The sequence below is a fragment of the Pseudomonas sp. SL4(2022) genome (genome assembly GCF_026625725.1).
Classification (GTDB): Bacteria; Pseudomonadota; Gammaproteobacteria; order Pseudomonadales; family Pseudomonadaceae; genus Aquipseudomonas.
Genome location: NZ_CP113060.1, coordinates 1,963,931 through 2,886,676, shown reverse-complemented (window position 1 = coordinate 2,886,676; position 922,746 = coordinate 1,963,931). Strand labels below are relative to the sequence as shown.

Genomic DNA, 922,746 nt, shown 5'->3' with positions numbered 1-922,746 from the left:
AATTTCGCCGTCATTGGGCCGGTATTCGACAAAATCTGGCACCAGCCCTACGTAGGGGGTGACCTTGATGCCGTGGCGCGACACCAGGGTACTGAGCGGCCCGATCACCTCGACCAGACCCGGCGGCAGCCCGATCTCTTCCTCGGCCTCGCGCAGGGCGGTCTGTACCAGATCAACATCCTCAGGGTCGCGCCGACCACCGGGAAAAGCCACCTCACCACTGTGGGTGGACAAACCACTGGCACGCAGGGTTAGCACCACTTCCGGTTCGTCACTGCGGGTGATGGGCACCAGCACTGCGGCTTCAGGGTAGTGTTTGTCAATCTGCAAACTGAGCGGGCTATAGCCGCGCATGCGATGGAGCAACTCGTCCAGCATGGGGATTCTCGGTCTTTTATTCTGCCGTCGATCATGGCACGAAAGCGGCGCACGGCCCAAGCCCCGGACCGCTACCAGGCATCATTCAGATGCTCGATAAGCCAAGCGTTCAGGTCGCTTGCCGAGTACCCGGCGCGCACGCCAAGATAGCCGACACGCAGCGAGGACCTGGCATGAAGTTCTGTAGCAACTGTGGCGGCCCGATCAACCACATCATCCCGCAGGGCGACAACCGCCTGCGCCACGTCTGTGCGCAGTGCCAGACCGTGCACTACCAGAACCCGCGCATCATTGCCGGTTGCCTGCCAGTGTGGGGCGAGCAGGTGCTGCTGTGTCGCCGCGCCATCGAGCCACGACGTGGCTACTGGACCCTGCCTGCCGGTTTTATGGAAAACGGCGAAACCCTGGAGCAGGCCGCCGCCCGCGAAACCCATGAAGAAGCCTGCGCACGGGTACGCAGCCTGAGCCTGTATACCCTGTTCGATCTGCCGCATATCAATCAGGTGTACATGCTGTTTCGCGCCGAGTTGGTCGACCTGGACTTTGCCCCTGGCGAGGAAAGCCTTGACGTACAGCTATTCCATGAACAGGACATCCCCTGGTCAGAGCTCGCTTTCCCGACCATTGGACGTACCTTAGAATGCTACTTCGCAGACCGCCTGCAGCAGCACTACCCGGTCCGCAACGAGCCGCTCGAAGCCTTGCGCGCACACTACAAGAAAACCTTCTGATCCATGGAAATCACAATGCGCTGGTTGTTCGCCCTACTCTGCATGACCGTTGCCCTCACTGGCCACGCCAGCACCACCCCAACCCTGAGCGGCAAGACCATCGACAAAGTGCTGGTGGTCAAATCCGAACGCAAACTGCACCTCATCAGCCGTGGTAACACCCTCAAGTCCTACCGCGTATCGCTGGGCAAACAACCTGAAGGGGCCAAGCAACGTGAAGGCGATCTGCGCACCCCAGAAGGTTTCTACTGGATCGACTGGCGCAAGACCAGTGACAAGTACAACCTGTCCATGCACATCTCCTACCCCAACGCCCGCGACCAGGCGCAAGCCCGCGCCAAGGGCGTACCGGCAGGCGGCATGATCATGATCCACGGCACGCCGCTGGATGAGGAATACCCCGAATGGTTCTTCCATACCCTGGACTGGACCGAAGGCTGTATCGCCATGAAGAACATCGACATGCGTGAAGTCTGGTCACTGGTCAAAGACGGCACACTGATCGAAATCAGGCCCTGATCGACCGACACAAAAAAGGCGCCTTAGAGGCGCCTTTTTTGAATTAGAACTGAATATCCGACAGTCGCCACACGTCAAAAGCCGGCGTCTCATAGGGGTGCTGCTTCTTCATGGCCTTGACCGCATCGTGGATCAATTCGTCGGCCACCACCATCTCGACCTTCCACTCCGCTACGTGCTCAAGTTGCCCCAGTTGTCCGAGAAAAGGCTGACTGCCCTCCTGCGCCCTGAACTGCCCCTGCCCCAAGACCTGCCAACAGCACTGATCATAACGACCGACACGCCCACCACCGGCACTGAATACGGCGGTTTTCACCGCCTCAAGATGGGTTTCAGGCACGTAAAAACACAGTTTGTACATCAAAGTCTCCGCCGGCAAGACTGACAAAAGGCCGCACAATAATAATGACAGCAATAATGGCATTTGGCCTTACCAGCCGTTCGCGGGGTTCATCACACTTGCGCACTCAGGTCATGTTTTTTGCCTGAGGTAGCAGAGCAAGCCCGTCTAGATACCACACCAGAAGCGCCGCCAACGAGCCATGAAGCCGCTTACCGGCTGGTTATGGCTACCATCACAATAGGGTAGACGCTGCGACTGCCCGCAACGACAAAGCAGCAGAAATTGCTCACGTTCAGGCTGCAGTTCAAACGCATCAGAGCAGGCGGAAACACAATCAGGAAACTGGGACGAACGCCCGCAGCGGCACAGCAGCAAGGTATCGCCAGGTTTGACCTGGCGCACCTCAGGCAGAATCGGCGCCGGCTTACTCGACATAAGCCGGCGCCATCCGGATCAATCCACCCACACGCGGGCATTGCGGAACATGCGCATCCAGCCAGCATCTTCCTGCCAGTCATCCGGCTTCCAGGAGTTCTGCACGGCACGGAACACCCGCTCCGGATGCGGCATCATGATGGTCACGCGACCGTCACGGCTGGTCAAACCGGTGATCCCGCGCGGCGAACCATTCGGGTTGGCCGGATAGGTTTCGGTGACCTTGCCGTGGTTGTCGATAAAGCGCATGGCCACACAGCCGGACAGGTCCGCTTCGAGCAGGGCTTCCTCGTTTTCGAACTCGGCATGACCTTCGCCGTGCGCAATGGCGATCGGCATGCGCGAACCGGCCATGCCTTGCAGGAAGATCGATGCCGACTCCTGCACCTGGACCATCGCTACACGCGCCTCGAACTGCTCGGAACGGTTACGCACAAAATGCGGCCAGAACTCAGTACCGGGGATCAGCTCGTGCAGGTTGCTCATCATCTGGCAACCATTGCAAACACCGAGAGCAAAGCTGTCTTTACGCTCAAAGAAGGCCTGGAAGCCATCACGGGCGCGGCTGTTAAACAGAATCGACTTGGCCCAGCCCTCACCGGCACCCAGCACATCACCATAGGAGAAGCCGCCGCAGGCAACCAGGCCCTTGAACTCGTCCAGGCTGACGCGACCGCTAAGGATGTCGCTCATATGCACGTCGATGGCGTTAAAACCAGCGCGGTCGAAGGCCGCTGCCATTTCCACCTGGCCGTTGACGCCCTGCTCACGCAGCACGGCGATCTGCGGACGCACACCCTTGCGGATGTACGGCGCGCTGATGTCCTGATTGACGTCGAAGCTGAGCTTGGCCGACAAACCCGGGTTTTCCTCATCGAGGATGGTGTCGAACTCCTGCTCGGCGCACTGCACGTTGTCGCGCAGACGCTGGATCTGGTAACTGGTTTGCGCCCACTGGCGCTGCAGCAGACGGCGCTGGCCGCCAAACACCGGCTGACCATTGAAGCTGATGGCCACGTCGTCGCTGTTGACCGGCTGACCGATCACCGCCACGCAGTCGCCCAGGCCGGCGGCGCTGAACTGTGCCAGCACTTCCGGGGTGGCGTCCTGATGCACCTGAATCACCGCGCCCAACTCTTCGTTGAACAGCACGGCGGCCAGCTCAGCGCGGTCGTCGGCCAAAGCATCGAGGAACAGGTTCAAGCCGCAATGGCCGGCAAAGGCCATTTCCAGCGCGGTCACCAGCAAACCACCGTCGGAACGGTCGTGGTAGGAGAGGATATGACCGTCAGCATTCAGGCCCTGGATCACTGCGAAGAAGGCCTTGAGGTCTTCAGCGTCATCCACATCCGGTGCCTGGGTGCCGAGCTTGCCGTAGACCTGGGTGAGGATCGAGGCGCCCATGCGGTTCTGCCCACGGCCCAGGTCGATCAGGATCAGGTCGGTTTCGCCCTTGTCCATGCGCAGTTGCGGGGTCAGGGTCTTGCGAATATCGCTGACCGGCGCAAAGCCGGTCACCACCAGCGACAGCGGCGAGGTCACGCTCTTGTCCGTGCCCTCATCGCGCCATTGGGTTTTCATCGACATCGAGTCCTTGCCCACCGGTATGGTGATGCCCAGCTCCGGACACAGCTGCATGCCAACCGCTTTCACGGTGTCATACAGGCGCGCGTCTTCGCCCGGGTGGCCGGCAGCGGCCATCCAGTTGGCGGACAGTTTGATGTCGGAGAGTTTTTCGATGCGCGAGGCCGCCAGGTTGGTCAGCGTCTCGCCAATCGCCATACGTCCGGAGGCCGCGGCATCCAGCAGCGCCAGCGGGGTGCGCTCGCCCATAGCCATGGCTTCACCGGTGTAAACGTCAAAGCTGGTGGCGGTTACCGCGCAATCGGCCACCGGCACCTGCCACGGGCCAACCATCTGATCACGCGCCACCAGACCGGTAATGGTGCGGTCACCGATGGTGATCAGGAAGCTCTTGCTGGCCACAGCCGGGTGATGCAGTACGCGGGTTACGGCATCGTCAATGTCCACACTGGCGGCAGTGAAATCGTCGCCCAGTTCGGCTTCGCGGGTCACCGAACGGTGCATGCGCGGTGGCTTGCCGAGCAGCACTTCCAGCGGCATATCCACCGGGGTGTTGGCAAAATGACTGTCGGTCACGGTCAAATGGGCTTCTTCGGTGGCTTCGCCGACGACCGCGAACGGGCAACGCTCACGCTCGCAGATGGCCTTGAAGCGTTCGAAATCAACAGCACTGACGGCCAGTACGTAACGCTCCTGAGACTCGTTGCTCCAGATCTCGTGCGGCGCCATGCCGGGTTCGTCATTCGGCACGTTGCGCAATTCGAAGCGGCCGCCGCGGCCGCCGTCATTGACCAGTTCCGGGAAGGCGTTGGAAATACCACCAGCACCGACGTCGTGAATAAACGCGATCGGGTTGGCGTCGCCCAGCTGCCAGCAGCGGTCGATCACTTCCTGGCAACGGCGTTCCATTTCCGGGTTTTCGCGTTGTACCGAAGCGAAATCCAGGTCAGCCGAGCTGGCACCGGTGGCAACCGACGACGCCGCACCACCACCCAGGCCGATGAGCATGGCCGGGCCGCCAAGCACGATGAGCTTGGCGCCCACGGTGATCTCGCCCTTCTGTACGTGATCTGCGCGAATGTTGCCCATGCCGCCGGCGAGCATGATCGGCTTGTGGTAGCCGCGCACTTCGTCGCCATGGGGCGTGCTGATCGCTTGCTCGAAGGTACGGAAGTAACCGGTCAGGGCCGGACGGCCGAATTCGTTGTTGAACGCCGCGCCACCCAGCGGACCGTCAATCATGATGTCCAGCGCGGTGACGATGCGCTCGGGTTTGCCGTACGGCACTTCCCACGGCTGCTCAAAGCCCGGGATGTTCAGGTTGGAGACGGTGAAACCGGTCAACCCGGCCTTCGGCTTGGCGCCTCGTCCGGTGGCACCCTCGTCGCGAATCTCGCCACCAGAACCGGTGGACGCGCCAGAGAATGGAGAAATGGCGGTCGGGTGGTTGTGCGTCTCCACCTTCATCAGGATATGCACCGGCTCCTGCACCGCACCGTACTGGCGGGTTTGCGGATTCGGGAAGAAACGCCCGGCGCTGTGGCCGACGATCACCGAGGCGTTGTCCTTATAGGCGGACAACACGTTCTCGCTGTGCATTTGGTAGGTGTTCTTGATCATGCCGAACAGCGACTTGTCCTGGCTTTCGCCGTCGATGTCCCAGCTGGCATTGAAGATCTTGTGGCGGCAATGCTCGGAGTTGGCTTGAGCAAACATCATCAGTTCGATGTCGTGCGGGTTACGCCCCAAACCCTGGAAGGCATTGACCAGGTAATCGATTTCATCTTCTGCCAACGCCAGGCCCAACTCGACGTTGGCCGTCTCCAGCGCGGCGCGACCGCCACCCAGAATGTCGATCGCCATCAGCGGTTTGGGCTGGGCATGGCTGAACAGCGCTGCGGCACCTTCGAGGTTATCCAGTACCAGCTGCGTCATGCGGTCATGCAGCAGATCAGCCACCTGTTGCGCCTCGGCTGCATCCAGCTCGCCGCTGACATAGTAGGCCAGGCCGCGCTCGATACGCTGAATCTTCGCCAGGCCGCAGTTGCGGGCAATGTCGCTGGCCTTGCTCGACCAGGGCGAGATGGTGCCGAAACGCGGAATGGTCAGAAACAGGCGGCCATTAGGCTCCTGCACCGGCACACTCGGGCCGTATTTCAGCAAACGAGCCAATACCTGCTCTTCGTCAGCGCTAAGCACGCCGGACACTTCGGCAAAGTGCGCGAACTCGGCATACAGGCCAGTGACAGCAGGAACCTTGCTGGTCAGTTGTTCAAGCAGTTTGCCGTGACGGAAAGCAGAAAGGGCGGGAGCGCCGCGCAGGATCAACATCGGGGACAGCCTCTGGGAAGGGGTGTACTTTGAGGCCGTGCATTCTAGCCTAAAGCGCTGCCAACGGCACCCGTGGCGGCCAGGCTCTATTAGCTATACCTGACAAACCACACGTACGCTGCAAATGAGCGTTTTCGGCAGATTCGATGCGGCGCCGCGCTAACAGAGACGGCTGATGCTGTCGATATATGGCGCACTGCAGGCTTTGCGTATACTGCGTCAATGTTTGCCCAATCTGCGTTCCGTGCGCGCTGCGCCTGCTGGCTGTCGGTGATCGGAATCCTCCTGCTGCTCGGCGGCTGTGCTGAAGAACCCAGCACGCTCGAGCGCGTTCAGGCGGAGGGTGTACTGCGGGTGATCACCCGTAACAGCCCGGCGACCTACTTCCAGGATCGTAACGGCGAAACCGGCTTCGAATACGAGCTGGTGAAGCGTTTTGCCGATGACCTTGGCCTCGAGCTGAAAATCGAAACTGCCGACAACCTCGACGAGATGTTCGCCAGCCTGAACAAACCCAACGGCCCAGTACTGGCCGCCGCCGGCCTGGTAGAAAGCGACGGACGGCAGCAATACGCACGCTTCTCCCTGCCCTATCTCGAAGTCACCCCCCAGGTGATCTACCGCAACGGCCAGCAACGGCCAACCCGCCCGGACGATCTGCTCGGCAAACGCATTCTGGTACTTAAAGGCAGCAGCCATGCTGAACAGCTCGCCACGCTCAAGCTGCAACTACCAGAGCTGGCCTACGAAGAATCCGCCGCCGTCGAGGTGGTCGACCTGCTGCGCATGGTCGATGAAGGGCAGATCGACCTGACCCTGGTCGACTCCAACGAGCTGGCGATGAATCAGGTGTATTTTTCCAACGTGCGCGTGGCCTTTGATCTCGGTGATGCACAGAGCCTGGCCTGGGCCACCGCCCCCGGCGAAGACCGCAGCCTGCTCGACGAGATGAACGCGTTTATCGAACGCGCGCAGAAAAACGGCAGCCTGCAGCGCCTCAAAGACCGCTACTACGGCCATGTCGACGTACTCGGATATGTCGGCGCCTACACCTTCGCCCAGCACCTGCAGCAGCGCCTGCCGCGCTACGAAAAATACTTCCGCGAGGCCGCACAGACCAATCAGGTGGACTGGCGCCTGCTGGCGGCCATGGGCTATCAGGAGTCTCTCTGGCAACCCAGCGCCACGTCGAAGACCGGCGTACGCGGGCTGATGATGCTGACCTTACGCACCGCGCAGGCCATGGGCGTGTCAGATCGCCTGAACCCCAAGCAGAGCATCGAAGGCGGCGCCAGATACATTGTGCACGTGAAGAACCAACTGCCGGAGAGCATTCAGGAACCTGACCGCACCTGGTTCGCCCTGGCCTCCTACAACATTGGCGGTGGTCATCTGGAAGATGCACGCAAGCTCACCGAGGCCGAAGGGTTGGACCCAAACAAGTGGCTGGACGTGCAGAAAATCCTGCCGCGCCTGTCACAAAAGCAGTGGTACAGCAAAACCCGTTACGGCTATGCCCGTGGCGGCGAACCGGTGCATTTTGTGCGCAACATACGCCGCTACTACGACATCCTCACCTGGGTAACCCAGCCGCAACTGGAAGGCTCACAGCTGGCCGAGAGCAACCAGCACCTGCCAGGTATCGACAAACGCCAACCCAATGAGCAGACCCCGCCGCTGTAAAACCCGCTAACGCTGCTCACGCCGCGCCTTGAAGAAAGCACTCAGCACCGCACCGCATTCCTGCGCCAGCACACCGCCCTCCACCAAAACGCGGTGGTTGAGAAATGCCTGATTGAAGAACTCACCGCGACTGATCGCCATGCCCGCCTTCGGCTCAGTAGCGCCATACACCACGCGCTGCACACGAGCATGCACGATCAGCCCGGCGCACATGCTGCACGGTTCCAGGGTCACATACAGGGTACTGCCCGGCAGGCGGTAGTTATCCACGGCCAGGGCCGCAGCGCGAATTGCCACCATCTCGGCATGGGCGCTGGGGTCATGGGTGGAGATCGGGCAATTGAAGCCGCGCCCAACAATCTGCTCATCCTGCACCAGCACGGCGCCGACCGGCACCTCACCCAAAGCGGCGCCCTCGGCAGCCAGGATCAGGGCCTCGCGCATAAAATGCTGATCACGCGAACGGTCAAATATCTGTACTTTCTTCATAGCCTGAATCCGTAGGGTGGAAGGCCACCCCGCGTAAAACCGCGAAGTGTTTTCCACCAAAAATCCGGTGGATGTAAAAAGCGACAGCCACCCTACACCACCTCGATTGATGCCATCAGCCCGGTTTCCATATGGTCGATCACATGGCAATGAAACATCCATACCCCGGGATTATCCGCAACCAGCGCCACGCGTGCGCGCTCATTCTTGCCCAGCAGGTAGGTGTCGGTGAAATACGGGATGATCGATTTGCGATCCGAGGCCAGCACCTTGAAGGTCATGCCGTGCAGATGGATCGGGTGCTGATACTGGCTGAGGTTGCGCAACTCGAAGATATAACTCTTGCCCAGCTGCAAGCGGGCAATCGGCCGGTCAGCACAGGTTTTGTCATTGATATCCCAGGCCTGTCCATTGATCTGCCAGAAACTGTGCGCGGCGCCCTGCGCCAACCCGGTCGACACCGCGCCCGCCCACTCGAAGTTGAAATTGATGGTTTGCGCATTGGCCAAATCCGGCTCGGCCACCGGGTTGGCCGGCAAGGCCGGCGGCCAATCACCTGCAGGCTCGGCACTGCTGATGGCGCGCAGAGTCGCCAAACGCAGCGGCCCATTGCGCAGCGACAACATCTGACCTGCAGCGGGCACCCTCAGCCCCAGTTCGATGCGCATGCCAGGCCCCAGCCAATATTCCTTACCCAGTGGTCGCGGCTCGACCGGATTACCGTCCAGCGCGTAAATCCGCGCGTCGCCGCCGGGCAGGTTGAGCCGATAAGTCAGGGTGTTGTCCAGGTTGATCAAACGCAAACGCACCACCTGTTCGGCAGGCAATCCCAGGATCGGCGCATGCACGCCGTTGACCGTACTCAACCTCCCTGGCGTACCGCCGCGCGCCGCTTCACGCGGCACACTGAAGTCGGTGAATGCCCCCCGCTCATCGACATGCCAGCTTTTCAGGCTCAGCGTATGGTCGTGACGAAAACCGCTCGGCTCGCGCTCCTCAACAATTAATGCGCCGACCAACCCGCGCCCCAGTTGCTCGCCACTGGCCGTATGCGGGTGGTACCAGAAGCTGCCTGCGTCTGGGGTGATGAAGTTGTAGTCGAAGTACTCCCCCGGCAGCACCGGCGCCTGCGACACATAAGGCACACCGTCCATCTCCAACGGCAGACGAATGCCGTGCCAGTGAATGGTGGTAGACACATCCAGCTTATTAATGAAGCGTACCCGCAAGCGCTCACCCTGGCGGCAACGCAGCTCTACTCCGGGCGCCTGCGCGCCATAGGCCCAGGCCGAGGTGATATGCCCCGGCACCAGCTCGATATCCAGCGGCGCAGCGATCAGCTCATAGTCGTGCGTTGCAACATTCTCCGGGCGCCCCAGCCAATAGCGCACACCGCCAGCACCAAGCCCGGCGACGCCCAGACCGGCGAGGCCGACAAGCACTTGTCTGCGGGTAAACGACATCCTCATCCTCAGCAACCTGTAGGCATATTCAGTTGCGGGATCTTCTCATTATCACCAACAAGAAAACGAGCCCACCAGCAGAGGCGGGTTGCCGCAGTTCCAACCTGCACGCGTGGAAAACGGCCTAACACATCGTGTGAAAATACAAAATGCCACTGAAACCTGACGCTTATTTGCGTCTACACAATACGCAAAACAGATGATAATTTCCGTGAATGGAGTAGCCCCCCATAAACCCAAGGCGTGACAATAAAAGTTTTAAAAAGCTTATCAACCTCAAAGATCTTAAAAGGGCAACCAATCCAACCTTAAACCTTGAACCCCAAGCCCCCTCAACCACATTAGTTATAAAATTACTACTCGATGGAAAACCAAGCTGCTGATAATGCCAAACTGAAAGCTTATTTTCGCGACACAATTCTGATACAGCCCCACTCGTCAAGTACTGCATATGTTCCAAATCAACACGAAGCGTGATTTTTTGGCGATCTAAATCAATGGCATCCCCATTGGGGGTCCATATTAAAATCTTACCGGTTTCACTAAGCAAGTCACACAATTCAGTGACAAGTCGAGCTGGATTTAGCGGATGCTCAATTACATCATTTAAAACAATAAGATCATACGTTTCACCTAGAGACGTCAAAACATCAACGCCACCTAGAAAAACAGAATCAAGACCAAGCTTGTGACAAGTCGACACGGCAGAACGATCAAGTTCGACACCCGCTACCCAAGCTCCCAATCTTTTAGCTTGATATAAAAAAGAACCCGTCCCACACCCAAAATCTAAGACCTTATATGCAGCAACGCTGACAGACGCCATATCCTTTTTAAGAAAAATCAACCTCGGATCAGAGTTAAGATTCAGATTATTCAACTCGAACTTCAAAGCCTCAATATCTCTCGCCACATCCCCACCAAAGTACGCCTCATGATAAGAGCTATAAAACTCATTGAGCGCCTCCTCTGAAGGCGATGGAGATACGTAGTAGCCAGTACACCTGAAACACTTTAAAACAGAACAATTGTCAGGACGAATGTACGATGGCTCAATGTTTTCTGCACCACAAAAAGGACATTCTCTATTTTCGAAGCACGATGAATCCCAACTTATCATTCGCTTATCGAGAGGCTCAAGAATCATAGTATTCCCCTGCATGGCTTTAGCTCAAGTTATTCAAGAAACAAGCCTCTTCGTACGACGACCACCAACCGGATAAAAGCATATAAACGGGGCGCTGATATTAGCCGCACCAGTGGAGCTCTTGCCAAGCAGAAGATGCGTGCCGAGGGGCTTGAGCTTGCCAAGCAACAAAAGCATGACACTGCAGGGCAGCAAAGCAAGATCAAGCACTTCAGCCTCAAATCTACAGACTTTAAGATCGCACTGGATTGTTAAAGTCGTTAACAATCCAAACGCATCAAGAATACGAAAACCACTGCATTCCGCCAGCCTATCGTAGGCTTGCCATTTGCGATACCCGACATAATAGAGCTCAACCTTCCAAAAGACTTAACCAAAAACTCGACCCAACCCACACCCTCAAGCCGCCACTCATTACCTCAACAAGTTACTTAAAAATGGATTAGAGCTTAACAAAACTGCTATCAAGGTATTGGGGCACACCAAGGCCGACAGAAAAGTTAAATGAGGCTATCTGACGTGCAGCGAATAAACCGGGTTGAATCACCTCTGGCATCACGGACACTCCAACTTTTTAGAACTGGAGCCACTATGGGAAAATCACCGAAGTTTCCTGAGGCAAGGGACACGGTATTGAGCGTATGCATGACATCGGATGCAGTCACTACCACGCCACATTAAACACCGCGCCTGGCGATGCAGAACGCCATCTGCCCCCAAAAAAGCCAAAAACCCGCAATTACGCGGGTTTCAGGGTACTTTTTGCGAGATCATGCCGGCCTATGCCGGACGCGAGATCACTCCCACTCGATGGTGGCTGGCGGCTTGCTCGATACGTCATAGGTGACGCGGGAGATGCCTTCGATCTCATTGATGATGCGACCGCTGACGGTTTCCAGCAGCTCGTAAGGCAGGTGCGCCCAACGTGCGGTCATAAAGTCCACGGTTTCCACCGCACGCAGGGCCACAACCCAGGCGTAACGACGGCCATCACCAACCACGCCGACCGATTTCACCGGTTGGAACACCACAAAGGCTTGGCTGGTTTTGTGGTACCAGTCGGCCTTGCGCAGCTCTTCGATGAAAATGTGATCCGCACGACGCAGCAGGTCGGCGTATTCCTTTTTCACTTCACCGAGGATGCGCACGCCCAGGCCCGGGCCGGGGAAGGGATGGCGATACACCATGTCGAATGGCAAGCCCAGCTCCAGGCCGATCTTGCGCACTTCGTCTTTGAACAGCTCACGCAATGGCTCGACCAGCTTGAGGTTCATTTCCTCAGGCAGGCCACCGACGTTGTGGTGGCTCTTGATCACGTGGGCCTTGCCGCTTTTCGCGCCAGCCGACTCGATCACGTCCGGGTAAATGGTGCCTTGGGCGAGGAACTGAATGTTATCCAGCTTGCTGGCCTCGGCATCGAACACATCAATAAAGGTGCGGCCGATGATTTTGCGCTTTTTCTCCGGATCGGACTCACCGGCCAGGTTGCCAAGGAACTGTTCCTCAGCGTTGGCGCGAATCACTTTGACGCCCATGTTCTCAGCGAACATGGCCATCACTTGCTCACCTTCGTGAAGGCGCAAAAGGCCGTTGTCGACGAACACGCAAGTCAGCTGATCGCCAATGGCCTTGTGCAGCAATGCGGCGACCACCGAGGAATCCACGCCACCGGACAAACCGAGCAGCACGTTGGCACTGCCCACCTGAGCGCGAACCTGAGCAATGGCGTCGTCAACGATGTTCGACGGCGTCCACAGGGCTTCGCAACCGGCGATTTCCAGCACGAAGCGCGAGAGGATACGACCACCCTGCTTGGTGTGTGTCACTTCCGGGTGGAACTGCACGCCGTAGTAGCCGCGCGCATCGTCGCTCATGGCAGCGATCGGGCAACTGGGCGTGCTGGCAAGCACACTAAAGCCCTGCGGCATGGCCGTGACTTTATCACCGTGGCTCATCCACACATCCAGACCCAATACACCGTCCACATCAACGTGGTCTTCAATGCCGGCCAGCAGGCGGCCTTTGCCAACCACATCAACACGGGCGTAGCCAAACTCACGCACGTCCGACCCTTGCACCTTGCCGCCCAACTGTTCGGCCATGGTTTGCATGCCGTAGCAGATACCGAAAACCGGTACACCGAGGTCAAACACCGCTTGCGGCGCACGTGGGCTACCCGCCTCATGCACCGACTCCGGCCCACCGGCAAGAATGATGCCGCGCGGAGCGAAGGCGCGAATGTCATCGTCGCTCATGTCAAACGGGTGCAGTTCGCAGTACACACCGATTTCGCGCACACGCCGGGCGATCAGCTGGGTGTACTGGGAGCCGAAGTCCAGAATCAGAATGCGGTGAGCGTGGATGTCTTGATGAGCCATGGCCGTCTCTCGTAGCGGAATTCACAAATGACGCGGGGCTGCCCCATCGTTCTCAACAGCAGCAGCCCCGTGTATTCAACAGTATTAAAAATCGTTGGATTCGCGTCGCGAGCGCAGCTCAGGCAAGGCGGAAAGTAGCGAGCAAGCGCAGTTGGCTGGAGCCAATGAGCATTGCGAGCTGCTTTCCAACACCGCATGAGCAAGCGCAGCAGCGATCCGGCGATTTTTCAGCCCACGCGGTAGTTCGGGGCCTCTTTGGTGATCTGTACATCGTGCACATGCGACTCGGCCATGCCAGCACCAGTGATGCGCACGAACTCCGGCTTGCTGCGCATTTCTTCAATGGTCGCGCAACCGGTGTAGCCCATGGAGGCACGCAGGCCGCCCATCAACTGGTGAACGATGGCCCCCATCGCCCCCTTGTAAGGCACACGGCCCTCGATACCTTCCGGCACCAGCTTCTCGGCACCGGCCGAAGAATCTTGGAAGTAACGGTCGGAAGAGCCTTGCGCTTGCGCCATGGCACCCAGCGAGCCCATGCCGCGGTAGGCTTTGTAGGAGCGTCCCTGGAACAACTCGACCTCGCCCGGTGCCTCTTCGGTACCGGCCAGCATGGAACCGATCATCACGGCGGATGCGCCGGCCACAATGGCTTTGGACAGGTCACCGGAAAAGCGGATGCCGCCATCGGCGATCAGCGGTACGCCAGTACCCGCCAGTGCAGCAGCCACGTTGGCCACGGCAGAGATTTGCGGCACACCGACACCAGCCACGATACGGGTGGTGCAGATCGAGCCTGGGCCAATACCGACCTTGACCGCATCAGCACCGGCTTCAGCCAGAGCCTTGGCGGCTTCGCCGGTGGCGATGTTGCCACCGATCACCTGCACGTCCGGGAAGTTCTGCTTGACCCAACGCACGCGGTCGATCACGCCTTTGGAGTGGCCGTGCGCGGTGTCGACGATGATCACGTCAACGCCGGCATGCACCAGCGCAGCCACGCGATCTTCGGTATCGGCACCGGTACCGACCGCCGCGCCGACGCGCAAACGACCCTGGTCGTCCTTGCTCGCCAGCGGGTAGGCCTTGGCCTTCTCGATGTCATTGACGGTCATCATGCCCTTGAGACGGAATTGATCGTCGACGATCAGCACACGTTCAATACGGTGTTTGTGCAGCAGTTTGCGCACCACCTGGGTGTCTTCGCCTTCTTTGACCGTGACCAGACGCTCTTTCGGCGTCATCACATCGCGCACCTTGGCACCCATGTTGGTTTCGAAACGCACGTCACGGCTGGTGACGATACCGACCAGATCACCGTGGTGCAGCACCGGCACACCGGAGATGTTGTTTTGACGAGTCAGGTCGAACAGGTCGCCCACAGTCGCGTCAGCCTCGATGGTGATCGGATCTTTCACCACACCAGACTCGTAACGCTTGACCTTGCGTACTTCGGCAGCCTGCTGCTCGGGTGTCATGTTCTTGTGGATGATGCCGATGCCGCCTTCCTGAGCCATGGCAATCGCCAGACGGGCTTCAGTCACGGTGTCCATAGCAGCAGAGAGCAATGGAATATGCAGTTCGATGCCGCGGGTCAGGCGCGTTTTGAGGCTGACATCCTTCGGCAGAACTTCGGAATAACCTGGAATAAGTAGAACGTCGTCGAAGGTAAGAGCTTCTTGACTGATACGCAGCATGGCGGGGGCTCCCAGACGGGAAAATAGGAAGCGCGCCATTATACTCAGACGCCCCCCTGCACTCAACGCAAAGTATCGACTGGTCAGCTGGACGCTTTGCCAGCCGGCCACCTTGTTCTACAAATCGACCCGCACCAGCGAGATCGGATGCCCCAGGCGCGCCGCAAACTCGTCCAGAAAGCCCTGTTTGAAGCCTGCATCCGCCCAGTTGTTAAAGATAAAACCCAGGTTGGAAAAGCCGCAGGACTGGAGAAACAGAAAACCGTTGATGTCGTCTTCATGGCCACACAGCGGGCAGATGAAATTATCGGTATACCCCGGCATCCACTCTTCCAGGCTGTCGAACAACCTTTCGCCCACTTCGCGCCGGCACTCAGGACAACCCGCCTCCTCAAGAAAACCTAACGTCGGGGTATAGATGCAGCGCTTGTAGATGATCTCCAGGCCATGCACCGCCTGCCCAAACGGCAGCAGCTCGGGCCGCTCGACCACCCACCGCGCGCCTTCGGCAATCCCATAGCCCATGCACTTGAAGGTCCGACCGCAAGTGCTCAGTTGCTCCTCGATGATGTTCTGCTTGACCAGCCAGCGCACAATCAACCGCGCCCGCGCCTCATGACCGGGAAAGCTGGAAATCTGCGGCACGATGATGGCCTGCTGCTCACTCATATAAAAACTCGGTTTGCGTTGAAGGCGCGCAGCTTAATGGCCACACGCAAAGGGTCAAGGCCAATCCACTATGGCCGATCGGGTAAAGCCTTTACTATGCCACCCCATGATTAAAGACCCGTTCCAACGCCTGAACCTCGACCGCGAGGTGCTCAGCGTCAGTCAACTGAACAATCGCGCACGCCTGCTGCTGGAAGATGTTTTCGGCGGCATCTGGGTCGAGGGGGAAATTTCCAACCTGGCCAAGCCAGCGTCCGGGCACATTTATTTCACCCTTAAAGATAGCCAGGCCCAGGTGCGCTGTGCGCTGTTCCGGCAGAATGCGGCCAAGGTGCGCCAGGCACTGCGCGATGGCTTGGCAGTCAAGGTGCGCGGTAAGGTTTCACTATTCGAGGGGCGCGGTGACTACCAGCTGATTCTCGATGCCGTCGAACCCGCCGGCGATGGCGCGCTGCGCCTTGCCTTCGAGGCCTTGAAGGCAAAACTCAACGCCGAAGGATTGTTTGCTGCCGAGGGCAAAGTCGCCCTACCGGCTCATCCGAAACGCATCGGCATCATCAGCTCACCGACTGGCGCGGTGATCCGCGACATCATCAGCGTATTCCGCCGCCGTGCGCCGCTGGTCGAACTGACTCTGATTCCCACCGCAGTACAGGGCCGCGAGGCCACCGCACAGATTGTTCGCGCCCTCGGTATCGCCGATGCAAAAGGCTTTGATGCGCTGATCCTGGCCCGTGGCGGCGGCTCGCTGGAAGACCTCTGGTGCTTTAACGAAGAACCGGTGGCCCGCGCGATTGCTGCCTGTAACACCCCAATCGTCAGCGCCGTGGGCCATGAGACCGACGTATCCATCGCCGATTTCGTTGCCGACGTGCGCGCCCCCACGCCTTCGGCTGCCGCTGAACTGCTGGCCCCCGACAGCAGTGAACTGGTGCAGCGCCTGCACAATCTCAAACGTCGCCTGAACCTGCACATGCAACATCGGCTGGAGCGCGAACGCATGCGCCTAGACGGTTTGCAGCGGCGCTTGCGCCATCCCGGCGAGCGCCTGCGCCAGCATGCCCAGTGTATCGATGACTTGGAGATGCGCCTCGGCCGCGCCTTCGAACGACAACTCAACAGTCGCCGCGAACGGTTGAATCACCTGCAAACCCGCCTGCTCAGCCTGCACCCGGAGCGCAATCTCAAGCTACTGGATCAACGCCTGCAGGCCCTGGCCGAGCGTCTGCAACGCAGCATGCGTGAAGGCCTCAAGGCACGCCGCCTGCATTTGCATAGCCAGGTGCAGACGCTGCACGCGGTCAGCCCACTGGCCACCCTCGGCCGCGGTTACAGCATCCTGCTGGATGAGCGCGGCCGTGCCATCCGCAACGCTGCCGACACCTGCCCCGGGCAACGCCTGAAGGCGCGCCTGGGCAACGGCGAGCTGGATGTGCGGGTCGAAGACAACCATGTGCAGCCGGTTACCTTATCGCTGCTCGATTGACCTTTATTGCAGGTGGATACGCTTCGCGTTACCCACCCTACGGATATTCAATGCGCCTGTTCACACTTATCACCCTGCTCTGCCTCGCCCTGCCCTTGCACGCCGAAGGCTTTATCAGCCGGCTGCTGAATAAGCCGGTGCCGGGCGGGGTGGCAGTAGTCGATCTAGGGCCAGCAGCCAGCGCCCCCAGCGTGCGCTATCAGAACAAGCCCGTGCTGGTCATTCATGAGGATCAGCAGCGCTGGATCGCCATCGTCGGCATACCGCTGAGCATCAAACCGGGTAGCCAGCAGATCAGCGTCAACGGCAGCCAGACGCTGAGCTTCCGGGTCGGCAGCAAGCACTACGTCGAGCAACGCATCACTATCAAGAACCAGCAGCAGGTCAACCCGAACGCCAAGAACCTTGCGCGCATCGAGCGCGAACTGGCCGAGCAGACCCGCGCCTATCAGCAGTTCAGCGCGCGCCAGCCGAGCAACCTGCTGTTCGACAGACCGGTCAACGGGCCGCTGTCGAGCCCCTTCGGCCTGCGCCGTTTTTTCAACGGCGAGGAGCGTAATCCTCACTCCGGGCTGGACTTCGCCGCCAATAGCGGCACACCGATCAAGGCTCCGGCCGCTGGCACGGTGATCCTGACTGGTGACTATTTCTTTAATGGCAAGACGGTGTTTGTCGACCACGGCCAGGGCCTGATCAGCATGTTCTGCCACCTCTCGACCATCGGCGTGAAGGTCGGCGATGAGCTGCCACGCGGCGGCGTGCTCGGCAAAGTCGGCGCCACCGGCCGCGCCACCGGACCGCATTTGCACTGGAATGTCAGCCTCAATGATGCACGCGTCGATCCAGCGATCTTTATCGGCGCCTTCAAGCCATGACCACTGGTCGGCTAACCCCTGAAAAACATTTCAAGTAAATACACAGAGTGCCGATTCGCTATGTGACGCCGGGCCTTCCGCTCGGCCGAGTGGATACGCACGCCGATGCTGACGGTCAATACCAACATCTCGTCGTCGTTCACGCGTCGCCAACTGGAGAGCAACAGCACGGCCCTCGGTACTTCGCTGCAGCGCCTGTCCACCGGACAGCGCATTAACAGCGCCAAGGATGATGCCGCCGGGCTGCAAATCTCCAACCGTCTGACCTCGCAAGTGCGGGGGCTGAACGTGGCCACGCGCAACGCCAACGACGGCATATCGCTGCTGCAGGTAGCGGAAGGCGCTTTGCAAAGCGTCACCGACGCCCTGCAGCGTATTCGCTCGCTTGGCTTGCAAGCCATGAATGGCTCCAATGGCGCCAGCGACCGCACCGCACTCGACCAGGAAGCCCAGCAACTGCTGCAGGAAATCAGCCGCGTCAACGAAACCACCACCTTTGCCGGTCGGAAAATCTTTGACCAGGGGACGTTTTCGGTACTCGGCGACCTCGATCAACGCGCCGTACTCAACTCTCTGAGGGGCTTCTGGATCGGTGAAGGTGAACAGCGCGTACTTGATGCATTTGGCCTGACTGCCGATGGCGCCGAATTGGAGATCACGTTCACTGATGATCCGTCCAGCCAAGCCCTGGCCTCAGTGTCGGGCACCTCTGGCGCGGGCGGGAAAATCTTTAACCAGGTGCTCAATGTCAACCTGGCCTATTTTGATGCCGCCACCTTGCCCAACGGTGGCAGCACACCGCAGTACACCGACCGGGTGATTGCCCACGAAATGGCCCACGCCGTCATGGGTCGCACAATGAACTTTGCCGGATTGCCCAGCTGGTTCATCGAGGGCACCGCCGAAGCGGTACAAGGTGCCGATGAGCGCTTGTCAGCTGATACCACCGGCGGCACCAATACAGCAGCGATACTGACCGCCTTCAACGCCGATGATGTCAGCGGCTCAGCCGGCTACTCCGGCGGTTATGCCGCCGTACGCTACATGCATGACGAGATCAAGGCCGCTGGCGGCAAAGGCATCAAAGACATCATGGGCTACCTGCAAAAGAACAGCGGCTCCACGCTGGACCAAGCCCTGACCAATGCCAGCAAGGGCGCATTCGCCAGCCTGGCGGACTTCAGCACGCAGTTCAATGCGGATGCAGCCGCCTATGTGGCTGGACTTAATCTGACCAATGCCGATACCGGTGCAATTGGTGGCCTTGATGCCGACGGTGGCAAAGAACTGACTGCTGAAAACGTGCTGCCCAACCAGGGCGCCGGACGGCCCGGCTCACTCGGGTTCAGCCTGGTGGAACCCACCCTGTTCAACGCCAACGGTGTAGGGGGTAACGCCCTGACCCAGCTCCAGATTGGCGCCCAGGCTTACGAAACGATCCAATTCGGCTTCAGCTCCTTCAGCGCCGACGCACTGGCCCTCAGCCGCGTAGACCTGAACAAGACCCCTGGGCTGGCGGTCATGGACATCGATGATGCACTGGCCTATATCGACCGCCAGCGCGGCTATATGGGTGCCCTGCAAAATCGCCTGGAGAGCACCATCAGCAACCTGCAAAGTATCTCTGAAAACTCGGCAGCTAGCCGTTCGCGCATTCTCGATACCGATTTTGCTGTAGAAACCTCCAATCTGGTTTCCCGCCAGATCATTCAACAGGCAGCCCAGAGTGTGCTGGCCCAAGCCAACCAGCGCCCCCAGGCCGTTCTCAGCCTACTGGGATAGCCCCGCAATAAAACACCGCTGCAACGTAAAAAACCGCAAAAAAAATCATAAATCCTTGCATGCGCGCACCAAAATAGCGTTTTCTAGCTATTGCTTGCCAGCTTTCACCTCAAAGTTTAGGGTTGGCGCTATGAGTCCCCATCACACCCTTATCTTGCTGCGCCAACATGCCAACCTCTGCCTGGTGAGCCAGCGACTGCGTGGCTGAATGTTCAAGCATACGCCCAGCCCTATTTTCTCAGTTTTAGCCCGGCTCGCCGCTTGCAGCCGCGCACAAGGATCAACACCATGAGCATGCTCAAAGACCCGTCCAGCAAATACCGGCCGTTCACCCCAATCCGCATCCCGGACCGCACCTGGCCGGACCAGATCATCGACAAGGCGCCGATCTGGCTGTCGACCGACCTGCGCGACGGTAACCAGTCGCTGATCGAGCCCATGGACGCTGAAAAGAAGATGCGCTTCTTCAAGTGCCTGCTGGCGGTGGGTCTGAAGGAAATCGAGGTGGGTTTCCCGTCCGCCTCGCAGACGGACTTTGACTTTGTGCGCGAGCTGATCGAAGGCGGGCATATCCCTGATGACGTGACCATTCAGGTGCTGACCCAGGCCCGTGACGACCTTATCGAGCGCACCTTCGAGTCGCTGAAAGGCGCAAAGAAGGCCATCGTTCACTACTACAACGCCTGCGCGCCGAGCTTCCGCAAGATCGTCTTCAACCAGGACAAGGCCGGCGTCAAAGCCATCGCCATAGCGGCCGGCAAAACCATCAAGCGCTTGGCCGACTCAGCACCGGAAACCCAGTGGGGCTTCGAGTACTCGCCGGAAGTGTTCAGCAGCACTGAAATCGACTTCGCCGTCGAGGTGTGCAACGCGGTGATTGGCGTGTTCCAGCCGACCCCGGCAAACAAGCTGATCCTCAACCTGCCAGCGACCATCGAGTGCGCCACACCGAACAACTACGCCGACCAGATCGAGTGGTTCGGTCGTCATGTCGAGCGCCGTGACAGCGTGCTGATCAGCGTGCACACCCACAATGACCGTGGCACCGGCGTCGCCGCCTCTGAGCTGGCCGTCATGGCCGGGGCTGACCGCGTGGAAGGCTGCCTGTTCGGCAACGGCGAGCGTACCGGCAACGTTTGCCTGGTGACCCTGGCGCTGAACCTCTACACCCAGGGCGTTGACCCTGAACTGGACTTCTCCGACATCGACGCGGTGCGCAAGGTGGTCGAGGACTGCAACCAAATCCCGGTGCATCCACGCCATCCGTATGTCGGCGACCTGGTGCACACCGCCTTTTCCGGCTCGCACCAGGATGCGATCCGCAAAGGCTTCGCTCAGCAGCAGGCCGACGCGGTATGGGAAGTGCCGTACCTGCCGATCGACCCGGCCGATATCGGCCGCGATTACGAGGCGGTGATCCGCGTCAACAGCCAGTCCGGCAAGGGCGGTATCACCTTCCTGCTCGAACAGGAATACGGCATCAACCTGCCGCGCCGCATGCAGATCGAGTTCAGTCAGGTGGTGCAGAAGGAAACCGACCGCCTCGGCCTGGAAATGACTGCCGCACAGATCTACCAACTGCTGGAAACCGAGTACCTACAGGCCACAGCGCCGTATGCGCTGAAAGGCCATCGCCTGCAAGAAGAAAACGGCACCAGCGCGGTTGATGTCGAAGTCGTCAATGCTGGGGAAACCCAGCACTGGCGCGGAATCGGCAAGGGCCCGCTGGAAGCCTTGGTCGCCGGCCTGCCGGTGGACGTGGAAATCATGGACTACAGCGAGCACGCCATCGGTGCCGGCACCAATGCCAAAGCGGCGGCCTATATCGAACTGCGCGTCAACGGCGGCCGCGCGCTGCATGGCGTGGGCATCGATGAAAACCTCACCACCGCGAGCTTCCGCGCGCTGTTCAGCGCGCTGAACCGGGCGATCGGCCAAGCCGCCGAACAGGCCGCCTAATAGCAGTGCATGCCGTCAGGCTACTGAAGGCGTGCGTACCAGGTAACGCGCCGTCGCCTGCAACGCCTGGCCGATATCCGGCCAGTGCAGCTGATGGCGCCGTGCCAGGGCCTGAGTCGCAGCGGTATCGAAGCGAGTGGTCTGGATAAAATCCAGCGACTCAACATCGGTATGCAGCAGGCCCGGCACACCCGGAAGCTTCAACACCCCCCGCAGCAACGGTATAGGCAGATGCCGGCTCGGCGCCCGCACACTCAGCGCGTGAGCCAATTGCTGCAGCATGCCCTGCAGATTTGGCGTCGCGGCATCCAAGGCGAGGATCTCCTGCCCGATCTGCTGCTCATCAAAGGCCGCAGCCACCAGCAACTCGGCGAGAAAATCCACGCTAACCAAGGGCAGCCAGTGCGCTGCCGAACCGGGAATCGCCCCAAGCCGGCCAGCGGCCAGATTGTCGATCAAGCCTGCCAACGGCTGCGCCGGCAAGATATGCCCGCTACGACTATGGCCACAGACGGTGGCCGGGTGCACCAACGTCAGCGGCACCTGCAGCTCAGCCATACGGGCGCGCACACGAAAGTGCGCCTCCAGCTTGCTGCCTTCATAAGCCCCAGAGCGACGATAGAGGCGATCCCAGTTTGTGCGCTCGGGATGCTGCAGATCCACGCCTATACGCTGCAAATGCGCATGATTGGCCAACATAAAGCCGCCCACCATCAGCAGACGACTGCCCTGTTGCGCCGCCAACTCAGCCACCTGGATCGCGCCCTCGACATTGACCTGACGCGCCTGCGCCAATGACAGCCCCCAGGCGAACTGTACGCCCAGGTGAAACACCACAGCGGCCTGACGCACCTGCTCACGGGCAGCGGCATCCAGCCCCAGACCTGGCAAGCCCAGATCACCGGCAACCGCCGTTAGCAGGTCGCCCCGTCCGCCCAATTGTTCGATCTGCTCGCGCAAGGCTGGCAGGCTGTGCGGTCGACGCATCAACACACTGACCGGATGGCCCCTGTGGGTGAGTAACGCCAGCAGATGCTGGCCGATAAAACCACTGCCGCCGGTGACAAAACATGACTGATTCATCGGCAATCCTCCTGAGTCGTTGATGACTCAAGCAGGCTAAACTGTCGAGCACACTCTACAGTCAAGCGGGATTTGCATGCGCATTGGTGAACTGGAAAAACGCAGCGGGGCCAGCCGCCACACCCTGCGTTATTACGAAAGCCTGGGGCTGATCAGCGCCCTGCGCCGCGACAACAACTACCGCGAATACAGCCTGCAGACGCTGCATGACCTGGGTTTTATCCAGCAGGCGCAGAGCATGGGTTTCTCCCTCGGTGAGATTGGCGACATCCTTCGCGCACGGCGCGAGCAACAACTCGACTGCGCCCAGGGTGCAGCCCTGGTCAGCCGTAAACTGGCCGAGGTGGAGCAGAAAATTGCTGATCTGCAGCAGTTGGGGGCTTTTCTCCGCAGCGAGCAACTGCGCCTCGAAGCCAGCGCCGCCGAACAGAAACCCACTGCCGCGGGCTAAATCAACCTGGCTATTCAGACCAAGTGCACGGCAAGCGAACAAGCGATAACTACACTGACGTAATGGATTACAGGAGCCCCTGAACATGCGCTCAGTGACACACTGGATGTGCACCCTCACCGTGCCACTGTTGCTCGCCTGCAGCGCAAATAGCCTGGCGGACACGGTGGTCATGGCCTTCGGTGAAAAAATCCCACCGTTCTGTTTTCCGGAAAGCGACAGTGGTATCGAACTGGAGGTGATTGGCGAAGCCCTGGCGTTTCGCGGCCATACACTGCAACCCCGCTACTTTCCCCTGGCTCGCGTGCCACTGGCGTTTCGCAAAGGTGAAGTGGATGCGGCCATGACCGACCTGGGACAGGGTCTGGCTGCAATCGGTGGTCACTATGGCAACCCGGCCGTCATATATGCCAACGTGTTTGTCAGCCTGCAAAGCCGACGCTTGAACATCCAGAAGCCCGAGGACATCAAGGGGCTCAGCGTAGTGGCCTTCCAGGGAGCAGCCCAGCGCTACCCCGAATGGCTGGCCGAGAGCCAGAAGGATGGGTTGTACTTCGAACAAAACAACCAGGAACTGCAGGTCTTGGGGCTGAACAAGGGCCGCTACGATCTGGTACTGAGTGACCGCAGCATCTATCGCTACTTCGAATTGCTGCTCGAACGTACCTCTCTATTTAAGGCAAAATCCATCGCCATGCACCAATTTGTCGAGGAAGACCCGCAGAACTACCGGCCGATATTTCGCGACCCGCAGATCCGCGACGACTTCAATGCCGGCCTCGCCCAACTCAAGGCCAGCGGGCGCTACCAGGCGATCTACGACCACTACCTAAAACAGTGATTGCTGCCCATCAGTCAGCCAAATCAAACGCATCCGCATCGCGATATGCAGGGAAACGCTCCCGGTAAGCGGACAATTCCGAGGCATTGAGGGCCACCCTAAACACGCCATCTGCCGCCCCTGGCTCCAGCAACGGCTCACCCTGAAAATCCAGCACCTGACTATCGCCACTGTAGGTGTGGCCATTGCCGTCCTCGCCGATGCGGTTTACTGCCGCCACGTAACAGAGGTTTTCGATGGCCCGCGCCGGCAACAGGCGGTTCCAATGATTGCGCCGCGCGGCTGGCCAGTTGGCGGTGTAGAGCAGCAGATCGGTGGTCTGTGGATCGCGACTCCACACCGGGAAGCGCAGGTCGTAGCAGATCAGCGGGCGTACCTGCCACCCCTTGACCTCCAGCAACACCTGCTGCTCACCCGCGCGGTAATGCTTATGCTCGCCGGCCATGCGGAACAGATGGCGCTTGTCATAGTGCGCCACAGAGCCATCCGGACAGGCCCAGAGCAGGCGGTTGCGGTAAGAGCCATCAACAGACTGGATAATCAGGCTGCCGGTGACGACAGCCTGCAGCGCCTGAGCCTGCTCACGCAGCCACTGGCTGGTGGGGCCATCCTCCGGCTCGGCCAGGGCAGCCGAATCCATGGAAAAGCCGGTGCTGAACATCTCCGGCAACACGACCAGGTCCGCACCACATGCCTGCACCAGCAGTGATTCAAAGTGCGCGCGATTGGCCGCAGGGTCCTGCCAGACGAGGGTGGTCTGAATCAGCGCCAGTTCGAGGTCGGGCAACAGGCTTAGATCGCGCATAGTTTATCCGCCGCCTGGCGCAGGGTTTCTTCACGCTTGGCAAAGCAGAAACGCACCAGGGTCAGATCCTCAGGTGGTGTCTGGTAGAACACCGATACCGGAATCGCCGCCACGCCATGCTCGCGGGTCAGCCATTCGGCCATAGCCACATCATCCAGATCGTTGCGAATGGCCGAGTAATCGACCAACTGGAAATAGGTACCAGCGGCGCGGGTGAAGGTAAAGCGCGAGCAGGCCAGCAGGTCGCAGAACAGATCGCGTTTGGCCTGGTAGAACGCAGGTAGCTCCTCGACATGCTCGGGGTGCACGGCCATATAGTCGGCCAACGCCCACTGCAGCGGCGTCACGCCACAGAAGCTGACGTACTGATGCACCTTGCGCAGTTCGGCGCTCAAGGCCGGCGGCGCCACGACATAGCCGGTCTTCCAGCCAGTGACGTGGTAGGTTTTGCCAAAGGAGCTGACCACAAAGGCACGCTGATACAGCTCTTCGTGGGCCAGCACGCTAGCGTGCTGAACGCCGTCGAATACCAGATGCTCGTAGACCTCGTCGCTGATCAGGTAGATATCGCGCCCACGAATCAAGGCAGCCAGCTGGTCCAGCTCGGCGCGGGAGATCAGCGCACCGCTAGGGTTGTGCGGGCTATTGAGGATGATCAGACGCGTCTTGTCGCTGAGCGCGTCCTGCAGGCGTTGCCAATCGATAGCGAAATCCGGCAAGGCCAGCGGCACATGCACACAGCGTCCGCCGGCCAGCTCCACCGAGGGCTCATAACTGTCGTAGCTGGGGTCGAAGACGATGACTTCGTCACCCGGCTGAATCAACGCCTGGATAGCGCAGAAGATGCCTTGGGTAGCGCCAGGAACTATGGTGACTTCACCATCGGCGCTGACCATACGCCCATAACTGCGGGCAATCTTCACCGCCACCTGCTCGCGCAGCGCTGGTAAGCCAGTCATCGGCGCGTACTGGTTATGCCCAGCAGCAATATGCCGACCGACCGCATCACGCAAGGCCTGCGGCCCATCGAAATCGGGGAAGCCCTGGGACAGGTTGAGCGCGCCGGTTTCCACGGCGAGCTGCGACATGCGGGTAAAGATGGTGGTGCCGACGTTCGGCAGTTTGCTGATAATCATCGAGGCAATATTCCTGGGCCAAGCGCCGAGCTTGAGCGCTAGTGATGCGGCAGAATAGCCGATCCCCCAGAGACGCAAAAGGCACCCGCAGGTGCCTTTATAGAGCGTTTCAGCCCAAGCTTAGCGCTTGTCTTTGCGCTTCTTCTCGGCCTTCTTATGGTGGCTCATCAGGCGTCGCTTCTTATTCACCTGACGATCCGTGAGGGTGTTCTTGTTGCCCTCATAGGGGTTCTCCCCCCCTTTGAACTCGATGCGGATCGGCGTACCAACCAGCTTGAGCACGCGGCGATAGGTGTTTTCCAGATAGCGGATATAGGACTTGGGCACCGCATCGACCTGATTGCCGTGGATCACGATCAGCGGCGGGTTGGCCCCCCCCAAGTGGGCGTAGCGCAGCTTGATGCGGCGGTTATTGACCATGGGTGGCGCGTGATCGCTGACGGCGTCTTCCAGAATCTGGGTCAGGCGGTTGGTTGGCCAGCGGGTGATCGCCGACTTGAACGAGGCTTGCACCGACTTGTACAGGTTACCCACACCGGTGCCATGCAGCGCCGAGATAAAGTGGATATCGGCAAAGTCGACGAAGAACAGCCGCCGTTGCAACTCGGTCTTCACGTAATCGCGCTCGCTGGGCTCCATACCGTCCCATTTGTTCAGGGCAATCACCAGGGCACGGCCGCTTTCCAGCACAAAGCCCAGCAGGTTGAGGTCATGGTCGACCACACCTTCGCGGGCGTCCATGACGAATACCACGACGTTGGAGTCCTGGATCGCCTGCAGGGTTTTCACCACCGAGAACTTTTCCACCGCCTCGAAGATCTTGCCGCGGCGACGCACGCCCGCGGTGTCGATCAGGGTGTACTTCTCGTCATCGCGCTCGAACGGGATGTAGATGCTGTCGCGGGTGGTGCCGGCTTGGTCATACACGATGACCCGCTCTTCGCCGAGCATCCGGTTGACCAGCGTCGATTTACCGACATTGGGGCGGCCGATGATCGCCAGCTTGATGCCGTCCTTTTCACTCGGACCGGGAATGCGCTTGGCTTCCTGACCTTCGAGCACAACTTCTTCTTCCTCGCCCTCTTCCGGCTCTGCGGCATCCTTGGGGAAGGAACCCAGCACGGCTTCGAGCATCTGGGTGATGCCACGTCCATGCGCACCGGCAATCGGCAGGGACTCGCCCATGGCCATGCTGGCAAATTCGGCGCGCGCCAGATCAGTATCGAGGTTATCGACCTTGTTGATCACCAGAAAGCTGCGTTTGTTACGGCGGCGCAGGTGCTCGCCGATCATCTGATCGGAGGCCGAAAGACCGGCGCGAGCATCCACCAGAAACAGCACAGCATCGGCTTCTTCAATCGCCTGCAGCGACTGCTCGGCCATCTTCGCATCAATGCCTTCTTCGTCACCGGAAATACCCCCGGTGTCGATGACGATATAGGTTCGCCCCTGCCACTTGGCCTCGCCGTACTGGCGATCACGGGTCAGACCAGACAGGTCGCCGACAATCGCGTCACGGGACTTGGTCAAGCGGTTAAACAGTGTGGACTTGCCGACGTTCGGGCGGCCCACCAGGGCAATTACGGGAACCATTAGGCTCTCCACTTCGTTATTTCAGAAAATACAAAAGCCGCTGCAGGGGCAGCGGCCGGAATTCATTGCGCAGGCGATGCTGCGCACCTTAGGTGTTGTGCAGCATCGCCAACGCTCAGCGCAGCATTACTTGATGGTCAGTGCCACCAGGTCACCGCCGTTACCAAAGGCATACAGCCAGTCGCCCACCACCAGCGGACGGGCACGCAGGCCGTCACTGTCGATGCGGATACGACCGACGAATCGACCATCAACCTGGCTGACCAGATGCAGATAGCCTTCCAGATCGCCGAAGGCGATATAGCTGGAGAACACTTCCGGCGCCGACAGCTGGCGACGCGCCAGCGCATCATTGCTCCACAGTGCCGAAGCCGAACGTTCGTCAATACCTTCAACGGTACCGCTGGCCAGGCTTACATAAACACTGCCATAACCCTGGGCCACACCGACTGAGCTGGACGCTTCACGCTGCCAGAGGATACGGCCACTTTCCAGATCCAGCGCGGCAACGCGGCCCTGGTAGCTGACGGCGTAAAGTGTGCCAGCCGAGAGCAGCAAGCCACCGTCGATGTCCACCACACGATCCAGTTCGGAGCGACCTTGTGGAACTGCCACGCGCTGCTCCCAAACCGGGATACCGCGCTGCGCATCAAGGGCAATCACCTTGCCGGTAGACAGGCCGGCTACCGCCAGACGGTTGGTCAGTACCGGGCTGCCAGTGCCGCGCAAGGTCAGCACGGCTGGAGTGTTCTCAAAGATCCAGCGCTGAGCGCCCGTGCTGATGTCAAGGGCGATCAGGCGGTCATCCTGGGTCTGCACCAGTACCACGTCGCCATTCAGTGCAGGCGCCGCCAGCACTTCGCTGGTCACACGGGCACGCCACTTCTCTTCACCGGAGCCGCTGTCGAGGGCGATAATTTCGCCTTTCAGCGTTCCCACCACCACCAAGCCATAGCCGGCAGCAACAGCGCCGGAAACCGGCAATTCCAGATCAGCTTTCCAGATGACCTTGCCGGTCATGCGATCCATAGCGACCACCAGACCTTCGACGTCGGCGGCGTAGATCTTCTCACCATCAATCGCTGGCACCAGCATGTTGAAGGTCTCGCCCTGGCCTTCGCCAATGGAACGGCTCCATTCCTTCTGCAGGCGCACCTCTTCCTCGAACTTGGGAAGATCGGCCGGCGGCAGTTCCTTCTTGCTATTGCTGCTGCAACCTACGGCCAGAACGGCCAGGGCCAGCAGTGCGGCATTCTTCCAGCGCATCACGTCACGCATCCCCTTTTGCCAGATCATCCAGCTTCATTTGCAGACCACCGACAGCCGCATCCTCAGAGAGTGCAGCCTTGGCTTTTTCGTAGGCGGCGTACGCATCGTCGGCACGGCCGAGTTGCACCAGCAGATCACCTTTGAGTTCTTCACGGCTGGCCGCAAAAGCCGGAGCGACTTTGGCATCCAGCAGTTTCAGGGCGTCTTCAGCCTTGTCCTGGGCCGCCAGTACACGCGCCAGGCGCTGACGCGCCAACTCGCCCAAACTGTCATCCGCCGGGTTGTCGACAATCGCCTGCAACTCGCTGGCAGCGTCGTCCAGTTTGCCAGCCTCGACCGCCACCTTGGCCACAAACAAGCGGCCGTATTGGGCGTAATGGCTGCCGGAGTAATCATTCTTCAGGGTGTTGGCCAGCTCAGCCACTTTACCGGCATCCGGCTTGCCGCTCGGGTCCAGAGCCGCTTCCAGCAGTTGCTGATACACCAGCGAGGCACCGTAGGACTGGTTGCTCTGGTACTTCTGCCAGCCCTGCCAGCCGAATACCACCACCAGGGCCAGCACGACACCGGTCAGCAATGGCATGCCATTGCGCTGCCACCAGTCCTTGATTACTGCCAGTTCTTCATCATCAGTACGCGAAACCACCCCAACACTCCTATTCGCTAAATCACTTAACAGGCGCTCAGGCCTGATTGGCGCAGGTCGCCAGATGATCGGCCAACGCCGACCAGGCAATACTTTGCTGCTCGCCCTGACCGCGCAGCGGCTTGCAACCTACCACTTGCTGGGCCAATTCGTCTTCACCCAAGATCAATGCATACAGTGCACCACTCTTGTCGGCCTTTTTGAACTGACTCTTGAAGCTACCCGCACCGGCATTCACCTGCAGTCGCAGACTAGGTAGCTGATCACGCAGACGCTCACTCAAAGCCAACGCAGCCAATTCAGCCGGCTCGCCGAAGGCACACAGGTAAACATCGACAGTACGGCCGATTTCAGCCGGTACTTTACCTAGAGTTTCCAGCAACAGCACCAAACGTTCGATGCCCATAGCAAACCCAACACCAGGCGTCGGCTTGCCACCCATCTGCTCAACCAGGCCATCGTAGCGCCCACCTGCACACACCGTGCCCTGGGAACCCAACTGATCGGTCACCCACTCGAATACGGTCTTGCTGTAGTAATCCAGGCCGCGCACCAGCTTGGGGTTAATCACATAAGGCACGCCCGCTGCATCCAGGCGGGTTTTCAGCCCCTCGAAATGCCCGCGCGACTCTTCGTCCAGGTAATCCGCCAGCTTCGGCGCATTGACCAACAGCGCTTGCGTTTCTGGGACCTTACTGTCGAGCACGCGCAGCGGATTGGTGTTCATGCGGCGACGACTGTCTTCATCCAGCTGATCGGCATGGGCCGTCAGAAACTCGACCAGCGCATCGCGATAAACGGCACGCGCGGCACTGGTGCCCAGACTGTTGAGTTCAAGCTTGACCGCATCACGGATCCCCAACAGGCCCCACAGGCGCCAGGTCAGGGCGATCAGCTCGGCGTCGATATCCGGACCTTCAATATTGAAGACCTCCACACCGATCTGATGAAACTGGCGGTAACGACCTTTCTGCGGACGCTCATGACGGAACATCGGTCCGATGTACCAAAGCTTCTGCGACTGGCCGCCACCGGACAAGCCGTGTTCGAGCACGGCACGCACGCAGGCTGCAGTGCCTTCCGGGCGCAGCGTCAGGGAGTCGCCATTGCGATCGTCGAAGGTGTACATCTCTTTTTCGACGATGTCGGTGACTTCACCAATGGAGCGCTTGAACAGCTCGGTGAACTCGACGATCGGCATACGAATTTGCCGATAGCCGTAACCGTCCAACAGACTGGCGACGGTACCTTCAAAATAACGCCAAAGCGGGGTCTGCTCGGGCAGGATATCGTTCATGCCACGAATGGCTTGCAGGGGCTTGCTCACTTCAATTCCTTAGCTGTCTTGGCTGCGCACGATAACCGCGGCGTCAGCAGCAACCTTGTCGGCTGCCTTCTGGCGGATCAGCTTTTCCAGCTCATCGACCAGGTTGTCATTACCCAGCTTGTGCGCCGGCTTGCCATCGATATAGATCAAGTTAGGCGAACCACCAGTCAGGCCGATATGGGCTTCCTTGGCTTCGCCTGGGCCGTTGACGACACAGCCGATGACCGCCACATCCAGCGGAACGAGCAGGTCTTCGACACGCTGCTCCAGCTCGTTCATGGTTTTCACCACGTCGAAGTTCTGCCGTGAGCAGCTTGGGCAGGCGATGAAGTTGATGCCACGGGAACGCAGACGCAAGGACTTGAGGATGTCGTAGCCGACCTTGATCTCTTCCACCGGATCAGCGGCCAGGGAGATGCGAATGGTGTCGCCGATGCCCTCAGCCAGCAGCATGCCCAGCCCAACCGCCGATTTCACAGTGCCCGAACGCAGGCCTCCGGCCTCGGTGATGCCCAAGTGCAGCGGCTGCTCAATCTGCTTGGCCAGCAAGCGATAGGCCTCAACAGCCATGAAGACGTCAGATGCCTTCACGCTGACTTTGAAGTCCGGAAAATTCAGCCGATCGAGGTGCTCGACATGGCGCAAGGCAGATTCAACCAGCGCCGCTGGCGTCGGCTCGCCATACTTCTTCTGCAAATCCTTTTCCAGCGAGCCGGCGTTAACGCCGATACGGATTGGAATGCCCTTGTCGCGCGCGGCTTCAACCACAGCACGGACGCGGTCTTCACGACCGATATTGCCCGGATTGATGCGCAGACAGTCGACACCCAGCTCAGCCACACGCAGGGCGATCTGATAGTCGAAGTGGATATCCGCCACCAGCGGCACACGCACCTGCTGCTTGATCCGGCCAAACGCCTCAGCAGCGTCCATGTCCGGCACGGAAACCCGAACGATATCGGCGCCGGCATCTTCCAGGCGACGAATCTGCGCCACGGTGGCGGCCACATCATTGGTATCGCTATTGGTCATGCTCTGCACGGCGATGGGTGCATCCCCACCGACCGGCACCGCGCCAACCCAGATCTTGCGCGACAGACGCCGTTTGATTGGTGATTCGCAATGCATGTTACTGCCCACCCAACTTCAGACGCGCGGTTTCACCCGAGATAAACGGAGCCACATCCACCGGATTGCCATTCAGGCTGACTTGGGCACCACGGGCAAACCCAAGACGCAGCTCCAACGGCGCCTTACCAACCAGTTCAAGGCTATCGCCTTTGCGTTTAAGTGCGCTGAACAGCACCTTGCCGTTGGCATCAGTTAATTGTGTCCAGCAGTCGGCAATAAAGGTCACACTGACACGTGCCTCACCGGCTGCCAGCACAACCGATGGTGAAGTAACCACTGCAGGAGCGGAGGCGGCTGCGGCTGCGGCTGCGGAAACATCAGGCGCAGCAACCGCTTGCGCGGGTGTTGCCCCCTGCGTGAGTACCGGAGAACTAGCGACGTCAAGTGGATCAACCGTTGCCGGCGCAACATCAGCACTAATAGCAACAGAAGCAGGAGCTACTATCGCCGCACTACCGTCCACGGCGGGCGGCATAATTTCCGCCTCGGCTTGAGCCGCATCCACAGCCTGATCCTCAGGCTCATCAAGCACATGGATCTGGGTTGTGCCATCAGCACCGTCAACTTCCACATGTTCCAAACTGGTAGCTGCCAGGTCTTCCGCCCGCCGCTGCGCTTGCTCCTGCCACCAGAAGAAGCTCAATCCAGCCAAAGCCAACAGCAACACAAAACTGACCATTCGCAACACGCGCTGCGAATAGCTCACCGGCTCTTCGATACGCCCCAGACTATGTACGTTACTTCCTGCCGCATCGCTGCCGGTAAACTGATCAAACTCCAGCACCAGTCGATTCTGATCGACATCCAATAGTTTGGCATACGCGCGCACATAGCCACGGGCAAAGGTATGCCCTGGCAACTTGTCAAACGCGCCCTGCTCGATCTGACTCAAGCGCTGGGCTGTCAGATTGAGCTGGCTGGCAACCTCGGCAATGGTCCAACCACGACTCTCACGAGCCTTGCGCAAAGTCTCACCCGGATTGGTACGGGGAACTGCTAGCACTTCTGGATGCGCAGCTTTCATCATTGCTCCGACAGGTATTGCTGATATTCCGGAGTACCCGGATAAAGTCGTTTCAACTGCAGACCGAGGCTTGCCGCGTCGTCACGCTCCTCGAAAATCTTGGCTAGCCGAACGCCAAGCAACAGACTACGCGCATCATGCTGCGACAGCGCCAGGTAGCTTTCGTAGTAACCACGCGCCGGGACGTACTGCTTATCGTCATAAGACAGCTGCGCCATTTCCATCAAGGCACGCGGCTGACGGCTATTAAGACGCAATGACCTCTGGAAATACTCCTTGGCCTGCTCACGCTGGTTCAACTGCAGCGCTGTCAGGCCGAGGTTTTCAAATACCCGCGAGCGCTCTGGGTAAAGATTATCCTGAGCAGCCTCGCTGTAGAGTTCCATGGCTTCGGTGTAACGCTTTTGCTCGTAGAGAAAGCTGCCATAGTTATTCAACAGGCGCGCATCACCTCGGCGCTCAGCGATTGCCTTACGAAAATGCTCATCAGCCAGCTTCGGCTCCATTTCGATTTGAAACACCAAGGCTAACGCCGCATGCGCGTCCGCATTTGAAGCATCGAGGTCCAAGGCTTTTTTCAACGGCACCTTGGCCCGCTCGGTTTCACCTTGCTGGAGATAACCGATACCTAACTGTACGTATGCATCACGGGCCTCATCACGGCCTTTATCGGTTTTCATCGGATCAACGTTACCAGTCGTGACGCAACCGGCTAACAGACTGGCGGCCAACAGCAATAACGCGGGACGCAAGGTCATGGGTATCCTCCCCTCAGGTTCGATTGGCGGCGGAACTCGGCGTTTCGGCCTCGCTACTCAACTCACGCACAGCAATATAGCGCTCACTACGCCGGGTACGATCCATAACCTGGCCAACCAATTGACCACACGCGGCATCAATGTCTTCGCCTCGGGTGGTGCGCACAGTGACATTGTGGCCGGCTTTGTGCAGCAGGTCCTGGAAGCGGCGAATAGCATTGTTGCTCGGCCGCTCGTACCCGGAGTGGGGGAAGGGATTAAACGGAATCAGGTTGATCTTGCAAGGCACATCTTTGAGAAGTGCGATCATTTCCTCAGCGTGCTCGATCTTGTCGTTTACATCCTTGAGCAGGGTGTATTCGATTGTAAGCACGCGCTTCTCGCCGAGACGCGAGACATAACGCTTGCACGCCGCCAGCAGCATTTCCAGCGGGTACTTCTTGTTGATCGGCACCAGCTGATTGCGCAGTGCATCGTTCGGTGCATGCAGTGAGAGCGCCAGGGACACATCAATCACTTCGCCGAGCTTGTCGATCATCGGCACCACGCCCGAGGTGGACAGCGTCACCTTGCGTTTGGAGATGCCATAACCGAGGTCGTCCATCATGATTTTCATGGCAGCGACGACGTTGTCAAAGTTCAGCAGCGGTTCGCCCATGCCCATCATCACCACGTTAGTGATGGCGCGGTCGATCTTCGCCGGCACACTGCCGAACGACTTGTTGGCGATCCACACCTGGCCGATCACTTCGGCGGCACTCAGATCGCTGTTGAAGCCTTGCTTGCCAGTCGAACAGAAACTGCAATCCAACGCACAGCCAGCCTGCGACGACACACACAAGGTGCCACGCGAGCCCTGGGGGATATACACGGTTTCGACACAACTGCCTGACGCCACCCGCACAACCCACTTGCGCGTGCCATCAGTAGAAATATCTTCGCTAACCACTTCCGGCCCGCGAATTTCAGCAGAGGCCTCGAGCTTCTCGCGCAAGACCTTGCCGACATTACTCATAGCGGCGAAATCATCGACGCCAAAGTGGTGAATCCACTTCATCACCTGACCGGCACGGAAACGCTTTTCCCCGATACTTTCGAAGAATTGCTCCATCTCCGCCAGGGTTAGCCCCAGCAGGTTGATTTTACCGGTCGATACAGTCATGGCCTCACCCTCACCCGATTCGCTTAGCGAATGCGCGCGCAAACTTCGGTGGCAGCGAAGAAGTAAGCGATTTCGCGGGCAGCGGAAGCTTCCGAGTCGGAACCGTGAACAGCATTTTCGTCGATGGAAACAGCGAAATCAGCGCGAATGGTGCCGGCAGCTGCTTCTTTCGGGTTGGTAGCGCCCATCAGTTCACGGTTAGCCAGAACAGCGTTTTCGCCTTCCAGAACCTGAACGATAACTGGACCGGAAGTCATGAATGCAACCAGATCCTTGAAGAAGCCACGCTCGCTGTGCTCAGCGTAGAAGCCAGCGGCTTCGCGCTCGGACAGCTGAACCATTTTCGAAGCCACGACGCGCAGGCCGGCTTTTTCGAAACGAGTGGTGATCTCGCCAACAACGTTTTTAGCAACGGCATCAGGCTTGATGATGGAGAAAGTGCGTTGAACAGCCATGTGAAACTCCAGAAACAATGATTAAAGCGAAAAATTAAACCCGCGAATTATACGCGGGTTCCGGTTAAATGCGTAGGGCGCGACACAAGCCGTATCAGTCGGCTTCTTCGATCCAGGCCGCCTGGACGGCTTCCAAGACCTTCTCACCACCGCGCTGCGGATCGTCACTGAACTCCGGCAACGCCAGAATCCACTTATGCAGATCAACAAAGTTGACGTAACGAGGATCCACCTCAGGCTTAGCCTCCGCCAGTTGAATGGCGATTTCCAGGACATCAACCCACTTCAGACTCATAACAACTCCTGAACTCAGTGCGGCGCTTCGGCGGCGTGGTTGAGCGAGTATTTGGGAATCTCGACCGTCAAATCCTCAGTACCGACAATGGCCTGACAAGACAACCGTGATTGCGCTTCAAGCCCCCAGGCCTTGTCCAGCATGTCCTCTTCCAACTCATCAGCCTCGGCCAACGAATCAAAACCCTCACGAATAATGCAGTGACAGGTGGTGCAGGCACAGACACCGCCGCAAGCGCTTTCGATGTCAATGTGGTGCTCATGCGCCACTTCAAGCACCGAAGTACCCGGGGCAACCTCGACCACCAGCCCTTCCGGGCACAACACCGCGTGAGGCAGAAAAATGATCTGCGGCATGTTTATTCCTCAATCTCGTCAAGACTACGGCCAGCCAATGCGGCCTTGACCGTGGCATCCAGACGACGGGCCGCGAAAGCATCCGTCACCTGGGTCAAACGTTTGGTTTGCTGCTCAATCGCCAAGCCATCCGTGCCGGCCATCAAATCGCGCAATTGCGCGATCTGCGCATCGATGGCCATACGCTCATCGGCATCCAGCAGGCGCTCGCCATCGGCCAGCAACGCCGCCTCGACTGCTTCCAGCAAACGCTGGGCGTCGACCTGCTGCTCGCGCAGCACGCGGGCAACCTTGTCGTCGCCGGCATTTTTGAAGGAATCCTGCAGCATGCGGGCGATTTCGCCATCGGTAAGCCCATAGGACGGCTTGACCTGGATACCCGTCTCGACGCCCGAGGCCAGTTCGCGGGCAGCAACGCTGAGCAAACCGTCGGCATCCACCTGGAAGGTCACGCGAATCTTTGCCGCACCGGCCACCATCGGCGGAATGCCACGCAGCTCAAAACGCGCCAGTGAACGGCAATCACTGATCAGCTCACGCTCACCTTGCAGCACATGAATCATCATGGCCGTCTGGCCGTCTTTATAGGTGGTGAAGTCTTGCGCGCGAGCAACCGGGATAGTGGTGTTGCGCGGAATGACTTTCTCCATCAAACCGCCCATGGTTTCCAAACCCAGCGACAGCGGAATCACATCGAGCAACAACAGCTCTTCACCGTCATCGCGCTTGTTACCCGCCAGCGCATCAGCCTGAATGGCAGCACCAATTGCGACCACCTGATCCGGATCGATGTCCGTCAGCGGTTCGCGGGCAAAGAGTTCGGCAACCGCCTGACGCACACGCGGAACACGCGTAGAGCCACCGACCATCACCACCGCTTCAACAGCCTCAACTTCAATACCCGCGTCACGCACCGCACGACGGCATGCCTTCAGACTTCGGGCGAGCATCGGCTCGATGAGTTGATCAAACTGCTCACGGCTCAACTGCCCCTGCCAACCGGCATACGCCACCGGCACCGACTCATGACTGGTCAGCGCCTCTTTGGCGGCACAAGCCACTTCCAGCAATAAACGTTGCTCGCCGGGATCAAGATCAGCCGACAACTCCGCCTGCTGAACAATCCAACCGGCAATCGCATGATCGAAGTCATCGCCGCCCAAGGCGCTGTCGCCACCGGTGGCCAATACCTCAAACACACCGCCGGTCAGGCGCAATACAGAAATATCAAAGGTGCCACCACCCAAATCGTAAATGGCCACCACACCTTCAGCATGCTGATCCAGGCCATACGCCACAGCAGCAGCCGTTGGTTCATTCAGCAGGCGCAGAACATTCAAGCCCGCCAGACGGGCTGCATCCTTGGTGGCTTGGCGCTGCGAATCATCAAAGTAGGCCGGCACGGTGATGACAGCGCCAACCAGTTCGCCGCCCAAGGTCGCCTCAGCGCGCAGGCGCAGGACTTTGAGAATTTCAGCCGAAACCTCGACAGGGCTTTTGGCACCTTGCACCGTTTCAATAAACGGCATGTGCGATTCGCCTTCGCTAAAGCGATAAGGCAGCTGCTCACCGAGCTGTTTGACATCGGCCAGACCACGCCCCATCAGGCGCTTAACGGACAAAATGGTGTTGAGTGGGTCTGCCGAGCCGGCTGCTTTGGCCGATTCACCAACCTCAACCGAACCCGCGTGGTAGCGCACCGCTGACGGCAGAATGACCTGCCCAGCCGCATCAGGTAGCGGCTCAGAAAGACCGCTGCGCACGGCCGCAACAAGCGAATTGGTGGTGCCCAAGTCGATCCCAACGGCCAGCCTACGCTGGTGTGGCTGGGGGCTTTGTCCGGGCTCAGCGATCTGCAGTAAGGCCATGGGTAATCAATGCTTAGGTGTCAGGCGCGCCATACGACGCACCAGCGTTAATCGTCGAGGCGCTCTTCCAGCTGGCGAACCTCGTGAGAAAGCTTGTCGAGAAACTGCATGCGGCGCATCAGGCGCTCAGCCTGTTCACGCTGCTGCGGATCATCCCAACAAACCGCAAAACTTTCGTTGAGCTCATCCTGAGCCACTTTCAAGCGCTGCTTAAAGGATGCAACGCCGGCCAAATCAGCACTTTCATGCAAGTCTTCAAGCTCTTCGCGCAGCTGCATTTGCTGCATCAAAAAACCCGGATCCTGCACCGTGACTTCCAACGGCAACTCCGGCCCGCGAAGCGCCAGCAGGTAACGCGCACGCTGCGAAGGACTCTTCAGGGTGCTGTAGGCCTCGTTCAAACTCGCCGACTGCTCAAGCGCAAGGCGCTGCTCACGCTCGGATGCATCAGCATAGCGATCCGGATGGACTTGTCGGGCCAGCTCGCGGTAGCGACTGGCCAACACGTTAGCATCCAAACGAAAGCTCGGCTGCAAGTCAAACAAAGCAAAGTGACAAGGACTGCCCACGTACGCCTCAGATATTGAAGCTTTCGCCGCAGCCACATTCGCCGCGCACGTTAGGGTTGTTGAACTTGAAACCTTCGTTCAACCCCTCTTTGACGAAATCAAGCTCAGTACCGTCGAGGTAAACCAGGCTCTTGGGATCGATGATCACCTTGACGCCATGGTTCTCGAACACCTGATCTTCGCTGGCGGCCTCATCGACAAACTCCAGCACATAGGCCAAGCCGGAGCAGCCCGTGGTGCGCACACCCAGGCGAATACCTTCGCCCTTGCCGCGCCCCTCAAGCGAGCGACGCACGTGCTGAGCGGCTGCTTCGGTCATGCTGATAGCCATCGACAAACCTCCTTAGAGCAAGCCTTTCTTCTGCTTGTAATCGCGCACAGCAGCCTTGATGGCGTCTTCGGCGAGTACCGAGCAGTGGATTTTCACCGGTGGCAGAGCCAATTCCTCGGCCAACTGGGTGTTCTTGATAGTCTCAGCTTCGTCCAGGGTTTTGCCCTTCATCCACTCGGTGGCGAGGGAGCTGGAGGCGATTGCCGAACCGCAGCCATAGGTCTTGAACTTGGCGTCTTCGATCACGCCCTGCTCGTTAACCTTGATCTGCAGGCGCATTACGTCACCGCAAGCCGGCGCGCCGACCATGCCAGTACCGACATCCGGGTCTTCCGCGTCCATCTTGCCGACGTTACGCGGGTTCTCGTAGTGATCAATGACCTTTTCACTGTAAGCCATGCTGGTATTCCTTCCTCATCAGAGAGTCGCTCTTGCTCGGCGACTACTTAGTGCGCCGCCCACTCGATCTTGGAGATGTCGACACCGTCTTTGTACATATCCCACAGCGGCGACAATTCGCGCAGCTTGGTGACCGCCTCGCAAACCTTCTGCGCGGCATAATCGACCTCCTCATCAGTGGTGAAGCGGCCGAAGGTAAAACGGATGGAGCTGTGTGCCAGCTCGTCATTGCGGCCCAGGGCGCGCAACACGTAGGACGGCTCCAGAGAAGCTGATGTGCAAGCCGAACCGGACGAAACCGCCAGATCTTTAAGCGCCATGATCAACGATTCGCCTTCAACGTAGTTGAAGCTGAGGTTGAGGTTGTGCGGTACACGGGCGGTCATGCTGCCATTGATATACAGCTCTTCCAGACCATCGACCTGCTTGAAGAAGCGATCACGCAGGGCCAGAATGCGCTGGTTTTCCTGGGTCATTTCCTCTTTGGCAATACGGAACGCTTCACCCATACCGACGCACTGATGAGTCGCCAGGGTGCCGGAGCGCATACCACGCTCATGACCGCCGCCATGGGTCTGGGCCTCCAGACGCACACGCGGCTTGCGACGCACGAACAGCGCACCGACGCCTTTTGGGCCATACGTTTTGTGCGCGGAGAAAGACATCAGATCGACCTTAAGCGACTCCAGATCTATCGCCACCTTGCCAGTCGACTGTGCCGCATCAACATGCAAGAACACGCCACGCGAACGGGTCAGCTCGCCAATCGCCGCGATGTCGTTGATGGTGCCAATTTCGTTATTCACATGCATGACCGACACTAGAATGGTGTCATCACGCAAAACCGCCTCGATCATGGCCGGTGTAATCAGGCCATCTTCACCGGGCTCGATATAGGTCACTTCAAAGCCTTCGCGCTCAAGTTGGCGCATGGTATCCAGCACGGCTTTGTGCTCGATCTTCGAAGTGATCAGGTGCTTACCTTTGCTCTTGTAGAAGTCAGCAATGCCCTTGATCGCCAGGTTGTTGGACTCGGTGGCACCAGAGGTCCAGACAATCTCACGCGGATCGGCATTGACCAGCTCAGCCACTTGGCGACGAGCATTTTCCACGGCCTCTTCAGCCTTCCAGCCAAACACGTGGGAGCGCGACGCCGGGTTACCGAAGTTGCCATCAACCAGCAGGCATTCGCTCATTTTTTGCGCAACACGCGGATCAACCGGCGTGGTGGCGGAATAATCGAGGTAAATCGGCAACTTCATTACTTTCTCCTAATCAGGTATCAGGCCAGCTAGCCAGCGCTTTGCGCTCAATCGACGGCGGACGTTTCGATCTTATCCAGGTACGGCGTCCTGCCATTGCAGCGGCGCTGATCCTGGCGCTGAGCAACCTCCTGCACTTCACGACGGGTCACCAAATCAGCGAGACTGATGCCGCTAAGAAATTCGTGTATCTGCTGGCTGAGGTCACACCATAAATGGTGGGTCAGACAGGTATCACCGGCATGGCAATCGCCCTGCCCCTGACAGCGAGTGGCATCGACCGATTCATTGACCGCATCAATCACTTCGGCCACCTGAATCCCGCGCATGTCGCGGGACAACTGATAGCCGCCACCCGGCCCACGCACACTGGACACCAGATTGCCGCGCCGCAGCTTGGCAAACAGTTGCTCCAGATAGGACAGGGAGATGCCCTGCCGCTCGGAAATATCGGCCAGAGACACCGGACCACGCTGTGCATGCAGCGCCAGATCAAGCATGGCGGTGACGGCGTATCGGCCTTTGGTGGTTAATCGCATGAGGGGCTTACCGCATGGTCGCAATGTGCGGCGATTATGCAATTCCCGAGCATTTAAGTCAACTATAAGACCTAGTGCTTTAGTCGGGATTGGCGGAGTCGAGGGCGCATACCATAGCAAAATGCGCAAGACCGCACCATCAAGCTGCAGGCTTGTCTGCGTCCTTGACCACGCCGGCGAAGTCCTCGTCACGCAGTTGCGGCAAATCCTTGGCGCAGTAGTCACTACCTAAGGACTTGAGCGCGCCGCACATACCCTCAAGACGCCCATCCACCGCATGCAGGTGATCGAGCAACTGACCAATGGCACGAGCAACGGGGTCCGGCATGTCCTGACTCACGCCATAAGCATCGAAACCCAATTTCTCGGCAATCGCCTGGCGCTTGGCCTCCTGCTCATCATCGGTTTTGACGATGATCCGCCCAGGGATGCCGACAGCCGTAGCACCTGCCGGCACCTCCTTGGTCACCACCGCATTGGAGCCGATTTTTGCACCTGCGCCCACCGTAAACGGCCCCAACACCTTGGCCCCTGCGCCCACTACCACACCATCTTCCAGCGTCGGATGGCGCTTGCCTTTATTCCAGCTGGTGCCGCCCAAGGTAACCCCCTGATAGAGCGTTACATCGTTTCCAATCTCTGCCGTTTCACCAATGACGATACCCATACCATGATCGATAAAGAAACGCCGACCAATCTTCGCACCGGGATGAATTTCGATACCCGTCATCCAACGACTAAAGTTGGACACCACGCGCGCCAGCCACTTCCAGCCCGACACCCACAAAGCATGCGCCACTCGATGCAGCCAGACGGCATGCAACCCCGGATAGCACGTGACCACCTCAAAGGCATTACGCGCCGCCGGGTCGCGATGAAATACGCTCCGGATATCCTCTTGCATGCGCTCAAACATCTGAACCCTCCCGCCTAAGGTGCTCGCCACGCGCCGCCTTGATGGTTTCCGTCAAGATACCGCGCAAGATATTCATTTCCAGTTTGTTCACTGCGCAACGCCCGTACAAGCGACGCAGGCGACTCATGAGATGTCGCGGCCTAGAGGGATCAAGAAACCTGATTTCAATCAGCGCTTGCTCCAGATGACGATAAAACGACTCCAGCTCATCCGCCGCTACCAGCTCTTCATCAGGATCAACAACCGCAACTTGCTTGACCGGCTGCCCCTCTGTGGCCAGCCAGGCAATACGCACCTCGTAAGCCAGCACTTGCACAGCCGCAGCCAGATTCAACGAGCTGAATGCCGGGTCGGAGGGAATGTGCACATGATAGTGACAGCGCTGCAGCTCCTCATTGGTCAGACCGGCATACTCGCGCCCAAACACCAAGGCAACCTGAACACCTTGCTGCGCCTGCTCGCACGCAGCAACACCACATTCACGCGGCTCCAGCATCGGCCAGGGAATATGCCGATCCCGCGCACTGGTGCCCAGCACCAGACGACAACCGACCAGCGCCTCTTCAAGCGTGCCGACTACCTGCGCCGATTCGAGAATATCAGCAGCCCCAGAAGCCCTGGCCACCGCTTCTTCACTCGGGAAATCCCGTGGCTCAACCAGCACCAACTGCGACAACCCCATGTTTTTCATGGCCCGCGCCGCGCCACCGATATTGCCCGGATGACTGGTACCGACCAACACAACGCGAATATTTTCCAGCAACGCAAACGCTCACAGATAAGGGCTAGAGGCGCAAATCTTACATAAGCCATCCGCCTTGCGCCACGCAAGACGCAGGTTGCGCTTCAACCGCCACACTTTTCTGCTAGAATGGCCGGCTTTCTTTAACGACCCAGGTGAACATCCATGCAGCCCATGCTGAATATCGCGCTGCGCGCAGCCCGTAGCGCCGGCGAAATGATCTTCCGCTCGACCGAACGCTTGGACGTCATCTCGGTCGACGAGAAAGAAGCCAAGGACTACGTAACTGAAATTGACCGCTCCGCCGAGCAGCTGATCATTCAGGCATTGCGCAAAGCGTTCCCGAACCACGGCATCCTCGGCGAGGAAAGCGGCCTCAGCGAAGGCAGCGGCGACGGCGCAGACTACCTGTGGATCATCGACCCACTGGACGGCACCACCAACTTTATCCGCGGCATCCCCCACTACGCTGTCAGCGTCGCCTGCAAATACCGTGGCCGCCTTGAGCACGCCGTGATCATCGACCCGGTACGCCAGGAAGAATTCACCGCCAGCCGTGGCCGTGGCGCTGCCCTCAACGGCCGCCGCCTGCGCGTCGGCAACCGCAAGAGCCTGGAAGGCGCCCTCCTCGGCACCGGCTTCCCGTTCCGCGACAGCCAGATGGAAAATCTGGAGAACTACATCAGCATGTTCCGCAGCCTTGTCGGCCAGACCGCCGGTGTACGCCGCGCAGGCGCAGCGAGCCTGGACCTGGCCTACGTGGCCGCCGGCCGCTTCGATGCCTTCTGGGAATTTGGCCTGTCCGAGTGGGACATGGCCGCTGGTGCACTGCTGATTCAGGAAGCAGGCGGCCTGGTCAGTGACTTCAGCGGCGGCCACGACTTCCTGGAAAAGGGCCAGATCGTTGCCGGTAACACCAAGTGCTTCAAAGCCGTACTGACAGCCATTCAGCCGCACTTGTCAGCCTCCTTGAAACGCTGATCAAACCCCAACAAAAAAGCGCCTCACGGGGCGCTTTTTTATATCCACTGAAAGCTTTCGATCAGTTGGACTGATCGACCAACACCAGCTGACCATCCTTGACCGGAATCTGCCGCCCCGGATCACTGACCATGCGCACCTGACTCACCTTGCCATCCAGCTCATATTTAACGTCGTAACCCACCAATTTCTCACTGCTGTCGGTCACCGTACTGCAACGGGTTTCAGTCGTGGTGTAGGTATCACGACTCTGCAGATGCTCCTGGGCCTTGTTACCGGCATAACCGCCGCCCACCGCACCCGCGACTGTCGCCAGCTTCTTGCCATTGCCACCACCAACCTGATTACCCAGCAAGCCGCCCACCACTGCACCAATCGCCGTTCCGGCTATCTGGTACTGATCCTTGACCGGCGCCTGACGCGTCACGGCAATCTCTTTGCACACCTCACGCGGCGTCTTGATGGTTTCCTTGACCGGCTTAACCGCAAGCACTTCAGCATACTCTGAGGCACTGACAATACTGTAAGTAGCGACCGCCCCGCCTGCCGTCACCCCCACCGCACCCAGCACCACCCCGACCAACATCGACTTATTCACACAGACCTCCAAGAACCGCTGCTTGGCGCTTAACGCACCTTACTCCCGGCCTTGGAGCATAAAAAAACCGGGCAAGTTCAACACCGGCCCGGCTCATACAGCTATTTGCGATAAGACGCACAGAATCAGGGGCGCTCATCCACCTCTTCAGCCACCACAGGCGGAATCAGGTCATCCACACTCAGGTTGAGCCAGATCAGCACCACGTTGGCGATATAGATCGATGAGTACGTACCAGCCAAGACCCCGATCAGCAGCGCCACCGAGAAACCGAACAGGTTGTCACCAGCGAACAACAACAGCGCGACAATCGCCAACAGCGTGGACACCGAGGTCGCGACAGTGCGCAACAGGGTCTGCGTGGTGGAGATGTTGATGTTGTCGATCAGACTGGTCTTACGCAGCACGCGGAAGTTCTCGCGCACCCGGTCGAACACCACGATGGTGTCGTTCAACGAGTAGCCGATGATCGCCAGCACCGCCGCGAGCACCGTCAGGTCGAAGGTCACTTGGAAGAACGACAGAATACCCATGGTCACAACCACGTCATGCACCAGAGAGAGCACCGCACCCAGGGCAAACTTCCACTGGAAGCGGAAAGCCAGGTAGAGCATCACGCCCCCCAGAGCCAGCAACATGCCGATGCCACCCTGATCGCGCAGCTCTTCACCCACCTGCGGGCCAACGAACTCGACCTTCTTCACCTGCAGCGCATCACCCGACTGCTGCAGCGCATCCGCCACCTTGCGCCCCAAATCCGGATCATCACCTTGCATACGCACCACCACATCAGTGGTCGCACCAAAGCTCTGCACCACGGCATCAGCAAAACCTGCCGCTGCCAACTGATCACGCACCTTGCCCAGATCAGCCGGCTGCGCGTAACTCAACTCGATCTGCGTGCCGCCGGTGAAATCCAGACCGAAGTTCAAACCTTTGTAAAACCAGCTACCCAACGCAAGCAAAGTCAGCAGCACGGTGATGGCGAACGCAATATTGCGCACACCCATAAAATTAATCGTACGCATCATCTAAGCCCCTTAGACCCACAGCTTCTTGAAGTCACGCCCGCCGCAGGTCAGGTTGACCATGGCGCGAGTCACCAGAATCGCGGTAAACATCGACGTCACGATACCCAGCGACATGGTCACAGCGAAGCCCTTGACCGGCCCGGTGCCCATGGCAAACAGAATCCCGCCGACCAGCAAGGTGGTCAGGTTGGAGTCGAGAATCGCGCTATAGGCACGATCGAAGCCTTCATGAATCGCCCGCTGGATCGACATGCCATTGGCAATCTCTTCGCGAATCCGCGAGAAGATCAGCACGTTGGCGTCCACCGCCATCCCCATGGTCAACACGATACCGGCAATACCCGGCAGGGTCAGGGTGGCGCTGAGCAGCGACATCAAGGCCAGCAGCAAGACCATGTTGAACGCCAGTGCGATGGTCGCCAGCACCCCGAAGAAGCGGTAAATGGCGATGATAAACAGCGAGACGAACAGCATGCCCCACAGCGACGCATCAACACCCTTGGTGATGTTGTCGGCCCCCAGGCTCGGGCCAATGGTGCGCTCTTCGGCAAAGTACATCGGCGCCGCCAGACCACCTGCACGCAGCAGCAAGGCCAGCTCGGACGATTCGCCCTGACCGTCCAGCCCAGTGATACGGAACTGGCTGCCCAGCGGCGACTGGATAGTCGCCAGGCTGATGATCTTCTTCTCTTCAACGAAGGTCTGCAGCTCGACTTCCTTCTCGACACCATCGACTACCTGGCGCACATAACGGGAAACCGGCTTCTGCTCGATAAAGATTACCGCCATGCTGCGCCCGACATTACTGCGGGTCGCACGGTTCATCAGGTCACCACCGCGGCCATCCAGACGGATATTCACCTGCGGGCTGCCATTCTCGTCAAAGCTGGCCTGAGCGTCAGTCACCTGGTCACCGGTGATGATCAGCTCACGCTCCAGCTGCGCCGGCGGACGGCCTTCCTGACGGAATTCAAAACTTTCGGTCGCGGCCTTGGCAGCATCCGGCTCGGCAGCCAGACGGAACTCCAAGTTGGCGGTCTTACCGAGAATCCGCTTGGCTTCAGCGGTGTCCTGCACGCCCGGCAGCTCGACCACGATGCGATTGGCACCCTGGCGCTGGACCAGCGGCTCGGCAACACCCAGCTCGTTGACCCGGTTACGCACGGTGGTCAGGTTCTGCTTGATCGAATACTCACGGATTTCCGCCAGCTTAGCCTGCGTCAGCGTCAGGCGCAGCACCTGCAGCTCATTACGCCGCACGGTGATCATATCGAAATCGTTGAAGTCCTTACGGATCAGCTGCTGAGCTTTCTCCAGCGCCGCTTCATCGGCAAAACCCAACTGAATGGCGCCATCAAGCTCAGGCAGGCTGCGATAGCGCACGCGCTCCTTGCGCAGCAGGCTTTTGACCTCGCCTTCATAAACCTTGCGGCGGGCATCCAGCGCCTTGTCCATGTCCACTTCCATCAGGAAGTGCACACCACCGGACAAGTCCAGACCCAGCTTCATCGGGCTACCGCCCAGGTTACGCAGCCACTGCGGCGTAGTTTGCGCCAGGTTCAGGGCAACCACGAACTCATCACTCAGCGCCTTGCGTACCAGCTCTTTGGCTGGCAGCTGGTCTTCGGCCTTGTTCAGGCGCAGCAGACCGGCACGGCCTTCGCTAGCCAGGGTGATCGCTTTTACCTGGATACCAGCGTCTTCCAGAGTGCGCTTGACGCGCTCAAGATCGGCCTGCTCGACGCGCATGGCCGTACTGTTGCCACTGATCTGGATCGCCGGATCATCCGGGTACAGATTGGGCAGGGAATAGAGAGTGCCGATTGCCAGCACAGCCAGAATCAGCAGGTATTTCCAGACAGGGAATTTGTTGAGCATGACGCCGCCCGTTATGACGCGGGGCGCATGAAGCGCCCCGTCGAATGGTAAAGGTGTGTTGCTTAGATCGCTTTCAGCGTGCCCTTGGGCAGCGAAGCGGCGATGGCCACTTTCTGAATTTTCAGTTCGACAGTATCGGACACTTCGATGACAACGAAGTCATCGGAGACTTTCGACACCTTGCCAGCAATACCGCCGCTGGTGACCACTTCGTCGCCTTTCTGCAGACCACCGATCAGGTTCTTGTGCTCTTTGGCCCGTTTGGCCTGCGGGCGCCAGATCATCAGATAGAAGATGACCAGAAAGCCGACCAGAAACACCCATTCAAAACCACTACCAGCAGGACCGGCAGCCGGTGCGGCGCCTTCAGCGAAAGCAGCGGGGATAAAAAAGCTCATGTAACACTCCTGTTGCAAGGGTCTTTAAAGGTTGGGAATCAATCCAGAGGCGGCGTTGGCAGCCCACGCTTGGCATAGAAGGCATCGACAAAGGCGGCCAATGTACCCTGTTGAATAGCCTCGCGCAAACCAGCCATAAGCACCTGATAATGCCGTAAGTTATGGATTGTATTGAGCATACTACCCAGCATTTCGCCGCATTTATCCAGATGATGTAGATAGGCGCGGGAGAAATGTTTACAGGTGTAACAGTCGCAGGTCGGATCTAGCGGCGACTCGTCATGCTTGTGGAAGGCATTGCGAATCTTCAGCACACCGGTATCAACAAACAGGTGGCCGTTGCGCGCGTTGCGAGTCGGCATTACGCAGTCGAACATATCCACACCACGGCGTACGCCTTCAACCAGATCCTCTGGCTTGCCCACGCCCATCAGATAGCGCGGCTTATCAGCCGGCAACTGCGGCGGCAGGTAATCCAGCACCTTGAGCATTTCCTCTTTCGGCTCACCCACTGAAAGGCCGCCGATGGCATAACCGTCAAAGCCGATCTGCTCCAGCCCGTCCAAAGAGACTTTGCGCAATTCTTCATACATACCGCCCTGGACGATGCCGAACAGCGCCGCCGTGCTGTCGCCATGCGCCTCTTTCGAGCGCTTGGCCCAGCGCAGCGACAACTCCATCGAGCGCTTGGCCACATCGAACTCGGCCGGATAGGGCGTGCACTCGTCGAAAATCATCACGATGTCCGACCCCAGGTCGCGCTGTACCTGCATCGATTCTTCCGGCCCCATGAACACCTTGGCGCCATCCACCGGTGAGGCGAAGTACACGCCCTCTTCCTTGATCTTGCGCATGGCCCCCAGGCTGAACACCTGGAAACCACCGGAGTCAGTGAGGATCGGCCCCTGCCATTGCATAAAGTCATGCAGATCGCCGTGCTTCTTGATCACTTCAGTGCCAGGACGCAGCCACAAGTGGAAGGTGTTGCCGAGAATGATCTGCGCACCAATCGCCTCGATGTCGCGCGGCAGCATGCCCTTGACCGTGCCATAGGTGCCCACCGGCATAAACGCCGGGGTCTCCACCACACCACGGGGGAACGTCAGCCGACCACGGCGCGCTTTGCCCTCGGTCGCCAACAATTCGAAAGACATGCGGCACGTGCGCGTCATAAGTGTTCCTCTGGCCCGCGCGGCGCGGGGTTGCGGGTGATGAACATGGCATCACCGTAACTGAAAAAACGATATTCACCGGCAATCGCCGCCTGATAGGCCGCCATGGTTTCCGGGTAACCGGCAAACGCTGACACCAGCATCAGCAGGGTTGATTCCGGCAAATGGAAGTTAGTCACCAGTGCATCGACCACATGCAGCGGCCGCCCTGGGTAGATAAAGATGTCCGTGTCTCCGCTAAAGGCTTTAAGCACGCCATCGCGCGCCGCACTCTCCAGCGAACGCACACTGGTGGTGCCGACGGCAATCACTCGACCACCACGCGCACGACAGGCGGCTACGGCATCGACCACATCCTGGCCGACCTCCAGCCATTCGCTGTGCATATGGTGATCTTCGATGCGCTCAACCCGCACCGGCTGGAAGGTGCCAGCACCGACGTGCAGGGTCACGAACGCTTGTTCAACACCTTTCTCGGTAATTGCCGTGAGCAGCTGCTGATCAAAATGCAGCCCGGCGGTCGGCGCCGCAACAGCACCGGCACGGTTGGCATAAACAGTCTGGTAGCGCTCGCGGTCGGCCTGCTCATCCGGCCGATCAATATAGGGCGGCAACGGCATATGGCCGACCCGTTCCAGCAGTGGCAGCACGTCTTCAACAAAGCGCAGCTCGAACAGCGCATCGTGGCGCGCGACCATTTCGGCCTCACCACCACCGTCGATCAGGATCATCGAACCCGGCTTGGGCGACTTGCTCGAACGCACGTGAGCCAGCACGCGGTGAGCGTCCAGTACGCGCTCGACCAGAATCTCCAGCTTGCCGCCCGAAGCCTTCTGGCCGAACAGTCGCGCCGGAATCACCCGGGTATTGTTGAACACCATCAGATCGTCGGGACGCAGGTAATCCAGCAGATCACTGAACTGTTTATGCGCCAGCTCACCCGTCGGCCCATCGAGCACCAGCAAACGGCTGGCACGGCGTTCGGCAAGGGGATGGCGGGCAATCAGAGCGCCAGGCAGTTCAAAATTGAAGTCGGCAACACGCATGGTCGGAAGGGGATCGTCTAGCAGGGCGGCAAAGCTTACCGGAAATCGTGCATGCTGACCACGCAAGTGGATTGACCAACCCCAACACCATCCCTATACTGCGCCGCCATTGTGCCCCGGTGGCGGAACCGGTAGACGCGGCGGATTCAAAATCCGTTTTCGAAAGAAGTGGGAGTTCGAGTCTCCCCCGGGGCACCATAAACTCGAAGAAAGGCCTTGAGACTCAAGGCCTTTTTTATTGCCTGCGCAAAAAACGAAACCCATGTGATTTAGCGCGCCGCATCAGCAGCTCTGACCCCATCAGACAAATCGACGAAAACCGGCTAAGACCCAGCATTTGCATGCCTTGGCAGGGATTGGCATTTGCGTGAAAGTTAGCGTAGAGTTTCTGCACTGTGTTTGCATGGGTCGCCGAAAATCGTGACCTGGTGCAGTAGATCATCGCGATCCGCTACATCCCGCTCGACGCCGCATTACTCCTTGCAACCAGTATCAGCCCCTCATATCGAGTAGCGGCTGTCATCAACTCAAGTTTCAAGGAATACAACATGTCGAATCGTCAGAACGGTACCGTCAAGTGGTTTAACGACGAGAAAGGTTTTGGTTTTATCACTCCTGAAAGCGGTCCGGATCTGTTCGTGCACTTCCGCGCGATCCAAGGCAACGGCTTCAAGAGCCTGAAAGAAGGCCAGAAGGTCAGCTTTATCGCCGTGCAGGGCCAAAAAGGCATGCAGGCTGACGAAGTGCAAATCCAGGAGTAATCCTGCCGCTTCGAAGAACCCCTGATGGCAGCATCAGGGGTTTTTTTATGGCTGCTGAATGTCACGCCAATTCCAGCCGGCACAATGCACATGATCACCTTACCTACCCCGAATACAGTATTGTTGCCGCCATCCCGCTAGCCGATTGAGTAAAGAGCCGACTATGCCGAACCACCTGCTGCGCCCGCAGGGTGATTTCCCCAGCGCCGGACTGATCCGCCGCCTTGCCGCCATGTTCTATGACTTCCTGCTGTGCGTAGCACTGCTGATTGTGGTGACGTTCATCTACAAGTTGATCCTGATGGGTTTCTACGGCGAGGCGCAACTCAAGCAGATGTCAGATTCAGGAGCACTGGACGGCGACCCCCTGCTATCGACTCTGCTGTTTCTCAGTCTGTTCGGCTTCTTTGCCAAGTTCTGGACGCACAACGGCCAGACCCTAGGCATGCAGGTCTGGGGCCTGCGGATCCAAAACCGCGATGGCAGCGCCATCAGCCTGTGGCAAGCGCTGTTGCGATTTCTGGTGGCCATAGGCTCCTGGCTGCTGTTCGGCCTGGGGTTCTTCTGGATGCTCTGGGACAAGGAAAGCCGCAGCTGGCATGACATTTATTCAGAAAGCCAAGTCGTTCAACTGCCAAAGAACATCCATAAAAAATAGCGACTGCTACCACTCGCCATTGACCAGCAGAACAACTCAAGCTAATTCAACTGCGCACAAAAAAAGCCGGCACACGCATCACTGCATGTGCCGGCTTTTTCTCATAACGTCAGCCCGCTCGCCGCAACAACCAGATACCCGCCAACGCACAGACGCCCGCAGGAACCAACACCGCCAGTAGCGGCGAAAAGCCGAATACCAGGCTCGACGGCCCCATCAGATCCTGACTGATCTTGAATACGAAACCGACCAGCACACCAGTGAATACACGCTGCCCCAGCGTCACCGAACGCAATGGCCCGAAAATAAAGGAAATGGCCATCAGCACCAATGCAGCTGTCACCAACGGCTGCAAAACCTTAGTCCAAAACGATAGCCAGTACTGACTGTTGCTCAGACCCTGCTCAGCCAGGTAGTGGATATAACCCCACAACCCGGTAATCGACAGCGCATCAGGGGCCAGCACTACGGTGCCAAGCAACTGCGGTGTCAACTCAACATCCCAGCGCTCGCTGTCCTGCTTGATGACCTCACTGCTGCGCTCACGAAAGTGCGTGGTTGCAACATCGTCCAGCTGCCAGTGATCGCCCTGGTACTGCGCACGCCGCGCGAAGCTCGATGACTGCATGCGCTTGTGTTCATCGAAACGATAGCGGGTCACCCCGAGCAATACACCATTAGGCTGCACGGCGTTAATGTGAACATACTCCTGCCCCTGGCGATGCCACAGACCGCGCTTGGCGCTCTGCGCTTCACCACCGCCCTGCGCCATGGCACGACTGGCCTGAGCCTGATTTTCGCTATAAGGCGCGAGGTACTCACCGATCAGCAAACCGACGAGCATCAGCACCAGCATCGGCTTCATAACCGCCCAGACGATCCGACCAATCGACACACCGGCAGCCCGCATGATGGTCAGCTCGCTGTTGCTGGCCAACGAACCCAGCCCAATCAGGCAACCGATCAGCGCCGCCATCGGCAGCATTTCATAGAGACGCCGCGGCGCTGTCAGCAGCACGTACCAGAGCGCATCGAGCAGGCCATAGTTCTCCTCGACATCACCCAACTCGTCAATAAAGGCAAACAGAAGTGCCAAGCCAACAATGATGCCCAGCACAGCAAGAATGGCGACAAATACCTGTGCACCGATGTAGCGATCCAACTTAACCACGGGCCACCTCCAGCGCCACACGACGGGCCGCCCAGCGCAAGCGCAGCGGCTCCCAATACAGCAACAGCAGCCCGATCAATGCGAACAGCCCATGCACCCACCACAAGCCCAGGGCTGCGGGGATTTTCTCTTTATCCAGCGCACCACGCGCGCCAATCAGCAGCGCCAGATAGGCCATGTACAAGAGGATGGCCGGCAACAACTTAAGGAAACGCCCCTGACGTGGATTGACCCGCGACAGCGGCACGGCCAGCAGGGTGACCACAAAAACCAGCACCGGAATCGACAAGCGCCACTGCAGCTCGGATTGCATACGCGGTTTGTCACTGCCAATCAGTTCACGGGTTGGCATCGCTTCGCGATCTGTCACATCCGCCTCAACCTGGGGCTTAGGCAACAATACGCCATAGGTTTCATATTTGATGGCGCGGTAATCGGCCTGGCCGGGGTTACCGTCGTAGCGGTAGCCGTTTTCCAGAATCAGGTAGCGGCTGCCATCCGCCTGAATTTCCTGGCGACCGGACTCGGCGACCAGCACGGAGATACCACGTTCCTTGTCGCCCTGGCTGGACAGCTGTTTCTCGGAGATGAAAACCCCGGTCAGCGAACCGCGATCCTCCGAGAGCTCTTCGGTGTAGGTCACACGCGAGCCATTTTTCATCGACTGAAAACGCCCCGGCACCAAGGTATCGAGTTCAGTCATGGCACTTTGCTGATTGAGAATCCGCGCCACATGCTCAACACCTTGCGGAGCAAGGCCCAGGCTCAACCAGCCCGCCAGCAACGCCACCAGAGCCGCCGGAGCCAGGCTGTAGGCAAACAAGCGCTGCTGGCTCATGCCGGTGGCTGACAACACGGTCATTTCACTGTCGAGGTACATGCGGCCATAAGCCAGCAAAATGCCGAGAAAAAGCCCCAATGGCAGAATCAGCTGCAAAAAACCAGGGATGCGGTACGCCATGATCATCAGCAGCACCCCGGGGTCGAGCAGACCCTGCGCCGCCTGGGCCAGGTAACGGATAAAGCGGCCACTCATAATGATGACCAGTAGCACCGCGCTCACGGCACTCAGGGTCAGCAACACTTCACGGAACAGATAACGGAAGACGATCAAACCAGACACTCCAGGGTTGTCAGGCTCAGGCGGCTAAGATCAAACTAGCCGCACTGCTTGCCGGCTCGCCCAACTGGCGAACCATCGAAAAATAGCCAGCATTATCCTGCAATACCGACGCCTTGTCTTGGGGACACCACGTAATGGAATTTATTGTTAAAAGCGCCCGCCCAGAAACACTAAAAACCGCCACCCTGGTTATCCCTGTTGGTGAGGGAAAAAAACTCGGCGAAACCGCCAAGGCTATCGACACCGCCAGCGCGGGCGCAATCAGTGCTCTGCTCAAGCGCGGCGACCTGGCCGGCAAGGTCGGCCAGACCCTGCTGGTACACAACCTGCCAAACCTGAAAGCCGAACGCGTGCTGCTGGTCGGCGCCGGTAAAGACAGCGAACTGTCTGACCGCCAACTGCGCAAATTGATCACCAGCATTTACAGCAGCCTGAAAAGCCTCGGTGGCAGTGACGCGGTACTCGCGCTCGACGAGCTGCAGGTCAAAGGCCGCGACACCTACGGCAAAACCCGCCTGATGGTGGAAAGCCTGGCCGATGCCGGCTACTGCTTCGACCGTTTCAAGAGCCAGAAGGCCGAAGCCGGCGCACTGAAGAAGCTCACCCTGCTTACGGAAAAAGCCAACCTGGCCGACGCCGAGCGCGCCAGCACGCACGCCCAGGCGATTGCCGCCGGCATGGCTTTCACCAAAGACCTGGGCAATCTGCCGCCGAACCTCTGCCACCCGAGCTACCTGGCCGAAGAAGCTAAAGCCCTGGGCAAAGCCTACAAAAACCTCAAGGTCGATGTTCTCGACGAGAAGAAACTCAAGGAACTCGGCGCTGGCGCCTTCCTCGCCGTGGCCCAAGGCAGCGACCAGCCGCCACGGATGATCGTCATGCAATACCAGGGCGGCAAAAAATCCGAGAACCCTTACGCCCTCGTCGGCAAGGGCATCACCTTCGACACCGGCGGCATCAGCATCAAGCCAGCCGCTGGCATGGATGAAATGAAGTACGACATGTGCGGTGCGGCCAGCGTATTCGGCACCCTCAAGGCCGTACTGGAACTGCAACTGCAGATCAACCTGGTGTGCTTGCTGGCCTGTGCCGAGAACATGCCGAGCGGCGGCGCCACGCGCCCCGGCGACATCGTCACCACCATGAGCGGCCAGACCGTGGAAATCCTCAACACCGACGCTGAAGGCCGTCTGGTGCTGTGCGATACCCTGACCTATGCCGAGCGTTTCAAGCCGCAAGCGGTGATCGACATCGCCACCCTTACCGGCGCCTGCATCGTGGCCTTGGGCAGCAATGTCTCCGGCCTGATGGGCAATAACGACGCACTGGTGCAGCAGATTCTCGGTGCCGGCCTGACCGCCGACGACCGCGCCTGGCAGCTGCCGCTGTATGACGAGTACCAGGAGCAGCTGGACAGCCCGTTCGCCGACATTGCCAATATCGGCGGGCCGAAAGCCGGCACCATCACGGCGGGCTGCTTCCTCTCGCGCTTTGCCAAAAACTTCCACTGGGCGCACCTGGATATCGCCGGTACGGCCTGGATCAGCGGTGGCAAGGACAAAGGCGCGACCGGTCGTCCGGTGCCGATGCTGACGCAGTATTTGCTGGATCGCAGCAACGCCTGAGTTACGGGCACCTTAGTAGGAGCGGTGTTAACTGCGATTGACTGGTAAGCTGCGCGCCTGTCAGCAAGCCGCTCCTGCAACCAACGCCTAAGCGTGCCGCCATGCCCCGAATCGAATTCTACGTACTGTCCACTGCCGTGCCGGCCGAGCGCCTGCGCGCAGCCTGCCAACTGGCGATGAAAGCCTGGCGCGCCGGCCTGCCGGTGTTTCTGCGCGGCAGCGATACCCAGCAATGCAGCGAGGTGGATGAACTGTTGTGGCACTTCAAGGCGGACAGTTTTGTGCCGCACAGTCTCTACCAGGATGACGCGCACGCACCGGTGGTGATTGGCCAGGACGAAGAGCCCAGCAGCACTCAGGGCGTGCTGATCAACCTCGGCAGCACCCTTTCACCCCAGGTCGAGCGCTTTAGCCGGGTGATTGAAATCGTCAACCAGGAACCCGACCTACTGACCGCCTGCCGGGAGAATTTCCGCAGCTACCGGCAGCGCGGGTATGATCCCAAACGAGTCGAACTCTAGTTGCACAGTATGGACACCCCAAAGCCTCCGCAAAAACCCGCTCAACTGCTGAACGACCTGGAGTCGATCCGCCAACTGCTGGGCGATGAAAACCTCGAACCACCGCTGCTGATCGACACCCTCGACCCGGACAGCATCCCCGTCCTCTCGGATATCGTGACCCCACCACCCAAGGTGGCAGCGGTAACGCCAGCACCTGCGCCCAAGCCACCGGTTGCGCAAACCCTGCGTGAAACCGTAAGCCAGAGTGTCAGCCGCGATAGCGAGATGAACCGCCTGGATAGCGAACTTCGAGCTGCAGCTCAGTTGATCCTGCAGGATGTGATCGACGATTTCGTGCCGCAGATCGAAGCCGAGCTGAAACGCCGCCTAGATGCCCGCCTGACCCGACTGCTTCCGCCGCGTCGTCCGTAACCACACGCACGCCCACCAGTCAGCCACACCACGCGCGCCCTTACGTCATATAGGCCATCCCCGCTATACTTGCCGGCTTTTCCGTCTAGCCGTCATAAGGGTCCCGCCGCGCATGGACAAGACCTACCAGCCGCACGCCATTGAAACCGCCCTGTACCAGAACTGGGAGGCGAACAACTATTTCGCCCCGCAGGGTTCGGGCGAGCCCTACACCATCATGATCCCGCCGCCGAACGTCACCGGCAGCCTGCACATGGGCCATGGTTTCAACAACTCGATCATGGATGCGCTGATTCGTTTCCGCCGCATGCAGGGCCGCAACACCCTGTGGCAGCCGGGCACCGACCACGCGGGCATCGCCACGCAAATGGTGGTTGAGCGTCAGCTGGCTGCTGATGGCATCGGCCGTCACGACCTGGGCCGCGAGAAATTCCTGGAGAAGGTCTGGGAATGGAAGGAACAGTCTGGCGGCACCATCACCCGGCAGATCCGTCGTTTGGGCAGCTCGGTGGACTGGTCACGCGAGCGCTTCACCATGGACGACGGCCTGTCCGAGTCGGTGAAAGAAGCCTTCGTGCGCCTGCACAAAGACGGCCTGATCTACCGCGGCAAGCGCCTGGTTAACTGGGACACCAAGTTTCACACCGCCATCTCCGACCTTGAAGTGGAAAACCACGACGAGAAAGGCAGCCTGTGGAACCTGCGCTACCCGCTGGCCGACGGCAACACCACCGCCGACGGCAAGGATTACCTGATCGTCGCCACCACCCGCCCGGAAACCATGCTCGGCGACAGTGCCGTTGCGGTTAACCCGAACGACGAGCGCTATCAGGCGCTGATCGGCACCTTCGTTGAGCTGCCGCTGGTGGGCCGCCGCATCCCGATCATTGCCGACGATTACTGCGACCCCGAGTTCGGCACCGGCTGCGTGAAAATAACCCCGGCCCACGATTTCAACGACTATGAAGTCGGCAAGCGCCACAACCTGCCGCTGCTCAACATCTTCGACAAAAACGCTGCCGTATTGGCCAAGGCCCAGGTGTTCAACATCGACGGCAGCGTCAACAGCGACATCGACGGCAACCTGCCGGCCGAATACGCCGGACTGGATCGTTTCGAAGCACGTAAACAGATCGTCGCCGCGTTTGAAGCCGCGGGCCTGCTGGAAGGTATTGAACCGCACGCCCTGAAAGTGCCGAAAGGCGACCGCTCCGGCACCATCATCGAGCCGTGGCTGACGGACCAGTGGTACGTCAGCACCAAGCCACTGGCCGAAAAAGCCATCGCCGTGGTCGAAAGTGGCGAGATCCAGTTCGTGCCCAAGCAGTACGAAAACATGTACTTCAGCTGGATGCGTGACATTCAGGACTGGTGCATCAGCCGCCAGCTCTGGTGGGGCCACCGCATTCCGGCCTGGTACGACGAGGCCGGCAACGTCTATGTCGGCCGCGACGAAGCGGAAGTGCGTGCCCAACACAACCTGGGCGACATCGCCCTGCGTCAGGACGAAGACGTCCTCGACACCTGGTTCAGTTCAGGCCTGTGGACCTTCTCCACCCTCGGCTGGCCGCAGCAAACCGACGAATTGAAGACCTTCCACCCGACCGACGTGCTGGTCACTGGCTTCGACATCATCTTCTTCTGGGTCGCGCGGATGATCATGCTGTCCACCCACCTGACCGGGCAGATCCCGTTCAAGACCGTCTACGTGCACGGCCTGGTGCGCGATGGCCAGGGCCAGAAGATGTCCAAGTCCAAGGGCAACGTGCTCGACCCGCTGGATATCGTCGACGGCATTACCCTGGAAGCGCTGCTGGAGAAACGCACCAGCGGCATGATGCAGCCCAAGCTCGCCGAGAAGATCGCCAAGCAGACCCGCGCCGAATTCCCCGAGGGCATCGCCGCCTACGGCACCGACGCCCTGCGCTTCACCAACCTGGCGCTGGCCTCCACCGGCCGTGACATCAAGTTCGACATGGGCCGCGTCGAGGGTTACCGCAACTTCTGCAACAAGATCTGGAACGCCGCCAACTTCGTGCTGGAAAACACCGACGGCCAGGACACCGGCGTTAACGGTGAGCCGGTCGAGCTGTCCTCGGTGGACCGCTGGATCATCTCCGCGCTGCAGCGCACCGAGGCCGACGTTACCCGTCACCTCGACGCCTTCCGCTTCGACCTGGCCGCGCAAACGCTGTACGAGTTTATTTGGGACGAGTACTGCGCCTGGTACCTGGAGCTGGTCAAGCCGGTGCTGTGGGACGAGAACGCGCCGATCGAGCGTCAGCGCGGCACCCGCCGTACCCTGATTCGCGTGCTGGAAGTGGCGCTGCGTCTGGCCCACCCGTTTATGCCGTTTATCACCGAAGAAATCTGGCAGCGCATCAAGCCCCAGGCAGGCGTCAGTGGTGAAACCATCATGCTGCAGGCCTGGCCGGTGGCCAATGAAAGCCGCATCGATGCCGCCGCCGAAGGCGATATCGAGTGGGTCAAGCAGCTGATGCTCGGCCTGCGGCAGATCCGTGGCGAGATGAAAATCTCCATGGCCAAGCGCATCGACATCATCCTGGCCAACGCCAGCGACGAAGACCGCCGCCGCCTGACCGACAACGCGCCGCTGCTGAACAAGCTGGCCAAGCTGGAGTCAGTACGCGTGCTGGCAGCCGGCGAAGAAGCGCCGATGTCAGCCACTGCGCTGGTCGGCGATATGCAGGTGCTGGTGCCGATGGCCGGGCTGATCGACAAGGACGCCGAACTGGCGCGCCTGGATAAAGAGATCGCCCGCCTTTCCGGTGAAGTGCAGCGCGTCGGTGGCAAGCTCGCTAACGAAGGTTTCGTCGCCAAGGCCCCAGCCGACGTGCTCGATAAAGAGCGCGCCAAGCTGGCTGAGGCCGAACAAGCCCTGAGCAAGATGGTTGAGCAGCGCGGCAAGATCGCCGCACTCTGATCAGCCCGCAACACCCACAGCCCGCGCCCTCACAGGCGCGGGTTTCTTTTTTTGTAGGAGGGGCTTTTGCCGCGAGTTTTAACAGCAAAGTCTCGGCTACGACTGCATGGATGCAGGAGGTAGAGCGAAGCAGGATGCCAGAGCCGAAAGCCCCTCCCACGGTTCACCTGATCGACCGGTACACCCATGACTGATACACGCTCCCCTTCCCTGCTCGACGCCCTGCTGCCGATTGGCGTGCTGGTGCTGCTGTTGGGCCTTTCCGTTTACCTGTACGGCGACAGTTCCTCCAGCGGGCCGAACCAGATCGCGCTGATGAGCGCCGCCTTTGTCGCCGGATTGGTAGGCCTGAAGAACGGCCTGCAATGGGCACAGATTGAGGAAGGCATCCTCGCCGGCATCCATATGGCGATGAAGGCCAACCTGATTCTGCTGGCAGTCGGTGCGCTGATCGGCACCTGGATTCTCGCCGGCACCGTGCCGACCATGATCTGGCTAGGCCTCAAGCTGATCTCGGCGGAATACTTTTACGTCACCAGCTGCCTGATCTGCGCCCTCACCGCGCTGTCCATCGGCAGTTCCTGGACCGTCGCCGGCACCCTGGGCATCGGCCTGATGGGCGTAGCCGCCGGTTTGGGCCTGGACCCGGCGATTACCGCCGGGGCGATCATTTCTGGCGCCTACTTTGGCGACAAACTCTCGCCGCTCTCCGACACCACCAACCTGGCCCCGGCGGCGGCCGGAGCCGAGCTGTTTGCGCATATCCGCCTGATGCTGCGCACCACGGTGCCGGCCCTGCTGATCGCCCTGGTGCTGTTCTTTATCCTCGGTCAGCAGGCTGACGGTAGCCATGACACCGCGCGCATCGCCGAAGTGCTGCGGGCGCTGGAAAGCCAGTTCAGCCTGGGCTGGCATCTGCTGCTGCCGGTAGCCCTGCTGCTGTTTCTCGCGGTGCGCCAGTGGGCGGCCTTTCCGGCGGTGTTTGTCGCCGCGCTGCTGGGCGGGGTGTTTGCGGTGGTGTTCCAGCCGGAAGTGATGACGCGCCTGGCCGATCCAGCCGCCGGCAGCCTGGCGCCGCTGAAAACCGTGTGGACGGCGCTGTTCGCCGGTTATGAATCCAGCAGCGGTAACCCGGCGCTGGACGGCCTGTTGTCCAAGGGCGGTATGGCCAGCATGCTCACCACGGTGTGGCTGATCATCTGCGCCATGTGTTTTGGCGGCGTACTGGAAAAACTCGGCCTACTCCAGCGCCTGCTGCAAAGCACCCTGCACCTGGCGAAAAGCACCAGCAGCCTGATCGCCAGCACCATTGCCACCACCATTGGCACCAATATCATCACCGCCGACCAGTACATCGCCCTGGTACTGCCGGGCCGTATGTACCGCGCCGAGTACGAAAAACGCGGGCTGGCGCCGGTCAATCTGTCGCGCGCCCTGGAAGACGGCGGCACCCTGACCTCGGTGCTGGTGCCGTGGAACACCTGCGGCGCCTATATGGCCGCGACCCTCGGCGTGGCGACCCTGAGTTACCTGCCGTACTGCTTCTTCAACCTGCTGATGCCACTGCTGGCAATCACACTGGCCTTTGTCTTCCCGCCGCAGACCATCATGCCCGTTCAAGCCGAACGCGACGACCTGTCGCAAGCCTGAAGCAAGGCTAGCCCGAACCGCGCATCGCCGCGCGGTTCGGGCAGCGCAGGGCCAACCCATCAGTCAGAAAACACCCGCTTAGGCCTCAGTGGGGCTCGCAGCACGATATTTACCCTCCCAATTTCTGAGCATTTCAGGCATCTTCGTCCACGCATCAAAAGCGCGCGGCACCTCTAATCCAATAAAAAAGCCCTGCAAATGGAATTCTGAGCATGTATGCGTTGATGGCTTTGATCTTCGTCCTCGGTTACCTGTACATCGCCCCCGAATACCCGCTGAAAATCGATAAAGCCGCCTCAGCGATTCTGACAGCCGTCATCTGCTGGACCCTGTTGGTATTGAGTGCAGACAGCATTCTGCCGCTGATCGGTGCCGCCACCGCCGGGGCCAGTGGCAATGACCATCACGTCACCGAAGAGCTGCGCCATCACCTGGGCGAAATTTCCGAGATCCTGTTCTTCCTGATGGGCGCCATGACCATCATCGAGCTGATCGATGCCCATGAAGGTTTCAAGGTCATCACTGACCGCATACACACCAACAAACGCATCACGCTGCTCTGGGTGGTTGGCGTTCTGCGGCGCATCGACACCACCAGCGTGCGGTTCGTCCTTGGCATCCTGCTGGCGGTCTCCAGCCTGGCCACCGCTGGTCACCTGACCCTGGTGGCGACCCTGCTGCGCGAAAGCCTGAGCAATGTCTATGCGATCAACATTGCGCTCTCCGCCGTGGTCGACAACGTACCGCTGGTGGCCGGTGCGATGAAGATGTATCCCCTGGTCACCCCGAACGTGCTGGCCCTGGCCGGTGCCGACACTGCCTGGCTGAGCAATTTCCAGATCAACGGTACCTTCTGGGAAATGCTCGCCTACTGCGCCGACACCGGCGGCAGCGGCCTGATCATCGGTTCGGTGGCCGGTGTGGCGGCCATGGGCATGGAGAAGATCAACGGTATCTGGTACCTGAAGAAGATCAGCCTGCTGGCCTTCCTTGGTTTATCTCCGGTGCGGCAACCTATATCGCGATTGCCACACTGAACTGACCCTCAATCAGGCCGTGCGCCAGTGGCGCACGGCATCAAGCCAGGAACAGAGCCAATGGACATCAGTAAAACCCGCACCAGCTTCTACCGCCGCCTGTATGTGGCCTGGCTGATCGACAGCGGCGCTGCCACCAGCGTCCCGGCACTGATGGCCGCCACCGGCATGCCACGACGCACTGCCCAGGACACCCTGGCCGCCCTGGCCGAGCTGGATATCGACTGTGCCTTCCAGCAGGAAAGCGGCGAACGCAATAACGCCGGGCACTATGAGATTCGTGACTGGGGGGCGATCAATCCACAGTGGATTGCCACCCACCTGGCGCAGATCAAAGCCGTACTCGGCTACCCCTGAAACCACGAGGCCACCATGCGCAGTTCCTCCCGCCTGCTGCTGGTCATCCTGTTTCTGCTGGGCCTGTTCGCGCTGTTCGAAACCCTGGGCATCCGCGCGCAGCTCAACCTCAACGCCTTGCAGGCGCTGCTCCTGATGCATCCGGTCGTCGGCCTGCTGCTGTTTACCCTGCTATTTGCCCTGGGCAATCTGATCCAGCTTCCCGGTTGGGTATTTCTCGCCGCTGCGGTGCTCACCCTGGGACGGGTGTATGGCGGTGTCGTCACCTATATCGCGGCCTGCGTGTCCTGCACCGTGACCTACATCACCATTCGCTATCTGGGTGGAAACGCCCTGCGTGAGCTGAGCAACCCGCTGGCGCAACGCCTGCTAAGCGGCCTTGATCGTCGCCCGCTGGCCAGCATCATCAGTCTACGCCTGCTGTTTCAGACCGTGCCGGCGTTGAACTACGCGCTCGCCTTGTCTGGCGTGCGCTTTCGCATCTACCTGCTCGGCACCCTGCTCGGCCTGCCGCTGCCCATTGCCCTGTACTGCGTGTTCTTCGACTACCTGGCCATGCTGCTCGATATTGCCCACTAGCGCCGGCATCCAGCGTTACCTACAGTCGGCAAGCAACCTGCGCCCAGCTGTGGGAAAATCCCGCGCCCATGCCTTAGATCCGCCTGCCATGTCCTTACCGCCGAAACGCCCCAGCCGAAAACCTGCCGTACCGCGCACCCCGCCCAGCAAACCTGCGGCCAACCAGACCGATGCGAGCAAAGGCCAGTTGCACCCACGCAATCGCCATCAGGGCCGTTATGACTTTCCCGCGCTGATCAAGGCCAGCCCCGAACTGGCGGCCTTTGTAATCATCAACCCCTATGGCAAGGAGAGCATCGACTTCGCCAACCCGGCGGCGGTCAAGGTGTTCAACCGGGCGCTGCTCAAGCAGTTCTATGGCATCTCGCATTGGGATATTCCGGCGGATTACCTGTGCCCGCCGATCCCCGGCCGCGCCGATTATCTGCATTACCTGGCCGACCTGCTGGCCGCCAGCAATGGCGGCGAGATCCCACGCGGAACCAAAGTGCGTGCGCTGGATATTGGCGTAGGGGCCAACTGCATCTACCCACTGCTGGGCCACCGTGAATATGCCTGGCAGTTTCTCGGCTCGGACATCGCCGCCAGCGCCATTGCCTCGGCCAAGACCATCGTACAGGCCAATCCGGGCTTGAGTGAGGCGATTGAGCTGCGCCAGCAGCCCGACAGCACGCATATTTTCCAGGGGTTGCTACAGAGCGATGAGTGCTTCGACCTGACCCTGTGTAACCCGCCCTTCCACGCCAGCGCGGAAGAAGCCAGCAGCGGCAGCAAGCGCAAATGGCGCAACCTCGGCAAGCTCGACCCCAAACGCAAACTGCCGGTGCTGAACTTTGGCGGCCAGGCGGCGGAGTTGTGGTGCAAGGGGGGGAAGCAGCGTTTGTCAGCCAGTTGATCAAGGAAAGCGCCGAGATCGGCCAACAGGTGCTGTGGTTCAGCAGCCTGATTTCCAAGGCTGGCAACCTGCCGGGCGTGTACAGCGCGCTGAAGAAGGCCGGCGCGCTTCAAGTGCAGACTGTGGAGATGGCTCAAGGGCAGAAGCAGAGCCGCTTTGTCGCCTGGACCTTCCACACGGCGGAACAGCAACAGCGCTGGCGGCAGAACCGCTGGCAATAACGGCGGAGCTTACCAGGGCAGCCAGCCGCCCAGGACCAGCCACACGCCAGCCAGGCCCATGCTGAGCAGGGTCACCGGCACGCCGCTGCGGGCAAAGTCGACAAAACTCAGCGGTACGCCCTGACGCCGCGCACTTTCGGCGACAATCAGATTCACCACGCTGCCGATCAGCAGCAAGTTGCCGGCCAGCGTCGACAAGATCCCCAGGCCCACCAGCAAGGCCTCGCTGGCCTCCGGCAACACGCCCAGCAGCAACATCACATAGGGCACATTGCCAATCAGGTTACTGCCCAACAGCGACAGGCTCGCCAGGGTGATCACCCCGTGCGGTAACAGGCCCAACTCGGCCAGAGTGCCCGCCAGACCCGCGACCTGCGGCAGGCTCATCGCCGCGCCCGTTACCACGAACAACCCGGCAAACAGCAACAACAGGTTCCAGTCGACCTTCTGCACATAGTCGCGGCTGTCCACCCGCCGCGAGATCATCACCAGCACCGCGATCAACAGGGCGGAAATCTCCCGCGGCATGCTGGTGGAAAACAGCCCGAGCAGCACCAGGCTGGCCAGCAGCGGTTTCAGGTAACTGCGCGCGCCATAGATGTGCTGCACCGGCGTTTCAATCTGCGCCGCTGGCTTGGCAGTCCCCCAGTGCTTGCACCACTGCAGCCAGATCACCGCGTAGGTAATGGCCAAGGCCGCCAGTGCCGGCGGGCCGGCAATCCAGGTGTAGGACCAGAAATCCAAGCCGCCGGCCTGGCCGATCAGGATGTTCTGCGGATTACCGATCAGGCTGGCGCTGGACCCGGCATTGCACGACAGCGCCAACGCCAGAAGAAACGGCCGAGGATCGAGGCCACGGGCCAGCAGGCTATGGCACAGCAGTGGGGTCAGGGCAAAGGCAACGATGTCATTGACCAGCAGCGCCGACAGCACGCCGCCCAGCAGCAGCAGCGCCGGCTGCTCGGCATAGTGGCTGAGTTGCTGGTTAAGCCAGGCGTAAACGCCGGAGAAATCGAACTGCGCACTGATCAGCATCAGCGCCAGCAGCAGCAACAGCGCACCGGCATCCAGATGGCTGGCCGCCTCGGCTGGAGATTGCGCACCGCTGACCAGCAGCAACACCGCCGCACAGCCAGCAATCCAGCTGCGATCAACGCGCAAGCCACGGATACCCCCTGCGGCCATGCCCAGGTAGGTCAGTACAAACAGAATTGAAACGACCCAAACGGTCATGCGTCAGCTATCCCCTCATACCCCTGCGATTGCGCTGCGGCACTCTAAAGGGGTGGACGCTGGCGGGGAACTGTCTGCCAAGAAAAAAGCACGCCAAGCGCAGGGATACGCAGCACAGCAACTATCCTTATGCAGAAACATGGCGATTGGAAAAATCCTCAGCAGTATTCGCACACAATGTGACGTTTTAGTTAAATATGCAGCCATTTTCTTACGGCGCACGGTGAAAATCGGTCACGGCAACGGCTGCCAGTCAGTCCAGCACAGTGGTATTACTGTCCTCTACACGCGCAGGCAGCAGAGAGGTTTGAATGAAGTGCAAGGCCCTGTTCGTTGCAGTGTGTCTGTTACTGAGCCTGTCCGTGCAGGCCAATCAACAGCCAGAACTGAAGATCAGCGTCGGCGACTGGCCGCCCTACCTGTCCAGTACTCTCAAACACAATGGCGTCGTGGCGCACCTGATCAGCGACCTCATGGCGGACGAGGGTTATCGCGTCACCTTTGAGTTCCTGCCTTGGCCGCGGGCCTATGCGGCGGCGGCCGCAGGACGTTTCGATGGAACCGCCGTATGGATGCATAAAGCCGAGCGCGAGGCAGACTTTCTGTTCAGCGCGCCACTGCTTGATGAACAATTCGTGTTCTTTCACCTGAAAAGCCTGCCCTTCGACTGGCAGACCTTTGACGACCTCACCGGCATGACCCTCGGTGGTGGTCTGGAATACAGCTATGGCCCGCAATTCGATGCCTTTCTCGCCGAGAACAAGGTGAAGATCGAGCGCGTTTCCAGCGACCAGCAAAACTTCGAGAAGCTGCTCAAAGAGCGAGTCGTGCTCTACCCACAGGAAATGAACGTCGGCTACGCCGCCCTGCGCAGCCACTTCAGCGCGGAAGACCAGGCCAAGATCACCCATCACCCCAAACCACTGCTGGTCAATCTCAGCCACCTGATGCTGCCGAAAAGCCTGGAAGGCAGCCCCGCGCTGCTCGAACGCTTCAATAAACGCCTGCAGCTCTACCGTGACAGCGGTCGTTATCAGCGTTATTTCGATGATCTACAGCAAGGCAAGTACCAACTGGTGCCGTCAGCATCACCGGCAAGCGAGTAAAGCCCGGTCTTTTATGCACAACTGGCTAGAGTGTTTTAGAGGATCACATGCATACCCCGAATAAGAAGAAATGGACGAGTAGGCCCTGCAGTAGCCTGCGATCATGCCAAGGAGCCGATCAATGACCTTTCGACAGCGGCTGTACGGCCTGATCACCAGTTGCCTGCTGCTGCCGGGTTTTGCCAGCGCAGCGGAGCCTGGCCTGGGCACGGATGAAGTGCGTATCGGCATGGTCAACGCCCAAAGCGGCCCGGCGGCGGCCCTGGGTTTGGGCATGCTTAACGGTGCCCAGGCCTACTTCAAGCGCGTCAACGCCGAAGGTGGGGTGCATGGCCGGCGTATCAACCTGCTCAGCCGGGACGATGGCTACGAGCCCAGCCAGACCGCCGCACACACCCGCAACCTGCTGCAAACCCAACAGGTGTTCGCCCTGCTCGGTTACGTCGGCACGCCCACCTCGCGTGCCGCTGTGCCATTGGCGGTGCGCGCGCAGGTGCCTTACCTGTTCCCCTTTACCGGCGCCGAGTTTCTGCGCACACCGGTAAGACCTGAGGTATTCAATATTCGCGCGTCCTATATCGAGGAAACCGAGCAACTGGTCGAGCGCATGACCAAGGACCTCAAGCTGAGCAAGATCGCCCTCCTGATGCAGGACGACTCCTTTGGCGAATCGGTCAAGGGCGGCCTCAATGGCGCTCTGCTCAAGCGCAAGCTGACGATTTATGCGCAGGCGCGCATTCAGCGCAATTCGCTGGACGTAAAAGCGGCCATCAAGGCACTGCAGAGCATCCAACCGGAAGCGGTGTTCTTTGTCGGCACCTACAGGCAACTGGCGGCAGCGATCAAGCAGGCGAAAGCGCTGGGCTTCAATACGCGCTTTATCAGCGTGTCATTTCTCGGCACCGAAGGTTTTATCCGTGAGGCCGGCGGCGACGGTGACGGGGTGTATATCTCCCAGGTGGTGCCTTCTCCAGACGACAGCTCATTGGCACTGGTGCGGGCTTATCAGGCCGATATGCAACACGGCGACTTTGACCATACCTCGCTGGAGGGCTATATCGGCGCGGCGGTGTTTACTCAGGCGCTGCGCAAGGCCGGCGCTGAACCGACACGGGAGGCGTTTATTGACGCGCTGGAGCACCTCGAAACGGACCTGGGCGGTTTCAAGGTGGCGTTCTCACGCAGCCAGCATCAGGGCTCCAGCGCGGTATTCCTGACCCGTATCGAAAATGGCCAAGCCGTACCCGTTAAGACCATGCGCTAACGCCCGGCCAGCTGCACCTGCAACAGATCGGCCACCGGCAGCGCCACACCGAGGCGGCTGAGGTTCCAGTAATGCCCTTCCAGCGTGCGGTTGACCAGCAAGGTGGCCGGTGCCGGTTGCAGGCTACCCAAGGCCCCCATCACATCGGGCAACAGCCGTTGCACCTGCTCATGCAGCGGCGTGGCGGCAAAATCCCAATTCACCCCAGGCTGCAGCAGTGGCCCGAGCAAACCATGCAGCTGACGGTACAAACCATAGGGCGTGGTGGACTTCGGCTGGCGTGTGCCGAGCGCCTGGAAGGCCTTTTCCAGGTGCTCGCCGTCGCGGGCCTGCAGCGCCTTGTAGGTTTGTACATAGGCCGCCAGCAACGGCGCGGACAGCACCTGCACGCAACCGAAGTCATACACCACCAGCTCACCGGCTGCGGTGTAGGCGAAATTGCCCGGATGCGGATCGGCATGCAGCAACCCCAGCTCGAAGGCCTGGGCACTCAGCCAGCGCACCAGGGTAAGGGCCAGGCGCTCACGCACGTCGACACTGGCCTGGCTGACCTCGGCAAACGGCAAGCCGGCTTCCTCGCTGAGTGCCAGCACGCCGGGGCGGCAAAGGTCTTCCTGCGGCTGCGGCAGGCGCAAGCCCGGCCAATCGGCGAAATGCGCACGAAAGTCCTGCAGGCGGCGCATCTCGGCCGGGTAATCCAGCTCGGCCTCGATCACCGCCGCCAGCTCCCGATACAGGCCCTCCAGCTGCTCAGCCGGCGCGCGGAACAAGCGCCCCAGCGGCAGTAAACGGCGTAGCTGACGCAGATCAGCCTGACAGATGTCGGCGATGCCCGGGTATTGCACCTTGAGCACCAGCGCCCGGCCATCCGCCGCTATAGCGCGATGCACCTGACCAAGTGACGCAGCGGCAAAGGGTTGTTCATCGATCTGCTGAAAGAACTGCCCGAGGTCCGCGCCATACACCTGCTGCAGATGCCCACGCAACGCGCTGAAGGGCAAGGCTGGTACGCGGCTCTGCAGCGAGGCCAATGCCAGTGCCACCGGTTCAGGCAACACGCCCTGCCACTGCGAAGCCATTTGCCCCAGTTTGAGCACCGGACCTTTCATCTCGCCCAGCACATCGGTGAGCAGATCGCCCACCGGCTGCCAATCAATCGCGCTGCGGCCAGGCCGCAAACGCTGCCCCAGCACGCTGCCGCCGATGCGCGTGGCTGTACCCGCCAACGTGAGAAAGCGCCCAAGCGCAGAGGCAGACGGTGGAGCGGCGGGAGGCTTGACCATGCGGCAATACTCATCGAGGCGAAGCACGATCATGCGCCTGCGCCGACGCGGGGTCGACACCGAGCATTAACCGGCTCAGGGTTGCGAACGAGCCAGAGAGTCCCACACCTGCTGCTGATAGATCACCGACTCGCGCTGACGCTCGATTTCATCCCAGATGCGCGCAGCCTGCTCCGGGTTGGCTGCCACATAGGCGTTGGACAGCATCAGGTAGTAGGCCTTGTCCTGCAGCGGTAACTCGATTTTCTCCAGCTGTGCGGCCAGATCCGGATTGGTCTGCAGCACGAAATCACCGCGCTGGCTCTGCAGCGCCGCGGCTTCGATGCGTTTGTGGCTGAGCATGCGCAGCAGTGCCAACGGATCGCGGTTGGTCTCATCCACCTCGACACCCTGGGCGCGGATGAAATCGACAATTGAAAACCCGCTCAGCGAACCGATGCGCCCATGCAGTTGACGGAATTCCTGACCATTCCAGCTGACCGTACTGCCCTTGCGCCGGTAAAGGGAATAGATCGAGGTGTGCAGGCGCTTGCGTTCATCCAGGCGGCCGTCAGTATCAAGCGGGTAACGCCCCAAGCCCAGGCGTTCGGCCTTGAAACTGGCCGCGAAGGCGCCGTCATAGCTGCCTTGGGCCAGGCCGGCCAGGCAGCGCTTCCAGGGGACGGCGACGAAGGTGAACTGTCCGTGCAGAGCCTGCTCAACCAGGCGCAGCAACTGCAGATTGAGCCCGCTGCCGTCCTCCATGACCCAGGGGTAGGAATCCTGATCTTCGTAACACAGGGTCAACACCGGACCTTCGCGGGGGGCCGCCAAGGCATTGAGCGCCAGACAACAGCAGCACAGCAGGCCGCACAACGCCTTGATCAAATGTAATGTTCCACGACTCACCCAGCGACAGCTCCATAACTGGCAACGGCGCCAACAGCGCACACTGCCATCCAGTATAGGTAAGCATTGCGCCGCTGGCCCTGGCGCAGATCAATCACCCTCGCGGTTGACGGCAAAACGCCGGTCCAGCGTGCTGTAACCCATGCCCACTGACTTGTGCACTTTCAGCTGCACCGGGATGCGCTCTTTGAGTGCGGCCACATGGCTGATCACGCCAATCATCTTGCCGCTGGCGTTGAGGTTATCCAGCGCATCGAGGGCAATCTCCAGGGTTTCGCTGTCGAGGGTGCCGAAGCCTTCGTCGAGGAACAACGAGTCGATGCTGGTTTTGTGGCTGACCAGATCGGACAGCGCCAAGGCCAGCGCCAGGCTGACCAGAAAACTCTCGCCGCCGGACAAGGTTTTGGTGTCGCGCGCCGCATCGGCCTGCCAGGTGTCGAGCACTTCCAGTTCCAGCTCACCACGGCTACGCCGCGCCAATTGGTAACGACCGTGCAGGCGTTCGAGCTGCTGGTTGGCCAGGTAGACCAGATGATCCAGGGTCAGACCCTGAGCGAACTTGCGGTATTTGGCACCGTCGGACGAGCCAATCAGGCTGTTGAGCTGCTGCCACAGGTCGTATTCACCCTGCTGGGTGCTGATCGCAGCAAACAGGCTTTGCTGACCCTGCCGGCGATCATCATCGCCCTGCAACTGCGCGCGGATTTCGCCCTGGCGTTCACTTAGGGATTTGCGCTGGGCGCTCAGGGCAAGCAGCTGTTCGTCCAGTTGCACAAGATCGAGTGAGGTTGCCGGGTTGGCCTGCAGGGCGGCCAGCTGCTGTGCGGCTGCACGGGCCAGGGCCTGGGCATCGCTTAGAGCTTTATCCAGGCGCTGACGCAATTGCTGTAACGCGGCGCGCTGTGTCTCATCCAGCAGGGCGGCCAGATAATCGGCTTCAACATTAAAGGGGCTGACGGTCAGAGCGGCCGTCCACTGCTGTTCGGCCTGTTGCAGGCGCGCTTGTTCATCCTGCAGACGGCTGGCCAGGGCCTGACAGCTACCGGCCAGTTGCTGCTGACGGCGCTGCGCCTCGTCCAGTTGAGCCTGCGCCTGCTGCAAGGCCGCCTGCGCATCGGCAGGCTTGGCCAAGGTCGGCTGATCGGCCAGGCCCAGCGCAGTCCAGCGTTGTTGCCAAAGCTGAGACTGCTGCACTGCAGCCTGCAGGCCATGATCCAGCTCACTGAGCTGGCGGTGTAAATCCAGGCTTTGCTGCTGATTGCGCTGCCAACACTGCCATTCTGTTTGGCGCTCGATGAGCCAGGCGCTGGCGTTGTCCGGCAGCTGATAGCCAAACTCGGCAAGGGCCTGACTCAGATCGGCAGTACGTTCAGCAGCAACCTGCAGCAGTTGTTGCAGGCGCTGTTGACCTTGCTCGCGCTGCTCCTGACGCTGCTGCAGGTGCAGTCGATTAAGTGCCTGCTGCTGTTCCAGCTCGCTGCACCGCTGTTGCTGATTTAGCCGCGCTTGCTGGCACTGCTCAAGGGCGGTATTGAGCTGTTGGAGCTGCTCAAGTTGCTGCTGCAGCATGAGCAGCTCATCGCTTTGTTGCACCTGCTGCTTAGCCAGGGCCTCGACATCGGCCAGCGGATGTTCCAGCTGCGCAGTCAGGCTTTGCCAGCGCTCACCCTGCTCGGCCTGGGTCTGCTCACCCCGCGCAAATTGCTGCTGTTGCTGCTCCAGGCGGGCAGCGAGTTTTTCCAGTTCGCCAGCCAGTTGCCGGCCCTGTTCGGTCAGGGCTTCCAGTTCGTTGCGCTTACTGTTCAACAGCGCCTTGGTCGCCGACACATCCAGAGCTTGGTAGGCGCTAATCGCCGGATGCGCCTCGGAGCCGCACAGCGGGCAGGCTTCGCCGGGTTGCAGTTGGGCGCGATGGGTTTCCAGGGCCTGGATGCGTTGTTCCTGCTCCAGCAGTTTTTCCTGGGCCTGTACCTGTTGTTGCAGGTCCTTGTAGCGCAGGCGCAACTGCGCCACTTCGGCGTTCTTGGCCTGATGCTGCTCGCGCAATAGCGTCAGGGCGTTGGTCAACTGCGTTTGTTCGATTGCCAGACGCTGTTGCGCGTCGGCTAATTCGCCCAGCTGACTCAGCACACCGCCCTGGATATGCAGCTGCTGCCAACGCTCGCGCCAGGCTGCCTCACTGCGTCCGGCCAGCAGCGTCTGCTGTTGTTGCTGCGCGGCGCGTTCCTGCTCGCGGGCCTGCTGCAGGCGATGCTGTTCGGCGCCAAGTTGTTCAGTTTGCTGGTTCAGTTGCGTCTGCGACGCGGTGATCGTTTCTTGCAGCTGCTGTTGACTGAGTTGCAGCTGGGCGATTTCCCCGGTCAGTTGCTGGCGCGCCTTAAGCTGCTCGCCCCAGCTACCCAGCTGCTCACCCAGACGACCATGCTGCGGCTGCGCGGCCAGTTGTTGCTCCAACAGTTGCAGGCGCTCGGCCAGCTGCTGGCGTTGTGCCTGGCAATCGGCAAGCAGCAAGGCGCTCAGTTCGCGCGCCTGCCAGCTGTGCTCGGCAACAGTCTGCTCAATCTGGCGCTGTTCGGCGGCATTCTGCTGCAAGCCCTGCTCGGTCTGCGCCAGGCTCTGGCGGGCCTGCTGCCAATCATGGTGCAGCGGTTGCAAGCGCAGCGCAGGCTCGCTGGCGGCCAGTTTCGCCAGCTGCGGCTGGGCCTGTTGTAATGCCTGCTGCGCCGCCTGCTCGGCCTGCTGGCTGGCGTGCAACTGAGCCTGAGTTTTGTTCAACTCCTCACACCAACGGCGTTGGCGCTGCAACTCGGCGTGCTGGGCGCCGAGTGCGGCTTCATCAATAGTCAGTTGCTTGGACTGCGCTTGCAACTCGGCGCGCTGCTCTTCACTTAGCAGTTCGACACCCTCGGCGCCTGCACGCAGCTGGTCGAGGGCGACTTTCACCTCGCGACACTGCTCGAACACCCGCTGGGAGATCTGCCCATAGATATCGGTGCCGGTCAGTTCCTCCAGCAGCTCGGCGCGCTGGTTGGCATTGGCTTCGAGAAAGGCGGCGAAACCACCCTGGGCCAACAGCATGGATTTGGTAAAGCGCTCGAAATCCAGCCCCGTCAGGCGCTCGGTTTCGCGCAGTTTCTCGTTGATTTTATCGGTGATGATTGGCCCATCGGCAGCCGCCAGTTCCACCTTGGGCGCTTGCAGCGCGCCATCGGCCTTGTCGCGGGCGCGGCGCTGGCTCCAGAAGGCACGGTAAGCGACGCCCTTAACCTCAAACTCGACCTCAGCCAAGCAATCGGCGGTATGCCGGCTCATCAGTTCGTTGGCGCTAGCCGACACCGTGCTCATGCGCGGCGTGCGGTGGTAAAGCGCCAGGCAGATGGCATCCAGCAGCGTGGTTTTACCCGCGCCGGTCGGCCCGGTGATGGCGAACAGGCCGTTGTCTTTGAACGGCTCGGCGGTGAAGTCGATCTTCCATTCGCCTTTGAGCGAATTGAGGTTTTTCAGGCGCAGGCTGAGAATCTTCATGCGTCACCCTCGCGCAGTTCGCTGACCACCTGCTGATAGAGCCCCAGCAAGCGCGCCTGCTCGGCCTCGTCCAGCGCTTCGCTGCTTAAACGTTGGGCGAACACCTCTTCGACACTCAGCTCATCCAGGGTTTCCTTGGCCTGGCCCTGCAGGCTGCTGCTGGCATTGCCACGCTCGCGACGAATGCGCAGCACCTCCACCGGCAGACCCTCGCACAGCGCGGCGATGCGCAGTTGCAAGTCACTCAGGTAATCGTCGGTGCCGACCAGCACTTCCAGCCACACTGGCTGTTCGGCACTGCCTTGCTCCGCCGCCTGTTTGATCTGCACGTCCAGCTCTTTTAGCGAGCCGCGCAGTGACAGCAACGGCTGAAAACGCGGCACCGGCAGCGCGCTGACCTGGCGCAAACCGCTGCTGTCCAGCTCGACCAACAGCACTTCCTTCTGCTGCTTGGCTTCATCGAAGCTCAGCGCAATCGGCGAGCCGCAGTAGCGGATATGCTCCAGCCCGCCGACCTTTTGCGGCCGATGGATATGCCCCAGGGCGATGTAAGCCGCTGGCGGAAAGGCGCTGGTGGGGAAGGCCTCCAGGCTGCCGACATAAATCTCACGCACCGAATCACTGGCGCTGGCACCGACCGTGGTCAGATGCCCAGTGGCGATAATCGGCAGCTCGCCGCCCAGCTCAACGCGCTTGGCTTCGGCCAGGACATAGAGGTCCTGATAGTGCTGCTGGATCGCCTGCTGCAGCGACAGTTGCTTGTCCTGCGCGCTTTGCCCAGCCTGGCTGAGCAGCACATCGCGCGGGCGGATAAACGGGATGCCGCAAAGAATCGCACCCGGCGAGCCGTCACGCTGTTGCAGCACCAGCAGCTGCTCATCCAGCTGCTCACAAACACCCGGAATCACCCGCGTACCGAGCTGCGCCAACAGGGTTTTGCTCTCAGCGAGCATGGCCACCGAATCATGGTTGCCGCCCAGCACCACCAACGCACAGCCGGTGGCGCGTAGCTCGACGATAAAGCGGTTGTACTGCTCACGGGCATAGCTGGGCGGTGCGCCGGTGTCGAAGATATCGCCGGCAATCAGCAGCGCATCCACAGCCTGCGCGCGCACCTGCTCGATCAGCCAGGCACAGAACGCCTGATGCTCAGCCTGACGCGTCTTGCCCATAAAGTGCTGGCCGAGGTGCCAGTCGGAGGTGTGCAGGATGCGCATGCTCAAAACAGCCAATCCTTGACCACCATGTGGGTCTTCACTTTCTGTATGCCGGGGAAGTTTTCGATCTCGCCGCGCACCTCGCTCAGACGCTGCATGGAGGGCGCTTCGATGACCACCAGCATGTCCGTTTCGCCACTGATACCGCTGCAGCGGCGCACCTCCGGGTACACGCGCATGCGCTCGACATAGTGCTCGCAGCGTCCGCCTTGGTAGAACAACTCCAGATAAGCCGTGATCGCGCCTGCACCGGGCAGTGCCACCTGCGCCTGATAACCACGGATCACGCCCGTCTGCTCCAGTTGGCGAATGCGCTCACTGACGGCCGAGCGCGACAGGTTGACCTCACGGGCGATCTGGCTGACGGGTAAGCGCGCATCGGCGCGCAACAGGGCGAGTATCTGCTGATCGAACTTGTCCACGCGGGGCTCTCGAAAAAGGCAATTTGACGGCCAAATGCGCCAGATCGTCGGTCAAAGCCGACGCTTCGCCAGCAGCCTGTAACAGGCGGGCGATTTAACATGGCGAACGAAACCGCAGAGCATACAACATGAGTCGTCTGAACCCGGAATTGAGCCTGCTGCAAGGGATTGGCCTGCTAAGTACCTCGCTGCTGGGCACGGGCATTTTTGTGATCCCGGCGCTGGCCGCCACTGCTGCCGGCGAGGCGTCGTTATGGGCCTGGATGCTGCTGATCGCTCTGGTGCTGCCAGTGGCGTTTACCTTCGCTCAGCTGGGTCGGCACTTCCCCCATGCCGGCGGCGCGCCGCATTTGATTGGCCGCGCCTTTGGGCCGCGGATGGAGCGTATCAGCGCCCTACTGTTTATTGCGGTGTTGCCGGTGGGTTTGCCGGCAGCGCTGAATATTTCCACCGGCTTTTTCCAGGCCTTGTTTGCCATCGGCCGCAGAGAAGCGCTGCTGATTCAACTCGCTACGCTGGGGGCGATGTTGCTCCTCGGCCAACGCCCGGCAAAGGCCTCGGGCATGGTGCAGGGGGCGATTGCCTTGGCGATTATTGCCACGGTGGGGTTGATCTGGTGGGCCGGTGATTTGCCCCACGCCAATCAACCTTTGCTGCCGGAACTGAGTGGTTCCTGGCATCTGCTGCCCGTCGCGCTGGGGGTGATGTTCTGGTGTTTTGTCGGCATCGAAGCCTTTACCCATATGGGCGAGGAATTCAAGAACCCTGAACGCGACTTCCCACTGGCGCTGCTGTTGGGTGTGCTGCTGGCAGGCCTGGTGTACTGGGCCTTTTCGGTGGCGGTGTTGAGTTTTCATGCCTACGGCGATGTGCAGACCGATGCTGCGTCACTGCCGCGTATGCTCGACCAACTGTTCGGCGCCAAGGCCCGCTGGCTTAGCGCGCTGATCGGCTACCTGGCCTGCTTTGCTTCGATGAATGTCTATGTGCAGGGCTTTGCGCGGTTGATCTGGAGCCTGGCTGATGAAGGCAAATTGCCGCGCCCGCTGGCCCAGCGTAACCATCACGGTGTGCCGGCTCGCGCCTTGTTGCTGGTGGTGATTATCTGCGCCCTGTGCGCCAGCTTGGCAGCGGTGATGCAACTGTCGGTGGACCAACTCATCCGCTACGCCAATGGCAACTTTGTGCTGATTTATCTGTTCAGCATGGCCGCTGGCTGGGTGCTGTTAAAAGGACTGTGGCGGTGGGTGGCGGCGTTTAGCGCGCTGCTCTGTGCCCTGGTGATGATCGCCCTGGGCAACGACGCCTGGTACGCCGTGGGCCTGCTGCTGATCTTGGCGACGCTGGACTCTATTCGCAGCCGTCGTACGCCGACTTCACCCTCTTCGGCGCATTAACCGCAGGCAAAAAAGCTGGCGCCCCAACCACGGGCGCCAGCTTTTTCCGGCTAGAGCCGGTTAAGGCTGATGTTGTCCAGGTACAACGATTGATCTGACCGAGTGCCCAGCACCAGCAGTTCCATGCGTCGATAAGTACCGGTCGGCACCTGGAAGCTCTGCTGCAACTTGCTCCAAACACCGCCCTTGGTATTCACCACACCGAGTGACAGCAGACGAGCATTGCCGGACGTGTCTTCAAGGTAGAGGTAGGCATAGGACAGCGCAGCGACGCTGGCGGTGCGGCTCACCATCACGTCAGCGCTAAAGCGATAGGACAAGCCTGGCTGTACCTTGCCGGCTAGCAACAGGCTCGCGCCAGTGCCATCGGCCTTACGCGCGTAAACCTCCAGCGACTTGCCGGTCGCCGCCAGCGCAGTGAGCCGATTGCTGCCGTAGAAGCCAGTCCATTCGCCGATCGCACTGTCGAACGTCCAACTGAATGCCGCTGGCGTAAGCGGCTTGATTGCGGTGGTGGGCGTCACTTCGCTGAGCTGAACTTCATCCAGCAGCACACCCAAACGGTTGATGCTTAATAGGCCCAGGTAGGTGTTACGGACGACGGTGGGTGGCGGCTGGTAGATAAAGGTCATGTCGATGGGCGTGAACTCGCTGCTGGTCACCGACTTGATCGCACCGTTGGCGCTGCTGTAGCTGATACCGGCGTTTTCCTCATGGACCATGCCCAGGTACACGTTACCGCGCATGTTGGTGCCCTTGAGCATGACCTTGGCTTTCAACCGGTAGGTGGCGCCCACCTTGAGCGCGCCGACAGAGGTGGCAAGCATATCGTCGCGGCCGGCCGGCAGGTCGAATTGCAACGCGTCGTCACGGCAGGTTTTACCGACGTTAAGTTGGCTCAGCTTGGCCACGTTAAGTAAGGTTTTCCAACCATCCAGGGTGCGGAACTCGCCGTTGGTTACCAAGCCTGTGAGCGCGGGTTTGGCGCACCAGGCCGTTACCGGCGGTGCTACGGGCGGGGCCGGTGTGGTGGGTGGAGTGGGCGTGGTCGGCGTAGTGGGTTTGGTCGGCGTGCTGGTGGGGTTGACCGTTTCGGGCACTTTTGTCGGACGCAGTGCGGCGATGTGTGCAGCCATGTCATTTAGCGCGCGAGCGGCGTCTGCATAGCTGGCACGGCCACACGCCTGGTTGGCACAGGTACTGTCGACCAGGGTTGGGGTGGAAAACAACGGCGCCTGCACCGACGCGTTAAACACTTGCGGATAGGCCATGATGGTCGCGAAACGACCCTGCACGCCGTAGCCGCGGCCCCATTCATAGGTACCTTGGTGAATGCCACGGGCCAGGTAGGTGTAGTAACCCTCGGTCTGGTCTTGCTCATAGGAGTGACGCAACCCCAGGTTGTGGCCAATCTCGTGAGCCATGGTGCTCAGGCTGCAATCCACGCCGGTGATGCCGTAGGCACTGGCCCAGGCACCATTCTGGAACGTGCCGCTGTTCTTCGGCCCGGAGAGTACGTAGCCAATGCCGCACACGCCATAGCCCTGGCCCACTGGGGTACGGCTGATCAGTTGCACCACATCGGCGCCGTAGGTTTCACGCAGTTGTTGTACCCGTGGATCGGCAGCGAACGCAGACAGATCTTTCTCGGATATGGTCGGGTAGCTGGCCCAGGTCAGCAGTTGCCGGTTGACCAACCGCAGGCGCAGGTTGACGTTGCTCTTCTTGAACGCGTTGTTGGCAAATTCGATGTAGCTGGCGATGCGTGCGTCAATGTCACGCCCATTGGGCAGGGCTTGCGCCTCTTTGGTGTAGAGCACCAGCAGATCGACGGTGCGCGGTTCGGTGGCAGCTTGAGTGAACGGGGCCAGCAAGAGCATGGCCAGGCAGACGAATAGTTTTTTCATGGTTTCTAATCCTGTAGCGCTCAGCCGCGGGTTGGCGGTGGGAGCGGCTGCAACGGCGTGGATTCAGGGGTCACGAGGGCGTCCGGGGTGGCACGCAGCAGCAGCTCGTTCTGGTCGGTCATCAGCATGCTGCCGGTGGCGTTGTCCACCACAAACGACAGGGTCTTATCGCGGGTCGCCAGGGTGATATGGGTCTCCACTTGCCCGCGCACGACAGTCAGCGAGTCTTCCGGTTGCCCCCCTTGCACCGACCCGCTCCAAACGGCGACACCGGTGTTGTGGGTCTCGTCCAGCGTGGCGCGTAGCGGTTCTTTGCGCCCCGGCACGGCCAGCTGCAGGGTCTGGCCGACGGCCAGCGTGCCAAGGACGGAAACCGGCATGTTGGTGCGGTAGAGGGTCATTTCGTCTTGCTGCTCAGGCACCAGCGAACGGCTGTCCCAAAGCTCAACCACATCGTCATCCGGTGCAGCCGCTTGTACCGTTACGTCTTTAACTGGCGTGCTCGCGACCACACCCACGGCGGCAACCGACGGCGCACTGAATGGCTTGTGCGGCAGCAAACCGGTGGACGGCGCCGCAGCAGCCAGAGCAGAAGGCAACGGGGCAGAAGGCCTAACAGCGACGTTGCCCGCTGAAGGCTCGTGCAGTAAGAATGCAAGCGTGGCACCTGAGGCAAGCAGGGCTACCGCCATATAGAGCAGGGTTCGAGGCATAGGCCACCTTCCTACGTTCAACCCGCAACAGCCGGGTTAGAGCGAAACCACGGAAGAGCATCCCTGACAGACCGCGGAACAGGTTAAACCGTCATGGGGCAACGGTCGGGTGCTGTTCGTTTTATTGACGCCAAAATATTGATATCACAGCGCCATCATTGCCCATAAAGACGAATTCGCTATAGGGAAACCCTGAAAAACGCGTTCCAGAAGCTTATAAAGCTGTCTGACTCTAAATCGAGTGCCAGGCACAGCCCCGCACGACGCACGTGCACAGGGGCAACAGGCGGAAAATACGCCGGACGGTTAACCTTTACGCACTCAGAGCACGGCCAAGGAACTGCAATGCGAAGAATCCTGCGCGACCTAAAGATTATGTTGTTGACCAACCTGTGGATCGTGCCCGTAGTGGCCGCCTTGGTCGGTGCCCTCTTCTACTTTGTCGCCCCACCACCGCCCATGCATGCCCGCATGGCGACCGGCGCAGTGGGCGGTGGCTACCACACCTTTGCCGAGCGGCTGCGAGACGAACTGGCGCTGCAGGGTTTCAGTCTTGACCTGGTGGAGAGCGCGGGCTCTGCGGACAACCTGGACAAACTGGGTCGCGGCGACGTGGAACTGGCCCTGGTCCAGAGCGGCCAGGAACTGACGCTGAGCGACGAGGCGCGCAGCACCCTCAATGGCCTGGGCGTGATGTACCGCGAACCGCTGTGGCTGTTTCTCGGTGACACGGCCAAATTCGAACGCCTGAGCGATCTGATCAAGCTGCGCCTGGCCATCGGCTCCGCCAACAGTGGCACCCAGGCAGTAACCGCCGCGCTATTTGCCGCCAACCGCATCGAGCCGCCACAGTACCCACAGCACTGGCAACAAATGGGCGGCAGCAAGGCCGCTGAGGCGCTGATCGCGGGCGAACTGGACGCGGCCTTTTTCGTCGGCCCCGCCGAAAATGCCTTGATCCAGCGCCTGGCGGCGGAGCCCAAAGTACGCCTGGCCAGCCTGCGCCGCACCGAAGCCTACCTGGCCCGCCTGCCCTACCTGAGCCGCCTGGAAGTCGGTGAAGGCATGCTCGACATGCAACACAACAGCCCGGACCGTGACATCGTCACCCTCGGTCCGGTCGCCACCCTGGTGGCCGGCGAAGCGTTTCACCCCTCGCTCACGCCACTGATTCTTGAAGCGGCGAAAACCGTGCTCAAACACGGCAGCCTGCTCGACCCAGCCGGCAGCTACCCAGCCAAACCGCCGCTGTCACTCAACACCCTGAGCGAAGCCGAGTACTACTACGACAAAGGTTTGCCGATCCTGCAGCGCTACTTGCCGTTTCGCATCGCCTCGCTGGCCGACCGCTACATCATCCTCGCCATTCCGTTGCTGGTGCTGCTCTTCCCGCTGTTCAAGGCCATCGGCCCGATCTACCAATGGCGCATCCGCGCGCGCATCTACCGCTGGTACAAACACCTGCGCGAAATCGATCAGCAGCTGTACAAGGGCAGCCTACCCAGCGACCTGGACGCCGAAATCGCTCGCCTGGAACGCCTTGAGGACGAACTGGCGCGGGTCGAGGTGCCGCTGTCCTACTCCAGCGAGCTGTATGAGCTGCATATCCACCTGCGCTATGTGGTTGAGCGGCTTCACAGCCTCAAGGCGAAGAACCAAGCCGCGCCCGAGTAAACAACACGTTATTCAAAACGAAGTTGTAAGTAGCGCCATGGCGCCAGCAATACATGGGTGCACGGCCCAAAGGCCAAGCGGTAAGCCAGCTCGCGCCGCAAGCGGCGATAAGCGCTATGGCTACCGCCACGGGCAACCGCTTTGGCCGTCGAAAAGTAGCGCACAGCTCTCGCGCTATCGGCGTGCTCAACGGCCTCGGCATAACCATCCAGCATGTGCTGCATGCAGGCGAAATAAGGGCGTAGCTGCGCCCCCTGATAACGCGATTGCCACATGCCAAGCGCTTGCATGTCTGTTTGTTTTGCAGCATCAGCCGCAAGCCAGATCATGGCTTCATGATTCTCAGGCATCTGTTCAAGCGACTTGCGGGATACGGCCGCAGCCAGCTCATCACGACCCGTTGCGCGTAACCCCAAGGCCAGATTATTCAGCCCCCAGGCCGGGATGTCAGTGCGCTGTGCCCAATCTGATAGCCAGTGGGGCATTGACCAGTACAGTCCCTGATTCGCCAATGCATAACTGGCCATCCCCCAGATCATGCCATCGCTGCGCATCGCCTCACAGCTGGCTTGCAACGTGCGATCCAGCAGGTTGTTGGCATTCTCGCGCTCAGCCAACAAATCCAACATGGCATGCTTGGCCGCATGCCGGGTGTCATTGAGCAATAGCCTGCTAAAACCTTTCCAAAGCGAGCCGGGTAGCCAACGGGCATCCTCGTGCTTTAACCAGAAAAGCGCAGCTGCATGGTGTAATGCGCCCTCAGAAGCAGCCTTTTCTACAATGGGCCACAACTCTGGATCACGTGCTGGCGCGACAAACCGTTTGAGCACATCAGCCCAGGCGCCTGCGTTATCGTCATCTCGGCATAAAGGCTCAAGCACCCGCTGTTTAAGTTGCACATCACTGTGCGCCTGAGCGAAGTCCAATGCCCTGAGAAGAATCGAAGGCTGAGAGGCGGTAGGCGTCTCCAATAGACGCGCCAACACAGCCCGGCAATCATCCTTGCGGCCATACTTCAGCTGCAGATCGAACTCGTTGAGACCGGCAAAGGTGTAACCGGGATCGAGACGGAAGGCTTGTGAAAACGACAGTAGCGCCTGTTCGCTCTGCTCATTGAGCAATAACGCATGCCCGAGAAACCCATGGGAGATCGCCAGTTTGGGCTCCAGGCGCACCATTTCTCTGGCTGATTCCACGTATGCCGAGTAGTGCCCCGCGCTATCTTGCCAGTCCGCAAGCTCACGCCATGCTTCAAAACTGTTCCTGTGGCGCACCAGCAACTGGCGCAACTCGTCCAGCGCAGCGTCGTGCTTACCACTGTTATAGGTCGCTCTAGGCCCGAAGACCGCCAATTCAACCGGCGTTGCACCTCCCCAGCATGGTGCGGCCAACAGCTCATGCAACTCGTCAAAACGCTCGGACTTCAACAGCAGGTCCAAGAGTTTTTCGTGCGCACCACGGTGGCGTGGGTTGAATCTCAAGGCCTCACGCAAGGCGCCCTCACGCCCAGCAGCGTCCTGTTCGTGCTCAGCCAGCGCCAGCCAGGCATCCGCATCACCGGCACGCAACTTGACCAATTCATGAGCCAGACGCAGCGGTCGCCCGGCATCATCCAAAGCAACGCTGTAACGCCCTAACTGGTTCCATACCCAGGCGTTACCTGGTTCATCGCGCAGAATCCGTTCGGCCTCCAGAACAGCCTCACCATATGCTTCACGCTCGCCTTGTACATAGCTCAGATAAGCACGCAACTCATGGTTGTCTGGCGTTCGGCTGAGCACACGGTTTAACAAGGCTTCCGCATCAGCCAGGTTATCGCCCTCATCCAGCAGGCTTTCCACATAGAGACGAACAGTCGGCGTCCACAAGGGGTTGATGCGGAAGCTTTCTTGCAGCGTCGCGCGACACTCACTGTATTGCCCATGATTCTTCTGCAACTGGGCGCGCTCCAGCGCCAAACGAGGCATCAGCGGAAAGCGCTCAACCGCTGATTGCAAAAGCGCCTCGGCCTGCTCGACATGCCCTTCTAAAGCCTGTTGCCGGGCAACTATCACCCACAATTGCCAAAGATCAGGACGCTGCCGCAGGGCCTCACCAAGCTGCTCAAGCAGTACCTGCGGGTCGAGGAGTTTCTGTGCCTGTTGCTGATAGGCCATCCAGCCTTCACCAAAAGTCACTTGGCGAACCAGCTCAGCATGTACGTAATCCAAAGACTGCAGAACGTCATCCTGGCCAGCGCAGGTTTCGAGCAACATGTTGCTGGCGTATTCATTGTCCGCACTACGCTGCAACGCCTTGCGGAATGCGTCCTGAGCGCCCTCTCGCTGCCCGGATTGCAGCAGCACAAAGCCATGCGTGGAATGGCAATAGGTGTCTTGTGGATCAATCGCCAAGACGTGCATGCACAGGCTTAGCGCCTCTTGACTGCGCCCCAGTCGAGCGAGCACCACAGCCAACTCACGCAATGCCCAGGCATTTTGTGGATGGCTGTGCAGAAGGCGGCGCAACGTCGCTTCGGCGGCTTCAAGCGAGCGCCGCTGTGCCCGTTCTACAGCGAACTCAGCAATGCCTGCATGGTGCTCAAAGCGATGAGCAAGGGCTTCCACATAAGCATCAACGGCCTCCTCGCCCGCTGACTGCCGCAGTAACTGTGCATACAGGCGATGCAGTGACAGATTCAGTGGATCAAGCTCAGCAGCCTCCTGACACCAGAGCAGAGCCTGTTGAATATCACCGCCACTACGCTGGCTGTAGATGACGGAAGCACGCAGCCAGGCTCCACGCCGGCATAAGGTCTCTGCGCGCAGTAGCAGTTGGTAATTCAGCTCAAGCTCACCACTACGCCCATAGAAATCGGCCAATCCAAGCAACAGATCAGGATCATTCGGACGGACCTGAAGCGCCTGTTCCAACACATCACGAGCGCCATGCGCATCGCCCACCTCTTCAAGGCATTCGCTGAGCGTGATGCTGGGCCCAGCTGCCAAAGCACCTAACTGCTGATGACGTTGACGTAAAAAGTGCATCCCCTCTTCAGTCCGCCCTAAGCAACGCAGGGCACGAAAGTACTGGTTGCTGTATCCCTCGTTGGCGGCATGCAGGCAGGCGGCAAACCGATACAGCTCGCAGGATTGCTCGCGCATGCCCTCGCCCCAACGCAAGCTGGCCAGCGCATTCCATGCGGGGGCCTGCCCCGGAGCCTGACGCAAGGCCTGGTTGAGCAAGTACTGCACGGTAGCGCCTTGGCCACCTCCATCCGCTAATAAGTTGGCATAGCGCACCACGATCAGCGGGTCACTCCAGCGCGCCTGACAGTGCTGTTCCAGCCATGCCAGTTGCACACCACGCGACTGCAGCACACTCAACGAGCTGGCCTTGGAAAGAATCAGGTTGGAATCATCCGGGAAGTGCTGCAGTAGCACTTCAGTGGCATCGAGTACTTGCGTCTCTCGGCCGTCATACCAAGCCAATGCACGCTGCGCCTGAAAATACAGACGATGCTCTGACGCAGTGGCTTGCAGCTCTGCCAATGCACTCAGCGCGTCCTCTCGACGGTGTACCTCCAGCGCACAGAGCAGTCGGTAGTAGTTATCCCACAGGTGGCGTTCCGGGAACTCCAGCCCCTCCAATCGATAGGCCTGATCGGCGGGCAATAACACCATGCCACGTGGACCCGAGGCACGCTGCGTCGCAAACAGACTCTCCGCCAGGCACTCGCCAAACTGCGCCTGGCCAGGATCACGAATCAGCAACGTACCACGCGGCTGGTCGTAACCAACCACCGCCTGCAAGTGGCCGCTGCCGGTGTATTGCACGGAAAGGGTAAAAGGCAATCCGCGATCTATCAGCGCACAACTGGTCGCCCAGTCAGCGGTAAACTCACGCACCAGCCAGCCATTGCGCTCAGCCCATGCACGCTCGGCCTGGTATGACGTACCGTCGTAACAGATCTCTTCGGCAACCTCCAAATGCGCCACCGGGCGCCCCCAGAATGCGGAAAGGGCTGTCAGCGTCGCCGGAGCGCAGGTCATGTGGTGCTGCCGCACAAAACTCACCGGTAACAGGCAGCGCTGACCTTGCGGTGCTTGCAGCTGCTCAGCAACCTTGCTGTAAAAAGGCCCTCCGGCCTGCACAGCCAGTTCCCTGGCCTCAGCATACGCGCCACGCAGGCTCGCAATATCGCAGCGCCTGCCGGCATACCAGCGCGCCAGTCCTTTTTCCAGCAAGGGCGAGAATGCCTCGGCACGCGCCAGCCAGTGCTCGGCCTCGTCCAGTTCACCAACTTCGATCAGTAAATCTACCAATTGAGCGCATAGGCCACTGCTTTCCGATGCATCAGCAGCGCTGCGCAGACGGTCCAGCGCCTGGTTCTCACGGTTGAGTTGCACTTCCAGCATTGCCGCCTGAATGAGCGCAGGCCGCGAGCTTGGCGTCAGGCGCAGGGCCTGTTCGCAGCATTCAAGCGCCTCAGTAAAACGGTCCTCCTGCTCCAGGCAATAGGCACGCTCAACTAACAGCCAGGGGTCTTGCGGCCTCAGAACGAGGGCTCGCTCGCTGTATGCCGCACTGCGGGTAAAGTCACGTAGTAACGCAAACAGGTAGGCCGAAAAGGAAAGCCACTCTGCATGCAGCGCCGGACTCTCCGGTACCCAACTCCCAAACTGCTGAAGAAAACTCCATGCGCGAAACTGCCCCCGACGAGCAAGAAGAAAGCGGGCATAGCGCAGACGCGTTTCAGCCGCCTCTGGGTAGCGCCTATACCCCAGATAAGCCAGCGCATCCGCCAAACGCGGTGCGCCAAGATGAGCCGATAGGCGTGAGGCCATGACCATGGCAGCAGCTCCGCGCCATTGCCGGTAGTCCCCATGGCGAGTTGCAAGCCTGTGAGCCTGCTGAAAATGCCCCTGATCCATCAGCGCCTCAAGCTGCGCCAGCGGCTCGGGAGCAAGAAAGGTGGTACTGGTAAGCGTGGAGGACATCGGACCCATCCTTGGCCTGAAACAACATGCACGCCACTCTAAGTAGCAATCTGCTGCGTTTCAAGCCGTGGTAAAGCCCAAGCCGCGTTCCACTTTCGCCGGTCAGCTCAGGTAAACTCTGAGGTCTTTTCCTTTCTCTGCTTTCCAGGTACACCATGCCGATCCGCCACTGCATCGTTCATTTGATCGACAAAAAGCCTGATGGCACACCCGCCGTGCTGCACGCCCGCGACAGTGAACTGGCTGCCTCGCAGGCCATCGAGAACATGCTCGCTGACCTCAACGAGAGCTACAACGCCAAGCAGGGCAAGGCCTGGGGCTTCTTTCATGAGGAATCCGGGGCCTACCCGTTCAGCGGCTGGCTCAAGCGCTACCTAGACGAGGAGCAGGATTTCACCGCCTTTAGCCGCCAGGCCGTCGAGCACCTGCAAAAGCTGATGGAGGAATCCAACCTGTCCACCGGCGGCCATGTGCTGTTCGCCCACTACCAGCAAGGCATGACCGATTACCTGGCCATCGCCCTGCTGCACCACAGCGAAGGCGTGGCGGTCAATGATGCGCTGGACGTGACCGCCGCCAAGCACCTGGACCTCAGCCAGTTGCACCTGGCCGCGCGGATCAACATTTCCGAGTGGCGCAACAACGCCCACTCCAAGCAGTACATTTCCTTTATCAAGGGCAAGAACGGCAAAAAGGTCTCGGAGTACTTCCGCGACTTTATCGGCTGCCAGGAAGGCGTCGACGGCCCTGGCGAAACCCGCACCCTACTGAAAGCCTTCAGCGACTTCGTCGAAAGCGAAGACCTGCCTGAAGAGCAAGCCCGCGAGAAGACCAAGACCCTGGTCAGCTACGCCGCAAACCAGGCCAAACAAGGCGAGCCCATCACCCTCGACGAGCTCTCCGGACTGATCGACGAAGAACGGCCCAAGGCCTTCTTTAACCATATCCGCAACAAGGATTACGGCATGGCCCCGGAGTTTCCGGCGGACAAACGCACCCTTAGCCAGTTCCAGCGCTTTACCGGCCGCGCCGAAGGCCTGTCGATCAGCTTCGAAGCGCACCTGCTGGGTTCGAAGATCGAGTACGACGAAGGCACCGACACGCTGGTGATTCGCAACTTGCCGACGCAGTTAACCGATCAGCTCAAGCGCCGCAAAAACTGACAGGCCACTTTAAAACTACCTACGTTGCCGATGCGGCGTTAAAAACAGGCTCAAAATGCTCATTTACACCCGTAAACTCCGCTTTTTCGCCTCTTTTTGCCTTGCCTCGGCTGCCTCGCCTACGTTTTTAAACGGCCTGTCACATCCATGAGCCGCCTGCCGGATAACCTGCTGGACAGGTGCCGCTGCGACCCTGCAGCGCCCTTCGCCGAAGACCCGGCACGCGACTTCGGCTTGGACAAACAGCGGGCGCAGCAGGCCTTGGCTGAACTGCGGCCCTGGCTCAATCGTCAGCAGCGCATGCTCTGGGCCAACCGGCGCAACGCCCTGCTGCTGATCCTGCAAGGCACCGACTGTTCCGGTAAAGACGGCGTGATTCGCCGGGTGATCAGCAGTTTTGATCCGCAGGGGCTACGCATCCACAGTTTTCAAAAGCCCGATGCGTGCGAGCAGCGCCACGATTTTCTCTGGCGCTACCAGCGGCGGTTGCCGACGGAGGGCCTGCTGGGCGTGTTCAACCGCAGCTATTACGAAGGGCTGATCAGCGATCCGCTGGACGGGCTGTGCAGCGCGGCCGACCTGCTCGCCCGGCAACACGCCATCCTCGCCTTCGAGCAGCAGTTGTGCAGCCAAGCGACGCAGCCGTTGAAGTGTTTTTTGCACCTGAGCAAGGCCGAGCAAAAACGTCGCCTGCATGAGCGCCTGGAGCACCCACACAAGCGTTGGAAGTTGCACGCCAGCGACTTGCAGGCCCACCGCGAATTCGACCTGCGCGAGCAACGCTGGGCCGAACAACTGGCGCTCACCGACCACGCGGCGGCGCCCTGGTACATCATCCCGGCGGATCATCGCTGGTTGCGCGACTGGCTGGTGGCCAGCCTGTTGGCGCGCGAGCTGGAACGCTTGCAACTGGACTGGCCAACCGCACCCGCCCCGTTCAGCGCAGACGATCTGGAGCAGGCATGAAGCGTCTTTTACTGCTGTTACTGGGTCTCAGCAGCGTTGCTCAGGCCGTGCCGGTACAGGCGCTGTACCCGGATGAAGTGCGCTTTGTCACCGCCAACGCCGAGTTCACCCTGCTGCATGAGATGGGTCACCTGCTGATCAGCGAACTGCAATTGCCGGTGCTCGGCCGTGAAGAAGATGCCGCCGACCAACTCGGTTTTATGGGCCTGTTTCTGCTGCACGAACGGCAACGCGACGCCGATTTTTACGCCAAGTTGCTGGATGTGGCCGACTACTGGCGGCTGGAGTGGCAACGCCAGCGCCCGGAAGCACCCGAGGTGCGTGAATGGGACAGCCATGCTCTGGACGCGCAGCGCTTTTTTAACCTGGCCTGCCTGGCCTACGGCAGCGACCCGCGCCAACTGGAATGGGTGATCCAGATGACCGGGCTGCCGGATGAACGGGCGTTTTACTGCCCCGAGGAATACCAACAGGTTGAATACGCGGTGAACTGGATTCGCCAACACTTCGCCCGCCGTGCCGACCAGCCGATCCGCCACCACCTGCGGGTGGAGTACCAAACCCCGCCCCTGCATTTACCCGAAGCCCGCGAGTTGCTGGAAAAAGTCCGCGCCTCCGGCGAGTTGGAAGGCATCGCCGCGCGCACCAGCAGCACCTTCGCCCTGCCCCGCGACCTGAAACTGATCGTCGCCGCATGCGGTGAAGCCAACGCCTGGTACAACCGCATCAGTGGCGAACTGACACTGTGCTATGAGCGCATCCTGTATTTTCGCGAACTGGCGCGCGAGTTGCCGCGCCTGAGGCAGACCGCATTGCAGGAAACCCCACCCACGCTGTAAACAGCCCCCTGCTCGAGTGAGGCAAAGGAAGGCCACATGAAGAAAGTTATTCTGTTGCTCTGCGCCCTGGCGCTTTACCAACACTGGGACACCGTGCAGCGCTGGTTGCAGCCGCCTCAGGCCAATCAACCGGGCGAGGTGGTGCTGTATGCCACCCAATGGTGCGGCTATTGCGCCAAAGCCCGCGAGCAGTTAGCCAGCGATGGCGTGCGGTATCGGGAAGTGGATATCGAAAAAGACGCCGCCGGTAATGCCACGTTCAAAGCCCTCGGCGGACGCGGCGTGCCCCTGCTGGATATCAAGGGCACGCTGGTGCACGGCTTCGACCCGCAAGCCATGCGGGCCGCTTACTGACCGCTCAGTACGTCAGGTACTAAGGCCTTACAGCGCCTTGATGGCAAAGCCCATGCGCGGGAAGTGCACATGCACGGTGCCGGCGCGTGGGTCTTCGCGGCGCAGGATCAGTTCTTCGCTGCCGCTGAAGACCAACTCACCTTCCACCGCATCCACGCCGTAGTCGATGGCGGAGATGGCCACCTGCTGGCCAAGGGTAAAGCCATTCGGGTCGGCCAACGCCGCGTCTGGCAAAGCCGCCGGGGTGGCGTCACGGGCAATGGCAACAGCGTCTTCGCCGCTCATTTCGCTGAATGAGCCGTGGCCGAAATCCAGCACGCGCGCCAGCCAGGTGGCCACCGCCGGGTACTCATCGACCAGCGGAGCCGTGACCGGTGTGCCACGCAGGAACCACAACGGGTGAGCCATGGCGATGTCAGCCAGTGAGGCCTCGCCAAACAGGAAATCGCCAGATTCACGCTCCAGTTGCTGCTGCAAACGCGCCATCAGCGTGGGCCATTGGTGCTTGGCCACTTCCAGCGGAATGCGCGTGGCCAGGCCACCGGTGAACAGGTTGCTGCGATCGGCAATAAAGGCTTTGAGAAACTCCGGCGGCAACTTGCCAAAGCGCGCGGCGATGGATTCCGGCTGGAACACCAGGCTGACCGCATGCAAAAACACCTGAGCATCGGCCCACTGGGCAAAGCAGGCGACGTTGAATGCTTGACCTTCGGGGAACAGCGCCGGGGTCGCTTTCTCCGCTTCAAGACGGCGGGCAATCAGGGCGGTGTCGCAGTAGATATCAGCACCGACTTGCAGCACCGGGGTCTTGCGGTAGCCGCCGGTCAGGGCGGTGAGATCGGGTTTGGGCATCACCGCCGGAATCATCACCGAACGCCAGGACAACTGCTTGAAACCGAGCATCAACCGCGCTTTTTCAGCAAAGGGCGAGGTTGGGTAGTGGTGCAGGATCAACTCGTGCATGGCAGGCTCCGCAAGGGTTCAGGTAAGCCCGCAGCTTAACCGCACAGCCGGCGACGGCCTACCCGCTTAGCCTGATGGCACGCTATCAACCGCAGCGATAACAGCGGCGGTCGCCACCAAATGCTCCTTGGCGGCTTTGCTCAACGCCTTGATCGCCCGCTCACGCCGCAGCGCATCCCCCTTGCCCGCGCAGGCCTCGGTGTACACCAGCGCCTGCGCCGGACTGGAGTAAAAGAAGCGCGCGCCCTTACCACTCTGGTGCTTGGCAAACCGCTTGTGTGGGTCGTCGCTGATGCCGCAGTACAACGCCCCGTTAACCGCGCGCACCAGGTACACAAACCAGGGCTTGGCGGCAGGTGTTTCAGGCACAGAAGAGGCGTCAGGCATCAGTTAAATCGGCAGGCAATGAGCACGGTCGCCGAGCTTAACGACTCTTCTGGAAGGCAGCCAACCCTTTACCCGCCTGCTGGCGGATGGCGTTCTGCACAAAGGGCGTCCAACCCAGCAAGCGGCCTTTGAAACCCAGCGCCTGAGCGGCCCAGCGCCACAGGTCGAAGTGATCGCGGTGCTCGCAGATTTTGCCGTCGCGAAAGCGGAAGTTGGCCTCGATGTGATTGACCACCTGGTTGCCGGTCTGGCTGAAGGTGTAGGTGGCGATCCAGCGCGCCTTGCCGGAAAAGTCATCGGCGGCCACGCCATCAAACGTCAGGCTAAAGCCCTGCGCCTTGGCACACAACATGCGCCACATGTCGCCGGCATCCGTCCCGCGCAGGTCAGTAAACACCGGGTCGCTGAACTGCACATCGTCGCTGTAGCAGCGGGCCATGGCCTCAGCGTCCAGTTGCTGGAAGGCCTGATAAAAACGGGTGATCAGCGCGGCATTGGGGTGGCTCATGGGACGGACTCCAGTCAGTAACGTGTCAGCAGTATTGCCGTTAAAGCGCTGCGCCGCGATTGGCGTTTAAGACAGCTTTGTGTCAATAATCGCCAAAACTTGCCCCATTGATGACGCCGCCATGCCCACCATCGCCCTGTACGTGTGCCCGCAAACGGTCTGTTCAAGCCTGAGCATGGCCATGGATGCGTTCAACCTGGCCAACCATGTGGCTGGGCGATCGCTGTTCACCCTGCAGCGCTTCAGCCTCACGGGCCAGCCAGTCGATCTGGGTTTTGCACAGATTCAGGTCGATGGCGATCTGAGCCTGGCCGAAGACGCCGATCTGATTCTGCTGGCGGCCAGCGGCAGTGCCATCGACCGCACCCTGACCGACAACGCCGCGTTGCTGCCCTGGCTGGCGCAACGCCCGCCGCAGCAGCAAGTGGCCAGCCTGTGCAGCAGCGCCTTCTTGCTGGCCGCTGCCGGCATGTTGACCGGCCGGCGCGCGACCACGCATTGGGCGCTGGCCACGACCTTTCGCCAGCGATACCCCGAGGTCAGCTTGCACATCGAGCAACTGGTGTGTGAAGACGGCCACGTGCTCAGCTCCGGCGGTGCGCACGCCGGGCTGGACTTGTGCCTGCACCTGATCGGCCAGCACGGCGGTGCAGAGCTTGCCCAGCAGGTGGCCAACGCATTGGTCTTCGACAGCCAGCGCGGCAGCCAGTCGCGCTTTGCCCCGCTGCTGCCGCCCATCCAAACGCACTGCCCACTGGCCCCGCTGCTGCATTGGTTAAACCTGCACTACGCGCAAAGCATCGACCTCAACCGCCTGGCCGCACACGCCAACTGCTCGGCGCGCACCTTGCTGCGGCGCTTTAAATCCAGCACCGGCCTGACGCCCAACGATTACCTGCAACGCGTGCGCATCAGCGCGGCGCAACAGCTGCTGCGCGGCCCGCTGGCACTGGAACAAATTGCCGAACAGGTGGGCTACGGCGACCGCGCCACCTTCGCCAAACTGTTCAAGCAGCTGTGCGGGGAAAGCCCCGGTGCCTTTCGCAAACGTGTACGCCAAGCGGATGCCTGACCCTGCGACGCTGTAGCCTGCGCCGCGCAATTGCTGCCCACGGATTGCCCACGCACAATACGCGGCTGTTTTCTGATCGATACCGAGCCTCAGATGTTGCCCCCTGCCCACACGCCCATTCCCGACACTCAACCGGCTGATTTTCTGATCATTGGCGCGGGCATTGCCGGCGCGTCCACCGGCTACTTTCTCGCCCCGCACGGCAAGACGCTGGTGCTGGAGCGTGAAGCGCAGGCTGGTTATCACGCCACCGGGCGTTCGGCGGCGTTGTTCACCGTGGCCTACGGCACGCCGCAAGTGCGCGCGCTGACGGCAGCCAGCCGGGCATTTTTTGACGCGCCGCCGCCCGGTTTTGCCGCGCACCCACTGCTCACCCCGCGCGGTGAATTGGTGGTGGACGTGCACGGCGACCCGGACGAGCTGCAACGGCAGTTGCACAGCGGCATCGGTCATGTACCGGAGATGCGTCTGCTCAGCGCTGATGAAGCCTGCGCCCGCGTGCCGGTGCTGCGCCGCGCGTGCGTGCAGGGGGCGCTGTTCGACCCCAGCGCCGCCGACATCGACACCGACGCTCTGCATCAGGGCTACCTGCGCGGCATTCGTCAGCACGGCGGGACGATACACACCCACTGCGAGGTGTTGAGCATTCAGCACGACGGCGAATGGTGGCAGGTGACGTGCAACGCCGGGCAGTACCGCGCCAAGGTGCTGATCAACGCCGCCGGGGCCTGGTGCGACCAGATCGCCTCACTGGCGGGCGTGGCCCCCATCGGGCTGGTGCCCAAGCGCCGCGCGGCCTTTACCTTCGCCGCCGAAGCGGGTGTGGACTGCCAGCACTGGCCTTTTGTGGTCAGCCTGGATGAGTCGTTTTACTTCAAGCCCGATGCAGGCCAACTGCTCGGCTCACCCGCCAACGCCGACCCGGTCGTGCCGCATGATGTTCAGCCGGAAGAGCTGGACATTGCCCTGGGCATTCACCAGATCGAAACGTACACCCACCTGAAGATTCGCCGCCCCAGTCACACCTGGGCTGGCCTGCGCAGTTTTGTCGCCGACGGCGATCTGGTCGGCGGCTTTGATCCGCAGGTGGCGAACTTCTTCTGGGTCGCCGCCCAAGGCGGTTATGGCATTCAAACCTCCGCCGCCATGGGCATGGCCTGCGCCGCCCTGGTGCGCGGCGAACCCTTGCCCGACTCACTGCGCCAGCATGGCTTGACTGCAGCCATGCTGGCGCCCGCACGCTTGCGCCAGTAATCCCACGCGGCGCTATCTGATCTTATGACTTAAGCCCCCCGAGGGGACTCCGCGACGCTCTGCCCCGCTGCAACGTAAGCGCGACATTTAATGCGCAGTTAAGCCAAGGCTGTTTTCCTTGGCCGACGCCTGACTGCGCCATTCCTCCTGTCGCCCTTTGCAAGGATTGTCCATGCCACTCGCCGCACCGCGTCGCCCCTATGCCGCCTATTGGCTTCTGACCTGGCTGGCAGCTGCCCTGAACCTGGGACATTTCTTTGATCTGGCCGCGCCGTCATGGCTGTTGCTCTATCAACTGCTGCTGATTGGCAGCTATGCCTTGCTGTTTATCGCCCCCGCTTGGGCCATCACGCGCCTGCTGCTGCGTGTTTCAGGCAAAGCAGCCGCAGTGCTGGCAATCGTACTGGCAGGCGCGGTGCAACTGGCGCTGTATGGCGACCACCTGCTCTGGCAGCTCTATGGCTTCCACCTCAACGGTTTCGTCTGGAACATCATCACCACGCCCGGCGGGATTGCGGCGCTGGGCTCCTCGGCCTCCACCGAGCGCGAAGTGGCGCTGCTCGCGGCCGGCATCTTTGCCCTGCAGGCGCTGCTGCTGGCCGCCGCCCACGGCCTGGCACGCCTGGGCCTGCCGTTGCCACGGCTGGCCTGGGTGTTGCCACTGTTTATTGTGGTCACCCTGGGTGAACGGGTCAGCTACGGCATCAGTCATTTCTATGGGTACAGCCCGCTGCTGGAGAGCGCCCAACGGGTGCCCTTTTACCAGCCACTGACCATGCGCCGCGTGTTGGAGCAGCAGTTTGGTCTGCAACGCCCACAACGCATGGAAGTCGCCAGCACCGAACTGAAAGGCCAGTTGCGCTATCCCCAGGCACCGCTGCGCATCGAACCACCGGCCAAGCCGCTGAATATCGTCTGGCTGGTGGCCGAGTCCTGGCGCGCCGACAGCCTCAATCCTGAAGTGATGCCGCAGACGCACGCCTTCGCCAAGCGCGCTCAGCATTTCGTTAGCCACTACTCCGGCGGCAACGGTACACGCATCGGCATGTTCAGCCAGTTCTACAGCCTGCCAGCGAACCTCTGGTTTCCGGTGCTTGATGCCCGCGTCGGCAGCCCGCTGATCGATGTGCTGCAGCAGCAGAATTACCAGATCAAGCTGTTCACCAGCGCCCGCTTCAGCTACCCGGAATTCGACAAGACCCTGTTCGTCAATGTGCCGCGCGAGCAGATGATCGAAGATGACCAGGGCGAGACGTGGCAGCGTGATCGGCGCAATGTGGACCGACTGCTGAAGTTCGTCGATCAGCGCGACCCCAACACGCCGTTTATGACCTTCCTGTTCTTCGAGTCACCGCACGCCAACTACAACTTCCCGCAGGAGTCGGTGATCAAACCGGACTACCTACCGGATTTCAGCTACGCCAGCATGAACCTGCAACGAGACATTGGCGGCATCTACAACCGCTACCTGAACGCGGTGCACCACCTGGACAGCCAGTTGGCGCGCATCACCGAGCACCTGGAGAAGAACGGTCTGATCGACAATACCCTGGTGGTGATCACCGGTGATCATGGCGAAGAATTCATGGAACAAGGCCGCTGGGGGCATAACTCGACCTTTGTCGACGAACAGGTACGGGTGCCGCTGGTACTCTGGGTGCCTGGCCACGCGGCTCAGCAGGAAAGCCTGCGCACCAGCCACAGCGACCTGCTGCCCACTCTGCTGCCGCTGCTAGGCGTGAAAAACCCAAAACAGGATTACTCAATCGGCCGCAGCCTGTTCGATGCCAAACCCGACCGACTTCTACTGGCCGGCGACTGGGACCGCCTGGCCTTCCTCGGTGACCAGCACAAAGTGGTGCTGCCGTTTACCAGTGGCAGCTTTACCGCCCTGCAAACCAGCAAGGCCGACGACAGCCTGCTGCCAGACAGCAGCCAGGTACTGCAGAACACGCTGCCGCTGATCCAGGGCGAAATTCGCAGCCTGCGCCGCTTTCTTGCCCACTGATCATCCAGGCCGAGGCGGCCCTGATCCCGTGCACCGTTATACTGCGGGCTTTAATCAGGAGCACGAGTGATGCAGCAGGCAGCGGTGTACGGTGTGGGCGATGCGTCCTATCAGGCAGCGGGCGGCATCGAAGGCTTACGGCGCCTGGTGACAGACTTCTACCGTTTGATGGATGAACGTCCCGAAGCCCACGCACTGCGTCAGTTGCACGGCGAAAGCCTGACGCTGGCAAGCGACAAGCTGGCCTGTTTTCTCAGTGGCTGGCTTGGCGGGCCGAGGTTGTTCAGTGAGCGCTATGGCTCCATCGCCATCCCGGCCTTCCACGCCCAGTGGCCGATCAGCGAGCAACTGAGCCAGAGCTGGCTCGACTGCATGGCCCAGGCCATCGCGCTACAACCCTACGCCCCGGAATTTGCCGAGTACCTGCTGGCCCAATTGCGTGTGCCGGCCCAGCGGATTGTGCAGGCCAGCCGCAATCGACACGCCAGTTAGCACCTGTTCAGCCAGACTGATTCCAGCGCTCGGCAGCCGCCTGATCGGAACAGCGCCCCTCGACCCAACGCGGGCCTTCGGCGGTGTCTTCCTTCTTCCAGAACGGTGCGCGGGTTTTCAGGTAGTCCATGACGAAGTTGCAGGCATCGAACGCCGCCTGACGGTGAGCGCTGCTGGTGCCAACAAACACAATCGGCTCGCCCGGCTCCAGACGGCCAATGCGGTGGATCACCTCAATGCCCAGCAGTGGCCAGCGCTGCGCAGCTTCCTCGGCAATCTTGCCCAGGGCTTTTTCGGTCATGCCAGGGAAGTGCTCGAGAAACATACCGCCGACTTCGCGCCCCTCATTGAAGTCGCGCACATAACCAACAAAACTCACCACCGCGCCAATACCCAGATTGGCCGCATGCAACGCGTTGAGCTCATTGCCCGGATCGAAGGGGTGCGACTGGACGCGAATGCTCATGCAGAGGTTCTCTGTGGGAGGGGCTTTAGCCGCGACGAAAAACGGCTCAACCGCCGGTTACGGTAGGAAAGAATGCCACTTCATCGCCGGCTGTCAGCGGCTCATCCAGGCTGCACAGTTCCTGATTGCGCGCGCACATCAGGTTCTGCTCGGCCAGTACGTCCCAGACGCCGCCGCGCGCCAGCAGGTGTTGGCGCAGTTGATCAAGGCTGGCGAACTCAGCGTTCAGCTGTTCGCCATCCAAACCCAGAGCCTCACGATAACGAGCGAAATACTGCACGCGGATCATGCGTCTTCTCCCGCCACAGGCTCTGCCTTGAAGGTGCCACTCTTGCCACCGACCTTTTCCAGCAGGCGCACGCGTTCGATCACCATGCCGCGATCCACGGCTTTGCACATGTCATAGAGGGTCAGCGCGGCAACGCTGGCGGCGGTCAGGGCTTCCATTTCCACGCCGGTTTGCCCGGCTAGCTTGCAACGCGCGGTGATGTGTACGGCATCCGCCCCCTCAGGCATCAGCTCAACCTTGACGCTGGTGAGCATCAGCGGGTGGCACAGCGGAATCAGGTCACTGGTTTTCTTCGCTGCCTGGATGCCGGCAATCCGTGCCACGGCGAACACATCACCCTTGGGGTGATCGCCCTGGGCAATCATCTGCAGGGTTTCCGGGCGCATGCGCACCCAGGCTTCAGCGACCGCTTCACGGACGGTTTGAGCTTTATCGCTGACGTCGACCATGTTGGCGCGGCCTTGGGAATCGAGATGGGTTAACACGGACAGGCTCCAGGCAAGTGTCCGGCGATTGTAAACCCAGGGGTCAGGTTTCGGCACCTGTGAATGCCAGGGGATTCAGACGTGAGGCTACGGCGGCACCCGGCCCAGCAGGCATAACGGCCTGCTGGGCGAGCGCGAGTGAGGGTTACATGTGGGTTTCGGCGTACTCGGCAAGGATCGAGCGCGGCACACCCTGCAGGGTGATGTGCACGCCATGCTCAAAGTCTTTGAAGCGCTCCGTCAGGTAGGTCAGGCCCGAGCTGGGCGCCGACAGGTAAGGGGTATCGATCTGCGCCAGGTTGCCCAGGCACACCACTTTGGAACCGCTGCCCGCACGGGTGATGATGGTTTTCATCTGGTGCGGGGTAAGGTTCTGGCATTCGTCGATCAGGATCAGGCTCTGCTGGAAGCTGCGACCACGGATGTAGTTGAGCGATTTGAACTGCAGCGGGACCTTTTGCAGGATGTAGTCGACGCTGCCGTGGGTGTTCTCGTCGTCCATGTGCAGGGCTTCGAGGTTGTCGGTGATCGCGCCAAGCCAGGGCTCCATCTTCTCGGCTTCGGTGCCGGGCAGAAAACCGATTTCCTGATCCAGCCCCTGCACGCTGCGGGTGGCGATAATCCGGCGGTAACGCTTGCTGACCATGGTCTGTTCGATGGCCGCTGCCAAGGCCAGGATGGTTTTTCCGGAACCGGCTGCGCCGGACAGGTTGACCAGGTGAATGTCCGGATCCAGCAGGGCAAACAGCGCGAGTGACTGATAGATGTCCCGCGGGCGCAGACCCCAGGCTTCCTGGTGCATCAAAGGCTCCTGATGCAGATCGAGAATCATCAGCTCGCCGTGCTTGATGCCCTTGATCCAGCCGACAAAGCCCTGCTCGTCGATGATGAACTCGTTGACGTGCACTGCCGGCAGGTTGTCGGTGAGCTGTACACGGTGCCAGGTACGGCCGTGGTCCTGACGGGTTTCCACCTTGCTCACGCGGTCCCAGAAGGAGCCTTCCATATTGTGGTAACCCTGCGACAGCAGCGACACGTCATCGACCAACTGGTCGGTGTGGTAGTCCTCGGAGTCGATGCCACAGGCGCGCGCCTTAAGGCGCATGTTGATGTCTTTGGTCACCAGCACCACGTTGAGACCGGGGCGACGGGACTTCAGCTCGACCAGCTGGTTGATGATCTTGTTGTCGTTAAGGTCTTCCGGCAGCCAGGTGACCGGGGTAGCGCTCTTGCTCATGAGAATCGACAGAAAACCGCACGGGCCGCTCTTCTCACGCTGGATGGCAACACCGTGCTCCACTTCCTCCGGGTTGGCGCTGCCGAGAATCTTGTCGATCAGGCGGATGGCCTGGCGGCACTCGGCGGCCACGCCCTGTTTGCCGGTTTTAAGCTTGTCCAGTTCCTCCAGTACAGTCATCGGAATAGCAACATGGTGCTCCTGAAAATTCAGCAGCGCGTTGGGGTCGTGGATCAGCACATTGGTGTCGAGGGCGTACAGGGTTGGGGCGGTGGGCTTGGAGCGTCCGTGGTCATCCATACTCGGTCACCTTCTTGTAGTAGCCAAGCGGCGCAGGGGCGAATGCGCCGCGGAGGGGCCACCGACTCCTCAGTGCCGGAGCTGAGAAGGCTGCAAAAAGGTGAGGGCCAATGGCCGCCACCTGTCTGCAGGGTTCGGCGGTCTTGCCTTTTAGATACTCCAAAAAAGATGACAGAAAAATGTTTTTTTCGGCATTTAGCGGTTTATTTATCGGTGCGACAAATAGCGCTTGGCGGCCTGCCCGGCCACCGTTAAAGTCGGAAGTCCTACCGGCTTTCGGGCCGTCCTGTTTTTTCCTTCCGAAACACCTACACCCTCGTGCCCGGCCCTACACGCGCCATCCAGTACTGGATGGCGCGTCCCTGCAACGGTGTTCCACATGCTTATAGCCCCCGTTCACCGTAGCGGCAGCACAGTGACCGCAGCGTTGCGCCAACGCGGTGCAGGCATGCGCAATAACAAGGCCCGAATCGACCGGGCTAATTGCCCTAATAGGTAGTCTCAGCCGCCGCCAGCTTCTAGAATCGCCGCAGACTTTCAGGAGCACAGCTTATGTTGATGGTGATTTCCCCGGCCAAAACCCTTGATTACGAGACGCCGCCCGCCACCCCGCGCTTTACCCAACCGGAACACTTGGAACACGCTCAAGTGCTGATCGATCAGTTGCGTGATTTCAGCCCGGCGCAAATTGCCGAACTGATGCACCTGTCGGACAAACTCGCCGGCCTCAACGCCGCGCGCTTTGGCAGCTGGCAGTCCGCCTTCACCCCGGACAATGCCAAGCAGGCCTTGCTGGCATTCAAAGGCGATGTGTACACCGGCCTGAACGCCGAGGACTTCAGCGAAGCCGATTTCGACTTTGCCCAGCAGCACCTGCGCATGCTCTCCGGCCTGTATGGCCTGCTGCGCCCGCTCGACTTGATGCAGCCCTACCGCCTGGAAATGGGCACCAAGCTGGCCAACGTGCGCGGCAACAACCTCTATGACTTCTGGGGCGAGCGCATCAGTGGCTGGCTGAATGAGGCGCTGGCGGCTCAAGGCGACGAGGTGCTGCTCAACCTGGCGTCCAACGAATACTTCAGCGCAGTAAAACGCAAGCCGCTGAATGCACGGATCATCGACACCGAATTCAAGGATCTGAAAAACGGCCAGTACAAGATCATCAGTTTCTACGCGAAGAAAGCGCGCGGTCTGATGGCCCGTTACGTGATCAAAGAGCGCCTGACTGACCCAGCCGGCCTCAAGGATTTCAACTACCAGGGCTATCGCTATTCGGCGGAACACTCCAAGGCTGATAGTCTGGTGTTCCTGCGTGACAACCCTGACCACCTTTAGCCCGAGGCCTGAGTGATGCTGTTTGGCGCAATCCTGGTACTGAGCTGGCTGATCCTGTTGATCCGCTACCCGAGCAAGGCACTGCCAATCTCACTCGGCGCGCTGATCGGCCTGGGCCTGGTCGCCAGCTGGGTGCTCTGGCAGGAAAGCCGCGAGAATCGCCACCTGGCTCACCTCGAATTACGCCTCGACTACGCTCCCGCGCGCTGCCCGGCAGATCGTCCGCTGGCCCTCAACCTGAAGAACGGCAGCGAAGCCGCGCTGCTTGAGCTGCACTGGCAGATCGCCGCCTACCGCCCTGGCGACAGCGTCAACCTGGCTGAGCGCCTGTATGAAACCCCGCGCTACAGCGGCCCCGGCGAATTACTGCCCGGCGCCGACTGGCAAACCTGCCTGCCCTTGCCAGCCCTGCGCAGCGGGTATCGTGCCACCACCCTGGAGTTTCGCGCCGAGCGCCTGCAGGGCAGCTTTAGCCGTTGAGCGGCGCCCCACTCAAACAATAAGGAAACCTGCATGACCCAGCCCAGCGTACTGATCACCGGATGTTCCAGCGGCATCGGCCGCGCCTTGGCCGAGGTGTTCCAGCAAGCCGGTTATCAGGTCTGGGCCACGGCGCGCAAACCCGAGGATGTCGCCGCATTAAGCGATGCCGGTTTTCACGCTGTGCAGCTGGACGTCAACGATGGCCTGGCGCTGGGCCAATTGGCTGAGCGCCTGAAAGCCGAAATCGGCGGCCTTGATGTGCTGATCAACAATGCTGGCTACGGCGCCATGGGCCCGCTGCTCGATGGCGGTGTTGAGGCCATGCGCAAGCAGTTTGAAACCAACGTGTTCTCGCTGGTCGGCGTGACGCGCGCACTGTTCCCGCTGTTGCGGCAGAACAAGGGGCTGGTGGTGAATATCGGCAGCGTCTCCGGCGTACTGGTCACCCCGTTTGCAGGGGCTTACTGCGCCTCCAAAGCCGCCGTGCACGCGCTGACCGACGCCCTGCGCATGGAGTTGGCACCCTTCGCCATCGAGGTGATGGAAGTGCAGCCCGGCGCGATCGCCTCCAGCTTCGGTGCCCAGGCCAGCCAGCAAGCCGAGCAACTGATCGACGAAGCCTCGCCCTGGTGGCCAATCCGCGACGGCATCCGCGCCCGCGCCAACGCCTCGCAAGACAACCCCACCCCCGCCAGCCACTTCGCCCGCAACCTGCTCGCCGCCGTGCAAAACCAGCCGCGCCCCTTGTTGCTGCGCCTCGGCAACGGCAGCCGCGCCCTGCCCTTGCTGGCCGCTGTGCTGCCCAAGGGCCTGTTGCAACGGGTGTTGAAAAAGCGCTTCGGCCTCAATCGCAGCCTGTAGGAGCCTGCTGATGAATGCACCGCACGTATCGCCTGCACCCATGACCCGCCTGGCCCTTGGCGGTGTGGTCGCGGTGATCGTGCTGAACCTGCTGCTGCGCACTTTGGTCAAACTCGGCGGCCCGCTGACCACCCTGCTGATCGCCAGCGCCGTGGCCGGCGGCATGGCCCTGTGGTTTTACCTGCGCCAGCAACGCCGCCCCACCCCGCGTGAACGCCGCCACCTGCTCTTTTACTACGGCGGCATCCTGGCCCTGCTCTATCTGGGTTTACTGGCCATGATGTGGCTAAAAGATGAACCCGGCCCGATGGGCTTGCTGCTCTTTGGCCTGCATTACTTCTGCTATCCGCTGATGGCGTGGCTGGTGTTGGCCAAGGGCAAAGAATAAAAGAATAAGCGCACGGCACAGCCCATCAGCTGAACACCCTGATGGAAAACGCTGCGCAATTTTCCGCCCTGCGCTGGACATGGTTAGGGTGGACAACGCGAAGCCTGTCCACCAGCAATAGCGCCGGATTACATCCGAGCTACCTGAAGAGCATCGACGGAGTGCCGAACCACAGCAAGCTGGCTCCTACCGGTTGGCATCAACCCTAGCGCTTAATGGTCTTGAGCAAATCATCCGGGGTGATATAGCCCACCGCGCCGCCCTTGCTCGCGGCACTGCCCGGCTGTGGCTGATGCAGAATATGACCCTTCATCTTGCCGATGATGTGCATCTCGCAAGGCTTGCAGTCGAACTTCAGGGTCAGCACTTCGTCCTGATGGATCAGCTGCATGTCCGAGACTTTGGTGCGCACGCCGGTCACGCCTTTGGCCTGTTTCGGACAGAGGTTGAAGGAGAAGCGCAGGCAATGCTTGGTGATCATCACCGGCACGTCGCCCGCCTCCTCATGGGCCTCATACGCCGCATCGATCAGCTGCACGCCGTAACGCTTGTAGAAGGTGCGCGCCTTGTCGTTGTAGACGTTGGCGAGAAAGGTCAGGTGCGATTCCGGGTAGACCGGCGCTGGCACGCTCACCGGCTTGCGCCCGCCACGTGGGTGAGCAGCGACGCGGGCTTGCGTCAGGGCTTCGATGGCTTCGCGGCGCAGGGCCTTGAGTTGCGAACCGGGGATAAACGGCACCGCTTCACAGTCGATCCGCGCGCCGCTGCTGTAGTAAATCGTGGTGCCCAGTTTGCTCAAGCCATCGGCCAGTTGCTCGCGGGCTTGCTCGGCATCCTTGGCGGCGGCGAACGGCCCATTCAGGCTCACGCGGGCGCTGATGCCTTCCTCACTGGTGGCGCTCACATTCAACTGATCACCCTGAACCGCCAGCTGCCAGCTGACCGCAATGCGCCGCTCGGATGAGGTTTTGAGCAGAGCCTGCTGCCAGTTGTGGTCGAGGTTGCGGTTGAGCGGATGCTGCGGGCGGACGCGGTGCATGGCCTCGGGCATCTCATTAGGCTCGACGCGGTAGCGGTAGCGTTTCTCGCCGTCCTCGTCGAACTCGCCTTTCAGCTCGCAGATGTTGCTGCGAAAGCCCACCACTTCGCGCTTGATCAGCACGTTGAGGCCATCGCCGTTGGACAGCGGCGTGTCGGTGACGGCGATCAGGTCGCGCTTGTTCACCTTCTCGATGTACCCCACCGTCAAGCCGGTAAAGGTCGGCGAATCGAATGCGCCGATGTCCACCTTGCGGTCGGTGACGAAATAATCGGTGCTGCCGCGGTGGAAGGTCTTGTCGGTGTCCGGGGTGAAGAAGTGCTCAGTGCGGCCGCTGGACGCACGGGCCAGGTGCGGGCGCTGTTCGAGAATCGCATCCAGCTCGCGGCGGTAGTGCGCGGTGATGTTCTTCACGTAGCTCATGTCTTTGTAGCGCCCTTCGATCTTGAACGAGCGCACGCCGGCATCGACCAGATGGATCAGGTTGTCGGTCTGGTTGTTGTCCTTCATCGACAGCAGGTGCTTATCAAAGGCCACCACGCGGCCCTGGTCGTCTTTCAGGGTGTATGGCAGGCGGCAGGCTTGCGAGCAGTCACCCCGGTTGGCGCTACGACCGGTCTGCGCGTGGGAGATGTTGCACTGCCCGGAGAACGCCACACACAGCGCGCCGTGGATAAAGAACTCCACCGCCGAATCGACGTTGCGGCAGATATTGCCGATCTCTTCCAGGTTCAACTCGCGGGCCAGCACCAGCTGGGAGAAGCCGGCGTTGTCGAGAAAGCGGGCTTTTTCCAGGGTGCGAATGTCGCACTGGGTGCTGGCGTGGATCTCGATGGGCGGCAGGTCCATCTCCATCACGCCCATGTCCTGCACAATCAGCGCATCGATGCCCGCCTCGTAGAGCTGCCAGATCATCTGCCGCGCTGGTTCCAACTCATCCTCATGCAGAATGGTGTTGAGGGTGACGAACACCCGCGCATGGAACAGGTGGGCAAACTGCACCAGCTCGGCAATGTCCGCCACGCTGTTGCTGGCGTTGTGCCGCGCACCAAAGCCGGGGCCGCCGATGTACACGGCATCGGCGCCGTGCAGGATGGCTTCCTTGGCAATCGCGGTATCGCGCGCGGGGCTCAGCAGTTCGAGGTGGTGCTTGGGCAGGGACATGGTTTCGCTATCGGGCAGTCAATCAGGCCGAGCATTTTACTCGGAATAGCTGATTTGTCTGTGCCCGCTTGGCAGCCGCACAACAACTGTATAGGCATACAGATAAAAGCCTGCGTAGAATTGCCTCTCAACACAGACCCGAGAGCAACGCGGTGGACTTACAACAGGGCTTTCTGCTGACCCGACACTGGCGTGATACGCCGGCCGGCACGCAGGTGGAGTTCTGGTTGGCCACCGACAACGGTCCGCGCCTGCTGCGTCTGCCGCTGCAAACCTCGGTGGCCTTTATCCCGGATGCGCAACGCGAGCAGGCGCAAGCGCTGCTGGCCAACGAGCGCGGCGTCGAGCTACGCCCGCTGGGCCTCAAGGACTTTCACCTGCGCCCGGTGCTCGGCCTGTATTGCCAACAGCACCGTACCTTGATGGACCTCGACAAACAGCTGCGCCGCGCTGGCCTGGACGTGTACGAAGCCGATGTGCGACCGCCCGAGCGCTACCTGATGGAGCGTTTTATCACCGCCCCCGTGCAGTTCACCGGCACGCCCGATGCGACCAATCCCGCTCTGCTGCTCGAGGCGCAGATCAAGCCCTGCGAGGGTTACCGCCCGACGCTCAAGCTGGCCTCGCTGGACATCGAAACCAATGCCTTTGGTGAGCTGTACTCCATCGCCATTGAAGGCTGCGGCCAGCGCAACGTGTACATGCTCGGCCGCACGCCCGAGCAACCGCCGCGGGTGGATTTCCAGCTGCACTACTGCGCCAGCCGTGGCGAGCTGCTCGAATGCCTGAACCAGTGGATGGCCGCGCACGACCCGGACGCGATCATCGGCTGGAACCTGGTGCAATTCGACCTGCGTGTGCTGCATGAACATGCGCGCAATCTGGCCATCCCCCTGCGCTTGGGCCGCGATGGCAGCGAGATGCAATGGCGCGAGCATGGCAGCGGCAACGGCCACTTCTTTGCCGACGCTGCCGGTCGCTTGATCATCGACGGCATCGAGGCGCTGCGTTCGGCGACTTGGAGCTTTCCCTCGTTCAGCCTAGAAAACGTCGCGCAAACCCTGCTCGGCGAAGGCAAAGATATCTCCACGCCCTACCAGCGCATGGACGAAATCGACCGCATGTTCCGCGAGGACAAACCCGCTCTGGCACGCTACAACCTACGCGACTGCGAACTGGTCACACGCATCTTCGGCAAGACCGCGATCCTCGACTTCCTGCTGGAGCGCGCCACGGTCACCGGCCTTCCCGCCGACCGCAGCGGCGGCTCGGTGGCGGCCTTCGAACACCTGTACATGCCGCTGATGCACCGCCGTGGTTTTGTTGCACCGAACCTGGGGGACAACCCGCCGCAAGCCAGCCCCGGCGGCTTTGTCATGGAGTCGCAGCCCGGGCTGTATGAGTCGGTGTTGGTGCTCGATTACAAGAGCCTGTACCCGTCGATTATCCGCAGCTTTCTGATTGACCCGGTGGGGCTGATCGAAGGCCTGCGCCAGCCGGACAACGCCCATTCGGTGCCGGGTTTTCGCGGCGCGCGCTTCTCGCGCAGCGAGCATTGCCTGCCGGTGATTGTCGAGCGCATATGGCAGGGCCGTGAGGCGGCCAAACGCGAGCGCAACGCACCGCTGTCGCAGGCGCTGAAGATCATCATGAACGCCTTCTACGGCGTGCTCGGCTCCAGCGGCTGCCGCTTTTTCGATACGCGCCTGGCCTCCTCCATCACCCTGCGCGGCCACGAGATCATGGCCCGCACCCGCGCGCTGATCGAGGCCGAGGGTTATGCGGTGATCTATGGCGACACCGACTCCACCTTCGTCTGGCTCAAGCGCCCGCACGCTGAAGAAGACGCCGCACAGATCGGCCGTGCGCTGGTGGCTAAGGTCAACGCCTGGTGGCGCGATCACTTGCATGATGAGTACGGCCTGGAAAGCGCCTTGGAACTGCAGTTTGAAACCCATTACCGGCGCTTTCTGATGCCGACCATTCGCGGCACCGAGGAAGGCAGCAAGAAGCGCTACGCCGGGCTGATCGGCCAGCCTGACGGTGGCCACAAGATGGTCTACAAAGGCCTGGAAACCGTGCGCAGCGACTGGTCGCCGCTGGCCCAGCAGTTTCAGCGCGAGCTGTATGAGCGCATCTTTCTCGGCCAACCCTATCAGGATTATGTGCGTGACTACGTCGAGCGCACCCTAAGCGGCAAGCTGGATGAGCAACTGGTCTACCGCAAACGCCTGCGCCGCCTGCTCACCGATTACGAACGCAACGTACCGCCCCATGTGCGCGCCGCGCGCCTGGCCGACGAGTACAACGCCGCGCACGGCCGCCCGCTGCAATACCAACGCGGCGGCTGGATCAGCTACGTGATCACCACCGCCGGCCCGCAACCGCTGGAAGCGCGCAACGCCACCATCGACTACGACCATTACCTGACCCGCCAACTGCAACCGGTGGCCGACGCCATCCTGCCGTTTGTCGAGGATGATTTTGCAACCTTGATCGGCGGACAACTAGGCTTGTTCTAGGCAAGCCGCGCCGCTAAAAACCCTTCATTAGCTGTCAGGACGACACCCATGCTGCACACCCTTGCCGTCGCTAACTACCGCTCAATCAACGCCCTGGTGCTGCCATTAGGCCGGCTCAATCTGGTGACCGGGGCCAATGGCAGCGGCAAATCCAACCTCTATCGCGCCCTGCGCCTGCTGGCGGAAACCGCCCAGGGCGGCGTGGTCAATGCACTGGCCCGTGAAGGCGGGCTGGACTCCACCTTCTGGGCCGGGCCGGAAACCATTAGCCGACGCATGCTCAGCGGCGAGGTGCCGGTGCAGGGCGGCCCGCGCAAGGAGGTCCGACGGTTGCGCCTGGGCTTTGCCGGCGATGATTTCAGCTATGCCATTTCCCTCGGGCTGCCAGAGCCAAGCCTGTCCGCCTTCGCGTTGGATCCCGAGATCAAACGTGAATGCATCTGGGCGGGGGCAAGCTATCGCCCTGCCTCATTGCTGGTGGATCGCGCCGGGCCGATGGTGCGTATACGCGAAGGGCGCAACTGGCAGGTGATGGCCCAGCACCTGCCGAGCTTCGACAGCCTGTTCGATCAGATCGGCAATGATCCCGCCTGCCCGGAAGTGTTCAGGCTGCGCGAACATATCCGCCGCTGGCGCTTCTATGATCACTTTCGCAGCGATGCCGAAGCACCCGCGCGCCTGCCGCAACTGGGCACTCGCACACCAGTGCTGCATCACGACGGCCGTGACCTGGCGGCAGCATTGCAGACCATTCGTGAAATCGGCGATCCCGCTGCGCTGGATGCAGCCATCAGTGACGCCTTCCCTGGCACACGTCTGTGTATCGATATGCAGGCCAGCGGACGCTTCGCCGTAGCACTGCAACAGGAAGGCTTATTGCGACCGTTGTCGGCCAGCGAACTGTCGGATGGCACCCTGCGCTATCTGCTGCTGGTCGCCGCCCTGCTCACGCCACGGCCGCCATCGCTAATGGTACTGAACGAACCGGAAACCAGCCTGCACCCCGACTTGCTGCCCGCCCTCGGCCGGCTGATTATCGCCGCCTCGCAGCACACTCAAGTCTGGGTGGTGTCCCACGCCAGCCGCCTGATTGCCACCCTGGAGCAACACCCCGAGTGCAACGCCATCGTGCTGGAAAAGCAGCTGGGGCAAACCGTTATCCGGGGCCAGGGCATGCTCGATGAACCGGCCTGGAAGTGGCCGAGTTAACCCTTGGCTGCCAGGGCCGTTCGTAGGGTGGATGACGTTTCACCCATCCACCCACTGCGATCCCAAGGTGGATGATAAAAGCGTCATCCACCCTACATGCTTTACCCGGCGGGCGATGCCATCCTGCCGTTTTCTAAACATGATTTCGCCACCTTGATCGGCGGGCAGTGGGGGTTATTTTGAACGCTTTGTGGGAAGGGCTTTAGCCGCGACAGCTTTATCGCCTGAGTCGCGGCTAAAGCTCCTCCCACATCAATCCCCAGCCTCTCGAACGCACCCTATGCCTCGCGTGTCACCAACAGAGGCGCAGCCTTGGGTTTACGAAACACCAGCACGTTACCCAACATCACCAGCAGCAAACCGAACAGCGCCGGTGCCGTCCATTGGTAGCCCTCGGCAAACACCGAGATATTCAGCGCCACCACCGGGAACAGTACGGTGCAGTAGGCCGCGCGTTCCGGGCCCATACGCCCGACCAGGGTCAGGTAGGCGGTAAAGCCGATCACCGAACCGGGAATCGCCAGGTACAGCAGGGTGCCGACATAGCGAGTGTTCCACTCGAAGCCGAACGGCGTGCCCGTGACCAGGCAGATAGCCACCAACATCAGCGCGCCATACAGCATGCCCCAGGCATTGGTGGTCAGTGGCTTAAGACCAGCCTTCTGCTGCAGGCTGGAGAGCATATTACCGGCAGAGAAAAACAGCGTACCGAGCAGTGCCAGGCCGATGCCGAGTAGGGTTTCATGGCTGGCTTCCTGCCCGGCCAGTTCCGGCCAGAACAACAACGCCAACCCGCCGAGGCCCAGTGCGCCACCGGCCAGCACATTGGCGGCGATCTGCTGTTTGAAGAACAGCCGCGCGTTGATCGCATTCCACAGCGTGGCGGTGGAGAAAATCACCGCCACCAGGCCGCTGGGGATCCACTGACTGGCGGTGTAGAAGCACATAAAGTTCAGGCAGAACAGACACAAGCCCTGCACCAGGCAAATCAGTTGGCCGCGCCTGTCGAGCGTCTGCAAACGGCCGCTGAGCAGCAGGATGACGAACAGCACCAGCGAGGCCAGGGCAAAGCGATAGGCGATGGAGGCGGCAATTGCCACCTCGCCCAATTGCAGTTTGAGGGCGATCCAGGTGGTGCCCCAGATCAGTACGGTGAGCAGATAAAGCGACAGATTCATCAACAGACTCCCTTGGAATATTCAGGAGTCTGCGCCTGATCGACCCGACTGTTCTTGCACAAACTTGCGCTTATTGTTGCCCTCATGAAGCCGCTACGCGACGTGGAAAATATCGATACTCACTGAGTGCTATGGCCGGGGTAGGTTGGCGTTGAGCGCAGCGAAGCCCGACAGAGATTGCCACGCGCCGTTGGGCTTCTGCGCTGCGCGACTCAACCCAACCTACCTGCCGGCAATCCCTTGATTGCCTGGCAAACCGATGGAAATCAGCGCCGCCAGCAGCACAAACGCCGAAGAAATCCACAGACAGGCCTCAAGGCCATAAGCCTGATAGACCCAGCCCGAGAGCAGCGTGCCGAGCAGCCGGCCGGCGGCGTTGGACATGTAATAGAAGCCGACATCCAGCGACACGCCGTCTGCCTTGGCGTAGCTGACAATCAGGTAGCTGTGCAGCGAGGAGTTCACCGCAAACACGGCACCGAACACCAGCAAGCCGCCGATCAGCACCCATTGCACGGGCCAAGCACTGCCCATACCCAGGGCAATCAGTGCCGGCACACCAGCCAGCACGGCGGCCCAGGCAAACGCCGCGCGGCCATCCGGCAACTGGCCGCTGGCCTTGCCGGTAATGGATGGGGCAAACGCCTGCACCATGCCGTAGCCAATCACCCAGGTCGCCAGAAAACCGCCGACCATCCAGAAATCCCAGCCCAAGACACTGGACAGGTACACCGGCAGCGCCACGACAAACCACACATCGCGCGCACCGAACAGAAACAGTCGCGCCGCCGAAAGCAGGTTGATCGCCCGGCTTTTGGACAGCATGTCGCGGAACTTTGGTTTGGCCTTGGCCTTACCCAACTCTTTTTTCAGCAGCACCACGCTGGCCAGCCAGATCAGCGCCAGCACAGCGGCCATGGCCAATACCGCGCCAGTGAAACCGAGCAGCGCCAGCAGCGCACCGCCCATAAAGAAGCCCACGCCCTTGAGCGCATTCTTCGAGCCGGTCAGGATCGCCACCCACTTGTACAAGGTGCCCTGCTGGCTGTCCGGCACCAGCAGCTTGATCGAGCTTTTCGCGCTCATCTTGTTCAGGTCTTTGGCGATACCGGACAACGCCTGCGCGCCCATCACCCAGGGAATCGTCAGCCAGGCCGCCGGCACGGTGAGCATCAGCAAGGCCGCTACCTGCAGGCCCAGGCCGATATTCATGGTGCGATTCAAGCCCAACCGCGCGCCCAGGTAGCCGCCGACCAGATTGGTGACCACACCGAAAATCTCGTAGAACAAAAACAGCGCCGCAATCTGCAGCGGCGTGTAACCGAGGCTGTGGAAATGCAGCACCACCAACATGCGCAGCGCGCCGTCGGTAAGGGTAAAGGCCCAGTAGTTACCGGTTACCAATAGGTATTGGCGCACGTCGGGGGCCAGGCGGGATAGAGCGTGCATAACGAATCCTATGTAGACCTTGGGAATGGCTGGGCGGCATTCCGTTTTAGCCGCGACAGGCCTCAACTGCTGGCGCGACTAAAGCCCCTCCCAAAAGAGCCTGGCTAATCTGCCAAACCGACCATCCGCGCCAGCTCCACCGCGCGGTTGGCGTAGCCCCATTCGTTGTCGTACCAGGCGTAGAGCTTCACCTGGGTGCCGTTGATCACCAGGGTCGACAGCGCATCAATGATCGACGAGCGCGGGTCGGTGCGGTAGTCGATGGACACCAGTGGCCGTTCCTCATAACCCAGAATCCCGGCCAGCGGCCCAGCAGCGGCGGCTTTGAGTAGCGCGTTGACTTCCTCCACCGTGGTGGCGCGCTCCACTTCAAACACGCAGTCAGTCAGCGAAGCGTTGGCCAGTGGTACGCGCACGGCGTGGCCGTTCAGCTTGCCGCGCAGTTCGGGGAATATCTCGGCAATCGCCGTCGCCGAGCCGGTGCTGGTGGGGATCAGGCTCATACCCGAAGCCCGCGCGCGACGCAGGTCTTTATGCGGCTGGTCGAGGATGCTCTGGGTGTTGGTCAGGTCGTGAATGGTGGTGATCGAGCCATGGCGGATGCCGAGGCTTTCGTGGATCACCTTGACCACCGGGGCCAGGCAGTTGGTGGTGCAGGACGCCGCCGTAACGATGCGGTGCTGCGCCGGGTCGAACAGCTGCTGGTTGACGCCCATGACGATATTCAGCGCGCCCGGCTCTTTGACCGGCGCGCAGACCACCACGCGCTTCACGCCTTGATCCAGATAGCCCTGCAGCACGGCGACAGTCTTCATCTTGCCGCTGGCCTCGATCACCAGGTCGCAGCCGCTCCAGTCGGTATCGCTGATGGCTTTGTTGGCCGTGACCTGAACGCGCTTGCCGTCGATCACCACCGCGTCGCCGTCGCTACCGGCCTCGTGCTGCCAGCGGCCATGCACCGAGTCAAAGTTGATCAGGTGCGCGTGGGTCGCGGCATCGCCGGCCGGGTCGTTGATCTGCACAAACTCCAGTTCCGGCCAGCCCCAGGCAGCGCGCAGCGCCAGACGACCGATACGACCAAAACCGTTGATCCCTACCTTGATAGCCATACACAAACTCCCTCTAGAACCTGATTAGGCGCTACGCGGCGCAAACATAATGATCGCCATGCCGAGCATGGCCACAGCGGCGCCCAGCAGGTCCCAATGGGTCGGGCGAATACCGTCCACCAGCCATAGCCAGATAATCGCCATCGCCACATACACCCCGCCATAAGCGGCATACACCCGCCCGGCGGCAGTTGGATGCAGAGTCAGCAGCCAGGCAAACAGCGCCAGCGAGGCAGCAGCCGGCAACAGCAACCAGATGCTCTTACACTGCTTGAGCCACAGGTACGGCAGGTAGCAGCCGATGATCTCGGCCAGGGCCGTGAGGGCGAACAGCCCGATGGTGTTTAGCATGCTCATCTCAGTTGCCGAACTGGGCGATCCAGCCCGCATGGGCCGGATGCTGAATGGCTTTCGGCCGCAGTGCCTGCACCAGGCTGATGGCCTCGCTGCGCTCAATACCCAATTCGATCAGGATGCGCGCGGCAATCAATCCGGTACGCCCGGAGCCGCCTTTGCAGTGAATGGCGATGGCCTTGTCGGCGGCCAGCAGCTCAGCAATCTGCACCATGGCCGCCGGCCAGGCGGCGTCGAAATCCGCCTGCGGCACCTGCTCATCGGCAACCGGCAGATGCAGCCAGAGCAAACCTTGCGCGGCGCACAGCGCGGGCAAATCGCTGGCGGCGTTTTGCGCCAGTTCGGCGTAGGGCATCAGGGTCAGCACCGCATCGGCACCCGCCTGTTTCAGGGTGCTCAGGGCGCTGTCGATGCTGCTGTCCTTGGTGCCTGGGCAAGGCGTAAAGATCAACCGGCCGGGACGATTAGCAATGCTGAGAATATCGAAGGGATGGGACATGCTGATTGATCCTGAAAATTAAATGGAAGCCTGATTGACCCGTTTGGACAGCTGCTCGGCCGACTCCTTACGCTCTGAGTAGCGGTCCACCAGGTAGTCCGTTTGGCCGCGCAGCAGCAGGGTGAACTTGACCAGCTCCTCCATCACGTCGACCACGCGGTCGTAATAGGCCGAAGGCTTCATCCGCCCGGCGTCGTCAAATTCGAGGAAGGCTTTAGCCACCGAAGACTGGTTGGGAATGGTGAACATACGCATCCAACGCCCCAACACGCGCATCTGGTTCAGCGCATTGAAGGATTGCGAACCGCCGCTGACCTGCATCAGCGCCAGGGTCTTACCCTGGGTCGGGCGCACCGCGCCCATGCTCAGGGGAATCCAGTCGATCTGCGATTTGAACACCCCGGTCATCGCGCCATGGCGCTCCGGCGAGCACCAGACCATGCCCTCGCTCCACAGCACCAGCTCGCGCAGTTCCTGCACCTTGGGGTGATCCTCGGGAACGTCGTCCGGCAGCGGCAGACCGCTGGGATTGAATATCCGCGTTTCGGCACCGAACTGCTGCAGCAGGCGCGCGGCTTCCTCGGTCAGCAGACGGCTGTAGGAACGGGCCCGGTTGGAACCGTACAACAGCAGAATGCGCGGCTTGTGCAACGGGGCCGGCTTGGCCAGTTGCTCCTGGCTGGGCGGATTGAGCAGTTCAGGGTTGATATTCGGCAACTCAAAGCTCATGGCCTTTCTCCAGAAAACGGTGGCTCAGCCGCACAGTGAGGCGCGATCAGGACGGTCACGCATGCTGTGCAGACGCAAACGATCTTCGGCCAGTTGTGGGTCGTCAGCCTGGAGCACCTGCGCCAGAATCTTGCCAACCCAGGCAGGCAGTTGCGGGTGCAGGCGGTAATAGACCCACTGCCCGGCGCGGCGGTCCTGCAACAGGCCGCTGCTGCGCAGCTGGGCTAAATGGCGGGAGATCTTCGGCTGGCTTTCCTCAAGAGCGGCGGTCAGCTCACAGACGCACAGCTCGCCCTCCTGGGCGATCAGCTGAGTCATGCGTGCGCGGGTGTCATCGGCCAGGCACTTAAACAAGGTCACCGGGGCGAGCATCTGCGTAGGCTGGCTGACTTTGCTTTTGACCAGTACGAACATCTTGATGCGCTCGTGGATCTGCTGCAGGCAACGCATGTAGGCATTCTGCTGCTGGCTACTGGCCGGGTCCTCGAAGTCCCAGGCGATGTATTCGCCGGCCCCTGGCAAGGTGCTGCACTCGAAGGCGGACTTGTCACACAGGGTGATCACGTAATCAAACTGCTGGCCATCGAAGCTCTCCAGCGCCTTGCTGTGCAGGCCTTCCGTGCTGACGCCCAACTGCTCCAGGGCCTGACGCGCACGTGGGTCGACGTCACCAGGCAGGGTGCCTGCGCTGAAAACCTCATAGCCTTCTGGGTCGGTATGGCGTAGCAGCGCTTCGGCCATTTGCGAGCGGGCAGCGTTGGCTACGCAGAGGAACAACACACGAATCTTTGGGCTCATGGCGATGGGTGTCAGGCGAATACGGTTTGGCGAATATATTGATATCCATATATCTTGTAAACCGTATATTTAACCAACCCCAAGCAGACCCAGATCAACACTGGCCGCAGCGGGACTGGCTAGACTCGCCCCTCACCTAAGGAATCCAGCATGGCCAATGCCCTAGAATCCTCCGCTCCTCAAACCCGCTCGCCGCTCGGTCTGTTCGAGCGCTACCTGACGCTTTGGGTCTTCCTCTGCATCATCGGCGGCACCTTGCTCGGCTTGTATGCGCCCGTAGCGGCGCAGGCGGTGGGCGCACTTGACGTCGCGCAGGTGAATATCCCGGTGGGCCTGCTGATCTGGGTGATGATCATCCCGATGCTGATGAAGATCGACTTCAGCGCCATTGGTGAGGTCTACCAGCAGCGCGCCGGTTTGGGCGTAACCCTGAGCATCAACTGGTTAATCAAACCCTTCACCATGGCCTTTCTGGCCTGGCTGTTTCTGCGCCATGTATTCGCAGACTGGCTGCCGGCCGAGCAGATCGACAGCTACGTGGCCGGGCTGATTCTGCTCGGCGCCGCGCCCTGCACCGCCATGGTGTTCGTGTGGAGCAATCTGTGTAAAGGCAATGCCAACTTCACCCTGACTCAGGTGGCGATCAACGATCTGGTGATGGTGTTCGCTTTCGCCCCTATCGTTGCTTTGCTGCTCGGCGTGTCGTCGATCCCGGTGCCATGGGACACCCTGCTGCTGTCGGTGGTGATGTACATCGTCATCCCCCTGGCGATAGCCCAATTGATCCGTGCGCGCCTGCTGCGCCGGGGTGATGCAGCGCTGCAAGCGGTGCTGGCGCGTATCGGCCCGTTCTCCATCCTCGCCCTGCTCGCCACCTTGGTGCTGCTGTTCTCCTTCCAGGGCCAGACCATAGTCGCGCAGCCGTTGATCATCGCCATGCTGGCGGTGCCGATTCTGCTGCAAACCCTGTTTATCGCCGCGCTGGGTTACTGGATGTGCCGGCAACTCAAGGTGCGTCACGACATCGCCGGGCCGGCGGCAATGATCGGCGCGTCGAACTTTTTCGAACTGGCGGTGGCAGTGGCCATCGTGTTGTACGGCTTCAACTCCGGCGCGGCGCTGGCCACGGTGGTCGGTGTGCTGATCGAGGTGCCGGTCATGCTCTGGCTGGTGCGCATGGTCAATAACAGCAAGGGCTGGTACGAGCGCGCGCAGGGCTGACTGCTCGATCCCAACGGTTAATAGCCATTCACTCGCAACCAAAAGATAACCATACAACGCGATCAATGTGGCGAGTCGACAGCCTATGCCAGGCGGGCTAGCGTCAATAGACGGGTGTCGCTGACGCAGGCGCACCCGCCACACTGCCTAAGCCACCCGGCACTGCCGGCATCTGTAACCTGAGGTACGTTGCATGTCTTCTCGCCTGGGCAACGCGTTTGCGCTGATTTTCCTCTGTTTGCTCACGCCATCGGTGCTGCATGCAGACGCGAAGTGGGAGTCGCTGGACTTCATCACCGAAGAGTTCCCCCCCTACAACTACACCGAAAGCGGCATCGCCAAAGGTATTACCGTGGATATTCTGCTGGAGGCCGCTGCCATCGCCGGCCTACCCATTGGACGTCGGGACATTCGCTCGCTGCCCTGGGCGCGTGGCTACCAAATGGCGCGCAAGGGCCCTGGCGTGCTGCTGTTCTCCATGGCCCGCACCGATGAACGCGGCCCGCAGTTCAAATGGGTCGGGCCGATCATGCCCAGCCGCATCGTGTTATTGGCGCGCAAGGATCGCCAGTTACAGATCAAGCAACCGGCGGAACTCAGCGCCTACCGTATCGGCGTGATTCGCGATGATGCCAGCCACCAACTGCTTAATAAAATGGGCATCAGCGACAACCAATTGCAGATTTCTGCAAGCGCGATTCAGCTGGCCAACCTGCTGCATAACAGCCGCATCGACCTGTGGGCCTACAATGAAACCACCGCTTACTGGTTTATCCGCAATCTGGACATGCACAGCCACGACTTCGCCCCGGTGCATGTACTCAAGGAAAGCGCCATGTATTACGCCTTCAGCCTGGATACCGACGCAGTGCAACTGACCCGCCTGCAGAACGGCCTTAACGCACTGAAAAAACAGCCGCGTTACCAGGAAATCCTCAACAGCTACAAATAGCCGCGCCTTGCATAATCTTGCGCTTTTCTGCCGGCGGGGGCTGGCACGCATACATGCCGGGCGTAGCATAGGGTGACGGAGGATTTATGTCGCAACTTGAGCACCTACAGGTTTTCCAGAGCATGCACAGCTCGCCCAACACTCGCCTGCATCGCAGCGCCGAGCTGGGCGACGGGCTGGCGGCGGCCGTGTGGAGCAACCGCCATGATGCCCGCGACTACGAAGCCCCCAGCCATCACACGCTGTCCTGCTACCTGGCCGGCGGCACCGGCACCTTTCGCCGCGAAAGCCCGCACAGCAAAGGCGCGCCAGACAAACTGTGCATACTGCCGGCCGGGCATCAGTCGGAGTGGGTGATCAACGGGGAAATCCATCTGACCCATCTGTATATCAGCCAGGAGCAATTCGCCCTGTCGGCCGTCAACCTGCTGGACCGTGAGCCACGGGAACTGGAACTGCGCGAAGGCACCTTTCTCGATGACCCGCAGCAGGCCCAGCGTTTCCGTGAGCTCATCCAGCTGGATTGGCAGGAGCCCGCCGAGCGCCTGCTCAGCAGCAGCCTGGCCCACGGCCTGGTCAATCACGCGTTGCTGTCCCAGGTCGGCCGCCGCGATGGCCTGCGGTTGAACGGCGGCCTGGCCCCCAACCAGCGCCGCCGAGTACGCGAGTTTATCCAGGCCAACCTCAGTGAGCCACTTAGCCTGGGCCAGCTGGCCAGTGTCTGCGCGCTCTCCGAATACCACTTCGCGCGGATGTTCCAGCTCAGCTTCGGCCTGCCTCCGCATCGTTATGTGCTCGCGCAGCGCCTGCGCCATGGCCAGCAACTGCTGCAGCACAGCACCCTGGCACTGGCTGAAGTGGCCCTGGCCTGCGGCTTTGCCAGCGCCAGCCACTTTAACAACCGCTTCCGCCAGGCCTTCAGCGCCACGCCGGGGCAATACCGCGCCGCCCTGCAACGCCCCCACGCCAAGCAATATCTGCTTACCAACAGCTGAAAACTGCCTGCTAATCCCACGCTGGCTGTGTAAGAATCATCGGCTGCCTTCGAGAAAGCTGCCCATGCCACGATTCCTTCACTTGCCCGCCCGGTGCCCCTGATGGCCCTCGATATCCTGCATCTACGCCAGGAAGACTGGCGTGCAGAATTCGGCGTGGGCGATCTGCAGCGCGGTCAGGGTTATGCCGCCCAGGGGCGCAGCCGTTTGCTCAGCCTCAAGGACAGCACCCTGCTGGCCAGCTGCCGTGGCTCCGGTGCGCAAACCTACCAACAGCGCATCACCCTGCATCACTACGGCCAGGGCTGGGGCGTGACAGGCCATTGCAGCTGCCCAGTGGGCTTCAACTGTAAACACGTCGCCAGCGCCCTGCTCACCCTGCAACTGCAGCAGGAACAGGGCGTCGATCTGTCGCCGCTGATCGTCAGCAGCCCGCAGGCCCGCGAGGAGTACCTGGAGAATTTACAACCGGCGCCGGTGCTGAGCCTCGGCAGCCTGGTGCGCGTGCACTTTGACGCACGCAAGGGCCGTATGCAGGAGCAGACCCAGCATCGTGCTGCATTGGCCTTCGACTACCAGGGCCACCTGGCATCTGGCAAACAGGGTAAAGACCTGCTGATCAAACAGAGTGCCCAGCACAGCCTGCGCATCGTGCGCGATATCAGCACTGAAACCCAGCTGCGCAAACGCCTGGAACAAACTGGCCTGCAAGTGGCCCTGCGGCAGAGCGAAGCGCTACCGGAAAGCGCCGGAGAAGCCTACGAGCACCCCAATGAGGCGGCCTGGCTGCTGTTTGTCCGCGAGCAATTGCCGCGGCTGCGTGAGGAAGGCTGGCAGATCCGCATGCAGCCAGATTTCCAGTTCAACCTGGCGCAGGTCGATGACTGGTATGCCGAGGTCGAAGAAGACCCCGAACAAACCTGGTTCGACCTAGAACTGGGCATCGAGGTCGAAGGCCAGCGCATCAGCCTGCTGCCGATTTTGCTGCAGGCCATCCGCCAGAAGCCTTGGCTGCTCAATGGCGAAGCCCTGAACAAGCGCGATGATGACGAGGTGGTACTGGTCAGCCTGCCGCATCACCACAAACGCGCAGCATTACCGCTGGCACGACTGAAGCCGCTGCTGGCGACCCTCGGCGAGCTGTTTGTGCGCGAGCCGGGCGAGTCCAGCCAGCGGCTGCGCCTGTCACGGCTGGATGCTGCCCGCCTGAATCCCCTGCAAGAAGGCCCGGCCATCAGCTGGCAAGGCGGCGGCCAGCTGCGTGACTTCGCCGAACGCCTGCAGCGGCTGGACAGCGCCACCTTGCAGGCACCCGCCGGCTTAGAAGCAGAGCTACGACCCTATCAGCTGCAAGGTTTGGCCTGGATGCAGGGACTGGCCGAGCTGGAAGTCGGCGGCCTGCTGGCCGATGACATGGGCCTGGGCAAAACCCTGCAGACCCTCGGCCATATCCTCTGCGAGTACAACGCCGGACGGTTGCAGCAGCCGGCGCTGATCGTCATGCCCACCAGCCTGATCCCCAACTGGCAGGATGAAGCCGCGCGCTTCACCCCGCAGCTCAAGGTACTGGCCCTGCATGGGCCAAAACGCCGCACGCTGTTCAAGCAGATCGACGAACACCAGATCATCCTCACCACCTACGCCCTGCTACCACGCGACCTCAAAGCGCTGGCTGCCTACCGCTATCGCCTGCTGATTCTCGATGAAGCGCAGAACATCAAGAACCCACGCAGCAAGGCTGCCGTCGCTGCCGGGCAACTGCAGGCCGGGCAACGCCTGTGCCTGACCGGCACACCGCTGGAGAATCACCTGGGCGAACTATGGTCGCTGTTCAACTTCCTCATGCCCGGCTGGCTCGGCGACAGCAAGAGCTTTACCCGCGACTACCGCACACCCATCGAAAAAAATGCCAACGAGCAGCGCCTGGCGCACCTCACCGGGCGGATCAAACCCTTCGTGCTGCGGCGCACCAAGGAGCAGGTAGCCAGCGAGCTGCCGCCGAAAACCGAAATCACCCATTGGGTCGAACTCAGCGCGGCGCAGCGCGACCGCTACGAAACCTTGCGCCTGGCCATGGATCAGAAGGTTCGCGCGGAAATTGCCCGTCAGGGACTGGCGCGCAGCCAGATCGTGATTCTCGAAGCCCTTTTGCGCCTGCGCCAGGCTTGCTGCGACCTGCGTCTGCTCGATGAAAGCGGTGACAGCAGTCTGACCAGCCTGGATTCCGGCAAGCTCAGCGGTCTGCTGGAAATGCTTGAAGAGTTGTTCGCTGAAGGCCGGCGCGTGCTGCTGTTCTCGCAGTTCACCTCGATGCTGGCGCTGATCGAAGCCGAGCTGAAAACACGCAATATTCGCTACGCCAAGCTCACCGGCAGCACCCAGGACCGCCGCACCCCGGTGCAGCAGTTCCAGGCTGGTGAGCTGCCAATCTTTTTGATCAGCCTGAAAGCCGGCGGCGCAGGCCTGAACCTGACCGCCGCCGATACGGTGATCCACTTCGACCCCTGGTGGAACCCCGCCGCCGAAGCTCAGGCCAGCGACCGCGCCTACCGCATCGGCCAGGACAAGCCGGTGTTCGTCTACAAGCTGATCGCCCGTGGCAGCGTCGAAGAGAAAATCCAGCAGCTGCAACAAGCCAAGGCCAGCCTGGCCCGCGGCGTGCTGGAAGGCGGCAGCCAGACCCAGCTGCAGCTCAGCGAAGACGATCTGCAGGCGCTGTTTGCGCCGTTAAGCGACTGATCAGCAATCAATCATCGCTGTGCATGTCATCTTTCTCTGCCGCTTCATCAGCCGCATTACGTTTGCGCCTTGGCCCGTCGGCCTGCACCGCAGGAAAGCGCGAAGAGGCATAACGCACCACAAAGATTGCCACGGCGAGAAGCAGAATGGCCCCGGACACCATCACCACGCCCATGTCGGGTTTATGGTTGTGCGAAATGTCGGAAATCATCAGCCGGGTCAGCGCAGTAATCGCCACATAGATCATGAAGCGGATCGGCATGTGGTTGGTCTTGAAATAGATCCCCACCATTGCCGCCAATTCCAGGTAGATGAATAGCAACAGAATGTCATCGACCGTGATATGGCCCTTTTCCAGCATGCCAATAAAGGCCATCACTGCCGCCCAGGCGGTGATGGCACCGATGGCGAATAACGCCAGGTAGTGGAAGGCTTCCATCAACAGATTGCCCAACGACTCCGCCAGGCCATGCACCTCTTCACGCTTACGATTTGCCCAGTTGTTCTTGTTCACCACGCCGTCCCCATTAACCGTTGATCAGTTGTCTATCTCAACCTGCGCTGCAGATGCAAAGCTCAGGCCCGGAGTGATACAGATGCATGTCATTTCATCAAGGGCACACCTTGGTCAACTCTGGATGCGCAGGCAATATCGGCAGCATCACAGCCCGTGCCGCAAGCCAGGTTATAAGCCGATACAGCAATTGCTACTGGCAAAATGTCGGCGAGTTAATTATGCTCGCCACCACTGTACAAATAACCAGTTTTAGTAACCTACCAGCGTGAAGGCGTAGAGGTGATGAATGGCCGTCGAAGTGGTGTACCGCAGCAGCCGGGATTTGGAGCGTTTATTCATGGATAAAGCCGAAGCCGACCGTCATGACAAAATGCTCGAACTGGCCGAGCTACTCACCGAGGTGCTGCAGAAGGCCGTGCCATCGTTGAATGAAACCCAGGGTGAAGAGCTGGGAATTTATATGGCGAAGAACCGCGACATCTTCGCCAAGGCGTTCAAAAACCAACCCGACGCCTTGAGTGAACTGAGCGAGCCTGCAGCCGAGTAACGCCAGAAACACAGAGCCCCAGCCAATGACTGGGGCTTTGTGTTTCTGGCAACAGTCAAACTCAGCCATATAACAAGCGTTCGGCAATCGCATCAGCGACCCTTGCCGGCGGACGCTTGTCGGCTTGGGCATGACCATAGATCTCGGTCAGCCGCTGACTGATCTGTGTCAGGTGCGCGGTGATCACCGGCACAGGCTCACCCTGATGTTTCAGCGCCACGTAGATCAGACCGCCAGCGTTGATCACATAATCCGGTGCATAGAGAATCCCCCTCGCCTGCAAGCTGTCGGAGATGTCGGCACTGGCCAGTTGATTGTTGGCGGCCCCCACCACCGCCGAGCAGCGCAACTGAGCGACACTGCCCGCATGCAAAACTCCACCCAAACCGCAGGGCGCCAGGATGTCGCAGGGCGTGGCGAGCAAGGCTTCGCTGGCCACCGGTCGGGCGCCCAGTTGCTCGACCGCCCGCTGGACGCGACCTGGGTCCAGGTCACTGACCAATAGCTCAGCGCCGGCAGCATGCAGTTGCTCGGCCAGGGCGAAGCCGACATTGCCCAACCCCTGAATCGCCACCCGTAAGCCTTCCAGGTTGTCACTGCCGAGGCGCGCCAGGGCGGTGGCACGAATCCCGGCAAACACGCCCATGGCGGTGTACGGTGACGGATCACCCTCGGCCGTGGTGCTGGTGACATGCTGGGTGTGCTGGGCGATGCAGTCCATGTCGGCGCTGGACGTGCCGCTGTCCATCGCGGTGATGTAGTGGCCATTGAGGGTTTCGATAAACCGGCCAAAGGCTTCAAACACGGCGGCGCGGTTATCGACATGCGCGGGACGGATGATCACCGCCTTGCCGCCGCCCTGACGCAGGCCCGCCAATGCGGCCTTGTAGCTCATGCCCTTGGCCAGACGCAGGGCATCCTCGATGGCGCTCGTCTCGTTGGCATAGTTCAGGTAACGGCAACCGCCCAGCGCCGGGCCAAGGCGGGTGTTATGGATGGCGATAATCGCCTTGAGACCGGTCAGTGGATCCTCGGCGAAGTGCAGTGACTCCAGCCGGGCGGTTTCCATCATGGCGAACATGCTGTGGCTCCCGTACTGATTTGCCTGTCAGTATAGGCCGCTACCACTGAGGCGCTGGCACGCCTCAGTGAATCAGCAGGTTCACGATTTGCTCACTGTAGCGGCTCACCACAAACGGCAGAGAGCGCTCACGGTAATTCAGCAGTGGCTGCTCAATATAGTTCCAAATCACCCGCACCTGTCCCAACCGGGCCTGCAGTTCAGCATGCGTATCCGGTGCCTGCTGCAGCTGAACCAGTCGCTCACTGAAACGCTTGGTCAGGGCATCCACCGGCTCACTCAGCGCCTGAGTACTGTCATACACAGCCGCGCCGGCATCCCAACTGGCCGCCTCGCGTACATATTCGGCAGCAATCTGCTGCATCAACACCGCCTGACGCAGCGCCATGCTCGTCGGCGTCTCAGTCAAGTGTGTCTGAAGCTGGCGGTTGCGTTGCACCAGGTCATAAGCGCTCTGCGACAAGTCATCCAGGGCATGAAAGCCCATGTTCTCAACGCCTAGCTGAGCATTGCTGAGCACCAACGCCTGCAAACGCTGTGCGACCGGCTGCAACTCAAGCGCCAAGTGTGCCGCTGGCTCTGTCTCGATCAGGGCAGCCTGCTCGGCCTGCAACTGCTGAAAATGACGCACGTTTACCTGCAGCCGCTGCTGCACATCGGGGTCACCCTGTTCCAGGCGTAGCAGGTGAAACAGGGTCAGCACACGGTAGGTCGAAAGCTCCTGTGCCAGCAGGTTGTCCTGCAGGGACTGCGCAGCACTGAGCCAGGAGCTGCTGAACATTAGCAGCAGTGACAAAACAGCATGACGAAGCACGACGAGCATCCTCGATTTCCTTATTTCGGGGGATCGCCGCGGAACTTGGCACAGGGCCGGCACAACAATGTACTGGACGAAGGTTAGGTGCTTGACTACAAAGGCATAAACCTTGGGAGCAGCCCATGACCCCTCGCGCCGCCTGCCTTGCCTGCCTGCAGCAACAACCGCCCGCGCTGTTTGAAGCGGCGGTGTGGATCGCCGTGGAACACCAGCCACACCTGCAGCCGAACGAGGTGATGCAGCAACTGGGCAACCTGCAACAACAAGTGCTGCAGGGGCTGCCCGAACTGCCCAGCCAGGAATTGGCGCAAGCGCTGGTGCGCCGACTCACTGAGCTGGATTTTCAGGAGGATGATGAGTATCCGCTGCGCCCCCAGGCGGCACTGCTCAATTGCGTGCTGAGCCGTCGCCGTGGCCAGCCCCTGTCATTGGCGCTGCTCAGCCTGGAATTGGCCAGACGCTTGGCCATTCCCCTGCAAGGCATCAACTTTCCCGGACATTTTCTACTCCGGGTACCGGGAGCGGATCACCTGCTCGACCCCTGTAGCGGACGACGGTTGTACACCCGAGAATGCAGGGAACTGCTGCAACGCCAACAAGGCCCGAAAGCGCAATTGACGGCCAGCCACCTGCAACCCATTGATGCGCACAGCCTGCTGCAGCGCCTATCACGCAACTTGCGCCACCTGCATCAGATATCCCACGAGCCGCTTGCTGCACTTCGCGACGCCGAGCGCGTCCTGCAGCTCGGCTCACCCTGCTTGGCTGATCACCTGGCCCGGGCCGACATCTACCAGATACTCGACTGCCCGCAGGGTGAGCGCTTCGATCTGCAACGCGCCCTGCTGCTCTGCGATGATCTGGCACAACGTCTGCACCTTAGCCAGCGGCTGCGCCAACTCAGCGCCAGCCCGGCACTGCATTGAGTGTTGGCGCTAAAAAAGCCCAGCGCCTTGGCCTTGGCCACGGCCTGAGTACGTCGTGCGACGCCCAGTTTGCCGTTGATCCGGCGGGCGTGAGTCTTGACGGTATGCAATGAGATAAACAGCTGCTCAGCCACCTCCTGGTTGGAGAGTCCCTGGGCGATCAGGCGCAATACCACCAGTTCACGGCTGCTGAGTGCACTGGTGCGCGCCACCGGATGAACGGCCACATCGTCCGCGCACAGCACCTGCCACCATGGATGCTGATAGCCCAGACGCATCTTCAGGGCTTCACCGTTCTGCCGAGCCTGGTCGGCACTCACCTGATCGCCTGCGTCAGCGCATACCTCGGCATAGCGTATCCACAGCTCACTGGCTAACGCCTGGCGCCCCTGACTCAGTGCTTGCTCCAGCAAGCGCTGCAATGGCTGGCGAATGTCGGCACCATCCACACGATCCAGTTGTAGAAGAAACGCCTGAAAACGTGGAATCAACTCCGGGAAATTCGGCGTAGGCAGAATAGCCTTGACCCGCTGCGCATAGCCCAGCACCCGTGTCGCCGCCAACCGTGCACGCTCACGGTGGCCCTGCGCTAACCACAAGTGGCAACTGGCCAACAGCAGGGTCCCACGGTACAGCGTTTCATGCACACGCTGGCGTTGCATCAAGCGTTCAGCCTGCGCCAAACGAGCAAATGCAGAAGCAATGTCCCCCTGCCCCATGGCCAGCTCGGCCAGGCCAAGATACCCCTGGAAAGCAGCCGGATCACCGTAGTCGAGCGCCTGCTCCAGGCCACTCTGAAAGTAGTTTGCGGCCGCATCAGCACGCCCCTGGCGCAACAGCAAACGACCCAGTCGCAAGCCAATGCGCGCTTGCACCGGGGTCTGACGCAGCGTGTTGGGGGCCGTACCGGCCAGCACGCGCAGCAGCAACGCCTCGGCACGGGCAAACTCACCACGGGTCTCCAGCAGCAAGGCATGATCAAGTTCCAGCAAAGCCTCAAAAACAGCGTTGCCATGCTGTCGCGCCTGCTTCAGCGCCTCGAAGCTGAGCTTCTGGGCTGTCTCCAACTGGCCCTCACCGATGGCTACCAGGGTCAGCGCCGAGCGGCACAGCAATGCCTGCGCCCAGGCACTGTGCGGCAGGCCTTGCAAAGCCTCATGCAAATGCGTGCGGGCATCGACGGCGCACAATCGACCATAGGCGATGATGCCCTGAATCGCTTGCCAGTGCGCAAACAGCTCACGGGTACGCGGCCCATCACTGCGCGGCTGGAAACGGGCCAATTCGTTGATGCAGGCTTGCGCCTCATCCAGTCGCCCGACCAGCAGCAGAACCCAGGTATTGAGCAGGATCAGCCGCGGCGTGCTGTACAACAGACTTTCGGGCAGCTCGCTACGCCAGCGCAGAATCAGCGCCAGATCTTGCCCCTGCAGCACCTGCTCTTCGGTAAAGCGTTCCAGAAAACTGCTGGCCACCTCAGGCTGCCCTGCCAGCAGGGCATGCTCGACCGCCGCTGGAATATCACCGTGGGTGGAAAACCATTGGCTCGCATGTACATGCAACGCATTGCAGGGCAACTGCCCGGTCTGGCGTTGCAGCAGGCGAGCCAACGGCGCAAAGAGCATGAACCAGCCCTTGGCGGTATCAAGCTCCTGCATAAACACACCACGATCGAGTAAAGCGCGTAGCCACAATGCCCCGTCACCTGCACCAAACAGGTGGTCACAGAGCGCCAGATTGAATCGCGGCAAACGCGCCAATTGGATCAGCACTTGGCACAACTCATCCGGAAGGTGTTGCAACACTTCACGGTTCACATAGTCGCTGAGTAACGGCTCATGCTCAGCATCCAGCGGTGTTGTACCGGCAGCATCAGCCTGCACCGCCAACATGCGCAAACGCAGCGCGGCGGGCCAGCCCTCAGTCAAGGTATACAGGTCTTGCGCCCACGCACTGCAGGCCGGCTGCCAGTGCCCCAGCCAGGCCACGACCTCATCCGGAGTAAATGCCAGGTCGGCTGCGCCGATTTCCAGCAATTCCCCCTCCAGCAATAGACGGGAAAGGTTACAGGCCGGGCGGCGCCGGCTGCCCAACCACCAGCCGATCCCCTCAGGGGTCGCATCAAGTAGCTGATTGAGGAACAGGTCAAGCGCCGGATCAGGCTGCGCTGGATAATCATTGAGCATGATCCAACAACGCCTTGGGTCCTGCGCCAGGCAATTGAGCACATCATGCGATGACAGTGCAGGCGGGTAACCGAGCCATTTACCCAACTGCTGCGCCAGTTGTTCGACATTGCCGCCATAGGCCGCACCATTGAGCCAGAACACTGGGCAGTCCGCCGCAGACTCACGTGCGCAGTCTGCCAGCAGAACACTCTTGCCATAGCCGGCCGGCCCGACCAGCAGGCGCAAGCGGCAGGGTTGCTGCAACAGACGCTGCAACAGGCTGCGCCGTATCAGATGCCCGGGCGGAGGCCTAGGTATACCGCCACACGCAGGCGCAGCGGCACTCGGCAAGGAAGACGCTAAAGCGTTCATGTCGGCTCGTTTTATTGTTCTACAAGAACCGGATAATCGCAGGCTAACTCCCTGCTTCTGCGCATCACAGCTCTATCACCCGAGCTGATGGCAGGCGATAAAAAAGGCGGCCCGCAGGCCGCCTGATCACATGACAACAACTGCAACGTGGTTCAACGCACGCCTGAGCTGCGCAGGGCAGCCGGTGTGTAGTCCGCCGCCGAAGCCTTGAAACCAAAGTTGTAGGCCGTCTTTTCCTCGTTCTTCATGCCCAGAGCCAGGTAACGGCCTGCCACTAGGTCATACAGGGCTTCCAGGGTGTAACCGGGCACCTGATGGTTGAAGTACTGCTGGGCATGACCTTCGGCGACCCGCCAGAGTTGACCACGACCGTCGTAGTGATCGACCAGGGCGATTTGCCAACTGTCTTCGTCCACATACATATGCCGCTTGGCATAGATATGCCGCTCACCATCCTTCAGCGTGGCCACCACTTCCCAGACGCGGTGCAGCTCATAACGGGTCAGGTCCTGGTTGATATGGCCCGCTTTGAGCACATCGTCATAGGACAGTGCAGGCGAATCGAGCTTGAAGCTGTTGTAGGGAATGTACATCTCCTTCTTGCCCACCAACTGCCAGTCATAGCGGTCAGGCGCACCGGAGAACAGGTCGAAGTTGTCCGCCGTACGCATGCCGTCCGACGCGGTACCCGGACCGTCGTAGGCCACCTGTGGCGCACGCCGTACACGACGCTGGCCGGCATTGTAGATCCACGCCAGACGCGGCTCTTTCACCTGATCAATGGTCTCGTGCACCAGCAGCACGTTGCCTGCCAGACGCGAAGGCGCAGTCACCCGCTGTTTGAAGTACAGCAGGATGTTGCTGCCTTTGGCCGGATCGAGGTCAGGCATGTCCGCCGGGAAAGCCACTTCATCCTCGAACTTCACCAGGCTGTAGGAGCCATTGGTTTGCGGTGTGGCCTGAGTAACAACCCGGCGCGTGTTACCGCCGCGGTAACGGGTGATGTGGTTCCACACCACCTCCACCCCAGTTTTGGGGATTGGAAAGGCGTAGTAGCGGCTGGCATTGAAGTTCTGCAGGCCGTTGCCACCATCTACCGGCACGGTATTGACCGCACTGAGCTTGGCGGCCTCGGCGATTTTCGCGGGGACTGCGGCACTGCGGCGTGTTGGATAGACCGGAATCTTGTAACTCTCCGGGTAGCGCTTGAACATGGCCAACTGGCCTGCCGACAGTTTGTCCTTGTACTGCTCGGCATTGGCTGCAGTGATGGTAAACAGTGGCTGGTCACTGGCGTAGGGATCAGCCAGGAAGCCCTTTTCGTCTACGGCGGCAGCGGTGGTGGAAAGTCCGCCGCCCCAGGCCGGGATACTGCCATCGGCATTGCCCGCCATTTCACCGCCCAGCGGCGTCAGGGTGGTGCCCAGTTGTGCGGCTTCTTGCTCAGAGACGGCAGCCATCACACTGCTGGCGAGCAAGGTCAGCGCCAACGCTCCAGCTTGCAGGATTCTTGTGCTTTTCATGGGGTACGGATCCTTTTGCACTGTGTTGATCAGAAATTCACGCCGAAACTGAGCGCAACAAAGTCGCGGTCAGTGGTCGTGTTGTAGTCGCCACCGAAAAAGTCGGTGTAACTCAGGCTGGCCGTGTACGTGTTCTGGTAATCGGCATTGAGCGCCAGGCTGATAGCCTTGTTGCCTTCGCTGAAGTTCGGCCCGTAGCCATCCACGTCATGCGACCAGGCAACACTCGGCGACAAGTTGATACCTGCGAACACGTTGCTGTAGTCCAGGCTCGCCCGAGCCCGGTAACCCCAGGAGTTCGAGGTGTAAAAGCCATCACCCTGGCACTCATCAGGATTGGCGGCGTTGAAGGCCGCACAGATGCCGGCAGCACGGTATTCACCCGGCCCGTAAATCGGATCACGACCAAAACGCAGCTCACCGACATCGTCACTGATGCCGTTGACATGGTTGAAACCCACTTCCCCCACCAGGGTCAAGCGGCTGGCACCCAGCACACGGTCGATGAACTGCACGGCCGACAACTGAGCCTGGGTCACGGCACGGCGGTCATAGCCATGCAGATCAGCACCAGCAACGTTCTGCGCGTGACCGGTGGTAAATACCGGGCTGAACGGCAGCCCCAGCGCACCAAAGGACAGGTCAGTGGAGTTGATCTGCAGCGGCATATTCGGGCGGTAGCTGACTTCACCAGACAGGGCCGTGCCACTGAGATTGGTCTGGAAGCTCAAACCATACAGACGAATGTCTTCCGGATACTCGATGAAATAGCGCGCATTGGGCGCGCCGGGGATGAAGGTGGCAAAGTTCGGCGTTGTCGTGCGAATGGTGCTGAACACCGGACCACGGCTGTGATAGTTCATCGCATAGGCACCGAACTCGGTGTCATTCAGCGACTCGGCAAACCAGCGCAGGGCAATGCCATACTGGCCGTCATCGCGGGCATCGCGATCGCCGGCGCGCGGGATATAGGCGTTGTCCACAAAGGCGTTTCTCGACACCCCTGGCGCCAGGTCAGGCCCCAGTACGGTCAAGCGGTCGTCACAGCCATCAGCCAGTACATCGGAGCTGGAGAAGAACGTGCCGCAGTTATCCACGACCGTCTGGTCCCACTCCAATTGGTAGAAGGCTTCCATGCTCAGGGTGTCCGTCAGGCTCTGCGACACATAAAGCATGTTGACCGGAATCAGCCCTTCCTTGATTTCAGCGCCCGGACGACGGAATGCCGCCACATCGACAGGGTTGATGGCGTTGATGCTGTTACCGATAAAGGTACTCTCGCCCCAACTGACCACCTGCTTACCCACACGCACGCTGCCAGGCAGGCTACCCAGGTTGTAATTGTGGTAGAGGAACGCATCGAGAATCTCAGCGCCCGACGACTGTGCGGCAGTTTTACGGTTGCTGTCCTGAATGTCGTAGAACTCGCGGCCTTCATCCTTGGTTTCAAAGTCGTACCAGTACTTGCCGCGGATAAACACGCCGGTATCGCCATACTTGACTTCCAGGTCATGGATACCCTTGAAGATCTTCGAGAAGGTCTTGCCCTTCTCGAAGTTAAGCCGTCCATCGTCGGAAGTCCGTGAGGACGCCTGGCCACCGCTGGCGGTGGAAATAAAGTCCCGATCGGCATCACGCACCGACCAGCTGGCCCCCACCGACAGCGACGAGTCGAACTGCGCTTCGACCTCACCAAAGTTGAATGTGACGGCCTGGACAGGCGCAACACAGCCAATCGCGATGGCAACCGCCAACACGCTGGGCTGGAAGATGGCATGTCTTGTTGTTGTTCTCATGCGGCTCTCCTGGAAAGCGATTTCGTGTAGAGCCACCACGCTAACCAGCCACAAACCAAGGGATAAGCGCCCGAAAGAGGTATTTGCCCTGTCAGCCGAAAGAGTGAATCACCCTCTGGCCGGCCCCTCTGAGGCCATCTCATGGCGCATTTCAATGGCTCCGCATAACCTGGACGAATAGCCCATTACCGCGCGCAGGGCTCTGCACTCATCCACGCCTGCTCAGGCGCATTGCGCAACCGCACCATGCGCATATCACGCGGCCGGCCATCAGTACGTACTCAATTCGTTACAGCGTAATGAAAGCGACACAAAGCGTTCAGCCCGCGACAACCGGGCCTTGTCCCCCGCGATGCGCGACCAGCCCGCACGTCGCGTATCGATTTCGCTACAAAAGTCAAAATTCACCACCCCAGAAATAAACATAAGTCTTTGTTTTTATTGATAAAAATCATAATGGCACTAGCTTTGCTAAGGCCTTCCTACATTCAGCGCGCGCCCTACGCGCGCGCGCAGCACATCGCCCCCAGCAGAAAGGGCGAGTCAACACCCTTGAGGAGTACACATGAGCGAATTGCGTTTTACCGCCGAGCACGAATGGCTGCGTCAGGATGCCGATGGTCTGGTTACCGTGGGCATCACCGCCTATGCCCAGGACGCCCTGGGTGACGTGGTCTTCGTCCAGCTGCCAGAGGTACAGCGCTACGCCGAGGGTGACGAAGTGGCCGTGCTGGAATCGGTAAAAGCCGCCAGCAACATCGCCATGCCGCTGGACGGTGAGGTGGTTGAGGTCAATGGCGAGCTAGAATCCAGCCCTGAGCTGGTCAACGAAGACCCCCTGGGCAAAGGCTGGTTCTTCCGTTTCCGCCCGGCCAATGCCAGCGCCGTTGCCGACCTGCTCGACCTGGCCGCTTACGAGCGCCTGCTCAACGCCAATGCTGACGCCTGAGAGATTGTGATGACCAAGCTGACCACCCAGAACGAATTTATCGCCCGCCACATAGGCCCACGTGACGCAGACACGGCGGCCATGCTCGACCTGCTCGGCTACGCCAGCATCGACGCGCTGACCGATAACGTCATCCCCGACAGCATCAAAGGCACAAGCATCCTCGGCGCACAGCCGGGCATGTCGGAAGCCGACGCCCTGGCCAAGATCAAAACCATCGCGGCCAAGAACCAGCAGTTCAAAACCTTTATTGGTCAGGGTTACTACGGCACCCACACGCCGAGCCCGATCCTGCGCAACCTGCTGGAAAACCCGGCCTGGTACACCGCCTACACCCCGTATCAGCCAGAAATATCCCAAGGCCGTTTGGAATCGCTGCTGAACTTCCAGACCCTGATCAGCGACCTTACCGGCATGCAGATCGCCAACGCCTCGCTGCTGGACGAAGCCACCGCCGCTGCCGAAGCCATGACCTTCTGCAAACGCCTGTCGAAGAACAAGGCCAGCAACGCCTTCTTCGCCTCCCAGCATTGCCACCCGCAAACCCTCGACGTGCTGCGCACCCGTGCCGAGCCACTGGGCATTGAAGTCGTGGTGGGCGATGAAGCTGCGATCACCGACGCCAGCGCCTACTTCGGCGCGCTGCTGCAATACCCGGCAAGCAATGGCGACATTTTCGACTACCGCGAACTGGTTGAGCGCTTCCATGCCGCCCATGCGCTGGTGGCCGTGGCCGCTGACCTGCTGGCCCTGACCCTGCTCACTCCGCCGGGCGAATTCGGTGCCGACGTGGCCTTGGGCAGCGCGCAGCGTTTCGGTGTGCCGCTGGGCTTTGGTGGCCCACACGCCGCCTACTTCGCCACCCGCGATGCATTCAAGCGCGACATGCCAGGCCGTCTGGTCGGCATGTCCATCGACCGTTTCGGCAAGCCGGCCCTGCGCCTGGCCATGCAAACCCGCGAGCAACACATCCGCCGCGAGAAGGCCACCAGTAACATCTGCACCGCGCAGGTACTGCTGGCTAACATCGCCAGCATGTACGCCGTGTATCACGGCCCGAAAGGCCTGACCCAGATCGCCCAGCGCACCCACCAGTTCACCGCGATCCTGGCCAAAGGCTTGCGTGCATTGGGTTACAGCGTTGAACAGGCATTCTTCTTTGACACCCTGACCCTGGCCACTGGCGGCAAAACCGCAGCCCTGCACGCTGCTGCGCGCAATGCCGGGATCAACCTGCGTGAAATCGACGGCGAGCGTCTGGGCCTGTCCCTCGACGAAACCACCGATCAAGCGGCCGTTGAAGCCCTGCTGGCAGTCTTCGCCGACGGCAAGGCTGTACCCGCCTTCGCTGACCTGGCGGCTGACGTGACCGCCCAACTGCCGCAAGGCCTGCTGCGCGAATCGGAAATCCTCAGCCACCCGGTGTTCAATCGCTACCACAGCGAAACCGAGCTGATGCGCTACCTGCGCAAGCTGGCCGACAAGGACCTGGCGCTGGACCGCAGCATGATTCCGCTGGGTTCCTGCACCATGAAGCTCAACGCCGCCAGCGAAATGATCCCGGTGACCTGGGCCGAATTCGGCAACCTGCACCCCTTCGCCCCGGCCGAGCAAAGCCAAGGCTACAGCCAACTGACCACTGAACTGGAAGCCATGCTCTGCGCGGCCACCGGTTACGACGGCATTTCCCTGCAGCCGAACGCCGGCTCGCAAGGTGAGTACGCCGGTCTGATGGCCATTCGTGCCTATCACCTGAGCCGTGGCGATGATCAGCGCGACATCTGCCTGATCCCACAATCGGCTCACGGCACCAATCCGGCCACCGCCAGCATGGTCGGTATGCGCGTGGTGGTGACCGCCTGCGACAGCAGCGGCAACGTGGATATCGCTGACCTCAAGGCCAAGGCCGAAGAGCACAAAGAACGCCTCGCCGCGATCATGATCACCTACCCGTCGACCCACGGCGTGTTTGAGGAAGGCATCCGCGAAATCTGCGCGATCATTCACGACAACGGCGGCCAGGTGTACATCGACGGTGCCAACATGAACGCCATGGTCGGCCTGTGCGCCCCGGGCAAGTTCGGCGGCGACGTGTCGCACCTGAACCTGCACAAAACCTTCTGCATCCCGCACGGCGGTGGCGGCCCAGGTGTCGGTCCGATTGGCGTGAAAGAGCACCTGATCCCCTTCCTGCCCGGCCATGGCCATATGGCCCGTAAAGAGGGTGCCGTCAGCGCCGCGCCGTTCGGCAGCGCCAGCATTCTGCCAATCACCTGGATGTACATCAGCATGATGGGCGGCGAAGGCCTCAAGCGCGCCTCGCAAATGGCCATTCTCAACGCTAACTACATCGCCCGCCGCCTGGAAGAGCACTACCCCGTGCTGTACTCGGGCAGCAACGGCCTGGTGGCGCACGAGTGCATTCTGGATATCCGCCCGATCAAGGACAGCAGCGGCATCAGCGTTGACGATGTGGCCAAGCGCCTGATCGACTTCGGCTTCCACGCGCCGACCATGTCCTTCCCGGTGGCTGGCACGCTGATGATCGAGCCGACCGAGAGCGAATCCAAGGAAGAACTGGACCGCTTCTGCGACGCCATGATCGCCATCCGCAACGAGATTCGTGCGGTGGAAGCGGGCCAGTTGGATGCCAACGACAACCCGCTGAAAAACGCTCCGCACACTGCCCTGGAACTGGTCGGCGAGTGGACCCACGCCTACAGCCGCGAGCAGGCCGTGTACCCGGTAGCCAGCCTGATCGAGGCCAAGTACTGGCCGCCGGTCGGCCGCGTGGACAACGTGTTCGGCGACCGCAACCTGGTCTGTGCCTGCCCGTCCATCGAGGCGTATCAGGACGCCTGATGCAGCAAAGCCGTCCCCCCGACTGCGGGCGGGACGGCTCACTGCATGGATTACCCCGCACCTGTCGACTCCCCCTCACGGGGCGGGTTAGTTGCACCCACAAGAACAAGATGCTGCCCCAGTTACCCCGTCACTGTTGTGTTTGAGTGCCGGTCTAAGCTGAACAGTTGAAGAGCCACAACGTGGAGCGAATCATGTCACTCAGCGTTTTTGACCTGTTCAAGATCGGCATTGGCCCCTCCAGCTCACATACCGTGGGCCCGATGCGTGCCGCTGTGCGCTTTGCCGAAGGTTTGCTCCGCGATGAGCTGCTAAGCAACACCACAAGCATCAAGGTTGAGCTGTATGGCTCACTCGGCGCCACAGGCAAGGGCCATGGCAGTGACAAAGCCGTGCTGCTCGGCCTGGAAGGCGAACAGCCGGACACGGTCGACACCCGCAACGTTGACGCGCGCCTGGCGGCGATTCGCAGCAAGGGCGAACTCAAGCTGCTCGGCGAAAAGCCCATCCATTTTGTCGAGAAGCAGCATCTGGCGATGATCCGCAAGCCGCTGCCCTTCCATCCCAACGGCATGATCTTTCGCGCCTTCGACGCCGCCGGCTTGCAGATCCGCTCACGCGAGTACTACTCGGTGGGGGGCGGCTTCGTGGTCGATGAACAAGCCGCCGGAACCGACCGGATTGTCGAAGACAGCACCGTGCTGCAATACCCCTTTACCACCGGCAAGCAGCTGCTGGCCCACTGCGCCGAACACAGCCTGAGCATCAGTCAGGTGATGCTGGCCAATGAAGCCGCCTGGCGACCGGAAGCCGAGACCCGCGCGCGTCTGCTGCAGATCTGGCAGGTGATGCAGGACTGCGTCAGCGCCGGCTGCCGCACCGAAGGCATCATGCCCGGCGGGCTCAAGGTCAAACGCCGCGCCGCCGACCTGCACCGGCAACTGTGCCAGCACCCGGAAGCCAGCCTGCGCGACGCATTGAGCGTGCTCGACTGGGTCAACCTCTACGCCCTGGCGGTAAACGAGGAAAACGCCAGCGGTGGCCGCGTGGTGACCGCTCCCACCAACGGCGCGGCCGGGATCGTGCCGGCGGTGCTGCATTACTACAGCCGCTTTATCCCCGGCGCCAACGACGACGGCGTGGTGCGTTTTCTGCTCACCGCCGCCGCCATCGGCATCCTTTACAAAGAGAACGCCTCGATCTCCGGCGCCGAAGTCGGCTGTCAGGGCGAAGTCGGCGTGGCCTGCTCAATGGCTGCGGGGGCCTTGTGTGAAGTGCTCGGCGGCAGCGTCAATCAGGTGGAGAACGCCGCCGAAATCGGCATGGAACACAACCTCGGCCTGACCTGCGATCCCATTGGCGGTCTGGTGCAAGTGCCGTGCATCGAACGCAACGCCATGGGTTCGGTAAAGGCCATCAACGCCGCACGCATGGCCCTGCGCGGCGACGGCCAGCACTTTGTCTCGCTGGATAAAGTGATCCGCACCATGCGCCAGACGGGTGCCGACATGAACAACAAGTACAAGGAAACCGCTCGCGGCGGTCTGGCCGTCAATATTGTCGAGTGTTAACGCCTCGACCCTGAATCTCTATCCGTCATACAGACACTTAGCTTTGGAGAACCGCATGACCACCGAACCCCTGGCGAAAACCCCGCTCCACGCCCTGCATCTCGAACTGGGCGCACGCATGGTGCCGTTCGCCGGCTACGACATGCCGGTGCAATACCCGCTGGGTGTGATGAAGGAGCACCTGCACACCCGCGACGCCGCCGGCCTGTTCGATGTGTCGCACATGGGGCAGATCGTCCTACGCGGCGCAGAGGCTGCCAAAGCCCTGGAAACCCTGGTGCCGGTGGACATCATCGACCTGCCCGTGGGTCTGCAACGCTACGCCATGTTCACCGATGAAAACGGTGGCATCCTTGATGACCTGATGGTCGCCAACCTGGGTAACGATACGCTGTTCCTCGTGGTCAACGCCGCCTGCAAGGACCAGGACCTGGCTCACCTGCAACAGCACATTGGCAGCCAGTGCGAAATCGAAAGCCTGTTCGAAACTCGCGCTCTGTTAGCGTTGCAAGGCCCGAAAGCCGTCGATGTACTGGCGCGCCTGGCCCCAGAAGTGGCGAAAATGACCTTTATGCAATTCGCCCCGGTGCGCCTGCTGGGTGTCGACTGCTACGTCAGCCGCTCCGGTTATACCGGTGAAGACGGCTTCGAAATCTCTGTGCCGAGCGAGCACACCGAAACCCTGGCGCGCAGCCTGCTGGCCGAAGCAGAAGTCGAAGCCATCGGCCTCGGCGCGCGCGACTCGCTGCGCCTGGAAGCGGGCCTGTGCCTGTACGGCCATGACATGAGCACCAGCACCACGCCGATCGAGGCCAGTCTGCTGTGGGCCATGTCCAAGCCACGCCGCGCCGACGGCGCACGCGCGGGTGGTTTCCCCGGTGCCGAGCGGATCTTCGCCCAGCAACAGCAAGGCGTGGCCAGCAAGCGCGTCGGCCTGCTGCCGCAGGAACGTGTACCGGTACGTGAAGGCGCGGAAATCGTCGATGCCGACGGCAATGTGATCGGTTCAGTGTGCAGTGGCGGCTTCGGCCCGACCCTGGCTGCTCCAGTGGCCATGGGCTATGTGCAGAGCAGCCATATCGCCGTGGATACCGAGGTATGGGCCATGGTACGTGGCAAGCGCGTAGCGATGAAAGTGGCGAAAACGCCGTTTGTACCGCAGCGCTACTACCGCGGCTGAAACAGCCTAAAAGCAGCCCGGCTTTCCCCGGGCTGCTGGTCTGCTACTCGCGCAGCTGCCCGACCATCGCGGCAGCCACGCTGAGCACATCCTTGCCCAGCTGCTTGGAACGCGCGCCGTTCCATCCCGTGCTCGGGTTAGGTCGATCGTCGTGATCCTTGAACGGCATCTCGATGGTAAATGCCAGACAATCGAACTCCAGCCCTACGGCATTGCAGGCCAGCGTGGTATTGGCCTGGCCGGGCTCATCCCGCGGGTAGCCAAAGGCCGTCTGGAACTCAGCCCCGCGCTGCACAAGCAACTGCTTGAACTGCTCTTCGAGCCGCTCCAGACGCGGGCTGTAGCCGGGGTTGCCCTCACAGCCCGCAGCGAAAACGTGAGGAATCTCCTCATCACCGTGGATATCCAGAAACAGATCCACACCCACCGCACGCATCTGCTGCAGGACGAAGTACACCTCGGGGCTGTCCGCCTCAGTGGCTGACTGCCACGCGCGGTTAAGGTCGCGACCGGCATAGTTGGTGCGCAGGTGGCCACGGTAGGCACCATCCGGATTCATGTTCGGCACCAGGTACAACTCAGCCTGCTCCAACAGCGCGTTCAGCTCGGCGTCATCCGCCTGCTGCAGGCGCTCGATCAACCCTTCCATAAACCATTCAGCCATGTGCTCGCCGGGGTGCTGCTGGGCAATCAACCAAATCTTGCGCGGTGCCTGTGGATTACGGCGGATGCGCAGCACCTCGATGGCGCGCCCTTCAATACTACGTCCCGTGGCAAACAGTTCAGCCCCGGCCAAACGCTGCGCATCGGCAATCAGCTGGTCATGCCGCGCCCGGCTGTAAGGCTCGAAGTAGGCAAACCAGACCTGCGCCTGTTGCGGCTCAATGTCGAAGTTCAGCGCGCCCGCGTCAAAGCGGCTGGGCACTCGAAACCAGGTACGCTGATCATAGGACGCCACCGCGTGGTAGCCGCTCCAGGCATTCTTGTACGACGACTGCCCGGCATTGCTCAGGCTGAAGCCGTAACGCTGGCCCGGCTGCACGCCCTCGACCTTGAAATGGAACCACTGAAAATGCGCGCTGTTGAGATCAGGACGAATCGCCAGCTGTACTTGCTGTGGGTTGCTGGCGTCGATGACCTCAATGTTGCCGCTGTCGAAATTGGAGCTGATCTGCATGGGTGCCTCGCAGGCCGGTGGTGGCAATTGGCTGCAAGAATCGCAGCTCTCCCCACGCAAGGAAACGCAGCAGGCGACAAACTGATATGAATTGCACACGGGCGCAACTTGCCGGCGCACGGGCAGTCTGCTGTTAACGACCGACTCAGGTACAGGAGAACACCGCACATGGCCCTTCGTTATCTACTCACAACACTGCTGTGCAGCGGCCTGTTGCTCGGCGGTTGCGCCAGCGCACCCACCCCTCAGCCGCCGGAAACCCAGACCGATAGCGGGCAGAACGATACCGCCGCGGCCCAGGCCGACCTGCGCCGCCAGGCCAATCGTGGCGACCTCGACAGCCAGTTCCAACTTGGCAGCCTGTACTTTGTCAGTCAGCCCAAAGACCTCAAGCAGGCAGAGCACTGGTGGAAACAGGCCGCCGACAAGGGTCACGCCATGGCGGCCGTAAGTCTGGCCTACCTGTACACCGGTCGCGACAATCGGCAGTTTCACAACCCGCAGCAGATGCTCAAATACCTGAACCAGTCGGCGGCCGGCGATAACCCGATGGCTCAGCACATCCTCGGCAACCTTTACCTGACGGGCGAGCAAGGCGTACCGAGTGATCCACTACAGGCCAGGGCCTTATTCAAGAGTGCCTGCCAGCAGAACTACGCGCCCAGTTGCGAGGCGCTGCGCAAGACACCCTGAGCGGCACTCAGGTTTCAACCGCCGAGTTATCGACCGGCTCCGCTGAGTCGCCAGCTGACGGCTGCTCTTTCGACGCGTCGTCCGGCTGCGCATCCTCGGCGGGCTTGCCCAGCCATTCATTGGTCGACTGCTGGACGCCATCCACCTGTTTGTTGAGTTGCTGCAGGGTCTCATCAACCGCTTCGCGGGCTACATCCTGCACCGCTTGTTCCGCCTTCTCGGCCAGCTTCTGCGCCGACTGCTCGGCAGCATCACAACCGACCAGGCCTGCCAGTACCAGCCCCAGGGCCGTCATTTGCAGCGCTTTGTTCATCACGGTCTCCATTACTCTGTGTTGCCAATTTGATGGGTGGCAGCCGACGGGCGGCCGCCACCGGTTTGCATTCAGATCTGCGGTTCAGCCGGGGCTTGGCCACGGGTTTTCCACAGCGACAGCAGCACACCACCCAACAGCAGACCCAGGGTCACGCTCAAGGAAATGACAGCCGGAATCTTGCCGATAATGCCAACCAGGAAGATCTTGCCGCCGATAAACACCAGCACCAGCGCCAGAGCGTACTTGAGGTAGGCAAAGCGGTGAATCATCGCTGCCAGGGCGAAATACAACGCACGCAGGCCCAGGATGGCGAAGATGTTCGAGGTGTAGACGATGAAGGGGTCCTGGGTGATGGCGAAGATCGCCGGCACGCTGTCAACCGCGAACACCAGGTCGGCCAGCTCGATCAGGATCAGCGCCAGGAACAGCGGCGTCACCCACAGCTTGAGCTTGCCGCTGGCATCCGGCTGCCGTACGAAGAAGCGTTGATCGTGCAGACGGTCGGTCACCGGCAGGTGGTTGCGCAGCCAGTTGACGAAGCGATTATTCGAGAGATCGGGCTCGTCGTCGACCTTGGAGAACAGCATCTTCACGCCGGTCAGCAGCAGGAAGGCGCCGAACACGTAGAGAATCCAGTCGAACTCGCTGATCAAAGCGGCACCCAGGCCGATCATGATGGCGCGCAGGACGATCACGCCCAGAATACCCCAGAACAGCACGCGGTGCTGATAGCGGCGGGGGATGGCCAGGAAGCTGAAGATCAGGGCAATCACGAAAACGTTGTCCATGGACAACGATTTCTCGATCAGGAAGCCGGTGAGGTAATCCATGCTGGCATCGCCGCCTTTCTGGAAGAACACCCAGACGGAGAACAGCAGACCCATGGAGATATAGCCAGCGGAAAGCATCAAGCTTTCCTTGACGCCGATTTCGCGTTCATCGCGGTGCAGAACCCCCAGATCGAAGGCCAGCAGGGTGATTACTACAGCGAGGAACGAGAGCCACAGCCAGGTGGCGGTGCCGAGGAAGTCGGCGAAAAGAAACGTTTCTAGGGCAGTCATGAGCCCCTCCTCTAAGTGTCGAAGTTGTACAAACTGCAACTCCGACATGGCAGCGGTTAGCTGTCAGAGGGGCCCGGCGTTGCGGAGGGAAATATAGAGAGGCGCATGGATTTCCTCAATCGCACAGAGGTTGCAAGGTATTTCACAACAACGGCCGGCGTGTTACGCAACCACACTGGCAGGCATGACGCCGCATGTCGCATGCCATATTGGGGCGCCCACAACCGACTATCTGGATGTAATCTCCCCAAAGCCCCAACACCCGGAATTATTCCGTGCACCCGCTCGCCACTGAATACCTCACAGCCTAACCGGCATTTAGGGCCGTTGTGCACACAGCCCCTAATAATGGGCAATCTTTCGAATAACTGCAGCATCACGCTGTAAACCTGGCGTCAATTTTAATTTAGAAAAATACTTAAAAATCAAGCAGATATAGGATTAGTAGAAATGCAGCATTGAATAAATCCGCCACCCTACAGCAACAACCCTGCGGCGTTATGCCCCGCTGCCCTCATCCCAGCGGGCTGGACATTTAACTCGGCATCGCCATAATTACCCGGCGCGCTACAAGCAGCCCTTTAAATAACGCATTAAAGAGTTCACATACGGCGTTAATAGCCCCTGAGACTATTCACCCGCTTCAATAAGCGCGCAGGTTAAACCTTATTGGCCGCTTCAAATGCTCAGGCAAACACCTGACATTCAGCCAACACTTCTGCTTCAAGACCATGGGTAACTACGTGACGAAAGACGAACTGCGCGCTGAACTCGAGCGCCAGGCGCAGCGTTACAAGGATGTTTACGGCGGGGAAGTCATCACCTACGCCGCTCAACCGGACCCCGAGCGCAAGCCATGGCGCAAGAAGGCCAACCTTCTTGACCAAGCGTTTGAAAAAGAACTGGAAAAAATCGAAAAAGAACTGTGCAGCAAAGCCGACGAGGCCGCCAGCTGACGCAAGGTCCGCAGGCCATCCCCGTAAGGGGATGGCCTGGTATTCAACGCCCTTTGCCGCCCATCAACGAGCCCAACAGGCCACGTACCAACTGCCGACCAATCTGGTTGGCGGCTTGGCGCATGGCGGTTTTCATCACCTGACTGGCCAAGCCACCCAGCAGCTCGCCCGCTGCACTGCCCAGGCTGTTGCCCTCGGTTTTTTTGCTGGCGGCGCCGGGTTCGGCCTCTGCTGCATGCTGCTCGGCAGCCTGCTCGGCGCGTGCCATCAACAATTCATAGGCCGACTCACGGTCGATCGGTCGGTCATAGCGCCCAAGCAGCGGCGATTGACGAATCAACGCGGCACGCTCGCTTTCACTCAGCGGCCCAATCCGCGATTGCGGCGGCGCCACCGCAACTCGCTGCACCATGGCAGGGGTACCCTTGATTTCCAGCGTACCGACCAGCGCTTCACCAATGCCCAGTTCGGTCAGCACCGCCAGGGTGTCGATACTTGGATTGGGGCGGAAACCGTCCGCCACCGCACGCAACGATTTCTGCTCTTTCGCGGTAAAAGCGCGCAGACCATGCTGAATACGCAACCCCAACTGAGCCAACACGGCATCTGGCAGATCGCCCGGCGACTGAGTGACGAAGTAGACACCCACACCCTTCGAGCGGATCAAGCGCACCACTTGCTCCAGGCGCTCCTGCAAGGCCTTGGGTGTGTCGGCAAACAGCAGGTGCGCCTCATCGAAGAACAGCACCAGCAGTGGCTTATCGGCATCGCCACGCTCCGGCAGCTGCTCGAACAGTTCCGCCAGAAGCCAAAGCAGGAAGGTCGCATAGACCTTCGGTGCCTCATGCACCAAGCGGCTGGCATCCAGCAGGTGAATGCGCCCGCGACCGTCTCGGTCAGGGTGCAGAATGTCTTCCAACTGCAGCGCAGGCTCGCCAAACAACGCCTCGGCGCCTTGCTGCTCCAGCCCGGCCAGCTTGCGCAGCAGGGCCTGTGAGGAGGTCGCGGTAAACAGCGCACTGTCTTCACCAAGCACTTCAGGGTGATTTTTCAGGTGCGCGAGCAACGCCTTGAGGTCTTTCAGATCAAGCAGCAGCAAGCCCTCGCGGTCCGCCACTTTGAACGCCGCATAAAGGGCCGCCTGCTGGCTGTCGGTCAACTCCAGCAGCGCGCCCAGCAGCAGCGGGCCCATCTCGCTGAGCGTGGTGCGCAGCGGGTGGCCGCTCTTGCCTTGCACATCCCACAGGGTTACCGGATAAGCACTCGGCCGATGATTGAGCCAGGGCATGCTGGCGATCCGCTCGGCCACCTTACCTTGAGGTGTACCGGCCGCCCCCAGGCCACAGAGATCGCCTTTGACATCGGCGGCAAACACCGCCACGCCAGCATCGCTGAAGGTTTCGATCAAGCGCTGCAACGTCACGGTTTTACCGGTGCCCGTGGCACCGGCAATCAGCCCGTGACGATTCGCCAGACGCAGGGCCTGGCCGACCGACAGGCCCTGCGGATCTCCGCCAATAATGAACTCAGCGCCTTCTGCCATCTTGTTATCTCCGAAGTTAAAGCTTTACTTCAATCAAGCCGACAAAGTGAGCACGCGCGCTCAGCAGCCATGCATTGCCCGCATCAGCACAAGACTGATGCCAGACCTTAACGGACGCAAGAAGCCATGACCAACAACCTGAAATTCAGCCACAAGATCCTATTGGCAGCCTCACTGGTAGTCATCGCTGCATTCTCGTTATTCACCCTCTACAACGACTACCTGCAGCGCAATGCCATCCGAGAGGATCTGGAAAGTTACCTGAAAGAGATGGGCAATGTGACGGCAAGCAACATTGCCAACTGGTTGTCCGGTCGCATCCTGTTAGTGGAAAACGTTGCCCAATCGGTAGCCAATGACTCCTCGAAAGAGGGCCTGGTTAGCCTGCTGGAACAGAAAGTGCTGGCCTCCACATTTGCCTTTACCTACCTGGGCAGCGCCGATGGTAGTTTCACCATGCGCCCCAATGAAGAAATGCCGGCCGACTACGACCCTCGCCAACGCCCCTGGTACAAAGACGCTATGGCTGCCGGTGGCAGCACCTTGACCGAACCCTATATCGATGCAGCCACGGGCGAGCTGATCATCACCATCGCCACTCCGGCCAAGTCAGCGGGCGTGGTGGGTGGCGACCTGAGCCTCAACACCTTGGTCGAAATCATCAACTCGCTGGACTTTGCCGGCATGGGGTATGCCTTTCTGATCAGCGCTGACGGCAAGATTCTGGTGCACCCGGATAAAGCTTTGGTAATGAAGAACCTCAGCGATATCTATCCCCAAAACACGCCGACCATCAGCGGCGACGTCAATGAGGCTGAACTCGACGGCGAAGGCAGAATTCTGACGTTCGCCCCGGTAAAAGGACTGCCGTCCGTGAACTGGCATGTGGGGCTGTCGATCGATCAGGGCAAGGCTTATGCAATGCTCAGCGAATTTCGGGCCTCCGCCATCATTGCAACCCTTATTGCGGTAGTTCTCATCATGTTGCTGCTCAGCATGTTGATCAGCGTCCTGATGCAGCCACTGAATGTGATGGGTAAAGCCATGGAGGACATAGCACAGGGAGAGGGCGATCTGACCAAACGCCTAAGCATTCAATCGCAAGACGAATTCGGCCGCCTGGCCAGCGCATTCAACCAGTTTGTGGAACGTATCCACAGTTCGATTCGCGAGGTGTCCTCAGCAACCAGCCAGGTCAACGAAGTGGCCAAACTGGTGGTAGGAGCCTCCAACTCATCGATGATCAACTCAGATGAACAGGCCAGCCGGACCAACAGCGTTGCAGCCGCCATCAATGAGCTGGGCGCAGCGGCTCAGGAAATTGCGCGTAATGCCGCTGATGCCTCTAATCAGGCATCTGACGCCCGCCAGCTTGCCGAGGACGGCCGCCAGGTAGTGGAAAAAACCATTCAGGCAATGAACGAGCTGTCCGGCAAGATCAGCGCCTCCTGCGGCAATATCGAAACACTCAACAGCAAGACAGTAAACATCGGGCAGATTCTCGAAGTGATCAAGAGTATCTCCCAACAAACCAACCTGCTGGCCCTAAACGCGGCCATTGAGGCTGCCCGCGCCGGCGAGGCAGGCAGGGGCTTCGCGGTGGTCGCCGACGAGGTACGCAACCTCGCGCACCGCACCCAAGAATCAGCACAGGAAATCGAGAAGATGATCGAAGAGCTGCAAGTAGGCTCACGCGAGTCGGTCATCACCATGACCGAGAGCCAGCGCTACAGCGAAGAAAGCGTCGAAATCGCCAATCAGGCCGGTTCGCGCTTGAGTAGCGTCACGGAGCGGATTGGTGAGATCGATGGCATGAACCAATCTGTAGCGACCGCCACTGAAGAGCAGACTTCAGTCATCGAAGCGCTGAACATGGACATTACTGAAATTAACACCCTCAACCAGGAGGGCGTGGAAAACCTTAACGCCACCCTGCGCGCTTGCGGTGACTTGGAACAACAGGCCCAGCGGCTCAAGCATCTGGTCGACAGCTTCCGTATTTGACCCTTCGGGCAAAACTGACGGGGCGCCAATCCAGCGCCCCGTAGTTATTCTTGTTGATCGGTTTCCTCAGATGGTTGCTGCAGCTTGCGCCACAACTCGGCAGCATCGACAAACTCTGCACCATCTTCCGCGCTCAGCGCCCGCGGGTCGTAACGCTGAGTACACCCCTCCCCCAGAATCGGCGGTGCAACAGCAATAGCTCTTTCGAGTGGATCACTCATGGCTCTCGCGCCTCAGCTAATCAACACACGCCCCTCGTCATGCTGGGCAAATTCCTTCACGGCACGCAATACACCGCTCCGGCTAACCTGACCGATCAGCCGCCCGCCCTCAACTACAGGAAGACGCCGCCGGCCACGCAGGAAACGCTCGGAAATCTCGATGATATCGGCCTCGGGCGAAATCACCTCGACATCCGTGGTCATGTACGAACTGACATCACCACCAGCCGACTCGTAATAAGCGCCGGTTAAAATGCTGCGCAGACAGTCCCCTTCCGACAACAGCCCCACCAGATGACCCTGGCCGTCGACTATCGGAGCACCGGAAATACGGTGCTCCGATAAACGATTGATGGCGGACGAAAAGTCATCAGATTACGGGTCATGTAGTCACGCACTTTGATTGACTTGAGCATCAGCACATCCTCTTGGCGTGCCCTGAACCGCGGTGAGCACTCAGTCGAACACCACTGTCTTGTTGTCGTGCACCAGCACTCGATCCTCCAAGTGATAGCGTAGACCACGGGACAGCACCATCTTCTCCACATCCTTACCCAGGCGCACCATCTCTTCGATGCTGTCACGGTGGCTGACGCGTACCACGTCTTGCTCGATGATCGGTCCGGCGTCCAGTTCTTCAGTAACGTAGTGCGAGGTCGCACCAATCAGTTTGACCCCACGTAGCGAGGCTTGGTGATAGGGCTTGGCCCCGACGAAAGAGGGTAAAAAGCTGTGATGGATGTTGATCACACGCTGGGAGAACTCCGCGCACAACTGCGCCGGAAGTATCTGCATGTAACGAGCGAGAACGATCACATCGGCATTGTGCACGTTGATCAGACGCTCAACTTCATCAAACGCTGGCTGCTTGTCCTGCGGATTGACTGGTACATGGAAATACGGGATGTCGTGCCATTCGACCATGCTCCGTAAATCATCATGGTTGGAGATCACGCAGGGGATATCGCAATCGAGCTCATCGCTGTGCCAGCGGTGCAGCAGATCGGCCAGGCAGTGTGACTCGCGACTGGCCATCAGCACCACGCGTTTCTTCTGCGCGGAGTCGGTCACACGCCACTCCATGGAGAACTCGCGAGCAATCGGCGCAAAGGCCTGGCGAAACCCATCCAGATCAAAAGGCAAAGAATCGGCGCGAATCTCGTGGCGCATAAAGAACCAGCCACTCTGATTATCCGAATGGTGGCTCGCTTCAGTAATCCAGCCGTTATAAGTGGCCAGAAAATTACTGACCTTAGCCACAATCCCAACCCGATCCGGACAGGCAATGACCAATCGAAAAGTACGCATCAGCGGCTCCAGCACGCAAATAAAGTCGCACATTCTAGTCACTGCGCAGAAAAACTGCAGTACCCGCCAGGGCCGTGCTAGCGCCACTCACGGTTCAGCATATGTAAAGAACTGCAACTAAGCGCCAGCGCGGAACTAATCCGAATGACCGCAAATAATCAGCAATCTAGAATTAGTCCACGCGTGTACGCACAACTTAACAATACAATTCATGAAAAATACCGATAAAGCGGTTTACTTGTGAAAAGTGCCTGACTACTATTGCTATCACTTAATCGCCAACCCCGAATACAGGTACCCCAACATGTCGTTGATCAACGAATACCGCGCCACAGAAGAAGCCATCAAAGAACTGCAAGACCGCCTGAAAAATCTGTCGCAAGACGACAAGCTGAAAAAAGAATTGGAATTCGAAGGCAAACTGCGCGCACTGATGGGCGAATACCAGAAGTCGCTGCGTGACATCATTGCCATGCTTGACCCAGAAGCCAAAGGCAGCAAAATCACCCGCGCCGCCAAAACAACTGGCACCAAACGCGCCCGCAAAGTTAAACAGTACAAAAACCCGAACACCGGTGAAGTTATCGAAACCAAAGGCGGCAACCACAAAACGCTGAAAGAGTGGAAAGCCAAGTGGGGCGGTGATGTCGTTGAAGGCTGGGCAACCCTGCTGGGCTAAGCTGCACACGCTGACCCTGCTGCACCTAAAAACGCCAGCCCTGCTGGCGTTTTTAATGGGCGGTCATCCATGGCAGCCACTCCACGCGCGCCGCTAGATGGCCGCCGTCATTTTTCCAGGTGCACTTCACTGCAATAGCAGACTATTACCCGTACATATCAGAGGGCATATTGCTGACGCAGGCGCTCAGCATATTCACGCCACTCTTGCAAAACTGCATGCTGCGCAGCATCGACTCCGGCCAATACCTCAGCCAGCGCCTGCTCAAATTGTTCAAGCGTATTCGGTGCGCCATATTGCGGACGACTCAGGCGCTGTTGGCAAAATGTTCGCCAACGTTGCTGCTCATCCGCACTCAAGGTCGTGGAAAAGTTACGCGCACGGTAACGAAACAGCAACTCAGGCAAACGTCCATCATCAAATGGCCAAGCGGCATCAGCCAGACGCTGTGGATCCACACGCCGCACCTGTTCGCACAAACGCCGATCGCGGTCGCCAATAAACCCATCGTACAACTGCTGCTCCGGATCTTCGTTCGGCGTGAATTGTTCTTCGCCATATACCTGCACCAGTTTGTCCCGCCAAACAGCTGCATTAATCTGTAATTGCTTGGCCTGTGCCTGACATGCCGAAAGATCCAGTTGCAAGCGCTGGATATCCTGCGCACGCAGTACATTCATGGGAGCCACAACCGGGCAACGATTGATATGCAGCAACTTCAGCGGCACGGGTAACTCACCCTCAGCCAGCTGCTCGCGGCGCGTATAAAGACGCGTACGCAATGTTTCGGCGGACTCATTGAGCAGCGGCGCGCAGTCGGCCTGCAGATCGCAGACAATCAACGCATTGCGGTTACGCGGATGCCAAGCCAACGGCAAGACCACCGCCAGGAAATGCCGCGCTCCAGCATAGCGCCCGGAGATATGCACCAATGGCTGCAGCAGGCGTATTTGATCCTGCACGCGCTGCTTACTGCGCAGCTGATACAGGTAGTCATAGAGTTTACGCTGTTTGCTGCGCAGCAGGCGCGCCAGGGCAATGGTCGCACGTACGTCGGATAACGCGTCGTGGGCCTGACCGTGCTCGATGCCGTTGGCAGTGGTCAGGCGCTCCAGTTTGAGCGTCACCCGGCCCTCTTCTTCTGGCCAGGTGATGCCTTCAGGGCGCAATGCATAAGCTGTTCGCACCAGATCGATCAGGTCCCAACGGCTATTACCCCCCTGCCACTCACGGGCATAGGGGTCGAAGAAATTGCGGTACAGGCTGTAGCGGGTCACTTCATCATCAAAACGCAAGCTGTTGTAGCCCACCCCGCAGGTACCAGGCTGCGAAAGCTCGACATGCACACGCCCCATAAATTCGGCTTCATCCAGGCCATGCAGCGCCAGCTTGCTCGGGGTAATCCCGGTCACCAGGCAGGCTGCCGGATGCGGCAGGATGTCGTCGCTGGGCTGGCAGTAGATGTTCAGCGGCTCGGCAATTTCATTGAGGTCTTCATCGGTACGAATCCCCGCTACCTGCAGCGGCCGGTCGCGCCGCGGGTCAATACCGGTGGTTTCGTAGTCGTACCAAAAGAGGCTGGAAGTCACTGTCATGTCCTGATGCTGAGGCGCGAGCAGTCTAGCACCCCACCGCCATCACGCAGACAAGCACAGAACCTTGCACCAGCGCACGCCCCGCTTGGGGTCTGCGCCTTGTAGGGCGCCCTGGCGACGACTAAAGTGGGAAACTCAATTAACCACTCTGCACAAGGACGCCCCATGAGTGAGATCAACCCCAGCAATCCCTACGCTGCTCCTGCCAGCGCACTGCAGGAAGCGCCACGCGACAGCCAGGTGCCGAGCATCGAAGAAGCCCTGAGCCGTGGCTATGACTTCACCATCAGCGACTTGCTCAGCGAAGCCTGGCAACGGGTAAAAGGCACCAAAGGCATCATCATCGGTGGTTTCCTGGTTTTTTACGTTGTACTTCTAGCGGCGTCATTTCTGATTGGCGGCTTCTTCGGCATCCTGGGCCTGGTCAGTGACAGTCCGATGCTGGCCGTCGTGGTCGAAATGGTCGTCGGGATCTTCGCCTCAGCACTGGCCTACCCCTTCATGGCCGGGATAAACATGATTGGCATCCGTCGCGCTGCCGACCAACCGATCAGCTTCAACGATATTTTCAGTCACTTCGGCCGCACCATACCGCTGGTAATCACCGCCATTGTCAGCATGCTGCTGATCTACCTCGGCATGATTCTGCTGATCATTCCCGGTCTGTATCTGGCCATCGCCTATATGCTGGCCATTCCTCTGGTGGTCGAGCGCGGTCTGAGCCCCTGGCAAGCCCTGGAAGTCTCACGCAAGGCAATTACCCAGCACTGGTTCAAGGTCTTCGGCCTGTTCCTGTTGCTCGGTCTGATCACCGGTATCAGTGCCATCCCGCTGGGTATCGGCCTGGTCTGGACCATCCCGCTGTTCACCATCGCCATCGGTGTGCTCTACCGCACCATCTTCGGGGTACTGCCGGCACCGCAATAAATAACTCTCTTTGCACCGGCTCAAACGTTTGAGCCGGTTGCTTCCCCGCCTGCTGCTGGCTAGCATCGGGCTTTCCTCGACGCAGTCTGCCGATGTCGCCCACGCCAACCTCTGTTTCAGTCGCCGCCCGCCCGCTGCTGGATACCCGCTATAAGGTGGAAACGCCGGAAGGCATCGACCTGATCCTGCGTCCAGCCGGTGTAGTGCCGCGCGCGCTGGCTTTCAGCATCGACCTGCTGATTCGCGGTGCGCTGCTCGGCGCATTGTTTGCCGTGCTGGCGTTGCTCGGCCAATTCGGTATGGGCCTGGGCACCATCCTGCTGTTTTTGGTGACCTGGTGGTACATGGTGCTGTTTGAAGTGCTCAACCAGGGCCGCTCGCCCGGCAAACAGATGATGGGCTTGCGGGTGATTCATGATGACGGCACGCCGATTGGCTGGGCCGCCTCGCTCACGCGCAACCTGCTGCGTTTCGTCGACATCCTGCCGTTTGGCTACACCCTGGGCATTCTCAGCTGCCTGAATCACCCAGCGTTCAAACGCCTCGGCGATATCGCCGCCGGCACCTTGGTGGTGTACCGCGATAACGCCCCAGCAGCACCCGAGCTGCCGCAAGCCGAGCCTATTCGTGCACCGTTTAGCATGAGCCTGAGTGAGCAACGCGCCCTGCTCAGCTTTGCCGAGCGAGCGCAGAGTCTATCCAGTGCACGGCGTCAGGAGCTGGCAAGCATTCTTGCCGAGCCCTTGCAGGTACCTGCTGAGCAGGCCGAACAGCAGATCCACGGGATTGCCCGTGGCTTGTTGGGGCCGACATGAAACAGAGCCTGTTTGAACACCAGCACCAGGCCGAGTGGCACGCCTTCAATGCGCAGCTCGAAGCCCTTGAGCGCGGCAAGGCCGATAGCCAGCAATGCAAGGCCTTTGCCGCCAACTACCGCAGCCTGTGCCAGCACCTGGCCCTGGCCCAGAGCCGGGGCTATAGCAGCCACCTGATCGAGAAACTGCAGCTGCTGGCCATGCGTGGCCATCAGCAGTTCTATCGCCATCGCAGCCCACTGGGGGCGCAACTGCTCGGGTTTATCCTGGCTGGATTTCCACGCCTGGTGCGTGCCGAGTGGCGTTTTGTCGTGGCCGCCAGCCTGCTGTTCTTCGGCAGCCTGCTGTTGATGGGCACGCTGGTGTATCACTTCCCTGACCTGGTCTACGGGGTGATGGCGCCTGACCAGGTCGGCGAGATGGAAAAGATGTATGACCCCGACGCCAGGCGCATCGGCCGCTTCAGCGAACGCGACTCCGGTGATGACTGGATGATGTTCGGCTACTACATCATGAACAACATCGGCATCGCCTTTCAGACCTTTGCCAGCGGCTTGCTGTTTGGCCTGGGCAGCCTGTTCTTCCTGCTGTTCAACGGCCTGATGATTGGCGCTGTGGCCGGCCATCTAACGCAGATCGGCTACGGTGAAACCTTCTGGTCATTCGTCATCGGCCACGGTTCTTTCGAACTCACGGCCATTGCCCTGGCCGGCGCGGCCGGCCTGAAGCTCGGCTGGGCGCTGCTGGTTCCCGGCCGCCTGCCACGCGGCGAGGCGCTGCGGGTCGCGGCCGGCAGCAGCGTACGGCTGGTCGGTGGGGTGATCGTATTTCTGCTGCTGGCGGCGTTTATCGAGGCCTACTGGTCATCCATGGACCTGGCCAGCCCCGCGATCAAATATGCAGTCGGCGCTGGTCTTTGGCTGCTGGTGCTGGCTTATCTCCTCCTGGCTGGCCGAGGTGCACATGCGCCTGACTGATGCCAGCGTCGCCATCCGCCCCCGTAGCGCCTGGGAAGCCGTCGACCTCGGCGTGTTGCTGGCCAAACAGCATGCTGGCCTGTTGATGCTCAGTTGGGCCTTGGTCACCGTGCCGATTTTCGCCCTGCTGTGCCTGCTGCTGTGGGATTACCCCAGCATCGCCGTACTGATTTTCTGGTGGCTGAAACCGGCTTACGAACGCCTTCCACTGTATATCCTCTCGCATGCCCTGTTCGGCGCTACGCCGAGCCTCAAGCAGGCGCTAAAAGCCTTGCCCGGCCTGCTCAAACCGCAACTGCTGGCCAGCCTGACCTGGCGTCGGCTAAGCCCCACACGCAGCTTCGACCTGCCGGTGATGCAGCTGGAAGGCCTGTCCGGAAAGCCGCGCAGCCAGCGTCTGATCGTCCTCGGCCAGCGTGATGCCGGTGGTGCCAGCTGGCTCACCATCGTCGGCATGCACCTGGAAATGGCGCTGTGGTTTGGCATCATCAGCTTCGTCTACATGCTGCTGCCGGCGCAGATGGAGCTGGACTGGACCTGGGACAGCCTGATCAATGCGGCCTCAGGCGAGTGGCTGTGGCTCGAGCATCTGTCCAACCTGACCTACGTTCTGCTGCTGATCCTCTGGGAACCGATCTACGTCGCCTGCGGCTTCACCCTCTACCTGAATCGCCGTACCGCTCTGGAAGCCTGGGACATCGAACTGGTCTTCCGCCAGCTGCGCCAGCGCCTGACGGGCATGGCTTATGCCCTGCTGCTAGGCTGCGGCCTGCTGCTGATGCAGCTGCCAAACAGCGCCATGGCCTCCGATACCGCAACCGCAAGCAGCTGCCCGCTGCCGGTTGAAGACCCCATGGGGCCAGAAGCCGACCGCCTGCTCAAGCAACCGCTGACCAGCGCCGAAGCCCAAAAAAGCATCGGCCAGCTGCTCGATCAGCCGCCCTTCGAGCACCGTGAAACCGTCACCCGTTGGCGCCTCGGCGAAGAGCCCAAGGAGCCGAGCGAAGAAGACGCCAAGGCCCTGATCGAACTGCTGGAAAAGTTCTTCAAACTTACCGAATTCTGGAAAAGCGTCGATGCTGTGGCGCTGTTCTTCGAGGTGCTGCTGTGGGCGGCACTGTTCAGCCTGATCGCCTGGTTGCTGTGGCGCTACCGCGACTGGCTAAGCGCCTTTGCCGGTCGCCTGCGTTTGCCGCAAGCCCGCACCTATCAGCCACCTGAGCAGCTGTTTGGCCTGGAAGTGGCGCCACAAAGCCTGCCCGCGGATATCCCCGGTGAAGTGGAACGACTCTGGGATGAACAGCCACGCGCCGCACTCGGCCTGCTTTACCGCGCCCTGCTCAGCCGCATGTTGCACGAACAGCGCCTGCCGCTGAAAAGCTCGCACACCGAAGCCGAAGTGCTGCAACTGGTGCAGGCGCTGCAACAAAAAGACCTCAGCCACTTCAGCCAGGCCCTGACCCGCCACTGGCAGAACCTCGCCTACGGCCATCGACTACCGCCCGCGGCACTCAAACAGGGCCTGTGCAATGCCTGGCGACGCCTGTTCGAACAAGGGGCGCAGGCATGAACCGGCGCATTCAGTTTCTCCTCGGTGCCGGACTATTGCTGGTGATCGGTCTGCTCGGCATCTACCTGCTGGGTAAACTCACGCCCTATGAGGAAACCCTCGAACACGGCCCCTCACCCGAGGCCCAAGCCAACCCGTACCTCGCCGCCGAGCACTTTCTGCGTAAACAGGGCCTGCAGGTACAACGCGCCGATGGCCTGGAGGTCATGCAGAACCTGCCGAGCGCCGGCCAGACCCTATTGCTGCTCGGCGACCGCAACCGCATGACGCCCAAGCAGGCCGAACGCCTGCTGGCCTGGACGGCCAAAGGCGGCCACCTGCTGTTTGTCGCCGAGCGGCTGTGGGATGAAGAAGAAGGCAAAAGCGGCGACCTGCTGCTCGACAGCCTGGGCATCCAGCAATACGAAAGTGAAGAGCTTGACGAGGACGCCAGCGAAGCAGCGGAAGAAGACGCCTCAGCAGAGAACACGACTGACGCTGAGCCACAAGCCGAACCGGAGGCTGCGGCAGATGCAACCACTGAGTCAGACAATGCCTACCCGGAGCTGACCCAGCTGTATCTGGAAAACGAAGAGGCGCCGGCCTACTTCAACTTCGACACCGACTTTCACCTCTACGACTCCGAGAACCGCGCCCACGCCTGGGCCAACAGCGACGCAGCCACCCATCTGTTGCAGCTCTACCATGGTGACGGCCTGATCAGCGTGGTCAGCGACAGCTGGATCTGGCAGAACCAGAGCATCGGCGAATACGACAACGCCTGGTTGCTCTGGTACATGACCCAGGACAGCCAGGTTACCCTGCTCTACCGCGCCGACCGCGACGACCTGTTCAGCCTGCTGCTCGAACACTTCCCGCAGGCATTGGCTGCACTCACGCTGTTGCTGGCATTCGGCCTATGGCATCTGGGCATGCGCCAAGGCCCGCTGCTGTTGCCCGCCAGTCGCAATCGCCGCCAGCTGCAGGAACACCTGCGTGGTAGCGCTGACTTCCTCCTGCGCCACAACGGTCAGCACAGCCTGCTACAAGGCTTGCAACAAGACATCCAGCGCCGCGCGCGGCATCGTCACCCCGGTTTCGAACGCCTCGCGGTGGCCGAGCAGTGGCAGGTGCTGAGCCGCCTGACCCGCCAGCCTTCCAGCGTTATCAGCCAAGCCATGCGGCCGTTGCCCAAGCAGCGCCTGGCCGCCGCCGACTTCACCCGCCAGGTCGCCAACCTGCAAACCCTCAGGAATGCCCTATGACGAGCGAACACACCCCCGAACAGCCAGACAGCGACATCGAGTCAGCCCCTGTCGCCGCTGAAACCGTCGAAGCTGCGGCCACCGAAACGCCTGTACCGACCCCAGCACCAGCTGCCCCGGCAGCTGCAGCAGCCAACCCGAATGCGCAGCGCCAGCGCGCCAGCCAGTTGGCTCAGGCACTGCGTGGTGAACTGCAGAAAGCCCTGATCGGCCAGACGGCGGTGATCGACGATGTACTCAGCGCCCTGATCGCCGGCGGCCATGTGCTGGTCGAAGGCGTTCCTGGCCTCGGCAAGACCCTGTTGGTGCGCGCCCTGGCGCGCTGCTTTGGCGGCGAGTTTGCGCGCATCCAGTTCACCCCGGACCTGATGCCCAGCGACGTCACTGGCCACGCCGTGTACGACCTGCAAAGTGAGCAGTTCAAGCTGCGCAAGGGCCCGGTGTTCACCAACCTGCTGCTGGCGGATGAAATCAACCGCGCCCCGGCCAAGACCCAGGCGGCGCTGCTGGAAGTCATGCAGGAACGTCAGGTGACCCTGGAAGGCCGCGCGCTGAATGTGCCGCTGCCGTTTATGGTGCTGGCCACGCAGAACCCGATCGAGCAGGAAGGTACCTACCCGCTGCCGGAAGCCGAGCTCGACCGTTTTATGCTCAAGCTGCGCATGGATTATCCCGAGCAGAGTGAAGAGCTGAACATGGTTCGCCAGGTGGCGCGCTCGAGCAAAGCCGACATGCTCGAAGTCACCCCGCTGCGCACCCTGCTGCAGGCCCGCGATGTACTCGCACTGCAGAAAATTGCCAGTGACCTGCCGATTGATGAACAGGTGCTCGACTACGCCGTACGTATCGCCCGCGCCACCCGCACCTGGCCGGGCCTGGCCATCGGCGCTGGGCCGCGCGCCTCGATTGCCCTGGTGCGCTGCGGCCGCGCCCGTGCGCTGCTGCGCGGCGGTGATTTCGTGCTGCCGGATGACATCAAGGGTTGCGCCCTGGCTGTACTGCGTCACCGCGTGCGATTGTCGCCGGAGTTGGATATCGAAGGCCTGTCGGTGGATCAGGTGCTGCAACAGCTGCTCGACCAGGTTCCGGCACCGCGCCTATGACCCGTACTTGGCAAAAGCCCGCATTGAGAGGCGCCTCCGCATGAAGCCCGCGCGCACGCTGCTGGCGCTGCTCGCCGGTCTGTTCCTTCTCGGCATTGCCCTGGGTATCTGCAGCGCCCTGGGCGTTGCCGTGCCGCGCAGCTTCACCCCGATTTACTGGGGCCTGCTGCTGGTCCTGCTCGGCCTGACGCTGATCGACGCCCTGCTGCTGCGCCAAGTGCCCTCGCCGCGCATCGAGCGCCAGCTACCCGGCAACCTGCCGCTGGGGCGCTGGAGCGAAGTGCGGCTGGATCTGCACCACCGCTACCCCCGTGCGCTACAAGTGGAGGTGTTCGACCATCTGTCCGGCGAGATGGCCTTCGAGCACCTGCCACTCAAGGTCGATCTGCACCCCGGTGAGCAGACGCAGGTCAGCTACCGCGTGCGCCCGCTACTGCGCGGGCATTTCCATTTCCCGCAGTGCGAAGTCAGCCTGCCCAGCCCCATGGGCCTGTGGCACGCCCGCCGTTACCTGCCAGTGGCCGGTGAAACCCGCGTCTACCCGGATTTCGCCCGGCTGTACGGCGCGCAACTGATGGCGGTGGATGACTGGCTAAGCCAGCTTGGCGTACGCCAGCAACAACGCCGCGGCCTGGGTCAGGAATTTCATCAGCTGCGCGAATTCCGCGACGGCGACACCCTGCGGCAGATCGACTGGAAGGCCACCGCGCGCAAACGCACACCGATTGCCCGCGAGTATCAAGATGAGCGCGACCAGCAGATCGTCTTCCTGCTCGACTGCGGCCGCCGCATGCGCAGCCAGGATGGCGAGCTGTCGCATTTCGATCACGCCCTCAACGCGTCGCTGCTGCTGAGCTACGTGGCGCTGCGCCAGGGCGATGCGGTCGGCCTGTCGACCTTTGCCAGCGAGCAGAACCGCTTCCTCGCGCCGGTCAAAGGTCAGGCGCAGCTGAGTGTGCTGCTCAATGCGCTGTACGACCTGCGCAGCACCCAGCAACCGGCCGATTTCACGGCCGCCGTGGAAAACCTGCTCAGCCGTCAACGACGCCGCGCCCTGGTGGTGCTGGTCACCAACCTGCGCGATGAGGATGACCAGGCGCTGCTCGGCGCGGTCAAACGCCTGAGCCGCCAACACCGCGTGCTGGTCGCCAGCCTGCGTGAAGAAGTGTTGGATACCCTACGCCACACCCCGGTGCAGGACCTCTCCAGCGCCCTGGATTACTGCGGCACACTGGACTACCTGAACGCCCGCGCCGGCCTGCACGAACGCCTGATAGCCAACAGGGTGCCGGTACTGGATGCGCGGCCTAGTGAATTGGGACCGCAACTGGTGAGCAGTTATTTGGCCTGGAAAAAAGCCGGCGTGCTGTAAAGCTGATAGAAGCATGGGTAGGTTGGCGTTGAGCGCAGCGAAGCCCAACAGGCATTGGCGGCTTCATCGCTCTGCTCCTCAACCTACGGCTATAGCCATGTCACGTGCTGCTCCAACGGAAAACGCAGGCGCGGGTTATACACGCCCTTTTCATCCTGCTTGCCCACCGCCAGCAACATGATCGGTAACGCCTGGCGCGGGATGTTCAGGGTCTTGCGCAGGCGCACCTCATCAAAACCTTCCATCGGGCAGGTGGCATAGCCATGGCTCTGGAAGGCCAGCATCAGGTTCTGCGCCGCCAACGCCGTGGATTTCACCGCCCAGATGCGCATCTGCGCCTGGCTGTTGGGCGCGCGCATCAGCGGTTTGCGCCAGGCAGCCACCCGCAGCAGCTGACGTTTGAACAGCCCAAACAGACCGAATGGGCCCTGGTTGTACTGAAAGGGAGCGGTCTTGTTGTAGAAGCGGCGAATCCGCGCAGGCACTTCAGGCTCCGGCCAGTAGTCGATGATGTTCTGGCAAGCCTGTTTCCAGGTATCCGGGCGCGCCAGCACGGCAATGATCAGCGGCGCCTTGGCGGCGTTCTGACTCATGCACACCGGATGCAAACGGGCCAGCAACGCCGGATCGCGAATCACCTGGAAACTCCAGGGCTGCAGGTTGCAGGAGTTGGGGGCGAGCACCGCCAGCTCCAGACAATCACGCACCACCTCATCAGGCACCACTTCGGCCGTAAAGCGCCGTACCGCGCGACGACTCTCGATCAGCTCGCGCAGTGCGGCAGGGGTAGCGGGGGCAATAGCAGTGTCAGCGGGAAACAGGCTCATCGGGGGCATCCTCGGCAGATCAACCGATTAAGCCGCGATGCCTGGCTGCGAACAAGCTGTATACCGGCTTAGTCCGCAGCCTTGGCGCAAATGGCCTTATCCCAGGGCTTTTTCGATCGCCTGGATAATGCTCGGATCATCCGGCGTGGTGCGCGGCGAGAAGCGCGCCAGCACACGGCCGTCATGGCCGACGAGGAATTTCTCGAAATTCCAGGTGATATCCCCCGGGAATTCGGCCCCCTCACCTGCCAGCAGGCGATACAGCGGATGGCGGTCCGGCCCATTCACCTCAAGCTTGCTGCCTAACGGGAAGGTCACGCCGTAGTTGAGGCTGCAAAACGTAGCAATGGCTTCTTCGCTGTCAGGCTCCTGCCCGGCAAACTGATTGCACGGCAATCCCAACACGCTGAAGCCCTGACTCTTATAGTGCTGATAGAGCTTTTCCAGGCCAGCATACTGGGGTGTCAGGCCACACTTGGAAGCCACATTAACCACCAGCACCACCTGCCCCTTGAAGGGTGCCAGCGGCAGCTCTTGGCCATCCAGTGCACGCAGGTTGAGGTCGTGAAAGGCACTCATGGTCTAACTCCTTGAGAACACACAGGTTGCGTGTAGCAGACAAAAAATGGCCGGGAGCCATTCTTAACGTCGCACCGCGACGGCCCGCAGGGTGACCGCCGAGGATGGCGGGTCATAAAAAAGGCGCCTATATGAAGGCGCCTTTCTTCTTTTGCAGCTTAGCAGTGGAACCAGCGGCTGATACGACCATAAGTCGACTCGCGGCTCTCACATAAGGCTAAACCATCAATGATGGTGACCGCCTTCGCCATGGATATGGCCATGGGCAACTTCTTCTTCGCTGGCATCACGTACGTTAACAACCTTGACCTTGAAGTTCAGGCGCTGACCCGCCAGCGGATGATTGCCGTCAACGATCACGTCGTCGCCATCCAGTTCACGGATGGTCACGATCTGCATGCCGCCGTCCGGGCCGGAGGCGTGGAACTGCATACCCACTTCCAGCTCATCCACACCTTCGAACATCGAACGGTTGAGAGTGGCTACCAGCTCGGCGCTGTATTCGCCATAGGCATCTTCCGGCTCAACGGCAACGTCCAGTTCGTCGCCAACCTGCTTGCCCAGCAGGGCTTTTTCCAGGCCGCCGATGATGTTGCCGGCACCGTGCAGATAAACCAGCGGCGCGCCGCCTGCGGAACTGTCGATCACCTCACCGGCATCGTTAGTCAGGGTATAGTCGATGGAGACAGCCTTATTGGCGGCGATCAGCATGGGGCGAGACCTTTGCTTGGAAATAAAGAGCGGGCAAGTTTACCCAAGGGCACGCGCGAAAGCGAACCGGACACAGACGGACGGGCAAGCGTGGCCTCAGCGCGCCTGCTTGATTTTCGTCAGGATGAGCACGGCCACTGGGTGGCCGTATTGTCCTGCGGCCATACCCAGCACCTGCGCCACCAGCCGCCCTGGCAAAATCGCGCCTGGGTGCTGGATGCCCAACAGCGTCAGGCGCAACTGGACAAAGCCTTTGCCTGCGGATGGTGCGCAGCTGAAAATGGCGCAAGCGAGGCGACGATAGAACGCCCGACCCAAGATTTGAACAAGGAGTGGTAGATGCCCGCACGCAATATTCTGGTGATCAACTGCGGCAGCTCGTCGATCAAGTTTGCCCTGATCAACGAAGTGCAAGATGGCTTTATCCTCAGCGGTCTGGCTGAGCGGCTGGGCGGCCCGGATGCACAAATTCACTGGCAACAAGGCGACAAAAAAGACAGCCTGATCCTGCCCCATGCCGATCACCGTGCGGCTCTCGCCCAGGTATTGCCCCTGGTGCAGGCCGCCGCTGGCGGGCAGTTGCACGGTATTGGCCATCGTGTGGTGCATGGCGGTGAGCATTTCACTGCGGCCTGCCGCCTGGATACCCCCAGCCTTGCGGCAATTCGCGCCACCGCGCCACTGGCGCCCCTGCATAACCCGGCCAATCTGCTGGGCATCGAAGCGGCGATCAAGCTGTTCCCCGACCTGACTCAGGTGGCGGTGTTCGATACGGCCTTTCACCAGACCCTGCCCGAGCACGCCTACCGCTATGCCCTGCCCGAACACCTGTACCGCGAACACGGCGTACGCCGTTATGGTTTCCACGGCACCAGCCACCGGTTTGTCAGCCAGCGCGCTGCCGAGCTGGCCGGCCTACCGGTCAGTGCCAGTAGCTGGCTGGTGGCGCACCTGGGCAATGGCTGCTCGACCTGCGCCATCGTCGACGGGCAAAGCCGCGACACCAGCATGGGCCTGACCCCTCTGGAAGGCGTGGTGATGGGCACGCGCAGCGGCGATGTCGACCCCAACCTGCACAGCCACCTGGCCCGCACCCTGGGGTGGAGCCTGGAGCAGATCGAAACCATGCTCAATAAGGACAGTGGCCTTCTGGGCTTGTCCGGCCTGTCCAACGACATGCGCACCTTAGAGCAGGCCCGCGGACAGGGGCATGCCGGCGCCACCCTGGCCATCGAGGTGTTCTGCTACCGCCTGGCCAAATCCCTGGCGGCCATGAGTTGCGCGTTGCCACAACTCGACGGCCTGGTCTTTACCGGCGGTATCGGCGAGAACTCGGCACTGATTCGCAGCCAGACCGTTGCCCATCTGAAACTGCTCAACCTGGCCCTCGACGAGCCGGCCAATGCCCGCACCGTGCGCGGCGCAGCCGGCCCCATCCAGGCACCGGGTCATCCACGGATCATGGTGGTGCCGACCAACGAGGAACGGCAGATCGCCCTCGACACCCTGGCCCTACTTGACGCCTGAGCCGCAAGCGGCCAGCACCCTGTTTTCGCGGGCATACCCGCCCCAGCCACAAAGGAAGCCCCATGCACACCTTCTTTATCGCCCCGACCGGCTTCGGTGTCGGCCTGACCTCGATCAGCCTGGGTGTGGTCGGCGCTCTGGAGCGTTCCGGGCTCAAGGTCGGTTTTTTCAAACCCATCGCCCAGCCGCATCAGGGAGACCTGGGCCCAGAGCGCTCCAGCGAGCTGGTCGCCCGCACCCACGGCCTGCATTCGCCCAAGCCCCTGGCACTGGCGCATGTCGAGCGCATGCTGGGTGACGGTCAGCTGGATGAGCTGCTGGAAGAAATTATCAGCCTCTACCAACAGGCTGCTGCCGGCAAAGATGTGGTTATCGTTGAGGGCATGGTGCCAACCCGCCAGGCCAGCTATGCCGCACGGGTCAACTTCCATCTGGCCAAAAGTCTGGATGCCGAGGTAATTCTGGTCTCCGCCCCGGAACAGGAAAGCCTCAGCGAACTGAGCGATCGGGTGGAGATCCAGGCGCAGCTGTTTGGCGGCCCCAAAGACGAGAAAGTACTCGGCGTGATCCTCAACAAGGTACCCAGCGAAGACGGCACCGAGGCGTTCGCCAGTCGCCTGAAGGAACTCTCCCCACTGCTCAAGACCGATGACTTCCGCCTGCTCGGCTGCATTCCCTGGCAGGACGAACTGAACGCCCCGCGCACCCGCGACATCGCCGACCTGCTCGGCGCGCGGGTGCTGAATGCCGGCGATTACGAGCAGCGGCGCATGCTGAAAATCGTACTCTGCGCCCGTGCGGTGGCCAACACCGTACAACTGCTCAAGCCCGGTACATTGGTGGTCACACCTGGAGATCGTGACGACATCATCCTCGCGGCCAGTCTGGCCGCCATGAACGGCATGCCGCTGGCCGGCCTGCTGTTGTGCAGCGATTTTGCCCCGGACCCACGGATCATGGAGCTGTGCCGCGGAGCATTGCAGAGTGGCTTGCCGGTAATGACGGTCAGCACCGGTTCCTATGACACCGCCACCAACCTCAACCGCCTGAACAAGGAAATCCCGGTCGACGACAAGGAGCGCGCGGAGAAGGTCGCTGATTTCGTCGCCAGCCATATCGACCACGAATGGCTGTTCGCCCGCTGCGGCCAGCCACGCGAGCTGCGCATGTCGCCACCCGCCTTTCGCTATCAATTGGTGCAGCGCGCCAAAGCGGCCAACAAACGCATCGTTCTACCCGAAGGTAGCGAGCCGCGCACCGTGCAGGCTGCGGCCATCTGCCAGGCACGCGGCATCGCACGCTGCGTGCTGCTGGCCAAGCCGGATGACGTCCACGCGGTGGCCCGCGCCCATGGCATCGAGCTGCCAGAAGGGCTGGAAATCCTCGACCCGGACCTGATCCGCGAGCGTTATGTCGAGCCCATGGTCGAGTTACGCAAAGGCAAAGGACTGAACGCGCCAATGGCTGCCGCGCAGCTGGAAGACACGGTGGTGCTGGGCACCATGATGCTGGCGCTGGATGAAGTCGACGGCCTGGTATCCGGGGCCATCAACACCACGGCCAACACCATCCGCCCGGCCCTGCAGCTGATCAAGACCGCACCGGGGTACAAACTGGTGTCCTCGGTGTTCTTTATGCTGCTGCCTGACCAAGTGCTGGTGTATGGCGACTGCGCGGTAAACCCCGACCCAAGCGCCGTGGAGCTGGCAGAAATCGCCCTGCAAAGCGCAGCCTCAGCCAGCGCCTTCGGTATCACCCCACGGGTGGCCATGCTCAGCTACTCCACCGGTGATTCCGGCAGCGGCGAAGAAGTCGAGAAAGTCCGTGAGGCCACGCGCCTGGCGCGGGCCATCGACCCTCAACTATTGCTCGATGGCCCGCTGCAATACGACGCCGCAGCGATTGAAAGTGTTGGCCGGCAAAAGGCCCCCAACAGCCAGGTAGCCGGCCGCGCCACGGTGTTTATCTTCCCCGACCTGAATACCGGCAACACCACCTACAAGGCGGTGCAACGCAGCGCCGACTGCGTCAGCGTCGGGCCCATGCTGCAAGGCCTGCGCAAGCCGGTGAATGACCTGTCACGCGGTGCACTGGTCGACGACATCGTCTACACCATTGCCCTGACCGCCATTCAGGCCGCCAATCTGCCGCAATAAGCGGCAACGGAAGCCGCACCACCCCTGGATCAGCGGTAAATATCCACGAAACGCTGCGATCACCAGCGTTTCGAGGGGGTTGCAGTTCGGTGTACAGGCGTTAACCTGTGCGCCGACCGATCTGCGGTACAAAACCGCAGGCGTAGATAAGTCGGGGGCTAAGGCCGCTTGAGCGCCACAACTGTGGCCACAAACAGCCGGCCCCATTTTCTGGAGGCACCTGCCCCAATGCTGTATTTTCTGCCTGCCCCACTACGCGGCCTGCTGGCCAGCCTGCTTCTTGCCCTGAACACCCTGATCTGCTGCTGGCCGCTGTTCGCCGTGGCGCTGCTCAAGCTGTTGCTGCCGATTGCCCCGATCCAACGGGCGCTGCGTTTTGTCATGCATGGCATTGCCGAGTTCTGGATCAGCACCAACAAATTCTGGATGAAACAGGTCGGCAAGACCCACTGGGATGTCGCCGGCCTGAGCGGCTTCGACAAACAGCACTCCTACCTGGTGACCAGTAACCACCAGAGCTGGGTGGATATTCTGGTCCTGCAGTACCTGCTCAACCGGCGTATGCCGCTGCTGAAATTCTTCCTCAAGCAGGAGCTGATCTGGGTCCCGGTGATTGGCCTGTGCTGGTGGGCGCTGGAATTCCCGTTCATGAAGCGTTTCAGCAAGGAGTACCTGGCCAAGTACCCAGAGAAACGCGGCCAGGACCTGGCCACCACGCGCAAGGCCTGCGCACGCTACAAGACCAACCCGGTTTCGGTGTTCAACTTCCTCGAAGGCACGCGCCTGTCGCCCGCCAAGCACGCGCAGCAGCAGTCACCATTCAAGCACCTGCTCAAACCCAAGGCCGGCGGGATCGCCTTTGTACTCGACGCCATGGGCGAGCAACTGCACAGCATGGTCAATGTCACCATCCACTACCCACAGGGCAATCCTGGTTTCTGGGACCTGCTGTGTGGCAGGGTCAGCCAGGTGGTGGTGCGCTTCGAGGAGTTGCAGATTCCGGCTGAATTCATCGGTGGCAACTATGATCAGGACGAAGCCTATCGCCTGCAGTTCCAGCAGTGGGTGAACCAGTTGTGGCTGGACAAGGATGCGCAGCTCGATGAGCTGAAACAGCGCTTCCCCGCGCGCTGATACTCGCCCACACTGCGCTCAAGCCCGCCTATCCGGCGGGCTTTTCGTTGCGCGGCAGGTTGTGCCAGTCCAGCTGCGCAGGAAACGCCCTGGCCTGCTCCGCGCTCAGCCCCGGCGCCACCAGAAAGCCCTGCATGATCGCGCAGTGGTGCTGGGCCAGCCAGTCACGCTGGGCCATGGTTTCCACCCCTTCGGCGATCACTTCCAGGCCCAGGTGGCGGCCCAAATCAATAATGGTACTGACCACCGCCGCATCGCGCGGTGAGTCGAGCATATTGGCAATAAACAGGCGGTCGATCTTCAGCGTATCCAACTCGAAATGGCGCAGATAGGCCAGGGATGAGTAGCCGGTACCAAAATCGTCGATGGCAATTTTCACCCCCAGCTGGCGCAGCTGGCGCAGCTGTTCGCGACTGGTCTCCAGATCCTGCATCAGCGCACTCTCGGTGACTTCCACCTCCAACTGCTGTGCCGCCAACTGGTGCTCATCCAGCACCCGGCGCAAGTCATCGACCAGCTGCGGCATACTGAACTGCACCGGGCTGACGTTGAGACTGACAACCAGCTCAGAACCATGCAGCTGACTCATCTGCCGGCACTGTTCTACACCGGCCTTAAAAATCCAACTGCCCAAGCGGTTGATCAACCGGGTTTCTTCCAGCAACGGAATAAAAACCCCCGGCGCGACCGTCCCTGCCACCCGATGCTGCCAGCGCAGCAGCGCCTCGAAACCACGCAAGCGACCGCTATCGAGGTAAATCTGCGGCTGGTAGACCAGAACAAAGTCATCATTCTCGATGGCGTTGCGCAGGCTTTCTTCGAGCATCAGCCGCGAGCGCGCACGGCCGTTCATCTCCGCTGAAAAGAAGCGGTATTGCTGCCGCCCGGAACGCTTGGCCTCGTACATGGCCATGTCCGCCGCACGCAACAATCCCTCAACAGTCTGTCCACACTCAGGGAAGCAGGCAATGCCAACACTGGCCCCCAGGGTCACATCCACGCCTTCTATGGTATGCCGCACTGAAACCTGCTCAATCAGTTTCTCGGCAATGCGGGCAGCATCCTCAGGGTGCTCCAGGCTATCGAGCAGCGCGGTAAACTCATCGCCGCCGATCCGCGCCAGACTGTCGTAGGGACGCAGACTGGTCTTGAGCTGCTCCCCCACGCGCTTGAGCAACTGATCACCGGCGTCGTGCCCCAAAGAGTCATTGATGCGTTTGAACCCATCCAGATCGAGATAAAGCACCGCCATGCGCTGACCACTCCGATCGATGCGCGCCAGTGCCGCATCCACCGCTTGATAGAACCCACGGCGATTGAGCAGGCCCGTCAGCGCATCGGTGATGGCCTGCGACTCCAGCTGTTGGTGCAGGTTGCGCACCACCGACATATCCAGCGCCATGACCACCATGGCATGTTGCAGGCGCGGCAAGGGCGAACAGGACAATGCCACTGGCACCTGACCACCGCTCAGGGTACGCAAATTGGCATCATGTAGACGATAGGCTTCACCACGCCGCCATTGCTGATAGAACTCGGACATGCGCCACTCGCAGGTGACCTGGGGCGCCACCAGGTAAGAAAGCATTTCACTGCCCTCCAGGTCGCGCACAGAACTGTCGAGCATGCGCGCCATGGCCGGATTGGCGAACTGGATACGGCCATCGTCCCCCACCACCATGATGCCCTCAGCAGCGTTATCCAGTACCGAGGCATTGAACGCACGTGCATTGTCCAATTGCTGACTGAGTTGCAGCAGCTCACTGCGATTGCGCTCGTGCTCAAGCAGGGCGTGAATCTTGTACCGCAGCACACTGGGTTCGAACGGTTTGAGCATGAAGTCCACGGCCCCAGTGGCATAGCCCTTGAGCACCGAGTCCTGAGTCTGGGCAATGGCAGACACGAATATGATCGGGGTGTAGCGGGTGCGCGGATTGCCGCGCATCAGGCGCGCCACTTCAAAACCGTCCATCTGCGGCATCTGTACGTCGAGCAGTACCAGCCCGACATCGTTCTCAAGCAGGCACTGCAACGCCTCCTCGCCCGACCCCACACAGCGCAACTGCCAGTCGCCATCGTCGAGCAAGGCCTCCATGGCTTCAAGGTTCTCCGGGCGATCATCAACCACCAGCAGAATCTGAGTCGGTGCCGCAACCTTCATCTGTAGCTGTGCCATGTGTCCTCCCTTGCCCCTGGCCCTACCGTCCCTCGCTCTGGTTCAGGGTAGCAGTACCCAGTGAAACTACCGGAACGCTGCCGTTGAACCACCTGCCGTTGCACCCGACCCCGGCGCATAGGCCAACCAGCGCACCAGCATGTCGAGTAAGGCCTCACGACTGACCGGTTTGGCCAGGTAATCGTCGGCCCCCGCAGCGATGCACTTTTCCCGATCGCCGTTCATTGCGTGGGCCGTCAGGGCGATGATCGGGATGGCACAGGCATGCTCGCCTTTCAGTAGGCGGGTGGCGGTGTAGCCATCCATCACGGGCATGGCCATGTCCATCAGAATCAGATCAAAGGGCTCGCGCTCATAGCAGGCAATAGCCTCCACTCCGTCCTTGGCAGAGCCGATCACCAGCCCCAATTCGTCGAGCAAAGCACTCATGGCGTAGACATTGCGCACATCATCATCAACCAGCAGCACGCGCCGTCCTTCCAACGGGTTGTCCAGATGAACCACCTCCTGGCGGACCGGGTCATCACACACACCGCCCAGAAAGCCCTGCACAGCCTCGCTCAAACCCTGCATATCTTCGCCATGCTTATGCACTACCACAGCGCTGAAACGACGCAAACGCTGTAGCGCCTGACGCGTGACGTCCACCCCGGTGTTGATCACCACGCGTTTGCCGAGCAGAGGGCTCAGACGATCCAGACTTTCAAGCAACTCGAAGCCATCCTGGTCCGGTAGATCAAGATCGATCACCAGCGCACTGAACTGCTCTTTGCTGTAAACGCTACGCGCCTCATCCGCACGGGCACAGGCGCGCACCGTGAACCCCAGTTGCTGCAGGTGCTCGCGATAATGCTCGCGCTCCACCTCAACATCCTCAACCAGAAGCAGGCGCTGCACCGGCAGGGGGCTGTGCTGCAACTCAGCAAATACCTGCTCCAGATCGGCGCGTTGAATGGGCTTGACCAGATACCGAGTGCCGTCATCAGTCCAGTCAATCGGTTGCGGTACGCAGGAAATGATATGCACCGGCGTCAGACGATAGCTGGCCTGCCCACGCAGCCGCCGGAACAGCTGCCAGCCACTGATATCCGGCAGCAGAATATCCAGGATGACGGCGCTGAAATGCTCGCTCTGCAGCAGATTGAGTGCCTGCACACCACTGCGGCAGTGCACGCTGGTGAAGCCACGGGCCTGCGCTTCTTCGGCCAGCACGGCCGCAAAGTTCACATCGTCCTCGACAATCAGGACAGCCGGGCCGCTGCCACTGCGCTGCGGCGCATCCGGCAATGGTTCATCCGCCACCTGAGGCACGACGCGTACCGGCAGACGCACACTGAAGCAGGAACCTTCGCCCGGCGCACTCTGCAGGCTGATCTCGCCGTCCATTGCCAGCACCAGCTGACGGGTAATCGCCAGCCCAAGCCCCGTGCCGCCAAAACGTCTGCTGGTAGAACCATCGATTTGTTGAAAGGCCTGAAAGATCTGCTCGTGTTTATCCGCCGCGATACCAATACCCGTATCGCGCACGCTGAAATCGAGTAACTCATGACCGGCTGGCGGCTCACCACTGGCACAGCTGACAGTCAGGCTGACCGCCCCCTGCTCGGTAAACTTCAAGGCATTTGACAGCAGATTGCGCAAAATCTGATGCAACCGAATACGGTCGCAATGAACGATGCGAGGAACGCCGGCTTCCAACTGCGTGTGCAGATGCAAGCCCTTGAGCTCAGCCATCGGCCTCAGGCTGGCATCCAGCTCCACCAGAATATCCTGCATATTCAGCGCTTCGAGCTTGAGTTGCATACGCCCGGATTCGACCTTGGCCAGATCCAGTACATCATTGATCAGCTGCAACAGGTCACTGCCCGCACGGTGCACGATGTCCGCATGCCTGGCCTGCTTCTCCGTCAGGTTGCCGGCACTATTCAGGCGGAGTTGGTCACTGAGAATCAGGATGCTGTTGAGCGGCGTGCGCAGCTCATGGGACATGTTGGCAAGAAACTCCGACTTATAGCGATTGGCCAGAATCAACTGCTCGGCTTGCTCTCGCAGCCGCTGCTCGGCGGCTTTGCGCTCACTGATGTCGATGATCACCGCCTGTACCAGAGCATCCTCGCCGCCCAGAATGGGCGACAGACCAACCTCCAGAGGGATCAACCGACCATCACTGTGCTGGCCGAACAGCTCGCGGTTACGGCCCATCTGGCGTTGCACCGGGGCACTCTGAAATGCCATGCGCATAGGCGCGTGACTGGTACGCAAGGGTTCGGGCAACAGCAGTTCCACTGGCTGGGCAAGCAACTGGTCGCGTGAATAGCCGAACAACTTTTCTGCCTGGCGATTGACCATGGCAATGCAACCGTTGGCATCCACCAGCACAATCGCATTGGGCGAAGCCTCAACTACCCGGCGAAAGCGCTCTTCCGCACCTTTACGGGCGCGCAGGTCAATCAGGTTGATCAGATAGCTGACGCCGCTGGAGTCGTCCAACACGCTAAGGCTCAACGTCACCGGTATGTCATCACCCAGGTCGCGGCGAGCCTGATATTCGCTGGCCAACTCCGCAGCCCCCTCGCCACTGACCAGTTCACTGAGCTGATCAACCGTCGGCAGAAAGCGCTTCATCCGTTCGCCGATCAGGCTATCAGCAGGACAATCCAGCAGTTCCGCAGCACTGCGATTGGCCATCTCGATGCGCCCCTGTGCATTGCACAGCAGTGTTGCAACCGGCAGCCGTTCCAGCAGTAATCGAAAGCGCTCCTCTCGCTCACGCAAACGCTCGGTGGCCAGCAGGCTGCTATGCGCTTCGCGCTCGCGCCAGTAGAGATAGCCGCCCACCAACAATGCCAGCAGCACAGCGACCAGCAACCCCAGCCACAAACTGGCATGCCCGTCCGGATTGATCCGCGTAGCGTCATAGATGTCGGTGCTGCTCACCTCCAGTAACCAGTTACGCCCATACAGGGGCAGCTCGATCACATGGCGGAACGAAGCGGGTAAACCTGCCGTTTGTTCTTCCCCGCTGAGCAGCACGGTATCAGGGGCCTGCTGATCCCTCAGGCGAATGGAAAATCGACTGGATTGCGCTCCCAGAATCCCGGCCATCAGATCATGGCTGCGAAAAGCGGCGTGGAGCATGCCGAGTACTGCTGCACGGCGCTCCTCACGGGTGCTCAATGGTTTACCGGGCTGATACACCGGCAGGTACAACAGCACACCGGCCTGCACATTCTCTGCAGTTTCCTGACGCAGAATGACCGGCGCACTCAGGGTCGCTACACCGGTGTCCATCGCCTGTTCAACAGCCGCCCGGCGCACCGCCTCACTGAGCATGTCGAAGCCCAAAACCCGGCGATTGCGCCAATCCAGCGGGCTGATGTAGTCGATCAGCAGATAATGTTCACGCTGGCCAGGGGGATACAGGCGGAAATCCTCGCGGCCGCCAGCACGCTCGTCGGCAATAAAGGCCTCAAGCTGATCAGCTGCCAAATAGCGGGACCACGCCAGCCCTTGAATGCCGGGATAACGATCCTGCAGTTGCAGCTGATCAACGGCCCGCTCCCACTCTTCGCGCGCCACATGCTCACTGCCCGTCATCAAACCCGAAACACCGCGCAAAACCATCTCGTAGCCCTGCATACGGCTAATCACACGCTGACTGATGTCCTGCGCTTCGAGCTCAAAACGTTGTTGGCGCTGCTGATTGTCACGCTGCGTCAGTGCCTGCCATTGCCAGAGCGACAAACTGACCAGGCTGATCAACACAAACAGGGTGGCCCAAAGTGGCAGCCAGATTTTCCGGGCAGGAAACGCGAGGTGGTCGTCCATGGAATCTCCAGTCATCGTCCATGTCCGGCGCAGACTGGGGCACTGCGACGGCAAGGTAGAAGTGAACCATTGCCAGCAGTCTAGTCACGATTTGAACAGGTAGCCGGGCCCAAATCGCCGGCATAAAAAAGCCGCGCAGCCTGGAGACTGCACGGCCTTGTAAACGCCTGCGCTTATAGCGGACGCAGGTTGATCTCGACGCGGCGGTTCTGCGCGCGGCCAGCTTCATTGGCATTGCTGGCAATTGGCTGACTCGGACCCGCGCCGTAGGCCGACAAGCGCGAACCGGCAACACCATTGGCACTCAGATAAGAGGCAACACTCTGTGCACGCCGGTTGGACAGGTTCTGATTCAACTCGAACGAGCCGGTGCTGTCCGTATGGCCAACGATGTTCACGCCGTTCTTGTTGAACTCCTTGAATACCGTGACCAGCGAGTTAAGCGTCGGATAGAAGCTGCTGGAAATATCCGCCGAGTTACTGGCGAAGGTGATATTGCCCGGCATGATCAGCTTCAGGTCATCCCCATTGCGCTGCACCTGTACACCCGTGCCCTGCAGGGTCTGGCGCAACTTGGCTTCCTGAGTATCAACGTAATAGCCATAACCACCACCGGCTGCACCACCGACGGCCGCGCCGATCAGGGCACCTTTGCCACGATCCTTCTTGCTTGAGGTGGTCGCACCAATCACCGCGCCAGTCACCGCACCAATTCCGCCGTAGATGCCCGCCTTGCCCGCCTCACGCTCACCGGTATAGGGGTTGGTGGTACAGCCGGCCAATACACTCAGACCGAGTAATGCAACCGGCAGATTTCGCCACAGCTTCATGTGCGCTTCCTTCATCCAATTCGAGTACAAGGTTTTCACCCGCAGGTGAGAGCAGAAAGCCCTACGAAAGTTCCTTCCCGACCCACCGTCAACGCCCGGTACACACGGCCTGCTCATGCGCGAACAAACGGATTTTCACGCATTTCATCGCCCAGCCGAGTATCCGGACCGTGGCCGGTGACCACCGTGGCATCCTCATCCAGGCAATACAAGCGCTGCTTGATCGAACGTTCGATGGTCGAATAATCCCCGCCCCACAAATCCGTCCGACCAATGCCGCGCTTGAACAGGGTGTCGCCGGCAATCAGCAGCTTGGCATCGGCAAACCAGAAACTCATCGACCCCGGCGTATGCCCAGGCGTGTGCAATGCCACACCACAGCCGCAGGCCAACGCTTCGTCATCACTGAGCCACTGATCCGGGGCGGGCACCGGCGTGTAAGGCACACCGAACATGCGGCACTGCATCTCCAGGTTGTCCCAGAGGAACTGATCCTCTTTATGCAAATGCAGCGTCGCGCCGGTCTTCTCCTTCATCTGCCCCGAGGCGAGAAAGTGATCCAGATGCGCGTGGGTATGGATGATGCTCACCACCTTCAACCCGTGCGCCTCCAGACGCGCCATGATCAGATCAGGATTGCCACCTGGATCGACCACAATCGCCTTCTTGGTCACAGGGTCACCGATGATCGTGCAGTTGCACTGCAACGGCCCGACAGGAAAGGTTTCGCGGATCAGGGTCGGGGTTGCGGCAGAACTCATGGTTATTCCTCAGCGCGGTAATCACTGGGCAGTTTACCCGTCCATTTCTTGAACGCACGGCGGAAATTCGAGGGGTCGCTAAAGCCCAGCAGGTAGGCAATTTCGTAGAGCGGCAGGTGGGTGGTGGTGAGGTATTGCAGGGCCAGGCTCTTGCGCACTTCATCGAGCACTTGCTGGTAGCTGGTGCCCATGCTCGACAGGTGCCGGCGCAGGCTGCGGCCGCTGGTGTGCAGGGCTTCGGCGGCGCTGGCCAGGTCGGGGAAGTCGCCGGGGCGCGCCAACAACAGGCGGCGCACGCGGGTCAGCAGGCCGTCCTGTACATCCAGGCTGGCCAGCAGCGCTTCACATTGCTGTTCGCACATTTGCACCGTGGCCGGGTTGGCCAGGGCCATCGGTCGATCCAGGTAGCCAATTGGCATGCTCAGGCGGTGATACAGCTGATCAAACGCCACTGGCACGCCGAACAAACGTTCATAGCGCTCGGCATAGTGCGGTGCGGCGTGGGCAAAACCGACTTCAACGTCTTGCAGGCGCTCGCCCACGAGAAAACGCGCAATGGTGTAGAGGCTGGTCAGCAAGCTTTCGGCGGCAAAGCGACTCAAAGGCCCCAGCGGCATCGATTCGCTGGCGCGCAACTCGACGCGTGCGCCCAACTCGACCATTTCCAGTTCATAGGTCAGCCCCAGTACTCGGTAATACTTGAGGGCAAACTGGATGGCCTTGCCCAGGTTGGCGCTGGACAGCACGGCATAGCCGAGGATGCCATGGGTGGAGACATTCAGGCGCTGGCCAAGCAGCAGCCCCAGCGCCGGCTCATCACACAGGCGCAGGGCGCTGCTGGTGAGTTGGGTGAAGTCGATAAAGGACAATCGCCCCTGGGGATTGCCCAGCACCTCAGGCCGCACGCGGGCTGCATTGAATAACTGCGCACGCGGTACGCCAAGCTCTTCGACCAGATCGAGCAAGGCGGCGGCATAGGCGACAGGAACCAGTTCGGCAAAGAAATTCGGTGATGGCTTCATAGCGTTCTTATTATCTGGCCAGAAATGACCACTGGCAGCGACGATAACCCTGATCAACAAAACCCGACAAGGGTGTCACTAAGGCTGTCGGCTGAATTTAGTGAGCGGTAGACCGCGCCCCTCAAAGCCTTATGCATAGTCAGGGCTTGATCAGTGCATCGCCACAACCGAAGGTTGGGCATATGCATAGCAAGGCGGCTGGCGAGCGCCGATTTCCCCAACGCAAAGCTCTGGCACGGGCGCTTGAATGCACGACGAGGGCGCGAAGATGCCGCACGCGCTGGTACATCCGTACAACATTGGCCATATATGACCGAAATATTGGCTGTTGTGAACCTTTGCCGAGCGGCCCGGCGAACTCATAGTGAGTTCACGTGTCAGTCACAGACTCAGGGAGTCAGCATGGTCAGCACCACACCGGAAGGTTTGCAGATTCGTCCACGGCATATGGATTTCGATTTCCCCAACCCGCTGCCTCGACATTGGCACGGTGGTGATGCCTTCAAGACCCATTTGTTTGACGCCATGTCGGTGCTGTTCCCCGATGGCGAGCGCTTTTTTATCGATTCGGTGCGCCATTTCCGTGACCAGATCGATGACCCGGTGCTGAAAGAACAGATCCGTGGTTTTATCGGCCAGGAAGGCCACCACAGCCGCGAGCACCTTGAGTACAGCAATCGCCTGCGCGACCTCGGTTACGACATTACCCGTATTGAAAAGCGCGCCCGCGCACGCATCCGCTTTACCCAGAAGAAGTTTTCGCCGCAGCGTCAACTGGCAGCAACTGCCGCGCTGGAACACATCACCGCGATCATGGCTGACGGCCTGCTCAAGGACCCGCGCCACATGCAGGGGGCGCATCCGGTGATGGAACGCCTGTGGCGCTGGCACGCCCTGGAAGAAACCGAGCACAAGGCGGTGGCTTTCGACGTGTATAACCAGGTCTGCGGCAGCCGCAAACTGCTGCGGCGGGCGATGATCATGGGCACCTTCTTCTTTGTCCTCGATACCACTCGCGGCCTGGCGCATATGCTCAAACAGGACGGCCTGCTGTGGAACTGGCGCGTGTGGCGCGACGGCATTCAGTGGATGTGGGGCAAGGAAGGCGTGTTCCGCCCGCTGCTCAGCACCTACCGCGACTTCTTCAAGCCTAAGTTCCACCCCTGGGAGCACAACAACCTGGAGTTGCTCTACCAGACCCGTACGGAGTTTGATCTGCCCGTACAAAGCCAGGCGGCTTAACGCGGCTGTTCACGCAACGAACAAGGGAGCCCGCCGGCTCCCTTTTTTATGCACCTCTTGTAGCCCGGATTGCATCCGGGTTACGTCGCGGCTAAAGCCCCTCCCACACACTCATCGACAGAACATTGTGGGAGGCGCTTTAGCGGCGACGTTAAGCCTGTAGAAAACGCAGGGTGTCGGCGGCGCTTTGCTGCGGGATTTCTTCCATCGGAATATGCCCAACGCCCGGGTAGGTTTTCACCTGAATGCCCGGCAGGTCACGCTGCCACAGCGGCACGTGCTTGGGCGAAATCCAGCGGTCACGCTCGCCCCACAGCAGCAGCGTCGGCGCCTGAATCTGCGCCACCCGTGTCGGCGTGGTGTGCAGTTCGTCTTTATTGACCTTGAGCAGCACGCGGAAGATATCCATCATCGCCCGGCGGTTGCCGGGTCGCCGTGTCAGGTCGTTGTAGCGATCCACCACACCCGGCTTGATCCGTGCCGGCTCGCCGTACACTTCCTTGATGCCCTGGGCGATCAACGCGCGCGGCATCCACAGTGGCATGGCCACGGTGGCACCGGGTAAGGCAGCAGCAGCAATCATCCATGGCACTTTGTGCATGTGATAACCGGCCGGATCGATCAGCACCAGCTTCTCCACTCGCTGCGGCTGCGCCAGGGCGAAGTTCCAGGCGATATAACCGCCCAGGGAGTTGCCGACAATCGACGCCTTGCTCACGCCCAAGTAGTCGAGCAGCAGACCGAATACCTTGATCATCCGCTCGGCGGAATACACGCCATCGCGGGCCGGGCCGGTGAGGCCGAAGCCCGGCACATCGAAACGGATCACCCGGTATTCAGCGGTAAAGGCTGGCAGCCAGTCATCCCAGGTGTGCAGCGAGGCCACCACGCCGTGGATCAATACCAACACGGGCTTGTCGCGACTGCCCTCATCGCGGTAATGCAGGTTGAAGCCATCGAGTTCGATGTAGCGCGAGCCATTGGCGGCATTGCCATAGCGCGCCTTGAGGCGCTCCAGCGGCAGGGCGCCGAAGCCCAGACGGGCAAAACCGGCCGCCAGCGGTGGCGTCAGCGGGAGACTGGAAGCAGACATGCAGGCACCTCTAGATTGTTGTTATGGGAAAGATGCATCTGGTCTATCAGAGCATGTACACCCTGGGCTGACGCCTAACCTAGGTTAGGTACGACAAGTGCCTGCGCTCGGTGGTGCTTCGTTAAAAACCGCTTCGGAATGCTCATTTACAACTCGTAAACTCCGCTTCCTCACCGTTTTTTGCCTCGCCTGACCTTCGCTCGACGACTATTCGTACCAACCTAGGTTGAGCGGGGCGCGGGACACAGCGAAGCAATCAGCAGCTCACTGAGCACACGCTTGGCCTGTTCGATCTCCTCGCGTTTGGCGGCGCGGCCCAGTAGCTCCAGCGATGCCGCCTCCATGGCCCAGATCAGCGCGCGGTAGGTCAGCGGGTCAGCCGCCTGGGTGGCACCGTGCAGACGTTCGGCCAGCAACCGCGCCATCTCGGTATGCGCACGCTGGCGGTGTGCGGCCAGCGGGGAATCGGCGCGCAGGGCTTCTTCCTGCATCAGACGGATAATCGGCCCGACCGCCAGGTGATAGTCGAAGTAGCGCCCGACCATACCCTGCAGCCAGGCCTGCGGGCTGCCGGCAATGCTCTGCATTTCACTGAAACGCGACAGCAGCAGGGACACCGCCGTCTGATAGATGCCTTCGAGCACCTGCATCTTGTTCTCGAAGTACTTGTAGAAGGTGCGTCGCGACACGTTGGCCGCCGCCAGCAGGTCGTTCACCGTGGTGTCCGCCAGCCCCTTGCGGGCGAAAACCGGAATCGCCGCCAGCTGAATATTGGTGCGTTGCAGATGACCGATCAGCGGCCCATCGCCATCCTGCTCCTGCTGCTGGGCCACCGCGCCGTAACCGCCGAGGTCTTCAAATACCGCGCGAACGGCACCCAGTTCTGCCAACGCCTGCTGCATCGCACACTTCCCAACCAAGGCGCGGGTGACGCGAGCCGCCAAGCTGGTTACGCTGGGCCACGCCTACTCCGCAGGATTGTTCTTGTGTCGCACACGCTACCATCACGCCGTACCTTATCGCTGGCCATCCTTTTGCTGGTTCTGCTCGCGCCCGTGCAGGCCAGCGAGCTGTTCTACCTCGGGCAGAAGATTCCCGACATCCATAAACCCTGGAACAGCGCCGACTACCAGCAGCTGCTGGAGGCCCTGAACAAGGTCGACAGCACTCAGCTCAACGCCCTGCCCCGCCGCAGCGGCGAGTTCACCGGACCGATCTACCAGCGCATGGTCAGCGAAGAGAACTTCCGCCCGCAGCTGAACATCTACGCCCCGCTGGAGCTGCGGCAGAACGAAGCCCGCGAAGCGCTGTTCCGCCTCAAGGAGCTGATGCGCCTGTATTTTGATTTTCGCGCGGTGCAGCAGCCTTATGCCGCCGAAGCGCTGGGTGTGATGAGTTATTCACTGCGCCAGCAGGCGGTGCTGTTTACCCTGACCACCGAATTCTGGATGACCCTCTCGCAAACCGAGCAAAGCAACCCGGTGCGTCTGCAAGGCCTGCATGAAACCAAGGCGGCAGCAGCCATGCTCACCTCCAGCGCCCTGGATTACCTGGGCCTGACCAAACAGTTTGGCCGTGAAGAGCTGGTGCTCTACAGCGCCGAACTGAGCAAGCAACTGCCCGAACTGTTTATTCATTTGAGCGGGGAGGTGCGTGAAACCTTGCTGCAGCGTGTCGAACAACTGGCGCAGCAGCATGCTTATGCAGAAGTGCAGCAAAACATGCGCGAACTGCAGCCAGTGCTGCTGAGTATCCAGCAGGATGTGCAGGCCAAACTGGCCGCCGCCGCGGCGCAACCACGCAAAGCGCCAACGCGCAGCCTTGATCTATCAGTTCCGGCGGAATCAGCGCAGTAGGCCGAGGCTCTTGGCCCGCGCCACGGCCTGAGTGCGCCGCTCCACACCGAGTTTGCTGTTGATGTGGCGGGCGTGGGTCTTGACCGTGTGCAGGGAGATAAACAGGCTGTCGCTGATCTCCTGGTTGGAGCAGCCCTGGGCGATCAATTGCAGCACGGCCAACTCCCGCGAACTAAGGGCATCGACCACAGCGGCATAATCATCCTGACTGACCAGCGCCTGCGGCAGATGCTGTTGCAGGGCTTCGATCAGCGGGCTGGCGTGCTGGGTCAGCAACTGCTCACGTAGCCATTCGGGTTGTCGCGTCAGCAGCCCCTGGAAAGGCAGCAAGCCTCCACCGGCCGCCGTTTGCAGGGCACTGTGCAACTGCTGCTGCGCCTCGCGTTCGCGCCCGGCATCACGCAGCAGATCCGTCAGTTGCATCTGCGCAAGCGCCCCCAGCAGCTGACCACCGGCGTTCTGCGCCAGCTGGCTCAGCCCGCGCAAACGCCGCTCGGCCTGTTCATCCTCGCCCTGCAAACGCTCGTATGTGGCCAGATGCAGCTGAACATGCAATGGCAGTTGTGGATGGAACTCTGGCGCGGCAGCGGCCTGCTCACCGCCATAGGCATCCAGCAAGCGACTCAGCCAGACACCCGCCAGCTCAGTCTGACCCTGACACAGCCACAGCTCGCATTTGGTCAGGGTGATCATCGCCAGGTAGTAGATCGGCGGAATATCCCAGATATGCATCAGCCGCTCGGCCTCGGCCAACTGGGCAAACGCTTCTGGCAGGTTGCCGCAGCGCCCTTCCAGGCTGGCCAGCACGCAGTACCCGATCAACACACTGATATCACGACAACCACGCGCTTCGGCAATTCCGGCCAGCAAGCGCTGACGGGCCTGCTGCGGCTGCAGACGCAGGCTCAGCAGATAGCCTTCGTACAGGGTCAGCCGTCCACGTGCGGCGTACTGCCGCTGGGACGGCAGCTTGGCCAGACGCTGTTGGCCCTGGCGCACTTCGTCCAGTGCGCGGAGCACCTCGCCACGGGCTTGCAACACCCGCGCACGGTCGTAATAGGCCAGGGCTTCGAACAGCGGGTTACCGACCCGCTGCGCCAGCTCCAACGCTTCACGGTTCAGCCCACGGGCACGCCACAGATCACCGTGCACAATCGCCAGGTTGGCCAGACTGGACAGGCACATCAGGCGCTGCCCATAACGGTCCAGCGGCAGACAGCTCAGCGCTTCACTGCAATAGGCCTGAGCTTTGCCGCTGTCACCGCGGCCGCGGGCAATCACCCCACTCAGGGCCAGCCACTGGGCCAGCAAACCTTCCTGCTCGCGGCGCTCGCGGGCGGGCATAAAACGCCCCAGCTCAGCCAGCAGTTCTTCGGCGGCATCCAGCTGACAGGCCAACGCCAGCGCCCAGCCGTACAACAGAATCAGCCGTGGTGTGCTGGTCAGCAGGCTGTCCGGCAAGTCCATCTTCCAGCGCAATAAGGTGGCGACGTTCTGCTCGGCCAACAACTGTTCTTCGGAGAGGTTCTGCACCAGGTTCGCTGCCACGTCCGGCTGGCCTGCGCGCAACGCCTGTTCGATGGCTTCATCCAGCAAGCCCTCAGCGCTGAACCAGCGACACGCGCGCAAATGCAGACCTGAGGTGGGCTGCGGCCGGCTACGCAGCAAATCGGAAAACAGGTGGTGATAGCGAAACCATTTGCCCTGCTCATCCAGCGGCACCAGAAACACCTGATGCGCCTGTAGGTGGCGGAGAATCGCAGCGCTGTCATGGGCATCGCGCAGGGCATCACACAGCTCGGCGCAGAAGCGCTCCTGACTGGCCGTCTCATAGAGAAAGGCCTGCACGTCAGCCGGCTGGCGTTCGATCACCTCTTCCAGCAGGTAGTCGTGAATCAGCCCGTCACCGCCCTGCACCCGCGCCGGCAACGCCGCCGACTCCTGCGTCTCGCTGACGGCCAGCGACCAAAGGCGTAACCCCGCCACCCAGCCCTCACTGCGTTGCAACAAGGCGGCCAGCGCTTCGGCCGACAGCTCGGCGCCCTGCAGCCGGAGCAACGCAGTACTTTCAACGTCGGTCAGGCGCAGATCCTGTTCATGCAGTTCCAGTAACTGGCGCGACAGGCGCAGACGCGCCAGGTGCCAGTCCGGGCGTTGACGACTGGTCACCAGAATCAGCAGTCCGGTAGGCAGATGATTGAGAAAAAACTGCAGGCAACGATCCAAGACGGCGCCTTGCGCCAGATGATAGTCGTCCAGCACCAGTAGCAACGGTTGCTGCGGATCAAGGCACACCGCCAGCTCATCAAGCAAACCGTCCAGCCACTCTTCAAAGGCAAATGGCTGATGCCGTTGACGCAGGCGCAGCAAGCCCAGCGCCTCCTGCCCCACACCAGGGAAAAACTCTTGCAGCCCACTGAGCAAGCGCTCAAGAAAGCGCCCTGGATCGCTGTCGCGCACGCTCAGCCCCAACCACAGGCTTTGCCACTGCTCTGGCAAGTGTTCGCAAAACTCGATAGCCAGCGAGCTCTTGCCAAACCCAGCCGGAGCGCTGACCAGCAACAGGCGCCCCGCCAAACCACCTAGCAGGCGCTCGCACAAGCGCGGGCGTGGAACATAGTGGGCGGGTAACGGAGGCCGATAGAAGTGCCCGCCCAATACATTGGGGGTCGCTACCAAGCCAGGAATACGGGACAAATCAGTCATCAGCCGGTTTCTTGTAGTAGTCAGGCAGAGGCACTACCGATGCCCCGCAGACTAGCGCCTTGACTCGTGCATTTGAAGCCCTGGGTACAGTCGGGTAGCAAACTACACTGATTGTTCATCCATCAGCCACAGAGTGCTTGGCGTGTGCGGGGCAAACTGACGGCTTGTAACAGCATGTCGGCAAAGGGTCATCGCAACACCGGCCAGACAATCGAAATCAATGACTGCACATAAAAAAACCGGCCACTAGGGCCGGTTTTCAATACAGCATGACGCAGGTTTAGCGTACGCCCGCCTGGCGCAGGGCCGCTGGGGTGTAATCACTTTCCTTGGCTGGGTAGTCGAACTCGTAGGCACTCTTCTCTTCGTTCTTCATGCCCAGAGCCAAGTAGCGGCCAGACAGCAGGTCATACAAGGTTTCGATGCTGTACCACGGCACTTGCTTGTCGTAGTAGTACTGAGCATGGGCTTCAGCCACACGCCACAGGGTACCGCGACCGTCGTAATGATCGATCGCCGCTGCTTGCCAGGTGTCCTCATCGATGAAGAAGTCACGCTTGGCATAGATATGACGCTCGCCCGACTTCAGGGTTGCAGTCACATGCCATACGCGGTGCAACTCATAACGGGTCAGATCCTGATTGATATGGCCAGCCTTGATGATCTGGTCATACTTCAGCTTCGGTGAGTCCAAACGGTAGCTGTTGTAAGGAATGTAGATTTCCTTCTTACCGTTGAGCTTCCACTCGTAACGGTCAGGTGCACCGTTGTACATGTCGAAGTTGTCGGAAGTACGCAGACCGTCAGCGGCAGTACCTGGACCGTCATAGGACACCTGCGGCGCACGACGCACACGACGCTGACCGGCGTTGTACAACCACGCCAGACGCGGTTCCTTCACCTGGTTGAGGGTCTCGTGCACCAACAACACGTTACCCGCCAGACGCGACGGCGCGGTTACGCGCTGTTTGAAATAGAACAGCACGTTGCTCGGCTTGCTGTTGTCTGCATCTTTCAGGGCGCCACGGAAGGTGAACTCATCCTGGAAGTAAACCAGGCTGTAGGAACCATTCGGCTGCGGCGTTGCCTGGGTTACCAGACGCTTCACACTGCCACCACGGTAGCGGGTGATGTGGTTCCAGATGGCTTCCAGACCGTCCTTCGGAATCGGGAACGGGTTGGCCTGATCGAAGTTCTCCAAACCGTTACCGCCTTCGACCAGCTTGGTATTCACCGCGTTGTTTTTGGCTGCGGCCAGAATATTAGCGGGCAGGTTGGCAGTACGATGGGTTGCGAACACCGGCATTTTGTAGCTTTCCGGGTAACGCTTGAACATCGCCAGCTGGCCTGGGGTCAGCTTGTCTTTGTACTGATCCACGTTTTGCGCGGTAATAGTGAACAGCGGCTGCTCATTCGGGAACGGGTCCGAAAGGAAACCCGCACCGTCGGCAGTACCAGCACTGGCTGGCAGACCGCCCGTCCAGGCAGGGATCGAGCCATCCGCATTACCCGCCATTTCCGCACCAATCGGAGTCAGCGTAGTACCCAGTTTCGCGGCCTCATCTGGCGAGACGGCAGCCATCACACCGCTGGCCAGCAGCGAAAGTGTCAGCGCACCGGTTTGCAGCAGACTTTTTGTTGTTTTCATAGTCATAGTCGTCCTCAAAATCTCGTCCGCTTACTTAGAAGTTCACGCCAAAGCTGAGCGCAACGAAGTCGCGGTCAATTGAAGTGTTGTATTTGCCGCCGAAGAAATCGGTGTAAGACAGGCTGGCGGTGTAAGTGTTTTGGTAGTCCGCATCCAGACCCAAGCTGACAGCCTTAGCGTCTTCGGTGAACAAGCCGTTCGGGCCGTAGCCGTCAACGTCATGCGACCAGGAAACACTTGGCTTCAGGTTTACACCAGCGAATACGTCCGGGTAATCCCAGATGGCGCGAGCGCGGTAACCCCAGGCAGTAGAAGTAACGAACCCGTCGTCTTCACAGTACTTGGTCGCGTTCTCAGCGTTGGGATTGTTACCCAAAGTGCTAACATTCAGACCTTTACATGCGTTAAATACACCAACGCCAGATACTGCATAGTTACCCGAAAGAGGACCTGGACCATATACAGGATCTCGGCCATAACGAACGTCATCTGAGCTTTCCAAACCACCTACATGTACAACTCCGATTTCGCCAACCAGAGTCAGGCGGCTAGCGCCCATGACCTGATCAAAGAAATGGGTAAAAGTAGTCTGAAATTGGGTAATTTCCTTACGGCGATAACCATGTAAATCACTGCCAGGTGCGCCGTTAAGAAGAGAAATATTCCCAAGACCAGCACCAGCAAAAGTTGCAGCCGCCAATGGGTTGAAAGCTGGGTTGGCAAGCGGTTTCAGACCGGCATAGAGAACGTCAGTAGTATTCAACTGAACGGGGGCATTCGGCCGGTAACTTAGCTCACCAGCCCACGCGGTACCGGTTGGTAACGTAGTCGAAAAACTCACACCATAAAGGCGAATATCTTCTGGATACTCCATGAAATATTCGGAGTTACCAGCTACACGCAATGGTGCTAGAGCCGCAGAAGCTGGGAAGCCTGGGATAGTGGCTGCGTTGTAAAACGCTGGAGCGGCACCAGTGGCACTGAAAATTGGTGTGCGGCTGTGATAATTCATGAAATAGGCACCAAATTCGGTGTCCAACGGCTCAAAGAAGTAGCGGAATGCCGTACCCCACTGACCATCATCACGAGCATCGCGATCCCCTGCACGAGGAACAAGCACGCCTTCTTGGTTGATATCAACACCGAGACCTCCGAGCAGCGCCAACTGCTGTGCGCTAAAACTCGAGGCTTGCCTCAACACACGCAGATTGTCGTCACAGCCATCAGCAACAATGTCTGCCTGAGAGAAGAACGTGCCGCAGTTATCCGCTACGGTCTGATCCCACTCCAACTGGTAGAACGCTTCCATTGAGAGATTTTCAGTCAGACTCTGCGACACATAGAACATGTTGACTGGGATCAAGCCCTCTTTCACCTCAGCACCAGGGCGGCGGAATGCAGACACATCAACCGGGTTAATTTCGTTGATGCTGTTACGGATAAAGGTGCTTTCACCCCAACTTACAACTTGCTTACCCAAACGAACCGAGCCTGGCTGCTCACCAATGGCATAGTTGTGATAAACGAAGGCATCAAGAATTTGCGCACCAGAAGCTTGCGCCCCTTCTTTGCGATTGCTGTCGCTGATGTCCTTAAACTGACGGCTTTCATCTTTCAGTTCAAAGTCGTACCAGTATTTGCCACGAACAAATACACCTGTATCGCCGTACTTCAACTCCAGGTCGTGAATACCCTTGAAGATTTTCGAGAAGGTTTCGCCTTTCTTGAAATTGGCATGACCATCATCTGAGGTTTGCGAAAGACCGTCACCACCGTTGTTAAAACCGATCAAATCTGGATCAGCACCACGCACCGACCAGCTTGAGCCAATCGACATCGAAGAGTCGAACTGACCTTCGATCTCACCGATATTGAAAGTAACGCCGAATGCAGGGGCGGCGAGGGTGGATGCGAGGCTGACGGCCAGTGGCAGTTTTGCCAGGCGCCAGGTTTGTTTTGTTTTTGTCATCGACGCTACTCCATGTGCTTTTTGTTATGGATGGTGCGGACTATAGCCAGCGGGTACTTCTGCTTGATCCCTCGAAAGTGTGATTTGCAGCCCCAGGCACTCTGGCTCGCAGGTTTCGGCGTGTTGACCACTACCGGCAGAGCCAAGAATGGCTTGGAATGAGCAATTAGCAAGCCAAACGCTTGTTTGACCGGCCAGTCACCCCAAACGACCTGATTTGCCGTTAATTGAACAACCGGACTGACCGGCCAAGACCCACCTAGCAATCACTTCACAGATACCTACAGGCCTTGAGCCGCCTGGCCTGCGCGGTGCCAAGCGACTGCCGTATAACGGACGCTGCCTGCAGCTGCGCCCGTTACAGAAAACCTTATAACGTGGAAAGGAACGGACTGCCGGCAGCCTGCCACTGGACGATATCCAAGCGAATGCGTTTCTTATCCAGCTTGCCGACGCTGGTCTTGGGAACTTCGGTAACAAGGGCGATCTGCGACGGTATCGCCCACTTGTTGATGCTGCCCTGATCAACAAACGGCTTGAGGTGTTCCTTGAGCCCTTTGGCATCCAGGCTCTGGCCATCGCGCAGTACCAACAGGGCAAACGGCCGCTCGCCCCATTGCGGATCGACCACACCCACCACCGCGACTTCACGTACGGCGGGGTGGCGGCTGATCAGATCTTCCAGCTCCAAGGAGGAAATCCACTCGCCGCCGGTCTTGATCACATCCTTGATGCGGTCGCGGATATCGATAAAGCCGAAGTCGTCGATGGTCGCCACGTCACCGGTGTGCAGCCAGCCGTGTTGCCACAGTTCAGCGCCCTTCTCCGGCTCGCGGAAGTAACCCTGGGTCAGCCAGGGCGCGCGCAGCACCAATTCGCCCTGACTCTCGCCATCGGCCGGTAACAGGGTGCCATCGGCGGACATGATCGCCGCTTCCACCAGCGGCACCGGCACGCCAGCCTTGATCCGGTAGGTGGTGCGTTCATCTTCGCTGCCGGCCAACAGCTCATCGTTGATATGGGCACAGGAGATCAGCGGGCAGGTTTCCGACATGCCATAGGCAGCGGTCAGCTGGATGCCACGCGCCTTGGCGGCGTCATACAGCGAACGATTGAGCGCGCTGCCGCCGATGATCATTTTCAGGCCGCCGAAATCATGGCCCTGGGCGCTGGGAGCGGCCATGACCATCTGCAGAATGGTCGGTACACAGTGGGAGAAGGTGACCTTCTCCTCCTTGATCAACCGGCAGAGCAGGTCCGGCTCATAACGGCCAGGGTAGACCTGCTTGATCCCCAGCATGGTGGCCACATACGGGATGCCCCAGGCATGCACGTGGAACATCGGGGTGATCGGCATGTACACATCGTTGGTGCCCAACAGGCGAATGCTGTCCAGGCTGCCCAGCACGCTGGCTTCGGCCATGGTATGCAGCACCAGTTGGCGATGACTGAAGTACACGCCCTTGGGGTTGCCGGTGGTGCCGGTGGTGTAGAAGGTCGTGGCGACCGAGTTTTCGTCGAAATCCGGGAAGTCGTAACGCGGGCTGGCGGCCGCCAGCAGGTTTTCGTACTCACCAACCAGACCATTCAATTCGGCAGTTTTGTCCGTGCCATCGGTTAAGAGCATGGTCTTCTGCACCGTGGTCAGCTGACTTTCGATGCCTTTGTAGAGCGGCACGAACTCGCTGTTGACCAGCACGAACGCATCCTCGGCATGGTTCATGGTGTAGAGAATCTGCTCAGCCGATAGGCGGATGTTGATGGTGTGCAGCACCGCGCCGATCATCGGAATGGCAAACATACATTCCAGATAGCGGTGGCTGTCCCAGTCCATCACCGCCACGGTATCACCAGCCTTGACCCCGGCCTCAGTGAGTACATTGGCCAGGCGCGCTACACGTTCGTTGAGGGTCGCGTAGCTGTAACGCAACTGGTCGCGGTAAACGATTTCGCGGGTTTTCTCGTAACGAATGCCCGACAACAAGAGGCGCTTGATCAGCAGCGGCGCATTGTGAGCATTGTCAGCGGGAGCAATCAGGCGGGTCTGCAGCATGGCGGTACCTATTGTTGGTTTTTTCAGTGGGCCCAATCTAGAGCCGCCGCCGCCTGCTCAAATCAGCCCAAAGAATGATTTTTTGCGTGACTCTTTGGGCATTTTTAGTCACGCAGTAGAATCATTGCCTCGCATTCGATGTGTTTGACCTGCGATCTATTACAAAAACGAGGAGTTTTCCGATGTCCGATATCGTCATCGTCAGCGGCGCACGTACGCCGATGGGTGGTTTTCAAGGCAGCCTGTCGAGCATTGCCGCGGTTGATCTGGGTGCGGCCGCCATTCGCGCTGCAGTTGAACGTGCCGGTGTTGCGCCTGCCGACGTGCAGGAGGTGATCATGGGCTGTGTGCTGCCTGCTGGTCTGAAACAGGGCCCGGCGCGCCAGGCCTCGCTGAACGCCGGCCTGCCCGCTGCGACCGGTTGCACCACGATCAACAAGCTCTGCGGTTCGGGCATGAAAGCGGTGATGATGGCGTTTGACTCGCTCAAGGCCGGCAGCAACAGCGTGATGATCGCCGGTGGCATGGAAAGCATGTCCAACGCCCCTTACGTGATGACCAAAGCACGTGCGGGCCTGCGCATGGGCCACGGCGAGATCAAGGACCACATGTTCCTCGACGGTTTGGAAGATGCGCGCACCGGCCGCCTGATGGGTTCTTTTGCCCAGGAAACCGCCGATCAGTACGGCATCACCCGCGAAGACATGGACGCCTACGCCATTGAGTCGCTGAAACGCGCACAGAGCGCCATCGCCAGCGGCGCACTGGATGCGGAAATCGTTCCGCTCACCGTCAGCAGCCGCAAGGGCGACATCGTGGTTAAGGATGACGAGCAACCCCTGACCGCCAATCTGGATAAAATTCCGGGCCTCAAGCCGGCTTTCCGCAAGGACGGCACCATCACGGCGGCCAACGCCAGCTCGATTTCCGACGGTGCCTCGGCGCTGCTCCTGATGACCGCTGAAGAAGCTGCCAAACGTGGCCTCAAGCCGATGGCGAAGATCGTTGCGCACGCCACCCAAAGCCAGGACCCGAGCGAGTTCACCATTGCGCCGATTGGTTCGATCAGCAATCTGTTGAAGAAAACCGGCTGGGACAAGGCCGACGTTGACCTGTTCGAAATCAACGAAGCCTTCGCCATGGTGACCATGCTAGCCATCCGTGAACACGGCCTGGATCACGCCAAGGTCAACGTCTACGGCGGCGCCTGCGCCCAGGGTCATCCGGTCGGTTCCACCGGCTCGCGGATCATCCTGACCCTGATCAATGCACTGAAAAACACCGGCGGCAAGCGTGGCATCGCCTCGCTGTGCATTGGCGGGGGTGAAGCCACGGCGGTCGCTGTTGAATTGATTTAAGGGCGTCAGTACATGGCCGCAATGGCCATGCTCACGTTGTGGTAACGGGCCAGCCTTGCGCTGGCCCGTTGCGTTCTAGATGCCGATCTTGTCCAGCGACTTGCCGACCTGGCGCCAGAAGCTGCGCTGCATGCGCTCGGTTTCGCCACTGGCGGCAATCCGTTCGAAGGGTTGAATTTCGTGGGTGGCACCGATTTCCGTGTCCGCCACTGCCTTGGATACCAGCTGCAGCGGACCGTCGCCCTGGCTCGGCGACTGCTCGTTCACCGGTGGCGGGTTGAGTTCGTCGTAGCGCAGGTAATAAATACCACCGGCCTCGGCATCCAGGGCAAAGCTGCTGATCAGGGTGAAATCCAGCGGACCGTCAGCGAAGAGAGTCCAGTGCGAGCCAAACAAGGGGCGGCGCATCTCCAGTTGATAACTGGCGATATCAAACTCCAGCACCATATAGGCATTGCTCGGCAGACTGCCAATGCGCTCATTGTTGAGAAATAGCGCAGGGGCTTCCAGCTCCTGGTCCGCCCAGTCGCTCTGCGGCCGATAGAGGTAGACCAGGGCATGATCCTCATCACTGAGCACATGCTCACGAAACACATGGCCCTGCGTTGCTCCGAAAAAGGCTCCTGGGGTTGAACAGCCGCTCAAGACCAGCACACACAGCACGGTCAGACAGGACAGGGCTCGCATCGACAGCTTCCTTATTATGGGTGTTATGACCCGAGCATAACGGCGCCCTAGCCGCCCCACACCCGACAAAAGTGCGGGTCAGCGGCGGCGATCAAGCAGGTTGACCAACAATTGATCCAGCGCCCCCCAGATGGATTGCTGCACGCGCCGCCACCACGGCCGCGCGCGCCAGTCGGCCAGAGTGATTTCCTGGCTATCGGCAAAATCCGCTTGAAAGCTGGCCGCCACGCTGGCGGTAAACTGCGGGTCCAGCGCTTCCAGGTTGGCGTCCAGGTTGAAGCGCAGGTTCCAGTGGTCGAAGTTGCAGGAGCCGACGCTGACCCAGTCGTCCACCAGCACCATTTTCAGGTGCAGAAAACGCGGCTGGTACTCGAATATCTGTACGCCGGCTTTGAGCAGGCTGGCGTAGTAGCGCTGGCCGGCAAAGCGCACCGGTGGGTGATCGGTATGTTGCCCGGCCAACAGCAAGCGCACCTCAATGCCACGCTTGGCGGCCTGGCGTAGCGTGCGACGAACCCGCCAGGTCGGAAGAAAGTACGGCGTTGCCAGCCAGATACGCTGCTTGGCGCCGCGCAAAGCACGTACCAGCGACAACAGAATATCGCGGTGCTGTAAGGCATCGGCAAAGGCCACGCGGCCCAACCCCTGTCCTAAAGCGGGCAAGGCCGGCAGGCTTTTCAGGCGCAGTGGCAGCTTTGGTCGCCAGGCGACCCAGGTCTGACATGCCAGCCATTGGCGCTCAAACAGCTGCTGCCAATCGGCCACCAGCAGCCCGCTGATTTCCACCATTACCTCGTGCCAGACACTGCTGCTTTGGCCTGGCTGCCAGAATTCATCGGTCGAACCGGTGCCGCCGACAAAAGCAAACTGTTCGTCGACGAGTAATAACTTGCGGTGATCACGGTGAAAGTTGCGCACGCCGTGCTTCCAGCGCAGTGGGTTGTACCACTGTACCTGCACGCCAGCCGCCTGCAGCAGCTGTCGATCCGCAGCATGCAAACCCTGCGCGCCAAAGGCATCGAACAGGCAACGGACCACCACACCACGCTGCGCGGCTGCACACAGGCTATCAATCAGCATGCGGCTGCACGCCCCGCTTTCCACCAGATAGAGTTCCAGATCGACCTGTCGCAGCGCTGCGTCGATGCGCGCCAGCATCTGCTCGAAAAACTGCGGCCCGTCGATCAGCAACGTCAGTGCATTACCGCGTCGCCAGGGAAAGACGTTATGCGGCATGACCGTTCACGCGGCGGTTGACTCTGCGCATTGCGGCTCACGCATGGGAAATGGAGACGCCACCATAGCCGCCCGGCCGGGCCTTGCAAACCCTGCCGGGCGCTCGATTCGATCACGGCCCTGATTACGGTAGCGGCGCGGCTTGCGGTAACAGCTGGCAACCCTGCCGCGGACCCAGCCACTGCGCACTCTGGGTGCTGCCCAGGCCGCGCGCGGTCACGCGCTTGTTGGCTTGGTCATCGAAAAAGCCGGAGAGCGAAACATACTGCGCCACATACGCCTCGCAGTAGTCGACCGGGTTGTTCGCCACATAGCGGCACGAACAGTACTCCTTGGCCGAGTAAGCGCCGATGATGCCTGGAAAGGCTTGCAGGTGTGCGCGGTTCTGCCAGGCCAGGGCCGCGAGCAACAGCGCAATCAGCAACAACAGGCTGCTGAACGGACGACGACGAATCATGGCAGCACCTCATCGGCCAACGCGGAGAGAACCAGCTTGAGGAAATGGTTGCGATCAAAGCTGCCATCGCGGTCATCGGCATAGCGCACGATCACCAGATTTTTACTGGCGATCACATACAGCCCCTGCCCCCAGTGCCCGGACGCCACCAGGGTGTCTTCCGGCGCATCCGGCCAGGGCCTGCCCGCACCGGCTACGGCCGCATTCAGCCACCACTGACCGCCTGGCACCGCTTCACCCGGCTTTTCGGCCTGCGGCTGGTAGTTGGCAAAAGGCGTACGGTTGAAGTCGACCCACGCCTTGGGCAACAGCTGCTGCTCGCCCCAGCGACCATCGCGTTGCATCAGCAGACCGACACGGGCCAGGTCACGGGCGCTCATATAGGCGTATGAGGAACCGACAAAGGTGCCCGCGGCATCGCGCTCCCAGACAGCGGTCGTGATCCCCAGCGGATCAAACAGCGCAGTCCAGGGGTAATCGGCGTAAGCCGCTTCGCCCACCATGTTTTTCAGTGCAGCAGCCAGCACATTGCTATCGCCACTGGAATAACGGAAGCGTGCCCCCGGCTCGGCATCGGCGCGGTGCGCGGCGGTAAACGCCGCCATATCACTGCGGCCACGGGTGTAGAGCATCGCCACCACCGACGATTTCAGCGGCGCGTATTCATAGTCTTCCTGCCAGTCCAGCCCCGAGGCCCAGTTGAGCAGATGACCGACCTTGACCTGCGGATGTGCGGCAAACGGCGGGTAGTAATCCGCCACCGGTGCATCCAGACGGAAACGCCCCTGGCCGTAAGCCACCCCCATGGTGGTGGCCAGTAGGCTCTTGGCCATCGACCAGGTCAGGTGCGGCGTGGCGGCAGTGGTCGGTGCGGCATAGCGCTCGTAAACCACCTGGCCATCGCGGATTACCAGCAGGGCATCAGTGCGCACGCCTTTGCGGGTGGCGTCATCACGGGCGGGGAAGGCATAGCGCTCCAGCTCGCTGAGCGCGCTGCTGGGCGCGGCCAACTGGCTGTCCCAGTCGCTGCCAGGCCAGTTCTCGGCGTGCGCCGTGGCGCAGCCCAAGGCGAAGATGCACGCCAGCATCAGCCGCCGCGCGGGAAAGGGAGTGATGGACATGGAGCCGCCTCTGCTGGGATCGAAGGCCGCACCCTAGCATGCGTTTGACGCCGACAAAAAGCGCCGAACACGCCGCTTTATCCGGCTGTTCGGCGCGAAAAGTCACGGCTTATGCCCAGGCGACTAATCCGGCAAGCGGTAATCCTCTGCACCTAGCAGATCCATGCCGCATTCCAGGTTCTCGATCCAGTAGAGAAAGGCATTGATCATTTCTGCGCCGACAAAAGGCCGGCCGTGCTGCGGCACAATCATCGCAACATCCATGTCACGGACCATCGCCGCCCACAGCCGGCAGACCTTGTTGCTGGCCATATAGCGCCGGTGAAAGCCGAGCATGTTCGGCACATGGTTAACGAAGTCCGTGACCGGGTGCGCGTCGTCGACCATCGAGGCGCCCATATCGCCGGAAAACAGAATTTTGCTCACCGGGTCATACAGCTGGAAGTTGCCCACCGAGTGGAGAAAATGCGCGGGCACCGCCTTAAGCGTGCATTTGCCAAGGCTGAAGGACTGGCCGCGATCCGGCAGCGCGATGATCCGGTCAAAGGTGTTGATGCCACGGCTAAGCGCCAGGTAGTTGGCCGTCAGGTGCGGTAAAAACCGCGCCCAGAGCTTGGAGCAGATCACCCGTGCGCGGGTGTGCAACAGCCATTTGTCCAGCGAGGCGATGATGTCCGGGTCCTGGTGCGAGGCGAAGATATAGGTCAGGTCCTGCACCGGAATGTGCTTGGACAGCTCCAGCGACAACGGCGTGTACGTCAGGTCACCGCCCGGATCAAGCAGCAGGTACTGCTCGTTGTCGGTGATCAGAAACTGGTTGGACTGCACGCCCTCCCCGCTGACCAGATCATCGAACATCATGCATTGATGCTCACCGTTATCGAACAGCACTATGGGCTCGCGTCGCATGGCAGGCTCTCTCCCGAAAGCCCGTGAGCTTAATGGCGTAGCGGCCCAACCTTACTGACCTGGATCAAGCCAACAAGGCAGTGGTGGTCACAACTCATAAACCGCTGATATCGGTTTCGTGACGGCTGGGTAGCGCATGCCCGCCCCCACGCGGATAGGGCGTCATCCACCCGACGCCTACACGGTCGCTATCGATGCCCCTGCCGGGCCTTACAGTGTGAGCCCCAGCAGGGCCTGTGCCTTCTGCTGGCGTTTGCTGCGCGCGCTGCCGGCAATCGCCAGCAGGCCTTTGTCGCGCTGCCAGAGCTGCGCCCAGTGCGCATCGCCGCTGGCAAAGGCATTGTCCAGCTCTCCGCGCAGGCTGTCGAACTGAGCAAATAATCCGGCCAACAGCAGATGACTGCCTGCGGCGCTCGGGCATTGCCGCGCCACTTCCGCGCAGCCGGCCAGCAAACCAAGCAGGCGCAATTGCAGGGCCTGCGGCCAAGTAGACTCCTGCCCGATGCCAAACAACCAGGCCGTCAGCGCCGCCAACACATGAGTGTCCTCCAGGGTGCGGAAGGGTTTTACATAGTCATCCCAACCGTCACCGGGCAAGCGCTCGCACTGCGCGCTTTGCAGATGCAAGCGGCCATGGCTGACATCGGGCATCAGTGGCAACGCCGGCAGCGTCTCGATCTGCACCCCTGGCGCACCATTGCGCACCACGCCCAGGGCCAGTTGCACCCGCGCGCCGGCAACGTCCTCACGGGCCGCCACCAGCAACCAGTCGGCGGCCTCGGCGGCTGTGACGAAATCCTTGCGGCCGTCGAGGGTCAGGGCGTTGATCCGCGTACTCATATCCGCCGGTCGGGTACTGCGGTTTTCGGTGACGCACAGCGCCCCCAACGTCCAGGGCGCAGCTGGCCAGAGCGCACGCAACGCGCCCTGATACCCGGCGAGAAACGCCAGCCCTGGCGTCGCAGCCAGCCGTCCACCGAGCAGGGCCAGCTGCAACGGGGTTGGGTGGCCAATACGGTCCAGCAGGCTGGCGTACCACTCCTCCAGCCCCGTCACCGGTAAACGCGTTTTCGGACTCAACAGCTGTTGCCAGGGCATGCCTTGCTCCTTGTTCCAGGGATTGAACACCGTGTCATACAAGCATCACCAAATCTTCATGGAGGTGACACCGCCGCTACCTAGCCTGAGCTTGCCCAACAAGATCGACCGGCTGCAAGGCAAAAAGCCGGCTACAGGAGATGACGGCATGACCCAGATGGCAATCACCCGCGACCGCACCACCCCCGCTCGTCGCCTGCAAGCCGAGCGCTTGCTGGGCGCTGCCGCCCTGCGCGAAGCCCAGGCGCTGCGTTTTCGCGTATTCAGTGCCGAATTCGATGCCAAGCTCAAGGGTGCCGAACTGGGCCTGGACATGGATGATTACGATATTCACTGCCAACACATCGGCGTGCGCGACCTCAACAGCGGTGAGCTGGTAGCCACCACTCGCCTGCTCGACCACCGCGCTGCCGCCAGCCTGGGGCGCTTCTATAGCGAAGAAGAATTCAGCCTGCACGGCCTGCCACACCTCGAAGGCCCGGTGCTGGAAATCGGCCGTACCTGCGTCGATGCCGCCTACCGCAACGGTGCAACCATCGCCGTGCTCTGGGGCGAGTTGGCCGAAGTGCTCAACGAAGGCGGTTATCGCTACCTGATGGGCTGCGCCAGCATCTCCATGCAGGATGGCGGTGTTCAGGCCCAGGCGATCATGCAGCGCCTGCGCGAACGCTACCTGTGCACCGAACACCTGCGCGCCGAACCGAAAAACCCGCTACCGGCGCTGGATGTGCCAAGCAACGTGATCGCCGAAATGCCGCCGCTGCTCAAGGCCTATATGCGCCTGGGCGCGAAGATCTGCGGCGAGCCGTGCTGGGATCAGGACTTCCAGGTCGCTGACGTGTTTATCCTGCTCAAGCGTGACGAGCTGTGCCCACGCTATGCACGGCACTTCAAAGCCGCTGTTTAACAGCAAGTCGGAGTAATCTTGCACAACTCACCGGCACTCTGTAGACAGTGCCGGCGTTTGTGTTTTTGTCGCGAGAGTGTTTGATGAAGAAAGTGCGTTTGTACCTGCGCCTGGCACGCCTACTGCTGGTGATCAGCCTCGGCACCCTGCTGGCGGCGAGCATAACCCTGCTTGAACGCCTGGTCCGGCATGACCTGATGCCAACCCGCCAACGCCTGACCCGCTGGTTTCTCGCACGCCTGGCCGGGGCGCTGCCATTTCGCTTGCAGGTACAGGGCGAGCTGCCACGTCAGCCGATGCTATGGGTCAGCAACCATGTGTCCTGGACCGATATTCCACTGCTCGGCATGCTCACTCCGCTGTCCTTCCTGTCCAAGGCGGAGGTGCGCACCTGGCCGGTGGCCGGCTGGCTGGCGCACAAGGCCGGCACCCTGTTTATTCGCCGGGGTTCGGGTGATAGCGGCCTGCTCAGCCAGCAGCTGGGCAACCACTTGCAACGCGGGCGCAACCTGCTGATCTTCCCCGAAGGCACCACCACCGATGGGCTGGGGCTGCGCACCTTTCACGGTCGCCTACTGAGCAGTGCGATCGACAGTGGCGTATCTGTGCAGCCGGTGGCCATCCGTTACCTGCGCGGCGGCAAACCGTGCAGCGTGGCGCCGTTTATCGGCGATGACGACATGCTCTCGCACCTGCTGCGTTTGCTCGGCAGCGAACTGGGTGAAGTGCACATTCAGCTGCTGACGCCAATTGCCAGCAGCGAACTGAACCGCAACGCCCTGGCCCGCGCGGCGCAGCAGGCGATCAGTCAGGCGCTGTTTGGTGCGGTAGACGCAGCTGAAACTGAAAAGGCTGAAACTGAAAGCCAGGCAGCCTAACCGCCGAGTCCACGCTCGCGCGCCACGAAGGCCTGTAACTCCGGATAGAACTGGCGAAAATCCTCCAGCAGCGGCTGATACAGCCGCTCCAGCTCGGCGGCACCGCCGGCCAGCAAGCCTGGCCGCGACAGACGCCGATCAATCCCCGCGACCACCTGTTCCAGCACGGAAAAGTCGCGGTAACTGCCCAGCCAATCCTGCGCTGCCATGCGCGGCGCAATGTGCGCCAGACGCTCAGGCAAACGCGGCTCAGCGGCCAGTACCAGATACACCCTCCTAGTAAAGCGCGGTAATGGCTCGGCGGCATAGTCAGCCCAGTTCAGCGCCAGGCAGTGATCGAAAAACACATCCAGCAAGATGCCGCTATGACGCCGCCGCTCAATGGCAAAACGCGCCCGCGCCTGCATTTGCAATGGATGATTGTCGGTGAATACATCGATACGCCGGTGCAGGCGGATCGCCGCTTCGATATCCGCCGGCCACTGCCCACCCAGCGGCCCTTTGACGAAATCGCCATACAGGCTGCCCAGCAATTGGGCCGGCGCGTCGCCGCCGAGGTGTAAATGCGCGAGGTAATTCATGGCCTCAGCTTACACATCAGCAGGCGTGATGATGACTATCGCCATGAACGATCTGTATATCGTCAGCAACCGATATAAGGTTCGCCTCATCGCGATATGGCGTTACAGCGCACTGGGGATAACCCGCATGCAACTCGATATCGATGAAGTGATCAAGGCACTGGCCCATCCGGTGCGGCGCGACATCCTGCATTGGCTGAAAGACCCGCAGGCGTATTTCGCCGACCAGGACCATCCGCTGGAAATCGGCGTGTGCGCCGGCAAGATCGACCAGCGCACCGGGCTGTCGCAATCAACAGTCTCCGCACACCTGGCAACCCTGCAGCGCGCCGGTTTGATCAGCAGCAAGAAGGTTGGCCAATGGAACTTCTTCAAGCGCAATGAAGAGACGATCCAGGCGTTCCTCAACCACATCAGCCAAGCGCTCTAAAACTCATTGTTCATTCACCCCTTTTTCAGGAGCTGACGGCATGCCTGCAGCGCTTCTCGTTCTCGCTTTGTCCGCGTTTGCCATCGGCACCACGGAATTCGTCATCATGGGCCTGCTGCCAGAAGTGGCGGGCGACCTCGGCGTGTCGATCCCCGGCGCCGGTTGGCTGGTCAGCGGTTACGCCCTGGGCGTGGCCATCGGCGCACCTTTTATGGCCCTGGCCACCGCCAGTTGGCCGCGCAAAGCCTCACTGCTGATGCTGATGAGCATCTTTATCGCCGGCAACCTGTTCTGCGCCCTGGCCAGCGATTACCAGATGCTGATGCTCGCCCGGGTCATCACCGCCCTCTGCCATGGCGCGTTCTTCGGCATCGGCTCGGTGGTGGCCGCCAGCCTGGTGCCCGCCAATCGCCGCGCTTCAGCCGTCGCCTTGATGTTTACCGGCCTGACCCTGGCCAACGTGCTCGGCGTGCCACTCGGTACCGCACTCGGTCAGTACGCCGGCTGGCGCTCGACCTTCTGGGCCGTGACCCTGATTGGCGTGATTGCCCTGATCGGCCTGTGGCGCGTGCTGCCCAGCAAAACCGATGAAGCCAAGGCCGACTTCGCCAGCGAAGTGCGCGCCCTGCGCGGTGCCGGCCTGTGGTTGGCGCTGAGCACCACGGTGCTGTTCTCTGCGGCGATGTTTGCCCTGTTCACCTACATCGCGCCGCTGCTGGGCGAAGTCACTGGCGTGTCGCCCAACGGCGTGACCTGGACCCTGCTGCTGATCGGCCTCGGCCTGACCCTCGGCAACATGCTCGGCGGCCGCCTGGCCGACCGCAGCCTGAAAGCCACCCTGGTCGGCGTATTTGTCGCCATGGCGGTGATTTCCACCCTATTCAGCTGGACCAGCCAGGCGCTGATCCCGGCCGAAATCACCCTGTTCCTCTGGGCCACCGCCGCATTCGCTGCGGTGCCGGCCCTTCAGGTCAATGTGGTGGCCTTTGGCAGCGGTGCACCGAACCTGGTATCGACCCTGAATATTGGTGCCTTCAACCTCGGCAACGCCCTCGGTGCCTGGGTTGGCGGCCTGGTGATTGCCGAAGGCTTCGGCCTGACCCACGTGCCCCTGGCCGCAGCCGTACTGGCTGTACTGGCGCTGCTGGCCACCCTGCTGACTTTTAGTACCCGTAGCCCTGAACCCGAACTTGCACTCAACGAATAACCTGAGAGGACCGTCCCATGACCACACTTTTCGACCCGATCCAGATTGGCGACCTACAACTCAACAACCGCATCATCATGGCCCCGCTGACCCGCTGCCGCGCCGATGAAGGCCGCGTACCCAACGCGCTGATGGCCGAGTACTACGTGCAGCGCGCCAGTGCTGGCCTGATCATCAGTGAAGCCACGGCCGTGACCCCGATGGGCGTCGGCTACCCGGACACCCCCGGCATCTGGTCGGATGATCAGGTACGCGGCTGGAGCAATGTGACCAAGGCCGTGCACGCTGCAGGCGGCAAGATCGTCCTGCAACTGTGGCACGTTGGGCGCATTTCCGACCCGATCTACCTGAACGGTCAACTGCCCGTCGCACCGAGCGCCATCCAGCCGACGGGTCACGTCAGCCTGGTGCGCCCGATGAAGGACTTCGTCACCCCGCGCGCCCTGGAAACCGAAGAAATCGCCGATATCGTCGAGGCCTATCGCCTGGGCGCGGAAAACGCCAAGGCCGCCGGTTTTGACGGTGTGGAAATCCACGGCGCGAACGGCTACCTGCTCGACCAGTTCCTGCAAAGCAGCACCAACCAGCGCACCGACCGCTACGGCGGCAGCCTGGAAAACCGCGCACGCCTGCTGCTGGAAGTCACTGATGCAGCGATTGAAGTCTGGGGCGCTGGCCGCGTAGGTGTCCATCTGGCACCGCGTGCGGACAGCCATGACATGGGCGACGCCAACCGCGCCGAGACCTTTACCTACGTCGCTCGTGAACTGGGCAAACGCGGCATCGCCTTTATCTGCGCCCGTGAGAAGGAAGCCGACGACAGCCTGTCGCCAAGCCTGAAACAAGCCTTCGGCGGCGTGTTTATCGCCAACGAGCGCTTCACCAAGGATCAAGCCAATGCCTGGCTGGCTGAAGGCAAAGCCGATGCAGTGGCCTTCGGCATTCCGTTTATCGCCAACCCGGACCTGCCGGCGCGCCTGGCGCAGGATGCCGAGCTGAATACCCCGCACCCGGAAACCTTCTATGGCAAAGGCCCGGTCGGCTACCTCGACTACCCAACGCTGTAGCCGCTCTGTCGTAGGAGGGGTTTTAGCCGCGATAGCGTTATCGAACGTTCGCCGCTAAAACGCCTCCCACAGAGGCTTGCCAGTATCTACCTGAGGTTTAAACGCCTCAAAAAAGAAGCCCGCCAATTGGCGGGCTTCTTTGTTGCAGCTCACTCAGCGGGCGTCAATCTGCTGCTGCAGGTTCAACACTTGCGCCTGCAGGGTGCTGATGTTGCGGCTCATCTGCGCGCGGAAAGCATCAAACTCGACGGTATTGCTGGTGGCAGGACGGGTTTCCAGATCGCTCTTGAGTATCAGCAGGTCCTGCTCGACACGGGCAATGGCCTGGCTGGAGTTGCCCTGTTTTTTCAGCGCGTCGATCTCACTGCGCAGGCTGGCCATTTTCTCGTCGAGCTTGCTCTGCCCGGCCAGCGCACTTTTCAGGCTGGTCTGCTCATCTTTAAGCGCAGCCTGTTCTGCGCTGAGCTTGCTGAGAACCGCTTCCAGCTTCGACTCACCACCTTCCTGACCTTTCAATTGCGCGGCCAACTGTTCTAGCCGATTATTCTGCTCGGTGCTCTGGCCCGTCATACCCTGTTGCTGTTTGCTCAGCTCGGCCACTTTGCTTTCCAGCTGTTTGACCTGCAGCTTCAGCGCCTCACTGCCGCTGGTGACCGAGGATTCAGTGGCCACCACCTTGCCGGAAATATCCTGAATTCGCCCGGCCGCTTCCTCGCTGATGCGCGCAAAGCTTTCCTGGGTCGCCACCAGTTGCTGCTCCATCAGACTGATCTGCTGGAAGCTCCACCAGCCAAGCCCGCCCAAGGCAATCATCAAGGCGCCAACCAGGGCCCAGAGCGGGCCAGTGCTGGCAGATTTCACCGGCGCTGCGGCCGCTACGCGGCCATAGGCAGGACTGCGCGCAGGCTCCGGTGGTTCTGCGGCATAGTCGTCATGATCGCGCTGATCAGCCCGCAGGCTGGGCACGTGATCGAGTTCGTCGTGGGCATCGTTACGCATGGGTCAACCTTCAGTAGCAGAATGCCGCGCAGTATACCGGTTCGCGCGCAGGGCTTCAGTGTCGCGCCATGCCAGTGCAGGGCGCACCGACGAAGGGCACAACTCAGGCCATCGACCCGCTGCAAGCAGCGCAGTTCCGCAGAGTGTGAACTGGTACGCGCCTTGCAGTTGTCTATTTGCGACGTTTTCGTAGGGTCAGGGAAGCCGGCCGCTACAGGCGCGATCCGCACGCGGCAAACGCGGCGAGACCAGACGGGGCATTCCGGATGAAGGCACCCAGTCCACTTCTAATTACGGGGGAAGGTCCATGGAGCTGAATAGAGAAGTGTTGGATTGCATGAAAAGCCTGCGCCGCCGGTTGCGCGAAGAGCTGGCGGTGGATATTCGCATGAGCCAGCCGGATGCAATCAACAGCATGCTCAGCGCCTGCCTCACCTCCAGCAGCGATGAAACCCGCCAGTTGGGTCAACTGCTGGCTCAGTACAGCGACCGCCCCTTCGGCGAGGCTGCAACGACGCCACGCATGCAAGCCGGACATCCGCTGCTGGTGGAAGAGCATGCACACCGCCCGGCCAGTGGGTCAGTACGCATGTACCGCGGGCAGCGTGTTTACGCCTGAGATTGACTTACCGGGCATCAAATCGGGTGATGCGCCTGCCACCAGGTGCAGAATTCATCCAGCGCGGTCCACAGGCTAACCCTGGGCTCGAATTCCAGATGCTGTCGGGCGCGGCTGATGTCCAGGGAGAAATCCTTGGCCATCACCGCCACCCCCAGGCGAAACAGGGTCGGCTCCGGGCGACCGGGTAGCAGCTTGCACACGCCTTCATTCAACGCCGCCGCGCCATACGCCAGGCTATAAGGCAGATGGCGGGTCACCGGCGGCAGGTCGAGTTTGCGCAGCACATAATTGACCACATCCCACAGCGGCACTGGCGCACCATTGCTGATGTTATACACCTGCCCCAGCGCAGGCCCGGCGGCCAGTAGGCAGCTCATCAGCGCTTCGTTGAGGTTGTGCACGCTGGTGAAATCGACCTTGTTCAAGCCGTTACCGATGATCGACAACCGACCTTTGCGCTGCATATTGATCAGCCGAGGAAAGATACTGGTATCGCCCGCCCCAGTGACAAAGCGCGGACGCAGCGCCAGCACCTCCAGGCCGAACTCCTGGGCGGCAAACACCTGCTGCTCGGCAAGAAACTTAGTTTTGCCGTAGTGATCGGAAAACCGCTTGGGCAGCTGCTCTTCACGCAAGCCGACATGCGCCTGACCGTCGAAATACACCGACGGCGACGACAGGTGCACCAGGCGCCGCACCTTCTGTTTAATACAGGCGTCGACCACGTTTTCGGTGACCGTGACATTGGCCTGATAGAAGTGCTCGTAACGCCCCCAGACGCCGACCGCGCCGGCGCAGTGCACCACCGCTTCAACGTCCCGACACAGCTGCTGCACCAGCTCGGGGTCAGATAGATCGCCCTGAACAAACTCCGCACCACGCGAGCAGAGGTGCTCGACACCCTCGGCACGGCGGCCGTTAACCCGCACACGCAAGCCCTGTTCCAGGGCAAAGCGGGCAAACCGCCCGCCGATAAAACCGCTGGCTCCGGTTACCAGAATCTTCATTGCAACACCCCGCTTGGCCTGCTCGATGCGCCACTCTAGCAGCGTGCGCAGTGGCAGTGCAGGCCATAGCAGCGACCGCACACACCCTGCGATAGGCCAACAAAGGCGGCAGCACCCGCTAAGCTGTGCCCCTACCTCCGCTTATTAAAGGAAAACAGGATGGCCACGCACTGGATGATTTATGGCGCCAACGGTTACACCGGCCACCTGCTGGCCGCCGAAGCCAAGCGCCAGGGCCTCACGCCCATTCTGGCAGGGCGTAACCCGGCCGCTGTACACGCTCTGGGCAGCCTGCTGGGCCTGGAATGCCGGATATTCGATATCCACCAACTGGACCGAGCCAAGGAAGCCCTGGCGGATGTTGCCGTGGTCGCTCACTGCGCGGGGCCATTCTCCGCCACCAGCGCGCCGATGCTCGACGCCTGCCTGGCCAGCGCCACCCACTATGTCGATATTACTGGCGAGATCAGCGTGTTCGAAGCCGCTCACCAGCGGGATCAGCAGGCCCGCGAGCGGGGCGTAGTGGTCTGCCCCGGCGTGGGCTTTGATGTCATCCCCAGCGATTGCCTGGCCGCCTGTCTGCACCAGGCCCTGCCCGATGCCACGCACCTGGCGCTGGGCTTCGATTCTGGCAGCGGGCTGTCGCCCGGTACGGCAAAAACCTCGGTGGAAGGCCTGAAGTTTGGCGGTAAGGTGCGCCGCGCAGGCGTGATCACCGATGTACCGCTGGGCTATAAGCGCCGCACCATCAACTTTGGTCGCGGTGAAAAACCGGCGGTAACGATCCCCTGGGGCGATGTGTCCACCGCCTACCACTCCACCGGCATCGACAATATCGAGGTGTACCTGCCGACGCCAACAATGGCCGCCATCGTGATGCGACTGATCGACCCGCTGCGCGGCCTGCTCGGCCTGGATGCGGTGCAGAACTGGCTCAAGCGACTGATCGAAAAACGCGTCAGCGGCCCCGATGAAGCCAGCCGCGCCCGTCAACGCACCTGGCTGTGGGGCGAGGTGCGTAATGCCGCCGGTGAGGTAAAAACCGCGCGCCTGGAAACCGCCAATGGCTATGACGTCACCGTGCACGGTACCTTGTTGGCCGTGCGGCATTTGCTGAGTTACAGCGGCACTGGCGGCTACTTCACCCCGTCAAGACTGCTCGGCGCCCGTTGCGTGGAACAACTGCCAGGCTCGGGCAAGGTGCAGCGCTCCTGAGTTCACAGTAACGCCACCAGACTCTTGCCTGCAGCCTGCGCCAGGTGCTGCGTCAACTGGTTAAGCAACTCGCCACCATTGCGCCAATGATGCCAGTAGAGCGGCACATCAATCGGCTGCTCGGCGAGCAGCTCAACCAGTTCTCCGCGCGCCAGTTCGCCCTGCACCTGCAACTCGGGAATCAGGCCCCAACCAAAACCGGCCAACGCCAGGCGGATAAAGCCCTCGGACGAAGGGCACAAGTGGTGGGCAAAACCGCCCTCCACACCCAGCCCGGACAAATAGCGATGCTGCAGCAAATCATCCGGCCCAAAGACAATGGCCGGCGCATGGGCCAACGTCTGTGCATTTACCCCATCAGGGAAGTGCCGGGCGATAAAGGCCGGGCTGGCCAACGCCCGGTAACGCATCGCTCCCAGCAGCATGGCCCGCGCTCCGGCCACCGGACGCTCGCTGGCACACACACAGGCCGCCACCTCGCCAGCGCGCATGCGCTTGAGACCGACCTCCTGATCCTCCACTACCAAGTCCAGCAACAGGCGCTGTTCGCTACAGAACACCCCAACCGCAGCCGCCCACCAGGTGGCCAGGCTGTCCGCATTCAGGGCAATGCGCAGGCGCTCCGGCATGCCGCCTTCATCCAGTGCCGGCACCTGCGCCTGAATATCACGTTCCAACAGACGCACCTGCTGCACATGGTTAAGTAGACGCCGGCCGATTTCCGTGGGCGCTGGCGGCACCGCACGCACCAGCACCGGCTGACCGACACGCGCCTCCAGCAGCTTGATCCGCTGCGACACAGCCGACTGCGACAGCCCCAGTACCTGCGCCGCTCGTTCGAAACCAGCCTGCTCCACAACCGCAGCCAGGGCGGCGAGTAACTTGTAATCGAGCAAAATAAGATTTCCTAATGGGCAATCAGGATTATTGGTTTCTCTTATATACCCAGCCACAGCAAACTGACCAGCATCACCACTCTGAACAAGGCAATCCGCATGGCCGGCGAAACCTCACTGACAACCTTGCTGCGCAGCATGAGTCCACAGCTGAACGAAGGTGCTTACGTGTTCTGTAGCCTGAGCGATGCCACGCAGCTGCAAGGCATACAACCACTGGGCAGTTTTCAGGAAGCCGAGGGCCTCAGCGTGATTCTGCCGCGCCTGCAGGCAGAGCAACTGCGCCTGCCATACAGCTATGTGGCCGCCTGGCTGACACTGCATGTGCATTCGGCTCTCGAAGCCGTGGGTTTGACGGCGGCTGTCGCCAGCGCTCTGGCGCAAGCCGGGATCAGCTGCAACGTGATCGCCGGCTACTACCACGATCACCTGTTCGTCGCCCATGCCGACGGGCCGCGCGCGCAGGCTGTTCTGCAACAACTCAGTGCACAGGCGGAGTAACCGAGATGTGGCAAAGCTATAGCAACGGATTACTGATCGCCGCCGGACTGATCATCGCCCTCGGCGCACAAAACGCCTTTGTCCTGGCGCAAAGCCTGCGCCGCGAGCATCACCTGCCCGTGGCGCTGCTCTGCGTAATCTGCGACGCCCTACTGGTGGCCGCCGGGGTGTTCGGCCTGGCCGCTGTGCTGGCGCAAAGCCCGCTGCTGCTGGGCATCGCCCGCTGGGGCGGCGCGGCTTTCCTGCTCTGGTATGGCACTCAGGCGCTGATCCGTGCCAGCCGCCCACAAGCACTGAATCAGGCCAGTGAAAGCGGCCCGCGCTCACGCCAGGCAGTGCTGCTGGCGGCTCTGGCGGTGACCTTGCTCAACCCGCATGTTTACCTCGACACGGTACTGCTGATCGGCTCACTGGGCGCACAGCAACCGGTACCGGGTGCCTATGCGCTGGGTGCGGCCAGCGCATCATTAATCTGGTTCTTCTGCCTGGCCCTGGGCGCCGCCTGGCTCGCACCCTGGCTGGCGCGCCCCAGCACCTGGCGGGTTATCGACCTGGGCGTAGCCCTGATGATGTTCAGCATTGCCTGGCAGTTACTCAGCGGCGGCCAACTGGGCTGAGCAGCATTGCCGCACGCCGGCACAGAGCGCGCCGAGTTGGTTTTCCACACAGTTGCCGCGTGTTTAAGCCGTAGGGCCAGTGCTATGATTCAGGGCTTGCGGCGCAAAGAGATAACTCACGCCGCTGAGATGGCCGCCCGTGATCGGCTTCGCGCACACCGCACCTGACCTGATTAGGAGATAAACCATGGCTTTCGAATTGCCGCCGCTGCCTTACGCACATGACGCCCTGCAGCCGCATATTTCCAAGGAAACCTTGGAATTCCACCACGACAAGCACCACAACACCTATGTCGTGAACCTGAACAACCTGGTTCCAGGCACCGAGTTCGAAGGCAAAACCCTGGAAGAAATCGTCAAGACTTCGTCCGGCGGCATCTTCAACAACGCCGCTCAGGTCTGGAACCACACCTTCTACTGGAACTGCCTGGCGCCTAACGCCGGTGGCCAACCGACAGGTGCTCTGGCTGACGCCATCAACGCAGCCTTCGGTTCCTTCGACAAGTTCAAGGAAGAATTCAGCAAGGTTTCCATCGGCACCTTCGGTTCCGGCTGGGGCTGGCTGGTGAAGAAGGCTGACGGTTCTCTGGCCCTGGCCAGCACCATCGGCGCCGGCTGCCCGCTGACCAGCGGCGACACCCCGCTGCTGACCTGCGACGTCTGGGAGCACGCCTACTACATCGACTACCGCAACCTGCGTCCGAAGTATGTTGAGGCGTTCTGGAACCTGGTCAACTGGGACTTCGTAGCGAAAAACTACGCCGCCTAAGTCAGCGCTCCCGAATAACAAGAAACCCGGCCCTGTGCCGGGTTTCTTGTTTTCTGCACCAGCGGTTTACAACAGCTTGCGCGGCGCCAAGGCCAGGTGCAACGCCTCGACCTGCTGCACCGCATGAGTCAGACGCTGATCAGCCACCACCGGCCCCAGGTATTCACACAACCCGATGTACAGCAGGTTGAGCAACTGCCGTAGCTGCTCCAGCCCCAGGCCGGCCGGTTCCAGTTCAGCGCCCTGCTCCAGCCAGGCCCGCACGCGCAGGCGCTGCACATTGCTGCCACTTAAATTGCTCAGGTTACCCGCAACGAAATGTTGCAGGCGTGGCAGCAACCCGGCGTCGAGCGCATTGAACAGCACGCGGCTCAGCGCCTCGAAGGTATGCCGTGCTTGGCTATCCGTGCCGACCCGTAGCGGTGCCGCCACGCCCATCCGCTGCCGCCAGCTGAGCAACTGCGGTTCCGGGTCCGGCAGCAAGGCTGATAACGGGCCGGTTAGCGCCCCCACCAGCTCGCGGTAGAGCTTGGCACGCTCCAACTTGCGCTCGCAGGTCGCCGCCACTTCACCGAGAAACTCATTTAGAGCGAACGGCGGTTTGTCGGCGTATTTGTTTTCCCACAGGGCCAGCACAGCCAGCAGTTCGTCTTCAGCAAAGTGCCCGGCCAGGCCGGTGTAGATCGCCCGTCGGCGAGTTGCCAGGCTCATGTCACACCCTCCTCGGCAGGTCGTTACTGTCGAAGGTCACCGCCAGGTTGAACTCGGGATAGCCCACCTCAGCATGTTCGGCATAATCCAGGCCACGCTGCTCATGTTGCGAAGAGGTGCGCAGGCCGAGGGTTTTCGCCAATAACAGGTAAAGCATCAACGCCAGCGGGAACGCCCAGACAAACGCGACCCCGGCACCCAGCAACTGCACCCCAACCCGTGACCAATTGAACAGGTCGCCACTGAAGAACAGCCCAGCCGCCAGCGTGCCCCAGACCCCGGCAAAACCATGCACCGGTATCGCACCGACCACGTCATCCAGTTGCCAGCGCTCCAGCAGGCGCATCCCGAACACCACCACACCACCGGCCACCAGCCCGGTCAGCAGGGCAAACAGCGGCGACATCGTCGCGCAACCGGCGGTGATGCCGACCAAACCACCGAGCGAACCGTTCACCGTGGTAGTCAACAGCACCGGGCTGGAGGTGCTGCGCTGCGCCAGAAATGCACCCAGTGCTCCGGCCGACGCCGCCAGGTGGGTATTCAGGGCAATCAGCCCGAGGCTGACATTTATCCCCAGGCTGCTGCCGGCGTTAAAGCCAAACCAGCCAAACCAAAGGATGAAACCGCCCAGCGCGACCAGGCTTAGGTTGTGCCCAGGAATGCTGCGCGGCGCACCGTCCGCAGCAAAACGCCCCAGACGCGGCCCCAGCACCAGAATACCGGCCAGCGCACACCAGGCGCCGACGCTGTGCACCACAGTGGAGCCGGCAAAGTCGATAAAGCCCAGGGCCGCCAACCACCCCTGGCCACCGTATATGCCGCTCCACACCCAGCTGCCGAACACCGGGTAAATAAACCCGCTGATCACCACCGCGCCGATCAAATAGGCCGAGTAACGCGTGCGCTCGGCCATGGCGCCACTGGCGATGGTTGCAGCCGTGGCCGCGAACATCATCTGAAATAGCAGAAAGGTGAAATCCCAGGGCTCGCCATCGTGCGGCGCAAAATGACTCATGCCGAACCAGCCGGTGATGTTGCTGCCGAACATCAGACCGAAACCGAACAACCAGAATGTAATGCCGCCGACGCAACCGTCCATGTAGTTCTTCATCATCACGTTAACGGCATTCTTCGCCCGCGACATTCCGCTTTCCAGCAAGGCAAAGCCAGCCTGCATGAAAAACACCAACACGCTGGCCAGCACCAACCAGGCCGTATTGATCGCATCATCGCTGGCCGCCTGAGCCAGTGGCGATACCGCAAACGCAGCTATTCCTGACAGTCGAGTTTTCATTGCATATCCCCCGCACGGTGAGTGCCGGAGGTATGGCAACTCTCATGCCAAGAAAAAACGAGTAGCTGGCAAGCCGCAGCAGCACAGCGCATGCACCGAGACAGTGCAACTTACTCTTATGTCCGCTAGCATCCGCGCCATCACGACACAAAAGTTTGTTCGACAAACTTTGATAATGGCCCTTTGACTGCAAGCGCGACTTTGCCAATACTCACTAGCGTCTGACGCCAAAGGCCTCTAACAAGGAACCGTCACTTGAAGCTGGAACTCAAAAACAGCTTGTCACTTAAGTTGCTTCGTGTGGTGCTGCTCTCTGCACTCATCGTCGGCGTGGTCTTGAGTTGTGCGCAGATCGTTTTCGACGTGTACAAGACACGTCAGGCCGTCGCAAACGACGCGCACCGCATCCTCGGCATGTTCCGTGATCCTTCCACCCAGGCGGTCTACAGTCTCGACCGGGAAATGGGTATGCAAGTCATCGAAGGTCTGTTCCAGCACGAGTCAGTGCGCATGGCCGCCATCGGCCACCCCAATGAGCCAATGCTGGCGGAGAAGGCCCGCGAACAGGTTGATATCCCCACCCGCTGGTTGACCGATCCGATCCTCGGCAAGGAACAGAATTTCACCACCCAGCTGGTCGGCCGCGGCCCCTACAGCGAGTACTACGGCGACCTCAGCATCACTCTCGACACAGCCCCCTACGGCGAGAGCTTTGTCACCAACTCGATCATCATCTTTATTTCTGGCGTGCTGCGCGCCCTCGCCATGGGTTTGGTGCTGTATCTGGTCTACCACTGGCTGCTGACCAAGCCGCTGTCGAAGATCATTGAGCACCTGACCAATATCAACCCGGATCGCCCCAGCGAACACAAGCTGCCCATGCTCAAGGGCAACGAAAAGAACGAGCTGGGCTTGTGGATCAATACCGCCAACCAGCTGCTCTCCTCCATCGAACGCAACACCAACCTGCGCCGCGAAGCGGAAAACAGCCTGCTGCGCATGGCTCAGTATGATTTCCTCACCGGTCTGCCGAACCGTCAGCAGCTGCAGCAACAACTCGACCAGATTCTTGAAGATGCTGGCCGCCTGCAGCGCCGCGTCGCCGTGCTTTGCGTCGGCCTGGATGACTTTAAGGGCATCAACGAACAATTCAGCTACCAGACCGGCGACCAGCTGCTGCTGGCACTGTCCGACCGCCTGCGCAGCCACAGTGGCCGCCTTGGTGCGCTGGCACGTTTGGGGGGTGACCAATTCGCGCTGGTGCAGGCAGATATCGAACAGCCTTACGAAGCCGCCGAACTGGCGCAGAGCGTACTCGACGACCTCGATAACCCGTTTATGCTCGACCAGCAGCAAGTTCGCCTGCGCGCGACCATCGGCATTACGCTGTTCCCGGAAGACGGTGACAGCACCGAAAAACTGCTGCAGAAAGCCGAACAGACCATGACCCTGGCCAAGAGTCGTTCACGCAACCGCTACCAGTTCTACATCGCCAGCGTCGACAGCGAAATGCGCCGCCGTCGCGAACTGGAAAAAGACCTGCGTGACGCCCTGGCCTTGAATCAACTGCACCTGGTCTACCAACCGCAGGTCGACTACCGCGACCACAGCGTGGTCGGCGTCGAAGCGCTGCTGCGCTGGCAGCATCCGCAGCATGGTTTTGTGCCGCCGGATCTGTTTATCCCGCTTGCCGAACAAAATGGCACCATCATCCCGATTGGCGAATGGATTCTCGACCAGACCTGCCGCCAACTGCGCGAGTGGCATGACCAGGGCTTCACCGAGCTGCGTATGGCAGTCAACCTCTCCACTGTGCAACTGCACCACGCAGAGCTGCCACGGGTCGTGAACAACCTGATGCAGGTCTACCGATTGCCACTGCGCAGCCTTGAGCTGGAAGTTACCGAAACCGGCCTGATGGAAGACATCAACACCGCCGCCCAGCACCTGCTCAGCTTGCGCCGCTCCGGCGCGCTGATCGCGATTGATGACTTCGGCACTGGCTATTCTTCACTGAGTTACCTGAAGAGCCTGCCCCTGGACAAGATCAAGATCGACAAAAGTTTCGTACAAGACCTCCTGGATGATGAGGACGATGCCACCATCGTGCGCGCCATCATTCAATTGGGCAAAAGCCTGGGCATGCAAGTCATCGCCGAAGGTGTCGAAACTGTTGAGCAAGAGGCTTATATCATGGCTCAAGGTTGCAACGAGGGTCAGGGATATCTGTACAGCAAGCCATTGCCTGCACGGGAATTAACAGCCTATCTGAAGCAGGCACGACGCCTGAACAACACTGCCAATCCGGCGACGCTCTGACGCTCATTCACACGGACAAGCCCGCCCTTCTGGCGGGCTTTTTTCTAACCGTAAAAAGACCGAAGCTCACTGAGCGCACCCGCCTCGCGAAACTTGGGCAGCACGTTGTTTTGCCACAACTCACGTTTGAATCGTGACCACACCCCTCTCAGGTCGGGCGTACCAGCGACTGAATGGAACATGACGCCCTGCAGCATTCAGCTGGCACCCAGGACAAAAGATAAGGATCGCCAGCAATCCAAATGAAAAAAACGTAACGACCCTTTGCGCAAAATGAAAATCTTTCGCATTATGCTTCAGTTTTTGCACTCGCCCACATGGGTGCTCCACTCTCACTTGCAAAGGATTTCGCCATGCTTCGTATGCCCCTGGCCTCTGCCAGCCTGCTCGCCATCGCTATCTCTCTCGCCGGTTGTGGCGAAGACAAGGCGCCTGCTAATCAAGCGGCCGCTCCAGCAGCCAGCAGCAACAGTGCTCCGGCAGCCGCCAGCAGCAAGGTCGACGAAGCAGCCGCCAAGGCAGTTGTCAGCCATTACGCAGACTTGGCACTGGCCGTATTCAGCGATGCCGCCAGCACCGGTAAAACCCTGCAAGCAGCCGTAGACGCCTTGCTCGCCAATCCGAACGCCGACACGCTGAAAGCCGCCCGCGAAGCCTGGCTGGCCGCTCGTGTGCCTTATATGCAAACTGAAGTATTCCGCTTCGGCAACGCCGTAGTCGATGACTGGGAAGGCCAGTTGAACGCCTGGCCGTTGGACGAAGGCCTGATCGACTACGTCGCCAAGGATTACCAGCACGCCCTCGGCAACCCGGGCGCCAGCGCCAACATCATTGCCAACAAAGAGCTTCAGGTCGGCGAAGACAAGATTGATGTCAGCACCATCACCCCGGAGCTGCTGGCCAGCCTGAATGAGTTGGGCGGCTCCGAAGCCAACGTCGCCACCGGCTACCACGCCATCGAATTCCTGCTGTGGGGCCAGGATCTGAATGGCAGCGGCCCAGGTGCCGGTGAGCGCCCAGCCAGCGATTTCGTCGTGGGTGAAGGCGCCACTGGCGGCAACAACGAGCGCCGCCGCGCCTTTATCAAAGCCGCCGCCGACCTGCTGGTCAGCGACCTCGATGCCATGGTTGTGCAATGGCAGGCCGGCAAGACTGACAACTACCGCGCCACACTGGAAGCCGACACAGCTGAAAATGGCCTGCGCAAGATGCTGTTCGGCATGGGCAGCCTGTCCCTCGGCGAACTGGCCGGCGAGCGCATGAAGGTCGCACTGGAAGCCAACTCCACCGAAGACGAGCACGACTGCTTCAGCGACAACACCCACAACTCGCACTTCTACAACGGCAAAGGTATTCGCAACGTCTACCTGGGCGAATACAAGAAAGTCGACGGCACCACCCTGACCGGCCCAAGCCTTTCGTCGCTGGTGGCCAAGGTTGATGCCGCTGCTGACAGCACCCTGAAAGCCGACCTCGAAGCCACCGAAGGCAAGCTGCAGGCTCTGGTCGACAGCGCGAACAACGGCAAGCACTTCGATCAGCTGATCGCCGCCGACAATACCGAAGGCCAACAGATCGTTCGTGATGCCATCGCCGCACTGGTCAAGCAGACTGGCGCCATCGAGCAGGCCGCTGGCAAGCTGGGTATCAGTGATCTCAATCCGGATACCGCTGACCACAGCTTCTAACCGCGTAGGGCTTGCTGCGCGTCGGCGATACTGCGTTGAAAACAGCCTCGGCAAGCTGCTTGCGGCTAACGCGTTTTAGCGCGGCCCGAAGGGCGAGTGAAACAAGTAATGCTCGTAAACTCTGCTTGATTCACTACGCCCACCCTTCGGGCCAGCCTACGGCTGTTGCTAACGTAGCGCCTTGTCTCGCTCCAGCTCGCGAAGTCCGAAGATTGGTAGCGCATAAGAAGCCGCGACGCCTTAACCGGAGTTGCGGTTTTTTTATGGCATGCAGTTTTTTATACCCTGCGACCTTTGGCCACCAGCGATAATGCAAATCCGTCTTATTTAAAACGGGATGGACTGTTAAGATCAGCCGCCTGTTTTTTGCTGCGGATCTCTTCCATGCATGCGCCGCACCGCGTTGCGCTCTTACTGGCCCTGAGTCTTGGCCTGACTGGCTGCGACAATGGCCCTCAATTCACCGAAGCCGAACCCGGTGAAGCCCTGTCTGCGGGCAGCACCACCGTGCGCCAGTCCGACCAAAATGCCTTTTCCCTGCCCTCCGCCAATCTGACGCCTTCACGCCGTCTGGACTTCAGCGTCGGCAACAGCTTCTTCCGCAACCCATGGGTCACCGCACCGGCCACTACCACCGCGCGTGACGGTCTCGGCCCGCTGTTCAATACCAACGCCTGCCAGAACTGCCATATCAAGGACGGTCGCGGCCACCCACCGACGTCTGATGCGATCAGCTCGGTGTCGATGCTGGTACGCCTGTCAATTCCAGCCGGCAGCGAACATGCCGAGATTATCCAGCGCCTTGGCGTACTGGCCGAACCCACCTACGGTGGCCAGTTGCAGGACATGGCCAACCCCGGTGTTCCCCCCGAGGGCAAGGTGCGCGTCAGTTACAGCACGCAGCAGGTCAGTTTTGCCGACGGCACCCGAATTGAGCTGCGTAAGCCCAACCTGGAAATCAGCCAGCTCGGTTATGGCGCTCTGCATCCCGATACGCTGTTTTCGGCACGCATCGCTCCGCCGATGATTGGTCTGGGTCTGCTCGAAGCCATTCCCGAAGCGGCCATCCTGGCCAATGCCGACCCCGAAGACAGTGATAACGATGGCATCTCAGGGCGCGCCAACCAGGTCTGGGACCGCGAGAAACAACGCACGGTGCTGGGTCGTTTTGGCTGGAAAGCCGGACAACCAACCCTCAACCAACAGAACGCCGAGGCCTTTGCCAACGACATGGGCCTGACCAGCAGCCTGGTCAGCCAGGACAACTGCACTGCGGCACAACCCGACTGCCGCAGCGCACCTCATGGCGGCGAGCCGGAAGTCAGCGACAACATTCTTGCCAGCGTGCTGTTCTACACCCGCAACCTCGGTGTACCGGCACGTCGTGGCGCGGATACACCGCAGGTGCTGACTGGTAAGACCCTGTTCCACCAGGCAGGCTGCCAGGGCTGTCATACCCCGCAATTCACCACCGCCAGTGACGCCGCCGAGCCGGAGCTGGCCAATCAGCTGATTCGCCCCTACAGCGACTTGCTGCTGCATGACATGGGCGAAGGCTTGGCTGACAACCGCCCGGAGTTTCTCGCCAGCGGCCGCGAATGGCGCACCCCACCACTCTGGGGCATCGGCCTGACAGAAACAGTTAACGGCCACACCCTGTTCCTGCATGACGGCCGCGCGCGCAACCTGCTGGAAGCCATCCTCTGGCACGGTGGCGAGGCCGAGGCGGCCAAGCAGCAGGTCATCACTTTCAATGCCGACGAGCGCAACGCGCTGTTGGCTTTTCTGAATTCATTGTAAGGAGCCGCAGATGATCCGCTCACCCCTCACGCTCGCCCTGCTTAGCCTTACGCTTACCGCCTGCAGCCCAAGCGATCCGCAGCAGCAGGTCAGCCGTGCACTCACCGATGGCGTGTTGCTGCCGATTTACAGCGCCTGGAGCGAAGCCGACCGCCAGCTGGCAGCTAGCGGCCAGGCCTTCTGCGCCGGCCAACAGAACCTCGCCGAAGCCCGTCAGGCCTTTGCCAGCGCGCAAAGCGCCTGGGCCGCCGTGCAACCGGTTGCCTTCGGTCCGCTGGCGGAAGGCAACCGCGCCTGGCAGATCCAGTTCTGGCCGGACAAGAAGAACCTGGTGGCACGTCAGGTTGAGGCGCTGGTCAACAGCAAACCCGAGCTGACCCCAGCCGATCTGGATAAATCCAGCGTCGTGGTACAAGGCCTCACCGCCTATGAATACCTGCTGTTCGATCCGGCAATTGATCTGAACGTCGCCGAGCAGAAAACCCGCTACTGCCCGCTGATCGTTGCCATCGGCCAGCACCAGCAAGTCCTCGCCGCCGATGTGCTAAGCCAGTGGCAAGCCAAAGACGGTATGGCCGCGCTGCTCAGGGACTTCCCCAATGCGCGCTACGCCGAAGCCCCGGAAGCGGTGGCCGAGCTGCTGCGTACCCAGGTTAGCGCCATCGACGGGCTGAAGAAGAAACTCGGCACGCCACTCGGCCGCCAGAGCAAAGGTCAGCCGCAGCCCTATCAGGCCGAAGCCTGGCGCAGCAAGGCCAGTCTGGCCAACCTCGCTGCCAGTCTGGCCAGCGCCGAACGCATCTGGCTGGGTGCCGAGCAGGATGGCATCCAGGCGCTGCTCGGCAGTGATCAGGGCGCACTGAAACAACGCATCAACGACGCCTACAGCGACACCCGTCAACGCCTGGCCGCCGCCCAACGGCCGCTCGGCGAACTGCTTAGCGACGACGCCGGCCGCGCCGAGGTCAACGCCCTGTATGACAGCCTGAATGTGTTGCATCGCCTGCATGAATCCGAGCTGGCGAAGACTCTGGGCATCCAGCTGGGCTTTAACGCCCATGACGGTGACTGAACCATGCAGATCAATCGCCGCACCTTTCTCGGCTTGAGCATCGCGGCTGTTGCCGCCACGGCAGCGGCCGCCGGCACTTACGGCGGCTGGACGCTGATGCACAGTGGCGCGCAGCCGTTATTGCTGTCGGCACGCAACGACAGCGCCGGCAAACACTTCGCAGTGGGTTACCGGCTCGATGGCAGCCCGGTATTTGCCACCCAGGTCAACGAGCGCTGCCACGATGTTATCGGCCATCCGTTTCTGCCAATGGCGCTGTTTGTCGGTCGCCGCCCGAGCACCCAGAGCTACCTGATCGACACTCGCGATGGCCGCCTGCTGCAGACCATCCACTCACCCAAGCAGCGCCACGTCTACGGCCATGCGGTGTTCCACAAGGACGGCGAATGGCTGTACGCCACCGAGAACGACACCTCCGATCCCGGTCGCGGCCTACTTGGCGTCTATCGCCTGCAAGGTGAACAGTTGCTGCGCAGCAGCGAACTGTCGACCCACGGCATCGGCCCGCACCAGCTGCTCTGGCTGCCAGACGGTGAAACGCTGGTCGTGGCCAACGGCGGCATCCGCACCGAAGCCGACAGCCGGGTGGAAATGAACCTCGACGCCATGGAGTCCAGCCTGGTGCTGCTGCGCCGCGACGGCAGCCTGATCAGCAAGGAACAGCTGCCAGAACGGATGAACAGCGTGCGCCATATGGCCGTGGCCAGCGATGGCACGATTGTCAGCGGCCAGCAATATATGGGCGCAACCAGCGATGTGGTGCCGCTGCTGGCGATCAAACGCCCCGGCCAGCCCTTCCAGCACTTCCCGGTGGCCAATGCGCAGCGTCAGCTGATGAACCAGTACACCGCCAGCGTAGCGATCCACAGCGAACTGCGCCTGCTGGCGCTGACCGCGCCACGCGGTAATCGGGTGTTTATCTGGGACCTGGACAGCGCCGAGTTGCGCCTGGATGCGCCACTGGCCGACTGCGCCGGAGTAGGCGCAGTAGCCGACGGTTTTGTGGTCAGCAGCGGCGTCGGCCGTTGCCGCCTGTACGACTGCCGCGGCGCTCAGATCAGCAGCCAGCCGCTACAACTCCCTGCAGGACTATGGGACAACCACCTGCGCCTGGCCTGACACAACAGCATGAGGAGCACGCTCGCACGAGGTGGCGGGTCATGCGGCCTGTCCCGAATCTGTAACACACCTGCGGCAGGTTAAAGAATGCCTCTGCAGAGCCGATCTATACTCCTGTCAGGCCGTACGTGAAATACTGCGGCACAGCCGATACCAGTTGAGAAGGACTTCGCAGTAGGACGCGCTCGCGTCACTGGCATTTCGTATTCCACAGTCGGGGGTATCCACCCATGTTTCTGCAGAAATCCTTGCGCGCGCAAATCCTCGCCCTGCTCAGCGGCAGCCTGGCGCTGATTCTGGTCACGGCACTGGCCTGTTTCAGCTTCCTCTCCAGCGGCATGCAGGCCTATCGTGGCCTGCTTGATGGCCCATTGGAGGCGTCGACGCTGATTGATTCAACCAACCTGAACTTCAAGACCCAGGTACAGGAGTGGAAAAACGTCCTGCTGCGTGGCAGCGACAAAGCCCAACTGGACAAATACTGGGGCCAGTTCGAAGCACAGGAGCGCAAGGTTCAGGACTTACTGGGCAAATTGAGCGAGCTGGCCGGTGCCGACCGCGCGCTGAAAACCAAGGTCGACACCTTGCGCAGCGAACACCAGACGCTCGGCGCCAACTACCGCAAGGGTCGCGATGCCTTTGTCGCTGCTGGCGGTGACGCTGCAGTCGGTGACAAGGCGGTGTCCGGCATTGACCGCAACACAGCACAACAGTTGGAGGCCCTGTCCAACGAATTGCATAAACAAAGCCTGGAGCAAGCAAGCCAGATCAATGCCGCAGCAGACCGCACCATCACCTATGGCACCCTGCTGATGCTCGGCGCTACCGTGGTGACCGCCCTGTTCAGCTTATGGCTGGTCAACCGCAACTTAATCAACCCGATCCGCGAACTGATTGATCATATCGCCCAACTTAGCCGGGGCAACTTCGGCCAACATGTAGATGCCACACGCCAAGACGAACTGGGCAAACTCGCCGTCGCGGCCAACATCCTGCGTGACTTCCTCGCCGACACCTTTACCCGCCTGAAACGCAGCACGGCTGACCTGGATATCGCCAGTGGCGAACTCAACTCGATCGCCACCCTGATGGCCCAGGGAACACGCGAGCAATTCTCGCGTACCGACCAGGTCGCCACCGCCATGCATGAAATGTCCGCCACAGCCCAAGAAGTCGCCCGTCATGCGGTTGAAGCTGCCGGCGCCGCCGACGCGGCTGATAATGCGGCACGCCAGGGCGATATGGTGATGCAGGCCACCATCAGCACCATCACTGATATTCGCAGCGAAATCAGCAACACCTCAGACGTGATTCGCCGCCTGGAAAACGATACAGGACGAATTGGTAAGGTGCTGGAAGTCATTCGTGGCATCGCCGAGCAGACCAATCTACTGGCCCTCAATGCGGCCATCGAAGCCGCACGCGCCGGTGAACAGGGTCGAGGCTTTGCCGTGGTAGCCGACGAAGTGCGCACCCTGGCGCAGCGTACCGCCGAGTCCACCGCGGAAATCCACCAGATCATCGACACCGTACAAACCGGGGCGGTGAATGCAGTGCGCGCCATTCAAAGCGGCCAGCAGCGCAGCGAAGAAGGCGTGACCCAGGTGACCGAAGCCGGCGCCACGCTACAGCTGATCACCAACGCAGTGGAAGCGATCCGCGACATGAACCGGCAGATCGCCACCGCCGCCGAAGAACAGACCTCCGTGGCCGAAGATATTTCGCGCAACCTCACCGAGATCACCTCCATTGCCACAGCCAATCAGGAGAACGTCCAGCGCACCGAAAGCGCCGGGCGCAACCTGCATGACCTGTCAGGGCAGCTAAATGAGGTTACTCAACGCCTGAGTGCCTGACCCGCGGAGCGCACTGAAAAGCAAACAACAAAATGCCAGCACATGCTGGCATTTTGCTTAAAAAGCACTTGATCAATCAGGCAACTTTTGTACAGCAATATTTTGCAAATGCGAATCTTTGACAGGCCTCTGCGCGAGGTCTAATGTGCCCCTCTTGCCTATTCCCAGGCCCTCTTACCGCTTTGCCAAGGAACCGGAATATGTTGCTTCGCCGCATGCTGATCATGCTCGGCGCGGTACTCCTCGTGGTACTCGCCCTCGCCGCCTACAAAGGCTTTTCTATCTACCAACAAGTGCAGATGTTCTCGGCACCGCAGCCGGCCGTCAGCGTAGATGCGGCCAGCGCCGAAACGCGTCCGTGGCAGGGCCGCCTGCCGGCCATCGGTACACTCAAGGCCTTTCAGGGCGTTGACCTGACCGTGGAAGTCGGCGGCACTGTGCAACAGGTGCTGTTCCGCTCCGGTGAGCAGGTTACCCTGCAGCAGCCGCTGATCCAGATGGACAGCGATGTCGAACAGGCCAGCCTGGCCACTGCACAGGCAGAGCTGGGTCTGGCCCGCGTGGAATATGAACGCGGCCGCAGCCTGATCAGTCGGCAGAGCATCTCGAAGAGTGAGTTCGACCGACTTCAGGCCAGCCTGCAGAAAGCCAACGCCAGCGTTGCCCAGCTGCAGGCGCAACTGGCGAAGAAGCGCATCCTTGCACCCTTTGCCGGCACGATCGGCATCCGCCAGGTGGATGTTGGTGACTACCTCGCCTCCGGCACCACCATCGCCACCCTACAGGACCTGAGCAAGCTCTACGTCGACTTCTTCCTGCCGGAGCAGGCGGTGCCCCAGTTGGCCATCGGCGAGCGCGTGCGCTTCAGCGTAGCGGCTTACCCGAACGAGGTGTTCGAAGGCGAAATCGCTGCGATCAACCCCAAGGTCGAAGACACCACGCGCAACGTGCAGGTCCGCGCCATGCTGACCAACCCGGAGAGCAAACTGCTGCCGGGTATGTTCGCCAACCTGGAGGTTCTTCTGCCCGGTGAACAGGATCGGGTCGTTGTCCCGGAAACCGCCATCACCTACACCCTCTACGGCAATTCGGTGTACGTGATCGGCGAGAAGAAAGGAGAAGACGGCCAGGTGGTCAAAGATGACAAAGGCCAGGCCGAACTGACTGTCGACCGCCGCTTCGTTGAAACCGGCGAACGCCGTGAAGGCCAAGTGGTGATTCTCAAAGGCCTGCAAGCCGGTGAGCAGGTGGTATCCGCCGGCCAGCTGAAGCTGGATAACGGCGCCCATGTCAGCATCGCCAACTCGCAGGCCAAGCCAAGCGCCAATTAACCCGGCGCGGCGCAAAGGAACTTATTTATGGCTTTTACTGATCCCTTTATCCGTCGCCCGGTACTAGCGACCGTGGTCAGTCTGTTGATCATCCTGCTTGGCTTCCAGGCATTCAGCAAACTGACCATCCGCCAGTATCCGCAGATGGAAAGCGCCCTGATCACGGTGACCACGGCTTACCCCGGGGCCAATGCCGAGACCATCCAGGGTTATATCACCCAGCCGCTGCAGCAGAGTCTGGCCAGTGCCGACGGCATTGACTACATGACCTCGGAGAGCCGGCAGAACGTATCGATCATCTCGATTTATGCGCGCATCGGCGCCAACAGCGACCGCCTGTTCACCGAACTGCTGGCCAAGGCCAACGAGGTGAAGAACCAGCTGCCGCAGAACGCCGAAGACCCAGTGCTGAGCAAGGAAGCCGCTGACTCCACGGCGCTGATGTACATCAGCTTCTACAGCCAGGAGCTGAGCAACCCGCAGATCACCGATTACCTGTCGCGGGTCATCCAGCCCAAGCTGGCCACCCTGCCGGGCATGGCTGAGGCCGAAATTCTCGGCAATCAGGTGTTCGCCATGCGCCTGTGGCTCGATCCAGTAAAAATGGGTGCATACGGCGTGACCGCCGGTGACGTAAACGATGCGGTGCGCAAGTACAACTTCCTTGCCGCAGCCGGTGAAGTGAAAGGCGAGTACGTGGTCACCAGCATCAACGCCGAAACCGACCTGAAATCGGCCGAGGCGTTTGCCGCCATCCCGTTGAAGACCGTGGGCGACAGCCGCGTGCTGATCCGCGATGTGGCGCGGGTGGAAATGGGCGCGGAAAGCTACGACGCGATCAGCTCCTTCGACGGCACCCCCTCGGTGTACATCGCCATCAAGGGTACGCCGGGGGCCAACCCGCTGGATGTGATCAAGGAAGTGCGCAAGGTCATGCCAGACCTGGAAGCGCAGCTGCCGCCGAACCTGAAAGTTTCCATCGCCTATGACGCCACCCTGTTTATCCAGGCATCCATCGACGAAGTGGTGAAGACCCTCGGCGAAGCGGTGCTGATCGTCATCGTGGTGGTGTTCCTGTTCCTCGGCGCGTTCCGTTCAGTACTGATCCCGGTGATCACCATCCCGCTGTCGATGATCGGCGTGCTGTTCTTCATGCAACTGATGGGCTACTCGATCAATCTGCTGACCCTGCTGGCGATGGTGTTGGCCATCGGCCTGGTGGTGGACGACGCCATCGTTGTGGTGGAGAACATCCACCGGCATATCGAGGAAGGCAAAACGCCTTTTGATGCGGCCATTGAAGGCGCACGGGAAATCGCGGTACCGGTGATATCCATGACCATCACCCTGGCGGCCGTCTATGCGCCCATCGGCTTTCTGGAAGGCCTCACCGGCGCGCTGTTCAAGGAATTCGCCCTGACCCTGGCCGGCGCGGTGATCATCTCCGGCATCGTCGCCCTGACCCTGTCGCCGATGATGTGCGCCAAGCTGCTGCGCCATGAAGAGAATCCATCGGGCCTGGCACACAAACTCGATCAGATTTTCGACAGCCTCAAGCGCCGCTACCAGCGCGCCCTGCACAGCACGCTGGACACACGCCCAGTGGTGCTGGTGTTTGCGGTGATCGTCATGTGCCTGATCCCGGTGCTGCTCAAATTCACCAAAAGTGAACTGGCTCCCGAAGAGGATCAAGGCATCATTTTTATGATTGCCAATGCCCCACAAGCCACCAACCTCGACTACCTGAATAAGTACACCGATGAGTTCGTGACCATCTTTAAGGAGTTCCCCGAGTACTACTCCTCCTTCCAGATCAACGGCACCAGCGGTGTGCAATCGGGTATCGGCGGCTTCCTGATGACGCCGTGGGGTGAGCGCGAGCGCACGCAGATGGAAATCCTTCCCGAGGTGCAAGCGCGCCTGTCGCAAATCGCCGGCCTGCAGATTTTCGGCTTCAACCTGCCTGCACTGCCAGGCACCGGTGAAGGGTTGCCGTTCCAGTTCGTGATCAACACCCCTAACGACTACCAGTCCCTGCTGCAAGTGACCGAGCGGGTCAAGCAACGCGCCGTGGAGTCTGGCAAGTTCGCCTTCCTCGACGTCGATCTGGCCTTCGACAAGCCAGAAGTGGTCGTAGAAATCGACCGCGAGAAAGCCGCACAAATGGGCGTGTCCATGGAAGACCTCGGTCTGACCCTGGCCAGCCTGCTCGGCGAAGGTGAAATCAACCGCTTTACCATCGACGGGCGCAGCTACAAGGTGATCGCCCAGGTCGAGCGTGCTTACCGCGACAATCCGGGCTGGCTGAACAGCTACTACGTGAAGAGCGAAAGCGGTGCGATGCTGGCGCTGTCAACCCTGGTCAAGGTCAGCGACCGTGCTCGCCCGACCCAGCTCAACCAGTTCCAGCAGCTCAACTCGGCCATCATCCAGGGCGTGCCAATTGTCAGCATGGGTGAAGCGGTCGAGACGGTGACGCAGATCATGCAGGAAGAAGCGCCTGCTGGCTTTTCCTACGACTACGCCGGTGCATCGCGCCAACTGGTTCAGGAAGGCAATGCCCTATATGCCACCTTCGCCCTGGCCCTGGCCCTGATCTTCCTGGTGTTGGCGGCGCAGTTTGAGAGCTTCCGTGACCCGCTGGTGATCATGGTCACGGTACCGCTGTCGATCTGTGGAGCGCTGCTTCCACTGTTCCTCGGCCTGTCGAGCATGAACATCTACACCCAGGTGGGCCTGGTGACGCTGATTGGCCTGATCACCAAGCACGGCATCCTTATCGTCGAGTTCGCCAACCAGCTGCGGCGTGAGAAAGGCCTGTCGCGCCGTGACGCGGTCGAAGAAGCGGCGGCGATTCGTCTGCGTCCGGTGCTGATGACCACCGCGGCGATGGTCTTCGGCATGGTGCCGCTGATCCTCGCCAGTGGCGCTGGCGCGGTCAGCCGCTTCGACATCGGTCTGGTGATCGCCACCGGCATGTCGATCGGCACGCTGTTCACCCTGTTCGTGCTGCCCTGCGTGTACAGCCTGCTGGCGCAGCCTGATGCTCCCAACACAGCAGTCGCCAAGGCCCACGGATAGAACACACTGCGCACAGGGACTCACGCAACAAAAAGCCCGGCACTAAGCCGGGCTTTTTTATACCTGCCCCCCCCGCAAAGCGCCTAGCCTTGCGAACGCACACCCTGGGACAGGCTGAACATAAACAGCAGCAAATCCTGATCCGGGCGGACCACCTCGGCCGCTCGCGCCTGAGGTGGCAATGGGCAATAACCCAATTGCTCGTTCAGGGTGATGACCTGGGGGCTGGCTTCCTGCCAGGCCGCCGCCGCGAGCGAGGCCACGCTGAGCGCGGTGGCCAGAAACAAACCTCGTGCGATTTCTAGCTTCATCACTGCAACCTCTTGATAGCGCTGCCAAACGCTTTGTTCTCACCCTAGATCATGGACAACCGCTACGACGCTCTATGCGACCGACGGTCATATTCACGCCCCTTCAGGATCGTCCTGATCCACTCACATAGTGCTCGACAGCCAGACTTCGAACCTACCCAGACGCGTTGGTTCAATACTGAGCCTAACCAAGGATTGGCCAGGTACAGCGGTAACAACCCTGGGGTCACTTTATTGCCCAGTTGCATCAGCAACAGACAGGCTAGAAGCAATGGTTTTGAAGCGACCAACCACCGGTATCTCGACCACTACCAGCGCGCAAGCCGCACGGTAGAGCACATCCAGGTGAGGTCAAAATGAGCAGCAACAATGCTGAATAGCAGCACGGTGCCAATTGACAGGCTCCAGTCCGGGAGCACGCGCCATACAAAGCAATTGGCGTACCGCTTTGCCGAGGGGACTGTTTATAGCCGAGAAAAATGAAAACCCCGTGACAGGCACGGGGTTTTCTTTACAGCGTACAGCCCATCTAGCGATGGGCTGTGAGAGCTGGGCTGGCTTACATCATGCCGCCCATGCCACCCATGCCACCCATGTCTGGCATACCGCCAGCAGCTGGTTTGTCTTCAGCCACTTCAGCGATCATCGCTTCGGTGGTGATCATCAGGCTGGCGATGGAGGCAGCAGCCTGCAGCGCAGTACGGGTCACTTTGGCCGGGTCGAGAATACCCATCTCGATCATGTCGCCGTAGGTGTCGGTGGCGGCGTTGAAGCCGTAGTTGCCCGAACCCTGCTTGACCTTGTCGACTACAACGCTTGGCTCGCCGCCAGCGTTGGCCACGATCTGACGCAGCGGTGCTTCAACCGCACGACGCAGCAGCGCGATACCCACGTCCTGATCGGCGTTGTCGCCTTTCAGTTCGCTGATGGCTTGCAGCGAACGCACCAGCGCCACACCACCGCCAGGTACCACGCCTTCTTCAACGGCTGCACGGGTGGCGTGCAGGGCGTCTTCAACGCGGGCTTTCTTCTCTTTCATTTCCACTTCGGTGCCAGCACCGACCTTGATCACGGCAACACCGCCAGCCAGTTTGGCCAGACGCTCTTGCAGCTTCTCTTTGTCGTAGTCGGAGGTGGTGTCTTCAACCTGCTTGCGGATCTGCGCAACGCGAGCCTCAATATCAACCTGCGCGCCAGCGCCGTCGATAACGGTGGTGTTTTCCTTGCTCAGGATCACACGCTTGGCGTTACCCAGGTGCTCCAGGGTCGCGCTCTCCAGGCTCAGGCCTACTTCTTCGGAGATCACGGTACCGCCAGTCAGGATGGCGATGTCCTGCAGCATGGCCTTGCGACGGTCGCCGAAGCCCGGTGCCTTGACGGCAGCGACTTTAACGATGCCACGCATATTGTTCACAACCAGAGTCGCCAGGGCTTCGCCTTCAACGTCTTCCGCGACGATCAGCAGCGGACGGCCGGACTTGGCAACAGCTTCCAGAACCGGCAGCAGTTCACGGATGTTGGAGATCTTCTTGTCAACCAGCAGGATCAGCGGGCCGTCGAGTTCGGCGACCATGGTGTCCGGCTTATTGATGAAGTACGGCGACAGGTAGCCACGGTCGAACTGCATGCCTTCAACAACCGACAGTTCGTTTTCCAGGCCAGAGCCTTCTTCAACGGTGATCACGCCTTCTTTGCCGACTTTTTCCATGGCTTCAGCAATGATGTCGCCGATGGAGTTGTCAGAGTTGGCAGAAATGGTGCCAACCTGGGCAATCGCCTTGGTGTCCGCACAGGGCTTGGACAGGGCTTTGATTTCTTTGACGATGGCGATGGTCGCCTTGTCGATGCCGCGCTTGAGGTCCATCGGGTTCATGCCGGCAGCGACGGCTTTCAGGCCTTCGTTGACGATGGCTTGAGCCAGAACGGTGGCGGTGGTAGTGCCGTCACCGGCGTCGTCGTTAGCACGGGAGGCAACGTCCTTTACCAGCTGCGCGCCCATGTTCTCGAAGCGATCTTTCAGCTCGATCTCTTTTGCAACGGAAACACCGTCTTTGGTGATCAGCGGAGCACCGTAGCTCTTCTCGATCACCACGTTGCGGCCTTTCGGGCCGAGGGTCGCTTTTACCGCGTCAGCCAGAACGTTGACACCGGTGAGCATTTTCTTGCGGGCGGAATCGCCGAATTTAACTTCTTTAGCAGCCATGATGGTTATTCCTTGATTCGTTCAGATAGAGCGGAATTCGTAGCGACAGAGCGCTGAAATCAACCTTCAACGACAGCGAGGATTTCGCTCTCGCTCATTACCAGCAGGTCTTCACCGTCAACCTTGATGGTGTTGCTGCCGGAGTAAGGGCCAAACACCACTTTGTCACCGACTTTAACGGCCAGAGCACGCACTTCACCGCTGTCCAGTACGCGGCCGGTGCCTACCGCCACGATCTCGCCCTGATTCGGCTTCTCGGCAGCGGAACCTGGCAGCACGATGCCGCCTGCGGTTTTCTTTTCTTCTTCGCTGCGACGGATTACGACGCGGTCATGCAGAGGACGAAGCTTCATTGTCGATCTCTCCCTATAGGTGGTTTTTCGGCCGGTGCAGTCACCGGCGGGTTAGCAAAGTCCGGCGGGGCCGGTAGCGCTGCGCCAGGCGTAGCGCTGAAGTCTGATCTGTCTGAATGACAGAAAACCTTGCGGTGTCCGCTACATAAGGGCGTAAAAGGGGATTTCAAGGGTGGCGGATGATTATTTTTGCGATCAATGCCGCCCAAATGAGGCCTGCGGGGTCAGTCACGGCGTTCGTATTCGCCTTCCAGCACATTGGGGCGAACTTGCCCGGAGCGCGCGGCCTGGTCGTCGAAAAAGGCGCGCTGGCGCATGGCCTGCTCGGCGGCCCGCAGGCGCACCTTGTTGACCAGCAGGCGACGGGTGAAGGGAATCAGGCAGAGCACGCCGAAGATGTCGCTGATAAAGCCCGGCAGCAACAACAGACCACCGCCGACGGCGATCAGCAGGCCTTCAAGCATCTCCTGCTCAGGCAGCTCACCGCGCGCCAGCTTTTCCCGTGCCCGCCAGGCCGTGGCAACGCCAGCTACGCGCAGCAAAACGCTGCCGAGAATGGCCGTACCGATGACCAGCAACAGGGTTGGCAGCACGCCGATAGCGCTCCCGACCTGAATCAGCAGGGCCAGTTCGATGATCGGAAACAGCAAAAAAAGAAATAGAAAAGCACGCATCACAGGGGTCCTTAACGGAAGATCAGCTTCCAGTAAGAGGGAAGTATGGGGTGTCGGGCTGAATTCAAGCTGAAGCCTGACCGTCGGTCGGCCAGGTTTCAGCGCGGGCCAGCGCCACCAAGGCTTGGCGCACCGCCAGCGGACTGTTACAGGATGTTGGAAAGGCCAGCCAATACAGGCTCTGGCCGATGCGCAGGTGGAAACCTTCGCTGTCCAGCCCCACCAGCTCGGCCGGCACGTGGGCAGGCAAACCGGCCAGTTCGACATAGTGAGCGATGGCCTTGGCATGATCGCTGTTCATATGCTCGGCCATGCTGATTTCACTGTCGCCAGCAAAGGGATTGGCCAACGCCACCTGCTCCAGCCAGTGAATGGCACCAAAACCACCGATATAGCGCCAGCGCACCGGCTCCAGCCGCCAGAAATCAAAATCATGGGCCTGGTGATAGCCACGCGAATCCGGGAAATAGCGGTAATAGCGCTGCGCGGCCGCCGCAATCTGCCCCTCGTCATCCAATTGTCGCGCTTGCGCGAGCAAAGTAAGACGGCCGACCGCCTGTACATCTTCCGCACCGCGCTCGCCCACCAACAGCGAGCATTTACCGTCCTGCTTGAGGTTATGGGTGTGCTGAGCGATGCGACTGATCAAAATCAGCGGATAACCGTCAGCATCCAGGCAATAGGGCACCACTGATCCGAAAGGGAAACCCGGCATGGCCTTGGAATGGGTGCTGAGCACGCCCCGGTATTCCTTGAGCAGCAATTCTCGGGCATGCTTGCCGGCTTTCACGCTCACCTTATGACTCCTTGCATAGAATCCGTCACAAACGGACAGGCGCCTAGATTACCGCGCCGACAAGGCTCCACGACACCATTTGAGGGGAATCGCAATGCAACTTACAGACAAGGTCATCATTATCACCGGCGGCTGCCAAGGGCTTGGCCGCGCCATGGCCGAATACCTGGCAGGAAAAGGTGCCAAGCTGGCACTGGTCGACCTGAATCAGGAAAAACTCGACGAAGCTGTCGCGGCCTGTAAGGCGCTGGGCGTGGAAGCGCGCGCCTACCTGTGCAACGTCGCCAATGAAGAACAAGTGATCCAGACCGTGGCCCAGGTTGCCGAGGACTTCGGCGCCATCAATGGCCTGGTCAACAACGCCGGCATCCTGCGTGACGGCCTGACCATCAAAGTCAAGGACGGCGAAATCACCAAGCTGAGCCTGGCCCAGTGGCAGTCGGTGATCGACGTCAACCTCACCGGCGTGTTCCTCTGCACCCGTGAAGTGGCCGCGAAGATGATCGAACTGAAGAACGAAGGCGCGATCATCAACATCTCCTCCATCTCCCGCGCCGGCAATATCGGCCAAGCCAACTATTCCGCCGCCAAGGCCGGTGTGGCAGCCGACACCGTGGTCTGGGCCAAAGAACTGGCGCGTTACGGCATCCGCGTGGCGGGCGTAGCACCGGGCTTTATCGAAACCGAAATGGTTGCCAGCATGAAACCGGAAGCGCTGGAACGCATGACCTCGGTCATCCCGCTGCGCCGCATGGGCAAACCCGCCGAGATCGCTCACTCGGTGGCTTACATTCTGGAAAACGACTACTACACCGGTCGTGTTCTGGAACTGGACGGCGGCCTGCGCCTCTGATCGCAAGATCGGCAGCTACAAACAAAAAGCCCCGCAAACGCGGGGCTTTTTTATGCGACTAAGACCTTACCAACCCACGCCAAAACCCAGGCTGTAGCGGGTTTCGTCCAACTCACCTTCCGAGCCGCTGACCAGGTCTTTCTCGGCCTTCATATTCAGCGAGGCCCAGTCGGTCAGCTTGTAGCGCAGGCCCACAGCGGCATCCAGGGTGTAGTCAGCGGCGTTGGCCAGCGGCTTACCCACTTCGCCATCGCTGAACAGTTCGACACTCTTACCGACCAGATAACGGTTGTAATCCCACTTCATGCTGACGGCATAGAAGTTGTCGTTCTCGCCATTGGCATATTCGTAGTCAGTGCGGTTAAGCAGGCCGGCCACGGAGAAGGCGCCCAGCTCGTTATCCCAGAACTGGTAACCCGGACCGCTACCCACGGTACGCTGGCGACGCAGGTCCTCCAAGTGATCACGTTTGTACTCCAGCCTACCTTGCCAGAACCAGTGTTCGGTCAGGAAACGGTCCAGCGCGTACTCAGCACTCCAGTTATTGGTCGTTTCTACATCGTTCTGGAACTCGCGGTTGTACTCGGCCTTGCCATTGTGCCGCCACAGACCATGACGAGCCTGGGTTTTCAGGCTGACGTCATAGTCGTCGGTATCACGCTCGGCGCGCTTGTAATCCAGCGAGGCATCCACATTACCTTTCCAGATGAAATCCTCGACCAGCGGCTTGGGCTTAAGGATCTGTTGAATACTGGCCAGCTCAATGGTTTTCGGCGCCTCACCATTGGCCAGCGTGACCTTGCCAGGTTCGGCAGGCTGCAAGGACTTGGCGCGCTCGCCGTGTACCGCGCTCTCCTTGACCAACAGTTCCTGATCACTTTCCAGCGTGGCGATCTTGCGCCAGTCCAGCGCAATGGCACCGCCGTAATCCGTTTCCAGCAGCAATTTGCCACCGTCGTAGAACTTGATCTTGCCGCTCAGGCGGTCACCATTCTTCAGCCAAACGGTATCGGCCAACGCCGAGGTTGTCGCGGCACTCAGGGCCAGGCACAGCAGGGTTCTGGAAAACATACGAAAAGGAATCTGTCTCGGGTTTGCGAAAGGTCGCGCATTATCCGTATGCACACCGCAAGAGCAAGCACTGACCGACAGAAGCCCCACGTGTTCAGCTTAGAACCCCTGAGACGCTACCAACCGACCCCCACTCCGAGCAGATAACGTCGCTCGCTGGAGGTCTGACCCAAACCACGCGCCATATCCAACTCATACAACAGCGACAACCGCGCCCAGTCGTTGAGCCGATATCGCAGCCCCACCTCGCCATCGAGCACATAGTCCACCTGTTCAATCTCAGGCACCTGCAGCTCCGCATTGCTGTACAGCTCTAGCCGAGTACCCCAGAGCAAGCGCTTGTAATCCCACTCCAGCGAATAGGTATTGAAATCCAGCTCGCCCAGACTGCTGCGCATCTGCGTGCGGTTGAACTGGGTAATCATGTCAAAACGTCCCAGTTCGTTATCCCAAAAGCGATAACCGGGACCTGCACCGAAGGTGCGCTGACGCGAAAACAAGGCAAACTCATCCTCGTCATGCTCCACACCGACCCGCCAGAACCATTGGTCCGTCAGAAAACGGTCAAGGTCATACTCCAGCTGCCAGTTGTCCGCAGTCTTCACATCATTCTTGACCTTGCGCTCCAACTCGCTGCTGAGCACATGCCGCCAACGGCCATGCTCAACGCGAGTATTACCTTTGAGCTTCCATTCGTCGGTCTCGCTGTCATCACGCTTCATGTCCAGCTTGGCGTCCAGGTTGCCCTCCCAAACCCGGTCACGCAGCAACGGACGCGGCGGTATAAGACGATTGATGCTGGCCAGGGGAATGGTCTGGGTACTGGCATTAACCATACGCACCATGCCTTTGCCGGCGGCTTCCAATTGTTTGCTCTGCTCGCTGTCGAAACCCTCACGCCTGACCAGCAAGGGTTTCTCCGAGCGCAGGGTGTCGATATCCTTCCAGGCAATCAGCACCTGTCCGGCGTACTTGGTTTTCAACGCCAGCTTGCCGCCATCCAGAAGAATGATCTCCCCCGTCAGCCGATCACCATTATTCAGCCATACCGTATCCGCCCAGGCGGGCGTACACAGCAGAGTAATCAACAAGCACAACAGGGAACGTAGCAACATGATGGAAGCGCCAGACAGCCAGCCAGAACAGGGAGCGAAGCATGCCGCGTCAGCCCGTCCGACAGCAAGCCACGACGCACGGCGTGGCGCACTGTATAACGTGCTGGCCCAAGTGCCGGCCGGCAGTGTGGTGAGCTATGGCCAGTTGGCGACTTATGCCGGCCTGGGGCGTGCGGCGCGCTGGGTCGCACGCACGCTCAGTCAGTTGCCCGAGGGCAGTACACTGCCCTGGCACCGCGTGATTGCGGCGAACGGGCGCATCAGCCTGCCCGCAGGCAGCCCCGGCGGCACCGAGCAGCGCATCCGGCTGCGTGACGAAGGCGTGCAAATCCACAACGACAGGGTGGATATGCCGCGCTATGGCTGGCGACCAATGGAGCACAGCAAGTAGGGGCTGTTGCCGTTTTATCGCGACCGCGCAGGAGCCTGGCGAGATTTTTAGCGGCAACGCGGCTTGCGCTAAAACGGTAACAGCCCCTAGAGTGCGCCCTTTAATAGGTCAAACTCAGGCTGATACCCCTTCAATGCCCCGTAAAAGCTGGCGCGACGCCATTGCTGCCTACTCCAGCCCCTCCACATTGGTGCTGTTGCTTCTAGGGTTCGCCGCTGGCCTGCCATATATGCTGGTGTTCTCCACCCTATCTGTCTGGTTGCGCGAAGCCGGTGTCGCGCGAGAAACCATTGGTTTCGCCAGCCTGATCGGCTTGGCCTATGCCTTTAAATGGGTCTGGTCACCCCTTCTCGACCAGTGGCGCCTGCCACTGCTCGGCAAGCTGGGTCGCCGCCGCTCCTGGCTGGTGCTATCGCAACTGCTGATCGCTATTGGTCTTGCCGGCATGGCCCTGTGCGACCCGCAAACCCACCTGACCTGGCTGATTTCCCTGGCCGTATTGGTGGCGTTTGCCTCTGCGACTCAGGACATCGCTGTCGATGCCTACCGCCTGGAAATCGTTGACGACACCCGACAGGCCGCCCTTGCCGCCAGCTACATGGCGGGTTACCGCGTCGCCGCCCTGCTGGCAACCGCGGGTGCCCTGTATTTCGCCGAAGGATTTGGCTCAACCGCCTTGCTCTACCAGCATGCCGCATGGGCTGGCACCTACCTGCTGTTTGCCTTGCTGATGCTGCCAGGCCTGCTCACCAGCCTGTGGATGCGCGAACCCGATGTACCATTGCGCACCCAACTGGCTGCCGCGCGCTACGGCTTCAGCCACCAGATCGTGTCCGTACTGGTATTGATCGTCTTGCTGGTTTCCGTACCAGCCATGTTCACCCAGTTCTACAACACCGACTTTGCCAGCCTCATCAATGGTGAAGCGACTCTGCTCAACCTGCTGCTGGAGGATCGCGCCTTTTTGCGCGCCCTGCTGTACACCATCCTGACGGCGCTGTGCCTGTCGTCCATGGGTCGCCGCGGTTTGGCGCCGGTGCTCACGCCTGTCAACGATTTCATTGTGCGTTACCGCTGGCAGGCCTTTCTGCTGCTGGGGCTGATCGCCACCTACCGCATGTCAGATACGGTAATGGGCGTGATGGCCAACGTGTTCTACATCGATCAGGGCTTTACCAAGGACCAGATCGCCAGCGTCAGCAAACTCTTCGGCCTGGTCATGACCTTGGTTGGTGCAGGTATCGGCGGCTTGCTGATCGTGCGTTTTGGCATTTTGCCCATTCTGTTCATCGGCGGTGCGGCGTCTGCCGCCACCAACCTGCTGTTCCTCATGCTCGCTGGCATGGGGCCTGATGTGCAGATGCTGATTCTGACCATCTCTGCCGATAACTTCAGTGCCGGGCTGGCCACAGCCGCCTTCGTTGCCTACCTGTCGAGCCTGACCAACCTCAAGTTCTCCGCCACCCAATACGCCCTGCTCAGCTCAATCATGCTGCTGCTACCGCGACTGATCGGTGGATACTCTGGCGTGATGGTGGAGAAGCTCGGTTACGCTGAATTCTTCCTGGCCACAGCCCTGCTTGGCGTACCGACACTGATCCTGATCCTGTTGCAGTGGCGACGAGAACGCACCCAGCCTGTCCCGCCGGAGCCACTCAGCTCGGCCGAACAGGCATAAAAAAGCCCCGCCTGAGCGGGGCTTTTTACCAGGCGGTTCAACCCGCCTGCTGCACCAGATGCACCACCCGTTGCGGGAACGGAATACCAATACCCGCCTCGGTTAAGCGCTCCTTGGCCAACTCGGTAAACGTAAACGTCACCGGCCAGAAATCCGCAGTGGCGACCCAGACACGCAACGACAGGTTGATGGCACTCTCACCCAGCCCGGTCACCAGCACCACTGGCTCGGGATCACGCTGCACCCGCGGGTCGGCGGCAATCGTCAAGAGAACCTCACGGGCCTGCTTGATATCACTGGCGTAGTCGATGCCCAGGTTGATATCCACGCGACGGAACGCTTCGCGGGAGTAGTTGGTGATGTGGCCGTTTGACAGACTGCCGTTGGGTACGATCACGACCTTGTTGTCCGCCGTTTTCAGCGTGGTATGGAAAATCTGGATGCTGTCGACGCTTCCCGCCACGCCCTGTGCCTCAATCCAGTCCCCGGCACGGAACGGCCGGAACAGCATGATCAGCACGCCTCCGGCAAAGTTAGCCAGACTGCCCTGCAGCGCCAGACCAATCGCCAGGCCTGCCGCACCGATCATGGCGATAAACGAGGTGGTTTCAACCCCCACCATCGACGCCACACTGATCATCAGCAAGACTTTGAGGACGATACTGACCAAGCTGCCGATAAAGCTGCCGAGGGCGCGATCTACCTGACGCAGAGACAGCAAACGGCCAATGCTGGTGGTCAGCTTACCGACCAGCCACCAACCGATCAGAAAAGTAATCAGCGCCAGCGCAAGCTTACCGCTGTACTCCAGTACCACAGGCAGCCAGGCCTCCGACACCTTGGCCAATTGCTCGACATTCATTTCCATGGGTGCTCCTTTTTCCTCAGCTTTAAAGGCAACCGCCATGGCAAGCCATGACGGTCAGACGCATCGAGCCGTGTGCGACGCCATGTGGCGACAAGGGTTTAATCGCGGAAGTTGTTGAACTGCAGCGGCATGCCGAATTCCTTGGCGCGCAGCGAGGCGATTGCTTCTTGCAGATCATCGCGCTTCTTGCCAGTAATACGCACCTGCTCACCCTGGATAGCAGCCTGGACCTTGAGCTTGCTGTCTTTGATATGAGCGACGATCTTCTTCGCCAGCTCTTTCTCGATGCCCTCGCGCAGAATCACCTCCTGCTTGACGCTCTTGCCCGACGCATAGGCGTCCTTGAACTCCAGACACTGCACATCGATCTTGCGCTTGACCAGCGCCAGCTTGAGAATCTCAATCAGCTGTTCTAACTGAAAATCCGCATCGGCCGTCAGGTTGACAGTCAGCTCTTTCAGCTCAAAGCTACCTTTACCACGCAGGTCATAGCGACGTTCCAGCTCTTTGATGGCGTTATCGATGGCGTTGGTAACTTCATGTTTGTCCAGCTCGGACACCACGTCGAACGAAGGCATGGGTTTGCTCCAGATAGACGGCGCGCCCTGCATCACGAATGGGACACGCCTGGCTTGACGATAAAAAAACCCGGCCATTATATAGCGGGAGCAACAAACACTGCCCGGCGAAGTCGCGGGTCCTTGTGATTTACCCTAGCGAGCCTGCACATGCCGAACCCCCACCTGAGCATTTTGGTCGTCGATGACGCCAAGTTCTCCAGCGCCATGATCGGGCGCGTCCTGACCCAGGCGGGCTATCAGGATCTGCGTTTTGCCAGCAGCGCCGCCGAAGCCATCAGCCTGCTGGAGCAGCGCCCGGCCAGTGTGCTGCTCGCCGACTGGCTGATGCCGGAGATGAACGGCCTGGAGCTGACCGTGAAAGTACGCCAGTTCGACGAAATGGCTCATCACTACACCTACGTCATCCTGCTCACCGGCAAGGAAGGCGAAAACGTCTTGGGTGAAGCCTTCGACAGCGGTGTCGATGACTTCATCAGCAAGGCCGCGATGAACGAACAACTGGTGCCGCGCATCTTCGCCGCCGATCGCCTGTGCAACACCCTGCAACGCCTGTTGCAGGAAAACCGCCTGCTCACCGAAAACATCGCCAGCCTGGAAAAGCGCAACCTGATCGATCCGCTCACCGGCCTGGGCAACAACCGCTACCTGCACCAGAAGATGCTCGACAGCCTGCGCCAGGTTGAATCCCGTGGCGGCGCGCTCTGCTACCTGCTGATTGGCCTACAGGACATGCATGAGCTGCACCAGCGGCATGGCGATGCCTTCTACAACGAACTGCTGACCGGCGTGGCCCGGCGCCTGCAACAACTGGTGCGGCCGCTGGATGTTCTGGTACGCCTGGATGAGTGCCACTTCGGCCTGATTACCTTGCTGGCCGATCTGCATGAGTGCTCACCCAGCAGCTTCAAACGCCTGCATGAAGGCATCAACCTCAAGGCCTTCAAGACCAGCGAAGGCTTTATCAGCCTCAAGGCCGGTATCAGCCTGGTGGGGCTTGATGCAAAAGGCCTCCCCATCACCCCGGACCAGATTACCGACCACGCAACCCGGATACTGCCCGAATCACACAGCACCGGACTGGTGACCGCGTTGCGCCTGTCCTTGCCGCAATAAGCCTCGCTCAGCATGTGGCATATCCTCGGCGCCGGCAGCCTCGGCACCTTATGGGCGACGCGTCTGGCGCGAGCCGGCCTGCCGGTGCAGCTGATCCTGCGCGACTCGACGCGACTGCATGGCTATCAACAGGCCGGCGGGCTGACCCTGATAGAGCAGGGCCAGCCACAGCATTACCCCATCGCCGCGCAAACACCTGATCACCGCCAGCCGATCCAGCGCCTGCTGCTCGCCTGCAAGGCCTACGACGCCGCAACTGCGGTGGCCCAACTGGCCCATCGCCTGGTTCCTGGTGCCGATATCCTTCTGCTGCAGAATGGCTTGGGCAGCCAGGACGAAGTGGCCCGCGCAGCCCCCCAGGCACGCTGCATCTTTGCCTCAAGCACCGAAGGCGCCTTTCGCCAGGCCGACTTTCAAGTGGTGTTCGCCGGCCACGGCCACACCTGGATTGGCGACCCACTGAACATGCAACCGCCCGACTGGCTGGCAGACCTGCACCAGGCCGGAATAGCCCATGACTGGAGCCTGGACATCCTTAGCCGACTGTGGCGCAAGCTGGCCTTGAACTGCGCGATCAACCCGCTGACCGTCTTGCAAGACTGCCGCAATGGTCAACTGCGTGAGCACCCCGCTCAACTCGCCTGCCTCACCGACGAGCTGGTCGAACTGTTGCAACGCTGCGGCCAGAGCAACGCCGCCGAAGGCTTGTATGACGATGTGCTACGGGTGATCCAGGCCACGGCCATGAACTACTCCTCCATGCATCAGGATGCCAGCCAGGGTCGGCGCACGGAAATCGCCTACCTGCTGGGCTATGCCTGCCAGGCCGCACAACGCCATCAACTGCCCCTGCCGCACCTGCAAGCCCTGCACGCCCAGTTACTGAACCACCTCACTGCACGTGGACTACCCTGCCACTGAGGCGGCTGATGTTTCCTGGCTTGCGCACGCACCTCATCAGCCCCTAACCTGCCTCTACGTCCAACTTCACGACATGCATAACCATGCCCCTGCGCCAGCGTCTTGAGAATCTTCCGGTAGGCCGCAAACTGCTGGTCGCCCTGCTGGCCTTGCTGGCCGCCGTCATGCTGGTGGCCAACCTGGCCTTTATCAGCGCGGCCTACTGGATATCCCAGGAAAGCGTGGCCCCGCAGGCCTTGCACACCCTCGGGCGATTGATTGCCAGCCCGCCCCTCAGCACCCAAGCATTGAGCTCACACGACGCAGCCGAAGCACTGCTCAAACGCCTGGATGACTACGCCCCCCTGCGTGCGGCTGTGATCTATGACAGCCGAGGCCGCAGCCTGGCGCAGTTACAACGCGGTGAAAAACTAAACCTGCCGCCGCGCATCGAGGAAGTAGAAACCTGGCGCCACAGCGAGTTTCGAATCAACCAGCTGGTCGAACTGCCACAGCCATCCGGCCACTCCGGCCACTTGTTGCTGGTTGCGTCAAGCGAATTGCCTGGGGTCTTCTACACCGGCACCTTGACCGCCAGCGGGGTGATTCTGGCGTTCAGCGTGCTGCTCTGGCTGCTGGTTTCACGCCAGATAAGGCGCCTGATTACCCGTCCCATCCGCCGCCTGGAAGAACTGTCACGCCAAGTCACCCATGAAGAGAACTATGCCCTGCGCGCTCGCCGTGGCAACCGCGACGAGATCGGCAGCCTGGCTGATGCCTTTAACACCATGCTGATTCGTATTGAAGCCCGCGAACAGCAACTCAAGCGTGCCCGTGACGACGCCCAGGAAGCGTTCGACCAGGCGCAGCACCTGGCCGAGGAAACCCGCCACTCCAACCGCAAGCTGGAACTGGAGGTGCAGGTGCGCAGCAAGATCGAGAAAAAACTCACCGGCTTTCAGAAGTACCTCAACAGCATCATCGACTCCATGCCCTCGGCACTGATCGCTCTCGACGAGCAGCTCTATGTCACCCAGTGGAACCAGGAGGCCAGCAGCCTCTCGGGGACGCGCCTGGACGAAGCCCTTAACCAACCGATCTTTCTTGCCTTTCCACCGCTCAAGCCCTTCATCACACAGCTGCAGCGCGCCGTGGAAAAACACCATGTAGAAAAGATCGAACGCGTGACCTGGGGTAAACCCGAGCAACAACGCCACTTTGCCCTGACTTTTTACCCGCTGACGGGCAGCAGTGGGCGCGGCGTGGTCATCCGTATCGACGATATTACTCAGCGCCTGAATCTGGAAGATATGATGGTGCAATCGGAAAAAATGCTCTCGGTTGGCGGCCTTGCCGCGGGCATGGCACACGAAATCAACAACCCGCTGGGAGCGATCCTGCACAACGTACAGAACATTCGCCGGCGCCTGTCCCCCGAACTGGACAAGAACCGTGAGCAGGCCGAACAGGCTGGTATCAGCCTGCAAGCCATCGACCGCTACCTCAACGCTCGGGAAATTCCACGCTTGCTCGACGGCATTCAGCAGGCCGGCACCCGAGCAGCGAAAATCGTCAGCCACATGCTCAACTTCAGCCGCCGCAGCGATCGCCAGCTGGCCCCCTGCAACCTCCCAGCCTTGATTGATCAGGCAGTGGAAATTGCCAGCAACGACTTCGACCTGACCGAGAGTTTCGACTTCAAGAGCCTGACCATTGAGCGTGACTTTGCCGAGAACCTGCCCACGGTACCGGCAACCGCCAACGAGTTGGAGCAGGTGCTGCTCAACCTGCTGAAGAACGCCGCGCAGGCCATCCATCAGCGCACCGAAAACCGCCAGCCCGGGCAGATCACCCTACGCGTACGCCAGGTAACACCCTGGGTGGAAATCCAGGTGGAGGACAACGGTGTCGGGATGTCCGAGCTGGTGCGCAAACGCATCTTCGAACCATTCTTCACCACCAAGGAGGTCGGTCAGGGCACCGGACTCGGCCTGTCGGTGTCCTACTTCATCATCACCAACAACCATAAAGGGCAGATGGAGGTGCAATCCAAGCCCGGTCAAGGCACCTGCTTCACCCTGCGCCTGCCACTGACTACCAGCCACCCCGACACAGGTCTCTAAACATGGGTTACCGCCTTTCAAAAATTTACACCCGCACCGGCGATGCCGGAGAAACCGGTCTGGCCGACGGCCGCCGCGTGACCAAGGATCATCCTCGGGTCGATGCCATGGGCGAAGTGGATACACTGAACAGCCATATCGGCCTGCTGCTGGCCGATATGACCGAGCACGTTGGCGCATGGCCGGGGCTGAGCGAGATCATCGAGGTGCTCGCACCCTGTCAGCACCGCCTGTTCGACCTCGGCGGAGAACTGGCGATGCCCGACTACCAGGCCCTGCAAGCCCCGGAAATTGAACGCCTGGAAGCCGCCATCGACCGCTGGAACGAAGAAGTCGGCCCGCTGGAGAATTTCATTCTGCCCGGCGGCTCACGCCTGATCGCTCAGGCTCACGTGTGCCGCAGCCTGGCACGTAGCGCCGAACGTCGCTGCCAACACCTGAATGCGCTGGAGCCGATTCGCGGCGTAGGCCTGGCCTACGTCAACCGACTGTCCGACCTGCTATTTGTTGCCGCACGGCTGATCGCCAAACGCCAGGGCATCGATGAAGTGCTCTGGCGGGCGGCTGCCAAAGAACCGCACAGCTAAGCGCGTAGTCGCGTAGTCGCGTAGTCGCGTAGTCGCGTAGGGTGGATGACACTGTGTTCATCCACCCTACGATTTCAGAGCAAACTCAGTTGGCTTTCGAATTCGCGCCGCTCACCGCTTAGCGGGTCGATAAAGCTCAGCCCCCTGGCCAGCAACTTGAGCGGTTTGCTGTAGTCATCCGGTGCATCTGGCGCGTCCGTGACCTCGGGATAGAACGGATCATTGAGGATCGGCGCGCCCAGCGCGGCCAGGTGCACCCGCAGTTGATGCTTCTTGCCGGTAACCGGGTACAGCCGGTACAACCAGTGCTCGCCCAGGCGCTGGGCGACTTCGATACGGGTTTCCGTATTCGCCTCACCGACCACTTCCTGCATGCGAAAGAACGGCTCAGCACCCTCCAGTCGCGTCGCCCGCAACAACGGAAAGTCCAACTGCGGCAAGGCCGCCGCCAGCGCCTCGTAGCACTTGTCCATCTGCCGCAAGCGAAACAACGCCTGGTACTGACCACGGCTGGCAGGGCTGGTAGAGAACAACACCAGCCCCGCGGTGTGCCGATCAATCCGGTGCAGCGGCACCAGGTCGGCATTGCCCAGGCGCTTGGCCAGCCGCGCCTGCAATGTCTGCTCGACGTATTCACCGGCGGGCATCACCGGCAGAAAATGCGGTTTGTCAGCCACCAGCAGGTGTTCATCGATATGCAACACGGTTTCTTCGAAAGGAATCGGCGTCTCCGCCGGCACCTCACGAAAGTAGTGCACTTTAAGCCCTTCGCGATAAGCCGATGTTATGCCGAGCGGCTGCCCCTGCGCGTCAAGCACCCGCCCTCGGACGATCCGCTCCTGCCACACCGCCGGGGTAATAGCCGGGAAATGCGCGCACAGGCACTCGAACACCGTCGCCCAGTTGCCACGCGGCAAATGCAGGGTGCTGGGGCGCATGTTGGACGGGGAACGGGCCTCAACAGACATCAACGCACTCAATCAGGCAGACACATAAACGGACTCACTCCGGCCAGAACGCGCGAATACCCGCCACGCCCTGGGCGCCGACCGCCCAGGCCCGCTCCACGTCGGCCGGGGTCACGCCGCCGAGCAGATAAGCCGGCTGGTTGAAGCCCTGCAGCAGCTCGGCAACCTGTGCCCAGCCCAGCGGCTGTGCTTCGGGGTGGGTCTGCGTGGCTTGCACCGGCGACAGGGTGATGAAATCCACGCCCATCTGTGTAGCCAACGCCAGCTCCTGCGCAGTGTGGCAGGAGGCCGCCAGCCAGCGCTGCAAGGGAAACGGCCGACCGCCAGCGCTCAAATCACGCAACTGCTGCGCCGTCAGGTGCCAACCGGCAGCGGGAAAGTCGCCCAGCCACTCCAACGGCCCCTTGAGCATCAGCTGCGCCTTGCCCGCGCAGAGGCCGAGGGCATCCACGGCAATATCGCGATACTGCGCATCAAACATTGCCGGGGCACGCAGTTGCAGCAGGCGAATCCCGCTCTTCAGGGCAGTCTGGATGCCACGTAGCAACTCAGGTCCGCTCAGCCCTTCCGGGGTGATCAGATAATGCTCGGGCAAACGCGCGGCCGCGACAATCGGCCGGTTGGCGGCGGGAAACTCATAATCGCCCAACTGCCGCGGGCTGACCCAGGCCAGCGGCTGGCCTTCGGCGCCGTGGGGTTCACCGGTAAACGCCGAGACCTCCCAGACATCCAGCAGCACCTGCTTATCCGGGTAATCGTGGCGCACCTGAATCAACGGCCGCGCGGCAGTGGGGCGAATGCCCAGCTCCTCGTCCAGCTCACGGGCCAGGGCGGTCTGCACCGCCTCGCTGGCCTCGACCTTGCCACCGGGAAACTCCCACAGGCCGCCCTGATGCTTATCTTCGGGCCGTTTGGCGAGCAGGATCTGCCCATCCACGCCACGAATCACCGCAGCGGCTACATGAATACGTTTCACGCCAGATGTTCCTCCTGGGCAGCTTGGTACCAGCGCTGAAACGCCGGCCATTGATAGATGGTGTCGACATAGGCGGCAGCCTCTGCCGGCAGCGCCACCTGATAACTGCGTAGACGCGCCGCCACCGGGGCAAAAAAGGCATCCGCCAGAGTTGGCTGACCAAACAGGAACCCGCCTTCCTGAGCAAAGCGCTGCCGGCACTCGGCCCACAGCATGCAGATGCGCTGGATATCGGCCACGGCATCGGCCGGTATCTCAGTCAGCGCCTGATTGCGTTTGAGGTCCATCGGCAGATGGCTGCGCAGCGCGGCAAAGCCGCTGTGCATCTCGGCGCAGGCACTGCGCGCCAGCGCGCGGGCAGCTCGCGCCTGAGGCCACAGCTGAGCAGCAGGGAAACACTCGGCCAGGTACTCGGCAATCGCCAGCGAATCCCAGATGGGCCCATCCTCACAGATCAACAGCGGCACCTTGCCGGTCGGCGAGTGCTGCAGAATCCGCGCGCGGGTATCAGGTCGGTTCAGGGTGATCAGCTGTTCGGTGTAGGCAGCGCCGGTCAGTTCAAGTGCCAGCGCCGCCCGCAGCGACCAGGACGAATAGGTTTTGTCGCCAATAACCAGAGTAAATGACATGGGCTGCGCTCGATGCAAGAAGGTCAATGACCTTAAAAGGCGACTGGCGCAATAGCAAATTCCCGTTGTGCATGGGGGCATGAACAACGGGAATGCGGGCCGTCAAACAGCTAGGGGGTGAAAGATCAGGTGCGGTATTCGGCGTTGATCTTCACGTACTCGTGGGACAGGTCGGTGGTCCAGATAGTCTCACTGCACGCGCCGCGACCCAGTTCGATGCGGATGCTGATTTCTTCCCGAGCCATGACCGCAGCGCCCTGCTCTTCGGTGTAGGTCGCCGCGCGGCAGCCACGGCTGGCGATGCACACATCACCCAGGAACACGTCGATCTTGCTCACATCCAGTTGCGCTACACCGGCGTAACCAACAGCGGCGAGAATGCGCCCCCAGTTCGGGTCGGAAGCAAACAACGCCGTTTTGATCAGCGGCGAATGGGCCACGGCATAGGCCACATCCAGGCATTCCTGATGCGTGCCACCGCCGTTGACCTGTACGGTAACGAACTTGGTTGCGCCCTCGCCGTCACGCACGATGGCCTGCGCCACTTCCATGAACACGTCGAACACCGCCTGCTTGAGCTTGGCGAACAGCTCGCCGTTGGCTTCGCTGATTTCCGGCAGCTTGGCCTGACCGGTGGCAATCAACATGCAGCAATCGTTGGTCGAGGTATCGCCATCGATGGTGATGCGGTTGAAGGATTTGTTCGCCGCGTCGCGCACCAGATCCTGCAGCACGCTACGCACCACCTTGGCGTCAGTGGCGATGTAACCCAACATGGTCGCCATGTTCGGGCGAATCATCCCAGCACCCTTGCTGATGCCGGTCACAGTAACCGTCACACCATCGTGCTGGAACTGGCGGCTGGCGCCCTTGGGCAGCGTGTCGGTGGTCATGATGCCGGTGGCAGCTTCAGCCCAGTGGTTTTCGTCCAAATCATCAAGCGCAGCTTGCAGGGCACCTTCGATCTTCTCAACGGGCAGCGGCTCGCCGATCACCCCGGTGGAGAACGGCAGTACCGCGCTGTCATCCACGCCGGTCAGTTTGGCCAGGGCCGCACAGGTGCGCGTGGCATTCTGCAGGCCCGGTTCGCCAGTGCCTGCGTTGGCATTACCGGTGTTGGTCAACAGGTAACGCACACTGCCCTGGACGCGCTTCTTGGCCAGAATCACGGGTGCGGCGCAGAATGCATTGAGGGTGAACACCCCGGCTACGGTGGAGCCTTCGGCACAGCGCATCACCACCACATCCTTGCGCCCCGGACGCTTGATGCCCGCCGAAGCGATGCCCAATTCGAAACCTGGAACCGGGTGCAGGGTAGACAACGGGCCAAGACCAACAGCCATAGCGAACGCTCCTTAAGGTGGTGATACGTCTGATTGCGATGGTAAAACGCCGCGAGCGGTCAGACCGTTCGCGGCGTTAATCAAGCGGGGTCATGCATCGCCAACGTCACTGTCGGCCCAACCCTCGATACACGGCAGGCCTAGTTGACCTGACCGTGGCAGTGCTTGTACTTCTTGCCGGAACCACAAGGGCACGGCTCGTTACGGCCGATCTTCGGCTCGGTACGTACGGGGGCGGTAGCCACCGCCAGATCACCCTCTTCCTCGCTGGCTTCCGGCAGCAGGGCCGAAGCTTCGGCGTGCTGGAACTGCATACGCTCAGCCAGCGCTTCGGCTTCGCGACGCAGACGGGCTTCTTCTTCGGCCGGGTCTTCGCGACGCACCTGCACATGCGACAGCACGCGGATGGTGTCGCGTTTGATCGACTCCAGCAGCTCCTGGAACAGGGTGAAGGACTCGCGCTTGTACTCCTGCTTGGGGTTCTTCTGCGCATAGCCACGCAGGTGGATACCGTGACGCAGGTGATCCATGGTCGACAGGTGGTCTTTCCACAGGTCGTCCAGCACGCGCAGCAGAATCTGCTTCTCGAAGGTGCGCAGGGCTTCGGCGCTGGCCTCGTTTTCCTTCTCGTTGTAAGCCTTGACCAATTCGTCGAGGATGCGTGCGCGCAGGGTTTCCTCGTACAGTTTGTCGTCTTCGTCGAGCCACTGCTGAACCGGCAGACGCAGGTTGAAGCCGCTGTAGAGGGCATCTTCCAGGCCAGCGATATCCCACTGCTCAGGCAGCGATTGCGGCGCAATGTGCTGATTAATGGTGCTGTCCAGTACTTCCTGACGGAAATCGGCGATGGTTTCGCCAATGTTATCGGCCGCCAGCAGCGTGTTGCGCATGTGGTAAATCACCTTGCGCTGCTCGTTGGCCACGTCATCGAATTCCAACAACTGCTTACGCATGTCGAAGTTGCGGCCTTCAACCTTACGCTGGGCCTTTTCGATGGCGTTGCTGACCATGCGGTGTTCGATGGCTTCACCGGACTGCATGCCCAGGGCCTTCATGAAGTTCTTCACCCGATCCGAGGCGAAGATGCGCATCAGGTTGTCTTCCAGCGACAGGTAGAAGCGGCTGGAACCCGGGTCACCCTGACGGCCAGCACGACCACGCAACTGGTTGTCGATACGGCGCGACTCGTGGCGTTCGGAGGCAATCACGTGCAGACCACCGGCCTCAATCACCTGCTGATGACGCTTCTGCCAGTCGGCTTTGATCTGCGCGATCTGCTCAGACGTGGCGTTTTCCAGGTTGGCCACTTCGACCTCCCAGTTACCGCCCAGCAGGATGTCAGTACCACGACCGGCCATGTTGGTGGCGATGGTCAGCGCACCCGGGCGACCGGCCTGGGCAATGATCTCGGCTTCCTTCTCATGGAACTTGGCGTTGAGCACCTTGTGCTCGATACCTTCCTGATTGAGCAATTTGGACATGTGCTCGGAGGTTTCGATAGTAGCCGTACCGACCAGCACCGGACGGCCCTGGGCCATGCTTTCCTTGATATCGGTGACGATGGCGGCGTACTTCTCGTCCGCTGTCAGGTACACCAGGTCGTTAAAGTCCTTGCGCGCCAGAGCACGGTTGGTCGGGATGACGATCACCGCCAGACCGTAAATCTGATGGAACTCGAACGCTTCGGTATCCGCTGTACCGGTCATGCCGGACAGTTTGGTGTAGAGGCGGAAATAGTTCTGGAAGGTGGTCGAGGCCAGAGTCTGGCTCTCGGCCTGGATCGGCAGGCCTTCTTTGGCTTCGATGGCCTGGTGCAAACCCTCGGACAGACGACGACCCGGCATGGTACGGCCGGTATGCTCGTCAATCAGCAGCACTTGATTGTTCTGCACGATGTATTCGACGTTGCGGTGGAACAACTTGTGCGCACGCAAGCCCGAGTACACATGGGTCAGCAGGCCCAGGTTGTGCGCCGAGTAGAGGCTCTCGCCTTCGGCCAGCAAGCCGACTTCGGTGAGCATTTCTTCAACGTACTGGTGACCGGCTTCGTTCAACTCAACCTGACGGGATTTCTCGTCAACCTTGTAGTGACCTTCCTGAGTCACCACGCCCTCTTCTTCCTCAATGTGCAGCTTGAGGCGCGGGATCAGTTTGTTGATCTCGGTATAGAGGCGCGAGCTGTCTTCGGCCTGCCCGGAGATGATCAGCGGGGTACGCGCTTCGTCGATGAGAATGGAGTCAACTTCGTCGATTACGGCAAAATTCAGCTCGCGCTGGAATTTTTCTTCCAGGCTGAAGGCCATATTGTCGCGCAAGTAATCGAAACCGAATTCGTTGTTGGTGCCGTAGGTGATATCGGCCGCGTAGGCGGTGCGCTTCTCTTCCGGCGGCATGAACGGCGTGACAATGCCGACGCTCAGGCCCAGAAACTCATACAGTGGACGCATCCAGTTGGCGTCGCGGCGGGCCAGGTAGTCGTTGACCGTGACCACATGCACGCCTTTTCCGGACAGTGCATTGAGGTACACCGCCAGGGTCGCCACCAGGGTCTTACCCTCACCGGTACGCATCTCGGCGATCTTGCCTTCGTGCAAGGTCATGCCGCCGATCAGCTGCACGTCGAAGTGACGCATGCCCATCACCCGCTTGCCTGCTTCACGGGCTACGGCGAAGGCTTCGGCCAGCAGTTGATCAAGGGTTTCGCCTTTGGCCAGACGGGCTTTGAATTCCGCCGTCTTGGCACGCAATTGCTCATCGGACAAAGCAAGCATCTGCTCCTCGAAGGCATTGACGGCCTGCACCGCCTTGAGCATGCGTTTGACTTCACGCTCGTTCTTGCTTCCAAAGAGTTTTTTCAACAAAGGCGCAAACATATCGACAGGATCTTCCAGGCGTATGGATTGAGGGTGACTGAACAGCCACCCATGCAGCCGTTCATGGCTGCGTGCGAAGCGGGCATTCTACCCGGAAACGCGAATGAGGAAAGCTACGTTATTCGTCGTCGCTCACGCGAGCGATATAGCTGGCCGGATTGACCAGACGACCATCCTTGCTCACCTCAAAATGCACGTGATAACCACTGGCTCGGCCACTGCGCCCCACCCGGGCAATGGTTTGGCCGCGCTGCACCAGGTCACCAATCTGCACCAGATTGCTCTGATTGTGCGCATACAGCGTGGTGTAACCATCGGCATGACTGATTTCCACGGTATGCCCATAACCGGAGCGATTACCGGAAAAGCTCACCACCCCAGCGGCCACAGCCACCACATCACTGCCGGGCTTGGCGGCAAAATCGACGCCTTTGTGCTGGGTATTGCGCCCGGTCAGCGGATGTACACGACGGCCGAACGGTGAGGACATATACCCCTGACGCACCGGCATGCCGGACAGGTACTCGGCCTCATTCAACTGGCGCTCGCCAATCAGCTGCTCAAGCACTTCCAGCAGTTGCTCGCGGCTGTCCAGGCGCAGGCTGAGCTGATCCAGCTCGTCCATAAATGGCGGCGGCGCATAGGCCGCTTCGCCCAGCACATCCTCGGCACCGCCCTGCCCCACGCTGAGCGAGAAATCGAATTCGCTGGCGTCCAGATCCGCCAGTTCGGTGAGCCGCGCGCCCAAGGCATCCAGACGAGTCAGGCGAGCCTGCAACTCAGCCACGTGTACAGCGAAGGCGTCCAGTTGGCGCTGGGCATCGCGTCGCACCTCACCGACCTCGGCACGCTGCTGATCCAGCACCTGATTGAGCTGCGTATCGTCATGCACCGCTACAGTCGCCGGTGCCCACCAGGCCCCCACGGCAACCCCACCGCCCAAGGCCGCAGCGAGCGACACGACGAACGCCAGTAGCAGCCAGCGCAAGTCCAGGCTAAGCGATCGCGCGGCACCGTGGTGCCGACTGAGTAAGATAATGTGCACGGCCTTCCCCTAGTGGTGAAGCGTCAGTCAGCAACAGCGATTCTGCTACCATGGCGGCTTCACTTTTTCAGGCGTCCTGCCATGACTTTTCGTCCTTTGCCGGCCAAAGCTCCCGCCGCGTTACTGCGCGAAGCGAAACCCCTGAAGGCGCTGTTCAATCAAGCGCAACGCATTGATCGCTTGCAGCACCTAGTGGAAAGCCAGCTGCAGCCGGCTGCTCGCGAACACTGCCATGTAGCGTCATGGCGCGAGGGTTGCCTGCTGCTGATCATCACTGATGGCCACTGGGCCACCCGCCTGCGCTATCAACAAAAACGCTTATTGAAACAACTGCAGGCACTTGAAGAGTTCGCGACCTTAACGAAGATTCTGTTCAAGGTGCAACCTCCGACTGCCGAAAGGCGTGCAGCGGGTCGCACAATCAACCTCTCCGACAGCGCCGCAGAAAACATCCAAGCGACCGCCGACAGCATCAGCGACCCCAAGCTACGCGCCGCCCTTGAGCGCCTCGCCAACCACCGCAAAAGCGATCAGTAGACGCTCAGACAAGCCAATACTCAGGTATAAAAAAAGGCCACCCGAGGGTGGCCTTTGAAAGTAAAAAAGGAGGGTGTTGCGTTACACGGCCGCAACCGGGCGCATGTAAGAGATTGGCGCCGTATTGGGGTCGTCAAAGGTGACGACTTCCCAAGAATCGGTCTGCTCGATCAAGGTCCGCAGCAAGCGATTGTTCAGCGCATGCCCCGATTTGAAGCCCTTGAACTCGCCAATCAGGCTGTTACCGAGCAAGTAGAGATCACCGATCGCGTCGAGAATCTTGTGTTTGACGAACTCGTCCTCATACCGCAGGCCGTCTTCATTCAACACGCGGAATTCGTCTACCACGATGGCGTTATCTACGCTGCCGCCGAGCGCCAGGTTCTGTGAACGCAGGAACTCGATATCACGCATAAAACCGAAGGTACGGGCGCGACTGACTTCCTTCACAAACGAGGTGCTGGAGAAATCAACGCTGGCCGACTGGGTGCGATTGCGGAAAACCGGGTGATCGAAATCGATCTCGAAGGTCACCTTGAAACCTTCGAAAGGCACGAAAGTGGCGCGCTTGTCGCCCTCTTCCACGGTCACTTCGCGAAGGATGCGGATGAACTTCTTGTGGGCTTCCTGCTCCTGCAGACCCGCCGATTGAATCAGGAATACAAAGGGACCCGCACTGCCATCCATGATCGGCACTTCGGATGCGGAGAGCTCGACGTAGGCGTTATCGATGCCCAGGCCAGCCATGGCCGAAAGCAGGTGCTCTACCGTATCCACCTTGACATCACCATTGACCAACGTGGTCGACATGGTGGTTTCACCGACATTGCCTGCACGCGCGGGAATTTCCACGACAGGATCCAGGTCGGTACGACGGAACACGATACCGGTGTCCACGGGTGCCGGCTTCAGGGTCAGGTATACCTTTTCCCCGGAATGCAGGCCGACGCCAGTGGCGCGGATAATGTTCTTCAGGGTGCGTTGTCTGATCATGGCTTTGGCCGCTATAGCACTAGTTGCGAATAGTTTTCAACAATGGCCGGCGATGATAGCAGAACCGGCCTTTGCTGAACACCAATCACCCCAATACTCCTGATACATTTCATCAATCAGCCTGACGACGCAGAAACGCCGGGATGTCCAGATAATCCAGGTCATCCTGCGGGTTCAGCTTGGCCGCAGTAGCCGCACCGCCGTGGCTTTGACGCTGAACGGTCGGACGCTCGTAGTCCTTGTAATTGACGCTTTGCTCAGCACGCGCCGGGGCTGCAGCGTTACCGCCAGTGCTGGCAGAAACTTGCACAGTATTGTCGATAACCTTGACCGGTTTCTCGATACGCGCGCCCAGACCCGTGGCAACTACAGTCACGTGCAGCTCATCGCGCATATCCGGATCGATCACAGTGCCAACCTTGACGGTGGCGTGCTCGGAGGCGAACTGCTCGATGATGTTACCCACGTCGGAGTACTCACCCAGGGACAGGTCAGGACCGGCGGTGATGTTCACCAGGATGCCGCGTGCGCCTTGCAGGTTGACGTCTTCCAGCAACGGGTTGCGGATTGCCGCTTCGGTGGCTTCACGTGCACGGTTCGGACCGCTGGCGCAGCCAGTGCCCATCATCGCCATGCCCATTTCGCTCATCACGGTTTTCACGTCGGCGAAGTCGACGTTGATCATGCCCGGACGCTTGATGATGTCGGAGATACCGCGTACGGCACCGGCCAGCACATCGTCAGCCTTGGCGAAAGCCGACAGCAGGCTGGCGTCTTTGCCGAGGATGGTCAGCAATTTTTCGTTGGGGATGGTGATCAGCGAATCGACGCTTTCCGACAGCGCGCGAATACCTTCTTCAGCAATCAGCATGCGCTTCTTGCCTTCGAACGGGAACGGACGGGTCACCACCGCAACGGTGAGGATGCCCATTTCCTTGGCCACCTGAGCGATGACGGGCGCAGCACCGGTGCCAGTGCCGCCGCCCATACCGGTGGTGATAAAGACCATATCGGTGCCTTGCAGCACTTCAGCGATGCGCTCGCGGTCTTCCATGGCTGCTTGGCGGCCGACTTCCGGATTGGCGCCAGCGCCGAGACCTTTGGTCACCGCAGTGCCCAGTTGCAGCACGGTGCGCGCGCCGATGTTTTTCAGGGCTTGAGCATCGGTATTGGCGCAGATGAACTCCACACCTTCGATGTTGTTCTTCGCCATGTGGTTGACTGCGTTGCCGCCGCCACCGCCCACGCCGATCACCTTGATAACTGCACTTTGTGGAGCGCTGTCTACGAGTTCGAACATTTTCCCTCTCCTTTTTACTTTCTAGTTGTAACGCCTACTGCAAAATCAGAAGTTGCCCTGGACCCAGCGTTTCAGCCGTTCCAGCACAGGTTGTTTGGGTTCATCGCTGTAACTGCCAAGCGCAGACATGGAAATACCGTCGGCCTGCTTTTGCAGCCCGTACAGCAGCAGGCCTACGCCTGTGGAATAGATGGGGTTACGCACCACATCGGCCAATCCTTTGACACCCTGGGGCACGCCCAGACGCACCGGCATATGAAAAATCTCTTCGGCCAGCTCGACGGCGCCTTCCATCTTCGCGGTACCACCGGTGAGGACGATCCCGGCGGGGATCAGGTCCTCGTAGCCGCTGCGGCGCAGTTCCGCCTGAATCAGGGTGAACAGCTCGTCGTAGCGCGGCTCGACCACTTCGGCCAGGGACTGACGCGACAGGTCACGCGGCGGGCGATCACCGACGCTTGGCACCTTGATGGTTTCACCGGCTCCGGCCAGTTTGGCCAGCGCGCAGGCATAGCGAATCTTGATTTCTTCAGCGTACTGGGTCGGCGTACGCAGGGCCATGGCGATGTCGTTGGTCACCTGGTCACCGGCAATCGGGATCACCGCAGTGTGACGAATCGCACCTTCGGTGAAGATACAGATGTCAGTGGTTCCACCACCGATGTCCACCAGGCACACGCCCAGCTCTTTCTCGTCGTCGGTCAGCACTGCATAAGCGGAGGCCAGCTGCTCAAGAATGATGTCGTCGACTTCCAGACCGCAACGGCGCACGCACTTCTCGATGTTCTGCGCGGCATTTACGGCACAGGTAACTACGTGCACCTTGGCTTCCAGGCGCACACCAGACATGCCCAGCGGCTCACGCACGCCTTCCTGGTTATCGATCACGTAGTCCTGCGGCAAGGTGTGCAGCACGCGCTGATCGGCAGGAATGGCCACGGCCTGAGCGGCGTCGAGTACGCGTTCTAGATCCGCCGGGCTGACTTCACGATCACGGATGGCGACGATGCCATGGCTATTGAGACTGCGTATATGGTTGCCAGCCACGCCGACGAAGGCCGAGTGGATACGGCAACCGGCCATCAGCTGGGCTTCCTCCACGGCGCGCTGGATCGACTGCACGGTAGATTCGATATTCACCACCACGCCCTTTTTCAGGCCGCGCGACGGATGGGTGCCGATGCCGACGATTTCCAGTTGGCCGTCTGCATTCACCTCACCTACCAACGCCACTACCTTGGAGGTGCCAATGTCGAGGCCGACGATCATCTTGCCGCTCTGCACGTTTGCCATGGCTCTTGTCTTCTCCTGATTCACTGCACGACAGCGGTGGGTGCCGCTGCGGGCGCTACCGGCTCACGCCACGCCACGGCCAGGCCGTTGGCATAGCGCAGATCGATACGCGCGATATTCGTTTGTTGCTCTTTCAAGGCCTTGTTGTAGATGGCCGAGAAGCGGCGCATTTTTTCCACCAGATGGTCACGCCCCAGCAGCAGCTCGATGCCCTGCCCGGTGGAGAGAAACCAGCTGCCGCGCTCACGCAACTCCAGCCGCGCCACGGAAAATCCCATGGGCCGCAGCATCTGGCTGAGCACCTGGTATTGCTGCATCACCTGCTGCTGGGCACGGCGCGGACCGTACAGCTGCGGCAGGTGCTGATAATTGCTGACTTCCTGCGGGGCAAACGCTTCACCCTGATTGTTCAGCAGTGCCTCATCGCCCCAGCGGGCAATCGGCAGCTGCTCTTCCAAACGCACCACCAACTGATCCGGCCATACGCGACGCACCTGGGCGCTGGCAATCCACGGCATCAGTTCCAGTTCGCGACGCAGGCTGAGCAGGTCCACCTTGAAGAAGCTGGCACTGGCATAGGGCGCAATCCGCTGCTGCACGGCCTGCTGATTGACGTAGCTGAGGTCGCCCTCGACGCTGATTCGCGCAATCGGCTGATCGGCATAGGGCAGCGCGCGCAATGACAACTCGTAGGTGCCATAGCCCAGACCGAGCAGCAACAGCGGCCAAGTCAGACGCTTCAGCCAACCGCCCATGCCCGTGAAGCGTGCCTTCGGCAGGTTCATCCGCAGGCTGATCGGCTCCTTGGCCACCAAACGGCTGGCGCCGCGCTGCGCAGGCTTACCGCGCACGGGGGCGCGGTTCGAACCTGGCTGGTGACGCAAGGTGGCCGTCATGACTTAACCTCGCGCCTCAAGGCTGTCGGCCAGAATCGCCAACACCAGTTGTTGAAAATCCAGACCGGCAGCACGAGCCGCCATCGGCACCAGGCTGTGGTCAGTCATGCCTGGCACGGTGTTGACTTCAAGCAGCCAGAACTTGCCGTCAGCGTCCTGCATCACGTCGGCGCGGGCCCAACCCTGGGTGCCGACCGCTTCACAGGCGCGCGCGGTGAGGTCTTTCAGCTCAGCCTCCTTCTCCGCCGAGAGGCCGCACGGGATGCGGTACTGCGTGTCATTGGCCAGGTACTTGGCGTCGTAGTCGTAGAAGCTGTGCGGCGTGCCCAGGGCAATCGGCGGCAGCACCTGACCGCGCAGCATGGCGATGGTGAATTCCGGACCGGCGATCATCTGCTCGACCAGCACCTGCGAGTCGTAGCGGCCGGCTTCTTTCCAGGCAGTAATCAGGGCATCGATATCGTTGACCTTGGCCATGCCAATGCTCGAGCCCTCATGGGCCGGTTTGACGAACAGCGGGAAACCCAGCTCAGCCGCCGCCGCATGGCAGTCGGCTTCGCTGGCCAGCGCCGCGTGGGCCGGCGTCGGCAGACCGAGGCTCAGCCAAACGCGCTTGGTGCGCAGTTTGTCCATGGCCAGGGCCGAGGCCAGGATGCCACTGCCGGTGTACGGAATACCGGCACATTCGAGCAGCCCCTGCATCGAACCGTCCTCACCACCACGGCCGTGCAGCACGATAAAGGCGCGGTCGATTTTCTCGGCAGTCAGGCGCTGCAGCAGGTCATCGCCTGCGTCGATGCCGAATGCATCCACACCTGCAGCCAGCAGCGCTTGCAGCACGGCATTGCCGGACTTCAGCGAGACTTCACGCTCGGCACTTTTGCCACCGAACAGCACGGCCACACGCCCAAAGGCGCTGACCGGAAATTGTGATTGCAGACTGGCAGCACTCATTTCAACTTACCTTCGGTCGCTGCGAACAGCGGACTTTGCAACAGTTGCGGAGCCAGGCCGCCGATATCGCCGGCACCTTGGCAGAGAAGAATGTCGCCCGCGCGCAGCAGCGGCTTGACGATGGGCGCGAGGTCCACACCGCGCTCGATATAGATCGGGTCGAGCTGGCCACGCTGACGGATGCTGTGGCACAGATTGCGGCTGTCAGCGCCCGGAATCGGCGCTTCACCGGCCGGGTAGACTTCCATCAGCAACAGCACCTGGGCATCACCGAGGACCTGCACGAAATCGTCATACAGGTCGCGGGTACGGCTAAAGCGGTGCGGCTGGTAAACCATCACCAAGCGGCGCTCCGGCCACCCACCACGCACAGCCTTGATCACCGCCGCGACTTCGCGTGGGTGATGGCCGTAATCATCGACCAGCATCACGCTGCCGCCGTCCACCGGCAGCTCGCCGTAGACCTGGAAGCGCCGACCGACGCCCTGGAACTGCGATAAGCCCTGGACGATGGCGTCATCGCTGATGCCTTCGTCGCTGGCGATGGCGATGGTGGCCAGGGCATTCAGCACGTTGTGGTTGCCCGGCATGTTCACCGACACATCCAACGGCTCGCGACCATTGCGCAGCACGGTGAAAAACGTCTGCATGCCCTGCTGACGGACATTGATGGCACGCACATCAGCGTCTTCATCAAAGCCATAGGTCACGGTTGGACGCGCCACTTGCGGGAGAATCTCGCGCACGATCGGGTCATCCACACACATCACCGCCAGGCCGTAAAACGGCAGGTTGTGGAGGAACTCGATGAAGGTTTTCTTCAACTTGTTGAAGTCACCGCCATAGGTACTCATGTGGTCCATGTCGATATTGGTGACCACCGAGACCATCGGCTGCAGGTGCAGGAAGCTGGCGTCACTCTCATCGGCTTCGGCGATCAGGTAACGGCTGCTGCCCAGCTGGGCGTTGGTGCCGGCAGCATTCAGCCGGCCACCAATCACGAATGTCGGGTCCAGACCACCAGCAGCGAACACCGAGGCCAGCAGGCTGGTGGTGGTGGTCTTGCCATGGGTACCGGCCACGGCGATGCCATGACGGTAACGCATCAGCTCGGCGAGCATTTCGGCACGCGGCACCACCGGAATACGACGCTCAAGCGCCGTGGCGACTTCCGGGTTGCTGGTATTCACCGCGCTGGAGACCACCAGCACGTCGGCTTGCTCGGCGTTCTCGGCGCGGTGACCGATAAAGATCTGTGCGCCGAAGGTTTCCAGGCGCTCGGTCACAGCCGAGGCTTTCAGATCGGAGCCGGACACTTCATAACCGAGGTTGAGCAGCACTTCGGCGATACCGCACATGCCGGCACCACCGATCCCTACAAAGTGGATGCGGCGAATGCGGCGCATGCGGCGGATTTCCGAGCGTGCAGCGGCGGGAGACTTAGCCACGGGCCACCTCCAGGCAGATATCGACGACGGTGCAGGTTGCATCGGGCTTGGCCAGGCGACGAGCCGTCTGCGCCATGTGAGTGAGTTGTTCGGGGTGCATCAAAACCTCGGTCAGCTGCGCAGCCAGCTTGGCGGCGTCAGTGGAACGTTGTGGCAGCAGCACGGCAGCGCCGGCACTGGCCAGATAATCGGCATTGCGGGTCTGGTGATCGTCAATGGCATGCGGCAGCGGCAGCAGGAACGCTGGCAGGCCGGCGGCGGCCAGCTCGCTGACGGTCAGCGCGCCGGACCGGCACACCACCAGATCGGCCCAGGCATAGGCCCGCGCCATGTCCTTGATAAACGGTGCGACCTGCGCTTCGACGCCAACGGCGCGATAGCGTTCAGCGGTCACGCCATCATGTTGTTTACCGGCCTGATGGAACACCTCAGGGCGCAGCTCGGCGGCCACCAGCGCCAGGGCTTCGGGCAGCAATTTATTCAGCGGTTCGGCGCCCAGGCTGCCGCCCAGCACCAGCAAACGTGGCTGGCGGTTGCGCAGCGAATCACGCGGGGTTTCCAGGAACAGCTCTTCGCGCACCGGGTTGCCAGTGGTGCGGCGTTTGTCGCTATTGCCGAAGGTATTCGGGAAGGCTTCGCAGACGCGGCTGGCGAATGGCACCAGGCTGCGGTTGGCCGTACCGGCCACAGCGTTCTGCTCGTGGATGATCAGCGGCGCGCCGCTCAGGCGCGCGGCCAGGCCGCCAGGCCCCGTGACATAGCCGCCCATGCCCAACACGCACACCGGCTGCAGCTCGCGCATTACTTTGCGCGCCTGGAACAGCGCCTTGAGCAGCTGGAACGGCGCTTTCAGCAGCGACAGCTTGCCTTTGCCACGCAGACCCGTGACATCTATCAGGTGCAACGGCAGACCAGCCGCCGGCACCAGCTCATTCTCGATCCCGCGCGGCGTGCCCAACCAGTGCACGCTGTAACCGCGCGCCTTGAACTCACGGGCGCAGGCCAACGCCGGGAATACATGCCCGCCAGTGCCGCCAGCCATGATCAGTACATTACCGCGCATGGCGAACCTCCTCAGCAGGCTGGCCGTCGAAGAAATCGGCTTCGCTGAAATCGACATCCTCGCTGCCCAGTTGGGTGCGACGCTCCCATTCGATGCGCAGCAACAGCGCCAGGCTGACGCAGCAGATCACCAGCGAGCTGCCGCCGTAGCTGAGAAATGGCAGCGTCAGACCTTTGGTCGGCAGCAGGCCGATGTTCACCCCGATATTGATCAGTACCTGGCCAATCCACAGAAACGCCAGACCGTAGGCCACATAGGCCGAAAAAAACTGCTTAGCCTTCTCCGCCCATAGCCCTATATACAGGGCGCGCACGCTGACGAAGACAAACAGGGCAACGGTGATCAGTGCACCGACCATGCCCAGCTCTTCGGCCAGCACGGCAAACACGAAGTCGGTATGCGCTTCCGGCAGGTAGAACTGCTTCTGCACGCTGTTGCCCAGGCCGACGCCAAACCATTCACCCCGGCCGAAGGCAATCAGCGCCTGGCTCAACTGATAACCGGCGCCGTACTGGTCAGCCCAGGGGTCGACAAAGTTAGTCAGGCGCTCCAGGCGATAGGCCTGACTGGTCATCACTAACACGCCAAGGCCCAGTACGCAGGCCGCCAGCGGAATAAAGCGCAGCAGGTTGACCCCACCGAGGAACAGCATGGCGATGGCCGCGCCCACCAGTACCACGGTGGCGCCGAAGTCCGGCTCGGCCAACAGCAGCGCAGCAATCGGGCCCAGCACCAGCATCGGTTTGATAAAGCCAGTGAGCTTCTCGCGCACTTCTTCCTGACGACGCACCAGGTAGGCGGCGATAAACATCACGCTGAATAGCTTGGCCAGCTCGGACGGCTGCAGGTTGAAGATGCCAAAGCCGATCCAGCGCTTGGCCCCGTTAACCTCACGGCCAATACCCGGCAGCAACACCAGAATCAGCAGCAGCACAGCCACCAGCAGCAGCGTGCCACTGTAACGTTGCCACAGTGCCATCGGCACCAGCAGGGTTGTCAACGCAGCACCGGTGCCAATGGCGAGATAAACCAGGTGACGAATCATGTGGTACAGCGGGTTGCCCGACTGCGCCGCCGCCACTTCCGAGGACGCCGAAGCAATCATCACCAGGCCTAACCCCAGCAGTGCCAGGCAGCCAGCCAGCAGCGGGAAATCAATGTCGATCCCACGACGGGTATGCAGCGGTGAAGGGGCGGCGAGCAGGCGGGCCAGCATCATTGCAAGCCCTCCACAGCCTGGGCGAACAGACGCCCGCGCTCTTCGAAATTTTTGAACATGTCCAGGCTGGCGCAGGCCGGTGACAGCAGCACGGCATCGCCCGCCTCAGCCAGCTCTGCAGCACGCTGCACAGCTTCTTCCAAGGTGTTGACCCGGATCAGCGGCGCGGCGGCGCCCAGCGCGTCAGCCAGCAGCTCGGCGTCGCGACCGAGCAGTACCACGGCGCGGCAGAACTTGCCGACTGGCGTTTTCAGCGCCGAAAAGTCCGCGCCCTTGCCATCACCACCGGCGATCAGCACCAGCTTGCCGCTGATATCCGCGCCCAGGCCTTCGATGGCTGCCAGGGCAGCGCCGACGTTGGTGGCTTTGGAGTCATCGTAGTAACTCACGGCTTTGCGCTCGCCAACCCACTGGCAGCGATGCGGCAGGCCAGCGAACTGCTTGAGGGTGGCCAACATCGGCTCGAACGGCAGGCCTACAGCATGGCCCAGTGCCAAAGCAGCCAGGGCGTTGGACTGGTTGTGCGCGCCGCGAATTTTCAGCTCACGCACCGGCAGCAACGCAGCGAACTGGTAGGCCAGAGATTTCTCGCCGTTTTCTTCCAGCAGGCCGAAACGCTTGAAGTCCGGCTTGCCCAAGCCGAAGTACCAGCACGGCAGTTGATCAGCCACCAACGGACGCGACAGCGCGTCATCGCGGTTCACCACCACCTGCCGTGCGCCACGGAAGATGCGGTGTTTGGCCAGGTGATAGGCCGGCAGATCGGCGTAGCGATCCATATGGTCTTCGCTGATATTCAGGCAGGTCGCCACTTCGGCGTTGAGCTGGTCAGTGGTTTCCAGCTGAAAGCTCGACAGCTCCATGACATACAGTTCGATGTCGTCACTGAGCAGATCCAGCGCTGGCGTACCGAGATTGCCCCCGACAGCGACCTTCTTGCCGGCCGCTGCGGCCATCTCACCGACCAGGGTGGTCACGGTGCTTTTGGCGTTGGAGCCGGTAATCGCCACGATCGGCGCCTGGGCATAGCGGGCGAACAGGTCGATATCACCCGACAGCTTGACTCCACGCGCCGCCGCTGCCTGCAGCGCCGGAGTGGCAATGGCCAGACCCGGGCTGACCAACAGCTCGTTGGCGCGGCAGAGGAATTCCACATCCAGTTCGCCACAACGCACTTCCACCTGCGGGAACTGCTCACGCAAGGTGGCGAGCTCCGGCGGATTGGCACGGGTATCAACCACGGCAAACGGCAACCCCTGGCGGGCGAGGAAACGCACCAGGGACATGCCGCTTTTGCCGAGGCCGACAACGATGCGGAAGTGGTCAGACGCAATCAGGCTCATGCTTTCCTCAACGCAGCTTCAGGGTGGCAAGGCCGATCAGCACCAGAATCACGGTGATGATCCAGAAACGCACGATCACGCGCGGCTCGGGCCAGCCTTTCAGTTCAAAATGGTGATGGATCGGCGCCATGCGGAACACGCGCTTGCCGGTCAGTTTGAAGCTGGCGACCTGGATGATCACCGACAGGGTTTCCACCACGAAGATGCCGCCCATGATGAACAGCACCACTTCCTGACGGACGATCACCGCGATGGTGCCCAGTGCCGCGCCCAGAGCGAGCGCGCCAACGTCGCCCATAAACACTTGCGCCGGGTAGGTGTTGAACCAGAGGAAGCCAAGACCAGCGCCGACCAGGGCGGCGCAGAACACGATCAGTTCACCTGCACCCGGCACGTAGGGAATAAACAGGTATTCGGCGAACTTCACGTTGCCCGACAGGTAGCAGAAAATCCCCAGCGCGCCGCCGACCATCACGGTAGGCAGAATGGCCAGGCCGTCGAGGCCGTCAGTGAGGTTGACAGCGTTGCTCGACCCGACGATCACGAAGTAGGTCAGGACCACGAAGCCCAGGCCCAGCTCCAGACCGAAATCCTTGATCATCGGCAGGATCAGGGTGGTTTCCACCGGGCTTTGCGCAGTCATATAAAGGAACAGGGCCGCCCCCAGACCGAACACCGACTGCCAGAAGTACTTCCAACGACTCGGCAGGCCCCGCGAGTTCTTTTCGATCACCTTGCGATAATCGTCGACCCAGCCAATGGCACCAAACAGCAGGGTGACGGCCAGCACGACCCACACATAGCGGTTGGACAGGTCAGCCCAGAGCAGGGTGCTGAAAGCAATGGCCGACAGAATCAGCGCCCCCCCCATGGTTGGCGTGCCCTTCTTCGACAGATGCGACTGTGGGCCGTCATTGCGCACCGCCTGGCCGATCTGGCGAATCTGCAGGGTGCGGATCATCCATGGACCGAGCCACAGCGACAAGGCCAGCGCCGTGAGCACGCCGAGAATGCCGCGCAGTGTCAGGTACTGGAACACTGCGAAACCCTTGTGGAACTGTTGCAGGTATTCCGCCAGCAGCAGCAGCATTAGTGAACCTCCCCAGACGTGCCACACAGTGCCGCCACGACGTTTTCCATCGCGGCGCTGCGTGAACCTTTAATAAGAACAGTGGTGTCGCCCTGCTCGCTCTGCAGCGCCGCAATCAGGCTGGCCTGGTCGGCAAAATGCCGGCCATCTGTGCCGAATTCTTCAATGGCAAACGCCATCAGCGGGCCAACGGCATACACCGCATCGACCTTACCCAGCGCATAGCTGCCGACCTGGCGATGGCCCTGCTCGGCCCACGCACCCAGCTCGCCAATGTCACCCAACACCAGCACGCGGCGGCCGGGGAAACCGGCGAGGATATCGATGGCGGCGCAGACCGAAGTCGGGTTGGCGTTGTAGCTGTCGTCGATCACGCGCAGGCCACTCGGTGCAATCTGCGCAACGGCGCGACCCTTGACCGGTTGCAGGTTTTCCAGGCCGGCCTTGATTGCCACAGGCGCAACCCCCAGCGCCAGAGCGGCAGCAGCCGCGGCCAGGGCGTTGGCCACATTGTGCTCACCAAGCAGATTGAGCTGGATGCGGGCCTGACCGCTGGCGCAATGCAGGGTAAACGCCGAGCAGCCACGAGCATCGCGGGCCAGCTCGCTGGCGTAAACGTCAGCCGCCGGATTAACCAGGGCGAAACTGCTGACGCGGCGACCTTTGGCGCGCTGCTGCCAGATGGTAAAGGCCCGGTCATCAAGGTTGAGCACGGCCACACCGCTGTCGCTCAAGCCTTCGAGTATCTCGCCCTTGGCTTCAACAATTTTCTCTGGGCCGCCAAACTCACCCACATGCGCAGTGCCGGCGTTATTCAGCACGGCCACCTGGGGCTTGGTCAGGCTGACGGTGTAAGCAATCTCGCCGACATGGTTGGCACCCAGTTCGATGACACCGGCGACATGCTCAGGCGCCAACTCCAGCAGGGTCAGCGGCGCACCAAGGTCGTTATTGAGGTTGCCACGGGTGGCCAGCACCAGACCTTGCAGGCCTTCGCGCAGGATGCTGGCGAGCATTTCCTTGACGGTGGTCTTGCCGCTGGAACCGGTGATGGCGACCACCGGCGCAGTGAACGCCTGACGATTCAGCGCGCCCAACTGCCCCAGGGCCACACGGGTATCGGCGACCAACAGTTGCGGCAGCGGCGCATCCGCCACTTCACGCTCAACCAGCGCCGCCACTGCACCTTTGCCGGCGACTTCAGCCAGGTAGTCGTGGCCATCAAAGCGCGGGCCGGCCAGGGCGACAAACAGCTGGCCTGGCTGAATGGCGCGGCTGTCGCTGCTGACGGCGCTGAACACCACATCGCCCCCGATCACTCGGGCGCTCAGTGGCCCCACCACTTCGCTCAACCGCAGCGCCTTAAGCATGCGCCACCTCCCATGCAGCCAACGCGTTGGCTGCTTCGACCAGATCGGAGAATGGCTGACGCACGCCGTTGATTTCCTGATAGTCCTCATGCCCCTTACCGGCCATCACCAGCACATCATCGGCAGACGCGCTGGCGATTAGCTGAGCAATCGCCTGACCACGGCCATGGACGAACTGCACGGCCTCAGGTGTGGCGAAACCGGCGCGAATGTCTTTGAAGATCTGTGCAGGGGCTTCGGTGCGTGGGTTGTCATCGGTGACCAGTACCGCATCAGCGAGGCGCTCGACCACCGCTGCCATCAGCGGGCGCTTACCGTTGTCACGGTCGCCACCACAGCCGAACAGGCACAGCAGGCGGCCTTTGACATGCGGGCGCAGGGCTTCGAGGACTTTTTCCAGCGCATCTGGCGTGTGCGCATAATCCACAACGACCAAAGGCAGCTTGCCACCGCCCAGGCGCTGCATACGGCCAATAGGGCCCTGCAGCTGCGGCAGCACTTTGAGGATTTCATCCAGCGGGTAATCCAGGCCGAGCAGCGCACCAACCACCGCCAGCAGGTTGCTCAGGTTGAAGCGCCCGAGCAGCGAGCTGCGCAGGCTGCCTTCACCGCGCGGGGTGACCAGCGTGGCGCGCACACCCTGCTCGTCAAACTGCGCATCGCGGCAATACAGATAGGCGTCGGCGTCGATCAGGCTGTAGCTGATCAGCCGGGAGTCGTGCTCCGCAGCGGCCAGTTCACGACCAAAGGCATCATCCAGGTTGAGCACCCGGCAACGCAGGTCCGACCAGGCGAAGAGCGTGGCTTTCGCATCGGCGTAGGCCTGCATAGAACCGTGATAGTCCAGGTGATCACGGGACAGGTTGGTCAGCACCGCCACATCAAACGCCAGGGCAGCCACTCGTCCCTGATGCAGGCCGTGTGACGAGACTTCCATGGCCACGGCGCGAGCACCGGCGTTCTTCATGTCAGCCAGGGTGGCCTGCACGCCAATCGGGTCAGGTGTGGTATGACGGCCCTGCTCGAGCGCGCCGTAGAAACCATTGCCGAGGGTGCCGACGATACCGCAGCGCTCGCCAAGCAGGTCCAGCGCCTGGGCCAGCAATTGGCTGACGCTGGTCTTGCCGTTGGTGCCGGTAATACCGATCAGGTGCAGGCCACGGCTTGGCTCGCCATAGAAGCGCCCGGCAATCGCCGACAACTGACTGGCCAGACCTTTGAGCGCAACCAGCTCCGCACTGTGCGCGGTCATCACGGCAGCGCCCTCCACCTCGTAGGCTACAGCGGCCGCGCCGCGGGCAACGGCATCGGCAATGTGCACGCGACCATCTTGCTGGGTGCCCGGCACAGCCAGAAACAGGTCACCCGGACGCACCTTGCGGCTGTCCAGGGTCAATTCGCGAATCAGGGTTGAGCTGGCGGCTTCCGGCAACAGCTGATTAAGCGGCATGGGCATCAGATACGCCCTCCTTTAACGGGTGCAGCAGCGACGGTTTCGACCTTCACCGCATCAGGTGGCGGCAGATTATCCGGTGCAACGTTCATCAGCCGCAGCGCACCGGCCATGACCTTGCCAAACACCGGTGCAGAAACCAGGCCACCGTAGTAACCGCCTTCGCTTGGTTCATCGATCATGATCACAGCGGCAATACGCGGGTTGTCGATGGGTGCGACACCCGCGAAGAACGAGCGATAAGCCTTGTCGACATAGCCCTTGCTGCCGGTAGCGGCTTTACGCGCGGTGCCGCTCTTGCCGCCGACGTGGTAACCCGGCACCTTGGCCCGCGCACCGCCGCCGCCCGGCTCTTCAACCACGGCCTGAAGCATGCCAAGCACGGTTTTGGCGATCTGCTCATCAATCACTTGAGTCGAGACCGGCTGACGGTCCAGCCGCACCATCGACAGTTGCACGTTCTTGCCGTCGTTGGCCAGCACCGAGTAGGCATGCGCCAGCTGCACGGCTGTCACCGAAAGGCCGTAGCCGTACGCCAGGGTGGCGGTCTCGGCCTGTTTCCAGACCCGGTAGTTGGGCAGATTGCCAACGCGCTCACCGGGGAAGCTCAGACCCGTGTCCTGGCCCAAACCGACTTGCTGCATCACGGCGTAGATAGGCTCGGCACCAATATCGAACGCCACCTTGCTGATGCCGACGTTGCTCGACTTCATCAGAATCTGGGTCAGGTTAAGCACACCGCCACGCGACACGTCACGGATGGTGTAACGGCCGATACGCAGACTGCCGGGAGCAGTATCCACGGTCATTTCCGGCGTCCAGCGACCAGAGCCAAGGGCGGCGGCGATGGAAAACGGCTTAACGGTCGAGCCGGGCTCAAACACATCAATCATTGCCCGATTGCGCATGGCCGCCGGCTGCAGGTTGCGGCGATTATTCGGGTTGTAGGTCGGCTGGTTGACCATGGCCAGCACTTCGCCGGTCTGCACGTCGAGCAACACCAGGCTGCCGGCCTTGGCGCCGAACTCGGTGACGGCATTGCGCAGCTCGCGGTGCGCCAGGTATTGCAGGCGCAGGTCAATCGACAATGCCAAGGCCTTACCGGCCTTGGCATTCTGTGCCACCTGGACATCCTTGATCAGCCGCCCGCGCCGATCCTTGAGCACCTGACGCTTGCCTGGCACGCCGGCCAGCCAGTCCTCGAAGGCCAGTTCCATGCCCTCGCGGCCGCGGTCATCAATGTCGGTAAAGCCCACCACATGGGCAGCTACCTCACCAGCCGGATAAAAGCGGCGGAACTCTTCAATGCCATACACCCCTGGCACTTTCAGATCGAGAATGCGCTGCCCCTGCTCCGGCGTCAGCCCGCGCACCAGGTACATAAACTCGCGCTCGGCATTGGCCTGCAGCCGCACACTGAAGGCCTTGGGCTCCTGCCCCAGGGCAGCCGCCAGTGCATTCCACTTGGCCTGGCCACTCTGCAGTTCCTTGCCGTTAGCCCACAAGGTGATAACTGGGGTACTTACGGCCAAAGGTTCGCCATTGCGATCGGTGATCAGGCCGCGGTGCGCCGGAATCGGGATATGCCGAACGCTGCGCGCATCGCCATGGGCCTGCAGGAAGCGCTGATCGAACACTTGCAGGTCGACAATACGCCAGGCGATCGCGCCCACCATCAGTGCCAGCAGTAGCAGCACCAGACGGAACCGCCAAGGGTAGAGTGCGCCTTCAAGCCCCATCATGGCGCCACCATACGCACTTCGGCGGCATCCGGAATCCGCATGCTCAGGCGCTCAGTGGCGAGGGTTTCGATACGGTTGTGCGCCGTCCAGGTGCTTTGCTCGAGGATCAGCCGACCCCACTCAGCCTGCGCTTTGTCGCGCACGCTGAGCTCGGCATACAGCTCATTGAGCAGCTGGCGATTCCAGTGCGCGCTGTAGGAAACCCCTACGGCCGACACCAGCACAGCCAAGAACAGCAGCAGCATCAGCAGACTACCGCCGGGCAATGGCTTAGCGAACAGCGCGCTCATCGCACTTTCTCGGCAATGCGCATTACAGCGCTGCGCGAACGCGGATTGGCCGCAAGCTCAGCCTCGGAAGCAAACACCGGCTTGCCGATCAGTTTCAGGCGCGGCTCAAACGCTTTCGGGATGATCGGCAGATCACGCGGCAGCTTGTCCACCTCACCCTTGGCATGCTTGCGCATAAAGAGTTTGACGATGCGATCTTCCAGCGAATGGAAGCTGATCACCACCAGGCGACCGCCCACCTCAAGGTTTTCCAGAGCGGCGTCGAGGCCGCCTTCCAGATCACCCAATTCGTTGTTGATATAGATGCGCAGACCCTGGAAGGCGCGAGTCGCCGGATTCTTGCCCTTTTCCCAGGCAGGATTGGCGACAGTCAACACCTGAGCAAGGTCGGCGGTGCGGGTAAACGGCTGCTCGGCGCGACGCAACACGACTGCACGGGCCATGCGTTTGGCGAAGCGTTCTTCGCCGTACTCCTTGAAAACCCGGGCGATTTCTTCTTCAGCGGCGCTGGCGATGAAGTCTGCAGCGCTGACACCGGCATCCGGGTTCATGCGCATATCCAGCGGACCGTCATTCATAAAACTGAAGCCGCGCTCGGCGTCATCCAGCTGCGGCGATGACACGCCCAGGTCCAACAGAATACCGCTGACTTTGCCTGCCAGAGCGCGCTGTACTAGTTCGTCACCCAGCTCGGCAAAGCTGCGCTGCACAACGACAAAGCGGCCGTCTTCGGCCGCCAGCGCATTCCCGGTCGCGATTGCCAGGGGATCTTTGTCAAACCCCAGCAAGCGACCGTCTGGCCCGAGCCCTTCCAGAATCAGCCGGCTATGCCCGCCACGTCCAAAGGTGCCATCCAGGTAGCAACCGTTCGCGCGCACAGCCAGCCCTTCGACAGCCTCGTCGAGTAGCACGGTGATATGGCGAAAGTTGCTGGTCATGGTCACAGGATCAAGTCACGTAGATCGTCGGACAGAGCACCCGGTTGCTTGATCGCGGCCAGATCGGCATCGGCCACGGCATTCCAGGAATCTTCGTCCCACAGTTGAAATTTATTGAGTTGGCCGACCAGCATCGCGCGCTTGTCCAGCTTGGCGTACTCACGCAGACGGGGCGGCACCAGGAAACGACCACTGGCATCCAGCTCAAGGTCAACAGCGTTGCCAATCAGCAAACGCTGCAGACGGCGGTTTTCTTCACGAAAAGAAGCGAGCTCGCGGAGCTTGGCTTCAATCAGCTCCCACTCGGACAACGGATAGACACACAGACAAGGATCAATGGCATCAATCGTGACAATGAGCTGACCGGCACAACGCGACACAAGCTCATCCCGATACCGACTTGGCATCGCGAGTCGCCCTTTGGCGTCGAGACTGATGGCGTTAGCTCCGCGAAACACGATCGCGTTTCCCCTTTTTATTAGCTATCCGTGCCTAAGAAACCCACTTTGTGCCACTTCTTACCACTCGCGCACACTATAGGAACGCACGCCCCCCACCGTCAAGGCACGCTTGGAGGGAAAAATCCTTATAGAACGGCGATTTAGCAAACTTTCAGAGAGGCGAAACGGAGGAAAAACTCGAAGTTTCGGACACAAAAACAAGCCGATACAGCAAGCTGAACTTCAAAGTTAAAGTGATTTATTAAGAGTAAGATTTTTTCGGTATTAGAAAGGAAGCGAAACAGTGAAGCGGATAAATGAGGAAGGGTGGAGAGTCGATCTGTAAGCCGGGTTCTGTCGAGGACAGTCATTCCTCTACGACGTACATCACTGCACGCCTTTAGCAACCTACCCGGTTCCAGCGCGGGCCACGCCAATGGAACCCTATTTGGTCTTGCTCCGAGTGGGGTTTGCCTAGCCACGAACTGTTACCAGTCGCGCGGTGCGCTCTTACCGCACCTTTTCACCCTTACCGGCACCGAAATGCTTAGGCGGTTATTTTCTGTGGCACTTTCCGTAGGCTCACGCCTCCCAGGCGTTACCTGGCACTCCGCCCTATGGAGCCCGGACTTTCCTCCCCCGCATTACGCAGAACGCAATACGGCAGCGACTGCCCGATCGACTCTCCGCGGGCAAGGTTAACGGCCCGCGCCCGATAGAACAAGGTTTAAACGTCTTTCTGCTGCTCCAGGGCAACCTGATAGAGCAAGTTCTTGCGCACTCCAGTGATCTCCGCCGCCAGCGCTGCCGCACGCTTCAGCGGCATTTCGGCCAACAGCAGATTCAACACACGCATCGCTTCAGCACTGACCGCCTCTTCACCTTCGGGCGCCTGCCAACCTGCCACCAACACCACACATTCACCGCGCTGTTGATTACTGTCGGCAGCCACCCAAGCGGCCAGTTCAGCCAACGGCATACCCTTGAGCGTCTCAAAGGTCTTGGTCAGCTCACGCGCCAACAAGGCCGGACGCTCATCGCCGAAAACTGCCTGCATATCCTGCAGACACTCGAGAATGCGGTGCGGCGCCTCATAGAAGATCAGCGTACGCGGTTCTTCCTTTACCTGCTCAAGACGTGCGCGACGCCCTGCCGCCTTGGCAGGCAGAAAACCCTCGAAGATAAAGCGATCCGAGGGCAAGCCCGCAGCAGACAGCGCAGCAATCAGCGCGCAGGCGCCCGGCACTGGAACCACCGCAACACCAGCAGCGCGCGCCTGGCGCACCAGGTGATAGCCCGGATCAGAAATCAGCGGAGTGCCGGCATCGGAGATCAACGCCACATCGTCACCCTCGAGCAACCGCGCAAGAAAGCGCCCACCCTGATCGCGCTCGTTGTGCTCATGACAGGCTGCCAGCGGGGTGCCGATGCCAAAGTGCTGCATCAGCCGTGCGGAATGACGAGTGTCTTCTGCGGCGATCAGAGCCACGCTGCGCAGGATAGTCAACGCCCGCGTGCTGATGTCATCCAGGTTGCCAATGGGCGTAGCCACCACATAAAGACGGCCCAAAGGCACATTTGCAGCAGCGGAAGTGGTCACAGCACAGGCCTCTCAAAATCAACAAAGCGCGCATTGTAGCCCGTTTCCAACCTTCGACATCGCGCCACCCGGCGGGCTTGGGTACAATTCAAGGCTCAATTTGATCAAGTATCAGGAACGCTTACATGATCGCCTGCCTGCGCCCCCTTTCCATCCTCTGCCTTGCTGGCTTGCTCGCCGCCTGCGCCAGCCAACCTTCATCGACCCTGGGCGAGCTGCCACGCACACCACAAGCCAGCATCGAACAACTGCTGCAGCAAGCGGCCGAGAGCCCCGTTGAGCAAGGCGCGGCACTGCGTTTGTCGGCGGCAGATCTGGCCTATAAACAGAAGGATTTAGCCCGCGCCAGCAGCATTCTGGAGCAGGTGCAACTGGAACACCTGAAGCCCGCTCAGCAGATCTACACCAGCACCCTGCGTGCCGAACTGGACATGAGCCGCAACAAACCCAAGGCCGCCCTGCGCGCCCTCAGCCACCCAAGCATGGAGCGCCTGGGCGAGCTACCGGTTGAGCAGCAGGTACGCAGCCAACTGGTGCGCGCCACTGCCCTGCAAGCCACCGGACAAATCCTGGCCGCAGCCCGCGAACGCGCCTATATCGGCCCGCTGCTCAGTGGCGCCAGCGCCGCAGATAACCAGGAAGCCATCTGGGCTCTGATTTCCAGCCTGCCGCAAAGCGAACTACGCGCCAGCGGCGATGCCGACCTCGACGGCTGGCTGGAACTGGCCCGTGCATCCAAGAGCGCAGGCACCCTGGAACAGCAGCAAAGCGCCATCGATACCTGGATTGCAGCCAACCCGCAGCACCCTGCCGCGCAACAACTGCCGCAGGCGCTGGTCGAGCTGAAAAAGCTCTCCAGCCAACCACTGACCGAGATCGCCCTGCTGCTGCCACAAGATGGCCAACTAGCCAGCGTGGCGCGTGCGTTGCGCGACGGCTTTCTGGCAGCCCACTACCAAGCACAGCAAGCCGGACAGAACCCTCCGAACGTTCAGATTTTTGACAGCTCGCGCATAGGTTCCATGGACGCCTTCTACGCCCAGGCTAAGGCCGCCGGCGTACAACTGGTAATCGGCCCCCTGGAGAAAAACCTGGTCAGCCAACTGAGCAGCCGCGAACAACTGCCCATCACCACCCTCGCCCTGAACTACAGCGAAGGCAGCCAGGAAGGTCCGGCGCAACTGTTCCAGTTCGGCCTCGCTGCCGAGGACGAAGCCCGCGAAGTCGCCCGGCGCGCTTGGGCCGACGGCATGCGCCGCGCCGTAGCGCTGGTGCCCAACGGCGAATGGGGCGACCGCGTACTCGCCGCCTTCCGCCAGAGCTGGCAAGCCCAGGGCGGCACTCTGATTGCGGCCGAACATGTTGATCAGCCTGTCGAGCTGGCCCGGCAGATCGCCGACCTGTTCCAGCTGCGCGAAAGCGAGGCGCGCAGCAAGCGCCTGCAGAACACCCTGGGCACCTCGGTAGCCGCCGCTCCGTCACGCCGCCGTGATGTCGACTTTATTTTCCTCGCCGCCACTCCACAGCAGGCCCAGCAGATCAAACCGACCCTGGCCTTCCAGTACGCCGGCGATGTACCGGTGTATGCCACATCACACCTGTTTACCGGCACCTATAACCAGGCGCAGTACATCGACCTCAACGGCATCATGTTCTGTGAAACACCCTGGCTGCTGAACGTCAACGACCCACTGCGCCAGCAAGCCAGTACGCAATGGCCGCAGGCCGGTGGCAGCCTCGGCCGCTTGTATGCCATGGGCGCAGACGCTTACCTCCTGGCACCGCGCCTGAACCAACTCAAAGCCTTGCCCGAGACTCGCCTGCAGGGCCTGTCCGGCAACCTGAGCCTGAACCCGAACCAGCGTATCGAGCGCCAGCTACCCTGGGCCGCGTTCCGCGATGGCCAGGTCCAGCCCCTGCCTGAAAGCATCAATTGAGCGAGCGCATTAGCACGCAACAACGCGGTGATGCTGCCGAAGCCCAGGCGCGGCAGCATCTCGAACAGCATGGCCTGCGTCTGCTGGCACAGAACTGGCGCTGCCGCCTTGGTGAGCTCGATCTGGTCATGCTCGACGCCGATACAGTAGTATTCGTAGAAGTTCGCTATCGGCGCTATAGCGCCTGGGGCGGCGCAGCAGAGAGCGTGGATGCACGCAAACGTGAGAAACTCAGCCGCGCCGCTCAGCACTTCCTGCAACAAGAATCACGCTGGGCCAAGTACCCATGCCGCTTTGATGTGATTGCCATAAACGCCGACAGCCAAGCCCCCGCGCAACTGGACTGGATTCAAAACGCCTTTGATACCTGAACAGAAGCCACACTGAAGGTTATATCTCCAATGGACATGCAAGCCCGTATTCGCCACCTGTTCCAAGCCAGCATTGAAACCAAGCAGCAGGCCATGGAAGTGCTCATCCCCTTTATCGAGCAAGGCAGCCAGGCCATGGTTCAGGCACTGCTCAGCGAGGGCAAGATTCTCTCCTGCGGTAATGGCGGCTCTGCCGGCGACGCCCAGCACTTCTCCTCCGAGCTGCTCAACCGCTTCGAGCGCGAGCGCCCCAGCTTGCCAGCCATCGCTCTAACCACCGATAGCTCGACCATCACCTCGATTGCCAACGATTACAGCTACAACGAGGTGTTCTCCAAGCAGATTCGCGCACTCGGCCAGCCGGGCGACGTGCTGCTGGCGATTTCCACCAGCGGTAACTCAGCCAACGTGATCCAGGCCATCCAGGCCGCCCACGACCGCGAGATGACCGTGGTGGCTCTCACCGGCCGCGATGGCGGCGGCATGGCTTCACTGCTACTGCCGGAAGACGTGGAGATCCGCGTCCCCTCGAAAGTCACCGCACGCATTCAGGAAGTCCACCTGCTGGCCATCCACTGCCTGTGCGACCTGATCGACAGCCAACTGTTTGGGAGTGAAGAATGACCCGTTCACCGCTGATCCTTGCCGCCCTTGCGCTGGCACTCGCCCTGGCCGGCTGCGGCAACCGCAGCGTCGGCAACAAGATCGACGACCAGTTCATCCCTTCGGAAGTCAGTTCCAGCGTTGCCCGCGCGCACATCGATCTGACCAGCCCGACGTCGCATATTGTCGTCACCAGCTACAACGGTGTAGTTCTGCTCGCGGGCCAGACACCGCGCAACGACCTCAAGGGCATGGCCGAACAGGCCGCCCGCCGCGTCAACAACGTGAAGAAGGTGCACAACGAACTGCAGGTTCTGCAGCCCACTTCGCTGCTGGTGCGCAGCAATGACTCGTTGCTGACTAGCCGCATCAAGACCCAGATGCTAGCCGACAGCGCCGTGCCAGGCTCGCGCATCAAGGTGATCACTGAAAACGGTATCGTCTATATGCTCGGCCTGGTCTCGCAAGCCGAAGCCACGCACGCCACCAACCTGGTGCAAAGCGTATCCGGCGTACAGAAAGTGGTGAAGCTGTTCCAGTACACCAACTGATAGCACCAGCAAAACCGCCCGTACGACAACCATAAAAAAGGCGATCCTCGGATCGCCTTTTTTATGGTTACTTGACCACTTTCAGACTGGGCCTACCACTGGGGCGCGGCGGCTCATCATCCGGCGGACTTTGCTCATCCGGATCTTCGATTTCATCGCCATCAAGCATCGGCGACTCCGCATCAAACACCATGCCCTGACCATTCTCCCGCGCATAGATCGCCAGCACTGCAGCCGCAGGGATATATAGACCCTGCGGCACACCGGAAAAGCGCCCTTCAAAGCTCACCGCTTCGTTATCCATATGCAGATGACGCACAGCCGTGGGCGAAACATTAAGGACAATCTGTCCATCGTTGGCAAAGCCGGCGGGCACCTGAACACCGGGAAACTCAGCATTCACCAGCAGGTGCGGGGTGCAATCGTTGTCCACGATCCACTCATAGAGGGCACGCACCAGATAAGGACGGCTCGACTTCATGACAACCTCCTTGGGTTAACGCATGTCACGTTCAGCAGGTGACAAGCTGATCTGAAATGCCTCACGGGCAAACTGACGCTCCATGTAATCGAGCAACGGTTTGGCCGGCTTTGGCAACTCTATTCCCAGAATCGGCAAACGCCAAAGAATGGGCAGCAGGCAGCAGTCGACCAGGCTCAACTCGTCACTGAGAAAATACGGCTTATCAGCGAACAGCGGCGACACGCCAGTCAAACTCTCGCGCAACTCCTTGCGCGCCAAAGCACGGGCCGCCTCCTTGCTACGCGGATCGAGAATCAGGTCAACCTGAGCACACCAGTCACGCTGGATACGATGAATCAGCAGCCGGCTATTCGCACGCGCCACCGGATACACCGGCAACAACGGCGGATGCGGGTAACGCTCATCCAGATATTCCATCACCACCGTTGACTCATACAGCGCCAGATCACGATCCACCAGCGTTGGCAGGCTGGCGTAGGGATTAACCTCCAGCAGCTTGGCCGGGTAGCGATCCTTCTCGACACTGATGATTTCGGCGCTGACACCCTTCTCGGCGAGCACAATGCGTACGCGGTGGGAATAGTGGTCGGCGGGGTCGGAGTAACAGGCCAACCGATTGGTCACGCCCATGGCGATCCTCCTCGCTTATAAAGTTATGTGAAGCAGAAAGACCTGCGCGCCCAAAGGGGCGCGCAGGTCAACAGCGGAGATGCAAAGGATTAATGCACGTCCTTCCAGTATTCGCGCTTGAGCAGATAGGCGAACACGAAGAAGAAGGCAAGATACAGCAGAACGTAGGTACCGATACGCTGACTTTGCAATTTGACCGGATTGGCCGAGTAGGCGAGGAAGGTCACCAGGTTCTGGATCTTTTCATCGAACTCTTCAGTGCTCAACTGGCCAGTCTTAGGCTCGATGGTCAGTTGATCACAGGCCTCGTGGGTGATCGGCGTGCCGGTCAGCGGATCGAACAGCTTCTTGCCATCCTCAACCACTTGAACCTGCTTGCAACCGATGTATTGACGGCCCTGCAGGGCCACCAACACGTTCGGCATGCCCACATTCGGGAACACCTTGTTGTTGGCACCCAGCGGACGCGCAGTGTCTTCATAGAAGGTGCGCAGGTAGGTGTACAACCAGTCGTTACCACGTACACGAGCGACCAGGGTCAGGTCAGGCGGCGCCGCGCCGAACCAGGCCTTGGCGTCTGCCGGCTTCATGCCGATTTTCATGTGCTCGCCAATCTTGGCGCCGTTGAAAACCAGGTTTTCCAGCATGACCTCATGCGGGATCCCCAAATCATTGGCGACGCGCTCATAGCGCTGGTATTGGGCCGAATGGCAACCCATGCAGTAGTTGGCGAAGGTACGAGCACCATCTTGCAGAGCCACCTTGTCTGCCAGATCGATATCAACCTTGTCCAGTGGATACTCAACACCACCAGCGGCAAAACCCAGGCCTGGCAGAAGCGCAATAATTAATGCTGCAAAATGCTTTTTCATCAGCCAGTCACCCTTTCCGGAACCGGTTTGGTCTTCTCGAGTTTGGTGTAGAACGGCATCAGGATGAAGTACGCGAAGTACAGGAAGGTACATACCTGCGACAACAGCGTACGGCCCGGCGTCGGAGCCAGCACACCCAACACGCCCAGAATCACGAAGGACACGCAGAAGATCAGCAGCCAGACCTTGCTCATCCAGCCCTTGTAACGCATCGACTTGACCGGACTACGATCCAGCCATGGCAGCACGAACAGCACTGCAATAGCCGCACCCATGGCAATAACACCCAGCAGCTTGTCTGGCACCGCACGCAGAATCGCGTAGAACGGGGTGAAGTACCAAACCGGCGCAATATGCGCGGGGGTCTTGAACGGGTTGGCCGCTTCGAAGTTCGGCTTCTCGAGGAAATAGCCACCCATTTCCGGGAAGAAGAAGATCACGAAGCAGAAGACAAACAGGAACACCACAACACCGACGATATCTTTAACGGTGTAGTACGGGTGGAAGGCGATGCCGTCGAGCGGAATGCCGTTTTCGCCCTTTTTCTTCTTGATGTCGACGCCGTCTGGGTTGTTTGAACCCACTTCGTGCAACGCCAGGATGTGTAACACCACCAAGCCGAGAATTACGATCGGCAGAGCCACAACGTGCAGGGCGAAGAAGCGGTTCAAGGTGATACCGGAAATCAGGTAGTCACCGCGAATCCACTGAGTCAGATCCGCACCGATCACCGGAATGGCACCGAACAGCGAGATGATTACCTGGGCACCCCAGTAGGACATCTGGCCCCACGGCAACAGGTAGCCCATGAAGGCCTCAGCCATGAGCATCAGGTAGATCAGCATGCCGAAGATCCACACCAACTCACGCGGCTTCTGATAAGAGCCGTAAAGCAGACCGCGGAACATATGCAGGTAGACCACCACGAAGAACGCCGAAGCACCGGTGGAATGCATGTAGCGCAGAATCCAGCCGTACTCCACATCACGCATGATGTACTCGACCGAAGCAAACGCCTCTTCAGCCGACGGGTTATAGCTCATGGTCAGCCAGACACCGGTAACGATCTGGTTAACCAGAACCAACAATGCCAGGGAGCCGAAGAAGTAGAAGAAGTTGAAGTTCTTTGGCGCGTAATACTTGGAGAGATGGTCTTCCCACATCTTGGTCGCGGGAAAGCGCGCATCGACCCATTCCATGAATTTATTCATCATGCTTTCTCCTGATCCACACCGATGATGATTACATCATCCGACTCATACGTGTGCGGCGGTACAGGCAGATTCAAGGGTGCCGGCTGAGCCTTGTAGACACGCCCTGCGAGGTCGTAGCGCGAACCGTGGCATGGGCAGAAATAGCCACCAACCCAGTCTGCACCGAGATCCGCCGGGGCCACTTCCGGACGGAAGGATGGCGCACAACCCAGGTGAGTACACAGGCCTACCAGCAGCAAAACCTCTGGTTTGATTGAGCGGGTTTTCGGGTCGACATAGCTCGGTTGTTCCGATGCCTTGGAATCGAAGTCAGCCAGCTGACCCTCGATTTTCACCAGATTACTGAGAATTTCCTCGGTACGGCGCACGATAAAAACCGGCTGCCCCCGCCACTCAGCAACCATCTGCTGGCCCGGCTCAATTTTGCTGACGTTCACCTTAACGGGTGCTCCGGCAGCTTTAGCCTTGGCGCTTGGGAACCAGGACCCCACGAACGGGACCGCGGCACCCACCGCTCCTGCAGCGCCCACCACAGAGGTGGCCGCTACCAGAAAGCGACGCCGGCCTGCATTCACGCCGTCATTGCTCATTCAGTCGTCTCCCATCAGCTTTATGGCCTGTTGGTCAGGCCTATACTAGGTAAAAATCGAGTCGCGCAAAAAATTTGCCAAATGGTAAAGAAAAGCCCCTTTACTGACAAGGTAATTACCCACGGACAACAGACTCAACCCCTTACAAATCAGGGCATCCGCGGATGCGGCATGATGCCGCACAAGCTTTCGACACCCATAAAAAAACGCCCAGCTCCGAATGGTGCTGGGCGTTTTTTTTGAACGCAGGTAGCGAATTAACGCTTGGAGTACTGCGGACGCTTACGCGCTTTACGCAGACCAACCTTCTTACGCTCAACTTCACGGGCATCGCGAGTCACGAAGCCTGCTTTACGCAGAGCCGGACGCAGAGCCTCGTCGTAGTCCATCAGAGCGCGAGTGATACCGTGGCGGATTGCGCCAGCTTGACCACTTACACCGCCACCAACAACAGTAACGTAAACGTCGAATTTCTCGACCATCTCAACCAGCTCCAGCGGTTGACGAACTACCATGCGGGCAGTTTCGCGACCGAAGAAGGTATCGAGAGCACGATTGTTGATGGAGATTTTGCCAGTACCAGCACGCAGGAAAACGCGAGCGGTTGCAGTCTTGCGACGGCCAGTGCCGTAATTTTGAGTCGCCGACATAATGAACTATTCCGTTAAATCTTCAGTTCTTGGGGCTGCTGAGCGGTATGAGGGTGAGCAGCACCCGCATAGACTTTCAGCTTACGGTACATGTCGCGACCCAGCGGGTTCTTCGGCAGCATGCCTTTTACCGCAGTCTCGATCACGCGCTCAGGGGCTTTAGCGATCAGCTTTTCAAAGTTGATCGACTTGATGCCGCCCGGAAAACCGGAGTGGGAGTAGTACATCTTGTCAGTGGTTTTGGCACCAGTAACACGAATCTGCTCGGCATTGATGATGACGATATAGTCGCCAGTATCAACGTGCGGAGTGTATTCAGGCTTGTGCTTGCCACGCAGACGGCTTGCAACTTCGGTAGCCAGACGACCCAGGGTCTGACCTGCAGCGTCGACGACAAACCAGTCGCGCTTAACTGTTTCCGGTTTAGCAGTAAAAGTTTTCATTCTTTATAGCCTCAGGGGCCGCCCTGATAAATAAGACGGCGGATCTTACTGAATAGTGCGTACTTTGACAAGGTCAAAGGCAGCCGAAAACAGGCGCTATCGGGGGCTCGGGTCAGCGCGTCCGTAATACGGCAAGATTCTTCGGCAGGCGGCGCATCACTTCCACTGCAGAAAGAGGTGCGCAATTATGCAGATTGCGCGGAGAATTTCAACACGATTATGCCAACCCACTTTATTCAAGGAGCTTGCAATGGATTACCGTCAACTCGGCCGTACCGATCTCAAGGTCAGCAGCCTGTGCCTGGGCACCATGACCTGGGGCGAGCAGAACAGTGCCAGCGAGGGTTTCGCCCAGATCGAACGCGCCAAGGCTTACGGGGTGAATTTCATCGATACGGCGGAAATGTATCCAGTGCCCCCGCGTGCCGAGACCTACAGCAAGACCGAACAGATCATCGGTGACTACTTCCAACAACGCGGTGATCGTAATGACTGGGTGCTGGCCAGCAAGATCGCCGGCCCAGGTAATGGCATCAGCTACATCCGCGACGGCCAACTCAAACATAACCGTGCGCACATCGTTGCAGCGCTGGATGCCAGCCTCAAACGCCTGCAGACCGACTGGATCGACCTCTATCAGCTGCACTGGCCGGAACGCCCAACCAACTTCTTCGGCCAACTCGGCTATCGCCACCAGCACAGCGAATACACGCCTTTGGAGGAAACCCTCGAAGCCCTGGACGAGCAGGTCAAAGCCGGAAAAATTCGCCATATTGGCCTGTCCAATGAAACGCCGTGGGGCACCATGAAGTTCCTGCAGCTGGCAGAGCAACGCGGCTGGCCGCGCAGCGTATCGATTCAAAACCCCTACAACCTGCTTAACCGCAGCTTCGAAGTGGGCCTGGCCGAAATCGCCATCCGTGAACAATGCGGCCTTCTCGCCTACTCCCCCCTGGCCTTCGGCATGCTCAGCGGCAAGTACGCAGACGGCGCACGCCCAGCCAATGCACGGATCAGCCTGTTCAACCGCTTTGCTCGCTACACCAATCCGGAATCGGAAAGCGCTTGCGCACGTTACGTCGATCTAGCGCGCAAACATGGCCTGGATCCAGCGCAGATGGCCCTGGCCTTTGTTACCACACAACCCTTCGTCACCAGCAACATCATCGGCGCAACCAGCCTGGAGCAACTGGACTGCAACCTGGCCAGCAGCGAGCTGACACTGTCCGCCGAGGTAATGGCCGGCATCGAGGCGATCCACAAAGCCCAGCCCAACCCGGCACCCTGACCGATACCAGAGACATAAAAAAGCCCGGCGATTACCGGGCTTTTTACTCAACGCATGATCACAGCGAGCGGGCGATGATCTCTTTCATGATCTCGTTTGTGCCGGCGTAGATACGCTGCACCCGCGCATCAGCCCAGGCACGCGCCACCGGGTATTCCCACATATAGCCGTAGCCACCGTGCAACTGCACACACTCATCCAACACCTTGCACTGCAGGTCAGTCCCCCAGTACTTGAGCATCGCGGCGGTCGGCACATCCAGTTTCTTATTCAGGTGCAACTCCAGGCAGCGATCGACAAACACACGACCAACTTGAATCTCAGTGGCCATCTCCGCCAACTTGAAGCGGGTGTTCTGAAAGTCACCAATTGCCTTGCCGAAGGCCTTGCGCTCACGGGTGTATTCAAGTGTCCACTTGAGCGCCGCCTCGGCTGACGCCAGAGCCCCTACCCCGACAGTCAAACGCTCCTGCGGTAACTCCTGCATCAGGTAGGCGAAACCCATACCCGCTTGACCCAACAGATTTTCTTTGGGCACGCGCACATCCTGGAAGAACAGCTCGGAGGTGTCCTGAGCCTTCATACCGACCTTTTCCAGACGCTTGCCCTTGGAAAAACCCGGGGTATTGGCCTCGACCAGAAACAGGCTGGTGCCCTTGGCACCGGCTTTTGGATCGGTCTTGGCCACCACGATCACCAGATCAGCGAGGAATCCATTGGTGATAAAGGTCTTCGAGCCATTGATCACATACTCATCACCCTCCAACACGGCAGTAGTTTTCACGCCCTGGAGGTCGGAACCGGCACCGGGCTCAGTCATGGCGATGGCGGTGACCATCTCACCGGACACCAGTTTGGGCAGGTAATGCTGCTTCTGCGCTTCACTGCCGTAATGCAGGATATAGGGGGCGACGATGTCCGAATGCAGCGAGAAACCAATGCCGGTCAGCCCCAGGCGACCGACCTCCTCGATTACCACCGTGCTGTAGAGAAAATCCGCCGCCATGCCGCCATATTCTTCCGGTATATGCGAGCAGAGCATCCCCGCCTCCCCCGCCTTGTTCCACAGCGCGCGATCGATATGGCCATCCTTCTCCCACTGGTGGTGAAAAGGCACGGCTTCCTGCTCAAGGAACTTGCGCACGCTGTCGCGAAACTGTTCGTGTTCGGAGCTGAAAATCGTTCTGGGGATCATGGCAACACCTGCTTGATAGAGCGGTTTTAAAGTGGCCTCGACTTTAGCCAAGCAAACGCTTGGTCACACTGGACACAAGCGCCAAAAAATAAGACGATCCAGCCAGCTCATGACCACTTAGCCTTAATAAGAACAATATATATGCCGAATCCGTCACCAGCGCCGCTGCACCGCGTCAGCATTCTTGCCACCGAGGGCGTGTTTGCCTCGACCCTGATGCAGGCCAAAGACTTCTTCCACATGGCCAGCCTACGTTACGGCAAACAGCAGGGCCGCGGCCTGACACCGACCTTTGAAATCCACCTGGTCAGCCCGGATGGCAAGCCCGTGCGCAGTTTCAGTGATGTGCTGATCCCGGTCGACAGCGCGCTGGACGATGCTGACGTGATCATCCTGCCAGCCTTCTGGGATGATTTCGATGCACTGTGCCAGCGCCATCCGCAGGTGCTCAGCTGGCTCAAGCAACGCCACGCGGCGGGCACAGCCATCTGCGGAGAGGCTACCGGCGTGTTCTGGATGGCCCAGGCTGGCCTGCTCGATGGCAAGGAAGCTACCACCTACTGGCGTTTCTTCAGCGAGTTTGCCGAGCGTTTCCCCAAGGTGCTGCTCAATCAGGAAAAGCACTTGTCGGATGCTGACAACCTTTACTGCGCCGGTGGCGTGACCTCAGCTTGCGACCTTTATATCTACCTGATCGAACGGTTCTGCGGCGCCAGCGTGGCCCAGGGCGTGGCCCGCGACATTCTTTATGAAGTGCAGCGTAACTACGCACCCGGTCGCATCGGCTTTGGCGGGCAGAAACTGCACCACGACATGACCATCCTGCAAATCCAGCAATGGCTGGAAGACCACTTCGCCGACAAGTTTCGCTTCGAAGATGTGGCCCGCGAACACGGCATGAGTATCCGCAACTTTATGCGCCGCTTCCAGACCGCCACCGGCGACAAGCCGCTGCACTACCTGCAGCGCCTGCGCATCGAAACCGCCAAGGGCCTGCTCAGCGCCACCCGCAAAAGCATCAAGACCATCAGCTACGAAGTCGGTTACGACGATGCCAGCTTCTTCGCGCGCCTGTTTCGTCAGCACACGGAACTGTCACCCAACCAGTACCGCCGCCAGTTCCAGCACAAGGACAGCCATGCTTAAGGCTGGCCATGAAAGGCATCGGACGCAGTGAAAACCCGCGCAACTCATCCTTGGATGGGTGGGACGCGGGAGGTAGCACTCTATGATCGGCGCATCCCTTGCGGGACTACCTACAACAACAATCAGGTCATCGCCATGCGCCGCACACTTATTGCCTTACTTGCCGCCTGCAGCTTCAGCGCAGTCGCCGCCGACAACTGGAAACCCTTTCCCTACGACCAAAGCGCCTACGACTATTCAGGCGACAAGCTGCGCCAAGCCTGGCCGCAACTGACCCGTGGTTTCGGTGCCAACTACCCCTTCCCCGACGCCGACTGGGTAGTGACCATGGCCACCACCCACCCGCAGGCCCTGGAGAAAACCGTACTGGCCAATACCGGGTTTACCGGCAAGCCGGAAGAAGCCGAGATCTACGCCGCCAAACTGCAGGACGTGTGGCGCCTGATGTTCCGTGGCGACTTCGCCGAGGCGAAGAAACAAGGCCTGGCCCTGGGGGTCGGCGGACAAATTCCAGCCATGTTCGCCCAGGTGGTCTACGCCATGTTCCTGGTCCCCGACCAAGCTGAGAAACATAAGCTACTGGAAGAAGTGATCAGCTACACCGACCAGGCCGGCGAGCTGGTACAGGCCGACACCGTGGCACAGTTCGGCCGCGTCTACGCCAAGGCACGCCTGGGCGAAGAGTTGTCGGTGCCTGTAGTGCTCAAGCGCGGCTACACCTCGCAGATCCCTGACGAACTCAAGGCTCTACTGGCCAAACAACCCAACCAGCCTTTCGCTCTCGCCCTTTATGGCGGTTATGAAGCAGGGGTGATCCGCAAGGTCGGCAAGATGGTCGGCCGCATGACCTACGGCGTCAGCGCGGACAATATGGAGAAGTACTTCAGTCGCAGCTTCAAGGCCCAGGACAACCTGCCCATCGGCCACTACGAGTACGCTAACGCCCTGACCTACGTGTATGGCGACGACGAACAGGCCAAGGCTCTGCAGCACCTCAAGCGCGCCGTAGCGATCAAGCCAATCAACGCCATGGAAGCGTTAGAAGTGGCCCACGCGCAGAAAATGCTCGCCCAGTACGAGCAGAAGCTGGCGCAGAACTAAGCACCACTGAAACGCAAAAAGGCTGCCTGATGGCAGCCTTTTTTGATTATCACATCGGCGAACCATTGCTTAGCCCGCTCCAGGGGCTCCAACTGCGTCCAAAACGCCTGCGCGTCTTCCGTCAGCATCGAATAGCTGCGGATATCACTGTTACGCTGCGCCTGCATCGCCTCTTCCAACTTGGCACTGTATTGCTTGCGTAGTTTCTTGGCGGGCTCGCGTTTAAACAAACCGAACATACTGTGTGCCTCTGTCGACAAAGAGCCCTGAATAAGCGCCTGCCCGGCTTAATTCAGCTACGCGCCACACTTGAGGCGCAGTTGTAACGAGACGCTAAAACACCGTCAGCCAAAGGCATGATCGCGGATTTTCTGCAGCGCCAGCGACATCTTCGCGGCCGGCACCCGCTGCAGGTTACACAGCAGCTCATGCGAGATATCGGCAATGCCGTGGCGCTCGCGCAGCAGCGCCACCATAAAGCAGGTCAGGTTGGCCGCCATCTCGGCATCGGCCAGCGCACGGTGTGCCTTGCCAGTATCAGGCAGGCCGATCCACTGATTGAGATTACCCAGCTTATGACTCGGCGCCATCGGTAACAGACGACGCGACAGCAACAAAGAACAGGCAAACGGCTGCACACGACGACGGCGAATCAGCGCCAGCTCAGCGTCCCAAAATTTCTGATCGAAACTGGCATTATGCGCCAGTAACGGACGGTCGCCGACAAACTCCACCACGTCCTGCATCACCTGCGCGGCAGGCGGTGCGGTGCGCAGCATGGCGTTGCTGATGCCGGTGAGTTGCTCGATAAACGGCGGTACCCAGGCGCCACTGTTCATCAGACTCTGGTAGCGCGCAACGATCTGCCCATCCTCGACGATTACCACACCGATTTCGGTGGCGCGCGCCTGCTGGGCCGGTGACATACCGGTGGTTTCAAAGTCGAGTACAGCGATGGAATCCGTGAGCATCAATCAGTTTCTCAGCAGCAGCGCGCCATCGATCGGCACGTAGCGGCTGGCCGCACGCACCAGCGATTGCGCAGTCAGCCCCGGCACGCCATAGGCCACGGCCTCGACGCCATAACTGCCACGGATCTTGTCCAGCAGCAGGTCGAAGTCACCGTCGCCGGAGGCCAGCACCACTTCATCGACCCGCGGCGCTGCGTCCATGATGTCGATGGTGATGCCAACATCCCAATCGCCTTTGGCCGAGCCGTCGCTACGCTGAATAAAAGGTTTGAGCTTCACGGTAAAACCAAGGTTGCGCAGGATCTGCTGAAACTGCTGCTGCTTCTGGTCACCGCGATCAATGGCGTAGGCATAGGCTTCGACAATCTGCCCGTGCTGACTGATATCGGCCCACAGCGCGGCGTAATTGAAATGACAACCATAAGCCTGGCGCACGGTGTAATAGAGGTTCTGTACATCGGCGAATACGGCGATCTTCTTCACCGGTAATCCTCATCATGCGGCTGACGGGCAGAAAGCCCTCAGGTTAAAGTCTGTGCGCAGTATGCCAGCCAACCGTCATGAGCATGGCCAATCAGCGCAACAAATATGCCGACGTCCTTAGAACCAACGTTCTATTCGATTCATTTTTGGAGTGCCAACGCAGATCCGTTAACGTGCATAACTGAGTTCAACCTCGATAAGCCATCATGAATATGTTCTCTGCCCTGCGTGACTCTTGGTACTTCTTCAGCCACAACCTGTGGGCAATCACCCGCCTGTGTTTGCCGCTGATCGTGCTGGAGGGGATTTTTCTACAGCACGTCAGAGACCTAGCGCCCGCAGAGTCGGAAACAGCCTGGCGACTGCTGGCGGGACTGCTGTTCTACCCGCTGTACAGCGCTGCACTGATCCTGTTTCTCGATGCCCGCAGCAATGGCCTGCAGCCATCAGCGCGCGACCTCATCGCCGGTGGTTTACGCCTGTGGCCACAATTTGCCCTGCTCGCCGCCATCATGACCCTGAGCATCCTGCTGGGCGCGTCGCTGTTCGTTCTACCTGGGGTGTGGCTGATGGTGAAACTGGCTTTTGCCGAGTACCTGCTGGTACTGCGCGGCATGCCTCCGCTTAAAGCCCTGCAGGAGAGTTTCAGCATGAGTACAGGCTACTTCTGGCCCATGCTCGCCTGTATTTTGATCATCATGTTGCCACTGTGGCTGCTCGATGGCTGGCTCCAGTCCAGTGCGGCATTCCACGAGGACGCCTTGGCCAATCTGGCGCTGGACTGCACAAGCCGTTATCTCCAACTATTCTCAAGCGTCGTACTGTTTCGTTTATTCATGCTGCGCAGTACCCAGCCAGACGTCGAGTGAGCGCCAGCAGCAATCAAGGAGGACGGTTTATGGCTGACGCCACCCCCAGTATCCTTTCGCACGTGTCCATCGGCACCAACCAGTTCGACAAGGCAACAGCCTTCTATGATCAGGTCCTCGCCACCCTCGGCTGCAAACGTGTGCTCGCCCATCCCGGCGCAGTCGCCTATGGCCGCGAATACCCGGAGTTCTGGGTGCAGACACCGATCAACGGCAAACCGGCAAGCATCGGCAATGGCAGTCATTTCGGATTTGTCGCCCCGGACAAGGCCGCAGTGCATGATTTTTACCAGGCAGCACTGGAGGCCGGCGCCACTGATGAAGGCGCCCCAGGCCCGCGCGCAGAGTATGGTGAGCCTTACTACGGCTGTTTTGTGCGCGATCTGGATGGGCACAAAATTGAAGCCACCTTCTGGGATCTTGAACTGGTTTACGAGCTGTACATTGAACCGAACGAACACTGAGCGGTTGTCAGCACTCAGGGCTGACTCACCTGATAACGCAGGGCTGCCTTGCTGATCCAGCCCTCGGCCTGCAACTGCACCAGAGTCTGATTGATCTGCTGGTACTGGGCCTGCAAATTGCGCTGCCGTGAAAAGCCGATGTACAAATCGGTGCGAGCATCTGGCCGGAACCCGGCCTTAACAATTCGCCCCTGCCAGCGAGGGTCACGCAGTTCGTAATCAACTTGGCAATCGGTACCGATCAGCGCCTGCAGGCGACCACGGGCAAGCATTGCCAGTAGCTGCTCCTCGTTATTGACGGCAACCTTACGCAGCTGAGTATCCGAGTCAAAGGGCTCAAAGTAGACCGACTCCAGCACATGACCAATGGTCAGCGCAGCCAGCTGGATATAACTCTGCAAGGCCCTGGCTTGTGCCGGTGCAGCGTAGAAGCGCGGCGCGCAGGCGTAATAAGGCTGCGGCAGGTAGTGGATGTAGACCTCACGTTCCGGGGTCTTCGCCAGGCCGGTCATCAGGTCGGCCTTACCGTTTTCCAGTGCCGCAAGGCCGCGCGCCCAGGGCGCACGCTGAACATTGAAATGCAAGCCTGTGCGAAGGCTGAGCTGATTGAGCACATCAATATCCAGCCCCTGCAATGAACCATCGGCCGCCGGCATGCGAAAGGGCGGCCAGACATCCGTCATCACCAACAATGACGCCTGCTCGGCACGCACCGGCAGGCAGAGCCACAGCAGCACAGTAATACAGAGAGCACGCATCAGAACAGGCCATTGCGCTGCGGTTTGAGGCCCGACAGACGCGGCAGAAGAACGCGTTCAAACACCCGCGGGAAAAAGCGCGCCAACACCCGCGCACGCCAGTCGACATTGGACAGCACCAGCAGCCGCCGACGTTTCAGCGCACCCTGATAGATCGCGTCTGCGACATCCTGCGGCGAGGCCACCTTGCCCATGGCCAGAGGCGGCTGAGCGGCCACCGAGCCGTCGCCTACCAGCGCGTTCTTGCGCAGGTCGGTGGCGGTAAAACCAGGACACACCAGCATCACATTGACGCCAGAACCCTTCAGCTCATACCGCAGCGTTTCAAACAACCCATGCAAAGCATGCTTGCTGGCGTTGTATGCGCTGCGGTAGAGCAGTGGCGCAAAACCGGAAAGGGAACTGAGCACAATCACCTGGCCACCGCGTGCAATCAAACTGGGCAATGCAGCCTTGGTGCAGTGCAATGCGCCAAAGTAGTTGACCGCCATGATGCGCTGATACACCGCCAGGTCGGTATCGGCAAAACTGCTGCGATGGGTAATCCCGGCATTATTGACCAGCACGTCAATGCCACCGAAACGCTCGACTGCCAGCGCCATCGCGCGAGCCACTGCATCCGCATCAGCCACATCGCAGAGCACGCCAAGTGCCTCAGCGTTGTGGTGATCGGCCAAGTGCTGCACCAAACTATCGAGCGCCTGCTGCTGCAGATCGAGAATCACCAGACGCGCGCCCGCCTGAGCCAGGCGCATGGCCAGAGCACGACCGATACCGGCACAGCCACCCGTGATTATCACCACTTTGCGATCGAAGACCTTACTGGCAAACACCTTGCGATACATAACCTGCCTCCGGCCCCATCACTGCCAACGTTGTTACTACAACCTGTTCCGGCTGACGTCGCAACAAGGCCGAGCCTGGATGTGCTGACAACCACAAATGCCGACGGGTATCCTTGCCTGGCGGGGGGCTGCGGGTGCATGGCGGCATAATGCGGTGCAAAAGACGGTGAGCCGACCAGCAGAGCAGACTTGCATACCCTCCACTGGCCTCGCCACATCGATCACAACTCTCATCGTCGGCATGCTCATTGAGCATAGTTCACGTGCTGCCGACTCCAGGCACATATCAACCTCGCCAGCAGCCAGATGAGCGCCCTTGCTGCGAAAGAGGGAAAGCCCGGCAGCCCCGGAATTATCGATCATCAGCCTGATGTCACCCACCGTCTGCCGGAATAAGCCTGAGCTTTGTGGCTAATACGCTGGACAAACCGGCCGGCGATTAGCATGCTCGCCAATGTGACATTTTTATAACGAAAAGACGGCTAACAGCCGCAGTACGAACCTATTTCATGCCACAACTCATCTACCTCGCGCTAACTGCCATCTTCTATTGCAGTTCCAGCTTCGCCGCACCCGCCGACACACCAAAACCACTGGTGCAAGTGGGTTATTACGAGTTTGCGCCCTACTCCTATACCGATCGTTCGGGCCAACCCCAGGGCGCCATGCTGCAACTGAGCAAACGCCTGCTAGAGCATGCCGGCTATCGTGCAGAGCTGCGTTCCTATCCCAGCGCCCGCCTGTACAACGCCTTGCAGGATGGCAGCGTCCAGGTCTGGCCCGGCGCACCCGGCAAACCGGAGTTGCGCGAACACACTCTGGAAACCCGCGCACTGCTGGGTGAAATCATCCTCAACCTATACTTCCGCCAGGACACGCAAATGCCGCGCCTGCCTGAGGACCTCAAAGGCCGCGGGGTGATCATGATCAGCGGCTACACCTATTGGCACTCGATCAACCGCATGCTCGCCGATCCGCAACTGGGTATACGGCAACACCGCACGGGCACCCACACCGCGGCTCTGGAGATGCTGCAGCGTCGCAGAGGAGACTTTCTCCTGGATTATCAGGCCACCGTGGAACAGGCACGCCAACGCCTGGGCATGTCCGAATTGCCGTTTATCGAGCTGCAACGCATTCCGCTGAAACTGATCGTTTCCCGCCATACGCCAGGAGCCGAAGCGCTGCGTGATGCGCTGGATCGTGCCTATGCCGAGCTGCAAGCGGCGGGCGAAGACCTGCGCCTGCCCTGAGACCTACTTGCGCGGTTTGGCTCGTGCAGTGGGTTCGGCGATCAGCGGATCATCCGGCCAGTAGTGTTTCGGGTAGCGCCCTTTTAAATCCTTCTTCACCTCGGCATAGGTGCTGCGCCAGAAGTTGGCCAGGTCTTGCGTGACCTGCACAGGCCGTCGCGCCGGTGACAGCAGGTGCAGTTTCACCACCTGCCGGCCGCCAGCAATACGCGGGGTATCCGCCAGGCCGAATAACTCCTGCAAACGCACCGCCAATACCGGTGGTTGCTCGCTGTAATCCAGACTGATGCGCGAACCGGATGGCACGCTCAGGCTGCGTGGTGCCAGCTCATCGAGGCGTTGCGGCAAAGGCCAGGGCAGTAGGTTGTACAAGATGCCGGACAGGTCCAGGTTGGCGAAGTGACTGAGCCGGGTGACGTTATCCATATAAGGTTGCAACCAGGTTTCCAGCGTCGCCAGCAAGGTGGCATCACTGACATCCGGCCATTCAGTGGCGTCCTTGCTGGCCAGATCCAGTGTGCGCAGCAACGCCACCCGCGCCTGCCATTGACGCAGTTCTGGTGTCCAGGGCAGCAGCGCCAAGCCCTTGCGCCGCACCAGGCCGAGCATGGCGCGGCTGCGCTGCTGCGCATCGAGCCCGGGAAGTGGCTCACGCGACAACACCAGCTCACCGACCTTGCGCTGCCGTTCGGCACGCAGAGCGCCTTCGCGTTCATCCCAGTCCAGCACCTCCAGTGTACTGACCTGTTCGGCCAGCACACCCTCGAACAGCTGCGGTTCCAGCTCGGCGGCCAGGTAAATGCGCTCCTCACGCTGGCCCTGGCGGCTGCCCAGGTCAGCCACTACCAACCAGCTGTGTTTCATCAGGCCATCGACTTCGGCAAACAGCGCCGCCCGGCCGTTGGCCAGACGGTATTCCGCCCCGCCGTCACGCCGCTGCTGGGCGATACGGTCCGGGTAGGCAAACGCCAGCAACGCGCCGAGCCAGCGCGGATGTTCGGGATCACTGACTGCCTGCGGGCTGGGCCGGCGCTTGAGGTACCCCTGAAACTGCCGGGCCAGCTGCCGAGCGCGCTGCACGCCACTTTGCCCACCACGGCCTACCCGCGCATCACCCGCCAGCAAAGCCAGGCGGCTGTGCAGATCGGCACCCGCACCACGCAGGATGTCACGCTCGCCGAGTAAGGCCGCCAGATCGCAGGCCAATGGGCCAAGGCCTAACGCCTGACCACGCAGCAGCAGATGGGCGATACGCGGATGAGTCGGCAGTTCAGCCATGGCCTGACCGTGAGCGGTCAGTTTGCCTTGAGCATCCACCGCGCCCAGCCGCCCCAATAGCTCCAAAGCCTGGGCATAGGCGGCTGCCGGCGGCGGATCAAGCCAGACCAGCTCGACCGGCTGCACACCCCAGCGCACCAGCTGCAAGGCCAGGCTGGCGAGGTCGGCCTGGAGTATTTCCGCCGCGCCGTAGGCTGCCAATTGCTCATGCTGCGCCTGCGACCACAGCCGATAACAGACGCCCGGCTGCAAGCGCCCGGCCCGTCCGCTGCGCTGAGTGGCGGAGGCGCGGGAAATACGCTGGGTGTCCAGGCGGGTCATGCCGCTGTTCGGGTCAAAGCGCGGCACCCGTGCCAAACCGGCATCGATCACCACCCGCACGCCATCAATGGTCAGGCTGGTTTCGGCAATATTGGTGGCCAGCACTACTTTGCGCAGGCCCGGCGGTGCGGCTTCGATGGCGGCGCGCTGGGCGCTGAGATCCAGCTCGCCATGCAGCGGACAGAGCAGAATGTCGCGACGCCCCGCCAGGGACTCGGCCAACTGTTCATTGAGCCGGCGAATCTCTGCCTGGCCCGGAAGGAACACCAACAGGCTGCCCGGCTCATCGGCCAGCGCCTGCAGCACACACTGCAACACCTTGGGTTCAAGCCAATCACCCGCCTGCCAGGGCGCACCCCAGCGAATATCCACCGGGAACATCCGCCCTTCGCTGCGCAGCACCGGCGCATCATCGAGCAGGCCCGCCAGCCGCTCGCCTTCCAGGGTCGCTGACATCAGCAGCACCTTCAGCGGCCGTTCACCGGAGTCCGCACCGCGAAACATCGCCCGGCCATTCAGGCACAGCGCCAGCGCCAGGTCAGCGTCCAAACTCCGTTCGTGGAATTCGTCAAAGATCACCAGACCGACGCCTTCCAGCGCCGGATCATCCTGCAGCCGCCGCGCCAGAATGCCTTCGGTGACCACTTCGATACGGGTGCGCGGGCCGACCTTGCTGTCCAGGCGGATGCGATAACCGACGGTTTCCCCCACCGCCTCGCCCAGCTCGCTGGCCAGGCGCTCGGCCGCAGCGCGCGCCGCCAGCCGCCGCGGCTCAAGCATGATGATGGTCTGCCCGGCCAGCCAGGGCTGATCCAGCAGCGCCAGCGGCACGCGGGTGGTCTTGCCGGCACCGGGCGGCGCTTCCAGTACCGCTTCATCACGCAGGACAAGGGCCTGACACAGCGCAGGCAGCAGCACATCGATAGGCAGGGAATTCATGCAGGCTCCATTCAAGGCGCAGGATTATAACGGCGAACCTGTAGAGCATTGGCGTTGTCTGACCTGTTAGGCATGGCTGCGCGAAATAGCGCTGGCAGCGCCTGACGCAGCGGCATTGCAATACAGGCATTGGTATAGTTGCGCCATTTTTTACATGGAGATGTTCAATGCGCACCCAAACCCGCGTTATCGGTGGCCTTCTCGTCGCCACCCTGCTTACCCAACTGAGCGCCTGTGGCACCCTGTTCTTCCCGGAACGTCGTGGTCAGATCGAAGGCCGCATCGACCCGGTTGTGGCCGGTCTCAACGCCATCGGCATTCTGTTCTATGTGATTCCTGGGCTGATCGCCTTCGGCATCGACTTCGCCACCGGGGCGATCTACCTGCCTGGTGGTATGACTTCCCAGGTGGATCCACAGGATCTGCAAGATGTGGTGGATGCCAACGGTAAGATCGACCCGCTCAAGCTCAAGGCGCTGATCGAAGTGCAAACCGGCCACAGCCTGCCCCTGGATGACCCACGCCTGATCCAGCACAGCGGCAGTGCGGAGCAGCTGGCAGCCTATGGTCTGCGCCCGGCAGCCTAGTAACCTGTGACAATCCGCTGCGCGTCGGCCCTGCTGCGTTAAAAACAGGCTCGGCAGGCCGCGTGCGGCTAATGCGCGTTAGCGCGACCCGAAGGGCGAGTGAAACGGGTAATACTCATGTACAACAGTACAGTCGCCCGCGACGCCGACCGTTCCTCGCCTGTTTTGACCAGCCGGAGGCTGTTACTACGTAGCGCCTTGCAGGGCTCTAGCTCGCAAGATCGGGAACAGGCTCCACCCTTTTACAGGCACCCTCTGGATAGCCCGTGAACATACAACCGCAACACGCCCGCCTGATGCGCCTGGCGACCTTCGCTGCGTTGGCGGCTGCGCTCACTCTGGCGCTGGCCAAAGCCATTGCCTGGTGGCTCAGCGGCTCGGTCAGCCTGCTCGCCGGGCTCACCGACTCGCTACTCGATGGCGCCGCCTCGCTGCTTAACCTGATCGCCGTGCACTACGCCCTGCGCCCGGCCGATGAGGATCATCGCTACGGTCACGGCAAGGCCGAAGCCCTGGCCGGCTTGGGTCAGGCGCTGTTTATCGGCGCCAGCGCGCTGCTGGTGGGTAGTCACGCCATCGACCGCTTGCTCAATCCCGAACCGATTGGCGCACCGGCCCTGGGTATTGCGGTGATGCTGCTGTCGCTGGCGGTGACCATCGCCCTGCTGCTGTTCCAGAGTCATGTGGTGAAGCTGACCGGTTCCACGGCGATTCGTGCCGACTCGCTGCACTACCGCTCTGACCTGCTGCTCAACAGCAGCATCCTCCTGGCATTGCTGCTGGCCAGTTACGGCTGGCCGCAACTGGACGCTATCTTCGGTATCGGCATTGCGCTGTACATCTTCTGGAGTGCCATCAGCATCGTCCGCGAGGCGGCGACCGTGCTGATGGATCAGGAACTCGATCCGCAGATCAGCACGCAGATGCACAGCCTGGCCTGCGCCGTACCCGGCGTGTTGGGCGTGCACGACTTGCGCACGCGCCTCTCCGGCACCCATTGGTTCGTGCAGTTGCATGTGGAGTTGCCGGGCGAACTGAGCCTGCAGGCTGCACACAGCCTCTGCGAGGCAGTAGAAGCGGCCATTCGCCGGGAGTTTCCTCGCGCCGAAGTACTGGTGCATGCCGACCCCATCAGCGTGGTGAAGCACAGGGCAACAGCACCAACGGACAGCTAGAGCAAATACTCTAAAAATCGTAGACTCCGTTCGCCCCACCCCACAACAACAAGATGAAGGAGCGACCCCATGACCCTGACCGCAACCGCGACCTCCCTGCTCGGCCTGGTGGCCTGGGCCCTGTTACTGATTGTGCTGCTGGTCAACCAGCGCGGCCTACTGGTGCTCAGCGGCAAGATGGCCGTCAATGCCTTCAACCCCGATGGCAGCAACACCCCCGGCAACTTTGGCCAACGCCTGGTCCGTGCCCACGCCAACTGCCTGGAAAACCTGCCACTACAAGCCGCACTGCTGCTTTACGCCATTGCCACTGCGCAAACCGCCATCACCGAACCGCTGGCCCTGCTGCTGCTTGGCGCGCGGCTGTTGCAAAGTTTGATGCACCTGATCAGTACCAGCCCGCTGTTTGTCTGGCTGCGCTTTGCTGCATTCTTCGTGCAACTGGCGATTATCACTTGGTGGTTGCTGCAATTCGCCGGCCTGGCGGGCTGATCAATCACCGGCAACAAAAAAGGGGAAGGCCTGCAGGCCTTCCCCTTTTTTGCGTGTCCGTCATTGTGGCGATGGTAACGCCTTTTCGTCGCCCGCCTGGTTGGGCAGTGCGAACCCGGGTGCCGTGACGATCCGGTGGGATCGGCGGCGACCGCTCACCTGATTGGGCGAGGCGGCTGGACGTGTCGTCCGGGCCTTGAAGTTGAGGTAAAGCTTACGCCTGGCAGCGCAGCGAAAGATTGCGAACATTGCTGATATAACCACCACTTGCGCAATTAATCACCACAAGCGCATGATTAACAGCAATCAGCAAACAAAAGCATGGCAAAGATGAACAGACTTGATCGCTACGACCTGAATATCCTCGCCGAATTGCAGCGCGATGCGACCCTGTCCAACCAGGACCTGGCCGAGCGCATCGGCCTGTCGCCCTCGCCCTGCTCGCGACGGGTTAAGCAGTTGCAGGATGATGGTTACATCCTCGGTCAGGTGGCCCTGCTTGATCGCAAGCAACTGGGCCTGACCCTCACCGCCTACGTACTGATCGGTATGGATCGACACACCCCGGAACGCTTCGAACATTTTCAGGAAGAAATTCGTAAATGCCCAGAAGTGCTCGAGTGCTGCCTGGTGACCGGGATGGATGCCGACTATCAGCTCAAAGTGGTGGTGCCAGATATGGATCATTACCAGAAGCTGCTGCTGGGCACCCTGACCCGCATCGAGGGGGTTTCCAGCGTGCGCTCCAGTTTCGTATTGCAGCAGATCCTTTCCACCACGCAGTTGCCCTTGCAGCACCTGCGCGGCTGATCGCCGCACCCTGAAGGTGGGCGACTGGCAGCATCGACCCTTGCGCGTATAATCGCGCCCCTCAAGCGAGTGTCACAGCACCCGCCCACGCACTGATCTTCGGCGCTCAGCCGAACACCCGCAGGTTTACGAGGCCCGAATGGAAACCGAACAGTTTGAATCCCTGATGATGTACGTCCTGGTGGGCGGGCTGATTCTGTTCATGTTCTTCATCATCTGGGACCTGGCCAAGAAGTCCAAAGCAGGCCGCCTTGGCACGGCAATTCTGTTCCTCACCCTGGGCCTGTGCCTGTTCGCTTTTCTGGCCAAGCCGATCATCACCTACATCATCGAAGCCGCTCGCGGCATTCACGGCTGACAAGACGTCGCGACTGGTCGCATAAACCGGTTTCGCCGCGCGTGCCTTGCCCGCTTGTCTAGCGGCCGCCCCCATTAGTCTGCGGCGTTCAGCCGCCCACCTCAGGAGTACTCATGTCCCCTGCCGATCTGGTGATGCAGAGCTATGGTCGCTGCTGCGCCAGCCCTGACTTCTTCGACAGCTTCTACCGTCACTTCCTCGCCAGTTCGCCGCAGGTACGGGAGAAGTTCACCCATACCGAGATGGGTGGACAGAAGCAGCTGCTGCGTCAGGGCATCCTCAATCTGGTGATGCATGCGCGCGGCATGCCCGATAGCAAACTGCGCGCCCTCGGCGAGTCCCATTCGCGTGCCAAGCTGGACATCCGCCCCGAGCTTTATGACCTGTGGCTCGAAGCCCTGCTGCTCACCATCGGTGAACATGACAAGCAGTGCACCGCTGAAATCCGCCAAGCCTGGCGCGAGGTACTGAACAAGGGTATTGCGATCATCAAGGCCGGTTATTGATCCACGTCATGCCGGCAAACGCCCTTGGGCGGTGCCGTCCTCGCCGGGCAACGTCATGGCGCTGCTGAGCCAGTGCGAATCAATCCAGGCATGCCGGCACCTCACGCCACTGCCCCGGCTGCAAGCCACCCAGCGTGAACGGGCCGATGGCCACCCGCACCAGACGCAAGGTCGGTAAGCCAACGGCCGCCGTCATGCGCCGCACCTGACGGTTGCGCCCCTCGCGAATCACCAACTCCAGCCAGGCGGTGGGAATGCTTTTGCGAAAGCGCACCGGCGGGTGGCGATCCCATAGCAGCGGCTCATCCAGCAGGCGAGCGTCGGCGGGCAGGGTGGGCCCATCGTTCAACTGCACACCGTCGCGCAGTTGCTGCAATTGCCCTTCGCTCGGCTCACCTTCCACCTGCACCCAATAGGTTTTCGCCAGTTTGTGTTTGGGGTCGGCGATGCGCGCCTGCAGGCCGCCGTCGTTGGTCAGCAGCAATAACCCTTCGCTGTCGCGGTCCAGTCGTCCGGCCGGGTAAACGCCTGGCACATCGACAAAATCCTTGAGCGTGGCGCGGCCCTGCTCGTCATTGAACTGGGTCAGCACATCAAAGGGTTTGTTCAGCACCAGCAAGCGCGGCTCGGCAGGCGGCGCCTTGGCCACGCGACGCACGGCAGGTTTGCCGCTGTATGGGCGAGTGGACGCAGGACGAGGTGGGCGTGACATAGACAATCCAGCAAGCGGTGATGAGGCGGCCAGTGTAACCGAGGCCACGGTTGGACTATCAGCCCGAGTGATCCGCACTGCCTTGGCCGGTGTAGCGGGCTATGCTGGCAAGGTTGTGTTTCCCGTCCCGAGGCCATTGTTATGAGTTCGTCCGAATCCATCGTCGACACCTTTACCGGCTGGGCCGCCAAAGCCCCCGGCGCGCCCCTCGAACAGTTCAGTTATGACCCCGGCCCGCTGGGCGCCGAAGACGTTGAAGTGGCCGTGGAGTACTGCGGCATCTGCCACTCTGACCAGTCGATGATCGACAACGAATGGGGCAATGCACGCTACCCCTTTATCCCCGGTCATGAAGTGGTCGGCACCGTGGTACGTCTCGGCCCGCAAGCACGCGGCCTGAAGCTCGGCCAGCGCGTGGGCATCGGCTGGTACAAGGGCAGCTGCATGCATTGCAGCTCGTGCATGGAAGGCTCGCACCAACTCTGCGGCACAGTAAAACCGACGATTGTCGGCAGCAACGGTGGTTTCGCCGACCGCCTGCGCAGCCACTGGGCCTGGGCCGTGCCGCTGCCGGACGGTCTTGATCCAGCGCTGGTCGGCCCGCTGTTCTGCGCCGGTTCCACAGTGTTCAGCCCGCTGCTGGACTTTGACGTAAAGCCCACCGACAAGGTTGGCGTGGTTGGCATCGGCGGCCTCGGCCATCTGGCGCTGGGTTTCCTCAATGCTTGGGGCTGCGAGGTAACGGCCTTCACTTCGTCACTGAGCAAACAAGAAGAAGCCAAACGCCTGGGCGCACACAAGGTGGTGGCCTCGACTGACAGCGCGGCGCTGAAAGCGATTGCCGGCAGCTTGGATTTCCTCTTGGTCACCGCCAGCGCCGACCTGGACTGGAACGCCATGATCGGCACGTTGCGCGGCAAAGGCCGCCTGCACTTTGTCGGCATTGTGCCCAGCGCCATCCCGGTGCATGTGTTCAACCTGATCCCAAAACAGAAGAGCCTGTCCGGCTCGCCGGTTGGTTCGCCGAGCAACATGGCGACCATGCTGGAATTCTGCGCGCGGCATCAGATTGTGCCGCAGGTCGAACACTTCCCCATGAGCAAGGTCAACGAAGCCATCGACCACTTGCGCAGTGGCAAGGCGCGTTACCGGGTGGTGCTGGACGCCAGCTGCTGATGATTGTTGTGCCCGCACCAATAGCAGTGCGGGCACAACGTTAGGCGATCAAAAATTCTTATGGCGATAGGTTTCCTCACCGCCCAGCAAGGTCCAAAGCACCTTGGCCTGACCAATCTGTTTAATCGGCAAGTCGAAGATGTTCTGATCAAGCACAACGAGATCGGCTTGCTTACCCACTTCCAGCGAGCCGGTGTCCTTTTCCTGGCGCAGGGTATAGGCCGCATCCAAGGTATAGGCCTTAACCGCCGCCTCCAGGCTAGGCAGGCTGCGCGAGCCTAAGCTAAGGGCGTTTTGCATGATGCCCAATGGCGAAACCGGGTTAACGTCCCAGTCAGAGCTAAGGGTTACCCGGGCACCGGCGTCATACAGCTCACGCATAGGCAGCATCGCGTAGGCGCGATCACCAATCATCGGCTCATTGCTCTTCAGGAACGAGGGCTGAAAATAGGGGCTGGGCTGGAAGTCTGCGATGACGCCTTGTTGCTTAAAGCGCGGCACGTCACGGCGATCCACCAGTTCAACGTGGGTCAAGCGATGACGCCCGCCAGCCACCGCCGCCGCGAACGCATCCAGTCCATCACGAACAGCCTGATCACCAATGGCATGCACATGCATGTCAAAGCCGGCTTCACTCAGCTCGCGGGTATAGCGCGTCAAGCGCTCGGGCGTGAAGTAGTAAACACCTCGCGAGTCGACTCCGGGCAGGCTTTGCAGATAAGGCTGTTTCATAACCGCGGTGGTGTTATGGATCAGGCCGTCGACATAAAACTTGATCTGTGTGACCCGCAGCAGGCTCTCATCTGAGCCTTCGTCATACAGGGCTTTAAGCGCGTCCAGTTGCTCGTCGTCATCCAGTGTCGGGTAGGCCCAGAGCCCCAAGGTCGTGCGTGCAGTCAATTCGTCCTGATCAGCCGCGCGACGCCAGGCCTCCATATGCCCACGCCGCCAGAATACCCGGGCATCGGCAACCGAAGTGATGCCGTTTTTAGCCAGCTCATCCTGCCCGGCGAGCACCGCCTGATAGTAGACATCCGCTAACGCCCGCGAGGGCGGCAAGGCTTTATCCAGCGCCAGGTCTCCGGCATTGTCCAGCAAGAGGCCAGTGGCCCGCCCAGCCTCGTCACGCAGAATCACACCACCGGCAGGATTCTCGGTTTGGTCATTGATACCTGCCAACTCCAGCGCCTTGGAGTTAAGCCAGTACGAATGCGACGTTTCTTCCATGATCGCCACCGGCCGCTCAGGAATGATGCTGTCCAGCAGCTCACGCGGGGTGTTCTCATCATCCAGCAGGCTGTGGATCGAAAAGCCCCAGCCCAATAACCACTCGCCTGCGTCTTGTTCATTGCATGCCTGGATGTCCACAAGCCACTGCGCAACGTCGTCCTGCGGTGAAACCTGGCAGTCGCCCTGGGCTTCGGAGGAAGCATCCAGAACATGGGCATGGGTATCTTGAAATCCGGGCAACAGCAAACGCCCCTGAATATCGACAACCTCGGTTTCGTCGTCGACATACTCGGCCACGTCATCGTCATCCCCGATAGCGAGGATACTGCCGTCATCATCGATCACCATCGCGCTGGCCCAGGGCTGCTGCGCATTGACGGTATAAATCTTGGCGTTGTGCAACAACAGGGTGGCGGATTCATCGGCCACGACCAGACTGCTGCCGAACAGCAGCACCAGCGCCAACGAGCGTGAACTGCGCATTAGAAATGCCCTCTTAGTACGTCCGCGCCAGCCTCATAGCGGACACGGGGTGGTTTCAGAAACCGTTGCCAGCAGCAACAGCCATAACGGTCGGTAAGGCTTTAAAAACATAGCGTGGCAACCATACGGCCGCGAAAAATTCAGAATGGCTGGCTGAAAAAACAATGCGCATGGCGCAGCGGCACCCGTTCAACACCGTGCCATAAGGGGCTACGCAAAACCCCTTATGGCGCTAAACGCACCTAGACCGCCGGCATGTTTTTGCTCACGCAATGGATGCCACCGCCACCCGCAGCAAGCGGGTCGATATTCACTTGCACCACCGCGCGCCCCGGATACAGCCTGGTCAGCAGGTCCCTGGCGAATGTGTCAGCGGCGGCGTCACCGAACTGCGGCACGATCACCGCGCCATTGATCGGCAGGTAATTGATGTAGCCGGCCGCAAAATCCGGGTTGTTCTGGGTGTAGACGTTGCTGCGTTTCTTCAGGGGTGGCGGCAGGGTGTGTATCGCCAGCTTGTTGCCGTCTGCATCGGTGGCGTTCTTGAGTATCTCAAGGTGGGTGCGGGTAACCGCGTAGTCATAGGACTTAGGGTCATTGTCGAGGTTCGCGATCACCACCCCCCTGGAGGCGAAGCGTGCATAGAAATCGACATGAGCATCCGTGATGTCCTTGCCCTTGATGCCCGGCAACCAGATGATCTTGCGCAGCCCCAGGTTGGCCTTCAACTCGGCCTCGATCTGCGCCCGCGTCCAGCCCGGGTTGCGGTTGCTGTTAACCCAGCAGCTCTCGGTCATGATTGCCGTGCCGTGACCATCCACTTCGATGCCGCCACCCTCACCTGTCAGCATGCTGGCGACATAGGTGGCCGACGTTTCGTAGCTCAATGCATCCGCCACCTGAGCATCGCTGGCGTGAGCTTGCTTGTTGCCCCAGCCATTGAAGTTGAAATCAACCAGGCCACGCCCGCCTTGACCATCCACCACGAAGGTGCCGCCGTAGTCGCGCACCCAGATATCGTTGAGCGGCATGGTGAGGAACTTGATATTGGTCGTGCCGCACTTGCGACGGGCGAGCGAAAGCTGATTTGCACGGCACAGCACCGTCACCGGCTGATAACGGGCAATGGTTCTGGCCAGCAACGCAATACAGTCATTGACCGGTGCCGCCCAATCCTCCCAGGTTGCCGCCGACGCGGCGAACGCAAGAAAGATGCGCTCTTGCAGCTCGTTTTCGTCGGGCATGTACCAGCTATTACCCAATGCCGCACGCACCTGCGGTGCACTCAGGCCTATACCCATGCTTGCTACGACACCCAAACCTGCAGCGGCTGTCAGTTGCTTGATGAAATCACGACGTGTAGACATTGTTCTGCACCCTCGTCTTATGGTGATTACCCGCCGGTCTGCACCGTTCTCGGCGTCTGGTCTCCCCTCCATGGGATGCTGCTCCACAGCCGCCACAGGCGGTTGTACGCGTTACTCTTGCTGGCGGCCGAAAGCCCCTAAATCGATGCGTCATGCCCCTGCTGTTGCGGCCGACGCGGCAGCACGCTGCCGCCTTAGCGCACCCGAGGCATTGCAGTTGGCCGACCGAGGGCCTCAGGGGGTACGAGCAGTCAGGCCAAACTAGAGGTCAGACTTGAACGTGCTCCAGGCACGCATCCGCGCGCGCATATCGCGCTGCGGGATGTCCTTGCCGGGAATCAGCCGTGCGTAGGTGGTTTCATCGGCATAGAGGTCGGGGTTGTTGCGCATATCCTCCGCCACCAGTGGTCGGGCCTTGGCGCTGGAGGTGGGATACCCGGTGGCATTACTGATGGCCGCCATGTTCTCGGGACGCATGATGAAATTGATCAGCGCATAGGCATGTTCCGGGTGCTGGGCATCTGCCGGGATGGCCATGGTGTCCATCCAGATGGTGCTGCCCTGAACAGGTATGCGGTAACCAAAGGTAATCTCCGCGCCTGCTTCGTCAGCGGTGCGCTGAGCCTGGGTCATATCACCGCTGTAGCCGAGCGACAGGCAGATCTCGCCATTCACCAACTGCGTGACCGGCTGTGACTGGAACTTGCGGATATAGGGCTTGATGCTTTTCAGCAACGTCAGCGCCTCGGCCAGCTCATGCTCTTTGCCGCTGCGCGGTTCATGCCCCAGGTAATTGAGCACCACGGCCAGCACTTCATCGGGCGAGTCAATCATTGAGATGCCACAGTCGGCGAACTTGGCCGCCAGTTCAGGCTTAAACAACATGTCCAGACTATTGACCGGCGCATTGGGCATGCGCTGCTCAATCATTTGCGTGTTGTAGGTCAATCCGATCGAGCCCCAGGTGTAGGGTACCGTGGCGTGTCGCGAATACGGGTACTGGGTCTGCAGAGTACGCAAGCCAGGCTCGATATCGTCCAGATGCTCCAGCTTGCTCTTGTCCAACTTTTTAAGAGCACCGGCACGCATCAGCCGTTCGGCCACGGTGTCACCGGGGAAAATCAGGTCATAACCGCTGCGTCCCGACATCATCTTGGCTTCCAGCGTCTCACTGCTGTCCATGACGTCGTAGATGACCTTGATACCGGTTTCCTGGGTGAACCGGGTCAGGGTGTCCTCGGCAAAATAATCGGCCCAGTTATACAGCTTCAGGGTTTTCTCTTCGGCTTTGGCCGAGAGCACAGCACAACCCAGCGCCAGGCTCAGCGAGCCAACCAACAGCTTGTTCAATGCGTTCATGCTCAGACTCCCGGCGCTTGCCAGTGGATATGCGTTTTCTGGCCGTCCAGACCTAGCAGCGGCCCGTACATTTCCGGCCGGCGGTCGCGGTAGACGCCCCAGGTCAGGCGCTCTTCGCGCATGGCTGCCAAGTCCAGTTCACGGACCAGCACACCGCTGGTGTCGCGGTCGGCTTCAGCCAGCAGCTTGCCCTTGTGGTCGGTGATAAAGGACGAGCCGTAGAAGCTCATCTGCAACGCCGGGTCGGTGGTCGCCACTTCACGGCCGACACGGTTGGCGGCAATCACCGGCATGATGTTGGCGGCCGCGTGGCCACGCTGGGTCAGCTGCCAGTGATCACGCGAGTCCAGCGCTGCAGCGCCCGGCTCGGAACCGATGGCGGTGGGGAACAGCAACACTTCGGCCCCCTGCAGGGCCAGACAGCGGGCTGTCTCGGGGAACCACTGATCCCAGCAGATACCCACACCGATGCGACCGAAGGCGGTGTCCCAAACACGGAAGCCGGTATCGCCTGGACTGAAGTATTCCTTCTCCTGATAGCCGATGGCATTGGGGATATGCGTCTTGCGATACACCCCGAGCAGGCGGCCATCGGCATCGGCCACGGTCAGCGAATTGAAGTAGGCATTGCCGGCCTTCTCGAACCAGGACAGCGGCAATACCACACCCAACTCACCAGCCAGCGCGGCGAAGCGCTTGAGCAGCGGACTGCTCTTGTACTCTTCGGCCAGCGCCAGGTGCTTGTGGTCCTGCTCGATGCAGAAATACGGGGTGGCGAACAGCTCCTGCAGCAGGATCAGTTGCGCGCCTTTAGCAGCGGCTTCACGCACCAGTTCCTCGGCACGGTCTAGGTTCTGTTTCAGGTCCCAGCTGCAGGCGAACTGGGTGGTGGCGACGGTCAGCTTACTCATGACCTCACCCCTTCAACGGCCAGGCCGGCTGCTGCTGGGTGATGCAATGCACCCCGCCGCCGCCATGAGCCAACTGGTTGATCTGCACCGGCACCACTTCGCGGCCCGGGAAGGCCATGCGCAGGGTAGCGGCTGCCTCATCATCGGCGGCAATACCATAGGCCGGCATGATGATCGCGCCATTGCAGATGTAGAAGTTGGTGTAGGAAGCGCAGAACACTTCCGCCTCGGTGTCCACGGCGTCGGTGGCCTCATAGAGGTCGATCAGCTCGAACTGACGGCCACGGGCATCGGTAGCCAGCTCCAGGGCGCGACGGTTCTCACGTACTACCTCGGCATAGACCGAACCCTTGTCATGGGTGGCGTCGACCAGCAGCGCACCCGGCTTGGCGAAGGCGCACACACCATCCACATGGCCGTCGGTCATGTCGCCCGTAACGTATTGCGGATCGCCCGGCAGCCAGATGGTCTTCTTCACGCCCAGCAGGCGGGTGAAGACCTCTTCCATCTCGGCCTTGCTCATGCCCGGATTGCGGTTGGGGTTGAGCAGCACCGATTCGGTGGTAATCAGGGTACCCTCACCGTCCACATGGATCGCCCCGCCCTCGTTGGACAGCGGTGTGCCGAAGCACTCCAGACCCAGGCCGTTGAGGATGCGCCGGGCCAGGCTCTCGTCCAGATCATGGGCGGATTTTCCACCCCAGGCATTGAAGCGCCAGCTCACACCGGCCAGCCCCAACTGCGGATGGCAGACAAAGCTGGGGCCGGAGTCACGGCACCAGCTGTCATTGATGGCCAGTTCGACCAGCTCGATATTGGCACCACACAGCTCGCGGGCACGGGCCACAGCGGACGGGTCGACCACCATTTTCACCGGTTCGAAGCGCGCAATGGCGTTGGCCACGCGGGCAAAATCAACCTGCACCTCGGCCAGCGTCACGCCCCAGCCCGACTCCCAGAGCGCTTTATTGTGCGGGAAGGCCATCCAAGTGGCGGCATGCGGAACCCATTCGGCGGGCATAAACCAGGAGTTTGCTGCGACTGCGTTATGCTGCATACAAGTGCCTTCAGTTAAGTCATTGTTATCACTTAAAACCGCGAATGCGGAGATGACTTCCATGCTAGGCCTGTAAAAATGCGGCAACAAACGATAGATTTTGCACACTTCTGATTAGCAGGACTTATCAATCATGCTCAAGCACTGGCCACCATTGAATGCCCTGCGCGGCTTCGAAGCCGCCGCACGTCTGGGCAGCTTCCACAAGGCTGCCGAGGAGCTGCACCTGACCCAGTCCGCTATCAGCCAGCAGATCCGCAGCTTGGAAAGCTTTCTCGAACAGCCGCTGTTCTTCCGCAGTGGCCGCAGCGTCAGCCTGACGGATGCCGGGCACGACTTGCTCAGCACCACGCAATCGCTGCTGCAGCAACTGGCCGTGGGCATCCGTCGCCTGGAGCAATACCGCAAGCCCAATCAACTGGTGGTCAACACCACACCTGCATTCGCTCGCCATTGGCTGGTGCCGCGCCTGGGCGAATTCCATCGCCTGCACCCGGAAATCGACCTGTGGCTGTTCACCAGCGATGACGTACCGGACATGGCCGCACAAACCATCGACATCGCGGTGCGCGACGACCTCAGCGCTCAAGCCGAATGCAGCTTTCGCGTACTGCTGGAAGATCGGCTCTACCCGGCCTGCCACCCGGCTTTATGGGCAACGGCGCACAGCGAACGCACCACCTTGCATGGCGAACGGGAAATGGACTGGAGCCATTGGGCGGTTCAAGGTGGCATGGACGTGGGCCAGCAGAGTCACGGGCTGAACTTCTCCGACCCCGGCCTGCTGCTGGATGCCGCCAGCCAGGGCCTGGGCATCGCCCTGGTCAGCCAGTTGCTGGCTGACCAGGTACGGCGTAACGGCCTGCTGCAACCGTTGGTGGAACAGACGGTGCGCGGCCCCAACTGGGCCTGGCTGGTGCACCGCGACAGCGAAAGCGACCCACTGACTCGCAGTTTCTGCATCTGGCTGCAGCAGGCTCTGAGCCACAGCGCAGATTAGCGGAACGGCGGCTCATCAAAGCTGCGCAGCTTGCGTGAGTGCAGCGAGTTGAGCTGGCTGCGCATCAGTTCCAGCGCGGTGATGCCGATGTGCAGGTGCTGGGTCACCGCGCGCTCGTAGAAGGCACCGGCCGCACCGGGCAGCTTGATCTCGCTGTGCAGCGGTTTGTCCGACACGCACAGCAGCGTGCCGTAGGGCACCCGCAGGCGATAACCTTGCGCGGCGATGGTGCCGCTTTCCATGTCCACCGCCACGGCACGGGAGAGGTTGATCAACGGCCGCTCCTGGGCCCAGCGCAGCTCCCAGTTGCGGTCGTCATAGGTCAGCACGGTGCCGGTACGCAGGCGCTTCTTCAGCTCATCGCCCTCTTCACCGGTCACCAGCTTGGCCGCTTCCTGCAACGCCTGCTGCACCTCGGCCAGCGCGGGTAGCGGGATATGCGGCGGCAATACGCGATCAAGGATGCCGTCGCGGCGCATGTAGGCGTGAGCCAGCACGTAGTCACCGATGGTCTGCGACTGACGCAGGCCACCACAGTGGCCAATCATCAGCCAGCAATGCGGGCGCAGCACGGCCAAATGGTCGGTGATGTTCTTCGCGTTGGACGGGCCGACGCCAATGTTGACCAGGGTGATACCGTGGCCATCGTCTGTTTGCAGGTGATAGGCCGGCATCTGATAACGGTGCCAGATGACGTTCTCGATGATGGCCTGCATCTCGCCTTCGGCCATGCCGCGCTCGATCACCACATTGCCCGGCAGCACCATGCGCGTGAAGCGCGATTCGCCCACCAGCATATCCAGACCATGGCGAATGAACTGGTCAACGTAACGGTGGTAGTTGGTCAGCAAAATCCACGGCTGCACATGCCGCCAGTCGCTGCCGGTGTAATGCACCAGACGGCGCAGGGAGAAATCCACCCGCGCCGCATCGAACAGCGCCAGCGGCAGCGGGTCGGTGTTTTCCCAGTCATACAGGCCGTCGGCGGTGCCATCGGTGGCGGCGGACAGGTCGGTGCTGGGGAATACGCGCGCCAGCTCGGCGGCGGTGACCCCGGAGCCGGCCAGCTCATCGCCCTGCTCGACCACGTACGGATACGGAATGTTCTGCTGGCTGATGCCGACTTCCACGCGCACGGTGAAGTCGCTCATCAAGGGGCGCAGCTGCTCCAGCAGGTATTTGCGGAACGCCGCGGGATGGGTCACGGTGACGCTGTAGGTGCCCGGCACTTGCACCTTGGCATAGGCGCGCACGGTCGTCGGCACTTCGCCCTGACACAGGTAGGTCAGACGTAATTCGGGGTAGCGGAACTGACACTGCTGCGCAGAGTCGGGTTTGCTGCGCTCTTTCAGGTAACGCTTGAGCGCCTGACTGAGCGCGCGGGTGGCCTGCTGGTGCAGCGCGGCGAGGCGGTCCACCGCCTCTTCGGCGGTGGTGGCGACAACGAAGTCATCGGAACAAAGGCTCACAAGGCATCTTCCTGGCTGATCGGACAGGCTCTATCTTGCCCTGATCCGCCGCGCTTGGGATAGCGCAAGATCACCCGTGGACACCCACCCGGCGGCAGCCGCCGGGTCTGGCGTCAGCCTCAGGCAGCCTGATGCAGACGCACGTTGAACAGCGGCCCACGGCTATAAGCGGACAGCGCCTTGGCGGCAGCCAGCACACCCAGATCGACCAGTGGCTCGATCAGAATGACGCTCATATAGGCCAGGCCGAAACTGCCCACGGCGGCCAGGTTCTCGCCGGAGAAACCATTCCCGTAGAACGCCCAGAAGCCGACCCAGGCGACAATGCCACCCTGATAGGCCGTCGACAGCGCCAGTGCCTGCTTGTAGGAAAGGTCCACATAGGCGGTACCCGGCGCGATGATGCGCTTGGCCAGCAGGCTGATCGCCCACAGCGGCACCAGCAGCGTCGTAACGTTCATGCCGTACTGCGGCAAGTCAAATTGAGCGAACAGCAGCCCTTGCAGCAACAGGCCGAACGCCAGCCCCATCGCCGCGGCACCTGCGCCGAACAGCAGCAGCAGGGTCGAACCGAGGATCAGATGCACCTCGGAAACCCCGACCGCGTGGTGCGGAAATACTTCGAAGAAACAGAACACCAGGGCAGTGGTCAGCACGCTGCGTAATGCCAGGGCGGCAGCGCCGCCATTGTTGCGCACGCTGTCGAGCGCAAGCTTGGCACAGAGGCCAAAGGCACCTGCAGCGGTGGCATAACTAAGAAAGATTTTGGCGCCAGTAACGACTTCTGGTTCGATGTGCATTGAGATTCCTGTACCGCGCCCACCGCGCGATGATCCGGATTGAGGGAATGGGCATAAACGCCCGGCTTCGATGGCAGGTCTCCTGGCTCACGGCTTGATACTCCACCCGCCTTCCCAACCTTGCGGTCAGTGGCATCCGGGCGTCGCTCGCCGTTTACAGTTGCGGGGGCAGCCAGGGCATTGGCGACGTGCGCTTCACCCTGTTCCCTTTTCATCCAGTCGCATCACACGAGCTGGAACCATCGGCGGCCACCTTACCCGGCGGCCGTGAGAAATGACAGAGCCCGGCGCAGAGGCCGGGCTCAAGGTGAAACGTTCAAGAAGTCAGTCCGCGCATACCGGCAAAGCAAACGCCTCAGAGCCGGCTTACGATCTAGTGGGCCAGAGTCCTGCAAGGCGTTACGTTAGCAACAGCCAACAGCGGCTCAAAACAGACAAGAAACGCAGCGCAGCAAAGTAACAGCCAACGGCTGGCCCTTAGGGTGAGCGCAGCGAATCAAGCGGACGGAGCTCGCACACGGGTGTACTTTTGTACACGAGCATTACGCGTTTCACTCGCCCTTCGGCGCGCGTTAGCCGCACGCGGCCGCCGAGTCTGTTTTTAACGCTGAGGACCTGCACGCAGCAGATCGCAAGTCGGTGCTCAGATCAGGTGCGGTGTACTGCGCGCCACCAGCGCCTCGACATTCACCCCACGCGGCAGAGTGCCGTAGACCCGCCCACCCTGACCGCCCAGGCGGCTGGCGATAAAGGCATCGCTCACCACGGCATTGCCGGCTTCCAGCAGCAGTTTGGCTTGCAGGGCCAGGGCCACGTCTTCGGTCAGTTGCCGGGCGCGGTATTGGATGTCGGCAGTGTCGCGGAAGTCCACCTGGAGTTTTTCGATATGGGCGTTGAGGCGGGCATCACCATGGCCATTGCCCAACTCGGCAAACAGCGCGTCGAGTACGCCCGGTTCCTTAGACAGCGCGCGCAGCACGTCCAGGCACTGCACGTTACCCGAACCTTCCCAGGTGGAGTTGACCGGTGCTTCGCGGTACAGGCGCGGCAGGATGGTGTCCTCGACATACCCGGCGCCGCCCATGCATTCGGCAGCCTCGTTGATCATGGCGGGCGCACGCTTGCAGATCCAGTACTTGCCCACGGCGGTGACCAGGCGGGCGAACTTGTCTTCCTGCTCGTCATGCGGGTTATCCAGCGCCTTGCCCATGCGCAGGGTCAGCGCCAGCGCGGCTTCGCTTTCCAGGGCCAGGTCGGCGAGGACGTTTTGCATCAGCGGCTGCTCGCTCAGCACGCGGCCACCGACTTGGCGGTGCGCACAATGGTGCGCGGCCTGGGTCAGGGCCTGACGCATCAGGGCGCTGGAGCCGATCATGCAGTCGAAACGGGTCAGCGCGACCATTTCGATAATGGTCGGCACACCCCGGCCTTCTTCGCCGACCATCCAGGCCAGGGCACCGCGGAATTCCACCTCACTGGAGGCGTTGGACCAGTTACCCAGCTTATTTTTCAAGCGCTGGATATAGAACTCGTTGCGCGAGCCATCCGGGCGATGGCGCGGCAGCAGAAAGCAGGTCAGACCCTTGGCGGTATACGCCAAAGTCAGGAAGGCATCGCACATCGGCGCCGAGCAGAACCACTTGTGGCCGACCAGTTCATAAGCTTGACCGGGACCACCCAAACCCACCGGGTAGGCACGGGTGGTGTTGGCGCGCACATCGGTGCCGCCCTGCTTCTCGGTCATGGCCATGCCGATGGTCGCACCGGTTTTCTGCTCGATCGGCAGGTTGCGCGGGTCGTATTGCGTGGCGAGGATTTTCGGCAACCACTTCTCGGCCACATCGGCCTGCAGCTTGAGCGCCGGCACGCTGGCGAAGGTCATGGTCAGCGGACAGCCGCTGCCAGCTTCGGCCTGGCTGTGCAGATAGCTCATGGCAGCGCGCGCCACCTGGGCACCAGCGCGCGGATCGGTCCAGGGCATGGACGGCAGGCCGTGTTCAATGGCGGCGCTCATCAGCTGGTGATAGGCCGGGTGAAACTCCACCAGGTCCGCACGGTGACCATAGCGGTCGTGACTCTTGAACACCGGCTTGTTCTCGTTGGCGAGAAAACCAGCGGCCATCAGCTCACCACCGGCCAGCGCGCCATACACATCCAGGCGCTGCTCGGCCCAACCGCCGCCGAAGCGCTTGCTCCACTCCTGCAGCGGCAGGTCAACGCGGTACAGGTTGGCACCATCCAACGGTGGCACCTGGTTGAACACTTCATGGGTTTCGGCGTGTTGACTGGCGTTCATGGCTGAGGCTCCTCTTCGGGCAATGGGGCGCCCACGGCGCGTAGACAAAAGGTGATCAGGGCCTGGCTGACTTCGGCCAGACTGGGGGCGGGATAACCGGCTTCGCGGGCCGCACGGGCGGGCGGCGATAACGGACCGACCAGGGCTTCGGCAATGGCGCCGACCAGGCAGGCAGCGGCCAGGTTGATTGGCTGCACACGGAACACGCCTTGACCGACGCCCTCCTGCAGCAATTCGACGAACAGATCGGCATAGGCTTCGCGGTAGAACAAGCGTTGTTCATCCACCTGCGGATCCACCGGCTCGGCAATCAAAGCGAAGGCCAACTGGCGACTGCCCCAAGCCCGCGCAGCAAACCGCTCCAGCCCATCGGCCAGGCGCTGCACCGGGCTGCCCGGCCCGCGCACGGTGGCCGCCAGGGCATCGACCTCACGTTGACTGGCCACGGCAAAAACTTCCGCCGCCAGCTCGCCCTTGTTCTGCACATGGCGGTACAGGCTACCGGTGGCAATGCCGACATCGTCAGCCAACGCCTGCATGGTCAGTGCGGCAAAGCCGCCGTCGGCGACCCGCGCCAGGGCGGCGTTGATGATGCGCTCGCGCAGCGCCTGATCGCGGTCGACACGCAGTGCAGTGGTACGGTAAGCCATGATCTGAATCCTGATTCACTATTGCGCAAGTGAATCAGGATTCAGAGTTTGGCTAAAGGGCGATTCCGGGCACAACAGCGGGCATATTGGCCAGCTGCTGGCGCATTCAACTCAATAATAAATTTACGACCTCGCGAGCTAGAGCCCTACAAGGCGCTACGTTAGTAACAGCCAATGGCTGGCCCATAGGGTAAGCGCAGCGAATCAAGCGGACTGGGCTCGCATCCGAGCCTGCTTTTAACGCAGTAGGGCCGACGCGCAGCAGAGCGCAAGATCAGGCCTCGCGGCAGAGCACCCAGTCATGCAGCAGGCTGCGCAACTGCTCGAACTTCACCGGCTTGGCCAGGTAATCGCTCATGCCAGCAGCCAGGCAGCGTTCGCGGTCGCCGCTGTGGCTGTGGGCGGTAATCGCCAACACCGGCAGCAACTGGCAGCCGGGCAGGTTGCGCAGCGCCCGACAGGTGGCAAAACCGTCCATCACCGGCATCTGGCAATCCAGCAGCACCGCGTCAATGGTTTCGTTACGCAGCACCTCAAGGGCCTCAGCACCATTATCGGCAGTGCGCACCTGATAACCGAGCTTGAGCAGCATGCCGCGAGTTACCAGTTGGTTGATCGCGTTGTCTTCGACGATCAGTACCGTACATTGCTCCGGCTGCCGCAGCGCCAGGCCCTTACTCCGTGGTGGCCGCGGTGCCGGAGCAGCCACCTGGACCGGCAAAGCCAGCGGCAGATCCAGGCGGAAGCAGCTGCCCTGCCCCGGATGCGACTCATGAGTGAGATCGCCACCAAGCAGATCAACCAGCTGCCGGCAGATCGCCAGGCCGATACCCAGACCGCCATATTCGCGGGTCATCGAGCCATCGAGCTGCTGGAAACGTTGATAGAGCTTACCCTCGGCCGGCACGCTGAAGCCGACACCGGTGTCGATCACCTCGATACGCAATGGCAGGCTCTCGTTGGCCACCCCGCGCCGCGAGACGCGCACCCGCACCTCACCGTGCGGCGTGAACTTGATGGCGTTATCCAGCAGACAATTAAGTGCCTGCAGCACTTTGCTGGCGTCGCCTTCAAGGGTGTCGGGCAAGCTGTCATCCAGCTCCAGGACAAAGCGCAGGCCCTTCTCTTCAGCGCGCGGCGCGTACTGCGCACGCAGGCTGTCAAACAGGCCGCGCAGGCTGAACGGCTCACGGCGTGGGTACAAACGCCCGGCCTGCAATTCGGTGAGGGCGAGGATGTCATTGACCATACGCATCATGTCGCGGGCCGAGCTCGCAGCGGTGCGTTGGTAATGCGCCAGCTCACCGTCGATCTCCAGCATCTGCATCAACTCCAGCGAACCAATCACCCCGTTCATCGGCGTGCGCAACTCGTGGGTGACGGTGGCGAGGAACTCATCCTTGAGGCGGTTGCTGTTGGCCAGTTCCTGGTTGAAGGCTTCAAGCTTGAGCCCGGCCTCCTGGAGGATGCGCGTGCGCTCCTCCTTCATCGCATTGATGCGGTCGGCCAGGGCCAGTGAGAGCAGACCGACCTCAAGCGCCGAGCCAATCTGGCTGGCGTACATGGTGAGAAACATGTTCGGCAGGTAGCCCAGTACCATCAGGGTGTTGATCACCCCTCCGGCCAGAAAGGCGGTCCAGGCAATGATGAAGTAACGCGCCACGCGCATGCCGCGCATCCAGGCAAGGATGCCGGCACTGAAGATCACCACGGTAAAGCCCAGCGCCAGGTAGGTGGCCAAACGCAATGACAAGGCATAACTGGCCGTCAGCGCCAGGGTCATCACCAACACACCAGACCCCATCATCAGCAACAAGGCGCGGTCGACCCAAGGGCTGTGCTCGGCGGTATGCAGAAAACTGCGGGCGAACTGGCAACCAAACAACGCGGCCGCACCAATCAGAAACGGCGTGGCGGCGTTCGCCCACCAGGGGCTGTTGGGCCAGAAATACTCGATCGCCGCACCGTTGACCGACAGCTGGTAGAAGCCAAACGAGGCGATATACAGGATGTAATACAGGTAGCTGGTGTCGCGTACGCTGAGAAAGATAAACAGGTTGTAGATCAGCATCACCAGCAGCACGCCATAGATGATGCCCAGCACATAGATACGCGCTGGCTGTTCTTCCAGGTAGGCGTTGGGCGCCCAGAGGGTCAGCGGCGCCTGGATCGAGCCCTGGCTTTCCAGACGCAGAAAGACACGCTGCGGCTGCCCTGCTGGCAGTTGCAGTTCGAACAGGTAGTTGTGCTGTTTGATCTCGCGGCTGGAAAACGGCAGGGCATCGCCGGTGTGCTGACGCAAGTGATAACGGCCTGCCGCATCAGGCAGGTACAGCTGCACATGGTCGAGCGGCGGGTAAGCCAACTCCAGCAGCCAGGGCTGAGTGACGCTGCCTTGCTGGGGGCGGTACTCAAGATCCAGCCTCAGCCAGAACACCGAGCGCGAATAACCGGCATTCAGTACACCTTTGTCATGCTGGCGAAAGCTGCCCTGCAGAGCGGGCGAGGTGATGTCGTCAATGCTCGCATCGCCTCGCACATCTTCGAACACCGCCATCGCCGTACCGAGCGGCAGGCTGCGGGTATGCTCATCAAAAACCAATGCACCGGCCAACCCTGGTACCAGCAAGAAGAAACACAAAAAGATGTAATGCATGCCGCTCAGCCAGGGTTGGCCAGCCGTGCCGTGACCGGCTGCTGGAACGATGTTTTAAGAAGGTAGGAACTCTAGCATAGGCATTTGCGCCTGAGACTCCGATCACCCGACAGACACTGAGACTTTTTCAACAGCACAAGCGCCCGCCGGCAATCACCGCCCTAGCGCTTTGATGTCGCGTCGGGGTCTGCAAAGCCTGGTTTGGTGGTAAGCTCGCGCACCATGAAAACGCCTACCTCTCGCCCCGTAGTGCTGTGCCTGTCCGGTCATGACCCCAGTGGGGGTGCCGGGCTGCAAGCCGATATCGAAGCCCTGCTCGCCCAAGGCTGTCACGCTGCCCCTACCGTGACCGCGCTGACCGTGCAGGACACCGTCAACGTTTCCGACTTCCGCGTGCTCGACCGCGACTGGGTCTTGGCCCAGGCCAATGCGGTGATCAATGACCTGCCGATCGAAGCGGTAAAGCTGGGCATGCTCGGCTCGGTTGAGATGGTCGAAACCGTACTGGAAATCATGCAGCGCCTGCCAGGTATTCCGCTGGTCTGTGACCCGGTGCTGCGTGCCGGTGGCGGCGGCGCATTGGGCAAGGACGAAGTTGGCTACGCCATGCGCGAGCGCCTGTTTGCCGTCTCGACCATCGCCACGCCCAACCTGCCGGAAGCGCGCATTCTCGCCGAGCTGCCGGACGGCAGTGCGGATGAGTGCGCCGAGAAGCTCCTGCCGTATATCCAGCACCTGCTGATCACCGGCGGCCATGGCGATGAGCACGAAGTGCACAACCGCCTGTATTCGCGTGACGGCAGCCGCCACACCTTTACCTGCCAGCGCCTACCCGGCAGCTACCACGGCTCCGGTTGCACCCTGGCCAGCACCCTCGCCGGTCGCCTGGCACTGGGTCAGGAATTGGTCAGCGCCGTGCAGTTTGCCCTTGATTACACCTGGCGCACCCTGCGTGACGCCGAACAACCGGGCCACGGTCAGTACATCCCGCGTCGCCTGCCCCTGGATCTCTATTAATAGTAAGCCGCTGATGGAGTACCCGATGAAACTGCGTGGCCTGTATGCCATCACCGACAGCGAATTGCTCAAGGGCAGGCTGCTGCCCTACGTCGAGGCGGCACTCAAGGGTGGTGCAACGCTGCTGCAGTACCGCGACAAATCCAGCGATGACGCGCGACGCCTGCGTGAAGCCGAAGCCCTGCGTGAGCTGTGCAACCGCTATGGCGCTGCCCTGATCATCAATGACGACGCCGAACTGGCCGCGCGCTTGGGTGTAGGCCTGCATCTGGGCCAAGGCGACGGTTCGCTGTCCGCCGCCCGCGCGCTGCTAGGGCGCAAAGCAATTATCGGCGGCACCTGCCACGCCCAGCTGGAGCTGGCCGAAGCCGCCGCCAAGGAAGGCGTCAGCTATGTCGCCTTCGGCCGTTTCTTCAATTCCACCACCAAGCCCGGTGCACCGGCGGCTGATGTCGAGTTGCTGACGGCGGCGAAAACCAAGGTCAACCTGCCGATTGTCGCCATTGGCGGCGTAACGCTGGACAACGCCCCGGCGCTGATTGCCCACGGCGCCAGTATGGTTGCCGTGGTGCACGGCCTGTTTGGTGCTGACTCCGCCACCGAAGTCGAACGCCGCGCCCGCGCCTTTAGCGCCCTGTTCATCCCGAAATAATCCTTGTCAGGGGCAGCCCGAAGCGCCCCAACACCCGCTTGAGAGGCCCTGCCATGTCCCGTTCCGAAACCCTCTTCGCCAACGCGCAAAAACACATCCCCGGTGGCGTCAACTCACCGGTGCGCGCGTTCAAAAGCGTCGGCGGCACGCCGCTGTTCTTCAAGCACGCCGAAGGCGCCTACGTCACCGATGAAGACGACAAGCGCTACGTGGATTATGTCGGCTCCTGGGGCCCGATGATCCTCGGCCACAGCCACCCAGAAGTCCTCGACGCAGTGCGCAACCAGTTGCAACACGGCCTGTCCTACGGCGCACCAACCGCCATGGAAACCGAGATGGCCGACCTGGTGTGCAGCCTGGTGCCGTCGATGGACATGGTGCGCATGGTCAGCTCCGGCACCGAGGCGACCATGAGCGCCATCCGCTTGGCCCGTGGCTACACCGGCCGCGACAACATCATCAAATTCGAAGGCTGCTACCACGGCCACTCCGACAGCCTGCTGGTGAAAGCCGGCTCCGGCCTGCTGACCCAGGGCGTGCCAAGCTCGGCCGGCGTGCCGGCTGACTTCGCCAAACACACCCTGACCCTACCCTTCAACGACCTGGCGGCCGTCGAGCAGATGCTCAGCGAAGTCGGTTCGAGCGTCGCCTGCATCATCGTCGAGCCGGTGGCCGGCAACATGAACTGCGTGCCGCCTGCGCCAGGCTACCTGCAGGGCCTGCGCGAGCAGTGCGACAAACACGGCGTGGTGCTGATTTTCGACGAAGTGATGACCGGTTTCCGCGTTGCCCTCGGCGGTGCCCAGGCGTATTACGGCGTCACTCCGGACCTGACCACCTTCGGCAAGATTATCGGTGGCGGCATGCCGGTCGGCTGCTTTGGCGGCAAACGCGAAATCATGCATTGCATCGCCCCGCTCGGCCCGGTGTACCAGGCCGGCACCCTGTCGGGTAACCCGCTGGCCATGGCCGCCGGCCTGACTACTTTGCGCCTGATCAAACGCCCGGGCTTCCACGCCGAGCTGACCGACTACACCCGCCGCATGCTCCAGGGCTTGCAAGACCGCGCCGATGCGGCCGGCATTCCGTTCGTCACCACCCAAGCGGGCGGCATGTTCGGCCTGTACTTCAGCGGCGCCGACGACATCGTCACCTTTGAGGACGTGATGGCCAGCGACGCCGAGCGCTTCAAGCGTTTCTTCCACCTGATGCTCGATGGTGGCGTGTACCTGGCGCCCAGCGCCTTCGAGGCCGGTTTCACCTCCATTGCCCATGGTGATGCCGAGCTGAACATCACCCTGGACGCCGCTGAGCGGGCCTTTGCCGAGTTGAAGAACGCCTGATGCAGTACAGCACGGCACTCTCCGATGGCGTGCTGGCGTTGGCCTGTCTGGCCTGCGCAATCGCCATCGGCAAAGCCCGCAAGCAGTATGGCGAGAGCGATCAGCCGGCGTTGTTCTGCGCACTGCTGGGGTTTCTCCTACCGACCGCTGCTGCGACCGTTGGCGTGATTCGCTTTGGCATCGACCCCAGCGCGCAAGCCGCGCACCTGTGGCTAAGCCAGGCCAGCAGCTTTCTCGGCTTGCCGCTACTCGGCGCCGCCGCACTGGCCTTGGGCCGGGGCTGGCAATGGAGTCGCGTCAATTGGGGGCGCATCCTGCTCGGGTTGTGCGCGTTCTTCGAGTTATTCCGGCAGCTGAACCAGCTGGAGGATTACCGCCTGCTGCTCAACCTGGCGACCCTGCTGCTGATCCTCTACGCCGGCGCCATGCAATGGCCTGCACGCGCGCCTCTGGCGGCGGCGCTTGCGGTAGTCGGGTTGTTTCTGCTGGCCGGCCTGGCGGTGGGCACGGATGGATTTATCGGCTCGTTACGCCGGGTAGACCTGTTCCACGCCCTGCTGACGCCGGCCTATCCGCTGCTGGCCTGGCTGCTACTGAGTCTGCCCGCCAGCGCGAAAGATGGCCGCACGGAAGAAAACCGGTAAAGACTTTGTAAGAACGTCGCTGCTTATTTCATAATGTGACGGCTGCCGCGTCCCGGTGGCCAGGCACACCGCCTGTTGTGCATCCCGAGGTAAACGGATTTTCATGAAACGCACCGGCCGCACCCTGTCCCTGGGCTGCCTGTTGCTCCTGCTGCCACTGCTCGCCTCGGCGAGCGGTAACTCCTTGCTGATCCCCGCGCTTGGCAGCTGCTCACTCAACACCGCCCCCGAAGAACTGCCCGCCGCCCTTGAGGCCTGCCAACAAGCAGCGAGCAATGGCGATCTTCAAGCAGAGTTCGAACTGGGCGAGTTCTACTACGACGGCAAGCGCATCGAACGTGATCTCAGCCAGGCGCTGAAATGGTTCGAGCAGGCCTCGTTGCAGGGCCATGCGCAATCGCAGTACCGCCTGGGCATGATGTTCTTCCGTGGCGAAGGCGTACCGGCAAACGCCGTGCAGGCTTATATCGTACTGAAGATGGCGGCGGTGAACGGCTCGGACGAAGCCATGGACAGCGCCGACCTGATCGCCGCGCAGATGCCCCGCGATGAGCTGGAAATCGCCAGCCAGGTGCTCGGGCAGATCTTCCGCAACTACCTGCTGGAGTTGCAGAACGCCGATACCCTTACCTCGCCGTTCGCACCGCTGCCGTAGTCAAACCGTTTGGGCGTGAAGCGTAACGAGCAAAGAGCAGGCAAGGCGCTGCGTTAGTAACAGCCTTCGGCTGATCAAAACTGGCGAGGCAGCGGAATTTACTGGTGTAAATGAGCATGCCGAGCCAGTTTTTAACGCCGCATGGTCGAGCGCTGTAGCTTCACTTGTCAGGCATCGGCATAGGGAAGGGCATCACATTGCCACCGCCCTTGGCATCACTGATCTTCGGCGTACCCAGGCGTTCGACCTCATCGATGCGGATGATCGCATGCATGGGGATAAAGCTGCGTACCACACCGTCGAACTGCGCCTTGAGCTTTTCCTCGCTGGGGTCGACAACCACCTGGGTACGCTCGCCAAAGACGAACTCTTCCACTTCCAGAAAGCCCCACAGATCGCTCTGGAAAATCTGCTTGGCATACATCTCGTACACCTGACCCTGGTTGAGGAAAATCACCTTGTAGATGGGCTCGCGTTTGCTCATGGCTATACAGTTCGTACCGAGGGGGTTAATCGAAAGGGCGCGGATCATAGCATAGCCGCCGAGCAGCCAATGCTAGGAAGGCGCGCCTTCGCCCCCTATAATGCGCGGTTCTTCAACCCCCTTGTTGAGCACGCATGACCAAGAAGCTTTATATAGAAACCCACGGTTGCCAGATGAACGAGTACGACAGCTCGCGCATGATCGACCTGCTGGGTGAACATCAAGCCCTGGAAGTCACCGAACAGGCGGCAGATGCTGACATCATCCTGCTCAACACCTGTTCGATCCGCGAAAAAGCCCAGGACAAGGTGTTCTCGCAACTCGGCCGCTGGCAAAAGCTGAAGATTGCCAACCCCGACCTGGTGATCGGCGTTGGCGGCTGTGTGGCCAGCCAGGAAGGCGCGGCGATTCGTGATCGCGCACCCTACGTCGACGTGGTCTTCGGCCCGCAGACCCTGCACCGCCTGCCGGAAATGATCGACGCCGCGCGCAGCACCAAGATCGCTCAGGTGGATATCAGCTTCCCTGAAATCGAGAAGTTCGACCGCCTGCCCGAGCCGCGCGTGGATGGCCCAAGCGCTTATGTGTCGGTAATGGAAGGCTGCAGCAAGTACTGCACCTTTTGCGTGGTGCCCTATACCCGCGGTGAAGAAGTCAGCCGGCCGATGGCCGATGTACTGGCCGAGATCATTCACCTGGCCGAACACGGTGTGCGCGAAGTCACCCTGCTCGGGCAGAACGTCAACGGCTACCGCGGCGCAACTGCGAATGGGCAGATCGCCGACTTCGCCGAGCTGCTCTACGCCGTGGCCGCCATCGATGGTATTGACCGCATCCGCTACACCACCAGCCACCCGCTGGAGTTCTCCGACGCGCTGATCCAAGCCCACGCAGAGATCCCGGAGCTGGTGAAGTACCTGCACCTGCCCGTGCAATCAGGCTCTGACCGCATTCTCGCGGCCATGAAGCGCAATCACACGGTGCTGGAATACAAGTCACGCATCCGCAAACTGAAAGCCGCCGTGCCGGACATCCTGATCAGCTCGGACTTTATCGTCGGCTTCCCCGGTGAAACCGAGAAAGACTTCGAGCAGACCCTGAAGCTGGTCGAGGATGTCGGTTTCGACTTCTGCTACTCCTTCGTCTACAGCGCGCGCCCCGGCACCCCGGCGGCCGACCTGCCCGACGACACCCCGCTGGAGCTGAAAAAACAGCGCCTGGCACTGCTGCAACACCGCATCACCCAGCAGGGTTTCGAGAACAGCCGACGCATGGCTGGCACTGTGCAGCGCATCTTGGTCAACGATTACTCGAAGAAGGACCCCGGCATGCTCCAGGGGCGCACCGAGAGCAATCGCGTGGTCAACTTCCGCAGCGACAACCCACGCCTGATCGGCCAGTTTGTCGACGTGCATATCGACGAAGCCATGCCCAACTCGCTACGCGGTACGCTGATCAGCGAAACCGTCTGCGACTAAAGGTGCAGCGGCCTGAGCTTCCCCCTCGCGGCCGCTGGCGCTATTCTTCAGTCCACTACCCCAGCCGACTGGCGGCCATCACACGACCTTGAACGCGCCCATAGAACCGCTTCGCTTTATCCTTGAACCCTTTGAGGCCCGCCGCTTCGCCAACCTGTGCGGCCAATTTGATGAGCACCTGCGCCTGATTGAACAGCGCCTGGGCATCGAATTGCGCAATCGCGGCAACCAGTTCGAACTGGTCGGTACCGCAGGGCAGACCCGCGCCGCCGAGCAACTGCTGCGCCGCCTCTACCGCGAAACCCAAAGCACCGAACTGTCGCCTGACCTGGTGCACCTGTTCCTGCAGGAATCCGGTATCGAGGAGCTGAGCAACCCGACCGTCGAAGCCAGCGTCGCCCTGCGCACCCGCAAGGGCATGATTCGCCCACGCGGCGCCAATCAGCAGCGCTATGTCAAAGCCATCCTCGACCACGACATCAACTTCGGCATAGGCCCAGCCGGTACTGGCAAGACCTACCTGGCGGTGGCCTGCGCAGTGGACGCCCTGGAGCGCGAGCAGATTCGCCGCATCCTGCTGGTGCGCCCGGCGGTAGAGGCTGGCGAGAAGCTGGGCTTTTTGCCCGGCGACCTGTCGCAGAAGATCGACCCCTACCTGCGCCCCCTGTACGACGCGCTCTACGAGATGCTCGGCTTTGAGCAGGTGGCCAAGCTGATCGAGAAACAGGTGATTGAAGTCGCGCCGCTGGCCTATATGCGCGGCCGCACGCTGAACAACAGCTTTATCATCCTCGACGAAAGCCAGAACACCACGCTTGAGCAGATGAAGATGTTCCTCACCCGCATCGGCTTCGGCTCCACTGCGGTGATTACCGGCGATATCACTCAGGTCGACCTGCCGCGCGGCACCAAAAGTGGCCTGACCCACGTGATCGACGTGTTACGTGACGTCCCAGGCATCAGCTTTACCCACTTCAAGCCCAAGGACGTGGTGCGCCACCCGTTGGTGCAACGCATCGTTGAAGCCTACGAGCGCTACGACAGCCGCGCCCAGGGCATGCCAGACAATGGCCAGAGTGATCGCAATGCTTGAACTTGATCTGCAGATCGCCAGCGATGCCGCCACCCTGCCGAGCGAAGCGCAGTTCCGCGCCTGGTGCGAGATCGCCCTGCGCCTGCGCAGCGCTGACTCCGAACTGACCATTCGCCTGGTCGATGAAGCCGAGGGCCGCGAACTCAATCACACCTGGCGTCATAAAGATTACGCCACCAACGTGCTCTCCTTCCCTGCGGATGTACCGGACGAGTTTTTGGATATCCCGCTGCTGGGCGACCTGGTGATCTGCGTACCGGTGGTCGAGCGCGAAGCCCAGGAGCAAGCGAAAACCAGCGAAGCGCATTGGGCGCACCTGGTGATACACGGCTGTTTGCACCTGCTCGGCTATGACCATATCGAGGATGAGGAAGCCGAAGAGATGGAAGCGCTGGAACGAGAATTGCTGGCTGAGTTAGGGCATCCCGACCCTTACGCCGACCACGAATAAATGCCCCTCTACGCAAACCCAACTGAAATTACAAAAGGTTCCTGAGTAACCACCATGAGCGAAGACCGATCGAGCAACGAGCAGAAGTCCTGGTTTAACAGACTGACCCAGGCTTTTGCTCATGAGCCGAAAAACCGCAAGGAATTGCTGGAAGTGCTGCGCGAAGCGCACCAGAACAAGCTGCTCGACAGCGAAGCACTGGCCATCGTTGAAGGTGCAATTCAGGTCGCCGACCTGCAGGTTCGCGACATTATGGTGCCGCGCTCACAAATGATGAGCATCAAGGCCAATCAGTCGCCCAAGGAATTCCTGCCGGCGATCATCGAAGCGGCGCACTCGCGCTACCCGGTGGTGGGCGAAAGCCTCGACGATGTGGTCGGCATTCTCCTGGCCAAGGACCTGCTGCCGCTGATCCTCTCGGGCGAGCAGTCCAATTTCAATATCAAGGACCTGCTGCGACCGGCCACCTTTGTGCCCGAGTCCAAGCGCCTCAACGTGCTGCTGCGCGAATTCCGCGCCAACCACAACCACATGGCCGTGGTGATTGATGAGTACGGCGGCGTCGCTGGCCTGGTGACCATCGAGGACGTGCTTGAGCAGATCGTCGGCGATATCGAAGACGAGCACGACGTGGAAGAAGACAGCTACGTCAAACCACTGCCCTCCGGCGACTTCCTGGTCAAAGCGCTGACACCAATCGACAGCTTCAACGAAGTCTTCGACACCGCATTCTCCGACGATGAATTCGATACCGTCGGTGGTCTGGTGATGAGCGCCTTCGGCCACCTGCCCAAACGCAATGAAGTCACCGAGATCGGCGAGTTTCGTTTCCGCGTGCTCAACGCCGACAGCCGGCGCATTCATCTGCTGCGCCTGACGCCGATCAATAACTGATCCGCAGCCGGCCATCGGCAATGGTGGTCGGCGGGCGACACTTCCCCCGCCTGCGCCTGCGCTTTACCCTTGCGCCACCGCAATCCAAGGATCTGCACCCATGCATTGGATAACTCGACCTGGCTGGCCCGGCACCCTGCTCGCACTTGTAGCAGGGGCGATCACACCACTGGCGCTGGCGCCCTATGACCTGTGGCCGCTGGCGCTATTGTCCATTGCCCTGTTCTACCTCGGCCTGCGTGACCTCACGCCGCGTCAGGCAGCTCTGCGCGGCTGGAGTTATGGCTTTGGCCTGTTCGCCGCAGGCACCAGCTGGGTGTATGTGAGCATTCACGATTACGGCGCCGCCTCGCCCGCACTGGCGCTGCTGCTAACCCTGCTGTTCGTGGCCGGGCTGGGATTGTTTTTTGCGCTCGGCGCATGGGTATGGGCACGCTGGCTGCGTCGAGTAGAAGCCCCGCTGGCCGACGCCCTGGCGTTTGCCGCGCTATGGCTGGCACAAGAGGCTTTTCGCGGCTGGTTTCTCACCGGTTTCCCCTGGCTTTATGCCGGTTACAGCCAACTCGACGGCCCGCTGTCCGGATTAGCGCCAGTGGGCGGTGTCTGGCTGCTGTCATTCAGCCTGGCCCTGAGCGCCGCCCTGCTGGTCAACCTGGCGCAGCTGCGGGCGCGCAAGGCGTTTCTCGCCATCGGTGTTGTGCTGTTAGTCGCGCCATGGATTGCCGGCCTGACGCTCAAGGGCCACGCCTGGACCCAGCCGCTGAGCGAGCCGCTGAACGTTGCCGCCATGCAAGGCAATATCGAACAGAACCTGAAGTGGGACCCCGAGCAGCTCAACGCCCAGCTCGCGCTATACCGCGACATGACCTTCAGTGCCAAGCCAACCGACCTGATCATCTGGCCGGAAACCGCCATCCCGGTGCTCAAGGACCGCGCTCAGGGTTACCTGGGCGTGATCAATCGCTTCGCCAACGAGCGCAATGCCGCGCTGATCACCGGCGTGCCGATTCGCCAGAGCAACGAGCGTGGCGAGCAGCGCTACTACAACGGCATCAGCGTGGTCGGCCAGGGCAGCGGCGATTACCTCAAGCAGAAGCTGGTGCCCTTCGGTGAGTACGTGCCACTGCAAGACCTGCTGCGCGGACTGATTGCGTTCTTTGACCTGCCCATGTCCGACTTCGCCCGCGGCTCCGCCGAGCAGGGCTTGTTGCAAGCCAAAGGTCACGCCTTGGCTTCGCTGATCTGCTACGAAGTGGTCTACCCCGAGTTCGCCGCCAGCCTGGCAGCGCAGAGTGACCTGCTGCTGACCATCAGCAACGACACCTGGTTCGGCCGCTCCATCGGCCCGCTGCAGCACCTGCAGATGGCGCAGATGCGCGCCCTGGAAGCCGGCCGCTGGATGATCCGCGCAACCAACAATGGCGTCACCGCACTGATCGACCCGCAAGGCCAGATCACCACGCAACTGCCGCAGTTCGAGCAGGCGGTGCTCTACGGCCAGGTGCAACCGATGCAGGGCCTCACGCCTTACCTCTACTGGCGCGGCTGGCCGATGCTGATCATCTGCCTGGGGCTATTTGCCTGGGCGCTGCTGGCCAGCCGTATGGCCAAAACCCTGTAGAGACACGCGCAACACACCCACTCGTAGGGTGGGTTAGGCGCATAACCGCAGACTACAAGCTGCCGCTAGCCCGTTGCGCCGCAACCCACCAGGCGGTTGAAAGATCGACTACCGCTTGGTGGGTTACGCAGCGCTCAAGTCCGCATAGGCCTGCACATCGTGGCCATGCGCGACTAACCCACGCTACAAAAGCGCCTATAAGCGACGAAAAAATCGGTAAAACTCACGCAATTCAGCCTGGGCGTCGCCGATGCTGACCGGGGTGAACCGCAGTGGATGGTGCGCCGGGCATTGCGCCAGACGACCTTGATCGAGCGGATGCAGCCAACCGAGCAACGGGTAACCGCCCATGCTCTGGTGATCGGCCTGCAGGATGATTGGCTGCCCATCCGGCGGCACCTGAATCGCCCCACGACCAACCCCCAATGACCACTGCCGCACGGGCGGCTGCACAGCCTCGCCAAGCAGCCGCGCGCCCATGCGATCGGAGTGCGGGCTGAGCTGCCAGGTCTGGGCGAAAAAGCCCTGTAACTGGTCTTCCTCGAAACTCGCCGCATCGCCGCCGGTAATCACCCGCAGCAAGGGTTTGCAGTGGTAATTCGGCAGATAGGGCCAGGGCACGCTGGCCGCGAGAGTAAAATGCGCGGGGCGACAAGCCAGCAGATCCCCCGCCTGCAAGGCCCGGCCCAGCCCCTCGCGCAGCTGCACGCTGACGCTACCCAGCAGCGCCGCCGCAATAAAGCCGCCAGCCACCGCCAGATAGGCACGCTGGCCGCTGCGGGCAAAGCCCAGACGCAGCCGTTGCCCTTTGCGCAGCGGCAAACGCGTCCACAGCGGCTGCGGCTGATCATCCAGACTTAGCGGCACCTGCGCGCCGCACACCGCCACCCAGGTGTCGACCTCAGCCTGCAACTCGACGCCGCCCAGGGCGATCTCCAGCAGCGGCGTGCCCCAGGGGTTGTTCAGCAGATGATTGGCCCAGGCCGCACCATGCCAATCCAGCGGTCCGGCGGGCGATACGCCCACGTGTTGCCAGCCGCGCCGCCCGGCATCCTGCAGCAGGCTCTGCGGCCCAGGTTTGAGCACCCGCAGGCCGCTCATAACTGACCACCTTCGCCAATAAAGTCACGCTCATCAATGCTGCGAAAGCGCACCTGATCACCCAGCGCCAGCGGGCATGGCGGCGTTCGCCCAGCATCGAACAGCGCCCAGGGGCAGCGACCGATCAGGTGCCAGCCGCCGGGCGAATTGTGTGGGTAGATCGCCGTCTGCCGCTCGGCAATTGCCAGGCTACCGGCCGGCACAGCGATGCGCGGGGTGGCGCGGCGCGGCAATGCAAGGCGCGCATCCAGCTTACCGAGGTAGGCAAAGCCTGGGGCAAAACCAATCGCGCCAACGCGGTACTCGGTCGCCGCATGCAACTCGATCACCTGAGAGACAGTGAGCTGACACAGGCGCGCGACCTCGACGAGGTCTTCACCGTTATACAAGATAGGGATTTGATGCAGCCGCCCGGCCTGCGCGACAAAAGGCTCGGCCAACCAGCGCTCCAGCAGCGGCTTGAGCCGCTCGGCCAGTTGCAGGTGATCGGTACGCAGCAGGTCATAGTGCAACAGCAGGCTGGTCCAGCCCGGCACCAGGTCGGTGAGGTCCTCGTCCAGCTCGCTACGGATGCGCTCGGCCAGCAGGGCGATACGCTGCGGCAGCCGCGCCTCCGGCTGTTCGGCCAGCACCAGCAGCAGCGCTTCGGCACCGGCCGGTTCGAGGCGAATCATAGAGCGTCCAGGCTGGCCCGCAAGCGCCGCAGCACAGCCAGGGAGTCGGCGTTATCGCCATGTACACAGAGGCTGTCGGCGCGCAGCTGCAGCGGCTTGCCATCGATATCGGCAAACGGCTCGCCTTGGGCAATCGCCAGGGCCTGCTGAAAAATCCGTTGAGGATCATGGTGCACCGCGCCGCTCAAGCGCCGTGGCGCCAACTGCCCGTCGGCCAGGTAGGCGCGGTCGGCAAAGGCCTCGAACATCAACGGCACCTCCGCAGCATCAGCCAGGCGCAGTTCGCGGCTGTTGTCGGCCAGCGCCAGCACCATCAGCGGCAAGCCTTTGCGGTAACTGGCGCAAGCCTCAAGCACCGCATTGAACAGCGCATCATCGCGCACCAGATCGTTGTACAGCGCACCATGCGGTTTGACGTAGGCCAGCTGAGTGCCGGCTGCGCGACAGAAGGCATCCAGTGCGCCGAGCTGATACAGCACCAGCGCAGTGACCTCCTCGGGCGAGCAGGCGATATGCCGCCGGCCAAACCCGAGCAGATCCGGATAGGCCGGGTGCGCGCCAACGCTCACCCCATGCTCTACCGCCAGGGCGACGGTGCGTTGCATGGTCAGCGGGTCGGACGCATGAAAGCCGCAGGCCAGGTTGGCCTGATCAATCAGCGGCATGGCATGCACGTCATCGCCCATGCGCCACACGCCGAAGCTTTCACCCATGTCGCAGTTCAGCAGGATTGTTTTCATGCCATCAGCTTAGTGGCGCATTGCCGTGACGGGAAGCCCGCAACGCAGTTCGCGCCGTCATAGGGCAGACCTGATGCCAGGCCGATACGCAACACCTCAATAGGAATGTATATTGTTTGTAAATAATCCTGCTTAGCATTAAAAATTCACTACAATCGCCCTCCCACACACCCACACCTACTGACACGTCGCGTCTATGCCTCATTCCTTCTGGCTCGGCACCCTGCGCCAATGGCACTGGATCAGCTCCGCCTTGTGCCTGGCCGGCATGCTGCTGTTTGCCGTCACGGGCATCACCCTCAACCATGCCACGCAGATCGAAGCAAAACCCCAGGTGATCAGCCATCAGGCGCAATTGCCCGAGGCGCTGCAGGCCGCGCTACAAGACAAACAGCCAAGCCAGGGCCTGCCGCTGAATCTGCGCCAGTGGCTGGAAGCCGAACTGGCAATTCGTCTGGATGGCCGTGACGCCGAATGGTCGGATGGTGAGCTGTATATCGGTTTACCGCGCCCCGGTGGCGATGCCTGGCTGAGCCTGGATATCGAATCCGGCGCACTGGAGTTCGAGTCCACCGATCGCGGCTGGATCGCCTACCTGAATGACCTGCACAAGGGCCGCAACACTGGCACCGCGTGGGCCTGGTTTATCGACGTATTTGCCGTGCTCTGTGTGGTGTTCAGCCTCAGCGGCCTGCTGTTGCTGCAACGCTACGCCGGTAACCGCCCCAGCACCTGGCCGATGCTCGGCCTGGGCCTGGTGCTCCCCGTTCTGCTGGCGCTGTTGTTTATTCACTAAGGACATTGTTATGCCAAAACGCTTGCTATTGCCCCTGTGCGCCCTGTTAAGCGCGCCCGTTCTGGCTGCCGAGTTGCAGCTTGACGTGGAAATCCCACGCCTGCAGGTGGCCGAGTACCACCGCCCCTATGTGGCCATCTGGCTGGAGCAACCGGACCAGACGCATGTCGCCAACCTGGCGGTGTGGTACGACCAGAAGCTCAAGGACAAGGAAGGCGAAAAGTGGCTCAAGGACCTGCGCCAGTGGTGGCGCCGCAGCGGCCGCAGCCTGGAGATGCCCGTTGATGGCGTCAGCGGCGCAACCCGTGCGGTGGGCAAACAGAGCCTGAGTTTCAGCAGCGCCGCGGCCCCCTTCAAGCAGTTACCCGCGGGTGAATACCGCGTGGTGGTGGAAGCCGCCCGTGAAGTGGGCGGCCGCGAACTGCTGCGCCTGCCGTTCACCTGGCCACCCAAGCAAGCCGCCAACCACAGCGCCCAGGGCAGCAGCGAGCTGGGTCAGATCACCCTGCAACTGACGCCTTGAACCTCAGTCCCTTGAATCACTGCCCTTAAGGAAGACCGCCATGCACCCACTCGTAAAATGGACCGCCCTGACCCTGGCCATCTGCCTGCCGCTGTCCGCCCAGGCCCACCGCGCCTGGATGCTGCCGTCGGCCACCGTACTGTCCGGTGAAGACCCGTGGGTCACCGTCGATGCCGCCGTGTCCAATGACCTGTTCTATTTCGAACACTTCCCGCTGCGCATTCAGGGCATCGGCAACCTCGACAACGCCCCCGCTGGCGGCCCACCCGGCATGCGTCCGCGTCCGGCCGCCGTGCTGCAACTGTTCGCCCCGGATGGCAGCGCCGCCAAAGCCGAGAACGGCAACATTGGCCGTTACCGCAGCACCTTCGACCTGCACCTGACTCAGAAAGGCACCTACAAACTGGCCATCGCCAACAGCGGCCTGTTCGCCAGCTGGAAAGAAGGCCAGGAAAACAAACGTTGGATGGGCAAGGCCGAGGACTTCGCCAAGCAGGTACCGGCCAATGCCGCCGAGTTGAAAGTGGCACAGAACAACAGTCGCATGGAAGTCTTCGTCACCTCCGGCAACCCGACCACTACGGTTCTGAAAACTACCGGCGTGGGCCTTGAGCTGGCACCGATTACCCACCCCAACGACCTGTTCGCCGGTGAAGCCGCCGAATTCACTCTGCTGCTCGATGGCAAGCCGGCCGCTGGTGTTGAAGTCAGCGTGATCCCCGGCGGTAACCGTTACCGCGACGAGTTGGGTGAAATCAAAACCACCAGCGACGCCAACGGCAAGATCAGCATCACCTGGCCGAACGCCGGCATGTACTGGCTGGAAGCCGAGCTGAGCAGCAAGGAAGGCGTCATTGCCCCCGCCACCGAGCGCCGCGCCGCCTACAGCGCAACTCTGGAAGTGCTGGCGCCCTAATGCCCGCCCGAACGCTGTCGCCACCCGGCGGCAGCGCTTTCCAACTCTTGGCTGACGACTCGACTTGATCACCGCCCCGCGACTTCACGCCCTGTGCCACTGGCCCCTGCCAACCTGCCTGCTCCTGGCCGGCCTGTTGTTCTGGCTGCAACCGGCGCGCGAACTCAGCGCGGGACTGATCAGCGCCACCTATCTCGCCCTGTGCCTGCACTATTGCTGGCCACAGCGGCGCATTCCATCCGGCCAAACCGGCGAACTGCTGATTGCCTACGCCAGCCAAGGCGGCCAGGCACAGGCACTGGCCGAACGCAGCTGCGCGCAATTGCGCGATAGCGGCATGCCAGCGCGCTGCATCGCCCTTAACCAACTCGGTGACGCTCAACTGGCGTCCCTCGAGCGCCTGCTATTGGTGGTCAGCACCTACGGCGACGGTGAAGCACCGGATAACGCCGCACGTTTTGAGCGCAGCCTGCTTGAGCAGGCTTCACTGCCACAATTGCACTTCGCCATCCTGGCCCTGGGCGACAGCAGCTACCCGCAGTTCTGCGCCTTCGGCCAACGCCTGCAGCTGCGCCTGCAAGCGCTCAAGGCGCAACCGCTGTTCGACCTGTTGTGTGTCGACAACCTTGATGCCGGCACCCTGCGCCACTGGCAGCAACAACTTGGTCACCTCAGCGGCAACAGCGATTTTGTCGACTGGCAGCCCGCACACTACCGCCCTTGGCAACTGGAGCAACGCCTCTGCCTCAACCCCGGCAACATCGGCGCACCAATCTTCCAACTGCGCCTGAGCAGCCAAGAGGACGTCACTTGGCGGGCCGGCGATATTGTCGAAGTCGGCCCTCGGCATGCACCGCAGCGCATCAATGCGTGCCTGCAGCAACTCGGCCTTGATCCACAACAGCACTTACCTGATGGCCAGTTGCTGCGCGATGCCCTGAGCCAACGCCACCTGCCCACAACCCGGCCGGATCAACAGAGCATGGCGCAGTGGCTTGCCGAACTGACACCCCTTCCACACCGTGAATACTCGATTGCCTCGTGCCGCAGCAGCGGCAACCTTGACCTGCTGGTACGCCTGCAGCACCAGGCTGACGGCAGCCCCGGACTCGGCTCCGGCTGGCTGTGTCAGCATGCCGAAATTGGCCGCCAGATCGACCTGCGCATCCGCCGCAACCCCGGCTTCCAGGGCCCTGACGCCACGACGCCGCTGATTCTGATTGGCAGCGGCAGCGGCCTTGCCGGCCTGCGCGCGCACCTGCAGGAACGCGCAGCCAATCCACACTCACGCAACTGGCTGCTGTTTGGCGAGCGCCAGGCCGCCCACGACGCCCTGCTGATCGACGAGCTACGCGCCTGGCAGCACAGCGGCCACCTCGAACGCCTCGACCTCACCTATTCGCGCGACGGCCATCCGCAGCGCTATGTACAGGACGCCCTGTGCGATGCCGCCAGCACCTTGCACGCCTGGCTGGCCGACGGCGCCGCCCTCTACCTCTGTGGCAGCCTCGACGGCATGGGCCGCGATGTCGACACCTGCCTGCGTCAACTGCTGGGGGATGAACAGGTGGACCAGCTAAGCCAGAGCGGTCGTTATCGGCGTGATCTGTACTGAAGACAATTGATCGTTCCTCAGTTACCACACACCTCTACAGGCGAAACAGACCGACCTGAACGCTATTGATCAAGCCGCGACGCCAGGGCTTAGCTGCCCCCATCGCCGCACACCGCTGACAAACGGCCACGAACCCTTCGCTCATGCCCAGTGCTGGCAGACTGCTGACCACAGGCCAAACAAACCAGGCAGCACAAGCAATCGGGCAACGTCCGGATGCGCCGCACACCCGCCAGACAAAACAAAACCCCGGTCACTGCTGGCAGTGACCGGGGTTTGCTTTAACTCATTACCACCGTCGCATCGCGTGCGGCGGTGGGTTAGCGTCGCCACTCAGAAGGAGTAGGTCGCCGACAGCACTGCAGAACGTGCAGCACCGTACTCAATGGCCGAAGAACGCGCCGTGGTGGTGCCAGCACCCGCCGTAGTGCCCACTTGCGTTCTCACGCTCTCAACATATTCCTTATCAAACAGGTTGTTGAGGTTGAGTTGCAGATCAAGCTCTTTGTTGACCTTGTAGCCAACCATGGCGTTATGCAGCCAATAGGCATCCAGTTTCACACCGTCATTGGAGGCAGTGAGGTTGCGCTCACTGACATAACGCGCGCCGTAACCCACACGCCAGCCGGCCGGCAGGTCATAGGTAGTCCACAGATTGAGCGAGCGAGGCGGGGTGTTGGCCAACGCCTGACCTTCACGGGCGATACCTGCAGCCGTGTCAGCCGCCTCCAGGGTCTCGCTGTCCAGGAAGGTGTAGTTGGCGTAGACATTCCACTGATCAGTGACACGTCCGGTTGCGCCCAGCTCAAAGCCCTGAACGCGCTGCTTGCCTGCCAGCTGGGTACTGCCATCAACCATGGTTTCGCGGGCATTGCTCTTTTCCACACGGAACAGCGCTGCATCCAGGCCCAGACGGCTATCGAGGAACTCCCACTTGGTGCCCAACTCCCAGGTTTTGTTCTTCTCAGGCTCAAGATCCTGAGTCGCTGCAGACAGGCCGGCACCGCTGGTCGCCAGGTTCTCGGCGGATGGGTTGAAGGAGTCGCCATAGGCCACGTAGATACGCCCATTCTCTGCCGGCTTATAGGTCAGCCCCGCACGCTTGCTCAGATGCTCATCGCTTGAGTTGAAGGACGTCCGGGCATTGGTCGCCAGGGTGTGATCATCGGCATCGCCATCCACCCAGTCGTAACGCAGGCCGAGACTCAGGTCCCAGTAGTCGTTCAGTGCGATGGTGTCGAACGCGTACAGCGCGCGGTCGAGCAGGCGCGTCTCGGTCTTCGCGCTATCAGCCTTATTGGTCGGACCATTCCAACGACCGGGTGGGTTACTCAGGTCATAACCGCTGTCCGGAAACACCAAGTTATAGGCGTAGGTAGTACGGTCATAGGTCTCACGCGACAATTCCACACCGCTGACCAGCGTGTGGGCCAGGCCAAGGGTCTCGAAGTTGGCGGTCAGGTTGGTCTGATTGATCAGCATTTTGCTGGTGACATCACGACCATAGGCCTGTGGACCTGCGGGCAGGTATTTGCCGGCCGCCAGCACTGGACCAACACCCGTTGTCGTTGAACGCCGACGCTCAAGGTTGACATGAGCCGCCGAGACGACCGTGTCACGGTGGATTTCCGAATAGCGGGTCAGATTCTGCAAGCGCAGACTGTCGTTAATGTCATGCTCAAGTTTGACCGTGAAGGCATCGCTCTCGATTTCTTCCTTGTCCAGATTGCGCCAGCCAAAGAAGCTTTCACGGTCCACACCCGCCAGGCGCTTGCCATTGATTGCCGGCACGCCGTAATCAGGCAGGTTGTCGTCCGTTTGGTGGAAGTAACTCAGGGTCAGACGTGTCGATTCGCTCAGACCCAAGAGCAGCGACGGTGCAATACCCCAGCGCTGGCGATCCACATCATCACGGCCAGGCACATCATTCTCATGGGCCATCAGGTTGAGGCGCACGGCGCTGCCGGTGCCCACGCCATCCAGGGTCTGGTTGGTATCCAGAGTCAGGCGGTGATAGTTGTCAGTACCCAGGCTGGCACCGATCTCGGTGAAGTCACGCTGAAGCGGCTGCTTGCTGGCCTGGTTGATGCTGCCACCCGTTGTGCCGGAACCACCGAATACCGAGTTGGGGCCCTTGATGACTTCAACAGCTTCGATATTGAAGGTGTCGGTGCGGTTGTTCTGCGAGCTGTCGCGCAGGCCGTCGATCTGCATGTTGGCGTTGGCGCTGAAGCCACGGATGTTGATGCTGTCGCCCGAGCCACCACCGCCCTCACCGGCGTTGAAGGTGATGCCAGAAACGTTGGCCAGCACTTCTTTCATGCTCAGGGCTTTCTGCTCTTTAAGCAGAGCCTGAGGCACCACGGTGATGGTCTGCGGGGTGTCGAGCAAGGGTACGGCGTACTTGGCCGAGGCTGAACTTTCGGTTTTGTAATCGTCGGCCTGCTGGCCCTTGACCGTTACGCTGCCCAGCTCGACTGGTGTTTTGGCCTTTTGCGGAGCCTGCTCAGCCGCCATGCCAGCCCCTGCCCACGAAGCCACGGCCAGGCCGATGGCTGTAGCCAGAAGACGACGCTGTGGCAGGCTGCCCGCTTTTGTACCCATACCCATGAGAACCATCCCCAAAATTGAACGAGGCGTGATTCTATTTGATAATTATTATCAGGCAATAGGTATTTACACTTTTATTCGTGTTTAGTTCCCGGGCCTGCAACGCTTTACCGGATGCATGCGCCTGTGATGCTGGCCAAATCAGGACAGCCCGTCAGCGCCATGGCCACCTCCAACTCGGCCCGCAGCAGTTGCACCACATGCGCCACCCCGCTGGCCCCAGCAGTAGCCAACCCGTAGACATAAGGCCGCCCGACCAGTACCGCATCAGCCCCCAGGGCTAGGGCCTTGAACACATCCGTTCCACGACGGATACCACCATCTAACAGCAGTGGCACCCGCCCTTGCACTGCGGCGGCAACTTCCGCCAGCACCTCGATGCTCGCCGGCTGGCCGTCGAGCGTACGCCCGCCATGGTTAGAGACAATTAGACCGTCGATACCCTCAGCCACCGCGCGCTGCGCATCCTCGGCAGTCATCACGCCTTTGAGCAGAATTGGCAAGCGCGTCAATGAGCGCAGCCATTGCACATCCGCCCAGCCAGGTGCAGCCGCAAGCAATGCACCACCGAGCAGAAGACCACCACTGGGCGGCGCTCCCTCATGCAACGGCTGCATGCCGCGCAGATTGACGGCTTCAATCCCCCCCGGCAAAGAAAAGCCCGCGCGCTGTTCACGGTTGCGCATGCCATTCACCGGCGCATCCACCGTCAGCACCAGCGCTTGATAACCCGCGGCTTCGGCGCGCCTGACCAACGCCTCGGTAAACGCTCGATCAGGCTGGATATACAGCTGAAACCACAGTGGGCTATGCGCTTGCTCGGCCACCGCCTCAAGGGCCACGCTGGCCTGGGTGCTCAGCACCATGCCCGCCTGCACGGCCGACGCGGCCAACACCGTCGCCAACTCACCGTCAGCATGCGCCAACTGCTGATACGCCACCGGGGCGAGGAAAATCGGATGAGCAAAGGCCTGGCCGAACAACTGCAGATGGGTGTTACCACCACTGAGGTCGGCCAGCACCCGCGTACGCAGACGAATACGCTGAAACGCTGCCTGATTCTCCGCCAGGGTCAGTTCATCAGCCGCCCCGCCCGCGATGTAGGCCCAGGCTTGTGCGCTCATGCGCTCACGGGCCAGGGGTTCGTAGTCCGCCACAGCCGCGAGACTCGGCGGGATCTGCGTCAGTTTTGGCAACGGCATGCCGGTCATGTGTTGGCCCACTGGCGCAGCAGGTTGTGATAAACCCCAGTCAAACGCGCCAGCTCGGCCGATTCGGGCACGTCAAGGGTGAGCGCCTGTATCGCACGATCCAGCTCCAGCAACAGACCGCGCTGAGTGTCATCACGAACCAGGCTCTGAATCCAGAAGAACGCCGCATAGCGCGTGCCACGGGTTACCGGGTTGACGCGGTGCAGGCTGCTGCCGGGATACAGCACCAGATGTCCGGCTGGCAACTTGACGCTGTGGCTGCCGTAACTGTCCTCGACCACCAGCTCACCGCCCTCGTACTCATCCGGCTCACTGAAAAACAGCGTGGCCGACAGGTCGCTGCGCACCCGATGCAGCGTACCCGGCACACTGAAAATCGCATTATCGATATGGTTGCCGTACGTACCGCCGTCGGTGTACCGATTGAAGCGCGGCGGCAACACCTTCAGCGGCAAGGCGGCCGAGACAAACGGCGGATGGTTGCCCAGACGCTGCACAATAAAGTCGCCAATCTGCACCGCTAAAGGATCATCCTGGGCCAGTTGCTGATTGGCCTTGGCCTTCACGGCCTGATGACCGGCGGTCAAGCGACCGTCCTGCCAACTGGCAAGCTCAAAGGCCTGACGGCACTCACGCACCTGCTCGGGCGTCAGCACATCGGCAATGCTCAACATCATGACTGGGTTCCCCTGAAACCTGACCGCACACTTAATTGCAAATGATTCTAAATAGCCAGACGCGACTATGACAGCGCCTTTTAGTCGCTTCATTGACCCAGGCCAATGGTTGCAACACAAATATCCACGCCAGAAACGAGCAAGGCGCTCATAAACATGAGCGCCTTGCTGGACAGCCGAACCGCTGCAGAGCTTACAGGTAGAACGACTTCAAGGGTGGGAAGCCATTGAACTCCACGGCGCTGTAGCTGGTGGTGTAGGCACCGGTGGACAGCCAGTACAGGCGGTCACCAATCGACAGGTTGAGCGGCAGGCCGTACTTGTAGTTCTCGTACATGATATCGGCGCTGTCGCAGGTCGGTCCGGCGATCACCACCTCCTCCACCTCCCCCTTCTTCTCGGTCCAGATCGGGAACTTGATCGACTCGTCCATGGTTTCGATCAGGCCACTGAACTTGCCCACATCCACGTACACCCAGCGCTCCACAGCCGTGCGCGACTTGCGCGCCACCAGCACCACCTCGCTGACCAGAATGCCGGCGTTGGCGATCAGCGAACGGCCCGGCTCGAGGATGATTTCCGGCAGGTCATCACCGAAGTCTTCCTTGAGGAAACGAATGATCTCTTCCGCGTAGGTTTCCAGGCTGTTGGTGCGGGTGATGTAGTTGGCCGGGAAGCCGCCGCCCATGTTGATCAGCTTGAGTTCGATGCCGTCTTCTTCTTTCAGGCGCTCGAAGATCACCTTGACCTTGGCAATCGCGGCGTCCCACACCGAGATATCGCGCTGCTGCGAACCGACGTGGAAAGAGATGCCGTAGGGCACCAGGCCCAGATCACGGGCGAGGATCAGCAGGTCCATGGCCATGTCGGTCTGGCAACCGAATTTGCGCGACAGCGGCCAATCGGCGGTGGTCGAGCCTTCGGTGAGGATGCGCACATAGACTTTCGCGCCCGGCGCGGCCTTGGCGATGTTGCGCAGGTCGGCTTCCGAATCGGTGGCATACAGACGCACGCCCTTCTCGAAGAAGTAGCGAATGTCCTTGGATTTCTTGATGGTGTTGCCGTAACTGATGCGATCAGGCGTTACGCCTCGGCTCAGCACTTTATCCAGCTCATAGATCGAGGCGATGTCGAAGCTGGAGCCTTTGTCCTTGAGCAGGTCGATGATCTCGACCGCCGGGTTGGCCTTGACCGCGTAGTACACCTTGGCGAACTCAAACCCGGCGCGCAGGTCGTCGTAGGCCTGGCTGATGATCGACGTGTCGATCAGCACGAACGGGGTTTCCTGGGTATCAGCGAAGGCTTTCATGCGCTGAAAAGTGGCGGGTGCGTAATAGTCTTCGACCTTGATCGACATGCGGGGACTCCAGTGGGCAGAACCAGTTAAAACACATTCAGCGGGTGAGCACTGCAACACAATTGCTCACCCACCATCAGGGAGACCTGGCGGCCAGTCCGCACAGGCAGAACGTCTGATCAGTTTCCCCACTTTGGTTCGCCTACTTCCCAAGGCATGTCGCCGAGGATTGTCTGTATAGAGAACAACCTCTCGTCGTCAGTACTTGAGCCGGATGGATCGTTGCCAGCATGGACGTTCGGGCGCGAACTTTAGGGCCACAGGAAGCCGAGATCAATCAAAAAATGCCGTAGTTTTGACCCCCTTTGTCGCCTTATTGATTGAACGTTTTATATTCAAAACAAACCGTTATGGAATGCTGCACAAGCCACGCAAAAACTCCGCTTTGCACCCCTGACTACAGGTCGCCGCGCGGGCCGACGTTTACCGTTATAATCGCCGCCTTTTTTGACAGACCGACTCTTCAGTCGACGGATTCCGCACAATGACCCTCCAGGCCACCGAAGTCGGCAAACGCCGCACATTCGCGATCATCTCCCACCCCGACGCCGGTAAAACCACCATTACCGAAAAGCTCTTGTTGATGGGCAAGGCGATTGCCGTGGCCGGCACGGTGAAGTCGCGTAAATCCGACCGCCATGCCACGTCCGACTGGATGGAAATGGAGAAACAGCGCGGGATCTCGATCACCACCTCGGTGATGCAGTTCCCGTATCGCGAGCACATGATCAACCTGCTCGACACCCCCGGCCACGAAGACTTCTCGGAAGACACCTACCGCACCCTGACCGCAGTGGACAGCGCCCTGATGGTGCTCGACGGCGGTAAAGGCGTTGAGCCACGCACCATCGCCCTGATGGACGTGTGCCGGCTGCGCGACACGCCGATTGTCAGCTTCGTCAACAAACTCGACCGTGATATCCGCGACCCGATTGAACTGCTCGACGAAATCGAAGCGGTCCTCAAGATCAAAGCCGCGCCGATCACCTGGCCGATTGGCTGCTACAAGGACTTCAAAGGCGTCTACCACCTGGCAGGCGACTACATCATCGTCTACACCCCCGGCCACGGTCACGAGCGCACCGAAACAAAAATCATCGAAAAACTCGACTCGGATGAAGCGCGCGCTCACCTGGGGGATGAATACGATCGGTTCCTTGAGCAGTTGGAACTGGTTCAGGGTGCCTGCCATGAATTCGACCAAGACGAATTCATGAACGGCCAACTGACCCCGGTGTTCTTCGGCACCGCGCTGGGCAATTTCGGCGTCGACCATGTGCTCGACGCAGTGGTCGACTGGGCACCCAAGCCGTTGCCACGGGCGGCTCATGAGCGCACGGTGGAGCCGGTGGAAGAGAAGTTCTCCGGCTTCGTGTTCAAGATCCAGGCGAACATGGACCCCAAGCACCGCGACCGTATCGCCTTTATGCGCATCTGCTCGGGCAAGTACAGCCAGGGCATGAAAATGCGCCATGTGCGCACCGGCAAAGATGTGCGCATCGGTGACGCCCTGACTTTCTTCTCCAGCGAGCGGGAAATGCTGGTGGAGGCCTTTGCCGGCGACATCATCGGCCTGCACAACCACGGCACCATCCAGATCGGCGACACCTTCACAGAGGGTGAAGCGCTGGGCTTCACCGGTATTCCGCACTTCGCCCCGGAACTGTTCCGCCGTGTACGCCTGAAAGACCCGCTGAAATCCAAGCAACTGCGCCAGGGTCTGCAACAGCTGGCGGAGGAAGGCGCAACTCAGGTGTTCTTCCCCGAGCGCAGCAACGACATCATCCTTGGTGCGGTCGGTGTGCTGCAGTTCGACGTGGTCGCCAGCCGCCTGAAAGAAGAATACAAGGTCGAATGCGCCTACGAGCCCATCACCGTATGGTCAGCGCGCTGGATCGACTGCAGCGACAAGAAAAAACTTGAGGAATTTTCCAACAAGGCCGTGGAAAACCTCGCCCTGGATGGCGGCGGCCACCTCACCTACCTGGCCCCGACACGGGTCAACCTGAGCCTGATGGAAGAGCGCTGGCCGGACATCAAATTCCGCGCCACCCGCGAGCATCACTAAGATATCGCCGCCTCTGTAGAAGCTTGCTTGCTGGCGCCAGCAAGCTGGCCCACACACGCAACCCGGCGGCGTATGATGTGACCATGCGCCTGATCGACACCCACACCCACCTGGACTTCCCCGACTTCGATGCTGATCGCGGTGAGCTGCTGGCCCGTTGCCGCCAGCTTGGCGTCGAGCGACTGGTGGTGCTGGGTGTGCATCAGGCCAACTGGCAGCGGGTGTGGGATCTGGTGCACGCCGAAGACAGCCTCTACGCGGCGTTTGGCCTGCACCCGGCTTACCTGGATGAACACCGCACCGCACACCTGAATGAGCTGAGTGAGTGGCTGACCCGCTGCGCCGATCAGCCCAAGTTCTGTGCAGTGGGCGAGATCGGCCTGGACTACTTTCTCGAACAGCTTGATCGCGAGCGGCAGCAACAGCTGTTCGAGGCGCAGCTCAAACTCGCCATCGAATTCGAGCGGCCCGCACTGCTGCATGTGCGCCGCGCTCATGCGGCGACCATCGCCACACTCAAACGCTTAAAGCCCGCCCGTGGCGGCATCATTCATGCCTTTGCCGGCAGCACTGAAGAAGCCCGCGAATACCTCAAGCTCGGTTTCAGACTCGGCCTGGGCGGCGCACCCACCTGGTCACAGGCACTGCGGCTGCGCAAGGTGGTGGCGCAACTGCCACTGGAGGCCATCGTGCTGGAAACCGACTCGCCCGACATGGCGCCCGCCATGTACCCCAACCAGCGCAATAGCCCGGAATATCTGCCGGACATTTGCACGGCCCTGGCCGAACTACGCGGCATTAGCGCGGATGAACTGGCCAGCGCCAGCAGCCGCAACGCAGCCGAGTTATTTGGTTGGAACATTGATGCTACACGCATGGAATGATGCAATTCGGTCACAACACGCAACCGCCCCAACATCACCAAGACGCAGCAAAAGGCGATTGCAAGCCCAAAAAAGCCCGCCAATGGCGGGCTTTGCCGGACAGCCGCTGATCAGACGCGGAACGCACCAATCAGCTGCTTCAGGCGCGCCACCAGCACGGAAAGCTCACGACTGGCCTGCTCAGTCTGGCTGGCACCTTCGGCGGTACGCTCACCGGCCTGGCTGATCTCGACGATGTTCTGGTCGATATCCTGCGCGACGGCTGTCTGCTCTTCGGCGGCGGTAGCGATCTGCTGGTTCTGATCGACGATCATGCCCACCGCACCGAGGATATTCTCCAGCGCCTGCTGCACCTTGCCTGATTCATTGACGGTGTTGTCCGCCATCTGATGACTGGTGCTCATCGCCTTGACAGCCGCGCCGACACCACTTTGCAGCTTGGCGATCATCGATTCGATTTCTTCAGTGGACTGCTGCGTACGCTTGGCCAGGTTACGCACTTCGTCGGCCACCACGGCAAAACCGCGCCCCTGTTCGCCGGCACGCGCGGCCTCAATGGCGGCGTTGAGCGCGAGCAGGTTGGTCTGTTCGGCGATGCCCTTGATCACGTCCAGCACCTGGCTGATCGACGCACTATCACTGGCCAGCTTGTTGATCACCACCACCGACTGATCGATCTCCCCTGCCAGACGCTGGATACTGCCCACCTGGGACTCAACCAGCGCACGACCGCTGACCGTTTCATCATTCACACTCTGCGCGCTACCCACTGCGGCCGCGGCACTGCTGGCAACTTCCTGGGCGGTAGCTGACATTTGATTCATCGCCGTGGCGATGAGGTCGATCTGCCCGCGCTGACCAGCCACTGCCTGGTTACTTTCACCAGAGACCTGCTGCACGCGCTCTGCCTGACGCTCAACCTCGGCCACAGTCAGCCCCACGCGCTCAATCAGCTGATGGATCTTACCCACCGTTTCATTGAACACCTGGCCAAGCTCACCCAGTTCGTCCTGACTCTGCGCCTTGAAGCTGACAGTCATATCGCCCGCAGCCACCTGAGTCATCACCTGGCCAAGCGCTTTCAGCGTGGTGCGAATCGACACATAGAAGCCGCTATAGAGATAAACGATCAGCAGGAATACCACCACGAGCGCCGACACCAGCAACACCATCTGCGCTCGGTTATCGATCAGTCGTACTTCCAGCTGTTTATCGAGGAACTGCAGCACCGCGGTGTTGAGCTGATAGGTATGCTCCATGGCCGCGCTGACATCGCTGTAATACTGTGCCCAAGGCGTATCCAGCGAGTCAGCCACCACGACCTTGTCTTCGAAGAACACTGCACTGGTTTTCAGGCTCTCCAGGCTGCTGGCGGCCTGATCAGCCAGCACAGCGCGCGCCTGAGCACTGCTGTTAAGCGAAGACTGCAGCGTCAGAGCGTATTCGCCGTGCAACTTTTCCAGTTCCAGCAGCAACTCATCAAAGGCAGTGCTGGCAGATGAGTTAAGGAACCCCTGAGCCAGCGAGTAAGCACCAATTGCCCGCCCCTCGCTCAGGGACGCCGTGACTTTCGGGGTTTCAACTGTAACCAGTTCGACCATCTGCCTTACGTCGCCATCGCGGTCCTGACTGAGGCCCGCCTGGCTGGCGACAAGCTTGATAAACACCTGGGAAGATCCCAGCAGTTTTTCCGCCAGAACAATCTTGCCGCTCAAGGACGTCTCATCCTGAACCGCGGCCAGTTCAGCAATCAGCGCATCACGCTTGCTATTGAACTCTTCGATCTGCTCTGCCTCGTGCACCACTGCAGCCAGGCCTTGCAATTCATCACCAATTTCAGCCTGCAGCTTGCTCAGGCGCACTTCTAGGTCGCCCGCCTGGCCGGATTGACCGATCATGGCGTTGATTTCAACAAGGTCCACAAAATCTTCAAGGTTACGCCGCAGCGCCAAGCTCTCACCGAGCAAATCAATGCTCTCGATGGCCGCTTGAGTACTGATGAACTGCCGGTAGGAGTCTCGTACCAGATAGAAGTTGGTGACCAGCATGGGCAGAAAGAACAGAACACTGATCAGACTGAACTTAGTGCCGAAGCTGAGGCGATTCATTAGCGCGATGGCCGGATACAACACGGTCTTCACAGGACGTCTCCAGTTCTAATTATTGTCGTGTCAGGCTACATAGTGGCCGCGCAGAATGGCAAATGGCGGCGTGCATGTCCCTGGCTGCTCGACCTACGGCACATGGATCAACACGCTTAATACAGGCAGATTAGCGTGATCAATGTCACAAATTTATGGCCGAACAGGGGCTCCATGTATACCTCTTATCGACCTCAACCTGTGTAACTTAAGGTTAATGATGCGCACATCAATGAAGCTGGGTATTGATCTGGGTGGCAGCAAAATCGAGATCATTGCCCTTCAAAAGGGTCAGCAAGTACTGCGACGCCGAGCACCGACCCCACAGGGGGACTATCTAAAAACGCTCAGTCTGATTGTCAGCCTAGTTGAAGATTGCGAGCGCGACCTGGGCCAGCAGGGCAGCCTGGGGGTCGGTATCCCCGGCACTCGATCGCCCGATCATGGACGCATCAAGAATGCCAATTCACAGTGCCTGATTGGCGAGGATCTGCAGGCCGATCTTGAGCAGCGCTTACAGCGCCCGGTCCGGCTGGCCAATGACGCCGACTGCTTTACCCTTTCCGAAGCCTGCGACGGCGCAGGCGAGGCTGCTGCAAGCGTTTTCGGGGTTATTCTGGGAACAGGCGTCGGGGGTGGATTAGCCCTGAACAAGCAACTGCTAGGCGGCCCGAATGCGATTACCGGTGAGTGGGGCCACAACCCCCTGCCCTGGCGCCGCGCCGAGGACGGCCCGGTACGGCGCTGCTATTGCGGCCAGGATGACTGCATCGAAACCTTTCTCAGCGGCCCAGGCTGGGCCACACGCAGCGACCTGGGTCTTGAAGCCAGCGCGATTGTGCTTGCCGCACGAAGTGGCAATGCGGCCGCGCAACAAGCGCTGAACCGCTACTGCGATCAGCTGGCGCGCGGCCTGGCGTCAGTGATCAACCTGATCGATCCATATGCCATTGTGCTGGGCGGCGGCCTGTCCAATACGGCCGAGCTGTATCAGCAAGTCCTGCCATTGCTGCCACGCTACGTGTTTTCCGACCAGGTCAACACACGCCTGTTGCAGGCCCGCCATGGCGACTCCAGCGGGGTACGCGGGGCCGCCTGGTTGTGGAATGACGACCTCAGATAAGCAACGTCCAGGCAGCAAAAACCGCATACCACAGCACTGCGGCCCTTACCAATAGCTGCCACAGACCGTCCAGCGTGCTGACGCCAGCCTCACCGATCACGGGCTCCGGCGTTTCGCCAGCCGCCCGCGCAGTGATGATCACCAACTGAGCCGCACCAATGTCCCAACTGAGCAGCTCGTGCAGCAGGGTGCGGCTGACACCGGCAAAGTTGCCCACCAGAGCAAAACTGGCCGCCAGCACCCGCACCGGCAACCAGTCAAAACCATGGCGGATCTGTACGGCGGCTTCACGCAAGGCGGGCTGAGTCGCCTGCTCACTGCTCAGGGCTACCAGGCGGTAAGCCAGCGCCGCCAAAGGGCCGAGCAGCACATACCAGAAGATCACCGCAAAGAAACTCTGGTAGGCCTGCCACACCAGATGCCCTTGCACACGCTGCAACAACTCGCCCTCGTCATCGGCCTCCAGCGCCAGGTCACGCCGAGCCACCAGATAAGCCGCTTCAGCATCACCCCGCCGCCAGCTGTCGCGAAACGGCCCCAGTGCTGCCAGCAAATCGCCGCGGCCCAGGCTGTAGATCACCACTAACAGATGCAGCGGGAAGGCCAGCCAACCGTAAGCCACTGCCTCTAACATCATAAGTAACACACCCAACACCACCATCGGCAGCACCACCACTGCCGCCAGCGCCAACCAAGGCTGCGAGACCGTTAATGCATGGCGTTCCATGGCAGCCAGCAGCCGTAACCAGGGGCCGTCTTGTTGGATACGACTACGCCAGGCCGAAAATTTCTCGACCCATAACACCAGCAGCAACACCAGAAAATTCATATCAGCTCCTTGTCTTGTTGCAGGCCCGAGCGCAGCGTAGCCCAATCGAATGCCGGCCCGGGATCAGTCTTGCGCCCTGGAGCAATGTCGCTATGACCGCAGATCCGCTCCAGGGTGATGGCCGGGTAGGCCGCCTGCAGCTGCTGAGTCAGCTTAATCAGTGCAGCATACTGAACGGACGTGAACGGCAGATCATCTGTACCCTCCAGCTCTATGCCCAAGGAAAAATCATTACAGTTTTCCCGCTCAGCAAACCGCGACACCCCGGCATGCCAGGCACGCTCATTACAAGAGACAAACTGCGTAACCACGCCATCACGCTCAATAAAGAAATGCGCCGACACCTGCATGCTGGCAATGCTGGCGAAATAGGGGTGCTCATGCGCATCCAGGCGATTCTGAAAGAACGCCTGCACCTTACCCGTGCCGAACTGTGCGGGGGGCAGGCTGATATTGTGAATCACCAATAACGACACTTCATTCAGCGGACGCTGATTGAAATTGGGGGACGGGCAGTGCCGGACGCCGTCACACCACCCACTGGAAGGGTCCAGCTGCATACAAAGCTCCTTGAACAGGCCATCACTCTAGTGCAGCACCGCACCAAGGCCAAGGCCACTCCACAGCCACACAAACAAAAACGCCGCCGGGCACTACCCGGCGGCGTTTGCTTTGTCGACTACTGGCGCGCGTCAAGCACCTTTGAGCTTGCGCAGGTTACCAATCACCGACTCCAGCGCACGATCAAACAGCAGCGCATCATCGAGCAGGCGGATGGCACTGCGACGGAACTCCACAGCCAGGCCCATACGGGTTTTTTCCAGCACTTTCATGCCCGTACGGTTAACGAAAATATACTTCCCGGTCGGTTTGATGATCGCCGCCAGCTTGCAGCGCAGCTTATGCTCTTCGTCTTCCTGAAACTCGACCCAACTCCCGACACGCAAATTGTCGACCTGCTGCAGCGACTCATCGTCATCCGGCAGACTGGCCTCTGGCTCAGCCGGACGAAGCTCACCCGGTGCCAGCAGAATAATCTCTTCGACCACCTCGACCATTGCCGGCTCTTCAACAGCCTCGGCTGCTGACAGCGCCAGCAACGGCAGTTCGATTCCGGCGTCCGCCAGTGCCGCACGCTGCTGCTCATCAATCTCGACCAGTGGCTCGGCATCCGCCACCGGGGTTTCCTCCGGCAGACTGCGCTTGAAGCGCTGGAAGGCTTGCACATGCAGCGCCTCCAGTTGACTGAAGAACTCGCCGGTGGAGAACGGATCAAACGCTGCGCTCGTCATGCCTTCGCGTAGCGCTTTGAGCAGCCCCGGCACCATCTCCAGCAGGCGCATGCGCGCTTCCGGCTCTTCGTGCAGCTCAACGCTCCAAACCAGATCATCCATGGTCGCCAGTGCCGCCTGCCACTCGGCTGACTCAACGCCGTGCTTCAGGCAGGTCAGCATCAGCACCTTGCTCCAGGCTTCCTGCAGCAAACGCACCACCACTTCCGGCAGCGTCTTGCCCAGCAACCGCTCGTTCAACGCCTGCTCAACCTCACGACGTGCCAGCGCAGCCTTGGCACTGCCTTCTTCGGCATCACGGGTACGCTGTTCCAGCAGTTCACTGCGTCGACGCTCATCCCCGGTAAACGCCAGGAAATCCGCCAACAGCTCAGAGAAAATCAGAGGATCGTCGACAAAGTCATTCAGCAGACGCTGTACCACCTGCTCAATTTTCTGATACAGGCTGTCACGCTGCGTATCGTCCTGCTCACCCCAGCCCAGTGCGGCAGAGGCAATTTCATTAAGCAGACGGCGTGCGGGATGGCTACCACGACTGAAGAAGGTCTTGTCGATCACGGCGACCTTGAGCATCGGAATCTGCAGACGGCCGATCAACGCTTTCAGCGAATCCGGCAGCGTACGGTCATCCAGAATGAACTCGAAGAGCATCGATACCAGATTGATGACATCTTCATCGACCTCACCGACAACCCGCGCCTTACCGGCTTTGGCACTGGCCCGCGTCAGTAAACTCTCCAATTGCTCACGCAGATCAAAGTCATCACTGGCCTGTGCAGGCGCCTTCTGCTGCATATGCGACAGAAGACGCATCAAGTCATTGGTCGAAATGGGCAGCGCATCCGCTGGCCGATTGCGCGACGGGATCAAAGTTCCGCGCGCCTGAGACAGCAACTCCTGCAGCGCGCCGAAAACCTCCTGCACGCCTTCATCCGCAAACTCACCGCTCAGTTCCGCCGCAGCATCCTGCCGGGCACTGCCCACAGGCGCACTGGTGCGCGACGGGTTGCGTCGCACGGGCGCAGACTTCAGCTCGGGAAGAACGCCGGCCGCAATCAGCGCCTGATTGGCCTCGCCGTAGAGCTGATCAAGATCGCAAAGAACGTATTTCTCGAAGAGTTTGAGAATGATCAGCTTGACCCTGATTTCCACGCCAAGGCTACTGCAGGCCTCGAGAAAGAACTCACACAGGCAAGTCGGGCCGACCGGGTTGCTCTTGTCATCCAGTTTCTTGCTGACCATCGCATTGAAGCGCGTGGTCAGGTGGCCGAGCGATGCAGCATCACGGCTCATGACTTTGGCAACCATCGAGTCCAGCGCCACAGCCTCTTCCAGCGCATCATTCTGCACCAGAGAAAGCGTCTCGAATGACACCGCATCCAAGGGGGCCGGCTTGCCGATTTCGTACTGATTAAGAGTGGCGAAGGCCTCAAATACCTTCTGCAGGAAGCCGCGCTCGATATTCTTGCGTTTCAGCCGCAAGTCGCGCATCGCCTCAAAGAAGGCATTCTGCTCGGCGTTGCTGGTGGCCCGATCCGCCATCTCGAACAGCGTATCGTCGGCATTGTCGAACAGCGCCTGCAACGCTACTTTGAGCTGTTGCGCCGCTTTGTCACGCACATTTGTCAGCGCCACAGGCAGTCTTCCTACCGGTGAAGTGGGCGATTGCTCAGGGCTCACCTTGCTCAGGTGAACCACATTCGCATCAGTCTTCATTGCGAGTCTCCTGCAGACTGCCCCTCTTGGGCGAACCGATCTGCACAGCGATCAACTGAGCGTCATCCGTAACGTCAAAGGCCTGGCGTCAACAATTTAAAAAAGTAAAGCCATTATAGGGATGCGCACGCGCAGACCAAGCCGACTTTTCTTCCAGACATGACCCAGATCACAGATGCAGCGCCAGAGGTTCCCAACGGTCAGCGAAAGGCGACCAAAACAACACTCGCCTTAAGCAGCAGACGAACTCGCAACATCGAAACCTCATCAGCATAGCGTTCCCGCGCCCAGTAAACAGCTGCAAACACTGCGCAAACGGTTACCAAACCCTATAATCGGCGCACCCCGCTGACTGGAGCCCACCATGCCGAACCTCACGCTTACCGACCTCGCCTACGAAATCGAGGCCAACGTGCGCCGAGCACTGGCAGAGGACATCGGCAGCGGCGACATCACGGCACAGTTGATCCCCGCCGAGCGGCAGGCCCATGCCAAGGTCATCACCCGCGAGCATGCCGTCATCTGCGGAACCGCCTGGGTGGATGCAGTGTTTCGCCAACTCGACGACCGCGTCAGCGTGCACTGGCATGTTCAGGACGGTCAGCGCGCCGAACCTAATCAAGTCCTGTTTGAACTCGCTGGCCCAGCCCGCGCCCTGCTCAGCGGCGAACGCAGCGCCCTGAACTTTCTGCAAACCCTCTCGGCCGTCGCCACCCGCTGCCAGCACTATGCTGACTTGGTACAAGGCACTCACGTAAAGCTGCTCGACACCCGCAAAACCCTGCCGGGCCTGCGCCTGGCGCAGAAATATGCCGTCACCCAGGGCGGCTGCCATAACCACCGCATCGGTCTGTACGACGCCTTCCTTATTAAGGAAAACCACATCGCCGCTTGCGGCGGCATCGCCCAAGCCGTAACCGCCGCCCACCAGATTGCCCCAGGCAAGCCGGTAGAGGTTGAAGTGGAAAGCTTGGAAGAACTGCGCCAAGCGTTGGATGCAGGCGCAGACATCATCATGCTGGATGAACTGAACTTGGATGAAATGCGTGAGGCCGTAACCCTCACCGCTGGCCGCGCCAAACTCGAAGCTTCAGGCGGGGTAAACGAAAGCACCTTGCGGGCGATTGCTGAGACGGGCGTGGACTATGTATCGATTGGCACACTGACCAAGGATGTGAAGGCTGTGGATCTTTCGATGCGACTGGCGCTTTAGCCAATCAGAGTGAAGACAGCGCACTTAGCGCGCTGTCTGCTCCAAAATCTTGAAGAACACAGTCTCCAACGACACGGCGGGCTTGATCGTCACCAGATGACCGCCCACGCTATTGAGCTGAGCAATAAAGGCCGGTAGATCCGCCTGCGACAACTCGCACTCAAACTCCATCTCACGCAACTGCTTGCAGCCCTCAAGCAGTGGCTGTTGCGCATTGAAGCGCACCAACATCTGATCGACGCGCTCAGCTGCCAACTCACGCGGCGAGCGCACCGTCAGCAACTCACCCTTATTGATAAAGCCAAAGCGATCGGCAATGCGCTCAACGTCATGCAACACATGGGATGTAAAGAAAATTGCCCCGCCTTGCTGCTTATACTCAGTAAGAATCTCAACGACATCCTTACGCCCTACCGGGTCGAGCCCCGACAAGGGCTCATCCAGCACCAACAATTTAGGCTGCACCACCATGGCATGAGCCAACGCTACACGCTGTACGTTGCCCTTGGACAGTTCACGGATGCGACGCTTGGCATTTTGCGCCACTGAAAAACGCTCCAGCCATTGCATGCACCAAGCGTCTGCATCTTTGCGTTTGATGCCGTACATGGACAAACCCATGCGCAGAATTTCCAGCGGGGTGAACTGCTCGTAAAGTGCGGGGGACTCAGGCACAAAGGCCAATGGCTGCCTTGCCTCTGCACGTTTTGCATCTACGCCGTAGATGCGCACTTCGCCTTGGTAGTCATTGATAATGTCCAGCATCACCTTGATGGTGGTGGACTTACCGGCACCATTGGGGCCTACAAAGCCGAAGACTTCACCTTCAGTCAGACTAAAGCTGACATCACGCAACGCCTGAACTTCTTTGCCTTTGCTGCGGAAGGTATGGCTGACGCCTTTAAACTCTAGAACTGCTGACACTACCGATCCTCCACACCGGCGACCTTTAGCTTTTTCAGCACAATGCGCCCATCAATAAGTTCATAACCCAGATTTAATGGGTCCTCGGGGAATGCAGCCAGCAAACCATGCTCAATTAACTGCCCAGGCTCGGTCAACGGCTTGCCTGTAAGCGCCTCATAGCGACGCTGGGCATCCCGCAACACCACCAAACCTTGCAAGCGCTTAACGCGCTTGGCGAGCATGGCTTTTAATTTTGGGTCGGTGGTTTGATCGTGCTCCGCCTGCAAAAAATCGACTGCCAGTTGCTCATCCTGAATCTGCTCAGCTTTAAGCATAATGGCGAACTTGCGAAACCCAGCGGCGTTAGCTGTGGCACGTAAAGCGGCTTCTTCGAGGTAAGAAGCGGCCGTTTCTACATCACGCTCGAAAAAGAATTTGTTAAAGCCGTAAAAGAAAGGCGGCAACTCATCCCAAAAACGGCAAGCACTGGCGCGGCGCAACACCTCGCTACCCTCGCGATCTGCGCCGCCCCAGGTGAGCAAACCATTGGCCAGGTAATAGTTGTCTTCGTGGCAGGGGTTGAGGCGGGCCACCTCCTGCTGGGCGCGAATCAGATAACCGGTATCGACCTGACCAAAATCCACCCCGGTAGCCGCCAGCCTCATGGTTTCCAGATTGGCCGCCAAAAAACGGTCGCCGCCAAACAGCACCAACAGCACAGGCGCGGCTATTACCACACGCCCTTCAACTACAGGCTCCAACAGGACAGGGATGCTGGCACGCCACTGAGAAGCGGCGGAGAAAAGGCCAAAGCCAAGCAAGGCCAGTAGCAGGGGCCAGTAACGGGAAGTTGGCATATCAGGCAAAACGCTTACGCTGCAGCGCCCAGACGGCGAGCGCCAGCAGGGCGAGGGCATAACCGAGGCTGCTCAGAACCAGCCAGGGCCAATCGGCCGGCAGAAATTCCGGCTTGCCGTACAGGGCCAGCATGCGCACATCTAGCCCCCCCAGGTCAGGCAACAAATAACCCAGTAAACCAAGGCTGGCGCGGTAGCCTTCGGTATCGGCCACCAGGCTGGGTGTTTCGCCCAACAACACAACAATGACGCCGTAGGAACGGGCGATCAGCATAAAGCCGAAGGTGCCGATCAGGACGAAGCTTGGGGTCGAGGCGACTACCGCCAGCAAAGTAGCCAGCGCGGCCAACACCAGAAGGTCAAGCAGCAAAAAGACGATAACAATCAGGTAAGGTTGCCCCAGCGCCACAGGCGTGGCCTGCGGGTAGATGTCACCGATAAAACGCACCAAACCAACCTGCAGCACGCCAAGCGCAAACAATACGCATAGTACTAGCGCGAAGACCGCCGCAAAACGACCAAGCAGCAAGGTAGTGCGCGCGCTGGGGTAAGTCAGTGAGTTGAGGTAATAACGCTTGTCGAACTCGCGTGAAAGCAACTCCTGAACCAGCAGAACAATCATTAGCGGCAGAAGCAGGCGCATGGTGGAAAAACCCACATCAAGCGCCACAGTGACCGACTGTCGACCACCAAAATAAGCCGACAAAAACGTAGCCAGCGTGACCACGAGCAGGATACCGCTCGCCATCCAGATTAATTTGGCCTTAAGCGCCAAACGCAATGCAATCAGAATATGACGGAGAATTGGCATTTAATTTATAAATCTGGATGAAATTTGAACAGAGCAAGCCGAGCAATTATCCGCTCGAATTGTCAATCAACAACAGCACGAAACTGCAACTCATTCTATTCCTTGCCTTGTACTCGCGCTTCTTATCAAAAAGCACATGCAAAGAGCGACAGAGCAGCTTCACGACTAAATCCCAATAAAAAAAGGGGGGGGGCTCCCCCCTTCAAGCAAGATATCCGACCTGGATTAGGGTATCAAAGTCGTATTAGCTGAAGTAGTATCAGCAAGGGCCGCTGTACATACCCCAGCGTTGGGGAAAACCGTGTTCGTAGTCCCCCGAACAGTGCTGGCCCCAGCAAAAGCTGCGCCCGTTACCGGAATTTCTCTACAGCCGTTTGAGCCTGCGGTGCACGGTTGTTCTGTGGTAACGTTCGGAGTAACAGTAGTATCGGTCACCGCAACGCGCAGCGCTTGCCTGGACTTCACCATACCATTTGTAGCACAGGCAGCAATACCAACCCTCGTTGCAGCACAGGTCACACCTGCAACCACACCCGTTGTCAGATTAATATTGACGTTCTCATTGAGATTCGCGCACTGGGTCTGGGTAAGCTGACCAGTCGCACCAAACTGCACGGCCGACGCCATACCGGACATCATCAAACCAGCAAGTACTAGAGTAATTTTTTTCATATCTATGATCTCCTTATAGCTGATCAGTTCAACGAAGCGATAATGGAAGTGATGTTGTTCTTAACATCAGCAACAGCAGAGGTATCATTCGCACGCTGACGATATTCATTAAACTGAGGAATAGCGATAGCAGCCAGAATGCCGATAATGGCGATTACAATCATCAGCTCGATCAGGGTAAAACCTTTTTGTTTCTTGAGAGACTTCATGGACAAGCTCCTGTTGTGGTTAAGGTCAACGACCTTAATAGGCAAATGCACGCTTCATGCCAACACTCAACAGGCCACTCCGTAACAGCTATGAATCTAATCAGCCACCGCCCAGCTCCACCTAGATGGCAGCATCTGCCGTTTTTTGTCACTCCAAACCACCTTGCTTGGGCTACTGCTTAATTTGAGCTATAAGACAACGACTCCATCCGGCAAGAAGCACCCTATAAATCATGAGCGAAGCCCCCAATCTGACAGGCCTGGCCCGACAACTGGTCAATGCACAACTGCTTAGCGAAAGCGCTGCTTCCCAGGCGCAAGCACAAGCGCTGCGCAATAAGATCCCTCTGGTTTCCTACCTCGTTCAAAACAAACTGGCCACCAGCAAAGCGGTTGCGGAAGTAGCTGCCGAGCAATTTGGCGTGCCCTTCTGCGATTTGAGCGCCATAGAGAAAGACAGCCAGCCACGTGACCTGATTAGTGAAAAGCTGGTTCGCCAGCATCGGGTTATTCCGCTCTTTCGCCGAGGTAACAAGCTCTTTGTTGGGGTTTCTGACCCTACCAATCACCAGGCTGTTACCGATGTACAGTTTTCTACCGGCCTGACCACAGAGCCGCTGCTGGTTGAAGACGACAAGCTTACCGACGCCATTGAGAAATTTTTCGACACTGCCGGTAGCGGCATGGAGGAGCTGGGGGATGTCGACCTTGACGGAGTCGATGTTGAGGCAGTCGATGATAACAAGCAGGACAACAACGACGGCAACTCTGCAGACGACGCACCCGTGGTTCGCTTTGTCCACAAAATGCTGCTCGACGCGATCAAAAAGGGCTCATCCGACCTGCATTTCGAGCCTTATGAAAAAGCCTATCGCGTACGTTTTCGTACGGACGGCATTTTGCAGGAAATTGCCCGCCCGCCCATTCAGTTAGCGCCGCGCATTTCCGCCCGACTTAAGGTGATGGCCGGCCTGGATATTTCCGAGCGGCGTAAGCCGCAAGACGGACGCATTAAAATGCGTATATCCAAAAGTAAATCCATCGACTTTCGCGTCAGCACCTGCCCAACCCTTTGGGGTGAGAAAATCGTGATGCGAATTCTCGATTCGGCCAGCGCGCAGATGGGCATCGACGCCCTAGGTTATGAAGAGTCGCAAAAAGAACTGTATCTGACGGCACTGAAGCAGCCGCAAGGCATGATTCTGGTGACCGGCCCAACCGGCTCCGGCAAAACGGTCTCGCTGTATACCGGCCTGAATATTCTCAACACCGTTGACGTGAATATTTCTACCGCTGAAGACCCGGTGGAAATCAACCTTGAGGGCATCAATCAGGTGAACGTCAACCCCAAGCAGGGCATGGATTTCACCGCGGCACTCAAATCCTTCTTGCGCCAGGACCCGGATATCATCATGGTGGGCGAGATCCGCGATCTGGACACGGCCTCCATTGCCATCAAAGCCGCGCAAACCGGCCATATGGTGATGTCAACCTTGCACACCAACAGCGCCGCCGAAACCCTGACTCGTCTGCGCAACATGGGCGTTCCGTCATTCAACATTGCAACATCGGTCAACCTGATTATTGCCCAGCGCCTAGCCCGCAAGCTCTGCAGCCATTGCAAGAAAGAGGTCAAGGTGCCGCGAGAAACCCTGATTGAGGAAGGCTTTCCTGCAGACAAACTCGATACAATCAAGCTTTACGGCCCGGTCGGCTGCGAACACTGCAACGGCGGCTACAAAGGCCGCGTCGGAATATATGAAGTAGTTAAAAACACGCCAGCCCTGCAGCGGATTATCATGGAGGAAGGCAACTCCATCGATATTTCTGTGCAAATGCGCAAGGACGGTTTCAACGACCTGCGCACATCCGCTCTACTGAAGGCAATGCAAGGCATTACCAGCCTTGAAGAAGTCAACCGAGTGACCAAGGATTAAGCCATGGCGGCCAAAGCTCCAAGCATCAGCACCTTTGCGTGGGAGGGTACCGACAAAAAAGGTGCCCGGATCACGGGTGAAATCAATGGCCAAAACCCGGCCTTGGTCAAAGCCCAACTGCGCAAGCAAGGCATCAACCCGCTCAAGGTGAAAAAGAAGCCTAAACCGCTGTTTGGTGCTGGCAAAAAAATTAAGCCCATGGACATTGCCCTGTTTACCCGGCAGATGGCCACCATGATGAAAGCCGGCGTTCCATTGCTGCAAGCCTTCGATATTATCGGTGAAGGCTTCGACAACCCGAACATGCGCACCCTGATTGACAATATCAAGCAGGAAGTTGCCGCCGGTAATAGCTTTGCTGCCTCGCTTCGCACGAAACCCCAATACTTTGACGATTTGTACTGCAACCTGGTGGACTCAGGTGAACAGTCGGGCGCACTGGAAACCTTGCTGGACCGAATCGCGACCTATAAGGAAAAGACCGAAGCGTTGAAAGCCAAGATCAAAAAGGCCATGACCTACCCTATTTCGGTACTGGTCGTAGCCGTCATCGTCACGGCAATCCTTTTGATCAAGGTGGTTCCGCAGTTTGAGAGTGTATTTGCTGGGTTTGGTGCCGAGCTACCAGCATTCACTCAGGTTGTAGTAAACATGTCCCGCGGACTGCAGGAGTGGTGGTTTATTTTCCTTTTTGCGTTTTTCATCATTGGTTTCTCCTTCAAAGAAGCCCATAAACGCTCCGAAAAATTTCGTGACTTTCTTGATCGCACCTTGCTTAAGGCACCAATTTTCGGCGATATCCTCTACAAAGCGGTCGTGGCACGCTTTGCCCGTACTCTTTCAACCACCTTTTCTGCAGGTGTGCCGCTGGTAGAGGGGTTGCAATCCGTGGAAGGCGCTGCCGGTAACGTGGTGTTCCGCCAAGCAATCGCAAAAATCCGCAATGATGTATCGTCTGGCACCCAGCTTAACTTTTCCATGCGCACTACTGGTGTATTCCCCAGCATGGCCATACAGATGACCGCCATCGGTGAAGAGTCCGGCTCACTGGATGAAATGCTGGACAAGACCGCGGAGTATTACGAGGCCGAAGTGGATAACGCTGTAGACAACCTCACAACACTAATGGAACCGCTGATTATGTCGGTACTCGGCGTACTCGTTGGCGGCTTAATCATAGCCATGTACCTGCCGATATTCCAACTCGGCGCAGTGGTTAGCTAATTTATGATGCTCAACTTTCTGGCCGGCAACTTGCCGGCCTTTGTTTGTGTAAGCCTGCTGCTCGGTCTTTTAATTGGCAGCTTTCTCAACGTGGTGGTATATCGCCTTCCAGTCATGATGACGCGCGATTGGCGCGAGCAGGCTCGCGAGATATTGGAACTGCCTGCGGAGCCCCAGACAACAACCTTCAACCTGATATTGCCTAACTCCAGCTGCCCACACTGCAGCCATGAAATAAAGCCCTGGGAAAATATTCCGCTGTTTAGCTACCTGTTTCTGCGGGGCAAGTGCTCCAGCTGTAAAGCGCCGATCAGTATGCGTTACCCGGCGGTGGAGTTAACCTGTGGCCTGTTGTCGGCGTATGTGGCTTGGCATTTTGGTTTTACCTGGCAGGCTGGCGGGATGTTGCTGCTGACCTGGGGCTTGCTGGCGATGAGCCTGATTGACGTCGACCATCAACTGCTGCCGGATTCGTTGGTGCTGCCACTGCTGTGGCTGGGGCTGATCGTCAATAGTTCTGGCCTGTTTACCAGCCTGGAAGATGCGCTCTGGGGGGCGATTGCGGGCTACTTGAGCCTGTGGTCGGTGTATTGGCTATTCAAGCTGGTCACCGGCAAGGAAGGCATGGGCTATGGCGACTTCAAGTTACTCGCCATGCTGGGCGCCTGGGGTGGCTGGCAGGTCTTACCGCTGATCATTCTATTGTCATCGCTGGTGGGGGCGGTACTCGGCATCATCATGCTGCGCATGCGCAATGCCGAAACCAGCACACCGATTCCATTCGGACCCTACCTGGCGATTGCCGGTTGGATTGCCTTGCTGTGGGGTGAGCAGATCACCTCAAGCTACCTGCAGGTTGCCGGGTTTTAATCAAACCACCGGCAGTGGGAGGCGCTTTAGCGGCGAGCGGTTCAACAGCTATCGCGGCTAAAGCCCTCCTACGGACGTAGCCGGGATGCAATCCGCCCCCCCCCCCAGGATCACATCCCGGCTACGATTTTCGATCGCAGTCCAGCGAGCCTGTAGATACGCCCATATCTTTCGCGGGCATGGCCCGTTCCTACTGTTCGCCACCAACCAAGCGCCTGCACTACAATCGCGCCCCTAGATGACCGACACGAGCGCGCACCTTGAGCACACAACCCTGGATTCTTGGCCTAACCGGCGGCATAGGCAGCGGCAAAAGCGCGGCCGCGCAGCACTTTATCGATCTGGGTGTACACCTGGTCGACGCTGATCATGCCGCGCGCTGGGTGGTCGAGCCTGGTAAACCAGCCTTGGCCAAGATTGTCGAGCACTTCGGCAGCGATGTGCTGCAAGCAGACGGCCAGCTCGACCGCAGCGCCCTGCGCCAGCGAATTTTTGCCGATAGCACCGAGCGACGCTGGCTGGAAACGCTGCTGCACCCACTGATCGGTCAGGAAATCATGCAGTACCTGGCACGCGCCGAATCACCTTATGCCATCCTGGTTTCACCGCTGCTGGTTGAGTCCGGCCAACACCGGCTGACCCAACGCATACTGGTGGTGGATGCGCCTGAACAATTGCAGGTAGCGCGCACCATGGCCCGCGATCAGAGTTCCAACGAGCAGGTGCAGGCCATTCTCAAAGCCCAAGCCAGCCGCGACGAACGCCTACACCATGCCCATGATGTGCTACTCAATGATCGTGACCTGCCCTGGCTGCAGGCTGAAGTTGAACGTCTGCATCGCTATTACCTGACCCTACGCGGAGGCCAAACATGAGCACCCTACCCCTGGTCGCCTGCCCGACCTGCAAGGCACCTGTTGAATGGGGCCCGCAAAGCCCAAGTCGCCCATTCTGCTCTGAACGCTGCAAGCTGATTGACCTCGGCGCCTGGGCAGCGGAAGAACATGCAATCGCTGGCGACCCGCTGGAAGATGACGTGTTTTCTGGCGAGCTGCCGCCACGCCAACACTGATCCTCAAGGCCGCATAAAGCTGTAGTCGCGTTCATCGTCCAGATTGTCCGCGAGAAACTGCAGCTCTGCGGCCAGATCCGCAGCACTGCGACCACTGCGACTGCGCTCGACTACAGCACTGAGCAACGCCCGCAGCGCCATGGGCTGATCAAACCCCTGGCCATCAACGCCCTGTAAACTGCGCTCGACCTCTTGCCTGGCCCACTGATGCACACCCATTCTTCGCCCTCCTGATTGATGGCATCAGCATCGCTCACGCCCACTATCAGAGCTTGATCTGCATCAAACGACGCGGGCGGATCACTGCAGTGAAGGCAACACCATCAGCGTGGCGCATCGTCATCCTTCCATGGTGCAGCCAAGTAACGCGTGCGGTTGAAGGTTTCCAGCCAGTCCGGGTAGAACACCACCAGCGCCGTAACCAGCATGCCGTTGATAAAAGCCTCGGGGAAAATCACCAGCCATAGGTAGCCGATAAAGTCCTCCAGCCAGGGCGGCATTGGGAACAAACCATCCAGCCAGAGCAGGGTAAAAGCCGCGGCAATACACAACAGTGTCGCCAGAGCGGCGGCGAAAAAGCCACTGCAGAAGATGTAGACGAACAGGTTACGCGGCTGTTTCTTCTCAACCCACAGGGCGCAGGCTTCGGTAACCCAGACCGGAATCACCACCAGCAGCACACCGTTGACGCCCAGCGCGACCCAATCCTGCCGCCCCAGCGCCAGCAACCCCAATTGAGCCACCAACCCCGCCAGCATGGCCAGCGGCCAATCCAGCAGCAACGTAACCGCAGTCATGCCAATAAAGTGGTAAGACAGGCCTGAGTCGAAATCCCGGCGTACCAGCCAAAGCAGAAACAACGCCAACGCCGTACCACCCAGCAGGTGCTGACGACGCAGATCCGTGCACAGCTCGACCCAAGGCGCACGCCAGACAGCCCAGCACAACAGTGGTAGATAAATTAGCCACCCCAGCAGCAGACTGGTCGAAGACAACACTTGCGCAGCAATCATCCTGAGTCACTCCACACCGTTGAGGTGAATCTGCGCAGTCTACCTTCACGCTCAGCGCAGCGCATGAAAAGCCAGGAACAAGCAGGCCAGAGGGCTACCACGACGCCAGGCAGGCACGCTAAGCTGAAGCCATGGATGACTCCGACTACCTGCGCCTGCTGACGCACCAGGCCGAACAGGCCAACGCCTTTCTCTCCAACGCCCGCAAATGGGAGCGCGAGCGTTGGGTCTGCCAACGTTTGTTGCAGGCCCTGAATGTCAGCCACCGCCTCGATGAGTTCAATGCGGCGGGCCATGAACCGCCAGACGTGCTGTTCCGCGATGCCAGCTTTGAAGTGTTCTTCGTTCTTGACGAGGGCCGGCGGCTGAATGACGAGTGGCGCGCCGAACTGGAACGCCGGCGCAGCGCCTTCTCCCTCAGTCAACTGGTACGCCGCGAGGCCAAACCCAGACGTATTGGTGCCAGCGAACTGCAGCAACGCCTGACGCCGACACTGCGCAAGAAAGCCCACAACTACCAAGAGCGTGGCCTCGACCTGGGCGAACTGGATCTGCTCGCCTACGTTAACCTCAAACGCGCAGTACCGGACTTCAACAGCCACTTTCCGCCACCGACCGAATTTCTCCGCCAGGGCTGGCGCTCGCTGTCACTCGTCGGCCCGACCTTTGCCCGCGTACTCTTCGCTCACCCGGATGCACCGGGCTTTCTACGCAACAACCTCGGCCGATCCGTACTCTTTGATGTAGGAATCAGCCTGTGAGCCCCTTACAGGAGCTGCTTGCCGCAGTGCCGCAGCAAGGTTGTGTGCGCTGGATTGGCGTGCGCCCCAGCTCGCGCGCAGCCATGATCGAACTGGATGCCGTCGAAGCGCGTCGCGAGGCGGGACTCACAGGCGATCACAGCCGCCCCGGCCCCCGGAACGCCCGCCAGGTGACATTAATTCAATGGGAACACCTGGCCGTCATCAGCGCACTGATGGGCCGCCCAACACAAACCCCCATCAGCCCCATTGAGTTACGCCGCAACATCGCCATCAGCGGTATCAACCTGTTCAGCCTCAAGGGGCGGCGCTTTCGCCTCGGTCAGGCAATACTGGAGACCACTGGCTGGTGCCAACCTTGTGCAAAACTGGAAGCACGCCTGGGGCTCGGCACCTTTCAAGCCATGCGTGGCCATGGCGGAATTACTGCACGCGTGTTGCAAGGCGGCATTATTCGCCTGAATGACGGCCTGCGCGTTGAGCCTTTATAAGCCACGCAGCTAGAATGCCCGACCTTTGCCCGCCATTAACCGGGCTGTCCTTCATATTAAGTTCGAGGCCACCATGTCCAGTCGCCTGAATCCCGATGATCAGAAACGCGTCGACCAGTACCTCAGCGCGCCACAGCATCAGGTTGAGCGCCAGCCGTTCAAAGTCTGGAGACTGCTGCTGATCATCGTGATCGTAGTGATTGGCCTCGGGGTACTGAGCCGTCTTCTGAGTCGATTGGTGCTATGAGCTGCTTGGCGCTCGCCCACACCGACTCACTGCCCTTCCTTAAAAGCCTTGTGAGCGTGTCTGATGACTCATCAAATCGTAATTGTCGGCGGCGGCGCCGGCGGATTGGAGCTTGCTACCCGCCTGGGTAGAACCCTGGGTAAGCGTGGCCAGGCCAGAATCACCCTAGTCGACGCCAACCTGACGCACATCTGGAAACCGCTGCTGCATGAAGTGGCCGCAGGCTCGCTGAATTCCTCCGGCGACGAGCTTAACTACGTGGCTCAAGCCAAGTGGAATCACTTCGAGTTCCAACTGGGACGCATGAGTGGCCTCAACCGTGCGGAAAAACGCATCAGCCTGGCCGCCACACGGGATGATCACGGCCAAGTGCTGATGCCGGCACGCGAGCTGACTTATGACAGCCTGGTGATGGCCGTGGGCAGCACCACCAATGACTTCGGCACCGCCGGGGCAGCGGAACACTGCCTGTTCCTCGATACCCGCGAGCAGGCCGAGCGCTTCCATAGCCAACTGCTAAGTCACTACCTGCGCGCCCATGCCAGCCAGAGCGAAACCACTGAACTGATCAATATTGCCATCGTCGGTGCTGGCGCCACTGGGGTCGAACTGGCCGCCGAGCTGCACCATGCCGCGCACGAACTGGCCGCCTATGGCCTGGACCGGATCAGCCCGGAAAACATGCGCATCACCCTGATCGAAGCCGGCCCACGGGTGCTGCCCGCCTTGCCTGAACGCATCAGCCAACCCGTGCATCAGACCCTGGAAAAACTGGGCGTCACAGTGCTCACCGGCGCCGCCGTCAGCCAGGTGACGGCTGAAGCGCTGCATACCACCCAGGGCCAGATCATCCCAGCCAGCTTGAAAGTCTGGGCGGCCGGTATTCGCGCACCAGAATTTCTGCAGAACCTGGATGGCCTGGAAAGTAACCGCATCAACCAGTTGCAGGTGCGCCTGACGCTGCAAACCACGCAGGATGACAATATCTTTGCTTTTGGCGACTGTGCCGCCTGCCCGCAACCGGGCAGCGAGGGCCGCAACGTACCGCCGCGCGCACAAGCCGCGCACCAACAGGCGTCTCTACTGGCCAAATCGTTGAAGCTGCGTATCGAGGGCAAGCCTTTGCCGGAATACCGCTACCGCGATTACGGCTCACTGATCTCGCTGTCGACCTTCTCGGCGGTCGGCAATCTGATGGGCAATCTGACCGGTAGCGTTATGCTCGAAGGCTGGCTGGCCCGCATGTTCTACGTATCACTCTATCGCATGCACCAGGTCGCCCTGTACGGCATGACGCGCACCTTGCTGATGATGCTAGGTGACCGTATCGGCCGCAGCACCGAGCCACGCCTCAAGCTGCATTGATTTGTGCGCTGCCCTGCAGGCGCGGCGATCGCCACGTCTGTAGGGCAGCGCTTTGATGCACACGGCCAAGGCACAGATAAATCGCAGGCAATAAAAAACCCGCTCTAGGCGGGTTTTTTACTTTCAAGCTCGCTTGAAATGGTGGGTCGTGTAGGATTCGAACCTACGACCAATTGGTTAAAAGCCAACTGCTCTACCAACTGAGCTAACGACCCTAAAATGGTCGGGGTAGGGGGATTCGAACTCCCGACATCCTGCTCCCAAAGCAGGCGCGCTACCGGACTGCGCTATACCCCGATGAAAGATTGGCTCCGCGACCTGGACTCGAACCAGGGACCCAATGATTAACAGTCATTTGCTCTACCGACTGAGCTATCGCGGAACTACTTGCTTCCGTTCTCAGAAACCGGATCCGGTTGTTACTTCGTTTCCCGTATCTGAGGCGCGCCATTTTACGGTTCCGCGCGCGCCTGTCAACCCCTTAAATTGCTTTTAGTACAATGATTTGCAGCTAAGTGAGTGGCTGCTATATCTTCATTACGTCTGTCTATTGCAGGACGCACCAGCCGTAAGGCTTCAGCCAGGAAAGTCCATGAGTAACCAGGGCACACCACCAACCCCACCCTCATCAGTGCAGATCCTAGCCAGCCGAGGCATCCAGCCACGTTTTGGTGAGCTGGTGCAAAGCTGCCGGAAAGTGGTGATGAATCGCCTGGCTGAACACCTGACCGGTGTCTTCGCCCAGGTCGATGACACGTTGTTCGAATGCGCGGAGAAGGCCGAGAACAATCAGGTGCAAACCCTGTTTTTCGACAACATGCGCGAAATCCGTCGACAGCGCCCACTGATAGAACGCAGTTACCACCAGCAGATCGCGCAGAATTTTTCTGACTTCCTTGAAGGCAAGCTCAGGCCGCCGCCCAGCACCAGCGAGCTGGATGCGGAGCAAATGGCATTGGTGCAAAACGAGGATTACGAAGAAAGCCTGCAAGTCACCAATATGGTCAGCCGGGTCAAGGCACGCTGCGCGCAAACCTTATTTGCCCTAGAACAACGCCTGGCCTTACTCAACAATGGCCAAAAACTGGTTGAAGACATCAATCCCTTCGGCCCACAGATGATTGCCCAAGCCTTTCGCGATGCCCTGGCGCCCTGCCCTTTTCCATTGCGTATAAAAGTCATCCTTTACACCCTGTTTGACACCCACGTCATGCAAGGGTTGGACAACATCTATGTCGCGCTTAATCAACGGCTAATAGATGCAGGCGTACTGCCCAACCTCAAGTACACCGCACAACGCAGCACCCCATCGCGGCCAAAGGCTGTAGCCAGCGCCGCAGCAACTGAACCGCTCAGCGAAGGCACAGCCACCAGCAGCCCCCATATCAACTCAGCCACTGCGCCGCACTCGACAGGCGGGCATGGCAACCCAGGCAGCCCTGGCGACCTCAACGGCCCCCCGCCTAGCGACCCCATGGAACTGCTCGGTAGCTTGGCTGCACTTCTCGGTGAGCATCGCCAGCGCGATCTGGATGCACCGCTGCTCGGCGGCACACGCAGCATTGCGAGCTTCTCTCCACGAGAAGCCACCAGCACCTACAGCGCATCAGCCCTGCTGGATGCGCTCAACCGCATGCAGCAGCAGTCGGCCAGCGATCTTTCGCAGCGCCTGCAACGACCACAACAGGTCGCCGGACTCAAAGCCGACCTGCAGCAACAACTGGAAGCCCATAGCGAGCAACCTGGCCAACAGAAACTGTCCGATCAAGAAGCGGATGTCATCGACCTGGTCGGCATGCTGTTCGACTTTATCCTCGATGACGACAACCTGCCGGACACCTGCAAAACCACCTTATCGCACTTGCACACGCCTTACTTGAAGGTGGCGCTACAAGACAAAGCACTGTTCACCCAGCATCATCACCCGGCACGCCGCCTGCTCAATGCCATGGCGCAAGCCGGCGTACTGTATGGCGGTGAAGGCGACGAGCGTGGGTTGCAGGCAAAAATGCAATGGGTCGTGGAGCGTGCAATTCATGACTTTTTTGGCGACCTGCAACTCTTTGAAAACCTGCTGGACGAATTCAATGAATTTGTTGCCACCCTACGGCACAAGGTTGAGTTACGTGAGCGCCGTGCAGTAGAAGCCGCCAAGGGCCGCGACAAATTGCTTGGCGCACGTCAGCATGCCGTTGAAGTCATCGCCAAATGCCTGACTGATCGCCAGCCCCCCACCATCATCCGCAACTTTCTGGAACTGACGTGGGCCGACGTACTGGTGTTTGTCCTGCTGCGCAATGGCGAACGCAGCCCTGAATGGCAGCGCGCCTGCGAAGCCGCCGAACAGCTGGCCTGGAGCGGCACACTGCTCGATGAAGCAGGTCGTGATCGCCTGCAAAAACTACGTGTGCCCCTTCTTGAAGACCTGCGCAAAGGCCTTGAGCTCCTGGGCGGCTATCACGAAGACGGTATTCGTCGCCTCCTGCAGGACCTGGTGGCCTGTCAGCATGCTGTTCAGGCCAAGCAGCCGCTGGTCGCAGCAAAACTCACCCCCAACCTTCCCGAAAGCCCACTGGGCGCGATGCTCGGCGAAGATGCTGCACTGGCGACCCTGGCACCACGAGAGTCGACGCTGTCACCACGCGCGCAGCTACTGGCCAAGGAGCTGGGCCACATTGAATTCGGCACCTGGTTCGAGTTCGCCAACGGCCCACAGGTGCGGACCCTCAAGCTGTCCTGGTTCAGCCCGACAACCCGCAACTACATGTTTGTCGATCAAAGCGGCCAACGCGTAGCCATCAAACCGCTCACCCAACTGGCCAGCGAAATGGAACAGGGATTGGCGCGCATTGTCACGCCAGAACGAGGCGCGCCCCTGGTTGACCGAGCCCTTACCGCTATTTATCGCGTGCTGCAGCGTTTTACCGGGCGCGCGACCGAGCCTCAAGAATAAGGAAGTCGTATGGATGACGAACGTCGCCTGCACAGCCGGCATAGCGCCGAAGTGCAGCTGGAGGTTTTCGATTTGCACTCGGGCCAGCGCCTGGGGCGTGTCGTAGACCTGTCTGCCGATGGCTTTATGCTGTTCAGCGATACCCCGCTGACGGCAGACGAACTGGTGGAATGCCGCCTAGTCAGCGAACAGGTTATTGAGGGCGTTTGCGAAATCACCCTCGGCGCTGACTGCCTATGGAGTCGCCCCGGCGCAGATGGCCAGCACTGCTGGGCAGGCTTTCACATCATCGACCTGGCCGATGATCAAGCCGCCGCGCTGGAAATTCTGCTCAGGCACGTGTGAGACAGCCAGTAAAAAACACCCCGGCCAGCTTACTGATCCGGGGTGTTTGCCGATGATGATCTGACTATGATTTAGCTGAACACAATCTCGTCAGCTTCAACACGCCCGATAATCCGACTACCCGGGACAAATGCGCCCGACAGAATCAACTGCGCCAGCGGGTTTTCGATCCAACGCTGCACTGCTCGCTTGAGAGGCCGCGCGCCGTAGACCGGGTCATAGCCAACAGCGATCAGTTTATCCAGCGCTGCGTCAGACAGCTCCAGGCTCAACTCACGCTCAGCCAAACGCTGACGCAAGCGCCCCAACTGAATCTGCGCAATACCGGCAATCTGATCACGGGCCAGTGGCTCGAAGATCACCACTTCATCAATCCGGTTAATGAACTCCGGACGGAAATGCGTACCTACCGCATCCATCACGGCAGCACGCTGGGCCTCGCGATCGCCAACCAGCTCCTGAATCTGCGCGGACCCCAGGTTGGAGGTCATCACTACGACGGTGTTTTTGAAGTCTACTGTGCGGCCATGGCTATCGGTCAGCCGACCGTCTTCGAGCACCTGCAGCAGCACGTTGAACACATCCGGATGAGCCTTCTCCACCTCATCCAGCAGGATCACCGAATAAGGCTTGCGACGCACCGCCTCGGTCAGATAACCGCCCTCTTCATAGCCGACATAGCCCGGTGGTGCACCGATCAGCCGGGCCACGGAGTGTTTCTCCATGAATTCGGACATGTCGATGCGCACCAGCGCCTCTTCAGTGTCGAAGAGGAACTCGGCCAGCGCTTTGCACAGCTCGGTCTTGCCGACCCCGGTAGGGCCAAGAAAGAGGAACGAACCACTCGGCCGATTCGGATCCGACAACCCGGCACGGGAACGCCGCACGGCGTTGGCCACAGCCACCACGGCCTCGTCTTGGCCAATCACCCGCTGATGCAGCAAACCTTCCATCTTCAACAGTTTGTCGCGCTCGCCTTCGAGCATCTTGCTCACCGGAATACCGGTCCACTTCGACACCACCTCGGCGATTTCTTCCTCGGTGACTTTGCTACGCAGCAGCTGGTTCTCGCTTTTGCCATGCTGATCGACCATCTGCAGGCTGCGCTCCAGGTCCGGGATAATGCCGTACTGCAATTCCGCCATACGACTGAGATCACCCTTACGCCGCGCCGACTCCAACTCCTGGCGTGCCTGCTCGATTTTTTGCTGGATCTGCGCCGAACCCTGCACCTCAGCCTTTTCCGACTTCCAGATATCCTCCAGATCGGCGTACTCACGCTCCAGACGGGCAATGTCTTCGTTGAGCTTGGCCAGCCGCTTGATTGCAGCCTCATCGTCTTCCTTCTTCAGCGCCTGAGCTTCCACCTTGAGCTGAATCAAACGACGCTCAAGGCGATCAAGCACCTCCGGCTTGGAGTCGATCTCCATGCGAATGCGGCTAGCCGCTTCATCAATCAGGTCGATGGCCTTGTCTGGCAGCTGACGATCGGTGATATAGCGGTGCGACAGCTTGGCCGCTGCAATGATTGCACCATCGGTAATCGCCACCTTGTGATGCACCTCGTAGCGTTCTTTCAGGCCACGCAGAATGGCGATGGTGTCCTCTTCGCTCGGTTCATCGACCAGCACTTTCTGGAAGCGTCGCTCCAAGGCCGCGTCTTTCTCGATGTACTGACGATACTCGTTGAGCGTAGTGGCGCCGACGCAGTGCAACTCACCACGCGCCAACGACGGCTTGAGCATATTGCCGGCGTCCATCGAACCTTCGCCTTTGCCGGCGCCGACCATGGTGTGCAGCTCGTCGATAAACAGGATGATCCGCCCTTCCTGCTTGCTCAGCTCATTGAGCACCGCCTTCAGCCGTTCCTCAAACTCACCACGGAACTTGGCCCCCGCGATCAGCGCCCCCATGTCCAGCGACAACAGGCGCTTGTCTTTCAGGCCATCCGGCACTTCGCCGTTGACGATACGCTGGGCCAGGCCTTCGGCAATCGCCGTCTTGCCCACGCCCGGCTCGCCAATCAGCACGGGGTTGTTCTTGGTTCGGCGCTGCAACACCTGAATGGTGCGGCGGATTTCGTCGTCGCGGCCAATCACCGGATCGAGCTTGCCCTCTTCAGCGCGCTTGGTCAGGTCGACGGTGTACTTATCCAGCGCCTGGCGATTTTCCTCGACGTTCGGGTCATTGACCGCATCGCCGCCACGCAGGTTGGCGATGGCATTTTCCAAAGCCTTACGGCTGACACCCTGGCCGAGCAGCAGCTTGCCCAGCTTGGTGTTTTCGTCCATGGCCGCCAGCAACACCAGCTCGCTGGAAATAAATTGGTCGCCCTTCTGTTGCGACAGGCGGTCGACCTGGTTAAGCAGGCGCGCCAAATCCTGCGACAGATTGACGTCGCCGGATGGATTCTGGATTTTGCCGAGCTGATCGAGCTCCTTGCTCAACGCCTGGCGCAGATTGTTGACATCAAAACCAACCTGCATCAGCAGCGGTTTGATCGAGCCGCCCTGCTGTTCCAGCAGGGCCTGCATCAGGTGTAGCGGCTCAATGGCCGAATGATCCAGGCCAACGGCCAGGGACTGCGCGTCGGAGAGCGCGAGCTGCAACTTGCTGGTTAAACGATCAATACGCATAAACAATCAACCCTCGTGGTGATGGCAGGCCGGCGCACTGAAACGCACCCAAACAGAAAACCTGCGGATGAAGAGTAGATGAGGTCGATTGTGCGGGTTTCAAGCAGCGTAATGTTGACCTGGGTCAGCTGCCGTCTTGTAACGGAGCTGACTCAGTTGACCAACCAGATCAGGCTGGCGAAACGCCCGGTCTGCGCAGCACGGCGGTAGGAGAAGAATCGCGGGTCATTGACCGTGCAGAAATCACCGCCATACACCGCCTCCACACCACGTGCGGACAAGCGTATACGTGCCAGCTGATAGATGTCTGCGAGAAATTTTCCCGGATTGACGCTGGGCATGAAGGCCTCGGCGGCACGTGCATGCTGAGCAAGAAACGCGTCACGCACCTCCCCGCCCACCTCAAAGGCTTGCGGACCAATTGCCGGCCCAAGCCAGACCAACACCTGGTCAGCCGGCACCGCCAAACTGTCGAGTGTGGCTTCCAGCACGCCATTGGCCAAACCTCGCCAGCCGGCATGGGCGGCGGCGACACGCGTACCAGCACGATTACAGAACAGCACAGGCAGGCAGTCGGCAGTCATCACCGCGCAGGCAATGCCAGGTTTGCTGGCCCAACTGGCATCAGCCTCAGGTACCACCTGAGGATTGGCTTCAACCACTGCAACACCATGAACCTGCTGCAACCAGGCGGGCTTGCAGCCAAGCAGGCTGACCAGACGCTGGCGATTCTTGAGCACAGCTGCCGGCTGATCGCCGACATGCTCGCCCAGATTGCAACTGTCATAGGGCGCCAGACTAACGCCACCTGAACGCGTGGTTACACAGGTTTTTACCCTTGCCGGAGCAGGCCATTGTGGTGTCAGCCAGTCGTGCATCCCGTCACCTAACTCCTGTTACCCAACCCTTGTTAGCCGATAAAGGCCTCGCGATCCTGACGCAGCAGCGTCAGCAACCAGACAAAATCATCCGGCAATGGCGACTGCCATTTCATGCGCTGCCCCGTGAGCGGATGATCTAACTCCAGAAAGCGTGCATGCAAGGCCTGACGTGGAAATTCCTTGAGGGTCTGCACCATGCTCGGGTTGGCTGCCGGCGGAATCCGAAAACGGCCGCCATACACCGGGTCGCCCACCAGGGGATAGCCGATATGACTCATGTGCACACGAATCTGGTGAGTGCGCCCCGTTTCCAGCTTGACCCGCGTGTGCGTGTGCGAACGAAAACGCTCCAGCACCCGGTAGTGACTGACCGCAGGCTTACCGCCATCGCTGACAGCCATGCGCTGACGCTGTGAAGAACTACGCCCAATCGGGGCATTGATCTTACCGCCTGAGGTAATCACGCCAATCACAATGCACTCGTAGATACGGCTGACGCTACGCTTCTGCAACTGATCGACGAGGCGGGTTTGCGCTTCGATGGTCTTGGCCACCACCATCAGACCGGTAGTGTCCTTGTCCAACCGATGCACGATACCTGCGCGCGGCACGTTGATAATGTCAGGCACATGATGCAGCAAGGCATTCAGCAAGGTGCCATCCGCATGGCCAGCAGCCGGGTGCACGACCAAGCCTGCGGGCTTGTCGATCACCAGAATCTGCTCGTCTTCGTAGACGATATTCAGCGCGATATCCTGGGCAACCCACTCACCCTGAGCCTCCTGCTCAGCCTTGAGTAGCAGTTGCGCGCCGCCATGGACAATGTCGCGCGGACGCAATACAGCTCCGTCAACCGTCAGCAGCCCCTCTTTAATCCAGGCAGACAGACGCGAACGCGAGTGCTCGGCAAACAGGAGTGCGGCGACTTGGTCGAGGCGTTGACCGCCCATTTCGTAGGGCACCTCGGCGTTCAGTTCAATGATCTGCTTATTAATAGAGGACATGCTCGGCAACAGAGGGGAGTTCAGAGAGGTCTAGCCTTTGGTTTCGGCTACACGCTTGTGGTTAAATACGGCGTCTTTGCCCCAGGGATACCGGGGGCGCTCATCATAACAGGACGGCTTTGCTCAAGACAGCCGCCGTCACAGGGACGCAAGCCGCCATGCAAGTGAAACACCTGCTGCTGATCGCAATCCTCGCCCTCACCGCCGCCTGCTCATCCAAAGAGGTGGTTGATGAAAACCTGAGCGAGACCGAACTCTACCAGCAGGCACAAGCCGACCTGGATAATAGTAGCTACACCAGCGCAGTCGCCAAGCTCAAGGCGCTGGAATCACGCTACCCGTTTGGTCGCTATGCCGAACAAGCGCAGCTGGAGCTGATCTACGCCTACTACAAGAACGTCGAGCCAGAAGCTGCCAAATCCGCAGCCGACCGATTTATCCGCCTACACCCACAGCACGCCAACGTTGACTACGCCTATTACCTCAAGGGGCTCGCATCGTTTGACCAAGATCGCGGCCTGATTGCCCGCTTCGTGCCGCTGGACATGACCAAGCGCGACCCGGGCGCTGCACGCGACTCTTACAACGAATTCGCCCAGCTCACCAGCCGCTACCCCACCAGTCGTTACGCGCCAGATGCCAAGCAGCGCATGATTTACCTGCGCAACCTGCTGGCAGCCTATGAGATTCACGTGGCGCACTATTACCTGACCCGCAATGCTTACGTGGCTGCCGCCAACCGCGGCCGTTACGTGGTAGAAAACTTCCAGGAGACGCCAGCCGTAGGCGACGGCCTCGCGGTCATGACAGAAGCCTACCAGCGCCTGACCCTGGATGATCTGGCGGCCACCAGCCTGGAAACACTCAAACTGAACTACCCAGACCATCCGAGCCTGGTTGACGGCCAGTTTGTCCCGCGCGAAGAAGAAGCCGACAGCCGCTCCTGGCTGGCCAAGGCAACGCTGGGCCTGATCGAAACCGATACACCACTGCCACCGGGCGAAACTCGCGCCAGCCAGGATGTGATTCGCCAGTATGAAGATGCTGAAGAACAGATTCCCGATGAACTCAAGGCCGGCACCCAAGAGGAAGAACCAAGTCGTTCCTGGTTCAGCTACCTGACCTTTGGCCTGTTCGACTGAGCACAGGCATCATTCAGTAAGGGAGGCCAACGGCCTCCCTTTTTGTTAGGCCATTCTCGCGCGAACAAACACCTCATACAGCGGCGGCTGCCGTCCCAATGCCAGGCTTGCCCTCACAGGGCTGGGCGCACGCAGACGGCTTAGCTAAACTGCCGCCAACCGATAAAAAGAGAGCACCATGGGCCTGTTTCGCTTGCTGATCTGGATTGCCATCATTGCCGCCGCTGTCTGGCTGTGGCGCCGCTTCAACCGACCGAAAAGCACGCGCCCCACGCCGTCGCCGTCGCCGTCGCAAGCCGCACCGATGGTGCGCTGCCAGCATTGCGACGTACACGTTCCGCGCGAGCATGCGCTAGCCTCAGGCGAACACTGGTTCTGCAGCCAAGCCCACCTCGAACAAGGCCCGCGTAACAATGGGCACTGACTTCGCCCTGAGCGGAGAGCAAAGCTGGCGCATACTGCGTCTTTATCACCTCTACCGACTGATCATCGGCGCAACACTGGTCTTGCTGGTTTCCAGTGACCTGCATACCGAACTGCTGGAAATGGCCCATCCGCAGCTTTTTCATAACGGCAGCTGGCTGTATCTCGGCCTTAATATCCTCATCACTGCCACCGTGCGCCGCCCGAAGCGTCTGGCGCAAGTTTTCAGCCTGGCACTGGTCGACGTCATTCTGCTCTCCGGGCTCTTCTACGCCGGGGGCGGCACGCCCAGCGGCATCGGCAACCTGCTGATCGTTGCGGTGGCTATTGCCAACATCCTGCTGCGCGGTCGTATCGGCCTGCTGATTGCCGCCATCGCCGCCATCGGCATGATTTATCTGACCTTCTACCTCAGCCTCAGCCGTCCGGCTGCCGCCACACAATATGTTCAGGTCGGAGCTTTTGGCGCCCTGTGCTTCGCCGCAGCCCTGTTTGTTCAGGGGCTGACCCGTCGCTTACACGTCAGCGAAAGCCTCGCCGAGCAACGCGCTGCCGACGTGGCCAACCTGGAGGCGCTGAACGCCCTTATCCTTCAGCGCATGCGCACCGGCATTCTGGTACTCGATGAATTGCACCGCGTACTACTGGCCAATCAGGGGGCCAATCACCTGCTGGGACATGCTGACCTGACCGGCAAGATCCTCGATCCGCACTGCCCCGAATTGATCAAACGCATGCAGCAATGGCTGCACAACCCCAGTCTGCGGCCAGCCAGCCTGCAGGCTGCACCCGACGGTCGCGTCCTGCAGCCGAGCTTTATTGCCCTGCAGCGCGGCCCGCACAAACACACCCTGATTTTTCTCGATGACATCTCGCAGATTGCGCAACAGGCACAACAGCTCAAGCTGGCCTCCCTGGGTCGCCTGACAGCCGGTATCGCCCACGAGATTCGCAACCCACTGGGCGCCATCAGCCACGCAGCGCAGCTGCTGCAGGAGTCGGAAGAACTGGAGGGGGCGGACCTGCGCCTGGCGCAGATCATTCAGGACCACTCGCGCCGCATGAACCTGGTGATCGAAAACGTTCTGCAACTGTCGCGACGGCGCCACGCAGAACCACAACTGCTGGACCTGAAATACTGGCTGCACCGCTTCGCCAGCGAGTTCCGCAACAGTGCTGCGCCCAATCAGATTCTGCACCTGGAAACCAGCGGCGGCAGCATCCAGACCCGCATGGACCCGCACCAACTGAACCAGGTGTTAAGCAACCTGGTGGAAAACGGCCTGCGCTACAGCGCACAGAAGCACAAACTCGGGCAGGTCTGGCTGAAACTCTTCCGCGACCCGGACAGCGAACTGCCGGTGCTCGAATTGCTCGACGACGGCCCGGGCGTATCCGAAGAGCAGCTGCACCATCTGTTTGAGCCCTTCTACACCACGGAAAACAAAGGCACAGGGCTGGGCTTGTATATTTCCCGTGAACTGTGCGAAAGCAACCAGGCACGCCTCGACTATAAACTGCGCGAAGGTGGCGGCAGCTGCCTGCGTATCACCTTCGCCCACCCGCGCAAACTGAGCTGACCATGACCCGCCAGAGAGCCCTGATCGTCGATGACGAACCCGATATTCGCGAATTGCTGGAAATCACCCTGGGGCGCATGAAACTCGACACCCGCAGCGCGCGCAACGTCAAGGAAGCCCGCGAATGGCTGGCCAAGGAACCCTTCGACCTGTGCCTGACCGACATGCGCCTGCCGGACGGCACAGGCTTGGAGCTGGTACAGCACATCCTTCAGCGCCACCCGCAAGTACCCGTGGCGATGATCACCGCTTACGGCAGCCTGGACACCGCGATCAACGCGTTGAAAGCTGGCGCATTCGACTTTCTGACCAAGCCCGTAGACCTCGGTCGCCTGCGCGAACTGGTGGCTGCAGCCTTGCGCCTGCGCACTGCCGATGGTGAAGAACTGCCAGTGGACAGCCGCCTGCTCGGCGACTCACCGCCGATGAAGGCCATGCGCAAGCAAATTCTCAAACTCGCCCGCAGCCAGGCGCCGGTGTATATCAGCGGCGAATCCGGCAGTGGCAAGGAACTGGTTGCTCGTCTGATCCATGAGCAAGGCTCACGCGGCGAACAACCCTTCATCCCGGTCAACTGCGGCGCCATCCCCACCGAGCTGATGGAAAGCGAGTTCTTCGGCCACAAGAAAGGCAGCTTCACCGGCGCCATTGAGGACAAACAGGGCCTGTTTCAGGCGGCCAACGGGGGCACGCTGTTCCTCGATGAAGTCGCCGACCTGCCGCTACCGATGCAGGTCAAGCTGCTACGCGCGATTCAGGAAAAAGCCGTGCGTGCAGTCGGCGGCCAACAGGAACTGATCGTCGATGTGCGCATCCTCTGCGCCACCCACAAGGACCTGGCCGGTGAAGTCGCGGCCGGGCGCTTCCGCCAGGATTTGTACTATCGCCTCAACGTGATCGAACTGCGCGTGCCTGCCTTGCGCGAACGTCGCGAAGACATCGCCCTGCTGGCCGACATCATGCTCAAGCGCCTGGCAGACAGCACCGGCCTTAGTCCGGCCAAACTCGACGACGACGCACTGGAGAAACTCAAAAGCTACCGCTTCCCCGGTAACGTGCGCGAACTGGAGAACATGCTCGAACGCGCCTACACCCTGTGTGAAGACGATCGCATCACCGCCAGCGACCTGCGCCTAGCCGACAGCGTGCCGATCAGCGAAAACGGCGGCGCCAACCTCGCGCAGATCGACAATCTGGAAGACTACCTAGAAGCCATCGAACGCAAACTGATCATGCAAGCCCTGGAAGAAACCCGCTGGAACCGCACAGCCGCCGCACAGCGCCTGGGCCTGAGCTTTCGCTCGATGCGCTACCGCTTAAAGAAACTCGGCATCGACTAGCCGCGCACCCATTGCGGGAGGGGCTTAAGCCGCGAGCCCCTCACAAAAACGCCAACCGCCCAGCCGGCGCATAAGGCGCGGGATCAACGATCGGCTCACGGCCCGCCATCAAGTCCGCCAACAACTGACAGGATGCCGGTGCCAACACCAGCCCATTGCGGTAATGCCCACAGTTCAGCCACAGCCCCTCATGCCCCGGCACAGGCCCGATAAACGGAATACCTTCTGGCGACCCTGGGCGCAAGCCAGCCCAATGCCCCACCACCTCGGCATCTGCCAGCGCCGGTAACAACTCGACTGCGGACGCCTTCAGGCTGGCCAACGCCTCGTCGGTGGGCGTCTTATCGAAGCCTGCATGTTCAAGCGTGCTGCCAATCAGGATATGGCCGTCACGCCGCGGAATCGCATAACGCCCTTTAGCCAAGACAATAGCCGGCAGAAAATTTTCGGCACACTTGTACAGAATCATCTGCCCCTTGACCGGCACCACTGGTAACTCAATGCCCAGGGTCTTCATCAACTCGCCACTCCAGGCACCCGCCGTGAGCACGACCCGATCAGCGAGCATTTCGCCTTGCTCCGTACGAACGCCAGTAATGCGCTCCCCCTCACGAATAAATCCACTGACTGCGCAATTCTCATGCAAGGTGACATTCGGCATCTGCTCAAGCGCCGCACGCAACGCCCGGACCAAACGCGGGTTGCGCACATTAGCCACATCCGCCATGCGGACCGCACGCTCGAACCCCTCAGCCAGCGCAGGTACGGCGTACTGAACGGCCGACATATCGACCGACTGCAACGGACGCCCCGCCCGCTCCGCCCAGGCCAGAGCGTCCCCTTCATCCTCAAGGTCCAGCCAATACAAACCCGTGACATGCACTTCAGGGTCTACCTGCGTTTGCACCAACAACTGCTCACCTAGCTTCGGATAAAAATCCTGCGACCAATGCGCTAACGCCGTTACCGCCTGGCTGTAACGCCAAGGGTAAAGCGGCGAAACAATTCCACCACCGGCCCAAGAGGATTCGCGGCCTGCAAGGCACCTCTCAACAACCTCAAGAGGCCTGCCCTCCCCCGCCAGAGACAGCGCTGAAAGCAACCCGATTACCCCACCACCAATAACGATATCGCGGCCTGAAGATTTCAAACTGACAACCCTTGAATAATGATCTTTAATCAAATTGCTCCCACGGATAGGGATACAGACACGATGAAAAGGAATAGTACAGGTACCAGCCTGATTGAGCTCTTGACCGGTATAGGCATTCTCGGAATCAGCGCTTCGCTGGCGATACCCGCCCTGCAAGACGCGTTTGCCAGACATCAGCTAACGAGCACCAGCAGCGCACTCTATAGCTTGACCCATCAGGCAAGACTAAGCGCAATAAACCGCCAATCGAGAGTCTCGCTGTGCCCACTAGCCATGACTGGCGAATGCTCAGCCAACTGGCAATTACCAATCAGCATTTTTACAGACTTCAATGGTAATCGCCGACTTGATCCAGAAGATGAAATCCTCAAAACCCATGAAAGCCCCAGCAACGTGGAAATTAGCTGGCGAGGAATGGGCAACAGTAAAAGCCTGCACTTCAACCGCCAGGGCATCACGTTTGTCAGCAATGGCACCCTTCACTTACGAAGCGGCAATCGAACAATACGATTGACCATCAATCGGCTTGGAAAAATCAAAGCCGAAGCAATCGCGGCACCGCCTACGCCCTGAGTAAAGCCGACCATCCCCCAGTAGTTGCCCTATGCCGCTCGCAACCTTATGGTCAACCTAAGGCATAAGGGGTCTGGCATGCGCAGAAAAAATGGTTTCACACTGGTTGAGCTCTTAATAACACTAGCGCTGCTAGCCGTTTTAATGGGAGTTGCAATACCAAATATGAGGCAGTTCCTTGTTAATCAGCGCGTCTCGGCTCAAGCCAACGAACTGATCAGCTCTCTGGCATTCGCACGCAGCGAAGCCAGTAAGCGCAATGCAAATATTGTTGTACTCCCTGTCACAAATGCCCCCAATGGGTGGAGTGGAGGCTGGTGCACAGGCCCTGCAACTATTGATAACTGCCGCCATGCAGACGTAATCACCCATTACCAACCCAAAGCCAGCGATGTGACCATTACGTCTACTTACCTGGAAAGTGGTAACCGCCTGACATTTCGGCGCGATGGCACCCTGCTGGCTCCAGGTGCTGCAGCACCGTTCAAGATCAGCTCCGCTAGCCTCTCTACAACCAGTAGCAATGCCCGCTGTGTCAGCCTGAACGGACTCGGAAAAGCCACAATCACCAAGGTGAAGCCTGATGTCGACTGTTAAGTTCAACCAGTTTTGCCAGGGATCATCACTGATCGAAGTGCTGATCACACTACTCATTTTTGCTGTAGGGCTTCTGGGTTTTGCGGGCTTGCAACTCAACGCCCTGCAAAGTACAGCAGATAGCAGTCAGCGCTCTCAGGCTGTATGGATCAGCCAGGAGCTTGCAGAACGTATACGAGCGAACTCTGAAGCCGGCAACGCGGTGTACGCAGCGGTGGTGAACAACTGCGCCGCACTTCCGGCACCAATCTGTGCGGATCACTATGACCCCGTCAATGCCGCCAAGGTCAACGCCGCAAATTGCACAGCGGCACAAATGGCAGCCTTTGATCTCTGGGAGGCAAGGTGTACATACAGTGGCACCGCCACTTACCAGGCGAATGGAGTCGCTGCTGAAGGCCGCTATAACAGCCGTGATTTTCTTGCCCGACCAGCCGGTGCAGCCGCCCCCTTGCACTACAGGTCAACGGCACTCGCCTGAGCATAACGACCAACTGGCTAAGCACCGCCTCCCGATCTGCGGCCGGGGTAGGCGCAGGTGAAAACCTTTCGAATGGCCTGGAGGTACAACGGTGATTACCACTCGGCAAAAAGGCCTGAGCATTATTGAGCTATTGGTAGCGATGGTAATTGGACTGATTCTGCTACTGGGCGTGAGTCAGGTCTTCCTTTCAAGCCGGCAAACCTTCGCAACCAACGATGCAATGACCAAGCTTCAGGAAAATGGGCGATTTGCCTTAGAGTTCATTGCGGCCACGGCTAGACAGGCAGGTTACCTCTCGCCTGGCTCCTCCGAGGGGATGCCATTTCCGGTAGAACCTATTAATTGCGGGAGAGGTTCAGCTGCCAGCAACCCATGTACATTCAATGGCGCTGGAAACGCGCCTGACCGAGTGAGTTTCAGCGCAGAGCCCGCTGTTGTAATTGACGGGAGCTTGCGTGACTGTACTGGCAGCGCAGTAGCAATCAATACGATTGTCATAAACTCATACTTCATCATTCCGCCAGATGCGAACAACCCACAGTCCTCACTGGGCTGCAGCTCCTATAACCGATCTGACAGTGAGTGGCTGGTGCAGAACCAAAGGCTGATCGATGGCATTGAGTCACTTCAAGTGCTCTATGGCATTGCGTCGAACGCAGACCCATTCAGTGTCGGAAGTTATATTTCTGCCGACAGAGTGGAAGCTCAAAACAAATGGAAAGATGTACTCGCCGTGCGAATTGCAGTTCTGGCCAATAGCCTTGACCCAGTAACCCCGCCCCCTGTGCAACGCAACTATTACTTGCTGGATGCCCCTCCAATTACCCCAGCGGCAGGCGACCAGCGTTCCCGGCAGATATTCACAACGACAGTTCAGCTCAAAAATATTTTCTGAGGCCGGTATGCTAAGCAGAATTCAAATACCAAAACACCAACAAGGTGCCACATTGATTGTAGCGCTGGTTTTTCTTTTGATATTGACTGTTGCGGGCGTAACCGCAGTAAGACTGTCAACCACCAGTGAACATATGGCAAGCAATAGCCAGTTCAGAGGCTCCGCTTTTCAACTAGCACAAAGCGAGTTGAAAGCACAGGTTCTTAACATGAGCGCTAACATTGCCAACAGGCAACCGCTACTCAACTCAAAAGCAGCACCACTGGAAGCGCGCCCCCGCTTCCCTGAGCGCCGTGCCGCCTTGGCCCTTAATACGCGAATAGCTGCGCCAAATCTTAACCAAACCACCAACGTAAACTCACTTGGCGGTGTTGACTGTCTAATCTTTGGCGATGGCACTTCATCGGGAAAATTCAACTGCGAGCAATTTGAACTAACCGCCAGATCCACCCTGACAAGCGGCGCATTCTCTGAGCAAGTGAGCGGGCTGGTTATGTCCACGCCCAAATAAATCGAGGACATCCCATGAACAAGCTATTTTATGCATTAACTTTAATCACTATGACGCTAGCCCAACAATTTGCCACCGCAAACGAAATAGGGGACAGCTACATAGAACACGCCGACTTAATTCTAAACCTAGAAAAATCCAAAGTAACAAATGGTGTTCACGGCTATTTACTCGCAACCCCCTGCAGCAATTGCCCACAGAAGCGAATTGAAGTGGCCGACACCACAGAAATTTTCCTAAAAGGCAAGCCCGCTGATCCAAATGAACTGACCATGAAGATTGATTGGCAAGGCATGGTTTTTTTCAATAGCGGAACGCCCGCCGTTGCCACTCGACTAATGCTGCAATGAGCTGAGGACAATCATCATGACCCCGAAGAATATCGCGACCGGCGCGTTCGCCTTTAGCTACCTGTTTCTCTCATTACAGTCTGGTATCGCCCTAGCCGATGACACAGAGATTTATCTGACACGCGACCTCCCGGCCGATCAACGCGTGCGCCCCAACATCATGTTTGTAATCGATACATCAGGCTCGATGCTGAACGGCGTGCCTGGCACCAACTGTCGAGCACTTGTAGTGCCTAACAACTATGGATCAACACCCCAGAATTGGTGCACAAGTACTAGGTTGCCTAACGACAATAGAAATAATGGCAGCCTTACACGCATGGAAGTTGTCAAACAAGTGGTCAGCCAATTGGTCGATGAACTGGCAGTCTCTAACGACGCCAATATCGGTCTTGCGCGCTTTGACTCAAACAGCAACGGTGGCTTTATCAACGTCCCCGTTGGCCGCGCGGCAACAGTGGCCAGCACGTTCAAGACACAACTGCGTAGCTATTATGCCAGTGGCGGAACACCGCTCCTTGAAAGTTACCACGAAGCAGCACTTTATCTGCGTGGAGAAAGACCACTCTATGGCAACGCCACACGTGGAGTAATAGAAAACGGTACGGGATCACAAAACGTAAACCCCTGGAGAAGTAACACTGCAGCGTTTACAGGGTCGAGTTATAAATCCCCCATCGAAAACTCATGCCAGAAGTCCAACATTATTGTATTGACCGACGGCTTACCCAACAGCGACCAGGGTAGTAACGCGGCTATTCAGACACTAGTCGCAGGCAAAAACACCCAATATACCTCTTGCAATCGCAACTATCCGACTGATGGAAGTCCAGCTGACGGTTGCTGGATGCCTGGTCTATCTGAATACCTTGCAAACCAGGACAACTCTCCGGCAGCAGGCAAGCAAACCATCAATACCTACACCGTAGGCTTTGGCAATATTGGCAACTCTCAGCTCCTTCAAGACACCGCGGACTACGGGGGCGGTAAATTCTTCACGACCAGTGACACTTCGGGCCTCGTCACTGCACTTAAAAGTATTGTTGTCGACATTCTTGCTGAGAACACCTCATTCACGACACCAACAGTGTCAGTAAGTGCCTACAGCAACTTCGGCTACCGTAACGACCTTTACTACGCCCTGTTCAGGCCAGCAGAAGGCGCTCGCTGGATTGGTAACGTTAAAAAATACAAAGCAGCCACCGACACCTCTACTGGTGACCTTATTATTACTGATGTAAATGGTCGTAATGCAGTCGATTCGTCCACCGGTTTCTTCAAAGATACTGCACAAAGTTTCTGGAGCCCTTCAGCTGACGGACGAAATGCTGAAAGCGGCGGCGCAGCAAGTCGCCTCTCTAACCCAAACACCAGGAAAATGTTCACCTACACAGGCACAACACCACTCGCGGGCCCCAGCGCCACAAGTGCGATAAACCTGACACTAAGCACCAACGCCCTCAACGCAGCTAATGTTAGCAAGGCGCAACTGGGTGACTCGTCCATGTCAGACGATTACAAAACAAAACTTATTAGCTGGGCACGAGGTAGTGATCCTGGCGTAGCCGGGTCACCGCCCCGTTTACAAGTAGCCGACGTACTACACAACGCGCCCAAAGTCGTGGCATACATCAGCGATGAAGACTTGGTTCGCGTAAACTCCGGCAGCACAGAAGACAAGCTTGTTTTGTTTTATGGCACCAACGAAGGCCATATTGCCGCCATCAACCCGGAAACGGGGGAAGAGCTTTTTGTTTATATACCTAAAGAGCTACTCCCCAATCTCAAAGCCTACTACGACAACCCGAAAGGCAGTAATCAAAAAAAATATGGCATAGACGGACAGTTCGGACTCAAAGTCAGCTATGGCCCAGCAGACACTACACGTAAAGTTCGCCCAGTATCCGAAGTCATCCTCTATGCAGGCATGGGCCGAGGCGGCCGTAACTACTATGCACTTGATGTCAGCCCTGCAAACAGCGGCGAGCCCTCAACTATACAGCCAAAGTTGAAATGGGCCATTGTCGGCGGCACAAGCGGCACGCCCTACCAACGCTTAGGCCAAACATGGTCGACACCTAAAGTAAGTAAGATAAAGTGGAACGGCAGCGCACGTGACGTACTCATTTTCACTGGCGGCTATGATCCAAATCAAGATGATGACACCCCTAACACCCCAAGCAACGACACTTATGGCAATGCGCTTTATATCGCCGACGCGAATACAGGTGAGCGTCTATGGATGGCAGGCCCCAGCCCAGTTTCAGGAGAGACATCGCCTGCCAATCTGCGTATATCAAGCATGACCAATAGCATGCCGGCAGATCCGACACTCATCGACATAACGGGTGATGGTTTGATCGACACCATTTTTGCAGCCGACACACGAGGACAAATTTTCCGCTTTGACCTCTCTCCAAACAGCACCGGAGCGAGCAATCTGGCAACAGGGGGCCGCGTGGCTAATTTTGGCGGAACAACTGCTCTTGATAACCGCAGATTTTATAACTCCCCTGACGTAGCTCTGATCAAAGAACGGGGCAAGTCACCGTTCTACACGATTGCAATAGGTTCAGGGTATCGCGGCCACCCGCTTAATGAAGACACAATTGATCGATTCTATGTAGTACGAGACACCAACGTATCCAAAACGCCTACAACATATGTAACAGTCACTGAAGCCAATATGGTTGACGTAAGCAGCATTGACCCGTCCGGCACTACTGCCACTGACATACAAAATCGAATCAACGGGAAACGTGCCGAAATCACCGCACTAACGGCAGCTGAAACAGCTGCACGCGATGCACTCTCGGCTTACCAGGCCAATATTGGCTATATAGCTAAACAGCAAGCGCTGCTGCAAACCAACAACGATATCAATGCCAAACAAAGCGCCATTGAAAGCATTATTAGCACAGACCCATTTATCGTTGAGCACGCAACAGAGATGAACGCGCGCACCGAACTTAACAACCTCATTGTCAACACACTGGAAGGACTCAAAGAGCTAAGCGCACTTACAGCACCGACTTCACCGTCTAATGCTGATAGCTTTCTCAATGACCCTACCAATGGGCAACTCAGCAATAACAATGGCGCTGATTGGGGGCAACTGCACCTAAATCTGCAGATTCTGAAAACAACACCTGGCACAGAGTATCAATCCGTTATAGCCGCTGAAGAAGCATTGAAAACAGCCCGAGCTAACAACCAAGCCGACACCACCGCGCTGGAAGCTTCGTTGGCATCGGCTGTAGCAGCACATGAAGCCTCACCTGCGTATACCCAGCGCCAGGAACTGATCAACAATCAAGCGGCATTGGTCAGCAAATTGAGTCAAATCCAGGCGTTGCAAAAAAGCATATTCCAAACACTGGTAGCCAATGACGGTGCAGATGTAACGGCAGATAAAAATGCTTTAGCGGCACTGAAAACCGAGGTTAATACACTCATTCCAAACCTCACTCAAAACGCGACGTCATCGACAACCAATAGCGACATCCTTTCTGCAGAAGTCGCTATCCGGAAAGGGCAAGCCGATAGTGCGGCTATCAGCACACCACTGAACAGTGAGGCGGCTCGCCTTGCTTCACTTCAATCCGAGCAGTTAGCCTTGAGCAGCCAAGCGGCTACACAACTGGCTGAGCTTTCAGTGATGAGTGAAAAAGCCTATGACGGCAGCCAACCCACGTTGACACCGGCAGAACTGGCTGCAGCTACCGCAGCCGATCTGATGCCACCACTCAGCACCTTTGATGCCTACAACTACTTGATAGAGACCAAACGCCTCGCAGCGGTTAACCGCATTCCCACGCTGCGCAGCGAGATCAACGACCTTTATGCACAGTTAAGCCCAGGTAATACCTATGTTCCTGATTTGACGGCGCTTGACAACAGTAAAGGCTGGTTTATGCGCTTCCCTGTCGGCGAAAAGGTCCTTTCTAGCTCAATCAGCTTCCGGGGGGCTGTGCTCTTTACAACATTCCGCCCCAGCGGGCAGCAGGTTACAACCTGCGGCCCTGACGTCGGACGCGGGCGTTTCTATGCTCTGAACCTTACGGATGCAACATCAATCTTCACAGAAGTTGTTAATGGTGTAAAAACCGACAAACGAGGCTTTGATCTCACACACGGCGGCATTCCACCTCAACCTGCAGTGATACAACGTGAAACCGGCCGACCTGGGTTGTTGTGCGGCGCCGAGAATTGTGAGGGCGACGATCGCGACCCCAAGCCAACCTGTAAAGCCACCAGCCTATTCTGCGGAGATGGCGGCTTGAAACCTACCTACTGGAGAGAGAATTGATGCCACGACAGCAAGGCTTTAGCTTGATCGAACTGATGATCGTCGTCTTGATACTTGCTGTATTGGCGGCCATCGCGGTGCCTAACTACCAAGCATACCTATTGAAGAGTGGTCGCAGTGAAGGTCAGGCCAAACTGTTAGAAGTGATGCAAATGCAAGAACGCTTCTACTCGCAGAACCAGGCCTATACCACGAACCTTGGAGCTGGGGGGCTGGGCTATGCAGGTGTAGCAGCAAATACGGCAGCCCCTTCAGAAGACAGGCGCTACCTGGTCACTGCAGCAGTTTGTGCGGCAGGCATCCCCATCGCGGCCTGCGTGCTGTTAAGGGCAGCACCTCAGGGCTCTCAAACCGGGGATACCCAATGCAGCACGCTGACCCTAAATAGTCGCGGCGTTAAAGGCATCGTGGGGGGAACAGGAACTGCAGCTACCTGCTGGTAGAACGAATAAAGGCCGGGATACCGGCCTTTTTTATTGCATGAGTAGAAGCGACTACTGTCGGGCAATAACCCTCAGCTCTTTCGGCATCGAAAACGTTACATTCTCCGGGCGCCCCAACAACTCTTGGGCGCCCGTTGCGCCCCACTCGCTCAGTTGCTGAATAACGCCCTGCACCAGGACTTCTGGTGCAGACGCGCCAGCTGTGATGCCAATACCGGTCACGCCATCAAACCACTCACGCTTTAAATCTTCGGCACCGTCGATCAGGAACGCGGGCGTGCCCATGCGTTCAGCCAGCTCGCGCAGGCGGTTGGAGTTGGAGCTGTTAGGGCTACCGACAACCAGCAGCACATCGCACTCGGCGGCGAGTTGTTTGACTGCGTCCTGACGGTTTTGGGTGGCGTAGCAGATGTCGTCTTTGCGCGGGCCACCGATAGCGGGGAATTTAGCGCGCAGGGCGTCGATCACTTTACTGGTGTCGTCCATCGACAGCGTGGTCTGGGTGACAAAGGCCAGTGCTTCAGGATTGCGCACCTGCAGTTCGGCAACATCGGTTTCGTCCTCGACCAAGTAGATCGTGCCGCCGTTGCTGGCGTCGTACTGCCCCATGGTACCTTCAACTTCCGGGTGACCTTCATGGCCAATCAGGATGCATTCGCGGCCCTCGCGGCTGTAACGGACGACTTCCATATGCACCTTGGTCACCAGTGGACAGGTGGCATCAAAGACTTTCAGGCCGCGTCGATCAGCTTCGCTGCGCACGGCCTGAGAGACGCCGTGGGCACTGAAAATGACGATCACGTCATCCGGCACCTGATCCAGCTCCTCGACAAAAACTGCACCGCGAGAGCGCAGGTCTTCGACCACAAACTTGTTGTGCACCACTTCATGCCGCACATAGATGGGCGGGCCGAAGACTTCGAGCGCGCGATTGACGATTTCAATGGCGCGGTCAACACCGGCACAGAAGCCACGGGGATTGGCGAGTTTGATATGCATGCTGGTTATCTCGGCGCGCGTAAACGAAAGTTGCCGTCGGTTGAGTTTGCGGCACATGCGGTCTAAGCCACGAATGCCGTGTAGCCCAGCACTGTGCCCGACATAGGAATCATGGTGGGTTGCGGCGCGCCAAACAACCTGTGCAGGCTAAAGCGGCGCCTGTATGCCTAACCCACCCTACGAAAATATTGCGCTGTTCAGAGCGCTTTGACCTCAATAATCTCCACCTCGAAGCTCAGCACTTTGCCGGCCAACGGGTGGTTGAAGTCGATGGTCACCTGGTTATCATCAAAGGCTTTGACTACACCCGGCAACTCGGCGTTGGCGGCATCATTGAAGATCACCAGCAAACCTTCCGACAACTCCATATCCTGAAACTGGCTGCGCGGCATAACCTGGATATTCTGCGGATTACCCTGACCGAAGCCCTGCTCCGGACTGATCGACAGGCTGCGCTTGTCGCCCGCTTTCAAGCCATAAATGGCCTGCTCAAAGCCTGGCAGCAGGTTGCCGTCACCGACCTTGAAGGTGGCGGGCTGTTTATCGAAGGTACTGTCCACCACATCGCCATTGTCCAATTTGAGGGCGAAATGCAGGGTCACTTCCCTGCCCGGACCGATACGCACGTCAGTCATTTGCCTGCCTCCCCGGACTTTTCACTTTTGAACATATCCAGCGCCAGCAGGATGGCACCACCGGTAATCGCCATATCGGCCACGTTGAAGGCTGGGAAGTACCACTGCTGATGCCAATGCAACAGGATGAAGTCGACCACATGACCAAATACCACGCGATCCACAAGGTTACCCAGTGCACCACCCAGAACTAATGCCAACGCCACCGCCAGCCAGGTTTCGTCCGACTTGAGGCGTTTGAGCCAGACCACCAGCACCCCGCTCACCACCACGGCAATTGCGGCAAAGAACCAGCGCTGCCAGCCGGCGGCATCGGCCAGGAAGCTGAATGCCGCGCCGGTGTTGTAAGCCAGGGTCCAGCTGAAGTAATCGGGAATTATCACGATCTGCTGGTACATGCTCAGGTTGTTGTCGAACCAGAACTTGCTCGCCTGATCGACCACAAACACCAGCAGACTCAGCCACAGCCAGGACAAACGGCCGAAACGACTGCCATTAAGCATAATGACGAACCTCACCCGCGCCTTCAATGTTGTCCACGCAGCGACCGCAGATCTCCGGGTGGGCCGGGTTGATGCCAACATCTTCACGGTGGTGCCAGCAACGTCCGCATTTGGCATGGGCGGATTTCAGCACTTTCAGCTTGAGCCCGCTCACTTCGGTGTCTACTGCGTCGCTCGGGGCACTGGCCAGCGGGGCCAGGGTGGCAGTCGAGGTGATCAGCACAAAGCGCAGCTCGTTACCCAGTTTGTTCAGATCGGCAATCAGGCTGTCTTCGGCATACAGGGTCACTTCCGCCTGCAGGTTGCCTCCAATGGCCTTGGCCGCACGGAGGTTCTCCATCTCCTTGTTCACCGCGACCTTGACCGCCATCACGCGCTCCCAGAAGGCACGATCCAGCTCGAAGCCTTCCGGCAATTCACCCAGGCCCTGATACCAACCATTGAGCATCACCGACTCGTTGCGCGCACCCGGCAGGTATTCCCACAGTTCATCAGCGGTGAACGAAAGTACCGGGGCGATCCAGCGCACCAGGGCTTCGGCGATATGGAACAGCGCGGTCTGGCAGGACCGTCGCGCCACGCTGTCGGCAGCAGTGGTGTACTGACGGTCCTTGATGATGTCGAGGTAGAAGCCGCCCAGCTCCTGCACGCAGAAGTTGTGCACCTTCTGGTACACGTTCCAGAAACGGTAACTGTCGTAGGCCTCTTCGATTTCGCGCTGCAGCAACAACGCACGATCTACGGCCCAACGGTCCAGCGCCAGCATGTCTTCAGCCGGCAGCAGGTGCTGCGCCGGGTCGAAGCCGCTGAGGTTGGAGAGCAGGAAGCGCGCGGTGTTGCGGATGCGCCGGTAGGAATCGGCGCTGCGCTGCAGGATGACCTTGGACACGGCCATCTCGCCGGAATAGTCGGTGGACGACACCCACAGGCGCAGGATATCAGCGCCCAGGCTGTCATTCACTTCCTGCGGGGCGACCACGTTGCCCAGCGACTTGGACATTTTGCGGCCGTTCTCATCGACCACAAAGCCGTGGGTCAGCAGCTCTTTGTATGGCGCGTGGCCGTCGATGGCCGCGCCAGTTAGCAAGGACGAGTGGAACCAGCCACGGTGCTGGTCGGAGCCTTCCAGGTACAGATCGGCACGCGGGCCTTCGGCATGACCGAGCGGGTGCGAACCGCGCAATACGTGCCAGTGGGTGGTGCCGGAGTCAAACCAGACGTCGAGGGTATCGCTGATCTTGTCGTAGTCGGCGGCTTCATCGCCCAGCAGCTCGGCGGCGTCCAGCTTGAACCAGGCTTCGATGCCCTCGTGCTCGACACGTTTGGCCACCTCTTCCATCAGCTCGACACTACGCGGGTGCAACTCGCCCGTGGCTTTGTGCAGGAAGAACGGGATTGGCACACCCCAGTTACGCTGACGCGAGATGCACCAGTCCGGACGACCGGCAATCATGCTGTGCAGACGCGCCTGGCCCCAGGCTGGGACGAACTGCGTTTGCTCGATGGCGGCCAGCGCGCGCTCACGCAGGGTGCCGCCTTCGTTCGGCTGCTTGTCCATGCCGACGAACCACTGCGCGGTGGCGCGGTAGATCAGCGGGGTCTTGTGGCGCCAGCAATGCATGTAGCTGTGCTGGATGGCTTCGTACTTGAGCAGCGCGCCAACTTCTTCCAGCTTGGCGACGATGGCCGGGTTGGCCTTCCAGATAAACTGGCCGCCAAAGAACGGCAGATCGCTGACATACACGCCGTTGCTCTGTACCGGGCTGAGGATGTCATCGTTGCTCATGCCGTAGCCTTTGCAAGAACGGAAGTCGTCCTCGCCGTAGGCCGGGGCCGAGTGCACCACACCAGTACCGGCACCCAGCTCGACGTAGTCGGCCAGATAAACCGGTGCGAAGCGCTCATAGAACGGATGACGGAAGCGGATCAGTTCCAGCGCCGCGCCTGGCGCGGTGGCGATCACGTCGCCCTGCAGGCCATAACGGGCCAGGCAGCCTTCCACCAGCTCTTCGGCCAACAGCAGCAGGCGCTCGCCGGCATCGACCAGCGCGTAGGTAAATTCAGGATGGACGTTAAGCGCCTGGTTAGCCGGGATGGTCCAAGGCGTAGTGGTCCAGATTACGATGGAGGCTGGCTTGGGCAAGCTCGCCAAGCCGAATGCGGCGGCCAATTTTCCGGCATCTTCAACCACAAAGGCGACGTCGATGGCATCGGACTTTTTGTCCTGATATTCGACTTCCGCCTCAGCCAGCGCCGAGCCGCAATCGAAGCACCAGTTGACCGGCTTCAAGCCCTTGAACACAAACCCTTGCTTGACCATTTCAGCCAGCGCGCGGATCTCGCCGGCTTCGTTGGCAAAATCCATGGTTTTGTACGGATTATCCCAATCCCCCAGCACACCCAGGCGCACAAAGTCAGCCTTTTGCCCTTCAATCTGCTCTCCGGCATAGGTGCGGCAGCGCTCGCGGGTCAGGTCAGACGGCTGGTTCTTGCCGAAGGTGGTTTCCACCTTGTGCTCAATCGGCAAACCGTGACAATCCCAGCCCGGCACATAGGGCGCGTCAAAGCCGGCCAGGGTTTTCGAGCGGGTGATGATGTCCTTGAGGATCTTGTTGACCGCATGACCTATGTGGATGCTGCCGTTGGCATAGGGCGGACCGTCGTGCAGAACAAACTTCGGCCGACCTTCGCCTTGCGCGCGCAGCTTCTGATACAGGCCAATCTCGTTCCAGCGCTGCAGAATCTGCGGCTCGCGCTGCGGTAGGCCGGCCTTCATCGGAAATTGGGTGTCAGGCAGATTAAGCGTGGCTTTGTAATCGGTCATGTCAGGCTCTTCGTAAGCGATTGGCACCCAGCCAATGAAGCTGGGGGCTTAAACGCGCCAATGGGCACGGGCGGCAGCAATATCGGCAGCAATGGCCGTCTTCAATGCCTCAAGGGAGGCGAAACGCTGCTCATCGCGCAGCTTGTGGTGGAAAGCCACCGTCAAACGCCGGCCATATAAATCACCGGCAAAGTCCAGCAAATGCACTTCCAGATGAGCGCTACCATCACCGGCCACGCTCGGGCGCACACCAATGTTGGCCACACCCGGCCAGGTTTGGCCGTCAACCTCGGTGCTGACCAGGTACACGCCCTTGAGCGGCACCCGCTTGCGCTTGAGCTGCACATTGGCAGTCGGCGCATTCAGCTGACGCCCCAGCTTCTGCCCGTGCAACACCCGCCCAGCGATCTGGAAGGGGCGCCCGAGCAGGTGCTGCGCCAAGGCGAAATCACCGGCATCAAGGGCTTCACGTACGCGCGTACTGCTGACGCGAATACCGTCCAGTTCAACCGTGCTAGCAGCCTCGACGCTGAAGCCTTCGCGCTCACCGGCCTCAGCCAGAAAAGCAAAGTCACCGGCGCGGTCACAGCCAAAGCGGAAGTCGTCACCCACCTCCAAGTGCTGCACCCCTAGCCCTTCAACCAGCACCCTATGCACGAACTCGGCAGCGCTGAGTTCCCGCAGGCGCCGGTTGAAACTCAGGCACAGAACCCGATCAACACCTTCAGCCGCCAGCAATGCAACCTTGTCACGTAACCGCGCCAGGCGCGCCGGCGCAACCTCAGGGGCAAAAAACTCGCGCGGCTGCGGCTCGAAAATCAACACGCAACTGGGTACGCCTAGCTCGGCAGAACGCTCACGCAGACGCGCCAAAATGGCCTGATGACCACGATGGACGCCGTCGAAATTCCCGATGGTGGCAACACAGCCCCGATGCAGGGGCCGCAAGTTGTGTAGGCCTCGAACCAGCTGCATAACGCGCTTCTTGCTCATAAAGTGGCCGATTATACGCACACCGGACAGCGGACAACAGGCAGCAAATCAGCTGCCTGTAGAATCGGCTTACAGCCTTGCGAGCTAGAGTCCTGTAAGGCAAAAACAGGCGAGATACGGAGCGCAGCGGAGTAACAGCCAACGGCTGGCCCGCAGGGTGAGCGCAGCGAATCAAGCGAAGTGTACGGGCTGTACAGGAGCATGAGTCGTTTCACTCGCCCTTCGGGCCGCACTAAAGCGCGCTAGCCGCAAGCGGCTTTACGAACCTGCTTTTAACGCAGCAGGGCCGACGCGCAGCAGATCGTAAACCGATGCTCAGAGTGCGCTGCGCCGCGCAAAGTCCTTCAAACGGAACCCCAGCAGCGCCAACACGACCAAATAAGCCAGCATGCCCACGCCAACCAACCCACCCAGGCGCAGCAAACGCCAGAGCATGGTGCCGTCCGCCCAGCCTGGCAGGTACTGCATGGCCAGCAGCAGCACGCCCACCATCGTCAACAACGCCAATAACAACTTGCCGAGGAACAGCACCCAACCCGGCTGCGGCTGGAACATGTCACGTTTGCGTAGCTGCCAGTACAACAGCCCAGCATTCAGACAGGCGGCCAAGCCAATGGCCAGCGCCAGTCCGGCATGCGCCAGGGGAATCACAAAGATAAACAGCACATTCATCACCTGGGTCGCCAACAGCGTCACCAGCCCGATACGCACCGGGGTTTTGATGTTCTGCTGGGCGTAGAAGGCCGGCGCGAGAATTTTCACCAGAATGATGCCAACCAAACCCAGCGAATAAGCGATCAAGGCGCGCTGGGTCATCAAGGTATCGGCTGCGGTGAACTTGCCGTACTGGAACAACGAGGCAATCAGCGGCTCGGAGATAATCGCCAACGCCACCGCACTGGGCAGCGCCAACACCAGACACAGGCGCAAACCCCAGTCGAGCAGTTTAGAGTAGTCCTCGCGACTGGCGCCGGCATGGGTTTTCGACAAAGCCGGCAGCAGAATGGTGCCCAACGCCACGCCGAGCACACCAGCCGGCAACTCCATCAAGCGGTCGGCGTAGTACATCCAGGAAACAGAGCCAGCAACCAGAAAGGAAGCGAAGATGGTGTTGATGATCAGCGAAATCTGGCTGACCGACACCCCGAATATCGCCGGCCCCATCTGCCTGAGTACGCGCCAAACGCCCGAGTCTTTGAGATTCAGGCGAGGCAGCACCAGCATGCCGATCTTGTGCAGATGCGGCAGCTGGAACAGCAGCTGTGCCAGACCGCCCACCAGTACCGCCCAGCCCAGCGCCATGATTGGCGGATCGAAATAAGGGCTCAGAAAAAGCGCAAAAACGATCATGCTGATATTCAGCAGTGTCGGCACAAAGGCCGGCACCGAGAAGCGGTTCCAGGTGTTGAGCACAGCCCCTGCCAAGGATGAGAGGGAAATCAGCAAAATATAAGGAAAGGTGATGCGCAGCAGATCGGTGGTTAGCGCAAAGCGCTCCGCCTCATCAGCAAAACCCGGCGCAGACGCCCAAACAATCCAGGGCGCCGCGAGAACCCCGATCAAGGTCACCAACGCCAACACCAGTGTCAGCAGGCCAGTGACATAAGCCAAAAATGTGCGCGCTGCTTCATCACCCTGCTGGGTTTTATATTCGGCCAAGATCGGCACAAAGGCTTGGGAAAATGCACCCTCAGCAAAAATTCGACGCAACAGATTCGGTAATTTGAACGCCACCACAAAGGCGTCAGAAGCCACGCCAGCCCCGAAAGTGCGGGCAATAATGGTATCGCGCACAAACCCCAGAACCCGCGAGAGCATGGTCATGGAGCTGACAGCAGCCAACGACTTGAGCAAATTCATGTAGTATCCCTGCTCCACAAACGAGCACTGGCGCGCAAAAGCGACGAGTGTAACGGCCCGCCACTGGTCAGGCCAGCACGGGGAAAAGCCAATAGGCTTGACAGTACTCCCTCACATCGGCATGATTCGCGGCCTTATTTGTTTGTAACCCCCCAGTTTTTTTCGAGGAGCTTGACGGTGGCCAATACACCTTCTGCCAAAAAACGCGCAAAACAGGCTGAGAAGCGTCGTAGCCATAACGCCAGCCAGCGCTCCATGGTTCGTACCTACATCAAGAACGTGGTCAAGGCTATCGAAGCCAAAGATCTCGATCTGGCTAAAAACGCTTACACCCTGGCTGTGCCAGTAATCGACCGCATGGCCGATAAAGGCATCATCCACAAGAATAAAGCCGCTCGTCACAAGAGCCGCCTGAATGGCCACATCAAGGCCTTGGGCGAAGCTGCAGCAGCTTAAGCTGCAAAGCTGAACACTGGGGATCACTCACTCGAGAAAATCCCAACAGAAGAACCGATACTTTGTATCGGTTTTTTTGTGCCCGCGTTTTACCCCCCCACCACACAACAAACCCTGACACCACGACGAAAGGCAGCGATAAGTACTTGCTATTAATTTAATAGGAATTATTCTCATCTAACTACTTAAAGGGAGATGAGCTATGACGTACTTGATTGATGCTTGGCTGGACCGCCCACACCCCTACCTGCGCATCCTCAATCGCAACACCGGCGAAGTCTGCGCCCTGCTTCAGGAAGATGCGCTGGATGAGCTGCGTGACCAGGGTGACCTGGATCTGCACGAACTGAACTCCAGTGAGCCGCTGGTGCTCAAGGAGCTGGTGCGCAACCTGTTTCTCTACTGCTATGCCCGGGCATTGCGCCCCTGAAATGCATCGCGGGCATGACCCACTCCTACACAAGTAAGAGCGCAGCATGCCCGCGAAGGAAACCGACTAGGCGTTAGAGAACGTCCAGCAGCTCCACATCAAACACCAGCACACTGTGCGGCGGGATGCTGCCCACGCCTTGCGCGCCGTAAGCCAGCTCGCTCGGCACGTACAGGCGCCACTTGCTACCGGCATTCATCAGTTGCAGGGCTTCGGTCCAACCGGCGATCACGCCGCCAACAGGAAACTCAGCCGGCTCGCCGCGCTCATAGGAGCTGTCGAACACCGTGCCGTCGATCAGGGTGCCGTGGTAGTGAGTACGCACGCTGTCCTCACGGGAAGGCTTGGCGCCTTCGCCAGCAGTCAGCACTTCGTACTGCAGACCGGAAGCCAGCACGGTGATGCCGTCACGTTTGCCGTTCTCAGCCAGGAAAGCCAGACCAGCACCCGCAGCGGCTTCAGCCTTGGCGGCTGCTTCGGCTTGCATGATGTCGCGGATGACCTTGAAGCTGGCCGACAGCTCGGCCTCGCTGACGCGACTTGGCTGGCCACTGAAGGCGTCAGTCAGACCCGCCAGGATGGCGTCCAGGCTCACGCCCGGCGGTGGATTGTCACGCAGCTGACCACCCAGTTGACGGCCGATGCCGTAGCTGACACGGGTTTCGTCAGTCGAGAGATTGATATCGGACATAGCACGGCTCCGCTAGGGGCTAAAAAAGGTCGGCCAGCCTAGCACAAAGCATCCGCCTGCTCTAACCGCCAGCACTCGCCGAACGGTGACGACGGCAGCGTTCCGAGCAGTACTTAACCTCATCCCAACACCGCGTCCACTTCTTGCGCCAGGCGAAGGGTAAGCCGCACACCTGACAGGTCTTGACCGGCAGTTCGGCCTTTTTCATATCACCTCACCGGCATCCAGCCGCGCCAGCAGTTGCTCGCCGCGCGCCCACAACCCCTGCTGCTTGACCTCCCCCATCTTGTCCAACCCCCGATAGATCATGCCCAACCGAGGGTTACCGGACAGCTGCTCGCGGTGACGCATAAGGAAATGCCAGTACAGCGCATTGAACGGGCAGGCCTGCTCACCCACGCTTTCCGTGACCTTGTAGGCGCAGTCACCGCAGTAGTTGGACATGCGTTTGATGTACTGACCACTGGCGCAATAGGGCTTGGAGCCCAGGTAGCCACCATCAGCGTGCATCACCATACCCAGGGTATTGGGCAGCTCGACCCAATCGAAGGCATCCATGTACACCGCCAGGTACCAGTCGCAAACCTGGCGGGGCTGGATACCTGCCAGCAGGGCGAAGTTGCCGGTGACCATCAGCCGCTGGATGTGGTGGGCATAGGCATGTTCCAACGTCTGGCCGATGGCCTGACTCATGCATTTCATGCGGCTCTTGCCGGTCCAGTAGAACGCCGGTAACGGCCGAGTGTTGCCGAAGGCATTGCGCTCGGCATACTCCGGCATGTGCATCCAGTAAATGCCACGCACGTATTCGCGCCAGCCAATCAACTGCCGGATAAAGCCTTCCGCGGCGTTCAACGGCACCTGACCGCGCCAGTAAGCCGCCTCAACATCGGCACACAGGCGGCGCACGTCCAGCAGACCAACGTTCAGCGCCGCGCTGATCCGCGCATGGAACAGAAACGGCTCACCCACCGCCATAGCGTCCTGATAATCGCCAAAAGCCGGCAAAGCGAAATCGAGAAAGTGCTGCCACAGCGCCTCGGCCTCGGCATGGGTCACCGGGTAATCGAAAGACGCCAGACTGCCGTAATGATGACTAAAGCGCTCGGCCACCTGCTTCAGCACGTCCTGGGTAATGGCGTCCGCCGGGAAGCGCGCCGCCATCGGCGCCTTAATCTGCTTGGGCAGCGCCTTGCGGTTTTCCGCATCGAAGTTCCACGCACCGCCCACTGGCGTGCCGTCGCCATTCATCAATAAACCGGTCTTACGCCGCATTTCGCGGTAGAAGAACTCCATGCGCAACTGCTTACGCCCTTCGGCCCAGCAAGCGAACTCGTCACGAGCGCAGATAAAACGGCTATCAGCATGCCAGGTGATCGGTAAGCCACAAACCTGCAGAGCCTGCTCCAGCCGCCACTCTCCGCATTCTGTGAGATGCACCTCGGCCGCCTGCAACTGCGTGGCCCAGCGCTGCAACTCACCTGGCAGCGAGCCGCTATTCTGTGCGTCATCCAGCTTGACGTAGTGCACGCGCCAACCGCGCTCGCGCAGGGCCTCAGCAAAGTGGCGCATGGCACTGAAAATCAGCCCGATCTTCTGCGGATGGTGCGGCACATAGTCGGTTTCTGCCGCCACTTCAGCCAGCAGCACAGCATCCTGCTGCGGATCGAGGGCCTGCAGACTGGGCAGATCGAAGGACAACTGATCACCCAGCACCAGGGCAAGCCGGCGAATAGCCATAGGCAGAGTCGTTACCAGGAGGAATTGAAGGAAATCGGCACGCGCAAGGTGTCTTGGCTGCCATCCTGCATGCCGCACATCTCGTCATGCACCACGGCATGCACCAGATGAAAAGGCAGGCGTGGGAGATCATGCAGCAGATCTCGAGCATGCTCGACTGAGCGCAGGTGCAAGGTCTTGCCATGGCCATCGCTAAGCGGATGAGCGCGTCCTTCCATATGCGCCTCCAACAGATAGATACCACCCTCAATAGAAATCAGGTTAAGGGCATCGATATGCCCGGCATGGGCGTGCAGCGAAAGATCTTGAAGGTTCATGGCATATCCTCATGCAAGCAAAGTTATACAGAATTCCATACAAATACAATTCTTGTACAACGCAGCAAAAGCACAAGGCACAAAGCAAACCGCCCGTCCGTTTTACAACGGCCGGGCGGTGAGTCGCACAGGTCATGGATCAGTGGTCGTGCTTGGTCAACTTGTCCAGATAGCCCATGGCGAAGGCTGAAAGCACAAAGGCCATGTGAATGATCACATACCACATCAGTTTGCTGTCTTCGATGTTCTGCGCATTCATGAAGACCTTGAGCAGATGAATCGAGGAAATCGCCACGATGGACGCCGCCACTTTCATCTTCAGCGAGCTGGAGTCCATCTTGCCCAGCCAGCTGAGTTTTTCAGTGCCTTCCTCAATATCCAGCTGGGACACAAAGTTTTCGTAACCAGAGATCATCACCATCACCAGCAGACCGCCGACCAACGCCATGTCAATCAACGACAGCAGCACCAGGATCAAGTCTGCTTCAGCCATGGCAAACACGTTCGGCAGGATATGGAAGACTTCCTGGAAGAACTTCAGCGCCAGGGCCAACAAGGCCAGCGACAGGCCGAAATAGATGGGAGCCAGCAGCCAGCGGGAGGCGTACATGGCGTTTTCGATAAAGCGTTCCATAAAGGGCTCACTCAGGGGTTCAAAACTGCCGGCGAGTATACCCAGCGTACTGGGCCAGACAAGACTGACATAGCACAGAGCATGCACTTGCCGGAGCTATCCCCGCCAACTGTGGATAACCTTGTTCATGGGGTCAGGATTAATGACTGCAGGCCCGCCCGAGCAAGGCTTTACAAGGGCTGTACACGTCAGCGCCAGACTGCCACTCAGGTTTCTGGGCGGAACTGACAATGGCTAAGCGGATGCCCGCGTTCACCATTCAGCTGCCGCAGCCGGGCCTGGATATGCAGGCGCCAGATGGGCACGTCAACACAGGGCTCATAGCCCATGCCGCGAAGGTTATCGGCAATGTCAGCGAGGATGCTTTCTGCCTCACAAGCCCCGTGGAAAGGGCCTTGCGCCTTGATGGCAGAGGGTTGCGAACCGGACATGCCGGCCGCGCAGATCAGCGTCCAGAGACCGTTGTTGCCGGCCAGTGGCAGTACCGCACACTCAATCCGGGTATCCAGGCCCAGGCAATGGCGGGTGAGATTGAGGTTGCGCGACATGGCGACGACCCTCTCGGAAGCAGGCATTCAGCCTACACCCGAGCACGCACCAGTGGGAAGCCAGCAGTTATCCCCACAAGCTGTGGATAACTGTGTGGATGAAGTGAGGAAAAGGCGAGCAGAGCCAGTCGCCCTGCCCGCCCGAACCATTCGTTCAATGACTGACCAGCCACCGGACGAATGGTGCATATACACCAGTCATTCCGCTGCTGGCTTTTTCGCCCGCGGCTTCTTCTCCTTGGCCGCAGCCGCCGGCTCCTCTTTCTTAGGCTCCTCCTTATCCTCGTCCTCCATCCCCATGGCGGCGATATCGCGCAGGCGCTCAACCACCCGGGCATTGACGCTGCCTGCGGGGAATTGCCCCTGCTCATTGGGCGACCCGGCCTCTTCACCGACCAGCAGGCCCAACGCCTCGTCGACATGACGCACAGCATAGATATGGAACTGCCCGGCACGCACCGCCTGCAGCACCCGCTCATCAAGCATCAAGGTGGTGACGTTGGAGTGCGGGATGATCGCCCCCTGCTCACCGGTCAAACCGCGTGCTTCGCAAAGGCGGAAGAAGCCTTCGATCTTCTCGTTGACCCCACCCACCGCCTGCACTTCACCAAACTGGTTGATCGAGCCGGTAATGGCGAAGCACTGCTTGAGCGGCGTGCGCGACAAGGCCGAGATCAATGTGCAGACCTCACCCAGCGAGGCGCTGTCACCGTCGACATAGCCGTAGGACTGCTCCAGGGCGATGCTCGCGGAAATCTCCAGGGGGAATTCCTGGGCATAGCGGCTGCCGAGGTAGCCGGTGAGGATCATCACGCCCTTGGAGTGGATCGGCTGCCCCAGATTGACCTCACGCTCGATGTCGACGATGCCGCTGCCACCCGGATAGACCGTGGCGGAAATCCGCGCTGGCACACCGAAAGCCGAGTCGCCGACTTCCAGCACAGTCAGGCCGTTGCACTTGCCCACGGCCGCGCCGGCGGTGTCGATCAAGATGATACCGGCCAGCATGTCGTCGATGATCCGCGCCGAAACGCGGCCCGTGCGGGTGGCCTTGGCCTTTAGCGCGCGCTCGATATGCCCGGCGTCGGTCACCTCATCCCCAGCCAGGCTGCGGATAAAATCGGCTTCGCTGACCAGTTGAAACAGATCACCAATACGCGCCGACAAACGCCCCTGATGCTCGGCCAGGCGCGCGCTGTAGGTCGCCACCCGCGCCACGGCAGCAGCGGTCAACGGCGCCATACCCTCTTCCGAGGTGCGGGTTTTCATCAGTTGGGCGAACTGCTCGAGGCTGTCGTCGGCCAGCGGAATGTCTTCATCGAAGTCGACCAGCACGCGAAACATCTCCTGGAAGTCCGGGTCGAGGTCCTGCAGCGTGTAATACAGCTGGCGCGAGCCGATGATCACCACCTTGAGGTGCAGCGGAATCATCTGCGGGGTCAGGGTCACGGTGGCAATGCGGCCGAGATCACCGAGCGGCGACTCCATTTTCAACTGGCGCGATTGCAGGGCGCGCTTGAGCGCATCCCAGACAAACGGCTCACCAAGCATCTTCTCCGCTTCAAGAATCAGAAAGCCGCCGTTGGCGCGGTGCAATGCGCCTGGGCGCAGCTGGCGGTAACTGGTGTAGAGCGCGCCCTGATCGGTGTTGTATTCGATACGACCAAACAGGTTGTCGTAGGTCGGGTGCGGCTCGAAGACCACCGGTGCGCCGCCCTGGGCGTGATGACCGACCACCAGGCTCGGGCAGTACTGCTCTTCGAGCAGCTTGCGGGTCTGGGCGTCGGCCTTTTCCACTTCGACCAGTTGATCGACCACGGTCTTCAGCAGATTGACCTGCACCGCCTGCAGGTAGGCGCAGACCCCGGCGTTTTCCGCGTACTTCTGCGACAGCGGCGCCAGCAGCGGTTGCAGGGCAATGGTGATGGTTTCTTCATTGAGCTGACGCAGCAGGTTGCTCGACTCGCGCTTCCACTGCGGCAGGCTGGACAGCTCCTCGTTGAGGCGTTCTTCCAGGGTGGCGATATCGGCATGGAAGCGCTCGCGCTCGGCTTCCGGCAGCTGGGCAAACTCGGCCTCATCCAGCGCCTTGCCATCGAGCATCGGGGTGAAGGCGATGTTGCTGCTGTCACGGTATAGCGCGACGCTCTTTTCCAGCGACAGGCGCTCGACCACATCCAGGGCCTGGTCGTAGCGCTTGTTGAAGTCGCGGTCGATGGCGTTTTTCTTCTGCTGGAACGAGGGGTGCTCGAACACCGCCGGGAAAGTCGCCAGCAGGTTATCGATCAGGCCGTTGATGTCAGCGAGAAATTCGCCGGCAGTGCCGGACGGCAGCTCCAACGCGCGCGGCTCGCGGGGCTCGTCAAAATGGTTGACGTACACCCGGTCAGCCGGGGTCTCCAGGCGCTTGGCTTCAGCCTTGAGGTAGCGTTTGACGAAGGAGAAACGCCCGGTACCGGGCTCGCCCATGACAAACACGTTATAACCGGGGCGCGGCATCGCCACGCCGAACTGCAGTGCCTCGACGGCGCGCTCCTGACCCAACACGCCACGGAAGGGCTCCAGGTCTGCGGTGCTGGTGAAATTGAACTGCTCGGGAGCAAAAGGGCGGGTCAGGGATTCAGGCGCAAGGCGCAAATGGGCTGCGACGGAGTCTGGCATTGGAAATCCTTGGACAGAGGGGCTGGCGAAATAATCACCCCATCAGCCCTCATCCACAAGCCGTATGCTTGACGCAACGCAAGCGCAGCCTCGATGGAGGCTCCTACAATCACGCCCAACTACCGAGGAGTGCTGCATGAATCTGTTTCAGGAGGTCGCCATCCTGCTGGCCCTGTCCGCGGTGGTTGGGGGCATCGCGGTCAAATTGCGCCAGCCACTGATCATCGCTTATATCCTGGTGGGCATTCTGGCTGGGCCTGCCGTGCTGGGCCTGAGCAGTGAGAACGAACCCCTGCAGCTATTGGCGGAAATCGGCATCACCGTACTGCTGTTCGTGGTCGGCCTCAAACTGGACATGCGCCTGGTCCGCACCCTCGGCCCGGTAGCCTTGGCCACCGGGCTGGGTCAGCTGAGTTTTACCATCGTCTTCGGTTTCATCCTCTGTTACCTGCTGGGTCTGGAATGGCTGACCGCCTTGTATGTGGCCGTTGCCCTGACGTTCTCCAGCACCATCATCATCGTCAAGCTGCTCTCTGACAAAGGCGAGATCGACTCGCTGCACGGGCGCATCGCCATGGGCTTTCTGATTGTTCAGGACATTGCCGTGGTGCTGGCCATGCTGGGCCTCAACCTGTACCAGCCGGGCACCGCCGAGCAACCGGCGATGTCGCCATGGCTACTCAGCCTCACGCTGCTGGGCAGCCTGGCGGTGTTGTTTCTACTAATGCGCTACGCCCTGCCCCGGCTGCTGAACATGATGGCGGACTCCCCGGAGCTGCTCATGCTGATGGCCATTGCCTGGGGCACCCTGCTGGCAGCCGGGGCGGACTCGCTGGGCCTGTCCAAGGAAATTGGCGCCTTTCTGGCCGGGTTTTCCCTGGCCTCCACGTCACTGCGCGAAGCCGTGGCCAGCCGCCTGACCAGCTTGCGCGACTTCCTTCTGCTGTTCTTCTTTCTGCACCTGGGTTTGCAGCTGGACTTTGCCTATATCCACGGTCAAGTCGGCAGCGCGCTGATCCTCTCGGCCTTTGTCCTGATCGGTAACCCGTTGATCGTCATGGCGATCATGGGCTGGATGGGCTACCGCAAACGCACAGGATTCATGGCCGGACTAACCGTGGCGCAGATCAGCGAGTTCTCCATCATTTTCGTGGCCATGGGCATCGGCCTTGGACATATCGGCCAGCCGGCGCTGGGCCTGACGACGCTGGTCGGGCTGATTACCATCACCCTGTCGACTTATATGATTCTCTACGCACAACCGCTGTTTGTGCGCTTCTCGCCCTGGCTGGGCGTATTTGAACGCGCCATCGCCCACCGCGAGAACGCTGACGACACGGCAGCCCCCGGCGACCAGCCGGATATCATCGTATATGGCATGGGCCGTTATGGCCGCAACCTGGCCAGCCAGTTACAGCAAGGCGGAAGGCGGGTACTGGGGGTGGACTTCGACCCACAGGCGCTGGCACAAGCCCGCGAGGAAGGCCTGACCGTGTGCTATGGCGACGCCGAAGATGCGGACTTTCTCAGCCATATGCCACTCAGCCACGCCCAGGCCCTGATCAGCACCATTCCTCAGCGCGAGGTCAACGCCATTCTCCTGCGCGCCTTGCGCAGCGCCGCATTCAAGGGCCAGATCACCCTCAGCGCCTTTCGTGCCGGCGACGCCGAGGCGTTGCATCACGCCGGAGCCGCCAGCGTCCTGCGGCCATACAGCGATGCCGCCGAAACGGCAGCGCGTCGTCTGCTGGCAGAAATCCGGCAGCGCTGAATTCAATACCGTTCAGCGCAAACCAGGCAGTACTCCGCAATCGGTAACGCTTCGAGTCGTTCCGGGCTGATGCGTGATCCACAGCCCAGGCACAGTCCGTAGCGCCCTTCAGCCAGACGCAGTTTGGCCAGGCCGACCTGGCGCAATGCATCCTCGGCTTCTAACAACAATGCCTGCAGAACGTCATCGTTCTGCCGCAGCTGAGCTTGGTCGCCGGCGGCCATCGCGTGGCGATTCGCCAGGTCGCGCCGAATCGCATGGGCACGTGCAGTGTATTCATTAAGCAGACGGTAAAGCGTTATCTGAGGATCGAAACGGGTCATGGCAGTATTCCTCGCAATACAGCCTGAACAGTCTGCGCCGGCCTATCACCGGAAAACTGCCGCAGATCAGTGAAAGAACACTCTCTGCCTGTGCGCCACAAACAAAAACGGAGCCTTGCGGCTCCGTTTAATAACGAACTGGCTTATTGGGCCAGCTTCTTGTACCGCACGCGGTGCGGCTGCGCGGCAGCATCACCCAGGCGTTTCTTGCGGTCCGCTTCGTACTCGGTGTAGTTGCCTTCGAAGAACTCGATGTGCGAGTCATCTTCGTACGCCAGAATGTGCGTCGCCACACGGTCCAGGAACCAGCGATCGTGAGAGATCACAATGGCCGCGCCGGGGAAGTCGAGCAGCGCTTCTTCCAGCGAACGCAGGGTTTCCACGTCGAGGTCGTTGGACGGTTCGTCCAGCAGCAGCACGTTGGCGCCCTCTTTCAGGGTCAGCGCCAGGTGCAGACGGCCACGCTCACCACCGGAAAGGTCTTTGACGAACTTCTGCTGGTCAGCGCCTTTGAAGTTGAAACGACCGACGTAACCGCGCGACGGCATCTCGTAGTTGCCGACCTTGATCATGTCGAAGCCATCGGACACGGCTTCCCACACGGTCTTGCCGCCGTCGAGGTCGTCGCGGCTCTGATCAACACAGGCCATCTGCACGGTGTCACCGATTTCGATGCTGCCCGCGTCCGGCTGCTCTTTGCCCATGAGCATGCGGAACAGGGTCGACTTACCGGCACCGTTACCGCCGATCACGCCGACGATGGCACCTTTGGGCATGCTGAACGACAGGTTGTCGATCAACATGCGGTCGCCGTAGCCCTTGCTGACGTTGACGAAATCGATGACCTTGTCGCCCAGTCGCGGGCCAACCGGGATATAGATTTCGTTGGTCTCGCTGCGCTTCTGGAATTCCTGCGACTGCATTTCCTCGAAGCGCTGCAAGCGGGCCTTGGATTTGGACTGGCGGGCTTTGGCGCCTTTGCGCACCCACTCCAGCTCTTCCTTCATGGCCTTTTCATGGGCTGACTGCTGCTTGGACTCCTGAGCCAGACGATCCGACTTGGCTTCAAGCCAGCCGGAGTAGTTGCCCTCGTATGGAATGCCCGCGCCGCGGTCAAGCTCGAGAATCCAGCCGGCGACGTTATCCAGGAAGTAACGGTCGTGGGTAATCGCCACGACGGTGCCCTGGAAGTCGTGCAGGAAGTGCTCCAGCCAGGCCACCGAGTCGGCGTCCAGGTGGTTGGTCGGTTCGTCCAGCAGCAGCATGTCGGGCGCCGACAGCAGCAAGCGGCACAGTGCCACACGGCGCTTCTCACCACCGGACAAGTGCTCAACCTTGGCATCCCAGGCCGGCAGACGCAGGGCATCCGCCGCCACTTCCAGCTGACGCTCCAGGTTGTGGCCGTCGCTGGTCTGCAGGATGGCTTCCAGTTTGGCCTGCTCGGCGGCCAGCTTGTCGAAGTCGGCGTCCGGTTCGGCATACGCGGCGTACACCTGATCCAGGCGTGCCTGCGCATCTTTAATATGGCTAACCGCCTCTTCCACCACGTCCCGCACCGTCTTGCTCGGGTCGAGTTGCGGCTCTTGCGGCAGGTAGCCCACGTTCAAACCGGGCATCGGCCGCGCTTCACCGTCGAACTCGGTGTCTACACCGGCCATGATTTTCAGCAGGGTGGATTTACCCGAGCCGTTGAGGCCGAGTACGCCGATCTTCGCGCCTGGGAAGAACGACAGGGAGATGTTCTTGAGGATTTCCCGCTTCGGCGGTACGACTTTGCCGAGCCGATGCATGGTGTAGACGTATTGAGCCATGATGACCTTGGTTCTGGGTTGAAACGAAAGAGAAGCCGCCAACTGATGCGTGCAGCCTGAGGCTACACGGCGGGGACGGTGCCGCCAGGCGCACAGCGTCGTTCGTACAGTCGCGCGCGCGTGCGGCAAAGCTACCGGAATGCGCGATACAGGGCAAACAACGCTCGTCGGCTGCGCTGGCACTTTGCCACGGTTATGGCATGCTACCCGCCCCCTGCAGTTAGCCCATGCGAGCATCCTCAGGGGTCAGTCCTATCGCGCAGTCCCAGGATGCCTTCGTTGTCAGCAGCCACGCCCCCTTCCCATCCTCGTTCGCCCGGCGTCTTATCGGCCGAAGCGATGCGTGGACCGACCCGCGGCGCGGTGGTGGTGCTGGTGTTAAGCATGCTGGTGCTGCTGCTCTGGCAGTTGCGCCAGGAGTCCCAGCAACTGCTCGACAACCAGCGTCAGCTGGGCCTGGCCTACAGCTCACAACTGGCCAACCATCTGAGCCTGAACATGGACCTCAAGGCCAGCGCCGGCCAGGCGCTGCTGCAAAACCATAAAGTCCCGACGGGTAACGCCGACGAACTGCTGCAGACCCTGCGCAGCGTATTTCCCACCCTGCGCAGCCTGGCCTGGCTCAATGCCCGAGGTGAGGTGCTCGCCGATAGCCATGCACCGAGTGATGACGCGCTGTACCTGAGCGAGCTGCTGCAGCGCAGCCAGGGCGAAAGCTTTTTCTACGCGTTCAGCGCCAATGATCGCGGGCGTATCTATCTGCTGCTGCGGCACAACCCAGACAGCCCGGCCAGCGGAGTATGGGTGCTGCGCCTGAGCAATCAGGCGTTGAGCGGCTGGCTGCAGAAACATCATCAGAGCCCGCATCAATGGCTGCTGGAAGACCGCAACGTACAGCGGGTGCTTGCCAGCAATACCACCCAACACGATGACATCACCACCATCGCCCCTCCCGTTACCGCCGAGAACCTTGACCAAAGCATGCTGGAAACCCCGCTCAAGGGCAGCGACTGGCAACTGCGCGCACTGTTCAATGAGCGCAAGGTACGTGCCCAGCAACTGCCGCAGCAGGCCAGCAAACTGCTGTTGTTTATTCTCTGCGCCACCCTGACATTGCTGGCACTGTATCGCCTGTTGCGTGAACAACGCGCCTTGCACGCGCTCAACAGCGCCTCGCGGCGCTCCTTGCAACAGGCCGCCAGCGTCCTTGGCGCCATTGAAGAGCGGGTGCTGGTCACTGACAGCAACGGTCAGCTGCAATACCTCAACCCGCAAGCTGAAGCGATGTTCGGGCTGAGTTCCAGCGACGCGCATGACTGGCACCTGCTCGACCTGCTGCCACGCCTCGACCCGCTCCTGCTGCACGACACAGCATTGCACAACGACCTGGGCCCGGACCTGGTAGAAATCCAGGAAAATGGCCACACCCATCTGTTCGATATCAGCCGCAGCGACCTCAGCGAAGACAACCGACGTACCGGCTTTGTCTGGGTGCTGCGCGACGTCACCGAAGAGCAGCGCGCCTCACAGGTGCTGCAGGAGACCCGACGGCGCTACCAGGACATCTTTGACGGCACCGGCACCGCGCTCTGTGTACTTGACCTCGCCGAGCTGAGCAGTTACCTGCGGCAAAACCAGGTGCGCAGTTCGAACGAGCTGCAAGGCTGGCTGGAGCGCGACCCACAACAGCACACCGAAATCTGCCAGCGCCTGCGCCTGACCGAAACCAACCAGGTAGCCCTGCAACTGCTGGGTGTAGAGTCCAACCAGCAGGCCTGGCAGCACCTGTTCAACAGTGGCCGCCTGCGCCCGGACGGCTTTCGCATGCAACTACTGGCGGCGCTGCTCAATGGCAGCAGGCAGCTGGAGATGGAGCGCCAGATCCGCACGCCACAAGGTCATGATCGTCACCTCTGGTTGCTCTTGCGCCTGCCGGAAAGCATCGACGATCTGCAAGCGGTGACACTGAGCATCAGCGACATCACCAACCGCAAGCGCATCGAAACCTCACTGATCGAACGCGAGCGCTTCTGGTCGGATGTGGTCAAGGCCGTTCCGGACACCATTTATGTGCACGACATGTGCAGCCAACGGGTGATGTACAGCAACAACCATCTCGGCCCGCAACTGGGTTACAGCAAGGCCGAGGTGCATCAGCTGGGTGAGCGCATGTGGGAGAAAATCCTGCACCCTGATGATGTCGAGCTGTATCAGCGCATGCGCAATATCCAGCAGGTGGTCGGCAACGGTCTGTTGATGCAGTTCGAACTGCGCTGGCGGCACCGTGACGGCAGCTGGCACTGGTTTGACATCCGTGAGCAGGCGCTGGCGCGCGACGAGCAGGGCCGGGTCAGCCGTCTGATCGGCGTGGCCAAGGACATCACCGAGCAGATCACCCACAGTGAATCATTGCGCACCAGCGAACAGCGCTATCGCCTGCTGGCGGAAAGCATCAGCGACGTGATTTTCTCCACCGACAGTCACCTGGAACTCAATTACGTCAGCCCGTCGGTCAAGCCTGTGCTGGGTTACGACAGCGAATGGGTGCTGGCCAACGGCTTTCAAAGCCTGGCGACCAATCCACGCCAGCTGATCGGCGTCTATGAGCTGCTCGATCGAGTGCGCAACGCCCTTGGCGACCCGCAGCGCCTGGCCGAACTGCGTGAGCAATTTCGCCCACAACTCTTCGTGTTCGATGCACTGCGCGCCGACGGCCAGAAAATTCCGGTGGAGCTGCGCCTGGTACCGATGTGGGATGACAGCGGACGCTTCGAAGGCCTGCTCGGCGTCGGTCGCGACATCAGCCTGCAGCGCCGCGCGGAAAAAGATCTGCGCATGGCCGCGACGGTCTTCGAACACTCCACAGCCGCGATCCTGGTCACCGACCCGGCCGGCTATATCGTCCAGGTCAACAACGCCTTCAGCCGCGTCAGTGGCTACAGCTCGCGGCAGATTCTCGACCAACTGCCCAATGTACTGACGGCCGATACCCAGCAGGCCAGCCACCTGGCGTATGTGGTTCGCCAACTCAATCAGCAAGGCAGCTGGGAAGGCGAAGTCTGGCTCAAGCGCAAGAACGGCGAAAAATTCCCGGCCTGGGTCGGCATTACAGCCGTGAAGGACGACGACGGCGACCTGGTCAGTTACGTGTGCTTCTTCAGCGACATCAGTGAACGCAAGGCCAGTGAGCAGCGTATCCACCGTCTGGCCTACTACGACGCCCTCACCCAGCTACCCAACCGCACGCTGTTTCAGGACCGCCTGCACAACGCTCTGCAACACGGCGAACGGCACCAAGAGTGGGTGGTGCTGATGTTCCTCGACCTCGACCGTTTCAAACCGATCAACGACTCTCTCGGCCACGCCGCCGGCGACCGCATGCTCAAGGATGTAGCGGTACGCCTGAGCGCCTGCGTGGACAGCGATGACACCGTGGCACGCATGGGCGGTGACGAATTCACCTTGCTGCTGCGCTCCCAGCCTCAGCGAGATACGGCCGTCACGCGCGCCATTCATGTCGGTGAGCAGATTCTCGCCAGCCTGGAGCAGCCATTCATTCTCGAAGGCCGCGAGTTCTTCGTCACCGCCAGCATCGGCATCGCCCTCAGCCCGCAGGATGGCAACGAGCTGAGCCAACTGATGAAGAACGCCGACACCGCCATGTACCATGCCAAGGAGCGTGGCAAAAACAACTTCCAGTTCTACCAGGCCGACATGAACGCCAGCGCCCTGCAACGCCTGGAGCTGGAGAGCGACTTGCGCCACGCCCTTGAACAGGGCGAATTCCGCCTGGACTATCAGCCGCAGTTTTCTGGCGATGGCAAGCGCCTGACGGGTGCCGAAGCGCTGTTGCGTTGGCAGCATCCACTGCGTGGCCTGGTGCCACCTGGGGAGTTCATCCCCGTGCTGGAAGAGCTTGGCCTGGTGGTGCAGGTGGGCGACTGGGTGCTGCGCGAATCCTGCCGCCAGCTGGCGGAATGGCACGCTGCCAAAGTCCGGGTCCCGAAAATCTCCGTCAACCTCTCTGCTCGCCAGTTCGCCGAGGGCAACCTGCACCAGCGCGTGGAGCAAATTATCCAGCACAGCGCAATTCCGGCAGCCTGCCTGGAGCTGGAGTTGACCGAAAGCATCCTCATGGAAGACGTCACCAATGCCATGCAAACCCTCACCAGCCTCAAACAGCTGGGGGTGTGTATCGCCATCGACGACTTCGGCACCGGTTACAGCTCCCTGAACTACCTCAAGCAGTTCCCCATCGACGTGCTGAAAATCGACCGCAGCTTTGTCGACGGCCTGCCCCACGGCGAGCAGGACGGTCAGATCGCCCGGGCGATCATCGCCATGGCCCACAGCCTCAACCTCACAGTGATCGCTGAGGGTGTGGAAACCCTGGCCCAGCTGGATTTCCTGCGCGGCCACGACTGCGACGAGGTGCAGGGCTTCCTGCTCGGCAGGCCCATGCCGGCACACCAGTTCACTGCACTGTTCACCGGCACCGCGCTGTTCATGCTGAGCTGACAGCACATCTGGATGAGCCCCACTTGTCCGCCAGATGATCAAGCTTCATATGCCTGATCGCGCCGTATGGGTTAGAATTCGCCCCCTCTTTCTACCGCCCAGCTGATTTTTCAGGGGAATGCCATGTTCAGCCGTGATTTGACTCTTGCCCGTTATGACGCCGAATTGTTTGCCGCGATGGAGCAGGAAGCCCAACGCCAGGAACATCACATCGAACTGATCGCCTCGGAAAACTACACCAGCCCAGCGGTGATGGAAGCCCAAGGTTCGGTGCTGACCAACAAGTACGCCGAAGGCTACCCAGGCAAGCGTTACTACGGCGGTTGCGAATACGTCGACATCGTTGAGCAACTGGCAATCGACCGCGCCAAGGAACTGTTCGGCGCCGATTACGCCAACGTCCAGCCGCACTCCGGCTCGCAAGCCAACAGCGCCGTGTATTTGGCCCTGCTGGAAACCGGTGACACCGTACTGGGCATGAGCCTGGCACACGGCGGCCACCTGACCCACGGCGCCAGCGTCAGCTTCTCCGGCAAGATGTACAACGCCGTGCAGTACGGCATCACCGATGCCGGCCTGATCGATTACGACGAAGTCGAGCGCCTGGCTGTTGAACACAAGCCGAAGATGATCATTGCCGGCTTCAGCGCCTACTCGCAGGTCCTGGACTTCCCACGCTTCCGCGCCATCGCGGACAAAGTCGGTGCTTACCTGTTCGTTGACATGGCGCACGTAGCCGGTCTGGTTGCCGCTGGCGTTTACCCGAACCCGGTGCCATTCGCTGACGTGGTCACCACCACCACCCACAAAACCCTGCGCGGCCCACGTGGTGGCCTGATCCTGGCACGCGCCAACGAAGCGCTGGAAAAGAAATTCAACTCGGCCGTGTTCCCAGGTGGCCAAGGCGGCCCGCTGGAGCACGTGATTGCCGCCAAGGCCGTGTGCTTCAAGGAAGCCCTGCAGCCTGAGTTCAAGGCCTACCAGCAGCAAGTGATCAAAAACGCCCAGGCCATGGCCAGCGTGTTTATCGAAAACGGCTATGACGTGGTTTCCGGCGGCACTGAAAACCACCTGTTCCTGCTCAGCCTGATCAAGCAGGACATCACCGGTAAAGATGCCGACGCCGCCCTGGGCCGTGCCTTTATCACCGTGAACAAGAACAGCGTGCCGAACGACCCACGCTCGCCGTTCGTCACCTCCGGCCTGCGCATCGGCACCCCAGCCGTGACCACACGCGGCTTCAAGGAAGACGAGTGCCGCGCACTGGCTGGCTGGATCTGTGAGATCCTCGCCAACCTGGGTGACGACGCCGTTGAAGCCCGCGTGCGTGAGCAGGTTAAAGCGGTCTGCGCCAAGTTCCCGGTTTACGGCCACTAAGTATCCGCCGCGCTAAAAAGCCCGCCTCCTGGCGGGCTTTTTTATTGCGAGCCGAACCACGCCCAACACAGATAAAACCAAGCCAGCAGCATCAGCCTTGGCTATAGTGGATAAAACCTCGCAGGAGTTTCTTTGCATGAGCGATACAGCCAATGAGCGTCGCCGCTTTCAACGCATCGCGTTCGACGCACCGACCGAGATTGTGCAAGGCGAGCGCCGCTGGGCGGCCGAACTGCACGATATTTCACTGAAAGGCCTGCTGATCAAGCGACCAAACGGCTGGAATGGCGACCCCAATCTATCGTTCGAGGCCAACCTGCACTTGGCCGATGACACCCGCGTAAAGATGGACGTGGTGCTGACTCGCACCCAGGATGACTTGCTCGGTTTCGTCTGCAGGCATATCGATCTCGACTCGATCAGCCACCTACGTCGCTTGGTGGAACTCAATCTTGGCAATGACAGCCTGCTAGAGCGCGAACTCGCCGCCCTCGGCGAAGACGAGTAAACAAACGAGTAACCAAAAAGGAGGCATCGGCCTCCTTTTTAGTGCCCATTGTTCAGCTACTCGAACAGCGCATCCAGCGCCTGCTCCAGGCGCGTTACGGCAATCACCTGCAACCCTGTTGGCGGATCTTTCGGCGCATTGCCCTTGGGCACAATGGCGCGTTTGAAACCGTGCTTGGCGGCCTCCTTGAGACGCTCCTGACCGCTGGGCACCGGGCGAATCTCGCCAGACAGGCCGACCTCGCCAAACACCAGCAGGTCATGCGGCAACGGCTTGTTGCGCAGACTCGAAATCACTGCCGCCATCAGCGCCAGATCCGATGCGGTTTCCAGCACCTTGACCCCGCCCACCACGTTGAGAAACACGTCCTGGTCATAGGTCGGAATACCGCCATGCCGATGCAATACGGCCAGCAACATGGCCAGGCGATTCTGATCCAGGCCCAGGGTGACGCGGCGCGGGTTGGCCATATGGCTGGTGTCGACCAGCGCCTGCACTTCTACCAACATCGGTCGGGTGCCTTCCCAGGTGGCCATCACCACGCTGCCGGGGACTTCTTCCTGGGCGCGGGTGAGGAAGATCGCCGAAGGATTGGTGACCTCTTTCAGGCCCTTGTCGGTCATGCCGAATACGCCCAGCTCGTTGATCGCGCCAAAGCGATTCTTCACCGCGCGCAGCAAGCGCAGACGGCCATCAGACTCCCCCTCGAAATACAGCACGGTGTCGACCATATGTTCGAGCACCCGCGGCCCGGCCAGCGCGCCCTCCTTGGTCACATGGCCCACCAGGAAGATCGCCGTGCCGCTCTGCTTGGCAAAGCGCACCAGCAACGCGGCACTTTCGCGCACTTGGGCGACGCCACCGGGAGCCGACTGTAGCTGTTCGGTAAAGATGGTCTGGATCGAGTCGATCACCATCACCTTGGGCTTTTCCAGGCGTGCGGTGGCAATGATGCTTTCGATGCAGGTTTCGGTCATCACCTTGAGTTTGTCTTCCGGCAAGCCCAGGCGACGGGCGCGCATGGCCACCTGCTGCTGGGATTCCTCACCGGTGACATACAGCGCGGGGAAGCGCGTGGCGATATTGCACAGGGTCTGCAGGAGGATGGTCGACTTGCCGATACCGGGGTCGCCACCGATCAACACCACCGAACCGTCCACCAGGCCGCCGCCGAGCACGCGATCCAGCTCGCCAGACGCGGTGGAGAAACGCGGCACCTCCTCGACACTGACCTCGGCCAGGGTCTTGATCTGCGCCTGCTCGCCCGCCCAACCAGCGCGGCCACTAGGAGTGGCCGCATTGGCTTCGAGCAGGGTTTCCACCAGGGTATTCCAGGCACCACATTCGCCGCACTGGCCGGCCCATTTGGGAAAGGTCGCACCACATTCGGTGCAGCCATACATGCGCTTGGCCTTGGCCATGCCGGACTCCTCTGAAAGCTGAGCCCGGATCATACGAAATAGCTGGATATATTTACAGCCTTACGCACTTAGAACCTGTTCACGATCTCGCGAGCTAAAGCCATACAAGGCGCTACGTAGTGCCAGCCTCAGGCTGGAAAAAACAGCGAGGACACAGCGTTTACGAGCTGTAAATGAGCAGTCCGAGCCTGTTTTTAACGCAGTAGGGCCGACGCACAGCAGGTCATGAACAAATTCTTATGACTTACAGCCGTTACCACAGCCACAGCACTGTCCGGCAGCGCGCTTTAGTCGGCGCGCGAGGTCGTCCTTGAGGCCTACTCGCTCCTGCTTGAGCGACAGCAAGGCTTCATCGGCCAGCACTTCGTTGCCGGTTTCGATACGGCAAATACGTTTGTCCAGACGTTCATAGGTGTCGGCCAGACGGGCGAAGTCAGAATCACTGACACGCAGTTCGTGCAGCGCGCCGCGCAGTTCGGGGAAGTCTTTGATCAGCGGATGATGTTCAACGTGCATGCTGGCACTCCTTGGGGGTAGTCACTGCCTGCAGACTATCCGCCGAACCGGGAGCAGCACTTGACCCTGATCAACCTGGCAACGTTATGAAGCGTTGTGCAGGTAGCCGGCCAATTCATCCTTGAGGGTTACTCGCTGCATTTTCAGGCCCAGCAAGATGAACTCATCCATCGCAATGCGCCCACTCTCCACTTCATAGATACGCTTATCGAGTTCGTCATACTCCTCAGCCAGCCGGGCAAAATGCCCATCGCTGGCCAATAGGCTACGCAGCTGCGCCTGGTATTCGGGAAACTCGCGGCTGAGCGGGTGATGTTCCAACGGCATAGTGACATCCTCATGGCGGTTCTCGCTTGAGACTAGCCCACCCGAGTCGGCTCTGCCGCAGCCCGCGGAAATCAGAGCACAGGGGCAACGTCTGCTATCTTGACCGCGAGTGCTTGCAGCAGAGACAGGGCCATGGATTACCAACCAGGTTGTACGGCTTGCCGTGAGGGGCAGGCATTAGGCTTTCCCATCAGCATGGCCTTTCAGCCCATTATCAACCTGGGCACCGGCACCATATTTGCCCACGAAGCACTGGTCCGCGGCAAAGCGGGTGAGTCAGCGGGCAGCCTGCTGAGCAAACTCAACAAGGACAATCTCTACGTCTTCGACCAGGCCTGCCGGATTACTGCGCTGGAATGGGCGGCCAGGCTACAGGTACCGGCCATGGTCTCGATCAACTTTATGCCCAACGCGGTGTACAAGGCCGAGACCTGCATCCGCGCTACGCTGGAGGCGGCCAAACGCTTCAATTTCCCACTGCAGCGGATCATCTTCGAGGTCACCGAACAGGAGCAGGTGCTGGATATCGACCACCTCACCGGCATCCTGCGCGCGTACCGTAAACAGGGCTTTATGACGGCGATTGATGACTTCGGCGCCGGTTATGCCGGCCTCAATCTGCTGGCCGACTTCCAGCCTGATCTGATCAAGCTGGACATGCAGCTGATCCGCAATATCGAGCAGGACAGCGTACGGCAGATTCTGGTCGAAGCCGCCCTGCAGATGTGCCGAAAACTGAATATCCGGGTGATTGCCGAGGGCATCGAAAGCCTGGGCGAATTGCACGCATTGCGCGACATGGGCGTGGAACTGTTCCAGGGCTACCTGCTGGCTAAACCGGCATTTGAAACACTGCCAGCCTTTCACCTGCCGAGCTGATAAGTAGCTGGCAAGTAATCAACCCTGGATTACACTCGAGCCAACCTTATCCAACTGGGAATGCAGCATGAGTATCATCAGTGAATTCAAAGCCTTTGCGGTCAAAGGCAATGTGGTCGACATGGCTGTGGGCATCATCATTGGCGCCGCGTTTGGCAAAATCGTCTCGTCCTTTGTCGGTGACGTGGTGATGCCACCGCTGGGCGTGCTGATTGGCGGCGTGGATTTCACTGACCTGGCCATCACCCTGAAGGCTGCCGAAGGCGATCTGCCTGCTGTGGTGTTGGCCTACGGCAAATTTATCCAGACTGTGCTCGACTTCCTGATCGTCGCCTTCGCCATCTTTATGGGCATCAAGGTGCTCAACAAACTCAAGCGCGAAGAAGAAGCGGCACCCGCAGCGCCGGCCCCACCGACCAAGGATCAGGAACTGCTGAGCGAGATCCGCGACCTGCTCAAGGCGCAGCACACCAAGGACTAACGCTGACGAATTGAAAAAGGCACCCGAAGGTGCCTTTTATTGCGCCGCGTTTAATCAGCCAGAGGCGTGAGCAGCAGCTTGGCCACCCGGCGCTCCTTGACCTCGGTAACCGTCAGACGCCAGTCAGCGTACTCGACCTGATCGCCAATGATCGGCAATCGGTCGAGCAGGCTCATCGCCAGCCCAGCGATGGTCTGATAGTCATCGGTCGGCCTGGCCTTGAAACCCAAACGCTCACGCAGCACCGCAAGGTTAAGCGCGCCGCTGACGCGGTAAGCGCCGTCGAGGTTCTCGATATCCGGCCCATCCACTTCACTGGCATCCGGCAGCTCACCGGCAATGGCCTCAAGGATGTCGGTCAGGGTCAGCAGGCCTTCGAAGCCGCCAAACTCGTTGACCACGAACGCCACGTGGGTCGAGGCCTGACGCATCTGCTCCAGAGCACTGAGTACCGAGGCACTGTCCGGCAGATTGACCGGGGCACGCACCAGGCTTTCGATGTCCGGCTGCTCGCCCTTGAGCAATTCCTTGAACAACTCCTTCTTGTGGATATAGCCCAGCGGCTCATCCACGGCATCGCCACGCGACACCAGCAGGCGCGAGTGCGGTGATTCCAGCAGAGCCTGGTGAATAACCGCCAGCGGGTCATCAAGGTTAATCCGGTCGACCTGCATGCGGTCGGTCATGACCTTCTTGATCGACTGCTCGGCCAGGCTCAGCACCCCACTGATCATGACCCGCTCGCGGCGGTCGAACAGTACGGTTTCACCATCGCCGCCTTCCAGCATGTCGGCAATGTCTTCACCCACTTCATCGGCTTGCACCTTGCCGCCGAGCATACGCATCACCGCATGCGCCGTGCGCTCACGCAGACCACGCTCACCCTGCAGGCTGCGCTTACGGCGCAAACGAGCAAGCTGGTTGAACACCTCGATCAGAATCGAGAAACCAATCGCGGCGTACAGATAGCCCTTGGGTATGTGGAAGCCCAGGCCTTCGGCCGTCAGGCTGAAACCGATCATCATCAGGAAACCCAGACACAGCATGATCACCGTCGGCCGGGCGTTGACGAAGGCCGTCAGCGGCTTGCTCGCCACCATCATCAAGCCCATGGAAATCACCACGGCGATCATCATCACCTGCAGTTCGTCCACCATGCCCACCGCGGTGATCACCGCATCCAGAGAGAACACGGCATCCAACACGATGATCTGCGCCACCACCGGCCAAAAACGCGCATAGGTGCGACTGCCGGGCGCTTTGTGTGTGTGCCCCTCAAGGCGCTCGTGCAGCTCCATGGTGGCCTTGAACAACAGGAACACACCACCGAACAGCATGATCAGGTCACGCCCGCTGAAACTCTTGCCAAACACCTCAATCAGCGGCTCAGTCAAGGTTACCAGCCAGGCAATGCTGGCCAGCAGGCCCAGGCGCATCAGCAGCGCCAGGCTCAAGCCGATCAGGCGCGCACGGTCACGCTGCTCGGGCGGCAGCTTGTCGGCGAGGATGGCGATAAACACCAGGTTGTCGATACCCAGGACGATTTCCAGGACGATGAGGGTGAATAGGCCCAACCAGGCCGTGGGATCAGCGATCCATTCCATTTAGTGTATGGCTCTTGGGTCAGTTGAACGGGCACAGGCGAAGGCAACACGCAGGCACGGGCCGCGCGACAGGTTCATCGTCTGAGAAAAAGGTCGTGCAGCGGGGTGCTGCCGAGGGAGCATGCGCAGGGCTGCGCCGCTTAATTGCAGGGCCGCACTCGACGCGATTGGCGAGGGCGGCTTACATCTCTCACTGTCCATATAGTCCGGAAAAAGCCACAAGAAGGGAGCGATATTAGAGGCTGAGGCAGAAAAGCCTAAGCGCTAAAGCGTTACCAAATTTTTACATACCCCGGCGTCAGCACTGATGTTGCTCACTCACCTACCAGTAGTTCTCCACCGCCACCTGCCCCGGCCGACGACTCAGACTGAGCTGCAAGTCGCGCTGCTTCAGCAGCGCGCGGGTATCATCAATCATCTGTGGGTTGCCGCAGATCATCAGGCGCGAATGCTCAGGTTCCAGGCTAAGCCCTGCCGCCCGCTCCAGCTCGCCACTCGCCAGTAGAGTGGTGATGCGCCCATGCAGGCAATCAGGCACCTGCTCACGGGTGACCAGCGGCAGATAGGTGAAACGATCAGCGTATTCCTGCAGATGTTCCTGCTGCATCAGCCCGTGAATCAGCGGCTGATAGGCCAGCTCGCTGGCCGTGCGCGCGCTGTACACCAGCACCACGCGCTGGAAGTGCTGCCACACCTCCAAGCCCTGCAGAATCGATAGAAACGGCGCGAGCCCCGTGCCGCTGGCCAGCAGCCAGAGGTCACGACCATCGGCAAAGCGGTCGAGGGTGAGAAAGCCCAGCGCCTGTTTTTCCAGCAGCAGGCTGTCGCCAACCTGCAGCCGACTCAGCTCGGAGGTGAACTCGCCGCCTGGCACGACGATGGAGAAGAACTCAAGAAACTCATCATGAGGCGCCGAGGCCATCGAATAGGCGCGCCAGACCACCGAGCCATCGGCCTTGGCGACGCCGAGCCGGGCAAACTGCCCCGCACGGAAGCGAAAGCCCGCATCACGTGTACAGCGCAGGCTGAACAGGCTGGGCGACCAGACCTGAATAGAGGTAAGGGTTTGCTGGGTGTACTTGTCATCACTGGTCATGCGAGTACCGGACCTATGCAGGGTGCACAGGCCCAGTGTGGCGCAACGCTCGCCGAACAAACACCGGTAAAACCTGCGGGCTCTTGGCGTTGCCCTGAGCCCGCGCTTAGCGGCGGTTGACGGCCTGAGCGGCACGCAGCACATCGGCGCCGATTTCCGTTTCGTAGGTCTTCCACAGCGGGCTCAATGCAGCGCGCCAGGCGGCACGTTCATCGTCCGTCAAGGTGACCACTTTGGCATGGCCGGCGGCGATGATGCGCTCGCGATCATTGTTGTTCAGCGCTTCGGCCTCCTTATTCACCGTAAAGGACACCTCATCGATGATCGCTTCCAGCTCGGTGCGGGTCTTGTAGGGAATGCTGGTCCAGAACGCCTTGCTACTGATCAGCATGTAGCTCAGGGCGCCATGGTTAAGCTCGCTGATAAACGGCTGCACAGTGTCGACCTTCTGGCTGGCGATGTTCGACCAAGGCCCTTCGGTGCCCTGGATGGTGCCAGCCTGCAGCGCCTTGAACGCCTCGGCAAACGGCATCTTCACGGTTTTGGCGCCGAGCTGGCCAAACTGTGCCTGCAGCACCGACGAGGGCTGGATACGAAAGGCCAGATCCTTGGCATCCTCGGGCTTGCGCAGCTCGCGACTGGAGGTCAGCTGCTTCATGCCGTTGTTCCAGTAAGCCAGACCATAGATGCCCTGGTTGGACATGGCGTGCAGCAGCTCGCGGCTCTTGTCGCGCTTCTGGAAGCGCTTGACCGCCTCCAGGTCATCGAACAGGAACGGCAGGTCAAACACCTGCAGCTGTTTGGTGTAGGCCTCGAACTTGGACAGCGACGGTGCCAGCATCTGCACCTTGCCATCGCGCAATGCGTTGATCTCCTCGCCATCACCGAACAGCGTCGAGTTCGGGTAGACCTCAACCGCTACCTGGCCGGCCAGACGCTCTTCCACCAGCTTTTTGAACAGCAGCGCACCCTTGCCCTTGGGGGTGTCCTCGGCCACGACATGGGAGAACTTGATCACGATGGGAGCCTTGCCTTCCGCCTGGGCCGGACTTACCGCGACCAGCAACGCAGTGAAGGTTAAAGACAACAGGGACTTGAACATGAACATACCTTTTTGCAAATAGAACGCCGTGAAGCCTGCATAAGCAGGCCTCATTGAGTGGGGGTGTGGGCTATGGATGATTCGGCGGACGCGGCAGAGCAGCGGCGCAGTCCTGATCATCAGGCGCTACCAGATCGCAGCCGGGCGTAATGCTCGGGGCCTGGTTATTATTTGAATGCCGACCTTGCTGACTCATGCTTGCTGACTGATGGGTATCAGACAAGACTGAGCAGATCCGCAAGGGGCCGGCATTTTTCGGCATAGCCGCGCGCAACACAACCTTGATTTACTGAACCAGCTCTCAGTTCCGAGACTTTTCTGCGACTTGCACCGACAATAGCGACCAACTGCACTTTTTATCGCGCCCTTGCGACCTGCTACCCGAGTAATCCATGCCCCTGCTCAGCACCCCCTTCGCCCAGCTCGACCTGCTTCGCCAACCCGACCAGCCCAACGAGCCGCTGCAGGCGTTCGATGCTGCGGATGAGTACCTGCTCAACCATTTGCATGAACAAGGGCTGACGAGCAGCGCCCGGGTATTGGTGCTGAATGACAGCTTCGGCGCACTGGCCATCAGCCTGGCGAGCCAGGCGCAGGTGACCAGCAGCGGCGACTCGCACCTCGGCCACCTGGGGTTGCAGGTCAACCTGCTGCGCAACCAGCAGCAGGCGGATGCCGTGAGGTTTGTCCCAGCCAGTACCGTCGCGCAGGGACCGTTTGATGGGGTGCTGATTCGCGTACCGAAAACCCTGGCGCTGCTGGAGGAGCAACTGATTCGGCTGCACGGCCAGTTGGCTCCAGGCGCACAGGTGATTGCGGCGGCCATGATCAAGCACCTGCCGCGCGCCGCCGGTGATCTGCTGGAGCAATATATCGGCCCGGTGCAGGCCTCGCTGGCAGTGAAAAAAGCCCGCCTGCTGTTTGCCACACCAAAGGCCAAACCTGCACCCGTATCGCCCTACCCGACGCGTTATCGCCTGGAAAAGCCGGCTATCGAGCTGCTTAACCACGCCAACGTGTTCTGCCGTGAAGACCTGGATATCGGCACCCGCGCCTTTCTCCCGCACTTGCCCAAGCACCTCAGCCGCATGCGCGTGGCCGACCTCGGTTGCGGCAACGGTGTGCTCGGCATTGCCTATGCACTGGGCAGTCCGCAGGCCGAGCTGACGCTGGTGGATGAGTCATATATGGCCGTGCAATCAGCCGAAGAAAACTGGCGTGCGACGCTGGGTGAGCGTCCGGTAGAGATTCGCGCGGGCGATGGTTTAGCCGAGCAGGCGGAGGATTCGTTGGATCTGGTGCTGTGCAACCCGCCGTTCCATCAGCAGCAAGTGGTCGGCGACTTTCTCGCCTGGCGCATGTTCCAACAGGCCCGCGCCGCGCTGGTGACCGGCGGCGAACTGTGGATCGTCGGCAACCGCCACCTGGGTTACCACGCCAAGCTGAAACGGCTGTTCCGCGGTGTCGAACAGGTGGCGGCCACGCCGAAGTTTGTGGTGCTCAAAGCGATCAAATAAACGCGCTGCAAAGCCCGGCGGAGGGGCTTCAGCCGCGACAAGCCGTCAGTAAACGCTCGCCGCTAAAGCGCCTCCTATAGCGATCACCAATATCGCGCTTACGGCGTGCCCATCCCCGCGGCCTGCATAAACAGCCGCAGCAGATAGGACACCGCGCCCAAGGCCAGCACGCTACCAGCCCAGATCAGCACCAGCCAGCCGAGGCGTTGCCACAGCGGCTTTTTCTCATCGACATCATTCATCTTGCGCCCTCATAACTGATCTGAGGTCTCGCGAGCTAGAGTCCTGCAAGGCGCTACGTTAGTAACAACCTCCGGCGGGTCAAAGCAGGCGAGGACAGCGAGCGTACTTTTGTACATGAGCATTACTGGTTTCAGTCGCCCTTCGGGCCGCGCTAAAGCGCGTTAGCCGCAAGCGGCTTGCCGAGCCCGCTTTTAACGCCGCAGGGCCGACACGCAGCAGACCGGAGCCAAACCTCAGTGGTAGCCATCTTCTTCAGTCACCTTGCCGCGGAACACGTAATAACTCCAGGCGGTGTACATCAGGATAAAGGGGATGATGAACAGCGCACCGACCAGGATAAAGCCCTGGCTTTGCGGCGGCGCGGCGGCGTCCCAAATGCTGATCGACGGCGGGATGATATTCGGCCACAGGCTGATACCGAGGCCGCTGTAGCCGAGGAAGATCAGCGTCAGCGTCAGCAGGAACGGTGAGTAGTTGGCGTTGCGCGCCACCGCGCGCAGCAGCGCCCAGGTGCACAGCAGCACCAGCAGCGGCACCGGCATAAACCAGAAGATATTCGGCAGGCTGAACCAGCGCTCGGCGATGTCAGCATGGGCCAGCGGCGTCCACAGGCTGACGATGCCGGTGACGCCGAGCAGGACGAACACCAGCGGCCGTGCCAGGTCGTGCATCTGCTGTTGCAGACGGCCTTCGGTCTTCATGATCAGCCAGGTGCAGCCGAGCAAGGCGTAAGCGGCAATCAGCGCCAGGCCGCAGAACAGCGAGAACGGCGTCAGCCAGTCCAGTGCGCCACCGACATACACCCGATCGACCACCTTGAAGCCATCGATATAGGCCCCAAGCGCCACGCCCTGAAAGAAGGTTGCAGTCAGCGAGCCACCGATAAACGCCTTGTCCCAAAGGTGCCGCTTGGCGGCCTTGGCCTTGAAGCGAAATTCGAAGGCCACACCGCGAAAGATCAGCCCCAGCAGCATAAAGATCAGCGGCAGGTAAAGCGCGCTGAGCACCACCGCGTAGGCCAGCGGAAAAGCGCCAAACAACGCCGCGCCACCGAGCACCAGCCAGGTTTCGTTGCCGTCCCAAACCGGTGCCACGGTGTTCATCATCACATCGCGCTCACCTTCGTTTTTGACGAAGGGAAAGAGGATGCCGATGCCCAGGTCGAAGCCGTCCATGACCACATACATCATCACCCCGAAGGCGATAATCACGGCCCAGATCAGCGAGAGATCAATGCCCATATTCAATTCCTCTCAACCAGTGAGCCGCCACGCTCTTCATTCGGCCCTTCTTCCAGCCCCTCTTCAGGCGCAGACAACGGACGCGACGGCGTGCGTTTCTGGCCTGGGCCACCCTCGGCAGACGCCTTGCCTTCGTCGGTGATCGGGCCTTTGCGCACCAGGCGCATCATGTAGCTGATACCCGCGCCGAACAGGGCGAAATACACCACCACGAACAGCACCAGGGTCAGGCTCATCTGCGCAAAACTGTGCCCGGACGAGGCATCGGCGGTGCGCATCAGCCCCTGGATAATCCAGGGCTGACGACCGATTTCCGTGGTGTACCAGCCGGCGAGGATGGCGATGATCCCCGACGGGCCCATCCACACCGCCAGATGGAGGAACGGCCGGCTCTGGAACAACATGCCGCGGCTGCGTAGCCACAGGCCCCAGAGGCCGGTGAGGATCATCAGCATGCCCAGGCCAACCATGATCCGGAAGGTCCAGAACACGATGGTTGAGTTAGGTCGATCTTCCTTGGCGAACTCCTTGAGCGCCGGCACCTGCTTGTCCAGGCTGTGGGTCAGGATCAGGCTGCCGAGCGCGGGAATCTCGATCTTGAAGCGGGTTTCTTCACGCTGCATATCCGGCCAGCCGAACAGGATCAGCGGTGTCGGCTCATCGCCATGGTTTTCCCAGTGGCCTTCGATGGCAGCGATCTTCGCCGGCTGGTACTTGAGGGTATTCAGGCCGTGGAAGTCGCCAATCACCGCCTGGATCGGCGCCACTATCAAGGCCATCCACATGGCCATCGACAGCATCTTGCGGATCGCCGGGTTGTCGCGCCCGCGCAGCAGGTGCCAGGCCGCCGACGCGCCAACAAAAAACGCCGTGGCAAGGAACGCCGCCGTGGCCATGTGCAGCAGGCGATAAGGGAACGAGGGGTTGAACACCACGGCGAACCAGTCCACCGGAATCACCCGCCCGTCGATGATCTCGAAGCCCTGCGGGGTGTGCATCCAGCTGTTGGAAGCGAGAATCCAGAAGGTCGAGATCAGCGTGCCGATCGCCACCATCACCGTGGAGAAGAAGTGCAGGCCCGGGCCGACCCGGTTCCAGCCGAACAGCATGACGCCAAGAAAGCCCGCCTCAAGGAAGAACGCGGTAAGCACTTCATAGGTCAGCAGCGGCCCGGTGACCGCCCCGGCAAAGTCGGAGAAGGCGCTCCAGTTGGTGCCGAACTGATAGGCCATGACCAGGCCAGACACCACGCCCATGCCGAAGTTGACCGCAAAGATTTTCGCCCAGAAGTGGTACAGATCGCGGTACACCTCCTCCCCGGTCTTCAGCCACAGACCTTCGAGCACCGCCAGGTAACTGGCCAGGCCGATGGTGATGGCCGGAAAGATGATGTGAAAGGAAATAGTAAAAGCGAACTGGATTCGGGCGAGATCGAGAGCCTCTAATCCAAACATGGCGTTTCCTCAGTCAGGTGATACGGGGCACGGCCACGGGCGCGCATGCCAGCCACAAGCAATCAGTCAGGGGATTATTGTTCTGGGTCGGTAGCCATCACGCGGGGCCAAGCGCCCGCACAACCACGCACGTTGAGCATTGATGCGGGTCAAGACATGCGCAGAGAGTAGCGCCTGGGGCGCCAAATTCGGCTGTGGTCGATTGTCACGCGACGGGCTGCCACACGGGCAAAAGAGCGCCTAGAGCGTAAACAGCGCCGGCGGCCGATCGACGTCGCGCAGCACACCCGGATCAGCCAGCGCGATGCCCTGGCACGCGGCAGCATGCGCCTGCAGCAACGCGCGCGCACCTTCATCACCCCGCAAGGTCTGCAGCGACGGCCAGAAGGCGCGGCCAAACAGCACCGGATGGCCACGCTGACCGTCATATAGCGGACACACGATGCGCTCGGCTGCGGCCTGCTGGCACAGTTGCCACAGGCTGTCGGCGGCCACCCAGGGCATGTCGCCGAGCAGCACGGCGATGGCGTCGGCCTCGCAACCGGCCAAGGCCTGCACACCGGCCGCCAGGCTGTGGCCCATGCCCTGATCAGCGTCGCGGCAACGGATCACCCGGCACGCCGCAGGCAGCCCCAGCGCCTGCGCATCGTCCTCGTCGCGCAGCAGTACATGCACCTCAGCGAACACCTGCAACGCCCGCTCGGCACTGGCCGCCAGTAGGCCGCGACCGTCCGGCAAACGCGCTAGGCGCTTGTCGCTGCCGAAGCGCCGGCCACGCCCGGCCGCCAGCAACAAGGCCACGACGCGCGGCATGCTAGAGCGCATCCCGTGCCAGACCGTTGCGCACCCGCAGAATATCGGCGAGTACCGCCAGGGCGATTTCCGCCGGGGTCTTGCTGCCCAGGTTCAGCCCGATTGGCGCAATGATCCGCGCCAACTGCGCATCATCCAGACCGCCAACCCGACGCAGGCGCTCGAAACGTTTGGCGCTGGTCACGCGTGAGCCCATCACGCCGATATAAAAGGCCTCGGTGCGCACGGCCTCGATCATCGCCAGGTCATCGATACGCGGATCATGGGTCAGCGCCACCACGGCAGTGTCGGCATGGCAGCCGCCCAGGCGAATCACCTCGGACGGCAGCTCACGGCGGATCTCCACCCCCGGCAAATTGATGCCCTGCAGCACCTCCTCGCGTGGTTCGCAGAGCACCACCTCGAAGCCCAGCCCCTGGGCAAACTGCGCACAGACCTGCGCTACCGAGGAGTAACCCGCCAGCAGCAAGCGCTGGGCTGCACCGACGCGCAGGCGCAGCCGATTTGGCTGACGCTCCACCCGCGGCCCCTGCGTGTTGTCGGCCAGCAAGTCGCGGGCACCGCTGGGTAGCGCCACGTCGCGGATCAGCCGGCGCTGGCCCGCCAAAGCGCTTTCCAGCTCACGCAGGTGCGCCTGTACCGCGCAGTCGGCGGGTAGGTTTTCCACCAGCACGTCCAGCACGCCACCGCAGGGCAGGCTGATCTGCGAGTGTGGGTCGCTGCCATCGCCGTAGCGCACCAGGTGCACAGGCTCAGGAAAGGCCCCAGCGGCCAGGCGTTCAAGAAACTCATCCTCGACGCAACCACCGGACAACGAGCCGATCCATTCGCCACCAGCCGTGGCGGCCAGCAGCGAACCCGGCGCGCGCGGTGCCGAGCCGTAGGTGCTCAGCACCGTGCACAGCCACACGCACTGCCCCGCAACGGACCATTGCAGCGCCTGGCGGACGACCAGTAGATCAAGGTGCTGCATCAGGATTCACCCAGCCTCAATGGCCTTTCTCGCTGCGCAACTGGCTGACCTGTTGCGGGCTCAGCTCAGCAGCCTGGCCACCCCAAGCCTGACGCAGGTAATGCAGCAGGTCGCGCATCTGCCCGTCATCCAGCTTGTCGCTGAAGCCCGGCATCGGCTGCATGCGCTCGAAACCGGTGAACTGCTGCTCCTTGATGCCGTCATCGATCACCCGCAACAGGTTGCGGGCATCGTTCAAGCGCAGGGTGGTGTTGCCATCCATCGCCACAGCCACATGCGGCACGCCATCACCCGCCACGCCATGGCAACCGGCGCACAGGTTGAGGTAGTGCTGACGGCCTTGCTGGGCGCTGGCGTCAAGCTGTTCGAAGACCACCGCGCTCACCTTGCGCGGTGCTGGCGGTTGATCGCCGAGCAGGTAGGTGGCCATGGCTTTGTGGTCGTCCAGAGGCAGGTACTGAGTGCTGTGGTGCAGCACCGGGTACATCTCGTTGAACATCGAACCCTGAGCGCTGATGCCGTGCTTGAGGAAGGTCGCCAGGTCGTCGGTGCTCCAGCCGCGCGCGGCCAGATCCTCGGCGAGCAGGCTGGGGGCCTCGTAACCGAGCAGCACGCCACCTTGCAGACGCTGATCCTGCTGCAACGCGCCGAGGGCATTACGCGGCGTATGGCACTCACCGCAATGACCCAACGCCTCGACCAGGTACTGGCCGCGCTGCCAAGTCTCGCTTTTGCCGTCGGCCGGCAGCATTTGCACGCGGCTCTTGTAGAGCATGTTCCAGAAGCTCAGGCCGAAACGCACATTGAACGGGAAGCTCAGGCTGGTTTGCGGACTGGGTTTGGCGATCGGTTCCAGGCTCATCAGGTAGGCGTAGATGGCATCGGAGTCTTCGCGCTTAAGCAGGTGATAGGAGGTGTACGGCATGGCCGGATAGAGCTTGCTGCCATCACGCCGCTCACCTTCAGCCACTGCGCGGTAGAAATCATCGGCGCTGTACTCGCCAATACCGTACTGCTTGTCCGGGGTGATGTTGGTGCCGTAGATGGTGCCGAACGGCGACTCCAGCGGCAGACCGCCGGCGTATTCGGCACCGCCCTCGACGCTGTGGCAGGCCACACAGTCGGCGGCGCGCGCCAGGTACTTGCCGCGTTCGATCAGTTGTTGATCGGCCGCCTGGGCAGCCAGCGGCAGGAGCATGGTCAGGGCAATCAGAATGGTTTTCATGCTTAGCCTTCCTTGACCAGGCCGAGGGACTCGACCACATCGCGCGCGGCGTTGTAGTAGCGCACGTAGCCGGTGCAGCGGCAGATGTGCTTGCCCAGAGCGCCTTCGATCTCGCCTTCCAGCTCGCTGCGCTTGACCGGCTGACGCTGGAGTCTTTCCACCAGCACGGTGGCGGCGTTGACGTAGCCCGGCGTGCAGTAGCTGCACTGAAAGGCAAACTGGTCGACGAACTTCTGCTGGATCGGGTTGAGCTGGCTGACTTCGCCCTGGGCATCACGCTTGGCGTGGCCTTCGATGGTGCGAATGCGCTTGCCGTCGAAGAAATGCGCGCCAGTGATGCAGGTGCGGATTTCCTCACTGGTGCCGTCGGGCTTGTCGAGGATCGCCACACAGGCGTGGCACACGCCCTGTCCGCAGCCTAGGCGCGAGCCGGTGAGGTTCAGGTATTCGTGCAGAAAGTCGATCATCATCAGGTCATCAGCCACTTCCATCGGGCCGACGGCCTGGCTGTTGATAATCATGCTGAGCAGGCGCTTAGCCATGGAGGGCCTCCTTGATGCGGGCCGGAGTCAGGGGAAGGTCGCGCAGGCGCTTGCCGGTAGCGTGGGCCACCGCGTTGACGATGGCGCCGACCACCGGAATCATCACCACTTCGGCGATGCCCTTGGCGGGGTCGCTGGGTGATAAGGGCGGCAAAATCTCCGCGCTTTGCGACCACACCGCGCAATCCTTGGCGCGCGGCAGCTGGTAACGGTTGAAGTTCCAGGTGCCGTCGCCGGGGCCGCCTTCATACAGCGGCATTTCTTCCAGCAGCGCGTGGCCGATGCCCATGGCGATACCGCCTTCGAGCTGACCGAGCACCAGTTGCTCGACGATCACCCGGCCGCATTCGAGCCAGGAGTGATGGTTGATCACCCGCGCCTCGCCGCTACCCTTGTTGACTTTGACCTCGACCAGGGTGGCCACTGGGCTGTAGTAGGTGACCATGGCGTTGTTCAGCTGGGTCACCGGGTAATTGATGCTGATGCGGTCAAGCAGGTGGAAACCCTTGCGGCTCATCTGCGCCTTCTTCGCAGCGGTTGCACCGTCGCCGTATTTCACCGCCAGCGCATCCAGCGGCACATGCTCGCGCTGGCCGTTGATCTCGAACTCGCCCTCGGCCCAGCTCCAGCGGTTGAACCCGTGCACGCTGATACCGGTGACCAATCCCAGCTCATGGGCTTTGTGCGCCAGCAATTTGAAGGGAATCGGCGGCATGCCATCAGCCGTCAGCTTGCCCTCGACCCAGTGCGCATTCTCGCGGCGCACCACATAAGGGTTGGCCAGCCCGCCGTGCTCGCCCCGCCCCCAAATGGCCAGGGCAGCCGGCCACAGGCCGTGGATAAACAGCAAACGTGCCGCCTCGCGGGTGGCGTGCCCGCTGTAATAGGACGAGTTGGTCGCCGACGACGGCGAGGCCAGCTTGCCGACCCAGCGCGGGTTGCGCAGCGCGGCGTCCTGCTCGGCCTGGCTGATGATGTAGGGATTGCCACTGGTGATCAGGGCCAGCTCGCTCCACTCGGTTTCGCCCGTCTTGATTTCATCAGCGGGCTGACCGAGGTAATCGGCGACCAGCAAGGCCTGCGAGGTGGCCATGCCGGTGCCCATGTCGATGGCAATCTGGCGCAGGCTGACGCGGCCATCGGCACTGAACTCCAGGCTGGCCATCGGTGCTTCGGAGCCGGTGCCGAAATCCTTCTGGCAGATGGCAAAGCCGACGCCGTACAGATTGTCCGGGTCGTCGGCATCGAAGCGCTGCTTGCGTGCGACGCGGTTCTTCCAGATTTCGTGCTGCGCGGCCTTGTCGAGGATTTCGTCGAGACGCAGAGCGCCGGCCGGGATCGCGCCCTGGGTGTTCTTCATGCCGGACTGGAACACGTTCTTCTTGCGCAGCTCGATGGCATCGAGGCTCAACCGCTCGGCCACTTCGTCCACCATCATCTCGGTGGCCGCCATGGTCTGCAGGGTGCCGTATCCGCGCATCGAGCCCGCTTCGACACCGCGCGAATAGTAGGCGGTGGCCGCCAGGTCGCTGCGCGGCAGGTAGTAGATCGATTGCGCCGCCGTGGCGCCGACCGCCGCCACCGAGGAGCTGTAGTTGGCGCGCCCACCGCCGTCGACATCCATGTGCGCGCGGAAGATCTGGAAGCTGTGATCCTGCTTGTTCACCGCCAGCTGGTAATGCATATCGAAGGAATGGCGCTTGATGCCGCTCTGGAACTGCTCATAGCGGTCATTGGCCAGGCGCACCGGCACACCGTCGCCGTAAATTGCGGCCAGGGCAGCGTAGAAGACGAAGATGTTGTTGTCCTTGGAACCGTAACCGACGGTATAACCGGGGTGCATGTTCAGCGTCTTCACGGCGAAACGTGACGGCGCGAGCATGTGCGCGGTCTGCTCGGCCACTTCGAACGGGCATTGGGTGGCGACCACAAAATGCAGGGTGCCGCTGGCCACGTCAAACCAGCCGTTGCCATTGTCGGCTTCCAGCGCGGCCGGTTCGATGGACTGGGTGGTGAAGCGCTCATCGAACACCAGCCAGTCGTCCGGAGGAGTCTGCAGCTGGTTGAGCATCTGTTCGGCGTGGTACAGGCCCTGCTGAGTCAGGTCGCCACTGACCTTACCCTCGCCCCAGGCCGGTTTGCGGTTGTGGATCAGCGGGAACAGCATGCTGTCCTTGAGGCTGGAAAACTTGTCGACTTCAAACGGCGTGGCGCCGCCGACCCGCACGAAGCGGAAGCTACCGTATGGGTCACTCTGGAACGCCGGCGCCTGCTCGCCGTAGCGGATCACCTTGTCGTTGAACTTGAGAATGCTCTTGGCCTGACGATAGCGCTCGAAGTCATGCCAGATCAGCAGTGCCACCGGGTGACCGATAAACATCGGCACCTGGCCTTCGGGCAGCAGCGGGTCGAGGTTGTGGCCATCCGGGAAGCTGATGCCGTCCTTGCGCAGGTCACTGGCGGTGACCACCCGCTGCGGCTGCAACTCGGCCGGCAGTACCGACAGATCGAAGCCCTGGTACAGCTGCTCGGTGCGCGTGGCCTTGAGCAGCAGCGCATGTCCTTGCTGCTGCGGCCAGCCGGGCATGTCCTTGGCGCGGATATCGCGGGCAAACACCTTGGCCCCACAGGCCTTGGACACCCCGTCGATGCGCGCCACGGCTTTGCCACTGGCGTCATACCAGGGCTGCGGCAAGCGCGTGACGCGCTCTTCGAACAATGCTGCAAAAGCCTTGCTGCCCAGCGGGGCGAAGCTGATGCCGATACCGGCGATGACGCTGCCTTGCAGAAAGGCACGGCGGGATAACTCAGGAGTGGACATGTCCGTTCCTCGGGGCCAGGGCAGCCTGGCCGCTTGCGTGAACAAAAGAGAGACAGGCGCGCCGCTTACAAGCACGGAGCATAATCAGCGTAGACGACAGATTTATTGACCTGGAAGTCAGATTCTACTCAAGTCATGGCCACAACAGAATAAAAACCTGCCCTTGAAGTCAGATAAGTTTGCAACAGCGTCTCTAAAACGGGCGTCATCATGCCGCCAAGCCGGCTCGATAGACGGAATAACGCGAACCGCCCAGCAAGGGCTGCGCAAAGGCCGTCGAAAGCGGAGGTTGCCGCGTCAACCCACCAGCATGGCGTCGGCGACCTGCTTGCGCACGGCCTTGCCACACAGCTGTTCAACCAGGGTCAGGGCAAACGCCAGGGCCGTGCCAGGGCCCTGGCTGGTGATGCAGTTGCCATCGACCACCACCGGCTGATCGACAAACACACAACCGCTCAAGCGATCACTGAACGCCGGATAGCAAGTCATGCGCCGCTGCCTGAGCACGCCGTACTGCTGCAGGGCGACGGCGGGCGCCGCGCAGATAGCCGCGAACAGCTTGCCGGCCTTGGCCTGCTCACGCAGCCGCTCAGCCAGCGGCTCATGCTCGGCCAGGCGCTGCGCGCCCGGCATGCCGCCAGGCAGCACGATCAGGTCGAAGGGCTGGGCCAGCACATCCACCAGCATGATATCGGCGGTCAGGCGCGTGCCACGGGCACAGGTGATCATCCGCCGGCTTTCGATGCTGGCCACCACCACCTCAACCTCGGCACGCCGCAGTACGTCAATCAGGGTTACGCATTCAAGGTCTTCGATACCATCGGCAACGCTGATCAGGGCCCGTGCAGTCATCCTTCCACTCCTTGTTTAGGGCGCGCATAAACTGTCCGAGCGGTCATAAATTCACCCACTCCAGACGAGCTGATATGATGCGCGCCTTTTTCCAGATCGCTAGCAAAAACATGCACTCACATGTGGATGTGCTTTGCTTTCGGTTTGCATAAACACGGCAAGAAGGCCGTTACGGGGAGCGCCACATGCTGGAAAGATTGTTCCAACTCAAAGCCCACAACACCACGGTGCGTACCGAGCTTCTGGCGGGTTTGACCACCTTCCTGACTATGGCCTATATCCTCTTCGTCAACCCGAGCATCCTCGGTGAAACCGGCATGGATAAAGGCGCGATCTTCGTCGCCACCTGCCTGGCCGCCGCCATCGGCTCGGCGATCATGGGCCTGATCGCCAACTACCCGATTGCCCTGGCACCGGGCATGGGCCTCAACGCCTTCTTTACCTACACCGTGGTGCTGGGCATGGGCCACACCTGGCAGGTGGCACTGGGTGCAGTATTTATCTCCGCCTGCCTGTTCCTGCTGCTGTCGATCTTCAAGATCCGCGAATGGATCATCAACAGCATTCCCCTGGAGCTGCGTTCGGCGATTGCCGCCGGTATCGGCCTGTTCCTCGCACTGATTGCCCTGCAAAGCGCCGGCATCGTGGTCGACCACCCGGCCACGCTGGTGAGCATGGGCGACCTCAGCAAGCCCCAGGCACTGCTGGCCATTCTCGGTTTCTTCGTGATCGTCGGCCTGGAGGCGCGCAAGGTCACCGGCGCGGTACTGATCGGCATTCTGCTGATTACCCTGATCAGCATGGCCCTGGGTATTTCGCAGTTTGGCGGCGTGGTCTCGATGCCGCCGTCGCTGGCACCGACCTTCCTGCAGCTGGACATCATGGGCGCGCTGGACATTGGCCTGATCAGCGTGATTTTCGCCTTCCTGTTCGTCGATCTGTTTGACAACTCCGGCACCCTGATCGCCGTCGCCAAGAAGGCTGGGCTGATGCGCAAGGACGGCCATATGCCGAAGATGGGCCGCGCACTGATCGCCGACAGCACTGCCGCCATGGGCGGCTCGCTGCTGGGCACCTCGACCACCACCAGCTACATCGAATCGGCGGCTGGGGTGTCCGCTGGCGGGCGTACCGGTCTGACGGCCTGCGTGGTCGCCGTGCTGTTTCTGCTGGCGCTGTTCTTTGCCCCGCTGGCCGGCAGTGTACCGGCCTTCGCCACCGCCCCGGCGCTGATGTTCGTCGCGGTGCTGATGACCGCCGGAATGGCCGAGATCGACTGGGAAGACATCACCGTTGCCGCACCCGTGCTGATCACCGCCCTGGCCATGCCGCTGACCTTCTCCATCGCGTCCGGCATCGCCTTCGGCTTTATCGCCTGGGTGGCCGCCAAGACCCTGGCGGGCCGCTGGCGCGAGCTGAACCTGATGCTGGTGATCCTCGCTGGCTTCTGCGTGGTCAAACTCGGCCTGTTCTCTTAAGCCCGTTCGCACCGCCCGCCAGCAGCCATGCCGGCGGGCGCCTCCAGCGCTGATTAGCGAGTAATCCATGAGCCGTTCCCAGTTCGATCCCGCCAACTACGCCGCCCAACTTGCGGAAAAGCAGCAGCGCCTGATCGAGCTGTTGGCAGCCTTCGATGCGCCCGCTCCCGAGGTATTCGAGTCGCCGCGCGAGCACTATCGCCTGCGCGCCGAGTTTCGCCTGTGGCGCGAAGGGGAAGACCGCCACTACGCCATGTTTGAAGCGGGCGACAAGTTCACACCGATTTTCTTCGAAGATTTCCCCATCGCCAGCGCGCAGATCAATGCGCTGATGCCGCGCCTGAAAGCGGCCTGGCAAGCCAGCCGTGAGCTGGGCCACAAGCTGTTCCAGGTTGAGTTCCTCACCACCCTGGCCGGCGACGGGCTGATCACCCTGTGCTATCACCGCCCATTGGATGCCGCCTGGCAGGCCGACGCTGAAAAGCTCGCCGCCGAGCTGCAGGTCAGCATCATTGGCCGCTCCAAGGGCAAGCGCATCGTCATGGGTAAAGACTATGTCGAGGAGAAACTGCAGGTTGCCGGCCGCACCTTCAGCTACCGCCAACCGGAGGGTGCGTTTACTCAACCCAACGGCGAAGTGAACCAGAAGATGCTCGCCTGGGCTTATGACGCGCTCGGCGAACGCAAGGACGACCTGCTGGAGCTGTATTGCGGCAATGGCAACTTCACCCTGCCGCTGGCCACCCGCGTACGCAAGGTGCTGGCTACCGAGATCAGCAAGTCCTCGGTGAATGCCGCGCTGGCCAACCTGGCCGACAATGGCGTGGACAACGTCACGCTGGTGCGCCTGTCCGCCGAAGAGCTGACCGAAGCGCTGAATGACGTACGACCGTTCCGCCGCCTGGCCGGCATCGACCTGAAAAGCTACGACTTCGGCTGCGTCTTCGTCGACCCACCGCGTGCCGGCATGGACCCGGACACCTGCGAGCTGACCCGACGCTTCGAGCGCATTCTGTACATCTCCTGCAACCCGGAGACCCTGGCCGCCAACATCGCCCAACTCAACGACACTCACAAGGTGACGCGCTGCGCGCTGTTCGACCAGTTCCCCTACACCCACCATATGGAGTCGGGCGTTCTGCTGGAGCGCCGTTAAGGTTAGAGGCGCTGCAGGCCACGCAGCGCCCAGAAGCACAGCCCCGCAGAGACCACTTCCAACAGCAGCGCGTAGAGATTGAACGTCTGCTGCGCGCCACCATCCAGCCACAACCCGCCAATGCGTGCCAAGGCCAGGGCGCTGTAGAGCAGCACCAGCAGGGTCAGCGCCGCACGGGTCAGATCGAGCCGACTCAGCGACAGGCCGATAAACGCCGCCAGGCCCAGTTGTAGGCCACCATAGTAGGCGCGCACGTCCGTGGCAGCGGCCGGCGTCATCAGCAACATGCCACTGAGGTTGGTCATTTCATGGGGCTGAACAAAGTAGGCCAGCCCCAGACCGGCCAGCGCCAACAGTTGAATCACCAGTACTACGCGTGCAAACAGCATGGACACTCCCCCCTGAAATCGAGCACGCAGCATAAGCTGCGCCCGTCCGATTCGGAAATCGCCGGTGGCTGGCCACGGCCGCCCGGCGCTATGCTCAGCCTTTTACCTGCCAGGAGTCACCCCATGCGCCAGTTGTTTGTTGTTGCCGGGCTACTGATCAGCAACCTGAGTTTTGCCGCCGATCCGCTGACCATCGACGTGCACCGCGATGCCAACTGCGGCTGCTGCAAGGCCTGGATCAGCCACCTGCAGGACAACGACTTTAACGTGGTCGACCATGTCGAAACCGACATGGTCGCTGTCAAGCAGCGCCTCGGCGTGCCGCCACGCCTGGCCTCGTGTCATACCGGAGTGATCAACGGCCAATTCGTTGAAGGCCACGTACCAGCCGCCGACATCCTCAAGCTGCGCCAGCAACCCGATCTGCTCGGTGCAGCCGTACCGGGTATGCCTGCCGGCTCACCTGGCATGGAGTATGGCAATGTGCGTGATGCCTACCAGGTCATCGGCCTGGATAAACAGGGCGCAGAACGAGTGATCAGCGAATACCCGGCACACTGATAGCAAGGAGCCCATATGTCACCTGTGGTTTATTGGCAACTCGATGTCTTCGCCGAACGGCCGCTGGCCGGTAACGGCGTAGCGGTATTCCCTGATGCGCGCCAGCTGGATCCGGCCGTCATGCAGGCGCTGACCCGCGAGCTGCGCCAGTTCGAATCGATCTTTCTGCTGCCTGGCAGAGACCCGCAGGCTCAGGGCGCGCGAATCTTCACCATGGAAGAGGAACTGCCCTTCGCCGGCCATCCGATCCTCGGCGCCGCTGCCCTGCTGCACCATCTGCAGAGCGAAGACACACACGCCGAATGGACTCTACAGCTGGCGGCCAAGAGCGTGCGCTTGCTTACCCGTCGCCAGGAACGCGGTTTCTATGCGCAGATGGACCAGGGCGCAGCCGAATTTGGAGCGCAGCTCAGCCCCGCGCAAGCGCAGGTGATCGCCGAAGCCTTTAACTTGAACAGCACCCACCTGGATCACCGCTACCCAGCCAGGGTAATCAGCACCGGCCTGCCCTACCTGATTCTGCCCGTCAGCGCCCAGGGCTTAGCCCTGGCCCGACAGCAGCGCATGCTAGATGCCGAGCTGGCGTCCCATGCAGCTGCCTTCGTTTTCCTGCTGGACATGGATAACCGCGAAGGGCGCACCTGGGATCCTTTGGGGGTTATCGAAGACATCGCAACCGGCAGCGCCGCGGGTCCGGTCGCGGCCTTCTTGGTGGAGCACGGCCTGCACCGGCGTGCCGAACACTTCAGCCTCAATCAGGGACGTTTCCTCGGCCGTCCCAGCAGGCTGGATGTTTGCGTTGGCAGCGACGACAGGATCAGCGTGGGGGGCAGCGTGCAATTGTTGGCACGCGCCGAGTTATGGGTAGATCCGCGCGAACTCGCCTGAGTGCCGGGTAAACGACGTTGCATGGCTGAAACAGACAAAAGGGGCAGGACGATGCACAGGAAACGCGAAACACGCAGTGACAACAGACTGAACGCTGCCCGCCTGGATAACTGACATAAAAAATGCCGCTCACCTGACCCGGTCAGCGGCAGGTTATGCCTATTGCGCCCAAGGCGGTGGCGGTTCTTCGCCCTTGGGCTCGTCTTCGGCATTCAGCAGCGCCTGGCGGCGTGCTTCATCGGCCAACGCGGCCTTGATCTCACGCATCACCGCGTCGATATCAGCCTCTTCTTCCGGATCATCGAACTCACCGGTCAGCGGGCTGTCCGGGGTCAGTTCACCGGCTTCATACAGCGCCCACATTTCCTTGGCGTACTTGGTGAACTTCAATTCCGGGGCAAACTGACCGAAGTAGGCGGACATGTTGCCGACATCACGCTCGAGCATCTTGAACGCATGGTTATTGCCAGCCGCATCCACCGCCTGCGGCAGGTCGATGATCACCGGGCCCTCGGGGCCGAGCAGCACGTTGAATTCCGACAGGTCGCCATGCACCAGGCCAGCGCAGAGCATCTTCACCACTTCCTGAATCATGAAGGCGTGGAACTCGCGGGCATCGTCGGGGTGCAAGTCGACATCATTGAGACGCGGGGCCACATCGCCCTCGCCGTCGTCGACCAGCTCCATCAACAACACGCCCTCAAGAAAATCATAGGGCTTGGGCACGCGCACACCGGCATTGGCCAGGCGGAACAACGCCGCCACTTCGGCGTTCTGCCACGCCTCTTCCTGCTCCTTGCGCCCGTACTTACTGCCCTTGGCCATGGCGCGAGCGTCACGACTGTTGCGCGTCTTGCGGCCCTCCTGATACTCGGCGGCCTGGCGGAAACCACGTTTGTTGGCTTCCTTATAGACCTTGGCGCAACGCAGCTCATCGCCACAGCGCACCACATAGACGGCGGCTTCCTTGCCGCTCATCAGTGGTCGTACCACTTCATCGACCAGCCCGGCCTCAACCAGCGGCTCAATACGTTTTGGCGTCTTCATCAGCTTTAATCAGGGGTCCTTTGTTGCCCAAGTCGACTCTGCCGCCCGTTATACGGCAATCTGCGCCAAGCGCCCACCCTGGACGGGCCATCAGCTCGCCAGCAGGTGCTGTCGCAGTGCGGCGATGGCGTAACGCACCTTGGCTGGCTGGGCATCGCGGCGCGGGGTCACCAGGTAAATGCCGAAGGGCGCAAGCCGCCACTGCGGCAGCAGTTCACGCAAACGGCCACTGGCTAGCTCCTCGCGTACTTCCTGTTCCGGCTGCAATGATACGCCCATCCCCGCGAGGGTGAAGTGACGCACGGCGAGGATGTTGTTGCAACTCACCCGACTTTCCACCCGCAATTTTTCCACCTGACCATGTGGTCCCTGCAGTTGCAGTGCGTTGAAGGCATTGTCGCCGTGCAGGACCAACCAGTCCTGGCCGATCAGGTCATGCGGCTGCTCGATCGGCGCCTTGCGTTGCAGATAGGCCGGCGCAGCGCACAGCAGCATGCGGGTGTCACCGATATGCCGCGCCACCAGGCTGGAGTCGTCGAGATGACCGACGCGAATCGCCAGGTCGATGCGTTGCTCGATCAGATCAATGTGTTCGTCATGAAAGAACAGTTTGAGACTCAGGCCGCTGTGCGCCTGCAGCAACGGCGCCAAAGCGGCACTCAGTGGGCGTCCGGAGAAACCCACCGGCGCGGCAATGCGCAACTCGCCCACTGGGGCATCACGCAACTCAGCCAGACGCTGCTCCGCCTGCTGAGCCAGCACCAGCACCTGGGCACAGCTCTGGTAGAAGGTCGCACCGGCCTCGGTCAGCGTCAGCTTGCGGGTGGTGCGGTGCAACAGACTGACCTGGGTACTCTGCTCCAGCTTGCGGATCTGCTGGCTGACCGCCGAGGCGGTCATCCCCAGCACCTCGGCGGCCGCCACCATAGAGCCGCAATCAACCACCGTGGCGAACACCGCCATGCGTTTCAGCTGCTCCATTCGTAAGCCCTGCTTAATAGTTAAAGCCTTTTTAACCTATTTTTCCGCGCTTTATCCATCTGCGATTATCTTTTTCAAATAATCGTATCTGGAGACACCCATGAAACTTGCTCTGATCGGTGCCAGCGGCTTTGTTGGCGCAGCGGTGCTGCAAGAGGCCCTCGAGCGCGGCCACCAGGTCACCGGCATCGTCCGCGACCCAGCCAAGCTGGCGCAACACCCAGCACTGCATGCCGTGGCCGGCGATGCCTACAACGCGGCCGCCCTGGCCGAACAGCTCAAAGGCCATGATGCGGTAATCCACGCCTTCAATCCGGGCTGGGGCACTGCGGATCTGCGCGAGCGTTTTATCGCCGGCAGCCAGGCGATCATCGCGGCCAGCCAGCTAGCCGGAGTGCGCCTGCTGGTGGTCGGTGGCGCAGGCAGCTTGTATGTCGCCCCGGGGGTACAACTGATCGACACCCCGGAATTTCCCGCCGAGTACAAGGACGGTGCGGAAGGCGCACGGCAGACGCTGCGTCTGCTTCAGGCCGAACAGCGGTTGGACTGGAGCTTTGTCTCGCCACCGGCCTTGCTGCAGCCCGGTGTGCGCACCGGGCAGTTCCGCATTGGCGGCGATCAATTGCTGATGGCGGGCGACGCCCCCGCACAGATCTCGGTGGCTGATCTGGCGGTGGCCATCATCGACGAACTGGAACACCCGCAGCACCTGCGCCAGCGCTTTACCGTGGGTTATTGAACGCCACGCTTGTCCATCCCATCAGGAGAACACCATGCAACTGCACACCAGTGCCTATGTCGCCACCAGCACTCCGGCCCGCTATATCAGCCGCCTGTGCAAGCACTTTGCGCACAAAATCCCGGTGAGTTTCGATGACCAGCAAGGCCGTATCGAATTCGACATCGGCACCAGCACCCTGCAGGCCAGTGCCGAGGGCCTGACCTTGCGGGTGGAAAGCAGCAATGCCGATCACCTGCTGAAACTGCAGCAGGTGATCGCCAGCCACTTCGAACGTTTCGCCTGGAAAGAAGCGCTGAATCTGGAGTGGCGCTGATCAGCGCGCGGCTGGCTCCGGTCAATCGCCTCGTCAAGCGAGGGGTGAGCAAGGCAGCACTGTTTGCCATGACGGAGCCGGCTTAACCCTCTACACCCAAGCCAACCCTGTGCATTCAGCAGCATACGAGCTGACCGTGACCACGCCGCCCCCGTCCCTCGCGATCGTTACCTGCTATTTGAAAGTCAGATATGCATTGGCAGTACCTCCAGCACAGCCGACAATCGGTTCAGGATCAAGGAGGCGCCCATGCTCGATTCAGACCTTTGCTGGCAGGCCGTCTGCACGCGTGATGCCGCGCAGGATGGACGCTTTGTCTTCGCCGTGCGCAGCACCGGCATCTATTGTCGGCCCAGCTGCCCGGCACGGCGACCCAAGCGGGAGAACGTGAGTTTTCATGTCGATGCTGACGCCGCCGCAGTCGCGGGCTTTCGTCCGTGCCAACGCTGCTCGCCGCAGGGACAGAGCCCGGCCGAGCAATTAGACGCGCTGGTGGTGGCCGCCTGTGAATTGCTCGACCACAGCGAACAGCCGCTGACCCTCGCCCAGCTAGCCGCCCGCATCGGCGTGTCCGCCTCGCACCTGACACGCGCCTTCAAAGCCCGCACCGGGCTGACCCCGAAGGCCTGGTGTGAGGCGCAACGCCGCGCGCGCCTGGAACAGCAGTTGCCGACGGCAGGCAGCGTGCTGGACGCCGCGCTGAACGCCGGCTACTCCAGTACCCGCGCGTTGTATCAGCAGGCGGCAGCTCTGAGTCCAGCGCAACGACGTAAGCAGGGTGCGGGCGAACAGCTGCGCTACTGCATAGCGCCCTGCCCGCTCGGCCACTTACTGCTGGCCAGCAGCGCCAAGGGCATCTGCGCGCTGCTGTTTGGCGACGATCCGGCTGCGCTGCAACATGAGCTGCTGCAACGCTTTGCCGCCGCCGAACTGCACCGGGATGACGCCCGCCTGGGCGATAGCTTGCGCCAGGTGCTGGCGCAGATCAGCGAGCCGCAACGCGCAGCTCAATTGCCGCTGGATATTCGCGGCACCGCGTTTCAGCAACAGGTGTGGCGCGCCCTGCAACAGATTCCGCTGGGGCAGACGCGCAACTACACCGAACTGGCCGTACAACTGGGCAGCCATCCCCGCGCCATAGCACGCGCCTGCGCCAGCAACCCGCTGGGCCTGCTGGTGCCGTGCCACCGGGTCATTGCCAGCAACGGCAGCCTCAGTGGCTACCGCTGGGGGCTGGCACGCAAAGCGGCGCTGCTTAAGCAGGAAACCAGCGGCGACACGCAATAGCGCTGTCTGCAAACGACATAAATGGCAGAGAACCATTTTTAGCGTCGCACAGCGACGGCCCGGAGGGTGGCCGCCAGGGACGACAGGCCATAAAAAAGAGCGGCGCCACCTACGTGGGCCGCTCCAAATCACGGAGTTGCATACATCAGCCCCTGCACAGCGTACGGGAGCTGCTGTTTGATTACTTTTCCAGGATCGCAGTCACACCTTGCCCACCCGCCGCGCAAATTGAGATCAAGCCACGCCCCTCCTGCGCCACCGACAGTAACTTGGCCAGGTTGGCGACAATGCGCCCGCCAGTGGCGGCAAACGGATGCCCCGCCGCCAGCGAGCTGCCCTTGACGTTCATTTTGCGGCGGTCGATGGAGCCCAGCGGCGCATCCAGACCCAGGCGGGTCTTGCAGTAGTCGGCGTCTTCCCAGGCCTTGAGGGTGCACAACACCTGGGCGGCGAAGGCCTCGTGGATTTCGTAGTAGTCAAAGTCCTGCAGGCTCAGCTTGTTGCGCGCCAGCAGGCGCGGCACGGCATAGGCAGGGGCCATCAACAGGCCTTCCTTACCCGCGCCGACAAAATCCACGGCGGCGGCTTCGCCGTCCTTCCAGTAGGCCAGAATCGGCAAACCACGGGCTTTGGCCCACTCCTCACTGGCCAACAGCACCAGGGATGCGCCATCGGTCAGCGGCGTCGAGTTGGCGGCGGTCAGGGTGCCGCGCGGGCTGCGCTCAAAGCAGGGCTTGAGGGTGGCGAGTTTTTCCAGGCTGATATCGGCGCGCAGGTTCTGGTCGCGGGTCAGGCCACGGAACGGCGTGAGCAGGTCGTCGTGCCAGCCTTCGGCATAGGCGGCAGCGAGTTTCTGGTGGCTGGCCACGGCCAGTTGGTCCTGCTCATCACGGGGGATCGCCCAGGTTTGCGCCATCAACTCGCAGTGTTCACCCATCGACAGCCCGGTGCGCGGCTCGCCATTACGCGGAATGGCCGGAGCCAGGTGGCGCGGGCGAATCTGCAGCAGGCTCTTGATCTTCTCGCCCGTGCTCTTGCCTCGGTTGGCCTGCAACAGAATCTTGCGCAGCCCTTCGTTCACGCCGATCGGCGCATCCGAGGTGGTGTCGACGCCGCCGGCAATGCCGCACTCGATCTGCCCGAGCGCAATCTTGTTGGCCACCAGCAGCGCGGCTTCCAGGCCGGTGCCGCAGGCCTGCTGCAGGTCATAGGCCGGAGTTTCCGGGGCCAAACGCGAGCCGAGCACGCATTCGCGGGTCAGGTTGAAGTCGCGCGAATGCTTAAGCACCGCACCGGCCACCACCTCCCCCAGACGTTCGCCATGCAGGTTGAAGCGCTCGACCAGGCCATCCAGTGCGCAGGTCAGCATCTCCTGGTTGCTCGCGGTGGCGTAGACGGTATTGGAGCGGGCGAACGGAATACGGTTGCCACCAACAATGGCGACGCGACGCGGCTGGGTCATGGACGACTCCTGAACAGAGAAGGGGGCTAAGAACCGGTTCTAATAAGTGACGCACAGGCTAACCTGTCGCGGCAGTGTGGCATTGGCCGCCTTGCCGGCACAGCAGGCGGATGCGGTCAATTGCGCATTTCTGTGGGCTGCGTAGAGTGGGCGCACTTTTGATCCATGCGCAGGAGCCGTTTCATGTCAGACCGTTATCTCGCCTTTGCCAACTCCACCTCAGGTCGCCGTTTGGTCAGTGCGCTCGGCCTGCCCGCGCCGCTGCTGCTGGAGCGTTGGATGGCTGGACGCAGCCGGCCGGTCGACGGTGCTCTGCTGCTGGGCGGCGACGGCAGCCTGGCCAGCGCGGTGCGGCCCTTTGCGCACAAGCTGACCGACGCCCTGTATGCAGCTCGCGAAGGCCAGCTCGAGCTGCCGCGCTGGACCGCCGAACACAGCCCCAAGCTCAAGGCGCTGGTGTTTGATGCCAGCGGGCTGACCCGCTTTGAGCAGCTGATTGAGCTGCGCGACTTCTTCCAGCCGGCCTTCAAAGGCTTGGATAAATGCCCCCGGGTGGTGGTGCTGGGGCGTGCCCCGGAGTCACTGAAAGACCCGATTGCCGCCAGCGTGCAGCGCTCGCTGGAAGGCTTCACCCGCTCGCTGGGCAAGGAAATCCGCCGTGGCGGCAACGTGCAGCTCATCTATGTCGGCAAAGGCGGCGAAGCGCAGCTTGAAGGCGCGTTGCGCTTCTTCCTCTCGCCGAAAAGTGCGTATGTGTCGGGTCAGGTGCTGCGTTTGAACGCCTGCAGCGAGCAGGTCAAGGACTGGACTCGCCCACTGGCCGGCAAGAAGGCGTTGGTCACCGGCGCTTCACGCGGTATTGGCGCAGCCATCGCCGAAACCCTGGCCCGCGACGGTGCCGAGGTGGTGCTGCTGGACGTGCCACCGGCCAAGGATGCCTTGGATGCCCTCGCCGCACGCTTGGGCGGGCGCGGCCTGGCCCTGGATATCTGCGCCGATGATGCCGCCGCGCAGCTGATCGAAGCGCTGCCAGACGGCGTGGACATCGTCGTGCACAACGCCGGCATCACCCGCGACAAGACCCTGGCGAAGATGACCGACGCGTTCTGGAACTCGGTGATCAACGTCAACCTGAATGCCCCGCAGGTGCTAACCCAAGCCCTGCTGGATGCCGGCAAGCTGCACGACAACGGCCGCGTGGTGCTGATCGCCTCGATCAGCGGCATCGCCGGCAATATGGGCCAGACCAACTACGCAGTGAGCAAGGCCGGGGTGATCGGCCTGGCCCAGGCCTGGGCGCCGACGCTGGCCAAACGCGGCATCAGCATCAACGCGGTGGCGCCGGGCTTTATCGAAACCCAGATGACCGCCGCCATCCCACTGACCATCCGCGAAGCCGGCCGGCGGATGAACTCCATGGGCCAGGGCGGCCTACCGCAGGACGTTGCCGAAGCCGTGGCCTGGTTCGCCCAGCCAGGCTCGGGTGCCGCCACGGCACAAGTTTTACGCGTATGCGGACAAAGTCTACTAGGGGCTTAATCGCCCCCGGATTGCATCCGGGCTACGGTTTTTAATCAATGTCAGCAGATAGCAAAAGGCCCCGCAGTGCGGGGCCTTTTGCATTCAGCGCGAGCTTGTACCTGCTCAAGCTCTCGCGAGCTAGAACACTACAAGGCGCTACGTTAGTAACAGCCTTCGGCTGGTCAAAACGGCGAGGAAGCGGAGTGTACTGTTGTACATGAGCATTCCGACTGGGCTCGCATCCGAGCCTGTTTTTAACGCAGTAGTGCCGACGCGCAGCAGATCGATTGTTCCCTAGGACGACAGGTAAGACGAACGGGTCAGCCCAAGACGCAATGCATCGAGGAACTGCGTGCGCTCGCGCGGGCTGATCTTGGCGCTGGCGACCTTATCGCGGTAGTGGTTCATCAACTCCTCCGGTGACAGGTGCACGTAGCGCAGCATGTCCTCGATGGTGTCGTGGGTCTCGATACCGGCGTGGTAAACGCTGCCATCCGCGTTCTGATAGATGTTCACCGAATCGGTGTCGCCGAACAGGTTGTGCATATCACCGAGAATTTCCTGGTAGGCACCGACCAGGAAGATCCCCAGTAGGTAGTCCTCGCCCTCGCGCACTTCGTGCACCGGCAGGCTGGTCTCGATGCTCTGCTCATCGACGTACTGGCGGATCTTGCCGTCGGAATCGCAGGTCAGGTCCTGCAGCACAGCGCGGCGCAGCGGCTCTTCGTCGAGGCGGTTGAGCGGCAGAATCGGCAGCACCTGGCCGATAGCCCAGGTGTCCGGCAAGCTCTGGAACACCGAGAAATTGCAGATGTACTTGTCGGCCAGCTTGTCGTTCAGCTCATCCAGCACCTGACGGTGCGAACGCTGACGGGCTTTGAGTGAGTTGTGCAGGCGGCGGCACACGGCAAAATAGCACTGCTCGGCCAGAGCCTTTTCGGTCAGGCTGAGTTTACCGTCGGCGTACTGAGTGGCCACGTCGCTCATGTAGTGGGTGGCGCGCCAGTAGGTCTCGGTGACCATCTCGATATCGGTCGGGCCGAGCAATTCAACCAGGTAGCGCACGGTTTCCGGCAGGCTGGTGACATCCTCGATACGCGGAATCTCGTCGTTGTGTTTTTCCACATCGGTGACCTGCACCACCAGCATGGCGTGATGCGCGGTCAGCGAGCGGCCGCTTTCCGAGAAGATATGCGGATGCGGCAATTCCTGAGCGTCGCAGAACTCCTTAAGCATGCCGACCACGACACCCGCGTAGTCATCCATGTCGTAGTTGATCGAGCTGGCATTGCGCGAGTGTGTACCGTCGTAATCCACGCCCAGGCCACCGCCGACGTCGATATGGTCGACCGGCAGGCCCAGACCACGCAGCTCGCCGTAATAGCGGATGGCTTCCTTGAAGCCGTGCTGGTAGTCGGACAGGTTGGCGATCTGCGAGCCCATATGAAAGTGCAGCAGGCGGATGCCCTGATCCAGCCCCGCCGCGCGGAAGCGCTCGACCACCGACAGCAGCTGCGCCGCCGACAGGCCGAACTTGGATTTTTCGCCGCCGGTGTCAGCCCACTTGCTCGAGGCCAACGAGGACAGGCGCACGCGCAGACCGACCTGCGGCGCCACTTTGAGTTCGGCGGCTTCGTCGATCACCAACTGCACTTCGGATTCTTTCTCGATGACAATAAACACGTTGTGACCGAGCTTCTGCCCCATCAGCGCCAGCTTGATGAACTCGCGATCTTTGTAGCCGTTGCAGACGATCGTGCCACCTTTTGGTGCCAGCGCCAGCACCGCCATCAACTCCGGCTTGGAGCCGGCTTCCAGGCCGATGGAAACGTTCTGCGTGGCGATGATGTTCTCCACCACCGCTTCCTGCTGGTTGACCTTGATCGGGTACAACGCGGTGTAGCGGCTCTGGTATTCCAAGCGTGCAATGTTGGCGTCGAAGGCACCGGTCAGCTGACGCACGCGGTCTTGCAGGATGTCCGGAAAGCGCACCAGCAACGGCAGCGACAAACCACTGGAACGCAGCTCATCGAGCTGCTCGTAGAGGTCAATCGGCGTGCTCTGCGGGCCATTCGGGCGCACCTCGACACAGCCCTTGTCATTGATCGCGAAGTAACCCGCGCCCCAATGGCGAATACCATAGACACTGCGGCTGTCCGCTACGGTCCACTGGCTGCCGTCATCTTTGCGTGTGCGTCGTGCAGACATCGAAGTCTCCCTTGCTGGCGATAGTGGCCTTGGCCGTGCCAAGACGCGTACAAAATAAAGTCGGAAAATGACGATTCCTCAGCTGTGACACGAAGTCCGCTGAGGAAGTTTAGAAAAGACGGGATCAGCCGCCGGACTTCTTGGCTTTGAAACCGTGCTTGATCAGTTCGGCGAGCAACAGTTCGACGTGGTCACCCTGAATCTCGATCACGCCATCCTTGAGCGAACCGCCGCATCCACAGCGTTTTTTCAGGGCACTGGCAAGATCCTTGAGCGGATCCTCGGCCAGCGGCACTCCGCTGATGGTGGTGACGGTCTTGCCGCCGCGGCCTTTGGTTTCGCGGCGCACACGGGCAATGCCGTCACCGGCAGGAATCTGGGTCTGTTTGCAGGTGCAGGCGTCCACCGGTTGACAGCAATCGGGGCAATGCCGACCGCTGTCAGTGGAATACACCAGGCCGCTGAGAGCGGCGAATGAAGAAGCTTTCTTGACCACCGGTTTGTCCTCGAAGGGGTCAGGATAGCGACTGGTCGACACCGCGTGGCGGCATCGACCGCGAAGCCCCACTCTGGCAGGGGCAGCGCACCCCAGCGCGATGGCCGGGGCTTGAAGGCGGCGCAGTGTAACGGCAAAAAGCGCAGCTGCTAAGTGTAAAAATGCGCCATTAATCGGCGGATTGGCGACGCTGTGCGGGATGCCGAACGAAACGTCCAAATATCCTGCACAAAGCCAGTAACGACGAGGGTTTTCCGGTTCAGCCAATGGCTGCCAGGTAGCGCTGCAAGGCGGCCAACGAGTCGGGGCAATAGGGCATGTGCCGGGTTTCGGCCAGCGCTTGCTCGATGGAGATAAAGCGCGCTTCCAGGACCTCTTCCGGCTGCAGCTGCAGCGGCGCATCGGACACCGCCGAATAGGCCATGCACCACAGCCGACTTTCCGGGGCGTCATAGAAGAAGTGCGCATGCTCGATCAGCGGTACATCACGAATGCCCAACTCTTCTGCCAGCTCGCGGGATGCCGAGTCGGCATAGCTTTCGTCTTCCAGCACCATGCCGCCGGCTGCCACATCCCAGTAACCGGGGTACAGCGCCTTGCTCAGGGTGCGCCGATGCACGCACAGCAGCCCGGCACTGTTGAACAGCAGGATATAGGTGCCGCGACCGATCAGGTGCCGTTCGCGTAGCTCACTGCGCAACACGCCACCCAGCGGCCGATCCTGCTCATCGACCCAGGCGATGCGCTCGGCATCAGAGGCTGCGCGGTGCGCCAGCTCAGCGTCAGACCAGACCACCGATCAGCCCTGGGACAACAGTTGGCGCAGGTCGATCAACCCGGCATTGGCGCGCGAGATGTAATTGGCCATGACCAGTGAATGGTTGGCCAGCAGACCATAACCGCTGCCGTTGAGAATCATCGGACTCCACAGGGTTGCCTGCGCAGCCTCCAGCTCACGGATGATCTGCCGCACGCTGACAGTGGCGTTCTTCTTCGCCAGCACATCGGCAAAATCCACCTCGATGGCACGCAGCAGATGCGCCAGTGCCCAGGCCTGACCTCGCGCTTCATAGAACACGTTATCAATCTGCAGCCATGGCGTTTCATAATTCACGCCCTCGACAAAATCCGGCGGTGCTGCCCCGTTATTCTGAGCAGGATCAACCACGGCCGTGTTCAGGCGCACTTGACCAACGCTCGCTGACAGGCGCTGCGACAGTGAACCCAGGCGCGTTGCCGCATCACCCAGCCAGTTGTTCAAGTTGTCGGCACGGGTGTAGAACTGAGCATTGCCCTGGGTCGGATCGCTCAGGCGTGCGAGGTAACGATCAAGCGACTTGATGCCTTCGGCGTACTCAGCTTCGGAGGCCGGCAGCGCCCAGCTCTTGTTGTCGAAGTGGAAGCGTGGCTCCGCCTTGACCAGATCCGGGTCTTCGGTGGACTGTGACTGCGAGCGGGTGAAGTCTTTGCGCAGCGCTCGGGACATGTCGCGCACCTGCACCAGAACACCGAATTCCCAGCTGGGCATGTTGTCGAGCCACAGCCCCGGTGGTGCCAAGTCGTTGGACAGGTAACCACCCGGTTTGTCGAGCAATGTGCCTGCGACCTGCTTGAGGGTTTCCACCGTGGTGTAGCCGTTGACCAGTTTGCGCCCGCTCAACTCGGCACTGGCTTCTGCCTGCTGCTGCACGGAGAACTGCACCGGCTCCTGGCTCCAGTACCAGCCCACCACCAATGCCACAACCAGATAAAGCCCCAGCAGGCCACCAACAGTACGGGTGGCCCAGCCCCCAGCGAAGTAGCTGCGAACATTGTCCACTGAGCCTGCGGCGCCATCTCGCGCATCAGCAGTACGGTTCTTCCAATCCAGCATGGCCTTGTCCTTTTACTCAAGTGGCGGGAGCGTATGAGCGCTGCCGCGCCTGGCGATGATTTCAAGCAACTGCTCGTTCGACCACAACTTGCAAGCAGGGTTGCGCAACGGTCAAGCACTATAAGGTATGCATGTCATGCTGCGCAGTGGCGGGCGACAAACTTAGCGCCGGTTGTGTGTATTGGTGTATCTGTGAACGCCTAGACAGAAGGCCGACGTCAATAGATCGACGGCTCTAGCATTAACTATTGCCGGTGTTAGCATTGCTAGCACTAAGCCATCACCGTCGGCAGATGCCGCGCAACCGAACCCAGGCCATGACAGAACAAGAAGACCCCAGTCGCGATCGCCTCAAGCAACACTTTGCCCAGCGCGTGATCAACCAGGCGCGCCAGGTCTTGGAGGTCTGGCAGCGCCTGCAGCGCAGCGAGTGGAGTGACGCTGGGATGAGTGAGCTGCGTGAAGCGACGCAGTTGCTGCAACGCTATGCCGAACGTTTCGATCAAGCCGAACACAGCCAGCTGGCCCAGGAAATCGACAGCTGCCTACAGTTAGTGACCGAAAACCGCGGCCGGCTCAACAGCGTACTGATCAGCCAGCTCAACCTGTTACTGCAGCGCCTGTCACGCACCGGTCTACGCCACGGGGATCGCTTCGAACAGACGCTCCTGCCACCGCTGCGCAAGCCGGTCTATCTGGCGCTGCAACACCTGGAGCGGGCCGAACAGCTGGTGCAGCGCCTGGAGTTCTTCGGTATGAACGCCATTGCCCTGGACAGCGCCAATGCGTTTCGCAATGCGATTCGTGAACGCCACCCGGCCGCCATCATCATGGATGTCGACTTTTCCGGGCCGGGCTGCGGACTGGAACTGGCGCAAAGCGTACAAGACGGCCTGGCTGACAAAATTCCGCTGCTGTTCTTCAGTGCTGAAGACACTGACACCATGACTCGCCTGTCCGCCGTGCGCGCAGGCGGCCGAGAGTTTTTCAGCGGCAGCCTGGATGCCTCGAACCTGTTCGAGCGCATCGAGGTGCTGACGCATATTTCCCAGTACGAACCCTATAAGGTGCTGATCATTGATGATTCGCGGGCCCAGGCCACACACACCGAGCGCGTACTCAACAGCGCCGGCATCGTTACCCGCACCTTGATCGAACCGATCCAGGCCATGTGTAACCTGGCCGATTTCCAGCCTGATCTGATCATCCTCGACATGTACATGCCCGAGTGCAATGGCACCGAACTGGCCCAGGTGATCCGCCACAACGACCGTTATGTCAGCGTACCGATCATCTACCTGTCCGCCGAAGATGATCTGGACAAGCAACTCGACGCGATGAGCGAAGGTGGCGACGATTTCCTTACTAAGCCGATCAAGCCGCGCCACCTGATCGCCACTGTACGCAATCGCGCCGCGCGTGCTCGCAGCCTCAAGGCGCGCATGGTGCGCGATAGCCTGACCGGCTTGTACAACCACACCCACACCCTGCAACTGCTTGAAGACGCCCGCTTTCGTGCCGAGCGCGACGGTCAGCCGCTGAGCTTTGCGATGATCGACATCGACTACTTCAAGAAGGTCAACGACACCTACGGTCATCCCATGGGCGACCGGGTGATCAAGAGCCTGGCGCTGTTCCTCAAACAGCGCCTGCGCAAGAGCGACCATATTGGTCGGTATGGCGGCGAAGAGTTCGCGGTGGTCATGCCCGATACGGATGCTGCCTCGGCGCGCCGCGTTCTCGATGACATCCGTCAGCGCTTCGCGGAAATCCAGTTCTCGGCACAGCCGCATGACCTGTCATGCACCTTTAGCTGCGGGATTGCTCAGCTGGCACCGCAACAGGACGGTAAACTGCTGTCACAACAGGCCGACCAGGCCTTGTATGTGGCCAAACACGGCGGACGCAATCAGGTTGCCATCTATCAGGGCACCTGAGGTAAGAACAGTCCGACGACAACCGTTGGGCGGAAAACCGTGACGCAGTTGGCGCAGTCATATAACGGTCACGAAAAAGCAATAAATTCCAAGGCCTAGCTGCCGCCTCGACGCTTGCGTGGTGGTCTGAACCGTTCGTTGTCGGTCGAGCCTTATGCGCCTCAAATCTCTCACCAATCTCAACACCCTGCTGCTGGTCACCGTCTGCGTGGCGCTGGCGGCAACGCTCTGGTGGTCGCAACGCGCCCTGGAACGCCCCTACCTGCTGATGGCTCGCTACCTGAGCCTGTCGCAACAGTTTCAAGCTGACGTGGCACAAAACATCAGCACCTATCTGGACAGTGGCGATGCGCTGCGTCACAGCGCCGCAATGCAGTCGTTAGGCAGCCTGGAACAAGCCCTGAGCGAGCTACCCGAGCAACTGGCCGCCGACCTGCGTCCCAGCCTGGTCGAACTCAGCACCTTCAGCGCCAATGACCTACTCGCCGCCGGCAAGCTGTCTGCCGATTCGCAGGGCCTGCTGCTGCAAGCCGAACGGGAAATGGACGCGACCCTTGAACAACTGGCGCAATACGCTGACAGCAGCACCGCCGAGGCCGCCGCCAAGTACCGCCGGCCGCTGTTCAACGCGGCACGTCACCTGACCCGCCTGGCCCATGCCCGCGATAAACTGGTACGCAGTGGTCGCAGTGAACTGGCCAGCGAGGTTGAGCGCGAACTGGCGGCGCTGGATAAACAGGCACAGCAACTCAATGATCTGCCGCTTCTGGGCGTCGCCGATGCCAGTGAGTCCTCCAGCAGCTCGTTTGCCGACCTGCTGGGCCTGGATGCCAGCACTGACAGCAGCCAGGCCGAAGACCGCGGCATTGCCCTCAAACGCGACCTGGGCAATCTGATTAAACGCTACCCAAGTGAGCTGCAACGAACCCGCAACCTGATCGAACAACGCAGCGCGCTGGCCAGTAGCACCCGCGTACAGGTCGACAAGGTGCACCAGGCCCTGGCTGCTCTGGAACCTCAAGTACGCGCCGAACACGGCCGCATTCAGGGCGAGGTTCAGTTGATTCTGGGCCTGATGATTGGCCTGATCCTGCTCATTGCGCTGATCATCGACACCCTCCAGCGTCTCCTGACCCGTGTCCTCACACGGCTGGTACCGGCACTTTCCGCCTGGGCTCAGGGTGACTTTGCCGACGATGTACGCCTTGATTCGCGCACGCGCGAACTGCGTGATATCGAGGAATCGCTCAACCGCCTGCGCACCTACCTGGTCAATCTGGTGGGAACCATTCGCCAGCATGCCGAACAGGTGGTCGGTTCCAGCCGCACCCTGGCCGACCTCAGCAGCGGCTTACACAACGGCGCCGAACGCCAGGTTGGCGATACCGCACAGATTCGCGACGCACTGGGCGATTTGCAGACGACCATCCAGCAAGTAGCCGGCGATGCCAGCCAGGCTGCAGATGCCAGCCGTGACGCCAGCCGCGCCGTCGAACAGGGCCAACAGGTGATTGGCAACAGCCTTACCGGCTTGCACGAACTGGTTGATGAAGTACAGGGCAATGCCCAGGCGATTGAGCGCCTGGCCGAAGAAACCGCGACCATCGGCAATGTCTTGACCGTTATTCGCGGTATCGCCGAGCAGACCAATCTGCTCGCCCTGAATGCTGCGATTGAAGCGGCACGGGCCGGCGAACTGGGCCGGGGTTTTGCTGTGGTGGCCGATGAAGTGCGCTCGCTGTCACAGCGTACCAGCGGTGCGACTGCGCAGATTCAGGAACTGATCGGCCGCCTGCAGCAGGCTGCACTGCAATCCGTGCAGGCCATGCGCACCCAAGTGGAGCACGCCGAAGCCACCGCCAGCCAGGCCGAAGCAGCCGATGGCGCGCTGGCCGAGATTGTTGCCGCGATCCGCACCATCGCCAGCATGGCCGAACGCATTGCCGACGCCACGGCCCAGCAGAGCGGCGCCGTCAGCGAAATTCGCGGGCACAGTGAGCGCATTCACCACCTCGGCGGTGACAACCTGCAGCGCATCGGCGAGGGGCGTAATCAGGGCGATCAGCTGCTGCAACTCGGCGGGCAGTTGCATACCGCCGTGCAGGCGTTCAGGGTCTAACTGACGGTTAACGGCCGCTGGCGCGGCAATCTGTCGCGCATCATACAGCCGGTAGACAAGACCGCTTACAGCCTGGACCGTGCCTTGAGCCTCCCGCCTCCGCTATGATGCGGCGATTCCCGCATCACGAGCCTGCCATGCACCGTTTTCTCAGCCTGCTTCTGCTTCTGATCGTATTACCGGCCAGCGCCGGCCTGTTCGACAAGCCGCCCGCCCCTGCACAATTCGGCGCGCCGCTGAACAACAGCGCGGACTTTCTGCCGGTACGCGAGGCGTTCAAGCTGAGCCTGATCAGCAGCTCCAGCGAGTCAGTAAAACTGCGCTTTGTCGCGGCCGAAGGTTATTACCTGTATCGGCACCGCTTCAGTTTCAGCAGCGAACCAGCCGATATAAGCCTGGGTCAGGCCGTTCTACCCGCCGGCAAAGCCAAGCATGACGAGTACTTCGGCGATGTCGAGGTGTATTACGAGGTGCTGGATGTCGAGGTGCCGGTCGATAACCCGGACAATCGCCCCTTCAACCTCAGCGTCAACTATCAGGGCTGCGCTGACAAAGGCCTGTGCTACCCGCCAGAAACCGAAGTGCTGGCTATTGGCGGCGGTGCAGCGACCAGCAGCGCCACGCCGAATGCCGCAACGCCTTGGAGCTGGACCGATCTGGCACTGTTCTTCCTCGGTGGCCTGGCGCTGACCTTGACCCCGTGTGTGCTGCCGATGCTGCCGATCCTCAGCGGTGTAGTGCTGCGCGGCCAGCCGGGCGGCCTGCGCAGCCTGGTGCTGTCGCTGGCCTACGTACTGCCGATGGCCCTGAGCTTTGCCATCCTTGGCGCATTGATGGGTCTGTTCGGTGCCGAACTCAACCTGCAGGCGCGCTTGCAATCACCCTGGGTGCTGGTGCCGTTTGCGATCTTCTTCGCCCTGTTCGGCGCGGCCAGCCTGGGCTTTCTCGAACTGCGCCTGCCGGCGGCCATCGACGGCCCGCTGCAGCGCCTGAGCCAACGCCTGCACGGTGGCACGATTATCAGCGCCGCAGCGCTGGGCGTGCTGTCCAGCGTGCTGGTTTCGCCCTGCGTATCCGCGCCACTGGCCGGTGCGTTGCTGTATATCAGTGCCAGCGGCGATGCCCTCGGCGGCGGTCTCAAGTTGCTGGCTCTGGGTCTGGGTATGGGCGCCCCCCTGGTGCTGTTCGCCGTCGGCGGCGGTGCTCTATTGCCGAAATCCGGGCCGTGGATGCTCACCGTGCGCAACCTGTTCGGCGCACTGCTGATGGCCGTGGCGATCTGGCTGCTCGAACGCGTGGTGCCCGGCCCCGTCAGCCTGGGGCTCTGGGGCCTGCTCGCAGCAGGCATCGCATTGTGGCTCGGGGTGCTGGAACTGACGCCGAAAACCCATCACCAGAAACTCGCGCAACTGCTCGGCCTGCCATTGCTGGTCTACGCCCTGGTGGCCTGGGTCGGCGCGCTGCAGGGCCAGGATGACCCGCTACGGCCACTCGGGCGGATGGTCAGCAGCGCCGAAGCCACTCAGGTGCAATCCGGCCAATGGCAAACCATCAGCACACCCGCCGAGCTGGATGCCGCTCTGCTTGCCGCAAAGAACAACGGCAAGCCACTGCTGCTCGACTGGTACGCCGACTGGTGCATTAGCTGCAAGGTGATCGAACGCGAAGTGCTCAACGCACCGGAGGTCGGCCGCCAGCTCGGCGACTATCAACTGGTGCGTTTCGACATCACCGAGAGCAACCCTGCACAACGCGCCCTGCTCGACCGCTACCAGCTGTTCGGCCCGCCGGCAATTCTGCTGTTCGACGCCAAGGGTGACGAATGGCTGGATTTACGTGTCGTAGGTGAGGTGGATGCGGCGACCTTTGCCGCCCGTCTGAGCACGGCGCGGGAACGCCTTTAACCTCCCGAGTCATATATCTGCCGCAATCTGCGGCCATCGTGACGACTATTGCTGAGAACTGGACAGCCCCGCGCTGTCGCGGCATAGTCCTGCGCAGTAGAAAAACAAGGATTAAGGACCATGGCGACCTTATTGGTACTGCACGGCCCCAACCTCAACTTGCTCGGCACTCGCGAGCCAGGGGTTTACGGCGCCGTCACTCTGGAGCAAATCAACCTCGACCTGGAACGCCGTGCGCGTGAGACAGGCCACCATCTGCTGTACCTGCAGAGCAATGCCGAATACGAACTAATTGATCGTATTCACGCCGCGAAAGGCGAAGGTGTCGACTTTATCCTGATCAATCCTGCCGCTTTTACTCACACCAGCGTCGCATTACGTGACGCATTGCTGGCAGTGAGCATCCCATTCATCGAAGTGCATTTGTCCAACGTGCACAAACGCGAAGCTTTCCGCCATCACTCCTACTTTTCCGATGTTGCGGTGGGAGTGATCTGCGGCCTTGGCGCCAGCGGTTACCGACTGGCATTGGAGGCTGCACTCGAACAACTTGAACTTAAGCGCCCCTGACCTCACCGGGAGTTGAACCACTATGGATATTCGTAAAGTCAAAAAACTGATCGAGCTGCTGGAAGAGTCCGGTATCGACGAGCTGGAGATTCGCGAAGGCGAAGAGTCCGTGCGCATCAGCCGTCACAGCAAGCAGCCGGCCTTTATGCAACAGCCGATGTACGCTCAGGCACCTGCGCCTGCAGCTGCTCCGGTTGCGGCAACACCGGTCGCCACTGAAGCAGCAGCTCCGGCTGCCGCCAAGCTGAATGGCACCGTAGTGCGCTCGCCAATGGTCGGCACGTTCTACCGCGCATCCGGCCCAACGTCGGCCAACTTCGTAGAAGTCGGTCAGAGCGTGAAGAAAGGCGACATTCTCTGCATCGTTGAAGCGATGAAGATGATGAACCACATCGAGGCCGAAACCAGCGGCGTGATCGAATCCATCTTGGGCGAGAACGGTCAGCCGGTGGAATACGACCAGCCTCTGTTCACCATCGTTTGATCCACGGAGAGCCAGCGATGTTGGAAAAAGTTCTGATCGCCAACCGCGGCGAGATCGCCCTGCGCATCTTGCGCGCCTGTAAAGAGCTGGGCATCAAGACCGTCGCGGTGCACTCCACTGCCGACCGTGAACTGATGCACCTGGGCCTAGCCGACGAGTCGGTGTGCATCGGCCCGGCTGCTGGCGCGCTGTCCTACCTGAATATTCCGGCAATCATCAGCGCCGCTGAAGTGACCGGCGCGACGGCCATTCACCCCGGCTACGGCTTCCTCGCGGAAAACGCCGATTTCGCCGAACAGGTGGAAAACTCTGGCTTCGCCTTTATCGGCCCGAAAGCCGAGACCATTCGCCTGATGGGCGACAAGGTATCGGCCAAGGACGCCATGAAGCGCGCCGGCGTACCTGTGGTGCCTGGCTCTGACGGCCCACTGCCGGAAGACGAGGAAACGGCCCTGCAGATTGCTCGCGAAGTTGGCTACCCGGTGATCATCAAAGCCGCTGGCGGCGGCGGTGGTCGCGGTATGCGCGTGGTATACAAGGAAGAAGACCTGATCAAATCGGCCAAACTGACCCGCAGCGAAGCCGGTTCGGTGTTCGGCAACCCGATGGTCTATCTGGAGAAGTTCCTCGGCAATCCACGTCACGTGGAAGTCCAGGTGATCTCCGACGGCCAGGGCAACGCCATCCACCTGGGTGACCGCGACTGCTCGCTGCAGCGCCGTCACCAGAAGGTACTGGAAGAAGCGCCGGCACCGGGCATCGATGAAAAAGCCCGCGCCGAAGTGCTGCAACGCTGCGTCGATGCCTGCATCGAGATCGGCTACCGCGGCGCCGGCACCTTCGAGTTCCTTTACGAAGACGGCCGCTTCTACTTTATCGAGATGAACACCCGCGTGCAGGTTGAGCATCCGGTTTCGGAAATGGTCACCGGTATCGACATCGTCAAGGAGATGCTCAGCATCGCCGCTGGCAACAAACTGTCGTTCAAGCAGAGTGACGTGGTGATTCGCGGCCATTCGCTGGAATGCCGGATCAACGCCGAAGACCCGGACAACTTCATGCCCTGCCCCGGCAAGGTCAAGCATTTCCACGCCCCAGGCGGTAACGGTGTACGGGTCGACTCGCACCTGTACAGCGGTTACACCGTGCCGCCGCACTACGACTCGCTGATCGGCAAGCTGATCACCTACGGTAAGGACCGCGACGAGGCCATGGCCCGTATGCGCAACGCGCTGGATGAGATTGTGGTCGACGGCATCAAGACCAACGTGCCGCTGCACCGCGACCTGGTCCGTGACAAAGGCTTCTGCAAAGGCGGCGTGAATATCCACTACCTGGAGAAAAAACTGGGGATGGATAAGCACTAAACCGCAATGACCTGCTGCGCGTCGGCGGTACTGCGTTAAAAACGGCCTCGGAAAGCCGCTTGCGGCTAACGCACTTTAGTGCGGCCCCGAAAGGGCGAGCGAAGCGAGTAATGCTCATTTACAGACGTAAACTCCGCTTCCTCACCCGTTTTGCCTTGTCCCGCTCTAGCCCGCGCGGTCATGACTGAAATGCTAAACAAAGGCTGCCATTCGGCGGCCTTTGTCGTTTCTGCCAACCGCAAGCGGTGGCAGCTGCACCACCGCTTCAAGTAAGCTGCGCGCCAATTTGCGCCATCCCGCCACAACGTTCACGAGGTTTTCCCATGCCCTGGTTACAAGTCCGTCTCGCCATCACCCCGGAGCAGGCGGAAACCTACGAAGATGCGTTGCTGGAAGTCGGCGCCGTCTCAGTGACCTTTATGGACGCCGAAGACCAGCCGATTTTCGAGCCGGACCTGGGCACCACACCGCTGTGGTCGCACACTCACCTGCTCGCCCTGTTTGAAGCCGATACCGACGCCAACGCGGTGTTCGCGCACCTGCAGCTGCTGACCGACGCCGACTTGCCGGAGCACCAGGCCGAAGTGATCGCCGACCAGGACTGGGAGCGCAGCTGGATGGACGGCTTCCAGCCGATGCGTTTCGGCCAGCGCCTGTGGATCGTGCCGAGCTGGCACGCCGCGCCGGAGCCCGACGCCGTCAACCTGCTGCTCGATCCGGGCCTGGCCTTCGGCACCGGCACCCACCCGACCACCGCGTTGTGCCTGGAATGGCTGGACGGCCAGAACCTGCAGGATTGCAGCGTGATCGACTTCGGTTGTGGCTCAGGCATTCTGGCGATTGCCGCCCTGCTGCTCGGCGCGCCGCAGGCAGTCGGCACCGACATCGACATTCAGGCCATCGAAGCCTCGCGCGACAATGCCCAGCGCAATGGCATCGACGCCGCACGCTTCCCGCTTTACCTGCCTGAAGACATGCCGCAACAACCTGCGGACGTCGTCGTCGCCAATATCCTCGCCGGCCCGCTGGTGGCGCTGGCCCCGCAGATCACCCGCCTGGTCAAGCAGGGCGGCCGCCTGGCACTGTCGGGCATCCTTGCCGAGCAGGCTGACGAGGTTCGCGCGGCCTACAACGACACCTTCACCCTCGACCCAACCACCGATAAAGACGGCTGGGTACGTATCAGTGGCGTGCGCCGCTAACCGCCACAGCGCGCAGCTGCTGCATTAGCAAGCACTTGCGTTAGACTAGCCGCCTTGCTTAGCCGGATCACCGCATGACCCAGAGCTTCATCACCCAGTGCCCCCATTGCCGTACCAGCTTTCGCGTGAACCTCACGCAGCTGGGCGCTGCCCATGGTGCTGTGCGCTGCGGAGCCTGTCTGCATGTGTTCAATGCCGCGCAACAGCTGCGTGAGCAGGGCCAGCAACTGCCGCCGCCCACAGCGCCAGCCGCCGCGCCAACACCGACTCCACAGCCGAGCAAACCACCCGTGCCGCCCGCGCCACGCCCGGCAATGCCCAGTGCCGCGCCCGCAATACCGGCGGCGCCTGCCAGCAGTAAAACCGGCGATACGCTGTGGATTCATGACGACTTGGACCTCGACAGCCTCGACCTGGATGAAGAGTTGGCCAAGCTCGAAGCCCAGGAACAGCAACTGTCGAAACAGTTTCTGGCGATTGATAGCGCGCCCAAATACAGCGAAAACTTTCTCACCCCGGATCCCATCGAGCATGATCCGCACGACGAGCGCTGGGCCGAAGCACTGTTGCAGGATGAACAACCCAGGCCCACTGCCAGCTTGACCTTGCAGGATGAGCGGCCTCTCGACATGCCACCGCCAGCACCACGCGCACCCAGCCCGGCTGAACCGATTGCCGCCGTGCCGGAAACCTTTTCGCTGCCGGCAACAGAACCGCCGCTCAACCTCAACACCGCTGACCGCCGCGTGGCGCCGCCGGAACCTGAGATCGAACTGCATGCTGAGCACAAACCGTTCAGCGCACGACGCGACGACGACGTGCAAGCCACAGCCGCCACTAAGAAAACTCCACGCAACGAACCCGAATTGCGGGACGAGCACCTGTTCGAGCTAGACGACGAGCCGCTGCAGCTGGATTGGCAACAGCCGAAGAAACCCTGGGGGCGCTGGATCGGCTGGGGTCTGCTGAATGTGCTCGGCGCGGCTGCCCTTGCCGGGCAGTACGTGGCATACCACTTCAATGAACTGGCGCGCCAGGATCATTACCGCCCCTGGTTTGAGCAACTGTGCCCGGCTGTCGGCTGCCAGCTGCCCTCCAAGGTCGACATCGCCCAGGTCAAGAGCAGCAACCTGGTGGTACGCAGCCATCCGGAATTCAGCGGCGCCCTGATAGTTGATGCCATCCTCTACAACCGTGCGGCGTTCTCGCAGCCCTTCCCGCTGCTGGAAATGCGCTTTGCCGACATCAACGGCCAACTGCTCGCCAGCCGCCGTTTCAAGCCCAGCGAATACCTCGCTGGCGAGCTGGCCGGCAACGCGGAAATGCCGCCGCAGACGCCTATTCACATATCCCTGGACATCCTCGACCCGGGCACCCAGGCGGTGAACTACAGCCTGAGCTTTCACTCACCGGAATAGCCTGCAGCAGGCGTATTGCCTGACAATCTGCCACAACCAAACACTTGGCGATAAGCCAATAGCTGTTCAGAATTTGTTCAAAACGGCCTTTCTCAGGTCATCCAGAGCGGGTATCATGCCCACCCTTTTTCGCACTCTCCTAATTGTTCAACAGCACGTCTCTTGAGCAGGGAAGCCCTATGTCGGCGCTACGCATCGGCCCTTACACATTGCCAAACTCGCTGATTCTCGCTCCCATGGCGGGCGTCACTGATCAGCCGTTTCGCCAGCTGTGCAAGCGCATGGGAGCGGGTCTGGTGGTGTCGGAAATGGTCACCAGCGATGTGCGCCTGTGGAACACCCGCAAGTCGAGCCTGCGCATGATCCACAGTGGTGATCCCGAGCCCCGCTCGGTGCAGATCGCCGGCGGTGATCCGGAGATGCTCGCCGAGGCGGCGCGGCGCAACGTGGACATGGGCGCGCAGATTATCGACATCAACATGGGCTGTCCGGCCAAGAAGGTCTGTAACAAGGCCGCCGGCTCCGCCCTGTTGAAAGACGAAGTTTTAGTTCGCGAGATTCTTCAGGCTGTGGTCGCCGCCGTGGATGTGCCGGTGACCCTGAAAATCCGCACCGGCTGGGACCGTGACAACAAGAACGGCATCAGCGTGGCGAAGATCGCTGAAGACAGCGGGATTGTCGCCCTGGCCGTACACGGCCGCACCCGCGCCGACCTGTACATGGGCGAAGCCGAGTACGACACCATCGCCGCGATCAAGCAGGCGGTGTCGATTCCCGTGCTGGCCAACGGCGATATCGACTCGCCGCAGAAGGCCAAGGCCGTACTGGCTGCCACTGGCGCCGATGGCCTGCTGATCGGTCGCGCAGCCCAGGGCCGGCCGTGGATATTCCGTGAGGTCGAGCATTATCTGCGTACCGGTGAACAGCTCCCGGCCCCCAGCCTGCTCGAAGTGGAACGCATTCTGCTTGAACATCTGACTGCACTGCACGCCTTCTACGGCGATGTAATGGGCGTGCGGATTGCCCGCAAGCATGTCAGTTGGTATCTCGCAACCTTGCCGGGCGCGAGGGAGTTCCGCGCCCAATTCAATCGTCTGGACAGTACGGACGCGCAGTGCGCCAACGTTCGCGAGTTCTTCAGCGAGCGTAATAACAATGGAGAAGGGGTGGCCGCATGACGATGTTGACTGAGACTTTAGGAAGTGAAATGGCTCCCGTGAGTGACAACAGCAGCTTGAAGCAGCATCTCAATACGCCAAGCGAAGAGGGGCAAACCCTGCGCGGCAGCGTTGAGAAGGCCCTGCACAATTATTTCGCCCATCTTGAGGGCGCAGACGTCAGTGACGTTTACAACCTGGTGCTCACCGAAGTCGAGGCACCGTTGCTGGAAACCGTGATGAACTACGTCAAGGGCAACCAGACCAAGGCCTCCGAGCTGCTCGGCCTGAATCGCGGCACCCTGCGCAAGAAGCTCAAGCAATACGACCTGCTGTAATCCCGAATTCCCGAAAAGGGCGGCCCACATGAGCCGCCTTTTTTGCTGATATCCCTGCTCTGATGGATTCTGAAATGACCGACCAGACCACCCGCCTCCCCGTTCGCCGCGCCTTGATCAGTGTTTCCGACAAGACCGGCATCCTCGAGTTTGCCCGCGAGCTCGTCGCCCTGAATGTGGAAATTCTCTCCACCGGCGGCACTTACAAGCTGCTCAAGGATAACGGCATCGCTGCCGTGGAAGTGGCCGACTACACCGGTTTCCCGGAAATGATGGACGGTCGCGTCAAGACCCTGCACCCGAAGATCCACGGCGGCATCCTCGGCCGCCGCGCCCTCGACGGCGCGGTGATGGAGCAGCATGGCATCAAGCCGATCGACCTGGTCGCGGTCAACCTCTACCCCTTCGCCGCCACCGTGGCCAAGCCGGGCTGTGACCTGGCCGACGCCATCGAGAACATCGACATCGGCGGCCCGACCATGGTCCGCTCCGCCGCGAAGAACCACAAAGACGTGGCCATCGTGGTCAATGCAGGCGACTACGCCGGCATCGTCGAAAGCCTCAAAGCTGGCGGCCTGAGCTACGCCCAGCGTTTCGACCTGGCCCTGAAAGCCTTCGAGCACACCGCTGCCTACGACGGCATGATCGCCAACTACCTGGGCACCATCGACCAGAGCCGCGACACCCTGTCCACCGAAGACCGCGGCGCCTTTCCGCGCACCTTCAACAGCCAGTTCATCAAGGCTCAGGAAATGCGCTACGGCGAGAACCCGCACCAGAGCGCGGCGTTCTACGTGGAAGCGCAGAAGGGTGAAGCCAGCGTGGCCAGCGCCATTCAGCTGCAAGGCAAGGAGCTGTCGTTCAACAACGTCGCCGACACCGACGCCGCGCTGGAATGCGTGAAGAGCTTCGTCAAGCCAGCCTGCGTGATCGTCAAGCACGCCAACCCATGCGGCGTGGCCGTGGCTTTGGACAGCGAAGGCGGCATCCGCCAGGCCTATGAACTGGCCTACGCCACTGACACCGAGTCGGCGTTCGGCGGCATCATCGCCTTTAACCGCGAGCTGGACGGCGAGACTGCGAAAGCCATCGTCGAGCGCCAGTTTGTCGAAGTAATCATCGCGCCGAAAATCAGTGCAGAAGCCCGTGCCGTAGTCGCCGCCAAAGCCAACGTACGCCTGCTCGAATGCGGCGAATGGCCGGCCGAGCGCAGCGCCGGTTGGGACTTCAAACGCGTCAACGGTGGCCTGCTGGTGCAGAGCCGCGACATCGGCATGATCAAGGCCGAAGACCTGAAGATCGTCACCCAGCGCGCACCAAGCGAGCAGGAAATTCATGACCTGATCTTCGCCTGGAAAGTGGCCAAGTTCGTCAAATCCAACGCCATTGTCTATGCCAAGGGCCGCCAGACCATTGGTGTCGGTGCCGGCCAGATGAGCCGCGTCAACTCTGCGCGCATTGCCGCGATCAAGGCCGAACACGCCGGCCTGCAGGTTGCCGGTTCGGTGATGGCGTCCGACGCCTTCTTCCCGTTCCGCGACGGCCTGGACAACGCGGCGGCCAATGGCATCACCGCGGTGATCCAGCCAGGCGGCTCGATGCGCGATGCGGAAGTGATTGCCGCGGCCGACGAAGCGGGCATTGCCATGGTGTTCACCGGCATGCGTCATTTCCGTCACTGATTGATGGAACGGTGGATGGCTGCGGCCATCCACCCTACGCAGCACCCATTTCGTAGGGTGGATAACGTTTTGCTTATCCACCAAACGGGCTCAACGCCCGCCTCCACTGGGAGAGCAACATGAACGTATTGATCATCGGCAGCGGCGGTCGTGAACACGCCCTGGCCTGGAAAGTGGCACAAGACAAGCGCGTCACGAAAGTCTTCGTCGCCCCCGGCAACGCCGGCACCGCCGTCGAACCCAAGTGCGAGAACGTGAATATCGACGTGCTGGCCATTGAGCAGCTGGCTGACTTCGCCGAAAAGAATGTGCAGCTGACCATCGTCGGCCCGGAAGCGCCGCTGGTGAAGGGCGTGGTTGATCTGTTCCGCTCGCGTAAGCTGGATATCTTCGGCCCTACCGCCGCCGCCGCCCAGCTGGAAGGTTCCAAGGCCTTTACCAAGGACTTCCTCGCCCGCCACGCGATCCCTACCGCCGACTACCAGAACTTCACCGAAGTCGAGCCGGCCCTGGCCTACTTGCGCGAGAAAGGCGCGCCGATCGTGATCAAGGCTGACGGCCTGGCTGCGGGCAAAGGCGTGATCGTCGCCATGACCCTGACCGAAGCCGAAGACGCCGTACGCGACATGCTCGCTGGCAACGCTTTCGGGGACGCCGGTTCGCGCGTGGTCATTGAAGAGTTTCTGGACGGAGAAGAAGCTTCGTTCATCGTCATGGTCGACGGCGAGAACGTGCTACCGATGGCCACCAGCCAGGACCACAAGCGCGTCGGTGACGCCGATACCGGCCCCAACACCGGCGGCATGGGCGCTTACTCGCCAGCCCCGGTGGTCACCGCCGACGTGCACCAGCGCGTAATGGACGAAGTGATCTACCCGACCGTGCGCGGCATGGCCAGCGAAGGCAACGTCTACACCGGCTTCCTCTACGCCGGGCTGATGATCGACAAGGCTGGCAAGCCCAAGGTCATTGAGTTCAACTGCCGCTTCGGCGACCCGGAAACCCAGCCGATCATGTGCCGCCTGGAAAGCTCTCTGGTGCTGCTGGTCGAAGCCGCACTGGCCAAGGCGCTGGACAAGGTCGAAGCCACCTGGGACCCGCGCCCGACCGTCGGCGTGGTAATCGCTGCGGGCGGCTACCCGGCCGATTACGCCAAGGGCGATGTGATCGAAGGCCTGGATGCTGCCGCGCAATTGGAAGGCAAAGTGTTCCATGCGGGAACCGCACTGAAGGATGGCCAGATCGTCACCGCAGGTGGCCGCGTATTGTGCGCCACCGCCATCGGTCGTACGGTTGAGGAAGCCCAACAACAGGCTTATCGCCTGACCGAGAAAATTCGCTGGAGCGGCAGTTTCTACCGCACTGATATCGGTTACCGCGCCATCGCCCGCGAACGCGGGGAGAAGTGAAGGTAAATAATAGGTAAAACACGACAAAGGTGGCCAATTGGCCACCTTTGTCATATTTCCCTCGCGAACAGCTTGGCTATAATCCGACCACTTATTTTTGAAGGGACTTCACTGTGCGCCGGCTGAGGATTGCCACCTACCTGCTGCTCAGCACACTGCTGATGACGCTTACCCTGGCGTCAGTTCAGGCAGAGCCACAGGCTTCCTGGTCGCGCCTCACTGATTCAAACGCCGAACTGCAATTCAATGATATTCGCAGCCCTGCGCGTAAATCCCAGTTCCTCCCCACTGACCTGACCCAGCTGTATACGCCAGGCGGTTCCAGTGCTCTATGGCTTCATCATCGGCTCTCGGCCAACACCGATGCGCAGATGCTACGGGTCTTTGCCCCCTACCTGGCCTACCTCGATCTGTATGTCGTACAGGGTGATGAACTGATTGAGCAGGCACACACGGGCAATAACCTGCCGTTTTCCAGCCGCCCTCTGGCTAGCCGTGACTTCCTTCTGCCGCTGCCCAGGACCGACCAGCCGCTGGACATCTACCTGCGCCTGGCTTCAGAACATGCTCTGCGACCCAGCATTACCCTACAAAGTGCGCAGTCCATGGCAGCCGATGATAATCGGCCCTTGTTGTTCGGCCTGCTGCTTGGCTGCCTGGGCATGCTGGTGGCCTATAACCTGGTACGGTTCCTCTATACCCGTGCCGTCAGCGGACTCTGGCTGGCCGCCACTCAGGTTTGCCAACTGGTGGCAGTCGTCAGTCTGTTGGGAGTCAGCACACCATGGCTGGATGAGTGGCAAAGCCTGCAGCCGCAGATCGCCAACCTGTCGATGCTGCTGGCCGCACTCTGCGCCCTGTGCTTTACCGCCAGCTTCTTCCACAAGGTTTGCCCGCGTACGCCGCTCAACCATGTGCTGACCGCTGAAGTGGTGGTGATCAGCCTGGTGTGCGTCATCCTGCTGATCGCCACCAGCTTGCAGTTCAACCAGCTGGTCTATCTGCTCAACGGGGTCGCGGGCCTGAGCATCCTAATTGTCGCCCTGACTCATTGGCGCCACGGTTATCAACCCGCACGACTGTTCAGCCTGGCGGTGCTGCTGTTTTGTGCAGCCTTTATCTGCGCTCTGCCAATCCTGTTCGGCTACTGGGCGGTACAGAGTGAGTGGATCGCCTACGGCCTGCTCGCCACCACCACCGTCAGCGGCTTTATCCTCAGCATGGCGCTGAGCGAGCGACAGCGCCGCATCATGCAGGATCATTTCAGCACCAGCCGCGCCCTGGCGGCCAGCTCCGCCGAGCTGAAGGCCAAAGCGGAATTTCTCGCCAAGATCAGCCATGAAATTCGCACCCCGATGAATGGCGTGCTAGGCATGACCGAGCTGCTGCTCGGCACCCCGCTGTCGGCCAAGCAGCGCGACTACGTACAGACCATCCACAGCTCGGGCAATGAACTGCTCACCCTGATTAACGAAATCCTCGATATCTCCAAGCTGGAGTCCGGGCAGATCGAGCTGGATGACGTGCAGTTTGACCTCAACGCACTGATCGAAGACTGCCTGGATATCTTCCGCGCCAAGGCCGAGCAGCAGAAGGTCGAGCTGATCAGCTTTATGCAGCCGCAAGTGCCGCGGGTGATCAGCGGCGATCCCACACGTCTGCGCCAGACCCTGCTGAGCTTGCTGGACAATGCCTTCAAGCAGACTGATGAAGGCGAAATTCTCCTGGTGGTAGCCCTCGACACCACCGGCGAGCAGCCACGCCTGCGCATCGCCGTGCAGGACAGCGGCAAACCGCTGGACGCCAGCGAGCGGGATGCGCTGCTGAATGCCGAGCTGCACAGCAAGGACTTCCTTGCCGCCAGCAAACTCGGCGGCCGCCTCGGCCTGATCATCGCCCGCCAATTGGTGCGCCTGATGGAAGGCGAATTCGGCATCCAAAGCGGCGGCAGCCAAGGCTCGACCCTGTGGCTCACCCTGCCGCTGGACGCCTCGCGCCTGGAGCAGCCCACCGCCGACCTCGATGCCTCGCTGCAAGGTGCGCGTCTGCTGGTGGTGGACGACAACGACACCTGTCGCAAGGTGCTGGTGCAGCAATGCAGCGCCTGGGGCATGCAAGTCAGTGCGGTGCCGTCAGGCAAGGAGGCCATGGCCCTGCTGCGCACCAAGGCGCACCTGCGTGAATACTTCGATGCCGTGCTACTTGATCAGGACATGCCCGGTATGACCGGCATGCAGCTGGCCGCGCGGATCAAGGAAGACGCCAACCTCAACCACGACATTCTGGTAATCATGCTCACTGGCATCAGCAATGCGCCGAGCAAGATCATCGCGCGTAACGCCGGGATCAAACGCATCCTGGCCAAGCCCGTGGCCGGCTACACCCTGAAAACCACCCTGGCCGATGAACTGGCACAGCGCGGCAAAGGCAACTCGCCGATGTTCAGCCCGGCGCCACAGAGCACGCCGCTGAATGTGCCCGGCGATTTCCGCATTCTGGTGGCAGAGGACAACACCATCTCCACCAAGGTGATCCGCGGCATGCTGGGCAAACTCAACCTGCAGCCCGAAACGGCCAGCAACGGCGAAGAAGCCCTCAGTGCGATGAAAGCCCAGCAATACGATCTGGTGCTGATGGACTGCGAAATGCCGGTACTTGACGGTTTCTCCGCCACCGAGCAGTTACGCGCCTGGGAAGCGGCCGAGCAACGCCCACGTACTCCGGTGGTGGCACTCACCGCGCATATCCTCAATGAGCATAAAGAACGCGCGCGCCAGGCTGGCATGGACGGGCACATGTCCAAGCCGGTGGAGATGTCGCAACTGCGTGAGCTGATCGAACACTGGGTCGCCGAACGGGAAATCCGTCGCCAGCGCGACGCCCTGCCTTCCTGAGCAGGGTTGATTGCCCGGCAACCGATACACGCTTACCCTGCCACCCTTCTTTATCGAGACGAGTCCTTTCCATGGCGTCCGCGCTGTTCAGCCTGTATTTGAAACTGCTGGTGCTCTATAGCCCGTTCTTCGTGCTGTCGTGTTTTATCGGCCTAAGCCGTGGCTACACGGTCAAGGAGCGCAAGCGCCTGGCCTGGAAAGTCGCCCTCGGTGTGCTGATCGCCAGCGTACTGCTGTACCTGTTCGGCAAGCATATCTTTACCCTGTTCGGCATCACCATCGACGCCTTCCGCATTGGTGCCGGTAGCGTGCTGTTTATCTCGGCCCTCGGCATGGCCCAGGGCAAATCGGCGGTGCAGAGCGACAACGTGCAGCAGGACGTGACCATCGTGCCGCTGACCATCCCGCTCACCGTCGGCCCCGGCACCATCGGCGCGCTACTGCTAATGGGCGCCAGCCAGCCGGACTGGGGCGACAAGGCCATCGCCGTGCTGGGCATCGCCCTGGCCAGCCTGACGGTGGGCGTGGTGCTGTATATGTCCAACCAGTTCGAACGCCTGCTCGGCGATCAGGGCTTGCAGATTGTCAGTCGTTTGATGGGGCTGTTCGTCTGTGCACTGGCCGCGCAGATCATCTTTACCGGGGTTAAGAACTACCTCGCGCTCTGATGCCCCCGGCTGGATTAGTGAAGCCTGATACGAGCCTGCAGCGAACCCCGGATTACGCCTCCGGCTAATCCAGGCTACGACTAAGCAAAACCCTGACTGCCGCCGTAGTGGACGACGCCCTTTTCGTCCACCGTGACGGCTACGACTGCCGAACGCTGCCGCCCATAAAGTCAGGCCGTAGCCCGGATAAAATCAGGGAGCGGTTAATGCCATCAGCACGCTAAGTCCTGGATTGCATCCGAATTACAGGCGCCCCCCTCGCACCATCGGCATGCAATGCAGCCCTACGGCGGTGCATAACGCCGATCAGAACCATCACCCCACGCCCTTAAAAACACTTAACCACTTGAAAATAAATAACTTCTATTAACTGGCACCGACATTGCTCTAGGCATTCCATCTCTTGGATACAAGATGGAATTTCAGCGCATGGCCAACGCCCCCCACGCCTTCACCCTGAACGATTGGCAACAGGCCTACCGCGACAGCCAATCGCCCGCCGAACTGCTGCATAGCCTGCGCCTCGCACTGAGCACAAAGGACAATGCCTGGATCACCCTGGCCAGCGAAGCTCAGCTCAACAGCCAACTCGATGCTTTGTCAGCGCTGCTCGACGCGGCCAACGGCGAGCTAAGCAAGCTGCCGCTGTACGGCGTGCCATTCGCCATCAAAGACAATATCGACGCCGCCGGCTGGCCCACCACCGCCGCCTGCCCGGAGTTCGCCTACAGCGCTGCCGCCGACGCCACGGTGGTGGCCAAGCTGCGCGCCGCCGGCGCCATCCTAATCGGCAAAACCAACCTCGACCAGTTCGCCACCGGACTGGTCGGCACCCGCTCGCCCTATGGCGCGGTGCCCAATAGTTGCAACCCGGATTACGTCAGCGGCGGGTCCAGCTCCGGTTCGGCCAGCGTGGTCGCGCGCGGCCTGGTGCCCTTCTCGCTGGGCACCGACACCGCCGGCTCGGGCCGCGTGCCGGCCGGTTTCAACAATATTGTCGGGCTCAAGCCGAGCAAAGGCTGGCTGTCCAATAGCGGTCTGGTACCGGCCTGCAAGACCCTCGATTGCATCTCGGTGTTTGCCCTGACCGTCAGCGATGCCCTGAGCGTGGCGCAGATCGCCGGCGGCTATGACGCAGCCGATCCCTACAGCCGCAAGAACCCCAATAGCGCCAAGGTCGGCATGCCGGCCAAGCCGCGCCTGGCGGTGCCGAGCAACCCCGAGTTCTTTGGCGATACGCAGAACCTAGCGGTGTTTGAGCAGGCCTTGGGCACGTTGCGCGAGCTGGATGTGCAGCTGGTAGAGATTGATTTTTCGCCCTTCCAGCAACTGGCCGAGCAGCTCTATTACGGCAGCTGGGTCGCCGAACGCAGCGTGGCGCTGGAAGGCGTCGACCCGGCACATATCAACCCGGTGGTGCGCGGCATCGTCGAGAACGGTCACACGTACAGCGCCGGTGATGCCTACAAGGCCGAATACACTCGCGCAGCACTGAGCCGGACGATCAATGACGTGCTGGCCGGTTTCGACGCGCTAGTCGTACCAACCTCGCCGACCCTGCGCACGCTGGCCGAGATGGACGCAGAGCCCGTGCTGTTCAACAGCCAGTTCGGCACCTACACCAACTTCACCAACCTCGCCGATTTGTCCGCCCTGGCCCTGCCCGCCGGTTTTCGCGCCGATGGCCTACCGGCCGGAATCACCCTGATCGCCCCAGCCTGGCACGATCAGGCCCTGGCGGCCTTCGGTCAACGCTGGCAGCAAGCGCTCAAGCTGCCGCTGGGTGCCACGGGTAAAGCATTGCCCGAGCAAGCGCCGAGCAGCACGCCAGCCCCCGGCAGCGTGCGCGTCGCCGTGGTCGGTGCACACCTGACCGGTATGCCGCTGAATTTCCAGCTGACCAGCCGCGACGCCGTGCTGGTCGAGCAAACCACCAGCGCCGCCACCTATCGCCTGTATGCCCTGCCCGGCACCGTGCCGCCGAAACCGGGCCTGGCGCGGGTGGCCGCCGATGGCGCGGCGATCATCGTCGAGCTGTGGGATATACCCCAGGCACGCTTTGGCGAATTGGTCGCGGAGATTCCGGCGCCGCTGGGCATCGGCAATCTGCAGCTGGCCGACGGTCGCTGGGTCAAAGGCTTTATCTGCGAACCCTATGCGCTGGATGGCGCGCGCGATATCACCAGCTTCGGTGGCTGGCGCGCCTTTATCGCCAGCCAGCAGCAGGGCTGACGCCATGCAACTGAGCGACGCCGCCAGCAGCGGCAATGAACGCCCGGACAACCTCGCCGAACGCATCTACCAGCAGCTCAAAGACGACATCTTCGAGTTCCGCCTGCTGCCCGGTGATCGCTTCTCCGAAGGCGAGATCGCCGAGCGCGTGGCCGCCAGCCGCACCCCGGTGCGCCAGGCGCTGTACCGCCTGCAGCGCGAAGGCTACCTAAAGGTGTATTTCCGCAGTGGCTGGCAGGTGATGCCGTTCGACTTCGCGCATTTCGAGGAGCTGTACGAGGTGCGCATCGTCCTCGAACTGGAGGCCGTACGGCGGTTGTGCGAACGCCCCCAAGACGAGCACAGCGACGCACTGGTGCAACTGCAACGCACCTGGCTGGTGCAACCCGAGCAGCGCTTACAGGACGGCCGCGAAGTCTCGCGCCTGGATGAGCGCTTTCACTGCCAGTTGCTGGTAGCCGCCGGCAACCGCGAGATGGCCCGCCTACACGCCGAGGTGAGCGAGAAGATCCGCATTATCAGGCGCTTGGACTTCACCCAGAGCCCGCGCGTGGCGGCCACTTATGACGAACATGGCGAAATTCTCGCGGCAATTTTGTCGCGGCGATGCGAAGAGGCACAGCTATTGCTCAAGACCCATATAGAGGTCAGCAAGGCCGAAGTGCGCAAGATCACCCTGCACATGCTGCACAGCGCGCGTCAGCGCACCATGCCGGCACCAGAGGTGAAGACCTGAAGTGAAGACCCAGGGCCCTGCCCTGTTTCAACTGCCAGACAAACAACTAAAAACCAGCAGCTCAAACACTTAAGTTCGTGAATGGAGATCGCACCATGCAACGTCGCAACCTGATCAAGGCCTTTACCCTCACCGCGTCCATCGCCGCCATGGGCATGACCTGGACCGTGCAAGCCGCCGAGACCATCAAAGTCGGCATCCTGCACTCGCTGTCCGGCACCATGGCCATTTCGGAAACGTCGCTGAAAGACATGGCGCTGATGACCATCGACGAGATCAACGCCAAGGGCGGCGTGAACGGCAAACAACTGGAAGCCGTAGTCGTTGACCCGGCCTCCAACTGGCCGCTGTTCGCCGAGAAAGGCCGCCAGCTGTTGACCCAGGACAAGGTCGACGTGGTGTTCGGCTGCTGGACCTCGGTGTCGCGTAAATCCGTGCTGCCGGTCTTTGAAGAGCTCAACGGCCTGCTGTTCTACCCCGTGCAATACGAAGGCGAAGAGCTTTCCCCGAATGTGTTCTACACCGGTGCCGCGCCAAACCAGCAGGCTATTCCAGCGGTCGAGTACCTGATGAGCGAAGACGGCGGTGCCGCCAAGCGCTACTTCCTGCTCGGCACCGACTACGTCTACCCGCGCACCACCAACAAGATCTTGCGCGCCTTCCTGATCAGCAAGGGCGTGGCTGAAAAAGACATCGAAGAGGTCTACACCCCGTTCGGTCATAGCGATTATCAAACCATCGTTGCCAACATCAAGAAGTTCTCCGCGGGTGGTAAAACTGCGGTGATCTCCACCGTCAACGGCGACTCCAACGTGCCGTTCTACAAGGAACTGGCCAACCAGGGCCTGGAAGCCACCGACGTTCCAGTCGTGGCCTTCTCCGTGGGTGAGGAAGAACTGCGCGGCATCGACACCAAGCCACTGATTGGCCACCTGGCCGCATGGAACTACTTCCAGTCGGTAGAGAACCCGGTCAACACCGAGTTTGTCGCCAAGTGGAAGGCCTACGCCAAAGCCAAGAACCTGCCAGGCGCTGACAAGGCCGTGACCAACGACCCAATGGAAGCCACCTACGTCGGCATCAATATGTGGGCGCAAGCGGTCGAGAAAGCTGGCACCACCGAGGTCGACAAGGTCCGTGAAGCGCTCTATGGCCAGACCTTCGCTGCACCCAGCGGCTACACCCTGACCATGGACAAGACCAACCACCACCTGCACAAGCCCGTGATGATCGGTGAAATCCAGGACGACGGGCAGTTCTCCGTGGTGTGGGAAACCAGCAGCCCGGTCCGCGCCCAGCCGTGGAGTCCGTATATCGAAGGCAATGACAAGAAGCCGGATTACGCGGTCAAGTCAAACTAAGCACCTGCCAGTAAGCCCGGATGACATCCGGGAACGCCCTGCCCGGATCGCCTCCGGGCCAAGGCTGACCAGCCGCCGCGCCCACGCGGCGGCTGGTACTCCCAAAGGACTGCCCTATGCCCACTGCCGTTACCCGAATTCTGCTGAGCCTGCTGTTGCTGCTGCCACTGGCCGCGCACGCCGGTGATGCCCAGGACTTTGTCGCCGCCAACCCCGCCAAGCAGGCCAGCCTGCTGGAGCGCTGGTCCGCCGCGCCCGATGCCGCGCGCCTGCCGCTGATCGAAGCCCTGCAACAGGGCCGCGTCGCTGCTGACAGCGCGAAAAACGCCTTTATTGAAAGAGATGGCGCGTATCAGTCTGCTGAAGGCGACGTGCAGCCTGTCGAAACACCCAAAAAGCTGCGCCTGAATAACCGCCTGCGCGGGCTGACCGCCACCGCACTGGCCAGCCACCAGCTGCTGGTTGATGACCCGGCGCTGCGCCTGGCCGCCGCCCAGCAACTGCAGAAGAGCGCCAAGCCGGCGCAGCTGCAACTGCTTAACGCCCAGGTCGCCAGCGAAACCGACGATGCCGTGCGCGATGCCCTGACCCTGGCCCTGGCCAACCTGCAACTGGTAGACAGCGACCTCGCCGTGCGTCTGGCCGCCGTGCGCCTGCTCGGTGAAACCGGCGACCCGCTGGCCCGTACCCGCCTGGAAGCCCTGCTCGACCCCGCCGTGGAAAGCGACCCGACGGTACGCACCGCCGCGGAAACCAGCCTGGCCCAGGTCAAACGCAAACTGCTGATTGGCGAGATGCTGGGTCAGGCCTTCAGCGGCCTGTCGCTGGGTTCGATCCTGCTGCTGGCCGCACTGGGTCTGGCCATCACCTTCGGCCTGCTCGGCGTGATCAACATGGCCCACGGCGAAATGCTGATGCTCGGGGCCTACTCCACCTACATGGTGCAGGTGCTGTTCCAGCGCTTCGCCCCGGAAGCCCTGGCGCTCTACCCGTTGGTGGCGCTGCCGGTGGCGTTCTTCGTCACCGCCGCCATCGGCATGGCGCTGGAACGCACGGTGATTCGCCACCTTTACGGCCGCCCGCTGGAAACCCTGCTCGCCACGTGGGGCATCAGCCTGATTCTGATCCAGCTGGTGCGGGTGATCTTCGGTGCGCAAAACGTTGAAGTGGCCAACCCCGCCTGGCTGTCCGGGGGCATCCAAGTGCTGCCGAATCTGGTGCTGCCGTACAACCGCATCGTGATCATCGGCTTCGCCCTGTTTGTGGTGGTGCTGACCTGGCTGCTGCTGAACAAGACCCGCCTCGGCCTTAACGTCCGCGCCGTAACCCAGAACCGCAATATGGCTGCCTGCTGCGGCGTGCCGACCGGCCGGGTAGACATGCTGGCGTTCGGCTTGGGCTCCGGTATCGCCGGCCTCGGCGGCGTGGCCCTGAGCCAGATCGGCAACGTCGGCCCGGACCTCGGCCAAAGCTACATCATCGACTCCTTCCTGGTGGTGGTGCTCGGCGGTGTCGGTCAGCTGGCCGGTAGCGTGATGGCCGCCTTCGGCTTGGGTATCGCCAACAAGATTCTCGAACCACAGATCGGTGCCGTGCTCGGCAAGATCCTTATCCTCGCGCTGATCATTCTGTTTATTCAGAAACGCCCGCAAGGTCTGTTTGCTTTGAAAGGACGGGTGATCGACTGATGACTATGCCCCTGAATCAAACGTTATTAGCCCGCGCCAGCGCCAAGCTTGGCCCGCAAGCGTCCATGGCCATCGGCCTGCTGGTACTGGCCGTATTGCTCGCCATGCCGCTGCTGCACCTGCTGCCCGCGGACAACGCCCTGCATGTGTCGGCCTACACCCTGACCCTGGTCGGCAAAATCCTCTGCTATTGCATCGTCGCCCTGGCGCTCGACTTGGTCTGGGGGTATGCCGGGCTGTTGTCGCTCGGCCACGGCCTGTTCTTTGCCCTCGGCGGTTACGCCATGGGCATGTACCTGATGCGCGAAGCAGCGGGTGACGGCCTGCCGGCGTTTATGAGCTTCCTCGCCTGGACCGAGCTGCCTTGGTATTGGTACGGCACCGACAGCTTCCTCTGGGCCCTGTGCCTGGTGGTGCTGGCCCCCGGTTTGCTCGCGCTGGTGTTCGGCTTCTTCGCCTTCCGCTCGCGGATCAAGGGCGTGTACTTCTCAATCATGACCCAGGCGCTGACCTTCGCTGGCATGTTGCTGTTCTTCCGCAACGAAACCGGCTTTGGCGGCAACAACGGTTTTACCAACTTCCGCACCATTCTCGGTTTCGACATCACCGCCGCGCACACCCGCGCGGCGCTGTTCTTCGCCACCGTGGTGCTGCTGGTGGCCAGCCTGTACCTGGGCTGGCGACTGGCGCGCAGCAAGTTCGGCCGCGTGCTCACCGCGCTACGCGATGCAGAAAACCGCCTGATGTTCTGCGGCTACGACCCGCGCGGCTACAAGCTGTTTATCTGGGTGCTCAGCGCCGTGCTCTGTGGTCTTGCGGGTGCGCTGTATGTGCCGCAAGTGGGCATCATCAACCCCAGCGAAATGTCGCCGACCAACTCCATCGAAGCGGCCGTGTGGGTCGCCCTCGGTGGGCGCGGCACGCTGATCGGTCCGCTGCTCGGTGCCGGCTTGGTCAACGGCATGAAGAGCTGGTTCACCGTAGCCTTCCCCGAGTACTGGCTGTTCGCCCTGGGCTTTCTGTTTATCGTCGTGACGCTGTTCCTGCCCAAAGGCGTGATCGGCTTGTTACGCAAGAAAGGAGAGCAATGATGCGTGCCACTCCAGTCCCCGAATTTATGCTCGAACCCGCCTATGACCCGTCCGGCAGCGGCCGTGACCCAATCGGTGCCAGCGCCCTGGCCACCAAGGGTCTGAATGTGCGCCACGGCACCATCCTGACGCTGGAAGACATCAACGTCAGTTTCGATGGTTTCAAGGCGCTGACCAACCTGACGCTGTACATCGGCGTCGGTGAACTGCGCTGCATCATCGGCCCCAACGGTGCCGGCAAGACCACCATGATGGACGTGATCACCGGCAAGACCCGCCCGGACAACGGCGTCGCCTACTTCGGCGAAACCCTCGACCTGACCCAGATGAGCGAGGTGCAAATCGCTCAGTCCGGCATCGGCCGCAAGTTCCAGAAGCCGACCGTCTTCGAAGCGCTGAGCGTGTTCGAAAACCTCGAACTGGCGCAGAAGACCAACAAATCGGTGTGGGCCAGCCTGCGCGCCAAACTGACCGGCGAGCAGCGTGATCGTATTGATGAAGCGCTGCAGACGATCAAACTCGACAGCTCACGCTCACGCCCCGCCGGGCTGTTGTCGCACGGCCAGAAGCAGTTCCTGGAGATCGGCATGCTGCTGGTGCAAGACCCGCAACTGCTGCTGCTCGATGAGCCGGTGGCGGGCATGACCGACGCCGAAACCGAGTTCACCGCCGAACTGTTCAAGTCACTGGCACGCAAGCATTCGCTGATGGTGGTCGAGCACGACATGGGCTTCGTCGGCTCCATCGCCGACCACGTCACCGTGCTGCACCAAGGCAGCGTATTGGCCGAAGGCTCGCTGGAACAGGTGCAGAACGATGAGCGGGTGATTGAGGTGTACCTCGGCCGCTAATGCCGCGATCACGACCGTCCAAACTCCACAGAATTGAGAGCCTGAACATGCTGCAAGTTGAGCAACTGCATCAGTACTACGGTGGCAGCCATATCCTCCGAGGCCTGTCGTTCGAGGTGAAGGTCGGCGAAGTCACCTGCCTGCTCGGCCGTAACGGCGTGGGCAAGACCACCCTGCTGAAATGCCTGATGGGCCTGATCCCGGCCAAAGAAGGCGCGGTGAAGTGGGAAGGCCAGCCCATCACCGCCTTCAAGCCGCACCAGCGCGTGCAAGCCGGCATTGCCTATGTGCCCCAGGGCCGGGAAATTTTCGGCCGCCTGACCGTGGAAGAAAACCTGCTCATGGGCCTGTCACGTTTTCCCGGCAGCGACGCCAAGGCAGTGCCGGAATTTATCTATGAGCTGTTCCCCGTGCTGCGTGAGATGAAACATCGCCGTGGCGGCGACCTTTCCGGCGGCCAGCAGCAACAGCTGGCCATCGGCCGCGCCCTGGCCAGCCAGCCGCGCCTGCTGATCCTCGATGAGCCCACCGAAGGCATCCAGCCCTCAGTGATCAAGGAGATCGGCGTGGTGATCAAAAAGCTCGCGGAACGCGGCGACATGGCCATCCTGCTGGTCGAGCAGTTCTATGACTTTGCCGCCGAGCTGGCCGATCAGTACCTGGTGATGAGCCGTGGCGAAATCGTCCAGCAGGGCCGTGGCGAAACCATGGAAGCCGATGGCGTGCGCGGACAGGTCGCAATCTGAATGGCGACGCTGGCCCTTTACTTTGCGCATAATCAGGCTTTCGCCCACGGATTCGAGGCTCCGATGTTTGCCCTGCGTCACGTCCTGCTCCCGCTCACCGCACTGACGGGCATCGCCCTGCTGATCTGGGCCGGCAGCCTGCCGGATTACTGGATGCTGCGCACCTTGCCAGTAGGCAGCGAAGTGCCCTACCCGCTGAAACCGGTGCTGATTTTCTGCGCCATCGTCCTGGCCGAATGCAGCCTGCTGCTGGCGCTGCTGCGCCCGCGCTCCTATTGCCGCTCCTGGGGCCGCGCGCTGTGCGCCTGCCTGCTGGCCATCGGCCTGGCGCTGTTCTGGCTGCAAGGTGCGTTGCATGCACCGCCCTACTACGGCATGCACCTGCAATGGTGGCTGGCGGTCAGCTTGGGCCTGGTTCTACTGTGTGTTTACTCCGCCGTGCAGGCCTGGCGGCAACGACGCAACCGGGTGAGCGCATGAACGCCCCCGCCGCCGTCTTCACCCCCAGCTGGCACGCCGAGCTGGAGCTGGGCTATGGCCGCGATGGCGACCGCACGCGGCCGACCTTGCGCCGGCATAAAGGCCCGCTGCGGGTGCAGAAGCACCTGTACGCCGAAGGGCCCGAGGTGTGCCAACACATCATCGTCCACCCGCCCGGCGGCATTGCCGGTGGCGATCGCCTGGATATCTCGGCCACGGTCGGCACCAACGCCTGGGCGCAACTGACCAGCCCCGGTGCAGCCAAGTGGTACCGCGCCGCTGGCCCGGCTTATCAGAGCCTGAAACTGCGCGTGGATGCCGGTGCCACCCTGGAATGGCTGCCGCAGGAAACCATCGTCTACGCCGCTGCTCAGGCGGAACTGATCACCGAGATCGACCTGTTCGGCGATGCCAAGCTGCTCTACTGGGACATCGTTGCCCTCGGTCGCCCTGCCAGTGGCGAACGCTTCGACGCCGGTCACTTCCAGGCCCAGCTGAATATCCGCCGCGACGGCCAGCTGCTCTGGCACGAACGCCAGCGCGTGGCCGGTGGCGATGGCCTGCTCGACTCGCCCATCGGCCTGGCGGGCAAACCGGTGTTCGCCACCCTGCTGATATCCGGTGAAATCGACAGCGACCTGCTGGAGCACTGCCGCAACCTGAGCACACCGGTGCGCGGCGACCTGACCCAATTACCCGGCCTGCTGGTGGCCCGCTGCCTGGCCGACGAAGCCCTGCACGCGCGCGCCTGGCTGATCGCCCTCTGGCAGCTGTTGCGCCCGGCCCTGCTCGGCCGCACGGCCGTGCCCCCACGTATCTGGAGTACCTGATGGACCTGACACCGAGAGAAAAAGACAAACTGCTGATCTTCACCGCCGGCCTGGTGGCTGAACGCCGCTTGGCCCGGGGCCTCAAACTCAACTACCCGGAAGCCATGGCCTATATCTCCGCCGCGCTGCTGGAAGGCGCGCGTGACGGCCAGACCGTGGCCGAGCTGATGCACTTCGGCACCACCCTGCTGAGCCGCGACCAAGTGATGGAAGGCATCCCGGAAATGATTCCGGAGATTCAGGTCGAGGCCACCTTTCCGGATGGCACCAAGCTGGTCACCGTCCACCAGCCGATTGTTTAAGCATGAAAATTCAAAACGCCACCGCTGCTGACCTGCCTGCCATCCAGGCCATCTACAACGACGCCGTGCAGCACACCACGGCGATCTGGAACGAAACCCTGGTTGACCTGAACAACCGTCAGGCCTGGTTGAGTGAGCGCAACGCCGCCGGCTTTCCGGTGCTGGTGGCCCACAACGACGCCGGCGATGTTGTCGGCTACGCCAGCTACGGCACCTGGCGCGCCATTGAAGGCTTTCGCCACACCGTCGAGCACTCGGTGTATGTGCGCAGCGACCAACGCGGTCAGGGGCTTGGCCCCTTGCTGATGCACGCCTTGATCGAACGCGCGCAAGCCGCCGGTCTGCACGTGATGGTGGCTGCCATCGAGAGCGGCAACAGCGCCTCGCTCCGCCTGCACGAGCGCCTCGGCTTCGTCACCACCGGCCAGATGCCCCAGGTCGGCCGTAAATTCGGCCGCTGGCTGGACCTCACCTTTATGCAGCTGATGCTGAGCCCCGAAAGGAGTGCGCCCTGATGCTGAGCATTGAGCGCCTCGACGCGGCTGACTTTGAGTCTTATCGCCAAGGCCTGTTGGCCCTGCTGCTCGACTCCGTGGCACATGGCGCCTCGGTGGGTTTTCTCGCCGGTCTCGATGCTGACGCGGCCAACCTCTATTTCGACCAGGTCCTGGCAGGCATACGCGACGGCACTCACTTGCTCTGGCTGGCCAGTGAGCAGGGCCAGGTGCTGGGCAGCGTACAACTGGTGCTCTGCCAGAAGCCAAACGGCCTCAACCGTGCAGAAGTGCAGAAGCTTCTGGTACACAGCAACGCCCGCCGCCGTGGCATCGCCAACAGCCTGATGCAGCGACTGGAAGGCGAAGCGGCGGAGCTGCAACGCGGCCTGCTGTACCTGGACACCGAAGCCGGCAGCGATGCCGAAACCTTTTACCAGGCGCTTGGCTACAGCTGCATCGGCGGGCTACCTGACTACGCCTGCGGCCCCGACGGGCAGTACCGAGCAAACGCCATCTACTACAAAACCTTGTCGAGGCCACAGCCATGATTCCCGGCGAATACCAGATCCAAGACGGCGATATCGAGCTGAATGCCGGACGCCGCACGCACCGCCTGACCGTGGCCAACAGCGGCGACCGGCCGATCCAGGTCGGCTCGCATTACCACTTCTTCGAAACCAACGACGCCCTGACCTTCGACCGGGCCAGCACACGCGGCATGCGCCTGAACATCCCGGCCGGCACTGCGGTGCGCTTCGAACCCGGGCAGAGCCGCGAAGTGGAACTGGTCGATCTGGCTGGCCATCGCCGCGTATTCGGCTTTGCCGGCCGGGTGATGGGCGATCTGTAACGTCTGGGTAGGATGGGTGGAGCGAAGCGATACCCATCGCCAAAACCGAACCAAGCCTTGATGGGTTACGCCGCTTCGCCGCTAACCCATCCTACGGATAGGACAAACATGAAAATATCCCGCCAAGCCTACGCCGACATGTTCGGCCCCACCGTCGGCGACAAGGTGCGCCTGGCCGATACCGAGCTGTGGATCGAAGTCGAGAAGGACTTCACCACCTACGGTGAAGAAGTGAAATTCGGCGGTGGCAAGGTGATCCGCGACGGCATGGGTCAGGGCCAACTGTGCGCCGCTGATGTGGTCGACACGCTGATCACCAACGCGCTGATCATCGACCACTGGGGCATCGTCAAAGCCGACGTGGGCCTCAAAGACGGGCGCATCGCCGCCATCGGCAAAGCCGGTAACGCCGACATTCAGCCGGACGTGACCATCGCCATCGGCGCGGGCACCGAAGTGATCGCCGGTGAAGGCATGATCCTCACCGCCGGCGGCATCGACAGCCATATCCACTTCATCTGCCCGCAGCAGATCGAAGAGGCCTTGATGAGCGGCGTCACCACCATGATCGGCGGCGGCACCGGGCCGGCCACCGGCACCAACGCCACCACCTGCACCTCCGGGCCGTGGCACATGGCGCGCATGCTGCAGGCCGCCGATGCCTTCCCGATGAACATGGGTTTTACCGGCAAGGGCAATGCCTCGCTACCGGAACCGCTGATCGAGCAGGTCAAGGCCGGCGCCATCGGCCTCAAACTGCATGAAGACTGGGGCACCACCCCGGCAGCCATCGACAATTGCCTGAGCGTGGCCGATCAGTACGACGTGCAGGTGGCGATTCACACCGACACGCTGAACGAGTCCGGCTTTGTTGAAACCACCCTCGGCGCGTTCAAGGGCCGCACCATTCACACCTACCACACAGAGGGGGCCGGTGGCGGTCACGCGCCCGACATCATCAAGGCCTGCGGCTTCCCCAACGTGCTGCCCAGCTCGACCAACCCGACCCGGCCGTTTACCAAGAACACCATCGACGAGCACCTGGACATGCTCATGGTCTGCCACCACCTCGACCCGAGCATTGCCGAGGACGTGGCCTTTGCCGAAAGCCGCATCCGCCGTGAAACCATTGCCGCCGAGGACATCCTGCATGACCTCGGCGCGTTCAGCATGATCAGCTCCGACAGCCAGGCCATGGGCCGTGTCGGCGAGGTGATCACCCGCACCTGGCAGACCGCCGACAAGATGCACAAGCAGCGCGGCCCGCTGGAGGGTGACGGCCCCGGCAACAGCAACTTCCGGGTTAAACGTTACATCGCCAAGTACACCATCAACCCGGCCATCACCCACGGCATCAGCCACGAAGTCGGCTCGGTCGAAGTGGGCAAATGGGCCGATCTGGTGCTCTGGCGGCCGGCGTTCTTTGGCGTGAAACCGACGCTGATTCTCAAGGGTGGGGCGATTGCCGCCAGCCTGATGGGCGACGCCAACGCCTCGATCCCCACGCCGCAGCCGGTGCATTACCGCCCGATGTTCGCCAGCTACGGCGGCAGTCGTCACGCCACCAGCTTCACCTTTATCAGCCAGGCGGCCTTTGAGGCGGGCGTGCCCGAGCAGTTGGGGCTGAAGAAGAAAATCGGCGTGGTCAAAGGCTGCCGCACCCTTAAAAAGAGCGACCTGATCCACAACGACTACCAACCCACCATCGAAGTGGACGCGCAGAACTATCAGGTCAAGGCCGACGGCCAACTGCTCTGGTGCGAACCGGCAGAGGTGTTGCCAATGGCGCAGCGGTATTTTCTATTCTGACCCGCACGCCGCTGTTGGGCTTCGCTGCGCTCAACCACAACCTAGCCAACCCCATCGCCCGCATCACCACACGTAGGCTGCGGTTGAGCCGCGCAGCGGTGAAGCCCAACAGCAATCACCTAGACCCTCAGCGCAATTGACTGTCCTTGCTGCCCCGGCGGTTATAGCCGGTGAACCGGGCCTGTTCCTTGTCGTGCTCGGTTTGGCAGGCCACGCACAGGTGCACGCCGGGGATGGCTGTGCGCCGGGCTTGGGGAATGACCGCGTCGCATTCTTCGCAATGGCTCAGGCTTTCGCCGCGCGGCAATTGGCTGCGAACGCGGGCAATGGCGTCCTCAAGGCTGCTGTCGATCTGCTCCTGAACCGCACCATCGGTTGCCCAACCACCGGCCATGCACGCGCCCTCCGTTGTTTAGGCGGTAGGTATGCGCCGAAATGCGATGAACCTCAAGCGCAGGTGGTCGGCCTACTCCTTGACCTCCATAAACTCGCGCGCCCAGACGATGTAGTCCTCGGGTTGCGTGTATTTATGGGTCAGTTCGGTGGCGTTGAGTTCGCAAGGTTCGGCATTGCGTTGCTCGCGCAGGCAATCGTAGGTGGCCTTGATTGCTGCGAAGTAAGCGGCGTGACCGTTGACCACGATGCGCACCCCCAGCGCCGCCAGGCGGGCGTTGTCGCGCAGCTTGGGGTTGCCGTAGGTGACCAGCATCAGCGGGATACTTAGCGCGGAAGCAATCTGCTCCAAATGGGCAAAATCCTCGACGCCGACCAGGCAGATGGCATCCGCCCCCGCCGCCTGATAGGCCTGCGTACGACGGATCACCTCATGCACATCCAGCACGCCGGCATGGGTGCGGGCGATGATCGCCAGGTCAGGGTCTACGCGCGCTTCCAGTGCTGCGCGGATTTTCCCGACGCCTTCGTCAACGCTGATCAGGTCGGTGGATTTGCGCCCGAACTGCGCGGGTAGCAGGGTATCTTCAAGGGTCAACGCGGCGATGCCGGCGCGCTCCAATTCAACCACGGTGCGCATGACGTTGAGCGCATTGCCGTAGCCATGATCCGCATCGGCGATGACCGGCAGGCGGCTGACACGGCCAATGCGCGTGGCCTGCTCGACAAACTCGCTGAGGCTAATCAGGGCGAAATCGGGGGCTGCCAGAACTTGTAGTGATGCTACAGAACCACCCAGGATACCCACCTCAAACCCCAGGTCGGCGGCAATGCGCGCGGCCATCGGGTCAAACACTGAAGCCGTGTGATAACAGCTATTTGAAGCCAGTAGCGCACGAAACTGTGCGCGAAGGTCATGGTGTGAGGCTCGTTGCATGGGGTGCACCATCGGTCATAGTCAATTCTGAACGAGGATTATGTAGTAAAACTACAAAAACCGTCATGTAGTAAAACTACATAGTCGACCAGTAACCTTGCACCCGCCTTTCAGGCGGCGAACAACCAGGCCCTAAAGCAGCTCTACCGGCAAACGCGGCCCAAAGCCTGCGCCTGTCAGCAGCCCATAGGCCATCCACAGCATCACCCCGGCATACAGCGCACGCGGCAACCAGGTCGCCAGCTGTTCGGTCAGGCTATCCAGTTTCTGTGTTTCCACCCCGGCGTAGTTGAGCAGGCTGGCTGGCAAGGTGCCGCTGGCCTCCCCCGTACGAATCAGGCCAAGGGCCAACCCCTGGCCGGGGAAGTCCAGATTGGCCAACGCCTGCGCCAGGCTCTGGCCACGCTGCACAGCCAACTGCACACCGCTGAAGCGTTTGCGCAGTGGCGCATGGCGGATCACCGCGCAGGCCTTGGCCAGGGCATCCAGCATGGGCATGCCGGCCTCCAGCATCAGCCCCAGGCTGTCGAAAAAATCGCGCAGGTTACGCCGCAGCAACGCGGGACCGAGAATCGGCATACTCGCCAACAGGCTATCGAACGGCGAAGCCGCCCCCTGCAGGCGCGTGCTCATGACGCACGTATAACCGACGGCCCAGGCCATAGAGCGCCCCCAGCACCAGCAACGGCCAGAGCACGCCCCACAGATAACCGGCGATGCTCAACTGCCCCCCCACCAGCGCTGGCAGCGGCTGGATAAACAGCGCCAGCACCAACACAGCCGCCGGCATCAGCAAGCGTGACTGCAGCGCAGCGACCTGCTGCGCCCGGTGGTTGTAACGCTCGGCCAGACGCTGATAGGTCGCAGCCAGACAACCACTGGCCTGCGCTGCGCCCAGCAGGCTGCTGTCCAATGGCGTCAACAGGCCGCTGCGTAAACCGGCGCAGGCCATATCGCGACCGCCGGCAACCTGCGCCTGCACACCCTGCAGTGCTGCCCTGGCATGCGCAGGCAACGCCACACCGAGCAGCGCCTGCTCCACGGGCACGCCGGCCTTTTCCATGGCGGCCAAGTGGCTGAACAGTTGGGCACGGGCAGCAAAATCCAACATTACGGGACGGGAGCGGGGCATCGGCAGGCTCTGCAGGTGATAACGGAGATGGCTCAGGCTATTCAGTGGCGGTGGGTAACTGTGCGTGCGGCATCCAGCGGCGAAAGATCTCAGCAAAGCTGCCGTCCTTATGCATGGCATCCAACGCACGGCGCCAGCGCTGCACCACGGCGGCGTCGGTCTGCGGGGAAAAGGCAATGTAATAGGCCGAGCGCATAAACGGCAGGTGCGCCTGCACCTGATCGGCACGCAATCCTCCTCGCGCCAGTTCGGCATCGAGGGTCAAGTCCTCGGTGGCAATCAGTTGAACGCGCCCGTGCTTGAGCATGGTCACCATACTCTTCGAACTGGTAACCCCGTAGAGGTTCTTGAACCCACGCGCCTCCAGCGTTTCATAGGTGTACCACTGCTTCGGCACGGCCAGCGGGCCGCTCTCGGCCGCCTGCTGCAGGCTGTCGAATCGCAAATTGCGCGATTTCAGCGAATAGAAACTGGTAGTGCCAATCAGCAGGGGCCCTACCCACTGGAAACGAGCCTCACGCTCCGGCGTACGTACGGTGGAAAAGATCGCCGTATCGGCCTGATGCTGTGCCAGCGCGTATGCCCGCGTCCAGGGCAACAGTTCCAGGCGCGCCGCATCGCCGGTTCGCGCGATCAGTTGGCGCACAATATCCACTGCCAGCCCGCGCAACTCACCATCCTGACTGTAGCTGGTTGGCGGTGCCTCTTCAGTCAGCAAACGCAGTTCAGCCTGCGCACTGCCTGCCATACAGCACACAAGCCAGATCACCAGCAGGCAACTACATTTACGCAAGATAAAATCTCCGCCGCTTTCCCTCAGACTAGCTCAGCACCCACGGATTGCATCAAAGAGCAGGGAGCACCGCCGGCACGCTGTCAGCCCCTGGAAACCCGCGATGATGGATGCGCTGCAAACGGTCATCGCGCGTCAACTCGTCCAGTGCGTATAGCCAGCACGGGACCCGCTCCGGATTGATCGTGTTGGAAAAACAATCTAGGCGTTGGTTTGCATCAGGGTGAACGGCAGCTCAACCTCTTCGCGCTTCGTGCCTGCTTCAGCCAGCATTTCATCCAGGGCCAGCGAGTTGGCCACTCGCAATTCAATCCGACCCTGCTTGAACATCGTGGTCATGTGCTGCGGGGTGGGCACGCCATAGAGGCTCTTCAAGCCCTGCTCGCCAAGGTACTCGTAGGAGTACCACTGCTTCGGTACGGCCAGGTCGCGAAACGCTCGACATCGGCCAGCGTACGAACATTCAGCCCGGCACCACGCAATGAGTAGATGCCCGTCTGACCCCGCGCAATCCCCCCCCACTGGAATAACTCTTCACGACCTGGGGTGCGAACAATCGAGAACCGTGCGGCATTCGCGGGGCGCGCCGTGAAAGTGCATCGCCTGGCCACTGTCAGTGCGGCTTGGCGACCCCTCTCAACCAGCGCCCAATAGGCCGTGTACTGGCCATCACCACGCCGATGCAATCATCTATTGCCGCCTGAGATAGAGCGCCTGAGCAGCAGAGGGCGACCACCATCAGAGCAGGTTTAAAGCGCCATCGGCAATGCGGTGCCCCCCCAACAAACGAAACCGGTCAGATGCCGATGAAAAAAGCACCGCAGCGCAACTGATATCCGATGAGTATCGGCGGCCTGGCCGTGTCACCGGTCGCAGACTCGAATCGGACCAGAACCACTCGCGCCCTCACACTTTTTCACACACAAGATGAGCGCCGGGCTGGTAGCAAGGCCCCAGGCAGGCGATGATCAGCACTCATCCACGCCATTTGAACGACATGACCGATATCACCCAGAACCATCACGCCAGCCATAAGCCACGCCCACTGATCGATTTGCTGGTCAGCATCCTGATCCCCTCACTGATTCTGATGAAACTCAGTGGCGAGAGCCGACTCGGCGCTGACGGTGCGCTGATGCTGGCACTGGCCTTCCCTTTTGGCTGGGGCAGCTTCGAGCTGATCAAGTACCGCAAATTCAACTTCATTGCCCTGCTCGGCCTGGTCAGCGTGCTGCTGACCGGCGGCATCGGCCTGCTCAAGCTGGACAACCAATGGCTGGCCATCAAGGAAGCGGCGATCCCCGGCATTATCGGTATTGCCGTGCTGATATCGACCCACACGCGCTTCCCGCTGATTCGCACCATGTTGTTCAACAAGAATGTGCTCAACGTCGACAAGATCCACGAGCGCCTGGAACAGGCCGGCAACACCGAACAATTCGAAAGCCGCCTGCTCAAGGCCACCTATTGGCTGAGTGGCACCTTCTTCTTTTCCTCGGCGATGAACTACGCGCTGGCCAAGTGGATAGTCATCAGTCCAGCCGGCAGCGAAGCCTTCAACGCGGAACTGGGGCGGATGAACCTGCTCAGCTATCCGATGATCGCGATCCCCTCGATGATCATGCTGATGGCCATCTTCTACTACCTGTGGCGAACCATTCACGGCCTGACCGGCCTTAAACTGGAAGACGTGATGGCCAATGCCGATCAGGAAAAGCAATCCTGAGCCAGGCTGAACGGTGCACCCGCGAGACAGGCCAGAACTGAACCATGCTGAGCCTCTCGGCTTACCTTGGCCTGTTCGCTTCGGCCCTAGGCGCCGCCACCCTATTGCCACTGCAATCGGAAAGCGTACTGGTGGCCCTGCTGCTCAGCACGGCCTACTCACCCTGGGCCCTGCTGGCGGTAGCCAGCGTCGGTAATATCATCGGTTCACTGCTCAACTGGCTGCTCGGCCGCTACCTGGAACACTTTCGCCAACGCCGCTGGTTTCCCGTCAGCGATACACGCCTGCAACAGGCCCAGCACTGGTATGCCCGCTATGGTCGCTGGTCACTGCTGCTCAGCTGGTTGCCGATCATTGGTGACCCACTGACCTTGATCGCCGGGGTAATGCGCGAACGATTGTGGATATTCCTGCTGATCGTCAGCCTGGCGAAAACCGGCCGCTACGCCGCGCTGACACTCCTGACACTTGGGCTGGCCTGAGCATGATGGTGCAATGCAAGACATACTCGGTAACGGCCCAGACTGGCTGAGTGGTTGAGCATCCGGCACGACTCCGTGATACTGCGCGCCTTGCGCCAACTCGGCGCATACTGATTAAGCGTCAACAACGGCTGTGTCGACGATCAACTGCAGTTCAGACCGCCAATAAAAGCATGCGCCCTGCAGGTTAATTAACCTTTTGCCCAAGTGGTCGTTGTAAGGTGAAGGAGCTACGTCCGTGATGAAAAGGAGCGATCTGATCTGGACCCTGGTGGGTCTCGGCGCCGTTCTGCTGTCGTGTTATCTGCTCTATCACGAAGTGCGCAACATTTCCCTGCATGAAATTGCCGACAGCCTGCACGCTATCCCGCGCATGAACTGGCTACTGGCCGCTGGCGCAACGTTCGGGGCCTATTGTGCCCTGGCCTGGTACGACCGCATCGCGCTGGCCCACCTGGGCAAACAGATCCCCTGGCGCTTTATCAGCCTGTGCTCCTTTACCACCTATGCCCTGGCCCACAACATCGGCGCCTCGGTGTTCTCTGGCGCACTGGTGCGCTATCGCGCCTATCGCACCAAAGGCATGACACCCCAGGAAATCGGCATCCTGATTGTCTTTTGCTCCTTTACCTTTGCCCTGGGTACTGTCCTGGCGGGCGGCTGTGTACTGGTGCTTGAACCCGACCTGATTCACCGCGTGGCCAAAGTGACCCCCCTGGTGTCCGAGATCATCGGCGTGCTGCTGCTGTCGCTGGTGGCCCTCTACGTGCTCGGTTCCTGGCGACACTTCAAGCCATGGCACTGGGGCAAACTGCATGTTGAATACCCGCGCTTGGGGATTGTCGGCCGCCAACTGCTGGCCGGTCCACTGGAACTGGCCTGCGCGGCCGCCATCATCTACTTCGCCTTACCAGCCGAAAACAACCCTGGCTACTTGGTGGTATTCGGCGTCTTCCTCGCGTCATTTTCCCTGGCCCTGCTGTCACACGCACCAGGAGGCCTGGGCGTTCTCGAAGTGACATTTCTTGCTGCAATGCCGGAACTGCCCGCCCCAGATGTATTGGCCGCGTTGATCGTATTCCGCGCGTTCTACCTGCTGCTGCCCTTCGCCTTATCACTCCTGGTGGTTGTGGGCTTTGAATGGTCGCAGTGGAAAACCCGCCGCACACAAGCCGACAATCCGGAACAGCCCTGATCCATCCATCGCTCAGATCATCAGGGGCAGCATTACGCGCGCCACTCGCATAGAATGCGCGGCCGTTTTTTGCAGACCACACGGGGATGGTTACCCAGCACTCCGTTCAAGCCAGCACAACACTCAGGGTCATCACGCGTGACCCGCCTCTGGCCATGCCGTTGTGCTCGGACGCATCAACACCCTCGCGAATTTTTCTGGATCAACACCGTACATGACCGTATCAGCCCCCGCCCGCGCCTGCGGCATCGATTTTGGCACCTCCAACTCCACCGTCGGCTGGCTGCGCCCCGACGCCGAGACGCTGATCCCACTGGAAGACGGCAAGATCACCCTGCCCTCCGTGGTGTTCTTCAACCTCGAAGAGCGCCGCCCGGTCTACGGCCGCCTGGCCCTGCATGAGTACCTGGAAGGCTATGAAGGGCGTCTTATGCGCTCGCTGAAAAGCCTGCTGGGCAGCAAATTGCTGAAAAGCGAAACCACGGTGTTGGGCAGCGCCCTGCCGTTTAAAGACCTGCTCGGCTTTTTTATCGGCGAACTGAAAAACCGCGCCGAAGCCACTGCCGGCCGGCCCTTCGAGGAAGTGGTACTGGGTCGCCCGGTGTTCTTCGTCGATGACGACCCGGTGGCTGACCTGGAGGCACAAAACACCCTGGTGGCCGTGGCGCACAAGCTTGGCTTCAAGGACGTGTCGTTCCAGTACGAGCCGATTGCGGCGGCCTTCGACTATGAGTCCGGTATCGCGCGCGAAGAACTGGTGCTGATCGTCGATATTGGCGGTGGTACCTCAGACTTCTCGCTGGTGCGCCTGGCCCCCGAACGACGCCAGATCGCCGACCGCCACAGCGACATTCTTGCCACCGGCGGCGTGCACATCGGGGGCACCGACTTCGACAAGCAGCTCTCGCTGGCCGGCGTCATGCCGCTATTCGGCTATGGCAGCCGGATGAAGAGTGACGCACCGATGCCGACCAGCACCCACCTCAACCTAGCCACCTGGCACACCATTAACGCGGTGTACTCGGCACAGTCGCAGCGCCAGCTGCAGAGCATGCGCTACGACATCGTCGACCCGACCGGCATTGATCGCCTGTTCAAACTGATCGAACGGCGTGACGGCCACTGGCTGGCCATGCAAGTGGAAGACAGCAAAATCGCCCTCACCGAACAGGATGCCCGGCCCATCGACCTCAGCCGCCTGGAAAACGGTCTGGTCGCCGAGCTGACCCGCACGCTGTTTGAAGGGGCCATCGAGCCGCTGCTGGAGCGCGTACGCGCCAGCGTCACCCAGCTGCTGAGCGATGCCGGCGTCCGTGTTGAGCAGGTCGATACGGTGTTCTTTACCGGCGGTTCCAGCGGCATCCCGGCGCTGCGCCAGAGCGTGGCGGCCATGTTGCCCAACGCCCAGCATGTAGAAGGCAACACCTTCGGCAGCATCGGCAGCGGCTTGGCCATCGAGGCATACAAGCGCTACGGCTAAACACTGCAACAGCTCGCGGCTAAAGCCCCCTCCCACCTGATTTGCCGTGATTGTGGAAGGGGCCGGGCGGCGTTCCGCGTTAGCCGCGACAAACCCGCAAACGCCGGAATAAAAAACGCCAGCACGAAGCTGGCGTTTTTTGTGGCTGCACAATCAGCGCGGCACAGGCGGTTTCTTCACCGGCTTTTTACCTTTGCCTTTGGCGGCATCGGCACGCTCTTTGGCCGCCTGCTGGTTACGCGCCTGCGCCGCCGCCTTGGCCTGTTCACGCTTGTCCCACGGGTTGCCACCCGCTGCGCCGGTATCACGCGGTGGCAAACCGGTGTGCTGGGTCAACATCGGTTTGGCCTTGCTCGCCCCGGCGACTTTCTTGCTGCCAGCGGGCGTGGAGTTCTTCCGGCGCGCGCTGTGGTACTCATCCACCTTGGGCTGCACGGCCGGAATCAGCTGATGCTTGCCATTGCCGATCAGGTCGCTACGTCCCATGCGCAGCAGCGCTTCGCGCAGCATCGGCCAGCCTTTCGGGTCGTGGTAACGCAGGAACGCCTTGTGCAGACGGCGCTGTGCTTCGCTCTTGACGATGGTCACGCCGTCGCTTTTGTAACTGACCTTGCGCAGCGGGTTCTTGCCCGAGTGGTACATGGCTGTGGCGGTGGCCATCGGCGACGGATAGAAAGCCTGCACCTGGTCGGCACGGAAGCCGTTGCCCTTGAGCCACAGCGCGAGGTTCATCATATCCTCGTCGGTGGTGCCGGGGTGCGCGGCGATAAAGTACGGGATCAGGTACTGCTCTTTGCCCGCCTCTTTCGAGTACTTCTCGAACATGCGCTTGAACTTGTCGTAGCTGCCAATGCCCGGCTTCATCATCTGGTTGAGCGGGCCTTCCTCGGTGTGCTCCGGGGCAATCTTCAGGTAGCCACCGACGTGGTGGGTGACCAGCTCCTTCACATACTCCGGCGACTCAACGGCGAGGTCGTAGCGCAGGCCTGAAGCAATCAGAATCTTCTTCACCCCCGGTAGCGCGCGGGCGCTGCGATAGAGCTGAATCAGGGCCGAATGGTCGGTGTTCAGGTTCGGGCAGATACCTGGGAACACGCACGACGGCTTGCGGCACGCGGACTCGATTTCCGGGCTTTTGCAGGCAATGCGGTACATGTTCGCAGTCGGCCCGCCGAGGTCGGAGATCACTCCGGTGAAGCCCGGCACCTTGTCGCGGATCTCTTCGATCTCGCGGATGATCGACTCTTCCGAACGGTTCTGGATGATCCGCCCTTCGTGCTCGGTGATCGAGCAGAAGGTACAGCCGCCAAAGCAGCCGCGCATGATGTTCACCGAGAAACGGATCATGTCGTAGGCCGGGATCTTCTCCTTGCCATAGGCCGGATGCGGCACGCGCGCATAGGGCATGCCGAACACATAGTCCATTTCTTCGGTGGTCATCGGGATGGGTGGCGGGTTGAACCACACGTCCACCTCGCCGTGCTTCTGCACCAGCGCGCGGGCGTTACCTGGGTTGGTTTCCAGGTGCAGCACGCGGTTGGCGTGGGCGTACAGCACCGGGTCGTTACGTACTTTCTCCATCGACGGCAGGCGGATCACCGTCTTGTCGCGGGTCATGCGCGGGCTGGCGAGAATCTGCACGACCTTCGGCTCGTTCGGGTCTTCCAGCGGCGCTTTGCTCTGCTCAATGGCGCAGGCTTCGGTGTCCTGGGTGTTCACGTACGGGTTGATGATCTTGTCGACCTTGCCCGGCCGGTCGATACGCGTGGAATCCACTTCGTACCACCCCTGCGGCGTGTCACGGCGAATAAAGGCGGTACCGCGCACGTCGGTGATGTCTTCGATCTTCTGCCCGTAGGACAGGCGCTGCGCCACCTCAACGATGGCGCGTTCGGCGTTGCCGTACAGCAGGATATCGGCGCTGGCGTCGATCAGGATCGAGTTACGTACTTTGTCTTGCCAATAATCGTAATGGGCGATACGGCGCAGCGAGGCTTCGATGCCGCCGAGCACGATCGGCACATGCTTGTAGGCTTCCTTGCAGCGCTGGCTGTACACCAGACTGGCGCGATCCGGGCGCTTACCGGCCAGGCCACCGGGTGTGTAGGCGTCGTCGGAGCGGATTTTCTTGTCGGCGGTGTAGCGGTTGATCATCGAGTCCATGTTGCCGGCCGCGACGCCAAAGAACAGGTTCGGCTCGCCGAGTTTCATGAAGTCGTCTTTCGACTGCCAGTTGGGCTGGGCAATGATGCCCACCCGGAACCCTTGCGCTTCAAGCAGACGGCCGATGATCGCCATGCCGAACGAAGGGTGATCCACGTAGGCATCACCGGTCACAATGATGATGTCGCAGCTGTCCCAGCCAAGCTGATCCATCTCTTCCCGGCTCATCGGCAGGAAGGGCGCAGGCCCGAAACACTCGGCCCAGTACTTTGGATAATCGAATAACGGCTTGGCGGTTTGCATGGACATGGAAGTGACCGGCGTTGGCGAACAGGGATGGAAAATCGCGGGCGCGGAATATAGCACAAAATTTAACCAAACCCGACTTCAACAGTCGGATAAATTGCACATCCAGCGCTAGCAATACAGTAGTGGCTTACGGCTATACTCGGGCCACAACATCGGCACCCAAGAGCCGAGAAAGGGAGTTCCTGTGGTTCCGCGCTTAGCCCTCTCATTGCTGTTGCTGCTAAGCCTGCTGCTGACCAGCAGTCTGGCGCTGTCTGCCGTGCAATTGACCGCCGACAGCAGCGGTCTGGCGCTGAATCCGGCGATCGAATTACTCGAAGACAGCAGCGCGCAATTGACCATTGCCGACATGGCCGACCCCGCGGTGCAGAGCCGCTTTCAGCCCGGCAACGGCCGGGCCAGTGTCGGCCAGAGTAAAAATCCCTGGTGGATTAAAGTCACCCTGCAACGCACGGCCGATGCCCCGCGCGACTGGTGGCTGGAGGTCAGCTCTGTCACCCAACTGGACCTGCGTGTGTACCTGCCGGATGAAAACGGTGGTTGGCACGCACGCCAGTCGGGCGAACAGGTCAGCCACCGCGAAGGTCGCGACCGCCCCTCGCGCTACATGGTCTTTAAACTGCCGCCACTGGAGCCGCAGCCACTGACCTTTTATCTGCGCACCTACGACCCGGCCGGCAACTCCTTCCCCATGAAAGTCTGGCAACTGGACGACATGATCCAGCAAGCCAGCGAAGAGAACCTCGCCCTCGGCGTGGTCTACGGCATCATCACCGCGCTGCTGTTGTACAACCTGTTCATCTTCCTGAGCCTGCGCGACTCGGCCTATTTCTGGTACGTACTGACCACGGCGGCGGCGTTGGTGATGATCCTCAGCATGAGCGGTCATGGCTTCCAGTACCTATGGCCGAATCATCCGGTGCCGTTCTGGCTGGATCGCGTGACGCTGCCCTCGCTGTGGGGGCTGTGCGCGTGTCGCTTTACCCAATGCCTGATGCAAACCCGCCTTCACGTGCGCTGGGCCCATCACCTGCTGAGTTTCGCCTGTGTCTGCTATGTCATCGCCGTGCTGCTCGAAGGCCTTGGCCAGCGTCACACAGCGGCCTGGATCATTGCCCTGCTGTCACTTACCAGCATTCCGGCAGCCCTCGGTTCGGCGTTGATCCGCTGGCGCCAGGGTTATTTCCCGGCCTTTCTTTACCTGTGCGGCTACGGCCTGATTCTGGGCAGCATCAGCCTGGCGCTGATGCGCGCCACCGGGCTGGTACAACCGGCCGCCTGGAATGCTTACGTATTCCCGCTGTCGGTGGCCGCCGAGTCCATTCTGTTTTCGTTTGCGCTGGCTTACCGCATTCAGACGCTCAAACAGGAAAAAGCCGAAGCCTTGCAACAGGCCGACCGCGAAAAAACCGCGCGCCTGGCTCAGGCGCAAGCCAACGCTGCCGAACTGAAGCACTCGGTAGAGCAGCGCACAGCTGAACTCGCGGCCACCAATGAGCGCTTGCTGCAGCGCGAACGCGAACTGCAACATGCGGCCTTCCATGACCCGCTGACCGAATTGCCAAATCGCCGGTTTCTGGTCGAGCGCTGCGAGACCGCACTGGCCAAAGCCCGCCGGCATAGCGAAGCCACCGCCTTACTGCTGATCGACCTCGACCACTTCAAACCGATCAACGACAGATATGGCCACGACGCCGGCGACCTGATGCTGCAAAGCATCGCTCAGCGCCTGCGCGAACATGTGCGCGCCGGTGACGCGGTGGCGCGCCTGGGGGGCGATGAGTTTGCGGTACTGATCGGCGGAGACGATGCCGAACAGCATGCCCGCGAAATTGCCCGCCGCCTGCTTGCCGAACTGGCTAAACCAGTGATCTACGGAGCCGAACGCCTGACTGTCACCATCAGCATTGGCGTGGCGCTGTACCCCCGACATGCCAGCAATTTCACCACCCTGTACAAAGCCGCCGACGAGATGCTCTACAAGGTCAAGAGCCGCGGCCGCTCTGGCTGGGCGGTCTGTGGCGAAGGTGGCGAACTGAGCAGCGAAACGCGCCTGCAACTGGATGTGCTGAATGTTCCCAGCGGCCTGATCTGAAACAGGTCGCCAGCCATCACCCAACCAACGACTAGTCGCCATCTTCTGTGATCGTCCGTGCACGAGCGCCTATACTCGCGGCAAACGTCACCCGACACAGGAAGTTCGCCGTGCAGCGCCTACTCCTTCTTCTTTTTCTCTTCAGCAGCGCGCTCAACGCCACCCCGATCACCTTGAGCGCCCCCAGCAGCGGCAGCGTGCTCAATGATCGGATCGAACTGCTGGAAGATGTTGGCGGCCAGCTGAGCATTGCCGACATGGCCGACCCTGCCGTGCAAAGCCGTTTTCAGCCGGCCGCAGGGCGTACCAGCGTTGGTCAGAGCAGCAACCCCTGGTGGATAAAACTCAGCCTGCAACGCGCCAGTGACGCACCCCAACAGTGGTGGCTGGAAGTCGGCGCGGTCACCCTGCTCGACCTGCAGATCTTCCTGCCCAACGCTGCGGGCCAATGGCAGCTGCGCCAGGCCGGTGAGCGCACCGGCTTTGCCGAAGGCCGCGACCACGATTACCGCCGCGCGGTATTCAGCCTGCCGCCGCTGAGTGAACAGCCGCAAACCATTTACCTGCGCACTTATGATCCGGCCGGCAACTCCTTCCCACTGCGCGTCTGGCAGCTGCATGACCTCGAACAGCTGGCCAAGCGCGAGCACCTGCTACTCGGCCTGATCTACGGGGTGATCCTCGCCCTGCTACTGTACAACCTGTTTATCCTGCTGGCCCTGCGCGACCCGGCGTACCTCTGGTACGTGCTGACCATGGCCGCTTCGCTGGTGTTTATCGCCAGTATGAGCGGCCATGGCTTCCAGTACCTCTGGCCCAATGGTCCGGTGCCCGCCTGGCTGGATCGCATCACCTTGCCCATTCTGGTCAGCCTCGGCATCCTTCGTTTTGCCCAGGCGCTGCTGTCCACACGCACCACCCTGCGCATTGCCCACACCATCCTCAACGGCTGTATCGCGATCTATCTGCTGGCCCTGGCGGTCAATCTGGCAGGTTATCGCAGTGAAACGGGCATGCTGATCGGGCTAATCCCGATTATTACCGTACCCACCCTGCTGCTCAGTGCCGTCATCCGTTGGAGACAGGGCTTTACCCCGGCACTGTTCTACCTGCTGGGCTATGGCAGCGTACTGCTGAGCTTTGTGATTCTGGTGCTGCGCGCCGCCGGCGTGGTTCAGCCAGGCGAGTCAACCGCTTACCTGTTCCCGCTTGCGGTTGCGGCCGAAGCGATCCTGTTCTCCTTCGCCCTGGCCTACCGCATCCAGATTCTCAAGCAGGAAAAAGCCGATGCCGTGCTCCAGGCCGACCGCGAAAAAACGGCACGTCTGGCCCAGGCCCAGGCCAATGCCGCTGAATTGCAGCACTCGGTCGACCTGCGTACTGCCGAGTTGGCGGCGACCAATGAACGACTGCGGCAACGCGAGCGTGAATTGCAGCATGCCGCGTTCCACGACCCACTGACCGATCTGCCGAACCGCCGCTACTTGGTCGAGCGCTGTGAAACTGCGCTGGCCAATGCGCGCCGACACAGTGAAGCAATTGCCCTCCTCCTGATCGACCTCGACCATTTCAAACCGATCAATGACAAACATGGTCACGATGCCGGCGACCTGATGCTACAGAGTATTGCCCAGCGCTTGCGCGAGCACGTGCGCGCCGGCGATACCGTGGCACGCCTGGGGGGCGATGAATTTGCCGTACTGGTATGCGGAGCGGACGCAGAAGAGCACACGCGGGACATTGCCAAGCGGCTCCTGGCGGAGCTGGCCAAACCCGTGCACTACGGCGCCGAACGCCTGACCGTGACCATCAGCATTGGCGTGGCGCTCTACCCGCAACACGCGAACACCTTTACCGCGCTTTACAAGGCAGCAGATGAAATGCTCTATCGGGTCAAGGCTCGCGGCCGTTCAGGCTCGGCGGTGTGCGGTGAGGATGGCGAACTGAGTGACAGCACGCGCCTGCATCTGGACGTACTCAGCGTACCCAGCGGCTTACTCTGACTCAGCCGTGCCGGTAACGACGCGGCACCCTTGCAGTGACCTTGCTGAGCAGTTCGTAACCGATAGTGCCCGCAGCCTGCGCCACCTCATCCACCGGTAATTGCGCCCCCCACAGTTCCACGGCGTCGCCTTCAGCCGCTTGCGGCAAGTCGGTGAGGTCGACTGTCAGCATGTCCATTGACACTCGCCCCACCACCGGCACCCGCTGCCCCAGAATTACCACAGGCGTCCCGGCCGGGGCGTGACGCGGATAGCCGTCGGCATAACCGCAGCTTACGGTACCGATACGTGATGCCCGCTCGGTGCGCCAGGTGTCGCCGTAGCCCACCGCTTCACCGGCGGCAATCTCACGACAGGCAATCAGCCGCGCAGTCAGGCTCATCGCCGGACGTAGACCTAGTTCCGCCGCACTCAGGTCAGCAAAAGGCGTCGCGCCATACAACATGATGCCGGGGCGCAGCCAATCCATATGCGCAGCCGGGAGGGTCAGGATCGCCGCCGAATTGGCCAATGAGCGCTGGGAGAAATCCAGATCCAGCAGATCGAGAAACTGCTCCAGCTGCAATTCGGTGGTCTCGCTGCCGCGCTCATCAGCACAGGCAAAGTGGCTGAGCAGATTCAACTCGGCCACCTGCGCAGCACCCTGCAAACGCCCATACCAGTCACGCACGGCAGCGGCGCTGAAGCCCAGGCGATGCATGCCGCTGTCCAGCTTCAGCCACAGGTTCAGCGGCCGCGCCAGATTGGCCGCGAGCAGTTGCTGCGCCTGCCGTTCACCGTGCAGCACCACATCCAGGCCCAACTGCGCAGCGAACGCGTACTCGTCCGCCTCAAAGCAGCCTTCGAGCAACAGAATCCGCGCTTCACCATGCAACGCACGCACCTCGGCGGCCTCCTCCAGGCTGGCCACGGCAAAACCGTCGGTAACCTCGTGCAAAGCCGTCACCACCTCGCGCACGCCATGCCCATAGGCATTCGCCTTGACCACCGCAAATGCCTGCCGTCCCGGCGCACAGCGTTTGGCCACCGCGTAGTTATAGGCTATCGCGGATAAATCAACAGTGGCGACAAGCGGGCGCATGGGGCAAGGTCCTTAAAGCCAAACGGGCGGCCAGTTTAACCACTGGCCGCCCGTTTTTATTGATCTGGCGCGGCAACAAAGCGTGTTGCCCGCAAGCCAGCTACTCGTCGTCGAATTGATAGCTGCCCGGCGCCAGGTTTTCAAAGCGTGAATACTTGCCGAGGAAGGCCAGCCGCGCCGTACCCAGCGGACCGTTCCGCTGCTTGCCGATGATGATTTCGGCGACGCCCTTGTACTCGGTCTCGGGGTGATACACCTCGTCACGGTAGACGAACAGGATGATGTCGGCGTCCTGCTCGATTGCCCCGGACTCACGCAGGTCGGAGTTGATCGGGCGCTTGTTCGGGCGCTGTTCCAGGCCCCGGTTGAGCTGCGACAGGGCAATCACCGGGCAGTTGAACTCCTTGGCCAGGGCCTTAAGCGAGCGCGAAATTTCGGAGATCTCGTTGACGCGACTGTCACCGCTGGAGCCGGGAATCTGCATCAGTTGCAGGTAGTCGACCATGATCAGGCCGATCTCGCCGTGTTCGCGAGCGAGGCGTCGAGAGCGCGCACGCATTTCCGACGGCGAGATGCCGGCAGTATCGTCGATAAACAGTTTGCGGTCGTTCAGCAGATTGACGGCTGAAGTGAGCCGCGGCCAGTCATCGTCATCCAGACGACCGGCGCGCACCTTGGTCTGATCGATGCGCCCCAGCGAGGCCAGCATACGAATCACGATGGATTCCGACGGCATCTCCAGGGAGTACACCAGGATCGATTTATCGCTGCGCATCAACGCGTTTTCCACCAGGTTCATCGCGAAGGTGGTCTTACCCATGGATGGACGACCCGCCACGATAATCAAGTCAGCCGGCTGCAGGCCGCTGGTTAAATCATCCAAGTCGGAAAAGCCGGTGGACAAGCCAGTGATCGCATCACCGTTATTGAACAGTTCATCAATGCGGTCGATAGCCTTGACCAGAATGTCGTTAATGCCGACCGGGCCGCCGGTCTTCGGCCGCGCTTCGGCGATCTGGAAAATCAGCCGCTCGGCTTCATCGAGGATTTCTTCACCAGTACGACCTTCCGGGGCGTAGGCGCTGTCGGCGATCTCATTGCTGATGCCGATCAGTTTGCGCAAGGTGGCGCGCTCACGAATGATCTGCGCGTAGGCCTTGATGTTGGCCACCGACGGGGTGTTCTTGGCCAATTCCCCCAAGTAGGCCAGACCGCCCACCTGGGACAGCTGCCCTTCCTTGTCCAGCTGCTCGGACAGGGTCACCACGTCAAAGGGGTGGTTGCGCTCGGCAAGCTTGTGCACCGCGCGAAAAATCAGGCGATGGTCGTGCCGATAGAAGTCACCATCGGAGACCTGATCCAGCACGCGCTCCCAGGCGTTGTTGTCGAGCATCAGGCCACCGAGTACGGCTTGCTCGGCCTCGATCGAGTGCGGTGGCACCTTCAGGGCAGAGGTTTGCAGGTCGTACTGTTCGGGCAGGCTGATGTCGTTCATAGGGCTCTGGGCAAAATTCTGTGTTCACAAAACAAAAGGCACGACATCACTTGCGTAATGTCGTGCCTGATTGTTAGCGGCCCGGCACCTGAGTGCAAGCCCACTTAGTCGCGAGCTGATTAGGCTGCTACGACGACAACCTTGACGGTTGCTTCAACGTCGCTGTGCAGGTGCACGGCTACGTCGTATTCGCCGAGTTGACGAATGGTGCCGTTCGGCAGACGCACTTCAGCTTTGGCCACTTCAACGCCAGAGGCGGTCAGGGCTTCAGCGATGTCGTGAGTGCCGATGGAGCCGAACAGTTTGCCTTCATCGCCCGCGGTAGCGGTGATGGTGACTTCCAGTTCAGCCAACTGAGCAGCGCGGGATTCAGCATACGCTTTCTTCTCGGCAGCCAGTTTTTCCAGCTCGGCGCGACGCGCTTCAAACGCAGCAACGTTTGCAGGAGTAGCGGCAGTGGCTTTGCCTTGCGGCAGCAGGAAGTTACGACCGTAACCGGCCTTAACATTCACTTTATCGCCCAGGTTGCCCAGGTTGGCGATTTTTTCCAGCAGGATCAGTTCCATTTGGTAATAACCTCTTAACTTTTAACCTTCACCGTTCGCGGGGCCCGAGCCATGCTTGCGCTCAAAGCGACCACGAAAATCAAACAGACTGTCGACAATGGCCAAAACCACCAGTAACGGATAAGTCAGCTGCATAAACAGCAACAGCGTGATGTACAACCCCACCAGCCAGAACTTCGCCAACCGCCCTTGCGCCACCAGCCCATGCAACAGGGCGATGCCTGCAAACGCCAGCGGTACACTGCACAGCGGTGTCAGCATGGCCATCTGCGGCCCCAGATTGGGCCCCAACAGCATACCGACCAGCAACAGCATCGCCAGCGGAGGCGGGAGGCGCAGCGCGCGAAACTCGCGGCCAAAACCACCCGGGTTATACAACTGCGCCTGCCAGAAGCGCCCAAGGATCAGGCTCAACAGGCTGACTGTCTGCAACAACGCCGCGATCAATCCGGTCAGTACCGGTGCAATCAGGCTATCCAGGCGCGCTCGCTCATCCACCGACATCTGTTGGTGAACCCCATCGAGCATTTGCGGCATCAGCTTTTGCAGCTCAAGCGCCATTGCATCAATGGGTTCGCGGAACACCGCATCCAGGACCAGCCCATACACCAGGCCCAATGCCACACTGCACAGCAGTACACGATTCCAGGACAGGTTGGCGCGTAACAACAACGCCAATCCCAGCGCACCGAGCAACACCAACAGGGTGCGCGGCTCACCGAAATACCACCAGCCAATGGCAGGCAGCAGGGCCCAGGCGAGGATGCCAGCGGCATCACTCCAACCGCGCCGCAGAAGCACCAGGCTTCCAGCGGCAGCACTCAACCAGAACAGCAGCGGCAACGCCGCAGAAACCACCACTACAAGAGTGGCCTGCATACGGCCGCGCATAATGAATTCAGCTAAGGCGCGCATGCAATTTATCCCTTACTTCTTGTCGAACATCCGGTCTCAGCGGCCGTGGCTGTCGGTGTAAGGCAGCAGGGCCAGGAAGCGGGCGCGCTTGATAGCGGTAGCCAGCTGACGCTGATAACGAGCCTTGGTACCGGTGATACGGCTTGGAACGATTTTGCCGGTTTCCGAGATGTAGGCTTTCAGGGTGTTGAGATCTTTGAAATCGATCTCTTTCACGTCTTCAGCAGTGAAACGGCAGAACTTACGACGACGGAAGAAACGTGCCATGAGAGTGGCTCCTCAATAGATCCGTGGATTACTCGTCAGCGTTATCGCTGTCGCTGTTGTCGCTGTCATCGCCATCGGCAGAGTCAGCGCTTTCAGAACGATCACGACGCTCGCGGCGCTCGCTACGATTTTCCTCAGCTTTCAGCATTTCGGACTGTTCGGTAACGGCTTCGTCGCGACGGATGACCAGATTACGGATCACGGCATCGTTGTAACGGAAGTTGTCTTCCAGCTCAGCCAGGGCTTTGCCGGTGCACTCAACGTTGAGCATCACGTAGTGAGCTTTGTGGACGTTGTTGATGGCGTAAGCCAGCTGACGACGGCCCCAATCTTCCAGGCGGTGAATTTTGCCGCCGTCTTCTTCGATCAGCTTGGTGTAACGCTCAACCATGCCGCCGACTTGCTCGCTCTGGTCCGGGTGAACCAGAAAGATGATTTCGTAATGACGCATAAATGCTCCTTACGGGTTGTAGCCTGCCGCCAAACGCGGTCAGGCAAGGAGTGAAGTTCACTTGTTTGTCTTGCCACAACAAAAAGGCGCAAAAGCACCTGCCGTTGCGGCAAGGGGCAACATTCTAGAGAAGCACCCTGCCACACGCAAGGCAAACTGGTGATTATTTGAACAACCTGAAACCGGCGCAGCCTGGAAGGGCTGCGCACTGCAATAGGCCCATGGACGCAGTGAGCGCCCGATAGTCACTAAGGCTTGCTGCCAGCCTTGCGCTGACGCAGCGCTTCAAACAGACAGACGCCGGTAGCCACCGAGACGTTGAGACTGCTGACACTGCCCGCCATGGGCAGCTTGACCAGGTAATCACAGTGCTCGCGAGTCAGCCGTCGCATGCCTTTACCTTCGGCCCCCATGACCAGCACTGTCGGCCCGGTCAGGTCATGTTCATAGAGTTCCTGTTCAGCCTCGCCGGCCGTGCCAACCACCCACAGACCGCGCTGCTGCAACTTCTCCAAACTGCGCGCCAGGTTGGTCACGGCCACCAACGGAATCACTTCCGCCGCACCGCAGGCCACCTTGCGCACGGTGGCATTCAAGGTGGCGGACTTATCCTTTGGCACAATCACCGCCAGCGCACCCGCGGCATCGGCAGTGCGCAGGCACGCCCCGAGATTATGCGGATCGGTCACACCGTCGAGCACCAGCAGCAGCGGCGCGCCCTCGGCGCGATCCAGCAACTCGTCCAGCATGGCTTCACCCCACACCTGACTGGGACTCACATCAGCCACAACGCCCTGGTGCACGCCCTCGACCCAGGCATCCATCTCGCGACGCTCACACTGACCAATGGTCACCCGCGCATCCGCTGCCAACCCAAGCAGGGCCTGCACCCGCGGGTCATTACGCCCTTCAGCCAGCCAGATCTGCTTGACCCGCTTCGGATGGTGACGCAACAACGCCTCTACCGCGTGCACGCCGTAGATCTTTTCCAACTGACTCATGACTTCGCCTTACGCTTGCGCGGCCCACCACTACTCGGCGCACCACCCGTGGCCCCCTTGCGATGGGCGCTCGGTTTACCCGCCTTGGCAGCCGGCCGGGCACTGTCACCCTTGCCAGCCGCACCACCTTTGGCCGGTTTGCCTTTCGACTCATTGAGCAAGGACTTCTTCAGCGCCCGGCTCTTTTCCACATCGGTGTTTCCCGGCGTTGCACGCTCGCTGCGGCGCCCGGTTTTGCCTGCCGCAGACTCGAAACCACCACGACGCTGCCCCGCCGGCATGGCTGTTTTGCCTTCGGCCAGTTCGAAATCGATCTTGCGCTCGTCAAGGTCAACACGCATGACCTTGACTTCAACGCTATCGCCTAGACGGAAACTACGGCCACTGCGCTCACCCGCCAGACGATGATGCACCGGATCGAAATGGTAGTAGTCGCCCGGCAAGGCAGTGACATGCACCAGGCCTTCGACATAGATGTCCTGCAACTCGACAAACAGGCCAAACCCCGTCACAGCCGTGATCACACCCGGGAACGTCTCGCCAACGCGATCCTTCATGAACTCGCACTTGAGCCAGTTCACCACATCACGGGTCGCCTCGTCAGCGCGTCGCTCGGACATCGAACACTGCTCGCCCAGCTGCTCAAGAATCGCATCATCATAAGGATAGATACGCGCCCGCGGCATTATCGCTGCGCCGGCACGCTTGACGTGCGGCGTATCGAGTTTGGAACGAATCACACTGCGAATCGCACGGTGAATCAGCAGATCAGGGTAGCGACGAATCGGCGAGGTGAAATGCGCATAGGCGTCGTAATTCAGGCCGAAGTGGCCCTGGTTGTCGGCGCTGTACACCGCCTGACTGAGCGAGCGCAGCATCACGGTCTGGATCAGGTGGTAATCCGGACGCTCGCGAATGCTTTCAAGCAGCAACTGGTAATCCTTGGGCGTCGGACCATCCTTGGACTTGCCACGATGCAGCGACAAGCCCAGTTCAGTGAGGAATGCCTTGAGTTTTTCCACGCGTTCCGGTGGCGGACCGTCATGCACCCGATAAAGCGCCGGAGTCTCATGCTTCTGCATAAAGGCCGCCGTGGCGACGTTGGCAGCCAGCATGCATTCCTCGATCAACTTATGCGCATCGTTGCGCTGGGTCGGGCGAATCTCGGCGATCTTGCGCCCAGAGCCGAAGATGATGCGGGTCTCCTGAGTCTCAAAGTCGATAGCACCACGCTCATGGCGCGCCGCCAGCAATACCTGATACAGCGAATACAGCTGTTTGAGGTGCGGCAGCACCTCCTTATATTCGCCACGCAGGGCCTTGCCTTCGTTGCTTTTCGGCTGCTCAAGCATGGCGCTGACCTTGTTATAAGTCAGCCGCGCATGGGAGTGGATCACCGCTTCATAAAACTGATAATCGGTCATCTTGCCGGTTTTCGAGATACTGATCTCGCAAACCATGGCCAAACGGTCGACATGCGGGTTCAACGAACACAGGCCATTGGAAAGCTCTTCCGGCAGCATCGGGATGACCCGCTCGGGGAAGTACACCGAGTTGCCACGCACTTGCGCCTCAGCATCCAGCGCCGAATCGATCTTCACGTAGTGAGAAACGTCGGCAATGGCGACGTAGAGCTTCCAGCCTCCGGAAAACAGTCGCCAGTTACTGCCGTTCTTTTCGCAGTACACCGCGTCATCAAAGTCGCGAGCATCTTCACCGTCGATGGTGACGAACGGCAGATGGCGCAGATCAATGCGTTTCTCCTTGTCCTTCTCTTCCACTTCCGGCTTGAGCTTGCGCGCTTCTTTCACCACAGCTTCAGGCCAGACATGCGGGATGTCATAACTGCGCAGGGCAACATCGATTTCCATGCCCGGCGCCATGTAGTTACCGACGACCTCCACCACATCACCCTGCGGCTGGAAACGCGGCGTCGGCCAATGTGTGATTTTCACCTCAACAAACTGACCCTGTTTGGCACCGGCATTACGACCTGGGGTAACCAGCACTTCCTGCTGGATCTTGGGATTGTCGGCAACCACAAAGCCCACGCCGCTTTCTTCGTAGTAGCGCCCCACGATGCTTTCATGGGCACGGGCGATCACTTCAACAATCGCACCTTCGCGCCGCCCACGCCGGTCCAGACCGGAAACCCGCGCCAGAGCACGGTCGCCATCGAACACCAGGCGCATTTGCGCTGGACTGAGAAACAGGTCATCGCTGCCGTCATCCGGCACCAGAAAGCCGAAGCCGTCACGGTGACCGCTGACGCGCCCGAGAATCAGGTCAAGCTTGTCGACTGGGGCATAAGTGCCGCGCCGGGTGTAGATCAACTGGCCGTCGCGCTCCATAGCACGCAAACGGCGACGCAGCGCTTCAAGCTGCTCATCACTGACCAGGCCGAATTCTTCGGCCAGCTCTTCACGGGCAGCAGCAGAGCCACGCTCGTCCAGGTGCTGGAGGATCAGTTCACGACTTGGAATGGGGTTTTCGTATTTTTCCGCTTCGCGAGCGGCCTCAGGATCGAGGGATTGCCAATCGGCCATTAGAGAGTGTTCGCCTTTTCTATATAGAGTCGGTTTGCCATGTGCCTATTGAAGCGCGAAAAAGCCCTCGGGGTCAGCTTTCCGCAACAATAATTTTTCGCGCTCAGGGCTTTACAAGGTAAAAGGGCGACCGTATAGTTCGCGCCCACAGCGTCGAGCAGACGTTGTAACACGGAAAAGATGAGCAATCATCGATTTCAGTGCCCAGGTGGCGGAATTGGTAGACGCGCTGGTTTCAGGTATCAGTGATCGCAAGATCGTGGAAGTTCGAGTCTTCTCCTGGGCACCAAATTCAAGAATTGAGTCCATAACTTGATTCCTGCAATAAACGGATGCAACGCTCCGTACCGGTAACGGTGAACATTGCTGCAGTGCCCAGGTGGCGGAATTGGTAGACGCGCTGGTTTCAGGTATCAGTGATCGCAAGGTCGTGGAAGTTCGAGTCTTCTCCTGGGCACCAAATTTCAAAAAGCCGAGTCAAGTACTCGGTTTTTTATTGCCTGCGATTTGCTCAGGTGTCCGCTGGCAGAGAACAGCACCCTGCGCCGCTAAACGCTGAACTGGCCCAGACTGGCCTTGAGCTTCTTCGCCAGGCCGTCCAGCACGCGCCCACTGCTGGCCGTTGCGGCCACCGCCTCGGCCGCACGCTGCGCCTCGACATGAATCACCTCAACCCGGCCACGCACCGCATCCGCGCCCTCGGCTTGATGGGCCGCCGCTTCGGTTGCAGCGTTGATCGCTCCATGCACCTCCTCAACCGCCGCCCGCACCGATTGCTGAACCCGCGCGCTTTCGCGCAGTGCGGCCAACCCCTGATCAGCCTGCTTACCAGCCTGACTGATCGCATCAACCGCCTCACGCGCCCCTTGCTGCAAGGCGCCGATATGGGTCTGGATATCACCAGTGGACTGCTGTGTCTTGCTCGCCAGTGCGCGCACTTCATCCGCCACCACAGCAAAGCCGCGCCCACTCTCGCCAGCCCGCGCCGCTTCGATGGCCGCATTCAGCGCCAGCAGGTTGGTCTGCTCGGCAATCGAGCGGATTACCGTCAACACCACCTCGATCTGCTCACTCTGCTTGGCCAGCCGCTCAATCACTGCCGCGCCGGTTTCCACTCGCTGCACCAACTCCTCAATCGAGCCACCCACGCGCAGAGCAATCGCCGCATTATCGTCCGCCGCCTGACGGATCGCCCCAACCCGCTGCAGGGCTTCGCGCATAGCCTGACTTTCGGCCTGAGCCTCACCAGCCATTTCTGCCAGCGCCTGCAGGCTACCGGCCACTTCATCGCGCTGACGCTCGGCCGCCGCCTCCGCCGCCGCACTGCGCGCGGCCAGATTGCCGATCTCCTGCCCAGTGAGTGATGCCACCTCACCCGCCTCACGCACAATCGGCTGCAACTTGGCGACGAAGCGATTGACCGCTGCCGCCATATCGCCAATCTCGTCACGACTCTTGAGTTCGACACGACGAGTCAGATCTCCTTCACCCGCCGCCCAGTCATTCAAAACAGCAATTAAGGTATGCAGCCTGCTGACCACTCGCCGCCCCAGCACCAGCGCCAACACCAACAGAATCAGCAGCGCCACGACCACCAGACCAATGCTGATGTTCCAGCGTAAACCAGACGCCGCTTGCTGAACCACCTGGCGACTGCTCTGTTCCATGTCACCAGCCGCCTCACGCGCCACATTCAGCCGCGCCGCCAGGGCGTCCGCACTGCTAGTGGCCGCACCACTCAAACTATCGGAAACCAGCTGCCCACTGCTGTCGATCAGGCTGACGAAACGCTGATCCAGCCTCGCCAGTTCCTCATCCACCGACGCAGTCGATACCCCCAGCAGAACCTTGCCGATATCCGACCCCATAGGACTGATAGTTGCCTCGGCGATATACACGCCCGAATCATTGGCGGCGGCTTGCAACACCTTATCCAGCGCGCCACCGCCCTCCCCCTTGGCCATCAGCACACGGACGCGGGAATCCTGTCGATTGAGGTGACGCGTCAGGCGCTCACCCTGCGCATCAAGGTACACCGCAAACAGCACCGCCGGATTGCGATGCGCGCCACGCACTAACTCGGTCAGCGCAGGCACATCGGCGTCCCAGATTGCCTTTGGTGCAACCGCCGAGAGCAGCAGTGCCAACTCATCAGCGGACCGCTTAAGGTTGCTGTCCAGTACACCGTGAATCTGCGCCTGCTCTTCAGCCAACCGCACGGAAAGGCCTTTGGCCAGCTGCGCCTGAGTACTGGCAGATAGACTGTCCAGCCCGCCGCGCACTTCATCACCAGCCTTGGCCAGCTCATCCACCAGACGCGCCGTATCGGCCTGCATGCCTTTGGCCAAATCCGCCTCAAGCGTCGCCACCGTGGCACGGGTCAACGCCACTGCCACGACAACCTGCATCAATAAAGCCACGCCAAGAGCCAAGAACACCGGCAACAACAAACGACTGCGCAGCACTGAAATAATGGCAAACACGGCAGACACTCCTGGCAACGGTAATGCCTATAACGGCGGGAACGCTCATTTATAAAGGCTAGCTCGATTTTTTTTACGTGAGCCTTAAACGACAAAGGGTCGCCAATTGGCGACCCTTTGAGCACTTGATGTAACGGCTAGGCAAATGGATGGCGCAGCACAATAGTCTCGTTTCGGTCCGGCCCCGTGGAGATGATATCGATCGGCGCACCGACCAACTCTTCCACACGACTAATATAAGCACGAGCAGCGGCTGGCAACTCATCAAGGGTTTTGGCACCCAGCGTGGATTCACTCCAACCCGACATTTCCTCGTAAACCGGCTGCAGGCCCAGATAGCTGTCAGCATCAGTCGGCGCATCAACCAGCACGTCGCCATTCTGGTCTTTATAGCCCACACAGATGCGGATGGTTTCCAGACCATCGAGGACGTCGAGCTTGGTCAGACACAGACCGGAGATGCTGTTGATCTCAATGGCGCGACGCAGGATCACGGCATCAAACCAACCGCAACGACGTGCGCGACCGGTGGTGGAGCCGAATTCGTGACCACGCTTGGCGAGGAACGCGCCGGTTTCGTCGAACAGCTCAGTCGGGAACGGACCGGAGCCTACACGAGTGGTGTAAGCCTTGGTGATACCGAGGATGTAATCCAGGTACATCGGACCAAAACCGGAACCCGTAGCGATACCGCCCGCCGTGGTGTTGGAGCTGGTGACGTAGGGGTAGGTACCGTGGTCAATGTCCAGCAGCGAGCCCTGGGCGCCTTCGAACATGATGTCCTTGCCCTCACGACGCATGTCGTGCAGCACAGCGGTCACGTCGGCCATCATCGGCTTGAGCAGCTCGGCGTATTCCATGCACTCGTCGAGCGTCTTCTGGAAGTCGATGGCAGGCTCTTTGTAGTAATTGACCAGTACGAAGTTGTGATAATCCAGCAGCTCGCCAAGCTTGGCAGCGAAACGCTCACGATGGAACAGATCACCAATGCGCAGACCGCGGCGCGCCACCTTGTCTTCGTATGCCGGGCCGATGCCACGGCCAGTGGTGCCGATCTTGGCATCGCCACGGGCTTTCTCACGCGCCTGATCGAGGGCCACGTGGTACGGCAGGATCAGCGGACAGGACGGACTGATACGCAAACGCTCGCGCACCGGCACACCCTTCTCTTCCAGCTTGATGATTTCACGCATCAGCGCATCGGGTGCAACCACCACGCCGTTGCCGATCAGACACTGCACGTTTTCGCGCAGGATGCCGGAGGGGATGAGGTGCAGAACGGTTTTCTCGCCGTCGATCACCAGGGTGTGGCCAGCATTGTGCCCCCCTGATAACGCACAACAGCTGCAGCCTGTTCGGTCAGCAGGTCGACGATCTTGCCCTTGCCTTCATCGCCCCACTGGGTACCCAGGACTACGACATTCTTACCCATAACACTAACCCTCTTCGCAAACTTGATGCCGGCCAGAGCCGACGGAAACTTTTCGCACGACCGCTCAGGCTGTCAGCGCAGCCAACTGCCAGCGACCATCACGCAACAGCAGCTGACGATCACAGCCCGCAGCCTCGGCGTCAGCCGCGATCTGACCAGGCAATGCCTGAACCACGCGCTGACCGTCCCGACGCAAGCGCACAATCGCCTGCCACAAAAACACATCGTGGCTATCCGGAGCCCAGATACCAGCAGGCTCTTCCCCCAACTGCATATGCCCCAGGCTTACCAGGGTTTTCAGGTCGGTGGAGAAGCCTGTCGCCGGACGCGCCCGGCCAAAATCGGCACCGATGTCGTCATAACGGCCACCTTGGGCGATGGCATACCCCACGCCCGGGACAAAGGCCGCGAACACCACACCAGTGTGGTAGTGATAGCCGCGCAGCTCGCCCAGATCGAAGTACAGCGGTAATTCCGGGTAGCGCAAGCTAAGCGCATCGGCAATCGCCATCAGGTCATCCAGCGCAGCATGCACGTCGTCCGGCGCATCGATCAGGCAAGCCTGAGCCAGGTCCAGCACCTCACGACCACCGCACAGCTCACTGAGCGCGCGCAACATCTTGCGCAGGTCATCCGGCAGGGTTTCGGTCAGTTCAACGACCTCATCCATCGCCTTACGCTGCAGCGCATCGAACAGCTGCTGCTCGACCTCGCCAGACAGCTCTGCGGCGCGAGCCAGGCCGCGATAGATACCGACATGGCCAAGATCCATGTGCACATCCGGTACCGCCGCCAGCTCAAGGGTGTTGACCAGCAGACTGATCACTTCCACATCGCTGGCCGGACTAGCATCGCCATACAGTTCGGCACCCAGCTGAATCGGACTGCGCGACGTAGTCAGCGCACGCGGCTGGGCATGCACCACACTACCGGCATAGCACAGGCGGCTCGGACCTTCGCGGCGCAGGGTATGCGCATCAATGCGCGCCACCTGCGGCGTGATATCGGCACGAAAGCCCATCTGCCGGCCGGACAGCGGATCGGTTACTTTGAAAGTGCGCAGATCCAAGTCCTGCCCCGCGCCAGTCAGCAGCGATTCCAGGTACTCGATATGCGGAGTGACCACAAATTCATAGCCCCAGCGCTGGAACAGATCCAGCACCTGGCGGCGCGCCACTTCAATACGCCCTGCGTACGGTGGCAGTACTTCTTCGATGCCATCTGGCAGCAGCCAGCGGTCTACCGTTGCCATTTCGCCATTCCCCTCTTGAACCGGGCGGCACAAGCCTTCAGTGAAGCCAATAAAGAACGGTTGTTCCCAGCAGCATGCTGGCCAACCCCAGCAGACGCAGCTGCCTGTCAGACAACTGCATCAGTTGTAAAAGCGTGTCACGCCAACGGCGCGGATACAGGAAGGGCAGGATGCCTTCCAGCACCAGCACAAGACACAACGCGATGCCTAATTCCTGCCACATGCTTCCCACAGACGCAAAAAAGCCGGGATTTTCCCGGCTGCCGCATCATACCACGTTTTGCACAAGGGTCACCCCGACGGCTGCCCGCCGGGGTAACGACTTAGGGTTTTGAGGTTTCCAGATAACGGAAGAAGTCACTCTTCGGATCCAGCACCAGCACATCGCGCTTATCCGCGAAGCTTTCGCGATAAGCCCTCAGGCTGCGATAGAACGAATAGAACTCCTGATCCATGCCATACGCCTTGGAATAAATCGCAGCAGCCTGGGCATCCCCCTCACCGCGCAACTCTTCCGCCTGGCGATAGGCATCGGCCAGCAACACGCGACGCTGACGATCGGCGTCGGCGCGAATACCCTCGGCCAACTCCTTACCCTTAGCGCGGTGTTCGCGTGCTTCACGCTCACGCTCGGAGCTCATACGATCGAATACGCTACGGTTCACTTCCTTCGGCAGGTCGATGGCCTTGACGCGCACATCCACCACCTCGATACCCAGCTCTTTCTGCGCCGCACGATTCAGAGAAGCTGTCACATCCGCCATCAGTGCATCACGCTCACCCGACACTGACTCGTGCAAAGTACGCTTACCGAACTGGTCGCGCAGCGATGCCTCCAGACGACGCGCCAGACGCTCGTCGGCAATCTGCTTCATACCGGAGGTCGCGGTGTAATAACGCTCAGCATCCAGTACGCGCCATTTCGCAAAGGCATCCACCATCAGCGCTTTCTTTTCCAGCGTCAGAAAACGCGAGCTGGTGGAATCCAGTGTCAGCAGGCGGGCATCAAACTTGCGCACCTGATTGACGTACGGAATCTTCACATGCAGCCCCGGCTGCACGTCCGGCTGCACGATACGGCCGAACTGCAACAGAACCGCACGCTCAGTCTGCGCCACGATATAAAAGCTGTTCCAGGCGACCAAGGCCAAGACCACACCAACAATAAGAGCGATCAGCGATTTATTGCTCATCAGCGGCTCTCCCTTGTACGCAGCTCAACCTGTCGCGGATCGATGGTCACGCGCGCGCTGCTGGCATCAGCAGCACTGGCTGAACCAGAAATCGAGCTTGGCGCAGACGAAGCACGGCCATCAATCATCTTATCCAGCGGCAGATAGAGCAGGTTGTTCTGCCCCTTATCACCAGTCACCAACACCTTACTGGTATTCGTCATAAGCTCCTGCATGGTGTCCAGATAGAGGCGCTCACGCGTCACTTCCGGCGCCTTGCGGTACTCCGCAACCAGCGCAGTAAAACGATCAGCTTCACCCTGGGCACGGGAAACCACTTCATCACGGTAACCGTTGGCGTCTTCAATCAGGCGCTGCGCCTGCCCGCGGGCTTCCGGCACCACGCCATTGGCGTAGGTTTCCGCCTGGTTCTTCTCACGCTGCTCGTCTTCACGAGCGCGGATCACGTCATCGAAGGCCTCCTGCACTTCACGCGGCGCCGCCGCACTCTGCAGGTTGACCTGAGTAACCGCGATGCCTGTGCGGTAGTTGTCGAGGAAACGCTGCAAGCGATCCTTGACCTCACTGGCCATCAGTTCACGACCCTCGGTCAGCACCTGATCCATCTCGGTGGAGCCGACAACATGGCGTACGGCACTGTCAGTGGCATGCTGCAAACTGACCTCTGGCTGATCGACGTTCAGCACGAAGTCCTGCAGGTTGCTGATCCGATATTGCACAGTCAGCGGAACCTCGATGATATTTTCGTCTTCAGTCAACATCTGCCCTTGCTTGCTGTAAGCACGCTCGCGGGTGACGTTTTCCTGATATTTACGATCAATGGGCGGGAAATAGATGTTCAGGCCTGGCCCTACCGTCTCGTAGTATTTGCCGAAGCGCAGCACCACGGCCTGCTCCTGCTCATCAACCACATAGATAGCGCTGTACAGCCAGACTGCGGCCAACAGCCCCAGCCCCACAAACAGCAGGCCGAAACCGCCACCGTTGCCCGAGGAGCTAGCTTCGCCGCCTCGTTTTTTGCCGCCACCGAACAGCCCATTCAGGCTCTCCTGCAGCTTGCGGAAGGCCTCATCGATATCCGGCGGGCCCTTGCGATCACCGTTTTTCCGGCCGCCCCACGGGTCCTGATTATTCGAGTTGCCACCCGGCTCATTCCAAGCCATAGCGCTCTCCATCTGATAAAGCAAAGACGTGCCCACGGCACGCCCGCCAATGCTACAGAATGCATGCAATCAGCGGCAAAGTCGCTGACGCAGGCTTTATTGCAAAGTGTGTTGCTCGATAAATTCCTGCGGTACAAGACCTTCGCGGCTCACCAACCGGTTCAGCTCGATACGCGGCAGACGCACTGCCAACAAACTACAGCCATCTTCAGTGAAAGACTCACTCTGCACCACACCCAGAGCAAAGAACTGCGCCCGCATGCGCCCCAGACGCTGCGGCAACTGCAATGTACCGACAAACAGGTCGTCACCCAACAGTTCTGCAATCGCCTGCCGCAACAGAGGCAAACCGCGCCCATCACGCGCCGAGAGCCAGACCCGCTGTGGTTTGCCATCGGCATCACGCTGAATCTGCGGTTCCACACCCTCGAGCAAGTCGAGCTTGTTATATACCTCAAGCATCGGCAATTCCTGGGCGCCGATCTCGCCCAGAACAGCCAGCACCTGCTCGATCTGCTGATCGCGCTCGGGCTCGTGAGAGTCGATCACGTGCAACAGCAGGTCAGAGTTGCTCGATTCTTCAAGGGTCGCGCGAAAGGCCTCGACCAGCTTGTGCGGCAGATGACGAATAAAGCCCACGGTATCAGCCAGCACAATCGGCCCCAGATCATCCAGTTCAAGACGACGCAGAGTGGGATCGAGGGTGGCAAACAACTGATCGGCCGCGTAAACGGCCGAAGTGGTCAGGGTATTGAACAGCGTCGACTTGCCGGCGTTGGTGTAGCCCACCAATGACACCGAAGGAATATCCGCACGCTGACGACCACGCCGCGCCTGCTCACGCTGGCTGCGCACCTTTTCCAGTTTCTGCTTGATCTGGCGAATCCGGACGCGCAACAGGCGACGGTCGGTTTCCAGCTGGGTTTCACCCGGACCGCGCAGACCGATACCACCTTTCTGCCGTTCAAGGTGTGTCCAGCCGCGCACAAGCCGCGTACTCATGTGATCGAGCTGAGCCAGTTCGACCTGCAACTTGCCTTCATGGGTACGCGCACGCTGAGCAAAAATATCGAGAATCAGACCCGTGCGATCCAGCACCCGACACTCAAAAGCGCGCTCAAGGTTGCGTTCCTGACTGGGAGTAAGCACATGGTTGAAGATAACCAGGTCAGCCTCAGCGGCCTTTACCTGATCACGCAGCTCTTCAACTTTGCCGCTGCCGATCAGGTACTTGGCGGTCAGCCGATTACTCGGAATGCTGAAAAACGCGACAGTCTCAGCGCCGGCCGAAAGTGCCAGCTCCTGAAACTCCTGCGGGTCTTCGCGCACCTCGGAATTTTGGCCGTCCAGATGAACCAGAATGGCCCGCTCTCCACCTTTATGGCGCTCGAAGAACAATGCAGCCTCCTAAATCAGGCGTTACCCGGTTCAGCGTCAGCTTGCTCGGTTTCGCTTGCGCTCGGCAGACGCACCGGACGGCTAGGCACCACAGTGGAAATAGCGTGTTTGTAGACCATCTGGCTGACAGTGTTTTTCAGCAAAATCACGAACTGGTCGAAGGATTCAATCTGGCCTTGCAGCTTGATGCCGTTGACCAGATAGATGGAAACCGGGACGCGTTCCTTACGCAAGGTATTCAGGTAAGGGTCTTGTAGCGAATGCCCTTTTGACATGTGCCGCACTCCTTTAAGGATCAATTTTCAATATTTTTTAGTAAACCAACGAACGGCTTAGGGCCGTCATACCCCCAAGAGTAGACGGCCAATGGCAAGGTCTCAGGTCAATATGGAGACCGCAGCCAGGCATTTCAAGGCGCGCGGCAGATTGTCGCAAGCTGCACTATCAAACCAATGTATGCCAGGCTGCCAACCCCGTAACCAGGTGAATTGCCGTTTGGCCAGCTGGCGCGTGGCGATAATGCCACGTTCCTGCATCTGTTCGGCACTGAGGTTGCCGTCTAGATAATCCCAAACCTGACGATATCCCACCGCTCGTATAGACGGCAGGCCGACGTGCAAGTCACTTCGTTGACGCAGGCGTTCGACCTCGGCCACCAGCCCCTGCTCCAGCATCGACTTAAATCGCAGAGCAATTCGCTCGTGCAACAACTGCCTCTGTGCCGGCGCAATGGCTAATTGCGCCACAGTATAGGGGAATTGGCGCGCCGCCGATGCGCCAGCCGCAGTATTTTCTGCCGCCTGACGCTGGCGATGAACGGTCATGCTTTGCCCGCTGACACGATAGACCTCAAGGGCGCGAATCAAGCGCTGCGGGTCATTGGGGTGGATACGCGCAGCCGACTCCGGATCGACCGCACGCAACTCGGCATGCAGCACCTCCCAACCTTCGGCCTGGGCGCGCACCTCCAGCTCGGCGCGCAACGCTGCATCGGCGCTGGGCATGTCGGCCAGACCGTCAAGCAATGCCTTGAAATACAACATGGTGCCGCCCACCAGCAGCGGAATACGTCCGCGCGCAGTGATTTCGGCCATGGCCGCCAGGGCATCAGCACGAAATTCGGCCGCCGAATAGCTCTCGGCCGGGTCACGAATATCGATTAGGCGATGGGGAAACTCGGCCAGCGTGGCCTTATTCGGCTTGGCAGTACCGATATCCATATCACGGTAGATCAGCGCCGAATCCACGCTAATCAACTCACATGGCAGCACGCGTGCCAACTCGATGGCCAGGTCGGTCTTGCCGGCTGCAGTCGGCCCCATGAGAAAAATCGCCGGAGGCAGGCGCTCGGACATGCTTATAACTCTCTAAATGGCGCGGCGCTTAGCAGGCCGTTAAACATGCAGGCGAGGCAGCCGAGATAAGGCAAAAAACAGGCAAAAAACTGAGCTTATTACTGTAAATGAGCATTTTGAGCCTGTTTTTAACGCCGTATCGGCAACGCTGCTAGCTTTCAACGGACGGCTAGCGGCCGCGCAGGAACAGTTTATCCAAGTCATCCATGCCCATCTGCGCCCAGGTCGGACGCCCATGGTTGCACTGGCCGCTGCGCTCGGTGTGTTCCATATCGCGCAGCAAGGCATTCATTTCCGGCAGGGTCAGGCGCCGGTTGGCGCGCACGGCGCCGTGGCAAGCCATGGTGCCGAGCAGCTCATTGAGGTGTGCCTGAATGCGGTCGGTGGTGCCGTATTCGAGCAGATCCCCCAGTACATCCTGAACCAGACGCGTCGCTTCGGCCTGTTTGAGCAGTGCAGGAGTCTGGCGGATTGCCAAGGTTTCAGGCCCCAGACGCTGCAGTTCAAAGCCGAGTTTCTGGAACAACTCGGCATGCTCTTCGGCGCAATCTGCCTCGCGCTGACTCACGGCAATCGACTCAGGCACCAGCAGCGGCTGACCACGCAGGCCTTCACTGGCCATGGCAACTTTTAAGCGCTCGTAGGTGATGCGCTCATGGGCGGCATGCATATCCACCACAACCAGGCCCTGAACGTTCTCGGCAAGTATATAGATGCCCTTGAGCTGGGCAATGGCATAGCCCAAGGGTGGAATATCACCTTGCGCATCCGGTAAGCCAGCAGGAGCCGGCGCAGTGGTCATCGGCGAGAAAAACTCGCGATAGGCGCCCTGTGCTTCGGCGGCCGGCAAGGCTGCTTCCGGACGGGCGCCTTGATAGCCGGCACCCGGCGAGCGCCATACTGAGGTGCTGGGCGCAGGCTGCAGCAGACTGGCGGCCAAGCCGATTTCACCTTGCGGGCCAAACTCGCCAGCTGCCTGCCCCGTGGGGCGCACCATCTCGCTCACAGCTGCTGGAGCAGCGAGCTGATCCTCCGGACGCACCTCACCCAGGGCTCGGTGCAGCGTACCGTAGAGGAAGTCATGCACCATACGCCCATCACGGAAGCGCACTTCGTGCTTGGTCGGGTGCACGTTGACGTCTACCACCGACGGGTCGATTTCCAGAAACAGCACAAAGGTCGGATGACGACCGTTGAACAGCACGTCGCGATAAGCCTGGCGCACAGCATGGGCGACCAACTTATCACGCACCATGCGGCCATTCACATAGAAATACTGCAGATCCGCCTGACTACGGGAAAACGTCGGCAAGCCCACCCAGCCCCACAGATGCAGACCATTGCGCTCAATATCGATGGGCAGCGCCTGCTCTAAAAAAGCCGGACCACAAACCGAAGCCACCCGCCGCGCGCGGCTCTGTTCATCCGGTGCCTCATGCAGGCCGAGCACCGTCTTGCCGTTGTGACGCAGATGGAAGGCCACATCGAAGCGCGCCAGGGCCAGGCGCTTGATCACTTCCTGCAGGTGATCGAATTCGGTCTTTTCAGTCTTGAGAAACTTGCGCCGCGCCGGGGTGTTGAAGAACAGGTCGCGCACTTCCACCGAGGTCCCGACCGGATGCGCCGCAGGCTGCACCCGCGGCTGCATATCGCGGCCTTCGGTTTCCACCTGCCAGGCCTGCTCGGCACCCTCGGTGCGTGAAGTCAGGGTCAGGCGTGCGACGGAGCTGATCGACGCCAGTGCCTCACCGCGAAAGCCTAGACTCATCACCTGCTCGAGATCTTCCAGCTCGCGGATCTTGCTGGTGGCGTGGCGGGCCAGCGCCAGGGGCAAGTCATCCGGGGAGATGCCGCTGCCGTTGTCGCGCACCTTGAGCAGCTTGACGCCGCCCTGCTCGACATCCACTTCGATGCGCCGGGCGCCGGAGTCCAGGCTATTTTCTAACAGTTCCTTGATTACCGAGGCCGGGCGCTCAACCACCTCACCGGCAGCAATCTGGTTCGCCAGCCGCGGGCTGAGCAGCTGGATACGTGCGGCCTCACTCATGGCTGCGCAGCCAGAGCAGTGGCGGGAATCTGCAGACGCTGACCAACCTTGATCACATCATTTTTCAGTGCATTGGCATTGCGTAATGCCCCCAGGCTGACCTGATAGCGCTGCGCAATCAGCGCCAGGCTTTCGCCAGAGCTGACCACATGCTCGCGCGGGCCGAGGGCAATCTTGCCGTTGTCACGCAGCCAAGCCACGTGAGTGCCTGGCGGTGGGTTTTCATGGAAGAACTGCCGCACGCCCGTGACGATTGAACGCGCCAGCGCTTGCTGATGGCTGGCGCTGGACAGTTTGCGGGCTTCATTGGGATTGGAGATAAACCCGGTCTCCACCAGGATCGATGGAATATCCGGCGACTTCAGCACCATAAAGCCGGCCTGCTCCACCCGCCGTTTATGCAGCGGCGTCACCCGGCCCATATTGCCCAGCACCTTGTTGCCGACGTTCAGGCTGGATGACAACGACGCCGTCATCGACAGGTCGAGCAGTACCCCGGCGAGCATCTTGTCCTTGTCGTCCAGGCTGACGTTGCCGGCACCGCCGATCAGGTCCGACTGGTTCTCCGCATCGGCCAGCCAGCGCGCGGTCTCCGACGTGGCGCCACGATCTGACAGGGCATACACCGACGCACCAAATGCAGCCGCTCGGGGTGCAGCGTCGGCATGGATGGAAACAAACAGGTCAGCGCCCTTCTTGCGGGCAATCTCGGTGCGTTTGCGCAGCGGGATAAAGTAATCACCCGTACGCACCAGTTCGGCACGGAAGCCCTTCTCGGCGTTGATCTGCCGCTGCAGTTCCTTGGAGATCGCCAGTGTCACATGTTTTTCATACTGACCTTTGACCGGCGACAACGCACCCGGGTCTTCACCGCCGTGGCCGGCGTCGATGGCAATCACGATATCGCGCTTGCCGTTGGGCACGGGCGTCAGCTTCGGCGGAGCCTGGGTCGGCGTTACCGGCACCTGAGGCGCGGTCGCCACGGTTGTGGCGGGCAGACTGGGTGCCGCGCCGCTGTCCTGATCGAACAAGTCAACCACCAGACGATGTCCGTACTGCTGATTGGGGGCCAGGGTAAAGCTTTTTGGCGTGACCGCTGCTGACAGGTCAATCACCACGCGCAGGTCATCTGGCGTGCGCTGCGCCGAGCGCACGCCGGTGATCGGAGTGTTGCTCAGGGTCAGCTGATCAAAACTGGTGGCCAGCTTGGCGCCGCTGACGTCAATGACAATGCGATTGGGCGCGGACAGTAGGAAAACGCTGTGCTGCACCGGACCGGACAGGTCAAACACCAGGCGGGTGTTGTCCGGCGCACGCCATAGCCGAACGCTGCGCACATCCGAAGCGGCCATTACATCGGCGGCCAAGGCGGCCAATGCCACTCCAATTGCGATGAAACGCGCGCCTATGCGCATAGCCAACCCCATATCAAATTCATGCCCCGACGGCCAAAGTGGCGCACCAGGCGTTGCCGCGTTCGCCTTGCGCCTGCAAATGCAGCGCCCGGCCGGCTCCATGCGGGCTAATGGTAATGTCCATGTCCGCCTTTGGCAAAACGCCTGCGCCGCGTTGCGGCCACTCGACCAGACACAGTGCATCGCCGTCGAAATAGTCACGAATGCCGAGAAACTCCAGTTCCTCGGGATCAACCAAACGGTACAGATCGAAGTGATAGGCCCGTACTGCACCTAACTCATAGGGTTCGACCAGGGTAAAGGTCGGGCTTTTTACCGCCCCCACATGCCCCAGCCCACGGATGATGCCGCGCGACAAGGTGGTTTTACCGGCACCGAGATCGCCATGCAGGTAGATCACCCCAACGCCGCCGGTCGCCTCGGCGATGCGCGCGCCCAGCGCCAGCATCGCGTCCTCATCGGCGACAAACAGTTCTAATTCAGACATGCAGACTGCTCCTGCAACAATTCACGAATAACCGCACACAAATCACTGGCAGCCAGACCTCGCCCCTGCTGCGCCAACTGCTCACCCGCGCAGGCATGCAGATAGACCGCCAACTGAGCCGCCTCCAGCGCAGGCAGACCCTGAGCCAGCAGCGCACCGACCAAACCGGCCAACACATCACCCAAGCCAGCACCGGCCATGGCGGGATGGCCGCGATCACACAACCACAAACCACCATCCGGCGCAGCAATCAGGCTGCCCGCGCCTTTCAGCACGCATACCGTTTGATAGCGCCGCGACAGTGCGCGCACGGCCGCCGGACGATCAGCCTGCACCTCGGCCGTGCTGATACCCAGCAAGCGTGCGGCCTCGCCAGGGTGTGGCGTCAGCACGACGCCCGCCGGTAATTGAACCAGCCCCTGAGCCAACAGATTCAGCGCATCGGCATCCCAGACCTGTGCCCCCGAACTGACCGCTGCAGCCGACAGCAGACTGCGCCCCCAAGCGCCCTGCCCTAGCCCCGGCCCGACTACCCAAACACTGACGTTCGCGCCCAGCGCCAGCAGCTGATTGGCTGAGACCACGCCAGCCGCCATCACTTCGGGCAAGCGCGCCTGCGCCGCAGACAAATGCTCACCACGCGTCGCCAGGCTGACCATCCCGGCCCCGGCGCGCAGCGCGCTTTGCGCCGCCAGCAAGCCCGCACCGGCAAAGCCATGATCGCCCCCCACTACTAGCACATGGCCCAGCTGCCCCTTGTGCACATTGCGCGAACGCGCCGGCAATTGCGGCAAACTGGCCGGTGTCAGGCGGTGTGCGGTAAAGGCCTGAACAGCGACCAGGGCCGCGTCGGCCTGCAGATCATCAAACCGCAACTCGCCTAGATAATCTGCCGACTGCCCGGCAAACAGGCCCAGCTTCAGACCGATCAGGGTAACCGTCAGCTGTGCGCACACGGCGACGCCCAACACCTGACCAGTATCGGCGCAGAGCCCGGACGGAATGTCCACCGCCAGCACCGGCAGGCCACAGGCATTCAACAACCGGATGGCCTGGGCATAGGGTTCACGCACTGCGCCTTGCAAGCCCGTGCCGAGCAGGGCATCGAGCACCACGCCCTGCAGCTCGGCGCATTCGCTCCAGGGCTGCACCACCACCCCGGCGGTCAGCGCCTGATCGCGGGCCAACGCGGCATCGCCCTGCAGCTGCGCGGCATCACCGACCGCCAGCACCCGCACTCGCCAACCCGCACGCAGGGCCAACGCGGCTACCAGGTAGCCGTCACCGGCGTTATTACCGCACCCAGCCAGCACCGTCAGCACGCCCGCATCCGGCCAGCGCCTACGCAGGGCACGCCAGATGGCATGCGCGGCGCGGCCCATCAGTTCGAAACCCGGCGTGCCGGCAGCGATCAATCGCGCATCCAGCTCGCGCACTTGGGCGGCGCTGTACAGCGGCAGAGGAAGATTGTCAGGCGAATGCAGCATGCGTCGGCTCCGATGTCTGGCAGAATTATACCCACCTGCGCCCCGGTTACCTGCCTTCATATGAATACTGACACCCTTGACCTCGCCGCCCTCGCCCAGTCGATCAAAGACTGGGGCCGCGAGCTGGGCTTTCAGCAGGTCGGTATTGCCGATGTGCAACTGGGCGAGCACGAAGCGCACCTGCAGCGCTGGCTGGATGCGGGCTACCAGGGTGAGATGGACTATATGGCCGCCCACGGCAGCAAACGCTCCCACCCGGATGAACTGGTGCCCGGCACCCTGCGCGTGGTGTCGCTGCGCATGGACTACCTGCCCGGCGACACGCAGATGGCTCAGCGCCTCGCCCAGCCGGAGAAGGCCTACGTGTCGCGCTACGCCCTGGGCCGCGATTATCACAAGCTGATCCGCAAACGCCTGCAACAACTGGCCGAACGCATCCAGCAGCAGATCGGCCCGTTCGGCTACCGCGCCTTTGTCGACAGCGCGCCAGTACTGGAAAAGGCCATCGCCGAACAGGCCGGGCTTGGCTGGATCGGCAAGAACACCCTGGTACTCAACCGCAAGGCCGGCAGCTACTTCTTCCTCGGCGAGCTGTTTGTCGACCTGCCACTGCCGGTGGATGAGCCCCATGCCACGGAACACTGCGGGCGCTGCACCGCCTGCATGGATATCTGCCCAACCGCCGCCTTTGTCGGCCCCTATGTGCTGGACGCGCGGCGCTGCATTTCCTACCTAACCATCGAACTCAAGGGGTCTATACCAGAGGAACTGCGCGCACCTATCGGCAACCGGGTATTCGGCTGTGACGACTGCCAGATGGTCTGCCCGTGGAACCGCTTTGCCAAACCCACCGAGCAGAACGACTTCCAGCCGCGCCACAGCCTGGACAATGCCGAGCTGGCCGAACTGTTCGGCTGGAGCGAAGAGGAGTTTCTCAGCCGCACTGAAGGCTCGCCGCTGCGCCGTGCCGGCTACGAGCGCTGGCTGCGCAACCTGGCCGTTGGCCTGGGCAATGCGCCGTCCAGCATCCCGGTGCTGGAAGCACTCAAAGCGCGCCGCGAGCACCCTTCCGAGTTAGTACGTGAGCATGTCGAATGGGCGCTGGCCCGCCACGGCCTGTAACCGGGCAGGTATAAAAAACCCGCAGCGGCGGGCTTTTTAATGCGTCACACTTTGAGGAAGTGCTGGCGGTAATGCTTCAGCTCGGCGATAGACTCGCGGATATCGTCCAGCGCCTGGTGCGTGCCCTGCTTCTGGAACGACTCCTTGACCTGCGGCGCCCACAGGCCAGCAAGAATCTTCAGGGTCGAGACATCCAGATAGCGGTAGTGAAAGTAGGCTTCCAGGTTCTGCATGTATTTGTAGAGGAAGCGCCGGTCCTGGCCAATGCTGTTGCCACAGATCGGTGACTTACCCTTCGGCACCCACTGCTCAAGGAAGGCGATAGTCATGGCCTCTGCTTCAGCCGGACCGATCATGCTTTCGCGCACACGCTGGGTCAGGCCGCTCTGCCCATGAGTGCGGGTGTTCCATTCGTCCATACCGGCAAGCAGCTCATCATGCTGGTGCACAGCAATCACCGGCCCCTCGGCCAGGATGTTCAGATCACTGTCGGTCACGATGGTGGCCATCTCGATGATGACGTCTGTTTCAGGCTCCAGACCGGTCATTTCCAGGTCGATCCAGATCAGGTTATTGGCGTTCTGCATGCACGGCTCCTCAACTAAGGCCGACAGTCTAACAGGCCGCCGAAAAACTACTGCGCCCGACTGACAGCATTGCGCTCAAACCGCGCCACGCATACGCCACAACAGCAGGCGGGACTGCCGCCAGTCATACAACTCAATCTGCTGGTTCGCCGGCTGCCCCGGCACCTCGAAGGTATTGCTGATCAGCAGGCTGCCGGGCGGCATCTGCGCGCAGGCCTTGGCCCACAGCTCGGGCATTGGCGCAGGTGAGAGGAAGCAATACACCACATCAAATAGCGCAAGATCAGTACGCCAGAGGTTTTCATAGCGAATCTGGCAATTGCGCAGCGGCAAGGCGCGCATCCAGGCAATGACAAAGGACAGCGGCGCGGTCTCGACCCCGACAAACTGTGCCTGCGGGAACTGCCGAGCCAGGCTCAACAGCATGCCCCCCGGCCCGCAACCCAGGTCGACAAAGCGAAACGACGGCAGCTGCTCACTTAGCAACGCCCCCAACTGGCGGCACGTGCCGGAACCAGTCAGGTACAACGGCACCCGCTCGCCAAAGCTGTTCCAGTTAAACAGCAGCACCAGCACGAACGCCCCGAGAAACACCCAAGATGGCAGTGGCGCACCATTGGCCAGCAGCAACGCTGGCACAAACAGCAGATTCAGCCCACACCACCAGCGCGACAACCCCAGGTAACGTGCCAGCACGGCGGCAATCAGCCCCTGGCTCAGGCCGACGGCCAGCCAGGTTGGCCGCCAGGGCACCAGCTGCACCGCCAGGTAAAGCGCCAGGCCCACCAACAGTGTGGCGCCCACCTGAGCAGATAACGCCAGCAGTGCCGGATAGTGGCGGACAACACGCAGCATGCAGACTCCTCAAGCGTCCGAGCGATGATGCGCCGCAGTTTAGCTGCGCCAGCAGCTCAATAGGCAGCCCGTGCTAGACTCGCGACCGTTTATTGCGCAATTCAACTCTCGGAAGCCCCATGGCCAAACGCCAACTCAACCGCCGGCAAAACTGGCGTATCGAAAAAATCCAGGGCGAGCGTGCCGCCCGCGCCGCCAAGCGCGAGTCGCAGGCTGTACAGATTCTTGAAGGCGGCGACCTCGGCCCGGAACAGACCGGCCTGGTCATCGCGCACTTCGGCGTACAGGTCGAAGTAGAAGCCCTGGATGGCGAACTGGCCGGCCAGGTATTCCGTTGCCACCTGCGCGCCAACTTGCCAACCATGGTCACCGGTGATCAGGTGGTGTGGCGCGCCGGCAACCAGGGCATTGGCGTGATTGTCGCGCAATTGCCGCGCAGCACCGAACTCTGTCGCCCGGACACCCGTGGCCAGCTCAAGCCGGTGGCCGCCAACGTCGACCTGATCGTGATCGTCTTCGCCCCGCTGCCCGAGCCCCACGCCAACCTGATCGACCGCTATCTAGTCGCGGCCGAGCACGCCGGCATTCGCCCGCTGCTGCTGCTGAACAAGACCGACCTGCTGGATGAGCAGAATGCCGTGGCACTCAACCGCATGCTTGGCGTGTACCGCGAGCTCGGTTATCCGCTGCTGGAAGTGTCCGCCCACGGCGGCGACGGCATGCAACAGCTGCAACAGCAACTCGATGGCCATGTCAGCGTCTTCGTCGGGCAGTCCGGGGTGGGCAAGTCGTCGCTGGTCAACAGCCTGTTGCCGGAAGTCGATACCCGCGTAGGCCCGCTCTCCGAACTGACCGGCAAAGGCACCCACACCACCACCACCGCGCGGTTGTTCCACTTCCCCGGCGGCGGCGAACTGATCGACTCCCCTGGGATTCGCGAATTTGGCCTGGTGCACGTCAGCCGTAATGACGTCGAAGCGGGCTTTATCGAGTTTCATGACCTGATCGGCCAATGCCGCTTCCGCGACTGCAAACACGACCGTGAACCGGGCTGCGCCCTGCTAAAAGCCCTCGAAGAGGGCCGCTTGCACCCGCAGCGCATGGCCAGCTACCGGCATATCCTGGCCAGCCTGCCGGAAGCCGAGTACTGAAAAGAATCGCCGGGAGCGATTTTAAATCGTCGCGCCGCAACGGCCCGCAGGCCATCAACAAAAAAGGCCGCGAACTGTCGCGGCCTTTGCGCGTACACACATCGGTTATTCAGCGGGCTGATCAAACTGCAATACGCCGTCTTCGAAGATATTCAGCCGTTCGCGTAGCGCCGCATCAGGCAAAGGAACCTCTGCTGCACCAGGCGTTGCCGACGTTGCCGCGGGTGCGGCAGCAGGCGCCTCGGCACCCGCAGGCTTATCAGCAGCCGTATCACCCTGCTCACCCTCGATAGCCCGCTGAGCTTTTTTGGTCAAAACCACAATGTCGATACGACGATTAACCGGATTCAACGAATTCTCCCGGTCAAACAACGCCGATGACGAATAACCCACCACCCTCGCCACCTGTTCATCATCATAGCCGCCAGCGACCAGCACGCGCCGTGCGGCATTGGCCCGATCAGCTGACAGCTCCCAATTGCCATAGCCACCGCGGCCGACAAAAGGCGCCGCATCGGTATGGCCACTGACACTGATCTTGTTCGGCACTGCCGCAATGGTGTCAGTCATGGCCAGCAGAATGTCTTCAAAATATGGCTGCAGGCGCGCACTGCCAGAGGCAAACATTGGCCTGTTCTCGGCATCCATGATCTGGATACGCAGACCGTCCTGAGTAATCTCGAAAAGAATTTGATCCTTGAAGTTCTGCAACTGGGGGTTTTCCTCAACCTTGTTCTGCAACTCCTGCAGCAACAATTCAAGACGCTCCCGCTCAACCTCTTCAGCGACAGATTCCGCCTGCTCCTTGCTGATATCGGCCTGATCACTTTCCTCGCTGGGTGTGGCCTCTTCCTTGGGTTCGGGGTTGAGGGTACGATCAGGCGCCGGCGTCGGAGAGCCACCCAGATCAATCACATATGGACTGGCACTCTCGGAAAACCCCACGGGGTCCTGAAAGTACCCGGAAATCAGCTTCTTCTGCTCGGGTGTAGCCACCGTCATCAACCACATCACCAAAAAGAACGCCATCATGGCCGTGGCAAAGTCGGCAAAGGCAATCTTCCAGGCACCGCCATGGTGACCACCGGCAGTCTTTTTGACCCTTTTGACGATAATCGGTTGATTGTTTTCCATGCTATGCCTTAGCCCCCACGCATAGCCTGCTCAAGCTCACTGAAGCTTGGACGATGTGCCGGGAATAGCACCTTACGGGAAAACTCGACAGCCAGCGATGGCGGCATACCGGACGCCGAAGCCACCAAACCGGCCTTGATCGCCTCATACACATTCAGCTCTTCCTTGGCGTCATGCTCCAAGGCCGCCGCTAAGGGGCCGAAAAAGCCATAGGACGCCAAGATTCCGAAAAAGGTACCCACCAGTGCAGTACCCACCTTCTGGCCAATTTCTGCGTTATCCGCCTCCGCAAGAATCGACATGGTAATTACGATACCCAGCACCGCCGCCACGATACCCATGGCTGGCATACCGTCAGCTACTTTTGCGACAGCATGCGCAGGGTGTTCAACTTCTTCCTTAAGGCTGGCAATTTCCATATCGAACAAGCCTTCTAGCTCGTGCGGGGCCATGTTGCCGGAGGACATGATGCGCAGGTAATCACAGATGAACGAGGTCATCTGCTGGTCTTTGAGGATGCCGGGGTACTTACTGAAAATCGGGCTTGCGGCAGGGTCTTCGACGTCAGCCTCGATGGCCATCATGCCTTCACGACGACTTTTATTGAGAATCTCATAAAGCAACTTGAGCACGTCAAGGTAATAGGCATGCGTGAAGCGCGAGCTGAACATGCTCAACGACTTCTTGAACACATGCATAAAGGCACTACCGGGGTTGGCCTGCAAAAACGCCCCCAACGCGGCACCACCAATAATCAGGATTTCATAGGGGTGAACCAACGCCATAAACTGGCCACCCGACAGGATGAAGCCGCCCAATACGCAGGCGAATACAACAATGATGCCGATGATTTTTGCCATAAAAAGAGACTAGCCACAGAGGTCAGAAAGGGACGGAGCAAAACAACCCTTCTATTTATCGGAAGTTTTGCGCGAGACTATAGCCAGTTAAGGTCAAAAGCCAGTTTGTCTCAACCCATGCCCAAACCAGCTCACTACCCGCGTACATTGAAAGACTGGCTCAAGCAGCTGGACGAGCAACTATTACCTGCGTCCAGCACAAGCTTGCAGTTGCTGCGCCAGGCACTGGCTGACAGCAATCGGTCACGACGCGAACTGGCCGAGCTGATGCAAAGCTGCCCGGCACTGGCGCTCAGCGTGCTGCGCGAGGCCAACAGCAAGAACGGTGGACTCAATGAGCAAACAGACAGCCTTGAAGCTGCCATCAGCCGACTCGGCCTGAGCCGTACGGAAGCATTGCTCAAGCGCATACCGAGCCTGCCGGAACAGGAGTTGAGCAAGCCGTACAGGCAGATATTGCTCATCAGCCAACATGCCAGCCAACAGGCCAACGGTTTGTTCGCCGGACGCCTGGCGCGTCTTTGGCAGGAGGTAAACTGGGGCAGCCAACTATTTCTTGCCCCGGTCTGGGCCCTGCTGTGCGCTCATCCGGAGTTATTCGATGCCTGGGAACAGCGCGTGTTACTCAAGGGAGAAGCGGCATGCAAAGTGGAACAGGAGTTGCTCGGCGTACCGTTGCTAACGCTGTGCCTAGCGCTCAGCGAACACTGGCGCCTGCCCGAGTGGGTAACCCTAGGCTATCGGCTGCTCGTCAATGATCGGCGCCTGCTGGTCAAGGCACTGCACATCGCACACCACAATGAGCACCCACTGCAACAACAGCAATGCCTGGATGAAGACAGCAATCTGCGCCGCTGGTTGACCCAACCGGCCAACAGTATTTTGCTGGCCAATTGCCTAGCCATCTCCGCGCACTTCGCCTGGAACAGCCTGCATACCCTGCGCTGGCAGCGGCTCACTGGCCTATTCCTGCAGCTGCCGCTGGACAGCGTGCAGCAGCAAATTCACCAGCATGCTGCCAGTAGCGCTCAGCAGCTTTATGACAATGACCTCTGGCACCCGGCCGAATCACTGCTGTGGCCATGGCAAGCGCGCCACCTGCAGCCCCCCGCCGAACCGCCCAAACCTGTCGAGCTCAGTGCGTGGCGCCAGCAATGTGGCCAGCTTCTCGCGCAGCCCAGCGCCTTCAGCAACGTCCTGCAACTAACGGCCTGCGCCAACCAAGCACTGCAAGCCTGTGGCATGCAGCGCGTATTGATTCTCCTCGCAGACCGTAATCACACCCGCCTGATGACCCAGCAGCACACCGGCCTGGACAAATCGGCCGACAGCCTCAGCCTTGACCCGCAGCAAAGCCAACTGCTGCGCCGCCTGCTCAGCACGCCGGCGCAACTGCGCCTAGGCCCGGGCAACATTGCCCAGTTCTCAGCCACGCTGCCTGGCACGCTCAAGAGCCTGTTCCCCAGTGAGCATCTGCTGATTCGCTCGCTGGCCAATAACAACCGGGTGGTCATGCTGATCTTCGCCGACCAGGGTGGCAACGCCTTCAGCGATACCAGCGTGCAGGGTTTCAGTAAAACCGTGCAATGCATTGAGCGGGCACTGAACACCTTTGCCAGCCGCGGGCGATAAGCTTCCGTTACAATCAGCCCCTTTGATACCTGCAAAGAGGCCCGGCATGAATGCCTTCGCTGAGTTGCCCCTGTTGATCGAGCCGGCCCAACTGGCCAGCCGCCTGAACACCCCCGGGATGATCTTGGTCGACCTGACCAGTCCTACGCGTTATGCCACCGGCCATATCCCCGGCGCGCGCTTTGTCGACCCCAAGCGCACCCAATTTGGACAGCCACCAGCGCCGGGCCTGCAACCTGATTGCGCACAACTGGAACACCTGTTCAGCGAACTGGGGCACACTGCGGACGCGGTCTATGTGGTCTACGACGATGAGGGTGGCGGCTGGGCAGGACGCTTTATCTGGCTACTGGATGTCATTGGCCACTCGCGTTACCACTACCTAGATGGCGGCCTCCACGCCTGGCTCGCCGAAGAACGCCCCCTCAGCGACGAGACCCCACCGGCCTGTAACACCCAGGTGGCGCTGACCCTAAACGATGTGCACACCGCGAGCCGCGAATACCTGCAAAGCCGTCTCGGTGCCACCGACCTGGCGATCTGGGATGCCCGCTCCCCTGAGGAATACAGCGGCGTGAAAGTCCTGGCACAAAAAGCCGGGCACATCCCCGGCGCCATCAATTTTGAGTGGACGGCCGGCATGGACAGAACGCGCGCCCTGCGCATACACCAGAACCTGCAGGCAATGCTCGACAACCTGGGCATCACCGCTGACAAAGAAATCATCACCCACTGCCAAACTCATCATCGCTCCGGGTTCACCTACCTGGCCGCCAAGGCCCTGGGCTACCCACGCGTAAAAGCTTATGCCGGCTCCTGGGGAGAATGGGGCAACCACCCCGACACCCCCGTCGAGCGCTAAATGCCCGCATCCACGTAAGGAATTCCCATGAAAGATCGTTTGTTTATCCTCAGCCAGTACCTGCTGCCGCACCATTTGTTGTCACGCCTGATCGGCTGTGCTGCCGAATGCAGGGCTGGCTGGTTCAAGAACCGCCTGATTAGCTGGTTTGCCAAGCAGTACCAAGTCAACATGAGCGAAGCTCAGGTCGAAGACCTGACCGCCTTCGCTCACTTCAACGACTTCTTCACCCGCGCCCTGAAAGACGGCGCGCGCACGCTCGACAACACCCCAGGCGCGGTACTCTGCCCAGCTGATGGTGCAGTCAGCCAGCTCGGCAAGATCGAACAGGGCCGGGTATTCCAGGCCAAGGGCCACAGCTTCAGCGTGATTGAGTTGCTAGGTGGTGACACTGAGCGTGCCGCGGCATTTATGGGTGGCGACTTCGCCACCATCTACCTGTCACCGAAGGACTACCACCGCGTGCACATGCCGCTGGCCGGCACCCTGAAAGAAATGGTCTACGTTCCTGGCCGCTTGTTCTCGGTCAACCAGACCACCGCAGAAAATGTCCCCGAGCTGTTCGCCCGCAACGAGCGCGTGGTTTGCCTGTTCGATACCGAGCGCGGGCCAATGGCAGTCGTACTGGTGGGCGCGATGATCGTAGCGTCAATTGAAACCGTCTGGGCCGGACTGGTCACGCCCCCCAAACGCACGCTGAAAACCGTTAAGTACGATGAAACTGCTCGCGCCCCGATCCACCTGGAAAAAGGCGCAGAACTCGGACGGTTCAAACTGGGCTCAACTGCCATTGTGTTGTTTGGCCCCGAGCAGGTGCAGTGGGTGGCGGAGTTAACCGCCAACAGCGCCGTAAGAATGGGCCAGGGACTTGGCCAACCGTTCGCCGAGTAACACCTCACGGCACGCTCAGCAACGCTGAAGCGTGCCGCACCAACGCATGCTGCGGAACCTTGGCACGCACTCACCAGTCACACCCAGATACCTTGTATGCCGAGTGCACCGGCACTTGGGCCATGGTCATGGCTGCGAGGCCTGCGAGATGCTGCTAGAGTCGAAGTACAACTCCTACGTATGACCCGCCTTGCCTGTGTGCTGGAGTCCCTGATTTAGATGGATAAACAGAATTCTCACTTGCTACTGCGCGTCACTACGCCAGATAAGCAAAGCCTGTCATTCTGCGACGCCAGCCCACGCGATCTAAACAAATGGGTGGATGGCCTACCCAAAGCCAACATTGGTGAAACCGCACGCCAGCTTTACCAGGCACTGGTCGAACTCAATCAGTTGCTGACACCCTCGGAAAATCGCCTGCAACTGCTGGAAATAGTCCGTCCGGAAATCTACTTCGTCTGCAAGCAACTGGAAAAACACTTCCTCAACCAGGCCATTGTGCTGGACGAGCGTCCGCGCAAAGTTGCCAACCTATGCCAAGCCTTGCAGAACCATCTGGCGATTGGCTACAAACTGATTGTCGCGCGCCTGGCGCCTCAACCAGGCAAAGAGCGCAACCAGCTCCTGGCGGTAGCTCTGCAGCGCGCCACGCATAGCCTGTGCGGGCCACTGATTCGCGCCAGCCAGCTTTACTGCCCGGTTCCCGAGGGACTTTGGCTGGAGCTTCACCAGCTTTACCGGATCGCCTGCTCAAGTGACGTACAAAAAATATTGGTACGCGATAATCAGGCACGCCACACCCAAGGACTCAGCACCGAACAAAGTTACCTGGTCGCCCTGCTGCTCGGCTGTGCACGGTGCAACCAGATGCGCCAGAACGCCATTGCCCGCCTGGCGGAAGTGCTTGAGCCTTGGAGCTTACTGGCGACATTACAGGCCGGTGATGATCCCTCCAGCTTGTTTGCCGTGGCCCCGCAACTGGATGGACCACCACGTTACATTTCCTTATTCCAGCGCAGCGAACTGCACAATGCAGTCGGTATCGACCCCAGCTTGCTGGTGAACGCAATAAAAGAGCACTTGCAGCTCACCGCCGACAGCCCGACTCAACCTCGCCTGCTGGTGCCAGAAGGTTTTAGCCAAGACATGCTGCAGCACCTGGCCGCGGCCTGGGGCGATATTGCCGAGCGCACCTTCCAGCGCAGCCAGGGCCAGGGCGCACTGACCCTATGCATAGGCATGAGTTCGCTGCACTACCACCTCGCCGGCAAACGCCCGTTCAACGAAGTGCTGAAACTACCGGTAACCACCAATGCCGCCGTCTTCCGACCTGATACCGGCACACCGGATATCTGGTCAAACGCCTTCGATGCCCAGAAAAGCAACCAGTGGGAAAACGGCCTGCCCTTTGAAGAAATTCAATACCAGTCACCGAAAAAAGGTGAATCTGTGGAAGCAGGTAGCAATGAAAGCTACCCGACCTACGCAGTAGCGATTGTCAACATCAGCCCTGGCGGCTACTGCCTGTCATGGCCGAAAGAGGTTCCCAGCCAACTGCAGGCAGGTGAACTACTCGGCGTGCAAAGCACGCCCAAACAGGGCTGGAGCATTGCGGTGGTGCGCTGGATTCGTCAGGTACGGGGCGGTGGCACACAGATGGGCATCGAACTGATTGCGCCGCATGCACAGGCCTGCGGGCTACAACTGGTACGCAAAGCCGAACAGAGCAGCCAATACCTGCGCGCCTTGCTACTGCCGGAAATCAGTGCCATTTCACGCCCGGCTAGCCTGATCACGGCGCGCCTACCCTTTCAGGAGGGTAATAAAGTCAGCATCAACCTCAATGGCAGCGAGCACCGCGCTGTACTCAGCCGCCGACAAACCAGCACCGGCAGTTTCAACCAGTTCGAGTACCGTAGTATCGGGCAGCCAACCAACGATGACGGGAAGCCTGTCACAGCGCCGAAAAGCCGCGCGCCAGGCGGGGAGGAAGACTTTGACTCACTCTGGAAGTCGCTGTAGATTGCCGTCGCACCTCCTTTTGTCGCCTTTTTGTGCCCGTTCGGCGCAGACCTGATACCACACCATGGCCATTGAAAAAAAAACCATACGGCTACTGATTCTCGAAGACTCGCAGAACGAGGCCGAGCGGCTGGTCAGCCTGTTTCGCAATGCGGGCCGGGCAACTCGCGTGCATCGTCTGACCTCCAGCGATGACCTTAGTGAAGCCCTGCAGCACAGCTGGGACTTGCTGATCTGCGCTCCCAGCAGCGAGCAACTCCCCCCGAGCGAAGCGATTGGCGCAATCCGCCGTCAGGCCAAAGACATCCCGGTCATACAACTGCTCAGCGATAACGACTCCGACAGCATCACCGAAGCCCTGATGCTCGGTGCCCAGGACGCCCTGCCGCAAGGTGAAGATGAGCGCCTGGTGCTGGTCGCCAAACGCGAGCTGGCCAACCTGGAAGAGCGCCGCGCCCGCCGGGCCTCTGAAGTCGCCCTGCGTGAAGCGGAGAAACGCTGCCAGTTGCTACTCGACAGCTCCGTCGATGCGATCACCTATGTGCACGACGGCATGCATATTTATGCCAACCGCGCCTACCTTGAACTGTTCGCCTACGAAGACGCCGACGAACTGGAAGGCATGCCGATGATCGACCTGATCGGTGGCAGCGACCAGTCCAGTTTCAAGGACTTCCTGAAGAACTATCAGAGTGCCGAGGGCAATGCCGAGCTCAACTGCACCGGCATCAAGGCCAACGGCCAGAGCTTCCAGGCGCAGATGAGCTTTTCCCCGGCCACTTACGACAGCGAGCCTTGCATCCAGGTGGTGATTCGTGCAGAAACCGGCAACGCTGAACTGGAAGAAAAACTGCGCGAAATCAGCAGTCAGGATCTGGTCACCGGCTTGTTCAACCGCACGTATTTCCTCGAACTGATGGACAACGCCGCCGAGCGTGCGGTCAACGCCGGCCAGCCGTCCAGCCTGGCCTACATACAGGTTGACCGGTATGCCAGCCTACTGGCCGAAATCGGCCTGGCCGGTATCGACATTCTGCTCACAGATCTGGCCAACCTGCTGCGTGCGCACTTTACGGGCGATGCGCAACTGGCACGTTTCGGCGATGACGTATTTACCGTCCTACAACCTGGCGTCAGCCCAGAGAGCACTCGCGAGCAATTGGCCAACTTGCTTAAGAAGGTCGAGGGTCACTTGTTCGATGTCAGCGGCCGCACCGTGCAGAGCACGCTGTCAATCGGCGTAGCGGGACTCAATGAAAAAACGCCCAAAGCCCAGGAAGTGGTTGATCGTGCGCACCGCTGCGCTGATGAGCTGAGTGACGGTAACGCACTGAAACTGTTCAACCCGGCTGACGAACTGGCTGCCGCCGCCAACCGCGGCAACATCGTCGCCATGATTCAACAAGCACTGGAGACCAACAGTTTCCGCCTGCTGTTCCAGCCGATTATCAGCCTACGCGGCGACAGCTTCGAACATTACGAAGCCCTGCTGCGCCTGATCAGTCCGCAAGGCGAGCAAATTCCGCCGGTAGAGTTGTTCAGCGCCGCCAAAGACGCGGGCCTCGCCGAGAAGATTGATCGCTGGGTCATCCTCAACTCAATCAAACTGCTCGCAGACCACCGCAGCAAAGGCCACAACACCCGCCTCTTCGTCCATCTCTCGAGCGCCAGCCTGCAGGACCAGACTCTGCTGCCGTGGCTCAGTGTGGCCCTGAAGGCTGCACGCCTACCGTCGGACTCTCTGGTTTTCCAGTTCAGTGAACCGGATGCGATTGCCTACCTCAAACAGGCAAAAGTCATCACCCAGGGACTCAATGAGTTGCACTGCAAAACAGCCATGACCCAATTTGGCTGCTCGCTCAATCCGTTCAACACGCTCAAGTACCTGCACGTCGACTTCATCAAAGTCGATAGCTCCTTCTCCCAGGACCTGAGCAAAGCAGAAAACCAGGAAGCGCTGAAAACCCTGCTGGCCAGCCTGCACTCCCAAGCCAAGCTGACCATCGTGCCGTTCGTCGAGAGCGCCAGCGTCCTGGCCACGCTCTGGCAAGCCGGGGTCAACTATATTCAGGGGCATTATCTGCAAGGGCCGAGCCAGTCGATGGATTATGACTTCGCAGCAGACGATGAATAATTCAAACCCATGCCATGAAAAAAGCCGCCCTCAGGCGGCTTTTTTCATGGCATGGGGATTACGCCTGACCATCGCGATCACGGAACCCCAGCAGGTAAAGAATGCCATCCAGCCCCAGGGTAGAGATCGCCTGTTTGGCTGATTGTTTAACCAATGGCTTGGCGCGGAACGCCACGCCCAGCCCGGCAATCGCCAGCATGGGCAGATCATTGGCGCCGTCGCCCACGGCAATTGTCTGCTCCAGGCGCAGCCCTTCCTTGGCGGCTAATTCGCGCAGCAAATCGGCTTTACGCTGAGCATCGACGATCGGCTCAACCGCCACCCCCGTAACCAGACCATCGACAATCTGCAACTCGTTGGCGAACACATAGTCGATGCCCAGTTTGGCCTGCAGTTGCTTGGCAAAGTAGGTAAAGCCACCGGACAGGATTGCAGTCTTGTAGCCCAGACGACGCAGCTCACTGAACAGCGTCTCGGCGCCCTCGGTCAGGCGCAGCGAGGCACCGATATCGGCCAGCACGGTTTCCGGCAACCCCTTGAGCAGCGCCAGACGTTCGCGGAAGCTCGCGGCGAAATCCAGTTCCCCGCGCATCGCACGCTCGGTAATCTCGGACACCTGTTCGCCCACACCGGCGGCCTTGGCCAGCTCGTCGATCACCTCGGCCTCAATCAGCGTCGAGTCCATGTCGAACACTGCCAGGCGGCGATTACGCCGGAACAGTGAATCGCGCTGGAAGGCGATGTCGACGTTGAGCTCCTGCGCCACACTGAGGAACTCGGCACGCAAAGCAGCCGGATCGACCGGCTCACCACGTACGGAAAACTCGATGCAACCCTTGCCCTGCTCGGCCGGCATATCCAGCGGCATGCGCCCGGACAGACGGTCGATGTGGTCGATGTTCAAGTCATACCGTGCGGTAATGGCACTGACCCGCTGCAGTTGCTCGGCGGTGACCTTGCGCGTTAGCAGGGTGACAATATGCCGAGCCTTGCCCTGACCGCTGACCCACTGCTGATAATCGGCTTCGGAGACCGGCGTGAAGCGCACCTGCTGATCGAGCTTGTAGGCGGTAAAGAGGATGTCCTTGAGCACCGACGAGGCCCGTTCGGTATCGGGAATCTCAACCAGAATGCCAAACGACAGCGTGTCATGGATCACCGCCTGGCCAATGTCGAGGATATTCACCCCGCCCTGGGCCAGCACGCCGGTGATGGCGGCAGTCAAACCGGGGCGATCTTCGCCGGTGATATTGATCAGGACGATTTCGCGCAAGGCTCGGTCTCCGGGACAGCGTCAAGGACTACGGCGTGTAGAACAGGTCACAAGCCGTGGAAAAGGCGCCCATTCTACCCATTTTCACCGGCAAACAGCCACGCACGGCGCTTTGCCCACTGCAGGGGCGCCGCTATACTGCGCGCCATCTACAGTCGACAAGAGCCGAGCTCTGTGAACCGGCCCGCCCCCGTAAAACCCGATAATTTCTTTCTGCTGTTGTTCCAGGCGCTGCGCCAACGACGCATTCCGCTGGCCCTGCGCATTGTCAGTCATAGCCTGTTGCTGGTGGCCCTGGCCTTGGTGATCTATGGCTGGGTGATTGGCATGCAGTTCAAGCATGCCATGCAGCAGCAGGCTGAAGCCCTGGGCACCAGCCTGATTACCCAGACGGCCGCCTCGGCCACAGAACTGCTGGTGTCCAACGACATCCTCAGCCTCAACGTGCTGCTCAACAACCTGGTGCAAAATCCGCTGGTGGCCCACGCCGCCATCTACAGCGTGGACAATCGCATCCTCGCCGAGGCTGGTTCGCGCCCCAGCCAGAGCATGCTGGGGGAAACCGAAGGCTTGTATTCAACGCCGATCACTTTTCAGGAAGTGATTGCCGGGCAACTGCGCATCAGCCTTGATATGCAACAGTTCGAACAACCGATGACCATCAGCCTGCAGAGCATGGGCATCCTCAGCCTGATTCTGCTGGCCCTGACCCTTTCCCTGAGCATGCGCCTGGGCCGGCATATCTCCACGCCACTGCTGCAACTGCGTGTCTGGCTGCGTGACCCGGATGATCCCGCGCCTGGCGCAGGCCGTCAGGATGAAATTGGCGATCTGGCGCGCCAGCTGCAAGCACGCCTGGTGCCTGAACAACCAGCTGTGATCGAAGAAGCCCCCTACGCCGCGGCGCCTGATGCCGGTGAAGAAGACGACTACCTTGACGAGTCGTTCGACAGCGAACCGGATTTCAGCGTCCCGGATCTGCATGACGATCATTTCGACAGCCCGGATCAGCCGTTAGCCCCCCACGCAAGCGCCAACGATGAATACGGCAGCGCGCTGGATGACCCCTTTGCTGACCTACGCGATCACAGCGAGCCTGCCTCGTTACCACCGCCGGCGGCCCAACAGGCCCTGCCCAGTGCCGTGCTGGCTATTCAGTTGGGCGCTCAGGAACAACTGCGGCGCCTGCCACGTACTCGCCTGATGGAACTGCTGCAACGCTATCGCGACTGCCTGGATCAAGCGGCCAGCCTGTATCAGGGCCAATTGCACACCTTGAGCGACGGCAGCAGCCTGATGTTGTTCCATCAACTGGACTGCGACGAGGACTACCTGACCCATGCCATCTGCTGCGGCGAGTTGATGCGTGCCCTGGGTCATGCCTTGCAGATCGAAGTGGCAGACAGCGGCATCACCCTGCAACTGCAGCTCGGCCTGACCCTCGGGGACAATCTTACCGGACTCAGCCAGGGCGACTTGCTCTTGAGTGAAACCGTGCAAAACGCCTTGGCCCTGTCGCAGCACAGCCGTAATCTGCTGCTGGTCGAGCGCAGCGTCGCCGATGATGCCCTTGTCAGCCAGCGCGCCCGCATCCGCGCCATCGCCAGCCCCCAGGGCGCCTGCTGCGTCGAGCGCCTGCTGGAGCCTTACCCCTCGCTGCTGGAGCGCCAGTTGGCGCGCATGCACGAAAGCCGCTGATCCCCCATAAAAAACCCGCCGATCGGCGGGCTTTTTTATGGGTAGGCTCTAGAAACGGAATACTTCGCCTTCACCACGAATCGGTTCAGCCACTGGAATCCGCGGCACATCCGAGGGCACCACCGGCTTGGCCGGTGCCGGCTTGCGCGCCGGAGCGGGTGTCGCCGGCACAACGGGCCTATTGTGAGTATTCACCGCCACAGCCAACTGCTCGACCAGTTGTTGCAGCACTCGACTCTGCGCTCGCACCTGATCCACGATGCTGCCACTGTGCGCCTCCTCCAGACGCACCAAGCGGCCATCAAGCAGCTTGCCGTCAGCGCCCGCCAGTCGCCACTGCGCCTCCAGCACAGCCGGGCGTTGCGGGCCAGAATCCAGACGGGTAATCGACAAGCCCAGACGCACCTGCGGGACAAACCCGGCGGTGGCCGGTGCCAGCACCAGACGCTGGCTGTCAAGGCGCGAGGCTAACTGACGCAGCACTTGTTGATCAATTTCAGCCGCCAGGCTACCCGCCCAACGCGCGTCTTCGGATGCAGTCAAACTGCCATCCATCTGACGCTGCAACAGCGCCTCACGCTGCAGATAGTCGGCAATCACCACCGGCCCGATCAGCACAGCAATGCCCTGCTCAGCCGCCGGCACGCGGATATTGCCACTGTCCAACTGGTACAGCGGCGTTTGCTGATGACGGGTACAACCGGCCAGGCCGAGCACCCCCGCCAGCAACAGAATTGCGGGGAAACGCAGTGCAGTCATCTCACTCATCCAGCCGGCAAGACCACCGGCGTGCATACCTATTAAGTGCCGGCGGGTCGCTTACCACGATCCGCCTTGCGGCTGCGTATCATCCTTGAAAGCCGCTCGCGACTCCAGCGCGGCACTGTAGCGGCATGCATCCGCTAGCCCTAAACCTCGACCAGCAGGCTGTCGACGCGCTGGAAACCACGCGGCAGCTTGTTGCCACGTCGACCGCGCTCACCCTTGTAATGCTCGAGGTCGTCAGCCTTGAGCGACAAGGTGCGCTTGCCGGCTTGCAACACCAACGTGGCACCGCTGGGCAGCACGGCCAGGTCGGTGAGGTACTCCTCGCGGCTGGCCACGCGCTCACCGGGAATGCCGATGATCTTGTTGCCTTTACCCTTGCCCAGTTGCGGCAGGTCGCGCACCGGGAACAACAGCAGACGACCTTCGGTGGTAACCGCCGCCAACCAGTCCTCTTCACGATTACCCAGCGGTTTCGGCGGTACCACTTGGGCGCCGGCCGGCAGGCTGAGCAAGGCCTTGCCGGCCTTGTTCTTAGCCTGCAGGTCTTCGCCCTTGACCACAAAACCGTAGCCGGCGTCAGAAGCGATCACGTAAAGCGCGCTGTCATCCGGCAACAGCACACATTCGAAGGTCGCCCCCGGCGGTGGCGTCAGGCGGCCCGTCAGCGGCTCACCCTGGCCACGAGCGGACGGCAAGGTATGCGCCGCCAGTGAGTAACTGCGCCCTGTGGAGTCGATAAACACGGCGTATTGGTTCGACCGGCCAGGAGCAGCGACTTTGAAGCCGTCACCCGCTTTATACGACAAGCCGGTGGCATCAATGTCATGGCCCTTGGCACAGCGCACCCAGCCTTTCTCGGACACCACCACGGTGACAGGCTCAGTCGGCAACAGTTCGGTTTCCGACAGGGCGCGGGCTTCGGCGCGGGCCACAATCGGCGAGCGGCGGTCATCGCCGTAGGTTTCAGCGTCCTTGATGATTTCGTCACGCACCAGCTTTTTCAGCTTGGTTTCACTGCCAAGCAGGGCCAGCAGCTTGGCGCGCTCCTTGGCCAGCTCGTCCTGCTCGCCACGGATTTTCATCTCTTCCAAACGCGCCAGCTGGCGCAGGCGGGTATCGAGAATGTAGTCGGCCTGCACATCGGTCAGGCCAAACCGCGCCATCAGCACAGGCTTGGGCTGATCTTCGGTGCGGATGATATGAATCACTTCATCCAGATTGAGGAAGGCCACCAACAAACCTTCCAACAGGTGCAAGCGTTTCTCCACCTTGTCCAGGCGGAACTGCAGGCGTCGGCGTACGGTGTTGACGCGATACTCCAGCCATTCGCGCAGCAGCTGGCGCAGGTTCTTCACCTGCGGCTTGCCATCCAGACCAATCACGTTGGTGTTGACCCGGTAGCTGGACTCCAGCTCGGTGGTGGCAAACAGGTGGGTCATCAGCTCATCGGCATCCACGCGGTTGGAGCGCGGGATGATGACGATACGGCACGGGTGCTCGTGGTCCGACTCATCGCGCAGGTCGGCGACCATCGGCAGTTTCTTGGCCTGCATCTGCGCGGCAATCTGCTCCAGCACCTTGGCCCCGGACACCTGATGCGGCAGCGCGGTGACCACGATGTCACCGTCCTCGATGCGGTACACGGCGCGCATGCGCACCGAGCCACGACCGGTTTCGTAAATTTTCAGCAGGTCGCTGCGCGGGGTGATGACTTCCGCCTCGGTGGGGAAATCCGGACCAAGCACGTGCTCGCAGAGCTGCTCGACCGTGGCATCGGGTTGATCCAGCAAGCGCACACACGCCGCCGCCACTTCGCGCAGGTTATGCGGCGGCACATCAGTGGCCATGCCCACGGCGATGCCAGTGGTGCCGTTGAGCAGCAGGTTGGGCAGGCGCGCCGGCAGCGTCGCCGGTTCATTCAGGGTGCCGTCGAAGTTCGGCACCCAGTCCACGGTGCCCTGGCCCAATTCGGTGAGCAGCACCTCCGAGTAACGCGACAACCGCGCCTCGGTGTAGCGCATCGCAGCAAAGGATTTCGGATCATCCGGCGCGCCCCAGTTGCCCTGGCCATCGACCAGGGTGTAGCGGTAGCTGAACGGCTGCGCCATCAGCACCATGGCCTCGTAGCAAGCGCTGTCGCCATGCGGGTGGAACTTGCCGAGCACATCACCGACAGTACGCGCCGATTTCTTGTGCTTGGAGTCGGCATCCAGACCCAGCTCGCTCATCGCGTAGATGATGCGTCGCTGCACGGGTTTGAGGCCATCACCAATATGTGGCAGGGCGCGGTCCATGATCACGTACATGGAGTAATTGAGGTAAGCCTGCTCGGTAAAGTCGGCAAGAGAACGGCGTTCAACGCCGTCCAGGCTCAAATCGAGGGGTTCGCTCATGCGTGCCTCATTGCAAAGTGGATTGGCGCAGCATCAAGGTGCCGCCGCGCTGGGTAAATTCGAGTTGTTTAAGGGCACTCATGCCCAGTAATACGTCATCGCCGCCCATGCCGGGGGCAATCAAAGCCTCTACGTCAGTCAGCACGATATCGCCCAGTTCCAGCCGGGCCAGACGGGTACGGTGCGCCGTAGCACGGCCATTGGCGGTGCTGATGGTGATCGCCGCTCCGGCTTGCAGACCTAGACGCTTCGCCACTGCAGTGGGCACCGCTACCTGAGAGGCACCGGTGTCGAGGAGAAAGGTCACGGCCTCACCGTTGATCTTGCCGCCAGCCATGTAATGCCCCTGCCGGCCGCTGGCCAGGTTCACTTCGACATAACCATTGCCATGCAGCGACTCAGGGGTACGGTTCGGGTTGCGGCGAGCCTCTTCCCAGTCGGCAAAGAACTGGGTGGCCAACAGCAAGGCAGCCCCCCAGGCCAGCACTAGCATCACTCGGCCGGCGCGCTTGCCCGCAGGCCGTTCACTCACGGTTTGCTGCCCCAGCCGCCTTTCGGCGCGGCAAACTGCCAGATGATCGGCCGCGACTCACCGTCGGCACGGCTGAAGCGGCCGTTGTCGACACCTATCCAGGCACTGTCCTGATCCACCCACAGCGCTTCGGCCAAACCATAGGACGGCGAGTAGCGCCGCTCTGGAGTCAGCGCCTCGGCGGCAAACGACCAGCACTTCTCAGCCTGGCCATTGCTCAGGCTACGCCGACAGATACGGTGCGCCTGACGCTCAAGGGTGAAGAGTTTTTCGTTATGGAAGGCCAGCCCGGAAAAATCCCGCGGCTGTTCCTTGCCACCCAGCTGCTCAGGCCCCGCCTCACTGCCGGTCTCGTTGAACAACACACAACCGCCGGTGCAGCGCCAGGTAGCCCGCTGCTTGTGCACCACCAAAAGGCCGCGGCGCATGCGCTCAGCAGCCAGGTACAGGCGCTCACCTGGCGGATCAACGGCAAGCCCTTCAAACAGCGAATTGTGATGCAGCAACATGCCGCTGGCCCGCGCCTGGCGCACCAGCCCCTGGGGCAGCTTGAGCCAGTTCGGCTCACCCACCACCGGTAATTGCAAAACGGCAGCATGGGTTTCACTGACCAGGTAGCGATTGCCCGCAGCGTCGCAACTCAGGCCTTCGAAATCCAGCTCGCCACCGCGCACCCGAGCGGCCAGCCAGCTACGCATGCGCAACCCCCAAGGCAACTGGGACTCCGGAGGTGGCGGTGCGACAAAGGGGTCAGCGGTGGCTTGCCACTGCGTAGCGTGCTCCGCGAGACGGTATATCTGCCGGTCATCACGGTCGGACACCGCCCACAGGACGCCGTCGCACCAGGCCAGCCCCGAGAGGTTTCCGCCACTGACGCCCTGCACCGGCCGCTCGTTGAGCAGCTGCAGCTCTTCCAACGCCGCAGCAGCACTCAGCAATGGCGCACACAGCAGCAGGCATGCAGCCAGCAGGCGCTGCATCAGAGCAGCACCTCGGCCAGGTTGCCCTTGGACTCCAGCCAGGACTTGCGGTCGCCGGCGCGCTTCTTGGCCAGCAGCATGTCCATCATTTCCTGAGTGCCGGGGTAATCTTCCAGGGTCAGTTGCACCAGACGCCGGGTGTTCGGGTCCATGGTGGTTTCGCGCAGCTGTGGCGGGTTCATTTCACCCAGGCCTTTAAAGCGCGTGACCTGCGGCTTGCCACGGCGTTTTTCGGCCACCAGACGATCGAGGATGCCATCGCGCTCACCGTCATCAAGGGCATAGAAAATTTCCTTGCCGAGATCGATGCGGTACAGCGGCGGCATGGCCACGTAGACGTGCCCAGCATCCACCAGCGGGCGGAAGTGGCGGACAAACAAGGCGCACAGCAAGGTGGCGATGTGCAGGCCGTCGGAGTCGGCGTCGGCAAGAATACAGATCTTGCCGTAGCGCAGCTGGGTCAGATCGTTGGAGCCGGGATCGATGCCGATGGCCACGGCGATGTCGTGCACCTCCTGACTGGCCAGCACTTCGCTGCCATCCACTTCCCAGGTATTCAGGATCTTCCCGCGCAGCGGCATGATCGCCTGGAATTCCTTATCCCGCGCCTGCTTGGCCGAGCCGCCGGCCGAGTCACCTTCGACCAGAAACAGCTCAGAGCGCATCGGGTCTTGCCCGGCGCAATCCGCCAATTTACCGGGCAGTGCCGGCCCTTGGGTGATGCGTTTGCGCTCAACCTTTTTGCCGGCTTTTAGGCGACGGTTGGCGTTGCTGATCGCCAGTTCGGCGAGCTGCTGACCCACCTCGGGATGCGCGTTGAGCCACAGGCTGAAGGCATCTTTGACCACGCCGGAGACGAACGCGGCCGCCTCACGCGACGACAGGCGCTCCTTGGTCTGCCCGGAGAACTGCGCGTCCTGCATCTTCATCGACAGGACGAAGGCAATGCGCTCCCAGATGTCCTCCGGGGCAAGCTTAACGCCACGCGGCAGCAGGCTGCGGAACTCGCAAAACTCGCGCATGGCATCCAGCAAGCCCTGACGCAGGCCATTCACGTGGGTGCCCCCTTGCGCGGTGGGAATCAGGTTGACGTAACTCTCCTGCACCGCGTCGCCGCCTTCCGGCAGCCACAGCAGCGCCCAGTCCACCGCTTCTTTATTACCGGCCAGCGCGCCGCAGAATGGCTCGTCGGGCAGGCGCTGAAATTCCGTGACTGCATCCACCAGGTAAGAGCGCAGACCGTCTTCGTACAGCCACTCGACTTTCTCGCCACTGGATTTGTCTTCAAAACTGACGGCCAGCCCCGGACACAATACGGCCTTGGCCTTGAGCACATGCTTGAGCCGGCTGACGGAGAACTTGAAAGAGTCGAAATACTTGGCGTCCGGCCAGAAATGCACGCTGGTGCCGGTGTTGCGCTTGCCCACCGTGCCGACCACGGCCAGGTCGCTGGCTTTGAAACCGTCGGCAAAACTCATCTGGTATTCGTTGCCATCCCGCTTGACCGTGACGATCACACGGGTCGACAGCGCGTTGACCACACTGATCCCCACGCCATGCAGGCCGCCGGAGAACTGATAGTTCTTGTTACTGAACTTGCCGCCGGCATGCAGTTTGGTGAGGATCAGCTCAACGCCCGGTACGCCCTCTTCCGGGTGGATATCCACCGGCATGCCGCGACCGTCGTCGAGCACTTCCAGCGAATTGTCCTCGTGCAGGATCACCTGAATCGATTTGGCATGCCCGGCCAGCGCCTCGTCAACGCTGTTGTCGATGACTTCCTGCGCCAGGTGGTTAGGCCGGCTGGTGTCGGTGTACATGCCCGGGCGCTTGCGCACCGGGTCGAGGCCGGAAAGGACTTCGATGGCATCGGCGTTGTAGGTGTTCTGCTGGGCCATGGGGTCTCTTGATCGTCAATTGAGAGCGGAAAAGTCGATATCCTGCCACAGATGGCGTGGAATACCGGCGAAAGCAAAGAGCATCGGCAAGCGTTCGGCAAAGCCCTGAAAACCATGGTTGCCGCCCGCCTGAATACGCAGAGCCGCCTGCCGGTAGTAACATTCGGCATCCCGGTAATCGAGGGTTTCGTCAGCGGTCTGCAGCCACACCTGGTAGCGCGCGGGGTCCTGCAGGACGGCAACCTCCAGCTCAGCCAGAGCGGCGACGTGATCGTGAGTCAGCTCCCAGGTTTCAGCGCTGTAATGGTTCGTCTGCGCACCCAGATAGCCATCGAAACGCAGATGCGGGCGCACGGCAGGATTGATAAGCAACGCCGGTAATCCATGGCGCTCGGCCAGATGGGTGGCATAGTAGCCGCCCAGCGAGCTGCCAACCAGCACAGGCCGTCCCAGTTCGGCAATCAGGGCTTCGAGCTGGCCAATGGCTTGTCGTGGGTGGTGATGCAGAGCCGGCACCCGCAGATGCGCGGCCAGCCCCAACTGGCTCATGGCACGCTGCAAAAGGCTGGCTTTGAGCGATGCAGGCGAGCTGTTGAGTCCGTGTATATAGAGAATGGATGTGGTCATGGGCGCGAGGCTAACCGGTTAGCCGAGCAGCTGCAAAGGGCTTAGTAGCCCTTGATGGTGTAATCGATTTCGAACTTGATCCCGGTAACCCGCGAGACCCCGGTTTCCAGGCGACCGTCATCGAACAGGCGTAACCAGCGATAGCCAGGTGCCGTGGTATCCACCTGAAACTCCTCGCTGCGCGGCGCGAACTGCACGCAGGTGGATGGCGAGGCCAGCAAGCGGATGGCACCACGCTGCAGGTCAAGCTCCTGATGAATATGCCCCCAGAGCACCGCGCGCGCCTGGCTGAAACGCTCCAGCACGGCAAACAGGGCATCCGGGTTGCGCAGGCCGATGGGCTCCATCCACTTGCAACCGATGGACACCGGGTGGTGATGCAGACAGATCAGGTGATGGCGCTCTGGCGCCTCGCTCAGTGCGCGCTCCAGCAAGGCCAGTTGCTGCTCACTGAGATAGCCGGGCACGGCACCGGGGATCGATGAATCGAGCATGATCACGCGCCAGTTGCCCAGATCAACCACCGGTTCCAGCAGGTCACGGCCAACGCAGGCAGCCTGCATGGCTGGCACTTCATCATGATTGCCAGGAAACCAGCGCGCGGGGGCCGGAATAACCGAGGTAAGCTCACGGAAGCGCTGGTAGGACGCCGTGCTGCCGTCCTGCGAGAGGTCGCCACTGGCCAGGACCAAGTCGATCTGCGGCTGCTCCTGCAGCACTCGCTCGATCACCCGCTGCAGACTGTCCTGGGTATCCATACCCAACAGCTTGCCTGCCGCATCGGCAAACAGATGGCTATCGGATAACTGCACCAGCAGTACCGAGCGATCAACAGCTGTGGTTCTAGTCGGCACGCCCGGCAAGACCTTCTCCTTGAACGGAATGCATGAATTATGGTGGTTAGCCCTACGGGCGGTAAACCCGTGAAAGGGGAATAGATCACAGAACGCCTGTTGTAAATCTGGCGCATGCTTTAACGCAGGTACGAGAGATCAGTGCACCGCAGGCTAGTCGCCGACAGCCGCCCGATACATCTAGCGAACCGGCTCCAGCTCATGCCCACACGCCAGGCAGTGACTCAACCACTCGCCAAGAAACAGATTGAGTTGAGTCTTCTCATCGGGCTGGTGCATGGCTTCGTTGGGGTAGGGATAGATCCCGCGAAAACGCCGAGCGCGCTGCGCACCAACCACTTCCGCCATCCGCGCATCGTGGTACACGCGCACTTCCAGCTGCGGCACGGGCAACCAGGGCAGGCTATGCTCCTGGCGCACAGAGAGGGTCGAGGTGTATGGGCAGCTTTCCAACACCTGCAAGGCCAGCACACCTAACTGTTGCTCCCCCTGACTCAGCGCCACGCGCCGCAGCTGCTGCGGTGCATCAGCCCCGTCGCGCATGGCTGGCAGGAGCTGCATCAGACGCGCGTAGTTAGCTTCGCAAGCCGCCTGCAGCTCGACCAGATCGACCCGATAGCGCTCGCGCAGCAGATTCATGACCACAGCCCGCGGACTTCGCTGCGGTTCAGCGCCAGCCATTGCAAGGCAATGATGCTCGCCGCATTGTCGATACGACCGGACTTCAGTGCATCCAGAGCGTCCTCCAGTGGCAAGACATGCACGCGAATATCCTCACCCTCCTCCGCCAGTCCATATACGCCACCGGCACCGTCACTGTCACAACGGCCAATAAACAGATGTACGCGCTCATCCGAACCACCGGGTGAGGGGTAGTACTGAGTGATCGGCCACAGCGAAGTCAGCTGCAAATTGGCCTCCTCGATGGCTTCGCGGCGGGCGACCTCTTCGGGCTTTTCGTCTTTGTCGATCAACCCAGCCACCAGCTCCAACAGCCAGGGATTGGCGCTCTTGTCCAACGCCCCAACACGGAACTGCTCAATCAGCACCACGCAATCGCGCTGCGGATCATAAGGCAGTACGCACACGGCATCGTGGCGCACGAACAGCTCGCGGGTAAGCGCAGGCCCCATACCGCCGGCAAACTGGCGATGGCGCAAACGCAGCCGATCGAGCTTATAGAACCCGCTAAAACAGGCCTCACGCGCGATCACTTCGACATCTTCTCGTTGCATAACGCCCCCCGTAATTAGCAGAAACGGGCCCGAAGGCCCGTCCTGGTTACGCTCATACTGCTACGCAAAACTGCCTAGCAAAAGCCCCTTCACACTTTCTGATACAGCTGGCTGCCCTGCGCCTTGAACTCCTGCGCCTTGGCCTGCATGCCCGCTTCGACTTCCAGGTCGACAGCGGCGATGCGCTGTTCTTCAGCATAGACGCGAACTTCCTGGGTGATCTTCATCGAACAGAATTTCGGCCCGCACATGGAGCAGAAGTGTGCCACCTTGGCCGAGTCTTTGGGCAGCGTTTCGTCGTGATAGCTGCGCGCGGTGTCCGGGTCGAGGCCGAGGTTGAACTGGTCTTCCCAGCGGAATTCAAAGCGCGCCTTGCTCAAGGCATTGTCGCGAATCTGCGCGCCCGGATGACCTTTGGCCAAGTCGGCCGCGTGGGCGGCAATCTTGTAGGTGATGATGCCGGTCTTCACGTCATCCTTGTTCGGCAGGCCCAGGTGCTCCTTGGGCGTGACGTAGCAGAGCATGGCGCAACCGAACCAGCCGATCATCGCCGCACCGATGCCGCTGGTGATGTGGTCGTAACCCGGGGCGATGTCGGTGGTCAGCGGGCCAAGGGTGTAGAACGGCGCCTCGTCACAGCACTCCAGCTGCTTGTCCATGTTCTCCTTGATCAGCTGCATCGGCACGTGACCGGGGCCTTCGATCATGGTCTGTACGTCATGCTTCCAGGCGATCTTGGTCAACTCGCCGAGGGTTTCCAGCTCACCGAACTGCGCTTCGTCGTTGGCGTCGGCAATCGAGCCCGGACGCAGGCCATCGCCCAGCGAGAAGCTGACGTCGTAGGCCTTCATGATTTCGCAGATTTCCTCGAAATGGGTGTAGAGGAAATTCTCTTTGTGGTGCGCCAGGCACCACTTGGCCATGATCGAGCCGCCACGGGAAACGATGCCGGTGACGCGCTTGGCGGTCATCGGCACATAACGCAGTAGCACGCCGGCATGGATGGTGAAGTAGTCCACGCCTTGCTCGGCCTGCTCGATCAGGGTGTCGCGGAACAGCTCCCAGGTCAGGTCTTCGGCAACGCCATTGACCTTTTCCAGCGCCTGGTAGATCGGCACGGTGCCAATCGGCACCGGCGAGTTGCGGATGATCCACTCGCGGGTTTCGTGAATGTGCTTGCCGGTGGACAGGTCCATCACCGTGTCCGACCCCCAGCGGATGCCCCAGGTCAGCTTGGCCACTTCTTCTTCAATCGAAGAACCCAGGGCGGAGTTGCCGATATTGCCGTTGATCTTCACCAGGAAGTTACGGCCGATGATCATCGGTTCCAACTCGGTGTGATTGATGTTGGCCGGGATGATAGCGCGGCCACGGGCGATTTCTTCGCGAACGAATTCGGCGGTGATTTCCTTGGGAATACTCGCGCCGAAGCTGTGCCCGGCATGCTGCTCTTTGAGCAGACCGGCGGCACGAGCTTCCTGCAGTTTGAGGTTCTCGCGGATGGCGACATATTCCATTTCCGGGGTGATGATGCCCTGGCGCGCGTAGTGCATCTGGCTGACGTTCTTACCCGCCTTGGCGCGGCGCGGGTTGCGCACGTGGGCAAAGCGCATGGCCGTCAGTTCAGGACTGGCCAGACGCTCCTGACCGAAGTGCGAGCTCAGGCCGGCGAGCAGCTCGGTGTCACCACGATCATCAATCCATGCCGAACGCACATCAGGCAGACCTTGGCGCACATCAATGGTGACATTCGGGTCGGTGTACGGGCCGGAGGTGTCATAGACCAGCACAGGCGCATTGATCTCACCGCCGAAGTCAGTGGGGGTGACATCCAGGCTGATTTCGCGCATCGGCACGCGAATGTCCGGGCGCGAACCCTGGACATAGATCTTCTGTGAACGCGGGAAGGGTTGGATGGATTGCTGATCGACCTGAGCACTTTCACTCAGGTTCTTTTGTTGTTGTGCACTCATCGGCGGGCTCTCTCCAGGGCTGAATGTCGGAGCGAACCTGTAAGAAACGAGCGGCGCATGGCGCACCTTGGGCGGTGCCAGAGGCTCGCCAGAGGACGGGCGAGCACATCTTGTTCCCTACGCAGGCCTTAACCTGATCAGGTTCAACGGGATCCGGCAGCTGCCAATCTCAGCCCCGCAATTGGGGCACCCCGACAAGAACGCGGCCAGTCTAATCAACCCCAGCCAATAAAACCAACTCGGGAGTCAATTTCTCATGACCCATGCGTCGGAAAGTGACGAATGCAGCCGCCACAAATAACCCGACACATAGAACACGCCATGGATTGTTGCAATCTACACTCATTCAGCTCCAGACAAATCTTGACCCCCTCGGCAGCGCCCCTTAGCCTTGCCGATTACCGCCAAAATCAGGATCACCCTCATGTTGCGCAGACTCTCTCTGGCTCTCGCTGTGGCCGCCGCGTCCAACGGAATGGCCTGGGCTGCTGAACAAGCCCCGCTGTCCACCAAAACTGACCTGGTCACGGTTTACCAGGAAGCCGCCGCCAATAATGCCGACCTGGCCGCCGCCCGCGCCGATTATGAAGCGCGCAGCGAAGTGGTCCCCCAGGCCCGCGCCGGCCTGCTGCCCAACCTGTCTGCTGGCGCCAACCTGAGCGACACTCGTACCCAGGTCGACTCGCCGGCCAATACCAGCTCGCGCAGTGGTACCGTGTACCAGGCCAACCTCAGCCAGCCGCTGTTCCGTGCGGATCGCTGGTTCCAGTTGCAGGCGGCCAAAGCCAGCAACGAACAAGCTGTACTGGAGCTGTCGGCCACCGAACAGAACCTGATACTGCAGAGCGCTGAAGCCTACTTCGCAGTACTGCGCGCCCAGGACAACCTGGCCTCGACCAAGGCCGAAGAAGCCGCCTTCAAGCGCCAACTGGACCAAGCCAATGAGCGTTTTGATGTCGGCCTGTCGGATAAGACCGATGTGCTGGAAGCCCAGGCCGGTTTCGACACCGCACGTGCCAACCGCATCATCGCCCTGCGTCAGGTGGACGATGCCTTCCAGGCCCTGACCACCCTGACCAACCGTGACTTCAGCGCCTTGGAAGGTCTTGTACACAGCCTGCCTATCCTGGCGCCTACACCCAATGATGCCAAAGCCTGGGTCGATACAGCTGCCGCACAGAACCTCAACCTGCAGGCCAGCAACTACGCCGTCGACGCCGCCGAAGAAACTCTGCGCCAGCGCAAGTCCGGCCATGCGCCGACCCTGGATGCCGTTGCCAGCTACCAGAAGGGTGACAACGACAGCCTCGGTTTCAGCAACAATGCCGCTACCATCAACCGCTTCAGCGGCGACGTTGAGCAACGTTCGATTGGCCTGCAACTGAATATCCCGCTTTACAGCGGCGGCCTGACCAGCTCACAGGTGCGCGAGTCCTACCAGCGCCTGAGCCAGACCGAACAACAGCGTGAAAGCCTGCGCCGTCAGGTGGTGCAGAACACCCGCAACCTGCACCGTGCGGTGAACACCGATGTGGAAACCGTGCAAGCGCGCAAACAGTCAATCATCTCCAACCAGAGCGCGCTGGAAGCCACCGAAATCGGCTACCAGGTCGGTACGCGTAACATCGTTGACGTGCTGGATGCCCAGCGCCAGCTGTACAGCTCGGTGCGCAACTACAACAACGCACGCTATGACTACATCCTCAACAACCTGCGCTTGAAGCAAGCCGCCGGCACCCTCAGCCCGGACGACCTGAGCGCGCTGGAGCAGTACCTGAAATCCGACTACAACCCGGACGAAGACTTCCTCCCGCCGGACCTGGCCAAAGCCGCCGAAGCGCAACTGCGCAGCAACTCGCAGTACTGAGTTGAGTGACACGAAAAGCCCTGCGGGTTCTGCCCGCAGGGCTTTTTATTGGCCGCATGTTCTTCAATGCACGTCGTGACGCAAGCCCGCAAACATTTGCACAATTCACGTGTCTCAATCGTTGCCAACGACAACCGAGGTAAACAGTCATGGCAGGACGCTTGCCTGCGCCTCTCTGGCGGCTCGTTCTAGACTGCACACACTGAACCCTCTTCCTGCAACAGGAGCAGCACATGAACGTTATATTGCTGGGTGCCAGCGGCACACTTGGAAAGGCCATCGCCCATGAACTGCAGGCGCGCCACACGATCATCCGCGTGGGCCACAGCAGCGGCGAGTTTCAGGTGGACATCACCCAACCCGACTCGATCCGTCGCTTGTTTGAGCAAACCGGCCCATTCGACGCGTTGGTCAGCGCCACCGGCAAGCTGCACTTCGGGGCATTCAGCGAGATGAGTGCCGAACACTATGCCATCGGCTTGCAGGACAAGCTGATGGGGCAGGTCAATCTGGTGTTGATAGGCCGCGAATACGCCAACGATGGCGCGTCCTTTACACTGACATCGGGCATTTTGAGTGACGACCCGATTCGTTTCGGCAGCTCGGCCAGCATGGTCAACGCCGCGATTGATGGCTTTGTGCGCGGCGCGGCGATCGAACTGCCACGCGGGTTACGGATCAACAGCGTCAGCCCGACGGTGGTCGAAGAGTCACTCTCAAGCTACGGCCCTTATTTCAGAGGCTTTAAGCCGGTACCGGCGGCCATTGCAGCGCTGGCGTATGCGAAAAGTGTTGAGGGCGCACAAACCGGGCAGGTCTACCGCGCGTACTGAGACGCTGCGAGCCGTGCACTCGCCGTTGCCCCACTCAACAGCAGCGCAACCTGTGGGAGTCGCTTAAGCGGCGACACATAAAGAATCCCCGTAGGTTGGTGTTGAGCGCAGCGAAGCCCAACGACAGTTGACTCCGTCGCGGCTGAAGCCCCTCCCAGGGCGCTGGCATCAGGGCTGAGGGTTGATCAACCGCCCCAAGCCCGCCAGCAGCCGCGCCAATGCGCCTTGGTTGGCCTGCATCACCGCCAGCCCTGCGCTACGCATGGCCTGCGCCGTCTCGGGCTCGCGCCAGAGGTGCGCGATGCGCTGCGCCAAACCGTCAGCATCGGCCGTCTCGCTCAGGGCGCCCGCCGCGCGCAACTGCGCGGCGATCTCCAGAAAGTTGAACAGGTGCGGGCCGCTGAGCACCGGTTTACCCAGCGCGGCCGGCTCCAGCAGGTTGTGCCCGCCATTGGCGACCAGGCTGCCGCCGACAAAAGCGATATCGGCCAGCGCGTAAAGAAACAGCAACTCGCCCATGGTGTCGCCGAGCAGCACCTGATCCGCCGCCTGTACGGCCTCGTCCGTTGAGCGACGCCGCGTAACAAAGCCTTGCCGCTGACACAGGTCAAACACCGCATTGAAACGCTCAGGATGGCGCGGCACCAGAATCAGTAATGCATCAGGGTGTTGCTCAAGCAGCTGACGATGGGCGGCGAGGATGATTTCATCTTCACCGGCATGGGTGCTGGCCGCGATCCAAACTGGGCGTCGTGTGGCCTGCCACTGCTCACGCAAGGCAGCTGCACGGGTCAGCAGGGCCGGATCAATGCTCAGATCAAATTTGATCGAACCCGTGACTTCAACACACTCAGGCCGCGCACCGAGACTGCGAAAGCGCTCAGCCTCCACTGCCGTTTGCACGGCAATCAAATCCAACTCGGCCAGCATCGGCGCCGTCAGTTTGGCGAAGCGCGCATAGCCGCGTGCCGAACGCTCGGACAGCCGCGCATTGGCCAACGCCACAGGGATGCCACGTGTGGCGCACTGGTGAATATGGTTGGGCCACAGTTCGGTTTCCATGATCACCGCCAACCTGGGTTGCACGCGATCGAGAAAACGCGCGGCGGCCCAAGGCAGGTCATACGGCAAGTAGCAATGCTGCACGCGACCGGCGTACTCCAGGCCGCCGAACATGGCTTGAATGCGCTCCGAACCGGTCGGCGTCATGCAGGTGATGGTGATCGGCAACTGCGGGTAGCGCGCCAGTAGCTCACGTACCAGTGGCGCAGCGGCAATGCTCTCGCCCACCGACACGGCGTGCAGCCAGATACCGCCGCGTTTGAACATCGGTAATCCGAACGCGAAGCGCTCGCCAATACGCTTGGCATAGGCCGGCGCTTGCCAGGCACGCCACGCCAAGCGGCCGGCCACCAGCGGTAGACCGAGATGAAACAGCAGGGTGTAGAGGTGTCTATTCATGGCGCGCAGCTTATGCACTTTGGCCACTATCGTCGAGCCAGGCGCAGGTTCGACTCACGCTGTGACCTGCAGATGCCGGGCAAAACAATCGGCCAGCCACAAGGCCGCCGGGCCTAACGCTTCATCGCGGCGACAGACCAATTCGACCACCAGCGGTGGCGGCGTCCAGTCGCTGCTCAGTTCCACCAGCTGGTTCTGATACGTCGGGTACTGCACCACATGGCGCGGCAGCCAGGCCCAACCCAGGTTACGCATCAACAATTCCGCCATGGTGTAGAAACTGTCGGTACGCCACACCGATGGGCTGATTTGCTCACCGCCCGGATAGTGACTGTCTTGCGGGGTCATCAGCAGTTGCCGGTGACGGGCCAGCTCACGCCGATCCACATGCCCCATACTCGCCAATGCATGCCCGGCCCCACACACGGTAACCATCTCGATGGTGCCCAAGCGCTGACGCTCCAGCGCATCGGGCATGTGTTCGTGGTGGAACAACAAGCCGAGGTCGGCGCGGTGTTCCAGCAGCTTGCGCGCCACATCGCCCTGAGCACCGCTGGCCAACTGCACCTCCAGCAGCGGAAAGTGCTGCGCCAGTGCTTCCAGGCTGTCGAGCACCGGCTGGTAAGGCATGGCTTCATCCTGCGCCAGACGCAGGCGCACCTCCTCCCCACGCACCAAACCCAATGCGCGCCCCTCGAGCCGTTGGCACTGGCGCAACACCTCGCGAGCCTCCTCCAGCATGGCCATACCGGCTTCAGTCAGGCGTGGCTGGCGGCCACTGCTGCGCTCAAACAGGCGCACGCCCAAGTCTGTCTCCAGCAAGGCAATCGCATTGCTCACGGCCGATTGCGCACGCTGCATCTGTCGCCCCACGGCGGAGAACGACTGGCCCTCGGCCACGCTGACAAACAGGCGAATCTGCTCCAGGCTCCACTGCATAACCCATCTCCATTCCAGATAGGTAATCACTTTATCCCATCCGCCAGAGCACTAGAATTACCGCCAGACCACCAAGGAGGCCATATCATGGGCGGCTATCTCTATCTCGCTATTGCCATCACTGCCGAAGTCATCGCCACTACCTCGATGAAGGCCCTGGATGGCTTCAACAAACCCCTGCCCCTGCTGCTGGTCGTGGTCGGCTACGCCATTTCGTTCTGGATGCTCAGTCTGGTGGTGAAGACCATCCCGGTCGGCGTCGCGTACGCGGTGTGGGCGGGCATGGGCATTGTGCTGGTAAGCATCGCCGCCGTATTCCTCTACCAGCAGCGCCTGGACCTGCCGGCCATGCTGGGCATGGGCCTGATCGTCAGCGGCGTGGTGGTGATTCAGGTGTTCTCGCAAAGCGCCGGCCACTGAAAAGCAGCCCAACACATCTGCTGCGCGTCGGCCCTGCTGCGTTAAAAACAGGCTCAGCAAGCCGCTTGCGGCTAACGCGCTTTAGCGCGGCCCCAAGGGCGAATGCAACGCGTCATGCTCATTTACACCCGTAAACTCCACCTCCTCACCTGTTTTAACCAGCCGGAGGCTGTTACCTAGCACAGTGCCTTGCATGGCTCTAGCTCGCGAGACGTTGAGCAGGTTCAGAGGTAAGGCGCTAGCGCGGACGGGTTATACTGCGCACCTGTTTTCCCGGTGAGACACCTGCATGTCCCAGGCATTAAGCACTGATGTTTTGATCGTCGGCGGCGGTATCGCCGGCCTTTGGCTGAACGCGCGCCTGCGCCGCCAGGGTTTCGCCACGCTGCTGGTGGAAAGCGCCCAGCTTGGCGGCGGGCAGAGTGTGAAATCCCAGGGCATCATCCACGGCGGCGCCAAATACGCCCTGCATGGCGCACTGACAGGCGCCTCCGAAGCCATCGCCGACATGCCGCGGCGCTGGCGTGAAGCCCTGGCCGGTAACGGCGAGCTGGACCTCTCGGGCGTGCGCCTGCTTTCCGACGCCCACTACCTGTGGTCGCCCGGCAGCCTGGCCGGCAATATCACCAGCTTCTTTGCCAGCAAGGCCGTGCGCGGCCGGGTCGATCAGGTCAAGGGCGAGCAGCTGCCACCCGCCCTGCAACACCCCACATTCAAGGGCAAGGTTTACCGCCTGGCTGAGCTGGTATTGGATGTGCCGAGCCTGATCAGCCGCCTGAGCGAGCTGGCTGGTGATGGTTTGCTGGCCGCCGAGCGCATTGAGCCGCTGCAGGAAAATGGCGAACTGATAGGCCTGCGCATCGATGGCCGCGAGATTCGCGCACAGCGCATCATCCTCAGCGCCGGGCGCGGCAATGCCGAGCTACTTAGCGCCCTCGGCCTGACTCAGCCGGCCCAGCAATTGCGCCCGCTGCATATGGCGCTGGTCAAAGGCCCGACACTCAAACCGCTGTACGCCCACTGCTTGGGCGGCGGGCCGAAGCCGCGCGTGACCATCACCACCCACCCCGCTGCCGATGGTCAGTGGGTGTGGTATTTGGGCGGCGACTTGGCTGAAGCCGATGGCGTAGCCCGTGACGAGGCCGCACAGATCAAGGCCGCGCAGAAAGAACTCGGCGAGCTGCTGCCCTGGGTCGACCTGTCCGCCGCGCAATGGGCCACGCTAAGGGTGGACCGCGCGGAGCCGGCGCAATCCGGCCTGGTGCGCCCGGACAACGCCTTCCTGCATGAGCAAGGCAACCTGATGGTGGGCTGGCCAACCAAACTGGCCCTGGCGCCGGACTTTGCCGACCGCGTACTGTCCGCCCTCAATCGTGACGGCATTCAGCCGCACACCCATGCAGCGCTGCCTGCCCTGCCGCGCCCGAGCGTCGCACCAGCCGTCTGGGAGGAGTTGTTCTGATGCATCCCCTGCAGAGCCTGCACACCCTGCACCGCCCACTGGGCAACACCGGCCTGCGGGTTTCACCACTGGGTCTGGGCACGGTCAAACTGGGCCGTGATCAAGGCGTGAAGTACCCAACCGGCTTCACCATCCCCGATGACACCGCCGCCCGAACCCTGCTGGCTCAGGCCCGTGATTTGGGCATCAACCTGATCGACACTGCGCCAGCCTACGGCACCAGCGAAACCCGCCTCGGCCCGCTGCTGCGCGGCCAGCGCCACGATTGGGTGATCGTCAGCAAGGTCGGTGAAGAGTTCGACAACGGCCAGTCGCATTTTGATTTCAGCCCGGCGCACACCCGCCGCTCGGTGGAACGCAGCCTCACGCGCCTGGAGACGGACTTTATCGACCTCGTGCTGGTGCATTCCGACGGCAACGATGTGGCCATCCTGCGTGACAGCGGCGTGTACGAAACCCTGGCCGAACTGAAACGCGAGGGCAAAATTCGCGGTTTCGGCCTCTCAGGCAAAACCGTCGAGGGCGGCCTACTGGCCCTGGCCACGGGTGATTGCGCCATGGTCACCTACAACCTCAATGAGCAAGGCGAACGCGCTGTGCTGGACTACGCCGCACGACAGGGCAAAGGTATTTTGATTAAAAAAGCCCTGGCCAGCGGTCATGCCTGCCTAGCCCCCGGTATTGACCCCGTGCGCGCCAGTTTCGAGCTGATCTTCAGCCACCCGGCCGCGTGCAGTGCAATCATCGGCACCATCAACCCGCAGCACCTGGCGCATAACGTCGCCACGGCCGCCGCTGTAATTCAGGATATTGCCTGACAGGTCTTACCCGCCGATCTGTGCCAAGCTCTCAGGCCATGCCCACGCCGAAACCCGCGAGGAGTTGCCATGCCGCGCACCCTGATTCGCAAAGACCCCAGCCGCTTCAAGACCCTGCAACTGTTTGTTGAAGCCAGCCCGGAAGGCCTGAGTTACCAGGGTCTGGGCATGCCGCTGAACTTTGCGCAGATGCTGGAAAAGCGCCGCCCAGTGGCGGTGGCCGACAGCCAGCGCTTTGCCGTGGAACTGGCCAATCTGGGCGTTTCGGTGCGTTTAACCCTTTGCTGGCAAGGCCGCGAATACTGGGTGCTGGTGCGCCAGCGCCGGGCAGATCGTGGCGATGTGGTGCTCAAGCTGATTTCCGGTTATGTACCGGCCCACGAACTCAACCTGCCACTGCTCACCGCGATCCAGGAAGTGGCCGAAGAATGCCTGCTGGAAACCCCGGAAGGCTGGCTTAGCGGACGCTTTGGCGACACTTGGCTGCCCACGCCCTACCAGAGCAGCTTGCGCTACCGGGAAAACGCGCACTTCAGCCTCAGCCCGCAGCAAGGCGCGACCCGCACCGTGCAATGCGGCAGCCTGAAACTGCTCGAGCGCCCGCACGCCTATGTGCACCAGCCCACCGCCTCCTTACAGCTGGTGTATGACCTGCGCCTGGAGCTGCCCAAAGCGGCACGCGAATTGAGTTTGCTGCATGTAGATGAATGCCTGGAGCAAGGCACCCTCGTCGCCCGGCTTAACCGTGAACGACCCGACCTGTTCCTGCTGGCACTCGACCAAGGCCGCCCGACAGCCGAACTGCTGACCCTCACCCAGGGTGAACTCTCAGCGGCCAGTACACGCGGCCTGTGGCTGGCCGAAAGCTTTGCCCCACAAGACGGCTGGCTGGTGCGCGATGAACGCATCCGCTGGAAAGAGTGGCTAAGCCTGCAAGGCATGTGAATGCAGCTGCGGATGCCATCCGCAACGGGCCAATCCGCAGAGTGGATGACGCTCTTTTCATCCACCACAGCCACGCAATCGGTGGATGGGTGAAGCGCCTTCCACCCTGCAACGGCAGCCCGTAGCCCGGATGCAATCCGGGGGTTACTTCAACTCGCTAGAGCTTTTGCCCAGCAAACGTCGGGCGACGATCAACAATTGGATCTGCTGGGTGCCTTCGAAGATGTCGAGAATCTTCGAGTCGCGCGCCCATTTCTCCAGCAACTCATCCTCGCCGTAACCCAGCGCACCGGCCAGTTCGACGCATTTCAACGTCACCTCGTTGGCCACCCGCCCGGCCTTGGCCTTGGCGATGGAGGCTTCCTTGGAGTTGGGCAGTTTGTTGTCGGCCATCCAGGCGGCTTTCATGGTCAACAGGCGCGCGGCTTCCCATTCGGCCTCCAGACGATACAGCGTCGCTTCGGCATGGCTGACGCTGAGCAGCGGCGTGCGGTAATCCAGCTTGCAGACTTTCTTCAGCAGTTCGCGGGTGCGGTCCAGCGAGGCCTTGGCTACGCCCACCGCCATACCAGCGACCAGCGGGCGGGTGTTGTCGAAGGTTTCCATCACCCCGGCAAAGCCCTTTTGCACGTCGATTTCCGGGTTGCCGAGCAGGTTGGCCGCTGGCACACGGCAATCGCTGAAGCTGATCGCGGCGGTGTCCGACGCCTTGATACCGAGCTTCTTTTCCAGCCGCGTCACGCTCATGCCCGGCGTGCCGTGCTCCACCACAAAGGACTTGATCGCTGCACGCCCGAGGCTTTTATCGAGGGTGGCCCACACCACCACCGAGTCGGCACGCTCGCCGGAGGTGACGTAGATCTTCTCGCCGTTAAGCACGTAATGATCGCCGTCCTTGATCGCCGTGGTGCGGATCGCCGCCGAGTCCGAGCCGCAGCCCGGCTCGGTAATCGCCATGGCCGCCCAGGTGCCGCTAAAGCGCGCCAGTTGTTCATCGTTGGCCACCGCCGCAATCGCGGCGTTGCCCAAGCCCTGACGCGGCATCGCCAGCAACAAGCCAACATCGCCCCAGCACAGTTCCATCACCCCGAGCAGGGCGGACAAATTGCCGCCATTCTTGATGCCTGCCTGCTGCTCACGGGCTGCGCCACGCTTGCTGGCGGAAGTGGCGCCAATGGCGTCCGGCGAGCCGGCGTTCATGCCATCGAGCAGCGCCGCGAGCAGGCCCAGCTCCTTGGGGTAGGCGTGTTCGGCCTTGTCGTATTTACGTGAAATCGGCCGGAAATAGTTTTCCGCCACCTGATGGGCCTGATTAACCAGGCCACGGAATTTCTTGGGGGTTTCTAAGTTCATGGTGATGTGCCCTTAGAGCTGTAAGCCGCCGGCCATAACTGCCAGCGCACGCAAATCGCGGTACCAGCGCTCGGCTGGATGTTCTTTGGTAAAGCCGTGGCCGCCGAGCAACTGCACAGCGTCGGTGCCGATTTTCATGGCCTTTTCGCTGCACAGCAGGCGTGCCAGATAGGCTTCGCGCTGGAACGGCAAACCCTGCTCAGCCCGCGAACACGCGCGCCAAACCATCAGGCGCATGGCGTCGAGTTCCACCGCCATGTCCGCGACCATAAAGGCCACGCCCTGACGATGGCTGATCGGCTCGCCGAAGGCCACGCGCTCGTTGCAATACGGCACCACATAGTCCAGCGCCGCCTGCGCGGTGCCCACGGCCAATGCACACCAGGCCAGCCCGGCATAATCGAGAAAGCTCTGATAATTAAACGACTCAGCAGCCAATCGCGCCTCAACCGGCACCTTCACGCCATTAAGCCGCACGCGCGCCGTGCTGCCGGCCTTGAGGCCCATGGCCGGTTGCGGGCTGCGTTGCAGGCCCTTGGCCCCGGCCTCAACCATAAACAGCGCCGGTCCATCGGCCGCGTGCGCCGCGACGATCAGCTGGCTGGCATCCATACCACGCAACACCAGGCACTTCTCACCGCTAAGGACGTAATGCTTGCCACGCTTACGCGCACGGGTCGCCAGCTTCTGCGGATCAAACAGCGGCGTCGGTTCATTCACCGCAATGGCCATCACCGGCGCAGGCTCCTCACCGACAAAGGCCGGCAACCAGCGCGCCTGCTGCGCCGCATTGCCCCAACGGCGAATGCAGTTGGCCGCTGACAAGGGCACCAACAAGGCCGCAGCCAAGGACAAATCGCCCTTGCCCAGCGCCTCGGCAATCAGCGCATTGCTCAGGGTGGTGCGCTCACCGGCCATGCCACCCTGCGCTTCAGTCACTGCGTAATGGGTCAGCCCTAACTCGTGCGCCTGGTTGAGCAACGCCGCCGGTAGCGCGGCCTGTTCATCGGCATCGTGGGCGAGCGGGCGCAGCACTTCACTGGCGAAGGCTTCGAGCATCTCCACCAGCATCTGCTGCTCATCAGACAGGGACAGATCGAACAAGGCATCCGGGTCAGCCGGGCGCGGCAACTTGGCCACGTTGCCCGCACGCTGCGCCGCCGCACGAAAGCTTGCACGGCTGCCGGTGTAGATCAGTTTTTCGAAGGGTTTGCGCAGCTTTAAACGGTCCGGCCAGTCAGCCTGGGCGACTCGATTCAGCACTGCCAGGGCACGGCCCTGTACGTCGGAACTCATGGCATCTCACTCCATGCGGGGGATGCCACGGATCATGCGCGCGGTCAGGGCAAGCGCCTATGACCGCGCCGACGCGCTTGACTGGCAAAGCAGCCAGTCAGTGTGGACGGTTACTTGCTGCGAATCTTCTCGACAATCGCGGTGGTGGAGCTGTTTTCCACCAATCCCAGCACGCGCACTTCACCGCCGTAAGCGCGGACAATATCGCCGCCGACTACACCTTCAATACCGTAATCGCCGCCTTTGACCAACACGTCCGGCTTGACCGCGCGAATGAGATTCTCCGGAGTGTCTTCGCCAAAGCTCACCACCCAATCCACCGCACCCAGCCCCGCCAGCACGGCCATGCGGCGGTCCACGGCGTTGATCGGCCGACCCGGCCCTTTCAGGCGGCTGACCGACGCGTCGTCATTCACCGCCAGCACCAGTCGATCGCCTTGCGCGCGCGCCTGTTCCAGATAGGTGACATGGCCGGCATGCAGAATGTCGAAGCAGCCATTGGTGAAGACAATCTTCTCGCCATGGGCGCGGGCGTCTTCGATGGCCAGTAGCAGTTGATCCAAGCTCAGCACACCACGCTCGGAGCCGGCATCACGCTGGATCGCGCGGCGCAGTTCCGGCGCGCTGATGGCAGCAGTGCCCAGCTTACCGACCACAATACCGGCAGCCAGATTGGCTAAAGCGACGGCATTTGGCAGCTCTTCGCCCGCCGCCAGGCTGGCCGCCAAGGTGGAAATCACCGTATCACCGGCACCGGTCACATCGAATACTTCACGGGCACGCGCCGGCAGGTGCAGCGCCGGGTGCGCGGGGCGTAGCAAGGTCATGCCATGCTCGCCACGGGTCACCAGCAGCGCGCCCAACTCCAGCTCCGCCATGAGTGCCGCGCCCTTGGCCACCAGTTCGGCTTCATCACGGCAATGGCCGACAATGGTTTCGAACTCGTGCAGGTTCGGCGTAATCAGACTGGCACCACGGTAGATGGAGAAGTCTTTACCTTTGGGATCGGCCAGCACAGCAATGCCTTTGCGGCGCGCCAGTTGTACCAGCGCCTGATGGTTCTGCAGCGCGCCCTTGCCGTAATCCGAGAGAATCAGCACCTTGATGCCGTCCAACTGCGCTTCGACGCTGGCGGCCAGGGCGGCGCTGTCGGTGCGGAACGGCTCTTCGAAATCCATGCGCAAAAGCTGCTGATGACGGCTCATCACCCGTAATTTGACGATGGTCGGCTGGTCTTTGATCGTCTGGAAGAAGGTCTTCACGCCAACCGCCTGCAGGCTGTTGCGCAGGCTTGCGGCGGCTTCATCCTCACCGGTCACACCGAGTAAGGTGGCCGGCGCGCCGAGGGCGGCAATGTTCAGCGCGACGTTGGCCGCGCCGCCCGGACGGTCTTCGATCTGCTCGACCTTGACCACGGGCACCGGTGCTTCCGGAGATATCCGCGAGGTGCCGCCATGCCAATAACGATCGAGCATGACATCGCCCACCACCAAAACGGCGGCCTGGTCGAAACGCGGCATGGACACTTTCATAAACACTCCAGAAACGGCAGAACAGATTGCCGGGGATCATAACATTGGCAGGCCACTGCGCTGGCTAACCGCCGAGCGTGCGCACCCAGAACAGTTCATGGCGGCGCACCGCCTTGCGGAAGAATTCATCTTCACCGGTGGCCGGCCAGCGCCGCCCAACCAACACATACTGAATCCAGCGGCGGATACGCCGTTTAAGCGGCAACGGGCCTTGTAAATCGTGCTGCATGGCCAGCGCCATGGCTTTATCCAGTTGTTGCGCAGCATCCAGGCACGGGCTCCACAGCCCATCAGCCGGTAGCGCCTCAATGGCCGGCGGCAACGCGATGCCAAAACCCGCCGGTCCCATGGGCCAGCGGTCGTTGTCGTGCAGGTGGTTGGCATACAGCAGCAGGGTTTTCGGCTTCCAGCCACTAAGCTCAATCGCGTCTAGCAGCGCTTGGGTGCTGGCAACGTGGTCGCTGTGCGGGTCCAATTGCGGATGCGGGGTGACAACAACCTCGGGCTGGTAATGCTCAAGCGCAGCCACCAGATCCGCCAGCAGATTGCGCCAGCTGGGCACACCATCGGCATCACCGGGCAAGGGCAGGGCATTGTTCCCCCGCACGCTACGAATATCCGTTTCACCGGACTCCCGCGAACCGAACGCCTGCTCAGGCTGCGCCTGCATCGCTGGTAGCTGCAGGCAGTAATAGCCCAGCTGCAGGCACTGGCTTTGCGGCACACCGCCCCACAGCGGCACCGCCAGGCTGTCCCAGGCGCGCAAACGGCCCTTGAGCTGAGCGGCAGCCGCTTGCTCCAGCCCGAGGGGCTGATAAGCCTCGGCTTCGATTTCGCCCTGCGTGAGGGTAAGGATGCTGACCTCGCGCGCCCGGCTGTACAGGCCAAAAGCGGCCAGTTCAGCGTCGTCGGCGTGCGGCGCGACAATCATCAAGCGCCGCTCGGCGTAGTCCGGGTTGCGCTGCGCATAAAGCGTGACAAGCGAATCGAGGCGACAAAAGCGACTACGCACAGACAACTTGCCCTGCACCAGTAGTTCGCCCTGTCCGGACAGATTCAGGTAGCGCCGCCCCTTCACGCCCCGCTCAAAGTCCTGACGGTCATTGCCAATCCGCACATAAGGATCGAACCAACGACCTAGCCAATTGGCGTTTATCTGCACCTGCAGAATCAGGGTATCAGCCGCCTCCACCTCACCGTCCAGCCTCACGCAACCGACATCAATACGACCGTTAATGGCGCGGCCCGACAGCGCAAAGGCGTAGCTGTAGTCATCGCTGGGCGCATAAAACAGGTGATCGGCAAACCAGGCCTCATGGGCGACCCAGCCAAACACTAAGAGGACCGGCACCCACCACCAGGCGACCAGCACGCCGACGAGCGCCAAGACAATAAGGGCCAACAGCAAGGCAATACGCTTTTGTCGGCGATGGCGTTTGAGCAGGATCTGTTTACGGGCTGACATACTCAAACCTGATAAACCGCGACGCGGTTGCACCAGCGGTCTTTATATTCGCGGTCAGCCCGGCCGAAGGAATAGCGCAATGGTTTGCCCAGCGCGCGAGCTTCGCTCCAGGCGGCCTGCGTATTGATAAAACTCAACACGCTGCCAGGGCTGAACTCGCGGTTTTGCGGGTCCACTCCGCCATTGATGTATTCCAAGCTGACCCACTGCGGCGCTTCGACGCGGTACAACACTTGAATCGCCACGGGTTGATCACTCAAGTAGATCAGCGAGCCGGTCATAAAGTCGCGCATCAGGCTGAACACCTCGGCCAAATGCGCCTTGCCGGTGGCCTCAAAACCCCAGCGACGCTGGAACAGATCGGCATAAATCAGCGCCTGCTCGGCAGCGCAAAGCTCGAGCATGGGCCGAATCACCCCGCCGGCCTCTTCCAATAACCGCTGCTCACGGCGCTGGTTGTAGCGAAATTTCTTGCTGTATTCCTCAGGTTCACGGGCCAGAGCCAACCCTTCGGGCTGCTCACGCAGGGTGCTGATCGCATCGGCATTGAGCCTGGAAATATACCGACCGCGATGGCGCAGCGGGACGCTGACCGAGGGCGCTGCCGGAAGAATCAACTCGGCATTGCCAAGGTCGAACAGGCCGCGCTTGCCCTGCTGCTTGAGCACATCCTTGGACAGCGCCAGATGCCGTCCCCAGGTCGGAATCGCCGCCTGCAACTCGCCACCCGCGAACCAGCCGAGATAACGCACCGGCAGGCCCGTCAAGCCAGCCAGCCGCTCGACCACCTGCGGATGCGTGGCCACACTGCCGCCAAAACGTTGCCAGGCGGCGGCGTACTCAGATGCCTCGATGACCGTCCAGCCTCGCTCGCGCCAAGCGCGCCAATGACTGAGCATCAGGCACTCGGCTCAGCATGCAGGTCAGCATCATCCGCAAAATCGCGGGCATGCAGACGCGCGTAGTAACCGTTGAGCGCTAATAACTGCACATGGGTGCCGCGCTCAACAATTTCGCCTTGCTCCATGACCAGAATCAGGTCAGCTTTCTCGATCGTACTCAAGCGATGGGCAATCACGATGGTGGTGCGCCCCTCAACCACCTTGTCCAGTGCGGCTTGAATATGCCGTTCGGACTCGGTGTCCAGCGCCGAAGTGGCTTCATCGAGAATCAACAACGGCGCATCTTTGAGCAGCGCACGAGCAATTGCCAAGCGTTGACGCTGGCCACCCGAGAGCAGCACACCGTTCTCGCCCACCAGCGTGTCGTAGCCCTGTGGCATCTTCTCGATAAACTCGGCAGCGTAAGCGTCCTCAGCGGCACGCTTGACAGCCTCCAAGGGCGCCTCGATCAAATCGCCATACGCAATATTGTTGCGCACGGTGTCATTGAACAACGTGACATGCTGGGTCACCAGAGCAATATGGCGACGCAGATTACGCAGCCTGTACTCCTCTACATCCAGGTCATCGAGCAGAATTTGGCCTTGCTCATGGTGGTAGAAACGCGGAATCAGACTCGCCAGCGTGGATTTGCCGCTGCCCGAACGCCCCACAAGCGCCACCATCTGACCGGGTTCGGCAACAAAAGAAATATTGTTGAGCACCGGCTTTTCACTCGTCGGATACTGGAAGCTGAGATTGCTGACCTGCAGACGCCCAGTGACTCGCTCACGCTCCTGAATGCCTACATCGACCTCCGAGGGCTCATCCAACTGCTCGAAAATACTCTCGGCACCGGCCACCCCTTTCTGGATAGTCGAACTGACCTCCGACAGCTGACGAATCGGCTTCGGCAAAAGACCAGCCAGCGTGATGTACGCAACTAAATCGCCCGCACTGGCATCACCGCGCAACAACAGAACCAGGAACATCAACACGGCCATGGCGCTGTAGATCACCAATTGCAGCGAAGGGGTGTAGACCGCACCTGTTTTAACCATTTTCAGCTGCTTGAGGCGATTATCCTCACTGGCGGCCTGGAACCGTTGCTGCTCATAACGTTCGCCGCCAAAACTACGGACGACTCGATAGCCCTGAATGGTTTCCGAAGCCACATGAGTGACATCCCCCATCGCCACTTGGATCTTCTTGCTTTGTTTACGAAATTTCTTGCTGGTGCTGGATACCATTAGTCCAATGATCGGCAATATCGCAACCATGACCAACGTCAGCTTCCAGTTCATCCATAGCAAGGTTGCAAAGAGAAAGACCACCGTCATTCCCTCACGCACCACCACTTTGATGGCATCCGTAGCAGCACCAGTGACCATGGTTACGTTGTAAGTAATTCTGGAAATCAGGTGACCTGAGTTATGGCTATCGAAATAGCGATTGGGCAACGTCAGAAGATTATTGAACAACGCGATACGCAGGTCTTGAACCAGCCCCATGGAAACTTTTGCGAGGTAAAAGTTGCCGAGAAACGAACCAATGCCCTGCCAGAGTGCGATAAGCACAATAAGCAGGGGAACAGCCTGCAGCAATTTAAGCTCTGCAAGCCAAGGGGCATGTGCCTGCACCCACGGAACCCCGGCAAAAAGCCCAACATTCGAATTATTGAGGCCATCCACGAAGAACTTCAGGATGTAACCAAGCATTGGCTGAGTGGAGGCGAAGATCAGAAATCCGAAGATACTGATCAAAAACATACCGATGTACGGCTTAACGTATCCCAGTAACCGAAGGTATATTTTCAGACTGCTTGGCTGGGCCACGTCATCTCTCACATCACTCATGAATCAGCTCACTTCAATACAGGCGGGCCGCAGTCTAGCATTCTGCGGTTGTGCGATGAGAGCAAGCGTGAGGGCCAGAGGAAGCCAGACGACAAACCACTCAGCCCTTGGAGTCCCCCATAGACTGGCCGCATCGAACTGAAGTGCCGCCAGCGACACAACCAAGGTCCCGAATACCAGCCGCCCTTCGGCGGAGAAGCGGCGCTGCCAAACAGTGTGAAAGGCACTCAACCACACGCTGATCCACAAAACCACGCCAGGAAAACCCAACTCAACAGCAACATGGGTGAAGCCATTGTGTGTGTGATCGAACCCCTCGGGATAGTTGAACGTGACAACCCGATAATCCGTACCGACGCCTAACCCGAGTAAGGGATTTTGCATAAACATATCGAGACTGGCCTGGAAAATTTCTGGCCGATACGAAAAACCACGCGCGAGAATCAACGGCGCGAACAATTCATAAGCCCCCCAGCAGACAAGTATGATTGCTGCGCTACCGCCCCACACTGCGCGCCCGCCACGAAGTAAGAGCAAGGCAAAAATACCCGCGACTAACGCCAGCGTAGCCCCGCGACTCTGGCCTAACAGAATAAACATTAAAGCAGACAGCATCAGCGCCCCCCATAGAAGGCTCTGCCAGATGCCAGAAGGTTTAAACCGTGCGCCCCAAATCACCACAAGCGCCATCACATAGGCACCAAGAATTGGATGCCCCACCTGCCCGATGCCATAAAGCCGAGCAGTGAGTGGCTGCATATCGCGGATATAAAAGAGGCAGATACTCGCTAAACACGCAAGAGCCAAGCCTACAAAGGCAACAGCCAACCCTTGCCAGATCCGCTCAGGGTGCTGAGAAGACAATAACGCCAGAGAAACAAGAAAAAGCCCTACATAAAAAACACGTTTCAATTCTCGCAGCGGCTCATCCGCACCAGTCCACAAGGTACTCAGCGCAGCCCAGCCCAAGAAAAGCAATAAAAACGAACAGAACACCCGACTGCTGCACCATATATCAAGCAAACGTCGATGAAAGATAAACATTGCCAGAATGCCCGGCAGCCAGAGCAAGGCTACTAACGCTTGCTGATAAATCTTATTGCTCGGTGCCCATGCAATCCCCATTAGAAACCACAAATAGCCACAGGTTATCAGCAACATTATTCCTGTCGCCTGCATTCTCAACATCAACATCTACTCCCAACGCCCGTGCACACAGCGGGCGGCTCAGCCTGAAAAAGGGGTATTCTATGCTTTATCTACCATTCGATGCCTGACGCAATGAAGAGCACGCCACAACTTGTCTATCTCGCCTTCGGCACAGACATCTATCAACGCGAGGCGGTTTTCAGCATCGTCAGTGCACTCGCCCACTCAACCGCTCACACAGACGCTCGCCAGTTCGATATCCAAGTGTTCACCGACGACCCTCAGTTTTACGCAAAACTGCCGGTCACCACGCACGTCATAGATCCGACCTGGGATGGCCCTCATCACTACCATTTCAGAATCAAGCATGCTGCATTGCTTAGCGTACTCAATGAGTATGAAAAAGCTGTGCTGATTGACACGGACACGTTCTTCCGAGCGTCACCGGATATATTGCTGGCACGCGTTACCGGTGGTCGCCTGCTCTGCAATGCTATCGGGGCACCGCTGGGAGAATCACCATCGCTTCCAAGCCAGTCAATCGCCCACATCAGACAGGTTGGGCTTTTGGAAGCAAGCTTACGCCAAACAAACTCTGGGGTGATCGGCCTGACCACGGCCGACAAGGGCATTCTTGAACACTCCATTAGATTGATGGATGACCTGCGCCCTCTAGCTCCGGAACTCTACACGCTGGAGGAGCTTTGCTTGGCTCTGGCAGCACATGGCACGCTGCAACTCGGCGCCTGCACCGACCTCATACACCACTACTGGAGCCGCAAGGCTCAGTTCAGAGCCAAGATCCAAGCATGGCACACTAAACACCACGGTGAACCGCTAAGCACAGCCGCACGCGCAGATGTACTACTTGTGAATGATCGCTTACCACGACCACCACAACCTTACCGGGGCTGGCAAAAAGCGGTGACGGCTCTAATCGCCAAAGAACGCAGACAATTTATACGAGAGCTGCTTTATGGGTGCCATGACTACTCAAACGAGTTTGATCGCGCCTGCGCCACCGCTTGGTGGGACAAAGCATTAGTCAATATTGAGGAGCGACTGGGAAAACCGCTTAGCGCCGAACAAATGACGCTATGGCTGGCTGATCCGTTGTTGAAGCTGTTGGCAGGCCGCCACCACCCCACCCTGCACGCCCATCTGCTTGGCCGCCTCACCTCCAAGCAAGTCGTATAAGGCAAAGGACACATGATGCTCAGCACGAAACACCTGAACGATAGCGCATTGGCAACACTGACCGCTGACGCGAAAGTGCTCGAAGAAGACAGCCTGGGACCCAAGGTTTATCGCCTCGCCAACGGCCACTTCCTCAAGCTTTTCCGGCGCAAACGCTTGATTTCCTCAGCCCTGCTCAGGCCGTATTCCGCACGCTTCTATCAAAACGCAGAACGCTTGGCTGAACTAGGCATTCCAACGCTAACGCCTATCACGCTGTACACCTTTGCGGAAAAGCAGCTCAGTGCCGTTCTCTATACACCGCTTCCAGGCCAGACGCTCAAGGAGCTGTACCTGCAGAATCCCGAAAGTTTTATCACGCGCCTGCCGGCTCTCTGTGACTTCATCCGCGAGCTTCACAGAAAAGGGATTTACTTCCGCTCACTCCACTTGGGCAACATCGTGCTGACCCCACAAAACACCTTGGGACTAATTGATGTTGCCGATCTGGCCTTTCACCGTCGATCGCTGTCAAAAGCCAAAGCGGCACGCAACCTCAAGCACTTTGCCCGCCTGTTGCGGCAAATGGAGATTGCCGGACGCTTTCCCATGGCCGAGCTATCGGCTGCGGTTTTAGCAGACTAACGCGCAAGCAAGCCCTGATAAAACGCCCCGAAGCGCGTCCAAACACCGTCGGCATCCAAGCCCGCACGCTGCACATCAGCCAGTGCAGCGAGGTCTTCTTTCAGCACAGTATTGAGCGCATCGCGCCACGCCTCAGCAGCGCATGGCAAAAGCCCTGCAGCACCATTGAGCTGTTCACGAAAGACCGCTAAATCGTTCGCCAAAACTGGTACGCCTGCAATCACCGCCTCAGGCAAGACCAACCCTAACCCTTCCTGCTCCGATGGAATGCATATCAAATCAAAGGCCGAGTACAGTCGGGGGGCTTCGGCATGATGACCGGTCAAATGAACCTGCCTGAGCACACCCAACTTTTCAGCAAGGGCTGTCAATTGCTGGCGCTCAACCCCTTCTCCGACAATCACAAGACGATCCTCGGGGTTGTTCAGGAGCCAACCCGCGGTAGCAGTCAGCAGATGGCTAAAGCCTTTTTCTGGCACCAAGCGACCCACCGCGCCAATGGTTCGCCCGGCGCCTGGCGGAATTCCAAGGGCTCGCTGCGCGATTTCTCTCGCCAAAAGCGAGGATCGAAATGCCACGGGCTCAATCGCTACACGCCCGCTCAACACCTTTAACCCGACCTGCGCTTCAAGCTCAGCGGCCAACGTGGCCGAAACCGCAACCAGATCCAGACGATCCGCAGGAAAGCCTCTCAAGAGAGCAATCTGTGCCGCTTTCAGCCGTTTCGAACCATGAAACATCACTACCGCTCGTGTAGCGGTCAGCTTTGCCAACAAGGGGAGAATGAACGCTGCCACACCAATGCCGTCAATAAGCACCACGCGGGGCGGTTGCTGCATCAGTCGCTTAGCCAGTCGCCGCCGATCCAATACACGCTGGAGCGCCCCAAATAGTCCAGCACCTTTGATTCGAGCAGAAGAAAGATCTAGCGAGGTAACGCGCCCAACGTCAGACAAAGGCGCGGCATCTCCCGACTGCAATAACAACGTCTCTATAACCTCATCGGGCTCACACAACTGAAGAATCTGACGATGAACCTTGTGAACGGATACGAAGGCTGCACCACCACTCCACATAACGTTTAGAACGCTCACGTTCACTCCTTGGCAGGGCAGGCACTCAGATCAAATTCATTCGAGCCAGCAGGCGAGGCAACCACGGCAACGTTTTTTGAGCACGTAATGAAGGGCGCATGGCGTCGGTGATTGCATGCCCTAGCGCTGCAAAACTGTAACGCTGCTCAACTAGAGCCCTACCAGCCTCAGCAATCGCCTGTGCTTTTTCCAGATCAGCGCGCAATATGCCAAGCTTTTCACGCAGTTCAGGAATATCGCGGTAAAGCACGAGGTTCTGCATATCGACAAACCCCAACGCCGCATTTTCTTCGGCACCCTGGTCATAGGCGAGCAATACACAACCCACGGCCATCGCCTCAAAGTTCTTGATCATGTATTCACCCATCCCGACATCAGCGCTTACGAAGAAGCGGATACGGTTGAGTGTGTCGTTATATTCCTGGCCTGATCGCGTCTTGGTAACCAACAGGTTCTCGACACTCGCCAACTCATCCAGCAGCGCCTTGCGCCCGCTATACGCCACACTCTTGGTGCTACCAATAAAGGCCAACTCGATATCACGCGCCAGACCTTGATAGGTCATCAGGCCCTGGTCGTAGCCTTTGGGCACGAAAATAGCATCGAACCCCTCCGCACTTAGACGCTGGCTGACCTGGGCACCGGAGCTGATGATGCGCACCCAGGGCATACGCCGGTAGTGGGCGCTGAACTTCCCCGTGTATTTGCACGGAATATAGTTCTGGTAGGCGTCGTGCTCGAGAATCACTAGGTTGGGCAAGGTGCGAATGAAGCGCCACTGGCGCATCTCTTTCTTGAAGCGCAGGAAGAAAAGAACCCTGTCGTAGCGGGACAGATCAACGTGTTCGCGGAAATAGCGCTTCAGATTGGCCTGCTCATCGCTACTCAGCCAACGAATGTCGCAGCTGTCGCATGACGCGGCGATGCCGTCATACAGCCTGTCTAAGATTGCACGCTGCTCGGCTTGGACCAGAAAAAGCACGTTCACTGACACACCTCAAAAACGGTACCCATAATCGCCTATGAGAACAGCGCAATAGCTGCCCCGAAGCATCTATACAGCGAGCAACCGCAACGAAGGCAGAAGCAGAGCCTGTCGTCGAATCCGCTAGAGCGTCCCATCTGGTAGCTGCAACAGCTCGGCCAAACGCTGCTTATGCCGCCGGCTGAGCACTTTACTCCAGGGTTGATGGCTCAGCGCGTCGCCTTTGGCTAAGACTTTTCGCCTTAGCTCCTCGGCGTATCCACAACCGCAGGCCTCAGCATAAGGATCGGCGCGCATTACTGCGGCGTAATACGCCAGCTTGGCAAGCGAACGGGCTGTGCCAGGAACCAATAAACTTCTCATACGATAGTCGAGACGCTGCCACCAGGCTGGCCTGGGTTTAGAGGTCGGCACCTCGCGCACCGCCTCTACGGCCTGCGCAGAAAATGCCTCTCCATAGCGCTGAAAAAACGCAGCGATCATGTGGCGCCAGTAATTCTTACCCGAGAAGTAATGCATGACTACACCTTGCGCCTGCGCAGGTCGGCCCAAGTGCCTGGCAGCTACACCCACGGCAAATTGCTCGATCACATGGATCTTGGGGACCATCGGATGCAGTACATCGATCAAGGCCAGAGTCGCATTCATCAGGTGTGACGCCTCGACCTGAAAGCCCAGAACACCCGAATTGATCAGCAACATCTGCTGATCAACACCATGATGTTCTGCCAGGTATGGCGCCAGGACGTCATGCATCACATCGCCCTTGTACTCTTTCCAGACACCTTCAATTTCGTCGACCAGCCAGGATGACCCCGCGAGACGCTCGAACAGCTTAAGCGGAGAAGCCAGAAAGAAAGTATCGGTATCAATGAATATGCTTTGATCTGCGTACGCCAGCGCATCACGAATAGCCGCCGCCTTGCGTCGGTGCAGATATGCTGCAGGCCCCGTCCAGCTCGCCAAGGTTGCTGCATCAAGCGTGATCAGATCGACGGGCCAACCGCTGAACTGTGCCGGCTCATCGGTGTAAAGCAAAATTCGCGGACACTCGCCACGTGCGTGATGCAAGGCGGAAAGGATGCTGAACTTGGCCTCACGGTGATACTCAGGCTTGCCCCCATACACGAGGTAAACAAGCTGCTTAGGCTCACGACTGACCATTACCGGCCTCCTGCACGATGCGACTCACACCAGGCCATGACCAGAAATGCGTGCGCGCAATCTCATCCGTAAAACCGGCCTTTACGCGTTCGGTACCAAGCGCGCCAAGCCTGCCCACGGCAGCAGACCGCAGTCGAGCGGCCAGCACAGTGTGACCACCCAGCGCGAACAATGCCGCAGACTCGCCGACCACCTCAGGCGCGCCACCACAATCCGTAGCCAGAACCTGCACATCGGCCGCCATAGCCTCCAGTAACACCATCCCAAATGGTTCGTGATCTGAAGTCAGGGCAAACACATCAAACGCTTTGAAATAGTTACGCCCATTGGCCACTTGACCGAGAAAGCGCACCGACGCGTCCACACCCAGCTCGCGGGCAAGCGCTTTTAACGGTGCCTCAAGTCGACCGCTGCCCATAATCGCCAGCAGACTGCCTTCCGGTAACTGCGGCAAGGCCTCGGCAAAGCCACGAATCAAGGTAGCTTGATCCTTGTCAGGGTGCAGGCGCCCGACATTGCCGACCACCCAAGCATCTTGCGGTAAACCAAGATGCTCACGTGCCACTTCGCGTGAAACCTGAGCCGCCTGAACGGCGTGAAGATCAATGCGGTTGTACAGCGTTTCGATACGCTCGAACGGCCAGCTCGGCAGGCAGGCCCGCATGTCATCGCGCACCGCATTGGAAACCCCGAGCAAGGCCAGGCGCTTGCGGAAGAAGTTGGCAAACAGCTGGCGCGTTCGCCGCTTGTAGTCGCCAAACGCATGGTGCACACCGATGACCGGGAGATCGCTACCCAGCAGGGCGACGTAGATCGGTTTAAAGCGATGGGCGATACAGAACTTAAAGTCGCGCGAAGCGGCAATACGCGTGAGGTCGCGGATCGCCTTGAGCTTGAGGCCGCGCACGTCGCGACTGGAGTAGTCGAGGAAAAGCACCTCGTCAGATGCCGAGCCTTGCTCGACCGCAGCACTCGGTTTACCCGTCAGGTACACCGTGCACACTTTATAAGGCGTACCAACAAAGAGCGCGGCGTACTGCCGCGCGCAATCGAGGAAGGGGCCGTCATAGCCGTGACAGAACTGCAGCACCCACGGCTGAGCAGCCTCCGCGACCTCAGACGTTGTCATACCAATCCTTGCCGTCCTTGACCACCAAGATGTCTTCCATGATCAGGTACTGCAGGTCCGAGCCGTAGAACATGTTCAGCGCGTCGGTCGGCGAGCAGATCATCGGCTCGCCACGGCGGTTCAGCGAAGTGTTCAGCGACACGCCGTTGCCGGTGAGTTTTTCCAATTCCAGCATCATGTCGTAATAGCGCGGGTTGTATTCGCGCTTGAGCACTTGGGCACGCGAGGTGCCGTCTTCGTGCACCACTTCGCCGACGCGGGTCTTCCACTCGTCGTTGACTTCAAAGGTGAAGGTCATAAACGGGCTTGGGTGATCGACCTTGAGCATCTGCGGGCCAACGGTGTCGAGCATCGACGGGCAGAACGGCCTCCAGCGCTCGCGGAACTTGATCTGTTCATTGATGCGATCGGCCACACCGGCCACGCTCGGGCAGCCGATGATCGAACGACCACCGAGGGCGCGCGGACCGAACTCCATGCGCCCCTGGAACCAGGCCACCGGGTTGGCGTCGACCATGATCTTGGCAATGCGCTGCGGCATGTTGTCGATCTGTTTGAACACCGGCTTGCTCGGGTGGCGAGCACAGGCGGCGATCACGTCTTCGTTGCTGTAGGACGGACCGAGGTAGACGTGTTCCATCTTTTCCACCGGCACGCCGCGCTGGTGCGAAATATAGGCAGCCGCGCCGACCGAAGTACCGGCATCGCCAGAAGCCGGCTGGACGAACAGTTCTTTCACATCGTCGCGCGCGATGATCTTCTGGTTCAGTTTGACGTTCAGCGCGCAACCACCGGCGAAGGCAATCTTGCCGGTCTCGCGGATAATGCCACCGAGGTAGTACTCCATCATTTCCAGCGCCAGCTTCTCGAACAGCGCCTGCATGCTGGCGGCGTAGTGGATGTAAGGATCGTCCGCAATGTCGCCCTGGCGCTTCGGCCCCAGCCACTCGATCAGCTTGGGCGAGAAGTAGTAGCCCTTGCCGTTTTCCTTGTAGCGGCGGAAGCCGATGACGTTGGCATAGTCGGTGTTGATGATCAGCTCACCGTTCTCGAACTTGGCCAGGCGCGAGAAGTCGTACTTGGCCGCGTCACCGTAGGGCGCCATGCCCATGACCTTGAACTCGCCGTCGAGCATCTCGAAGCCGAGGAATTCGGTGATCGCGCCGTACAGGCCGCCGAGCGAATCCGGGTCGTAGAATTCCTTGATCTTGTGGATCTTGCCGTTCTCGCCGTAACCGAAGAAGGTGGTGGCGTACTCGCCCTTGCCGTCGATGCCGAGGATCGCAGTCTTCTCGGTAAAACCCGAGCAGTGATAGGCGCTGGCGGCGTGAGCCAGGTGATGCTCGACCGGCTCAATCTTGATTTTCTTCAGGTCGAAACCCAGCTGCTCCAGGCACCACTGAATCTTCTTGTGGTAACGCTTGTAGCGGCGATTGCCCATGAGGATCGCATCGAGGGCGCGATCCGGTGCGTACCAGTAGCGCTTGGCATATTGCCAGCGGGCTTTCTCGAAGATGCTGATCGGCGCAAACGGAATAGCCACCACATCAACGTCGGACGGCTTGATCCCGGCCTGTTCCAGACAGAACTTGGCCGACTCGTAGGGCATACGGTTCTTCGCGTGCTTGTCGCGCACAAAGCGCTCTTCTTCGGCGGCCGCGATCAACTTGCCGTCGATATACAGGGCGGCGGATGGATCATGGCTGAGGGCGCCGGAAAGGCCGAGAATCGTCAATGCCACTGGTTGTGCCTCTTTTTAGTCTGCTGAGCCGACGACGGGCGTCAGCGGTAAACGTTGGTTGAGCAACTGGTGCAGCGCCGAGTCGGCGGGCCAGTTACGCAGAAAACGGGCGCGGTCGCGGGCATAGGCCCTGGCGAAACTGCGCGCACTGCGGTGCTGCTGCATGGCGTCGAGGTCAATCAGTGACCAGCACGCCAAGCGTTCATCCCAAAACAGGTTATGCCCCTTGAAATCACCGTGGCTGATGCGTTCGCGCAACAAGGCAGCGAACAGACGATCCAGAGCCAACAGGTCGCTTTCTGGGGGCGATCCATCGTGGAACGCCTGAAAACGCGCGATTATATCCTGCCCGCCGCAGTATTCGGTAATCAGGTAGGCACGCCCACGCAGCCAGCACCAGCGCCGCTCTAGCACGGCCAGTGGCTGTGGCGTAGCGATGCCCAGCAACTGCAGACGATTGCCTTCGACCCAACTGTGCCAGGCCCGGCTGGGACGCCAGAAGCGCTTGAGCCAATGCGCCAGGTTCTTCACGTTATAGCGCTTGACCACCAGCGGCCGACCTTGCAGTTGCACTTGCGCCACGGTGGCCGCACCGCCGGTTTTGTAGATATGGCCCTGCTCGGTGAGCTGATCCAGATTACTCAATAGCGGCTGCAGCTCAGCCTGTTTGTCGCGGCGAACCACCTGAAGGCCGAACGCACCGACTTTCGCGGCGAACAGGCTGCAATCGCGGGCGATTTTCTTCAAATAATCGCGCAAACGCCATTGGCGCACTTTTTCCACTTCTTTGAGCAACGCTTCCAGCGGCAGAGCATGCTCGCCGTTCGTCAGCAGGTAATGCACCAGCAGCTCTTCGATAAAAGGCGTCAACTCGGCAGGTAGCTGGGCGAAGAACACCCCAAGGTTTTCCAGCACCTTAGCGCGCGACAGCGGTTTACCTGCCGTCTCAACCTGCACACCACCGCCGTCGATAACGAACAACTGGCCGTTATGCCGCAACAGGTTGTCCAAATGCAGGTCCGCCTGCCACACCCCCTTGAGGTGCATTTGCGCGATGCTGACCAACGCCTCGGCCAGCACCGACTGCTGATCGGCACTCAGCAGCGGCTGATGTTCCACCGCACGCCAGGCCTCCCACAGGCTCTCGGCACCCTGCAGGTACTCGAACAGCAACCAGCCGCCCTCAACGTCACGCAGCCCATCCGCCAACAGCTGTGGCGTATGCAACCCCTGCTCGGCGAGCAGAAGAGCACCGTCACGCTCGCGCTGAAAATGTCGCGCAGCCTTGCTTCCCACCAGCAACTTGGCCAGCACTGGCTGGCCGCACCATTCGGCTACGCCGACATAGCGCTGGCCTGGAAGTACACGCAACCAACGCTGCACACTCAGACCAGTCAGGCCATCCGCCCCCGTCACGTCAACAGTCAGCGGCAAGGCCGGCGTACGACCGGCCTGCGCGAGACTCGCCAGACTCATCAGCGTGACTCCTTATTACGCCGACGCGCACCGACTCGTGCGCTCCAGCGCTCGAGATCCGCATCAGGACCAAGGTAGGCAGCCAGCACGATCTGAATATCCGCCGCCGCCCAGACATTCGCGCGGCGCAGCAATGGCTCCAAGTCTTTAATCCGATCGCGCTCGCCAAACAACAGCGGCCGGGTTTTCTCCAGGTCGATCAACTGCGCGTCGAAGCCAACCGGCGTTTCGCGCAGGAAAATATGCTTGGGGTAAAAACAACCATGCATCTGCCCAGCCTGGTGCAGACGCCGCGCCAGTTCACCACACGCCTTGAGAATGGCCACACGACGGGCCTCTGCCAGCGCTGGCCAACTGGGCAACCAAGTATCCAGATCCTGCCAACCATCCAGCGCGCGGGTCAGCAGCACTGCGCGCTGCTCGCCAGGCAATTTACGCTCGGCAAAAAATGCTGCCTGCAATGCGGGAATCCCCAACGCCGTGTAGCGCTGAATATTGCGGAACTCACGGGCAAAGGTTGGCTCACCAAACGGATGACGCAGGGTTCGGGTCAGGTGATTGCTCTGGCGCTTGAGGTAGAACGCCGCATCGCCCAGTTCGAGCCGGTAGACGCTGCTCCAGCCGCCACGCTCCGTATTGGGCTCATCAACGGCTTCGAGCTTCAGCGCCCACAGCGCCTCAAAACTGGCAAGACCGTGGTGCTCCAACAGGGCACGGTCCTGAGCAGCAATAAAAACACTCATTCCCGCCCCTCAAAAAACGCAATGACCTGACGGATGCGCTTCTTGTCGGAAGTATTCAAGCGCTGACGACCACGGTACTGAAGGTAAAAACGCAACCGCTGGGAACGTGAAAGCACCTTGTGGGCGACTTTATCCAGGCATGCCAGATCCTTGATGATGCGGTAACGCAGCAAAGGCCCCCACCAAAAGGTTCCAGTCGGGCAATCAATGAAGAACAGCTCGCCGCGCTCATTGACCAGCAGGTTGCGCCACTTCAAGTCATTGTGGGTGAAATGGTGATCGTGCAGCGCACGGGTGCCCTTGGCTAACTGCTGACTGACCTGCAAAACCCAACGGGGGTCGCTCAACCGCGCATCCTGCCGATTGGCAATTTCGGCCAAATCAAGCGTGCCCTCAAGTTCGCGGGTAATGAGCGCCCCACGGACAAAAGCCCCCACCTGGCGCTCAAGCCCATAGGCCACAATCGGCGCAGTGGGGATGCCCCACTTGGCGAACAACTTGAGGTTTTGCCACTCCGCTTTAACCCGAGGACGGCCAAGGTAACGCCGTAAACCTTTACCAGCGCCCCAGTAGCGCTTGACGTAATAACGCACCCCGCCGAACTCCACACGAATGACCTCAGACAAGGGGTCAGAGGTCAAACGCTCACCTTCAAGTGCAAATACGGCCTCAAGGGTTCCGAAAGCGCCGAGCAGAATCGGATCGTGCAGGTCATGTTTCCACGCTGTCATACCTGCGTCCTGTTTAAGTCAGACAGCGCCCTGACGATGCGGCGCAACGGAATGAACGGACGCCAGACTGTTTTGCCCAGCCATTTGAAGCTCAGAACCGGATTGATCACGCTATTGAGTTCATTGAAGCCGGGCCGCCAAGTGAAATCGGTACGCCGGCGCGTAATGGTGAATGTCCGCAAACCCAGCAGTGAACCAAGGTGCCCGCCACCCGAATCATTGCTAATGACGATGGCGCATGTCAGCAAGAAGTCGACCAGCCCTTTCAAGTCACTGAACGCATGCACATGATGGCCTGGGTACTGTGCCTTTAAGGCTTGCTGCTCGGCCGGGATACCGACGAACTCGACCCGCCAGCCCCGGGCAACCAGATGGCGAGCAAGGCGGCGAAATCCAGACGTTGAGAAATTCTTACTGGCATGTGGCGTGGTCGGAAAAATGGCCACACGTCGCACTTCCGCGCCGGTATCACGGGACGGGATCTGTAAGCCCGCAATAGGCATAGACAGATCAAGCCCGAGGATCTCTTCAGCGTACAGGTCGATCCACTGCACCATGGTCTTTCCGGCCTTCGGGTCACGACAGATCACGTTGTGCGCTCCCTCAATGCGGCAATCACCAAGCCACACAGACGGCGGCTCGGACCTGAGCTTGACGGGGAGTTTCTTACCGGCGAGGTACGCCACATTGCTCAGCGGAACATCGACGTACCAATCAATCGCACAGATAACCAAATCGTTACAGCCCGCCAGTGCAGGCACATCCGGCGTGCCCCCGAGAATGTCCAGCCCAGGCAGGTACTCGCTCACCGAAGACAAGGACACTGAAGCCAGGGTGACCTTCGCACCCGCAGCCTGGAGACGCCAGGCAAGGCGCAAGAACAGCGTGGTGTCGCCCAACGCAGGGCATGGAACCAGTGCAACCCTCACTCCCGGGCCGATCAACGCCTTCTTCTCCGACATCTAGAGTCGATCTCCATAACGCTGTTTACGGCCATACAATTTGGCCGCCTTGGATTCCAGCCAAGCGAGCAAACGACCTTCTTCCTGAAGGATCTGCCGCAAGGGTTGTTGAAAATAACCACGCAGAAAGCGCAGCTTGTCGCGCCGGGTCAGACCGATATCCAGCACGGAGAAATACAACGCGGCCAGGTCCTTGTTGCGCCAGCGCAAGGGCAGCTGATGGCGGACTTGGGCGCGGTGCAGGTCGATCACTGATAGGCGGAAAGCGTCCGCAGTGACTGGTTTATCGGTGTGCAGCAGGAAGTGGCAGATGTAGCAATCGCGGTGGTTGACCCCGGCGCGGTGCATGTTGCCGACCATGTTGGCCACTTCCTTGATCAGCGCCCACTTCAGTCGCGGTTCGGGAGCTTCCTTGGCCCAGTTCAGGCTGAGTTGTTCCAGATCGGTGGTCGGTGCCAGCTCTTCGGTAACGATAAAGGAATGCTGCGCCGCCGGATTGCTGCCGCGTTCGCCGTAGGCCACGGCGGTCATGGTCGCCACACCGACCTCGGTCAGGCGCTGAATGGCTTGCCACTCCTGGCGCGCACCGAGCACCGGCAACTTGGCGGTGAGCAGGTTTTTGACGATTTCCCCCCAACCAATACCGCGGTGGATCTTGACGAAATAGCCGCGTCCATCGACTTCAGTACGCAGCGTGCGGCGTCCTTCCAGCTCGCGGTAAACCTGCCCCTGCAGCGCCTCGACAGCAGCAAAGGCATCACGCCCGGCCCACAGGGTTTTAAAGGGTTCAGCCAGTACCAGTCTCATGGACGCGCCGCCAGGATGATGTCGGCCGCGTGTTGCGGCATGGAATACAGGTCAGCGCTGTCGGCGTAGGCCAAACCATTGCGCGCCCAAAAGGCGCGGCGCGCATCGTCGGCAAGCATGTCGGCGAGCAGATGATTGAGGCGCTCCTGCTCGAACGGACTGGCCAGCACCCGGCCGGCATCCGCTTCGGCAATGTAGTGGGCGTAGCCGCACACGTCCGTGACCAGCACCGGCAAACCGGAAACCAACGCTTCCAGCAGCACGGTGCCGGTGTTCTCGTTGTAGGCCGGGTGGATCAGCAGATCAGCCCCCAGCAGGAAACGCGGGATGTCGCTGCGCCCCTTGAGAATCTGCACCTGATCGGACACGCCCAGCGCCTTGGCCTGCAGCTGGAACGAGCGCGGATCGTCCTGACCGATGGCGATCAGCCGGGTGCGTTGCTTCAGCTCGCGCGGCAAGGCAGCCAGGGCTTTGAGGCTGCGATCCAGCCCCTTGGTCTTGAAGCCGGAGCCGATCTGCACCAGCAGCAGGTCGCTATCCGCCAGCTTGAACTCAGCACGAAACTCGGCACGAATTTCGGCAGCATTGGCCGGCGCGCGGCGGTCTGCGGCGATGCCCGGCGGCAACAGGTGAAAGCGCTGCAGCGGGGTGTGGTAATGCTTGATAAACAGCGGTTGCTGCACTTCGGAGATCATCAGAATCTCGGTCTTCGATTCGGGGGCGAATACCGCACGCTCGTAATCGGCAAAGTGCTTGTAACGCCCCCAGCGTTTATAGAGCGGATTGCGCAGGGTCTGCGCCTTGTCTTCATAGCAGCCGTCGGCGGCGTAGTAGACGTCCAGGCCGGGCATCTTGTTAAAGCCGATCACCCGATCCACGGGACGCTTGGCCAAGTCAGCCTCAACCCAGGCGGTGAGCTTTTCATTACGTTTGTGGTTGAACAGCGCCTTGACTGGCACCACCACCACCTCGAAGCCCGCCGGCACTTCACCTTCCCAGATCGGTGTGTAGACGCGAATGGCATGACCGCGCGCCTGGCACTCCAGGGCGATGCGCATAAAGTCGCGCTGCAGGCCGCCGAAGGGGAAGTATTTGTAGAGGATAAACGCGAGCTGCATCAGACAACGTCCTCGGCCAGCAACAGGGCCTGCAATTGTGTGGCCACACGCTCGGCATCCAGACCGTCGAAACAGGGCTTATGGCGATCGCCCGAGCCGGCATTCGGGCCCGTGGCACACAGGTGCACCTGGCTACGGCCATAGGCACCTACACGCCCCGGCAAGGTTGGGCCGTACAGGGAAATACTCGGCACATCCAGCGCAGCGGCCAGGTGGCCCAGTCCGGTGTCGACGGCGACACAGGCACTGGCGCCGGCAATGACCTTGGCCACACCTGCCAGGTTAAGTTTGGGCAACACCGCGACGTTTTCAATGCCTGCAGCAATTCGCTCGGCGCGCGCTTTCTCAGCCTCATTGCCCCACGGCAGGCGTATGGCCCAGCCTTGCGCGCTCATCTGTTCAGCCAACGCCCGCCAGTCGGCTTCCGGCCAGTGCTTACTCAGCCAGGTGGTGCCGTGCAGAAACAGTAGATAAGGCTGCAGCGCCTGATCGGCCAATTGCGCGCGATTGAGGCCGTAATCGCCGACACCGGCAGGTAGCGTGTAACCCAGTGCCTGGGCAAACAGCTGACGGGTACGTTCCAGGGCATGCTGCTCGCGCGGCACGGCATAGCGTCGATCATAGAAGCGACTGGCCAGCGGCTCACGCGCGGAATCACGATCCAGGCCGGCAATCGGTGCCTTGACGTAACGGGTTAGCCAGGCGCTTTTCAGCAGGCCCTGGGCGTCAATCACCAGGTCGTACTGGGTCTCACCAAGGCGCTGCTTGAAGCGCGTCCACTCACCGCTCTTGAGCGTTTGCCACAGGTGCTTGCGCCAGCGGCGAATCGCCACCGGGATCACCTGCGCCACGGCCGGGTGCCAAGCCGGAATCTCGGCGAAGCCCTCCTCCACCACCCAGTCGAACTGGATACCGGGAATCGCCCGCGCCGCATCGGTCAGCGCCGGCAGGGTGTGCACCACATCGCCCAACGAAGAGGTTTTGATCAACAGAACGCGCAAGCTATTCAACCTCGACCGGGTCGGCCACCAGGCGATCCAGCGCCTCAATCACCGGGCGCGGCTTGAGCTGGCCCAAGCAGTTGTAATGACCGAAACGGCAGGTGCGGTCGAAGCACGGGCTGCATTCCAGGCCCAGGCGGACGATTTCCACCTGCTCGGCCAGCGGCGGGGTAAAGCCCGGCGAGGTCGAGCCGTAGACCGCCACCAGCGGACGGTTCAGCGCCGCCGCCACATGCATCAAGCCGGAATCGTTGGAGACCACAGCGCCCGCGCAGGACAGCAGGTCGATGGCTTCAGCCAGGCTGGTTTCGCCGGCCAGGTTCACGGCTTCCTCGCGCAGACCGGGAATCAGTCGGCTGCGAATGTCCTCACCGACCGGGTGATCGTTCTTCGAGCCAAAAATCCACACCTGCCAACCGGCGCGGATCTTCAGCTCGGCAACCTTGGCGTAATGCTCGCTCGGCCAGCGCTTGGCCTCACCGAACTCAGCCCCCGGACACAGCGCCAGCACCGGGCGATCCAGGCTCAGACCGAACGTGGCCAGGGCGGCGTTGCGGCTCTGCGCGTTGATTTGCAAGGCGGGGCGCGGATAAGGCTGCGGCAGCGCGGCGCCTGGCTCGAAGGCCAGCGCCATAAAACGCTCGATCATCAACGGGTAGCGCTGCTTATCCAGGATGCGGATGTCGTTGAGCAGGCCGTAGCGCAGCTCGCCCTTCCAGCCCGTACGTTTGGGGATACTGGCGAAAAACGGCACCAGGGCCGACTTAAGCGAATTAGGCAACAAAATCGCCTGATCGTACTGGCCAGCCAGCGACTTGCCGATCTTGCGCCGCGTGGCCAGTTCCAACACGCCATGGCCGAGCGGAAAGCTCAGGGCCTGACGCACTTCGGGCATGCGCTCGAGAATCGGCCGGCTCCACTCGGGGGCCAGCACATCGATTGCACAACCGGGATGACGCTGTTGCAGGCACTGGAACAGCGTTTGCGCCATCACCATGTCACCCACCCAGCTGGGGCCAACGATCAGTATTTTCATGCCTATTCCAGAAACGACCGGGGAGGCTTATCAGACTGTTTGGAAGCTACTGCGCTTGGCGGTGCGGCGTCAAAAACTGACTCGCTTGCTCATTGACTAGAGTCAACTCCGCCACTCGCCAATTTTTGCCTTGCCTTGCCTCGCCGTCGCTCGCGACGCTTCCAAACAGCCTGATCGCCTCCCTCGCTTTACCTAATTCAGGCCTTATTTAACCAGCGTACGCCACTCGGCATGGGCATCGGTCTTGCCGGTGACCAGATCGAAATAAGCGGTTTGCAGCTTCTCGGTGATCGGCCCACGGCGGCCTGCGCCGATCTGCCGGCCATCGACTTCACGGATCGGCGTCACTTCAGCGGCAGTGCCGGTAAAGAACGCTTCATCAGCGATATACACCTCATCGCGGGTGATGCGCTTCTCAACCACGTCCAGGCCATGCTCGGCGGCCAGGGTCAGGATGGTGTTACGGGTGATACCGTTCAGGCAGGAGGTCACTTCCGGGGTATAGATCACGCCGTTCTTGATCAGGAAGATGTTCTCGCCCGAACCCTCGGCCACGTAGCCTTCCGGATCCAGCAGCATGGCCTCGTCGGCACCACCAGAGATGGCTTCCTGCAGCGCCAGCATCGAGTTGATGTAGTTGCCATTGGCCTTGGCGCGGGTCATCGAGATGTTCACGTGGTGGCGGGTAAAGGAGCTGGTACGCACCTTGATGCCCACCTGCAGGGCTTCGTCGCCCATGTAGGCACCCCAGCTCCAAGCCGCGACGATCACCTGAGTTTTCAGGCCGCTGGCGCGCAGGCCCATGGCTTCAGACCCGTAGAACACCATCGGACGGATGTAAGCGCTTTCCAGGTTGTTCTCACGCACGGCGGCGCGGGTGGCTTCGTTGATTTCGTCTTTGCTGAAGGGAATCTTCATGCCCATGATGTGGGCCGAGTCGAACAGGCGGTCGGTGTGCGCTTGCAGGCGGAAAATCGCCGTGCCTTGCGGGGTGTTGTAGGCGCGCACGCCTTCAAACACACCCATGCCGTAGTGCAGGGTATGGGTCAGCACGTGGGTGGTCGCGTTGCGCCACGGCACCAGCTCGCCGTCATACCAGATCACGCCATCACGATCGGCCATCGACATAGTTGCCTGCTCCTCACATTCGATTAGTACAGCATTGGCCGGCCACCCTATGTGCCCGACGCCCTCATATTCAGCTCAGCCTGTTCAGCTCAAGCCCAGCACCTGCCAAATGCGCATCACCGTGCGCCGCTCATCGGCAAACTGCTCGCCACTGACCACCCCAGGCTGCTTTTGCAGGGCCTGACGGTGCGCCGCTGAACGGTAGGCTTTGTAAATCGCCTGCAGCAATTGGGCATCCTCACCCGGCAGCAAACCCACCCGTTCCAGCCCTTCCAGAATGCGAATATTGTCAGTGAACTCAAGCAATTCCGGGTACTGGCGCGACCAAGCCAGGGCCGCGTATTGCACCATAAATTCAATATCGACGATACCTCCGGCGTCCTGCTTGAGGTCGAACGGCACCGTGGCCTCGAAGGCATTCGCCGCTGTCCCAGCCGCCGTGACCTTGCTGCCAAGGTTGTCGCGCATCTTCGCGCGCATCTCGCTGACCTCGGCGCGCAGGGTGGCCAGGTCGCGCTCGCGCCCCAGCACGGCGGCGCGAACCGCCTCGAACGCCTGACCAACACGCGGACAACCCACCAGCACCCGCGCCCGCACCAGTGCCTGATGCTCCCAGGTCCAGGCCTCACCCTGCTGGTAGCGCTCAAAGGCGCCCAGCGAGCTGACCAGCAGGCCCGCCGCACCGGAAGGTCGCAGGCGCATATCCACTTCATAGAGCTGGCCGGAGTTGGTTTGCGTGGTCAGCAGGTGAATGATGCGCTGGCCCAGGCGATTGAAGAACTGCGCGCCATCGATGGATTTTTCGCCATCGGTTTCCGCGTGCGGGTCGCCGTCGTGGATAAACACCAGATCGAGGTCCGAGCCATGGCCCAGCTCGATGCCGCCGACCTTGCCGTAGCCGACGATGACGAAATCCGGATCACAGACACTGCCGTCGCTGCGGCGCGGCGCGCCATAACGGCTCACCGTATGGCGCCAGGCCAGGGCCAGCACCTGATCAAGAATCGCCTCGGCCAGCCAGGTCAGGTAGTCGCTGACCTTCATCAACGGCAGGGTGCCGGCAATCTCCGAGGCCGCCACTCGCAGGCGATGGGCCAACTTGAAGTGGCGCAGGGCCTCCATTTGTTGCTCCAGATCCTCTTCGGGGATGCGCATCAAGCGCTCACGCAGCTCAGCGGCCAGTTCAGGTGCCAAGGGCGGCTTGAACAAGCGGCCTTCGTTAAGCAGCTCATCAAGCAGCAGCGGGAAGCGCGTGATTTGCTCGGCGATCCACGGGCTGGCGGCACACAGGGTCAGCAAGCGCTGCAAGGCGCTGGGGTTTTCCGTGAGCAGCACCAGATAGGCCGAACGCCGTGCCACGGCTTCGATCAGTGGCAGCACGCGTTCCAGCACCAGGTCCGGATTGTCATGCTCCACGGCTTGTGCCAGCAAACGCGGGATAAAGGCATCCAGACGCTCGCGACCGAGACGTTGCATGGCACGGACCTGATTACCGTTGCGCAGCCCTGCCAGACGCTGCCAGGCCGATTGCGGCTCGGCAAAACCGGCCTCGGCCAGCTGTCGGCACGCAGCCTCTTCGTCCTGCACATCCTCCCAGAGCGGCAACCATTCGCAGCCCACCGCCTCTTCGACCGGCTCGCCGCCTTCCTCTTCATCAGGGTCGGCGATCACCTGGCGGAAGTGCCAATCCACCCGGCCACGCCAGTGCATCAGCTGCTCGTGGAACGCCTGCCAACTGTCGAAACCCATGATAAAGGCCACCCGCGCACGGTCCTGATCGTTGTCCGGAAGCATCTGCGTTTGGCGGTCGTCGATGGCCTGCAGTGCGTGTTCGGCATAACGCAGGAAGGCATAACCGTCACGCAGTTCATTGGTCACCGCGGCCGGCAGGTAACCCTGATCACGCAGGGTATTGAGTACGGCAAACAGCGAGCGCTGCTGCAGACTGAGGTCGCGACCGCCATGAATCAGCTGGAAGGCCTGGGCGATAAACTCCACTTCGCGGATGCCGCCAGAACCCAGCTTGATGTTCTCGGCCATGCCCTTGCGCCGCACTTCCTGCTGGATCAGCTGTTTCATCGCGCGCAGCGCTTCAATCGCCGAGAAGTCCAGATAGCGCCGATAAACAAACGGTCGCAGCATTTCCAGCAGCTGCGCGCCTGCGACCTGATCGCCACCGACCACCCGCGCCTTGATCATGGCGTAGCGTTCCCAGTCGCGACCCTGGTCCTGGTAGTACTGCTCCAGCGCGTTAAAGCTGAACACCAGCGAGCCGGAGGAACCGTAAGGACGCAGACGCATATCGGTGCGGAAGACGAAGCCGTCGACGGTGATCACGTCCAGTGCCTTGATCAGCTTCTGACCAAGGCGGATAAAGAACTCCTGATTATCCAGCGCACGCTTCACACCCTCGGTTTCGCCACCTTCGGGGTAACCGAAGATCAAGTCGATGTCCGAAGACAGGTTCAGCTCATGGGCACCCAACTTGCCCATGCCGAGGATGACCATGTGCTGAGGCTGACCACTGCGGCGCCCCATCGGCGTACCAAACTGCGCGCAATGGCGTGCATACAGCCACTGATAAGCCAGATCGATACAGGCATCGGCCAGGTCGGACAGGTCGCGGCAGGTTTCGATCAAATCCGCCTGGCGGCTGATATCGCGCCAGATGATGCGCAATTGCTGACGATTGCGGTAACGCCGCAAGCGTCGCCCCAACTCGTCCTCGTCCGCGCATTCGACCAAGGCCTGAATCAGCTGACCACGCAACTCACCGGACGCCAGACTGCGCTCCAACTCGCCATTGGCGGCCAGATCGAGCAGCATCTGTGGATCACGCAGCCCTTGCTGGAGGACGAACTCACTGGCCGCCGCCACGCGCCGCAAGGCGTCGAAACGTGCTGCCGGCCACGCGGCAAATGCCGTCGCCTCCTCGCTGGACAACCCAGCGAAGGCCTGCTGCAACGACTGTTCAGCGCGTACCGCGAGGGGGGATAAGGCAGCCGGCAAAGAGGCCAGCATGGGCAGGCTCATGGTCTATCCTTTTTAGCGTTCTGCCCGCTGGCCATCGGTTGATGGCAAACACCCGCGCTAGAGGCGGTCGAATCGCGGGTAGAAAAATAATTGTAGTTTTACTACCAAAGACTGTATCCAAAAGGCTGATTCCGACATCAGAATGTAGTAAAACTACACATAGCCGGCCCTACCCCCGGTCAATCCAAGAATTCACGCGGCCACTCACGAAGTCGGCCGCGAAACCTGGCCTCCGATTCTGGAAGCCTTTCCGCCCTGGAGCAAGCCATGCAAGACCTCGATCCCGTCGAAACCCAGGAATGGCTGGACGCCCTTGAGTCCGTCCTCGATAACGAGGGTGAAGACCGCGCACATTATCTGATGACCCGTATGGGCGAGCTGGCCACCCGCAGTGGTTCACAGCTGCCGTATGCAATCACCACGCCCTACCGCAACACCATCCCGCTGACCCACGAAGCACGCATGCCGGGCGACCTGTTTATGGAACGCCGCATTCGCTCGCTGGTGCGCTGGAACGCGTTGGCCATGGTGATGCGCACCAACCTGAAAGACTCGGACCTGGGCGGCCATATCTCCAGTTTTGCCTCCTCGGCCACGCTGTATGACATTGGCTTCAACTATTTCTTCCAAGCCCCTACCGAGGAGCATGGCGGCGACCTGATCTTCTTCCAGGGCCACGCCTCCCCCGGCGTGTATGCCCGTGCCTACATGGAAGGCCGCATCACGGAAGAACAGATGAACAATTTCCGCCAGGAGGTGGATGGCCAAGGCCTGTCGTCCTATCCGCACCCCTGGCTGATGCCGGACTTCTGGCAGTTCCCGACCGTGTCCATGGGGCTGGGCCCGATTCAGGCGATCTACCAGGCACGCTTTATGAAGTACCTGGAAGCGCGCGGCTTTATCCCGGCCGGCAAACAGAAGGTCTGGTGTTTTATGGGCGACGGCGAATGCGACGAGCCGGAATCGCTCGGTGCCATCTCCCTGGCCGGCCGCGAGAAGCTGGACAACCTGATCTTCGTCATCAACTGCAACCTGCAGCGCCTCGACGGCCCCGTACGCGGTAACGGCAAGATCATTCAGGAACTCGAAGGCGTGTTCCGTGGCGGTGGCTGGAACGTCAACAAAGTGGTCTGGGGCCGGTTCTGGGACCCGCTGCTGGCCAAAGACGTCGACGGCATCCTGCAACGTCGCATGGACGAAGTGGTGGATGGCGAGTACCAAAACTACAAGGCCAAGGACGGCGCGTTCGTGCGTGAACACTTCTTCAACTCGCCGGAACTCAAGGCGATGGTGGCGGACCTGTCCGACGACGAGATCTGGAAGCTCAACCGTGGCGGCCACGACCCGTACAAGGTCTATGCGGCCTACCATCAGGCGGTCAACCACAAGGATCAACCCACCGTGATTCTGGCCAAGACCGTCAAGGGTTATGGCACCGGCGCGGGTGAAGCGAAAAACACCGCGCACAACACCAAGAAAGTCGATGTCGACAGCCTCAAGCAGTTCCGCGACCGCTTCGACATCCCGGTCAAGGACGATGAACTGGAACGCCTGCCCTTCCTCAAACCCGAAGAAGGCAGCGCCGAAGCCCGCTACCTGAGCGACCGTCGTGCTGCACTGGGCGGTTTTGTACCGCAGCGCCGCGCCAAGAGTTTCAGCATCCCAACGCCGCCGCTGGACACCCTCAAGGCGATTCTTGATGGCTCGGGCGACCGTGAAATTTCCACCACCATGGCCTTCGTGCGCATCCTCGCGCAGTTGGTTAAAGACAAAGACATCGGCTCGCGCATCGTCCCAATCATCCCGGACGAAGCCCGTACCTTCGGCATGGAAGGTATGTTCCGCCAGCTGGGCATCTACTCTTCGGTCGGCCAGCTGTATGAGCCGGTGGATAAAGACCAGGTGATGTTCTACCGCGAGGACAAGAAAGGTCAGATCCTTGAGGAAGGCATCAACGAAGCCGGTGCCATGAGTTCCTTCATCGCCGCCGGCACCTCCTACTCCTGCCATAACCAGCCGATGCTGCCGTTCTACATCTTCTATTCGATGTTCGGCTTCCAGCGCATTGGTGACCTGGCCTGGGCCGCAGGCGACAGCCGTACCCGCGGTTTCCTGATCGGCGGCACCGCCGGGCGTACCACGCTGAACGGTGAAGGCTTGCAGCACGAGGACGGTCACAGCCACCTGATGGCCGCGACCATCCCCAACTGCCGCACCTATGATCCGACCTACGGCTACGAGCTGGCGGTGATCATTCAGGACGGCATGAAGAAGATGACCGAAGAGCAACAGGACGTCTTCTACTACATCACCGTGATGAACGAGTCCTACCAGCAACCGGCCATTCCGGCTGGGGCCGAGGAAGGCATCATCAAGGGCATGTACCTGCTCGAAGAGGACAAGAAGGAAGCCGCCCATCACGTGCAGCTCCTCGGTTCCGGCACCATCCTGCGTGAAGTGCGCGAAGCGGCGAAGATTCTGCGTGACGAGTTCAACGTCGCGGCTGACGTGTGGAGCGTCACCAGCTTCAACGAACTGCGCCGCGACGGCCTGGCCGTGGAACGCAGCAACCGCCTGCACCCGGGCCAGAAGCCCAAGCAAACCTACGTGGAAGAGTGCCTGAGCGGCCGTAAAGGCCCGGTCATCGCCTCTACCGACTACATGAAGCTGTTCGCCGAACAGATTCGTCAGTGGGTGCCGAGCAAGGAATTCAAAGTACTGGGCACCGACGGTTTCGGCCGCAGCGACAGCCGCAAGAAACTGCGCCACTTCTTCGAAGTGGACCGCCACTGGGTCGTTTTGGCGGCCCTGGAAGCCCTCGCCGACCGTGGTGATATCGAACCGAAAGTGGTGGCCGAAGCCATCGCCAAGTTCGGCATAAACCCGGAAAAACTCAACCCACTGGACTGCTAAGGAGCGAAACGATGAGTGAATTGATTCGCGTACCCGACATCGGCAGCGGTGAGGGTGAAGTGATCGAGCTGTTCGTCAAAGTAGGCGACCGCATCGACGCTGATCAGAGCCTGCTGACCCTGGAGTCGGATAAGGCCAGCATGGAAATCCCCGCGCCCAAAGCCGGCGTGGTGAAAAGCCTGAAAGTGAAGCTGGGCGACCGCCTGAAGGAAGGCGACGAACTGCTGGAGCTGGAAGTTGAAGGCGCTGCCGAAACAGCACCCGCGACACCCGCTGCGGTCCCCACTGAAGCACCCAAAGCGGCTGCGGCTCCCGCGCCAGCAGCCGCGCCGGCACCCGCCACCCAGGCATCCAGCAGCGTGCAGGACGTGCATGTGCCGGATATCGGCTCGTCGGGCAAAGCCAAAGTCATCGAAATTCTGATCAAGGTCGGCGATAGCGTCGAAGCCGATCAGTCGCTGATTACCCTGGAGTCGGACAAGGCCAGCATGGAAATCCCCTCGCCGGCGGCCGGCGTGGTGGAAAGCATCAGCGTCAAACTGGAAGACGAAGTCGGCACCGGTGATTTCATCCTCAAGCTGAAAGTAGCCGGCGCCGCAGCTGCCGCCGCTGCGCCCACCAGCGATGTGCACAAGGTTCCGGCCGGCGCGCATCCGGCGGTCGCCGCCGAGGTCAGTGCAATTGCCTCGCTGGCAGCCGCTGCCGCCAGCGTGACCGCCGCGCCCAAGCGCGACGGTGCCAAGGTGCATGCAGGGCCGGCTGTTCGCCTGCTGGCGCGCGAGTTCGGCGTCGAGTTGGGCGCAGTACCTGGCACCGGGCCGAAAGGGCGCATCCTCAAAGAGGATGTGCAGGCGTACGTCAAAGCGATGATGCAGAAGGCCAAGGAAGCACCGGCCGCCGGTGCAACCGGTGGTGCGGGTATTCCGCCGATCCCGGTGGTGGACTTCAGCAAATTTGGTGAAATCGAAGAAGTGGCGATGACCCGCCTGATGCAGGTCGGCGCCAGCAACCTGCATCGCAGCTGGCTCAACGTGCCACACGTGACGCAGTTCGATTCGGCCGATATCACCGAGCTGGAAGCCTTCCGCGTAGCGCAGAAAACCGTGGCAGAAAAGGCTGGCGTCAAGCTTACTGTGCTACCGCTGCTGCTCAAGGCCTGCGCCTTCCTGCTCAAGGAACTGCCGGACTTCAACAGCTCACTCGCGCCGAGCGGCAAAGCGATCATCCGCAAGAAATACGTGCACATCGGCTTTGCCGTGGACACCCCAGATGGCCTGCTGGTGCCGGTCATCAAGAATGTCGATCAGAAGAGCCTGCTGCAACTGGCGGCTGAAGCGGCGGCCCTGGCAGAGAAAGCACGCACCAAGAAGTTGGCGGCGGATGACATGCAGGGCGCCTGCTTCACCATCTCCAGCCTCGGCCACATTGGCGGCACCGGCTTTACGCCGATCGTCAACGCACCAGAAGTGGCAATCCTCGGTGTCAGCAAGGCGACCATCCAGCCGGTCTGGGATGGCAAAGCCTTCCAGCCCAAGCTGATGCTGCCGCTGTCGCTGTCCTACGACCACCGGGTGATCAACGGTGCCGCTGCGGCGCGCTTCACCAAGCGCCTGGGTGACGTACTGGCAGACATCCGCACCCTGCTGCTGTAACGCATCAACTTTCGAGCAGCCACGCTCGCATCCTCGACCCCGCCCCTTTCGGCGGGGTTTTTTTTGAGTGGATTTAGGACGACCGATGATCTGTCATGCATCAGCCCTTCTGCAGATTGCGAATCAGAAAGCTCAGCGCCTTGGCCAACTCGGCAGCCCCCTTGTGATCACGCACGATGGTCAGCAGGGGGCTGCCATCGTTGGGGTTGTGCAGTACGCAACTGATACCGCCATTCGGGCATTCGTAACGCACAAAGGGGTCAGCACCAAACAGCTGCACACGCTGGTTACGCACAACGATGTCGGTGCCGCGTTGCCCACGGCTTTCCTCGCGCAGCAGCAGCTCGCCAGAGGCGCCCTGACGCAGTTGATAGACCCGGTCATGACGCTGAGCCTGGCCCACCTGATAGGCCGCACGCAGGGCGTAGGTATTCAGCAGATCATTGCAGTGGGCAAACAGCGCCTGGCGCTCATCCTGGGTCAGGTAAAGACGCTTGAGTTCATGCAGATAATGGCCTTGCTCAGCGCTGCTCAGTACCGAGTCGGCTTCGGCAGCAAACAATGGGGTCGTAACCGCGCAAGCGCTCAACAACACGCCTGCCATTAGTTTTCTTGTCAGTCGCAATTGCATGATGCACCCTTACCCGACGCGATAAATGAAGTCGATCGATTAACGCCGATCAGCATACTGGAAGCCAGCCACCGAATGAAAAGCCATCCCGATGCCGCCAGTCGTATTGCGGCCGAGGTTGTGACGCAGTTGCCAGTGCCTTCGCGCCTCGGCATGCTGCGTTTCGAGCGCTTGAATGAAGCCAGCTGGACACTGTTGTACCTCGACTCAGGCTGCGAACAACAGCTCGGCTTGCCGGCCAATCAGCTCTGCTCCCTGCTGGATGCCCCCTACGCCAGCCTGATGGAGCCCAGTGCGCGCCATCAGCTGCACGACACCATTCAGCAACAGCTCAACCAGCAGCCCCACTACTCTGTGCAGTACCGCATGCACACCCCGCGCGGCAGCCTGACGCTGATGGAGTTGGGAGAGCGCTTCAAGCAACATGGACGGCACCTACTGCGCGGCTACCTGATGGTGCTGCAACACCCTGACAGCGCGCCGGCCAACACCCTGTCCTACCCACGAACCCAAGCCGAAGCTCAGGCGCAGCAGCAACGCACCCAAGCGCAACAGCACCTGATCGTGAACCTTGCACGCCGCCACTACGGCGACAGCAATCCCTTACGCGAAGCCGCCGAACTGATCTGCAAGAGTGCCTGTGAGTTGTATGGCGTCAACCGCGCTGGCGTATGGATGATCGATAAGCATTGGTTGCGCCCAGTGGCACTTTATCAGCGCGACCTGGGCCGGCCGATTGAGCAAGCGGATATCGACGCCAGCGCCTATCCGGCCTACCTGCAAGCCCTGCACAGTGGCCGTGCGCTGGACGCTCACAATGCCCATCGCGACCCGCGCACATGTGAATTGAGCAACATCTACCTAGACCCGCTGGGTATCAGCTCCATGCTCGACGCCAGCATCCGCATCGAAGGTGATGTGGTCGGCGTGCTCTGCCTGGAACACTGTGGCGTGCCGCGTACCTGGCAGGCCGATGAAATTGCCTTCGCCGGCGAACTGGCCGACCACTACGCCCAAGTGCTGACCAACCAGCAACGCCGTACCGCGACCAATGCCCTGAACCTGTTCCAGCGCGCCGTTGAACAGAGTTCCAGTGCCATCATCCTGCTGGATCGCGATGGTCTGGTGGAATACGTCAACCCGAGCTTCACCGCCATCACCTTGTACAGCGCCACTGAAGTGCAGGGTCGCCGTCTTTCAGAAATCCCGGCGCTGGAGAACCTCAGCGACCTGCTGTTTGATGCACGCTCCAATCTGGCCGAGCAGAACAGCTGGCAAGGCGAATTCAAGAGCCGCCGCAAGAACCTGGACCCTTACTGGGGCCAACTCTCACTGTCCAAGGTATACGCCGACGATGGCGGCCTGACCCACTACATCGGCATCTACGAGGACATCACGGCCAGCAAGCAGGCGCAGCAACACATCGAGCGTCTGGCCTTCCGTGACAGCCTCACCGGCCTGGGCAATCGCTACGCCTTTATCCGCTCCCTGGAACAGCATTTTGCCGAACACACGGCAAAACCCATCAGCCTGTTGCTGGTGGACATCGACAACTTCAAACGAATCAACGACAGCCTCGGCCATCAGACCGGCGACAAACTGCTGGTCAGCCTGGCGCGCCGGCTGCGTAACACGCTGCCGGCCACCAGCGTGCTGGCGCGCTTCGCCAGCAACGAATTCGCCGTGCTGCTGGAAGCCGACGCGGCAGACAGCCAGATGATCGCGCAGAAGCTGCTACAGACGCTGGACAAACCCTTGTTTGTCGACAATCAGCTGATCAGCGTCACCGGCTCCATCGGGTTGGGCTGCGCCCCCGTGCATGGTGATGACCCGCAAACGCTGATGAAACACACCGGCCTGGCACTGCACAAGGCCAAAGCCAATGGCAAGAATCAGCTGCAGGTGTTTACCGATGCGCTCAATGCCGAAGCCCACGACAAGCTGTTCGTCGAGAGCAACCTGCGCCGTGCGCTGATGCAGAACGAGCTGGAAGTCTTCTACCAGCCCAAGCTGTGCCTCAAAAGCGGCCAGTTGCTGGGCATGGAAGCCTTGCTGCGCTGGAATCACCCGGAGAAGGGCATGATCAGCCCGGATACGTTCATCAGCGTGGCGGAAGAAACCGGCCTGATCATCCCCATCGGCAAGTGGGTCACCCGTCAGGCCTGTCGCATGAGCAAGCAGCTGATCGCCGTCGGCCATACTCCGTTGCAAATGGCCATCAATCTGTCGCCCAAGCAGTTTTCCGACCCTGATCTGGTGGGTGAAATCGCCATTATCCTGAAAGAGGAACAACTCGAGCCTTCACTGCTGGAGTTGGAGCTGACCGAGAGCCTGCTGCTGGAAGCCACTGACGACACCCGACAACAGCTCAGTCGTCTGAAAAGCCTGGGCCTGACCCTGGCCATGGACGATTTTGGCACCGGTTACTCCTCGCTCAGTTACCTGAAAAAATTCCCCATCGATGTGATCAAGATCGATCGCAGCTTTATCAAAGATATTCCCGAGAACCAGGACGATATGGAAATCACCTCGGCGGTGATTGCCATGGCTCACAATCTCAAGCTCAAGGTTGTCGCGGAAGGCGTCGAAACACTCGCCCAGTTAAACTTCCTGCGCCGCCATCGCTGCGATATCGGCCAGGGTTATCTGTTTGATAAGCCGATTGCCGGGCGTGACCTGCTGGAGCGCCTAAAACGCTATCAGCGGCGCGCCGCCAGGTCAGAGCAGCACGCCTAAGCGCAATCTGTAACAGACCGCCTTGCCGCAGGTCTATGCACTACCACCACCGAGGAAATCCGTCATGGTTCTGCGCTCGCAAATACTCGCCCACAAACTTGAACTGCCCACCTCCGAGCAGGCACTGCCGGGACGCACCACGCCCATGACTGTGCCCGACGCCCATTTCGTCAACGGCAACGCCCTGCAAGGCCCCTTCCCGGCCGGTCTGCAACAGGCCGTCTTTGCCCTCGGCTGTTTCTGGGGCGCCGAGCGGCGCTTCTGGCAACAACCCGGGGTATGGAGCACAGCCGTTGGCTATGCCGGCGGTCATACCCCCAACCCCACCTATGATGAAACCTGCTCGGGGCTGACCGGCCACACGGAAGTGGTGCTGGTGGTGTTTGACCCGCAGCTCACGTCCTACGCCGCACTGCTGAAAGTGTTCTGGGAGGCGCATAACCCGACGCAGGGCATGCGTCAGGGTAACGATGTTGGCAGCCAATACCGCTCGGCGATCTACTGCTACGGTGCGGCCCAACTGGCCGCCGCCCAGGCCAGCCTCGCACAGTTCCAGGCAGCGTTGGAAAACGCCGGCTTTGGCCCGATCACCACCGAAGTGCGCGAGGCGCCGCCCTTCTACTACGCTGAGACCTACCACCAACAGTACCTGGCGAAAAACCCCGGCGGTTATTGCGGCCTGGGCGGTACAGGGGTCTGCCTGCCCGACTGAGTCGGGCCATCCACCATAGAGGAGCGCCACCCTGCATATTGGTCCCTCCAGCCTCCCGGTTGCCGCTCAAGCCAGCAGCCAGTTTTCCGCAATTGCGTCACTGCAACTGCTGCGCAAGACACTGGAACTGCAGGCAGCAGGCGCTGCCGCAGTGCCAACGCCGCCAGCGAACTCGCCCGCTCATCTGGGCACGCGCATCGATCTGCAGGTTTAGCGGGGCGCGTCAGCGGAGGCAGGCTGACTGGCTTGCGCCGCGCCAGGCTTCCAGCCCTTGAGCAGCTGCGCCACCTTGTAGCCGCGCCAACCAAGCATGCAGGAGGCCGTGAGTACACCGGCCATCAGGGCGCCCCCCACACCGGCTGTCACGGTATCAGCGCCGGTCAGGTACAGGCCCTTGATCGGCGTCTGGCTGTGAATCCAGTGCTGCTCAAAACGTTGTACGGTATGGTCGATGCCGTAGATCTCGCCCTGTTCGTTCCATTGGAACCATTCGGTGGACAGTGGCGTTCCCAGCTCGCAAAAATCCAACGCACCACGCAGTTGCGGCTGATGCCGGTAAAGGGTTTCCAGCAATTGCTCGGTGAGCTGCGCCTTGAACGCCTCGTAATCGGCGCCACGCTTGCCCCAGGTGGTGCCCTTCCACTTTGCGAACCACTGCGGCTGGGTCGGTGCAACGATTTCCACCGTGGCCTTGTTCGGGTACTGCGCATCCCAGGCTGGATCCTTGGCCGAGGGGAAGCTGATATAGATCAGCGGCATCGCCGGGTTCTGCCCGGCCATGAAACTGCTGACGTTGTGGTCGTGATCATGGGTTGGATAGACCCAGTAGTTGGTCTTCGGCAGCTTCAACTCGGCGGCGCTGCCCTTGAAGCCGGCGTACAGGCACAGGGTGGCGGCCGAGAGGTTGACCTTGGGCAGTTGCTCCAGCAGGCCATAATCACTGGCCACCTGCTGGTCGAGCAGACGGCTGTAGGTCGGCACCAGACCCGCACAGCTGACAATCTGCGGAGCGCGGATTTCCACACCGTCCTTCTGCAGCCGCACGCCCACTGCCCGACCGTTTTCCAGCAAAATCTTGTCGACCCCGGCATAGGTGAAGACATTCCCACCAGCAGCTTCGATCACCGGGATAATGGTTTCGGAAATCTTCGTCGCACCGCCCACCGGGTAATTACCGCCGGTGATGTAGTGCTTGGCCACCATCGCGTGCATCACGAAGGCAGCTTCAGCCGGTGGCAGACCGTAATCGCCCCACTGCGCGGTGAGCACGCCGATCAGCTGCTGGTTGTCGGTCAGGCCTTCAAGCACTTCACGGGTCGTCTTGAAAAAGTAGTCCGGCAGCCACATCCGCCGCAGCCGGCTGTACAGCATACCGAGTGAGCGCGGCAGTGCTTGTCCGGCGAAGAAACGTGGCACCTTGGCACTGACCTCGCTGAGCAGGTCAACATAGCGCTCCAACACTGCAGCCTCAGCGGGAAAATGGTGCAGCATCTCGGCCTTGAATTCCTCACGCCCAGCCACGTAATCGTAGGTCTGCTCGCCAATCACGATGCGGTCGTAGTGGGCGTCCATTGGCGCCCACTGCAGTTGCCCATCACTGATCACATCAAACACCCGGCGGATGGTCGACCAGGGCTTGTGCACCTCGCCGATGTAATGCACACCCACGTCCCACTCATAGCCTTCGCGCTCATAGCTATGGGTGTAGCCGCCGGCGGTGTAATGCTGCTCCAGCACGCACACGCGCTTGCCAAGCCTGGCCAGCAGCGCGGCGGCGGTCAGGCCGCCGATACCGGAGCCGATGATGATGGCGTCGTAATCGTTACGCGCCAGACGCGGACGAAAGCGGGTTCCTGTGCGTTTCATGAGCAACTCCGTGATTACTGTTTGTTATGCAAGTTTTTGCATACTAGGCAGGCATTCCACGCACTGCAACTTTTTGCATAGACCGTATACTGACGTCCACGTCCGTACATCGCAGGTGAAAACACTTTATGTCGCTCAAGCACGCCATCCTGATCCTCCTGGAAAGCGAACCCGGCAGCGGCTACGACCTGCTCAAGCGCTTCAAGGATGGCCTCGGCTACTTCTGGAACGCCAAACATCAGCAGGTTTATCTGGAGTTGAAAAAGCTCAGTGAAGCCGGCTGGCTGGCATTCGAAGCACAAGCTCAGGACACCCGCCCGGACAAGAAGAACTACCACCTCACACCCGCGGGCCATACCGAGCTGCTGCGCTGGCTGGGCGAGCCGGTGCAGCCGAACAAGATCAACGATGCGTTGCTGGTCAAACTCTACGCGGGCGCACACACCTCGACCGCCAACCTGCGCGAGGAAATGCAGCGGCATATCGCCGTACACCGCAAGACCCTGGACAGCCTGCTGGCCATCGAGCGCGACTACCTGGCCCTGCCGGATGAGCAACGTAATACGCTGCGCCTGCCCTACCTGACCCTGCGCCGCGGCATTCTCGGCGAACAGTCATGGCTGGCCTGGGCCGATGAGGTCGAGCACGCCCTGCACGCGCCCTCAACCGGCAGCGAAGCACCCCGTAATTAGTGCAGAAGCGCCTGCTGCCTGCTGTCAGGCGGTAGGCAAACCGCTAGACTGCCAGCCATTAGCCATCATCCCCGATACCCGCATGCCTGCGCCCTCTGCCTACATCTCACCCGACCAGTTGTGTGTTGGTCTGTATATCCAGCTCGAACTGGCCTGGTGGGAGCACAACTTTGCCTTCAGCAACTTCAAGATCAAGGATGAGCAGCAGATCAAGGCCCTGCGAGCCTTGGGTGTTGAGCGCTTACGCTATGACCCGGCCCGCAGTGACTGTGAGCCACTGAGTCAAAGCAAACCCCAGCCCCCTGTTGCCAGCACGCCGGCACCTGCACCGCTCACGGCAGAGCAGCAAGCCAGCCAGGCCCGCGCCGAAAAACTCAAGGCCCTGCGCAAACGCCTGGCCGAAGTGGACCGCACATTCGTCCAGGCCAGCCAGCAGGTCAAGACGCTCAATCAGACCCTGCGCAGCCGTCCCGAAGAAGCCTGCAAACAGGCCGGCGAGGTGGTCGGCGCGATGGTCGACACGCTGCTGGGCGGCAGCGGTGCCGTGCTGCACACCATCAATAGCAAGGCCGCCGAAGACCATTACCTGCACTCCCTGAACGTCACGGTGCTGAGCCTGATGCTGGGCCGCCAGCTCGGCCTGGACAGCGAGGACTGCCATATCCTCGGCATGGGTGCGCTGCTGCACGATGTCGGCAAACTGGAAGTACCCAGCAAGGTGCTGCTCAAGCCCGAGCCGCTGACCCGCCCGGAACAACAGCTGCTGCAACTGCACTGCGAACTTGGCCTGCGCATGGGCCACAAGCTAATGCTGGATGATGAAGTACTGCGCATCATCAACGAGCACCATGAGTACTGCGACGGCAGCGGTTACCCGCGTCAGCTGCGTGAAGCGGCCATCGGCCGCCTCAGTCGTCTGGTGTGCATTACCAACCAGTTCGACAACCTGTGCAACCCGCTCAACCCACGCGACGGCCTCAGCCCGCACGAAGCCCTGGCGCTGATGTTCAAGCAATACAATGCGCGCTTCGATGCAGTGGCACTGAAAGCCTTTATCCGCTGCATGGGCGTTTATCCGCCAGGCTGCCTGGTGCAACTGGACGATCAGCGCTATGGCCTGGTGCTGGGCATGAACCCCGGCCTGCCGCTGAAACCAACACTGGTGGTTTACGATGCCGAGGTGCCCAAAAACGAGGCGTTGATCATCGACCTGGAACAGGAAACACGCCTCGGCATCGCCAGCAGCCTGCGCCCGGCGCAGCTGCCGCGCGCAGCACTGGAGTACCTGAATCCGCGCCAGCAGCTGAGCTACTTTGTCGAACCGGCCAAAGGCCGTTAGCTGCCGCTGCTTTCCTCGATCAACCAATCCAGTCGCCAGCCGCCCTGGCTTTGCCCAAGCAAGTCAGCCAGCCACGGCAGGATCAGCTTGAGTTCATCTTCCAGGCCCCATGGCGGGTTGCTGATCACCAGACCCGAGCCGTTGAGGCGCGCGGCTTCATCGGTGGCGTGTACGTAGAGCTCGACGCGCAGCAGCTTGGGCGCTTTGCTTTTTTGCACGTCGCTGTAGAAGCGCTTGAGCTGGCGCAGGTCCTTGATCGGGTACCAGATCGCCACCACCGCCTGACGCATGCGGCCGATGGCTTCGCTCAGGGATTGCGCGCAGCGTTCCATTTCATCGACCTGCTCGAACGGCGGATCGACCAGCAGCAGGGCGCGCTTTTCACGGGTTGGTAGCAGGGCGCGCGGCACATACCAGCCCTCGCCCAAGTGCACGGCGACGCGGCGGTCGCCGTGCATATTTTCCTTGAGCAGGCGGCCGTCTTCGGGGTGTTTTTCGTTCAGGTGCAGGCGGTCCTGTTCGCGCGTCAGCAAACGCGCCAACTCCGGCGAGCCGGGGTAGTGGCGCAGCTCACCATCGGGGTTCATCGCCCGAATCACTTCCAGATAATCCAGCAGCGGGTCCGGTATATCGGTGGCCTGCCACAGCCGGGCAATGCCTTCCAGCCACTCGCCGGTGCGGCTGGCTTGATCGCCGCGCAGGTCATACAGACCGATACCCGCATGGCTGTCGAGGTAGGCGAACGGCGCCTCCTTGCGTGACAGCAGGGCTATCAGGCGAGTGAGGACGTAGTGTTTCAGCACATCGGCATGGTTGCCGGCATGGAAGGCGTGACGGTAGTTCATGTGCAGGCTCCTGTGGCCGGGCAGTTTACCAGTTTGCCAGGCGCCGGATGGATCAGTACGGTGGCCGCTGATCCATCAGGCAAGGGAGAACCGTCATGTCACTGCAAAACCTATTGGGCATTGAGCTGCCCCTCATTCAGGCACCGATGGCCGGCGCACAGCTGCACGGCTTGGCCGCCGCCGTGTCGCATGCCGGCGCACTCGGTTCGCTGCCCTGCGCCATGCTCGACGCGGCCGGTTTGCGTAAGGAGCTGCAGGCACTGCGCGAAAAAACCCGCAAACCCTACAACCTGAACTTCTTCTGCCACACCCCACCATCTGCTGATGGCGCACGCGAAGCCGCCTGGCGTGAGGCGCTGAGTCCGTTCTATCGCGAGTTCGGCATTGATCCCGCGACGATTGCCAGCGGTCCCGGCCGCCTGCCGTTTAGTGCTGAAATGGCCGATTTGCTCGATGAATTCCGCCCAGCCGTGGTGAGCTTTCACTTCGGCCTGCCCTCAGCTGAGCTGTTGGCGCGCGTAAAAGCGTGCGGAGCCAAAGTGCTTAGCTCGGCGACCACCGTGGCGGAAGCGCTGTGGCTCGAAGCCAACGGCGCGGACGCGATCATCGCCCAGGGGCTGGAAGCGGGCGGTCATCGCGGTATGTTCCTCACTGAGGACCTGAGCAGCCAGCTCGGCACCTTCGCCCTGCTGCCGCAGATCGTCCAGGCCGTGCGCTTGCCGGTGATTGCCGCCGGCGGGATTGCCGATGCTGCCGGAGTGCGCGCGGCCATGGCGCTTGGCGCTGCAGGAGTGCAGATTGGCACCGCCTACCTGTGCTGCGATGAGGCCAGCACCAGCGCCATTCACCGCGCAGCCCTGCGCAGCCCGGCGGCGCAACACACGGCGCTGACCAACCTGTTCAGCGGCCGCCCGGCGCGGGGCATCGTCAACCGGGTGATGCGCGAGCTGGGGCCGATCAGCCCACTGGCACCCGCCTTCCCACTGGCGACTGCGGCCATTGCCCCGCTGCGCACCAAGGCAGAAAGCCAGGGCAGCGGCGACTTCTCGCCACTCTGGGCAGGGCAGAATGTCAGCGGCTGCAAAGCCATCAGCGCCGCCGCACTGACCCACGAGCTGGCGCAGGGGTTTATCCAGTAAGCACGAACGCTGCCTTGCAAAACGTAGGGTGGATGACTGGCCCGTGGCTTTGCTCGCTAAGCCTCCATCACGCTTATTAATAGTGCTGGGAGCCGCGCAAGCAGCTGCATAGAATCTGTTTCGGGTCTCGCGAGCTAGAGCGAGACAAGGCAAAAACAGGCGAGGAAGCGGAGTTTACGAGCTGTAAATGAGCATTCCGAGCCTGTTTTTAACGCAGTATCGCCGACGCGCAGCAGAGCCGAGACAGGTTCTAGACTCGGCGCATCGCCACCGGAGGTATACCCATGTCCGAGTCCCTGCTCAGTTCCCGCAACCTGGCCTTCGAGCTGTATGAAGTGCTGGACGCCGAAGGCCTGACCCAGCGTGAGCGTTTCGCTGAACACAGCCGCGAAACCTTTGACGCGGCCATCGACACCGCCCGCAGCATCGCGGAAAACCTGTTCGCCCCGCACAACCGCAAAAACGACGAGCACGAGCCAGAGTACGTCGACGGCGCGGCGGTGCTGATCCCCGAAGTGAAACCGGCGGTGGATGCCTTCCTTGAGGCGGGCTTCCTCAACGCCACCCGCGAATTCGACGTCGGCGGCATGCAGCTGCCCAACCTGCTGTCGCAGGCCTGCTTCGCTCACTTCCAGTCGGCCAACGCGGCGACCACCTCGTACCCGTTCCTGACCATGGGCGCGGCTAATCTGATAGAGAACTTCGGCACCGCCGAGCAAAAGCAGCGCTTTCTGCAGCCGATGATCAACGGCCGGTTCTTCGGCACCATGGCCCTGACCGAACCCCACGCGGGCTCCTCGCTGTCGGACATCCGCACCCGCGCCGAACCGGCCGAAGACGGCACCTACCGGCTCAAGGGCAACAAGATCTTTATATCCGGTGGCGACCATCCACTGTCGGAAAACATCGTGCACATGGTGCTGGCCAAGCTGCCGGATGCCCCGCCGGGCGTGAAAGGCATCAGCCTGTTTATCGTGCCGAAGTTTCTGGTTAACGATGACGGCAGCCTGGGCAAGCGCAACGACGTGGTGCTGGCCGGGCTGTTCCACAAAATGGGCTGGCGCGGCACCACCTCCACCGCGCTGAATTTTGGTGATAACGGCGACTGCGTCGGCTACCTGGTGGGCAAACCGCACCATGGCCTGAGCTACATGTTCCAGATGATGAACGAAGCGCGCATTGGCGTTGGCATGGGCGCGGTGATGCTCGGCTACGCCGGCTACCTGTACTCGCTGGACTACGCCCGCCAGCGTCCGCAAGGCCGCTTACCCGATGGCAAAGACCCGACCTCCAATCAAGTTTCGATCATCGAACACGCTGACGTGCGGCGCATGTTGCTGACCCAGAAAGCCTACGTGGAAGGTTCCTTCGACCTCGGCCTGTATGCCGCACGGCTGTTCGACGACACCCAGACGCTGGAGACCGAGGACGAGCGCCGCATCGCCCTGGAACTGCTCGACCTGCTCACCCCAATCGTCAAATCCTGGCCGTCGGAGTTCTGCCTCAAGGCCAACGAGCTGGCCATCCAGATTCTCGGCGGCCACGGCTACACCCGCGATTACCCGGTGGAGCAGTACTACCGCGACAACCGCCTCAACCCGATCCACGAAGGCACCCACGGCATCCAGTCCCTCGACCTGCTGGGCCGCAAGGTCTCGATGAACGGCGGTGCGGCGCTCAAGCAGCTGCTCAAGCTGATCCACGGCACCTGCCAGCGCGCCGAAGCCCACGCCTCGCTGACCGCCCTGCGCCAGCCGCTGGAGCACCTGTTGGCACGCCTGCAAGCGGTGACCCTGGCCCTGCTGGGCGACCTGATGAGCGGCAAGGTCAACGAAGGCCTGGCCAACTCGGCGCTGTACCTCAAGGTGTTCGGCCATACGGTGATCGGCTGGCGCTGGCTGGAACAGGCCATTCGCGCGGAAAAAGGCCTGGCCCGCGGCAATGCCGCCGATGTCGACTTCTACCAAGGCAAGCTGCAGGCCGCACGTTACTTCCTGACCTGGGAAGTGCCGAGTTGCCACCACGACCTGGCCATCCTTGAAGCCCGCGACGACACCTGCCTGGCGATGCAGGACGCCTGGTTCTGAGCCCTACGGGATACCTGCTACCCCTTGCAATGCCGCACAGCAGAAGCTGAGCGGCATTTTTTATGGCGCAAGGTATGGCCCACCGCCTCGTCAGCCATGCACATCGCCCAGCCTGCCTGACGCCAGGCTGAACAGAGGCCGTTTTTTTCCAGCGACAAAGACGAGCAGCGGTTAGAATCCCTGGCATGCGCCATGCCTACTGGCGCAGTCGACCACCTCGCACGGAGTACGCGCCTTGGATGCCAGCACCATCAATAATCTGTTTTTGATCGGTGGCGTGCTGGTGGCAATGAGCATTCTGGTCAGTGCATTCGGTTCACGCTTCGGCATCCCGATTCTGGTGATCTTTCTTGTGGTCGGCATGTTCGCCGGCACCGACGGCCCCGGCGGCATCGCGTTCAACGACTATTCAACGGCTTACTTGGTAGGCAACCTGGCGCTGGCCATCATCCTGCTCGATGGCGGCATGCGAACCCGCGTATCCAGCTTCCGCGTGGCCTTGTGGCCCTCACTTTCACTGGCCACCGTCGGTGTATTGATTACCGCCGGACTGACCGGCATCGCAGCGGCCTGGCTGTTCGAACTGAGCTGGATGGAAGGTCTGCTGATCGGCGCCATCGTCGGCTCCACCGACGCCGCTGCAGTGTTCAGTCTGCTCGGCGGACGCGGGCTCAACGAGCGAGTCAGCGCCACCCTGGAAATCGAGTCGGGCAGCAACGACCCGATGGCGGTGTTCCTCACCGTAACGCTGATCGAGCTGCTTGCCAGCGGCGAGTCCGGCTTCAGCTGGACCTTCGTCGTGCACCTGATCCAGCAGTTCGGCATCGGCGGCCTGCTCGGCCTTGGCGCTGGCTGGTTGCTGCTGCAGGTGGTCAACCGCATGACCCTGGCCAACGGCCTCTATCCGCTGCTGGTGGTCAGCGGCGGGATCATGATCTTCGCGGTGACCAACGCCGTGGGCGGCAGCGGCATCCTCGCCATCTACCTGTGCGGCCTGCTGCTGGGCAACCGGCCGATCCGCTCGCGTCACGGCATCCTGCATTTCCTCGACGGTCTAACCTGGCTGGCGCAGATCGGTATGTTCCTGGTCCTTGGCCTGCTGGTCACCCCGCACGAGTTGCTGCCCATTGCCCTGCCGGCTCTGGGCCTGGCGCTGTGGATGATCCTGTTCGCCCGGCCGCTGTCAGTATTCATCGGCCTGCTGCCGTTCCGCGCCTTCCACGACCGCGAGAAGGCCTTCATCGCCTGGGTCGGCCTGCGCGGCGCAGTGCCGATCATTCTCGCCGTGTTCCCGCTGATGGCCGGCCTAGCGAATGCCCAGCTGTTCTTCAACGTGGCCTTCTTCATCGTATTGGTGTCGCTGCTGCTGCAGGGCACCAGCCTGCCCTGGGCAGCCAAGCTGCTGAAGGTCACCGTACCGCCTGATCCGGCGCCGATTTCCCGCGCGGGCCTGGAAACCCACCCAACCAGCGAGTGGGAGCTGTTCATCTACCGCCTCGGCGCAGAAAAGTGGTGTATCGGAGCGGCGCTGCGCGAGCTGAACATGCCGGAAGGTACACGTATCGCTGCACTGTTCCGTGACCGCGAGCTGCTGCATCCCTCCGGCAGTACCACACTGGAAGCCGGTGATCTGCTCTGCGTGGTCGGCCACGAACATAACCTCACCGCCCTGGGCCGGCTGTTCAGTCAGGCGCCCAAACGCGGTCAGGACCTGCGCTTCTTTGGTGATTTTGTCCTGGAAGGTGATGCCGAACTGGCCGCAGTCGCAGCCCTTTATGGCCTGAAACTGGGTGAGACCGATGGCCAGATGCCGCTGGGCCGGTTTATCACCCATGAAATTGGGGGTGAGCCGGTCATTGGTGACCAGGTCGAATGGCAAGGCCTGACCTGGACAGTGGCGGCCATGGAAGGGAACAAGATCCGCAAAGTCGGCGTCAGATTCCCCGAAGGCAGCAGCCCCGCTCCGAGCTTGTTCCTGTAGCCCGGTGCACGCGCAGAACACCGTTCTGCACGGCCCGTTATGCGCAACACAGGCGCTGACCCACGCGCCTGTTAAACTCAGCTTCTTTTCGAGCCAACGATCGTCACTATGCCCTCTCTTCGCATTTGCCTTGCCATCACCCTGTTCGGGCTGTGCCTGAATACCCCACTGCTACAGGCGGCCGACGCCCCCAGCCGAGCTGCCGTGCAAAGCAGCCTGGACAGCCTGGCCGATCGCAAGTTGCCAGAAGCCGAGCAACTGGCAATCAAGCAGACACTGGAAAAGACCCTCGCCCTGCTCACCGAGCAGGGCGACAGCCAACAACGCCTGGCCGACCTTGAAAAACAGCTGCAACAGGCACCACGCCTGATTGCTGAGGCACAGCGCGATTACCAGCGACTGAAGAACAGCACGCCTACCCAGGTCAATCTGCGCTATGGCAAAAGTGCCCTGACTCAACTCGAACAACTGCTGGCAGAACGCAACGCACAACTCAACGAGTGGCAAAAACAGATCATCGAGGCCAACAGCCTGGTGACCACCGCGCAAACCCGGCCGGAACGCGCTCAGGCTGAGATCAGTGACAACCAGACCCGCAGCCAGAAGATCAACGCCATCCTCAAGAGCGGCCGCGATGCCGGCAAACCGCTGAGCAGCGAACGCCGTGATCAACTGAATGCCGAACTGGCCAAGCTCGATGCGCAAACCCAACTGCGCCGCCAGGAGCTGGCTGGCAACAGCCTGCTGCAGGATCTCGGTAACAGCCGCCGCAGCCTGCTGGAGGAGCGTATCAAGCGCCTGGAACAGGAACTGCTCGACCTGCAGACCCTGATCAACGAAAAGCGCCGCAACCTCTCTGAGCAGACCCTCGCCGAACAGTCCCGCGAGGCCGAAAAAGCCGGTAGCGACAGCCTGTTGGCGCAGGAAAGTGCACACAACCTGAAACTGTCCGATTACCTGCTGCGCGCCACCGACCGGCTCAGCGAGCTGACGCGCCTGAACCTGCAGACCAAGCAGCAGCTCGACAGCCTGAGCCAGAGCGACCAGGCCCTGGAAGAACAGATCAGCGTGCTGCAAGGCAGCCTGTTGCTTTCGCGCATTCTTTATAAGCAACAGCAGGCGTTGCCGACCCTGAAAATCGACAGCAACCTGCCCGACCAGATTGCCGATCTGCGCCTGTATCAGTTCGAACTCAATCAACAGCGCGAAGCCATCAACAACCCCGTGGCCTACGTCGACAGCTTGCTCAGCAGTCAGGCCAACGAGTCGAACATCACCGAACTGCGCAATGACCTGCTGGCCATCATCGATACCCGCCGCGAATTGATTGATCGGCTCAACCGCGAGCTGAACAGCCTGCTGAACGAGTCCATCACCCTGCAGCTCAACCAGAAACAGCTGAAGACCACCGCCGAAGCCCTGCGCGCGACCCTCGACGAACAGATGTTCTGGATTCCCAGCAACAAGCCACTGGACCTGGCCTGGTTCAAGTCGGTGCCACACCTGCTCGAGCGGCAGATTGCCGAACTGCCCTGGGGCGCCAACCTGCACCAGTTGGGCGCTGGCCTGACCGAACGTCCGCTGCTGTTTCTACCCTTACTGCTGCTGATCGTTGTACTGCTCTGGCGGCGTGGGTACCTGTACCGCAAGCTCACCGAACTGCATCAGGACATCGGCCACTTCAAGCGTGACAGCCAGTTACACACCCCCATGGCAATCATGCTCAACGTGTTGCTGGCACTGCCTGGCACGCTGTTCCTGGCGTTATGCGGCTTTGCCCTGCAAATGGACGCCCGTGGACAGAACGCCAACCTGGGTGAGGCGCTGTTTCAGATGGCCCAGGCCTGGCTGGTGTTCTACACCCTGTACCGCATCCTCGCTGATGGTGGCGTGGCGGAACTGCACTTCCGTTGGGGTCGCCCGCAAGTGGCCTTCCTGCACCGCCAGGTACGCCGTCTGGGGTTGGTGGTGATGGCCCTGGTGGCGGTGGTCACGGTGGCCAAACACCAGCCCGCCGGCCTGGGCGATGACGTGATCGGCCTGACCGTGGTGCTGACCTGTTATGCGCTGATGGTCTGGTTGCTGCACAAACTGTTGCTCACCGGCCCGGCACGCGAACACGCCTCGGCTTTCCGCATGCTGATCGGCATCGGCTTCAGCCTGTTGCCCCTGGCACTGATTGTCGCGGTCAGCTTCGGCTACTACTACACCGCTCTGAAACTGAGTGATCGCCTGATCAACACGCTTTATCTGCTGGTGATCTGGCTGGTCGTCGAAGCCACCTTCGTACGCGGCCTGGGCGTGGCGGCGCGGCGCCTGGCCTACCAGCGCGCCACGGCCAAACGCCAGGCACAGAGCAAGGACAGCGGCGAAGGCACGGAAACCCTGGTCGAGGAGCCAACACTGGATATCGAACAGGTCAACCAGCAGTCGCTGCGCCTGATTCGTCTGGCCCTGCTCGGCACCTTTATCGCTGGGCTGTACTGGGTCTGGGCAGACCTGATCTCGGTATTCGCCTACCTCGACAACATCACCCTTTACCAATACAGCAGCGGTACCGGCGACGCCGCCACTCTGGTGCCGATCAGCCTCAGTGATGTGCTCGGTGCCCTGATCATCGTCGGCATCACCATTGCCCTGGGGCGCAACCTGCCCGGTCTGCTTGAAGTGCTGGTGCTCTCCAGGCTGAACCTGGCCCAGGGCAGCGCCTACGCCACCACCACCCTGCTGTCCTATGCGATTGTCGGCATCGGTTTTGTCGCCACCCTGTCAACCCTCGGCGTCAGCTGGGACAAGTTGCAATGGCTGGTTGCCGCGCTATCGGTCGGCCTGGGCTTCGGCCTGCAGGAGATATTCGCCAACTTCATCTCCGGCCTGATCATCCTGTTCGAGCGCCCGGTGCGCATCGGCGACGTGGTGACCATCGGCAACCTGTCCGGCACCGTGAGCAAGATCCGCATCCGCGCCACCACCATCACCGATTTCGACCGTAAAGAAATCATCGTACCGAACAAGACCTTCGTCACCGGGCAACTGATCAACTGGTCACTCAACGATACCGTCACCCGGGTCATCGTGAAGATCGGCGTGGCCTACGAGACCGATCTGCCCCTGGCTCGCAAACTGATGATGCAGGCCGCCGAGGAAAACCCACGGGTACTGCGCGATCCGGCACCACTGCTGTTCTTCCTGACCATCAGTGCCAGCACCTTCGACTACGAACTGCGCTTCCACGTACGCGAGCTGGGCGATCGCAACGCCGCCACCGACGAGATCCTCACGCGCATTGCCCTGAGCTTCCGTGAGCACAACGTGGAGATGGCCTTCAACCAGGTCGAGGTGATGATCAAGAACCTGCATGGCCAGGAACTCAACCTGACCACCGGGCAAATGGTCGCCGCTACGGCCGTCGCTGATGCCCAGCAGAGCAAACTGCCGCCTCCCACTCCGGCCGTCGATCCACAGTAACGCGCCACCGGCCCGCCTCTGCGGGCCGTTACCTGACCACTGCTGGGCGGCTTCGCCCGGCTGGAGCCTGATCGTGAAGTCGCTGATCGAGTTGCAGTTCGATAACCGCTTCGCCCGCCTCGGCGACGCCTTTTCCACCCATGTGCTGCCCGAGCCGATTGCCGAGCCGCGCCTGGTCGTTGCCAGCCCGGCCGCCATGGCCCTGCTTGATCTGGACCCGAGCGAAGCCGACAGCGAGGTGGCCGCGCAGATCTTCGCCGGGCACAAGCTGTGGAGCACCGCCGAGCCGCGCGCCATGGTCTATTCCGGGCATCAGTTTGGCGGCTACAACCCGCGCCTGGGCGATGGCCGTGGCCTGCTGCTGGGCGAGGTCATCAACGACGCCGGCGAGCACTGGGACCTGCACCTCAAAGGAGCCGGACAAACGCCCTACTCGCGCATGGGCGACGGCCGTGCCGTATTGCGCTCATCAATTCGCGAGTTTCTCGCCAGCGAACACCTGCACGCCCTCGGCATCCCCAGCTCGCGGGCGCTGTGCGTGACCGGCTCCAGCACCCCGGTGTGGCGCGAAAAACGGGAAACCGCGGCGATGGTGCTGCGCCTGGCACCCAGTCATATCCGCTTCGGCCACTTCGAGTACTTCTATTACACCCAGCAGCATGAGCTGCTCAAACAGCTCGCCGAGCATGTGCTGCACTGCCACTACGCCGGCTGTTTACAGCAGGAACAGCCATACCTGGCAATGTTCCGCGAAATCATCGAGCGTAACGCCGCGATGATCGCCTACTGGCAGGCCTACGGTTTCTGCCATGGCGTGATGAACACCGACAACATGTCGATCCTCGGCATCACCTTCGATTACGGCCCCTACGCCTTTCTCGATGATTTCGATGCCCAGCACATCTGCAACCATTCCGATGACACCGGCCGCTACAGTTTCAGCAATCAGGTGCCCATTGCCCAGTGGAACCTCGCCGCCCTCGGCCAGGCTCTGGTACCGCTGGTCGATGTAGAAGCGCTGCGCGAGACGCTCGGCCTGTTCCTGCCGCTGTACCAGGCGCATTACCTCGATCTGATGCGCAAGCGCCTGGGCCTGCTCAGTGCCGATGAGGGCGATGAAGCCCTGGTGCAGCGCCTGCTGCAACTGATGCAAAGCAGCGCGGTGGATTACACCCTGTTCTTCCGCGAGCTCGGCGACAGCCCGGCAGCGCAAGCCGTAGCGCGGCTGCGCGACGATTTCACTGACCTGGCTGGTTTCGATGCCTGGGCTACCGACTACCTGGCGCGCAGTGCCCGCGATGGTGACGACCAACTGCAACGGCGTACACACATGCACGCGGCCAACCCCAAGTACATATTGCGCAACTACCTGGCCCAGCAAGTGATCGAAGCCGCCGAACAGGGCGATTACGCCCCGGTGCGTGAGCTGCATCAGGTGCTGTCGCGCCCCTTCGACGAGCAGCCCGGCTTCGAACACTACGCCCAGCGCCCGCCGGAATGGGGCAAGCATCTGGAAATCAGCTGCTCGTCGTAGGTTGGGTTGAGGAGCCTGCGACGAAGCCCAACGATAGCCGGGTGGAGCGCTACGCGCGCCCTGTTGGGCTTCGCACGCTCAACCCAACCTACGAACCACTCAGCATCCACTCCAGCCCCATCGCCACATGCAGTTCGGTACTGTCGAGCAAGGGCAGCGGAGCATCCAGCCCATCGAGCAGCAAACCGATCTCGGTGCAGCCAAGAATCGCCACCTCGGCGCCCTGCCCCTGCAGCGTATGCAAACAGTCCAGATAGAACGCCCGCGCCTGCGGCAAAAACTGCCCCTGACAGAGCTCGGCAAAGATCACCCGGTCAATTTCAGTCATCTGCACGGCGTTCGGGGTGATCACGTCGATGGCAAAACGCTCAGCCAGGCGCTCGCGGTAGAAGTCCTCCTGCATGGTGAACCGCGTCCCGAGCAGGGCCGCACGGCGCACACCTTGGCGTTGCAGGGCCTGGCCAACCGCATCGCCGATATGCAGCAGGGGAATGTCCACCGCCGCTTCGATGGCCGGCGCCACCTTGTGCATGGTGTTGGTGGCCAGCAGCAAAGCTGTCGCGCCGGCCTGCTGCAGGCTCTGCGCGGCACAGGCCAATAGCTCACCCGCCGCCTGCCAGTCCGCGCGCCGCTGCAGCTCGGCGATCTCGGCAAAATCCACTGAATGCAGCAACAAGGGCGCCGAGTGCAACCCACCGAGGCATTCGCGCACGCCCTGGTTGAGCAAGCGGTAATAGCTGGCCGTGGACTCCCAACTCATACCACCCAGAATGCCTAACTGACGCATATCACCTCCACTCGATAAAGCCTTGAGCCTAATCCGCCACGGGTCCGGCGCACAGGCACAGTGCGCAGTAGAGCAGCCGGTACAGCCTTATCTATTAAATCGAAAAGGCATATAAACCTTTCCAAACATTCTTAGACTCTCTAAGCAAAGCCGATTATCTTCGCGGCCTGTTTTACGCCCTGTTCTACCACCCGCTGTCAGGCGCGCCCCTAGTTATGAAAATTCGTAATCTCGATCTCAGCTCAAGCCCGCTCAATGACGAGCATCAGGCGTTGGGGCTCCCCCCTGTAGAAGACTTCGTCACCCACCCGGACAATCACCCCGTACTGCGAGCAGCCGTATGGTTCGCCGCGCTGACCCTGATCGGCCTGCTGCTGTTTCTCGCCTGGCGCCTGTTCTTCGGCGACAACAACGGCCATAGCGGCCTGCAGATCATCGAAACCACCCTGCGCAGCCCGACCTTCTGGAGCGCGGTGGCGGTCGGCTTTTTCGCCCAGGTCATCGACGGCGCGCTGGGCATGGCTTATGGCATAACAGCCACTACCTTCCTGCTCAGTGCTGGCGCCTCTCCCGCTGCCGCCAGTGCCAGCGTGCACATCGCCGAAGTGTTCACCACCGGCCTGTCGGGGATTTCCCACGCCAAGCTGGGCAACGTCAACAAATCGCTGTTTCTGCGCCTGCTGCTGCCCGGGATCATCGGTGCCGTGCTCGGCGCGGTGCTGATCACCAGTTTCGATGGCGAAGTGATGAAGCCATTCATCTCCGCTTACCTGCTGCTGATGGGCCTGTACATTCTGCGCAAGGCGTATCGCCACGTGCAGCAGCAACGCAGTGAGCCCAAGCATGTGGCCAAACTCGCGCTGTTTGGTGGCTTCGTCGATGCCGCCGGCGGCGGCGGCTGGGGGCCGGTGGTCACCAGCAGCCTGCTCGGATCGGGTAGCGACCCACGCACCACGATCGGCTCGGTGAACTTCGCCGAGTTCTTCCTGACCATCACCAGCGCCGCCTCATTCATCCTCCTCGCCGGCCAACCGGACACCTGGATGATGGTCGCCGGTCTGGTGTTTGGCGGCATGTTCGCCGCACCGTTCGCCGCGCTGCTGTGCAAAAAGCTGTCGGCGCGCACGCTACTGACCATCGTCGGTTGCCTGATCACCCTGATCAGCGCCTACAACATATATAAGGCCCTGAGCTAAGACGGGTAGCGTCATAAGCATCTTATAAAACGTTCTAACAAAGGCCCGTTTCATTGCCCCAGCGCATTGACCGGGCCTTCTTGCTTTGGCCATGCTGCGGGTCTTTCAAACTGCCCTGAAGGAACGCGCGCATGAAATTGGAAACCCTGGCCATCCACGCCGGCTACAGCCCCGACCCGACCACCAAGGCGGTGGCGGTGCCGATCTACCAGACCAGCTCCTTTGCCTTCGACGACACCCAGCATGGTGCCGATCTGTTCGACCTGAAGGTCGCCGGCAATATCTATTCACGGATCATGAACCCGACCAACGCCGTGCTCGAAGAGCGCGTGGCGGCGCTGGAAGGTGGCGTCGGCGCGCTGGCCGTGGCCTCGGGCATGGCCGCGATCACCTACGCGATCCAGACCGTCGCCGAAGCCGGTGACAATATCGTCTCGGTGGCCAAACTGTATGGCGGCACCTACAACCTGCTGGCCCACACCCTGCCGCGCTTCGGCATTCAGACCCGCTTCGCCGCCCATGACGACATCGCCGCCCTCGAAGCGCTGATCGACGAGCGCACCAAAGCGGTGTTCTGCGAATCCATCGGCAACCCGGCCGGAAATATCGTTGACCTCGCCGCGCTGGCCGCCGCCGCGCACCGCCATGGCGTGCCGTTGATCGTCGACAACACCGTGGCCACGCCGATCCTCTGCCGCCCGTTCGAGCATGGCGCGGACATCGTCGTGCACTCGCTGACCAAGTACATCGGCGGTCACGGCACCAGCATCGGCGGCATCGTGGTGGATTCCGGCAAATTCCCCTGGGCCGACAACAAGGCGCGCTTCCCGCTGCTGAACACCCCGGACCCGTCCTACCACGGCGTGACCTACACCGAAGCCTTCGGCCCGGCGGCCTTTATCGGTCGCTGCCGCGTGGTGCCGTTGCGCAACACCGGTGCGGCACTCTCGCCGTTCAACGCTTTCCTGATTCTGCAAGGCCTGGAAACCCTGGCGCTGCGCATGGAGCGCCACTGCGAGAACGCACTGAAGGTCGCCCATTACCTGCAAAATCACCCGCAAGTGGCTTGGGTGAAATACGCCGGCCTGCCGGATCACCCCGAGCATGCACTGGCGCAACGTTACTGCGGCGGCAAACCGGCCTCGATCCTCTCGTTCGGCATTGTCGGTGGTCAGGAAGCCGGCGCGCGCTTTATCGATGCGCTGCAGCTGGTGGTGCGCCTGGTCAACATCGGCGATGCCAAATCGCTGGCCTGCCACCCGGCCTCGACCACCCACCGCCAGCTGAATGACGAAGAACTGGAGCGTGCCGGCGTACCGCGCGACATGGTGCGCCTGTCGATTGGCATTGAGCACAGCGACGACATTCTCGCCGACCTGGCCCAGGCGCTGGACGCCGCGGCGCGCTAATCGCCCTTGATATCCGCGCAAGCGACTCCAGATAAGGGATAACCGCCTCTGGAGTCGCCCATGTCCAATCCCCTGCTGATCCCCTGCCCACACTGCAACGGTCTTAATCGTATTCCCGCCGAGCGTCTGGGCGATACGCCGCGCTGCGGCCGCTGCAAATCGGCAGTGCTGCCCAGCACACCCTTCGACCTGACCCAAGCCAACTTCGACGCGCAGAACAAGGGCGACCTGCCGCTGCTGATTGATGTCTGGGCCAGCTGGTGCGGCCCCTGCCGCAGCTTTGCCCCGATCTACGAACAGGCCGCCGCGCAACTGCAAGGCCACTGCCGCCTGGCCAAGCTGGACAGCGAAGCCAACCCGCAGCTGTCGGCGGAAATGGGCATTCGCTCGATCCCAACGCTGATCCTGCTCAAGGGCGGTGTGGAAGTTGCCCGCCAGAGTGGCGCACTGCCCTTGCCGCAACTGCTTGGCTGGCTGCGCCAGCAGGGCATTTGAGCGGATCGGTCAATCAGGCCACGGCAGCGCGGTCATTACTCCAATCACGACCAACCTTTAGGCTGGCTGCACAACAATAACTGTGGAGCCAACCATGCCAATGCCCTTTGAACTGGTGCGCCAGCTCACCGAAGAACAGATTGCCTTTGTCCAGCGCAGCGGCCTCAAAGCGGAAATGCTGGAAGTGGGTCATGTCCGTCTGCGCATGCCGCTGGCGGGCAACCAGAACCATATCGGCAGCATGTACGCCGGCGCACTGTTCACCCTGGCGGAAATTCCGGGCGGTGCGTTGTTTCTCACCAGCTTCGATACCCGGCGTTTCTACCCCATCGTCAAGGAAATGAACCTGCGCTTTCGGCGCCCGGCCAGCGGCGATATCTGGGTCGAGGCACACCTTGCAGAGGAAGAAATCCAGCGACTGCAAAAACAGGCAACAGAAGAGGGCAAAGCGGAATACGTTTTAGAGTTGCAGCTGACCGACGACAGTGGTGAAGTAGTGGCTCAGAGTCGCGGCTTGTACCAATTACGCACGCGCTGACGCCTGACCTTGCCCTGGGTCAAAAGTCCAGCTATGACTCGAGGTCACAATAAATGTGCCGACATGCATCGGCAGGAGAACGCCGACCATGCCCAGTCACATCCTTATTGCCCACGACCTGCGCGATACTGCCGATATGGCGCTGTGCCGCGCCACGCAGCTGGCCAAGCAGTTCAACGCCAAACTGACCATCCTGCATGTGCTCGACCCGAGCAAGAGTAGCCAGGAGCATGAACAGGCCAAACAGACCCTGGATCGCAGCCTGACGCAGTACGCCCCGCCCGGCAGCCAGCTGCTGATCCGCAGCGGCATCAAACCCTCGGAAGTGGTCCTGCAGCAGCTCAACGAGCTGGATTGCGACCTGCTGGTACTTGGCGGCCATCACCAGCGCCACGACTTCTTCTCCGGCACCAGCCTCGACCGCATTGCGCGCAACTGCCCGGTGCCGCTGCTGCTGGTGGCGCGCAACAATTTCAGTCCGTATGAGCGCGCCCTGGCCGCCATCGACTTCTCCCTGTGCGCCTGCAGCGCCCTCGGCCAAGCCTATCGCCTGCTACCGGAAAGTGCCGATCTGCATGCCCTGCATGTGTTTGAACCGGACAAGGGCACGCCCAAGCAGGTCGAAGCGCAATTGACCACACAGAAGGCACTGATCAACCAGTTGCTGGAAGACGAAGCACAGAACCTGCCGGAAAAAGGTCCGACCCTGAGCCACTCAGTGGAACAGGGCGGCATTCTGCGCTGCCTGCAAGCCCGCCTGAAAAGCCACGATATCGAACTGCTGGTACTGGGCAGCCACGGGCGCAGCGCACTCTCGCAAGCATTGCTGGGCAGCCTGGCGCAGCACTTCCTGCACAAAGCGCCCTGCGACATCTACGTCGTCCGATAGGTTTCTGCGCTCAACAAAAAAGCTGCCTAGGCAGCTTTTTTGTTATCCAGACTCGGCTCAATCGGCGCTGTTGAGCAAATCATGCAGTTCAACAAACTGCTGGGTCAGCTTGTGGCTGCGGTCCAGATAGATCAGCGGTATGCAGGCCTGATGCGACTCACGCATCTTCACCGAACTCATCAAGTTAACCGGCAATACCGGCAACCCTTCAGCGATCAGCTCTTCCAATAACTGCTGCGGCAAACTGGCGCGCGGCTGGAACTGGTTGACCACGATGCCCTCCACCTCCAGGCCCTCATTGTGGTCTTCCTTGAGCTCTTCGATTTCACGCAGCAAGCCATACAGCGCCTGACGCGAGAAGCTGTCGCAATCAAACGGAATCAACACGCGGTCAGCGGCGATCAACGCGGAGACGGTGTAGAAATTCAACGCCGGCGGCGTATCGAGGTAAATCCGCTCATAGTCTTCGCTGAGTTCTTCGAGCAGTTTGCGCAGCTTGTTGATCTTGTGCTTCTGCTCCAGCTTGGGCTGCAAGTCAGCCAGCTCAGCCGTCGCGGTCACGACATGCAGGTTTTCAAAGGGCGTTTCGTAGATGTCCACGCCGCCCTTCTTGCCGAACGGCGCAGACGACAGCGTGCCCTTGAAGAACTCGGCAATGCCCATGGGGATGTCATCGCCAGTCAGGCCGGTGAGGTAATGGGTCGAATTGGCCTGGGCATCCAGATCGATTAGCAGGGTGCGATAGCCCTGGGAAGCACTCACCGCGGCCAGGTTGCAGGCAATACTGGATTTACCCACACCGCCCTTCTGATTGAAGATCACGCGCCGCATGAAACACCTCCCTGATCCCGCATTAACCCCGAAATGGTCCCGAATTCTATGCAAACCGCGTGACAAGGGCGAGATTTTCGGCAATTGCTCTGCCGCCAGTGGTCTGAAGCCTGCGCCATGGATTTGCGCACGAGCCGCGCGGTCTGGATAATGCCAGCACTTCGCCACACCTGCCGCCAAGCTCTATGCGGGCTGTGATTGGTTGCAGCCGACATGGACGCCCACCGCGTGACACACTTCCGGATCGAACAATGGCGTGCCTGGGCCCCTGGCCTGGACAGCACGGCTGACTGGTGCGCCTGGCATCAGACACCCTCGCGCCTGGTCGATACCGGCCAACAACCGGATGTCAGCGCACTCCCCGCGATGCAACGCCGACGACTGAGCCGCCTGGCGCGCATGGCCTTTCACGTCGCCTGGCCGCTGGCAGAAGCACATCCACAGTTGCCTATGGTGTTTGTCAGCCGTCACGGTGAAACCCCACGCACCCTGACCATTCTCACCGATCTGGCACACGATGAGCCGCTATCGCCCACGCAGTTCAGCCTCTCGGTACATAACGCAATTATCGGCCTGTGGTCGATTCAGCGCGGTGATCACAGCGAAATGACAGCCCTTGCCGGTGCCGGCGACGGCCTGGAGAACGCCATGCTGGAAGCCTGCGGCATGCTCCGTGACGGCGCACCGGCCGTGCTCCTGGTGCTGGCCGAAGAAACCCCGCCTACGCTTTATGCACCGTTTATTGATGACGTGCCGTTCCCCTATGCCGTTGGCCTGCTGCTGACGCCGGGGGATGACTGGCAACTGGATCTTCGCCAAGACAGCGGTGCACGCAGCGAATGGCCGCATGCCCTCAATCTGGTTCGTGCCCTGTGCAGTGACCAAACCACCCTGCAACATCACTGGAAAGGCCGACAATGGACCTGGTCACGCAACAAGGCCTGAGCCGCTATAGCGCACCGTATTGGTGGCGGCTGATGGCCACGGCCCTGAGTTTCAGCCTGTTCGGTATCGGCGGCGTGCTGCTGCGCGTACTGATTTTCCCATTACTGGCCTTACTGCCCGGCGACAGCCTGGCACGACGCACCCGTGCTCGTGCGGTGGTGAGTAAAACCTTCTACCTGTTCGTACGCTTTATGTACCGCAGCGGTGTGTTGACCTACGAAGTCGAAGGCATCGAACGCCTCGGTCAGCCGGGACAAATGGTCATCGCCAACCACCCGTCGCTGATCGACGTGGTGGTGCTGATCGCCTTTATTCGCGATGCCAACTGCGTGGTCAAACAGAGCCTGTGGAACAACCCGAGCATGCGCGGCCCCCTGCGCGCGGCCCACTACATCAGTAACAGCGGTAGCATGGACATGCTCGATGAAGCGGCCAGCGCGCTGCAAAGCGGTCAGACTCTGGTGATATTCCCCGAAGGTACGCGCACCACACCGGGGCAACATCCCGAATTTCATCGTGGTGCAGCGGCCATTGCCCTGCGCGGTGCGCGCATCGTCACCCCAGTGGTGATCAGCGTGACGCCCACCACCCTGACCAAGGCCGAGCCTTGGTACAGCATTCCGTCGCGTCGTTTTCACATTCGCCTGCGCGTAGGCGAGGATATCCACCCACACCAGTTCAGCGTGCTGGGGCCTGCGCCGATTGCGTCCCGCAAACTCAACGATGTTCTGCACCAACACTTTATTAAGGAGCTCGCCCAAGATGAGCGATTTGCAGCTGGAAATTAAGAACCTGATCATCGACGCCCTGGGCCTCGAGGACATCGCCGCAGAAGACATCGCTGCTGACCTGACCCTGTTCGGCGAGGGCCTTGGCCTGGATTCGGTAGACGCCCTGGAACTCGGCCTGGCCATCCAGAAACGTTTCGGCATCAAGATCGACGCCGAAGCCAAAGACACCCGCAAGCACTTTGCCAACGTAGCCAGCCTGGCGGCATTCGTGTCATCGCAACAGACCGCCTGAGGACGCCACCGATGCAAACCCGTGAAGAGATTTTCGAGACCTTGCGCGATGCCCTGGTGGAGCTGTTCGAGCTGGAACCAGAGCGCATTACCGCAGACGCCAACCTCTACCAAGACCTGGAAATCGACAGCATCGATGCGGTTGACCTGATCGACCATATCAAACGCCAGACCGGCAAAAAGCTCGCCGCTGAGGAGTTCAAGGCAGTGCGCACCGTCGGTGACGTGGTCGAGGCGGTGCTGCGACTGGTCAACGCCCCAGCCAGCGAATAATGAGTCGCCTATTTGGCCTGCTCCTGCTGCTGGCCGGACTGCTCTATCCCTTTGCCGTGTATTACGGCATGGAGCATCTGTCGCCACGCCTGTTCGCCGCCGTGCTCGGCGGACTGTGGCTGGTGCGTGCGCTGAGCCAATGGGGCAAGCCAGGCAATCGCTGGATGACCGCCGTCGCCCTGGGGTTCTGCCTGCTACTGGGGCTCGCCGGTGAGCCCGAACTGCTGCGCTGGTATCCGGTACTGCTCAATGGCCTATTGCTGGCGCTGTTCGGCCTCAGTCTGAAATTCGGCCCGCCGCTGATCGAGCGCCTGGCGCGCCTGACCGAGCCGCAGTTGCCGGAGGTCGCCGTACGCTATACACGGACTGTCACCCAGGTCTGGGCCGGGTTCTTCCTGGCCAATGGTCTGGTGGTGGTGGCGCTGAATGTCTGGGCGCCGCTGAGCTGGTGGACACTGTATACCGGGCTGATTGCCTACGGCCTGATGGGCCTGCTGTTTGCCGGTGAATGGCTGGTGCGCCAGCGTGTAAGGAGACATGAATGAACTGGCTGCCCCTCGAGCACCTGCTGCTCGACGCCCACCCAGGCCGTGCAGTAACCGCCGATATGGATCACCCCCAGCTGCGCCAGCACGCTCTGCAACTGGCGGCTGAGCTGCAAGGTCGCGGCGTGAAACGCCTGGCGCTGTACCTCGACGATGCCGCTGAGCTGGCCATTGCCCTGCTGGCCGCCTGGCGCGCCGGGATTGCCGTGCTGCTACCCGCCGATGCCCAGCCACAGACCCGCCAGCGCATGAGTACGCAGTGTGAGCTATGGCTGGATAGCATTGACGGCCTGACTAACGCCAATAGCGCTGCATTGCCTCCAGCGCCACTTGATCTCGACCAATGCCAGCTGACCCTGTGCACCTCCGGCTCCAGCGGCGAAGCCAAGCTGATCGACAAATCCTTACGCCAGCTGGCCAATGAAGTCACCGCCCTGGAGCAACTCTGGGGCGCGCAATTGGGCAGCGCGACCATCCTTGGCAGCGTTGCCACCCAGCATATCTACGGCCTGCTGTTTCGCGTGCTCTGGCCGCTGTGCGCCGGCCGCGCCTTTTTGCGCCGCGCCCAGCCATTCCCCGAAGATTTACAGCGCGAAAGCCTGGCCAGCGGCAGCGACTTTGCCTGGGTCGCCAGCCCAGCACTGTTGAAACGCATGGGCGACAACCTCAACTGGCCGGCCCTGCGCGCAGTACGTCAGGTGTTCTCTTCCGGTGGCGCGCTGCCGGCGGAAACTGCAGCCGACTTGCAGCACCTGCTAGGTCAATGGCCCACGGAAATCTACGGCAGCTCGGAAACCGGCGGTATCGCCTGGCGTCAGGGCGGCGAGCTGTGGACCCCGTTTGCCGGCGTCGAACTGGGACAGAACGCCGAAGGCGCGCTGCACCTGAGCTCACCCTATCTACCGCCCGGCCATCGCGAGCAAACCGCCGATGCCGTGGAACTACAAGCCGATGGCCGCTTCGCCCTGCGCGGCCGCCTGGACCGGATTATCAAGCTGGAAGAAAAACGCATCTCCCTGCCCATGCTTGAACAGGCGCTGAGCAGCCACGAGTGGCTCAGTGACGCACGGCTCGGCGTGGTGCAGGAGGGCCGCGCCTACCTCGGCACGTTGGTGGCCTTGAGCCCGGCCGGCCTGCATGCGCTGCGCAACCAGGGGCGCAAGACCGTCACCGCAACCCTGCGCCGCCATCTTGCCAGCCACTGCGAAGCCATCGCCCTGCCCCGCCGCTGGCGGCTGCTCGCGCAACTTCCCTACAACAGCCAGGGCAAGTTGGCGCAAGCCACCGTGGACGCTCTGCTCGCGGCGCCACGCCCCACCCAAGTGGAGCCACTGTCGGCGGTCGAACAGGACGGCGAATGGCGGGTGGAACTGCTGGTGCCGCTGGATTTGGCGCATTTCACCGGCCACTTCCCGCAGACCCCGGTACTACCGGGTGTGGTGCAGATCGACTGGGCCCAGCAACTGGCACGTCGCCTGATCAAAGACCTGCCGCCACGGTTCTGCGGCATGGAAGTGCTGAAATTCCAACAACTGGTGCGCCCCGGTGATCAGTTGCAACTGACCCTGCGTTTCGACGCGGCGCGCGGCAAGTTGTACTTCGCCTTCCGCAACGGCGAATCCCCCTGCTCCTCAGGGCGCGTATTACTGGGGCCTGCGCAATGACGGCCCTGCACTGCAATCTTCGTAGGTTGGTGCTGAGCCTGCGAAGCCCTACGACCAACGCCGCAGATGTTGGGCTTCGTTCCTCAGCGCCAACCTACGTGACCAACTTCAGCGTCAAGTGCTGCCATGCATAAGCCCTGTGCGGTGATCCCGGTGTACAACCACGAACACGCGCTGCCCGTGGTCGTCGCCACGCTGCATGCGGCCGGCCTGCCCTGCGTGCTGGTGGACGATGCCTCCAGCCCGGCCTGCGCGGCGGTGATGGATCAGCTGGCCGAGCAACCCGATACCCACCTGGTGCGCCTGGCGGTCAATCAGGGCAAGGGCGGCGCGGTGATGGCCGGCCTGCGTGAAGCCGCGCGTCTGGGCTTTAGCCATGCACTGCAGGTAGACGCCGACGGTCAGCACGACCTCAGCGATTTGCCGCGCTTTATCCACGCCTCGCAAGCCGCCCCCGAGGCGCTGATCTGCGGTTATCCGCAGTACGACGAAAGCGTGCCGAAAGGCCGCCTCTACGCGCGCTACCTGACCCATGTGTGGGTGTGGATCAACACCCTGTCGCTGAGCATCCGCGATTCCATGTGCGGCTTTCGCGTCTATCCGCTGCCGGCTACCCTGGCGCTGATCAACACGGTCAAAATCGGCAAACGCATGGATTTCGACACCGAAATTCTGGTGCGCCTGGCCTGGCGCAATCAGCCGATGCACTGGTTGCCAACCAAAGTGCATTACCCGCTGGACGGCCTCTCACACTTTCGCCTGTGGCTCGACAACGCGCTGATTTCGAAGATGCACGCCACGCTGTTCTTCGGCATGTTGCTGCGCGCACCACTGATTCTCTGGCGCAGGTGGCGCGGATGAGCCAGCAACACTGGGCCGGGCAACGCGAGCGCGGCAGTTTTATCCTGATGAAATTCACTGCCTGGCTGGCGCGCAAGCTCGGCCGCCGCCTGATCAGCCCGCTGCTGTACCTGATCGTGCTGTATTTCTACCTGTTCGGCGCCAAGGCGCGGCGCAGCATCCGTCAGTACCAGTACAACCTGGCCAACTGGAGTGGTCACCCAGCACTGCAGCCCACCCGCCTGTCCGTGTTTCGCCAATTCATGAGTTTCGCCGACACCCTGCTCGACAAGCTCGACGTGTGGAACGGCAAACTCGGTCTGGATCAAGTAACCCTGATCGACACAGCCACTGCAACGTCCCGCCAGCAAGGCCGTGGGCAAATGCTGGTGGCCGCACACCTGGGCAACCTGGAAGTCTGCCGCGCCCTCGCCGAACTCGGCGAGCAGGTAACAATGAACGTGCTGGTGCACACCAAACACGCCGAACAGTTCAACCGCCTGCTCGGTGATGCCGGGGCCAGCAACCTGCGCCTGATTCAGGTCAGTGAACTGGACGCGGCGATCATGCTGCAACTGTCAGAGCGTCTGGAGCGCGGCGAATGGCTGGCAATTGCCGGCGACCGCGTACCACTGACAGGTAGCCGCACCGTAACCGTGGACTTCCTCGGCAAGCCCGCCGCCTTTCCACAAGGCCCGTGGTTGCTGGCCGGGCTGCTGCAATGCCCAGTCAACCTGATTCACTGCCTGAAAATCGACAAACGCTACCAGGTGATCATCGAGCCCTTCGCCGAGCGTCTGCACTGGAAACGCAGCGAGCGGGACGCAGTGATCCGCCACTGGACGCAGCGCTACGCCGACCAGCTCGCGCAACGCTGCCTGGATGCGCCCCTGCAATGGTTCAATTTCTACCCGTTCTGGAATGAAGATGACGACACATCAGCCTGACCCCATTGTGTTTGGCGAACGCCCCCTGAGCATCGAACAGGTTGTCGCCCTGGCCAGCCGCAGCGCCCCGGCGCAACTGCAAAGCGATGCCGCCTACCGCGAAAAAATCGCCAAGGGTGCGCGTTTCCTCGACAGCCTGCTGGACAAGGAAGGCGTGATTTACGGCGTCACCACCGGCTACGGCGACTCCTGTGTGGTGGCCGTGCCGCTGCACCAAGTCGAAGCGTTGCCGCGTCACCTCTACACCTTCCACGGCTGCGGCCTGGGCAAGCTGCTGGATGAGCCTGCCACCCGCGCCGTACTGGCCGCGCGCTTGCAGTCGCTGTGTCAGGGCGTGTCCGGCGTGCGCGTGGAGCTGCTCGAACGCCTGCAGGCGTTTCTCGAATTTGATGTGCTGCCGCTGATTCCGGAAGAAGGCTCGGTGGGCGCCAGCGGCGATCTGACGCCGCTGTCCTATGTCGCCGCCACCCTCAGCGGTGAGCGCGATGTGATATTCAAGGGCGAGCGCCGTCATTCAGCCGATGTGCACAAAGAGCTCGGCTGGACGCCGCTGACCCTGCGTCCGAAAGAGGCTCTGGCGCTGATGAACGGCACCGCCGTGATGACCGCCCTGGCCTGCCAGGCCTATTCGCGCGCCGATTACCTGCTCAAGCTGGCCACCCGTATCACCGCGCTTAACGTGGTGGCGCTGGAAGGCAACCCGGAGCATTTCGACGAACGCCTGTTCGCCGCCAAACCGCATCCAGGGCAGATGCAAGTCGCCGCCTGGTTGCGCCAGGACCTGGCTATCGACGCGCCGACCGCACCGCTGCACCGCCTACAGGATCGCTACTCGCTGCGCTGCGCACCGCATGTGCTCGGTGTACTGGCTGATAGCCTGGGCCTGCTGCGCCAATTTATCGAGATCGAGCTGAACAGCGCCAACGACAACCCGCTGATCGACGCCGAAGCCGAGCGCGTGCTGCACGGCGGGCACTTCTACGGCGGGCATATCGCCTTCGCCATGGACAGCCTGAAAAACCTGGTGGGCAACGTCGCCGACCTGCTCGACCGCCAGCTCGCCCTGTTGGTCGACACCCGCTACAACCACGGCCTGCCGAGCAACCTGTCCGGCGCGCCGAGTGTCAGCGCGATGATCAACCACGGCTTCAAGGCCGTGCAGATCGGCACCAGTGCCTGGACCGCCGAAGCGCTGAAAAACACCCTGCCGGCCAGCGTGTTCTCGCGCTCCACCGAATGCCACAACCAGGACAAGGTCAGCATGGGCACCATCGCCGCGCGCGACGCCCTGCGCAGCCTGGAGCTGACCGAGCAGGTCGCCGCCGCCACCCTGCTGGCCGCCAACCAGGGCGTGTGGCTGCGTCAGCGCGCCGGCAAACACGACCTCCCTGCGCCGATCGCCGCCATGCGCGAACAACTGGCCGTGGACTTCCCCCCGGTGATCGAAGACCGCGCTCTGGAAGCCGAACTGCGCCTGTGCCTGGTGCGCATCCGCGAACAGCACTGGAGGCTTTATGCGTAGCAAGGGCGTATTGCAGGCGGAAATCACACTGCTGGTGCCGTTCTTCGACGTCGACATGATGGAGGTGGTCTGGCACGGCCATTACGTCAAATACTTCGAAGAGGCGCGCTGCGCGCTGCTCGACAAGCTCGGCCACAACTACGTGCAGATGCGTGACGCTGGCTATGCCTGGCCGGTGATCGACCTGCAACTGCGCTATATCCGCGGCGCACAGTTCGGCCAAACGATCATCGTCCGCGCCGATCTGGTGGAGTGGGAGAACCGCCTGAAGATCAACTACCTGATCAGCGATGCCGCAACCGGTGAGCGCATGACCCGTGGCAGCAGCGTGCAAGTGGCGGTGGAAATCGCCACCCGCGAGATGCAGTTTGCCTCACCCCAGGTGCTGATCGACGCCGTTGAGAAGGTACTGGCGTGAACAGTCTTTGGCCCGAGCTGAGCCGCCCCCCCGGCTCCTGTCTACCGGCAATGTCGGAGCGGGGACAGCCCCCGTCAGAAGGCCGAGCGCAATCGCTGTGGAAGAGGTTGAGCGGCATGGATGCCGCGAGAGCCGCGATGGGCCAGGGATGGCCCTTCGTCGGGGTGCCGCCCAGGTCGGGCCTCTGGAACAGTGATGGAGTGAGGGAAGTCGAGCGCAGCGAGACCCGTATGCCGGGCGTGCTTTCTCTTTGGTTACGTTCTCTTTGCACGAGCAAAGAGAACGTAACTCGCCCGAGGGGGCGAAACACGTTCTTACAGGCACCCGCAGCAATGAGCCGAACACTAAGCGTACTGTTCCTGCTGCTCTTAACCACCCACGCCCACGCCTTTGACCTCGACCAACTCAGCGCCCAGCTGGCCAAGCCTGCGGTGGTACGCGGTCCGTTGATTCAGGAAAAGCACCTGCGCGCCCTGCCGCAACCGCTGACCAGTCGCGGTCAGTTCGTACTAAGCCGCGACCTCGGCCTGCTCTGGCAGCTGCAAAGCCCGCTCCAACAGGCTTACCGCATCGACGCCCAGGGCATCGCCAAACGCACCCCCGGCGGCTGGCAACAGCAATCAGGGCAGGATGTTGCGGCCCAGCAGAGCCGGCTGTTTCTCGCGGTGCTCAAGGGCAACCACAGCGGTCTGGCACGGGACTTTACACTGCAACTAAGCGGCACGTCTGAAGCCTGGCAACTGCGTCTGGTGCCGAATTCAGTGTTGCTCAAGCAGATTTTCAGCCACATCCAGATCGACGGCGGCGCGCTGGTGCAGCGCATTGAGCTGCATGAAACCCAGGGCGACCGCAGCGTCTTGCGCTTACCCGAAAGCCAGGCCAGCGATGCCTTGACTGAGCAGGAGCGACGCGACTTTGCTCAGTGAACGCTGGCTGCCGCGCGGCTTTCTGCTGCTGTTCGCCGCCCTGTTGATCCTCGCCGCCTGGCAATGGCGCAACGGCCCGCCCGTCGCGGCCGACATGCTCGCGCTACTGCCCGCGGGTAGCGGCGATGCGCTAGTGCAGCAGGCCGAACAGCGCATGCAAGAACCACTCACTCGCGACCTGTTGCTGTTGATCGGTCACCCGCAGCGCGAACAGGCGATTGCCTTGGTGCAACAGGTGGGCGAGCAGTGGCGCGGCAGCGGCCGTTTCGCTCAGGTGCAGTGGAGCGTCGACAGCGACCTCGCGGCGCTGCGCGACTACCTGCGCAGCAACCGTCTGGCCCTGTTGCCGAGTGCGGATCGCCAGCTGTTGCTGGAGCAACCGCAGCAGTTGATCGAACAACGGGCCGCGCAGCTGTTCGACACCTTCGCCGGCTTTAGCCTGCTGCCCATCGAGCAGGATTGGCTGGGCCTGGGCGCACGCGCGCAACAGGCGCTGAACCCCGGCAGCCGCATCCAGGCTGACCTGAGCAGCGGCGCACTGCTGTTGGAAGAACCGAGCATGACCTGGGCCCTGTTGCGCGCCAGCGCCCAGGGCAGCGCCTTCGATATGCAGGAGCCGCCGCTGATTGCCGCGCAGGTCGCCGCTACCCGCACACAGATCGAAACCGCCGGCGGCCAACTGCTGGCGGCCGGTGGCGTGTTGTACGCGGCCGCCGGGCAGGCCAAGGCCACCCGCGAAATCAGCCTGATTGGCGGCGGCGCCACGCTCGGTACCCTGCTGCTGCTGCTGCTGGCCTTCCGCCGTGTGCGCGTACTGGTCAGCCTGCTGCCCATCGGCATGGCGCTGCTGGCTGGCTGCACCGCCTGCGTGCTGGTGTTCGGCCAGATCAACGCCTTGACCTTGGTCCTGGGTGCCAGCCTGGTCGGGGTCGCCGCCGACTACCCGCAACACTATCTGAGTAAAAGCTGGAGCAACGCCGAAGGCAGCGAAGACTGGACCAGTTGGGGCGCCCTGCGCGCCACCCTGCCGGGCCTGAGCCTGAGCCTGGGCACCAACCTGATCGGCTATCTGGCGCTGGCCTTTACCCCGTTTCCGGCGCTGACCCAGGTTGCGCTGTTCTCTGCCGCCGGGCTGATTGCCGCTTATCTGTGCTCGGTCTGCCTGCTACCAGCCTGGTTGCGTGGCCTACGGCTAAGCCCATCACCGCAGCTGCTGAGCTTTAGCCAACGCCTGCTGGCCGCTCGGGCACGCTTGCTGGGCAACGTCGGCAGCACGCCGCTGCTGGCGTTGCTCTTGCTGTTCTGCGCCGCAGGTCTGTGGCAGCTGCATACACAAAATGACCTGCGCCAATGGCTGGGCCAGGAGCCGGAATTGCTGGCCGAAGCCCAACGCATCGCCGAGCTGACCGGCCAGCAGCCCACCAGCCAGTTCTTGCTGGTGCGCGCCGCGAACCCGCAGCAATTGCTGGAACGCCAAGCGGCGCTGAGCCAGCGCCTGGATCAGGCGGTGCAGAACGGCCTGCTACGTGACTACCGCGCCCTCAGCCAACTGGTCGCGCCGGACCGCCAGCTGCAGGAATTGCGCGCGGCAGTGGGCACACTGCCGCAGCACTGGCAGCCGCTGCTCGATCTCGGCATCCCGCCAGCTGCATTGCACAGCGAACGGCTGGAACTGCAACAGAACAACCAAGCGAGCCTGGAGCAGGCGCTGGCCAGCCCTCTGGGTGAGGCCTGGAAACCGCTATGGCTGGGCGCTCATGCAGATGGCGTCGCCGGGCTGGTCAGCCTGCAGGGACTCAGCAACAGCAACGCACTCAAGCCGCTGGTCGAGAGCCTGCCGGGGGTGCAGCTGGTGGATCGAATCAGCGAACTCAACGCACTGTTTAGCGCCACCCAACTCAGCGCCGCCGAATTAAAACTCATCTCCAGCATGGCGATCCTCTTGCTGCTGTGCCTGCCGTTCGGCCTTGGCGGCGCACTGCGGGTGGTCTGCCTGCCGCTGCTGGCCGCGCTGGCGGCGTTAGCCTGTCTGGGTTGGCTGGGCCAGCCGCTGACCCTGTTCAGCCTGTTCGGCCTGCTGCTGATCACCGCCATCGGCGTCGATTACGCCATTCTGATGCGCGAGAACATCGGCGGGCCGGCGGTCAGCCTGCTCGGCACCCTGCTCTCGGCGCTGACCAGTTGGCTGTCGTTCGGCCTGCTACTGATCAGCGACACCCCGGCGATTGCCAACTTCGGCCTGGCGATCAGCCTTGGCCTGCTGTTCTGCTTCCTGCTCGCACCCTGGGCCGGCACCCAGCGAGTAAGCGCACCAACTCGTAGTCAAGGAATAGCGTCATGAGTATTATCGGGTTCTGGCTGCTGGCCCTGGCGCTCTATGCGCTGGTGGCCTGGGTCGGCGGCCGCCGCTTGATTCCCATCGTCGGTCAGTTGCTGGTCGCCAGCCTGGCGATTCCGGCGTTGCTACTGTTGTGGGTCGAGCCGCACTGGCAGCTCAGCGCCAAGCAGCTGCTCGCGCCGGAATGGCTGAACCTGGCCTACGGCCTGTGTTTCGCGTTGCTGCTGGGCTACATCCTCAGTGATGTGATCGACCTGGAGGTGAATGCTGCCTGCCTGAAGATCGCCCTGCCGAGCTTCCTGGTGCCGATGCTGGCCGGTTTGGCCTGCGCGGTCTGGCTGCTGCCCGGCGAGCGCGACTGGTTGAGCGCGGTGGGCATCGGCCTGCTGTTTTCGATCACCGCAATCCCGGTGCTGTACCTGTTTCTGCAGAGCATCGGCTACCCGCTGGAAGCGACCAAACGCCTGCTGCACGCGGCCATCCTAATGGACTTTATGTGCTGGAGCCTGTTCGGCCTGGCCCAGGGCAGCAGCAACCCGGCCACGTTGCTCTGGCCGCTGCTGGCCGCCGGCCTGCCGCTGCTGCTGCGTGCGCTGAAACTGCGCCACGGCCTGCTTTACAGCCTGCCGTTCTTTGCCCTGATGCTGCTGTTCCAGCAACTGGGGCTCAACGCCCTGGTGTTCGGCATCGCTTATATGCTGTGCCTGGCCTGGCTCAAGCAGCCGTTTCGTCTGCCATTGCCGGCGCGGCACTGGAAGTTGCTGTTGAATGGCCTGGCAGTGCCGCTAATTCTCACCTACGGCGTGCTGCGCGTGGATTTCCACAACATCGGCGCGCACTATTCCTGGCTCTACCTCGGCGCGCTGCTGGTGCTGCCGGTGTTGAGCAAGGTACTGGGCAGCTGGCTGGGCCTGCACTGGGCCGACCCGGCGGCCTCAAGCCAGATCAAATGGCAGGAAAGCCTGCTGCTGAATATTCGCGGGCTGACCGAAATCGTCTTCCTCAACCTGCTGCTGCAATTGCAGTTGATCGATGCCCTGGTGTATTTCAGCTTGCTGCTGATGAGCCTGTTTTCCACACTGCTGCCAGCCCTGCTCGGCACGCGCCCAGCCACCCATGCCATTAACGAGGCAAGAAGCCGCCATGAAGTCTCTTGAAGTCGAACAACGCCAAGTCGTCGTTATCGGGGCCGGCCCTTCCGGGGCAATCGCCGCGGCGCTGCTCAAACGCAACGGCCATGACGTACTGGTGCTGGAGCGCCAACGCTTCCCACGGTTTTCGATTGGCGAGAGCCTGCTGTCGCATTGCCTGGACTTCGTTGAAGAAGCCGGCATGCTCGACGCCGTGCGTGCCGCCGGTTTCCAGACCAAACATGGCGCAGCCTTTGGTTGGGGTGAGCGTTATACCGAATTCGATTTCCGCGACACCTTCACCCAGGGGCAGGGTTCAACCTATCAGGTGCTGCGGGCCGACTTCGACAAGCTGCTGGCCGATCAGGCCGAGCTGCAGGGTGTGGAAATCCGCTACGAAGAGGAAATCTTCGCCGTCGATTTCAGTGGCGACTGCCCGCGCCTCTCGGTACGCCGCCTCGCCGATGGCCATGAGTATCAGGTGGAATGCGCCTTCGTCCTCGACGGCAGCGGTTACGGCCGCGTGCTGCCACGCCTGCTCGACCTCGACACACCGTCGAGCTTCCCCGTACGCCAGGCGGTGTTTACCCATGTTGAGGACCGCAGCGAGGGCAGCGGTTTCGACCGCGAAAAAATCCTCATCACCACTCACCCGACCTTGCGCGATGTGTGGTTCTGGACCATCCCGTTCAGCAACGGCCGCTGCTCGGTGGGCGTGGTCGCCGATGCCACCCGCTATCAGGGTCGTCCGGCCGACCTGGACGCCTGCCTCAAGCAATTTATCGAAGAGACACCCAGCCTGCACAAGGTGCTGAAAAACGCCGTATGGGATACCCCGGCGCGTACCATCGGCGGCTACTCGGCCAACGTCAAAGCCCTGCACGGCCCAGGTTTTGCTCTGCTCGGCAATGCGGCGGAGTTCCTCGACCCGGTGTTCAGCTCCGGGGTGACCATCGCCATGCGCTCGGCGAGCATGGCCGCCGGCCTGTTGCACCGCCAACTACGCGGCGAGACGGTGGACTGGGAACAGGACTTTGCCATCCCACTCAAGCGCGGCGTCGACACCTTCCGCGTGTATGTCGAGGGCTGGTACGACGGCAGCTTCCAGGACGTGATCTATTTCGAGAAAGCCCAGCCGGAGATTCGCCGCATGATCAGCTCGATTCTTGCCGGCTACGCCTGGGATCAGAACAATCCCTACGTCGCCGAACCCAAACGCCGTCTGCGGGTGCTGGCTGAAGTCTGCGCCGCCCACTGAATAAGGATATTTATGCACAACCCGGCTGCTACCTACGTCGAAGAAACTCGCTTCGGTTTCTGGTTCTTGCAGAGCCACGTCTGGCAGCACCATGTGCTGCGCGTGGCGATCAATGACCTGCGCGGCCTGTTCACCTCTGCGCTACCCGAGTCACCGCTGTTGCTGGATGCCGGCTGTGGCCAGGGCAAGTCGTTCGGCTTGCTCGCCGAGGCGTTCAAGCCCGCGCGGATAATCGGTCTGGATGCCGATCCGCACAGCCTCGACTGCTCACGTGCCGAGGCCGCGCGCCTGGGCCTGGAGGTGCAACTGATCGCCAGCGACTGCGCGGCCATCGACCTGGCCGATGCCAGCGTTGATTTGCTGTTCTGTCACCAGACCTTCCACCACCTGGTCGAGCAGGAACAGGCCCTGGCCGAGTTCTGGCGCGTGCTCAAGCCGGGAGGCTACCTGCTGTTTGCCGAGTCGACCCAGTACTACATCGACACCTGGGTGATCCGCTGGCTGTTCCGCCACCCCATGCAGGTGCAAAAAAGCGCCGAAGGCTATCTAGACATGCTGCGCGGCCAAGGCTTCGAATTCGCTGCCGACAATGTCTCCTACCCCTACCTGTGGTGGAGCCGCGCCAAGGACTTCGGCCTGCTGGAACGCTGGGGTTTGATGAAGCCCAAGCCGGTCGGCCAACGCCATGAAACCCTGGTCAACGTGGTGGCGCGCAAGCCGCTGGAGCCACGCAGCTGATGCGCCATGCTTGGCTTATCGGCCTGTGCCTGCTGCTCGCGGCCTGCGCCGCGCAGACGCCACTGCTGGCCCCGTCACCTGCGCTGGTGGTGGCGTTACCGCTGGCCCTGCAGGTGCAGCGCCAGCAGGTCGCCACCCAGCAAACCTGGTGGTTGGTGCTGCAGAACGAGCCGGAGGGGTTGCGCGCGTCGTTGTTCGACCCGCTCGGCGTTCCCCTCGCACGCCAGGTGTTGCGCGCCGGCCAGTGGCAGAACGACGGCTTGTTGCCGCCCAACGCCGAAGCCCGCGAGTTGTTCAGCGCGCTGCTGTTTGCCCTCACGCCCGACGCGCAACTGCCCAGACAGTATCCGGTTGACCACTGGCGACTTGATGCAGACGGCACCCGCTGGCTTAACCCACAGTGGCGAATCCGTTACCGTGCGCCGCTGGATTTCACCCTGAACCGTTCACCCGATCTGATCTATCAGGTCAGCCCTCTCCCTGACGACAAGGCACCCTGATGGCCGCATACCTCTCAGCCCTGGGCCTCAACTGCGCCCTTGGCCAAGGCAAACAGGCGGTAGCAACAGCGCTGTTCAATGGCGATGACCACGGGATGCGTCCGCAAAACGGCTGGGTCAATGAGCGTGTTCTCACGGTTGGCGCCGTGCCCGGCGCACTGCCATCGCTGCCCGGACGCCCGACAAGCCGCAACAACCAGTTGCTGCTGGCTGCCGCGCAGGAAATCGAACCCGAACTGCGCACGGCCATCAAACGCTTCGGTCCCGCGCGTATTGGCGTGGTGCTAGGCACCAGTACCTCTGGCATCGAAGAAGCCAGCCAAGGCATTACCCAATTTCTTACGCACGGGCAGTTACCGGAATCCTATGACTACGCTCAACAGGAACTGGCCGCACCCGCAAACTTCCTGAGCGACTGGCTGGGCCTCAGCGGACCGTGCTTCGGTATTTCCACCGCCTGCACCTCAGGCGCGCGGGCGTTGCTCAGCGCCCAGCGACTGCTCAATCTCGGCCTCTGTGATGCGGTCATCTGCGGAGGGGTGGACAGCCTGTGTCGCCTCACGCTGAACGGCTTCTATGCGCTTGAGGCGGTCTCGGCCGAACGCTGCAACCCATTTTCGCGAAACCGCAACGGCATCAATATCGGCGAGGGCGCGGCCGTATTCTTGATGAGCAGAACCCCCTGGACAATGCCGGACTCGCCATCACCTTGCTTGGCGGCGGGGCCAGCTCAGACGCCCACCATATTTCCGCGCCGCAGCCCGAAGGCCTCGGTGCCCAGGCAGCCATGCGCAAAGCTCTGGCGGCGGCCGGGATCAGCGCGGATCAGGTCGATTATCTGAACCTGCATGGCACCGCCACCCCCCACAATGACGCCATGGAAAGCCACGCGGTGCAGGCGATCTTTCCGCACGGCGTGCCCTGTTCATCAAGTAAATCCCTGGTGGGCCATACGCTGGGCGCGGCTGGGGCGCTGGAAGCGGCTTTCTGCTGGCTGACCTTGAGCGCCTACAACCCGCAGCAGTTGCTACCCCCGCACCTGTGGGACGGCCAAGCTGACCCGGCCTTGCCGGCGCTGAATCTGGTAGCGCCCGGCACATCGCTGAGCAACAACCGCCCGCGCCGGCTGATGAGTAACTCCTTCGCCTTTGGCGGCAACAATATCAGCCTGCTCCTGGGTGAAGAGCTGGCGAATGAAGCGGATAACACGCGCAATGAAGCGCCGGGAAGACACACATGAACCAATGGCCAATCGCCGAACTGATCCCCCACGCCGGTGACATGATCCTGATCGATCAGGTGCTGCGCTTTGGCGACGAGGACATCGAAACCCAGCTGACCATCCGCAACGGCGGCCTGTTCAACCTGGAGGACGGCAGCCTGCCGGCCTGGGTCGGCATCGAGCTGATGGCGCAGAGCGTGGCGGCCTACGCCGGCTGCCAGGCGCGCCTGCGCGGCGAGCCGGTGGAGTTGGGCTTTCTGCTCGGTACACGCAAGTACGAGTGCAATGTCGAACGTTTCCCGGCCGGAGCCGAGCTGCATATCCATGCGAGCCGCTCGCTGCAGGATGATAACGGCATGGGCGTGTTCGAATGCCAGCTGCGCGGTCCCGGCATCGAGGCCCTGGCCCGGCTTAACGTATTCCGCCCCCCCCAGGTGGACAGCTACCTTCAGGAAGAATTTCAGGAAACTCAGCCATGAGCGAAACAGCAGCCCTGCGCGAAACCATACTGGTCACCGGCTCCAGCCGTGGCATCGGCCGGGCGATTGCCCTGCGCCTGGCCAAAAGCGGCTATGACATCGTGCTGCATTGCCGCGCCCGCCGCGAGGAAGCCGAAGCGGTGCAGGCGCAGATCCTTGAGCTAGGCCAGCAGGCGCGCATTCTGCAGTTCGACGTGTCCGACCGCGCCGCCTGCCGCGCGGCGCTGGAGGCCGATGTCGAGCGGCACGGCGCCTATTATGGGGTCGTGTGTAATGCCGGCCTGACCCGCGACGGTGCTTTCCCGGCGCTGAGCGAGGACGACTGGGACATCGTCATGCGCACCAATCTGGACGGTTTCTATAACGTGCTGCATCCGTTGACCATGCCTATGGTGCGACGGCGCAAGGCCGGACGCATCGTCTGCATCACTTCGGTATCCGGGCTGATTGGCAACCGCGGCCAGGTCAACTACAGCGCCTCCAAGGCCGGCATCATCGGTGCCGCCAAGGCCTTGGCGATCGAGCTGGGCAAGCGCAAGATCACGGTCAACTGCGTCGCACCCGGACTGATCGATACCGAAATTCTCGATGCCGATGTACCCATCGAGGAAATCCTCAAGATGGTGCCGGCGCAACGTATGGGCACCCCGGAAGAAGTGGCCGGCGCGGTGAATTTTCTGATGTCCGAGGAGGCGGCCTACATTACCCGTCAGGTCCTCGCGGTGAACGGTGGGTTGTGCTGATGAACGGATGCAAACGGGTGGTAGTCACCGGCATGGCCGGGGTGACCTCGCTGGGCAGCGACTGGTCGACGATTCAAGCCAACTTTAGAGCCGGCAAAAGTGGCATCCGCTACATGCACGAATGGGACAGGTTCAGCGAACTGAACACCCGCCTCGGCGGCCCGGTGGACGATTTCGTCACCCCCAAGCATTGGAACCGCAAACAGACCCGCAGCATGGGCCGCGTCTCCAAGCTGGTGGTGTACGCCGCCGAGCGCGCGCTGGAACATGCCGGCCTGCTCGGTGACGAGTCGATCAAGGACGGTCGTATGGGCGTGGCCTGCGGCTCTTCCACCGGCAGCACCGACGAGATCAAGGCATTCGGCAATATGCTGCTCAACTCAGTGGCCGACGGCCTCAATGCCAACTCCTATATCCGCATGATGCCGCACACCACGGCCGCCAATATCAGCATCTTTTTCGGCCTCAAGGGTCGCCTGATCCCCACCTCCAGCGCCTGCACCAGTGGCAGCCAGGGTATCGGCTACGCCTATGAAGCGATCAAGTTCGGCCGCCTGCCGATGATGCTCGCCGGCGGTGCCGAGGAACTGTGCCCCACCGAAGCCATGGTCTTCGATGCGCTCTATGCCACCAGCCTGAAAAACGACGCGCCGCACACCTCACCGCGCCCTTATGACAGCGGCCGCGATGGTTTGGTGATCGGTGAAGGCGCCGGCATCCTGGTGCTGGAAGAGCTGGAACATGCACTGGCGCGGGGCGCGACCATCCACGCCGAAATCGTCGGCTTTGGCTGCAACGCCGACGGCCAACACGCCACCAAACCCGTGCAGGCGACCATGCGCGGGGCGATGGAGCTGGCGCTGCAGGATGCCGGTTTAGCGCCTTCCGCCATCGGTTACGTCAACGGCCACGGCACCGCCACCGACCAGGGCGACGTCGCGGAAACCCTGGCGACCCAGGAACTGTTCGGCAGCCAGATGCCGATCAGCTCGCAGAAGAGCTACTTCGGCCACACCCTGGGTGCCTGCGGCGCGCTGGAGTCCTGGTTCAGTATCGAAATGATGAACGCCGACAGCTATGTGCCGACCCTGAACCTGGACACGGTCGATCCGGCCTGTGGCGAACTCGACTACCTGCGCGGTGAATTCCGCCAGATGAACCACCAGTACGTGATGAACAACAACTTCGCCTTTGGCGGGGTGAATACCTCGCTGATCTTTAAACGCTGGAGCTGAGGACTGTGCAATGTCTGCTGCACGTCGCCCCTGCTAGGTTTAAAACAGCTGGATTACACCGGTTGTGGTGATATCCCCTTTTGCGCAACTCACAAGCAGTCCCCAGAAAGCCTCATAACAAGGAGCGCCCCATGAACGCCAAATCCTGGATTCTCGTAGCAGCCTGCACCAGCTTGTTCCCCGCCATCAGCCAGGCCCGTGACACCACCCACTTTCTGCCGTTTGACGCAGTCGTTCAGGAAGCACTGAGTGCGGGCAGACTCGACGGCAGTGTTAAGTTCTACCTGGCAGGAAACCAACCGGCAGGGTCGAGCAGTGTGCTTAAGGCCGGTGTAACCACCAGCAAAAAGACCAACGCTTTTAACAAAAGCGATCAAGCCGCCTGCAACTGGGCTTTGCAATCCGCCTTAGTTCATCTGCAAAAAGCAGCCAAGGCTGCTGGGGCCAATGCGGTCGTGGATATCGCCAGCAACTACAAACACGTTGAGTACAAAGACAGCCAAAAGTATGAATGCCACGCCGGTGCATTGATGGCAGGCGTAGCACTTAAAGGGAACCTCGCCAATGTCAAATAAGCGCTCCCTGATCGGCCTGTTTATGGCATTGACCCTGATCGGTAGCGTACCCGCACTGGCTGACGTAGACGGCCAAGCGTTGTATCGACAACATTGCGCCAAATGCCACGCCGAAGACGGCCGCGCCAACACCATGCGCGGCTGGTTGTACTTTGCGCAGAACCTGAGCAAGGCCAAATGGCAGGACAACAACAGTGACCGTGACATCCTCGACGCCATTCAGGAAGGTCCAGGTGCCATGCCCGGTTACGCCGACACACTCAGCGAAGCCGAACAGCTGGCGCTGGTAAAAGCTGTGCGGGAGTTGCGTAAGCCCTGAGCAACACGCAGATAAAACAAAGGCCGCATGAGCGGCCTTTGTTTTGTGCAAGGTTTACTGATGGTACTGCGCCGACAGCTCATGCACCGCTTCGAAGAACGCGCCAGCATTGGCGGGGTTAACTTCCGGGGTGATGCCGTGCCCCAGGTTGAACACCTGACCACTGCCATGACCATAAGCGGCAAGAATACGCCCGACTTCAGCACGAATCGCCGCCGGGTTGGCGTACAGCACGCTCGGGTCCATGTTGCCCTGCAGCGCCACCTTGTTGCCAACGCGGGCGCGGGCGCTGCCGATGTCGCAGGTCCAGTCCAAACCCAGTGCCTCAGCGCCGGTTTCAGCCATCGACTCTAACCACAGACCGCCACCCTTGGTGAACAGAATGACCGGCACACGGCGACCGTCGTGCTCGCGAATCAAGCCATCCACAATCTTCTTCATGTAGGCCAGGGAGAATTCCTGATAGGCCGCCGCTGACAGGCTGCCGCCCCAGGAGTCGAATATCTGCACGGCCTGAGCGCCGGCCTTGATCTGCCCATTGAGGTAGGCCGTGACCGACTGCGCGAGCTTGTCGAGCAGCGCATGCATGGCCTGCGGGTTGTCGTAGAGCATGGCCTTGGACTTGCGGAAGTCCTTCGACGAGCCGCCTTCGACCATATAGGTGGCCAGGGTCCAGGGGCTGCCGGTAAAGCCGATCAACGGCACACGGCCACTGAGTTCACGACGGATATTGCGCACGGCGTCCATTACATACCCCAAGTCCTGCTCAGGGTCGGGGATCGGCAGCGCCTCGATATCAGCCATTGAGCTGATGACTTTTTGAAAGCGCGGGCCTTCACCGGTCTCGAAATACAGGCCCTGGCCCATGGCATCGGGGATGGTCAGGATGTCGGAGAACAGAATCGCGGCATCCAACTGCGGGTAACGGTCCAGCGGTTGAATGGTGACCTCGCACGCCAGCTCCGGATTCTTCATCAAGTTGACGAAGTTACCGGCCTTGGCGCGAGTGGCGCGGTATTCGGGCAGATAACGACCTGCCTGACGCATCATCCATACAGGCGTAACGTCCACCGGCTGCTTGAGCAGGGCACGAAGAAAACGGTCGTTTTTCAGGGCGGTCATGGCAGTTCCCGGTCGAAGTAATCGGTAAAAAAGTGCGGGCATTTTCGCAGAGCACAAAACAAAAGGCACGGCGGGTGCCGTGCCTTTTGTCTATAGGGTCAATTTGTCACGGCCGCCGTTGGGCTTCGCTGCGCTCAACCCAACCTACACGCCGAGGTAGTCGAGGATACCTTCGGCGGCGTTCCTGCCTTCGAAGATTGCCGTCACCACCAGATCGGAACCACGGACCATGTCGCCGCCGGCGAAGATCTTCGGGTTGCTGGTCTGGTGCTTGAACTGCGACTGCTCGGGCGCAACGACACGGCCTTGACTGTCGGTGTCGATCTTGAAATCGCTGAACCAGGCCGCCGGGCTTGGACGGAAACCGAACGCGATCAGCACGGCTTCCGCCGGGATGATTTCCTCGGAGCCCGGAATCGGCTCGGGGCTGCGACGGCCACGGGCATCCGGCTCGCCGAGACGGGTCTCGACCACTTTCACGCCTTCAACCTTGTCCTCACCGACGATAGCGATCGGCTGACGGTTGAAGAGGAATTTCACCCCTTCTTCCTTGGCGTTCTTCACTTCCTTGCGCGAACCCGGCATGTTTTCTTCGTCGCGGCGATAGGCGCAAGTCACCGACTTGGCGCCCTGGCGAATCGAGGTACGGTTGCAGTCCATCGCGGTGTCACCACCACCCAGAACCACCACGCGCTTACCTTTCATGTCGATAAAGTCTTCCGCGTTCTTCTCGAAACCGAGGTTGCGGTTGACGTTGGCGATGAGGAAATCCAGCGCATCGGTAACGCCCGGCAGGTCTTCACCGGGGAAGCCGCCCTTCATGTAGGTGTAGGTGCCCATGCCCATAAACACGGCATCGTACTCATCCAGCAGCTGCTGCATGGTGATGTCTGTGCCGATCTCGGTGTTCAGGCGGAACTCGACGCCCATGCCGGTGAAGACTTCGCGGCGATTGCTCAGCACGCTCTTCTCCAGCTTGAACTCGGGGATGCCGAAGGTCAGCAGGCCGCCGATTTCCGGGTTCTTGTCGAACACCACCGGGGTCACACCGTTGCGCACCAGCACGTCAGCGCAACCGAGACCGGCAGGACCGGCACCGATCACCGCGACACGCTTGCCCGTCGGTTTGACCTTCGACATGTCCGGACGCCAGCCCATGGCAAAGGCCGTGTCGGTGATGTACTTCTCCACCGAGCCGATGGTCACCGCGCCGAAGCCGTCATTGAGGGTGCATGCACCCTCGCACAGACGGTCCTGCGGACACACGCGGCCGCAGACTTCCGGCAGGGTGTTGGTCTGGTGCGACAGTTCGGCGGCGGCGAGGATGTTGCCCTCGGACACCAGCTTGAGCCAGTTGGGAATGAAGTTGTGCACCGGGCACTTCCATTCGCAATAGGGGTTGCCGCAGCCCAGGCAACGGTGTGCCTGGTCAGCCGCTTGCGCAGGCTTGAAGTTGTCGTAGATCTCGACGAACTCTTTCTTACGCTGACGCAACAGTTTCTTCTTCGGGTCTTTGCGCCCGACTTCGATGAACTGGAAGTCGTTATTCAGACGTTCAGTCATTGCAATACCTCATCAAACCACTTCAGGCGCATTCTTATTGCGGGTTGGCACGGGTGCTGGAGAGCAACGACTTCAGGCTTGCCGCCTTCGGTTTGACCAGCCAGAACTTGCGCAGGTAGTCGTCCAGGTTTTCCAGCAGGGTCGCGCCCCACTCACTCGATGTTTCCTGGACGTACTCGACGAGTACACGCTCCAGGTGGCTACGGTAAGCCTCCATCGACTCATTGTTGATCCGCTGAATTTCCACCAGCTCGTGGTTAACGCGGTCATAGAAGCTGTTATCCAGATCGAGCACATAGGCGAAACCGCCGGTCATGCCAGAACCGAAGTTGTAGCCGGTTTTGCCCAGTACGCAGACAAAGCCGCCGGTCATGTATTCGCAGCAATGGTCGCCCGTGCCTTCCACCACCGTGTGCGCACCGGAGTTACGCACGGCGAAACGTTCGCCCGCAGTACCGGCTGCGAACAGCTTGCCGCCAGTGGCGCCGTACAGGCAGGTGTTACCGATGATGGCACTGTCCTGGGTCTTGAACGGGCTGCCTTTCGGCGGGGTGATCACCAGTTTGCCACCGGTCATGCCCTTGCCGACGTAGTCGTTGGCATCGCCTTCCAGGTACAGGTTCAGGCCACCGGCGTTCCACACGCCGAAGCTCTGGCCCGCAGTGCCTTTGAAGCGGAAGGTAATCGGTGCATGGGTCATACCCTGGTTACCGTGTTTGCGGGCAATTTCGCCGGAGACACGGGCACCGATGGAACGGTCGCAGTTGCAGATGTCCAGATCAATCTCAGCGCCACTGGCAGCCTCGATTGCCGGCTTGGCCAACTCAACCATTTTCTCAGCCAGCAGGCCTTCGTCGAACGGCGGGTTGCGATCAACCAGGCAGAACTGCGGCTTGTCGGCAGGAATGTGGTCGCTGCCGAGCAGCGGCGTCAGGTCAAGATGACCCTGCTTGGCAGTTTCGCCCGGCAGCATTTCCAGAAGATCGGTACGCCCGATCAGCTCTTCCAGGCTGCGAACACCCAGCTTGGCCAGCCACTCACGGGTTTCTTCGGCCACATAGGTGAAGAAGTTCATCACCATTTCGACGGTGCCGATGAAGTGATCCTTGCGCAGCTTGTCGTTCTGCGTCGCCACGCCGGTGGCGCAGTTGTTCAGGTGACAGATGCGCAGGTATTTACAGCCCAGAGCGATCATCGGCGCAGTACCGAAGCCGAAGCTTTCGGCGCCAAGGATGGCGGCCTTGATCACGTCGAGGCCGGTCTTCAAGCCACCGTCAGTCTGTACCCGCACCTTGCCGCGCAGGTCGTTGCCGCGCAGGGTTTGGTGGGTTTCGGCCAGGCCGAGTTCCCACGGCGCACCGGCGTACTTGATCGAGGTCAGCGGCGATGCACCGGTGCCACCGTCGTAACCGGAGATGGTGATCAGGTCGGCATAGGCCTTGGCAACACCGGCGGCGATGGTGCCGACACCGGCTTCCGCCACCAGCTTGACCGAAACCAGCGCGGCCGGGTTGACCTGCTTGAGGTCATAGATCAGCTGCGCCAGGTCTTCGATGGAATAGATGTCGTGGTGCGGCGGTGGCGAAATCAGGGTCACGCCCGGCACGGCATAACGCAGTTTGGCGATCAGACCGTTGACCTTGCCGCCCGGCAGCTGGCCACCCTCGCCGGGCTTGGCGCCCTGAGCCACCTTGATCTGCAGCACTTCGGCGTTGACCAGGTATTCCGGGGTCACGCCAAAACGGCCGGTGGCCACCTGCTTGATCTTCGAGCTGCGCACGGTGCCGTAACGGGCCGGGTCTTCACCGCCCTCACCGGAGTTGGAGCGTGCGCCCAGACGGTTCATCGCCTCAGCAATGGCTTCGTGCGCTTCCGGCGACAACGCGCCGAGGGAAATCCCAGCAGAGTCAAAGCGCTTAAGGATATCGCCCAGTGGCTCAACCTGATCCAGCGCGATTGGCTGGTCGGCCAGCTTCAGTTTAAGCAGGTCGCGCAGCATCGACACCGGACGGGTGTCGACCAGCGTGGTGTATTCCTTGAATTTTTCGTAGCTACCTTGCTGCACCGCCGCCTGCAGGGTGTTGACCACATCCGGGTTGTAGGCGTGGTACTCGCCGCCGTAAACGAACTTGAGCAAGCCGCCTTGCTGGATCGACTTGCGCGCGTTCCAGGCTTCGGCCGCGAGCAGCTTCTGCTCGTTTTCGATATCGACGAAGCGCGCGCCCTTGATGCGGCTGGCCACACCGCGGAAGCACAGTTCGGTGACGTCATCGGCCAGGCCGACCGCTTCGAACAGCTGCGCACCACGATAAGAAGCAACAGTGGAGATACCCATCTTCGACAGGATCTTCAGCAGGCCTTTGGAGATGCCTTTGCGGTAGTGCTTGAACACTTCATACAGATCGCCGAGCACTTCGCCAGTGCGGATCAGGTCGCCCAGCACTTCGTAAGCCAGGAACGGATAAACCGCCGACGCGCCGAAGCCGAGCAGCACGGCATAGTGATGCGGATCGCGAGCGGTCGCAGTTTCGACCAGGATGTTGCAGTCACAACGCAGGCCTTTCTCGGTCAGACGGTGGTGAATCGCACCGGTCACCAGCGAGGCGTGGGCCGGCAGCTTGCCTGGGGCGATATGACGGTCCGACAGCACCAGCAGCACCTTACCGGCGCGCACGGCTTCTTCAGCCTGATCGGCCATGTTGCGCACGGCGGCTTCCAGGCCGAGCGACTCGTCGTAGTTCATGTCGATCAGCTGACGCTCGAAGCCCGGGCGATCCAGGTTCATCAAGGCGCGCCACTTGGCCGGCGAAATCACCGGGCTGCTGAGAATCACCCGCGCAGCGTGCTCAGGTGACTCTTCGAAGATATTGCGCTCGGCACCGAGGCAGATCTCCAGCGACATGACGATGGCTTCACGCAGCGGGTCGATCGGCGGGTTGGTGACCTGCGCGAACTGCTGGCGGAAGTAGTCATACGGTGAACGTACGCGCTGGCTGAGCACGGCCATCGGCGTGTCGTCACCCATGGAACCGACGGCTTCCTGGCCCTGCTCGCCCAGCGGGCGCAGCACCTGATCACGCTCCTCGAAGGTGACCTGGTACATCTTCATGTACTGCTTGAGCTGATCGACATCGTAGAACGCCGAACCATGGTCACGGTCTTCCAGAGTCGCCTGAATGCGCTGGGCACTCTTGCGCATCCACTGCTTGTAGGGGTGGCGCGACTTCAGGCGGTTGTCGATGTCGTCGCTGCCGAGGATCTGCCCGGTTTCGGTGTCCACGGCGAGGATCTGACCCGGCCCGACGCGGCCCTTGGCCAAGACGTCTTCGGGCGCGTAGTTCCACACGCCGATTTCCGACGCCAGGGTGATGTAGCCGTTCTTGGTCGTAACCCAGCGCGCCGGACGCAGGCCGTTACGGTCAAGCAAGCACACGGCGTAACGGCCATCGGTGAGTACCACACCGGCCGGGCCATCCCAGGGCTCCATGTGCATGGAGTTGTATTCGTAGAACGCACGCAGATCGGCGTCCATGGTTTCGACGTTCTGCCAGGCTGGCGGAATGATCATGCGCACGCCACGGAACAGGTCGATGCCGCCGGTGACCATCAACTCGAGCATGTTGTCCATGCTCGAGGAGTCGGAACCCACGCGGTTGACCAGCGGGCCGAGCTCATCCAAATCAAAGATCTGGTCGTTGGCGAACTTCATGCGGCGCGCCTGCGCCCAGTTGCGGTTACCGGTGATGGTGTTGATTTCACCGTTGTGCGCCAGGAAGCGGAACGGCTGCGCCAGCGGCCATTTCGGCAGGGTGTTGGTGGAGAAGCGCTGGTGGAATACGCAAATGGCGGTCTGCAGGCGCTCGTCACCCAAGTCTGGGTAGAACTGCTGCAGGTCGGCCGGCATCATCAACCCTTTGTAGATGATGGTCTTGTGCGAAAAGCTGCAAATGTAGTGATCACTGTCCGCAGCGTTAGCCACCGAAGAACGACGACGCGCGCTGAACAGCTTGATCGCGAATTCCTGATCGGACAGGCCTTCGCCCCCGATAAACACCTGCTCAATCTGCGGTAGACGCTCAAGCGCCAGGCGGCCAAGCACGCTGGTATCGATTGGCACCTTGCGCCAGCCGACTAAACTCAGGCCGGCAGCGAGAATCTCGCGATTCATGTTGGCGCGGGCGGCTTCAGCCTTCACCGGATCTTGGTTGAAGAAGACCATGCCGACGGCGTACTGCTTGGGCAATTCGACGGCAAAGTGCTGCTGGGCCATAGCCCGCAGGAAAGCATCAGGCTTCTGGATCAGCAGACCACAACCGTCACCGGTCTTACCGTCGGCGTTAATCCCGCCACGGTGGGTCATGCATGTCAGGGCTTCAATCGCGGTCTGCAGCAGGTGATGGCTAGCCTCACCCTGCATGTGGGCGATCAGGCCGAAGCCGCAGTTATCCTTGAACTCATCAGGACGGTACAAACCTGCTTTCATAGGGACTCTCACCAGACGGCCTATCACAAGGCAATTACTTTCTAATTCAACCACTTACCATACGCGCAGGACGAAGCCCCAGCTTTGCGCAGGCGAAAGGGTGGTCATTGTACATACCCACCTAGGCCGTCACAAATCTTAGTGACGACGCCTTGAAAACATATGTCGCGAAAACGAAGGATTAGACCGGAAGGTCGTGGTAGCGACCAACCGGTCAGCGCAAGCGCTGAAGTGTATCAGCTAGCGCGCCTGAGCAATCTCTTGCTGGATCCCAGCAAAGTTGCGCGGCCATGGCTTACCAGCCTGCACCTTGGCGGGCAGGGTGCGCAAGGCCGCCTGAGCCGCCTCACGGGTTGCAAAGCTGCCATACGTCACCACGTACAGCGGCTTACCCTGATGCTGCTTCTTGAAATAGTGGTAATCCGCGCCATGGGCTTTTACAAAAGCCTGCGCACCACTTTCCAGTCGCGCACCGAGGATCTGCAGGGTAAAACGCGAACCAGCCTGGGCTGCATACCAGTCGCCCCCCACCGCCGAGGCCGCGGGCTTGGCCGGAGCAACTGAGACCGACGGCTTACTTAATGGCGCAGCAGCAACAACTGGCGCCACGGGCTTGACCACCGGAGCGACCGGCGGTGCAACTCTCACAGGTTCAGCCACAGGAGGTGCAACTGGCGTAACCGGGACGCCCGGGATCGTCGCAGATCGCACCGGAGCAGCCTCAGCTACCAGCTCAGGAGCTGTGGCCGCACCCGCCACATCTGACTCCTCCGCACCGCTCAATCCAGCCGCCTGAGCCAGAGGCTCACGTATCACCGGTTGCGCCTCACCCACCAAAGGCAGCGGCAACGGCTGGTTGGCCCCCTCAAACTGAATAGCAGGTGCAACCGCAGGCGCAGCAGGCGCTGCCGCATCCACTGCCACAGCCGGTGGCACAGCGCCGCCCAGGGGCAACTGCGCAATCACTGGCGCCTCGACATCCTCAACCACACGTCCCTGCATAAACCAGGCGGCGAGAATACCGATAGCGACGACACACAGCGCCAGCAAATGCTTGCGCGGCAGACTAAAGGCAAACCCACCACGGCTCGCCGCACCGCGCCGCGCCAGCATCGAATCCAGCAGTATTTCGCGGGCGACCTGGTTAATCGCACCCGGCCAACCGCCGGACTGCTCATGAATGTCGGCAACCTGATCATCACTGAAGAGTTCAATTCCCTGCCCAGCTCCCTCAAGGCGCTGCGCCATGTACTCCCGGGTCTCGTCTTCGCTATAGGGTTGCAGCTCAATGACGTGGAAGCATTCATCGCCCGCAGCAACCTGCTCAAGACGCAGCAACAACTGCGACTCGGCGAACAGAAAGACGTGAGGCCGCCCCTCGGCATTGCCAACAGCCAAACTCAACAGACTGGTCAGCGCGGCATCACTGAGGTCCTCAGCATCATCGACCAGCACATAAACTTCCTGCCCAGTCAGCGCCAACTGACCGACCTGCGCCAGAATCGCCGGCAACTCTGGACGCTGCACCTGCAAGCCCTGAGCAACCTGACGCAGAATGCTTGCAGGATCAGAAGAGCCCTTCGCAGAAACCACAATGCTCTGCACGGCCTGCTTGTTGGTACTCGCTACCAACGCCTGACGCAGCAGCGTCTTACCGCTGCCATCCGGGCCGCTGACCACCAACAACAACTGGCTGTAGCGCGCCAGGTGATGCAGCTGCCCCAATACCGGCTTGCGCTGCGCTGGAAAGAACTTGAACCCTGGCACTCGCGATGCGAAGGGGTCATGAGTGAACTGGTAGTGATCGAGAAACGCCTCGTCAGCATGCAAACTTGTCATGGGCCACTCGTTAGTTTTTAAGCTGAGCCAGCTGCGCCGCATAATCTGCGCTCAGCGTGGCATTCAAAATTTCCCGGGGAAAGTCACCGGTTACCACCGCCTCGCCCAAGCCGCGCAACAACACCAAGCGCAATTTGCCATCGAGGACCTTTTTGTCGACCGCCATATGCTCCATAAAATCCTCGGCTGTCATATCTTGCGGCGGCACCACAGGCAAACCGGCCGTGACAAATAAGCGCACCACCCGCTCACGCTCAGCAGCCGTAATCCAGCCCAGGCGCTCGGACATATCCAACGCCATGACCGTACCGGCGGCAACAGCCTCACCATGCAACCAGACACCGTAACCCTGATGCGTCTCTATGGCATGGCCAAAAGTGTGCCCGAGGTTCAAGGTGGCACGCACACCAGACTCACGCTCATCCGCAGCCACCACCCGCGCCTTGGCAGCACAGGAGTGAGCAATAGCGGCCGTCAACGCCTGCTGATCCAGACAACGCAATGCAAGCATGTGCTCCTCAAGCCAGGACAGGAAAGGCTCGTCACATATCAGGCCATACTTGATTACTTCCGCAAGACCAGCAGATAGCTCACGAGCCGGCAAAGTAACCAGCGTGGCCGTATCAATCAACACGGCTTGCGGCTGGTAAAACGCGCCCACCATATTTTTACCCAGCGGATGATTAATACCCGTCTTGCCGCCAACGGATGAATCGACCTGGGACAATAGCGTTGTCGGTACCTGGATAAAATTCACGCCACGCTGATAACAGGCAGCCGCAAAACCCGCCATATCACCAATCACCCCCCCCCAGGGCAATCACCGTTGTGCGTCGATCATGTCGCGCCCCCAGCAGTCCATCAAAAACCAGCTGCAGTGTTTCCCAGGTTTTGTAACTCTCACCATCAGGCAAAACAACAGAGGCAACGGCATAGCCTGCGAGCGAACGCTCAAGCGCAGCAAGGTAAAGGGGAGCAACTGTCTCATTGGTCACTATCGCGACTTGTCGACCGACAATATGGGCCGCCAACAAATCAGCACGAGCCAACAGCTCGGCACCGATATAGATCGGATAGCTGCGTTCACCAAGATCGACATGAAGAGTCTGCATAAAACCCCCAGATAACAAAGGGGGCTAGGATAGCGCAGTTACGCCTGCGCTTTAACGGGGAGAAAGCACCGCAAGGCGCTCAAGAATCTCTTGCACGACCAAACGCGGAGGACGCTCGTCGGTTTCCACGACAATATCGGCAACCTCGCGGTACAGCGGATCACGAACCGCGAACAGCTCTGCCAAAACCTTGCCTGGATCTGCCGCACGCAACAACGGTCGATTGCGGTCTCGCGAAGTGCGATCCACCTGCTGCTCAACAGAAGCATGCAAATAAACCACATGGCCACCACGCTTCAGAGCCGCGCGGTTTTCAGCACGCATAACCGCACCGCCCCCCGTCGCTAATACCATGCCATCAACATCACAGAGTTCGACTATTACCGCCTGCTCACGCTCACGAAAGCCCTGCTCTCCCTCGACATCGAATATCCAAGGAATATCCGCCCCTGTGCGCTGCTCAATTTCCTTATCAGAATCCTTGAACGGCAACCGCAACTCTTTAGCCAATAGACGCCCGATGGTGCTCTTTCCCGCCCCCATCGGGCCAACAAGAATCAAATTTTGCACTGAATCAACGACTCACCGCGACAGCTTGGTTGTTCATGATTCGCGGAGTCAGGAAAATCAGCAGCTCTGACTTCTTGTCCTGAACTAGATCACGCTTGAAGAAGCGACCGATATATGGAACGTCCCCAAGAAATGGAACTTTATCAACAGACTTCGATTGAGTATTTGTAAAAACACCACCAATAACGATCGTCTCACCATCTGACACTAACACCTTCGCATTCACCTCATTCTTAGAAATCGAGGGAACACCACCAGTTGAGGCAGCCTGGGAGAAATCAGGTGCATCTTTAGTCACCTTAACTTCAATAATAATACGGTTATCCGGCGTAATCTGCGGCGTAACCTCTAAAGACAGTGCAGCCTCTTTAAAAGATGTGCTCGTTGCACCACTGGAGCTTGCTTCTTGATATGGAACCTCAGAACCCTTAAGAATTTTGGCCGTTTCCTTGTCTGCTGTCACAACCTTTGGCTGAGAAACAACCTCTCCGTTACCGGTTTTCTCCATCGCAGAAAGCTCTAAGTCAAGAATAGTGTTGTCGGTAATAAAGCCTATACCAAACCCAGATGTTGCACCTGCAGCCCCCATATCAACGAAGTTACCGAGTGAAGGCGTTGGATTCTGAACATTAGGAATATTTTGCCCATAGCCAGGCGCGCCTACTCGATTGCCACCACGACCACTTATTACATAGCTTGTATCACCGACGCTTGCACCCCGCCAATTCACCCCAAGCGCCTTGTCATAATCAACGTTAGCCTCAACAATACGCGCCTCAATCATCACTTGACGAACAGCAACATCTAGCTGAGCAACTATCCTGCGAAGCTCATCAAGACGATCTTGCGTCTGATAGGCAATAATACTGTTAGTTCTATCATCTACCGTTATAGAACCGCGATCATCGCTTGCACCATCGGCGCTAGTAACAGACTGAAATAGCTTTGCCATATCAGAAGCCTTGGCATAGTTCACCTGAATGAGCTCACGACGTAACGGAGCAAGCTCCGCGATCTGTTTTTGGGCCTCTAACTCTTGGCGCTCACGTGCCGCAATCTCGTCGGCAGGCGCAACAAGAAGAACATTACCAACCTTACGTTTATCCAGCCCCTTTGTTTTGAGCACCAAGTCTAAAGCCTGATCCCATGGCACGTTCTGGAGACGCAGAGTAATGTTCCCCTTAACAGTATCACTCGCAACCAAATTCAGATCAGTAAAGTCAGCAATGAGCTGCAATACGGAACGCACATCAATATCTTGAAAGTTTAGAGAAAGCTTTTCACCACTGTAAGCGAAACTTTCACTCTTGCGACGATCAACCTCATCAGGAGTCAACGGCTTAATACTTACAGTAAGTTTGTCGTCCGCCTGATACGCCAAGTAATCATAGCTGCCGCTAGGCTCAATTATAATACTTGACTGCCCCCCCGACTCAGAGGCGCTCACAAACTGCACTGGAGTGGCAAAGTCTTTAACATCTAAACGAACACGCAGCGACTCAGGCAATTGGGTCTTAGCGAAAACCAACCGAATTTTCCCACCCTGATCCTGAATATCGGGGCTCAAAGCAGGATCAGAAAGCGTTACAACTACATTACCTTCACCCTGCTCACCTCGCTGAAAATCTATTGCCTTTACAGATCGACTAGGGGAAGCATAAGCCTTATTAGACTTAACCACTGGTGCAATTACAGGCGCCGCATTTACTATTTCACTCGAAGCCTGATCACCAACAACAATAAAAACACTGTTACCTTCCGCTCGAGTTGTGTAAGGCGCAAGATTAGTCAAATTCAATATCAACCTAGTTCGATCTTTAGCCTCTACAACTGTCACACTCCTAGCATTACCTACACCCAACTCCTTGTTTTTAACCCCCAACTTATTCGAAACACCGGGCAAATCAAGAGCAATTCGCGCAGGCTGTTCAATAGTGTAACCACGTGGAGCCAAAATAGGTTCATCAAATGCAAGCTTCAGCTCTACCCGATCCCCAGGCAACGCAGCGACATCCAAAGACTGTAATTCCGCCGCACAAACACCCTTAGACATAAGAACAGCGAACAGAGAAATACTAATGCATGAAAAATAGTTATTCATTGAGAAATCTCGCAGGCAGAATCGATTATTTTTTCCAACTCGGACTAACTCTATCAAGAGCGCTCCTTCAAAGAGAGGCTGCGCGGCCGCTCCAACCAGCCCCCCTCACCGTCGGGCACAATCTCAATGACATCAACCTTCGCTTCATCTACCGCCACAACGCGCCCATGGTTGCGCCCCAGATAATCACCTACGCGAATACGATGGACACCACTTGCGCCACTTACAAGAGCAAAGACGCCAGCCTCATTGGACAAGGTTCCAACCATTTGAAATGTTTCAATATTGAACTCTTCCAGAAACTGCTTAACCCTTGACTCATCGGGTCTTATGTCAGGAGACCCCTTCGAGCGAGCCTCAAGATCTAGCTTAACCGGCGGCTGAAATGGATTTCTTAAAGATGCAGCACTGTATGTAAAGCTTTCATACGGCTGAAATTTTGGCAAAGGTTCTATGGCACCTTTGGGACGAGCTCGCACCTCATCCATAAAGGCCTGCAAATCCGAAAAATCACCCGCAGAATCACACCCAGTGATCAGCGAACAAAAAAGAACAAGAGCTGAAACCCTTCTCATTTCACAAGCCCTTTGTCGTTATATCGATAGGTCTTAGCCAAGATACTCATTCGAAGAGTACTAACACCATCCACTTCCGCAGGTACAATATCGAAATCATGAAGGGTAACAATCCTAGGCAAACTTGCAACGCCACTAACAAATGTCGCGAGATCGTGATACGAGCCCACCACCTTTATTTGTATTGGCAACTCAATATAAAACTGCTGAACCACTTCAGGCATCAGCTTTATTTCTTCGAATTCAAGACCACTACCCAGACCGGTCCTCGTAATATCTTCAAGAAGCCCAGGAACCTCAGTATCACTTGGCAACTGTTTTAGCAGCGCACCGAAGGAAACTTCCATCTCCTTCATTTGTTCCTTATACGCTTCTAAATTTGCAGCCTGAAAAGCCTTGGTCGAGAATTGCTCTTTCAATGACAACTCTTGCGCCTGTTGCAATTCAAGCTGCGACTGCAGGTCTTTCAAGTGGAAATTATAACCAAGGGCTAAAACAGCAACTAATAAAACCACCCCAGCTATAAATTTAATTGCAGAAGGCCACGAACCTATATTGTTAAAATCAAGATCATTAAAATCAATATTTCTTAGACTTTCGAGCGAATCACTGAGACTCATTACTTAGCCTCCTCGTTATCAGCACCAGGCTGCGTCTGCTGAACACTAAGCGTAAAGACATTGGCTTGATCAACAGCGCCCACCGTCACAGATTTGACCTCAGTCAGATTAGGGGATGCCAACCAGTCAGAAGCATCAAGATTTCGCATCAAGTTTGAAACGCGATTATTTGACTCAGCAGCGCCAACTATAGCAATGTTCTTTGCCGTCATTTTGACACCGGTAAAATGAACCCCATCTGGCAAGGTTCGCACCAACTGATCGAACACACGGCCGATTATCGGTCGATTACCCTGAAGATCCTGAATAATTTTCATTCTCTCCAGCAGCTGTTCTCTTCGAGTTTTCAGCTCACTAATTTCTTTAATACGCGCATCAAGAACAGAAATTTCTTGGCTGACAAATTCATTGCGAGAAGTCTGTCGCTCAATAGCCGAACTTAGGTACTGATCCCCTAAAAAAACAAAGCCTGCTGCAACTATAAAAACCCCAGCAAGTGTGACAAGGAAACGCTGTTTACGCTCCTCACGTAATTGCTCCCGCCATGGGAGTAAGTTAATACGTGCCATTAATCAAAACTCCTCATCGCCAGACCGCAGGCAATCATTAGTGCGGGCGCATCGCTTGCAAGGGCACCAGCATTAACTTTGCTGCTTAATGCCATTTCAGCGAATGGATTGGCGACCAGTGTCTGGGTGCCTATTTTCTGTTGAATAAGGCGATCTAGATCTGGAATTGATGCGGTACCGCCAGCCAGTAAGATGTAATCCACATCATTGAACTGGCCAGCCGCAAAGAAGAACTGCAGAGAGCGGGCAACTTGCTGAACGACCGCCTCTTTGAACGGCTGCAACACTTCACTTTCATAGTCGTCTGGTAGGCCGCCTTGCTTTTTGGCAAGACCTGCTTCTTCTACGGAAAGACCATAGCGGCGCTGGATCTCTTCAGTGAGCTGCTTGCCGCCAAACAGTTGCTCGCGGGTGTAGATGGTGCGGCCATTGTGCAGCACGCTTAACGTAGTCATGGTGGCGCCAATATCGACAACAGCAACCGTCAGTTCGTCGCGATCACCGCCAAGCTGCTGAACCAGCAGACCATATGCGCGTTCAAGCGCATAAGCTTCAACATCAACAACCTTGGCTGTAAGCCCTGCCAGAGCGAGGGCAGCCTCTCGCACTTCAACGTTTTCTTTACGACATGCCGCGAGCAAGACTTCAACGCGATCAGCATTGCGTGCAGATGGCCCTTGCTCTTCAAAGTCGATTGCGACTTCTTCTAGCGGATAGGGGATGTACTGATCGGCCTCAATCTTCAGCTGATTTTCCAGCTCATCATCTGAAAGACCTGCTTCCATCTCGATGGTCTTGGTGATGACGGCTGAGCCGGCAACCGCTACAGCGGCGACTTTCACACCGCTCTTGGCTTTTGCCAAAACACGCGAAAGAGCCTGCCCGACACCCTCCAGCTCAGCAATGTTCTTTTCAACCACTGCGTTTGGCGGGAGCGGCTCGACCGCGTATGCCTCTACCTTGAAGCGGCTTCCAGAGCGGCTCAATTCGAGGAGCTTGACGGAGGTCGAACTGATATCGATCCCGAGTAGCGTATTCGCTTTCTTATTGAAGAGCCCTAGCACGACCGATTTCCTATTGGCATCCGCGACTTACGGACTATTTATGTTTTTTCACATTAAATAACAGTCCTGACAGAAGCGCAAATGGCTACCCGGCAAAAAAACCGCTTATAATGTGATCAGTTTTTCTCTTTTAACCTTGTGTTCGGCTTAACTCGTTCTTTTATCTGGAAATCCAAAAATCTTGATGCGTCTTTTGCGTTTTTTCTGCTGGTCCTGCCTCGCCGTTTTTTGTGGCTTGGTGCTCAGTTTCAGCGGAGCCTTCCTCTATCTTAGCCCCAGCCTTCCATCCGTCGAATCTTTGCGCAGCATCCAGTTGCAGATCCCGCTGCGGGTCTACAGCAGCGATGCCAAACTGATCGCCGAGTTTGGCGAAATGCGCCGTTCGCCTATCGCCTTTGCCGACATCCCCCAGGACTTCATCAGCGCGCTGCTCGCCGCCGAAGACGACAATTTTGCCAACCATTATGGCGTTGACCTTACCAGCCTGATGCGCGCTGCAACGCAAATCGTGAAAAGCGGGCAGATCCAAACGGGTGGCAGCACCATCACCATGCAGGTGGCGAAGAATTTCTTTCTTACCAGTGAACGAAGTTTCTCTCGCAAGATCAACGAGATACTTCTTGCACTGCAAATTGAACGAGAACTTAGTAAGAATGAAATTCTTGAACTTTATGTGAACAAGATTTACCTGGGGAACCGTGCTTACGGTATAGAAGCGGCCGCCCAAGTCTATTACGGCAAGTCGATCCGTGACACCAGCCTGGCGCAAATGGCCATGATTGCCGGCCTGCCCAAGGCACCCTCGCGCTTCAACCCGTTGGTGAACCCAACGCGCGCACTTGAACGCCGCAACTGGATTTTGGGCCGCATGCACAACCTTGGCAGGATCGACAAGCAGCGCTACGACGAAGCCCTGGCAGAACCGATCAACGTGAGTTACCACGTTCCTGCCCCGGAACTGGTTGCGCCTTATATTGCCGAAATGGCCCGCGCTGAAATGGTCGGTCGGTATGGCAGCGAGGCTTATACCGAGGGTTTCAACGTCACCACCACTGTGCCCAGTGACCTGCAAATCGCCGCCAACAGCGCTGTGCGCGAAGGTTTGATTGCCTACGACCAGCGCCATGGCTACCGTGGACCGGAAAGCCGCCTGCCGGGCATGACCAAGGAGAACTGGCTAAGCGCACTGAGCAAGCAGACATCCCTTGGCGGCCTGGAGCCCGCCATTGTTACCAGCGTGGAAAAAAGCGGGATTCTGGTGTTGTTACGCAACGGCGAAGAGCAGGCTGTGGCCTGGGACAGCATGAAATGGGCACGCCCCTTCCTTAACACCAACAGCCTCGGCCCACGCCCACAGCAGCCAGCGGATGTCAGCCAGATTGGTGACCTGATTCGCGTACAGCGCCAGGACGACGCCAGCCTACGCTTTGTGCAGCTGCCTGCAGCACAAAGTGCGCTGGTATCACTTGACCCTAACAACGGCGCCGTTCGCGCGCTGGTCGGCGGTTTCTCCTTTGAACAGAGCAACTACAACCGTGCGGCTCAGGCTAAGCGCCAGCCAGGCTCAAGCTTCAAGCCCTTCGTCTACAGCGCCGCTCTGGATAAGGGCTACACAGCCGCGACGCTAGTGAACGATGCGCCGATCGTATTTGCCGATGATGCGCTTTCGCAGGTCTGGCGACCGAAGAACGATAACAACACCTTCCTCGGCCCGATTCGCCTGCGCGAAGCGCTGTACCGCTCACGTAACCTGGTTTCGATTCGTCTGCTACAGGACCTCGGCATCGACAGCACGCTGAGCTATATCGAGCGCTTCGGTTTTGAGCGCAAGGATCTGCCGCCCAACCTATCCCTGGCCCTGGGCACAGCAAGCCTGACGCCGATGGAGATCGCCGAAGGCTGGAGCACCTTTGCCAACGGCGGCTACAAGATCGAACCGTACCTGATCGAGCGCATTGAAGACCGCAACGGCAAGCAACTGTTCAACGCCAACCCGGCACAAACCCCCGCAGGTATTGAACAGCGTGCCCAGCAGCGTAGCGCAACGCTGATCGTGGGCGATCAACCCGTGCCAGCCGAACCGATCCTGGCCGAACAGATCATTGATGGCCGTACCGCCTACATCATGACCAGCATGCTGCAGGACGTGATCAAGCGCGGCACCGGTCGCCGCGCCATGGCGATGGGCCGTGATGACCTGGCAGGGAAGACGGGCACCACCAACGAGTCGAAGGACAGCTGGTTCTCCGGTTACAACGCCGACTACATCACGACCGTCTGGACGGGTTTCGATCAGCCGGAAAGCCTTGGCCGCAATGAATACGGCGGCACCGTGGCACTGCCCATCTGGATGGACTACATGGGCGCCGCCCTGAAGGACAAACCCAGCCACATGCTGCCCGAACCCGAAGGCCTCCTGACGCTGCGCGTTGACCCACACAGCGGCCGAGCCGCCACACCAGATACACCGGACGCCTACTTCGAGCTGTTCAAGAGCGAAGATTCGCCACCGCCCATGGGAGAATTCGACCCAGGCATGAGCATCCCCGGTAGCCCACTGCCGGCAGATGAGGCCGCACCACTCGACCTGTTCTAAATCGCCACGGCTAGGGGCGCGCCACGCGCACTCCCGAATGCTCAAGCGGATATGCACGCAATAAAAAACCCGCCGTAGCGGGTTTTTTATTATTCGCAGGTTTAGCCGTTGAACACATCGTTCACCGACTGCAGCGGGTAGTGTTTCGGATACGGAAGGGTCGCCACACCGCTCTCGATAGCCGCCTTGGCCACTGCATCACAGACTACGGTAATTAGGCGCGGGTCCATCGGTTTCGGAATGATGTACTCAGGGCCGAACGACAGGGCGATACCACCGTACGCATCGCAGACTTCCTGCGGCACTGGCAACTTGGCCAGGTCACGCAGGGCCAGGGCCGCTGCAATTTTCATTTCTTCGTTGATACGGGTCGCACGAACGTCCAGCGCACCCCGGAAAATGAACGGGAAGCCAAGAACGTTGTTGACCTGGTTCGGGTAGTCGGAACGACCAGTGGCCATGATCACATCGCTACGCACCTCACGCGCCAGCTCCGGCTTGATTTCCGGGTCCGGGTTGGAGCAGGCGAACACAATCGGGTTAGCCGCCATGCGCTTGAGGTCTTCAGGGGCCAGCAGGTTGGCACCGGACAGGCCGACAAACACGTCCGCACCATCCAGCGCATCGGACAGGGTGCGCTTGCTGGTTTCGCTGGCAAACACCGCCTTGTACTGGTTCAGATCATCACGACCTGCGTGAATCACACCCTTGCGGTCAATCATGTAAATGTTCTCGACCTTGGCCCCCATGCTCACCAGCAACTTCATGCAGGAGATGGCGGCAGCACCAGCGCCCAGGCAGACAATTTTAGCGTCCGGCAGGGACTTGCCGGCGATTTCCAGGGCGTTGAGCATACCGGCCGCAGTAACGATAGCGGTACCGTGTTGGTCGTCGTGGAACACCGGAATATCGCACTGTTCGATCAGCGTGCGTTCAATCTCAAAGCACTCGGGTGCCTTGATGTCTTCCAGGTTGATACCACCAAAGGTGATCGAGATGCGACGAACGGTGTCGATAAAGGCCTGTGGGCTTTCGGACTCGACTTCAATGTCAAAAACATCAATGCCGGCAAAGCGCTTGAACAGCACCCCCTTACCTTCCATAACCGGCTTGGAGGCCAGCGGGCCAAGGTCACCCAGGCCGAGAATCGCAGTACCGTCGGAAATAACTGCCACCAGGTTGCCTTTGCCGGTATAGCGGTACGCCAGCTCCGGGTCACGCGCAATCTCGCGCACTGGCTCGGCAACACCTGGGCTGTAAGCCAGGGACAGGTCGCGTGCGGTTGCGGTGGGCTTGGTTAGCTCGACACTCAACTTACCCGGACGGGGATTGGCGTGATAATCGAGAGCGGCTGTTTTCAAATCAGACATGGTGGCATTTCCGCTTGGGGCTGTTGAACAGGCAGGCGGCGAGGATACGCAAGTTGTATACAGCTGCACAAGACTGGCGAGTCCGGTTACGTACGGCGCACCAGAAACGGGCCGTTACCCCCGAAGAAACGGGCTTTGCGGGATAGCCCACGCTCTTCGAGAAAACGTTTAACAGCACCTTGTGACGATGTCACTCAGTCCAGCACACCCAACATGGCCTTATCGGTCAATGGCAGCATCCAGCGCGCCTGCCCAGCACGCGAGCCGCCACGCCTGGAGCGGTCGATCACCCAGCCGCGAGCTTCGACCTTACGGCCTTCAAGGCGTTGCACAGCACGCAGATCAAAATTGCCCAACGCCCGGGGCGCGATATGCAGCACCAGCGAATCGCCCATTTCCAGCCACAGGCCGCCGCCATTGCGCTCGACACGTTCAACCTGGCCCTGCACCAGAGCAAAGCCGCCGCTGTTCAACTGTTCGACGGCTTGCACCGGCGAACGCTGCCAGAGCCCGGTACGGGCCTGCCGGGCGCTGCGCTCGGCGTCTTGCTGGCACTGCACCAACGCCAGATTGGGCGCCACTGCCACCTGAAAACCCAAACCCTCGGCGAGCAACTGCGCCTCCAGATTGCGCCCGCTGCTGTCATAGGCGTGCGCCAGGGTGCGCCCGTAGTGATCCTTGGCCTGCTGGCCGTACTGCAACGAGACCCGGCCATCACTGGCCGCCACCAGTGCCTGCAGGCGTTTGCGCGCCGCCTCGGCGAAAGGCTCGGCAGAGCGGCCCTGGCGGCCCATTTCCGGGCTGTTCAGACCGATCAAGCGCACATTGCGGCCATCGACCAAACGCAGGGTGTCGCCATCCACCACGCGCTGCACCTTGGCACTCGGCAAGTTGCCCGGCGCCGGGCAGAACGCCAACACTCCGCCGGCATAAACGCCGAAAACGAAAAAGGCGCCCACGAGGGACGCCTTTTTCAGTAGCGAGGTGCAAACCATGTGGGCCTGCGTCGCTGCGCGCACGCTTACTGCTTGGCGCCGAACATACCGAAACGCTGTTTGAAGCGATCAACACGGCCGCCGGTATCCAGCATTTTCTGCTTGCCGGTGTAGAACGGGTGGCACTCGTTGCACACGTCCAGGCTCAGTGGTTTGGCCAGGGTGGAGCGAGTTTCGATCACGTTGCCACAGCTGCAAGTGGCGGTGACGGCTACATAGTTCGGGTGGATATCGGCTTTCATGATGATTCCTCAGGGCTGTCGTGCCGCCACCAGACACTATTGTCAGGTACCGCACGGAAATAGGCCGGCGATAATACCAGAGCACCGCTGCGACGCAAGGCCGGCCGTCGACCGGCTGCATGCTAAGATCGCGCCCTGCAACCAGGAGCCCATCGCTTGCCCGACGTCATTTTGCGCCTCGCCTTGCCTTCGCCGCTGCGCCGCCTGTTCGACTACCGTGCCCCGCTCGGTGTGCCGCGCAGCGCCTTGCAGCCCGGTGCGCGGCTGCGCGTGCCGTTTGGTCGGCGCGAGATGATCGGCATCCTGATAGAAGTGACCGATCACAGCGAAGTGCCGGCCGACAAGCTCAAGCCCGCCCTACACCTGCTTGACGCCCAGTCACCATTGCCATCGGCGCTGTTCAAGCTGTGCCTGTGGACCGCGCAGTACTACCAGCACAGCCTCGGTGACACCCTGAACTGGGCGCTGCCGGTGCTGCTGCGTCAGGGCGAACCGGCCGAGGCGCGTCAGGAGCGTTTCTGGTCGGTGAGCGACGGCGCGCAACTCGACGACCCACGGCTGATCCGCGCGCCACGCCAGCGCGACGCCCTGCGCACCCTCGCGCAGCACCCCCACGGGGTCGCCCACCAGTTGCTGAGCAAACTGCAGCTGAATAAGGACAGCCTCGACCTGCTGCTGGAGAAAGGCCTGGTTCAGGTTGACGTACGCCGCCATGCGCCGAGCAAGCGCCACGCCAACTGGCTGGCCCAGCCAGAACTGCCGCTGAATGCCGAACAGCGCGCGGCCAGCGAGGCGATCCGCTCAGGTTTCGGCAGCTTCAACGCCTTTCTTCTCGCCGGGGTGACCGGCAGCGGCAAGACCGAGGTCTACCTGCAGCTGATCCGCGAAACCCTGGAGGCCGGCAAACAGGCTCTGGTGCTGATCCCGGAGATCAACCTCGGTCCGCAAACCCTGGCGCGTTTCGAGCAGCGCTTCAACGCGCGCATCGCCCTGCTGCACTCGGCAGTCAATGACCGTGAACGCCTGGACGCCTGGCTGGCGGCGCGCGATGGCGAAGCCGATATCATCATCGGCACCCGCTCGGCGCTGTTCACCCCCATGCAGCGGCCGGGGCTGATCATCATCGACGAGGAACACGACGCCTCCTATAAACAGCAGGAAGGTCTGCGCTACCACGCCCGCGACCTGGCGGTGGTACGCGCGCATCAGGAAAACATCCCGATCGTGCTGGGCTCGGCCACGCCCTCGCTGGAAAGCCTGCACAACGCCCACAGTGGCCGCTACGCCCTGCTGCACCTGCGTGAACGCGCCGGCGGCGCCAAGCAGCCGCGTTTTCTGCGCCTGGATGTGAAAAGCCGACCGCTGGATTCCGGCATCTCCGGTCCAATGCAGCAGGCCATCGCACAAACCTTGCAAGCCGGCCAACAGGTGTTGGTATTCCTCAACCGCCGCGGCTTCGCCCCAACATTGCTCTGTCACGACTGCGGCTGGCTGTCGGAATGCCCGCGTTGTGACGCGCGCATGACCGTGCACCAGCGTTCGCGCGAGCTGCGTTGCCACCACTGCGGCCACGTCGAGCGCCAGCCGAGCAACTGCCCGAAGTGCAACAACGTCGACCTGCGCCCTGTCGGTGCCGGCACCGAGCGCGCTGAAGAGCGCCTGGAAATTCTCTTCCCCGAAGTACCGGTCTTGCGCGTCGACCGCGACAGCACCTCGCGCAAGGAAGCCATGGCCACCCTGTTCAACACCGTACAACGCGGCGAGCCGTGCATCCTGGTCGGCACGCAGATGCTCGCCAAGGGTCACCACTTCCCCCGCGTGACCCTGGTGGCGATTCTCGATGCCGATGGCGGGCTGTTTTCTGCGGATTTTCGCGCCAGCGAACGCATGGCCCAGCTGATCGTGCAGGTCGCCGGTCGCGCCGGACGTGCCGAAGAGCCGGGCAAGGTGATTATCCAGAGCCACCTGGCCGACCATCCGTTATTGGTGCAGCTGACCGAACAGGGCTACTTCGCCTTCGCCGAACAGGCCCTGAGTGAACGCCGCAGTGCCGGCCTGCCACCCTTCTGCCACCTCGCCCTGCTGCGCGCCGAAGCGCATAAACCCGGTCAGGCCGAAGGCTTTCTCGACGACGCCTGCACCGAAGCCGAGTTGTTGTTGAATGAACTGAAACTCAGCGGCATCGAACTGCTCGGGCCGGTACCCGCGCCGATGGAACGCCGCGCCGGTCGTTACCGCTCCCAGTTGCTGGTGCAAGCCAACGCCCGCGCGCCGCTGCATCGCTTACTCAACACTTGGATGCATGCACTGGAACAAATGCCCAGCGGCCGTGCGGTGCGCTGGTCATTGGACGTAGACCCCATCGATCTGTTCTAGGACAGGCCGCCGCGCGCAGCCTGTTACACTGCACGTCATTTCGTTTAGCAGGCCTGTACCGTGACCCACACCGCTTTCTCTTCTCTGCCGCTTTCCGCCGCCATGCTGGCGAACCTCGAGTCCCTCGGTTACACCGAGATGACCCCGATCCAGGCGCAGAGCCTGCCGGTAATGCTCAAGGGCATGGACCTGATTGCCCAGGCCAAGACCGGCAGCGGCAAGACCGCCGCGTTTGGCATCGGCCTGCTCAACCCGCTCAACCCTCGCTATTTCGGCTGCCAGGCACTGGTGTTGTGCCCAACCCGCGAACTGGCCGATCAGGTGGCCAAAGAGCTGCGTCGCCTGGCCCGCGCGGCAGACAACATCAAGATCCTCACCCTGTGCGGCGGCGTACCCTTCGGCCCGCAGATCGGCTCGCTGGAACACGGCGCGCAGATCATCGTCGGCACCCCGGGGCGCATCCAGCAACACCTGAGCAAAGGCACCCTGAAGCTCGACGGCCTGAACACCCTGGTGCTCGATGAAGCCGACCGCATGCTCGACATGGGTTTCTACGACAGCATCGCCGACATCATCAGCCAAACTCCGACGCGCCGGCAGACCCTGCTGTTCTCCGCCACCTACCCGGCCGGGATCAAGCAGCTGTCCGCGACCTTTATGCGCGACCCGCAGCAGGTCAAAGCCGAAACACTGCACGACGACACACAGATCGAACAGCGTTTTTACGAAATCGCCCCGGAAGAACGGATGGGGGCCGTGGTCAAGCTACTGGCCAGCTTTCGCCCGCAGTCCTGTGTGGCCTTCTGCTTTACCAAACAGCAGTGCCAGGAAGTGGTCGATCATCTGGCGGCCAGCGGCATTTCTGCCGCCGCCCTGCATGGCGATCTGGAGCAGCGCGACCGCGATCAGGTACTGGCGATGTTCGCCAACCGCAGCCTGTCCGTACTGGTGGCCACCGATGTGGCCGCACGCGGCCTGGATATCGATGCGCTGGACATGGTGATCAACGTCGAACTGGCGCGCGACTCGGAAATTCACATTCACCGCGTCGGCCGTACCGGTCGCGCCGGGGAAAAGGGCCTGGCCATGAGTCTGGTCGCGCCGGCCGAAGGCCATCGCGCCCAGGCCATCGAAACCCTGCAGAAGGCACCGCTCAACTGGCATCCGCTGAGCAGCCTGAAAAGCCTCGGTGGTGAACCGCTGCAACCCCCCATGATCACCCTGTGCATCGCGGCCGGGCGCAAAGACAAGCTGCGCCCAGGCGATATCCTCGGCGCACTGACCGGAGAAGCAGGCATCCCTGGCGCGCACGTCGGCAAAATTGCCATCTTCGACTATCAGGCTTACGTGGCGGTCGAACGCAGCCTGGCCAAACAGGCGCTCAAGCGCCTGAGCGAAGGCAAAATCAAGGGTCGCTCACTGCGTGTGCGCACCCTCTAACCTTCAGATTCTGGTAGAAAGGGCGAGACCGGCTGCCGCACTCGAGCGGCTTGCAGTACAGGAGCATAGCTTTGCGCAATATTCTGGTGATCGAAGACAGCCCACTGGTGCTGAAAATTCTCGAGCATCTGTTTCGCAAGGAAAGCGGTTTTCAGCCAATCTTCTGCGCCTCGCTCGGAGAAGCCCAGGTGATGCTGGAAACCTCGGCGGAGCTGTTCTTCGCCGCCATCGTCGACCTCAACCTGCCGGACGCCCCGGATGGTGAAATAGTCGACGTGGTGATGAGCTACCACCTGCCCTGCATCGTCCTCAGCGGCACCTATAACGAACAACGCCGCGACCAGATGTTACTCAAAGGCGTGGTCGACTATGTGCTCAAGGAAAGCCAGCATTCCTACGAATATGCCTTCCGCCTGCTGCATCGCCTGGAAAGCAACAGCACGGTCAAAATCCTTATCGCCGAAGACTCCGAGGCCACTCGCCATTACATTCGTCATGTGCTGACGCCGCACCGCTATCAAATTCTCGAAGCCTGCGACGGTGACGAAGCCCTGCGCCTGCTCAAGGAGCAACCCGACATCGACCTGCTGGTGGTTGACCACAGCATGCCCGGACTCAGCGGTTTTGAGTTGGTCAAACTGCTGCGGCAGAAGATGAAACGCCATGAGCTGATCATTCTCGGCCTGTCCGCTGACACCAAGGGCTCGCTCAGCGCCAAATTTATCAAGCACGGCGCCGATGATTTTCTGCGCAAGCCCTTCTGTCCGGAAGAGCTCAACTGCCGGGTGATGTCGACGCTGGAGCGCCGCGATCTGTTGCGCGCGCTGAAACAGGCGGCGCAGTTCGACGCCCTTACCGGCCTGAACAATCGCCGAGCGTTCTATGAACACGGCCAGCGCCTGTTTCAGCAAGCGCGCTCAGGCGGCCGCGACCTCAGTGTGGCAATGCTCGACTTGGACTTTTTCAAACGAATCAATGACGAGCACGGTCATGCCAGTGGCGATGCTGCTCTGATTGCTTTTGCCCGTGCATTTTCGACCGCCTTCCCCGACGCCATACTCGGCCGTCTGGGTGGCGAAGAGTTTGCCATGGTCAGCCAGCAGGACGCCGCAACCCTGAACGCTGCGCTTGATCAACTGCGCAACCATTGCGCCACTCTCAAGTATGCGGTGGGCGCGCCGTCACTCTCATTCAGTGCCGGCATCTACTTTGGCGCTCCGGATGACCTGGAAAGCCTGCTGCATCAGGCTGACTTGCGGCTCTATCAGGCCAAAGCCCAGGGCCGTGGATGCAACTTCTGGCAGTAGTTACAGGCCATGACGCCGAAATATCTGCGCATAGCTCCCATCGGCACGCATCGCGTCAATCGCCCTGTTGAAATCCTGAGCAATTTTCTGGTGCTGCGGATGTCGCCGACTGATCAGGATGTGCAACCCGTTCTCGCTTAAGGGCTGTGGCAGAAATTCCAGCTGATCACGAATACCGGCCAGGCTGCGATTCAAGTGAAACCGGGCAACCAGCTCATCCTCCAGGGTCAGCTGCACCCGACGCGCCTGTAACATACGCGCAGCCACTTCAAAGCCGACCACACCCACCTTGGTCAAGCGGCTGTCCTGATCGAATTCACTCGAATAGGCATAACCGCGCACCACGGCGATGCTGTAGGGATAGAGATCCGACAGCTGGTTGAACCTGATACCACTGCCCTTGCGCTGCAGAAAGCGAATGCGATTGATCAAGTAGGGCTGTGAAAAGTAGCCGAATATTGCCCGTTCATCGGTGTACCAGGCATTGATCAGCACATCGTAGATGTCCTGCTGCAACCCGCGCACTGCACGCTCCCAGGGCACCTGAGCATAGCGGGTGGTATAGCCGGCACGCTGCAATGCAGTCGTGACCAGATCAGAAGCAACACCATTGTGCGGCAACGCCTGATCATTAAATGGAGGCCAGGGATCTGCCACCAAACGCAGCGGCTGCGCAGCGTTGCCCCCCAGGGGCACCAGCAGGGCCCACTGCAGTAGGCACAGACGCCATCCATTCATCAACGCCATCCCAGCAAGAGCAGAAAGCTAAGCCTAGCCGATCACAGCCGTGAGGGACCATCAGTTAAGATGCGCGCTGTTTTGCGCACATCGTGCGCAGTTGTCGTAGAGGAACGTGCCGTGTTGACACCCCAGGTCGTGATTATCGGAGCCGGTGCTGCCGGCCTTATGTGCGCGCTGACCGCCGCGACGCGCGGGCGCCGGGTGCTGTTGCTCGATCACGCCAACAAGGCCGGCAAGAAGATCCTGATGTCCGGTGGTGGGCGCTGTAACTTCACCAATATGTACTGCGAGCCGAGCAACTTCCTCTCGGAAAACCCGCACTTCTGCAAATCCGCCCTGGCGCGGTACACCCAATGGGATTTTATCGGCCTGGTCGCCAAACATGGCGTGCCATACCACGAAAAAAAGCTCGGTCAGCTGTTTTGCGATAACAAGGCCAGCGACATCCTCGGCCTCTTGCTCAGCGAGTGCGATGAGGCAGGCGTCGAGCTGCGCCTGAATACCTCGGTCAGTGAAATCTGCAAGCTGGACAGCGGCTACCAACTGCAGACCAGCGCCGGTAGGGTGCACGGCGAATCACTCGTGATCGCCACCGGCGGCCTGTCGATTCCGACCCTCGGCGCCACTGGCTTCGGCTATCAGGTGGCCCAGCAGTTCGGCCATACCCTGCTGCCAACCCGCGCCGGCCTGGTTCCTTTCACCATCACCGACCCGCAGCTCAAAGAGCTGTGTAACGCGCTGTCCGGCACCTCGGTGGAAGACTGCGTGGTGAGCTGCAACGGGCAGAGTTTCAAGGAAAATATCCTGTTTACCCACCGCGGTTTAAGCGGCCCGGCGATTCTGCAGATTTCCTCATTCTGGCAGCCAGGCGAGGCCATCCGCATCAACCTGCTGCCACACATCGACCTGCCCGAGTGGCTGTCCGAGCAGCAACGCGAACGCCCCAACAGCGAGCTGAAAACCCTGCTTGCCGAGCTGTTTACCAAGAAGATGGCCGGCCTGCTGGCAGACAACTGGTTTGCCTCCAAACCGTTGAAACAGTACACCCACACCGAACTCAAGGCGATTGCCGGGCAGCTCGGCGACTGGCAGCTGGTACCCGCCGGCACCGAGGGCTACCGCACCGCCGAGGTCACCCTGGGTGGCGTCGATACCCGCGAAGTGTCATCGAAAACCATGGAATCGCTGAAATCACCAGGGCTGTATTTTGTCGGCGAAGTGTTGGATGTGACGGGGCACCTGGGCGGTTTCAACTTCCAGTGGGCCTGGGCTTCAGGCTATGCCGCCGCACAATTTGTCTGACCTAGGGCGCGGGGGCGGTTTCAAGCGGCGGTAACGGCTCACCTGGTAGCCACTTTTGGTGAATTGCGGCAAAGCTGCCATCGTTCTTCATGGCCTCCAGCTCCTGCTGCCAGCGACTGACCAGCACATCATCCGTTTGCTGGGAAAAGGCGATATAGCTGTCGCTGTGCATGAAATCGAAGAGCAACTGCACCTCGTCCCTCTGAATATCACCCTGAGCCAGCAGCGCGCTGATGCTCAGGTTATCCAGCACCATCAGCTTGACCCGCCCACGTTTGAGCATGCTCACCACTTGCGCCGGTCCGGTGACCGGGGTGAGGTTGTTGAAACCCTCGGCCAGCAGCCGCTGGTGACTGTACCAATCGCGCGGCACGGCAATTTCGCCGTACTCACGGGCCTCCTCGATACGGCTGATCGAGAGAAATGAACGGCGCAACGCATAAAAGCTGGTGACGTTTCGGGTAATCGGCCCTACCCACTTAAACAGCTGCTCACGCTCACGCGTGCGCATGGTGACAAACAACCCGGTGTTGGGCCGCTGCAGGGCTTCCTGATACCCACGCGCCCAGGGCACCACGCTGATCGGTGCACTCTGCCCGGAACGATGCATGATCGCTTCCACAACCTCAGTGGCCAGACCCGTTGGCTTGCCGTTCTCGCTGAAATTGATTGGTGGATATTCTTCGGTAAACAAGCGCAGCGGCTCAGCCAGTACCTGTGCAGACATGAGACTGGCAAAAAGCAGTGAGAACAATCCACGCATACGGGTGTACAACACTGCAGCTGCCTCGCGGGTTGGTGGATTTTTTCAGCTTAGTCGGCTGCGCCACTTCACACCAAACAAACGACCAAGCTGTAGCTAAATCAGGTTGAACAGGCGGTTCAGGCTGCACAGCTCACTCCGACTCCGTTAGGCTGCTGCCCGTTACCGTCATTTAAGGCCAGTCCATGCCTTCCCCCCGCCTGCCTCATACACTGCGCCGCCTCTGGGCCCAGGATAAATTCAGCTACAGCCTGCGGGTGTTTATCGCCCTCAGCGGGGCGTTGCTGCTGTGCTGGTCGCTGGGCTGGATGCATGCGCTGATCCCGCTGTTTCTCGGGGTGATCGCCAGCGCCCTGGCGGAAACCGATGACAGCTGGCAAGGCCGCGTGATCGCGCTGCTGGTCACCCTCGGCTGCTTCAGCGTAGCGGCCTATGCGGTGGAATTTCTGTTCCCCTACCCCTGGCTATTCGTCTGCGCTCTGGCGCTATCGAGCTTTGCCCTGACCATGCTCGGCGCACTCGGCGAACGCTATGCCACCCTCGGCGCGGCCACGCTGATTCTCGCGGTGTACAGCATGATCGGCGTGGAGCAGCGCGGTGGCACGGCGGGCCTCTGGCAAGAGCCGCTGCTGCTGGTAGCCGGCGCAGCCTGGTACGGCCTGCTGTCGGTGCTGTGGAATGCGCTGTTTGCCAACCAGCCGGTGCAGCACAGCCTGGCACGGCTGTTTCGCGAACTGGGCCAGTACCTCAAGCTCAAGGCCGCGCTGTTCGAACCGCTGCGTCAACTGGATGTGGAAGAGCGCCGCCTGGCCCTGGCCAAGCAGAATGGTCGGGTGGTGGCGGCGCTCAATGCGACCAAGGAAATCATCCTGCACCGGGTCGGCAATGGCCGGCCGGGGCCGAAAGTCAGCCGCTACCTGAAACTGTACTTTCTCGCCCAGGACATTCATGAACGCGCCAGCTCCTCGCACTACCCCTATAACGAGCTGGCCGAAGCCTTCTTTCACAGCGACGTGCTGTTCCGCTGCCAACGCCTGCTGCGCCTGCATGGCGAAGCCTGTCAGCGCCTGGCCCAGGCCATCGAGCTGCGCCAGCCATTTGAATACCGAGAGCTCTGCCGCCAGGCGCTCGACGATTTGCACGACTCCCTCGAACACCTGCGCGTGCAGAGCAACCCGGCCTGGCGTCACCTGCTGCGCTCGCTCGGCGCCCTGGCCGGCAACCTGCGCAGCCTGGATGCCCTGCTGGGCAACGCCAGCAACCCCGATGCCCTGGCCGAAGAACAGGACAGCAGCCTGCTCGACCGTGAGCCGCAGTCGCTCAGGGATGTCTGGGAACGCCTGCGCCTGCAACTGACGCCAACCTCGCTGCTGTTCCGCCACGCCCTGCGCCTGTCACTGGCACTGGCGGCCGGTTACGGCATGCTGCACTGGATTCACCCGACCCAGGGCTACTGGATACTCCTAACCACGCTGTTTGTCTGCCAACCGAACTACGGCGCGACCCGGCTCAAGCTGGTGCAGCGCATCAGCGGCACCGTGCTCGGCCTGCTACTCGGCTGGGCGCTGTTTGACCTGTTCCCCAATCCGCTGGTGCAGGCGCTGTTTGCGGTAGTCGCCGGGGTGGTGTTCTTTGCCCTGCGCAGCAGCCGCTACACCCTGGCCACGGCGGCCATCACCCTGCTGGTGCTGTTCTGCTTCAATCAGGTCGGCGATGGCTATGGGCTGTTTATTCCAAGGTTGGTCGACACCCTGCTCGGTAGCCTGATCGCCGGCCTGGCGGTGCTGCTGATTCTGCCGGACTGGCAGGGTCGTCGCCTGAATCATCTACTGGCCAGCACCCTGAGCTGCAACAGCCGTTACCTGCAGCAGATCATCGCCCAATATGCCAGCGGCAAGCGTGACGACCTGGCCTACCGGCTGGCCCGACGCAATGCGCACAACGCCGACGCCACACTCTCGACCACCCTGGGCAATATGCTGATGGAGCCGGGGCACTTTCGTAAGGAGGCCGATATCGGCTTCCGCTTTCTGGTGCTCTCGCACACCCTCCTGAGCTACCTCTCGGGCCTGGGCGCGCACCGTGGTGAAACCAGCCTGAGCGGCAGCGACAACCCGCTGCTGGCCAGCGCCAGCCAGTTGGCCACCAGCCTGGAAGAAATTGCCAGCTGCCTCAACGAAGAGCGCCCGGTGGCCATCCACAGTGACGCCGAAGAGCAATTGGCGGCCGCGCTTGAACGACTCAGCGACGACCTGGATGATCCACAACGTCTGGTGCAAACCCAACTGGCGCTGATCTGCCGCCAACTTGGGCCGCTGCGCACCCTCGCCGCTCACCTGCTCAAACCTCGCCGGTAACGCTCATGCACAAACAGCTATTGCAGCAACAAGTCATCGCCCGCCTTGAACAGGACATGCAACAGGCCGAACACGCCGCGATGACCGCCTACGAAACGGCGACCCATGAAGAAAATATCGCGGAAAACAAATACGACACCCTGGGTCTGGAAGCCTCCTATCTCGCTACCGGGCAGGCACGCCGTGCAGCCGCCATCCGTCAGACGCTGGCCAACTGGAAACAGTTGGTCGTGCGCGCCTTTGACCCGCAACTGGGCATCCAGCTCGGCGCGCTGATTGAACTGAGTGACGACGAAGACCGACGCCAATGCCTGCTCCTCGGTCCGGACGGCGCGTCGATGAAACTGCAGCAGGACGGCCGCACGGTGCAGGTCATCGGTCCCCAGTCACCGCTGGGGCACAGCCTGCTCGGCAAACAGGTTGGCGACGAAGTGACCCTGCGTCTGGCCAGTGGCGTGCAGCTACTGGAAATTGTGCGGGTCGGTTAAGGAATATCCACCTGCCAGTCGGCAGCCAACTGCGCCAGCCGGCCCTGCTCGATCATCTGCTGCAGAGCCCGGTCGAACGCCTCACGCAAAGGCAGGTAACGCTCATCACGGGGAAAGGCGAAGTAGCCGTCCTGCAGGTCGATCGGCGTTTCAAGTTGTTCGAGTTTGTCAGCCAGCCCCAACGCCAAAAGCACCGGCTGGGTATTGCGCTGATTGCTGGCCAGCAGATCCAGACGGCCGGCACCAAGCATCTTCAGGCCATTCTCGACCCTTTCCACGGTGACCAACTCGAGCTGCTCGCGCCGGCTGTCGAAACGCTCCCCATAGACCCAAGCACGTACCACCCCGATGCGCCGACCGAGCAACTGCTTATAGTCGCCGTGCCAGCGCAATACGCTGCCGCGTTGGCGGTAGAAGACGATGTGGTCGCGGTAAAAAGGCCGAGCGGAGAAGGCGAAGAGTTGCTCACGCGCGGCGTTCTTGTAGGGTCCGATAAGGATATCGCCCTCACCGCGCGCCACCATGTGCTGCGCACGAGCCCAGGGATACAGCTCGAAACGGACCTGATAGCCCAACGGCTCCAGCGCCTGGCGCAAGACACTGGTGGCGAGACCGCTATAGCCGCTGCCATGCTGCTCGAACACACCGGGAAAATTGCTGCCGACGGCTAACAACTCGCGTGCCGCCAGTGGCGCGATCAGCAGCACGCAGCAACATGCCATCGACAGCCTGCGCAGAAAGTTCGAACACATGAGGGAGCGGCCTCTACCATGGGATGGCGGTATCTGCCAGCCTAGCAGGTCAGTCCGCCACGCAAGCCGAGTACGCACCGTCATGCAACTGTTTGCGCATCTGTCGGTCGACTAAAGAGCTATCAGCCGATAGCCCTGAGGGGAGAGCGTCATGCAAGCCAATGTTCAAGAGCTCGAAACACTGTTTCAACAACTGGGGCTCGAGCATGACCAGATCAGCATCGACCTCTTTATCAAGCGCCACTCACCCTTGCCGGAAGACTGCCGACTGGCCGATGCGCCGTTCTGGGACACAGCCCAGGCTGATTTTCTTCGTCAACAGTTTTTAGCCGACGCTGAATGGGCCGACGTGGTGGATCAGCTCAACCTACTGCTGCGGGGCTGACAGCTCATCGGGCGCACCAGGCAGCTCGCGCCAGGTCAGGTACACCCGCAGGTCGAACTCCAGCTGGTGATAGCCGGGCAGCATGTACTCACACAGCTTGTAGAAGGCTTTGTTGTGCTCAGCCTCTTTCAGGTGCGCCAGCTCGTGCACCACGATCATCTGCAAAAACTCCGGTGCGGCGTCCTTGAACAGCGAGGCCACGCGGATTTCCTTCTTCGCCTTGAGCTTGCCACCCTGCACCCGCGAAATCGCTGTGTGCAGGCCGAGGGCCCGATGGGTCAGGTCGAGGCGATTGTCGTAGAGCACTTTGTCGATGGCCGGGGCATTGCGCAGGTGCTCCTGCTTAAGCCCCTGAATATAGGCGTATAACGCCTTGTCGCTTTGAATCGCGTGCTTGCCGCTGTAGGAACGGGCCAGGTAATCCCCCAGACGTTGCTCGGCAATCAGCTGGCGAATCTTGTCTTGCAACTGGGCTGGGTAGCCTTGCAGGTATTTGAGCGGGGTCATCATCTCAGCAACAGAACAGCAGAAAGACCGGCAGTGTAACGCCAGCTGAGGGCTACACGCAGGCCTAACCGTTCTGCACCACACTGGCAGGGCGGGCAACAGCCTGCTGGCGTAGGTAGAAATGGCTTGCGGCGAGCAGCGAAAGGGCATTGATCAGAGTCATGAACAGTCCAATACCGGCAAGTGTGCCGCGCCCCAGGTCATCCAGGCAGAACACCAACAACACGGCGGTTATCAGAGCCTGAACAAAGCGCCAGTAACGAAACGCCTTGGAGTAACTCGCTGCCACCAGCCAACAACTGATCACCGGCGCGATAAAGATACCGACCACCAGCAAGTCCGTTACCGCCAGACGAATACGCCCGCCCGACAGCAGCATCAACAGCGCCACGAATGTCAGGGCGGCATACAACAGGTTGCAGGCCAGGTACAGCCGATAGCCCGACGGACGGCTGGGCAACTCAGCCGCCGGATGGGCCGCGGGTGGCGCATAGGGATTGAACTCATCCATGAGGCATGGCCTTTAAAATAGCGGCCGATTGTCCGACCAACGCACAGCGGCCGCAAACAAGCGTCAGCGAGCAGGCACCACGCGCAGCAAACGCCCTTCGGCGCTGTCGGTCAGCAGGTACAGGGCACCGTCCGGGCCGCTGCGCACATCACGGATACGCTCGCCCAGTTCTTCGAACAGCACGTCCTGCCCGGCCAGCTTACCGTCCTGCACACGAATACGACGCACGCTGCGCTCAGCCAGGGTCGAGGCAAACAGATCGCCCTGCCACTCGGGGAACAGTGCACCGCGGTACTGGGTCAGGCTCGACGGTGCGACCGATGGCGTCCAGTGCAGCAAGGGCTGCTGCAGGCCCGGCAGCTCGGTGTACGGCGAAATCTGCGCACCGGTGTAGTCAATGCCATAGGTGATCAACGGCCAACCGTAGTTGTTGCCGGGTTTGATCAGGTTCAGCTCGTCGCCACCACGTGGGCCATGTTCGTGGCTGTACAGGCGCTGCAACTGGTCGTCATAGACGATGCCCTGCACGTTGCGGTGACCCAGGCTGTAGATCTCCGCCGCCGCACCAGCCTGGCCCACCAGCGGGTTGTCCTTGGGAATGCTGCCATCGCGATTGAGGCGCACGATCTTGCCGAGGTGGTTGCTCGGGTCCTGGGCCTGCTCGCGCCAGTCGAAGCCATCCCCCAGGGTCAGCACCAGGCTGTTGTCTGGCAGCCAGGCCATGCGCCCGCCGTAATGCGCAGCACCGGACTTGGCCGGCTGCGCGGTAAACAGCACCTGCACATCCTGCAGCTGACCATCGACCAGCCGCGCCTTGCTCAGGCGGGTGTTGTTGGCCTGGGAGGTACCGTAGGCATAGCTCAGGTAAAGCTGCTGATTACTGGAAAATTCAGGGTCAAGCAGCACTTCCATCAGCCCGGCTTGGGCGGCGACAAACCCCTCGGGCACTCCGCTGACAGGTTGCGGATTAAGGCTGCCGTCCTGCTCGATGATGCGCAGGCGACCGACTCGTTCGGTCACCAGCATGCGGCCATCCGGCAGAAAGGCCAGGGACCAGGGATGCTCCAGGCCTTCGGTCACGGTTTCGATGCGGTAATCCATGGCGTGCACCAGGCTGCTGCCAAGCAGGCCAAGCAACAACAGGGCGCGGGACGTATTCAGCATGATTCGGGCCTTTTGTTCGCAGAGGGATCTATCAGGATTGCGTCGGCGATGAGCGCTGCACCAGCCCAGCATATAACAGCGTGCCCAGGCTGCCGCAGGCCATCAGCCCGAGGGTTCCAGCCAGGCTACGGTTGGCGCCAATCAGCGTTGGCATCGGTAGCAGTGCATTGGCCAGCGTCATCGCCGCCAGCACCGCCAACGCCCCAGCCAGGGCAAACAACAGCCAACGCCCACGTGGCCAACTGCGCGTCAGCAGGCTGGCGGCGGGCAGGGCAAAGACGAAGCCGAGCAGCACCAGCACCGCGAAGGCCGGGCTGAAACCGAGCAGATCCAGGCCGGTGGTCTGCAGCCTTATGCTCAGCGACATCGGCGCGCCGAGGGCCTGCAGGTTGGCCAGGTTGAACTGGGTCTGCAACACACTGCCCAGCGCGCTCGCCAGCAGCACGGCAAACAGGAAGTACAGCAGGGTGCGGAGTTTGCTTGGCATGTGGGCGAGTATCCAGAAGCGGGGGTGCGCCGAGTATGGACCAGCCGGTACATCGGCATACAGTGGGTGTTTTACATGGTTTTTCCACGCACACGGATGGGCGATAGGCGCAGGCACCGCGCTGTAGCAGAATGGCGGCAACCATCCTGCCAACAACAACTCACACAAGAACCGCACGATGAAAAAAGCCATGTTCTTTGGTGCGCTGCCCCTCGCGCTCCTTGCCGTAGTATTCAGCCTCGGTCCCGTACCGCCAGTCGATACCCCACTGACGCCTGCCCAGCTGCCCGCAGACCTTGAGCGCTACCTGAGCGAAAGTGAAGCGCGCCACCCTGGCATCACGCCCGGTGCGGAAAAGACCATCGTCTGGGCTCATCCGGACAAGCGCCAGACCAACCTGGCGATCATCTACCTGCATGGTTACTCAGCCACTCGCCAGGAAACCGCGCCGCTCAGCGATCAACTGGCCCGGCAACTGGGCGCCAACCTGTTCTACACCCGCCTGAGCGGCCATGGCCGCTCAGGCGCAGCGATGGCCGAGGCCAGTGTGCACGACTGGCTGCAGGACAGCCAGGAAGCCCTGCAGATCGGTCAGCGCTTGGGTAAACAGGTGCTGGTGATCGGCACCTCGACCGGCGCCACCCTGGCCACCTGGCTGGCCTTGCAGGGCGATAACCCGCAGGTGCTGGCTTACGTCATGGTGTCGCCCAACTTTGCCCCCAAAGACCCGGCCGCCACCGTGCTGACCTGGCCTTGGGCCAGTCATTTCGTGCCCTTGCTGCTGGGCCCGGAACACCACTGGCAACCGCGCAACGCCGAACAGGCGCGCTACTGGAGCCATCGCTATCCGGTACAGGCGCTGCTGCCGATGATGGCGCTGGTGAAATACGTGCGTGAACAGCCACTGGAGCAGATCCGCGCGCCGATTCTCACGCTCTATTCGCAGGATGATCAGGTGGTCAGCGCCACCGCCATCGAAGCGGCCTTTGCCCGCTTTGGCTCAGCGCACAAGCAACTGGTCGCCCTCACGGACACCCAGGACCCGTCACACCATGTGCTGGCCGGCGACATCCTCTCGCCGCAGGACACACCACGGGTGCAGGCGGCGATTCTGGCGTTTCTCGCCGCGCTGCCTACTCAAAACGACACAACGCCGCAGTAAAGGCGCAAGGCTGATCCGCCAGGTAGCTGCGGTAAATCTGCAACAGCTGCTCCACCGTCAGCCGACACGCCTGCGCTCGGCATTGCCCGTTAAACGCAAACGCACTGTGCTCGGCCTCGGCCAGACGAAGATAGAGCGCCGGCCAATCACTGCCCGGTGCATCGGCCGGGGTAAACAACAGGCGCCCTTCACGCTGCACCAGCGGCGCGCCGGCGGCGGCGTAGTCGTAGACAAACAGCAGCGTGCGTGCGGTCTTGGTCGTGCACTCGGCGCGGGTGGCGCACTGCTGCGGATCGCTCGCCACCACCACGTTAACGGGCGGCCCGCTCACTGGTGGCTGATGGGCACAGCCGGCCAATGCAGCGAGTACACCGAACAGCCCGATCAACCTCGTCATAGATACCTCCCAGATAACGACTCTGTAGCTATTGCACGCGATGAGGCACCAAGTCGTAGGTTGCTGTTGAGCGCAGCGAAGCCCAACAAGTAGCGGCCGGTCTCGTTGGGCTTCGTCGCGTTGTTCCTCAACCCAACCTACCCAGCGCATGCACCACAACACGGGGGCATAGCCAACAAAAAGCCCCGCATCGGCGGGGCTTTCAGTGCAGCAACAGGCTTAGTTGACCTTGGCGGCCAGCTCACCCTTGGCATAACGCTGGAACATGCCTTCGAGGGAGATCGGTTTGATCTTCGAGGCATTGCCGGCGGTGCCGAAGGCTTCGTAACGGGCGATGCAGATGTCGCGCATGGCGGTGACGGTGGCACCGAAGAACTTGCGCGGGTCGAACTCGCTCGGGTTCTCGGCCATCAGGCGGCGCATGGCACCGGTGGACGCCAGACGCAGGTCAGTGTCGATGTTGACCTTGCGCACGCCGTACTTGATGCCTTCGACGATTTCTTCAACCGGCACGCCGTAGGTTTCTTTGATGTCGCCGCCGTACTGGTTGATGATCGCCAGCCACTCTTGCGGCACCGACGAGGAACCGTGCATCACCAGGTGGGTGTTGGGGATGCGCTTGTGGATTTCCTTGATGCGGTCGATGGCGAGGATGTCACCGGTTGGCGGCTTGGTGAACTTGTACGCGCCGTGGCTGGTGCCGATGGCGATGGCCAGGGCATCGACCTGAGTGCGCTTGACGAAGTCAGCGGCTTCTTCCGGGTCGGTCAGCATCTGGCTGTGATCGAGCACGCCTTCCGCGCCAACGCCGTCTTCTTCGCCGGCCATGCCGGTTTCCAGGCTGCCCAGGCAACCCAACTCACCTTCCACCGACACGCCGCAGGCGTGGGCAAAGGCAACGGTCTGCTGGGTGACACGCACGTTGTAGTCGTAGTCGGCCGGGGTCTTGCCGTCTTCTTTCAGCGAACCGTCCATCATCACCGAGCTGAAGCCCAGTTGGATCGAGCGCTGGCAGACGTCCGGGCTGGTGCCGTGGTCCTGGTGCATGCACACCGGGATGTGCGGGAATTCTTCAATCGCGGCCAGGATCAGGTGGCGCAGAAACGGCGCACCGGCGTATTTGCGCGCACCGGCGGAGGCCTGAACGATCACCGGGGAATCGGTCTTGTCGGCCGCTTCCATGATCGCGCGCATCTGCTCGAGGTTATTGACGTTGAAGGCCGGCACGCCGTAGCCGAATTCGGCGGCGTGGTCGAGCATCTGGCGCATGCTGATAAGTGCCATGGTGTTCTTTCTCCCGGTGGGGCTCGTTAATCATTCAAGCCTGCCGCAGGGGCAGGCGCTATTCAAGTCATTCAGACCGGGGTGAACCCGGCCTGTATTCAAATCGTGCTCAGGGTGCCTTACAACCGCGACCGATCAGGTCGTCGTTGGCTGTCCAGTACACCAGCCCTTCTTCACCCTTGGTGTGGAAAGACAGCAGACCATCGCTGTACAGCACCCCGGAGCCGGACGGCTCCTCAGTCAGGCGGTAAACGATATCGCTGCCGCCGAGGCGCACGTCAACCGATGCCTGGCTGCTATCGGCAAAGCGCCACAGCACTTCGGTTTGGCTGTCGCATACCCAGCGCGTCCAGCTATCAGACGGTGCAGGTTGGCTGGCGCAAGCGCCAAGCAAACTGAGCAACGCTAGTACAGTGCTGCGCTTGAGCATCGCAAAAGGCTCCCTGATGAGACTGATCATGCGTTGGCGCGCGCTTCGAGTACGGCCACGGCCGGCAGCACCTTGCCCTCAACAAATTCGAGGAACGCACCGCCGCCGGTGGAAATGTAGGAGATATTCGCCGCCACGCCGTACTTGTCGATGGCCGCCAGGGTATCGCCACCGCCAGCAATGGAGAACGCCGAGCTTTCCGCGATGGCCAGGGCCAGGGCCTTGGTGCCATTGCCGAACTGGTCAAATTCGAACACGCCGACCGGGCCGTTCCAGAGAATGGTGCTGGAGGCTTTAAGCATCTCGGCAAACATGGCCGCCGTCTGCGGGCCGATGTCGAGGATCATGTCGTCTTCGGCCACATCAGCCACCGCTTTAACGGTCGCTTCGGCATCTTCAGCAAAGGCCTTGGCCACCACCACATCAACCGGCAGCGGCACGCTGACTTTGGCGGCAATGGCTTTGGCCGTGTCGACCAAGTCGGCTTCATACAGGGATTTGCCCACCGGCAGACCGGCAGCGGCGAGGAAGGTGTTGGCGATACCGCCGCCGACGATCAGCGAGTCGCAGATATCGGCCAGGGAGTTGAGCACGTCCAGCTTGGTCGAGACCTTGGAGCCGGCCACAATGGCCAGCATCGGACGGGCCGGCGCACCCAGAGCCTTGCCCAGCGCATCCAGTTCAGCCGCCAGCAACGGGCCGGCGCAGGCCACCTTGGCAAACTTGGCCACGCCATGGGTCGAGCCTTCGGCGCGGTGGGCGGTGCCGAAAGCGTCCATGACGAACACATCGCACAGCGCCGCATATTGCTGGGCCAGCTCATCGGCGTTTTTCTTCTCGCCTTTGTTGAAGCGCACGTTCTCAAACAGCACGATCTCGCCAGCCTTGAGTTCAACGCCGCCGAGGTAGTCCTTGACCAGCGGTACGTCGCGGCCCAGGGCCTTGCTCAGGTAGGCCGCAACCGGCGCCAGGCTGTTTTCTTCGCTGAATTCACCTTCGGTCGGACGACCCAGGTGTGAGCAGACCATGACCGCAGCGCCCTTCTCCAGCGCCAGTTTGATGGTCGGCAGGGAGGCGAGGATGCGCGCGTCGCTCTTCACCACGCCGTCTTTTACCGGCACGTTGAGGTCTTCGCGGATCAGCACGCGCTTACCGGCGAGGTCGAGGTCGGTCATCTTCAGAACGGTCATATATCAGTCCTTCACGGGGGCTGGAGTAGTCAGGGAAAGAAAATGTTCGGCGACATCGAGCATGCGGTTGGCAAACCCCCACTCGTTGTCGAACCAGGCCAGCAGGTTAACCAGACGCGGCCCGGAGACGCGGGTCTGGCTGCCATCGACAATCGCCGAGTGCGGGTCGTGGTTAAAGTCGCAACTGGCGTGCGGCAGTTCGGTGTAGGCCAGCAAGCCCTTGAGCGGGCCGTTTAACGAGGCTTCACGCAGCACGGCATTGATCTCGGCGGCCGAGGTGTCGCGGGCAGTCTGCAGGGTGATGTCCAGGCAGGAGACGTTCACCGTCGGCACGCGCATGGCCTTGGCCTGAATGCGCCCGGCCAACTCCGGCAGCAGGCGTTCGATCCCGCGCGCCAACCCGGTGGACACCGGAATCACCGACTGAAAGGCCGAGCGCGTGCGGCGCAGGTCTTCGTGGTGGTAGGCGTCAATCACCGGCTGATCGTTCATCGCCGAGTGGATGGTGGTGATCGATACATACTCGATACCCACCGTCTCGTTGAGCAATTTGAGCAGCGGCACGCCGCAATTGGTGGTGCAGGAGGCGTTCGACACCAGCCGCTCGCGGCCAGTCAAGTTGCTCTGATTAACCCCGAACACCACCGTGGCGTCGATATCCGCCTCGCTGGCCATCGGCTGCGAGAGCAGCACGCGCGGCGCACCCGCCTCGATAAAACGCTGCGCCTCGCCACGGCTGGTGTATTGACCGGAACACTCGAGCAACAGGTCGATGCCCAGCGCCGCCCAGTCAACACCTTCCGGCGTGGCCTGCCGCAGCACTTTGACGCAATCGCCATTGATGTGCAGGCAATCACCGTCGACCTGCACCTCGCCGGGGAAGCGGCCATGGGTGGAGTCGAAACGCGTCAGGTATTCGATGCTGGCCTGATCGGCCAGGTCATTCAGCGCCACGATTTCCAGTTGCGCCCCGTCGCCACGCTCATGCAACGCACGCAGCACGCAGCGGCCGATGCGGCCGTAACCGTTGAGGGCGATTCGATAGGGACGCTTGGACATCGGGTCTCTCGGCTGAACGTAGGGTGGATCGTGCTTCATCGATCCACCGGCGGTGTAACGGTGGATGAAAAGACGTTCATCCACCCTACGGCGTCGTTCTCACTCAGGCGTCGAGCAGGTCGGCAGCGGTTTCCAGGATGTTTTCGACGGTAAAGCCGAACTCCTCGAACAACTGCGCCGCCGGGGCCGACTCACCGAAGGTGGTCATGCCGATGATGCGGCCTTCCAGACCGACGTACTTGTACCAGTAGTCGGCATGCGAAGCTTCGATGGCGATGCGTGCGCTGACTTGCAGCGGCAGCACGGCCTGCTTGTAGCCGGCGTCCTGCTGGTCGAAGACGCTGGTCGACGGCATCGACACCACGCGCACCGAACGGCCTGCGGCGGTCAGTTTGTCGTAGGCGGCAACGGCCAGGCCGATTTCCGAACCGGTGGCGATCAGGATCAGCTCCGGCTCACCGGCACAGTCTTTGAGCACGTAACCGCCACGTTCAATATCACTAAGCTGCTGGGCATCACGCGACTGGTGCGGCAGGTTCTGCCGGCTGAAGATCAGCGCGCTTGGGCCGTCAGCACGCTCGATGGCGTACTTCCACGCCACCGCCGACTCCACGGCATCGCAGGGACGCCAGGTGTCGAGATTCGGTGTACCGCGCAGGCTGGCCAGCTGCTCGATTGGCTGGTGAGTCGGGCCGTCTTCGCCCAGGCCAATGGAGTCGTGGGTGAACACATACAGCACGCGCTGTTTCATCAACGCCGACATGCGCACCGCGTTACGTGCGTACTCCATAAAGATCAGGAAGGTCGCGCCGTAGGGCACAAAGCCGCCATGCAGGGCCACGCCGTTCATGATCGCGCTCATGCCGAACTCGCGCACACCGTAGAACATGTAGTTGCCGGAGGCGTCGTCAGCCGACACACCTTTGCAGCCTTTCCACAGCGTGAGGTTGGAGCCGGCCAGGTCAGCCGAACCACCGAGGAATTCCGGCAACAGCGGGCCGAAGGCGTTCAGCGCGTTCTGGCTGGCCTTGCGGCTGGCGATGGTTTCGCCTTTGTCGGCGACTTCTTGAATGTAAGCAGCCGCTTTGGCGGCGAAGTCTGCCGGCAACTCACCGCTTATACGGCGTTTGAATTCGCTGGCCAGTTCCGGGTAAGCCGCGGCGTAGGCCGCGAAACGTTGATCCCACTCGGCCTCGGCCTTGGCGCCGGCCGCTTTGGCGTCCCATTCGGCATAGATATCAGCCGGAATCTCAAACGGGCCATGGTTCCAGCCGAGGGTGGCGCGGGTCAGGGCGATTTCATCGAGGCCCAGCGGTGCACCGTGGCACTCTTCCTTGCCGCCTTTATTTGGCGAGCCAAAACCGATGGTGGTTTTGCAGCAGATCAGGGTCGGACGTTCGTGCTCGGCACGGGCGGTTTCGATGGCGGTTTTGATTTCTTCGGCATCGTGACCGTCAACGTTGCGAATCACCTGCCAGCCGTAGGCTTCAAAGCGCTTGGGCGTGTCATCGGTGAACCAGCCTTCGACTTCGCCGTCGATGGAGATGCCATTGTCGTCGTAGAACGCGACCAGTTTGCCCAGACCCAGAGTGCCAGCCAGCGAGCAGACTTCATGGCTGATGCCTTCCATCATGCAGCCGTCGCCGAGGAAGGCGTAGGTGAAGTGGTCAACGATCTGGTGGCCGTCACGGTTGAACTGCGCGCCCAGCACCTTCTCGGCAATGGCGAAACCGACGGCGTTGGCGATGCCCTGCCCCAGCGGGCCGGTGGTGGTTTCCACGCCCGGGGTGTAGCCGTATTCCGGGTGACCTGGGGTTTTGCTGTGCAGTTGACGGAAGTTTTTCAGGTCGTCGATCGACAGGTCGTAGCCGGTCAGGTGCAGCAGCGAATAAATCAGCATCGAGCCGTGGCCGTTAGACAGCACAAAGCGGTCACGGTCGGCGAATTTCGGGTTGCTCGGGTTGTGCTTGAGGAAGTCACGCCACAGGACTTCGGCGATATCCGCCATGCCCATCGGGGCACCGGGGTGGCCGCTGTTGGCTTTCTGCACGGCATCCATGCTGAGGGCACGAATGGCATTGGCTCGCTCACGACGGCTGGGCATCACTGAATCTCCTGCGGGGGCTGCTTGAGCAACTGAGGGTCGAAAAAGGCGGCCATTTTCGCCCAGCCACGCCATGGGGGCAATCACAGATGGTCGTTAAGCCCCCGACAATCAGCAATTAGCCCCGGCAAAGCGGCTCAAAGCGGCTTTTGCGCCGCCAGACAAGGCGCGCGAAACAGCTCGCCATGCCACAAGCCCTGCAGCGTGCGACGCATGACCAGCAGCCAGACCAGTGCCAGCTTGGCCGCCAGCAGCACACCCACCCAGGTAAAGAACGCCAAGCCCGTCATGTGCTGCAGGGCAAAGGTGGCCAAGGTGAACACGCCCAGCGGGAAGGTGAACCCCCACCAGCCCAGATTGAAGGGCAGCTCGCGGCGCATGTAATGCTGGGTGAACAGGCTGGCCGCGACCAACCACCACAGCCCCGCGCCCCACAGCGCCAGCCCGCCGACCAGGCCCAGTTGCTGCGCCATTTCGGCGGCACCCTGCAACGCAGTGCCTTGCCAGGCGTGCGGTGCAGCCTGCCCCAGGCTGATCAAGCCCAGGCAGCCGGTGGCCAGCGGCCCCAGCGGCAACCAACTGCTGGCGGCAAAGTCCATGTCCGGTAATTTGTGCAGGGCCAGGCGCAACAACACCAGGGCGATCAGGGCGAAGGCCAGGCTCAGCGATAACCCCCACAGCACATAGCCCAGGCTCAACAGCAGTTGCGCCGCCTCAGCCCTCACGTGCGGAGCCAATGCCGCCGCACCGCTGGCCACCACTTCGGGTGCGACAATCGGCAGCAGCCAGACCCCGGTGAGGGTTTCCAGCACATGTTTCTGCCGGGTAAACATCAAATACGGCACACCGAGTGCCGCGCCCATCGCCAACACCAGCGCCAGCCACCACAAGCCATGGGCCAGCATCACCACGGGCGCGCCATAAACAGGCGCAGCGAACAGCAGCATGCCGTTGATCACCTGCACCAGCCCCATGGGTATGGCCCCCAGAAACATCGACTGCACCGGGTGATCGAGCATCGGCCACAGGGTGTCGCGAAACAGCAGCAAGCGCGCAGCAAACAGCACACTGAACAGGCCAAACAGCAGTACAGTCAGGCACCACAGGCCTTCGGCCAACAGCATTTGCCCGGGAAATGACAGCGGCATCTTGGCCACCACCTGGGCCAGCACGCCGGTGCCCATGGTCATGGCGAACCAGTTGGGCGTGAACTGGCGGACAAAGGCCAGCGGCTCATGCAAACGGGTAAAGGGGCGCAACATCACGGCATTCCTCACAAACGATCGCGATTGGCGATCCATGACTGGGAGGTTAGGCACAGCCGTGCTATAGGTAAAATACATATAAAAGATACAAGGCATACCTTCTATTTATGAATCTGCATCACCTCAAGGTGTTCCTCGCCATCGCTCAGACCGGCAGCATCAGTGCCGGAGCCGCCCGCCTGTTTATCAGCCAACCAGCCGTGACCCGCGAAATCCGCGAGCTGGAAGCACGCCTGCGCCTGCCGCTGTTTGACCGACAAAGCCGGGGCGTGACCCTGACCGCCGCCGGGCAACGCCTGCTGCCCTATGCCGAGCGCATCTTCGCCCTGGAGCAAGCCGCCGAGCGCGACCTGCAGGCGTTTGCCAACCTCGACTGTGGCGAACTGCATTTGGGGGCTAGCGCCACCCTGGGCAGCTACCTGCTGCCGGCGCTGATCGCGGACTTTCATCAGCAGCATCCCGAATTGCACGTGAGCCTGCAGATCGACAACACCGCCGCCTGCCTGCAGCAACTGGAACGCAACACCATCACCCTGGCCTTTATCGAAGGCCCGTTCGACCCGGAACAGGTCAACCACCGCCACCTCGGCACTGACGCTTTGCTGCCCGTGGCCAGCCCCCGCCATCCACTGGCCCGGCAAACCAGTGTCAGCCCTGAAGAACTGGCCAGCGCGGCGCTGCTGATCCGCGAGCACGGCTCCGGCACCCGCGCCAGCCTTGAGCAGGCCTATCAGGCATTGGGGCTCACGCCACGGATCACCATGGCCTTGGGCAATAGCGAAGCCCTGAAACGCAGCCTGCTTGCCGGTCAGGCCGTGGCCTGGATTTCCGAGTTGGCCTTGCAGGATGAATTGCGCAGCGGGCAACTCTGCAGACTGCCCGTCAGCGGCCTGCCGATCAGCCGCGATCTGCATGCCGTCTGGCGGCGCGAACACAGCCTGAGCCCGGCGGCCGCCGCCCTGCTGGAACAAGTGACCAACGCCCTCACAGCCAGCAAGGGCAATATCAAAACTTTTTGATATTGCCCTTGCTGGATAAAAAGTGTCTGACTAGACTGCCCATCCTATGAATATGCGCGCGCCACACTTGGCCTTCGAGCCCGTCGATGCCCTCACCGCCCTGTGCAAGGCCGGCGGCGACGCACTGCGCCTGAACATCCTGCGCGCGCTGGCCAACGACTCGTTCGGCGTACTGGAGTTGGCGCAGATTTTTGCCACCGGCCAATCCGGCATCAGCCATCACCTCAAGGTGCTTGCCCAGGCCGGGTTGGTGGCCACACGCCGTGAAGGCAATGCAATCTTCTACCGCCGCGCCCTGGCCCAGAGCGAACAACTGGGCAGCCGCTTGCACGCCGCCTTGTTAGATGAAGTGGATCAATTGTCGCTGCCTGATGACGCGCAACAACGCATCGCCGCCGTGCACAGCCAACGCGCAGCGACCAGCCAGGCCTTTTTCGCCCGCAGCGCAGCCAGTTTCCAGGCCCAGCAAGACCTGATCGCCGGCCTGCCGCAGTACCGCGACAGCCTGCTGGCCCTGCTCGACTCACTGGGTTTTGCCCGCGACGCCAACGCCGTGGAAATCGGCCCCGGTGACGGCAGTTTTTTGCCCGCCTTGGCGCAGCGCTTCACCCACGTGCTGGCCCTGGACAACAGCACAGCGATGCTGGCGTTGGCGCAACAGCGCTGCCACAGCGACGGCCTGGACAATGTTCACCTGCTGTTGGCCGATGCCCTGCAGGATGACTACCCCGCCGCCGATTGCCTGGTACTGAACATGGTGCTGCACCATTTCGCCGCCCCAGCCGAAGCCCTCAAGCAACTGGCCCTGCGTGTGAAACCGGGCGGCAGCTTGCTGATTACCGAACTGTGCAGCCACAACCAAAGCTGGGCCCGCGAAGCCTGTGGCGATCTGTGGCTGGGCTTTGAGCAGGACGACTTGGCCCGCTGGGCCGCAGCAGCCGGGCTGGACAACGGCGAAAGCCTCTACGTGGGGCTGCGCAACGGCTTTCAAATTCAGGTGCGGCACTTTACCAAACCGTCGATAACTTACGGCCTCCGGGCTGCAACCACCGGTCACCAACAGGAACCTGCACGATGAGCGAATACGCCCTCTTTACCTCCGAGTCCGTCTCCGAAGGCCATCCCGACAAAATCGCCGACCAGATTTCCGACGCGGTGCTGGACGCCATCATCGCCAAGGACAAACACGCCCGCGTGGCCGTGGAAACCCTGGTCAAGACCGGTGTGGCCATCGTCGCCGGTGAAGTCACCACCAGCGCCTGGGTCGACCTCGAGCAGATCGTCCGTGACGTCATCTGTGACATCGGCTACACCAGCAGCGACGTGGGTTTCGACGGTGCCACCTGCGGCGTGCTGAACATCATTGGCAAGCAGTCCCCGGACATCAACCAGGGCGTTGACCGCGCCAAGCCGGAAGATCAGGGTGCAGGCGACCAGGGCCTGATGTTCGGCTACGCCAGCAACGAAACCGACGTGCTGATGCCGGCACCGATCTGCTTCAGCCACCGCCTGGTTGAGCGTCAGGCCGAGGCACGTAAATCCGGCCTGCTGCCATGGCTGCGTCCGGATGCGAAATCGCAAGTCACCTGCCGCTACGAAAACGGCCAGGTGGTCGGTATCGACGCCGTGGTGCTGTCCACCCAGCACAACCCGGAAGTGAAGTACGAAGACCTGCGCGAAGGCGTGATGGAGCTGATCGTCAAGCACGTGCTGCCGGCTGAACTGCTGCACAAAGACACCCAGTTCCACATCAACCCGACCGGCCAGTTCATCATCGGCGGCCCGGTGGGCGACTGCGGCCTGACCGGGCGCAAGATCATCGTCGACAGCTACGGCGGCATGGCCCGTCACGGTGGCGGCGCGTTCTCCGGTAAAGACCCATCCAAGGTTGACCGCTCGGCTGCCTACGCCGGTCGTTACGTGGCCAAGAACATCGTGGCTGCCGGCCTGGCTGAGCGTTGCGAAATCCAGGTGTCCTACGCCATCGGCGTAGCCCAACCGACCTCGATCTCGATCAACACCTTCGGCACCAACACAGTGGCGGACGACGTGATCATCAAGCTGGTGCGCGAAGTCTTCGACCTGCGCCCCTACGCCATCACCAAAATGCTCGACCTGCTGCACCCGATGTACCGGGACACCGCCGCCTACGGCCACTTCGGTCGCACCCCTGCGCAGAAGACGGTCGGCGACGACAGCTTCACCACCTTCACCTGGGAAAAAACCGACAAGGCCGCCGACCTGCGCGCCGCTGCCGGCCTGTAAGCCCAACGCGATACCTGAAGCCCCGCCCTGTGCGGGGCTTTTTCTTGCCAGCGAAACGAGAAAATCCGTCTAGGCTGAATGGGCGATCTGCCGAGCAAGGATGCTCACGATGAACACCCACATTGCCTGTCTACTGCTGCTCAGCACCCCCTTATGGGCCGCCTGCCCCGACTGGCCCGCCAGCCGCGCCGAACGCGAACTCATGGCCCTGAGCCAACAGCTGACCGAGTGGGACGATGCCTACCATCGCCAGGGGCAAAGCCCGGTCGCCGACGAGCTGTATGACCAGGCCAGCAGCACCCTGCAGCACTGGCGCAGCTGCTTCCCCGAGACCCGCAGCGCGACGGTTAACCCACTGGCCAGTAGCGCCGGCCCGCAACCGCACCCCGTGGCCCACACCGGCCTGCGTAAGCTACTGGACAAGCGTGCAGTCGCGCGCTGGATGGCTAACCGGGAAGAGCTGTGGGTTCAACCAAAGGTCGATGGCGTGGCCGTCAGCCTGGTGTATCAGCAGGGGCGCCTGCAGCAGCTAATCAGCCGCGGCGATGGCCGCCAGGGGCAGGACTGGACCCACCTGGCCCACCAGCTACCGGCGATTCCTGCTGAGTTACCCTCGGCGCTGAACCTCACCCTGCAAGGCGAGTTGTACTGGCGCATGCCGGCACATATCCAGCATAAACAGGGCAGCCAGGGCGCGCGCAGCAAGGTGGCAGGCCTAATGAATCGGCAAGCACTGAGCGACGAGGATGCCGCGGGCATCGGCCTGTTTGTCTGGGATTGGCCCGATGGCCCAGCCAGCATGCTAGAGCGCCTGCAACAGCTGAGTGCGCTGGGTTTCACCGACAGCGCCACGTTCAGCAAGCCCCTTCGCAGCGTGGCCGACGCCAGCCACTGGCGCGAGCAGTGGTACCGTAACGCCCTGCCCTTCGCCACCGATGGCGTTGTGCTGCGTCAGGGCCAGCGCCCGCCTGCTGCACGCTGGCAAGCGGAGCCGCCACATTGGGCAGTGGCCTGGAAACACCCCGCCAGCCAGGCCCTGGCTGTGGTGCAAGCGGTGGACTTTCGTATCGGCCGCAGCGGTCGCATCACTCCGGTGCTGCGCGTGCAGCCGGTAAAGCTGAATGATCGGCACATCGAATACGTCAGTGCCAACTCCCTGCAACGCTGGCAGGCACTGGACATTCGCCCTGGTGATCAGGTGGTAATTCGCCTCTCCGGGCTGACCATCCCGGTACTCGACAGCGTGCTCTGGCAAACCCAGGAACGCGCCGTCCTGCAGGTGCCGGATGCGCGCGCCTACCACGCCCTGAGCTGCTGGCAGGCCAGCGCCGGCTGCGCCAGCCAGTTCCGTGCACGCCTGGCCTGGCTCAGCGGCAAGCAGGGTTTAGCCCTGCCGGGGGTCGGCCCCGGCACATGGGAAAAGCTGCTGCAGGCGGGAATGATCAACGGCCTGCTCGACTGGCTGGATCTGTCCACCGAGCAGTTGAGTCGCGTACCCGGTCTCGGGGCACGCAGCGCAGCGACCTTGCAGCAGAGTTTTCAATTGGCCCGCCAACGTCCGCAGCAAGCCTGGCTCCGCGCCCTCGGGGTTCCGTCTCAGGTGCCATTAAACGCGGACTGGGACAGTTTGGCGCGGCGTAGCACCGCCGACTGGCAGCGCCAGCCCGGCATCGGCCCGCAACGCGCGGCTCAGCTAGAAGCCTTCTTCCGACACCCTGAGGTTCGGGCGCTGCAGGCACATTTACGAGCCGCGCAGCTTGCCGGACTCTAGAGGCGTCTCAGAACGCGCGAAACTCTTCATGGCAGGCTTTACAGCTGTCTTCAACACGCTGCATTGGCGCGACCAGCGCGTCGGGCTTTAAAGGCTTTGCCGCCGTCGCGGCGACCAGCGCAGCGGTGCTGGTTTCCATGGTGCGAGCCAGTTCCTGAAAACGCGCCTGGCGCTGCCAGACATCATCCTTGGCACGGCTTTCCTCATCGTCATCACGCACCTGCGGAAAGTGCTGCCACGGCGTGCGGGTCAGCTGATCGAGCTTGGCAGCGCCTTCAACAAATGCCTGTTCCTTGAACGCCAATCGCCCGCGCAGCATGCCACCAAGATCTTCGCTGACCTTGAGCATCTGCTTGAAAATGCTCTGACGCTGGCCTTGCGGTGAATTGGGATCGACACCGCCGCAGCCACTCAGGGCCAGCGCCAGTACGACCAGAGACAGGGTTTTACGCTTCATAACACCTTCAATGCCAACAACCGGGTGGATAACGGGCGACAGTATCGCCACCCAGTACCCACCGGCCAAGCGTGGTGTTTTGCCGCACAGCGCAGAGGCTTCAGGCCGAAACGACAAACAGACTGATGATCAAGCCCATGTTGACGAACCACACCAGCGAACGCACCGGTGCCCAGTCCGCCAGGTAACAGATGAAATACAGCACGCGGCTGGCCACGAAGGCCATTGCCAGCTGATCGATCAGGGCTTGTTCGGCGCCACCGGCCAAGTGGGCAATGATCACCGCCGCCGAAAAGGCCGGGGTCACTTCAAAACTGTTGAGCTGCGCATTGTTCGCACGCCGCCCCAGGCCGGTCAGGCTGTTCAACAACGCCCGCGGATCATGGTTGTGTTTGGGGCTGAAACCACCGCTGACGGCTTTGGCAGTGGCAGTCGAGAGGTACGGCAGGAACAGTGCGATCAGGACACACCAGTAAGCAATTGTCATGGAACATCTCCATTGGAATGAGGTTATGAGCATGGTCGCGCTTACCCATCAGTGTCGATGGCATTCACGCAGAAAAAACCTGGCAAAAAAGTCAAGTGCCGCCACATTGACTCCGCGCACAGAGAAACTAATGTCTTTAGGGAACAACCAGGACGTTTGCCACTGGAGCTGCCATGCACGGTTTGTCCTCCGCCACTCCCCCATTTTCTCTGCGACTGCTTAGTCAAGCGTTGCCTTGGCTTCTGGTCGGCCTTCTGCTCTGGCTGTCGGTGCCGCTCTGGCTGTGCCTGTTGGTGGGCGCACTCGGCAGTTTGATCGCCACTGTGGCGTTTGAACGTCGTCAGACGGATGAAACAGATACAGCCGCAGACACCCCCGCACTGCCTCTTGATGAACTCAATGCCTTTGCCCAGTCACTGGACGCCCATGGGCATACGATGGTGAGCGAGCTCAGTAAAGTGGACGGCCTGCTGCACAACGCCATCAGCGAAATATCGCAGTCGTTCATGAACTTGTCGCAGAACATCGAAACCCAGCACCAACTGAGCAACTCATTGATCGATCGTTACAGCGGTCAAAGTACAGAATCGGGTGAGGTCAACTTCAAGACCTTTGTCGAGATGACACAGAATACCTTGGGCTTCTTCGTTGAATCGACCATCGAAACCAGCCGCATTTCCATGCAACTGGTCGAGCGCATGGAGCAGATCACGGAAAAAATTGGCCTGATTTTGAAGTCATCCAGCGACATGGACTCCATCGCCAAGCAAACCAACCTGCTGGCGCTTAACGCCGCCATCGAGGCTGCAAGGGCCGGTGAAGCCGGACGCGGTTTTGCCGTGGTGGCCGATGAAGTACGCGCCCTGTCCAACCGTTCTACCGAGTTTTCCGAGGTCATTAACAACCACATCAGCGGTGTCTACGAAGACCTAAAAAAAGCCGAAGACGCCGTCAGTCGACTTGCCGCCAAAGACATGTCTTTCGCCCTGAGTTCGAAGAAACAGGTCGAGAATATGCTGGGCAATCTGCACAGCCTCAACGGCCACACCCTGACAACTGTCACTGAGCTCGGTGAGCTATCGAAGTCTATCGGTGGCACGGTCAGTCAAGCCCTGACAGCCATGCAGTTTCAGGACATGTGCAGCCAATTGCTTGAGCTGATGCGCAAGTATTGCAACAAATTGGTGGTGTATTCCGCATCGGTAAGTGCTCTCTCTGCGAGCGAACCGGCGCAACAGTTGCCGGCGCTGCGTGCAGCCAACGAAGCGTTCAAAAAGCCTCCCCACAACCCTGTGGCCCAGTCTGATCTGGCTGCCGGCGGTATCGATCTTTTCTGAGACTCCGACATGACCAACGCAAGCACTGTGTCCCTGCATCCCGCCACACGTTTTGATTTCAATAGCTTTCGCGACTTTCGCAGAGACTATGAACTGGCCTTGGCCAGCCCGTCGGTGCGTGTGCTCATTGTTGATATGAAAAACGTGCAGTACATCGACTCCGCCGCACTGGGTATTTTGTTGCTGCTACGAGATCACGCCGTCAGTGCCAACAAAACGGTGGAGATTCACAACCTGCACGGTATCGCCAAAGACGTACTGGAGATTGCCAACTTCCAAAAAATCTTCACCATACGATAGCCAGCCGTAATGCGCCCTCTACATATCCTCGCCGTGGATGATGACGCCCTGATTGGCATCATCATCAACACCTTCACGCGCAAACTGGGTCATACCTGCCAGCTCAGCACCAGTGGCGAAGAAGCCCTCGAACTGTATGCCAAGCATGACTTCGATCTGGTGCTTATCGACAGGATAATGCCCGGCATGGACGGACTGCGCACCACCCAGCGCGTTCGGCAATTGCAAGAGCATCGCGGCTGGCGCCCGATCATCATGCTGTCGAGTGCCAGCGATGTTGACGAACAAGTGCTCGCGCTGAACTCCGGCTGCGATGACTTTCTCGCCAAACCGATCAACTTCAGTATTCTCGAAGCCAAGATCAATTCGTTTTGGCGTATCGCCGATATGCAGCAACAGATTGCGCGCAACCATGAAGAGTTGGTGCGCTATGCCAATCTGGAAGCGGAAGAGAAACGCATCAGCAGCTTCCTGATGGAGCGTCTGGTGCGCCGCGACATGCTGGAAAACCCCAACATTGAACACTACTTGCAGCCTGCACGGGTGGTTTCCGGTGACTTGCTTTTGGTATCGGCATCACGCACCAACGACCTCTATGTCATGCTGGCCGACGCCACAGGCCACGGGCTACCGGCGGCACTGAGCCTGATACCGCTGTCGCAAACCTTTTATGCCATGACGGCCAAGGGCTTTCAGCTCAGCTCCATCATGCATGAGCTCAACCAGCAACACCGCGCGCACAGCCCGTCCGATCGTTTCGTCGCTGCGATTGCCGCCTGCTATCGCCCCATGGATAACACCCTGGAGGTCTGGAACGGCGGGATTCCACCGGCCTTCCTGCTCAATGACGACGGGGAAATACTCTGCCGCTTCCGCTCGGCCAACCTGCCGTTAGGCATTGTCGACAACACGCTGTTCGACAGCTCGGTTGAAGTATTCAAACTACCCGACGAGCACACCCAACTGTTCATGTATTCCGACGGCCTGATTGAAGCAGAAGACGCCACTGGCACTGCGTTCGGCAAAGCGCGACTGGAGCTGCTGCTGCAACAGCCCGCCAGTAGGCGTCTGGCACACTTGCAGGCATGCCTGTCCGCGCACCTGGGCACCCAGTCAGCCCATGATGATGTGTCCTACCTGCAACTGCTGTGTAAAGAACCCAGCAGCAGCCAGCTCGGCCAGAACCCCACTCTGCAAAAGGGTTCCGGCAATACGGATAACTGGAGCCTGCACCTGCAACTCAGCGCCCCGCAACTTAAACATCTGGATCTGGAACCACTGATCACCCACTTCTGCCAAACCCTGGGGCTCGAAGAGTCCCGACAAGGGGTGTTTGGCCTGATTCTACGCGAGTTGCTGTCTAACGCTCTGGATCACGGCCTGCTGGGTTTAACCTCCAGTCTCAAGCATGAAGCCAATGGCTTTGAACGTTACGTCCAACTGCGTAACGAGCGCCTGATGGCGCTGGATGATGGCGAAATTCAACTGGAGATCAATCAATCCAGCGATGCCTATACCAATCACCTGAGTATCAAAGTCAGCGACAGCGGCCCCGGTTTTGACGTTGCAAAACTGGAACAAACCGGCCTGCACAACGACCCGGAACGCTACCACGGACGTGGCCTTTTGCTCCTGCGCAAAATTTGTTCACACCTGGAGTTCAGGGGCAACGGCAACCATGTAATTGCTGAACTACACTGGCCTAACGAGGACGTGGCTGGCGCCACACACAGGACCTAGCCAAGGATTTGAGGGAGCAACTGTGCAATGGGAAAATCCATCCTGATTGTCGATGACTCAGCATCCATCCGCCAGATGCTGGCCTTTACCCTGCGCTCTGCCGGATATGAAGTAGACGAAGCGGTCGATGGCAAAGACGGGCTGGGCAAAGCCCAGCGCAAAGCCTACCAGTTGGTGTTCACCGACCAGAACATGCCCAACATGGACGGCCTGACACTGATCAAAAGTCTGCGCGGCCTGCCTAACTACCGCACCACACCGGTGTTGATGCTCACCACCGAGTCCAGTGACAGCATGAAACAACAGGGACGCGCCGCCGGGGCGACCGGCTGGCTGGTAAAGCCGTTTGATCCGCCAAAGCTGCTGGAAGTGACCAAGAAGGTACTCCCCTAGGACGCAGTGACGCGCAGGCAGATCAAGATGAATGCTGGCATGGAGCAGTTTCTCGAGGTGTTTTTTGAAGAAGCCGAGGAGCACTTGGCCAATCTTGAACACCTGCTACTCACACTAGACCTCGCCTCGCCTGATCGTGAAGCGCTGGATGGCATCTTCCGCGCGGCGCATTCGATAAAAGGCTCCAGCGGCATGTTCGGTTTTGGCGACCTGACCGCTGTCACCCATGTGCTGGAAACCTTGCTGGACAAAATACGCAGTGGGCAAATCGCCCTACGGGTCGAGATGGTCGATGTATTTCTGCAAGCACGGGATGTATTGGGCCAATTGCTGGCCTGCCATAAGCACCCAGGCACCCACTCCAGCATCCCGACCGAGGGCATCGTTGAACGCCTGCAAGCGCTTATCGACAACCCTTCGCCGGGCGCATCAGAGTCCACCGCAGAAAGTGCCTACGGTTTGTTTGAACACGAAACTGAGCAACCCGCCTCCGATGGCCTGTTTGAGGGCGACCCAACTTCCCACACAGGCGAAGACGCTTTCGGCTTCTTTGACGATCAACCCAGCGCCTCTCCAGCCCTTGCGCCCACCGAACCGAATGAAGCTTATGGGCTTTTCAATGAGGCCACGGCAACATCCAGCGAGGAGGCCTTCGGATTAGAAGCGCCCAGTCAAAACCAAACGCCCATCAACAGCCCTGCATCCGCAGACATTGCCCCAGCCGAGCGACGCGCCGGTGACCGCCGAAATACAGCCAATTCTGCTGCCGCGCCCTCACGTCCAGCGGGCGATGCGGAGTCCAGTTCCATTCGTGTCAGTGTTGAGAAGATCGACAGCCTGATCAATCAGGTGGGTGAGCTGGTCATCACCCAAGCCATGCTGGCTCAGTTGACGGCAGGCCTGGACCCGGCTGTTTTCGAGAAAATCAATCAGGCGCTCAGCCAGTTGGAGCACAACACCCGCGAGCTGCAAGAGTCGGTCATGTCGATCCGCATGTTACCGATCAGCTTCATCTTCAATCGCTTCCCACGGGTGGTGAGGGATACAGCCAGCAAACTGGGTAAAAAGGTCGAACTGATTCTGCAGGGCGAGCACACCGAACTGGACAAGGGTGTTATCGAAAAGCTCACCGACCCGCTGACCCATATCATCCGTAACAGTATTGATCACGGCATCGAACTACCGGCTGACCGCCTTGCTGCGGGCAAGCCGGAGCACGGTACGGTAAGGCTCTCCGCGTTCCATCAGGGCGGCCGCATCGTGGTGGAGATCAATGACGACGGCAAAGGCCTGGCGCGCGCGAAGATTTTGGCCAAGGCTCGTGAGAAAGGCATGCCGGTTCACGATGACATGCCCGACAGCGAAGTCTGGCAATTGATTTTTATGCCAGGTTTCTCCACGGCCGACGTCGTGACTGACCTATCGGGGCGCGGTGTCGGCATGGACGTTGTGCGCCGCAATATAAGTGCCATAGGCGGACGCATTGATGTCGAGTCCTATGCCGGTGTCGGAACGCGCATCACCATTCGCCTGCCCCTTACCTTAGCAATTCTCGATGGCATGATCGTCGCGGCCGGCGATGTCCACTATGTGATTCCGCTCACCTACATCATCGAATCGCTACAACCCAAGTACGACGATATTCGCAGCATGCGCGGTAGCGAGCGCACGGTTATTCGCGTACGCGGTGAATACCTGACGCTGCTCAGCTTGCACGCCCTCCTCAAGCTGGAAGGTGAGCCACCGCCCCCCTGGCAGGCCATTGTCCTGATCCTAGAGGCTGAAGGGCGCAAGTTTGCCTTGCTGGTCGACGACCTCATCGGGCAACAGCAAGTAGTGATCAAAAGTCTGGAGCAGAACTTCCGCCGCATAGACGGAATTACCGGTGCCACCATCATGGGCGACGGCAGCGTTGCCCTCATCCTCGACGTCGACGCCTTGCCGCGTTTGGCTGGCCATGGAGAGCTAGCGTATGACCCCAACGAGTGAACACAGCACTGAGCGCGTCAACGAATTCCTCACCTTTACCCTGGGAGCCGAGGAATACGCCATAGACATCCTGAGGGTTCAGGAGATCCGCGGCTACGATCAGGTGACGACCATTGCCAACAGCCCAGCGTTTATCAAGGGCGTGATCAACCTGCGCGGCGCCATCGTGCCGATCGCGGATTTAAGAATCAAATTCAACCTGTCGTCGGTGACCTACGACCAGTTCACCGTGGTGATCATTCTCAATGTGTTCAACCGCATTGTCGGCGTCGTCGTCGATTCCGTTTCCGACGTACTGGCTCTGACTGCGGATGAAATCAAGCCGGCCCCTGAATTTGGCGCCGCATTCAACAGCGAGTACTTGCTGGGCTTGGCCACTGTGGCTGAGCGCATGCTGATACTGGTCGACATTGAGAAGCTGATGAGCAGCAGTGAACTGGCTTTGATGGATACCCCATCGTCCGAGTAAAGCGCTGACAACCGCAAGGAGCGTTCCCATGAACCTGAAGCAACTTTCAATGATCCAGCGGCTGTCGTTGTGTTTTGCCGCGTTGTTATCCCTGCTGGCCATCATCTCGGCCATTAGCCTCATTCAAATCAGCAAACTGCACGGCAAAATTGACGTACTGGTACACGACAGTTTTCCCAAAACCGTGCTCGCCAATAACGTCATCGATGAAACCAATGCCATTGCACGGGCGGTTCGTACACTGCTGATTGCCGAGAACGATCAACGTCTGGTCGACTCGCAGCGCAAGGCCATTGAAGAAGCCTCGCTGGCCACCCAAAGCCACTTGGACAAGCTCAATGCGGCGGGTAATACCGCTGAAGAACGCGAGCATTTGCAAGCATTAGCCTTGTCCATGAAAAACTTCGAAAAACGCCTGGCGCGCTATTTGGCGTTATATGACGACGGCAACCTGCAGGCGGCCCGCGAGTACCTTTTGAAAGACTTGCGTGAGGCGCAGCACGAGGCACTGCAGCAGACCAATCAGGTCATCGTTATTGAAAACAAAGGGGTCGAAGACCTGGGCAAAATCGCCGAAAACCTGGCCGCCGACACCCGCACACTGCTGCTGAGTATCGGGTTCGCCGCGTTGCTGTTAGCCGTCTTACTCGCCGTCCTGCTGATTCGCAGTGTCAGACGTCAGCTCGGCGCAGACCCGCTGGAACTGGCACAGATCACCAACAGCATTGCGGCAGGACAGTTGCAACTGGAGATACCCGCCGCCTTGCCAGGCAGTGTGATGGATTCGCTCAAAGGCATGCTCGAATCCTTGCAGGCCTCTGCTGCTGCGGCGCAAAGCAACGCCCGCATCAAATCCGCACTGGATAATGTCAGCAGCAACGTGATGATTGCCGACAACGAACGCAACATCATCTACATGAACCGCACCGTGACAGCGATGATGCAGAACGTCGAAAGTGATCTTCGCAAGGTGCTGCCAACCTTTGAGGCCAAACGCCTGCTGGGTGGTTCTATTGATCAGTTTCATAAAAAACCCGAGCATCAAAAACACTTACTGGCGACCTTTACCAGCACGTTTAATACACAAATCGAGGTCGGGGGACGCACCTTCGCCCTGATCGCCAACCCGGTGTTCAGCGACAGCGGCGAACGCCTGGGCGCAGTGGTGGAGTGGAATGACCGCACCTTGGAGGTGGCGGTGGAACGCGAGGTTGCGGATCTGGTAAACGCCGCCGCAGACGGGGACTTTAGCCGCCGCCTGGAGCTGGGCAACAAGGCCGGTTTTCTGCTCAATCTGGCGACAGGCCTCAACCAGTTGGTGGAGACGGCAGACAGAGGGCTGCAGGATGTTGTGCGCATGCTCGGCGCTCTGGCTCAGGGCGATCTGACCCTACGCATTACTGATCAATACCAGGGCACCTTCGGCCAACTCAAAGACTTTTCCAATGAAACCGCTGTCAGCCTGTCACGCATGCTCGGGCAGATTCGCGAGAGCGCCGACACCATCTACACCGCGGCCAATGAAATCTCGGTCGGCAACACCGACCTGTCCTCGCGCACCGAGGAGCAGGCCTCAAGCCTGGAAGAAACAGCATCCAGCATGGAAGAGTTGACCAGCACGGTGAAACTCAATGCTGACAACGCCCGACAGGCCAATTCACTGGCCATGAACGCCTCTGAAGTGGCCAGCGATGGCGGCCAACTGGTTGAGCGCGTGGTGCAAACCATGTCTTCGATCAATGATTCGTCTCGCAAGATCTCCGACATCATTGGCGTGATTGACGGCATTGCCTTCCAGACCAACATCCTGGCCCTCAACGCTGCGGTGGAAGCCGCCCGTGCCGGCGAGCAGGGCCGTGGCTTCGCGGTGGTGGCTGCCGAGGTTCGCAACCTGGCACAACGTTCGGCAGCGGCCGCCAAAGAGATCAAAACGCTGATCTCCGACTCGGTGGACAAAGTGGAAACCGGCAACACGCTGGTGGCTCAAGCCGGCAAGACCATGACCGAGATCGTCACCGCGATCAAACGCGTTACCGACATCATGGCCGAAATTGCCGCAGCTTCCGCCGAGCAAAGCAGCGGCATTGAAGAAGTGAATGGCGCAGTCAGTCAAATGGATGAAATGACCCAGCAAAATGCCGCACTGGTTGAGCAGGCCGCGGCGGCAGCTGAATCATTGCTGGAACAGGCGACCTCCATGACCGAGACCGTGGCTATTTTCAAATTTGAGCACGCCCACCAGCGCCCAGCCCTCAGCGCGCCGCCGGCAGCCCCTAAAGCCTCCGCAAATCCGCCAACCCGCACAGCGCGCGCGCAACGTTCACTGCCACCGCGCGCAAACACCAACAACAGCGATGAGTGGGAGCAGTTTTAAACGACCCAGGCCAGGCATCACGCCAAAGCGATGCCTGCGCAGTCAGGTATGACGCACAGGGAACAGGGACATGAACGAGCCATTGCGCGAGTTTCACTACCGTACTGACGACTTTCAGAAAGTACGCGGCCTGCTTCACAAGCGCAGCGGCATCAGCCTGTCAGACAGTAAAAGCCAGATGGTGTACAGCCGTCTGGCAAGGCGTTTAAGACAGCTCGACCTGAACAGCTTCAGCGAATACTTCGGCTACCTGGAACAGCATGAAGATGAGTGGCAGGAGTTCGTCAATGCCCTGACCACCAACCTCACCTCCTTTTTCCGCGAAAACCATCATTTCGAGGCGCTGGCCAAACACTTGCGGTATTTGCCCAAACGCAGTGAGCCATTTCGCATCTGGTGTTCCGCTGCCAGCACAGGTGAAGAACCCTACTCACTGGCCATTACTGCCATGGAAGCCTTCGACAGCCTGACGCCTCCCGTGCAGATCCTCGCGTCCGACATCGACACCAACGTGCTAGACACGGCCCGGCAGGGGATCTATCCCATCAACCGCATCGACCCGCTGTCGGAGGGGCGGAAAAAGACCTTTTTTATGCGCGGAACCGGCAGCCAAGCCGGGCTGGTGAGGGTGCGCAGTGAACTGCGCGAGCTGATCGAGTTTCAGCAAATCAACTTGCTCGGCCAACAGTGGCCGATCAGACCCGGTCTGGACGTTATCTTCTGTCGCAACGTGATGATCTACTTTGACAAGCCGACGCAGCAGCACCTGCTGGGGCGGATGGTCAAACTGCTTCGCCCAGACGGCTTGTTCTTTGCCGGGCATTCGGAAAGCTTCGTCCATGCCACCCATTTGGTACGCCTGATCGGTCGTACCATCTACCGGCCGGTGACGCATGGAAGTGACCCGGCATGATGTTCGACTTCAACAGTGACTTGGCACCCGGCACTTATTTTGATACGCACTTTCAGATCGATGCGGTCAAAATCCTGCCCGGCGAGTACTACGTCACCCAACGCGACATTGTCATCGTCACGGTACTCGGCTCCTGTGTCTCGGTTTGTTTGCGTGACCGCTGCTCGGGCATCGGAGGCATGAATCACTTTATGTTGCCGGGCACGAGCGAAGAAGGTGGCCATCCTCTCTCGACTTCTGCGCGCTATGGCGTTTATGCCATAGAGATCCTGATTAACCACTTGCTGAAGCTGGGTGCCGAGCGACGACATTTCGAGGCCAAGGTGTTTGGCGGAGCCAGCGTATTACGCGGCTTTGGTAGTAACAATGTCGGTTCACGCAATGTCGAGTTTGTACTGGACTACCTGGCCACCGACGGCATTCCGGTGGTCGCAAAGGATCTGCTCGATAACTACCCGCGCAAGGTGTATTTCTTTCCCAGCACAGGCAAGGTGATGCTTAAAAAACTCAAGTCACTGCACAACACCACACTGCTTGACCGCGAAATGGAATACAGCCTACGCATCAAAAAAACCCCTGTCTGCGGCGAAATTGATCTCTTTTAGGAGTACTCATGCCGATCAAGGTTCTGGTTGTCGACGACTCTGCACTGATTCGCGCTGTGCTCAAGGAAATCATTCAGCAAGACCCCGAATTGCTGATGATTGGTCAGGCACCTGATGCCTTTGTCGCGCGCGACCTGGTCAAACAGTTCAACCCAGATGTGATTACCCTGGACATTGAAATGCCGCGCATGGATGGCTTGAGCTTTCTGGAAAAACTCATGCACGCGCGGCCAACCCCGGTGATCATGATTTCTTCGTTGACCGAAGGCGGCTCAGAGGCCACGTTTCGGGCCATGGAGCTGGGGGCGGTGGACTTTATCGCCAAGCCCAAACTCGGTATCCGCGAAGGCATGGAGGCGTATGCAGACGATATCCGCGACAAGATCAAAGCGGCCAGCCGCGCACGTCTGCATAAGCCTCGCGCGGCCGCAGAACCCGCCAGCAGCCGCGAGAAAGCCCCGTCATCCGCGCGGGCCCCAATCGTCGGCACCGAAAAAATCATTGCCATTGGTGCCTCAACCGGCGGCACAGAAGCGATCAAAGATGTGTTGCTCGACATGCCGGCTGATAGCCCAGGCATCGTGATCACACAGCACATGCCCCCCGGCTTTACCCGCACCTTCGCCGATCGTCTGAACAGACTCAGCCGTTTGCACGTGATTGAAGCCCAAGGCGGCGAACGCATTCTGCCGGGTCACGCCTTTGTGGCGCCGGGCGACCATCATTTGTTGGTTGAGCGCAGCGGTGCCAACTACGTGACGCGCCTGTCACAGGGCCCGCAGGTGCATCGCCATCGCCCTGCGGTGGACCCAATGTTTGAATCGGTGGCGCAATCGGCCGGCCGAAATGCCCTGGCGGTGCTGCTCACCGGCATGGGCAAGGACGGTGCACTGGGGCTCAAATGCATTCGCGAGGCAGGTGGCTACACCGCTGCGCAGGACGAAACCAGCAGTGTGGTCTATGGCATGCCGCGCGAGGCCATGCTGTTGGGCGCGGCCGAGGACATCCTGGCCTTGAGCAAAATGGCCGAGAACCTGATTCAGCAGGTCAAGTTGCGCGGCGGCGGCAACCGCGTATAGACCGCCCAACGGAAAGCCTTTGGCTAATCGCCCAGCATGGCTATAATCACATCCGCTTTACGCAACCGGCACCGCTCCGGTCGCTCCCGCCACCTGTCCGAGGGGCGCTGCAGCAAACTCTGGCTACCGGAGATTTGTCAGGCTCGGATGGGGCGTTAACCATACGCATCAACGGCGCCCATTCGCAGACAACGAATGGAGAGCTTTTTATGAGCGCCGCTTTTACCGATTACAAAGTCGCGGACATTTCCCTGGCTGCCTGGGGCCGTCGCGAAACCATCATCGCCGAATCTGAAATGCCAGCCCTGATGGGTCTGCGCCGCAAATATGCGGGCGAACAGCCGCTGAAAGGCGCGAAGATCATCGGCTGCATCCACATGACCATCCAGACCGCCGTGCTGATCGAAACCTTGACTGCACTAGGCGCCGAAGTACGCTGGTCGTCATGCAACATCTTCTCGACTCAGGATCAGGCTGCTGCTGCCATCGCCGCTGCCGGTATCCCAGTATTCGCCTGGAAGGGCGAGACCGAAGAAGAGTACGAGTGGTGCATCGAACAGACCATCCTCAAGGACGGTAAGCCTTGGGATGCCAACATGATCCTCGACGACGGCGGCGACCTGACCGAGATCCTCCACAAGAAATACCCGCAGATGCTTGAGCGCATCCACGGCGTTACCGAAGAGACCACCACCGGCGTTCACCGCCTGCTGGACATGCTGGCCAAGGGCGAGCTGAAAATCCCGGCGATCAACGTCAACGACTCGGTGACCAAGAGCAAGAACGACAACAAGTACGGCTGCCGTCACAGCCTGAGCGACGCGATCAAGCGCGGCACCGACCACCTGCTGTCCGGCAAGCAGGCGCTGGTCATCGGCTACGGCGACGTGGGCAAGGGCTCGGCACAGTCGCTGCGTCAGGAAGGCATGATCGTACGCGTGACCGAAGTGGACCCGATCTGCGCCATGCAGGCCTGCATGGACGGCTACGAAGTGGTTTCGCCGTTCAAAGGCGGCATCAACGATGGCACCGAGGCCAGCATCGACACCGCCCTGCTGAGCAAAATTGACCTGCTGGTGACCACCACCGGTAACGTCAATGTCTGCGACGCCAACATGCTCAAGGCCCTGAAAAAGCGCGCTGTGGTGTGCAACATCGGTCACTTCGACAACGAGATCGATACCGCTTTCATGCGCAAGAACTGGGCATGGGAAGAAGTGAAGCCACAAGTGCACAAGATCCACCGCACCGGCAGCGGCAGCTTCGACCCGCACAACGATGACTACCTGATCCTGCTGGCCGAAGGCCGTCTGGTGAACCTGGGCAACGCCACCGGCCACCCGAGCCGAATCATGGATGGCTCTTTCGCCAACCAGGTGCTGGCGCAGATCTTCCTGTTCGGCCAGAAGTACGCTGACCTGTCGCCCGCCCAGAAAGCCGAGCGTCTCACCGTGGAAGTGCTGCCCAAGAAGCTTGACGAAGAAGTGGCCCTGGAAATGGTCAAAGGCTTCGGCGGTGTGGTGACCCAACTGACCAGCAAGCAAGCCGAATACATCGGCGTGCCGCAGGAAGGCCCGTTCAAGCCACACGCTTATCGCTACTAATGCGTAGGGTGGATAAGCCTCTGGCTTATCCACCGTCGACTTCCCGCAAGGTGGATGGAACAACGCCCTCCACCTTACGTATCCAAGGCAAGACACCCTATGAGCCAAGAACGCCGTTACAGCTTCGAGTTCTTCCCCACCAAGACCGAAGCCGGGCACGAAAAACTGATGAACGTGGCACGCCAACTGGCCACCTACAAACCCGATTTCTTCTCCTGCACCTACGGTGCCGGTGGCTCCACCCGCGACCGTACACTCAATACCGTGTTGCAACTCGACGGCGAGATCAAGGTACCGGCTGCGCCGCACCTGTCCTGTGTGGGCGACAGCAAGGCCGAGCTGCGCGAGCTGCTGACCCTGTACAAGAACGCAGGGATCAAGCGCATTGTTGCGCTGCGTGGCGACCTGCCGTCGGGTATGGGCATGGCCAGCGGCGAGTTGCGTTATGCCAACGAGCTGGTCAGCTTTATCCGCGCAGAAACAGGTGATCACTTCCATATCGAAGTGGCCGCCTACCCGGAAATGCACCCGCAGGCACGCAACTTCGAAGATGACATCGCCAACTTCGTGCGCAAGGCCAAAGCTGGCGCGGACAGCGCGATTACCCAGTACTTCTTCAACGCCGACTGCTACTTCTACTTTGTCGACCGTGTGCGCAAGCTGGGTGTGGATATTCCAGTGGTACCGGGCATCATGCCGATCACCAACTACAGCAAGCTGGCGCGCTTCTCCGACGCCTGCGGTGCGGAAATCCCGCGCTGGGTGCGCAAACAACTGGAAGCCTACGGTGACGACACCGACAGCATCCAGGCGTATGGCGAGCAGGTCATCACTGAAATGTGCGAGCGCCTGCTGCAAGGCGGCGCCCCAGGCCTGCACTTCTACAGCATGAACCAAGCTGAACCGAGCCTGGCGATCTGGAACAACCTCAAGCTGCCACGCTGAGGGGCGATACCGCGTCCATGGCCATTGCACGTGCCATGGACGTTATCCCGCGACACACCACAGTTTGTGACTTCCCCCAAGTCGGCTGCCTCAGACATATCCTGCTGTGACTCATCACCCACACCGACTTGACCTCAAGGTCAACCCTGCATAGCTTGAAGCTCAAGACCTCCATGGAGTTGCTCAATGGTCAGCAGAAAAACCATCAATGCCTCAGTCACCCCCAAAGGCAGCCTGGAAACCCTCTCGCAGCGTGAAGTGCAACAACTGCGCGAAACCGGTTCCGGCAGCGTCTATGCGCTGTTCCGCCAATGCGCCTTGGCCATCCTCAACACCGGATCGCACAGCGATAACGCCAAGACCATTCTGGAAGCCTACCCAGACTTCGAGATCAATATCCTGCAGCAAGACCGCGGCATCCGCCTGGAGCTGTTCAACGCCCCGGCGGATGCCTTTGTCGATGGCGAGATGATCGCCAGCACCCGCGAAATGCTGTTCAGCGCTCTACGCGACATCGTCTACACGCAGAGCGAACTGGAAAATCAGCGCATCGATTTTGGCAGCTCTCAAGGCATCACCGATTACGTCTTCCACCTGCTGCGCAACGCCCATACCCTGCGTGCCGGCGTCGAGCCGAAGATTGTGGTGTGCTGGGGCGGCCATTCGATCAGCACCGAAGAATACAAATACACCAAGAAAGTCGGCCACGAACTGGGCCTGCGCGGCCTGGATATCTGCACCGGCTGCGGCCCCGGCGTAATGAAGGGGCCGATGAAAGGCGCGACCATTTCCCACGCCAAACAGCGCAACGTGCACGGCCGCTACCTGGGCCTGACAGAGCCCGGGATCATCGCCGCCGAAGCGCCCAACCCAATCGTTAACGAGCTGGTGATCCTGCCGGACATCGAGAAACGCCTGGAGGCGTTCGTCCGCGTCGGACACGGCATCATCATCTTCCCCGGCGGCGCGGGCACGGCCGAGGAGCTGCTGTATTTCCTCGGCATCCTCATGCACCCGGATAACCAGAACATCCCCTTCCCGCTGATCATGACCGGGCCACGCAGCGCCGCCGCCTACCTGGAGCAGCTGCATGCCTTTATCGGCGCGACTTTGGGTGAAGCCGCCCAGCAGCGCTACCGCATCATCATCAACGACCCGGAGCAGGTCGCCCGGGAAATGGCCGCGGGGATCAAGGCGGTGAAACAGTTCCGCCGCGAACACAACGACGCCTTTCACTTCAACTGGCTGCTGAAAATCGACGAGAGCTTCCAGCACCCGTTCGAGCCGACCCACACCAACATGGCCAGTCTCAAGCTGACCCGCGCGCAACCGGTGCACGAACTGGCTGCCAACCTGCGGCGGGCGTTCTCCGGGATTGTCTCGGGCAACGTCAAAGACAAGGGCATCCGCCTGATCGAGCAACACGGACCTTATGAAATCAGCGGCGAGCGAGAAATCATGCTGCAGCTGGATCGACTGCTGCAGGCTTTCGTTGATCAGCACCGTATGAAACTGCCGGGTAACAGCGCCTATGTACCCTGCTACAAACTAGTCACCTGAGCCAATCGAAGCCCACAAGTCAGCCAAGTGCTGCAAAGATCCGCTACAGTGAATGCAGGCACCTGCATTCACTGTAGTGAGGTCACCCACCATGGGTAGATTGTATGCACTGGTATTTCTGCTTTGCCTGAGTGGCATCAGCTACGCCCAACCCCTCAAGGTCTGCACCAATGAGTGGCCGCCCTATACCTTGCTGGAAGAGGGCCAAGTGCGCGGTATTGATGCCGACCTGCTGCATCTGGTGCTGACTAACCTAGGCATCAGCTACGACATCACCCTGGAGCCCTGGCGGCGCTGCTTGCGCAAAATGGCCGATGGCAAGCTGGATATTCTCCTCGACGCCTTTTACAGCGACGAGCGCGCCAAGACCATGATCTTCCCCAGCGAACCCATGGCCGAAAGTGCCATGGTTCTGTTTCATGCACGCGCTCGCCCTTACACCATTAATTCGGTGGATGACCTGACCGGCCTGCGTGTCGGCACAGAGCCTGGCTATGCCTACAGCCACGAAACCTTCGTCAAGGGCACACACTTTATTCGCGAAGACGCACCAACCCTGGATGCCAACGTCGGCAAATTGTTGCTGGGCCGCATCGACCTGGTGATCACCGATCGCGCCGTTGGCCTGTTCACGGCGAAAAACATGGGCGTGCAGGAGGACATTGCCTACAGCCCGCAACCGCTCTATAGCGACAGAGTGTATGCCGCCTTCAACCGCCGCCCAGCAGTGGCCGCGCTGGTACCCAGATTCGAGACAGAATTGCGCCGGGTTAAACAGACTCCTGAATACGCCGCCATCCTGCGCCGTTATCACCAAGATATACCCACGCAGACCGCCGAGCAGACCGACACTCGCGCAGACTAGCGGCTCTGTTATACTCGGGCCTTCCCGCCAGGCTTGCGCCCGGATGCTAGCCCCCAGAGGCCAGTAGTACCGGACGGGATCACGCCCCCCAAGCGTGATTCAAGCCAGGCAATACACCCCATAGGGCTGCGCCCTCACTAGACAGGATTACACATGTCCTTTGCCTCCCTCGGTCTCTCCGAGGCTTTAGTCCGTGCAGTAGAAGATGCCGGCTACACCCAACCCACTCCGGTGCAACAGCGGGCCATCCCCGCCGCGTTGCAAGGTCGCGACCTGATGGTGGCGGCCCAGACGGGTACAGGTAAGACGGGCGGTTTTGCCCTGCCGATTCTTGAGCGACTGTTCCCTAATGGTCACCCGGATCGCGAACAACGCCACGGCCCGAAGCAACCGCGCGTACTGGTGCTCACACCGACCCGCGAACTGGCCGCCCAAGTGCATGACAGCTTCAAGCTGTATGCCCGTGATTTGAAATTCGTCAGCGCCTGCATCTTCGGCGGCGTTGGCATGAACCCGCAGGTCCAGGCCCTGGCCAAGGGTGTCGACGTGCTAGTGGCCTGTCCTGGCCGACTGCTCGATCTGGCCAACCAGCGCGCCATCGACCTCTCCCACGTGGAAATCCTCGTACTCGACGAAGCCGACCGCATGCTCGACATGGGTTTTATCCATGATGTAAAGAAGGTCCTGGCCAAACTGCCCGCACAACGCCAGAACCTGCTGTTCTCGGCGACCTTCTCCAAGGACATCACCGACCTGGCCGGCAAGCTGCTGCACAACCCGGAACGCATCGAAGTGACGCCGCCGAATACCACGGTCGAGCGCATCGAACAACGCGTATTCCGCCTGCAGGCCAACCACAAGCGCGCACTACTCGCCCACCTGATCACCCAGGGCGCCTGGGAGCAGGTACTGGTCTTCACCCGCACCAAACACGGCGCCAACCGTTTGGCCGAATACCTGGACAAGCACGGCCTGCCGGCTGTAGCCATCCACGGCAACAAGAGCCAAAACGCCCGCACCAAAGCCCTGGCTGACTTCAAAGCGGGCAATGTACGCATTCTGGTGGCCACCGATATTGCCGCGCGCGGCCTGGATATCGACCAACTGCCGCACGTGGTCAACTTCGAGTTGCCCAACGTTGAAGAAGACTACGTGCACCGTATCGGCCGTACCGGACGTGCCGGCCGTAGCGGCGAAGCAATCTCGCTGGTCGCACCGGACGAAGAGAAGCTGCTCAAAGGCATCGAGCGCATGACCAAGCAGAAGATCCCGGATGGCGATCTGATGGGCTTCGATGCCAGCACCGTCGAGGCTGAGCGTCCGGAAGTGCGCGAGCCGCAGAAGCCGCGCCAACCGCGCGGTGCCAAGCCGGAAGGCGAACGCCATGGCGGCGGGCGCAAAGATAAGGGCAAGGACAACGGTCGCGACAATAACCGCAAGCCGCAGGGTGGCCGCTCGCAGCAGCCTCGCGGCTCGGCTCGCGCCGCTGCACCGGCCGTGCCTGCGTTGCCTCCGGACCGCGCGCCGGACGAGTTCCGCGACGATGAAATCGACAACTTCGGCAACCGGGCCGACTACGTAAGCCCGAACCAGAACAAGCAACAGAACCGTGGCCGGCGGACCGGCGCGCCTGCTTCCGGTCCGAGCGCCAGCAATGGAGTCGGTCAGGGCGCACGCCCAGCCAAACCGCCGCGTAGCAATAGCGGTGGCGCCAATGCTGGCGGTCAAGGCCGTCGTCAGGGTTCAGGCTCCGGCGGCCAGGGCGGTCAAGGTCGCAATGGCTCCGGCCGGGCGCGTCCGCCGCGCGACACCCGCACCACCTCGCTGAACCGCGATGAGCTGCCACGCCAGGAAGCTGCGGTTAAAAGTCCGCGCGACAAGCAGCCGCTGATCGTACACAAGGGCTCGCGCCTGGACCGTTTCCCGACGCCGGAGCAGCTCGACGAATTGGCCAGCGCCCGCCCACGCGGGGAAAAACCTGCCCTGCTGACGCGTAACCGCGAAGAGTCATAGTCAGCTAGCCGCACACAAAAACGCCGCCCATTGGGCGGCGTTTTTGTTGGCAGGTCTAAACAGGCGGGTCATGTACCGCCAGGCAGGCTTACTTGCGTACGCCTTCCACCGAGATGATCAGCTCAACGTCCTGAGAAGCTGGGCCCAGGTCTTTCTGGATGTCGAAGTCTTTCAGCTTCAACTTGGTGCTACCCTCGAAGCCAGCACGGTAGCCGCCCCATGGGTCCTTGCCTTCGCCAATGAACTTGGCGGCAATCACCACCGGCTTGGTCACGCCGTTGAGGGTGAGGTCGCCGGTAATGTCGGCAGTGCCTTCACCGGTGGATTTGACCGACGTTGACGCGAAGGTCGCCGTTGGGTGCTTGCTGACGTTGAGGAAATCACCGCTGCGGATGTGCTTGTCGCGCTCAGCGTGGTTGGTGTCGACGCTGGTGGTATTCAGGGTGACATTGACCTTGCTGTCCTGCGGCTTGGCGGCATCGAAGCTGAAGCTGCCATCGAAGTCCTTGAACGTACCGTACAACCAGCTGTAGCCCAGATGGCTGATCTTGAAATTGACGAAGGCGTGTTGGCCTTGCTTGTCAATGGCGTAATCAGCTGCCATCGCCTGACCAGCGCCGATCAATGCGCCACCAAGTGCAAGGGCTACGAGGGTTTTCTTTAACATGGGCATGCTCCTTGTGAGTGTTGGATGGGGTCAGTCCAGCCCCGGAAACAGTAAAAGAAACTAGCGACCGAACATCCGCGTAAGCGTACGGTCGCGATCAATAAAGTGGTGTTTCAGCGCAGCCAGGCCATGCACACCGGCGAAGATCACCAGCGCCCACGCCAGATATTCATGCACCAACCCAGCGACATCTTCCTGATCAGGAATGCTGGTCAGGCTGGCCGGTACTTCAAACAAGCCGAATACAGGGATGCCGCGACCGTCTGCCGTAGAAATCAGGTAGCCGGAAATCATCAGTACAAACAACCCCAGGTAGAGAAAGCTGTGACCCAGCTTGCTGGCCAGGCGGGTCATCCGCCCATGGTTCGGCAAACTCGCCGGCGGCGGACTAAACCAGCGCCACAGCACCCGCCCGAGCATCACCGCAAACAGCACCAGGCCGATACTTTTGTGCAGGTCCGGCGCGGTCTGACGCCAGCTGCTGTAGTAGTCCAGGCCGACCATCCAGTAACCCAGACCAAACAGGCCGAACACGGCCACCGCCACCAGCCAGTGCATAAAGATGCTGACCAGCCCGTAGTGAGAAGAACTATTGCGCCATTGCATTACACACTTTCCGGAGAGAAGGACTAGAACTGCGAGTGGGACAAGACTAGCAACAAACCTATCGACTAAAAGCGGAATTTTTCGCTTTGAAATATCGAGAAATACGATGTGTAGCCTTAATGCTTCCATTCAGCACGGTTAGTCTAGCGGCACACTGCAAAGTTCAGCGCACGGGCTACAGAAGGCAGAATAGAGCGGACCAACGGGCGACCCGAGTCATCGTTTAGGATTGTGCCGTCCATCCACGGCAATGCTTCTGATAGGCTTGGCGCAGATGATTGCGAGCCCAGGAAGACGTAGAGCGATGAGCCTGAATGACCAGTGGATGCAGCGTGACCTGAAGGTGCTCTGGCACCCCTGCACGCAAATGAAGGACCACGAACAACTGCCGCTGGTGCCAATCAAACGCGGCGAAGGCGTCTGGCTTGAGGACTTCGACGGCAAGCGCTACCTCGACGCCGTAAGCTCCTGGTGGGTGAATGTGTTTGGCCACGCCAACCCGCGGATCAATCAGCGCATCAAGGATCAGGTCGATCAGCTGGAGCACGTGATCCTCGCCGGTTTCAGCCATCAACCGGTGATCGAACTGTCCGAACGTTTGGTCAAAATAACGCCCGCCGGCCTGGACCGGGTGTTCTACGCTGACAACGGCTCATCCTGCATCGAAGTCGCACTGAAAATGAGCTTTCACTACTGGCTCAACGTCGGCAAACCGGCGAAGAAGCGCTTCGTCACCCTCTCCAACAGCTACCACGGCGAAACCATCGCGGCGATGTCGGTAGGCGATGTCGCGCTGTTTACCGACACCTACAAGACACTGTTGCTCGACACCATCAAGGTGCCCAGCCCGGATTGCTATCACCGCCCCGAGGGTATGAGCTGGGAAGCACACTCACGCAACATGTTCACCGCCATGGAACAGACCCTGGCCGAGCATGGCCATGAAGTCGCGGCGGTAATTGTCGAGCCGCTGGTCCAGGGCGCCGGCGGCATGCGCATGTACCACCCGATCTACCTCAAGCTGCTGCGCGAAGCCTGCGACCGCTATGGAGTGCACCTGATTCATGACGAGATTGCCGTCGGCTTCGGCCGCACCGGGACGATGTTCGCCTGTGAACAGGCCGGCATCCGCCCGGATTTCCTCTGCCTGTCCAAAGCACTCACCGGCGGCTATCTGCCACTGGCCGCCTGCCTGACCACCCACGAGGTGTACCAGGCGTTCTACGACGACTACTCGACCCTGCGCGCCTTCCTCCATTCGCACAGCTATACCGGCAATCCGCTGGCCTGCGCCGCCGCCCTGGCGACCCTGGATATCTTTGAGCAGGACAATGTGATTGAGGCCAACAAGGCGTTAGCCACGCGGATGGCCAGCGCCACTGCGCACCTGGCCGACCACCCGCATGTCGCCGAGGTACGCCAAACCGGTATGGCTCTGGCCATCGAGATGGTGCAGGACAAGGCCAGCAAAACCGCCTACCCCTGGCAGGAACGTCGCGGTCTCAAGGTGTTCCAGCATGCTCTGAAACGTGGTGCCTTGCTGCGACCACTGGGCAGCGTGGTGTATTTCCTGCCGCCGTACGTGATCACCCCCGGGCAGATCGACTTCCTCGCTGAAGTGGCCAGCGAAGGCATCGACATCGCCACCCGCAGTTCGGTCAGCGTGGCACAAGGCAATGCCAACTACCCGGGCTTTCGCGATCCGGGCTAAACACAACCGTAGGGTGGATGGCGCTTTACCCACCCACCACTGCTGCCGCCTGGTAGATGAAAAGAGCATCATCCACCCTACAGATCTCAATGCGCACGGCGCACCCTACAGCTAGAATTCGCGCCTTTACCCTAGGTTCACGTCTTATGCGCCTATCCCGTTTCTTTATCGATGCCCCCCTCTCCCTCGGCCAGCACGAATTGCCCGAAGCCCAGGCCCACTATATCGGCCGTGTGCTGCGGCATGCCGTAGGCGATGCGGTGCAATTGTTCGATGGCAGCGGCCAGGAATACCAGGGTGAGCTGATCGAGGTGGGCAAGAAAAGCGTGCGCGTCGAGTTACGCGAAGCCTTTGCCGGCCAGAGCGAATCACCCTTGCATGTTCATCTGGGCCAGGGCCTGTCACGTGGCGAGCGCATGGACTGGGCGATTCAGAAAGCCACCGAGCTGGGTGCCAATGAAATCAGCCTGATTGTCAGCGAGCGCTGTGAAGTGCGCCTCAAGGATGAACGCGCCGACAAGCGCATGGCGCACTGGCGCCAGGTGGCAATCAGCGCCTGTGAACAATGCGGCCGCTCGGTGCTGCCGATCATTCATCCGCCCATCAGCCTTGCAGACTGGCTGACGCAGGTATCGGCCGATCTCAAGCTGGTGCTGCACCCGGTCGCTGAACCCTGGGCCATTCACCCGCAGCCTCAATCGCTGGCCTTTCTGATCGGCCCGGAAGGCGGCCTGAGCGACAACGAAGTGAACCAGGCGAAAGCCCAGGGTTTCCATGCGGCCCGCCTCGGCCCACGGGTGCTGCGTACGGAGACCGCGCCGGTGGTGGCGTTAAGCGTCGCGCAACAGCTGTGGGGCGATTTCTAAGAGCCGTCCTACGATCTGCTGCGCGTCGGCCCTGCTGCGTTAAAAACCGGCTCGGAATGCTCATGTACAAAAGTACACTCCGCTTCCTCGCCGTTTTGGCCTTGCAGGACTCTCGCTCGCGAGAGCGTATAAAGGCTCTTAGCTCTAGTCATAAAAAAGCCCGCATATGCGGGCTTTTTGTTTGCCTTTCGGTCAGATCAAGCCGGCATCTGCCAGTTTTTGCTCCAGGCCGATCAGGTCCGGAATTTTCAGCACGGTTTCACCAAACTGCACCGCATCCAGCTCCAGCGGTGCCAGGGCAACATCGGCTCGTACCAACTCGTCACCAACCTTGATCGAACGCGGAATACCTTGCACCAGCACAGCAATAAACTTCACCGCCGGGCGACCGCCGAGGGCGTTGATCACCGCCACGCGCGAGCCGGGGCTAACGCTGACCTGGCCATCCGATGCCGCTTCGAACGACAGCAGCGGCAGGCGTAAATCGCGCCAGGCAATCTGCCCGAGGAACCAACTGGGCAGGCCTTCACTGACCTGTGGCGCGCGATAGGGAATCAGCTCGGCTACTGCGACGTTAGGCAGCAGCAGAGTACGGTCAGTCAGCGGCATTAACAGGCCGGTCAGGCTGTTGGCGCTGTTCTGGTTGGCGACGGCTTGGCTCATGAAAATTTCCTGTTCAGGGCTCAGCCCGGATTATCGGCACTGCTCGGCCAGGTGATTGACCAACGCCTCGGCCAGCTCACGCGGGTCACCGCTATGGCTGCTGTAACCACCTTCACGCAGGCTGTCCGGCATACTTGGACAGACGCAACTGTCGGCACGTTGAGTCCAGATCAAACCGCCCTGACGGCGTACATAGGCGGCAGCGGCACTGCCATCACTGCCCATGCCGCTGAAGGCAATTACCCCACTCATGGCAGCAAAATGCTGAGCCAGGTTGAGCATCATCTGGTCGATCGATGGACTGTAGGGTTCTGGCCAGCCGCGCTCGGATATCTGCATCTGGCCGTCATCGCTGAAGCCAAGCTCATGGCTGATAGGCACAACCACCACTTCACCGCAACGCACCGCGTCGCCATGCCGCGCCGGATTCACATGCCACTGGCTGTGGCGGCCCACCGCTTGCGGCAGTGCACTCTCGAAACTCGCATCAATATGCTGGGCATAGACAAAGCCCACCGGCAGACCGCCCGGCAAGGCATCGAGAAAGGCTTTTACGGCAGCTGGGCCGCCCAGAGAGGCCGCCAGCAACCACACCTGGCGCGCCGGTTCACCGGCAACCAGCGGGGTGTCCGCCAGCGCAGCCGGCAGGTCCAGACGCGAAGGTCGTTGCGCTTCTGCCAACAAGGCTTCCAGGCTCGGACCAACAGCCTGCGATGGATCGCCGACCAGCTTTTTCAACTTACCGAACAGGCGGCGCTCCCAGCGCGGATAGTTTTCCGAATGGCGCTCCGGGGCGTGGCCTTCGCCAAACAGCACTGGGGCCGAGGCACTCTCCAGCAGGCTGTCGACCAGCGGCGAGTCTTCCGACTGCGCCAGGTCCACCAGCCACAGATCGGTTTCGCAGGCGCTCAGGGTGTCCTGGTCGAGGCGCGCCGGATCACTGTTCATCACCACCTGATAGCCGCTGCCAGTCAAGGCCTGCTGCAACACATGGCGCTGCAGGGAGGTGTCAGCGATCACCGCAATGCGGGCTGCAGTTTTCTCACTCATTGCGGTTTACCGGGTGGCGGCCCACCAATTGCTGGATGGTTTCAAGCAACAAGGACTCCTGATAAGGCTTACCGAGGTACTCATTGACACCGATGCTCATGGCTCGCTCACGGTGTTTCTCACCGGTACGCGAGGTGATCATGATGATCGGCAGGTCTTTCAGGCCTTCGTCGTGGCGCACCAGAGTGGCCACTTCGAAACCGTCCATACGTGGCATTTCGATGTCCAGCAGCATGATGTCGGGCTTGCGCTCCTGCAGCTGGGAAATGGCATCCACACCGTCCTTGGCCGTCAATACGTTCATGCCGTTTCGCTCCAGCAGGCGGCTGGTGACCTTGCGCACAGTGACCGAGTCGTCGACCACCATGACCAGGGTTGGGCGATCGGCCTCGATCTCGGCGGCGCTGGCTGATTGCTTGAGCTGACGCGGTTGCAACTGGGTCAGCAGATGCGCATGCAGCACTCGAATGGTCGCCAGCAGGTCAAGAATGACCACTACGCGGCCGTCACCGAGGATGGTTGCACCGGAAATTCCATGTACGCCAGCGAACTGCGGACCGAGGCTCTTCACCACGATTTCCCTCGAACCGGCCAGGGAGTCGACCTGCACGGCCACGGCGTGCTCCTTGGAGCGCACCAGAATCACCGGCAACGGCAGGCTCTGGCCCACCAGCTTGGGCTGTTGACCGTTATTCAGCAGATCACCCAGGTAACGCAACTCATAGCTCTGCCCGGCGTACTCGAAGCGCGGCGCATCGGGGGCGTAATAGGCTTCCAATTCGTACGGCGACACCCGCACGATACCTTCGATGGTGTTCAGCGGAATGGCGTAGAGGTCTTCACCCGACAGCACCATCAGCGCACGGTTGACCGACACGGTGAATGGCAGGCGAATGGTGAAGGTGGTGCCGGTGCCGGGCAGCGACTCGATGCTCATCGAACCGCCCAGCTGTTTGACTTCAGAGTGAACCACGTCCATGCCGACGCCACGCCCGGAAATCTGCGTGACCTTCTCGGCGGTGGAGAAACCCGCTTCGAGAATAAATTGCAGCACTTCGTAGTCGGTCAGATCGGCATCAGCGTCCATCAAGCCGCGTTCGATGGCTTTGCGTTTCACCGCATCCAGACGAATACCACCACCGTCGTCGGCCAGGGTCAGGACGATATCGCCGCCCTCACGGCCCAGCGTCAAACGAATGGTACCCTGTTCCGGTTTACCGGCTGCCCGGCGAACGCCGGCAGCCTCAATACCATGGTCGACGGCATTACGCAGCATATGCTCCAGCGGCGCGACGATGCGTTCGAGAACCGTACGATCCATCTCCCCCTCGGCATTGCCGACGAGGAACTCGACCTGCTTGCCCAGCTCGCCGGAAATCTGCCGCACGATACGGCGCAGACGAGGTACCAGGCGGTCGAACGGCACCATGCGGGTGCGCATCAGACCTTCCTGCAGTTCAGAGTTGACCCGTGCCTGTTGCAGCAGCAGGGTTTCTGCATCGCGGTTACGCGCGGCCAGGGTTTCTTTCAGGTCGAGCAAGTCGGAGGCGGACTCGAAGAGTGCACGTGAAAGCTGCTGCAGCTGCGAGTGACGGTCCATTTCCAGTGGGTCGAAGTCCTCATAACCCACACGCTCGGCCTCAGCCTGGATACGGCTGAGGATCTGCGCCTGGGTTTCGGTGTCGAGGCGGCGCAACTGATCGCGTACACGGTCGATGGTGGCCTCCATCTCACTCAAGGTGAAACCGAAGTCACTGACCTGTTGCTCGACACGGCCGCGGAAAATCGAGGTTTCACCCGCCAGGTTGACCAGGCCTTCGAGCAACTCGGCCGGTACCTTGACCAGTTCCTGCGGCGCACGCCGCGACGCAGCTTCCTGCGCAGCTTCTTCAGCACGACGGACGAACGGCAGCACCTTGGCCACCAGCTCCTGCGCCGGCATCGTGCTGGCCGCCACAATCGGTGTGACCAACTCGGGCAGGCGTGCCTGCGGCTCGTCCGTTAGAGCCGCGCCAGGTGCAGTAATGCTATCGGCTACCAGGCTGTCATTCAGGCGCTGACGCAGGGCATCAAGCTCTTGTTGCAAGCCTTCGAACCCCGACTGCACGTCGACAAACAGGCTTTGCGGCCAAGGCGCGCCCTGAGCCTGCGCCTCGGTCAGGTGCTGCTCAAGGCTGTGGGTCAGGTCGCCCAGGCGTTTCTGCCCGGCCAGCCGAGCACCGCCTTTGAGGGTATGCAGGATACGCAGCATTTCATCGATGCTGCTGCCGTCTTCACGGTCTGCCTCCCAACGGCCGATGGCTTCCTCCATGGCCTCCAGCAGGTCGTCACCCTCTTCGAGGAAAATGTCGAGAATGTCTGATTCGGCGTCATCATCCTGCTCGGATTCGGCCGCCTTGAGAGCCACCGAAGACGGTATGCTCAACTGCTCGTTCGGGTTGGCGCGAAAGCGTTTGATGGTTTCGATCAGCGCCTCGCCATTGGGTACTGCACGCTTGTCGCGCACCGCTTCAAGCATCTCGGCCAGGCTGTCGTGGCAACTTTGCAACAGAGTAAACAGGTCCTGACTGGCTCGCAGACGACCCTGACCAAGCCCTTCGTAGAGAAACTCCAGTTCGTGGGCCAGGTCACCAATTTCTCGAATCTCGGCCATCCGTGCACCACCCTTGAGGGTGTGCAGGTCGCGCTGCAGTGATTCCAGCTCCAGACTGTTGTCGACGTCATCCATCCAGCGCTGCAAGGCTGCACCGGCGCTGTCGATAATGTCGAAACCTTCCTCAAGGAAGATTTCCACCAGTTCAGGGTCACGTTCGTCGTCCAGCACCTGCGCCGCCGCCATGGTGGAAACCGGCTCTGGCTCTGGCTCTGGCTCTGGCTCTGGCTCTGGCTCTGGCTCTGCAAGCGGAGTGTCATGCCATTCGACCGGCACAGCCAACTCGGGCGCCAAAGGTTGCTCATCCAGCTCAATGGCTGGCAGCTCGAATGCCTCGATGTCTAACGACGGTTCGTCGACTACGTCGCTCTCAATGGCAACCGGTGCGGCCTCTGCCAGAATGCCGAAATCGATTTCTTCTTCGACGGCCGGCAACTCAGGCTGCTCAAGATCTAGAAAATCGACTGTTTCCAACTCAGGCAGTGCTTCGGCTTCGGCTTCGGCTTCGGCTTCGGCGGCAGGCTCGGGCACAATCGGGGTAACGGGTAAGCTTTGCCCGCCACTCTGACGGAAGCTGCGGATGGCCTCGATCAATTGTTCAGGCGAACGCATGACATCACGCGCCTGCAGTTGCTCCAGCAACTGCGCCAGTTGATCGTGGCTCTGCTGCAACAGCCCCGCCAGGGCAGGCGAGAAACTGTAGCGACGATCAACCAACCCCTCATAAAGGGACTCAAGTTCATGGGCAAGATCGCCAATCGGGCGAATCTCGGCCATGCGCGCGCCCCCCTTGAGCGTATGCAGATCACGCTGCAGGGACGACAGCGCTGCCTTGTTTTCCGGGTCAGCCAGCCAGCGCTCAAGCGCCTGCCCGGCGCTGTCGAGAATATCGACGGCTTCTTCAAGGAAGATCGCCACCATTTCCTCGTCCAGTGACTCATAGAGCGAAGCCGCTGCAGGTTCCTCGGCAGGATCAATCACTTCTGCGAGCGGGGCCGGCTGTTCTTCTTCAACAGAGACGTCAAACGTCTGCGCTGCCGGCTCTTGTGGCTCAGACAGGCTTAGGCTTTCTAGGGCTGCCGTGGCGTCGGCCAGTTCAACGATCTCGATACCGGAGTCACCGTCGCGGGACAGCAGCGCCAAGGTATTGGGATCTAAAGCCTCATCCAGAAGACTACGCAGTGCCATGACGCGTTCAGGCGCCGCGCTGACCTGCAACGCAGCAGCGACCTGATCCATCATGCCGATCAGGGCTTCGTGAGCCTGCTCGGCTTCACTGAAGAAGCGCTCGCTGACGGCCAGACTGCCTTCTTCAACAGCGCCATAGAGGTCCAGCAGCGCTTCGCACAGCTCATCAATCTGTGGCAGATCAGCCATCTCGGCACCGCGGCCAAGGGTGGTCAGCTCCTCCAAAAGCGAGCTGAGTTCCTGCCGCTCGGAGGGGTGTTCGCGCCACTTGCGCAGCAGGTCTTCGGCGTCCAGCAGGATGTCCATGCCTTCGGCCAGGAAGATGCTGATCATCTGCGGGTCGCGCTTTTCACCTGGCTCGCTCTGACGACTGTTTTCTGCATGTTCCAGACGGTCGTTGTGCAGTTTCTGCACGCGCTCAAGAAACTCGCTGGCTCCCGGCAAAGCTGCCAATGGATGGGTTTCCAGCTGGTCAAGACCCAGGCGGAACAGCTTTTCAGCGCTACTCAGCAGTTCGGCTTCGGCCAAGTCCATCGGGATCAGGTTGGTCTTGAATTCCTTGACTAGTTTTTCCAGCGGCGAGGCGATTTCCGCCACCGGCTGAATGCCGGCCATCGAAGCACTGCCCTTGAGGGTGTGCAGAGCACGCTGCAGATCATCGGTAACCTGTTGCGGCAGTTCCTGGGCACAATCAGCGAGGAAACCCACTAGGGTATCCAGATGCATTTCCGCCTCGTTGCGGAAGATTTCCAGCAACTGCGGGTCCAGGCCATCCTGAGCGCAGTCTTCAACAACAGTGGCGACAACAGCTTCGGTGGTAGCAGCGGGGCTGCCCACGGGCTCAGCTACCAGCTCCACCGGGGCTTCAGGTTTTGGGAGGGTTCGACCTTTGGCCAGTGCATGCGCCGTCGCCGCCAGCAGGTCGACATCGTCGCGCTGCCGCTGAGCCTTGTTGGCAAATTCATCGACCAAGGCCGGCATCAGAGCGACCACGTCGGCGATTACCTGCTGCACCTCGGTACCCGGGGTGATGCTGCGGTCAAGCACACGGTTGAGCAGATTCTCAATTGCCCAGCCCAGCTCACCGATCACCAGCGCACGCACCATGCGACCGCTGCCCTTGAGGGTGTGGAAAGCACGGCGAATTTCGGCCAGAGCGTCCTTGTTGTCGGTATCGGCGCACCACTGCGGGAAGTACTCACCAATGGTTTCCAGCACTTCACCGACTTCTTCGATAAAGACTTCCAGCAATTCGTCATCGACCGGTTCTTCGTCGGCCGGCGGTGGCAGCAGGCTGGGCGGCACATCGTGAGCCGGTGGGTTGATCGCCTGCACCGGAGCGGCCATGACATCGGCCATCGACAGGGCTTTCTCGGCAACCGATTGCGTAGATTCTTCGTTCAGCGAAGCGCTGGGCAGCTCAATTTCGGGTAGTTCAAGGGCCGCAAACTCGGCTTCACCCCAGTTACTCGGACTGTCAGCGGCGTCCAGCTCCAGGCTATCGAACGCCAGTTCTTCAGTGGCTTGCGCTTGTTCCTGCGCGGTGTCCGGCAACGGCAGAGGCTCGGCCTCGACCAGATCACGACTGAAGTCGATCAGTTCAAGATCAGCCGCGACGCTATCAGCCGACCACTCGGACTCGCTGCGCGGAGCCTCAATCGCGGTTGACTCCAGATCCGCAAACTCGGCACTGAAATCATCAGCCAGCTCCAAACTCAGCGGTTCGTCGACGGTTTGCGGCGTTGGCTCGTCGACCACCTCAGGCTCGGCACTGAGTACTTCAAGATCATCCAGCGGGTCGGCCAATGGCGCGAAGGACTGCACTTGCGGCTCAACGCGGTCGAGAATCGAAGGTTTTTCCTTTAGCGGGTAACCCAGGCTTTCCAGGCTTTCTTCGGCCACATCGAGAATCAGATCGCCCTGGGCCGCATGATCCTCGGCCAGACGCTCAAGGTAATACTCGACGCTGGTGATGGCGTCCGCCAGAGTGTCGAGACTCTGCCAGTTTGGCACAGCCTTGCGCGCCAACAGCTGTTCCTGAATATAGCGGTTGCAGGCGTTGAGCAGGTCGGCGGCACGCTGCAGCGGAATCATCGCCAGACCGCCACGCACCTGGGTCAGCAGGTCGGGAACGCGGGCCAGATGCTCATGGTTCCACTGCGAGGCAATGAATTCGATGATCGCGTCTTTGGCCTGCTCGAGCCCATTGCGCGCCTCTTTGATAACCAGCTGGTGAATCTGTGCCACATCAGTGGTCGGCAAGTGGCTTTCCGCCCGGTGACCCTCTTGGGCAGGACCGACCATACCGGCCAGGGTGGCTTCGACATACAACAGCGCCCCAGCGACATCCATCAGAACCGCATCGCTCGGTTCGCCCTGGCCCTTGGCCAAGCCGTTGACTACATCAAGCTGGTCGACAATGACTTTGCGCGGCTGACCGAAACCCAGCACCGCGAGGGTGTCAGCAATCTGCTTGAGCGGTGCGGCCAGCGCGTCAAGATCCGTGACCTGAGTACGGTCGCTGCGCACAAACAGATCAAGGCTGTCTTTGACTCGCACCAACTCTTCGCACAACGCGGCAACCACCGAACGCATGGCATCACGATCCGGACCGGCCAGGCGGGCGCGCTCCTCGTCGACCACGTCATTGTCCGGCAGGGCATCGTCGAGTCGGTACTGCTCACGCAGGGTGCGCACACGCGGCGACTGCGCCGAAGACTTGGCCACATAGAACAGCAGGTTCTTGCTCAATTCATCAGGGGCAGACTGGTTAAGGCCATCGGCGCCCTGCTCAAGCAAGCGCTTGAGCTCTTTATCGACCTGACGCAGCAGGGTACGAATCGAGGACCCGTTGGCCACACTGCCGTTAGCCAGCCCTTCGACCACTCCCGAGGCGATCTGCCAGAGCGAACCCAGCGGCGAATCCTTGCACAGGTTTTCCAGGCGTGCGAATACCCGCGCCATGTAACCCAGGTTGGTGGGCAGATCCTGGTTGCGAATCACCCCAACCAGTGCCATCTGCAGCATCTGCCGCAGTTTGCGCAACAGTACCGGTAACTCAGCAGTGCGCAACTGGTCAATCGACTCGTTAGGCAGTGCCGGGGTACGCCCGGACATATCCGGGGCGAACAGGCTGGTTTCCGAAAGCAGTTTTTCCCCACGCGCAGCGCGCAGGTCATTGAGCAGAGGCAGCACGACCATCGGCAGGTCGCGGCGGGCAGTCTGGATACGGTCAAGGTACACCGGCAGCTGCAGAATCGACTGCATCAGCACTTCCAGGGCTTCGCCCTGGTTGGTCACGCGGCCGTCAATCAGCGCGCCGGCCAGCTGCTCCATTTCCTCAGCCAGCAGCGCTGCGCCGAAAAACTCGACCATCTGCAGGGTGCCCAGCACCTGATGCACATAGGTCTGGCAGAAACGCATGCGCGTAGCGTCCTGGGGGTTCTCGACGAACGCCTCCAGCGCCTGACGCGCCTGCTTCAGGGTTTCCGCGATCTCGCCCTTAACCCATTCCAGGGCGACATAATCGTGCCGATCACCCATAGCCACTCCACTCATAAACTTGGCTCTTCTGCCTTAGCCCTTGCGGGTAAACGCCAGCACTCGCTCGTCGGCTACCGGGAGCAACTCCGGATGCTGCCAACCTGCTACTTCGCCCACTCCCACCACCAGCAACCCCCCAGGCACCAGGCGCTCGGCCAGGCGGTTGAGGATCTCGCGGCGGCGCCAGCGACGAAAATAGATCAACAAGTTCTGACAGAAAATAACGTCCATTCCGGACATCGGTGCCTTGGCCAGTTCCAGCACATTGAGCCGGGCGCAACACACGCGCGCGGCCAGATTCGGCACCACTTTGAAACGTCCATCGTCCTGGGCCAGAAAATAGCGCTGGCACAGATCGGCATCCAACTGCTCCAGACGGCGCGCACCATATTGACCATCGCGCGCCTTGCTCAGGGCATTCAGGCTGATGTCAGTGCCTGTTACCCCGAAATGATCCGGGTGTTCACTTTCACGCAACACTTCAGCCGCGCTGATGGCCAGCGAATAAGGCTCTTCGCCGCTGGCACAGCCAACACTCCAAAGCTCCCATGGCTGCGTCACGCCCAGCTGCAAACGCTCACGCAAATAGCTTTCGAGCACTTCAAAGGAAGGACGATGACGAAAGAAACGGGTTTCCTGCACAGTCAGCCGATCCAGCAGGGTCGACCATTCCACCGCACCGCGAGGACCATCAGTGACTTGCCGGTAATACGTGGCGTAGTCCATAACGCCCAGCTCGCGCATACGCGCACTCAGATTGGTCTGCAAAAACGCCCGTCGCCGTTCATTGAGAACGACCCCGGTACGCTCCTCAAGCAGCGTCTGCCAGTCACGAAACTCCGTGGCTGTCATGTCCGCCAGAGGCTGCAAGGCCCAGACGCCTGACTGCATGTCGTGCCCCTCGCTCACGGCCATAGTCCTTGTGCGACAGGCCTTTCAGCCTGCCGCGCAGCACCTGATTACGCCTGTTCCCCACCTGGCAAGGTAAAGCCAGACACCGACTTACGCATCTCACTGGCCATCTTGGCCAGGTTACCAATGCTCTTGGCGGTGGCAGTGGTACCGGAGGAGGTTTGCGAGGTGATCTCCTGGATCACGTTCATGGTGTTTGAAATATGGCCCGCCGAAGAGGCCTGCTGACGAGCAGCGTTGGAGATGTTCTGAATCAGGGCCGCGAGGGTCTTGGATACCTTCTCGATCTCTTCCAGTGCCACCCCGGCATCCTGCGCCAGTCGCGCACCGCGTACCACTTCAGACGTCGTTTGCTCCATCGAGATAACAGCTTCGTTGGTGTCGGTCTGAATCGTTTTAACCAGCGCTTCAATCTGCTTGGTTGCCGCAGAGGAACGTTCTGCGAGACGTTGTACTTCGTCCGCTACCACGGCGAAGCCTCGACCCGCGTCACCCGCCATGGAGGCCTGGATCGCGGCGTTCAGTGCGAGGATGTTGGTCTGGTCAGCAATGTCGTTAATCAGGCTAACGATGTCACCGATCTCCTGGGACGATTCACCGAGGCGTTTAATACGCTTAGAGGTGTCCTGGATCTGCTCACGGATGTTATCCATCCCGGTGATGGTATTGTGTACGACTTCGTTACCCTTGTTGGCGATGGCTACGGAACGCTCCGCTACCGCCGAGGATTCCGAGGCGTTCGCCGATACCTGGTCAATCGATACGGCCATTTCGTTGATCGCCGCCGAGGCACCGGCAATCTCCTGAGCCTGGTGCTCTGACGCTTCGGCCAGGTGCATCGCCGTGGCCTGGGTTTCCTGGGCAGCACCGGCTACCTGAACGGCGGTCAGGTTGATCGTGGCTACCAGGTCGCGCAGCTGGTCGATGGAGTAGTTGATGGAGTCAGCGATGGCACCGGTGAAGTCCTCGGTTACCGTCGCAGCCACAGTCAAGTCACCATCTGCGAGGTCGGCGATTTCGTCGAGCAGTCGCAGAATCGCCGCCTGGTTACGTTCGTTCTTCTCAGCCGTGGAGGCCAGGCGACGGTTGGTTTCGCGCACCATCACCAGACCGATGAGGATGATCGAACCCAGCGCCAGGGCGCCCAACACATAACCAAACAGGGTGTTGATGGCGCGACCGGTGGCCAGGTCATCAAAGCCAACAGCCAGGCCAGAAGCCTTGTCCAGCAGGGTCTGCGAAACGCTGAAGATCACGTTCGCCGACTCACGCACTTGGAACAGCTCCGGCGAGGTTTCGAGAATCTCGTCCACAGAACCGGATACGAATTCGAACAATTCGGAAATTTCTGCCAGACGTTCGAGAGCTTCCTCGTCAGTCACCTTGGAAATTTCCATGGCGGCGTTGCCTTCCAGCATCGCGGCCAGTACGCGGCCGAACAGGCTGGCATCGCGACCAAACATGTCAGCGGCCTGTACCGAGTCCTGGTCACCGGCCAGCACCTTGTTCACCGAACCCAGAATACGTTCTGCCAGCAGTGATTGACGCTGGGCAACCGACACCTGGGCAGCCGGTGCACCACTCTCCAGCAGGATGTCGACCACTTCCTCGTACTCGACCTGCAATTGCGGAATGGTCTCAGCCAAGGTGGCCGCTACCTGGTGCAGCGACAGTACGGTCTGCTCGTTCGCCAGAATGGCGTCGGTGTTCTGCCGCAGGGTATCCCAATCCTGCTGCACCACGGCCATCTGCGCCTGCAGTGACTCAGGTGCCGCCGGCAGACCAGTGGCTTCGTTACCGTCAGTCAGGTAACCCCAACGCGCCTGGAAATCGTTGCGCGCATCGCGCAGCAAACCGAAGGCCTCAGCCTTACCGGCTGCCGCTTCCGTGGAGTTCTTCGCAATACGCTGGGATAGAACACGCAGTTCACCGGCGTGACCGATGTATTCCGTGTCGTAGTTGGATTGGGTGTTGATGTAGGCGAAGTTGGCGAACAACAACACGATCGACACGATCAGGACAATAAACAGCCCTGCGATCAATGTGCTACTGCGCGCACCTGCTAACAAATTACTTGCATTTAGTTTTTTCATTTACTGGCCCCCGCCTGGACCGACCGCACTACGGTTCCCATGTAACGCCAAAAGGCCGGCAATGCCGACCCCACCGATAAACTGTTAATACGCCACGTCGAGAAAACCCGGGTTCTGGGCCAGCGCGTGTGGGCTGAACACCAACCAGGGCTGTTCACGTTGAAAGACTCCGTGGATAAAGGGTGCTATGGACGCCTCGAGCGGCGGCAGCTGCTCGGAGAATGTATCCACAGGAAAATGCTGCATGCCGAATACTTCATCAACCGTCAGGCCGGCAAAGACTTCCTGATGATCAACCACCAGCACACGGCGTTTCTTGCGCAACGGCGACAGTTCATTGCCGAAGAACCCACACAGATCCATAACAGGCAGCAGGCGACCACGCACGTTGGCCACGCCCTTGACCCAGCTTTTTACGCCAGGCAACAAGGTATGCCGCGGCTCATGCAATACCTCGCCAACCTCCCCCATCGGCGCGACGAAAAAACGCTCGCCCATGCGAAAGCCGATACCGCTCCAGGTCTGCACCACCGCTTGCTGCGAAGGCAAGCCAGCAGCAAGCGAGCGACAGAGCCTGTCGATGTCCTGAAGAGTCTGAAAAGGTGTTTGCGCGTCCGACATGCCAGCTGCGGCCTTATTCTTTTTAAATTGCGGACAAACCAGGTATTAGCCGGCCAATACCGCATTCAAGGTTTTAACCAGGGTTTCTTCATCAACTGGCTTAGTCAGGTAATCCTTCGCGCCCTGGCGTTTACCCCAGACCTTGTCGGTTTCCTGATCCTTAGTGGTGACGATGATCACCGGGATATGGCTGGTGTCAGCATCCTTGGTCAGCTGACGGGTAGCCTGGAAGCCATTCAGGCCAGGCATGACGATGTCCATCAGCACGGCGTCGGGCTTTTCCTGGCGCGCCAGAGCGACGCCGTCAGCACCATTCTCCGCTTTTAGTACCTGATGACCGTGCTTTTCCAGCATGGCGGTCAGTTTGTACATTTCAGTCGGCGAGTCATCAACAATCAGAATTCGAGCCATGGTGTTTCCCAATACTTTAAAAAGGCGCTCAGCTATGCAGCCAGGCGTCAGGACGCTTGTTCAACCGGCGTAAAGTCAGGTACGTGAGCCTTGATCGCACCGAGCAGCTCTTCTTTGCTGAAGGGCTTGGTCAGATATTGATCAGAGCCAACAATGCGTCCCTTGGCTTTATCAAACAGGCCATCCTTTGAGGACAGCATGATCACCGGAGTGGATTTGAAAGCGCTGTTGTTCTTAATCAAGGCACAGGTTTGATAGCCATCAAGTCGCGGCATCATGATGTCGACAAAAATGATGTTCGGATGGGTATCGGCGATCTTTGCCAAAGCATCGAAACCGTCAACTGCGGTGATTACATCGCAGCCCACCTTTTTCAGCAGGGTTTCCGCGGTACGACGAATCGTTTTCGAATCGTCGATCACCATCACCCTCAAACCCTCGGAATGCTGTTCCATGTTTGCCCTACCATCGCCTCGGTGAGTCGTTATTCTTGCGTTATATCAGTGCGCCTGAAGCCCTGTCACCGATGGGCTATAACCCAATCGTCGGGCCTTTTTAGCACACTCTCCAGATGCAATCTATAAGCCGCACAGGGCCAAGGTTTTTCCTTGACCACCCGACCTGCCAGCGCCACCCTGACGCCACATTACAGTCGCAGCTCACCTAAAACGCTGCCATTTTTACGGAGAACACCACCATGAGCATCCGCCTTGGCATTGTCATGGACCCCATCGCCCAGATCAGCTTCAAGAAGGACAGCTCCCTGGCCATGTTGCTGGCCGCACAAGCACGCGGCTGGTCACTCTTCTATATGGAGCAGAAAGATCTTTACCAGAACCGAGGCCAAGCCCGCGCCCGGCTATCAGAGCTTAGCGTATTCAACGACCCCCAGCGCTGGTTTGAACTCGGCGCCGCACAGGACATCGCCCTGAGCGAACTGGACGTGATCCTGATGCGCAAGGATCCGCCCTTCGACAACGAGTTCGTCTACTCAACCTACCTGCTGGAACAAGCCGAACAGGACGGGGTGCTGGTGGTCAACCGCCCACAAAGCCTGCGCGATTGCAATGAAAAGTACTTTGCCACCCAGTTCAGCCAATACACACCGCCGACCGTGGTCAGCCGCAGGGCCGACATTCTGCGCGAGTTTGCCAAAGAGCAGCGTGACATCATTCTCAAACCCCTCGATGGGATGGGCGGATCGATGATATTTCGTCACCGCGAAGGCGACCCCAACCTTTCCGTGATTCTCGAGACCCTGACCAACCACGGCCAGCAGCAGATCATGGCCCAGGGTTACCTGCCGGCGATCAAGGATGGCGACAAGCGTATTTTGATGATTGACGGCGAGCCAGTGCCCTACTGCCTGGCACGCATCCCGGCTGCCGGCGAAACCCGGGGCAACCTCGCCGCCGGCGGGCGTGGCGAAGCCCGACCGCTGACCGAGCGCGACCGTGAAATCGCTGCCGCCGTCGGCCCGACGCTGCGCGAGAAAGGCCTGCTGTTTGTCGGCCTGGACGTCATCGGCGAGCACCTGACCGAGATCAACGTGACCAGCCCGACCTGCATCCGCGAGATCGACGCCGCCTTCGATACCCGCATCGGCGAACGCCTGATGGACAAGATTGCCGAGAAGCTCAATGCGCGCAGTGCTTCATAGACTTTTCCATGCGCCCTCGGCAGACTGCGCGGCAACCTGAGCAGACCCGACATGCGATGAACGCAGCAGCCCAATTCCCTGAACTTTCCAGCGCCGGCGTACAGCCGGCTGACCGTCTGGGCTTTACCCTTTTTCTCGCAGCAGTGCTGCATGCCGCACTGATCCTCGGCCTGGGCTTTACCCTGGCCGAGCCGAGCCAAATCAGCAAAACCCTGGAAATCACCCTGTCCACCTTCAAGAGCGAGGAAAAGCCCAAAGAGGCCGATTTTCTCGCCCAGGACAACCAGCAAGGCAGTGGCACCCTGGAACACAAGGCGGCGCCGAAGACCACCGAACAGGCGCTCTTCCAGGACAGCGAAGTCAACCGCGTCACCCCGCCCGCCTCGCCGCAACAGCCAGCAGTACGCCAGGAAGCACCGAAAGCCGCCGTCGCCACGCGCACCCCACAGCCGCAGAAAACTCCGGTGAAGCGCGAAGAAGCCAAACCCACACCGCAAGCCCGGCCCGCACCGGTGTTCGACAGCGCACAACTGTCGTCGGAAATCGCCAGCCTGGAGGCTGAACTGGCCCAGGAAGTTCAGCAATACGCTAAACGCCCGAAGATCCACCGCCTCAACGCCGCCTCGACCATGCGCGACAAAGGCGCCTGGTATAAGGATGAGTGGCGCAAGAAGGTCGAGCGGGTCGGCAACCTTAACTATCCAGATGAAGCGCGCCGCCAGGGCATCTACGGCAGTCTGCGCCTGCTGGTGTCGATCAACCGTGACGGCACCCTGTACGAAGTGCAGGTGCTGGAATCCTCCGGCCAGCGCACGCTCGACCAAGCCGCCCTGCGCATCGTGCGCCTGGCCGCGCCGTTCGCCCCGTTCACTGGTGACCTGGCCGATGTCGACCGCCTGGAAATCATCCGCACCTGGCGTTTCGAACGCGGCGACCGCCTGTCGAGTAACTGAATCTGCGCGCGGCGCTTGAGGCTTGCTGCTTGAAGCTCCAAACTAACGCCATGAAAGACGCCAGCCCCAGCTACCTCAAGCACCACTTCCTGATTGCCATGCCGCACATGGCCGATCCGCATTTTGCGCAGACCGTCACCTACCTGATTGACCACAACGAACACGGGGCCATGGGCCTGGTGATCAACAAGCCCAACGGACTCAATCTGGCTGACGTACTCGAGCAACTGCGTCCGGATGACGAGCCGCCCGTACTCTGCCAAAGCTTGCCGATCTTTACCGGCGGCCCGGTGCAGACCGATCGTGGCTTTGTCCTGCACCCCAGCGGGCCTCAGTTTCAGGCCACCCTGGAGCTGGGCGAGCTGGGTCTGTCGACCTCTCAAGACGTGCTGTTCGCCATCGCCGATGGTACTGGGCCGGAGAAATACCTGATCACCCTCGGTTATGCCGGCTGGGAGGCTGGACAGCTGGAAGCTGAACTGGCTGACAACGCTTGGCTGACCTGCCCGGCCGACCACGCCATCCTCTTCGACCTACCCTTTGACCAACGCCTGAACGCTGCAGCCTCGCGCCTGGGCGTCAACCTCAGCCTGCTCACCTCACAAGCCGGGCACGCCTGATGGCCGAGGCGAATACAAAACCGCTGCGCCTGCTGCTGGGCTTTGACTATGGCACCAAGCAGATCGGCGTCGCGGTCGGTCAGGTGATCACCGGCCAGGCCCGTGAACTGTGCATCCTCAAAGCACAGAACGGCGTGCCGGACTGGCAAAAGGTCGAAGCGCTGATCAAAGAGTGGCAGCCGGACGCCATCGTCGTTGGCCTGCCGCTAAACATGGACGGCACGAAAAGCGAGATGAGCGAGCGCGCGGAAAAATTCGCCCGCCGCCTAAACGGCCGCTTCAACTTGCCCGTACACACCCACGACGAACGCCTGACCACTTACGAGGCCAAGGGCCAGCGCTTGCAGCACGGACAAACCGGCGGCTACCGCGAACGCCCGGTCGATGCCCTGGCCGCTGCACTCTTGTTGCAGGGCTGGCTAGAAGAACATTGTTTGGGCTAACCCCCGCTAAGACTGCATCTGGAGTGTTGCCATGAGCTTACCCAACCCGGCCGAACTGCTACCGCAAATGGCCGACGCCCTGACCCGCCACCTGAACCAACGGCAAATCAGTGCGCCGCGCTTTATCGGCATCCGCACCGGCGGCGTCTGGGTGGCCCAGGCCTTGCTCGAAACCCTCGGCCGCCAGGACGCGCTGGGCATTCTCGATGTGTCCTTCTACCGTGATGACTTCACCCAGAATGGCCTGCACCCGCAGGTGCAACCATCCGAGCTGCCGTTCGAGATCGAAGGCCAGCACCTGGTGCTGATCGACGATGTACTGATGAGCGGCCGCACCATCCGCGCCGCACTCAATGAGCTGTTCGATTATGGCCGCCCAGCCAGCGTGACCCTGGTCAGCCTGCTGGATCTCAATGCCCGCGAGCTGCCGATTCGTCCGGATGTGGTCGGCGCCACACTGTCACTGCCGGCGGATCAGCGGGTAAAATTGACCGGTCCCACACCGCTGACCCTCGAATTCCAGACGCTTGCCCACTGAGACTCGCCCCATGACGACCCTAGCCAAGCGCTCGCTGCAGCTCAATGACCAAGGCCAACTGCGCCATTTTCTGTCCCTCGACGGCCTGTCCCGTGAGCTGTTGACGGAAATCCTCGACACCGCCGATTCCTTCCTCGAAGTCGGCGCACGCGCGGTCAAGAAAGTCCCACTGCTGCGCGGCAAAACGGTGTGCAACGTGTTCTTCGAGAACTCCACGCGCACGCGTACCACCTTCGAACTGGCCGCCCAGCGCCTGTCAGCGGACGTCATCACGCTCAACGTTTCGACCAGTTCCACGAGTAAAGGCGAGACGCTGTTCGACACCCTGCGCAACCTGGAAGCCATGGCCGCCGACATCTTTGTCGTGCGCCATGCGGACTCCGGTGCCGCGCATTTTATTGCCGAGCATGTGTGCCCGAATCTGGCCATCATCAACGGCGGCGACGGCCGTCACGCCCACCCCACCCAGGGCATGCTCGACATGCTGACCATTCGCCGGCACAAAGGCGGCTTCGAGAATCTCTCGGTGGCCATCGTCGGCGACATCCTGCATTCGCGGGTGGCGCGCTCGAACATGCTGGCGCTGAAAACCCTGGGCTGCCCGGATATTCGCGTGATCGCACCGAAAACCCTGCTGCCGGTTGGCATCGAGCAATATGGCGTGACGGTTTACAGCGACATGAATGAAGGGCTCAAGGACGTCGATGTCGTGATCATGCTGCGCTTGCAGCGCGAGCGCATGACCGGCGGCCTGCTGCCCAGCGAGGGCGAGTTCTACCGCCTGTTCGGCCTCACCGAACAACGCCTTAAATTGGCCAAACCGGACGCTCTGGTCATGCACCCGGGCCCGATCAACCGCGGCGTGGAAATCGAATCGGCGGTGGCCGATGGCCCGCAGTCGGTGATTCTCAATCAAGTCACTTACGGCATTGCCATCCGCATGGCGGTGCTGTCCATGGCCATGAGCGGGCAAACCGCGCAGCGCCAGCTCAATCAAGATGCCGAGGAGCAGAACTGATGCGTATCCGTATCCTCGCCGCCCGCGTAATCGACCCGGCCAGCGGTCTTGATCAGCAAACGGACCTGTACATTGAACGCGGCAAAGTGGTCGCCATCGGCCAGGCACCCGCCGGCTTTGTCGCCGAGCAGAGCATCGACGCCCAAGGCTTGGTCGCCACGCCAGGGCTGGTCGATCTTAACGTCGCCCTGCGCGAACCGGGCTACAGCCGCAAAGGCAGCATCGCAACGGAAACTCTGGCCGCAGCCGCCGGCGGCGTCACCAGCCTGTGCTGCCCGCCCTTCACCAAGCCCGTGCTGGATACGCCAGCGGTGGCTGAGCTGATTCTCGACCGCGCCCGCGAAGCCGGGCACACCAAAGTGTTCCCGATTGGCGCATTGAGCAAAGGCCTGGAAGGCGAGCAACTGGCAGAGCTGGTAGCCCTGCGCGACGCGGGCTGCGTGGCCTTCGGCAACGGCCTGGACAGTTTCCGCAATAACCGCACCCTGCGCCGCGCCTTGGAGTACGCGGCCACCTTTGACCTGACGGTGATCTTCCATTCTCAGGATCACGACCTGGCTGAAGGCGGCCTCGCCCATGAAGGGGCCACCGCGAGCTTCCTCGGCCTGCCGGGTATTCCGGAAACTGCAGAGACAGTGGCACTGGCTCGCGACCTGTTGCTGGTCGAGCAAACCGGCGTGCGCGCGCATTTCAGCCAACTGACCAGCGCTCGCGGCGCACAACTGATCGCCGACGCCCAAGCCCGAGGCCTGCCGGTCACCGCCGATGTGGCGCTGTATCAGCTGATCCTCACCGATGAGGCACTGAGCGACTTTTCCAGCCTGTACCACGTGCAGCCACCGCTGCGCACAGTCGCTGACCGAGACGGCCTGCGCGCTGCCGTGAAAAGCGGTGTAATCAGCGCCATCGCCAGCCATCACCAGCCGCATGAACGCGACGCCAAACTCGCCCCATTCGGGGCCACCGAACCTGGCATCAGCAGCGTGCAACTGCTCCTGCCCTTGGCCATGAGCCTGGTGCAGGACGGCCTGCTTGACCTGCCCACACTGCTCGCACGCCTCAGCAGTGGCCCCGCACAGGCGCTACGTCTGCCGACGGGTAGCCTGCGTGTGGGCGCAGCGGCCGATGTGCTGCTGTTTGATCCGCAGGCTTCAAGCGTGGCCGGTGAAACCTGGTATTCAAAAGGAGACAACTGCCCGTTCATCGGTCATTGCCTGCCGGGTGCCGTGCGCTACACCTTGGTAGACGGCCGTATCAGCTATCAAGCCTGAAAGCTGACGGGTAGGACCCCGTGGGAGGCGCTTTAGCGGCGAGCGTTTAACAGCGTTTTGCGGCTAAAGCCCCTCCCACGACACGGCAAAACTTGCGAAAACATACGCGTTTGGTCAGCCGCTCAAGCGCGCTCAGCGTTCTTGATTGATACCTGATTATTCAGCGTCCAGAAGTCATACAGCACGCCGATCAGGAACAAGCCACCGGTAAACAGGTACAGGATGCCGGTGATCCACTTGCCCTGATACATGCGGTGCACGCCGAAAATGCCGAGAAAGGTCAGCAGAATCCAGGCCACGTTGTAATCGGTGTCACCGGCGGTAAAGCGCAGATCGGCTTCGCGGTCCATGGCCGGGATCAGAAACAGGTCAACAATCCAGCCAATAAACAGCAAGCCCAAGGTGAAGAACCAAATGGTTCCGGTCACCGGTTTGCCGTAATAAAAACGGTGCGCGCCGAGAAAGCCAAAAATCCACAGCAAGTAGCCGATGACTTTGCTGTGCGTGTCCTGTCGCTGCATGGAATTGCCTCCCCTATTGATATGACGGTTGGACGCCACACTCTACGCAAGGTTCGCCGCAGGAGGAAATTCGGCCGCCCCATCCCCTTGAAGGCGCTTGCTGATTGCTAAATACTGTATGCATAACCAGTTAATGCAGGCCGTATCATGCAACTGATCGAAAAGCTCACCGTGCTGGCCGATGCCGCCAAGTACGATGCCTCCTGCGCCAGCAGCGGCGCGCCCAACCGCAGCTCCAAGGGCAAGAGCGGCATCGGCTCGACCAACGGCATGGGCATCTGCCACAGCTTCACCCCAGATGGACGCTGCGTGGCGCTGTTGAAGATCCTGCTGACCAATTTCTGCCTGTATGACTGCCAGTACTGCGTCAACCGCCGCTCCAGCGATGTGCCGCGCGCGCGTTTCACCCCAGAAGAAGTGGTGACCCTGACCCTCGACTTCTACAAGCGCAATTGCATCAGCGGCCTGTTTCTCAGCTCGGGGATCATCCGCTCGGCCGATTACACCATGGAGCAGCTGATCCGCGTGGCCAAACTGCTGCGCGAGGAACATGAATTTCGCGGCTACATCCACCTCAAAACCATCCCCGATGCCGACCCGCTGCTGATTGCTGAAGCCGGTCGTTACGCCGATCGCCTCAGCGTGAACATCGAACTGCCCACTGAAAGCAGCCTGATCCGTCTGGCCCCGGAAAAGCAGGTGCGCACCATCAAGCAGGCCATGCATTCCATCCACCAAGGCGAGAGCGAAGCGCGCGCGGAAACACGCGCGCCACGCTTCGCCCCGGCTGGGCAAAGCACGCAAATGATCATTGGTGCCGATGCCACCGACGACAGCACCATCCTGCACACCGCCGCCTCGCTCTACGGCAATTACCGCTTGCGTCGGGTCTATTACTCCGCGTTCAGCCCGATTCCGCAGAGTCCGAATACCGTGCCGTTCGAAGCCCCGCCGCTGCTGCGTGAACACCGGCTGTATCAGGCTGATTTCCTTTTGCGCGGTTATGGCTTCGAGGTGGGCGAGTTGCTCAAGGGCCCCGGCAATCTGGCCCTGGACATTGACCCGAAACTGGCCTGGGCACTGAACAACCGCGAGCATTTCCCGATCGACCTCAATCGCGCCGAACCGGCCATGATCGCCCGCGTGCCCGGTATCGGCGTGCTCAGCGCCAAACGGCTGGTGGCCTTACGCCGGGAAAAGCGCATCCGCTTCGATGACCTCACACGCCTGCGCTGCGCCTTGGAAAAGGCCAAGCCGTTTATCGTCACGCAGGACTATCGCCCCCTGCAGGCCAGCCGCGAATCCCTGCTGCTGCGCCAGCAACTGAGCGAAACCCCTGCACAAATGGCGCTGTGGTGATGCACAGCGCGCAATTCGACGGCAGCTTTGCCGGCTGGCGTGAGGTCGCTAGAAGCCTGTTACAGCAAGGCGTGCCGCCACATCAGATCACCTGGCTGGCTGACGGAGCCAGCCGCGGGCTGTTCGACCACACGCCATCACCCAGCAATCCACCCGCAGCAAAACCAGCACTGCGCATCCCCAAGCAGCTACTGGAACTGCTGCAGAATGCGGCCTATTTTCGCGTCGAGGATCGCTGGAGCCTGCTCTATCGGATTCTCTGGCGCGTCGCCCAGGGTGATCACGCCGCCATGCTGCCGGGGGATATTGACGGCAGCCAACTGCACAAACGACTCAAGGCGATACGCCGCGAGGCCCATCACCTGCATGCCTTCTTACGCTTTCATCCACGCCCGGAAAACGCCGAAGGGCCACAACTGGTGGCCTGGCACGAACCGGCCCATGACATCCTCGCCAGTGCCAGCAGGCACTTTGCCGAACGCCTGGGGCGAAACACATGGCTTATTGCCACGCCGGATGACGGCGTCTACTGGGACGGCCAACACTTGCACTACCAACGGCCGTGCCCAAGTGAATGGCAGCGCCTGGCGCAAGCGCCCGAGGACAAGGGAGAAGCACTGTGGCTGGCCTATTACGGCAGCACCTTCAACCCAGCGCGGCTGAACCGCAGTGCCCTGGAAACCAGCATGCCCGTGCGCTTCTGGAAAAATCTGCCGGAAGGCACGCTGATTCCACAATTGATGAGCCAGGCCCGCGCCGGCGCGCAACGCGATGGCCAGGCCGAAGCCGTAGCGCGCCAGGGCGGCAAACGCATTCGCCACCCCAGCACGCAACCACCCGCACTCAGCGAAAGCGGCGACCCGGCTCTTCGTCGCTGATTTCCAGCGACAGACCCTGGGCCATGCTGCTCAGGTGATCACCATCGGTTTCCGAACCGAGCTTGATCATCAGGCGCAGGTCGTTGGCCGAGTCGGCGTACAGCAGCGCATCTTCATAGGTGATCTCACCCTGGCTGTAGAGGTTGTACAGCGCCTGGTCGAAGGTCTGCATGCCCTGCTCGGTGGAGCGTTTCATCAGTGACTTGAGCTCATGCACCTCACCCTTGCGGATCAGGTCAGCCGCCAGCGGGGTATTGATCAGCACCTCAATCACCGCACGGCGGCCCTTGCCATCCGGGGTTGGAATCAGTTGCTGCGCGACGATGGCCTTGAGGTTGAGCGACAGGTCCATCCACACCTGGTTCTGCCGATCGGAGGGGAAGAAGTTGATGATGCGGTCCAGCGCCTGGTTGGCGTTGTTGGCGTGCAGGGTAGCCAGACACAAGTGACCGGTTTCGGCGAAGGCCACGGCATGGTCCATGGTTTCGCGGGTACGCACCTCACCGATAAGAATCACATCAGGCGCCTGGCGCAGGGTGTTCTTCAGTGCCACCTCGAAGGACTCGGTGTCGATGCCCACCTCACGCTGAGTGACGATGCAGCTCTGGTGCTGGTGGATGTACTCGATCGGGTCTTCGATGGAAATGATGTGGCCGCTGCTGTTCTTGTTGCGGTAGCCAATCATTGCGGCCAGCGAGGTCGACTTACCGGTACCGGTCGCGCCGACAAACAGCACCAGGCCGCGCTTGGTCAGGGCCAGCTTCTTGAGGATTTCCGGCAGTTTCAGCTCGTCCAGCGTCGGGATGTTGGTCTCGATGCGACGCAGCACCATGCCGGCAAGGTTGCGCTGGTAAAACGCACTGACACGGAAACGGCCAACGCCGCGGGCACTGATGGCGAAGTTGCACTCGTGGTTCTCGGTAAAGTCACGGCGCTGCTGTTCGTTCATCACCGCGTGCACGGTTTCGCGGGTCTGCTCCGGCGACATGGGCGTCTTGGTGATCGGCATGATCTTGCCGTTGACCTTCATCGACGGTGGCACGCCCGCAGTAATAAACAGGTCAGAGCCGCCCTTTTCAACCATCAGGCGCAGCAGTTTTTCGAATTCCATCGTTGTTCGCCCATGTGCATCACGCGGTTATGCAAAGGCCAGCGGCAGGCGCGTGAATTGCCGCTGGTGTGGACCCGGTGGCGGAACCACCTGAGTGTTGTCGGTCTAGAAGTTTTCCGGAGTTTTGGCTTTTTCCCGCGCGGCTTCGCGCGTGACGATACCTTTGGACACTAGGGTTTTCAGGCAGGAATCGAGCGTCTGCATACCCAGAGAACCACCGGTCTGGATCGCCGAGTACATCTGCGCCACCTTGTCCTCGCGGATCAGGTTACGGATGGCCGGGGTGCCGATCATGATTTCATGGGCCGCCACGCGACCACCGCCGATTTTCTTCAGCAGGGTTTGCGAGATCACCGACTGCAATGACTCAGACAGCATGGAACGCACCATGGACTTCTCTTCAGCCGGGAAAACGTCAACCACACGGTCGATGGTTTTGGCCGCCGAGGTGGTGTGCAGGGTGCCAAACACCAGGTGACCGGTTTCTGCGGCAGTCAGCGCCAGGCGGATGGTTTCCAGGTCACGCATCTCGCCGACCAGGATAATGTCCGGGTCTTCCCGCAGCGCCGAGCGCAGGGCTTCGGAGAAGCCCAGGGTGTCACGGTGCACTTCGCGCTGGTTGACCAGGCACTTCTTCGACTCGTGCACGAACTCGATTGGGTCTTCGACGGTGAGAATGTGGTGGTACTTGTTGCTGTTGATGTAGTCGAGCATCGCCGCCAAGGTGGTCGACTTGCCCGAACCGGTTGGCCCGGTGACCAGCACCAGGCCGCGCGGCACATCGGAAATCTTGCGGAAGATCTCGCCCATGCCGAGGTCTTCCATGCTCAGCACTTTCGAGGGAATGGTCCGAAATACCGCGCCAGAACCGCGGTTCTGGTTGAAGGCGTTAACCCGGAAACGCGCAACACCCGGCACTTCAAAGGAGAAATCGGTTTCGAGGAACTCCTCAAAATCCTTGCGCTGCTTATCGTTCATGATGTCGTAGATCAGTGCGTGGACCTGTTTGTGGTCCAGCGCAGGCAGATTGATCCGGCGAACATCACCGTCAACCCGAATCATCGGAGGCAGGCCAGCGGAGAGATGCAGGTCCGATGCACCTTGCTTGGCACTGAAGGCCAGCAATTCAGTGATATCCATGGGACTCCCTAATGACAGACAAGCAGGTAGAATGCCGCGAAACCCAGGCGGCGGGCGCAAGTAATGTCCACGATAGCAGAGAATATTGCAAAGGTCGGAGCGCGTATCCGTGAGGCGGCGCAAGCCTCGCAGCGCGATTATGCGGCTGTCGGCCTGCTCGCGGTAAGCAAAACCAAACCTGCTGCGGCGATCCGTGAAGCCTTTGCTGCCGGCGTGCCGGACTTCGGCGAGAATTACCTGCAGGAAGCCTTGGAAAAGCAGACCGAACTGAGCGATCTGCCGCTGACCTGGCACTTTATCGGCCCGATTCAATCGAACAAAACCAAGCCGATCGCCGAGCACTTCGCCTGGGTGCATTCGGTGGATCGCCTGAAAATCGCCCAACGCCTGTCTGATCAGCGTCCGATAGGCATGCCGCCCTTGAATATCTGCCTGCAGGTGAATGTCAGCGGTGAGGCCAGCAAATCGGGCTGTCACCCGGACGAGTTAACGGCGCTGGCACACGCGGTTACACAACTGCCCAACCTGCGGCTGCGTGGATTGATGACAATCCCCGAGCCCACCGATGACCCCAGCGAGCAACGTGCCGCCTTCGCCCGCTTGCGCGAACTGCAACACGACCTGAACCTGGGCCTCGACAGCCTGTCCATGGGCATGAGCCATGATCTGGAAGCGGCGATCGCCGAAGGCGCAACCTGGGTGCGCATCGGTACCGCCTTGTTCGGCGCGCGCGACTAAAGCAGCCACTGATTGAGTTTGCCTTCAGCCTTATTAAGGAAGCCCGTTATGACCACTCCCCGCATTGCCTTTATCGGTGCCGGCAATATGGCTGCCAGCCTGATCGGCGGCCTGCGTGCCCAGGGCATCGGCGCCGACGCCATTCGCGCCAGCGACCGCGGTGCCGAACAACGCAGCAAGATCAGCGCTGAGTTCGGCATTACCACGTTCGAGGCCAACGCCGAAGCCATCCAGGGCGCAGACGTAATCGTGCTGTCGGTCAAGCCGCAGGTGATGAAGGAGGTCTGCCTGGACCTCGCCGCGCACATCGGCGCACAGCAGTTGGTGGTGTCGATTGCGGCCGGAATCAGCTGCGCCAGCCTGGAAAACTGGCTCGGCCCGCGCGCGATTGTACGCTGCATGCCCAACACGCCGGCGTTGCTGCGCCAGGGCGTCAGCGGCCTGTATGCCAATGCGCAGGTTTCACCGGCCCAGCGCCAGCAGGCCGAACAGCTGCTCAGCGCCGTTGGCCTGGCGCTGTGGCTGGATCAGGAAGCGCAGATCGATGCCGTCACCGCCGTATCCGGCAGTGGTCCGGCGTATTTCTTCCTGCTGATCGAAGCCATGACCGCCGCAGGCGAGAAACTCGGCCTGCCGCGCGAGACCGCCGCCCAGCTGACATTGCACACTGCACTCGGCGCGGCCCGGATGGCCGTGGCCAGCGATGTCGAGGCCAGTGAACTGCGCCGCCGGGTCACCTCACCGGCCGGCACCACCGAAGCCGCAATCAAGACCTTCCAGGCCAATGGCTTCGAAGCCCTGGTCGAGAAAGCCCTGAACGCCGCCGCCCACCGCTCTGCCGAGCTGGCCGAACAACTGGGTCAATAAAGGAGCCACCATGATCGGACTCGACAACGCCGCTGTTTATATCCTGCAGACCATTGGCAGCCTGTACCTGCTGATTGTGTTGCTGCGCTTTATCCTGCAACTGGTGCGGGCAGACTTCTACAACCCGCTTAGCCAGTTCATCGTACGCGCCACCCACCCGCTGCTGAAACCGCTGCGCAAGGTGATTCCGAGCGTCGCCGGGCTTGATCTGGCCTCGCTGGTGCTGGCCATCCTGGTGCAGTTGGTGCTGATGGCATTAACCCTGATGCTGCTCGGTTATGGCGTGGATAACCCGCTGCAGCTGCTGGTGTGGTCGATTGTTGGCGTCACCGCGCTGTTCCTCAAGGTGTTCTTCTTCGCTCTGATCATCAGCGTGATCCTCTCCTGGGTCGCCCAGGGCAGCCATAACCCCACGGCCATGCTGATCAATCAGATCTGCGAACCGTTGCTGTCGCCGATCCGCCGTTTGCTGCCGAGCATGGGCGGGCTGGACCTGTCGCCGATCGTCGCATTCCTGATTCTCAACCTGATCGACATGCTGGTGATCCGCAACCTGGCGATCATGACCGGGATGTACAAAGGCCTCAGCCTGGCGATCTGAGCCAAGCACCGATGAGCCATTTTCGCTGGGACGGCGCCGACCTGATCCTCGACTGCCACCTGCAGCCCAAGGCGAGCAAGGATGAGTTCGCCGGGCTGCACGGTGATCGGCTGAAAATCCGCCTCACCGCGCCCCCCCGTAGACGGCAAAGCCAATGCGCTGCTGCTGGCCTTCCTGGCCTGCGCATTGGCCGTCAGCAAAAGCCAGGTCAGCCTGGAAAGCGGCCAGCAAAGCCGGCAAAAACGCGTGCGCATCAAACAGCCGCAACGACTTCCGCCGGAGCTGGAACTGACCACTCAGTCACCCTGACTGACCATAAGGCGGGCGTGCGACGACATGCAATTGACGCCATAGCTGTGGCCCGCATAATGCCAATCGAGTCAATCCACGAACGTCGTGGATCTGGCTTAATTTCACAGGCTTTAAAGCGTCATCTGCCGCGTCGACTCGCTAAGCGGCAACATGCAATGTGTGCCCGACTTGACCTGGGTGCCGTATAGCCCCAGTCGCCCCACAATGGATGCGCCAACCGGAGGAAAGCCAGGATGAGCATGGAACGTCTCAGTCAGCAGGTGGATGCGTACGTCGCCTGGAAGCGCGAGCTGATGCGTGAGATCACACGCTATCGCAGTTGGCTCATGACCAACCGGCTGAACTCCGAGGCCGTGGAGGCCAAGCTTGAGCGCGCACTGAAGCTGCTGCGTACCGACCACATTACCCTGGCCTTTGTCGGCGAGTTCTCGCGTGGCAAGACCGAGCTGATCAACAGCCTGTTCTTCTCGTCCTACGGCCAGCGTATGCTGCCGTCCCAGGCGGGGCGCACCACCATGTGCCCCACCGAGCTGTTCTTCGACCCCCGTTCGGAACGCTCCTATATCCGCCTGCTGCCCATTGAAACCCGTGTCGCCGAAGCCAGCGTGGCGCAGTTCAAGCGCATTCCCCGACATTGGGTGAATATCCCGCTGGACCTCAGTGACCCGGACAACATGGTGCAGGCCTTCAATCAGGTCGCCCGAACCAAGCCCATGCCCGTGGAGCAGGCGATCGCCCTGGGCTTTCACCCAGACATGCTGGAAAGCACCAGCAAACCCGGCGAAGTGCTGGTGCCGGCCTGGCGTCACGCCATGGTCAACTTCGACCACCCGCTGCTGCGTCAGGGCTTACGCATTCTTGATACGCCTGGTTTGAATGCCCTCGGCAGCGAGCCGGAGCTGACCCTGTCGATGCTGCCCAGCGCCCAGGCGATCATCTTCCTGCTGTCCGCCGACACCGGCGTGACCGCCAGCGACATGACCGTGTGGCAGCAGCATATCCGCCAGCTTGACGAAGACACCCAGACCAGCCTGTTCGCCGTGCTGAACAAGATCGACGTGCTCTGGGATGACCTGGCCGGCGAAGCCTTTGTGCAAAACGCCATCCGCCAGATCCAGACCAGCACCGCGCGCCAGCTCGGCATCCGCGTCGAGGACGTACTGCCGCTGTCGGCTAAGCAGGCGATGCTGGCCAAGGTGCGCAAGGACACCGAGCTGTTGGCCCGCAGCCAGATGAGCAACCTGGAAAACCTGCTCTGCGAGCGCATCATTGCGCAGAAAGAACGCCTGCTCGAGGACCGCGTGGTCAATCAGGTGCTGAAGCTGCTGCAGAACAGCCAGCACGTACTCAACCTGCGCCTGGAAAAGGTCAACGAACAACAGGCTCTGCTGAGCAATCACCAGCACGACAATGGCCAGATGCTGTTCGAGTTGACCGCCAAGACCAAGGAAGACCACAGCCAGCACCACAAACGCCTGCTGGGCCTGAAAACCAACCAGCGCCTGCTTAAGCGTCAGGGCGATCTGCTGCGCCACGCCTCACGCAGCGAACGCCTGGACGAACACCTGAACAAGGTGCGCAAGAACCTCACCGGCAGCTGGACCACCTTGGGTATCAACCAGGCCATCCTGCATTTCTTTCGCAGCATAGAGCAGGACCTGCACAACCTGGCGCAGGAAGCCGAGATGGCCAACAAGATGATCGCGGCCATCTACCGTCGGCACAACGAAGAGAACCCGCTGCACGGCGTCGACGCACCGCAGTTCAACGTCAACCGCTACCTGCGTGAACTCAAGCAGCAGCAGACCAAGGCCGACCAGTTCCGCCTGCAGCTGAAAACCCTGCTGACTGAACAGCGCAGCCTGACCAAACGCTTCTTCGCCACCCTGGTACAGGAAGTGATCGGCCTGCATCAGCGCATGCGCCAGGAAGCCGAGCAGTGGGCCAACGATGCGCTGATGCCGCTGATGCAGCACACCCTGGAGCACAAGCAACTGCTGGAGACCCACATGCTGCGGCTCAAGGCCCTGGCCCAGGAGACTCAGCAGGCGCGCCAGCGCGGCCAGCAACTGGCACGCTACAGCGGCGAACTGGAACAGCAACTGGCGCAAGCCAACGACATGCTGCGCACCCTGCGCCGACCTGCACCTGTGCAGCGCCAAGGCAAGGTAGTCAATCTGCCAGGGGCCGCACGCCCACACAGCATCGGCGAATAGCCCCTTCTTATCAGCACTACACAGCCGCCCCATGCGCTTGCCGCCTGGGGCGGCGCTCTTTAGACTGCGGCTCTTCCTTTTTTGCGAGCAGGGTCGATGCCGACTGCCTTTCCCCAAGACTCTGTTGGCCTGGTAACCCCGCAGGTGCTGCAGTTCGCAGAACCTCTGGCGCTGGCCTGTGGGCGCAGCCTGGCCGACTACCAACTGATCGTCGAAACCTATGGCGAACTGAATGCCACGGCGAGCAACGCCGTGCTGATCTGCCACGCCCTTTCCGGCCACCACCACGCCGCCGGGTACCACAGTGCCGACGACCGTAAACCGGGCTGGTGGGACAGCTGCATCGGCCCCGGCAAGCCTATCGACACCAACACGTTCTTTGTCGTCAGCCTGAACAACCTCGGCGGCTGCAACGGCTCCACCGGCCCCAGCAGCATCAACCCGGCGACCGGCAAACCCTTTGGCGCGGACTTCCCGGTGATGACCGTGGAGGACTGGGTGCACAGCCAGGCGCGGCTGGCCGACAACCTCGGCATCCGCCAGTGGGCAGCCGTGATCGGCGGCAGCCTCGGCGGCATGCAGGCGATGCAATGGACCATCAGCTACCCCGAGCGCGTGCGCCACTGCCTGGCGATTGCCTCGGCACCCAAGCTGTCGGCGCAGAACATCGCCTTCAACGAAGTGGCGCGCCAGGCGATCCTCACTGACCCGCAGTTCCACGGCGGACACTTTCAGGAACAGGGCGTGATCCCCAAACGCGGCCTGATGCTGGCGCGCATGGTCGGCCACATCACCTACCTGTCGGACGACGCCATGGGCGAGAAATTCGGCCGTGGTTTGAAGAGTGAAAAACTCAACTACGACTTTCACAGCGTCGAGTTTCAGGTGGAAAGCTACCTGCGCTACCAGGGCGAGGAGTTCTCCGGGCGCTTTGACGCCAACACCTACCTGCTGATGACCAAAGCGCTGGACTACTTCGATCCGGCGGCCAATCACGATGGCGACCTGGCCAAGACCTTGGCCCACGTCAGCGCTGATTTCTGCGTGATGTCCTTCACCACCGACTGGCGCTTCTCGCCGGCACGCTCGCGGGAAATCGTCGATGCCCTGACTGCCGCGAGGAAGAACGTCTGCTACCTGGAAATCGACGCCCCCCAGGGCCACGACGCCTTCCTGATGCCGATCCCGCGCTACCTGCAGGCGTTCGACAGCTATATGAAACGGATTAAGGTGTAGCCATGCGCGCGGACCTCGACATCATCCAAGAGTGGATTCCCGCGGGTAGCCGTGTGCTCGACCTGGGTTGCGGCAATGGCGAGTTGCTCGCCTGGCTGGCCGAACACAAGCAGGTCAGCGGCTACGGCCTGGAAATCGATGCGGACAACATCGCCCAATGCGTGAGCAAGGGTGTCAACGTGATCGAGCAGAACCTCGACAAGGGGCTGGGCAACTTCGCCAGTAACAGCTTCGATGTGGTGGTCATGACCCAGTCACTGCAAGCCCTGCACTACCCGGACAAGGTGCTGGCGGAAATGCTGCGGGTCGGCAAGACCTGCATCATCACCTTCCCCAACTTCGGCCACTGGCACTGCCGCTGGTACCTCACCACCAAGGGCCGCATGCCGGTGTCGGATTTTCTCCCATACACCTGGTTCAACACGCCGAACATCCACTTCTGCACCTTCGAAGACTTCGAAAAGCTGTGTCACGATCAAGGTGCGAAAGTGATGGATCGCCTGGCCGTGGACCGCGACCACCGGCACGGCTGGGCCAGCCGGATTTGGCCTAACCTGTTAGGTGAAATCGGCATTTACCGGATCAGCGGGCCGACCGCCCAGGATGTTCAAATCGCCAATTGAGCGGCCTTATCCCAGGCTGCTGTCCATCTGGAGAACCCTTATGCGTCGCATCGCACTACTGTTGATCGCCCTGTGCCTGAGCCTGCCAGCGCTGGCTGAACGCAAGCAGACGTTCGGCGACCTCGACGTGCACTACATCGCCTTCAATTCCAGCTTTCTACAGCCAGATATCGCCGCCGCCAACGGCCTGGTGCGCAGCAAGACCCAGGGCGTGGTGAACATTTCCGTGCTCAAGGCTGGCAAGGCCAGCAACGCCAGCGTCAGTGGCGAAGTGAAGGATCTGGTCGGCCGTAGCCAGCCGCTGACCTTCAAACAGGTCAACGAAGGTGAGGCCATCTATTACCTGGCACAATTCACCTTCAGCCAGCGTGAAATGCTGCGCTTCACCATCAACGTGCGCGCGGCCGATGGCGTGGCGCACAGCTTCGACTTCAACCAGGAAGTCTTCCCAGACGAATGATGGCCCTGAATACATGATGCCTTTCAACGAGCTGGTATTGGCCAGCCACAACGCCGGCAAACTCAAAGAGCTGCAAGCCATGCTCGGCAGCAGCGTGCGCGTGCGCTCGGTCGGCGAGTTCTCCATGATTGAGCCGGAAGAAACCGGCTTGTCGTTTATCGAAAACGCCATTCTCAAGGCGCGCAACGCCGCACGCCTGTCAGGCTTGCCAGCGCTGGCCGACGATTCCGGCCTGGCAGTGGATTTTCTCGGCGGTGCGCCGGGCATCTACTCGGCGCGCTACGCCGATGGCCAAGGTGACGCGGCGAATAACGCCAAGTTGCTCGCCGCGCTAAAAGACGTGCCAGACGCCGAGCGCGGCGCGCAGTTCGTCTGCTGCCTGGCGCTGGTGCGGCATGCCGACGATCCGCTGCCGATCATCTGCGAAGGCCTCTGGCACGGACGTATCCTGCACGCCGCGCAAGGCGTGGAAGGCTTTGGTTATGACCCGCTGTTCTGGGTGCCCGAGCGCGACTGCTCCAGCGCTGAACTGCCGGCGGCCGAGAAAAACCAGATCAGCCACCGCGCACGCGCCATGGCCCTGCTTAAACAGCGGCTGGGCCTGGCATGACCACGGCGTCCGGCGGTGGCTTCGCGCTGCCGCCCCTTGCACTCTATGTGCACATTCCCTGGTGCGTGAAGAAGTGCCCGTACTGCGACTTCAACTCCCACACCGCCGGGCCCAACCTGCCGGAAGATGAGTACGTCGATGCCCTGTTGGCCGATCTGGATGCTGATCTGGCGCAGGTGCATAACCGGCCGTTGAGTTCGATTTTCTTTGGCGGCGGCACCCCCAGCCTGTTTTCGGCCAAGGCCCTCGGCCGCCTGCTCCAAGGCGTAGAGCGGCGCGTACCATTTGCCGCCGATATCGAAATCACCCTGGAAGCCAACCCCGGCACCTTCGAACAGGCCAAGTTCAAGGACTACCGCCGCCTGGGCATCAATCGCCTGTCGATTGGCGTGCAGAGTTTCCAGGCGCCCAAGCTGATCGCCCTGGGCCGAATCCACGACGGCGACGAAGCGGTGCATGCCGCCGATATGGCCCGCGCCGCCGGCTTCGACAATTTCAACCTGGACCTGATGCACGGCCTGCCGGACCAGTCCATCGAGGATGCACTCAGCGATCTGCGCACCGCCATTGCTCAAGGGCCGACGCACCTGTCCTGGTATCAGCTGACCGTGGAGCCGAACACGGTGTTCTGGAACCAGCCACCCGAAGTGCCGGAAGACGATATTCTCTGGGACATTCAGGAAGCCGGACAGGCCCTGCTGGCCGCTGAAGGTTATGCGCAGTACGAAGTGTCGGCCTACGCCCAGGCCGGTAAGGCCGCACGGCACAACCTGAACTACTGGACCTTCGGCGATTTTCTCGGCATCGGCGCCGGCGCTCACGCCAAACTCAGCCAACCGGACGGACGCATCAGCCGTAGCTGGAAAACCCGCCTGCCCAAAGACTACCTAGACCGCAGCAAACGCTTCAGCGCCGGCGAACGCGTCCTGGGTGCTGATGAGCTGCCCTTCGAATTTCTGATGAATGTGCTGCGCCTCACGGACGGCGTCGCCAGCGAACTGTTCACTCAACGCACCGGCCTGCCGCTCAGCCTGCTTGCTGCCGCGCGCGTCGAGGCGCAAAAGCGCGGCTTGCTGCACAGCGATCCGACACGCCTATGCGCCACCCGCGAAGGCCAACTGTTTCTCAACGATCTGCTGCAGTATTTTCTACCCTGACGTACACGCCGCCACGGCTAAGGAAACCGGATGGACCTGCTACTCGACCTGATCGTCACCCTGTCGCGCTGGAGCCGTGGCCACCTGTACGACATCTCCCTGGCGATCATGGCCACCCTGCTGGTGCTCTTCGGCCCCGGCATCAACACCTGGGTGCAACGCAACACCAGCAGCATGAACTTCATCCTGCGCACGCTGATCTTCGTCCTGCTCTGCGCGGTGGGCTACGGCCTGCTGATGGTCTTCGCCACGCCGTACCTGGCCAAGGGCCTGGGTTTCTTCAACAATTTCACCCTGGCCCCGGTGCTGATTCTGGTGTTCTTTATCATCGGTATTCTCGCGGATCGGAGCTAGGCTGCTGGCGAACTGATCGGGAGCCTGAGCACGGGCTCCCGCTTGCAGGCGTAACCGCCAACTAACGCCCATCACGTCCTGGCAACAAATTGCCGACCGACTGTGACGATCATCGCAGATCGCCTTCACGCCTCAACAAGCGCCGATTTTTTTCATTAGCCTTGCGCCCCCAACACTGCTCGCAGTGCTGGTTGCAGCCGTTTTATCCCATCCAAACAGCGCCTCCAGCCTTTCCTTGCCCGACCTTGCGTCGGCTGCGGCAGTGCATTACGGCCACACCTACTGATGCCCTAGCCATGATCACGCCTGCCCTGCGCCCACTTCTCCACCTGCTGCTGCACATCACGCTGCTCGGTATCGCCAGCCAGGCCAATGCGTCGCCCGAAGCGCCTGCACAAAACGAGGACACTTGGACCATCAATATGCAGAGTGCGGAGATCCGCGACTTTATTGAGCAGGTTTCCAGTATCAGCGGACAGACCTTTATCATCGATCCACGGGTGAAAGGTCAGGTCACCGTGGTGGCGCAACAGCCCATGAACCTGGCCGAGGTGTACAAGCTGTTTCTCTCGGTGATGAGTACCCATGGGTTCGCGGTGATGCCGCAAGGCAATCAGTTGAGCATCATCCCCAACAGCGAGGCCAAGACCACCGCTGGCAGCCAGGGCAATCTGGAAACCCGCGTGCTGCAGGTGCAGCACGGTGCGGCCAATGACCTGCTGCCGCTGATCCGCCCCCTGGTCGCCAACCACGGGCATTTAGCTGCGGTGCAGTCGTCCAACAGCCTGATCATCAGCGACACCCCGGCCAATATCGCCCGCATCAACGAAGTCATCCGCCAGCTGGACAGCCAGAATCAGGACGATTTCAGCGTCTATGACCTGCGCCATGCGTGGGTGCAAGAACTGGCCGCGGTGATCAACAGCTCGCTGCAAAATCCGCAGGCCAGCGGCGCCCAGGTGATCGCCGATACCCGCGCCAACCGCCTGCTGTTGCTGGGCCCGCAAGAGGCACGGGCGCGGCTGTTGAAACTGGCGCAGAGCCTCGACACGCCCAGTTCGCGCTCGGCCAATACGCGGGTTATCCGTTTGCGCCATGGCGATGCCAAGGAGATGGCGAAGACCCTCGGCGACTTCGGCGACAACCTGAGCCAAGGCCAGGGCAGTGAAAATGCGTCCCCACTGAAGTTGATGATTCGCGCAGACGAAAGCCTGAATGCCATCGTCATCATGGCCGAAGCCGATATCGTCAATATGTTCGAGGACCTGGTGCGCCAGCTGGATATACCCCGCGCCCAGGTGCTGGTGGAGGCGGCCATCGTAGAAATGTCCGGCGACATCAACGACGCCCTCGGCGTGCAGTGGGCCATCGACGGTCGGGGCAACGGTGCAGGTCTCGGCGGGGTGAATTTCAGCAACACCGGCCTGTCGGTCGGCACCTTGCTCGGTGCAATTGCCAGCGAGAAGCCCGGCGAACTGGCCAGCGCACTGCCCAACGGGGCGATTCTGGGGGTTGGCAATGACAACTTCGGCGCGCTGATCACCGCACTGTCCTCGAACGGCAAAAGCAACCTGCTCTCAACCCCAACCCTGCTGACCCTGGACAACCAGGCCGCCGAGATTCTGGTGGGGCAGAACGTGCCGTTCCAGACCGGCTCCTATACCACCGACGCCGCCGGTTCGAGTAACCCCTTCACCACCATCGAGCGCAAGGATATCGGCGTCACCCTCAAGGTCACCCCACATATCAATGAAGGCGCCACCCTGCGCTTGGTGATCGAACAGGAAATCTCCTCCATCGCCCCGAGCACCGGGCTGAATGCTCAGGCCGTGGATCTGGTGACCAACAAGCGCTCGATCAAGAGCACCGTATTGGCCGATGACGGTCAGGTGATCGTGCTCGGAGGCCTGATTCAGGACGACATCACCAGCAGTGAGAGCAAGGTGCCACTGCTCGGCGATATTCCCGGCGTGGGCCGTCTGTTCCGCTCTACCCGTGAGGCCCGACAGAAGCGCAACCTGATGGTGTTCCTGCGCCCAACCGTGGCGCGCGACGGTGTCGGCCTGGCCAACCTGAGCCTGGGCAAATACCGCGACCTGCGCCTGCTCGGCCAGGCCAACGGTTACGACCATCTGCCGCAGCAGGCCCATGCCTTGTTCGACCAGGGCATTGAGGCGCCTGCGACCGACCTGCGCCAACCAGCAAAAGCCATCCCGGCAAAACCGAGCAAAACCCTGATTGAAACTCCAAAACCTGTCGACCCCGCCACCCTGGGCGATGGCCGCGGTGGCGAAAGCAAACCCAAGGTTGCAGCGCGCCGCCACACCATCAAGCTGGTTGAAGGCAGCAGCCGCGAATTTATGCAGGCCCTGCTCGAACGCCATCCCAAACAGCCGCTGCGCCTGGCCGAACGCAATGAAGCCGGAGAAACCCGCTATGCCGTGCTTTATGGCAGTTACCCGAGCCGTGAAATGGCGCTCAAAGCCCTCGCAGCCCTGCCCGAACAACTGCCCAAACGCAGCGCCAGCGCCCAGCCCGAGTAAGCGTAACGCCGTTGCTGCAGCGCGTAGCAACGGCATAACCGAGCCGCCTGGAACTGTGCCCCATTCCGAGCGAGACGTGGCACACCCTGCATATGAGACCAACGTTCAAATTAAACAAGCTGGCCCTGCCCATACCCTCTGCCTGTGAACTGCATAGCGAATAACCGCCAAGGCTCTACCTAGACTGCGCGACTTTAACTTTCCAGACTAATGGAGCAGTCGCATGTCAAAACGCTGGATTACAGCTGCAGTCGCCACCGCCATTGTCGGCGGCGTCTTGGGGGTCGTCCTCTCGGCTGACCTTGAGCAGCCCAAGCCAACCCAAGCCGCATCGAACAACAACCAAAACGGTAAATCCCCCACACCCAACGCCAGCCTGGCTGCGCAAGCCCCGGGCCCGGCAGCCAGGCAACACACCAGCGGCGCATCCACCCTGCAGGCCAAACCGCCCGTGGCCACCAGCCGCGCCGCGCAGGCCACGCTCTGGGACGCAAACTCCCTGCAGGAAACCGAGAGCAACGGCATCACCCAGCACCTGACCCAGGTCGACCCGGAGCAACTCAACAACCTGGCGGTCGGTCAGGTGGTCGCGCTGGCACTGCCAGGGCGCAGCAGCCCAACCCGCGCCAGCCTCGGCGAAACCCGCAACACCGCTGGCAGCGCCGTATGGCAAGGCAGCCTGATCGATGGCGATGAAGTGGAAAGCATGACCCTGATCAAGGGCGCGCTGGAAACCCATATCACCGTCGCCACGCTCGACGGCAGCCTGTCGATCATCATCGATAACGCCACCGGCAAGACGGTGATCACCGATGAAAACCAGCTGGTACTGCGGGCCGACCCCAACGACCACCTGCACTACGACCATAAAGAACTGGCCCCGCTGCCACCGCCCGCTCAGGGCTGATCACCTTCTTACCCACATCGCACAAGGAACGCTGATATGAAGAAAGTGCAATGGCTCTCTGCCCTCGCACTGGCCCTGGCCGCCCATAGCGCCCAGGCCAACCCGCAAACCGTCGACATCATGGTGCTCTACACCAAGGACGCGCAGAGCCTGCCCAACGGCCGCGATATCGACGCACGCATCGCCAGCTACATCGAATACACCAACACGGCCTACGCCAAAAGCGGCGTGAATATCCGCCTGCGCCTGGTGCACAAGCAACTGCTCGACTGGGCCAATTACTACGACGTGTCCAGCGCCAACCTCAACAAGTTCACCGACGACGCTCAGGTAAAGCGCCTGCGTGAGCAATACGGCGCCGACGTGGTACAGCTGATCAACCGCACCACCCAGGGCCAGGGTTATGGCGTCTGCGGTATCGCCTGGATGGGCACCGGGGCGAAGAACAGCGACCGTTTCAACAACGGTGCCAAGGAAATGGCCTATGGCCTGACCGGCGTCGACTGCAGCCTCAGCACCTTCGCCCATGAAGCCGGCCACAATATGGGCCTGCGCCACTCCTACGAGCAGGATCAGCAGGAAGGCTACTACAACGCCAACGGCCACAACGGCACCCACGAATGGAGCCGTGGATACGGCGTCCAGGGTCAGTTCAGCACCATCATGGCCTACCCACAGGTCTTCGGCGCACGCCGTCAGGCGCCGGTCTTTTCCAATCCACGGCTGAATGATGCCGACTGCGCCAATCAGCCTTGCGGTATGCCCGATCGCGCCGATGCGGTGCGCGCACTCAACGCCATGGCCGGGCAGATCGCCGCCTTCCGCGCCACCCAGGTGCCGGTCACCACTAACCCCGGTACCGGCAACCCGACCACGCCGCCGGCCGAGCTGCCCTGGTGCAGCAAGCCAGCGCTCAAGGGCCTGGTCAGCAACGGCGAGTTCAACAGCAACGAAGGCTGGCGTGCGCTGTTCGGCCAGGCGCAGCTGAGCCTGGTCAATGTGGCCCTGAACTGCCGTGATAACGCACTGCAAATGGACGCGCAGTCCTTCGATGTACTGGCCACACCGGTCACTGGCCTGACTGCCGGCGCGAAATATCGCCTGAAAGCCAAAGCCATGCTCAAGACCCGCGACAGCCGTGAGAACGTGCGCGTGGCGATCCTGCAGGAAAGCACCGATGGCCGCTTTACCTACAGCGCCGAGCAGACGGTCACTCTGTCCGTAACGGGCAACGAGTTCAGCCGCTTGGAAAAAGCCTTCACCTATACAACGCCAAGCAACGTGCGCAATCTGTATGTGGCGATCTGGAGCGACAGCGGCAGCAGCCTGCTGGTCGATGAGGTCGAACTGCAGGAAGTCCAGGCCGCCGCACCTCCGGTACCACCTGCGCCAACCCAGTTCGGCTGGAACTTCGAGAACGGCATCGGTGGCTGGTCTGGTTTCCATGGCAGTGCCCGCGCCAGCACCTTCGCCAGCGGCAGCCGCCTGGCACTGGAAGCCTATCAGCGTCAGTACGAAGGCGCCGGTGCGAGCGTCAGCCTGCTCGGTAATGTCCAGGCCGGTAATCGCTATCGCGTTTCGGCCGACCTGAGCATTGGCCGCAGCAGTGCGGTCAGCGCCATCGCCTACGCCTACCTGTATGTCGAGGATGGCAATGGCCGTGGCCAGTACCTGCCCCTTGGCCAGCGCACCACCCGTGGTGGCAGCTGGAGCAAGCTGCAGCATGAAGTGCAGCTGCCAGCCGGTACCCTGCGCCGCGTCGACCTGCTAATCCTGGGCACTCAACGTAGCGAGTCGCTGTTTATCGACAACGTCAGCATCGGCAAGCTGTAAACACCCGGCAGCACTCAAACCCATGGCTGCCTCAGCAGTCATGGGTTTTTTCATTAAGGATTCTTTATGTTGCAGCCCAATAATCAAGCCCGGCCAGTCGCCTCGGAGCATCTAATCACGGGCTTGTGCCTGCTGCTTCTGCTGGCCGGCAGCCTCAGCCTGACCTATCAGGGTGCGGCGTTCTGGCGATTACTGCACAGCCCAATCAACCTGGCGCCCGCGCAGCCAGCCCCGGTGCAGCCGGTTATCGATCAGCAGCAGCTAGCAGGACTATTCGGCGTCCCATTACTCGACAGTGGCGGCCCGGCTCCGGCCACCTCCTTGCAACTGACCTTGATGGCCGCCTTCAAACACCCACAAAGCCGCCGCTCCAGCGCCATTATTGGCCAGGACGGTCAGCCTCCTGAGCGCTTTATGGTCGGCGCCACCATCGCCCCAGGCGTCACCCTTGAGAGCGTGCAGCGCCAGCATGTCACCCTGTTCCGCCACGGTCGCCGCGAGAGCCTGCACTTTCCGGACAAACCCAGCCAACCACTTACACCTGCAGCCAACCCCATCGCGACCGGGTTGCTTAGTCAGGCCAGCAGCAGCGTCACCACTCACAGATAACCGTGCAGTTGCCGCATTACGCCTCCCTGGCCATGCTGTTAGAGGCCTCAGTGAAAGGGTTTGATCGCCACCTTGAGCACGCCATCGCGCTGGTGAGCAAAGAGATCGTAGGCCGCAACGATGTCATCCAGCGCATACTGATGCGTCACCAGCGCGCCGAAGTCGACGCGCCCGGCGGCCACCACATTGATCAGCCGGCGCATGCGCTCCTTACCACCCGGGCACAGTGAGGTGACGATCTTGTGGTCACCCAGACCGGCATGGAACGCCGCCAGCGGAATGACCAGATCCGTCGAATAGACCCCCAGGCTGGACAACGTGCCACCTGGCTTGAGCACCCGCAGTGCACTTTCGAAGGTGGACTGCAGGCCCAGCGCCTCGATGGCCGCATCCACACCACGGCCCCCGGTCAGGCGCAGGATTTCCTCGACCACATCGACCTGATTGAAGTTAAGGGTGATGTCCGCGCCCATCTGCCGGGCAATCTGCAAGCGCTGCTCGACGCCATCGACCACGATGATGGTGCTCGCCCCGCGCAGCTTGGCCCCTGCCGTGGCGCACAAGCCAATCGGCCCCTGGGCGAAGACGGCGACTACATCGCCAATCTTGATATTGGCCGCCTCCGCACCGGCAAACCCGGTGGACATGATGTCCGGGCACATCAGCACCTGCTCGTCAGTCAGACCATCGGGAACCGGGGCCAGGTTACCCTGAGCGTCCGGCACCAGTACGTACTCGGCCTGGGTGCCGTCGATGCTGTTGCCGAAACGCCAGCCGCCCATGGGTTTGTAGCCATGACAGCTGCAACCGCCATCCTGAGAGGAATAACCGTCCTGGCTGGCGTAAGAGCTGAAACTCGGGCAGATGGCCCCGGCAATCACCCGCTGCCCCTCCTGATAGCCCTGCACGTTGCTGCCCAGTTTCTCGATGATGCCGACCGGCTCGTGGCCGATGGTCAGCCCCTTGGCCACCGGGTATTCACCCTTGAGGATATGCACATCGGTGCCACAGATGGTCGTGGTGGTCACCCGTATCAACGCATCATTGGGCCCCACGGGCGGGATGGGCTTATCCACCAACTCAATGCGTCCAGGCTCGATAAACACCGCGGCTTTCATCATGCTCATGGTCAGGCTCCTTGCATGCGTTAACACAGAGCCCTTGACTGTAGTCGCTTGATTGCCCGGCCCCTTGTCCGGCATCAATGCCAGGCACAATAAGCGCAAGACTCCAAAGCCTTAAACCCGCGATCGCCAGGCATAAAAAAACCGCCTGCAAGAGGCGGTTTTCCAGTGCGACCGAGGCTCAGTTGCCTTCGCGGCGCAACGCCTGCGGGGTGAAATCGCGCGGCGTCAGCTTGGCGTTGAAGTTGTACATCGGCTCGTTGTTATCCAGGCCGTCAACAAAGTAACGCTTACCCTTGAAGTCGTAGATAGTCTCCAGGGTGCTGCCGAACATCGGTACATCGTAATAGCTGATCGGGTGGCTTTCCTGTACGCCGCTCAGCTCACCGCTCTTGTCGTAGAGGTCGGCGGCGAGGATCTGCCAGCTGTCCTCGTCGATGTAGAAGCGGCGCTTGCCATACGGGTGGCTAAACCCCTTGCGCAGCTCAGCATCGACCACCCAGACACGGTGCAATTCATACCGCAGCAGTTCCGGGTTGACGGTGTTGCTGCGCAGGATGTTGTCGTAGGGGATGCCCTTCTGGTGCACCGCGTAACTGTTGTACGGCACCAGCATTTCCTGCTTGCCCACCAGGGTCCAGTCATACCGGTCCGGCGCGCCATTGTAGGCGTCGACCACATCGGCAGTGGCCATGCCATTGGTGTCCGGCTGCAGGGTGTCGTAGGCCAGCATCGGCAGGCGACGCACGCGACGCTCGCCACGGTTGAAGCGCCAGGCTTTGCGGATCGCCAGCACCTGATCAAGGGTTTCCTGCACCACCAGCGCCGAACCGGCGAGCTTGGCCGGCGCGACCACCTTGTACTTGTAGTAGAACAGGGTGTTGTCCAGGTCCTGCGGGCTAACGCCTTCGCGCCCATAGATGAAGTAGATGTCGCGTTCCAGCTTGAGCAGATTGTAGGCCCCGTTGGCCAGCACCGCGGCCTGGTTGGTGACGAAGCTGATCTGATCGCCACGGTAGCGCATGATGTGGTTCCAGATGGCTTCCTGGCCCGTCTTCGGCAACGGGAAAGGAATCCCGGCCGCTACACCTGCCACGCCGTTACCACCGGAAATCAGCTCGGCATTCAGCGCATTGAAGCGCGTGGCGTCGTAGATACGCTGCGGCGCGGCGGCGCTGCGACGGGTCGGGAACACCCGCAGGGCGTAATCAGGATTTTTTTCCAGCAGCACCTTGAGCCCCGCCGGCAACAGCGCCTGATATTGCGCCAGGTTCTGACTGTTGACCTGATACAGGGGTGCATCGGCGCTGTAAGGGTCAGGGTGGTGCATGCCCGGCTGGTAGTTGGCGGGCGGTTGCGCCAGGCCGCCGTCCCAGGCTGGAATGGTGCCGGCGGCATTGCCCGCACGCTCACCACCCAGCGGCGTCAGGTCCTGGCTCAGACGTGCAGCCTGCGTACTGTCGACTTTGGCCTGTGCCTGCAGCGCGCAGCTTGCCAGCAGCAGAATTGAAAGCGTTCTCAACACAGCGTTCTCCTCGCAGCCCGGCGTGTAGCCGCGCTGCTGTTGTTATGACCCTGGCAACACTGCCTGGGTATATAGGCCGTCTTGGTGAGGAGCCGTCCTGGCGAGCGCCGGATTATTCCGATCTAGTGCGTGCGTCCCTGGGCTTATGGTGGTGCGGCACCGAGAACTCAGTGCCTGAAGCAATCAGTCGATACGCTGGAATTTCAGGTCCCAGACGCCATGTCCCAGACGCTCGCCACGCCGCTCGAACTTGGTGGTCGGACGCTCCGTGGGCCGCGGGACATACTGGCCGTCCTCAGCCTGATTCTGGTAACCGGGCGCGACATTCATCACCTCCAGCATGTACTCGGCGTAAGGCTGCCAATCGGTGGCCATGTGTAACACACCGCCGACCTTGAGCTTCTGTCGCACCAGCTCGGCAAACGCCGGCTGCACGATACGCCGCTTGTTGTGCTTGGCCTTGTGCCAGGGGTCAGGGAAAAACAGCAGCACCCGATCCAGGCTGGCGTCAGCTACGCAGGTGCGCAGTACATCCAGCGCATCACAGCTGTAGACGCGCATATTGCTGAGGTTATGGGTCATCAGGCCATTGAGCAGGGCGCCAACACCCGGGCGGTGTACTTCCACGCCGATAAAGTCCTGCTCAGGCGAGGCGGCGGCCATTTCCAGGGTGGAATGGCCCATGCCGAAGCCGATCTCGAAGGTGCGCGGCGCCGTGCGACCGAACACCTGATCAAAGTCGCGCAGACCATCCTCCAGCTGCAGGCCGAACTTCGGCCAGCCCTGATCGAGGCCGCGTTGCTGGCCTTCAGTCATGCGCCCGGCGCGCATCACGAAACTCTTGATCGCGCGGTGCTTGGAGGTGTCTTCAGCCGGCTCAGGCTGTTGCTGCAATTCGGTCATGCTGTGCTCTTAAAGTGCTTTTACTTAATCAGGCCATCCAGCGGCGACGAGGCGCTGGCATAGAGTTTCTTAGGCATGCGCCCAGCCAGGTAGGCCATGCGCCCGGCGATGATCGCGTGTTTCATCGCTTCGCCCATCAGAATCGGGTTCTGCGCATGGGCAATCGCACTGTTCATCAGCACCGCCTCGCAGCCCAACTCCATAGCGATGGTGGCATCAGACGCGGTGCCGACACCGGCATCGACCAATACCGGCACGGTCGCTTCTTCGAGGATGATACGCAGGTTGTACGGGTTGCAGATGCCCAGCCCGGTGCCGATCAACCCGGCCAGCGGCATCACCGCGATACAGCCCATGGCGGCCAATTCACGGGCGATGATCGGGTCATCGCTGGTGTACACCATCACGTCGAAGCCGTCCTTGACCAGCACTTCGGCGGCCTTGAGGGTTTCGATCACGTTGGGGAACAGGGTCTTCTGGTCAGCCAGCACTTCCAGCTTCACCAGCTTGTGGCCGTCGAGCAGCTCACGGGCCAGGCGACAGGTACGCACGGCCTCGACAGCGTCATAGCAGCCGGCGGTATTCGGCAGGATGGTGTACGTGTCCGGTGAGATCACATCCAGCAGATTCGGCTCGCCCGGGTTCTGCCCGATATTGGTCCGGCGCACCGCCACGGTAACGATCTCGGCACCTGAAGCCTCGATGGCCAGGCGGGTTTCTTCGAGGTCCTTGTACTTGCCGGTACCGACCAGCAGGCGCGACTGGTAGGTACGACCGGCCAGGGTAAAGGGCTTGTCGGTAGGCGCATGGCTCATGGGTAATCCTCGTGAAAGTGGGCAGCTGTCTGAACGCGATAAACCGATGAGCGGGGATCAACCACCGCCAATGGCGTGGACCACTTCAACCTGATCACCCGCGCGCAAGGCGGTGGTGGCGTGCTGGCTGCGCGGCACGATATCCAGATTGAGTTCGACCGCCACGCGCCGTCCGGCCAGGTCCAGACGCGCGATCAACCCGGCAACGGTTTCCCCATCGGGCAATTCGAATGCTTCACCGTTTAACTGAATACGCATGACGACTCGGTCACAACTGAGAAAAGGGCCGGCATTCTAGCCTGATCATGGGCGCCGACCAAGGCTAAAGGCTGCCACTCATCCTGCTTTCTGACTTATGGGTCAGATGGTAGTGCGCGCACCCAGCTTCCAGGCCGCGATACCCAGACAGAGCCAACCGGCGAGAAACGCCACGCCGCCGAAAGGAGTGACCATGCCCAACGCACTGATACCGCTCAAGGTCAGGGCATACAGGCTACCGGAGAACAGCACGATACCCAGAGCAAACAGCGCGCCGGCGCAATTGACCAGCGGTGCCGGCCGCAGCAAGGCCAGCAGACCAACGCCGAACAGCGCCAGCGCGTGAACCAGTTGGTAGTGGGCGCCCGTTTGAAACACCGCGAGATAAGCCGGCGTCAGTTGGTTTTTCAGGCCATGTGCAGCAAAAGCGCCCAAAGCGACACCGGTAAACCCGGTACAGGCAGACAGCAATAACCACAGACGAGCCATGCATCACTCCAGCTATATAAACAGGGCTGGCTATAATGGCCGGCAAACTCATCCCGGCCAAGCACGCATGTTTCGATCCCTCTTCCGTCGACTGCTCACCCTCCTGCTCTGGCTGATGCTCGGTTCGGTTCTGCTGGTGCTGTTATTCCGCTGGGTACCGCCACCCGGCAGCGCACTGATGGTTGAGCGCAAGATCGAGTCATGGCTCATTGATCAGCCCATCGACCTGCAGCGCAGCTGGCGCCCCTGGAGCGAACTGCCGGATGACCTGAAGATGGCGGTGATTGCTGGCGAGGATCAGAAGTTCGCCGAACACTGGGGCTTCGATGTCGCGGCTATCCAGGCCGCTCTGGAGCACAACCAGCAAGGCGGTTCTCTGCGCGGCGCCAGTACCCTCAGCCAGCAAGTGGCGAAGAACCTGTTTCTCTGGTCTGGGCGCAGTTGGCTGCGCAAAGGTATGGAAGTGTGGTTTACCGGCCTGATCGAACTGCTCTGGCCCAAGCAGCGGATTCTTGAGGTGTACCTCAACAGCGTCGAGTGGGGCGACGGCGTGTTTGGTGCCGAAGCGGCGGCACGCCATCATTTCAAGGTCGGCGCGCCCTACCTGTCACGCCAGCAGAGCAGCCTGCTGGCCGCCGTACTGCCCAACCCGCGCGAGTGGAGCGCCAGCCGTCCGAGTGCGCATATCAACCGCCGGGCCAACTGGATTCGTCAGCAGATGCGGCAACTGGGTGGCAGCCACTACCTCAACCGCCTGCGCCCCAGCCGCCCCGACTGGTGGCCGAGCTGGCTGCCGTAATGGTTACAGACATGAAAAAGCCGCACCTGAGTGCGGCTTTTTCTGTGGTGATCTGCCGAGTTGTTACGCGGCAATCGAACCTTTGAGCTTGTTCATCGCGTTCTTCTCCAGCTGACGAATGCGCTCGGCCGATACGTTGTACTTGGCAGCCAGGTCATGCAGCGTGGCTTTCTCTTCAGCCAACCAGCGCTGGTAGAGGATGTCACGGCTGCGCTCATCCAGACCTTCCAGCGCCTCGTGCAGATTGGCGGTGGAACTGTCGCTCCAGTCAGAATCTTCCAGCTGACGCGCCGGGTCGTAGCGATGGTCTTCCAGGTAATGCGCCGGCGACTGGAAGGCGCTTTCGTCGTCCGCCTCAGCAGCTGGATCGAAGGCCATGTCATGGCCGGTCAGGCGGCTTTCCATTTCGCGCACCTCACGTGGCTCAACGCCCAGGCTTTCCGCCACTGCATGCACTTCGTCGTTATTCAGCCAGGCCAGACGCTTCTTCTGGCTGCGCAGGTTGAAGAACAGTTTACGCTGCGCCTTGGTGGTAGCGACCTTGACGATGCGCCAGTTTTTCAGGATGAACTCGTGGATTTCGGCGCGAATCCAATGCACGGCGAACGACACCAGGCGCACACCCATTTCCGGGTTGAAGCGCTTGACCGCCTTCATCAGGCCGACGTTGCCTTCCTGAATCAGGTCCGCCTGGGCCAGGCCATAACCGGAGTAGCTGCGGGCGATATGCACAACAAAACGCAGGTGAGCCAGGACCATTTGCCGGGCGGCTTCGAGGTCTTGTTTGTAGAAGAGACGTTCCGCCAGTTCACGCTCCTGCTCGGGGGTCAACAGCGGGATGCCGTTTACCGCATGCACGTATGCCTCCAGGTTGGCACCCGGAACCAGAGCATGAACAGGTTGCAAAGAAGTGGACATTTGAATCCTCCGACTTACGAATCGTGGGGCAGTCTAGCACTGCTCCTTCGGACTTTATACCGCGGTACAAGTTCCCTTACACATAGTCAATATCAAGCAAAACAATAACTTACTATCTGGGAGCCAGCTCGCTCAAGTGCCTTGCCACGGCAAGCCAGGCGCCAATATAGCCCAACAACACCGCGCCGAGCAGTAGCGACAGACCATCGGCCATCGGCACGCCATCCAGAGCGAAGTCGCTGCCGTACAAACCAGCCAGACGCACCACGGCGTCGTTTAGCCAGTCCAGGCCAAAGGCCAGCAGCAACCAGGCAAATACGCCTGCGCCAATCCCGTACAACGCCCCCATATAAAGAAAGGGCCGCCGCACATAACTGTCGGTGCCGCCGACCAGCTTGATCACTTCAATTTCGGTGCGGCGGTTTTCGATATGCAAGCGAATGGTGTTGCCAATCACCAGCAGCAGCGCCATCACCAACAGCAGGGTCAGGCCGAAGACAAAGCGCTCACCCAACTTGAGCATGGCACTCAGGCGCTCGACCCACAGCAGGTCCAGTTGCGCCTGCTGCACCCGTGGCAACTCGGCCAGGCGCAGGCGCAGGGCCTCCAGGGCGATCTTATCAACCTGTTGCGGCGTCACCACGATCACCCCGGGCAGTGGGTTATCCGGCAATTCCTTGAGCGCTTCACCCAGCCCTGACTGCTGTTGGAACTCGCTCAAGGCCTGTTCACGACTGATCCATTCAGCCTCTTCCACATCGTCCAGCGCTGCAATCTGCTCGCGCAGTGCCTGACCCTGGGCCTCGCTGGCATCAATCTGCAGATAAAGGGAAATCTGTGCAGCGCGCTGCCAGGACACGCCCAGACGCTCGACGTTATCCAACAGCAACGCCAGCCCCATGGGCAGGCTCAAGGCCACGGCCATCACCAGGCAGGTAAAGAAGCTGCCAATCGGCTGCTTACCCAACCGGCGCAGGCTGTCGACCAAGCTGGCGCGGTGGTTCTCCAGCCAGGCATGCAGCTGGTGGGTAAAGCTTGGGCCGTCATCACCCGGCGTTGGTGACTCGGATTTCTTCGGCGCCGCACCGACGCGTTGCGCCGGCTGTGGAGGTGGCATGCGTGTGGCACTCATACAGAAGCCTCCCCATCACCAATCAGACGGCCGCGCTGCAAGGTCAGCATACGGTGGCGCATGCGCGCAATCAGCGCCAGGTCGTGGCTGGCGATCAGCACGGTGGTGCCCAGACGGTTGATGTCTTCAAACACCCCCATAATCTCGGCCGCCAGGCGCGGGTCGAGGTTGCCGGTGGGCTCGTCAGCCAGCAGCAGAGCAGGACGATGCACCACGGCGCGGGCAATGCCGACACGTTGCTGCTGACCGGTGGACAGGTCGCCCGGGAACTGCTCGGCCTTGTCGGCCAGGGACACACGCTCCAGCGCAGTGCGCACGCGGGTGCCGATTTCGTCCTTGGACAGGCCAAGTATCTGCAACGGCAACGCCACGTTATCGAATACGCTGCGATCAAACAGCAGTTGGTGATTCTGGAACACCACACCGATCTGCCGACGCAGGAACGGGATCTGCGCATTGGTGATGTGCGACAGGTCCTGCCCGGCCAGCAGCAACTTGCCGCTGCTCGGCCGCTCCATCGCCAGCAACAGACGCAACAAGGTGCTTTTGCCCGCCCCGGAATGGCCAGTGACGAAGAGGAACTCACCACGGCGCACATGGAAACTCAGTTCGTGCAGCCCGACGTGGCCGTTCGGGTAACGCTTACCGACCTGCTCGAATTTGATCATCCTATTTCTCCGCGAACAGGGCCTGTACGAAGGCTTCGGCCTCAAAAGTACGCAGGTCATCAATGCCCTCGCCCACCCCGATATAACGGATTGGCAAGGCAAACTGTTTGGCCAGAGCAAAGATCACCCCGCCCTTGGCGGTGCCGTCAAGCTTGGTCAACGCCAGGCCAGTGAGGTTGACCGTCTGGTTGAACTGCTTGGCCTGGCTGATGGCGTTCTGTCCGGTGCCAGCGTCCAGCACCAGCAACACTTCGTGCGGCGCGGTGTCATCCAGCTTGCCGATCACCCGACGGACCTTCTTCAGCTCTTCCATCAGGTTGTCTTTAGTGTGCAGACGCCCGGCGGTGTCGGCGATCAGCACGTCCATGCCGCGTGCCTTGGCGGCCTGCACGGCATCGAAAATCACCGAAGCGGAGTCGGCACCGGTGTGCTGGGCGATGACCGCAATCTGGTTGCGCTCGCCCCATACCTGCAACTGTTCCACGGCGGCAGCGCGGAAGGTATCACCAGCGGCGAGCATGACTTTCTTGCCGTCCTGCTGCAGTTTTTTCGCCAACTTACCGATGGTGGTGGTCTTACCCGCACCATTCACGCCAACCACCAGAATCACATAGGGCTGTTTGCTGCTGTCGATCTTCAGCGGCTGTTCGACCGGTTTGAGCAGCGTGGTCAGCTCGTCCTGCAAGGCCTTGTACAGCGCGCCACTGTCAGCCAGTTCCTTGCGCGCGACACGCTTGGTCAGGTTGCCGATAATCGCCGTGGTGGCTTCGACGCCAACGTCGGCGGTCAGCAGGCGGGTTTCCAGGTCTTCGAGCAGGTCATCATCGATGACTTTTTTGCCAAGAAACAGGCTGGCCATGCCTTCGCCAAGGCTGGCGCTGGTTTTCGACAGGCCCTGCTTGAGGCGCTCAAGGAAACCGGTACGGCTCTCCTCAGCGCTTTTAGCCGGCGCTGCGACAGGTTCTACAACAGCAGGTGCGGCCACCGGTGGCTCGACGACCGGCTCAACCACCACTGGCACCTCAACGTGCGCATGCAGGACTTCGCTGCCAGCGTTGATACGGAACCGCGACGGGCGTGGAAGCGCATTGGCTTCAGCGCTCTCAACCTCCGCGTGAGCAGAAGCGGCGACGTGTTCAACAGGTGCGACCGGAGCAGGCTGAGGCTCGACAACGGCCTCGGCGACAACAACCGGTTCTACGACAGGCACAGCAACGTCGCTTAACGGCGTAACGGGCGCAACAGGCGCAACAGGCGGCTCATCAACCGGCGTCGGTTGCGTGTCAGGGTTGGCCGGCGCTTGCGGCTTTTTGCGCAACCAGCCGAACAGGTCTTTCTTCTCGGCTGGCTTCTCGGCAGAGGCCGGCGCAGCAGGCGTGGACTTGTGTTTGTCGTCGTTGGAACCAAACATGGAGGACGGCTATCTCAAAGGTGCGACGCGCAGGCCACAGGCTCTGAAAGCATTACTCACGCGGCATTGAAAGCTGAAGAGTGCACGCGGAAACAATCAGAAGCCTTAGCAGGCGTGGTCGCCAGTAAAACGGATGCGTATCCTAGCACCTCCGCGCCCGCCGACGCTAAGACCAAGCGGGCCCGTCCGACAGGTCGATAACCCATGCCTATGATTGCCCAACGCACCGCAGCCCTGCTGCTCGGCGTACTCTGCCACCCCCTGCTGGCCCTGGCCACAGAAACCCAGCCGACCCACGAATTCAGCCTGGACAATGGCCTCAAGGTCATCGTGCGCGAAGACCATCGCGCTCCGGTGGTGGTCTCCCAGCTCTGGTACAAGGTTGGTTCCAGCTACGAGACGCCCGGCCAGACCGGGCTGTCCCACGCCCTCGAACACATGATGTTCAAGGGCAGCCGCAAGCTCGGCCCCGGCGAAGCCTCGCGCATCCTGCGTGAGCTCGGCGCCGAGGAAAACGCCTTCACCAGCGACGACTACACCGCCTATTACCAGGTGCTGGCACGCGACCGCCTGGCCGTCGCCCTGGAACTGGAAGCCGACCGTCTGGCCAGCCTCAAACTGCCGGCCGATGAGTTCGCCAAGGAAATCGAGGTAATCAAGGAGGAGCGCCGTCTGCGCACCGACGACAAACCGTCGAGTCTGGCCTACGAGCGCTTCAAGGCCATGGCCTACCCCGCCAGCGGTTACCACACGCCGACCATCGGCTGGATGGCCGACCTTGAGCGGATGACCGTCGAGGAGCTGCGCGCCTGGTACGAAGCCTGGTACGCGCCGAACAACGCCACCCTGGTGGTAGTCGGTGACGTCAGCGTCGCCGAGGTGAAGATCCTCGCCGAGCGCTATTTCGGTGCCATTCCCAAGCGCACCGTGCCCACCGCCAAAGCGCCGCGTGAGCTGGCCGCACCGGGCGAACGACGCATCACCCTGCACCTGAAAACCCAGCTGCCGAGCCTGATGATGGGCTTTAACGTGCCTGGCCTGGCCACCGCCGAACAGCCGCGCCAGGTGCATGCCCTGCGTCTGGCTGCCGCCCTGCTCGATGGCGGCTACAGCGCCCGCCTGCCGACCCGCCTGGAGCGCGGCGAGGAACTGGTTTCCGGCGCCTCTGCCTGGTACGACGGTTTCGCCCGTGGCGACAGCCTGTTCATCCTGTCCGCCACACCCAACGTGCAGACCGGCAAGACCCTGGAGCAGGTCGAAGCTGGCCTGTGGCGTGAGCTGGAGGACTTGAAAAACACCCCGCCAAGCGCCGAGGAACTGGCCCGCGTGCGTGCGCAAGTAATCGCCGGCCTGGTCTACGAGCGTGATTCGATCACCAGCCAGGCCACCGCCATCGGCCAGCTGGAAACCGTCGGCCTGTCGTGGCAGCTGATCGACCAGGAGCTGGCCGAACTGGAAGCCGTGACCCCGGCGGATATCCAGAGTGCCGCCAAAACCTTCTTTACCCGCGACCACCTGAGCGTCGCCCATGTTCTGCCTGAGGAGAAGCGCAATGAGTGAGCGCAATGGCCTGCGCTACGGCCTGCTCGGCCTGGCGCTACTGATACTGCTGGCATTGCTGGCCCTGGTGATCAACCGCCCGGATAACAGCACAGAACCGGCTGCTGCCACCGAATCGACCAGCATCGAATCCCTGGCCGCCCTTGGCGATCAGCCACCCAGCCGCCGCGACCTGAATATCCAGACCTGGCACACCGCCGAGGGCGCCAAGGTGCTGTTCGTCGAAGCCCGCGAGCTGCCGATGTTCGACCTGCAACTGACCTTTGCCGCTGGCAGCAGCCATGACGACGGCGTCGCCGGCCTGGCGATGCTGACCAACGCCATGCTCAACGAAGGCGTGCCGGGCAAGGATGTCGGCGCGATTGCCGCCGGCTTCGAAAACCTCGGTGCCAACTTCGGCAACGGCGCGTTCCGCGACATGGCCATCGCCAGCTTGCGCAGCCTCAGCGCGGCGGACAAACGCGAGCCAGCCCTGCAGCTGTTCAATCAGGTGCTCGGCCAGCCGACCTTCCCGGAAGACGCCCTGGCGCGGATCAAAAACCAGCTGCTGGCCGGTTTCGAATACCAGAAGCAGAACCCCGGCAAGCTGGCCAGCCTGGCGCTGTTCGAGCGCCTGTACGGCACGCATCCTTACGCCCACCCGAGCGATGGCACGGCGGAGTCGATTCCGGCCCTCCGCCGTGAGCAGTTGCAGGCCTTCCACGCCAAGGCCTACACCGCCCATAACGCGATTATTGCGCTGGTCGGCGACCTCTCGCGCAGCGACGCCGAAGCGCTGGCCAATCAGGTATCCGCCGCCTTGCCGAAAGGTCCGGCGCTGCCGCGCATCGTCCAGCCGGAAGAACCCAAGCCGGGGCTGCAACATATCGAATTCCCCTCCAACCAGACCCACCTGATGATTGCCCAACTCGGCATCGACCGCCGCGACCCGGACTACGCCGCGCTCTACCTGGGCAACCAGGTGTTCGGCGGCGGTGGCTTCGGCACCCGCTTGATGACCGAAGTGCGCGAGAAGCGCGGCCTGACCTACGGCGTCTACTCCGGTTTCAGTGCCATGCAGGCGCGCGGCCCCTTTATGATCAACTTGCAGACCCGTGCGGAGCTCAGCGACGGCACCCTGCAACTGGTCAAAAGCATGCTCGCCGACTTCATCAACAACGGCCCGACTGCAGAAGAGCTGAACAACGCCAAGCGCGAGCTGGCCGGCAGCTTCCCGCTGTCCACTGCGAGCAATGCCGCCATTGTCGGCCAGCTGGGCTCCATGGGTTTCTATGACCTGCCGCTGACTTACCTGGAAGACTTTATGCGCGACGTCGAAGTGCTGACGGTCGAGCAGGTCAAGGCTGCCATGGCCAAGCACCTCAATCCCGAGGCTCTGGTGATTGTCACCGCCGGCCCAAGCGTGGCGCAGAAAGAACTGCCACCGCCCACCGACCGCCCCGCCGAACAACCTTCTGGCGTCCCGGAGCACTAATGAGCAAGCGACCCAAACCGCCAAAAGCCGCCCCCGTCCATGGTGGCGATGGCCAGCTGCGGATCATCGGCGGGCAATGGCGCTCGCGTCAGTTCAACTTCCCCATGGCCGCCGGTCTGCGGCCGACACCGAACCGCGTGCGCGAAACCCTGTTCAACTGGCTGGCGCCCTATGTCGAGGGTGCCAAGGTGCTCGACCTGTTCGCCGGCAGCGGCGCGCTGTTTCTTGAAGCACTGTCGCGCGGCGCCGGCAGCGCCCTGGCCCTGGACCTCAATCCAGCGGCCATTGCCAACCTGCGCGGCCACCTGCACACGCTGAAATGCGACAACGGCCAACTGCAACAGACTGACGCCCTGCTCTTCCTGCAAAGCCCTGCGGCGACACCGTTCGATCTGGTGTTTCTCGACCCACCGTTCAATCAGAACCTGCTGCTGCCCGCCTGCACCCTTCTCGAGCAGAACGGCTGGCTGGCGGCCGACGCCTGGATCTACACCGAAAGCGAGAACCCGCCTTCCAGCCTGGGCATGCCCGGCAACTGGCGCCTGCACCGCGAACAGAAGGCCGGGCAGGTGTATTACGCGCTGTGGCAGCGCAACTAAAGCCTGCAACAACAGATCGAGGGGATCATGAAGGATTTCATCTATGGCAATCTGCCCTATCTGCTGCTGTCGGCTTTAGCCCTTGCTCTACTTTTCACTGAGCAAGAGATCGGTTTTGGCCTTACCAGCCGGATCATGAACAGCTCAGACGGTATTGCCATCGGGCTAGCAGCACAGCGACTTATCGCTCTAGTTACACTCGGTTTCTCCGCTCGGATGATCTGGCTCGGCACTCGACGCTAAAAAGCCATTTGCCCAACCAATGGCGCTGTTGTTTTATCTCGCCACCCTCTAGCCTGAGCACTTTCCCGACTGAAACCCCAACAATGCGCACACCCTTCAAACCCGCCTGGTGGCTACCCGGCCCGCACCTGCAAACCCTGTGGAACCCGATGTGCCGCCGGCCGGCGAAGCTTGAGCGCACGCGCGAGCGGTTGTGGCTGGACGATGGCGACTTTCTTGATCTGGACTGGCATGGCCCACACGAAGCCGAAGCACCGCTGGTGCTGGTGCTGCACGGCCTGACGGGCTCATCCGACTCGCTGTATGTGCTGGGGCTGCAGCAGCAACTGGCCACTCAGGGCTGGGCCAGCGTGGCGCTGAACTGGCGCGGCTGCTCAGGCGAGCCGAACCTGCTGGCGCGAGGTTACCACTCCGGCGCCAGCGAGGACCTGGCGGAAACCGTGCGCCATCTGCGCGCTCAGCGGCCAATGGCGCCGCTGTATGGCGTGGGCTATTCGCTTGGCGGCAATGTGCTGCTCAAGTACCTCGGCGAAACGGCCGCGGACAGCCAGCTGCAGGGTGCAGTGGCAGTTTCAGTGCCGTTTCGTCTAGATCAGTGCGCCGACCGCATCGGCATGGGCTTTTCCAGGGTCTACCAGAGCCACTTTATGCGCGAGATGGTGGCCTACGTGAAAGACAAGCAGCGCCTGTTTGCCCACCAGGGTATGGCCGACCGGCTGTCCACCCTGGAGAAACTCGGCCCGCTGGACAATATGCGCACTTTCTGGGATTTCGACGGCCGTATCACCGCACCGCTGCACGGCTATGCCGATGCCGAGGACTACTACCGACGCGCTTCCAGCCGCTACTTTCTCGGCCAGATCGAGACGCCGACGCTGATTATCCAGGCCGCCGATGACCCCTTCGTCTTCCCCCACAGCCTGCCCGAAGCCAACGAACTGTCGCCCAGCATCGATTTCGAGCTGCACGCCCACGGCGGCCATGTCGGTTTTGTCGAGGGTAGCCTGACTAAGCCAGGTTATTACCTGGAACGGCGCATTCCACAGTGGCTGGCCGAACAGGATACGAAGCCACTGTTGGGTGGGTTAGCCGCACAGAACGCTGAATGACCAAACGAAACTCCCTCTGCGCGCGGCGTAACCCACCCTACAAAAGCGCAACCTGCCGCCCGATCAAAGTCAAATACGATTCAGATCACCTGTTCCAGCGGCACATGCAGCTTGGCATAGAGGGCCTCCACCGCTTCGCGTGATTGCGGGGCGGTGTAGCCGCCTTCCAGTGCCAGCACCTGGTAGATGCCACGGCGCAGCATCTCCTGGCTGAGATCGCCGGGGTTGCCGCGGGTGGTGCAGAGAAAGCGCACCCAGGAGGTCATGACGATCCAGCTGTTGAGGGTCAACGCCTCGATCTGCGCGGCATCCATCAGCAGGATGCCGGCCTCGACAAAGCCCTGATAAATGCTCTGTGCCTGCCTCAGGCAGCGCTGGGCGAACAACCGATAGCGCTCGGCCAGTGCCGGGTCGCTGTCGAGCAGATGCTCCAGGTCACGGTGCAGAAAGCGGTAATGCCACATCGCCGCCAGCAGCGCTTCGAGGTAGAAAGTCTTGTCCTGCACCGTCAGCGCACGCCCTTCAGGGCGGCGCAGGAAGGTGTCCACCTGGCTTTCATAGAGCGCAAACAGCTCGGCGATGATCGCCTGCTTGTTACGAAAGTGGTAGTACAGGTTGCCCGGTGAAATCCCCAGGTGCGCCGCGATATGGTTGGTGGTGACACTGCGCTCACCCTGGGCATTAAACAGCGCCAGGCTTTCCTGAATGATGCGTTCGCGGGTTTTCAGTGGGGCTGACATAACGGCTCGATCTCAACTCAAAAGCCCGGCAAAGGTACACGCAGAGACAGCCAAAGTGTTACCCGCGCGCCAACTGGCATGCGACACCAACTGTTTGATGGGCTGCGTCCGTCGGCTGACCCCGGCATCCTATTTGACAGATTAGAGCAATTGCTCTAAAAATCCAGCACACCTTTTCTGCAACGGTCTTAGCTCACCTGAGCCACTGCATTGCTGGAACGCCAAGGAGCAGCACATGGTCGCCGACGTCGCCTTCGTTGAAAAAAGCATCGAACAAAGCCTGCAGCAGAGCCAGCAACAGCTCAGCCAGTTGCAGCAAAGCTTTGCCCTTCAGCGCCAGGCCTTCAAGGCCAACCCGATGCCCTCGGCCGAGCAGCGCATCCAGTGGCTCAACAGCCTGCGCGACCTGCTCAGCAATGAGCGTGAGACGCTGGTGCGCGCCATCTCCCAGGACTTCAGCAACCGCAGCGCCGATGAAACCCTGCTCGCCGAACTGATGCCCAGCCTGCATGGCATCCACTACGCGACCAAACGCATCAAAAAATGGATGAAGCCCTCGCGCCGCAGCGTCGGCATGCAGTTCATGCCCGCCTCCGCCAAGGTGATTTACCAGCCGTTGGGCGTGGTCGGGGTGATCGTGCCGTGGAACTACCCGCTGTTTCTGGCCATCGGCCCACTGGTGGGCGCACTGTCGGCCGGCAACCGGGTGATGATCAAGATGAGCGAATCGACGCCAGCCACCTCGCAACTGGTCAAAGACCTGCTGGCCAAGGTGTTCCCGGAGGATTTGGTCAGCGTGGCGCTCGGCGAGGCGGAGGTGGGCATGGCCTTCTCCAAATTGCCGTTCGATCACCTGCTGTTCACCGGTGCCACCAGCATCGGCAAGCACGTGATGCGCGCCGCTGCCGACAACCTGACCCCGGTGACCCTGGAGCTGGGCGGCAAGTCGCCGGCCATTGTCAGTGCCGACGTACCGCTGAGCGATGCCGCCGAGCGTATCGCCTTCGGCAAGACCATGAACGCCGGCCAGACCTGCGTCGCCCCGGATTACGTGCTGGTACCGAAAGCACGCGTCGACGGCTTTGTCGAGGCTTACCGCAATGCGGTGCAGGGCTTCTACCCGGCGCTGACGGACAACCCGGACTACACCGCCATCATCAACGAACGCCAATTGCAGCGCCTCAACAGCTACCTGCAGGACGCCGAAAGCAAAGGCGCGACCATCATCCCGCTGTACCCCGAAGCCCAGGGCCGGCGCATGCCGCAAGCGGTGCTGCTGAACGTGACGGATGAGATGAAGGTGATGCAGGACGAGATCTTCGGCCCGCTGCTGCCGATCATCCCCTACGACAAACTGGAAGACGCCTTCGCCTTTATCAACGAGCGCGACCGACCGCTGGCGCTCTACTACTTCGGCTATGACAAGGGTGAGCAACAGCGCGTGCTGCACGAAACCCATTCAGGCGGTGTGTGCCTGAACGACACCCTGCTGCATGTCGCGCAAGATGACATGCCCTTCGGCGGTGTCGGCCCCTCCGGCATGGGCCATTACCACGGCCATGAAGGCTTCCTGACCTTCAGCAAGGCCAAGGGTGTGTTTATCAAGCAGCGTTTCAATGCGGCCAAGATGATCTACCCGCCTTACGGCAAAGCCCTGCAGAAGCTGGTGTACAAGCTCTTCGTTCGCTAACAACCCCCCGCCCTGGCTTGCCAGGGCTACGGCCTGATCCGGTGATAACAATAAATGCACAACACCACACTTGAAGCGCCGGTCCTAACTCGGCGCAATCTGCTCAAGGTCGGCTTGATGGGTTCGGCCTTTCTCGCCACTGCCGGGCTGACAGCCAGCCTCAGCGGCTGCTCGGCAAGTACGCCGAAAGCTGGTTTTGCGGTGATCCGCGAGTCCGACCTGGCCTTTCTGCATGCCTTGATCCCGGTGATGCTGGCCGGCGCAGTCACGCCCGAGAAAATGCCGCAAGCAGTCGAAGGCACCCTCACCAGCCTCGACTACAGCCTTAATCACGTTTCGCCGGAACTGCTCAAGCTGACCGTGCAGCTGTTCGACGTGCTGGCCATGCCGATCACTCGTGGTCCGCTGACCGGCGTCTGGGGCAGCTGGGAAAACGCATCGCCCGCCGACGTGCAGGGGTTTCTCGACCGCTGGCAGAACAGCTCGATCGGCCTGCTGAAAATGGGCCACGCCTCGCTGCTGCAACTGGTGATGATGAGCTGGTATAGCCGAGCAGAGTCCTGGGTCCACTGCGGCTACCCCGGGCCGCCGACTGTTTAAAGCGCGCCCCAACTTCTAATAAGAATTCGCCTGAGATCACCCTAAATGCCTGTACCGGATAGTTTTAAAGAAGGCCTGGCCCGCGGCTGGAAAACCTACGATGGCTCGCGTCTGGACAGCGACCTGACCCTCGAAGCCGACGTCGCCATCGTTGGCAGCGGTGCGGGCGGCGGCACCACCGCAGAAATCCTCAGCGCGGCCGGCTTCAAGGTGCTGCTGATCGAAGAAGGCCCACTGAAGACCAGCAGCGACTTCAAGATGCTCGAAGACAAAGCCTACGCCAGCCTCTATCAGGAAGGCATCGGGCGCATGAGCAAGGACGGCGCGATCACCATCATGCAAGGCCGCGCCGTGGGCGGCACCACACTGATCAACTGGACCTCGAGCTTCCGCACCCCAGACCCAACGCTGGAGCACTGGGCCAAGGAGCACGGCGTCAAAGGCCACAGCCCCAAGGAAATGGCGCCCTGGTTCGAGCAGATGGAGCAGCGCCTCGGCGTCGCCCCCTGGGCCGTACCGCCGAACGCCAACAACGCGGTGATCAGCAGCGGCTGTGACAAGCTCGGTTATGAGTGGAAAGTCATTCCGCGCAACGTACGCGGCTGCTGGAACCTCGGTTATTGCGGCATGGGCTGCCCGACCAACGCCAAGCAGTCAATGCTGGTCACCACTATCCCGGCGACCCTGGATAAAGGCGGCGAACTGCTCTATCTGGCCCGTGCCGAACGCCTGCTGATCGACGGCGACAAGGTCACGGGTATCGAATGCCTCGGTATGGACGAGCGTAGCGTCGCCCCCAATGGCCGCAAGATCACGGTCAAGGCCAAGCATTACGTCCTCTCCGGCGGCGGCATCAACACGCCGGGCATTCTCCTGCGCTCGCATGCACCGGACCCGTACCAGCGCACGGGCAAACGCACCTACCTGCACCTGGTGAACTTTTCAGCAGCCCTGTTCGAGCAGGTGATCAATCCGTTCTACGGCGCGCCACAGTCGATCTACTCCGACCACTTCCAGTGGGACGACGGCACCGCCGGGCGCCTGTCTTACAAGCTCGAAGTGCCACCGCTGCAACCGGCGTTGACCGCCACCCTGCTGGGCCGCTTCGGCATCGACAACGCCATGCGCATGGAACAGCTGCCCAACACCAACGTGATGCTCGCCCTGCTGCGCGACGGTTTCCACCCGGACAGCGCCGAAGGCCGTGTGGAGCTGCGTGGTGATGGCAGTCCGGTGCTTGATTACCAGATGACCGACTACACCTGGGACGGCGTGCGCCGCGCCTTCCATACCATGGCCGAAATCCAGTTCGCCGCCGGGGCCAAGGCGGTGCTGCCGCTGCATGCCGACGCCGGTTACGTGAAAACCCTGACCGAAGCGAAAAGTCTGATCGACAACCTCAGCCTGGAGCTCTACCGCACTCGCCTGGGCAGTGCCCACGTCATGGGCGGTTGCGCCATGGGGGAAGACCCTCAGCAGGCCGTCACTGACAGCCTGGGTCGCCACCACCAGCTGAGCAACCTGTCGATCCATGACGGCTCGCTGTTCCCCACCAGCATCGGCGCCAACCCGCAGCTGTCGATCTACGGCCTGACTGCGCAACTGGCCAGCCAGCTGGCTGAACGGCTGCGCGCCTAGGCCATCGTGGAGGAGCCCGGCCATGCTGCAGAACGTGGTTTCCGTGCTGCTGATCATCGCCGGCATCATCCACTTGCTGCCACTTAGCGGTGTGCTCGGCGCGGAACGCCTGGCACAGCTCTATGGCCTGACCTTTCAGGAGCCTAACCTGCTTCTGCTGATGCGCAGCCGCGCCGTGCTGTTTGGCCTGCTCGGTGCCTTGCTGGTCTACGCCGCATTCCGCCCAGCACTGCAACCGATCGCCCTGATCGGTGGTCTACTTAGCGTGCTGAGCTTTCTCTACCTGGCCTGGAGCACTCCCGGTTACAACGAGGCGCTGCGCCGGGTGGTGATAGCCGATTGGGTGGCACTGGCCTGCCTGTTGATCGCGGCTTCGCTGGTTGCCCTCACCCGCAGCAGGGCCTGAGCGCAAACGTGCTGACTTGGCCGCAGTCGCCTTGCTGCGCTACCATCCGACTCCCCAACGGACCCGCCAGGACGTCACGATGAATCGAGTGTTATACCCAGGCACCTTCGACCCCATCACCAAGGGGCACGGCGACCTGGTCGAGCGCGCAGCACGGCTGTTCGACAGCGTGATCATTGCGGTGGCTGCCAGCCCGAAGAAGAACCCGCTGTTCAGCCTGGAGCAACGCGTCGAACTGGCCCGTGAGGTCACCAAGCACCTGCCGAACGTTGAAGTCGTAGGGTTTTCTACTCTGCTGGCACACTTCGCCAAGGAGCAAGGCGCCAATGTCTTCCTGCGCGGTCTGCGTGCAGTGTCCGACTTCGAATACGAGTTCCAGCTGGCCAACATGAACCGTCAATTGGCCCCCGATGTGGAAAGCCTGTTCCTGACTCCGTCGGAGAAGTACTCGTTTATCTCCTCGACGCTGGTGCGCGAAATCGCCGCGCTGGGCGGTGATATCTCCAATTTTGTGCACCCAGCCGTAGCCGCCGCACTGACCGAACGTTTCAAGCGCTAAGCCAGTCGCGTATGGCCGCGTGCATGCGCGGCCCTGATGCGGCACAATTTGCCTTACCGTTTTCTGTACACATCTAGGCTGCACCTGTGGGGCGCAGCAGGAGTGGTTCTGTCATGTCCCTGATCATCACTGACGACTGCATCAACTGCGACGTCTGCGAACCCGAATGCCCTAATGCTGCGATTTCCCAGGGCGAAGAAATTTACGAAATCGACCCCAACCTGTGCACCGAATGCGTCGGCCACTATGACGAGCCGCAGTGCCAGCAGGTCTGCCCGGTGGATTGCATCCCACTCGACAAGAACAATGTCGAGAGCAAGGATGAGTTGATGCAGAAGTACCTGATCATTACCGGTAAAGCCTGACAGGCCCATGGAAAGCTACTGCATTTGGCCATGCTGTGTTGAACTCAGGCTCAGCCTGCTCATGTACAGCTCGTACACTGCGCAGCCTCGCCTGATTTCGCCTTACCTGGCCTTCGCTCGCGACGCTCTCCAAGGGTCTGCAAAACAATGGGACGCCTGATCCGCGGCCTTCTCCCCTGGCGCACCCTGCTCGGTGCGTTTGCCCTACTCTGCACCCTTGAGCTGCAGGCCGCAGCACAACCTGAACGTATCGCTATTGCCAGCGCACACCCTGCAGCCACCGTAGCGGGTCAGGAAACCCTGGCTCTGGGCGGCAACGCCTTTGATGCGGCTGTGGCTATCAGCGCCGCCCTGGCGGTGGTCGAACCTTACGGATCAGGTCTGGGCGGTGGCGGTTTTTTTCTGCTGCGCGAAGCCGGCGACTCGCCAACCTACCGCTTTCTCGATGCCCGAGAACGCGCCCCGCAAGCCGCCCATGCCGACCTGTACCGGGTCGACGGCGAGATCCGCAAAGACCTTTCGCTGAATGGCGCACTGGCCGCTGCCATTCCCGGCCTGCCGGCCGCGCTGGTCGAGCTGGCAGAGCGCTTCGGCCGTCTGCCCTTGCGCGACTCACTGGCACCGGCGATCCGCCTGGCCAGCAGCGGCGTGAGCATCGACCGGGTCTACCGCGAACGCGCTGGCTGGCGCATCGATGCCATGCGCCAGGACGCGGAAACCGCGCGAATCTTCCTCGACAAGGGGGAAATACCTGATGAATACGGCCTGCTGCGCCAACCCGAACTGGCGCGCACCCTCGAACAGCTAGGCAGGCAGGGCGGTCAGGGTTTCTATGCCGGCGTGGTGGCGGAGCAGCTAGTCAAGGCCGTGCGCGATGCCGGCGGCATCTGGACCCTCAAGGACCTGGCCGACTACCGCGTCGTTGAACGCGAGCCATTGCGCATAATGCTGGAGCAGGACCGTGAATTGATCAGCGCGCCCCCACCATCCGCCGGTGGCATCGCGCTGGGGCAGAGCCTGCTGATCCTGCAGCAATTGCCCTGGCAGCAAGTAGACCGCGTGCAGCGCAGCCACCTGGTGGTGGAGACCCTACGCCGCGCCTACCGGGATCGCGGCCTGCTGGGTGACCCGGACTTTGCCCAGAACCCCGTTCAGCAGCTGCTGACCCCCACATATCTCCAGCAACTGGCCAGCAGCATCGACCCGCAGCGCGCCACGCCAAGTGACAGTCTGCCGCCCAGCAAAACCTGGCAGGAAGGCGACCACACCACCCATTTCTCGGTGCTCGACAGCGAGGGCAATGCGGTGGCAGCCACCCTGTCGATCAACCTGCCGTTCGGCGCAGCATTTACTGCACCCGGCACCGGGGTGCTACTGAACAATGAAATGGACGACTTCGCCGCCGACGTGCAAGGCGCCAACACCTACGGCCTAAGCGGCAGCCAGGCCAACCGCATCGCGGCTGGTAAACGGCCGCTGTCGAGCATGAGCCCAAGCTTTATCGAAAGTGCCGAGGACTTCGCCAGTTTCGGCACACCGGGCGGCAGCCGAATTCCCAGCATGGTGCTGCTGGCGATACTGGAGTACCTGAATCAGCAGCCGATTGAACGCTGGCCGGCGATGCCGCGCTTCCACCACCAGTTCATGCCCGACGTGATCGAGCATGAGCCGAACGCCTTCCACCCAACAGAAATTAAAGCGCTGGAGACACTTGGGCATCAATTGAAGGCAACAGGCCGACAGTACGGCAATCAGCAAGTGCTGTATTGGGACAAACAAGACGGAAAGGTTTCAGCAGCAAGCGATCCACGCGGGATCGGTACAACTGCCGTCACGCTTAAGAAACCGCAGTAACCAGACACATCACTGTCAGCCCTGCGGCAAAGGGCCACCGCGTCGTACAGCAACCCTCAACGCCCAGTGGGCTGTCAGTTTTTCTTGTAACCGTTGGTGGTGCAACCCAGGCAACGGACAAAGGCTGCTTTGCCTGGCTCAACAACCAGAGCGTTGCCCGCTTCACCGATATTTCCGCCTGCGGCGGAGAACGGCAGTGTGACCACAAAAACACCCGCACCAATAGCGGTTGCCGCGATCAGCAGCGGCCGAGCAATCAGAAAATCACCGACCATCGAAAATGCAGGCGGGTATTCGGTGGTGTACATCGGATCACCACTGGTGTTCTGCTGCGCCACCTCAGCATGGGCCGGCAGAGCCAGCAAACCGGTGGACAGTGCCAGAGCAGCAGCGGTGGAGCGGAACAGTTTCATGGGGCGATCCTTCAGCTATTAGGAGGCAGTGGTTCTAACTATAACAGTGCATTGGTAATTGTCAGCGTGACGGCCGTCAATCGCCATTAAAGGCATATTGCGGTTTTTCGGAATAAACGGTCGATAAAAATCCATAATCGTCCTGATGTCAGCGGCTTCATCTCCGCTGGGCATAAAAGTCGGGCCAATAAAGACACGGCGATTCTGATAGTCCAACGCGCCCAAGACAATCGGTACACCCGCCCCCAGGGCGATGTGATAGAAGCCCATTTTCCAGCGTTCGACCTTTTTGCGCGTGCCTTCGGGCGAGAGGATCAGCATAAACTGCTGATGCTCGCGAAAAGCCCTCACGGCCTGCTCTACCGTATTGCCTTGACGCTCGCGGTAAATCGGGATACCGCCCCAGAGCCGCATCAAGGTGCCAAAAGGCCAGCGGAAGATGGTGTGCTTGCCAAACCAGCGCGCATTCAGACGCAAAACAAATTTCACCGCGATAAAAACGACAAAATCCCAGTTGGAGGTGTGGTGGGCACCGATCACCACAAACTTGTCGAGCTTGGGTAGCTCACCTTCAATGCGCCAACCCAGTAGATTCAACGCAGTACGGCCGACCCACTCGGCCAATGAGTGACGGGGCAGATAGTTACCGGACATCAACAAACCTCGGTGTTTCTTATTGTTGTGTATTGCAGTGCGCAGCACTCGGTAGTGCTGCCCACATTAAACCTACGCCGTAACGCTAGCGCTGGCAGCGCGGACAATAAACGCTGGCGCGCTGGCCCAGCTTGACCTCGCGCAGGGTGCTGCCGCAGGTCTTGCAGAACTCACCACCGCGACCGTAGACAAATAATTCCTGCTGAAAATAGCCTGGCTGTCCGTCACCGCCGACAAAATCGCGCAATGTCGTACCACCGCGCTCAATGGCATAGGCGAGGATGCGCTTGATCTCATCCGCCAGTTTCAGATAACGCGCCCGCGACACCGAACCGGCCTCGCGACGCGGATCGATACCTGCCGCAAACAAGGCTTCGCTGGCGTAGATGTTGCCTACGCCCACAACGACCGCGTTATCCATGATGAAAGGTTTGACAGCCATGGCGCGGCCACGGGACAACTGAAACAGCCGCTCACCATCGAACGATTCAGTCAGGGGTTCTGGCCCCAACTTGCTCAGCAGTACATGCTCCAGCGGCTCACGGCTCCAGAGCAACGCACCGAAGCGGCGCGGATCGGTGTAACGCAGGGCCAGACCGGATTCCAGCTCGATGTCCACATGCTCATGCTTGGCAGCGGGCAGGCCGCACTCAACCAGGCGCAGGCTGCCGGACATGCCCAAGTGGCTGATCAACGTGCCCGTTTCTGCCTTGATCAACAGGTATTTGGCGCGCCGCTCGACGCCCTCGATACGCTGCCCCGACAACTGGATATCCAGGTCTTCGGGAATCGGCCAGCGCAAACGGCGCTCACGCACGATCACCCGACTGACGCGCTGCCCCTCAAGGTAGGGCGCAATTCCGCGGCGAGTGGTTTCAACTTCAGGAAGTTCTGGCATGGCACGTCATCAGGTGAGCATTAAAACGGGCGCTCACCTTAGCAGGAATGCCCAAACGGGACGAGGCAGGCGAACCTGGACTAGCTCGCCCCCATGTCGCGGATGCTCTCGCGCAGGTTCTCGAAGTCATACTCCGACAACCCCACATACTCCAACACCAGTTGCTCAATACCCTGCCATTCGAAATCATCCTGTTGATTACCCAGTACGCGGTAACTCGCACAGATGTTCTCGGCCATTTTGAGGATCGCCAACAGGGTTTTCAGCTGCGCATCCCGACTGGAGTCATCGGTAAAAATCGCCAACGCATTGTGGTGGCTGGCAATCGCCTCACACAGATGCAACGGCAGATTCCAGGATTTCGCCGTGTAGTACCCCACGACAGCATGATTGGTGTTCAACAGCCGATTTTCAGTATCGACGATGCGCCGGCCATCGGTGGCACTGGCATAGGCATCCTCCAGCACCGTCATGTAGTCAGGGAAACGCTTGAGCATCAGCGGGATGCCGCAATTGTGGAACAGGCCCAAGGTGTAGGCTTCATCCGGTGAGTGATAGCCGATGCGCTTGGCCAATGTCAGGCAGGTCATTGCAACGTCTTGGGCGGTATCCCAGAAACGGTTGAGGGTGACGATGGCTTCATCGGTCAGCTCACCGCGAATCGACTGTGCATTGATCAGATTGATGACCGTATTGCAGCCAAGCAAATTTACGGCCTGCTGGATCGAGGCAATGCGATTGGTCAACCCAAAAAAGGGCGAATTCACCAGCTTCAACAACGCGCCAGACAGCCCAGGGTCATGACTGATCAGTTTGGCAATGACACGCAAATCCGGATTGGGCATCACCTGTTCCATCTGCAAATCCACCATGATTTGCGGCTGAGGAGGAACACTGATGCCCTGGAGCACCTGCTGGATATATTCGGCGGAAAGCTCTTGGGGCATGACGAACACAACCAAAACGAGAGGTAAGCCACAGTCTAGCTAAACTCATGGAACTTCCACAGGCGACTTTTGTAAACACACCCTTGTGCACCGCGGCCTGCATTGAAACGTCAGCAGATGCTCCTGAACCCGTTATAATTCCGCTCTTTTTCCGGAGTCCCAGCATGTCCCTGCCCAGCCTGCGCCTGAAAGCCAACGCCGATCGACGCCTGCGCGCCGGCCACCTGTGGGTCTACAGCAATGAAATCGATGTCGCTGCCACCCCGCTGAGCGGTTTTGCTGCCGGCGACCAGGCCATCCTTGAAGCGACCGGCGGTAAGCCACTGGGCATCGTTGCGATGAGCCCGAATAACCTGATCTGCGCACGCCTGCTGTCGCGTGACGTCAAGCACGTACTGGACAAATCTCTGCTGGTGCATCGCCTGAATGTTTGCCTGTCGCTGCGCGAGCGCCTGTTCGACAAACCCTGCTACCGTCTGGTTTATGGCGACTCCGATCTTCTGCCGGGCCTGGTGGTCGACCGCTTCTTCGACATTCTGGTGGTGCAACTGGCCTCCGCCACCATGGAGCGTCACAAGGATGACGTGCTGGCCGCGCTGATTCAGGTGTGCAAACCCAGTGGCATCCTGTTCAAGAACGACTCCGCCGCCCGCGATGCCGAAGGCCTCGCGCGTTACGTGGAAACCCCATTCGGCGTGGTGCCGGAATGGGTCGCCCTGGAAGAGAACGGGGTGAAGTTTGAAGCCCCGGTAATCGAAGGGCAGAAGACCGGCTGGTTCTATGACCACCGCATGAACCGTGCGCGCCTGGCACCTTACGTCAAAGGCAAGCGCGTACTCGACCTGTTCAGCTACATCGGCGGCTGGGGCGTGCAGGCTGCAGCCTTCGGTGCCAGCGATGTGATGTGCGTGGACGCCTCCGGCTTTGCTCTCGACGGTGTGGAGCGCAACGCCGCGCTGAACGGTTTGACCGACCAGGTTGCCTGTGTGGAAGGCGATGTATTCGAGGCGCTGAAACAGCTCAAGGCCTCGGAAGAGCGCTTCGATGTGATCGTCGCCGATCCGCCCGCCTTTATAAAACGCAAGAAAGACCTGAAAAACGGCGAAGGCGCTTACCGCCGCCTCAACGAGCAAGCCATGCGCCTGCTCAACAAGGACGGCATCCTGATCAGCGCCAGCTGCTCCATGCACCTGCCGGAAGATGACCTGCAGAACATCCTGCTGACCAGCGCACGCCATCTGGATCGCAATATCCAGCTGCTCGAACGCGGCGCGCAGGGCCCGGACCACCCGGTACACCCAGCCATCAATGAAACCCGCTACATCAAGAGCCTCACCGTGCGTCTGCTGCCCAATAGCTGAGCACCTGCACCTGCCGAGTGCGTGTCGGCAGGTGCTTCTTTCTCTCCCGCGCTGTTACCACTCCCCACACCTGCATGGCGCAACCCAGCGCCTGAACTAGGCTTGCCCCCAGCACTGCAGCGCCCGCAATGAGCCACAGCGCACTGGCACAATGCTTGCCTAACTTGAACATTCAAACAAGTACCCGTTACAGCATCGAAGCGGGCGCGCGGATTCAAGTATTCAGATAACGGCCACAAGCTGCTGTCTGTTCAGAGCACATTTGGGGAGGGGTATGGCTGACCTGGCTGGGAACAAACCGTTCCTGCAATTCACCAACGTCAAGAAGACTTACGACCACAAGCATCTGGTGGTCAAGGATTTCAACCTGGATGTGGCCAAGGGCGAATTTATCACCCTACTCGGCCCTTCCGGCTCCGGTAAAACCACCTGCCTGATGATGCTCGCCGGGTTCGAGGACGTAACCAGCGGCGAAATCCTGATCAACGGCCGTTCGGTCACCAGCATCGCACCCTACCAGCGCAATATAGGCATGGTGTTCCAGCAGTACGCGCTATTTCCGCACATGACCCTGCGCGAAAACCTCGCCTACCCGCTGAAGATCCGCAAACAGCCCAAAGAGGTGATTCGCGCCAAGGTCGACGAGTATCTGTCGCTGGTCGAGCTGCTGGATTTCGGCAACCGCTTCCCCGGGCAGCTCTCCGGCGGCCAGCGCCAGCGTGTGGCCCTGGCTCGCGCGCTGATCTTCGCCCCAGATATCGTGCTGATGGACGAACCGCTGGGCGCGCTGGACAAGAAGCTGCGCGAGCAGATGCAGTTCGAGATCAAGCGCCTGCACGAACAGCTCGGTTTCACCGTGATCTACGTGACCCACGACCAGACCGAAGCCCTGACCATGAGCGACCGCATCGCCGTGTTCAACAACGGCATCGTCCAGCAATGCGCGCCGCCCCACGTGCTCTACGAGCGCCCGGCCAACCTGTTCGTCGCCGACTTTATCGGCGAGAGCAACAAGCTCAAGGGCGTGATCGAATCGGTCGGATCTGAGACGGTACAAGTTCGCCTGGACGACGGCGCCCTGGTCAGTTCGCTGAAGGCCAACTGCACAGAAGTCGGCCTGCCCACCACCGTGTCGATACGCCCGGAAAAACTCAGTTTTACCGACCGCCTGGGCGCCGCCGGCAACCAGATAATGGCGCGCTTCGTCACTCGTCACTATGTCGGCGAATACATCCGCTACCACTTCGAAACCGCCGACGGCACCGAGCTGGTGGTGAAGAACATGAATGACAGCAGCGCCCCGCAACTCAATGCCAAGGAAGAAGTCGCCCTGGCCTGGCAGCCGCAAGACAGCCAGGCCCTGGATCGCCCCGTAACAACCCCTGACCTATAAGAAGCAATGGAGCACAGCAATGGCTAGAACACTGACCACCCGCTTTTCCACCTTCGCTTTAGCTGCCGCGCTAGGCACGGCAAGTTTCGCCGCCAGCGCGCAGGAGACGCTGACCGTGGTGTCATGGGGTGGTGCCTACGGCGCGGCCCAGCAGAAACATGTGATTGACCCGTTTATGAAAGACACCGGCAACAAGGTGCTATTCGAGGACTACACCGGCGGTGTGGCCGAGATCAAAGCCCAGGTCGAGTCCGGCAACATTCAATGGGATGTGGTCGACTTTGAGGTGATCGACCTGGAGCGTGCCTGCTCTGAAGGCCTGCTGGAAAGCATTCCACGTGACATCCTGCCCGCCGGTATCGACGGCGTCCCGGCCGCAAAAGACTTTATCCCCGAAGCCCTGGCCAGTGAGTGCGCGGTCGGCAACATCGTCTGGTCGGTGGTATTCGCCTACAACGAGAAAACCATCGGCGGCACCAAGGCTGCAAGCATCACCGACTTCTTCGACACCCGCAAAATCCCAGGCAAGCGCGCCCTGCGCAAACGCCCACAGGTGAACATGGAGTGGGCACTGCTGGCTGATGGCGTGCCGCCGGCCGAAGTCTACGACGTGCTGTCCACTCCAGAAGGCCAGGCCCGCGCCTTCGCCAAGCTGGACACCATCAAGAAGGACATCGTCTGGTTCGACTCCTGGTCGCAAGCGCCACAGCTGCTCAACGACGGCGGCGCGGTGCTGGTGCAATCGGCTAACGGCCGTTTCTACGACGCCATCCGCCAGGAGAAAAAACCCTTCGTCATCGTCTGGGACGGCCACGTCTACGACCTCGACGCCTGGGCCATCGTCAAAGGCTCACCGAAAAAGGATCTGGCACTGAAATTCATTGCCTACGCCACTGGCTCCACCCCACTGGCCGGCATGCCGGACGTGGCCTACGGCCCAACCCGCAAATCCTCCATGCCGCTGGCTGACCAGAGCGCCGCACCGCACCTGCCGACTGCTCACCTGAGCAAAGGCATCCAGGCCGGTTCGGACTTCTGGGCTGACTATGGCGAATCCCTCGGTGAAAAATTCAACGAGTGGCTGTTGAAGTAACCCGCTATGACCCCTCTCCTGCCGGAGAGGGGTCAGGATTTTCGGAGTAACGCCTTGTCCTCCCTCACGTCTACCGAAGCCAGTCAAGCCTCCAGCGCCCGCAACAAGAAACGCCTCACCGCCTTTCTGTTTGTCGTGCCACTGCTGGTGTTTATCCTGCTGACCTTCGTCGCGCCAATTGCCAGCATGCTCTGGCGCAGTGTCCACCACCCGACGGTGGCCGCCCTGATTCCGCTGACCCTGAGCGAGCTGCAACGCTGGGACGGCAAAGCGCTTCCTGATGAAAAAACCCTGAGCGTGTTCGCCCAGGAGCTGCACAGCCTGGCCAAAGAGCGCCAGTCCGGCAAATTGGCCGAAGAGTTCAACCGCGCCTCGGCCGGCATGTCCAGTGTGGTCAAATCCAGCGCGCGCAAACTCAGCCGCCTGCAAGGCGAACAACTGCAGCAGCAGGGTGCCGACATCCTGCTCAAGTCGCACCGCAACTGGAGCAAACCGGAAATCTGGTACGCCATCCAGCGCGCGGGCAAACCCTATACCTATGACTACTACCTGACCGCGCTCGACCTGGAGCTGCACCCCGAGCAGGGCATTCAGGTGCGCGAAGACACGCAGATCTACCTGCAGCTGTACAACAAAACCCTAAGCATGGCCCTGGTCATCACCCTTTTCTGCGCCCTGCTTGGCTACCCACTGGCCTACTACCTGGCCGGCCTGCCGGAAAACCGCGCTAACCTGCTGCTGGTATTGGTACTGCTGCCGTTCTGGACCTCATTGCTGGTGCGAACCACGGCCTGGATCGCCCTGCTGCAGACCAACGGGGTGATCAACTCCTTCCTGCTCGGCATCGGCGTCATCGGCCAACCCATCGAGATGCTCTACACCTCGTTCGCCACGGTGGTGGCGATGACCCATATCCTGCTGCCGTTTATGATTTTGCCGTTGTACAGCGTGATGCGCGGCATCGACCCCAGCTACTTGCGCGCGGCACTGTCACTGGGCGCGCGGCCGATTCCAGCCTTTGCCCGCATCTACTTCCCAATGACCCTACCGGGGTTGAGTGCCGGGGCGCTGCTGGTGTTTATCATCTCGGTCGGCTACTACATCACCCCGGCGCTGGTCGGCGGCACCGATGGGCAGATGATCAGCAACATCATCGCCTTCCATATGCAGCGCTCGAACAACTGGGAACTGGCCGCCGCACTGGGCTCCCTGCTGCTCGGCCTGATCCTGCTGCTGTACTGGCTGTACGACCGTTTTGTCGGCGCCAGCAATATCAAACTGGGCTAAGGAACAGACGATGAAGATTCCCGCCTACTACGGCTTCTGGCATCACCTCGGCGCCTGGCTGCTGAAGACCAGTTCCTGGCTGGTACTGCTGTTTCTGATCCTGCCAATCCTGGTGATCATCCCGTTGTCATTCAACGCCGAGCCGTTCTTCAGCTTTACCGAAGGCATGCTCACACTGCAGCCCGAGGCCTACTCGCTGCGCTGGTACAGCGCCATCTTCAGCGACGACAAATGGCTGCTGGCGATCAAAAACAGCTTTCTGATCGGCATCTTCGCCACCCTGATCGCTACAGTGCTCGGCACCTGCGCAGCAGTCGGTCTGGCCCGCGATGACATGCCGGCACGCCGCTTGATCACCGCCCTGCTGCTGTCACCGATGATCGTGCCGCTGATCATCACCGCCGCCGGGATGTTCTTCTTCTATTCGGACCTGGGCCTGGCCGGCAACTACCTCGGGGTGATCATTGCCCACGCGGCTCTGGGCACACCGTTCGTGATCATCACCGTCACAGCCACCCTCACCGGCTTCGACTACAGCCTGGCCCGCGCCGCGCTGAACCTGGGCGCCACGCCACTGCGGGTGTTCTTCGACATCATCATGCCGCTGATCCGCCCGGGGGTGATTTCCGGCGCGCTGTTCGCCTTTATCACCTCGTTCGACGAGGTGGTGGTGATCCTGTTTATGGCCGGCCCACAGCAACGCACCATCCCGCGGCAGATGTTTTCGGGCCTGCGCGAGCAGATCAACCCGAGCATCCTGGCCATCGCCACCCTGCTGATCCTGGTGTCCATCGCTCTGCTGGTGACCATCGAACTGCTGCGCCGCCGCGCCGAACGCATGCGCGGGATTGAGCCGATCAGCTAACGCACCCGGCCGAACCGCGCTCGCCGCTGAGCGCACCGGCCTTCCTTGCGAGCGCGCCAAGGGATTAGAATCAGCGCTCTCCTGCCCTATCCAGGCGGACCTTGTAGCCCAGCCACGCCAGCGCCGACCCCGCGCCAGGCAGCGCCCCGGCCCGGTAAATGCGCACTTGCGTTTGCCTTGGGCCTGAAGCCGGCTCAACATACGCACCAACAGCCCGTTGCCCGCACAGCACCCTCGCCTGTGCACGCGTGACCTGAATAGCCTTTGCAGGATTTATCACCATGCCTGATTACCGCTCGAAGACCTCCACCCACGGCCGCAATATGGCCGGCGCTCGTGCCTTGTGGCGTGCCACCGGGATGAAGGACGAAGACTTCAAGAAGCCAATCATCGCCATCGCCAACTCCTTCACCCAGTTCGTGCCCGGCCATGTGCACCTGAAGGACATGGGCCAGCTGGTTGCCCGCGAGATTGAAAAGCACGGCGGCGTGGCCAAGGAATTCAACACCATCGCGGTCGATGACGGCATCGCCATGGGCCATGACGGCATGCTCTATTCGCTGCCGAGCCGCGAGATCATCGCCGACTCCGTGGAGTACATGGTCAACGCCCACTGCGCCGACGCCATCGTCTGCATCAGTAACTGCGACAAGATCACCCCCGGCATGCTGCTGGCATCGCTGCGCCTGAATATCCCGGTGATCTTCGTCTCCGGCGGCCCAATGGAAGCCGGTAAGACCAAGCTGGCCAGCCACGGCCTGGACCTGGTTGATGCCATGGTGATTGCCGCTGACGAAAGCGCCAGCGATGAGAAAGTAGCCGAGTACGAGCGCAGCGCCTGCCCGACCTGCGGCAGCTGCTCCGGCATGTTCACCGCCAACTCGATGAACTGCCTGATGGAAGCCCTAGGCCTGGCCCTGCCGGGCAACGGCTCAACACTGGCCACCCACAGCGACCGCAAGCAGCTGTTCCTGCAAGCCGGCCGCACCGCCGTCGAGCTGTGCAAACGCTACTACGGTGAGGGCGACGCCTCGGTGCTGCCGCGCAACATCGCCAACTTCAAGGCGTTCGAGAACGCCATGACCCTGGACATCGCCATGGGTGGTTCAACCAACACCATCCTGCACCTGCTGGCCGCCGCCCAGGAAGGCGAAGTCGATTTCGACCTGCGCGACATCGACCGCCTGTCACGCAAAGTGCCGCAACTGTGCAAGGTCGCGCCAAACATCCAGAAGTACCACATGGAAGACGTGCACCGCGCCGGTGGCATCTTCAGCATCCTCGGTTCCCTGGCCCGTGGCGGCCTGCTGCACACCGACCTGCCGACCGTACACAGCAAAACCATGGCCGAAGCCATCGCCCAATGGGACATCACCCAGACCGACGATGAAGCCGTGCACACGTTCTTCCGCGCGGGCCCGGCCGGCATCCCAACGCAGACCGCGTTCAGCCAGAGCACCCGCTGGGACACCGTGGATGACGACCGTGAAAACGGCTGCATCCGCAGCGTCGAGCATGCGTATTCGCAAGAAGGCGGCCTGGCCGTGCTCTACGGCAATATCGCCGTCGATGGCTGCGTGGTTAAAACCGCCGGTGTGGATGAGTCGATCCACGTCTTCGAAGGCACCGCGAAAATCTTCGAGAGCCAGGACAGCGCCGTGCGCGGCATCCTCGCCGACGAAGTGCAGGCTGGTGACATCGTCATCATCCGTTACGAAGGCCCGAAAGGCGGCCCGGGTATGCAGGAAATGCTCTACCCAACCTCGTACCTGAAGTCCAAAGGCCTGGGCAAAGCCTGCGCCCTGCTCACCGACGGGCGTTTCTCCGGCGGCACCTCGGGCCTGTCCATCGGCCATGCCTCGCCGGAAGCCGCTGCTGGCGGCGCCATCGGCCTGGTGCAGGATGGCGACAAAGTGCTGATCGACATTCCGAACCGCTCAATCAACCTGCTGATCAGCGACGAGGACCTGGCCACGCGCCGCACCGAGCAAGACGCCAAAGGCTGGAAGCCGGTAGAGAAGCGTCCACGCAAGGTCACCACCGCACTGAAGGCCTACGCCCTGCTCGCCACCAGCGCCGACAAGGGCGCCGTGCGCGACAAGGCGTTACTGGATCGTTTGGTTGACTGATCACACCACCGCAACATCCAGGCCCAGCTCCGTGCTGGGCTTTTTTTTTGCCTGAAAGAACACCGTCTATAGTGAGAGAGCCCGCCTACCGAGAACAGCCATGGCCAGATACCTGCTGCTCGCCGCCCTGCTTCTGCTCGCCGCCTGCTCGGAGCCCAAGCCGCCGCTGCGCATCGCCATCAACCCCTGGCCCGGCCACGAGTTTCTCTACCTGGCCGAACAACAGCAGCTGTTCGAGGCCGAAGGGGTCGGCGTCAAGATTCTCCAGTTCGACTCCCTCAACGATGCCCGGCGCGCCTACGAACGCGGCCAGGCCGATGGCTTTGGCGGCACGCTGGTAGAGGTTTTGGTGGCCCGCGAACAGAGCCAGCGCCACCCACAGGTGGTGCATGTGACGGACTACTCCAACGGCGGCGACATGCTGATTGCAAGACCCGGCATCGACAACGTCCGGCAACTGGTTGGCCTGCGCGTGGCTGTCGAACCCGGCACCCTCAATACCGTGATCCTGGCCCGCGCGCTCGAGCAGCAGGGCCTCGACCTCGCCCAGGTAACCCTGACCAGCGTGCCGCAAGGGCAGATGCTCGAAGCCCTGCAGCAAGGCCGCGTCGACGCCGTAGTGACCTACCCGCCCTTTACCCTGGAGATACTCAAGCAGCCGCAGTTTCAGAAGATTTTCAGCACCCGGGAAATTCCCGGAGAAATCCTCGACATCGTTGCCGTCGATGCCAGCGTACTGGCCACGCGCAAGGCCGACGTGCAGGCCATGCTGCGCGCCCTGGAGGCCGCCCACCACTACACCCGCCAACATCCCGAACAGGCCTACGCAATCATGGCCGCACGCGAAGGGATCAGCCCGGAAGACTTCCGCGCCGCCGTGGAAAACGACCTGAAGCTGCTAAGCGCCGCCGACCAGATAGCCTACTTCGGTGCCGAACAGCGCCTGCTGCACTCGCTGCAACATATCCAGCGGGTACTGCTGCACAGCCAGGAGCTGACGCAACCCACCGACCTCGACGCCCTGGTAGCCCCCTGACATGTGGCAACGCCTGTCACTCAACGGCCGCATCATGCTGCCCCTGGGCCTGCTCTGGCTGCTCTCCGGGCTGGTTATCTTGCTGCTGTCCTGGCAAAGCAGCCAGGTGCAACTGCAAAATCGCCTGGAAGAACGCGCCCAGACCTTTATTGCCAGCGTGCAGATGACCGCCGAGACCGTCAGCCACATCAGCGACCTGCGCCGTGTGGTGATGGCCTTGGGCGCCGAAAACGGCGTGCACGAACTCCTGGTGGTCGCCGGCCAGCCGGCGCAAATCATTGCCAGCACCAAGGGGGCCCATCAAGGCATGCGCCTTGATCAACTGCCGGCACAAGAGGAGAGCCGCGAAATACTCACCCACGTGCTGAGCACGCGCACTCCGATACGTCACTTCGCGATTGGTACCCACTACGACTACTCCAGCCCAATACTCCTGACCAACAGCCAGCTGAATGGCCAGGTGCGCACCCAAGGGGCCATCTATCTGGGCCTGGACATCACCAGCCTGAACCGTCAGTTGAACCGTGAAATCATTCAGCAAACCGCCTGGCTGATGCTCGCCACCGCCCTGATGCTCGGCGCCCTGGCCCTGCTCCTGCGGCATCTGGTACTGCAACCACTGAACGCCCTGCTAAAAGGCATCTCCGCCAGCGACTCACAAAGCGTGCTGAACAACCTGGGGCAGATCAAATCCGGCGAATTTGGCCTGCTCGCCAGCACCCTGCGCCGCCAATTACGGCGCGAACTCAATCACCACCAGCAGGCCGCCGAGGCGGCCGAACAGCTGCGCAAAAGTGAAGAGCTGTCGCGCGCCATCATCAGCAATAGCAGCGAAGCAATCATCACCCTGACCGCTGACGGCACCATCCGTAGCGTCAACCCAGCCGCAGAGCAGTTGTTTGGCTACCTGGCTGGCGAAATGCTCGGCCACGAGATCGACATGCTCCTGCCACAACGCTTTCGCCAAGCCCATGATGGCTACCTAAGCCACTCCGCCCTGCATGCACCGCGCATCATCAACAAAACCCGCGACCTGTTCGGCCTACGCCAGAATGGCGAGGAGTTTGCCCTGGAGCTGTCCGTATCGCCCTTGCAGATTGACGGACAGAAGGCCTTTGTCGGCATGCTGCGCGATATTTCAGCGCGCAAGCAGTACGAATGGGGGCTGGAGATCGCCCGCAGCGAAGCCGAAGACGCCAACCGTGCCAAGAGCGAATTTCTCGCCACCATGAGCCACGAGATCCGCACCCCCATGAACGGCCTGATCGGCATGGCTCAAGTACTGGCCGACACCGCCCTGACCAGCCAGCAGCAAGAGCTGGTGCACACCCTGCAGCTCTCTGCCGACCTGCTACTGGGTTTACTCAACGACATTCTCGACCTGTCCAAAATCGAGGCGGGCATGCTGCAGCTCGAACAGGTGCCCTGCGACTGGGAGGCCATCCTGCTCGACGCACTCAAGCTGCTGCAGCCCCAGGCGCAGAAAAAGCCCCTGCAACTGCTGCTGTTGATCGATCCCGACGTGCCATTGCAGATTCTCGGTGACCCTTTGCGCCTGCGGCAGATCATCCTCAACCTGGTCAACAACGCGATCAAATTCACCCCCCAGGGGCACGTTCACCTACACCTCAGCGCAAGCCCGCGCCCTAATGGGCAAACCCACTACTGCCTGCATATCCGCGACACGGGCATCGGCATGACGCCCGAGCAGCAAGCCAAGCTGTTCAGGCCCTTTACCCAGGCAGACTCATCCACCACCCGCTCGTTTGGCGGCAGCGGCCTCGGCCTGTCGATCAGCCGCAAGTTGCTGTTTCTGATGCAGGGCGACATCAGCGTCAGCAGCCAACCTGAGCAAGGCAGTTGCTTCAGCTTTAATCTCACACTGCGCAACTCGGCACCTACCACCCACACGGCAGCCGTGCTGCAAAGCGATAAACAGCTGCTGCTGCTCGATCCCCAGCCTCTCAACCTGGCCATCGTCCAGGCCGCACTGGCCCCCTTGGGCTACCGCGTAGAGCAACGCTACGACCTCACGCAAGCGTTGCCGGCACATGACTTACTGCTGGTCTGCGACAGTTTCAGCGAGCCATTGCCAGCAACCGCCAACCCACGACGCCTGTGGCTGTGTGATCAGGCCGCAAACACCGCGCAAAGCAACGATCCCACCCGCCTGAATCGGCCACTGGCTCAGGAGCAGTTGCGTGCAGCGGTGCAATTGGCCCTCCGCGGCGCGCCGCACAGCAGCCCACAAACAGCCAGCACCGCACGCCAGCAAAACCAGTTACACGGCCACGTGCTGGTGGTCGAGGACACCGCCGTCAACCAAACCGTGCTCAAAGCCATGCTCATGCCCTTCGGCCTGCGCTTGAGTTTTGCCGACAATGGCCAACTCGGCGTTGAAGCCACACAGCAGCACGATTACGACCTGATCCTGATGGATTGCCTCATGCCGGTGCTTGACGGCTTTGCCGCCACTCAGGCTATCCGCGCCTGGGAGCAGCAACAGGGCAAGCGCCGTACACCAATCATTGCACTGACGGCCAATGCCTATGAAGAAATTCGTCAGCGCTGCCAGGCCGCGGGCATGGATGACTTCCTCAGCAAACCGATCGTGCGAGATACCCTGATCGAGTGCCTACAGCGCCACCTGCCCGCCAGCCTCTCGCCAGCCAGCGCGCTACCGGCCGCCGAGGAGCCGGACCGGAGCATCATCGACCACGCTGACCAACGGGGCCTGCTGCTGGCCGAACAACTGGGGCATTCCACCATGCTGTATTTGCTGGAAGAGTTTCAGCGCCATGCTCTGAGCTTTGCCGACGAGCTGCTCCAGGCCCTCGACCACGACGACTGGAGCACCGCCCAACGCATGGTGCACAGCCTCAAGGGCAGCTCAGGAACACTCGGTATGGATGCTCTCAGCCAGCACGCGGCGGCCTTGGAACTGCGCATCAAGGCCGGCGCTGGCGTGGAATCCATTAGCGCGTTGCGCATGGCCGCTCAAGACCTGCATGACGACATCAAACGTACCGTCCACGCTGCTCTAGAAGCCTGCCGGAACATTACTGCGGCGCCTGCAGAGCCAGCATCTGAGTCACTGTCAGCGCCATTGCCATAGCTGATAGGCATGCGCCGGGCCACAGCCTGCAAAGCCAGATCACCGGCAGCATGGCCTCCAACGAGAAAGTCGCCGACTATGCGCGCTGCGCCTGCCCGACCTGCGGCAGCTGCTCCGGCATGTTCACTGCCAACTCGATGAACTGCCTGATGGAAGCCCTGGGCCGAGTGCGCGAAGGCGACAAGATCCTGATCAACATCCACGAGCGCTCAATCAACCTGCTGATCAGCGATGAAGAGCTGGCTGCGGACAAGATAGGCTGGATGCCGGTGGAAGTGCGTCGCGCAAAGTCACCACGGCACTCAAGGCCTACGCCCTGCTCGTCACCAGCGCCGACAAGGGTGCGGCACGTGACAAGGCACTGCTAAAAACGGGTGCCGTAAAACAGCGCACAGCACGCAAAAGCCCGGCTCAGTGTCGGGCTTTTTTGTTGTTAACTGACCCCCATGTAGCGCCCGGCGCGGTGGTTGATCGCCAGCACCATATTCAGCGCCAGCGCGCCGAGGATCGACAGCGCCACCTTGTCCAACGGCACAATCAGCACGGCGCCCAACACAATCAGGATATCGATAGCCATCTGCACCTTGCCGGCGCGCAGGCCAAAACGCTCCTGCAGGTACAGCGCCAGGATGTTCACCCCACCCAGGCTGGCGCGGTGGCGGAACAGCATCAGCAAGCCCAGACCCATGGCAAAACCACCGAATAGCGCGGCATACACCACGTTCAGGTGAGTAAAACCAATCCACTGCGGCGTCAACTCAGCCAGCAGCGAGACCATCCCCACCGCACAGAAGGTACGCAGGGTGAACGGCCAGCCCATGCGCCAGATGGCCAGGGCGTAGAACGGTAGGTTGATCAGATAGAACACCACACCAAAGGGCCAGCCAAGCAGGTACTTGAGCAGGAAGGCCAACCCGACCGTACCGCCAGTCAGCAGCCCGGCCTGACTGTAAAAAGTAATCCCCAGCGCCACCATGGCGGTGCCCAGCAACAGCGCCAGGCCGTCCTCCCAGAGTGGATGACGAATAAAGATCGCGGCAATACGATCCGGCTCGGCGTGATCGGCATCAGCGTCATGCATGGGGAACAACCTGTAGAGAGCAAACGGCAATAGACAGCGTAGCGACCAGCAAGGGATCACCTGGCGCGGGTTAACGCTACACAACAACGATGCGCAGCGTGGCACACCCTACCTCCGCCCACCCTGGCGGAGATCAATGCAGCGCGGAAAAACTCAGCCCGAACGGGCTATTTGCGATCCCACACCTCAAACACATAGCCGGGCGTTCCCAGCCCTTCCGTGTGTTCGATGGCAGAAGACAGGTGCCAGTCATCCTTCGCCAGTTCAGGAAAGTAGGCATCGCCCTGGGGGCTGATGCCGACGCGGGTCAGGTACAGGCGCTTGGCTTGAGCCAGGCCCAATTCGTACAACTGCGCACCGCCGATCAGCATCAGCTCTTCGGCATCTTCTTCGCGCGCCCAGGCTTCGGCACGTTCGAGCGCGGCATCGAGGCTGGCGAAGACTTCCGCGCCCTCCAACTGTAAACCGGGCTGGCGGCTGACCACCAGATTGAGTCGGCCCGGCAAGGGCCGGCCGAGGGAATCCCAGGTCTTGCGACCCATGATGATCGGCTTGCCCAAGGTCAGCGCCTTGAAATGCTTGAGGTCCGCCGGCAGATGCCAGGGCAGTTGGTTATCGCGGCCGATCACGCGGTTTTCCGCCAGGGCAGCGATCATGCAGAGAGGCAGGGAAATGTTCATAGGCGCGAGAATACCGGCTCTGAGCTAATGATTGAAGCCTTGTACGGCTTCAAACCTGTGCATCCAGAATCTGGCTGAGTACGCGGTTGCGCCCCTGTGCCTTGGCCAGGTAGAGCGCCGCATCCGCCAGACGCAAGGCCTCAGCCAAGGTTTGCGGCGGCCGTGGCTGGAGATAGACCACACCGATACTCAGCGTCACGACACGGGCAGTCGCGGAAAATCATGGGGCAAGCCGAGGGCCTCAATGGTCTGACGGATATCCTGCTGAATCGCCAACATCTGAGCCTCACCCACCCCATACCAGAGGCCGACAAACACCTCACCGCCATAGCGCGCCAGACAACCCAGTGGCCGTTTGGCCCGCTCGCCAATCACCCGCGCAATCCACCGCAGGTGCACAGTGATCTAATAACGCTTGAAGACCGCCTCCAGTTCGCTGGCAAAGCGAAGGCCACGCGTGCCCTGAAAGTATTGACGCAAGTAGGGTGAGTCCTGATTGACCCACCTCAGGTTCGGTAACGTCAAGAAGACAGACTCTCCAATTGGGCCGAATCAGCGTTACACACCTGTCGATCAAACTAGCTGGGCGCAGAGATGCAGGACACGCCCACGCATAGGTCGCTGGAGTTATGCTGTGTTTTCCCTTCGTTTCTGGAAGCCCGTGTGAGTCCACTCGAAAACCCGACGCGCAACCGCCTGCAGCGCCTGTGGCTGTGCGAAGCCCTGCGCCTGCGTGAAGAACATGCCGGCCCACTGGAAGACGGCGAAGCCAACCGCCAGGCCCAACGTGCGGCCAGCGGCCTGCCTGAACGCATTGAAGCACGCGCCCTGTGGCTGGCCAACCGTGATGGCCAGCTGCAGGCCCAACAGCACTGGCTGCAAGGGGCGCGCATGGCCCTCGGCCTGCTGGTACTGCTGGCCCTGCTCAGCGGAGCGGGCTTGGCGCTGAGTGCACTGGGCGATGGCCAGCGCCCGATCAACGTGTTCTGGGCTGTGGGCAGCTTGCTGGGTCTTCATCTGCTGCTGCTCTGTGCCTGGCTGCTGAACCTGCTGCTGACCGGTAAACAGCCCGGCGTGCTGGGCCGGTTGTGGCTGTGGCTGAGTGAAAAGCTGGCCCGCGATGCTCGTGCCGCCCAACTGGCCCCGGCACTCCTGCTGCTGTTGCAGCGTCAGGGACTCAGCCGCTGGCTGCTGGGACTGCTGGTGCATGGACTGTGGCTGGTCGCTCTGCTCAGCGCCCTGCTGCTCACCCTGGCCTTGCTGGCCACCCGGCGCTACGGATTTGTCTGGGAAACGACGCTGTTGGGCAGCGACACCTTTGTCAGCCTGACCCACGCGCTGGGTGCCATCCCGGCACTCCTGGGGTTTACCGTACCCAGTGCCGACATCATCCGCGCCAGTGGTGATGCGGCTCTCCCGATCGAAGCCGCGCGCCATGCCTGGGCCGGCTGGCTGCTTGGCGTGCTGCTGGTGTTCGGCATCCTTCCACGTTTGCTGCTGGCTCTGTTCTGCCTGTGGCGTTGGCAGGCCGGGCAGAGGCGCTTGGTCCTGGACCTCAGCCTGCCTGGCTACAGCCTGCTGCGCGAACGCCTGCAACCGAGCAGCGAACGCCTCGGCGTGTGCGATGCCGCGCCTGCACAGCTGCATCAACCCCAGGCAGGCAACCACACCGAAGGCAGCCAGGGTGCGCTGCTGGTGGCCGTCGAACTGGACCCGCTGCGCAGCTGGCCACCCGTTTTACCCAAGGGCATCGGCGATGCCGGGGTGATCGACAGCCGCGAACAACGCAAGCAGCTGCTCGACCAACTCAACCGCTTTCCACCGGCCCGCCTGCTGATTGCCTGCGACCCGCGCCGTTCGCCGGATCGTGGCAGCCTGGCACTGCTCGGTGAACTGGCACGCAGCGCAGCCGCCACGCGCATCTGGTTACTGCCACCGCCGCCCGGCGAAGCCCTCGACAGCACCCGTTTGGGCGACTGGCACCGCGCGCTGGAGCAATTGCAGCTGAGCTACAGCGACAGTGCGCCGCTCAACTGGCTGGAGCATGGCCATGACTAAAGCCCTCAAGCTGGCCGTGGTCGGTCACACCAATGTCGGCAAGACCTCGCTGCTGCGCACCCTGACCCGCGACGTCGGCTTCGGTGAGGTGTCCCATCGTCCCAGTACCACTCGCCACGTCGAAGGCGCACGCCTGTCAGTGGACGGCGTGGCCCTGCTGGAGCTGTACGACACGCCCGGCCTGGAAGACGCCATCGCCTTGCTCGATTATCTGGAACGCCTGGATCGCCCCGGCGAGCGTTTGGACGGCCCGGCGCGGCTGGCGCGTTTTCTCGATAGCAGCGAAGCGCGCCAGCGTTTCGAGCAGGAAGCCAAGGTGCTGCGCCAGCTGCTGGCCTCGGATGCCGGCCTGTATGTGATCGATGCGCGTGAGCCGGTGCTGGCCAAATACCGCGACGAACTGGCCGTGCTAGCCATGTGCGGCAAGCCCTTGCTGCCGGTGCTGAACTTCGTCAGCAGCAGCCAGCATCGCGAGCAGAACTGGCGCGATGCCCTCGCCCGCCTCGGCCTGCATGCCCTGGTATGCTTCGACAGCGTGGCGCCACCGCTGGATGGCGAACGCCGCCTGTACGACAGCCTGGCGCTGCTGCAGGAAAAAGCCCGGCCACAACTGCAACAACTGATCGACGACCACCTGGCGCAGCGCCAATTACGCAAAAGCAGCGCTGCGCGGCTGATCGCCGAACTGCTGCTGGACTGCGCCGCCTGCCGCCGTAGCGTGGCCGCGCAAGCGGTGCTGGAACAGGGTGCAATCCGCGACCTGCATCAAACCATTCGCCAGCGCGAACAACGCTGTGTGGACGCCCTGCTGCGCCTGTACGCCTTTCGCCGGAACGACGCCGAGGCCGGCGAACTGCCACTGCTCGACGGGCGCTGGGGTGACGACCTGTTCAACCCGGAAACCCTCAAGCAGCTCGGCATCAATATCGGTGGCGGCATGGCGGCGGGTGCGGCCACCGGCATCGGCGTCGATATGCTGGTCGGCGGCATTACCCTCGGCGCGGCAGCGCTTATCGGTGCCGTGCTCGGCGGCAGCGCGCAGACCCTGCGTAACTACGGCGCGCGGCTGAAAGGCAAACTCAAGGGTCAGCGCGAGCTGACCGTGGACGACGCCGTGCTACGCCTGCTCGCACTGCGCCAGCAGTTGCTACTGCACGCGCTGGAAGCCCGTGGCCACGCCGCCGTCGAGGCCATCAACCTGAGTACGCCGCAGGACGCCAGCTGGCGCGAGGGCAAGCTGCCAGACACTTTGTGCAAAGCCCGTGCTCATCCCGAATGGTCATCGCTCAACCCCGGCGCAACGCTGGAGGATGGTGAACGCCAGGTGCTGGTGCAGGCGTTGGCGGCTGAGTTGCTCTAACCGCTCAAGGCGTCGCGGCTAAAGCCTCTGCCACAAGACATTTAACGATCTGTGGGAGGGGCTTTAGCCGCGAACAATATCGAGGAAGATCAGACCGCGACAGGCGCCGGGATATGCGGATGCGCCTGATAGCCAAGCAGCTCGAAATCTTCGAACTTGAAGGCCAGCAGGTCTTTGACCTCGGGGTTGAGCTTCATGGTCGGCAGCGGTAGCGGCTCGCGGCTCAGCTGCAGGTCAGTCTGTTCGATGTGGTTGGCGTACAGGTGGCAGTCGCCGCCGGTCCAGATAAAGTCGCCCGGTTGCAGGCCACAGACCTGCGCCACCATCAACGTCAGCAAGGCGTAGCTGGCGATATTGAACGGCACGCCGAGGAAGATATCCGCCGAGCGCTGATACAGCTGGCAGCTCAGCTTGCCGTCGGCCACGTAGAACTGGAACAGCGCATGGCACGGCGGCAGGGCCATCTGCTCCACCAGCGCCGGGTTCCAGGCGGAGACGATCAAGCGGCGCGAGTCGGGGTTCTTCTTGATCATCTCGATCAGCTTGCTGATCTGGTCGATCGACTCGCCGTTCGGCGCGGGCCAGCTGCGCCACTGGTAGCCGTACACCGGGCCGAGGTCGCCGTTTTCGTCGGCCCACTCATCCCAGATGCGCACACCGTTGTCCTTCAGGTATTTGATGTTGGTGTCGCCCTGGAGGAACCACAGCAGCTCGTGGATGATCGATTTCAGGTGGCACTTCTTGGTGGTCACCAGCGGGAAGCCGTCGGCCAGGTTAAAGCGCATCTGATGGGCAAAAATGCTGTAGGTGCCGGTGCCGGTGCGGTCACTCTTGAAGGTGCCGGTCTCGCGCACCAGACGCATCAGGTCGAGGTACTGTTTCATTGCACGGCCTCCTGCGCCGCCTGACGTTTATAGGCGTAGGCAATCAGACCGAGGCCACCGAAGATCATCGGCAGGCAGAGGATCTGGCCCATGGTCAGCCAGCCGCCGGCCAGGTAGCCAAGCTGAGCATCCGGCACGCGGACGAACTCGACGATAAAGCGGAAGATCCCGTAACACAGAGCAAACATGCCGGATACGGCCATGGTCGGGCGCGGTTTACGCGAGTAGAACCAGAGGATGGTGAACAACGCCACGCCTTCCAGGGCGAACTGATAAAGCTGCGAGGGGTGGCGCGCCAGTTGCTGCGGGTCGGTGGGGAAGATCATCGCCCAAGGCAGATCGGTGGCCTTGCCCCACAGTTCGGCGTTGATAAAGTTGCCAATGCGCCCGGCACCCAGGCCAATTGGCACCAGCGGCGCGATGAAGTCCATCAGTTCGAAGAAGCTTTTGTTGTTGCGCTTGCCGAACCACCAGGTGGCCAGCATTACGCCGATCAATCCGCCGTGGAACGACATGCCGCCTTCCCAGATGCGCAGCATGCGCACCGGTTCGGCGATATAGGCCGCCAGGTCGTAAAACAGCACATAACCCAGGCGGCCACCGAGGATCACCCCCATGGCGACCCAGAACACCAGGTCAGAGAGTTTCTCCTTGTTCCAGGTCGGCGCAAAGGCGTTGACCCGGCGCGAGGCCAGCCACCAGGCACCACCGATGCCGATCAGGTACATCAGGCCATACCAATGGATTTTCAGCGGGCCAAGAGCCAGTGCAACCGGGTCGATCTGCGGATAAGGCAGCATTTCAGTTCCTCAAATCAGAAAACTCAGGCCCACGCTAAACAGCAGCAGGGCAAACAGACGCTTGAGCAGGCGCGGTGACAGCTTGTGCGCCAGGCGTGCGCCGACACGGGCAAAATACATGCTGGGAATGGCGATACCGACCAGCGCCGGCAGGTAGACAAAGCCCAGGCTCCACTCCGGCAGCACGGGTTTATCCCAGCCCAACCAGATAAAACTCAAGGCACTGGCCACAGCAATAGGTAAACCACAGGCCGAGGATGTGGCTACCGCCTGCTGCATAGCCACGCTGCGCCAGGTCAGGAACGGCACGGTCAGAGAACCGCCACCAATCCCGAAAATCGCCGAGGCCCAGCCGATCACCACACCTGCCACCGCCAACCCTGGCTTGCCTGGGACCGTGCGACTGGCTTTGGGTTTCAATTCCAGGGCCATCTGCACGGCAATGATGATGGCAAACACGCCGATGATCTTCTGCAGCATCGGCCCCTGAATGGCCGCTGCAGTGACCGCGCCAATGGCCGCGCCCAGCAGGATACCCAGGGTCATCCAGGCAAATACCGGCCACAGCACCGCACCTTTGCGGTGGTGCTCGAGAACCGAGTTGATCGAGGTAAAAATGATGGTGGCCAATGAAGTGCCCACTGCCAGATGGGTCAGCACCAGGGGATCGAAGCCCTGCGCAGCAAAGCTCAGCACCAATACCGGGACGATGATGATGCCGCCACCAACGCCAAACAGCCCAGCCAGGGTTCCGGCCGCAGCGCCCAAGATCAAATACAGCAGCAGTTCCATCAGCACCCCCGCACACAATCCGGCATGGTAACGGATGCAACGCCCCAGACTCTACTTTGGGCGATGGATGTAAGCCCGGGCTTTGCGTAAAGTGCCGTGACCGCCCCTGGAATAGACCACCGTGCGCCCGACCCTGTACCTCAAACTGAGCTGCAACCAGATGCACCTGAGCCACCTGCAAAGCGGCCGCGAGCTGCATTTGCCGGCCGCTCCTGCCTTCAGCAACCAGCGCCTGCTGGTGGCAGATTTCGCGGCCGCGCAGCAACTGTTGCAGCGCGGCGTCGATGAAATCCTGCCCAAACGCTTTTTGCGCCTGAGCCGGCCGCCGCAACTGCTGATTCAACCGCTGGAGCGCCTGGAAGGCGGCCTGTCGCAGGTCGAGGAGCGCATTTTGCTGGAGCTCGGCCTCGGCTGCGGCGCGCGAAAAGTGCGCCTCCACCTGGGCATCGAGCTGGACAACGCTGGCGTGCTGGCAAAGTTAAGGAGCTAACTCATGTGCCTGATCGTCCTGGCCTGGCGACCGGGCCATGCCCAGCCGCTGCTACTGGCAGCCAACCGTGATGAGTTCTATGAGCGTCCCAGCCAGGCAATGGCCGAATGGCCCGATATGCCGGGGGTGATTGCCGGTCGCGACCTGCAAGCCGGCGGCACCTGGCTAGGCATCGGCGCCAATGGGCGCTTTGCCGCCCTGACCAATATTCGCGACCCCGGCCAGGCTCAAGGCAGCCGCTCACGGGGCGAGTTGCCGGTGGCCTTTCTCGCCGGCAGCCACAGCATCAAAGACTTTCTGCATGACCTGCACGAGCAGCGCCGTCACTACAGCGGCTTCAACCTGCTGCTCGGTGACAGCCAGCAACTCTGGCACTTCAACTCCCTCAACGGACGCGCCAGGCCATTGGCTGAAGGCGTGCACGGCCTGTCGAATGCCGACCTGGACACGCCCTGGCCCAAGCTGCAGCGGGCCAAGCAGGCGCTGCACAAAGGGCTGCATGAGCCGCATCCACAGATGCTGTTCAAGCTGTTGGCCGACCCCACGCGCGCAGCAGACGCTGAGCTGCCGCAAACCGGTATCGGCCTGACCGGCGAACGCTTGCTGTCCAGCATATTTATTGCCAGCGCCACCTACGGTACCCGCGCCAGTACTGCGTTGATCGTCAATGCCGACGGCAGCCGCGTGCTGGCCGAGCGCACGTTCGGCAGCTATGGCAGCTGTTTAGGTGAGGTGATTTTGCACTGCTGAGGCCGCTCAGTGGCTGCGGGCAGGCTCGCTGAATCCATCAAGGGTAAACAGCGGCGAGGCAATCGTCGGATCGTCGGCATCGGCAACCAGCAGCGGCCGACCATCGGCCTGAAAAGCCAACCCTTCGATCTTCACCACAGGCGTCAGGCGGCTTAGCTCAACGACCGTCAGCTGCGCATCCAGCCGCCCAAGCACGCTGCCGACACAGGCACCGTCCAGGTAGCTGGAGTCGGTAGCCTCCGCCGTCGCCGTGAAATACAGCGCACCAGAGGGCGCCACGCTGAGGTCAGTCAGGCTCAGTGGCACGCCGTCCAGCTCCGGCAACTGCAGCGGCACCGTCCGCTGCAGAGCGGCGGCACTCAGTTGTCCGTGCTGCAGATCGCGCTGCACCTGCGGCAAATCGAGCACTACCAGAGCATTTTCCCGGCCGCGGCCATTGCCGCGCTGCGCCAACAGCAACTGCCCGCGATAGGCCACCCCGCCTTCGATATTCAGGTCCTGAAAGTGCTCAGCGAGCGCCTGGTATAAGGGGTTAAGATCGATAACCCGCACACTGTCAGCCTTAACCAGACAACCGCGACAACGCCGCTTGGTCGAACCCGACCCCAAGGCCAGCAGGCCGCCTTCAGGTAATAACAGCAACGCCTCGAAATCCGGTTTAAGGCGTTTGCGCTGCTTGGCATCGGTGGGTAATTCGCCGGGGAGCAGGGTCTGTTCGGCCTGCCAGTCGCCACTCAGGTTATAGCGCTGCAGCACCAGCGCATCGTCAGCCAGTACCCACAAGCTCTGCCCCTGACACACCAGTGCACTGGCTGCCGACAGACGCAGGGTAGCCAGTTGGCGCAACGCCAGGAGGTTATCTGCAGGACTCAGCACGAGCCGCGAGCGCTCACGCCTGGATATCCGACGCCGGATTGATCATGCGGCCCAGGCCGAGGTTGCGCAGGGCCAGTTGCAGGGTGCTGTGGATCACCTGCGGGTTGTCGATGCTCATGACCTGGCTCAGCAATTCCTGCGCCTTGCCCAGGCTGATCTGCCGTAGCAGCCATTTGACCTTGGGCAGGTTGGTGGCGTTCATCGACAGCCCGTCGAAGCCCATGGCCATCAGCAACACAGCGCACGCCGGATCACCGGCCATCTCACCGCAGATGCTCACCGGCTTGCCTTCCGCATGCGCGCCAGCCACCACGATGCGCAGCGCCTGCAGCACCGCCGGGTGGAGGAAGTCGTAGAGATCGGCGACGCGCGGGTTGTTACGGTCCACCGCCAACAGGTATTGGGTCAGGTCATTCGAGCCGACGGAGAGAAAGTCGACCTGGCGCGCCAGTTCGCGCACCTGATAGACCGCCGCAGGAATCTCGATCATCACCCCAACCGGTGGCAGCGGCACGTCAGTGCCTTCGTCGCGCACCTCGCCCCAGGCGCGGTGAATCAGGTGCAGCGCTTCTTCCAGCTCCTGAATCCCGGAAATCATCGGCAGCAGGATACGCAGGTTGTTCAGCCCCTCGCTGGCCTTGAGCATGGCGCGGGTCTGCACCAGGAAGATTTCCGGGTGGTCGAGGGTCACGCGGATACCGCGCCAGCCGAGGAAGGGGTTGTCTTCCTTGATCGGGAAATAGCTCAGCGCCTTGTCACCACCGATATCCAAGCTACGCATGGTTACCGGCAGCGGGTGGAAGGCGGCCAGTTGCTCGCGATAAATCGCCAGCTGCTCCTTCTCGCTGGGAAAGCGCTCCTTGATCATGAACGGCACTTCGGTGCGGTACAGGCCCACCCCTTCGGCACCGCGCTCCTGAGCGCGTTTTACATCGGCAAGCAGGCCGGTGTTGACCCACAACGGCATACGGTGTCCGTCGAGGGTTTCGCACGGCAAGGCGCGCAGCGCATCAAGGCCCTGGGCCAGCTGACGCTCTTCCTCGACCACATCGGCGTACTGCTTGCGCAGCACTTCGCTGGGGTTGGTGAACACTTCACCGTGATAACCGTCGACGATCAGCTGAATGCCATCAATCTTCGAATACGGCAGGTCGACCGCGCCCATCACCGTGGGAATACCCATGGCCCGGGCAAATATCGCCACATGGGAGTTGCCGGAGCCCTGCACGGACACCAGGCCAACCAACTTGCCTTCCGGTACTTCGCCGAGCATCGCCGGCGACAGCTCTTCACTGACCAGAATGCAGTTATCCGGGTATACCAGGGTCTGCTGGCGCGCCTGCTGCAGGTAGGCGAGCAGGCGGCGGCCGAGGTCTTTGACATCGCTGGCGCGTTCGCGCAGGTAGGCGTCGTCCATCAACTCGAAGCGATTGACGTGCTCGCTGACCACATGACGCAACGCGCCCTGCGCCCACTGCCCAGTGCGGATGACCTTGACCACCTCGTTACCCAGGGCCGCGTCTTCCAGCATCATCAGGTAAACGTCAAACAAGGCGCGCTCTTCGGGGCGCAATTGCGTAGCCATCTTCGCCGAAAGCGCGCGCATATCGGCACGCACGCCTTCCAGCGCGGAGTTGAATAACTCCAGTTCGGCGGCGATGTCATCCACCGTCTTGTCCGGCACCACTTCCAGATCAGCTGGCGGCAGCACGACCACGGCAGTGCCCACGGCGGCACCTGGCGAGCCCGGCACCCCGACGAACTTGGCCTCCTGAATGCCCTTGCCCTGACGACCCAGACCGCGAATCGACCCTGTGGCCTCGGCATGGGCAATAACCCCGGCGAGTTGTGCGCTCATGGTCACCAGGAAGGCTTCTTCACCTTCATCGAACTGGCGACGCTCCTTCTGCTGCACAACCAGCACGCCCATTACCCGACGGTGGTGGATGATCGGTGAACCGAGGAAGGAGGCATAACGCTCTTCACCGGTTTCGGCGAAGTAGCGATAGCGCGGATGTTCAGAGGCGTGCTCGAGGTTCAGCGGTTCTTCGCGGGTGCCGACCAAACCGACCAGACCCTCGTTGGGCGCCATACTGACCTTGCCGATGGCTTTCTTGTTCAAGCCCTCGGTGGCCATCAGCACAAAGCGGTTGGTTTCAGGGTCAAGCAGGTAGACCGAGCAGACCTGGCTGCCCATAGCATCGCGCACCCGCTGCACGATAATGCCCAGCGCCGCCTTGAGGTCCTTGGCGGCGTTTACTTCCTGGACAATCTTGCGCAGCGTATTGAGCATACTTGGCTCAGCCTGTGTCAGTCGCGCGCCAAAAGGCGCGGCGCGAGTTCCTTGAGGGCGCGACGGTAAACCTCGCGTTTAAATGTCACCACCTGGCCCAGCGGGTACCAGTAACTGACCCAGCGCCAACCGTCGAATTCCGGCTTACCGGTCAGGTCCATGCGTACCCGGTCTTCTGCGCCAGTCAAACGCAGGAGAAACCACTTCTGTTTCTGCCCGATGCACAGCGGTTGGCTGTGCGTGCGCACCAGGCGCTGGGGCAGACGATAACGCAACCAGCCCCGGGTGCAGGCGAGAATTTTCACATCCTGCTGTTCCAGCCCCACTTCTTCGTTCAATTCGCGGTACAGCGCCTCTTCCGGCGACTCATGGTCATTGATCCCGCCTTGTGGGAACTGCCAGGCGTCCTGGTTTATCCGACGCGCCCACAACACCTGGCCAACATCATTGGTCAGAATGATGCCGACATTCGGGCGAAAACCATCAGGATCGATCACGGCGCACAACCTCGTAAACGCATGTTTCGGCATTGTTCCACAAAGCCCGCAGCAGCAGCAACGCGAGCGGCCCGTGTAATAGGAAAGCCGTATAAAAGCCGTTATTCTGGCCGCCTTTCGTGGCAGGCAGTTAAAGGGGTTCCCGTGCGTTTGGCTTTATTCGATCTCGACAACACCCTGCTCGGTGGCGACAGCGACCACGCCTGGGGTGATTACCTGTGTGAACGCGGCATTCTCGACGGCATCGCCTATAAGGCGCGTAACGATGACTTCTATCAGGACTACCTGGCAGGCCGCCTGAACATCACCGACTACCTGAATTTCAGCCTGGAAATCCTCGGCCGCACGGAAATGGCCCAGCTGGAGCAATGGCACCGCGAATTTATGCGCGATTGCGTCGAGCCCATCATCCTCGCCAAGGGCGAAGCATTGCTGGCCGAACACCGCGAAGCCGGCGACAAGCTGCTGATCATCACCGCCACCAACCGCTTCGTCACCGCGCCGATTGCGGCGCGCTTGGGCGTCGACACGCTGCTGGCCACCGAATGCGAAATGGCAGATGGCCGCTACACCGGGCGCACCACCGATGTGCCGTGCTTCAAGGAAGGCAAGGTCACGCGCCTGAACCGCTGGCTGGCGGAGAGCGGCCTGAACCTCAACGACAGCTACTTCTACAGCGACTCCATGAACGACCTGCCGCTGCTGGAGCACGTCACCCACCCCTTCGCCGTCGATCCCGACCCGAAGCTGCGCGCCGAAGCCGAACAACGCGGCTGGCCAGTGATCTCGCTGCGCTGAATCCGCCGCCAATAAAAACGCCGCCTGATCAGGCGGCGTTTTTGTTTGCAAGCCAGCTCAGACCGGCTTGGCACCCATCAGGGCCATGATCACCAGCAGCAACAGCAGAATAAGACCGGCATAGACAGCGCAGAAATTCAGCAAGCGCTTGGGTGCCGGCGCGCCGTTGAGGGCTTGCCAAGCTGACAAACGACCGGCCAGCAGCAGGCCCACCACCATCAACACAACAAACAGCACACTGCTCAGCAGCAGCCAGGTCTGGCTCAACGGCCAACCGATGAGGTCAACCAGCAACCAGCCGGTTACTGGCAGGCTTAGGGCCAGCAGGCCGAGCACCGGCAGGCTGATCAGGCGGGTGCGCTTGAGCTTGCGCTGCAACACAGCGGCATCGCCACTGCGCGTGGCTTTCCAGAGCATAAACAGGTGCACGGGCACGCCGATCAGCAGGAGGATACCGGGCAGCATGTGCAACATTTTCAGTAGCGGATAGTGTTCCATTGATTCAGTCCTACCGGGTTTCCGGCTTATCCAAGAAAGAGTTTGTACGCCGGATTGTCGCTCTCATCCCAATAGGGATAACCGATGGCTTCCAGCGCCGCCGGCACGAGATGTCGCTCGGCTTGCGGCACTTGCAGCCCCGCGACGACGCGACCATCGGCAGCACCATGGTTGCGATAGTGGAACATCGAGATATTCCAGCGGCCACCGAGTTTTTGTAAGAAATTAAACAGCGCACCCGGACGCTCAGGGAACTCAAAGCGCAGCACCACTTCATCCGGCACGGCCGCCGCATGCCCGCCGACCATGTGACGGATGTGCAGTTTGGCCAGTTCGTTCTCGGTCAAGTCCAGCACCGGGAAGCCCTGATCACGCAGCCCTTGCACCAGCGCGGCACGCGGATCGCTGTCCGGGTGGGTCTGCACACCGACAAAGATGTGCGCCTCTTTGTCTTCGTGGAAACGATAATTGAATTCGGTGATCTGCCGCTTGCCGAGCGCTTCGCAGAAGGCTTTGAAGCTGCCGGGCTGCTCGGGGATGGTCACGGCGATGATCGCTTCACGCTTTTCGCCCAGCTCGGCGCGCTCGGCGACATGGCGCAGGCGGTCGAAATTGACGTTGGCACCGGAGTCGATGCCCACCAGCACCTGGCCGCGGCAGCCTTCGCGCTCCACGTACTTCTTGATCCCGGCGACACTCAGCGCCCCCGCTGGCTCAGTGATCGAGCGGGTGTCATCGTAAATGTCCTTGATCGCCGCGCAGATCTCGTCGGTGCTGACGGTGATCACTTCATCGACATAGTCCTTGCACACCTCGAAGGTGTGCTGGCCGATCTGCGCCACGGCCACGCCATCGGCGAACAAACCGACCTGGCTCAGCACCACGCGCTCACCAGCGGCCATGGCCGCTTGCAGGCAATTGGAGTCGTCCGGCTCAACGCCGATTACCTTGATTTCCGGGCGCAGGTATTTCACGTAGGCGGCGATCCCGGCAATCAGCCCACCGCCGCCGCACGGCACAAAGATGGCATCGAGCTTGCCCGGCTGCTGACGGAGAATTTCCATGGCAATGGTGCCCTGGCCGGCGATGGTGTGCGGATCATCGTAGGGGTGGATATAGATGTAGCCCTTTTCCTCGACCAGTTTCAGCGAAAAAGCCAACGCCTCAGGGAAGCTGTCGCCATGCAGCACCACCTTACCGCCCCGCGAGCGTACACCCTGCACCTTGATCTCCGGCGTGGTCTTGGGCATCACGATGGTGGCTTTAACGCCCAGCACTTTGGCCGCCAGCGCCAGGCCTTGGGCATGGTTGCCGGCCGACGCGGTGACCACACCGCACGCCTGTTCTTCAGCCGAGAGCTGCGCCAGCTTGTTGTACGCACCACGAATTTTGAACGAGTACACCGGCTGCAGGTCTTCACGCTTGAGCAGAATCTGGTTACCCAGGCGCTCGGATAGCTGATTAGCCACCTGCAGCGGGGTTTCCACCGCCACGTCATAAACGCGCGAGGTGAGGATTTTCTTGACGTACTGTTCGAGCATGGCGGGCATCGCAGGCGGCTTTTCAGGGAGTCAGCGAGTCTACCCCAGCGCTGCGCCGAACGACCATACAAGCCACGGGGTTTTCCCAGCCAGCGGCCCGCTGGCGCCTCAGTCAGGCTATAATTCGCGCCTTTCCACCATTCCCACACCAGGCCTAAAGATGAACCAGGATCAACTCAAGCAAGCCGTTGCCCAGGCTGCCGTCGACTTTATTCTTCCCAAACTCGACGCCAAGAGTGTGATCGGTGTCGGCACCGGCTCCACCGCCAACTGCTTTATCGATGCCCTGGCCAAGCACAAGATGGAGTTCGACGGTGCCGTGGCCAGCTCCGAAGCCACCGCCGCACGCCTCAAGGGCCATGGCATTCCCGTGTATGAGCTGAACACCGTCAGCGACCTGGAGTTCTATGTCGACGGCGCCGACGAGAGCGACGAGCACCTCAATCTGATCAAGGGCGGCGGCGCCGCTCTAACCCGAGAGAAGATCGTCGCAGCGGTGGCGCAGACCTTTATCTGCATTGCCGACGCCAGCAAGCTGGTGCCGGTACTCGGCGCGTTCCCACTGCCAGTGGAAGTGATCCCGATGGCGCGCAGCCATGTCGCCCGCCAACTGGTCAAACTCGGTGGCGATCCGGTGTACCGTGAAGGCGTAGTGACCGACAACGGCAATATCATCCTCGACGTGTTCAACCTGTCGATCACCAACCCCGTGGAGCTGGAAAGCCAGATCAACGCCATCGTCGGCGTGGTCACCAATGGCCTGTTTGCTGCACGCCCGGCTGACTTGCTGCTGCTCGGCACCGCCGAGGGTGTGAAAACCCTCAAGCGCGCCTGAGAGCCTACCCGCAGTCGGCTGCGCGCCGGCCCTGCTGCGTTAAAACAGGCTCGGGATGCTCATCTACATCAGTAAACTCCGCTTCCTCGCCTGTTTTGACCAGCCGGAGGCTGTTACTAACGTAGCGCCTTGCATGACTCTGGCTTGCCAGACTCTGAACAGGTTCTGACCCAGAGCAGGAATCGGCAGCTGTGCAAAAATGAATCAAGTCGGCAGACAGCCTGCGTCCTTGCCGTCATGCTGCCGGCAGTGCTTAGCAGGTCGTTAAAACGTAATCAGGATCGCCAGGGAGCTTTATGTCCGCATTCGTCTCGTCCACCCATGATCGCCAGTTGGAACTCGCCGATCTGCTGCGAGAGCTGGTCGCCCAGGGCCGGACCAATCAGGACAATGCCGAACAATGCCTGGCGATCCGCCGCAGTGCCGTGAATAACCAGCAGCACCCGCTGGAATTTCTTGCCGCGCAGCAACTGGATGATCTGAAAAGCCCTGGCAAGAAGCTTGAACTGGAAGGCCTGACCAGTTGGCTGGCGGAACAATGCGGCCAGCCCTTTCTGCGCATCGACCCGCTGAAAATCAATGTCGCCGCCATCACTCCGTTGATGTCCTACGCCTTCGCCCAGCGCCACAAGATTCTTGCCGTGGCGGTGGATAACGACAGCGTAACCATTGCCAGCAGCCAACCCCTGGTGCACAGCTGGGAAGCCAATCTGATCCATGTGCTCAAGCGCCCGATCAAGCGCGTGGTGGCCAACCCGACGGATATTCAGCGTTTCACCGTGGAATTCTACCGACTGGCCAAATCGGTCACCGGAGCGAACGCGGGCGAGGTGAAGACCAGCAGCGCCGGCAACTTCGAGCAACTGCTCAACCTCGGCGCGCAGGATCAGGAGCCCGATGCCAACGACGCGCATATCGTCAATATCGTCGACTGGTTGTTCCAGTACGCCTTTACCCAACGCGCCAGTGATATCCATATCGAACCGCGGCGCGAGCAGGGCAGCGTGCGCTTTCGCATCGACGGTGTGCTGCACACCGTCTATCAATTCCCGCCGCAGGTGACCATGGCCATTGTCAGCCGCCTGAAGAGCCTCGGGCGGATGAACGTGGCAGAAAAACGCAAACCGCAAGATGGCCGGGTGAAGACCAAAACCCCGGACGGCGGTGAAGTCGAACTGCGCCTATCGACCCTGCCCACCGCCTTTGGCGAAAAGATGGTGATGCGAATCTTCGACCCGGAAGTGCTGCTGAAAAGCTTCGACCAGCTGGGTTTTTCCGCCGATGACCTGAAGCGCTGGCAGAGCATGACCAGCCAACCTAATGGCATCATCCTGGTCACCGGCCCTACCGGCTCGGGCAAGACCACCACGCTGTACACCACGCTCAAGCAACTGGCCACGCCTGAGGTCAACGTCTGCACCATCGAAGACCCGATCGAGATGATCGAGGGCACCTTCAACCAGATGCAAGTGCAGAGCAATATCGACCTGACCTTCGCCAGCGGCGTGCGCGCGCTGATGCGCCAAGACCCGGACATCATCATGGTCGGCGAGATCCGCGACCTGGAAACCGCCGAGATGGCGATCCAGGCGGCGCTGACCGGCCACCTGGTGCTGTCCACCCTGCACACCAACGACGCCCCCAGCGCCATCACCCGCCTGCTGGAACTCGGCGTGCCGCATTACCTGCTCAAGGCCACCCTGCTCGGCGTCATGGCCCAGCGCCTGGTGCGCACCCTCTGCCCGCACTGCAAAGCGCCGCACACGCTGGATGAAGACGGCTGGCAGAGCCTGACCAAACCCTGGAGCGCGCCGCTGCCAACGCAGGCACACCGCGCCGTGGGCTGCCTGGAATGCCGCGACACCGGCTACAAAGGGCGCGCCGGGGTGTATGAAATCATGCTGATCAATGATGCGATGAAGCCCTTGATCACGGAGGACACGGACCTGATCGCCCTGCGCCGGCACGCGTTCAAAGAAGGCATGCGCAGCCTGCGCCTGTCCGGTGCACAGAAGGTGGCCGCCGGCCTGACCACCATCGAGGAAGTGCTGCGGGTCACCCCGCAGAGCGAGCAGAAATAGCGCCGTTAGACGCCTCAGCTTCTAGGCAAGCGCTGCTGGCGGGCGAGAAGGCTTGCGACCCGCTGCGGTTTGCACTGCAGATAGGCCGAGGCTTGCAGCAGACGCTGATTGGAATGCCAGGCAAACAGAAACTGCCCGCCCTTGAGCTGATCGACCACCATCCGCGCCACTTCCGGGCGCACCGCTGGGCAACCCAGGCTGCGCCCGATACGGCCATGTTTCGCCACCCAGCGCGGGTTCACATAGCCCGCACCGTGAATCACGATGGCCCGTTCGCGGGCCAGGTCATTCAAACCCGGTTCCAGCCCGTCCATGCGCAGGGAATAACCGTGCTTACCGCGGTAGCTTTCCGCCGTGCGGAACAGGCCCAAACTGGACTGATGGCTACCCAGGCGATTGGAAAACAGCTCGGCGAAGTTCTCCCCGGATTTGCGGCCATGGGCGACGAAGTCACGCAGCAGCAAACGCTTGCGCTGCAAATCGAAGATCCACAACCGTCGCTCGCTGGAAGGCCGCGAATAATCGATCACCGCCAGGCGGCGCGCCGGATCAGCGCCATGATTGACCGCACACTGCATGGCCGCCAGGGCATGGCGCAGGGCCTGCGGATTAAGCCCCGGAGCGACCCTGGACAAGTCACGTTGCAGGGCATCCAACCCGCCAGCCAACGCCGCCATTGGCGCTGTCGCCAGGCACAGGGCCAGCAGAAAGCGGGATAACCGTCCGAACATGTACGCCACTACCTCCGGGTCTGTCACAGGAGCCTAATGCGCCCCCGTCTATACTGCGCAAATGTTTGCCCTGCGCAATACCGCTCTGAACCAAGGACTGGAGCAGTCGATTGTTCAAAAAAACGCCATGTTACCTGAGCCTCACCCTGCTCCTCCTGCCACTGGTCGCGAATGCTGCTGCGCCACTGTTCGCCAAGCCAGGCGATCTGCGCCCGCTGCTGACGAACCTCCGCGCGCACTGCGCACCGCTACCGGCAAGCCTAGACGAAAAGGCCGAAGACCTCCTGCAGCAGTTCTATGCCCAGCGCGCAGGCCAGCCGGCCTGGCAGAGCAGTGCGCAACTGCTGCAGTTAAATGAGCAGATCGAGCAGCTCGCCGACGATGGCCTAGCGAGCAGCGCCTACCCCCTGCCGCTGGTGGCCAATACGCAAATTGAGCGCTACGACTGCGCCGACCTGCTGACCACCCACAGTTACCTGCAGGCACTGCTGCACCTGCGCCGCGGCCGATTGTTGCAACAGCGCCTGGAACCGCTGTGGCGCTCACCGGCGCTGACCACTGCCGATCCCCAGTTGGCCACCCTGTCACTGGCCTTGCTGCACGTGCAGATGCCGAGCCAGGCATTTGTCAGCGCGCGACCTGCCAGCGCGCAATACCAGCACTTGCGCCAGGTCTATGCCCGGCAACGCCTGCAACCTCTGGTCGAGTGGCCGACCCTGGACGCCGGCGCCCTGCTCAAACCACAGGGCGAAGATCCGCGCCTGCCAACCTTGCGCCAGCGCCTGAGCGCCGAAGGCTATCTAACGCCCGCAGCAGGCAAACCGGACAACCACTACGATGCGGACACTCAAGCGGCACTGGAACAGTTCCAGCGTGACCACGGGCTCAACCCCGACGGCATTCTCGGCCCCGCCAGCCTGACCGAGCTGAATGTCAGCGCCCAGGTGCGCCGCGAACAGCTGCGCGCCAACCTCGAACGCCTGCGCTGGCTGGCGGATGATGTACGCGCGGCCGAAGTACTGATCAACGTAGCTGCTGGCGAGCTGCAGATCTGGCGTCAGGAACAGTTGCTATGGCGTAGCCGTACCCAGGTCGGCCGTGCCGATCGACAGACACCGCTGTTAGCCTCGCGCCTGGAGCGCCTGACCCTCAATCCAACCTGGACCGTACCGCCGACCATCCTGCGCGAGGATAAAATACCGGCGATACGCAACGATCTCGGCTACCTAGAGCGTCATCAGATCAGCGTGCTCGACCGTGATGGCAACCGCCTCGACCCACAGACCGTCGACTGGGATAACCCAGGTGCCATCCGCCTGCGCCAGGCCGCCGGCAGCCTCAACCCGCTCGGCCGCCTGGCCCTGCGCTTCGACAACCCGTTTGCCGTATACCTGCATGACACCCCCAGCCAGCAGCTGTTCAGCAAGGCACCACGCGCGTTCAGCTCCGGTTGCGTGCGGGTCGAAGCCGTGGACAACCTGCTGGCCTGGCTGCTTAGTCCCGACGAGCTGGGCACGGTACGCGCGCGTATCGCCGACGGTACCACCCAGCAGTACCGTTTACGCCATCCCGCGCCCTTGCTGATTGCCTACTGGACTGCCGAGGCCAACAACAGCGGTGGCGTGCGCTACTACCCGGACATCTACGCGCGTGACGCCCGCCTGATCCAGGCGCTGGCCCAGCACGCACCCTGACCGGCCGATGCAACCGTTGATCGGCGCACCTTGCAACAGCATCGACAGCAGCGCCAAGGCCAACTGTGCTTAGATACCTGAGCCGCTACCCAGCAAACATCCTCTCCTCAAGGAGCTACACCACATGGAAATTGGCAGCGTTATTTTTCTCTTTGTCGGCCTCGCCGTCGCCATCGTATTTATGGGATTCAAAGTCGTGCCGCAGGGGTTCGAGTGGACGGTGGAGCGCTTCGGCCGTTACACCAACACACTCAAACCGGGCCTGAACATCATCGTCCCGGTGATGGACAAGATCGGCCGCAAGCTCAATGTCATGGAAAGCGTGCTGGACATCCCGCCGCAGGAAGTCATCACCGCCGACAACGCCACGGTGCAGATCGACGCCATCTGTTTCTTCCAGATCATCAATTCGGCGCAAGCCGCCTACGAGGTGAACAACCTCGAGCACGCCATCCGCAACCTGGTGATGACCAATATCCGCACCGTGCTCGGCTCAATGGAACTGGACGCCATGCTCGGCCAGCGTGACGCGATCAACGAGCGCCTGCTCAAAACCGTGGATGAAGCCACAGCACCTTGGGGCATCAAGATCACCCGCATCGAAATCAAGGACATCAGCCCGCCCGCCGACCTGATGGCGGCCATGTCCGGGCAGATGAAAGCCGAACGCATCAAGCGCGCGCAGATCCTCGAAGCCGAAGGCCTGCGTGCCGCCGCCATCCTCACCGCCGAGGGGCAGAAGCAAGGCGACATCCTCAAGGCTGAAGGCCAGCGCCAGGCCGCCTTCCTCGAAGCCGAAGCGCGCGAGCGGGCCGCCCAGGCCGAAGCCGAGGCTACGCGCATGGTTTCCGAGGCGATTGCTCAGGGTAACGTGCAGGCGGTCAATTATTTCGTCGCACAGAAATACATCGAAGCCCTTGGCCAACTGGCCAGCGCCAACAACAGCAAGGTCATCCTCATGCCGCTGGAAGCCAGCCAGGTGATTGGCGCGGTGGGCGGTATCAGTGAAATCGTCAAAGCCACCTTCGGTGAGCGGAAGGGTTAAGCCATGTGGGACTTCTTGCAGCATCTGTCGTACTGGAACTGGCTGGCCCTGGGCACCCTGCTGTTGATCCTGGAAGTGTTTGGCGCCGGTGGCTATCTGCTGTGGATCGGCCTGGCCGCCGCCAGCGTCGGCCTGCTGACCTTTATCTTCCCGGGCCTGCCCTGGGCGGCGCAGTTCATCCTGTTCGGCGTGCTTTCGGTACTGACGGCGGTGTTCTGGTGGCAACGCCAACGCAGCGCAAGCAAACCGTCCGACCAACCCGGCCTGAACCAGCGGGGCAGTGAATTTATAGGCCGCACCTTTGTGCTGCACGAAGCGATCAACGGTGGACGCGGCAAGATCAAGGCCGGCGACAGCCTATGGCTGGTGGCGGGAGTGGATCTAGCGGCCGGCACCCAGGTCAAGGTGATTGGCCAAGACGCTGTAGTACTGCGGGTTGAAGCAGTGTAACTACGCCGGCTTACGCCAATCTGCACAAACGGAAAAGCCGCCCAATGAGGCGGCTTTGTCGTATCTAACGACTAATCAGAAGCTGTACAGCATACCCACGGTCAGGCTCTTGATGCGGGTGTTGTAGAAGTCGATATTGCTGTCTTCTTGGCCATAGTTCAGAGTGGCGCTGGCTTTCCAGTCTTTCAAACCGAAAGGCTCTTTGTAGGTAGCCCCAAGCGACACGCCCATACGGTCGAGCTCTTGCTTCTTGCCATAGATCGGGTTGGTCTTGTTACTTTCCAGCGAGCCCACCAGACCGCTAGCAATCAACTCCCAATCCTGCAGACCGAGATAGGCGTAGTTCAGCTCGAGCTGGGTGCCCTTCATCGCCATCGCCTCACCGTCGAGGTCGTAGTCGATGACGCTGATAGTCGGGATCAGTACGTGATTGGCATTTGGCATCCAGCGGTAGCTGAGATCTGCTTTCTTCTGATTGCCTTCACGCACAAGCAACTTGCTCTGCGCCGCCGTCAGCCCCAATGCTGTGCCGCTGAGTTCGTCATCCAATTTAATTTTACGATTGCTCAGAGTAACCGCGAAGTCCGATTCCAGAATGTGCTCCCAGCCCAGTCGCACACCCGAACTCTTACGATCAGTTTTTCTGCGGCTAGCGTTGACCACATAAGGGTCTTGCCAAACCTCGCTACGGGTACCGGCCAACAGGCTGACGCGCAGGTTACCTAGGCTACCCGCGCCTTGACGCACGCCCAAACCGAAGGTGCTGTCCTGGCTGAGGAAGTCTTCCAGTTCGGTGCCGCCAAAAATCTGCGTACGCGAACCGGCGAAGGTGTAGGTCAGATTAAACGCCGGCACAAGACCGCCATAACCCTGACTGTCTGGCGAACGGGTCAAGGAGCCGATGCGCCGGTCACCCACATCAGTACCACCAATAGTCGCCGTGGTATTGGTTTCCATCAAACTGGTCGAAACACCGAGAAAACCATAACCGGTCAGGCCATCTTTTTCGCCAATCTTGTCATGGGCCTGAGCCGACAACGCCATGGCACTGCCGATGGCCACACAGACTAACTTACGCATAAATTTCACCTTTGATGAATATCCCAATAAGTCCCAGCAAATCCAACCGTCTGGTTTTTAGTGTTCAGCCGCCATGCGCAATCACACCTAGCGAAATGCTTAAAGGCCGATACGCACATACCCCGCGGTTCATTACTAACGACTAGACCGGTCAAACGCCAAGCCACCAACAGGCATGTTACCGACTGCGCAGCCAAAGCAGAGCCCGCGGCGGCTGCGCGGCAGGTGAAAAACAGTGAATTCACCCTTTTTGATTATGTCTGAGCCAAGCCCGACGCGATGATTCATCCGTCCAGCCAACTCAGACGATACTCACCTATGAACCCTACAACCCAGACAAAACAGCACTTTGACAGGCTGCAAAGCAACAACCTTAAGCGCATCAAAGCGCACCTCAGCGAAAACTACTCGACGCTGTTCAGTAGTCCTGCCAAAGGCGCTATAACGACGCTCTGCGTCGCCCTGTCTCTGGGCGCGGCTGTGCTGGCCGCAGACACCCTGAGCCAACAGTATCTCGTACGAAAACTGACGCCCGTCATCGAGCAAAATGGCAAGAACTTTCTTGCGATAAAAATGCAAACAGCCACAACCCTGAACGCGCTAAATGAGCTGCCACGGGATGTGCAGGCGTGCAGCGAAGCCATCAATGTACAACTCACCGAAAGAACAAAAACTCAACGTTATATTTACGCCAGCGCCATCAAGCTAGACAACGGCAAGGTCTGCACCTCATACGGGCAAACCCTGCAAGCAGAACAACTGCCCAATGACCAACAAGCTAATCACTATCGCTCCAACAGCGGCGTGGACTACTGGTTCAACGCTAATCGGCAGGTCAACAGCGACAAAGGTGAAATCATCATTGGCCAGCACCATGCTTATGTCTGGCTGAACAAAGGCATCATCAACGAATCGCTGACAGCAGCTGCCGGTGTAGAGCTGGACCTGCTCGACGAAAGAACCCTTCAGCCAGTGTTCTCAAGTGATAACACACCTTGGCCGGCGCCTGAGCGCCGCCTTGAGTGGAACAAGCTGACATTTGGAAAAAGTCATGTCTACTTAGCCACGCCGACCCAAGCCAATGGGTTGCTGGCAGTCGCCTCGACACCTGTCAGCCAATACCTGCAAGCACTGCTTACATTTAGCGCCGTCTTCTTAGTGCTTGCGTGGGCCCTGCTCAAGACCACATTGAAACTGCACGCCAAGTACTTCTCTTTGCCAGCCAAACTTCGCCATGCAATCAATACGGACAAGTTGGAAATCCGCTACCAACCGATTGTCGACATGAACACCAAGCAATGGGTCGGAGCCGAGGCATTGCTGCGCTGCACACTTAATGGGCAAAACATCGGCCCCAATGTATTGATTCCCATGGCGCAACGCGCAGGCTTGATGCGCCAGCTGACTCGCCGTGTGTGCACCCGGGTAGCCGAAGACCATACCAGCCTGATGTGGGCCTGCAAGGATTTCTATATCAGCATCAATTTGTCGGCAGAAGATGTACTCGACGAAAGCTTTCCGGAATTTACCAAAAGCTTATTTGCCCACTACCAAGTACCCAGCTCGCGGATTGTCTTTGAGATTACCGAAGAAAGCCTGAATGATAAGGCCAAAGCGATAGTGCAACTAAACAAACTCAGAGAACAAGGTCACAAGATCGCCATTGATGACTTTGGCACGGGTTACTCGAGCATGTCCCATCTCGACACTCTGCCCGCCGACATCCTGAAAATTGACCGCTCATTTATCACGCCAGACAAACTAAAATACCATAACGGCATATGGTGGCACATCATCAGCATGGCCCGAGTGCAGGGCTTAACAGTTATCGCCGAGGGCATTGAAACCGACGACCAGGCCGACATTCTTAGTTATGCGGGGGTCAACATTGCTCAAGGCTGGCTATATTCCAAAGACTTATCCGCCAGCAATCTGGCTAGACATTTCTTCATGATTCAATATCCCGGCCTGGCCTAGCCCTAGGCCCGACAGACTCGCCAAGGACGGCAGTCACAATAGCGTGCAACAGAGCCACTAATCTCTTGCGAACTAATTGGGAACTCGTACCCGCTCAGGCCCAAGACAGCGCACAGCATAAATCTCAGGAGCATAAAAACAGTTACTATTGACCACATTCAAGCGATACAACGACACTTTAGAACCTGGCTTAGAGAGATAGCTAGAATTGAACAAAACATCGCGATCAAGCCCCTGAATCTGCTCATCAACAACACCCTCTGTTCTCATGCGCGCACTACCAAATAATCCCGATACAAAATGCACTATAAGCTTCGTGCTACCCCCAACATAACGACCATAATGGAACTGCTGTTCATTATCGGAGTGCACGCGAAAACTGAAATCTAACGCTGCCGCATTACTCGATAACAAAATCCCACTTGTAAAATGATCACCACTTAAAGGCTCACGCTGGCTTTCAACAGCATATGCAATGTGCGCCAGAATTAGCAGCGCAGCACTAAGACAAAGATAATGATTAATTTTCATTGCAGACAGGCCCGCAGTTGCACATCAGTCACATCGTTGAGTTGCGAGCGATGCACCAAAATAAATTCACTCGCCCCGCGCTCATCGACACACACAATAGAATAATAACTGTGCATCTTATTGACGATAATCGTCGTCGGCGCTTCAACTACCCCCCCAGTCGCCGACTGACTGATGACACTTCATCCATCAGCACACTTACATCCGCGCTATTGGGCGCCACAAACAGTTGCTGCTGCGGCCCAACTTGGCGACTAACAGTCACCATCCCCGACTGCGTCAGCAAGCCCCAATCAATCCGCCACAACAGGCTCAACGCCAATACCGCAACAAGCGCACACAAGCCTGCGCGCTGCCAATAGGGATTGACCCGCCAAAGCCGCTGCCACAAACCCGACCGAGCCGAGGCATCAACCACCACAACCTCATCAGCGGCCCGCTCAGCAGGCGCAACAGACTGCCCAGCCTGCGACTCACCGACTTCACGCCCCGGCAGCTCGACTGCCACGCTGACAAAGGCAGAACTCAAGCGATAGCCGTGGCGCGGTATGGTTTGAATGATCAAGCGCTTTTCGTCATCACCGAGAAGTTCGCGCAGCGTCGCAATGGCCTGATTTAAGCTATTTTGCCCAACCACTCGACCCGGCCAGGCAAATTCGAATATTTCATCGCGCGTCACAATCGTATCCGCCCGACTGATTAACAACTGCAAAATCCGGCTCGGCGCAAAACCCAAATCGACAGATTCGTTAGCGACACTTTCCTGAATCGTCACGCGCTGACTGGATGGATCAAAGCACAAAACCCGGCCTCCTTCATGCGCACGAATTTGATAGTTCTGCATCAATGGTTTTTCAGAATTCGTACTGCTCATGCTGATCACTCGCGACGCCGGGGTTTCTGCTGGCTGAAATTAGCAAATAAAATCAACTACGTGAACACACTTTCGCACACCCTAGCCGAGAGCTGCAACGTTGTCAGCCGCGTAAAATACAACCATAAAGGCCACGTATTACCAGCGGCAACCCCGGCGCAAATAACCCCACGTCGCCACACTTCGCGCCCGCCATCGAGCCCTATCAATACAATGCATAAAACCTAACAGCCATTAGCAATAGCCAATAACCTCTCACGCATTACCCCCAACGCCTGCAGCCGGCTCATTTAATGACCTCGGCTATTGACCCCGCATGCTGCAGCAGAAAACCCATCAAACCCCATCAAATAACTCAAAAATCATCAAAACCCATCAAAAAGTATCAATTCACAGCATTTGATTAGGCGCTTGCCGGCCTGCCCGGCTTAATGGCGGCAAATGTGAGCCCGCCAACAGGGCGCGGCCACAACAGACCACAAAACAATCCAACTTTGAACTTCGATTAAATTCAACTGAATTGACAGCCTTGAGGCATACAGCAGGCCATATGAACCCCTTTAAAAAAACCATTCTTTGTAGCGCATTAGCGTCGACACTGTTAGAGGCGCATGCTGCAGGGCTTTCAATTTTAACCGTTGATGCAGCTTTTTCCGCCGCCCTCCCGCAGGAGCCCTGGGCAAGCGTCAACGCCAGCGATCATCTTAACGGCAGCACATCTAATAACAAGATAACAATTGTCGAAGGCGCAGATTTAAAAACGAACCTTTATGGGGCCTCAAACAAAACTGCAGGTATTGATCCTAGCAAAGCCCTCAACATGCAAAATAATAGCGTGACCATTGAGGGGGGGAAAGCAGGTAGCATAGAGGCCGCGACCTCCAGCTTCAACGGAACACTGAGTGGCAATAGCATTACCATGAACAACGGGGAAGCACTTACACTCAAAGCCACCCATGTTACGCCTGGACATCAGGGTCCATCGTTGGACGCACCCATCTACAAAGAGTCGAGCGGCAATACAATAACCATCAATGGTGGAAACGCCCAGCAGGTCTATGTATCCACAGGGGCTGCAAACAAGCACAGCGATAATCACGCAATAATCAACGGTGGATCCGTAACTGATGTAAAGGGCGTCTTGATCTTAAATGTTAATAATGCCCTCTCGATCAGCAATAGCGTAACAATCCTCGGTGGATTGATTCGTCAGAATGCATATGGAAGCTATAATCCCCAAGGCAACGCAGACGGCGCCAGCATGATAAGCAATCGCCTGGTAGCCAGCGGCGGGGTGATAGCGGGCAACGCCTTCGGCGCCGATTCAAGCACCTCAAACAACTCTCTAATCGGCAATAGCGCGACTGTGAGCAACACGGCTGAGATAGGAGGCCACGTCAACGGCGCCGTTATCGCCGCCGGCAACAGTAATTTGGCGCAGGGCAATAGCGCGACCGTCAGCGGCGGCAAGATAGGGGGCAACGTCCACGGTGGGCACGTCGCGGCTGGCAACGATAACGGGGTACTCGGTAATAACGCGACCGTCAGCAACGGGGCGATAACAGGCAGCGTCTACGGCGGCAGCAGCTTCAGCGGTAGCGGTAACGTGGTGAGCGGCAATAGCGCCGCCATCAGCGACGGCCAGATAGGGGGCAGCGTCTACGGCGGCGCCAACTTCAGCGCTAACGGAGCCTTGGTGAGCGCCAATAACACTGCCATCAGCGGCGGCCAGATAGCGGGCAGCGTCTACGGCGGCTTTAGCTTCGGCGCGGTGAGCGGCAATAGCGTGACCGTCAGCGACGGCCAGATAGCGGGCAACGTCTACGGAGGCAATAGCAACGGCGTCGCAGAAGTGAGCGGCAATAGCGTGAGCGTTAGCGGCGGCCATATCGCGGGCAACGTCTTCGGAGGTCTGGGCGCAAGCTCCAGTGCGGTATTCGGCAATAGCGTGACACTGGGCAGTGATGTGAGCATCGGCGGCATCGTTTACGGCGGCAAGAGCGGCGCAGCAGGCACAGTGTCGAACAACAGCCTAAACATTAATGGCTATGGCGTAACGGCTGCCGGGGTGCAAGGTGTTGAGCATTACAACTTCAGTCTAAATCCATCGTCCGCTGAGGTCGCAGCGCTGTCGGTTAACACCGCCGTCGACATGACAGGCAGCAAGGTTCGCATCACCGAGGGTGGTCTATGGCGTGTTGGTGATCGCGCTACGCTGATCAACAAGGTGACAAACGCTAGCGCCACGACCCAGCTCCTGTCCCAGGGCTTGTCGATGCAATACCAAGCCGATATCGCCATGGTTAACACTGCTGAGCCGCTCAAAGCTCCGGGCGATAATGCCCTGCAGTTAAAAATTACTGGCGTAAATCTCAACCCGCAAACCAAGGCCGCCAGTGAAGGCCGTATCGCCGGCCTTGCCATGATTAACCAAGGCACCGACATGGCCGTGGCGATGGGGCAATCGCTGGGCGCTGAGCTCGCTGAGGGCGATGTGCAGGGGTTCATTAATTCCGGCGGCACGTCGTCGCGCTACGAGAGCGGTTCGCATGTTGATCTGAATGGCGCCTCACTGATTGCCGGCGTCGCCAAACGCACCGATTTTGGCCTGCTGGGTGGCTTTTTTGAGGCGGGGGAAGGTAGTTACAACAGCGTCAACACCTTCAGCAATGCGGCCAGTGTGAAAGGCTCGGGTAAGGCGCGCTACACCGGCCTAGGCCTGCTGGGCCGTTACGACCTTAATCAAAGTCTTTACCTCGATAGCACCCTGCGCGCAGGCCGTGCAGGGCTTAATTTCGCCAGCAAAACCTGGTGTGATGAGCAAGGCCAATGTGCCGACTACAGCAGCTCGGTGGCGTACTACGGCGCCAGCCTTGCTATCGGTTACGTGCAGCCGATCACCGATAAAACCTCAGTTGATATGCGCAGCGGTGTGGAGTGGGCCCATCAAAAAGGCACCACGACACACATTGGCAATGACCCTTATCGCTTTGCCGCAACCGATTCCAAGCGCTGGGTTAACGGTGTGCGCATTAGCCATGACGTACTGGACAATCTTGCCGCCTACGGTGGCGTGTCATACGAATATGAATTCGACGGCAAAGCCAATGGCAGCGTCCATGGTATGCAGCTGGCTGCACCGACACTCAAAGGTGGAACAACCGTTGCTGAAGTTGGCGTTCGCGCCACACACAAGATTGACAACAACGTCTTGAGCCTGGATGTCGGCCTGCAAGGGTATGAAGGGCAGCGTTCAGGCTTTGGTGGCCAGTTGCGGGTTGGCTTCACCTATTAAGGGCATGGATTGGCTTGTTACTCATAGTCGGCTTCCTTGAACAGTTAGACACAGGCCGCATATTCATCCCGAAAATCGCGGCCTTTCTCAAGCGGGGTGGCTGCGCATAACCGCTAAGGATCCTCTGAAAAAGCCTGCTTTTTTACGAAATGGCAGATCTGTAAGCCGCGTAGTTACTAGCCCCTATTTTTTCGACGAGGGACTTTTTCAGACCTTCCCTAAGAGTGTGCGAGAAGTAGAAGCCGGCGGACTGGCCATTATGAAAGTTGATTTTAGCCAATTAATAATTACCTGACGGGGTGCGTAACGGCTTGGCGAAATGCACTTCAGATCCTTCTTAGTAGTTTGACACACTCAACAATCTACACTAATACTTAAGTTGCGTACGTTAAACACGTTAACGGCAAATAAGGAAACAGCATAATGAAATACTCTATAGCACCAATCATATGCGTCGCGTTTTTTTCAGGAAACCTAATCGCAGGGGATACAGCTGCAGGGGGTAAAGTGTTTAGTGCAAACTGCGCCGCCTGTCACGCCGGCGGCAAGAACGTCATTATGCCGAAAAAAGACCTTTCTGAGGCATCACTCTCTAACTCAGGGATGTTTGAAACCCAAGCCATTTATATGATTGTTGCAAATGGAAAAAATGCTATGCCCGCCTTTGGAGGCAGACTTTCCGCTGAAGATATCGACGATGTAGCCAGCTATGTATTGATGCGTGCGCAAGAGGGCTGGAAATGAGTACTGGCACATAGGGATTGCCTAAAGTACAGAATATTTTTATGTCATCGCTACTTGAGATTGAACAATCATGAACAGGTCTAGAAATAGAGCTTTCTTGAAACTCTTACATGCCTATAGGTGATTATTATGAGCTTTAAAAAACTGATCTTTGCTTGCGCGGCATTTGCTTTTTTTCTACAGCAAGTACATGCCACTGAACAGCAGAAAAAAAATCCATCTCAAGAACAAGCGGCTGGACAAGAGCAGGAAGCGCCTGCTGAAGAGCAAGACGCACCTGCAGAAGAGCAGGTAGCGCCTCCAGCATCTGACAAGAAACGCCCAACCCCGTAAAAACCGCTGGCCGTTCCGACAGAAGAACAGGCTGTATTGATTACGCCCATGTGCGGCAATGGCCTCACATGGGCGACTGAAAAACGATCAAGCCACCTGAAATCTGATGATTGATCAACCTACTATAACTTTTAACTGGAGCGAAACATGTCTATCAAAGCTTTAACGGCGATTGCGCTGAGTGCCGTTGTACTTAGTGCACACGCCGAGCGACCTGAGCCCACACCTTCCTTATTTTTGATGTCGACATATAAAAACCAAGGATCAATTTGGGCAAATGGCAATGGCGTTTATTTCAAAGCCTTTGACGCATCTCTTTTAAATACCGGCAAAGAAGACGTTGACTTGAGCAAGCTGTGCTTCCAGGCGTATGACGCAAAAGGTAACGCGTACGGTATTGATACTATCGACGAGAGTCTTTCTGAGGGCATCTTGAAAGAATGGCAATCCGTGCGTGGCTTCTATCAATTTACGGGGGAAATGGGTGTTCTTGATGCATCCATGGTTAAGGCCTCATATGGCTGTCCATTAACAAACGCACCTGATCACTGATAGCAGCCGCATAACTGCGAAGTAGAGCTGCACGGACCGCACGGGTATTTAACCCTCGCGTGTTACAGAACCTAGGCGGCGGCCTAGGTTAAATACGCAGTGGCGCTTGTATGAATGATTCAATTTATAGAAGGCATAGAAGGCATTGGTGTTATTGGTTGCCGTAGCCTGCTGAACCGCGCGGCGCTATCCGTCACTAAACAAACGTAATGCAATGCCGCCTGCCCTGGGCACAAACAAAAGCAGCATTACCCATACCCGTGATCAACCCGTACCTATTTCCCGATGGCAACCGCAGGACCTTCATCAGTGAGCCGCGAAATAACGAATCGCAGTTAATTTAAGTACCTATAAAGCTTAATAACGAGGATCAACCCCATGCGCGAGCTCGCTGCCTTGAGCCGTTTCGTCGGCAATACGTTTGCCTACTGGGTTCTGTTTTTTGCTGTGGTTGCGTTCCTGCACCCCGCTTGGTTTATCGGCCTTAAAGGCTCCATCGTGCCGTTGTTGGGGTTGGTGATGTTCGGCATGGGGCTTACCCTCAAACTTGAAGATTATGCTGAAGTGGCGCGCCACCCGTGGCGCATGGCATTGGCCGTTGTCGCGCAGTTCGTCATTATGCCCGGCGTGGCCTGGTTGCTGTGCCAGGCCTTTGATCTGCCGCCCGAACTTGCCGTCGGCGTTATCCTCGTCGGTTGCTGCCCTAGCGGCACCGCCTCCAACGTAATGACCTGGCTGGCCCGGGGCGACCTGGCCCTGTCAGTGTCAATCACTGCGGTCACCACACTCATCGGACCGTTACTGACGCCCGCGCTGATCTGGCTGCTGGCTTCGGCCTGGTTGCCGGTGTCGTTCATGGATTTGTTCTGGTCGATTCTGCAAGTGGTGCTGCTGCCGATCGCGCTTGGCTTGGTGGCGCAGCGATTGCTGGGCACCCGGGTGCGGCATGCAGTTGAGGTGTTGCCGCTGGTGTCGGTGGTCAGCATCGTGACTATTGTCGCCACAGTGGTGGCGGCCAGCCAGGCGAAGATTGCCGAGTCAGGCCTGTTGATCATGGCCGTGGTTATTCTGCACAACAGCTTTGGCTTCCTGCTGGGCTATTTCACCGCACGTGTATTCGGGCTGCCGCTGGAGCAACGCAAAACACTGTCGCTGGAAGTGGGCATGCAGAACTCAGGCTTGGGTGCCGCATTGGCGAGTGTGCATTTCTCACCGCTGGCTGCGGTGCCCAGCGCCCTGTTCAGCATTTGGCACAATATTTCCGGGGCTATATTGGCGACGTATTTCAAGCGCATGAGCCAAAAGGAAGAGCGCTAACTGCTGGCGGTGATCAATAGCGGGGTTGACCTTATCGCCCTTGATCGATTTGCCGCTTGCAAAATCGGCCGATACCTAACTCGGACCATCCCTCGCAGTGGCACGCTATGGTTTGCATGATCACGCGGTTTTCGTCATCACCGAGCAGTTCGCGCAGTGTAGCCGACAAGCCGAAAACGGCAGCTCTGTTAGCAGCGAAAAATATAATCATAAAAATAAAGCTTAATTATCTCCCTACTGCCCAAACACCACACTTTTAGAACAGAAATTACTCTCGGATAATGCCACAGAAAAACTCTATCCTTACAAAGCCAAGTCACAGTAAGAAATACCCCCCCGTAAACGCCAAGTTCTCAACCACTCGACGTTCTTATCTTTACAGTGCTAAGAAGCCAGATACAGCATTAACGATAGAAATCAAGTTTAACAATGTAGAAATGGATACCATCCCCAGCAAGTCGCCGCTGAAAAAACATTAGTACGGCTGGAATTTACGACTTGGTGGTTACCGTCGGCGCTAACAGAGCTACAGTAGCCAAGAGCTATAGAGGCGCTGTCCAACGCGTGTTTGAAATGCCCTAGCATAACTAATCAAGGGGAATTAAACGGTAGCCGACACTTAGGCAAAACCCGCGAAGCCGCAACTCCAAAAGCGGCATGCCAGCACCCATTCACACCTATTCACACCTATTCACTTTACAACTAACCCTGCACCCAACACTGTAAGTCGGGAATGCACAGCGACTTGAACTGATGGGCCGCCCACTGCATTTGGAAAAACTCCCCGCGTGCAAATACACGCGCACATCACTTAATTTAGCAGGGCACTTCTATGCTGAAAAAACTATCCTTACTTAGCGCCGCAGTTAGCCTTACATTCATCAGCGCCTCAGCCTTGGCGACAGATCCAATTACGGCCGATATCCGTCTAGAAGCTATCGTCCCAACTAGCGATTTCCAAGTTTCACCTGTAGATCAAACGACAACATCCCTTAAACAGCAACTAAGATGGGATGCGGCTACGGAAAAGTTCTTTCCTTATCAGGCCCAGTTCAACGTCAAGAATTCTAAAGCCGTGAAGGTTAAGCTCGCAAACGCCGACAGTGACAAGCTTACCAGCGGTAACAAGGAGATTGACCTCACAATCAAGTTCAACGGCAAAGCACTCTCAACCACAGCTACCGAGGTAATAGGTGCAGTGGCCGGAGGAGGTAATCAGATCAAAAAATACCCATTGGACATTACGACCGACGCTAACAAATCTACGGCTGCGGGCACCTATTCAGGCACTGTCGGTCTAGTATTTGAAGTAACCACACCGTAATCAATCGGGCACAAATAAAAAAGCGCGAGTTCTCATCGATTCACTTCGCACGCCCATGCCATAAAAGCCGGCGATTGAACTGTGTTCCGCTTCTTAACAAGCTATCGACGTGCAAATACGCAATTACAACCTTTTTGAACAGGAAACTCCCATGCTGAACAAATTAACCTTCATTACCGCCGCAAGTAGCCTTGCACTGATCAGCGCCTCAGTATTCGCCGCAGAGGATCCTATCATCCTCCCCGCAAATGATTCCGTGGTAGCGCCACAAGAACGCGCTCAGTTTGAAGTTAAACTTGTAGCCAAAGTTCCCACTGAGAACTTTCAGATCACTGCCAATAACCCGAGCGCAGTCAGTGTTGAGCAGCATCTGTTTTACAACGGAGCTCAAAAAGAATTTTATCCATTCATCACGTCTTTCAGAGTAAAAAGCACGAGTGCGGTATATGCAAAACTCACTGACGCGACCAGTAACAAACTTTACGCCCTAACGCCTGGCGGCCTTGAAACAATGGACCTTAGCATTAGATTCAACGGTGTATTAGTTAATGATACAAAAACCGAAGAGGTAGTGACAAAAACTCAGGCGGGACTCGGCAATTCCTTCGATTTATTTATTAAGCCTCAAGGCGCTGGAGAAGCCGGACTCGAGTATCGCGGCGCCGTCGGCATAATCTTTGAGGCATCCGCAGTGTAACCAATCAAGCAAAAACATCAGAGGCTAATGCTTAAGCATTAGCCTCTGATTAAATAGAGAGGCATTAAAGACATTGGTATAAGACAATGCTGTTGCGACACTTAAAAACCCTCATTACAATTCTCAGCCTTATATTCTCGAACTGCACCTTGGCCGCACCGACCTTGGCCGCCATTAGCTTGCTCGAACAGACACGTGGCTTGCCGGCTGAGTTTGCTGAATATTTTTTTGATGCGCCTCTTGCTGCCAAAATTGAGCTCAACAACCAACTGCTCAGCGAAGCCTTGGTCACCCTGTCTCGCGATGATCGGGTCAGTCTTCTCGAGCTGACCGACAGTAGCAGCAGTAGTCAGCCCGCCGAGGAGCGCCAGCGCTGGGCAGACTTTCTGCGTCTGGGCGTGCCACTGGGCATCTGTGAGCGCAACTGCCCGTACCAGTTACTGGCGGTACATTACAGCTTAGAAACATCAACGCTCTCCATCATTACCGAAACCGCCGAGCGCAATGCGGACGAGCCGCGCTATCTCGCCCTACCTGCGGACGGCAGCCATGGCCTGCTGCTGAACAATAGCCTGAGCCTCTACGGCAGTCAGGGACGACCCATGAGTGGCAGTAATGTCCTGCGCAGCACCAGCAGCCTGGGCAATTGGACGCAAACTGCCACCCTGCTGCTGTCGCGCAGCGGTGAGGGCGAAAAAAAGCTGCGGCACAACCTGCAAGAGCTGTATGGCCAACGTGAACTCAGTGGTCACTTTGCTCGCTTCGGCTACTTCATGCCTGAGAGTCAAGGCCTCAGCCGTCAGCCGCGCACCCTAGGGGCAAGCCCCGACAGCCTGATCGGCGTCATGTATGGCAGCTCCGACAGCCTGGCCATCGACAGTCCGCAGCCCAGCGTGTACCCGATCTATGTCACTGCCAATCGACAGGCCAGCGCCGAAATTTACCGCAACGGCGTACTGATCAGCACCCAAGCCATAGCCCCCGGTTTGCAGACGCTTGACACTCGCCGTCTGCCCGGCGGTATCTACGACGTGGAAGTGCGCATCATCGAGGATGGCCAGCTCGTTTCAACAACTCAGGAACTGGTCTACAAACCCAATAACTGGCGTAATCCCGAGGAGCGTTGGCGCTACAACCTGTATGCCGGCCAAGAAGCCGACCTACTGAGCAACTGGGACGAGCCGCGTGAGCGCAGCCTGAGTGCCGGCGCCGCCGTTAACTACCTGATGCACCCACGACTGGTTACCGGTCTGTCGGTGCGTCAAGTGCAAGAGAAGATCCAATACGGCACCTCGGCCGACTGGCTGATCGGTGACAAGAGCAGCTTCTACGCCAGCCTTTACCATACCGATGGCCAGGGCACCGGCGTCGACCTGTACAACAACATCAACTTTGATTACCTAACCTTGGGTATCAGCCATAACCGTAGCTGGCTGGACACCCGCAAGACGTATCGGCAACTCGCTGACGGCACCCGCGAGCGCGAGCGCGAGCGTACCAGTTACAACGGCCAAACCAGCAACACGGCTGTCACCGCCAACTACCGCTTGAGCAACACCACAACCTTGAGTGGCCGCATCAACCATGCCAAGGGGCCCAGAAATGGCACTGGCCTGGATTTGAGCTGGTCACGTCGCAGCCAATTATTCGGCAGCGATGCCAACTGGGGCGTGACCCTGTTCGAGCGCCCAGGCAGCAACACGGGCAGCGGCCGCGATCGCGGCATTGACCTGCGCCTAAGCGTAGCCCTCGGCAGCCCCGGTCAAAATCTGTATGGCAGCATTGGCAGGCGTAGCGCCCGCGACGGCGGATCAGAAACCAACACCTCGCTTAACTATTCGCGCAGCCTGGAGGGTCATTTTTTACAGAATGTCTCGCTAGGCGCCAACAAGGACAGCTACGGCACTGGCCTGAACGGGCAAACATCTTTTGCCGGCAGGCACTTGAATGGCAGTGGCTACCTGCAACGCTCCAGCTACAACGGCGAGCTCAGCGGCGGCCTGAACCTAGACAGCAGCCTGGCCGTCGGCGCGGGCAAGTTCGTGCTCAGCAGCAAGGCCGACTCAGCCAGTACAGCCGGGATGATCATTGATGTGGAATCCGACATAGAGCAGATCGCTCTGCGCGCCGACGACTTGGGCGGCTATAGCGCCATCTTGCACCCAGGGCGCAACTTCCTGCCGGTTAATGCCTACCAAAAGAACAGCATCAACTTCAATCTTGCCGAAGGCTCGGCAGACGCCGCCGGCACAATCGAACCCAAACGCGCCGACTATCACCTGAACAAAGGCGGCGTGGTTTACCAGCGAATTCTGGTGATCAAAACCGTCACCGTGCTAGGCCGCCTGATTGACCCGCAAGGGCGACCACTCAAAGGCCACCACATCATCAACCAAGCCAGCCGTGGCATGAGCGAAGTGGACGGCTTCTTCTCGCTAGAAATGCGCGCCAGCGCGCCGACCCTGGAAGTCAGCTACCACAACCAACTGCGCTGCCAGTTTCGCTTAGACCCCGCCAGCCACCGCCTGGAGGGCGATGTATTGATGGTCGGCGACCTACTCTGCGACCCCAAGAAACTGACCGCCGTTACCCCGCAGTCACCATTGGCGGGCTGACCGCCGAACACCACTTCTTTAATCGAGGCCGCAGTCAAACCGGCTGCGCAGTAACCGCATCAAAGGTAAACCCATGAAACGTATCGCTCACATACTCGCGCTTGCCACGTTGCCCCTAATGGCGCACGCAGGGCCACAAATCCACATTAGTTCGTTCTACGACTACCTCGACGCCGACAAGAGTGTGCAGGCCAAGCCTATTAACAACACTGGCGATGCCACCGCCTTCGTCAAGGTCGAAATCGAAGAGATTCTCTATGCCGCCGACGACAGCACTAAGGAGGTTCCCCTCAGCATCGACGGCAGCAGCATCACCCGCAACGGTCTGATGGCGAGCCCCGCTCGCCTCATCATCCCCAGCAAAAGCTCCCAGAGCACACGCCTGATATTTATGGGTGAGCGCAGCCAAGAGCGTTATTTTCGCGTGCGCTTCCTGCCCGTAGTGCCCGAGCAAGAAGATAAGTTTGCCATCAGCAACGAAGAGCGCAACGAATACAAGGAATCACTCTCCGCCGGGCTCAACCTGATGACCGGCTTTGGCACCGTGTTTATTGTGCATCCCAAAGACAGCCGCTTTGACACCCGCCTCGACAACCGCACACACGAGTATGAGGTGCGCAACGCCGGCAACTCATTGATCGTACTCGACGAGTTCACAGACTGCGCCGAAGATGATCAATACAACTGCCTGCCTGCCAGCCAAGTGCATGTGCGCCCAGGCAAAAATCATATACTCAGCAAACAAAAAGGACGCCTATACAAATTCAAGTTAATTGAAGGCGCCAACAACAAGACCATTGAGGTGCGCTAAGCACAGCGTTGAACCCGAAGGCAATCCTCCATGCTCAAAATTATTTACCCCACCATTAGCTGCCTCGCCCTTGTGCTCGCGGGCGAGGTCGCGGCTGATAGCCAAAAACAAGAGATCACATACACTGCAGTTATACAGATCCCCACTGTTAATTTTTATGTATTTCCGATTAATCGTCAGCTATTTACAGAGGAACATAACCTGCACTGGAATGTATCAACCGCTCGGTTTTCGCCATTCCTCACTTACCTTAAAGTACGCAATAACGCCGGAGGCATCACAGCCAGAACGACGGCTAACGACACCCACTTGAACAATATTTCTAGCAACAAACACTCCCTACCTGTGCATATAGCGATTAACAAAATAAAAATTGATACTTTACCCCGAACAATAGTAGACGCGAAAACAGCGTTGCACGAAACGACAATACCTTTGGAGCTTACGGTCCCAGAGGCAGACTTGCACCCAGGCCAATACAAGGGGTCCATCCGTATTATTTTTGAATCTGAGGCCCCATAGCAAAACAAACCTAGCGAGCCTGAAGGCACCTCGACTCAGTGCCAACCATAACGGGGCTATCCATTATTCAGCGCTTGCAAACGACGCACAGCCAAGACTGAATAATCACGGCAGTAAAAAGCCGTGCGCTAACTAACTAAAAGGCATATCGAAATGCAATTGCTAAAAATTATTTCCACTGGCCTCTTATGGATACTCTCCGCTGCGGCATCAGCGGCCGAAATTAACGTAATCGGAACCTATCACCCAAGCGCAGCTGACCCAAACAGCACTCAATTTAAAATTACCGTAGCAAACAATGAGTGCATTGCCGTGCACTGCAAAGAGCCGGATAAAAACTTCATCGTGGGGCTCCAAAATCCAACGGCGGTGATGCCCCGCGCCCAACCCCTCAACAAAGACAGCCCGAATGAAGAGGGGGGTACTTTAAAGCCAGCACCAGCCCTAGAGAGGTCACACTTAAAAATGAGCGTGGCGACACGCTCAGGGCCACTATTAAAATAACGTCACTCGGGGCGACCCTTGACTATGCACCCGATAACTTAGCGGAACTTTCAGGCTCGGCCGACTATCTGACTTCAAATTGCGCTGCGAACTGGGCCACTAACCTCGGCACCTACGCAAAAAGAGTATATTCATTAAAAGATAATCAGCCCTGCGTTGTTAAGCTAGCCAGCCAAGCAAAAGACGCCGCGCAGCTTAGATACACGCAACTGCTTATTGGCTTTGAGATCAACACACTCGATAAGCCTGTGGATTTAAACGCAGGCCAGTATACCGGCAGCTATGAATTATCCGTCGGCGAGCAAGGCAACGAAGACATATATGTAGGCAAGCATAAACAAATCTCATCCGAAAATCGGACGATAACCTTTAATTTAAACTTCACTGTCACCCACATACTAAAGGTCCAGACAATAGGCAGTACAACCGTATATATGCAGCCCAAAATAGGCTGGGAAGCTTGGCTTGCGAGCGATAAAATTCAAAAGAGGCGGAATGCTTCAGAAGGCCGTGGTGGTTTTATTATAAGCGTCAGCGGCCCCTTCAGTGTGACCGTAAGATGCCAGTATCCAACTATCTCCGGGGAATGCAAGCTACGGTCTACGGATAAAACCAGGGTGGTTTTTATAGATGCATTCCTCCACCTGCCCGCTGCCTACCAAGGAGGGTCACAATGGTTAACAAACCCTTTCTCCACGCCACTTTCATTTACCCCCGAAAGACCTCTATTCGCAGCCCCTGGACACATTGAATTCGTTACACAAGCACATTCTTTGGATTTACCTAACAATTACGACGACGGCTATTTGCACTTTAGCGGTGATGTAACAATTATTTTTGAGAGCCATCTCTGATGTCGACTATTCAACCCCATTTATTCAAAACTATCACGACTTTCCAACTACAACAGTTAACGCGCGTTAGCCAGGCCTATGTGGCGCGCGGCGATTAACGCAAGATGGACGCCCGCCAAATGATTAGGCTGATGGCCGGATATTTCTTTTTGCAAAAACAACGCCAACACCCGCAAAAGCAAACGCCCCGACACTGTCGGGGCGTTTGCTTTTGGCTCGCAGAAATGCGCTTTCACACCGCCTGATTGGGCGGCGTTAGGGATGGTCTGAAGTAGTCCTGCATTTCCGGTCGACTTCAGCCACCGCCGATTTTGAAAGCGGCAAACTGATCAAACACGATCAGATCGCCCGCTCATTTCAGCGTTTCTGGCCGCTGCGATAACCTCGCCGTAGCCATTTCCCACATTACAGGCGCACCTCTCCTGTATCCGTCAGTAAATGCTGACGCGCCATCCATAGGTTCGACAGCGCGAACAACGTGACCAACTGCGCCGTGTTCTTTGCCAGACCACGGAAGCGCACTTTGACGTAGCCGAACTGCCGGTTGACCACCCGAAACGGGTGCTCGACCTTGGCGCGTACCTGAGCCTTGGCCTTCTCGATCTTGCGCTTGGCTTTGTACAGCGCGCTGCGCTTACTCAGCTTTTTGTACGTACTGCGGCGGGCCGCGATCTGCCGGATAACCTCCCGGCCGTCATGCTCTGGGCGCTTATCTACGCCGGTGTAACCCGCGTCGGCACCGACCATGTTTCCCTCGCCGTGCAGCAACTTGTCGACCTGGGTAACGTCTGCAACATTGGCTGCCGTGCCGACCACGCTGTGCACTAAACCCGATTCGTCATCCACGCCGATGTGGGCCTTCATGCCGAGGTAATACTGCTTGCCCTTCTTGGTCTGGTGCATTTCCGGGTCACGCTTGCCGTCCTTGTTCTTGGTCGAACTCGGCGCATTAGTCAGCGTGGCATCGACGATGGTGCCTTGCCGCAATGACAAGCCTCGGTCACCCAGGTAGCCATTAATCACGGACAGGATGCCGCTAGCCAGTTCGTGTTTCTCCAGCAGCCGGCGGAAGTTGAGGATGGTGGTTTCGTCCGGAATACGCTCCAGGCTCAACCCGGCAAACTGGCGCAGGATGGTCGTCTCGTACAGTGCTTCTTCCATCGCCGGGTCGCTGTAGCCGAACCAGTTTTGCATCAGATGAACCCGCAGCATTGCCATCAGCGGGTTGGACGGACGACCGCCTTCACCCTTGGGGTAATGCGGATCGATCAAGGCAATCAAACCCTTCCATGGCACAACCTGATCCATCTCGATCAGGAGTAGTTCCTTGCGGGTCTGCTTGCGCTTGCCGGCGTACTCGGCGTCGGCGAAGGTCATCTGCTTCATCGGAAAACTCGGCGGGTGGCATCCGGGGATTTTGCCAAAATCAGGAAGTCTTTTTCAGAGTTTCCCTAACAGCCCGCCTTGCAGGCGGCGGTGTACGCTGAACGTGTTAAACGAACGGAGCCAAATGCGGCTAGCCAGTTACCAGCCACTGCAGTGGCTGGTACTTTGGCAAAGCTTAGTAATGATGAGTACGCAGAGCCAGTCGCGCGGGAGAGGGTTAATGCTCGCTGGCTTGGGTAGGCGTCCAAAGGGCCGAACCATTATGGTGGCCTGGAGTTTAACCGGCCTTGCCCACGCGGCGTGTCCGCTGGGTGCGTGACGTTGCAGAGGGAGGCCATGTGGCCGGTCGGGATGACGAGTCATTGTGGCCACTCAAGGGCAGTGAGGGGCAGTAATAACAACGGCCACAACTACTGGTCCAACACCCAGAACAGCAGCAACGATGACAACAATCGCCCCCACAAACCTTGTGAAAACGACTGTGCTCGGTTATGAGGCGTTAAAAACAGGCTGACAAAAGCGCAGCGTTGAACGCGCTTTAGCGCGACCCCGCAGGGATGAGCAACGCGAATCAAATGCTCATTTACAACTCGTAAACTGCACTTTCTCGCCTACTTTGCTGCGTTGCGCCTTGTGGAACCTTCGCTTGCTACGCTTTCACCCGGTCTGACAAGTGGCTTGTGTACGTTGAGATTTACACCCCACCCGAATCGCTCTGCGTATTGTTCAACCGTGGGAGGCATTTCAGCCGCCTAGGGGCGTGGGCCGGCTTAGACGCTGAACGCTAGCATTGATGAACGAATAATTTTCCCCTGGATTAACAACGCCAACACCCACCTGGTCCAGGCGCTGGCCCAGCACGTACCCTGATCGGCCGATGCAACCGTTGATCGGCGCACCTTGCAAGCGCATCGACAGCAGCGCCAAGGCCAACTGTGCTTAGATACCTGAACCGCTACCCAGCAAACACCCCCTTCTCAAGGAGCTACACCACATGGAAATTGGCAGCGTTATTTTCCTCTTTGTCGGCCTCGCCGTCGCCATCGTATTTATGGGATTCAAAGTCGTGCCGCAGGGGTTCGAGTGGACGGTGGAGCGCTTCGGCCGTTACACCAACACACTCAAACCGGGCCTGAACATCATCGTCCCGGTGATGGACAAGATCGGCCGCAAGCTCAATGTCATGGAAAGCGTGCTGGACATCCCGCCGCAGGAAGTCATCACCGCCGACAACGCCACGGTGCAGATTGACGCCATCTGCTTCTTCCAGATCATCAACTCGGCGCAGGCCGCCTACGAGGTCAACAACCTCGAGCACGCCATCCGCAACCTGGTGATGACCAATATCCGCACCGTGCTCGGCTCAATGGAACTGGACGCCATGCTCGGCCAGCGCGACGCGATCAACGAACGCCTGCTCAAAACCGTGGATGAAGCCACAGCACCCTGGGGCATCAAGATCACCCGCATCGAGATCAAGGACATCAGCCCGCCCGCCGACCTGATGGCGGCCATGTCCGGGCAGATGAAAGCCGAACGCATCAAGCGCGCGCAGATCCTCGAAGCCGAAGGCCTGCGTGCCGCCGCCATCCTCACCGCCGAGGGGCAGAAGCAAGGCGACATCCTCAAGGCTGAAGGCCAGCGCCAGGCCGCCTTCCTCGAAGCCGAGGCGCGCGAGCGGGCCGCCCAGGCCGAAGCCGAGGCCACGCGCATGGTGTCCGAGGCGATTGCTCAGGGTAACGTGCAGGCGGTCAACTACTTCGTCGCACAGAAATACATCGAAGCCCTTGGCCAACTGGCCAGCGCCAACAACAGCAAGGTCATCCTCATGCCGCTGGAAGCCAGCCAGGTGATTGGCGCGGTGGGCGGTATCAGTGAGATCGTCAAAGCCACCTTCGGTGAGCGGAAGGGTTAAGCCATGTGGGACTTCTTGCAGCATCTGTCGTACTGGAACTGGCTGGCCCTGGGCACCCTGCTGTTGATCCTGGAAGTGTTTGGCGCCGGTGGCTATCTGCTGTGGATCGGCCTGGCCGCCGCCAGCGTCGGCCTGCTGACCTTTATCTTCCCGGGCCTGCCCTGGGCAGCGCAGTTCATCCTGTTCGGCCTGTTGTCGGTGCTGACGGCGGTGTTCTGGTGGCAACGCCAACGCAGCGCCGCCAAACCTTCCGACCAACCGGGGCTGAACCAGCGTGGCAGCGAATTCATGGGGCGCACCTTTGCCCTGCATGAAGCCATCCATGAAGGACGCGGCAAGATAAAAGCCGGAGATTCATTGTGGTTGGTCAGCGGCCCTAACCTGCCGGCGGGCACGCCGGTACGCGTGGTGGGGCAGGACGGTGTGGTGCTGCGGGTCGAGGCCGAGCAATCCGCCTGACACATAACCCGGCACTGGCGGACAACGCCCAGTGCCGGTTCGCGGCCAGTCACTCAGGCAAGGCGTACACCTTGAACAGCGCCTTGACCATCTCCCCCGGCTCGCCGAAGTAGCGGCTGTAAATCTGCTCCAGCTCGCCCGAACGTTGTGCCTTGCTCAGGGCAGTGTCGACCAGCAGGCGGAAGTCTTCGTCACCGCGCGGCAACGCCATGGCCACCGGGGCATATTCGTAGATACGCTCCAGCACCTGCATGGCGCTGGCGTCATCACGCCGGGCCAGGTAAGTCTTGAGCAGCATGCGTTCTGAGAAGAAGGCATCGGCCTTACCCTCAGCCACCAGTTGCACGCCCTCCTCCTGACTGTTGACAGTCACCACCGTGGCGACCACACCCAGCATGCGTTGCTGCTTGCGAATCCAGGCCTCTGTGGCTTCACCCTGTTTAACCGCGTAGGTGTGGTTGGCCAAGCCGCGATTGAGCGTGGCGCGCCAGGTCGGTCCGCTGTGCGCCACCTCGCCGTTGAGCACCTTGACCAACGCCTCGGGCGCATCCTTACGCACCAAAACCGCCAACCCGGCGGTGTAGATGGGCAAGGAGAAACTGACCTGTTTACGCTGAGTGAGGCTTTCCACACTGGGCGAACAGAGCAGGTCGAGCGCGCCGTCGTGCACGGCGGTCAGCCCTTGTGACGCCTTCACGGACTGATAGCGCACCTGCAGCGCAGGCAGGTTCAGTTCGGTTTTGACCTGTTCGACCACCTTCTCGCACAGTTCAATGGCATAGCCACCGACCTCACCGTTTTGCAGGCTGCTGAAGGGGGCAATGTCGTCGATGTAGCCCAGGTTGAGGGTGTTGCTGCTTTCGATGCGCTGCAAGGTATCGGCCTGCGCAACAGGCGACAGCAGCAACAGGCAGGCCAGCAACAGGTTGAACGAATTGCACGGGTGAAGATTCATATCCATATCCCCAGATTCAAAGGGTTTACCGGCCATTACGCCTTACCGGGCGCGGGTTGCTCGGCAACAAAGCGTTTGGCGATAAAGCCGTACAGCAAGTAGCCCAGCGCCAGCACCAGCATCGCGCCAAACACGGCGTCTTTGCCCGAGGCGTACAGGGCGTAGAAGCAATAAACCATGGCCACCATCAGCACCACGAGGTTGCGCGTGTACACCGTCGCGCTGACCCGCGCCTTGTACATGATCACCAGCAAGCCGGAGAGCGCCGTGACATAGGGAATCAGGTTGGTCACCGCCGCCAGATTCACCAGTTTGCTGAACTGCTCGCTGGCATTGGGCGAGATGGTCGAGAGGGCCAACAGCGTTTGCAGCACACCGCAGACAATCATGCCAATCACCGGGGCGTTGACCGCCGTGACCTTGCCGAACAGCTTGAGGAACATGCCCTGATCGGCCGTGACCTTGGCGGTTTGCGCCAAGGTGAATTGCCAGCCCAGCAGCGAGCCAATACAGGCCATGACTGCCAAGCCCATGATGATGTTGCCGATAAAGGGGTTGAACATCTGCGCATAGACATAAGCGAACGGTGCGCTGGAATTGGCCAGCTCAGCGTTGGGCACAATGCCCTGAATCACGGTGGTCGACAGCACATACACCACTGCCGCGCCCAGGGTGCCGAACAGGCAGGCCAACGGCACGTTACGCTCGGGGTTGTCCACCGCGTCGGAGTTTTGCGCCGCGGATTCCATGCCCAAAAAGGCCCACAAGGTCAGCGGAATACTCTGCGCGATGGCATCGCTGATCACCAGGTTATGCGGGTTCCAGGCCTCCTTGAGCACTTGTGCATCAAACCAGAACCAGCCGATTACACTCAGCCCGGCCACCGGAATGATCACGCCCCACACAGTGATGGAGCCAATCTTGCCGGTGATATTGGGGCCACCGAAGTTGGCCACCGTGGTCAACCAGATCAGCCCTACCGTGCCGACAAACAGCGGAATGGCACCGGTGCCCAGCCAGGGGAAGAACGGCGTGAGGTAACCCACCGCCGAAATACCGATGGCCACGTTGCCGATGGCCAACGAGAGGAAGTACAAAAACGAACAGAGGAAGAACGCCGACTTGCCGTGCGCCTCCTCGCTGTAAGCCGACATGCCGCCCGAGCGATGGCAGTAAATCCCACACTGGGCAAAACAGTAAGCAATGGCCATGGAGCCAACAGCCGTAATGATCCATGACAACAGCGAAACGGCCCCCAACTGGGCCATGCTCGACGGCAACATGATGATGCCCGAGCCCATCATATTGACCGCCACCAGGGTGGTGAGCCCCACCAGGCTCATCTTCTTGCTTGACCCAGCCATCGACCTCTCCTTGTTCTAGACGGTACTGACCGTGTCAGCACCGGATGCAGCACAGCGGCCCGTTAACGACCTCAGCGAGGTGGTTAACGGGCTCAGGGGCTTACTGTTTGACCACATAGACCTTGTAGACCAGCCCGCCCTGCGCATCACGCTCAATCTCGACGCCATGGTTGTCATGCTCAAAGCCGGGGAAATGGCTGTCGAACAGCTCCATGGCCAGCAGGTAGTCAATGATCGCCTGCTTGTCTGCGCCGGCCTTCTCGCCCGGCATCATCAGCGGAATGCCCGGCGGATACGGCACGATCTGCACGGCCACGGTGCGGTCCTGCATGTCACGCACGGCGATCTGCTCAATCTGCCCTTTAACCAGGCTGGCAAAGGTGGTGCGTGGCGACGACACCACATCGGGAAGCAAGCTGAAGGCGGCGTCCATGTTGTGCAGCAACTTGGAGCTGAGCATGTCCGCATGCATGGCGTCGGCCAGGTCTTTCAGGCCCATGCCGCTGTAGCGCGCCGGGTAGTTGGCGACCAGCTCGGGCATGACCAACTCCAGCGAGGCGTTGTGGTCGTAGTGTTTCTTGAACTCCAGCAACCCAGCCACCAGCGAGCCCCACTTGCCCTTGGTCACGCCCAGGCTGAACAACAGCAGAATCGAGTACGGCTCGGTTTTTTCCACCACGATGCCACGGCTGGCGAGGAAGGATGACACCAGCGGCGCGGGAATGCCGCTGGCCTGCATCTGCCCTTGCAGCGTTTGCCCGGGCGTCAGCACCGTGACTTTGATCGGGTCGAGCATGCAGTAGTCGCTGCCCAGATCACCGAAACCATGCCAACTGGCTTCTGGCCTGAGCACCCAGGCATCGCCATGACGCAAGGCCTGCGGGTCGATATCGGCGAAGGGGATGCCGTTGACTTCATCCGGCTGCCACACGCCAAACCACCAGTCCTGTGGGTTGCGTGTGCGGACTTCGTTGCCCAGACGCACCATGGCCTGACGAAAGCCAATCGCTTCGGCAATCGACTCGTCGGTGAGGTACTCGCCAGCGTCGTCCATCATCTTCGCCGACACATCGGTGGAAGCGATGATGCTGTACTGCGGCGAGGTCGAGGTGTGCATCATGAAGGCTTCGTTGAACAGCGCCGGTTTGACCGGCACCTTGCCCGAGCGGATATGGATCATCGACGCCTGCGACAGCGCCGCCAGCAGCTTGTGGGTGGAGTGGGTGACGGTCACCGTGGCGTCGTCGGCATGCCGCTCGCCGCGGTGCATGCCGTAACGGCCTTCATACAAGGGATTAAAGCGCGCATAGGCGTACCAGGCTTCGTCGTAATGAATCCGGTCGACGCTGCGGCTCAGCTCGCGGGTGGTGGTCTGCACGTTGTAGCACAGGCCGTCATAGGTCGAGTTGGTCAGCACGGCCAACACCGGCTGCACCGCCTTGCCCGCCAACAGAGGGCTTTCGGCCACTTTCTGCGCCACCGCCTCAGGCGTCAGCTCGCTGCGTGGCACCGGGCCGATCAGCCCGCGCGCATTACGCCGAGGGCGCAGGTACAGCGGCACCGCGCCGGACATATTCAGCGCGTAGTTCAGCGACTTGTGGCAGTTGCGGTCGACCAGCACCGCATCGCCATCGGTCACCGCTGAATGCAGGACGATCTCGTTACTGGCTGAGCTGCCGCCCACCGAGAAAAAGGTGTAATCCGCACCAAACACCCGCGCGGCGTATTTTTCCGCTTCGGCAATCGGCCCGGAATGGTCATTCAGCGAACCCAGTTCACCCACCGACACACTGAGGTCGGAGCGCAGCATCTGTTCGCCGTAAAAATCCAGAAAGCTACGGCCCACGGCGGTTTTCATAAAGGCCGTGCCACCGGTATGCCCTGGTGTGTGCCAGGAGTATTCGTGGGTGTCGGCGAAGTTCACCAGCGCACCAAAGAACGGCGGCAGGATGCTGTCCAGGTAGCGCCGGGCAGCAGCCTCAATGCGCCCGGCGACAAATTCCGGGCTGTCCTCGGGCTGCCAGATAAAGCCGTCGATATTTTCGATAAACGCCAACGGCACCTGACCATGATGGGTGCGGCTCATGCCGAGCATGATCGGCAACTGCGCGGTGCGCTGACGGATCAACTGAATCAGGCTCATTGCCTGCGGCAGGTTACCCTCGCAAGCGCCCCAACCGAGGATCACACAGCAATAGGCCGGGTTGGCGCGAAAGGCGATTTCGGCATCTTCCAGCGAGCTGACGCGCACCACCTCCAGGCCCTGCTGCAACAACGCGGCAGCGACTTCCTCGGCGCTGCGCAGCACAATGCTGTCCGGGTTTTCCAGGGTATTAACCACAATCAGCACGGGGTAACGCTGGGCCAGTGAGGCCGGTAACGGCAACTTGGCGTGACTCATACAGAACTCCTTCTCAATAAATACCGCTGCGCGGGTAACCGTCGTGGTGCGCTTACCCGCGCCTGATTACGGGTTAAGGCACCAGAAGTGGTAATCGCCGTCTTTGTGCACGGCGCCCTCCACTTCTTTCTCAAAACCGGGGAAGTGGTTGCCCCAATTCTGCAGGGCCTGGATATAACGAATCCAAGGGCCATCCAGCGGCCCCAGGTTCTCACCGGGCATGACAATCGGGATGCCCGGTGGGTACGGCATGATGCCAACGGCGGTGACCCGGCCGGCGGCCTGATGCAGGGGCAGCAGTTGCGCCTCACCGGCTTGCAAGGCCTGAAACGCCGCGCGTGGGGTGGTCTCGATGTGCGGCAGGTTGCCAAAGGCCTCCGCTTGCAACGCATCCATGCGGCTGCTGCGCATGTACTCGAACATCTCGTTGCTCAGGTCCCGCAGGCCCATGCCGGCATAACGCTCTGGGTTTTGCGCAAGCAGATCCGGCAGCACGCGTTGCAGCGGCGTGTTGTTGTCGTAATGGCGTTTGAACGCCAGCAGCACGTTGATCAAGGTGGCCCATTTGCCTTTGGTCACGCCGATGCTGAACAGGCACAGCACCATAAAGTCAGTGATGCGCGACGGCACGATGTTGTTGCGATAGAGGAAGGCACCGAGGATCGGCGCGGGAATGCCCTGTTCAAGCAGGTGCCCGTCAGCCCCCATGCCCGGCACCATGATGCCGACCTTGATCGGGTCGAGCATGCACCAACCGGCTTCCAGGCCCTCAAAGCCGTGCCACGAGGCACCCGGTTCCAGCGTCCAACAGGCCGGGTCGCTGACCAGTTGCTCGGGGTCGGCGTCGGCGAAATCAACCGGGTTGCCGGTTTTACTGTCGTTGACCTGTGGCGCGTTCCACGGCTGGAAGAACCAATCGCCACGGCTGGCAAACTCGCGGTGGGTGCGCGCCAGCGCCTGACGAAAATCCACGGCCTCGCGAATCGAGTCCTGGGTCAGGGTGTAGCCGCCCTTGCCGTCCATCATCGCCGCGCCCACTTCGTTGGAGGCGAACAGGGCATACAGCGGTGAGGTGCTGGCCTGAATCACAAACGACTCATTGAAGCGGCTGTGCTCGACCGGGTTGCGGCCATTGCGAATATGGATGAACGAGGCCTGCGACAGCGCGGCCAGCAGCTTATGGGTGGAATGGGTGGCGAACACCGTGGGCGCATCGGCCTTGTGGCTGCTGGGCTCACCGCGCATGGCGAAGCGATTCTGATACAACGGGTTAAAGCGCGCGTAGCCGTACCACGCCTCGTCGAAGTGGATACGGTCGCTGCTCTGCGCCAGCAGATTTTCCGCGCGCTCGGCGTGCAGGCACATGCCGTCATAGGTGCAGTTGGTGACCACCGCGTAGACCGCTTTGTCACCCTTGGCCTGCGCGCGCAGCGGGTGGTTGGCAATCGCCGTTTGGATGCGCTGCGGGTCAAACTGCGCGGGCAATAACGGCCCGATGATGCCGTAACGGTTGCGGGTGGGCGTCATGTACAGCGGCAGCCCGCCACTCAGCACCAAGCCTTGCTCAATGGATTTGTGGCAATTGCGGTCGCACAGGGCGAACTGGTTTTCGCCGACGCAGGCCATAAAGATCGCCCGGTTCGAGCCTGAGGTGCCATTGAGCACCGAATACGAGGCATGGGCCCCGAAGATGCGCGCCACGTAGGCTTCGGAGTCCGCGACCGGGCCGCTGTGATCGAGCACTGAGCCGAGGTTACCGCGCTCGATGCCACTGTCGGCACGAAACAGGTTTTCACCAAAAAAGTCGAAAAACACCCGCCCAACCGGCGATTTGGTAAAGGCAATGCCGCCCTGATGCCCCGGCGCGGCCCACGAATGCTCGTCTTTGCTGGTGTAGCGCAGCAGCGCGTCGGTGAAGGGCGGTAGCAAGTGTTCGAGGTAACGGTTGATCGCGGCAATCACGCGGCCGACAACAAAAGGCGCGGTGTCTTCAAGCATCCAGACAAACTCGTCCGCCAGTTCCATGGCCTCGACGGTGATGCTCTTTTTCGCATTGCGATCAGCCAGCAGAAACACGGGCAGGTTCTCGTTGCGCTGGCGAATGGTGCGCAGCAATTCCAGCGCCTGAGCGTGCGAGGCTTCGTCGTTCTTGCCCAAGGTCCAGTCGACGCACACACAATGCAAGGCCGCATCCGAGACCACGGCCGCCAGGGCATCATCAAAGGAGATGGCCTTGATCAGCTCAGCATTGCGTTCAGCGAATTCATCAACCAGTTCGGTCAGCACGCGACCGCGCATACTGCCGGGGTTGCCGAGGTCGTCATCCACCAGTAACACGCGCATTTTCAGGGTTTTATTGGTGCGTCCAATCATTGCATTGCCTCCACAGTCCTTTGGCGCCAACCAGATCGATCATCAGAAAGCGTGCGCCTGTTGAAGATGTACAGAACAGCGAAATTGGTAATGATTCCCAAAAACGTGCAACAGACTATGCGACAACCACACGACGCTTCTATGACATGGATCAACAGCCTAGTCCGCATCGTGGCGGCTGCAACCGTTCGGGCTGGCGAATCGAGGCGGCGGGATCAAGACGAATCAGCGCAGCACGCACCCTAATGCCGTAAAGCAGCTGCCCAGAAACAACAAAGCCCTGCAGAGCAGGGCTTTGTTGAACACGATCCGCTTACGCGTCGCTGTCGGCGACCGCTTTGTAGGCCGCCGCGTCGAGCAGTTTGTCCAGTTCGCTGGCATCGGCCGGCTTGAGTTTGAAGAACCAGCTGCCGTACGGGTCGCTGTTGACGCTTTCCGGGCTGTCGGCCAGGCCATCGTTGATTGCGATCACTTCGCCGGAAATCGGTGCATAAATATCGGAGGCAGCTTTGACCGACTCCACCACACCGGCTTCCTGACCGACGCTGAGGGCTTTGCCCACTTCCGGCAGCTCGATGAAAACCACATCACCCAGGGCTTCCTGCGCGTGATCGGAAATACCCACGGTAACGCTGCCATCAGCTTCCAGACGCGCCCACTCGTGGCTGGCGGCGTAACGCAGATCGGCGGGGATAGTGCTCATGTGTCGTTCCTCATCTGACATGACGGCGACCACGCCGTCAGGGAAATTTAGCAGGCCGTGGCCATACCGAAAGAAAGTCTTTAAAAACCTAGTCCGCTGCCTCAAGGCCGCGGCTTCTGACCGTCCATGGCCACCAAGAATCTAAATCAGGGCTTTGCCGTTACGCACAAAACTGGGCTTCACCACGCGCACCGGGAACCACTTACCGCGGATCTCCACTTCGGCACGCTCACCGGTTGCCGCCGGCACACGGGCCAAGGCGATGGATTTGCCCAGGGTCGGCGAGAAACTGCCGCTGGTGATTTCACCTTCGCCGACGCCCTCAACCCGCACCACCTGATGGGCGCGCAACACGCCACGTTCTTCCAGCACCAGGCCAACCAGTTTGCTGCTGACGCCTTCGGCGACTTGCCTGGCCAATGCGCTGCGACCGACAAAAGCCCGCTCCGCCGGTTCCCAGGCAACGGTCCAGGCCATGTTCGAGGCCAGCGGCGTGACGCTTTCGTCCATGTCCTGACCGTAGAGGTTCATCCCCGCTTCCAGGCGCAGGGTGTCACGCGCGCCCAAACCAATGGGGGGAATACCGGCACCGACCAGTTCATTGAGAAAGGCCACCACTTCGCTGGCCGGCAGCATGATTTCCAGACCGTCTTCACCGGTATACCCGGTGCGGGCGATAAACCAGTCGCCCTCCGGCAGGCCTTCAAAGGGTTTGAGGCGTTCGATCAGGCTAGCACGCGGCCCGCTAACCAGCTCGGCGGTCTTGCTGCGCGCCTGCGGGCCTTGCACGGCCAGCATCGCCAACTCGCGGTGCTCTTGCACCTGCACGTCAAAGTCAACGCTCTGCAGGTGCATCCAGGCCAGGTCTTTGTCGCGGGTCGAGGCATTCACCACCACGCGGTAACCCACGTCGGTGAGGTAGACGATCAGGTCGTCGACCACGCCACCCTGCTCATTGAGCATGCCGCTGTAGAGTGCCTTGCCGACACTCTGCAAGCGGCCGATGTCGTTGGCCAGCAGGTGCTGCAAGTAGGCTTTGGCCTGGCTGCCGGTGATGTCGACCACGGTCATGTGCGACACATCAAACACACCGCAATCGCGGCGCACCTGATGGTGCTCCTCGACCTGCGAACCATAGTGCAACGGCATGTCCCAACCGCCGAAGTCGACCATCTTGGCCCCCAGAGCGAGGTGCAGGTCGTAAAGCGGTGTGCGCTGTCCCATCAGTGTCTCCTTGCGGGCTGGGCAGTGCAGCGGCAACCGGTGCGGATGCTGGCACGGGCTATCGAGAGGATCAGCCGCTGCGAATGGCGCGCATTGTAGCGGCAAGACCGGGGACGGTCATCTTGGTCTTGGCTGCCTGTTAGGCAGCCGGCGGATTACGCCGCTCTGCGGCTCGCACACCCTAGCCGATGCGCCGGGCCGAGCGGCGGATCAACAAAATGACCGGCAACAAACCCACCAGCACCAGGGTCAGCGCCGGCAAGGCGGCGCGCGCCCATTCGCCTTCGCTGGTCATTTCAAACACCCGCACCGACAGCGTGTCCCAGCCAAACGGACGCATCAGCAGGGTGGCGGGCATTTCCTTGAGCACATCGACAAACACCAGCAGCGCCGCCGACAGCGCCCCCGGCACCAGCAGGGGCAGGTAGACCTTGAAGAAAAGCCCAACGCCGCCGACACCCAGGCTGCGCGACGCTTCCGGCAAGGAGGGGCGAATGCGCGCCAGGCTGTTTTCCAGCGGCCCGTAGGCCACCGCCATAAAGCGGATCATGTAAGCCAGCAGCAGCGCCGAGAGGCTGCCGAGCAGAATCGGCTTGCCCGCACCGCCCAGCCAGCTGGACAGCGGAATCACCAGTTCGCGGTCCAGGTAACTGAACGCCAGCATGATGGCCACCGCCAGCATCGAGCCGGGCAAGGCATACCCCAGATTGGCCAGCCCGACCGTTGAACGCATCAAGCGTGTCGGGGCCAGACGCCGGGCGAACGCCAGCAGCAATGCCACACTAACGGTGATCAGCGCAGCCATCGCGCCCAAATAGAGGGTGTGCAGGATCAGCGCGCTGTAGCGCTCATCCAGATCGAAACGGCCGCGCTGCCAGAACCAGACAATCAGCTGCAGCACCGGGATAACAAAACCGCAGGCGAACACCAGCCCGCACCAGGCACTGGCGGCCAGCGCCTTGCCGCCCTTGAGGTGATACAACGCCTTGCCGCGCGGCCGCTCATTCACCGGACGCACCGAGCCCCGGGCGCGGCGCTCACCATAGAGCACCAGCATCACCGCCAGCAGCAGCAGGCTGGCCAGCTGGGTGGCGCTGGTCAGGCTGTAGAAGCTGTACCAGGTCTTGTAGATGGCGGTGGTGAAGGTGTCGAAGTTGAACACCGACACGGCACCAAAATCCGCCAGGGTTTCCATGATGGCCAGCGCCAGACCGGCGCCAATCGCCGGGCGTGCCATCGGCAGAGCGACACGCCAGAACGCCCGCCAGGGGCTCAGGCCGAGCACTCGCGCGGCTTCCATCAAGCCCTTGCCCTGGGCCAGAAAGGCATTGCGTGCGAGCAGGTAAACGTAGGGATAGAACACCAGCACCAGGACGATGATCACCCCACCGGTTGAGCGCACCCGAGGAAAACGCACGCCGCTGCCGAACCACTCACGCAGCAGGGTTTGCAGCGGCCCGGCGAAATCCAGCAGGCCGACAAACACGAACGCCAGCACATAAGCGGGAATGGCAAATGGCAGCATCAACGCCCAGTCCAGCCAGCGCCTGCCGGGGAACTCACAAAGGCTGGTGAGCCAGGCCAGGCTCACGCCAAGCAACGTCACGCCAACGCCTACGCCGAAGACCAATACCAGGGTATTGCCGAGCAGGCGCGGCAACTGGGTTTGCCAGAGGTGCGTCCAGATTTGCCGATCGACCTCGTGCCAGCTGAACAGCAGCACGCTCAGCGGCAGCAGCACCAGCAAGGCAACAGCAAGGGCGATGGGGTACCAGCGGCGCTGGGCAGGATGGGCCACGCAAATTCCTCAGACTGAAAACACAACGCCCCGGACTGGGCCGGGGCGTCGAGTATAACGAGGTAGGATGGGTTGAGGCGCGTAGCGTCGATACCCATCGCATCGGAACTCGATGGGTATCGCTGCGCTCGACCTACGCGGTCCGACCCATCCTACGAGCTGGAGCGGCGAAAGCCTGAGGCTTACTGCCAGCCCGCGCGATCCATCAGCATGGTCGCTTCGGCCTGGCGCTTGCCGGCCACTTCGGTGGCGATCGAGTCGGCCTTAAAGGTGCCCCAAGCAGCGACTTCCTTGGACGGTGCGACCGCCGGGTTGGCCGGGAACTCCTGGTTAACGCCGGCGAAGATGGTCTGCGCTTCTTCGGTGGTCATCCACTCCAGCAGCTTGCGTGCGGCTTCGGCGTGCGGTGCGTGCTTGGTCACACCGGCACCGGCCAGGTTGACGTGCACGCCACGGTCGTTCTGGTTCGGCCAGTACGGCTTCACTTTCAGATCAGGCTGCTGCTGATGCAGGCGGCCGTAGTAGTAGGTGTTGGTGATGCCGACGTCGCACTGACCAGCATCGATGGCCTGCAGCAGCGCGGTGTCATCGGCAAACACGTCGGTGGCCAGGTTGTTGACCCAACCCTTGATAATTTCTTCAGTCTTGGCCGCACCATGGGTTTCGATCAGGGTGGCGGTCAGCGACTGGTTGTAGACCTTCTTGCTGGTACGCAGGCACAGACGGCCTTCCCAGTTCTTGTCGGCCAGGGCTTCGTAGGTGCTCAGTTCGCTCGGTTTAACCCGCTCGGTGGAATAGAAAATGGTTCGTGCGCGCAGCGACAGGCCGGTCCAGCTGTCAGTGCTCGAGCGGTACTGAGCGGGGATATTGGCGTTGATCAGCTCGGACTTAGTCGGCTGCAGCACGCCTTCCTGCTCGGCTTGCCAGAGGTTGCCGGCGTCGACGGTGATCAGCAGGTCAGCCGGGGTATTGGCGCCTTCGGCTTTCAGGCGGGCGATCAGCGGCGCTTCCTTGTCGGTGATGAACTTGACCTTGACCCCGGTTTTCGCGGTGTAGGCATCGAACACCGGCTTGATCAGCTCGTCGATACGCGAGGAATACACCACCACTTCATCGGCGGCCTGCGCAGTACTGGTCAACGCGGTGAGAGAGAGTGCGGCGAACAAGCCTTTGCTTACCTGCATGGTGTAATGCCTCTTGGTATAGACGAGTTAAGGTGCCAAATACTAGTGAATGGCATTTAGGTTCTCAACTCGTTATCTATTTAAACCTGTAACAAGTGCCTTCAATCCGCCTATGCCACTGCCTGCTGCGCGGCCAACTGCTTGGCCTGCTCGCGCAGGACAAACTTCTGCACCTTACCGGTGCTGGTCTTTGGCAGACTGGTAAACACCACGCAGCCCGGCACCTTGAAACGCGCCATGCGCATCTGACAGAAGGCAATCACCTCCTCGGCCGTCAGCTCGGCACCCGGTTTGAGGGTGACGAAGGCGCAGGGTGTTTCGCCCCATTTGGCATGGGCCATGGCCACCACGGCGGCTTCGAGGATCTGCGGATGGCGATACAGCACGTCCTCCACCTCAATGGACGAGATGTTCTCGCCACCGGAAATGATGATGTCTTTGCTGCGGTCCTTGATCTCCACATAGCCGTCGGCGTGCCACACGGCCAAGTCGCCGGAGTGGAACCAACCACCGGCAAAGGCTTCGGCAGTGGCTGAGGGGTTTTTCAGGTAGCCCTTCATCACCACGTTGCCACGCATCATGATCTCGCCGATGGTCTGGCCGTCTTTCGGCACCGGTTGCAGGGTATCGGGATCGGCCACCATCAAGCCGTCGAGCAACGGCGCACGCACGCCCTGGCGGGATTTCAGGCGCGCGCGCTGCTCAGGGGTTTCGCTGTCCCACTCGCTTTTCCACTCGCAGGCCACGCTGGGGCCGTAGGTTTCGGTCAGGCCGTAGACGTGGGTGACGCGGAACGCCAGCGCCTCCATGGCTTCGATCACTGCCGCAGGCGGCGCAGCGCCAGCAGTCAGCACCTTAACCGGACGAGTCTTCAGCGCCTTTAAATCATCGGCGGCGTTGGCCAGCATATTCAGCACAATCGGCGCGCCGCAGAAATGATCGACGCCATGCTCGGCAATCGCCGGGTAAATGGCTTCGGCGCGCACATGGCGCAAGCACACGTTAACGCCGACATACGCCGCCAACGCCCACGGAAAGCACCAGCCATTGCAGTGGAACATTGGCAGCGTCCACAGGTACACCGGGAAGCGGCTCATGTCCCAGCACATGGCGTTGGACAGGGCATTCAGGTGCGCGCCACGGTGGTGGTATACCACGCCCTTGGGGTTGCCGGTGGTGCCCGAGGTGTAATTGAGGGAGATCGCCTGCCACTCGTCCGCCGGCAACTGCCAGGCATAATCCGGATCACCTTCGGCCAGCAGCGCCTCGTACTCCACCTGACCGATCAGCAGGCCCTCGGCGTATTCCGCATCATCGATGCCAATCACCAGCGGCGGCTGTGGCAAATGGCCGACCACGCGCTGCGCCAGTTCGCCGAACTCCTTGTCCACCAGCAGCACCTTGGCTTCGCCGTGTTGCAGGATAAAGGCGATGGCTTCGGCATCCAGGCGGGTGTTGATGGCATTCAGCACCGCGCCGCACATCGGCACGCCGAAGTGCGCTTCAAACATCGCAGGGCCATTGGGCGCGATCACCGCCACCGTGTCGCCCAGGCCGATGCCGCGCTGGGCCAGCGCCGAGGCCAGACGAATGCTGCGGCTGTAGGTTTCGCCCCAGGTCTGACGCAGGCGGCCGTTGATCAGCGCCAAACGCTGCGGATAGACGCTGGCGGCGCGCTCCAGAAAACTCAGCGGGCTGAGCGCCTGAAAATTCGCCGCATCGCGCGGCATACCGTACTCGTAGGGATTGACGCTGTGCATGGTTGTTCTCCAGCTGAACCTCGGGCTGGAGAAACCCTAACAGTGCTGGGGTTTTAACGCTGCGCGACCTTGGTCGAAACCGTGACTCGCAAGTCAGCAATCACGTCAGCATAGGCATCCAACTAGCCATGCTGGACGCTCACCCACGGCGCACCACGCGTTCTAGAGCGTTCCGGCAGCATGACAAACCGCCATAGCCTCACCTCAGTTTGTCTGGCGTTATCTTTTCAAGGAGTTATCGAGTGACCTCACGCTTACCTGTGATCGTTGGTTTTGGTGGCTATAACGCGGCCGGGCGCAGCTCCTTCCACCATGGCTTCCGCCGTACTGTAATCGAGTCGATGAACACGCCGGCGCGTCAGCAGACCCTCGCCGGTCTGGCGGTGATGATGAAACTGGTCAAGGTAGTCGATGGCCACTATCAGGATGACGCCGGCAACACCCTGAGCCTGGCCGAGATCGACAGCCGCTTCGCCGAGCAGATTCTCGCCTCGACCCTGGTGCGTCGTATCGAGAAGCAGCACCTGGATGTCGACGCCGCGCACTGGCAGAAGACCATCGATATCAGCGCCACCGCCGGTCAGCCGCTGAGCTTTATCACCCTGCGCAAGCACCTGCCCGAGCCGCTGCCATCCGACTGGACGGTGGACGAGTTAAACGCCAGCGAAGTACTGGTGACCCTACACGACAACTGCGAATTCAAGGTCGACAGCTACCGCGCCCTGCCGGTGAAATCCGCCGGGCAGCTGCCCAGCGGCTTCGAACCGAGCGAGCTGTACAACGCGCGCTTCCATCCGCGCGGCCTGGCCATGACCATTGTCGGCGTTACCGACGCCCTGCGCGCCATCGGCATCGATTGGCAGACCATCATGCAGCACGTGGCGCCGGACGAAGTCGCGGTGTTTGCCGGCAGCATCATGAGTCAGCTCGACGAAAACGGCTTCGGCGGCCTGATGCAGTCGCGCCTCAAGGGTGGTCGCGTCACCGCCAAGCAGTTGGCCCTGGGCCTGAACACCATGCCGGCGGACTTTATCAACGCCTATGTACTGGGCAGCGTCGGCACCACCGGCAGCGTCACCGGCGCCTGCGCCACCTTCCTTTATAACCTGCAGAAAGGCATCGAGCTGATCAGTTCGGGCAAGGCGCGGGTGGCCATCGTCGGCAACAGCGAAGCGCCGATCAATCAGGAATGCATCGAGGGTTACGGCGCCATGGGCGCGCTGGCCACCGAAGACGGCCTGCGCCAGATCGAAGGTAAGGATTCGGTCGACTTCCGCCGCGCCAGCCGCCCGTTTGGCGAAAACTGCGGCTTTACCCTGGCCGAAGCCTGCCAGTTCGTGGTGCTGATGGACGACGCCCTAGCCTTGGAGCTGGGCGCCGATATCCATGGCGCGGTGCCGGATGTGTTTATCAACGCCGACGGTTTCAAGAAGTCCATCTCCGCCCCTGGCCCCGGCAACTACCTGACCGTGGCCAAGGCCGTGGCCAGCGCCGTGCAACTGTTGGGCATCGACGCAGTGCGTGAGCGCAGCTTTGTGCATGCCCACGGTTCCAGCACCCCGGCCAACCGGGTGACCGAATCGGAAATCCTCGACCGCGTGGCCAGCGCCTTCGCCATCAAGCAGTGGCCGGTGACGGCGGTGAAAGCCTTTGTTGGCCACTCCCTGGCCACCGCCAGTGGTGATCAGGTGATCTCCGCCCTGGGCAGCTTCAAGTACGGCATCATCCCCGGCATCAAGACCATCGACGCGGTAGCCGAAGACGTGCACCAACAGCACCTGAGCTTTGCCACCGCCGACCGCACCCTCGCGCCCGAGCAGCTGGATCTGTGCGTAATCAACTCCAAGGGTTTTGGCGGCAACAACGCCAGCGCCCTGCTGCTGGCGCCGCATGTGGCCGAACGCATGCTGCGCAAGCGCCACGGCGAAGCGGCCTTTGCTGCCTACCTGCAGCGACGCGAAGCCACGCGCCACACCGCTCAGGCCTACGACGCGCAGGCGCTGCTGGGGGATCTGGGGATTATCTATAACTTCGGCAACGACCTGATCGACGATAAGCAGATCGAGATCAACTGCGAGCAGATCAAGGTACCGGGCTTTGCCCAGCCGCTGGTGTTCAAGAAGGACGAACGCTACGGCGATATGCTCGACTGAACGTCAGTGATGGGTTACGCCTGCGGCTAACCCATCCTACGGCCACGTCTTAATCCAACGCGCGGGCCAGCTGGATCAGCTCGGCGCGCCAGGCAGCGGCCGCTGGCAGCGCCAGAAAATACGGATTGAGCAACGACTCGCGCGCCTCATAGGTCAGCGCCTCGCCCTTAAGAGTCAGCACCTCGCCGCCCGCCCCTTCCAGCACGCCTTGCGCCGCCGCGGTGTCCCACTGCGAGGTCGGCGCCAGGCGCGGGTAGCAATCGGCGTTGCCTTCAGCCAGCTGGCAGAACTTCAGCGAGCTGCCGACATTGGCCAGTTGCAGATCACCAAAGCGCTCGCTCAACCCGGTCAACAACGCTTCCTGCGCCGGGCTGGAATGGCGGCGGCTGGCCACCAGAGTAAAGGCCTCCTGCGGGGCCAGACGCACACGAATCGGCTCAGCCGTACCTGCCGCATCCGCGCGCCAAGCCCCAAGACCGGCACCGCCGTAATAGCACTGGCCGGTGGCCGGAATGCCGACCACGCCAAACACCACGCGACCCTGTTCGATCAACGCGACGTTGACGGTGAACTCCTCGGAGCCAGCGATAAATTCCTTGGTGCCATCCAGCGGGTCAACCAGCCACCAGCGCGACCACTGCGTACGGGTGCTCAGGGCAATATCGGCCGCTTCTTCGGACAGCACCGGAATGTCAGCCGCCAAGGCCAGCAGGCCGTCATTCAGAATATGGTGCGCGGCCATGTCGGCAGCCGTGACCGGCGACGCATCGGCTTTTTCATTCACCGTCACATCGGCGCGCCAATGCGGCAATGTTGCCGCGCCAGCCTGACGCACCAGTTCAATCACAGCAGGGATCAGCGGATGGGGCATGGTTTGGCTCATGGTTTAAAGATCCCACGCTGAGTCAGTACATCGCGGGCCAGGTACAACGCCGCCAGGGCGCGACCTTCGGTAAATTGAGGATGCTGGATCAAGCTCGACAGCTCGCGCAGGCTGGTCTGGTCGACGCGCATCGGCTCGGGCTCATCGCCCGGCAGGCGTTCTTCATAGAGGTCCGAGGCCAGCACCACCTGAATCTTCTGGCTCATATAACCCGGCGACAGGCTCAGCTCGGCCAGCAGCTCAAGCTTATGCGCGCCAAAGCCGGCTTCTTCTTTCAGCTCGCGGTTGGCCGCGTCCAGCACGTCCTCGCCCGGTTCGATCAGCCCTTTGGGCAGGGACAACTGATAGTCATCGGTGCCGCCGCAGTATTCCTCGACCAGCAGCGCGTGCTCGGCATCGACCATCGCCACCACCATCACCGCACCATAGCCGGAACCCTTGCCCACCAGCCGCTCGTAGGTGCGCTCCACGCCGTTGCTGAAGCGCAGTTGCAGCTCCTCAACGCGGAACAAGCGGCTGCTGGCGACAATTTCGCGAGCGAGTACGGTGGGTTTCTGACGCATGGGGCGGCTCCTGGGCAGGACATAGCGGGTTATCATAGCGCGGCTTTTCCTATTATCTGCGTAGGAGATTGCGCGATCACGACGCCCACGGCGCAAATCGCGACCGCCTGCGCATCTACCAGAAGAACTGCGCATGCCTGCCTTGCCCTGGAACGCCATCGACACCGTCCTGCTGGATATGGACGGCACCTTGCTAGACCTGCACTTCGACAACCACTTCTGGTTGCAGCACCTGCCGCAGCGCTATGCCGAGCACCACGGTGTCAGCCGCGCGCTGGCCGAAGCCGAACTGCTGCCGCTGTTTCGCGAGCACGCCGGCACGCTCAACTGGTACTGCACGGATTTCTGGAGCCGTGAGCTGAACCTGTCGATCCGCGACCTAAAGCGCGAAGTCGCGCACCTGATCGCCCTGCGCCCCGACGCCGACACCTTTATTCAGGCCCTGCGCCAGGCCGGCAAGCAGGTGGTCATGATTACCAACGCGCACCGCGACTCGCTGTCGCTGAAGCTGGAACGCATCGAACTGGCGCCCTACTTCGACCGGCTGATCAGCTCCCACGACTATGGCTTCCCCAAGGAAGACCAGCAGTTCTGGCACGCCCTGCAGCAGGACATCAGCTTCACACCGGCGCGCAGTTTGTTTATCGATGACAGCCTGCCAATCCTGCGCAGCGCCGGGCGCTTTGGCGTCGGCCACCTGCTCGCCGTGCGCCAGCCCGATAGCCAGGCGGGGCCGAAGGACACCGAGGAATTTGCAGCCGTCGAAGACTACCGCGCACTGGTGCAGGGGCTTTAACCTCATACCCGTTGGCCGCCCTAGGACGTTGAGGATGCATCATGGATATCAAACAGCTGAAATTCCTCATCGCCCTGGATGAAACCCGCCACTTTGGCCAGGCCGCCGCGCGTTGCCATATCACCCAGCCAACCCTGTCGATGCGCTTGCGTCAGTTGGAAGACGAACTGGGCCTTGAGTTGGTGCGCCGTGGCCAACGTTTCGAAGGGTTCAGTGCCGAGGGTGAGCGCATTCTGGCCTGGGCGCGCAGCCTGATGGCCGCGCACGATGGCCTGTATGCCGAAGCGGCCGCCTGCCGTGGCCAGCTGGTCGGCACCTTGCGTTTGGGCGTGGTGCCACTGGCCGGTTTCGATCCGATGCGCCTGGTGCAGTTTTTCGCTGAGCAGCATGCCGGGCTGCGCTTTCAGTTGTTTGCCCTGAGCAGCGAGGAAATACTCGAACGCCTTGGGCGTAATCAGCTCGACCTTGGCCTGTCCTACCTTGATCGCCTCAACCCGGAACACTTCGACAGCCTGGAGCTGGCGGAAACGCGCATGGGCTTGCTGCATGACCGTCGACATTTTCAGTTCACCGACCCGTCCCTGCGCTGGGAAAGCCTGATCGACCTACCCCTCGGGCTGCTTTCGGCCGGCATGCATTTTCGCCAGTCCATCGACCACAGCTTCCGCTCCCGTGGCCTGACGCCCAGCCCACGACTGGAAACCGATGCCGTACATCAACTGCTGCAAGCGGTCAGCGCCGGGCTGTGCTGCGCGATCATGCCGCTCAACGGCGGCCTGGCCGAGTTCACCGAGCACTTGGCGCTCACGCCGATTGAGGACGCCCACACCCTCGCCCCGCTGGGCCTGATCCTGCGCCGCAGCGCACCGCGCTCGGCCCTGGCCGAAGCCTGCTTTGCCGAAGCGCAGACACTTTTACCGGGCGCGACAGGTTGAAAGGCTCAGGCTTGAAGCCTTGATAGATGCTGTCGATCACAAGATCGGCAACAGCGATTAGACGCCCCCGTTAGAGCGGCCTAGGCTGGCGCTATTGCCTCGCTGCCGGGAAGCCTGCTCATGCCACGTCACGCCCCGACCATCGCTAAAGAATCCGCGCCGATACTGCTGCCAGCGCCCACCTACTGCTATGTCGAACTAACGGACGCACCGCAGGACGGCGCCGCCGCGCTGGCCAGCGAAACCGCCCTGGCGATCAGCTACAACGGCATCAGCCACAGCGTGATGATGGTGTCGCCCAGCGACCTTGAAGACTTTATCTACGGTTTCAGCCTGAGTGCCGGTCTGATCGACAGCTTCGATGAGGTCTACGATATTCGCCTCCAGCAGCACGACAGCGCCATCAGCGCCGAGGTGCAGGTCAGCAACCGCGCCTTCTGGGCGCTCAAGCAGCAGCGCCGTACGCTGGCCGGCAACAGCGGCTGCGGCCTGTGCGGGGTGGAGGCGCTGGAACAAGCCCTGCCGCAATTGCCCAGCCTCACGCCCAGTCCCCTGCCGGCAGCCGCTCATTTACAAGGTTTGCGCACGCGCATTCAAACCGTACAAACCATGGCCCGCCACAGCGGCGCCGTGCATGCTGCGCTGTTTGTTGATGATCAGGGGCAGATCCGCCTGTGCCGCGAAGACATCGGCCGGCATAACGCCCTCGACAAGCTGCTCGGTGCCCTGCACCGCGCAGGGGAAAACCCGCGCCAGGGCTTTGCCGTGGTCACCAGCCGTTGCAGCCTGGAGCTGATCCACAAGGCCCTGCGCGCTGGCATCGGCACCCTGGTCAGCCTGTCTGCGCCGACCACCCTCAGCGTGCAGTGGGCGCGCCAGCACAACCTCAACCTGATTCACCTGCCCCAGCACAGCGCACCACGGGTCTACAGCCCGGCCGCATCCGGAGCCGCCCAGCCATGAGCCTGCAACCGATCAAGCCACGCTATAAACCCTACACCGGCGCCGCCGCCGGTTGGGGCGCGCTGCGCAGCGTGACGCACTTCTGGCTGGACAGTAAGCAGCCCTTCAAAAACCTGCGTGCCCTGCTCAAAACCAACCAGCACGGCGGCTTCGACTGCCCCGGCTGCGCCTGGGGTGATTCACCGGAAGACGGCCACATCAAGTTCTGCGAGAACGGCGCAAAAGCGGTCAACTGGGAAGCCACCAAGCGCCGTGTGGACGCCGCCTTTTTCGCCCGCTACAGCGTCAGCCAATTGCGTGAGCAAAGCGATTACTGGCTGGAATACCAGGGCCGCCTGACCGAACCGATGCGCTATGACGCCGCCAGCGATCATTACCAACCGATCAGCTGGGACGCCGCTTTCGCCCTGATCGCCGAGCACCTGAATGCGCTGCAAAGTCCTAATCAGGCCGAGTTCTACACCTCCGGCCGCGCCAGCAACGAAGCGGCCTACCTGTATCAACTGTTCGTCCGCGCCTTTGGCAGCAACAACTTTCCCGACTGCTCGAACATGTGCCACGAAGCCAGCGGCGTGGCCCTCGGGCAGAGCGTGGGCGTCGGCAAGGGCAGTGTGACCTTCGCTGATTTTGAGCACAGCGATGCGATCTTCGTGCTTGGGCAGAACCCCGGCACCAACCACCCGCGCATGCTTGAACCGCTGCGCGAGGCGGTCCAACGTGGCGCGCAAGTGGTGTGCTTCAACCCGCTGAAGGAGCGCGGTCTGGAGCGTTTTCAGCATCCGCAACATGCGCTGGAGATGCTCAGCAACGGCTCCGAACCGCTCAACACCGCGTTCTTCCGCCCGGCCTTGGGCGGCGATTTAGCCGCCCTGCGCGGCATGGCCAAGTTCCTCCTGCAATGGCACCGCGAAGCGCTGGCCCAGGGCGAGCCGGCGGTGTTCGACTTGGCGTTTATCGCGGAACACACCCACGGCGTGGACGACTATTTAGCGCTGCTGGATGCCAGCAGTTGGGATTCGCTGGTCGAGCAATCCGGCCTGAGCTTGGACGAACTGAAGCATGCCGCCCTGCTCTACCGCCGCGCCGAGCGGGTGATCATCTGCTGGGCCATGGGCATCACCCAGCACCACAACTCGGTGGCGACCATTCAGGAAATCGTCAACCTGCAACTGCTGCGCGGCAACCTCGGCCGCCCCGGCGCTGGCCTGTGCCCGGTGCGCGGCCACAGTAACGTGCAGGGCGACCGCACCATGGGCATCAATGAGCGCCCATCGGCAGCCTTTCTCGATGCGCTGGAGCAACGCTTTAACTTCCAGGTGCCGCGCGCGCAGGGCCACAACACCGTCGAGGCGATCAACGCCATGCTCGACGGCCAGGCCAAAGTGTTTATCGGTTTGGGCGGCAACTTTGCCCAGGCCACCCCGGACAGCCCGCGCAGCCATGCCGCGCTGAGCAGCTGCGCGCTGACCGTGCAGATCAGCACCAAGCTCAACCGCAGCCACCTGACCACCGGAGCCGACGCGCTGATTTTGCCGTGCCTGGGCCGCACCGATATCGACCACCAGGCCGGCGGCCCGCAGGCGGTGACCGTGGAAGACTCGTTCAGCATGATCCACGCCTCCTACGGCCAGCTCGAACCGCTGTCGGCGCAGATGCGCTCGGAGCCGGCGATCATTGCCGGTATCGCCAAGGCTACGCTGGGTAACCATCCGGTGAACTGGGACGCGCTGATTGCCGATTACCGGCGCATCCGCGAGCTGATTGCCGACACCATTCCCGGCTTCAGCGACTTCAACCAGCGCCTGCAACACCCCGGCGGTTTCTACCTGGGCAACGCCGCTGCCGAACGCCGCTGGCTGACCGCCAGCCACAAGGCCAACTTCAAGGCCAATCCGCTGCCCGCCGACCTGCTGCCGCCGCAAGTGCGCAGCAGCGGGCAAACGCCGGACCTGATCCTGCAGACGCTGCGCTCCCACGATCAGTACAACACCACCATTTATGGTCTGGATGACCGCTACCGTGGGGTCAAAGGCCAGCGTCAGGTGCTGTTCGTCAACGAGGCCGACATCCTGCGCTTGGGTTTCCAGCCGGGGCAGCAGGTCGATATCCAGTCGATCTGGGATGACGGCATCGAGCGCAAGGTCATGGGCTTTACCCTGCTGGCCTTCGACATTCCCGCTGGCCAGGCCGCCGCCTACTACCCGGAAGCCAATCCGTTGGTGCCGCTGCAGAGTTTTGGCGCGGGCAGCTTTACCCCAACCTCGAAGTACGTGGCGATTCGCCTGCACGCGCATCAGGCGCCCATGCGCATTCTTTAACCGCCTGCCGAGTCCATCAGCAGCACCGTCAGCGCTGCGCGCAGGTTCTCGGGGATGCTCACCGGGCGGTTGCTCCTGCGGTCGACGAAGACGTGGACAAAACGTCCGGCCGCACAGGCTTCATCTTCATCGGCCTTGAACACGGCCAACTCGTACTGCACCGAACTGTTGCCCAGTTTGCCGACCCGCAGGCCGATTTCGATGCGCTCGGGGAAGGCGATGGAGGCAAAGTAATCACAGCTGGAACTGACCACAAAGCCCACCACGTTGCCGTGATGGATATCCAGGCCGCCGACTTCAATCAGGTAGGTGTTCACCGCGCTGTCGAAGAAGCTGTAGTAGGTGACGTTGTTGACGTGGCCGTAGACGTCGTTGTCATGCCAGCGCGTGGTGAGCGGCTGGAAGTGTCGGTAATCGCTGCGCAGGTGTTGGGGTTGGTTCATGGGGAATCCTTGGGCAAGAAGACCGTAGGGCGTGCATGCCGAAGGCTTGTACGCCATTTATCCAGCGGGAGGTGGACACGGCTACGCCATGTCCACCCTACGCGCTATGAATCAATACGCCACTTGGTAGATGGCCAACGCCTGGGCTTCGTTCACTTCGCGTGGGTTATTCACCAGCAAGCGCTGTTGCAGCATGGCGTCATGCGCCAGCGTCGGCAGCATGTCCTGCGGTACGCCGGCATCACGCAGACGCGTCGGCAGGCCGCTGCGCAGGCTGAAATCGGCCAGTGCGCCGATCAACTGCTCAGTCTGCTGAGTCGCGCTGCCCGCGCGTAGCTGATCCCCCAGCACCAGCGGTGCCAGCTCGGCATACAGCGGCGCGGCCACGCTGGCATTGAAGGCCAGCACATGCGGCAGCACCAGGGCGTTACTCAGGCCGTGGGGAATATGGAAATGCCCGCCCAGCGGATAGGCCAGTGCATGCACCGCTGCACAGGGCGCGTTGGCGAACGCCTGACCGGCCAGGCAAGAGCCCAGCAGCATGGCCTGACGCGCCTCGCGGTTGCCGCCGTTGTGCACCACTTCATCCAGGTTGGCCGCCAGCAGACGCAGCGCTTCGCGGGCCAGCAGGTCGGACAGCGGATTCTTTTTCAGCGCGCTGGTGTAGGCCTCAATGGCATGCACCATGGCATCGATACCGGTGGCGGCGGTGACCGCCGGCGGCAGGCCGAGGGTCAGCTCGGCATCGAGCAGCGCCAGGTCCGGCAGCAGCAGCGGCGAAACCACGCCCATCTTGGTGGTTTCACCGGTGGTGATGATGGAAATCTGCGTGACTTCCGAACCGGTGCCGGCGGTGGTCGGCACCAGAATCAGCGGCAAGCGCTGGCCTCGGGCATTGCCAACGCCGTAAATCTGCGCCAGCTCCTGGCCACAGTCGGGATGGGCCAGCAGCGCCACCAGCTTGGCCACGTCCATCGAACTGCCGCCGCCAAAGCCAACGATCAGCTGCGCGTTAAGCGCACGAGCCTGCGCAACCGCTGCCCGCAAAATCGCCTCGGGCGGGTCGGCGACCACCTGATCGAACACCTCGACGGTCAGCTCGGCGCGGGCAAAGCCTGGCAGCACATCCGCCAGCAGGCCGAGCTTGCTGATGCCCGGATCGGTGACGATCAGCACCCGCTGCGCACCGCGCTCGCGGCACAGCTCGGCCAGACGCCGGGACGCACCGATCTCGCACAGAATCTGCGCCGTGGTGGCAAAGCTAAAGGGCTGCATGGGGGTGATCCTCTTGTTGTAATAAATGGCTCGTACAGCAGCGTGAATTGCACTCACGCTACGCGCTTCGGTCAAAAAGCGAAACTCGCCTCATCCATAGCCATCAGGCAGTCAGCACCGCCCAGCAGCGACTCGCGATGGGCGCTGGCCCGTGGCAACACCCGGCGCAGGTAGAAGTCGGCCGACTGCAATTTGGCCTGGTAGAACGCCGCTTCGCCATGGCCCGCCTCCAGGGCATCCTGCGCCCGCGCCGCCGCCTGCAGCCAGAAGCCGGCCAGCAGCACATAAGCCGAATACTGGAGGAAATCCACCGACACCGCGCCGATCTCCTGCACATCGCGCTGACTAGCCGCAATCACTGCGCTGCTCAGCTCGCGCCACTCGCCCAGGCGCGCCTGCACGCTCTTGGCCATCTCGGCCAATGCCAGGCGGCCCGCTTGAGCGTCGCACAGTTCGCTGAACTCGGCCTGCAGCGCCGACAGCTCGGCACCGCCGTCACCGAGCACCTTGCGGCGGATATAGTCCAGCGCCTGAATGCCGTTGGTGCCTTCATACAACTGGGTAATACGGCTGTCGCGCATCAGCTGCTCGATGCCCCACTCGCGGATAAAACCATGGCCGCCATACACTTGCACGGCATGGCTGGCGACTTCCTGGCCCATGTCGGTGAAGAAGGCTTTGACGATCGGAATCAGCAGCGCCGCGCGCTTGCCGGCGGCCTTGCGCGCCGCGGCGTCCGGATGAGCGTGCTCCAGATCAAGCTGGCGCGCGCAGTAGACGGCGAGCATACGGCTGCCTTCGACCAGGCTTTTCTGCGTCAGCAGCATGCGCCGCACATCGGGGTGAACGATGATCGGATCGGCCGCCTTGCCCGGCTCCGCCGGCCCGCTCAGCGCGCGCGACTGCAGGCGCTCGCGGGCATACCGCAGCGCGCCCTGGAAGGCCGCTTCGCCGATGCCTAAGCCCTGCAAACCGACCTGAAAGCGCGCGTCGTTCATCATCGTGAACATGCAGGCCAGACCCTGGTTGGCTTCACCGATCAGCCAGCCGGTGGCGCCATCAAAATTCATCACGCAGGTGGACGCGCCCTTGATGCCCATCTTGTGCTCGATGGCGCCGCAAGACAGCGCATTGCGCTCGCCCGGCGTGCCATCGGCCGCGGCGATAAATTTCGGCACCAGCAGCAGGCTGATGCCCTTCACCCCGGCTGGCGCATCCGGCAGACGGGCGAGCACCAGATGAATGATGTTTTCCGAGAGGTTCTGCTCGCCGCCGCTGATAAAGATCTTGCTGCCGCTGACCTTGAAACTGCCATTCGCCTGCGGCTCGGCCTTGGTGCGCAGCAGGGCCAGGTCGGTGCCGGCCTGCGGCTCGGTCAGGCACATGGTGCCGGTCCATTGGCCGCTCACCAGCTTGTGCAGATAGGTGTCTTTAAGGGTTTCGCTGCCGTGCTTGTACAGCGCCAGCACCGCGCCTTCGGTCAGCCCGGAATACACGCGGAACGACAGCGAAGCGCCCATCAACATCTCGTGGAAGTTGCACGCAAGCATCTGCGGCAGCGCCTGGCCGCCGTATTCGCTCGGCCCGGTCATACTCGCCCAGCCGTTATCGACATATTGCTGATAGGCCTCGGCAAAGCCATCCGGCGTGCGCACCTGGCCATCGTTGAGCTGGCAACCCTGTTCATCACTGTTGCGATTCAGCGGCGCCACCACCTCGGCGGCGTAACGCGCGCCCTCCTCCAGCACGCCATCGATCAGCTCGCGGTCAAGGCCGTTGCCGAGCAGTTCACAGTGGCCGCTGATATCGAACAGCTCGTGCAGGACAAAACGCATATCGCGCAACGGGGCCTGGTAACTCATACCCGGCCCTCCTGCACGTCGGATACCCGCACGTCGGCGACCCGCACGTCGGCAAAGCGCTGGCCGCTGCTGGCCAGCTTTCCAATCAGGCGTGCCGGCAGCCAGTGCTCACCGAACGCCGCCTGCAGCGCCTTCAAACGGTCATGAATCGCCGCCACACCCTGGCTGTCGGCCCAGCTCATCGGCCCACCCTTGTCGGCGGGGAAGCCGTAGCCGTTGAGGTAGACCAGATCGATGTCGTGGCTGTTGGCGGCGATATTCTCTTCGAGGATTTTCGCCCCCTCGTTAACCAGTGCCAGCAGGCAGCGCTCGAGAATCTCTGAGGGGTCAATGTCGCGGCGCGTGAAACCCAGCTGTTCGGACACCTGCTGCACCAGCGCATCCACTTCAGGGTCGTGCTCGGCCTGGCGACTGCCTTCGGCGTAGCGGTAGTAGCCCATACGCGCCTTCTGGCCGAAACGGCCGAAGCCGCACAGGCGATTATCCACCTGCACCGCCGGATCATCCTGGCCCTTGCCGGCCAGCTCGCGGGCGCGCCACTCCAGGTCGATGCCGACTACGTCATACATGCGGAACGGGCCCATGGCGAAACCAAAGCCCTGCAACGCGGCGTCGACCTGATGCGGATAAGCCCCTTCGAGCAGCAGCATGCGCGCCTCGCGTACATAGGTGTGCAGCATGCGGTTGCCGATAAAGCCGTCGCAGTTACCCGCCACCACGCTGACTTTGCCAATGCGTTGGCCCAGGGCCAGTGCCGCGTCCAGTACCGCCGGCGCAGTCTTGGCACCACGCACGATTTCCAGCAGCTTCATGATGTGCGCCGGACTGAAGAAGTGCAGACCGAGCACGTCCTGCGGGCGCGCCGTAACGGCGGCAATCGCATCGATATCCAGCGCAGAGGTATTGCTGGCGAGGATCGCACCGGGCTTCAAGGTCGCATCGAGCGTACGAAAGATCTGCTGCTTGAGTTCAAGGTTCTCGTACACCGCTTCGATCACCAGATCGGCATCTGCCAGCGCGGCGTAGTCGCCCACCGGAGTGACGCAGGCCAGGCGCGCGACCGACTGCTCGGCGCTGATCCGTCCCAGCTTGAGGTTATGGGCATTGGTCTCGGCCACCACCTTCATGGCCTGCTCGAGCATCTGCGGGTTGTTGTCCAGCCACAGGACCTGAATGCCGGCGTTGGCCAGGCTCATAACGATACCGCGACCCATGGTGCCCGCGCCGATCACGGCGGCCTGTCGAACCTCGAATGCCTTGCTCATGTCCACTCCTCTGATTAGTGCCGAACGAAATGCCTGTGCTGCAAAGAAAATTCGCCAGCCACCTTAAGCAAGGCGCTACTATTTTTGAAATTTAGTCTTGTGATAAGTCGTATTCAGCAGATGAATTTCTCTACCTTCGATCTCAACCTGTTGCGCGTGTTCGATGCGCTGATGCGTGAGCAGAACGTTTCCCGCGCGGCCGAGCGCCTGGCCCTGAGCCAGCCGGCAGTCAGCAACGCGCTGAATCGCCTGCGCGAACTGCTCGACGACCCGCTGCTGGTGCGGGTGGGCCGCAGCATGCAGCCCACGCCGCGCGCCCAGGCGCTGGAAACGCCGATCCGCGCGGCCCTGCAGCAACTGGAACAGAGCCTCAGTGCCGGCGACGTGTTCGACCCGGCCAACAGCCGCCAGCACTTCAGCATCGCCGTCACCGACTATGTCGAGCTGATCTGCATGCCGCTCCTGCTTGAACAACTCAGCCAGCAGGCACCCGGCATGCGCATCGACATCCGCCACCTGAGCCCCAGCCTGCCGGCCGAAGCGCTGGACAAGGGCGAGCTGGACCTGGTGCTGGGGCGCTTCGAGGACATCCCCGCGCGCTTTGCCCGCCAGCACTGGATGAGTGAAACCCTGCAACTGGCGCTGCGCCGCGACCATCCCCTGGGCAATCAACCGATGGACCTGCCGACCTTTCTGCAGCTGCGCCACCTGTGGGTACACGGCGGTCAGACCCGCGGCATGGTCGACCAATGGCTGGGCGAACAGGGCCTGTGCAGGGAGATTCGCTACACCACGCCCAATTACCTGCAGGCCGCGCATATCGTCGCCAGCAGTGAACTGGTTGCCGTGCTGCCGACCCAACTGGCACGCCACTTTGCCCGCCTGCTGCCGCTGCAACTGTTCGAGCTGCCGTTCGCTCTCGGCCCGTTTCACCTGGAAATTGTCAGCCTGGCCCAGCGCCAACGCGACCCGGCACTGCAGTGGCTGATTGAACAGATCCAGCAGATCGGTCAGCGCTGATCACCCGGCAGCCGGACAAAGCCTTCCTATACTGACGGCTACTGTCGTGCGGCCTTGGGGAATCGATCATGCTGAAATCGGCGTTGGCGCTGCTGCTGGCGGTGCTGGGCACACTGGCACAGGCCCAGAATCTGCAAATCGTGCTGCTCGATAATCAGGGCAAACCGCTCAGCGACGCCGTGCTGTGGATCGAACCCGGCCCGGCGCAAAGCCAACCCAGCCATGCGGTGATGGACCAGCAGAAGCGCCAGTTCACCCCTTATGTTCTGCCCGTGCAGGTCGGTACCACGGTGAGCTTCCCCAACGCCGACCCGATCAACCACCACGTTTACTCCTTCTCGCCGGCCAAGCGCTTCGAACTGCGCCTGCACCAGCAGAAGGCCGCACCCCAGGAGATGCGTTTCGACCAGCCTGGCCTGGTCACCCTGGGCTGCAATATCCATGACTGGATGCTCGGTTTTATCCTGGTACTCGACACTCCCTGGTTTGCCCAGACCGACAGCCAGGGCAAGGCCCGCCTGAGCTTCGAGGCCGCCGCTGGGCAAACCCTGCAGCTCTGGCACCCGCGCATCGCCGACCCGCAGGAAGCCCTGAGCCGCGCCGTGCCCAGCAACGGCACGCTGACCTGGCAACTGACCGGCACGCTGAAACGCGACCCGCGCCCGAAAGAACCAAAAGCCCGCCCCATGACCAAAGGTGACTACGCCTCATGACCCTGCGCGGCAAGATTCTCGGCTTCTTTCTGCTGTTGTTGCTGACGGTCATGGTGTTATTGCTGGCGCTGGTCTATCGCTCCACGTATCAACACACCCTGAGTCAGGTGGCCGGGCAGCTGAACTTCGCCCATGCCGTGCTAAGTAACGAGCTGCAAAGCCGCCGCCAGGCGCAGAGCGCCATGGCCGATCTGATCGCCAAGGACTTCACCCTGCTCGGCGAAATCGCCGACCTGATCGCCAGCCCCCAGCAGGAAGCGCAATCACTGTCTGCAGCACTGGAGTCGTTTGCCTCGCGCAGCCAGGCCAGCTTTGCCCTGGTCAGCGCCCCCGAAGGGTTGATTCTCGCAGGCACCAGCGGTGAACTGCTGCCCGGCGCGGAACTGCCCTGGAGTGCCATGTTCGATGTGGATGATCCACAGAGTGAGGAGCGCCTGGTGGTATTTGGCGAGCGCGTATTGCATGTCAACGCCACGCCGATTTTCGCCCCGCGCCCCAACCTGATGGGCTGGCTACTGATGGCCTTCGAGCTGGATGACCAGGCCACCGCGCACCTGGCGCGCCTTAGTGGCGCTGACGTAGCGTTCATTGATGGCCGCCCAGGCCAATACCGGGTACTCGCCAGCAACCTGCAGGCGTTGCCTCGGGCCGAGCTGGCCAGCCAGCTGCTGCCCAATGCTGAGGGCGTGTTCCGCTTCGATTTACAGGGACTGGAACAGGTGGCCCTGCGCGCACCTCTAGTGGACACCAGTAGCGAACTGCAGGTGCTGCTGATGCGCTCGCTGGCCGCCGAGCTGGCTGATTACCAACCGCTGCAATGGCAGCTGGCAACCATCTTTACCATCGCCCTGCTGCTGGCCGGACTCGGCGCGCTGTGGATTGCCAACACCGTTAGCCGGCCGCTGAGCCAGATGGTCGACAACGTGCGGCGCATCGCCAGCGGCGACTATCAGGTACCTATGGAGACGCAGGCGAGCGGCGAAGTCGGCTTGCTCGCCCGTGAATTCGTCGCCATGCAGCAAGGCATTGCCGAGCGCGAAACCACCATCAGCTTTCTCGCTTACCGTGACCCGCTGACCGAACTGGCTAACCGCAACCGCTTTGTCGCCGAACTGCAACAGGCCCTGACGCAGTGTCCGCCAGGCGCAGGCGTCGCCGTGCTGCTGATGGACCTGGACAACTTCAAGGACCTTAACGACACCCTCGGCCACGACGCCGGTGACCAGCTGCTCTGCCAGCTCGCCGCGCGCCTGCAGGTGCTGCTACGCCCCACCGAGCAACTGGCGCGCCTCGGTGGTGACGAGTTTGCGCTGCTGATCAGCCCCTGCCAGCCCGGCTGGCTGATCCCTGCCGCCGAGCATTACCGCGCCGCCCTGCACGAGCCATTCGCCGTGCGCGGCATCAGCATGACCCTCAACGCCACGATTGGCATCGCCCTGTATCCGGACCACGGTGAAAGCGCCGGCAGCCTGCTGCAGCATGCCGAAGTGGCGATGTACCTGGGCAAACAGCAGCGCTCGCCCTACGCCCTCTACCGCCCAGAACTGGACCGCCACAGCCTGCTGCGCCTGGCATTGATGAGCGAGTTGAAAGGCGCGGTGGAAGGCGGGCAGCTCAGCTTGTATTTCCAACCGAAGCTGAATATCCGTACGCGCAGCCTGTATGGCGTGGAATGCCTGGTGCGCTGGATTCACCCGGTGCATGGGTTTATTCCGCCGGACGAATTTATCCCCTTGGCCGAACAGACCGGCAACGTTTGCGCCCTGACCCGCTGGGTGGTGCACACCGCCGTGGCGCAGAGTCGCGCCTGGCAGGAACAGGGGCTGGCGCTGATGACTGCGATCAATATCTCCGCACTGGATCTGGCCGATCCCGGCTTTGCTGGCTTTATCGCCGCGCAACTGGCCGAGCATGGCGTGCCGCCATCCGCCCTGATTGTGGAAATCACTGAAAGCGCGGTGATGGCCGACCCGGAACTGGCCATGGGGCAATTGCGGGAATTGTGCGAATTGGGCGTGAAACTGTCGATCGACGACTACGGCACGGGTTACTCAAGCATGGCCCAACTCAAGCGCCTGCCGGTGCATGAGCTGAAAATCGATAAGTCCTTCGTGCTTGACCTGCTGAGCAATCCCGATGACGACATCATCGTCCGCTCGACCATCGAGCTGGGCCACAACATGGGCCTGAAGATCGTTGCCGAAGGGGTGGAAACCGAGGCCATTCTCGACCGTCTGGATCAGCTCGGTTGCGACATCGCCCAGGGTTACCTGCTCAGCAAACCGCTGCCACCCGCCGCGTTTGCCAGCTGGCTGGCGGCAACCCACTGGCAACTGCCTCGCACATCGGGTTGATCAGGCGCATAGAAAAACCACTGCCGATCACTAGGACCGGCAGTGGTTTGGGAAACCGACTGGACAAGCTTTAGAACGCAGCGTCACCAATCAACATACCGTGCACAACCATATAGGTCTTGCGACCGGACTGCAGGGTCAGTGGATTGCGCTCGGCAATTACCCACCCCTTGGCCAGCAGCTTGTCGATATGTGCTCGCAGTTCTGGCAAATAGCGCTGTTCTTGCTGAAGCGATTCCATTCTACGCATCCTCTAGAGGACTCCTCTGTGACAGCAGCCAAGTACACCTGGCCATTCATCCGTGATAGCTGTTACAGAGCATAGTGGCCTTGTGCCAACCACCAAAGCGGCAAATGGCCACATCGCTGTAGGCTCAACGCATCAGGTTGATATAGCGTTTGGCTTACATCAGATTCAATTCTAGACCGCCGTAGCAGCGGCAGTGGACTCGCCGACATGCGGTGAGCTGAACGCCAGGTAGTCGTCTTCTACCTTTCCATAGCGCAGCAGCGCCAAATCCAGCAGGTAGTTCTGATAGAGCTTCCAGGGCGCGCGATCGCCTTGAGTAGGGATTTTGTCCGCGGCGCGCTGGATATAGCCAGATGCCAGGTCGAGGAAGGGCGCACTCTTGACCTGACGCGCACTGTCACGTGGGGTGCACTGACGCATGCCAGTAGCATCCATGTGATTGATCAGGCGGCAAAAGTATTCACTGGAAAGATCAGCCTTGAGCGTCCAGCTGGCATTGGTGTACCCCAGTACCACAGCGGCATTGGGCAAATCGCGCAGCATGATGCCGCGATAGCCCATGCTCTTGGCCGCATCGAAGGGCACCCCATCCACAGCCACCTGCATACCGCCAAACAGCTGCAATTCCAGGCCCGTGGCGCTGATGATCACATCCGCCGGCAGCTCCTCGCCGGACTTCAAGCGGATGCCCTTGGCGGTGAAACCATCGATATGTTCGGTCACTACCGAGGCCTTGCCCTGGCGCAGCACCTTGAACAGGTCACCATTAGGCACCGCACATACCCGCTCATCCCAGGGTTTGTAGCGCGGACTGAAGTGGCGCATGTCGAAGTTCTTACCCAGCTGATGCCTGGCCAGGCCCAGCAATGCCTTGCGCACCAGGTTGGGGCACGCCTTGGCAAGTTTGTAGAAGCCCAGCTGGATCGCCACCTGGCGGGTGCGAGCCAGACGGTAGACCCAGGTTTCCGGAAGAAACTTGCGCAGTACATCAGAGATCGGATCACCCTGCGGCAGGCTCACCACATAGGTCGGCGAGCGTTGCAGCATGGTCACGTGCCTGGCCTTGTCGGCCATCGCCGGGACCAGCGTCACGGCTGTCGCGCCGCTGCCGATCACCACCACGTTCTTGCCGCTGTAATCGAAGTTTTCCGGCCACAGCTGCGGGTGGATAAATTCGCCCTGGAACAGGTCACGGCCTTTGAACTCGGGGGTGTAGCCCGCCTCATAGCGGTAGTAGCCCGTGCACATCAGCAGATGCTGGCAGCTCAGTTTGACCGACTCGGCGTCATCGCCGCGCTGTACCTGTAAGGTCCAGGTGGCGCGCTCACTGCACCAGTCTGCCTTGAGCACTTTGTGGCGGAAGCGGATCTTTTCCTGAATACCGTTTTCCTGCGCGGTTTCTTCGATATAGCGACGGATCGACGGACCGTCAGCAATCGCCAGCGGGTTGGTCCAGGGTTTGAAGTTGTAGCCGAGGGTGAACATGTCCGAGTCGGAGCGAATGCCCGGATAACGGAACAGGTCCCAGGTGCCGCCCAATGCCGCACGGCCTTCGAGGATGGCAAAGCGCTTGCCGGGGCAATGCTTCATCAGGTGATAGGCCGCACCGATGCCGGAGAGGCCGGCACCAATGATCAAGACATCCAGATGTTCGGCAGACATGGGGGCTCCTCAGGCTTGTTCTTATGGCGGCAGGGCAATGTATAGCGCCCGCATGCCCGCCAGATTCACCCCCCACAACGCGTTTGTCATCCAACCTTTAGTGGTGTGAACAGCCGCAGGCTGACCACAGTGATAGTTGAAGAATGACCGAAGCGCGCAGCCATCTGCCTGACAATCAGAAGCGGTTGCGCAACACCACCTCGTTGTACGGCAGTTTGCCGATGCGCGGCTTGGGTTCGAGGGTCTTCTTGCCTACCGCAACCATCAGGGCGATCACGTGGTTATCCGGCAGGTTGATCAGCTTGGCCACCGCCTCAAAGTCGAAACCATCCATCGGGCAGGAGTCCAGGCCTTTGCCGCGTGCGGCGAGCATCAGGGTCTGGGCCATCAGGCCGCAGCTGCGCATGGTTTCGTCACGCTGAACCTGCGGTTTGTCGCGGTAATAGGTGTCGATGGCGCCAGCCATATAGGCCTGTACTTCTTGCGGAGCACCTTCCCAGACGCGGCTGACATTCTGTTCCCAGCTGTCGACTTGCGCGCACACCACCACCAGCATTGAGGCATCGGTCACTTGCGCCTGGCCCCAGGCCACTTCACGCAGTTGCTGACGCAGCGCTGGATCGCTGACTTCGACCAGGCGCACGTGCTGCAGATTGAACGCCGACGGGGCCAGCAGCGCCAGTTGCAGCAACTCATCCTTCTCGGCCTCGCTCAGCGTAAATGCCGGGTCATAACCCTTGACGGCGCGGCGGCTGCGAATGGCTTCATCAATGTGCATGGTCGTTCCTTAAATGCGGTTGAAAGAGAAGGCAATGCTAGGCACTTGGCTGCACGAATGCCAAACGCCATTAGCGATAGAAACTATCGAAGCAGACGATGGTAATGACGCGCCTGCTAAAATCGCGGCCTCACAAACAGGCCCACGACCATGCACCCCACCGCCCTTGCCGTCCTGCAGCAACATTTGTGCAACGCCCTGGCTGCGCCACCCAGTGAAACCCGTCGCCTGCTCCACGGCCGTGGCCGCTGCTGGCCGGGATTGGAACAGATCACTGTGGACTGGCTGCAAGGTGTGGTGCTGGTGGCACTGTTCAAGCCGGTGAGCGATGCCGAACTGGCCGCGCTGCAACAGATGCTGCGCGACCTCAGTCAATCCAATGCCTGGCAACAGAGCGGCGCGCACAGCCTGTTGCTGCAGCAGCGCTACCTGCCCGAGAGCCCCACGCAGTGGCTGCTGGGTGAACCGGTTGAGCACTGGGATATCTGCGAGCACGGCCTGCACTACCGCCTCGACCTGGGCAAAAAGCAGAACAGCGGATTGTTTCTCGACATGCGCTATGGCCGCCAATGGGTCCAAGCCCAGTCAGCGGGTAAACGCGTGCTCAACCTGTTCGCCTACACCTGCGGCTTCTCGGTGGCCGCACTGGCCGGCGGCGCGCAGCAGGTGGTCAATCTGGACATGGCTCGGGCCGCACTCAGCCGTGGCCGTGACAATCACCGGCTAAACCAGCACGACCTCAGCCAGGTGGTGTTTCTGGGCCATGACCTGTTCAAGTCCTGGGGCAAGGTGGCCAAGTACAGGCCCTATGACCTGATCATCATCGATCCGCCCTCCTTTCAGCGCGGCAGCTTTGTGCTGAGCAAGGATTACCCCAAGGTGCTACGCCGCCTGCCAGAACTGTTGAGCGCGAACGGGTTAGTGCTGGCCTGCAGCAATGAGCCGGAAATCGGCCCGAATTACCTGATTCAGGCCATGGCCGATGAAGCGCCGGGCCTGCGCTTTGTCGAACGCCTGAGCAACCCGCCGGAATTCCCCGATAGCCAGCCGGACAGCGCCCTCAAAGCCCTGGCATTCCAACTCCACTAGCTCATGCAGAACAGGCTTCAAGCCTGGTCTACAGTTAGACAACTGCCCGCAACCGAGACCTTTGTGATGAAGCTCACTACCCCTGTATTTGCCCTGACCACCGTTCTACTGCTGGCCGGATGCGCCAGCCAAACGCCCACCCCGTCGCAGTATTCGGGCTTTCTCAGCGACTACTCGCAGTTGCAGCCGGCGCAATCGGCCAGCGGCGCACCGGTCATGCGTTGGATTTCGCCCGACTTCAAGGCCGAAAATTACCGTTCGGTACTGGTCGAACGGCCACAGTTTTATCCCGCCCCAACCCCCAATAGCCAAGTCAGCCAACAGACCCTGGATAACATCGCCCTGTACCTGCAACAGGCGATACGCCTGGAGTTGGCTGGACGGTTGCGCATCGTTGAGCATGCAGATCGCGACACGCTGGTCTTACGCTCAGCTATTACTGCGGTAAACCTCTCACCGGAAGGACTCAAAGTCTATGAAGTGGTGCCTGTCGCCTTGGTTGCCGCTGCCGCCAGCACAGCCGCCGGCACCCGCGACCTGAACACCGAAATCTACGTCGAACTGGAAGCCGTTGACGGCCGCACCAGCGCGCCAGTGACCCGCGTAGTACGCAAGGGGCATGGCCTGAAGCTGGAAAATGACAGCACCCAGTTGCAACTCAAGGACCTCAAACCGGCACTCGATGCCTGGGCTCAGGATGCCCGCAATTTCAGGCCCTGAAACAACACTGACCCGGCAGCCAATACCGCATTGGCTGCCAACAGGCACTGACCGGATCAGGCAAACACAAAGTACTTGCGCACGGTTTCCACCACCTCCCAGGTGCCCTTCATCCCCGGCTCGACGATAAAGATATCGCCAGCACGCAGATGAATCGGTGCCTGACCTTCCGGGGTGATGATGCAATAGCCCTCCTGGAAGTGGCAGTACTCCCACTTTTCATAGGCCACCTGCCATTTGCCAGGCGTGCAGATCCAGGTGCCCATGATCTTGCTACCGTCGGCCGAGGTGTAGGCGTTGAGATTGACGGTGTGCGGTTCGCCGGCGATGCGCGTCCACTTACAGGCATCCAGCAGCGGAATCGGCTGGGTATCACGCAGTACAGTAATCGGTGACATAGGTGGCTCCTGAGGTCGGTAGGAAAACAGCCGAAGCCTAGAGCCATAGCCTGCCCGTAGCTGTCCTGAGGTCGACCTTCAGCTGCCTGGAAGCGCAGTCGCACCTGCCAGGCTGAGGGATAAACCGCGTGCTACCTTGAAGAGAGCCTATACGTTCTTAACGCCGCTTACCCGCTCCGGAGATGCTCTATGTCCAGTTCTTACCGCTTGGTCACCCGCAGTGATTTTGACGGCCTGGTGTGCGCCGCCCTACTCAAACACCTCAAGCTGATCGACGACATCCTCTTCGTCCACCCCAAGGACATGCAGGACGGCAAGGTGGCGATCACCAGCAACGACATCACAACTAACCTGCCCTACGTGCCTGGCTGCTACCTGGCCTTCGACCATCACCTCAGCGAAACCATCCGCAACCAGCCTGCGAGCAATCACCTGATCGATGCTGACGCCCCCTCGGCTGCCAGAGTGGTGTGGAAGCACTACGGCGGTCACGATGTATTCCCGAGGGACTGGGACGAAATGATGGAGGCCGTGGACAAAGCTGACGCCGCACAATTCAGCCGCGAAGACATCCTCGACCCGCAAGACTGGGAGCTGCTGAGCTTCATCATGGATGCCCGCACCGGCCTCGGCCGTTTCCGTGACTTCCGTATTTCCAACTACCAGCTGATGATGCAGCTGATCGACTTTTGCCAGACCCACGGCATCAATGAAATTCTTCAGCTGCCGGATGTTGAAGAACGCGTGGCGCTGTATCTGGATCATCAACGTGAGGCCCAGGCGCAGATCCAGCGCTGTGCCACGGTGTACCACAACCTTGTGGTGTTGGATCTGCGCAACGAACAGACAATCTATGCGGTCAACCGCTTCGTCATTTACGCCCTCTACCCGCAGTGCAATATCTCGATCCACGTGATGTGGGGCGTTAAACAGCAAAACACCGTGTTCGCCATCGGCAAATCGATCCTCGACCGCAGCTCCAATACCAATGTCGGCGAGCTATGCCTGAGCTATAACGGCGGCGGTCATGCCAATGCCGGCACCTGCCAGCTGGCCAACGAGGAGGCCGAAGCAGCCCTGCGCGAGCTGATTGCCGAAATCACTGCAGACGGTTAAGCCCATTTCACCAAGCCCGGTGACCGCTCTCTTCGCCGGACGCTGGGCGGATGCGCTGCGACAAGGGTAAGCTGTGCCGCATGAGTACAGCCCCTTTTATTACGCCGCTTGAATCCAGCCGCACGGATGCGCCTTCTGGGTTGCGTATCGGTGGCGACTGGACGCTGGCCCACTACGCCGTCCTCGAAGCGCAGGTGCAGGGCCTGCGCGGTCGTCTGCCGACGGACGCCCCTATCGATCTGGATGCGCTCAACGCCCTCGATACGGCCGGTGCGGCCCTGCTGGTGGAGTTGCTCGGCAGCCAGCGTTTGGCACAACTGACGCAGCAGGCACCGCACCTGAGCACTGAACGCCGCGCCCTGCTGCAAGCCGTGGGCAGCGCAATTGCCGAAGCGGGCGATGTTGAACCCGCCAAACGCATACCGGCCTGGCGCGAGTTTTTCGGGCAGATCGGCCAGGCCGTGGAAGAGTTGTGGCAACAGGCCGTGACCCTGCTCGGCTTTATCGGCATGACCCTGGCCGCGATGTTCGCCATCCTGCTGCGCCCTGGCCGCTGGCGCATCACCTCGCTGGTCGCACATGTGCAGCAGAGCGGGCTGAACGCGGTGCCGATTGTGGCCCTGCTGACCTTTCTGGTCGGTGCGGTGGTGGCCTTTCTCGGCGCCACAGTGCTCGCCGACTTTGGCGCGAGCATCTACACGGTCGACTTGGTGGCGTTCTCGTTTTTGCGCGAATTCGGCGTGCTGCTCACCGCCATTCTCATGGCCGGGCGCACGGCCAGCGCCTTTACCGCGCAAATCGGCTCGATGAAAGCCAATGAAGAAATCGACGCCATTCGCACCCTGGGGCTCAATCCGCTGGAGCTGCTGGTGCTGCCACGGGTGTTCGCCCTGCTGATCGCCCTGCCGATCCTGACCTTTATCGCCATGCTCAGCGGCATCCTCGGCGGCGCGGTGGTGTGCGCCCTCAGCCTGGATATTTCACCGGCCATGTATTTGGCCATGCTGCAGGAAAACATCGCCCTCAAGCACTTTCTGGTGGGCATGGCCAAAGCACCGATTTTTGCCTTTCTGATCGCCGTCATCGGCTGCCTGGAAGGCTTCAAAGTCACCGGCAGCGCGCAGTCGGTGGGTGAACGCACCACCTCCAGCGTGGTGCAGTCAATTTTTGTGGTGATCGTACTCGACGCCCTCGCCGCGCTGTTCCTCATGGAGATGGGCTGGTGATGGGCGAAGCAATTATCGAAGTGCGCCACCTGGTCAACCGCTTTGGCACGCAGACCGTGCACCAGGACCTGGCGCTGGACCTGTACCGCGGCGAAGTGCTCGGCGTGGTCGGTGGTTCGGGCACCGGCAAATCGGTGCTGCTGCGCAGCATTCTCGGCCTGCGCCAGCCTAACGCCGGCACCGTGAGGGTGTTCGGCGAAGAACTGCTGAGCCTGTCGCCCGAGCGGCGCTCGCGGCTGGAACGACGCTTTGGTGTGCTCTATCAGCGTGGCGCGCTGTTTTCCTCACTGACGGTGACGGAAAACATCGCCCTGCCGCTGATCGAACACGCAGGCCTTAGCCGTGCCTCGGCCGAACGCTTGGCCCAGGTCAAACTGGCACTGGTCGGGCTGCCGCGCACAGCAGGCGATAAATACCCCACGGAGCTGTCGGGCGGCATGATCAAGCGCGCGGCACTGGGGCGGGCGCTGGCCTTGGAGCCGGACATTCTGTTTCTCGACGAACCCACCGCCGGGCTTGACCCGATTGGCGCGGCGGCCTTCGACCAACTGATTCTGACCCTGCGCGATGCGCTGGGCTTGAGCGTATTTCTGGTCACCCATGACCTCGACACGCTCTACACCATCTGCGACCGGGTGGCCGTGCTGGCGGAAAAACGCGTGCTGGTGGCCGACCGCCTGGACGTGGTGGCCGCCACCGACAACCCATGGATTCACGATTATTTTCACGGCCCGCGCGGACGCGCAGCCGAACAGGCCGCCAACGGCGCGCCAGGGAGCCCCTGATGGAACCGCGTGCCCACCACGTGTTGATTGGTCTGTTTACCGTGCTCATGGTGGCCGGCGCACTGGGCTTTGCCCTGTGGCTGAGCAAGGCCAGTTCGGATCAGGCGTTTCACGATTACGACGTAATCTTCAAGGAGGCGGTCAGCGGGCTCTCGGCCGGCAGCGCCGTGCAATACAGCGGTATCAAAGTGGGCGATGTGATCAGCTTGCGCCTGGACCCCAAAGACCCGCGCAAGGTCCGCGCGCACATCCGCGTCAGCGCCAGCACGCCGATCAAACAAGACACCCGCGCACGCCTGTCGATTACCGGCATCACCGGTGCGGCGTTGATCCAATTGCACAGCGGCACGCCGAAAAGCCAGGTGTTGGTGGGAAAAGAGGGCAAACGTGCGGAGATCATTGCCGATCCCTCACCGCTGACTCGCCTGATGGCCAACGGTGAAGACCTGGTGCTCAGCGTCACCCGGCTGCTCAACCGGGCGAACCAACTGTTCTCCGATGAGAACATCGAGCGGGTTTCCCGCACCCTGGCGAACGTCGAACAAACCAGCGCCAGCGTGGCCGAGCAGCGCGATGAACTGCGTCTGGCCTTGCAGCAGATGAGCAGCGCCAGCCAGGAAGCGGCCAGCCTGATGCGCAACGCCAATCAACTGCTCAGCGGCCCCGGCCATGACGCGCTGCACAGTGCCGGGCGCATGATCACCTCACTGGAGCGCAGCAGCAGCGAGATCGAACGCCTGCTCAGCGACAATCGCAGCGCTCTCAATGGCGGTATGCAGGGCATCGGCGAGCTGGGCCCGACCATCATTGAACTGCGCGAAACCCTCAGCGCCCTGCGCTCCTTCGCCCGCCGCCTGGAGGAAGACCCGGCTGGTTATCTGCTGCGCAGCGACACCATCAAGGAGTTTCAACCATGAGTCGTCTTCGCCTGCTCACAGCCCTGTTGCTGATCGGCAGCCTGACTGCCTGTTCGGTATTGCCGAAAAGCCAGGTGCTGAGCATCTACCGCCTGCCCTCCAGCAGCCTGCCCAGCCATAACGTCAGTGCCGACTGGGCGCTGCGGGTGAACAAGCCCTACAGCAGCCAATTGCTCGACAGCACACGGATTGCCGTCTTGCCGCCGGGCGACCAGATCAGCGCTTATCAGGGCGTGCGCTGGAGCGACCGTGCGCCACTGCTGTTGCGCGACCGGCTGATCGACGCCTTCCTCGACGACGGCCGCCTCAAGGCCGTCAGCAGCGATGACAGCCGCCTGCAGGCCGACCTTGAACTGGACGGCGACCTGCGCGCTTTCCACAGCGAATACCAAAACGGCCGCCCAGCCGCGCGCATCCTGTTCGAAGCCCGCCTGGTACAGAGCGGCAGCCTGCGCATCCTCGCCAGCCGACGTTTCGAAGTCAGCCAGGCCGCCAGCGACACCTCAGTGCCAGCAGTGGTCAACGCCTTCGGCCAGGCCGGCGACCAACTGGCCCGTGAGGTGCTGGAATGGACCCTGACCCAAGGCCAGACAGCGCAGCAAAAATAAACTGAGGTGTTTTTGCGAGGGGCGAACCATGGACAAATTTATGCAAGCGGCTATCGACGAAGCCCGCCAGGGCCTGACCGAAGGCGGCATCCCGATCGGCTCGGTGCTGGTGCACAACGGCCAGATTATCGGTCGTGGCCACAACCGCCGCGTGCAACAGGGCAGCGCCATCCGTCATGGTGAAATGGACGCCTTGGAAAACGCCGGTCGGCAAACCGCGCAGACCTACCGCGAGTCGGTGCTCTACACCACCCTCTCGCCCTGCGCGATGTGCAGCGGCGCAATCCTGTTGTACGGCATCCCCAAGGTGATCATCGGCGAGAACCAGACCTTCCTCGGCGAAGAAGCGCTGCTGCGCGAGCGCGGCGTACAGCTCGACGTGCTGCACAACAGCGAATGCCTGCACCTGATGCAGGACTTTATTGCCGCCCAACCGACGCTGTGGAATGAGGATATCGGCGAGTAGCGCCTACACGCGCTGCGCCGTTGACCACGCGCGCACCTCGGCGTAGGGGTAGGCCTCCAACGCCGCAAAACCGCCTAATTGACGGGCCTTGAGCGCGGTGAACAGCGGCACACTGACGCCACAGAGGTAGCGCGTCAGGCATTCGGTGCTCGGCGCAACGCCCTTTAACTCCTGATGCTTGCGCACAAAACCGTCACAGAGCGCCCGCATATCCAGCTCCGCCAACGGCGGCAGGGTTGGCGGCTCGGGCAAGCGGGCGACCTGTCCACGGCATACCGAACAATGCCCGCACTGCTGCGGCGCGTTGGCATCACCGAAATAGGCGGCCAGGCGCTGGCTCAGGCACTGCTGACTGGCAAACAGCGCGAGCATGGCGTGTATCCGCTGAATTTCGCTGGCCTCCTGCCGGCTGAAATAGCCATGCAATTCAGCGCTCAGCGCCTCGGCATCAAACCCCGGCTGCAGCAAGGCATAGACCTCGGTCATCTGCTTGCTTTCCACCTCGATCCAGCCTTTTTCCTGAAAGTAATCCAGTGCGGTGATCACCCGGCTGCGCTCGGCCTGATGCTGTTGATACAACTGCGCAAAATCCACCGTGCACCAGGTGCGGGCGCGCTGCGAGGTGGTGATCAGCGCCTCGACAAACTGCCGCCGCTCACCGCTGAAATGAGCCAACAACGCCTCGGGTTCGAGCCGGTATTTGAAGCGATATTCGGCGAAATAGGCGTAGCGTGGGGCGATGATGCCGCGCAGCTCCAACTGCACCAGCAGGGTTTTCAGCGGCAATTGGCGAATATTGCTCTGCTCGGAGAGTGGGTTGAGCATCAGTTCCCATTCGCCGTCTTGCCCGCCGGCCAACAGCTGATCGAGCACATAGCGAATGCCGTCCCGCTCTGGCGTGTCGCCGTAGACGAAGTTCTCCAGCACGTTGAGGCTGTCGCGGTTGGCCAGTACCAGGCAGTCCGAGGGCTGGCCATCACGTCCCGCACGACCGATTTCCTGGCTGTAGTTCTCGATGGATTTGGGCAAATCAAAGTGCACCACGTTACGGATGTCACTTTTGTCGATGCCCATGCCAAAGGCGATGGTGGCGACGATGCAGTTGATTTGTCCGGCCATAAACTGGCGCTGAATCGCCTCGCGCGCCTCGTGCGGCATGCCGGCGTGATAGGCGCTGGCGGCAATGCCCCGCTCACTCAGGCGCTCAGCCACCTGCTCGGCGGTGCGCTGCTGGGTTACATAGACAATGCTGGGTTGCCCGGCCTTGGCTAACAGCCACTGCTGCAACCGGCGCAGTTTATCGGCCCCACTAACCGGCTCGACCAGCAGGTGGAGGTTGGGCCGATAAAAACCGGTGGTGACCACATCAGCTTCAGCGATGGCGAACTTCTGCTGCATGTCGGCCACCACCTTGGGTGTCGCAGTGGCGGTGAGCAGCAGCACCTGCGGGATGCCGAACTGGCGCTGGTAGTCCGGCAGTTTGAGGTAGTCCGGGCGGAAGTTGTGGCCCCACTCGGAGATGCAGTGAGCCTCATCAATCACCAGCAACGAAATCGGCACCTGGCCGATAAAGTTACGAAAGCGCTCGTTCTTCAGGCGTTCGACCGAGATCATCAGAATCTTCAGCTCGCCGGCTTTCGCTCGCGCCATCACCGCGATGGTCTCATCGCGGCTTTGCGCCGAATCGATACTGGCGGCGCTGATGCCACGACTATGCAGAAAGGCCAGTTGATCCTGCATCAGCGCCAGCAAGGGCGAGATCACCAGGGTCAGATGCGGCAGATGCAGCGCCGGCAACTGGTAGCACAGTGACTTGCCCGACCCGGTGGGAAAGATCGCCGCCGCCGAACGTCCTGCTAGCACGGCCGTGACCACACGCTCCTGACCGGGGCGCAATTGCTTGAAGCCGAACACACGCTCCAGGGTACTCATGGCTGTCACTCCATTGACCGCCGCAGCGGTAAACAATGATTAATTCCTACAAGGCGCACCGCTATTGCCAATCCAACTAACACCATGGGCAACACAGGCGTACATTCACACCATGCCAATAAAAAAGGAGATGAGTATGCAGGTATCTGGTTTCAGCGGCAGCTTGCCGGTTACCCACTAGATCGCTCACCACCCAGGTCAGGTGGCCGCGCAGCAAAGACCCCGGCGGAACCGGAGTAGCTGATGCGAACCACAGGCCGATGCGCAGTCTGGCGGGAAAACTCAGGTTCGCCGTGAGGTGTGCCAAACCATAGACCTAACGCCGCCATACAACTCGAAAGCGCCAGTGCTCACCCGCGACATATCGACACCTACCTGGCAGTAGCCAGTCATGCTGAAGACGACAGTCGCAGACAACGGCCCTGGAAATCGCCTGAGCTGCCAACCCCGTTAGCGCTGTGGCCCGAAACAGCCATACAGCAACAGCCAGGCCGTGCAGAGCGGCCACCTGAGCAAGAATGCAACGCGCAACACACGCAAACGTGCCTGATCTGCTGGCAGATACGCACCCAAAGCCGCCTAAGGGCGGCTTTTCCGTTTCTTAGTGCACATGCAAAGTACCGCGGGAGGGGCTTTAGCCGCGACAACGTCTTAAAAGCTCGCCGCTAAAGCGCCTCCTACAGGATATTGCTGTGGTTTCCCAAAATAAAAAACCGCCGATAACGGCGGTTTTTTCAACGCTTCGGATACAGCTTAGAGCTGTGGGCCGGCGTTCTTGATGGCATCGCTGACATCGAACTTCTTGAAGTTCTCGATGAACAGTCCGGCCAGACCTTTCGCCGCTTCATCGTAGGCGTTCTTGTCTTCCCAGGTGTTGCGCGGGTTGAGCAGGTTGGTTTCAACGCCCGGCACCGACTTCGGCACGCTCAGGTTGATGATTGGCAGCAGCTCGGTTTCGGCACCGATCAGCGCGCCGCTCTGGATCGCTGCAATCACGCCACGGGTGGTTGGGATATTGAAACGCTTGCCAACGCCGTAGCCACCGCCGGTCCAGCCGGTGTTGACCAGGTAGACCTTGGAGCCAAAGCCGCGGATGCGCTTGATCAGCAGTTCCGCATATTCACCAGCCGGACGCGGGAAGAATGGCGCGCCGAAGCAGGTGGAGAAGGTCGACTTGATGCCGCCGCCCGAACCCATTTCGGTGGAACCCACCAGCGCGGTGTAGCCGGAGAGGAAGTGGTACGCCGCTTGCTCTTCATTGAGGATCGACACGGGCGGCAGTACGCCGGTGAGGTCGCAGGTCAGGAAGATCACTGCGTTCGGCTCGCCGCCCAGGTTCTTCTCGGAACGCTTCTCGACCAGCTCCAGCGGGTAAGCCGCGCGGCTGTTCTGGGTCAGGCTGTCATCGGCGTAGTTCGGTACGCGGTTTTCGTCGAGGACCACGTTTTCCAGGACAGCGCCGAACTGGATGGCTTTCCAGATCACCGGCTCGTTCTTCTCGGACAGGTCGATGCACTTGGCATAGCAACCGCCTTCGATGTTGAACACCACGCCTACGCCCCAACCGTGCTCGTCGTCACCAATCAGGTAGCGGCTTGGGTCAGCGGACAGGGTGGTCTTGCCGGTGCCGGACAGGCCGAAGAACAGGGTCACGTCGCCTTCTTCGCCGATGTTGGCGGCGCAGTGCATCGGCAGCACGTCAGCGTCCGGCAGCAGGAAGTTCTGCACGCTAAACATGGCTTTCTTCATTTCACCGGCGTAACGCATGCCGGCGATCAGGACTTTCTTGGCGGCGAAGTTGAGGATCACGCAGCCATCGGAATTGGTGCCATCACGCTCCGGTACGCATTCGAAGTTGGCGACGTTGAGCACTTGCCACTCGTCTTTGCCAGCCGGGTTGTACTGCTCCGGATTGATGAACAGGCAACGGCCGAACAGGTTCTGCCAGGCGGTGGCGGTGGTCATCTTGACCGGCAGGTAGTGCGCATCGGCAGAACCTACATGAACGTAGGACACGAAGCTGTCCTGAGCGTCGGAGAATGCCTGCACGCGGTCCCACAGAGCATCGAACTTGTCAGCCGGGAACGGGCGGTTGATTGCGCCCCAGGCGATTTTCGCCTCGGTGCTCGGCTCTTGCACGATGAAGCGGTCAGCCGGAGAACGACCCGTGCGATGGCCTGTGCGTACGACCAGCGAGCCATTGGCGGCCAGCTCGCCTTCACCGCGACGAAGGGCTTCTTCGACCAGTTGGGCAGCGCTGATGTCGGTGTACACGGCGTTGTTGGCTTGCGTCATGTGGGTCCCCGTCGGCCACGTGGCCGAGTCTTCCGAACGTTTTGTAGTAGAAAAGAGAGCACTACTACAGCGAAAAAGTGCGCGGATTATGCCAGAAAAACTAAACTGCGGGTGCAGCCTCTGATCAGTTCTCCACGCCTCGTTTTAGAGCCGCACGCCTAGTGGCGCGTGTCTGACGGCGCATCGATGCTGCCATCAATAAACAATTGCAGTACATCCGCCGCATCGAACAGGTAGCGCTCGTTGCAGAACTGGCAGTCGATTTCCACACTGCCGCCATGCTCCTGCACCAGCGCCTCGGCATCGGCCTGTCCCAGGCTGATCAGGGCACGACTGGAGCGCTCACGCGAGCAGCTACAGCGGAACTGCAGGACACGCGGATCAAACAGGCGCAGGGCTTCCTGGTGATACAGACGGTGCAGCAGGGTTTCGTTATCCAGACCGAGCAGTTCCTCGGCCTTCAGCGTATCGGCCAGAGCCATGGCATGCTGCCAGCTGGCTTCACGCTCATCGGCCTCCTTCAGGCGGTCGGCCGGTAACTGCTGCAACAGCAGGCCGCGAGCACGCTGACCATCGGCGCTAAGCCAGAAGCGGGTAGGCAACTGCTCGGAGGTGGCGAAGTAATTGGTCAGGCAGTCGGCCAGGGTGTCGCCTTCCAGATCGACGATGCCCTGATAACGCTGCCCGGATTTCGGGTCGACGGTCATGGCCAGCACGCCATCGGGCATCAACTCGCGCAAGCTGGCATCGGCAGCAATCTGCTCGGCGTGGTAGCGGGCGATACCGCGTAACTCGCCTTCGCTGGAGCATTCAACCATCAGCAAGGGCACGGCACCGGAGGAGCGAGCCTGGAGGATCAGCAGGCCCTCGAATTTCAGGGTGCCAATCAGCAAAGCAGCAGCAGCCAGCAGCTCACCCAGCAGTTGGGCGACGGGTTGCGGGTAGGTGTGCTTGGCCAGCACATGGCTGTAGCTGTCGGTCAGACCGACCAGTTCGCCGCGGATATCGCTGTCGTCGAACAAGAAGCGTTGAGAAAAATCAGACATGCCAACTTCACTGAATGTGACTCGGCCGGCGATTTTAGGCGCAAACGCCCAGCCGACCAAGCGCCTCTTATCTATCGGTCCTGCGGGAAGAAGCTATCACGGCCGCAGAAGGCCACCGCTGCTGGCAAGAATGGCCTGATTGTATGTACACAGCGTGGAACCTTTACGAGCGCTGAATCACTCCTCATCCGCCCAGGGATGGCGCAGGCCACCGTCCTGCCGCTCGTTGAAGTCGTGAATCTGCCGGCGCTGCTTCTTGCTCGGCCGCCCCTCGGTTTGCATGCCTAATGCGCCTGCCTTACGCTGGGCGGCGGCCTGCTCGCGGCGCACGATGCTCTCAGCCGTTTCGGCATACAGAGCCTGCGCTTCTGGCGCGCCCCGGCGCACCACTGAGAGCGCCTGCACCACCACGCTGCGCTCCTCGAAACCGGTGCGGATCACATAGACATCGCCCACCTTCGGCTCCTTGCCTGGCTTGCAGCGCTCACCGCGGTGATGCACCTTGCCGCCTTCGATGGCCGCCTTGGCCAAGGCGCGGGTTTTATAGAAGCGTGCCGCCCACAGCCATTTGTCCAGACGCACCTTGTCGTCTTCATTTTTATCGCTCATCCGATCCTCGCTGATCACGCCGTGAGACGGACATTTTGCCTGATGCAGTTGTCACACGTGCCAACTAGAATGCCCGCAAATAGCTTGGAACTACCTTTTGAAGACCTTTGACCAACTGGGCGTAATTGGCCTGCGCGAATGGATAAACCTGCCGGAGCTGGGCATGGTTGGCCTGCGCGCCAAGATCGACACCGGCGCCAGCACGTCCAGCCTGCACGCCAGTGAGATCCAGCCGTTCGATCGCGATGGCGAACCCTGGGTACGCTTCACGGCGCACCTGGGCACCCTGGTGCAACGCCGCCACCGCTGCGAAGCACAGCTGGTATCGGTAAAGACCATCAAAAGCTCCAACGGCCAGAGCCAGTCGCGCTATGTAATCCGCACTCCCCTGACCCTGGGCGAACGCGAGTGGCCGGTGGAGTTCACCCTGACCTGCCGCAAAACCATGCGCTACCGCGTGTTGCTCGGCTCCAAGGCGCTGATTGCCGGGCAGTTACTGGTCAACCCGGCATTGAGCTACGTACAAAACAAACCCACCCTTGCAGACCCTTCTGGTGCCCAATGAAGATCGCCGTGCTGTCGCGCAACCCGCGCCTGTATTCCACCCGCCGCCTGGTCGAAGCCGGACAGCTACGGGGCCACGAGATGGTGGTGATCGACACCCTGCGCGCCTACATGAACATTGCCAGTCACAAGCCACAAATCCATTACCGGGGTAAACCGCTGGAAGGCTTCGATGCGGTCATTCCACGCATCGGCGCGTCGGTGACGTTCTACGGCTGCGCGGTGCTGCGCCAGTTCGAGATGATGGGTGTTTTTCCACTCAACGAGTCGGTGGCCATCGCCCGTTCACGGGACAAACTGCGTTCGCTACAACTGCTGTCGCGCCGAGGTGTTGGCCTGCCGGTCACCGGTTTTGCCCACTCACCGGATGACATCGCCGACCTGATCCAGATGGTCAACGGCGCACCGCTGGTGATCAAGGTGCTGGAAGGTACCCAAGGCATCGGCGTGGTGCTGTGTGAAACGGCGACGGCGGCCGAGTCGGTCATCGAGGCCTTTATGGGCCTCAAGCAGGACATCATGGTGCAGGAATACATCAAGGAAGCCGGCGGCGCGGATATCCGCTGCTTCGTGGTCGGCGACAAGGTGATTGCGGCGATGAAGCGCCAGGCCAAGCCCGGCGAATTCCGCTCCAACCTGCACCGCGGCGGCAGCGCCAGCCTGATCAAGATCACCCCAGAGGAGCGCATGACGGCCATCCGCGCCGCCAAGGTCATGGGGCTGAGCGTGGCCGGCGTGGATATCCTGCGCTCCAACCACGGCCCGCTGGTGATGGAGGTGAACTCATCGCCGGGCCTGGAAGGCATCGAAACCACCACCGGCAAAGATGTCGCCGGAATGATCATCCAGTACATCGAGAAGAACGGCGGCCCACACCTGACCCGCACCAAGGGCAAGGGGTGAGCCGGATGTAGGCGAACGCCGGCCAAGGATGGCCGGGCCGGTCCTGCAGATCACAGCAGGGATACCGAAACGCATACTCAAGCCTATAGCTGGTGCTGCTCCAGCCAGGCCTGGAAATCCGCCTCTTTCAACGGTTGACTGAAGTGATAGCCCTGCCCCAATGAACAGCCCTGCTGGCGCAGGCAGTCGAGTTGCCACTGGCTTTCGATGCCTTCGGCAACACACTCCAGGCCCAGGTTGCGAGCGATGACGAGGATGGTCTGCACCAGCATCAGACCACTGCCATCTTCACCGTCCATGTCCCAGGTAAAACTGCGGTCGATCTTCAGGCGATCCAGTGGCAGGCGCTTGAGGTACGTCAGTGAGGAGTAGCCCGTACCGAAGTCATCGATGGCGAAACGCACACCGAGCGCCTTGAGCGCCTGCATATTGCTGATGCACTGCTCGACCTCTTCCAGCAGCACGCCTTCGGTAATTTCCAGTTCCAATGCTGTCGCCGGGACCTGATGACGCTGCAGACATTCGCTGACGCGTGTCACGCAACTGCGCTGACGCAATTCTCGCGGGCTGAGGTTGACCGCCAGAACCATGTACGGCCACTGCGGCAACCAGCGCGCCAAAGCGGCACAGGCCTGTTCCAGCACCCAACCGCCCAACTCCTCGATCAGCCCGGTTTCTTCGGCCAATGGGATAAAGTCTGTCGGCATGATCTCCCCACGCTCGGGGTGCACCCAGCGCAGCAGCACCTCGGCGCCCGTCACCCGTTCATTGCTCAGGGCCACCTGAGGTTGAAACGCCAGATGCAACTGGTTGCGCTGCACAGCCTGGCGCAACTCACTCTGCAACTGCAGGCGCTGGTCGATGGCTGCCTGCATTTCTGGCGCGAAGAAATGCAGCGCATTGCGCCCGCTCTGCTTGGCCCGGTACATCGCAGTATCGGCCTGCTTCAGTACATCAGAGGCCAATTGACTGCCAAACGGATGCAACGCAATGCCGATACTGGCACTGATGGACAGCTCATGACCGTCGATCCAGCAGGTGCCGGCTAGGCTTTTCAGCAGCTTCTCGGCGGTAATCGCAGCAGACTCGGCAGCCAGTTGCGCATTGCTGTCGAGCCCCTCCAGCAGGACCACAAATTCGTCTCCCCCCATCCGCGCCAGGGTGTCTTCAGCGCGCAGACCGCTGGCCAGGCGCGCCGTCACTTCGCGCAGCAGGCCATCGCCAACCAGATGACCCAGACTGTCATTGACTGTCTTGAAGTGATCCAGATCGATAAACAACAAGGCGCCCAAGGTGTTTTCACGCAACTCGCGGTCCATCGCATGCTGCAGGCGATCAAGCAGTAAGCGCCGATTCGGCAACCCGGTGAGTTCATCACTAAACGCCAGCCGCTCGATCTCGCGCTGATAACGCTGACGCTCGGAAATATCGGTGAGGCTGCCGCGAATCAGGATCGGCTCACCGGGCATCCGTACCAGGCGAACCTCGCAGGGAATCTGCCGGCCAGCGCTGTCACGGTGTAGCCACTCAAAAACCGGAGCCTCACCGGCCATTACCCGGCGCAGGTAAATTCTGCCCAGCTCACTGGTCAGACGGCCATCGGCCTGTTTGGGTGGGCTCAGATCAAATACGCGCCGGCGGGCGATTTCCTCGCGGCTGTAGCGCAGCAGGCGCAGGGCATTTTCGTTGCACTCGACCAAATTGCCATTGAGATCAAACAACACAATGGCTTCAGGTGCGTGCTCAACCAGGGTGCGATAGCGGGCCTCGGCCTGCAGGCGCTCGCTGATGTCCTCCACCAGCAAGAGAAACATGCGAACCCGCCCGGTGCTGTGGCGAACGGCACGCAGGCTGACGCGGGTATGCACCAGACTGCCGTCAGCACGGCGGAAGCGTTTTTCCAGCTCGAAGCCTTCACGCATACCGATGAGCACCTGATCAAGCAAAGGCTGCTCGATGCGCAGATCCTCTTTTAACGACAGACTCTCCCAAGAGCTGGCCATTAACTGCTCACGGCTACAACCAAGGATGCTGCACAGCTTGTGATTGACCTCTTCCCAGGCAAAGTTAGGGCTGGTCTGGGCCATCCCGATCAATGGTGCTTCAAAAAACAGATGCAGGCGCTCGTCACGCTCGCGCAACTGCTGCTCGGCGTATTTACGCGCGCTGACATCCTGCAGTGCGCCATACACCCGCACCAACTCGCGGCCGTCGCGCTCACTGATACCGCGAATGCGCAGCCAGCGAGTCTTACCTTTGGCGGTCAGCAGGCGCACTTCAATATCGAATTGCTCCAACCCATCAATGAGCTGCTGCAGCACCTGCTCGGCCGTAACGCGGCCGCTGGCATCCAGGTAACTCAAGGCGCTATTGAGGTCGGGCGTGCCGTTCTTCGGATCCAGTTCGTAGATGCGGAAACAGCCCGCGCTCCAATCCATGGTCTGCTGCGGCATGTTCAGCACCCAGCCACCGAGGTTGGCGATATGCTCGGTCTGACTGAACAGATAGCTCTGCCTGAGCAATTCGTCACTCTGCGAACGCACCTGAGTGGCCAACTGTTCGCGGGCACTCACATCACTCTGCAATGCAACAAAATGGCTGATGCCCAGGTCATCCCGCATGGGTGCCAGCGTCAGCTCGTTCCAGAACATCTGCCCGCTCTTGCGGTAGTTACGCAGCACCACATCACAGGGCATGCCATCACGCACGGCCTGCTGCAGACGGCTGAAGGCTTCCTGCTGACGATCGTCACCCAGCAAGAAACTCCAGTTATTGCCCAAGGTCTCGGCACGGTTGTACCCGGTGATCTGTCCAAACGCCGGGTTGCAGTAGATCAGCGGCAGGCCAGGTTGCCGTGCATCGGCAATCACCACCCCCAGCGGACTGGCTTCCAGCGCCAGGTTGGCCAACGCCAGTTGCTGCTGCATCTGCGCGCTGCGCCCCAGCGACAGGCGCAAGTCACTGAGGCTGCGTCCCACCAGTAAGGTGGCCAACATAAACAGCAGCACACTGAAATGCAGTTCCAGACGCTGCGGATTAAACCATGCCTCAGTCTCACCCATGCCGCGCAGCAGCGGCAGAATCAAGACCATCAGCACACTCAATACGGCCCCACAGACACTGCCCGCAAAGCCCCAGACCAACGCCAACCCCAGCATCATCACACCAATCAAGGGCAGATTCAGGGTCAACGGCAACATCCCCAGCAACCAGGGCATGCTCAGCAGCAACACCAGCAGCAGCGACCAAGGCGGCAACTGCAGCAGCACCTCGGGCACCCGCTTGTAGCCCTTGCGTGAAGTGCCACGCAGCCAGCCATGGCGACGTAACAGAGGCGTCAGATAGACCAGCAGCGGAACAGCCAGGGCAACAGACGTCAGGCTGTCGGCCAACCACAGGGTGATGCTACCGGCCAGCAACTCCGAAAGCGGTAAGTAACCGGTCAGCCAGAGGTTGCCCTGCACGCCAAGCGCCATCGGCACAGCAGGTAGCAACACGCCCAACATCATCAGACGCAGCAGATGGCTGAGGTCGGGCAAGGACGGATCGAATGGACGCAGGCGCAGGAGCCACCAGGCTAATGCAATGCCCAGTGTCTCCGAAATGGCATACAGCGGGGCCCATTGCCAATCCAGCCCCCAGAGCGGTATCGCGAACATGGCGTTCAGGTAAACCGCCAGCAGCACACGCGGCCCCCACCAGAGCACCAGCACCAGTCCTATGGCAAACGGCAGATACCAGAGCGCCGCCCCTTCAGTGAACTGGGTCGCCAGGGAAAGCCAGGTGGCAGTATGGAGCAATGGCAGCGGCAGCAACCATGTCCAGATGGAGAGACGGGGTGGGACGGCAGGCATGCTGACCTCATGTCATGACGCTGACACAGCATAGTTCAGCTCAATGATGACAGTATGCCAGCGCCCCTATGCGGCGTCGCGGGGCAGCAACAGCCCCAAGGGCAGACAAACCCGCGCTTCCAGCCCCCCCCCGAGCGGTTGCGCAACTCGACACTGCCACCGTGCAGCGCGGCAATGCGCTTGACGATGGCCAGGCCCAAGCCGGCACCCTGCCCGCCCCGGGCGCGATCACCACGGATAAAGGGGTTGAAGATACTGCCCAGCTCGGCCGGATCAATGCCAGTACCGCGGTCCAATACACTCAGCACCACGTAAGGCGCACTGCGATCACCCGACAGAGAGACCGCTACCTCAACGGCATTGCAGCCGTAGCGCAGGGCGTTCTCGATCAGGTTGACCAGCAGCCGCTTGAGTGAAACCCGGCGCAACGGGAAGGCTGGCACCGCCTCCAGGCACAGGCGCACCATTTCCTGCTTCTGGTTGTAGGGCGCCACTACCTCGCGGATCAGTTCCAGCAGATCAAGCTGCTCCAACGGCTCATCACGGCCATCACGGATAAAGGCGAGGAACTGATCGAGAATGGCATCCATGTCCTCGATATCACGCACCATGTCTTCGGTCAGCTCCGAATCGGTGTTGAGGAACTCCATAGACAGGCGCAGACGAGTCAGGGGCGTACGCAGGTCATGCGAAACACCCGCCAACATCAACTCGCGCTCGCGGGCCGCCTGCTCAACATCCTCGGCCATCTGGTTGAACGCACGGTACACCTCGGTCATTTCACTGGGCGTGTCGCTGACCGGCAGCCGCACGCTGCGGCCCTTACCCAGTTGGCGAGCGGCGAACACCAGGCGCTTAAGCGGCGCATTGAGCTGGCGCACGAAGATCCATGCCGCCGCGGTCGACAACAGGCCGATGGCCAGGAACCAGCCCAGGACACTCCAGATCCGCTGACCGCGCAGTGGATGCGGATACAGCGGCACCCGCAACCAATCGTCGCCCAGCGCAGGGGCATGCACCCAGAGCGCCGGCGGGCTCTTGGCACGCACCCGCACTTCGGTGTCGGGGCCCAGTTCAGTCTGCATCTGCCGCGCGAAAATCTCGCTATAGGGCCAATGCTGTTCAGTAGCCGGCACCTGCTCATGCGGAACGCGGGTAAGCCCGGCCGCTTCGGCGATGGTGGTGCGATCTTCCGGGTCCGCCGCCCAATAGGCACGCAGGGTCAGCGCAGCGCCGTGGCTGTATTGGCGGTCGACCAGCACGTCCTCGTTCATCATCAGATAAACCAGGGTCAGCGCCTTGGAGAACAGCACCACGATCAGCACCAGCCACAACGTGCGGGCGAAGAAGCTTTGCGGGAACCAGAGAGGGGTTTTCATGGTGACTCGATGCGGTTGTAGGGTGGATCGCGCCTCATCGATCCACCGAGCAGAAACAGAGGAGGATGAATAAAGCGTCATCCATCCTACGGCGGTTACTTGTTGCCATCCGGCACAAACACATAGCCCACGCCCCAGACCGTCTGGATATAGCGCGGTTTGGACGGATCGGGCTCGATCAAGCGGCGCAGACGGGAAATCTGTACGTCGATGGAGCGCTCCAGCGCATCCCACTCGCGGCCGCGGGCCAGGTTCATCAGCTTGTCGCGGGTCAGCGGCTCGCGGGCGTGTTGCACCAGTGCCTTAAGCACGGCGAACTCGCCGGTGGTGAGCATATGTACCTCGTCACCCTTCTTCAGTTCGCGGGTGGCCAGGGACAGTTCGTACTCGCCGAAACTCACACTTTCGTCTTCGCTACCCGGCGCACCCGGCACGACCGGGGCCTGGCGACGCAGCACGGCCTTGATCCGCGCCAACAGCTCGCGAGGGTTGAACGGCTTGGCCAGGTAATCGTCGGCGCCCAGTTCCAAACCCTGGATACGGCTGGCCTCGTCGCCCTTGGCGGTGAGCATGATGATCGGCACCTGGTTGTTCGCCTCACGCAGACGGCGGCAGGCGGACAGGCCGTCCTCGCCCGGCAGCATCAGGTCGAGCACCACCAGGTTAAACAGCTCGCGGGCCAGCAGACGGTCCATCTGTTCGACGTTTTCTACCGCGCGCACGCGATAACCCTGCTCGTCGAAGAAGCGCTCCAGCAGGCGACGTAAGCGCGCGTCGTCATCGACGATCAGGATTTTCTCGCCTTCAACGGGAAGTGCAGTGCTGCTCATTCAGGGCTCCTTGTCCGGGCATCCGCCGGGCGCGGACGCGCTGGCAGTGTGTAATAGCCGCCATTATGGCTCAGGAGCCGCAGCCAACGTGCAGTCCATTGTTAGCAGATTTTTCCCGGACGGGTTCCCGGCACGCTGCCGGGCAGTGTTTATAATGCGCGGCTTTCGTGTCTGGCCCGTGCTCTGCGTGGCCGGTTTTTCGTTTCAGTGTGGGTAGCTTTTTCTATGCTCAGCATCAACAACCGCATCGCCGAAGAACTGGGCGTACGCCCGCAACAGGTCGCCGCCGCCGTGGCGCTGCTCGACGAAGGCTCTACCGTGCCGTTTATCGCACGCTACCGTAAAGAGGTCACCGGCAGCCTCGACGACACCCAGTTGCGCACCCTGGAAGAACGCCTGCGTTACCTGCGTGAACTCGATGAGCGCCGCGCCAGCATCCTCGCCAGCATCGAAGAGCAGGGTAAGCTGACCCCTGAACTCGCGCGCGAAATCAACCTCGCCGACACCAAGACCCGGCTCGAAGATTTGTATCTGCCGTTCAAACAGAAGCGCCGCACCAAGGGTCAGATTGCCCTGGAGGCCGGCCTCGGCGAGCTGGCCGACGCACTCTTCAATGACCCGACACTAACACCGGAAAATGAAGCAGAACGCTTTATCGACGCCGAAAAGGGCTTTGTCGACATCAAGGCCGTACTCGAAGGCGCCAAGTACATCCTCATGGAGCGCTTCGCCGAGGACGCCAACTTGCTGGCCAGCCTGCGCAGCTTCCTCAAGGACAACGCCATCCTCAGCGCCCGCGTGGTTGCCGGTAAAGAGACCGAAGGCGCCAAGTTCCGCGACTATTTCGAGCACGACGAGAAGTTCAAGGGTGCACCGTCGCATCGCGCCCTGGCGATTTTCCGGGGCCGTAATGAAGGTGTTTTGAGCGCCAGCCTGAAAGTTGGCGACGAGCTGCCAGGCAGCATGCACCCCTGCGAAAGCATGATTGGCGAGCGCTTCGGCATCAGCGCCCGTGGCCGCGCCGCCGACAAATGGCTGAGCGAAGTGGTGCGCTGGACCTGGAAGGTCAAGCTCTACACCCACCTGGAAACTGACCTGTTCGGCGAACTGCGTGAAGGCGCAGAAGACGAAGCCATCAACGTCTTCGCGCGCAACCTGCACGACCTGCTGCTCGCCGCGCCGGCCGGCCCACGTGCCACCCTGGCGCTGGACCCGGGCCTGCGCACCGGCTGCAAAGTGGCCGTGGTCGATGCCACCGGCAAAGTGCTGGAAACCGCCACCGTCTACCCGCATGCGCCGCGCAATGACTGGGACGGCACCCTGGCGATCCTCGCCAAGCTGTGCGCCAAACACGCAGTCGACCTGATCTCTATCGGTAACGGCACCGCCAGCCGCGAGACCGACAAGCTGGCCGCAGACCTGATCAAAAAGTTGCCAGGCCTGAATCTGACCAAGGTCATGGTGTCCGAGGCCGGCGCTTCGGTGTATTCGGCCTCCGAATTGGCGGCCAAGGAATTCCCGGACATGGACGTGTCGCTGCGTGGCGCGGTGTCCATCGCCCGTCGCTTGCAGGACCCGCTGGCCGAGCTGGTGAAGATCGACCCGAAATCCATCGGCGTCGGCCAGTACCAGCATGATGTGTCGCAGCTCAAGCTGGCGCGCTCGCTGGATGCGGTAGTCGAGGACTGCGTAAACGCCGTCGGCGTCGATGTGAACACCGCCTCCGCCGCCCTGCTGGCACGCATCTCCGGGCTGAACACCACCCTGGCACAGAATATTGTCGCCTTCCGCGACGCCAACGGCGCGTTCAACAGCCGCGCCGACCTGCTTAAGGTGCCGCGCCTGGGTGACAAGACCTTCGAACAGGCCGCCGGCTTCCTGCGCGTGATGAACGGCAGCAACCCGCTCGACGCCTCCGCCGTGCACCCGGAAACCTACCCACTGGTGCAGCGCATCGCCGCCGACACCGGCCGCGATATCCGCTCGCTGATCGGCGACTCGGCCTTCCTCAAGCGCCTTGATCCCAAGCAGTTCACCGACGATAAATTCGGCCTGGTGACCATCGGCGATATCTTGAGCGAGCTGGAGAAACCCGGCCGCGACCCGCGCCCGGAGTTCAAGACTGCCGAGTTCCAGGAAGGCGTGGAAACCCTCAGCGACCTCAAGCTGGGCATGATGCTCGAAGGCGTCGTCACCAACGTGACCAACTTTGGCGCCTTCGTCGACATCGGCGTGCACCAGGACGGTTTGGTGCACATCTCGGCGCTGTCGGAGAAGTTCATCAAGGACCCGCACGAGGCGGTCAAGGCCGGCGACGTGGTCAAGGTCAAGGTCATGGAAGTCGACATCCCACGCAACCGCATCGCTCTGTCGATGCGCATGGGCGATACCCCCGGCGAGAAAATCGAAGGCCCGCGCGGGGGTCAATCCCGAGGTGGCAAACCTGCCGGCAATGCGCCGCGCAGCGAACGCCACTCCAGCCAGGATAAGCCCGCGCCGGCCAGCGGTGGCATGGCGGCGCTGTTTGCCAATGCCAAACAGCTGAAGAAATAAGCCAGCGCCCACGGACATAACCATTATGTCCGTGGGCCATGCGCCCGCCCCTGCCGCGTCGCCCGGATGCAAAAGCACTGCGCCCAGCTATAACCTTCTTCACCCACCTCGGGTTATAAAGCGCTACCGACCGCTGAAAGCGGTTTTCTCGCCCCCTTGTAGAGCAGGCTTGTCGTCCCCATATTGGGGCGACCGATGCGTGAAGGAATGCAATCTTGAGCGACCTGTTACCCCGCCGCCTGGCCCAGCTTGGCGAGCGCGCCAACCTCTCCCTGCTTTCCCAGTGCCTGCACGGTATCGAGCGCGAATGCCTGCGCGTCGACGGCAACGGCCAGTTGGCTCTGACCCCGCACCCGGCAGCCCTCGGCTCGGCGCTGACCCACACGCAGATCACCACGGACTATTCCGAATCGCTGCTGGAATTTATCACCCCGGCCGAGCCTGATCCGCACACGACCCTGGCTGACTTGGAGCAGATCCACCGTTTCGCCTACAGCAAGCTGGACGGCGAATACCTGTGGAGCCCTTCGATGCCCTGCGCCCTGCCGGACGAGGAAACGATCCCCATCGCCCGCTATGGCAGCTCGCATATCGGCGAACTCAAATACGTCTACCGCAAGGGCCTGGCCCTGCGTTACGGCAAGACCATGCAATGCATTGCCGGCATCCACTACAACTTCTCCCTGCCGGAAGGGCTGTGGCAGCTGCAGCAGCAGGCCGAAGGCGACACGCGCAGCGCGCGGGATTACCAGTCGGCACGCTATATCGCGCTGATCCGCAATTTCCGCCGCTACAGCTGGCTGCTGATGTACCTGTTCGGTGCCTCACCGGCGCTGCACAAGGGCTTTATGCGCGGCCGCCCACATCAGTTGCAGGAGCTGGACGCAGAAACCCTCTATCTGCCCTACGCCACCAGCCTGCGCATGAGCGATCTGGGCTATCAGAGCAGCGCCCAGTCCGGCCTGACGCCCTGCTACAACGACCTGGCCAGCTACACCGACAGCCTGCGTCAAGCGGTCGGCACGCCCTACCCGCCCTACGTAGAAATCGGCGCGAAGAAGGGTGGCGAGTGGCTGCAGCTCAATACCAACATCCTGCAGATCGAAAACGAGTACTACTCGAACATCCGCCCGAAACGCGTGACCTACAGCGGCGAGCGGCCGATCCAGGCGCTGATGGCCCGTGGTGTGCAATACGTTGAAGTGCGCTGCCTGGACATCAACCCGTTCCTGCCGCTGGGTATCGATCTGACCGAGTCGCGCTTCCTCGACGCCTTCCTGCTGTTCTGCGCACTGGCTGACAGCCCGCTGCTGCAAAGTGGCGAATGCCATGCCTGCACCGACAATTTCCTCAGCGTGGTCAAGGAAGGCCGCCGCCCAGGCCTGCAGCTGCACCGCAATGGCCAGCCGGTGGCGCTACAGGCCTGGGCCGATGAGTTGCTGGAACAAATCCGTCCGCTGGCCGAGCTGCTCGACCAGAACCAGGGTAGCAATGCCCATAGCCTGGCCTTGCAAGCGCAACAGGCGAAGGTCGCCGACTCCAGTCTGACGCCGTCTGCCCAGGTGCTGGCGCAACTGCAACAAGGCCTGAGCTTTACCGAGTTCGCCCTGCGCCAGAGCAAGCTGCATGCCGCTTACTTCCGCAGTCAGCCGTTGAGCGCCGAACAGCAAGCGGCCTTCGAGGCCAGCGCCGCGCAGTCGCTGCAGGAGCAAGCCGAGCTGGAAGCACACGAAGAGGGCGACTTCGACAGCTTTGCCGCTGCCTATCAGGCCAGCATCCTGGCGCTAGCTGTTTAACGGCAAAGAATGCCGGCTCGCGCGCAGCCGGCATTTCGCCAACTGCATCACATAAACCACCAGTGGTGGCAAAAGTGGGATCAGCGGCAACACCTCGCCCAGAGCATGCAGCTAGCATCATAGGGGTCAATCTACTGCGAGCTGCCGCTATGGCCTGCGCCGACCTCACCACGGAAGATGCCCAGCACTGGAGCCTGGAAAGCCTCAACAAGGCTTACCAACAGGGCTACATGGCAGGGCTGACCGGACAGACCAACGCCCCGCGCGGGCTAGCCGCCGACGTGCTGATCGCTGCCTGGGAAGCCGGCTGGGACGACGGCCACCAGCAATTCGAACTGCACCACCGTCACAGCGCCTGACTACCTATAGCCCACTACTCCTCGCGCACTGCGTGCCAGCCCCCAGCTGAAACACGCGCTGAGTCAACTCAGCACGCGATTCAACGGCCTGACAGCGGCGGTGTGCGTGGCGGGATCTGGCGTTTTGAGCCGGTGGACTCAAACGCGGCCGCCAAACGCAGCAACGCCGAGTCGTCGTAAGCACGGCCGGCAAAGGTCAACCCGACCGGCATGCCAATATCCGCCATCACGCCCATCGGCACGGTCACGGTGGGCACGCCCAGGTGCCGAATGGCCAGGTTGCCATTGGCCACCCACACCCCGTTGCTCCAGGCGATGTCGGCCGAAACCGGATTGATATCGGCATCCGCCGGGCCAACGTCAGCCACCGTGGGGAACAGCACGGCGTCGAGGCCGAGGCTGTCCATCCAGTCTTCCAGATCGATCTTGCGCGTGTGCTCCAGGCCACGCAGGCCGTCGGGCAGCGTTTCGATTTCGTCCCAGTTCTTCAGGCCGCGTTTGGCCATGTTGACGTATTCATCCATACCGGCGGCCAGGTCGCCTTCGCGGTTGGGCAAGGTGCCGGGGTCATGGGGGAAAATTTGCGGGCCGTCGACATCAGCCAGGCGATTCAGCTTGGGGTCGCCGTTGGCCCGCAAAAAGTCATCAAACGCCCAGCCGCTCAGTTCCCACAACTCGTCATGCAAGAACTCGGGCGTAACGATACCCCGGTTGTACACGGTCGGCGCACCGGGGCGGTCACCTTCACAGTTGGACACCAGTGGGAAATCCACTTCGATCACCTCCGCGCCGGCAGCCTCCAGCGCCTGGCGCGCCTGCTCCCAGAGCGCGATGACGGTAGGCCGGGTGTGGATGCGTTGGCCGGTCGGCCCGCCGATGCCAGGGTTCTCGCTGGTGCCAGCGGCATCATCCTTGTTGATAAACATGCGCGGCACACCCAAACGCTTGCCGGCCAACGCGTCAGCCTTGGCAGCGAGTTGGGCGTAGCCGGCCGGACGGACGTCCGAGGCTTTCGGGATCGGCACCCAAGACTGCAAACGCCAGAGGTCGCCGCGCGTGTCGGCGTCATCGGCGACCACCACCTCCAGCACCTCCAGTAGATCGCTCATGGTGCGCGCATAGGGCACCACCACGTCCATGGTCGGCGTCAGCGGCCAATTACCCCGCACCGAAATCACCCCGCGCGACGGCGTATAGGCACACAAACCGTTATTCGAGGCCGGGCCGCGCCCGCTCGACCAGGTTTCTTCAGCCAGCCCAAAGGCGGCAAAGCTGGCGGCGGTGGCCGTACCGGCTCCGTTAGACGAGCCAGAGGCAAAAGGTGCAGTCAGGTAGGCGGCGTTGTAAGGGCTTTCCGCACGGCCATAGACGCCGCGCTGCATGCCACCGTTGGCCATGGGCGGCATATTGGTCTTGCCCAGGCAAATAGCTCCACCGGCGCGCAGACGCTCCACGGTAAAGGCATCACGGTAGGCGATCAGGTCTTTGAAGGCCGGGCTGCCAGACGCGGCCGTCAGCCCTTTGACCAGGTAACTGTCTTTGGCGGTATACGGAATGCCATCCAGCGGGCCGAGGGTTTCACCCCGGGCGCGACGCGCATCGGAGGCCTGAGCTTCCTTAAGGGCGTCCGGGTTACGCACCACCACGGCATTGAGGCGGGTCGGTGTAGCAGGACCGTCATAAGCATCAATGCGGGCGTAATAGGCCTGCACCAACTCGACCGCCGTTGTGCGACCGGCTGCCAGTGCGGCGCGCAGTTCGGCAATGGAAAGCTCGGTTACTTCGATCATGTTGTCACCACCTAAGGGATGCGGGTTATGCAGTGCGCACACTGCCGTGTGAAGTAAAGGTTGGTTGGCAGCACCCGTCAGCCAGCATGGCGCTGCACACACTCGGCACTCAATCCGTTTTAACGCGAGGTTTACGCTGGGCATGCGAAACCAAACGTCGATGTAAAGAACCCCTGTAACCAGATTTTTATTCGATATTAATCGATAAAAAACGCTTCAAGGAAGATTTTTATGCTTCAAAAGCCGATTTTTATCGGCTATAAATAGCCCATCCACTGCAACGAGCCTGCACCCACGCTACGCTAACACTGCACTGTTCGCGTCAGATGACCGCCGCACAGCGCCTGTGTAAGGTAGCAGCCCATGCCGGACATCGACTGCCACCCACCCAGCCGCCTCATTTTTGGTGAACCTATGACAGCCCTGACCACCACCCCACGCGCCGATGGTTTTCGCATGCCCGCCGAGTGGGAACCTCACAGCCAAACCTGGATGGTCTGGCCGGAGCGCCCGGACAACTGGCGTTTGGGCGGCAAACCGGCGCAGGCGGCCTTCACGGCCGTGGCCAAGGCCATTGCCGAATTCGAACCCGTGACGGTTGCCGTGTCTGCCGGGCAGTACGAAAACGCCAGCGAGCGTCTGGCCCACCCCCATATCCGCGTGGTGGAGATCACCACCGACGACGCCTGGGTCCGCGACACCGGCCCAACCTTTGTGACCAACAGCGGCGGTGAAGTGCGCGGCGTGGACTGGGCCTTCAATGCCTGGGGCGGCCATAACGGCGGGTTGTACGCCAGCTGGATGCGTGACGATCAGGTGGCGCGCAAAATCCTGCAGATCGAAGGGTGCGCCCGCTACCGCACCGATGACTTGGTGCTGGAAGGTGGCTCCATCCACGTCGACGGCGAAGGCACCCTGATCACCACCGAAGAATGCCTGCTCAACCCCAACCGCAACCCGCACCTGACGCGCGAGCAGATTGAGCAGTACCTGGCGGATCACCTGGCCATCGACACGGTGATCTGGCTGCCGGACGGCCTGTTCAATGACGAAACCGACGGCCACGTTGACAACTTCTGCTGCTACGTGCGCCCCGGTGAAGTGCTGCTGGCCTGGACCGATGACGCCAATGACCCCAACTACCCGCGCTGCCAGGCCGCCATGCGCGTGCTGGAAAATGCCCGTGACGCCAAAGGTCGTCAATTAATCGTGCACAAAATGCCGATTCCCGGCCCGCTGTATGCGACCGATGAAGAATGCGCAGGGGTGGACCTGGTGGCCGGCACTCAGGAGCGCGATCCGTCGATCCGTCTGGCGGGCTCCTATGTCAACTTCCTGATCGTCAACGGCGGCATCATCGCGCCCAGCTTCGAAGACCCTAAAGATGCCGAAGCCCAGGCCATTTTGGCTCGCCTGTTCCCGGCGCACCGGGTGGTGATGGTGCCCGGGCGGGAAATTCTGCTGGGCGGTGGCAACATCCACTGCATCACCCAACAACAGCCTGCCCCTCAAGGACGCTGAGGGTTAGCGCCCCGACTGCAGAGGGGCGCTACTCGTCCTCTATCACATTGGTGAACTGACCGATCGCATCAACCACCCGCTGCGCTTCATCACGGATTTTCAGGATCATCTCACCGGCCTGATTGACCAGCAGCACGCCCTTCTCCGCATGCTGCTTGCTGCCATCCATGCCACTGACGGCCTGCGTGGCCAGATCATGGTTAAGGCGCACCACGTCGTTGATTTCAACGGTGGCCTGACTGGTGCGCGCCGCCAGGTTGCGCACTTCATCGGCCACCACCGCAAACCCGCGCCCCTGCTCGCCAGCACGGGCCGCTTCGATGGCGGCGTTCAAGGCCAGCAGGTTGGTCTGCTCGGCAATCCCGCGGATCACCTGAACGATGCTGCTGATGCGTTCAGACTGCGCCCCCAGGGCTTCAATGCGCTGCGCCACGTCCACCAGTTCTTCAGCCACCCCCCGGACCACATGCACGGCCTCACGGACCGTCTCGCTACCGGCATCCGCGCTGCTGCCGGTTTGCCGGGCAATGCCATACGCCAGTCGAGCGGCGGCGGACTCCGCTTCACGCTGCTCAACCTGCTCGGTGATGTCAGTGGCAAACTTGACCACACCATACTGCCGTCCATTGGCATCAAACAGCGGGTTATAGGTGGCACGCAGCCAAATTGTTCTCCCACTCTTACCGACCCGCTTGAAGCGCCCTGAAAACACTTCACCGTGCGTCAGTCGCTGCCAGAAATTGCGATAGGCCTCACTGCTCACCTCTTCGTGAGCACAGAACAGCCGGTGATGTTTGCCGCGAATCTCATCGAGCCGATACCCCGTCGTACCGAGGAAGTTCTCGTTGGCCGTTTGCACCTCGCCAGACATGTTGAATTCGATCATCGCCATTGAGCGGTTGAGCGCATTCATGTAGCTCTCGTGCTGCAACTCGGCATGCATGCGCGCGGTGATATCGGTAGCGATCTTGACCACCCGTACGACCTTGCCATCGGCATTGCGCACCGGCATGTAACAGGCCTCCAGCCACACCTCGCGCCCCCCTTTGGCCACGCGCTTGTAGCGGTCGCAGAACGTCTCGCCACTGGCTAACCGTCGCCAGAACTGCGCATAAGCCGGGCTTGAGGTTTGCTCATGACTGCAAAGCAGGCGGTGATGCTGACCACGCAGTTCATCGAGGCTGTAACCCATAACCGAGAGAAACGGCTGGCTGGCATCGAGAATTTCACCCTCTGGCGTAAATTCGATCACGGCAAAGGCCTGGCGTATAGCAGCCAGGAGATGCTGATAGGACGCCAACTGCAACTGGGACTGCTGTAACTCCGTGCGAAGCGCTGTACCGAACATAGAGAGAGCCTCAAAGCGCACCCATTGGCGATGGGTGATCGGGGATTATGTGTTTGCGTATGACGCATATCGGCTTGCGTCCATTTAGTTTTAGCCCAACTTCGGACGGCCAGCAGAACGCCCGCTGCAACTGCGAGTCATGACGGACATGTGGTGACGGTGATGGTGTGACGCGAGAACGGCAGAAGGAGACGGCGGAGCCAGTAATCGCCGTTTGAACGGCCCGGGGCAGGTCAGCTTGATATGACGCGATGCGTTTAGCCTTTGCTTTTGCAGGTATTGATGCCCAGCAGCAGATACACCGGACGGAAGCGGAACACGCCAGTGGCCAGCGGGACAACGCCAGAGGCCAATTACATGCCTGCGAAGCTCAGACCCAGCAGAATCAGCCCGGCGCAACGCGCAGGTTACCGACATTGGCTTTCATCATGATCACCCGGTCTTCAGCGTTATCCGCGCCGGCGCTCCAGCACAGTAAAAGCGAGCATTCCAGCCAGCATGGCGAAGCTGAATAACAGCACTTGCCAGCGCCCGGTCAACAGCAGCGCCACGGCAGGCCCGGGGCAGATGCCTGCAATTCCCCAACCAATACCGAACAGCAAGCTGCCCCCAACCAAACGGCGATCCGGCTCACGCTTTGTCGGCATTTGCATCGGCGCACCCAGCAAGCTGGTGCGCTGCAGCCGAACCCAGCTGAATGGCAGGAATGCCACACCAATAGCAGCCGCCATCACCAAGGCAAGAGAAGGGTCCCAGGCACCGGCCACATCAAGAAAAGCCAGCACTTTGGCCGGATTCGCCATGCCCGCAGTCAGCAGGCCAATGCCAAAAAGTACGCCCGCGAGAAACGCCACCAGTTTGCGCATATCTAACCCCCCCAGCAGATGACGCAGGATAAATACGCTGGCGAATCCCGCCGCCATAAAGGTCAAGGTAGCCACCAGTGAGCGCGGCGAAAGCCGTGAGAGACCGCATACGCCATGTCCACTGGTGCAACCGGCGCCATATCGCGTGCCGACCCCGACCAGCAGGCCGGCAATCGTTAGCGCCAGCCAGCCGCTGTCGATCTGCATTTCAGGCAACCGAGTAGCCACTTGCCAAAGCAGAGGAGCAAGCAGCACACCCAGCAGAAACAGAGCTTTTTCTCCGCGCCCCTCACCACCGTCCAGCAGACTGCCGAGCAGGCCACTGATGCCAGCGATACGCCCATTCATTACGGCAAACAGACTCGCTGCCAACCCGATCAAGGCACCACCGGCGAGAGCGCTCCAAGGCGTGAAGTTGTACCAGTCGATAATCATCATTGGGCACCTGAGCAGAACAGTTGATACAGGGTGCTGATCACCGCCAGCGCCGCCGGACTGCTGATGCAGTAATAGATTTGCTTGCCGTCCCGGCGGGTTGCTACCAAGCCTTCACGCCGGAGCACCGCCAGTTGCTGTGACAGCGTCGGCTGCTGAATGGCCAGCAACGCCTCCAGATCACTGACATTGCGCTCGCCTTGCGAGAGTTGGCACAGCAACAACAGGCGGTCCGGATTACTCAACGCTTTGAGCAATTGCCCAGCGGCATCGGCATTGGCGCGCAGTTGCTGAATATCCAGGGGGGCGGCATCTGGGGTCATGGCCCACACTCAATTAAGATAAAAACAATCTATTCTTTTGAATATTGAATAGCAAGACTTGGTCGCCAAGCAACACAGAGGTAAAACGCAGGCAATAAAAAACCCGGAACAGAGTCCGGGTTTCGTTTGCTGCTCAGGCTGAGCTGGATGCAACAGCTCGGCCTGAAACCGCCACAATCAGAGCAGTGGCAGGGTGTAGCTGACAATCAGACGGTTCTGATCGGTATCAGCTGCGGCTTCGGAGCGCAGCGAAGCATTTCGCCACGCGAAGCCAAGCCCTTTGAAGCTGCCTTCCTGCAGCACATAGCTAACAGTCAGGTCACGCTCCCACTCTTCCAGATCACCGCCGGCGGACTTGATGTTGTCACCTTTCATGTACAGCACGTTCGCGGTCAGACCCGGAACTCCAACCTTGGCGAAATCGTAGCCATATTGACCAATCCAAGTGCGCTCACCTGCACGGCCGAAGTTGGTGATCTGACGGTCAGTGACCAGATAGGTGGTCGCCCCGCCCTGGCCTGGAATGGAACCCTGGTTGAGTTGGATAAAGTTGCTGTCACCGGACACCTGCTGGTAACCAGCGCTCAGCGCATGACCTTCCAGGCTGTAAGTGAAGAAGGCACTCCAGGTGCGGTTGTCGATCTCACCAGTGGTGATGCCATTACCGGCAAGGTTACGGCCGTAGTACCCAGAGCCCAGGTAACCGTCTGCACGACCAGCGGCACCGCTGTTCTTGCCATCCGAGCCGGTGTCGAAGTAGCGCAGATCCGTCTTCAGAGAGCCCGCACCCAGCTGCAGGTTATGCACCAGGCCAACAAAATGCTGTTTGTAGAAGTCGTCCAGGTTGCCGTAGTAGTACTGCAACAACAGGTCCGGGTTGACCTTATAGTCAGCACCGCCGTAATAGAACTTGTTGCTGTCGGCACCGACGCGAGCACCGGCAACAGCCAGAGACTCCGCGTTACTGGAAGTACGGCCTTTGGCATGCTCCAGTTGACCGAGAATCACAGTCAGGTTGTCGATTTCATTCGAGGTGATCTGGGCACCTTCAAAAGTCTGAGGGATCAGACGACCGTCGTTAAAGGTCACCACTGGCAGTTTCGGTTGCAATGTACCGATCTGCGCCACAGTTTTGGAAACACGGATCTTCCCAGTCAGCCCCATGCTGCTGAAATCATCCACGGCACTGCCGTTGCTTTCCAGCGGAAACAGCGCACTAGGCGTGCGATCAATACCTGCTTTGCCGGCACGACCACCGCCATCCAGACGCACACCTACCAGACCCAGTGCATCCATGCCAAAACCTACGGTGCCATCAGTAAAACCAGAGGTGTAATTAAGCTGGAACGCCTGCCCCCACTCACGCACTTGGCCAGTGTGGGACGCATTAACGCCCACATCACCCTGGCTCTCACGGTTGTCGTTATCGAAGTAGAAATTACGCATGCTGATGCTGGCTTTGCTGTCGCCAATAAAGTCGGCAAACGCCGCTTGGCTCAGAGACAAGCCCAGGGTGCTGGCCGCAACGGCCAGGGCCAGGGAGGTCTTTCTCATTATGTGTTCTCCAGTTATGTGTGGGTTGCACATCGGTGCGCTGAAAACTTCAGACAATGAAGCGGCAGGCGCGCACCGAATTCGGGGCTCATGTCGGGGCGGTGACACGCGGGCACAAACCGGTGCGGGCAATCACCACCGAACACAAGCAGGATCAGGTGAACGCGCGATGGCTCTCAGCGCGTACTGGGGAATGAGGAGTTGTATGTGGGCAGGTGCAGGTCATGGTCTGGGCTCTTCATTCTTATTGGTCGGCGGGATTCCTGGCCGTTATGAGCGAGCCCTATGCAGATACTGCGCCAGCCTGGCCGCAGCCCTTATGATGCGTAGCGTGGCGCGAAAGCAAGGCAAAACCGAGACACCTGTAGAAAGCGGAGCAAGCAGATTCTTGCCGATTAAAACCCAATAGATGGCGAATTACCGCCACATTAACTCAATCAATCACGACCTGATTCTTGCCCTGACGCTTGGCGCGGTACATGGCCGCATCGGCACGCGCATAAAGCGCATCCAGACCAGCATCGTCGGGGCGCAGGCTGGTCAGCCCCTGACTCAGGGTGATGCCAAACGTCGTGTTGTCCTGATTAAAGCTCAACCGCCGCGCATCTCGTTGCAGTCGCTCGGCAATCTGCTCAGCCAGAGCCAGTTCGCACCGGGGAAACAGCGCCGCAAACTCCTCACCACCAATACGACCAAACAAATCCCCCCGCCGCAACACCGTGGTACTCGTATAAGCCAGACGTTGCAGCACCTGATCCCCCATCTGATGGCCGTAACGGTCATTGATTTGCTTGAAATCGTCCAAATCAAGCAGCAGAAAAACCAGTGGGCTGCCGTACTCACGGGCCTGGGCAAATTCACGCTCAGCACACTCAAAGAAGTGCCGACGGTTCGCACTCTGCGTCAGTACATCGGTGGTGGCCAAACGATGCAGCTCGCCTTCCAGTTGTTTCTTTTCGGTAATGTCTTCGGCAATGCCGACGATGACATGGGGCTGCCCCAAGGGGTTCTCACGGCTGACAAAGCATTTGTCACTGAGCCAGCGGACCTGACCATCCCCGCGTAAGATCCGGTATTCACGTGCTTCTACTGCGCCCCTCTGCAGCACCTGAGCGAAGCTTGTCGAGGCGTACTCCAGATCGTCCGGGTAGATGCTATTGCGCCACTCCTCATAGCCCGCCAGCAGCAACGCGGCAGAGCGACCGAATACACGCTCATACGCTGGGCTGACATAAATGACGCGCTGAGCATCCCAGTCAAATGCCCAGAGCACCGCATTGACACTTCCCAGCAGGGTGCTGAATAACTGCTCACGCTCCTGCAGACGCGCCACCTCGCCACGGGTGTGCAACAGCGCCAGGGTCAATTCCTCCAACTCAAACTGCAGTTTGCTGTGTTCATCCATAAATACCGCCACGCATTGCTCATCGGGCCACGGAATCAGCATACGCCAGAAATCAGCAGGGGATCTGCGGAGCATAGGGTGCCAAGAAAAAGCCCGCCAATAGGCGGGCTCACGTTACGTCACCTCGACTCAGACAGCGGCCGGGCGCAATGAATAGGTCTTCAGTTGCTCAGCGAACTCACGCAGCGACTGAATACCGCTGGCTTCCGCCTCAGTGACCCATTGCTTGATGGCTTCAAGCATCTCGTGGCCATTAGCGCTGGTTTTCACCCAGATCTGCTGCAGGGCAAGGCGCTTTTCGTAAATCACCTTGAGCGCCTGGCTCTGCTCCAGCATGCGCTGGATGCGCGCCTGGTGGCCTTCATCGAGCAGGCTCGGTTCCCGCGAGAGCAGGCGCTTGGCACGATGGAAGTGGTGACGCACCGAGGCATCGGCCTTGGCCAGCTCCTGCTGGACCAGCGGCGCGATCACCAGCTTGCGGTACTGCGCCATGATCTGGAAACGGTTGTTGAGGATGGCCATGGCGGTGTCCATGTCCAGGCTGCGCTTGCCTTCGACCCGGTGAGCGATGGGCGCAACACGCTGCACCTGAGCCAGGCCGAGCAAGCTGAACAGCTTGATCCAGAACCAGCCCATGTCGAATTCCCACTTCTTCACCGACAGCTTGGCCGAATTCGGGTAGGTGTGATGGTTGTTGTGCAGTTCTTCGCCGCCGATCAGGATGCCCCAGGGCAGCAGATTGGTCGCCGCATCGCGGCATTCGAAGTTGCGATAGCCAACAGCATGGCCGAGACCGTTGATCACGCCCGCTGCCCACACCGGAATCCACATCATCTGTACCGCCCAGATGGTGATGCCGGCAGCGCCGAACAGGGCCAGGTCGATGGCCCCCATCAGCGCCACGCCGCCAACCGGGAAGCGCGAGTAGAGGTTGCGCTCGATCCAGTCTTCGGGGCAGTTCTTGCCGTAAATCCGCAGGGTTTCCGGGTTCTGCGCTTCTTCGCGGTACAGCTCCGCCCCCTTGCGCAATACGGTGCTCAGGCCCTTGATTACCGGGCTGTGCGGGTCATCGACGGTTTCGCATTTGGCGTGGTGCTTGCGATGAATCGCGGTCCATTCGCGGGTATTCTGCGCCGTAGTCAGCCACAGCCAGAAGCGGAAGAAGTGTTTCAGCGCCGGATGCAATTCGAGGGCGCGATGCGCTGAGTAGCGATGCAGGTATACCGTGACGCTGACGATGGTCACATGCGTCAGCAGCAGGGTGACCGCGATCAGTTGCCAGATCGACAAGTCGAGAAAACCGTTGTACCACATGGATCACGTGCCTCATAAAAAAGGAAAGACATGGCGGTTTTTTAGCGCACATCTGTACACATTATCCCTGACCCGGATCAGAAAACCAGTTGGTCTTTTGCATAAGAATGCCGCCCCCTGACCAACCTCTATACTGCTGCCCCCGACAATGGATTGACCCGTAGCCCATGACTGCATCTTTTAGTGCCTGGCGTTTGACCCTCGCCTACCTCCTGGCGGCCAGCCTCTGGGTATTATTCAGTGACAGCCAGCTGATCGCTCTGGGGTTGTCCCTTGAGCAGCTGGAGCGCGCGCAACTGTTAAAAGGCCTGGCCTTTGTCGGCGTGACCGGCGTTCTGCTGTTTGTCATCCTGCGCACCCATCACCGTCAGCATCAACGCAGTCGCGAAGCCCTGCAGCACAGTGAGAAACGCCTGCAACAGGCATTGGATGCCGCCCAGGACGGCCTGTGGGACTGGGACCTGCAAAGCCATCAACTGTATTTCTCCCCCGGCTACGCAGCGTTGCTCGGCACGCCCAGCGAGATCGACCAGCCACAATGGCTAGAACACCTGCACCCGCATGATCGCGAGGCCTTCGAGCGCACCTTGCAACAGCGCCTGGAGGCATCCAACCCGGCGCCCTACGAGATCAACTATCGCCTGCGCCAAGCCGATAACAGCTACCGCTGGATTCAGTTCCGCGGCCGCCTGTTGTTCAATCCATCAGGACACGCCGAGCGACTGATCGGCACCGCCTGCGACATCACCCAGCGCCGCCGTGATGAAGACAGCCTGCGCCAGGCGGCTGCCGTGTTTGATGCCACCCAGGAAGGCGTACTGGTCACCGACGCCGAGCAGCGTATCGTTCACTGCAACCCGGCCTTTACCCGTATCACCGGCTATGAACAAGCGGAAATCCTCGGCCAATCACCCAGCCTGCTGAAGTCCGGCCGTCATGACAAAGGCTTCTACGACAACCTGTGGCATACCCTGCAACAACGCGGCTCCTGGAGTGGCGAAGTGTGGAACCGCCGCAAGAACGGCGAAATCTACCCGCAGTGGCAATGCATCCGGGTGATTCATGACGAGCAAGGCGAGATCAGCCACTATGTGGCCGTGTTTTCCGATATCAGCGCCCTCAAGCGCTCGCAGCGTGAGCTGGACTACCTCGCCCACCACGACCCGCTAAGCAACCTGCCCAACCGCCTGCTGTTCACCGAGCGGGTCGAGCACGCACTGGAGCGCGACCGCAGCGACCAGCACACGGGGGCGGTGCTATTGATCGACCTCGACCACTTCAAGCACATCAACGAAAGCCTCGGCCACAACATCGGTGACCTGCTGTTGAAAGCCGTGGGGGAGAGACTCAGCGAGCAACTGGGTAAGCGCATGACCCTGGCCCGCCTCGGGGGTGACGAGTTCGGCCTGCTTTACGAACAATGCCAAAGCGCCGAACAGGCTGCGGTTATGGCGCAGCGCCTGCAAAGCTGCCTGGCCACCGGCTTCGAAGTGGCTGACCACGAACTGTTTGTGACCGCCAGTATTGGCATCTGTCTATACCCGGAAGATGCACAGGATGTCGCCCAGGTGCTACGCAATGCCGACTCGGCGCTGTTCAAGGCGAAAAGTGGCGGCCGCGAGAGCTATGCCTTCTACAGCCAGGAGCTGACGGCCCATGCCCACCAGCGCGTCGAACTGGCCAGCGCCCTGCGCCATGCGCTGGATAGCCAGGAACTGCGGGTCTACTACCAACCACTGCTCTGCCTGCATAGCCAGCAGCTGATCGGCGTCGAAGCTCTGGTGCGCTGGGAACACCCGCAACGCGGTTTGGTCGGGCCTGGCGAGTTCATCCCGATAGCCGAAGAAACCGGCCTGATCAGCGCCATTGATGCCTGGGTTCTGCAACAGAGCTGTCGACAGATGGTCGCCTGGCGGGCAGCGGGCATTAACCTGCAGTTTGTTGCGGTCAACATTTCCAGCCGCCTGTTCAGCCGTGGCGAACTGGACCTGCGGGTTGCTGAAGTATTGAGCGACAGCGGTCTACCCGCCGCCTGCCTGGAGCTTGAAGTGACCGAAAGTGCGGTGATGGATGATCCTGATACCGCCCTCAGGCTACTCGAACGCCTGCGTAACCTGGGCGTGCGTCTGGCTATTGATGACTTTGGGACCGGCTACAGCTCACTCGCCCGCCTCAAGCGCTTGCCCGTACACAAGCTCAAGCTTGACCAGAGTTTTGTCGCCGGCTTGCCTGATGACCAGGACGACATCGCCATTACCCGTGCAGTAATCGCCCTCGGTCACAGCATGGGGCTAAAGATTTTGGCCGAGGGCATTGAACGCGCGGAACAGCTTGAGTTGCTGCGTCAGCTCGGCTGTGACCATGGCCAGGGCTACCATTTCGGTCGGCCGCAGCCGGCCGCTGCACTCACAGAACAGCTGGAAAATGCCCAGCCACCCGTGTATCACGGGAGCAACAGCGTCATTCGTCCCGGGGCCTATTGATGCACACAAAGGTAAAGCCCTCGATGATCCACTGGATCGTCGGTTTCGGCAGTTTCAGCCTGGCGCTGCTGTTCATTGTCTTGGGCACGGCCGCCATCAATGAGCGTGAAGCGCTTTGGCAGATGCAGCTTACCCACCTGCATGAGGCGCAGCGCCTGGCCTTGCGCAGTGCCCAACAGAACATGGAGCACCAGGCGCAACTGCTCGGCGAAACCCTGGTTGCGGATGCCTGGCTGGTTGAACTGGTGCGTGAGGCGGCAACCCTGAATCCACAGGTTGAAGACCAGGCGCGCGCCTTGCAAAACATCCGCGGGCAACTGTTCGCACGCCTGGCGCCACGCTGGCGTAACCTGCAACAGAGCCACCCGTTCAGCCTCACCCTGCACCTGGCCGATAGCACAGTATTGCTGCGCGTACACCAGCCAGAACGCTTTGCCGACGAGCCGCAAGCCCCCCGGCGCATGTTGCTTGACGCCCTGCAGTCGGCCACCCGCAAGAGTGGTTTGGGGGATTCCGAAGAAGGCCTGGTATCACGCGCCATCATCCCGCTGCAGGTCGAGGGCAACCAGGCGCCATTGACCATTGGGGCGCTGGAGATCAGCCTGAATCTGGCGCACAACCTGCAACAGCTGGATCGCGAGCTAGGCGCAGGCATTGCCCTGCGCATGACCCGTGCGGCCTTGAGCGAATACTCCGCTGAACGCCCGGCGGGAGCATCCAGCACGCCTCCGACCTGGTACCTGGAAGGTTTCTCACGCCCCGAAGCGCAGCACTGGCAAAGCCGCAATCTGCTGCCTGAACCGGCCACAGGCGACAGCCTGCGACTGCTGCAAGACCACGGGCAGACATACCTGCTCAATCAACTGCCACTCGACCGCTATCCAGCCGTCGCCCAGCCGGGCGATGCACCGACAGTGGTCGCCCTGACCTGGCGCGACATCAGTGCACTCCATGACCATCACCAACAAGAAAAACGCTGGCTGATGGGCAAGTGGCTACTCGCCTGGCTGGCAGCAGAAGCGTTGCTGTTATTGCTCCTGCAAGCAACCCGCTACAGCAGCCAGATGCTGCTGCGACGCCATCATCAGGAACTGCAGGACAAGCATCAGCAAAGCGAAGCTTCGCGCAAGTTGCTCGGCCTGATCAGCGAAGCACAGGCGGCGTATATCAATGCGCATAACCAGCGCGAAGCCTTCGATGCCTTGCTCAAGCGGATTCTCGACCTCACAGCCAGCCAATTCGGTTTTATCGGCGAAATCCTTGCCGATGCGCAAGGCGCCCCGTTCTTGCGCACCTTTGCCATCAGCAACATCGCCTGGGATGAACACAGCCACGCGGACTACGATATGCGTGCAGCGGCTGGCCTGGAGTTCCATAACCTCGCCAACCTGTTCGGCCAGGTCATCCGCAGTGGCAAGGCGCTGATCAGCAATGATCCGGCCAACCACCCGCATAGCGGCGGCCTGCCGTCCGGCCACCCAGCGCTGCAGGCGTTTGCCGGCCTGCCCATCCATGCCAACGGCGAACTGCTCGGCATGCTCGGCCTGGCCAACCGCGAGGGCGGCTACAGCGCTGACTTTGCCGTACAGCTGCAACCCCTGTTGACCACCCTCGGCCAACTCCTGGAAGCACTGCGCCGTGATCAGCAACGCGAACAGACTCAAGTGCACATGCAACGCCAACAGGCCGCGCTACATGCACTCAATGAAATCGCCGCCCTGCCCAAACTGAGTACCCACGAGCAACTGCGGCAGGCCCTGCAACTGGGCGCCGCGTTCTATGGCATGCCGATTGGCATCATCAGCCAAGTTGAAGGTGACACCTACCGGGTCATGGTTCAGGTATCCCCCCACACTGGCCTGCAGGACGGCCAGTGTTTCAGCTTGGGCGACACTTACTGCAGCATCGCCCTGCGCAGTACAGACGTACTGGCCATCGCCGCCATGAGTCAGAGCGAACATGCCACGCATCCCTGCTACCCGCTTTTTGCGCTGGAAAGCTATATCGGCACCAGCGTCTGGGTGGCCGGCCAACGCTTTGGCACCCTGTGCTTTGCAGCCAGCAGCGCCCGCAGCAGTTTCGACGATGCTGACGAAGAGTTCATGCGCCTGTTCGCCCGCTGGGTCGGCGCCACCCTGGAGCGTCTGCAACATGAAGAGCAGACCCGCGAAGCTCGGCGCTTTCTCCAGGCCGTACTCGACTCTGCCACCGGTGTAAGCATCATCACCAGCGATCTGGATGGTCTGATTACCCTGTTTAACTCCGGCGCCGAACGCCTGCTGGGCTACCGCAGTGCCGAAGTTATTGGCCAACACAGCCCTGTTTTGTTTCATCGCGAAGACGAAATCCAGGCTCGCGCTCACCAACTCAGCCTGCAGGAAGGCCAGGTCATCCAGGGTTTTGCCGTCCTCACCTGCATCCCGGCCAAAGGCGAGCCGGAAACGCGGCAGTGGACTTACCTGCGCAAGAATGGCGAACCGCGTACCGTCAACCTCACCGTCAGTGCCATGCGCGATGGCCGGGGCCATATCAGCGGCTACCTGGGTATTGCCAGCGACATCAACGAACTGCAGCAGACCGCCCGAGCCCTGCAAAAGAGCGAGAGTCGCTTCCGCGGCTTGGTGGCCAACCTGCCAGGGGCGGTCTATCGCTGCCGCAACGATGCGGACTGGTCGATGAGCTACCTCAGCGAAGAGATCCACAGCCTCAGCGGCTACCCGGCCTATGACTTCATCAACAACCGCATCCGCAGCTTCGCCAGCGTGGTACACCCCGATGACCTGCCGATCACCTACCGCGCGGTGGCCGCGGTCGAACGTCAGGAATCCTTCGAACTGACCTATCGCCTGCTGCATGCCGATGGCCACAGCGTCTGGGTGCGTGAAAAAGGCCGTGGCGAATATGACAACGACGGCCAGCTGCAGTGGATCTCCGGGTTTATCTGGGACATCAGCGACCGCAAAGCCGTGGAAGACCAATTGCGCCTTAGCCAACAGCGCTTTAGCAGTGCCTTCAGTACCGCGCCGCAGGGCATGGCATTGGTGTCCCTGCAAGGCCAGTGGCTGGAAGTCAACGAAGTGCTCTGCAGCATGCTCGGCTATAGCCGCGAGCAATTGCAGCGAACCAGCTTTCAGCAAATCACCCACCCTGACGACCTGGACGCCGACCTGCAGCATGTCGAAGAACTGCTGGCAGGCGAGGTCAACACCTACCAGATGGAGAAACGCTACCTGGACAGCCAGGGGCGGATCATCTGGGTGCTGCTCAGCGTCTCTCTGGTGCGCGACAGCAACGACCAACCGGTGCACTTTGTGGTGCAAATCCAGGACTTCAACGAACGCATCGCCACAGAAATGGCCATTCGTGAACGTGAGGATTACCTGCGAGCCCTGCTCGACAACGTACTCGATGCGATCATCACCATCGACCAGCAGGGCTATATCGAAACCTTCAACCACGCTGCCGAACGTATTTTCGGCTATAGCCACCTGGAGGTTTCCGGGCACCGTGCCACCCTGTTGCTGCCCGAGCCGCAACGTTCGATGCGCGCCCGCTACCTCAGTCATTTCCTGAAAACCGGTATCCAGCAGATGCTCGGTAAGGAAATCGAACTGACGGCCCTGCGCAGCAACGGCGAAACCTTCACCATCGAGCTGGCCATCTCACAGATCAGCCACCAGGGCGAACGGCGTTTTATTGCGGTGATCCGTGATATCGAGGAGCGTAAACGCATCGAACGGATGAAAAACGAGTTCGTCTCCACCGTCAGCCATGAACTGCGTACACCATTGACCGCCATCGCCGGCTCCCTCGGTCTGGTCAACGGCGGCGCCCTCGGTGCCGTGCCCGCCGGCATGCAGCAAATGCTGCAAATCGCCCAGGACAACAGCCAACGCCTCAACCTGCTGATCAATGACCTGCTGGACATGGAAAAACTGGTCGCGGGCAAGATGTTCTTCGAACTGCGGCCCGAGCCTCTACAGCCGCTACTGGAACAGGCCATCGAAGAGAATCAGCCGTATGCCGAGCACTTCCGCGTACAACTGAAATTGCAAACCGAAGCCACCCCAGCCGTGGTGCAGGTTGACCGCCTGCGCCTGGCACAAGTGCTGGCCAACCTGCTGTCCAACGCAGCGAAATTCTCTCCTGCCGGGCAGACGGTTGACGTACAGGTGACCCATCAGGGTCAGCAGGTCAGGGTCAGCGTCAGCGACCATGGCCCGGGCGTGCCGGAAAATTTCCAATCGCGGATTTTCAGCAAGTTTTCCCAAGCGGATGCCACCGATACCCGACAGAAAGGCGGCACAGGCCTGGGCCTGGCCATCAGCAAGGAAATCATCGAGCGCATGGACGGCCGCATTGGTTTCGACTCGCCGCCCGGACAGGGCGCGACTTTCTGGTTTGAACTGACTAATCTGGCTGCAGAACCGACACCTGAGTCGCTCTCCAGCGCCGAGAACACCTGATATGCCTGAACTACAGCGCATCCTGCATGTGGAAGACGACCCTTCAATCCAGGCGGTGGCCAAACTGGCGCTGGAGGCCGTTGGCGGCTTCCAAGTGCTCAGCTGTGCCAATGGCCAGGATGCACTGGATCAACTGCAAGACTTTGCCCCGGACTTTATCCTGCTGGATGTGATGATGCCGGACATGGACGGGCCGCAAACCCTGGCACGAATCGCCCAACTCATCGACATCAACCAGGTGCCGGTGGCATTCATGACCGCCAAGGTACAGCCGGCGGAAATAGCCCTCTACCGCAGCCTCGGCGCCCGTGATGTGATCATCAAGCCCTTCGACCCGATGCAACTGGCCGCCCAGGTGCGGCAAATCTGGAGCCAGGCTCATGAGTAATGGCCCCCCCCCGCCGATGAACTGCAGCAACGCCTGCAGCAGCTCAGCAATGCCTTCGCCCAGCGCTTGCACGAGGAGCTGCCAGCCCTCGGCCGCAATGCCGAGGGCCTGCTGCACAGCGCCGATCCGCTGGAGCAACAACAGCACCTGCAAACCCTGCGCGATCAGTTGCACAAGCTCGCCGGCGCCGCCGGCACGTTCGGCTTCAGCAGCCTCGGCCAGCGCGCCCGTGAGCTGGAACAGGAAGCCGATCAGTGGCTGGAAACCCTGCAGCAGGAACAACAGAGCCTGCAGGACTTCAGCCGCAGCCTGCAACAGCTGGCCAGCCAGCAGTTCCAGGCCGAACGTCAACAGGAGCAGGCCCCGCAGCCCTTCAAGACGCCACGCGTCAACAGCAGCGCGCGGCGCATCTATATCCTCGAAGATCAGCGTGCGATTGGCGAAAGCATGCGCCTGACACTGAATAACTTTGGTTACCAGGCCGAACACTTCACCCGCATCGCCGAGCTCGACGCGGCCCTGCAAAAGCAGTTGCCGGACGCGCTGATCGTCGACGTCAACCTGCCTGACGAAGCCCTCACCGGCCTGGAGTATGCCGCCAACCTGCAACAGCGCCTGGATGAACCGCTGCCGCTGCTGGTGATTACCACTCAGGACGACTTTGCCACCCACCTACAAGCCGTGCGTGTCGGCGCCCTGGGCTTCTTCACCAAGCCGGTGGACATCCCGCAACTGGAAAACCGTCTGGAACGCTGCTTTGCCCAGCAACAAGGCGCGCCTTACCGGGTTTTGATCATTGACGACGACCGCGAACTGGCCAGCCGCTTCAGCCTGATCCTGCGCGGTGCCAACATGCTGGTGGAAATGCTCCACGAACCGGCAGAGATCTTTTCCCGCATGCGCAGCTTCAACCCCGAAGTGGTGCTGCTCGATGTCAGCATGCCCGGCTGCACCGGCCCGGAGCTGGCGCAGATCATCCGCATGAACGACGACTGGCTGCGTGTACCGATCGTTTACCTCTCGGCCGAAACCGACATCAACCGACAGATGAATGCCCTGATCAAGGCGGGCGATGACTTCGTCACCAAACCGATTTCCGACAACGCCCTGGTGGCGGCCGTGTTTTCCCGCGCCCAGCGCGCGCGCCTGCTGAGCAACGCGCTGTCGCGCGACAGCCTCACCGGCCTGCTCAAACACGCCGATATCAAAGAACAGGCGGCAGTCGAGCTTGAGCGTGCGCAGCGCAGCGGTAAACCGGCCAGCGTAGCCATGCTGGATATCGACTTCTTCAAAAAGGTCAACGACAGCTACGGCCATGCCGCTGGCGACAACGTCATCCGTGCCCTGGCCAACCTGCTGCGCCAGCGCCTGCGGCGCATCGACAGCCTTGGCCGCTACGGCGGTGAAGAATTCCTTGTGGTGCTGCCGGACTGCCCGTCTGACCAGGCGCGGCGCATTCTCGATGAAATCCGCCAGCGCTTTGCCGAACTGCACTTTATCGCCAATGGCCTGCAGTTCTCGGTCACCCTGAGCGCCGGCATTTCCTCCACCGAAGATGCACCAACAGGTGCCGATGATCTGCTGGATAAAGCAGACCGCGCGCTGTACGCGGCCAAGCACAACGGGCGCAATCAGGTGCGCTGAAGCTGGCCATGAACCTAACTATTCGCGCCTGTAATGCCGCGCAGCTGCCGACGGCCCTGCTGCTGGAAGCCGATCCGCATCTACCGTATGTGCAAGCCTACCTGGCGGACGGTCACTGCTACCTCGCCGAGCTTGATGACCTGGTCGTCGGTCTCTATGTGCTACAGGCGCGCGGCCCTGGAATCCTGGAGCTGATGAATATCGCCGTCGACCCTAACTGCCAGGCCCAGGGCATCGGCACGCAACTGCTGCAGCACGCCCTGCACAGCGCCCGGCAACTGGGCGCAATGCGCCTGGAAGTCGCCACCGGCAGCTTTGGCCACCAACTGACCTTCTACCAGCGCGCCGGGCTTCGGGTGTATGCCGTCGAGCCGGATTACTTTCTTCGCCACTATCCCGAACCGCTATTCGAACAAGGTTTGCAGCATAAAGATCGTCTGCGTTTAGCCATCGATCTCAACTAGGCCAAACGTCTTTGCACTTGGTTTTATGAAATTTATGGCGTAGATTTTCATGAAATTATTTAAATAGAATTTCATGAGGCGCACCATGTTCAAACAATCCGCCCAGCACATCGGCACCTACTACGCCGGCACCTACCCCGGCGCCATCCCGCTGCGCCCGCGCCTGCAGGAAGCGTTGCAATGCGATGTGCTGATTATCGGCGGTGGTTTCAGCGGGCTGCACAGCGCGCTGCGCCTGGCTTTGGCGGGCAAGAAGGTGGTACTGCTGGAGGCCAGTCGCCTGGCCTGGGCGGCCTCCGGGCGCAACGGTGGTCAGGCGCTGCCGGGCTGGTCCTGCGATATGCCGCCGTTTGAGAAGGCATTAGGCCTGGAGCGCGCCCGTCGCCTGTGGGACAGCATGGTCTGGGCAGCCGAAGAAATGCGCGAGCTGCCCGAGCGGCATCAGTTCGATATTGATTACCGCACCGGCGCCATCTACACCGCCGTGCTGCCGCGTCGCGTGCGCCAACTGCAGGACAGCATCGAAGAAGCCGAACACAAATACGGCTATAACCAGCTCAGTTTTATCCCGAAAAACGAATTGCCGCAGTGGATTGCCAGTCCGCGTTACTTGGCCGCCGTGCACGACAGCGGCGCGGCCCACCTCAACCCGCTGAAACTGGCCCAGGGCCTGGCCGATGCCATCGAGAAAGCGGGCGGCAAGATCTTCGAGCAGAGCAAGGCACTGAGTTATCAAGAAACTGCGGACGGTTATGTAGCGCGCAGCGAACACGGCGAGGTGCGCAGCAATGTGCTGGTACTGGCCTGCAACGCCTACATCGACAAGCTCGATCCACAGCTGTCGAAGCGCCTGCTGCCGGTGGGCTCCTACCAGGTCGCCACCGCGCCGCTGGACCCGGAGCTGGCACGTTCGCTGTTCCCGCGCGGCACCTGCGCCATCGACAACCAGTTCGTCCCCGACTATTTCCGCGTCACCCCGGACAACCGCCTGCTGTTCGGCGGCGGCTGCACCTACTTGGGCGGCATCCCCAAAGACGTACCAGCGGCCACCCGGCCGTATCTGGAGCGGGTGTTCCCGCAACTGCGCGGCGTGCAGATCGACTACGGCTGGGGCGGGCATATCGACTGCACGATGCACCGCACCCCGGACGTCGGCCGCAGTGGGCAGAAGTACTGGCTGCAGGGCTTCTCCGGCCACGGCATCCTGCCGACCCTGGCCGCCGCCCGTGCGGTCAGCGACGCGATCCTCGGTGACGCCGACCTGCTTGAGCTGTACCAGGGCCTGAGCAACCCGCGTTTCCCCGGCGGTGATTTACTGGCCGCGCCGATCGAAGCCGTGGGCAAGGCCTGGTATCGCCTGCGCGACGTAATTTGAAATCTGTCTTCAAGCTACTGCGCTCGGTGATGCTGTGTTGAAACACGCCTCAGAATGCTCATTTACAACCCGTAAACTCCGCTTCTTCGGCGCGTTTCGCCTTGCCTCACCTTCGCTCGCGACGCTTGAAAACAGATTTATACAAAGGACATGAGTATGGACATGCAGGAAGAAGTCGAAGGTCTGGCGATCCTGATCCGCGACCTGCGCAAGCACAAAAACCTCACCCTCGGTGAGCTGGCGGCGCGCATCGACCGTTCGGTGGGCTTTCTCTCCCAGGTCGAACGCGGCCTGTCACGCCCTACCGTGGCCGACCTCACCGCGATCAGCGAAACCCTCGGCGTGCCGACCACCTATTTCTACAGCCTGAGCAAGCCGCGCGACGTGCCCTGGGTCACCCGACCGGGCGAGCGCCGCACGCTGTATTACGCCGGCGGCATCACCGATGTACTCGCCTCGCCGACCATGGCTGGCGGCTTCTCCATGCTCGAAAGCCGTTTGGACCCGGGCGCCACCAGCGGCGACGGGCATTTGAACGACAGCTCCGAACAAGGCGGCTTTGTCCTCGAAGGCGAGCTGACGATCTGGTACGGCGACGCCGCCGAGCCGGTCACCCTCGGCCCGAATGACAGTTTCCAGCTGCCGCCGCATGCGCAGTTTCGCTACGCCAACCTTTCCGATTCCCCCACACGAGTGCTCTGGGTCTTCACCTGACCCACGCAGATAGCCGCCATGACAATAACAACAGCATTCCCCGACCTGCTCAGCGAAGTCCGCGCCTTCCGCAGCGCCCACCCCGAAGTGCGCTATGTCGACCTGATCAGCCTGGACATCCCCGGGCATTTCTACGGCAAGCGCTACCCCATCGACATGCTGGAGAAGGTCGCCGCCGGCAGCCCGCTGAAAATCCCGCAGAACTGCGTGCTGCTCGGCGTGCAGGGCGGCCTGCACCCGATTGGCGATTACTGCTTCAACGACGGCGACCCGGATGCACCGCGCCGGCTGATCCCTGGCACGCTCAAGCCGGTGCGCTGGGAAAGCCAGCCACTGGGGCAGATGCTGATCAGCTCCGACGGCACCGCTGCGCCCATCGAATTCGAACCGCGTGAAGTCCTCGCCCGCGTGCTCAAGCGCCTGGAAGCACGGGGTATCCGTCCGGTGGTGGCCTTTGAACTGGAGTTCTACCTGTTTGATCGCATGCTGCAGGACGGCCTGCCGCAGTTCCCACGCGACCCGCTGTGCGGCGATGCCGACGATCAGCCGAACATGCACATCGAACGCCTGTCGCGCTTTAGCGATGTGCTGCACGCCATCGTCGACGCCGCCAATGAACAGGGCATCGACGCCAACGTGATCACTGCCGAGCTTGGCCCTGGCCAGTTCGAGATCAACTTCGGCCATTGCGACGACGGCCTGCGCGCCGCCGACTGGGCCGCCCTGTTCTGCCGCAGCACCCGCGGCGTGGCGCTCAAACATGGCCAGCGCGCCAGCTTTATGAGCAAGCCCTACCTGCACGCGCCGGGCAGCGGCATGCATGTGCATGTCAGCCTGTATGACGCCGCCGGCCACAACCTGCTGGCCGCCGATGAGCAGCGCCCGCTGCGCCACGCCGTGGCCGGTTGCCTGGAGCTGCTGCCGCACTGCATGCCGATCTTCGCCGCCAACCACAACGCCTTCCGCCGCTACGGCGCCATGGTCAACGCCGCCAGCCGCGCCAGCTGGGGCTTCGAGGACCGCGATGCGTGCATCCGCATCCCCGAATCGGACGGCAAGAACCTGCGCATCGAACACCGCCTGGCCGGCGCCGACGCCAACCCCTATCTGGTGCTGGCGGCGATCCTCACCGGCATGGAGTCCGGCCTGGATGCGGGTAAAGAGCCGATTGCGCCGCTTAACGAAAACCGCCAAAGCGGCATCGACTTCCCGCAGGACATGCTCGGCGCAGTCAGCGCCATGCGCGACCACCCGGTGGTCAACCAAGGCCTGGGCGAGGAATTCGTGATGGTTTACTGCGAAAACAAGCGCCAGGACCATCTGGCCTTTATGCAAGAAGTCACTCCGCGGGAATACCGTTGGTTTCTCTGACGGACAGCGCGCCCGTTGCATTGGCAGCGGGCGCGCGACTTCAACGCAATAGGTACACCGCCAGCCCAGCCAGTGCCGACACCAGCAACACCTCCATCACCCCGCGTTTGAAGTGCAGCAGCGCCAGCGCAGCCGCCACGGCCAGCAGTGCCGATGGCCAGTCGAAAGCCCCGCCGAAGCCCTGTGGCCAAAGCACGTGATAGGCGAAAAACAGTGCCAGGTTGAGGATTACGCCCACCACCGCCGCGGTAATACCGGTCAGCGGCGCGGTGAATTTCAACTCGCCATGGGTGGATTCCACCAGTGGCCCGCCAGCGAGAATGAACAGAAACGACGGCAGAAAAGTGAACCAGGTGACCAGCACCGCCGCCACGGCACCACTGGCAAAGCCCGACTCGCCGCCGAACACCGGCTGCAGATACGCACCGACAAACGCCACAAACGCCACCACCATGATCAGCGGCCCCGGCGTGCTTTCGCCCAGCGCCAGGCCGTCGATCATCTGCGTCGGCGTCAGCCAGCCGTAGTGATCGATCGCGCCCTGATACACGTAGGGCAGCACCGCGTACGCGCCACCAAAGGTCAGCAGGGCCGCCTTGGTGAAGAACCAGGCCATCTGCGTCAGCGTGCCGTCCCAGCCGAACAGCCAGGTCAGCAAGCCCATCGGCAGCAGCCAGAGCAACGCCCCCACCACCAGCAAGCCCGCCAACCGCGACGGTTTAAAGCGCGTGTGCGGCAGTACCGGGCTGTCATCATCAATCAGCGCCGGGCCGTAAGACGCTTGAGCCGCCGGATGCCCACCCGCGAGGCTGAATGACTGCGGCAACAGACGACCGCCGAGGTAGCCACACAGTGCAGCCCCCAGCACGATCAGCGGAAATGGCAGGTTAAACACAAAGATCGCCACAAAAGACGCCCCGGCAATGCCCCACAGCCAGCGGTTGCGCAACACGCGCCCACCTATCCGCCAGGCCGCCTGCGCGACAATCGCCGTAACCGCCGGTTTGATGCCGTAGAACAGTCCCGCCACCCACGGCACATCGCCAAACGCGATATACAACCAAGACAGCCCGATCAGGATAAACAGCGACGGCAACACAAACAGCACACCGGCGATCACCCCACCCCAGGTACGGTGCAGCAACCAGCCGATGTAGGTGGCCAACTGCTGCGCCTCTGGCCCCGGCAGCAGCATGCAGTAGTTCAGCGCATGCAGAAAACGCCGCTCGGACAGCCAGCGGCGCTTCTCCACCAACTCCTGATGCATGATCGCGATCTGCCCGGCCGGCCCACCGAAGCTGATCAGGCCAAGCTTGAGCCAGAACCAGAAGGCTTCGCGTAGGCTGACCGCAGCAGGTGCAGGGGTTTCAGGCAGATTAGACATGGCAACGCTCGCAGCAACGGGGCTGGCGCACTATAACGTGGTCGCGCGACGTTTTCCGTCAGCCTCGTGCAAGAGCCGCTGTAGATTTCCGTATACTGGGCAGCGCGCCGCCCAGGGCGGCGCCCTCCTTCAACCTGTCCGTGAAGCGCCCCGTGAAAATCCGCCAATCGATAGTAAGCCTGCTGCTGATCTGCAGTTGCCTTGTAGTTGCATCGAACACCCAGGCCGCCCCCGCCAAGCAACAGGACCTCGCCGCCGGCAGCGCCCTGCTGGTCGACCTGCAGACCAATCAGGTGCTCTACGAGCGTAACGCCGACAGCGTGGTGCCAATTGCTTCGGTGACCAAGCTGATGACTGCCATGGTCACCCTCGACGCCAAACTGCCGCTGGATCAGGTGCTGCCGATCATGATTCGCGACACCCAGGAAATGCGCGGCGTGTTCTCCCGCGTACGCGTGGGCAGCGAGCTGAGCCGCCACGATATGCTGTTGCTGGCTCTGATGGCTTCGGAAAACCGCGCGGCATCCAGCCTGGCGCACCACTACCCAGGCGGCCACACGGCCTTTGTCGCGGCAATGAATGCCAAGGCCCGCGCCCTGGGCATGAAGCATTCGCGCTTTGTCGAGCCCACTGGCCTGTCGGAACACAACGTGTCCAGCGCCCGCGACCTGGTGCTGATGCTCAAGGCCGCACGCCAGTACCCGCTGATCAGCCAGTTCAGCACCACCTCGGAAAAAACCCAGGCCTTCCGCAAACCCAACTACACCCTGGGCTTTCGCAACACCAACAACCTGGTGCGCAAGCCGGGCTGGAGCGTGCAGCTGAGCAAAACTGGCTACACCGGTGAAGCCGGCCGCTGTCTGGTGATGAACACCGTGATGAATAACCGCCCGGTGGCCTTCGTGGTGCTGGATGCCTTCGGCAAATACACCCACATGGCCGACGCCAACCGCCTCAAACGCTGGCTGGAAACCGGCAAGGTCACCGCCGTGCCACCCGCCGCCATCAGCTACCGCCAGCAGAAGTTGGCGCAGCGTCAGGCCCAGGCCGCACACTAAGCCCCCCCAAAAAACGACAAGGCCCGCAGACATAGCGGGCCTTGTTCCATCAGCGAGTCGCTCAGCCGTTATGCAAGCCGAGCAACGGCTGGCGCATGCCAAACACCAGAAAACGCGCCAGTTCCGGGAGCGGCAAGGCCTTGCTGATCAGGTACCCCTGCACCTGGTCACAACCGTACTGACGCAGCAGCGCCAGTTGTTCGGCATTCTCCACGCCCTCACCCACCACCTGCAGGTTGAGGTTGTGCGCCAGATTGATCATCGCCCGCACCAATTGCCGGTTCTCCGCACGCTCACACATGCCGCCGACAAAGCTCTTGTCGATCTTCAGCAGGGTGATCGGCAGGTTGTTCAGGTGCACGAAGGAGGAGAAGCCGGTGCCGAAATCGTCCAACGAGAAGCGCACGCCGAGACGCCCCAGGGCCAGCATGGTCTGCTGCACCTGATCGCTGCGGCGCATCACGGCGGTTTCAGTCAGCTCGAACTCCAGCCACTGCGCATCGACGCCGCGCTCTTCAATCAGACGGCTGAGGGTTGGCAGCAGCTGGCTGTCCTGAAACTGGCGAAACGACAGGTTGACCGCCATATGCAGTGCCGGCAAGCCGCGCCCGCGTAGCCACTGCATATCGCGCAGCGCACGGCTGATCACCCAGTAACCGAGCGGTACGATCAGTCCGCTTTCCTCAGCCAGCGGTACAAATTCATTGGGTGCCAGCAGACCATGCACGCTGTGGCGCCAGCGCACCAGCGCTTCCAGGCCGAGGATGCGTCCGGTTTGTAAACACAGGCGCGGCTGGTAGTGCAGCTCCAGCTCGTCACGGCGCAGGGCGCGACGCAGCTCGCTTTCCAGGTCAGCCTGGTTGCGCGCGCTGCGGTTGATCCGCTCGTCATAAACATGAAAAGAGCAGCCCTGCTGGCTCTTAGCCTGCTGCATGGCGATATGCGCGTGCCACATCAGTGGGTCGGCGCTGCTTGTGGCGCGGGAATGGGCCAGGCCGAGGCTGCAACCGATCAGCAGACTTTCGCCGTCAATCCAGTAGGGCTCGCCAAGGGCTTCGGTAATCTGCGCGGCTAAGCGCTCTGCGCGCTGCGGGTCGCGACGGCTGTCGATCAGCAAGGCAAATTCATCGCTGCCCAGGCGCGCCACCTGGTCGCCTGCCTGCAGCTGCGCCTTGATCCGCGACACCACTTGCAGAATCAGACTGTCGCCACCTTGGTAGCCGAGGGCATCGTTGGCGTGGCGGAAGTTGTCCAGATCGAGGTGGCCGAGGGTCAGGCCACGGCCTTCATACTCGGCCAGGCGCGCGGCCAACAGGGTCTGGAATCCTTGCCGATTGGCAATGCCGGTCAGGGCATCCTGATCCGCCAGGCGCTGCAAGGTGTCGTTGAGTTTGCCGTATTCACGGGCATAGCGCAGGCAGCGGCGTAGCACCTCGCTGCTGAGCTGATGACGCACCAGCCAGTCGCAGATACCCTCGGGCTCGACGTCGGGCTCGGCATCCAACAGCAGGACAATCGGCAGGGAGCAGCGCCCGGATGCGGGCAGATGACGCGGCGTGGTCAGCAGCAAGGCGTTGCTGGGGGAATCAAACAGCGCGCTGGCCGCTTCCCAGGACGGTGCGGTGATCAGGGCATAGCCACTGCCTAGCGTGCTCAGGCGCTCGCGCAGCAACTGCGCCCAGCCCGGCGTTTCCGCCAGCAAAAGCAACCGTAATGGTTCGACGAACGCGGACAAACAACTTCCCCCACTGCACAAATAAAGAGCTTTGAACCCGCTCGGATGCGTCGTAATCGACGTCTAATCACGCACATCCTTGTGTCAGTGGCGCGCCCTGCGGCATGGCAAGGACCCGAAGTGGCACCAGAGTACTGGATTAGGAAAATTAACCAAGCCTGGCTGTTTGCCATTATGTGCAGTGCAACACACTTCCAGATGGTCACAGCAGAAAGCGCCAGGCCTGTTAAAATGCGCGCCCATTTGCCCTGACGATTGACTCCATGTCCCGACTGAACCCTCGGCAACAGGAAGCCGTGAACTATGTCGGCGGCCCACTTTTGGTGCTCGCCGGCGCAGGCTCCGGCAAGACCAGCGTGATCACCCGCAAGATCGCCCACCTGGTGCAAAACTGTGGCATCCAGGCCCGCCATATCGTTGCCATGACCTTTACCAACAAGGCCGCGCGGGAAATGAAAGAGCGTGTCGGCAGTCTGCTCAAAGGCCCCGAAGCCCGCGGCCTGACGGTGTCAACCTTCCACAATCTGGGCATGAATATCATCCGCAAGGAATACGCGCGCCTGGGCTACAAACCGGGGTTCTCGATCTTCGATGATGGCGATATCAAGGCACTGCTGACCGACATCATGCAGAAGGAATATGCCGGTGATGACGGTGCGGACGAGATCAAGAACTACATCGACAGCTGGAAAAATGACCTGATCCTGCCTGAACAGGCACTGGCAGGCGCGCGCAATCCCAAGGAGCAAACCGCCGCCATCGTCTACCTGCACTACCAGCGTACCCTGCGTGCCTACAACGCCGTGGACTTCAACGACCTGATCCTGCTGCCGGTGATGCTGTTTCAGGAGCACGCCGACATCCTGGAAAAATGGCAGAACCGCATCCGTTACCTGCTGGTCGACGAATACCAGGACACCAACGCCAGCCAGTATCTGCTGGTGAAGCTGCTGGTGGGCATGCGCAACCAGTTCACCGTGGTCGGCGACGATGACCAGTCGATCTACGCCTGGCGCGGTGCGCGCCCGGAAAACCTGATGCTGCTGAAAGAGGATTACCCCTCGTTGAAGGTGGTGATGCTGGAGCAGAACTACCGCTCCACCAGCCGCATCCTCAAGTGCGCCAACATCCTCATTGCCAACAACCCGCATGCCTTCGAGAAACAGCTGTGGAGCGAGATGGGCATGGGCGACGAGATCCGCGTGATCCGCTGCCGCAACGAAGACGCCGAGTGTGAACGGGTGGCCCTGGAAATCCTCACCGAACACCTGCGCACCCAGCGCCCTTACAGCGATTACGCCATCCTCTACCGCGGCAACTACCAGGCCAAGCTGATGGAGCTGAAATTGCAGCACCATCAGATTCCCTATCGCCTCTCGGGCGGCACCAGCTTCTTCGCCCGCCAGGAGGTGAAGGACTTGATGAGTTACTTCCGCCTGCTGGTCAACCCGGATGATGACAACGCCTTTCTGCGCGTGATCAACGTACCGCGCCGCGAGATCGGCTCGACCACATTGGAAAAGCTCGGCAACTACGCCACCAGCCGCAAAATCAGCATGTACGCTGCCGCCGGCGAAATCGGCCTGGGCGAACAGCTGGATGCGCGCTACACCGAACGCCTGGCACGCTTTACCACCTGGATGGACCGGGTGCGCCAGGAGTGCGCGCAGAACGACCCGATTGCCGCCATTCGCAGCATGGTGATGGACATCGACTACGAGAACTGGCTGCGCCAGAACGCCTCCAGCGACAAGGTCGCCGAGGCCCGCATGGGCAACGTCTGGTTCCTCGTCGAGGCCCTGAAAAATACCCTGGAACGCGACGAAGACGGCGAGATGACCATCGAGGATGCCATCGGCAAACTGGTGTTGCGTGACATGCTCGAACGTCAGCAGGAAGAGGAAGAAGGCGCGGAAGGCGTACAGATGATGACCCTGCACGCCTCCAAAGGCCTGGAATATCCCTCGGTGTACATCCTCGGTGTGGAGGAGGAAATTCTTCCGCACCGCTCCAGCATCGAGGCCGATACAGTCGAGGAAGAGCGGCGCCTGGCCTACGTCGGCATCACCCGCGCCAAACGCAACCTGACCATGACCTTCGCCGCCAAGCGCAAGCAGTACGGCGAAATCATCGACTGTTCACCGAGCCGTTTCCTCGATGAACTGCCACCCGAAGACCTGGTCTGGGAAGGCCTGGAAGACGCCGCACCCGAGGTCAAGGCCGCCACCGGCAATTCGGCGCTGGCCAATATGCGTGCAATGCTAAAAAAATAACCAGCAGCACAGCCGGGCATAGATAGACGTATTTCGTCACCGCCTGCATCCGCGCTACGCTGCACCATTACATCCCGGCGCAGACCGGGTATCAGAAAGAACGACGAGGGACACCGCGTGGAAGCGCTGAAACAGAAAATTCGCGAGGAAGGCACCGTGCTCTCGGAGCAGGTACTCAAGGTTGATGCCTTTCTCAATCACCAGATCGACCCAGCGCTGATGCAGCTAATCGGCCACGAATTCGCCCAGCGCTTCGCCGGCCAGGGCATCACCAAGATCGTCACCATCGAAGCCTCGGGCATTGCCCCGGCCGTGATGGCCGGACTTGAACTGGGTGTACCGGTGATCTTCGCGCGCAAGTACCAGTCGCTAACACTCAAAGACAACCTGTACATCTCCAAGGTGTTCTCCTTCACCAAGCAGACCGAGAGCACCCTGGCCATCTCGGCCAAACACCTGGGTGCCCATGACCATGTGCTGCTGATCGATGATTTCCTGGCCAATGGCCATGCCGCCCGCGCCCTGATCGACCTGATCGGCCAGGCAGGCGCAAGCATCGCCGGCATCGGCGTCGTCATCGAAAAGTCCTTCCAGCGCGGCCGCGCCGAACTGGATGCACAGGGCTACCGCGTCGAGTCGCTGGCGCGCATCGACTCCCTCAAGGATGGCCAGGTCAGCTTTATCGATTAAGGGCCGCAGCCCACCGGGAATTGCCTTGAGCCGTTTCTAGCGCCCACAAAAAAGCCGCCTGTTCAGGCGGCTTTTTCACAGCAGCGTCAGGCGTGTTACAGGCCGGACATCTTCTGAATTGCGGCACGCAGCTCGTCATCCGAGCAGTCGGCACAGGTGCCTTTCGGCGGCATGGCGTTGATACCGGAAATGGCTTTGGCCAGGATGCCGTCAAGGCCGCCCTGGTGGTCTGCGCGCTCTTTCCATGCAGCCGTGTCGCCAATTTTCGGCGCACCCAGGATACCTGGGGTGTGACAAGCACCGCAGTGCTTGGCAATGATGTCATCGGCAGTACGCGCACCACCGCCCGCACTCACGGCAACAGCACCCACGCCCTTGCATTCTTCACCCATCACACAGACTTGGCCAACCGGCTTCAGTCGCTCGGCAATGGCATCGTCGGTCGTGGCCTGAGCAGTCACTGCCCACAGGGCCAATACGGTAGCCGGTGCTACCAGGATCTTTTTAATCAGGTTCACGGTACACCCTCTTCGTGGCTAGTCACGCTCGCGGCCACGGTTTCGCGAGCGGGCGACAGTATAACGGCAAGCGGTGCAGGCCGAAACAACCCAGATTGTCGCAGGGTTATTTCCAACCGCCAGGAAACGGCCGTGTTTCCCTGAACCGTGGCGGATTCATCAATGCGACTTAGAAGTTGGCCGGTGTGGTGGCGCTAATCAACCGGGCCGGTTGCTCGAACGGATTACGGAAACGATGCGGCTTGCTGCTCTCGAAATAGTAGCTGTCACCTGGCTCGAGGATGAAAACCTCGTCGCCGACGGTCAGCTCCAGCTTGCCCTCGACCAGCATGCCAGCCTCTTCACCTTCATGAGCGTACATTTCGTCGCCGGTGTCGGAACCACTGGGGTAGGTTTCATCAAGGAAGGAAATGGCACGACTGGGATGCGCCTTGCCCACCAGTTTCATGGTGATGGCGCCGCTGCAAATATCGGTAAGTTCGGCAGCACGATAGACCACCTGAGCCTGACTGTCCTGCTCCACATCCAGGGAGAAAAACTCCACCAGAGACATGGGGATACCCGCCAACACCTTTTTCAACGAACTGATCGAAGGGCTTACGCTGTTCTTCTCGATCATCGAAATGGTGCTGTTGGTGACGCCCGCCCGCTTGGCGAGTTCACGCTGGGAAAGGCCTTTGAGTTTGCGAATGGATTGCAGTCGAACACCGACGTCCAATGCTGGAGTCCCCCTTGGGAGTGATACGGAAAAGTCGCCGTATCATGGCATAGCGTTCGGAATTTACAACACTCGCGTTCAAACTCATCTACAGCTCGGCTGTTAGTGCCCGAGGTAGAGCAGCGGCGCCCGCCGCAGGTTGCAGAAAAGCTGATAGGGAATACTGCCCGCCTGGGTGGCCACGTCGCTGGCCAGCACCTGTTTACCCCACAGCTCGACCCGGCTGCCCAGGCCCGCTTGTGGCAGATCGGTCAAATCGACGGTGAGCATGTCCATCGACACGCGACCGATCAAGCGGGTCAGTTGGCCGTCCACCGCCACGGGCGTGCCGGTCGGCGCATGACGTGGGTAGCCATCGGCATAGCCCATGGCGACCACACCGACGCGGGTCGGCCGCTCGCTGACAAAGCGCGCGCCATAGCCCACCGGTTCACCGGCCGGCAGTTCGCGCACGCTGATGATCTTCGACTCCAGAGTCATCACCGGCTGCAACCGCGCGGCCATAGCCTGCGCCTGTTCGAACGGGGTGGCACCGTAGAGCATGATGCCGGGCCGCACCCAGTCACTCGGAACGTTGGGCAAACCGAGCACGGCTGGCGAATTGCGCAGGCTGACCTCAGCGACAATACCCTGGCGCGCCTGCTGGAACACGGCCAACTGCTCATCACTGCGCGAGCAATCCAGCTCGTCAGCGCGGGCGAAATGGCTCATCAACACAATTTTTGCCACCTTGCCGCTGGCCAGCAAACGTTGATAGGCCGCCTGATAATCCTCAGGATTGAGCCCCACGCGATGCATGCCGCTGTCCATCTTCAGCCAGACTGTCAGCGGGCCACGCACAGTGCTGCGCTCAATCGCCTCCAGCTGCCACAGCGAATGCACCACGCACCACAGTTCGTGCTGCTCGATCAGCGGCAATTCGTCGGCCTCGAAAAAGCCCTCCAGCAACAAAATCGGCCCGCGAATACCGGCCTCGCGCAGCTGCAGTGCTTCCTCGATACAGGCCACGGCAAAACCATCGGCCTGCTCCTGCAGCGCCTGCGCACAACGCACCGCGCCATGGCCGTAGGCATCCGCCTTGATCACTGCCAGGGCGCGCGCGCCGCTGACGTCACGGGCCAGTTGGTAGTTGTGACGCAAGGCTTGCAGGTCGATCAGAGCACGGGCAGGACGCATGATGTTCTCGGCTATCAGCAGTTTTCAGGCTATAAAAAAGCCCGGTGTGATGGCCGGGCAAATACGTATCGCAAACGGGACGGGCGGCGTTATAGCGCGGCCACGATCATCATTTCCACCAGCACCTCGGGCTTGTACATCTTTGCCTCGACGCAGGCACGCGCTGGCGCGGCGCCGGGCGCAACCCAGGCATCCCAGACCTGATTGAGACCAGCGTAATCACGGTCCATGTCCTTCAAGTAGATAGTCACAGAGAGGATCTTCGACTTGTCGCTGCCGGCCTCGGCCAGCATGCGGTCGGTGTTGGCCAGGGTTTCACGGGTTTGCTGCACGATGTCGCCGCGGTAGTCGTCCGCCAGTTGCCCGGCCAGGTAGACCGTGCCGTTATGGATGACGATTTCGCTGTAACGACTTTCAGTGTGCAGGCGCTGTACTGACATGCTTGTGACTCTCCTGGGAACGGCTGTAACGGGAAATATCCAGGCCTTCGGCGCTGATCTGCGGGCGCTTTTTCGCCATCAGATCGGCAAGCAGGCGACCGGAGCCGCAGGCCATGGTCCAGCCCAGTGTGCCGTGACCGGTGTTAAGGAACAAATTACGCAAGCCAGTGGCACCGACAATCGGCGTGCCGTCCGGGGTGGCCGGGCGCAGGCCGGTCCAGAATTCGGCCTGGCTCAGGTCGCCGCCCTGCGGGTAGAGATCAGCGGTGATCATTTCCAGGGTCTCGCGACGGCGCGGGTTGAGGCTCAGGTCGAAACCGGCGATCTCGGCCATGCCGCCGACGCGGATGCGGTTGTCGAAACGGGTGATCGCCACCTTGTAGGTTTCATCGAGGATGGTCGAAGTCGGCGCCATCGCCACATTGGTGATTGGCACGGTCAGCGAGTATCCCTTGAGCGGGTACACCGGAGCCTTGATGCCCAGCGGCTTGAGCAGTTGCGGGCTGAAGCTGCCGAGCGCCAGCACATAGCGGTCGGCGGTTTCCAGCTTGCCGTCGATCCACACGCCATTGACCCGGTCGCCCACGGCGTCGATACGCTGAATGTCCTGACCGAAGCGGAATTCCACCCCCAGTGCCTTGGCCATCTCGGCCAATTTGGTGGTGAACAGCTGGCAATCGCCGGTCTGGTCGTTGGGCAGACGCAGCGCGCCGGCCAGTTTGTCGGTGACTGCGGCCAGGGCCGGCTCAACGCGGGCAATGCCAGCGCGGTCGAGCAGTTCATAGGGCACACCGGATTGCTGCAGCACGGCGATGTCTTTCGCCGCGTTATCCAGTTGCGCCTGGGTGCGGAACAGCTGGGTGGTACCCAGGCTGCGGCCTTCATAGGCGATGCCGGTTTCCGCACGCAGCTCGTCGAGGCAGTCGCGGCTGTACTCGGACAAACGCACCATGCGCTCCTTGTTCACCGCGTAACGGCTGGAGGTGCAGTTGCGCAGCATCTGCGCCATCCACAGGTATTGGTCGATATCGGCGGTGGCCTTGATCGCCAGCGGTGCGTGTTTTTGCAGCAGCCACTTGATGGCTTTCAGCGGCACGCCCGGGGCAGCCCATGGCGAGGCGTAGCCAGGGGACACCTGGCCGGCATTGGCGAAGCTGGTTTCCATGGCCGGGGCATGCTGCCGGTCGACCACCACCACTTCAAAACCCTGACGCGCCAGGTAATACGCACTGGCTGTACCAATCACACCGCTGCCGAGAACTAAAACCCGCATGCCGCTCTCCTCGCCGCGACTATGCGCGACGGATAATTCCTGAGATCACAATTGAGCGCAGTATAGGAAGAGATCGGCAGTGCTTTTCACTATATAAATAGCTATATTTGGCGACAATTCTGGGCAAAATCGCCTTCTACAGAGGGGTATCCACCGTGCGCACCCAACATCAGAGCCGCCGCGAACTGGACAAGATCGACCGCAATATCCTGCGCATCCTGCAGGAAGACGGGCGCATCAGCTTTACCGAGCTGGGTGAGCGGGTCGGCCTGTCGACCACACCCTGCACCGAACGCGTACGCCGCCTGGAGCGCGAAGGCATCATCATGGGCTACCACGCCCGGCTCAACCCGCAGCAACTCAAGGCCAGCCTGTTGGTGTTTGTCGAGATCAGCCTGGACTACAAGTCCGGCGACACCTTCGAGGAGTTCCGCCGCGCCGTGCTCAAGCTGCCGCACGTGCTCGAATGCCACTTGGTGTCAGGCGACTTCGACTACCTGGTGAAGGCGCGCATCAACGAGATGGCCAGCTACCGCAAGCTGCTCGGCGACATCCTGCTCAAGCTGCCGCACGTGCGTGAGTCGAAGAGCTACATCGTCATGGAAGAAGTGAAAGAAAGCCTGAGCCTGCCGATTGCCGATTAACGGCAAGAAGCTGGGTAGGTTGGCTTGAGGAGCCTGCGACGAAGCCCAACGAGGTATAAACAAGATCGCCGGGCGGAGCGCTGCGCACGCCCTGCTGGGCTTCGCTACGCTCAACCAACGTGGCCCGACCCACGTGGCCCGACCCAACCTACACCAGCACCTGGCGGGTTGTGGCGATCAGCTGATGCACCCGCTGCTCCACCGCCGGGTCGGTCATCTGCTCCGGCCCCTGACCGCGCGGGCACGGCAGGCTGGACGTGGTGCCAAACAGCCGGCAGATCAGTGGGCGCTGGTCATACACCGTGCACCCATGCGGGCCGAGGTGTACGCAGTTGTACTCGGCCAACGCGGCATCATGTTCGGCATCGCTTTTCACCGGCAGCCGCGCCATTTCCTCGGATGACGCGGTAACCGGGCCGCAGCAATCATGGCAACCCGGCACGCAGGCAAAACTGGGGATCTGCAAACGCAGCTGGTCGATCTTGCGGCTGGTGCAACTCATGGGCGTGATCCTGAAACACAGGCCGGCATAGTAACCGTGCCCAGGGTTGAATCGTGGCAGGAGCAGGGGCTAACCGACGAAAATCCGCTTATTTCGCGATTGCCTCTTGGCGTTTGGCAAATCTCACGCTTATGCTTCGTAAAATTTTCCAAACACAATAATCAGGATTCCACACATGAACGCCCGCGTTCACCAGCCGGTTCATAGCAGCCAGCACGCCCGCTCCTACTACGCCGCCAGCGCCAATCGCCAACTCGACTACCCCGCCCTGGGCGGCGAGTTACGTGCCGACGTGTGCATCGTTGGCGGTGGTTTTTCCGGCCTTAACACGGCCATTGAGCTGGCGCAGAAAGGCCTTTCGGTGGTGCTGCTGGAAGCACACAAAATCGGCTGGGGCGCCAGCGGGCGCAACGGTGGCCAACTGATTCGTGGCGTCGGCCATGGCGTGGAGCAATTTGAATCGGTGATTGGCGCGCAAGGCGTGCGCGAACTGAAACTGATGGGCCTGGAAGCGGTGGAGATCGTCCGCCAGCGTATCGAGCAGTTCAACATCGACTGCGACCTGACCTGGGGTTACTGCGACCTGGCCAACAAACCCAGCCACCTCGACGACTTCGCCGAAGACATGGCCGAACTCAAGCAGTTGGGCTATCGCCATGAAATGCGCCTGCTGCAACCGGAGCAGATGCACGAAGTGGTCGGCTCCAACCGCTACGTCGGCGGCATGATCGACATGGGCTCCGGCCACCTGCATCCGCTCAACCTGGCCCTCGGCGAAGCCGCTGCAGCGCAGAGCCTGGGCGTACAGCTGTTCGAGAACTCGGCAGTGACGCGCCTCGACTACGGCAGCGAGGTCAAGGTGCACACCGCCCAGGGCCTGGTGCGCGCAACGACCCTGGTGCTCGGCTGCAACGCTTACCTGAATGGCCTGAACAGCAACCTGGGCGGCAAGGTGCTGCCCGCCGGCAGCTACGTGATCGCCACCGAACCGCTGTCCGAGGCCGAAGCGCGGGCGATCATTCCACAGAACATGGCACTGTGTGACCAGCGTGTAGCCCTGGATTACTACCGCCTTTCTGCCGACCGGCGCTTGCTGTTTGGCGGTGCCTGCCACTATTCCGGTCGCGATCCTGCAGACATCGCCGGCTATATGAGGCCCAAAATGCTGCAAGTCTTCCCGCACCTGAAAGACGTGAAAATCGACTACCAGTGGGGCGGCATGATCGGCATCGGTGCCAACCGCCTACCGCAAATCGGCCGCCTCAAGGAACAGCCCAACGTGTACTACGCCCAGGCCTACTCGGGTCACGGCGTCAACGCCACGCACTTAGCCGGCAAACTGCTCGGCGAGGCCATCGCCGGCCAGGCCAGCAGCGGCTTCGACCTGTTCGCCAAGGTACCGCACATGACCTTCCCGGGCGGCAAACACCTGCGCTCGCCGCTGCTCGCCCTGGGCATGCTCTGGCACCGGATGAAAGAACTGGTCTGACGCTCTACGCAGCAGGCCACAACGGCCTGCTGCGCATTCCCCTCACAGCTTCCAGAACGGCAGCTGCGCCTCGCGCAGGGCCTGCTCGCGGCTCAGGCCGATATCCTTGAGCTGTTCATCCGACAGCCTCAGTAACGCTCGACGAGTCGTCAGGCGCAACCAGAATGCGCTCCAGCGGCGTACAGCTGGCTTCGCCGCACCCACCTGAGCATACAGATGCCCGCCCGCGGACTCCTGCTGCAGCTCACCTGACTTCATTGTCAGCCTGACATCACTCAACCCGTTCATCGCCTGCTCCTGCCCGTAAGCCTGATGGGAGGTCATGATGAGTGACACGGGAAAAGCATGACAGATTCAAAAATATACTTTTAAATCCATACAGATTTCAGAAACCAGACTCTGAATGGTGGATTTATCGCCTATCTGTACTGGCTTGGCGCGGCACACAGAGAAATTGCGAGGCAACTGTTATGACGCTTTACGTCAACCTGGCCGAGTTGCTCGGCGCCCGTATTGAGCAAGGCCTGTATCGCCCCGGTGATCGCCTGCCCTCCGTGCGCGCCCTCAGCATGGAACATGGTGTGAGCCTGAGCACCGTGCAGCAGGCCTACCGCCACCTGGAGGATCAGGGCCTGGCCACGCCCAAGCCCAAGTCCGGCTACTTTGTGCCCCAGGCGCGCCAGCAGCCGGCGCTGCCGATGGTCAGCCGCGCCGCCCAGCGACCGGTGGATATTTCCCAGTGGGACCAGGTGCTCGAACTGATCAGCCGGCCGCCAGGCGGTGATGTGCTGCAACTGGGGCGTGGCATGCCGGATATCAGCAGCCCGACCCTGAAACCGCTGCTGCGCATCCTGTCACGCATGAGCCGCCGCCAGGAGGTCAAGGAGCTGAGCTATGGCAGCCTGTATGGTGACCCTGGCCTGCGCGCACAACTGTCACGCCTGATGCTCGACTCCGGCTGCCAGATCGCCATTGAAGAGATCGTCACCACCACCGGCTGCCACGAGGCCTTGTCCGTGGCCATTCGCGCGGTTTGCGAGCCGGGCGACATCGTGGCCGTGGACTCACCGAGCTTTCATGGCGTGATGCAGGCACTCAAGGGCTACGGCATGAAGGCCCTGGAACTGCCCACCGACCCGCTTACCGGGATCAGCCTGGAGGCACTGGAGCTCGCGCTGGAGCAATGGCCGATCAAGGCCATCCAGCTCACCCCCAACTGCAACAACCCGCTCGGTTACATCATGCCGGAGGCCAACAAGCGCGCCCTGCTGGCCCTGGCGCAGCGCTATGACGTGGCGATTATCGAGGATGATGTTTACGGCGAGCTGGCCTACAGCTACCCACGCCCACGCAGCATCAAATCATTCGACGAGGACGGTCGCGTGCTGTTCTGCAGTTCGTTTTCCAAAACCCTGGCCCCCGGCCTGCGGGCCGGCTGGATTGCCCCGGGCCGCTACCTGCAACAGGTGCTGCACCTCAAATACATGAGCACCGGCATGGCCGCGCAGCTGCCACAGCTGGCCCTGGCCGAATACATCGCCAGCGGGCATTACGAGCCGCACCTACGCCGGATGCGCAGCCAGTACGCGCGCAACCGCGACTGCATGATCGACTGGGTCAGCCGCTACTTCCCCGCCGGCACGCGGGTCAGCCGGCCCCAGGGCGGCTTTATGTTGTGGCTGGAGCTGCCACAGGGATTTGACAGCCAGCGCCTGAACCGCGCACTGCTCCCACATAAAATCCAGATCGCCCCCGGCAGCATCTTTTCCGCCGCCGGCAAATACCGCAATTGCCTGCGCATCAACTACGCCGGCCAACCCACTCCAGCGCTTGAACAGTCAATTCGCCAGGTGGGCGAATGCGTGGCCGCGCTGCTCGCCGAGCAACAGCTCGTACACAACAGCGCAGAGGTTACGGTCACGCCTTGATGGCCGCCACCTCGCTGAATGCACCCCGCTGAAACGCCAGCCAGACAAACAGCGCCGCGCCCACCGCCATCAACATCGGCAGGGCGTGGCCGCTGACCCACTGACTGGCAGCCCCCGTCGACAACGGCCCGAGCAGACAACCCGCCCCCCAGAGCAGGGCGATATGCGAGTTGGCGCGCACCAGCGCATCGTCACGATAGCGCTGCCCGACCAGAATCAGCGACAGGGTGTAGAGGCCGCCCGCGCTGGCACCAAACAGCACCAGCACGACCCAGATCAGCGGCGTGTGCAGCAATGACGGGATGCTCAGACTCGACAGCAACAGCACCACGCCGCAACAGCGGAACAACGTCTGTCGCGGTACACGATCGGCCAACCAGCCGATCGGCAATTGCAGCGCCGCATCACCGATCACCACCACGCTGACCATGATCAGCGCCATCTGCTGCACAAAACCTTCGCGCACCAGGTACACCGGCAGCAAGGTCAGCACCATGGCCTCAAAGGCAGCAAACAGCACCACCGCCCAGGCAATTGCCGGTGACGTGCGGCAAAACTCGACAATGCCACGCCCCGAAGCGCTGTACGCATCCACCTTGGGTGCACCGCCACGCCCCAGCAGCAACACGCTGCCTGCGACCAGCAACGCCGCCGACAACCAAAAACCGCGATCGCTGTCGGTGCCCAACACCGTCAACAACAACGGTCCGCTTAACTGGCTGAGCGCAAACCCGGTGCCATACAAGGCCACCAGACGGCCGCGCAGACGGTCCTCAACCAACTGGTTGATCCAGCTTTCGCCGAGCACAAACACCACGGTCAGGGAAATCCCGATCAGTAGACGCAGCAACAACCACAGTGGATAGCTGGGCATAACACTGAGCAGCGCCACCGAGGCGGCGCTGGCCAATAAGCACAGGCGCAAGGTCTGCGGCGTGCCAAACCAGCCGGCCAGATGCCCGGTGATGCGCGCCCCAAGCAACACGCCGATGGCCGGCATGGCCGCCATCACGCCGATGGCAAACGAACCGTAGCCCCAGGACTCAAGACGAAACGACACCAGCGGCAGCGTCACCCCCAGTGCCAAGCCGACAATCACCACCGCCGCACTGACGGCGAAATAGGTCATCCAGTTCATTCTTCTCACTCAACAGCCTGACCGGCTCAACGCCCGCCACGCAGATGCAAAACGGCCGGGCTCCATAGGAACCCGGCCGCAGGTGTGGCCCTTTCGATCCGGCCCCACAGGGCGGACCTTTATCGCAATACTACCTATCCTTGCCTTGACCGGATTCCGCCCCGGAAAAGATCTTCTGGGCTAAGGCCAGGACCAACGACCAGCGGGAGTAACAGCCGCAGGCTGGCCCGAAGGGTGAGCGCCAGCGAATCAGGCGCCCCGCAGCTTTTAAGCGCAGCGTACTGCAGTACGTGAGCATTAAAAGCGAGGACGCAACGCCGTATAGCCGACGACCAGAAGATCGTCCTGCGTACTTACAGCTTGATCCAGGTGGCTTTGATCTCGGTGTACTTGTCGAAGGCATGCAGCGACTTGTCGCGGCCATTGCCCGACTGCTTGAAGCCACCAAACGGCGCGGTCATGTCGCCACCGTCATACTGGTTGACCCACATGCTGCCGACACGCAGCGCCTTGGCGGCCAGGTGCGCCTTGGACAGGTTGCTGGTCCAGATGGCAGCCGCCAAGCCATAGATGCTGTCGTTGGCAATCGCGATGGCTTCTTCGGTGCTGTCGAACGGAATCACCGTCAGCACCGGGCCGAAGATTTCCTCCTTGGCGATGCGCATGCTGTTGTGCGCGTCATCAAAGATGGTCGGCTCCACATACTGGCCGCCCGTTTCTTCCAGGGTGCGCTTACCACCGCACAGCAGCTTGGCCTGATCCTTGTGGCCAGCGTCGATGTAGCCGAGCACGGCATTCAGATGGCCCGCATCAACCAGCGCGCCCACCTTGCTGTCCGGATCCAGCGCGTAGCCGGCTTTCCAGCCCTGCATGGCTTCCAGCACCATGGGCATGAAGGTGTCCTTGATCGAACGCTCCACCAGCAAGCGCGAGCCCGCGGTGCACATCTCGCCTTGGTTGAAACAGATCGCCGCGGCAGCGGCCTCGGCGGCGGCTTTGAGGTCCGGCGCATCAGCGAAGACGATATTGGCGCTCTTGCCACCGGCTTCCAGCCAGACGCGCTTCATGTTCGATTCACCGGCGTAGATCATCAGTTGCTTGGCGATCTTGGTCGACCCGGTGAACACCAGGGTGTCGACATCCATATGCAGCGCCAGCGCCTTGCCCACGGTATGGCCATAGCCTGGCAGCACGTTGAGCACACCGGCCGGAATACCGGCATCCAGAGCCAGTTGCGCCATGCGCAGGGCGGTCAACGGGGATTTCTCGGACGGTTTGACGATTACCGAGTTGCCGGTGGCCAGCGCCGGGCCAAGCTTCCAGGCGGTCATGATCATCGGGAAGTTCCACGGCACGATGGCCGCCACCACGCCGACCGGCTCACGGGTCACCAGGCCCAGTTCGTCATGTGGCGTCGCCGCCACTTCGTCATAAATCTTATCGACCGCCTCGCCACTCCAGCGAATTGCCCGCGAAGCACCCGGCACATCGACACCCAGGGCATCGCTGATCGGCTTACCCATGTCGAGGGTTTCCAGCAGGGCCAGCTCTTCGGCGTGCTGATCCATCAGGTCAGCAAAACGGATCATGATGCGCTTGCGCTGCGCCGGGGCCATGCGCGACCAAACGCCAGACTCGAAGGTGGCGCGGGCATCCGCTACCGCCAACTCGGCATCGGCCAGATCACAGCTGGCCACCAAGCCGAGCAGGCGACCATCGACCGGGCTGATGCACTCGAAGGTGGCACCGGAGACAGCGGCACGGTACTCGCCATGGACAAAGGCGCGGCCTTCGATCTTCAGGTCTTTGGCACGCTGCTCCCAGTCGGCACGAGTCAGGCTAGTCATTGCTACATCCTCTATCGCTAGTAAAGCGCCGCAAGTGGCCGCTGCGCTGTCAATTATTCTGCATGGACCTTACGGCCCAATCCTGCCGGCAACACTAAACCAGAGGCCTGCACACTTCCAATATTTTTTACAAAAACTGGCAAACTCGCCTTGTTATGTGTGCTTTATTAAACATAGACTGCCAAAAACATCCACCCTAACCGACAACAAGCCTGGCCAGACAGGCGCACACTCCCAACCGGACCTGCTTATGAACATCGAACAGATCGTCGACTTCGCCACCGCCACCACCACCCCGGAGCACTATCGCCCAGCGGCGGAAAAAGTCCTCAAGGGTGACCCCGAGCAAAGTGTGCGCAACCACTACGGCAGCCCCTGCGGGCAGTTCAATGCGGGGATATGGGAGGGCGACATCGGCCACTGGACCATCAACTACACCGAACACGAGTACTGCGAAATTCTGCAGGGCGTATCAGTCCTGCGCGACAAAGACGGCAACGCCAAAACCCTGCGCGCCGGCGACCGTTTCGTGATCCCGGCCGGTTTCTCCGGCACCTGGGAAGTGCTGGAGCCGTGCCGCAAGGTCTATGTGATCTTCGAGCAAGCCAGCAACTGATCGCTATTCATGCGTCACCCTTTGCCCGCCTTGCGCGGGCTTTTTATTGCCCGGGACTTCCAGCAACCAGCGGCAAGCCCTGTCTGGACTGAATTTCAGACAAGAAAAAGCCCGCCATAGAGGCGGGCTTTTTCGGCAAGGAGCCAGATCAATTACTTGATCTTGCCTTCCTTGTAGATCACGTGCTTACGCACAACCGGATCGAATTTTTTGATTTCGATTTTGTCCGGAGTGGTGCGCTTGTTTTTGTCGGTAGTGTAGAAGTGACCAGTACCGGCACTCGAGATCAAACGGATCAATTCACGCATGACTTTCTCCTTAAACCTTTTCGCCGCGAGCGCGCAGCTCGGACAGAACCACGTCAATACCACGCTTGTCGATGCAACGCATGCCTTTGGCAGAAACGCGCAGACGCACGAAACGGTTCTCAGACTCGACCCAGAAGCGATGATGCTGCAGGTTCGGCAGGAAACGACGACGGGTTTTGTTGTTTGCGTGGGAAATGTTATTCCCGGTTACCGGACCCTTACCGGTAACTTGACAGACTCTCGACATGCCTCAGCCCTCTAAAACCACATGCCCAACCCGGCATGGGTTGGCCGCTTAAACTCAATGTCATTGGCGCTCAGCGCCGCGTATCTCGAGGGTCTTACCGGCCGTACCTGAAAGCGCAAGAACCGGGCCCCTACAAAAGAGCGCTGCTTTATACCAGAAAGCCCCCAGCGCAACAAGGTTAAACGTACTTTACCCGGCAAAGACCAACTCGCAATTCCAGCACCCAGGCCCAGCCGGCAGCGGCCATAACGCAGATCGACCGCTCGTCGCCAAGACTGATTGCCCTGCCGCCGGATAATGACCTAGGGTATGACCTTCGCCCGCGCGCCTACCTTGTCAGGAGTTTGCCATGCGTCTTGCCACCCTACCGCTGCTGCTCGCCCCGCTACTGGCTCCTATCCTGGCCCAGGCCAGCACGCTCAGCGTCTGCACGGAGGCCAGCCCGGATGGTTTCGACGTGGTGCAGTACAATTCGCTGACCACCACCAACGCCTCGGCTGACGTGCTGATGAACCGCCTGGTGGATTTCGATGCCGCCAGCGGCACATTGCAGCCGAGCCTGGCGCAGGCCTGGGAGGTCAGCGCGAATGGCCTGAGCTACAGTTTCACCCTGCGCCCGGACGTACAGTTTCACCACACTGACTATTTCAACCCCAGCCGCCTATTGAATGCCGACGACGTGCTGTTCAGCTTTCAACGCATGCTCGACCCGGCCCATCCGTGGCACAAGGTTGCGCCCAGCGGCTACCCTCATGCGCAGTCGATGCAGCTGCCAAGCCTGATCAAATCCATCGACAAAACTGGCGAACACAGCCTGCGCTTTAACCTTAACCGCCCGGACGCGACCTTCCTGGCCACCCTGAGCATGGGCTTCGCCTCTATTTATTCCGCCGAATACGCCGCGCAACTGCTGGCGGCCGGCACCCCGGAAGCGCTCAACAGCCAGCCGATTGGCAGCGGGCCATTTGTCTTCAAGCGCTTTCAGAAGGATGCCAGCGTACGTTACAGCGCCAACCCGAGTTACTTCGCGGGCAAACCTGCGGTAGACAATCTGGTGTTCGCCATCACCCCCGACGCCAACGTGCGCCTGCAGAAACTTCGCCGCGGCGAATGCCATATCGCCCTGTCACCAAAACCGCAGGATATTCAGGCAATCAGCGGTGATAACAATCTGCAGAGCGCACATACCGCAGCCTTTATGACTGCCTTCGTCGGTATCAACAGTCAGCACCCGCCGCTGGACCAACCCGCCGTGCGCCAGGCAATCAACCTGGCCTTCGACAAAACCAGCTACCTCAAGGCGGTATTCGAGAACAGTGCCGAAGCAGCTAACGGCCCCTACCCGCCCAATACCTGGAGCTACGCCAGCGAGTTACCTGGCTACCCGCATGATCCGCAAAAAGCCCGCGACCTGCTCAAGCAGGCCGGCCTGGCCGATGGCTTCAGCACCACCATCTGGACCCGCCCCACCGGCAGCGTGCTCAACCCCAACCCGAGCCTGGGTGCGCAGCTGCTACAAGCTGACCTTGCCAAGGTCGGCATCAAAGCGGAAATTCGCGTCATTGAATGGGGCGAGCTGATTCGCCGCGCCAAGACCGGCGAACATGACCTGCTGTTTATGGGCTGGGCCGGTGACAACGGCGATCCGGACAACTTCCTCACGCCGCAGTTTGCCTGCGCCTCGCTTGAATCCGGGCTGAACTTCGCCCGCTATTGCGACCCACAGCTGGACAAGCTGATCGCTGACGGCAAAATCACCAGCGACCAGACGCAGCGCAGCCAGATTTATAAGGAGGCGCAACGGATCATCCAGCAGCAGGCACTCTGGCTACCACTCGCTCACCCGACGGCTTACGCGCTGACGCGCAAGCAGGTCGAGGGTTATCAGGTCAGCCCATTCGGTCGCCAGTACTTTGCCAAGGTACGCCTGAAGCCCTAGGGGCTGCTGCCGTTCGGCGCGACCGCGAACAAAACGGTAACAGCCCCTAGAGCCAACCGTACTCGGCCATCGACAGTGGCTCACCGTCACCGACGATAAAGTGGTCGAGTACACGCACATCCACCAGCTCCAGCGCCTCTTTCAGGCGACGGGTCAACACCCGGTCCGCCTGACTGGGCTCGGCGACACCGGACGGGTGGTTATGGGTCAGGATCAACGCCGCTGCGTTGTGCGCCAAGGCGCGCTTGACTACCTGCCTGGGGTATACGCTGGCACTGTCGATGGAGCCATGAAATAGCGCTTCAAAGGCCAGCACCCGGTGCTTGGCATCAAGAAACAGACAGCCGAACACCTCATGTGGCTCATGCCGTAGCAGCGCTTTCAGGTAATCACGCACAGCCTGCGGGCTTTCTAACGCGGAATCGCGGCGCAGTTGTTCGGCCAGGTGCCGACGTGCCATCTCCAGCACAGCCTGCAACTGGGCGAATTTGGCGGGTCCCAGGCCTAGCCGCTGACTGAAGGAAGACAGGTCGGCCTGTAACAAAGCACGCAGGCTGCCGAAGTCGCCCAGCAGGTGACGCGCCAGATCCACAGCACTCTGCCCGGCCACTCCGGTGCGCAAGAAAATTGCCAACAATTCAGCATCGGTGAGCGCGCCGGCGCCTTGAGCGAGGAGTTTTTCCCGTGGACGCTCGGCTGCCGGCCAATCACGAATACTCATCACACCTCCATGTGTGCTAAAAGGCGCGACAAAGCGCCACGTCAGCGAGCGCAAAGCCAAGCCGGACAAGCACTTGGCAGCGCTACTCGCTTACAACCCTTGTGCTATCGTAGCCCAACTTTTGCGCGGCGACCGACCTGGGGAGGTGTCGGCGTCGCGGTGTATATCCATCTCTATAAAAGGCAGGCCTATGCAGCGGCTGTATCGGAAACGCATCATTGTTGGCGTGGGCGGCGGTATTGCCGCGTATAAGAGTGCAGAGCTGATTCGCCGACTCAAGGACCAGGACGCAGACGTGCGTGTGGTCATGACTAAAGGCGGTCGTGAATTCATCACCCCGCTGACCCTCCAGGCCCTATCCGGGCATCCGGTGCACCTTGATCTGCTCGACCCCGAAGCCGAAGCCGCCATGGGCCATATCGAACTGGCACGCTGGGCCGATCTGGTATTGATCGCCCCCGCCACTGCCGACCTGATGGCGCGCCTGGCCCAGGGCGTCGCTGATGACCTGCTAACCACCCTGGTGCTGGCCACCGACGCCCCTGTAGCCCTGGCCCCCGCCATGAACCAAGCCATGTGGCGCGACCCAGCGACCCAGGCTAACGCCCAACTGCTGACCGCACGCGGCCTACACTTGTTCGGCCCTGCTGCCGGCAGCCAGGCCTGCGGCGATATCGGCCCAGGCCGCATGCTCGAAGCCGAACAGCTGGTGCAATGCGCCGCCGACTGCTTCCAGCACCAGGCGCTGACCGGCAAGCATGTGCTGATCACCGCCGGCCCTACCCAGGAAAACATTGATCCGGTGCGCTACATCACCAACCACAGCTCCGGCAAGATGGGCTTTGCCCTCGCCGAAGCGGCAGCCGAGGCCGGCGCTAAAGTCACCCTGATCAGCGGCCCAGTACACCTGCCCACCCCCGAGCGCGTTACCCGCATCAACGTCACCAGCGCCCGCGACATGCTCGCCGCCTGCGAAGCTGCGATGCCCTGTGATCTGCTGATCGCCGCCGCTGCCGTGGCTGATTACCGCCCAGAAGTGGTCGCCCAGCACAAATTGAAAAAAGACCCCACCAGTGGTGATGGCCTGCTCCTGCAAATGGTGCGCAACCCGGATATTCTCGCCACGTTGGCAGGGCGCAGCGACCGCCCGTTCAGCGTCGGTTTTGCCGCCGAAACCGAGAACCTGCTGGAGTACGCCTCGCGCAAGCTGCGCGACAAAAACCTCGACCTGATCGTCGCCAATGACGTGGCCAACCCCAGCATCGGCTTCAACAGCGAAGAAAACGCCATCACCATCATTGATCGTGAACTCCAGCAGAGCAGCTTCGCCCAGACCAGCAAAAGCAAGATTGCCCGCCAGCTGGTGAGTTTTATTGCCGAACGCATGGCCAACTGCTGACGCCCACTTACCGAACAGAGCCTGATATGCACGCCTTACAAGCCAAGATCCTCGACCCACGCCTGGGCACCGAATTTCCGCTGCCGCACTACGCCACACCGGGCTCCGCCGGCCTCGACCTGCGCGCCATGCTCAAGCAGGAGCTGGTGCTGGAACCTGGACAAACCGTGCTGATCCCCACCGGTCTGTCGATCTACATCGGCGACCCTGGTCTGGCCGCAATGATCCTGCCGCGCTCGGGCCTGGGTCATAAGCACGGTATCGTGCTCGGCAATCTGGTTGGCCTGATTGACTCGGACTACCAGGGCGAATTGATGGTGTCGTGCTGGAACCGTGGCCAGACGCCATTCACCATCGCCATCGGCGAACGTATCGCCCAACTGGTGCTGGTACCGGTGGTGCAGGCGCATTTCGAACTGGTCGAACAATTTGACGAAACCCAACGTGGCGCAGGCGGTTTCGGTCACTCCGGCAGTCACTGATTACCCCCACAGCCTACTGATAATGCAGGGCGCGACCAACGGCCTGTCGATCCAGTCCAGGATGAATTGCGAGGAGACGCTGCATGAAACTCTTCAAGCGCACAGCAAAGGACGCTGATACCGCGATCCCGAGCGCCGAGCTGGCCGCCAGTCCAGCCGAACCCAAAGCGGCCAAATCCAACTTCAGTGCCTTGCTGCCTGGGTTGGCCGCCGCCGCAATCGGTATTGCACTCGGCGGCGCATTGCTCTGGCTTGGCCCGCTCAACAGCGCCAATCAGCAGCAGGCGCAACAACTCAGCCAGGCCTGGGGTGGTGGCCAGGCGGCCGTCATGCAGAAAGCCTTGCAACAACTCAATGCTGACACCCAGGCCGCGGCCCGCAACCCGCAACTGTTGCAAGCCCTGCAAAGCCAGGACATCACCCAGGTGCGCGCAGCCGAACGCAACCTCACCTACTGGCACAACGTGGTTGATGCTCATCTCAATGCTCGCGGCCAGGCGGTACAGGACATGGGCCGCAACGCACCGATGAACTTTGCGGCGCTGGATATGCTGCGTCGCGCCGAAAACGGCCAGACGCCCGCGCCGGAAGCCTACAAGGTCGGCCAGCGCTGGCTGGTGTATAGCGCCGCACCGCTGCGCCTGAGTGAAGGCGAGCCGCTGCACGGCACCCTGCTGCTGGCTGTCGACCTTGAGCGCCTGCTTGCCAACCTGCCGGTCATGCCGGCCGAAATCGGCCAGATCCAGCTGATCCAGCAATTCAACAGCACAGCCGCCCAAGTACTGGCCCAGCGCGGCGAAGCGCAAGGCACTGCGCAGTCATTCAGCACCGGCAACCCCAACTGGACAGTCAGCTTCATTCCTGGCCCATCCCTTACCGAATCGGCGCTGTCACCCCTACTGCTGGTCATCGCCGGTCTGCTGGCACTGGGTGGCGCATTGCTTGGCTTGTACCTGGTACAGAGCACCCTGCAACGCCACCTGCGTGACGATGTATTGCAACTGGGGAAAATGCTCAAGGAACTGGCCGCTGGCAAGACCGTTAAAGCCTTCAGCTTGAACTTACCCGCCCTGGACAGCCTGGCGCAGAACCTGGCACGCATGCCACGTCGTGGCCCAGAACAGACCAGCCTTACACCCGCTACCAGCCCGGAGCGTCAAAGTCCGCATCCTGAGCCTGCGCCCATGGTGGATCCGCTGTTTCAGGACACCGACATTCTGGACATTGACATCCTTGACGAAGACCAGGACCTGCTTGGCCTCGATGAGTCCCCACCGGCACCGGTGCAGGCAAAAGCGCCCAAACTGCCGGCTGATATCTTCCGCGCCTACGACATTCGCGGCGTGGTCGGCCGCACTTTGAATGCGGAAACCGCCTACTGGATCGGCCGCGCCATCGGCTCACAAAGCCTGGCTCAAGGTGAGCCGAATATCGCCGTCGGCCGCGACGGTCGCCTGTCCGGCCCGGAACTGACACAACAACTGATCCAGGGCCTGCTTGATTGCGGCTGCCATGTCAGCGATGTCGGCATGGTGCCAACCCCCGTGGTGTATTACGCCGGACATATCCTCAGCGGCAAATCGGCCGTGATGCTCACCGGCAGCCACAACCCGCGCGACTACAACGGCTTCAAGATCGTCATCGCCGGCGACACCCTGGCCAACGAACAGATCCAGGCCCTGAAAGCACGTATCGACAACAACGACCTGGCCAGTGGCGTCGGCACGGTGGAACAAGTCGATGTGCTGGAGCGCTACTTCA

Annotated in this window: 803 protein-coding genes, 6 tRNA genes, 1 other RNA gene, 21 pseudogenes and 3 riboswitches (2 of these 834 only partly in view); of the genes and pseudogenes, 406 read left to right on the top strand and 425 right to left on the bottom strand. The window is 60.7% G+C overall.

The window, feature by feature from the left end:
• On the bottom strand, positions 1–378 hold the 5' portion of the coding sequence (locus tag OU997_RS13550) for a CoA pyrophosphatase (RefSeq protein WP_108486684.1). 228 nt of this gene lie to the left of the window's left edge; the window shows 378 of its 606 coding nt (coding positions 1–378); its start codon is at positions 376–378; its stop codon lies beyond the left edge, outside the window.
• A gap of 173 nt (positions 379–551) precedes the next feature.
• Here OU997_RS13550 and OU997_RS13545 point away from each other — a divergent pair, with 173 nt between their 5' ends.
• The gene (locus OU997_RS13545; protein ID WP_108486683.1) at positions 552–1,109 is read left to right on the top strand and encodes an NUDIX hydrolase; all 558 of its coding nucleotides are present in this window, start codon (positions 552–554) and stop codon (positions 1,107–1,109) included.
• A 15-nt stretch (positions 1,110–1,124) separates the two neighbouring features.
• Positions 1,125–1,628, top strand: a complete 504-nt coding sequence (locus tag OU997_RS13540; RefSeq protein WP_267807059.1) for a L,D-transpeptidase family protein — start codon at positions 1,125–1,127, stop codon at positions 1,626–1,628.
• Between the two features lie 43 nt (positions 1,629–1,671).
• Here the strand turns inward: OU997_RS13540 and OU997_RS13535 are convergent, their stop codons facing one another.
• The 3 genes from OU997_RS13535 to purL form a co-directional block, all read right to left on the bottom strand.
• On the bottom strand, positions 1,672–1,989 hold the full coding sequence (locus OU997_RS13535; protein ID WP_108486681.1) for a YqfO family protein: 318 nt from the start codon (positions 1,987–1,989) through the stop codon (positions 1,672–1,674).
• A gap of 147 nt (positions 1,990–2,136) precedes the next feature.
• Positions 2,137–2,406, bottom strand: a complete 270-nt coding sequence (locus OU997_RS13530) for a CDGSH iron-sulfur domain-containing protein (RefSeq protein WP_108486680.1) — start codon at positions 2,404–2,406, stop codon at positions 2,137–2,139.
• 18 nt (positions 2,407–2,424) lie between these two features.
• Positions 2,425–6,321 carry a phosphoribosylformylglycinamidine synthase gene (gene purL / locus OU997_RS13525; RefSeq protein ID WP_267807056.1) on the bottom strand — a complete coding sequence of 1,299 codons (3,897 nt, stop codon included), beginning with the start codon at positions 6,319–6,321 and terminating at the stop codon, positions 2,425–2,427.
• Positions 6,322–6,543: 222 nt separating this feature from the next.
• Between purL and mltF the strand changes: the two genes are divergently transcribed.
• On the top strand, positions 6,544–8,004 hold the full coding sequence (mltF, locus tag OU997_RS13520) for a membrane-bound lytic murein transglycosylase MltF (RefSeq protein ID WP_267807054.1): 1,461 nt from the start codon (positions 6,544–6,546) through the stop codon (positions 8,002–8,004).
• A gap of 6 nt (positions 8,005–8,010) precedes the next feature.
• Here the strand turns inward: mltF and tadA are convergent, their stop codons facing one another.
• From tadA to OU997_RS13490, 6 genes are all read right to left on the bottom strand, one after another.
• A complete protein-coding gene (gene tadA / locus OU997_RS13515; protein WP_108486677.1) occupies positions 8,011–8,493 on the bottom strand; it encodes a tRNA adenosine(34) deaminase TadA in 483 nt (160 codons plus the stop codon).
• Between the two features lie 92 nt (positions 8,494–8,585).
• The gene (locus OU997_RS13510) at positions 8,586–9,956 is read right to left on the bottom strand and encodes a multicopper oxidase family protein (RefSeq protein WP_267807052.1); all 1,371 of its coding nucleotides are present in this window, start codon (positions 9,954–9,956) and stop codon (positions 8,586–8,588) included.
• Positions 9,957–10,125: 169 nt separating this feature from the next.
• Positions 10,126–11,118 carry a class I SAM-dependent methyltransferase gene (locus tag OU997_RS13505; RefSeq protein WP_267807050.1) on the bottom strand — a complete coding sequence of 331 codons (993 nt, stop codon included), beginning with the start codon at positions 11,116–11,118 and terminating at the stop codon, positions 10,126–10,128.
• 782 nt (positions 11,119–11,900) lie between these two features.
• The gene (gene guaA, locus OU997_RS13500; protein WP_267807049.1) at positions 11,901–13,481 is read right to left on the bottom strand and encodes a glutamine-hydrolyzing GMP synthase; all 1,581 of its coding nucleotides are present in this window, start codon (positions 13,479–13,481) and stop codon (positions 11,901–11,903) included.
• A 227-nt stretch (positions 13,482–13,708) separates the two neighbouring features.
• Positions 13,709–15,178 (bottom strand): IMP dehydrogenase, encoded by a 1,470-nt coding sequence (gene guaB / locus OU997_RS13495; protein ID WP_108486673.1) that lies wholly within the window; start codon positions 15,176–15,178, stop codon positions 13,709–13,711.
• A gap of 117 nt (positions 15,179–15,295) precedes the next feature.
• Positions 15,296–15,847, bottom strand: a complete 552-nt coding sequence (locus OU997_RS13490; protein WP_267807048.1) for a sugar ABC transporter ATPase — start codon at positions 15,845–15,847, stop codon at positions 15,296–15,298.
• 106 nt (positions 15,848–15,953) lie between these two features.
• Here OU997_RS13490 and xseA point away from each other — a divergent pair, with 106 nt between their 5' ends.
• From xseA to leuA, 4 genes are all read left to right on the top strand, one after another.
• Positions 15,954–17,333, top strand: a complete 1,380-nt coding sequence (gene xseA, locus OU997_RS13485) for an exodeoxyribonuclease VII large subunit (protein WP_267807047.1) — start codon at positions 15,954–15,956, stop codon at positions 17,331–17,333.
• Positions 17,334–17,383: 50 nt separating this feature from the next.
• Entirely contained in the window at positions 17,384–18,208 is an 825-nt protein-coding gene (locus OU997_RS13480; protein ID WP_267807045.1) for a peptidoglycan DD-metalloendopeptidase family protein, read from the top strand.
• A 105-nt stretch (positions 18,209–18,313) separates the two neighbouring features.
• A complete protein-coding gene (locus OU997_RS13475; protein WP_108486670.1) occupies positions 18,314–19,990 on the top strand; it encodes a flagellinolysin in 1,677 nt (558 codons plus the stop codon).
• A gap of 288 nt (positions 19,991–20,278) precedes the next feature.
• Positions 20,279–21,949, top strand: coding sequence for a 2-isopropylmalate synthase (leuA, locus tag OU997_RS13470; RefSeq protein WP_267807042.1), 1,671 nt, complete (start codon positions 20,279–20,281; stop codon positions 21,947–21,949).
• A gap of 15 nt (positions 21,950–21,964) precedes the next feature.
• On the opposite strand, the gene OU997_RS13465 is transcribed toward leuA, so the two are convergent.
• A complete protein-coding gene (locus OU997_RS13465; protein ID WP_267807041.1) occupies positions 21,965–23,032 on the bottom strand; it encodes an SDR family oxidoreductase in 1,068 nt (355 codons plus the stop codon).
• A 76-nt stretch (positions 23,033–23,108) separates the two neighbouring features.
• Here OU997_RS13465 and OU997_RS13460 point away from each other — a divergent pair, with 76 nt between their 5' ends.
• Together OU997_RS13460 and OU997_RS13455 are read left to right on the top strand one after the other, a co-directional pair.
• Positions 23,109–23,483 (top strand): MerR family DNA-binding protein, encoded by a 375-nt coding sequence (locus OU997_RS13460; RefSeq protein ID WP_108488438.1) that lies wholly within the window; start codon positions 23,109–23,111, stop codon positions 23,481–23,483.
• A gap of 85 nt (positions 23,484–23,568) precedes the next feature.
• Positions 23,569–24,324, top strand: coding sequence for a substrate-binding periplasmic protein (locus tag OU997_RS13455; protein ID WP_218276601.1), 756 nt, complete (start codon positions 23,569–23,571; stop codon positions 24,322–24,324).
• Positions 24,325–24,334: 10 nt separating this feature from the next.
• Here the strand turns inward: OU997_RS13455 and OU997_RS13450 are convergent, their stop codons facing one another.
• The 21 genes from OU997_RS13450 to trmJ all read right to left on the bottom strand — a co-directional run bounded on the left by OU997_RS13450 (position 24,335) and on the right by trmJ (position 42,928).
• Entirely contained in the window at positions 24,335–25,129 is a 795-nt protein-coding gene (locus OU997_RS13450) for an amidohydrolase (RefSeq protein WP_267807040.1), read from the bottom strand.
• The gene (locus OU997_RS13445) at positions 25,117–26,265 is read right to left on the bottom strand and encodes a pyridoxal phosphate-dependent aminotransferase (RefSeq protein ID WP_267807039.1); all 1,149 of its coding nucleotides are present in this window, start codon (positions 26,263–26,265) and stop codon (positions 25,117–25,119) included. The genes OU997_RS13450 and OU997_RS13445 overlap by 13 nt, the downstream gene beginning before the upstream one ends.
• 120 nt (positions 26,266–26,385) lie before the next feature.
• Positions 26,386–27,858: a ribosome biogenesis GTPase Der gene (der, locus tag OU997_RS13440; protein WP_267807038.1), complete on the bottom strand. Its 1,473-nt coding sequence runs from the start codon at positions 27,856–27,858 to the stop codon at positions 26,386–26,388.
• A gap of 126 nt (positions 27,859–27,984) precedes the next feature.
• Complete coding sequence (gene bamB, locus OU997_RS13435; protein ID WP_267809909.1) at positions 27,985–29,136, bottom strand: outer membrane protein assembly factor BamB; 1,152 nt, start codon at positions 29,134–29,136, stop codon at positions 27,985–27,987.
• On the bottom strand, positions 29,129–29,710 hold the full coding sequence (locus OU997_RS13430; protein ID WP_267809907.1) for a tetratricopeptide repeat protein: 582 nt from the start codon (positions 29,708–29,710) through the stop codon (positions 29,129–29,131). Before OU997_RS13430 ends, bamB begins: the two co-directional genes overlap by 8 nt.
• 100 nt (positions 29,711–29,810) lie before the next feature.
• Complete coding sequence (gene hisS, locus OU997_RS13425) at positions 29,811–31,100, bottom strand: histidine--tRNA ligase (protein WP_108488432.1); 1,290 nt, start codon at positions 31,098–31,100, stop codon at positions 29,811–29,813.
• Positions 31,101–31,109: 9 nt separating this feature from the next.
• Positions 31,110–32,228 carry a flavodoxin-dependent (E)-4-hydroxy-3-methylbut-2-enyl-diphosphate synthase gene (ispG, locus tag OU997_RS13420; protein WP_267807037.1) on the bottom strand — a complete coding sequence of 373 codons (1,119 nt, stop codon included), beginning with the start codon at positions 32,226–32,228 and terminating at the stop codon, positions 31,110–31,112.
• A 1-nt stretch (position 32,229) separates the two neighbouring features.
• Positions 32,230–33,255 (bottom strand): RodZ domain-containing protein, encoded by a 1,026-nt coding sequence (locus OU997_RS13415; protein ID WP_267807036.1) that lies wholly within the window; start codon positions 33,253–33,255, stop codon positions 32,230–32,232.
• Positions 33,255–34,013: a type IV pilus biogenesis/stability protein PilW gene (gene pilW / locus OU997_RS13410; protein ID WP_267807035.1), complete on the bottom strand. Its 759-nt coding sequence runs from the start codon at positions 34,011–34,013 to the stop codon at positions 33,255–33,257. The genes OU997_RS13415 and pilW overlap by 1 nt, the downstream gene beginning before the upstream one ends.
• 13 nt (positions 34,014–34,026) lie before the next feature.
• Positions 34,027–35,175, bottom strand: a complete 1,149-nt coding sequence (gene rlmN, locus OU997_RS13405; RefSeq protein ID WP_267807034.1) for a 23S rRNA (adenine(2503)-C(2))-methyltransferase RlmN — start codon at positions 35,173–35,175, stop codon at positions 34,027–34,029.
• Positions 35,176–35,198: 23 nt separating this feature from the next.
• A complete protein-coding gene (gene ndk, locus OU997_RS13400; RefSeq protein WP_090248631.1) occupies positions 35,199–35,630 on the bottom strand; it encodes a nucleoside-diphosphate kinase in 432 nt (143 codons plus the stop codon).
• Between the two features lie 94 nt (positions 35,631–35,724).
• Positions 35,725–35,925: a Fe-S cluster assembly protein IscX gene (iscX, locus tag OU997_RS13395; protein ID WP_108488427.1), complete on the bottom strand. Its 201-nt coding sequence runs from the start codon at positions 35,923–35,925 to the stop codon at positions 35,725–35,727.
• A gap of 14 nt (positions 35,926–35,939) precedes the next feature.
• Entirely contained in the window at positions 35,940–36,281 is a 342-nt protein-coding gene (fdx, locus tag OU997_RS13390) for an ISC system 2Fe-2S type ferredoxin (RefSeq protein WP_108488426.1), read from the bottom strand.
• Between the two features lie 2 nt (positions 36,282–36,283).
• Entirely contained in the window at positions 36,284–38,149 is a 1,866-nt protein-coding gene (gene hscA, locus OU997_RS13385; RefSeq protein WP_267807033.1) for a Fe-S protein assembly chaperone HscA, read from the bottom strand.
• A 47-nt stretch (positions 38,150–38,196) separates the two neighbouring features.
• Positions 38,197–38,718: a co-chaperone HscB gene (gene hscB, locus OU997_RS13380; RefSeq protein WP_108488424.1), complete on the bottom strand. Its 522-nt coding sequence runs from the start codon at positions 38,716–38,718 to the stop codon at positions 38,197–38,199.
• A 7-nt stretch (positions 38,719–38,725) separates the two neighbouring features.
• Entirely contained in the window at positions 38,726–39,049 is a 324-nt protein-coding gene (gene iscA, locus OU997_RS13375) for an iron-sulfur cluster assembly protein IscA (RefSeq protein WP_090248639.1), read from the bottom strand.
• 12 nt (positions 39,050–39,061) lie between these two features.
• Positions 39,062–39,448: a Fe-S cluster assembly scaffold IscU gene (gene iscU, locus OU997_RS13370; RefSeq protein ID WP_040261926.1), complete on the bottom strand. Its 387-nt coding sequence runs from the start codon at positions 39,446–39,448 to the stop codon at positions 39,062–39,064.
• A 47-nt stretch (positions 39,449–39,495) separates the two neighbouring features.
• A complete protein-coding gene (locus tag OU997_RS13365; RefSeq protein ID WP_267807029.1) occupies positions 39,496–40,710 on the bottom strand; it encodes an IscS subfamily cysteine desulfurase in 1,215 nt (404 codons plus the stop codon).
• A 47-nt stretch (positions 40,711–40,757) separates the two neighbouring features.
• Positions 40,758–41,249: a Fe-S cluster assembly transcriptional regulator IscR gene (iscR, locus tag OU997_RS13360; RefSeq protein WP_108488422.1), complete on the bottom strand. Its 492-nt coding sequence runs from the start codon at positions 41,247–41,249 to the stop codon at positions 40,758–40,760.
• Positions 41,250–41,388: 139 nt separating this feature from the next.
• Positions 41,389–42,165, bottom strand: coding sequence for a serine O-acetyltransferase (cysE, locus tag OU997_RS13355; protein WP_108488421.1), 777 nt, complete (start codon positions 42,163–42,165; stop codon positions 41,389–41,391).
• Positions 42,158–42,928: a tRNA (cytosine(32)/uridine(32)-2'-O)-methyltransferase TrmJ gene (gene trmJ, locus OU997_RS13350; RefSeq protein ID WP_108488420.1), complete on the bottom strand. Its 771-nt coding sequence runs from the start codon at positions 42,926–42,928 to the stop codon at positions 42,158–42,160. The genes cysE and trmJ overlap by 8 nt, the downstream gene beginning before the upstream one ends.
• Before the next feature lie 144 nt (positions 42,929–43,072).
• On the opposite strand from trmJ, the gene suhB reads away from it, so the two are divergent.
• Complete coding sequence (gene suhB, locus OU997_RS13345) at positions 43,073–43,888, top strand: inositol-phosphate phosphatase (RefSeq protein WP_267807028.1); 816 nt, start codon at positions 43,073–43,075, stop codon at positions 43,886–43,888.
• Positions 43,889–43,949: 61 nt separating this feature from the next.
• Here the strand turns inward: suhB and OU997_RS13340 are convergent, their stop codons facing one another.
• The 6 genes from OU997_RS13340 to queA all read right to left on the bottom strand — a co-directional run bounded on the left by OU997_RS13340 (position 43,950) and on the right by queA (position 50,011).
• Positions 43,950–44,486, bottom strand: a complete 537-nt coding sequence (locus OU997_RS13340) for a glycine zipper 2TM domain-containing protein (protein WP_267807027.1) — start codon at positions 44,484–44,486, stop codon at positions 43,950–43,952.
• Between the two features lie 125 nt (positions 44,487–44,611).
• Entirely contained in the window at positions 44,612–45,517 is a 906-nt protein-coding gene (gene secF, locus OU997_RS13335) for a protein translocase subunit SecF (RefSeq protein ID WP_108488417.1), read from the bottom strand.
• 9 nt (positions 45,518–45,526) lie between these two features.
• Positions 45,527–47,395, bottom strand: coding sequence for a protein translocase subunit SecD (gene secD, locus OU997_RS13330; RefSeq protein WP_108488416.1), 1,869 nt, complete (start codon positions 47,393–47,395; stop codon positions 45,527–45,529).
• 62 nt (positions 47,396–47,457) lie between these two features.
• Positions 47,458–47,793, bottom strand: coding sequence for a preprotein translocase subunit YajC (gene yajC, locus OU997_RS13325; protein ID WP_090375534.1), 336 nt, complete (start codon positions 47,791–47,793; stop codon positions 47,458–47,460).
• A 38-nt stretch (positions 47,794–47,831) separates the two neighbouring features.
• On the bottom strand, positions 47,832–48,947 hold the full coding sequence (tgt, locus tag OU997_RS13320) for a tRNA guanosine(34) transglycosylase Tgt (RefSeq protein WP_267809906.1): 1,116 nt from the start codon (positions 48,945–48,947) through the stop codon (positions 47,832–47,834).
• A gap of 14 nt (positions 48,948–48,961) precedes the next feature.
• The gene (gene queA / locus OU997_RS13315; protein WP_267807023.1) at positions 48,962–50,011 is read right to left on the bottom strand and encodes a tRNA preQ1(34) S-adenosylmethionine ribosyltransferase-isomerase QueA; all 1,050 of its coding nucleotides are present in this window, start codon (positions 50,009–50,011) and stop codon (positions 48,962–48,964) included.
• A 113-nt stretch (positions 50,012–50,124) separates the two neighbouring features.
• Here queA and OU997_RS13310 point away from each other — a divergent pair.
• The 3 genes from OU997_RS13310 to OU997_RS13300 all read left to right on the top strand — a co-directional run bounded on the left by OU997_RS13310 (position 50,125) and on the right by OU997_RS13300 (position 51,430).
• Positions 50,125–50,209, top strand: a tRNA-Leu gene (locus tag OU997_RS13310).
• A gap of 350 nt (positions 50,210–50,559) precedes the next feature.
• Complete coding sequence (locus OU997_RS13305) at positions 50,560–50,772, top strand: cold-shock protein (RefSeq protein WP_090248782.1); 213 nt, start codon at positions 50,560–50,562, stop codon at positions 50,770–50,772.
• Positions 50,773–50,935: 163 nt separating this feature from the next.
• Entirely contained in the window at positions 50,936–51,430 is a 495-nt protein-coding gene (locus OU997_RS13300) for an RDD family protein (RefSeq protein WP_108488413.1), read from the top strand.
• 109 nt (positions 51,431–51,539) lie between these two features.
• Here OU997_RS13300 and lptG read toward each other — a convergent pair whose 3' ends face one another.
• A complete protein-coding gene (lptG, locus tag OU997_RS13295; RefSeq protein WP_267807017.1) occupies positions 51,540–52,601 on the bottom strand; it encodes an LPS export ABC transporter permease LptG in 1,062 nt (353 codons plus the stop codon).
• Entirely contained in the window at positions 52,594–53,715 is a 1,122-nt protein-coding gene (gene lptF, locus OU997_RS13290; RefSeq protein WP_267807014.1) for an LPS export ABC transporter permease LptF, read from the bottom strand. Before lptF ends, lptG begins: the two co-directional genes overlap by 8 nt.
• A 143-nt stretch (positions 53,716–53,858) precedes the next feature.
• Here lptF and OU997_RS13285 point away from each other — a divergent pair, with 143 nt between their 5' ends.
• The 9 genes and pseudogenes from OU997_RS13285 to rlmF all read left to right on the top strand — a co-directional run bounded on the left by OU997_RS13285 (position 53,859) and on the right by rlmF (position 63,967).
• On the top strand, positions 53,859–55,349 hold the full coding sequence (locus OU997_RS13285) for a leucyl aminopeptidase (RefSeq protein WP_267807011.1): 1,491 nt from the start codon (positions 53,859–53,861) through the stop codon (positions 55,347–55,349).
• A gap of 101 nt (positions 55,350–55,450) precedes the next feature.
• The gene (locus tag OU997_RS13280) at positions 55,451–55,870 is read left to right on the top strand and encodes a DNA polymerase III subunit chi (RefSeq protein WP_267807008.1); all 420 of its coding nucleotides are present in this window, start codon (positions 55,451–55,453) and stop codon (positions 55,868–55,870) included.
• A gap of 9 nt (positions 55,871–55,879) precedes the next feature.
• Positions 55,880–56,284 carry a DNA polymerase III subunit chi gene (locus OU997_RS13275; RefSeq protein ID WP_267807006.1) on the top strand — a complete coding sequence of 135 codons (405 nt, stop codon included), beginning with the start codon at positions 55,880–55,882 and terminating at the stop codon, positions 56,282–56,284.
• Positions 56,285–56,396: 112 nt separating this feature from the next.
• Complete coding sequence (locus tag OU997_RS13270) at positions 56,397–59,228, top strand: valine--tRNA ligase (protein WP_267807003.1); 2,832 nt, start codon at positions 56,397–56,399, stop codon at positions 59,226–59,228.
• Positions 59,229–59,414: 186 nt separating this feature from the next.
• The gene (gene nhaC, locus OU997_RS13265; protein WP_267807001.1) at positions 59,415–60,878 is read left to right on the top strand and encodes a Na+/H+ antiporter NhaC; all 1,464 of its coding nucleotides are present in this window, start codon (positions 59,415–59,417) and stop codon (positions 60,876–60,878) included.
• Positions 60,879–61,090: 212 nt separating this feature from the next.
• Positions 61,091–61,920: pseudogene (locus OU997_RS13260) on the top strand (hypothetical protein).
• 55 nt (positions 61,921–61,975) lie between these two features.
• Entirely contained in the window at positions 61,976–62,272 is a 297-nt protein-coding gene (locus OU997_RS13255) for a winged helix-turn-helix domain-containing protein (protein WP_108486584.1), read from the top strand.
• A gap of 15 nt (positions 62,273–62,287) precedes the next feature.
• Positions 62,288–62,851, top strand: coding sequence for a VTT domain-containing protein (locus tag OU997_RS13250; RefSeq protein WP_267806997.1), 564 nt, complete (start codon positions 62,288–62,290; stop codon positions 62,849–62,851).
• A gap of 88 nt (positions 62,852–62,939) precedes the next feature.
• Positions 62,940–63,967, top strand: a pseudogene (gene rlmF / locus OU997_RS13245) (23S rRNA (adenine(1618)-N(6))-methyltransferase RlmF).
• Between the two features lie 9 nt (positions 63,968–63,976).
• On the opposite strand, the gene OU997_RS13235 reads toward rlmF, so the two are convergent.
• Entirely contained in the window at positions 63,977–65,200 is a 1,224-nt protein-coding gene (locus OU997_RS13235) for an SLC13 family permease (RefSeq protein ID WP_267806991.1), read from the bottom strand.
• 311 nt (positions 65,201–65,511) lie between these two features.
• On the opposite strand from OU997_RS13235, the gene OU997_RS13230 reads away from it, so the two are divergent.
• Both OU997_RS13230 and OU997_RS13225 read left to right on the top strand, forming a co-directional pair.
• Positions 65,512–66,306: a substrate-binding periplasmic protein gene (locus OU997_RS13230; RefSeq protein WP_267806989.1), complete on the top strand. Its 795-nt coding sequence runs from the start codon at positions 65,512–65,514 to the stop codon at positions 66,304–66,306.
• Between the two features lie 121 nt (positions 66,307–66,427).
• Positions 66,428–67,570: an ABC transporter substrate-binding protein gene (locus OU997_RS13225; RefSeq protein ID WP_267806987.1), complete on the top strand. Its 1,143-nt coding sequence runs from the start codon at positions 66,428–66,430 to the stop codon at positions 67,568–67,570.
• Here the strand turns inward: OU997_RS13225 and OU997_RS13220 are convergent.
• The 5 genes from OU997_RS13220 to OU997_RS13200 form a co-directional block, all read right to left on the bottom strand.
• On the bottom strand, positions 67,567–68,886 hold the full coding sequence (locus OU997_RS13220) for an ABC1 kinase family protein (RefSeq protein WP_267806984.1): 1,320 nt from the start codon (positions 68,884–68,886) through the stop codon (positions 67,567–67,569). The two genes, OU997_RS13225 and OU997_RS13220, sit on opposite strands and share 4 nt — an antisense overlap.
• Before the next feature lie 42 nt (positions 68,887–68,928).
• Positions 68,929–69,720, bottom strand: coding sequence for a substrate-binding periplasmic protein (locus tag OU997_RS13215; RefSeq protein ID WP_267806981.1), 792 nt, complete (start codon positions 69,718–69,720; stop codon positions 68,929–68,931).
• A 111-nt stretch (positions 69,721–69,831) separates the two neighbouring features.
• Complete coding sequence (locus tag OU997_RS13210) at positions 69,832–73,266, bottom strand: SbcC/MukB-like Walker B domain-containing protein (RefSeq protein ID WP_267806979.1); 3,435 nt, start codon at positions 73,264–73,266, stop codon at positions 69,832–69,834.
• Complete coding sequence (sbcD, locus tag OU997_RS13205; protein ID WP_267809905.1) at positions 73,263–74,483, bottom strand: exonuclease subunit SbcD; 1,221 nt, start codon at positions 74,481–74,483, stop codon at positions 73,263–73,265. The genes OU997_RS13210 and sbcD overlap by 4 nt, the downstream gene beginning before the upstream one ends.
• Before the next feature lie 2 nt (positions 74,484–74,485).
• The gene (locus OU997_RS13200; protein ID WP_267806978.1) at positions 74,486–74,905 is read right to left on the bottom strand and encodes an Lrp/AsnC family transcriptional regulator; all 420 of its coding nucleotides are present in this window, start codon (positions 74,903–74,905) and stop codon (positions 74,486–74,488) included.
• Between the two features lie 128 nt (positions 74,906–75,033).
• Here OU997_RS13200 and yjeH point away from each other — a divergent pair, with 128 nt between their 5' ends.
• Entirely contained in the window at positions 75,034–76,302 is a 1,269-nt protein-coding gene (gene yjeH / locus OU997_RS13195) for an L-methionine/branched-chain amino acid transporter (RefSeq protein WP_267806977.1), read from the top strand.
• Positions 76,303–76,352: 50 nt separating this feature from the next.
• Here the strand turns inward: yjeH and OU997_RS13190 are convergent, their stop codons facing one another.
• Together OU997_RS13190 and OU997_RS13185 are read right to left on the bottom strand one after the other, a co-directional pair.
• Positions 76,353–78,209, bottom strand: a complete 1,857-nt coding sequence (locus OU997_RS13190) for a zinc-dependent metalloprotease family protein (protein ID WP_108486594.1) — start codon at positions 78,207–78,209, stop codon at positions 76,353–76,355.
• A gap of 20 nt (positions 78,210–78,229) precedes the next feature.
• On the bottom strand, positions 78,230–78,922 hold the full coding sequence (locus OU997_RS13185) for a hypothetical protein (RefSeq protein ID WP_267806974.1): 693 nt from the start codon (positions 78,920–78,922) through the stop codon (positions 78,230–78,232).
• 345 nt (positions 78,923–79,267) lie between these two features.
• Between OU997_RS13185 and OU997_RS13180 the strand changes: the two genes are divergently transcribed.
• Positions 79,268–80,596: a TAXI family TRAP transporter solute-binding subunit gene (locus OU997_RS13180; protein ID WP_267806972.1), complete on the top strand. Its 1,329-nt coding sequence runs from the start codon at positions 79,268–79,270 to the stop codon at positions 80,594–80,596.
• Positions 80,597–80,604: 8 nt separating this feature from the next.
• On the opposite strand, the gene OU997_RS13175 is transcribed toward OU997_RS13180, so the two are convergent.
• Positions 80,605–85,575, bottom strand: a complete 4,971-nt coding sequence (locus tag OU997_RS13175) for a tetratricopeptide repeat protein (protein ID WP_267806970.1) — start codon at positions 85,573–85,575, stop codon at positions 80,605–80,607.
• A 155-nt stretch (positions 85,576–85,730) separates the two neighbouring features.
• On the opposite strand from OU997_RS13175, the gene yejK reads away from it, so the two are divergent.
• The 4 genes from yejK to OU997_RS13155 all read left to right on the top strand — a co-directional run bounded on the left by yejK (position 85,731) and on the right by OU997_RS13155 (position 88,897).
• Positions 85,731–86,738, top strand: a complete 1,008-nt coding sequence (gene yejK / locus OU997_RS13170; protein WP_108486598.1) for a nucleoid-associated protein YejK — start codon at positions 85,731–85,733, stop codon at positions 86,736–86,738.
• A gap of 147 nt (positions 86,739–86,885) precedes the next feature.
• The gene (locus tag OU997_RS13165; protein WP_267806969.1) at positions 86,886–87,704 is read left to right on the top strand and encodes a polyphosphate kinase 2 family protein; all 819 of its coding nucleotides are present in this window, start codon (positions 86,886–86,888) and stop codon (positions 87,702–87,704) included.
• Positions 87,701–88,543, top strand: coding sequence for a DUF4344 domain-containing metallopeptidase (locus OU997_RS13160; RefSeq protein WP_267806967.1), 843 nt, complete (start codon positions 87,701–87,703; stop codon positions 88,541–88,543). Before OU997_RS13165 ends, OU997_RS13160 begins: the two co-directional genes overlap by 4 nt.
• A 36-nt stretch (positions 88,544–88,579) precedes the next feature.
• Complete coding sequence (locus tag OU997_RS13155; protein ID WP_267806966.1) at positions 88,580–88,897, top strand: glutaredoxin domain-containing protein; 318 nt, start codon at positions 88,580–88,582, stop codon at positions 88,895–88,897.
• A 27-nt stretch (positions 88,898–88,924) separates the two neighbouring features.
• Here OU997_RS13155 and OU997_RS13150 read toward each other — a convergent pair whose 3' ends face one another.
• The 3 genes from OU997_RS13150 to OU997_RS13140 all read right to left on the bottom strand — a co-directional run bounded on the left by OU997_RS13150 (position 88,925) and on the right by OU997_RS13140 (position 90,755).
• The gene (locus OU997_RS13150) at positions 88,925–89,860 is read right to left on the bottom strand and encodes a glutathione S-transferase family protein (protein WP_267806964.1); all 936 of its coding nucleotides are present in this window, start codon (positions 89,858–89,860) and stop codon (positions 88,925–88,927) included.
• Positions 89,861–89,926: 66 nt separating this feature from the next.
• Entirely contained in the window at positions 89,927–90,247 is a 321-nt protein-coding gene (locus OU997_RS13145) for a GIY-YIG nuclease family protein (RefSeq protein ID WP_267806963.1), read from the bottom strand.
• Between the two features lie 37 nt (positions 90,248–90,284).
• A complete protein-coding gene (locus OU997_RS13140) occupies positions 90,285–90,755 on the bottom strand; it encodes a nuclear transport factor 2 family protein (RefSeq protein ID WP_267806962.1) in 471 nt (156 codons plus the stop codon).
• 121 nt (positions 90,756–90,876) lie between these two features.
• Between OU997_RS13140 and OU997_RS13135 the strand changes: the two genes are divergently transcribed.
• The 4 genes from OU997_RS13135 to OU997_RS13120 all read left to right on the top strand — a co-directional run bounded on the left by OU997_RS13135 (position 90,877) and on the right by OU997_RS13120 (position 95,581).
• Entirely contained in the window at positions 90,877–91,827 is a 951-nt protein-coding gene (locus OU997_RS13135) for a GlxA family transcriptional regulator (RefSeq protein ID WP_267806961.1), read from the top strand.
• Positions 91,828–91,920: 93 nt separating this feature from the next.
• A complete protein-coding gene (locus OU997_RS13130) occupies positions 91,921–93,081 on the top strand; it encodes an NAD(P)/FAD-dependent oxidoreductase (RefSeq protein WP_267806958.1) in 1,161 nt (386 codons plus the stop codon).
• A gap of 172 nt (positions 93,082–93,253) precedes the next feature.
• Complete coding sequence (locus OU997_RS13125) at positions 93,254–95,089, top strand: sulfatase-like hydrolase/transferase (protein ID WP_267806956.1); 1,836 nt, start codon at positions 93,254–93,256, stop codon at positions 95,087–95,089.
• A 69-nt stretch (positions 95,090–95,158) separates the two neighbouring features.
• On the top strand, positions 95,159–95,581 hold the full coding sequence (locus OU997_RS13120) for a group II truncated hemoglobin (RefSeq protein ID WP_267809904.1): 423 nt from the start codon (positions 95,159–95,161) through the stop codon (positions 95,579–95,581).
• Positions 95,582–95,588: 7 nt separating this feature from the next.
• Here the strand turns inward: OU997_RS13120 and moaE are convergent, their stop codons facing one another.
• The 4 genes from moaE to OU997_RS13100 all read right to left on the bottom strand — a co-directional run bounded on the left by moaE (position 95,589) and on the right by OU997_RS13100 (position 98,358).
• Positions 95,589–96,047: a molybdopterin synthase catalytic subunit MoaE gene (gene moaE / locus OU997_RS13115; RefSeq protein ID WP_108485854.1), complete on the bottom strand. Its 459-nt coding sequence runs from the start codon at positions 96,045–96,047 to the stop codon at positions 95,589–95,591.
• Between the two features lie 46 nt (positions 96,048–96,093).
• On the bottom strand, positions 96,094–96,336 hold the full coding sequence (locus OU997_RS13110; protein WP_108485853.1) for a MoaD/ThiS family protein: 243 nt from the start codon (positions 96,334–96,336) through the stop codon (positions 96,094–96,096).
• Entirely contained in the window at positions 96,333–96,821 is a 489-nt protein-coding gene (gene moaC / locus OU997_RS13105; RefSeq protein ID WP_108485852.1) for a cyclic pyranopterin monophosphate synthase MoaC, read from the bottom strand. The genes OU997_RS13110 and moaC overlap by 4 nt, the downstream gene beginning before the upstream one ends.
• A 145-nt stretch (positions 96,822–96,966) precedes the next feature.
• Complete coding sequence (locus OU997_RS13100; RefSeq protein ID WP_108485851.1) at positions 96,967–98,358, bottom strand: PhoH family protein; 1,392 nt, start codon at positions 98,356–98,358, stop codon at positions 96,967–96,969.
• A gap of 552 nt (positions 98,359–98,910) precedes the next feature.
• On the opposite strand from OU997_RS13100, the gene yaaA reads away from it, so the two are divergent.
• Genes yaaA through OU997_RS13080 form a run of 4 tightly spaced genes read left to right on the top strand, consistent with a single transcriptional unit; the run spans position 98,911 to position 101,425 of the window.
• A complete protein-coding gene (yaaA, locus tag OU997_RS13095; protein WP_267806955.1) occupies positions 98,911–99,693 on the top strand; it encodes a peroxide stress protein YaaA in 783 nt (260 codons plus the stop codon).
• 15 nt (positions 99,694–99,708) lie between these two features.
• On the top strand, positions 99,709–100,173 hold the full coding sequence (locus OU997_RS13090; protein ID WP_267806952.1) for a multidrug transporter: 465 nt from the start codon (positions 99,709–99,711) through the stop codon (positions 100,171–100,173).
• Between the two features lie 33 nt (positions 100,174–100,206).
• Entirely contained in the window at positions 100,207–101,037 is an 831-nt protein-coding gene (locus OU997_RS13085) for an SDR family oxidoreductase (RefSeq protein ID WP_267806949.1), read from the top strand.
• A 10-nt stretch (positions 101,038–101,047) separates the two neighbouring features.
• Entirely contained in the window at positions 101,048–101,425 is a 378-nt protein-coding gene (locus tag OU997_RS13080; RefSeq protein WP_267806946.1) for a hypothetical protein, read from the top strand.
• Positions 101,426–101,630: 205 nt separating this feature from the next.
• Here the strand turns inward: OU997_RS13080 and OU997_RS13075 are convergent, their stop codons facing one another.
• On the bottom strand, positions 101,631–103,628 hold the full coding sequence (locus tag OU997_RS13075; protein ID WP_267806943.1) for a peptidase U32 family protein: 1,998 nt from the start codon (positions 103,626–103,628) through the stop codon (positions 101,631–101,633).
• 152 nt (positions 103,629–103,780) lie between these two features.
• On the opposite strand from OU997_RS13075, the gene OU997_RS13070 reads away from it, so the two are divergent.
• Together OU997_RS13070 and OU997_RS13065 are read left to right on the top strand one after the other, a co-directional pair.
• Entirely contained in the window at positions 103,781–106,150 is a 2,370-nt protein-coding gene (locus OU997_RS13070; RefSeq protein WP_267806940.1) for a DNA polymerase II, read from the top strand.
• Positions 106,151–106,198: 48 nt separating this feature from the next.
• Positions 106,199–107,359, top strand: a complete 1,161-nt coding sequence (locus OU997_RS13065; RefSeq protein WP_108485845.1) for an AAA family ATPase — start codon at positions 106,199–106,201, stop codon at positions 107,357–107,359.
• A gap of 278 nt (positions 107,360–107,637) precedes the next feature.
• On the opposite strand, the gene OU997_RS13060 is transcribed toward OU997_RS13065, so the two are convergent.
• The 7 genes from OU997_RS13060 to OU997_RS13030 all read right to left on the bottom strand — a co-directional run bounded on the left by OU997_RS13060 (position 107,638) and on the right by OU997_RS13030 (position 113,475).
• Positions 107,638–108,537: a DMT family transporter gene (locus tag OU997_RS13060; protein WP_108485844.1), complete on the bottom strand. Its 900-nt coding sequence runs from the start codon at positions 108,535–108,537 to the stop codon at positions 107,638–107,640.
• Positions 108,538–108,759: 222 nt separating this feature from the next.
• Complete coding sequence (gene arsJ, locus OU997_RS13055; RefSeq protein WP_267806938.1) at positions 108,760–109,986, bottom strand: organoarsenical effux MFS transporter ArsJ; 1,227 nt, start codon at positions 109,984–109,986, stop codon at positions 108,760–108,762.
• A 104-nt stretch (positions 109,987–110,090) separates the two neighbouring features.
• Positions 110,091–111,095, bottom strand: a complete 1,005-nt coding sequence (locus OU997_RS13050) for an ArsJ-associated glyceraldehyde-3-phosphate dehydrogenase (protein WP_267806936.1) — start codon at positions 111,093–111,095, stop codon at positions 110,091–110,093.
• 24 nt (positions 111,096–111,119) lie between these two features.
• Complete coding sequence (locus OU997_RS13045) at positions 111,120–111,452, bottom strand: YnfA family protein (protein WP_267806934.1); 333 nt, start codon at positions 111,450–111,452, stop codon at positions 111,120–111,122.
• Between the two features lies 1 nt (position 111,453).
• On the bottom strand, positions 111,454–111,948 hold the full coding sequence (locus OU997_RS13040) for a tyrosine-protein phosphatase (RefSeq protein WP_108485841.1): 495 nt from the start codon (positions 111,946–111,948) through the stop codon (positions 111,454–111,456).
• Positions 111,949–111,966: 18 nt separating this feature from the next.
• Positions 111,967–112,677, bottom strand: coding sequence for an arsenical resistance protein ArsH (arsH, locus tag OU997_RS13035; RefSeq protein WP_108485840.1), 711 nt, complete (start codon positions 112,675–112,677; stop codon positions 111,967–111,969).
• 24 nt (positions 112,678–112,701) lie between these two features.
• The gene (locus OU997_RS13030; RefSeq protein WP_267806931.1) at positions 112,702–113,475 is read right to left on the bottom strand and encodes a metalloregulator ArsR/SmtB family transcription factor; all 774 of its coding nucleotides are present in this window, start codon (positions 113,473–113,475) and stop codon (positions 112,702–112,704) included.
• Between the two features lie 150 nt (positions 113,476–113,625).
• On the opposite strand from OU997_RS13030, the gene arsB reads away from it, so the two are divergent.
• The 4 genes from arsB (at position 113,626) to OU997_RS13010 (ending at position 119,382) form a co-directional block, all read left to right on the top strand.
• Complete coding sequence (gene arsB / locus OU997_RS13025) at positions 113,626–114,696, top strand: ACR3 family arsenite efflux transporter (RefSeq protein WP_108485838.1); 1,071 nt, start codon at positions 113,626–113,628, stop codon at positions 114,694–114,696.
• A 193-nt stretch (positions 114,697–114,889) separates the two neighbouring features.
• The gene (locus OU997_RS13020; RefSeq protein WP_267806929.1) at positions 114,890–115,648 is read left to right on the top strand and encodes a substrate-binding periplasmic protein; all 759 of its coding nucleotides are present in this window, start codon (positions 114,890–114,892) and stop codon (positions 115,646–115,648) included.
• A gap of 86 nt (positions 115,649–115,734) precedes the next feature.
• Positions 115,735–116,643: a helix-turn-helix domain-containing protein gene (locus tag OU997_RS13015; protein ID WP_108485836.1), complete on the top strand. Its 909-nt coding sequence runs from the start codon at positions 115,735–115,737 to the stop codon at positions 116,641–116,643.
• A 102-nt stretch (positions 116,644–116,745) separates the two neighbouring features.
• The gene (locus OU997_RS13010) at positions 116,746–119,382 is read left to right on the top strand and encodes a DEAD/DEAH box helicase (protein WP_108485835.1); all 2,637 of its coding nucleotides are present in this window, start codon (positions 116,746–116,748) and stop codon (positions 119,380–119,382) included.
• 7 nt (positions 119,383–119,389) lie between these two features.
• On the opposite strand, the gene OU997_RS13005 is transcribed toward OU997_RS13010, so the two are convergent.
• Complete coding sequence (locus OU997_RS13005) at positions 119,390–119,896, bottom strand: phosphate-starvation-inducible protein PsiE (protein ID WP_177479929.1); 507 nt, start codon at positions 119,894–119,896, stop codon at positions 119,390–119,392.
• A 289-nt stretch (positions 119,897–120,185) separates the two neighbouring features.
• Between OU997_RS13005 and OU997_RS13000 the strand changes: the two genes are divergently transcribed.
• Positions 120,186–120,446 carry a YebG family protein gene (locus OU997_RS13000; RefSeq protein ID WP_108485834.1) on the top strand — a complete coding sequence of 87 codons (261 nt, stop codon included), beginning with the start codon at positions 120,186–120,188 and terminating at the stop codon, positions 120,444–120,446.
• 61 nt (positions 120,447–120,507) lie between these two features.
• Here the strand turns inward: OU997_RS13000 and OU997_RS12995 are convergent, their stop codons facing one another.
• Together OU997_RS12995 and OU997_RS12990 are read right to left on the bottom strand one after the other, a co-directional pair.
• Positions 120,508–121,527, bottom strand: a complete 1,020-nt coding sequence (locus tag OU997_RS12995; RefSeq protein WP_267806926.1) for a Leu/Phe/Val dehydrogenase — start codon at positions 121,525–121,527, stop codon at positions 120,508–120,510.
• 64 nt (positions 121,528–121,591) lie between these two features.
• Positions 121,592–122,350 (bottom strand): hypothetical protein, encoded by a 759-nt coding sequence (locus OU997_RS12990; RefSeq protein WP_108485832.1) that lies wholly within the window; start codon positions 122,348–122,350, stop codon positions 121,592–121,594.
• Positions 122,351–122,466: 116 nt separating this feature from the next.
• Here OU997_RS12990 and OU997_RS12985 point away from each other — a divergent pair, with 116 nt between their 5' ends.
• Positions 122,467–123,270: a SirB1 family protein gene (locus OU997_RS12985; protein WP_267806924.1), complete on the top strand. Its 804-nt coding sequence runs from the start codon at positions 122,467–122,469 to the stop codon at positions 123,268–123,270.
• An 8-nt stretch (positions 123,271–123,278) separates the two neighbouring features.
• On the opposite strand, the pseudogene OU997_RS21035 reads toward OU997_RS12985, so the two are convergent.
• The 4 genes and pseudogenes from OU997_RS21035 to OU997_RS12970 form a co-directional block, all read right to left on the bottom strand.
• A pseudogene (locus OU997_RS21035) lies at positions 123,279–123,470 on the bottom strand (response regulator transcription factor); the annotation flags it as partial.
• Positions 123,471–123,593: 123 nt separating this feature from the next.
• Positions 123,594–124,895: pseudogene (locus OU997_RS12980) on the bottom strand (helix-turn-helix transcriptional regulator); the annotation flags it as partial.
• A gap of 1,067 nt (positions 124,896–125,962) precedes the next feature.
• On the bottom strand, positions 125,963–127,333 hold the full coding sequence (locus OU997_RS12975; protein ID WP_267806922.1) for a DUF1329 domain-containing protein: 1,371 nt from the start codon (positions 127,331–127,333) through the stop codon (positions 125,963–125,965).
• 29 nt (positions 127,334–127,362) lie between these two features.
• The gene (locus tag OU997_RS12970) at positions 127,363–129,129 is read right to left on the bottom strand and encodes a DUF1302 domain-containing protein (protein ID WP_108485828.1); all 1,767 of its coding nucleotides are present in this window, start codon (positions 129,127–129,129) and stop codon (positions 127,363–127,365) included.
• Between the two features lie 565 nt (positions 129,130–129,694).
• On the opposite strand from OU997_RS12970, the gene gcvH (OU997_RS12965) reads away from it, so the two are divergent.
• From gcvH (OU997_RS12965) to gcvT (OU997_RS12950), 4 genes are all read left to right on the top strand, one after another.
• Positions 129,695–130,078 (top strand): glycine cleavage system protein GcvH, encoded by a 384-nt coding sequence (gene gcvH, locus OU997_RS12965; RefSeq protein ID WP_108485827.1) that lies wholly within the window; start codon positions 129,695–129,697, stop codon positions 130,076–130,078.
• Between the two features lie 9 nt (positions 130,079–130,087).
• A complete protein-coding gene (gene gcvP / locus OU997_RS12960) occupies positions 130,088–132,940 on the top strand; it encodes an aminomethyl-transferring glycine dehydrogenase (protein WP_267806920.1) in 2,853 nt (950 codons plus the stop codon).
• Positions 132,941–133,134: 194 nt separating this feature from the next.
• Positions 133,135–134,511, top strand: a complete 1,377-nt coding sequence (locus OU997_RS12955) for an L-serine ammonia-lyase (protein WP_267806918.1) — start codon at positions 133,135–133,137, stop codon at positions 134,509–134,511.
• A gap of 55 nt (positions 134,512–134,566) precedes the next feature.
• Positions 134,567–135,691: a glycine cleavage system aminomethyltransferase GcvT gene (gcvT, locus tag OU997_RS12950; RefSeq protein WP_267806909.1), complete on the top strand. Its 1,125-nt coding sequence runs from the start codon at positions 134,567–134,569 to the stop codon at positions 135,689–135,691.
• A 43-nt stretch (positions 135,692–135,734) separates the two neighbouring features.
• Here gcvT (OU997_RS12950) and OU997_RS12945 read toward each other — a convergent pair whose 3' ends face one another.
• The gene (locus tag OU997_RS12945) at positions 135,735–136,868 is read right to left on the bottom strand and encodes a M14 family metallopeptidase (protein WP_267806907.1); all 1,134 of its coding nucleotides are present in this window, start codon (positions 136,866–136,868) and stop codon (positions 135,735–135,737) included.
• A gap of 168 nt (positions 136,869–137,036) precedes the next feature.
• On the opposite strand from OU997_RS12945, the gene OU997_RS12940 reads away from it, so the two are divergent.
• On the top strand, positions 137,037–137,561 hold the full coding sequence (locus OU997_RS12940; RefSeq protein ID WP_267806905.1) for a tetratricopeptide repeat protein: 525 nt from the start codon (positions 137,037–137,039) through the stop codon (positions 137,559–137,561).
• A gap of 7 nt (positions 137,562–137,568) precedes the next feature.
• Here the strand turns inward: OU997_RS12940 and OU997_RS12935 are convergent, their stop codons facing one another.
• A complete protein-coding gene (locus OU997_RS12935) occupies positions 137,569–137,874 on the bottom strand; it encodes a hypothetical protein (RefSeq protein WP_108485821.1) in 306 nt (101 codons plus the stop codon).
• A gap of 71 nt (positions 137,875–137,945) precedes the next feature.
• Positions 137,946–138,938 carry a TerC family protein gene (locus OU997_RS12930; RefSeq protein ID WP_267806904.1) on the bottom strand — a complete coding sequence of 331 codons (993 nt, stop codon included), beginning with the start codon at positions 138,936–138,938 and terminating at the stop codon, positions 137,946–137,948.
• Between the two features lie 743 nt (positions 138,939–139,681).
• Between OU997_RS12930 and OU997_RS12925 the strand changes: the two genes are divergently transcribed.
• Complete coding sequence (locus OU997_RS12925; protein ID WP_108485864.1) at positions 139,682–139,894, top strand: hypothetical protein; 213 nt, start codon at positions 139,682–139,684, stop codon at positions 139,892–139,894.
• A 43-nt stretch (positions 139,895–139,937) separates the two neighbouring features.
• On the opposite strand, the gene OU997_RS12920 is transcribed toward OU997_RS12925, so the two are convergent.
• Complete coding sequence (locus tag OU997_RS12920; RefSeq protein ID WP_108485819.1) at positions 139,938–141,437, bottom strand: helicase HerA-like domain-containing protein; 1,500 nt, start codon at positions 141,435–141,437, stop codon at positions 139,938–139,940.
• Positions 141,438–141,563: 126 nt separating this feature from the next.
• On the opposite strand from OU997_RS12920, the pseudogene OU997_RS21030 reads away from it, so the two are divergent.
• Positions 141,564–142,583: pseudogene (locus OU997_RS21030) on the top strand (cache domain-containing protein); the annotation flags it as partial.
• A gap of 93 nt (positions 142,584–142,676) precedes the next feature.
• Positions 142,677–143,441 carry a methyl-accepting chemotaxis protein gene (locus OU997_RS21025; protein WP_371920636.1) on the top strand — a complete coding sequence of 255 codons (765 nt, stop codon included), beginning with the start codon at positions 142,677–142,679 and terminating at the stop codon, positions 143,439–143,441.
• 44 nt (positions 143,442–143,485) lie between these two features.
• Here OU997_RS21025 and OU997_RS12910 read toward each other — a convergent pair whose 3' ends face one another.
• The 3 genes and pseudogenes from OU997_RS12910 to purU all read right to left on the bottom strand — a co-directional run bounded on the left by OU997_RS12910 (position 143,486) and on the right by purU (position 144,970).
• Complete coding sequence (locus OU997_RS12910; protein ID WP_177479925.1) at positions 143,486–143,662, bottom strand: hypothetical protein; 177 nt, start codon at positions 143,660–143,662, stop codon at positions 143,486–143,488.
• A 12-nt stretch (positions 143,663–143,674) separates the two neighbouring features.
• Positions 143,675–144,078, bottom strand: a pseudogene (locus OU997_RS12905) (CBS domain-containing protein).
• A gap of 40 nt (positions 144,079–144,118) precedes the next feature.
• Complete coding sequence (gene purU, locus OU997_RS12900; RefSeq protein WP_108490686.1) at positions 144,119–144,970, bottom strand: formyltetrahydrofolate deformylase; 852 nt, start codon at positions 144,968–144,970, stop codon at positions 144,119–144,121.
• Between the two features lie 304 nt (positions 144,971–145,274).
• Between purU and mvaT the strand changes: the two genes are divergently transcribed.
• A complete protein-coding gene (gene mvaT, locus OU997_RS12895; RefSeq protein ID WP_090248939.1) occupies positions 145,275–145,649 on the top strand; it encodes a histone-like nucleoid-structuring protein MvaT in 375 nt (124 codons plus the stop codon).
• Positions 145,650–145,807: 158 nt separating this feature from the next.
• On the opposite strand, the gene sbcB is transcribed toward mvaT, so the two are convergent.
• Entirely contained in the window at positions 145,808–147,238 is a 1,431-nt protein-coding gene (gene sbcB / locus OU997_RS12890; RefSeq protein WP_267809903.1) for an exodeoxyribonuclease I, read from the bottom strand.
• 171 nt (positions 147,239–147,409) lie between these two features.
• Here sbcB and OU997_RS12885 point away from each other — a divergent pair, with 171 nt between their 5' ends.
• The 7 genes from OU997_RS12885 to OU997_RS12855 all read left to right on the top strand — a co-directional run bounded on the left by OU997_RS12885 (position 147,410) and on the right by OU997_RS12855 (position 155,252).
• Complete coding sequence (locus OU997_RS12885) at positions 147,410–148,171, top strand: hypothetical protein (RefSeq protein WP_267806902.1); 762 nt, start codon at positions 147,410–147,412, stop codon at positions 148,169–148,171.
• Between the two features lie 92 nt (positions 148,172–148,263).
• Positions 148,264–148,986 carry an RDD family protein gene (locus OU997_RS12880; protein ID WP_267806901.1) on the top strand — a complete coding sequence of 241 codons (723 nt, stop codon included), beginning with the start codon at positions 148,264–148,266 and terminating at the stop codon, positions 148,984–148,986.
• On the top strand, positions 148,983–149,963 hold the full coding sequence (locus OU997_RS12875; RefSeq protein ID WP_108487028.1) for a stage II sporulation protein M: 981 nt from the start codon (positions 148,983–148,985) through the stop codon (positions 149,961–149,963). Before OU997_RS12880 ends, OU997_RS12875 begins: the two co-directional genes overlap by 4 nt.
• Positions 149,950–151,533 carry a DUF4129 domain-containing protein gene (locus tag OU997_RS12870; protein ID WP_267806900.1) on the top strand — a complete coding sequence of 528 codons (1,584 nt, stop codon included), beginning with the start codon at positions 149,950–149,952 and terminating at the stop codon, positions 151,531–151,533. Before OU997_RS12875 ends, OU997_RS12870 begins: the two co-directional genes overlap by 14 nt.
• A complete protein-coding gene (locus OU997_RS12865; protein ID WP_267806899.1) occupies positions 151,530–152,777 on the top strand; it encodes a DUF4350 domain-containing protein in 1,248 nt (415 codons plus the stop codon). Before OU997_RS12870 ends, OU997_RS12865 begins: the two co-directional genes overlap by 4 nt.
• Positions 152,774–153,880: an AAA family ATPase gene (locus tag OU997_RS12860; protein ID WP_267806898.1), complete on the top strand. Its 1,107-nt coding sequence runs from the start codon at positions 152,774–152,776 to the stop codon at positions 153,878–153,880. The genes OU997_RS12865 and OU997_RS12860 overlap by 4 nt, the downstream gene beginning before the upstream one ends.
• A 40-nt stretch (positions 153,881–153,920) precedes the next feature.
• Positions 153,921–155,252 (top strand): DUF58 domain-containing protein, encoded by a 1,332-nt coding sequence (locus tag OU997_RS12855; RefSeq protein ID WP_267806897.1) that lies wholly within the window; start codon positions 153,921–153,923, stop codon positions 155,250–155,252.
• 89 nt (positions 155,253–155,341) lie between these two features.
• On the opposite strand, the gene OU997_RS12850 is transcribed toward OU997_RS12855, so the two are convergent.
• From OU997_RS12850 to OU997_RS12840, 3 genes are all read right to left on the bottom strand, one after another.
• Positions 155,342–156,079 carry a nitroreductase family protein gene (locus OU997_RS12850; RefSeq protein ID WP_108487025.1) on the bottom strand — a complete coding sequence of 246 codons (738 nt, stop codon included), beginning with the start codon at positions 156,077–156,079 and terminating at the stop codon, positions 155,342–155,344.
• A gap of 96 nt (positions 156,080–156,175) precedes the next feature.
• The gene (locus OU997_RS12845; protein ID WP_108487024.1) at positions 156,176–156,658 is read right to left on the bottom strand and encodes a glutathione peroxidase; all 483 of its coding nucleotides are present in this window, start codon (positions 156,656–156,658) and stop codon (positions 156,176–156,178) included.
• A 225-nt stretch (positions 156,659–156,883) separates the two neighbouring features.
• Positions 156,884–157,369 (bottom strand): FKBP-type peptidyl-prolyl cis-trans isomerase, encoded by a 486-nt coding sequence (locus OU997_RS12840; RefSeq protein WP_108487023.1) that lies wholly within the window; start codon positions 157,367–157,369, stop codon positions 156,884–156,886.
• A gap of 90 nt (positions 157,370–157,459) precedes the next feature.
• On the opposite strand from OU997_RS12840, the gene OU997_RS12835 reads away from it, so the two are divergent.
• From OU997_RS12835 to OU997_RS12820, 4 genes are all read left to right on the top strand, one after another.
• Complete coding sequence (locus tag OU997_RS12835; RefSeq protein WP_371920624.1) at positions 157,460–157,708, top strand: DUF3565 domain-containing protein; 249 nt, start codon at positions 157,460–157,462, stop codon at positions 157,706–157,708.
• Positions 157,709–158,896 carry an acetate kinase gene (locus OU997_RS12830; protein WP_267806896.1) on the top strand — a complete coding sequence of 396 codons (1,188 nt, stop codon included), beginning with the start codon at positions 157,709–157,711 and terminating at the stop codon, positions 158,894–158,896.
• A gap of 62 nt (positions 158,897–158,958) precedes the next feature.
• Entirely contained in the window at positions 158,959–161,052 is a 2,094-nt protein-coding gene (gene pta / locus OU997_RS12825) for a phosphate acetyltransferase (RefSeq protein ID WP_267806895.1), read from the top strand.
• A 228-nt stretch (positions 161,053–161,280) separates the two neighbouring features.
• The gene (locus OU997_RS12820; RefSeq protein WP_108487019.1) at positions 161,281–162,186 is read left to right on the top strand and encodes an acyltransferase; all 906 of its coding nucleotides are present in this window, start codon (positions 161,281–161,283) and stop codon (positions 162,184–162,186) included.
• Between the two features lie 28 nt (positions 162,187–162,214).
• On the opposite strand, the gene OU997_RS12815 is transcribed toward OU997_RS12820, so the two are convergent.
• The 5 genes from OU997_RS12815 to OU997_RS12795 all read right to left on the bottom strand — a co-directional run bounded on the left by OU997_RS12815 (position 162,215) and on the right by OU997_RS12795 (position 170,803).
• The gene (locus tag OU997_RS12815; protein ID WP_267806894.1) at positions 162,215–164,362 is read right to left on the bottom strand and encodes a putative bifunctional diguanylate cyclase/phosphodiesterase; all 2,148 of its coding nucleotides are present in this window, start codon (positions 164,360–164,362) and stop codon (positions 162,215–162,217) included.
• 66 nt (positions 164,363–164,428) lie between these two features.
• The gene (locus tag OU997_RS12810; protein WP_267806893.1) at positions 164,429–168,190 is read right to left on the bottom strand and encodes a CHASE domain-containing protein; all 3,762 of its coding nucleotides are present in this window, start codon (positions 168,188–168,190) and stop codon (positions 164,429–164,431) included.
• A 173-nt stretch (positions 168,191–168,363) separates the two neighbouring features.
• A complete protein-coding gene (locus OU997_RS12805; protein WP_267806892.1) occupies positions 168,364–169,020 on the bottom strand; it encodes an OmpA family protein in 657 nt (218 codons plus the stop codon).
• Positions 169,021–169,133: 113 nt separating this feature from the next.
• Complete coding sequence (locus OU997_RS12800; protein ID WP_267806891.1) at positions 169,134–169,781, bottom strand: MBL fold metallo-hydrolase; 648 nt, start codon at positions 169,779–169,781, stop codon at positions 169,134–169,136.
• Positions 169,782–169,783: 2 nt separating this feature from the next.
• A complete protein-coding gene (locus OU997_RS12795; protein ID WP_108487035.1) occupies positions 169,784–170,803 on the bottom strand; it encodes an AraC family transcriptional regulator in 1,020 nt (339 codons plus the stop codon).
• Positions 170,804–171,205: 402 nt separating this feature from the next.
• On the opposite strand from OU997_RS12795, the gene OU997_RS12790 reads away from it, so the two are divergent.
• On the top strand, positions 171,206–172,045 hold the full coding sequence (locus OU997_RS12790; protein WP_108487036.1) for a metal-dependent hydrolase: 840 nt from the start codon (positions 171,206–171,208) through the stop codon (positions 172,043–172,045).
• A gap of 151 nt (positions 172,046–172,196) precedes the next feature.
• On the opposite strand, the gene OU997_RS12785 is transcribed toward OU997_RS12790, so the two are convergent.
• Both OU997_RS12785 and OU997_RS12780 read right to left on the bottom strand, forming a co-directional pair.
• Entirely contained in the window at positions 172,197–173,138 is a 942-nt protein-coding gene (locus OU997_RS12785; protein ID WP_108487037.1) for an alpha/beta fold hydrolase, read from the bottom strand.
• Between the two features lie 221 nt (positions 173,139–173,359).
• On the bottom strand, positions 173,360–174,040 hold the full coding sequence (locus OU997_RS12780) for a TetR/AcrR family transcriptional regulator (RefSeq protein WP_108487038.1): 681 nt from the start codon (positions 174,038–174,040) through the stop codon (positions 173,360–173,362).
• An 84-nt stretch (positions 174,041–174,124) separates the two neighbouring features.
• Here OU997_RS12780 and OU997_RS12775 point away from each other — a divergent pair, with 84 nt between their 5' ends.
• Positions 174,125–174,994, top strand: coding sequence for a hypothetical protein (locus OU997_RS12775; RefSeq protein WP_108487039.1), 870 nt, complete (start codon positions 174,125–174,127; stop codon positions 174,992–174,994).
• Here the strand turns inward: OU997_RS12775 and OU997_RS12770 are convergent.
• The 4 genes from OU997_RS12770 to OU997_RS12755 form a co-directional block, all read right to left on the bottom strand.
• On the bottom strand, positions 174,983–177,700 hold the full coding sequence (locus OU997_RS12770; protein WP_267806888.1) for a LuxR C-terminal-related transcriptional regulator: 2,718 nt from the start codon (positions 177,698–177,700) through the stop codon (positions 174,983–174,985). The genes OU997_RS12775 and OU997_RS12770 overlap by 12 nt on opposite strands.
• A gap of 280 nt (positions 177,701–177,980) precedes the next feature.
• Complete coding sequence (locus tag OU997_RS12765) at positions 177,981–179,348, bottom strand: DUF1329 domain-containing protein (protein ID WP_108487053.1); 1,368 nt, start codon at positions 179,346–179,348, stop codon at positions 177,981–177,983.
• A gap of 34 nt (positions 179,349–179,382) precedes the next feature.
• The gene (locus tag OU997_RS12760) at positions 179,383–181,317 is read right to left on the bottom strand and encodes a DUF1302 domain-containing protein (RefSeq protein WP_267806887.1); all 1,935 of its coding nucleotides are present in this window, start codon (positions 181,315–181,317) and stop codon (positions 179,383–179,385) included.
• Between the two features lie 370 nt (positions 181,318–181,687).
• Positions 181,688–183,370, bottom strand: coding sequence for a fatty acid--CoA ligase (locus OU997_RS12755; protein WP_108487042.1), 1,683 nt, complete (start codon positions 183,368–183,370; stop codon positions 181,688–181,690).
• Positions 183,371–183,552: 182 nt separating this feature from the next.
• On the opposite strand from OU997_RS12755, the gene OU997_RS12750 reads away from it, so the two are divergent.
• Positions 183,553–184,728: a thiolase family protein gene (locus OU997_RS12750; RefSeq protein WP_267806885.1), complete on the top strand. Its 1,176-nt coding sequence runs from the start codon at positions 183,553–183,555 to the stop codon at positions 184,726–184,728.
• A gap of 75 nt (positions 184,729–184,803) precedes the next feature.
• Here OU997_RS12750 and OU997_RS12745 read toward each other — a convergent pair whose 3' ends face one another.
• From OU997_RS12745 to OU997_RS12720, 6 genes are all read right to left on the bottom strand, one after another.
• Positions 184,804–185,415, bottom strand: coding sequence for a DUF2846 domain-containing protein (locus OU997_RS12745; protein ID WP_267806883.1), 612 nt, complete (start codon positions 185,413–185,415; stop codon positions 184,804–184,806).
• A 78-nt stretch (positions 185,416–185,493) separates the two neighbouring features.
• Entirely contained in the window at positions 185,494–186,651 is a 1,158-nt protein-coding gene (locus tag OU997_RS12740; RefSeq protein ID WP_267806882.1) for a phospholipase D-like domain-containing protein, read from the bottom strand.
• A gap of 124 nt (positions 186,652–186,775) precedes the next feature.
• Entirely contained in the window at positions 186,776–187,108 is a 333-nt protein-coding gene (locus OU997_RS12735; RefSeq protein ID WP_108487046.1) for an amidase, read from the bottom strand.
• The gene (locus OU997_RS12730; protein WP_420713192.1) at positions 187,105–188,229 is read right to left on the bottom strand and encodes a serine hydrolase domain-containing protein; all 1,125 of its coding nucleotides are present in this window, start codon (positions 188,227–188,229) and stop codon (positions 187,105–187,107) included. Before OU997_RS12730 ends, OU997_RS12735 begins: the two co-directional genes overlap by 4 nt.
• A gap of 123 nt (positions 188,230–188,352) precedes the next feature.
• Positions 188,353–189,138 (bottom strand): MBL fold metallo-hydrolase, encoded by a 786-nt coding sequence (locus tag OU997_RS12725; protein ID WP_108538031.1) that lies wholly within the window; start codon positions 189,136–189,138, stop codon positions 188,353–188,355.
• A gap of 210 nt (positions 189,139–189,348) precedes the next feature.
• A complete protein-coding gene (locus tag OU997_RS12720; RefSeq protein WP_108486273.1) occupies positions 189,349–190,236 on the bottom strand; it encodes an acyl-CoA dehydrogenase family protein in 888 nt (295 codons plus the stop codon).
• Positions 190,237–190,384: 148 nt separating this feature from the next.
• Between OU997_RS12720 and olsB the strand changes: the two genes are divergently transcribed.
• Together olsB and OU997_RS12710 are read left to right on the top strand one after the other, a co-directional pair.
• On the top strand, positions 190,385–191,143 hold the full coding sequence (gene olsB / locus OU997_RS12715; protein WP_108486275.1) for an L-ornithine N(alpha)-acyltransferase: 759 nt from the start codon (positions 190,385–190,387) through the stop codon (positions 191,141–191,143).
• An 83-nt stretch (positions 191,144–191,226) separates the two neighbouring features.
• Positions 191,227–192,021, top strand: a complete 795-nt coding sequence (locus tag OU997_RS12710) for a lysophospholipid acyltransferase family protein (RefSeq protein WP_108486272.1) — start codon at positions 191,227–191,229, stop codon at positions 192,019–192,021.
• On the opposite strand, the gene OU997_RS12705 is transcribed toward OU997_RS12710, so the two are convergent.
• On the bottom strand, positions 192,018–192,602 hold the full coding sequence (locus tag OU997_RS12705; protein ID WP_108486271.1) for an ACP phosphodiesterase: 585 nt from the start codon (positions 192,600–192,602) through the stop codon (positions 192,018–192,020). The genes OU997_RS12710 and OU997_RS12705 overlap by 4 nt on opposite strands.
• 127 nt (positions 192,603–192,729) lie before the next feature.
• On the opposite strand from OU997_RS12705, the gene OU997_RS12700 reads away from it, so the two are divergent.
• Genes OU997_RS12700 through OU997_RS12690 form a run of 3 tightly spaced genes read left to right on the top strand, consistent with a single transcriptional unit; the run spans position 192,730 to position 195,306 of the window.
• Positions 192,730–193,032, top strand: a complete 303-nt coding sequence (locus tag OU997_RS12700) for an ArsR/SmtB family transcription factor (RefSeq protein WP_090382593.1) — start codon at positions 192,730–192,732, stop codon at positions 193,030–193,032.
• 40 nt (positions 193,033–193,072) lie between these two features.
• Positions 193,073–194,239: an MFS transporter gene (locus OU997_RS12695; protein WP_267806878.1), complete on the top strand. Its 1,167-nt coding sequence runs from the start codon at positions 193,073–193,075 to the stop codon at positions 194,237–194,239.
• A 17-nt stretch (positions 194,240–194,256) separates the two neighbouring features.
• The gene (locus OU997_RS12690) at positions 194,257–195,306 is read left to right on the top strand and encodes an alkene reductase (RefSeq protein WP_108486269.1); all 1,050 of its coding nucleotides are present in this window, start codon (positions 194,257–194,259) and stop codon (positions 195,304–195,306) included.
• Between the two features lie 153 nt (positions 195,307–195,459).
• Here the strand turns inward: OU997_RS12690 and OU997_RS12685 are convergent, their stop codons facing one another.
• Positions 195,460–196,305, bottom strand: a complete 846-nt coding sequence (locus OU997_RS12685; protein ID WP_267806877.1) for an ATPase — start codon at positions 196,303–196,305, stop codon at positions 195,460–195,462.
• 307 nt (positions 196,306–196,612) lie between these two features.
• On the opposite strand from OU997_RS12685, the gene OU997_RS12680 reads away from it, so the two are divergent.
• Positions 196,613–196,924 carry a hypothetical protein gene (locus OU997_RS12680; RefSeq protein WP_108486267.1) on the top strand — a complete coding sequence of 104 codons (312 nt, stop codon included), beginning with the start codon at positions 196,613–196,615 and terminating at the stop codon, positions 196,922–196,924.
• Between the two features lie 17 nt (positions 196,925–196,941).
• On the opposite strand, the gene OU997_RS12675 is transcribed toward OU997_RS12680, so the two are convergent.
• Entirely contained in the window at positions 196,942–197,934 is a 993-nt protein-coding gene (locus OU997_RS12675; RefSeq protein WP_267806875.1) for an NAD-dependent epimerase/dehydratase family protein, read from the bottom strand.
• Between the two features lie 159 nt (positions 197,935–198,093).
• Here OU997_RS12675 and OU997_RS12670 point away from each other — a divergent pair, with 159 nt between their 5' ends.
• Positions 198,094–199,149: a saccharopine dehydrogenase family protein gene (locus OU997_RS12670; protein WP_267806874.1), complete on the top strand. Its 1,056-nt coding sequence runs from the start codon at positions 198,094–198,096 to the stop codon at positions 199,147–199,149.
• 2 nt (positions 199,150–199,151) lie between these two features.
• On the opposite strand, the gene OU997_RS12665 is transcribed toward OU997_RS12670, so the two are convergent.
• Positions 199,152–200,045 (bottom strand): LysR family transcriptional regulator ArgP, encoded by an 894-nt coding sequence (locus OU997_RS12665; RefSeq protein ID WP_108486264.1) that lies wholly within the window; start codon positions 200,043–200,045, stop codon positions 199,152–199,154.
• A gap of 99 nt (positions 200,046–200,144) precedes the next feature.
• On the opposite strand from OU997_RS12665, the gene OU997_RS12660 reads away from it, so the two are divergent.
• The 3 genes from OU997_RS12660 to OU997_RS12650 all read left to right on the top strand — a co-directional run bounded on the left by OU997_RS12660 (position 200,145) and on the right by OU997_RS12650 (position 201,932).
• A complete protein-coding gene (locus OU997_RS12660; protein WP_108486263.1) occupies positions 200,145–200,546 on the top strand; it encodes an ACT domain-containing protein in 402 nt (133 codons plus the stop codon).
• Between the two features lie 5 nt (positions 200,547–200,551).
• On the top strand, positions 200,552–201,163 hold the full coding sequence (locus OU997_RS12655; protein WP_267806871.1) for a LysE/ArgO family amino acid transporter: 612 nt from the start codon (positions 200,552–200,554) through the stop codon (positions 201,161–201,163).
• Positions 201,164–201,350: 187 nt separating this feature from the next.
• A complete protein-coding gene (locus OU997_RS12650) occupies positions 201,351–201,932 on the top strand; it encodes a superoxide dismutase (protein ID WP_090249029.1) in 582 nt (193 codons plus the stop codon).
• A gap of 66 nt (positions 201,933–201,998) precedes the next feature.
• On the opposite strand, the gene OU997_RS12645 is transcribed toward OU997_RS12650, so the two are convergent.
• Both OU997_RS12645 and OU997_RS12640 read right to left on the bottom strand, forming a co-directional pair.
• Positions 201,999–202,643 carry a hypothetical protein gene (locus OU997_RS12645; RefSeq protein ID WP_267806868.1) on the bottom strand — a complete coding sequence of 215 codons (645 nt, stop codon included), beginning with the start codon at positions 202,641–202,643 and terminating at the stop codon, positions 201,999–202,001.
• 1 nt (position 202,644) lies between these two features.
• Positions 202,645–203,940, bottom strand: coding sequence for an ammonium transporter (locus OU997_RS12640; RefSeq protein WP_108486260.1), 1,296 nt, complete (start codon positions 203,938–203,940; stop codon positions 202,645–202,647).
• A gap of 255 nt (positions 203,941–204,195) precedes the next feature.
• Here OU997_RS12640 and OU997_RS12635 point away from each other — a divergent pair, with 255 nt between their 5' ends.
• The 8 genes from OU997_RS12635 to OU997_RS12600 all read left to right on the top strand — a co-directional run bounded on the left by OU997_RS12635 (position 204,196) and on the right by OU997_RS12600 (position 218,206).
• Positions 204,196–206,259, top strand: coding sequence for a putative bifunctional diguanylate cyclase/phosphodiesterase (locus tag OU997_RS12635; RefSeq protein ID WP_108486259.1), 2,064 nt, complete (start codon positions 204,196–204,198; stop codon positions 206,257–206,259).
• A 353-nt stretch (positions 206,260–206,612) separates the two neighbouring features.
• The gene (locus tag OU997_RS12630; protein ID WP_267806866.1) at positions 206,613–207,947 is read left to right on the top strand and encodes an imelysin family protein; all 1,335 of its coding nucleotides are present in this window, start codon (positions 206,613–206,615) and stop codon (positions 207,945–207,947) included.
• A 384-nt stretch (positions 207,948–208,331) separates the two neighbouring features.
• Positions 208,332–209,747 (top strand): di-heme oxidoredictase family protein, encoded by a 1,416-nt coding sequence (locus OU997_RS12625; RefSeq protein WP_108486257.1) that lies wholly within the window; start codon positions 208,332–208,334, stop codon positions 209,745–209,747.
• Positions 209,748–209,757: 10 nt separating this feature from the next.
• Complete coding sequence (locus tag OU997_RS12620; RefSeq protein WP_108486256.1) at positions 209,758–210,819, top strand: imelysin family protein; 1,062 nt, start codon at positions 209,758–209,760, stop codon at positions 210,817–210,819.
• 9 nt (positions 210,820–210,828) lie between these two features.
• On the top strand, positions 210,829–211,938 hold the full coding sequence (locus tag OU997_RS12615; RefSeq protein ID WP_267809900.1) for a DUF1513 domain-containing protein: 1,110 nt from the start codon (positions 210,829–210,831) through the stop codon (positions 211,936–211,938).
• Positions 211,939–212,168: 230 nt separating this feature from the next.
• Positions 212,169–213,794, top strand: coding sequence for a methyl-accepting chemotaxis protein (locus tag OU997_RS12610; RefSeq protein WP_108488495.1), 1,626 nt, complete (start codon positions 212,169–212,171; stop codon positions 213,792–213,794).
• 200 nt (positions 213,795–213,994) lie between these two features.
• On the top strand, positions 213,995–215,125 hold the full coding sequence (locus OU997_RS12605) for an efflux RND transporter periplasmic adaptor subunit (RefSeq protein WP_108488494.1): 1,131 nt from the start codon (positions 213,995–213,997) through the stop codon (positions 215,123–215,125).
• A gap of 27 nt (positions 215,126–215,152) precedes the next feature.
• Positions 215,153–218,206, top strand: coding sequence for a multidrug efflux RND transporter permease subunit (locus tag OU997_RS12600; RefSeq protein WP_108488493.1), 3,054 nt, complete (start codon positions 215,153–215,155; stop codon positions 218,204–218,206).
• Between the two features lie 83 nt (positions 218,207–218,289).
• Here OU997_RS12600 and OU997_RS12595 read toward each other — a convergent pair whose 3' ends face one another.
• The 5 genes from OU997_RS12595 to OU997_RS12575 form a co-directional block, all read right to left on the bottom strand.
• Positions 218,290–218,517: a hypothetical protein gene (locus OU997_RS12595; protein WP_108486179.1), complete on the bottom strand. Its 228-nt coding sequence runs from the start codon at positions 218,515–218,517 to the stop codon at positions 218,290–218,292.
• Between the two features lie 559 nt (positions 218,518–219,076).
• Positions 219,077–220,720 (bottom strand): chaperonin GroEL, encoded by a 1,644-nt coding sequence (groL, locus tag OU997_RS12590; RefSeq protein ID WP_108486180.1) that lies wholly within the window; start codon positions 220,718–220,720, stop codon positions 219,077–219,079.
• Positions 220,721–220,779: 59 nt separating this feature from the next.
• Complete coding sequence (locus OU997_RS12585) at positions 220,780–221,073, bottom strand: co-chaperone GroES (protein WP_108486181.1); 294 nt, start codon at positions 221,071–221,073, stop codon at positions 220,780–220,782.
• Between the two features lie 224 nt (positions 221,074–221,297).
• Positions 221,298–221,747: an FxsA family protein gene (locus OU997_RS12580; RefSeq protein ID WP_108486182.1), complete on the bottom strand. Its 450-nt coding sequence runs from the start codon at positions 221,745–221,747 to the stop codon at positions 221,298–221,300.
• 64 nt (positions 221,748–221,811) lie between these two features.
• Positions 221,812–222,543, bottom strand: a complete 732-nt coding sequence (locus OU997_RS12575; RefSeq protein WP_108486183.1) for a HugZ family protein — start codon at positions 222,541–222,543, stop codon at positions 221,812–221,814.
• 94 nt (positions 222,544–222,637) lie between these two features.
• Between OU997_RS12575 and OU997_RS12570 the strand changes: the two genes are divergently transcribed.
• Entirely contained in the window at positions 222,638–223,396 is a 759-nt protein-coding gene (locus OU997_RS12570) for an SDR family oxidoreductase (RefSeq protein WP_108538029.1), read from the top strand.
• A 66-nt stretch (positions 223,397–223,462) separates the two neighbouring features.
• Here OU997_RS12570 and OU997_RS12565 read toward each other — a convergent pair whose 3' ends face one another.
• Together OU997_RS12565 and OU997_RS12560 are read right to left on the bottom strand one after the other, a co-directional pair.
• The gene (locus OU997_RS12565) at positions 223,463–224,467 is read right to left on the bottom strand and encodes a DUF481 domain-containing protein (protein WP_108486200.1); all 1,005 of its coding nucleotides are present in this window, start codon (positions 224,465–224,467) and stop codon (positions 223,463–223,465) included.
• Between the two features lie 116 nt (positions 224,468–224,583).
• Complete coding sequence (locus tag OU997_RS12560; protein WP_108486201.1) at positions 224,584–225,582, bottom strand: DUF481 domain-containing protein; 999 nt, start codon at positions 225,580–225,582, stop codon at positions 224,584–224,586.
• Between OU997_RS12560 and OU997_RS12555 the strand changes: the two genes are divergently transcribed.
• Positions 225,581–225,973: an MGMT family protein gene (locus OU997_RS12555; protein WP_267806862.1), complete on the top strand. Its 393-nt coding sequence runs from the start codon at positions 225,581–225,583 to the stop codon at positions 225,971–225,973. The two genes, OU997_RS12560 and OU997_RS12555, sit on opposite strands and share 2 nt — an antisense overlap.
• A 133-nt stretch (positions 225,974–226,106) precedes the next feature.
• Positions 226,107–227,651: an AmpG family muropeptide MFS transporter gene (locus tag OU997_RS12550; RefSeq protein WP_108486203.1), complete on the top strand. Its 1,545-nt coding sequence runs from the start codon at positions 226,107–226,109 to the stop codon at positions 227,649–227,651.
• Positions 227,652–227,688: 37 nt separating this feature from the next.
• Here OU997_RS12550 and OU997_RS12545 read toward each other — a convergent pair whose 3' ends face one another.
• The gene (locus tag OU997_RS12545) at positions 227,689–228,519 is read right to left on the bottom strand and encodes a mechanosensitive ion channel family protein (RefSeq protein WP_108486204.1); all 831 of its coding nucleotides are present in this window, start codon (positions 228,517–228,519) and stop codon (positions 227,689–227,691) included.
• A 98-nt stretch (positions 228,520–228,617) separates the two neighbouring features.
• The gene (locus OU997_RS12540) at positions 228,618–229,097 is read right to left on the bottom strand and encodes a YajQ family cyclic di-GMP-binding protein (RefSeq protein ID WP_108486205.1); all 480 of its coding nucleotides are present in this window, start codon (positions 229,095–229,097) and stop codon (positions 228,618–228,620) included.
• A gap of 138 nt (positions 229,098–229,235) precedes the next feature.
• On the opposite strand from OU997_RS12540, the pseudogene OU997_RS12535 reads away from it, so the two are divergent.
• The 4 genes and pseudogenes from OU997_RS12535 to OU997_RS12520 all read left to right on the top strand — a co-directional run.
• A pseudogene (locus OU997_RS12535) lies at positions 229,236–230,115 on the top strand (response regulator); the annotation flags it as partial.
• A gap of 110 nt (positions 230,116–230,225) precedes the next feature.
• On the top strand, positions 230,226–231,134 hold the full coding sequence (locus tag OU997_RS12530; protein WP_267806859.1) for a putative 2-dehydropantoate 2-reductase: 909 nt from the start codon (positions 230,226–230,228) through the stop codon (positions 231,132–231,134).
• A gap of 83 nt (positions 231,135–231,217) precedes the next feature.
• Positions 231,218–233,236, top strand: coding sequence for an ATP-binding protein (locus OU997_RS12525; RefSeq protein WP_108486208.1), 2,019 nt, complete (start codon positions 231,218–231,220; stop codon positions 233,234–233,236).
• 2 nt (positions 233,237–233,238) lie between these two features.
• Entirely contained in the window at positions 233,239–233,823 is a 585-nt protein-coding gene (locus tag OU997_RS12520; RefSeq protein ID WP_108486209.1) for a cob(I)yrinic acid a,c-diamide adenosyltransferase, read from the top strand.
• A gap of 74 nt (positions 233,824–233,897) precedes the next feature.
• Here the strand turns inward: OU997_RS12520 and OU997_RS12515 are convergent, their stop codons facing one another.
• The 6 genes from OU997_RS12515 to OU997_RS12490 all read right to left on the bottom strand — a co-directional run bounded on the left by OU997_RS12515 (position 233,898) and on the right by OU997_RS12490 (position 241,657).
• Positions 233,898–234,791, bottom strand: coding sequence for an RluA family pseudouridine synthase (locus OU997_RS12515; RefSeq protein ID WP_108486210.1), 894 nt, complete (start codon positions 234,789–234,791; stop codon positions 233,898–233,900).
• A gap of 34 nt (positions 234,792–234,825) precedes the next feature.
• Positions 234,826–235,767: a Nudix family hydrolase gene (locus tag OU997_RS12510; RefSeq protein ID WP_267806857.1), complete on the bottom strand. Its 942-nt coding sequence runs from the start codon at positions 235,765–235,767 to the stop codon at positions 234,826–234,828.
• Entirely contained in the window at positions 235,764–236,396 is a 633-nt protein-coding gene (locus OU997_RS12505; RefSeq protein WP_267806855.1) for a glutathione S-transferase family protein, read from the bottom strand. The genes OU997_RS12510 and OU997_RS12505 overlap by 4 nt, the downstream gene beginning before the upstream one ends.
• A gap of 125 nt (positions 236,397–236,521) precedes the next feature.
• A complete protein-coding gene (gene argJ / locus OU997_RS12500) occupies positions 236,522–237,739 on the bottom strand; it encodes a bifunctional glutamate N-acetyltransferase/amino-acid acetyltransferase ArgJ (RefSeq protein WP_108486213.1) in 1,218 nt (405 codons plus the stop codon).
• A gap of 140 nt (positions 237,740–237,879) precedes the next feature.
• On the bottom strand, positions 237,880–240,612 hold the full coding sequence (secA, locus tag OU997_RS12495; RefSeq protein ID WP_267806854.1) for a preprotein translocase subunit SecA: 2,733 nt from the start codon (positions 240,610–240,612) through the stop codon (positions 237,880–237,882).
• A 118-nt stretch (positions 240,613–240,730) separates the two neighbouring features.
• Entirely contained in the window at positions 240,731–241,657 is a 927-nt protein-coding gene (locus OU997_RS12490) for a M23 family metallopeptidase (protein ID WP_108538028.1), read from the bottom strand.
• An 81-nt stretch (positions 241,658–241,738) separates the two neighbouring features.
• Here OU997_RS12490 and OU997_RS12485 point away from each other — a divergent pair, with 81 nt between their 5' ends.
• Positions 241,739–242,194 (top strand): DUF721 domain-containing protein, encoded by a 456-nt coding sequence (locus OU997_RS12485; RefSeq protein WP_108488768.1) that lies wholly within the window; start codon positions 241,739–241,741, stop codon positions 242,192–242,194.
• Positions 242,195–242,275: 81 nt separating this feature from the next.
• On the opposite strand, the gene lpxC is transcribed toward OU997_RS12485, so the two are convergent.
• The 18 genes from lpxC to rsmI all read right to left on the bottom strand — a co-directional run bounded on the left by lpxC (position 242,276) and on the right by rsmI (position 261,602).
• A complete protein-coding gene (lpxC, locus tag OU997_RS12480) occupies positions 242,276–243,187 on the bottom strand; it encodes a UDP-3-O-acyl-N-acetylglucosamine deacetylase (protein WP_108488769.1) in 912 nt (303 codons plus the stop codon).
• A 112-nt stretch (positions 243,188–243,299) separates the two neighbouring features.
• Positions 243,300–244,487, bottom strand: coding sequence for a cell division protein FtsZ (ftsZ, locus tag OU997_RS12475; protein WP_267806852.1), 1,188 nt, complete (start codon positions 244,485–244,487; stop codon positions 243,300–243,302).
• A 45-nt stretch (positions 244,488–244,532) separates the two neighbouring features.
• A complete protein-coding gene (ftsA, locus tag OU997_RS12470; RefSeq protein WP_090251236.1) occupies positions 244,533–245,780 on the bottom strand; it encodes a cell division protein FtsA in 1,248 nt (415 codons plus the stop codon).
• Positions 245,781–245,800: 20 nt separating this feature from the next.
• Positions 245,801–246,676, bottom strand: coding sequence for a cell division protein FtsQ/DivIB (locus OU997_RS12465; protein ID WP_108488771.1), 876 nt, complete (start codon positions 246,674–246,676; stop codon positions 245,801–245,803).
• A gap of 3 nt (positions 246,677–246,679) precedes the next feature.
• The gene (locus OU997_RS12460) at positions 246,680–247,630 is read right to left on the bottom strand and encodes a D-alanine--D-alanine ligase (protein ID WP_267806849.1); all 951 of its coding nucleotides are present in this window, start codon (positions 247,628–247,630) and stop codon (positions 246,680–246,682) included.
• Complete coding sequence (gene murC, locus OU997_RS12455) at positions 247,627–249,036, bottom strand: UDP-N-acetylmuramate--L-alanine ligase (protein WP_267809899.1); 1,410 nt, start codon at positions 249,034–249,036, stop codon at positions 247,627–247,629. Before murC ends, OU997_RS12460 begins: the two co-directional genes overlap by 4 nt.
• A gap of 34 nt (positions 249,037–249,070) precedes the next feature.
• Positions 249,071–250,141 carry an undecaprenyldiphospho-muramoylpentapeptide beta-N-acetylglucosaminyltransferase gene (gene murG, locus OU997_RS12450; protein ID WP_108488774.1) on the bottom strand — a complete coding sequence of 357 codons (1,071 nt, stop codon included), beginning with the start codon at positions 250,139–250,141 and terminating at the stop codon, positions 249,071–249,073.
• Positions 250,131–251,357, bottom strand: a complete 1,227-nt coding sequence (gene ftsW, locus OU997_RS12445) for a putative lipid II flippase FtsW (RefSeq protein ID WP_108538049.1) — start codon at positions 251,355–251,357, stop codon at positions 250,131–250,133. Before ftsW ends, murG begins: the two co-directional genes overlap by 11 nt.
• Positions 251,357–252,703, bottom strand: a complete 1,347-nt coding sequence (gene murD / locus OU997_RS12440; RefSeq protein ID WP_108489638.1) for a UDP-N-acetylmuramoyl-L-alanine--D-glutamate ligase — start codon at positions 252,701–252,703, stop codon at positions 251,357–251,359. The genes ftsW and murD overlap by 1 nt, the downstream gene beginning before the upstream one ends.
• A gap of 7 nt (positions 252,704–252,710) precedes the next feature.
• Complete coding sequence (gene mraY / locus OU997_RS12435; protein WP_108489637.1) at positions 252,711–253,793, bottom strand: phospho-N-acetylmuramoyl-pentapeptide-transferase; 1,083 nt, start codon at positions 253,791–253,793, stop codon at positions 252,711–252,713.
• Positions 253,793–255,163 (bottom strand): UDP-N-acetylmuramoyl-tripeptide--D-alanyl-D-alanine ligase, encoded by a 1,371-nt coding sequence (locus OU997_RS12430; RefSeq protein ID WP_108489636.1) that lies wholly within the window; start codon positions 255,161–255,163, stop codon positions 253,793–253,795. The genes mraY and OU997_RS12430 overlap by 1 nt, the downstream gene beginning before the upstream one ends.
• Positions 255,156–256,619, bottom strand: a complete 1,464-nt coding sequence (locus OU997_RS12425) for a UDP-N-acetylmuramoyl-L-alanyl-D-glutamate--2,6-diaminopimelate ligase (protein WP_267806847.1) — start codon at positions 256,617–256,619, stop codon at positions 255,156–255,158. The genes OU997_RS12430 and OU997_RS12425 overlap by 8 nt, the downstream gene beginning before the upstream one ends.
• Positions 256,619–258,358 carry a peptidoglycan D,D-transpeptidase FtsI family protein gene (locus OU997_RS12420; RefSeq protein ID WP_371920621.1) on the bottom strand — a complete coding sequence of 580 codons (1,740 nt, stop codon included), beginning with the start codon at positions 258,356–258,358 and terminating at the stop codon, positions 256,619–256,621. Before OU997_RS12420 ends, OU997_RS12425 begins: the two co-directional genes overlap by 1 nt.
• The gene (gene ftsL, locus OU997_RS12415; RefSeq protein ID WP_108489633.1) at positions 258,355–258,648 is read right to left on the bottom strand and encodes a cell division protein FtsL; all 294 of its coding nucleotides are present in this window, start codon (positions 258,646–258,648) and stop codon (positions 258,355–258,357) included. Before ftsL ends, OU997_RS12420 begins: the two co-directional genes overlap by 4 nt.
• The gene (rsmH, locus tag OU997_RS12410) at positions 258,645–259,586 is read right to left on the bottom strand and encodes a 16S rRNA (cytosine(1402)-N(4))-methyltransferase RsmH (RefSeq protein ID WP_177479919.1); all 942 of its coding nucleotides are present in this window, start codon (positions 259,584–259,586) and stop codon (positions 258,645–258,647) included. The genes ftsL and rsmH overlap by 4 nt, the downstream gene beginning before the upstream one ends.
• A gap of 2 nt (positions 259,587–259,588) precedes the next feature.
• Complete coding sequence (mraZ, locus tag OU997_RS12405) at positions 259,589–260,044, bottom strand: division/cell wall cluster transcriptional repressor MraZ (protein ID WP_108489631.1); 456 nt, start codon at positions 260,042–260,044, stop codon at positions 259,589–259,591.
• Between the two features lie 309 nt (positions 260,045–260,353).
• An RNA gene (gene rnpB, locus OU997_RS12400) (RNase P RNA component class A) lies at positions 260,354–260,712 on the bottom strand.
• A 41-nt stretch (positions 260,713–260,753) separates the two neighbouring features.
• Positions 260,754–261,602 (bottom strand): 16S rRNA (cytidine(1402)-2'-O)-methyltransferase, encoded by an 849-nt coding sequence (gene rsmI, locus OU997_RS12395; protein ID WP_177479956.1) that lies wholly within the window; start codon positions 261,600–261,602, stop codon positions 260,754–260,756.
• A 149-nt stretch (positions 261,603–261,751) separates the two neighbouring features.
• Here rsmI and OU997_RS12390 point away from each other — a divergent pair, with 149 nt between their 5' ends.
• Genes OU997_RS12390 through OU997_RS12375 form a run of 4 tightly spaced genes read left to right on the top strand, consistent with a single transcriptional unit; the run spans position 261,752 to position 265,088 of the window.
• Positions 261,752–263,563, top strand: coding sequence for a penicillin-binding protein activator (locus tag OU997_RS12390; RefSeq protein WP_267806845.1), 1,812 nt, complete (start codon positions 261,752–261,754; stop codon positions 263,561–263,563).
• A complete protein-coding gene (locus OU997_RS12385; protein ID WP_177479917.1) occupies positions 263,560–263,934 on the top strand; it encodes a YraN family protein in 375 nt (124 codons plus the stop codon). Before OU997_RS12390 ends, OU997_RS12385 begins: the two co-directional genes overlap by 4 nt.
• Before the next feature lie 30 nt (positions 263,935–263,964).
• Positions 263,965–264,558: a phosphoheptose isomerase gene (locus tag OU997_RS12380; protein WP_090249136.1), complete on the top strand. Its 594-nt coding sequence runs from the start codon at positions 263,965–263,967 to the stop codon at positions 264,556–264,558.
• The gene (locus OU997_RS12375) at positions 264,555–265,088 is read left to right on the top strand and encodes a BON domain-containing protein (protein ID WP_108486149.1); all 534 of its coding nucleotides are present in this window, start codon (positions 264,555–264,557) and stop codon (positions 265,086–265,088) included. Before OU997_RS12380 ends, OU997_RS12375 begins: the two co-directional genes overlap by 4 nt.
• A gap of 67 nt (positions 265,089–265,155) precedes the next feature.
• Here the strand turns inward: OU997_RS12375 and OU997_RS12370 are convergent, their stop codons facing one another.
• The 7 genes from OU997_RS12370 to rplM all read right to left on the bottom strand — a co-directional run bounded on the left by OU997_RS12370 (position 265,156) and on the right by rplM (position 269,971).
• Positions 265,156–265,569: a ClpXP protease specificity-enhancing factor gene (locus OU997_RS12370; protein WP_267806840.1), complete on the bottom strand. Its 414-nt coding sequence runs from the start codon at positions 265,567–265,569 to the stop codon at positions 265,156–265,158.
• Positions 265,570–265,584: 15 nt separating this feature from the next.
• Positions 265,585–266,202, bottom strand: coding sequence for a glutathione S-transferase N-terminal domain-containing protein (locus OU997_RS12365; protein WP_108486147.1), 618 nt, complete (start codon positions 266,200–266,202; stop codon positions 265,585–265,587).
• Positions 266,203–266,291: 89 nt separating this feature from the next.
• On the bottom strand, positions 266,292–267,074 hold the full coding sequence (locus OU997_RS12360; RefSeq protein ID WP_108486146.1) for a cytochrome c1: 783 nt from the start codon (positions 267,072–267,074) through the stop codon (positions 266,292–266,294).
• On the bottom strand, positions 267,074–268,285 hold the full coding sequence (locus OU997_RS12355) for a cytochrome b (RefSeq protein ID WP_108538027.1): 1,212 nt from the start codon (positions 268,283–268,285) through the stop codon (positions 267,074–267,076). Before OU997_RS12355 ends, OU997_RS12360 begins: the two co-directional genes overlap by 1 nt.
• Positions 268,285–268,878, bottom strand: a complete 594-nt coding sequence (petA, locus tag OU997_RS12350; protein ID WP_090249148.1) for a ubiquinol-cytochrome c reductase iron-sulfur subunit — start codon at positions 268,876–268,878, stop codon at positions 268,285–268,287. The genes OU997_RS12355 and petA overlap by 1 nt, the downstream gene beginning before the upstream one ends.
• Positions 268,879–269,135: 257 nt before the next feature.
• Complete coding sequence (rpsI, locus tag OU997_RS12345; RefSeq protein ID WP_108489408.1) at positions 269,136–269,528, bottom strand: 30S ribosomal protein S9; 393 nt, start codon at positions 269,526–269,528, stop codon at positions 269,136–269,138.
• Positions 269,529–269,542: 14 nt separating this feature from the next.
• Positions 269,543–269,971 (bottom strand): 50S ribosomal protein L13, encoded by a 429-nt coding sequence (gene rplM, locus OU997_RS12340; RefSeq protein WP_090382254.1) that lies wholly within the window; start codon positions 269,969–269,971, stop codon positions 269,543–269,545.
• Positions 269,972–270,221: 250 nt separating this feature from the next.
• Here rplM and OU997_RS12335 point away from each other — a divergent pair, with 250 nt between their 5' ends.
• A complete protein-coding gene (locus tag OU997_RS12335) occupies positions 270,222–271,259 on the top strand; it encodes an NADP(H)-dependent aldo-keto reductase (RefSeq protein ID WP_267806836.1) in 1,038 nt (345 codons plus the stop codon).
• A 58-nt stretch (positions 271,260–271,317) separates the two neighbouring features.
• On the opposite strand, the gene OU997_RS12330 is transcribed toward OU997_RS12335, so the two are convergent.
• Positions 271,318–272,454, bottom strand: a complete 1,137-nt coding sequence (locus OU997_RS12330) for an acyl-CoA dehydrogenase family protein (RefSeq protein WP_267806835.1) — start codon at positions 272,452–272,454, stop codon at positions 271,318–271,320.
• 240 nt (positions 272,455–272,694) lie between these two features.
• Between OU997_RS12330 and OU997_RS12325 the strand changes: the two genes are divergently transcribed.
• Both OU997_RS12325 and OU997_RS12320 read left to right on the top strand, forming a co-directional pair.
• Positions 272,695–273,600, top strand: coding sequence for a GlxA family transcriptional regulator (locus tag OU997_RS12325; RefSeq protein WP_177479953.1), 906 nt, complete (start codon positions 272,695–272,697; stop codon positions 273,598–273,600).
• Between the two features lie 135 nt (positions 273,601–273,735).
• Positions 273,736–274,701 carry a hypothetical protein gene (locus OU997_RS12320; RefSeq protein ID WP_267806834.1) on the top strand — a complete coding sequence of 322 codons (966 nt, stop codon included), beginning with the start codon at positions 273,736–273,738 and terminating at the stop codon, positions 274,699–274,701.
• Here OU997_RS12320 and OU997_RS12315 read toward each other — a convergent pair.
• From OU997_RS12315 to OU997_RS12305, 3 genes are all read right to left on the bottom strand, one after another.
• Positions 274,698–274,940: a DUF6435 family protein gene (locus tag OU997_RS12315; RefSeq protein WP_267806833.1), complete on the bottom strand. Its 243-nt coding sequence runs from the start codon at positions 274,938–274,940 to the stop codon at positions 274,698–274,700. The two genes, OU997_RS12320 and OU997_RS12315, sit on opposite strands and share 4 nt — an antisense overlap.
• Positions 274,941–275,045: 105 nt before the next feature.
• Complete coding sequence (locus OU997_RS12310; RefSeq protein ID WP_108489413.1) at positions 275,046–275,672, bottom strand: PolC-type DNA polymerase III; 627 nt, start codon at positions 275,670–275,672, stop codon at positions 275,046–275,048.
• A 3-nt stretch (positions 275,673–275,675) separates the two neighbouring features.
• A complete protein-coding gene (locus OU997_RS12305) occupies positions 275,676–276,155 on the bottom strand; it encodes an NYN domain-containing protein (RefSeq protein ID WP_108489414.1) in 480 nt (159 codons plus the stop codon).
• Between the two features lie 206 nt (positions 276,156–276,361).
• Here OU997_RS12305 and OU997_RS12300 point away from each other — a divergent pair, with 206 nt between their 5' ends.
• Together OU997_RS12300 and OU997_RS12295 are read left to right on the top strand one after the other, a co-directional pair.
• A complete protein-coding gene (locus OU997_RS12300; protein ID WP_267806829.1) occupies positions 276,362–277,024 on the top strand; it encodes a YciC family protein in 663 nt (220 codons plus the stop codon).
• A 29-nt stretch (positions 277,025–277,053) separates the two neighbouring features.
• On the top strand, positions 277,054–277,488 hold the full coding sequence (locus OU997_RS12295; RefSeq protein ID WP_108489416.1) for a VOC family protein: 435 nt from the start codon (positions 277,054–277,056) through the stop codon (positions 277,486–277,488).
• A 14-nt stretch (positions 277,489–277,502) separates the two neighbouring features.
• Here OU997_RS12295 and OU997_RS12290 read toward each other — a convergent pair whose 3' ends face one another.
• Entirely contained in the window at positions 277,503–278,246 is a 744-nt protein-coding gene (locus OU997_RS12290) for a substrate-binding periplasmic protein (RefSeq protein WP_267806826.1), read from the bottom strand.
• Positions 278,246–279,091: an SDR family oxidoreductase gene (locus tag OU997_RS12285; protein WP_267806825.1), complete on the bottom strand. Its 846-nt coding sequence runs from the start codon at positions 279,089–279,091 to the stop codon at positions 278,246–278,248. Before OU997_RS12285 ends, OU997_RS12290 begins: the two co-directional genes overlap by 1 nt.
• 509 nt (positions 279,092–279,600) lie before the next feature.
• On the opposite strand from OU997_RS12285, the gene OU997_RS12280 reads away from it, so the two are divergent.
• Positions 279,601–280,344: a substrate-binding periplasmic protein gene (locus OU997_RS12280; RefSeq protein ID WP_267806823.1), complete on the top strand. Its 744-nt coding sequence runs from the start codon at positions 279,601–279,603 to the stop codon at positions 280,342–280,344.
• A 3-nt stretch (positions 280,345–280,347) separates the two neighbouring features.
• Here OU997_RS12280 and hrpB read toward each other — a convergent pair whose 3' ends face one another.
• Positions 280,348–282,882: an ATP-dependent helicase HrpB gene (gene hrpB, locus OU997_RS12275; RefSeq protein WP_267806822.1), complete on the bottom strand. Its 2,535-nt coding sequence runs from the start codon at positions 282,880–282,882 to the stop codon at positions 280,348–280,350.
• A 167-nt stretch (positions 282,883–283,049) separates the two neighbouring features.
• On the opposite strand from hrpB, the gene OU997_RS12270 reads away from it, so the two are divergent.
• The 6 genes from OU997_RS12270 to OU997_RS12245 all read left to right on the top strand — a co-directional run bounded on the left by OU997_RS12270 (position 283,050) and on the right by OU997_RS12245 (position 286,810).
• Positions 283,050–283,469, top strand: a complete 420-nt coding sequence (locus OU997_RS12270) for a polyribonucleotide nucleotidyltransferase (RefSeq protein ID WP_108489421.1) — start codon at positions 283,050–283,052, stop codon at positions 283,467–283,469.
• A 296-nt stretch (positions 283,470–283,765) separates the two neighbouring features.
• Positions 283,766–284,644, top strand: coding sequence for a cation diffusion facilitator family transporter (locus OU997_RS12265; protein WP_108489429.1), 879 nt, complete (start codon positions 283,766–283,768; stop codon positions 284,642–284,644).
• Between the two features lie 69 nt (positions 284,645–284,713).
• Positions 284,714–285,136 carry an MAPEG family protein gene (locus tag OU997_RS12260; RefSeq protein ID WP_108489422.1) on the top strand — a complete coding sequence of 141 codons (423 nt, stop codon included), beginning with the start codon at positions 284,714–284,716 and terminating at the stop codon, positions 285,134–285,136.
• A 330-nt stretch (positions 285,137–285,466) separates the two neighbouring features.
• A complete protein-coding gene (locus tag OU997_RS12255) occupies positions 285,467–285,946 on the top strand; it encodes an Lrp/AsnC family transcriptional regulator (RefSeq protein WP_108489430.1) in 480 nt (159 codons plus the stop codon).
• A 139-nt stretch (positions 285,947–286,085) separates the two neighbouring features.
• Complete coding sequence (locus OU997_RS12250) at positions 286,086–286,304, top strand: DUF2788 domain-containing protein (RefSeq protein WP_108489423.1); 219 nt, start codon at positions 286,086–286,088, stop codon at positions 286,302–286,304.
• Between the two features lie 113 nt (positions 286,305–286,417).
• Positions 286,418–286,810 (top strand): globin domain-containing protein, encoded by a 393-nt coding sequence (locus tag OU997_RS12245; protein ID WP_108489424.1) that lies wholly within the window; start codon positions 286,418–286,420, stop codon positions 286,808–286,810.
• Between the two features lie 79 nt (positions 286,811–286,889).
• Here the strand turns inward: OU997_RS12245 and OU997_RS12240 are convergent, their stop codons facing one another.
• Positions 286,890–287,459, bottom strand: coding sequence for a pseudouridine synthase (locus OU997_RS12240; RefSeq protein ID WP_267809897.1), 570 nt, complete (start codon positions 287,457–287,459; stop codon positions 286,890–286,892).
• A gap of 204 nt (positions 287,460–287,663) precedes the next feature.
• On the opposite strand from OU997_RS12240, the gene ahr reads away from it, so the two are divergent.
• Entirely contained in the window at positions 287,664–288,698 is a 1,035-nt protein-coding gene (ahr, locus tag OU997_RS12235; RefSeq protein ID WP_108489426.1) for an NADPH-dependent aldehyde reductase Ahr, read from the top strand.
• A gap of 48 nt (positions 288,699–288,746) precedes the next feature.
• Here the strand turns inward: ahr and OU997_RS12230 are convergent, their stop codons facing one another.
• The 5 genes from OU997_RS12230 to OU997_RS12210 form a co-directional block, all read right to left on the bottom strand.
• Positions 288,747–290,411, bottom strand: a complete 1,665-nt coding sequence (locus OU997_RS12230) for an amidohydrolase (protein ID WP_267806817.1) — start codon at positions 290,409–290,411, stop codon at positions 288,747–288,749.
• Between the two features lie 242 nt (positions 290,412–290,653).
• Positions 290,654–291,778, bottom strand: coding sequence for an agmatine deiminase family protein (locus OU997_RS12225; RefSeq protein ID WP_267806815.1), 1,125 nt, complete (start codon positions 291,776–291,778; stop codon positions 290,654–290,656).
• Between the two features lie 261 nt (positions 291,779–292,039).
• On the bottom strand, positions 292,040–293,137 hold the full coding sequence (locus OU997_RS12220) for an extracellular solute-binding protein (protein WP_267806814.1): 1,098 nt from the start codon (positions 293,135–293,137) through the stop codon (positions 292,040–292,042).
• 2 nt (positions 293,138–293,139) lie between these two features.
• A complete protein-coding gene (gene aguB, locus OU997_RS12215; protein ID WP_267806811.1) occupies positions 293,140–294,048 on the bottom strand; it encodes an N-carbamoylputrescine amidase in 909 nt (302 codons plus the stop codon).
• A 4-nt stretch (positions 294,049–294,052) separates the two neighbouring features.
• On the bottom strand, positions 294,053–295,105 hold the full coding sequence (locus OU997_RS12210; RefSeq protein WP_267806810.1) for an agmatine deiminase family protein: 1,053 nt from the start codon (positions 295,103–295,105) through the stop codon (positions 294,053–294,055).
• 133 nt (positions 295,106–295,238) lie between these two features.
• On the opposite strand from OU997_RS12210, the gene OU997_RS12205 reads away from it, so the two are divergent.
• Positions 295,239–296,105: a LysR substrate-binding domain-containing protein gene (locus OU997_RS12205; RefSeq protein WP_108488450.1), complete on the top strand. Its 867-nt coding sequence runs from the start codon at positions 295,239–295,241 to the stop codon at positions 296,103–296,105.
• Here the strand turns inward: OU997_RS12205 and amn are convergent.
• From amn to OU997_RS12180, 5 genes are all read right to left on the bottom strand, one after another.
• On the bottom strand, positions 296,102–297,574 hold the full coding sequence (amn, locus tag OU997_RS12200; RefSeq protein ID WP_108488451.1) for an AMP nucleosidase: 1,473 nt from the start codon (positions 297,572–297,574) through the stop codon (positions 296,102–296,104). The two genes, OU997_RS12205 and amn, sit on opposite strands and share 4 nt — an antisense overlap.
• Before the next feature lie 119 nt (positions 297,575–297,693).
• Positions 297,694–298,374: an energy-coupling factor ABC transporter permease gene (locus OU997_RS12195; protein WP_108488452.1), complete on the bottom strand. Its 681-nt coding sequence runs from the start codon at positions 298,372–298,374 to the stop codon at positions 297,694–297,696.
• Positions 298,375–298,428: 54 nt separating this feature from the next.
• Positions 298,429–298,633, bottom strand: a riboswitch (cobalamin riboswitch).
• Between the two features lie 384 nt (positions 298,634–299,017).
• Complete coding sequence (locus OU997_RS12190; RefSeq protein WP_267806806.1) at positions 299,018–300,670, bottom strand: acyl-CoA dehydrogenase family protein; 1,653 nt, start codon at positions 300,668–300,670, stop codon at positions 299,018–299,020.
• Positions 300,667–301,320, bottom strand: coding sequence for a TetR/AcrR family transcriptional regulator (locus OU997_RS12185; protein ID WP_108486970.1), 654 nt, complete (start codon positions 301,318–301,320; stop codon positions 300,667–300,669). The genes OU997_RS12190 and OU997_RS12185 overlap by 4 nt, the downstream gene beginning before the upstream one ends.
• Before the next feature lie 274 nt (positions 301,321–301,594).
• The gene (locus OU997_RS12180) at positions 301,595–303,976 is read right to left on the bottom strand and encodes a hybrid sensor histidine kinase/response regulator (protein WP_267806804.1); all 2,382 of its coding nucleotides are present in this window, start codon (positions 303,974–303,976) and stop codon (positions 301,595–301,597) included.
• Positions 303,977–304,198: 222 nt separating this feature from the next.
• On the opposite strand from OU997_RS12180, the gene OU997_RS12175 reads away from it, so the two are divergent.
• From OU997_RS12175 to OU997_RS12155, 5 genes are all read left to right on the top strand, one after another.
• Entirely contained in the window at positions 304,199–304,993 is a 795-nt protein-coding gene (locus OU997_RS12175; protein WP_108486968.1) for a hydroxymethylpyrimidine/phosphomethylpyrimidine kinase, read from the top strand.
• A gap of 25 nt (positions 304,994–305,018) precedes the next feature.
• The gene (gene thiE / locus OU997_RS12170; RefSeq protein ID WP_267806802.1) at positions 305,019–305,645 is read left to right on the top strand and encodes a thiamine phosphate synthase; all 627 of its coding nucleotides are present in this window, start codon (positions 305,019–305,021) and stop codon (positions 305,643–305,645) included.
• A gap of 53 nt (positions 305,646–305,698) precedes the next feature.
• Positions 305,699–306,988 (top strand): glutamate-1-semialdehyde 2,1-aminomutase, encoded by a 1,290-nt coding sequence (hemL, locus tag OU997_RS12165; protein ID WP_108486966.1) that lies wholly within the window; start codon positions 305,699–305,701, stop codon positions 306,986–306,988.
• Positions 306,988–307,632, top strand: a complete 645-nt coding sequence (locus OU997_RS12160) for a hypothetical protein (RefSeq protein WP_108486965.1) — start codon at positions 306,988–306,990, stop codon at positions 307,630–307,632. Before hemL ends, OU997_RS12160 begins: the two co-directional genes overlap by 1 nt.
• 103 nt (positions 307,633–307,735) lie before the next feature.
• Positions 307,736–308,287, top strand: coding sequence for a tetratricopeptide repeat protein (locus OU997_RS12155; protein ID WP_108486964.1), 552 nt, complete (start codon positions 307,736–307,738; stop codon positions 308,285–308,287).
• Between the two features lie 160 nt (positions 308,288–308,447).
• Here the strand turns inward: OU997_RS12155 and OU997_RS12150 are convergent, their stop codons facing one another.
• Positions 308,448–308,771, bottom strand: coding sequence for a DUF1820 family protein (locus OU997_RS12150; RefSeq protein ID WP_108486963.1), 324 nt, complete (start codon positions 308,769–308,771; stop codon positions 308,448–308,450).
• A gap of 134 nt (positions 308,772–308,905) precedes the next feature.
• Here OU997_RS12150 and miaB point away from each other — a divergent pair, with 134 nt between their 5' ends.
• From miaB to lnt, 5 genes are all read left to right on the top strand, one after another.
• Positions 308,906–310,249 (top strand): tRNA (N6-isopentenyl adenosine(37)-C2)-methylthiotransferase MiaB, encoded by a 1,344-nt coding sequence (miaB, locus tag OU997_RS12145; protein ID WP_108486962.1) that lies wholly within the window; start codon positions 308,906–308,908, stop codon positions 310,247–310,249.
• 88 nt (positions 310,250–310,337) lie between these two features.
• Positions 310,338–311,342: a PhoH family protein gene (locus OU997_RS12140; protein WP_267806798.1), complete on the top strand. Its 1,005-nt coding sequence runs from the start codon at positions 310,338–310,340 to the stop codon at positions 311,340–311,342.
• Positions 311,335–311,793 carry an rRNA maturation RNase YbeY gene (gene ybeY, locus OU997_RS12135; RefSeq protein WP_108486960.1) on the top strand — a complete coding sequence of 153 codons (459 nt, stop codon included), beginning with the start codon at positions 311,335–311,337 and terminating at the stop codon, positions 311,791–311,793. Before OU997_RS12140 ends, ybeY begins: the two co-directional genes overlap by 8 nt.
• A 54-nt stretch (positions 311,794–311,847) precedes the next feature.
• Complete coding sequence (locus tag OU997_RS12130) at positions 311,848–312,687, top strand: HlyC/CorC family transporter (RefSeq protein ID WP_267806796.1); 840 nt, start codon at positions 311,848–311,850, stop codon at positions 312,685–312,687.
• A gap of 100 nt (positions 312,688–312,787) precedes the next feature.
• Positions 312,788–314,308, top strand: a complete 1,521-nt coding sequence (gene lnt, locus OU997_RS12125) for an apolipoprotein N-acyltransferase (RefSeq protein WP_108486958.1) — start codon at positions 312,788–312,790, stop codon at positions 314,306–314,308.
• Positions 314,309–314,503: 195 nt separating this feature from the next.
• Here the strand turns inward: lnt and OU997_RS12120 are convergent, their stop codons facing one another.
• Genes OU997_RS12120 through OU997_RS12110 form a run of 3 tightly spaced genes read right to left on the bottom strand, consistent with a single transcriptional unit; the run spans position 314,504 to position 316,823 of the window.
• Positions 314,504–315,409, bottom strand: coding sequence for a biotin-dependent carboxyltransferase family protein (locus OU997_RS12120; protein ID WP_267806793.1), 906 nt, complete (start codon positions 315,407–315,409; stop codon positions 314,504–314,506).
• Positions 315,406–316,083, bottom strand: a complete 678-nt coding sequence (gene pxpB / locus OU997_RS12115) for a 5-oxoprolinase subunit PxpB (RefSeq protein ID WP_267806792.1) — start codon at positions 316,081–316,083, stop codon at positions 315,406–315,408. Before pxpB ends, OU997_RS12120 begins: the two co-directional genes overlap by 4 nt.
• Entirely contained in the window at positions 316,080–316,823 is a 744-nt protein-coding gene (locus tag OU997_RS12110) for a 5-oxoprolinase subunit PxpA (protein ID WP_267806790.1), read from the bottom strand. Before OU997_RS12110 ends, pxpB begins: the two co-directional genes overlap by 4 nt.
• Positions 316,824–317,019: 196 nt before the next feature.
• Between OU997_RS12110 and OU997_RS12105 the strand changes: the two genes are divergently transcribed.
• From OU997_RS12105 to OU997_RS12090, 4 genes are all read left to right on the top strand, one after another.
• Positions 317,020–317,619: a PepSY-associated TM helix domain-containing protein gene (locus tag OU997_RS12105; protein ID WP_108486954.1), complete on the top strand. Its 600-nt coding sequence runs from the start codon at positions 317,020–317,022 to the stop codon at positions 317,617–317,619.
• Positions 317,620–317,629: 10 nt separating this feature from the next.
• On the top strand, positions 317,630–318,142 hold the full coding sequence (locus OU997_RS12100; RefSeq protein ID WP_108486953.1) for a DUF2271 domain-containing protein: 513 nt from the start codon (positions 317,630–317,632) through the stop codon (positions 318,140–318,142).
• Between the two features lie 40 nt (positions 318,143–318,182).
• A complete protein-coding gene (locus OU997_RS12095; RefSeq protein ID WP_267806789.1) occupies positions 318,183–319,058 on the top strand; it encodes a DUF4198 domain-containing protein in 876 nt (291 codons plus the stop codon).
• A 64-nt stretch (positions 319,059–319,122) separates the two neighbouring features.
• Positions 319,123–320,673: a sulfite reductase subunit alpha gene (locus tag OU997_RS12090; RefSeq protein ID WP_267806788.1), complete on the top strand. Its 1,551-nt coding sequence runs from the start codon at positions 319,123–319,125 to the stop codon at positions 320,671–320,673.
• 333 nt (positions 320,674–321,006) lie between these two features.
• Here OU997_RS12090 and OU997_RS12085 read toward each other — a convergent pair whose 3' ends face one another.
• From OU997_RS12085 to OU997_RS12070, 4 genes are all read right to left on the bottom strand, one after another.
• Complete coding sequence (locus tag OU997_RS12085) at positions 321,007–323,277, bottom strand: TonB-dependent receptor (protein WP_108486982.1); 2,271 nt, start codon at positions 323,275–323,277, stop codon at positions 321,007–321,009.
• A gap of 113 nt (positions 323,278–323,390) precedes the next feature.
• Entirely contained in the window at positions 323,391–324,485 is a 1,095-nt protein-coding gene (locus tag OU997_RS12080) for an alpha-hydroxy acid oxidase (protein ID WP_267806787.1), read from the bottom strand.
• Between the two features lie 5 nt (positions 324,486–324,490).
• Positions 324,491–325,171, bottom strand: a complete 681-nt coding sequence (locus tag OU997_RS12075; protein ID WP_267806786.1) for a Fe2+-dependent dioxygenase — start codon at positions 325,169–325,171, stop codon at positions 324,491–324,493.
• A 193-nt stretch (positions 325,172–325,364) separates the two neighbouring features.
• Positions 325,365–326,528, bottom strand: coding sequence for a type III PLP-dependent enzyme (locus OU997_RS12070; RefSeq protein ID WP_267806785.1), 1,164 nt, complete (start codon positions 326,526–326,528; stop codon positions 325,365–325,367).
• Positions 326,529–327,012: 484 nt separating this feature from the next.
• On the opposite strand from OU997_RS12070, the gene OU997_RS12065 reads away from it, so the two are divergent.
• Both OU997_RS12065 and OU997_RS12060 read left to right on the top strand, forming a co-directional pair.
• Positions 327,013–328,596 (top strand): peptide chain release factor 3, encoded by a 1,584-nt coding sequence (locus OU997_RS12065; protein ID WP_108486948.1) that lies wholly within the window; start codon positions 327,013–327,015, stop codon positions 328,594–328,596.
• Positions 328,597–328,679: 83 nt separating this feature from the next.
• Positions 328,680–329,480 (top strand): TatD family hydrolase, encoded by an 801-nt coding sequence (locus OU997_RS12060; protein ID WP_267806784.1) that lies wholly within the window; start codon positions 328,680–328,682, stop codon positions 329,478–329,480.
• 110 nt (positions 329,481–329,590) lie between these two features.
• Here the strand turns inward: OU997_RS12060 and OU997_RS21020 are convergent, their stop codons facing one another.
• Both OU997_RS21020 and OU997_RS21015 read right to left on the bottom strand, forming a co-directional pair.
• Positions 329,591–330,295, bottom strand: coding sequence for a methyl-accepting chemotaxis protein (locus tag OU997_RS21020; protein ID WP_371920634.1), 705 nt, complete (start codon positions 330,293–330,295; stop codon positions 329,591–329,593).
• A gap of 153 nt (positions 330,296–330,448) precedes the next feature.
• A pseudogene (locus tag OU997_RS21015) lies at positions 330,449–330,652 on the bottom strand (HAMP domain-containing protein); the annotation flags it as partial.
• A gap of 1,201 nt (positions 330,653–331,853) precedes the next feature.
• On the opposite strand from OU997_RS21015, the gene OU997_RS12050 reads away from it, so the two are divergent.
• Positions 331,854–332,744 (top strand): ROK family protein, encoded by an 891-nt coding sequence (locus OU997_RS12050; RefSeq protein WP_108486946.1) that lies wholly within the window; start codon positions 331,854–331,856, stop codon positions 332,742–332,744.
• Here the strand turns inward: OU997_RS12050 and ampE are convergent.
• From ampE to OU997_RS12035, 3 genes are all read right to left on the bottom strand, one after another.
• Complete coding sequence (ampE, locus tag OU997_RS12045) at positions 332,737–333,573, bottom strand: regulatory signaling modulator protein AmpE (protein WP_267806783.1); 837 nt, start codon at positions 333,571–333,573, stop codon at positions 332,737–332,739. The two genes, OU997_RS12050 and ampE, sit on opposite strands and share 8 nt — an antisense overlap.
• Positions 333,570–334,133: a 1,6-anhydro-N-acetylmuramyl-L-alanine amidase AmpD gene (ampD, locus tag OU997_RS12040; protein ID WP_108486944.1), complete on the bottom strand. Its 564-nt coding sequence runs from the start codon at positions 334,131–334,133 to the stop codon at positions 333,570–333,572. The genes ampE and ampD overlap by 4 nt, the downstream gene beginning before the upstream one ends.
• A 132-nt stretch (positions 334,134–334,265) precedes the next feature.
• Positions 334,266–336,581, bottom strand: coding sequence for a DUF1631 domain-containing protein (locus tag OU997_RS12035; RefSeq protein ID WP_267806782.1), 2,316 nt, complete (start codon positions 336,579–336,581; stop codon positions 334,266–334,268).
• 364 nt (positions 336,582–336,945) lie between these two features.
• Between OU997_RS12035 and nadC the strand changes: the two genes are divergently transcribed.
• Entirely contained in the window at positions 336,946–337,794 is an 849-nt protein-coding gene (gene nadC, locus OU997_RS12030) for a carboxylating nicotinate-nucleotide diphosphorylase (protein ID WP_267806781.1), read from the top strand.
• Between the two features lie 24 nt (positions 337,795–337,818).
• Here the strand turns inward: nadC and OU997_RS12025 are convergent, their stop codons facing one another.
• The 5 genes from OU997_RS12025 to OU997_RS20880 all read right to left on the bottom strand — a co-directional run bounded on the left by OU997_RS12025 (position 337,819) and on the right by OU997_RS20880 (position 341,249).
• Entirely contained in the window at positions 337,819–338,718 is a 900-nt protein-coding gene (locus tag OU997_RS12025; protein ID WP_267806779.1) for an ABC transporter ATP-binding protein, read from the bottom strand.
• Positions 338,718–339,557 (bottom strand): hypothetical protein, encoded by an 840-nt coding sequence (locus tag OU997_RS12020; protein ID WP_267806778.1) that lies wholly within the window; start codon positions 339,555–339,557, stop codon positions 338,718–338,720. The genes OU997_RS12025 and OU997_RS12020 overlap by 1 nt, the downstream gene beginning before the upstream one ends.
• A 1-nt stretch (position 339,558) precedes the next feature.
• Positions 339,559–340,368, bottom strand: coding sequence for an ABC transporter permease (locus OU997_RS12015; RefSeq protein WP_267806776.1), 810 nt, complete (start codon positions 340,366–340,368; stop codon positions 339,559–339,561).
• 225 nt (positions 340,369–340,593) lie between these two features.
• The gene (locus tag OU997_RS12010; protein ID WP_267806774.1) at positions 340,594–341,040 is read right to left on the bottom strand and encodes a hypothetical protein; all 447 of its coding nucleotides are present in this window, start codon (positions 341,038–341,040) and stop codon (positions 340,594–340,596) included.
• A gap of 23 nt (positions 341,041–341,063) precedes the next feature.
• The gene (locus OU997_RS20880) at positions 341,064–341,249 is read right to left on the bottom strand and encodes a prepilin-type N-terminal cleavage/methylation domain-containing protein (protein ID WP_324288883.1); all 186 of its coding nucleotides are present in this window, start codon (positions 341,247–341,249) and stop codon (positions 341,064–341,066) included.
• Positions 341,250–341,482: 233 nt separating this feature from the next.
• Between OU997_RS20880 and pilB the strand changes: the two genes are divergently transcribed.
• The 5 genes from pilB (at position 341,483) to yacG (ending at position 346,352) form a co-directional block, all read left to right on the top strand.
• Entirely contained in the window at positions 341,483–343,186 is a 1,704-nt protein-coding gene (gene pilB / locus OU997_RS12000) for a type IV-A pilus assembly ATPase PilB (RefSeq protein WP_267806771.1), read from the top strand.
• Positions 343,187–343,189: 3 nt separating this feature from the next.
• A complete protein-coding gene (locus OU997_RS11995) occupies positions 343,190–344,410 on the top strand; it encodes a type II secretion system F family protein (protein WP_267806770.1) in 1,221 nt (406 codons plus the stop codon).
• Positions 344,411–344,413: 3 nt separating this feature from the next.
• Positions 344,414–345,280: an A24 family peptidase gene (locus OU997_RS11990; protein ID WP_324288882.1), complete on the top strand. Its 867-nt coding sequence runs from the start codon at positions 344,414–344,416 to the stop codon at positions 345,278–345,280.
• A gap of 260 nt (positions 345,281–345,540) precedes the next feature.
• Positions 345,541–346,155: a dephospho-CoA kinase gene (coaE, locus tag OU997_RS11985; RefSeq protein ID WP_267806768.1), complete on the top strand. Its 615-nt coding sequence runs from the start codon at positions 345,541–345,543 to the stop codon at positions 346,153–346,155.
• Positions 346,152–346,352, top strand: a complete 201-nt coding sequence (gene yacG / locus OU997_RS11980; protein ID WP_108486932.1) for a DNA gyrase inhibitor YacG — start codon at positions 346,152–346,154, stop codon at positions 346,350–346,352. The genes coaE and yacG overlap by 4 nt, the downstream gene beginning before the upstream one ends.
• Before the next feature lie 3 nt (positions 346,353–346,355).
• Here yacG and OU997_RS11975 read toward each other — a convergent pair whose 3' ends face one another.
• Complete coding sequence (locus OU997_RS11975; protein WP_108486931.1) at positions 346,356–346,571, bottom strand: hypothetical protein; 216 nt, start codon at positions 346,569–346,571, stop codon at positions 346,356–346,358.
• A 104-nt stretch (positions 346,572–346,675) separates the two neighbouring features.
• Entirely contained in the window at positions 346,676–347,365 is a 690-nt protein-coding gene (locus tag OU997_RS11970; protein WP_108486930.1) for an energy-coupling factor ABC transporter permease, read from the bottom strand.
• A 131-nt stretch (positions 347,366–347,496) separates the two neighbouring features.
• On the opposite strand from OU997_RS11970, the gene OU997_RS11965 reads away from it, so the two are divergent.
• The 4 genes from OU997_RS11965 (at position 347,497) to OU997_RS11950 (ending at position 350,229) form a co-directional block, all read left to right on the top strand.
• Positions 347,497–348,126 carry a DUF1780 domain-containing protein gene (locus OU997_RS11965; RefSeq protein ID WP_108486929.1) on the top strand — a complete coding sequence of 210 codons (630 nt, stop codon included), beginning with the start codon at positions 347,497–347,499 and terminating at the stop codon, positions 348,124–348,126.
• Entirely contained in the window at positions 348,123–348,617 is a 495-nt protein-coding gene (locus OU997_RS11960) for an MOSC domain-containing protein (RefSeq protein WP_108486928.1), read from the top strand. The genes OU997_RS11965 and OU997_RS11960 overlap by 4 nt, the downstream gene beginning before the upstream one ends.
• A 73-nt stretch (positions 348,618–348,690) precedes the next feature.
• Positions 348,691–348,864, top strand: coding sequence for a DUF3094 family protein (locus OU997_RS11955; protein WP_108486980.1), 174 nt, complete (start codon positions 348,691–348,693; stop codon positions 348,862–348,864).
• 63 nt (positions 348,865–348,927) lie between these two features.
• A complete protein-coding gene (locus OU997_RS11950; RefSeq protein ID WP_108486927.1) occupies positions 348,928–350,229 on the top strand; it encodes an NAD(P)/FAD-dependent oxidoreductase in 1,302 nt (433 codons plus the stop codon).
• A 139-nt stretch (positions 350,230–350,368) separates the two neighbouring features.
• Here the strand turns inward: OU997_RS11950 and OU997_RS11945 are convergent.
• From OU997_RS11945 to OU997_RS11935, 3 genes are all read right to left on the bottom strand, one after another.
• Positions 350,369–350,444, bottom strand: a tRNA-Lys gene (locus OU997_RS11945).
• A gap of 5 nt (positions 350,445–350,449) precedes the next feature.
• Positions 350,450–350,526, bottom strand: a tRNA-Pro gene (locus OU997_RS11940).
• A gap of 9 nt (positions 350,527–350,535) precedes the next feature.
• Positions 350,536–350,611 (bottom strand) — tRNA-Asn (locus OU997_RS11935).
• Between the two features lie 210 nt (positions 350,612–350,821).
• Between OU997_RS11935 and OU997_RS11930 the strand changes: the two genes are divergently transcribed.
• Both OU997_RS11930 and OU997_RS11925 read left to right on the top strand, forming a co-directional pair.
• Positions 350,822–353,182 (top strand): DUF1631 domain-containing protein, encoded by a 2,361-nt coding sequence (locus tag OU997_RS11930; RefSeq protein WP_108486926.1) that lies wholly within the window; start codon positions 350,822–350,824, stop codon positions 353,180–353,182.
• Positions 353,183–353,191: 9 nt separating this feature from the next.
• Positions 353,192–353,527, top strand: coding sequence for a PilZ domain-containing protein (locus OU997_RS11925; RefSeq protein ID WP_108486925.1), 336 nt, complete (start codon positions 353,192–353,194; stop codon positions 353,525–353,527).
• 71 nt (positions 353,528–353,598) lie between these two features.
• On the opposite strand, the gene clpB is transcribed toward OU997_RS11925, so the two are convergent.
• The 3 genes from clpB to rluD form a co-directional block, all read right to left on the bottom strand.
• The gene (clpB, locus tag OU997_RS11920; protein ID WP_267806763.1) at positions 353,599–356,163 is read right to left on the bottom strand and encodes an ATP-dependent chaperone ClpB; all 2,565 of its coding nucleotides are present in this window, start codon (positions 356,161–356,163) and stop codon (positions 353,599–353,601) included.
• A gap of 152 nt (positions 356,164–356,315) precedes the next feature.
• Complete coding sequence (gene pgeF, locus OU997_RS11915; RefSeq protein WP_267806761.1) at positions 356,316–357,041, bottom strand: peptidoglycan editing factor PgeF; 726 nt, start codon at positions 357,039–357,041, stop codon at positions 356,316–356,318.
• 32 nt (positions 357,042–357,073) lie between these two features.
• Positions 357,074–358,048 (bottom strand): 23S rRNA pseudouridine(1911/1915/1917) synthase RluD, encoded by a 975-nt coding sequence (gene rluD, locus OU997_RS11910; protein WP_108486922.1) that lies wholly within the window; start codon positions 358,046–358,048, stop codon positions 357,074–357,076.
• A gap of 158 nt (positions 358,049–358,206) precedes the next feature.
• Between rluD and OU997_RS11905 the strand changes: the two genes are divergently transcribed.
• The 4 genes from OU997_RS11905 (at position 358,207) to OU997_RS11890 (ending at position 362,533) form a co-directional block, all read left to right on the top strand.
• Positions 358,207–359,190: an outer membrane protein assembly factor BamD gene (locus tag OU997_RS11905; protein ID WP_108486921.1), complete on the top strand. Its 984-nt coding sequence runs from the start codon at positions 358,207–358,209 to the stop codon at positions 359,188–359,190.
• 178 nt (positions 359,191–359,368) lie between these two features.
• Entirely contained in the window at positions 359,369–359,614 is a 246-nt protein-coding gene (locus OU997_RS11900; RefSeq protein WP_108486920.1) for a PP0621 family protein, read from the top strand.
• The gene (locus tag OU997_RS11895; protein ID WP_267806757.1) at positions 359,604–361,193 is read left to right on the top strand and encodes a sensor histidine kinase; all 1,590 of its coding nucleotides are present in this window, start codon (positions 359,604–359,606) and stop codon (positions 361,191–361,193) included. Before OU997_RS11900 ends, OU997_RS11895 begins: the two co-directional genes overlap by 11 nt.
• A gap of 2 nt (positions 361,194–361,195) precedes the next feature.
• Entirely contained in the window at positions 361,196–362,533 is a 1,338-nt protein-coding gene (locus tag OU997_RS11890) for a sigma-54-dependent transcriptional regulator (RefSeq protein ID WP_108486918.1), read from the top strand.
• Between the two features lie 40 nt (positions 362,534–362,573).
• On the opposite strand, the gene thiO is transcribed toward OU997_RS11890, so the two are convergent.
• The gene (gene thiO, locus OU997_RS11885; RefSeq protein ID WP_267806755.1) at positions 362,574–363,683 is read right to left on the bottom strand and encodes a glycine oxidase ThiO; all 1,110 of its coding nucleotides are present in this window, start codon (positions 363,681–363,683) and stop codon (positions 362,574–362,576) included.
• 63 nt (positions 363,684–363,746) lie between these two features.
• On the opposite strand from thiO, the gene OU997_RS11880 reads away from it, so the two are divergent.
• The 8 genes from OU997_RS11880 (at position 363,747) to OU997_RS11840 (ending at position 371,848) form a co-directional block, all read left to right on the top strand.
• Positions 363,747–364,259 carry a GspH/FimT family pseudopilin gene (locus OU997_RS11880; protein WP_267806754.1) on the top strand — a complete coding sequence of 171 codons (513 nt, stop codon included), beginning with the start codon at positions 363,747–363,749 and terminating at the stop codon, positions 364,257–364,259.
• A 78-nt stretch (positions 364,260–364,337) separates the two neighbouring features.
• Positions 364,338–364,856 carry a GspH/FimT family pseudopilin gene (locus tag OU997_RS11875; protein ID WP_267806752.1) on the top strand — a complete coding sequence of 173 codons (519 nt, stop codon included), beginning with the start codon at positions 364,338–364,340 and terminating at the stop codon, positions 364,854–364,856.
• The gene (pilV, locus tag OU997_RS11870; protein ID WP_267806750.1) at positions 364,843–365,337 is read left to right on the top strand and encodes a type IV pilus modification protein PilV; all 495 of its coding nucleotides are present in this window, start codon (positions 364,843–364,845) and stop codon (positions 365,335–365,337) included. The genes OU997_RS11875 and pilV overlap by 14 nt, the downstream gene beginning before the upstream one ends.
• A 91-nt stretch (positions 365,338–365,428) precedes the next feature.
• The gene (locus tag OU997_RS11865; protein WP_267806749.1) at positions 365,429–366,235 is read left to right on the top strand and encodes a PilW family protein; all 807 of its coding nucleotides are present in this window, start codon (positions 365,429–365,431) and stop codon (positions 366,233–366,235) included.
• A 7-nt stretch (positions 366,236–366,242) separates the two neighbouring features.
• Positions 366,243–366,746: a pilus assembly PilX family protein gene (locus tag OU997_RS11860; RefSeq protein ID WP_267806747.1), complete on the top strand. Its 504-nt coding sequence runs from the start codon at positions 366,243–366,245 to the stop codon at positions 366,744–366,746.
• A 14-nt stretch (positions 366,747–366,760) separates the two neighbouring features.
• Positions 366,761–367,096 (top strand): hypothetical protein, encoded by a 336-nt coding sequence (locus OU997_RS11855; protein ID WP_267806746.1) that lies wholly within the window; start codon positions 366,761–366,763, stop codon positions 367,094–367,096.
• A 16-nt stretch (positions 367,097–367,112) separates the two neighbouring features.
• Entirely contained in the window at positions 367,113–371,405 is a 4,293-nt protein-coding gene (locus tag OU997_RS11850; RefSeq protein ID WP_267806744.1) for a PilC/PilY family type IV pilus protein, read from the top strand.
• Positions 371,405–371,848 (top strand): type IV pilin protein, encoded by a 444-nt coding sequence (locus OU997_RS11840; protein WP_324288881.1) that lies wholly within the window; start codon positions 371,405–371,407, stop codon positions 371,846–371,848. Before OU997_RS11850 ends, OU997_RS11840 begins: the two co-directional genes overlap by 1 nt.
• A 51-nt stretch (positions 371,849–371,899) precedes the next feature.
• Here the strand turns inward: OU997_RS11840 and ispH are convergent, their stop codons facing one another.
• The 6 genes from ispH to murJ all read right to left on the bottom strand — a co-directional run bounded on the left by ispH (position 371,900) and on the right by murJ (position 379,662).
• Positions 371,900–372,847, bottom strand: coding sequence for a 4-hydroxy-3-methylbut-2-enyl diphosphate reductase (gene ispH, locus OU997_RS11835; RefSeq protein ID WP_267806742.1), 948 nt, complete (start codon positions 372,845–372,847; stop codon positions 371,900–371,902).
• Between the two features lie 197 nt (positions 372,848–373,044).
• On the bottom strand, positions 373,045–373,482 hold the full coding sequence (locus OU997_RS11830) for an FKBP-type peptidyl-prolyl cis-trans isomerase (protein ID WP_108486910.1): 438 nt from the start codon (positions 373,480–373,482) through the stop codon (positions 373,045–373,047).
• On the bottom strand, positions 373,479–373,985 hold the full coding sequence (gene lspA, locus OU997_RS11825; protein ID WP_108486909.1) for a signal peptidase II: 507 nt from the start codon (positions 373,983–373,985) through the stop codon (positions 373,479–373,481). The genes OU997_RS11830 and lspA overlap by 4 nt, the downstream gene beginning before the upstream one ends.
• Positions 373,978–376,809 carry an isoleucine--tRNA ligase gene (gene ileS, locus OU997_RS11820; protein WP_267806740.1) on the bottom strand — a complete coding sequence of 944 codons (2,832 nt, stop codon included), beginning with the start codon at positions 376,807–376,809 and terminating at the stop codon, positions 373,978–373,980. Before ileS ends, lspA begins: the two co-directional genes overlap by 8 nt.
• A gap of 48 nt (positions 376,810–376,857) precedes the next feature.
• On the bottom strand, positions 376,858–377,784 hold the full coding sequence (gene ribF, locus OU997_RS11815) for a bifunctional riboflavin kinase/FAD synthetase (RefSeq protein WP_177479915.1): 927 nt from the start codon (positions 377,782–377,784) through the stop codon (positions 376,858–376,860).
• A 333-nt stretch (positions 377,785–378,117) separates the two neighbouring features.
• The gene (gene murJ / locus OU997_RS11810; protein WP_108486906.1) at positions 378,118–379,662 is read right to left on the bottom strand and encodes a murein biosynthesis integral membrane protein MurJ; all 1,545 of its coding nucleotides are present in this window, start codon (positions 379,660–379,662) and stop codon (positions 378,118–378,120) included.
• 177 nt (positions 379,663–379,839) lie between these two features.
• Between murJ and rpsT the strand changes: the two genes are divergently transcribed.
• Together rpsT and OU997_RS11800 are read left to right on the top strand one after the other, a co-directional pair.
• The gene (gene rpsT, locus OU997_RS11805; protein ID WP_108486905.1) at positions 379,840–380,118 is read left to right on the top strand and encodes a 30S ribosomal protein S20; all 279 of its coding nucleotides are present in this window, start codon (positions 379,840–379,842) and stop codon (positions 380,116–380,118) included.
• Between the two features lie 202 nt (positions 380,119–380,320).
• Positions 380,321–380,548 carry a hypothetical protein gene (locus OU997_RS11800; RefSeq protein ID WP_267806737.1) on the top strand — a complete coding sequence of 76 codons (228 nt, stop codon included), beginning with the start codon at positions 380,321–380,323 and terminating at the stop codon, positions 380,546–380,548.
• A gap of 73 nt (positions 380,549–380,621) precedes the next feature.
• On the opposite strand, the gene OU997_RS11795 is transcribed toward OU997_RS11800, so the two are convergent.
• The 7 genes from OU997_RS11795 to OU997_RS11765 form a co-directional block, all read right to left on the bottom strand.
• Positions 380,622–381,239: an FKBP-type peptidyl-prolyl cis-trans isomerase gene (locus OU997_RS11795; RefSeq protein WP_108486903.1), complete on the bottom strand. Its 618-nt coding sequence runs from the start codon at positions 381,237–381,239 to the stop codon at positions 380,622–380,624.
• 61 nt (positions 381,240–381,300) lie between these two features.
• A complete protein-coding gene (locus tag OU997_RS11790; RefSeq protein ID WP_108486902.1) occupies positions 381,301–381,447 on the bottom strand; it encodes a DUF2256 domain-containing protein in 147 nt (48 codons plus the stop codon).
• Complete coding sequence (locus OU997_RS11785; protein WP_267806735.1) at positions 381,444–382,979, bottom strand: cryptochrome/photolyase family protein; 1,536 nt, start codon at positions 382,977–382,979, stop codon at positions 381,444–381,446. The genes OU997_RS11790 and OU997_RS11785 overlap by 4 nt, the downstream gene beginning before the upstream one ends.
• 11 nt (positions 382,980–382,990) lie before the next feature.
• Positions 382,991–383,296 (bottom strand): DUF6482 family protein, encoded by a 306-nt coding sequence (locus OU997_RS11780; RefSeq protein WP_108486900.1) that lies wholly within the window; start codon positions 383,294–383,296, stop codon positions 382,991–382,993.
• 139 nt (positions 383,297–383,435) lie between these two features.
• A complete protein-coding gene (locus OU997_RS11775; RefSeq protein ID WP_108486899.1) occupies positions 383,436–383,930 on the bottom strand; it encodes a TIGR00645 family protein in 495 nt (164 codons plus the stop codon).
• 206 nt (positions 383,931–384,136) lie between these two features.
• Positions 384,137–384,478: a hypothetical protein gene (locus tag OU997_RS11770; protein WP_108486898.1), complete on the bottom strand. Its 342-nt coding sequence runs from the start codon at positions 384,476–384,478 to the stop codon at positions 384,137–384,139.
• Positions 384,479–384,676: 198 nt separating this feature from the next.
• Positions 384,677–387,139, bottom strand: a complete 2,463-nt coding sequence (locus tag OU997_RS11765) for a Lon protease family protein (RefSeq protein WP_267806734.1) — start codon at positions 387,137–387,139, stop codon at positions 384,677–384,679.
• Positions 387,140–387,275: 136 nt separating this feature from the next.
• Between OU997_RS11765 and OU997_RS11760 the strand changes: the two genes are divergently transcribed.
• Positions 387,276–388,910, top strand: a complete 1,635-nt coding sequence (locus OU997_RS11760; RefSeq protein ID WP_108486896.1) for a cation:proton antiporter — start codon at positions 387,276–387,278, stop codon at positions 388,908–388,910.
• 2 nt (positions 388,911–388,912) lie between these two features.
• Here the strand turns inward: OU997_RS11760 and OU997_RS11755 are convergent, their stop codons facing one another.
• Together OU997_RS11755 and ettA are read right to left on the bottom strand one after the other, a co-directional pair.
• Positions 388,913–389,233, bottom strand: coding sequence for a TraR/DksA family transcriptional regulator (locus tag OU997_RS11755; protein WP_108486895.1), 321 nt, complete (start codon positions 389,231–389,233; stop codon positions 388,913–388,915).
• 143 nt (positions 389,234–389,376) lie between these two features.
• Positions 389,377–391,044 carry an energy-dependent translational throttle protein EttA gene (gene ettA, locus OU997_RS11750; RefSeq protein WP_108486894.1) on the bottom strand — a complete coding sequence of 556 codons (1,668 nt, stop codon included), beginning with the start codon at positions 391,042–391,044 and terminating at the stop codon, positions 389,377–389,379.
• A gap of 339 nt (positions 391,045–391,383) precedes the next feature.
• Here ettA and OU997_RS11745 point away from each other — a divergent pair, with 339 nt between their 5' ends.
• From OU997_RS11745 to OU997_RS11735, 3 genes are all read left to right on the top strand, one after another.
• Positions 391,384–395,562, top strand: coding sequence for an EAL and GGDEF domain-containing protein (locus OU997_RS11745; RefSeq protein ID WP_256582935.1), 4,179 nt, complete (start codon positions 391,384–391,386; stop codon positions 395,560–395,562).
• Between the two features lie 123 nt (positions 395,563–395,685).
• Positions 395,686–396,939 carry a serine hydroxymethyltransferase gene (glyA, locus tag OU997_RS11740; protein WP_108486892.1) on the top strand — a complete coding sequence of 418 codons (1,254 nt, stop codon included), beginning with the start codon at positions 395,686–395,688 and terminating at the stop codon, positions 396,937–396,939.
• A 136-nt stretch (positions 396,940–397,075) separates the two neighbouring features.
• Complete coding sequence (locus tag OU997_RS11735; protein ID WP_267806729.1) at positions 397,076–397,447, top strand: PilZ domain-containing protein; 372 nt, start codon at positions 397,076–397,078, stop codon at positions 397,445–397,447.
• 56 nt (positions 397,448–397,503) lie between these two features.
• Here OU997_RS11735 and radA read toward each other — a convergent pair whose 3' ends face one another.
• The 3 genes from radA to OU997_RS11720 form a co-directional block, all read right to left on the bottom strand.
• A complete protein-coding gene (gene radA / locus OU997_RS11730; protein ID WP_267806727.1) occupies positions 397,504–398,868 on the bottom strand; it encodes a DNA repair protein RadA in 1,365 nt (454 codons plus the stop codon).
• A gap of 237 nt (positions 398,869–399,105) precedes the next feature.
• On the bottom strand, positions 399,106–399,384 hold the full coding sequence (locus OU997_RS11725) for a YdcH family protein (RefSeq protein WP_108486889.1): 279 nt from the start codon (positions 399,382–399,384) through the stop codon (positions 399,106–399,108).
• Between the two features lie 84 nt (positions 399,385–399,468).
• Complete coding sequence (locus OU997_RS11720) at positions 399,469–399,711, bottom strand: YdcH family protein (protein ID WP_108486888.1); 243 nt, start codon at positions 399,709–399,711, stop codon at positions 399,469–399,471.
• Positions 399,712–399,843: 132 nt separating this feature from the next.
• Here OU997_RS11720 and OU997_RS11715 point away from each other — a divergent pair, with 132 nt between their 5' ends.
• Both OU997_RS11715 and mscL read left to right on the top strand, forming a co-directional pair.
• Positions 399,844–400,590 (top strand): EAL domain-containing protein, encoded by a 747-nt coding sequence (locus OU997_RS11715; RefSeq protein WP_267806724.1) that lies wholly within the window; start codon positions 399,844–399,846, stop codon positions 400,588–400,590.
• A gap of 67 nt (positions 400,591–400,657) precedes the next feature.
• Positions 400,658–401,071 carry a large-conductance mechanosensitive channel protein MscL gene (gene mscL, locus OU997_RS11710; protein ID WP_108486887.1) on the top strand — a complete coding sequence of 138 codons (414 nt, stop codon included), beginning with the start codon at positions 400,658–400,660 and terminating at the stop codon, positions 401,069–401,071.
• A 50-nt stretch (positions 401,072–401,121) separates the two neighbouring features.
• Here the strand turns inward: mscL and OU997_RS11705 are convergent, their stop codons facing one another.
• From OU997_RS11705 to OU997_RS11695, 3 genes are all read right to left on the bottom strand, one after another.
• Positions 401,122–402,675, bottom strand: coding sequence for a TerC family protein (locus tag OU997_RS11705; protein ID WP_267806722.1), 1,554 nt, complete (start codon positions 402,673–402,675; stop codon positions 401,122–401,124).
• Between the two features lie 322 nt (positions 402,676–402,997).
• Complete coding sequence (locus tag OU997_RS11700; RefSeq protein WP_267806720.1) at positions 402,998–403,771, bottom strand: ferredoxin--NADP reductase; 774 nt, start codon at positions 403,769–403,771, stop codon at positions 402,998–403,000.
• A 106-nt stretch (positions 403,772–403,877) separates the two neighbouring features.
• Complete coding sequence (locus OU997_RS11695) at positions 403,878–404,873, bottom strand: DctP family TRAP transporter solute-binding subunit (RefSeq protein ID WP_108486977.1); 996 nt, start codon at positions 404,871–404,873, stop codon at positions 403,878–403,880.
• Positions 404,874–405,265: 392 nt separating this feature from the next.
• Between OU997_RS11695 and OU997_RS11690 the strand changes: the two genes are divergently transcribed.
• Complete coding sequence (locus OU997_RS11690; protein ID WP_267806719.1) at positions 405,266–406,390, top strand: methyltransferase; 1,125 nt, start codon at positions 405,266–405,268, stop codon at positions 406,388–406,390.
• Positions 406,391–406,488: 98 nt separating this feature from the next.
• Here OU997_RS11690 and OU997_RS11685 read toward each other — a convergent pair whose 3' ends face one another.
• From OU997_RS11685 to OU997_RS11645, 9 genes are all read right to left on the bottom strand, one after another.
• On the bottom strand, positions 406,489–406,632 hold the full coding sequence (locus OU997_RS11685) for a DUF2474 domain-containing protein (protein WP_108486883.1): 144 nt from the start codon (positions 406,630–406,632) through the stop codon (positions 406,489–406,491).
• Positions 406,633–406,866: 234 nt separating this feature from the next.
• Positions 406,867–407,874, bottom strand: a complete 1,008-nt coding sequence (gene cydB / locus OU997_RS11680; RefSeq protein WP_267806718.1) for a cytochrome d ubiquinol oxidase subunit II — start codon at positions 407,872–407,874, stop codon at positions 406,867–406,869.
• Positions 407,875–407,876: 2 nt separating this feature from the next.
• Complete coding sequence (locus OU997_RS11675) at positions 407,877–409,328, bottom strand: cytochrome ubiquinol oxidase subunit I (protein ID WP_267806717.1); 1,452 nt, start codon at positions 409,326–409,328, stop codon at positions 407,877–407,879.
• A gap of 240 nt (positions 409,329–409,568) precedes the next feature.
• Entirely contained in the window at positions 409,569–410,141 is a 573-nt protein-coding gene (locus OU997_RS11670; RefSeq protein ID WP_108486880.1) for a nucleotidyltransferase family protein, read from the bottom strand.
• 1 nt (position 410,142) lies between these two features.
• Positions 410,143–411,114, bottom strand: a complete 972-nt coding sequence (locus OU997_RS11665; RefSeq protein WP_108486879.1) for an XdhC family protein — start codon at positions 411,112–411,114, stop codon at positions 410,143–410,145.
• 16 nt (positions 411,115–411,130) lie between these two features.
• The gene (locus OU997_RS11660; RefSeq protein WP_108486878.1) at positions 411,131–412,339 is read right to left on the bottom strand and encodes a cytochrome c; all 1,209 of its coding nucleotides are present in this window, start codon (positions 412,337–412,339) and stop codon (positions 411,131–411,133) included.
• A 2-nt stretch (positions 412,340–412,341) separates the two neighbouring features.
• Entirely contained in the window at positions 412,342–412,881 is a 540-nt protein-coding gene (locus OU997_RS11655) for a (2Fe-2S)-binding protein (RefSeq protein ID WP_108486877.1), read from the bottom strand.
• Positions 412,874–415,702 carry a xanthine dehydrogenase family protein molybdopterin-binding subunit gene (locus OU997_RS11650; RefSeq protein WP_108486876.1) on the bottom strand — a complete coding sequence of 943 codons (2,829 nt, stop codon included), beginning with the start codon at positions 415,700–415,702 and terminating at the stop codon, positions 412,874–412,876. Before OU997_RS11650 ends, OU997_RS11655 begins: the two co-directional genes overlap by 8 nt.
• Before the next feature lie 297 nt (positions 415,703–415,999).
• Entirely contained in the window at positions 416,000–416,554 is a 555-nt protein-coding gene (locus tag OU997_RS11645) for a DJ-1 family glyoxalase III (protein WP_108486875.1), read from the bottom strand.
• A 185-nt stretch (positions 416,555–416,739) separates the two neighbouring features.
• On the opposite strand from OU997_RS11645, the gene OU997_RS11640 reads away from it, so the two are divergent.
• Together OU997_RS11640 and trmA are read left to right on the top strand one after the other, a co-directional pair.
• Entirely contained in the window at positions 416,740–418,032 is a 1,293-nt protein-coding gene (locus tag OU997_RS11640) for an NCS2 family permease (protein WP_108486874.1), read from the top strand.
• A gap of 67 nt (positions 418,033–418,099) precedes the next feature.
• Positions 418,100–419,188: a tRNA (uridine(54)-C5)-methyltransferase TrmA gene (gene trmA, locus OU997_RS11635; RefSeq protein ID WP_108486873.1), complete on the top strand. Its 1,089-nt coding sequence runs from the start codon at positions 418,100–418,102 to the stop codon at positions 419,186–419,188.
• Between the two features lie 2 nt (positions 419,189–419,190).
• On the opposite strand, the gene OU997_RS11630 is transcribed toward trmA, so the two are convergent.
• Positions 419,191–419,577: a DUF4345 domain-containing protein gene (locus tag OU997_RS11630; RefSeq protein WP_108486872.1), complete on the bottom strand. Its 387-nt coding sequence runs from the start codon at positions 419,575–419,577 to the stop codon at positions 419,191–419,193.
• 123 nt (positions 419,578–419,700) lie between these two features.
• Here OU997_RS11630 and OU997_RS11625 point away from each other — a divergent pair, with 123 nt between their 5' ends.
• Positions 419,701–420,138: a DUF411 domain-containing protein gene (locus OU997_RS11625; RefSeq protein ID WP_267806713.1), complete on the top strand. Its 438-nt coding sequence runs from the start codon at positions 419,701–419,703 to the stop codon at positions 420,136–420,138.
• A gap of 15 nt (positions 420,139–420,153) precedes the next feature.
• Positions 420,154–421,026, top strand: coding sequence for a PhzF family phenazine biosynthesis protein (locus tag OU997_RS11620; RefSeq protein WP_267806711.1), 873 nt, complete (start codon positions 420,154–420,156; stop codon positions 421,024–421,026).
• A 159-nt stretch (positions 421,027–421,185) separates the two neighbouring features.
• On the opposite strand, the gene OU997_RS11615 is transcribed toward OU997_RS11620, so the two are convergent.
• Together OU997_RS11615 and OU997_RS11610 are read right to left on the bottom strand one after the other, a co-directional pair.
• A complete protein-coding gene (locus tag OU997_RS11615; protein ID WP_108486869.1) occupies positions 421,186–422,073 on the bottom strand; it encodes a PA4780 family RIO1-like protein kinase in 888 nt (295 codons plus the stop codon).
• Between the two features lie 90 nt (positions 422,074–422,163).
• Positions 422,164–423,054 (bottom strand): LysR family transcriptional regulator, encoded by an 891-nt coding sequence (locus OU997_RS11610; RefSeq protein ID WP_108486868.1) that lies wholly within the window; start codon positions 423,052–423,054, stop codon positions 422,164–422,166.
• Positions 423,055–423,154: 100 nt separating this feature from the next.
• On the opposite strand from OU997_RS11610, the gene OU997_RS11605 reads away from it, so the two are divergent.
• From OU997_RS11605 to ada, 3 genes are all read left to right on the top strand, one after another.
• Positions 423,155–423,793 carry an NAD(P)-dependent oxidoreductase gene (locus OU997_RS11605; RefSeq protein WP_267806709.1) on the top strand — a complete coding sequence of 213 codons (639 nt, stop codon included), beginning with the start codon at positions 423,155–423,157 and terminating at the stop codon, positions 423,791–423,793.
• Positions 423,794–423,827: 34 nt separating this feature from the next.
• Positions 423,828–424,109, top strand: a complete 282-nt coding sequence (locus OU997_RS11600) for a DUF2218 domain-containing protein (RefSeq protein ID WP_267806707.1) — start codon at positions 423,828–423,830, stop codon at positions 424,107–424,109.
• A 249-nt stretch (positions 424,110–424,358) separates the two neighbouring features.
• Positions 424,359–425,396 (top strand): bifunctional DNA-binding transcriptional regulator/O6-methylguanine-DNA methyltransferase Ada, encoded by a 1,038-nt coding sequence (ada, locus tag OU997_RS11595; RefSeq protein ID WP_267806705.1) that lies wholly within the window; start codon positions 424,359–424,361, stop codon positions 425,394–425,396.
• Positions 425,397–425,577: 181 nt separating this feature from the next.
• Here ada and OU997_RS11590 read toward each other — a convergent pair whose 3' ends face one another.
• Positions 425,578–426,858 carry an acetyl-CoA C-acetyltransferase gene (locus tag OU997_RS11590; protein ID WP_267806703.1) on the bottom strand — a complete coding sequence of 427 codons (1,281 nt, stop codon included), beginning with the start codon at positions 426,856–426,858 and terminating at the stop codon, positions 425,578–425,580.
• Positions 426,859–427,041: 183 nt separating this feature from the next.
• Between OU997_RS11590 and OU997_RS11585 the strand changes: the two genes are divergently transcribed.
• Entirely contained in the window at positions 427,042–428,397 is a 1,356-nt protein-coding gene (locus OU997_RS11585) for a 3-oxoacyl-ACP reductase (RefSeq protein ID WP_267806702.1), read from the top strand.
• A gap of 276 nt (positions 428,398–428,673) precedes the next feature.
• On the opposite strand, the gene speA is transcribed toward OU997_RS11585, so the two are convergent.
• The 4 genes from speA to OU997_RS11565 all read right to left on the bottom strand — a co-directional run bounded on the left by speA (position 428,674) and on the right by OU997_RS11565 (position 432,956).
• Complete coding sequence (gene speA / locus OU997_RS11580) at positions 428,674–430,587, bottom strand: arginine decarboxylase (protein ID WP_108486862.1); 1,914 nt, start codon at positions 430,585–430,587, stop codon at positions 428,674–428,676.
• A gap of 124 nt (positions 430,588–430,711) precedes the next feature.
• Complete coding sequence (locus OU997_RS11575; protein ID WP_267806699.1) at positions 430,712–431,083, bottom strand: translation initiation factor Sui1; 372 nt, start codon at positions 431,081–431,083, stop codon at positions 430,712–430,714.
• Between the two features lie 259 nt (positions 431,084–431,342).
• Positions 431,343–431,879: an NUDIX hydrolase gene (locus tag OU997_RS11570; protein WP_267806698.1), complete on the bottom strand. Its 537-nt coding sequence runs from the start codon at positions 431,877–431,879 to the stop codon at positions 431,343–431,345.
• 3 nt (positions 431,880–431,882) lie between these two features.
• On the bottom strand, positions 431,883–432,956 hold the full coding sequence (locus OU997_RS11565) for a DUF2333 family protein (RefSeq protein ID WP_108486860.1): 1,074 nt from the start codon (positions 432,954–432,956) through the stop codon (positions 431,883–431,885).
• A gap of 317 nt (positions 432,957–433,273) precedes the next feature.
• On the opposite strand from OU997_RS11565, the gene OU997_RS11560 reads away from it, so the two are divergent.
• The 28 genes from OU997_RS11560 (at position 433,274) to ureC (ending at position 465,578) form a co-directional block, all read left to right on the top strand.
• Complete coding sequence (locus OU997_RS11560; RefSeq protein WP_108486975.1) at positions 433,274–434,893, top strand: response regulator; 1,620 nt, start codon at positions 433,274–433,276, stop codon at positions 434,891–434,893.
• Positions 434,894–435,047: 154 nt separating this feature from the next.
• Complete coding sequence (locus OU997_RS11555) at positions 435,048–437,012, top strand: methyl-accepting chemotaxis protein (protein ID WP_267806696.1); 1,965 nt, start codon at positions 435,048–435,050, stop codon at positions 437,010–437,012.
• Positions 437,013–437,149: 137 nt separating this feature from the next.
• Positions 437,150–438,916, top strand: a complete 1,767-nt coding sequence (locus OU997_RS11550; protein WP_267806695.1) for a protein-disulfide reductase DsbD — start codon at positions 437,150–437,152, stop codon at positions 438,914–438,916.
• A gap of 120 nt (positions 438,917–439,036) precedes the next feature.
• Complete coding sequence (gene aroQ, locus OU997_RS11545) at positions 439,037–439,486, top strand: type II 3-dehydroquinate dehydratase (RefSeq protein ID WP_108486857.1); 450 nt, start codon at positions 439,037–439,039, stop codon at positions 439,484–439,486.
• Positions 439,487–439,508: 22 nt separating this feature from the next.
• Positions 439,509–439,970 carry an acetyl-CoA carboxylase biotin carboxyl carrier protein gene (gene accB / locus OU997_RS11540; RefSeq protein ID WP_108486856.1) on the top strand — a complete coding sequence of 154 codons (462 nt, stop codon included), beginning with the start codon at positions 439,509–439,511 and terminating at the stop codon, positions 439,968–439,970.
• A 17-nt stretch (positions 439,971–439,987) separates the two neighbouring features.
• A complete protein-coding gene (gene accC / locus OU997_RS11535; RefSeq protein ID WP_267806693.1) occupies positions 439,988–441,337 on the top strand; it encodes an acetyl-CoA carboxylase biotin carboxylase subunit in 1,350 nt (449 codons plus the stop codon).
• Between the two features lie 323 nt (positions 441,338–441,660).
• The gene (prmA, locus tag OU997_RS11530; protein ID WP_267806691.1) at positions 441,661–442,539 is read left to right on the top strand and encodes a 50S ribosomal protein L11 methyltransferase; all 879 of its coding nucleotides are present in this window, start codon (positions 441,661–441,663) and stop codon (positions 442,537–442,539) included.
• A gap of 74 nt (positions 442,540–442,613) precedes the next feature.
• Positions 442,614–443,957: a DUF3426 domain-containing protein gene (locus OU997_RS11525; RefSeq protein WP_267806689.1), complete on the top strand. Its 1,344-nt coding sequence runs from the start codon at positions 442,614–442,616 to the stop codon at positions 443,955–443,957.
• Between the two features lie 179 nt (positions 443,958–444,136).
• Positions 444,137–445,135 carry a tRNA dihydrouridine synthase DusB gene (gene dusB / locus OU997_RS11520; protein ID WP_108486852.1) on the top strand — a complete coding sequence of 333 codons (999 nt, stop codon included), beginning with the start codon at positions 444,137–444,139 and terminating at the stop codon, positions 445,133–445,135.
• Positions 445,132–445,452, top strand: a complete 321-nt coding sequence (gene fis, locus OU997_RS11515) for a DNA-binding transcriptional regulator Fis (protein WP_108486851.1) — start codon at positions 445,132–445,134, stop codon at positions 445,450–445,452. The genes dusB and fis overlap by 4 nt, the downstream gene beginning before the upstream one ends.
• Positions 445,453–445,526: 74 nt before the next feature.
• Complete coding sequence (gene purH / locus OU997_RS11510) at positions 445,527–447,134, top strand: bifunctional phosphoribosylaminoimidazolecarboxamide formyltransferase/IMP cyclohydrolase (protein WP_267806687.1); 1,608 nt, start codon at positions 445,527–445,529, stop codon at positions 447,132–447,134.
• 119 nt (positions 447,135–447,253) lie between these two features.
• A complete protein-coding gene (gene purD / locus OU997_RS11505; protein WP_267806685.1) occupies positions 447,254–448,543 on the top strand; it encodes a phosphoribosylamine--glycine ligase in 1,290 nt (429 codons plus the stop codon).
• A 113-nt stretch (positions 448,544–448,656) separates the two neighbouring features.
• A complete protein-coding gene (locus tag OU997_RS11500) occupies positions 448,657–451,437 on the top strand; it encodes a hybrid sensor histidine kinase/response regulator (RefSeq protein ID WP_267806684.1) in 2,781 nt (926 codons plus the stop codon).
• Positions 451,438–451,508: 71 nt separating this feature from the next.
• Entirely contained in the window at positions 451,509–452,105 is a 597-nt protein-coding gene (locus OU997_RS11495; protein ID WP_108486848.1) for a MarC family protein, read from the top strand.
• A 429-nt stretch (positions 452,106–452,534) separates the two neighbouring features.
• Complete coding sequence (atzF, locus tag OU997_RS11490) at positions 452,535–454,337, top strand: allophanate hydrolase (RefSeq protein ID WP_267806681.1); 1,803 nt, start codon at positions 452,535–452,537, stop codon at positions 454,335–454,337.
• 4 nt (positions 454,338–454,341) lie between these two features.
• Positions 454,342–455,073, top strand: a complete 732-nt coding sequence (locus OU997_RS11485) for a GntR family transcriptional regulator (protein ID WP_267806679.1) — start codon at positions 454,342–454,344, stop codon at positions 455,071–455,073.
• Positions 455,074–455,168: 95 nt separating this feature from the next.
• Positions 455,169–456,434 carry an urea ABC transporter substrate-binding protein gene (gene urtA, locus OU997_RS11480; RefSeq protein ID WP_108486845.1) on the top strand — a complete coding sequence of 422 codons (1,266 nt, stop codon included), beginning with the start codon at positions 455,169–455,171 and terminating at the stop codon, positions 456,432–456,434.
• 116 nt (positions 456,435–456,550) lie between these two features.
• Complete coding sequence (gene urtB / locus OU997_RS11475) at positions 456,551–458,122, top strand: urea ABC transporter permease subunit UrtB (protein WP_267806677.1); 1,572 nt, start codon at positions 456,551–456,553, stop codon at positions 458,120–458,122.
• Positions 458,122–459,213: an urea ABC transporter permease subunit UrtC gene (gene urtC, locus OU997_RS11470; protein ID WP_177479911.1), complete on the top strand. Its 1,092-nt coding sequence runs from the start codon at positions 458,122–458,124 to the stop codon at positions 459,211–459,213. The genes urtB and urtC overlap by 1 nt, the downstream gene beginning before the upstream one ends.
• Positions 459,213–460,064, top strand: a complete 852-nt coding sequence (gene urtD / locus OU997_RS11465; protein ID WP_267806675.1) for an urea ABC transporter ATP-binding protein UrtD — start codon at positions 459,213–459,215, stop codon at positions 460,062–460,064. The genes urtC and urtD overlap by 1 nt, the downstream gene beginning before the upstream one ends.
• 47 nt (positions 460,065–460,111) lie before the next feature.
• Positions 460,112–460,810 (top strand): urea ABC transporter ATP-binding subunit UrtE, encoded by a 699-nt coding sequence (gene urtE / locus OU997_RS11460; RefSeq protein ID WP_267806673.1) that lies wholly within the window; start codon positions 460,112–460,114, stop codon positions 460,808–460,810.
• A gap of 63 nt (positions 460,811–460,873) precedes the next feature.
• Positions 460,874–461,290 (top strand): hypothetical protein, encoded by a 417-nt coding sequence (locus OU997_RS11455; RefSeq protein ID WP_146180669.1) that lies wholly within the window; start codon positions 460,874–460,876, stop codon positions 461,288–461,290.
• Positions 461,287–462,120: an urease accessory protein UreD gene (locus OU997_RS11450; RefSeq protein WP_108486840.1), complete on the top strand. Its 834-nt coding sequence runs from the start codon at positions 461,287–461,289 to the stop codon at positions 462,118–462,120. Before OU997_RS11455 ends, OU997_RS11450 begins: the two co-directional genes overlap by 4 nt.
• Positions 462,120–462,422 carry an urease subunit gamma gene (gene ureA, locus OU997_RS11445; RefSeq protein ID WP_267806670.1) on the top strand — a complete coding sequence of 101 codons (303 nt, stop codon included), beginning with the start codon at positions 462,120–462,122 and terminating at the stop codon, positions 462,420–462,422. The genes OU997_RS11450 and ureA overlap by 1 nt, the downstream gene beginning before the upstream one ends.
• Before the next feature lie 2 nt (positions 462,423–462,424).
• Positions 462,425–462,937 (top strand): GNAT family N-acetyltransferase, encoded by a 513-nt coding sequence (locus OU997_RS11440; protein WP_108486838.1) that lies wholly within the window; start codon positions 462,425–462,427, stop codon positions 462,935–462,937.
• A complete protein-coding gene (locus OU997_RS11435; RefSeq protein WP_267806669.1) occupies positions 462,937–463,467 on the top strand; it encodes a GNAT family N-acetyltransferase in 531 nt (176 codons plus the stop codon). The genes OU997_RS11440 and OU997_RS11435 overlap by 1 nt, the downstream gene beginning before the upstream one ends.
• Complete coding sequence (locus tag OU997_RS11430; protein WP_108486836.1) at positions 463,464–463,769, top strand: urease subunit beta; 306 nt, start codon at positions 463,464–463,466, stop codon at positions 463,767–463,769. Before OU997_RS11435 ends, OU997_RS11430 begins: the two co-directional genes overlap by 4 nt.
• Positions 463,770–463,877: 108 nt before the next feature.
• A complete protein-coding gene (gene ureC, locus OU997_RS11425; protein WP_267806668.1) occupies positions 463,878–465,578 on the top strand; it encodes an urease subunit alpha in 1,701 nt (566 codons plus the stop codon).
• A 127-nt stretch (positions 465,579–465,705) separates the two neighbouring features.
• On the opposite strand, the gene OU997_RS11420 is transcribed toward ureC, so the two are convergent.
• From OU997_RS11420 to OU997_RS11395, 6 genes are all read right to left on the bottom strand, one after another.
• Positions 465,706–465,972: a DksA/TraR family C4-type zinc finger protein gene (locus tag OU997_RS11420; RefSeq protein WP_267806667.1), complete on the bottom strand. Its 267-nt coding sequence runs from the start codon at positions 465,970–465,972 to the stop codon at positions 465,706–465,708.
• A gap of 72 nt (positions 465,973–466,044) precedes the next feature.
• On the bottom strand, positions 466,045–466,908 hold the full coding sequence (locus OU997_RS11415) for an isocitrate lyase/PEP mutase family protein (RefSeq protein WP_267806665.1): 864 nt from the start codon (positions 466,906–466,908) through the stop codon (positions 466,045–466,047).
• A 132-nt stretch (positions 466,909–467,040) separates the two neighbouring features.
• Entirely contained in the window at positions 467,041–467,541 is a 501-nt protein-coding gene (locus tag OU997_RS11410; protein ID WP_267806664.1) for a type II secretion system F family protein, read from the bottom strand.
• A complete protein-coding gene (locus OU997_RS11405; protein WP_267806662.1) occupies positions 467,501–468,040 on the bottom strand; it encodes a type II secretion system F family protein in 540 nt (179 codons plus the stop codon). Before OU997_RS11405 ends, OU997_RS11410 begins: the two co-directional genes overlap by 41 nt.
• Positions 468,041–468,077: 37 nt before the next feature.
• Positions 468,078–468,788 (bottom strand): substrate-binding periplasmic protein, encoded by a 711-nt coding sequence (locus OU997_RS11400; RefSeq protein ID WP_108486832.1) that lies wholly within the window; start codon positions 468,786–468,788, stop codon positions 468,078–468,080.
• Between the two features lie 246 nt (positions 468,789–469,034).
• On the bottom strand, positions 469,035–469,208 hold the full coding sequence (locus OU997_RS11395; protein WP_158271547.1) for a hypothetical protein: 174 nt from the start codon (positions 469,206–469,208) through the stop codon (positions 469,035–469,037).
• 622 nt (positions 469,209–469,830) lie between these two features.
• On the opposite strand from OU997_RS11395, the gene OU997_RS11390 reads away from it, so the two are divergent.
• The 4 genes from OU997_RS11390 (at position 469,831) to OU997_RS11375 (ending at position 473,716) form a co-directional block, all read left to right on the top strand.
• The gene (locus OU997_RS11390) at positions 469,831–470,559 is read left to right on the top strand and encodes a VC0807 family protein (protein WP_267806661.1); all 729 of its coding nucleotides are present in this window, start codon (positions 469,831–469,833) and stop codon (positions 470,557–470,559) included.
• A 44-nt stretch (positions 470,560–470,603) separates the two neighbouring features.
• Positions 470,604–471,041, top strand: coding sequence for a YqaA family protein (locus OU997_RS11385; RefSeq protein ID WP_108486831.1), 438 nt, complete (start codon positions 470,604–470,606; stop codon positions 471,039–471,041).
• Between the two features lie 241 nt (positions 471,042–471,282).
• The gene (locus OU997_RS11380) at positions 471,283–472,236 is read left to right on the top strand and encodes a lysylphosphatidylglycerol synthase transmembrane domain-containing protein (protein ID WP_177479908.1); all 954 of its coding nucleotides are present in this window, start codon (positions 471,283–471,285) and stop codon (positions 472,234–472,236) included.
• 214 nt (positions 472,237–472,450) lie between these two features.
• A complete protein-coding gene (locus OU997_RS11375; protein ID WP_267806658.1) occupies positions 472,451–473,716 on the top strand; it encodes an Hsp70 family protein in 1,266 nt (421 codons plus the stop codon).
• Positions 473,717–473,869: 153 nt separating this feature from the next.
• On the opposite strand, the gene OU997_RS11370 is transcribed toward OU997_RS11375, so the two are convergent.
• Positions 473,870–476,182, bottom strand: a complete 2,313-nt coding sequence (locus OU997_RS11370; protein WP_267809895.1) for a YgiQ family radical SAM protein — start codon at positions 476,180–476,182, stop codon at positions 473,870–473,872.
• Between the two features lie 190 nt (positions 476,183–476,372).
• Here OU997_RS11370 and OU997_RS11365 point away from each other — a divergent pair, with 190 nt between their 5' ends.
• A complete protein-coding gene (locus OU997_RS11365) occupies positions 476,373–478,283 on the top strand; it encodes a diguanylate cyclase (protein WP_108485743.1) in 1,911 nt (636 codons plus the stop codon).
• A 110-nt stretch (positions 478,284–478,393) separates the two neighbouring features.
• Complete coding sequence (locus OU997_RS11360; protein WP_267806655.1) at positions 478,394–480,286, top strand: diguanylate cyclase; 1,893 nt, start codon at positions 478,394–478,396, stop codon at positions 480,284–480,286.
• Position 480,287: 1 nt separating this feature from the next.
• Here OU997_RS11360 and alr (OU997_RS11355) read toward each other — a convergent pair whose 3' ends face one another.
• From alr (OU997_RS11355) to rnr, 8 genes are all read right to left on the bottom strand, one after another.
• The gene (alr, locus tag OU997_RS11355) at positions 480,288–481,367 is read right to left on the bottom strand and encodes an alanine racemase (protein WP_267806653.1); all 1,080 of its coding nucleotides are present in this window, start codon (positions 481,365–481,367) and stop codon (positions 480,288–480,290) included.
• A gap of 100 nt (positions 481,368–481,467) precedes the next feature.
• The gene (gene dnaB / locus OU997_RS11350) at positions 481,468–482,862 is read right to left on the bottom strand and encodes a replicative DNA helicase (protein WP_108485746.1); all 1,395 of its coding nucleotides are present in this window, start codon (positions 482,860–482,862) and stop codon (positions 481,468–481,470) included.
• Between the two features lie 119 nt (positions 482,863–482,981).
• Entirely contained in the window at positions 482,982–483,428 is a 447-nt protein-coding gene (gene rplI / locus OU997_RS11345; protein WP_090376762.1) for a 50S ribosomal protein L9, read from the bottom strand.
• Positions 483,429–483,449: 21 nt separating this feature from the next.
• Positions 483,450–484,343 (bottom strand): hypothetical protein, encoded by an 894-nt coding sequence (locus OU997_RS11340; RefSeq protein WP_267806647.1) that lies wholly within the window; start codon positions 484,341–484,343, stop codon positions 483,450–483,452.
• Positions 484,344–484,379: 36 nt separating this feature from the next.
• Complete coding sequence (rpsR, locus tag OU997_RS11335) at positions 484,380–484,610, bottom strand: 30S ribosomal protein S18 (RefSeq protein WP_003246847.1); 231 nt, start codon at positions 484,608–484,610, stop codon at positions 484,380–484,382.
• A gap of 28 nt (positions 484,611–484,638) precedes the next feature.
• The gene (rpsF, locus tag OU997_RS11330; RefSeq protein ID WP_108485748.1) at positions 484,639–485,061 is read right to left on the bottom strand and encodes a 30S ribosomal protein S6; all 423 of its coding nucleotides are present in this window, start codon (positions 485,059–485,061) and stop codon (positions 484,639–484,641) included.
• 248 nt (positions 485,062–485,309) lie between these two features.
• Positions 485,310–486,062 carry a 23S rRNA (guanosine(2251)-2'-O)-methyltransferase RlmB gene (gene rlmB, locus OU997_RS11325; protein WP_267806620.1) on the bottom strand — a complete coding sequence of 251 codons (753 nt, stop codon included), beginning with the start codon at positions 486,060–486,062 and terminating at the stop codon, positions 485,310–485,312.
• Positions 486,059–488,608, bottom strand: a complete 2,550-nt coding sequence (gene rnr / locus OU997_RS11320) for a ribonuclease R (RefSeq protein WP_267806619.1) — start codon at positions 488,606–488,608, stop codon at positions 486,059–486,061. The genes rlmB and rnr overlap by 4 nt, the downstream gene beginning before the upstream one ends.
• Positions 488,609–488,810: 202 nt before the next feature.
• Here rnr and OU997_RS11315 point away from each other — a divergent pair.
• Positions 488,811–488,897: transfer RNA gene (locus tag OU997_RS11315), tRNA-Leu, on the top strand.
• An 84-nt stretch (positions 488,898–488,981) separates the two neighbouring features.
• Positions 488,982–489,068: transfer RNA gene (locus OU997_RS11310), tRNA-Leu, on the top strand.
• An 88-nt stretch (positions 489,069–489,156) separates the two neighbouring features.
• On the opposite strand, the gene OU997_RS21010 is transcribed toward OU997_RS11310, so the two are convergent.
• From OU997_RS21010 to OU997_RS11245, 14 genes and pseudogenes are all read right to left on the bottom strand, one after another.
• Entirely contained in the window at positions 489,157–490,041 is an 885-nt protein-coding gene (locus OU997_RS21010; RefSeq protein WP_420713276.1) for a methyl-accepting chemotaxis protein, read from the bottom strand.
• A pseudogene (locus OU997_RS21005) lies at positions 490,015–490,275 on the bottom strand (HAMP domain-containing protein); the annotation flags it as partial. The pseudogene OU997_RS21005 and the gene OU997_RS21010, both read right to left, overlap by 27 nt.
• A gap of 953 nt (positions 490,276–491,228) precedes the next feature.
• Positions 491,229–492,523: pseudogene (locus OU997_RS11300) on the bottom strand (adenylosuccinate synthase).
• Positions 492,524–492,587: 64 nt separating this feature from the next.
• A complete protein-coding gene (locus OU997_RS11295) occupies positions 492,588–493,775 on the bottom strand; it encodes an ATP phosphoribosyltransferase regulatory subunit (RefSeq protein ID WP_108485753.1) in 1,188 nt (395 codons plus the stop codon).
• 37 nt (positions 493,776–493,812) lie between these two features.
• Positions 493,813–493,998, bottom strand: a complete 186-nt coding sequence (locus OU997_RS11290; protein ID WP_267806617.1) for a DUF2065 domain-containing protein — start codon at positions 493,996–493,998, stop codon at positions 493,813–493,815.
• Positions 493,999–494,098: 100 nt separating this feature from the next.
• Positions 494,099–494,968: a protease modulator HflC gene (gene hflC / locus OU997_RS11285; protein WP_108485755.1), complete on the bottom strand. Its 870-nt coding sequence runs from the start codon at positions 494,966–494,968 to the stop codon at positions 494,099–494,101.
• The gene (gene hflK / locus OU997_RS11280; RefSeq protein ID WP_108485756.1) at positions 494,968–496,131 is read right to left on the bottom strand and encodes an FtsH protease activity modulator HflK; all 1,164 of its coding nucleotides are present in this window, start codon (positions 496,129–496,131) and stop codon (positions 494,968–494,970) included. The genes hflC and hflK overlap by 1 nt, the downstream gene beginning before the upstream one ends.
• A 96-nt stretch (positions 496,132–496,227) precedes the next feature.
• Positions 496,228–497,529: a ribosome rescue GTPase HflX gene (gene hflX, locus OU997_RS11275; RefSeq protein WP_267806616.1), complete on the bottom strand. Its 1,302-nt coding sequence runs from the start codon at positions 497,527–497,529 to the stop codon at positions 496,228–496,230.
• 14 nt (positions 497,530–497,543) lie between these two features.
• Complete coding sequence (gene hfq, locus OU997_RS11270; protein WP_069519647.1) at positions 497,544–497,804, bottom strand: RNA chaperone Hfq; 261 nt, start codon at positions 497,802–497,804, stop codon at positions 497,544–497,546.
• 102 nt (positions 497,805–497,906) lie between these two features.
• Positions 497,907–498,884, bottom strand: coding sequence for a tRNA (adenosine(37)-N6)-dimethylallyltransferase MiaA (gene miaA / locus OU997_RS11265; RefSeq protein WP_267806615.1), 978 nt, complete (start codon positions 498,882–498,884; stop codon positions 497,907–497,909).
• A gap of 169 nt (positions 498,885–499,053) precedes the next feature.
• On the bottom strand, positions 499,054–500,931 hold the full coding sequence (gene mutL, locus OU997_RS11260; RefSeq protein WP_267806613.1) for a DNA mismatch repair endonuclease MutL: 1,878 nt from the start codon (positions 500,929–500,931) through the stop codon (positions 499,054–499,056).
• On the bottom strand, positions 500,928–502,358 hold the full coding sequence (locus OU997_RS11255) for an N-acetylmuramoyl-L-alanine amidase (protein WP_371920617.1): 1,431 nt from the start codon (positions 502,356–502,358) through the stop codon (positions 500,928–500,930). Before OU997_RS11255 ends, mutL begins: the two co-directional genes overlap by 4 nt.
• Before the next feature lie 7 nt (positions 502,359–502,365).
• Entirely contained in the window at positions 502,366–502,833 is a 468-nt protein-coding gene (gene tsaE / locus OU997_RS11250; protein WP_108485760.1) for a tRNA (adenosine(37)-N6)-threonylcarbamoyltransferase complex ATPase subunit type 1 TsaE, read from the bottom strand.
• The gene (locus OU997_RS11245; RefSeq protein ID WP_267806609.1) at positions 502,821–504,320 is read right to left on the bottom strand and encodes an NAD(P)H-hydrate dehydratase; all 1,500 of its coding nucleotides are present in this window, start codon (positions 504,318–504,320) and stop codon (positions 502,821–502,823) included. The genes tsaE and OU997_RS11245 overlap by 13 nt, the downstream gene beginning before the upstream one ends.
• Positions 504,321–504,380: 60 nt before the next feature.
• Here OU997_RS11245 and queG point away from each other — a divergent pair, with 60 nt between their 5' ends.
• Positions 504,381–505,442 carry a tRNA epoxyqueuosine(34) reductase QueG gene (gene queG / locus OU997_RS11240; RefSeq protein WP_108485762.1) on the top strand — a complete coding sequence of 354 codons (1,062 nt, stop codon included), beginning with the start codon at positions 504,381–504,383 and terminating at the stop codon, positions 505,440–505,442.
• A gap of 44 nt (positions 505,443–505,486) precedes the next feature.
• Here queG and orn read toward each other — a convergent pair whose 3' ends face one another.
• Together orn and OU997_RS11230 are read right to left on the bottom strand one after the other, a co-directional pair.
• On the bottom strand, positions 505,487–506,029 hold the full coding sequence (gene orn / locus OU997_RS11235; protein ID WP_267806607.1) for an oligoribonuclease: 543 nt from the start codon (positions 506,027–506,029) through the stop codon (positions 505,487–505,489).
• A gap of 75 nt (positions 506,030–506,104) precedes the next feature.
• Positions 506,105–506,884, bottom strand: coding sequence for a class I SAM-dependent methyltransferase (locus tag OU997_RS11230; protein ID WP_267806605.1), 780 nt, complete (start codon positions 506,882–506,884; stop codon positions 506,105–506,107).
• A 119-nt stretch (positions 506,885–507,003) separates the two neighbouring features.
• Between OU997_RS11230 and rsgA the strand changes: the two genes are divergently transcribed.
• Positions 507,004–508,035 carry a small ribosomal subunit biogenesis GTPase RsgA gene (rsgA, locus tag OU997_RS11225; protein WP_108485765.1) on the top strand — a complete coding sequence of 344 codons (1,032 nt, stop codon included), beginning with the start codon at positions 507,004–507,006 and terminating at the stop codon, positions 508,033–508,035.
• Positions 508,036–508,140: 105 nt separating this feature from the next.
• Here rsgA and motB read toward each other — a convergent pair whose 3' ends face one another.
• Positions 508,141–509,169: a flagellar motor protein MotB gene (gene motB / locus OU997_RS11220; RefSeq protein ID WP_267806602.1), complete on the bottom strand. Its 1,029-nt coding sequence runs from the start codon at positions 509,167–509,169 to the stop codon at positions 508,141–508,143.
• 8 nt (positions 509,170–509,177) lie between these two features.
• Positions 509,178–510,029 (bottom strand): flagellar motor stator protein MotA, encoded by an 852-nt coding sequence (gene motA / locus OU997_RS11215; protein WP_108485767.1) that lies wholly within the window; start codon positions 510,027–510,029, stop codon positions 509,178–509,180.
• A gap of 117 nt (positions 510,030–510,146) precedes the next feature.
• Here motA and OU997_RS11210 point away from each other — a divergent pair, with 117 nt between their 5' ends.
• The 5 genes from OU997_RS11210 to OU997_RS11190 all read left to right on the top strand — a co-directional run bounded on the left by OU997_RS11210 (position 510,147) and on the right by OU997_RS11190 (position 517,570).
• On the top strand, positions 510,147–511,661 hold the full coding sequence (locus tag OU997_RS11210) for an HDOD domain-containing protein (protein ID WP_108485768.1): 1,515 nt from the start codon (positions 510,147–510,149) through the stop codon (positions 511,659–511,661).
• Positions 511,662–511,707: 46 nt separating this feature from the next.
• Positions 511,708–512,523, top strand: coding sequence for a rhodanese-like domain-containing protein (locus OU997_RS11205; protein WP_267806599.1), 816 nt, complete (start codon positions 511,708–511,710; stop codon positions 512,521–512,523).
• Between the two features lie 27 nt (positions 512,524–512,550).
• Positions 512,551–513,414, top strand: a complete 864-nt coding sequence (gene asd / locus OU997_RS11200) for an archaetidylserine decarboxylase (protein ID WP_108485770.1) — start codon at positions 512,551–512,553, stop codon at positions 513,412–513,414.
• A 219-nt stretch (positions 513,415–513,633) separates the two neighbouring features.
• A complete protein-coding gene (locus OU997_RS11195; RefSeq protein WP_267806597.1) occupies positions 513,634–515,436 on the top strand; it encodes a molecular chaperone in 1,803 nt (600 codons plus the stop codon).
• 64 nt (positions 515,437–515,500) lie between these two features.
• On the top strand, positions 515,501–517,570 hold the full coding sequence (locus OU997_RS11190) for an EAL domain-containing protein (RefSeq protein ID WP_108485772.1): 2,070 nt from the start codon (positions 515,501–515,503) through the stop codon (positions 517,568–517,570).
• 58 nt (positions 517,571–517,628) lie between these two features.
• Here the strand turns inward: OU997_RS11190 and serB are convergent, their stop codons facing one another.
• A complete protein-coding gene (serB, locus tag OU997_RS11185; protein ID WP_267806596.1) occupies positions 517,629–518,843 on the bottom strand; it encodes a phosphoserine phosphatase SerB in 1,215 nt (404 codons plus the stop codon).
• A 174-nt stretch (positions 518,844–519,017) separates the two neighbouring features.
• Here serB and OU997_RS11180 point away from each other — a divergent pair, with 174 nt between their 5' ends.
• Positions 519,018–520,541 (top strand): AhpA/YtjB family protein, encoded by a 1,524-nt coding sequence (locus tag OU997_RS11180; protein WP_267806595.1) that lies wholly within the window; start codon positions 519,018–519,020, stop codon positions 520,539–520,541.
• Between the two features lie 48 nt (positions 520,542–520,589).
• Here the strand turns inward: OU997_RS11180 and OU997_RS11175 are convergent, their stop codons facing one another.
• From OU997_RS11175 to thiC, 10 genes are all read right to left on the bottom strand, one after another.
• Complete coding sequence (locus tag OU997_RS11175; RefSeq protein WP_267806594.1) at positions 520,590–521,300, bottom strand: PqiC family protein; 711 nt, start codon at positions 521,298–521,300, stop codon at positions 520,590–520,592.
• Positions 521,301–521,449: 149 nt separating this feature from the next.
• Complete coding sequence (gene parC / locus OU997_RS11170; protein ID WP_267806592.1) at positions 521,450–523,702, bottom strand: DNA topoisomerase IV subunit A; 2,253 nt, start codon at positions 523,700–523,702, stop codon at positions 521,450–521,452.
• A gap of 7 nt (positions 523,703–523,709) precedes the next feature.
• Positions 523,710–524,234, bottom strand: coding sequence for a retropepsin-like aspartic protease family protein (locus tag OU997_RS11165; protein WP_108485777.1), 525 nt, complete (start codon positions 524,232–524,234; stop codon positions 523,710–523,712).
• Positions 524,231–525,214 (bottom strand): esterase-like activity of phytase family protein, encoded by a 984-nt coding sequence (locus tag OU997_RS11160; RefSeq protein ID WP_420713186.1) that lies wholly within the window; start codon positions 525,212–525,214, stop codon positions 524,231–524,233. Before OU997_RS11160 ends, OU997_RS11165 begins: the two co-directional genes overlap by 4 nt.
• Positions 525,214–527,112 (bottom strand): DNA topoisomerase IV subunit B, encoded by a 1,899-nt coding sequence (parE, locus tag OU997_RS11155; protein WP_108485779.1) that lies wholly within the window; start codon positions 527,110–527,112, stop codon positions 525,214–525,216. Before parE ends, OU997_RS11160 begins: the two co-directional genes overlap by 1 nt.
• A gap of 15 nt (positions 527,113–527,127) precedes the next feature.
• Positions 527,128–527,739 carry a YqiA/YcfP family alpha/beta fold hydrolase gene (locus OU997_RS11150; RefSeq protein WP_108485780.1) on the bottom strand — a complete coding sequence of 204 codons (612 nt, stop codon included), beginning with the start codon at positions 527,737–527,739 and terminating at the stop codon, positions 527,128–527,130.
• A 41-nt stretch (positions 527,740–527,780) separates the two neighbouring features.
• A complete protein-coding gene (gene cpdA, locus OU997_RS11145; protein WP_267806590.1) occupies positions 527,781–528,602 on the bottom strand; it encodes a 3',5'-cyclic-AMP phosphodiesterase in 822 nt (273 codons plus the stop codon).
• A gap of 171 nt (positions 528,603–528,773) precedes the next feature.
• Positions 528,774–529,238 (bottom strand): DUF1249 domain-containing protein, encoded by a 465-nt coding sequence (locus tag OU997_RS11140; protein WP_108485782.1) that lies wholly within the window; start codon positions 529,236–529,238, stop codon positions 528,774–528,776.
• Positions 529,229–529,828: an NUDIX domain-containing protein gene (locus tag OU997_RS11135; protein ID WP_108485783.1), complete on the bottom strand. Its 600-nt coding sequence runs from the start codon at positions 529,826–529,828 to the stop codon at positions 529,229–529,231. Before OU997_RS11135 ends, OU997_RS11140 begins: the two co-directional genes overlap by 10 nt.
• Positions 529,829–529,917: 89 nt before the next feature.
• On the bottom strand, positions 529,918–531,801 hold the full coding sequence (thiC, locus tag OU997_RS11130; protein ID WP_108485784.1) for a phosphomethylpyrimidine synthase ThiC: 1,884 nt from the start codon (positions 531,799–531,801) through the stop codon (positions 529,918–529,920).
• Positions 531,802–531,898: 97 nt separating this feature from the next.
• A riboswitch (TPP riboswitch) is annotated at positions 531,899–532,005 on the bottom strand.
• A 220-nt stretch (positions 532,006–532,225) separates the two neighbouring features.
• On the opposite strand from thiC, the gene OU997_RS11125 reads away from it, so the two are divergent.
• A complete protein-coding gene (locus OU997_RS11125) occupies positions 532,226–533,668 on the top strand; it encodes a TolC family outer membrane protein (RefSeq protein ID WP_267806588.1) in 1,443 nt (480 codons plus the stop codon).
• Between the two features lie 233 nt (positions 533,669–533,901).
• Positions 533,902–534,501 (top strand): short chain dehydrogenase, encoded by a 600-nt coding sequence (locus tag OU997_RS11120; protein WP_108485786.1) that lies wholly within the window; start codon positions 533,902–533,904, stop codon positions 534,499–534,501.
• Between the two features lie 168 nt (positions 534,502–534,669).
• On the opposite strand, the gene waaA is transcribed toward OU997_RS11120, so the two are convergent.
• Both waaA and OU997_RS11110 read right to left on the bottom strand, forming a co-directional pair.
• Positions 534,670–535,962, bottom strand: a complete 1,293-nt coding sequence (waaA, locus tag OU997_RS11115) for a lipid IV(A) 3-deoxy-D-manno-octulosonic acid transferase (RefSeq protein ID WP_108485788.1) — start codon at positions 535,960–535,962, stop codon at positions 534,670–534,672.
• Positions 535,963–536,016: 54 nt separating this feature from the next.
• The gene (locus OU997_RS11110) at positions 536,017–536,901 is read right to left on the bottom strand and encodes a LysR family transcriptional regulator (RefSeq protein WP_108538023.1); all 885 of its coding nucleotides are present in this window, start codon (positions 536,899–536,901) and stop codon (positions 536,017–536,019) included.
• Between the two features lie 87 nt (positions 536,902–536,988).
• Between OU997_RS11110 and OU997_RS11105 the strand changes: the two genes are divergently transcribed.
• The 4 genes from OU997_RS11105 (at position 536,989) to OU997_RS11090 (ending at position 540,546) form a co-directional block, all read left to right on the top strand.
• Positions 536,989–537,321 carry a DMT family transporter gene (locus OU997_RS11105; RefSeq protein WP_108485816.1) on the top strand — a complete coding sequence of 111 codons (333 nt, stop codon included), beginning with the start codon at positions 536,989–536,991 and terminating at the stop codon, positions 537,319–537,321.
• 289 nt (positions 537,322–537,610) lie between these two features.
• On the top strand, positions 537,611–538,783 hold the full coding sequence (locus OU997_RS11100) for an NAD(P)/FAD-dependent oxidoreductase (protein WP_267806585.1): 1,173 nt from the start codon (positions 537,611–537,613) through the stop codon (positions 538,781–538,783).
• Positions 538,783–539,601 (top strand): aldo/keto reductase, encoded by an 819-nt coding sequence (locus OU997_RS11095; RefSeq protein WP_267806584.1) that lies wholly within the window; start codon positions 538,783–538,785, stop codon positions 539,599–539,601. Before OU997_RS11100 ends, OU997_RS11095 begins: the two co-directional genes overlap by 1 nt.
• A gap of 69 nt (positions 539,602–539,670) precedes the next feature.
• Complete coding sequence (locus tag OU997_RS11090; RefSeq protein WP_267806583.1) at positions 539,671–540,546, top strand: metal ABC transporter ATPase; 876 nt, start codon at positions 539,671–539,673, stop codon at positions 540,544–540,546.
• A 144-nt stretch (positions 540,547–540,690) separates the two neighbouring features.
• On the opposite strand, the gene OU997_RS11085 is transcribed toward OU997_RS11090, so the two are convergent.
• The 7 genes from OU997_RS11085 to OU997_RS11055 all read right to left on the bottom strand — a co-directional run bounded on the left by OU997_RS11085 (position 540,691) and on the right by OU997_RS11055 (position 550,090).
• Complete coding sequence (locus OU997_RS11085) at positions 540,691–541,899, bottom strand: acyl-CoA dehydrogenase family protein (protein WP_267806582.1); 1,209 nt, start codon at positions 541,897–541,899, stop codon at positions 540,691–540,693.
• 12 nt (positions 541,900–541,911) lie between these two features.
• Positions 541,912–543,195, bottom strand: coding sequence for an acyl-CoA dehydrogenase family protein (locus OU997_RS11080; protein ID WP_108485811.1), 1,284 nt, complete (start codon positions 543,193–543,195; stop codon positions 541,912–541,914).
• A 110-nt stretch (positions 543,196–543,305) separates the two neighbouring features.
• On the bottom strand, positions 543,306–544,727 hold the full coding sequence (hldE, locus tag OU997_RS11075; RefSeq protein WP_267806580.1) for a bifunctional D-glycero-beta-D-manno-heptose-7-phosphate kinase/D-glycero-beta-D-manno-heptose 1-phosphate adenylyltransferase HldE: 1,422 nt from the start codon (positions 544,725–544,727) through the stop codon (positions 543,306–543,308).
• Between the two features lie 64 nt (positions 544,728–544,791).
• Positions 544,792–546,192 (bottom strand): PIG-L deacetylase family protein, encoded by a 1,401-nt coding sequence (locus OU997_RS11070; protein WP_267806578.1) that lies wholly within the window; start codon positions 546,190–546,192, stop codon positions 544,792–544,794.
• Positions 546,193–546,194: 2 nt separating this feature from the next.
• Positions 546,195–547,091 (bottom strand): GNAT family N-acetyltransferase, encoded by an 897-nt coding sequence (locus OU997_RS11065; RefSeq protein ID WP_267806576.1) that lies wholly within the window; start codon positions 547,089–547,091, stop codon positions 546,195–546,197.
• Entirely contained in the window at positions 547,091–548,929 is a 1,839-nt protein-coding gene (msbA, locus tag OU997_RS11060) for a lipid A export permease/ATP-binding protein MsbA (RefSeq protein WP_108485807.1), read from the bottom strand. The genes OU997_RS11065 and msbA overlap by 1 nt, the downstream gene beginning before the upstream one ends.
• Before the next feature lie 3 nt (positions 548,930–548,932).
• The gene (locus OU997_RS11055; protein WP_267806575.1) at positions 548,933–550,090 is read right to left on the bottom strand and encodes an O-antigen ligase family protein; all 1,158 of its coding nucleotides are present in this window, start codon (positions 550,088–550,090) and stop codon (positions 548,933–548,935) included.
• A gap of 108 nt (positions 550,091–550,198) precedes the next feature.
• Here OU997_RS11055 and OU997_RS11050 point away from each other — a divergent pair, with 108 nt between their 5' ends.
• Together OU997_RS11050 and OU997_RS11045 are read left to right on the top strand one after the other, a co-directional pair.
• Complete coding sequence (locus tag OU997_RS11050; protein WP_420713185.1) at positions 550,199–551,275, top strand: hypothetical protein; 1,077 nt, start codon at positions 550,199–550,201, stop codon at positions 551,273–551,275.
• A 12-nt stretch (positions 551,276–551,287) separates the two neighbouring features.
• Positions 551,288–551,899 (top strand): toluene tolerance protein, encoded by a 612-nt coding sequence (locus OU997_RS11045; protein WP_267806571.1) that lies wholly within the window; start codon positions 551,288–551,290, stop codon positions 551,897–551,899.
• Here the strand turns inward: OU997_RS11045 and OU997_RS11040 are convergent.
• The 15 genes from OU997_RS11040 to glnE form a co-directional block, all read right to left on the bottom strand.
• Complete coding sequence (locus OU997_RS11040) at positions 551,896–552,993, bottom strand: glycosyltransferase (protein WP_146180667.1); 1,098 nt, start codon at positions 552,991–552,993, stop codon at positions 551,896–551,898. The genes OU997_RS11045 and OU997_RS11040 overlap by 4 nt on opposite strands.
• A gap of 25 nt (positions 552,994–553,018) precedes the next feature.
• Positions 553,019–553,981 (bottom strand): glycosyltransferase, encoded by a 963-nt coding sequence (locus tag OU997_RS11035; protein WP_267806568.1) that lies wholly within the window; start codon positions 553,979–553,981, stop codon positions 553,019–553,021.
• Positions 553,982–554,101: 120 nt separating this feature from the next.
• Positions 554,102–555,142: a hypothetical protein gene (locus OU997_RS11030; protein ID WP_108485801.1), complete on the bottom strand. Its 1,041-nt coding sequence runs from the start codon at positions 555,140–555,142 to the stop codon at positions 554,102–554,104.
• Entirely contained in the window at positions 555,129–556,271 is a 1,143-nt protein-coding gene (locus OU997_RS11025; protein ID WP_267806567.1) for a glycosyltransferase, read from the bottom strand. Before OU997_RS11025 ends, OU997_RS11030 begins: the two co-directional genes overlap by 14 nt.
• Positions 556,258–558,012: a carbamoyltransferase gene (locus OU997_RS11020; RefSeq protein ID WP_267806566.1), complete on the bottom strand. Its 1,755-nt coding sequence runs from the start codon at positions 558,010–558,012 to the stop codon at positions 556,258–556,260. Before OU997_RS11020 ends, OU997_RS11025 begins: the two co-directional genes overlap by 14 nt.
• Positions 558,013–558,027: 15 nt before the next feature.
• Positions 558,028–559,488: a lipopolysaccharide kinase InaA family protein gene (locus OU997_RS11015; RefSeq protein WP_267806565.1), complete on the bottom strand. Its 1,461-nt coding sequence runs from the start codon at positions 559,486–559,488 to the stop codon at positions 558,028–558,030.
• Positions 559,488–560,231 (bottom strand): lipopolysaccharide kinase InaA family protein, encoded by a 744-nt coding sequence (locus OU997_RS11010; protein WP_267806564.1) that lies wholly within the window; start codon positions 560,229–560,231, stop codon positions 559,488–559,490. The genes OU997_RS11015 and OU997_RS11010 overlap by 1 nt, the downstream gene beginning before the upstream one ends.
• On the bottom strand, positions 560,228–560,962 hold the full coding sequence (locus tag OU997_RS11005; RefSeq protein ID WP_108485796.1) for a lipopolysaccharide kinase InaA family protein: 735 nt from the start codon (positions 560,960–560,962) through the stop codon (positions 560,228–560,230). The genes OU997_RS11010 and OU997_RS11005 overlap by 4 nt, the downstream gene beginning before the upstream one ends.
• Positions 560,959–561,924, bottom strand: a complete 966-nt coding sequence (locus OU997_RS11000) for a glycosyltransferase family 9 protein (protein ID WP_267806563.1) — start codon at positions 561,922–561,924, stop codon at positions 560,959–560,961. Before OU997_RS11000 ends, OU997_RS11005 begins: the two co-directional genes overlap by 4 nt.
• Positions 561,925–562,731 (bottom strand): lipopolysaccharide core heptose(I) kinase RfaP, encoded by an 807-nt coding sequence (gene rfaP, locus OU997_RS10995; RefSeq protein ID WP_267806562.1) that lies wholly within the window; start codon positions 562,729–562,731, stop codon positions 561,925–561,927.
• Positions 562,728–563,849, bottom strand: coding sequence for a glycosyltransferase family 4 protein (locus OU997_RS10990; RefSeq protein WP_267806560.1), 1,122 nt, complete (start codon positions 563,847–563,849; stop codon positions 562,728–562,730). The genes rfaP and OU997_RS10990 overlap by 4 nt, the downstream gene beginning before the upstream one ends.
• The gene (gene waaC, locus OU997_RS10985) at positions 563,849–564,850 is read right to left on the bottom strand and encodes a lipopolysaccharide heptosyltransferase I (RefSeq protein WP_108485792.1); all 1,002 of its coding nucleotides are present in this window, start codon (positions 564,848–564,850) and stop codon (positions 563,849–563,851) included. Before waaC ends, OU997_RS10990 begins: the two co-directional genes overlap by 1 nt.
• 1 nt (position 564,851) lies before the next feature.
• Positions 564,852–565,886, bottom strand: a complete 1,035-nt coding sequence (waaF, locus tag OU997_RS10980; RefSeq protein ID WP_267806559.1) for a lipopolysaccharide heptosyltransferase II — start codon at positions 565,884–565,886, stop codon at positions 564,852–564,854.
• 204 nt (positions 565,887–566,090) lie between these two features.
• Complete coding sequence (ilvE, locus tag OU997_RS10975; protein ID WP_108485790.1) at positions 566,091–567,014, bottom strand: branched-chain-amino-acid transaminase; 924 nt, start codon at positions 567,012–567,014, stop codon at positions 566,091–566,093.
• An 84-nt stretch (positions 567,015–567,098) separates the two neighbouring features.
• Entirely contained in the window at positions 567,099–570,047 is a 2,949-nt protein-coding gene (gene glnE, locus OU997_RS10970; protein WP_267806558.1) for a bifunctional [glutamate--ammonia ligase]-adenylyl-L-tyrosine phosphorylase/[glutamate--ammonia-ligase] adenylyltransferase, read from the bottom strand.
• 267 nt (positions 570,048–570,314) lie between these two features.
• On the opposite strand from glnE, the gene aceE reads away from it, so the two are divergent.
• Together aceE and aceF are read left to right on the top strand one after the other, a co-directional pair.
• Entirely contained in the window at positions 570,315–572,960 is a 2,646-nt protein-coding gene (aceE, locus tag OU997_RS10965; protein ID WP_108485897.1) for a pyruvate dehydrogenase (acetyl-transferring), homodimeric type, read from the top strand.
• A gap of 11 nt (positions 572,961–572,971) precedes the next feature.
• The gene (aceF, locus tag OU997_RS10960) at positions 572,972–574,612 is read left to right on the top strand and encodes a dihydrolipoyllysine-residue acetyltransferase (RefSeq protein ID WP_267806556.1); all 1,641 of its coding nucleotides are present in this window, start codon (positions 572,972–572,974) and stop codon (positions 574,610–574,612) included.
• Positions 574,613–574,712: 100 nt separating this feature from the next.
• Here the strand turns inward: aceF and OU997_RS10955 are convergent, their stop codons facing one another.
• Positions 574,713–575,216, bottom strand: coding sequence for a hypothetical protein (locus tag OU997_RS10955; RefSeq protein WP_108485895.1), 504 nt, complete (start codon positions 575,214–575,216; stop codon positions 574,713–574,715).
• Positions 575,217–575,318: 102 nt separating this feature from the next.
• On the opposite strand from OU997_RS10955, the pseudogene OU997_RS21000 reads away from it, so the two are divergent.
• From OU997_RS21000 to msrA, 3 genes and pseudogenes are all read left to right on the top strand, one after another.
• Positions 575,319–575,702, top strand: a pseudogene (locus OU997_RS21000) (diguanylate cyclase); the annotation flags it as partial.
• 78 nt (positions 575,703–575,780) lie between these two features.
• A pseudogene (locus tag OU997_RS10950) lies at positions 575,781–577,979 on the top strand (putative bifunctional diguanylate cyclase/phosphodiesterase); the annotation flags it as partial.
• A 64-nt stretch (positions 577,980–578,043) separates the two neighbouring features.
• The gene (gene msrA, locus OU997_RS10945) at positions 578,044–578,691 is read left to right on the top strand and encodes a peptide-methionine (S)-S-oxide reductase MsrA (RefSeq protein ID WP_267806554.1); all 648 of its coding nucleotides are present in this window, start codon (positions 578,044–578,046) and stop codon (positions 578,689–578,691) included.
• Between the two features lie 210 nt (positions 578,692–578,901).
• Here the strand turns inward: msrA and OU997_RS10940 are convergent, their stop codons facing one another.
• Positions 578,902–580,557, bottom strand: coding sequence for a phytoene desaturase family protein (locus OU997_RS10940; RefSeq protein ID WP_267806553.1), 1,656 nt, complete (start codon positions 580,555–580,557; stop codon positions 578,902–578,904).
• A 128-nt stretch (positions 580,558–580,685) separates the two neighbouring features.
• On the opposite strand from OU997_RS10940, the gene OU997_RS10935 reads away from it, so the two are divergent.
• Both OU997_RS10935 and OU997_RS10930 read left to right on the top strand, forming a co-directional pair.
• Positions 580,686–581,249, top strand: coding sequence for a PadR family transcriptional regulator (locus OU997_RS10935; protein ID WP_267806552.1), 564 nt, complete (start codon positions 580,686–580,688; stop codon positions 581,247–581,249).
• A gap of 82 nt (positions 581,250–581,331) precedes the next feature.
• On the top strand, positions 581,332–582,588 hold the full coding sequence (locus tag OU997_RS10930; RefSeq protein ID WP_108485890.1) for an HD-GYP domain-containing protein: 1,257 nt from the start codon (positions 581,332–581,334) through the stop codon (positions 582,586–582,588).
• Here OU997_RS10930 and OU997_RS10925 read toward each other — a convergent pair.
• Positions 582,585–583,433: a 23S rRNA (adenine(2030)-N(6))-methyltransferase RlmJ gene (locus OU997_RS10925; protein WP_267806551.1), complete on the bottom strand. Its 849-nt coding sequence runs from the start codon at positions 583,431–583,433 to the stop codon at positions 582,585–582,587. The genes OU997_RS10930 and OU997_RS10925 overlap by 4 nt on opposite strands.
• Before the next feature lie 95 nt (positions 583,434–583,528).
• Here OU997_RS10925 and OU997_RS10920 point away from each other — a divergent pair, with 95 nt between their 5' ends.
• The 5 genes from OU997_RS10920 to selO all read left to right on the top strand — a co-directional run bounded on the left by OU997_RS10920 (position 583,529) and on the right by selO (position 593,642).
• Positions 583,529–584,572 carry an NAD(P)H-dependent flavin oxidoreductase gene (locus OU997_RS10920; RefSeq protein ID WP_267806550.1) on the top strand — a complete coding sequence of 348 codons (1,044 nt, stop codon included), beginning with the start codon at positions 583,529–583,531 and terminating at the stop codon, positions 584,570–584,572.
• A gap of 284 nt (positions 584,573–584,856) precedes the next feature.
• Positions 584,857–586,659, top strand: a complete 1,803-nt coding sequence (locus tag OU997_RS10915; RefSeq protein ID WP_267806548.1) for an acyl-CoA dehydrogenase — start codon at positions 584,857–584,859, stop codon at positions 586,657–586,659.
• A 235-nt stretch (positions 586,660–586,894) separates the two neighbouring features.
• Entirely contained in the window at positions 586,895–588,640 is a 1,746-nt protein-coding gene (locus OU997_RS10910; RefSeq protein ID WP_108485886.1) for a potassium/proton antiporter, read from the top strand.
• A 108-nt stretch (positions 588,641–588,748) separates the two neighbouring features.
• A complete protein-coding gene (mscK, locus tag OU997_RS10905; protein ID WP_267806546.1) occupies positions 588,749–592,108 on the top strand; it encodes a mechanosensitive channel MscK in 3,360 nt (1,119 codons plus the stop codon).
• Positions 592,109–592,181: 73 nt separating this feature from the next.
• Positions 592,182–593,642, top strand: coding sequence for a protein adenylyltransferase SelO (gene selO / locus OU997_RS10900; protein ID WP_267806544.1), 1,461 nt, complete (start codon positions 592,182–592,184; stop codon positions 593,640–593,642).
• An 88-nt stretch (positions 593,643–593,730) separates the two neighbouring features.
• On the opposite strand, the gene OU997_RS10895 is transcribed toward selO, so the two are convergent.
• Entirely contained in the window at positions 593,731–594,429 is a 699-nt protein-coding gene (locus tag OU997_RS10895; RefSeq protein ID WP_267806542.1) for an aspartate/glutamate racemase family protein, read from the bottom strand.
• A gap of 215 nt (positions 594,430–594,644) precedes the next feature.
• On the opposite strand from OU997_RS10895, the gene OU997_RS10890 reads away from it, so the two are divergent.
• From OU997_RS10890 to OU997_RS10870, 5 genes are all read left to right on the top strand, one after another.
• The gene (locus OU997_RS10890; RefSeq protein ID WP_108485882.1) at positions 594,645–595,625 is read left to right on the top strand and encodes a sulfite exporter TauE/SafE family protein; all 981 of its coding nucleotides are present in this window, start codon (positions 594,645–594,647) and stop codon (positions 595,623–595,625) included.
• A 131-nt stretch (positions 595,626–595,756) separates the two neighbouring features.
• Positions 595,757–597,034, top strand: coding sequence for a bifunctional O-acetylhomoserine aminocarboxypropyltransferase/cysteine synthase (locus OU997_RS10885; RefSeq protein ID WP_108485881.1), 1,278 nt, complete (start codon positions 595,757–595,759; stop codon positions 597,032–597,034).
• Between the two features lie 60 nt (positions 597,035–597,094).
• On the top strand, positions 597,095–597,529 hold the full coding sequence (trxC, locus tag OU997_RS10880; RefSeq protein WP_108485880.1) for a thioredoxin TrxC: 435 nt from the start codon (positions 597,095–597,097) through the stop codon (positions 597,527–597,529).
• Between the two features lie 94 nt (positions 597,530–597,623).
• Complete coding sequence (locus OU997_RS10875) at positions 597,624–598,067, top strand: YiiD C-terminal domain-containing protein (RefSeq protein WP_108485879.1); 444 nt, start codon at positions 597,624–597,626, stop codon at positions 598,065–598,067.
• Between the two features lie 88 nt (positions 598,068–598,155).
• Positions 598,156–598,956 carry a universal stress protein gene (locus tag OU997_RS10870; protein ID WP_108485878.1) on the top strand — a complete coding sequence of 267 codons (801 nt, stop codon included), beginning with the start codon at positions 598,156–598,158 and terminating at the stop codon, positions 598,954–598,956.
• Positions 598,957–599,013: 57 nt separating this feature from the next.
• Here OU997_RS10870 and OU997_RS10865 read toward each other — a convergent pair whose 3' ends face one another.
• The gene (locus OU997_RS10865) at positions 599,014–599,787 is read right to left on the bottom strand and encodes a ParA family protein (RefSeq protein ID WP_267806539.1); all 774 of its coding nucleotides are present in this window, start codon (positions 599,785–599,787) and stop codon (positions 599,014–599,016) included.
• A 213-nt stretch (positions 599,788–600,000) separates the two neighbouring features.
• Here OU997_RS10865 and OU997_RS10860 point away from each other — a divergent pair, with 213 nt between their 5' ends.
• The 22 genes and pseudogenes from OU997_RS10860 (at position 600,001) to OU997_RS10755 (ending at position 619,426) form a co-directional block, all read left to right on the top strand.
• On the top strand, positions 600,001–600,732 hold the full coding sequence (locus tag OU997_RS10860) for a beta-ketoacyl synthase chain length factor (RefSeq protein ID WP_177479906.1): 732 nt from the start codon (positions 600,001–600,003) through the stop codon (positions 600,730–600,732).
• Positions 600,705–601,520, top strand: a complete 816-nt coding sequence (locus OU997_RS10855; protein WP_108485876.1) for a lysophospholipid acyltransferase family protein — start codon at positions 600,705–600,707, stop codon at positions 601,518–601,520. Before OU997_RS10860 ends, OU997_RS10855 begins: the two co-directional genes overlap by 28 nt.
• A complete protein-coding gene (locus OU997_RS10850) occupies positions 601,495–601,755 on the top strand; it encodes a phosphopantetheine-binding protein (RefSeq protein ID WP_267806538.1) in 261 nt (86 codons plus the stop codon). Before OU997_RS10855 ends, OU997_RS10850 begins: the two co-directional genes overlap by 26 nt.
• Before the next feature lie 11 nt (positions 601,756–601,766).
• Positions 601,767–602,027: an acyl carrier protein gene (locus OU997_RS10845; protein ID WP_108485875.1), complete on the top strand. Its 261-nt coding sequence runs from the start codon at positions 601,767–601,769 to the stop codon at positions 602,025–602,027.
• Entirely contained in the window at positions 602,027–602,572 is a 546-nt protein-coding gene (locus tag OU997_RS10840) for a hypothetical protein (protein WP_108485874.1), read from the top strand. The genes OU997_RS10845 and OU997_RS10840 overlap by 1 nt, the downstream gene beginning before the upstream one ends.
• On the top strand, positions 602,569–604,236 hold the full coding sequence (locus OU997_RS10835; RefSeq protein ID WP_267806536.1) for an acyl-CoA synthetase family protein: 1,668 nt from the start codon (positions 602,569–602,571) through the stop codon (positions 604,234–604,236). Before OU997_RS10840 ends, OU997_RS10835 begins: the two co-directional genes overlap by 4 nt.
• Before the next feature lie 126 nt (positions 604,237–604,362).
• Complete coding sequence (locus OU997_RS10830) at positions 604,363–605,097, top strand: glycosyltransferase family 2 protein (RefSeq protein WP_108485872.1); 735 nt, start codon at positions 604,363–604,365, stop codon at positions 605,095–605,097.
• Entirely contained in the window at positions 605,094–606,023 is a 930-nt protein-coding gene (locus OU997_RS10825; RefSeq protein ID WP_108485871.1) for a glycosyl transferase, read from the top strand. Before OU997_RS10830 ends, OU997_RS10825 begins: the two co-directional genes overlap by 4 nt.
• Positions 606,004–607,545 carry an HAL/PAL/TAL family ammonia-lyase gene (locus OU997_RS10820; protein WP_267806534.1) on the top strand — a complete coding sequence of 514 codons (1,542 nt, stop codon included), beginning with the start codon at positions 606,004–606,006 and terminating at the stop codon, positions 607,543–607,545. Before OU997_RS10825 ends, OU997_RS10820 begins: the two co-directional genes overlap by 20 nt.
• Positions 607,538–607,963, top strand: coding sequence for an acyl-CoA thioesterase (locus tag OU997_RS10815; protein ID WP_108485869.1), 426 nt, complete (start codon positions 607,538–607,540; stop codon positions 607,961–607,963). The genes OU997_RS10820 and OU997_RS10815 overlap by 8 nt, the downstream gene beginning before the upstream one ends.
• A gap of 332 nt (positions 607,964–608,295) precedes the next feature.
• The gene (locus OU997_RS10810) at positions 608,296–608,889 is read left to right on the top strand and encodes an outer membrane lipoprotein carrier protein LolA (RefSeq protein ID WP_108485868.1); all 594 of its coding nucleotides are present in this window, start codon (positions 608,296–608,298) and stop codon (positions 608,887–608,889) included.
• On the top strand, positions 608,879–611,230 hold the full coding sequence (locus tag OU997_RS10805; RefSeq protein WP_267806532.1) for an MMPL family transporter: 2,352 nt from the start codon (positions 608,879–608,881) through the stop codon (positions 611,228–611,230). Before OU997_RS10810 ends, OU997_RS10805 begins: the two co-directional genes overlap by 11 nt.
• On the top strand, positions 611,227–612,384 hold the full coding sequence (locus OU997_RS10800) for a sodium:proton antiporter (RefSeq protein WP_267806530.1): 1,158 nt from the start codon (positions 611,227–611,229) through the stop codon (positions 612,382–612,384). Before OU997_RS10805 ends, OU997_RS10800 begins: the two co-directional genes overlap by 4 nt.
• Positions 612,371–613,615 carry an NAD(P)/FAD-dependent oxidoreductase gene (locus tag OU997_RS10795; RefSeq protein ID WP_108486802.1) on the top strand — a complete coding sequence of 415 codons (1,245 nt, stop codon included), beginning with the start codon at positions 612,371–612,373 and terminating at the stop codon, positions 613,613–613,615. Before OU997_RS10800 ends, OU997_RS10795 begins: the two co-directional genes overlap by 14 nt.
• A 12-nt stretch (positions 613,616–613,627) precedes the next feature.
• Positions 613,628–614,353 (top strand): class I SAM-dependent methyltransferase, encoded by a 726-nt coding sequence (locus OU997_RS10790; RefSeq protein WP_267806527.1) that lies wholly within the window; start codon positions 613,628–613,630, stop codon positions 614,351–614,353.
• Positions 614,353–614,853, top strand: coding sequence for a DUF3261 domain-containing protein (locus tag OU997_RS10785; RefSeq protein ID WP_108486804.1), 501 nt, complete (start codon positions 614,353–614,355; stop codon positions 614,851–614,853). Before OU997_RS10790 ends, OU997_RS10785 begins: the two co-directional genes overlap by 1 nt.
• Positions 614,853–616,093 (top strand): annotated as a pseudogene (locus OU997_RS10780) (beta-ketoacyl-[acyl-carrier-protein] synthase family protein). The gene OU997_RS10785 and the pseudogene OU997_RS10780 overlap by 1 nt, the downstream one beginning before the upstream one ends.
• The gene (locus OU997_RS10775; protein WP_267806526.1) at positions 616,090–616,554 is read left to right on the top strand and encodes a hotdog family protein; all 465 of its coding nucleotides are present in this window, start codon (positions 616,090–616,092) and stop codon (positions 616,552–616,554) included. The pseudogene OU997_RS10780 and the gene OU997_RS10775 overlap by 4 nt, the downstream one beginning before the upstream one ends.
• Positions 616,555–616,568: 14 nt before the next feature.
• Complete coding sequence (fabG, locus tag OU997_RS10770) at positions 616,569–617,297, top strand: 3-oxoacyl-ACP reductase FabG (protein WP_267809892.1); 729 nt, start codon at positions 616,569–616,571, stop codon at positions 617,295–617,297.
• Positions 617,297–618,532 carry a beta-ketoacyl-ACP synthase gene (locus tag OU997_RS10765; protein WP_267806524.1) on the top strand — a complete coding sequence of 412 codons (1,236 nt, stop codon included), beginning with the start codon at positions 617,297–617,299 and terminating at the stop codon, positions 618,530–618,532. The genes fabG and OU997_RS10765 overlap by 1 nt, the downstream gene beginning before the upstream one ends.
• 131 nt (positions 618,533–618,663) lie before the next feature.
• Positions 618,664–619,107 (top strand): excinuclease, encoded by a 444-nt coding sequence (locus tag OU997_RS10760; RefSeq protein ID WP_108486807.1) that lies wholly within the window; start codon positions 618,664–618,666, stop codon positions 619,105–619,107.
• A complete protein-coding gene (locus OU997_RS10755) occupies positions 619,097–619,426 on the top strand; it encodes a c-type cytochrome (RefSeq protein WP_267806521.1) in 330 nt (109 codons plus the stop codon). The genes OU997_RS10760 and OU997_RS10755 overlap by 11 nt, the downstream gene beginning before the upstream one ends.
• A gap of 54 nt (positions 619,427–619,480) precedes the next feature.
• Here OU997_RS10755 and hemE read toward each other — a convergent pair whose 3' ends face one another.
• The 11 genes and pseudogenes from hemE to OU997_RS10700 all read right to left on the bottom strand — a co-directional run bounded on the left by hemE (position 619,481) and on the right by OU997_RS10700 (position 635,044).
• Entirely contained in the window at positions 619,481–620,548 is a 1,068-nt protein-coding gene (gene hemE, locus OU997_RS10750) for a uroporphyrinogen decarboxylase (RefSeq protein ID WP_108486809.1), read from the bottom strand.
• Between the two features lie 144 nt (positions 620,549–620,692).
• Positions 620,693–622,111, bottom strand: coding sequence for an FAD-dependent oxidoreductase (locus OU997_RS10745; RefSeq protein WP_267806519.1), 1,419 nt, complete (start codon positions 622,109–622,111; stop codon positions 620,693–620,695).
• 34 nt (positions 622,112–622,145) lie between these two features.
• Entirely contained in the window at positions 622,146–626,594 is a 4,449-nt protein-coding gene (gltB, locus tag OU997_RS10740) for a glutamate synthase large subunit (protein WP_108486811.1), read from the bottom strand.
• A 240-nt stretch (positions 626,595–626,834) separates the two neighbouring features.
• Positions 626,835–628,433 (bottom strand): AAA family ATPase, encoded by a 1,599-nt coding sequence (locus OU997_RS10735; protein WP_267806517.1) that lies wholly within the window; start codon positions 628,431–628,433, stop codon positions 626,835–626,837.
• A gap of 10 nt (positions 628,434–628,443) precedes the next feature.
• A pseudogene (gene aroB, locus OU997_RS10730) lies at positions 628,444–629,545 on the bottom strand (3-dehydroquinate synthase).
• Between the two features lie 51 nt (positions 629,546–629,596).
• On the bottom strand, positions 629,597–630,115 hold the full coding sequence (aroK, locus tag OU997_RS10725) for a shikimate kinase AroK (protein ID WP_108486814.1): 519 nt from the start codon (positions 630,113–630,115) through the stop codon (positions 629,597–629,599).
• Between the two features lie 4 nt (positions 630,116–630,119).
• Positions 630,120–632,168 (bottom strand): type IV pilus secretin PilQ, encoded by a 2,049-nt coding sequence (gene pilQ, locus OU997_RS10720; RefSeq protein WP_420713275.1) that lies wholly within the window; start codon positions 632,166–632,168, stop codon positions 630,120–630,122.
• Positions 632,169–632,269: 101 nt separating this feature from the next.
• The gene (gene pilP / locus OU997_RS10715; protein WP_267806512.1) at positions 632,270–632,791 is read right to left on the bottom strand and encodes a type 4a pilus biogenesis lipoprotein PilP; all 522 of its coding nucleotides are present in this window, start codon (positions 632,789–632,791) and stop codon (positions 632,270–632,272) included.
• Positions 632,788–633,411: a type 4a pilus biogenesis protein PilO gene (gene pilO / locus OU997_RS10710; protein WP_267806510.1), complete on the bottom strand. Its 624-nt coding sequence runs from the start codon at positions 633,409–633,411 to the stop codon at positions 632,788–632,790. The genes pilP and pilO overlap by 4 nt, the downstream gene beginning before the upstream one ends.
• Positions 633,411–633,980 (bottom strand): PilN domain-containing protein, encoded by a 570-nt coding sequence (locus OU997_RS10705; protein ID WP_267806509.1) that lies wholly within the window; start codon positions 633,978–633,980, stop codon positions 633,411–633,413. Before OU997_RS10705 ends, pilO begins: the two co-directional genes overlap by 1 nt.
• Positions 633,980–635,044 (bottom strand): pilus assembly protein PilM, encoded by a 1,065-nt coding sequence (locus tag OU997_RS10700; RefSeq protein WP_108486818.1) that lies wholly within the window; start codon positions 635,042–635,044, stop codon positions 633,980–633,982. Before OU997_RS10700 ends, OU997_RS10705 begins: the two co-directional genes overlap by 1 nt.
• Positions 635,045–635,228: 184 nt before the next feature.
• On the opposite strand from OU997_RS10700, the gene OU997_RS10695 reads away from it, so the two are divergent.
• Entirely contained in the window at positions 635,229–637,640 is a 2,412-nt protein-coding gene (locus tag OU997_RS10695) for a penicillin-binding protein 1A (protein WP_420713184.1), read from the top strand.
• 101 nt (positions 637,641–637,741) lie between these two features.
• Here the strand turns inward: OU997_RS10695 and OU997_RS10690 are convergent, their stop codons facing one another.
• The 3 genes from OU997_RS10690 to rpmE form a co-directional block, all read right to left on the bottom strand.
• Complete coding sequence (locus tag OU997_RS10690) at positions 637,742–639,010, bottom strand: malic enzyme-like NAD(P)-binding protein (RefSeq protein ID WP_108486820.1); 1,269 nt, start codon at positions 639,008–639,010, stop codon at positions 637,742–637,744.
• A gap of 194 nt (positions 639,011–639,204) precedes the next feature.
• On the bottom strand, positions 639,205–640,005 hold the full coding sequence (locus tag OU997_RS10685; RefSeq protein ID WP_267809890.1) for a thermonuclease family protein: 801 nt from the start codon (positions 640,003–640,005) through the stop codon (positions 639,205–639,207).
• A gap of 26 nt (positions 640,006–640,031) precedes the next feature.
• On the bottom strand, positions 640,032–640,247 hold the full coding sequence (rpmE, locus tag OU997_RS10680) for a 50S ribosomal protein L31 (RefSeq protein ID WP_090249983.1): 216 nt from the start codon (positions 640,245–640,247) through the stop codon (positions 640,032–640,034).
• 156 nt (positions 640,248–640,403) lie between these two features.
• Between rpmE and OU997_RS10675 the strand changes: the two genes are divergently transcribed.
• The 3 genes from OU997_RS10675 to OU997_RS10665 all read left to right on the top strand — a co-directional run bounded on the left by OU997_RS10675 (position 640,404) and on the right by OU997_RS10665 (position 645,370).
• Positions 640,404–642,623, top strand: a complete 2,220-nt coding sequence (locus OU997_RS10675; RefSeq protein WP_267806504.1) for a primosomal protein N' — start codon at positions 640,404–640,406, stop codon at positions 642,621–642,623.
• Positions 642,624–642,683: 60 nt separating this feature from the next.
• The gene (gene dbpA / locus OU997_RS10670; protein ID WP_267806503.1) at positions 642,684–644,063 is read left to right on the top strand and encodes an ATP-dependent RNA helicase DbpA; all 1,380 of its coding nucleotides are present in this window, start codon (positions 642,684–642,686) and stop codon (positions 644,061–644,063) included.
• Positions 644,064–644,134: 71 nt separating this feature from the next.
• A complete protein-coding gene (locus OU997_RS10665) occupies positions 644,135–645,370 on the top strand; it encodes a diguanylate cyclase domain-containing protein (RefSeq protein ID WP_267806502.1) in 1,236 nt (411 codons plus the stop codon).
• On the opposite strand, the gene OU997_RS10660 is transcribed toward OU997_RS10665, so the two are convergent.
• Entirely contained in the window at positions 645,371–646,117 is a 747-nt protein-coding gene (locus OU997_RS10660; protein WP_371920615.1) for a substrate-binding periplasmic protein, read from the bottom strand. It abuts the gene before it with no gap.
• 111 nt (positions 646,118–646,228) lie between these two features.
• Between OU997_RS10660 and OU997_RS10655 the strand changes: the two genes are divergently transcribed.
• Positions 646,229–647,413: an NAD(P)/FAD-dependent oxidoreductase gene (locus OU997_RS10655; protein WP_108485905.1), complete on the top strand. Its 1,185-nt coding sequence runs from the start codon at positions 646,229–646,231 to the stop codon at positions 647,411–647,413.
• Position 647,414: 1 nt separating this feature from the next.
• Here OU997_RS10655 and OU997_RS10650 read toward each other — a convergent pair whose 3' ends face one another.
• On the bottom strand, positions 647,415–648,140 hold the full coding sequence (locus OU997_RS10650; RefSeq protein ID WP_267806501.1) for a substrate-binding periplasmic protein: 726 nt from the start codon (positions 648,138–648,140) through the stop codon (positions 647,415–647,417).
• 221 nt (positions 648,141–648,361) lie between these two features.
• Here OU997_RS10650 and yccS point away from each other — a divergent pair, with 221 nt between their 5' ends.
• Positions 648,362–650,533: a YccS family putative transporter gene (gene yccS, locus OU997_RS10645; RefSeq protein WP_267806500.1), complete on the top strand. Its 2,172-nt coding sequence runs from the start codon at positions 648,362–648,364 to the stop codon at positions 650,531–650,533.
• Between the two features lie 5 nt (positions 650,534–650,538).
• Positions 650,539–651,021: a GreA/GreB family elongation factor gene (locus OU997_RS10640; protein WP_267806499.1), complete on the top strand. Its 483-nt coding sequence runs from the start codon at positions 650,539–650,541 to the stop codon at positions 651,019–651,021.
• Here the strand turns inward: OU997_RS10640 and OU997_RS10635 are convergent.
• Positions 651,018–651,728, bottom strand: a complete 711-nt coding sequence (locus OU997_RS10635) for a substrate-binding periplasmic protein (RefSeq protein WP_267806497.1) — start codon at positions 651,726–651,728, stop codon at positions 651,018–651,020. The genes OU997_RS10640 and OU997_RS10635 overlap by 4 nt on opposite strands.
• A 196-nt stretch (positions 651,729–651,924) precedes the next feature.
• Between OU997_RS10635 and OU997_RS10630 the strand changes: the two genes are divergently transcribed.
• Positions 651,925–652,158, top strand: coding sequence for a DUF2789 family protein (locus OU997_RS10630; protein WP_108485910.1), 234 nt, complete (start codon positions 651,925–651,927; stop codon positions 652,156–652,158).
• On the opposite strand, the gene OU997_RS10625 is transcribed toward OU997_RS10630, so the two are convergent.
• From OU997_RS10625 to OU997_RS10610, 4 genes are all read right to left on the bottom strand, one after another.
• Positions 652,141–652,665: a YgjP-like metallopeptidase domain-containing protein gene (locus OU997_RS10625; RefSeq protein WP_108485911.1), complete on the bottom strand. Its 525-nt coding sequence runs from the start codon at positions 652,663–652,665 to the stop codon at positions 652,141–652,143. The genes OU997_RS10630 and OU997_RS10625 overlap by 18 nt on opposite strands.
• A 64-nt stretch (positions 652,666–652,729) precedes the next feature.
• Positions 652,730–653,176, bottom strand: a complete 447-nt coding sequence (locus OU997_RS10620; protein WP_108485912.1) for a hypothetical protein — start codon at positions 653,174–653,176, stop codon at positions 652,730–652,732.
• Between the two features lie 63 nt (positions 653,177–653,239).
• The gene (locus tag OU997_RS10615; protein WP_108485913.1) at positions 653,240–654,340 is read right to left on the bottom strand and encodes a PQQ-dependent sugar dehydrogenase; all 1,101 of its coding nucleotides are present in this window, start codon (positions 654,338–654,340) and stop codon (positions 653,240–653,242) included.
• Positions 654,341–654,371: 31 nt separating this feature from the next.
• Positions 654,372–654,827, bottom strand: coding sequence for a hypothetical protein (locus tag OU997_RS10610; protein ID WP_267806495.1), 456 nt, complete (start codon positions 654,825–654,827; stop codon positions 654,372–654,374).
• Positions 654,828–655,005: 178 nt separating this feature from the next.
• On the opposite strand from OU997_RS10610, the gene OU997_RS10605 reads away from it, so the two are divergent.
• A complete protein-coding gene (locus tag OU997_RS10605) occupies positions 655,006–655,989 on the top strand; it encodes an alpha/beta hydrolase (RefSeq protein WP_267806493.1) in 984 nt (327 codons plus the stop codon).
• On the opposite strand, the gene OU997_RS10600 is transcribed toward OU997_RS10605, so the two are convergent.
• The 7 genes from OU997_RS10600 to OU997_RS10570 all read right to left on the bottom strand — a co-directional run bounded on the left by OU997_RS10600 (position 655,961) and on the right by OU997_RS10570 (position 663,715).
• Entirely contained in the window at positions 655,961–656,386 is a 426-nt protein-coding gene (locus tag OU997_RS10600; RefSeq protein ID WP_108485916.1) for a hypothetical protein, read from the bottom strand. The genes OU997_RS10605 and OU997_RS10600 overlap by 29 nt on opposite strands.
• A gap of 219 nt (positions 656,387–656,605) precedes the next feature.
• The gene (gene fba, locus OU997_RS10595; RefSeq protein WP_090250017.1) at positions 656,606–657,670 is read right to left on the bottom strand and encodes a class II fructose-bisphosphate aldolase; all 1,065 of its coding nucleotides are present in this window, start codon (positions 657,668–657,670) and stop codon (positions 656,606–656,608) included.
• A gap of 109 nt (positions 657,671–657,779) precedes the next feature.
• Complete coding sequence (locus OU997_RS10590; protein ID WP_267806487.1) at positions 657,780–658,100, bottom strand: MliC family protein; 321 nt, start codon at positions 658,098–658,100, stop codon at positions 657,780–657,782.
• Between the two features lie 26 nt (positions 658,101–658,126).
• Entirely contained in the window at positions 658,127–659,290 is a 1,164-nt protein-coding gene (locus tag OU997_RS10585) for a phosphoglycerate kinase (RefSeq protein ID WP_267806485.1), read from the bottom strand.
• 3 nt (positions 659,291–659,293) lie between these two features.
• Positions 659,294–660,349: an erythrose-4-phosphate dehydrogenase gene (gene epd / locus OU997_RS10580; RefSeq protein WP_267806484.1), complete on the bottom strand. Its 1,056-nt coding sequence runs from the start codon at positions 660,347–660,349 to the stop codon at positions 659,294–659,296.
• A 103-nt stretch (positions 660,350–660,452) separates the two neighbouring features.
• Entirely contained in the window at positions 660,453–662,453 is a 2,001-nt protein-coding gene (gene tkt, locus OU997_RS10575; RefSeq protein ID WP_267806483.1) for a transketolase, read from the bottom strand.
• 137 nt (positions 662,454–662,590) lie between these two features.
• Positions 662,591–663,715, bottom strand: a complete 1,125-nt coding sequence (locus OU997_RS10570; protein WP_267806482.1) for a TDT family transporter — start codon at positions 663,713–663,715, stop codon at positions 662,591–662,593.
• Positions 663,716–663,825: 110 nt separating this feature from the next.
• Between OU997_RS10570 and OU997_RS10565 the strand changes: the two genes are divergently transcribed.
• The 4 genes from OU997_RS10565 to ligB all read left to right on the top strand — a co-directional run bounded on the left by OU997_RS10565 (position 663,826) and on the right by ligB (position 668,773).
• The gene (locus OU997_RS10565) at positions 663,826–664,737 is read left to right on the top strand and encodes a LysR family transcriptional regulator (RefSeq protein WP_108485923.1); all 912 of its coding nucleotides are present in this window, start codon (positions 663,826–663,828) and stop codon (positions 664,735–664,737) included.
• Positions 664,738–664,783: 46 nt separating this feature from the next.
• Positions 664,784–665,815, top strand: coding sequence for an ArsR/SmtB family transcription factor (locus tag OU997_RS10560; protein WP_108485924.1), 1,032 nt, complete (start codon positions 664,784–664,786; stop codon positions 665,813–665,815).
• Entirely contained in the window at positions 665,812–667,002 is a 1,191-nt protein-coding gene (metK, locus tag OU997_RS10555) for a methionine adenosyltransferase (RefSeq protein ID WP_108485925.1), read from the top strand. The genes OU997_RS10560 and metK overlap by 4 nt, the downstream gene beginning before the upstream one ends.
• A gap of 109 nt (positions 667,003–667,111) precedes the next feature.
• Positions 667,112–668,773, top strand: coding sequence for an NAD-dependent DNA ligase LigB (ligB, locus tag OU997_RS10550; RefSeq protein ID WP_256582918.1), 1,662 nt, complete (start codon positions 667,112–667,114; stop codon positions 668,771–668,773).
• A gap of 7 nt (positions 668,774–668,780) precedes the next feature.
• Here the strand turns inward: ligB and OU997_RS10545 are convergent, their stop codons facing one another.
• Together OU997_RS10545 and OU997_RS10540 are read right to left on the bottom strand one after the other, a co-directional pair.
• A complete protein-coding gene (locus tag OU997_RS10545; RefSeq protein WP_108485927.1) occupies positions 668,781–669,230 on the bottom strand; it encodes a c-type cytochrome in 450 nt (149 codons plus the stop codon).
• A gap of 100 nt (positions 669,231–669,330) precedes the next feature.
• A complete protein-coding gene (locus OU997_RS10540) occupies positions 669,331–669,717 on the bottom strand; it encodes an MAPEG family protein (RefSeq protein WP_108485928.1) in 387 nt (128 codons plus the stop codon).
• 173 nt (positions 669,718–669,890) lie between these two features.
• On the opposite strand from OU997_RS10540, the gene OU997_RS10535 reads away from it, so the two are divergent.
• From OU997_RS10535 to OU997_RS10460, 16 genes and pseudogenes are all read left to right on the top strand, one after another.
• Positions 669,891–671,054 (top strand): methyl-accepting chemotaxis protein, encoded by a 1,164-nt coding sequence (locus OU997_RS10535; RefSeq protein ID WP_267809839.1) that lies wholly within the window; start codon positions 669,891–669,893, stop codon positions 671,052–671,054.
• A 9-nt stretch (positions 671,055–671,063) separates the two neighbouring features.
• Entirely contained in the window at positions 671,064–671,354 is a 291-nt protein-coding gene (locus OU997_RS10530; RefSeq protein ID WP_267809838.1) for an STAS domain-containing protein, read from the top strand.
• Positions 671,355–671,363: 9 nt separating this feature from the next.
• Positions 671,364–673,094, top strand: coding sequence for a fused response regulator/phosphatase (locus OU997_RS10525; RefSeq protein ID WP_267809837.1), 1,731 nt, complete (start codon positions 671,364–671,366; stop codon positions 673,092–673,094).
• Between the two features lie 27 nt (positions 673,095–673,121).
• The gene (locus tag OU997_RS10520) at positions 673,122–673,487 is read left to right on the top strand and encodes a response regulator (RefSeq protein WP_108485932.1); all 366 of its coding nucleotides are present in this window, start codon (positions 673,122–673,124) and stop codon (positions 673,485–673,487) included.
• A 27-nt stretch (positions 673,488–673,514) separates the two neighbouring features.
• Positions 673,515–675,476 (top strand): chemotaxis protein CheA, encoded by a 1,962-nt coding sequence (locus tag OU997_RS10515; protein WP_267809836.1) that lies wholly within the window; start codon positions 673,515–673,517, stop codon positions 675,474–675,476.
• A complete protein-coding gene (locus OU997_RS10510) occupies positions 675,460–675,945 on the top strand; it encodes a chemotaxis protein CheW (protein WP_108485934.1) in 486 nt (161 codons plus the stop codon). Before OU997_RS10515 ends, OU997_RS10510 begins: the two co-directional genes overlap by 17 nt.
• Before the next feature lie 28 nt (positions 675,946–675,973).
• Positions 675,974–676,462: pseudogene (locus OU997_RS10505) on the top strand (MCP four helix bundle domain-containing protein); the annotation flags it as partial.
• Between the two features lie 111 nt (positions 676,463–676,573).
• Positions 676,574–678,319, top strand: coding sequence for a methyl-accepting chemotaxis protein (locus OU997_RS10500; RefSeq protein ID WP_420713274.1), 1,746 nt, complete (start codon positions 676,574–676,576; stop codon positions 678,317–678,319).
• Positions 678,320–678,389: 70 nt separating this feature from the next.
• Positions 678,390–679,232 (top strand): CheR family methyltransferase, encoded by an 843-nt coding sequence (locus OU997_RS10495; RefSeq protein ID WP_108485936.1) that lies wholly within the window; start codon positions 678,390–678,392, stop codon positions 679,230–679,232.
• The gene (gene cheD, locus OU997_RS10490; RefSeq protein ID WP_108485937.1) at positions 679,229–679,837 is read left to right on the top strand and encodes a chemoreceptor glutamine deamidase CheD; all 609 of its coding nucleotides are present in this window, start codon (positions 679,229–679,231) and stop codon (positions 679,835–679,837) included. Before OU997_RS10495 ends, cheD begins: the two co-directional genes overlap by 4 nt.
• Positions 679,838–679,845: 8 nt before the next feature.
• The gene (locus OU997_RS10485; RefSeq protein WP_108485938.1) at positions 679,846–680,916 is read left to right on the top strand and encodes a protein-glutamate methylesterase/protein-glutamine glutaminase; all 1,071 of its coding nucleotides are present in this window, start codon (positions 679,846–679,848) and stop codon (positions 680,914–680,916) included.
• 93 nt (positions 680,917–681,009) lie between these two features.
• Positions 681,010–681,103: riboswitch (S-adenosyl-L-homocysteine riboswitch) on the top strand.
• Between the two features lie 22 nt (positions 681,104–681,125).
• A complete protein-coding gene (gene ahcY, locus OU997_RS10480) occupies positions 681,126–682,520 on the top strand; it encodes an adenosylhomocysteinase (protein ID WP_267809835.1) in 1,395 nt (464 codons plus the stop codon).
• Positions 682,521–682,619: 99 nt separating this feature from the next.
• A complete protein-coding gene (gene metF / locus OU997_RS10475; RefSeq protein ID WP_108485940.1) occupies positions 682,620–683,465 on the top strand; it encodes a methylenetetrahydrofolate reductase [NAD(P)H] in 846 nt (281 codons plus the stop codon).
• A gap of 186 nt (positions 683,466–683,651) precedes the next feature.
• Positions 683,652–685,025 carry a nucleotide 5'-monophosphate nucleosidase PpnN gene (gene ppnN / locus OU997_RS10470; protein ID WP_108485942.1) on the top strand — a complete coding sequence of 458 codons (1,374 nt, stop codon included), beginning with the start codon at positions 683,652–683,654 and terminating at the stop codon, positions 685,023–685,025.
• A 91-nt stretch (positions 685,026–685,116) separates the two neighbouring features.
• A complete protein-coding gene (locus tag OU997_RS10465; protein ID WP_158271544.1) occupies positions 685,117–685,890 on the top strand; it encodes a substrate-binding periplasmic protein in 774 nt (257 codons plus the stop codon).
• Positions 685,891–686,043: 153 nt separating this feature from the next.
• A complete protein-coding gene (locus tag OU997_RS10460; RefSeq protein WP_267809834.1) occupies positions 686,044–687,903 on the top strand; it encodes a DEAD/DEAH box helicase in 1,860 nt (619 codons plus the stop codon).
• Between the two features lie 88 nt (positions 687,904–687,991).
• On the opposite strand, the gene OU997_RS10455 is transcribed toward OU997_RS10460, so the two are convergent.
• Together OU997_RS10455 and OU997_RS10450 are read right to left on the bottom strand one after the other, a co-directional pair.
• On the bottom strand, positions 687,992–688,570 hold the full coding sequence (locus tag OU997_RS10455; RefSeq protein WP_090250063.1) for a YceI family protein: 579 nt from the start codon (positions 688,568–688,570) through the stop codon (positions 687,992–687,994).
• Positions 688,571–688,630: 60 nt separating this feature from the next.
• Complete coding sequence (locus OU997_RS10450) at positions 688,631–689,176, bottom strand: cytochrome b (RefSeq protein ID WP_108485945.1); 546 nt, start codon at positions 689,174–689,176, stop codon at positions 688,631–688,633.
• Positions 689,177–689,480: 304 nt separating this feature from the next.
• Between OU997_RS10450 and OU997_RS10445 the strand changes: the two genes are divergently transcribed.
• The gene (locus OU997_RS10445) at positions 689,481–690,887 is read left to right on the top strand and encodes an adenosylmethionine--8-amino-7-oxononanoate transaminase (protein ID WP_108485946.1); all 1,407 of its coding nucleotides are present in this window, start codon (positions 689,481–689,483) and stop codon (positions 690,885–690,887) included.
• Positions 690,888–691,033: 146 nt separating this feature from the next.
• Positions 691,034–691,753, top strand: coding sequence for a 16S rRNA (uracil(1498)-N(3))-methyltransferase (locus tag OU997_RS10440; protein ID WP_108485947.1), 720 nt, complete (start codon positions 691,034–691,036; stop codon positions 691,751–691,753).
• Positions 691,754–691,945: 192 nt separating this feature from the next.
• Here the strand turns inward: OU997_RS10440 and OU997_RS10435 are convergent, their stop codons facing one another.
• The 8 genes from OU997_RS10435 to pilG all read right to left on the bottom strand — a co-directional run bounded on the left by OU997_RS10435 (position 691,946) and on the right by pilG (position 705,342).
• Positions 691,946–692,416, bottom strand: coding sequence for a chemotaxis protein CheW (locus OU997_RS10435; RefSeq protein WP_108485948.1), 471 nt, complete (start codon positions 692,414–692,416; stop codon positions 691,946–691,948).
• A gap of 30 nt (positions 692,417–692,446) precedes the next feature.
• On the bottom strand, positions 692,447–693,466 hold the full coding sequence (locus OU997_RS10430; protein WP_108485949.1) for a chemotaxis protein CheB: 1,020 nt from the start codon (positions 693,464–693,466) through the stop codon (positions 692,447–692,449).
• Positions 693,459–700,850, bottom strand: a complete 7,392-nt coding sequence (locus tag OU997_RS10425; RefSeq protein ID WP_267809889.1) for an Hpt domain-containing protein — start codon at positions 700,848–700,850, stop codon at positions 693,459–693,461. The genes OU997_RS10430 and OU997_RS10425 overlap by 8 nt, the downstream gene beginning before the upstream one ends.
• A gap of 33 nt (positions 700,851–700,883) precedes the next feature.
• Positions 700,884–701,741 (bottom strand): protein-glutamate O-methyltransferase, encoded by an 858-nt coding sequence (locus tag OU997_RS10420; protein ID WP_267809888.1) that lies wholly within the window; start codon positions 701,739–701,741, stop codon positions 700,884–700,886.
• A gap of 68 nt (positions 701,742–701,809) precedes the next feature.
• The gene (locus OU997_RS10415) at positions 701,810–703,855 is read right to left on the bottom strand and encodes a methyl-accepting chemotaxis protein (protein WP_267809833.1); all 2,046 of its coding nucleotides are present in this window, start codon (positions 703,853–703,855) and stop codon (positions 701,810–701,812) included.
• Positions 703,856–703,939: 84 nt separating this feature from the next.
• Positions 703,940–704,476 carry a chemotaxis protein CheW gene (locus OU997_RS10410; RefSeq protein ID WP_090250084.1) on the bottom strand — a complete coding sequence of 179 codons (537 nt, stop codon included), beginning with the start codon at positions 704,474–704,476 and terminating at the stop codon, positions 703,940–703,942.
• A 45-nt stretch (positions 704,477–704,521) separates the two neighbouring features.
• Positions 704,522–704,887: a twitching motility response regulator PilH gene (gene pilH, locus OU997_RS10405; protein ID WP_108485952.1), complete on the bottom strand. Its 366-nt coding sequence runs from the start codon at positions 704,885–704,887 to the stop codon at positions 704,522–704,524.
• Between the two features lie 47 nt (positions 704,888–704,934).
• Positions 704,935–705,342 carry a twitching motility response regulator PilG gene (gene pilG / locus OU997_RS10400; protein WP_108485953.1) on the bottom strand — a complete coding sequence of 136 codons (408 nt, stop codon included), beginning with the start codon at positions 705,340–705,342 and terminating at the stop codon, positions 704,935–704,937.
• A 242-nt stretch (positions 705,343–705,584) separates the two neighbouring features.
• Here pilG and gshB point away from each other — a divergent pair, with 242 nt between their 5' ends.
• Genes gshB through OU997_RS10365 form a run of 7 tightly spaced genes read left to right on the top strand, consistent with a single transcriptional unit; the run spans position 705,585 to position 711,390 of the window.
• Positions 705,585–706,547 (top strand): glutathione synthase, encoded by a 963-nt coding sequence (gshB, locus tag OU997_RS10395; protein WP_108538021.1) that lies wholly within the window; start codon positions 705,585–705,587, stop codon positions 706,545–706,547.
• Between the two features lie 56 nt (positions 706,548–706,603).
• Complete coding sequence (locus OU997_RS10390; RefSeq protein WP_108489872.1) at positions 706,604–707,500, top strand: energy transducer TonB; 897 nt, start codon at positions 706,604–706,606, stop codon at positions 707,498–707,500.
• A gap of 50 nt (positions 707,501–707,550) precedes the next feature.
• On the top strand, positions 707,551–708,120 hold the full coding sequence (locus tag OU997_RS10385; RefSeq protein ID WP_108489871.1) for a YqgE/AlgH family protein: 570 nt from the start codon (positions 707,551–707,553) through the stop codon (positions 708,118–708,120).
• Positions 708,120–708,563 (top strand): Holliday junction resolvase RuvX, encoded by a 444-nt coding sequence (ruvX, locus tag OU997_RS10380; protein WP_108489870.1) that lies wholly within the window; start codon positions 708,120–708,122, stop codon positions 708,561–708,563. Before OU997_RS10385 ends, ruvX begins: the two co-directional genes overlap by 1 nt.
• A gap of 31 nt (positions 708,564–708,594) precedes the next feature.
• On the top strand, positions 708,595–709,101 hold the full coding sequence (pyrR, locus tag OU997_RS10375) for a bifunctional pyr operon transcriptional regulator/uracil phosphoribosyltransferase PyrR (protein WP_108489869.1): 507 nt from the start codon (positions 708,595–708,597) through the stop codon (positions 709,099–709,101).
• Positions 709,102–709,111: 10 nt separating this feature from the next.
• On the top strand, positions 709,112–710,119 hold the full coding sequence (locus tag OU997_RS10370) for an aspartate carbamoyltransferase catalytic subunit (RefSeq protein ID WP_108489868.1): 1,008 nt from the start codon (positions 709,112–709,114) through the stop codon (positions 710,117–710,119).
• Entirely contained in the window at positions 710,119–711,390 is a 1,272-nt protein-coding gene (locus tag OU997_RS10365) for a dihydroorotase (RefSeq protein ID WP_108489867.1), read from the top strand. The genes OU997_RS10370 and OU997_RS10365 overlap by 1 nt, the downstream gene beginning before the upstream one ends.
• A gap of 122 nt (positions 711,391–711,512) precedes the next feature.
• Here the strand turns inward: OU997_RS10365 and OU997_RS10360 are convergent, their stop codons facing one another.
• Positions 711,513–711,911: an NINE protein gene (locus tag OU997_RS10360; RefSeq protein WP_108489866.1), complete on the bottom strand. Its 399-nt coding sequence runs from the start codon at positions 711,909–711,911 to the stop codon at positions 711,513–711,515.
• 147 nt (positions 711,912–712,058) lie between these two features.
• Between OU997_RS10360 and OU997_RS10355 the strand changes: the two genes are divergently transcribed.
• Both OU997_RS10355 and OU997_RS10350 read left to right on the top strand, forming a co-directional pair.
• Positions 712,059–713,270, top strand: coding sequence for a putative DNA modification/repair radical SAM protein (locus OU997_RS10355; RefSeq protein WP_267809831.1), 1,212 nt, complete (start codon positions 712,059–712,061; stop codon positions 713,268–713,270).
• Positions 713,270–714,148: a TIGR03915 family putative DNA repair protein gene (locus OU997_RS10350; RefSeq protein WP_108487798.1), complete on the top strand. Its 879-nt coding sequence runs from the start codon at positions 713,270–713,272 to the stop codon at positions 714,146–714,148. The genes OU997_RS10355 and OU997_RS10350 overlap by 1 nt, the downstream gene beginning before the upstream one ends.
• Here OU997_RS10350 and OU997_RS10345 read toward each other — a convergent pair.
• Positions 714,114–715,259, bottom strand: a complete 1,146-nt coding sequence (locus tag OU997_RS10345) for a PilT/PilU family type 4a pilus ATPase (protein WP_108487799.1) — start codon at positions 715,257–715,259, stop codon at positions 714,114–714,116. The two genes, OU997_RS10350 and OU997_RS10345, sit on opposite strands and share 35 nt — an antisense overlap.
• Before the next feature lie 105 nt (positions 715,260–715,364).
• A complete protein-coding gene (locus OU997_RS10340) occupies positions 715,365–716,399 on the bottom strand; it encodes a type IV pilus twitching motility protein PilT (RefSeq protein ID WP_267809830.1) in 1,035 nt (344 codons plus the stop codon).
• Between the two features lie 63 nt (positions 716,400–716,462).
• Here OU997_RS10340 and OU997_RS10335 point away from each other — a divergent pair, with 63 nt between their 5' ends.
• The 15 genes and pseudogenes from OU997_RS10335 (at position 716,463) to OU997_RS10265 (ending at position 731,465) form a co-directional block, all read left to right on the top strand.
• The gene (locus OU997_RS10335) at positions 716,463–717,137 is read left to right on the top strand and encodes a YggS family pyridoxal phosphate-dependent enzyme (protein WP_267809829.1); all 675 of its coding nucleotides are present in this window, start codon (positions 716,463–716,465) and stop codon (positions 717,135–717,137) included.
• A gap of 48 nt (positions 717,138–717,185) precedes the next feature.
• Positions 717,186–718,004 (top strand): pyrroline-5-carboxylate reductase, encoded by an 819-nt coding sequence (gene proC / locus OU997_RS10330; protein WP_267809828.1) that lies wholly within the window; start codon positions 717,186–717,188, stop codon positions 718,002–718,004.
• 10 nt (positions 718,005–718,014) lie between these two features.
• The gene (locus OU997_RS10325) at positions 718,015–718,605 is read left to right on the top strand and encodes a YggT family protein (protein WP_108487803.1); all 591 of its coding nucleotides are present in this window, start codon (positions 718,015–718,017) and stop codon (positions 718,603–718,605) included.
• Between the two features lie 11 nt (positions 718,606–718,616).
• Positions 718,617–718,914: pseudogene (locus OU997_RS10320) on the top strand (DUF167 family protein).
• 236 nt (positions 718,915–719,150) lie between these two features.
• Entirely contained in the window at positions 719,151–721,133 is a 1,983-nt protein-coding gene (locus tag OU997_RS10315; protein WP_267809827.1) for a dynamin-like GTPase family protein, read from the top strand.
• Between the two features lie 96 nt (positions 721,134–721,229).
• Complete coding sequence (gene metX / locus OU997_RS10310; protein ID WP_108487805.1) at positions 721,230–722,369, top strand: homoserine O-succinyltransferase MetX; 1,140 nt, start codon at positions 721,230–721,232, stop codon at positions 722,367–722,369.
• Positions 722,370–722,371: 2 nt separating this feature from the next.
• Complete coding sequence (gene metW / locus OU997_RS10305) at positions 722,372–722,992, top strand: methionine biosynthesis protein MetW (protein WP_090250134.1); 621 nt, start codon at positions 722,372–722,374, stop codon at positions 722,990–722,992.
• A 40-nt stretch (positions 722,993–723,032) separates the two neighbouring features.
• A complete protein-coding gene (locus OU997_RS10300; protein ID WP_108487806.1) occupies positions 723,033–723,452 on the top strand; it encodes a DUF4426 domain-containing protein in 420 nt (139 codons plus the stop codon).
• A gap of 13 nt (positions 723,453–723,465) precedes the next feature.
• Positions 723,466–724,062, top strand: a complete 597-nt coding sequence (gene rdgB, locus OU997_RS10295; RefSeq protein WP_108487807.1) for an RdgB/HAM1 family non-canonical purine NTP pyrophosphatase — start codon at positions 723,466–723,468, stop codon at positions 724,060–724,062.
• Entirely contained in the window at positions 724,059–725,219 is a 1,161-nt protein-coding gene (gene hemW, locus OU997_RS10290) for a radical SAM family heme chaperone HemW (RefSeq protein ID WP_267809826.1), read from the top strand. Before rdgB ends, hemW begins: the two co-directional genes overlap by 4 nt.
• Positions 725,220–725,249: 30 nt before the next feature.
• On the top strand, positions 725,250–725,573 hold the full coding sequence (locus OU997_RS10285) for a DUF3392 domain-containing protein (RefSeq protein WP_108487809.1): 324 nt from the start codon (positions 725,250–725,252) through the stop codon (positions 725,571–725,573).
• Positions 725,574–725,869: 296 nt separating this feature from the next.
• A complete protein-coding gene (gene gspD, locus OU997_RS10280; protein ID WP_267809825.1) occupies positions 725,870–728,116 on the top strand; it encodes a type II secretion system secretin GspD in 2,247 nt (748 codons plus the stop codon).
• 223 nt (positions 728,117–728,339) lie between these two features.
• Complete coding sequence (locus OU997_RS10275; protein ID WP_108487811.1) at positions 728,340–729,023, top strand: hypothetical protein; 684 nt, start codon at positions 728,340–728,342, stop codon at positions 729,021–729,023.
• 36 nt (positions 729,024–729,059) lie between these two features.
• The gene (locus OU997_RS10270; protein WP_108487812.1) at positions 729,060–730,856 is read left to right on the top strand and encodes a zinc-dependent metalloprotease family protein; all 1,797 of its coding nucleotides are present in this window, start codon (positions 729,060–729,062) and stop codon (positions 730,854–730,856) included.
• A gap of 66 nt (positions 730,857–730,922) precedes the next feature.
• Positions 730,923–731,465, top strand: coding sequence for a type II secretion system protein N (locus OU997_RS10265; RefSeq protein ID WP_267809824.1), 543 nt, complete (start codon positions 730,923–730,925; stop codon positions 731,463–731,465).
• Positions 731,466–731,512: 47 nt separating this feature from the next.
• On the opposite strand, the gene OU997_RS10260 is transcribed toward OU997_RS10265, so the two are convergent.
• From OU997_RS10260 to OU997_RS10235, 6 genes are all read right to left on the bottom strand, one after another.
• Positions 731,513–732,592: an NAD(P)-dependent alcohol dehydrogenase gene (locus OU997_RS10260; protein ID WP_108487814.1), complete on the bottom strand. Its 1,080-nt coding sequence runs from the start codon at positions 732,590–732,592 to the stop codon at positions 731,513–731,515.
• Positions 732,593–732,770: 178 nt separating this feature from the next.
• Positions 732,771–734,114 carry a DUF1329 domain-containing protein gene (locus OU997_RS10255; protein ID WP_108487815.1) on the bottom strand — a complete coding sequence of 448 codons (1,344 nt, stop codon included), beginning with the start codon at positions 734,112–734,114 and terminating at the stop codon, positions 732,771–732,773.
• A gap of 183 nt (positions 734,115–734,297) precedes the next feature.
• Positions 734,298–735,017, bottom strand: a complete 720-nt coding sequence (gene trmB / locus OU997_RS10250) for a tRNA (guanosine(46)-N7)-methyltransferase TrmB (protein ID WP_267809823.1) — start codon at positions 735,015–735,017, stop codon at positions 734,298–734,300.
• Positions 735,018–735,037: 20 nt separating this feature from the next.
• Entirely contained in the window at positions 735,038–735,832 is a 795-nt protein-coding gene (locus tag OU997_RS10245) for a thiazole synthase (RefSeq protein WP_108487817.1), read from the bottom strand.
• A gap of 57 nt (positions 735,833–735,889) precedes the next feature.
• Positions 735,890–736,090: a sulfur carrier protein ThiS gene (thiS, locus tag OU997_RS10240; RefSeq protein WP_108487818.1), complete on the bottom strand. Its 201-nt coding sequence runs from the start codon at positions 736,088–736,090 to the stop codon at positions 735,890–735,892.
• A gap of 102 nt (positions 736,091–736,192) precedes the next feature.
• The gene (locus OU997_RS10235; protein WP_108487819.1) at positions 736,193–736,579 is read right to left on the bottom strand and encodes a DUF423 domain-containing protein; all 387 of its coding nucleotides are present in this window, start codon (positions 736,577–736,579) and stop codon (positions 736,193–736,195) included.
• Between the two features lie 67 nt (positions 736,580–736,646).
• Here OU997_RS10235 and mtgA point away from each other — a divergent pair, with 67 nt between their 5' ends.
• On the top strand, positions 736,647–737,378 hold the full coding sequence (gene mtgA / locus OU997_RS10230; protein ID WP_108487820.1) for a monofunctional biosynthetic peptidoglycan transglycosylase: 732 nt from the start codon (positions 736,647–736,649) through the stop codon (positions 737,376–737,378).
• Positions 737,379–737,441: 63 nt separating this feature from the next.
• Here the strand turns inward: mtgA and rpoH are convergent, their stop codons facing one another.
• The 4 genes from rpoH to ftsY all read right to left on the bottom strand — a co-directional run bounded on the left by rpoH (position 737,442) and on the right by ftsY (position 741,507).
• Positions 737,442–738,296, bottom strand: coding sequence for an RNA polymerase sigma factor RpoH (rpoH, locus tag OU997_RS10225; protein WP_108487821.1), 855 nt, complete (start codon positions 738,294–738,296; stop codon positions 737,442–737,444).
• Positions 738,297–738,408: 112 nt separating this feature from the next.
• The gene (ftsX, locus tag OU997_RS10220) at positions 738,409–739,428 is read right to left on the bottom strand and encodes a permease-like cell division protein FtsX (RefSeq protein ID WP_108487822.1); all 1,020 of its coding nucleotides are present in this window, start codon (positions 739,426–739,428) and stop codon (positions 738,409–738,411) included.
• Positions 739,425–740,096 carry a cell division ATP-binding protein FtsE gene (gene ftsE / locus OU997_RS10215; RefSeq protein WP_233683376.1) on the bottom strand — a complete coding sequence of 224 codons (672 nt, stop codon included), beginning with the start codon at positions 740,094–740,096 and terminating at the stop codon, positions 739,425–739,427. Before ftsE ends, ftsX begins: the two co-directional genes overlap by 4 nt.
• A gap of 1 nt (position 740,097) precedes the next feature.
• The gene (gene ftsY, locus OU997_RS10210; protein WP_267809822.1) at positions 740,098–741,507 is read right to left on the bottom strand and encodes a signal recognition particle-docking protein FtsY; all 1,410 of its coding nucleotides are present in this window, start codon (positions 741,505–741,507) and stop codon (positions 740,098–740,100) included.
• Between the two features lie 204 nt (positions 741,508–741,711).
• On the opposite strand from ftsY, the gene OU997_RS10205 reads away from it, so the two are divergent.
• The 5 genes from OU997_RS10205 to OU997_RS10185 all read left to right on the top strand — a co-directional run bounded on the left by OU997_RS10205 (position 741,712) and on the right by OU997_RS10185 (position 746,492).
• Positions 741,712–743,067: a M16 family metallopeptidase gene (locus OU997_RS10205; RefSeq protein ID WP_267809821.1), complete on the top strand. Its 1,356-nt coding sequence runs from the start codon at positions 741,712–741,714 to the stop codon at positions 743,065–743,067.
• Complete coding sequence (locus OU997_RS10200; protein ID WP_267809820.1) at positions 743,060–744,541, top strand: M16 family metallopeptidase; 1,482 nt, start codon at positions 743,060–743,062, stop codon at positions 744,539–744,541. The genes OU997_RS10205 and OU997_RS10200 overlap by 8 nt, the downstream gene beginning before the upstream one ends.
• Complete coding sequence (gene rsmD / locus OU997_RS10195) at positions 744,541–745,140, top strand: 16S rRNA (guanine(966)-N(2))-methyltransferase RsmD (protein WP_267809819.1); 600 nt, start codon at positions 744,541–744,543, stop codon at positions 745,138–745,140. The genes OU997_RS10200 and rsmD overlap by 1 nt, the downstream gene beginning before the upstream one ends.
• A 27-nt stretch (positions 745,141–745,167) precedes the next feature.
• Positions 745,168–745,383, top strand: a complete 216-nt coding sequence (locus OU997_RS10190; protein WP_267809818.1) for a hypothetical protein — start codon at positions 745,168–745,170, stop codon at positions 745,381–745,383.
• Between the two features lie 83 nt (positions 745,384–745,466).
• Complete coding sequence (locus tag OU997_RS10185) at positions 745,467–746,492, top strand: hydrolase (RefSeq protein WP_267809817.1); 1,026 nt, start codon at positions 745,467–745,469, stop codon at positions 746,490–746,492.
• 80 nt (positions 746,493–746,572) lie between these two features.
• Here the strand turns inward: OU997_RS10185 and OU997_RS10180 are convergent, their stop codons facing one another.
• A complete protein-coding gene (locus OU997_RS10180; protein ID WP_108488682.1) occupies positions 746,573–747,232 on the bottom strand; it encodes a TetR/AcrR family transcriptional regulator in 660 nt (219 codons plus the stop codon).
• Positions 747,233–747,467: 235 nt separating this feature from the next.
• Here OU997_RS10180 and OU997_RS10175 point away from each other — a divergent pair, with 235 nt between their 5' ends.
• From OU997_RS10175 to ggt, 7 genes are all read left to right on the top strand, one after another.
• The gene (locus OU997_RS10175) at positions 747,468–748,922 is read left to right on the top strand and encodes a coniferyl aldehyde dehydrogenase (protein ID WP_108488683.1); all 1,455 of its coding nucleotides are present in this window, start codon (positions 747,468–747,470) and stop codon (positions 748,920–748,922) included.
• Positions 748,923–748,976: 54 nt separating this feature from the next.
• Positions 748,977–749,522, top strand: a complete 546-nt coding sequence (locus OU997_RS10170; RefSeq protein ID WP_267809816.1) for a twin-arginine translocation pathway signal protein — start codon at positions 748,977–748,979, stop codon at positions 749,520–749,522.
• Positions 749,523–749,567: 45 nt separating this feature from the next.
• Positions 749,568–751,160, top strand: a complete 1,593-nt coding sequence (locus tag OU997_RS10165) for a GMC family oxidoreductase (protein ID WP_108488685.1) — start codon at positions 749,568–749,570, stop codon at positions 751,158–751,160.
• A 22-nt stretch (positions 751,161–751,182) separates the two neighbouring features.
• Positions 751,183–751,566 carry a phosphopantetheine adenylyltransferase gene (locus OU997_RS10160; RefSeq protein ID WP_267809815.1) on the top strand — a complete coding sequence of 128 codons (384 nt, stop codon included), beginning with the start codon at positions 751,183–751,185 and terminating at the stop codon, positions 751,564–751,566.
• A gap of 79 nt (positions 751,567–751,645) precedes the next feature.
• On the top strand, positions 751,646–752,125 hold the full coding sequence (gene coaD, locus OU997_RS10155; RefSeq protein ID WP_090380261.1) for a pantetheine-phosphate adenylyltransferase: 480 nt from the start codon (positions 751,646–751,648) through the stop codon (positions 752,123–752,125).
• Positions 752,126–752,238: 113 nt separating this feature from the next.
• Complete coding sequence (locus OU997_RS10150) at positions 752,239–752,490, top strand: YfhL family 4Fe-4S dicluster ferredoxin (RefSeq protein WP_108488686.1); 252 nt, start codon at positions 752,239–752,241, stop codon at positions 752,488–752,490.
• 147 nt (positions 752,491–752,637) lie between these two features.
• Positions 752,638–754,344, top strand: coding sequence for a gamma-glutamyltransferase (gene ggt, locus OU997_RS10145; RefSeq protein WP_267809814.1), 1,707 nt, complete (start codon positions 752,638–752,640; stop codon positions 754,342–754,344).
• A 74-nt stretch (positions 754,345–754,418) separates the two neighbouring features.
• Here ggt and OU997_RS10140 read toward each other — a convergent pair whose 3' ends face one another.
• The 4 genes and pseudogenes from OU997_RS10140 to OU997_RS10125 all read right to left on the bottom strand — a co-directional run bounded on the left by OU997_RS10140 (position 754,419) and on the right by OU997_RS10125 (position 757,256).
• A complete protein-coding gene (locus OU997_RS10140) occupies positions 754,419–754,757 on the bottom strand; it encodes a multidrug transporter (RefSeq protein ID WP_267809812.1) in 339 nt (112 codons plus the stop codon).
• 76 nt (positions 754,758–754,833) lie between these two features.
• Positions 754,834–755,411 (bottom strand): annotated as a pseudogene (locus OU997_RS10135) (lysophospholipid acyltransferase family protein).
• 85 nt (positions 755,412–755,496) lie between these two features.
• Positions 755,497–756,309: a bifunctional DNA-formamidopyrimidine glycosylase/DNA-(apurinic or apyrimidinic site) lyase gene (gene mutM / locus OU997_RS10130; protein ID WP_108488690.1), complete on the bottom strand. Its 813-nt coding sequence runs from the start codon at positions 756,307–756,309 to the stop codon at positions 755,497–755,499.
• An 80-nt stretch (positions 756,310–756,389) separates the two neighbouring features.
• A complete protein-coding gene (locus OU997_RS10125) occupies positions 756,390–757,256 on the bottom strand; it encodes an HDOD domain-containing protein (protein WP_108488711.1) in 867 nt (288 codons plus the stop codon).
• A gap of 164 nt (positions 757,257–757,420) precedes the next feature.
• On the opposite strand from OU997_RS10125, the gene OU997_RS10120 reads away from it, so the two are divergent.
• The 10 genes and pseudogenes from OU997_RS10120 to OU997_RS10080 all read left to right on the top strand — a co-directional run.
• On the top strand, positions 757,421–758,617 hold the full coding sequence (locus OU997_RS10120; protein ID WP_108488691.1) for a class I SAM-dependent rRNA methyltransferase: 1,197 nt from the start codon (positions 757,421–757,423) through the stop codon (positions 758,615–758,617).
• 274 nt (positions 758,618–758,891) lie between these two features.
• Positions 758,892–760,010, top strand: a complete 1,119-nt coding sequence (locus OU997_RS10115) for an ABC transporter ATP-binding protein (RefSeq protein ID WP_108488692.1) — start codon at positions 758,892–758,894, stop codon at positions 760,008–760,010.
• A gap of 19 nt (positions 760,011–760,029) precedes the next feature.
• On the top strand, positions 760,030–761,103 hold the full coding sequence (locus tag OU997_RS10110) for an ABC transporter substrate-binding protein (RefSeq protein ID WP_108488693.1): 1,074 nt from the start codon (positions 760,030–760,032) through the stop codon (positions 761,101–761,103).
• 54 nt (positions 761,104–761,157) lie between these two features.
• Entirely contained in the window at positions 761,158–762,390 is a 1,233-nt protein-coding gene (locus OU997_RS10105) for an ABC transporter permease (protein WP_108488694.1), read from the top strand.
• A 10-nt stretch (positions 762,391–762,400) separates the two neighbouring features.
• Positions 762,401–763,255 carry an ABC transporter permease gene (locus OU997_RS10100; RefSeq protein WP_267809811.1) on the top strand — a complete coding sequence of 285 codons (855 nt, stop codon included), beginning with the start codon at positions 762,401–762,403 and terminating at the stop codon, positions 763,253–763,255.
• 281 nt (positions 763,256–763,536) lie between these two features.
• Positions 763,537–765,384 carry a dihydroxy-acid dehydratase gene (gene ilvD / locus OU997_RS10095; RefSeq protein WP_108488697.1) on the top strand — a complete coding sequence of 616 codons (1,848 nt, stop codon included), beginning with the start codon at positions 763,537–763,539 and terminating at the stop codon, positions 765,382–765,384.
• A gap of 100 nt (positions 765,385–765,484) precedes the next feature.
• Positions 765,485–766,420 carry an ABC transporter substrate-binding protein gene (locus OU997_RS10090; RefSeq protein WP_267809810.1) on the top strand — a complete coding sequence of 312 codons (936 nt, stop codon included), beginning with the start codon at positions 765,485–765,487 and terminating at the stop codon, positions 766,418–766,420.
• A 1-nt stretch (position 766,421) separates the two neighbouring features.
• Positions 766,422–769,535 carry an ATP-binding protein gene (locus OU997_RS10085; protein ID WP_267809809.1) on the top strand — a complete coding sequence of 1,038 codons (3,114 nt, stop codon included), beginning with the start codon at positions 766,422–766,424 and terminating at the stop codon, positions 769,533–769,535.
• A 50-nt stretch (positions 769,536–769,585) separates the two neighbouring features.
• Positions 769,586–769,645, top strand: a pseudogene (locus OU997_RS20995) (hypothetical protein); the annotation flags it as partial.
• 45 nt (positions 769,646–769,690) lie between these two features.
• A pseudogene (locus OU997_RS10080) lies at positions 769,691–769,902 on the top strand (dihydroxy-acid dehydratase); the annotation flags it as partial.
• Positions 769,903–769,968: 66 nt separating this feature from the next.
• Here OU997_RS10080 and OU997_RS10075 read toward each other — a convergent pair.
• The 4 genes from OU997_RS10075 to OU997_RS10060 all read right to left on the bottom strand — a co-directional run bounded on the left by OU997_RS10075 (position 769,969) and on the right by OU997_RS10060 (position 771,695).
• The gene (locus tag OU997_RS10075; protein WP_267809808.1) at positions 769,969–770,616 is read right to left on the bottom strand and encodes a YitT family protein; all 648 of its coding nucleotides are present in this window, start codon (positions 770,614–770,616) and stop codon (positions 769,969–769,971) included.
• Between the two features lie 167 nt (positions 770,617–770,783).
• Positions 770,784–771,296 (bottom strand): dihydrofolate reductase, encoded by a 513-nt coding sequence (locus OU997_RS10070; RefSeq protein WP_267809807.1) that lies wholly within the window; start codon positions 771,294–771,296, stop codon positions 770,784–770,786.
• 49 nt (positions 771,297–771,345) lie between these two features.
• A complete protein-coding gene (locus OU997_RS10065; protein WP_267809806.1) occupies positions 771,346–771,495 on the bottom strand; it encodes a diguanylate cyclase domain-containing protein in 150 nt (49 codons plus the stop codon).
• The gene (locus OU997_RS10060; RefSeq protein WP_267809805.1) at positions 771,492–771,695 is read right to left on the bottom strand and encodes a hypothetical protein; all 204 of its coding nucleotides are present in this window, start codon (positions 771,693–771,695) and stop codon (positions 771,492–771,494) included. The genes OU997_RS10065 and OU997_RS10060 overlap by 4 nt, the downstream gene beginning before the upstream one ends.
• Before the next feature lie 264 nt (positions 771,696–771,959).
• On the opposite strand from OU997_RS10060, the gene OU997_RS10055 reads away from it, so the two are divergent.
• Complete coding sequence (locus tag OU997_RS10055) at positions 771,960–773,354, top strand: DUF2868 domain-containing protein (RefSeq protein ID WP_267809804.1); 1,395 nt, start codon at positions 771,960–771,962, stop codon at positions 773,352–773,354.
• Positions 773,347–774,714 (top strand): DUF3482 domain-containing protein, encoded by a 1,368-nt coding sequence (locus OU997_RS10050; protein WP_267809803.1) that lies wholly within the window; start codon positions 773,347–773,349, stop codon positions 774,712–774,714. Before OU997_RS10055 ends, OU997_RS10050 begins: the two co-directional genes overlap by 8 nt.
• Positions 774,715–774,803: 89 nt before the next feature.
• Here OU997_RS10050 and OU997_RS10045 read toward each other — a convergent pair whose 3' ends face one another.
• From OU997_RS10045 to OU997_RS10035, 3 genes are read right to left on the bottom strand one after another with little or no spacing between them, the layout of a single operon-like run.
• Positions 774,804–775,598 (bottom strand): thymidylate synthase, encoded by a 795-nt coding sequence (locus tag OU997_RS10045; protein ID WP_267809802.1) that lies wholly within the window; start codon positions 775,596–775,598, stop codon positions 774,804–774,806.
• Positions 775,595–776,398: a prolipoprotein diacylglyceryl transferase gene (gene lgt / locus OU997_RS10040; protein ID WP_108488707.1), complete on the bottom strand. Its 804-nt coding sequence runs from the start codon at positions 776,396–776,398 to the stop codon at positions 775,595–775,597. The genes OU997_RS10045 and lgt overlap by 4 nt, the downstream gene beginning before the upstream one ends.
• A gap of 9 nt (positions 776,399–776,407) precedes the next feature.
• Complete coding sequence (locus OU997_RS10035) at positions 776,408–777,190, bottom strand: sulfite exporter TauE/SafE family protein (protein WP_108488712.1); 783 nt, start codon at positions 777,188–777,190, stop codon at positions 776,408–776,410.
• 121 nt (positions 777,191–777,311) lie between these two features.
• Here OU997_RS10035 and OU997_RS10030 point away from each other — a divergent pair, with 121 nt between their 5' ends.
• Both OU997_RS10030 and OU997_RS10025 read left to right on the top strand, forming a co-directional pair.
• The gene (locus OU997_RS10030) at positions 777,312–777,680 is read left to right on the top strand and encodes a hypothetical protein (RefSeq protein WP_267809801.1); all 369 of its coding nucleotides are present in this window, start codon (positions 777,312–777,314) and stop codon (positions 777,678–777,680) included.
• A gap of 3 nt (positions 777,681–777,683) precedes the next feature.
• A complete protein-coding gene (locus OU997_RS10025; RefSeq protein ID WP_267809800.1) occupies positions 777,684–778,430 on the top strand; it encodes an NRDE family protein in 747 nt (248 codons plus the stop codon).
• Between the two features lie 6 nt (positions 778,431–778,436).
• On the opposite strand, the gene OU997_RS10020 is transcribed toward OU997_RS10025, so the two are convergent.
• From OU997_RS10020 to OU997_RS10010, 3 genes are read right to left on the bottom strand one after another with little or no spacing between them, the layout of a single operon-like run.
• Positions 778,437–779,306 (bottom strand): DUF6929 family protein, encoded by an 870-nt coding sequence (locus OU997_RS10020; protein WP_267809799.1) that lies wholly within the window; start codon positions 779,304–779,306, stop codon positions 778,437–778,439.
• 13 nt (positions 779,307–779,319) lie between these two features.
• Positions 779,320–781,599 (bottom strand): phosphoenolpyruvate--protein phosphotransferase, encoded by a 2,280-nt coding sequence (gene ptsP, locus OU997_RS10015; RefSeq protein WP_108487892.1) that lies wholly within the window; start codon positions 781,597–781,599, stop codon positions 779,320–779,322.
• Between the two features lie 17 nt (positions 781,600–781,616).
• Positions 781,617–782,096, bottom strand: coding sequence for an RNA pyrophosphohydrolase (locus tag OU997_RS10010; protein ID WP_108487934.1), 480 nt, complete (start codon positions 782,094–782,096; stop codon positions 781,617–781,619).
• A 144-nt stretch (positions 782,097–782,240) separates the two neighbouring features.
• Here OU997_RS10010 and OU997_RS10005 point away from each other — a divergent pair, with 144 nt between their 5' ends.
• Complete coding sequence (locus OU997_RS10005) at positions 782,241–782,894, top strand: HAD family hydrolase (protein ID WP_108487893.1); 654 nt, start codon at positions 782,241–782,243, stop codon at positions 782,892–782,894.
• A gap of 57 nt (positions 782,895–782,951) precedes the next feature.
• On the opposite strand, the gene OU997_RS10000 is transcribed toward OU997_RS10005, so the two are convergent.
• Positions 782,952–783,392, bottom strand: coding sequence for a DUF2269 family protein (locus tag OU997_RS10000; protein WP_108487894.1), 441 nt, complete (start codon positions 783,390–783,392; stop codon positions 782,952–782,954).
• 26 nt (positions 783,393–783,418) lie between these two features.
• Positions 783,419–784,933, bottom strand: a complete 1,515-nt coding sequence (gene ilvA, locus OU997_RS09995; protein WP_108487935.1) for a threonine ammonia-lyase, biosynthetic — start codon at positions 784,931–784,933, stop codon at positions 783,419–783,421.
• Between the two features lie 160 nt (positions 784,934–785,093).
• On the opposite strand from ilvA, the gene rpiA reads away from it, so the two are divergent.
• A complete protein-coding gene (gene rpiA / locus OU997_RS09990; RefSeq protein WP_090250294.1) occupies positions 785,094–785,768 on the top strand; it encodes a ribose-5-phosphate isomerase RpiA in 675 nt (224 codons plus the stop codon).
• A gap of 296 nt (positions 785,769–786,064) precedes the next feature.
• Positions 786,065–787,849 (top strand): GspE/PulE family protein, encoded by a 1,785-nt coding sequence (locus tag OU997_RS09985; RefSeq protein ID WP_108487896.1) that lies wholly within the window; start codon positions 786,065–786,067, stop codon positions 787,847–787,849.
• Positions 787,850–787,863: 14 nt separating this feature from the next.
• On the opposite strand, the gene OU997_RS09980 is transcribed toward OU997_RS09985, so the two are convergent.
• Positions 787,864–788,526 carry a murein L,D-transpeptidase catalytic domain family protein gene (locus OU997_RS09980; RefSeq protein WP_256582966.1) on the bottom strand — a complete coding sequence of 221 codons (663 nt, stop codon included), beginning with the start codon at positions 788,524–788,526 and terminating at the stop codon, positions 787,864–787,866.
• A gap of 164 nt (positions 788,527–788,690) precedes the next feature.
• Between OU997_RS09980 and OU997_RS09975 the strand changes: the two genes are divergently transcribed.
• The 3 genes from OU997_RS09975 to OU997_RS09965 all read left to right on the top strand — a co-directional run bounded on the left by OU997_RS09975 (position 788,691) and on the right by OU997_RS09965 (position 791,769).
• Complete coding sequence (locus OU997_RS09975; protein ID WP_108487898.1) at positions 788,691–790,274, top strand: L,D-transpeptidase family protein; 1,584 nt, start codon at positions 788,691–788,693, stop codon at positions 790,272–790,274.
• A gap of 124 nt (positions 790,275–790,398) precedes the next feature.
• A complete protein-coding gene (locus OU997_RS09970; RefSeq protein ID WP_108487899.1) occupies positions 790,399–791,319 on the top strand; it encodes an SPFH domain-containing protein in 921 nt (306 codons plus the stop codon).
• Between the two features lie 3 nt (positions 791,320–791,322).
• Complete coding sequence (locus tag OU997_RS09965; protein ID WP_267809796.1) at positions 791,323–791,769, top strand: NfeD family protein; 447 nt, start codon at positions 791,323–791,325, stop codon at positions 791,767–791,769.
• A gap of 75 nt (positions 791,770–791,844) precedes the next feature.
• On the opposite strand, the gene OU997_RS09960 is transcribed toward OU997_RS09965, so the two are convergent.
• Positions 791,845–792,849: a DUF2860 family protein gene (locus tag OU997_RS09960; RefSeq protein ID WP_267809795.1), complete on the bottom strand. Its 1,005-nt coding sequence runs from the start codon at positions 792,847–792,849 to the stop codon at positions 791,845–791,847.
• A 318-nt stretch (positions 792,850–793,167) separates the two neighbouring features.
• On the opposite strand from OU997_RS09960, the gene OU997_RS09955 reads away from it, so the two are divergent.
• Entirely contained in the window at positions 793,168–794,826 is a 1,659-nt protein-coding gene (locus OU997_RS09955) for an EAL domain-containing protein (protein ID WP_267809794.1), read from the top strand.
• Between the two features lie 72 nt (positions 794,827–794,898).
• Here OU997_RS09955 and OU997_RS09950 read toward each other — a convergent pair whose 3' ends face one another.
• Positions 794,899–795,357: a hypothetical protein gene (locus OU997_RS09950; protein ID WP_267809793.1), complete on the bottom strand. Its 459-nt coding sequence runs from the start codon at positions 795,355–795,357 to the stop codon at positions 794,899–794,901.
• A gap of 148 nt (positions 795,358–795,505) precedes the next feature.
• On the bottom strand, positions 795,506–796,231 hold the full coding sequence (locus OU997_RS09945) for a winged helix-turn-helix domain-containing protein (protein WP_267809792.1): 726 nt from the start codon (positions 796,229–796,231) through the stop codon (positions 795,506–795,508).
• Between the two features lie 550 nt (positions 796,232–796,781).
• Between OU997_RS09945 and OU997_RS09940 the strand changes: the two genes are divergently transcribed.
• The 12 genes from OU997_RS09940 (at position 796,782) to OU997_RS09885 (ending at position 809,799) form a co-directional block, all read left to right on the top strand.
• Positions 796,782–799,526, top strand: coding sequence for a hypothetical protein (locus OU997_RS09940; RefSeq protein ID WP_267809791.1), 2,745 nt, complete (start codon positions 796,782–796,784; stop codon positions 799,524–799,526).
• A 423-nt stretch (positions 799,527–799,949) separates the two neighbouring features.
• On the top strand, positions 799,950–800,270 hold the full coding sequence (locus OU997_RS09935) for a c-type cytochrome (RefSeq protein ID WP_267809790.1): 321 nt from the start codon (positions 799,950–799,952) through the stop codon (positions 800,268–800,270).
• A 129-nt stretch (positions 800,271–800,399) separates the two neighbouring features.
• A complete protein-coding gene (locus OU997_RS09930; RefSeq protein ID WP_267809789.1) occupies positions 800,400–800,603 on the top strand; it encodes a hypothetical protein in 204 nt (67 codons plus the stop codon).
• Between the two features lie 147 nt (positions 800,604–800,750).
• Positions 800,751–801,155 (top strand): DUF4354 family protein, encoded by a 405-nt coding sequence (locus tag OU997_RS09925; RefSeq protein WP_267809788.1) that lies wholly within the window; start codon positions 800,751–800,753, stop codon positions 801,153–801,155.
• 378 nt (positions 801,156–801,533) lie between these two features.
• On the top strand, positions 801,534–802,472 hold the full coding sequence (locus tag OU997_RS09920) for a bile acid:sodium symporter family protein (RefSeq protein ID WP_267809787.1): 939 nt from the start codon (positions 801,534–801,536) through the stop codon (positions 802,470–802,472).
• A gap of 832 nt (positions 802,473–803,304) precedes the next feature.
• Entirely contained in the window at positions 803,305–803,796 is a 492-nt protein-coding gene (locus OU997_RS09915) for a CS1 type fimbrial major subunit (RefSeq protein ID WP_267809786.1), read from the top strand.
• A 151-nt stretch (positions 803,797–803,947) separates the two neighbouring features.
• Positions 803,948–804,493 (top strand): CS1 type fimbrial major subunit, encoded by a 546-nt coding sequence (locus OU997_RS09910; protein WP_267809785.1) that lies wholly within the window; start codon positions 803,948–803,950, stop codon positions 804,491–804,493.
• 86 nt (positions 804,494–804,579) lie between these two features.
• Complete coding sequence (locus tag OU997_RS09905) at positions 804,580–807,108, top strand: TcfC E-set like domain-containing protein (RefSeq protein WP_420713262.1); 2,529 nt, start codon at positions 804,580–804,582, stop codon at positions 807,106–807,108.
• A 73-nt stretch (positions 807,109–807,181) separates the two neighbouring features.
• Positions 807,182–807,919 (top strand): molecular chaperone, encoded by a 738-nt coding sequence (locus tag OU997_RS09900; RefSeq protein WP_267809783.1) that lies wholly within the window; start codon positions 807,182–807,184, stop codon positions 807,917–807,919.
• 30 nt (positions 807,920–807,949) lie between these two features.
• Positions 807,950–808,441 carry a hypothetical protein gene (locus tag OU997_RS09895; protein ID WP_267809782.1) on the top strand — a complete coding sequence of 164 codons (492 nt, stop codon included), beginning with the start codon at positions 807,950–807,952 and terminating at the stop codon, positions 808,439–808,441.
• Between the two features lie 153 nt (positions 808,442–808,594).
• Complete coding sequence (locus OU997_RS09890; protein ID WP_267809781.1) at positions 808,595–808,945, top strand: hypothetical protein; 351 nt, start codon at positions 808,595–808,597, stop codon at positions 808,943–808,945.
• Between the two features lie 248 nt (positions 808,946–809,193).
• Entirely contained in the window at positions 809,194–809,799 is a 606-nt protein-coding gene (locus tag OU997_RS09885; protein ID WP_267809780.1) for a hypothetical protein, read from the top strand.
• A gap of 405 nt (positions 809,800–810,204) precedes the next feature.
• Here the strand turns inward: OU997_RS09885 and OU997_RS09880 are convergent, their stop codons facing one another.
• Positions 810,205–811,185, bottom strand: a complete 981-nt coding sequence (locus OU997_RS09880) for an IS5 family transposase (protein WP_267809778.1) — start codon at positions 811,183–811,185, stop codon at positions 810,205–810,207.
• A gap of 994 nt (positions 811,186–812,179) precedes the next feature.
• Between OU997_RS09880 and OU997_RS09875 the strand changes: the two genes are divergently transcribed.
• Together OU997_RS09875 and OU997_RS09870 are read left to right on the top strand one after the other, a co-directional pair.
• Positions 812,180–813,100 (top strand): SPFH domain-containing protein, encoded by a 921-nt coding sequence (locus OU997_RS09875; protein WP_108487899.1) that lies wholly within the window; start codon positions 812,180–812,182, stop codon positions 813,098–813,100.
• A 3-nt stretch (positions 813,101–813,103) separates the two neighbouring features.
• Positions 813,104–813,559: an NfeD family protein gene (locus tag OU997_RS09870; protein ID WP_108487900.1), complete on the top strand. Its 456-nt coding sequence runs from the start codon at positions 813,104–813,106 to the stop codon at positions 813,557–813,559.
• A gap of 49 nt (positions 813,560–813,608) precedes the next feature.
• Here OU997_RS09870 and OU997_RS09865 read toward each other — a convergent pair whose 3' ends face one another.
• The 9 genes from OU997_RS09865 to OU997_RS09825 all read right to left on the bottom strand — a co-directional run bounded on the left by OU997_RS09865 (position 813,609) and on the right by OU997_RS09825 (position 827,321).
• Positions 813,609–814,514 carry an amino acid ABC transporter substrate-binding protein gene (locus OU997_RS09865; RefSeq protein WP_108487936.1) on the bottom strand — a complete coding sequence of 302 codons (906 nt, stop codon included), beginning with the start codon at positions 814,512–814,514 and terminating at the stop codon, positions 813,609–813,611.
• 35 nt (positions 814,515–814,549) lie between these two features.
• Positions 814,550–815,878, bottom strand: coding sequence for a putrescine-ornithine antiporter (potE, locus tag OU997_RS09860; protein ID WP_108487901.1), 1,329 nt, complete (start codon positions 815,876–815,878; stop codon positions 814,550–814,552).
• 100 nt (positions 815,879–815,978) lie between these two features.
• Positions 815,979–818,279, bottom strand: coding sequence for an Orn/Lys/Arg decarboxylase N-terminal domain-containing protein (locus OU997_RS09855; protein ID WP_267809777.1), 2,301 nt, complete (start codon positions 818,277–818,279; stop codon positions 815,979–815,981).
• A 66-nt stretch (positions 818,280–818,345) separates the two neighbouring features.
• On the bottom strand, positions 818,346–820,652 hold the full coding sequence (locus OU997_RS09850) for an Orn/Lys/Arg decarboxylase N-terminal domain-containing protein (protein ID WP_267809776.1): 2,307 nt from the start codon (positions 820,650–820,652) through the stop codon (positions 818,346–818,348).
• 313 nt (positions 820,653–820,965) lie between these two features.
• Complete coding sequence (gene gcvH / locus OU997_RS09845; protein WP_267809775.1) at positions 820,966–821,355, bottom strand: glycine cleavage system protein GcvH; 390 nt, start codon at positions 821,353–821,355, stop codon at positions 820,966–820,968.
• A 141-nt stretch (positions 821,356–821,496) separates the two neighbouring features.
• On the bottom strand, positions 821,497–822,579 hold the full coding sequence (gene gcvT, locus OU997_RS09840; RefSeq protein ID WP_108487905.1) for a glycine cleavage system aminomethyltransferase GcvT: 1,083 nt from the start codon (positions 822,577–822,579) through the stop codon (positions 821,497–821,499).
• A 181-nt stretch (positions 822,580–822,760) separates the two neighbouring features.
• Positions 822,761–824,377, bottom strand: coding sequence for an ABC transporter permease (locus OU997_RS09835; RefSeq protein WP_267809774.1), 1,617 nt, complete (start codon positions 824,375–824,377; stop codon positions 822,761–822,763).
• Positions 824,378–824,559: 182 nt separating this feature from the next.
• The gene (locus OU997_RS09830) at positions 824,560–825,561 is read right to left on the bottom strand and encodes an extracellular solute-binding protein (protein WP_267809773.1); all 1,002 of its coding nucleotides are present in this window, start codon (positions 825,559–825,561) and stop codon (positions 824,560–824,562) included.
• A gap of 110 nt (positions 825,562–825,671) precedes the next feature.
• Positions 825,672–827,321 (bottom strand): acyl-CoA synthetase, encoded by a 1,650-nt coding sequence (locus OU997_RS09825; RefSeq protein WP_267809772.1) that lies wholly within the window; start codon positions 827,319–827,321, stop codon positions 825,672–825,674.
• A 242-nt stretch (positions 827,322–827,563) separates the two neighbouring features.
• On the opposite strand from OU997_RS09825, the gene OU997_RS09820 reads away from it, so the two are divergent.
• On the top strand, positions 827,564–829,474 hold the full coding sequence (locus tag OU997_RS09820; protein WP_267809771.1) for a beta-ketoacyl synthase: 1,911 nt from the start codon (positions 827,564–827,566) through the stop codon (positions 829,472–829,474).
• Between the two features lie 49 nt (positions 829,475–829,523).
• On the opposite strand, the gene cysQ is transcribed toward OU997_RS09820, so the two are convergent.
• Together cysQ and nudE are read right to left on the bottom strand one after the other, a co-directional pair.
• Positions 829,524–830,345 carry a 3'(2'),5'-bisphosphate nucleotidase CysQ gene (gene cysQ / locus OU997_RS09815; RefSeq protein WP_267809770.1) on the bottom strand — a complete coding sequence of 274 codons (822 nt, stop codon included), beginning with the start codon at positions 830,343–830,345 and terminating at the stop codon, positions 829,524–829,526.
• Between the two features lie 8 nt (positions 830,346–830,353).
• A complete protein-coding gene (gene nudE / locus OU997_RS09810; RefSeq protein ID WP_267809769.1) occupies positions 830,354–830,920 on the bottom strand; it encodes an ADP compounds hydrolase NudE in 567 nt (188 codons plus the stop codon).
• Between the two features lie 133 nt (positions 830,921–831,053).
• On the opposite strand from nudE, the gene yrfG reads away from it, so the two are divergent.
• The 4 genes from yrfG to OU997_RS09790 all read left to right on the top strand — a co-directional run bounded on the left by yrfG (position 831,054) and on the right by OU997_RS09790 (position 835,932).
• Complete coding sequence (yrfG, locus tag OU997_RS09805; protein ID WP_267809768.1) at positions 831,054–831,716, top strand: GMP/IMP nucleotidase; 663 nt, start codon at positions 831,054–831,056, stop codon at positions 831,714–831,716.
• A gap of 41 nt (positions 831,717–831,757) precedes the next feature.
• Positions 831,758–832,651 carry a LysR family transcriptional regulator gene (locus OU997_RS09800; RefSeq protein ID WP_267809767.1) on the top strand — a complete coding sequence of 298 codons (894 nt, stop codon included), beginning with the start codon at positions 831,758–831,760 and terminating at the stop codon, positions 832,649–832,651.
• Positions 832,652–832,771: 120 nt separating this feature from the next.
• Entirely contained in the window at positions 832,772–833,614 is an 843-nt protein-coding gene (fdhD, locus tag OU997_RS09795; RefSeq protein WP_267809766.1) for a formate dehydrogenase accessory sulfurtransferase FdhD, read from the top strand.
• A complete protein-coding gene (locus OU997_RS09790) occupies positions 833,611–835,932 on the top strand; it encodes an FdhF/YdeP family oxidoreductase (RefSeq protein WP_267809765.1) in 2,322 nt (773 codons plus the stop codon). Before fdhD ends, OU997_RS09790 begins: the two co-directional genes overlap by 4 nt.
• On the opposite strand, the gene OU997_RS09785 is transcribed toward OU997_RS09790, so the two are convergent.
• The 4 genes from OU997_RS09785 to OU997_RS09770 form a co-directional block, all read right to left on the bottom strand.
• The gene (locus tag OU997_RS09785; protein ID WP_267809764.1) at positions 835,929–836,375 is read right to left on the bottom strand and encodes an acyl-CoA thioesterase; all 447 of its coding nucleotides are present in this window, start codon (positions 836,373–836,375) and stop codon (positions 835,929–835,931) included. The genes OU997_RS09790 and OU997_RS09785 overlap by 4 nt on opposite strands.
• Positions 836,376–836,486: 111 nt before the next feature.
• The gene (locus OU997_RS09780; protein ID WP_267809763.1) at positions 836,487–837,650 is read right to left on the bottom strand and encodes an iron-containing alcohol dehydrogenase; all 1,164 of its coding nucleotides are present in this window, start codon (positions 837,648–837,650) and stop codon (positions 836,487–836,489) included.
• Positions 837,651–837,721: 71 nt separating this feature from the next.
• Positions 837,722–839,512, bottom strand: coding sequence for an acyl-CoA dehydrogenase C-terminal domain-containing protein (locus OU997_RS09775; RefSeq protein ID WP_267809762.1), 1,791 nt, complete (start codon positions 839,510–839,512; stop codon positions 837,722–837,724).
• Positions 839,509–840,777, bottom strand: coding sequence for a 3-hydroxyacyl-CoA dehydrogenase (locus OU997_RS09770; RefSeq protein ID WP_267809761.1), 1,269 nt, complete (start codon positions 840,775–840,777; stop codon positions 839,509–839,511). Before OU997_RS09770 ends, OU997_RS09775 begins: the two co-directional genes overlap by 4 nt.
• Positions 840,778–840,897: 120 nt before the next feature.
• On the opposite strand from OU997_RS09770, the gene OU997_RS09765 reads away from it, so the two are divergent.
• From OU997_RS09765 to OU997_RS09755, 3 genes are all read left to right on the top strand, one after another.
• Positions 840,898–841,797, top strand: a complete 900-nt coding sequence (locus OU997_RS09765) for a LysR family transcriptional regulator (RefSeq protein ID WP_267809886.1) — start codon at positions 840,898–840,900, stop codon at positions 841,795–841,797.
• Between the two features lie 68 nt (positions 841,798–841,865).
• Complete coding sequence (locus OU997_RS09760) at positions 841,866–842,510, top strand: methylamine utilization protein (protein ID WP_267809760.1); 645 nt, start codon at positions 841,866–841,868, stop codon at positions 842,508–842,510.
• Complete coding sequence (locus tag OU997_RS09755) at positions 842,507–844,864, top strand: putative bifunctional diguanylate cyclase/phosphodiesterase (protein WP_267809759.1); 2,358 nt, start codon at positions 842,507–842,509, stop codon at positions 844,862–844,864. The genes OU997_RS09760 and OU997_RS09755 overlap by 4 nt, the downstream gene beginning before the upstream one ends.
• A gap of 70 nt (positions 844,865–844,934) precedes the next feature.
• Here OU997_RS09755 and OU997_RS09750 read toward each other — a convergent pair whose 3' ends face one another.
• The 3 genes from OU997_RS09750 to OU997_RS09740 all read right to left on the bottom strand — a co-directional run bounded on the left by OU997_RS09750 (position 844,935) and on the right by OU997_RS09740 (position 847,554).
• The gene (locus tag OU997_RS09750) at positions 844,935–845,105 is read right to left on the bottom strand and encodes a hypothetical protein (protein WP_177479901.1); all 171 of its coding nucleotides are present in this window, start codon (positions 845,103–845,105) and stop codon (positions 844,935–844,937) included.
• Positions 845,106–845,285: 180 nt separating this feature from the next.
• Complete coding sequence (locus tag OU997_RS09745) at positions 845,286–846,776, bottom strand: flavin-containing monooxygenase (protein WP_267809758.1); 1,491 nt, start codon at positions 846,774–846,776, stop codon at positions 845,286–845,288.
• 175 nt (positions 846,777–846,951) lie between these two features.
• Positions 846,952–847,554: a nitroreductase family protein gene (locus tag OU997_RS09740; protein WP_108487924.1), complete on the bottom strand. Its 603-nt coding sequence runs from the start codon at positions 847,552–847,554 to the stop codon at positions 846,952–846,954.
• Between the two features lie 150 nt (positions 847,555–847,704).
• Between OU997_RS09740 and OU997_RS09735 the strand changes: the two genes are divergently transcribed.
• Both OU997_RS09735 and OU997_RS09730 read left to right on the top strand, forming a co-directional pair.
• On the top strand, positions 847,705–848,643 hold the full coding sequence (locus OU997_RS09735; RefSeq protein WP_267809757.1) for a class I SAM-dependent methyltransferase: 939 nt from the start codon (positions 847,705–847,707) through the stop codon (positions 848,641–848,643).
• 66 nt (positions 848,644–848,709) lie between these two features.
• Entirely contained in the window at positions 848,710–849,363 is a 654-nt protein-coding gene (locus OU997_RS09730) for a DUF3313 domain-containing protein (RefSeq protein ID WP_267809756.1), read from the top strand.
• A gap of 56 nt (positions 849,364–849,419) precedes the next feature.
• Here OU997_RS09730 and OU997_RS09725 read toward each other — a convergent pair whose 3' ends face one another.
• Complete coding sequence (locus OU997_RS09725) at positions 849,420–849,761, bottom strand: cupin domain-containing protein (RefSeq protein ID WP_090250378.1); 342 nt, start codon at positions 849,759–849,761, stop codon at positions 849,420–849,422.
• Positions 849,762–849,950: 189 nt separating this feature from the next.
• Here OU997_RS09725 and OU997_RS09720 point away from each other — a divergent pair, with 189 nt between their 5' ends.
• The 6 genes from OU997_RS09720 (at position 849,951) to OU997_RS09695 (ending at position 854,879) form a co-directional block, all read left to right on the top strand.
• A complete protein-coding gene (locus OU997_RS09720) occupies positions 849,951–850,877 on the top strand; it encodes an exopolyphosphatase (protein WP_267809755.1) in 927 nt (308 codons plus the stop codon).
• An 80-nt stretch (positions 850,878–850,957) separates the two neighbouring features.
• Positions 850,958–852,103, top strand: a complete 1,146-nt coding sequence (locus OU997_RS09715; RefSeq protein ID WP_267809754.1) for an MlaE family ABC transporter permease — start codon at positions 850,958–850,960, stop codon at positions 852,101–852,103.
• Complete coding sequence (locus OU997_RS09710; protein WP_267809753.1) at positions 852,103–852,888, top strand: ABC transporter ATP-binding protein; 786 nt, start codon at positions 852,103–852,105, stop codon at positions 852,886–852,888. Before OU997_RS09715 ends, OU997_RS09710 begins: the two co-directional genes overlap by 1 nt.
• Positions 852,888–853,805: an MlaD family protein gene (locus OU997_RS09705; RefSeq protein ID WP_267809752.1), complete on the top strand. Its 918-nt coding sequence runs from the start codon at positions 852,888–852,890 to the stop codon at positions 853,803–853,805. The genes OU997_RS09710 and OU997_RS09705 overlap by 1 nt, the downstream gene beginning before the upstream one ends.
• Positions 853,802–854,413, top strand: a complete 612-nt coding sequence (locus OU997_RS09700) for an ABC-type transport auxiliary lipoprotein family protein (RefSeq protein ID WP_108487931.1) — start codon at positions 853,802–853,804, stop codon at positions 854,411–854,413. The genes OU997_RS09705 and OU997_RS09700 overlap by 4 nt, the downstream gene beginning before the upstream one ends.
• Before the next feature lie 28 nt (positions 854,414–854,441).
• Positions 854,442–854,879 carry a nucleoside deaminase gene (locus OU997_RS09695; protein ID WP_108487932.1) on the top strand — a complete coding sequence of 146 codons (438 nt, stop codon included), beginning with the start codon at positions 854,442–854,444 and terminating at the stop codon, positions 854,877–854,879.
• Between the two features lie 3 nt (positions 854,880–854,882).
• On the opposite strand, the gene OU997_RS09690 is transcribed toward OU997_RS09695, so the two are convergent.
• From OU997_RS09690 to OU997_RS09675, 4 genes are all read right to left on the bottom strand, one after another.
• A complete protein-coding gene (locus OU997_RS09690) occupies positions 854,883–856,811 on the bottom strand; it encodes a RecQ family ATP-dependent DNA helicase (RefSeq protein ID WP_267809751.1) in 1,929 nt (642 codons plus the stop codon).
• Between the two features lie 753 nt (positions 856,812–857,564).
• A complete protein-coding gene (locus OU997_RS09685; RefSeq protein WP_108489620.1) occupies positions 857,565–859,106 on the bottom strand; it encodes a phosphoenolpyruvate carboxykinase in 1,542 nt (513 codons plus the stop codon).
• A 158-nt stretch (positions 859,107–859,264) separates the two neighbouring features.
• Positions 859,265–860,152, bottom strand: coding sequence for an Hsp33 family molecular chaperone HslO (gene hslO, locus OU997_RS09680; RefSeq protein WP_108489619.1), 888 nt, complete (start codon positions 860,150–860,152; stop codon positions 859,265–859,267).
• Positions 860,153–860,329: 177 nt separating this feature from the next.
• Entirely contained in the window at positions 860,330–860,761 is a 432-nt protein-coding gene (locus OU997_RS09675; protein WP_267809750.1) for an RNA-binding S4 domain-containing protein, read from the bottom strand.
• 130 nt (positions 860,762–860,891) lie between these two features.
• Here OU997_RS09675 and OU997_RS09670 point away from each other — a divergent pair, with 130 nt between their 5' ends.
• The gene (locus tag OU997_RS09670) at positions 860,892–861,326 is read left to right on the top strand and encodes an ATP-dependent zinc protease (RefSeq protein WP_256582965.1); all 435 of its coding nucleotides are present in this window, start codon (positions 860,892–860,894) and stop codon (positions 861,324–861,326) included.
• On the top strand, positions 861,323–862,228 hold the full coding sequence (rimK, locus tag OU997_RS09665) for a 30S ribosomal protein S6--L-glutamate ligase (protein WP_108489616.1): 906 nt from the start codon (positions 861,323–861,325) through the stop codon (positions 862,226–862,228). Before OU997_RS09670 ends, rimK begins: the two co-directional genes overlap by 4 nt.
• An 83-nt stretch (positions 862,229–862,311) precedes the next feature.
• On the opposite strand, the gene OU997_RS09660 is transcribed toward rimK, so the two are convergent.
• The 3 genes and pseudogenes from OU997_RS09660 to ompR all read right to left on the bottom strand — a co-directional run bounded on the left by OU997_RS09660 (position 862,312) and on the right by ompR (position 868,291).
• Positions 862,312–866,082 (bottom strand): EAL domain-containing protein, encoded by a 3,771-nt coding sequence (locus OU997_RS09660; RefSeq protein WP_108489615.1) that lies wholly within the window; start codon positions 866,080–866,082, stop codon positions 862,312–862,314.
• Positions 866,083–866,148: 66 nt separating this feature from the next.
• Positions 866,149–867,461 (bottom strand): annotated as a pseudogene (locus tag OU997_RS09655) (ATP-binding protein).
• Positions 867,462–867,556: 95 nt separating this feature from the next.
• On the bottom strand, positions 867,557–868,291 hold the full coding sequence (gene ompR / locus OU997_RS09650) for a two-component system response regulator OmpR (protein ID WP_108489613.1): 735 nt from the start codon (positions 868,289–868,291) through the stop codon (positions 867,557–867,559).
• A 225-nt stretch (positions 868,292–868,516) separates the two neighbouring features.
• On the opposite strand from ompR, the gene OU997_RS09645 reads away from it, so the two are divergent.
• The 3 genes from OU997_RS09645 to rmf all read left to right on the top strand — a co-directional run bounded on the left by OU997_RS09645 (position 868,517) and on the right by rmf (position 872,999).
• Positions 868,517–870,844: a Tex family protein gene (locus OU997_RS09645; RefSeq protein ID WP_267809749.1), complete on the top strand. Its 2,328-nt coding sequence runs from the start codon at positions 868,517–868,519 to the stop codon at positions 870,842–870,844.
• 215 nt (positions 870,845–871,059) lie between these two features.
• Positions 871,060–872,640 carry a glutamate--cysteine ligase gene (gene gshA, locus OU997_RS09640; RefSeq protein ID WP_267809748.1) on the top strand — a complete coding sequence of 527 codons (1,581 nt, stop codon included), beginning with the start codon at positions 871,060–871,062 and terminating at the stop codon, positions 872,638–872,640.
• A 149-nt stretch (positions 872,641–872,789) separates the two neighbouring features.
• Complete coding sequence (rmf, locus tag OU997_RS09635; RefSeq protein WP_108486602.1) at positions 872,790–872,999, top strand: ribosome modulation factor; 210 nt, start codon at positions 872,790–872,792, stop codon at positions 872,997–872,999.
• A gap of 80 nt (positions 873,000–873,079) precedes the next feature.
• Here the strand turns inward: rmf and OU997_RS09630 are convergent, their stop codons facing one another.
• A complete protein-coding gene (locus OU997_RS09630; protein ID WP_267809747.1) occupies positions 873,080–874,789 on the bottom strand; it encodes an amidase in 1,710 nt (569 codons plus the stop codon).
• 414 nt (positions 874,790–875,203) lie between these two features.
• On the opposite strand from OU997_RS09630, the gene aguA reads away from it, so the two are divergent.
• Positions 875,204–876,310 carry an agmatine deiminase gene (gene aguA, locus OU997_RS09625; protein WP_108486633.1) on the top strand — a complete coding sequence of 369 codons (1,107 nt, stop codon included), beginning with the start codon at positions 875,204–875,206 and terminating at the stop codon, positions 876,308–876,310.
• Between the two features lie 28 nt (positions 876,311–876,338).
• Here aguA and OU997_RS20875 read toward each other — a convergent pair whose 3' ends face one another.
• The 8 genes and pseudogenes from OU997_RS20875 to desA all read right to left on the bottom strand — a co-directional run bounded on the left by OU997_RS20875 (position 876,339) and on the right by desA (position 883,555).
• Positions 876,339–877,658, bottom strand: coding sequence for a PAS domain-containing methyl-accepting chemotaxis protein (locus OU997_RS20875; protein ID WP_324288946.1), 1,320 nt, complete (start codon positions 877,656–877,658; stop codon positions 876,339–876,341).
• Positions 877,659–877,915: 257 nt separating this feature from the next.
• Complete coding sequence (locus OU997_RS20990) at positions 877,916–877,978, bottom strand: hypothetical protein (protein ID WP_371920631.1); 63 nt, start codon at positions 877,976–877,978, stop codon at positions 877,916–877,918.
• A gap of 129 nt (positions 877,979–878,107) precedes the next feature.
• Positions 878,108–878,524, bottom strand: coding sequence for a DUF6691 family protein (locus OU997_RS09605; protein WP_108486605.1), 417 nt, complete (start codon positions 878,522–878,524; stop codon positions 878,108–878,110).
• A gap of 6 nt (positions 878,525–878,530) precedes the next feature.
• Positions 878,531–878,959: pseudogene (locus OU997_RS09600) on the bottom strand (YeeE/YedE family protein); the annotation flags it as partial.
• Complete coding sequence (locus OU997_RS09595) at positions 878,959–879,282, bottom strand: ArsR/SmtB family transcription factor (protein WP_267809746.1); 324 nt, start codon at positions 879,280–879,282, stop codon at positions 878,959–878,961. The pseudogene OU997_RS09600 and the gene OU997_RS09595, both read right to left, overlap by 1 nt.
• Positions 879,283–879,459: 177 nt before the next feature.
• Positions 879,460–880,836 carry an OprD family porin gene (locus OU997_RS09590; RefSeq protein WP_267809745.1) on the bottom strand — a complete coding sequence of 459 codons (1,377 nt, stop codon included), beginning with the start codon at positions 880,834–880,836 and terminating at the stop codon, positions 879,460–879,462.
• Between the two features lie 433 nt (positions 880,837–881,269).
• The gene (locus tag OU997_RS09585) at positions 881,270–882,241 is read right to left on the bottom strand and encodes a GGDEF domain-containing protein (RefSeq protein WP_267809885.1); all 972 of its coding nucleotides are present in this window, start codon (positions 882,239–882,241) and stop codon (positions 881,270–881,272) included.
• Between the two features lie 129 nt (positions 882,242–882,370).
• The gene (gene desA / locus OU997_RS09580) at positions 882,371–883,555 is read right to left on the bottom strand and encodes a delta-9 fatty acid desaturase DesA (RefSeq protein WP_267809744.1); all 1,185 of its coding nucleotides are present in this window, start codon (positions 883,553–883,555) and stop codon (positions 882,371–882,373) included.
• 167 nt (positions 883,556–883,722) lie between these two features.
• On the opposite strand from desA, the gene dibA reads away from it, so the two are divergent.
• The 8 genes from dibA to OU997_RS09540 all read left to right on the top strand — a co-directional run bounded on the left by dibA (position 883,723) and on the right by OU997_RS09540 (position 896,460).
• A complete protein-coding gene (gene dibA / locus OU997_RS09575; RefSeq protein WP_267809743.1) occupies positions 883,723–886,038 on the top strand; it encodes a phosphodiesterase DibA in 2,316 nt (771 codons plus the stop codon).
• Positions 886,038–890,504, top strand: a complete 4,467-nt coding sequence (locus tag OU997_RS09570; protein ID WP_267809742.1) for a PAS domain S-box protein — start codon at positions 886,038–886,040, stop codon at positions 890,502–890,504. Before dibA ends, OU997_RS09570 begins: the two co-directional genes overlap by 1 nt.
• A gap of 1 nt (position 890,505) precedes the next feature.
• Positions 890,506–890,892: a response regulator gene (locus OU997_RS09565; RefSeq protein WP_267809741.1), complete on the top strand. Its 387-nt coding sequence runs from the start codon at positions 890,506–890,508 to the stop codon at positions 890,890–890,892.
• Between the two features lie 21 nt (positions 890,893–890,913).
• Positions 890,914–892,536, top strand: coding sequence for a diguanylate cyclase (locus tag OU997_RS09560; protein ID WP_267809884.1), 1,623 nt, complete (start codon positions 890,914–890,916; stop codon positions 892,534–892,536).
• A gap of 8 nt (positions 892,537–892,544) precedes the next feature.
• On the top strand, positions 892,545–893,000 hold the full coding sequence (locus OU997_RS09555; protein WP_267809740.1) for a GNAT family N-acetyltransferase: 456 nt from the start codon (positions 892,545–892,547) through the stop codon (positions 892,998–893,000).
• A gap of 85 nt (positions 893,001–893,085) precedes the next feature.
• Positions 893,086–894,375, top strand: coding sequence for an NAD(P)/FAD-dependent oxidoreductase (locus OU997_RS09550; protein WP_267809739.1), 1,290 nt, complete (start codon positions 893,086–893,088; stop codon positions 894,373–894,375).
• Between the two features lie 156 nt (positions 894,376–894,531).
• Positions 894,532–895,089: a helix-turn-helix domain-containing protein gene (locus tag OU997_RS09545; protein WP_160085955.1), complete on the top strand. Its 558-nt coding sequence runs from the start codon at positions 894,532–894,534 to the stop codon at positions 895,087–895,089.
• 24 nt (positions 895,090–895,113) lie between these two features.
• Positions 895,114–896,460: a glutamine synthetase family protein gene (locus OU997_RS09540; protein WP_267809883.1), complete on the top strand. Its 1,347-nt coding sequence runs from the start codon at positions 895,114–895,116 to the stop codon at positions 896,458–896,460.
• A gap of 40 nt (positions 896,461–896,500) precedes the next feature.
• On the opposite strand, the gene chrA is transcribed toward OU997_RS09540, so the two are convergent.
• Entirely contained in the window at positions 896,501–897,844 is a 1,344-nt protein-coding gene (gene chrA / locus OU997_RS09535; RefSeq protein ID WP_267809738.1) for a chromate efflux transporter, read from the bottom strand.
• A 152-nt stretch (positions 897,845–897,996) separates the two neighbouring features.
• Here chrA and pbpG point away from each other — a divergent pair, with 152 nt between their 5' ends.
• Entirely contained in the window at positions 897,997–898,902 is a 906-nt protein-coding gene (gene pbpG, locus OU997_RS09530) for a D-alanyl-D-alanine endopeptidase (protein WP_267809737.1), read from the top strand.
• A gap of 61 nt (positions 898,903–898,963) precedes the next feature.
• Here the strand turns inward: pbpG and OU997_RS09525 are convergent, their stop codons facing one another.
• Complete coding sequence (locus OU997_RS09525) at positions 898,964–900,637, bottom strand: putative bifunctional diguanylate cyclase/phosphodiesterase (RefSeq protein WP_267809736.1); 1,674 nt, start codon at positions 900,635–900,637, stop codon at positions 898,964–898,966.
• Positions 900,638–900,900: 263 nt separating this feature from the next.
• Here OU997_RS09525 and rep point away from each other — a divergent pair, with 263 nt between their 5' ends.
• Together rep and OU997_RS09515 are read left to right on the top strand one after the other, a co-directional pair.
• Positions 900,901–902,910, top strand: a complete 2,010-nt coding sequence (gene rep, locus OU997_RS09520; protein WP_108486621.1) for a DNA helicase Rep — start codon at positions 900,901–900,903, stop codon at positions 902,908–902,910.
• Between the two features lie 117 nt (positions 902,911–903,027).
• The gene (locus OU997_RS09515; protein ID WP_108486622.1) at positions 903,028–903,600 is read left to right on the top strand and encodes a xanthine phosphoribosyltransferase; all 573 of its coding nucleotides are present in this window, start codon (positions 903,028–903,030) and stop codon (positions 903,598–903,600) included.
• Between the two features lie 95 nt (positions 903,601–903,695).
• Here the strand turns inward: OU997_RS09515 and OU997_RS09510 are convergent, their stop codons facing one another.
• The 5 genes from OU997_RS09510 to dadA form a co-directional block, all read right to left on the bottom strand.
• Positions 903,696–904,118: a c-type cytochrome gene (locus OU997_RS09510; protein ID WP_108486623.1), complete on the bottom strand. Its 423-nt coding sequence runs from the start codon at positions 904,116–904,118 to the stop codon at positions 903,696–903,698.
• A 169-nt stretch (positions 904,119–904,287) separates the two neighbouring features.
• Positions 904,288–904,836: a cupin domain-containing protein gene (locus OU997_RS09505; RefSeq protein ID WP_108486624.1), complete on the bottom strand. Its 549-nt coding sequence runs from the start codon at positions 904,834–904,836 to the stop codon at positions 904,288–904,290.
• A gap of 102 nt (positions 904,837–904,938) precedes the next feature.
• Complete coding sequence (gene alr, locus OU997_RS09500) at positions 904,939–906,012, bottom strand: alanine racemase (RefSeq protein ID WP_267809735.1); 1,074 nt, start codon at positions 906,010–906,012, stop codon at positions 904,939–904,941.
• 89 nt (positions 906,013–906,101) lie between these two features.
• Positions 906,102–906,452 (bottom strand): RidA family protein, encoded by a 351-nt coding sequence (locus OU997_RS09495; RefSeq protein ID WP_108486626.1) that lies wholly within the window; start codon positions 906,450–906,452, stop codon positions 906,102–906,104.
• Positions 906,427–907,725: a D-amino acid dehydrogenase gene (dadA, locus tag OU997_RS09490; RefSeq protein ID WP_267809734.1), complete on the bottom strand. Its 1,299-nt coding sequence runs from the start codon at positions 907,723–907,725 to the stop codon at positions 906,427–906,429. The genes OU997_RS09495 and dadA overlap by 26 nt, the downstream gene beginning before the upstream one ends.
• A gap of 155 nt (positions 907,726–907,880) precedes the next feature.
• Here dadA and dadR point away from each other — a divergent pair, with 155 nt between their 5' ends.
• Complete coding sequence (dadR, locus tag OU997_RS09485) at positions 907,881–908,369, top strand: transcriptional regulator DadR (RefSeq protein ID WP_090250512.1); 489 nt, start codon at positions 907,881–907,883, stop codon at positions 908,367–908,369.
• 148 nt (positions 908,370–908,517) lie between these two features.
• Here the strand turns inward: dadR and OU997_RS09480 are convergent, their stop codons facing one another.
• A complete protein-coding gene (locus OU997_RS09480) occupies positions 908,518–908,871 on the bottom strand; it encodes a YkgJ family cysteine cluster protein (protein WP_267809733.1) in 354 nt (117 codons plus the stop codon).
• Between the two features lie 175 nt (positions 908,872–909,046).
• On the opposite strand from OU997_RS09480, the gene OU997_RS09475 reads away from it, so the two are divergent.
• A complete protein-coding gene (locus tag OU997_RS09475) occupies positions 909,047–910,360 on the top strand; it encodes an NAD(P)/FAD-dependent oxidoreductase (RefSeq protein WP_108486629.1) in 1,314 nt (437 codons plus the stop codon).
• A gap of 42 nt (positions 910,361–910,402) precedes the next feature.
• Here the strand turns inward: OU997_RS09475 and OU997_RS09470 are convergent, their stop codons facing one another.
• The gene (locus OU997_RS09470; RefSeq protein WP_108486630.1) at positions 910,403–910,648 is read right to left on the bottom strand and encodes a DUF1127 domain-containing protein; all 246 of its coding nucleotides are present in this window, start codon (positions 910,646–910,648) and stop codon (positions 910,403–910,405) included.
• Positions 910,649–910,830: 182 nt separating this feature from the next.
• Here OU997_RS09470 and OU997_RS09465 point away from each other — a divergent pair, with 182 nt between their 5' ends.
• Positions 910,831–912,288 (top strand): PLP-dependent aminotransferase family protein, encoded by a 1,458-nt coding sequence (locus OU997_RS09465; protein WP_108486631.1) that lies wholly within the window; start codon positions 910,831–910,833, stop codon positions 912,286–912,288.
• Here OU997_RS09465 and OU997_RS09460 read toward each other — a convergent pair.
• Both OU997_RS09460 and OU997_RS09455 read right to left on the bottom strand, forming a co-directional pair.
• Entirely contained in the window at positions 912,278–913,426 is a 1,149-nt protein-coding gene (locus OU997_RS09460) for an MFS transporter (protein ID WP_267809732.1), read from the bottom strand. The two genes, OU997_RS09465 and OU997_RS09460, sit on opposite strands and share 11 nt — an antisense overlap.
• 353 nt (positions 913,427–913,779) lie before the next feature.
• On the bottom strand, positions 913,780–915,273 hold the full coding sequence (locus OU997_RS09455) for an aldehyde dehydrogenase (RefSeq protein WP_267809731.1): 1,494 nt from the start codon (positions 915,271–915,273) through the stop codon (positions 913,780–913,782).
• Positions 915,274–915,523: 250 nt separating this feature from the next.
• Between OU997_RS09455 and OU997_RS09450 the strand changes: the two genes are divergently transcribed.
• Positions 915,524–915,889 carry a cupin domain-containing protein gene (locus tag OU997_RS09450; RefSeq protein ID WP_267809730.1) on the top strand — a complete coding sequence of 122 codons (366 nt, stop codon included), beginning with the start codon at positions 915,524–915,526 and terminating at the stop codon, positions 915,887–915,889.
• Positions 915,890–916,041: 152 nt separating this feature from the next.
• On the opposite strand, the gene rpmG is transcribed toward OU997_RS09450, so the two are convergent.
• Positions 916,042–916,197 carry a 50S ribosomal protein L33 gene (rpmG, locus tag OU997_RS09445; protein ID WP_007894709.1) on the bottom strand — a complete coding sequence of 52 codons (156 nt, stop codon included), beginning with the start codon at positions 916,195–916,197 and terminating at the stop codon, positions 916,042–916,044.
• A gap of 10 nt (positions 916,198–916,207) precedes the next feature.
• Positions 916,208–916,444 carry a 50S ribosomal protein L28 gene (rpmB, locus tag OU997_RS09440; protein WP_090240685.1) on the bottom strand — a complete coding sequence of 79 codons (237 nt, stop codon included), beginning with the start codon at positions 916,442–916,444 and terminating at the stop codon, positions 916,208–916,210.
• Between the two features lie 349 nt (positions 916,445–916,793).
• Between rpmB and OU997_RS09435 the strand changes: the two genes are divergently transcribed.
• The gene (locus OU997_RS09435) at positions 916,794–918,383 is read left to right on the top strand and encodes an ABC transporter substrate-binding protein (RefSeq protein ID WP_267809729.1); all 1,590 of its coding nucleotides are present in this window, start codon (positions 916,794–916,796) and stop codon (positions 918,381–918,383) included.
• Between the two features lie 46 nt (positions 918,384–918,429).
• Here the strand turns inward: OU997_RS09435 and radC are convergent, their stop codons facing one another.
• Entirely contained in the window at positions 918,430–919,104 is a 675-nt protein-coding gene (gene radC, locus OU997_RS09430) for a RadC family protein (protein WP_108488522.1), read from the bottom strand.
• 190 nt (positions 919,105–919,294) lie between these two features.
• On the opposite strand from radC, the gene coaBC reads away from it, so the two are divergent.
• The 3 genes from coaBC to algC all read left to right on the top strand — a co-directional run.
• Entirely contained in the window at positions 919,295–920,503 is a 1,209-nt protein-coding gene (gene coaBC / locus OU997_RS09425) for a bifunctional phosphopantothenoylcysteine decarboxylase/phosphopantothenate--cysteine ligase CoaBC (RefSeq protein WP_267809728.1), read from the top strand.
• Positions 920,504–920,529: 26 nt separating this feature from the next.
• Positions 920,530–920,985, top strand: coding sequence for a dUTP diphosphatase (gene dut / locus OU997_RS09420; RefSeq protein WP_108488520.1), 456 nt, complete (start codon positions 920,530–920,532; stop codon positions 920,983–920,985).
• 1,283 nt (positions 920,986–922,268) lie between these two features.
• Positions 922,269–922,746 carry the start of a phosphomannomutase/phosphoglucomutase gene (gene algC, locus OU997_RS09415; protein ID WP_267809882.1) on the top strand. It continues 911 nt past the right edge of the window, so 478 of the gene's 1,389 nt are visible here — the first part of the coding sequence; its start codon is at positions 922,269–922,271; its stop codon lies off the right edge, out of view.

What these genes read in the sequence shown, in the direction of transcription:
- OU997_RS13545 (WP_108486683.1), top strand. Translation starts at nt 552, where the DNA reads ATGAAGTTCTGTAGCAACTGTGGCGGCCCGATCAACCACATCATCCCG.
- OU997_RS13540 (WP_267807059.1), top strand. Translation starts at nt 1,125, where the DNA reads ATGCGCTGGTTGTTCGCCCTACTCTGCATGACCGTTGCCCTCACTGGC.
- OU997_RS13535 (WP_108486681.1), bottom strand. Translation starts at nt 1,989, where the DNA reads ATGTACAAACTGTGTTTTTACGTGCCTGAAACCCATCTTGAGGCGGTG.
- OU997_RS13530 (WP_108486680.1), bottom strand. Translation starts at nt 2,406, where the DNA reads ATGTCGAGTAAGCCGGCGCCGATTCTGCCTGAGGTGCGCCAGGTCAAA.
- purL (WP_267807056.1), bottom strand. Translation starts at nt 6,321, where the DNA reads ATGTTGATCCTGCGCGGCGCTCCCGCCCTTTCTGCTTTCCGTCACGGC.
- mltF (WP_267807054.1), top strand. Translation starts at nt 6,544, where the DNA reads ATGTTTGCCCAATCTGCGTTCCGTGCGCGCTGCGCCTGCTGGCTGTCG.
- tadA (WP_108486677.1), bottom strand. Translation starts at nt 8,493, where the DNA reads ATGAAGAAAGTACAGATATTTGACCGTTCGCGTGATCAGCATTTTATG.
- OU997_RS13510 (WP_267807052.1), bottom strand. Translation starts at nt 9,956, where the DNA reads ATGTCGTTTACCCGCAGACAAGTGCTTGTCGGCCTCGCCGGTCTGGGC.
- OU997_RS13505 (WP_267807050.1), bottom strand. Translation starts at nt 11,118, where the DNA reads ATGCAGGGGAATACTATGATTCTTGAGCCTCTCGATAAGCGAATGATA.
- guaA (WP_267807049.1), bottom strand. Translation starts at nt 13,481, where the DNA reads ATGGCTCATCAAGACATCCACGCTCACCGCATTCTGATTCTGGACTTC.
- guaB (WP_108486673.1), bottom strand. Translation starts at nt 15,178, where the DNA reads ATGCTGCGTATCAGTCAAGAAGCTCTTACCTTCGACGACGTTCTACTT.
- OU997_RS13490 (WP_267807048.1), bottom strand. Translation starts at nt 15,847, where the DNA reads ATGAGTGAGCAGCAGGCCATCATCGTGCCGCAGATTTCCAGCTTTCCC.
- xseA (WP_267807047.1), top strand. Translation starts at nt 15,954, where the DNA reads ATGATTAAAGACCCGTTCCAACGCCTGAACCTCGACCGCGAGGTGCTC.
- OU997_RS13480 (WP_267807045.1), top strand. Translation starts at nt 17,384, where the DNA reads ATGCGCCTGTTCACACTTATCACCCTGCTCTGCCTCGCCCTGCCCTTG.
- OU997_RS13475 (WP_108486670.1), top strand. Translation starts at nt 18,314, where the DNA reads ATGCTGACGGTCAATACCAACATCTCGTCGTCGTTCACGCGTCGCCAA.
- leuA (WP_267807042.1), top strand. Translation starts at nt 20,279, where the DNA reads ATGAGCATGCTCAAAGACCCGTCCAGCAAATACCGGCCGTTCACCCCA.
- OU997_RS13465 (WP_267807041.1), bottom strand. Translation starts at nt 23,032, where the DNA reads ATGAATCAGTCATGTTTTGTCACCGGCGGCAGTGGTTTTATCGGCCAG.
- OU997_RS13460 (WP_108488438.1), top strand. Translation starts at nt 23,109, where the DNA reads ATGCGCATTGGTGAACTGGAAAAACGCAGCGGGGCCAGCCGCCACACC.
- OU997_RS13455 (WP_218276601.1), top strand. Translation starts at nt 23,569, where the DNA reads ATGCGCTCAGTGACACACTGGATGTGCACCCTCACCGTGCCACTGTTG.
- OU997_RS13450 (WP_267807040.1), bottom strand. Translation starts at nt 25,129, where the DNA reads ATGCGCGATCTAAGCCTGTTGCCCGACCTCGAACTGGCGCTGATTCAG.
- OU997_RS13445 (WP_267807039.1), bottom strand. Translation starts at nt 26,265, where the DNA reads ATGATTATCAGCAAACTGCCGAACGTCGGCACCACCATCTTTACCCGC.
- der (WP_267807038.1), bottom strand. Translation starts at nt 27,858, where the DNA reads ATGGTTCCCGTAATTGCCCTGGTGGGCCGCCCGAACGTCGGCAAGTCC.
- bamB (WP_267809909.1), bottom strand. Translation starts at nt 29,136, where the DNA reads ATGCGTGACGTGATGCGCTGGAAGAATGCCGCACTGCTGGCCCTGGCC.
- OU997_RS13430 (WP_267809907.1), bottom strand. Translation starts at nt 29,710, where the DNA reads ATGCCATTGCTGACCGGTGTCGTGCTGGCCCTGGTGGTGGTATTCGGC.
- ispG (WP_267807037.1), bottom strand. Translation starts at nt 32,228, where the DNA reads ATGCATTGCGAATCACCAATCAAACGGCGTCTGTCGCGCAAGATCTGG.
- OU997_RS13415 (WP_267807036.1), bottom strand. Translation starts at nt 33,255, where the DNA reads ATGAAAGCTGCGCATCCAGAAGTGCTAGCAGTTCCCCGTACCAATCCG.
- pilW (WP_267807035.1), bottom strand. Translation starts at nt 34,013, where the DNA reads ATGACCTTGCGTCCCGCGTTATTGCTGTTGGCCGCCAGTCTGTTAGCC.
- rlmN (WP_267807034.1), bottom strand. Translation starts at nt 35,175, where the DNA reads ATGACTGTATCGACCGGTAAAATCAACCTGCTGGGGCTAACCCTGGCG.
- ndk (WP_090248631.1), bottom strand. Translation starts at nt 35,630, where the DNA reads ATGGCTGTTCAACGCACTTTCTCCATCATCAAGCCTGATGCCGTTGCT.
- iscX (WP_108488427.1), bottom strand. Translation starts at nt 35,925, where the DNA reads ATGAGTCTGAAGTGGGTTGATGTCCTGGAAATCGCCATTCAACTGGCG.
- fdx (WP_108488426.1), bottom strand. Translation starts at nt 36,281, where the DNA reads ATGCCGCAGATCATTTTTCTGCCTCACGCGGTGTTGTGCCCGGAAGGG.
- hscA (WP_267807033.1), bottom strand. Translation starts at nt 38,149, where the DNA reads ATGGCCTTACTGCAGATCGCTGAGCCCGGACAAAGCCCCCAGCCACAC.
- iscA (WP_090248639.1), bottom strand. Translation starts at nt 39,049, where the DNA reads ATGGCTATCAGCATGACCGAAGCAGCCGCTCAGCACGTGCGTCGCTCG.
- iscU (WP_040261926.1), bottom strand. Translation starts at nt 39,448, where the DNA reads ATGGCTTACAGTGAAAAGGTCATTGATCACTACGAGAACCCGCGTAAC.
- OU997_RS13365 (WP_267807029.1), bottom strand. Translation starts at nt 40,710, where the DNA reads ATGAAGTTGCCGATTTACCTCGATTATTCCGCCACCACGCCGGTTGAT.
- iscR (WP_108488422.1), bottom strand. Translation starts at nt 41,249, where the DNA reads ATGCGATTAACCACCAAAGGCCGATACGCCGTCACCGCCATGCTTGAT.
- cysE (WP_108488421.1), bottom strand. Translation starts at nt 42,165, where the DNA reads ATGTTTGAGCGCATGCAAGAGGATATCCGGAGCGTATTTCATCGCGAC.
- suhB (WP_267807028.1), top strand. Translation starts at nt 43,073, where the DNA reads ATGCAGCCCATGCTGAATATCGCGCTGCGCGCAGCCCGTAGCGCCGGC.
- secF (WP_108488417.1), bottom strand. Translation starts at nt 45,517, where the DNA reads ATGATGCGTACGATTAATTTTATGGGTGTGCGCAATATTGCGTTCGCC.
- secD (WP_108488416.1), bottom strand. Translation starts at nt 47,395, where the DNA reads ATGCTCAACAAATTCCCTGTCTGGAAATACCTGCTGATTCTGGCTGTG.
- yajC (WP_090375534.1), bottom strand. Translation starts at nt 47,793, where the DNA reads ATGAGCTTTTTTATCCCCGCTGCTTTCGCTGAAGGCGCCGCACCGGCT.
- tgt (WP_267809906.1), bottom strand. Translation starts at nt 48,947, where the DNA reads ATGTCTTTCGAATTGTTGGCGACCGAGGGCAAAGCGCGCCGTGGTCGG.
- queA (WP_267807023.1), bottom strand. Translation starts at nt 50,011, where the DNA reads ATGCGTGTTGCCGACTTCAATTTTGAACTGCCTGGCGCTCTGATTGCC.
- OU997_RS13305 (WP_090248782.1), top strand. Translation starts at nt 50,560, where the DNA reads ATGTCGAATCGTCAGAACGGTACCGTCAAGTGGTTTAACGACGAGAAA.
- OU997_RS13300 (WP_108488413.1), top strand. Translation starts at nt 50,936, where the DNA reads ATGCCGAACCACCTGCTGCGCCCGCAGGGTGATTTCCCCAGCGCCGGA.
- OU997_RS13285 (WP_267807011.1), top strand. Translation starts at nt 53,859, where the DNA reads ATGGAATTTATTGTTAAAAGCGCCCGCCCAGAAACACTAAAAACCGCC.
- OU997_RS13280 (WP_267807008.1), top strand. Translation starts at nt 55,451, where the DNA reads ATGCCCCGAATCGAATTCTACGTACTGTCCACTGCCGTGCCGGCCGAG.
- OU997_RS13275 (WP_267807006.1), top strand. Translation starts at nt 55,880, where the DNA reads ATGGACACCCCAAAGCCTCCGCAAAAACCCGCTCAACTGCTGAACGAC.
- OU997_RS13270 (WP_267807003.1), top strand. Translation starts at nt 56,397, where the DNA reads ATGGACAAGACCTACCAGCCGCACGCCATTGAAACCGCCCTGTACCAG.
- nhaC (WP_267807001.1), top strand. Translation starts at nt 59,415, where the DNA reads ATGACTGATACACGCTCCCCTTCCCTGCTCGACGCCCTGCTGCCGATT.
- OU997_RS13255 (WP_108486584.1), top strand. Translation starts at nt 61,976, where the DNA reads ATGGACATCAGTAAAACCCGCACCAGCTTCTACCGCCGCCTGTATGTG.
- OU997_RS13250 (WP_267806997.1), top strand. Translation starts at nt 62,288, where the DNA reads ATGCGCAGTTCCTCCCGCCTGCTGCTGGTCATCCTGTTTCTGCTGGGC.
- OU997_RS13235 (WP_267806991.1), bottom strand. Translation starts at nt 65,200, where the DNA reads ATGACCGTTTGGGTCGTTTCAATTCTGTTTGTACTGACCTACCTGGGC.
- OU997_RS13230 (WP_267806989.1), top strand. Translation starts at nt 65,512, where the DNA reads ATGAAGTGCAAGGCCCTGTTCGTTGCAGTGTGTCTGTTACTGAGCCTG.
- OU997_RS13225 (WP_267806987.1), top strand. Translation starts at nt 66,428, where the DNA reads ATGACCTTTCGACAGCGGCTGTACGGCCTGATCACCAGTTGCCTGCTG.
- OU997_RS13220 (WP_267806984.1), bottom strand. Translation starts at nt 68,886, where the DNA reads ATGATCGTGCTTCGCCTCGATGAGTATTGCCGCATGGTCAAGCCTCCC.
- OU997_RS13210 (WP_267806979.1), bottom strand. Translation starts at nt 73,266, where the DNA reads ATGAAGATTCTCAGCCTGCGCCTGAAAAACCTCAATTCGCTCAAAGGC.
- sbcD (WP_267809905.1), bottom strand. Translation starts at nt 74,483, where the DNA reads ATGCGCATCCTGCACACCTCCGACTGGCACCTCGGCCAGCACTTTATG.
- yjeH (WP_267806977.1), top strand. Translation starts at nt 75,034, where the DNA reads ATGAGTCGTCTGAACCCGGAATTGAGCCTGCTGCAAGGGATTGGCCTG.
- OU997_RS13190 (WP_108486594.1), bottom strand. Translation starts at nt 78,209, where the DNA reads ATGAAAAAACTATTCGTCTGCCTGGCCATGCTCTTGCTGGCCCCGTTC.
- OU997_RS13185 (WP_267806974.1), bottom strand. Translation starts at nt 78,922, where the DNA reads ATGCCTCGAACCCTGCTCTATATGGCGGTAGCCCTGCTTGCCTCAGGT.
- OU997_RS13180 (WP_267806972.1), top strand. Translation starts at nt 79,268, where the DNA reads ATGCGAAGAATCCTGCGCGACCTAAAGATTATGTTGTTGACCAACCTG.
- OU997_RS13175 (WP_267806970.1), bottom strand. Translation starts at nt 85,575, where the DNA reads ATGTCCTCCACGCTTACCAGTACCACCTTTCTTGCTCCCGAGCCGCTG.
- yejK (WP_108486598.1), top strand. Translation starts at nt 85,731, where the DNA reads ATGCCGATCCGCCACTGCATCGTTCATTTGATCGACAAAAAGCCTGAT.
- OU997_RS13165 (WP_267806969.1), top strand. Translation starts at nt 86,886, where the DNA reads ATGAGCCGCCTGCCGGATAACCTGCTGGACAGGTGCCGCTGCGACCCT.
- OU997_RS13160 (WP_267806967.1), top strand. Translation starts at nt 87,701, where the DNA reads ATGAAGCGTCTTTTACTGCTGTTACTGGGTCTCAGCAGCGTTGCTCAG.
- OU997_RS13155 (WP_267806966.1), top strand. Translation starts at nt 88,580, where the DNA reads ATGAAGAAAGTTATTCTGTTGCTCTGCGCCCTGGCGCTTTACCAACAC.
- OU997_RS13150 (WP_267806964.1), bottom strand. Translation starts at nt 89,860, where the DNA reads ATGCACGAGTTGATCCTGCACCACTACCCAACCTCGCCCTTTGCTGAA.
- OU997_RS13145 (WP_267806963.1), bottom strand. Translation starts at nt 90,247, where the DNA reads ATGCCTGACGCCTCTTCTGTGCCTGAAACACCTGCCGCCAAGCCCTGG.
- OU997_RS13140 (WP_267806962.1), bottom strand. Translation starts at nt 90,755, where the DNA reads ATGAGCCACCCCAATGCCGCGCTGATCACCCGTTTTTATCAGGCCTTC.
- OU997_RS13135 (WP_267806961.1), top strand. Translation starts at nt 90,877, where the DNA reads ATGCCCACCATCGCCCTGTACGTGTGCCCGCAAACGGTCTGTTCAAGC.
- OU997_RS13130 (WP_267806958.1), top strand. Translation starts at nt 91,921, where the DNA reads ATGTTGCCCCCTGCCCACACGCCCATTCCCGACACTCAACCGGCTGAT.
- OU997_RS13125 (WP_267806956.1), top strand. Translation starts at nt 93,254, where the DNA reads ATGCCACTCGCCGCACCGCGTCGCCCCTATGCCGCCTATTGGCTTCTG.
- OU997_RS13120 (WP_267809904.1), top strand. Translation starts at nt 95,159, where the DNA reads ATGCAGCAGGCAGCGGTGTACGGTGTGGGCGATGCGTCCTATCAGGCA.
- moaE (WP_108485854.1), bottom strand. Translation starts at nt 96,047, where the DNA reads ATGAGCATTCGCGTCCAGTCGCACCCCTTCGATCCGGGCAATGAGCTC.
- OU997_RS13110 (WP_108485853.1), bottom strand. Translation starts at nt 96,336, where the DNA reads ATGATCCGCGTGCAGTATTTCGCTCGTTATCGTGAGGCTCTGGGTTTG.
- OU997_RS13100 (WP_108485851.1), bottom strand. Translation starts at nt 98,358, where the DNA reads ATGGATGACCACGGACGCTCCAAGCCCACCGCCCCAACCCTGTACGCC.
- yaaA (WP_267806955.1), top strand. Translation starts at nt 98,911, where the DNA reads ATGTTGATGGTGATTTCCCCGGCCAAAACCCTTGATTACGAGACGCCG.
- OU997_RS13090 (WP_267806952.1), top strand. Translation starts at nt 99,709, where the DNA reads ATGCTGTTTGGCGCAATCCTGGTACTGAGCTGGCTGATCCTGTTGATC.
- OU997_RS13085 (WP_267806949.1), top strand. Translation starts at nt 100,207, where the DNA reads ATGACCCAGCCCAGCGTACTGATCACCGGATGTTCCAGCGGCATCGGC.
- OU997_RS13080 (WP_267806946.1), top strand. Translation starts at nt 101,048, where the DNA reads ATGAATGCACCGCACGTATCGCCTGCACCCATGACCCGCCTGGCCCTT.
- OU997_RS13075 (WP_267806943.1), bottom strand. Translation starts at nt 103,628, where the DNA reads ATGTCCCTGCCCAAGCACCACCTCGAACTGCTGAGCCCCGCGCGCGAT.
- OU997_RS13065 (WP_108485845.1), top strand. Translation starts at nt 106,199, where the DNA reads ATGCTGCACACCCTTGCCGTCGCTAACTACCGCTCAATCAACGCCCTG.
- OU997_RS13060 (WP_108485844.1), bottom strand. Translation starts at nt 108,537, where the DNA reads ATGAATCTGTCGCTTTATCTGCTCACCGTACTGATCTGGGGCACCACC.
- arsJ (WP_267806938.1), bottom strand. Translation starts at nt 109,986, where the DNA reads ATGCACGCTCTATCCCGCCTGGCCCCCGACGTGCGCCAATACCTATTG.
- OU997_RS13050 (WP_267806936.1), bottom strand. Translation starts at nt 111,095, where the DNA reads ATGGCTATCAAGGTAGGGATCAACGGTTTTGGTCGTATCGGTCGTCTG.
- OU997_RS13045 (WP_267806934.1), bottom strand. Translation starts at nt 111,452, where the DNA reads ATGAGCATGCTAAACACCATCGGGCTGTTCGCCCTCACGGCCCTGGCC.
- OU997_RS13040 (WP_108485841.1), bottom strand. Translation starts at nt 111,948, where the DNA reads ATGTCCCATCCCTTCGATATTCTCAGCATTGCTAATCGTCCCGGCCGG.
- arsH (WP_108485840.1), bottom strand. Translation starts at nt 112,677, where the DNA reads ATGAGCTTTGAGTTGCCGAATATCAACCCTGAACTGCTCAATCCGCCC.
- OU997_RS13030 (WP_267806931.1), bottom strand. Translation starts at nt 113,475, where the DNA reads ATGAGCCCAAAGATTCGTGTGTTGTTCCTCTGCGTAGCCAACGCTGCC.
- arsB (WP_108485838.1), top strand. Translation starts at nt 113,626, where the DNA reads ATGGCCAATGCCCTAGAATCCTCCGCTCCTCAAACCCGCTCGCCGCTC.
- OU997_RS13020 (WP_267806929.1), top strand. Translation starts at nt 114,890, where the DNA reads ATGTCTTCTCGCCTGGGCAACGCGTTTGCGCTGATTTTCCTCTGTTTG.
- OU997_RS13015 (WP_108485836.1), top strand. Translation starts at nt 115,735, where the DNA reads ATGTCGCAACTTGAGCACCTACAGGTTTTCCAGAGCATGCACAGCTCG.
- OU997_RS13010 (WP_108485835.1), top strand. Translation starts at nt 116,746, where the DNA reads ATGGCCCTCGATATCCTGCATCTACGCCAGGAAGACTGGCGTGCAGAA.
- OU997_RS13000 (WP_108485834.1), top strand. Translation starts at nt 120,186, where the DNA reads ATGGCCGTCGAAGTGGTGTACCGCAGCAGCCGGGATTTGGAGCGTTTA.
- OU997_RS12995 (WP_267806926.1), bottom strand. Translation starts at nt 121,527, where the DNA reads ATGTTCGCCATGATGGAAACCGCCCGGCTGGAGTCACTGCACTTCGCC.
- OU997_RS12990 (WP_108485832.1), bottom strand. Translation starts at nt 122,350, where the DNA reads ATGCTCGTCGTGCTTCGTCATGCTGTTTTGTCACTGCTGCTAATGTTC.
- OU997_RS12985 (WP_267806924.1), top strand. Translation starts at nt 122,467, where the DNA reads ATGACCCCTCGCGCCGCCTGCCTTGCCTGCCTGCAGCAACAACCGCCC.
- OU997_RS12975 (WP_267806922.1), bottom strand. Translation starts at nt 127,333, where the DNA reads ATGAAAAGCACAAGAATCCTGCAAGCTGGAGCGTTGGCGCTGACCTTG.
- OU997_RS12970 (WP_108485828.1), bottom strand. Translation starts at nt 129,129, where the DNA reads ATGAGAACAACAACAAGACATGCCATCTTCCAGCCCAGCGTGTTGGCG.
- gcvH (WP_108485827.1), top strand. Translation starts at nt 129,695, where the DNA reads ATGAGCGAATTGCGTTTTACCGCCGAGCACGAATGGCTGCGTCAGGAT.
- gcvP (WP_267806920.1), top strand. Translation starts at nt 130,088, where the DNA reads ATGACCAAGCTGACCACCCAGAACGAATTTATCGCCCGCCACATAGGC.
- OU997_RS12955 (WP_267806918.1), top strand. Translation starts at nt 133,135, where the DNA reads ATGTCACTCAGCGTTTTTGACCTGTTCAAGATCGGCATTGGCCCCTCC.
- gcvT (WP_267806909.1), top strand. Translation starts at nt 134,567, where the DNA reads ATGACCACCGAACCCCTGGCGAAAACCCCGCTCCACGCCCTGCATCTC.
- OU997_RS12945 (WP_267806907.1), bottom strand. Translation starts at nt 136,868, where the DNA reads ATGCAGATCAGCTCCAATTTCGACAGCGGCAACATTGAGGTCATCGAC.
- OU997_RS12940 (WP_267806905.1), top strand. Translation starts at nt 137,037, where the DNA reads ATGGCCCTTCGTTATCTACTCACAACACTGCTGTGCAGCGGCCTGTTG.
- OU997_RS12935 (WP_108485821.1), bottom strand. Translation starts at nt 137,874, where the DNA reads ATGAACAAAGCGCTGCAAATGACGGCCCTGGGGCTGGTACTGGCAGGC.
- OU997_RS12930 (WP_267806904.1), bottom strand. Translation starts at nt 138,938, where the DNA reads ATGACTGCCCTAGAAACGTTTCTTTTCGCCGACTTCCTCGGCACCGCC.
- OU997_RS12920 (WP_108485819.1), bottom strand. Translation starts at nt 141,437, where the DNA reads ATGGCAGAAGGCGCTGAGTTCATTATTGGCGGAGATCCGCAGGGCCTG.
- OU997_RS21025 (WP_371920636.1), top strand. Translation starts at nt 142,677, where the DNA reads ATGATCAACTCAGATGAACAGGCCAGCCGGACCAACAGCGTTGCAGCC.
- OU997_RS12910 (WP_177479925.1), bottom strand. Translation starts at nt 143,662, where the DNA reads ATGAGTGATCCACTCGAAAGAGCTATTGCTGTTGCACCGCCGATTCTG.
- purU (WP_108490686.1), bottom strand. Translation starts at nt 144,970, where the DNA reads ATGCGTACTTTTCGATTGGTCATTGCCTGTCCGGATCGGGTTGGGATT.
- mvaT (WP_090248939.1), top strand. Translation starts at nt 145,275, where the DNA reads ATGTCGTTGATCAACGAATACCGCGCCACAGAAGAAGCCATCAAAGAA.
- OU997_RS12885 (WP_267806902.1), top strand. Translation starts at nt 147,410, where the DNA reads ATGAGTGAGATCAACCCCAGCAATCCCTACGCTGCTCCTGCCAGCGCA.
- OU997_RS12880 (WP_267806901.1), top strand. Translation starts at nt 148,264, where the DNA reads ATGTCGCCCACGCCAACCTCTGTTTCAGTCGCCGCCCGCCCGCTGCTG.
- OU997_RS12875 (WP_108487028.1), top strand. Translation starts at nt 148,983, where the DNA reads ATGAAACAGAGCCTGTTTGAACACCAGCACCAGGCCGAGTGGCACGCC.
- OU997_RS12870 (WP_267806900.1), top strand. Translation starts at nt 149,950, where the DNA reads ATGCGCCTGACTGATGCCAGCGTCGCCATCCGCCCCCGTAGCGCCTGG.
- OU997_RS12865 (WP_267806899.1), top strand. Translation starts at nt 151,530, where the DNA reads ATGAACCGGCGCATTCAGTTTCTCCTCGGTGCCGGACTATTGCTGGTG.
- OU997_RS12860 (WP_267806898.1), top strand. Translation starts at nt 152,774, where the DNA reads ATGACGAGCGAACACACCCCCGAACAGCCAGACAGCGACATCGAGTCA.
- OU997_RS12855 (WP_267806897.1), top strand. Translation starts at nt 153,921, where the DNA reads ATGAAGCCCGCGCGCACGCTGCTGGCGCTGCTCGCCGGTCTGTTCCTT.
- OU997_RS12850 (WP_108487025.1), bottom strand. Translation starts at nt 156,079, where the DNA reads ATGAGCCTGTTTCCCGCTGACACTGCTATTGCCCCCGCTACCCCTGCC.
- OU997_RS12845 (WP_108487024.1), bottom strand. Translation starts at nt 156,658, where the DNA reads ATGAGTGCCTTTCACGACCTCAACCTGCGTGCACTGGATGGCCAAGAG.
- OU997_RS12840 (WP_108487023.1), bottom strand. Translation starts at nt 157,369, where the DNA reads ATGCTGATCGCCGCCAATAAGGCTGTCTCCATCGACTATACCCTGACT.
- OU997_RS12830 (WP_267806896.1), top strand. Translation starts at nt 157,709, where the DNA reads ATGCCCGCACGCAATATTCTGGTGATCAACTGCGGCAGCTCGTCGATC.
- pta (WP_267806895.1), top strand. Translation starts at nt 158,959, where the DNA reads ATGCACACCTTCTTTATCGCCCCGACCGGCTTCGGTGTCGGCCTGACC.
- OU997_RS12820 (WP_108487019.1), top strand. Translation starts at nt 161,281, where the DNA reads ATGCTGTATTTTCTGCCTGCCCCACTACGCGGCCTGCTGGCCAGCCTG.
- OU997_RS12815 (WP_267806894.1), bottom strand. Translation starts at nt 164,362, where the DNA reads ATGGCACAGCTACAGATGAAGGTTGCGGCACCGACTCAGATTCTGCTG.
- OU997_RS12810 (WP_267806893.1), bottom strand. Translation starts at nt 168,190, where the DNA reads ATGGACGACCACCTCGCGTTTCCTGCCCGGAAAATCTGGCTGCCACTT.
- OU997_RS12805 (WP_267806892.1), bottom strand. Translation starts at nt 169,020, where the DNA reads ATGAAGCTGTGGCGAAATCTGCCGGTTGCATTACTCGGTCTGAGTGTA.
- OU997_RS12800 (WP_267806891.1), bottom strand. Translation starts at nt 169,781, where the DNA reads ATGAGTTCTGCCGCAACCCCGACCCTGATCCGCGAAACCTTTCCTGTC.
- OU997_RS12795 (WP_108487035.1), bottom strand. Translation starts at nt 170,803, where the DNA reads ATGAAGCCATCACCGAATTTCTTTGCCGAACTGGTTCCTGTCGCCTAT.
- OU997_RS12790 (WP_108487036.1), top strand. Translation starts at nt 171,206, where the DNA reads ATGGTCAGCACCACACCGGAAGGTTTGCAGATTCGTCCACGGCATATG.
- OU997_RS12785 (WP_108487037.1), bottom strand. Translation starts at nt 173,138, where the DNA reads ATGTCTGCTTCCAGTCTCCCGCTGACGCCACCGCTGGCGGCCGGTTTT.
- OU997_RS12780 (WP_108487038.1), bottom strand. Translation starts at nt 174,040, where the DNA reads ATGCAGCAGGCGTTGGCAGAACTGGGTGCCGTTCGCGCGGTATTTGAA.
- OU997_RS12770 (WP_267806888.1), bottom strand. Translation starts at nt 177,700, where the DNA reads ATGACTGATTTGTCCCGTATTCCTGGCTTGGTAGCGACCCCCAATGTA.
- OU997_RS12765 (WP_108487053.1), bottom strand. Translation starts at nt 179,348, where the DNA reads ATGAAAACAACAAAAAGTCTGCTGCAAACCGGTGCGCTGACACTTTCG.
- OU997_RS12760 (WP_267806887.1), bottom strand. Translation starts at nt 181,317, where the DNA reads ATGACAAAAACAAAACAAACCTGGCGCCTGGCAAAACTGCCACTGGCC.
- OU997_RS12755 (WP_108487042.1), bottom strand. Translation starts at nt 183,370, where the DNA reads ATGCTGCAGACCCGCCTGATTGCTCCCGCTGACAATGCTCACAATGCG.
- OU997_RS12750 (WP_267806885.1), top strand. Translation starts at nt 183,553, where the DNA reads ATGTCCGATATCGTCATCGTCAGCGGCGCACGTACGCCGATGGGTGGT.
- OU997_RS12745 (WP_267806883.1), bottom strand. Translation starts at nt 185,415, where the DNA reads ATGCGAGCCCTGTCCTGTCTGACCGTGCTGTGTGTGCTGGTCTTGAGC.
- OU997_RS12740 (WP_267806882.1), bottom strand. Translation starts at nt 186,651, where the DNA reads ATGCCGCATAACGTCTTTCCCTGGCGACGCGGTAATGCACTGACGTTG.
- OU997_RS12735 (WP_108487046.1), bottom strand. Translation starts at nt 187,108, where the DNA reads ATGATTCGTCGTCGTCCGTTCAGCAGCCTGTTGTTGCTGATTGCGCTG.
- OU997_RS12730 (WP_420713192.1), bottom strand. Translation starts at nt 188,229, where the DNA reads ATGTCCATCACTCCCTTTCCCGCGCGGCGGCTGATGCTGGCGTGCATC.
- OU997_RS12725 (WP_108538031.1), bottom strand. Translation starts at nt 189,138, where the DNA reads ATGCGACGCGAGCCCATAGTGCTGTTCGATAACGGTGAGCATCAATGC.
- OU997_RS12720 (WP_108486273.1), bottom strand. Translation starts at nt 190,236, where the DNA reads ATGCCCTGGCAACAGCTGTTGAGTCCGAAAACGCGTTTACCGGTGACG.
- olsB (WP_108486275.1), top strand. Translation starts at nt 190,385, where the DNA reads ATGACCCAGATGGCAATCACCCGCGACCGCACCACCCCCGCTCGTCGC.
- OU997_RS12710 (WP_108486272.1), top strand. Translation starts at nt 191,227, where the DNA reads ATGAAGAAAGTGCGTTTGTACCTGCGCCTGGCACGCCTACTGCTGGTG.
- OU997_RS12705 (WP_108486271.1), bottom strand. Translation starts at nt 192,602, where the DNA reads ATGAATTACCTCGCGCATTTACACCTCGGCGGCGACGCGCCGGCCCAA.
- OU997_RS12700 (WP_090382593.1), top strand. Translation starts at nt 192,730, where the DNA reads ATGCAACTCGATATCGATGAAGTGATCAAGGCACTGGCCCATCCGGTG.
- OU997_RS12695 (WP_267806878.1), top strand. Translation starts at nt 193,073, where the DNA reads ATGCCTGCAGCGCTTCTCGTTCTCGCTTTGTCCGCGTTTGCCATCGGC.
- OU997_RS12690 (WP_108486269.1), top strand. Translation starts at nt 194,257, where the DNA reads ATGACCACACTTTTCGACCCGATCCAGATTGGCGACCTACAACTCAAC.
- OU997_RS12685 (WP_267806877.1), bottom strand. Translation starts at nt 196,305, where the DNA reads ATGCGTAACGATGCCCACGACGAACTCGATCACGTGCCCAGCCTGCGG.
- OU997_RS12680 (WP_108486267.1), top strand. Translation starts at nt 196,613, where the DNA reads ATGGAGCTGAATAGAGAAGTGTTGGATTGCATGAAAAGCCTGCGCCGC.
- OU997_RS12675 (WP_267806875.1), bottom strand. Translation starts at nt 197,934, where the DNA reads ATGAAGATTCTGGTAACCGGAGCCAGCGGTTTTATCGGCGGGCGGTTT.
- OU997_RS12670 (WP_267806874.1), top strand. Translation starts at nt 198,094, where the DNA reads ATGGCCACGCACTGGATGATTTATGGCGCCAACGGTTACACCGGCCAC.
- OU997_RS12660 (WP_108486263.1), top strand. Translation starts at nt 200,145, where the DNA reads ATGGCCGGCGAAACCTCACTGACAACCTTGCTGCGCAGCATGAGTCCA.
- OU997_RS12655 (WP_267806871.1), top strand. Translation starts at nt 200,552, where the DNA reads ATGTGGCAAAGCTATAGCAACGGATTACTGATCGCCGCCGGACTGATC.
- OU997_RS12650 (WP_090249029.1), top strand. Translation starts at nt 201,351, where the DNA reads ATGGCTTTCGAATTGCCGCCGCTGCCTTACGCACATGACGCCCTGCAG.
- OU997_RS12645 (WP_267806868.1), bottom strand. Translation starts at nt 202,643, where the DNA reads ATGAGCCTGGCAACTCGCCGACGGGCGATCTACACCGGCCTGGCCGGG.
- OU997_RS12640 (WP_108486260.1), bottom strand. Translation starts at nt 203,940, where the DNA reads ATGAAAACTCGACTGTCAGGAATAGCTGCGTTTGCGGTATCGCCACTG.
- OU997_RS12630 (WP_267806866.1), top strand. Translation starts at nt 206,613, where the DNA reads ATGCTTCGTATGCCCCTGGCCTCTGCCAGCCTGCTCGCCATCGCTATC.
- OU997_RS12625 (WP_108486257.1), top strand. Translation starts at nt 208,332, where the DNA reads ATGCATGCGCCGCACCGCGTTGCGCTCTTACTGGCCCTGAGTCTTGGC.
- OU997_RS12620 (WP_108486256.1), top strand. Translation starts at nt 209,758, where the DNA reads ATGATCCGCTCACCCCTCACGCTCGCCCTGCTTAGCCTTACGCTTACC.
- OU997_RS12610 (WP_108488495.1), top strand. Translation starts at nt 212,169, where the DNA reads ATGTTTCTGCAGAAATCCTTGCGCGCGCAAATCCTCGCCCTGCTCAGC.
- OU997_RS12605 (WP_108488494.1), top strand. Translation starts at nt 213,995, where the DNA reads ATGTTGCTTCGCCGCATGCTGATCATGCTCGGCGCGGTACTCCTCGTG.
- OU997_RS12600 (WP_108488493.1), top strand. Translation starts at nt 215,153, where the DNA reads ATGGCTTTTACTGATCCCTTTATCCGTCGCCCGGTACTAGCGACCGTG.
- OU997_RS12595 (WP_108486179.1), bottom strand. Translation starts at nt 218,517, where the DNA reads ATGAAGCTAGAAATCGCACGAGGTTTGTTTCTGGCCACCGCGCTCAGC.
- groL (WP_108486180.1), bottom strand. Translation starts at nt 220,720, where the DNA reads ATGGCTGCTAAAGAAGTTAAATTCGGCGATTCCGCCCGCAAGAAAATG.
- OU997_RS12585 (WP_108486181.1), bottom strand. Translation starts at nt 221,073, where the DNA reads ATGAAGCTTCGTCCTCTGCATGACCGCGTCGTAATCCGTCGCAGCGAA.
- OU997_RS12580 (WP_108486182.1), bottom strand. Translation starts at nt 221,747, where the DNA reads ATGCGTGCTTTTCTATTTCTTTTTTTGCTGTTTCCGATCATCGAACTG.
- OU997_RS12570 (WP_108538029.1), top strand. Translation starts at nt 222,638, where the DNA reads ATGCAACTTACAGACAAGGTCATCATTATCACCGGCGGCTGCCAAGGG.
- OU997_RS12565 (WP_108486200.1), bottom strand. Translation starts at nt 224,467, where the DNA reads ATGTTTTCCAGAACCCTGCTGTGCCTGGCCCTGAGTGCCGCGACAACC.
- OU997_RS12555 (WP_267806862.1), top strand. Translation starts at nt 225,581, where the DNA reads ATGATGGAAGCGCCAGACAGCCAGCCAGAACAGGGAGCGAAGCATGCC.
- OU997_RS12560 (WP_108486201.1), bottom strand. Translation starts at nt 225,582, where the DNA reads ATGTTGCTACGTTCCCTGTTGTGCTTGTTGATTACTCTGCTGTGTACG.
- OU997_RS12550 (WP_108486203.1), top strand. Translation starts at nt 226,107, where the DNA reads ATGCCCCGTAAAAGCTGGCGCGACGCCATTGCTGCCTACTCCAGCCCC.
- OU997_RS12545 (WP_108486204.1), bottom strand. Translation starts at nt 228,519, where the DNA reads ATGGAAATGAATGTCGAGCAATTGGCCAAGGTGTCGGAGGCCTGGCTG.
- OU997_RS12540 (WP_108486205.1), bottom strand. Translation starts at nt 229,097, where the DNA reads ATGCCTTCGTTCGACGTGGTGTCCGAGCTGGACAAACATGAAGTTACC.
- OU997_RS12530 (WP_267806859.1), top strand. Translation starts at nt 230,226, where the DNA reads ATGTGGCATATCCTCGGCGCCGGCAGCCTCGGCACCTTATGGGCGACG.
- OU997_RS12525 (WP_108486208.1), top strand. Translation starts at nt 231,218, where the DNA reads ATGCCCCTGCGCCAGCGTCTTGAGAATCTTCCGGTAGGCCGCAAACTG.
- OU997_RS12520 (WP_108486209.1), top strand. Translation starts at nt 233,239, where the DNA reads ATGGGTTACCGCCTTTCAAAAATTTACACCCGCACCGGCGATGCCGGA.
- OU997_RS12515 (WP_108486210.1), bottom strand. Translation starts at nt 234,791, where the DNA reads ATGTCTGTTGAGGCCCGTTCCCCGTCCAACATGCGCCCCAGCACCCTG.
- OU997_RS12505 (WP_267806855.1), bottom strand. Translation starts at nt 236,396, where the DNA reads ATGTCATTTACTCTGGTTATTGGCGACAAAACCTATTCGTCCTGGTCG.
- argJ (WP_108486213.1), bottom strand. Translation starts at nt 237,739, where the DNA reads ATGGCTGTTGGTCTTGGCCCGTTGTCTACCCTGCACCCGGTTCCAGGT.
- secA (WP_267806854.1), bottom strand. Translation starts at nt 240,612, where the DNA reads ATGTTTGCGCCTTTGTTGAAAAAACTCTTTGGAAGCAAGAACGAGCGT.
- OU997_RS12485 (WP_108488768.1), top strand. Translation starts at nt 241,739, where the DNA reads ATGACTTTTCGTCCTTTGCCGGCCAAAGCTCCCGCCGCGTTACTGCGC.
- lpxC (WP_108488769.1), bottom strand. Translation starts at nt 243,187, where the DNA reads ATGATCAGACAACGCACCCTGAAGAACATTATCCGCGCCACTGGCGTC.
- ftsZ (WP_267806852.1), bottom strand. Translation starts at nt 244,487, where the DNA reads ATGTTCGAACTCGTAGACAGCGCTCCACAAAGTGCAGTTATCAAGGTG.
- ftsA (WP_090251236.1), bottom strand. Translation starts at nt 245,780, where the DNA reads ATGGCAAACGTGCAGAGCGGCAAGATGATCGTCGGCCTCGACATTGGC.
- OU997_RS12465 (WP_108488771.1), bottom strand. Translation starts at nt 246,676, where the DNA reads ATGACGGCCACCTTGCGTCACCAGCCAGGTTCGAACCGCGCCCCCGTG.
- OU997_RS12460 (WP_267806849.1), bottom strand. Translation starts at nt 247,630, where the DNA reads ATGAGTGCTGCCAGTCTGCAATCACAATTTCCGGTCAGCGCCTTTGGG.
- murC (WP_267809899.1), bottom strand. Translation starts at nt 249,036, where the DNA reads ATGCGCCGCATTCGCCGCATCCACTTTGTAGGGATCGGTGGTGCCGGC.
- murG (WP_108488774.1), bottom strand. Translation starts at nt 250,141, where the DNA reads ATGCGCGGTAATGTACTGATCATGGCTGGCGGCACTGGCGGGCATGTA.
- ftsW (WP_108538049.1), bottom strand. Translation starts at nt 251,357, where the DNA reads ATGCTGGCCCGCCTGCTCGCCGCCCCTTCACCGCTGCATACCCGTCGT.
- murD (WP_108489638.1), bottom strand. Translation starts at nt 252,703, where the DNA reads ATGAGCCTGATTGCGTCTGACCACTTCCGCATCGTTGTCGGCCTCGGC.
- mraY (WP_108489637.1), bottom strand. Translation starts at nt 253,793, where the DNA reads ATGCTGCTGCTGCTGGCGGAATACCTGCAACAGTTCCACAAGGGTTTC.
- OU997_RS12430 (WP_108489636.1), bottom strand. Translation starts at nt 255,163, where the DNA reads ATGCTTAAGGCGCTGCGGTTGAGCGAAGTGGTGGGGCCACTGAGCGCC.
- OU997_RS12425 (WP_267806847.1), bottom strand. Translation starts at nt 256,619, where the DNA reads ATGCCCATGCCGCTTAATCAGCTGTTGCCGGAAGCCGCCAGCTCAACC.
- OU997_RS12420 (WP_371920621.1), bottom strand. Translation starts at nt 258,358, where the DNA reads ATGATGGGGCTTGAAGGCGCACTCTACCCTTGGCGGTTCCGTCTGGTG.
- ftsL (WP_108489633.1), bottom strand. Translation starts at nt 258,648, where the DNA reads ATGAGCGCGCTGTTCGCTAAGCCATTGCCCGGCGGTAGTCTGCTGATG.
- rsmH (WP_177479919.1), bottom strand. Translation starts at nt 259,586, where the DNA reads ATGACCAGCAACTTTCGCCATATCACCGTGCTACTCGACGAGGCTGTC.
- OU997_RS12390 (WP_267806845.1), top strand. Translation starts at nt 261,752, where the DNA reads ATGATCGCCTGCCTGCGCCCCCTTTCCATCCTCTGCCTTGCTGGCTTG.
- OU997_RS12380 (WP_090249136.1), top strand. Translation starts at nt 263,965, where the DNA reads ATGGACATGCAAGCCCGTATTCGCCACCTGTTCCAAGCCAGCATTGAA.
- OU997_RS12375 (WP_108486149.1), top strand. Translation starts at nt 264,555, where the DNA reads ATGACCCGTTCACCGCTGATCCTTGCCGCCCTTGCGCTGGCACTCGCC.
- OU997_RS12370 (WP_267806840.1), bottom strand. Translation starts at nt 265,569, where the DNA reads ATGAAGTCGAGCCGTCCTTATCTGGTGCGTGCCCTCTATGAGTGGATC.
- OU997_RS12365 (WP_108486147.1), bottom strand. Translation starts at nt 266,202, where the DNA reads ATGGGCGTGACCAATCGGTTGGCCTGTTACTCCGACCCCGCCGACCAC.
- OU997_RS12360 (WP_108486146.1), bottom strand. Translation starts at nt 267,074, where the DNA reads ATGAAAAAGCATTTTGCAGCATTAATTATTGCGCTTCTGCCAGGCCTG.
- OU997_RS12355 (WP_108538027.1), bottom strand. Translation starts at nt 268,285, where the DNA reads ATGAATAAATTCATGGAATGGGTCGATGCGCGCTTTCCCGCGACCAAG.
- petA (WP_090249148.1), bottom strand. Translation starts at nt 268,878, where the DNA reads ATGAGCAATGACGGCGTGAATGCAGGCCGGCGTCGCTTTCTGGTAGCG.
- rpsI (WP_108489408.1), bottom strand. Translation starts at nt 269,528, where the DNA reads ATGTCGGCGACTCAAAATTACGGCACTGGCCGTCGCAAGACTGCAACC.
- rplM (WP_090382254.1), bottom strand. Translation starts at nt 269,971, where the DNA reads ATGAAAACTTTTACTGCTAAACCGGAAACAGTTAAGCGCGACTGGTTT.
- OU997_RS12335 (WP_267806836.1), top strand. Translation starts at nt 270,222, where the DNA reads ATGGATTACCGTCAACTCGGCCGTACCGATCTCAAGGTCAGCAGCCTG.
- OU997_RS12330 (WP_267806835.1), bottom strand. Translation starts at nt 272,454, where the DNA reads ATGATCCCCAGAACGATTTTCAGCTCCGAACACGAACAGTTTCGCGAC.
- OU997_RS12325 (WP_177479953.1), top strand. Translation starts at nt 272,695, where the DNA reads ATGGCCAGCCTACGTTACGGCAAACAGCAGGGCCGCGGCCTGACACCG.
- OU997_RS12320 (WP_267806834.1), top strand. Translation starts at nt 273,736, where the DNA reads ATGCGCCGCACACTTATTGCCTTACTTGCCGCCTGCAGCTTCAGCGCA.
- OU997_RS12315 (WP_267806833.1), bottom strand. Translation starts at nt 274,940, where the DNA reads ATGTTCGGTTTGTTTAAACGCGAGCCCGCCAAGAAACTACGCAAGCAA.
- OU997_RS12310 (WP_108489413.1), bottom strand. Translation starts at nt 275,672, where the DNA reads ATGCTCACGGATTCCATCGCTGTACTCGACTTTGAAACCACCGGTATG.
- OU997_RS12300 (WP_267806829.1), top strand. Translation starts at nt 276,362, where the DNA reads ATGAATATGTTCTCTGCCCTGCGTGACTCTTGGTACTTCTTCAGCCAC.
- OU997_RS12295 (WP_108489416.1), top strand. Translation starts at nt 277,054, where the DNA reads ATGGCTGACGCCACCCCCAGTATCCTTTCGCACGTGTCCATCGGCACC.
- OU997_RS12290 (WP_267806826.1), bottom strand. Translation starts at nt 278,246, where the DNA reads ATGCGTGCTCTCTGTATTACTGTGCTGCTGTGGCTCTGCCTGCCGGTG.
- OU997_RS12285 (WP_267806825.1), bottom strand. Translation starts at nt 279,091, where the DNA reads ATGTATCGCAAGGTGTTTGCCAGTAAGGTCTTCGATCGCAAAGTGGTG.
- OU997_RS12280 (WP_267806823.1), top strand. Translation starts at nt 279,601, where the DNA reads ATGCCACAACTCATCTACCTCGCGCTAACTGCCATCTTCTATTGCAGT.
- hrpB (WP_267806822.1), bottom strand. Translation starts at nt 282,882, where the DNA reads ATGAATTCCCTGCCTATCGATGTGCTGCTGCCTGCGCTGTGTCAGGCC.
- OU997_RS12270 (WP_108489421.1), top strand. Translation starts at nt 283,050, where the DNA reads ATGCGCACCCAAACCCGCGTTATCGGTGGCCTTCTCGTCGCCACCCTG.
- OU997_RS12265 (WP_108489429.1), top strand. Translation starts at nt 283,766, where the DNA reads ATGCGCCTGGCGACCTTCGCTGCGTTGGCGGCTGCGCTCACTCTGGCG.
- OU997_RS12260 (WP_108489422.1), top strand. Translation starts at nt 284,714, where the DNA reads ATGACCCTGACCGCAACCGCGACCTCCCTGCTCGGCCTGGTGGCCTGG.
- OU997_RS12255 (WP_108489430.1), top strand. Translation starts at nt 285,467, where the DNA reads ATGAACAGACTTGATCGCTACGACCTGAATATCCTCGCCGAATTGCAG.
- OU997_RS12250 (WP_108489423.1), top strand. Translation starts at nt 286,086, where the DNA reads ATGGAAACCGAACAGTTTGAATCCCTGATGATGTACGTCCTGGTGGGC.
- OU997_RS12245 (WP_108489424.1), top strand. Translation starts at nt 286,418, where the DNA reads ATGTCCCCTGCCGATCTGGTGATGCAGAGCTATGGTCGCTGCTGCGCC.
- ahr (WP_108489426.1), top strand. Translation starts at nt 287,664, where the DNA reads ATGAGTTCGTCCGAATCCATCGTCGACACCTTTACCGGCTGGGCCGCC.
- OU997_RS12230 (WP_267806817.1), bottom strand. Translation starts at nt 290,411, where the DNA reads ATGCGCAGTTCACGCTCGTTGGCGCTGGTGCTGCTGTTCGGCAGCAGT.
- OU997_RS12225 (WP_267806815.1), bottom strand. Translation starts at nt 291,778, where the DNA reads ATGTCTACACGTCGTGATTTCATCAAGCAACTGACAGCCGCTGCAGGT.
- OU997_RS12220 (WP_267806814.1), bottom strand. Translation starts at nt 293,137, where the DNA reads ATGAACGCATTGAACAAGCTGTTGGTTGGCTCGCTGAGCCTGGCGCTG.
- aguB (WP_267806811.1), bottom strand. Translation starts at nt 294,048, where the DNA reads ATGAGTAAGCTGACCGTCGCCACCACCCAGTTCGCCTGCAGCTGGGAC.
- OU997_RS12210 (WP_267806810.1), bottom strand. Translation starts at nt 295,105, where the DNA reads ATGCAGCATAACGCAGTCGCAGCAAACTCCTGGTTTATGCCCGCCGAA.
- OU997_RS12205 (WP_108488450.1), top strand. Translation starts at nt 295,239, where the DNA reads ATGCTCAAGCACTGGCCACCATTGAATGCCCTGCGCGGCTTCGAAGCC.
- OU997_RS12195 (WP_108488452.1), bottom strand. Translation starts at nt 298,374, where the DNA reads ATGCACATCGAACCAGAAGTCGTTACTGGCGCCAAAATCTTTCTTAGT.
- OU997_RS12190 (WP_267806806.1), bottom strand. Translation starts at nt 300,670, where the DNA reads ATGAACGCCAGTCAACACGCCGAAACCCATGAAGTGTTCAACCAGGTG.
- OU997_RS12185 (WP_108486970.1), bottom strand. Translation starts at nt 301,320, where the DNA reads ATGGCTTACCGTACCACTGCACTGCGTGTCGACCGCGATCAGGCGCTG.
- OU997_RS12180 (WP_267806804.1), bottom strand. Translation starts at nt 303,976, where the DNA reads ATGCATTACATCTTTTTGTGTTTCTTCTTGCTGGTACCAGGGTTGGCC.
- OU997_RS12175 (WP_108486968.1), top strand. Translation starts at nt 304,199, where the DNA reads ATGAAAACGCCTACCTCTCGCCCCGTAGTGCTGTGCCTGTCCGGTCAT.
- thiE (WP_267806802.1), top strand. Translation starts at nt 305,019, where the DNA reads ATGAAACTGCGTGGCCTGTATGCCATCACCGACAGCGAATTGCTCAAG.
- hemL (WP_108486966.1), top strand. Translation starts at nt 305,699, where the DNA reads ATGTCCCGTTCCGAAACCCTCTTCGCCAACGCGCAAAAACACATCCCC.
- OU997_RS12160 (WP_108486965.1), top strand. Translation starts at nt 306,988, where the DNA reads ATGCAGTACAGCACGGCACTCTCCGATGGCGTGCTGGCGTTGGCCTGT.
- OU997_RS12155 (WP_108486964.1), top strand. Translation starts at nt 307,736, where the DNA reads ATGAAACGCACCGGCCGCACCCTGTCCCTGGGCTGCCTGTTGCTCCTG.
- OU997_RS12150 (WP_108486963.1), bottom strand. Translation starts at nt 308,771, where the DNA reads ATGAGCAAACGCGAGCCCATCTACAAGGTGATTTTCCTCAACCAGGGT.
- miaB (WP_108486962.1), top strand. Translation starts at nt 308,906, where the DNA reads ATGACCAAGAAGCTTTATATAGAAACCCACGGTTGCCAGATGAACGAG.
- ybeY (WP_108486960.1), top strand. Translation starts at nt 311,335, where the DNA reads ATGCTTGAACTTGATCTGCAGATCGCCAGCGATGCCGCCACCCTGCCG.
- OU997_RS12130 (WP_267806796.1), top strand. Translation starts at nt 311,848, where the DNA reads ATGAGCGAAGACCGATCGAGCAACGAGCAGAAGTCCTGGTTTAACAGA.
- lnt (WP_108486958.1), top strand. Translation starts at nt 312,788, where the DNA reads ATGCATTGGATAACTCGACCTGGCTGGCCCGGCACCCTGCTCGCACTT.
- OU997_RS12120 (WP_267806793.1), bottom strand. Translation starts at nt 315,409, where the DNA reads ATGAGCGGCCTGCGGGTGCTCAAACCTGGGCCGCAGAGCCTGCTGCAG.
- pxpB (WP_267806792.1), bottom strand. Translation starts at nt 316,083, where the DNA reads ATGATTCGCCTCGAACCGGCCGGTGCCGAAGCGCTGCTGCTGGTGCTG.
- OU997_RS12110 (WP_267806790.1), bottom strand. Translation starts at nt 316,823, where the DNA reads ATGAAAACAATCCTGCTGAACTGCGACATGGGTGAAAGCTTCGGCGTG.
- OU997_RS12105 (WP_108486954.1), top strand. Translation starts at nt 317,020, where the DNA reads ATGCCTCATTCCTTCTGGCTCGGCACCCTGCGCCAATGGCACTGGATC.
- OU997_RS12100 (WP_108486953.1), top strand. Translation starts at nt 317,630, where the DNA reads ATGCCAAAACGCTTGCTATTGCCCCTGTGCGCCCTGTTAAGCGCGCCC.
- OU997_RS12095 (WP_267806789.1), top strand. Translation starts at nt 318,183, where the DNA reads ATGCACCCACTCGTAAAATGGACCGCCCTGACCCTGGCCATCTGCCTG.
- OU997_RS12085 (WP_108486982.1), bottom strand. Translation starts at nt 323,277, where the DNA reads ATGGGTACAAAAGCGGGCAGCCTGCCACAGCGTCGTCTTCTGGCTACA.
- OU997_RS12080 (WP_267806787.1), bottom strand. Translation starts at nt 324,485, where the DNA reads ATGCCGTTGCCAAAACTGACGCAGATCCCGCCGAGTCTCGCGGCTGTG.
- OU997_RS12075 (WP_267806786.1), bottom strand. Translation starts at nt 325,171, where the DNA reads ATGATGTTGAGCATTGCCGATGTGCTGACGCCCGAGCAGGTGCGTGAG.
- OU997_RS12070 (WP_267806785.1), bottom strand. Translation starts at nt 326,528, where the DNA reads ATGTCGATCAAGGTCGAAGACTATTACGCACCCGCCACTTTTCAGCGC.
- OU997_RS12065 (WP_108486948.1), top strand. Translation starts at nt 327,013, where the DNA reads ATGACCCTCCAGGCCACCGAAGTCGGCAAACGCCGCACATTCGCGATC.
- OU997_RS12060 (WP_267806784.1), top strand. Translation starts at nt 328,680, where the DNA reads ATGCGCCTGATCGACACCCACACCCACCTGGACTTCCCCGACTTCGAT.
- OU997_RS21020 (WP_371920634.1), bottom strand. Translation starts at nt 330,295, where the DNA reads ATGTCAGCTACCGCCCAGGAAGTTGCCAGCAGTGCCGCGGCCGCAGTG.
- OU997_RS12050 (WP_108486946.1), top strand. Translation starts at nt 331,854, where the DNA reads ATGAAGCTGGGTATTGATCTGGGTGGCAGCAAAATCGAGATCATTGCC.
- ampE (WP_267806783.1), bottom strand. Translation starts at nt 333,573, where the DNA reads ATGAATTTTCTGGTGTTGCTGCTGGTGTTATGGGTCGAGAAATTTTCG.
- ampD (WP_108486944.1), bottom strand. Translation starts at nt 334,133, where the DNA reads ATGCAGCTGGACCCTTCCAGTGGGTGGTGTGACGGCGTCCGGCACTGC.
- OU997_RS12035 (WP_267806782.1), bottom strand. Translation starts at nt 336,581, where the DNA reads ATGAAGACTGATGCGAATGTGGTTCACCTGAGCAAGGTGAGCCCTGAG.
- nadC (WP_267806781.1), top strand. Translation starts at nt 336,946, where the DNA reads ATGCCGAACCTCACGCTTACCGACCTCGCCTACGAAATCGAGGCCAAC.
- OU997_RS12020 (WP_267806778.1), bottom strand. Translation starts at nt 339,557, where the DNA reads ATGCCAACTTCCCGTTACTGGCCCCTGCTACTGGCCTTGCTTGGCTTT.
- OU997_RS12015 (WP_267806776.1), bottom strand. Translation starts at nt 340,368, where the DNA reads ATGCCAATTCTCCGTCATATTCTGATTGCATTGCGTTTGGCGCTTAAG.
- OU997_RS12010 (WP_267806774.1), bottom strand. Translation starts at nt 341,040, where the DNA reads ATGAAAAAAATTACTCTAGTACTTGCTGGTTTGATGATGTCCGGTATG.
- OU997_RS20880 (WP_324288883.1), bottom strand. Translation starts at nt 341,249, where the DNA reads ATGAAGTCTCTCAAGAAACAAAAAGGTTTTACCCTGATCGAGCTGATG.
- pilB (WP_267806771.1), top strand. Translation starts at nt 341,483, where the DNA reads ATGAGCGAAGCCCCCAATCTGACAGGCCTGGCCCGACAACTGGTCAAT.
- OU997_RS11995 (WP_267806770.1), top strand. Translation starts at nt 343,190, where the DNA reads ATGGCGGCCAAAGCTCCAAGCATCAGCACCTTTGCGTGGGAGGGTACC.
- OU997_RS11990 (WP_324288882.1), top strand. Translation starts at nt 344,414, where the DNA reads ATGATGCTCAACTTTCTGGCCGGCAACTTGCCGGCCTTTGTTTGTGTA.
- yacG (WP_108486932.1), top strand. Translation starts at nt 346,152, where the DNA reads ATGAGCACCCTACCCCTGGTCGCCTGCCCGACCTGCAAGGCACCTGTT.
- OU997_RS11975 (WP_108486931.1), bottom strand. Translation starts at nt 346,571, where the DNA reads ATGGGTGTGCATCAGTGGGCCAGGCAAGAGGTCGAGCGCAGTTTACAG.
- OU997_RS11970 (WP_108486930.1), bottom strand. Translation starts at nt 347,365, where the DNA reads ATGATTGCTGCGCAAGTGTTGTCTTCGACCAGTCTGCTGCTGGGGTGG.
- OU997_RS11965 (WP_108486929.1), top strand. Translation starts at nt 347,497, where the DNA reads ATGGATGACTCCGACTACCTGCGCCTGCTGACGCACCAGGCCGAACAG.
- OU997_RS11955 (WP_108486980.1), top strand. Translation starts at nt 348,691, where the DNA reads ATGTCCAGTCGCCTGAATCCCGATGATCAGAAACGCGTCGACCAGTAC.
- OU997_RS11950 (WP_108486927.1), top strand. Translation starts at nt 348,928, where the DNA reads ATGACTCATCAAATCGTAATTGTCGGCGGCGGCGCCGGCGGATTGGAG.
- OU997_RS11930 (WP_108486926.1), top strand. Translation starts at nt 350,822, where the DNA reads ATGAGTAACCAGGGCACACCACCAACCCCACCCTCATCAGTGCAGATC.
- OU997_RS11925 (WP_108486925.1), top strand. Translation starts at nt 353,192, where the DNA reads ATGGATGACGAACGTCGCCTGCACAGCCGGCATAGCGCCGAAGTGCAG.
- clpB (WP_267806763.1), bottom strand. Translation starts at nt 356,163, where the DNA reads ATGCGTATTGATCGTTTAACCAGCAAGTTGCAGCTCGCGCTCTCCGAC.
- pgeF (WP_267806761.1), bottom strand. Translation starts at nt 357,041, where the DNA reads ATGCACGACTGGCTGACACCACAATGGCCTGCTCCGGCAAGGGTAAAA.
- rluD (WP_108486922.1), bottom strand. Translation starts at nt 358,048, where the DNA reads ATGTCCTCTATTAATAAGCAGATCATTGAACTGAACGCCGAGGTGCCC.
- OU997_RS11905 (WP_108486921.1), top strand. Translation starts at nt 358,207, where the DNA reads ATGCAAGTGAAACACCTGCTGCTGATCGCAATCCTCGCCCTCACCGCC.
- OU997_RS11900 (WP_108486920.1), top strand. Translation starts at nt 359,369, where the DNA reads ATGGGCCTGTTTCGCTTGCTGATCTGGATTGCCATCATTGCCGCCGCT.
- OU997_RS11895 (WP_267806757.1), top strand. Translation starts at nt 359,604, where the DNA reads ATGGGCACTGACTTCGCCCTGAGCGGAGAGCAAAGCTGGCGCATACTG.
- OU997_RS11890 (WP_108486918.1), top strand. Translation starts at nt 361,196, where the DNA reads ATGACCCGCCAGAGAGCCCTGATCGTCGATGACGAACCCGATATTCGC.
- OU997_RS11880 (WP_267806754.1), top strand. Translation starts at nt 363,747, where the DNA reads ATGAAAAGGAATAGTACAGGTACCAGCCTGATTGAGCTCTTGACCGGT.
- OU997_RS11875 (WP_267806752.1), top strand. Translation starts at nt 364,338, where the DNA reads ATGCGCAGAAAAAATGGTTTCACACTGGTTGAGCTCTTAATAACACTA.
- pilV (WP_267806750.1), top strand. Translation starts at nt 364,843, where the DNA reads ATGTCGACTGTTAAGTTCAACCAGTTTTGCCAGGGATCATCACTGATC.
- OU997_RS11860 (WP_267806747.1), top strand. Translation starts at nt 366,243, where the DNA reads ATGCTAAGCAGAATTCAAATACCAAAACACCAACAAGGTGCCACATTG.
- OU997_RS11855 (WP_267806746.1), top strand. Translation starts at nt 366,761, where the DNA reads ATGAACAAGCTATTTTATGCATTAACTTTAATCACTATGACGCTAGCC.
- OU997_RS11850 (WP_267806744.1), top strand. Translation starts at nt 367,113, where the DNA reads ATGACCCCGAAGAATATCGCGACCGGCGCGTTCGCCTTTAGCTACCTG.
- OU997_RS11840 (WP_324288881.1), top strand. Translation starts at nt 371,405, where the DNA reads ATGCCACGACAGCAAGGCTTTAGCTTGATCGAACTGATGATCGTCGTC.
- ispH (WP_267806742.1), bottom strand. Translation starts at nt 372,847, where the DNA reads ATGCATATCAAACTCGCCAATCCCCGTGGCTTCTGTGCCGGTGTTGAC.
- OU997_RS11830 (WP_108486910.1), bottom strand. Translation starts at nt 373,482, where the DNA reads ATGACTGACGTGCGTATCGGTCCGGGCAGGGAAGTGACCCTGCATTTC.
- lspA (WP_108486909.1), bottom strand. Translation starts at nt 373,985, where the DNA reads ATGCTTAATGGCAGTCGTTTCGGCCGTTTGTCCTGGCTGTGGCTGAGT.
- ileS (WP_267806740.1), bottom strand. Translation starts at nt 376,809, where the DNA reads ATGACCGATTACAAAGCCACGCTTAATCTGCCTGACACCCAATTTCCG.
- ribF (WP_177479915.1), bottom strand. Translation starts at nt 377,784, where the DNA reads ATGCAGCTGGTTCGAGGCCTACACAACTTGCGGCCCCTGCATCGGGGC.
- murJ (WP_108486906.1), bottom strand. Translation starts at nt 379,662, where the DNA reads ATGAATTTGCTCAAGTCGTTGGCTGCTGTCAGCTCCATGACCATGCTC.
- OU997_RS11800 (WP_267806737.1), top strand. Translation starts at nt 380,321, where the DNA reads ATGACGTACTTGATTGATGCTTGGCTGGACCGCCCACACCCCTACCTG.
- OU997_RS11795 (WP_108486903.1), bottom strand. Translation starts at nt 381,239, where the DNA reads ATGTCCGATATCAATCTCTCGACTGACGAAACCCGTGTCAGCTACGGC.
- OU997_RS11790 (WP_108486902.1), bottom strand. Translation starts at nt 381,447, where the DNA reads ATGAAAAAGGCCGAACTGCCGGTCAAGACCTGTCAGGTGTGCGGCTTA.
- OU997_RS11785 (WP_267806735.1), bottom strand. Translation starts at nt 382,979, where the DNA reads ATGGCTATTCGCCGGCTTGCCCTGGTGCTGGGTGATCAGTTGTCCTTC.
- OU997_RS11780 (WP_108486900.1), bottom strand. Translation starts at nt 383,296, where the DNA reads ATGAACCTTCAAGATCTTTCGCTGCACGCCCATGCCGGGCATATCGAT.
- OU997_RS11775 (WP_108486899.1), bottom strand. Translation starts at nt 383,930, where the DNA reads ATGGAACGCTTTATCGAAAACGCCATGTACGCCTCCCGCTGGCTGCTG.
- OU997_RS11770 (WP_108486898.1), bottom strand. Translation starts at nt 384,478, where the DNA reads ATGTCGCGCAACCTCAATCTCACCCGCCATTGCCTGGGCCTGGATACC.
- OU997_RS11765 (WP_267806734.1), bottom strand. Translation starts at nt 387,139, where the DNA reads ATGCCAGACTCCGTCGCAGCCCATTTGCGCCTTGCGCCTGAATCCCTG.
- OU997_RS11760 (WP_108486896.1), top strand. Translation starts at nt 387,276, where the DNA reads ATGAATCTGTTTCAGGAGGTCGCCATCCTGCTGGCCCTGTCCGCGGTG.
- OU997_RS11755 (WP_108486895.1), bottom strand. Translation starts at nt 389,233, where the DNA reads ATGACCCGTTTCGATCCTCAGATAACGCTTTACCGTCTGCTTAATGAA.
- ettA (WP_108486894.1), bottom strand. Translation starts at nt 391,044, where the DNA reads ATGGCTCAATACGTCTACACCATGCATCGGCTCGGCAAAGTCGTACCG.
- OU997_RS11745 (WP_256582935.1), top strand. Translation starts at nt 391,384, where the DNA reads ATGCGTGGACCGACCCGCGGCGCGGTGGTGGTGCTGGTGTTAAGCATG.
- glyA (WP_108486892.1), top strand. Translation starts at nt 395,686, where the DNA reads ATGTTCAGCCGTGATTTGACTCTTGCCCGTTATGACGCCGAATTGTTT.
- OU997_RS11735 (WP_267806729.1), top strand. Translation starts at nt 397,076, where the DNA reads ATGAGCGATACAGCCAATGAGCGTCGCCGCTTTCAACGCATCGCGTTC.
- radA (WP_267806727.1), bottom strand. Translation starts at nt 398,868, where the DNA reads ATGGCCAAGGCCAAGCGCATGTATGGCTGCACCGAATGTGGTGCGACC.
- OU997_RS11725 (WP_108486889.1), bottom strand. Translation starts at nt 399,384, where the DNA reads ATGCACGTTGAACATCATCCGCTGATCAAAGACTTCCCCGAACTGCGC.
- OU997_RS11720 (WP_108486888.1), bottom strand. Translation starts at nt 399,711, where the DNA reads ATGCCGTTGGAACATCACCCGCTCAGCCGCGAGTTTCCCGAATACCAG.
- OU997_RS11715 (WP_267806724.1), top strand. Translation starts at nt 399,844, where the DNA reads ATGGATTACCAACCAGGTTGTACGGCTTGCCGTGAGGGGCAGGCATTA.
- mscL (WP_108486887.1), top strand. Translation starts at nt 400,658, where the DNA reads ATGAGTATCATCAGTGAATTCAAAGCCTTTGCGGTCAAAGGCAATGTG.
- OU997_RS11705 (WP_267806722.1), bottom strand. Translation starts at nt 402,675, where the DNA reads ATGGAATGGATCGCTGATCCCACGGCCTGGTTGGGCCTATTCACCCTC.
- OU997_RS11700 (WP_267806720.1), bottom strand. Translation starts at nt 403,771, where the DNA reads ATGACCAGTGATGACAAGTACACCCAGCAAACCCTTACCTCTATTCAG.
- OU997_RS11695 (WP_108486977.1), bottom strand. Translation starts at nt 404,873, where the DNA reads ATGTTCAAGTCCCTGTTGTCTTTAACCTTCACTGCGTTGCTGGTCGCG.
- OU997_RS11690 (WP_267806719.1), top strand. Translation starts at nt 405,266, where the DNA reads ATGCCCCTGCTCAGCACCCCCTTCGCCCAGCTCGACCTGCTTCGCCAA.
- OU997_RS11685 (WP_108486883.1), bottom strand. Translation starts at nt 406,632, where the DNA reads ATGAATGATGTCGATGAGAAAAAGCCGCTGTGGCAACGCCTCGGCTGG.
- cydB (WP_267806718.1), bottom strand. Translation starts at nt 407,874, where the DNA reads ATGGGCATTGATCTCTCGCTGATCTGGGCCGTGATTATCGCCTTCGGG.
- OU997_RS11675 (WP_267806717.1), bottom strand. Translation starts at nt 409,328, where the DNA reads ATGTTTGGATTAGAGGCTCTCGATCTCGCCCGAATCCAGTTCGCTTTT.
- OU997_RS11670 (WP_108486880.1), bottom strand. Translation starts at nt 410,141, where the DNA reads ATGCCGCGCGTCGTGGCCTTGTTGCTGGCGGCCGGGCGTGGCCGGCGC.
- OU997_RS11665 (WP_108486879.1), bottom strand. Translation starts at nt 411,114, where the DNA reads ATGCAGCACCTTGATCTACTGGTCGTCCGCCAGGCGCTGCAATGGTCC.
- OU997_RS11660 (WP_108486878.1), bottom strand. Translation starts at nt 412,339, where the DNA reads ATGAAAACCATTCTGATTGCCCTGACCATGCTCCTGCCGCTGGCTGCC.
- OU997_RS11655 (WP_108486877.1), bottom strand. Translation starts at nt 412,881, where the DNA reads ATGGCTAAGCGCCTGCTCAGCATGATTATCAACAGCCAGGCCGTCGGC.
- OU997_RS11650 (WP_108486876.1), bottom strand. Translation starts at nt 415,702, where the DNA reads ATGTCCACTCCTGAGTTATCCCGCCGTGCCTTTCTGCAAGGCAGCGTC.
- OU997_RS11645 (WP_108486875.1), bottom strand. Translation starts at nt 416,554, where the DNA reads ATGACTGCACGGGCCCTGATCAGCGTTGCCGATGGTATCGAAGACCTT.
- OU997_RS11640 (WP_108486874.1), top strand. Translation starts at nt 416,740, where the DNA reads ATGCTGGAAAGATTGTTCCAACTCAAAGCCCACAACACCACGGTGCGT.
- trmA (WP_108486873.1), top strand. Translation starts at nt 418,100, where the DNA reads ATGAGCCGTTCCCAGTTCGATCCCGCCAACTACGCCGCCCAACTTGCG.
- OU997_RS11630 (WP_108486872.1), bottom strand. Translation starts at nt 419,577, where the DNA reads ATGCTGTTTGCACGCGTAGTACTGGTGATTCAACTGTTGGCGCTGGCC.
- OU997_RS11625 (WP_267806713.1), top strand. Translation starts at nt 419,701, where the DNA reads ATGCGCCAGTTGTTTGTTGTTGCCGGGCTACTGATCAGCAACCTGAGT.
- OU997_RS11620 (WP_267806711.1), top strand. Translation starts at nt 420,154, where the DNA reads ATGTCACCTGTGGTTTATTGGCAACTCGATGTCTTCGCCGAACGGCCG.
- OU997_RS11615 (WP_108486869.1), bottom strand. Translation starts at nt 422,073, where the DNA reads ATGAAGACGCCAAAACGTATTGAGCCGCTGGTTGAGGCCGGGCTGGTC.
- OU997_RS11610 (WP_108486868.1), bottom strand. Translation starts at nt 423,054, where the DNA reads ATGGAGCAGCTGAAACGCATGGCGGTGTTCGCCACGGTGGTTGATTGC.
- OU997_RS11605 (WP_267806709.1), top strand. Translation starts at nt 423,155, where the DNA reads ATGAAACTTGCTCTGATCGGTGCCAGCGGCTTTGTTGGCGCAGCGGTG.
- OU997_RS11600 (WP_267806707.1), top strand. Translation starts at nt 423,828, where the DNA reads ATGCAACTGCACACCAGTGCCTATGTCGCCACCAGCACTCCGGCCCGC.
- ada (WP_267806705.1), top strand. Translation starts at nt 424,359, where the DNA reads ATGCTCGATTCAGACCTTTGCTGGCAGGCCGTCTGCACGCGTGATGCC.
- OU997_RS11590 (WP_267806703.1), bottom strand. Translation starts at nt 426,858, where the DNA reads ATGACCCAGCCGCGTCGCGTCGCCATTGTTGGTGGCAACCGTATTCCG.
- OU997_RS11585 (WP_267806702.1), top strand. Translation starts at nt 427,042, where the DNA reads ATGTCAGACCGTTATCTCGCCTTTGCCAACTCCACCTCAGGTCGCCGT.
- speA (WP_108486862.1), bottom strand. Translation starts at nt 430,587, where the DNA reads ATGTCTGCACGACGCACACGCAAAGATGACGGCAGCCAGTGGACCGTA.
- OU997_RS11565 (WP_108486860.1), bottom strand. Translation starts at nt 432,956, where the DNA reads ATGCTGGATTGGAAGAACCGTACTGCTGATGCGCGAGATGGCGCCGCA.
- OU997_RS11560 (WP_108486975.1), top strand. Translation starts at nt 433,274, where the DNA reads ATGACAGAACAAGAAGACCCCAGTCGCGATCGCCTCAAGCAACACTTT.
- OU997_RS11555 (WP_267806696.1), top strand. Translation starts at nt 435,048, where the DNA reads ATGCGCCTCAAATCTCTCACCAATCTCAACACCCTGCTGCTGGTCACC.
- OU997_RS11550 (WP_267806695.1), top strand. Translation starts at nt 437,150, where the DNA reads ATGCACCGTTTTCTCAGCCTGCTTCTGCTTCTGATCGTATTACCGGCC.
- aroQ (WP_108486857.1), top strand. Translation starts at nt 439,037, where the DNA reads ATGGCGACCTTATTGGTACTGCACGGCCCCAACCTCAACTTGCTCGGC.
- accB (WP_108486856.1), top strand. Translation starts at nt 439,509, where the DNA reads ATGGATATTCGTAAAGTCAAAAAACTGATCGAGCTGCTGGAAGAGTCC.
- accC (WP_267806693.1), top strand. Translation starts at nt 439,988, where the DNA reads ATGTTGGAAAAAGTTCTGATCGCCAACCGCGGCGAGATCGCCCTGCGC.
- prmA (WP_267806691.1), top strand. Translation starts at nt 441,661, where the DNA reads ATGCCCTGGTTACAAGTCCGTCTCGCCATCACCCCGGAGCAGGCGGAA.
- OU997_RS11525 (WP_267806689.1), top strand. Translation starts at nt 442,614, where the DNA reads ATGACCCAGAGCTTCATCACCCAGTGCCCCCATTGCCGTACCAGCTTT.
- dusB (WP_108486852.1), top strand. Translation starts at nt 444,137, where the DNA reads ATGTCGGCGCTACGCATCGGCCCTTACACATTGCCAAACTCGCTGATT.
- fis (WP_108486851.1), top strand. Translation starts at nt 445,132, where the DNA reads ATGACGATGTTGACTGAGACTTTAGGAAGTGAAATGGCTCCCGTGAGT.
- purH (WP_267806687.1), top strand. Translation starts at nt 445,527, where the DNA reads ATGACCGACCAGACCACCCGCCTCCCCGTTCGCCGCGCCTTGATCAGT.
- purD (WP_267806685.1), top strand. Translation starts at nt 447,254, where the DNA reads ATGAACGTATTGATCATCGGCAGCGGCGGTCGTGAACACGCCCTGGCC.
- OU997_RS11495 (WP_108486848.1), top strand. Translation starts at nt 451,509, where the DNA reads ATGGCGTCCGCGCTGTTCAGCCTGTATTTGAAACTGCTGGTGCTCTAT.
- atzF (WP_267806681.1), top strand. Translation starts at nt 452,535, where the DNA reads ATGGCCAACGCCCCCCACGCCTTCACCCTGAACGATTGGCAACAGGCC.
- OU997_RS11485 (WP_267806679.1), top strand. Translation starts at nt 454,342, where the DNA reads ATGCAACTGAGCGACGCCGCCAGCAGCGGCAATGAACGCCCGGACAAC.
- urtA (WP_108486845.1), top strand. Translation starts at nt 455,169, where the DNA reads ATGCAACGTCGCAACCTGATCAAGGCCTTTACCCTCACCGCGTCCATC.
- urtB (WP_267806677.1), top strand. Translation starts at nt 456,551, where the DNA reads ATGCCCACTGCCGTTACCCGAATTCTGCTGAGCCTGCTGTTGCTGCTG.
- urtC (WP_177479911.1), top strand. Translation starts at nt 458,122, where the DNA reads ATGACTATGCCCCTGAATCAAACGTTATTAGCCCGCGCCAGCGCCAAG.
- urtD (WP_267806675.1), top strand. Translation starts at nt 459,213, where the DNA reads ATGCGTGCCACTCCAGTCCCCGAATTTATGCTCGAACCCGCCTATGAC.
- urtE (WP_267806673.1), top strand. Translation starts at nt 460,112, where the DNA reads ATGCTGCAAGTTGAGCAACTGCATCAGTACTACGGTGGCAGCCATATC.
- OU997_RS11455 (WP_146180669.1), top strand. Translation starts at nt 460,874, where the DNA reads ATGTTTGCCCTGCGTCACGTCCTGCTCCCGCTCACCGCACTGACGGGC.
- OU997_RS11450 (WP_108486840.1), top strand. Translation starts at nt 461,287, where the DNA reads ATGAACGCCCCCGCCGCCGTCTTCACCCCCAGCTGGCACGCCGAGCTG.
- ureA (WP_267806670.1), top strand. Translation starts at nt 462,120, where the DNA reads ATGGACCTGACACCGAGAGAAAAAGACAAACTGCTGATCTTCACCGCC.
- OU997_RS11440 (WP_108486838.1), top strand. Translation starts at nt 462,425, where the DNA reads ATGAAAATTCAAAACGCCACCGCTGCTGACCTGCCTGCCATCCAGGCC.
- OU997_RS11435 (WP_267806669.1), top strand. Translation starts at nt 462,937, where the DNA reads ATGCTGAGCATTGAGCGCCTCGACGCGGCTGACTTTGAGTCTTATCGC.
- OU997_RS11430 (WP_108486836.1), top strand. Translation starts at nt 463,464, where the DNA reads ATGATTCCCGGCGAATACCAGATCCAAGACGGCGATATCGAGCTGAAT.
- ureC (WP_267806668.1), top strand. Translation starts at nt 463,878, where the DNA reads ATGAAAATATCCCGCCAAGCCTACGCCGACATGTTCGGCCCCACCGTC.
- OU997_RS11420 (WP_267806667.1), bottom strand. Translation starts at nt 465,972, where the DNA reads ATGGCCGGTGGTTGGGCAACCGATGGTGCGGTTCAGGAGCAGATCGAC.
- OU997_RS11415 (WP_267806665.1), bottom strand. Translation starts at nt 466,908, where the DNA reads ATGCAACGAGCCTCACACCATGACCTTCGCGCACAGTTTCGTGCGCTA.
- OU997_RS11410 (WP_267806664.1), bottom strand. Translation starts at nt 467,541, where the DNA reads ATGAGCACGCGCCTGCAGGGGGCGGCTTCGCCGTTCGATAGCCTGTTG.
- OU997_RS11405 (WP_267806662.1), bottom strand. Translation starts at nt 468,040, where the DNA reads ATGCCCCGCTCCCGTCCCGTAATGTTGGATTTTGCTGCCCGTGCCCAA.
- OU997_RS11400 (WP_108486832.1), bottom strand. Translation starts at nt 468,788, where the DNA reads ATGGCAGGCAGTGCGCAGGCTGAACTGCGTTTGCTGACTGAAGAGGCA.
- OU997_RS11390 (WP_267806661.1), top strand. Translation starts at nt 469,831, where the DNA reads ATGACCGATATCACCCAGAACCATCACGCCAGCCATAAGCCACGCCCA.
- OU997_RS11385 (WP_108486831.1), top strand. Translation starts at nt 470,604, where the DNA reads ATGCTGAGCCTCTCGGCTTACCTTGGCCTGTTCGCTTCGGCCCTAGGC.
- OU997_RS11380 (WP_177479908.1), top strand. Translation starts at nt 471,283, where the DNA reads ATGAAAAGGAGCGATCTGATCTGGACCCTGGTGGGTCTCGGCGCCGTT.
- OU997_RS11375 (WP_267806658.1), top strand. Translation starts at nt 472,451, where the DNA reads ATGACCGTATCAGCCCCCGCCCGCGCCTGCGGCATCGATTTTGGCACC.
- OU997_RS11370 (WP_267809895.1), bottom strand. Translation starts at nt 476,182, where the DNA reads ATGCAAACCGCCAAGCCGTTATTCGATTATCCAAAGTACTGGGCCGAG.
- alr (WP_267806653.1), bottom strand. Translation starts at nt 481,367, where the DNA reads ATGCGCCCGCTTGTCGCCACTGTTGATTTATCCGCGATAGCCTATAAC.
- dnaB (WP_108485746.1), bottom strand. Translation starts at nt 482,862, where the DNA reads ATGAACGACATCAGCCTGCCCGAACAGTACGACCTGCAAACCTCTGCC.
- rplI (WP_090376762.1), bottom strand. Translation starts at nt 483,428, where the DNA reads ATGGAACTGATCCTGCTGGAAAAAATCGCCAACCTGGGCAACCTGGGC.
- OU997_RS11340 (WP_267806647.1), bottom strand. Translation starts at nt 484,343, where the DNA reads ATGCGCGCCTTAGCTGAATTCATTATGCGCGGCCGTATGCAGGCCACT.
- rpsR (WP_003246847.1), bottom strand. Translation starts at nt 484,610, where the DNA reads ATGGCACGTTTCTTCCGTCGTCGTAAGTTCTGCCGTTTCACTGCTGAA.
- rpsF (WP_108485748.1), bottom strand. Translation starts at nt 485,061, where the DNA reads ATGCGTCATTACGAAATCATCTTTCTGGTTCACCCGGACCAGAGCGAG.
- rlmB (WP_267806620.1), bottom strand. Translation starts at nt 486,062, where the DNA reads ATGAGTCAGTTGGAAAAGATCTACGGCGTGCACGCGGTAGAGGCGTTG.
- rnr (WP_267806619.1), bottom strand. Translation starts at nt 488,608, where the DNA reads ATGGCCGATTGGCAATCCCTCGATCCTGAGGCCGCTCGCGAAGCGGAA.
- OU997_RS21010 (WP_420713276.1), bottom strand. Translation starts at nt 490,041, where the DNA reads ATGGCGGCAGCGGTCAATCGCTTCGTCGCCAAGTTGCAGCCGATTGTG.
- OU997_RS11295 (WP_108485753.1), bottom strand. Translation starts at nt 493,775, where the DNA reads ATGGCAACGGTAGACCGCTGGCTGCTGCCAGATGGCATCGAAGAAGTA.
- OU997_RS11290 (WP_267806617.1), bottom strand. Translation starts at nt 493,998, where the DNA reads ATGTGGCAGGAATTAGGCATCGCGTTGTGTCTTGTGCTGGTGCTGGAA.
- hflC (WP_108485755.1), bottom strand. Translation starts at nt 494,968, where the DNA reads ATGAGCAATAAATCGCTGATCGCTCTTATTGTTGGTGTGGTCTTGGCC.
- hflK (WP_108485756.1), bottom strand. Translation starts at nt 496,131, where the DNA reads ATGGCTTGGAATGAGCCGGGTGGCAACTCGAATAATCAGGACCCGTGG.
- hfq (WP_069519647.1), bottom strand. Translation starts at nt 497,804, where the DNA reads ATGTCAAAAGGGCATTCGCTACAAGACCCTTACCTGAATACCTTGCGT.
- miaA (WP_267806615.1), bottom strand. Translation starts at nt 498,884, where the DNA reads ATGTCCGAGCGCCTGCCTCCGGCGATTTTTCTCATGGGGCCGACTGCA.
- mutL (WP_267806613.1), bottom strand. Translation starts at nt 500,931, where the DNA reads ATGAGTGAGGCCGCACGTATCCAGCTGCTCAGCCCGCGGCTGGCGAAC.
- OU997_RS11255 (WP_371920617.1), bottom strand. Translation starts at nt 502,358, where the DNA reads ATGGGGTTGGCTATGCGCATAGGCGCGCGTTTCATCGCAATTGGAGTG.
- tsaE (WP_108485760.1), bottom strand. Translation starts at nt 502,833, where the DNA reads ATGTCTGAATTAGAACTGTTTGTCGCCGATGAGGACGCGATGCTGGCG.
- OU997_RS11245 (WP_267806609.1), bottom strand. Translation starts at nt 504,320, where the DNA reads ATGCTGCATTCGCCTGACAATCTTCCTCTGCCGCTGTACAGCGCCGCC.
- queG (WP_108485762.1), top strand. Translation starts at nt 504,381, where the DNA reads ATGAATACTGACACCCTTGACCTCGCCGCCCTCGCCCAGTCGATCAAA.
- orn (WP_267806607.1), bottom strand. Translation starts at nt 506,029, where the DNA reads ATGCAGAACGCCAATAACCTGATCTGGATCGACCTGGAAATGACCGGT.
- OU997_RS11230 (WP_267806605.1), bottom strand. Translation starts at nt 506,884, where the DNA reads ATGCTGCGTGTTGTCCGCCACTATCCGGCACTGCTGGCGTTATCTGCT.
- rsgA (WP_108485765.1), top strand. Translation starts at nt 507,004, where the DNA reads ATGGCCAAACGCCAACTCAACCGCCGGCAAAACTGGCGTATCGAAAAA.
- motB (WP_267806602.1), bottom strand. Translation starts at nt 509,169, where the DNA reads ATGGAAAACAATCAACCGATTATCGTCAAAAGGGTCAAAAAGACTGCC.
- motA (WP_108485767.1), bottom strand. Translation starts at nt 510,029, where the DNA reads ATGGCAAAAATCATCGGCATCATTGTTGTATTCGCCTGCGTATTGGGC.
- OU997_RS11210 (WP_108485768.1), top strand. Translation starts at nt 510,147, where the DNA reads ATGCCCAAACCAGCTCACTACCCGCGTACATTGAAAGACTGGCTCAAG.
- OU997_RS11205 (WP_267806599.1), top strand. Translation starts at nt 511,708, where the DNA reads ATGAATGCCTTCGCTGAGTTGCCCCTGTTGATCGAGCCGGCCCAACTG.
- asd (WP_108485770.1), top strand. Translation starts at nt 512,551, where the DNA reads ATGAAAGATCGTTTGTTTATCCTCAGCCAGTACCTGCTGCCGCACCAT.
- OU997_RS11195 (WP_267806597.1), top strand. Translation starts at nt 513,634, where the DNA reads ATGGATAAACAGAATTCTCACTTGCTACTGCGCGTCACTACGCCAGAT.
- OU997_RS11190 (WP_108485772.1), top strand. Translation starts at nt 515,501, where the DNA reads ATGGCCATTGAAAAAAAAACCATACGGCTACTGATTCTCGAAGACTCG.
- OU997_RS11175 (WP_267806594.1), bottom strand. Translation starts at nt 521,300, where the DNA reads ATGACTGCACTGCGTTTCCCCGCAATTCTGTTGCTGGCGGGGGTGCTC.
- parC (WP_267806592.1), bottom strand. Translation starts at nt 523,702, where the DNA reads ATGAGCGAACCCCTCGATTTGAGCCTGGACGGCGTTGAACGCCGTTCT.
- OU997_RS11160 (WP_420713186.1), bottom strand. Translation starts at nt 525,214, where the DNA reads ATGCAGCGCCTGCTGGCTGCATGCCTGCTGCTGTGTGCGCCATTGCTG.
- parE (WP_108485779.1), bottom strand. Translation starts at nt 527,112, where the DNA reads ATGGCCCAGCAGAACACCTACAACGCCGATGCCATCGAAGTCCTTTCC.
- OU997_RS11150 (WP_108485780.1), bottom strand. Translation starts at nt 527,739, where the DNA reads ATGACCACATCCATTCTCTATATACACGGACTCAACAGCTCGCCTGCA.
- OU997_RS11135 (WP_108485783.1), bottom strand. Translation starts at nt 529,828, where the DNA reads ATGCAACGAGAAGATGTCGAAGTGATCGCGCGTGAGGCCTGTTTTAGC.
- thiC (WP_108485784.1), bottom strand. Translation starts at nt 531,801, where the DNA reads ATGAGTGCACAACAACAAAAGAACCTGAGTGAAAGTGCTCAGGTCGAT.
- OU997_RS11125 (WP_267806588.1), top strand. Translation starts at nt 532,226, where the DNA reads ATGTTGCGCAGACTCTCTCTGGCTCTCGCTGTGGCCGCCGCGTCCAAC.
- OU997_RS11120 (WP_108485786.1), top strand. Translation starts at nt 533,902, where the DNA reads ATGAACGTTATATTGCTGGGTGCCAGCGGCACACTTGGAAAGGCCATC.
- waaA (WP_108485788.1), bottom strand. Translation starts at nt 535,962, where the DNA reads ATGAATAGACACCTCTACACCCTGCTGTTTCATCTCGGTCTACCGCTG.
- OU997_RS11110 (WP_108538023.1), bottom strand. Translation starts at nt 536,901, where the DNA reads ATGCAGTGGAGCCTGGAGCAGATTCGCCTGTTTGTCAGCGTGGCCGAG.
- OU997_RS11105 (WP_108485816.1), top strand. Translation starts at nt 536,989, where the DNA reads ATGGGCGGCTATCTCTATCTCGCTATTGCCATCACTGCCGAAGTCATC.
- OU997_RS11100 (WP_267806585.1), top strand. Translation starts at nt 537,611, where the DNA reads ATGTCCCAGGCATTAAGCACTGATGTTTTGATCGTCGGCGGCGGTATC.
- OU997_RS11095 (WP_267806584.1), top strand. Translation starts at nt 538,783, where the DNA reads ATGCATCCCCTGCAGAGCCTGCACACCCTGCACCGCCCACTGGGCAAC.
- OU997_RS11090 (WP_267806583.1), top strand. Translation starts at nt 539,671, where the DNA reads ATGCCGCGCACCCTGATTCGCAAAGACCCCAGCCGCTTCAAGACCCTG.
- OU997_RS11085 (WP_267806582.1), bottom strand. Translation starts at nt 541,899, where the DNA reads ATGAACTTAGAAACCCCCAAGAAATTCCGTGGCCTGGTTAATCAGGCC.
- OU997_RS11080 (WP_108485811.1), bottom strand. Translation starts at nt 543,195, where the DNA reads ATGAGTTCCGACGTACAGGGCCGTGCCCTGGCAGTGCTGAATCGAGTC.
- hldE (WP_267806580.1), bottom strand. Translation starts at nt 544,727, where the DNA reads ATGAAAGTGTCCATGCCGCGTTTCGACCAGGCCGCCGTTTTGGTGGTG.
- OU997_RS11070 (WP_267806578.1), bottom strand. Translation starts at nt 546,192, where the DNA reads ATGTCAGCCCGTAAACAGATCCTGCTCAAACGCCATCGCCGACAAAAG.
- OU997_RS11065 (WP_267806576.1), bottom strand. Translation starts at nt 547,091, where the DNA reads ATGCTCAGTCATTGGCGCGCTTGGCGCGAGCGAGGCTGGACGGTCATC.
- msbA (WP_108485807.1), bottom strand. Translation starts at nt 548,929, where the DNA reads ATGAGTGATGTGAGAGATGACGTGGCCCAGCCAAGCAGTCTGAAAATA.
- OU997_RS11055 (WP_267806575.1), bottom strand. Translation starts at nt 550,090, where the DNA reads ATGTTGCTGATAACCTGTGGCTATTTGTGGTTTCTAATGGGGATTGCA.
- OU997_RS11050 (WP_420713185.1), top strand. Translation starts at nt 550,199, where the DNA reads ATGCCTGACGCAATGAAGAGCACGCCACAACTTGTCTATCTCGCCTTC.
- OU997_RS11045 (WP_267806571.1), top strand. Translation starts at nt 551,288, where the DNA reads ATGATGCTCAGCACGAAACACCTGAACGATAGCGCATTGGCAACACTG.
- OU997_RS11030 (WP_108485801.1), bottom strand. Translation starts at nt 555,142, where the DNA reads ATGGTCAGTCGTGAGCCTAAGCAGCTTGTTTACCTCGTGTATGGGGGC.
- OU997_RS11025 (WP_267806567.1), bottom strand. Translation starts at nt 556,271, where the DNA reads ATGACAACGTCTGAGGTCGCGGAGGCTGCTCAGCCGTGGGTGCTGCAG.
- OU997_RS11015 (WP_267806565.1), bottom strand. Translation starts at nt 559,488, where the DNA reads ATGAGTCTGGCGAGTCTCGCGCAGGCCGGTCGTACGCCGGCCTTGCCG.
- OU997_RS11010 (WP_267806564.1), bottom strand. Translation starts at nt 560,231, where the DNA reads ATGAGTGTTTTTATTGCTGCTCAGGACCGTGCCCTGTTGGAGCACCAC.
- OU997_RS11005 (WP_108485796.1), bottom strand. Translation starts at nt 560,962, where the DNA reads ATGACAGCGTGGAAACATGACCTGCACGATCCGATTCTGCTCGGCGCT.
- OU997_RS11000 (WP_267806563.1), bottom strand. Translation starts at nt 561,924, where the DNA reads ATGTCGGAGAAGAAGGCGTTGATCGGCCCGGGAGTGAGGGTTGCACTG.
- rfaP (WP_267806562.1), bottom strand. Translation starts at nt 562,731, where the DNA reads ATGAGACTGGTACTGGCTGAACCCTTTAAAACCCTGTGGGCCGGGCGT.
- OU997_RS10990 (WP_267806560.1), bottom strand. Translation starts at nt 563,849, where the DNA reads ATGCAGCTCGCGTTTATCCTCTACAAATACTTCCCCTTCGGCGGCCTG.
- waaF (WP_267806559.1), bottom strand. Translation starts at nt 565,886, where the DNA reads ATGAAAATACTGATCGTTGGCCCCAGCTGGGTGGGTGACATGGTGATG.
- ilvE (WP_108485790.1), bottom strand. Translation starts at nt 567,014, where the DNA reads ATGTCGATGGCCGATCGTGATGGCGTGATCTGGTATGACGGCGAGCTG.
- glnE (WP_267806558.1), bottom strand. Translation starts at nt 570,047, where the DNA reads ATGAGCCTGCCCATGCTGGCCTCTTTGCCGGCTGCCTTATCCCCCCTC.
- aceE (WP_108485897.1), top strand. Translation starts at nt 570,315, where the DNA reads ATGCAAGACCTCGATCCCGTCGAAACCCAGGAATGGCTGGACGCCCTT.
- aceF (WP_267806556.1), top strand. Translation starts at nt 572,972, where the DNA reads ATGAGTGAATTGATTCGCGTACCCGACATCGGCAGCGGTGAGGGTGAA.
- OU997_RS10955 (WP_108485895.1), bottom strand. Translation starts at nt 575,216, where the DNA reads ATGGCAGGCGTGTTGTTGAGCGCTTGCGCGGTTACGACCCCATTGTTT.
- msrA (WP_267806554.1), top strand. Translation starts at nt 578,044, where the DNA reads ATGGTTCTGCGCTCGCAAATACTCGCCCACAAACTTGAACTGCCCACC.
- OU997_RS10940 (WP_267806553.1), bottom strand. Translation starts at nt 580,557, where the DNA reads ATGAAACGCACAGGAACCCGCTTTCGTCCGCGTCTGGCGCGTAACGAT.
- OU997_RS10935 (WP_267806552.1), top strand. Translation starts at nt 580,686, where the DNA reads ATGTCGCTCAAGCACGCCATCCTGATCCTCCTGGAAAGCGAACCCGGC.
- OU997_RS10930 (WP_108485890.1), top strand. Translation starts at nt 581,332, where the DNA reads ATGCCTGCGCCCTCTGCCTACATCTCACCCGACCAGTTGTGTGTTGGT.
- OU997_RS10925 (WP_267806551.1), bottom strand. Translation starts at nt 583,433, where the DNA reads ATGAACTACCGTCACGCCTTCCATGCCGGCAACCATGCCGATGTGCTG.
- OU997_RS10920 (WP_267806550.1), top strand. Translation starts at nt 583,529, where the DNA reads ATGTCACTGCAAAACCTATTGGGCATTGAGCTGCCCCTCATTCAGGCA.
- OU997_RS10915 (WP_267806548.1), top strand. Translation starts at nt 584,857, where the DNA reads ATGTCCGAGTCCCTGCTCAGTTCCCGCAACCTGGCCTTCGAGCTGTAT.
- mscK (WP_267806546.1), top strand. Translation starts at nt 588,749, where the DNA reads ATGCCCTCTCTTCGCATTTGCCTTGCCATCACCCTGTTCGGGCTGTGC.
- OU997_RS10895 (WP_267806542.1), bottom strand. Translation starts at nt 594,429, where the DNA reads ATGCGTCAGTTAGGCATTCTGGGTGGTATGAGTTGGGAGTCCACGGCC.
- OU997_RS10890 (WP_108485882.1), top strand. Translation starts at nt 594,645, where the DNA reads ATGAAAATTCGTAATCTCGATCTCAGCTCAAGCCCGCTCAATGACGAG.
- OU997_RS10885 (WP_108485881.1), top strand. Translation starts at nt 595,757, where the DNA reads ATGAAATTGGAAACCCTGGCCATCCACGCCGGCTACAGCCCCGACCCG.
- trxC (WP_108485880.1), top strand. Translation starts at nt 597,095, where the DNA reads ATGTCCAATCCCCTGCTGATCCCCTGCCCACACTGCAACGGTCTTAAT.
- OU997_RS10875 (WP_108485879.1), top strand. Translation starts at nt 597,624, where the DNA reads ATGCCAATGCCCTTTGAACTGGTGCGCCAGCTCACCGAAGAACAGATT.
- OU997_RS10870 (WP_108485878.1), top strand. Translation starts at nt 598,156, where the DNA reads ATGCCCAGTCACATCCTTATTGCCCACGACCTGCGCGATACTGCCGAT.
- OU997_RS10865 (WP_267806539.1), bottom strand. Translation starts at nt 599,787, where the DNA reads ATGCGGCGCGTGATCTTCAATCAGAAGGGCGGTGTGGGTAAATCCAGT.
- OU997_RS10860 (WP_177479906.1), top strand. Translation starts at nt 600,001, where the DNA reads ATGGACGCCCACCGCGTGACACACTTCCGGATCGAACAATGGCGTGCC.
- OU997_RS10855 (WP_108485876.1), top strand. Translation starts at nt 600,705, where the DNA reads ATGGACCTGGTCACGCAACAAGGCCTGAGCCGCTATAGCGCACCGTAT.
- OU997_RS10850 (WP_267806538.1), top strand. Translation starts at nt 601,495, where the DNA reads ATGAGCGATTTGCAGCTGGAAATTAAGAACCTGATCATCGACGCCCTG.
- OU997_RS10845 (WP_108485875.1), top strand. Translation starts at nt 601,767, where the DNA reads ATGCAAACCCGTGAAGAGATTTTCGAGACCTTGCGCGATGCCCTGGTG.
- OU997_RS10840 (WP_108485874.1), top strand. Translation starts at nt 602,027, where the DNA reads ATGAGTCGCCTATTTGGCCTGCTCCTGCTGCTGGCCGGACTGCTCTAT.
- OU997_RS10835 (WP_267806536.1), top strand. Translation starts at nt 602,569, where the DNA reads ATGAACTGGCTGCCCCTCGAGCACCTGCTGCTCGACGCCCACCCAGGC.
- OU997_RS10830 (WP_108485872.1), top strand. Translation starts at nt 604,363, where the DNA reads ATGCATAAGCCCTGTGCGGTGATCCCGGTGTACAACCACGAACACGCG.
- OU997_RS10825 (WP_108485871.1), top strand. Translation starts at nt 605,094, where the DNA reads ATGAGCCAGCAACACTGGGCCGGGCAACGCGAGCGCGGCAGTTTTATC.
- OU997_RS10820 (WP_267806534.1), top strand. Translation starts at nt 606,004, where the DNA reads ATGACGACACATCAGCCTGACCCCATTGTGTTTGGCGAACGCCCCCTG.
- OU997_RS10815 (WP_108485869.1), top strand. Translation starts at nt 607,538, where the DNA reads ATGCGTAGCAAGGGCGTATTGCAGGCGGAAATCACACTGCTGGTGCCG.
- OU997_RS10810 (WP_108485868.1), top strand. Translation starts at nt 608,296, where the DNA reads ATGAGCCGAACACTAAGCGTACTGTTCCTGCTGCTCTTAACCACCCAC.
- OU997_RS10800 (WP_267806530.1), top strand. Translation starts at nt 611,227, where the DNA reads ATGAGTATTATCGGGTTCTGGCTGCTGGCCCTGGCGCTCTATGCGCTG.
- OU997_RS10795 (WP_108486802.1), top strand. Translation starts at nt 612,371, where the DNA reads ATGAAGTCTCTTGAAGTCGAACAACGCCAAGTCGTCGTTATCGGGGCC.
- OU997_RS10790 (WP_267806527.1), top strand. Translation starts at nt 613,628, where the DNA reads ATGCACAACCCGGCTGCTACCTACGTCGAAGAAACTCGCTTCGGTTTC.
- OU997_RS10785 (WP_108486804.1), top strand. Translation starts at nt 614,353, where the DNA reads ATGCGCCATGCTTGGCTTATCGGCCTGTGCCTGCTGCTCGCGGCCTGC.
- OU997_RS10775 (WP_267806526.1), top strand. Translation starts at nt 616,090, where the DNA reads ATGAACCAATGGCCAATCGCCGAACTGATCCCCCACGCCGGTGACATG.
- OU997_RS10765 (WP_267806524.1), top strand. Translation starts at nt 617,297, where the DNA reads ATGAACGGATGCAAACGGGTGGTAGTCACCGGCATGGCCGGGGTGACC.
- OU997_RS10760 (WP_108486807.1), top strand. Translation starts at nt 618,664, where the DNA reads ATGAACGCCAAATCCTGGATTCTCGTAGCAGCCTGCACCAGCTTGTTC.
- OU997_RS10755 (WP_267806521.1), top strand. Translation starts at nt 619,097, where the DNA reads ATGTCAAATAAGCGCTCCCTGATCGGCCTGTTTATGGCATTGACCCTG.
- hemE (WP_108486809.1), bottom strand. Translation starts at nt 620,548, where the DNA reads ATGACCGCCCTGAAAAACGACCGTTTTCTTCGTGCCCTGCTCAAGCAG.
- OU997_RS10745 (WP_267806519.1), bottom strand. Translation starts at nt 622,111, where the DNA reads ATGACTGAACGTCTGAATAACGACTTCCAGTTCATCGAAGTCGGGCGC.
- gltB (WP_108486811.1), bottom strand. Translation starts at nt 626,594, where the DNA reads ATGAAAGCAGGTTTGTACCGTCCTGATGAGTTCAAGGATAACTGCGGC.
- OU997_RS10735 (WP_267806517.1), bottom strand. Translation starts at nt 628,433, where the DNA reads ATGACAAGTTTGCATGCTGACGAGGCGTTTCTCGATCACTACCAGTTC.
- pilQ (WP_420713275.1), bottom strand. Translation starts at nt 632,168, where the DNA reads ATGTCTAAGGGTGTTTGTGCGGCGGAATTACAGTCTTTGGATGTCGCT.
- pilP (WP_267806512.1), bottom strand. Translation starts at nt 632,791, where the DNA reads ATGAGAAGGGTTTCAGCTCTTGTTCTTTTTTGTTCGCTGATCACTGGG.
- pilO (WP_267806510.1), bottom strand. Translation starts at nt 633,411, where the DNA reads ATGAGTCTCAGTGATTCGCTCGAAAGTCTAAGAAATATTGATTTTAAT.
- OU997_RS10705 (WP_267806509.1), bottom strand. Translation starts at nt 633,980, where the DNA reads ATGGCACGTATTAACTTACTCCCATGGCGGGAGCAATTACGTGAGGAG.
- OU997_RS10695 (WP_420713184.1), top strand. Translation starts at nt 635,229, where the DNA reads ATGCGTCTTTTGCGTTTTTTCTGCTGGTCCTGCCTCGCCGTTTTTTGT.
- OU997_RS10690 (WP_108486820.1), bottom strand. Translation starts at nt 639,010, where the DNA reads ATGTCTGATTTGAAAACAGCCGCTCTCGATTATCACGCCAATCCCCGT.
- OU997_RS10685 (WP_267809890.1), bottom strand. Translation starts at nt 640,005, where the DNA reads ATGGTTTGCACCTCGCTACTGAAAAAGGCGTCCCTCGTGGGCGCCTTT.
- rpmE (WP_090249983.1), bottom strand. Translation starts at nt 640,247, where the DNA reads ATGAAAGCCGATATCCACCCGAACTATGTAGCCGTCACCGCCACTTGC.
- OU997_RS10660 (WP_371920615.1), bottom strand. Translation starts at nt 646,117, where the DNA reads ATGGCGTTGATGAATGGATGGCGTCTGTGCCTACTGCAGTGGGCCCTG.
- OU997_RS10650 (WP_267806501.1), bottom strand. Translation starts at nt 648,140, where the DNA reads ATGTCTGCACAGGTACTGGCTGAGCCGCTGCGCTTGTTTACCGAAGAA.
- yccS (WP_267806500.1), top strand. Translation starts at nt 648,362, where the DNA reads ATGCCTTCCCCCCGCCTGCCTCATACACTGCGCCGCCTCTGGGCCCAG.
- OU997_RS10640 (WP_267806499.1), top strand. Translation starts at nt 650,539, where the DNA reads ATGCACAAACAGCTATTGCAGCAACAAGTCATCGCCCGCCTTGAACAG.
- OU997_RS10630 (WP_108485910.1), top strand. Translation starts at nt 651,925, where the DNA reads ATGCAAGCCAATGTTCAAGAGCTCGAAACACTGTTTCAACAACTGGGG.
- OU997_RS10625 (WP_108485911.1), bottom strand. Translation starts at nt 652,665, where the DNA reads ATGACCCCGCTCAAATACCTGCAAGGCTACCCAGCCCAGTTGCAAGAC.
- OU997_RS10620 (WP_108485912.1), bottom strand. Translation starts at nt 653,176, where the DNA reads ATGGATGAGTTCAATCCCTATGCGCCACCCGCGGCCCATCCGGCGGCT.
- OU997_RS10615 (WP_108485913.1), bottom strand. Translation starts at nt 654,340, where the DNA reads ATGCTGAATACGTCCCGCGCCCTGTTGTTGCTTGGCCTGCTTGGCAGC.
- OU997_RS10610 (WP_267806495.1), bottom strand. Translation starts at nt 654,827, where the DNA reads ATGCCAAGCAAACTCCGCACCCTGCTGTACTTCCTGTTTGCCGTGCTG.
- OU997_RS10605 (WP_267806493.1), top strand. Translation starts at nt 655,006, where the DNA reads ATGAAAAAAGCCATGTTCTTTGGTGCGCTGCCCCTCGCGCTCCTTGCC.
- OU997_RS10600 (WP_108485916.1), bottom strand. Translation starts at nt 656,386, where the DNA reads ATGACGAGGTTGATCGGGCTGTTCGGTGTACTCGCTGCATTGGCCGGC.
- fba (WP_090250017.1), bottom strand. Translation starts at nt 657,670, where the DNA reads ATGGCACTTATCAGCATGCGCCAGATGCTCGACCACGCCGCCGAATTC.
- OU997_RS10590 (WP_267806487.1), bottom strand. Translation starts at nt 658,100, where the DNA reads ATGCTCAAGCGCAGCACTGTACTAGCGTTGCTCAGTTTGCTTGGCGCT.
- OU997_RS10585 (WP_267806485.1), bottom strand. Translation starts at nt 659,290, where the DNA reads ATGACCGTTCTGAAGATGACCGACCTCGACCTCGCCGGTAAGCGCGTG.
- epd (WP_267806484.1), bottom strand. Translation starts at nt 660,349, where the DNA reads ATGTCCAAGCGTCCCTATCGAATCGCCCTCAACGGTTACGGCCGCATC.
- tkt (WP_267806483.1), bottom strand. Translation starts at nt 662,453, where the DNA reads ATGCCCAGCCGTCGTGAGCGAGCCAATGCCATTCGTGCCCTCAGCATG.
- OU997_RS10570 (WP_267806482.1), bottom strand. Translation starts at nt 663,715, where the DNA reads ATGTTGCGCCCCTTTACCCGTTTGCATGAGCCGCTGGCCTTTGTCCGC.
- OU997_RS10565 (WP_108485923.1), top strand. Translation starts at nt 663,826, where the DNA reads ATGAATCTGCATCACCTCAAGGTGTTCCTCGCCATCGCTCAGACCGGC.
- OU997_RS10560 (WP_108485924.1), top strand. Translation starts at nt 664,784, where the DNA reads ATGAATATGCGCGCGCCACACTTGGCCTTCGAGCCCGTCGATGCCCTC.
- metK (WP_108485925.1), top strand. Translation starts at nt 665,812, where the DNA reads ATGAGCGAATACGCCCTCTTTACCTCCGAGTCCGTCTCCGAAGGCCAT.
- ligB (WP_256582918.1), top strand. Translation starts at nt 667,112, where the DNA reads ATGAACACCCACATTGCCTGTCTACTGCTGCTCAGCACCCCCTTATGG.
- OU997_RS10545 (WP_108485927.1), bottom strand. Translation starts at nt 669,230, where the DNA reads ATGAAGCGTAAAACCCTGTCTCTGGTCGTACTGGCGCTGGCCCTGAGT.
- OU997_RS10540 (WP_108485928.1), bottom strand. Translation starts at nt 669,717, where the DNA reads ATGACAATTGCTTACTGGTGTGTCCTGATCGCACTGTTCCTGCCGTAC.
- OU997_RS10535 (WP_267809839.1), top strand. Translation starts at nt 669,891, where the DNA reads ATGCACGGTTTGTCCTCCGCCACTCCCCCATTTTCTCTGCGACTGCTT.
- OU997_RS10530 (WP_267809838.1), top strand. Translation starts at nt 671,064, where the DNA reads ATGACCAACGCAAGCACTGTGTCCCTGCATCCCGCCACACGTTTTGAT.
- OU997_RS10525 (WP_267809837.1), top strand. Translation starts at nt 671,364, where the DNA reads ATGCGCCCTCTACATATCCTCGCCGTGGATGATGACGCCCTGATTGGC.
- OU997_RS10520 (WP_108485932.1), top strand. Translation starts at nt 673,122, where the DNA reads ATGGGAAAATCCATCCTGATTGTCGATGACTCAGCATCCATCCGCCAG.
- OU997_RS10515 (WP_267809836.1), top strand. Translation starts at nt 673,515, where the DNA reads ATGAATGCTGGCATGGAGCAGTTTCTCGAGGTGTTTTTTGAAGAAGCC.
- OU997_RS10510 (WP_108485934.1), top strand. Translation starts at nt 675,460, where the DNA reads ATGACCCCAACGAGTGAACACAGCACTGAGCGCGTCAACGAATTCCTC.
- OU997_RS10495 (WP_108485936.1), top strand. Translation starts at nt 678,390, where the DNA reads ATGAACGAGCCATTGCGCGAGTTTCACTACCGTACTGACGACTTTCAG.
- cheD (WP_108485937.1), top strand. Translation starts at nt 679,229, where the DNA reads ATGATGTTCGACTTCAACAGTGACTTGGCACCCGGCACTTATTTTGAT.
- OU997_RS10485 (WP_108485938.1), top strand. Translation starts at nt 679,846, where the DNA reads ATGCCGATCAAGGTTCTGGTTGTCGACGACTCTGCACTGATTCGCGCT.
- ahcY (WP_267809835.1), top strand. Translation starts at nt 681,126, where the DNA reads ATGAGCGCCGCTTTTACCGATTACAAAGTCGCGGACATTTCCCTGGCT.
- metF (WP_108485940.1), top strand. Translation starts at nt 682,620, where the DNA reads ATGAGCCAAGAACGCCGTTACAGCTTCGAGTTCTTCCCCACCAAGACC.
- ppnN (WP_108485942.1), top strand. Translation starts at nt 683,652, where the DNA reads ATGGTCAGCAGAAAAACCATCAATGCCTCAGTCACCCCCAAAGGCAGC.
- OU997_RS10465 (WP_158271544.1), top strand. Translation starts at nt 685,117, where the DNA reads ATGGGTAGATTGTATGCACTGGTATTTCTGCTTTGCCTGAGTGGCATC.
- OU997_RS10460 (WP_267809834.1), top strand. Translation starts at nt 686,044, where the DNA reads ATGTCCTTTGCCTCCCTCGGTCTCTCCGAGGCTTTAGTCCGTGCAGTA.
- OU997_RS10455 (WP_090250063.1), bottom strand. Translation starts at nt 688,570, where the DNA reads ATGTTAAAGAAAACCCTCGTAGCCCTTGCACTTGGTGGCGCATTGATC.
- OU997_RS10450 (WP_108485945.1), bottom strand. Translation starts at nt 689,176, where the DNA reads ATGCAATGGCGCAATAGTTCTTCTCACTACGGGCTGGTCAGCATCTTT.
- OU997_RS10445 (WP_108485946.1), top strand. Translation starts at nt 689,481, where the DNA reads ATGAGCCTGAATGACCAGTGGATGCAGCGTGACCTGAAGGTGCTCTGG.
- OU997_RS10440 (WP_108485947.1), top strand. Translation starts at nt 691,034, where the DNA reads ATGCGCCTATCCCGTTTCTTTATCGATGCCCCCCTCTCCCTCGGCCAG.
- OU997_RS10435 (WP_108485948.1), bottom strand. Translation starts at nt 692,416, where the DNA reads ATGAGCCAAGCCGTCGCCAACCAGAACAGCGCCAACAGCCTGACCGGC.
- OU997_RS10430 (WP_108485949.1), bottom strand. Translation starts at nt 693,466, where the DNA reads ATGAGTGAGAAAACTGCAGCCCGCATTGCGGTGATCGCTGACACCTCC.
- OU997_RS10425 (WP_267809889.1), bottom strand. Translation starts at nt 700,850, where the DNA reads ATGGGTGATCGGCACGATTATGTCGCCCTGGAATGGGTTAAGGGCGAG.
- OU997_RS10420 (WP_267809888.1), bottom strand. Translation starts at nt 701,741, where the DNA reads ATGCAGTCAGGCGTCTGGGCCTTGCAGCCTCTGGCGGACATGACAGCC.
- OU997_RS10415 (WP_267809833.1), bottom strand. Translation starts at nt 703,855, where the DNA reads ATGAAAAAACTAAATGCAAGTAATTTGTTAGCAGGTGCGCGCAGTAGC.
- OU997_RS10410 (WP_090250084.1), bottom strand. Translation starts at nt 704,476, where the DNA reads ATGTCGGACGCGCAAACACCTTTTCAGACTCTTCAGGACATCGACAGG.
- pilH (WP_108485952.1), bottom strand. Translation starts at nt 704,887, where the DNA reads ATGGCTCGAATTCTGATTGTTGATGACTCGCCGACTGAAATGTACAAA.
- pilG (WP_108485953.1), bottom strand. Translation starts at nt 705,342, where the DNA reads ATGGAACAGCATTCCGAGGGTTTGAGGGTGATGGTGATCGACGATTCG.
- gshB (WP_108538021.1), top strand. Translation starts at nt 705,585, where the DNA reads ATGAGCATCCGCCTTGGCATTGTCATGGACCCCATCGCCCAGATCAGC.
- OU997_RS10390 (WP_108489872.1), top strand. Translation starts at nt 706,604, where the DNA reads ATGAACGCAGCAGCCCAATTCCCTGAACTTTCCAGCGCCGGCGTACAG.
- OU997_RS10385 (WP_108489871.1), top strand. Translation starts at nt 707,551, where the DNA reads ATGAAAGACGCCAGCCCCAGCTACCTCAAGCACCACTTCCTGATTGCC.
- ruvX (WP_108489870.1), top strand. Translation starts at nt 708,120, where the DNA reads ATGGCCGAGGCGAATACAAAACCGCTGCGCCTGCTGCTGGGCTTTGAC.
- pyrR (WP_108489869.1), top strand. Translation starts at nt 708,595, where the DNA reads ATGAGCTTACCCAACCCGGCCGAACTGCTACCGCAAATGGCCGACGCC.
- OU997_RS10370 (WP_108489868.1), top strand. Translation starts at nt 709,112, where the DNA reads ATGACGACCCTAGCCAAGCGCTCGCTGCAGCTCAATGACCAAGGCCAA.
- OU997_RS10365 (WP_108489867.1), top strand. Translation starts at nt 710,119, where the DNA reads ATGCGTATCCGTATCCTCGCCGCCCGCGTAATCGACCCGGCCAGCGGT.
- OU997_RS10360 (WP_108489866.1), bottom strand. Translation starts at nt 711,911, where the DNA reads ATGCAGCGACAGGACACGCACAGCAAAGTCATCGGCTACTTGCTGTGG.
- OU997_RS10355 (WP_267809831.1), top strand. Translation starts at nt 712,059, where the DNA reads ATGCAACTGATCGAAAAGCTCACCGTGCTGGCCGATGCCGCCAAGTAC.
- OU997_RS10350 (WP_108487798.1), top strand. Translation starts at nt 713,270, where the DNA reads ATGCACAGCGCGCAATTCGACGGCAGCTTTGCCGGCTGGCGTGAGGTC.
- OU997_RS10345 (WP_108487799.1), bottom strand. Translation starts at nt 715,259, where the DNA reads ATGGAATTCGAAAAACTGCTGCGCCTGATGGTTGAAAAGGGCGGCTCT.
- OU997_RS10340 (WP_267809830.1), bottom strand. Translation starts at nt 716,399, where the DNA reads ATGGATATCACTGAATTGCTGGCCTTCAGTGCCAAGCAAGGTGCATCG.
- OU997_RS10335 (WP_267809829.1), top strand. Translation starts at nt 716,463, where the DNA reads ATGTCCACGATAGCAGAGAATATTGCAAAGGTCGGAGCGCGTATCCGT.
- proC (WP_267809828.1), top strand. Translation starts at nt 717,186, where the DNA reads ATGACCACTCCCCGCATTGCCTTTATCGGTGCCGGCAATATGGCTGCC.
- OU997_RS10325 (WP_108487803.1), top strand. Translation starts at nt 718,015, where the DNA reads ATGATCGGACTCGACAACGCCGCTGTTTATATCCTGCAGACCATTGGC.
- OU997_RS10315 (WP_267809827.1), top strand. Translation starts at nt 719,151, where the DNA reads ATGAGCATGGAACGTCTCAGTCAGCAGGTGGATGCGTACGTCGCCTGG.
- metX (WP_108487805.1), top strand. Translation starts at nt 721,230, where the DNA reads ATGCCGACTGCCTTTCCCCAAGACTCTGTTGGCCTGGTAACCCCGCAG.
- metW (WP_090250134.1), top strand. Translation starts at nt 722,372, where the DNA reads ATGCGCGCGGACCTCGACATCATCCAAGAGTGGATTCCCGCGGGTAGC.
- OU997_RS10300 (WP_108487806.1), top strand. Translation starts at nt 723,033, where the DNA reads ATGCGTCGCATCGCACTACTGTTGATCGCCCTGTGCCTGAGCCTGCCA.
- rdgB (WP_108487807.1), top strand. Translation starts at nt 723,466, where the DNA reads ATGATGCCTTTCAACGAGCTGGTATTGGCCAGCCACAACGCCGGCAAA.
- hemW (WP_267809826.1), top strand. Translation starts at nt 724,059, where the DNA reads ATGACCACGGCGTCCGGCGGTGGCTTCGCGCTGCCGCCCCTTGCACTC.
- OU997_RS10285 (WP_108487809.1), top strand. Translation starts at nt 725,250, where the DNA reads ATGGACCTGCTACTCGACCTGATCGTCACCCTGTCGCGCTGGAGCCGT.
- gspD (WP_267809825.1), top strand. Translation starts at nt 725,870, where the DNA reads ATGATCACGCCTGCCCTGCGCCCACTTCTCCACCTGCTGCTGCACATC.
- OU997_RS10275 (WP_108487811.1), top strand. Translation starts at nt 728,340, where the DNA reads ATGTCAAAACGCTGGATTACAGCTGCAGTCGCCACCGCCATTGTCGGC.
- OU997_RS10270 (WP_108487812.1), top strand. Translation starts at nt 729,060, where the DNA reads ATGAAGAAAGTGCAATGGCTCTCTGCCCTCGCACTGGCCCTGGCCGCC.
- OU997_RS10265 (WP_267809824.1), top strand. Translation starts at nt 730,923, where the DNA reads ATGTTGCAGCCCAATAATCAAGCCCGGCCAGTCGCCTCGGAGCATCTA.
- OU997_RS10260 (WP_108487814.1), bottom strand. Translation starts at nt 732,592, where the DNA reads ATGAGCATGATGAAAGCCGCGGTGTTTATCGAGCCTGGACGCATTGAG.
- trmB (WP_267809823.1), bottom strand. Translation starts at nt 735,017, where the DNA reads ATGACCGAATTGCAGCAACAGCCTGAGCCGGCTGAAGACACCTCCAAG.
- OU997_RS10245 (WP_108487817.1), bottom strand. Translation starts at nt 735,832, where the DNA reads ATGAGCCATGCGCCTACCGACAAGCCCTTTACCCTGGCCGGTCGTACC.
- thiS (WP_108487818.1), bottom strand. Translation starts at nt 736,090, where the DNA reads ATGCGTATTCAGTTAAACGGTGAAGCATTCGAATTGCCCGATGGGGAA.
- OU997_RS10235 (WP_108487819.1), bottom strand. Translation starts at nt 736,579, where the DNA reads ATGGCTCGTCTGTGGTTATTGCTGTCTGCCTGTACCGGGTTTACCGGT.
- mtgA (WP_108487820.1), top strand. Translation starts at nt 736,647, where the DNA reads ATGTTTCGATCCCTCTTCCGTCGACTGCTCACCCTCCTGCTCTGGCTG.
- rpoH (WP_108487821.1), bottom strand. Translation starts at nt 738,296, where the DNA reads ATGTCCACTTCTTTGCAACCTGTTCATGCTCTGGTTCCGGGTGCCAAC.
- ftsX (WP_108487822.1), bottom strand. Translation starts at nt 739,428, where the DNA reads ATGAGTGCCACACGCATGCCACCTCCACAGCCGGCGCAACGCGTCGGT.
- ftsE (WP_233683376.1), bottom strand. Translation starts at nt 740,096, where the DNA reads ATGATCAAATTCGAGCAGGTCGGTAAGCGTTACCCGAACGGCCACGTC.
- ftsY (WP_267809822.1), bottom strand. Translation starts at nt 741,507, where the DNA reads ATGTTTGGTTCCAACGACGACAAACACAAGTCCACGCCTGCTGCGCCG.
- OU997_RS10205 (WP_267809821.1), top strand. Translation starts at nt 741,712, where the DNA reads ATGCCTATGATTGCCCAACGCACCGCAGCCCTGCTGCTCGGCGTACTC.
- OU997_RS10200 (WP_267809820.1), top strand. Translation starts at nt 743,060, where the DNA reads ATGAGTGAGCGCAATGGCCTGCGCTACGGCCTGCTCGGCCTGGCGCTA.
- rsmD (WP_267809819.1), top strand. Translation starts at nt 744,541, where the DNA reads ATGAGCAAGCGACCCAAACCGCCAAAAGCCGCCCCCGTCCATGGTGGC.
- OU997_RS10190 (WP_267809818.1), top strand. Translation starts at nt 745,168, where the DNA reads ATGAAGGATTTCATCTATGGCAATCTGCCCTATCTGCTGCTGTCGGCT.
- OU997_RS10185 (WP_267809817.1), top strand. Translation starts at nt 745,467, where the DNA reads ATGCGCACACCCTTCAAACCCGCCTGGTGGCTACCCGGCCCGCACCTG.
- OU997_RS10180 (WP_108488682.1), bottom strand. Translation starts at nt 747,232, where the DNA reads ATGTCAGCCCCACTGAAAACCCGCGAACGCATCATTCAGGAAAGCCTG.
- OU997_RS10175 (WP_108488683.1), top strand. Translation starts at nt 747,468, where the DNA reads ATGGTCGCCGACGTCGCCTTCGTTGAAAAAAGCATCGAACAAAGCCTG.
- OU997_RS10170 (WP_267809816.1), top strand. Translation starts at nt 748,977, where the DNA reads ATGCACAACACCACACTTGAAGCGCCGGTCCTAACTCGGCGCAATCTG.
- OU997_RS10165 (WP_108488685.1), top strand. Translation starts at nt 749,568, where the DNA reads ATGCCTGTACCGGATAGTTTTAAAGAAGGCCTGGCCCGCGGCTGGAAA.
- OU997_RS10160 (WP_267809815.1), top strand. Translation starts at nt 751,183, where the DNA reads ATGCTGCAGAACGTGGTTTCCGTGCTGCTGATCATCGCCGGCATCATC.
- coaD (WP_090380261.1), top strand. Translation starts at nt 751,646, where the DNA reads ATGAATCGAGTGTTATACCCAGGCACCTTCGACCCCATCACCAAGGGG.
- OU997_RS10150 (WP_108488686.1), top strand. Translation starts at nt 752,239, where the DNA reads ATGTCCCTGATCATCACTGACGACTGCATCAACTGCGACGTCTGCGAA.
- ggt (WP_267809814.1), top strand. Translation starts at nt 752,638, where the DNA reads ATGGGACGCCTGATCCGCGGCCTTCTCCCCTGGCGCACCCTGCTCGGT.
- OU997_RS10140 (WP_267809812.1), bottom strand. Translation starts at nt 754,757, where the DNA reads ATGAAACTGTTCCGCTCCACCGCTGCTGCTCTGGCACTGTCCACCGGT.
- mutM (WP_108488690.1), bottom strand. Translation starts at nt 756,309, where the DNA reads ATGCCAGAACTTCCTGAAGTTGAAACCACTCGCCGCGGAATTGCGCCC.
- OU997_RS10125 (WP_108488711.1), bottom strand. Translation starts at nt 757,256, where the DNA reads ATGCCCCAAGAGCTTTCCGCCGAATATATCCAGCAGGTGCTCCAGGGC.
- OU997_RS10120 (WP_108488691.1), top strand. Translation starts at nt 757,421, where the DNA reads ATGTCCCTGCCCAGCCTGCGCCTGAAAGCCAACGCCGATCGACGCCTG.
- OU997_RS10115 (WP_108488692.1), top strand. Translation starts at nt 758,892, where the DNA reads ATGGCTGACCTGGCTGGGAACAAACCGTTCCTGCAATTCACCAACGTC.
- OU997_RS10110 (WP_108488693.1), top strand. Translation starts at nt 760,030, where the DNA reads ATGGCTAGAACACTGACCACCCGCTTTTCCACCTTCGCTTTAGCTGCC.
- OU997_RS10100 (WP_267809811.1), top strand. Translation starts at nt 762,401, where the DNA reads ATGAAGATTCCCGCCTACTACGGCTTCTGGCATCACCTCGGCGCCTGG.
- ilvD (WP_108488697.1), top strand. Translation starts at nt 763,537, where the DNA reads ATGCCTGATTACCGCTCGAAGACCTCCACCCACGGCCGCAATATGGCC.
- OU997_RS10090 (WP_267809810.1), top strand. Translation starts at nt 765,485, where the DNA reads ATGGCCAGATACCTGCTGCTCGCCGCCCTGCTTCTGCTCGCCGCCTGC.
- OU997_RS10085 (WP_267809809.1), top strand. Translation starts at nt 766,422, where the DNA reads ATGTGGCAACGCCTGTCACTCAACGGCCGCATCATGCTGCCCCTGGGC.
- OU997_RS10075 (WP_267809808.1), bottom strand. Translation starts at nt 770,616, where the DNA reads ATGCATGACGCTGATGCCGATCACGCCGAGCCGGATCGTATTGCCGCG.
- OU997_RS10070 (WP_267809807.1), bottom strand. Translation starts at nt 771,296, where the DNA reads ATGAACATTTCCCTGCCTCTCTGCATGATCGCTGCCCTGGCGGAAAAC.
- OU997_RS10050 (WP_267809803.1), top strand. Translation starts at nt 773,347, where the DNA reads ATGACTAAAGCCCTCAAGCTGGCCGTGGTCGGTCACACCAATGTCGGC.
- OU997_RS10045 (WP_267809802.1), bottom strand. Translation starts at nt 775,598, where the DNA reads ATGAAACAGTACCTCGACCTGATGCGTCTGGTGCGCGAGACCGGCACC.
- lgt (WP_108488707.1), bottom strand. Translation starts at nt 776,398, where the DNA reads ATGCTGCCTTATCCGCAGATCGACCCGGTTGCACTGGCTCTTGGCCCG.
- OU997_RS10035 (WP_108488712.1), bottom strand. Translation starts at nt 777,190, where the DNA reads ATGGAACTGCTGCTGTATTTGATCTTGGGCGCTGCGGCCGGAACCCTG.
- OU997_RS10025 (WP_267809800.1), top strand. Translation starts at nt 777,684, where the DNA reads ATGTGCCTGATCGTCCTGGCCTGGCGACCGGGCCATGCCCAGCCGCTG.
- ptsP (WP_108487892.1), bottom strand. Translation starts at nt 781,599, where the DNA reads ATGCTCAATACGCTGCGCAAGATTGTCCAGGAAGTAAACGCCGCCAAG.
- OU997_RS10000 (WP_108487894.1), bottom strand. Translation starts at nt 783,392, where the DNA reads ATGGAACACTATCCGCTACTGAAAATGTTGCACATGCTGCCCGGTATC.
- ilvA (WP_108487935.1), bottom strand. Translation starts at nt 784,933, where the DNA reads ATGCTCGAACAGTACGTCAAGAAAATCCTCACCTCGCGCGTTTATGAC.
- rpiA (WP_090250294.1), top strand. Translation starts at nt 785,094, where the DNA reads ATGAACCAGGATCAACTCAAGCAAGCCGTTGCCCAGGCTGCCGTCGAC.
- OU997_RS09985 (WP_108487896.1), top strand. Translation starts at nt 786,065, where the DNA reads ATGTCCGCATTCGTCTCGTCCACCCATGATCGCCAGTTGGAACTCGCC.
- OU997_RS09980 (WP_256582966.1), bottom strand. Translation starts at nt 788,526, where the DNA reads ATGGCGGCGTTGGCTGGCGGGTTGGATGCCCTGCAACGTGACTTGTCC.
- OU997_RS09970 (WP_108487899.1), top strand. Translation starts at nt 790,399, where the DNA reads ATGGAAATTGGCAGCGTTATTTTTCTCTTTGTCGGCCTCGCCGTCGCC.
- OU997_RS09965 (WP_267809796.1), top strand. Translation starts at nt 791,323, where the DNA reads ATGTGGGACTTCTTGCAGCATCTGTCGTACTGGAACTGGCTGGCCCTG.
- OU997_RS09960 (WP_267809795.1), bottom strand. Translation starts at nt 792,849, where the DNA reads ATGCGTAAGTTAGTCTGTGTGGCCATCGGCAGTGCCATGGCGTTGTCG.
- OU997_RS09955 (WP_267809794.1), top strand. Translation starts at nt 793,168, where the DNA reads ATGAACCCTACAACCCAGACAAAACAGCACTTTGACAGGCTGCAAAGC.
- OU997_RS09950 (WP_267809793.1), bottom strand. Translation starts at nt 795,357, where the DNA reads ATGAAAATTAATCATTATCTTTGTCTTAGTGCTGCGCTGCTAATTCTG.
- OU997_RS09945 (WP_267809792.1), bottom strand. Translation starts at nt 796,231, where the DNA reads ATGAGCAGTACGAATTCTGAAAAACCATTGATGCAGAACTATCAAATT.
- OU997_RS09940 (WP_267809791.1), top strand. Translation starts at nt 796,782, where the DNA reads ATGAACCCCTTTAAAAAAACCATTCTTTGTAGCGCATTAGCGTCGACA.
- OU997_RS09935 (WP_267809790.1), top strand. Translation starts at nt 799,950, where the DNA reads ATGAAATACTCTATAGCACCAATCATATGCGTCGCGTTTTTTTCAGGA.
- OU997_RS09930 (WP_267809789.1), top strand. Translation starts at nt 800,400, where the DNA reads ATGAGCTTTAAAAAACTGATCTTTGCTTGCGCGGCATTTGCTTTTTTT.
- OU997_RS09925 (WP_267809788.1), top strand. Translation starts at nt 800,751, where the DNA reads ATGTCTATCAAAGCTTTAACGGCGATTGCGCTGAGTGCCGTTGTACTT.
- OU997_RS09920 (WP_267809787.1), top strand. Translation starts at nt 801,534, where the DNA reads ATGCGCGAGCTCGCTGCCTTGAGCCGTTTCGTCGGCAATACGTTTGCC.
- OU997_RS09915 (WP_267809786.1), top strand. Translation starts at nt 803,305, where the DNA reads ATGCTGAAAAAACTATCCTTACTTAGCGCCGCAGTTAGCCTTACATTC.
- OU997_RS09910 (WP_267809785.1), top strand. Translation starts at nt 803,948, where the DNA reads ATGCTGAACAAATTAACCTTCATTACCGCCGCAAGTAGCCTTGCACTG.
- OU997_RS09905 (WP_420713262.1), top strand. Translation starts at nt 804,580, where the DNA reads ATGCTGTTGCGACACTTAAAAACCCTCATTACAATTCTCAGCCTTATA.
- OU997_RS09900 (WP_267809783.1), top strand. Translation starts at nt 807,182, where the DNA reads ATGAAACGTATCGCTCACATACTCGCGCTTGCCACGTTGCCCCTAATG.
- OU997_RS09895 (WP_267809782.1), top strand. Translation starts at nt 807,950, where the DNA reads ATGCTCAAAATTATTTACCCCACCATTAGCTGCCTCGCCCTTGTGCTC.
- OU997_RS09890 (WP_267809781.1), top strand. Translation starts at nt 808,595, where the DNA reads ATGCAATTGCTAAAAATTATTTCCACTGGCCTCTTATGGATACTCTCC.
- OU997_RS09880 (WP_267809778.1), bottom strand. Translation starts at nt 811,185, where the DNA reads ATGAAGCAGATGACCTTCGCCGACGCCGAGTACGCCGGCAAGCGCAAG.
- OU997_RS09875 (WP_108487899.1), top strand. Translation starts at nt 812,180, where the DNA reads ATGGAAATTGGCAGCGTTATTTTCCTCTTTGTCGGCCTCGCCGTCGCC.
- OU997_RS09870 (WP_108487900.1), top strand. Translation starts at nt 813,104, where the DNA reads ATGTGGGACTTCTTGCAGCATCTGTCGTACTGGAACTGGCTGGCCCTG.
- OU997_RS09865 (WP_108487936.1), bottom strand. Translation starts at nt 814,514, where the DNA reads ATGAATCTTCACCCGTGCAATTCGTTCAACCTGTTGCTGGCCTGCCTG.
- potE (WP_108487901.1), bottom strand. Translation starts at nt 815,878, where the DNA reads ATGGCTGGGTCAAGCAAGAAGATGAGCCTGGTGGGGCTCACCACCCTG.
- OU997_RS09855 (WP_267809777.1), bottom strand. Translation starts at nt 818,279, where the DNA reads ATGAGTCACGCCAAGTTGCCGTTACCGGCCTCACTGGCCCAGCGTTAC.
- OU997_RS09850 (WP_267809776.1), bottom strand. Translation starts at nt 820,652, where the DNA reads ATGATTGGACGCACCAATAAAACCCTGAAAATGCGCGTGTTACTGGTG.
- gcvH (WP_267809775.1), bottom strand. Translation starts at nt 821,355, where the DNA reads ATGAGCACTATCCCCGCCGATCTGCGTTACGCCGCCAGCCACGAGTGG.
- gcvT (WP_108487905.1), bottom strand. Translation starts at nt 822,579, where the DNA reads ATGGGACAGCGCACACCGCTTTACGACCTGCACCTCGCTCTGGGGGCC.
- OU997_RS09830 (WP_267809773.1), bottom strand. Translation starts at nt 825,561, where the DNA reads ATGCAGGTAAGCAAAGGCTTGTTCGCCGCACTCTCTCTCACCGCGTTG.
- OU997_RS09825 (WP_267809772.1), bottom strand. Translation starts at nt 827,321, where the DNA reads ATGCACAGCGTCAATCCCTACGAGTACGGTATGCCGCGCGATGCGGCG.
- cysQ (WP_267809770.1), bottom strand. Translation starts at nt 830,345, where the DNA reads ATGCCCCATCCGCTGATCCCTGCTGTGATTGAACTGGTGCGTCAGGCT.
- nudE (WP_267809769.1), bottom strand. Translation starts at nt 830,920, where the DNA reads ATGCGTCAGAAACCCACCGTACTCGCTCGCGAAATTGTCGCCAGCAGC.
- yrfG (WP_267809768.1), top strand. Translation starts at nt 831,054, where the DNA reads ATGCCTGCCTTGCCCTGGAACGCCATCGACACCGTCCTGCTGGATATG.
- OU997_RS09800 (WP_267809767.1), top strand. Translation starts at nt 831,758, where the DNA reads ATGGATATCAAACAGCTGAAATTCCTCATCGCCCTGGATGAAACCCGC.
- fdhD (WP_267809766.1), top strand. Translation starts at nt 832,772, where the DNA reads ATGCCACGTCACGCCCCGACCATCGCTAAAGAATCCGCGCCGATACTG.
- OU997_RS09790 (WP_267809765.1), top strand. Translation starts at nt 833,611, where the DNA reads ATGAGCCTGCAACCGATCAAGCCACGCTATAAACCCTACACCGGCGCC.
- OU997_RS09785 (WP_267809764.1), bottom strand. Translation starts at nt 836,375, where the DNA reads ATGAACCAACCCCAACACCTGCGCAGCGATTACCGACACTTCCAGCCG.
- OU997_RS09780 (WP_267809763.1), bottom strand. Translation starts at nt 837,650, where the DNA reads ATGCAGCCCTTTAGCTTTGCCACCACGGCGCAGATTCTGTGCGAGATC.
- OU997_RS09775 (WP_267809762.1), bottom strand. Translation starts at nt 839,512, where the DNA reads ATGAGTTACCAGGCCCCGTTGCGCGATATGCGTTTTGTCCTGCACGAG.
- OU997_RS09770 (WP_267809761.1), bottom strand. Translation starts at nt 840,777, where the DNA reads ATGAGCAAGGCATTCGAGGTTCGACAGGCCGCCGTGATCGGCGCGGGC.
- OU997_RS09765 (WP_267809886.1), top strand. Translation starts at nt 840,898, where the DNA reads ATGAATTTCTCTACCTTCGATCTCAACCTGTTGCGCGTGTTCGATGCG.
- OU997_RS09760 (WP_267809760.1), top strand. Translation starts at nt 841,866, where the DNA reads ATGCTGAAATCGGCGTTGGCGCTGCTGCTGGCGGTGCTGGGCACACTG.
- OU997_RS09755 (WP_267809759.1), top strand. Translation starts at nt 842,507, where the DNA reads ATGACCCTGCGCGGCAAGATTCTCGGCTTCTTTCTGCTGTTGTTGCTG.
- OU997_RS09750 (WP_177479901.1), bottom strand. Translation starts at nt 845,105, where the DNA reads ATGGAATCGCTTCAGCAAGAACAGCGCTATTTGCCAGAACTGCGAGCA.
- OU997_RS09745 (WP_267809758.1), bottom strand. Translation starts at nt 846,776, where the DNA reads ATGTCTGCCGAACATCTGGATGTCTTGATCATTGGTGCCGGCCTCTCC.
- OU997_RS09740 (WP_108487924.1), bottom strand. Translation starts at nt 847,554, where the DNA reads ATGCACATTGATGAAGCCATTCGCAGCCGCCGCGCCGTCAAGGGTTAT.
- OU997_RS09735 (WP_267809757.1), top strand. Translation starts at nt 847,705, where the DNA reads ATGCACCCCACCGCCCTTGCCGTCCTGCAGCAACATTTGTGCAACGCC.
- OU997_RS09730 (WP_267809756.1), top strand. Translation starts at nt 848,710, where the DNA reads ATGAAGCTCACTACCCCTGTATTTGCCCTGACCACCGTTCTACTGCTG.
- OU997_RS09725 (WP_090250378.1), bottom strand. Translation starts at nt 849,761, where the DNA reads ATGTCACCGATTACTGTACTGCGTGATACCCAGCCGATTCCGCTGCTG.
- OU997_RS09720 (WP_267809755.1), top strand. Translation starts at nt 849,951, where the DNA reads ATGTCCAGTTCTTACCGCTTGGTCACCCGCAGTGATTTTGACGGCCTG.
- OU997_RS09715 (WP_267809754.1), top strand. Translation starts at nt 850,958, where the DNA reads ATGAGTACAGCCCCTTTTATTACGCCGCTTGAATCCAGCCGCACGGAT.
- OU997_RS09710 (WP_267809753.1), top strand. Translation starts at nt 852,103, where the DNA reads ATGGGCGAAGCAATTATCGAAGTGCGCCACCTGGTCAACCGCTTTGGC.
- OU997_RS09705 (WP_267809752.1), top strand. Translation starts at nt 852,888, where the DNA reads ATGGAACCGCGTGCCCACCACGTGTTGATTGGTCTGTTTACCGTGCTC.
- OU997_RS09700 (WP_108487931.1), top strand. Translation starts at nt 853,802, where the DNA reads ATGAGTCGTCTTCGCCTGCTCACAGCCCTGTTGCTGATCGGCAGCCTG.
- OU997_RS09695 (WP_108487932.1), top strand. Translation starts at nt 854,442, where the DNA reads ATGGACAAATTTATGCAAGCGGCTATCGACGAAGCCCGCCAGGGCCTG.
- OU997_RS09690 (WP_267809751.1), bottom strand. Translation starts at nt 856,811, where the DNA reads ATGAGTACCCTGGAGCGTGTGTTCGGCTTCAAGCAATTGCGCCCCGGT.
- OU997_RS09685 (WP_108489620.1), bottom strand. Translation starts at nt 859,106, where the DNA reads ATGACGCAAGCCAACAACGCCGTGTACACCGACATCAGCGCTGCCCAA.
- hslO (WP_108489619.1), bottom strand. Translation starts at nt 860,152, where the DNA reads ATGTCTGATTTTTCTCAACGCTTCTTGTTCGACGACAGCGATATCCGC.
- OU997_RS09675 (WP_267809750.1), bottom strand. Translation starts at nt 860,761, where the DNA reads ATGAGCGATAAAAATGAAGACGACAAGGTGCGTCTGGACAAATGGCTG.
- rimK (WP_108489616.1), top strand. Translation starts at nt 861,323, where the DNA reads ATGAAGATCGCCGTGCTGTCGCGCAACCCGCGCCTGTATTCCACCCGC.
- OU997_RS09660 (WP_108489615.1), bottom strand. Translation starts at nt 866,082, where the DNA reads ATGCCTGCCGTCCCACCCCGTCTCTCCATCTGGACATGGTTGCTGCCG.
- ompR (WP_108489613.1), bottom strand. Translation starts at nt 868,291, where the DNA reads ATGAGCAGCACTGCACTTCCCGTTGAAGGCGAGAAAATCCTGATCGTC.
- OU997_RS09645 (WP_267809749.1), top strand. Translation starts at nt 868,517, where the DNA reads ATGCTCAGCATCAACAACCGCATCGCCGAAGAACTGGGCGTACGCCCG.
- rmf (WP_108486602.1), top strand. Translation starts at nt 872,790, where the DNA reads ATGGCCTGCGCCGACCTCACCACGGAAGATGCCCAGCACTGGAGCCTG.
- OU997_RS09630 (WP_267809747.1), bottom strand. Translation starts at nt 874,789, where the DNA reads ATGATCGAAGTAACCGAGCTTTCCATTGCCGAACTGCGCGCCGCACTG.
- aguA (WP_108486633.1), top strand. Translation starts at nt 875,204, where the DNA reads ATGACAGCCCTGACCACCACCCCACGCGCCGATGGTTTTCGCATGCCC.
- OU997_RS20875 (WP_324288946.1), bottom strand. Translation starts at nt 877,658, where the DNA reads ATGTTCGGTACAGCGCTTCGCACGGAGTTACAGCAGTCCCAGTTGCAG.
- OU997_RS09605 (WP_108486605.1), bottom strand. Translation starts at nt 878,524, where the DNA reads ATGCGCAAACTGGTGGCGTTTCTCGCGGGCGTACTTTTTGGCATTGGC.
- OU997_RS09595 (WP_267809746.1), bottom strand. Translation starts at nt 879,282, where the DNA reads ATGACCCCAGATGCCGCCCCCCTGGATATTCAGCAACTGCGCGCCAAT.
- OU997_RS09590 (WP_267809745.1), bottom strand. Translation starts at nt 880,836, where the DNA reads ATGAGAAAGACCTCCCTGGCCCTGGCCGTTGCGGCCAGCACCCTGGGC.
- OU997_RS09585 (WP_267809885.1), bottom strand. Translation starts at nt 882,241, where the DNA reads ATGGATGAACACAGCAAACTGCAGTTTGAGTTGGAGGAATTGACCCTG.
- desA (WP_267809744.1), bottom strand. Translation starts at nt 883,555, where the DNA reads ATGTGGTACAACGGTTTTCTCGACTTGTCGATCTGGCAACTGATCGCG.
- dibA (WP_267809743.1), top strand. Translation starts at nt 883,723, where the DNA reads ATGACTGCATCTTTTAGTGCCTGGCGTTTGACCCTCGCCTACCTCCTG.
- OU997_RS09570 (WP_267809742.1), top strand. Translation starts at nt 886,038, where the DNA reads ATGCACACAAAGGTAAAGCCCTCGATGATCCACTGGATCGTCGGTTTC.
- OU997_RS09565 (WP_267809741.1), top strand. Translation starts at nt 890,506, where the DNA reads ATGCCTGAACTACAGCGCATCCTGCATGTGGAAGACGACCCTTCAATC.
- OU997_RS09555 (WP_267809740.1), top strand. Translation starts at nt 892,545, where the DNA reads ATGAACCTAACTATTCGCGCCTGTAATGCCGCGCAGCTGCCGACGGCC.
- OU997_RS09550 (WP_267809739.1), top strand. Translation starts at nt 893,086, where the DNA reads ATGTTCAAACAATCCGCCCAGCACATCGGCACCTACTACGCCGGCACC.
- OU997_RS09545 (WP_160085955.1), top strand. Translation starts at nt 894,532, where the DNA reads ATGGACATGCAGGAAGAAGTCGAAGGTCTGGCGATCCTGATCCGCGAC.
- chrA (WP_267809738.1), bottom strand. Translation starts at nt 897,844, where the DNA reads ATGTCTAATCTGCCTGAAACCCCTGCACCTGCTGCGGTCAGCCTACGC.
- rep (WP_108486621.1), top strand. Translation starts at nt 900,901, where the DNA reads ATGTCCCGACTGAACCCTCGGCAACAGGAAGCCGTGAACTATGTCGGC.
- alr (WP_267809735.1), bottom strand. Translation starts at nt 906,012, where the DNA reads ATGCGTCCTGCCCGTGCTCTGATCGACCTGCAAGCCTTGCGTCACAAC.
- OU997_RS09495 (WP_108486626.1), bottom strand. Translation starts at nt 906,452, where the DNA reads ATGTCAGTACAGCGCCTGCACACTGAAAGTCGTTACAGCGAAATCGTC.
- dadA (WP_267809734.1), bottom strand. Translation starts at nt 907,725, where the DNA reads ATGCGGGTTTTAGTTCTCGGCAGCGGTGTGATTGGTACAGCCAGTGCG.
- OU997_RS09480 (WP_267809733.1), bottom strand. Translation starts at nt 908,871, where the DNA reads ATGAGTTGCACCAGCCGCAAGATCGACCAGCTGCGTTTGCAGATCCCC.
- OU997_RS09475 (WP_108486629.1), top strand. Translation starts at nt 909,047, where the DNA reads ATGAACGCCCGCGTTCACCAGCCGGTTCATAGCAGCCAGCACGCCCGC.
- OU997_RS09470 (WP_108486630.1), bottom strand. Translation starts at nt 910,648, where the DNA reads ATGAACGGGTTGAGTGATGTCAGGCTGACAATGAAGTCAGGTGAGCTG.
- OU997_RS09465 (WP_108486631.1), top strand. Translation starts at nt 910,831, where the DNA reads ATGACGCTTTACGTCAACCTGGCCGAGTTGCTCGGCGCCCGTATTGAG.
- OU997_RS09460 (WP_267809732.1), bottom strand. Translation starts at nt 913,426, where the DNA reads ATGAACTGGATGACCTATTTCGCCGTCAGTGCGGCGGTGGTGATTGTC.
- OU997_RS09455 (WP_267809731.1), bottom strand. Translation starts at nt 915,273, where the DNA reads ATGACTAGCCTGACTCGTGCCGACTGGGAGCAGCGTGCCAAAGACCTG.
- OU997_RS09450 (WP_267809730.1), top strand. Translation starts at nt 915,524, where the DNA reads ATGAACATCGAACAGATCGTCGACTTCGCCACCGCCACCACCACCCCG.
- rpmG (WP_007894709.1), bottom strand. Translation starts at nt 916,197, where the DNA reads ATGCGTGAATTGATCCGTTTGATCTCGAGTGCCGGTACTGGTCACTTC.
- rpmB (WP_090240685.1), bottom strand. Translation starts at nt 916,444, where the DNA reads ATGTCGAGAGTCTGTCAAGTTACCGGTAAGGGTCCGGTAACCGGGAAT.
- OU997_RS09435 (WP_267809729.1), top strand. Translation starts at nt 916,794, where the DNA reads ATGCGTCTTGCCACCCTACCGCTGCTGCTCGCCCCGCTACTGGCTCCT.
- radC (WP_108488522.1), bottom strand. Translation starts at nt 919,104, where the DNA reads ATGAGTATTCGTGATTGGCCGGCAGCCGAGCGTCCACGGGAAAAACTC.
- coaBC (WP_267809728.1), top strand. Translation starts at nt 919,295, where the DNA reads ATGCAGCGGCTGTATCGGAAACGCATCATTGTTGGCGTGGGCGGCGGT.
- dut (WP_108488520.1), top strand. Translation starts at nt 920,530, where the DNA reads ATGCACGCCTTACAAGCCAAGATCCTCGACCCACGCCTGGGCACCGAA.